The 901,841-nt window shown below is 69.9% G+C and carries 867 protein-coding genes, 19 tRNA genes, 3 rRNA genes, 1 other RNA gene and 1 riboswitch (2 of these 891 only partly in view); of the genes, 370 read left to right on the top strand and 520 right to left on the bottom strand.

The annotated features are described in order from the left end of the window. Together AB1285_RS08145 and AB1285_RS08140 are read right to left on the bottom strand one after the other, a co-directional pair. Positions 1-413, bottom strand: the 5' portion of a protein-coding gene (locus AB1285_RS08145; RefSeq protein ID WP_259953925.1) for a MarR family winged helix-turn-helix transcriptional regulator. It extends 25 nt beyond the left edge of the window; 413 of the gene's 438 nt are visible here — the first part of the coding sequence; it begins with the start codon at positions 411-413; the stop codon falls past the left edge of the window. 35 nt (positions 414-448) lie between these two features. Beyond that, a complete protein-coding gene (locus AB1285_RS08140) occupies positions 449-1,237 on the bottom strand; it encodes an IclR family transcriptional regulator (RefSeq protein WP_259953924.1) in 789 nt (262 codons plus the stop codon). A 103-nt stretch (positions 1,238-1,340) separates the two neighbouring features. Here AB1285_RS08140 and AB1285_RS08135 point away from each other — a divergent pair, with 103 nt between their 5' ends. Genes AB1285_RS08135 through AB1285_RS08125 form a run of 3 tightly spaced genes read left to right on the top strand, consistent with a single transcriptional unit; the run spans position 1,341 to position 3,959 of the window. After that, positions 1,341-2,114, top strand: coding sequence for a CoA transferase subunit A (locus AB1285_RS08135; protein WP_292797183.1), 774 nt, complete (start codon positions 1,341-1,343; stop codon positions 2,112-2,114). A 1-nt stretch (position 2,115) separates the two neighbouring features. Then, entirely contained in the window at positions 2,116-2,778 is a 663-nt protein-coding gene (locus AB1285_RS08130) for a CoA transferase subunit B (RefSeq protein ID WP_259953922.1), read from the top strand. Beyond that, positions 2,775-3,959, top strand: coding sequence for an acetyl-CoA C-acetyltransferase (locus AB1285_RS08125; RefSeq protein WP_187663916.1), 1,185 nt, complete (start codon positions 2,775-2,777; stop codon positions 3,957-3,959). Before AB1285_RS08130 ends, AB1285_RS08125 begins: the two co-directional genes overlap by 4 nt. Positions 3,960-3,980: 21 nt before the next feature. Here AB1285_RS08125 and AB1285_RS08120 read toward each other — a convergent pair whose 3' ends face one another. Continuing rightward, entirely contained in the window at positions 3,981-4,280 is a 300-nt protein-coding gene (locus tag AB1285_RS08120) for a hypothetical protein (protein WP_025103262.1), read from the bottom strand. 206 nt (positions 4,281-4,486) lie between these two features. On the opposite strand from AB1285_RS08120, the gene AB1285_RS08115 reads away from it, so the two are divergent. The 8 genes from AB1285_RS08115 to AB1285_RS08080 all read left to right on the top strand — a co-directional run bounded on the left by AB1285_RS08115 (position 4,487) and on the right by AB1285_RS08080 (position 14,621). After that, positions 4,487-5,743, top strand: coding sequence for an MFS transporter (locus tag AB1285_RS08115; RefSeq protein ID WP_370428914.1), 1,257 nt, complete (start codon positions 4,487-4,489; stop codon positions 5,741-5,743). 65 nt (positions 5,744-5,808) lie between these two features. Beyond that, complete coding sequence (locus AB1285_RS08110; RefSeq protein ID WP_187663918.1) at positions 5,809-7,215, top strand: alpha,alpha-trehalose-phosphate synthase (UDP-forming); 1,407 nt, start codon at positions 5,809-5,811, stop codon at positions 7,213-7,215. A gap of 40 nt (positions 7,216-7,255) precedes the next feature. Beyond that, positions 7,256-8,053: a trehalose-phosphatase gene (gene otsB / locus AB1285_RS08105; RefSeq protein ID WP_187663919.1), complete on the top strand. Its 798-nt coding sequence runs from the start codon at positions 7,256-7,258 to the stop codon at positions 8,051-8,053. Positions 8,054-8,062: 9 nt separating this feature from the next. Beyond that, complete coding sequence (gene ilvD / locus AB1285_RS08100) at positions 8,063-9,781, top strand: dihydroxy-acid dehydratase (RefSeq protein WP_259953917.1); 1,719 nt, start codon at positions 8,063-8,065, stop codon at positions 9,779-9,781. A gap of 70 nt (positions 9,782-9,851) precedes the next feature. Continuing rightward, positions 9,852-11,651: an acetolactate synthase large subunit gene (locus AB1285_RS08095; protein WP_259953916.1), complete on the top strand. Its 1,800-nt coding sequence runs from the start codon at positions 9,852-9,854 to the stop codon at positions 11,649-11,651. A gap of 3 nt (positions 11,652-11,654) precedes the next feature. Continuing rightward, the gene (gene ilvN, locus AB1285_RS08090; protein ID WP_025103268.1) at positions 11,655-12,164 is read left to right on the top strand and encodes an acetolactate synthase small subunit; all 510 of its coding nucleotides are present in this window, start codon (positions 11,655-11,657) and stop codon (positions 12,162-12,164) included. Positions 12,165-12,223: 59 nt separating this feature from the next. Next, on the top strand, positions 12,224-13,252 hold the full coding sequence (ilvC, locus tag AB1285_RS08085; RefSeq protein WP_292797197.1) for a ketol-acid reductoisomerase: 1,029 nt from the start codon (positions 12,224-12,226) through the stop codon (positions 13,250-13,252). 103 nt (positions 13,253-13,355) lie between these two features. Then, entirely contained in the window at positions 13,356-14,621 is a 1,266-nt protein-coding gene (locus tag AB1285_RS08080; RefSeq protein WP_187663922.1) for an alpha-L-fucosidase, read from the top strand. Between the two features lie 19 nt (positions 14,622-14,640). On the opposite strand, the gene AB1285_RS08075 is transcribed toward AB1285_RS08080, so the two are convergent. Continuing rightward, positions 14,641-15,792, bottom strand: coding sequence for an ROK family transcriptional regulator (locus tag AB1285_RS08075; protein WP_187663923.1), 1,152 nt, complete (start codon positions 15,790-15,792; stop codon positions 14,641-14,643). A 199-nt stretch (positions 15,793-15,991) separates the two neighbouring features. On the opposite strand from AB1285_RS08075, the gene AB1285_RS08070 reads away from it, so the two are divergent. From AB1285_RS08070 to AB1285_RS08045, 6 genes are all read left to right on the top strand, one after another. Then, positions 15,992-17,251, top strand: coding sequence for an ABC transporter substrate-binding protein (locus AB1285_RS08070; RefSeq protein ID WP_060920976.1), 1,260 nt, complete (start codon positions 15,992-15,994; stop codon positions 17,249-17,251). 43 nt (positions 17,252-17,294) lie between these two features. After that, positions 17,295-18,200: a carbohydrate ABC transporter permease gene (locus AB1285_RS08065; protein ID WP_370428913.1), complete on the top strand. Its 906-nt coding sequence runs from the start codon at positions 17,295-17,297 to the stop codon at positions 18,198-18,200. Further along, positions 18,190-19,104: a carbohydrate ABC transporter permease gene (locus AB1285_RS08060; protein WP_060920974.1), complete on the top strand. Its 915-nt coding sequence runs from the start codon at positions 18,190-18,192 to the stop codon at positions 19,102-19,104. The genes AB1285_RS08065 and AB1285_RS08060 overlap by 11 nt, the downstream gene beginning before the upstream one ends. Then, positions 19,101-20,075, top strand: a complete 975-nt coding sequence (locus AB1285_RS08055; protein ID WP_370428912.1) for an ROK family protein — start codon at positions 19,101-19,103, stop codon at positions 20,073-20,075. The genes AB1285_RS08060 and AB1285_RS08055 overlap by 4 nt, the downstream gene beginning before the upstream one ends. 65 nt (positions 20,076-20,140) lie before the next feature. Next, positions 20,141-21,688, top strand: a complete 1,548-nt coding sequence (locus tag AB1285_RS08050; protein ID WP_370428939.1) for a M81 family metallopeptidase — start codon at positions 20,141-20,143, stop codon at positions 21,686-21,688. Next, the gene (locus AB1285_RS08045; RefSeq protein ID WP_370428911.1) at positions 21,685-23,034 is read left to right on the top strand and encodes an alpha-L-fucosidase; all 1,350 of its coding nucleotides are present in this window, start codon (positions 21,685-21,687) and stop codon (positions 23,032-23,034) included. The genes AB1285_RS08050 and AB1285_RS08045 overlap by 4 nt, the downstream gene beginning before the upstream one ends. 58 nt (positions 23,035-23,092) lie before the next feature. Here the strand turns inward: AB1285_RS08045 and AB1285_RS08040 are convergent, their stop codons facing one another. Beyond that, positions 23,093-25,927, bottom strand: coding sequence for an FAD-binding and (Fe-S)-binding domain-containing protein (locus AB1285_RS08040; RefSeq protein ID WP_370428910.1), 2,835 nt, complete (start codon positions 25,925-25,927; stop codon positions 23,093-23,095). 74 nt (positions 25,928-26,001) lie between these two features. Between AB1285_RS08040 and AB1285_RS08035 the strand changes: the two genes are divergently transcribed. Further along, on the top strand, positions 26,002-26,664 hold the full coding sequence (locus AB1285_RS08035; RefSeq protein ID WP_292794377.1) for a GntR family transcriptional regulator: 663 nt from the start codon (positions 26,002-26,004) through the stop codon (positions 26,662-26,664). 2 nt (positions 26,665-26,666) lie between these two features. Here the strand turns inward: AB1285_RS08035 and AB1285_RS08030 are convergent, their stop codons facing one another. After that, a complete protein-coding gene (locus tag AB1285_RS08030; RefSeq protein ID WP_292794380.1) occupies positions 26,667-27,617 on the bottom strand; it encodes a hypothetical protein in 951 nt (316 codons plus the stop codon). Between the two features lie 83 nt (positions 27,618-27,700). On the opposite strand from AB1285_RS08030, the gene AB1285_RS08025 reads away from it, so the two are divergent. The 3 genes from AB1285_RS08025 to serA all read left to right on the top strand — a co-directional run bounded on the left by AB1285_RS08025 (position 27,701) and on the right by serA (position 30,239). Further along, entirely contained in the window at positions 27,701-28,171 is a 471-nt protein-coding gene (locus tag AB1285_RS08025; protein WP_292794382.1) for a hypothetical protein, read from the top strand. After that, positions 28,168-28,503 carry a hypothetical protein gene (locus AB1285_RS08020; RefSeq protein ID WP_292794385.1) on the top strand — a complete coding sequence of 112 codons (336 nt, stop codon included), beginning with the start codon at positions 28,168-28,170 and terminating at the stop codon, positions 28,501-28,503. Before AB1285_RS08025 ends, AB1285_RS08020 begins: the two co-directional genes overlap by 4 nt. Before the next feature lie 131 nt (positions 28,504-28,634). Beyond that, positions 28,635-30,239 carry a phosphoglycerate dehydrogenase gene (gene serA / locus AB1285_RS08015; RefSeq protein ID WP_105949735.1) on the top strand — a complete coding sequence of 535 codons (1,605 nt, stop codon included), beginning with the start codon at positions 28,635-28,637 and terminating at the stop codon, positions 30,237-30,239. A 73-nt stretch (positions 30,240-30,312) separates the two neighbouring features. On the opposite strand, the gene AB1285_RS08010 is transcribed toward serA, so the two are convergent. Further along, positions 30,313-30,855 (bottom strand): TetR/AcrR family transcriptional regulator, encoded by a 543-nt coding sequence (locus tag AB1285_RS08010; protein WP_268776402.1) that lies wholly within the window; start codon positions 30,853-30,855, stop codon positions 30,313-30,315. A 96-nt stretch (positions 30,856-30,951) separates the two neighbouring features. Here AB1285_RS08010 and AB1285_RS08005 point away from each other — a divergent pair, with 96 nt between their 5' ends. From AB1285_RS08005 to AB1285_RS07965, 9 genes are all read left to right on the top strand, one after another. After that, positions 30,952-32,487: an MFS transporter gene (locus AB1285_RS08005; protein ID WP_292794393.1), complete on the top strand. Its 1,536-nt coding sequence runs from the start codon at positions 30,952-30,954 to the stop codon at positions 32,485-32,487. An 82-nt stretch (positions 32,488-32,569) separates the two neighbouring features. Next, positions 32,570-33,613: a 3-isopropylmalate dehydrogenase gene (locus AB1285_RS08000; protein WP_259951707.1), complete on the top strand. Its 1,044-nt coding sequence runs from the start codon at positions 32,570-32,572 to the stop codon at positions 33,611-33,613. A gap of 62 nt (positions 33,614-33,675) precedes the next feature. Beyond that, complete coding sequence (locus tag AB1285_RS07995; RefSeq protein WP_187663936.1) at positions 33,676-34,776, top strand: branched-chain amino acid aminotransferase; 1,101 nt, start codon at positions 33,676-33,678, stop codon at positions 34,774-34,776. Positions 34,777-34,967: 191 nt separating this feature from the next. After that, positions 34,968-35,948 (top strand): type IV toxin-antitoxin system AbiEi family antitoxin domain-containing protein, encoded by a 981-nt coding sequence (locus AB1285_RS07990; protein ID WP_292794401.1) that lies wholly within the window; start codon positions 34,968-34,970, stop codon positions 35,946-35,948. A 115-nt stretch (positions 35,949-36,063) separates the two neighbouring features. Beyond that, on the top strand, positions 36,064-36,843 hold the full coding sequence (locus AB1285_RS07985) for a fumarylacetoacetate hydrolase family protein (protein ID WP_187663938.1): 780 nt from the start codon (positions 36,064-36,066) through the stop codon (positions 36,841-36,843). Beyond that, positions 36,840-38,099 carry an MFS transporter gene (locus tag AB1285_RS07980; RefSeq protein WP_292794405.1) on the top strand — a complete coding sequence of 420 codons (1,260 nt, stop codon included), beginning with the start codon at positions 36,840-36,842 and terminating at the stop codon, positions 38,097-38,099. Before AB1285_RS07985 ends, AB1285_RS07980 begins: the two co-directional genes overlap by 4 nt. Further along, on the top strand, positions 38,096-38,860 hold the full coding sequence (locus AB1285_RS07975; protein WP_187663940.1) for a class I SAM-dependent methyltransferase: 765 nt from the start codon (positions 38,096-38,098) through the stop codon (positions 38,858-38,860). The genes AB1285_RS07980 and AB1285_RS07975 overlap by 4 nt, the downstream gene beginning before the upstream one ends. 29 nt (positions 38,861-38,889) lie before the next feature. Then, positions 38,890-40,395, top strand: a complete 1,506-nt coding sequence (gene gltX, locus AB1285_RS07970; RefSeq protein WP_292794410.1) for a glutamate--tRNA ligase — start codon at positions 38,890-38,892, stop codon at positions 40,393-40,395. A 100-nt stretch (positions 40,396-40,495) separates the two neighbouring features. Beyond that, positions 40,496-40,567, top strand: a tRNA-Gln gene (locus AB1285_RS07965). Between the two features lie 61 nt (positions 40,568-40,628). Here AB1285_RS07965 and AB1285_RS07960 read toward each other — a convergent pair. Continuing rightward, positions 40,629-41,480: a class II glutamine amidotransferase gene (locus AB1285_RS07960; RefSeq protein WP_370429116.1), complete on the bottom strand. Its 852-nt coding sequence runs from the start codon at positions 41,478-41,480 to the stop codon at positions 40,629-40,631. Positions 41,481-41,568: 88 nt separating this feature from the next. Then, positions 41,569-42,384, bottom strand: a complete 816-nt coding sequence (locus tag AB1285_RS07955; RefSeq protein ID WP_366236608.1) for a hypothetical protein — start codon at positions 42,382-42,384, stop codon at positions 41,569-41,571. An 84-nt stretch (positions 42,385-42,468) separates the two neighbouring features. Here AB1285_RS07955 and AB1285_RS07950 point away from each other — a divergent pair, with 84 nt between their 5' ends. The 4 genes from AB1285_RS07950 (at position 42,469) to pepN (AB1285_RS07935) (ending at position 47,876) form a co-directional block, all read left to right on the top strand. Beyond that, entirely contained in the window at positions 42,469-43,743 is a 1,275-nt protein-coding gene (locus tag AB1285_RS07950; protein WP_370429115.1) for an MFS transporter, read from the top strand. Positions 43,744-43,752: 9 nt separating this feature from the next. Beyond that, a complete protein-coding gene (locus AB1285_RS07945) occupies positions 43,753-44,259 on the top strand; it encodes a hypothetical protein (protein WP_071328486.1) in 507 nt (168 codons plus the stop codon). 73 nt (positions 44,260-44,332) lie between these two features. Further along, positions 44,333-45,343, top strand: coding sequence for a DNA topoisomerase IB (locus AB1285_RS07940; protein ID WP_259951698.1), 1,011 nt, complete (start codon positions 44,333-44,335; stop codon positions 45,341-45,343). A 49-nt stretch (positions 45,344-45,392) separates the two neighbouring features. Beyond that, on the top strand, positions 45,393-47,876 hold the full coding sequence (gene pepN / locus AB1285_RS07935; protein WP_370429114.1) for an aminopeptidase N: 2,484 nt from the start codon (positions 45,393-45,395) through the stop codon (positions 47,874-47,876). Here the strand turns inward: pepN (AB1285_RS07935) and AB1285_RS07930 are convergent. Beyond that, on the bottom strand, positions 47,873-48,403 hold the full coding sequence (locus tag AB1285_RS07930; RefSeq protein WP_292795479.1) for a GNAT family N-acetyltransferase: 531 nt from the start codon (positions 48,401-48,403) through the stop codon (positions 47,873-47,875). The two genes, pepN (AB1285_RS07935) and AB1285_RS07930, sit on opposite strands and share 4 nt — an antisense overlap. Continuing rightward, positions 48,400-49,038 carry an MBL fold metallo-hydrolase gene (locus AB1285_RS07925; protein ID WP_187663947.1) on the bottom strand — a complete coding sequence of 213 codons (639 nt, stop codon included), beginning with the start codon at positions 49,036-49,038 and terminating at the stop codon, positions 48,400-48,402. Before AB1285_RS07925 ends, AB1285_RS07930 begins: the two co-directional genes overlap by 4 nt. 151 nt (positions 49,039-49,189) lie before the next feature. Between AB1285_RS07925 and AB1285_RS07920 the strand changes: the two genes are divergently transcribed. Beyond that, positions 49,190-49,262: transfer RNA gene (locus AB1285_RS07920), tRNA-Glu, on the top strand. A 61-nt stretch (positions 49,263-49,323) separates the two neighbouring features. Here AB1285_RS07920 and AB1285_RS07915 read toward each other — a convergent pair. The 4 genes from AB1285_RS07915 to AB1285_RS07900 form a co-directional block, all read right to left on the bottom strand. After that, positions 49,324-50,565 carry an MFS transporter gene (locus AB1285_RS07915; protein ID WP_292795484.1) on the bottom strand — a complete coding sequence of 414 codons (1,242 nt, stop codon included), beginning with the start codon at positions 50,563-50,565 and terminating at the stop codon, positions 49,324-49,326. After that, a complete protein-coding gene (locus tag AB1285_RS07910; protein WP_268776389.1) occupies positions 50,565-51,113 on the bottom strand; it encodes a helix-turn-helix domain-containing protein in 549 nt (182 codons plus the stop codon). The genes AB1285_RS07915 and AB1285_RS07910 overlap by 1 nt, the downstream gene beginning before the upstream one ends. 64 nt (positions 51,114-51,177) lie before the next feature. Continuing rightward, on the bottom strand, positions 51,178-52,266 hold the full coding sequence (locus AB1285_RS07905; protein ID WP_292795489.1) for a DUF4349 domain-containing protein: 1,089 nt from the start codon (positions 52,264-52,266) through the stop codon (positions 51,178-51,180). Further along, on the bottom strand, positions 52,263-52,820 hold the full coding sequence (locus AB1285_RS07900; RefSeq protein ID WP_292795491.1) for an RNA polymerase sigma factor: 558 nt from the start codon (positions 52,818-52,820) through the stop codon (positions 52,263-52,265). The genes AB1285_RS07905 and AB1285_RS07900 overlap by 4 nt, the downstream gene beginning before the upstream one ends. A gap of 266 nt (positions 52,821-53,086) precedes the next feature. Here AB1285_RS07900 and AB1285_RS07895 point away from each other — a divergent pair, with 266 nt between their 5' ends. Further along, positions 53,087-54,094 carry a TerC/Alx family metal homeostasis membrane protein gene (locus tag AB1285_RS07895; protein WP_187663952.1) on the top strand — a complete coding sequence of 336 codons (1,008 nt, stop codon included), beginning with the start codon at positions 53,087-53,089 and terminating at the stop codon, positions 54,092-54,094. Positions 54,095-54,110: 16 nt separating this feature from the next. Here AB1285_RS07895 and AB1285_RS07890 read toward each other — a convergent pair whose 3' ends face one another. Continuing rightward, positions 54,111-55,424: an LLM class flavin-dependent oxidoreductase gene (locus AB1285_RS07890; protein WP_370429113.1), complete on the bottom strand. Its 1,314-nt coding sequence runs from the start codon at positions 55,422-55,424 to the stop codon at positions 54,111-54,113. Further along, on the bottom strand, positions 55,421-56,716 hold the full coding sequence (locus tag AB1285_RS07885) for an O-acetylhomoserine aminocarboxypropyltransferase/cysteine synthase family protein (protein ID WP_292795513.1): 1,296 nt from the start codon (positions 56,714-56,716) through the stop codon (positions 55,421-55,423). The genes AB1285_RS07890 and AB1285_RS07885 overlap by 4 nt, the downstream gene beginning before the upstream one ends. 187 nt (positions 56,717-56,903) lie before the next feature. Here AB1285_RS07885 and leuC point away from each other — a divergent pair, with 187 nt between their 5' ends. The 6 genes from leuC (at position 56,904) to AB1285_RS07855 (ending at position 63,264) form a co-directional block, all read left to right on the top strand. Continuing rightward, complete coding sequence (gene leuC, locus AB1285_RS07880) at positions 56,904-58,340, top strand: 3-isopropylmalate dehydratase large subunit (protein ID WP_292795516.1); 1,437 nt, start codon at positions 56,904-56,906, stop codon at positions 58,338-58,340. A gap of 2 nt (positions 58,341-58,342) precedes the next feature. Next, complete coding sequence (leuD, locus tag AB1285_RS07875) at positions 58,343-58,963, top strand: 3-isopropylmalate dehydratase small subunit (RefSeq protein ID WP_025103309.1); 621 nt, start codon at positions 58,343-58,345, stop codon at positions 58,961-58,963. Between the two features lie 61 nt (positions 58,964-59,024). Further along, positions 59,025-60,392 (top strand): UDP-N-acetylglucosamine 1-carboxyvinyltransferase, encoded by a 1,368-nt coding sequence (gene murA / locus AB1285_RS07870; RefSeq protein WP_280569504.1) that lies wholly within the window; start codon positions 59,025-59,027, stop codon positions 60,390-60,392. Between the two features lie 5 nt (positions 60,393-60,397). Further along, positions 60,398-61,153 (top strand): lysophospholipid acyltransferase family protein, encoded by a 756-nt coding sequence (locus AB1285_RS07865; RefSeq protein ID WP_187663958.1) that lies wholly within the window; start codon positions 60,398-60,400, stop codon positions 61,151-61,153. Then, on the top strand, positions 61,143-62,282 hold the full coding sequence (locus AB1285_RS07860; protein WP_292795521.1) for an NAD(P)H-dependent glycerol-3-phosphate dehydrogenase: 1,140 nt from the start codon (positions 61,143-61,145) through the stop codon (positions 62,280-62,282). The genes AB1285_RS07865 and AB1285_RS07860 overlap by 11 nt, the downstream gene beginning before the upstream one ends. Beyond that, a complete protein-coding gene (locus tag AB1285_RS07855) occupies positions 62,182-63,264 on the top strand; it encodes a D-alanine--D-alanine ligase family protein (RefSeq protein WP_292795524.1) in 1,083 nt (360 codons plus the stop codon). The genes AB1285_RS07860 and AB1285_RS07855 overlap by 101 nt, the downstream gene beginning before the upstream one ends. 22 nt (positions 63,265-63,286) lie before the next feature. Here AB1285_RS07855 and AB1285_RS07850 read toward each other — a convergent pair whose 3' ends face one another. Then, positions 63,287-63,769 (bottom strand): DUF3515 family protein, encoded by a 483-nt coding sequence (locus AB1285_RS07850; protein ID WP_292795527.1) that lies wholly within the window; start codon positions 63,767-63,769, stop codon positions 63,287-63,289. A gap of 23 nt (positions 63,770-63,792) precedes the next feature. On the opposite strand from AB1285_RS07850, the gene thiL reads away from it, so the two are divergent. Beyond that, positions 63,793-64,788: a thiamine-phosphate kinase gene (gene thiL, locus AB1285_RS07845; RefSeq protein WP_187663962.1), complete on the top strand. Its 996-nt coding sequence runs from the start codon at positions 63,793-63,795 to the stop codon at positions 64,786-64,788. Here the strand turns inward: thiL and rsmD are convergent. Beyond that, entirely contained in the window at positions 64,758-65,372 is a 615-nt protein-coding gene (gene rsmD / locus AB1285_RS07840) for a 16S rRNA (guanine(966)-N(2))-methyltransferase RsmD (protein WP_259951674.1), read from the bottom strand. The genes thiL and rsmD overlap by 31 nt on opposite strands. Before the next feature lie 60 nt (positions 65,373-65,432). Here rsmD and AB1285_RS07835 point away from each other — a divergent pair, with 60 nt between their 5' ends. The 6 genes from AB1285_RS07835 to mutM all read left to right on the top strand — a co-directional run bounded on the left by AB1285_RS07835 (position 65,433) and on the right by mutM (position 70,531). Continuing rightward, on the top strand, positions 65,433-67,607 hold the full coding sequence (locus AB1285_RS07835; protein ID WP_187663964.1) for an ATP-dependent DNA helicase RecG: 2,175 nt from the start codon (positions 65,433-65,435) through the stop codon (positions 67,605-67,607). A 31-nt stretch (positions 67,608-67,638) separates the two neighbouring features. Next, a complete protein-coding gene (gene coaD / locus AB1285_RS07830) occupies positions 67,639-68,136 on the top strand; it encodes a pantetheine-phosphate adenylyltransferase (RefSeq protein ID WP_187663965.1) in 498 nt (165 codons plus the stop codon). Between the two features lie 129 nt (positions 68,137-68,265). Continuing rightward, entirely contained in the window at positions 68,266-68,760 is a 495-nt protein-coding gene (locus AB1285_RS07825; protein ID WP_025103319.1) for a YceD family protein, read from the top strand. Positions 68,761-68,762: 2 nt separating this feature from the next. Next, positions 68,763-68,972, top strand: a complete 210-nt coding sequence (rpmF, locus tag AB1285_RS07820; protein WP_013586329.1) for a 50S ribosomal protein L32 — start codon at positions 68,763-68,765, stop codon at positions 68,970-68,972. Between the two features lie 10 nt (positions 68,973-68,982). After that, positions 68,983-69,675 (top strand): ribonuclease III, encoded by a 693-nt coding sequence (gene rnc, locus AB1285_RS07815; RefSeq protein ID WP_060923098.1) that lies wholly within the window; start codon positions 68,983-68,985, stop codon positions 69,673-69,675. Then, positions 69,668-70,531: a bifunctional DNA-formamidopyrimidine glycosylase/DNA-(apurinic or apyrimidinic site) lyase gene (gene mutM, locus AB1285_RS07810; RefSeq protein ID WP_187663966.1), complete on the top strand. Its 864-nt coding sequence runs from the start codon at positions 69,668-69,670 to the stop codon at positions 70,529-70,531. The genes rnc and mutM overlap by 8 nt, the downstream gene beginning before the upstream one ends. 31 nt (positions 70,532-70,562) lie before the next feature. Here mutM and AB1285_RS07805 read toward each other — a convergent pair whose 3' ends face one another. The 4 genes from AB1285_RS07805 to AB1285_RS07790 form a co-directional block, all read right to left on the bottom strand. Beyond that, complete coding sequence (locus tag AB1285_RS07805) at positions 70,563-71,882, bottom strand: FtsX-like permease family protein (RefSeq protein WP_292797610.1); 1,320 nt, start codon at positions 71,880-71,882, stop codon at positions 70,563-70,565. Then, entirely contained in the window at positions 71,879-72,574 is a 696-nt protein-coding gene (locus tag AB1285_RS07800) for an ABC transporter ATP-binding protein (protein ID WP_187663968.1), read from the bottom strand. The genes AB1285_RS07805 and AB1285_RS07800 overlap by 4 nt, the downstream gene beginning before the upstream one ends. A 99-nt stretch (positions 72,575-72,673) precedes the next feature. Next, positions 72,674-73,753, bottom strand: a complete 1,080-nt coding sequence (locus tag AB1285_RS07795) for a GNAT family N-acetyltransferase (RefSeq protein ID WP_292797612.1) — start codon at positions 73,751-73,753, stop codon at positions 72,674-72,676. Positions 73,754-73,858: 105 nt separating this feature from the next. Continuing rightward, positions 73,859-74,137, bottom strand: a complete 279-nt coding sequence (locus tag AB1285_RS07790; protein WP_370429112.1) for a hypothetical protein — start codon at positions 74,135-74,137, stop codon at positions 73,859-73,861. A 524-nt stretch (positions 74,138-74,661) separates the two neighbouring features. On the opposite strand from AB1285_RS07790, the gene smc reads away from it, so the two are divergent. Then, the gene (gene smc, locus AB1285_RS07785) at positions 74,662-78,207 is read left to right on the top strand and encodes a chromosome segregation protein SMC (protein ID WP_292797616.1); all 3,546 of its coding nucleotides are present in this window, start codon (positions 74,662-74,664) and stop codon (positions 78,205-78,207) included. A gap of 124 nt (positions 78,208-78,331) precedes the next feature. Here the strand turns inward: smc and AB1285_RS07780 are convergent, their stop codons facing one another. Next, a complete protein-coding gene (locus tag AB1285_RS07780) occupies positions 78,332-79,009 on the bottom strand; it encodes an alpha/beta hydrolase (RefSeq protein ID WP_292797619.1) in 678 nt (225 codons plus the stop codon). A gap of 28 nt (positions 79,010-79,037) precedes the next feature. Between AB1285_RS07780 and ftsY the strand changes: the two genes are divergently transcribed. Continuing rightward, positions 79,038-79,910, top strand: coding sequence for a signal recognition particle-docking protein FtsY (gene ftsY / locus AB1285_RS07775; RefSeq protein ID WP_025103328.1), 873 nt, complete (start codon positions 79,038-79,040; stop codon positions 79,908-79,910). 43 nt (positions 79,911-79,953) lie between these two features. After that, positions 79,954-80,454: a DUF2004 domain-containing protein gene (locus tag AB1285_RS07770; RefSeq protein ID WP_060922216.1), complete on the top strand. Its 501-nt coding sequence runs from the start codon at positions 79,954-79,956 to the stop codon at positions 80,452-80,454. Between the two features lie 10 nt (positions 80,455-80,464). Here the strand turns inward: AB1285_RS07770 and lipA are convergent, their stop codons facing one another. Both lipA and lipB read right to left on the bottom strand, forming a co-directional pair. Further along, the gene (lipA, locus tag AB1285_RS07765) at positions 80,465-81,454 is read right to left on the bottom strand and encodes a lipoyl synthase (RefSeq protein ID WP_259951656.1); all 990 of its coding nucleotides are present in this window, start codon (positions 81,452-81,454) and stop codon (positions 80,465-80,467) included. Then, positions 81,451-82,101, bottom strand: coding sequence for a lipoyl(octanoyl) transferase LipB (gene lipB / locus AB1285_RS07760; protein WP_292797624.1), 651 nt, complete (start codon positions 82,099-82,101; stop codon positions 81,451-81,453). Before lipB ends, lipA begins: the two co-directional genes overlap by 4 nt. A gap of 87 nt (positions 82,102-82,188) precedes the next feature. Between lipB and AB1285_RS07755 the strand changes: the two genes are divergently transcribed. The 4 genes from AB1285_RS07755 (at position 82,189) to ffh (ending at position 85,525) form a co-directional block, all read left to right on the top strand. Further along, positions 82,189-82,776 carry a TetR/AcrR family transcriptional regulator gene (locus AB1285_RS07755; protein ID WP_292797627.1) on the top strand — a complete coding sequence of 196 codons (588 nt, stop codon included), beginning with the start codon at positions 82,189-82,191 and terminating at the stop codon, positions 82,774-82,776. Between the two features lie 64 nt (positions 82,777-82,840). Continuing rightward, a complete protein-coding gene (locus tag AB1285_RS07750) occupies positions 82,841-83,443 on the top strand; it encodes a hypothetical protein (RefSeq protein WP_292797630.1) in 603 nt (200 codons plus the stop codon). Further along, positions 83,440-83,949: an RNA polymerase sigma factor gene (locus AB1285_RS07745; RefSeq protein WP_292797633.1), complete on the top strand. Its 510-nt coding sequence runs from the start codon at positions 83,440-83,442 to the stop codon at positions 83,947-83,949. The genes AB1285_RS07750 and AB1285_RS07745 overlap by 4 nt, the downstream gene beginning before the upstream one ends. A 13-nt stretch (positions 83,950-83,962) precedes the next feature. Then, entirely contained in the window at positions 83,963-85,525 is a 1,563-nt protein-coding gene (ffh, locus tag AB1285_RS07740) for a signal recognition particle protein (protein WP_187663977.1), read from the top strand. 12 nt (positions 85,526-85,537) lie between these two features. On the opposite strand, the gene AB1285_RS07735 is transcribed toward ffh, so the two are convergent. Beyond that, positions 85,538-86,449 carry an EamA family transporter gene (locus AB1285_RS07735; RefSeq protein WP_370429111.1) on the bottom strand — a complete coding sequence of 304 codons (912 nt, stop codon included), beginning with the start codon at positions 86,447-86,449 and terminating at the stop codon, positions 85,538-85,540. A gap of 78 nt (positions 86,450-86,527) precedes the next feature. Here AB1285_RS07735 and AB1285_RS07730 point away from each other — a divergent pair, with 78 nt between their 5' ends. After that, positions 86,528-87,403, top strand: coding sequence for a LysR family transcriptional regulator (locus AB1285_RS07730; protein WP_292797639.1), 876 nt, complete (start codon positions 86,528-86,530; stop codon positions 87,401-87,403). A 160-nt stretch (positions 87,404-87,563) separates the two neighbouring features. On the opposite strand, the gene glpK is transcribed toward AB1285_RS07730, so the two are convergent. The 3 genes from glpK to AB1285_RS07715 all read right to left on the bottom strand — a co-directional run bounded on the left by glpK (position 87,564) and on the right by AB1285_RS07715 (position 91,690). Then, positions 87,564-89,078 (bottom strand): glycerol kinase GlpK, encoded by a 1,515-nt coding sequence (glpK, locus tag AB1285_RS07725; protein ID WP_187663980.1) that lies wholly within the window; start codon positions 89,076-89,078, stop codon positions 87,564-87,566. A 36-nt stretch (positions 89,079-89,114) separates the two neighbouring features. Further along, on the bottom strand, positions 89,115-89,888 hold the full coding sequence (locus AB1285_RS07720) for an MIP/aquaporin family protein (RefSeq protein ID WP_187663981.1): 774 nt from the start codon (positions 89,886-89,888) through the stop codon (positions 89,115-89,117). Between the two features lie 92 nt (positions 89,889-89,980). After that, entirely contained in the window at positions 89,981-91,690 is a 1,710-nt protein-coding gene (locus tag AB1285_RS07715; protein WP_268776564.1) for a glycerol-3-phosphate dehydrogenase/oxidase, read from the bottom strand. Between the two features lie 102 nt (positions 91,691-91,792). On the opposite strand from AB1285_RS07715, the gene AB1285_RS07710 reads away from it, so the two are divergent. Continuing rightward, positions 91,793-92,764 carry a sugar-binding transcriptional regulator gene (locus tag AB1285_RS07710; protein WP_187663983.1) on the top strand — a complete coding sequence of 324 codons (972 nt, stop codon included), beginning with the start codon at positions 91,793-91,795 and terminating at the stop codon, positions 92,762-92,764. 12 nt (positions 92,765-92,776) lie between these two features. Here AB1285_RS07710 and AB1285_RS07705 read toward each other — a convergent pair whose 3' ends face one another. Then, the gene (locus tag AB1285_RS07705; protein ID WP_187663984.1) at positions 92,777-93,928 is read right to left on the bottom strand and encodes a glutamate--cysteine ligase; all 1,152 of its coding nucleotides are present in this window, start codon (positions 93,926-93,928) and stop codon (positions 92,777-92,779) included. A gap of 208 nt (positions 93,929-94,136) precedes the next feature. Here AB1285_RS07705 and rpsP point away from each other — a divergent pair, with 208 nt between their 5' ends. Genes rpsP through AB1285_RS07675 form a run of 6 tightly spaced genes read left to right on the top strand, consistent with a single transcriptional unit; the run spans position 94,137 to position 97,396 of the window. Beyond that, positions 94,137-94,574, top strand: a complete 438-nt coding sequence (rpsP, locus tag AB1285_RS07700) for a 30S ribosomal protein S16 (protein WP_280567961.1) — start codon at positions 94,137-94,139, stop codon at positions 94,572-94,574. Between the two features lie 6 nt (positions 94,575-94,580). Further along, positions 94,581-94,811: an RNA-binding protein gene (locus AB1285_RS07695; protein WP_025103341.1), complete on the top strand. Its 231-nt coding sequence runs from the start codon at positions 94,581-94,583 to the stop codon at positions 94,809-94,811. Beyond that, on the top strand, positions 94,795-95,412 hold the full coding sequence (rimM, locus tag AB1285_RS07690) for a ribosome maturation factor RimM (protein WP_187663986.1): 618 nt from the start codon (positions 94,795-94,797) through the stop codon (positions 95,410-95,412). Before AB1285_RS07695 ends, rimM begins: the two co-directional genes overlap by 17 nt. Before the next feature lie 19 nt (positions 95,413-95,431). Next, a complete protein-coding gene (trmD, locus tag AB1285_RS07685; protein WP_187663987.1) occupies positions 95,432-96,136 on the top strand; it encodes a tRNA (guanosine(37)-N1)-methyltransferase TrmD in 705 nt (234 codons plus the stop codon). A 46-nt stretch (positions 96,137-96,182) separates the two neighbouring features. After that, the gene (locus tag AB1285_RS07680) at positions 96,183-96,917 is read left to right on the top strand and encodes a class I SAM-dependent methyltransferase (protein WP_370429110.1); all 735 of its coding nucleotides are present in this window, start codon (positions 96,183-96,185) and stop codon (positions 96,915-96,917) included. After that, the gene (locus AB1285_RS07675) at positions 96,914-97,396 is read left to right on the top strand and encodes a pyrimidine dimer DNA glycosylase/endonuclease V (protein ID WP_187663989.1); all 483 of its coding nucleotides are present in this window, start codon (positions 96,914-96,916) and stop codon (positions 97,394-97,396) included. The genes AB1285_RS07680 and AB1285_RS07675 overlap by 4 nt, the downstream gene beginning before the upstream one ends. Here the strand turns inward: AB1285_RS07675 and map are convergent. Further along, positions 97,359-98,141: a type I methionyl aminopeptidase gene (gene map / locus AB1285_RS07670; protein WP_280567943.1), complete on the bottom strand. Its 783-nt coding sequence runs from the start codon at positions 98,139-98,141 to the stop codon at positions 97,359-97,361. The two genes, AB1285_RS07675 and map, sit on opposite strands and share 38 nt — an antisense overlap. A gap of 108 nt (positions 98,142-98,249) precedes the next feature. On the opposite strand from map, the gene AB1285_RS07665 reads away from it, so the two are divergent. The 9 genes from AB1285_RS07665 (at position 98,250) to AB1285_RS07625 (ending at position 105,288) form a co-directional block, all read left to right on the top strand. Further along, positions 98,250-98,738: an MFS transporter permease gene (locus AB1285_RS07665; RefSeq protein ID WP_187663991.1), complete on the top strand. Its 489-nt coding sequence runs from the start codon at positions 98,250-98,252 to the stop codon at positions 98,736-98,738. A 169-nt stretch (positions 98,739-98,907) separates the two neighbouring features. Further along, complete coding sequence (gene rplS / locus AB1285_RS07660; RefSeq protein WP_025103348.1) at positions 98,908-99,258, top strand: 50S ribosomal protein L19; 351 nt, start codon at positions 98,908-98,910, stop codon at positions 99,256-99,258. Positions 99,259-99,377: 119 nt separating this feature from the next. After that, positions 99,378-100,103: a signal peptidase I gene (lepB, locus tag AB1285_RS07655; RefSeq protein WP_187663992.1), complete on the top strand. Its 726-nt coding sequence runs from the start codon at positions 99,378-99,380 to the stop codon at positions 100,101-100,103. After that, on the top strand, positions 100,100-100,759 hold the full coding sequence (locus AB1285_RS07650; protein ID WP_187663993.1) for a ribonuclease HII: 660 nt from the start codon (positions 100,100-100,102) through the stop codon (positions 100,757-100,759). Before lepB ends, AB1285_RS07650 begins: the two co-directional genes overlap by 4 nt. 56 nt (positions 100,760-100,815) lie before the next feature. After that, positions 100,816-101,142, top strand: coding sequence for a DUF2469 family protein (locus AB1285_RS07645; RefSeq protein ID WP_017204525.1), 327 nt, complete (start codon positions 100,816-100,818; stop codon positions 101,140-101,142). A 111-nt stretch (positions 101,143-101,253) separates the two neighbouring features. Continuing rightward, entirely contained in the window at positions 101,254-101,616 is a 363-nt protein-coding gene (locus tag AB1285_RS07640; protein WP_315636919.1) for a YraN family protein, read from the top strand. Then, positions 101,613-103,142 carry a YifB family Mg chelatase-like AAA ATPase gene (locus tag AB1285_RS07635; RefSeq protein ID WP_280567138.1) on the top strand — a complete coding sequence of 510 codons (1,530 nt, stop codon included), beginning with the start codon at positions 101,613-101,615 and terminating at the stop codon, positions 103,140-103,142. Before AB1285_RS07640 ends, AB1285_RS07635 begins: the two co-directional genes overlap by 4 nt. Beyond that, positions 103,139-104,329 (top strand): DNA-processing protein DprA, encoded by a 1,191-nt coding sequence (dprA, locus tag AB1285_RS07630; RefSeq protein ID WP_429977435.1) that lies wholly within the window; start codon positions 103,139-103,141, stop codon positions 104,327-104,329. Before AB1285_RS07635 ends, dprA begins: the two co-directional genes overlap by 4 nt. A 56-nt stretch (positions 104,330-104,385) precedes the next feature. Next, positions 104,386-105,288 carry a tyrosine-type recombinase/integrase gene (locus AB1285_RS07625; protein WP_429977433.1) on the top strand — a complete coding sequence of 301 codons (903 nt, stop codon included), beginning with the start codon at positions 104,386-104,388 and terminating at the stop codon, positions 105,286-105,288. 22 nt (positions 105,289-105,310) lie between these two features. On the opposite strand, the gene AB1285_RS07620 is transcribed toward AB1285_RS07625, so the two are convergent. Then, on the bottom strand, positions 105,311-105,688 hold the full coding sequence (locus AB1285_RS07620; protein WP_268776367.1) for a murein hydrolase activator EnvC family protein: 378 nt from the start codon (positions 105,686-105,688) through the stop codon (positions 105,311-105,313). Positions 105,689-106,223: 535 nt separating this feature from the next. Between AB1285_RS07620 and rpsB the strand changes: the two genes are divergently transcribed. The 9 genes from rpsB (at position 106,224) to AB1285_RS07575 (ending at position 112,979) form a co-directional block, all read left to right on the top strand. Continuing rightward, positions 106,224-107,165, top strand: coding sequence for a 30S ribosomal protein S2 (rpsB, locus tag AB1285_RS07615; protein WP_187663999.1), 942 nt, complete (start codon positions 106,224-106,226; stop codon positions 107,163-107,165). Between the two features lie 41 nt (positions 107,166-107,206). Continuing rightward, positions 107,207-108,034 carry a translation elongation factor Ts gene (gene tsf / locus AB1285_RS07610; RefSeq protein WP_187664000.1) on the top strand — a complete coding sequence of 276 codons (828 nt, stop codon included), beginning with the start codon at positions 107,207-107,209 and terminating at the stop codon, positions 108,032-108,034. A gap of 90 nt (positions 108,035-108,124) precedes the next feature. Next, positions 108,125-108,841 (top strand): UMP kinase, encoded by a 717-nt coding sequence (pyrH, locus tag AB1285_RS07605; protein WP_025103358.1) that lies wholly within the window; start codon positions 108,125-108,127, stop codon positions 108,839-108,841. A gap of 67 nt (positions 108,842-108,908) precedes the next feature. Beyond that, entirely contained in the window at positions 108,909-109,463 is a 555-nt protein-coding gene (gene frr, locus AB1285_RS07600) for a ribosome recycling factor (RefSeq protein WP_187664001.1), read from the top strand. A gap of 5 nt (positions 109,464-109,468) precedes the next feature. Beyond that, the gene (locus tag AB1285_RS07595; protein WP_187664002.1) at positions 109,469-110,602 is read left to right on the top strand and encodes a phosphatidate cytidylyltransferase; all 1,134 of its coding nucleotides are present in this window, start codon (positions 109,469-109,471) and stop codon (positions 110,600-110,602) included. Positions 110,603-110,622: 20 nt separating this feature from the next. Then, a complete protein-coding gene (locus tag AB1285_RS07590) occupies positions 110,623-111,204 on the top strand; it encodes a DivIVA domain-containing protein (protein WP_370428568.1) in 582 nt (193 codons plus the stop codon). 66 nt (positions 111,205-111,270) lie between these two features. Beyond that, positions 111,271-111,963, top strand: a complete 693-nt coding sequence (locus tag AB1285_RS07585; RefSeq protein WP_187664003.1) for a transglycosylase SLT domain-containing protein — start codon at positions 111,271-111,273, stop codon at positions 111,961-111,963. A gap of 9 nt (positions 111,964-111,972) precedes the next feature. Next, positions 111,973-112,260: a hypothetical protein gene (locus tag AB1285_RS07580; RefSeq protein ID WP_232089226.1), complete on the top strand. Its 288-nt coding sequence runs from the start codon at positions 111,973-111,975 to the stop codon at positions 112,258-112,260. 2 nt (positions 112,261-112,262) lie between these two features. Then, positions 112,263-112,979: an alpha/beta hydrolase gene (locus AB1285_RS07575; RefSeq protein ID WP_268776563.1), complete on the top strand. Its 717-nt coding sequence runs from the start codon at positions 112,263-112,265 to the stop codon at positions 112,977-112,979. Between the two features lie 18 nt (positions 112,980-112,997). Here the strand turns inward: AB1285_RS07575 and AB1285_RS07570 are convergent, their stop codons facing one another. Continuing rightward, positions 112,998-114,059, bottom strand: coding sequence for an AI-2E family transporter (locus AB1285_RS07570; RefSeq protein WP_060922797.1), 1,062 nt, complete (start codon positions 114,057-114,059; stop codon positions 112,998-113,000). A 178-nt stretch (positions 114,060-114,237) separates the two neighbouring features. On the opposite strand from AB1285_RS07570, the gene AB1285_RS07565 reads away from it, so the two are divergent. Then, positions 114,238-116,181: a glycosyl transferase gene (locus tag AB1285_RS07565; RefSeq protein ID WP_370428519.1), complete on the top strand. Its 1,944-nt coding sequence runs from the start codon at positions 114,238-114,240 to the stop codon at positions 116,179-116,181. 5 nt (positions 116,182-116,186) lie between these two features. Beyond that, entirely contained in the window at positions 116,187-117,113 is a 927-nt protein-coding gene (locus AB1285_RS07560; protein WP_370428569.1) for a tetratricopeptide repeat protein, read from the top strand. A 54-nt stretch (positions 117,114-117,167) separates the two neighbouring features. On the opposite strand, the gene glgB is transcribed toward AB1285_RS07560, so the two are convergent. The 3 genes from glgB to glgX all read right to left on the bottom strand — a co-directional run bounded on the left by glgB (position 117,168) and on the right by glgX (position 123,572). Beyond that, entirely contained in the window at positions 117,168-119,369 is a 2,202-nt protein-coding gene (gene glgB / locus AB1285_RS07555; protein ID WP_370428520.1) for a 1,4-alpha-glucan branching protein GlgB, read from the bottom strand. After that, positions 119,366-121,435: an alpha-1,4-glucan--maltose-1-phosphate maltosyltransferase gene (locus AB1285_RS07550; protein WP_370428521.1), complete on the bottom strand. Its 2,070-nt coding sequence runs from the start codon at positions 121,433-121,435 to the stop codon at positions 119,366-119,368. The genes glgB and AB1285_RS07550 overlap by 4 nt, the downstream gene beginning before the upstream one ends. A 64-nt stretch (positions 121,436-121,499) precedes the next feature. Further along, positions 121,500-123,572 (bottom strand): glycogen debranching protein GlgX, encoded by a 2,073-nt coding sequence (gene glgX / locus AB1285_RS07545; RefSeq protein WP_370428522.1) that lies wholly within the window; start codon positions 123,570-123,572, stop codon positions 121,500-121,502. Between the two features lie 101 nt (positions 123,573-123,673). Here glgX and AB1285_RS07540 point away from each other — a divergent pair, with 101 nt between their 5' ends. The 3 genes from AB1285_RS07540 to ligA are packed head-to-tail and all read left to right on the top strand — an operon-like array spanning position 123,674 to position 128,310. Then, complete coding sequence (locus tag AB1285_RS07540) at positions 123,674-124,849, top strand: cysteine desulfurase family protein (protein ID WP_363444091.1); 1,176 nt, start codon at positions 123,674-123,676, stop codon at positions 124,847-124,849. Positions 124,850-124,858: 9 nt separating this feature from the next. Then, a complete protein-coding gene (gene mnmA, locus AB1285_RS07535; RefSeq protein WP_370428523.1) occupies positions 124,859-125,956 on the top strand; it encodes a tRNA 2-thiouridine(34) synthase MnmA in 1,098 nt (365 codons plus the stop codon). Between the two features lie 38 nt (positions 125,957-125,994). Further along, complete coding sequence (gene ligA / locus AB1285_RS07530) at positions 125,995-128,310, top strand: NAD-dependent DNA ligase LigA (RefSeq protein WP_370428524.1); 2,316 nt, start codon at positions 125,995-125,997, stop codon at positions 128,308-128,310. Between the two features lie 3 nt (positions 128,311-128,313). On the opposite strand, the gene AB1285_RS07525 is transcribed toward ligA, so the two are convergent. The 3 genes from AB1285_RS07525 to AB1285_RS07515 are packed head-to-tail and all read right to left on the bottom strand — an operon-like array spanning position 128,314 to position 132,390. Continuing rightward, positions 128,314-128,793 carry a GNAT family N-acetyltransferase gene (locus AB1285_RS07525; RefSeq protein ID WP_370428525.1) on the bottom strand — a complete coding sequence of 160 codons (480 nt, stop codon included), beginning with the start codon at positions 128,791-128,793 and terminating at the stop codon, positions 128,314-128,316. A gap of 11 nt (positions 128,794-128,804) precedes the next feature. After that, positions 128,805-130,643: a DEAD/DEAH box helicase gene (locus tag AB1285_RS07520; RefSeq protein WP_370428526.1), complete on the bottom strand. Its 1,839-nt coding sequence runs from the start codon at positions 130,641-130,643 to the stop codon at positions 128,805-128,807. A 46-nt stretch (positions 130,644-130,689) separates the two neighbouring features. Further along, a complete protein-coding gene (locus tag AB1285_RS07515; protein ID WP_187664013.1) occupies positions 130,690-132,390 on the bottom strand; it encodes a long-chain-fatty-acid--CoA ligase in 1,701 nt (566 codons plus the stop codon). A gap of 65 nt (positions 132,391-132,455) precedes the next feature. On the opposite strand from AB1285_RS07515, the gene gatC reads away from it, so the two are divergent. Genes gatC through AB1285_RS07485 form a run of 6 tightly spaced genes read left to right on the top strand, consistent with a single transcriptional unit; the run spans position 132,456 to position 138,008 of the window. Continuing rightward, entirely contained in the window at positions 132,456-132,755 is a 300-nt protein-coding gene (gatC, locus tag AB1285_RS07510; protein ID WP_025103377.1) for an Asp-tRNA(Asn)/Glu-tRNA(Gln) amidotransferase subunit GatC, read from the top strand. After that, complete coding sequence (gene gatA, locus AB1285_RS07505) at positions 132,752-134,269, top strand: Asp-tRNA(Asn)/Glu-tRNA(Gln) amidotransferase subunit GatA (protein WP_259951625.1); 1,518 nt, start codon at positions 132,752-132,754, stop codon at positions 134,267-134,269. The genes gatC and gatA overlap by 4 nt, the downstream gene beginning before the upstream one ends. Continuing rightward, complete coding sequence (gene gatB, locus AB1285_RS07500; protein ID WP_259951623.1) at positions 134,269-135,783, top strand: Asp-tRNA(Asn)/Glu-tRNA(Gln) amidotransferase subunit GatB; 1,515 nt, start codon at positions 134,269-134,271, stop codon at positions 135,781-135,783. Before gatA ends, gatB begins: the two co-directional genes overlap by 1 nt. Before the next feature lie 48 nt (positions 135,784-135,831). Next, positions 135,832-137,088: a DNA polymerase IV gene (dinB, locus tag AB1285_RS07495; RefSeq protein WP_187664016.1), complete on the top strand. Its 1,257-nt coding sequence runs from the start codon at positions 135,832-135,834 to the stop codon at positions 137,086-137,088. Positions 137,089-137,125: 37 nt separating this feature from the next. Further along, positions 137,126-137,443: a hypothetical protein gene (locus tag AB1285_RS07490; protein ID WP_071328758.1), complete on the top strand. Its 318-nt coding sequence runs from the start codon at positions 137,126-137,128 to the stop codon at positions 137,441-137,443. Then, positions 137,427-138,008, top strand: coding sequence for a hypothetical protein (locus AB1285_RS07485; protein WP_315636906.1), 582 nt, complete (start codon positions 137,427-137,429; stop codon positions 138,006-138,008). Before AB1285_RS07490 ends, AB1285_RS07485 begins: the two co-directional genes overlap by 17 nt. A 6-nt stretch (positions 138,009-138,014) precedes the next feature. On the opposite strand, the gene AB1285_RS07480 is transcribed toward AB1285_RS07485, so the two are convergent. From AB1285_RS07480 to orn, 6 genes are all read right to left on the bottom strand, one after another. Next, positions 138,015-138,512 (bottom strand): DUF2017 family protein, encoded by a 498-nt coding sequence (locus AB1285_RS07480; protein ID WP_363444080.1) that lies wholly within the window; start codon positions 138,510-138,512, stop codon positions 138,015-138,017. After that, complete coding sequence (clpS, locus tag AB1285_RS07475) at positions 138,509-138,802, bottom strand: ATP-dependent Clp protease adapter ClpS (RefSeq protein ID WP_268776351.1); 294 nt, start codon at positions 138,800-138,802, stop codon at positions 138,509-138,511. Before clpS ends, AB1285_RS07480 begins: the two co-directional genes overlap by 4 nt. After that, positions 138,799-139,146, bottom strand: a complete 348-nt coding sequence (locus tag AB1285_RS07470; protein WP_187664020.1) for a metallopeptidase family protein — start codon at positions 139,144-139,146, stop codon at positions 138,799-138,801. The genes clpS and AB1285_RS07470 overlap by 4 nt, the downstream gene beginning before the upstream one ends. Positions 139,147-139,176: 30 nt before the next feature. Beyond that, entirely contained in the window at positions 139,177-139,806 is a 630-nt protein-coding gene (locus tag AB1285_RS07465) for a LysE family transporter (RefSeq protein ID WP_370428527.1), read from the bottom strand. An 87-nt stretch (positions 139,807-139,893) separates the two neighbouring features. Then, a tRNA-His gene (locus tag AB1285_RS07460) sits at positions 139,894-139,969 on the bottom strand. 36 nt (positions 139,970-140,005) lie between these two features. Next, positions 140,006-140,632: an oligoribonuclease gene (orn, locus tag AB1285_RS07455; RefSeq protein WP_187664022.1), complete on the bottom strand. Its 627-nt coding sequence runs from the start codon at positions 140,630-140,632 to the stop codon at positions 140,006-140,008. Between the two features lie 61 nt (positions 140,633-140,693). Here orn and AB1285_RS07450 point away from each other — a divergent pair. Beyond that, a tRNA-Arg gene (locus AB1285_RS07450) sits at positions 140,694-140,769 on the top strand. A gap of 27 nt (positions 140,770-140,796) precedes the next feature. Here the strand turns inward: AB1285_RS07450 and AB1285_RS07445 are convergent. Beyond that, the gene (locus AB1285_RS07445) at positions 140,797-141,072 is read right to left on the bottom strand and encodes a hypothetical protein (protein WP_292795213.1); all 276 of its coding nucleotides are present in this window, start codon (positions 141,070-141,072) and stop codon (positions 140,797-140,799) included. A gap of 206 nt (positions 141,073-141,278) precedes the next feature. Between AB1285_RS07445 and AB1285_RS07440 the strand changes: the two genes are divergently transcribed. The 4 genes from AB1285_RS07440 to AB1285_RS07425 all read left to right on the top strand — a co-directional run bounded on the left by AB1285_RS07440 (position 141,279) and on the right by AB1285_RS07425 (position 144,485). After that, positions 141,279-141,734, top strand: a complete 456-nt coding sequence (locus tag AB1285_RS07440) for a single-stranded DNA-binding protein (RefSeq protein ID WP_315636903.1) — start codon at positions 141,279-141,281, stop codon at positions 141,732-141,734. A 9-nt stretch (positions 141,735-141,743) separates the two neighbouring features. Beyond that, positions 141,744-142,229 carry a DUF6993 domain-containing protein gene (locus AB1285_RS07435; RefSeq protein ID WP_370428528.1) on the top strand — a complete coding sequence of 162 codons (486 nt, stop codon included), beginning with the start codon at positions 141,744-141,746 and terminating at the stop codon, positions 142,227-142,229. Between the two features lie 80 nt (positions 142,230-142,309). Next, positions 142,310-143,989 carry an energy-dependent translational throttle protein EttA gene (gene ettA, locus AB1285_RS07430; protein WP_025103391.1) on the top strand — a complete coding sequence of 560 codons (1,680 nt, stop codon included), beginning with the start codon at positions 142,310-142,312 and terminating at the stop codon, positions 143,987-143,989. A gap of 7 nt (positions 143,990-143,996) precedes the next feature. Beyond that, the gene (locus AB1285_RS07425; RefSeq protein ID WP_187664025.1) at positions 143,997-144,485 is read left to right on the top strand and encodes an acyl-CoA thioesterase; all 489 of its coding nucleotides are present in this window, start codon (positions 143,997-143,999) and stop codon (positions 144,483-144,485) included. Positions 144,486-144,492: 7 nt separating this feature from the next. Here AB1285_RS07425 and AB1285_RS07420 read toward each other — a convergent pair whose 3' ends face one another. Then, positions 144,493-145,380 carry an acyl-CoA thioesterase gene (locus tag AB1285_RS07420; RefSeq protein WP_315636901.1) on the bottom strand — a complete coding sequence of 296 codons (888 nt, stop codon included), beginning with the start codon at positions 145,378-145,380 and terminating at the stop codon, positions 144,493-144,495. 50 nt (positions 145,381-145,430) lie between these two features. Between AB1285_RS07420 and AB1285_RS07415 the strand changes: the two genes are divergently transcribed. After that, positions 145,431-146,096 (top strand): hypothetical protein, encoded by a 666-nt coding sequence (locus AB1285_RS07415; RefSeq protein ID WP_370428529.1) that lies wholly within the window; start codon positions 145,431-145,433, stop codon positions 146,094-146,096. A gap of 36 nt (positions 146,097-146,132) precedes the next feature. Here the strand turns inward: AB1285_RS07415 and AB1285_RS07410 are convergent, their stop codons facing one another. The 4 genes from AB1285_RS07410 to pepN (AB1285_RS07395) form a co-directional block, all read right to left on the bottom strand. Beyond that, positions 146,133-147,797 carry an FAD-binding dehydrogenase gene (locus AB1285_RS07410; RefSeq protein ID WP_370428530.1) on the bottom strand — a complete coding sequence of 555 codons (1,665 nt, stop codon included), beginning with the start codon at positions 147,795-147,797 and terminating at the stop codon, positions 146,133-146,135. Then, the gene (locus tag AB1285_RS07405) at positions 147,794-148,243 is read right to left on the bottom strand and encodes a globin (RefSeq protein WP_370428531.1); all 450 of its coding nucleotides are present in this window, start codon (positions 148,241-148,243) and stop codon (positions 147,794-147,796) included. The genes AB1285_RS07410 and AB1285_RS07405 overlap by 4 nt, the downstream gene beginning before the upstream one ends. Continuing rightward, positions 148,240-149,316: a mechanosensitive ion channel family protein gene (locus AB1285_RS07400; RefSeq protein ID WP_370428532.1), complete on the bottom strand. Its 1,077-nt coding sequence runs from the start codon at positions 149,314-149,316 to the stop codon at positions 148,240-148,242. The genes AB1285_RS07405 and AB1285_RS07400 overlap by 4 nt, the downstream gene beginning before the upstream one ends. Positions 149,317-149,396: 80 nt before the next feature. Continuing rightward, the gene (gene pepN / locus AB1285_RS07395; RefSeq protein ID WP_370428533.1) at positions 149,397-151,949 is read right to left on the bottom strand and encodes an aminopeptidase N; all 2,553 of its coding nucleotides are present in this window, start codon (positions 151,947-151,949) and stop codon (positions 149,397-149,399) included. A 170-nt stretch (positions 151,950-152,119) separates the two neighbouring features. On the opposite strand from pepN (AB1285_RS07395), the gene AB1285_RS07390 reads away from it, so the two are divergent. From AB1285_RS07390 to AB1285_RS07370, 5 genes are read left to right on the top strand one after another with little or no spacing between them, the layout of a single operon-like run. Then, complete coding sequence (locus AB1285_RS07390) at positions 152,120-153,304, top strand: ferrochelatase (protein WP_268776343.1); 1,185 nt, start codon at positions 152,120-152,122, stop codon at positions 153,302-153,304. Between the two features lie 30 nt (positions 153,305-153,334). After that, positions 153,335-153,820 (top strand): ribose-5-phosphate isomerase, encoded by a 486-nt coding sequence (locus AB1285_RS07385; protein ID WP_060922011.1) that lies wholly within the window; start codon positions 153,335-153,337, stop codon positions 153,818-153,820. A gap of 1 nt (position 153,821) precedes the next feature. Further along, positions 153,822-154,820 carry an Fpg/Nei family DNA glycosylase gene (locus AB1285_RS07380; protein WP_370428534.1) on the top strand — a complete coding sequence of 333 codons (999 nt, stop codon included), beginning with the start codon at positions 153,822-153,824 and terminating at the stop codon, positions 154,818-154,820. A 42-nt stretch (positions 154,821-154,862) separates the two neighbouring features. Further along, positions 154,863-155,504: an FMN-binding negative transcriptional regulator gene (locus AB1285_RS07375; RefSeq protein WP_370428535.1), complete on the top strand. Its 642-nt coding sequence runs from the start codon at positions 154,863-154,865 to the stop codon at positions 155,502-155,504. Then, positions 155,501-156,997 carry an amidohydrolase gene (locus tag AB1285_RS07370; RefSeq protein WP_370428536.1) on the top strand — a complete coding sequence of 499 codons (1,497 nt, stop codon included), beginning with the start codon at positions 155,501-155,503 and terminating at the stop codon, positions 156,995-156,997. The genes AB1285_RS07375 and AB1285_RS07370 overlap by 4 nt, the downstream gene beginning before the upstream one ends. Positions 156,998-157,060: 63 nt before the next feature. On the opposite strand, the gene AB1285_RS07365 is transcribed toward AB1285_RS07370, so the two are convergent. Then, positions 157,061-157,546 carry a Dps family protein gene (locus AB1285_RS07365; protein WP_025103404.1) on the bottom strand — a complete coding sequence of 162 codons (486 nt, stop codon included), beginning with the start codon at positions 157,544-157,546 and terminating at the stop codon, positions 157,061-157,063. A 129-nt stretch (positions 157,547-157,675) separates the two neighbouring features. On the opposite strand from AB1285_RS07365, the gene AB1285_RS07360 reads away from it, so the two are divergent. The 8 genes from AB1285_RS07360 (at position 157,676) to AB1285_RS07325 (ending at position 163,313) form a co-directional block, all read left to right on the top strand. Continuing rightward, positions 157,676-158,212 carry a gamma carbonic anhydrase family protein gene (locus AB1285_RS07360; RefSeq protein ID WP_370428537.1) on the top strand — a complete coding sequence of 179 codons (537 nt, stop codon included), beginning with the start codon at positions 157,676-157,678 and terminating at the stop codon, positions 158,210-158,212. A gap of 28 nt (positions 158,213-158,240) precedes the next feature. Beyond that, a tRNA-Ile gene (locus AB1285_RS07355) sits at positions 158,241-158,314 on the top strand. 94 nt (positions 158,315-158,408) lie between these two features. Continuing rightward, positions 158,409-158,921 (top strand): DoxX family protein, encoded by a 513-nt coding sequence (locus AB1285_RS07350; RefSeq protein ID WP_259951551.1) that lies wholly within the window; start codon positions 158,409-158,411, stop codon positions 158,919-158,921. A gap of 306 nt (positions 158,922-159,227) precedes the next feature. Next, on the top strand, positions 159,228-160,991 hold the full coding sequence (locus AB1285_RS07345; RefSeq protein ID WP_370428538.1) for a DUF5979 domain-containing protein: 1,764 nt from the start codon (positions 159,228-159,230) through the stop codon (positions 160,989-160,991). 147 nt (positions 160,992-161,138) lie between these two features. Then, the gene (locus AB1285_RS07340) at positions 161,139-161,645 is read left to right on the top strand and encodes a hypothetical protein (protein ID WP_366236650.1); all 507 of its coding nucleotides are present in this window, start codon (positions 161,139-161,141) and stop codon (positions 161,643-161,645) included. Between the two features lie 92 nt (positions 161,646-161,737). Further along, positions 161,738-162,403 (top strand): globin domain-containing protein, encoded by a 666-nt coding sequence (locus tag AB1285_RS07335; protein WP_370428539.1) that lies wholly within the window; start codon positions 161,738-161,740, stop codon positions 162,401-162,403. Next, the gene (locus AB1285_RS07330) at positions 162,400-162,948 is read left to right on the top strand and encodes a hypothetical protein (protein ID WP_370428540.1); all 549 of its coding nucleotides are present in this window, start codon (positions 162,400-162,402) and stop codon (positions 162,946-162,948) included. Before AB1285_RS07335 ends, AB1285_RS07330 begins: the two co-directional genes overlap by 4 nt. 104 nt (positions 162,949-163,052) lie before the next feature. Next, positions 163,053-163,313 carry a DUF6458 family protein gene (locus AB1285_RS07325; protein ID WP_187664041.1) on the top strand — a complete coding sequence of 87 codons (261 nt, stop codon included), beginning with the start codon at positions 163,053-163,055 and terminating at the stop codon, positions 163,311-163,313. Between the two features lie 53 nt (positions 163,314-163,366). Here AB1285_RS07325 and AB1285_RS07320 read toward each other — a convergent pair whose 3' ends face one another. Together AB1285_RS07320 and AB1285_RS07315 are read right to left on the bottom strand one after the other, a co-directional pair. After that, positions 163,367-163,684 (bottom strand): hypothetical protein, encoded by a 318-nt coding sequence (locus AB1285_RS07320; RefSeq protein ID WP_060921991.1) that lies wholly within the window; start codon positions 163,682-163,684, stop codon positions 163,367-163,369. A gap of 184 nt (positions 163,685-163,868) precedes the next feature. Then, positions 163,869-164,783 carry a helix-turn-helix transcriptional regulator gene (locus AB1285_RS07315; RefSeq protein ID WP_268776336.1) on the bottom strand — a complete coding sequence of 305 codons (915 nt, stop codon included), beginning with the start codon at positions 164,781-164,783 and terminating at the stop codon, positions 163,869-163,871. Positions 164,784-164,917: 134 nt separating this feature from the next. Here AB1285_RS07315 and AB1285_RS07310 point away from each other — a divergent pair, with 134 nt between their 5' ends. Continuing rightward, the gene (locus tag AB1285_RS07310; protein WP_280566270.1) at positions 164,918-165,817 is read left to right on the top strand and encodes an alpha/beta fold hydrolase; all 900 of its coding nucleotides are present in this window, start codon (positions 164,918-164,920) and stop codon (positions 165,815-165,817) included. On the opposite strand, the gene AB1285_RS07305 is transcribed toward AB1285_RS07310, so the two are convergent. Further along, on the bottom strand, positions 165,789-166,262 hold the full coding sequence (locus AB1285_RS07305) for an Lrp/AsnC family transcriptional regulator (protein WP_025103414.1): 474 nt from the start codon (positions 166,260-166,262) through the stop codon (positions 165,789-165,791). The genes AB1285_RS07310 and AB1285_RS07305 overlap by 29 nt on opposite strands. Before the next feature lie 171 nt (positions 166,263-166,433). Between AB1285_RS07305 and pdhA the strand changes: the two genes are divergently transcribed. The 3 genes from pdhA to AB1285_RS07290 are packed head-to-tail and all read left to right on the top strand — an operon-like array spanning position 166,434 to position 169,938. After that, positions 166,434-167,549: a pyruvate dehydrogenase (acetyl-transferring) E1 component subunit alpha gene (gene pdhA, locus AB1285_RS07300; protein WP_370428570.1), complete on the top strand. Its 1,116-nt coding sequence runs from the start codon at positions 166,434-166,436 to the stop codon at positions 167,547-167,549. A 2-nt stretch (positions 167,550-167,551) separates the two neighbouring features. Then, entirely contained in the window at positions 167,552-168,562 is a 1,011-nt protein-coding gene (locus tag AB1285_RS07295; protein WP_259951546.1) for an alpha-ketoacid dehydrogenase subunit beta, read from the top strand. Then, positions 168,559-169,938, top strand: a complete 1,380-nt coding sequence (locus AB1285_RS07290; RefSeq protein WP_370428541.1) for a dihydrolipoamide acetyltransferase family protein — start codon at positions 168,559-168,561, stop codon at positions 169,936-169,938. The genes AB1285_RS07295 and AB1285_RS07290 overlap by 4 nt, the downstream gene beginning before the upstream one ends. Here the strand turns inward: AB1285_RS07290 and AB1285_RS07285 are convergent. Continuing rightward, the gene (locus AB1285_RS07285) at positions 169,931-170,533 is read right to left on the bottom strand and encodes a TetR/AcrR family transcriptional regulator (protein WP_370428542.1); all 603 of its coding nucleotides are present in this window, start codon (positions 170,531-170,533) and stop codon (positions 169,931-169,933) included. The two genes, AB1285_RS07290 and AB1285_RS07285, sit on opposite strands and share 8 nt — an antisense overlap. A 112-nt stretch (positions 170,534-170,645) precedes the next feature. Here AB1285_RS07285 and AB1285_RS07280 point away from each other — a divergent pair, with 112 nt between their 5' ends. From AB1285_RS07280 to AB1285_RS07260, 5 genes are read left to right on the top strand one after another with little or no spacing between them, the layout of a single operon-like run. Then, positions 170,646-172,199 carry a carboxyl transferase domain-containing protein gene (locus AB1285_RS07280; protein ID WP_370428543.1) on the top strand — a complete coding sequence of 518 codons (1,554 nt, stop codon included), beginning with the start codon at positions 170,646-170,648 and terminating at the stop codon, positions 172,197-172,199. Positions 172,200-172,204: 5 nt separating this feature from the next. Next, complete coding sequence (locus tag AB1285_RS07275; RefSeq protein WP_370428544.1) at positions 172,205-174,139, top strand: acetyl/propionyl/methylcrotonyl-CoA carboxylase subunit alpha; 1,935 nt, start codon at positions 172,205-172,207, stop codon at positions 174,137-174,139. Then, a complete protein-coding gene (locus tag AB1285_RS07270; protein WP_187664149.1) occupies positions 174,139-175,287 on the top strand; it encodes an acyl-CoA dehydrogenase family protein in 1,149 nt (382 codons plus the stop codon). The genes AB1285_RS07275 and AB1285_RS07270 overlap by 1 nt, the downstream gene beginning before the upstream one ends. A 9-nt stretch (positions 175,288-175,296) precedes the next feature. Then, on the top strand, positions 175,297-175,785 hold the full coding sequence (locus AB1285_RS07265) for a MaoC family dehydratase (RefSeq protein WP_370428545.1): 489 nt from the start codon (positions 175,297-175,299) through the stop codon (positions 175,783-175,785). Beyond that, positions 175,782-176,588: an HpcH/HpaI aldolase/citrate lyase family protein gene (locus AB1285_RS07260; RefSeq protein ID WP_370428546.1), complete on the top strand. Its 807-nt coding sequence runs from the start codon at positions 175,782-175,784 to the stop codon at positions 176,586-176,588. The genes AB1285_RS07265 and AB1285_RS07260 overlap by 4 nt, the downstream gene beginning before the upstream one ends. A gap of 8 nt (positions 176,589-176,596) precedes the next feature. Here AB1285_RS07260 and AB1285_RS07255 read toward each other — a convergent pair whose 3' ends face one another. Beyond that, entirely contained in the window at positions 176,597-177,184 is a 588-nt protein-coding gene (locus AB1285_RS07255) for a histidine phosphatase family protein (protein ID WP_060922608.1), read from the bottom strand. Continuing rightward, entirely contained in the window at positions 177,181-178,020 is an 840-nt protein-coding gene (locus AB1285_RS07250; RefSeq protein ID WP_268776330.1) for a Sir2 family NAD-dependent protein deacetylase, read from the bottom strand. Before AB1285_RS07250 ends, AB1285_RS07255 begins: the two co-directional genes overlap by 4 nt. Positions 178,021-178,085: 65 nt before the next feature. Between AB1285_RS07250 and AB1285_RS07245 the strand changes: the two genes are divergently transcribed. Then, entirely contained in the window at positions 178,086-178,892 is an 807-nt protein-coding gene (locus AB1285_RS07245) for a TrmH family RNA methyltransferase (RefSeq protein WP_370428547.1), read from the top strand. Between the two features lie 9 nt (positions 178,893-178,901). Here the strand turns inward: AB1285_RS07245 and AB1285_RS07240 are convergent, their stop codons facing one another. Continuing rightward, on the bottom strand, positions 178,902-179,729 hold the full coding sequence (locus AB1285_RS07240; protein WP_370428548.1) for an SGNH/GDSL hydrolase family protein: 828 nt from the start codon (positions 179,727-179,729) through the stop codon (positions 178,902-178,904). A 146-nt stretch (positions 179,730-179,875) separates the two neighbouring features. On the opposite strand from AB1285_RS07240, the gene AB1285_RS07235 reads away from it, so the two are divergent. Together AB1285_RS07235 and AB1285_RS07230 are read left to right on the top strand one after the other, a co-directional pair. Further along, on the top strand, positions 179,876-181,618 hold the full coding sequence (locus tag AB1285_RS07235; protein ID WP_187664054.1) for a DEAD/DEAH box helicase: 1,743 nt from the start codon (positions 179,876-179,878) through the stop codon (positions 181,616-181,618). A 130-nt stretch (positions 181,619-181,748) separates the two neighbouring features. Next, a complete protein-coding gene (locus AB1285_RS07230; RefSeq protein WP_370428549.1) occupies positions 181,749-182,846 on the top strand; it encodes a VIT1/CCC1 transporter family protein in 1,098 nt (365 codons plus the stop codon). A 102-nt stretch (positions 182,847-182,948) separates the two neighbouring features. Here the strand turns inward: AB1285_RS07230 and AB1285_RS07225 are convergent. Next, a tRNA-Leu gene (locus tag AB1285_RS07225) sits at positions 182,949-183,031 on the bottom strand. Positions 183,032-183,144: 113 nt separating this feature from the next. On the opposite strand from AB1285_RS07225, the gene AB1285_RS07220 reads away from it, so the two are divergent. Both AB1285_RS07220 and AB1285_RS07215 read left to right on the top strand, forming a co-directional pair. Continuing rightward, on the top strand, positions 183,145-184,440 hold the full coding sequence (locus tag AB1285_RS07220) for a M20/M25/M40 family metallo-hydrolase (protein WP_370428550.1): 1,296 nt from the start codon (positions 183,145-183,147) through the stop codon (positions 184,438-184,440). A 47-nt stretch (positions 184,441-184,487) separates the two neighbouring features. Next, positions 184,488-185,318: an undecaprenyl-diphosphate phosphatase gene (locus tag AB1285_RS07215; RefSeq protein ID WP_136052801.1), complete on the top strand. Its 831-nt coding sequence runs from the start codon at positions 184,488-184,490 to the stop codon at positions 185,316-185,318. A 12-nt stretch (positions 185,319-185,330) separates the two neighbouring features. Here the strand turns inward: AB1285_RS07215 and AB1285_RS07210 are convergent, their stop codons facing one another. Further along, the gene (locus tag AB1285_RS07210) at positions 185,331-186,179 is read right to left on the bottom strand and encodes a PAC2 family protein (RefSeq protein ID WP_292795165.1); all 849 of its coding nucleotides are present in this window, start codon (positions 186,177-186,179) and stop codon (positions 185,331-185,333) included. 88 nt (positions 186,180-186,267) lie between these two features. Between AB1285_RS07210 and AB1285_RS07205 the strand changes: the two genes are divergently transcribed. From AB1285_RS07205 to lnt, 9 genes are read left to right on the top strand one after another with little or no spacing between them, the layout of a single operon-like run. Then, positions 186,268-186,951 carry an HAD family hydrolase gene (locus tag AB1285_RS07205; protein ID WP_292795163.1) on the top strand — a complete coding sequence of 228 codons (684 nt, stop codon included), beginning with the start codon at positions 186,268-186,270 and terminating at the stop codon, positions 186,949-186,951. Beyond that, on the top strand, positions 186,948-187,967 hold the full coding sequence (locus AB1285_RS07200) for a tRNA (adenine-N1)-methyltransferase (protein WP_259951532.1): 1,020 nt from the start codon (positions 186,948-186,950) through the stop codon (positions 187,965-187,967). Before AB1285_RS07205 ends, AB1285_RS07200 begins: the two co-directional genes overlap by 4 nt. A gap of 10 nt (positions 187,968-187,977) precedes the next feature. After that, positions 187,978-188,910 (top strand): hypothetical protein, encoded by a 933-nt coding sequence (locus tag AB1285_RS07195; protein ID WP_259951531.1) that lies wholly within the window; start codon positions 187,978-187,980, stop codon positions 188,908-188,910. After that, a complete protein-coding gene (locus AB1285_RS07190) occupies positions 188,910-189,902 on the top strand; it encodes a helix-turn-helix transcriptional regulator (protein WP_292795161.1) in 993 nt (330 codons plus the stop codon). The genes AB1285_RS07195 and AB1285_RS07190 overlap by 1 nt, the downstream gene beginning before the upstream one ends. Beyond that, positions 189,899-190,882: a helix-turn-helix transcriptional regulator gene (locus tag AB1285_RS07185; protein WP_292795159.1), complete on the top strand. Its 984-nt coding sequence runs from the start codon at positions 189,899-189,901 to the stop codon at positions 190,880-190,882. Before AB1285_RS07190 ends, AB1285_RS07185 begins: the two co-directional genes overlap by 4 nt. Positions 190,883-190,927: 45 nt before the next feature. After that, on the top strand, positions 190,928-191,164 hold the full coding sequence (gene tatA, locus AB1285_RS07180) for a Sec-independent protein translocase subunit TatA (RefSeq protein WP_101845779.1): 237 nt from the start codon (positions 190,928-190,930) through the stop codon (positions 191,162-191,164). Between the two features lie 56 nt (positions 191,165-191,220). Beyond that, on the top strand, positions 191,221-191,979 hold the full coding sequence (gene tatC, locus AB1285_RS07175) for a twin-arginine translocase subunit TatC (RefSeq protein ID WP_259951710.1): 759 nt from the start codon (positions 191,221-191,223) through the stop codon (positions 191,977-191,979). After that, on the top strand, positions 191,976-194,450 hold the full coding sequence (locus AB1285_RS07170; protein WP_292795157.1) for a DEAD/DEAH box helicase: 2,475 nt from the start codon (positions 191,976-191,978) through the stop codon (positions 194,448-194,450). The genes tatC and AB1285_RS07170 overlap by 4 nt, the downstream gene beginning before the upstream one ends. A gap of 11 nt (positions 194,451-194,461) precedes the next feature. Further along, positions 194,462-195,985 carry an apolipoprotein N-acyltransferase gene (gene lnt, locus AB1285_RS07165; RefSeq protein ID WP_292795155.1) on the top strand — a complete coding sequence of 508 codons (1,524 nt, stop codon included), beginning with the start codon at positions 194,462-194,464 and terminating at the stop codon, positions 195,983-195,985. On the opposite strand, the gene AB1285_RS07160 is transcribed toward lnt, so the two are convergent. The 4 genes from AB1285_RS07160 to AB1285_RS07145 form a co-directional block, all read right to left on the bottom strand. Then, the gene (locus AB1285_RS07160) at positions 195,982-196,365 is read right to left on the bottom strand and encodes an RNA polymerase-binding protein RbpA (protein ID WP_025103442.1); all 384 of its coding nucleotides are present in this window, start codon (positions 196,363-196,365) and stop codon (positions 195,982-195,984) included. The two genes, lnt and AB1285_RS07160, sit on opposite strands and share 4 nt — an antisense overlap. Before the next feature lie 116 nt (positions 196,366-196,481). After that, complete coding sequence (locus tag AB1285_RS07155) at positions 196,482-197,258, bottom strand: glycerophosphodiester phosphodiesterase family protein (RefSeq protein WP_292795153.1); 777 nt, start codon at positions 197,256-197,258, stop codon at positions 196,482-196,484. Continuing rightward, positions 197,255-198,184 carry an SPFH domain-containing protein gene (locus AB1285_RS07150; RefSeq protein WP_025103444.1) on the bottom strand — a complete coding sequence of 310 codons (930 nt, stop codon included), beginning with the start codon at positions 198,182-198,184 and terminating at the stop codon, positions 197,255-197,257. Before AB1285_RS07150 ends, AB1285_RS07155 begins: the two co-directional genes overlap by 4 nt. A gap of 8 nt (positions 198,185-198,192) precedes the next feature. After that, complete coding sequence (locus AB1285_RS07145; RefSeq protein WP_025103445.1) at positions 198,193-198,666, bottom strand: NfeD family protein; 474 nt, start codon at positions 198,664-198,666, stop codon at positions 198,193-198,195. 122 nt (positions 198,667-198,788) lie between these two features. Here AB1285_RS07145 and AB1285_RS07140 point away from each other — a divergent pair, with 122 nt between their 5' ends. Then, positions 198,789-199,553, top strand: a complete 765-nt coding sequence (locus AB1285_RS07140; protein ID WP_292795151.1) for an SDR family oxidoreductase — start codon at positions 198,789-198,791, stop codon at positions 199,551-199,553. Positions 199,554-199,616: 63 nt separating this feature from the next. Here the strand turns inward: AB1285_RS07140 and AB1285_RS07135 are convergent, their stop codons facing one another. After that, entirely contained in the window at positions 199,617-200,204 is a 588-nt protein-coding gene (locus AB1285_RS07135) for an HdeD family acid-resistance protein (protein WP_101845765.1), read from the bottom strand. A 179-nt stretch (positions 200,205-200,383) separates the two neighbouring features. On the opposite strand from AB1285_RS07135, the gene AB1285_RS07130 reads away from it, so the two are divergent. The 8 genes from AB1285_RS07130 to AB1285_RS07095 all read left to right on the top strand — a co-directional run bounded on the left by AB1285_RS07130 (position 200,384) and on the right by AB1285_RS07095 (position 209,308). Further along, positions 200,384-200,782: a helix-turn-helix transcriptional regulator gene (locus AB1285_RS07130; RefSeq protein WP_259954888.1), complete on the top strand. Its 399-nt coding sequence runs from the start codon at positions 200,384-200,386 to the stop codon at positions 200,780-200,782. A gap of 5 nt (positions 200,783-200,787) precedes the next feature. Next, positions 200,788-201,198 (top strand): VOC family protein, encoded by a 411-nt coding sequence (locus tag AB1285_RS07125; protein WP_292795149.1) that lies wholly within the window; start codon positions 200,788-200,790, stop codon positions 201,196-201,198. A gap of 27 nt (positions 201,199-201,225) precedes the next feature. Then, positions 201,226-203,583, top strand: coding sequence for an excinuclease ABC subunit UvrA (locus AB1285_RS07120; protein WP_292795147.1), 2,358 nt, complete (start codon positions 201,226-201,228; stop codon positions 203,581-203,583). 77 nt (positions 203,584-203,660) lie between these two features. After that, positions 203,661-204,212, top strand: a complete 552-nt coding sequence (locus AB1285_RS07115; protein WP_268776317.1) for a hypothetical protein — start codon at positions 203,661-203,663, stop codon at positions 204,210-204,212. Positions 204,213-204,853: 641 nt separating this feature from the next. Beyond that, the gene (locus AB1285_RS07110) at positions 204,854-205,906 is read left to right on the top strand and encodes a tyrosine-type recombinase/integrase (protein WP_370428551.1); all 1,053 of its coding nucleotides are present in this window, start codon (positions 204,854-204,856) and stop codon (positions 205,904-205,906) included. Position 205,907: 1 nt separating this feature from the next. Beyond that, complete coding sequence (locus AB1285_RS07105) at positions 205,908-206,249, top strand: helix-turn-helix domain-containing protein (protein WP_259954879.1); 342 nt, start codon at positions 205,908-205,910, stop codon at positions 206,247-206,249. Between the two features lie 454 nt (positions 206,250-206,703). Then, the gene (locus AB1285_RS07100) at positions 206,704-207,735 is read left to right on the top strand and encodes a hypothetical protein (RefSeq protein WP_370428552.1); all 1,032 of its coding nucleotides are present in this window, start codon (positions 206,704-206,706) and stop codon (positions 207,733-207,735) included. 1,117 nt (positions 207,736-208,852) lie between these two features. Next, positions 208,853-209,308, top strand: coding sequence for a hypothetical protein (locus AB1285_RS07095; RefSeq protein WP_429977427.1), 456 nt, complete (start codon positions 208,853-208,855; stop codon positions 209,306-209,308). Positions 209,309-209,323: 15 nt separating this feature from the next. Here AB1285_RS07095 and AB1285_RS07090 read toward each other — a convergent pair whose 3' ends face one another. After that, the gene (locus AB1285_RS07090) at positions 209,324-210,112 is read right to left on the bottom strand and encodes a peptidoglycan recognition protein family protein (RefSeq protein ID WP_292795139.1); all 789 of its coding nucleotides are present in this window, start codon (positions 210,110-210,112) and stop codon (positions 209,324-209,326) included. Further along, positions 210,109-210,615, bottom strand: a complete 507-nt coding sequence (locus AB1285_RS07085; RefSeq protein ID WP_370428553.1) for a hypothetical protein — start codon at positions 210,613-210,615, stop codon at positions 210,109-210,111. Before AB1285_RS07085 ends, AB1285_RS07090 begins: the two co-directional genes overlap by 4 nt. Before the next feature lie 142 nt (positions 210,616-210,757). On the opposite strand from AB1285_RS07085, the gene AB1285_RS07080 reads away from it, so the two are divergent. Further along, a complete protein-coding gene (locus tag AB1285_RS07080) occupies positions 210,758-211,864 on the top strand; it encodes a hypothetical protein (protein WP_370428554.1) in 1,107 nt (368 codons plus the stop codon). A gap of 29 nt (positions 211,865-211,893) precedes the next feature. Here the strand turns inward: AB1285_RS07080 and AB1285_RS07075 are convergent, their stop codons facing one another. Together AB1285_RS07075 and AB1285_RS07070 are read right to left on the bottom strand one after the other, a co-directional pair. Next, positions 211,894-212,424 carry a GNAT family N-acetyltransferase gene (locus tag AB1285_RS07075; RefSeq protein ID WP_292795134.1) on the bottom strand — a complete coding sequence of 177 codons (531 nt, stop codon included), beginning with the start codon at positions 212,422-212,424 and terminating at the stop codon, positions 211,894-211,896. A 47-nt stretch (positions 212,425-212,471) separates the two neighbouring features. Continuing rightward, the gene (locus tag AB1285_RS07070; RefSeq protein ID WP_292795132.1) at positions 212,472-212,840 is read right to left on the bottom strand and encodes a VOC family protein; all 369 of its coding nucleotides are present in this window, start codon (positions 212,838-212,840) and stop codon (positions 212,472-212,474) included. 54 nt (positions 212,841-212,894) lie between these two features. On the opposite strand from AB1285_RS07070, the gene AB1285_RS07065 reads away from it, so the two are divergent. Both AB1285_RS07065 and AB1285_RS07060 read left to right on the top strand, forming a co-directional pair. Next, positions 212,895-214,220, top strand: a complete 1,326-nt coding sequence (locus tag AB1285_RS07065) for an MFS transporter (protein WP_292795130.1) — start codon at positions 212,895-212,897, stop codon at positions 214,218-214,220. Between the two features lie 18 nt (positions 214,221-214,238). After that, a complete protein-coding gene (locus tag AB1285_RS07060; protein WP_292795128.1) occupies positions 214,239-215,420 on the top strand; it encodes a DUF4232 domain-containing protein in 1,182 nt (393 codons plus the stop codon). Between the two features lie 15 nt (positions 215,421-215,435). Here the strand turns inward: AB1285_RS07060 and AB1285_RS07055 are convergent, their stop codons facing one another. Genes AB1285_RS07055 through polA form a run of 7 tightly spaced genes read right to left on the bottom strand, consistent with a single transcriptional unit; the run spans position 215,436 to position 224,694 of the window. Beyond that, positions 215,436-216,248 (bottom strand): arginase family protein, encoded by an 813-nt coding sequence (locus tag AB1285_RS07055; RefSeq protein ID WP_292795126.1) that lies wholly within the window; start codon positions 216,246-216,248, stop codon positions 215,436-215,438. 52 nt (positions 216,249-216,300) lie between these two features. Next, positions 216,301-217,047: a formylglycine-generating enzyme family protein gene (locus tag AB1285_RS07050; RefSeq protein ID WP_370428555.1), complete on the bottom strand. Its 747-nt coding sequence runs from the start codon at positions 217,045-217,047 to the stop codon at positions 216,301-216,303. Between the two features lie 19 nt (positions 217,048-217,066). Further along, positions 217,067-217,822, bottom strand: coding sequence for an SGNH/GDSL hydrolase family protein (locus AB1285_RS07045; RefSeq protein ID WP_292795124.1), 756 nt, complete (start codon positions 217,820-217,822; stop codon positions 217,067-217,069). A gap of 28 nt (positions 217,823-217,850) precedes the next feature. Continuing rightward, entirely contained in the window at positions 217,851-219,203 is a 1,353-nt protein-coding gene (locus AB1285_RS07040; protein WP_292795123.1) for an MFS transporter, read from the bottom strand. A 51-nt stretch (positions 219,204-219,254) separates the two neighbouring features. Next, positions 219,255-220,289 (bottom strand): LLM class flavin-dependent oxidoreductase, encoded by a 1,035-nt coding sequence (locus AB1285_RS07035; protein ID WP_062634549.1) that lies wholly within the window; start codon positions 220,287-220,289, stop codon positions 219,255-219,257. A gap of 55 nt (positions 220,290-220,344) precedes the next feature. After that, complete coding sequence (locus AB1285_RS07030) at positions 220,345-222,021, bottom strand: DUF885 domain-containing protein (RefSeq protein WP_292795121.1); 1,677 nt, start codon at positions 222,019-222,021, stop codon at positions 220,345-220,347. A gap of 39 nt (positions 222,022-222,060) precedes the next feature. Continuing rightward, positions 222,061-224,694, bottom strand: coding sequence for a DNA polymerase I (gene polA / locus AB1285_RS07025; protein ID WP_292795119.1), 2,634 nt, complete (start codon positions 224,692-224,694; stop codon positions 222,061-222,063). A 45-nt stretch (positions 224,695-224,739) separates the two neighbouring features. On the opposite strand from polA, the gene AB1285_RS07020 reads away from it, so the two are divergent. Further along, a complete protein-coding gene (locus AB1285_RS07020; protein WP_060921657.1) occupies positions 224,740-225,168 on the top strand; it encodes a hotdog fold thioesterase in 429 nt (142 codons plus the stop codon). Here the strand turns inward: AB1285_RS07020 and AB1285_RS07015 are convergent. Together AB1285_RS07015 and AB1285_RS07010 are read right to left on the bottom strand one after the other, a co-directional pair. Next, positions 225,143-225,706, bottom strand: coding sequence for a GNAT family N-acetyltransferase (locus AB1285_RS07015; RefSeq protein WP_187661486.1), 564 nt, complete (start codon positions 225,704-225,706; stop codon positions 225,143-225,145). The two genes, AB1285_RS07020 and AB1285_RS07015, sit on opposite strands and share 26 nt — an antisense overlap. Positions 225,707-225,715: 9 nt before the next feature. Then, positions 225,716-226,333, bottom strand: coding sequence for an ANTAR domain-containing response regulator (locus tag AB1285_RS07010; RefSeq protein WP_025103469.1), 618 nt, complete (start codon positions 226,331-226,333; stop codon positions 225,716-225,718). 100 nt (positions 226,334-226,433) lie between these two features. Here AB1285_RS07010 and AB1285_RS07005 point away from each other — a divergent pair. Beyond that, positions 226,434-226,519 (top strand) — tRNA-Leu (locus AB1285_RS07005). A 22-nt stretch (positions 226,520-226,541) separates the two neighbouring features. Here the strand turns inward: AB1285_RS07005 and AB1285_RS07000 are convergent. The 33 genes from AB1285_RS07000 to efp all read right to left on the bottom strand — a co-directional run bounded on the left by AB1285_RS07000 (position 226,542) and on the right by efp (position 264,719). Beyond that, complete coding sequence (locus AB1285_RS07000; protein ID WP_232089021.1) at positions 226,542-227,252, bottom strand: esterase/lipase family protein; 711 nt, start codon at positions 227,250-227,252, stop codon at positions 226,542-226,544. After that, positions 227,192-227,998: an alpha/beta fold hydrolase gene (locus tag AB1285_RS06995; protein ID WP_292795115.1), complete on the bottom strand. Its 807-nt coding sequence runs from the start codon at positions 227,996-227,998 to the stop codon at positions 227,192-227,194. The genes AB1285_RS07000 and AB1285_RS06995 overlap by 61 nt, the downstream gene beginning before the upstream one ends. Positions 227,999-228,107: 109 nt before the next feature. Beyond that, positions 228,108-229,556 (bottom strand): pyruvate kinase, encoded by a 1,449-nt coding sequence (gene pyk, locus AB1285_RS06990; RefSeq protein ID WP_370428571.1) that lies wholly within the window; start codon positions 229,554-229,556, stop codon positions 228,108-228,110. A gap of 56 nt (positions 229,557-229,612) precedes the next feature. Next, positions 229,613-231,079, bottom strand: coding sequence for a glutamate synthase subunit beta (locus tag AB1285_RS06985; protein ID WP_259954848.1), 1,467 nt, complete (start codon positions 231,077-231,079; stop codon positions 229,613-229,615). Next, positions 231,072-235,595, bottom strand: coding sequence for a glutamate synthase large subunit (gltB, locus tag AB1285_RS06980; protein ID WP_187664155.1), 4,524 nt, complete (start codon positions 235,593-235,595; stop codon positions 231,072-231,074). Before gltB ends, AB1285_RS06985 begins: the two co-directional genes overlap by 8 nt. Before the next feature lie 142 nt (positions 235,596-235,737). Beyond that, positions 235,738-236,763, bottom strand: a complete 1,026-nt coding sequence (gene lgt / locus AB1285_RS06975; protein ID WP_259954846.1) for a prolipoprotein diacylglyceryl transferase — start codon at positions 236,761-236,763, stop codon at positions 235,738-235,740. Positions 236,764-236,773: 10 nt separating this feature from the next. Next, a complete protein-coding gene (trpA, locus tag AB1285_RS06970) occupies positions 236,774-237,577 on the bottom strand; it encodes a tryptophan synthase subunit alpha (protein WP_083370860.1) in 804 nt (267 codons plus the stop codon). After that, positions 237,574-238,842, bottom strand: a complete 1,269-nt coding sequence (trpB, locus tag AB1285_RS06965; protein WP_259954843.1) for a tryptophan synthase subunit beta — start codon at positions 238,840-238,842, stop codon at positions 237,574-237,576. Before trpB ends, trpA begins: the two co-directional genes overlap by 4 nt. Next, entirely contained in the window at positions 238,839-239,615 is a 777-nt protein-coding gene (gene trpC / locus AB1285_RS06960) for an indole-3-glycerol phosphate synthase TrpC (RefSeq protein WP_187661490.1), read from the bottom strand. Before trpC ends, trpB begins: the two co-directional genes overlap by 4 nt. Next, a complete protein-coding gene (locus tag AB1285_RS06955) occupies positions 239,615-239,845 on the bottom strand; it encodes an HGxxPAAW family protein (protein WP_071328620.1) in 231 nt (76 codons plus the stop codon). Before AB1285_RS06955 ends, trpC begins: the two co-directional genes overlap by 1 nt. A 47-nt stretch (positions 239,846-239,892) precedes the next feature. Continuing rightward, complete coding sequence (locus AB1285_RS06950) at positions 239,893-240,483, bottom strand: Trp biosynthesis-associated membrane protein (RefSeq protein WP_187661491.1); 591 nt, start codon at positions 240,481-240,483, stop codon at positions 239,893-239,895. Next, positions 240,480-240,863 carry a phosphoribosyl-AMP cyclohydrolase gene (gene hisI / locus AB1285_RS06945; RefSeq protein WP_280565486.1) on the bottom strand — a complete coding sequence of 128 codons (384 nt, stop codon included), beginning with the start codon at positions 240,861-240,863 and terminating at the stop codon, positions 240,480-240,482. The genes AB1285_RS06950 and hisI overlap by 4 nt, the downstream gene beginning before the upstream one ends. Continuing rightward, on the bottom strand, positions 240,860-241,621 hold the full coding sequence (hisF, locus tag AB1285_RS06940; RefSeq protein ID WP_259954835.1) for an imidazole glycerol phosphate synthase subunit HisF: 762 nt from the start codon (positions 241,619-241,621) through the stop codon (positions 240,860-240,862). Before hisF ends, hisI begins: the two co-directional genes overlap by 4 nt. After that, positions 241,621-242,460, bottom strand: a complete 840-nt coding sequence (hisG, locus tag AB1285_RS06935) for an ATP phosphoribosyltransferase (protein ID WP_187661494.1) — start codon at positions 242,458-242,460, stop codon at positions 241,621-241,623. Before hisG ends, hisF begins: the two co-directional genes overlap by 1 nt. 38 nt (positions 242,461-242,498) lie before the next feature. Further along, positions 242,499-242,762 (bottom strand): phosphoribosyl-ATP diphosphatase, encoded by a 264-nt coding sequence (locus tag AB1285_RS06930; RefSeq protein WP_025103484.1) that lies wholly within the window; start codon positions 242,760-242,762, stop codon positions 242,499-242,501. Then, positions 242,759-243,439, bottom strand: coding sequence for a ribulose-phosphate 3-epimerase (gene rpe / locus AB1285_RS06925; RefSeq protein WP_259954830.1), 681 nt, complete (start codon positions 243,437-243,439; stop codon positions 242,759-242,761). Before rpe ends, AB1285_RS06930 begins: the two co-directional genes overlap by 4 nt. Before the next feature lie 4 nt (positions 243,440-243,443). Next, entirely contained in the window at positions 243,444-244,811 is a 1,368-nt protein-coding gene (locus AB1285_RS06920; RefSeq protein ID WP_268776559.1) for an RsmB/NOP family class I SAM-dependent RNA methyltransferase, read from the bottom strand. A gap of 92 nt (positions 244,812-244,903) precedes the next feature. After that, positions 244,904-245,824, bottom strand: coding sequence for a methionyl-tRNA formyltransferase (locus tag AB1285_RS06915; protein ID WP_370428556.1), 921 nt, complete (start codon positions 245,822-245,824; stop codon positions 244,904-244,906). Between the two features lie 18 nt (positions 245,825-245,842). Continuing rightward, positions 245,843-247,801 carry a primosomal protein N' gene (locus AB1285_RS06910; RefSeq protein WP_370428572.1) on the bottom strand — a complete coding sequence of 653 codons (1,959 nt, stop codon included), beginning with the start codon at positions 247,799-247,801 and terminating at the stop codon, positions 245,843-245,845. Positions 247,802-247,817: 16 nt separating this feature from the next. Beyond that, positions 247,818-249,011, bottom strand: coding sequence for a methionine adenosyltransferase (gene metK / locus AB1285_RS06905; RefSeq protein WP_187661497.1), 1,194 nt, complete (start codon positions 249,009-249,011; stop codon positions 247,818-247,820). Between the two features lie 88 nt (positions 249,012-249,099). After that, positions 249,100-249,354 (bottom strand): DNA-directed RNA polymerase subunit omega, encoded by a 255-nt coding sequence (rpoZ, locus tag AB1285_RS06900; protein WP_025103490.1) that lies wholly within the window; start codon positions 249,352-249,354, stop codon positions 249,100-249,102. A 109-nt stretch (positions 249,355-249,463) separates the two neighbouring features. Beyond that, a complete protein-coding gene (gmk, locus tag AB1285_RS06895; protein WP_259954489.1) occupies positions 249,464-250,375 on the bottom strand; it encodes a guanylate kinase in 912 nt (303 codons plus the stop codon). After that, on the bottom strand, positions 250,368-251,213 hold the full coding sequence (gene pyrF, locus AB1285_RS06890; protein ID WP_268776304.1) for an orotidine-5'-phosphate decarboxylase: 846 nt from the start codon (positions 251,211-251,213) through the stop codon (positions 250,368-250,370). Before pyrF ends, gmk begins: the two co-directional genes overlap by 8 nt. Next, positions 251,210-254,497 carry a carbamoyl-phosphate synthase large subunit gene (gene carB / locus AB1285_RS06885; protein ID WP_292795097.1) on the bottom strand — a complete coding sequence of 1,096 codons (3,288 nt, stop codon included), beginning with the start codon at positions 254,495-254,497 and terminating at the stop codon, positions 251,210-251,212. The genes pyrF and carB overlap by 4 nt, the downstream gene beginning before the upstream one ends. Continuing rightward, positions 254,497-255,699 carry a glutamine-hydrolyzing carbamoyl-phosphate synthase small subunit gene (gene carA, locus AB1285_RS06880; protein ID WP_363443913.1) on the bottom strand — a complete coding sequence of 401 codons (1,203 nt, stop codon included), beginning with the start codon at positions 255,697-255,699 and terminating at the stop codon, positions 254,497-254,499. The genes carB and carA overlap by 1 nt, the downstream gene beginning before the upstream one ends. Continuing rightward, positions 255,696-256,208 (bottom strand): hypothetical protein, encoded by a 513-nt coding sequence (locus AB1285_RS06875; protein WP_187661502.1) that lies wholly within the window; start codon positions 256,206-256,208, stop codon positions 255,696-255,698. The genes carA and AB1285_RS06875 overlap by 4 nt, the downstream gene beginning before the upstream one ends. After that, complete coding sequence (locus AB1285_RS06870) at positions 256,205-257,509, bottom strand: dihydroorotase (RefSeq protein ID WP_259954494.1); 1,305 nt, start codon at positions 257,507-257,509, stop codon at positions 256,205-256,207. The genes AB1285_RS06875 and AB1285_RS06870 overlap by 4 nt, the downstream gene beginning before the upstream one ends. Next, positions 257,506-258,471: an aspartate carbamoyltransferase catalytic subunit gene (locus AB1285_RS06865; RefSeq protein ID WP_370428557.1), complete on the bottom strand. Its 966-nt coding sequence runs from the start codon at positions 258,469-258,471 to the stop codon at positions 257,506-257,508. Before AB1285_RS06865 ends, AB1285_RS06870 begins: the two co-directional genes overlap by 4 nt. Beyond that, entirely contained in the window at positions 258,468-258,998 is a 531-nt protein-coding gene (gene pyrR, locus AB1285_RS06860) for a bifunctional pyr operon transcriptional regulator/uracil phosphoribosyltransferase PyrR (RefSeq protein WP_259954496.1), read from the bottom strand. Before pyrR ends, AB1285_RS06865 begins: the two co-directional genes overlap by 4 nt. A gap of 84 nt (positions 258,999-259,082) precedes the next feature. Continuing rightward, positions 259,083-260,660, bottom strand: a complete 1,578-nt coding sequence (locus AB1285_RS06855) for a Rieske 2Fe-2S domain-containing protein (protein WP_366236681.1) — start codon at positions 260,658-260,660, stop codon at positions 259,083-259,085. 80 nt (positions 260,661-260,740) lie between these two features. Further along, a complete protein-coding gene (locus AB1285_RS06850) occupies positions 260,741-263,701 on the bottom strand; it encodes a DEAD/DEAH box helicase (protein WP_370428558.1) in 2,961 nt (986 codons plus the stop codon). Positions 263,702-263,744: 43 nt separating this feature from the next. Continuing rightward, positions 263,745-264,155: a transcription antitermination factor NusB gene (nusB, locus tag AB1285_RS06845; protein WP_101845674.1), complete on the bottom strand. Its 411-nt coding sequence runs from the start codon at positions 264,153-264,155 to the stop codon at positions 263,745-263,747. Positions 264,156-264,158: 3 nt separating this feature from the next. Continuing rightward, positions 264,159-264,719: an elongation factor P gene (gene efp / locus AB1285_RS06840; protein WP_025103502.1), complete on the bottom strand. Its 561-nt coding sequence runs from the start codon at positions 264,717-264,719 to the stop codon at positions 264,159-264,161. A 177-nt stretch (positions 264,720-264,896) separates the two neighbouring features. Here efp and AB1285_RS06835 point away from each other — a divergent pair, with 177 nt between their 5' ends. Beyond that, positions 264,897-265,235, top strand: a complete 339-nt coding sequence (locus tag AB1285_RS06835; protein WP_187661505.1) for a hypothetical protein — start codon at positions 264,897-264,899, stop codon at positions 265,233-265,235. Between the two features lie 10 nt (positions 265,236-265,245). Here the strand turns inward: AB1285_RS06835 and aroQ are convergent, their stop codons facing one another. The 12 genes from aroQ to AB1285_RS06775 all read right to left on the bottom strand — a co-directional run bounded on the left by aroQ (position 265,246) and on the right by AB1285_RS06775 (position 277,131). After that, complete coding sequence (gene aroQ, locus AB1285_RS06830) at positions 265,246-265,686, bottom strand: type II 3-dehydroquinate dehydratase (protein WP_187661506.1); 441 nt, start codon at positions 265,684-265,686, stop codon at positions 265,246-265,248. Further along, a complete protein-coding gene (locus AB1285_RS06825) occupies positions 265,683-266,207 on the bottom strand; it encodes a GNAT family N-acetyltransferase (protein ID WP_187661507.1) in 525 nt (174 codons plus the stop codon). The genes aroQ and AB1285_RS06825 overlap by 4 nt, the downstream gene beginning before the upstream one ends. Further along, positions 266,204-267,292 carry a 3-dehydroquinate synthase gene (gene aroB / locus AB1285_RS06820; RefSeq protein WP_370428559.1) on the bottom strand — a complete coding sequence of 363 codons (1,089 nt, stop codon included), beginning with the start codon at positions 267,290-267,292 and terminating at the stop codon, positions 266,204-266,206. Before aroB ends, AB1285_RS06825 begins: the two co-directional genes overlap by 4 nt. Next, complete coding sequence (locus AB1285_RS06815) at positions 267,289-267,807, bottom strand: shikimate kinase (RefSeq protein ID WP_366236685.1); 519 nt, start codon at positions 267,805-267,807, stop codon at positions 267,289-267,291. The genes aroB and AB1285_RS06815 overlap by 4 nt, the downstream gene beginning before the upstream one ends. Further along, the gene (gene aroC, locus AB1285_RS06810) at positions 267,791-269,020 is read right to left on the bottom strand and encodes a chorismate synthase (RefSeq protein ID WP_370428560.1); all 1,230 of its coding nucleotides are present in this window, start codon (positions 269,018-269,020) and stop codon (positions 267,791-267,793) included. Before aroC ends, AB1285_RS06815 begins: the two co-directional genes overlap by 17 nt. A gap of 58 nt (positions 269,021-269,078) precedes the next feature. After that, on the bottom strand, positions 269,079-269,903 hold the full coding sequence (locus AB1285_RS06805) for a shikimate dehydrogenase (protein WP_370428561.1): 825 nt from the start codon (positions 269,901-269,903) through the stop codon (positions 269,079-269,081). Between the two features lie 5 nt (positions 269,904-269,908). Then, positions 269,909-271,474: an endolytic transglycosylase MltG gene (mltG, locus tag AB1285_RS06800; RefSeq protein WP_370428562.1), complete on the bottom strand. Its 1,566-nt coding sequence runs from the start codon at positions 271,472-271,474 to the stop codon at positions 269,909-269,911. 2 nt (positions 271,475-271,476) lie between these two features. Beyond that, on the bottom strand, positions 271,477-271,950 hold the full coding sequence (ruvX, locus tag AB1285_RS06795) for a Holliday junction resolvase RuvX (protein WP_187661512.1): 474 nt from the start codon (positions 271,948-271,950) through the stop codon (positions 271,477-271,479). After that, a complete protein-coding gene (gene alaS / locus AB1285_RS06790; RefSeq protein ID WP_370428563.1) occupies positions 271,947-274,607 on the bottom strand; it encodes an alanine--tRNA ligase in 2,661 nt (886 codons plus the stop codon). The genes ruvX and alaS overlap by 4 nt, the downstream gene beginning before the upstream one ends. A 55-nt stretch (positions 274,608-274,662) precedes the next feature. Next, entirely contained in the window at positions 274,663-274,851 is a 189-nt protein-coding gene (locus AB1285_RS06785; protein ID WP_025103513.1) for a hypothetical protein, read from the bottom strand. A gap of 110 nt (positions 274,852-274,961) precedes the next feature. Next, complete coding sequence (rpsD, locus tag AB1285_RS06780; RefSeq protein ID WP_187661514.1) at positions 274,962-275,591, bottom strand: 30S ribosomal protein S4; 630 nt, start codon at positions 275,589-275,591, stop codon at positions 274,962-274,964. A gap of 181 nt (positions 275,592-275,772) precedes the next feature. After that, complete coding sequence (locus tag AB1285_RS06775; RefSeq protein ID WP_259954509.1) at positions 275,773-277,131, bottom strand: replication-associated recombination protein A; 1,359 nt, start codon at positions 277,129-277,131, stop codon at positions 275,773-275,775. Positions 277,132-277,231: 100 nt separating this feature from the next. On the opposite strand from AB1285_RS06775, the gene AB1285_RS06770 reads away from it, so the two are divergent. Next, on the top strand, positions 277,232-277,534 hold the full coding sequence (locus AB1285_RS06770) for a hypothetical protein (protein ID WP_187661516.1): 303 nt from the start codon (positions 277,232-277,234) through the stop codon (positions 277,532-277,534). Between the two features lie 15 nt (positions 277,535-277,549). On the opposite strand, the gene AB1285_RS06765 is transcribed toward AB1285_RS06770, so the two are convergent. After that, complete coding sequence (locus AB1285_RS06765; protein ID WP_259954510.1) at positions 277,550-278,299, bottom strand: winged helix-turn-helix domain-containing protein; 750 nt, start codon at positions 278,297-278,299, stop codon at positions 277,550-277,552. Next, positions 278,296-280,107, bottom strand: a complete 1,812-nt coding sequence (locus AB1285_RS06760) for an NAD(P)/FAD-dependent oxidoreductase (RefSeq protein WP_268776290.1) — start codon at positions 280,105-280,107, stop codon at positions 278,296-278,298. The genes AB1285_RS06765 and AB1285_RS06760 overlap by 4 nt, the downstream gene beginning before the upstream one ends. Before the next feature lie 279 nt (positions 280,108-280,386). On the opposite strand from AB1285_RS06760, the gene AB1285_RS06755 reads away from it, so the two are divergent. Together AB1285_RS06755 and AB1285_RS06750 are read left to right on the top strand one after the other, a co-directional pair. After that, the gene (locus AB1285_RS06755) at positions 280,387-281,739 is read left to right on the top strand and encodes a DUF349 domain-containing protein (RefSeq protein ID WP_259954513.1); all 1,353 of its coding nucleotides are present in this window, start codon (positions 280,387-280,389) and stop codon (positions 281,737-281,739) included. 59 nt (positions 281,740-281,798) lie between these two features. Next, positions 281,799-282,347: a type IV toxin-antitoxin system AbiEi family antitoxin gene (locus AB1285_RS06750; protein WP_292796221.1), complete on the top strand. Its 549-nt coding sequence runs from the start codon at positions 281,799-281,801 to the stop codon at positions 282,345-282,347. Here the strand turns inward: AB1285_RS06750 and AB1285_RS06745 are convergent. The 10 genes from AB1285_RS06745 to pdxS form a co-directional block, all read right to left on the bottom strand. After that, positions 282,334-284,586: a RelA/SpoT family protein gene (locus AB1285_RS06745; RefSeq protein ID WP_187661521.1), complete on the bottom strand. Its 2,253-nt coding sequence runs from the start codon at positions 284,584-284,586 to the stop codon at positions 282,334-282,336. The genes AB1285_RS06750 and AB1285_RS06745 overlap by 14 nt on opposite strands. Before the next feature lie 64 nt (positions 284,587-284,650). Further along, positions 284,651-285,640 (bottom strand): protein translocase subunit SecF, encoded by a 990-nt coding sequence (secF, locus tag AB1285_RS06740; RefSeq protein ID WP_187661522.1) that lies wholly within the window; start codon positions 285,638-285,640, stop codon positions 284,651-284,653. Further along, the gene (gene secD, locus AB1285_RS06735) at positions 285,640-287,370 is read right to left on the bottom strand and encodes a protein translocase subunit SecD (protein ID WP_187661523.1); all 1,731 of its coding nucleotides are present in this window, start codon (positions 287,368-287,370) and stop codon (positions 285,640-285,642) included. The genes secF and secD overlap by 1 nt, the downstream gene beginning before the upstream one ends. 55 nt (positions 287,371-287,425) lie before the next feature. Further along, positions 287,426-287,827 carry a preprotein translocase subunit YajC gene (locus AB1285_RS06730; protein ID WP_327036709.1) on the bottom strand — a complete coding sequence of 134 codons (402 nt, stop codon included), beginning with the start codon at positions 287,825-287,827 and terminating at the stop codon, positions 287,426-287,428. Positions 287,828-287,899: 72 nt separating this feature from the next. Next, complete coding sequence (gene ruvB / locus AB1285_RS06725; protein ID WP_259954516.1) at positions 287,900-288,925, bottom strand: Holliday junction branch migration DNA helicase RuvB; 1,026 nt, start codon at positions 288,923-288,925, stop codon at positions 287,900-287,902. Further along, positions 288,918-289,538, bottom strand: coding sequence for a Holliday junction branch migration protein RuvA (gene ruvA, locus AB1285_RS06720; protein ID WP_259954517.1), 621 nt, complete (start codon positions 289,536-289,538; stop codon positions 288,918-288,920). The genes ruvB and ruvA overlap by 8 nt, the downstream gene beginning before the upstream one ends. Positions 289,539-289,547: 9 nt before the next feature. Continuing rightward, a complete protein-coding gene (ruvC, locus tag AB1285_RS06715; protein WP_187661526.1) occupies positions 289,548-290,132 on the bottom strand; it encodes a crossover junction endodeoxyribonuclease RuvC in 585 nt (194 codons plus the stop codon). 45 nt (positions 290,133-290,177) lie between these two features. Next, the gene (locus AB1285_RS06710) at positions 290,178-290,939 is read right to left on the bottom strand and encodes a YebC/PmpR family DNA-binding transcriptional regulator (RefSeq protein ID WP_187661527.1); all 762 of its coding nucleotides are present in this window, start codon (positions 290,937-290,939) and stop codon (positions 290,178-290,180) included. A 173-nt stretch (positions 290,940-291,112) separates the two neighbouring features. After that, the gene (gene pdxT, locus AB1285_RS06705; protein ID WP_292796235.1) at positions 291,113-291,703 is read right to left on the bottom strand and encodes a pyridoxal 5'-phosphate synthase glutaminase subunit PdxT; all 591 of its coding nucleotides are present in this window, start codon (positions 291,701-291,703) and stop codon (positions 291,113-291,115) included. Beyond that, positions 291,693-292,586, bottom strand: a complete 894-nt coding sequence (gene pdxS / locus AB1285_RS06700) for a pyridoxal 5'-phosphate synthase lyase subunit PdxS (RefSeq protein ID WP_292796238.1) — start codon at positions 292,584-292,586, stop codon at positions 291,693-291,695. The genes pdxT and pdxS overlap by 11 nt, the downstream gene beginning before the upstream one ends. A gap of 89 nt (positions 292,587-292,675) precedes the next feature. On the opposite strand from pdxS, the gene AB1285_RS06695 reads away from it, so the two are divergent. Together AB1285_RS06695 and pdxY are read left to right on the top strand one after the other, a co-directional pair. Further along, a complete protein-coding gene (locus tag AB1285_RS06695) occupies positions 292,676-293,983 on the top strand; it encodes an aminotransferase class I/II-fold pyridoxal phosphate-dependent enzyme (protein ID WP_370428564.1) in 1,308 nt (435 codons plus the stop codon). 46 nt (positions 293,984-294,029) lie between these two features. Beyond that, positions 294,030-294,881: a pyridoxal kinase PdxY gene (pdxY, locus tag AB1285_RS06690; protein ID WP_187661531.1), complete on the top strand. Its 852-nt coding sequence runs from the start codon at positions 294,030-294,032 to the stop codon at positions 294,879-294,881. Positions 294,882-294,912: 31 nt separating this feature from the next. Here pdxY and AB1285_RS06685 read toward each other — a convergent pair whose 3' ends face one another. The 3 genes from AB1285_RS06685 to AB1285_RS06675 form a co-directional block, all read right to left on the bottom strand. Further along, positions 294,913-295,467: an HIT family protein gene (locus AB1285_RS06685; protein WP_187661532.1), complete on the bottom strand. Its 555-nt coding sequence runs from the start codon at positions 295,465-295,467 to the stop codon at positions 294,913-294,915. Continuing rightward, positions 295,464-297,404: a threonine--tRNA ligase gene (gene thrS / locus AB1285_RS06680; protein WP_292796278.1), complete on the bottom strand. Its 1,941-nt coding sequence runs from the start codon at positions 297,402-297,404 to the stop codon at positions 295,464-295,466. Before thrS ends, AB1285_RS06685 begins: the two co-directional genes overlap by 4 nt. A gap of 121 nt (positions 297,405-297,525) precedes the next feature. Then, positions 297,526-297,885 carry a YnfA family protein gene (locus AB1285_RS06675; RefSeq protein WP_259954522.1) on the bottom strand — a complete coding sequence of 120 codons (360 nt, stop codon included), beginning with the start codon at positions 297,883-297,885 and terminating at the stop codon, positions 297,526-297,528. Positions 297,886-297,935: 50 nt separating this feature from the next. Between AB1285_RS06675 and AB1285_RS06670 the strand changes: the two genes are divergently transcribed. The 6 genes from AB1285_RS06670 (at position 297,936) to AB1285_RS06645 (ending at position 302,813) form a co-directional block, all read left to right on the top strand. Next, entirely contained in the window at positions 297,936-298,313 is a 378-nt protein-coding gene (locus AB1285_RS06670; protein ID WP_259954523.1) for a DoxX family protein, read from the top strand. Then, on the top strand, positions 298,310-299,659 hold the full coding sequence (locus AB1285_RS06665; protein WP_259954524.1) for a cryptochrome/photolyase family protein: 1,350 nt from the start codon (positions 298,310-298,312) through the stop codon (positions 299,657-299,659). Before AB1285_RS06670 ends, AB1285_RS06665 begins: the two co-directional genes overlap by 4 nt. Positions 299,660-299,708: 49 nt before the next feature. After that, complete coding sequence (locus AB1285_RS06660) at positions 299,709-300,314, top strand: hypothetical protein (RefSeq protein ID WP_292796246.1); 606 nt, start codon at positions 299,709-299,711, stop codon at positions 300,312-300,314. Positions 300,315-300,424: 110 nt separating this feature from the next. After that, a complete protein-coding gene (locus tag AB1285_RS06655; RefSeq protein WP_232089023.1) occupies positions 300,425-301,045 on the top strand; it encodes a copper resistance CopC family protein in 621 nt (206 codons plus the stop codon). 11 nt (positions 301,046-301,056) lie between these two features. After that, positions 301,057-301,587, top strand: a complete 531-nt coding sequence (locus AB1285_RS06650; protein ID WP_187661538.1) for a copper chaperone PCu(A)C — start codon at positions 301,057-301,059, stop codon at positions 301,585-301,587. Further along, the gene (locus AB1285_RS06645; RefSeq protein ID WP_292796252.1) at positions 301,587-302,813 is read left to right on the top strand and encodes a Dyp-type peroxidase; all 1,227 of its coding nucleotides are present in this window, start codon (positions 301,587-301,589) and stop codon (positions 302,811-302,813) included. The genes AB1285_RS06650 and AB1285_RS06645 overlap by 1 nt, the downstream gene beginning before the upstream one ends. Positions 302,814-302,823: 10 nt before the next feature. Here AB1285_RS06645 and AB1285_RS06640 read toward each other — a convergent pair whose 3' ends face one another. Continuing rightward, the gene (locus tag AB1285_RS06640; protein WP_268776276.1) at positions 302,824-303,576 is read right to left on the bottom strand and encodes an MBL fold metallo-hydrolase; all 753 of its coding nucleotides are present in this window, start codon (positions 303,574-303,576) and stop codon (positions 302,824-302,826) included. Then, positions 303,573-304,073, bottom strand: a complete 501-nt coding sequence (locus AB1285_RS06635; protein ID WP_370428565.1) for a DUF6098 family protein — start codon at positions 304,071-304,073, stop codon at positions 303,573-303,575. The genes AB1285_RS06640 and AB1285_RS06635 overlap by 4 nt, the downstream gene beginning before the upstream one ends. Before the next feature lie 190 nt (positions 304,074-304,263). Here AB1285_RS06635 and AB1285_RS06630 point away from each other — a divergent pair, with 190 nt between their 5' ends. Next, positions 304,264-304,737 (top strand): DUF4383 domain-containing protein, encoded by a 474-nt coding sequence (locus AB1285_RS06630; RefSeq protein WP_259963067.1) that lies wholly within the window; start codon positions 304,264-304,266, stop codon positions 304,735-304,737. A gap of 107 nt (positions 304,738-304,844) precedes the next feature. Here AB1285_RS06630 and AB1285_RS06625 read toward each other — a convergent pair whose 3' ends face one another. The 4 genes from AB1285_RS06625 to AB1285_RS06610 all read right to left on the bottom strand — a co-directional run bounded on the left by AB1285_RS06625 (position 304,845) and on the right by AB1285_RS06610 (position 305,667). Continuing rightward, entirely contained in the window at positions 304,845-305,126 is a 282-nt protein-coding gene (locus AB1285_RS06625) for a hypothetical protein (protein WP_187664161.1), read from the bottom strand. A gap of 243 nt (positions 305,127-305,369) precedes the next feature. Beyond that, a tRNA-Val gene (locus AB1285_RS06620) sits at positions 305,370-305,444 on the bottom strand. Positions 305,445-305,471: 27 nt separating this feature from the next. After that, a tRNA-Cys gene (locus AB1285_RS06615) sits at positions 305,472-305,542 on the bottom strand. Between the two features lie 52 nt (positions 305,543-305,594). After that, positions 305,595-305,667, bottom strand: a tRNA-Gly gene (locus AB1285_RS06610). Positions 305,668-305,818: 151 nt separating this feature from the next. Here AB1285_RS06610 and AB1285_RS06605 point away from each other — a divergent pair. Further along, positions 305,819-305,891: transfer RNA gene (locus AB1285_RS06605), tRNA-Val, on the top strand. A gap of 53 nt (positions 305,892-305,944) precedes the next feature. Here AB1285_RS06605 and AB1285_RS06600 read toward each other — a convergent pair. Both AB1285_RS06600 and AB1285_RS06595 read right to left on the bottom strand, forming a co-directional pair. Further along, a complete protein-coding gene (locus AB1285_RS06600; RefSeq protein ID WP_370428566.1) occupies positions 305,945-307,609 on the bottom strand; it encodes an alpha-amylase family protein in 1,665 nt (554 codons plus the stop codon). Next, positions 307,606-308,571 carry a TIGR03885 family FMN-dependent LLM class oxidoreductase gene (locus tag AB1285_RS06595; RefSeq protein ID WP_292796263.1) on the bottom strand — a complete coding sequence of 322 codons (966 nt, stop codon included), beginning with the start codon at positions 308,569-308,571 and terminating at the stop codon, positions 307,606-307,608. The genes AB1285_RS06600 and AB1285_RS06595 overlap by 4 nt, the downstream gene beginning before the upstream one ends. A 104-nt stretch (positions 308,572-308,675) precedes the next feature. Here AB1285_RS06595 and AB1285_RS06590 point away from each other — a divergent pair, with 104 nt between their 5' ends. Further along, on the top strand, positions 308,676-309,101 hold the full coding sequence (locus AB1285_RS06590; protein WP_280565340.1) for a GIY-YIG nuclease family protein: 426 nt from the start codon (positions 308,676-308,678) through the stop codon (positions 309,099-309,101). A gap of 112 nt (positions 309,102-309,213) precedes the next feature. Continuing rightward, on the top strand, positions 309,214-309,387 hold the full coding sequence (locus AB1285_RS06585) for a hypothetical protein (RefSeq protein ID WP_268776275.1): 174 nt from the start codon (positions 309,214-309,216) through the stop codon (positions 309,385-309,387). A gap of 60 nt (positions 309,388-309,447) precedes the next feature. On the opposite strand, the gene AB1285_RS06580 is transcribed toward AB1285_RS06585, so the two are convergent. The 4 genes from AB1285_RS06580 to zapE all read right to left on the bottom strand — a co-directional run bounded on the left by AB1285_RS06580 (position 309,448) and on the right by zapE (position 312,946). Continuing rightward, positions 309,448-309,834, bottom strand: coding sequence for an SPW repeat domain-containing protein (locus tag AB1285_RS06580; RefSeq protein WP_187661546.1), 387 nt, complete (start codon positions 309,832-309,834; stop codon positions 309,448-309,450). Between the two features lie 82 nt (positions 309,835-309,916). Beyond that, the gene (locus AB1285_RS06575) at positions 309,917-310,516 is read right to left on the bottom strand and encodes a type II toxin-antitoxin system PemK/MazF family toxin (RefSeq protein ID WP_187661547.1); all 600 of its coding nucleotides are present in this window, start codon (positions 310,514-310,516) and stop codon (positions 309,917-309,919) included. 19 nt (positions 310,517-310,535) lie between these two features. Continuing rightward, positions 310,536-311,774: an ammonium transporter gene (locus AB1285_RS06570; RefSeq protein ID WP_370428883.1), complete on the bottom strand. Its 1,239-nt coding sequence runs from the start codon at positions 311,772-311,774 to the stop codon at positions 310,536-310,538. A 134-nt stretch (positions 311,775-311,908) separates the two neighbouring features. Beyond that, the gene (gene zapE, locus AB1285_RS06565; protein ID WP_280565329.1) at positions 311,909-312,946 is read right to left on the bottom strand and encodes a cell division protein ZapE; all 1,038 of its coding nucleotides are present in this window, start codon (positions 312,944-312,946) and stop codon (positions 311,909-311,911) included. 144 nt (positions 312,947-313,090) lie between these two features. On the opposite strand from zapE, the gene AB1285_RS06560 reads away from it, so the two are divergent. Together AB1285_RS06560 and AB1285_RS06555 are read left to right on the top strand one after the other, a co-directional pair. Next, the gene (locus tag AB1285_RS06560) at positions 313,091-313,984 is read left to right on the top strand and encodes a sulfurtransferase (RefSeq protein WP_025103554.1); all 894 of its coding nucleotides are present in this window, start codon (positions 313,091-313,093) and stop codon (positions 313,982-313,984) included. Between the two features lie 18 nt (positions 313,985-314,002). Then, positions 314,003-314,434 carry a SufE family protein gene (locus AB1285_RS06555; protein WP_268776273.1) on the top strand — a complete coding sequence of 144 codons (432 nt, stop codon included), beginning with the start codon at positions 314,003-314,005 and terminating at the stop codon, positions 314,432-314,434. Here the strand turns inward: AB1285_RS06555 and AB1285_RS06550 are convergent. Next, a complete protein-coding gene (locus AB1285_RS06550; RefSeq protein WP_292796271.1) occupies positions 314,418-315,575 on the bottom strand; it encodes an alpha/beta hydrolase family protein in 1,158 nt (385 codons plus the stop codon). The genes AB1285_RS06555 and AB1285_RS06550 overlap by 17 nt on opposite strands. 25 nt (positions 315,576-315,600) lie before the next feature. On the opposite strand from AB1285_RS06550, the gene AB1285_RS06545 reads away from it, so the two are divergent. The 4 genes from AB1285_RS06545 (at position 315,601) to AB1285_RS06530 (ending at position 320,785) form a co-directional block, all read left to right on the top strand. Further along, on the top strand, positions 315,601-316,182 hold the full coding sequence (locus tag AB1285_RS06545) for a DUF3000 domain-containing protein (protein WP_187661552.1): 582 nt from the start codon (positions 315,601-315,603) through the stop codon (positions 316,180-316,182). Next, the gene (locus tag AB1285_RS06540) at positions 316,175-317,368 is read left to right on the top strand and encodes a ribonuclease D (protein WP_268776272.1); all 1,194 of its coding nucleotides are present in this window, start codon (positions 316,175-316,177) and stop codon (positions 317,366-317,368) included. The genes AB1285_RS06545 and AB1285_RS06540 overlap by 8 nt, the downstream gene beginning before the upstream one ends. A gap of 73 nt (positions 317,369-317,441) precedes the next feature. Then, positions 317,442-318,647, top strand: coding sequence for a thiolase family protein (locus tag AB1285_RS06535; protein ID WP_187661554.1), 1,206 nt, complete (start codon positions 317,442-317,444; stop codon positions 318,645-318,647). Beyond that, entirely contained in the window at positions 318,644-320,785 is a 2,142-nt protein-coding gene (locus AB1285_RS06530) for a 3-hydroxyacyl-CoA dehydrogenase NAD-binding domain-containing protein (RefSeq protein ID WP_292794079.1), read from the top strand. The genes AB1285_RS06535 and AB1285_RS06530 overlap by 4 nt, the downstream gene beginning before the upstream one ends. Here AB1285_RS06530 and AB1285_RS06525 read toward each other — a convergent pair whose 3' ends face one another. From AB1285_RS06525 to AB1285_RS06515, 3 genes are read right to left on the bottom strand one after another with little or no spacing between them, the layout of a single operon-like run. Further along, positions 320,786-322,450: a GMC oxidoreductase gene (locus AB1285_RS06525; protein WP_370428884.1), complete on the bottom strand. Its 1,665-nt coding sequence runs from the start codon at positions 322,448-322,450 to the stop codon at positions 320,786-320,788. After that, positions 322,440-323,354: a YegS/Rv2252/BmrU family lipid kinase gene (locus AB1285_RS06520; RefSeq protein WP_370428885.1), complete on the bottom strand. Its 915-nt coding sequence runs from the start codon at positions 323,352-323,354 to the stop codon at positions 322,440-322,442. The genes AB1285_RS06525 and AB1285_RS06520 overlap by 11 nt, the downstream gene beginning before the upstream one ends. A 1-nt stretch (position 323,355) precedes the next feature. Continuing rightward, positions 323,356-324,987 carry an FAD-binding oxidoreductase gene (locus tag AB1285_RS06515; protein WP_292794088.1) on the bottom strand — a complete coding sequence of 544 codons (1,632 nt, stop codon included), beginning with the start codon at positions 324,985-324,987 and terminating at the stop codon, positions 323,356-323,358. A gap of 20 nt (positions 324,988-325,007) precedes the next feature. Here AB1285_RS06515 and AB1285_RS06510 point away from each other — a divergent pair, with 20 nt between their 5' ends. Together AB1285_RS06510 and AB1285_RS06505 are read left to right on the top strand one after the other, a co-directional pair. Next, positions 325,008-325,616 (top strand): TetR/AcrR family transcriptional regulator, encoded by a 609-nt coding sequence (locus tag AB1285_RS06510; RefSeq protein ID WP_187661558.1) that lies wholly within the window; start codon positions 325,008-325,010, stop codon positions 325,614-325,616. Then, on the top strand, positions 325,613-327,070 hold the full coding sequence (locus AB1285_RS06505; protein ID WP_292794091.1) for a glycerol-3-phosphate dehydrogenase/oxidase: 1,458 nt from the start codon (positions 325,613-325,615) through the stop codon (positions 327,068-327,070). Before AB1285_RS06510 ends, AB1285_RS06505 begins: the two co-directional genes overlap by 4 nt. 30 nt (positions 327,071-327,100) lie before the next feature. Here the strand turns inward: AB1285_RS06505 and dxs are convergent, their stop codons facing one another. The 5 genes from dxs to dut all read right to left on the bottom strand — a co-directional run bounded on the left by dxs (position 327,101) and on the right by dut (position 333,970). After that, the gene (gene dxs / locus AB1285_RS06500; RefSeq protein ID WP_292794094.1) at positions 327,101-329,041 is read right to left on the bottom strand and encodes a 1-deoxy-D-xylulose-5-phosphate synthase; all 1,941 of its coding nucleotides are present in this window, start codon (positions 329,039-329,041) and stop codon (positions 327,101-327,103) included. A 155-nt stretch (positions 329,042-329,196) separates the two neighbouring features. After that, the gene (locus tag AB1285_RS06495; protein ID WP_292794097.1) at positions 329,197-332,076 is read right to left on the bottom strand and encodes an aconitate hydratase; all 2,880 of its coding nucleotides are present in this window, start codon (positions 332,074-332,076) and stop codon (positions 329,197-329,199) included. Positions 332,077-332,184: 108 nt separating this feature from the next. Then, positions 332,185-332,871: a DUF3159 domain-containing protein gene (locus tag AB1285_RS06490; protein WP_370428909.1), complete on the bottom strand. Its 687-nt coding sequence runs from the start codon at positions 332,869-332,871 to the stop codon at positions 332,185-332,187. Positions 332,872-332,915: 44 nt separating this feature from the next. Beyond that, positions 332,916-333,503 carry a DUF3710 domain-containing protein gene (locus AB1285_RS06485; RefSeq protein ID WP_060921813.1) on the bottom strand — a complete coding sequence of 196 codons (588 nt, stop codon included), beginning with the start codon at positions 333,501-333,503 and terminating at the stop codon, positions 332,916-332,918. Next, positions 333,500-333,970: a dUTP diphosphatase gene (gene dut, locus AB1285_RS06480; RefSeq protein ID WP_187661564.1), complete on the bottom strand. Its 471-nt coding sequence runs from the start codon at positions 333,968-333,970 to the stop codon at positions 333,500-333,502. Before dut ends, AB1285_RS06485 begins: the two co-directional genes overlap by 4 nt. 12 nt (positions 333,971-333,982) lie before the next feature. On the opposite strand from dut, the gene AB1285_RS06475 reads away from it, so the two are divergent. Beyond that, positions 333,983-334,447 carry a DUF3093 family protein gene (locus AB1285_RS06475; protein WP_187661565.1) on the top strand — a complete coding sequence of 155 codons (465 nt, stop codon included), beginning with the start codon at positions 333,983-333,985 and terminating at the stop codon, positions 334,445-334,447. A 72-nt stretch (positions 334,448-334,519) separates the two neighbouring features. Here AB1285_RS06475 and AB1285_RS06470 read toward each other — a convergent pair whose 3' ends face one another. Beyond that, entirely contained in the window at positions 334,520-334,813 is a 294-nt protein-coding gene (locus AB1285_RS06470) for a DUF4193 domain-containing protein (protein WP_060921810.1), read from the bottom strand. Positions 334,814-335,012: 199 nt separating this feature from the next. Between AB1285_RS06470 and sepH the strand changes: the two genes are divergently transcribed. Then, positions 335,013-336,059 (top strand): septation protein SepH, encoded by a 1,047-nt coding sequence (gene sepH, locus AB1285_RS06465; RefSeq protein ID WP_268776262.1) that lies wholly within the window; start codon positions 335,013-335,015, stop codon positions 336,057-336,059. Between the two features lie 16 nt (positions 336,060-336,075). On the opposite strand, the gene AB1285_RS06460 is transcribed toward sepH, so the two are convergent. Then, positions 336,076-337,197, bottom strand: coding sequence for an alkaline phosphatase family protein (locus tag AB1285_RS06460; RefSeq protein ID WP_292794109.1), 1,122 nt, complete (start codon positions 337,195-337,197; stop codon positions 336,076-336,078). A 44-nt stretch (positions 337,198-337,241) separates the two neighbouring features. On the opposite strand from AB1285_RS06460, the gene AB1285_RS06455 reads away from it, so the two are divergent. Further along, positions 337,242-339,683, top strand: coding sequence for a DNA gyrase/topoisomerase IV subunit A (locus AB1285_RS06455; RefSeq protein WP_292794111.1), 2,442 nt, complete (start codon positions 337,242-337,244; stop codon positions 339,681-339,683). 60 nt (positions 339,684-339,743) lie between these two features. Here the strand turns inward: AB1285_RS06455 and AB1285_RS06450 are convergent, their stop codons facing one another. Further along, positions 339,744-341,855, bottom strand: a complete 2,112-nt coding sequence (locus AB1285_RS06450) for a DNA gyrase/topoisomerase IV subunit B (RefSeq protein ID WP_370428886.1) — start codon at positions 341,853-341,855, stop codon at positions 339,744-339,746. Between the two features lie 181 nt (positions 341,856-342,036). Between AB1285_RS06450 and AB1285_RS06445 the strand changes: the two genes are divergently transcribed. Further along, a complete protein-coding gene (locus AB1285_RS06445) occupies positions 342,037-342,255 on the top strand; it encodes a DUF7455 domain-containing protein (protein WP_187661569.1) in 219 nt (72 codons plus the stop codon). Positions 342,256-342,281: 26 nt separating this feature from the next. On the opposite strand, the gene AB1285_RS06440 is transcribed toward AB1285_RS06445, so the two are convergent. Both AB1285_RS06440 and AB1285_RS06435 read right to left on the bottom strand, forming a co-directional pair. Then, complete coding sequence (locus AB1285_RS06440; protein ID WP_292794115.1) at positions 342,282-343,319, bottom strand: alanine racemase; 1,038 nt, start codon at positions 343,317-343,319, stop codon at positions 342,282-342,284. Positions 343,320-343,330: 11 nt separating this feature from the next. Continuing rightward, complete coding sequence (locus AB1285_RS06435) at positions 343,331-344,035, bottom strand: alanine racemase (RefSeq protein WP_232089028.1); 705 nt, start codon at positions 344,033-344,035, stop codon at positions 343,331-343,333. A gap of 84 nt (positions 344,036-344,119) precedes the next feature. Here AB1285_RS06435 and AB1285_RS06430 point away from each other — a divergent pair, with 84 nt between their 5' ends. Further along, on the top strand, positions 344,120-345,136 hold the full coding sequence (locus AB1285_RS06430) for a sugar-transfer associated ATP-grasp domain-containing protein (RefSeq protein WP_292794120.1): 1,017 nt from the start codon (positions 344,120-344,122) through the stop codon (positions 345,134-345,136). Between the two features lie 151 nt (positions 345,137-345,287). Here the strand turns inward: AB1285_RS06430 and AB1285_RS06425 are convergent, their stop codons facing one another. From AB1285_RS06425 to AB1285_RS06415, 3 genes are all read right to left on the bottom strand, one after another. Then, positions 345,288-345,980: a coenzyme F420-0:L-glutamate ligase gene (locus AB1285_RS06425; RefSeq protein ID WP_071328695.1), complete on the bottom strand. Its 693-nt coding sequence runs from the start codon at positions 345,978-345,980 to the stop codon at positions 345,288-345,290. Next, on the bottom strand, positions 345,980-347,221 hold the full coding sequence (locus tag AB1285_RS06420; RefSeq protein WP_292794124.1) for an RNA polymerase sigma factor: 1,242 nt from the start codon (positions 347,219-347,221) through the stop codon (positions 345,980-345,982). Before AB1285_RS06420 ends, AB1285_RS06425 begins: the two co-directional genes overlap by 1 nt. A gap of 167 nt (positions 347,222-347,388) precedes the next feature. Next, positions 347,389-348,330, bottom strand: coding sequence for a proteasome assembly chaperone family protein (locus AB1285_RS06415; RefSeq protein ID WP_187661573.1), 942 nt, complete (start codon positions 348,328-348,330; stop codon positions 347,389-347,391). Between the two features lie 114 nt (positions 348,331-348,444). Between AB1285_RS06415 and AB1285_RS06410 the strand changes: the two genes are divergently transcribed. The 3 genes from AB1285_RS06410 to sucB all read left to right on the top strand — a co-directional run bounded on the left by AB1285_RS06410 (position 348,445) and on the right by sucB (position 353,144). After that, positions 348,445-349,923, top strand: a complete 1,479-nt coding sequence (locus AB1285_RS06410; RefSeq protein WP_292794129.1) for a leucyl aminopeptidase — start codon at positions 348,445-348,447, stop codon at positions 349,921-349,923. 5 nt (positions 349,924-349,928) lie between these two features. Further along, on the top strand, positions 349,929-351,302 hold the full coding sequence (gene lpdA, locus AB1285_RS06405) for a dihydrolipoyl dehydrogenase (protein ID WP_292794132.1): 1,374 nt from the start codon (positions 349,929-349,931) through the stop codon (positions 351,300-351,302). Positions 351,303-351,368: 66 nt separating this feature from the next. Next, positions 351,369-353,144 (top strand): 2-oxoglutarate dehydrogenase, E2 component, dihydrolipoamide succinyltransferase, encoded by a 1,776-nt coding sequence (gene sucB / locus AB1285_RS06400; protein WP_370428887.1) that lies wholly within the window; start codon positions 351,369-351,371, stop codon positions 353,142-353,144. Positions 353,145-353,157: 13 nt separating this feature from the next. Here sucB and AB1285_RS06395 read toward each other — a convergent pair whose 3' ends face one another. Then, the gene (locus tag AB1285_RS06395; RefSeq protein WP_292795742.1) at positions 353,158-354,447 is read right to left on the bottom strand and encodes a hypothetical protein; all 1,290 of its coding nucleotides are present in this window, start codon (positions 354,445-354,447) and stop codon (positions 353,158-353,160) included. A 294-nt stretch (positions 354,448-354,741) separates the two neighbouring features. On the opposite strand from AB1285_RS06395, the gene AB1285_RS06390 reads away from it, so the two are divergent. Further along, positions 354,742-355,452 (top strand): DUF4191 family protein, encoded by a 711-nt coding sequence (locus tag AB1285_RS06390; protein ID WP_187661578.1) that lies wholly within the window; start codon positions 354,742-354,744, stop codon positions 355,450-355,452. Between the two features lie 57 nt (positions 355,453-355,509). Here AB1285_RS06390 and AB1285_RS06385 read toward each other — a convergent pair whose 3' ends face one another. Beyond that, on the bottom strand, positions 355,510-356,697 hold the full coding sequence (locus AB1285_RS06385; protein WP_060923121.1) for a RimK family alpha-L-glutamate ligase: 1,188 nt from the start codon (positions 356,695-356,697) through the stop codon (positions 355,510-355,512). 18 nt (positions 356,698-356,715) lie between these two features. Between AB1285_RS06385 and AB1285_RS06380 the strand changes: the two genes are divergently transcribed. Continuing rightward, positions 356,716-357,204: an ATP-dependent zinc protease family protein gene (locus AB1285_RS06380; RefSeq protein WP_187661579.1), complete on the top strand. Its 489-nt coding sequence runs from the start codon at positions 356,716-356,718 to the stop codon at positions 357,202-357,204. A 3-nt stretch (positions 357,205-357,207) separates the two neighbouring features. Here the strand turns inward: AB1285_RS06380 and AB1285_RS06375 are convergent, their stop codons facing one another. Continuing rightward, complete coding sequence (locus tag AB1285_RS06375; RefSeq protein ID WP_232089029.1) at positions 357,208-357,603, bottom strand: RDD family protein; 396 nt, start codon at positions 357,601-357,603, stop codon at positions 357,208-357,210. Between the two features lie 147 nt (positions 357,604-357,750). Here AB1285_RS06375 and glnA (AB1285_RS06370) point away from each other — a divergent pair, with 147 nt between their 5' ends. The 7 genes from glnA (AB1285_RS06370) to AB1285_RS06340 all read left to right on the top strand — a co-directional run bounded on the left by glnA (AB1285_RS06370) (position 357,751) and on the right by AB1285_RS06340 (position 362,299). Further along, positions 357,751-359,175, top strand: coding sequence for a type I glutamate--ammonia ligase (gene glnA / locus AB1285_RS06370; protein ID WP_187661580.1), 1,425 nt, complete (start codon positions 357,751-357,753; stop codon positions 359,173-359,175). 206 nt (positions 359,176-359,381) lie between these two features. Then, a complete protein-coding gene (locus AB1285_RS06365; protein WP_292795737.1) occupies positions 359,382-359,672 on the top strand; it encodes a hypothetical protein in 291 nt (96 codons plus the stop codon). After that, a complete protein-coding gene (locus AB1285_RS06360) occupies positions 359,669-360,235 on the top strand; it encodes a putative T7SS-secreted protein (RefSeq protein ID WP_292795734.1) in 567 nt (188 codons plus the stop codon). The genes AB1285_RS06365 and AB1285_RS06360 overlap by 4 nt, the downstream gene beginning before the upstream one ends. Further along, positions 360,216-360,962 carry a hypothetical protein gene (locus tag AB1285_RS06355; protein ID WP_292795731.1) on the top strand — a complete coding sequence of 249 codons (747 nt, stop codon included), beginning with the start codon at positions 360,216-360,218 and terminating at the stop codon, positions 360,960-360,962. Before AB1285_RS06360 ends, AB1285_RS06355 begins: the two co-directional genes overlap by 20 nt. Further along, positions 360,959-361,456 carry a hypothetical protein gene (locus AB1285_RS06350; RefSeq protein ID WP_259952456.1) on the top strand — a complete coding sequence of 166 codons (498 nt, stop codon included), beginning with the start codon at positions 360,959-360,961 and terminating at the stop codon, positions 361,454-361,456. The genes AB1285_RS06355 and AB1285_RS06350 overlap by 4 nt, the downstream gene beginning before the upstream one ends. Positions 361,457-361,580: 124 nt before the next feature. Beyond that, on the top strand, positions 361,581-362,018 hold the full coding sequence (locus tag AB1285_RS06345) for a hypothetical protein (RefSeq protein ID WP_429977426.1): 438 nt from the start codon (positions 361,581-361,583) through the stop codon (positions 362,016-362,018). Further along, positions 362,015-362,299 carry a WXG100 family type VII secretion target gene (locus tag AB1285_RS06340; protein ID WP_292795726.1) on the top strand — a complete coding sequence of 95 codons (285 nt, stop codon included), beginning with the start codon at positions 362,015-362,017 and terminating at the stop codon, positions 362,297-362,299. Before AB1285_RS06345 ends, AB1285_RS06340 begins: the two co-directional genes overlap by 4 nt. Positions 362,300-362,322: 23 nt before the next feature. Here the strand turns inward: AB1285_RS06340 and AB1285_RS06335 are convergent, their stop codons facing one another. Next, entirely contained in the window at positions 362,323-362,715 is a 393-nt protein-coding gene (locus AB1285_RS06335; protein WP_292795723.1) for a VOC family protein, read from the bottom strand. 136 nt (positions 362,716-362,851) lie between these two features. Between AB1285_RS06335 and AB1285_RS06330 the strand changes: the two genes are divergently transcribed. Together AB1285_RS06330 and AB1285_RS06325 are read left to right on the top strand one after the other, a co-directional pair. Beyond that, the gene (locus AB1285_RS06330) at positions 362,852-364,207 is read left to right on the top strand and encodes a serine/threonine-protein kinase (RefSeq protein ID WP_366236722.1); all 1,356 of its coding nucleotides are present in this window, start codon (positions 362,852-362,854) and stop codon (positions 364,205-364,207) included. Positions 364,208-364,310: 103 nt separating this feature from the next. Next, a complete protein-coding gene (locus AB1285_RS06325; protein ID WP_370428889.1) occupies positions 364,311-365,459 on the top strand; it encodes an AI-2E family transporter in 1,149 nt (382 codons plus the stop codon). Here AB1285_RS06325 and AB1285_RS06320 read toward each other — a convergent pair whose 3' ends face one another. From AB1285_RS06320 to AB1285_RS06305, 4 genes are read right to left on the bottom strand one after another with little or no spacing between them, the layout of a single operon-like run. Beyond that, positions 365,460-366,380 (bottom strand): diacylglycerol/lipid kinase family protein, encoded by a 921-nt coding sequence (locus tag AB1285_RS06320; RefSeq protein WP_292793625.1) that lies wholly within the window; start codon positions 366,378-366,380, stop codon positions 365,460-365,462. A 48-nt stretch (positions 366,381-366,428) separates the two neighbouring features. Beyond that, a complete protein-coding gene (locus tag AB1285_RS06315) occupies positions 366,429-369,404 on the bottom strand; it encodes a bifunctional [glutamine synthetase] adenylyltransferase/[glutamine synthetase]-adenylyl-L-tyrosine phosphorylase (RefSeq protein WP_370428890.1) in 2,976 nt (991 codons plus the stop codon). A gap of 7 nt (positions 369,405-369,411) precedes the next feature. Further along, the gene (glnA, locus tag AB1285_RS06310) at positions 369,412-370,749 is read right to left on the bottom strand and encodes a type I glutamate--ammonia ligase (RefSeq protein ID WP_071329447.1); all 1,338 of its coding nucleotides are present in this window, start codon (positions 370,747-370,749) and stop codon (positions 369,412-369,414) included. A gap of 2 nt (positions 370,750-370,751) precedes the next feature. Beyond that, entirely contained in the window at positions 370,752-370,991 is a 240-nt protein-coding gene (locus AB1285_RS06305) for an SPOR domain-containing protein (RefSeq protein ID WP_187661592.1), read from the bottom strand. A gap of 81 nt (positions 370,992-371,072) precedes the next feature. Here AB1285_RS06305 and ppgK point away from each other — a divergent pair, with 81 nt between their 5' ends. Further along, complete coding sequence (gene ppgK, locus AB1285_RS06300) at positions 371,073-371,819, top strand: polyphosphate--glucose phosphotransferase (protein WP_025103605.1); 747 nt, start codon at positions 371,073-371,075, stop codon at positions 371,817-371,819. A gap of 75 nt (positions 371,820-371,894) precedes the next feature. Here ppgK and rnpB read toward each other — a convergent pair. From rnpB to AB1285_RS06280, 4 genes are all read right to left on the bottom strand, one after another. Then, positions 371,895-372,251, bottom strand: an RNA gene (gene rnpB / locus AB1285_RS06295) — RNase P RNA component class A. Positions 372,252-372,275: 24 nt separating this feature from the next. Further along, complete coding sequence (locus AB1285_RS06290) at positions 372,276-373,976, bottom strand: bifunctional 3'-5' exonuclease/DNA polymerase (RefSeq protein WP_187661593.1); 1,701 nt, start codon at positions 373,974-373,976, stop codon at positions 372,276-372,278. Between the two features lie 22 nt (positions 373,977-373,998). Beyond that, complete coding sequence (locus tag AB1285_RS06285; RefSeq protein ID WP_292793635.1) at positions 373,999-374,736, bottom strand: zinc ribbon domain-containing protein; 738 nt, start codon at positions 374,734-374,736, stop codon at positions 373,999-374,001. 37 nt (positions 374,737-374,773) lie between these two features. Continuing rightward, complete coding sequence (locus AB1285_RS06280; protein WP_187661595.1) at positions 374,774-375,157, bottom strand: YchJ family protein; 384 nt, start codon at positions 375,155-375,157, stop codon at positions 374,774-374,776. A 99-nt stretch (positions 375,158-375,256) separates the two neighbouring features. Here AB1285_RS06280 and AB1285_RS06275 point away from each other — a divergent pair, with 99 nt between their 5' ends. After that, positions 375,257-376,096, top strand: a complete 840-nt coding sequence (locus AB1285_RS06275) for an aldo/keto reductase (protein ID WP_187661596.1) — start codon at positions 375,257-375,259, stop codon at positions 376,094-376,096. 11 nt (positions 376,097-376,107) lie between these two features. Here the strand turns inward: AB1285_RS06275 and AB1285_RS06270 are convergent, their stop codons facing one another. Further along, positions 376,108-376,941 (bottom strand): helix-turn-helix transcriptional regulator, encoded by an 834-nt coding sequence (locus AB1285_RS06270; protein WP_370428891.1) that lies wholly within the window; start codon positions 376,939-376,941, stop codon positions 376,108-376,110. A gap of 100 nt (positions 376,942-377,041) precedes the next feature. Between AB1285_RS06270 and AB1285_RS06265 the strand changes: the two genes are divergently transcribed. Then, positions 377,042-377,806, top strand: coding sequence for an SDR family oxidoreductase (locus tag AB1285_RS06265; RefSeq protein ID WP_292793641.1), 765 nt, complete (start codon positions 377,042-377,044; stop codon positions 377,804-377,806). 31 nt (positions 377,807-377,837) lie between these two features. Here AB1285_RS06265 and AB1285_RS06260 read toward each other — a convergent pair whose 3' ends face one another. The 3 genes from AB1285_RS06260 to AB1285_RS06250 form a co-directional block, all read right to left on the bottom strand. After that, a complete protein-coding gene (locus tag AB1285_RS06260; RefSeq protein ID WP_370428892.1) occupies positions 377,838-378,791 on the bottom strand; it encodes an L-lactate dehydrogenase in 954 nt (317 codons plus the stop codon). A gap of 64 nt (positions 378,792-378,855) precedes the next feature. Next, positions 378,856-379,743, bottom strand: a complete 888-nt coding sequence (locus AB1285_RS06255; RefSeq protein ID WP_259952427.1) for a TIGR01777 family oxidoreductase — start codon at positions 379,741-379,743, stop codon at positions 378,856-378,858. 28 nt (positions 379,744-379,771) lie between these two features. Then, positions 379,772-379,844: transfer RNA gene (locus AB1285_RS06250), tRNA-Val, on the bottom strand. Between the two features lie 153 nt (positions 379,845-379,997). Between AB1285_RS06250 and aceE the strand changes: the two genes are divergently transcribed. From aceE to AB1285_RS06220, 6 genes are all read left to right on the top strand, one after another. Next, entirely contained in the window at positions 379,998-382,724 is a 2,727-nt protein-coding gene (gene aceE, locus AB1285_RS06245; protein ID WP_187661601.1) for a pyruvate dehydrogenase (acetyl-transferring), homodimeric type, read from the top strand. Positions 382,725-382,755: 31 nt separating this feature from the next. Next, positions 382,756-383,952: a PucR family transcriptional regulator gene (locus AB1285_RS06240; protein WP_187664166.1), complete on the top strand. Its 1,197-nt coding sequence runs from the start codon at positions 382,756-382,758 to the stop codon at positions 383,950-383,952. A gap of 96 nt (positions 383,953-384,048) precedes the next feature. After that, the gene (locus tag AB1285_RS06235) at positions 384,049-384,969 is read left to right on the top strand and encodes an ACP S-malonyltransferase (protein WP_292793650.1); all 921 of its coding nucleotides are present in this window, start codon (positions 384,049-384,051) and stop codon (positions 384,967-384,969) included. Next, entirely contained in the window at positions 384,966-385,967 is a 1,002-nt protein-coding gene (locus AB1285_RS06230; RefSeq protein ID WP_259952297.1) for a beta-ketoacyl-ACP synthase III, read from the top strand. Before AB1285_RS06235 ends, AB1285_RS06230 begins: the two co-directional genes overlap by 4 nt. 69 nt (positions 385,968-386,036) lie before the next feature. After that, positions 386,037-386,285 carry an acyl carrier protein gene (locus AB1285_RS06225; protein ID WP_017202249.1) on the top strand — a complete coding sequence of 83 codons (249 nt, stop codon included), beginning with the start codon at positions 386,037-386,039 and terminating at the stop codon, positions 386,283-386,285. 97 nt (positions 386,286-386,382) lie between these two features. Continuing rightward, entirely contained in the window at positions 386,383-387,621 is a 1,239-nt protein-coding gene (locus AB1285_RS06220; protein WP_187661604.1) for a beta-ketoacyl-[acyl-carrier-protein] synthase family protein, read from the top strand. A gap of 85 nt (positions 387,622-387,706) precedes the next feature. Here AB1285_RS06220 and AB1285_RS06215 read toward each other — a convergent pair whose 3' ends face one another. Beyond that, positions 387,707-388,384 (bottom strand): YczE/YyaS/YitT family protein, encoded by a 678-nt coding sequence (locus AB1285_RS06215; protein ID WP_259952293.1) that lies wholly within the window; start codon positions 388,382-388,384, stop codon positions 387,707-387,709. 94 nt (positions 388,385-388,478) lie between these two features. On the opposite strand from AB1285_RS06215, the gene AB1285_RS06210 reads away from it, so the two are divergent. Then, the gene (locus tag AB1285_RS06210) at positions 388,479-389,882 is read left to right on the top strand and encodes a PLP-dependent aminotransferase family protein (protein ID WP_370428893.1); all 1,404 of its coding nucleotides are present in this window, start codon (positions 388,479-388,481) and stop codon (positions 389,880-389,882) included. Positions 389,883-390,021: 139 nt separating this feature from the next. Here AB1285_RS06210 and AB1285_RS06205 read toward each other — a convergent pair whose 3' ends face one another. After that, positions 390,022-390,525, bottom strand: a complete 504-nt coding sequence (locus AB1285_RS06205; RefSeq protein WP_187661607.1) for a DUF3145 domain-containing protein — start codon at positions 390,523-390,525, stop codon at positions 390,022-390,024. 330 nt (positions 390,526-390,855) lie between these two features. Beyond that, positions 390,856-391,629 carry a hypothetical protein gene (locus tag AB1285_RS06200; protein WP_025103622.1) on the bottom strand — a complete coding sequence of 258 codons (774 nt, stop codon included), beginning with the start codon at positions 391,627-391,629 and terminating at the stop codon, positions 390,856-390,858. 176 nt (positions 391,630-391,805) lie between these two features. Here AB1285_RS06200 and AB1285_RS06195 point away from each other — a divergent pair, with 176 nt between their 5' ends. From AB1285_RS06195 to AB1285_RS06185, 3 genes are read left to right on the top strand one after another with little or no spacing between them, the layout of a single operon-like run. Continuing rightward, positions 391,806-393,809, top strand: a complete 2,004-nt coding sequence (locus AB1285_RS06195; protein ID WP_370428894.1) for a DUF262 domain-containing protein — start codon at positions 391,806-391,808, stop codon at positions 393,807-393,809. After that, the gene (locus tag AB1285_RS06190) at positions 393,806-395,062 is read left to right on the top strand and encodes an alpha/beta hydrolase (protein WP_259952285.1); all 1,257 of its coding nucleotides are present in this window, start codon (positions 393,806-393,808) and stop codon (positions 395,060-395,062) included. Before AB1285_RS06195 ends, AB1285_RS06190 begins: the two co-directional genes overlap by 4 nt. A gap of 53 nt (positions 395,063-395,115) precedes the next feature. Further along, positions 395,116-395,400, top strand: coding sequence for a hypothetical protein (locus tag AB1285_RS06185; RefSeq protein ID WP_187661610.1), 285 nt, complete (start codon positions 395,116-395,118; stop codon positions 395,398-395,400). A 65-nt stretch (positions 395,401-395,465) separates the two neighbouring features. Here AB1285_RS06185 and AB1285_RS06180 read toward each other — a convergent pair whose 3' ends face one another. From AB1285_RS06180 to glgA, 3 genes are all read right to left on the bottom strand, one after another. After that, entirely contained in the window at positions 395,466-395,720 is a 255-nt protein-coding gene (locus AB1285_RS06180) for a type B 50S ribosomal protein L31 (protein WP_187661611.1), read from the bottom strand. 142 nt (positions 395,721-395,862) lie between these two features. Continuing rightward, positions 395,863-396,648 (bottom strand): ABC transporter ATP-binding protein, encoded by a 786-nt coding sequence (locus AB1285_RS06175; protein WP_187661612.1) that lies wholly within the window; start codon positions 396,646-396,648, stop codon positions 395,863-395,865. 17 nt (positions 396,649-396,665) lie between these two features. Beyond that, positions 396,666-397,850 (bottom strand): glycogen synthase, encoded by a 1,185-nt coding sequence (glgA, locus tag AB1285_RS06170; RefSeq protein ID WP_370428895.1) that lies wholly within the window; start codon positions 397,848-397,850, stop codon positions 396,666-396,668. Positions 397,851-397,919: 69 nt separating this feature from the next. On the opposite strand from glgA, the gene AB1285_RS06165 reads away from it, so the two are divergent. From AB1285_RS06165 to AB1285_RS06155, 3 genes are read left to right on the top strand one after another with little or no spacing between them, the layout of a single operon-like run. Beyond that, on the top strand, positions 397,920-399,161 hold the full coding sequence (locus AB1285_RS06165) for a glucose-1-phosphate adenylyltransferase (RefSeq protein WP_268776225.1): 1,242 nt from the start codon (positions 397,920-397,922) through the stop codon (positions 399,159-399,161). 49 nt (positions 399,162-399,210) lie between these two features. Continuing rightward, positions 399,211-399,846: a phosphoserine phosphatase SerB gene (gene serB, locus AB1285_RS06160; RefSeq protein ID WP_187661615.1), complete on the top strand. Its 636-nt coding sequence runs from the start codon at positions 399,211-399,213 to the stop codon at positions 399,844-399,846. Between the two features lie 38 nt (positions 399,847-399,884). Further along, complete coding sequence (locus AB1285_RS06155; protein ID WP_370428896.1) at positions 399,885-400,580, top strand: alpha/beta fold hydrolase; 696 nt, start codon at positions 399,885-399,887, stop codon at positions 400,578-400,580. A gap of 15 nt (positions 400,581-400,595) precedes the next feature. On the opposite strand, the gene AB1285_RS06150 is transcribed toward AB1285_RS06155, so the two are convergent. Beyond that, positions 400,596-401,306, bottom strand: a complete 711-nt coding sequence (locus tag AB1285_RS06150; protein WP_370428897.1) for a beta-ketoacyl-ACP reductase — start codon at positions 401,304-401,306, stop codon at positions 400,596-400,598. Between the two features lie 140 nt (positions 401,307-401,446). Between AB1285_RS06150 and AB1285_RS06145 the strand changes: the two genes are divergently transcribed. Genes AB1285_RS06145 through AB1285_RS06130 form a run of 4 tightly spaced genes read left to right on the top strand, consistent with a single transcriptional unit; the run spans position 401,447 to position 403,362 of the window. Continuing rightward, positions 401,447-401,965 carry a DUF4190 domain-containing protein gene (locus tag AB1285_RS06145; protein WP_232089030.1) on the top strand — a complete coding sequence of 173 codons (519 nt, stop codon included), beginning with the start codon at positions 401,447-401,449 and terminating at the stop codon, positions 401,963-401,965. A gap of 52 nt (positions 401,966-402,017) precedes the next feature. After that, on the top strand, positions 402,018-402,365 hold the full coding sequence (locus AB1285_RS06140; protein WP_187661618.1) for a DUF3099 domain-containing protein: 348 nt from the start codon (positions 402,018-402,020) through the stop codon (positions 402,363-402,365). After that, positions 402,362-402,556 carry a hypothetical protein gene (locus AB1285_RS06135; RefSeq protein WP_370428898.1) on the top strand — a complete coding sequence of 65 codons (195 nt, stop codon included), beginning with the start codon at positions 402,362-402,364 and terminating at the stop codon, positions 402,554-402,556. Before AB1285_RS06140 ends, AB1285_RS06135 begins: the two co-directional genes overlap by 4 nt. Continuing rightward, a complete protein-coding gene (locus AB1285_RS06130; protein ID WP_366236735.1) occupies positions 402,553-403,362 on the top strand; it encodes an SURF1 family cytochrome oxidase biogenesis protein in 810 nt (269 codons plus the stop codon). The genes AB1285_RS06135 and AB1285_RS06130 overlap by 4 nt, the downstream gene beginning before the upstream one ends. A 14-nt stretch (positions 403,363-403,376) precedes the next feature. Here the strand turns inward: AB1285_RS06130 and AB1285_RS06125 are convergent, their stop codons facing one another. The 3 genes from AB1285_RS06125 to AB1285_RS06115 form a co-directional block, all read right to left on the bottom strand. Next, complete coding sequence (locus tag AB1285_RS06125; protein WP_370428899.1) at positions 403,377-406,523, bottom strand: InlB B-repeat-containing protein; 3,147 nt, start codon at positions 406,521-406,523, stop codon at positions 403,377-403,379. 290 nt (positions 406,524-406,813) lie between these two features. Then, positions 406,814-407,416: a pyridoxine/pyridoxamine 5'-phosphate oxidase gene (locus tag AB1285_RS06120; protein WP_292793678.1), complete on the bottom strand. Its 603-nt coding sequence runs from the start codon at positions 407,414-407,416 to the stop codon at positions 406,814-406,816. Between the two features lie 22 nt (positions 407,417-407,438). After that, a complete protein-coding gene (locus AB1285_RS06115) occupies positions 407,439-409,037 on the bottom strand; it encodes an ABC-F family ATP-binding cassette domain-containing protein (RefSeq protein WP_210677646.1) in 1,599 nt (532 codons plus the stop codon). 128 nt (positions 409,038-409,165) lie between these two features. Here AB1285_RS06115 and AB1285_RS06110 point away from each other — a divergent pair, with 128 nt between their 5' ends. The 4 genes from AB1285_RS06110 to AB1285_RS06095 all read left to right on the top strand — a co-directional run bounded on the left by AB1285_RS06110 (position 409,166) and on the right by AB1285_RS06095 (position 413,168). Continuing rightward, positions 409,166-409,819, top strand: a complete 654-nt coding sequence (locus tag AB1285_RS06110) for a DedA family protein (RefSeq protein ID WP_232089031.1) — start codon at positions 409,166-409,168, stop codon at positions 409,817-409,819. Between the two features lie 5 nt (positions 409,820-409,824). Beyond that, a complete protein-coding gene (locus tag AB1285_RS06105) occupies positions 409,825-411,093 on the top strand; it encodes a sensor histidine kinase (protein WP_370428900.1) in 1,269 nt (422 codons plus the stop codon). Further along, positions 411,090-411,761 (top strand): response regulator, encoded by a 672-nt coding sequence (locus tag AB1285_RS06100; protein ID WP_062634324.1) that lies wholly within the window; start codon positions 411,090-411,092, stop codon positions 411,759-411,761. The genes AB1285_RS06105 and AB1285_RS06100 overlap by 4 nt, the downstream gene beginning before the upstream one ends. Before the next feature lie 96 nt (positions 411,762-411,857). Continuing rightward, positions 411,858-413,168 carry an acyltransferase family protein gene (locus AB1285_RS06095; protein WP_429977425.1) on the top strand — a complete coding sequence of 437 codons (1,311 nt, stop codon included), beginning with the start codon at positions 411,858-411,860 and terminating at the stop codon, positions 413,166-413,168. Positions 413,169-413,171: 3 nt separating this feature from the next. On the opposite strand, the gene AB1285_RS06090 is transcribed toward AB1285_RS06095, so the two are convergent. Both AB1285_RS06090 and AB1285_RS06085 read right to left on the bottom strand, forming a co-directional pair. Beyond that, a complete protein-coding gene (locus AB1285_RS06090; protein ID WP_370428902.1) occupies positions 413,172-413,765 on the bottom strand; it encodes a CbiQ family ECF transporter T component in 594 nt (197 codons plus the stop codon). Beyond that, complete coding sequence (locus AB1285_RS06085) at positions 413,762-414,478, bottom strand: energy-coupling factor ABC transporter ATP-binding protein (protein ID WP_370428903.1); 717 nt, start codon at positions 414,476-414,478, stop codon at positions 413,762-413,764. Before AB1285_RS06085 ends, AB1285_RS06090 begins: the two co-directional genes overlap by 4 nt. Before the next feature lie 50 nt (positions 414,479-414,528). Here AB1285_RS06085 and AB1285_RS06080 point away from each other — a divergent pair, with 50 nt between their 5' ends. After that, positions 414,529-415,113 carry a TetR family transcriptional regulator gene (locus AB1285_RS06080; RefSeq protein ID WP_370428904.1) on the top strand — a complete coding sequence of 195 codons (585 nt, stop codon included), beginning with the start codon at positions 414,529-414,531 and terminating at the stop codon, positions 415,111-415,113. On the opposite strand, the gene AB1285_RS06075 is transcribed toward AB1285_RS06080, so the two are convergent. From AB1285_RS06075 to sufB, 7 genes are all read right to left on the bottom strand, one after another. Then, positions 415,076-416,446, bottom strand: a complete 1,371-nt coding sequence (locus AB1285_RS06075; protein ID WP_370428905.1) for an MFS transporter — start codon at positions 416,444-416,446, stop codon at positions 415,076-415,078. The genes AB1285_RS06080 and AB1285_RS06075 overlap by 38 nt on opposite strands. Then, entirely contained in the window at positions 416,443-417,597 is a 1,155-nt protein-coding gene (locus AB1285_RS06070; RefSeq protein WP_370428906.1) for a MalY/PatB family protein, read from the bottom strand. The genes AB1285_RS06075 and AB1285_RS06070 overlap by 4 nt, the downstream gene beginning before the upstream one ends. Before the next feature lie 94 nt (positions 417,598-417,691). Next, positions 417,692-418,021, bottom strand: coding sequence for a metal-sulfur cluster assembly factor (locus AB1285_RS06065; protein ID WP_017202280.1), 330 nt, complete (start codon positions 418,019-418,021; stop codon positions 417,692-417,694). A gap of 9 nt (positions 418,022-418,030) precedes the next feature. Beyond that, positions 418,031-418,801 carry a Fe-S cluster assembly ATPase SufC gene (sufC, locus tag AB1285_RS06060; protein WP_025103648.1) on the bottom strand — a complete coding sequence of 257 codons (771 nt, stop codon included), beginning with the start codon at positions 418,799-418,801 and terminating at the stop codon, positions 418,031-418,033. A gap of 3 nt (positions 418,802-418,804) precedes the next feature. Continuing rightward, on the bottom strand, positions 418,805-419,131 hold the full coding sequence (locus AB1285_RS06055; protein ID WP_025103649.1) for a non-heme iron oxygenase ferredoxin subunit: 327 nt from the start codon (positions 419,129-419,131) through the stop codon (positions 418,805-418,807). Beyond that, positions 419,128-420,333, bottom strand: coding sequence for a Fe-S cluster assembly protein SufD (gene sufD, locus AB1285_RS06050; protein ID WP_370428907.1), 1,206 nt, complete (start codon positions 420,331-420,333; stop codon positions 419,128-419,130). Before sufD ends, AB1285_RS06055 begins: the two co-directional genes overlap by 4 nt. Then, positions 420,334-421,752: a Fe-S cluster assembly protein SufB gene (gene sufB, locus AB1285_RS06045; protein ID WP_136052486.1), complete on the bottom strand. Its 1,419-nt coding sequence runs from the start codon at positions 421,750-421,752 to the stop codon at positions 420,334-420,336. Between the two features lie 231 nt (positions 421,753-421,983). Between sufB and AB1285_RS06040 the strand changes: the two genes are divergently transcribed. Continuing rightward, complete coding sequence (locus AB1285_RS06040) at positions 421,984-423,105, top strand: COX15/CtaA family protein (RefSeq protein WP_292793707.1); 1,122 nt, start codon at positions 421,984-421,986, stop codon at positions 423,103-423,105. A 68-nt stretch (positions 423,106-423,173) separates the two neighbouring features. After that, the gene (locus AB1285_RS06035; RefSeq protein ID WP_292793709.1) at positions 423,174-423,659 is read left to right on the top strand and encodes a hypothetical protein; all 486 of its coding nucleotides are present in this window, start codon (positions 423,174-423,176) and stop codon (positions 423,657-423,659) included. Here the strand turns inward: AB1285_RS06035 and AB1285_RS06030 are convergent. After that, complete coding sequence (locus tag AB1285_RS06030) at positions 423,605-424,510, bottom strand: heme o synthase (RefSeq protein ID WP_187661634.1); 906 nt, start codon at positions 424,508-424,510, stop codon at positions 423,605-423,607. The two genes, AB1285_RS06035 and AB1285_RS06030, sit on opposite strands and share 55 nt — an antisense overlap. A gap of 248 nt (positions 424,511-424,758) precedes the next feature. Between AB1285_RS06030 and tkt the strand changes: the two genes are divergently transcribed. From tkt to pgl, 6 genes are read left to right on the top strand one after another with little or no spacing between them, the layout of a single operon-like run. Continuing rightward, positions 424,759-426,855 (top strand): transketolase, encoded by a 2,097-nt coding sequence (gene tkt, locus AB1285_RS06025; RefSeq protein WP_292793712.1) that lies wholly within the window; start codon positions 424,759-424,761, stop codon positions 426,853-426,855. Next, on the top strand, positions 426,852-427,964 hold the full coding sequence (tal, locus tag AB1285_RS06020; RefSeq protein WP_187661636.1) for a transaldolase: 1,113 nt from the start codon (positions 426,852-426,854) through the stop codon (positions 427,962-427,964). Before tkt ends, tal begins: the two co-directional genes overlap by 4 nt. Continuing rightward, entirely contained in the window at positions 427,961-429,568 is a 1,608-nt protein-coding gene (locus AB1285_RS06015) for a glucose-6-phosphate isomerase (RefSeq protein ID WP_280564335.1), read from the top strand. The genes tal and AB1285_RS06015 overlap by 4 nt, the downstream gene beginning before the upstream one ends. A gap of 20 nt (positions 429,569-429,588) precedes the next feature. Continuing rightward, positions 429,589-431,139 carry a glucose-6-phosphate dehydrogenase gene (gene zwf / locus AB1285_RS06010; protein WP_187661638.1) on the top strand — a complete coding sequence of 517 codons (1,551 nt, stop codon included), beginning with the start codon at positions 429,589-429,591 and terminating at the stop codon, positions 431,137-431,139. Continuing rightward, on the top strand, positions 431,136-432,071 hold the full coding sequence (locus AB1285_RS06005; protein ID WP_187661639.1) for a glucose-6-phosphate dehydrogenase assembly protein OpcA: 936 nt from the start codon (positions 431,136-431,138) through the stop codon (positions 432,069-432,071). The genes zwf and AB1285_RS06005 overlap by 4 nt, the downstream gene beginning before the upstream one ends. Before the next feature lie 5 nt (positions 432,072-432,076). After that, on the top strand, positions 432,077-432,856 hold the full coding sequence (gene pgl / locus AB1285_RS06000) for a 6-phosphogluconolactonase (RefSeq protein ID WP_187661640.1): 780 nt from the start codon (positions 432,077-432,079) through the stop codon (positions 432,854-432,856). Here the strand turns inward: pgl and AB1285_RS05995 are convergent. Further along, positions 432,850-433,890 carry a DMT family transporter gene (locus AB1285_RS05995; protein WP_280564430.1) on the bottom strand — a complete coding sequence of 347 codons (1,041 nt, stop codon included), beginning with the start codon at positions 433,888-433,890 and terminating at the stop codon, positions 432,850-432,852. The two genes, pgl and AB1285_RS05995, sit on opposite strands and share 7 nt — an antisense overlap. 61 nt (positions 433,891-433,951) lie before the next feature. On the opposite strand from AB1285_RS05995, the gene def (AB1285_RS05990) reads away from it, so the two are divergent. Together def (AB1285_RS05990) and AB1285_RS05985 are read left to right on the top strand one after the other, a co-directional pair. Continuing rightward, positions 433,952-434,518, top strand: a complete 567-nt coding sequence (def, locus tag AB1285_RS05990; RefSeq protein WP_187661641.1) for a peptide deformylase — start codon at positions 433,952-433,954, stop codon at positions 434,516-434,518. A gap of 116 nt (positions 434,519-434,634) precedes the next feature. Then, positions 434,635-435,150 (top strand): hypothetical protein, encoded by a 516-nt coding sequence (locus AB1285_RS05985; RefSeq protein WP_071329492.1) that lies wholly within the window; start codon positions 434,635-434,637, stop codon positions 435,148-435,150. 64 nt (positions 435,151-435,214) lie between these two features. On the opposite strand, the gene AB1285_RS05980 is transcribed toward AB1285_RS05985, so the two are convergent. Then, on the bottom strand, positions 435,215-436,627 hold the full coding sequence (locus tag AB1285_RS05980) for a PucR family transcriptional regulator (protein WP_280564330.1): 1,413 nt from the start codon (positions 436,625-436,627) through the stop codon (positions 435,215-435,217). A 114-nt stretch (positions 436,628-436,741) separates the two neighbouring features. Between AB1285_RS05980 and AB1285_RS05975 the strand changes: the two genes are divergently transcribed. Together AB1285_RS05975 and AB1285_RS05970 are read left to right on the top strand one after the other, a co-directional pair. Next, positions 436,742-437,839 carry an alcohol dehydrogenase catalytic domain-containing protein gene (locus AB1285_RS05975; protein ID WP_187661643.1) on the top strand — a complete coding sequence of 366 codons (1,098 nt, stop codon included), beginning with the start codon at positions 436,742-436,744 and terminating at the stop codon, positions 437,837-437,839. Positions 437,840-437,883: 44 nt separating this feature from the next. Further along, positions 437,884-439,320 carry an APC family permease gene (locus tag AB1285_RS05970; RefSeq protein WP_259952238.1) on the top strand — a complete coding sequence of 479 codons (1,437 nt, stop codon included), beginning with the start codon at positions 437,884-437,886 and terminating at the stop codon, positions 439,318-439,320. A gap of 117 nt (positions 439,321-439,437) precedes the next feature. On the opposite strand, the gene AB1285_RS05965 is transcribed toward AB1285_RS05970, so the two are convergent. The 5 genes from AB1285_RS05965 to dusB all read right to left on the bottom strand — a co-directional run bounded on the left by AB1285_RS05965 (position 439,438) and on the right by dusB (position 444,818). Next, positions 439,438-439,513: transfer RNA gene (locus AB1285_RS05965), tRNA-Asn, on the bottom strand. Between the two features lie 97 nt (positions 439,514-439,610). Then, positions 439,611-440,384 (bottom strand): ATP-binding cassette domain-containing protein, encoded by a 774-nt coding sequence (locus tag AB1285_RS05960; protein WP_187661645.1) that lies wholly within the window; start codon positions 440,382-440,384, stop codon positions 439,611-439,613. A gap of 36 nt (positions 440,385-440,420) precedes the next feature. Beyond that, the gene (gene dnaG, locus AB1285_RS05955; RefSeq protein ID WP_187661646.1) at positions 440,421-442,289 is read right to left on the bottom strand and encodes a DNA primase; all 1,869 of its coding nucleotides are present in this window, start codon (positions 442,287-442,289) and stop codon (positions 440,421-440,423) included. Then, the gene (locus tag AB1285_RS05950; RefSeq protein WP_187661647.1) at positions 442,289-443,674 is read right to left on the bottom strand and encodes a deoxyguanosinetriphosphate triphosphohydrolase; all 1,386 of its coding nucleotides are present in this window, start codon (positions 443,672-443,674) and stop codon (positions 442,289-442,291) included. The genes dnaG and AB1285_RS05950 overlap by 1 nt, the downstream gene beginning before the upstream one ends. After that, entirely contained in the window at positions 443,664-444,818 is a 1,155-nt protein-coding gene (dusB, locus tag AB1285_RS05945; RefSeq protein ID WP_187661648.1) for a tRNA dihydrouridine synthase DusB, read from the bottom strand. The genes AB1285_RS05950 and dusB overlap by 11 nt, the downstream gene beginning before the upstream one ends. 59 nt (positions 444,819-444,877) lie before the next feature. Here dusB and AB1285_RS05940 point away from each other — a divergent pair, with 59 nt between their 5' ends. Both AB1285_RS05940 and AB1285_RS05935 read left to right on the top strand, forming a co-directional pair. Continuing rightward, positions 444,878-445,372 carry a glutathione peroxidase gene (locus AB1285_RS05940; protein ID WP_187661649.1) on the top strand — a complete coding sequence of 165 codons (495 nt, stop codon included), beginning with the start codon at positions 444,878-444,880 and terminating at the stop codon, positions 445,370-445,372. Positions 445,373-445,519: 147 nt separating this feature from the next. Further along, positions 445,520-446,716 carry a metallophosphoesterase family protein gene (locus AB1285_RS05935; RefSeq protein WP_370428777.1) on the top strand — a complete coding sequence of 399 codons (1,197 nt, stop codon included), beginning with the start codon at positions 445,520-445,522 and terminating at the stop codon, positions 446,714-446,716. A 64-nt stretch (positions 446,717-446,780) separates the two neighbouring features. Here AB1285_RS05935 and AB1285_RS05930 read toward each other — a convergent pair whose 3' ends face one another. Beyond that, on the bottom strand, positions 446,781-447,455 hold the full coding sequence (locus tag AB1285_RS05930; RefSeq protein ID WP_259952229.1) for a DsbA family oxidoreductase: 675 nt from the start codon (positions 447,453-447,455) through the stop codon (positions 446,781-446,783). A 52-nt stretch (positions 447,456-447,507) separates the two neighbouring features. Here AB1285_RS05930 and AB1285_RS05925 point away from each other — a divergent pair, with 52 nt between their 5' ends. Further along, positions 447,508-448,116, top strand: coding sequence for an AAA family ATPase (locus AB1285_RS05925; protein ID WP_280564315.1), 609 nt, complete (start codon positions 447,508-447,510; stop codon positions 448,114-448,116). Here the strand turns inward: AB1285_RS05925 and AB1285_RS05920 are convergent. Both AB1285_RS05920 and recO read right to left on the bottom strand, forming a co-directional pair. Continuing rightward, positions 448,059-448,859 carry an isoprenyl transferase gene (locus AB1285_RS05920; RefSeq protein WP_259952224.1) on the bottom strand — a complete coding sequence of 267 codons (801 nt, stop codon included), beginning with the start codon at positions 448,857-448,859 and terminating at the stop codon, positions 448,059-448,061. The genes AB1285_RS05925 and AB1285_RS05920 overlap by 58 nt on opposite strands. Then, entirely contained in the window at positions 448,856-449,599 is a 744-nt protein-coding gene (gene recO / locus AB1285_RS05915) for a DNA repair protein RecO (protein WP_280564313.1), read from the bottom strand. The genes AB1285_RS05920 and recO overlap by 4 nt, the downstream gene beginning before the upstream one ends. Before the next feature lie 34 nt (positions 449,600-449,633). Between recO and AB1285_RS05910 the strand changes: the two genes are divergently transcribed. Continuing rightward, positions 449,634-450,326, top strand: a complete 693-nt coding sequence (locus AB1285_RS05910; RefSeq protein WP_101845374.1) for a trimeric intracellular cation channel family protein — start codon at positions 449,634-449,636, stop codon at positions 450,324-450,326. 66 nt (positions 450,327-450,392) lie between these two features. Here AB1285_RS05910 and AB1285_RS05905 read toward each other — a convergent pair whose 3' ends face one another. Next, positions 450,393-451,106: a TetR/AcrR family transcriptional regulator gene (locus tag AB1285_RS05905; protein WP_370428778.1), complete on the bottom strand. Its 714-nt coding sequence runs from the start codon at positions 451,104-451,106 to the stop codon at positions 450,393-450,395. A 66-nt stretch (positions 451,107-451,172) separates the two neighbouring features. Here AB1285_RS05905 and AB1285_RS05900 point away from each other — a divergent pair, with 66 nt between their 5' ends. Continuing rightward, on the top strand, positions 451,173-451,553 hold the full coding sequence (locus tag AB1285_RS05900; RefSeq protein ID WP_370428779.1) for a VOC family protein: 381 nt from the start codon (positions 451,173-451,175) through the stop codon (positions 451,551-451,553). A 73-nt stretch (positions 451,554-451,626) separates the two neighbouring features. On the opposite strand, the gene leuA is transcribed toward AB1285_RS05900, so the two are convergent. Next, positions 451,627-453,381: a 2-isopropylmalate synthase gene (leuA, locus tag AB1285_RS05895; protein WP_370428780.1), complete on the bottom strand. Its 1,755-nt coding sequence runs from the start codon at positions 453,379-453,381 to the stop codon at positions 451,627-451,629. Positions 453,382-453,572: 191 nt separating this feature from the next. Here leuA and AB1285_RS05890 point away from each other — a divergent pair, with 191 nt between their 5' ends. After that, entirely contained in the window at positions 453,573-454,223 is a 651-nt protein-coding gene (locus tag AB1285_RS05890) for a hypothetical protein (protein WP_370428781.1), read from the top strand. Here AB1285_RS05890 and AB1285_RS05885 read toward each other — a convergent pair. From AB1285_RS05885 to AB1285_RS05815, 15 genes are all read right to left on the bottom strand, one after another. Further along, a complete protein-coding gene (locus AB1285_RS05885) occupies positions 454,220-455,161 on the bottom strand; it encodes a quinone oxidoreductase family protein (protein ID WP_370428782.1) in 942 nt (313 codons plus the stop codon). The genes AB1285_RS05890 and AB1285_RS05885 overlap by 4 nt on opposite strands. 26 nt (positions 455,162-455,187) lie before the next feature. Then, entirely contained in the window at positions 455,188-455,625 is a 438-nt protein-coding gene (locus tag AB1285_RS05880) for a hypothetical protein (RefSeq protein ID WP_370428783.1), read from the bottom strand. 216 nt (positions 455,626-455,841) lie between these two features. Next, positions 455,842-456,318 (bottom strand): hypothetical protein, encoded by a 477-nt coding sequence (locus AB1285_RS05875; RefSeq protein ID WP_187661660.1) that lies wholly within the window; start codon positions 456,316-456,318, stop codon positions 455,842-455,844. Next, a complete protein-coding gene (locus AB1285_RS05870) occupies positions 456,315-457,295 on the bottom strand; it encodes a hypothetical protein (RefSeq protein ID WP_187661661.1) in 981 nt (326 codons plus the stop codon). Before AB1285_RS05870 ends, AB1285_RS05875 begins: the two co-directional genes overlap by 4 nt. Beyond that, positions 457,295-457,816 carry an RNA polymerase sigma factor gene (locus AB1285_RS05865; protein ID WP_366236755.1) on the bottom strand — a complete coding sequence of 174 codons (522 nt, stop codon included), beginning with the start codon at positions 457,814-457,816 and terminating at the stop codon, positions 457,295-457,297. The genes AB1285_RS05870 and AB1285_RS05865 overlap by 1 nt, the downstream gene beginning before the upstream one ends. Before the next feature lie 54 nt (positions 457,817-457,870). Beyond that, complete coding sequence (gene era / locus AB1285_RS05860) at positions 457,871-458,767, bottom strand: GTPase Era (protein ID WP_187661663.1); 897 nt, start codon at positions 458,765-458,767, stop codon at positions 457,871-457,873. Next, a complete protein-coding gene (locus AB1285_RS05855) occupies positions 458,760-460,052 on the bottom strand; it encodes a hemolysin family protein (protein WP_259952213.1) in 1,293 nt (430 codons plus the stop codon). The genes era and AB1285_RS05855 overlap by 8 nt, the downstream gene beginning before the upstream one ends. Further along, complete coding sequence (gene ybeY / locus AB1285_RS05850; protein WP_025103688.1) at positions 460,049-460,510, bottom strand: rRNA maturation RNase YbeY; 462 nt, start codon at positions 460,508-460,510, stop codon at positions 460,049-460,051. Before ybeY ends, AB1285_RS05855 begins: the two co-directional genes overlap by 4 nt. Continuing rightward, on the bottom strand, positions 460,507-461,532 hold the full coding sequence (locus tag AB1285_RS05845) for a PhoH family protein (protein WP_232089241.1): 1,026 nt from the start codon (positions 461,530-461,532) through the stop codon (positions 460,507-460,509). Before AB1285_RS05845 ends, ybeY begins: the two co-directional genes overlap by 4 nt. Positions 461,533-461,578: 46 nt before the next feature. Continuing rightward, complete coding sequence (locus AB1285_RS05840) at positions 461,579-461,926, bottom strand: HIT domain-containing protein (protein ID WP_101845350.1); 348 nt, start codon at positions 461,924-461,926, stop codon at positions 461,579-461,581. 38 nt (positions 461,927-461,964) lie between these two features. After that, the gene (locus AB1285_RS05835; RefSeq protein WP_366236756.1) at positions 461,965-462,693 is read right to left on the bottom strand and encodes a 16S rRNA (uracil(1498)-N(3))-methyltransferase; all 729 of its coding nucleotides are present in this window, start codon (positions 462,691-462,693) and stop codon (positions 461,965-461,967) included. A 2-nt stretch (positions 462,694-462,695) separates the two neighbouring features. Then, entirely contained in the window at positions 462,696-463,811 is a 1,116-nt protein-coding gene (gene dnaJ, locus AB1285_RS05830) for a molecular chaperone DnaJ (protein ID WP_280564284.1), read from the bottom strand. A 36-nt stretch (positions 463,812-463,847) separates the two neighbouring features. Next, on the bottom strand, positions 463,848-464,879 hold the full coding sequence (hrcA, locus tag AB1285_RS05825; RefSeq protein ID WP_280564282.1) for a heat-inducible transcriptional repressor HrcA: 1,032 nt from the start codon (positions 464,877-464,879) through the stop codon (positions 463,848-463,850). A 109-nt stretch (positions 464,880-464,988) separates the two neighbouring features. Further along, complete coding sequence (gene hemW, locus AB1285_RS05820) at positions 464,989-466,206, bottom strand: radical SAM family heme chaperone HemW (protein WP_187661668.1); 1,218 nt, start codon at positions 466,204-466,206, stop codon at positions 464,989-464,991. After that, complete coding sequence (locus AB1285_RS05815) at positions 466,206-466,859, bottom strand: DUF1990 family protein (protein ID WP_187661669.1); 654 nt, start codon at positions 466,857-466,859, stop codon at positions 466,206-466,208. The genes hemW and AB1285_RS05815 overlap by 1 nt, the downstream gene beginning before the upstream one ends. A gap of 232 nt (positions 466,860-467,091) precedes the next feature. On the opposite strand from AB1285_RS05815, the gene AB1285_RS05810 reads away from it, so the two are divergent. Then, positions 467,092-467,418, top strand: coding sequence for a GIY-YIG nuclease family protein (locus tag AB1285_RS05810; RefSeq protein ID WP_370428784.1), 327 nt, complete (start codon positions 467,092-467,094; stop codon positions 467,416-467,418). A gap of 107 nt (positions 467,419-467,525) precedes the next feature. Here AB1285_RS05810 and lepA read toward each other — a convergent pair whose 3' ends face one another. Further along, entirely contained in the window at positions 467,526-469,394 is a 1,869-nt protein-coding gene (gene lepA, locus AB1285_RS05805) for a translation elongation factor 4 (RefSeq protein WP_370428785.1), read from the bottom strand. A gap of 242 nt (positions 469,395-469,636) precedes the next feature. On the opposite strand from lepA, the gene AB1285_RS05800 reads away from it, so the two are divergent. From AB1285_RS05800 to AB1285_RS05780, 5 genes are all read left to right on the top strand, one after another. Then, positions 469,637-470,620: an ABC transporter permease gene (locus AB1285_RS05800; RefSeq protein ID WP_101845332.1), complete on the top strand. Its 984-nt coding sequence runs from the start codon at positions 469,637-469,639 to the stop codon at positions 470,618-470,620. 1 nt (position 470,621) lies between these two features. Then, on the top strand, positions 470,622-471,560 hold the full coding sequence (locus tag AB1285_RS05795; protein WP_062766635.1) for an ABC transporter permease: 939 nt from the start codon (positions 470,622-470,624) through the stop codon (positions 471,558-471,560). Further along, positions 471,557-473,485 carry an ABC transporter ATP-binding protein gene (locus AB1285_RS05790; RefSeq protein ID WP_187661672.1) on the top strand — a complete coding sequence of 643 codons (1,929 nt, stop codon included), beginning with the start codon at positions 471,557-471,559 and terminating at the stop codon, positions 473,483-473,485. Before AB1285_RS05795 ends, AB1285_RS05790 begins: the two co-directional genes overlap by 4 nt. 131 nt (positions 473,486-473,616) lie before the next feature. Further along, positions 473,617-475,329: an ABC transporter family substrate-binding protein gene (locus AB1285_RS05785; RefSeq protein WP_187661673.1), complete on the top strand. Its 1,713-nt coding sequence runs from the start codon at positions 473,617-473,619 to the stop codon at positions 475,327-475,329. A 74-nt stretch (positions 475,330-475,403) separates the two neighbouring features. Further along, complete coding sequence (locus tag AB1285_RS05780; RefSeq protein ID WP_259952206.1) at positions 475,404-476,135, top strand: alpha/beta fold hydrolase; 732 nt, start codon at positions 475,404-475,406, stop codon at positions 476,133-476,135. Here AB1285_RS05780 and AB1285_RS05775 read toward each other — a convergent pair. Then, entirely contained in the window at positions 476,127-477,365 is a 1,239-nt protein-coding gene (locus AB1285_RS05775; RefSeq protein WP_370428786.1) for an MFS transporter, read from the bottom strand. The two genes, AB1285_RS05780 and AB1285_RS05775, sit on opposite strands and share 9 nt — an antisense overlap. After that, positions 477,362-478,735 carry a glycoside hydrolase family 1 protein gene (locus AB1285_RS05770; RefSeq protein WP_259952201.1) on the bottom strand — a complete coding sequence of 458 codons (1,374 nt, stop codon included), beginning with the start codon at positions 478,733-478,735 and terminating at the stop codon, positions 477,362-477,364. The genes AB1285_RS05775 and AB1285_RS05770 overlap by 4 nt, the downstream gene beginning before the upstream one ends. A gap of 220 nt (positions 478,736-478,955) precedes the next feature. Here AB1285_RS05770 and rpsT point away from each other — a divergent pair, with 220 nt between their 5' ends. Then, positions 478,956-479,216 (top strand): 30S ribosomal protein S20, encoded by a 261-nt coding sequence (gene rpsT / locus AB1285_RS05765; RefSeq protein WP_187661676.1) that lies wholly within the window; start codon positions 478,956-478,958, stop codon positions 479,214-479,216. 62 nt (positions 479,217-479,278) lie between these two features. On the opposite strand, the gene holA is transcribed toward rpsT, so the two are convergent. Both holA and AB1285_RS05755 read right to left on the bottom strand, forming a co-directional pair. After that, positions 479,279-480,316, bottom strand: a complete 1,038-nt coding sequence (gene holA, locus AB1285_RS05760; protein WP_370428787.1) for a DNA polymerase III subunit delta — start codon at positions 480,314-480,316, stop codon at positions 479,279-479,281. Between the two features lie 34 nt (positions 480,317-480,350). Beyond that, on the bottom strand, positions 480,351-482,714 hold the full coding sequence (locus AB1285_RS05755; protein ID WP_370428788.1) for a ComEC/Rec2 family competence protein: 2,364 nt from the start codon (positions 482,712-482,714) through the stop codon (positions 480,351-480,353). A gap of 256 nt (positions 482,715-482,970) precedes the next feature. Between AB1285_RS05755 and AB1285_RS05750 the strand changes: the two genes are divergently transcribed. Both AB1285_RS05750 and AB1285_RS05745 read left to right on the top strand, forming a co-directional pair. After that, entirely contained in the window at positions 482,971-483,240 is a 270-nt protein-coding gene (locus tag AB1285_RS05750) for a hypothetical protein (protein ID WP_370428789.1), read from the top strand. Further along, the gene (locus tag AB1285_RS05745) at positions 483,241-483,513 is read left to right on the top strand and encodes a hypothetical protein (protein WP_370428790.1); all 273 of its coding nucleotides are present in this window, start codon (positions 483,241-483,243) and stop codon (positions 483,511-483,513) included. 68 nt (positions 483,514-483,581) lie between these two features. On the opposite strand, the gene AB1285_RS05740 is transcribed toward AB1285_RS05745, so the two are convergent. From AB1285_RS05740 to AB1285_RS05730, 3 genes are all read right to left on the bottom strand, one after another. Then, positions 483,582-484,181, bottom strand: a complete 600-nt coding sequence (locus tag AB1285_RS05740; RefSeq protein WP_370428791.1) for a helix-hairpin-helix domain-containing protein — start codon at positions 484,179-484,181, stop codon at positions 483,582-483,584. 169 nt (positions 484,182-484,350) lie between these two features. Further along, positions 484,351-486,915: a leucine--tRNA ligase gene (gene leuS / locus AB1285_RS05735; protein ID WP_259955053.1), complete on the bottom strand. Its 2,565-nt coding sequence runs from the start codon at positions 486,913-486,915 to the stop codon at positions 484,351-484,353. 46 nt (positions 486,916-486,961) lie between these two features. After that, on the bottom strand, positions 486,962-488,284 hold the full coding sequence (locus tag AB1285_RS05730; protein WP_259955054.1) for an anthranilate synthase component I family protein: 1,323 nt from the start codon (positions 488,282-488,284) through the stop codon (positions 486,962-486,964). 41 nt (positions 488,285-488,325) lie between these two features. Between AB1285_RS05730 and AB1285_RS05725 the strand changes: the two genes are divergently transcribed. From AB1285_RS05725 to AB1285_RS05715, 3 genes are read left to right on the top strand one after another with little or no spacing between them, the layout of a single operon-like run. Continuing rightward, positions 488,326-488,997, top strand: a complete 672-nt coding sequence (locus AB1285_RS05725; protein WP_259955055.1) for a DedA family protein — start codon at positions 488,326-488,328, stop codon at positions 488,995-488,997. A 4-nt stretch (positions 488,998-489,001) separates the two neighbouring features. Further along, positions 489,002-490,027 (top strand): App1 family protein, encoded by a 1,026-nt coding sequence (locus tag AB1285_RS05720; RefSeq protein ID WP_187661683.1) that lies wholly within the window; start codon positions 489,002-489,004, stop codon positions 490,025-490,027. A 1-nt stretch (position 490,028) separates the two neighbouring features. After that, complete coding sequence (locus tag AB1285_RS05715) at positions 490,029-490,892, top strand: 3-methyladenine DNA glycosylase (RefSeq protein ID WP_259955058.1); 864 nt, start codon at positions 490,029-490,031, stop codon at positions 490,890-490,892. Between the two features lie 3 nt (positions 490,893-490,895). Here AB1285_RS05715 and AB1285_RS05710 read toward each other — a convergent pair whose 3' ends face one another. From AB1285_RS05710 to AB1285_RS05685, 6 genes are read right to left on the bottom strand one after another with little or no spacing between them, the layout of a single operon-like run. After that, complete coding sequence (locus AB1285_RS05710; RefSeq protein WP_370428792.1) at positions 490,896-491,717, bottom strand: glycoside hydrolase family 3 N-terminal domain-containing protein; 822 nt, start codon at positions 491,715-491,717, stop codon at positions 490,896-490,898. A 5-nt stretch (positions 491,718-491,722) separates the two neighbouring features. After that, entirely contained in the window at positions 491,723-492,118 is a 396-nt protein-coding gene (locus tag AB1285_RS05705; RefSeq protein WP_370428793.1) for a hypothetical protein, read from the bottom strand. 5 nt (positions 492,119-492,123) lie between these two features. After that, on the bottom strand, positions 492,124-492,780 hold the full coding sequence (locus tag AB1285_RS05700) for an SDR family oxidoreductase (protein WP_370428794.1): 657 nt from the start codon (positions 492,778-492,780) through the stop codon (positions 492,124-492,126). Positions 492,781-492,808: 28 nt separating this feature from the next. Next, positions 492,809-493,336, bottom strand: a complete 528-nt coding sequence (locus tag AB1285_RS05695; RefSeq protein WP_259955061.1) for a DUF3592 domain-containing protein — start codon at positions 493,334-493,336, stop codon at positions 492,809-492,811. Beyond that, complete coding sequence (locus tag AB1285_RS05690) at positions 493,333-494,124, bottom strand: hypothetical protein (RefSeq protein WP_259955062.1); 792 nt, start codon at positions 494,122-494,124, stop codon at positions 493,333-493,335. Before AB1285_RS05690 ends, AB1285_RS05695 begins: the two co-directional genes overlap by 4 nt. A 42-nt stretch (positions 494,125-494,166) precedes the next feature. Continuing rightward, positions 494,167-495,234 carry a flavin-containing monooxygenase gene (locus AB1285_RS05685; RefSeq protein ID WP_370428795.1) on the bottom strand — a complete coding sequence of 356 codons (1,068 nt, stop codon included), beginning with the start codon at positions 495,232-495,234 and terminating at the stop codon, positions 494,167-494,169. A gap of 135 nt (positions 495,235-495,369) precedes the next feature. On the opposite strand from AB1285_RS05685, the gene AB1285_RS05680 reads away from it, so the two are divergent. The 3 genes from AB1285_RS05680 (at position 495,370) to AB1285_RS05670 (ending at position 498,930) form a co-directional block, all read left to right on the top strand. Then, a tRNA-Ala gene (locus AB1285_RS05680) sits at positions 495,370-495,442 on the top strand. A 172-nt stretch (positions 495,443-495,614) separates the two neighbouring features. Beyond that, the gene (locus AB1285_RS05675) at positions 495,615-497,669 is read left to right on the top strand and encodes an acyltransferase family protein (RefSeq protein ID WP_370428796.1); all 2,055 of its coding nucleotides are present in this window, start codon (positions 495,615-495,617) and stop codon (positions 497,667-497,669) included. Between the two features lie 124 nt (positions 497,670-497,793). Continuing rightward, positions 497,794-498,930 (top strand): hypothetical protein, encoded by a 1,137-nt coding sequence (locus tag AB1285_RS05670; RefSeq protein ID WP_370428797.1) that lies wholly within the window; start codon positions 497,794-497,796, stop codon positions 498,928-498,930. 85 nt (positions 498,931-499,015) lie between these two features. Here the strand turns inward: AB1285_RS05670 and AB1285_RS05665 are convergent, their stop codons facing one another. Beyond that, positions 499,016-499,438 carry a hypothetical protein gene (locus tag AB1285_RS05665; RefSeq protein ID WP_370428798.1) on the bottom strand — a complete coding sequence of 141 codons (423 nt, stop codon included), beginning with the start codon at positions 499,436-499,438 and terminating at the stop codon, positions 499,016-499,018. Positions 499,439-499,610: 172 nt separating this feature from the next. Here AB1285_RS05665 and AB1285_RS05660 point away from each other — a divergent pair, with 172 nt between their 5' ends. Both AB1285_RS05660 and AB1285_RS05655 read left to right on the top strand, forming a co-directional pair. Next, entirely contained in the window at positions 499,611-500,816 is a 1,206-nt protein-coding gene (locus tag AB1285_RS05660; RefSeq protein WP_370428799.1) for a DUF3500 domain-containing protein, read from the top strand. 99 nt (positions 500,817-500,915) lie between these two features. Next, a complete protein-coding gene (locus tag AB1285_RS05655) occupies positions 500,916-501,095 on the top strand; it encodes a hypothetical protein (RefSeq protein WP_187661693.1) in 180 nt (59 codons plus the stop codon). A gap of 57 nt (positions 501,096-501,152) precedes the next feature. On the opposite strand, the gene AB1285_RS05650 is transcribed toward AB1285_RS05655, so the two are convergent. From AB1285_RS05650 to rplU, 11 genes are all read right to left on the bottom strand, one after another. Then, positions 501,153-501,410 carry a hypothetical protein gene (locus AB1285_RS05650; protein WP_231919629.1) on the bottom strand — a complete coding sequence of 86 codons (258 nt, stop codon included), beginning with the start codon at positions 501,408-501,410 and terminating at the stop codon, positions 501,153-501,155. Positions 501,411-501,546: 136 nt separating this feature from the next. Then, positions 501,547-502,236, bottom strand: coding sequence for an SDR family oxidoreductase (locus AB1285_RS05645; RefSeq protein WP_370428800.1), 690 nt, complete (start codon positions 502,234-502,236; stop codon positions 501,547-501,549). A gap of 1 nt (position 502,237) precedes the next feature. Then, positions 502,238-502,618, bottom strand: a complete 381-nt coding sequence (rsfS, locus tag AB1285_RS05640; protein WP_101845246.1) for a ribosome silencing factor — start codon at positions 502,616-502,618, stop codon at positions 502,238-502,240. Then, positions 502,618-503,694 carry a hypothetical protein gene (locus AB1285_RS05635; protein WP_370428801.1) on the bottom strand — a complete coding sequence of 359 codons (1,077 nt, stop codon included), beginning with the start codon at positions 503,692-503,694 and terminating at the stop codon, positions 502,618-502,620. Before AB1285_RS05635 ends, rsfS begins: the two co-directional genes overlap by 1 nt. Next, on the bottom strand, positions 503,691-504,293 hold the full coding sequence (gene nadD, locus AB1285_RS05630) for a nicotinate-nucleotide adenylyltransferase (RefSeq protein ID WP_082749995.1): 603 nt from the start codon (positions 504,291-504,293) through the stop codon (positions 503,691-503,693). The genes AB1285_RS05635 and nadD overlap by 4 nt, the downstream gene beginning before the upstream one ends. 6 nt (positions 504,294-504,299) lie before the next feature. Then, the gene (locus tag AB1285_RS05625) at positions 504,300-504,521 is read right to left on the bottom strand and encodes a hypothetical protein (protein WP_187661697.1); all 222 of its coding nucleotides are present in this window, start codon (positions 504,519-504,521) and stop codon (positions 504,300-504,302) included. A gap of 67 nt (positions 504,522-504,588) precedes the next feature. Continuing rightward, positions 504,589-505,842, bottom strand: a complete 1,254-nt coding sequence (locus tag AB1285_RS05620) for a glutamate-5-semialdehyde dehydrogenase (RefSeq protein WP_370428802.1) — start codon at positions 505,840-505,842, stop codon at positions 504,589-504,591. A gap of 9 nt (positions 505,843-505,851) precedes the next feature. Then, positions 505,852-506,637 carry a glutamate 5-kinase gene (proB, locus tag AB1285_RS05615; protein ID WP_187661699.1) on the bottom strand — a complete coding sequence of 262 codons (786 nt, stop codon included), beginning with the start codon at positions 506,635-506,637 and terminating at the stop codon, positions 505,852-505,854. After that, on the bottom strand, positions 506,634-508,133 hold the full coding sequence (obgE, locus tag AB1285_RS05610) for a GTPase ObgE (protein WP_280565574.1): 1,500 nt from the start codon (positions 508,131-508,133) through the stop codon (positions 506,634-506,636). Before obgE ends, proB begins: the two co-directional genes overlap by 4 nt. A 99-nt stretch (positions 508,134-508,232) precedes the next feature. Then, complete coding sequence (gene rpmA / locus AB1285_RS05605; RefSeq protein WP_025104972.1) at positions 508,233-508,490, bottom strand: 50S ribosomal protein L27; 258 nt, start codon at positions 508,488-508,490, stop codon at positions 508,233-508,235. Positions 508,491-508,508: 18 nt separating this feature from the next. Then, positions 508,509-508,817 carry a 50S ribosomal protein L21 gene (gene rplU / locus AB1285_RS05600; RefSeq protein WP_187661701.1) on the bottom strand — a complete coding sequence of 103 codons (309 nt, stop codon included), beginning with the start codon at positions 508,815-508,817 and terminating at the stop codon, positions 508,509-508,511. Between the two features lie 213 nt (positions 508,818-509,030). Between rplU and AB1285_RS05595 the strand changes: the two genes are divergently transcribed. After that, complete coding sequence (locus tag AB1285_RS05595) at positions 509,031-509,300, top strand: DUF4031 domain-containing protein (RefSeq protein WP_187661702.1); 270 nt, start codon at positions 509,031-509,033, stop codon at positions 509,298-509,300. Here the strand turns inward: AB1285_RS05595 and AB1285_RS05590 are convergent. Then, positions 509,262-511,829 carry an Rne/Rng family ribonuclease gene (locus tag AB1285_RS05590; protein WP_292798160.1) on the bottom strand — a complete coding sequence of 856 codons (2,568 nt, stop codon included), beginning with the start codon at positions 511,827-511,829 and terminating at the stop codon, positions 509,262-509,264. The two genes, AB1285_RS05595 and AB1285_RS05590, sit on opposite strands and share 39 nt — an antisense overlap. Before the next feature lie 281 nt (positions 511,830-512,110). Here AB1285_RS05590 and AB1285_RS05585 point away from each other — a divergent pair, with 281 nt between their 5' ends. After that, positions 512,111-512,722, top strand: a complete 612-nt coding sequence (locus tag AB1285_RS05585; protein ID WP_187661704.1) for a vitamin K epoxide reductase family protein — start codon at positions 512,111-512,113, stop codon at positions 512,720-512,722. Positions 512,723-512,789: 67 nt separating this feature from the next. Here the strand turns inward: AB1285_RS05585 and ndk are convergent, their stop codons facing one another. From ndk to AB1285_RS05560, 5 genes are all read right to left on the bottom strand, one after another. Further along, positions 512,790-513,206: a nucleoside-diphosphate kinase gene (ndk, locus tag AB1285_RS05580; protein ID WP_071329548.1), complete on the bottom strand. Its 417-nt coding sequence runs from the start codon at positions 513,204-513,206 to the stop codon at positions 512,790-512,792. 1 nt (position 513,207) lies between these two features. Beyond that, positions 513,208-513,624 carry a DUF4233 domain-containing protein gene (locus AB1285_RS05575; RefSeq protein ID WP_366236817.1) on the bottom strand — a complete coding sequence of 139 codons (417 nt, stop codon included), beginning with the start codon at positions 513,622-513,624 and terminating at the stop codon, positions 513,208-513,210. Beyond that, on the bottom strand, positions 513,621-514,973 hold the full coding sequence (locus tag AB1285_RS05570; protein WP_363588829.1) for a bifunctional folylpolyglutamate synthase/dihydrofolate synthase: 1,353 nt from the start codon (positions 514,971-514,973) through the stop codon (positions 513,621-513,623). The genes AB1285_RS05575 and AB1285_RS05570 overlap by 4 nt, the downstream gene beginning before the upstream one ends. Further along, complete coding sequence (gene ileS, locus AB1285_RS05565) at positions 514,970-518,464, bottom strand: isoleucine--tRNA ligase (RefSeq protein WP_370428803.1); 3,495 nt, start codon at positions 518,462-518,464, stop codon at positions 514,970-514,972. Before ileS ends, AB1285_RS05570 begins: the two co-directional genes overlap by 4 nt. Before the next feature lie 312 nt (positions 518,465-518,776). Further along, positions 518,777-519,628, bottom strand: a complete 852-nt coding sequence (locus AB1285_RS05560) for an endonuclease domain-containing protein (RefSeq protein ID WP_259954585.1) — start codon at positions 519,626-519,628, stop codon at positions 518,777-518,779. A 390-nt stretch (positions 519,629-520,018) separates the two neighbouring features. On the opposite strand from AB1285_RS05560, the gene AB1285_RS05555 reads away from it, so the two are divergent. Next, entirely contained in the window at positions 520,019-520,660 is a 642-nt protein-coding gene (locus AB1285_RS05555; RefSeq protein ID WP_370428804.1) for a pentapeptide repeat-containing protein, read from the top strand. On the opposite strand, the gene AB1285_RS05550 is transcribed toward AB1285_RS05555, so the two are convergent. The 11 genes from AB1285_RS05550 to AB1285_RS05500 form a co-directional block, all read right to left on the bottom strand. Then, the gene (locus AB1285_RS05550; protein WP_370428805.1) at positions 520,650-522,158 is read right to left on the bottom strand and encodes an ATP-binding cassette domain-containing protein; all 1,509 of its coding nucleotides are present in this window, start codon (positions 522,156-522,158) and stop codon (positions 520,650-520,652) included. The genes AB1285_RS05555 and AB1285_RS05550 overlap by 11 nt on opposite strands. Then, complete coding sequence (locus AB1285_RS05545; RefSeq protein ID WP_366236821.1) at positions 522,155-522,967, bottom strand: ABC transporter permease; 813 nt, start codon at positions 522,965-522,967, stop codon at positions 522,155-522,157. The genes AB1285_RS05550 and AB1285_RS05545 overlap by 4 nt, the downstream gene beginning before the upstream one ends. Then, positions 522,964-523,908: an ABC transporter permease gene (locus AB1285_RS05540; RefSeq protein WP_370428806.1), complete on the bottom strand. Its 945-nt coding sequence runs from the start codon at positions 523,906-523,908 to the stop codon at positions 522,964-522,966. The genes AB1285_RS05545 and AB1285_RS05540 overlap by 4 nt, the downstream gene beginning before the upstream one ends. Before the next feature lie 46 nt (positions 523,909-523,954). Beyond that, complete coding sequence (locus AB1285_RS05535; protein WP_370428807.1) at positions 523,955-525,568, bottom strand: ABC transporter substrate-binding protein; 1,614 nt, start codon at positions 525,566-525,568, stop codon at positions 523,955-523,957. An 84-nt stretch (positions 525,569-525,652) separates the two neighbouring features. Continuing rightward, positions 525,653-527,179, bottom strand: coding sequence for a serine hydrolase domain-containing protein (locus tag AB1285_RS05530; protein ID WP_370428808.1), 1,527 nt, complete (start codon positions 527,177-527,179; stop codon positions 525,653-525,655). Beyond that, complete coding sequence (locus AB1285_RS05525; protein ID WP_370428809.1) at positions 527,176-527,889, bottom strand: type 1 glutamine amidotransferase; 714 nt, start codon at positions 527,887-527,889, stop codon at positions 527,176-527,178. Before AB1285_RS05525 ends, AB1285_RS05530 begins: the two co-directional genes overlap by 4 nt. Then, on the bottom strand, positions 527,886-529,016 hold the full coding sequence (locus AB1285_RS05520) for a dipeptidase (protein WP_370428810.1): 1,131 nt from the start codon (positions 529,014-529,016) through the stop codon (positions 527,886-527,888). Before AB1285_RS05520 ends, AB1285_RS05525 begins: the two co-directional genes overlap by 4 nt. After that, positions 529,000-529,887 carry an aminotransferase class IV gene (locus AB1285_RS05515; protein ID WP_366236827.1) on the bottom strand — a complete coding sequence of 296 codons (888 nt, stop codon included), beginning with the start codon at positions 529,885-529,887 and terminating at the stop codon, positions 529,000-529,002. The genes AB1285_RS05520 and AB1285_RS05515 overlap by 17 nt, the downstream gene beginning before the upstream one ends. A gap of 31 nt (positions 529,888-529,918) precedes the next feature. Next, positions 529,919-531,067, bottom strand: coding sequence for an o-succinylbenzoate synthase (gene menC, locus AB1285_RS05510; RefSeq protein ID WP_259954572.1), 1,149 nt, complete (start codon positions 531,065-531,067; stop codon positions 529,919-529,921). Next, on the bottom strand, positions 531,064-531,753 hold the full coding sequence (locus AB1285_RS05505) for a MurR/RpiR family transcriptional regulator (protein WP_259954571.1): 690 nt from the start codon (positions 531,751-531,753) through the stop codon (positions 531,064-531,066). The genes menC and AB1285_RS05505 overlap by 4 nt, the downstream gene beginning before the upstream one ends. Next, on the bottom strand, positions 531,750-532,526 hold the full coding sequence (locus tag AB1285_RS05500; RefSeq protein ID WP_370428811.1) for a hypothetical protein: 777 nt from the start codon (positions 532,524-532,526) through the stop codon (positions 531,750-531,752). Before AB1285_RS05500 ends, AB1285_RS05505 begins: the two co-directional genes overlap by 4 nt. A gap of 93 nt (positions 532,527-532,619) precedes the next feature. Between AB1285_RS05500 and AB1285_RS05495 the strand changes: the two genes are divergently transcribed. From AB1285_RS05495 to AB1285_RS05460, 8 genes are all read left to right on the top strand, one after another. Continuing rightward, the gene (locus tag AB1285_RS05495) at positions 532,620-533,768 is read left to right on the top strand and encodes a M20/M25/M40 family metallo-hydrolase (RefSeq protein WP_370428812.1); all 1,149 of its coding nucleotides are present in this window, start codon (positions 532,620-532,622) and stop codon (positions 533,766-533,768) included. A gap of 314 nt (positions 533,769-534,082) precedes the next feature. Further along, the gene (locus tag AB1285_RS05490) at positions 534,083-535,888 is read left to right on the top strand and encodes an ABC transporter substrate-binding protein (RefSeq protein ID WP_259954566.1); all 1,806 of its coding nucleotides are present in this window, start codon (positions 534,083-534,085) and stop codon (positions 535,886-535,888) included. A 72-nt stretch (positions 535,889-535,960) separates the two neighbouring features. Then, positions 535,961-537,004, top strand: coding sequence for an ABC transporter permease (locus tag AB1285_RS05485; RefSeq protein WP_101845193.1), 1,044 nt, complete (start codon positions 535,961-535,963; stop codon positions 537,002-537,004). Beyond that, the gene (locus AB1285_RS05480; protein ID WP_082758500.1) at positions 537,001-537,915 is read left to right on the top strand and encodes an ABC transporter permease; all 915 of its coding nucleotides are present in this window, start codon (positions 537,001-537,003) and stop codon (positions 537,913-537,915) included. The genes AB1285_RS05485 and AB1285_RS05480 overlap by 4 nt, the downstream gene beginning before the upstream one ends. Position 537,916: 1 nt before the next feature. Next, entirely contained in the window at positions 537,917-539,566 is a 1,650-nt protein-coding gene (locus tag AB1285_RS05475; RefSeq protein ID WP_370428813.1) for an ATP-binding cassette domain-containing protein, read from the top strand. Further along, the gene (locus AB1285_RS05470) at positions 539,563-540,525 is read left to right on the top strand and encodes a S66 peptidase family protein (RefSeq protein WP_370428814.1); all 963 of its coding nucleotides are present in this window, start codon (positions 539,563-539,565) and stop codon (positions 540,523-540,525) included. Before AB1285_RS05475 ends, AB1285_RS05470 begins: the two co-directional genes overlap by 4 nt. Continuing rightward, the gene (locus AB1285_RS05465; protein ID WP_370428815.1) at positions 540,522-541,355 is read left to right on the top strand and encodes a serine hydrolase; all 834 of its coding nucleotides are present in this window, start codon (positions 540,522-540,524) and stop codon (positions 541,353-541,355) included. The genes AB1285_RS05470 and AB1285_RS05465 overlap by 4 nt, the downstream gene beginning before the upstream one ends. Next, positions 541,352-542,164: a serine hydrolase gene (locus AB1285_RS05460; protein WP_280564040.1), complete on the top strand. Its 813-nt coding sequence runs from the start codon at positions 541,352-541,354 to the stop codon at positions 542,162-542,164. Before AB1285_RS05465 ends, AB1285_RS05460 begins: the two co-directional genes overlap by 4 nt. A 96-nt stretch (positions 542,165-542,260) precedes the next feature. Here AB1285_RS05460 and AB1285_RS05455 read toward each other — a convergent pair whose 3' ends face one another. Then, the gene (locus AB1285_RS05455) at positions 542,261-543,310 is read right to left on the bottom strand and encodes a P1 family peptidase (RefSeq protein WP_280564042.1); all 1,050 of its coding nucleotides are present in this window, start codon (positions 543,308-543,310) and stop codon (positions 542,261-542,263) included. A gap of 157 nt (positions 543,311-543,467) precedes the next feature. Between AB1285_RS05455 and valS the strand changes: the two genes are divergently transcribed. Both valS and AB1285_RS05445 read left to right on the top strand, forming a co-directional pair. Further along, a complete protein-coding gene (gene valS / locus AB1285_RS05450; protein WP_280564044.1) occupies positions 543,468-546,062 on the top strand; it encodes a valine--tRNA ligase in 2,595 nt (864 codons plus the stop codon). Then, the gene (locus AB1285_RS05445) at positions 546,062-546,271 is read left to right on the top strand and encodes a hypothetical protein (protein WP_280564047.1); all 210 of its coding nucleotides are present in this window, start codon (positions 546,062-546,064) and stop codon (positions 546,269-546,271) included. The genes valS and AB1285_RS05445 overlap by 1 nt, the downstream gene beginning before the upstream one ends. 85 nt (positions 546,272-546,356) lie before the next feature. Here AB1285_RS05445 and AB1285_RS05440 read toward each other — a convergent pair whose 3' ends face one another. From AB1285_RS05440 to tdh, 4 genes are read right to left on the bottom strand one after another with little or no spacing between them, the layout of a single operon-like run. Then, positions 546,357-546,575: a hypothetical protein gene (locus AB1285_RS05440; RefSeq protein WP_187661727.1), complete on the bottom strand. Its 219-nt coding sequence runs from the start codon at positions 546,573-546,575 to the stop codon at positions 546,357-546,359. Beyond that, positions 546,572-547,186 (bottom strand): ArsR/SmtB family transcription factor, encoded by a 615-nt coding sequence (locus tag AB1285_RS05435; protein ID WP_370428816.1) that lies wholly within the window; start codon positions 547,184-547,186, stop codon positions 546,572-546,574. The genes AB1285_RS05440 and AB1285_RS05435 overlap by 4 nt, the downstream gene beginning before the upstream one ends. A gap of 55 nt (positions 547,187-547,241) precedes the next feature. After that, a complete protein-coding gene (locus AB1285_RS05430) occupies positions 547,242-548,420 on the bottom strand; it encodes a glycine C-acetyltransferase (protein ID WP_370428817.1) in 1,179 nt (392 codons plus the stop codon). Further along, the gene (tdh, locus tag AB1285_RS05425; protein ID WP_187661729.1) at positions 548,420-549,463 is read right to left on the bottom strand and encodes an L-threonine 3-dehydrogenase; all 1,044 of its coding nucleotides are present in this window, start codon (positions 549,461-549,463) and stop codon (positions 548,420-548,422) included. The genes AB1285_RS05430 and tdh overlap by 1 nt, the downstream gene beginning before the upstream one ends. Positions 549,464-549,544: 81 nt before the next feature. Between tdh and AB1285_RS05420 the strand changes: the two genes are divergently transcribed. From AB1285_RS05420 to AB1285_RS05410, 3 genes are read left to right on the top strand one after another with little or no spacing between them, the layout of a single operon-like run. Beyond that, positions 549,545-550,477, top strand: coding sequence for a LysR family transcriptional regulator (locus tag AB1285_RS05420; protein ID WP_187661730.1), 933 nt, complete (start codon positions 549,545-549,547; stop codon positions 550,475-550,477). A gap of 9 nt (positions 550,478-550,486) precedes the next feature. Then, on the top strand, positions 550,487-552,538 hold the full coding sequence (locus tag AB1285_RS05415) for a M3 family metallopeptidase (protein WP_370428818.1): 2,052 nt from the start codon (positions 550,487-550,489) through the stop codon (positions 552,536-552,538). Between the two features lie 19 nt (positions 552,539-552,557). After that, on the top strand, positions 552,558-553,055 hold the full coding sequence (locus AB1285_RS05410) for a GyrI-like domain-containing protein (RefSeq protein ID WP_370428819.1): 498 nt from the start codon (positions 552,558-552,560) through the stop codon (positions 553,053-553,055). 65 nt (positions 553,056-553,120) lie between these two features. On the opposite strand, the gene clpX is transcribed toward AB1285_RS05410, so the two are convergent. The 11 genes from clpX to AB1285_RS05355 all read right to left on the bottom strand — a co-directional run bounded on the left by clpX (position 553,121) and on the right by AB1285_RS05355 (position 563,073). Then, positions 553,121-554,389, bottom strand: coding sequence for an ATP-dependent Clp protease ATP-binding subunit ClpX (clpX, locus tag AB1285_RS05405; protein ID WP_370428820.1), 1,269 nt, complete (start codon positions 554,387-554,389; stop codon positions 553,121-553,123). 117 nt (positions 554,390-554,506) lie between these two features. Beyond that, positions 554,507-555,031, bottom strand: a complete 525-nt coding sequence (locus AB1285_RS05400; RefSeq protein WP_370428821.1) for a hypothetical protein — start codon at positions 555,029-555,031, stop codon at positions 554,507-554,509. Between the two features lie 103 nt (positions 555,032-555,134). Continuing rightward, positions 555,135-555,986, bottom strand: coding sequence for an aldehyde dehydrogenase family protein (locus AB1285_RS05395; protein ID WP_259954546.1), 852 nt, complete (start codon positions 555,984-555,986; stop codon positions 555,135-555,137). Continuing rightward, positions 555,983-557,425 carry an aldehyde dehydrogenase family protein gene (locus tag AB1285_RS05390; protein WP_292796394.1) on the bottom strand — a complete coding sequence of 481 codons (1,443 nt, stop codon included), beginning with the start codon at positions 557,423-557,425 and terminating at the stop codon, positions 555,983-555,985. The genes AB1285_RS05395 and AB1285_RS05390 overlap by 4 nt, the downstream gene beginning before the upstream one ends. Before the next feature lie 53 nt (positions 557,426-557,478). Next, positions 557,479-558,480, bottom strand: a complete 1,002-nt coding sequence (gene deoC / locus AB1285_RS05385) for a deoxyribose-phosphate aldolase (RefSeq protein ID WP_280564069.1) — start codon at positions 558,478-558,480, stop codon at positions 557,479-557,481. Beyond that, complete coding sequence (locus tag AB1285_RS05380; protein ID WP_187661738.1) at positions 558,477-559,412, bottom strand: sugar-binding transcriptional regulator; 936 nt, start codon at positions 559,410-559,412, stop codon at positions 558,477-558,479. The genes deoC and AB1285_RS05380 overlap by 4 nt, the downstream gene beginning before the upstream one ends. A gap of 153 nt (positions 559,413-559,565) precedes the next feature. Further along, positions 559,566-560,207, bottom strand: a complete 642-nt coding sequence (locus AB1285_RS05375) for an ATP-dependent Clp protease proteolytic subunit (protein ID WP_025105017.1) — start codon at positions 560,205-560,207, stop codon at positions 559,566-559,568. Positions 560,208-560,224: 17 nt separating this feature from the next. Beyond that, entirely contained in the window at positions 560,225-560,812 is a 588-nt protein-coding gene (locus AB1285_RS05370; protein WP_025105018.1) for an ATP-dependent Clp protease proteolytic subunit, read from the bottom strand. Between the two features lie 81 nt (positions 560,813-560,893). Beyond that, positions 560,894-561,388: a tetratricopeptide repeat protein gene (locus tag AB1285_RS05365; RefSeq protein ID WP_259954540.1), complete on the bottom strand. Its 495-nt coding sequence runs from the start codon at positions 561,386-561,388 to the stop codon at positions 560,894-560,896. A gap of 72 nt (positions 561,389-561,460) precedes the next feature. Continuing rightward, positions 561,461-562,939 carry a trigger factor gene (tig, locus tag AB1285_RS05360; protein ID WP_292796401.1) on the bottom strand — a complete coding sequence of 493 codons (1,479 nt, stop codon included), beginning with the start codon at positions 562,937-562,939 and terminating at the stop codon, positions 561,461-561,463. A 60-nt stretch (positions 562,940-562,999) separates the two neighbouring features. Continuing rightward, positions 563,000-563,073: transfer RNA gene (locus tag AB1285_RS05355), tRNA-Pro, on the bottom strand. A 94-nt stretch (positions 563,074-563,167) separates the two neighbouring features. Between AB1285_RS05355 and AB1285_RS05350 the strand changes: the two genes are divergently transcribed. Then, positions 563,168-563,241: transfer RNA gene (locus AB1285_RS05350), tRNA-Gly, on the top strand. Positions 563,242-563,312: 71 nt separating this feature from the next. After that, positions 563,313-564,542 carry a hypothetical protein gene (locus AB1285_RS05345; protein WP_370428822.1) on the top strand — a complete coding sequence of 410 codons (1,230 nt, stop codon included), beginning with the start codon at positions 563,313-563,315 and terminating at the stop codon, positions 564,540-564,542. 56 nt (positions 564,543-564,598) lie between these two features. On the opposite strand, the gene AB1285_RS05340 is transcribed toward AB1285_RS05345, so the two are convergent. The 16 genes from AB1285_RS05340 to AB1285_RS05265 form a co-directional block, all read right to left on the bottom strand. After that, positions 564,599-564,952 carry an RNA polymerase-binding protein RbpA gene (locus AB1285_RS05340; protein WP_025105022.1) on the bottom strand — a complete coding sequence of 118 codons (354 nt, stop codon included), beginning with the start codon at positions 564,950-564,952 and terminating at the stop codon, positions 564,599-564,601. Then, entirely contained in the window at positions 564,952-565,200 is a 249-nt protein-coding gene (gene secG, locus AB1285_RS05335; RefSeq protein WP_025105023.1) for a preprotein translocase subunit SecG, read from the bottom strand. The genes AB1285_RS05340 and secG overlap by 1 nt, the downstream gene beginning before the upstream one ends. 80 nt (positions 565,201-565,280) lie before the next feature. After that, positions 565,281-566,072 carry a triose-phosphate isomerase gene (tpiA, locus tag AB1285_RS05330; RefSeq protein WP_025105024.1) on the bottom strand — a complete coding sequence of 264 codons (792 nt, stop codon included), beginning with the start codon at positions 566,070-566,072 and terminating at the stop codon, positions 565,281-565,283. Further along, positions 566,063-567,277: a phosphoglycerate kinase gene (locus tag AB1285_RS05325; RefSeq protein WP_370428823.1), complete on the bottom strand. Its 1,215-nt coding sequence runs from the start codon at positions 567,275-567,277 to the stop codon at positions 566,063-566,065. The genes tpiA and AB1285_RS05325 overlap by 10 nt, the downstream gene beginning before the upstream one ends. Positions 567,278-567,287: 10 nt before the next feature. Next, positions 567,288-568,298 (bottom strand): type I glyceraldehyde-3-phosphate dehydrogenase, encoded by a 1,011-nt coding sequence (gene gap, locus AB1285_RS05320; RefSeq protein ID WP_025105026.1) that lies wholly within the window; start codon positions 568,296-568,298, stop codon positions 567,288-567,290. Positions 568,299-568,413: 115 nt separating this feature from the next. After that, the gene (locus AB1285_RS05315; RefSeq protein WP_025105027.1) at positions 568,414-569,040 is read right to left on the bottom strand and encodes a superoxide dismutase; all 627 of its coding nucleotides are present in this window, start codon (positions 569,038-569,040) and stop codon (positions 568,414-568,416) included. A 163-nt stretch (positions 569,041-569,203) separates the two neighbouring features. Further along, a complete protein-coding gene (whiA, locus tag AB1285_RS05310; protein WP_187661744.1) occupies positions 569,204-570,181 on the bottom strand; it encodes a DNA-binding protein WhiA in 978 nt (325 codons plus the stop codon). Between the two features lie 63 nt (positions 570,182-570,244). Continuing rightward, positions 570,245-571,117 carry an RNase adapter RapZ gene (gene rapZ / locus AB1285_RS05305; RefSeq protein WP_187661745.1) on the bottom strand — a complete coding sequence of 291 codons (873 nt, stop codon included), beginning with the start codon at positions 571,115-571,117 and terminating at the stop codon, positions 570,245-570,247. A 35-nt stretch (positions 571,118-571,152) separates the two neighbouring features. Beyond that, entirely contained in the window at positions 571,153-573,057 is a 1,905-nt protein-coding gene (uvrC, locus tag AB1285_RS05300) for an excinuclease ABC subunit UvrC (protein WP_370428824.1), read from the bottom strand. Then, positions 573,057-575,945: an excinuclease ABC subunit UvrA gene (uvrA, locus tag AB1285_RS05295; protein WP_187661747.1), complete on the bottom strand. Its 2,889-nt coding sequence runs from the start codon at positions 575,943-575,945 to the stop codon at positions 573,057-573,059. The genes uvrC and uvrA overlap by 1 nt, the downstream gene beginning before the upstream one ends. 9 nt (positions 575,946-575,954) lie before the next feature. After that, complete coding sequence (locus tag AB1285_RS05290) at positions 575,955-576,530, bottom strand: hypothetical protein (protein ID WP_370428825.1); 576 nt, start codon at positions 576,528-576,530, stop codon at positions 575,955-575,957. Next, complete coding sequence (locus tag AB1285_RS05285) at positions 576,527-577,834, bottom strand: DUF58 domain-containing protein (RefSeq protein ID WP_370428826.1); 1,308 nt, start codon at positions 577,832-577,834, stop codon at positions 576,527-576,529. The genes AB1285_RS05290 and AB1285_RS05285 overlap by 4 nt, the downstream gene beginning before the upstream one ends. After that, positions 577,831-578,802 carry an AAA family ATPase gene (locus AB1285_RS05280; protein WP_370428827.1) on the bottom strand — a complete coding sequence of 324 codons (972 nt, stop codon included), beginning with the start codon at positions 578,800-578,802 and terminating at the stop codon, positions 577,831-577,833. Before AB1285_RS05280 ends, AB1285_RS05285 begins: the two co-directional genes overlap by 4 nt. Continuing rightward, positions 578,799-579,272 (bottom strand): hypothetical protein, encoded by a 474-nt coding sequence (locus tag AB1285_RS05275; RefSeq protein WP_370428828.1) that lies wholly within the window; start codon positions 579,270-579,272, stop codon positions 578,799-578,801. Before AB1285_RS05275 ends, AB1285_RS05280 begins: the two co-directional genes overlap by 4 nt. Continuing rightward, on the bottom strand, positions 579,269-580,021 hold the full coding sequence (locus AB1285_RS05270) for a DUF4129 domain-containing protein (protein ID WP_429977424.1): 753 nt from the start codon (positions 580,019-580,021) through the stop codon (positions 579,269-579,271). Before AB1285_RS05270 ends, AB1285_RS05275 begins: the two co-directional genes overlap by 4 nt. Before the next feature lie 63 nt (positions 580,022-580,084). Further along, positions 580,085-580,528: a MarR family winged helix-turn-helix transcriptional regulator gene (locus AB1285_RS05265; RefSeq protein ID WP_429977423.1), complete on the bottom strand. Its 444-nt coding sequence runs from the start codon at positions 580,526-580,528 to the stop codon at positions 580,085-580,087. Positions 580,529-580,573: 45 nt separating this feature from the next. Between AB1285_RS05265 and AB1285_RS05260 the strand changes: the two genes are divergently transcribed. Beyond that, on the top strand, positions 580,574-580,816 hold the full coding sequence (locus AB1285_RS05260) for a hypothetical protein (RefSeq protein WP_187661753.1): 243 nt from the start codon (positions 580,574-580,576) through the stop codon (positions 580,814-580,816). A gap of 10 nt (positions 580,817-580,826) precedes the next feature. On the opposite strand, the gene AB1285_RS05255 is transcribed toward AB1285_RS05260, so the two are convergent. The 3 genes from AB1285_RS05255 to coaE all read right to left on the bottom strand — a co-directional run bounded on the left by AB1285_RS05255 (position 580,827) and on the right by coaE (position 583,926). After that, on the bottom strand, positions 580,827-581,171 hold the full coding sequence (locus tag AB1285_RS05255; protein ID WP_363588755.1) for a TfoX/Sxy family protein: 345 nt from the start codon (positions 581,169-581,171) through the stop codon (positions 580,827-580,829). An 11-nt stretch (positions 581,172-581,182) separates the two neighbouring features. After that, positions 581,183-583,255 (bottom strand): excinuclease ABC subunit UvrB, encoded by a 2,073-nt coding sequence (gene uvrB, locus AB1285_RS05250; RefSeq protein ID WP_370428837.1) that lies wholly within the window; start codon positions 583,253-583,255, stop codon positions 581,183-581,185. A gap of 71 nt (positions 583,256-583,326) precedes the next feature. After that, positions 583,327-583,926 (bottom strand): dephospho-CoA kinase, encoded by a 600-nt coding sequence (gene coaE, locus AB1285_RS05245; protein ID WP_370428838.1) that lies wholly within the window; start codon positions 583,924-583,926, stop codon positions 583,327-583,329. Between the two features lie 126 nt (positions 583,927-584,052). On the opposite strand from coaE, the gene AB1285_RS05240 reads away from it, so the two are divergent. Genes AB1285_RS05240 through AB1285_RS05230 form a run of 3 tightly spaced genes read left to right on the top strand, consistent with a single transcriptional unit; the run spans position 584,053 to position 585,691 of the window. Continuing rightward, positions 584,053-584,610, top strand: a complete 558-nt coding sequence (locus AB1285_RS05240) for a hypothetical protein (protein ID WP_363588751.1) — start codon at positions 584,053-584,055, stop codon at positions 584,608-584,610. A 35-nt stretch (positions 584,611-584,645) separates the two neighbouring features. Continuing rightward, positions 584,646-585,161: a signal peptidase I gene (locus AB1285_RS05235; protein WP_187661758.1), complete on the top strand. Its 516-nt coding sequence runs from the start codon at positions 584,646-584,648 to the stop codon at positions 585,159-585,161. Then, entirely contained in the window at positions 585,158-585,691 is a 534-nt protein-coding gene (locus AB1285_RS05230; RefSeq protein WP_187661759.1) for a hypothetical protein, read from the top strand. Before AB1285_RS05235 ends, AB1285_RS05230 begins: the two co-directional genes overlap by 4 nt. 25 nt (positions 585,692-585,716) lie before the next feature. On the opposite strand, the gene AB1285_RS05225 is transcribed toward AB1285_RS05230, so the two are convergent. The 7 genes from AB1285_RS05225 to rpsA form a co-directional block, all read right to left on the bottom strand. Then, positions 585,717-586,289 (bottom strand): CoA-binding protein, encoded by a 573-nt coding sequence (locus AB1285_RS05225; protein ID WP_187661760.1) that lies wholly within the window; start codon positions 586,287-586,289, stop codon positions 585,717-585,719. Continuing rightward, the gene (locus AB1285_RS05220; protein WP_187661761.1) at positions 586,286-587,590 is read right to left on the bottom strand and encodes an O-acetylhomoserine aminocarboxypropyltransferase/cysteine synthase family protein; all 1,305 of its coding nucleotides are present in this window, start codon (positions 587,588-587,590) and stop codon (positions 586,286-586,288) included. The genes AB1285_RS05225 and AB1285_RS05220 overlap by 4 nt, the downstream gene beginning before the upstream one ends. Next, complete coding sequence (gene acs, locus AB1285_RS05215) at positions 587,587-589,581, bottom strand: acetate--CoA ligase (RefSeq protein ID WP_370428839.1); 1,995 nt, start codon at positions 589,579-589,581, stop codon at positions 587,587-587,589. The genes AB1285_RS05220 and acs overlap by 4 nt, the downstream gene beginning before the upstream one ends. Before the next feature lie 2 nt (positions 589,582-589,583). Continuing rightward, entirely contained in the window at positions 589,584-590,441 is an 858-nt protein-coding gene (locus AB1285_RS05210) for an ABC transporter permease (RefSeq protein WP_363447323.1), read from the bottom strand. Continuing rightward, entirely contained in the window at positions 590,438-591,478 is a 1,041-nt protein-coding gene (locus AB1285_RS05205; protein ID WP_268777366.1) for an aliphatic sulfonate ABC transporter substrate-binding protein, read from the bottom strand. Before AB1285_RS05205 ends, AB1285_RS05210 begins: the two co-directional genes overlap by 4 nt. Next, positions 591,475-592,323 carry an ABC transporter ATP-binding protein gene (locus AB1285_RS05200; protein WP_268777365.1) on the bottom strand — a complete coding sequence of 283 codons (849 nt, stop codon included), beginning with the start codon at positions 592,321-592,323 and terminating at the stop codon, positions 591,475-591,477. The genes AB1285_RS05205 and AB1285_RS05200 overlap by 4 nt, the downstream gene beginning before the upstream one ends. 144 nt (positions 592,324-592,467) lie before the next feature. Further along, positions 592,468-593,922 carry a 30S ribosomal protein S1 gene (rpsA, locus tag AB1285_RS05195; RefSeq protein ID WP_187661766.1) on the bottom strand — a complete coding sequence of 485 codons (1,455 nt, stop codon included), beginning with the start codon at positions 593,920-593,922 and terminating at the stop codon, positions 592,468-592,470. Positions 593,923-594,157: 235 nt separating this feature from the next. On the opposite strand from rpsA, the gene AB1285_RS05190 reads away from it, so the two are divergent. The 3 genes from AB1285_RS05190 to AB1285_RS05180 all read left to right on the top strand — a co-directional run bounded on the left by AB1285_RS05190 (position 594,158) and on the right by AB1285_RS05180 (position 596,408). Further along, on the top strand, positions 594,158-594,697 hold the full coding sequence (locus AB1285_RS05190) for a hypothetical protein (RefSeq protein ID WP_259954712.1): 540 nt from the start codon (positions 594,158-594,160) through the stop codon (positions 594,695-594,697). 227 nt (positions 594,698-594,924) lie between these two features. Next, a complete protein-coding gene (locus AB1285_RS05185; protein WP_370428840.1) occupies positions 594,925-595,425 on the top strand; it encodes a hypothetical protein in 501 nt (166 codons plus the stop codon). Between the two features lie 32 nt (positions 595,426-595,457). Then, on the top strand, positions 595,458-596,408 hold the full coding sequence (locus tag AB1285_RS05180) for a 5'-3' exonuclease (RefSeq protein WP_370428841.1): 951 nt from the start codon (positions 595,458-595,460) through the stop codon (positions 596,406-596,408). 12 nt (positions 596,409-596,420) lie between these two features. On the opposite strand, the gene AB1285_RS05175 is transcribed toward AB1285_RS05180, so the two are convergent. Further along, entirely contained in the window at positions 596,421-597,407 is a 987-nt protein-coding gene (locus AB1285_RS05175; RefSeq protein WP_187661769.1) for a PHP domain-containing protein, read from the bottom strand. A gap of 2 nt (positions 597,408-597,409) precedes the next feature. Further along, complete coding sequence (gene trpD / locus AB1285_RS05170; RefSeq protein WP_187661770.1) at positions 597,410-598,480, bottom strand: anthranilate phosphoribosyltransferase; 1,071 nt, start codon at positions 598,478-598,480, stop codon at positions 597,410-597,412. A gap of 192 nt (positions 598,481-598,672) precedes the next feature. Here trpD and ctaE point away from each other — a divergent pair, with 192 nt between their 5' ends. From ctaE to AB1285_RS05135, 7 genes are all read left to right on the top strand, one after another. Next, positions 598,673-599,326, top strand: a complete 654-nt coding sequence (gene ctaE, locus AB1285_RS05165; protein WP_101845082.1) for an aa3-type cytochrome oxidase subunit III — start codon at positions 598,673-598,675, stop codon at positions 599,324-599,326. 20 nt (positions 599,327-599,346) lie between these two features. Beyond that, positions 599,347-600,147: a cytochrome bc1 complex diheme cytochrome c subunit gene (gene qcrC / locus AB1285_RS05160; protein WP_187661771.1), complete on the top strand. Its 801-nt coding sequence runs from the start codon at positions 599,347-599,349 to the stop codon at positions 600,145-600,147. 36 nt (positions 600,148-600,183) lie between these two features. Then, positions 600,184-601,260 carry a cytochrome bc1 complex Rieske iron-sulfur subunit gene (qcrA, locus tag AB1285_RS05155; RefSeq protein WP_187661772.1) on the top strand — a complete coding sequence of 359 codons (1,077 nt, stop codon included), beginning with the start codon at positions 600,184-600,186 and terminating at the stop codon, positions 601,258-601,260. Next, positions 601,257-603,071: a cytochrome bc1 complex cytochrome b subunit gene (gene qcrB / locus AB1285_RS05150; RefSeq protein ID WP_187661773.1), complete on the top strand. Its 1,815-nt coding sequence runs from the start codon at positions 601,257-601,259 to the stop codon at positions 603,069-603,071. The genes qcrA and qcrB overlap by 4 nt, the downstream gene beginning before the upstream one ends. A 77-nt stretch (positions 603,072-603,148) precedes the next feature. Continuing rightward, positions 603,149-603,436, top strand: a complete 288-nt coding sequence (locus AB1285_RS05145; RefSeq protein ID WP_370428842.1) for a Rid family hydrolase — start codon at positions 603,149-603,151, stop codon at positions 603,434-603,436. Beyond that, a complete protein-coding gene (locus AB1285_RS05140; protein ID WP_370428843.1) occupies positions 603,433-603,960 on the top strand; it encodes a GNAT family N-acetyltransferase in 528 nt (175 codons plus the stop codon). Before AB1285_RS05145 ends, AB1285_RS05140 begins: the two co-directional genes overlap by 4 nt. A 77-nt stretch (positions 603,961-604,037) precedes the next feature. After that, entirely contained in the window at positions 604,038-604,457 is a 420-nt protein-coding gene (locus tag AB1285_RS05135) for a rhodanese-like domain-containing protein (protein ID WP_187661776.1), read from the top strand. Between the two features lie 64 nt (positions 604,458-604,521). Here AB1285_RS05135 and AB1285_RS05130 read toward each other — a convergent pair whose 3' ends face one another. The 5 genes from AB1285_RS05130 to AB1285_RS05110 form a co-directional block, all read right to left on the bottom strand. Further along, positions 604,522-604,956, bottom strand: a complete 435-nt coding sequence (locus AB1285_RS05130; RefSeq protein WP_025105064.1) for a cytochrome c oxidase subunit 4 — start codon at positions 604,954-604,956, stop codon at positions 604,522-604,524. 3 nt (positions 604,957-604,959) lie between these two features. Continuing rightward, the gene (gene ctaD / locus AB1285_RS05125; protein ID WP_187661777.1) at positions 604,960-606,693 is read right to left on the bottom strand and encodes an aa3-type cytochrome oxidase subunit I; all 1,734 of its coding nucleotides are present in this window, start codon (positions 606,691-606,693) and stop codon (positions 604,960-604,962) included. A gap of 3 nt (positions 606,694-606,696) precedes the next feature. Beyond that, entirely contained in the window at positions 606,697-607,593 is an 897-nt protein-coding gene (gene ctaC / locus AB1285_RS05120) for an aa3-type cytochrome oxidase subunit II (protein WP_187661778.1), read from the bottom strand. A 139-nt stretch (positions 607,594-607,732) separates the two neighbouring features. Continuing rightward, entirely contained in the window at positions 607,733-608,095 is a 363-nt protein-coding gene (gene erpA / locus AB1285_RS05115) for an iron-sulfur cluster insertion protein ErpA (protein WP_187661779.1), read from the bottom strand. A 66-nt stretch (positions 608,096-608,161) separates the two neighbouring features. Further along, a complete protein-coding gene (locus AB1285_RS05110) occupies positions 608,162-609,565 on the bottom strand; it encodes a dipeptidase (RefSeq protein ID WP_187661780.1) in 1,404 nt (467 codons plus the stop codon). Positions 609,566-609,610: 45 nt separating this feature from the next. On the opposite strand from AB1285_RS05110, the gene AB1285_RS05105 reads away from it, so the two are divergent. After that, entirely contained in the window at positions 609,611-610,183 is a 573-nt protein-coding gene (locus AB1285_RS05105; protein WP_060921218.1) for a DUF3043 domain-containing protein, read from the top strand. On the opposite strand, the gene AB1285_RS05100 is transcribed toward AB1285_RS05105, so the two are convergent. The 25 genes from AB1285_RS05100 to AB1285_RS04980 all read right to left on the bottom strand — a co-directional run bounded on the left by AB1285_RS05100 (position 610,158) and on the right by AB1285_RS04980 (position 636,752). Further along, positions 610,158-611,195: a quinone-dependent dihydroorotate dehydrogenase gene (locus AB1285_RS05100; protein ID WP_370428844.1), complete on the bottom strand. Its 1,038-nt coding sequence runs from the start codon at positions 611,193-611,195 to the stop codon at positions 610,158-610,160. The genes AB1285_RS05105 and AB1285_RS05100 overlap by 26 nt on opposite strands. A gap of 10 nt (positions 611,196-611,205) precedes the next feature. Then, entirely contained in the window at positions 611,206-611,676 is a 471-nt protein-coding gene (nrdR, locus tag AB1285_RS05095) for a transcriptional regulator NrdR (RefSeq protein ID WP_187661782.1), read from the bottom strand. 10 nt (positions 611,677-611,686) lie between these two features. Further along, complete coding sequence (gene hisD, locus AB1285_RS05090; protein WP_187661783.1) at positions 611,687-612,991, bottom strand: histidinol dehydrogenase; 1,305 nt, start codon at positions 612,989-612,991, stop codon at positions 611,687-611,689. A gap of 1 nt (position 612,992) precedes the next feature. After that, positions 612,993-614,168 (bottom strand): hypothetical protein, encoded by a 1,176-nt coding sequence (locus tag AB1285_RS05085; RefSeq protein WP_370428845.1) that lies wholly within the window; start codon positions 614,166-614,168, stop codon positions 612,993-612,995. A gap of 67 nt (positions 614,169-614,235) precedes the next feature. Then, positions 614,236-617,754 (bottom strand): DNA polymerase III subunit alpha, encoded by a 3,519-nt coding sequence (gene dnaE / locus AB1285_RS05080; RefSeq protein WP_259954726.1) that lies wholly within the window; start codon positions 617,752-617,754, stop codon positions 614,236-614,238. A gap of 74 nt (positions 617,755-617,828) precedes the next feature. Next, positions 617,829-618,410, bottom strand: coding sequence for a GNAT family N-acetyltransferase (locus tag AB1285_RS05075; protein WP_268777359.1), 582 nt, complete (start codon positions 618,408-618,410; stop codon positions 617,829-617,831). 53 nt (positions 618,411-618,463) lie between these two features. Beyond that, positions 618,464-619,384 carry an RluA family pseudouridine synthase gene (locus AB1285_RS05070; RefSeq protein ID WP_370428846.1) on the bottom strand — a complete coding sequence of 307 codons (921 nt, stop codon included), beginning with the start codon at positions 619,382-619,384 and terminating at the stop codon, positions 618,464-618,466. Positions 619,385-619,386: 2 nt separating this feature from the next. Then, complete coding sequence (lspA, locus tag AB1285_RS05065) at positions 619,387-619,959, bottom strand: signal peptidase II (protein ID WP_283398736.1); 573 nt, start codon at positions 619,957-619,959, stop codon at positions 619,387-619,389. Positions 619,960-619,968: 9 nt separating this feature from the next. Continuing rightward, a complete protein-coding gene (locus AB1285_RS05060) occupies positions 619,969-620,568 on the bottom strand; it encodes a DivIVA domain-containing protein (RefSeq protein ID WP_187661788.1) in 600 nt (199 codons plus the stop codon). 181 nt (positions 620,569-620,749) lie between these two features. Beyond that, a complete protein-coding gene (locus AB1285_RS05055; RefSeq protein WP_187661789.1) occupies positions 620,750-621,049 on the bottom strand; it encodes a YggT family protein in 300 nt (99 codons plus the stop codon). Positions 621,050-621,052: 3 nt separating this feature from the next. Next, complete coding sequence (locus AB1285_RS05050) at positions 621,053-621,526, bottom strand: cell division protein SepF (RefSeq protein ID WP_187661790.1); 474 nt, start codon at positions 621,524-621,526, stop codon at positions 621,053-621,055. Between the two features lie 43 nt (positions 621,527-621,569). Next, positions 621,570-622,271 carry a YggS family pyridoxal phosphate-dependent enzyme gene (locus AB1285_RS05045; RefSeq protein ID WP_370428881.1) on the bottom strand — a complete coding sequence of 234 codons (702 nt, stop codon included), beginning with the start codon at positions 622,269-622,271 and terminating at the stop codon, positions 621,570-621,572. A gap of 2 nt (positions 622,272-622,273) precedes the next feature. Beyond that, a complete protein-coding gene (gene ftsZ, locus AB1285_RS05040; RefSeq protein ID WP_187661791.1) occupies positions 622,274-623,428 on the bottom strand; it encodes a cell division protein FtsZ in 1,155 nt (384 codons plus the stop codon). Between the two features lie 163 nt (positions 623,429-623,591). Further along, positions 623,592-624,515 carry an FtsQ-type POTRA domain-containing protein gene (locus tag AB1285_RS05035; RefSeq protein ID WP_187661792.1) on the bottom strand — a complete coding sequence of 308 codons (924 nt, stop codon included), beginning with the start codon at positions 624,513-624,515 and terminating at the stop codon, positions 623,592-623,594. A 3-nt stretch (positions 624,516-624,518) separates the two neighbouring features. Further along, positions 624,519-625,919, bottom strand: a complete 1,401-nt coding sequence (gene murC / locus AB1285_RS05030) for a UDP-N-acetylmuramate--L-alanine ligase (RefSeq protein ID WP_370428847.1) — start codon at positions 625,917-625,919, stop codon at positions 624,519-624,521. A gap of 42 nt (positions 625,920-625,961) precedes the next feature. Next, complete coding sequence (locus tag AB1285_RS05025; RefSeq protein ID WP_187661794.1) at positions 625,962-627,038, bottom strand: UDP-N-acetylglucosamine--N-acetylmuramyl-(pentapeptide) pyrophosphoryl-undecaprenol N-acetylglucosamine transferase; 1,077 nt, start codon at positions 627,036-627,038, stop codon at positions 625,962-625,964. Further along, on the bottom strand, positions 627,035-628,240 hold the full coding sequence (gene ftsW, locus AB1285_RS05020) for a putative lipid II flippase FtsW (protein WP_187661795.1): 1,206 nt from the start codon (positions 628,238-628,240) through the stop codon (positions 627,035-627,037). Before ftsW ends, AB1285_RS05025 begins: the two co-directional genes overlap by 4 nt. Continuing rightward, positions 628,209-629,744 (bottom strand): UDP-N-acetylmuramoyl-L-alanine--D-glutamate ligase, encoded by a 1,536-nt coding sequence (gene murD / locus AB1285_RS05015; protein ID WP_370428848.1) that lies wholly within the window; start codon positions 629,742-629,744, stop codon positions 628,209-628,211. Before murD ends, ftsW begins: the two co-directional genes overlap by 32 nt. Next, a complete protein-coding gene (gene mraY / locus AB1285_RS05010; RefSeq protein WP_025105090.1) occupies positions 629,734-630,840 on the bottom strand; it encodes a phospho-N-acetylmuramoyl-pentapeptide-transferase in 1,107 nt (368 codons plus the stop codon). The genes murD and mraY overlap by 11 nt, the downstream gene beginning before the upstream one ends. Then, positions 630,837-632,249, bottom strand: coding sequence for a UDP-N-acetylmuramoyl-tripeptide--D-alanyl-D-alanine ligase (locus tag AB1285_RS05005; RefSeq protein WP_187661797.1), 1,413 nt, complete (start codon positions 632,247-632,249; stop codon positions 630,837-630,839). Before AB1285_RS05005 ends, mraY begins: the two co-directional genes overlap by 4 nt. Before the next feature lie 27 nt (positions 632,250-632,276). Continuing rightward, positions 632,277-634,046 carry a peptidoglycan D,D-transpeptidase FtsI family protein gene (locus AB1285_RS05000; RefSeq protein ID WP_259955145.1) on the bottom strand — a complete coding sequence of 590 codons (1,770 nt, stop codon included), beginning with the start codon at positions 634,044-634,046 and terminating at the stop codon, positions 632,277-632,279. Between the two features lie 26 nt (positions 634,047-634,072). Beyond that, entirely contained in the window at positions 634,073-634,645 is a 573-nt protein-coding gene (locus AB1285_RS04995; RefSeq protein WP_187661799.1) for a hypothetical protein, read from the bottom strand. Continuing rightward, on the bottom strand, positions 634,642-635,580 hold the full coding sequence (rsmH, locus tag AB1285_RS04990) for a 16S rRNA (cytosine(1402)-N(4))-methyltransferase RsmH (protein ID WP_071329847.1): 939 nt from the start codon (positions 635,578-635,580) through the stop codon (positions 634,642-634,644). The genes AB1285_RS04995 and rsmH overlap by 4 nt, the downstream gene beginning before the upstream one ends. A gap of 103 nt (positions 635,581-635,683) precedes the next feature. Further along, on the bottom strand, positions 635,684-636,115 hold the full coding sequence (gene mraZ, locus AB1285_RS04985) for a division/cell wall cluster transcriptional repressor MraZ (RefSeq protein ID WP_025105095.1): 432 nt from the start codon (positions 636,113-636,115) through the stop codon (positions 635,684-635,686). A gap of 262 nt (positions 636,116-636,377) precedes the next feature. Continuing rightward, positions 636,378-636,752 carry a DUF3040 domain-containing protein gene (locus AB1285_RS04980; RefSeq protein ID WP_187661800.1) on the bottom strand — a complete coding sequence of 125 codons (375 nt, stop codon included), beginning with the start codon at positions 636,750-636,752 and terminating at the stop codon, positions 636,378-636,380. A gap of 162 nt (positions 636,753-636,914) precedes the next feature. Here AB1285_RS04980 and AB1285_RS04975 point away from each other — a divergent pair, with 162 nt between their 5' ends. Continuing rightward, positions 636,915-637,940 carry a polyprenyl synthetase family protein gene (locus tag AB1285_RS04975; protein ID WP_259955158.1) on the top strand — a complete coding sequence of 342 codons (1,026 nt, stop codon included), beginning with the start codon at positions 636,915-636,917 and terminating at the stop codon, positions 637,938-637,940. Positions 637,941-637,949: 9 nt separating this feature from the next. On the opposite strand, the gene AB1285_RS04970 is transcribed toward AB1285_RS04975, so the two are convergent. After that, positions 637,950-638,306, bottom strand: a complete 357-nt coding sequence (locus AB1285_RS04970; RefSeq protein WP_327036728.1) for an Rv2175c family DNA-binding protein — start codon at positions 638,304-638,306, stop codon at positions 637,950-637,952. Between the two features lie 129 nt (positions 638,307-638,435). Between AB1285_RS04970 and AB1285_RS04965 the strand changes: the two genes are divergently transcribed. After that, positions 638,436-639,578 carry a LysM peptidoglycan-binding domain-containing protein gene (locus tag AB1285_RS04965; protein WP_370428849.1) on the top strand — a complete coding sequence of 381 codons (1,143 nt, stop codon included), beginning with the start codon at positions 638,436-638,438 and terminating at the stop codon, positions 639,576-639,578. Positions 639,579-639,654: 76 nt separating this feature from the next. After that, positions 639,655-641,610, top strand: a complete 1,956-nt coding sequence (gene pknB, locus AB1285_RS04960) for a Stk1 family PASTA domain-containing Ser/Thr kinase (RefSeq protein WP_187661803.1) — start codon at positions 639,655-639,657, stop codon at positions 641,608-641,610. A gap of 60 nt (positions 641,611-641,670) precedes the next feature. Here the strand turns inward: pknB and AB1285_RS04955 are convergent, their stop codons facing one another. Beyond that, entirely contained in the window at positions 641,671-643,011 is a 1,341-nt protein-coding gene (locus AB1285_RS04955) for a class II 3-deoxy-7-phosphoheptulonate synthase (RefSeq protein WP_187661804.1), read from the bottom strand. 46 nt (positions 643,012-643,057) lie between these two features. Then, positions 643,058-643,747 (bottom strand): lysophospholipid acyltransferase family protein, encoded by a 690-nt coding sequence (locus AB1285_RS04950; RefSeq protein WP_187664181.1) that lies wholly within the window; start codon positions 643,745-643,747, stop codon positions 643,058-643,060. Positions 643,748-643,898: 151 nt separating this feature from the next. On the opposite strand from AB1285_RS04950, the gene AB1285_RS04945 reads away from it, so the two are divergent. After that, entirely contained in the window at positions 643,899-645,731 is a 1,833-nt protein-coding gene (locus AB1285_RS04945; protein WP_187661805.1) for an AMP-dependent synthetase/ligase, read from the top strand. Positions 645,732-645,822: 91 nt separating this feature from the next. Here AB1285_RS04945 and def (AB1285_RS04940) read toward each other — a convergent pair whose 3' ends face one another. The 3 genes from def (AB1285_RS04940) to AB1285_RS04930 all read right to left on the bottom strand — a co-directional run bounded on the left by def (AB1285_RS04940) (position 645,823) and on the right by AB1285_RS04930 (position 651,304). Next, a complete protein-coding gene (gene def / locus AB1285_RS04940) occupies positions 645,823-646,314 on the bottom strand; it encodes a peptide deformylase (RefSeq protein WP_187661806.1) in 492 nt (163 codons plus the stop codon). Then, positions 646,314-647,831, bottom strand: a complete 1,518-nt coding sequence (locus AB1285_RS04935) for an AAA family ATPase (RefSeq protein WP_370428850.1) — start codon at positions 647,829-647,831, stop codon at positions 646,314-646,316. The genes def (AB1285_RS04940) and AB1285_RS04935 overlap by 1 nt, the downstream gene beginning before the upstream one ends. 65 nt (positions 647,832-647,896) lie before the next feature. Next, positions 647,897-651,304: a pyruvate carboxylase gene (locus AB1285_RS04930; protein WP_370428851.1), complete on the bottom strand. Its 3,408-nt coding sequence runs from the start codon at positions 651,302-651,304 to the stop codon at positions 647,897-647,899. A gap of 92 nt (positions 651,305-651,396) precedes the next feature. Between AB1285_RS04930 and AB1285_RS04925 the strand changes: the two genes are divergently transcribed. After that, the gene (locus AB1285_RS04925; protein WP_025105105.1) at positions 651,397-652,209 is read left to right on the top strand and encodes a ParA family protein; all 813 of its coding nucleotides are present in this window, start codon (positions 651,397-651,399) and stop codon (positions 652,207-652,209) included. Positions 652,210-652,277: 68 nt separating this feature from the next. On the opposite strand, the gene AB1285_RS04920 is transcribed toward AB1285_RS04925, so the two are convergent. The 3 genes from AB1285_RS04920 to AB1285_RS04910 all read right to left on the bottom strand — a co-directional run bounded on the left by AB1285_RS04920 (position 652,278) and on the right by AB1285_RS04910 (position 654,091). Then, complete coding sequence (locus AB1285_RS04920; RefSeq protein WP_060921155.1) at positions 652,278-652,823, bottom strand: MerR family transcriptional regulator; 546 nt, start codon at positions 652,821-652,823, stop codon at positions 652,278-652,280. 99 nt (positions 652,824-652,922) lie between these two features. Then, on the bottom strand, positions 652,923-653,609 hold the full coding sequence (locus AB1285_RS04915) for a MerR family transcriptional regulator (protein ID WP_280564186.1): 687 nt from the start codon (positions 653,607-653,609) through the stop codon (positions 652,923-652,925). Beyond that, complete coding sequence (locus AB1285_RS04910) at positions 653,609-654,091, bottom strand: FHA domain-containing protein (RefSeq protein WP_187661811.1); 483 nt, start codon at positions 654,089-654,091, stop codon at positions 653,609-653,611. Before AB1285_RS04910 ends, AB1285_RS04915 begins: the two co-directional genes overlap by 1 nt. Positions 654,092-654,191: 100 nt before the next feature. Here AB1285_RS04910 and AB1285_RS04905 point away from each other — a divergent pair, with 100 nt between their 5' ends. Together AB1285_RS04905 and lpdA (AB1285_RS04900) are read left to right on the top strand one after the other, a co-directional pair. Beyond that, positions 654,192-654,842, top strand: coding sequence for a copper resistance CopC family protein (locus tag AB1285_RS04905; protein ID WP_370428852.1), 651 nt, complete (start codon positions 654,192-654,194; stop codon positions 654,840-654,842). Between the two features lie 9 nt (positions 654,843-654,851). Continuing rightward, positions 654,852-656,249 (top strand): dihydrolipoyl dehydrogenase, encoded by a 1,398-nt coding sequence (gene lpdA / locus AB1285_RS04900; RefSeq protein WP_370428853.1) that lies wholly within the window; start codon positions 654,852-654,854, stop codon positions 656,247-656,249. A gap of 52 nt (positions 656,250-656,301) precedes the next feature. On the opposite strand, the gene AB1285_RS04895 is transcribed toward lpdA (AB1285_RS04900), so the two are convergent. From AB1285_RS04895 to AB1285_RS04870, 6 genes are all read right to left on the bottom strand, one after another. Beyond that, positions 656,302-657,423 carry an FAD-dependent oxidoreductase gene (locus AB1285_RS04895; protein WP_370428854.1) on the bottom strand — a complete coding sequence of 374 codons (1,122 nt, stop codon included), beginning with the start codon at positions 657,421-657,423 and terminating at the stop codon, positions 656,302-656,304. Further along, positions 657,410-658,135 (bottom strand): methyltransferase domain-containing protein, encoded by a 726-nt coding sequence (locus AB1285_RS04890; RefSeq protein ID WP_370428855.1) that lies wholly within the window; start codon positions 658,133-658,135, stop codon positions 657,410-657,412. Before AB1285_RS04890 ends, AB1285_RS04895 begins: the two co-directional genes overlap by 14 nt. Continuing rightward, on the bottom strand, positions 658,132-659,289 hold the full coding sequence (locus tag AB1285_RS04885) for a type III polyketide synthase (RefSeq protein WP_370428856.1): 1,158 nt from the start codon (positions 659,287-659,289) through the stop codon (positions 658,132-658,134). Before AB1285_RS04885 ends, AB1285_RS04890 begins: the two co-directional genes overlap by 4 nt. 62 nt (positions 659,290-659,351) lie before the next feature. Next, positions 659,352-659,963 (bottom strand): CYTH domain-containing protein, encoded by a 612-nt coding sequence (locus AB1285_RS04880; protein WP_370428857.1) that lies wholly within the window; start codon positions 659,961-659,963, stop codon positions 659,352-659,354. Then, positions 659,956-660,171: a response regulator gene (locus tag AB1285_RS04875; protein WP_187661817.1), complete on the bottom strand. Its 216-nt coding sequence runs from the start codon at positions 660,169-660,171 to the stop codon at positions 659,956-659,958. Before AB1285_RS04875 ends, AB1285_RS04880 begins: the two co-directional genes overlap by 8 nt. 47 nt (positions 660,172-660,218) lie before the next feature. Beyond that, positions 660,219-660,689, bottom strand: coding sequence for a prepilin peptidase (locus tag AB1285_RS04870; protein WP_370428858.1), 471 nt, complete (start codon positions 660,687-660,689; stop codon positions 660,219-660,221). Positions 660,690-660,818: 129 nt separating this feature from the next. On the opposite strand from AB1285_RS04870, the gene AB1285_RS04865 reads away from it, so the two are divergent. From AB1285_RS04865 to AB1285_RS04855, 3 genes are read left to right on the top strand one after another with little or no spacing between them, the layout of a single operon-like run. Next, on the top strand, positions 660,819-661,604 hold the full coding sequence (locus AB1285_RS04865) for a hypothetical protein (RefSeq protein WP_370428859.1): 786 nt from the start codon (positions 660,819-660,821) through the stop codon (positions 661,602-661,604). Further along, positions 661,601-663,136: a Y-family DNA polymerase gene (locus AB1285_RS04860; RefSeq protein WP_187661820.1), complete on the top strand. Its 1,536-nt coding sequence runs from the start codon at positions 661,601-661,603 to the stop codon at positions 663,134-663,136. Before AB1285_RS04865 ends, AB1285_RS04860 begins: the two co-directional genes overlap by 4 nt. Further along, positions 663,136-666,591, top strand: coding sequence for an error-prone DNA polymerase (locus AB1285_RS04855; RefSeq protein ID WP_370428860.1), 3,456 nt, complete (start codon positions 663,136-663,138; stop codon positions 666,589-666,591). The genes AB1285_RS04860 and AB1285_RS04855 overlap by 1 nt, the downstream gene beginning before the upstream one ends. 33 nt (positions 666,592-666,624) lie before the next feature. Here AB1285_RS04855 and AB1285_RS04850 read toward each other — a convergent pair whose 3' ends face one another. After that, a complete protein-coding gene (locus AB1285_RS04850; RefSeq protein ID WP_268777345.1) occupies positions 666,625-667,005 on the bottom strand; it encodes a hypothetical protein in 381 nt (126 codons plus the stop codon). 387 nt (positions 667,006-667,392) lie between these two features. Beyond that, complete coding sequence (locus tag AB1285_RS04845) at positions 667,393-667,608, bottom strand: hypothetical protein (RefSeq protein ID WP_187661823.1); 216 nt, start codon at positions 667,606-667,608, stop codon at positions 667,393-667,395. 84 nt (positions 667,609-667,692) lie between these two features. Between AB1285_RS04845 and AB1285_RS04840 the strand changes: the two genes are divergently transcribed. After that, positions 667,693-668,556: a DUF72 domain-containing protein gene (locus tag AB1285_RS04840; protein WP_187661824.1), complete on the top strand. Its 864-nt coding sequence runs from the start codon at positions 667,693-667,695 to the stop codon at positions 668,554-668,556. 15 nt (positions 668,557-668,571) lie between these two features. On the opposite strand, the gene AB1285_RS04835 is transcribed toward AB1285_RS04840, so the two are convergent. Further along, a complete protein-coding gene (locus AB1285_RS04835; RefSeq protein ID WP_187664183.1) occupies positions 668,572-669,156 on the bottom strand; it encodes an NADPH-dependent FMN reductase in 585 nt (194 codons plus the stop codon). 125 nt (positions 669,157-669,281) lie between these two features. Between AB1285_RS04835 and helR the strand changes: the two genes are divergently transcribed. Then, the gene (gene helR, locus AB1285_RS04830; RefSeq protein WP_370428861.1) at positions 669,282-671,411 is read left to right on the top strand and encodes an RNA polymerase recycling motor ATPase HelR; all 2,130 of its coding nucleotides are present in this window, start codon (positions 669,282-669,284) and stop codon (positions 671,409-671,411) included. Positions 671,412-671,425: 14 nt separating this feature from the next. Here helR and AB1285_RS04825 read toward each other — a convergent pair whose 3' ends face one another. The 12 genes from AB1285_RS04825 to AB1285_RS04770 form a co-directional block, all read right to left on the bottom strand. Further along, positions 671,426-671,638: a DUF2188 domain-containing protein gene (locus AB1285_RS04825; protein WP_187661826.1), complete on the bottom strand. Its 213-nt coding sequence runs from the start codon at positions 671,636-671,638 to the stop codon at positions 671,426-671,428. Next, positions 671,638-671,955 carry a sugar ABC transporter ATPase gene (locus AB1285_RS04820; protein WP_370428862.1) on the bottom strand — a complete coding sequence of 106 codons (318 nt, stop codon included), beginning with the start codon at positions 671,953-671,955 and terminating at the stop codon, positions 671,638-671,640. Before AB1285_RS04820 ends, AB1285_RS04825 begins: the two co-directional genes overlap by 1 nt. A gap of 115 nt (positions 671,956-672,070) precedes the next feature. Next, on the bottom strand, positions 672,071-672,856 hold the full coding sequence (locus tag AB1285_RS04815; protein WP_370428863.1) for an SDR family NAD(P)-dependent oxidoreductase: 786 nt from the start codon (positions 672,854-672,856) through the stop codon (positions 672,071-672,073). Between the two features lie 108 nt (positions 672,857-672,964). Continuing rightward, positions 672,965-673,870, bottom strand: a complete 906-nt coding sequence (locus AB1285_RS04810; protein WP_370428864.1) for a LysR family transcriptional regulator — start codon at positions 673,868-673,870, stop codon at positions 672,965-672,967. Positions 673,871-673,929: 59 nt separating this feature from the next. Continuing rightward, positions 673,930-674,382 carry a DUF6389 family protein gene (locus tag AB1285_RS04805; protein ID WP_187661830.1) on the bottom strand — a complete coding sequence of 151 codons (453 nt, stop codon included), beginning with the start codon at positions 674,380-674,382 and terminating at the stop codon, positions 673,930-673,932. Continuing rightward, the gene (locus AB1285_RS04800; RefSeq protein ID WP_366236873.1) at positions 674,379-677,441 is read right to left on the bottom strand and encodes a hypothetical protein; all 3,063 of its coding nucleotides are present in this window, start codon (positions 677,439-677,441) and stop codon (positions 674,379-674,381) included. Before AB1285_RS04800 ends, AB1285_RS04805 begins: the two co-directional genes overlap by 4 nt. A 37-nt stretch (positions 677,442-677,478) precedes the next feature. Beyond that, positions 677,479-677,832 (bottom strand): hypothetical protein, encoded by a 354-nt coding sequence (locus AB1285_RS04795; protein WP_187661832.1) that lies wholly within the window; start codon positions 677,830-677,832, stop codon positions 677,479-677,481. Between the two features lie 163 nt (positions 677,833-677,995). Next, positions 677,996-679,459, bottom strand: a complete 1,464-nt coding sequence (locus tag AB1285_RS04790; RefSeq protein ID WP_370428865.1) for a purine-cytosine permease family protein — start codon at positions 679,457-679,459, stop codon at positions 677,996-677,998. Positions 679,460-679,528: 69 nt separating this feature from the next. Beyond that, on the bottom strand, positions 679,529-681,172 hold the full coding sequence (locus AB1285_RS04785; protein ID WP_370428866.1) for an amidohydrolase: 1,644 nt from the start codon (positions 681,170-681,172) through the stop codon (positions 679,529-679,531). Between the two features lie 19 nt (positions 681,173-681,191). After that, positions 681,192-682,295 carry a C45 family autoproteolytic acyltransferase/hydolase gene (locus AB1285_RS04780; protein WP_370428867.1) on the bottom strand — a complete coding sequence of 368 codons (1,104 nt, stop codon included), beginning with the start codon at positions 682,293-682,295 and terminating at the stop codon, positions 681,192-681,194. Continuing rightward, a complete protein-coding gene (locus AB1285_RS04775; protein ID WP_370428868.1) occupies positions 682,292-684,013 on the bottom strand; it encodes an amidase in 1,722 nt (573 codons plus the stop codon). The genes AB1285_RS04780 and AB1285_RS04775 overlap by 4 nt, the downstream gene beginning before the upstream one ends. After that, positions 684,010-685,053: an agmatine deiminase family protein gene (locus AB1285_RS04770; protein ID WP_370428869.1), complete on the bottom strand. Its 1,044-nt coding sequence runs from the start codon at positions 685,051-685,053 to the stop codon at positions 684,010-684,012. The genes AB1285_RS04775 and AB1285_RS04770 overlap by 4 nt, the downstream gene beginning before the upstream one ends. Positions 685,054-685,125: 72 nt before the next feature. On the opposite strand from AB1285_RS04770, the gene AB1285_RS04765 reads away from it, so the two are divergent. Then, positions 685,126-685,764 (top strand): TetR/AcrR family transcriptional regulator, encoded by a 639-nt coding sequence (locus AB1285_RS04765; RefSeq protein WP_370428870.1) that lies wholly within the window; start codon positions 685,126-685,128, stop codon positions 685,762-685,764. Positions 685,765-685,863: 99 nt separating this feature from the next. Here AB1285_RS04765 and AB1285_RS04760 read toward each other — a convergent pair. After that, positions 685,864-685,940 (bottom strand) — tRNA-Pro (locus AB1285_RS04760). Between the two features lie 107 nt (positions 685,941-686,047). Between AB1285_RS04760 and AB1285_RS04755 the strand changes: the two genes are divergently transcribed. The 5 genes from AB1285_RS04755 to AB1285_RS04735 all read left to right on the top strand — a co-directional run bounded on the left by AB1285_RS04755 (position 686,048) and on the right by AB1285_RS04735 (position 689,692). Beyond that, positions 686,048-686,656, top strand: coding sequence for a GNAT family N-acetyltransferase (locus AB1285_RS04755; RefSeq protein WP_370428871.1), 609 nt, complete (start codon positions 686,048-686,050; stop codon positions 686,654-686,656). Further along, entirely contained in the window at positions 686,653-687,108 is a 456-nt protein-coding gene (locus AB1285_RS04750) for a hypothetical protein (RefSeq protein ID WP_370428872.1), read from the top strand. The genes AB1285_RS04755 and AB1285_RS04750 overlap by 4 nt, the downstream gene beginning before the upstream one ends. Positions 687,109-687,170: 62 nt before the next feature. Beyond that, entirely contained in the window at positions 687,171-687,839 is a 669-nt protein-coding gene (locus tag AB1285_RS04745; RefSeq protein WP_280569356.1) for a lysoplasmalogenase family protein, read from the top strand. Beyond that, positions 687,839-688,213: an RNA-binding S4 domain-containing protein gene (locus AB1285_RS04740; protein ID WP_280569353.1), complete on the top strand. Its 375-nt coding sequence runs from the start codon at positions 687,839-687,841 to the stop codon at positions 688,211-688,213. Before AB1285_RS04745 ends, AB1285_RS04740 begins: the two co-directional genes overlap by 1 nt. 39 nt (positions 688,214-688,252) lie before the next feature. After that, positions 688,253-689,692 (top strand): HNH endonuclease signature motif containing protein, encoded by a 1,440-nt coding sequence (locus AB1285_RS04735; protein WP_370428873.1) that lies wholly within the window; start codon positions 688,253-688,255, stop codon positions 689,690-689,692. 178 nt (positions 689,693-689,870) lie between these two features. Here the strand turns inward: AB1285_RS04735 and AB1285_RS04730 are convergent, their stop codons facing one another. The 21 genes from AB1285_RS04730 to AB1285_RS04630 form a co-directional block, all read right to left on the bottom strand. Beyond that, positions 689,871-690,818 carry an NUDIX domain-containing protein gene (locus AB1285_RS04730; protein ID WP_370428874.1) on the bottom strand — a complete coding sequence of 316 codons (948 nt, stop codon included), beginning with the start codon at positions 690,816-690,818 and terminating at the stop codon, positions 689,871-689,873. Between the two features lie 62 nt (positions 690,819-690,880). Further along, entirely contained in the window at positions 690,881-692,353 is a 1,473-nt protein-coding gene (der, locus tag AB1285_RS04725) for a ribosome biogenesis GTPase Der (RefSeq protein WP_370428882.1), read from the bottom strand. 40 nt (positions 692,354-692,393) lie between these two features. Beyond that, entirely contained in the window at positions 692,394-693,092 is a 699-nt protein-coding gene (gene cmk, locus AB1285_RS04720; protein WP_187661845.1) for a (d)CMP kinase, read from the bottom strand. Beyond that, positions 693,085-694,221, bottom strand: coding sequence for a prephenate dehydrogenase (locus AB1285_RS04715; protein ID WP_370428875.1), 1,137 nt, complete (start codon positions 694,219-694,221; stop codon positions 693,085-693,087). Before AB1285_RS04715 ends, cmk begins: the two co-directional genes overlap by 8 nt. Beyond that, the gene (locus AB1285_RS04710) at positions 694,218-695,015 is read right to left on the bottom strand and encodes a pseudouridine synthase (RefSeq protein WP_259954748.1); all 798 of its coding nucleotides are present in this window, start codon (positions 695,013-695,015) and stop codon (positions 694,218-694,220) included. Before AB1285_RS04710 ends, AB1285_RS04715 begins: the two co-directional genes overlap by 4 nt. Then, complete coding sequence (gene scpB, locus AB1285_RS04705) at positions 695,012-695,635, bottom strand: SMC-Scp complex subunit ScpB (RefSeq protein ID WP_187661848.1); 624 nt, start codon at positions 695,633-695,635, stop codon at positions 695,012-695,014. Before scpB ends, AB1285_RS04710 begins: the two co-directional genes overlap by 4 nt. Further along, positions 695,625-696,494, bottom strand: a complete 870-nt coding sequence (locus AB1285_RS04700; protein WP_280569339.1) for a segregation and condensation protein A — start codon at positions 696,492-696,494, stop codon at positions 695,625-695,627. The genes scpB and AB1285_RS04700 overlap by 11 nt, the downstream gene beginning before the upstream one ends. Further along, positions 696,478-697,311, bottom strand: a complete 834-nt coding sequence (locus AB1285_RS04695) for a ParA family protein (RefSeq protein WP_164498181.1) — start codon at positions 697,309-697,311, stop codon at positions 696,478-696,480. Before AB1285_RS04695 ends, AB1285_RS04700 begins: the two co-directional genes overlap by 17 nt. 164 nt (positions 697,312-697,475) lie before the next feature. Then, the gene (xerD, locus tag AB1285_RS04690) at positions 697,476-698,378 is read right to left on the bottom strand and encodes a site-specific tyrosine recombinase XerD (RefSeq protein WP_187661850.1); all 903 of its coding nucleotides are present in this window, start codon (positions 698,376-698,378) and stop codon (positions 697,476-697,478) included. Positions 698,379-698,380: 2 nt separating this feature from the next. Then, positions 698,381-698,977 (bottom strand): NUDIX hydrolase, encoded by a 597-nt coding sequence (locus AB1285_RS04685; RefSeq protein WP_366236899.1) that lies wholly within the window; start codon positions 698,975-698,977, stop codon positions 698,381-698,383. Then, a complete protein-coding gene (locus AB1285_RS04680) occupies positions 698,970-700,664 on the bottom strand; it encodes a CTP synthase (RefSeq protein WP_187661851.1) in 1,695 nt (564 codons plus the stop codon). The genes AB1285_RS04685 and AB1285_RS04680 overlap by 8 nt, the downstream gene beginning before the upstream one ends. 26 nt (positions 700,665-700,690) lie before the next feature. After that, positions 700,691-702,373: a DNA repair protein RecN gene (gene recN, locus AB1285_RS04675; RefSeq protein WP_370428876.1), complete on the bottom strand. Its 1,683-nt coding sequence runs from the start codon at positions 702,371-702,373 to the stop codon at positions 700,691-700,693. After that, positions 702,370-703,290: an NAD kinase gene (locus AB1285_RS04670; RefSeq protein ID WP_187661853.1), complete on the bottom strand. Its 921-nt coding sequence runs from the start codon at positions 703,288-703,290 to the stop codon at positions 702,370-702,372. Before AB1285_RS04670 ends, recN begins: the two co-directional genes overlap by 4 nt. Beyond that, positions 703,287-704,084, bottom strand: coding sequence for a TlyA family RNA methyltransferase (locus AB1285_RS04665; protein WP_370428877.1), 798 nt, complete (start codon positions 704,082-704,084; stop codon positions 703,287-703,289). Before AB1285_RS04665 ends, AB1285_RS04670 begins: the two co-directional genes overlap by 4 nt. Then, positions 704,081-704,260, bottom strand: a complete 180-nt coding sequence (locus tag AB1285_RS04660; protein ID WP_187661855.1) for a hypothetical protein — start codon at positions 704,258-704,260, stop codon at positions 704,081-704,083. Before AB1285_RS04660 ends, AB1285_RS04665 begins: the two co-directional genes overlap by 4 nt. Positions 704,261-704,309: 49 nt before the next feature. Continuing rightward, a complete protein-coding gene (locus AB1285_RS04655; protein ID WP_370428878.1) occupies positions 704,310-705,359 on the bottom strand; it encodes an HAD-IIA family hydrolase in 1,050 nt (349 codons plus the stop codon). Next, entirely contained in the window at positions 705,359-706,204 is an 846-nt protein-coding gene (locus AB1285_RS04650; RefSeq protein WP_370428879.1) for a hypothetical protein, read from the bottom strand. Before AB1285_RS04650 ends, AB1285_RS04655 begins: the two co-directional genes overlap by 1 nt. Before the next feature lie 47 nt (positions 706,205-706,251). Further along, positions 706,252-707,217, bottom strand: coding sequence for a hypothetical protein (locus tag AB1285_RS04645; RefSeq protein WP_429977422.1), 966 nt, complete (start codon positions 707,215-707,217; stop codon positions 706,252-706,254). 232 nt (positions 707,218-707,449) lie between these two features. Next, positions 707,450-707,566 (bottom strand): 5S ribosomal RNA (rrf, locus tag AB1285_RS04640). Between the two features lie 111 nt (positions 707,567-707,677). Beyond that, positions 707,678-710,780, bottom strand: a 23S ribosomal RNA gene (locus AB1285_RS04635). A 415-nt stretch (positions 710,781-711,195) separates the two neighbouring features. Beyond that, positions 711,196-712,720, bottom strand: a 16S ribosomal RNA gene (locus tag AB1285_RS04630). Together the 16S, 23S and 5S rRNA genes form the textbook arrangement of a ribosomal RNA operon. A gap of 762 nt (positions 712,721-713,482) precedes the next feature. Between AB1285_RS04630 and AB1285_RS04625 the strand changes: the two genes are divergently transcribed. Next, complete coding sequence (locus tag AB1285_RS04625) at positions 713,483-714,649, top strand: CoA transferase (protein ID WP_370428509.1); 1,167 nt, start codon at positions 713,483-713,485, stop codon at positions 714,647-714,649. Between the two features lie 9 nt (positions 714,650-714,658). Here AB1285_RS04625 and AB1285_RS04620 read toward each other — a convergent pair whose 3' ends face one another. The 4 genes from AB1285_RS04620 to AB1285_RS04605 are packed head-to-tail and all read right to left on the bottom strand — an operon-like array spanning position 714,659 to position 718,264. Next, positions 714,659-715,471 carry a DUF4184 family protein gene (locus AB1285_RS04620; RefSeq protein ID WP_268776879.1) on the bottom strand — a complete coding sequence of 271 codons (813 nt, stop codon included), beginning with the start codon at positions 715,469-715,471 and terminating at the stop codon, positions 714,659-714,661. Positions 715,472-715,483: 12 nt separating this feature from the next. Next, a complete protein-coding gene (tyrS, locus tag AB1285_RS04615) occupies positions 715,484-716,785 on the bottom strand; it encodes a tyrosine--tRNA ligase (protein WP_370428508.1) in 1,302 nt (433 codons plus the stop codon). A gap of 52 nt (positions 716,786-716,837) precedes the next feature. After that, positions 716,838-717,623, bottom strand: coding sequence for a hypothetical protein (locus AB1285_RS04610; protein WP_259955164.1), 786 nt, complete (start codon positions 717,621-717,623; stop codon positions 716,838-716,840). Beyond that, positions 717,620-718,264 carry a SatD family protein gene (locus AB1285_RS04605; protein WP_187661862.1) on the bottom strand — a complete coding sequence of 215 codons (645 nt, stop codon included), beginning with the start codon at positions 718,262-718,264 and terminating at the stop codon, positions 717,620-717,622. The genes AB1285_RS04610 and AB1285_RS04605 overlap by 4 nt, the downstream gene beginning before the upstream one ends. A 59-nt stretch (positions 718,265-718,323) precedes the next feature. Between AB1285_RS04605 and AB1285_RS04600 the strand changes: the two genes are divergently transcribed. After that, positions 718,324-718,908: a DUF1349 domain-containing protein gene (locus AB1285_RS04600; RefSeq protein ID WP_370428507.1), complete on the top strand. Its 585-nt coding sequence runs from the start codon at positions 718,324-718,326 to the stop codon at positions 718,906-718,908. Between the two features lie 22 nt (positions 718,909-718,930). Here the strand turns inward: AB1285_RS04600 and argH are convergent, their stop codons facing one another. From argH to infC, 23 genes are all read right to left on the bottom strand, one after another. Continuing rightward, on the bottom strand, positions 718,931-720,358 hold the full coding sequence (gene argH, locus AB1285_RS04595; protein WP_370428506.1) for an argininosuccinate lyase: 1,428 nt from the start codon (positions 720,356-720,358) through the stop codon (positions 718,931-718,933). After that, complete coding sequence (gene argF, locus AB1285_RS04590) at positions 720,358-721,287, bottom strand: ornithine carbamoyltransferase (protein WP_187661865.1); 930 nt, start codon at positions 721,285-721,287, stop codon at positions 720,358-720,360. The genes argH and argF overlap by 1 nt, the downstream gene beginning before the upstream one ends. Next, positions 721,284-722,489 (bottom strand): acetylornithine transaminase, encoded by a 1,206-nt coding sequence (locus AB1285_RS04585; protein ID WP_187661866.1) that lies wholly within the window; start codon positions 722,487-722,489, stop codon positions 721,284-721,286. Before AB1285_RS04585 ends, argF begins: the two co-directional genes overlap by 4 nt. Continuing rightward, positions 722,486-723,403 carry an acetylglutamate kinase gene (argB, locus tag AB1285_RS04580; protein ID WP_268776873.1) on the bottom strand — a complete coding sequence of 306 codons (918 nt, stop codon included), beginning with the start codon at positions 723,401-723,403 and terminating at the stop codon, positions 722,486-722,488. The genes AB1285_RS04585 and argB overlap by 4 nt, the downstream gene beginning before the upstream one ends. Then, entirely contained in the window at positions 723,400-724,557 is a 1,158-nt protein-coding gene (argJ, locus tag AB1285_RS04575; protein ID WP_280567797.1) for a bifunctional glutamate N-acetyltransferase/amino-acid acetyltransferase ArgJ, read from the bottom strand. Before argJ ends, argB begins: the two co-directional genes overlap by 4 nt. After that, the gene (gene argC, locus AB1285_RS04570) at positions 724,554-725,651 is read right to left on the bottom strand and encodes an N-acetyl-gamma-glutamyl-phosphate reductase (protein ID WP_370428505.1); all 1,098 of its coding nucleotides are present in this window, start codon (positions 725,649-725,651) and stop codon (positions 724,554-724,556) included. Before argC ends, argJ begins: the two co-directional genes overlap by 4 nt. A gap of 239 nt (positions 725,652-725,890) precedes the next feature. Continuing rightward, positions 725,891-728,038, bottom strand: coding sequence for a bifunctional hydroxymethylpyrimidine kinase/phosphomethylpyrimidine kinase (locus AB1285_RS04565; RefSeq protein WP_370428504.1), 2,148 nt, complete (start codon positions 728,036-728,038; stop codon positions 725,891-725,893). Beyond that, entirely contained in the window at positions 728,035-728,883 is an 849-nt protein-coding gene (gene thiM / locus AB1285_RS04560; protein ID WP_370428503.1) for a hydroxyethylthiazole kinase, read from the bottom strand. The genes AB1285_RS04565 and thiM overlap by 4 nt, the downstream gene beginning before the upstream one ends. Then, positions 728,875-728,968, bottom strand: a riboswitch (TPP riboswitch). Its footprint overlaps the gene before it by 9 nt. A 7-nt stretch (positions 728,969-728,975) precedes the next feature. Continuing rightward, positions 728,976-729,947 (bottom strand): NAD-dependent epimerase/dehydratase family protein, encoded by a 972-nt coding sequence (locus AB1285_RS04555; RefSeq protein ID WP_370428502.1) that lies wholly within the window; start codon positions 729,945-729,947, stop codon positions 728,976-728,978. A 225-nt stretch (positions 729,948-730,172) separates the two neighbouring features. After that, complete coding sequence (locus tag AB1285_RS04550; protein WP_370428501.1) at positions 730,173-730,892, bottom strand: DUF402 domain-containing protein; 720 nt, start codon at positions 730,890-730,892, stop codon at positions 730,173-730,175. A gap of 58 nt (positions 730,893-730,950) precedes the next feature. Then, entirely contained in the window at positions 730,951-733,497 is a 2,547-nt protein-coding gene (gene pheT / locus AB1285_RS04545) for a phenylalanine--tRNA ligase subunit beta (RefSeq protein ID WP_370428500.1), read from the bottom strand. Then, positions 733,497-734,537 carry a phenylalanine--tRNA ligase subunit alpha gene (gene pheS / locus AB1285_RS04540; protein ID WP_259955181.1) on the bottom strand — a complete coding sequence of 347 codons (1,041 nt, stop codon included), beginning with the start codon at positions 734,535-734,537 and terminating at the stop codon, positions 733,497-733,499. Before pheS ends, pheT begins: the two co-directional genes overlap by 1 nt. A 49-nt stretch (positions 734,538-734,586) precedes the next feature. Beyond that, positions 734,587-735,513 carry an amino acid ABC transporter permease gene (locus tag AB1285_RS04535; protein WP_268776865.1) on the bottom strand — a complete coding sequence of 309 codons (927 nt, stop codon included), beginning with the start codon at positions 735,511-735,513 and terminating at the stop codon, positions 734,587-734,589. Next, entirely contained in the window at positions 735,510-736,157 is a 648-nt protein-coding gene (locus tag AB1285_RS04530; RefSeq protein ID WP_062636670.1) for an amino acid ABC transporter permease, read from the bottom strand. Before AB1285_RS04530 ends, AB1285_RS04535 begins: the two co-directional genes overlap by 4 nt. A gap of 84 nt (positions 736,158-736,241) precedes the next feature. Continuing rightward, positions 736,242-737,156, bottom strand: a complete 915-nt coding sequence (locus AB1285_RS04525) for a glutamate ABC transporter substrate-binding protein (RefSeq protein WP_259954177.1) — start codon at positions 737,154-737,156, stop codon at positions 736,242-736,244. A 46-nt stretch (positions 737,157-737,202) separates the two neighbouring features. After that, positions 737,203-737,949 carry an amino acid ABC transporter ATP-binding protein gene (locus AB1285_RS04520; RefSeq protein WP_060922536.1) on the bottom strand — a complete coding sequence of 249 codons (747 nt, stop codon included), beginning with the start codon at positions 737,947-737,949 and terminating at the stop codon, positions 737,203-737,205. A 262-nt stretch (positions 737,950-738,211) separates the two neighbouring features. Beyond that, positions 738,212-739,174, bottom strand: a complete 963-nt coding sequence (locus AB1285_RS04515; RefSeq protein ID WP_280567818.1) for a TAXI family TRAP transporter solute-binding subunit — start codon at positions 739,172-739,174, stop codon at positions 738,212-738,214. Further along, complete coding sequence (locus AB1285_RS04510; protein WP_268776863.1) at positions 739,171-740,544, bottom strand: sensor histidine kinase; 1,374 nt, start codon at positions 740,542-740,544, stop codon at positions 739,171-739,173. The genes AB1285_RS04515 and AB1285_RS04510 overlap by 4 nt, the downstream gene beginning before the upstream one ends. Positions 740,545-740,547: 3 nt before the next feature. Then, positions 740,548-741,219: a response regulator transcription factor gene (locus tag AB1285_RS04505; protein ID WP_268776862.1), complete on the bottom strand. Its 672-nt coding sequence runs from the start codon at positions 741,217-741,219 to the stop codon at positions 740,548-740,550. A 22-nt stretch (positions 741,220-741,241) separates the two neighbouring features. Continuing rightward, complete coding sequence (locus AB1285_RS04500; protein ID WP_259954182.1) at positions 741,242-742,054, bottom strand: TrmH family RNA methyltransferase; 813 nt, start codon at positions 742,052-742,054, stop codon at positions 741,242-741,244. Between the two features lie 88 nt (positions 742,055-742,142). Next, positions 742,143-742,529 (bottom strand): 50S ribosomal protein L20, encoded by a 387-nt coding sequence (gene rplT, locus AB1285_RS04495; RefSeq protein ID WP_187661881.1) that lies wholly within the window; start codon positions 742,527-742,529, stop codon positions 742,143-742,145. Positions 742,530-742,560: 31 nt separating this feature from the next. Continuing rightward, positions 742,561-742,755: a 50S ribosomal protein L35 gene (gene rpmI / locus AB1285_RS04490; protein WP_025105280.1), complete on the bottom strand. Its 195-nt coding sequence runs from the start codon at positions 742,753-742,755 to the stop codon at positions 742,561-742,563. Between the two features lie 72 nt (positions 742,756-742,827). Beyond that, positions 742,828-743,466, bottom strand: coding sequence for a translation initiation factor IF-3 (gene infC / locus AB1285_RS04485; RefSeq protein WP_370428515.1), 639 nt, complete (start codon positions 743,464-743,466; stop codon positions 742,828-742,830). 233 nt (positions 743,467-743,699) lie between these two features. Between infC and AB1285_RS04480 the strand changes: the two genes are divergently transcribed. After that, positions 743,700-744,098 carry a DUF1844 domain-containing protein gene (locus AB1285_RS04480; protein WP_060922526.1) on the top strand — a complete coding sequence of 133 codons (399 nt, stop codon included), beginning with the start codon at positions 743,700-743,702 and terminating at the stop codon, positions 744,096-744,098. A 16-nt stretch (positions 744,099-744,114) separates the two neighbouring features. Here AB1285_RS04480 and AB1285_RS04475 read toward each other — a convergent pair whose 3' ends face one another. The 6 genes from AB1285_RS04475 to AB1285_RS04450 form a co-directional block, all read right to left on the bottom strand. Further along, positions 744,115-744,912 carry an SseB family protein gene (locus tag AB1285_RS04475; protein ID WP_292795600.1) on the bottom strand — a complete coding sequence of 266 codons (798 nt, stop codon included), beginning with the start codon at positions 744,910-744,912 and terminating at the stop codon, positions 744,115-744,117. After that, the gene (gene priA / locus AB1285_RS04470) at positions 744,896-745,642 is read right to left on the bottom strand and encodes a bifunctional 1-(5-phosphoribosyl)-5-((5-phosphoribosylamino)methylideneamino)imidazole-4-carboxamide isomerase/phosphoribosylanthranilate isomerase PriA (RefSeq protein ID WP_025105284.1); all 747 of its coding nucleotides are present in this window, start codon (positions 745,640-745,642) and stop codon (positions 744,896-744,898) included. Before priA ends, AB1285_RS04475 begins: the two co-directional genes overlap by 17 nt. Positions 745,643-745,754: 112 nt before the next feature. Then, complete coding sequence (gene hisH / locus AB1285_RS04465) at positions 745,755-746,390, bottom strand: imidazole glycerol phosphate synthase subunit HisH (RefSeq protein WP_259954184.1); 636 nt, start codon at positions 746,388-746,390, stop codon at positions 745,755-745,757. After that, a complete protein-coding gene (gene hisB, locus AB1285_RS04460) occupies positions 746,387-747,004 on the bottom strand; it encodes an imidazoleglycerol-phosphate dehydratase HisB (RefSeq protein WP_370428499.1) in 618 nt (205 codons plus the stop codon). Before hisB ends, hisH begins: the two co-directional genes overlap by 4 nt. Further along, on the bottom strand, positions 747,001-748,095 hold the full coding sequence (locus tag AB1285_RS04455) for a histidinol-phosphate transaminase (RefSeq protein WP_370428498.1): 1,095 nt from the start codon (positions 748,093-748,095) through the stop codon (positions 747,001-747,003). Before AB1285_RS04455 ends, hisB begins: the two co-directional genes overlap by 4 nt. A 64-nt stretch (positions 748,096-748,159) precedes the next feature. Beyond that, the gene (locus tag AB1285_RS04450) at positions 748,160-748,528 is read right to left on the bottom strand and encodes a LysM peptidoglycan-binding domain-containing protein (protein WP_187661886.1); all 369 of its coding nucleotides are present in this window, start codon (positions 748,526-748,528) and stop codon (positions 748,160-748,162) included. A 283-nt stretch (positions 748,529-748,811) separates the two neighbouring features. Between AB1285_RS04450 and lexA the strand changes: the two genes are divergently transcribed. Continuing rightward, positions 748,812-749,498: a transcriptional repressor LexA gene (lexA, locus tag AB1285_RS04445; protein WP_259954186.1), complete on the top strand. Its 687-nt coding sequence runs from the start codon at positions 748,812-748,814 to the stop codon at positions 749,496-749,498. Between the two features lie 64 nt (positions 749,499-749,562). On the opposite strand, the gene metE is transcribed toward lexA, so the two are convergent. Beyond that, entirely contained in the window at positions 749,563-751,872 is a 2,310-nt protein-coding gene (metE, locus tag AB1285_RS04440) for a 5-methyltetrahydropteroyltriglutamate--homocysteine S-methyltransferase (protein WP_370428497.1), read from the bottom strand. A 21-nt stretch (positions 751,873-751,893) separates the two neighbouring features. Continuing rightward, positions 751,894-752,841: a methylenetetrahydrofolate reductase gene (locus AB1285_RS04435; protein WP_292795611.1), complete on the bottom strand. Its 948-nt coding sequence runs from the start codon at positions 752,839-752,841 to the stop codon at positions 751,894-751,896. Positions 752,842-753,025: 184 nt separating this feature from the next. Between AB1285_RS04435 and AB1285_RS04430 the strand changes: the two genes are divergently transcribed. Beyond that, positions 753,026-754,888 (top strand): prolyl oligopeptidase family serine peptidase, encoded by a 1,863-nt coding sequence (locus tag AB1285_RS04430; RefSeq protein WP_292795614.1) that lies wholly within the window; start codon positions 753,026-753,028, stop codon positions 754,886-754,888. A gap of 11 nt (positions 754,889-754,899) precedes the next feature. Here the strand turns inward: AB1285_RS04430 and smpB are convergent, their stop codons facing one another. From smpB to ftsE, 3 genes are all read right to left on the bottom strand, one after another. Next, positions 754,900-755,376, bottom strand: a complete 477-nt coding sequence (gene smpB / locus AB1285_RS04425) for an SsrA-binding protein SmpB (RefSeq protein WP_050722832.1) — start codon at positions 755,374-755,376, stop codon at positions 754,900-754,902. A 68-nt stretch (positions 755,377-755,444) separates the two neighbouring features. Further along, entirely contained in the window at positions 755,445-756,359 is a 915-nt protein-coding gene (gene ftsX, locus AB1285_RS04420; RefSeq protein WP_187661891.1) for a permease-like cell division protein FtsX, read from the bottom strand. After that, positions 756,356-757,462, bottom strand: a complete 1,107-nt coding sequence (gene ftsE / locus AB1285_RS04415) for a cell division ATP-binding protein FtsE (protein ID WP_292795623.1) — start codon at positions 757,460-757,462, stop codon at positions 756,356-756,358. The genes ftsX and ftsE overlap by 4 nt, the downstream gene beginning before the upstream one ends. Before the next feature lie 174 nt (positions 757,463-757,636). Here ftsE and AB1285_RS04410 point away from each other — a divergent pair, with 174 nt between their 5' ends. Beyond that, entirely contained in the window at positions 757,637-758,980 is a 1,344-nt protein-coding gene (locus tag AB1285_RS04410) for a DUF2510 domain-containing protein (RefSeq protein ID WP_292795626.1), read from the top strand. A 57-nt stretch (positions 758,981-759,037) separates the two neighbouring features. On the opposite strand, the gene prfB is transcribed toward AB1285_RS04410, so the two are convergent. Continuing rightward, positions 759,038-760,147, bottom strand: a complete 1,110-nt coding sequence (prfB, locus tag AB1285_RS04405; RefSeq protein WP_187661893.1) for a peptide chain release factor 2 — start codon at positions 760,145-760,147, stop codon at positions 759,038-759,040. 122 nt (positions 760,148-760,269) lie between these two features. Here prfB and AB1285_RS04400 point away from each other — a divergent pair, with 122 nt between their 5' ends. Next, the gene (locus AB1285_RS04400; RefSeq protein WP_370428514.1) at positions 760,270-761,511 is read left to right on the top strand and encodes an MFS transporter; all 1,242 of its coding nucleotides are present in this window, start codon (positions 760,270-760,272) and stop codon (positions 761,509-761,511) included. A gap of 11 nt (positions 761,512-761,522) precedes the next feature. Here AB1285_RS04400 and AB1285_RS04395 read toward each other — a convergent pair whose 3' ends face one another. Genes AB1285_RS04395 through AB1285_RS04380 form a run of 4 tightly spaced genes read right to left on the bottom strand, consistent with a single transcriptional unit; the run spans position 761,523 to position 762,966 of the window. After that, positions 761,523-761,963: a pilus assembly protein TadG-related protein gene (locus AB1285_RS04395; protein ID WP_292795631.1), complete on the bottom strand. Its 441-nt coding sequence runs from the start codon at positions 761,961-761,963 to the stop codon at positions 761,523-761,525. Beyond that, positions 761,960-762,394, bottom strand: coding sequence for a TadE family protein (locus AB1285_RS04390; RefSeq protein WP_292795634.1), 435 nt, complete (start codon positions 762,392-762,394; stop codon positions 761,960-761,962). Before AB1285_RS04390 ends, AB1285_RS04395 begins: the two co-directional genes overlap by 4 nt. Next, a complete protein-coding gene (locus AB1285_RS04385; protein WP_370428496.1) occupies positions 762,384-762,767 on the bottom strand; it encodes a TadE/TadG family type IV pilus assembly protein in 384 nt (127 codons plus the stop codon). The genes AB1285_RS04390 and AB1285_RS04385 overlap by 11 nt, the downstream gene beginning before the upstream one ends. A 19-nt stretch (positions 762,768-762,786) precedes the next feature. Then, positions 762,787-762,966 carry a hypothetical protein gene (locus AB1285_RS04380; RefSeq protein ID WP_075245484.1) on the bottom strand — a complete coding sequence of 60 codons (180 nt, stop codon included), beginning with the start codon at positions 762,964-762,966 and terminating at the stop codon, positions 762,787-762,789. A gap of 417 nt (positions 762,967-763,383) precedes the next feature. On the opposite strand from AB1285_RS04380, the gene AB1285_RS04375 reads away from it, so the two are divergent. From AB1285_RS04375 to AB1285_RS04360, 4 genes are all read left to right on the top strand, one after another. Further along, positions 763,384-764,028, top strand: a complete 645-nt coding sequence (locus tag AB1285_RS04375; RefSeq protein ID WP_292795644.1) for a hypothetical protein — start codon at positions 763,384-763,386, stop codon at positions 764,026-764,028. Between the two features lie 27 nt (positions 764,029-764,055). Beyond that, positions 764,056-764,388 carry a hypothetical protein gene (locus AB1285_RS04370; protein ID WP_280568796.1) on the top strand — a complete coding sequence of 111 codons (333 nt, stop codon included), beginning with the start codon at positions 764,056-764,058 and terminating at the stop codon, positions 764,386-764,388. Between the two features lie 82 nt (positions 764,389-764,470). After that, entirely contained in the window at positions 764,471-764,650 is a 180-nt protein-coding gene (locus AB1285_RS04365; RefSeq protein WP_280568798.1) for a hypothetical protein, read from the top strand. Positions 764,651-764,660: 10 nt separating this feature from the next. Beyond that, positions 764,661-764,933 (top strand): hypothetical protein, encoded by a 273-nt coding sequence (locus AB1285_RS04360; RefSeq protein ID WP_187661901.1) that lies wholly within the window; start codon positions 764,661-764,663, stop codon positions 764,931-764,933. A gap of 24 nt (positions 764,934-764,957) precedes the next feature. Here AB1285_RS04360 and AB1285_RS04355 read toward each other — a convergent pair whose 3' ends face one another. Next, positions 764,958-765,254 carry a hypothetical protein gene (locus AB1285_RS04355; RefSeq protein ID WP_187661902.1) on the bottom strand — a complete coding sequence of 99 codons (297 nt, stop codon included), beginning with the start codon at positions 765,252-765,254 and terminating at the stop codon, positions 764,958-764,960. 152 nt (positions 765,255-765,406) lie between these two features. Here AB1285_RS04355 and AB1285_RS04350 point away from each other — a divergent pair, with 152 nt between their 5' ends. The 10 genes from AB1285_RS04350 to AB1285_RS04305 all read left to right on the top strand — a co-directional run bounded on the left by AB1285_RS04350 (position 765,407) and on the right by AB1285_RS04305 (position 772,207). After that, a complete protein-coding gene (locus tag AB1285_RS04350) occupies positions 765,407-766,846 on the top strand; it encodes a recombinase family protein (RefSeq protein ID WP_370428495.1) in 1,440 nt (479 codons plus the stop codon). Between the two features lie 133 nt (positions 766,847-766,979). After that, entirely contained in the window at positions 766,980-767,267 is a 288-nt protein-coding gene (locus AB1285_RS04345) for a hypothetical protein (protein WP_370428494.1), read from the top strand. A 336-nt stretch (positions 767,268-767,603) separates the two neighbouring features. Continuing rightward, entirely contained in the window at positions 767,604-767,954 is a 351-nt protein-coding gene (locus AB1285_RS04340) for a hypothetical protein (RefSeq protein WP_370428493.1), read from the top strand. Beyond that, positions 767,951-768,679 carry a bifunctional DNA primase/polymerase gene (locus AB1285_RS04335; protein ID WP_370428492.1) on the top strand — a complete coding sequence of 243 codons (729 nt, stop codon included), beginning with the start codon at positions 767,951-767,953 and terminating at the stop codon, positions 768,677-768,679. Before AB1285_RS04340 ends, AB1285_RS04335 begins: the two co-directional genes overlap by 4 nt. After that, entirely contained in the window at positions 768,676-769,857 is a 1,182-nt protein-coding gene (locus tag AB1285_RS04330) for an AAA family ATPase (protein ID WP_370428491.1), read from the top strand. The genes AB1285_RS04335 and AB1285_RS04330 overlap by 4 nt, the downstream gene beginning before the upstream one ends. Beyond that, on the top strand, positions 769,850-770,128 hold the full coding sequence (locus AB1285_RS04325; protein WP_370428490.1) for a hypothetical protein: 279 nt from the start codon (positions 769,850-769,852) through the stop codon (positions 770,126-770,128). The genes AB1285_RS04330 and AB1285_RS04325 overlap by 8 nt, the downstream gene beginning before the upstream one ends. A 51-nt stretch (positions 770,129-770,179) precedes the next feature. Further along, positions 770,180-770,488, top strand: a complete 309-nt coding sequence (locus AB1285_RS04320; protein WP_370428489.1) for a WhiB family transcriptional regulator — start codon at positions 770,180-770,182, stop codon at positions 770,486-770,488. Further along, complete coding sequence (locus AB1285_RS04315; RefSeq protein ID WP_370428488.1) at positions 770,485-771,057, top strand: hypothetical protein; 573 nt, start codon at positions 770,485-770,487, stop codon at positions 771,055-771,057. The genes AB1285_RS04320 and AB1285_RS04315 overlap by 4 nt, the downstream gene beginning before the upstream one ends. A gap of 242 nt (positions 771,058-771,299) precedes the next feature. Further along, complete coding sequence (locus AB1285_RS04310; RefSeq protein WP_370428487.1) at positions 771,300-771,560, top strand: hypothetical protein; 261 nt, start codon at positions 771,300-771,302, stop codon at positions 771,558-771,560. 2 nt (positions 771,561-771,562) lie between these two features. Continuing rightward, entirely contained in the window at positions 771,563-772,207 is a 645-nt protein-coding gene (locus tag AB1285_RS04305) for a recombinase family protein (RefSeq protein ID WP_370428486.1), read from the top strand. Positions 772,208-772,214: 7 nt separating this feature from the next. Here the strand turns inward: AB1285_RS04305 and AB1285_RS04300 are convergent, their stop codons facing one another. Further along, a complete protein-coding gene (locus AB1285_RS04300) occupies positions 772,215-772,766 on the bottom strand; it encodes a hypothetical protein (RefSeq protein ID WP_370428485.1) in 552 nt (183 codons plus the stop codon). A 652-nt stretch (positions 772,767-773,418) separates the two neighbouring features. Here AB1285_RS04300 and AB1285_RS04295 point away from each other — a divergent pair. After that, positions 773,419-773,592, top strand: a complete 174-nt coding sequence (locus AB1285_RS04295; RefSeq protein WP_370428516.1) for a hypothetical protein — start codon at positions 773,419-773,421, stop codon at positions 773,590-773,592. 47 nt (positions 773,593-773,639) lie between these two features. Here AB1285_RS04295 and AB1285_RS04290 read toward each other — a convergent pair whose 3' ends face one another. From AB1285_RS04290 to AB1285_RS04265, 6 genes are all read right to left on the bottom strand, one after another. Beyond that, positions 773,640-774,671: a diacylglycerol/lipid kinase family protein gene (locus AB1285_RS04290; protein ID WP_370428484.1), complete on the bottom strand. Its 1,032-nt coding sequence runs from the start codon at positions 774,669-774,671 to the stop codon at positions 773,640-773,642. Continuing rightward, positions 774,668-775,768, bottom strand: coding sequence for a fatty acid desaturase family protein (locus AB1285_RS04285; RefSeq protein WP_370428483.1), 1,101 nt, complete (start codon positions 775,766-775,768; stop codon positions 774,668-774,670). The genes AB1285_RS04290 and AB1285_RS04285 overlap by 4 nt, the downstream gene beginning before the upstream one ends. 33 nt (positions 775,769-775,801) lie before the next feature. Continuing rightward, positions 775,802-776,341, bottom strand: a complete 540-nt coding sequence (locus tag AB1285_RS04280) for a hypothetical protein (protein WP_429977421.1) — start codon at positions 776,339-776,341, stop codon at positions 775,802-775,804. 110 nt (positions 776,342-776,451) lie between these two features. Continuing rightward, the gene (locus AB1285_RS04275; protein WP_370428481.1) at positions 776,452-777,324 is read right to left on the bottom strand and encodes a type II secretion system F family protein; all 873 of its coding nucleotides are present in this window, start codon (positions 777,322-777,324) and stop codon (positions 776,452-776,454) included. Continuing rightward, positions 777,321-778,178, bottom strand: a complete 858-nt coding sequence (locus AB1285_RS04270; protein ID WP_370428480.1) for a type II secretion system F family protein — start codon at positions 778,176-778,178, stop codon at positions 777,321-777,323. Before AB1285_RS04270 ends, AB1285_RS04275 begins: the two co-directional genes overlap by 4 nt. Further along, positions 778,175-779,356 carry a CpaF family protein gene (locus AB1285_RS04265; protein WP_370428479.1) on the bottom strand — a complete coding sequence of 394 codons (1,182 nt, stop codon included), beginning with the start codon at positions 779,354-779,356 and terminating at the stop codon, positions 778,175-778,177. Before AB1285_RS04265 ends, AB1285_RS04270 begins: the two co-directional genes overlap by 4 nt. 102 nt (positions 779,357-779,458) lie before the next feature. Between AB1285_RS04265 and AB1285_RS04260 the strand changes: the two genes are divergently transcribed. The 6 genes from AB1285_RS04260 to AB1285_RS04235 all read left to right on the top strand — a co-directional run bounded on the left by AB1285_RS04260 (position 779,459) and on the right by AB1285_RS04235 (position 783,155). Beyond that, a complete protein-coding gene (locus AB1285_RS04260; protein WP_268776847.1) occupies positions 779,459-779,851 on the top strand; it encodes a hypothetical protein in 393 nt (130 codons plus the stop codon). Positions 779,852-779,945: 94 nt separating this feature from the next. After that, positions 779,946-780,743, top strand: a complete 798-nt coding sequence (locus AB1285_RS04255) for a glycosyltransferase family A protein (protein WP_366237665.1) — start codon at positions 779,946-779,948, stop codon at positions 780,741-780,743. After that, on the top strand, positions 780,740-781,585 hold the full coding sequence (locus AB1285_RS04250; protein ID WP_370428478.1) for an endonuclease/exonuclease/phosphatase family protein: 846 nt from the start codon (positions 780,740-780,742) through the stop codon (positions 781,583-781,585). Before AB1285_RS04255 ends, AB1285_RS04250 begins: the two co-directional genes overlap by 4 nt. Beyond that, positions 781,582-782,163, top strand: coding sequence for a hypothetical protein (locus AB1285_RS04245; RefSeq protein ID WP_280568815.1), 582 nt, complete (start codon positions 781,582-781,584; stop codon positions 782,161-782,163). Before AB1285_RS04250 ends, AB1285_RS04245 begins: the two co-directional genes overlap by 4 nt. 67 nt (positions 782,164-782,230) lie before the next feature. Next, a tRNA-Leu gene (locus AB1285_RS04240) sits at positions 782,231-782,312 on the top strand. Between the two features lie 78 nt (positions 782,313-782,390). Beyond that, complete coding sequence (locus AB1285_RS04235; RefSeq protein ID WP_259954214.1) at positions 782,391-783,155, top strand: DedA family protein; 765 nt, start codon at positions 782,391-782,393, stop codon at positions 783,153-783,155. Positions 783,156-783,167: 12 nt separating this feature from the next. Here AB1285_RS04235 and AB1285_RS04230 read toward each other — a convergent pair whose 3' ends face one another. Continuing rightward, positions 783,168-783,980, bottom strand: coding sequence for a Ku protein (locus AB1285_RS04230; protein ID WP_187661912.1), 813 nt, complete (start codon positions 783,978-783,980; stop codon positions 783,168-783,170). A gap of 57 nt (positions 783,981-784,037) precedes the next feature. Between AB1285_RS04230 and ligD the strand changes: the two genes are divergently transcribed. Further along, positions 784,038-786,023 carry a non-homologous end-joining DNA ligase gene (ligD, locus tag AB1285_RS04225; RefSeq protein WP_370428477.1) on the top strand — a complete coding sequence of 662 codons (1,986 nt, stop codon included), beginning with the start codon at positions 784,038-784,040 and terminating at the stop codon, positions 786,021-786,023. A gap of 13 nt (positions 786,024-786,036) precedes the next feature. Here the strand turns inward: ligD and AB1285_RS04220 are convergent, their stop codons facing one another. From AB1285_RS04220 to murI, 4 genes are all read right to left on the bottom strand, one after another. Then, positions 786,037-786,957, bottom strand: a complete 921-nt coding sequence (locus AB1285_RS04220; protein ID WP_025105315.1) for a cation diffusion facilitator family transporter — start codon at positions 786,955-786,957, stop codon at positions 786,037-786,039. 100 nt (positions 786,958-787,057) lie between these two features. Further along, complete coding sequence (gene rdgB, locus AB1285_RS04215; protein ID WP_292795675.1) at positions 787,058-787,651, bottom strand: RdgB/HAM1 family non-canonical purine NTP pyrophosphatase; 594 nt, start codon at positions 787,649-787,651, stop codon at positions 787,058-787,060. 2 nt (positions 787,652-787,653) lie between these two features. After that, complete coding sequence (gene rph / locus AB1285_RS04210) at positions 787,654-788,391, bottom strand: ribonuclease PH (protein WP_259954222.1); 738 nt, start codon at positions 788,389-788,391, stop codon at positions 787,654-787,656. A 33-nt stretch (positions 788,392-788,424) separates the two neighbouring features. Continuing rightward, positions 788,425-789,261: a glutamate racemase gene (gene murI, locus AB1285_RS04205; protein ID WP_187661916.1), complete on the bottom strand. Its 837-nt coding sequence runs from the start codon at positions 789,259-789,261 to the stop codon at positions 788,425-788,427. 62 nt (positions 789,262-789,323) lie between these two features. Here murI and AB1285_RS04200 point away from each other — a divergent pair, with 62 nt between their 5' ends. Continuing rightward, positions 789,324-790,649 (top strand): nicotinate phosphoribosyltransferase, encoded by a 1,326-nt coding sequence (locus tag AB1285_RS04200; protein ID WP_370428476.1) that lies wholly within the window; start codon positions 789,324-789,326, stop codon positions 790,647-790,649. Positions 790,650-790,670: 21 nt separating this feature from the next. Here the strand turns inward: AB1285_RS04200 and AB1285_RS04195 are convergent, their stop codons facing one another. The 3 genes from AB1285_RS04195 to AB1285_RS04185 are packed head-to-tail and all read right to left on the bottom strand — an operon-like array spanning position 790,671 to position 794,522. After that, positions 790,671-790,937 carry a DUF3039 domain-containing protein gene (locus tag AB1285_RS04195; RefSeq protein WP_060923586.1) on the bottom strand — a complete coding sequence of 89 codons (267 nt, stop codon included), beginning with the start codon at positions 790,935-790,937 and terminating at the stop codon, positions 790,671-790,673. Between the two features lie 40 nt (positions 790,938-790,977). Then, positions 790,978-792,543 (bottom strand): hypothetical protein, encoded by a 1,566-nt coding sequence (locus tag AB1285_RS04190; RefSeq protein WP_370428475.1) that lies wholly within the window; start codon positions 792,541-792,543, stop codon positions 790,978-790,980. Beyond that, on the bottom strand, positions 792,519-794,522 hold the full coding sequence (locus tag AB1285_RS04185; RefSeq protein ID WP_370428474.1) for an ABC transporter ATP-binding protein: 2,004 nt from the start codon (positions 794,520-794,522) through the stop codon (positions 792,519-792,521). The genes AB1285_RS04190 and AB1285_RS04185 overlap by 25 nt, the downstream gene beginning before the upstream one ends. A 248-nt stretch (positions 794,523-794,770) precedes the next feature. Between AB1285_RS04185 and AB1285_RS04180 the strand changes: the two genes are divergently transcribed. From AB1285_RS04180 to AB1285_RS04165, 4 genes are all read left to right on the top strand, one after another. Further along, positions 794,771-795,463 carry an NTP transferase domain-containing protein gene (locus AB1285_RS04180; RefSeq protein ID WP_060923420.1) on the top strand — a complete coding sequence of 231 codons (693 nt, stop codon included), beginning with the start codon at positions 794,771-794,773 and terminating at the stop codon, positions 795,461-795,463. A gap of 79 nt (positions 795,464-795,542) precedes the next feature. Continuing rightward, positions 795,543-796,532: a hypothetical protein gene (locus AB1285_RS04175; RefSeq protein WP_259954229.1), complete on the top strand. Its 990-nt coding sequence runs from the start codon at positions 795,543-795,545 to the stop codon at positions 796,530-796,532. Positions 796,533-796,619: 87 nt separating this feature from the next. Further along, positions 796,620-798,209 carry an acyl-CoA carboxylase subunit beta gene (locus AB1285_RS04170; RefSeq protein WP_370428473.1) on the top strand — a complete coding sequence of 530 codons (1,590 nt, stop codon included), beginning with the start codon at positions 796,620-796,622 and terminating at the stop codon, positions 798,207-798,209. Further along, entirely contained in the window at positions 798,206-798,448 is a 243-nt protein-coding gene (locus AB1285_RS04165; RefSeq protein WP_187661921.1) for an acyl-CoA carboxylase subunit epsilon, read from the top strand. Before AB1285_RS04170 ends, AB1285_RS04165 begins: the two co-directional genes overlap by 4 nt. 197 nt (positions 798,449-798,645) lie before the next feature. Here the strand turns inward: AB1285_RS04165 and AB1285_RS04160 are convergent, their stop codons facing one another. Genes AB1285_RS04160 through AB1285_RS04145 form a run of 4 tightly spaced genes read right to left on the bottom strand, consistent with a single transcriptional unit; the run spans position 798,646 to position 802,837 of the window. Further along, complete coding sequence (locus AB1285_RS04160) at positions 798,646-799,668, bottom strand: hypothetical protein (RefSeq protein WP_370428472.1); 1,023 nt, start codon at positions 799,666-799,668, stop codon at positions 798,646-798,648. Further along, the gene (locus AB1285_RS04155) at positions 799,665-800,900 is read right to left on the bottom strand and encodes an ATP-binding protein (RefSeq protein ID WP_187661923.1); all 1,236 of its coding nucleotides are present in this window, start codon (positions 800,898-800,900) and stop codon (positions 799,665-799,667) included. The genes AB1285_RS04160 and AB1285_RS04155 overlap by 4 nt, the downstream gene beginning before the upstream one ends. Further along, positions 800,890-801,549 (bottom strand): response regulator transcription factor, encoded by a 660-nt coding sequence (locus AB1285_RS04150; RefSeq protein WP_071329676.1) that lies wholly within the window; start codon positions 801,547-801,549, stop codon positions 800,890-800,892. Before AB1285_RS04150 ends, AB1285_RS04155 begins: the two co-directional genes overlap by 11 nt. Positions 801,550-801,592: 43 nt before the next feature. Continuing rightward, complete coding sequence (locus AB1285_RS04145; RefSeq protein ID WP_292795694.1) at positions 801,593-802,837, bottom strand: class I SAM-dependent RNA methyltransferase; 1,245 nt, start codon at positions 802,835-802,837, stop codon at positions 801,593-801,595. Between the two features lie 23 nt (positions 802,838-802,860). On the opposite strand from AB1285_RS04145, the gene AB1285_RS04140 reads away from it, so the two are divergent. Both AB1285_RS04140 and AB1285_RS04135 read left to right on the top strand, forming a co-directional pair. Beyond that, positions 802,861-803,496 carry a Maf family protein gene (locus AB1285_RS04140; protein WP_268776835.1) on the top strand — a complete coding sequence of 212 codons (636 nt, stop codon included), beginning with the start codon at positions 802,861-802,863 and terminating at the stop codon, positions 803,494-803,496. Positions 803,497-803,574: 78 nt separating this feature from the next. Next, entirely contained in the window at positions 803,575-805,341 is a 1,767-nt protein-coding gene (locus AB1285_RS04135) for an acetyl/propionyl/methylcrotonyl-CoA carboxylase subunit alpha (RefSeq protein ID WP_259954231.1), read from the top strand. Between the two features lie 97 nt (positions 805,342-805,438). On the opposite strand, the gene AB1285_RS04130 is transcribed toward AB1285_RS04135, so the two are convergent. Continuing rightward, positions 805,439-806,887, bottom strand: coding sequence for an NAD(P)H-quinone dehydrogenase (locus tag AB1285_RS04130; RefSeq protein ID WP_025105680.1), 1,449 nt, complete (start codon positions 806,885-806,887; stop codon positions 805,439-805,441). 48 nt (positions 806,888-806,935) lie between these two features. On the opposite strand from AB1285_RS04130, the gene AB1285_RS04125 reads away from it, so the two are divergent. The 3 genes from AB1285_RS04125 to AB1285_RS04115 are packed head-to-tail and all read left to right on the top strand — an operon-like array spanning position 806,936 to position 809,702. Further along, positions 806,936-807,769, top strand: coding sequence for a purine-nucleoside phosphorylase (locus tag AB1285_RS04125; RefSeq protein ID WP_370428471.1), 834 nt, complete (start codon positions 806,936-806,938; stop codon positions 807,767-807,769). Continuing rightward, positions 807,766-809,436: a phospho-sugar mutase gene (locus AB1285_RS04120; protein ID WP_370428470.1), complete on the top strand. Its 1,671-nt coding sequence runs from the start codon at positions 807,766-807,768 to the stop codon at positions 809,434-809,436. The genes AB1285_RS04125 and AB1285_RS04120 overlap by 4 nt, the downstream gene beginning before the upstream one ends. Positions 809,437-809,438: 2 nt before the next feature. Then, on the top strand, positions 809,439-809,702 hold the full coding sequence (locus AB1285_RS04115; protein ID WP_187661928.1) for an HPr family phosphocarrier protein: 264 nt from the start codon (positions 809,439-809,441) through the stop codon (positions 809,700-809,702). Between the two features lie 3 nt (positions 809,703-809,705). On the opposite strand, the gene AB1285_RS04110 is transcribed toward AB1285_RS04115, so the two are convergent. Beyond that, positions 809,706-811,628 (bottom strand): BglG family transcription antiterminator, encoded by a 1,923-nt coding sequence (locus AB1285_RS04110; protein ID WP_370428469.1) that lies wholly within the window; start codon positions 811,626-811,628, stop codon positions 809,706-809,708. Positions 811,629-811,792: 164 nt separating this feature from the next. On the opposite strand from AB1285_RS04110, the gene AB1285_RS04105 reads away from it, so the two are divergent. From AB1285_RS04105 to AB1285_RS04075, 7 genes are read left to right on the top strand one after another with little or no spacing between them, the layout of a single operon-like run. Beyond that, positions 811,793-812,110, top strand: a complete 318-nt coding sequence (locus tag AB1285_RS04105) for a PTS sugar transporter subunit IIB (protein WP_370428468.1) — start codon at positions 811,793-811,795, stop codon at positions 812,108-812,110. Then, a complete protein-coding gene (locus tag AB1285_RS04100; RefSeq protein WP_187661931.1) occupies positions 812,107-812,388 on the top strand; it encodes an HPr family phosphocarrier protein in 282 nt (93 codons plus the stop codon). Before AB1285_RS04105 ends, AB1285_RS04100 begins: the two co-directional genes overlap by 4 nt. Further along, on the top strand, positions 812,385-814,070 hold the full coding sequence (gene ptsP / locus AB1285_RS04095; protein WP_370428467.1) for a phosphoenolpyruvate--protein phosphotransferase: 1,686 nt from the start codon (positions 812,385-812,387) through the stop codon (positions 814,068-814,070). The genes AB1285_RS04100 and ptsP overlap by 4 nt, the downstream gene beginning before the upstream one ends. Further along, positions 814,067-815,701 carry a PTS mannitol transporter subunit IICB gene (locus AB1285_RS04090; protein WP_370428466.1) on the top strand — a complete coding sequence of 545 codons (1,635 nt, stop codon included), beginning with the start codon at positions 814,067-814,069 and terminating at the stop codon, positions 815,699-815,701. The genes ptsP and AB1285_RS04090 overlap by 4 nt, the downstream gene beginning before the upstream one ends. Beyond that, entirely contained in the window at positions 815,698-816,132 is a 435-nt protein-coding gene (locus tag AB1285_RS04085; RefSeq protein ID WP_187661934.1) for a PTS sugar transporter subunit IIA, read from the top strand. Before AB1285_RS04090 ends, AB1285_RS04085 begins: the two co-directional genes overlap by 4 nt. Then, complete coding sequence (locus AB1285_RS04080) at positions 816,129-817,283, top strand: mannitol-1-phosphate 5-dehydrogenase (RefSeq protein WP_259954620.1); 1,155 nt, start codon at positions 816,129-816,131, stop codon at positions 817,281-817,283. Before AB1285_RS04085 ends, AB1285_RS04080 begins: the two co-directional genes overlap by 4 nt. A 36-nt stretch (positions 817,284-817,319) precedes the next feature. Then, positions 817,320-818,066: an alpha/beta hydrolase gene (locus AB1285_RS04075; protein ID WP_370428465.1), complete on the top strand. Its 747-nt coding sequence runs from the start codon at positions 817,320-817,322 to the stop codon at positions 818,064-818,066. Here the strand turns inward: AB1285_RS04075 and AB1285_RS04070 are convergent. From AB1285_RS04070 to AB1285_RS04030, 9 genes are all read right to left on the bottom strand, one after another. Beyond that, on the bottom strand, positions 818,063-818,932 hold the full coding sequence (locus tag AB1285_RS04070; protein WP_370428464.1) for a carbohydrate kinase family protein: 870 nt from the start codon (positions 818,930-818,932) through the stop codon (positions 818,063-818,065). The two genes, AB1285_RS04075 and AB1285_RS04070, sit on opposite strands and share 4 nt — an antisense overlap. Positions 818,933-819,014: 82 nt before the next feature. Beyond that, entirely contained in the window at positions 819,015-820,130 is a 1,116-nt protein-coding gene (locus AB1285_RS04065; protein ID WP_187661938.1) for an adenosine deaminase, read from the bottom strand. Positions 820,131-820,178: 48 nt separating this feature from the next. Continuing rightward, on the bottom strand, positions 820,179-821,492 hold the full coding sequence (locus AB1285_RS04060; RefSeq protein WP_370428463.1) for a thymidine phosphorylase: 1,314 nt from the start codon (positions 821,490-821,492) through the stop codon (positions 820,179-820,181). Further along, on the bottom strand, positions 821,489-821,887 hold the full coding sequence (locus AB1285_RS04055) for a cytidine deaminase (RefSeq protein ID WP_187661940.1): 399 nt from the start codon (positions 821,885-821,887) through the stop codon (positions 821,489-821,491). Before AB1285_RS04055 ends, AB1285_RS04060 begins: the two co-directional genes overlap by 4 nt. Before the next feature lie 28 nt (positions 821,888-821,915). After that, positions 821,916-823,199, bottom strand: coding sequence for an ABC transporter permease (locus tag AB1285_RS04050; RefSeq protein WP_370428513.1), 1,284 nt, complete (start codon positions 823,197-823,199; stop codon positions 821,916-821,918). Further along, on the bottom strand, positions 823,199-824,506 hold the full coding sequence (locus tag AB1285_RS04045; protein WP_187661942.1) for an ABC transporter permease: 1,308 nt from the start codon (positions 824,504-824,506) through the stop codon (positions 823,199-823,201). The genes AB1285_RS04050 and AB1285_RS04045 overlap by 1 nt, the downstream gene beginning before the upstream one ends. Then, on the bottom strand, positions 824,503-826,017 hold the full coding sequence (locus AB1285_RS04040; protein ID WP_268776827.1) for an ABC transporter ATP-binding protein: 1,515 nt from the start codon (positions 826,015-826,017) through the stop codon (positions 824,503-824,505). Before AB1285_RS04040 ends, AB1285_RS04045 begins: the two co-directional genes overlap by 4 nt. A gap of 105 nt (positions 826,018-826,122) precedes the next feature. Beyond that, positions 826,123-827,241, bottom strand: a complete 1,119-nt coding sequence (locus AB1285_RS04035; protein WP_187661944.1) for a BMP family lipoprotein — start codon at positions 827,239-827,241, stop codon at positions 826,123-826,125. A gap of 147 nt (positions 827,242-827,388) precedes the next feature. Beyond that, complete coding sequence (locus AB1285_RS04030) at positions 827,389-828,504, bottom strand: mannose-1-phosphate guanylyltransferase (protein WP_071329657.1); 1,116 nt, start codon at positions 828,502-828,504, stop codon at positions 827,389-827,391. A 165-nt stretch (positions 828,505-828,669) separates the two neighbouring features. Here AB1285_RS04030 and sdhC point away from each other — a divergent pair, with 165 nt between their 5' ends. From sdhC to AB1285_RS04000, 6 genes are all read left to right on the top strand, one after another. Further along, positions 828,670-829,104, top strand: coding sequence for a succinate dehydrogenase, cytochrome b556 subunit (gene sdhC, locus AB1285_RS04025; protein ID WP_082758508.1), 435 nt, complete (start codon positions 828,670-828,672; stop codon positions 829,102-829,104). After that, positions 829,104-829,544 (top strand): succinate dehydrogenase hydrophobic membrane anchor subunit, encoded by a 441-nt coding sequence (locus AB1285_RS04020; protein WP_149085820.1) that lies wholly within the window; start codon positions 829,104-829,106, stop codon positions 829,542-829,544. The genes sdhC and AB1285_RS04020 overlap by 1 nt, the downstream gene beginning before the upstream one ends. A 19-nt stretch (positions 829,545-829,563) precedes the next feature. Next, on the top strand, positions 829,564-831,390 hold the full coding sequence (sdhA, locus tag AB1285_RS04015; protein ID WP_259954611.1) for a succinate dehydrogenase flavoprotein subunit: 1,827 nt from the start codon (positions 829,564-829,566) through the stop codon (positions 831,388-831,390). A 2-nt stretch (positions 831,391-831,392) separates the two neighbouring features. Continuing rightward, positions 831,393-832,160 carry a succinate dehydrogenase iron-sulfur subunit gene (locus AB1285_RS04010; protein WP_187661947.1) on the top strand — a complete coding sequence of 256 codons (768 nt, stop codon included), beginning with the start codon at positions 831,393-831,395 and terminating at the stop codon, positions 832,158-832,160. 114 nt (positions 832,161-832,274) lie between these two features. After that, on the top strand, positions 832,275-833,480 hold the full coding sequence (locus AB1285_RS04005) for a YihY/virulence factor BrkB family protein (protein WP_187661948.1): 1,206 nt from the start codon (positions 832,275-832,277) through the stop codon (positions 833,478-833,480). A gap of 9 nt (positions 833,481-833,489) precedes the next feature. Further along, a complete protein-coding gene (locus AB1285_RS04000) occupies positions 833,490-834,329 on the top strand; it encodes an exodeoxyribonuclease III (RefSeq protein ID WP_259954609.1) in 840 nt (279 codons plus the stop codon). On the opposite strand, the gene AB1285_RS03995 is transcribed toward AB1285_RS04000, so the two are convergent. Then, on the bottom strand, positions 834,323-834,988 hold the full coding sequence (locus AB1285_RS03995) for a DUF4166 domain-containing protein (protein WP_363590079.1): 666 nt from the start codon (positions 834,986-834,988) through the stop codon (positions 834,323-834,325). The genes AB1285_RS04000 and AB1285_RS03995 overlap by 7 nt on opposite strands. Before the next feature lie 62 nt (positions 834,989-835,050). On the opposite strand from AB1285_RS03995, the gene trpS reads away from it, so the two are divergent. Both trpS and AB1285_RS03985 read left to right on the top strand, forming a co-directional pair. Next, positions 835,051-836,055: a tryptophan--tRNA ligase gene (gene trpS, locus AB1285_RS03990; protein WP_370428462.1), complete on the top strand. Its 1,005-nt coding sequence runs from the start codon at positions 835,051-835,053 to the stop codon at positions 836,053-836,055. 26 nt (positions 836,056-836,081) lie between these two features. Further along, entirely contained in the window at positions 836,082-836,723 is a 642-nt protein-coding gene (locus AB1285_RS03985; protein ID WP_370428461.1) for a hypothetical protein, read from the top strand. A gap of 16 nt (positions 836,724-836,739) precedes the next feature. Here AB1285_RS03985 and pth read toward each other — a convergent pair whose 3' ends face one another. Beyond that, positions 836,740-837,321: an aminoacyl-tRNA hydrolase gene (gene pth, locus AB1285_RS03980; protein ID WP_187661952.1), complete on the bottom strand. Its 582-nt coding sequence runs from the start codon at positions 837,319-837,321 to the stop codon at positions 836,740-836,742. A gap of 96 nt (positions 837,322-837,417) precedes the next feature. Beyond that, positions 837,418-838,035 carry a 50S ribosomal protein L25/general stress protein Ctc gene (locus tag AB1285_RS03975; RefSeq protein WP_187661953.1) on the bottom strand — a complete coding sequence of 206 codons (618 nt, stop codon included), beginning with the start codon at positions 838,033-838,035 and terminating at the stop codon, positions 837,418-837,420. 225 nt (positions 838,036-838,260) lie between these two features. Between AB1285_RS03975 and AB1285_RS03970 the strand changes: the two genes are divergently transcribed. Further along, positions 838,261-838,386 (top strand): hypothetical protein, encoded by a 126-nt coding sequence (locus AB1285_RS03970; RefSeq protein WP_259954603.1) that lies wholly within the window; start codon positions 838,261-838,263, stop codon positions 838,384-838,386. Here AB1285_RS03970 and AB1285_RS03965 read toward each other — a convergent pair. Together AB1285_RS03965 and AB1285_RS03960 are read right to left on the bottom strand one after the other, a co-directional pair. Continuing rightward, a complete protein-coding gene (locus AB1285_RS03965; protein ID WP_187661954.1) occupies positions 838,371-838,895 on the bottom strand; it encodes a gluconokinase in 525 nt (174 codons plus the stop codon). The genes AB1285_RS03970 and AB1285_RS03965 overlap by 16 nt on opposite strands. Positions 838,896-838,912: 17 nt before the next feature. After that, positions 838,913-839,971 (bottom strand): D-2-hydroxyacid dehydrogenase, encoded by a 1,059-nt coding sequence (locus tag AB1285_RS03960; protein WP_187661955.1) that lies wholly within the window; start codon positions 839,969-839,971, stop codon positions 838,913-838,915. Positions 839,972-840,135: 164 nt separating this feature from the next. Here AB1285_RS03960 and gndA point away from each other — a divergent pair, with 164 nt between their 5' ends. Beyond that, positions 840,136-841,590 (top strand): NADP-dependent phosphogluconate dehydrogenase, encoded by a 1,455-nt coding sequence (gene gndA, locus AB1285_RS03955; RefSeq protein ID WP_370428460.1) that lies wholly within the window; start codon positions 840,136-840,138, stop codon positions 841,588-841,590. A 51-nt stretch (positions 841,591-841,641) separates the two neighbouring features. Here gndA and AB1285_RS03950 read toward each other — a convergent pair whose 3' ends face one another. The 3 genes from AB1285_RS03950 to AB1285_RS03940 all read right to left on the bottom strand — a co-directional run bounded on the left by AB1285_RS03950 (position 841,642) and on the right by AB1285_RS03940 (position 845,193). Then, entirely contained in the window at positions 841,642-842,892 is a 1,251-nt protein-coding gene (locus tag AB1285_RS03950) for an FAD-binding oxidoreductase (RefSeq protein WP_370428459.1), read from the bottom strand. 76 nt (positions 842,893-842,968) lie between these two features. Next, positions 842,969-843,688: an ABC transporter ATP-binding protein gene (locus AB1285_RS03945; protein ID WP_370428512.1), complete on the bottom strand. Its 720-nt coding sequence runs from the start codon at positions 843,686-843,688 to the stop codon at positions 842,969-842,971. 47 nt (positions 843,689-843,735) lie between these two features. Then, the gene (locus AB1285_RS03940) at positions 843,736-845,193 is read right to left on the bottom strand and encodes an ABC transporter permease (RefSeq protein WP_370428458.1); all 1,458 of its coding nucleotides are present in this window, start codon (positions 845,191-845,193) and stop codon (positions 843,736-843,738) included. Positions 845,194-845,357: 164 nt separating this feature from the next. Between AB1285_RS03940 and AB1285_RS03935 the strand changes: the two genes are divergently transcribed. Together AB1285_RS03935 and AB1285_RS03930 are read left to right on the top strand one after the other, a co-directional pair. Continuing rightward, positions 845,358-846,086, top strand: a complete 729-nt coding sequence (locus tag AB1285_RS03935; protein ID WP_136051691.1) for a response regulator transcription factor — start codon at positions 845,358-845,360, stop codon at positions 846,084-846,086. 26 nt (positions 846,087-846,112) lie between these two features. Then, complete coding sequence (locus AB1285_RS03930; protein ID WP_370428457.1) at positions 846,113-847,603, top strand: sensor histidine kinase; 1,491 nt, start codon at positions 846,113-846,115, stop codon at positions 847,601-847,603. 372 nt (positions 847,604-847,975) lie between these two features. On the opposite strand, the gene AB1285_RS03925 is transcribed toward AB1285_RS03930, so the two are convergent. From AB1285_RS03925 to AB1285_RS03900, 6 genes are all read right to left on the bottom strand, one after another. Beyond that, entirely contained in the window at positions 847,976-849,550 is a 1,575-nt protein-coding gene (locus AB1285_RS03925; protein ID WP_370428456.1) for an FAD-dependent oxidoreductase, read from the bottom strand. Continuing rightward, positions 849,547-850,440: an FAD:protein FMN transferase gene (locus AB1285_RS03920; protein WP_370428455.1), complete on the bottom strand. Its 894-nt coding sequence runs from the start codon at positions 850,438-850,440 to the stop codon at positions 849,547-849,549. Before AB1285_RS03920 ends, AB1285_RS03925 begins: the two co-directional genes overlap by 4 nt. Positions 850,441-850,455: 15 nt before the next feature. After that, a complete protein-coding gene (locus tag AB1285_RS03915) occupies positions 850,456-850,926 on the bottom strand; it encodes an FMN-binding protein (RefSeq protein ID WP_370428454.1) in 471 nt (156 codons plus the stop codon). Positions 850,927-851,018: 92 nt separating this feature from the next. Then, a complete protein-coding gene (locus tag AB1285_RS03910) occupies positions 851,019-852,053 on the bottom strand; it encodes a ribose-phosphate diphosphokinase (protein WP_187661963.1) in 1,035 nt (344 codons plus the stop codon). Between the two features lie 7 nt (positions 852,054-852,060). Continuing rightward, positions 852,061-853,491: a bifunctional UDP-N-acetylglucosamine diphosphorylase/glucosamine-1-phosphate N-acetyltransferase GlmU gene (glmU, locus tag AB1285_RS03905; RefSeq protein ID WP_370428453.1), complete on the bottom strand. Its 1,431-nt coding sequence runs from the start codon at positions 853,489-853,491 to the stop codon at positions 852,061-852,063. Position 853,492: 1 nt separating this feature from the next. Then, positions 853,493-853,564 (bottom strand) — tRNA-Gln (locus tag AB1285_RS03900). 123 nt (positions 853,565-853,687) lie between these two features. Here AB1285_RS03900 and AB1285_RS03895 point away from each other — a divergent pair. Then, entirely contained in the window at positions 853,688-854,197 is a 510-nt protein-coding gene (locus AB1285_RS03895; RefSeq protein ID WP_315637953.1) for a GNAT family N-acetyltransferase, read from the top strand. After that, positions 854,194-854,688: a MarR family winged helix-turn-helix transcriptional regulator gene (locus AB1285_RS03890; protein WP_025105633.1), complete on the top strand. Its 495-nt coding sequence runs from the start codon at positions 854,194-854,196 to the stop codon at positions 854,686-854,688. Before AB1285_RS03895 ends, AB1285_RS03890 begins: the two co-directional genes overlap by 4 nt. A gap of 227 nt (positions 854,689-854,915) precedes the next feature. On the opposite strand, the gene AB1285_RS03885 is transcribed toward AB1285_RS03890, so the two are convergent. Next, a complete protein-coding gene (locus AB1285_RS03885; protein WP_187661966.1) occupies positions 854,916-855,386 on the bottom strand; it encodes an RrF2 family transcriptional regulator in 471 nt (156 codons plus the stop codon). 63 nt (positions 855,387-855,449) lie between these two features. On the opposite strand from AB1285_RS03885, the gene AB1285_RS03880 reads away from it, so the two are divergent. Together AB1285_RS03880 and AB1285_RS03875 are read left to right on the top strand one after the other, a co-directional pair. Further along, a complete protein-coding gene (locus AB1285_RS03880; RefSeq protein WP_363447046.1) occupies positions 855,450-856,199 on the top strand; it encodes an SDR family oxidoreductase in 750 nt (249 codons plus the stop codon). Between the two features lie 344 nt (positions 856,200-856,543). Continuing rightward, complete coding sequence (locus tag AB1285_RS03875; RefSeq protein WP_363447048.1) at positions 856,544-857,467, top strand: pseudouridine synthase; 924 nt, start codon at positions 856,544-856,546, stop codon at positions 857,465-857,467. Between the two features lie 6 nt (positions 857,468-857,473). On the opposite strand, the gene AB1285_RS03870 is transcribed toward AB1285_RS03875, so the two are convergent. The 6 genes from AB1285_RS03870 to AB1285_RS03845 all read right to left on the bottom strand — a co-directional run bounded on the left by AB1285_RS03870 (position 857,474) and on the right by AB1285_RS03845 (position 864,784). Continuing rightward, positions 857,474-858,133 (bottom strand): methionine ABC transporter permease, encoded by a 660-nt coding sequence (locus AB1285_RS03870; protein ID WP_187661969.1) that lies wholly within the window; start codon positions 858,131-858,133, stop codon positions 857,474-857,476. Continuing rightward, the gene (locus tag AB1285_RS03865; protein WP_187661970.1) at positions 858,133-859,176 is read right to left on the bottom strand and encodes a methionine ABC transporter ATP-binding protein; all 1,044 of its coding nucleotides are present in this window, start codon (positions 859,174-859,176) and stop codon (positions 858,133-858,135) included. Before AB1285_RS03865 ends, AB1285_RS03870 begins: the two co-directional genes overlap by 1 nt. Positions 859,177-859,274: 98 nt before the next feature. Then, positions 859,275-860,180: a MetQ/NlpA family ABC transporter substrate-binding protein gene (locus tag AB1285_RS03860; protein ID WP_370428452.1), complete on the bottom strand. Its 906-nt coding sequence runs from the start codon at positions 860,178-860,180 to the stop codon at positions 859,275-859,277. Positions 860,181-860,281: 101 nt separating this feature from the next. Further along, the gene (locus AB1285_RS03855) at positions 860,282-862,060 is read right to left on the bottom strand and encodes a Na+/H+ antiporter (RefSeq protein WP_259951516.1); all 1,779 of its coding nucleotides are present in this window, start codon (positions 862,058-862,060) and stop codon (positions 860,282-860,284) included. A 39-nt stretch (positions 862,061-862,099) separates the two neighbouring features. Beyond that, the gene (locus AB1285_RS03850) at positions 862,100-863,977 is read right to left on the bottom strand and encodes an ABC-F family ATP-binding cassette domain-containing protein (RefSeq protein ID WP_370428451.1); all 1,878 of its coding nucleotides are present in this window, start codon (positions 863,975-863,977) and stop codon (positions 862,100-862,102) included. A 42-nt stretch (positions 863,978-864,019) separates the two neighbouring features. Next, a complete protein-coding gene (locus AB1285_RS03845; protein WP_429977420.1) occupies positions 864,020-864,784 on the bottom strand; it encodes an alpha/beta fold hydrolase in 765 nt (254 codons plus the stop codon). A gap of 102 nt (positions 864,785-864,886) precedes the next feature. Here AB1285_RS03845 and AB1285_RS03840 point away from each other — a divergent pair, with 102 nt between their 5' ends. Together AB1285_RS03840 and AB1285_RS03835 are read left to right on the top strand one after the other, a co-directional pair. Next, complete coding sequence (locus AB1285_RS03840) at positions 864,887-866,227, top strand: HNH endonuclease signature motif containing protein (protein ID WP_370428449.1); 1,341 nt, start codon at positions 864,887-864,889, stop codon at positions 866,225-866,227. Between the two features lie 184 nt (positions 866,228-866,411). Further along, positions 866,412-867,620 carry a Cmx/CmrA family chloramphenicol efflux MFS transporter gene (locus tag AB1285_RS03835; RefSeq protein ID WP_370428448.1) on the top strand — a complete coding sequence of 403 codons (1,209 nt, stop codon included), beginning with the start codon at positions 866,412-866,414 and terminating at the stop codon, positions 867,618-867,620. Between the two features lie 108 nt (positions 867,621-867,728). Here AB1285_RS03835 and AB1285_RS03830 read toward each other — a convergent pair whose 3' ends face one another. The 7 genes from AB1285_RS03830 to rsmA form a co-directional block, all read right to left on the bottom strand. Beyond that, complete coding sequence (locus tag AB1285_RS03830) at positions 867,729-868,850, bottom strand: substrate-binding domain-containing protein (RefSeq protein WP_187661978.1); 1,122 nt, start codon at positions 868,848-868,850, stop codon at positions 867,729-867,731. Positions 868,851-868,912: 62 nt separating this feature from the next. After that, a complete protein-coding gene (mmsB, locus tag AB1285_RS03825; RefSeq protein WP_187661979.1) occupies positions 868,913-870,280 on the bottom strand; it encodes a multiple monosaccharide ABC transporter permease in 1,368 nt (455 codons plus the stop codon). Next, positions 870,277-871,818 (bottom strand): multiple monosaccharide ABC transporter ATP-binding protein, encoded by a 1,542-nt coding sequence (gene mmsA / locus AB1285_RS03820; protein ID WP_268776886.1) that lies wholly within the window; start codon positions 871,816-871,818, stop codon positions 870,277-870,279. The genes mmsB and mmsA overlap by 4 nt, the downstream gene beginning before the upstream one ends. A gap of 132 nt (positions 871,819-871,950) precedes the next feature. Beyond that, positions 871,951-872,964, bottom strand: coding sequence for a LacI family DNA-binding transcriptional regulator (locus tag AB1285_RS03815; protein WP_187661980.1), 1,014 nt, complete (start codon positions 872,962-872,964; stop codon positions 871,951-871,953). 118 nt (positions 872,965-873,082) lie between these two features. Next, a complete protein-coding gene (locus AB1285_RS03810) occupies positions 873,083-874,015 on the bottom strand; it encodes a 4-(cytidine 5'-diphospho)-2-C-methyl-D-erythritol kinase (RefSeq protein WP_370428447.1) in 933 nt (310 codons plus the stop codon). A gap of 7 nt (positions 874,016-874,022) precedes the next feature. After that, positions 874,023-875,090, bottom strand: a complete 1,068-nt coding sequence (gene mgrA / locus AB1285_RS03805; protein WP_187661993.1) for an L-glyceraldehyde 3-phosphate reductase — start codon at positions 875,088-875,090, stop codon at positions 874,023-874,025. Between the two features lie 9 nt (positions 875,091-875,099). Beyond that, entirely contained in the window at positions 875,100-875,969 is an 870-nt protein-coding gene (gene rsmA / locus AB1285_RS03800; RefSeq protein WP_259951500.1) for a 16S rRNA (adenine(1518)-N(6)/adenine(1519)-N(6))-dimethyltransferase RsmA, read from the bottom strand. A gap of 97 nt (positions 875,970-876,066) precedes the next feature. Here rsmA and AB1285_RS03795 point away from each other — a divergent pair, with 97 nt between their 5' ends. Next, a complete protein-coding gene (locus AB1285_RS03795; protein ID WP_370428446.1) occupies positions 876,067-877,353 on the top strand; it encodes an MFS transporter in 1,287 nt (428 codons plus the stop codon). Here AB1285_RS03795 and AB1285_RS03790 read toward each other — a convergent pair. From AB1285_RS03790 to rsmI, 10 genes are all read right to left on the bottom strand, one after another. Beyond that, complete coding sequence (locus AB1285_RS03790; protein WP_370428445.1) at positions 877,332-878,228, bottom strand: TatD family hydrolase; 897 nt, start codon at positions 878,226-878,228, stop codon at positions 877,332-877,334. The two genes, AB1285_RS03795 and AB1285_RS03790, sit on opposite strands and share 22 nt — an antisense overlap. Before the next feature lie 17 nt (positions 878,229-878,245). Continuing rightward, positions 878,246-879,823, bottom strand: coding sequence for a methionine--tRNA ligase (gene metG / locus AB1285_RS03785; protein WP_187661996.1), 1,578 nt, complete (start codon positions 879,821-879,823; stop codon positions 878,246-878,248). Positions 879,824-879,872: 49 nt separating this feature from the next. Then, on the bottom strand, positions 879,873-881,042 hold the full coding sequence (locus AB1285_RS03780) for a glycoside hydrolase family 1 protein (protein ID WP_136051661.1): 1,170 nt from the start codon (positions 881,040-881,042) through the stop codon (positions 879,873-879,875). A 41-nt stretch (positions 881,043-881,083) separates the two neighbouring features. Beyond that, on the bottom strand, positions 881,084-882,784 hold the full coding sequence (locus tag AB1285_RS03775; RefSeq protein ID WP_370428511.1) for an ABC transporter ATP-binding protein: 1,701 nt from the start codon (positions 882,782-882,784) through the stop codon (positions 881,084-881,086). 5 nt (positions 882,785-882,789) lie between these two features. Beyond that, on the bottom strand, positions 882,790-883,722 hold the full coding sequence (locus tag AB1285_RS03770) for an ABC transporter permease (protein ID WP_280565617.1): 933 nt from the start codon (positions 883,720-883,722) through the stop codon (positions 882,790-882,792). Beyond that, complete coding sequence (locus AB1285_RS03765; protein WP_187661998.1) at positions 883,719-884,699, bottom strand: ABC transporter permease; 981 nt, start codon at positions 884,697-884,699, stop codon at positions 883,719-883,721. Before AB1285_RS03765 ends, AB1285_RS03770 begins: the two co-directional genes overlap by 4 nt. Next, the gene (locus tag AB1285_RS03760) at positions 884,696-886,360 is read right to left on the bottom strand and encodes an ABC transporter substrate-binding protein (RefSeq protein ID WP_370428444.1); all 1,665 of its coding nucleotides are present in this window, start codon (positions 886,358-886,360) and stop codon (positions 884,696-884,698) included. Before AB1285_RS03760 ends, AB1285_RS03765 begins: the two co-directional genes overlap by 4 nt. Positions 886,361-886,518: 158 nt before the next feature. After that, positions 886,519-887,613: a LacI family DNA-binding transcriptional regulator gene (locus AB1285_RS03755; RefSeq protein ID WP_280565615.1), complete on the bottom strand. Its 1,095-nt coding sequence runs from the start codon at positions 887,611-887,613 to the stop codon at positions 886,519-886,521. A gap of 191 nt (positions 887,614-887,804) precedes the next feature. Continuing rightward, positions 887,805-888,359: a class I SAM-dependent methyltransferase gene (locus tag AB1285_RS03750; protein WP_280565613.1), complete on the bottom strand. Its 555-nt coding sequence runs from the start codon at positions 888,357-888,359 to the stop codon at positions 887,805-887,807. 242 nt (positions 888,360-888,601) lie between these two features. Continuing rightward, a complete protein-coding gene (gene rsmI / locus AB1285_RS03745) occupies positions 888,602-889,423 on the bottom strand; it encodes a 16S rRNA (cytidine(1402)-2'-O)-methyltransferase (RefSeq protein WP_259951490.1) in 822 nt (273 codons plus the stop codon). Positions 889,424-889,519: 96 nt separating this feature from the next. Here rsmI and AB1285_RS03740 point away from each other — a divergent pair, with 96 nt between their 5' ends. Beyond that, a complete protein-coding gene (locus AB1285_RS03740) occupies positions 889,520-891,073 on the top strand; it encodes a dolichyl-phosphate-mannose--protein mannosyltransferase (protein WP_370428443.1) in 1,554 nt (517 codons plus the stop codon). Between the two features lie 22 nt (positions 891,074-891,095). Here AB1285_RS03740 and AB1285_RS03735 read toward each other — a convergent pair whose 3' ends face one another. From AB1285_RS03735 to AB1285_RS03705, 7 genes are all read right to left on the bottom strand, one after another. Next, positions 891,096-891,575, bottom strand: a complete 480-nt coding sequence (locus tag AB1285_RS03735; RefSeq protein WP_144882465.1) for an Lrp/AsnC family transcriptional regulator — start codon at positions 891,573-891,575, stop codon at positions 891,096-891,098. Between the two features lies 1 nt (position 891,576). Beyond that, entirely contained in the window at positions 891,577-892,968 is a 1,392-nt protein-coding gene (locus AB1285_RS03730) for an amino acid permease (RefSeq protein ID WP_370428442.1), read from the bottom strand. Continuing rightward, positions 892,965-894,053, bottom strand: a complete 1,089-nt coding sequence (gene hisC / locus AB1285_RS03725) for a histidinol-phosphate transaminase (RefSeq protein WP_363447081.1) — start codon at positions 894,051-894,053, stop codon at positions 892,965-892,967. The genes AB1285_RS03730 and hisC overlap by 4 nt, the downstream gene beginning before the upstream one ends. Positions 894,054-894,218: 165 nt before the next feature. After that, positions 894,219-896,021 (bottom strand): thioredoxin domain-containing protein, encoded by a 1,803-nt coding sequence (locus tag AB1285_RS03720; protein ID WP_370428441.1) that lies wholly within the window; start codon positions 896,019-896,021, stop codon positions 894,219-894,221. Positions 896,022-896,094: 73 nt separating this feature from the next. Then, positions 896,095-896,664: an FMN reductase gene (gene msuE, locus AB1285_RS03715; protein WP_187662006.1), complete on the bottom strand. Its 570-nt coding sequence runs from the start codon at positions 896,662-896,664 to the stop codon at positions 896,095-896,097. Positions 896,665-896,829: 165 nt separating this feature from the next. Further along, the gene (locus tag AB1285_RS03710; RefSeq protein ID WP_259951484.1) at positions 896,830-897,666 is read right to left on the bottom strand and encodes an aldo/keto reductase; all 837 of its coding nucleotides are present in this window, start codon (positions 897,664-897,666) and stop codon (positions 896,830-896,832) included. Positions 897,667-897,721: 55 nt separating this feature from the next. Then, positions 897,722-898,966 (bottom strand): heparan-alpha-glucosaminide N-acetyltransferase domain-containing protein, encoded by a 1,245-nt coding sequence (locus tag AB1285_RS03705; protein WP_370428440.1) that lies wholly within the window; start codon positions 898,964-898,966, stop codon positions 897,722-897,724. A 66-nt stretch (positions 898,967-899,032) separates the two neighbouring features. Between AB1285_RS03705 and hrpA the strand changes: the two genes are divergently transcribed. Beyond that, positions 899,033-901,841 carry the 5' portion of an ATP-dependent RNA helicase HrpA gene (hrpA, locus tag AB1285_RS03700; protein WP_370428439.1) on the top strand. 1,238 nt of this gene lie beyond the right edge of the window, so the window shows 2,809 of its 4,047 coding nt (coding positions 1-2,809); it begins with the start codon at positions 899,033-899,035; its stop codon lies beyond the right edge, outside the window.

Genomic DNA, 901,841 nt, shown 5'->3' with positions numbered 1-901,841 from the left:
GCGGAGGTGCGGGCGGCGAGGATCTCTGCCGCACGGGTGAGGGCGTGCCAGTCATCGTCGTCGAGGTCGGCGAACCGCGGCGCGATCGTCTCCCGGAACTCGGAGCGCCAGGCAGTCAGGGCCGCCGTCCCGTCCCGGGTCACGGCGACGACGGTGGCACGGGAGTCGTCGGCATCGGGGGAGCGATGCACGAGACCCTCGCGTTCGAGCGTGCCGAGCAGCCGGGTCATCCCGGGCTGCGTGGTGCGAGCTGCTGCGGCGAGCTCGCCGACACGGCGGGGACCGGACTGATCGAGCAGGCTGAGCACCCGCCACTGCGCCGCGGGGGCGTCGTTCCCTGCGTCCTGGGCGGCGATGCGGCCCAGCGCGTACCCCGACAGGACGAGTGACGGGATGACCTCCGAGCGATTCATACCAGAAAGTATATACCTACTGATATGTATCGAGGTCACCGCCGGGCGTGGGCGATCCTCGCCGAGAGCTGATGGGCGTGGGCGAGGAGGATCCGGCCCAGCTCGGCCTGACGCTCCGGGCCGAAGCGGAAGGCGACACCGGTGAGGCTGAGCGCCCACTCCGGGCGCCCTGCACGGTCGAACACCGCCGCGCCGAGGCCCCAGCTCCCCTCGACGATCAGGCCGGGGTTGACGGCGAATCCGCGTTCCTTCGTCTCGGCGAGGCGCTTCCGCAGCGGGCGCTCGCCATGAGCGCGCCCCCAGCTCTCGACGAGCTCAGGATGGCGCTCCAGATAGGCATCCACATCATGGTCGGGGAGGAACGCGAGGATCGCGAGGCCGGCGCTCGCCACTCCGAGCGGGAAGCGCACCCCCTCGCTCAGCACGAAGGAGCGGATGGGGAACGAGCCCTCCTCGCGCAGCAGGCAGACCGTCTCGTCCGCGCGCCGGACGGAGAAGAAGGCGCTCTCCTCGGTCTTCACGGCGAGCGACCGCACGATGTCCCGGGCCAGGGCCGTCACGTCGTATCGAGCGGCGGCCACGGATCCCATGAGGAAAAGCTCGGGTCCCGGCATCCAGCGGCTGCTGTCGCCGTCCCGGTCCACGAGCCCCTCCACGCGCAGGGCGCTGAGCAGGCGATGCGTCGTGGGGCGGGAGAGACCGGCGCTGCCGGCGAGTTCCTGCAGGGTGGCGCCGTCGGTGCCGGCGGCCGTCACCAGTCGCAGGAGCCGCGCCGCCCGCGCGACAGCCTGAGTGCCGGGGACGGGGTTCGTCGCAGTGTCCACATCGTGGACGCTAGTGGCGCGGGCGTCCACATCGCAAGAGGGAGCTGGCCGTGACTCCGCCGGGGCGGGAGGCTGGTGGGGACACGGAACCGAAGGAGCAGACGTGATCGACAAGCAGTGGGAATCCGCGGAGGCCGCCGTCGCCGACATTCCGGACGGCGCTTCGCTCGCCGTCGGAGGCTTCGGACTCTCCGGGAACCCGATCGCGCTCATCGAAGCGCTCCTCGCACAGGGCACGACCGACCTGAGCGTGGTGAGCAACAACTGCGGGGTGGACGACTGGGGGCTCGGCGTGCTGCTCGCCGCGCAGCGCATCCGCAAGATGACCTCGTCGTACGTGGGGGAGAACAAGGAGTTCGAGCGGCAGTTCCTGTCCGGGGAGCTCGAGCTGGAGCTGACGCCGCAGGGCACGCTCGCCGAGAAGCTGCGAGCGGGAGGATCCGGGATCGCCGCGTTCTACACCCAGACGGGCGTCGGCACCCAGGTGGCCGACGGGGGCCTGCCCCGCCGGTATCACCCCGACGGATCGATCGCGGTGGGATCACCGCCCAAGGACGTGCGCACGTTCGCGGTGCACGGCGAGCCCCGCGAGTTCGTGCTGGAGGAGGCCATCACCACCGACTTCGCCCTGGTGCATGCGGCGCGCGGCGACCGGCACGGCAACCTCGTGTTCCGCAAGGCAGCCCGGAACTTCAACCCGCTCGCCGCGATGGCCGGACGCGTGTGCATCGCGCAGGTGGAGCGGCTCGTGGAACCGGGGGAGCTGGATCCGGACACGATCCACTTGCCCGGGGTCTTCGTGCACCGGATCGTCGAGGTCGGCGAGGACATCCCCAAGCGCATCGAGCGGCGGACCGTCGCCGCGGAAGGAGCCTGACATGGCGCTCACCAGAGATCAGATGGCCGCGCGCGCTGCGGTCGAGCTCCCGGACGGCGCGTACGTGAACCTCGGCATCGGCCTGCCCACGCTCGTCCCGAACCACGTCCCGTCCGACGTGACCGTGGTGCTGCAGTCGGAGAACGGCATCCTCGGGGTCGGGCCCTACCCGCGGGAGGACGAGGTCGACCCGGATCTCATCAACGCGGGGAAGGAGACGGTGACCACGCTCCCCGGAGCGGCGTTCTTCGACTCCGCCCTCAGCTTCGGCATGATCCGCGGCGGGAAGATCGATGCCGCCATCCTCGGGGCGATGCAGGTCTCTGCCTCCGGCGACCTCGCGAACTGGATGATCCCGGGCAAGATGGTCAAGGGCCCCGGGGGCGCCATGGACCTCGTGCACGGCGCCGGACGGGTGATCGTGCTGATGGAGCACGTCGCCAAGGACGGCTCGGCGAAGATCGTCGACGCCTGCACGCTGCCGCTGACCGGCCGCGGCGTCGTGGACCGGATCATCACGGACCTCGCGGTGATCGACGTGACGCGGGAGGGCCTCGTGCTGGTCGAGGTCGCGCCCGATGTCACGGTGCAGCAGGTACGGGAGGCCACGGAGCCGTCCCTCCGCCTCGCCCCGGAACTGGAGAACGGAAGGACCGAGCAATGAGTGAGAACGATGTCGTCATCGTCGCCGCGGCGCGCACCCCGCAGGGCCGGCTGAAAGGACAGCTCGCCGCCTTCACCGCGCCGCAGCTCGGATCGTTCGCGATCCGCGGCGCCCTGGAGCAGGGGGGAGTGGATCCGGCAGACGTCGACGCGGTGATCGTGGGACAGGTGCTCGCCGCCGGATCCGGGCAGAACGCCGCCCGTCAGGCGGCGATCGGCGCAGGGATCGGCTGGGACGTGCCCGCGCACTCCGTGAACAAGGTGTGCCTGTCCGGGCTCACCGCGGTGATCGACGCGGCGCGCATGATCCGGACCGGGGACGCCGAGGTGGTCGTCGCCGCCGGCATGGAGTCCATGACCCGCGCGCCGCACCTGCTCATGGGATCGCGCGACGGCTGGACCTACGGCACCGTCGAGGTCCTCGACCACATGGCCTACGACGGGCTGACGGACGCCTACGACCGGGAGAGCATGGGCGCGTCGACGGAACGGCACAACGCGCGATACGAGCTCACCAGAGAGATGCAGGACCAGGTGGCGGCGCTCTCGCATCAGCGGGCCGCCGCCGCCCAGGAGAGCGGGGTGCTGGACGCGGAGATCGTCGCCGTCGAGGTGCCGCAGCGCCGGGGCGAGCCCGTGCGGGTGACCCGAGACGAGGGGGTGCGCCCCGAGACCACGGTGGAGACCCTCGCGGGACTGCGTGCCGCCTTCGCCGAGGGCGGGTCGATCACCGCAGGCAACTCGTCCCAGATCTCGGACGGCGCCTCCGCCGTGGTCGTCACGACGCGTGGGACGGCCGAGGCCAAAGGCTGGCCGGTGCTCGTGACCGTCGGGGCGAGCGGCCAGACCGCCGGCCCGGACAACTCGCTCCAGGCGCAGCCGGCGCGGGCGATCGAGCAGGCGTGCCGAAAACAGGGCATCACGCCGCAGGATCTGGATCTCGTGGAGATCAACGAGGCGTTCGGGGCCGTGGTCGCCCGCTCGCAGACCGAGCTCGGGCTGCACGGCGACATCGTCAACGTGCACGGCGGCGGCATCGCGATCGGTCATCCGATCGGCGCCTCCGGCAACCGTCTCGTGGTGCACGTCGCGCACGAGCTGGCCCGCCGGGGTGGCGGAACCGCGGCGGTCGGCCTGTGCGGCGGCGGCGGTCAGGGCGAGGCGCTGATCCTCACCCGTTGACGCGGGAGGCGCGGGGGTGCGTCAGGACCGCTTGTCCTGGGCGTGCCCCTGCGCATCGGCGAGGGCCTTCTGCGAACGGAACTGCAGACGCTGCGCCTTCTTGGACTTCTTCACCGACTGTGGGGAGTCGGCGTCCACCGGCACGCCGTGGCGTTCGCGGCGCATGTCGACGACCGCGCCGACCGCGAGCGCCATCGTGATGCCCCAGCTCACCCACGACAGGAGCGAGCGCCAGGTGATGGGTTCATTGCGGGTGCCGCGCAGCAGCGAGATCCCAGCCGAGATCGCGGCGACGAGTCCGGTGCTGAAGAGGTAGCGCATGCCCCTACGGTACCCGCAGCCGGGGCGCGGGGGACGGAGCCTTGACAAGCCGGGGGAGAGGCTGGCAGGGCGTCCGTCCAGGGCCACCGGATATCATGGGAGGGTCGCGGTTCACCCGCGGCCGCAGAAACCGTGTATCTACCGGCCGTCGGCGTCTCCGGCGGACAGCGGCGGCACCCGACACGCGTCATCGACGCGCGAGAGCCATGACACACACCAGCACCACGCCTGACACCGCCGAGCCGAGCCTCTTCCGCCTCGCCGGCCTGCCGTACTTCCTCATCGCGTTCATCGCGCGACTGCCGTTCGCCATGATGGTGGTCGGCGTCCTCACCGTCGTCGTGTCGGCGCGGGGGTCGCTCTCCCTCGGCGGACTCACTTCGGCTGCGGTCGGTCTCGGTACCGCCTGCTTCGGACCGCTCCTGGGCGCCGCCGCCGACCGCTTCGGTCAGCGCACGGTCCTCCTCGCGCTCGCCGTGGGCAACGCGGCGATGCTCCTGCTCTTCACGGCGGTCGTCTACGGCCCGGCCGCTGACGGGTTCGTGCTCCTCGCCGCGATCGGCATCGGCGCGACCGCGCCCCAGGTGGCGCCGCTCTCGCGCTCCCGGTTGGTGACGATCATCGGCGAGTGGATGCCCGCGGAGCGCCGCGCGCGCACCGTCTCCGGCACGATGGCGTACGAGTCGGCCGCGGACGAGACCGTCTTCGTCTTCGGGCCCTTCCTCGTGGGTGTGCTCGCCTCGGCGCTCGCGCCGTGGGCCCCGCTGGTCGGGGCCGCCGCGCTGACCCTGGTGTTCGTCGGAGCCTTCGCCCTGCACCCGAGCGGGCGGCACGTCTCCCAGGACCGCACCGACGACGGTCGGGCACCGTCCGCCGTGTCCGACCTGTTCCGTCCGCAGCTCCTCATCGTCGTCCTCGGCATCCTCGGCGTCGGGATCTTCTTCGGCACCATGCTCACCACGCTCACCTCGTTCATGGCCGACCTCGGAGCCCCGGAGCAGGCGGGGCTGCTGTACGGCGTGATGGGCGTCGGCTCCGCGCTGCTGGCCCTCGGCGTCGCCTGGCTCCCCGTCCGGTTCTCCCTGCGCGCGCGCTGGCTCGTGTTCTCGGGGATCCTGCTCGCCGGATCGCTGCTCCTCGGCATCGTCGACTCCCCGGCGGGCATGATGCTGGCCCTGGCCATCATGGGCATCGGCATCGGTCCGACCCTCGTCACCCAGTACAGCTTCGGAGCCGCTCGAAGCCCCCGTGGCCGGTCGGCGACGGTGATGACGATGCTCGGCTCCGGCGTGATCGTCGGTCAGTCGATCGGCGCCGCGGTGGCGGGGGAGATCGCTGAGAGCCTCGGCACCTCCGCTGCGCTCGTCCTCCCGATGATCGCGGCCGGCATCGCGTTCGCGGCGGGCCTCGGGAACTGGGCTCTCAGCGGTGTGCACCGCGCGGCGTCCGCTGTCAAGGCCTGAGGGAGGACCGGCGGTCGGCGCGCATCCTCGATAGGTTGGAAGCTACTGGACCGAGGAGTGCCCCTGTGACCGCTGCTGATTTCGTCGTCGTCGCCAACCGCCTCCCGGTGGACCGGGTCGTGGGCCCCGACGGCGAGGAGACCTGGCGGACGTCGCCCGGCGGCCTCGTCGCCGCGCTCGAGCCCATGATGCGCCGCGTACACGGCGCCTGGGTCGGCTGGCCGGGCCAGCCCGACGTGGAGCTCGAGGCCTTCGACGCCGACGGCATCCACCTGATCCCGGTGGCGTTGAGCTCCGACGAGGTCGCCGACTACTACGAGGGCTTCGCCAACGACACGATCTGGCCGCTGTACCACGACGTCATCGCGCCGCCGCAGTATCACCGCGAGTGGTGGGACGCGTACGTGCGGGTGAACCGACGCTTCGCGGAGGCGGCCGCGGCCGCGGCCGCGCAGGACGGCACCGTCTGGGTGCACGACTATCAACTCCAGCTGGTGCCGCAGATGGTCCGCGAGCTGCGCCCCGACGTCACCATCGGCTACTTCCACCACATCCCCTTCCCGGCCCACGGCCTCTATGCCCAGCTTCCCTGGCGGGACCAGGTGCTGCGCGGACTGCTCGGCGCCGACGTCATCGGCTTCCAGCGGGCGCAGGACGCGACCTACTTCCTCACCGCGGTCCGGCGCCGGCTGCGCTACGAGGTGAAGGGGTCGAGCATCGCGGTCCCGGATGAGGGGGGCTCGCGGACGGCCATCGCCAAGGCCTTCCCGATCTCCATCGACACCGCCCCGTACCTCGAACTCGCCGCCCGCGAAGACGTCAGGGCGCGGGCCGCGGAGATCCGCGCCAGCCTCGGCAACCCCAAACGCATCCTCCTCGGCGTCGACCGCCTGGACTACACCAAGGGCATCGGGCACCGGATCAAGGCATACGGCGAGCTCCTCGAAGACGGCCGCCTGGACGTGGAGGACGTCACCCTCATCCAGGTGGCGAGCCCGAGCCGGGAGCGGGTCGACGCCTATGCGCACCTCCGGGACGAGATCGAGCTCGCGGTGGCCCGCATCAACGGCGACCACGACACGGTCGGTCACTCCGCCATCCGCTACCTCCACCAGGGGTACCCGCGCGAGGAGATGGTCGCTCTGTACCTCGCGGCCGACGTCATGCTCGTGACAGCGCTGCGTGACGGCATGAACCTGGTGGCGAAGGAGTACGTGGCCACCCGGACAGACAACCGCGGCGTCCTCGTGCTCAGCGAGTTCACCGGCGCGGCGGACGAGCTCCGCCAGGCCGTGCGCGTCAACCCGCACGACATCGCGGGCCTCAAGGACGCGATCATGGAGGCGGTGGAGATGTCCCCCGCCGAGCAGGCGCGGCGCATGCGCTCCCTCCGCCGCCGGGTGCTGGACAACGATGTGAACGCCTGGTCGTCATCCTTCCTCGACGCTCTGGCCGACGTCCGCCGCCGCTGACCGCACTCCCTGCACACCCTTCTTCTCGATCGGAGACACCGTGACGCGCCCCTGGATCCCCGGAACCGCCGACGCCGACCTCACCGCCCTCGCGACGACGCCGCGCTTGGTCGTGGCCCTCGACTTCGACGGCACCGCGTCCCCGCTCGTCGCGGACCCGATGGCCGCGCGGGCGCTGCCGGAGGTCGCCGTGCAGATGGCCCGTCTCGCGGCGATGCCCGACACGATCGTCGCCTACGTCTCCGGTCGCAGCATGCACGACCTCAGAGAGATCACCGAGCACACCGACGACTCCGTGGTCGTCCTCGCCGGCTCCCACGGCGCGCAGTACTGGTTCCCCGGTGAGGGTGCCGCCGACGCCCCGGGGGACACGACCGAGCTCGGGGCGCGCGAGGAGCTGTGGGCCGCCGCGCAGCCGATCATCGACCGCTACGAGGGCGCGGAGCTGGAGCCGAAGACCTTCGGCATGGGCGTGCACACCCGTCGCGCGGACCGGGAGACGGAGGAGAGGGTCTTCGCCGAGATCGACGCCCTCGTCGCCGAGCGCTTCCCGCAGTGGCGCCGGCGCGCCGGCCATCGGGTGCTGGAGTTCTCGTCGCGGAACGAGGGCAAGGACGCCGCGATGATCGCCCTTCGGGAGCGCTTCGACGCGACGGGCATCCTCTTCGCCGGTGACGACGTGACAGACGAGGATGCGATGCGTGTGCTGCAGGAGGGCGACCTCGGTGTGCGCGTCGGACCGGGGGAGAGCGCCGCGACCCTCCGTGTGGACTCTCCACAACAGATCGCCGCGCTTCTGGAGACGCTCGCGAACGAGAGGGCCGTCGCGCAGGAATAGACTCTCGTCATGTCCTCGCATGATCCCTCCACCAGCGCGCCCATCGACATCAAGCCCCGCAGTCGCGTCGTCACCGACGGCATCGAGGCCACGACCTCCCGCGGCATGCTCCGCGCGGTCGGGATGGGGGACGCCGACTGGGACAAGCCGCAGATCGGTATCGCGTCCAGCTGGAACGAGATCACGCCCTGCAACCTGAGCCTCGACCGGTTGGCGCAGGGGGCGAAGGAGGGCGTGCACTCCGGCGGTGGCTACCCGCTGCAGTTCGGCACCATCTCCGTCTCGGACGGCATCTCGATGGGCCATGAGGGGATGCACTTCTCGCTCGTGTCGCGCGAGGTCATCGCCGACTCGGTCGAGACCGTGATGATGGCCGAGCGCCTCGACGGCTCCGTCCTGCTCGCGGGCTGCGACAAGTCGATCCCCGGCATGCTCATGGCCAGCGCGCGCCTCGACCTGTCGAGCGTCTTCCTCTACGCCGGGTCGATCGCGCCGGGCTGGGTCAAGCTCTCCGACGGCACCGAGAAGGACGTCACGATCATCGACTCGTTCGAGGCGGTCGGCGCCTGCCGTGCCGGCCTCATGAGCGAGGAGGACCTCAAGCGCATCGAGTGCGCCATCGCTCCCGGTGAGGGCGCGTGCGGCGGCATGTACACCGCCAACACCATGGCCTCCGTCGCCGAGGCGCTCGGGCTCAGCCTGCCGGGCTCCGCCGCGCCGCCCGCTGCCGACCGCCGCCGCGACTATTTCGCGCACCGGTCGGGCGAGGCCGTCGTCAACCTGCTCCGTCAGGGCATCACGACGCGCGACATCCTCACCAAGGAGGCGTTCGAGAACGCGATCGCTCTCGCGATGGCCCTCGGCGGCTCGACCAACGTCGTGCTCCACCTCCTCGCGATCGCCCGGGAGGCCGAGGTCGAGCTGAGCCTGCACGACTTCAACCGCATCGGCGACAAGGTCCCGCACGTGGCCGACATGAAGCCGTTCGGCAAGTACGTCATGAACGACGTCGACCGGCACGGCGGCATCCCCGTCATCATGAAGGCGATGCTCGACGAAGGGCTGCTGCACGGCGACGCGCTCACCGTCACCGGCAAGACGCTCGCCGAGAACCTCGCCGAGCTCGACCCGCAGCCGATCGACGGCGAGGTCATCCACACCTTCGACAACCCCATCCACGCCACCGGCGGCCTGACGATCCTGCACGGGTCGCTGGCTCCGGAGGGTGCCGTGGTCAAGACCGCCGGCTTCGACGCGGCCGTCTTCGAGGGTCCCGCGCGGGTCTTCGAGCGCGAGCGCGCCGCCATGGACGCGGTCGCCGCGGGGACCATCGAGCCGGGGACGGTCATCGTCATCCGGTACGAGGGCCCCAAGGGCGGACCGGGTATGCGCGAGATGCTCGCCATCACCGCGGCCATCAAGGGCGCGGGGCTCGGAAAAGATGTACTACTCTTGACGGACGGACGATTCTCAGGCGGCACAACCGGCCTGTGCATCGGACATATAGCACCCGAAGCGGTGGACGCAGGTCCTATCGCCTTCGTGCGCGATGGTGATCTGATACGGGTCGATATCGCAGCTCGCTCTCTCGACCTACTCGTCGACGAGGCGGAGCTCGCCTCCCGCCGCTCTGGCTGGGAGCCGCTTCCCCCGCGCTACACCCGAGGCGTTCTTGCCAAGTACTCGCGCCTCGTGCGGTCCGCCGCCGAGGGAGCGACGACCGGCTGATCCATCGACCGGCTCAGGAACCGCTCGATCGGAGCGCCGGTGTCCCGCACAGTTCATCAGAAGGAAAGTCATGACTGCTGACTCCGTCTCGGCCGTGCCGAGGCCGCCCGCCCGTCCATCCGCTCCGGAGATCACCGGTGCGGAGGCCGTCGTCCGCTCGCTCGAGCTTCTCGGTGTCACGGATGTCTTCGGCCTTCCCGGCGGCGCGATCCTCCCGGTCTACGACCCGCTGATGGATGCGTCGCAGCTGCGTCACATCCTCGTGCGGCACGAGCAGGGCGCGGGCCACGCGGCCGAGGGATACGCCTCCGCATCCGGCAAGGTCGGCGTGTGCATCGCCACCTCGGGCCCCGGGGCGACCAACCTCGTCACGGCGATCGCCGACGCCTACATGGACTCGGTGCCGCTGCTCGCGATCACCGGTCAGGTGTTCTCGACGCTGATGGGCACGGATGCCTTCCAGGAGGCCGACATCGTGGGGATCACGATGCCGATCACGAAGCACTCGTTCCTCGTGAAGGACGCCGCGGACATCCCCGGCGCCATCGCGGCTGCCTATGAGATCGCCGGCACCGGTCGCCCCGGTCCGGTGCTGGTGGACATCACCAAGGATGCGCAGCAGGCGACCGCGCCCTTCGTGTGGCCGCCGAAGATCGAGCTCCCCGGGTACCGCCCGGTGACGAAGGCGCACGGCAAGCAGATCCAGGCGGCGGCCGCGCTCCTCGCGGAGGCGAAGAAGCCGGTGCTGTACGTGGGCGGCGGTGTCGTCCGCGGCCGGGCCGCGGCCGAGCTGCTCGAACTGGCCGAGTCGACCGGTGCGCCCGTCGTCACGACGCTGATGGCGCGAGGTGCTTTCCCCGACTCGCATCCGCAGCACCTGGGAATGCCGGGCATGCACGGCACGGTCCCCGCCGTGCTGGCGCTGCAGGAGGCCGACCTCCTCGTCTCGCTGGGCGCACGGTTCGACGACCGCGTCACGGGCAAGGCGGCACTGTTCGCGCCGCACGCGAAGGTGGTGCACGTCGACATCGACCCGGCGGAGATCTCCAAGATCCGCACGGCCGACGTGCCGATCGTCGGAGACGTGCGCGACGTGCTCACCGATCTCGACGCGGCCTTCCGCGGAGCGACGGCAGACACGAAGCCCGACATCGAGGAGTGGTGGTCGTACCTCGACGGCCTCCGGAACGAGTTCCCCCTCGGGTACGCGCCGACGACCGACGGCCTGCTCGCGCCCCAGTACGTGATCCAGCGCATCGGCGAGCTCACCGGACCGGAGGGCATCTTCGCCTCCGGTGTGGGGCAGCACCAGATGTGGGCCGCGCAGTTCATCAAGTACGAGCGTCCGAACGCCTGGCTGAACTCCGGCGGTGCGGGCACGATGGGCTACTCGGTGCCGGCGGCCATGGGAGCGAAGGTCGCCGAGCCGGAGCGCCAGGTCTGGGCGATCGACGGCGACGGCTGCTTCCAGATGACCAATCAGGAGCTCGCCACCTGCGCGATCAACAACATCCCGATCAAGGTCGCGATCATCAACAACTCGTCGCTGGGCATGGTCCGGCAGTGGCAGACGCTGTTCTACGACGGCCGCCACTCCAACACCGACCTGAACACCGGGCACGGCACGATCCGCATCCCCGACTTCGTGAAGCTCGCGGAGGCATACGGCTGCCTCGCGATCCGCGTGGAGAAGGAGGAGGAGGTCGACGCCGCCATCCAGCTCGCGCTGGAGACGAACGACCGCCCCGTGGTGATCGACTTCGTGGTGAGCGCCGACTCCATGGTGTGGCCGATGGTGCCGCAGGGGGTCAGCAACAGCTATGTCCAGTACGCGCGCGACCACGCGCCCGCGTTCGACGAGGAGGACTGAGCCATGTCGACCCATGTCCTGAGCCTGCTGGTGGAGAACACCCCCGGCCTTCTGACCCGCGTCGCCGGCCTGTTCGCGCGCCGCGGCTTCAACATCGACTCCCTCGCCGTCGGCGTGACCGAGGTGCCGGGGATCTCCCGCATCACGGTCGTCGTCGACGTGGAGGAACTGCCGCTCGAGCAGGTGACCAAGCAGCTCAACAAGCTGATCAACGTCATTAAGATCGTCGAGCTCGACCCGGCGTCGTCCGTGCAGCGCGAGCACATGCTCGTGAAGGTGCGCACGGACAACGCCAGCCGCTCGAACGTGATCGAGGTCGTCAACCTCTTCCGCGCGTCGGTCGTCGACTACGCCGCCGACGCCCTCGTCATCGAGGTCACCGGCGACAAGGGCAAGGTCGAGGCGCTGCTTCGCGCTCTGGAGCCCTTCGGCATCAAGGAGATCGCCCAGTCCGGCCTCCTCGCGATCGGCCGCGGCGGCAAGAGCATCACCGAGCGCGTCTTGCGCGGCTGACCCTTCGACAGACTCTGGGACCGCGCGTCCCGCACAACCACAACCAAGGAGAGAAACCAGTGAGCACCGAGATCTTCTACGACGACGACGCCGACCTGTCCCTGATCCAGGGCAAGAAGGTCGCGATCGTCGGCTACGGCTCGCAGGGCCACGCCCACGCCCAGAACTTGCGCGACTCGGGTGTCGAGGTCGCGATCGCCCTCAAGGAGGGCTCGAAGTCCGCCGCGAAGGCCGAGGAGGCCGGCTTCCCCGTGAAGACCGTCGCCGAGGCGACCGAGTGGGCCGACGTCATCATGATCCTCGCGCCGGACCAGCACCAGCGCACGATCTACAGCGAGTCCATCGCCCCGAACCTGACGGCGGGCAAGACCCTGGCCTTCGCGCACGGCTTCAACATCCGCTTCGGCTACATCGACGCACCCGAGGGTGTCGACGTGATCCTCGTCGCCCCGAAGGCTCCCGGCCACACGGTGCGTCGCGAGTTCGTCGCCGGCCGCGGCATCCCCGACATCATCGCCGTCGAGCGTGACGCCTCCGGCCAGGCCTGGGACCTCGCGCTGTCGTACGCGAAGGCCATCGGCGGCACCCGTGCCGGCGTCATCAAGACGACCTTCACCGAGGAGACCGAGACCGACCTGTTCGGCGAGCAGGCCGTGCTCTGCGGCGGCATGAGCCACCTCGTCCAGGCGGGCTTCGAGACCCTCGTCGAGGCGGGCTACCAGCCGCAGATCGCCTACTTCGAGGTGCTGCACGAGCTCAAGCTCATCGTCGACCTCATGTGGGAGGGCGGCATCGCCAAGCAGCGCTGGTCGATCTCCGACACCGCCGAGTTCGGTGACTACGTGTCCGGCCCGCGCGTGATCGACGAGCGCGTCAAGGAGAGCATGAAGGGCGTCCTGTCCGACATCCAGTCCGGCGCGTTCGCGAAGCGCTTCATCGACGACCAGGACAACGGGGCCGAGGAATTCCTCGCCCTCCGCGCCAAGGAAGAGCAGCACCCGATCGAGGCGACCGGCAAGGAGCTGCGTTCGCTCTTCGCCTGGAAGCAGCAGGACGAGGACTACGTCGACGGTAGCGCCGCGCGCTGATTCGACTCGCGAACGAACGGGCGTCCCTCCGGGGGGCGCCCGTTCGGCGTTCCGTACGGCATTCCGCGGCGCAGACATCCGATGTCTGTGCCAGGATGGACGCATGCGACAGGAATGGTTTGATGACGCCCGCTTCGGCATGTTCGTCCACTTCGGCCTCTACAGCGGGGCCGCGCGGCACGAGTGGGTGCAGAACTACGAACGCCTCACCGACGAGGAGTACCGCCCGTACTTCGACAACTTCGATCCCGACCTCTTCGATGCCGCGGCCCTGGCGAAGACCGCCAAGGAGACGGGGATGGGCTACGTCGTGCTGACGACGAAGCACCACGACGGCTTCTGCCTCTGGGACTCGAAGCTGACCGACTTCACCTCCGTCGCGGCGGTCGGGCGCGACCTGGTGCGCGAGTACGTCGACGCCCTCCGTGCCGAGGGGATCCGGGTCGGCCTCTACCACTCGGTCATCGACTGGCATCACCCCGACTTCACGGTGGACTGGAACCACCCGCGACGCGACGACGAGAACGCGCACGCCCTGAACGAGGGGCGCGACATGGCCCGCTACCGCGAGTACCTGCACGGTCAGGTCCGCGAGCTGCTCACCGGGTACGGCGACATCGACTACCTGTTCTTCGACTTCACCTATCCCGAGTCCAAGGACGGCTGGGAGGGGAAGGGGCCGCAGGACTGGGACGCCGAGGCGCTGCTTGCGCTGTGTCGGGAGCTGCAGCCGGAGATGCTCGTCAACGACCGGCTCGGCATCCCCGCGGACTTCGTGACGCCCGAGCAGTATCAGCCGACGGCTCCCATCGTCCGCGACGGCGTGCCCCTCGTGTGGGAGGCATGCCAGACGCTCAACGGCTCCTGGGGGTACCACCGGGACAACACCGACCAGAAGTCGCCGGTGCTGCTCGCGCAGATGCTCGTCGACTCGGTGTCGATGGGCGGCAACATGCTCCTGAACATCGGCCCGGACGGGCGTGGGGCGATCGCGCCCCGGGATGCGGAGACCCTCGCCGAGATCGGGGAGTGGATGCGCCTGCACGACCGCGCCGTGATCGGGGCCGGTCACGCGCCGTTCACGCCGCCCCGTGAGGGCGTGTACACGCTCCGCGGCGACCGGCTCTACCTGAGCCTGTTCAGCTGGCCGCTGGGCTTCGTGCATCTGCCCGGTCTTGCGGGCAAGGTCTCGTATGCGCGGCTGCTGAACGACGGCTCCTGGCTGCGTACGAGCGTCAGCGACCCGGACCAGCAGGCCGACCTGATGACGCCGGCGGGCGAGGCCGAGGGGACGCTCACGGTGCATCTTCCGGTACGGCGTCCCGACGTGCTGATGCCGGTCATCGAACTGCGCCTTACGGGGGAGTGAGGCTGACGGTGGCGGCGGCTCAGGCCGTCGCCACCGGGATGTCCATGCCCTCGAGCGCGAGGCGGGCGGCGCCGTGCAGGATCGCGTCCGCGCCGGTGGCCGCGGCCTCGATCCGCAGGCGCTGGGTCGCGAGCGGGTGGCAGGCCTCGTAGACCCGGCTGCGCACCGCGGCGATGAACGGCTCGGAGGCGCTCATGCTCCCGGTGAGGAACAGGGCGTGCGGGTTGAAGAAGTTCACGACGCCGGACAGTGCCTGACCCAGGTGGGTCCCCGCGGTGCGGACGAGGGTCGTGGCGAGGGGGTCCGCGTCCCGCGCCAGCGTGAGGACGTCGGCCGTGGTGCGGACCTCGGTGTTGCCGCGCTCGCGCATCTGGCGGACGAGGCTCGCGCCGCTGGCCACGGTCTCCAGGCAGCCGGTGTTGCCGCAGGAGCAGGGGATGTCGCCGCTGCCGTCGATCCGCGTATGCGTGATGTCGCCGGCTGCGGCGGTCGCTCCCCGATGGATGTGCCCGTCCACGATGATCCCGCTGCCGATCGCGGTGCCCGCCTTGACGGTGATGCTGTGCTGGGTGTGCCCGAGCTGGCGACGGTGCTCGCCGAGCGCGGCGAGGTTGGCGTCGTTGTCGACGACGACGGGGACGCCGTGGCGCTCCGCGAGGTGCTCGCCGACGCGGAATCCGGGCCACCCCGGCATCCGCGAGGGCTGATCCACGGAGCCGGTCGCGACGTCGACGGGGCCGGGCAGGCTCACGCCGATCGCGTGGACCCGTGTCTCGGCGAGCAGGCGCTCGAAGACCTCCGACACTCTCTCCAGCGTCGCTTCCGGGCCGTCCGCGACGTCGATCGCGATGGTCTCCGAGTGGAGCAGGCCGCCGCTGAGGTCGTGCCGTCCGATGCGGGCATGGCGTCCGCCGAGATCGGCGGACAGCACGATGCCGTCGCCAGCGATCCGCAGCACGCGCGGCCGTCGTCCGCCGCGGGAGGTGCCGGCCCCCGCCTCCTCCAGCACGCCGGCATCGAGGAGCGCCTGTACGCGCAGGCCGACGGTCGACGCGGCCACGCCGAGGGCGGAGGCGAGTTCGGAGCGGGAGCGCGCCTGTCCGCGGGCGACGAAGTCGAGGATGCGCCGCGTGTGCGGGTCGTCGACGGTGGTGTCGGCGGGGTTCGTCATGGAGGCCCTTCGTCTCGAGGCATCGTCAGCGTAGCGGGGGTGCCGCGTGTTTCAGGCGAGTCACGAATTATCACCACCCTATAAACATCGGATGTTCAGCTTGCGGCACCTTGCGAACTATGACAGCGTAACTTCATACGAAATCCTAATTGGTTAGTTCGAGTCTCGAAATAACCTATCCCTTCTCAGGAGGCATTCAATGAAGAAGTTGCGTGTGGGGGCTGTCGCCGCTGTCGCGGGCGTGGCCGTGGCGATGACCGGCTGTGCGAGCAGCGGGGGATCCGGGGGCTCGGCCGACGGCGACACCATCGTGGTGGACATGTGGGCCGGCAGCGAGTCGGACGTCGATGCGCTGGAGGCGCAGATCGAGTTCGCGCAGAAGCAGAACCCGGACATCAAGATCAAGCTGCAGACGTCGCCGTGGAGCGACTTCTTCACCAAGCTCACGACCAACATGGCCAGCGGCAACATGGCGTGCATCACCGGCATGAGCGGCGCGCAGCTCGGCGGCTACACGGCCGGCTTCCGCGAGCTCAGCGACGAGGATCTCAAGACCGCGGGCATCGACTGGTCGGAGTTCAACCCGAGCGCCGACGGCATCCTCAGCTTCGAGGGCAAGGTCTACGGCGTGCCGTTCGACGTCGCCACGATGCTCGTCTACTACAACCAGGACATGCTCAGCGCCGCCGGTGCCGCCACGCCGGAGATCGGCTGGACGTTCGACGACTTCGACACGATCGCCGCCGACGCCACGAAGGACGGCAAGTACGGCTTCGGCATGGGCATGGGCGGCTACCAGTGGATGTCGATGCCGATCGCGTACTCCGCCACGCAGCCCGCCTCCGAGGACGGCACGCTGCACATCGACGACGAGGACTTCGTCGACGCCGCGTCCTGGTACGCCGGCCTGGTCACGGAGAAGAAGGTCGCGGCTCCGGTCGCCTCCGCCTCCGACACCGGCTGGGGCGAGAACCAGTACACGGGTGGCAACGCGGCCATGGCCGTCGACGGCACCTGGAACGCCGTCAGCTACCTCAACAACGAGTCCGGCTTCGCCGCCGGCATGGTGCCGCTGCCCGCGGGCGTGGACGGCAACCCCGGTCCCATCCTCGGCTCCGGCTACGGCATCGCCGAGAACTGCAAGAACCCGGAGGCCGCGCTGAAGGTGCTCGGCTCCCTCGTCGGCGAGGACGCGCAGGACTACATCGCGTCGTCCGGCCGCTCCTACCCGGCCCGCATCTCGTCGCAGCCGCTGTACTTCGAGTCGATTGACGAACAGTACCGCGACCAGGTCCAGTCGGTGTTCGAGGCCGCGTTCGGTGACACGGTGCCGCTGTACATGACCAAGAACTGGCAGAAGCTCGACAGCTACATCCAGCCCAACCTCGTCAGCGTCTACAACGGCCAGATGACGATGGAGGAGCTGCTGTCGAACGCCCAGGCGCAGTTCGGCGAGTGAGCCGGATCCGGCCCGCACAGCAGTAACAGAGAAAGACAACGAGATGACGATCACGACGAGACGTCGAGGATCGCTCGCCAAGGTCGAGGGCCGCCAGGCGCTGGGTTTCGCAAGCCCAGCCCTGGTGGGCCTCGCCCTGTTCACGATCGTGCCCGTGGGGCTCTCGATCGTGATGAGCGTCTTCGACTGGCCGACCTTCGGCGAACGCACCTTCAACGGGGTGGACAACTACGTCAAGCTGTTCACCAGCAGCCCGGACTTCTGGCCCGCGCTGCGCAACTCGGCCATGTACACGCTGCTGTACGTGCCGTTGAGCGTCGCTCTCTCGCTCGTGCTCGCCCTCGGTCTCGGTCCCCGCATCCGCGGCCGCGGTGCCCTGCGCGTCCTCTTCTTCATCCCCGTCGTGACCCCGATGGTCGCGAACGTCCTGGTGTGGAAGATGATGCTGCAGCCGCAGGGGCTCTTCAACGGCCTCTCGGTCACTTGGTTCGGCATCGAGCTGCCGAACTTCCTCGCCGACCCCAACTGGGCGATGATCATGGTCGTCGTGATGAGCGTCTGGCAGGGACTCGGCTACAACATGCTGATCTTCTCCGCCGCCCTCGAACAGCTCCCGGAGAGCGTCCTGGAAGCAGCCAGTATCGATGGCGCACAGGGCATCCGGCGTGTGTGGAGCATCATCATCCCGATGATCTCGCCGTCGATCTTCTTCGCGACGATCATGACGATGATCACCTCGCTCCAGGTCTTCGTCCAGCCGCAGATGCTCACCGGAGGCGGACCCGGCAACGCCACCAAGCCCCTCGTGATGTACATCTGGGAGCAGGGCTTCACCTTCGGCGATCTCGGACTCGCCGCCGCCGCCGCGTGGATCCTGTTCGCGATCATCATCGCGATCACGGGCATCCAGTTCGCCGCACAGAAGAAGTGGGTGCACTATGAGCACTGAGACCCTCGTCCGGCCCACCGGCACCGCCCCGCGGCGTCAGCGCGAGCGGGAGAAGGCGCGTGGTGCGGCGACCACGCCGGGCGCGCGCGCCCGGCTGATCCTCGCGCACGTCACCATCTACGTCGCGGCGCTCATCTTCATCGCGCCGCTCGTCTACGCGTTCTTCTCGGCCCTCAAGCCGAACTCCGAGATGTTCTCGATGCCGCCGACGCTCGTGGGCTCCGAGCTCCGCTGGAGCAACTTCGTCGACGTCTTCGCCTACGGACCGTTCCTCACGTACATCATGAACTCGTTCATCGTGGCGATCGGCGGCACCCTGGTCGTGCTCGTGGTGTCCACGACCGCCGGATACGCGTTCGGGCGCCTGCGGTGGAAGGGCCGCGACGCGGTCTTCGTCCTCTTCCTGGCCACGCTGATGGTGCCCGCCGAGGTGCTCGTCATCCCCATGTTCCAGGTCATGCAGTGGTTCAACTGGGTCGACACCTATCAGGCGCTCATCCTGCCCTTCGCGTTCGGCGCCTTCGGCACGTTCCTGATGCGGCAGTTCTTCCGCGGCATCCCCTACGAGCTGGAGGAGGCGGCCCGTGTCGACGGCGCCGGCCCTGTCCGGTCCTTCCTGCAGATCATCCTGCCGCTGTCGAAGTCCGCGGTCGCGGTACTCGCGGTCTTCACGTTCCTGTCCTTCTGGAACAGCTACCTCTGGCCCCTCATCGTCACGGTCGACTACAACGCGCACGGCACGCTGCCGGTCGGTCTGGCGAGCTTCGCCGGTCTCACCGGCACCCGGTGGGACCTGCAGATGGCCGCCGCCATCATCTCGATGATTCCGACCACCCTGCTCGTGATCGTGCTGCAGAAGCACCTGGTCAAGGGCATCGCGATGGCCGGACTGGGCGGACGATGAACGCGGTCGGGCAGCAGACGGACGACCCTCGACGAACGACCACGGGCCCCGGGTCCGACTTCGCTCTGGCGGGGGTGGACATCGGGGGCACGAAGATCGCGGCCCTCGTCGTGGACGCCTTCGGAGACGTCCTCGCACGCGGAAGCGTCCCGGCGCCCGCGAGCGTCGGCGGCTCGGCGATGGCGGACGCCGCGGCCGGCCTCGTCGCGCGGCTGGCGGCCGAGGCCGGTGTCGCCGTCGCCGCGGTGGGGGTGGGTGCCGCAGGCGTCATCGACCATGAGAGCGGCACCATCCGTGCCGCATCCGCCCTGTTCGCAGACTGGGCGGGCTTTCCGCTCGGCCCGGAGCTGGCGCAGCGCGTCGGCGTCCCGGTGCGGGTCGAGAACGACGTGAACGCCTTCCTCCTCGGAGAAGCCGCCGCGGCGGGTCCGAGCGTTCCCGATGTGCTCGGTGTGATGCTCGGCACGGGCGTCGGCGGCGCGCTGGTCATCGGCGGGGAGCTGCACCACGGCCCCCACGGCGCGGCCGGCGAGATCGGGCACACGCCCGGTTACAGCGACCTCGTCTGCACCTGCGGGCAGACCGGTCACCTGGAGACCCTGGCGTCCGGGACGTCGATCGCCCGGCGGTTCGAGGAGCGCACCGGTCGTCCGGTGAACGATGCCAGGGAGGTCGCGGAGGCCGCACGGGCCGGCGACGCCGACGCCCGCGCGGTGTTCGACGCCGCCGGTCGGGCGCTCGCTCTCGCCTGCGCCAGTGCCGCGACGCTCCTCGACCTGCCGATCGCCATCGTCGGCGGCGGGGTCACGGCCTCCTGGGACCTCCTGGAGCCGTCGATCGAGCGGACGCTCGGTACCGATGCCCCAGTGTCGGGCATCGCGCTGCGCGTCGTCCCCGCCGTCCTCGGAGCCGACGCCGTCGCGCTCGGCGCCATCGAGAGCGCACGACGCGCCCTCGCCCCCGTTTCCTGACCACGACTGCGACCGCAGAGGAGAACACCACCGTGACCGCACGCCCGGAAGCCCACGAGATCTGGATGGGTCCGCTGCCGCCGCTCGCCGAGGGCGGGCTCGCGCGGCCCCGGATCGGCATCGGCGGCATCTCCATCGAGTCGAGCACTTTCTCCCCGCATATCTCCGGGGACGAGGCCTTCACGATCCGCACCGGCGATGCACTGCGGGCGTACTACCCGTTCCTCGACGCCGGACGCGAGCTCGCCGAGGCCGCGGAGTGGGTCCCGCTCACGCACGGCCGTTCGCTGCCCGGCGGTGCCGTGGACCCGGACACCTACCGCCGGATGAAGGACGCGATCGTCGAGAGGATCCGCACGCAGGGGCCGTTCGACGGATTCTTCTTCGACATCCACGGCGCGATGAGCGTCGTCGGGATGGACGATGCCGAGGGCGACCTCGCTCTCGCGGTGCGGGACGCCCTGGGCCCGGACACCCTCGTCTCCACATCGATGGACCTGCACGGCAACGTCTCGGAGACTCTGCGCGACGCGGTGGATCTGCTCACCTGCTACCGGATGGCGCCGCATGAGGACTGGCTGAACACGAAGGAGCGGGCGGTGTGGAACCTGCTCGACCGTCTCCGCGGCCCGCACGGCAGCGACGTGCAGGCACGGCGGCCCTTCACGGCCTGGGTGCCCGTGCCCGTGCTGCTGCCCGGGGAGAAGACGAGCACGCGACTGGAGCCCGCGCGGAGCATCTACGCCGAGCTGCCGGAGATCGAGGCGCTGCCGGGCGTCGTGGACGCGTCGGTGTGGATCGGCTATGCATGGGCCGACGAGCCGCGCTGCCAGGCGTACGTCGTGGTCATCGGGGACGACAGGGAGGTCATCGCCCGTGAGGCGGAGCGCGTGGCCCGGATGTTCTGGGAGGCACGGAAGGACTTCGTCTTCGTCGCGAAGACGGGAAGCCTCGACGACGCGCTGGAGGAGGCGCTGGCCCCCGGTGCCCCGCATCCGTACGTGATCTCCGACTCCGGCGACAACCCGACGGCCGGGGGAGCGGGCGATGTGACCTGGACCCTCGCCCACCTGCTGCAGCGACCCGAGCTCACCGACGGCACGCACACGACGCTGGTCGCCTCGATCTTCGATCCGCGGGCCGTCGCCGAAGCCGTGGAGGCGGGCGTCGGTGCGACGGTCACGCTGTCAGCCGGAGCCGCGGTCGATTCCGGGCCCCACGGACCGGTCGAGATCACCGGCACGGTGTTCTCCGTCACCGACGGCGACCCGGACGCCGGCACCCAGGTGGTGCTCGCGGTCGGCGGGCTGCACGCCATCCTGACCGAGCGCCGCAAGCCCTTCCACCACCTCTCCGACTTCCGGATGCTGGGGCTCGAGCCGACGACGGCCGACATCGTGGTCGTGAAGATCGGCTACCTGGAGCCGGAGCTGTACGAGCTGGCAGCGGGATGGACGCTGGCGCTCACCCCGGGCGGGGTGGACCAGGACCTGCTCCGCCTCGGACACCATCGCCTGCGCCCCGCGGTGTTCCCGTTCGACACGACAGGCGACCCCGATCTGACCGCGGTGGTCGTGCGCCGCGGGGCCGACGAGGAGGACACGGCATCATGATGAACTTCGAGAAGCGCACCGGCCCCGACTTCGGTGCGGCGTCCCCGGTCTACCCTGCGAACGGCGTGCCGGACTGGTACCGCGACGCCAAGCTCGGCTTCTTCGTGCACTGGGGGCTGTACTCCGTGCCGGCGTGGGCCGTGCAGCACGGGGAGGGCGTGAACATCCCCACCGAGGATGCCTATGCGTGGCACCAGTACGCGGAGTGGTACGGCAACACGGTGCGCATCCCGGGCAGCCCGACGTGGGAGCGCCACCAGCGCACCTACGGTCCTGGGACCTCGTACGAGGACCTCGCCGACCAGTGGGACGCCGACGCCTTCGATGCCGAGGCCTTCGTCGGTGAACTCGTCGCGGCCGGAGCGCGCTATGTCGTGCCCACGACCAAGCACCACGAGGGGTTCTGTCTGTGGGACACCGCCACGACCGGATTCAACGCCGTCGCGCGCGGCCCTCGCCGTGACCTCATCTCCGAGTTCCACGACGCCACGCGGCGGGCGGGAGCCAAGTTCGGCGTGTACTACTCCGGAGCGCTCGACTGGCACGTCAGCGACTTCCCGCCGATCGAGTCGGACACCGACCTGTTCCGGTTCCGTCGCAACGACGCCCACTTCTCCCGCTACGCCGCCGCGCAGCTCGAGGAGCTCGTGGAGCGGTTCGCGCCCGACGTGCTCTGGAACGACATCGAGTGGCCGGACGGCGGCAAGGGCACGGAGGAGTACGCCGTGGCCGCACTCCTGCAGCGGTACTTCGACGCCGTCCCGGACGGTGTGGTCAACGACCGCTGGGGTGTGCCGTACCACGGGTTCCTCACCCGCGAATACACGGACATCCCGGACATCATCCCCGAGCCGTGGGAGTCGACCCGCGGGCTCGGCTACTCGTTCGGGTTCAACCAGGCGGAGGACGAGCGCCACTCGCTCTCCGGCGCGGCCCTGATCCGGCTCCTCGTCGACGTCGTCGCGAAGAACGGCAACCTGCTCATCAACGTCGGCCCCGCGGCGGACGGATCCATTCCGGCGCTGCAGCGGAAGGCGATGCAGGAGCTCGGCAGCTGGCTGGCCGTGAGCGGTGCGGCGATCTACGGCACGCGGCCCTGGACGCGGATGGGGGAGCGCACGGGGGCTCCTCGCCGCTACACCACGTCCACCGACGCGGTGCACGTGCATGCGCTCGAGCCGGCGGACGGCGAGTTCGAGCTGCCGTCCGAGCTCACGGCCGCTGCGCTGTCGTGGGCCGACGGGACCCCGGCGGAGGTGTCCGCAGACGGCGGTTCGACCCGCATCGTGATCCCGGCCGGTCTCCGCGAGGCTCCGGTCGCCGTGCTCACCGCGCACGGCGCCTGACACACGCTCCGCAGAAGGGCCCCCGTCGGTGATCCGACGGGGGCCCTTCGTCGCTGAGCTAGGGGCGCGTGCGCTCCTCGAGAACCTCGATCACGTGGCGGTACGGGCGGCCGGTGGCGCGGGTCATGCCGATCTCGCACGTGCGGTTGGCCGACACGAAGGCGTCGAAGCCGCCGCGGGCCGTATCGGCCGCGGAGACTTCGGCCGATTCCTGGGCTGTCGCGCTCGCGGTGAGCTCGGGGTGCAGCATGCCGCGGTCACCGGCGAACGCGCAGCAGCCCCAGCCGTCGGGCACGAAGACCTCGTCAGCGACGGCGGCGGCGATCGCCGTCAGCGCCCCGGTCGCGCCGAGCGCGGTCGTCGAACAGGTCGGGTGCACGGCGATCGAGGGGAGCTTCGCATCGACGGAGAGGCGCGGCAGCACCTCCCGCGCGACGCACGTGGTGGCGTCCTCGATGCGCAGACCGGCGTACTCCGGATGGGCGGCGACGGCCTGGGTGAGCATGACGTCGAGGCCCTCGGTGCAGGAGGCCGCGTCGCAGACGACCGGGAGCTCCCCGTGGCGGCTGGCGTCCCAGAGCGAGGCCAGCACCCGCTCGGACATGAGGCGATAGCCGTCGAGGTGTCCCTTGGACTTCCACGGCGTCCCGCAGCAGAGCCCGCCGTTCTCCTCCGGGACCACGACGGGGATCCCGGCGCGGTCGAGCAGGGCGCGCAGGGCGTCGCGGGAGCCGGGACCCTCGTCCTCCGGACCGAACATCGTGCCGATGCAGGCGCCGAAGAAGACGGCCTGGGCGTCGGGAGGCGAGACCGGTCGAGGCGGCGCGGTGCCGCCGCGGGGGAGGCCGCCGTCGTAGAGGGGGACGGTGTCGGCGCCGAGCACCGCGCGCCCGACCCGCGTCGCGCCGCGCACGAGCGGGACAGGGAGAGCATCGGCGACCGTGAGGGCGACGCCGCCGGCGCGCGTGACGGTGCTCCAGTGCTTCGCCGCCGTTCCCCAGGCTGCACCCTCCACGGCGTTCTCCTGCTCGGCCCGGAGGCGGCGGACGAGGTCGCCGGTGTTGATGTCCACCGGACACGCCACGCCGCACATGCCGTCGACCGCGCAGGTCTGCACGCCGTCGTAGTCGTAGTCCGCGCGCAGGTCCCGCAGCAGCGCCGTGTCGCCCTGCTCCTCGGCCCAGGCCATGTCCCGCCGCAGCACGATGCGCTGCCGCGGGGTGAGCGTGATGCTCTTGCTCGGGCAGGTCGGCTCGCAGTAGCCGCACTCCACGCAGCGGTCCACCTCGCGCTCCACCGTGGGCACGCGCTTGAGATCCCGGAGGTACGAGTCCGGGTCGTCGGACAGCACGACGCCGGGGTTGAGGATCCCGTCCGGATCGAACAGTCGCTTGATCTCCCACATCATGTCGGTGAGCTCGTCGCCGTACTGACGCCGCACGAACGGCGCCATGATGCGTCCGGTACCGTGCTCGGCCTTGAGGGATCCCTCCTGTGCGAGGACGAGCTCGACGAGGTCGTCCGTGAAGCGGCGGTACCGCGCCACGCTCTCGGGGTCGTCGAAGCGCTCGTTCAGCAGGAAGTGGACGTTGCCGTCCTTCGCGTGCCCGAAGATCACGGAGCCCTCGTAGCCGTGCTCCGCGAACAGCTCGATCAGTCGCTCGCAGGTGGCCAGCAGCCGGGGGACGGGGACGACGATGTCTTCGAGGAGCGCGGTCGTCCCGGACGGCCGCGCCCCGGCGACAGCGGTGTAGAGGCCCTTGCGGACGTGCCACAGTGCGGCGCGCTCGGCGGCATCGGTCGTCAGGCGTGGGGCGACGGCGAGGGGGAGGGCATCGAAGTGCGCCTGCGCTGATGCGCTCGCGACGGCGAGGGCGTCGTCATCCACGGCGTGCACCTCGACCAGGAGGGCGGCGTGGCCCTGGACGTCGATCTCGGAGATCGCGGCGGGGACGTCGCTCAGGCCCTGGGCGACGCGCAGCGAGGCGGCGTCCAGGAGTTCGATCGTCGCGAGTCCGAGCTCCGTGAGAGCGGGGAGCGCGGTCATCGCCGCCGACAGCGTCTCGAAGACGAGCAGACCGGTGGCGATCGCGGGGCGCACCTCGATGGTGCGGAAACGGGCCTCCGCGACGAAGCCGAGGGTCCCTTCCGATCCGATGAGGAGGTGTTCAAGGATCCGCACCGGGTCGTCGAAGTCGAGCAGGGCGTTCAGGCCGTAGCCCATCGTGTTCTTCATCGAGAACTGCTGCCGCAGGAACGCGACGTTCCCGGGCGAGGCGAGCAGACGCTCCCGGAGCGACGACAGCCCGGCGAACAGGGCGGGTTCCGCGGCGCGGAGCACGTCCGCGGCGTCCGCGCGTCCGGTGTCCAGGACGGTGCCGCTGGGCAGCACGACGACCATCGACGTGATCGTCTGGTACGAGTTCTCCGTGATGCCGCAGGCCATGCCGCTGGAGTTGTTCGCGACGACGCCGCCGATCGTGCAGGCGATCTCGCTGGCCGGATCCGGCCCGAGCTTGCGGCGGTACCGGGCCAGCCGCGTGTTCACCTGTCGGACGGTGGCCCCGGGGCCGACCCTGACCGCGGCGCCGTCGTCGTCGATGTGGATGTCGCGGAAGTGGCTGCGCGTGTCGACGAGGATATCGCCGCTGACGCCCTGTCCGGAGAGGCTGGTGCCGCCGGAGCGGAACGTGAGCGTGCGTCCGGCCGCCCGGACCGCCGAGAACGCGCGGGCGACGCCCTCCGCGTCCGCGGGGGACAGCACCGCGTCCGGGACGAGCAGGTAGTGCGAGGCGTCGTGGGCGCGGGCGAAGCGGTCGATGGATCGGGCGTGGACCTGCGTCTCGGGCCCCAGCAGTGCGGGATCGAGGGGGTGGTCGAGGGTGGTGGGCACGGTGCTCCTCTGCTCCGCTCGAAGATTGTCTGACAAGTGTACTGAATGACGGACGCCTCACTAGACTGTTCCGCATGACCTCGATCGCGGAGCGCCCCCTCGGCGTGGTCGGCGTGGTCGACGCCGTGACCGGACAGCTGCGCAGCCGGATCCTCTCCGGCGAGATCCGCTCGGGGGAGCCGCTGACCGAGGCGGCGGTCTCCCAGGCCTACGGCGTCGCCCGTCCCAGCGCGAAAGCGGCCATCGAGCAGCTGGTGGCCAGCGGACTGCTCGTGCGGACGGCCCATCGCACGGCGCGCGTGGTCGGCATCGAGGCGGAGACCGTCCGCGACGTCTACCGCACGCGGATCCGGCTGGAGAGCGCGGCGCTGCGCGAGCTCGCGGAGAGCGCTGCTGTGCCGGCGGCCGCCGTGGCGGCGAACGCCGAGCTGCAGGCGATGGCGCCTGGCCCCGATCCCGCGACGGTCGATCCCGACCTCCGCTTCCACACGGCGCTCATCGACGCCCTGGGCAGCGAGCGGACCAGCCGCATGTACCGGAGCGTGCTGGACGAGGTGCGGCTGTGCATGGCGCAGGTGCAGGGTCGGCGTCTCCTGGATGCCGAACTCATCGCCGCGCAGCACGCGGAGATGCTCGAGGCTGTCGCCGCCGGGGACGCGGAGCGCGCCGCCGCGGTGCTGCGCGCCCACCTCGCCTCGGCGGAGGACCGTCTCGTCGAGGCCTTGAGCGCCTCCTGACGTCAGCCTTCGTCGGCGGGGGCGTCCTGGATCCGGATCGGGGCATCCGTCGGGTCGGCCCAGACGGGAGCGGGCAGAGGCGTGTCGACCTGACCGGCCTGGATCGCGCGGAGGGCCTCGGTGATCTCGTCGGCGTTCTCGGGTACCGCGAGGCCGCAGGTGCGCAGCTCGGAGGCGAACTGCAGTGTGAGCCGGATCTTCCCCGCCTCGATGGCCTCGGAGGTGGTGCCGGTGCGGATCTCGCTGCCGGTCTGGATCGCGGGCACCTCATCGCAGACGTGATAGACCTTGCCGCCGTCGACCCACACGACCTCATCGGCCCCGAGGAGCTGGATCACGGCCGACTGGTCTGCGGTGTACTGCTCCACGGACGGCGGGGCGAAGCTCGTCCCGACGATCGCGGCGAGGACGGCCAGGACGATGCCGACGATGCCGGCGGTCGCCTTCTGCCCCTTGTCCATGTCCTTGTTCAGGAAGATGAGGATGACCAGGGGGAGGAAGGCCACGACCGCGATGATCGCGCCGAGCTGGTTCTGGACGAAGAACCGCGTCTTGTCGGCGCGGCGCGCGGGGTCGAGAGTGTTGGCCTTCTTCCACAGGATCGAGCCGATGATCGACAGCGCCGCGATCACGACCAGCAGGACGAGCAGGGTGATGAACGCCCACTGGGGGAACTGCGCCGTCGCTCCCTGCTCTTCCAGGAGGCCGGTGTCCGGATCGCGGAGCAGCGCGCCGCCCTCGTCGACGAACTCGCGCTGGCGCAGGAGCCAGAAGATGCCGACGGCCTCACCCGCGATCGCGAGCGCCCAGAGGACCGCGGCGATGATGCGGAAGCGCGTCGCGGAGGCCTTGGCCTCCGGGCTCGGCGTCCAGCCCGCGGGCGGTTCGCCGGTCGTGGCGCCGGCCGTGGAACGACGCGGCGCAGCAGACGACGTGGGCTCGTTCTCGGCCATGGTTGTCCTTTCCCCCGAAAGTCCCCGGCGACCCCGCCGAGGCATCCCCGAGCCTAGTGGTCGGGGTGTCCTACTCTGGAGAGATGACATCCGATTCGGACGACGCCCTGAGCTGGGACGGCGACGACAGCGCGGAGCAGCGCCCCCGGGACGCCGCACGGCGTTCCACGCCTGCTCCGGAACCGATCCCGGCCGAGGCCGTCGCACCCTCGGCGTCTGCACCCGCGTCGGTGGACGAGGAGACCGCAGCGCCCTCCGGTCTCAGCAATGCGATGCTGGTACTCGTCGGTGTCGTCGGGGGCGTCTACCTGCTCTACACCGTGGGGTGGATCGCCGGCGGTCTCCGCCTGCAGCCGCTCGCCTCGTTCCTCGTCGCGGATTTCATGTTCCTGCCCTGGTTCGTGCTGGCGATCGCCGCCCCCGCGCTCTGGTTCCTCGCGACGTGGGTGCTGACGCGGGGCCGGGCCTCCTGGATCCGCGCCGCCGTGCTCCTGGCCGGCGTCGTGCTGCTCGTGCCGTGGCCGTTCGTGACCGTGGGGGTGATCGGCTCATGACCGCTCCGAAGTCACCGTCCGCCGTGGCGACCGGCTCGCCGCGCTGGCTCGTGTGGACCGTCATCGCCCTCGCCGGGCTCTTCTACGCGTATGCGGTGTGGAACGCCGTCGCGCACCTCATCACCATGGCCCAGACCGGCCTCACCGGCACCGGATGGGCGACGCTGCTGTTCGGTGTCGTGTTCCCCGTGATCGTGTTCGGGTTCGCCTTCGCGATCGGCCGACGCCGTCGTGTGGGGGAGCTCGCCCTGACCTTCCTCGCCGGACTCGGCATCGTCGCGGTGTTCTGGATGAGCCTGCTCGCGCTGAGTCTGACGCTGCCCAGCGCCTGAGCCGAATCCGTCGCGCCGTCACACGGCACGGAGCGCCCCCGGGGCTCCGGTAGAGTTGTCGCGATCGCGCCCCCGACGGTGTGCGGCGCATCGGCCCCTCCCGCCTGTCGCGCTGCCCCGAAGGATCCACTGTGCCGAAGCCTGTCGTGCTCATCGCCGAAGTACTCTCTCCCGCCACGATCGAGGCGCTCGGCCCCGACTTCGACGTCCGCCACGTCGACGGCACCGATCGCGAGGCGCTCTTCGCCGCCCTCGCGGAGTCGGACGCGGTGCTCATCCGCTCCGCGACCCGCATCGACGAGGAGGCGCTGTCGCACGCGCCGAAGCTCAAGGTCGTCGCGCGGGCCGGTGTCGGCCTCGACAACGTCGACATCAAGGCTGCGACCGCGGCCGGCGTCATGGTCGTCAACGCCCCGACGTCGAACATCGTCTCCGCCGCCGAGCTGACGGTCGGCCACATCCTCAGCCTCGCCCGCCGGATCCCGGCCGCGCACGCCTCGCTGTCCGCCGGCCAGTGGAAGCGCAGCTCCTTCACCGGTGCCGAGCTCTTCGAGAAGACCGTCGGCATCGTCGGCCTCGGCCGGATCGGCGCTCTCGTCGCCGCTCGTCTGGCCGCCTTCGACATGCGCGTCGTCGCGTACGACCCCTACGTCACCTCGGCGCGCGCTCAGCAGCTCGGCGTGCAGCTCCTCTCGCTCGACGAGCTCGTCGCCGAAGCCGACTTCCTCACGATCCACATGCCCAAGACCCCGGAGACGACGGGCATGATCGGCGCCGAGCAGTTCGCCGCCATGAAGCCGACCGCCTTCGTCGTGAACGTCGCCCGCGGCGGGCTCATCGACGAGGAGGCGCTGCACGAAGCTCTCGTCGCCGGTGAGATCGCCGGTGCGGGTCTGGACGTCTTCACCTCCGAGCCCCCGGCCGAGGGTGGCAGCGCCCGTGCCCTGCTCGACCTCCCGAACGTCGTCGTCACGCCGCACCTCGGTGCGAGCACGGAAGAGGCACAGGAGAAGGCCGGCGTCTCGGTCGCGCGCTCGGTGCGGCTCGCGCTCGGCGGTGACCTCGTCCCGGATGCGGTCAACGTCGCGGGCGGCGTCATCGACCCGTACGTGCGTCCCGGCATCTCGCTCGTGGAGAAGCTCGGTCAGATCTTCGCCGCACTGGCCACGTCGCCGCTCACGAGCCTCGACGTCGAGGTGCACGGCGAGCTCAACGACTACGACGTGAGCGTGCTCAAGCTCGCGGCCCTCAAGGGTGTCTTCACGAACATCGTGAGCGAGACCGTGTCGTACGTGAACGCGCCCCTCCTGGCGGAGCAGCGCGGCATCGCGGTGCGCCTGCTCAAGGACGACGTGAGCGAGGAGTACCGGAACGTCATCACCCTCACGGGGGCGCTGTCCGACGGATCGCAGCTCTCGGTGTCGGGCACGCTGACCGGACCGAAGCAGGCCGAGAAGCTCGTCGGCATCAACGACCATGCCTTGGAGCTGCCGATCGAGAAGCATCACGTCGTGATGCTCTACACCGACCGCCCCGGCATCGTCGCCGTCTACGGACAGAAGTTCGGCGAGGCCGGGATCAACATCGCCGGCATGCAGATCTCGCGGCTCGCGGCGGGCGATCAGGCGCTCAGCGTGCTGACGCTCGACTCGCCCGTGTCCGAGGAGCTGCTGGACGACGTGCGCGGTGCCATCGACGCCGACCTCTTCCGTCAGATCGAGATCACCGAGGTCTGACACCGCAGAGCGGGGGAGAAGGGCGGGAGCGCGAGGCTCCCGCCCTTCTCCGTACCCGCAGCCTTGTCCGGCGTCAGGCGGTGGCGCGCAGCACGAGGGCGATGAGATCGGCGAGCTCGTCGCTGCGTGGGACCAGGCGCTCCGGCCCATGCACGTCGAGCGAGTTGTTGAAGTAGAGGCCGTCGCTCACGAGCATCACGAGGTCGAGGCTGGCGGTGTCGCGGACGTGCGGACGGATCGTCTCCGCCCAGCGACGCCGGGTATCCCGGAGCATGTCGGACGCGGCGGTAGAGCCGCCCTGGGCCAGCCGGGTCGTGGCGATGAGCGCCCGATCGAGGGCGTCGTCCTCCATCACCGAGGTCCGCACGTAGTAGGCGACGGGGCCCTCCTCGGCGGTGCGCATGCGCTCCAGGTCGAGGGTGGTCAGGTGGTCCAGGCGCTCCAGGAGCCCGGTCTCCAGGTCGTCCTTGGAGCGGAAGTGGTAGAGCAGGCCGCCCTTCGACACGCCGGCGGCCTTCGCCGTGGCCTCGAGCGTCGCGGCGCGTTCGCCGTCGTCGATGAGGATCGCCTCGAAGGCGTCGAGGACCTTCTCACGGGCGAGGGGAGGGCGGGGCATCGGTCATCCTCTGAGCGGGATCGGGAGGGCTGCGTCTGTTACTATACCATCCGGACGGTTTAGTAACGAGCGGTCCACAGGAAGGAAAGGTGTTCCATGACCCGTACTGCGTCGATCCCGACGACAGAGACGGAAGCTCCCCGCGTCGGAGCTCGGGGGTGGGCGGCGCTCGTCGTCCTCATGCTCCCGGTGCTGCTGGTGTCGGTGGACAACACGGTGCTGAGCTTCGCGCTGCCCGAGATCTCGATCTCGCTCGCGCCGAGCGGGGCCGAGCAGCTGTGGATCATCGACGTCTATCCGCTCGTGCTCGCCGGACTCCTGGTGACCATGGGGACGCTGGGCGACCGCTTCGGGCGCCGCCGCCTGCTCCTCATCGGAGCCACGGGGTTCGCCGTGGTCTCCGCTCTGGCCGCCTTCGCGCCGACCGCGGGACTGCTCATCGCGGCGCGCGCCCTGCTCGGCTTCTTCGGCGCCATGCTCATGCCCTCGACTCTTTCGCTGCTGCGGTCGATCTTCCAGAACCGCGACCAGCGCCGCATGGCCATCGCGGTCTGGGCGTCTGCGTTCTCCGCCGGATCCGCGCTCGGCCCCATCGTCGGCGGCTTCCTCCTCGAGCACTTCGCGTGGGGCTCGGTGTTCCTCATCGCCGTCCCCGTCCTCATCCCGCTGCTCATCGCCGCGCCGCTGCTCGTGCCGGAGAGCCGTGACCCGAATCCCGGCCGCATCGACCCGCTCAGCATCGTGCTCTCGATGGCCGCGATGATCCCGGTCGTCTACGCCATCAAGTCCTTCGCGGTCGACGGCCCGTCGCTGTACGCCGGGGGATGGGCGCTGCTCGGCCTCGTGATGGGGACGTTGTTCGTGCGCCGTCAGCTCCGTGCCGACACCCCGATGCTCGACATGGCCCTGTTCCGCCGCGGGTCGTTCTCGGGGGCGATCCTGGTGAACCTGCTCAGCGTCGTGGCCCTCGTCGGGTTCCTGTACTTCGTCTCGCAGCACCTGCAGCTCGTGCTGGGGCTCTCGCCGATGGTCGCGGGCCTCGCGCTCGTGCCGGGGATGGCGGCGATGATCGTCGCCGGACTCACGGTGGTGCCGATCTCGCGACGGGTTCCGCCGCACGTCCTCATCCCGGCGGCACTGGTGTTCTCCGTCGTGGGGTACCTCATCGTCGCCTTCACGACGCACGAGCACGGCGTGGCGCCGCTCATCCTCGCCTTCGTCGTCCTCGGCATCGGCATCGGTGCGGCCGAGACCATCTCGAACGAGCTCATCCTGTCCAGCGCCCCCGCCGCGAAGGCCGGTGCCGCGAGCGCGGTGTCCGAGACGGCGTACGAGCTCGGTGCCGTGCTGGGGACCGCGATCCTGGGCGGCATCATCACCGCGTTCTACCGCGGCGCGCTGGTGCTGCCCGAGGGGCTTCCGGCCGAGGTGGCCCGCGCTGCGCAGGAGACGCTGGCCGGTGCGTACACCGCCGCCCACGAGCTCCCGACCGCGCTCGGCGACGCCCTGTGGCAGGCAGCGGCCGACGCGTTCGGCTCGGGCGTCACCGTGACCTCGCTCATCGGGGCGGGCCTCGTCGTCGTCGCGGCGGTCATCGCGGCCGTCACACTGCGCAAGGCACCCACGCACTGACCACTACGCTGGGGGGACCGGCCCGTTCGACCCGCGGTCGCGCCGCGGTCGGTCCACCCCCGTGCAGTGCGCAAGGAGTCTCATGTCGCGTGTCGTGAAGCTGGCCGTCATCCCGGGTGACGGCATCGGTCCCGAGGTCATCGCCGAGGCGGAGAAGGTGCTCGACGCCGTCACGGCCGACAGCGACGTGACGTTCGACAAGACCCGCTTCTCGCTCGGTGCCGGACGGTACCTCGAGACGGGCGACACGCTCACGGACGACGACCTCGCCGCGATCGCCGCCCACGACGCGATCCTCCTCGGCGCGGTCGGCGGGACGCCGGGCGACCCGCGGCTGAAGGACGCGAACATCGAGCGTGGGCTGCTGCTGAAGCTCCGGTTCACGCTCGACCACTACGTGAACCTGCGTCCCTCGAAGCTCTTCACCGGAGCTCCCGGTCCGCTGTCGGACCCGGGCGAGGTCGACTTCGTCGTCGTTCGCGAGGGGACGGAAGGTCCCTACGTCGGCAACGGCGGAGCGATCCGGAAGGGGACGCCGCAGGAGGTGGCGAACGAGACCTCCGTGAACACGGCGTTCGGTGTCGAGCGGGTCGTCCGCTATGCGTTCGCCCTCGCGGAGCGCCGCCGTCAGAAGCTCACCCTGGTGCACAAGACCAACGTGCTCGTGCACGCCGGCGCGATCTGGCAGCGCATCGTGAACGAGGTCGCCGCCGAGCACCCCGACGTCGCCGTCGACTATCTGCACGTCGACGCCGCCACCATCTTCCTCGTCACCGATCCCTCGCGCTTCGACGTGATCGTGACGGACAATCTCTTCGGTGACATCCTCACCGACCTCGCCGGCGCCGTCACGGGCGGCATCGGCCTCGCCGCCTCCGGGAACATCAATCCCGATGGCAACTTCCCGTCGATGTTCGAGCCTGTGCACGGCTCGGCTCCGGACATCGCGGGTCAGCAGAAGGCCGACCCGACCGCCGCGATCCTCTCCATCGCGCTGCTGCTCGACCACCTCGGCCTGACGGCCGAGTCGGCGCGTGTGAGCGCCGCGGTCGAGGCGGACATCGCCGCCCGCAGCGGTGCCCGCACCACCGCGGAGATCGGCTCCGCGATCACTGCCCGTCTCTGAACGGCGGGCGTAGGCTGACAGGGCGCGAGGATGCGCCCACCCCACGAGGATTGGATGACGACATGACGACGATCGACGCCGAGACGAGCGTGGCTCCCCTGGAGTTCGCCGTGACGAAGAACCTGAACGCGGCCTCGCCGGCACGCGTCGCCGAAGTGCTGGAGAACCCCGGTTTCGGGGTCGTCTTCACCGACCACATGGTCGACATCTGCTGGTCGGTCAAGGGCGGCTGGCACCGTCCGCGTGTGCAGCCCTACGGCCCGATCCCGCTCGACCCCGCGGCGTCCGTGCTGCACTACGCACAGGAGATCTTCGAGGGCATCAAGGCCTACCGGCACGCCGACGGCTCGATCCACACCTTCCGTCCCGACCGCAACGCCGCGCGCCTGCAGGCCAGTGCCCGCCGCCTCGCGCTGCCGGAGCTGCCGACGGAGTACTTCATCCAGTCGCTGCGGGAGCTCATCGCCGTCGACGGCCGGTGGGTGCCCTCCGGTGCCGACCAGAGCCTGTATCTGCGTCCGTTCATGTTCGCCAAGGAGGCCTTCCTCGGCGTGCGGGCCGCGCAGAAGGTCGCCTACTACGTGATCGCCAGCCCCGCGGGCGCCTACTTCACCGGAGGCGTGAAGCCGGTGCGCATCTGGCTCTCCGAGGACTACGCCCGCGCCGGCCGCGGTGGCACCGGCAAGGCGAAGACGGGGGGCAACTACGCCTCCAGCCTCCTGCCGCAGGCCGAGGCCAGCGCGAAGGGCTGCGACCAGGTCGTGTTCCTCAACGAGAACCGCGACGTCGAGGAGCTCGGCGGCATGAACGTCGTGTTCGTCTTCAAGGACGGTCGTGTCGTCACGCCGGAGTCCGACAGCATCCTCGAGGGCATCACGCGGGATTCGTTGCTGCAGCTCGCCGAGGACCGCGGCTACACGGTCGAGAAGCGACCGATCTCGATCGACGAGTGGCGCGAGGGCGTGGCCTCCGGCGACATCGTCGAGGTGTTCGCCTGTGGCACGGCCGCGGTCGTGACGCCGATCGGCGCGCTCGTGGGCGAGGGTTTCGACGAGCCGCAGCCGCTGGGCGAGCTGGCGCTGTCGCTCCGCGAGGAGCTCACCGACATCCAGTACGGCCGCCGCGAGGACAAGCACGGCTGGCTCCTCCGCCTCGACGCCTGATTCCATTCCCCGAGACCCCGTCTTCCCGCCGACACCCCGCCGTGTCGACGCGTGGTAGGCGGGGTCTCGTCGTGTACCCGGGGTCTCGCGCGCCGGGGTCGTTCCTGCACAGTGCGGGGGGAGTGGGGGATGAGGGGTGGGGGGGTGTGGAGAACGGGGGGAGGAGAGAGTGAGCGGGGGAGAGTGAGGGGATGTCGCGGCGCCTCTCGTTCTCCGATGCCTGGGATCTCGTGCGGTCGCGGGAGGAGGTCCTCGATGCGGGCGTCACGGAACGGGAGCTGGCGGCGGCGGTCGCGCACGGCAGGCTACGGCGCGTGCACCGCGGGGCGTACGTCGACGCGGATGTCTGGGACGAGCTGTGGCCAGAGGGGCGGCAGCTCGTGCGGGTGTGCGCCGTCCGCAGGGCCAGTCCGGGCGGGGGTCCCGTGTTCTCGCACCTCTCCGCCGCCGCGCTCTGGGGGCTGCCGCTCGTGGGGCCGATCCGGGACGACGTGCACACCGCGATCCGCAGCCGTCGGCACACCAGGACCGAGGCCGGGGTCGTCCGACACCAGATGATGCTCGACGAGGGCGATGTCGTCCGGCGGCACGGGCTCCGGTGCACGTCGCTGGCCCGCACCGTGTTCGATCTCGCCCGACTGCTGCGACCGGAGGCCGTCGTCGCCGCGAGGGATGCGGCACTGCGGCTGGTCTCGGTCGACGGGCACGAGGTGGACCAGGATGCCGTCGCCGCCTGGCGGGCCGAAGTCGAAAGCCTGTGCGTGCCGGGACTCCGGGGTGTGCGGCGCGCGCGATGGATCGGAGCCTTCGCGGATGGACGGGCGCAGCTCCCGGGCGAGAGCGTGAGTCGCCTCCAGTTGCATCGACTCGGGTTCCGAGACATCGATCTGCAGGTCCCCATCGTGGGCTCCGACAGCGCGCGGTACTTCGCCGACTTCGGGTTCCCGCGGTCCCGGGCCTTCGGAGAGTTCGACGGGGAGGACAAGTACCGGGACGCAGAGCTGCGGACGATGCCCACGGCAGCCGATGCGGTGATGGCGGAGAAGCACCGCGAGGACGAGATCCGCGGGGTGACCGGCTGGCGGGTGGTGCGCTGGGGCTCCCGGCACATCCGCACCCCTGAGGACCTCGGACGACGGCTCGGCGCGTTCGGCGTCCGTCCTCCCGGATGAGTTCCACCGGGGCCCTGGGCTTCCGTCGAGACCCCGCCTCTCCCGCGCAAGCGAACCGGGGTCTCGACGACAAACCGGGGTCTCGACGATAAAGGAGGGGATCTAGGCTGGAGGCATGAAGATCGCCCGGTTCAGCCACGACGACGCCATCATGTACGGGATCATCGACGACCGCGAGCTCGTGGTCCTCGCCGGGGACCCGATGTTCTCTGGGTACGAGACCACCGGCGCCCGCGTCCCGCTGACCGAGGTCACGCTGCTCGCGCCCGTCATCCCGCGCTCCAAGGTCGTGTGCGTCGGCAAGAACTACCACGATCACGCCGCCGAGATGGGGGGAGTGGCCCCCGAGGAGCCGCTGCTGTTCCTCAAGCCGAACACCGCCGTGATCGGCCCGGACGACGCGATCGTGCGTCCCACCGCGCTGTCCGAGCGCACGGAGTACGAGGGCGAGCTCGTGGTCGTGATCGGACGGATCGCGAAGAACGTGAAGGCGGAGAACGCCCTCGACCACGTGCTCGGCTACACGATCGGCAACGACGTCACCGCACGCGACCTGCAGCGCAAGGACGGGCAGTGGTCGCGGGCGAAGGGCTTCGACACATTCTGCCCGCTCGGACCCGTGATCGAGACGGACTTCGACCCCGCGCAGGCCACGATCGAGACGCGGGTCAACGGCGAGGTTCGCCAGCACGCGCCGCTCACCGACATGATCCACTCGGTCGCCGCGATCATCGAGTACGCCTCCGCGGTGTTCACGCTCCTTCCGGGCGACGTCATCATGACGGGGACACCCGCGGGCGTCGGCACGTTCGAGGCGGGCGACACCGTCGAGGTGGAGATCTCCGGACTCGGCATCCTGCGCAACCCCGTGCGCGACGCCGCTCCCGCGTCATGACCGACGTCGCCCTCACGGCGACGCAGCAGCAGGCGGTCCAGCGCCGCACCGTGCTCGTGCTGTCGCTGGGGCAGGTGCTGGGCGGCATCGCCTTCGGCGCCACCGTGTCGCTCGGTGCGCTGCTCGCCGCGGACATCTCCGGCAGCGACGCGCTCTCCGGGCTCGCGACGGCATCGGTGACCCTGGGCGCCGCGCTCTGCGCGATCCCGCTCGCCCGGATGGCCGCACGGCTCGGACGCCGCCGCGCCCTCACCCTCGGCAATCTCTTCGCCCTCGTCGGCATCGCCGTGGTGATCCTCGCGGCGTCGGTGCGCGTCTTCCCGCTCCTGCTCGTCGGCATCCTGCTGATCGGTGCGGGGAACGCGGGCAACCTGCAATCCCGGTTCGCGGCCACGGACCTCGCGGCGCCGCAGCACCGCGGGCGTGACCTCTCGATCGTCGTCTGGTCCACGACGATCGGCGGCGTGGCGGGACCGCTGCTGCTCGGCCCGGGGGAGATGGTCGGACAGGCGATCGGGATGCCTCCGCAGACGGGTTCCTACGTCTTCTCGTTCGTCGCGCAGTGCGCGGCGCTCGCGCTCTACCTCGTCGCCCTGCGCCCCGATCCGCTGCTGTCCGCGCAGCGACTCGCTCAGGCGGCGGCCGCGACGACGAGCGCCATCGTGGCGGACCGCCCGCGCGTGGCCCGCTACGCGATCTTCGCCATCGCGGGGTCGCACGTGGTGATGGCGTCGGTCATGGCGATGACCCCGGTGCATCTCTCGCACATGGCCCACGGCGCTCACGGTGCGGCGGCGACACCGGCGGACGTCTCAGCGCTCGTCGGCATCACCATCGCGCTGCACGTCGGCGGCATGTACGCGCTCTCGCCGGTGTTCGGCGTGCTGGCCGACCGCTGGGGGCGGCTGCGCGTGGTGCTGCTCGGGCAGGCTCTGCTCGGCGGCGCCCTGGCCTTCGCCGTCTTCGCGGGCACCGAGGCGTGGGGCGTCATGGTCGCCCTCATCCTCCTCGGCCTCGGCTGGAGTGCCGCGACGGTCGCCGGTGCCGCGCTGCTCACCGAAGCCTCCGCGCCCGAGGTGCGCACTCGTCGTCAGGGACGCAGCGACTCGCTGATGAGCCTGTCCGCCGCCGCCGGGTCCGTCCTCGCCGGCATCGTGCTGTCGAACTTCCAGTACGCCGGGCTCGGCATCGCGGCCTCGGTGCTCGTCCTCGCGATCGTCGCGCTGTCACCGCTCGCCCGGAGCAGCGCGCGGTGAAGGCCTGGGACGGCGTCGGAGAGGCCTATGCCGCTTCGTACGCCGCCCTGTGCGCCGGGACCTTCGAGCCTCTTACCGCCGCACTCGGCCCGGCGGAGGGTCGTGGCCTGCTGGACGTCGGCGCGGGGGAAGGCCGTCTCACGTCCCGCTTCGCACGCCGGGGATGGGACGTCACAGCCTGCGAGCCCGAGCCGACGATGCGTGCCGTCGCCCACCGGGAGCACCCGACGCTGCGCATCGTCGAGGGCGGGCTGCCGACGCTGCCCTTCGGCGACGGGTCCTTCGATGCCGCCGTGGCGAACTTCGTGCTGAACCACGTCTCCTCCCCGCGGACCGCCGCCCGCGAGCTGGGTCGGGTCGCGCGTGGTCCGGTCGCCGCGACGATCTGGACCCGTTCGCCGTCGTGGTTCTGGGCGGAGGTCGTCGAACGCGCGGGGTTGCCGCCGTACGCGGGGGAGAGGCTCCCCGCCGAAGAGGACTTCGCACGCACCCCGGACGGCTTCGCGGACGTGCTCACCGACGCCGGGCTCCCGGAGGTCGTGGTCACCGAGCACACCTGGACGTGGGAGGCCGACCCCGGCGCGCTGTGGACCTCCGTCGAAGGGGGTGTGGCCGGCGCCGGCGCCCAGTACGCCCTGCTCTCCACGGCCGAGCGCCGCCGGTTCCGCGCGGGGTTCGAGGAGACGGTCGCGGCGCATCGGGTGGGAACAGTGCTGCCCCTGGAGCACCGCGCGGCGGTGGCGGTCTCGCGCCGGGGCTGACCCGCCCGCACCCGTAGAATCGAAGGGCTATGGCTACTCCGCATCCCCTCACCACGACCGCCAGCGGCGCCGACGTCCGCGTCCGCTTCTGCCCCTCTCCGACGGGGCTGCCGCACGTCGGCATGGTCCGCACGGCTCTGTACAACTGGGCCTATGCCCGTCACAACGGCGGGAAGATGGTGTTCCGCATCGAGGACACCGACGCCGCGCGCGACAGCGAGGAGAGCTTCCGCCAGCTCGTCGACGCGCTCGCGTGGCTGAAGATCGACTGGGACGAGGGTGTCGAGGTCGGCGGCCCGCACGCCCCGTACCGGCAGTCCGAGCGGCACGACATCTACCGCGAGGTGATCGACAAGCTCCTCGCGACGGGCGCGCTCTACGAGAGCTACTCGACGGCCGAGGAGATCGACGCCCGCAACGAGGCCAACGGCCGCGCGAAGCAGCTCGGCTACGACAACTTCGACCGTAACCTCACCGACGAGCAGAAGGCCGCCTTCCGCGCCGAGGGCCGGCAGCCCGCCCTCCGCCTGCGGGTGCCGGACGAGGACCTCACGTACGTCGACCTCATCCGCGGCGAGGTCACCTTCCCCGCGGGCTCCTTCCCGGACTTCGTCGTCGTGCGCCCGAACGGGGTGCCGCTGTACACCTTCGTGAACCCCGTCGACGACGCGCTGATGGGCATCACGCACGTGCTCCGCGGCGAAGACCTCATGCCCTCCACCGCGCGCCAGCTCTCGCTCTACGCCGCTCTCATCGACGCGGGTGTGACGACGTTCGTGCCGCGGTTCGCCCACATGCCGCTCGTGCTGGGGGAGACCGGCAACAAGAAGCTCTCCAAGCGTGACCCCCAGGCCGATCTGTTCCTGCACCGGGAGCGCGGCTTCATCCATGAGGGCCTCCTGAACTACCTCGCGCTCCTGGGCTGGTCGATCGGCCCGGACCGCGACGTGTTCTCGCTCGACGAGTTCATCGCCGCGTTCGACATCGAGAACGTGAACCCCAACCCGGCCCGCTTCGACCAGAAGAAGGCCGAGTCGATCAACGGCGACCACATCCGCATGCTCGACGTGAAGGACTTCGCCGAGCGCACGGTGCCGTACCTCGCCGCGGCCGGTCTGTTCGACGAGCCGACCCACGAGCAGCTCGTCCTCGCCTTCCGCGCGGCGCCGCTGGTGCAGGAGCGCGTGCAGCTGCTGGGCGAGGTGCCGGGCATGCTCGGCTTCCTGTTCCGCGACGAGGTGTCGTACGACGCGGATGCGCTCAAGGGGCTGCCGGCCAACGCCGCCGCGGTGCTGGACGCCTGCGTCACCGCGCTGGAGCCGGTCGCCGACTTCACCCCGGAGAAGATCCAGGAGGCGCTCTCGACGGCGCTCGTGGAGAACCTCGAGCTCAAGCCGCGCGTGGCCTACGGGCCGCCGCGCGTGGCCATCACCGGCCGCCGCGTCTCGCCGCCCCTGTTCGAGTCGATGGAGCTGCTGGGCAAGGACGAGTCGCTGCGCCGCCTGCGCGCGCTCTCGGCGTTCCTCGCGAACTGATCCGCGACGCGCCCGAGCGGCGACACGGCACCGGTGGTTTTGGTGATCGGTCGCCGCTCGGGTAAGCTTGACTCTCGGTGCGAGGCTCCGGTTTCGCCCTTGGGGTATGGTGTAATTGGCAACACGGCTGATTCTGGTTCAGTTGTTCTTGGTTCGAGTCCAGGTACCCCAGCACTTCGAAAACCCCCGCTCCGGTGGGGGTTTTCTCGTTCCCCCGGCAGGAACGTCAGTGCTCACGCAGCTTCGAGGAAGGGCTCGTACCGGTAGCCCGCCTCGTCGAGGATCGAGACCGTGGATTCGGGGACCTCTTCGAACGCACCGGGCAGATCGTTCAGCGGCTCGGAGACGATCACGTGCGCCCGGCGACCGAAGACGCGAAGACGTTCCGCATCGGGGTACATCCGACGAAGAGTCTCGATGTCGGTGGAGTGGAAGAGGGAGCGGGAGCGTCCGGCGGTCGAATAGCGGATCGCCCACACGGTGGCGCCGTCGGAGACCGCGAAGGTGCCCTGCACCGGGAAGCGGATGCCATGCTCGTGGCCCACTCGTTCGGCCTCCCGGATGGCCGCCCGCATCCCCGCGATCGGATCGTCCTGCAGGCCGAGTGTCAGGGCGAGGTGGAACAGCACCTCGGAGTCGGTGGTGCCCTGGATCTCCGGGTAGAGGGAGGGATCGACGGCGAGAGTGAGGTCGCGTTTCACCGTCAGGAAGTCCGTCAGGCCGCCGTTGTGCATGAAGAGCCAGTTCGCGTGCCGGAACGGGTGGCAGTTGGTCTGCTGAACCGGCGGCCCGGCGGCGGCTCTCACATGGCTGAAGAACAGCGGGCTGCGGATCATGCGGGAGATCTCGCGCAGGTTCAGATCGTTCCAGGCGGGCTCCATGCTCCGGAACAGCGCGGGCCCCGGCGGCTGCCCCGAGTCCTCACGGTTCGACACCGGATACCAGCCGAGGCCGAACCCGTCCCGGTTCACGGTCTCCGCGCCGAGTGGCGAGTCCAGGGACTGCGCCACGAGCGAATGTCGCGCGTCGAGGATCACCTCCGACGGGTGCAGCGGTTCTCCCACATACGCCAGCCACCGGCACATGTCGACACCTCGTCCCCGACCCGATCAGGTCTGTGCCCGACGATACGCTCGGTCGGCCTCCCCGGCGAGACCCGCGGATGGTGAAGCGCTACTCGCACTCTCCCAGGAACCCCAGATAGCACACGGCCTCATGCGTGACGGCCGGCTCGGCATCGTCGTTCGAGACCTGGCGCGTCGCCGTCTCGGGCGTCCGGGTGAGGTGTCCGAAATCGCCGAGGGAGGCCACGTACATCCCGTCCGCGTCCTCCGCGATCATCCGGTCGATCTCGGCGCGGTGCTGGGCGCACAGGTCCGCGGCGGCGGGGACGAGGTCGACCCCGGCGCATGCGCCCGCGTACTCGGCCTCCATGAGGCCGATGCAGTCCGTCCAGTCCTGGTCCACCGCGCACGGGCTCACGCCGTCGTCGGCGACGAGGTACTTGCCGGTCTCGTACTCCTCGCTGTGGAAGGTCTCGGGCTTCTCCGGCACGTCGACCTTGGTCCAGTGGCGTGCGGTCGTGAACGCGAACACCGTGACGATCGCGGCGATCAGCAGCAGCGCGCCCACGATGCCCAGCGTCACCCAGAGGCCGACCCGGCTCTTCCTCCCGGTGCTCTCCGAAGCGGGGAACGCGATCTCCGGCCCACCGGAGGAGACGGGTCCCTGCGCGGCCGGTGCCGGCGGCGGCGCCGCAGCGAACCCGGGCGCTGCGGCGCTGGGGAGTTCGTGTCCGCCGAGCCCTGCCGCCGCGGGGGCGGGCGTCGCCGGCGCCGTGGTGGCGAGCCAGTAGTCGTACCAGGCCCGGCTCGCCTGCTCGTCCGCGGCGACCTGCTGCGCCTCGGCATCGGTGAGCACGAGGCCCCAGGCCTCACGGGTCGGTGCGTGGAGCAGGGCGGAGCGGAAGTCTTCGAACGACACGGGCATGTTCGCAGAATATCGGCTTTGCTCCCGGGAGCCCGGCGGTCATCCGATGTCCGCGGCTCCTGGAACAATGACGAGGTGATCGGTATGAGGTCTTTCTGGAACGCGTTGCCCACCGAGGGGCGCTGGCTGCTGTCGACCGTGGCGATCCAGACGCTCGGGCGGGGGATGACGCTGCCGTTCACGATCATCTACCTCCACGAGGTCCGCGGCTTCGATCTCGGGTTCTCCGGGGCGCTCATGAGCCTCATCGCGATCATGGGGCTCGTCGTCACGGGCCCCGGCGGTACGCTCATCGACCGCTTCGGCGCCCGCCGTGTGCTGATCGTGGGACTGCTCTCGATGATCGCGGGGTGCACGCTCCTCGCCTACGCCACGCATCCCGCCGTCGCGACCGTCGCGGTCGTGCTCATCGGGGTCAACTTCGGGGTCTCCTGGCCCGGCTTCAACGCGCTCATCGCCTCGGTGGTCGACGGCGAGGTCCGTCAGCAGTACTTCGGCGTGAACTTCGCCCTCGTCAACCTCGGCATCGGCGTGGGCGGCATCATCGGCGGCTTCTTCGTCGACGTGACGGAGCCGTCGACCTTCACCACGATCTTCCTCATCGACGCGGCCACGAGCCTCATCCCGCTGGCACTGCTCCTGGGTCCGCTCCGGCACGTGCGCACGCAGGCGGAGCCCGACCCGGCGGTGACCACCGAGGGCGGCTACCGGGAGATCCTCCGTCGACCGGCGGTGCTGTGGATGACGCTGTTGACCTTCTTCTCCGTCTTCATCGGGTACGGACAGATCGAGGCGGGCTTCCCCGCCTACGCCCGTCAGATCGCCCAGGTGTCGACCGCCGTGGTCGGCGTCTCGTTCGCGGTGAACACGGCTGTCATCGTGCTGCTGCAGTTCGCCGTCCTCCGCCTCATCAACGGTCGCCGCCGCACCAGGGTCATGCAGGTCATGGCGCTCATCTGGGCCGTCTCTTGGGTCATGCTCGGTGCCGCGGGTCTGCTCCCCGACTCGGTCACGGCCGCGATCGCGGTGATCGCGTTCATGGGCGTCTTCGCGTTCGGGGAGACCATGATGCAGCCGACGATCCCCGCCATCTACAACGATCTCGCGACCGACCGCACTCGCGGCCGCTACAACGCCCTCAACTCCGCCGCTTTCCAGGGCGGAGCGATCCTCGGCCCGCTCGTCGCGGGGGTGCTCCTCGGCGTCGGCGTCAGCGGGTGGTTCATCGCGGTCATGGTGGCGGGCAGTCTCGCCGTCGGCGTGCTGGCGATGGTGCTGGAGCGGGTGCTCCCGGAAGCGGCCAACGGCGGCGTCGAGGTCCATCGAACGGACGAGGTCGAGCGGACGCCGCCGGTCTAGGCTCCGAGCATGGCCCTCGAACCGCTCTTCCTCCGTCTCGACCGGATCGCGGGTGGGCGGCAGGCCGGCGTGCTGATCAGCGACGCCGGCCGCACTCACCCCAGGACGGTCCGTGCCTTCACCTGGATCCTCTGGCTCCTCGTCGCCGAGCTGGTGCTCGGGGTGGGCGCTGTCGTGGTCGCGCTCGTGCTCGCCGCGGACGGGGACAGCGTGCCCTTCGCCGTGTGGATGCGCACGCTCGTGGTGCTGGCGATGACGGCGACGCTGTTCTACTTCGCGTGGCGTGCGCGCCGCGGATGGCGTTGGGCCTACCTCCGACTGCGGCTGTTCGCGCAGATCTTCCCGGTCATCACGCTCGTCATGGCGGCGATCCCCGGTCTCTATCCGGTCTGGATGGTCACCGAGCAGATCGTCTTCAGCCTGATCATGATCGGCATCGCTGACTTCCTCACCAGCGACCACATGCGGGCGGTCTTCGCGAAGGACGCCGACGCGGATAGCACGCCGGCGGGGTGAGACGCCACTCCCTTCCCGCCGAGACCGGGGTCACTCCACACTCGGAGGAGCTGCACGGCGGGAGGAGAGACGCATGGCGCGACTGGTGCGAGTGGTACCCGGTCAGGACCCGGGCTTCACGCGGAAGCGGACGAGCTCGGGATTCCGGTACGTCGATCCGATGGGGGAGCCTGCGCCCGAGGCGGATCGCGAACGCATCAGCGACCTGGTGATCCCGCCGGCGTGGCAGGACGTGTGGATCGCGGCCGACCCGCTCGCGCACATCCAGGCCGTGGGGATCGACACCGCCGGTCGCAAGCAGTACCTCTACCACCCGCTCTGGCGGGTCTCCCGCGACCGTCGCAAGTTCGTCCGCGCACTGGACCTCGCCGCGGCCCTGCCCAGCGCCCGCGCGCAGGTCACCAAGGCTCTCAAGGAGGACGGCCAGACGAAGGAGCGAGCCCTCGCGATCGCCTTCCGCCTGCTCGACGACGCCGCGCTGCGGATCGGTTCGGAACGCTACCTGGCGCGCCACGGCAGCCGCGGCCTGACCACGCTCCGCCGCCGCGACGTCCGCATCGACGGCGGCGATGTCGCCCTGTCCTTCCCGGCGAAGAGCGGACAGACCGCCGCGATCGAGATCACCGACGAATCCCTCGCCGATGCCCTCACCGACTTCGCGAGCGGCGCCTCCACCGCCTTCCTCCTGGCCTACCGGAAAGGCCGGCGGCGGGTGAAGATCACGCCCGCCGAGGTCAACACGTACCTCAAGGACGTGCTGGGGGCCAGCTTCTCCGCCAAGGACTTCCGCACCCTCCACGGCACGATCATCGCCGCAGACGCCCTGGCCCGCATCGGCGTCCTCGACCGCCGCGGACAGCGGAACCAGGCCGAGCGCCTCGCGGTGCAGGCGGCGGCGACCGCCCTGGGCAACACGACTGCCGTCGCCCGCAACAGCTACATCGACCCTCGGGTGTTCCGTCAGTACGGCCGGGGGAGGACGCTCGACCTCGATGTGACCCCGGAGACGGCGATCCGGCGGCTGCTGGGCGGGCCCGAGACGTCGCGGAAGGTCAACCGGCGCGGTGCCGGGCGGCGCGGATGAGGCCGCGGGAGCTCCCCAGCTGACCTCGGGAAGATGCCAGGATGGAGGGATGCACACCGCGAACCTGACCCGTGAGGAGACCGCGGCGCGATCCTCCGCGATCACCCTGCACCGCATCCGCGTCGAGCTGGACCTGACCGGAGCCCCGGAGCGGGCGCGCACGGGCTTCCCGACGACGACGGTCCTGGAGTTCGATGCGGCGGTCCAGAGCACGTGGCTGGACTTCATCGGCGAGGAGGTCCGGCGCGTCGAGGTGAACGGGGAGGAGCGGGACGTCGTCTACGACGGGGCGCGCCTCACGATCGACGACCTCGCGGCGTCGAACGTCGTGCGCATCGAAGCGGTCGGCGCCTACAGCCGGTCGGGGGAGGGCCTGCACCGGTTCCACGACCCGGCTGACGACCGCACCTACCTCTACACGCAGTACGAGCCCGCGGACTCCCGTCGCGTGATGGCCTGCTTCGAGCAGCCGGACATGAAGGCGGAGTACACCTTCGTCATCGACGCGCCGTCCGGGTGGGAGGTGCTCTCGAACCAGTCGCCGGCCCACGTCGACCTCGGCGTCGGCGTCCAGCGCGTGCAGTTCGCCCCCACGCTGCCGATCTCGAGCTACATCACGGCGGTCGCGGCCGGCCCGTACGCCCGTGTCGACGGGAAGTGGACCAGAGAGGAGCAGCGAGTGGCCCTCGGCGTGCTCGTCCGCCGCTCGCTCGTCGAGCACCTCGAGGCCGACGAGATCCTCGAGGTCACCCGGCAGGGGCTCGACTTCTTCACCGACGCCTTCGCCTATCCCTACCCGTGGGGCAAGTACGACCAGATCTTCGTCCCCGAGTACAACCTCGGCGCGATGGAGAACCCCGGCCTGGTCACCTTCACGGAAGGCTACCTCTCGCGTGGTGCTGCCACCGAGGCGCAGCGGGCAGGCAGGGCCAACACGATCCTGCACGAGATGGCGCACATGTGGTTCGGCGACCTCGTCACGATGACGTGGTGGGACGACCTCTGGCTCAAGGAGTCCTTCGCCGACTACATGGGATCGCACGCCTCGGCGGTGGCCACCCGGTTCCACGACGCGTGGGTGACGTTCGCCATGCGGCGCAAGGCCTGGGCCTATCAGCAGGACCAGCTGCCGACGACGCACCCCATCGTCGCCGACATCCCCGACCTGGAGGCCGCGAAGCTGAACTTCGACGGCATCACCTACGCCAAGGGCGCCTCGGTGCTGAAGCAGCTCGTCGCGTTCGTGGGCGACGAGGCGTTCTTCGAAGGCGCCCGGCGGTACTTCGCGGCCAACGCGTTCGGCAACACCACCCTCGACGACTTCCTCGTCGAGCTCAGCGCGGTGTCCGGCAGGGACATGACCGATTGGGCGGGCGCCTGGCTGCAGACGACGGGCGTCTCGACCATCTGGGTGGAGACCGACGCCGACGGCGCACAGCACCTCGTCCAGGACGACGTCCGTCCGCACCGCCTGCGGATCGGACTGTACGACCGCGTGGACGACCGGATCGTGCGTCGGGAGCAGCGGGAGCTGGACCTGATCGGGGAGCGGGTCGAGATCGAGCTCCCCGAGGCCGATCTCGTGCTGCTCAACGACGACGACCTCACCTACGCGAAGGCGCGCCTGGACGAGTGGTCGCTCCGCACCGTCGAGGAATCCCTCTCGGACATCGAGGACCCGCTCGCCCGGGCGCTCGTGTGGTCGTCGTTGTGGAACGCCACCCGGGACGGCGAGCTCGATGCCGCCCGTTTCGTCGCGATCGTGCGCGCGCACGCACCGCGGGAGTCGAACGGCGGTCTGCTGGCTGCGGCCCTCCTCGACGCCGCGTTCGCGCTGCGGCACTTCGTCCCCGATGACCGACGCGCCGCGGAGCAGCGCGCCTGGACCGAGACGACGTGGGCGGCACTGCAGCAGGCGGACGCCGGCAGCGACGCCCAGCTCTCCTGGGCGCGTGCGCTGGCAGCCGCCTCGGCGTTCGATGACGTCCACCACGCGGAGGTCCGGGCCCTGCTCGACGGCGACGTGCCGGAGGGCCTCGTCGTGGATCCCGATCTGCGCTGGCAGCTCCTCACAGCCCTCGTCACGACCGGTCACGCCGACGCCTCGGACATCGCGGCCGAGGAGGAGAGGGACGACACCGGCGACGGACGCACCGCCGCCCGCCGCGCCCGCGCCTCCGTCCCCGACGCGGCGGTACGCGGGGCCGCCTGGACCGCCGCGTGGGAAGACCAGTCGCTGACGAACGACCATCTCGATGCCGAGATCGGCGGCTTCCGCGCCGGCGGCCGCCGTGACCTCATCGAGTCCTACGACGAGGAGTACTTCGCGCGGATCGGGACCGCGTGGACGGACCGGAGCATCGAGATCGCTCGTCGGCTGGTGATCGGGCTGTTCCCCGCCCGTTCGTCGCTGGATCTCGTCGATTCCTGGCTGTCGGCCAGCCCCGAGGCCCCGGCGGCGCTGCGACGACTCCTCATCGAGCAGCGCGACCACCTCGCGCGTGACCTGCGGGTGCGTGGCGCTCAGGGCTAGGTCGCGGCCTCCACGGTCATGCCCATCACCGTGCGCACGATCCACGGATGGGCGCGATCGTCATCGATGTGGGTCATGCCGAGCTTCTCCGCCACACCGCGGGACGCCTCGTTCGCGGGGTGGATGATGGCGGTGAGGAGCGCGGGAGCGAAGGTCCGCGCGACGAGGTCGACACAGGCGCGTGCGGCCTCGGTGGCATAGCCTCGGCGCTGGCGATCGGCGCGGACGTGGTAGCCGACTTCGAGCACGGGAGCGCCGTTCACCGACTGCCAGGTGAGGCCGCAGTCGCCGAGGAAATCGCCGTCGTGCGTCTCGACGATCCAGAGACCGTGGCCGTCCTCGCGGTAGCGCTGCTGCATCCGCGCGATCCACTCGGCGGCTTCCGCTCGCGACTTGGGCGCGGGGTAGTACGCCATGACCTCCGGATCACCCAGGAGCGCCGCCATGTCGTCGAGATCGTCCGCGATCATCTCCCGGAAGGCGAGTCGCGGGGTCGGGGCGGGCAGGAGGCGGCGTGGTCCGCTCACAGATCGATGGTGTCGCCGGGCTCGAGCACGAGGAACTCGCCGCCGCCCTGCTCGGTCGCCCACTGCAGCCGCTGCCGGTGCATGTTCTTGCCGATCACGGACAGGGTCATGTCGTGCGTGCCGAACGCCCGTCGGGGCTTCACGGCCAGGACGTAGTCGATGGCGTCCCCGATCTTGAGCCACGGGGCTCCGAGCGGCGCGGCGAGGGTGCCGACCTCGACGCCTTCCGGTACCGCATACGAGTCGCCGGGGTAGTAGAACGTGTCGTTGACGAGCACGCCCACGTTGTCGATCGTCGGGATCGAGGAGTGGATCACTGCGTGCGTGCCACCGAAGAAGCGCAGAGTGAAGGCGCCGACCTCCACGGTGTCGCCGGGGGAGACGACCGTGACCTCGTAGCCCTCCGCCGCCTTCGCCACGCCCTCCGGCCCGAAGATCGGGGTCCCGGGGGCCGCGCGGAGGATCCGGTCGAGGTGCTCCGGCGTCCAGTGGTCGGGGTGCTCGTGCGTGAGCACGATGGCGACCAGTCCGCTGAGGTCGTGCAGCGGGGCTGTGAAGGATCCCGGATCGATCAGGAGGGTGTCGTCGTTCTGGTCCAGGCGGAGGGTGGCATGTTCGAACTTGGTGACGCGCATGAGACGAGTCAACTCCTTCCCGGGGTCTGCGGCAAACGGAAATCGGCGCGCCACGCCCGGGATCTCGGGTGGACTGGCCTCGATTTGGCGCAGTGAGAATCGCCGTGGCATACTTGAACGGTTGTCGCGGAACGGAAAAGTTCCGCAAGACGGCCCCATCGTATAGCGGCCTAGTACGCCGCCCTCTCACGGCGGTAACGCGGGTTCGAATCCCGCTGGGGTCACACAACACGACGAAAGCCCTCCGGTTCCCCGGGGGGCTTTCGCCGTTCCCGGGCGTGCGCGTCAGTCATCCGCGCGCAGCGACAGGGTCCGGAACGCGCGAGCCCGGAGCGGCACGAGCATGAGCGCCGTCATCGCACCACCGGCCACGACGAACGGCACCCAGACGGCGGTGACGGTCGCGAGCGCGCCGAAGCCCGCCATCGCGAGCGGCATCAGGCAGTCGTCGCCGAGCCGGGTGAGGGACCCCATCCGACCGAGGAAGGCGGTGTCCACCGTCGCGGCGAAGGTCGCGCTCAGCAGCACGGAGGCGTAGCCCGCGGTGGCGCCGACGACGGTGGCGGCGACGGCCACGGTCCAGACGGGGCCGAACCCGAGCGCGACGATTCCCGCTCCCTGGACGAGGAGCGCGCCGAACCCTCTCCGCGCCTCGTGGCGCGGCCGCCATCTCGCGACCGCGGCAGCCCCCACAGCGGCGCCGAGGCCGAGGAGGCCCTCGAAGAGGCCGACCGCGGGAGCCCCCCAACCCTCGTCGTGCGCCCGCAGAGCCAGGCCGATGCCGATGGCGGGGCCCACGGCGAGATTGAGTCCGGAGAGGGCGATGACGAGAGTGCGCGTCGTGGGGTTCGCTCCGAGGTGGGCGAACGCCGCGCCGATCGCGCGCAGGGACGAGGTGCGCGGGGCCCGGGCGAGCCGGAACCGCGGGCGCAGGACGATCGCCAGGAACCCGACGACCAGGGCGAAGGTCACCGCGTTCGCGGATGCGCTCCCCGCGAGACCGGCTTGGGCGACGAGCAGGCCGCCCAGTGCGGCGCCCCCCATCGTGCCGAGGCGCGACGCCGTCTGGATGACGGCCGCGTAGGAGGGGAGATCGTCGGTGCGTACCAGCTGTCGCCCGATGGTGCCGGCGGAGGGTTCGTAGAAAGCGTCGCACACCCCGAACGCCACGGCGGCGGCGAGCAGGACGGGCACGGTGGGCGCATGCGAGACCGTATGCACGGCGGCAGCGACGAGCACCCCCACACGCACCGCATTGCAGACGATCATCACCCGGCGGGCGTCGGCGCGATCCGCGATGACCCCGCCGAAGAGCAGCACCATCGCGCGCGGAACCGTGCCGGCGGCGACGATGAGTCCGGCGACGGCGGGGGAGGCGATCTGCACGGCCGTCCACGCCAACGCGATCGTCCACACGGCGTCGCCGGCGTCGGACAGAGCCTTCACGCCGATCCACGCGTGCACCATCCGGTCACGCCGGAACGAAGGAGGACTGGTGAGCTCGAGGGGCGGGGTGAGCGCGGTCATCACGGCTCCGTGGGGAACGCGTGGGCGAAGAAGAAGACGGGCGTGCGCGCCTGGCCGTCGCCTTCGTCGATCGAGGCCTGCCAGTCCCGCACCACGTCCAGCACGCGCGCGGAGAGGTCGCGCAGTTCCTCCGGGGTCGCCCACGCGGTGGTCTCCGTGTTGGAGGCGTCGTAGGCCGCGACGGCGGGCTCCCCTCGGCGTCGGTGCCAGCGCTGGAGGCGGTCGATCTGCATGCGGATGCCCTGCCGCTGTGCTTCCCGGGCGAGAAGGGCATCGGCGGGGGAGTCGACGAAGTCCTCCACCGACCAGGTGAGGCCGCGCCGGGCGACGGTCCACCAGCTCGTGCGCCGGTCGCCGGTCGGATCGGCAGCACGCTCGACGATCCCGGCCCGCTCGAGCATCCTGAGGTGATGGCTGATGCTGCCGACCTGGCTGTCGAGCGCACGGGCGAGGGCGGTCACCTGCGAGGTGCCGTACAGCAGCAGATAGTCGTAGATGCGGCGCCGCAGCGGATGGTGCACGGCGGTGATCACGGAGATGTCTTCCACGCCCCGAAGGCTATGCAGCGGTGCGGAGACGCACAAGACTTCTTGTATACCCCGGAACTGCGCGCTATTCCTCCGTGCGAGGCGAAGCGGACGCCGCTTTCCGGCGCCGGCGGCTGCGGCGGACGAGCCAGACGACCAGCACGACGACAGCGACCACCGCGAGCCAGGGGAGGAGGAAGCCGACCGCGATCACCAGGGCGTTGAGTGAGACCACGAGCCCGTTCCACCCGGCCAGCAGACCGTCGCCGAAGCCGGCGGGGTCTGCCGACGCCGTGGTGCCGCTGCGGGACAGCTCCACGGTGAGCGACGACAGGGCCACCTGGTCCTCCAGCGCGGCGAGCTGCTGTTCGTACGACTCGAGCTGCGCCTGGCGATCGGTGAGCGCGACTTCGGCCTCGATGAGATCGGCGACAGTGCCCGACTGCCCCATGAGTTCCGTGAGCCGCTGCACCGACGCACGGGTCGACTCCACGCGGGCGCGGAGGTCGATCGCCGTGGCGGTGACGTCCTGCTTCGTGACGGAGGACGACAACACCTCACCGGTGTCGCCGAGGGCGGCGATCACCGTGGTCAGATCGTCGGCGGGGATGCGGATCGTGATCCAGCCGTACCCGGAATCCGCGGGAGCCGCTTCGGCGGGGGCATCCGACGAGACCGCTCGGCCGACCTCGGTGCTCTCGACGTAGCCGCCGTGCTCGACGGCGAGATCGCCGATGGCGGATGCGGCGTCGGCGACGTCCCGCACCTGCACCGACGCCTGGGCGGTGGCGACGATGTCACGGGCGTCCTCGGCAGACGCCGCGGCGTCCGATCCGACGGTGCCGGGAAGGGTCGCCCCTTCGACGGCGCGGTCCGGCACGGCCGAGCCCGCCTCGTCGGTCGACCAGCCCGCGGTGCCGTCCGCTGTGGATACGGACGAGCCGCCGCCTCCGACGGCGCCGAGGATCGGCGGGGTCACCAGGACCCCGACGACGAAGGCCGCCGCGATCCCTCCGGCGGTGAGCCATCGGCGTCGACGGTTCCGGGCGCGTTCGGTTCGCGGAGACAGCGGGCGCCGCTCGCTGCGGATCTCGGTGAAGACGGCCTCCTCGATCCGGGCGACGGTCGCGTCCGACAGCGGCGGGAGGCTCTCCTGCGGGGTCTGGTGGTTCATGCGTCCCTCACTTCCTTGACGGCGCCGCGCAGCTGGGTGCGCACGCGTGAGAGACGGTTCCGGACGACGGCGTGCGTCACGCCGAGCTCGTCTGCGGCGGCCTGGTACGCGTAGCCCTCGGACGCGCACAGCCGGAAGATCTCCCGGTCGAGCTCGCTCAGGGTGCCCACCTCCGCGGCGATCCTCGCGGCGAGCGCCGCCGTGATCACGTGCTCCTCGACGCTGACGACGTCCGGGAGCTGATCGTCCGCCGCGTCCGTCGTGTGCGCCTGGTCGCGACGGCGCTGGCGCAGCCGGTTCGCGGACTGGAAGCGGCAGATCGTCGCGAGCCAGGGGAGGATCGACTCTCCCTGCAGCTCCAGATCCGGAAGCTTCCGCCAGGCGACCACGAAGGTCTCCTGCGCCACGTCCTCCGCGTCGGCGGGGGAGCCCAGGATCCCGTGGGCGATCCAGTACACGGGGCGCACGTGGGCGCGGTACAGCGCGCGGAAGGCGCTCTGATCGCCGGCCGCCGCCTGGGCGGCCCATCGCTGGTCACTCGTCTGCGCGGGCATCCTTGTTCCGTTCGGTGTCTCTCCCTCGAGAGTGTCGGCGGATGACCCATCGTCTCAGCACGGCATCGGATCCGCAGCGGGTGGGGACTTCCTCGTCCGCGCGGCTCCCACCTCCGGTAGCATGGCCCGGGCGAGAGGGAGTATCCCGAATCCGCGCGTAACGTCATCACGAGCATCGACACCGCTGCTCCGGGCGCGCGCCGCACATCTGCGGGGGAGAGACTTTCGACTCATTCCCGACCCCTCGCGAAAGGTGCACAGCGCCCGTGGACATCCCCGTCTGGTTCGAGATCACGTCGATGGTCGTCCTCACGATCATCCTGATCGGCGACCTGCTCCTCATCCGGCTGCGCCCGCACATCCCCTCCACCAAGGAGTCGACGCTGTGGGTCGTGTTCTACGTGGGCCTCGCGCTGCTCTTCGCGGTGCTGCTGGGCAATGTGGGCGGATGGCAGAACGCCGGGGACTTCATCACCGGGTGGGCGCTGGAGTACAGCCTCTCCGTCGACAACCTGTTCGTCTTCGTGCTGATCATGGCGCAGTTCGCGGTGCCGCGACGTCTGCAGCAGCAGGTGCTGATGGTCGGGATCATCATCGCGCTAGTCCTGCGCGGGCTCTTCATCCTCGTGGGCGTGACGATCATCGAGAACTTCTCGCCGATCTTCTACCTGTTCGGCGCCTTCCTCGTCTACACCGCCATCCGGCAGGCGATGCCGGAGGGCGAGCACGAGGACGACGTCAAGCGCGAGAACTTCATCGTCCGGCTGCTCCGCCGTCGGATCGACATCAGCGAGACCTACGACGGCTCGAAGATCCGCACGACCGTCGACGGGACGCGCATGTGGACGCCGATGATCATCGTGTTCATCACGATCGGCGTCACGGACCTCATCTTCGCGATCGACTCGATCCCCGCGATCTTCGAGATCACGACGAACGGCTTCCTCGTCTTCGCCGCGAACATCTTCGCCCTCATGGGGCTGCGCCAGCTCTACTTCCTCCTCGGCGACCTCCTGGACCGCCTCCGCTACCTGCACTACGGCATCGCCGTCATCCTCGGGTTCATCGGCATCAAGCTGATCCTGCACGCGCTGCACGTCAACGAGCTCCCGTTCATCAACGGCGGCGAGCACGTGGAGTGGGTGCCCGACATCGACAACATGGTGTCGCTCGGCGTGATCCTCGTGTCGATGACGGTCGCGACGATCGCGAGCCTGATCGCGTCGTCCAGGGAGAAGCGAGCGGAGAAGCGCGTCGCTCACGTCGGAGACTGAGTCCGCGCGGAGCGGGTCAGAACGACTGCAGGTTGGCCTGCAGGCCGCCGTCCGCGTACTCGCGCCGGAGCAGCCCGCGGCGGCGGAGGATCGGCACCAGCTCGTCGAGCGTGCGGTGCAGGGTCACGGGGTGGAAGTCGCCCCAGAGCAGCACGCCGTCGTTGCCCCACTCACCGAGCTCCTCGACGAGATCGGCGAACTCCTCTGCGGTGCCCACGAAACCGCTGCGGTCGTGCAGCCGGCCGGTGCGGGCGAGTGCGGTGAGATGCGCGCGGAGCGGGGCATCCTCTCCGCGGTCGCCGATCAGCCGCTGGATGCTCCCGCGGGAGACATGGGCTCCGAAGACCGAAGGGTCGAGGGGACGGTCCAGATCGAGGGCCGTGAGATCGGTTTCCAGATCACTCGACTGCTTCCGGGCGATCTGCGCGAGTGCGGCGTCGTCCGGGCGTGCGGAGGCGGCCACGATCCGGTCGGCCTCCTCGGCGGACGCCGTGATCACGGGCTGGATCGCGAAGAGGATCTTGACGTCCTCGGCACGGCGTCCCCGGGCGATCGCGGCGTCGTGCACGCGCTGCCGATACTCCCGTACCGCCTTCTCGTGCAGCGGTGCGAGCGCGAGCTGGACGTCCGAGTTGGCACCCGCGAACGCCAGGCCGCGCCCCGAGCCGCCGGGGGAGACGATGGTCGGCTCCCCGTCCGTGAAGGGCAGGGCGTTCAAGGGGCCGTCGAAGTCGTAGTGCGCCCCGCGGTGCTGCACCGGGCGCATGCGGGTGCCGTCCGCATAGACGCCGGACGCGGGGTCGGCGACCAGGGCGCCCTCGTCCCAGCTCCGCCAGAGCGCGCGGATGCCGGCGAGCCATTCCTCGGCACGGTCGTACGCCTCGTCGTGGCCGAGCTGCGGGGCCGCGGAGAAGTGACGGGCGCTGCCGGTGTCGGTGACCACGTTGAGGCCGAGCCGGTGCCCGCTCAGATGCTGCAGCGTCGCGAACTGGCGCGCCGACGTGTACGGCAGCGAGGCCGCCGGATTCACGGTCGGCACGACCCCGAGGTGACGGGTCGCCTGGAAGAGGTACGGCGCGAGCAGCAGGGGATCGTGCTTCGGGCCGCCGAACGCGTGACGCACGCGCAGATCGATCGTGTCCGCTGAGCCGAGGGAGGGGCTGTCCTCGACGATCACGAGGTCGAATCCGGCCTGCTCGAGGGTGCGCGCGGCCTCCTGGTAGATCTCCGGTCGTGTCCAGTCGTAGTCCCAGTCCAGGGATGGATAGCCCCACCCCTGAGGGCCGAAGCCCCGGGCGAGGAACCACCCGAAGTGCTGCAGGCGGCTCATGCCACCGTCTCCCGGACGCTCTCGAGCACCCGCACCAGATCGCCGATCAGGTCGTCCACGTCCTCGATGCCGATCGACAGTCGGAGGGTGCCGGGGCCCACACCGAGGATCCGGCGATCCTCGTCGGTGCGCTGCGCATGGCTGGTGGTGCCCGGGTGCAGCACGAGCGACCGCACGTCGCCGATGTGGGTCATGTGCGTGAAGACGGACACCTCCTCCACGAAGCGACGGGCCGCGGGGAGACCCCCGCGCAACGTGAAGGTGAAGATCGAACCGAAGCCGCCGTCGAGGTAACGCACCGCGGTCTCGTGGTGCGGGTGCGTGGGCAGGCCGACGTAGTCCACGCTCTCCACGGCGTCATGCGCGGCGAGCCAGCGTGCGACGGCGAGGGCGTTCTGCGACTGCCGCTCCACGCGCAGGCCGAGCGTCTCGGTGCCCTGGCCGATCAGAAACGCGTTGAGGGGCGAGGGCGAGGCACCGAACCGCGGAGCCACCGACTCTCTGGCGTACCCGATGCGCGCGCGGCCGCCGTGCCGGGCGAAGACGCTCGGGGCGCCGCCCCGTCCCGGCAGCACGAGGTGCGGGGCGTTGTGCCCGGCGCGGTCGGCATCGAATCGGCCGTCATCGATCACCACGCCGCCGAGAACCGCGCCCTGACCCGCGAGGAACTTCGACGCCGAGTGCACCACGATGGCCGCGCCGTGCTCCAGCGGCCGGAGGAGAGCCGGGGTGGCCAGGGTGTTGTCGACGATCAGCGGAACGGCGATCTCGTCGGCCACCGCGCTCACCGCCGCGACGTCGAGGATGTCGTTCCGCGCGTTCGCGAGCGATTCCGCGAACAGCGCCCTGGTCGTCGGGCGCACGGCGTCGCGCCAGGCATCCGGGTCCGCGATGTCGTCCACGAACGTCGTCTCGATGCCGAGTCTGGCGAGGTTGTCCAGGAACAGCCCGCGGGTGCCCTCGTAGATGTGGGTCGAGGACACGATGTGATCGCCCGCCCCCACGACCGAGAGCAGGGCGGTCGTCACCGCGGCCTGTCCGCTGGCCACGAGCACGGCGTCGGCACCGGACTCCAGGCTCGCGAGCTGCCGCTCCACCGCGTGCACCGTGGGGTTGCCGGTGCGCGTGTACCCGAATCCGGTGCCGGTACCGAAGTGGTCGGCGGCGTGATCGAAGTCGTCGAACTCGAAACCGGCCGTCAGGTAGATCGGCGTCACGCGGGAGGCGGCAGCGGCCCGGCCTCTCGCGGCGTGGACGGCGCGGGTGGCGAAGCGGGCGGTGTCGACGGTCATGCGGGGCCTCTCGGTCGGTCGGGTGAGCAACAGAGTGTCACGGCGTGTCTCGGCGTGTCCGAGCGGTGGTAACCTGACGTCATGCGGACCGTGCTCCTTCTTAGCGGCCGCGGCGAGACCTCGATCTGAGCCCCTCCTCGTCGCGGAGTCCATCGTGGGCCGAACCGCCATCCACAGGAGACACGCCATGACCACCACCGCCGGTGCGGATTCCGCACGCCCCAGGACGCTCGCCGAGAAGGTCTGGGACGACCACCTCGTCGTCAAGGGCGAGGACGGCCAGCCCGACCTCATCTACATCGACCTGCACCTCGTGCACGAGGTCACCAGCCCGCAGGCCTTCGACGGCCTCCGCAGCGAGGGGCGGCCGCTCCGCCGGCTCGACCTGACCATCGCCACGGAGGACCACAACACGCCGACGTGGGAGATCGACAAGCCCATCGCCGACCTGACCAGCCGCACGCAGATCGAGACGCTGCGCCGCAACGCCGCCGAGTTCGGCGTGCGTCTGCACTCCCTGGGGGACGCGGAGCAGGGGATCGTCCACGTCGTCGGCCCGCAGCTCGGCCTCACCATGCCCGGGATCACCGTGGTCTGCGGCGACTCGCACACGTCCACGCACGGCGCGTTCGGCGCGATGGCGTTCGGCATCGGCACCAGCGAGGTCGAGCACGTCATGGCGACCCAGACGCTGCCGCTGAAGCCGTTCAAGACGATGGCCATCAACGTCGAGGGCACGCTGCGTCCCGGCGTCACGGCGAAGGACATCATCCTCGCCGTGATCGCCAAGATCGGCACCGGCGGCGGTCAGGGCTACGTGCTCGAGTACCGCGGCAGCGCGATCCGCGCGCTCTCCATGGAGGGCCGCATGACGATCTGCAACATGTCGATCGAGGCGGGGGCCCGCGCCGGCATGGTGGCTCCGGACGAGACGACGTTCGCCTACCTCGAGGGGCGTCCACACGCGCCGAAGGGCCAGGACTGGGACGACGCGGTCGCCTACTGGCGCGCGCTGCCGACCGACGAGGGCGCGACCTTCGATGCCGAGGTCTTCATCGACGCCGACGAGCTGGAGCCGTTCGTGACGTGGGGGACGAACCCCGGCCAGGGCAGCTCGCTCTCCGCCTCGGTGCCGAACCCGGCGGAGATCGCCGACCCGAACGAGCGGGCCGCCGCCGAGCGGGCGCTGGAGTACATGGACCTGACGCCGGGCACGCCCCTGAAGGAGGTGCCGGTCGACGCGGTGTTCATGGGCTCGTGCACGAACAGCCGCATCGAGGACCTCCGGGCCTTCGCCTCCATCATCCAGGGCAAGAAGAAGGCCGACGGCGTCCGGGTGATGGTCGTCCCCGGTTCAGCCCGCGTGCGACTGGAGGCCGAGGCCGAGGGCCTGGATCAGGTCATCAAGGACTTCGGGGCGGAGTGGCGCTTCGCAGGATGCTCGATGTGTCTGGGCATGAACCCCGATCAGCTCGCCCCGGGGGAGCGCTGCGCCTCCACCTCGAACCGCAACTTCGAAGGGCGCCAGGGCAAGGGCGGCCGCACGCACCTCGTGTCGCCGCTCGTCGCGGCGGCGACCGCCATCCGCGGCACCCTGTCCAGCCCGAGCGATCTGGAGGCCTGACCATGGAGAAGTTCACCACCCACACGGGGATCGCCGCGCCGCTGAAGCGGTCGAACGTCGACACCGACCAGATCATCCCCGCGGTGTTCCTCAAGCGCGTCACCAAGACGGGCTTCGAGGACGCGCTGTTCCACGGCTGGCGGCAGGACCCGGAGTTCGTGCTCAACCAGGCGCCGTATCAGGGGGCCTCCGTCCTCGTCGCCGGGCCGGACTTCGGTACCGGTTCCAGCCGTGAGCACGCCGTCTGGGCCCTTCGCGACTTCGGCTTCAAGGTCGTGCTGAGCCCGAGGTTCGCCGACATCTTCCGCGGCAACGCGGGCAAGCAGGGCCTCCTCGCGGCGACCATCTCCGAGGCGGATCTGGAGCGGTTCTGGGCGATCATGGACGCCGATCCCGGCGCGCGCATGACGGTCGACCTCGAGGCGCGCACCGCCGCCATCGGCGACCCCACCGGAGGCGCGGAGGCCCGCTTCCAGGCCGACATCGGGATCGACGATTACACTAGATGGCGGCTCCTCGAAGGGCTCGATGACATCGGGCTCACGCTGCGCAACGAAGACAAGATCGCGCAGTTCGAGGCCCGTCGCGAGTCGTGGCGGCCGCGGACCCTCCCCGTCCAGTGAGACGGAGGGGGCGGGGGAGCCAGGGGTAACCCCGCCCCCGATGAATGAAGTGAGGCCCCGAATGACGACACCCGTGCGCGACGCTCTCTCCGACGACGTCCCCGCGCTGACCGGAGACGTCCTCGCCATCCGCGGAGGCCGTCCGCTGCGCGGACGCGTCGACGTCAAGGGCGCGAAGAACCTCGCCACCAAGGCGATGGTCGCGTCTCTGCTCGGGGAGACCACGAGCGTCCTGCGCGACGTGCCGGCCATCAGCGACGTCGCCGTGGTGCGCTCGCTGCTCGAGGTGCACGGCGTCCGCGTGTCGGAGGGTGACGAGCCCGGCTCCCTGGTGTTCGACCCCAGCGACGTCGAGTCGGCCCACTTCGAGGAGATCGACGCGCATGCGGGCGCCTCCCGGATCCCGATCCTGTTCTGCGGTCCGCTCCTGCACCGCCTCGGCCAGGCGTTCATCCCCGACCTCGGCGGCTGCCGCATCGGCGACCGGCCGATCGACTTCCACCTGGACGCGCTGCGGAAGTTCGGCGCGATCGTCGAGAAGCTCCCCAGCGGCATCCGCCTCTCGACCGGCGGGGCCCGTCTGCACGGTGCCAACATCCACCTCCCGTACCCGAGCGTCGGCGCCACGGAGCAGGTGCTCCTCACCGCTGTACGGGCGGAGGGCATCACCGAGCTGCGCAACGCGGCGATCGAGCCCGAGATCATGGACCTCATCGCCGTCCTGCAGAAGATGGGCGCGATCATCTCCTACGAGCCCAACCGCGTCATCCTCATCGAGGGCGTCGAGAAGCTCCGCGGCTACGACCACCGGTCGATCTTCGATCGCAACGAGGCGGCCTCGTGGGCCTCGGCCGCTCTGGCCACCGACGGCGAGATCTTCGTCGGCGGCGCGAAGCAGCAGGAGATGCTCACCTTCCTCAACGTCTTCCGGAAGGCGGGCGGCTGGTTCGACATCCAGGAGGACGGCATCCTCTTCCGTCGCGACGGCGACATCAAGCCGGTCGTGATCGAGACCGACGTGCACCCCGGCTTCATGACCGACTGGCAGCAGCCGCTCGTGGTCGCGCTCACCCAGGCGCACGGCCGCTCCGTCGTGCACGAGACCGTGTACGAGAACCGCATGGGCTTCACCGAGGCGCTCGTCAAGATGGGCGCCGACATCGTCGTGCATCCGCGCGGGCTGCAGGACGGCCCGCGGCGCGTGCCGCGTCGTGACCTGGAGCAGGCCGCCGTCATCACGGGCCCGACGCCGCTCCACGGCGCCGACATCGTCGTCCCCGATCTGCGCGGCGGCTACAGCCACGTGATCGCGGCGCTGACGGCCACGGGCGAGTCGAAGGTGTCGGGGGTCGACATCCTGAGCCGCGGATACGAGAAGTTCCTCGCCAAGCTCGACGCGCTCGGCGCCGACTTCGACGTCATCCGGTGAGCCCGATGGCGTCCCGGTCTCCGGAGAAGACGCGTCCGAGCGTCTTCTGGCCGCTCGCGGCGATCGTCGTCCCGGTGGTGTCGCTGATCGCGAAGATCCGGATCGTCGGTGCGGAGAAGCTGCCGCGCGAGGGCTCATTCGTCCTCGCGCCGAACCACTACTCGGAGTTCGATCCGCTGATCGTCGCCATGGCGGTCTGGCGGATCGGGCGCGCCCCGCGGTTCATGGCGAAGGAGAGCCTCTTCCGGGTGCCCGTCCTCGGATGGTTCCTGCGCAAGACGGGGATGATCCCGGTCGCGCGCACGTCCTCGGCGTCCTCCGCGAAGCAGACGATGGCCCAGTCGGCGGCTCTCGTGGAGCACGGTCGCGGTGTCATCGTGTACCCGGAGGGCACGCTCACCCGAGACCCCGACATGTGGCCGATGCGCGGCAAGTCGGGAGCGGTGCGGCTCGCCCTCGCCGACGGCATCCCGCTCATCCCCATGGCCCAGTGGGGGACTCAGGCGATCATGGGCCGCTACCAGAAGGGGCTGAGCCTCTGGCCGCTCCGGAAACCCGTCACCGTGATCATCGGCGACCCCGTCGACGTGTCCGACCTCCGCGGTCGCGCCGGCGAGCCGGCGGCGCTGACGGAGGCCACCAACCGCCTCATGAACGCGATCACCGCGCTGCTGGAGCAGGTGCGCGGCGAGAAGGCCCCCGCGGAGCGCTGGAATCCGGCGAGCCACGGCCAGAAGGAGACCGGACGCCTTGACCCCTAAGAGAACCGCGCCGGCCGGACCCCGCGTCGCCGTGATCGGCGCCGGCAGCTGGGGCACCACGTTCGGCAAGATCCTCGCCGACGGCGGCGCCCACGTGACGATGTGGGCGCGCCGTGCGGAGCTGGCGCACGAGATCCATGAGGCGAAGCGCAACTCGCGCTACCTGCCCGGCATCAACCTGCCCCGCACGATGGCGGCCACGCATGAGCTGGCGACCGCCCTCGAGGGCGTCGACCAGGTGTACCTGTCCGTGCCGAGTCAGTCGCTGCGGGAGAACCTCAAGGCGCTGCGCCCGCTGATCGCTTCGGGCGACGCGAAGATCGTCAGCCTCATGAAGGGCGTCGAGCGTGGCACCGGACTGCGCATGAGCCAGGTGATCCAGCAGGAGCTGCAGTGCGATCCCGACCGGGTCGCCGTCGCCTCCGGTCCCAATCTCGCGCTGGAGATCGCGCGGGAGCAGCCGACCGCGGCCGTGATCTCGTCGCGCAGCCAGGAGACGGCGGACGTCGTGGCCCGCGCCGCACGCAACTCCTACTTCCGCACGTTCGTGAACACCGACGTCATCGGCACGGAGTTCGGCGGGGTGCTCAAGAACCTCATCGCCGTCGCCATCGGGATCGTCGACGGCGTGGGCTACGGCGAGAACACGAAGGCCTCGATCATCACCCGCGGCCTCGTCGAGATGACCGACTTCGCGGTGGCGAACGGTGCCCAGCCGGAGACCCTGCAGGGACTGGCGGGGCTCGGCGACCTCATCGCGACGTGTCAGTCGCCGCTGAGCCGCAACAACACGGCCGGGCGGCTGCTCGGACAGGGATACAGCTTCCAGGATGTGGTGAAGCAGATGCAGCAGACGGCGGAGGGTCTGGCCTCGGTCGCCCCCGTGCTGCAGCTCGCCCGCGAAGCCGATGTGCACATGCCGATCGTGGAGCAGGTGAAGATGGTGCTCGACGGCAAGATGGATCCCCGGGACATCGCCCCGCATCTGACGACGGACGACGACACCCCGCAGGGGGAGAGGACCAACCATGGACAAGCAGACGGTGGTGGTGCTCTTCGGAGGGCGCTCCAGCGAGCATTCGATCAGTTCCGCCACGGCGGGGGGAGTGCTGGGCGCGATCGATCGTGACCGGTATGCCGTGATCCCGGTGGGGATCACCCGCGAGGGCGCCTTCGTCCTGGAGGACGACGATCCGGCGAAGTTCCCGCTGGACGCCGCGCACCTGCCCGAGGTCGTGGACAACGGCACCCGGGTGCTCTGGCCGGAGCCCGGCGGCGACCGCACCCTGCGCGTCGTGCACCCGGGCGGCGCGACCGAGGGGCTGGGCGAGATCGACGTGGTCCTGCCGATCCTGCACGGACCCCACGGCGAGGACGGCACCATCCAGGGCTACTTCGACACGCTCGAGGTCCCCTATGCCGGCGGCGGCGTGCTCGACTCGGCGCTGTGCATGGACAAGCACTTCATGAAGATCGCGCTGCGGGCCGCCGGCATCTCGGTGGCACCGGGCGTGACCGTGCGCCGCCGCGAGTGGGACGTCGACCCTGCGGTCGTGCGCCGCCGTGCCGTCGAGCTCGGCCTGCCCGTCTTCGTCAAGCCGGCGCGCGCCGGATCGAGCGTCGGCGTCTCGAAGGTCACGGCTCCGGAGGAGCTCGATGCCGCCCTCGCCATCGCCTTCGCCGAGGACGACAAGGTCCTCATCGAGGCCGGGATCACCGGGAGGGAGATCGAGGTCGCGGTCCTGGAGACCGCCGACGGCGTCCGCGCCTCCCTTCCGGGGGAGATCGTGCTGACCGACCGCGGCTTCTACGACTTCGAGGGCAAGTACCTCGGTGGCGACGGCGTCGATGTGGTGTGCCCCGCGGAGCTGAGCGAGGCGGAGGTGGCGGCTGTCCAGGAGGCCGGCGTGCGTGCCTTCCAGGCGGTGGACGGTCGTGGCCTCGCCCGCGTCGACATGTTCCTCACCCCGGACGGCGAGCTCGTCGTCAACGAGCTCAACACCATGCCCGGATTCACGCCCATCTCGATGTTCCCGAAGTGCTGGGTCGCCTCAGGGCTGAGCTACGGCGATCTCATCACCGAACTGGTCGAGGCGGGTCTGCGCCGCTGACATCGGCGTTCCCTGCGGGCGCTCAGCTCGCGGGGAACTCCACCCGGTCCGTGCACTGCGCGGTGGCCGGTGCGAGTCCGGACTGGATGTTCGACGAGAGGCTGTCGACGATCGACTGGAAGTCGACCTGCTCGCCGCGGCGGATGATGACCTCGATGGCCGGCTCCCGACCGTAGGTGACGAGGCGCTGGCGCTCGTCTTCCTGCTCCAGGACCAACCAGTCGACGCCACCGAGGGTGGTGCAGACGAGGTCGGACGGGGCGGGGGGCTCCACGCCGCAGCGCAGGACGACCGTGGGATCGCCCCACGCGCCTGTCGCCTGCGCGTCGGTCCACACCCGCTCGTAGCCGCCGACGGTGTCCGGCAGGAGCACGGAGACGTTCGCGCAGGCCGGGTCGTCCGCGTCCTCCGCAGGCTCGAGGTGCACGGTGGTGGAGCATCCGGCGAGTCCGGCGGCGAGGGCGATCGACCCCGCGACGGCAGCGAGGCGGCGGGAACGAAGCATGCATCCAGGCTACCTTTGACGACATGCCCTCCCGACCCGACTCCGACGATCCGCGCCTGGGAGATCTCTCGGAGGGCCGCATCCTCCGCGCCATCCTCCAGCGCACCGCGCCCGCCGCGCACACGCTCCTCGGGCCGGGTGACGACGCCGCCGTCATCGCGGCTCCCTCCGCCTCCGTCGTCGCGACGACCGACACCCTCGTGCACGGGCCGGACTTCCGCCTCGCCTGGACGAGCGGCTACGACCTCGGGTGGAAGGCGGCGGCGGTCAACCTCGCCGACATCGCCGCCATGGGCGCGCGTCCCACCGCCCTGCTCGTGGCTCTCGCCGTGCCGCGTGAGCTCCGGTTGTCCTTCGTGGAGCGCCTGGCTGACGGCTTCCGCGAGGCCTGCGCGGCGCTCGCCCCCGGGTGCGCGGTCGTCGGCGGCGACCTCACGGTGTCCGAGGTGCTCACGGTCGCCGTGACGGCACTGGGCGACCTCGAAGGCCGCCCTCCGGTGACCAGGGCGGGGGCGCGACCGGGCGACGTCGTCGCCGTGGCGGGGGAGCTGGGCCATGCCGCGCACGGACTGGCGGTGCTGTTCGGACGCTTCCGGGACGGCGAGACGCCGGTGCCGGTCGATCCTCCGGCCCTCGCGGCGGGGGAGAGCGCCGCGGTCGCCGCGCAGCTGCGACCATCCCCGCCCATCGGCCTCGGCGTCGCCGCGGCGGCCGCCGGCGCGACCGCGATGATGGACGTCTCGGACGGCCTCGCCCTCGATGCGCGTCGCCTTGCGGAGGCCTCCGGCGTCACCCTCGCGCTGGACGGCGCGGCGCTCGGTGCGAACCCGGAGCGGGCGCTCGCGGGCGGTGAGGACCATGCGCTGCTCGCGACGTTCCCGGACGGCGTGCTGCCGCCGGGGTTCCGCGCGATCGGTGTCGTGCGGTCGCGCGGCGACGAGGACCTGCTCTGCGACGACCGTCCTGTGGATGTGAGCGGCTGGGATCCCTACCGGGACTGGGATTCCGTCTCCGGCTGAACGGCCGCGGACGCCGGCTCGTCGCGGTCCGGCTCGGCCCACCAGAGGGTGGTGTCGCCGTAGGTCTTCTCCCGGAACACGCGGAGCCCGGCCGCCGTGAAGTCGGGGGTCGGGGAACGGCGGGCACGCTCGACGACCACGACGGCGTCGTCGCTGAGCAGCGGAGCGAGGGCGGCCAGGTCACCGTCCATCGCCTCGTCGTCGATGTCGTACGGCGGATCCGTGAACACGAGGTCGTACGACCCGGACGCTCGGCCGAGGAACGCCCGGACGGTCGCCTCCTGGACCTTCGCGGACGCGGCGCCGGATGCCTTCGTCACTGCCGCGACGTTGCGGCGTACGACGGCTGCCGCCTGCCGGTTGCGCTCCACGAGGTCGGCGCTTCGGGCGCCGCGGCTCAGGGCCTCGAGCCCGAGCGCGCCGGAGCCCGCGTAGAGGTCGAGCACCCTGGCACCCGCGATCGCGTCGAGCGACTCCAGGGCGCCGAACAGCGACTCGCGCACGCGATCGCTCGTCGGCCGTGTCCCGGCACCGGGGACGTCGAGCCGGGTGCCGCGTGCCGTTCCGGCGATGATCCTCGTCACCCGTTCACGATACGACAGGGCGCGGGCGGTCGTGTCCGTGCGGTTCCCTAGACTCGGAGCATGTCGCTCACGCTCGAATCCTCGCTGGAGGAGGCCCTCGGTGCGGCGTCGGCCAAGACGCTCGACCGCGCCTTCGGCATGAAGACCGTCGGCGATCTGCTCGCGCACTATCCGCGTCGGTACGCCGACCCCGGCGAGCTCACCCCCATCCGCGACCTCCCCATCGGAGAGACCGTCACCATCGTCGCGGAGGTCCTCTCGTCGAGCTTCCGTCGGATGCGCAACCGGCCGGGAGCCATGGTCGACGTCGTTATCGGCGACGGCGTCGGTCGCATGTCGTTGACCTTCTTCGCGAAGAACGTCGGCGCAGCGGAATGGCGCTCCAAGGATCTGGCGGTCGGACGCCGTGGCGTGTTCTCCGGCAAGGTCGGCGAATTCAACGGGATGACCCAGTTCGCCCACCCGGAGTACGAACTGTTCGACGACGAGGACGCGGCGCGGCGGCGTGCCGATGCCAGGGCAGCCGTGCCGATCCCGATCTACCCGGCCACCTCCGCGATCCAGACGTGGCAGATCGCCCGGCTCGTCGGTCGTGTCCTGGACGACCTCCCGACCGTGCCGGACCCGCTGACCCCGGAGATCCGCACCCGCGAGGAGCTGCTGACGGCGCGGGAGGCGCTGGAGGCGATCCACCGCCCGCGCTCCCGCAACGACATCGATCCCGCGGTGCGCACATTGCGCATGCACGAGGCGCTGACCCTGCAGACGGCCCTGCTCCAGCAGCGTGACGCGGTGCGGGCTCTGGCCGCCACCTCGCGGCCGGCGACCCCAGGCGGCCTCCTGGAACGCTTCGACGCCGCCCTGCCCTATACGCTCACGCCCGACCAGGAGACGGTCGGTGCGCAGATCGCAGACGACCTCGTCGGCTCCTGGCCGATGAACCGACTGGTGCAGGGCGAGGTCGGTTCGGGAAAGACGCTGGTGGCCCTGCGGGCGATGCTGCAGGTCGCCGAGAGCGGGGGACAGGCGGCTCTGATCGCGCCGACGGAGGTCCTCGCGGGGCAGCATCTGCGTTCGATCACGAAGATGCTCGGTCCGCAGCTCGCCCCCCTGCTGATGCCGACCCTGCTCACCGGGCAGATGCCGGCTGCCGACCGTCGCAAGGCCGCGCTGCGCGTCGCCTCCGGCCAGGCGCTGATCGTGGTCGGCACCCATGCGCTCCTCGGGGAGAAGACCACGTTCGCCGACCTCGGGCTGGTCGTGGTCGACGAGCAGCATCGGTTCGGGGTCGAGCAGCGGGAGGCGCTGCGTGCGAAGGGATCCAGCCCGCACGCGCTCGTCCTCACCGCGACGCCCATCCCGCGGACGGTCGCGATGACGGTCTTCGGCGACCTCGACACCTCGGTCATCCGCACGATGCCGGCCGGCCGCGCCGGCATCGAGTCGTACGTCGCGCCGTTGGCCGAGCATCCCGGCTGGTTCAACCGGGTGTGGGAACGGGCAGCGGAGGAGATCGCGCAGGGCCGGCAGGTGTTCGCCGTCTGCGCGGCCATCGACACCGCAGCGAAGACGGCCGAGGCGGGGGAGCAGGCGCTGCTCGCCCCCGAGGGCGGCAAGGGCCCCCGCTGGGGCGTGGTCCAGCTCGACGAGGCCTTGGCCACCCATCCGACCCTCGGCGGGCTCCGGCGGGCGGTGCTCCACGGGAAGATGCCCTCCGAGGAGAAGGACGCCGTCATGCAGGCCTTCGCTCGCGGGGAGATCGACCTCCTCCTCGCGACGACCGTGATCGAGGTGGGCGTGGACGTCCCCAACGCCTCGACGATGATCGTGCTGGACGCGGACCGCTTCGGGGTCTCCCAGCTGCACCAGCTCCGCGGTCGGGTGGGGCGAGGCGGCGTCCCGGGACTCTGTCTTCTCGTCACCGAGGCCGAGGCGGGATCCGTGGCCCGCGAGCGGGTCGATGCGGTCGCCGCCACGCTCGACGGCTTCGCGCTGGCCGAGGTCGACCTCGAACTCCGCGGCGAGGGCGACGTGCTCGGCGCGGCACAGGCCGGGGTGCGGTCGTCCCTCAAACTGCTGCGCGTCGTCAAGGATGCCGCCCTCATCACCCGGGCTCGCGAGCTCGCGGAGGACATCCTCGCCATCGACCCCGAGCTGGCGGCGCATCCCGGGCTCCGGGAGGCCATCGGACGGCGCGTCACCGACGAGGATCGCGCGGCGCTCGCGAAGAACTGATCGCCGTTCCGGGTGCCCTAGGCTGGATGCCATGAGCAGCCGGATCGCCGTCGTCCCGGGTTCCTTCGATCCGCCGACCCTGGGTCACCTCGACGTGATCCGGCGTGCGGCCGCCCTCTACGACGAGCTGCACGTGCTCGTCGTGCACAACCCGGGCAAAGAGGCGATGCTGCCGATCGCGCAGCGGCTGGCACTCCTGGAGCGCTCGATCGCCGAGGACGGCATGGCGGGCGACATCGTCATCGGGTCCTGGAGCATGGGTCTGCTCGTCGACTACGCGCGCGATGTGAACGCCGGCGTGCTCGTGAAGGGGATCCGCTCGCAGGTCGACGTGGCGTACGAGTCGCCGATGGCGATCGTCAACCGGCACCTCGCCGACATCGAGACCGTCTTCCTGCTCCCCGACCCCGCGCATGCGATGGTCTCGAGCTCCCTGGTGCGGCAGGTCGCGAGCCTCGGTGGAGACGTGTCGCCGTTCGTGCCGCCGGCGGTCGCCTCGTTCCTCGACACCGGCGCGCGCGGGATCTGATCCGCGTCCCGCTCCCGGCGGTCTCCCGGCCCTCCTCTCCGGTGACCCGGGTAGCATGGCGGGGTGCGTTCCCGACTCAACAGCCCTTTCGTCCTCCCCGTCCGTGACATCGTCCGGCGCCCGGGGGAGATGCGCGAGCACTCCTTCTCGGTGCCCCTGACGGAGCAGTGGGGGGAGGGGATCGTCTCCTTCGAAGCGGGCTCGGAGCTCGATCTCGACGTGCGCCTGGAGTCCGTCCACGAGGGCATCCTCGTCACCGGAGAGGCGGAGGGCGAGTACGTCGGCGTGTGCGGTCGATGCCTCACCGACATCGCCCGGCCCGTCGAAGTCGAGTTCCAGGAGCTTTTCGCGTATCCTGGTGAGGAAGAAACTGACTTCGAGGTTCAAGACGACCACGTGGATCTTGAAACTCTCGTCAGGGATGCGGCCGTTTTGGCCCTTCCTTTTCAGCCGGTGTGTCAGCCGGATTGCCTCGGGCTCGACCCGGTCACAGGCGAGAGGCTGACCGAGAGCACCGGAACGGAGCAGGCCGCTCCCATCGATCCTCGGTGGAGCGCGCTCCAGCAGATCACAGACCAGGACGGCACGGCAGAACGCGGTGCCGCCGAGAAAGAAGAGAGCTAGTCATGGCTGGTAACCCCCCGAAGCGCAAGGTCTCCCGTTCGAACACCCGCTCGCGCCGCGCGCAGTGGAAGGCGGAGGCCCCCGCGCTCGTCAAGACCATCGAGAACGGCAAGGTCGTCTACAGCCGTCCGCACCAGGCGAAGGTCGTCACCGACTCGCAGGGCACCGAGCTCTTCCTCGAGTACAAGGGCCGCAAGGTCGCCGACGTCTGAGTCGCGAACCGTGACGGAGGTCCCCGGGGGGACGAGGCCTCTCCCAGACAAGCTCCGCGTCGATATCGACGCGGAGCTTCTGGAGTTGGCCCTCACCCACCGCTCCTACGCGTACGAGCACGGCGGCATCCCGCACAACGAGCGTCTCGAGTTCCTCGGCGACTCGGTGCTGGGGCAGGCCGTCACGGTCATGCTGTTCACACGGCACCCCGAGCTCGACGAGGGGGAGCTGGCGAAGCGTCGGGCGAGCGTCGTGTCGACGGTCGCCCTGGCGGAGGTCGCTCGCGGCATCGATCTGGGCAGTCACCTGCTGCTCGGACGCGGTGAGGAGCAGACCGGTGGTCGCGACAAGGACTCGATCCTCGCGGACACCATGGAGGCCGTCATCGGCGCCACCTACCTGTCCGCCGGGCCCGAGGCCGCGACGGCGCTCGTCCTGCGTCTGACCGAGCCGTTGCTCGCCGATCCCGAGCGGTACGGCGCGGCGATGGACCCGAAGACCAGCCTGCAGGAGCTCGCGGCACGCCTCGGCGCCACGCCGCCGCAGTACTCGGTCGAGGCCAGCGGCCCCGACCACGACCGGCGCTTCACCGCGACCGTGGCCGTCGGCGACGTTCGCATGACGGGTGCCGGCAGCAGCAAGAAGACGGCGGAGATGGCGGCGGCACTCAGCGCCTGGCGCACCCTCAGCGAACGTGCCTGAGCTCCCCGAGGTCGAGGTCGTCCGCTCGGGCCTCGCCCCGGCCGCGGTGGACGCCGTCATCACCGGCGTCAGCGTCTTCGACGAACGCGCGCTCACCCGGCACACTGCCGGAGCCGCGGACTTCGTCCAGCGTCTGGAGGGTCGCCGCTTCACCGCGGCCGCGCGGCGGGGCAAGTTCCTCTGGTTGCCGCTCGATTCCGACGACTCCGCTCTGATCGCGCATCTTGGCATGAGCGGCCAGATGCTGCTCCGCGCGCCGGACGCTCCATCCGAGCGGCACGAGCGGATCCGTCTGAGTATCGAGCACCCGCGACACGGCGAGCTCGCGATCGTGTTCGCCGATCAGCGCACCTTCGGATCGCTGGCCGTCGACGCCCTCGTCCCCGACGGCCCCTCCCGCATCCCGACACAGGTCGCGCACATCGCACGCGACCCGCTCGACCCGTTCTTCGACGACGCGGTCTTCCGGGCCGCCCTCGCCCGGCGGCACAGCGCGATCAAGCGGGTGCTGCTGGACCAGGGTGTCGTGAGCGGCATCGGCAACATCTACGCCGACGAGTCGCTGTGGGCGGCCCGCATCCATCCGGAGACACCGGCCGACGCCCTGCCGACCCGGGCGGTGAATCGCCTGCTCGCCGAGGTGCGGTCGGTCCTGCAGAAGGCTCTCGCCGAGGGCGGCACGAGCTTCGATGCCCAGTACGTCAACGTCAACGGGCAGGCCGGCTACTTCGCGCACTCGCTGAACGCCTACGGTCGCGGGGGGAAGCCCTGCCCGCGCTGCGGCACGCCGATCACCCGTGCCGCCTTCATGAACCGCTCCTCGCACTTCTGCCCGCGCTGCCAGCGGAGGCGCTGACCCGGGCCGGTATCCCCGGCCCGCCACCGCCTCACGCCGGAGCGAAAGCACGATCCAGCAGCGGGCGGGTCGCCCAGGTGCTCGCCCACACGACTCCGATGCCGACGGCGACGACGGTCGCGATCGTCATCAGCGAGAGGGGCGCGACGATCAGCGCGATCCCCACCAGCGGGAACACGAGCACCGCAGCGCACAGCGCGGATCCCACCGCCGTGACGAGCAGCGGCGACATGATCGCGCGACGGCGCGCGCGGTCCACGGTCTCGACGGGCATACCCAGGTGGTGCAGGCTCCGGTGCAGGTCGCTCTTGTCGAGCACGTCCGAGGCCTGATTCACACCGACGGAGGCGGCAACCATGAGGAACGAGCCGACGAGGGTGATGATGAGCCCGGTGCGGATGTCCTCCGCGAGCGCGATGCTGGAGGGATCGTCACCGGCCCCGATCGTGTCGAGGAGGGCGACGCCGGTGCCGGCGAAGACGGCCATGAAGCTCGCCATCGCGATGCCGCCGACCTGACGCCAGGCCGCCTTCGGAGCGTCGAGCACGAGGCGTGCGGCCAGCAGCCGTTCGGGACGCTCCGCCCGCCGAAGCTGACGTCCCGCCGACACCTTCAGCACCCATGGGCCGAGCACGTTCAGGACCGTGAGGGCGAGCGCGAACGTCGCCGCGAGCACCGCGATCGTCGCCACGATCCCGCCGATCATCGGGAAGACCTTGACGAGCACGAACGCGAAGGCGATGCCCACCACCGCGATGACGGCCCGGACCCAGTGCACGTTCGTCGGCGCCGTGCGCGTTCGGACTCCGAGTGGCGAGATGACGACGCGGCGCAGCCCCACGACGGCACTTCCGGCGGCGAGCACGAGCACGCCGGCCACGACAGCGGCGATCATCACCGGAGGGAGCACGACCGCAGGCAGGCCGAGCGGCTCGCCACGGAACGGGATCAGACCGATGAGCGGGCTCAGGGCCAGATGGCCGCCGACACCGATGATCGCGCCGGTGGCGGCGACGAGGACGGACTCGACGACGGTCGCCGTCGTCACCCCGCCCGGAGTCACCCCGAGCAGACGCAGAGTGGAGAGACGTTCGTCGCGGCGTCGGGCGGACAAGCGGGCGGCGGCGCCGCCGAGCGAGGCCAGCGGCACGACCAGGAGGACCAGGGCGATGGCGGCGAGCGCCTGGTACAGGACGGCCTCGTCGTCGGTCCAGGTCCAGAAGGCCTGGGCCCCGCCGACGACGGTGAGGACGAGGGTCGTGACGACCGCGAAGGCGACGATCGGGAGCGCGAGGACGCTCCGCTGTCCGGGAGTGGGACGCAGGAGCAGGCCGAGGACGGAGAGGTTCACGCGTTCACCGCCGAACCGAGGATGCGGCCGTCCCGGACAGCGACCGTGCGGGTGCAGCGGGCGGCGACGTCGGCGTCGTGCGTGACGACGATGAGGGTGCGGCCCTGTCCGGTCGTGGACCACAGGAGCGCGTCCATGACCTCGGCGGAGGTGTGCGAGTCCAGGGCGCCGGTCGGCTCGTCGGCGAAGACGAGGTCCGCACCCGTGGCCTGGGCTCTGGCGATGGCCACGCGCTGGGCCTGTCCTCCCGACAGCTCGCCGATGCGCCGTTCCTCCATGCCGCCGAGCCCCAGTGCCGCGAGCCACGACGCCGCGTGGGGGAGTGCGTCCTTCTTCGCGACGCCGTTGATCATCGAGGCGAGGGCGACGTTCTCCACTGCCGTCAGCTCGGGGATCAGCAGTCCCTGCTGGAAGACGAACCCGAATCGCTCGCGACGCAGCCGGGAGCGCGCCGCCTCGCCGAGCGCGGTCACCTCGATGGGCGTTCCGGTGGACGGGTGGAAGACCACGCGCCCACTGTCCGGGGCGGTGATGCCCGCCAGCACGTGCAGGAGCGTGGTCTTGCCCGACCCCGACGCTCCCATGATGGCGACGGACTCGCCGCGGTGCACGGTGAGGTCGACTCCGGCGAGGGCGTGTGTGACGCCGTAGGTCTTCACGAGGGCGTGGGCTTCGATCACGGGAGTGTTCATGTTCCCAGCCTCGCCGGAGACCTGTGCCGGTGTCGTCGGTCAGGCGGATGAAGCTGAGCGGTAGCCGTCATCCGGGAGGATGACGGCTGCCGCTCGTCCTCAGATCTTCTTCTGCCACGCGCCCGCGTACGACACGGGAACGAAGCCGATCGCCTCGTTGATGTCGAGCATCGGCCGGTTCTCCTCGGCGTTGAACGTGGAGACCGCGTCCGAATCCGGGACGAGCTCCCGCCACCGCAGGAGGTTGGCGCACTTCACGATCGTTCCGAGGCGATGGCCGCGGTGGTCCTTGGCGACCAGCGTCCCGAACTGGTGGGTGGTCCCGGTCTTCTCCGCACCGATCAGCAGCTCGTTGTACGCGACGAGGGTGCCGGACGGGACATGCTCCACGGCGACCACGGACACCGTCTGGCCGGCGCCCGTGAGACGAGCATCGCGGCGGACGACCCGATCGGCGTCGTAGACCTCGGCGACGAAGTCCATGTCGCCACTGGGGGCGTCGGTCGACAGTCGGGCAAGCACCGCGGCGTATCCGTCGCGGAACTCCGGCGGGGTGGGCAGCTCCCATTCGACCACGCGGTAGTCCGATCCCGCGACCGCGAGCGCCGCGTCCAACGCGCGGCGCAGGGGCTCCGGGTCGGCACGCAGGTCGAGCTCGCTGTTGCGCTCCACCTGCTCCAGCGTGAAGCCGCGGGCTTCGACGACGTCGCTCAGCGGTGTCGCCGGGATGCGCCCCCATCCCGTGCGCGGCTGGAGCATGCGGTCGGCCTCCTCGGGGCGGTGGAGGGTCCAGATCTGCAGGACGCTCCGGCCGCGCTCCCTGGCCTCGGTCTCGGCGCGGTCGAGCAGCGCGTCCTCGACACCACGCCCGGTGTGGGCGGCCGGGACGAGGAGGTCGAGCTCGGCGGCGTGTGCGTCCTCCTCCTGTGCGAAGGACACCGTCACCATGCCGATGATGTCGTCCCCCTCGCGCGCCACGAATCCGAGGTCCAGCGCATCGGAGTCGTCCTGCCAGTTGGGCAGCATCTGCGCGGCGTCCGGGGCGAGGTCGGGGAGGCCGACCTGCTCGTCGCAGATCTGTCGATTGAGGGCGCCGTAGGCGCGGAAGTCCGCGGCGTTCGCATCGGCGAGGGTGGCCGGGACGATCAGCGGCGTGATCGTCAGTGCGGCGGTCGTCATGTCGGGTCCTTCGTGTCGGAGGGAGGAGGTGCCGGGTGACCCGGCGTCCGTCCGCAGCTGTACGGACGGACGCCGGGTCGGCGTCGATGCGGTCGTCATCGTCTGTCAGCGCATTCCGCGCTGCATGTCGAACATGAGGAGGGCGTGCGCCTCCGCAGCCGAGCGGTGACGCTGCTCTCCGACGAGGAACAGGTCGCCGGGATCGACGGTCCACGACCGGCGCGGACGCCGGGGCCGCTGCGCCCGCTGGAACAGCCAGAGGCCGATCCGGAGCGAGAGGCGGTCCGCGATGCCGAGCTGACGCAGCTCGTCGTCGCGGGGGATCTGGAGGACCTCGCGGTCCTCGGTATCGGGCGGATGGGTGGTGCTGCGTGACAGCGCCATGTTCACGATGGTTCCTTCGAAAGGGATGGATGGGGTGCGGAAGCACCACGTCAGGACCGAGTCGTCGGCCGCGACGGGTGCGGACGAGAGCGCGCCTGTGGAGCCGCGGAATGCGGAGGCCGGAGGCGGGGATCCATGATCCGAGGGGATCAGAGGGTGGGACGCGACAGAACAGGCGGGAGAAGACCCGGATCGGGTCTGCGTTCCCAGGCTGCGGTTCTAGCCGAGCGAGCCGTGACGGACGCCGGCGGTCACCGATGCCGCGTGGCGCGGCGCAGAGTGCGCAGGCGCGGCGAGGCCAAAGACCTCTGCGGTGTGCTGAGTGATCATCATCGGTAACCTCCTTTCGTGTGGCGATCCGGAGGCCACCGTAGCGAAACTCACAGGAGATCGTCAAGCATTTCGTGCTAGCACCGGCGTGTCGCGATCGAGCCGGGGTCCGTGACGACCGCGCGGGATACCGGCCGTTCCGCGGGATTCCGGTAGCGTAGCGGCGTGAATCTCCCCGGACGAGCGGTCGCCCCATGCACCTGAAGAGCCTGACGCTCAAGGGGTTCAAGTCGTTCGCACAGCCGACGACCTTCGTGTTCGAGCCCGGCGTCACGTGCATCGTCGGACCGAACGGCTCCGGCAAGTCCAACGTCGTCGACGCCCTCGCCTGGGTGATGGGGGAGCAGGGAGCGAAGACGCTCCGCGGCGGGAAGATGGAGGACGTCATCTTCGCCGGCACGTCGACCCGCGGCCCCCTCGGGCGTGCCGAGGTGCAGCTCACCATCGACAATGCGGACGGCGCGCTGCCCATCGAATACGCCGAGGTGACCATCAGCCGCACGCTGTTCCGCAACGGCTCCAGCGAATACGCGATCAATGGGGAGGGCTGCCGTCTCCTCGATGTGCAAGAGCTGCTCAGCGACTCCGGCCTCGGCCGCGAGATGCACGTCATCGTGGGTCAAGGACGGCTCGACACGGTGCTCCAGGCCTCGCCGGAGGATCGACGCGGCTTCATCGAGGAGGCGGCGGGCATCCTCAAGCACCGTCGGCGCAAGGAGAAGACGCTGCGCAAGCTCGACGCGATGGAGGCCAACCTCACGCGTCTGAGCGATCTCGCGGGGGAGATCCGCCGCCAGCTCAAGCCGCTCGGCCGCCAGGCCGAGATCGCGCGCGAGGCGCAGACCATCGCCGCCGTCGTCCGCGATGCCAAGGCCCGACTGTTCGCCGACGACGTCGTTGCGCTGCGCACAGCCCTCGCCGACCACACCCGGACCGAGCAGGAGCGGCACACCGAGCGCCTGGTGCTGTCCGACCAGGCCGAGACCGTGCGCGCCGGGATCGCTCGGCTGGAGAAGAACCAGAACTCGATCGCCGTCGACGAGGCGCGCAGCGTCGCCTTCGGGCTCGAGCAGGTGCAGGAGCGGGTGCGCGGGCTCTACACGCTCGCCAACCAGCGCCTCGCGCTTCTCGGGTCCGAGGAGGACGACGCGGCCGTGACCGCGGTGACCGTCACACAGGCGACGATCGACGAGGCAAAGGAGGACATCGAGACGATCTCGTCCGGCCTCGGCGATGCGCAGGACGCCGCGGCTGCGGCGAGTCGCGAGGTCGTGAACGCCCGCGCCGAGCTCGACACGCTCGACGTGGACATCGCGGAGCAGAGCGCGCTCGTCTCCGAGTACGACATGCGACTGTCCTCGCTCCGCGGGAACGCCGATGCGGCGGCATCGGCCCTGGCCGCCGTCCGCGGCGCCGTGCTCCGCCAGGAGAACGCCCTCGAAGCCGCGCACGCCCGGCGACGAGAGGCCGAAGAAGCCCTGGAGGCGATCGACGACGCCGAGGCCCCCGAGGGCACGGCCGTCGAGTACGCCGCGGCCTACGAGAGCGCTCAGCGTGCGGCGACGGCGGCGGAGGCGGAACGGGAGAGCCTGCGCGAACGGCTGCATGCCGCCGAGCGCGAGGTCGACGCCCTCACCGCGAAGGCCGCCGCCCTGAGCAGTGCCCTGTCGCTGTCGGGAGGCGCCGCCGAGATCGTCGCCGAGGGGGGTCCAGGGGTCCGCGGTCTCGTCGGTGATGCCGTGCAGGTGCGGGCGGGATACGAAGCCGCGATCGCGGCCGTCCTCGGTCCGCTGGCCGAGGGTGTGCTGGTCGGTTCCGCGGAGGATGCGTTCATCCTCGCGGCGGAGGCCGCAGAGCGCCGCCGGGGCGTGGTCGACTTCGTGGTCGCCGATGCCCCGAGGGAGCAGCCGACACCCCCGGCCGTCGACGGCGTGATCGCCGCGACGGAGACGGTGACCGCGCCGGACGGGATCCTCGGCATCCTGGCGCACGTTCTCATCGCCGACGACCTCGATGCGGCGCGTGCCGCGCGGCGCGTTCTCGACGCGAGAGGCGACACCTCGACCACGATCGTGACCACCGGCGGCGACGTCATCACCGCGCAGACCCTGCGCACGGGTTCCGGAGGGGAGCGTTCGCGCCTCGAACTCGCGGCGGAGCGGGACGCCGCGACCGAGCGGCTCACCGAGATCCAGGTCGTCGTCGACTCCCTCCGCGAGGCGCGTATCGACGCCGACGAGGCCGTGGAGGAGACGCGGCGTCAGGCGAAGGACGCGCTGCGCGCGTTGCGCGAGCACGACGCCGCCCTCGCGACGCACGCGGAGCAGCTCAACAAGGTGACCGTGCGTCACGAGGCCGCTGTCGCCGAATGCGATCGCCTGGAGACCGGACTCGCCCAGGCGCAGGCCGCCGTGGCCGACGCGGAGGCGAAGGCGGAGGCGGCGAAGGCGGAGCTCGATGCCGCGGTCGCCGCGCCGCGTCCGGTGCTCGACGCCTCGGCGCGCGACGGTCTGTTGGAGGCACTGGAGAGCGCCCGCGAGGGCGAGGTCCGGGCTCGTCTGGAGGTCGAGACCCTGCGGGAGCGGGTCCGGGCGGCGCAGTCCCGGGTGACCGCGTTGGAGCGGCAGCGCGAGCAGGAGCGGGACGCCGCGGCAGAGGCCGCCCGACGCGCCGTCATCCGCCGGGCGCAGCGCGAGGCGGCATCCGGAGTCGTGGACGAGCTGCCGCGCATCCTCGACTCCCTCGACCGCTCCGTCACCGAAGCCCGCGTGGCACTCGCGGAGGCGGAAGCCGCCCGGTCGGCGCAGAACGAGGAGCTCGTCGCGCTGCGCGCCCAGGAGTCGTCGCTGCGGGAGCGTCTGGCCGGGCTCACGGAGAGCGTTCACGGCCTGGAACTGCAGATCCACGAGAAGAAGCTCCACCTGAACAGCCTGTTGGAGCGCGTGTCCTCGGAACTCGCGCTCGACGAGGACGTGCTCGTCGCCGAGTATGGGCCGGACCAGCTCGTGCCGCGGGATCCCGGGGCGGAGCCGGCCGATGGCGAGCTGCTCGACGACACCGCGATCCCGTTCGACCGCCGCATCCAGCAGCGGCGTCTCGCGGACGCGGAGCGGAAGCTCGCGCAGCTCGGGCGGGTCAACCCGCTGGCGCTGGAGGAGTTCGCCGCCCTGGAGCAGCGTCACGCGTTCCTCACCACGCAGCTCACGGACCTGACGCAGACCCGGCAGGATCTGCTGACCATCATCGCCGACCTCGACGAGCGCATGCAGACGATCCTCGCCAGCGCGTTCGAGGACACCAAGGAGGCCTTCGGCCAGGTCTTCCCGCTGCTGTTCCCCGGCGGCACCGGCAGCATCTCGCTGACCGATCCGGACAACATGCTGACGACGGGGATCGAGGTCTCGGTCCGCCCCGTCGGGAAGAAGATCGAGCGGCTGTCGCTGCTGTCCGGCGGGGAGCGGTCGCTGGCCGCGGTGGCGCTCCTGGTGGCGATCTTCAAGGCGCGTCCCAGCCCGTTCTACATCCTCGACGAGGTCGAGGCCGCCCTCGATGACGCGAACCTGGGCCGGCTCCTCACCGTCTTCGAGCAGCTGCGGGAGAGCTCCCAGCTCCTCGTCATCACGCACCAGAAGCGGACGATGGAGATCGCCGACGCGCTCTACGGCGTGTCGATGCGTCAGGATGGCGTCTCGGCCGTGGTGGGTCAGCGCGTCGGCGACCGCGCCGCCGCCGCCGTCTGAGTCCTGCCGCCCTCCCTCGGCGGGCACAGCTTCGGAGATCGTGGCCCTCATCCGGCGTGTCGATGGTCGGATCCGGCGTGTCGCCCGCGGTCTCCGAAGCTGTGACCGGACGGACGGGGCCGGGTCAGATCGCGAGGGAGCGTTCGAAGCCCGTGATCACAGTCGGGAAGTCGGGATGGTCCTGCGGGCGGTGAGCGTAGCCGGGGAGCATCATGTGGTCGGCTCCGACGTCGACGAGCCTGCTGGCGATGATCTCGTACTCCTCGTTCCATCCGCCGGTGACCACGAGGGTCGGCACGCCGGCGAGACAACGCTCCCGGATGCCGTGACCCCAGGGGAGGTCCGTGGTCGCCCACCGCTGCGCGACCGCGCGCTCGTCCTCCCAGCGCTCCCGGGTGGACGGGCCTCCGAACATGAGCGGGCGCAGGATGGACCAGAAGCCGAAGAGGTCGCCCTGCGTCACCCTCGCCCGTGCCTCCGTCACCACCGCGATATGCCGCTCGATCGGAGCTTCACCGCGGGCGATGTCGTACAGGGCGGGCTCGACGAGGACGAGGCCGGACACCCGCAGGCCGTCGGCGATGGCGCGGACGGCGGTCACCGCGCCGATCGAGTGCGCGAACACGAGCGGCGTCCGGTCACGCTCTCCCTCGACGAGGGCGTCGGCCTGACCCTCGATGGTCGAGTCCTGAGGGAAGCTGAGGAATGTCCCGGACTCCGGCGTGTACGAGGGCCACGCGGTGGTGCCGCGTCTGCCGGCACCGTGCAGGAACACCCGGTGCGGGAGCGGCGCGCGGTGCATCCCTGGATGCTACCCGTAGGCTGGACGCATGGCAGAGAAGTCCTGGTCTCTCGGTCGCGCGCTGCGCGGCATGTTCGTGAAGCCCACCATCGACGAGACGACGTGGGAAGACCTGGAGACGGCGCTCATCACGGCGGACTTCGGCCCCGACATCAGCGAGCGCATCGTCGAAGAACTGCGCGACAAGGTCGCGAAGTACCGCACCACCGACCCCAAGGACCTCCAGCGCATGCTGCGGGAGACCCTGGAGGAGCACTTCGCGAAGTTCGACACCACTCTGAAGCTCACCGAGCGGCCCGCCGTGGTCCTCGTCGTGGGTGTGAACGGCGTGGGCAAGACGACGACGATCGGGAAGTTCACGAAGTTCCTTCGCGGCTACCAGCGGAGCGTGGTGGTGGGGGCTGCCGACACCTTCCGTGCGGCCGCCGTCGACCAGCTCGCCACCTGGGCCCAGCGCGGGGGAGCGGCGATCGTCCGCCCGCAGCAGGAGGGGCAGGACCCGGCCTCCGTCGCCTTCCAGACCGTCGAATACGCCAAGCGCGAGGGCATGGAGATCGCGATCATCGACACGGCGGGGCGACTGCACACCAAGGGCGGTCTCATGGACGAGCTGGGCAAGATCCGCCGCGTCGTCGAGAAGCAGGCCCCGATCAGCGAGGTGCTCCTCGTCCTCGACGCCACGACGGGACAGAACGGGGTGATGCAGGCGGAGACCTTCCTGCAGCACGCGGGCGTGACGGGGCTCGTGCTCACCAAGCTCGACGGCTCGGCCAAGGGCGGCTTCGTGCTCGCCGTGCAGGAGCGGACGGGCATCCCGGTCAAACTCCTCGGACAGGGCGAGGGCATCGACGATCTGACCGGTTTCACGCCGCACGTGTTCGTGCAGGCGCTGGTCGGCTGACACAGGGCTTCCGCCCCGAGCACCAGGCTGGTTTCATAGCGTTATGGCGATCGAACACGACTACTTCGGACTGCTGTCGTCGGGCCCCGACGGCTCGATCTTCTGGTCGGAGACGGTCGAGCTCGGCGACCAGAGCGTGACCGTGGACCTGACGGCTCCGGACCAGGACGACGTCTCCGCCGACGCCCTCGACATCGCCGCCGGACTCATCGCCGGTCTGGAGAACGTGGACGCGACCGCGCGCCGCGGAATGCTCGCCGAGGTGGACGACCGCACGAGTGAGGTGACCGAGTACATCCTTCAGCAGCAGGAGGTGTTCGGCGACGACCTCCCCGACGTCCTCATCGACGTGTCCGGGGACGCGGCCGTGGACATCATCCGGTCGCTGCGCCTGATGAGCATGACGATCCTCGCCGACGAGCACGGTGGCTCCGAGCCGTTCGCCGTCCTGGAGTACGCGCTCGATGACAGCGCCACCGACGACGTGCTGCTCGTGAACCTCGGTTCCGACGGCAGCGTGCAGTCGGTGATGAGCGCCGACTGACCGCCGCCCGTCAGACGGCCTGCGCGAACCCGAGGTCGGCGCTGTCCGCGATGTGCGCGAGATGAGCGGGGATCTCCCGTCCCTTCGAGCTCATCGACTGCGCCCAGAGCCGCCCGGCGCGGTACGAGGAGCGCACGAGAGGACCGGCGAGCACCCCGAGGAAGCCGATCCGCTCCGCCTCCTCCTTGAACTCGACGAACTCGGCGGGCTTCACCCACCGGGAGACCGGAAGGTGCCGCGGCGTCGGGCGGAGGTACTGGGTGATGGTGATGATGTCGCAGCCGGCGTCGTGGAGGTCCTGCAGCGCCTGGACGACCTCCTCCGGCTCCTCGCCCATGCCGAGGATGAGGTTCGACTTCGTGATGAGTCCGGCATCGCGAGCCTGCGTGAGCACGTTCAGCGAGCGCTCGTAGCGGAACGCGGGGCGGATGCGCTTGAAGATGCGGGGCACGGTCTCCACGTTGTGCGCGAACACCTCGGGGCGTGCATCGAAGATCTGGCCGAGGAAGGCGGGGTCGGCGTTGTGCTCGTTCGCCAGCAGCTCCACTCCGGTGTTCGGGTTGAGCTCGTGAATCTTCCGCACCGTCTCGGCATTGAGCCAGGCTCCGGTGTCGGGGAGATCGTCGCGGGCCACGCTCGTCACGGTCGCGTAGCGGAGGTTCATCCGCTGCACGCTCTCGGCGACGCGTCGTGGCTCGTCGGTGTCGTAGTCCGCGGGCTTGCCGGTGTCGATCTGGCAGAAGTCGCAGCGGCGCGTGCACTGCGACCCGCCGATGAGGAAGGTCGCCTCGCGGTCTTCCCAGCACTCGTAGATGTTCGGGCAGCCGGCCTCCTGGCACACCGTGTGCAGGTCCTCGCTCTTCACGAGGGAATGCAGCGCCGAGTACTCCGGTCCCATCTTGGCCTTGGTCTTGATCCACTCGGGCTTGCGCTCGATCGGGGTCTCGGCGTTGCGGATCTCGAGGCGGAGGAGCTTGCGCCCCTCGGGTGCGGCGGTCATGCCGGGACTCCTGTCAGGTCGGGTGCGTGGGCGGTGCGGAAGGCGTCCTGCACGGCGTCGACGAGGTCGAGCGGGCCGACCACGCGGCCGGACACCTCGCTCACCGTGGTCACGCCGGCGTCGGTGATGCCGCAGGGGATGATGTCGCGGAAGGGCGCGAGGCTGTTGTCGCAGTTGATGGCGAAGCCGTGCATGGTGACGCCCTGCTGCACGCGCACGCCGATCGCGGCCACCTTGTCCTCCGACAACGGTCGACGCACCCACACCCCGCTCCGCCCCTCGACCTGGCGACCGTCGACCCCGAACGGGCGCAGCACCTCGATGAGGATCCGCTCCAGACGCCGCACGTGCGCGACCACGTCCATCGGCTCCGGCAGCCGGAAGATCGGGTAGCCGACGAGTTGCCCCGGCCCGTGCCAGGTGATCTTCCCGCCCCGGTCGACGTCGATGACCGGGGTCCCGTCCTGGGGGCGCTCGTGATCCTCCGTGCGCTTCCCCGCGGTGTACACGGCCGCGTGCTCGAGCAGGATGAGGGTGTCCGGGCGGGCGCCGGAGACCACGTCCGCGTGCACGCGGCGCTGCAGGGCCCAGCCCTCTTCATAGGGGACGGGGGTCGGCATGAAGCCGGGAGTGAGGATGTCGAGCATGCGTCGTCCCTTCCCTCGAATACATGGATTGCGTCCAACAATACATCCTCGTCCGGGCCGCGGCGTCCCGCGCGGTACCGTGAAGTCATGAACCGGACTGGTCGCGCCGGCCGCCCGAAGGCTTCCTCGCGCGAGACCCTCGCCGAGGCCGCCTGCGAGCTCTTCCTGGAGCGCGGGTACGAGGCCACCTCCATCGCCGACATCACCCAGCGGGCGGGGGTCAGCCGGTCGAGCTTCTTCAACTACTTCACGTCGAAGAGCGACGTGCTGTGGTCCGGCATCGACGAGCGCATCGGCGTCGCGATCGCCGCGCTGGACGACCTCGGCCGCGAGGCCACGGGGGCGCGGGTGCGCGGGATCCTGCAGGGGATCGTGGACGATTTCGCCCCGGATCCGTTGGCGTTGGCGCTGCGGAACGCGGAGGCCATGGCGCTCGAGGTGGAGCTGGTGCGGGAGACGGGTGTCCGTCTGGCCCGCCTCGCCGCCGCGGTCTCCCGTGCGGCGTGCGCGGCGGGTATCGATGTGATGCGTGCGGACGTGCTGGGAGCGGCGCAGGCGGCCGCCGTCCTGTCCGCCCTGCGCGTCTGGGCCGAGGAGGGGGCAGGCCGCGGCACACCGGAGTCCGTGCTCCGCGAGGCGCTCGCCCGCGTGCACGATCTGCCCTGGGGGGAGTGACGCGGACGGATCGGTGTCGGCCGGACACGTCAGTGATGAAGGCATCCCTGACGAGGAGGACACCATGACCACGGATCCGCTGGACGACCTGCTGGACGGCTCGGCGCCGCCCACCCCCGCCGTCGCTGGACACGAGCTGCGGGCGATGATCGACGCGTCCCGTGGGCGCGCTCGGCCCCGCCTCCGGTCGCGCGGTGTGATCGCCGCGGTCACGGCGGTGGTCCTGGTGGGCGGCGCCGGGGTGGCCACCGCCTCCTCCGACTGGCTCTGGGGCGACGGCCTCGAGGATCCCGCGCGGAGCTACCGGTTCACCGCGCCGACCTGGGGAGAGTGCGAGATCCGCTTCAGCCGCCTGGACACGCACAACCCGCTGATCCAGGCCGATGTCGATCGTGTGATCGATCAATGGTTCGCCTCGGCGGATGTGGAGGCGGAGGCCGCGCCCTACGTGGACGGCCAACTGCGGATGCTCGAGCACGGCGACGAGGCCGCGGGTGTTCCGACGACGGATCAGAATGCGGCGGACACCCGCGCCTGGATGGCTCATGAGGGCGCGTTGAACGAGGCGCTCCACGCCGAACTCGAGGAGCACGGGTTCGGTCCGATCCCCGGAGCCGACTCCCACTCCCAGGTGCATTGCGACGACGAAGCCTGGAGCGGCGAGTGAGCAGCCGTGCCGACGACGCGGCGCTGATCGGCGCGTTCGAGGCGTGCGCCCCGGATCTCCTGGCCTACCTCGCTCGTCGGGTCGGGGCGGATGACGCCGGCGACCTGCTCGGCGAGACGATGGTCGTCGCCTGGCGGCGCGTCCGGCATCTGCCCGACGACCCCGAACGGGCGCGGATGTGGCTGTTCGGAGTCGCTCGCAAGAGCCTGCTCAACCACGCCCGCGGTGAGAGGCGTCGGCGCGCCCTGCACGAACGGGTGCGGGGAGAGGGAGAGGGATCCCGGCTGCAGGCACCGCCGGCGGACGGGGGCGCGGAGGTGCGCGACGCCATCGCCCGCCTGGATCCCGACCTCGCGGAGGTCATCCGCCTGGTGCACTGGGACGGATTCAGCCTGACCGATGCGGCCGCACTGCTCGGGGTCCCCGCGTCCACGGTCCGGGGGCGTCACCAGCGGGCCAAGACACTGCTCCGTGCCGCGCTGAGCGTGGAGGCTCCGCTCGCGTAGAATCGTAGGCACCATGGCTACCTTTGGCACGCTCTCCGATCGGCTTACCGACACCTTCCGCAACCTGCGCACGAAGGGAAAGCTCACCGCCGCCGACGTCGACGGCACGGTGCGCGAGATCCGTCGTGCTCTGCTCGACGCCGACGTCGCGCTCGCGGTCGTCAAGGACTTCACCGCGAAGGTGCGCGAGCGCGCTCTCGGCGACGAGGTCAACAAGGCGCTGAACCCCGCGCAGCAGGTGGTGCAGATCGTCAACGAGGAGCTGGTCCAGATCCTCGGCGGAGAGCAGCGGCGCCTGCAGTTCGCCAAGACCGCGCCGACCGTGATCATGCTCGCGGGCCTTCAGGGCTCGGGAAAGACGACGTTCGCCGGCAAGCTGGCCAAGCAGCTCGAGGGCGAAGGGCACACGCCCCTCCTCGTCGCCGCCGACCTCCAGCGCCCGAACGCGGTGAACCAGCTCCAGGTGGTCGCCGAGCAGGCCGGAGCCACGGTGTACGCGCCCGAGCCGGGCAACGGCGTCGGCGATCCCGTCAAGGTGTCGCGCGACGGCGTCGAGCACGCCCGCCGCCAGCAGCACGACGTGGTCATCATCGACACCGCCGGCCGCCTCGGTGTCGACGCCGAGCTCATGAAGCAGGCCGCCGACATCCGCAAGGCCGTCGACCCGGACGAGGTGCTCTTCGTCATCGACGCGATGATCGGTCAGGACGCGGTCAACACCGCTAAGGCCTTCCAGGAGGGAGTGGACTTCACCGGCGTCGTCCTCTCGAAGCTCGACGGCGACGCCCGAGGCGGAGCGGCGCTCTCGGTCGCCTCGGTCACGGGGCGTCCGATCATCTTCGCCTCGACGGGCGAGCGGCTGGAGGACCTCGAGCCGTTCCACCCCGATCGTATGGCCAGCCGCATCCTCGACCTCGGTGACATCCTCACCCTCATCGAGCAGGCGCAGCAGGCGTTCGACGAGGACGAGGCGCGCAAGGTCGCCGAGAAGCTCGCGAACGAGGCCTTCACCCTGGAGGACTTCCTCGAGCAGCTTCAGCAGATGAAGAAGATGGGCTCGATGAAGAAGATGCTCGGGATGCTCCCGGGCATGGGGCAGATGAAGCAGCAGCTCGAGGACTTCGACGAGCGCGAGATCGACCGCACCGAGGCCATCATCCGCTCCATGACGCCGGTCGAGCGTCGCAACCCCAAGATCCTCAACGGTTCCCGTCGTCTGCGCATCGCGCGCGGCTCCGGCATGACCGTCACCGACGTCAACCAGCTCGTGCAGCGCTTCGAGCAGGCCGCGAAGATGATGAAGACCGTCGCTCGTGGCGGCACGCCGAACATCCCGGGCATGGGTCCGGTGCCCGGAATGGGCAAGCCCGGGGCCTCGTCGAAGCGCGGCAAGAAGGGCAAGGGCGGCGGCGGAAACCGCTCCCGCTCCGGCAACCCGGCGAAGCGCGCTGCGGAGAACGCCGGCCTCGCGGCTTCCACGGCACCCACCGGCTCGGGCTTCGGCCTCGGCGGGGGAGCGGAGGCACCGTCGGAGGCCGACCTCGCCGAGATCCAGAAGCTGTTCGGCAAGGGCTGAGCGGCCGGGACCTCAGCGCACGGCGACGGGCGCGGCCGATTGCTCGACCGCGGTCGCCGGCGTTCCTCGCGGCCGCGCCGCGAACTGCCCGCCGACGAGGGCGGCGAGCGTGATCAGGATGCCCGCCACCTGGACCATGGTGAAGCTCTCGCCGGCGATGAGCACGCCGAGCAGCGTCGCGACGATCGGCGAGAGCAGTGCGAGGAGGCCCGGCACGATCACGGGCAGGCGCTGGATACCGCGGAACCAGAGCGTGTAGGCGATGATCCCTCCCGCTGTCGCGAGCCAGAGGTAGCCGAGGAGCGCACCCGCGTCGAGGGCAGGAGGCGGGCCCTCGACCACGAAGGTGAGGGGGAGGAGCAACAGCCCTCCCGCCGTGAGCTGCCACCCCGCGTAGGCCACGGGACCGACGCCGGAGGGGCAGCCCCAGCGCTTGGTGAGGATCATCCCCAGGCCGGTGGCGGTCACGCCGCCGAGAGCCGCGACGAGGCCCCAGAAGTCCAGCGCGGCGGCAGGGCCGAGGACGACGAGGGCGACCCCCGCTGCCCCGGCGACGGCGGCGGCGGCGGCGGATACCGGTCGGACACGTTCCCCGAGCACGTTCGCTCCGAGCCCTAGCACGATCAGCGGCTGCGCTCCGGCGACGGCGGCGGCAACCCCACCGGGGAGGCGTTCGGCCGCAAGGAACAGCAGCGGGAAGAACGCGCCGATGTTCAGGGCCCCGAGCACGAGCACCTTGCCCCACCAGGACCCGTGCGGCAGACGGCGGGCCAGCAGCACCGCGAGGAGACCCGCAGGAAGCGAGCGGAGGAGGCCGGCGAGGAGCGGATGTCCGACGGGGAGCAGCTCCGTCGTCACCAGGTACGTCGTACCCCACGTCGCAGGGGCGAGAGCCGTGACGAGGGTGAGGGTGAGGCGGTTCATGTCTCCAGGGTGCGCGCATCCGGGGTATGAGTCCAACGCATTCTTGTCACACGATCTATGAAGCGGGATCATGAGTGGATGGAGCTCCAGCATCTGCGGTATGTCGTCGCTGTGGCGGACACCGGTTCGTTCACCCGCGCGGCGGAGCGCTGTCATGTCACGCAGTCGGCGCTCAGCCACCAGGTCGCCGCTCTCGAACGCGAGTTGGGCGTGCGACTGTTCGCGCGCACCAGTCGCAGCGTCCGCGCGACCGAGTCCGGAGAGGCGTTCCTCCGCCCCGCGCGTCTGGCGGTCCGCGCCGCAGACCAGGCCCGGGAGGATGCGGCGGCGGCGAGCGGGAAGGTGGTGGGCACGCTGCGGCTGGGCGTCATCCCCACGGTGACCGCTGTCGACGTCCCCGCGGTTCTCGTGGCCTATCGCGCCGCGCATCCAGCCGCCCGCGTGGAGCTCCGTGAGGGGAACAGCGATGCGCTCGTGGCGGCGATTCGTCAGGGCGATCTCGACGCCGCATTCCTCGGGCTCCGGGAGGGCGTGCAGCCCGAGGGGGTCGCCTCCCGCGCGCTGTCCCGGGAACCGCTGGTGGCCGTGGTGCCCCGCGGGCATGAGCTGGGCCGGGCGAGGGAGGTGCAGCTGAGCGACCTCGCGGACTCCGCGTTCGCCGACTTCCCCGCCGGCACGTCGGGGCGAGCGCAGACCGACGCGGCATTCCTGGCCGCGCGGGTGCGGCGTGATGTGGCTTTCGAATCCGACACGGCCGCGAGTCTGATCGGTCTGGTCGCTGCGGGCCTCGCCGTCACCCTGCTCGCGCCCGGGGTGGTGCAGGGGTATCGGGAGGTCGTCGACACGGTGGCGGTCCAGGATGGCCCGGTCCGTGTCGAGCACCTGGCCTGGGACGCCGCGGCACCGCGCAGCGCCGCGCGCGCGTTCCTCGACATCGTCGCGGCAGCCTCCTGAGACCCTGTTCCGGCTGCACGACCCCGGAACAGATGCACGACGGAACCGCCGGAACGGGTGGGCAACCGTATTCGGATCGTGCAGGTGAACGGGCGGATGGCGGCCCGGAGACGACGAAGCGGGCCCGGGAAGAACCCGGACCCGCCTCGTCATGCGGTGATCAGCGCACGTCGTCGTCGACCCAGTCCATCGACTTGGTGACGGCCTTGCGCCACAGGCGCAGCTGACGGTCGCGCTCATCCGCGTCGAGCGAGGGCTCCCAGCGGCGGTCCTCCTGCCAGTTCGCGGACAGGTCGTCGAGACCGCTCCAGAAGCCGACCGCGAGACCGGCCGCGTAGGCCGCACCAAGCGCCGTGGTCTCCGCCACGACCGGACGCACGACCGGGACACCGAGGATGTCGGCCTGGAACTGCATGAGCGCGTCGTTGGCGACCATGCCGCCGTCGACCTTGAGCTCGCTGAGATCCACTCCGGCGTCCGCGTTGACCGCGTCGAGCACGTCACGGGTCTGGAAGGCCACGGCCTCCAGGGCGGCGCGCGCGATGTGGTTCTTGTTCGCGTAGCGGGTGAGGCCGACGATCGCGCCGCGGGCGTCAGGACGCCAGTACGGCGCGAAGAGACCCGAGAACGCGGGGACGATGTACACGCCGCCGTTGTCCTCGACCTTCTCGGCCAGCTCCTCGACCTCAGGGGCGGAGGAGATGATGCCGAGCTGGTCGCGCAGCCACTGGATGAGCGAGCCGGTGACCGCGATCGACCCCTCCAGCGCGTAGTGCGTGGGCTGGTCGCCGAGCTTGTAGCCGACGGTGGTGAGCAGTCCGTTCTTCGAGCGGACGATCTCCTCGCCCGTGTTGAAGATGAGGAAGCAGCCCGTGCCGTAGGTGTTCTTGCTCTCGCCCTTCTGGAACGCGGCCTGGCCGAACGTCGCCGCCTGCTGGTCGCCGAGGATGCCGGCGATCGGTGTCTCGCGCAGCAGCGACGAGCTCTCGGCGGCGCCGTAGACCTCGGAGGAGGAGCGGATCTCCGGCATCATCGAGCGCGGCACGCCGAACGCCTCGAGGATGTCGTCGCGCCATTCCAGCGTCTCGAGGTCCATGAACATCGTGCGCGAGGCGTTGGTGACGTCGGTCGCGTGCACGCCGCCGTCGATGCCGCCCGTGAGGTTCCACAGGACCCAGGAGTCGGTCGTGCCGAAGAGCAGGTCTCCGGCCTCGGCCTTCTCGCGGGCACCTTCGACGTTCTCCAGGATCCAGGTGATCTTGGTGCCGGAGAAGTACGTCGCCAGGGGGAGCCCGACGATCGACTTGAACCGGTCGACGCCCTCGTCGCCCGCGAGGCGGTTGACGATCTCCTGCGTGCGGGTGTCCTGCCAGACGATGGCGTTGTAGACCGGCTTGCCCGTGGTCTTGTCCCACACGACCGCGGTCTCGCGCTGATTCGTGATGCCCACGGCGGCGATGTCGTGGCGGGTGAGATCGGCGCGACCGAGGGCCAGACCGATCACCTCCTGGACGTTGCGCCAGATCTCGGCGGCGTCGTGCTCGACCCAGCCGGCCTTGGGAAGGATCTGCTCGTGCTCCTTCTGACCGGTGGCGACGATGCTGCCCTTCTTGTCGAAGATGATCGCGCGGCTCGACGTGGTGCCCTGGTCGATCGCGATGATGTAGTCAGCCATGTGTTCTCCTTTGAATTCCCGAGCGGTTGAGGGGGATCAGCCGGCGAGGCTGAGAAGGCCGGGGGCGGCGAGGGCGGCGATGACACCACCGATGAGCGGACCGACGACGGGCACCCACGAGTAGGACCAGTCGCTGGAACCCTTGCCCTGGATCGGGAGGATCGCGTGGGCGATGCGAGGACCGAGGTCACGCGCCGGGTTGATGGCGTATCCGGTCGGACCACCGAGCGATGCACCGATCGCGACCACCAGCAGGGCGACCGGAAGAGCGGTGAGCGGGCCGAGGCCACCGGGCGTGCCGACCTCGATGTCGCCGTAGTCCGCGAACGCGAAGATGACGAAGACGAGGACGAAGGTGCCGATGATCTCCGTGACGAGGTTCCAGCCGTACGAGCGGATGGCGGGGCCGGTGGAGAAGACGCCGAGCTTGTTGGCGGCCTCCGGCTCCTGGTCGAAGTGCTGCTTGTAGGCGAGCCAGACGACGATGGCACCGATGATCGCGCCGAGGAGCTCCGCCCCGGTCGCGGTGAGGAACATCGTGAAGTCGATGCCCTTGGCGGGATCCAGCAGGTTCTGCACCCAGAGGCCGATACCGACGGCCGGGTTCAGGATGGCACCGGAGTACGCCGAGACGAGCACACCCGCGAACACCGCGAGACCCCATCCCCAGTTGACCATCAGGAAGCCGCCGCCGAAGCCCTTGTTCTTCGCCAGGGCGACGTTCGCCACCACACCGCAGCCGAGCAGGACCAGCATCGCTGTGCCGACGAGCTCCGAGAGGAAGTAGAGACCGAGATTGACGTCAGTCATGTCTTCGTTGACCTTTCTTGCGGGTCGGGGCCCCTCTGCCCCGACCCCTTATGGGGTAGCACCGCGAGGAGGGCGCGGTGGTCGGGGCCCCGTCAGCCGCGGGTGCGGGACGGGATGTCGAGTCCGTGTCGCTCGTTCAGCAGCAGGCGCGTCTGCTCCACCTCGGCGTCGTGACGCTCTCGGTCCCATCCGAGGAGCGGTGCCAGGGCGTCGGCGATCTCGTCGAGGACTTCTGCCTGCGCTCCACCGGTGAAGGCGATGCTGGTGCGGCGGAGGATGACGTCCTCGAGACGGGCGACCATCTCCTCGTTGACCATCCACTCCAGCTCACGGGTCGACAGGTCGCCGCCGGCGAGGGGGGCGTCGTCCCCCTGCTCGACGAACGCCCAGACGGCCGCCGCTCCGGTGCCGTAACGGGCGAGGAGCTGATCGGCCCGAGCGCCGGCGCCGGCGAGGTTCTCCTGGATCCAGATCCGCTTCGCCTTCTCGGTGCGCGGGAACTCGCGTCCGCCGCCGATCGCGCGTCCGGCCGTGGAGACGGTGCGCGTGCGGCCGAGGAGGCCGAGCACGGTGTCGGAGAGCGACTCTCCCAGGGCGCGGAACGTGGTCCACTTGCCGCCCACGAGGCTCACCAGCGGGACGGCGCCCTTGCGGTCGACCTCGACGCGGTAGTCGCGCGAGACGAATCCGGGAGCGGTGTCCTCGTGGCGGGGGAGCGGCCGGATGCCGGAGAAGTTGTAGACGATCTGCTCGCGGGTCACCGAGATCGACGGGAACACGTGGTGGATGAGGTCGAAGAAGTAGTCGATCTCCTCCTCCGTGCACACCGGCACCTCGCGCGGGTCGGCGTCGATGTCGGTGGTGCCCACGAGGACGCGCCCCTTGAGCGGGTAGATCAGCACGATACGGCCGTCGGAGTGCTCGAAGAAGATCTCGCGACCTCGCGTCGCCTCGAGCAGCTCCCCGTGGTCGAGAACGATGTGCGAGCCCTTGGTGCCGCCCATGAAATGGGTGTCGGTGCCGAGCGCGTCGTTCGTGAGGTCGGTCCACGGGCCGGAGGCGTTCACGACGACATCCGCGGTCACGGTGAACTCGGTGCCGCTCTCGCGGTCACGGAGGGTGATCTGCTCGCCGTCGCGGCCGATCGCCTCGACGTAGTTGAGAGCCACCGCACCCGGGTGGCTCGCGCGGCCGTCCTGCAGCACGTCGAGCGCCAGGCGCTCCGGATCGTGCATCGAGGCGTCGTAGTACGTGGCCGTGTACTTGATCTTCGGGTCCATCGACGGCAGCTCGGCAAGGGACTTCTTGCGTCCGAGGAAGCGGTGGCGGGGCACGGTGCCGCCGTCGCGGGAGAACGTGTCGTAGATGGTGAGGCCGACCTTGATGAGGAAGGCGCCGCGCTCCTTCGGCTTCCCGCTCTTGTGCGTGAGGAACCGGAGGGGAGCGGAGAGGATCCCCGAGAACGTGGAGTAGATCGGGATCGTTGTCTGCAGCGGCTTGACGTAGTGCGGGGCGATCTTGAGCAGGCCGTTGCGCTCTTCCACCGACTCCCGGACGAGGCGGAACTCGCCGTTCTCGAGGTAGCGGATGCCGCCGTGGATCATGTGGCTCGAGGCCGCGGAGGCACCGGAGGCGAAGTCGCCGCGTTCGACCAGGACGACGTCCACACCCTGCAGGGCCAGATCACGGAACGTCGAGATGCCGTTGATGCCGCCGCCGATGACGAGGACGCTGGTGCGCCCGGATTCCCGGAGCGCGCGGACCGCGTCCCGCTCCGGGGACGTGTGGGTGGAATCGATCATCATCGACCCTCTCTTCCTTGCTTGCCACCAGCATCGACCTCCATGACGCCGCGCGCAAGCTGGCTGCACATATGTGCAAGGATCGAGGGAGAGGAGGTCATCATGGCGGGATCCGGAGCACCGTCGCGCGACGGGAAGCTGATCGCCGCGCTCACGGCCGCGCAGCTGTACTACATGCAGGACAAGACCATGGAGGTCATCGCGCAGGAGCTCGGCACCTCCCGGTCGTCCGTGTCACGGTTGCTCAGCTTCGCGCGGGAGAGCGGCCTCGTCGACATCCGGATCAACTCCCCCCTGGAGCGTCTGGGAATGCTCGAGCAGCGCATCAGGGATCGGCACCGCGTGGTGGCGCACGTCGTGCCGATGGCGGAGATCGTGAGCGAGGTCGAGCGACTGGAGCGCGTGGCGCTGACCGCAGGACGCCTCCTGTCCCAGTTCGTCGACTCCAACATGATCGTCGGCGTGGCGTGGGGATCGACGATCAGCGCGGTCAGTCGCGGTCTCACCCAGAAGGAGACGCACAACACGACGTTCGTGCAGCTCAACGGCGCCGGGAACACCCAGACCAGCGGTGTGGAGTACTCCAGCGACATCCTGCAGCGCTTCGGGAGCGCGTTCGGTGCGCAGGTGCAGCAGTTCCCCGTGCCCGCCTTCTTCGACGACCCCGCCACCCGGGAGGCTATGTGGCGCGAGCGCAGCACCCGCCGCGTGCTCGATCTGCAGGCGAAGATGGACATCGCCGTGTTCAGCCTCGGGTCTCCGGCGGCGGAGGTGCCCAGCCGCGTCTACGTCGGCGGTTACCTCGGGCGGGAGGACTACCGCAGTCTGCGGGAGGACCATGCGATCGGCGACGTGGCGACGGTCTTCTTCCGGGCCGACGGCTCCTGGCGCGACATCCGGCTCAACGCGCGGGCGACGGGGCCGGGACTCGACCGGCTGCGGCGGGTGCCGCGTCGCGTGTGCGTCGTCTCGGGTGTGCCCAAGCTCGCGAGTCTGCGGGCGGCGATAGCCGCCGAGCTGATCACGGACGTGGTGCTCGACGAGGGTCTCGCACGTCGACTCGTCGAGGACTGAGTCGCGTCCGCGTCACTCGCCTTCGATCGACGACTGCGGTCCGGTCCGGAACTCCCGGATGAGGTGCTGGACCACGGCGCGGAGATCGCCGTCCGTGGCGTCGGCGACCGCGAGCTGACGCGCATAGCTCGCCCCGCCGTCGAGGATCGACGCGATGCTGCCGAACTCCCGGACGCACCCGAGCTCGACGGCGACCGGGGCCAGTTCCTCGATCTTCTCGGTCAGGTGCTCGCGAACGGGGCGCTGCGTGCCGATCGTGTCGACGATGACGCGCGCGTCCAGGCCGTATCGGGCCGCGCGCCACTTGTTCTCGCGGTGGAACCAGGCCGGAAGATCGGGGAGTGCCGCGCCTTCGTCGAGAAGTCGGGAGAAGTGCTCGACGAGGACCTGTACGAGCGCGGCCACCGCGGCCATCTCGGAGAGCGTCGAGAGGCCGTCGCACGCGCGGACCTCGATCGTGCCCCAGCGCGGAGCGGGGCGGATGTCCCAGCGCACCTCGGTGGCATCGGCCATCACGCCGGTGCGGACCATGTCGTCCAGATACCGCTCGAACTCCGACCAGTCCCGGAGCGGCCAGGGCAAGCCCGCCGTCGGCAGCTGCTGGAAGACGAGCGCGCGGTTGGAGGCGTACCCCGTGCGCTCCCCGGCCCAGAACGGACTGGACGCCGACAGCGCCTGGAGATGGGGAAGATACGCCGACAGCGCGTTGATGATGGGGAAGACCTTGCGCTGCTCGTCGACGCCCACGTGCACGTGGATACCCCAGATCATCATGTTGCGCCCCCACCACTGGGTGCGCTCGATGAGGCTGTGATAGCGGGTCTTGTCTGTCACCGACTGGTCGTACCACTGGGCGAAGGGGTGGCTTCCGGCGGAGAGCAGCTCGATGCCGGCCGGATCGGTGGCCGACCGCACCGCCGCGATCGCGTTCGCGATGTCATCGACGGCGTGCGCGACGGAATCGCCGATCCCGCTGGTCACCTCGATGGTGTTCGTGAGCAGCTCGCCGGTGACGGTGTGGCGCTCGTCCTCGCTCTCCGCCTCCAGTGCGGCGAGGAGCTCCGGTGCGCGACCGACGAGATCACCGGTCTCGGGATCGGCGAGCATGATCTCCCACTCGAGACCGACGGTGGAGCGGGCCGAAGCGGCGAAGTCGAGCTGCACGGGGACAGTCTGACACGGGCCGGGGCCGACTCCGCAACGCCGTGTCGCCGGGTTTCGCGCCCGGCGCGCGCATCTGGCAGAATAGAGGGTCGGACGACGTGCTCGACCCTCTATCCAGCACTCGTCCTCCTCATTTGAGCTTCCGCCGGGTGTGCACCCCACGCTCCAGGCGACCGGTTCGTTTCCTTCCACACCATTCAGGAGAATCGTGGCTGTCAAGATTCGTCTCAAGCGCATGGGCAAGATCCGCGCGCCGTACTACCGCATCGTCGTCGCCGACTCGCGCACCAAGCGCGACGGTCGTGTGATCGAGGAGATCGGCAAGTACCACCCCACCGAGGAGCCCTCCTTCATCGAGGTCGACTCCGAGCGTGCGCAGTACTGGCTCTCCGTCGGCGCGCAGCCGACCGAGCAGGTCACCGCCATCCTCAAGATCACGGGCGACTGGGGCACCTTCAAGGGCGACAAGGACGCCAAGTCCACCCTCAAGGTCGCCGAGCCGAAGGCCGCCTTCGAGGTCGACGCCTCCAAGAAGTCCGTCGTGAAGCCCAAGGCGGAGAAGAAGGAGGAGGCCCCCGCTGCGGAGGCCCCCGCCGCTGACGCCGACGCGGAGGCCGCTGAGGCTTCCGCCGCCGACGCCGAGTAATCCATCGTGCTCGCCGCCGCGCTCGAACACATCGTCAAGGGGATCGTCGATCACCCCGAAGATGTGCGCATCCACGAATCCTCGTCGCCCCGTGGCGACCTGCTCGAGGTGCGTGTGCACCCCGACGACCGTGGACGCGTGATCGGGCGCGGCGGCCGCACGGCCAAGGCCCTGCGCACCCTCGTGAGTGCACTCGCCGACGGGCGTCGTGTCCGCGTCGATGTCGCGGACGACTGACGTGGTGTCGCAGGACCGCACCCAAGGCCGTAACCAACTGCGCGTCGGGCGCCTGGTCAAGGCTCACGGGCTCAAGGGTGCGCTGAAGCTCGAGCTCTACACCGACAATCCGGAGCGGCGCTTCGTCCCCGGGGCCGCGTTCACGTTGCAGGTGCCAGAGGCATCTCCGTGGCACGGCAAGGAGATCGTCGTCCGCGAATACCGCGTGATGAACGGCAACCCCGTCGTCTTCTTCGAGGACGTGGACGATCGCACCGCCGCCGAGAGCCTCGTCCGCGCCATCCTCTGGATGGACCAGGACGAGGACGAGACCGAGGACAACGCCTGGTTCGACCACCAGCTCGTCGGCCTGGACGTCGTGCGGGACGAGGTCGTCGTCGGCCGCGTGGTCCGCGTCGAGCACCTGCCGGCGCATGACCTCCTGATCGTGAAGCCGTCGTCGGGCGGGAGCACGGACGAGGTGATGGTCCCGTTCGTCGAGGCCATCGTCCCCACCGTCGACGTCGCGGCCGGACGGGTCATCGTCACCCCTCCCGCCGGGCTCTTCGAGGAGCTTCCCGAGTCGGAGGACGAGACCACCGCCTCCGACGCTGCCGAGTGACCGCTGATACGGTTCCCCCGTGCGCATCGACGTCGTCTCCATCTTCCCCTCGTACTTCGACGGACTGACGCTCTCCCTGCTCGGCAAGGCCCGCGGCTCGGGTCTGCTCGACCTCCAGGTGCATGATCTTCGCGACTGGACGCACGACCGCCATCGCACCGTCGACGACACTCCGTACGGCGGAGGAGCGGGCATGGTCATGAAGCCCGAGCCGTGGGGGCTCGCCCTCGACGAGCTCACCGCGGATACCGCCGCGCCGCCGACCATCATCTTCCCGTCGCCGGCGGGCGAGGTCTTCACCCAGGCGACCGCGCGGGAGCTCGCGGGGCGCGACCACCTCGTGTTCGGCTGCGGGCGCTACGAGGGCATCGACGAGCGCGTCTTCGAGTACGCCGCCGAGCGTGGCGAGGTCCGGCTGCTGAGCCTCGGAGACTACGTGCTCAACGGCGGCGAGGTCGCGACGATGGCGATGATCGAGGCCATCGGCCGTCTCATCCCCGGGGTCGTCGGCAATCCGGAGAGCCTGGTCGAGGAGTCGCACGAGGACGGCCTCCTCGAGTACCCGTCGTACACGAAGCCCTCTGTCTGGCGTGAGCGTGCGGTACCGGATGTGCTCCTCAGCGGCAACCACGGGGCGATCGCGGCATGGCGGCGCGAGCAGCAGCTCGTCCGCACGCGGCTGCGCCGCCCCGATCTGCTTCCGGACGCGCCGACCGACGACTGACCGCACCGCGACCGTCTGCGGCAACGACTGCTGTTAGCGTCGAGACATGGTGGATGTGACACGCGCGCGATCGTTCGAAGGCATCGGCGAGGAGTACGACCGCTACCGACCGGGCTTCCCGGAGCGTGCGGCCGACATCATCGTTCCGGCGCCGGTGGCCACGGCGCTCGACCTCGGCGCCGGCACCGGGAAGTTCACCAGCCTGCTCGTCGAGCGTGCGGCGCGGGTGATCGCCGTCGAGCCTTCCGCGCCGATGCTCGCCGTCCTCGCCCGGACGCTGCCGACGGTCGAGGCGCGGCCAGGGACCGCGGAGAGCATCCCCGTGCCGGACGGTTCCGTCGATGTCGTCAGCGTCGCGCAGGCGTTCCACTGGTTCGACCGGGATACGGCGGCGGCCGAGATCGCCCGCGCACTCGTCGCCGACGGGACGCTCGGGCTGCTCTGGAATCGCGCCGACCCCGCCTGTGCGTGGGATCTCGCCTGCCATCGGGTGGCGCATCCCGCGGTCGGCGCGGACGACGACACCTCCGCATCGGCGACCGACATCCCCGGCTTCGTCCTGGAAACCCACGAGGAGGTGCGCTGGACGGAGCGGATCAGCCGCGAGGTCTACCTCCGACGCTGGGGCACGGTGAGCAGTCTCCTCGTGGCGGACGACGCGGAGCGTGCAGGGATGGTGGCGGCCCTGGAGGCGGTGCTGGACGGCGCGGACGAGACGCGCGGGGAGGCGGAGTTCGACCTCCCCCATCTCACCGATGTGTTCCGCTACCGCCGCGTATGAGGATCTGGTCGCTGCACCCTGAGTACCTCGACCGTCAGGGTCTCGTCGCCTGCTGGCGGGAGACGCTGCTCGCGCAGGCGGTGCTCGCCGACGCCACGAAGGGGTATCAGCGACACCCGCAGCTCGAGCGCTTCCGGGAGGCAGCGGATCCGCTGGCCGCGGTGGGCGCGTACCTCGTCGCTGTCGCCGACGAGGCGGACGCGCGCGGCTACCGTTTCGACCGCACGCGCATCCGGCGCCGGGAGCCTGCCGTTCCGACCATGCCGGTCACCGCGGGGCAGCTCGCGCGGGAATGGGAGCACCTGCGTGCGAAGCTCGCCGAGCGCAGTCCTGAGGTGCTTCAGCGGCACGGGGATGTGGCGCTCCCGAAGGCGCACCCGCTGTTCACCGTCGTGCCGGGGCCGGTCGCATCCTGGGAACGCGCCGACCCGGCGGCCGAGGTCAGTCCACCCCGAGGAACGAGCGATCCGTCAGGATGATCGGCCCGTCGTCGGTGATCGCGATGGTGTGCTCGGAGTGCGCCCCTCGGGACCCGTCCGCGCTGCGCAGCGTCCACCCGTCGGGGTCGGTGACCAGCTCGTCCGTGGTCGCGAGGAACCAGGGCTCCAGCGCGAGCACAAGGCCGGCGCGGAGCGGGAACCCGCGGCCCGCGCGGCCGTCGTTCGCGACGTGGGGGTCGCCGTGCATCGTGCGGCCCACGCCATGCCCGCCGAAGTCGGTGTTGATGGAGTACCCCTCGCCGTGCGCGATCTCTGCGATGGCAGCGGAGATGTCACCGATGCGGTGCCCGACCACCGAGGTCTCGATCGCGGCGGTCAGCGCGCGCTCGGTGGTGTCGATGAGACGCAGGTCCTCATCCCGCGGCGTGCCCACGACGAAGGAGACCGCGGAATCCGCGACCCAGCCGTCGACCGAGACGGCGAAGTCGAGGGTGACGAGGTCGCCGTCCTTGAGTGCGTAGTCATGGGGGAGACCGTGCAGCACCGCGTCGTTCACCGAGGTGCAGATGACCTTGCCGAACGGGCTCGCGCCGAACGACGGGTGGTAGTCGATGTAGCAGGACTCGGCGCCCGCCTTGCGGATCATGTCGTGGGCCCGGCGGTCGATCGCCAGGAGGTTGGTGCCGACCTTCGTCTCGTCGCGCAGGGTCGCCAGCGTCTCGGCGACGAACCGGCCTGCCGCGCGCATCTCATCGATCTCGGCAGGGGTGCGCAGTTCGATCATCAGTGTCCTCTCGTCCCGTCCATTCTCCCTGATCGTGCGGACACCCGGCGCCTCCCGCTCTCAGCGAACACCTGTGACGCGGACGTGACGTCCCCGTAGCATCGGAGCATGTGGATCCGACAGGCCTTCTTCCGCTGGCTGCTGCCCTCGGCCTTCCTCCTGCCGCTGTGGCTGCTCATCGGCTGGGCCGTCTTCCAGGGCGGGTGGTCGATCCTCTGGGTGCTGCTCATCGCGATGCCCTCGGTCTTCGTGGGACAGCTCCTGCTCACGCTGCTGACGCGTTCCCGGCCGTCTGTCCGCGCCGAGCGCGCCCTGTCGTGGTGGGACGTCGCCGGGTTCGGTCTCTGGCACGCGCTGACGATCGCGGTCGGCTTCTTCATCGATGGCGCTTTCGGTTGGCTCCTCGCCGCCGCCATCGTGGTGGGCATCGGACTGGTGTGGCTGCAGCTGTGGCAGCTCTGGAACGAAGCACGGGGGAGTGGAGCGCGGATTCGCGAGACCATCTCCTGGTCGACGATGACCCCGCCCCGCGCGGAGACGACGCAGACCAGCGTGCACGAGGTGATCGTGGTGCGGGAGACCGACGACCGGCCCTGAGCGCTCGTTTTGGTGGGGCCTGCCATCCGTGGCAGAATGGTTCTTTGTGCCGTGACCGGCTCTGCCCCAGGGGAGCCCGCGGACGCGTCAGCGCCGTTCGGCACACTCCCATTCTTGTTCCTTCCTAATCCGTGCATCCGACCTGAGGCGAGTGCAGAGAGAGACGATCATGCAGATCCTCGACGCCGTCGACGCGGCTTCGCTCCGTTCCGACATCCCCGAGTTCTTCCCCGGTGACACCGTCAAGGTGCACGTCAACATCACCGAGGGCAACCGTTCTCGTATCCAGGTCTTCCAGGGCGTCGTCATCGGCCGCCAGGGTGACAGCGTCCGCGAGACCTTCACCGTCCGGAAGATCAGCTTCCAGGTGGGTGTCGAGCGTACTTTCCCCGTGCACTCCCCGGTGATCGACCACATCGAGGTCGTCACCCGCGGTGACGTGCGTCGCGCCAAGCTCTACTACCTGCGCGAGCTCCGCGGCAAGAAGGCGAAGATCAAGGAGAAGCGCGTCAACAACTGACGCGAAGCTTCTTCACAGCACCCCGGGACACGATGTCCCGGGGTGCTTTCGTTCTGTCCCCGGTGTGCGAACCTTGTTACTGCCGTGCGCTCACGGTGCACTCTTCGAGAAGGAACCGAATGACTGACTCTCCGTCCGCACGCCCGACACGACGGCGGCGCGGGTTCCTGGTCTTCCTCCGTGACGTGCTGGTCATCGTCGTCATCGCCGCGCTGGTGTCCTTCGTCATCAAGACGTTCGTGGTCCGATCGTTCTACATCCCGTCGGCCTCCATGGAGCGCACGCTGCTGATCGACGACCGCATCCTCGTCGACGAGCTCACCCCGCGCTGGACCGGCTATGAGCGCGGTGACATCGTCGTCTTCAAGGATCCGGGCGGCTGGCTCGACCCGATGCCGCAGACACCTGCACAGCCGCCGCTGGTCCAGGCCATCGACTGGGTGCTCACATTTGTCGGCATCTCGGCAACCGACACCCAGGACCATCTGGTCAAGCGGGTGATCGGCGTCGAAGGTGACCATGTGGTGTGCTGCAACGCGCTGGGGCAGATCACGATCAACGGTGCCCCGATCGATGAGCTGAGCTACCTGAACCTCCCCGAGGGCGACACCGCGGCCTCCAACGAACCTTTCGACGTCGTCGTGCCCGAGGACTCCGTGTGGCTCCTCGGCGACAACCGGGACCGCTCCCGCGACGCCCGTGCACACCAGGAGCTGCCCAGCGGCGGTTTCGTCCCGGTGTCCAACATCGTGGGCAAGGCGTTCCTGACGACCTGGCCGCTCGACCGCTTCGGACCGATCGACGGCCACCACGAGATCTTCAACGGAGTGCCGGACCCCGAATGACTGTCATCACGCCTCGACTGACCCTGGAGCGGAAGCTCCTGGGGGAGTGCGACCTGATCATCGCCCTCGACGAGGTCGGTCGCGGGGCGCTGGCCGGGCCGGTGGCCGTCGGGGCGGCGGTGATGGACGCCAAGGGGGCTCGTCGCCGCGTGCCGGAGGGGCTGCGCGACTCGAAGCTCGTCCCCGAGCGCCGGCGCCCCGACGTCGCCGCCCGCGCGGCTGCGTGGGTGCAGGCCTCGGGCGTCGGCTGGGCGACCGCCGCGGAGGTCGACGAGGTCGGGATCATGCGGGCGCTGGGCCTTGCCGCCTCCCGCGCCGTGCTGGCGGTGGTGGCGCAGGGTGCCACGGTCGAGAACGCTCTGGTCCTCCTCGACGGCAACCACGACTACGTCTCGCGCGTGCATCCTGGGCCCTTGAACGTCCGGCCGGTCGTCAAAGCGGACCGCGACTGCGCCTCGGTGTCGGCGGCGTCGGTGATCGCGAAGGTCGCCAGGGACGGCTACATGGCCGAGCTCCACGAGGATCACCGCGATTACCAGTGGGACCGCAACAAGGGATACGCGAGTCCGGAGCACAGGGAGGCCATCCGGTCGTTCGGCCTCTCACCGTTCCACCGTTCGTCGTGGGCGATCGCCGACGCACCGACGCTCTTCTGAGCGGTCGCGGCCGGGATGCCGCGACCGGCGCCCGCCGACCATAGGATGGACTCATCATGGATGAGGAAGCCTTCGACGACTACGACCGTGAGCTCGAGCTCGCGCTGTTCCGCGAGTACCGCGACGTCGTCTCTCAGTTCCAGTACGTCGTGGAGACCGAGCGTCGCTTCTACCTGGCCAACGAGGTCAACGTCGTGCGCCGGGACACCGAGCACGACTTCTACTTCGAGATCTCCATGAGCGATGTGTGGGTGTGGGACATCTACCGTGCGGACCGGTTCGTGAAGGCCGTTCGGGTGCTCACGTTCAAGGACGTGAACGTCGAGGAGCTGCAACGCCGCGAGTTCGAACTGCCGCAAGAGCTCTCGCTCGACGGGGAGTGACTCCAGCCGCCGTTCCTGCACAACGGTCACGTTCTCCACTGTTTCCACAGCGGCCGGGCTGTCTGCTCCGGACCGCGGAGGTCACGGGGTGGTCCCGGGAATCCTGTGGGGATGGCAGCGAAAGACGACCTCGGGCGAGCCGGGGAACAGCAGGCAGCGGACTACCTGACGAAGCGCGGGTATCGCATCGTCGATCGAAACTGGCGGTGTCCACAGGGGGAGCTGGACATCGTCGCCGTCATCGGTCGGCACCTGTCCGTGGTCGAGGTGAAGACGCGGCGGTCGGCGGCCTTCGGGCACCCGTTCGACGCCATCGACGACCGGAAGCGCCGGCGGCTGTGGCAGCTCGCCTATGCGTGGCGGGCTGCGCATCCGGATCTGGCACGGGGACGGGTGCTGCGGGTGGAGGCGGTCGGCATCGTGGGGGCGGTTCCGGAGACCGCGTCCATCGAGCACCTCGAGGACATCGCGTGAGCACCGCTCGGACGTGGTCGGTGGCCCTCACCGGGGCGGAGGGGCATGTCGTCGAGGTCGAGGCCGACCTCTCGCCGCAGACGCCGGAGTTCCGCATCATCGGCCTCCCCGACAAGTCTCTGGGCGAGGCGGTGCAGCGCGTGCACAACGCCTGCGTGAACTCCGGGCTCTCGCTGCCCCGGCGGCGTCTGACGGTGAACCTCTCGCCGGCGAGTCTGCCCAAGCACGGGTCCGCCTTCGACCTCGCGATCGCGGTCGCCTCCCTCGCCGCGAGCGACATGCTCGCTCGTCGTGCCGTGCGGCAGACGGTGCACCTGGGGGAGGTCGGGCTGGATGGCCGTCTGCGGCCCGTCCCCGGTGTGCTTCCCGCGGTCTTCGCCGCTGCACGCGCCGGCTTCGAGCGCGTGATCGTGCCGCACGGCAACGCGACGGAAGCCGGTCTCGTCGCCGGCGTCGAGGTGCGCGCCGCCGCGTCGCTCGCCGAGGTGGCAGTCTGGCACGGGGCCGAGGTGGAGGTGCCGGATGTCGAGCCGGTTCCCGGCCCGCAGCCGCCGGAGGGAGAACCGGACGACCGGGACCTCAGCGATGTCCTCGGACAGGAGGAAGCCGTCGAGGCCCTCATCGTCGCGGCCGCGGGCGGCCACAACATGCTCCTGAGCGGTCCGCCGGGAGCAGGCAAGACGATGCTCGCCGGGCGACTGCCCGGGATCATGCCGCCGCTGACCGAGCAGGAGGCCATCGAGGTCGCGTCCGTGCGCTCCCTCTGCGGCGAGGCCGTGACCGGGCTCGACCACCAGCCTCCGCTGGTCGCTCCGCACCACAGCGCCTCGGTGGCGGCGATGGTCGGAGGCGGGTCGCGGACGGCGCGCCCCGGCGCGGTCGCACGGGCTCATCGGGGCGTGCTCTTCCTCGACGAAGCGGCCGAGTTCCCCCGGGTGGCCTTGGACGCGCTCCGTCAGCCACTCGAGACCGGCTTCGTCGACGTGCATCGATCCGGCTTCGTCGTGCGGTTCCCGGCGCGGTTCCAGCTGCTCCTGGCGATGAACCCGTGTCCGTGCGGGAACCGGGGGGTGCGTGACGGCGACTGCATCTGCCCACCGCAGGCGCTGCGACGCTACGCGACTCGCCTCTCCGGGCCATTACGCGATCGTCTCGACATCGATCTGCCGGTCTCGCGCGTCGCCGCCTCACGCTCGCTCGCGGGGGAGCGCTCCGGGGTGACCACCGTCGAGGCCCGGCGCCGCGTCGGCGAAGCGCGCGCTCGAGCGGAGCGGCGATGGCGTGGCACGCCCTGGCGACGCAATGCGGAGGTCCCCGGGACCCTGCTCCGGCACGGCGGATTCCGCCTCCCGCCAGACGCGCGGGCCGGTCTCGATCGGGCACTGGAACGAGGGGCGTTGACGCTCCGCGGATACGACCGCGTCCTCCGGGTGGCCTGGACCATGGCCGACCTCGCCGGACACGACCTCCCCGGAACGGACGAGATCGGCCGCGCGCTCCTTCTGCGGACGGGGGTGGCGCGGTGATCGACGAACTCGTCTCCCAGCAGGATGCGCTCGACGCCGCTCGGAGACTGCGCGGCACCGACGACGTGGCGGAGGCGCTCGCACGTGTCGCCTGGTCCGTCATCGCCGATCCCGGGGACGCCGTCGCCGCGACCCTCGTGCGCGAGTTCGGACCGGCCGACGGCATGCGTTTCGCTCTCGACGCGCGGGGACGGTCATGGCCGATGGTCCGCGCCGCGGGCGCACGACGGGCGCTCGACGAGGCGCGGGTGCGGTGGCGACAGCGTGCCGATCCGGCGGCTGTGATCGATGCCCTCCGGCGGGCGCAGACGGCGGGCGCCCATCTGCTCCTTCCGGGAGATCCCGACTGGCCGCTCGCCGTCGACGATCTCGATACGGAGGCTCCGGTGGTGCTGTGGGCGCGCGGGCGCCCGGAGCTCCTGACCAGCGCGGCACGCGTCGCCATCGTGGGCGCCAGGGCGGCCACCGCCTACGGGGAGCGCGTCGCCGCCGACCTCTCCGGCGACCTGGCCGCCGCGGGGACGGCTGTCGTGTCGGGCGGCGCGTACGGCATCGACGGGGCAGCCCACCGCGCCGCGTTGACTGTCGGTGGGGGGACGATCGCGGTTCTCGCCGGCGGCGTGGACCGTCCGTACCCCGCCGGGCACCGCAACCTTCTCACGCGGATCGCGGTCGACGGGGTCGTGGTCAGCGAGGTGCCCTGCGGGACGGCGCCGACCCGGTGGCGCTTCCTCGCCCGCAACCGACTGATCGCGGCACTGGGGCAGGCGACGGTGGTCGTCGAGGCCGGGTGGCGCAGTGGCTCCCTCAACACGGCGGGGCACGCGGCAACGCTCGGCAGGCCACTCGGCGCGGTGCCCGGTCCCGTCACCTCCGCCTCGTCGGCCGGCTGTCATCGGTTGCTCCGCGAGTACGACGCGGTGTGCGTCACCTCCGCGGCGGAGGTGGCCGAGAGGCTCCCGATCGACGCGCGGTCGCCGCACGCACACGATGCCACGGAGGAGGGGCGGGTCCTGCTGCTCCGTGCCCTGAGCACCCGGACCGCTCGGACGGAGGCGGAGCTCGCGCAGCGCGCGGATCTCACCGTCGAGCGGACCAGGGCACTGCTCGGCCTCCTCGATCTCGACGGCCTTGCGCGGCGGGACGGGGACGGCTGGCGCGGGATCGGCGCGGCACGGACGTCATAGGACGGCTCGCGGCGGGGCGCCCGGCTCGGGGGGCGGGGGAGGGCCAGGGTGGAGGTATGGACTTCGCGGTCGCTGTCGAGGCGTTCGCCGACCACCTGGAGAAGGTGCGCCGGCTGTCGCCCGCGACCGTGAAGGCGTATCGCTCCGACCTGCGGGACCTCGGGGCGAGCGTGGCGGGCGGTCCGGTGGACCGGATCGACCTGGAGATGCTGCGCGAATGGCTGTGGCAGGCGACCCAGCGCGGCGATGCGCGAGCGACGCTGGCCCGACGTGCGGCCACCGCGCGAGCGTTCTTCGGCTGGGCGCGCGAGCAGGACATCATCCCCATCGACCCGAGTCTTCGGCTCGTGGCGCCGAAACGGGCCCAGACGCTGCCGACCGTGGCTTCGAAGGACGCGATGTCCGAGCTGTTGGAACGCCATCGGCAGGCCGCATCCTCGGGCGAGCCCGTCGCCCTCCGTGACCACGCCGTTCTGGAGCTTCTCTACGGCGCCGCGGTCCGCGTCTCTGAGCTCTGCGGTCTCGACATCGACGACCTCGATCTCGACCGCGGGACGGCTCTTGTGCGGGGCAAGGGCGACAAGGAGCGCGTCGTGCCATTCGGTGCCCCGGCCAGGGATGCGCTCGGTGCGTACCTGCGCCGCGCTCGCCCGGCTCTCCTCAGCAGGGCTGCGGGTGCATCGCCTGCCGTCTTCCTCGGGAGCCGCGGCGCCCGGCTGGGACCGCGGACGGTCTACGAGGTGGTCGCCCGTGCGCTCGCACCCGTCGTCGGCGCGGAGACCGTCGGGCCGCACGCCCTCCGCCACACGGCGGCGACGCATCTGCTCGACGGCGGCGCCGACCTGCGCGCCGTGCAGGAGATCCTGGGGCACGCGAGCCTCGGCACGACGCAGATCTATACGCATGTCTCGGCGGAGCGGCTGACGACGACGTACCGGCTGGCGCATCCTCGCGCCTGAGCGGCTGCCGCTCGGTTGGAGATCAGGTCCCGCAGCAGGGCAGGAGACGGGCCCGCAGGACGGCGCCGAACAGCAGCATCGGGTTGATGTACTCCCCATCGCGCCGCACACCGACATGCAGCGCGCCAGGAGCCGTGTGCCCACCTGTGGAAACCCGACCGATCTCCTGACCCCGGCTGACCGTGTCGCCCGCCCGGAGCGACGACTCCAGCGGCTCGAACGAGCTCACCAGGCCGTCTGCGTGTCGGATGGTCAGCACGGGACGATCGACGACCACGCCCTGGAACGCGACCACTCCGTCCGCCGGAGCGCCGACAGCGGTACCGACGGCGGCGGTGACGTCCATGCCCCGGTGTCCGGGACCGTAGGCGTGCGCCGGCGCGCGATACGCGGCGCTCACATGGCGGCCACCGTCGACGGGCCATCGCCATGCACCCTCCGAGGCGGAACTGTCGGCCGGGGACGGGCCGGAGCGGGGTGCCGTCGTCGTGTGTACGGACGCAGGGGCGGCGAGTGGGGCGCCGCCGCCGCCCAGAAGCACGAGACAGGCGAGCGCCGCCGTGATCGCGACGCGAGCGGCACGAGACGAGTGTGAACGGACAAGGTGAGGGGAACCGGAGGGAGAAGCCATGCGGTGAGTGTGCGCCGGGGGCGATCGCGCGGACCGGACGCCCGCGGGAAGAACCCTGTAGCGGGGGAGAAGGGCGAGGATCGCGATCCTGTGCAGGACGAGCCGGCGGCGCATGATCCTGTATGCTGGACGAGCACCTCGATCTCGGGGTGACTACGCGTGCCCAGAGCGACTCCGTCGTGGCATCCACTCCCGCAGGTCCCGTTCTCCGAACGGGTGGGCGTGAGCCGGGCACCAGGATGTCCGACCGTCCGGTCGGCATGACAACCTCAACGGCGCTCCGCGCCAGAATCAGGAGACGACCATGGCTGTGGTCACCATCCGCCAGCTGCTCGACAGCGGCGTGCACTTCGGACACCAGACCCGTCGGTGGAACCCGAAGGTGAAGCGCTTCATCCTCACCGAGCGCAGCGGCATCCACATCATCGACCTCCAGCAGTCGCTCGGCTACATCGACAAGGCGTACGACTTCGTCAAGGAGACCGTGGCGCACGGCGGCACGATCCTCTTCGTCGGCACCAAGAAGCAGGCGCAGGAGATCCTCGCGGAGCAGGCCACGCGCGTCGGCCAGCCCTACGTGAACCAGCGCTGGCTCGGCGGCCTCCTCACCAACTTCTCCACCATCGCGAAGCGTCTCGCCCGCATGAAGGAGCTCGAGGAGCTCGACTACGAGAACCCCTCCGCCTCCGGCTTCACGAAGAAGGAGCTGCTGCTCAAGAAGCGCGAGCTGGACAAGCTCCACAAGTCGCTCGGCGGTATCCGTAACCTCACCAAGACGCCGTCCGCCCTCTGGGTGGTCGACGCCAAGCGTGAGCACCTCGCCATCGACGAGGCCAAGAAGCTCGGCATCCCGGTGATCGGCATCCTCGACACCAACGCCGACCCGGACGACTTCCAGTACCCGATCCCCGGCAACGACGACGCCATCCGTTCGGTGTCGCTGCTGACGCGCATCATCGCCGACGCCGCCGCCGAGGGCCTGCAGCAGAAGCACAACCCGGAGTCGGGCGACGCCGAGCCGCTGGCCGAGTGGGAGAAGGAGCTCCTCGAGGCTCCCGTCCAGGAGTCCGCTGACGCCGCCGAGGTCGTTACCGCCGACGACGAGGCCGCTGTCGTCGAGACCCCTGCCGCCGACGCCACCGCCGCCGACGAGGCCGGTGCCGAGGCGCACGACGAGGCGATCGCCGCCGCTTCCGGTGAGGAGACCGCCGAGGTCGCCGCCACCGAGGCCGCAGACGCCAAGTAATCCCTCGTACACCCACACAACGAAGCAAGGAGCCACCACACATGGCCAACTTCACCATCGCCGACCTCAAGGCGCTGCGTGAGCAGCTCGGCACGGGAATGGTCGACACCAAGAAGGCACTCGAGGAGGCCGACGGCGACGTCGAGAAGGCCACCGAGATCCTGCGCCTGAAGGGTGCGAAGGGCAACGCCAAGCGCGCCGACCGTTCGACCAGCGAGGGCCTCGTCGTCGCTCGCGAGCAGGACGGCGCCGTGACGCTCGTCGAGCTCGCCTGCGAGACCGACTTCGTCGCGAAGAACGAGCGCTTCATCGCGCTGGCCGACAAGGTCGCCGACGCCGTCGCCGCCGTGAAGGCCGACTCGGTCGAGGCCGCTCTGGCCGCTCCGGCGGGCGACAAGACCGTCGAGCAGCTCATCTCGGAAGAGGCCGCCATCATCGGCGAGAAGGTCGAGCTCCGTCGCGTGCGCACCGTCACCGGTGACAGCGTCGAGGTCTACCTGCACCGCACGAGCAAGGACCTGCCGCCGCAGATCGGTGTCGTCGTCGCCTACACGGGTGACGACGCCGAGACTGCGCGCAGCATCGCCCAGCACATCTCGTTCGCCAACCCGTCGTACCTGTCCCGCGAGGACGTGCCGGCGGATGCGGTCGAGAAGGAGCGCGAGATCGTCACCGAGATCTCCCGCAACGAGGGCAAGCCCGAGGCCGCTCTGCCGAAGATCGTCGAGGGCCGTGTCTCCGCGTTCATCAAGCAGGTCGCCCTGCTCGAGCAGGACTACGCGAAGGACAACAAGCTCTCCGTCGCCCAGGTGGCGAAGGACGCCGGTATCACCGTGACGGACTTCGCGCGCTTCAAGGTCGGCGCGTAGCACTGTCGAAGGGGTTCGGATCGCTCGATCCGAACCCCTTCTTCATGCCCACCAGGCACTATCTTGAATCGGGACGAGAGGACATCCCCCATGACTGAACGCACCGGACGCCGTCGCGTCCTCCTCAAGCTCTCCGGAGAGGCGTTCGGCGCCGGGCAGCTCGGCGTCAACCCCGACGTGGTCAGCCAGATGGCGCGCGAGATCGCCGCTGCGGTCGACCGGGTCGAGGTGGCGGTCGTCGTCGGCGGCGGCAACTTCTTCCGCGGGGCCGAACTCAGCCAGCGGGGCATGGACCGGGGGCGGGCCGACTACATGGGCATGCTCGGCACCGTGATGAACGCGCTCGCGCTGCAGGACTTCCTGGAGCAGGCGGGCGCGGCGACGCGCGTGCAGTCGGCGATCTCGATGACCCAGGTCGCCGAGCCCTACATCCCGCGTCGCGCGGAGCGGCACATGGAGAAGGGCCGCGTGGTCATCTTCGGTGCCGGTGCGGGCCTGCCGTACTTCTCCACCGACACGGTCGCCGCGCAGCGCGCACTGGAGATCGGTGCGCAGGAGGTCCTCGTCGCCAAGAACGGCGTCGACGCGATCTACACCGCCGACCCGAACAAGCACGCCGACGCCGAGCGCATCGAGCGCGTGACCTACCGCGATGCGCTCCAGCAGGGCCTCAAGGTCGTCGACTCGACGGCGTTCAGCCTGTGCATGGACAACAACATGGACATGCGCGTCTTCGGCATGGAGCCGGCGGGCAACGTCACCCGCGCTCTCCTGGGCGAGCCCATCGGCACGCTCGTCACCGCCTGAGCGCCTGCACGGGACGGGGGCCCGCTCCCGATAGAATTTCCAGAACACCCCGACGATAGGAGCCACCGTGATCGCGGACGTCCTCGCTGAAACCACCACCCGCATGTCCCGGGCCGTCGAGGCTGCCAAGGAGGACTTCTCCACGGTGCGCACGGGTCGTGCGAACCCGCAGCTCTTCCAGAAGGTGCTGGTCGACTACTACGGCACGCCGACGCCGCTCGCTCAGCTCGCGTCGCTCGCGAACCAGGAGGCGCGCACGCTCATCATCACGCCGTACGACAAGTCGGCGCTGAAGGCGATCGAGCAGGCCATCCGCGACATGCCGAACCTCGGCGCGAACCCGACGAACGACGGCAACCTCGTGCGCGTCACGATGCCCGAGCTCACGGCGGAGCGCCGTAAGGAGTACGTCAAGCTCGTGAAGTCGAAGGCGGAGGACGCCAAGGTCCACGTCCGCGGCATCCGCCGGAAGGCGAAGGACGAGCTCGACGGCCTGAAGAGCGAGCTCGGCGAGGACGAGATCTCCCGTGGTGAGAAGGAACTCGACGCGCTGACCCGTCAGCACGTCGACCTCATCGACGACGCGCTGAAGCGCAAAGAGGCAGAACTCCTCGAGGTGTAGTCCGCATGTCCGACGAATCGCGAGGCACCGACGAGGGCGCTCCGGTGGCGCGGCCGGAGGTCGGCCCCGACGGCGGCGTGCCGCTCGGCGACGCGGCCTTCCCGGCCTTCGACGCCGACCGCGTGCCCCCGCGACCGCCGCTTCCGGCGACGCCGGGTGCAGCGCCGGTGACCGCCGACCGGCTGGACACCGCGGATCACAATGCGATCCGCGAGCAGTGGCGCCAGGCGCGGGACGAGTTCGGCACGCACGTGTCGCATGCGCGGGATCAGCTCGACCAGGCGAACGAACGCATCAAGCAGCGCACCGGACGTGACCTCGTCCTCGCGATCCTGATCGGCCTCGCCTTCGGTGCGGCGCTCCTCGGCTCGCTGCTCTTCATCAAGGCGCTGTTCGTCCCGTTCGCGTTGGCCGCGGCGCTCCTCGGCGTCTACGAGCTCTCGCGCGCGCTGCGCGCCGCCGGGCGTCGCGTCGACGTGATCCCGCAGTTGATAGCGGCGACCTTCCTCGTGCTCTCCGCGTACTTCGCGGAGCCCTGGCTGAGCTGGGTCATGCTGTTCGTCTCCGTGGCGTTCGTCATCGTCTGGCGCCTGCTCGCCCAGATGGTCGCGAAGGATGGGCGCACGTACGGCGATGTGCTCACCGACGCCGTGATCGGCGGGTTCGTGCAGGTGTACGTGCCATTCCTCGCGGGTGTGGCCCTCATCCTGCTCGAGCAGGAGGGTGGCCAGTGGTGGGTGCTCAGCTTCATCGCGATCGCCGTGGCGGCCGACACCGGCGCTTACGCCGCGGGGCTCGCGTTCGGGCGACACCCGATGGCGCCGCGGATCAGCCCCAAGAAGACCTGGGAGGGCTTCGGCGGTGCGGTGGTGGCGTCGCTCGCGGCGGGCGTCCTCCTGGCGATGTTCCTGCTCGACCTGCCCTGGTGGGGCGGTGTGATCTTCGGGGCCGCGATCCTGCTGTCCGCCACGCTCGGAGACCTCGGCGAGTCGATGCTGAAGCGGGATCTCGGGATCAAGGACATGAGCTCCTGGCTCCCCGGGCACGGTGGGCTCCTCGATCGGCTGGACAGCATCCTGCCGTCGACCGTCCCGGCCCTCTGCCTGTACTTCCTCCTCTCTCCCTGGTTGGTGCTGTGATGAACGACAGTGGTGCTGTGATGAACGACGACCGTCGCGAGGTCGCCACGCAACGCGCGGCCACGCCGGCCTTCGCGCTCACGACCGGACGCACGAAGGGGTACCACCGTGCCGCGGTGGACGGATTCCTCGACTCGGCACGGCGGGCGTTCGAGAGCGGCGCGGACGATCTCACGGCCGATGACGTCCGCACCGTCTCCTTCCCCCTCGTCAAGGAGGGGTACGTGGTGGCTGACGTCGACGCGGCCCTCGGACGGGTCGAGGACGCTTTCGCCGCCCGAGAGCGGGAACGCGCCGTGCGGTCTCTCGGAGCGGGCGCCTGGGTGGAGCAGGCCAGAGCCGACGCGCAGGTCATCCTGGACCATCTGGCGCGTCCGCGTCGCCACCGGTTCGCCCGTACCGGCTTCCTCACGTTCGGGTACCGCGTCGACGAGGTCGACCACGTCACCTCCCGGATCGTCCGCTACCTGCGGGACGGCGACGCGCTGTCCGCTGAGCAGCTGCGGTCCGCAGCGTTCCGCATGCAGCGTGGCGGCTACCGCGAGGAGCAGGTCGACGCGCTCCTGGACGCCACCATCGACGTGATCCTGGCGGTCCGCTGAGCCGTCTGATGGCCTCTTCAGGCAGGTATGCGTAAACTGTCCTCCATCGTGAACTCCCGAAACGACATGATTCCCGAACGAAGCGACGCCGTGCTGGTACCCGCAGCCACGGCTGCATCAGCCTCCCGCGGCACGCGCCGCTGGTCGCGCCGCCGCGGTGTCGTGGGCGTCTTCAGCTCGCTCGCGGTCGTCGCATTCGCGGCCGCGATGGTCGCGCCCACCGGCGTCGCGCTCGCTCAGCCCGTCGCCACGGAGGCCCCGGACTCCGTGTATGCGGTGGCCCTGGCGGACACCCAGAACCTCACGGTCACGGTGGAGGGCGCGGCGATCACTCCCGTCGAGCGCGGCTCCTTCGACGTCTACGTCAAACCCAAGCCGAAGCCCAAGCCGAAGCCGGCCCCGGTGACCACCTCCTCGTCGTCGTCCGAGGGCTCGCAGGGCGGGTCGTCCGGGGGCGGCGGACTCCCGCCGTACAGCGGCGGAGGCGCACCCGCGGAGTGGATGGCAGCCGCCGGGATCGCGCAGGGCGACTGGCAGTACGTCGACTACATCGTCTCGCGGGAGAGCGGCTGGAACCCCAACGCGACGAACTCCTCCTCCGGTGCCTGCGGCCTCGTCCAGGCCCTGCCCTGCAGCAAGGTGCCAGGGAACGGCTACAACCCGGTCGACAACCTCCGCTGGGCGACCGGATACGCCACGGGTCGCTACGGCAGCTGGGCCGGCGCGTACAACTTCTGGGTCACCAACCACTGGTGGTGAGCCGGCACCATGCCCCGCTCACGCCGACGTCCTTCCGCGCGCCCTGAGGGCGAGGACTCGTTCGACCGTCTCCTCGCCGGCTGGAAGCGAACCGAGGTCCGCCGAGGCGTGGAGTGGACGGTGCAGCCCGTCTCCGCGCTCCAGGCGCAGAAGGCGTACATCTGCCCGGGCTGCGGACGATCCGTCGAACCGGGTACCGCCCATCTCGTGGCCTGGCGCGCCGACGGCGTGCTCGGCGATGCCGCAGCCCTGGCTGACCGCAGACACTGGCACAACCACTGTTGGAGGATCGCATGACCATGGAGATCCGGGGACCGCTGGAGCTCCCGGCGCGCCGCGAGGACATCGAGCTGCACACCGCGGACGGCCTGACGCTCGTCGGCGAGCTCGCGACGCCGGAAGCCGCAGCCCCGGTGGCGACGCTGGTCACGCTGCACCCGTTGCCGACCGCCGGTGGCTTCATGGATTCGCACATCATCCGCAAGGCGTCCGCGCGTCTTCCCGCCCTGGCCGATCTCGCGGTGCTGCGGTTCAACACCCGTGGTACCACCTCGCCGCGCGGCACCAGTGAGGGGACGTTCGACGGCGGCGCTGCAGAGCAGTTCGACGTCGCGGCCGCCATGGACGTCGTCCGCGACCGCGCGCTGCCGCGCCCCTGGCTCGTCGGGTGGTCGTTCGGGACGGAACTCGCCCTCAAGTACGGTGCCGACCACGACATCGAGGGCATCATCCTCCTCTCGCCGCCGCTGCACCGCGCGACGGCGGAGGAGGTCGCCGCCTGGGGGGAGACCGGCCACCGCGTGGTCATCCTCGTGCCCGAGTTCGACGACTACCTGCGCCCGGCGGAAGCGCGGGAGCGCTTCGCGACGATCCCGCAGGCGCAGCTGATCGCCGTCGAAGGGGGCAAGCACCTGTGGGTGGGGGAGACGCAGACGCGCCGGGTGCTCACCGAGATCGTCGCCGCCGTCAATCCGTCGGCGCTGCCGCTGCCGACCCACTGGCCGGCAGCGGACTGACGGCGAGGCCCGCCCCGGTCACCGCTCGTTCATGCGCGGGATGAGCACCTGCCGGTAGAGGATCAGGATGCTGGCCGCCACGGGGATCGCGATGAGCGCCCCGAGCAGGCCCAGCAGGCTTCCTCCCGCGAGGGCTGCCACCACGACGACGGCGCCGGGCACGGAGACGGCGCGGCTCATGATGCGCGGCGAGATCACGTACGCCTCGATCTGCATGTAGATCAGGTAGTAGATCGCCGCCGCGAGAGCCGTGCCGGGGGAGCCGAGGCCCGGGATGAGGCAGACGAGGACGATGATCGTCGAGCCGGTCAGGGTGCCCACCAGCGGGATGAGCGAGAAGAAGAACGCGACGACCGCGAGAACGGCGGGGAACGGCGCGTCGATGATCGTCAGGTAGATCGCGCTGAGGACGCCGTTGATGACGCCCTGGCTGACCTGGCCCATGACGTAGTAGCCGACCGAGTCGGTGATCTGCTCGGAGAGATCGATGAAGCGATCCCGCTTGGACGCCGGGACCAGCTGGTACACCGCGCGCTTGAGCGAGGGTGTCGAGGCCGTGAGATAGATGGTCAGGATGAGGACGATGAAGGCGCCGAACACGCCGCTGAGCACGGCGCCGCTGGCGATCAGCACGCCCTGACCGATAGACCCGCCGATCTCCGCGAGATTGGTCGTCAGCCAGTCCTCCACATACGCGAAGACGTCGTCGACGAGGAGGTTCGGGAATGTCTCCTGGATCCAGCTCCTCAGATCCTCGATGGCGGTTCCGCGCTGCACGATCGCCGTGATCTGGGCGATGAGCTGCGAGATCTGGTCGACCAGCACGGGCAGCACGATGAGGATGATCCCGACGAAGACGGCCAGCACGGCGACGATCGTCACGAGGACCGCGAGCCAGCGGGGCAGGCGTCGACGCTCGAGGAACGTGACGAGAGGGTCGAGGCCGAGGCTGAGGAAGAGGGCGGTGCCGATGTAGAGCAGCACGGTCGACAGCGTCTGGACGCTGCTGATCAGGACGATCCCGAGCCCCACGCCGAGTGTCGCCACGAGGGCGGTGCGGAACGGGTTGTGGATCTTCATGCAGACTCCTCGGTACGGCTGCAGCAAGGCTACCCATGCCGCGGCTCGACGCGCCGCCGACGTGCCGGGCGACGGACGAGGGAGGGCCCTCGTGGTCAACACACAGGTGGGTTCGCTAGTCTGAAATGTCGAGTGTGGCGTCGTGGGCGGGAAGCCGCGATGCGTGAGGAGACTATTCGTGCGTTTCGTATGGGCCGTGGTGGCCTTCGTGCTGGCTGCCGTGCTGATCGGTGCGGGGATCGCCCAACGCACCATCTTCGTCGGCCCTTCGTCCGAGGAGGCCCGCGTCGACATCGAGGAGCCCGCGCCCTTCGTTCTCCTGGACGGCGACGTCCTGCGGATCAACGCCGGCGCGCAGAAGCTGCTCATCCGCGGCGAAGGGGAGATCTTCACCAGCTACGGGCGCACGGCCGACATGGAGGCCTGGCTCTCCGACTCCGAGTACAACCACGTGACCGTCGGGGACGAGGACGAGCTCGTCGTCGAGCATGTCGCCGCAGCGGACGACGAGGGGTCCACCGAGACGCCGGCGCCCGAGACGACCGCGACCCCGGCGCCGGGGGAGGACGCCGACGCGCCCGCGGGCCGGAACCCTGCCGGCTCCGATCTGTGGCTCGACTCCTTCAGCGAGGAGAACTTCCTCGCCACTGACAAGATGCAGCTCCCGGAAGGGACCAGCGTGCTGATCGCCTACGACGGCACCAAGGACGCGCCGGACGACATCGTGGTCTCCTGGCCGCTGGACACGCGGACGCCGCTGGCGGGCCCGCTCATGGCGGCAGGCGGGTTGGTGCTCCTCGTGGGCCTGGTCCTGTACGTGCTCGCGATCCGTCACCAGCGCCGTGGCCGCGGCCCGCGCCGGAAGGGGCCTGGGCCGCTTCCCACGACGCAGCCGATCGACGTGGCGGCCCTTCCGCCGTCCGAGCGCGAGGCCCTGGAGGCCACGGACGGCGAGCAGGCGCCGACACCGGCGAGGAAGGACGACGTGGAGGACGCGGAGATCGTCGACGAGAAGGAGCAGGACGGGAAGAGCACGATGCGCGCTGAGCGCCCGAGGCGTCGTCGGCGCCTGCTCGCCCTCCCCGCCCTCGGCCTGACCGCCCTGCTGGCCTCCGGCTGCACGGCGGAGTCCTGGCCGGAGTTCGGGGCCCCCTCCGCATCGCCGTCTCCGACCCCGACCGTGATCGCCCCCGAGAACCAGAAGCCGCCGGCGGTCACCGAGACGCAGGCCGAGCGGATCCTCCGGGAGGTCTCCGAGACTCTGGTGCAGGCCGATGAGGCGAAGGATCTGGACCTCGCGGCCACCCGTCTCGATGGCGCACCTCTCACGACGAGGACCACCGACTACGCCCTGCGCGCGAAGCTCCCGGATCGGGCCGCGCCCGCCGCGATCCCGACGGACGACGTCGAGGTGGTCCTCCCCGAGGCGACGGACCGCTGGCCACGCACCGTCCTCATGCTCTCGAAGAGCACCGGCGACGACACCGTGCCGCCGGTGGTGCTGACCATGACGCAGGCGGACCCCTGGTCCAACTACAAGGTCACGAACATGGCGGAGATGTCGGCGGACGCGGCGTTCCCCGAAGTGGCGGCCAGCTGGCTGGGGACCTCGCTGGTCCCTGCGGATTCGGCCTTCCTGTCGGTGCCGCCGAACGAGGTCGCCGCGGCTTTCGCCGACGTCGTCGACAACGGTGAGAAGAGCGCCTCCTACGGGCAGTTCGACGATCTGGCGCTGAACCTGGCGACATCGATCAGGGACAGCCGACAGAGCCTGGTGAAGGGACTCGCCGACGCCGGGGCTGCGAAGACGTCCAAGGCCGCGTTCGACATGAAGCCGACGACGGCGGAGCCCGTCTCGATGACGACGCTGGACAGCGGCGCCATCGTCGCCGTCTCCGTCCTCGATGTCGAGACCATCACGCCCACGTCCTCCGATGTCGTCATCCGCTTCGGTGACAACAAGGAGGCCAAGGCGCTCACCGGGGCCAACGAGTCCGCGAAGGGCGCCCAGACGACCTATGAGTTCCAGCTGTTCTTCGCCGTCCCGTCCCAGGGGTCGAGCGAACCGATCCGTCTCCTGGCGTCCCGTCAGGATCTCGTGTCCGTGAAGGTGATCAAGTGAGTGAGATGTCTCCCGCGGCCCTGCGTGGCGCCGTCGATCTGTCCAGCCTGCGCAACCGTCCGTCCCCGCCGGCGGGTGGTGCAGCGGCGCCCGCGACCGCACCGGTGGCTGACGTCGTCGTCGACGCGACCGACGAGAACTTCGGTCAGGTCCTGGAGCTGTCGCGCACCGTCCCGGTGGTCGTCGACCTGTGGGCCGAGTGGTGCGGGCCGTGCAAGCAGCTGAGCCCGATCATCGAGAAGGTCACTCGGGAGCTCGGCGGCCGCGTGCTCCTGGCGAAGGTCGACGTGGATGCGAACCCGCAGCTCGCGCAGAGCTTCCGCGCGCAGTCCATCCCGATGGTCGTCGCCCTCATCGCCGGCCAGCCGGTGCCGATGTTCACGGGCGCCGTACCGGAGCAGCAGGTGCGTGAGGTCTTCGCGCAGCTGCTCCAGGTGGCGGCGCAGAACGGCGTCTCGGGAACGCTCCCCGTCGGCGACGCCGAGACCGGGGAAGCCGAAGCCGCTGCCGAGCCCGAGCTGCCGCCGCTGCACGCGGAGGCGTTCGCCGCCATCGAGCGCGGCGACTACCGTGCGGCCATCACCGCCTATGAGAAGGCACTCGCGGAGAACCCGCGCGACGAGGACGCCATCGCCGGCCTGGGCCAGGTCCGCCTGCTCGACCGTGTGCAGGGACTCGACCTCCAGACCGCCCGAGCCGCGGCCGCAGCGGCTCCGCTGGACGTGCAGGCCCAGTTCGACGTCGCGGACCTCGACCTCGCCGGTGGACATGTCGACGACGCCTTCGGCCGGCTCCTCGACCTGTTCGCTCAGCTGCCGTCCGACCAGCGCACTCCCGTCCGGGAGCGTCTCATCGAGCTCTTCGGCCTCATCGGCGCCAGCGACCCGCGCGTGATCGCGGCTCGGAACCGACTCTCCTCGCTGCTCTTCTGATCGGCCTGCGCGGGGATTGTTCCTCCGCGCAGACCGATCGTCGCCGGCCGTCCGTCAGCCGTTGTTCACCGTCGGCACGTGCGGCTCGGGCTGGTGGCGGAGCCAGAGCGTCGACAGCGCGGGCAGCGTGATCGACGCCGTGGGGGCGCCGGCGTCCGCGGGCTCGGCGATCACCATCCCGAGGTTGCCCGACCCCCGTCCGCCGTAGGCGACGGCATCGGAGTTCAGGATCTCCTGCCACACGCCCTCTCTGGGCAGCCCGAGACGGTAGCCGGTGCGTTCCACTCCGGCGAAGTTGCTGACGACGACGAGGCGCCCGCCGTGCGCGTCCCGTCGTTCGAAGGCGATGACCGACGGGTCCCAACTCGGGGCGCCGAGGCGGGTGAACCCGGAGCCGTCGTTGTCGCGCTCCCAGAGGGGGGCCTGCGACCGGTACACCCCGTTCATCGCGGCGACGAAGTCCTGCAGCTGGGCGTGGGAGGGCTGGTCACGGAGCCACCAGTCCAGCTCCCGACCCTCCGACCACTCCGCGAGCTGACCGAACTCCTGTCCCATGAACAGCAGCTTCTTCCCGGGATGCCCCCACATGTAGGCGAGGTAGGCACGGACGTTCGCAAGCTTGTGCCAGTGGTCGCCCGGCATCTTGGACAACAGGCTGCCCTTGCCGTGCACCACCTCGTCGTGGCTGATGGGCAGGACGTAGTTCTCGCCGAACGCGTACACGAACGAGAACGTCATCTCGCCCTCGTGGTGCGCGCGGTACATCGGATCGCGTCCGATGTACTGGAGCGAGTCGTTCATCCAGCCCATGTTCCACTTGAAACCGAACCCGAGGCCGGCGTGATCCGTCGGTGCCGTGACGCCGGGGAAGCTCGTGGACTCCTCGGCGATCATCAGGATGCCGGGGTGGAGCCGGTAGGCGGTGGCGTTGACCTCCTGGAGGAAGCGGATCGCCTCGAGGTTCTCGCGTCCGCCGTGGATGTTCGGCTCCCACTCGCCCTCCCGGCGCGAGTAGTCGAGGTAGAGCATCGACGCCACGGCGTCGACCCGCAGGCCGTCGACGTGGAACTCGTCCAGCCAGTAGAGGGCGTTGGCGACGAGAAAGCCGCGTACCTCGGGCCGGCCGTAGTCGAAGATGAGTGTGCCCCAGTCCTGATGCTCGCCGCGGCGGGGGTCGGGGTGCTCATACAGGGACTGGCCGTCGAAGCGGGCCAGCGCGAAGGCGTCCTTGGGGAAGTGCCCGGGGACCCAGTCCATGATGACGCCGATGCCGGCCTGGTGCAGGCGGTCGATGAGGTAGCGCAGGTCGTCGGGGGAGCCGTACCGGCTCGTCGGTGCGTAGTATCCACTGACCTGGTAGCCCCACGAGCCGCCGAACGGATGCTCAGCCAGCGGCATGAACTCGACGTGGGTGAACCCCGTCTCCTGCACGTGCGCGATCAGCGGATCGGCCATCTCGCGGTAGCCCAGCCCCTCGCGCCAGGAGCCGACGTGCACCTCGTACACCGACAGCGGCTGCGCGACGGCATGGGTGGCGGCGCGACGGGTCATCCACGCGCCGTCCTGCCAGGCGTAGGACGAGGCGGTGACGACCGACGCGGTCTCCGGCGGCACCTGCGCCGCCAGCGCCATCGGGTCGGCCTTGAGGATCCAGGCGCCGCCCCGGGTGCGGATCTGGTACTTGTAGCGGGTGCCGACGGGCAGGTCGGGGATGAAGATCTCCCAGACGCCGCTGGCGCCGAGCGAGCGCATGGCGTGGCTCTCGCCGTTCCAGCCGTTGTGATCGCCCACGACCCGGACGGCCGAGGCATCGGGAGCCCAGACCGCGAAGGACACGCCCTGTTCGTCGCCCTGCGTACGGGGATGCGCCCCCAGCGCCTCCCACAGACGCTCGTGCCGCCCCTCGGCGATGAGGTGCAGGTCGAGTTCGCCCAGTGTCGGCGCATGCCGGTACGGGTCGCCGGAGACGATCTCCTCCTCGCCGCGGTAGCGCGTCGCGATGCGGTAGGGGAGCGGCGGCCCGGGGTGCGTGCCCTCCCAGAGGCCGTGCGCGATGTGGGACAGGGCGAGTCGGCTTCCATCGCTGAACACGGCCTCGACGCTCTCGGCGAGCGGTCGGCGGACGCGGATGGCGGTGACGGTACGGTCGGCGGCATCCTTGGCGGGGTGCGCGCCGAGCAGGGAATGCGGGTCGTGATGCTGACCGGCCGCGACGGCCTCCCACTCGGCGTTCGGGGTGTCCTCGATGCGGCTCATGCGCGCTCCCTCACCTTCAGGATGTGGACGGGCTCGGCGAAGGCGTCGAGCCGGACGTAGTTGTGATCGCTCCAGGTCCAGACAGCGCCGGTCAGGAGATCCTCCACCTCGAAGGTCTCGCCCAGGGGGACCCCCCAGCGCGTGGTGTCGAGGTGGACGGTGGTCTCGCGCACCGAGTGCGGGTCTACGTTCGCGACGACGATGAGGGTGTCCGGTCTCCCGGTACCGGTGAAGGCGGCGTCGAGATGCTTGCTGAACACGAGGATGGCGTCGTCGTCGCTCCAGTGCAGCTCGAGGTTGCGGAGCTGGCGCAGCGCGGGATGCGCCGCACGGATCTCGTTGAGCCGCCGGAGCAGCGGGGCCAGCGACTCCCCGCGTTCCTCGGCTCCCGCCCAGTCGCGGAACTTGTACTCGTACTTCTCGTTGTCGATGTTCTCCTCGGAACCCGGGCGAGCCACGTTCTCGACGAGCTCGTACCCCGCGTAGACCCCGTACACGGGCCCTGCCGTCGCGGCGATGCAGGCGCGGATGCGATACGCCGCGCGTCCGCCGAACTGGAGGTACTCGGTGAGGATGTCGTGGGTGTTCACGAAGAGGTTCGGACGCATGTAGTCGGCCGTCTCGTGGGACATGGAGGTGAGGAACTCCTCCAGCTCGGATTTGGTGTTGCGCCAGGTGAAGTAGCTGTAGCTCTGCTGGAAGCCCACGGCGGCGAGCGCGCGCATCACGGCGGGCCGGGTGAAGGCCTCGGCGAGGAAGATGACGTCGGGATCCGTCGCGTTGACCGTCGCGATCAGCCACTCCCAGAACTGGAGCGGCTTGGTGTGCGGGTTGTCCACGCGGAAGATCCGCACACCCTCGGCCACCCAGTGCCGGACGATCCGGAGCATCTCCGCCGCGATGCCCTCCGGGTCGTTGTCGAAGTTCAGCGGATAGATGTCCTGATACTTCTTGGGCGGGTTCTCCGCGTACGCGATGCTGCCGTCCGGGAGGGTGGTGAACCACTCGGGGTGTTCGCGGACCCACGGGTGGTCGGGGGATGCCTGCAGCGCGAGATCCAGGGCGACCTCCAGCCCCTCCTTCCGCGCGGCGCGCACGAACGCGCGGAAGTCCTGCGGGGTGCCGAGGTCGGGATGGATGGCGTCGTGCCCTCCTTCAGTGGCGCCGATCGCGTACGGCGAGCCCGGGTCTCCCGCCTCGGCGACGAGCGTGTTGTTGCGCCCCTTGCGATTGGTGCTGCCGATGGGGTGGATCGGGACGAGGTAGATCACATCGAAGCCCATCCCGGCGACCTCGGGCAGGCGCTTCGCCGCCGTGCGGAACGTGCCGCTGCGCACCGTGCCGTCCTTGAGCCGTCTGGCACCTTCGGAGCGTGGGAAGAACTCGTACCAGGCGCCCACGCCCGCACGGGTGCGCTCGACGCGGAGGACCTGCTCCGCGGAGAGGGAGCGGAGGGTCGCGATCGGGCGGTCGCGGAAGATCGTTGCGAGTTCGGGGTCGACGGCCATCGCCGCAGTGGTGGTGGCGTCGCCGGCCTGGAGCTCATCGGCTCGGACGCGCAGGCGCGTGCGCTGTGCCGCGGGGCGATCCTTCTCCGCCGCGGCCCGCCGCAGCAACTCCGCGCCGAGCGCGGCCATCACGTCCACATCGACGCCTGCGGCGACCTTGACGTGCGCGGCGTGCGCCCAGGTGGCGAAGTCGTCGGAGAACGCCTCGAAGTGGAAGTGCCAGACGCCCTCCGCGTCGAGGGCGATCTCCGCCTCCCAGCGGTCGGTGCCGTCCGCGAGGGCGGTGAGCCGGTGCAGGCTCTCCTCGCCGGTCGGGGACGTCAGCCGCACGTGCACGCCGATGAGGTCGTGACCTTCCCGGAAGGCGACCACGCGGAACGGCACGACCTCGCCGGCGAAGGCCTTGGCCGGGAAGCCACCGGGGACCGCGGGGCTCCCGTCGAGCAGCGGGATCCGCGTCGTGCGCAGCGCTCCGGGGCGGTCCGCGTCGGCGGCGCGCGTCGGGATCTGAACGGGGCTCCGCAGAGCCGTGGGCCGGGTTCCAGCACGAGCAGTCACATGCCGAATCTACCGGTCGGGCGTGCGGGAACCTACCGCTCGACCAGGGCGGCGAACCGTGCTATCACTCGACGCGGAACAGGCGCATCGAGGTGCCGGGGATCGGCAGCACCTCGCCCGGTACGAAGGTCTCCTCGGCGTCCGACGGCCGCTCATCCGCGCTCGACCAGAGCGAGACGAACCGGGTGGCGCCGTCGATGTCCTCCGGGAGCCGGACGTCGATCGGAGCCTCCGTGCCGTGCACGATCAGCAGGATCCGGTTCGCGGCTTCCTTGTCCGGCGTGGACGCGGCGACGTACTGCAGGGTGCGGTTGCCGGGGTCCGTCCACTGGGCCGGCTCCATCGTCGCGCCGTCCTGGTCGTACCAGTCCATGACCGACGCGTTCGGGATGTGCTCGCCGAGGCGCGCGTACCGGCTCGGGCGCAGCGCGGGGTTCTCCTCACGGAGCCGGAGGAGGCGCGCGACGTGGGCGCGGAGGTCCTCCTGCCACGGCTCGAACTCCCAGGAGAGCCAGGACAACGGAGAGTCCTGCGCGTAGGCGTTGTTGTTGCCCCGCTGCGTCCGTCCCACTTCATCCCCGGCGGTGAGCATCGGGATGCCGGCCGAGAGCAGCAGGGTGCCGAGCAGGTTGCGCATCGCCTTCCGCCTGGCGGCGAGGATCATCGGATCGTCGGTGGGTCCCTCCACGCCGTGGTTGAAGGACCGGTTCAGATCCGCGCCGTCGCGGTTCTGCTCGCCGTTGGCCTCGTTGTGCTTCACGTCGTACGACACGAGGTCGTGGAGAGTGAAGCCGTCGTGCGCGGTGACGAAATTGATGCTCGCGAGCGGTCCCCGATCCTCGCTGAAGGTGTTGGATGAGCCGGCCAGACGTGTCGCGAAACCGCCGATCCCCACCGGTGCCGAGGCCCGCCGGGCGTAGTCGATGTCGCTGAGCCAGAAGTTGCGCACCCGGTCGCGGTAACGGTCGTTCCACTCATGCCAGCCCGAGGGGAAGTTCCCGGTCTGCCAGCCGCCCAGACCGACGTCCCAGGGTTCCGCGATGAGCTTGGTCTCCGCGAGCACGGGGTCGGCGGCGATCGCCTGCAGAAGGGGATGGTCGGGGGTGTAGGTGTGCGCGCCGTCGCGGGCGATCGCCGTGGCCAGATCGAAACGGAATCCGTCGATCTGCATCTCCTCGGCCCAGTACCGGAGGGAGTCCACGACGAGGCGCGCCCCGGCCTCGGTGGCGGTGTTGAGCGTGTTGCCGCATCCGGTGGTGTCGATGTAGACGCCCGCGTCGTCCTGCCGGTAGTACCGGGCGTTGTCGAGGCCGCGGAGGCTGGACCGCGGGCCGCCGATGCCCTCCTCGGATGTGTGGTTGTACACGACGTCGAGGATCACCTCGAGACCCGCTGCGTGCAGCAGCCGCACCATGCCCTTGAACTCGGCGATGATCGCCTCGGGCCCGGCCTTGCGCGCGCCCTCGGTGGCGTACGCGGCGTGCGGCGTGAAGAAGTTCAGGGTGTTGTAGCCCCAGTAGTTCGTCAGACCACGCTCGAGGAGTCGGGGTTCCGGGACGAATGCGTGGACGGGGAGCAGCTCCACCGAGGTCACCCCGAGCGTGCGGAGGTGCGCGATCATGGCGGGATGCGCGAGGCCCGCATACGTCCCGTGCAGCGCCGGCGGGATGTCGGGGTGACGCTTGGTCAGCCCTTTCAGATGGCCCTCGTAGATCACGGTCCGGTCGGCCGGGACCCGCGGCTTGGTGGAGTCGCCCCAGTCGAAGCCGTCCTCGATGACCACGCCGCGCCACTCCTGGTAGCCGTGGCCCTGGGCGAGACCACGCGCGTACGGGTCGAGGAGCAGCGTCTCCGGGTTGAACGTGTTGCCGGGGCCGTGCGGTCCCTCGACCCGGAGGGCATACCGCACGCCCGGCTGGAGCAACGGCGTCGTGACCTCCCAGACCCCTCCGGGCCGCCTTTCCAGCGCTGCCTGGTCGACCACCCAGTCGAGGTCCGTGACGTCGAACACGACGAGCTCGACGGCCGAGGCGTTCTGCGACCAGACCCGGATCGTGCCGACGCCGTCGTGCAGGCGAACGCCGAGATCGTCGAGGGTCGCCCCACCGGGCACGACGGAGGCGGGGGACGAAGGCATGGATACACCCTAAACGTGTTGCATTTCAGTCTCATGACAGGACGCACCCGGTCTCACGCCCAGACGGAGCGTTCGCCGCGCGGATCGGGGAGAATCGACGTATGCGGCACTATCTCGACCACGCGGCGACGACCCCGCTGCGCCCGGAGGCCAGGGACGCGTGGCTGGAGGCGTCCGTCATCGTCGGCAACGCCTCGTCGACGCACGGGGCAGGGCAGGATGCGCGCCGGGTGCTGGAGGAGTCCAGGGAACGCGTGGCCGCGGTTCTCGGGGCCGACCCGATCGAGGTGGTGCTGACATCCGGCGGGACCGAGTCCATCAACCTCGCTCTCCAGGGCCTGTGGCGCTCGCGTCGTCCGGGCTCTTCGGCGGTCGTCGTGCCGGACGGTGAGCATCACGCGACGATGGACACGGTCGCCGCCCTCGTCTCCGACGGAGCCGAGGTGCGCGCTGTTCCTCTCTCTGCCCAGGCGCGCATCGACGGAAGCCGCTTCGCGTCGGCCCTGCCCGGTGCGGCGTTCGCGACCGCGCTCGTCGCGAACAACGAGACCGGGACGGTCAACGACGCGGCGGCTCTGACCGCGGCCGCCGCCGATGCCGGAGTGCCGCTGCACCTCGACGCGGTCGCCGCGCTCGGGCACCTCCCGCTGTCGTTCCGGGAGCTGAGGGGCGGTGCGGACGAGGGGACGGGCCTGGTGGCGCTCAGCGTCGCCGGTCACAAGGTCGGCGCGCCCGTGGGCGTCGGTGCGCTGGTGGTCGCTCGGTCCGCCCGACTGACCCCGCTTCTGCGGGGCGGGGGCCAGCAGCGGGGTCTGCGTGCGGGTACGCAGGATGTGCCGGGAGCCGCGGCACTGGCGACCGCGCTCGAGCTCGCCGAACGGGAGCGGGCCGCCGAGACCGTCCGGGTGGGCCGCTTGCGCGACCGTCTCGTCGAGGGGGTCCGTGCGCGGGTGCCGGCGGCCGAGCTCCTGGGCGACCCCGATCACCGTCTTCCCGGGACCGCGCATCTGCTCTTTCCCGGTGCCGTGGGGGAGAGCCTGCTGTTCCTGCTGGACGTGGCCGGGGTCTCCGCCTCCACGGGATCCGCCTGTCAGGCGGGGGTCGCCGAGCCCTCGCACGTCGTGATGGCGATGGGGCGCAGCGAGTCGGACGCCAGGAGCGTGCTGCGATTCTCTCTCGGCCGGACCTCGACGGACGCCGACGTTGACGCGGTGCTCGGGGCGATCGGCGATGCCTATGCCCGGGCATCCGGGGCCCGTGCAGCCGAGCGCTCGTAGACTGGACCCATGCGAATCCTTGCGGCCATGAGCGGCGGTGTGGACTCCGCCGTCGCGGCCGCCAGGGCCGTCGAGGCGGGGCACGATGTGGTGGGCGTGCACCTGGCGCTCTCCCGCGCCGGGGGGACCCTGCGCACCGGCAGTCGAGGCTGCTGCACGATCGAGGACGCGCTGGACGCCCGCCGGGCCGCCGACCTCCTGGGCATCCCCTTCTACGTGTGGGACTTCTCCGAGCGCTTCCGGGATGACGTGATCGACGACTTCGTCGCGGAGTACCGCGCCGGTCGTACTCCGAACCCGTGCATGCGGTGCAACGAGAAGATCAAGTTCGCGGCCCTGCTGGAGCGCGCCCTGGAGCTCGGCTTCGACGCCGTCTGCACCGGACACTACGCGACCCTGGTGGACGGTCCTGAGGGTCTCGAGCTGCACCGGGCCTCGGACAACGCGAAGGACCAGTCCTACGTGCTCGGTGTCCTGACGGCCGACCAGCTCGCGCACACCTATTTCCCGCTCGGGACCACGCCGTCGAAGGCCCTCGTGCGGGCGGAGGCGGCGCAGCGCGGTCTCAGCGTGGCCCAGAAGCCGGACAGTCACGACATCTGCTTCATCCCCGACGGCGACACCCGGGGGTGGCTGGCCGAGAAGGTCGGCACGGCCACCGGTGAGATCGTCGATCGCACGGGCGCGGTCGTCGGCGCGCACGAGGGCGCGCACGCGTTCACCGTCGGCCAGCGGCGCGGGCTCAAGCTCGGTGTCCCGGCGCCGGACGGCAAGCCCCGCTTCGTCCTCGAGGTGCGTCCCGTGTCGAACACGGTGGTCGTCGGCCCCAAGGAGGCCCTGGCGATCGCCGAGATCGCGGGGGAGCGTTTCAGCTGGGCCGGCGCCGCACCTGCCGCGTCGACGTTCGCGTGCGATGTGCAGATCCGCGCGCACGCCGAGCCGGTGCCCGCCACGGCCACCGTGACCGCGGAGGGCGTCCGCGTGGTGCCGCAGACTCCGCTCGACGGCGTCGCCCCGGGACAGACCGCCGTGCTCTACGTCGGCACACGTGTGCTCGGGCAGTTCACGATCGATACGACCGTCTCCGCCGTTCCGGTCGGCGTCTGATCCGGGTGGATGTCGGTCCCCGCTCCTAGACTGGCGGGGTGCCGGAGAACATCTCACTGGAAGACGCCCGCAGCGAGGCGGAGGAGCTGACCACCCGCATCCTCGCGGCGAAGGACGCGTACTACGGGCGCGACACGTCGCTCGTCGACGACGCGACGTACGACGGCTGGATGCGGCGCCTGGAAGAGCTCGAGCGCCTGCACCCCGAGCTCCAGGGTCAGGACTCGCCGACGCAGATGGTCGGCGCGGCCGAGGCGACAGGGCTCGCGACCATCGAGCACGCCGAGCGCATGCTCAGCCTCGACAACGTCTTCTCGATCGAGGAGCTGCGGGAGTGGGCGCAGAAGACGCGGGCGGCCGCCGGGCGCGACGTCGATTGGCTGACCGAACTCAAGATCGACGGGCTCGCGATCAATCTGCGATACGAGCACGGCGTCCTGACGTCGGCCGCGACCCGCGGTGACGGGCGGGTCGGCGAGATCGTCACCGAGAACGCGCTCCGGCTCCCCGAGATCCCGGAGCGGCTCGCCGGGGAGGGACACCCGCCGATCGTCGAGGTCCGCGGAGAGGTCTTCATCCCCGTCGCCGCGTTCGAGCGCCTGAACGCGGCGCAGGCGGCTTTCCGCGACCGCGCGTATGCCGACGCCCTCGCGCGGTGGGAGGCCAGGGGCGGCGCGAAGAGGCCGTTCGATGAGGAGAAGGCGCGCACCGCGGCGGCGCGGCGCTTCCCGGCCTTCGCCAATCCCCGCAACGCCGCCAGCGGCGGCCTGCGTCAGCAGATCGACAAGAAGGACGGCCTGGAGCTCGAAGCGGGCCTGCTGCGCATCGAGTCGCTCGCGCTCTACGTGCACGGCATCGGCGCCTGGACGAACCCGCCGGTCGCGGCGCAGAGCCAGGTCTACGAGCTGCTGGCCGCCTGGGGGCTGCCGACGAGCCCGCACACCAAGGTGTGCCGCAGCATCGACGACGTCGTCGCCTTCGTCGAGCACTACGGGGAGCACCGGCACGACATCGAGCACGAACTGGACGGCATCGTGGTCAAGGTCGACGAGCTCGACCTGCACGACGAGCTCGGGGCCACGAGCCGGGCCCCCCGCTGGGCGATCGCCTACAAGTACCCGCCGGAGGAGGTGCAGACGAAGCTCCTCGACATCGTCGTCTCCGTCGGGCGCACCGGTCGCGCCACTCCCTTCGCGGTCATGGCACCGGCTCACGTCGCCGGATCCGTGGTCCGTCAGGCCACGCTCCACAACAAGGACGTGGTCAAGGCCAAGGGCGTGCTCATCGGCGACACCGTGGTGCTCCGGAAGGCGGGCGACGTGATCCCCGAGGTGCTCGGCCCCGTGGTCGAGAAGCGGGACGGGACGGAGCGGGAGTTCGTCATGCCGGCCGACTGCCCCGAGTGCGGCACGCCGTTGCGCGCCATGAAGGAGGGCGACATCGACCTCCGCTGCCCGAACGCGCGGTCGTGCCCTGCGCAGGTGCGCGGACGCGTCGAGCACATCGGTTCCCGCGGCGCCCTCGATGTCGAGGCCCTGGGCGAGGTCACCGCGGCGGCCCTGACCCAGCCCACGACTCCGGCCGAGCCCCCTCTGAGCACGGAGGCGGGGCTGTTCGCCCTCACGCTGGAGCAGCTCGTGCCGATCGAGGTCGTCGTACGTGATGCGGAGACGGGTCTGCCGCGCGAGGACGAGGACGGCCTCGTGAAGACGCGCGCGCCGTTCCGACGGAACCCGACCGCCGCCGAGAAGAAGTCGGGTCTGGAAGGTCCGCAGCCGTCCTCGCAGGCGCTGACACTGCTCGCGGAGCTGGAGAAGGCGAAGACCAAAGACCTCTGGCGGCTGCTCGTCGCCCTCAACATCCGCCACGTCGGACCGGTCGCGGCGCGGGCGCTCGCGCAGTGGTTCGGGTCGCTCGACGCGATCCGGGAGGCATCGCGGGAAGAGCTCGCCGCGGTCGAGGGCGTGGGCGGCATCATCGCCGACTCCTTGCTCGCGTGGTTCGACGTCGACTGGCACCAGGACATCGTCCGGCAGTGGACGGATGCGGGCGTGCAGTGGGCGACGCCGGGCCACCCCGGGCCGGGAGCAGCTGTCGCCGCCGGGGGAGTGCTGGAAGGCCTCACGGTGGTCGCGACGGGATCTCTCGACGGCTACACCCGCGAGGGCGCGCAGGAGGCGATCATCAAGGCCGGCGGCAAGGCGGCCTCGAGCGTCTCCAAGAAGACCGACTTCGTGGCCGCGGGTCCCGGCGCCGGCTCCAAGCTCGCGAAGGCGGAGGAGCTCGGCGTCCGCATCCTCGACGCCGCGCAGTTCCACGTGCTGGTCACGGAGGGCCCTGCGGCGCTGGAGTGAGGCTCAGGCGCTCTCCGGGGCCGCCGTGGTGGGCGCGAGGAACTGTCGCAGCCGCGGTGAGTCCGCGAATCCCAGCTTCTGGTAGAGACCCACGGCGGCCTCGCTCGAATGCACGGTGATCCGCTCGGCACCGACGGACACGGCGTGCGCGCAGGCGGCGGCGACGAGGCCGCGGCCCGCTCCGCGCCCTCGATGCTCCGGGAGGACGAAGACGCTCTGGATGTCCGCGGAGATGCGATCGACCGCCCCGGGCCGCGGCACACGCGGCACGAGGGCGACCCAGGCGGCACCGACGATACGGTCATCCTCCTCGGCGCGCGCGACGAAGGCGACGTGGGTGTGGGCGTGCGCCTGCCACCAGTCGCCGAGTTCCGCGGTGTACGTGTCGAGCGATCGACCGGCCGTCAGGTCCCTCGGCACGTCCTGCCACTTGAGCTGGGCGAGCGCGGGGAGATCCTCCCTGCCGGCGCGGTCGATGCGCATCGTCGGTCCGCTCAGGCCTTGTGACGGGGCTTCCGGAAGGGCTTCTCCTCGCGGTCGCCGTGCGCCGGGCGCTCGTCGCGGTCGCGCCGGTCGTAGCGGGTCGGGCGACCACGGCCGTCGCCGTCGCGCGAGGACGACCCGCGCCGCGCCCCGGGGCCACGGTCGGGAGCGATCTCGATCAGTCGTCCCGAGATACGGGTGTCGCGGAGCTTGTCGAGGACGGCGGGGTCGAGGTTCGCCGGAAGCTCGACGATCGAGAAGTCGGGACGGATGTTGATCGCCCCGAAGTCGTCGCGGCCCAGACCGCCCTCGTTCGCGAGCGCGCCCACGATCTGCCGCGGCTCGACGCGGTGCCGGCGACCCACCTCGATGCGGTACGGCGTGTAGTCGCCGCGGCCGCGACGCTCCCGGGGTTCGCGCGGCTCCCGCGTCTGCCGCTCGCGCGGCGGGCGGTTGTCGGCGGCCACGGCCTGCGACAGGGCGTCCTGGGCGGGGTCGAGGAGCAGCGGCGTGGCGCCCTGGGCGACCACGGCGAGAGCGGCCGCGACGTCGCCTTCCGGCACATCGTGATGCCGCACGTAGTGGGCGATGATGTCGCGGAACGCGTCGATGCGCGTCGTCTCCGAGAGCGCGGTCGTGATGGCGTCGTCGAAGCGGGCGAGCCGCGTCGTGTTCACGTCCTCGGTGCTCGGGAGCTGCATCTGCGTGGGCTGCTGACGCGTGGCCTTCTCGATGTGCTTGAGCAGGTAGCGCTCGCGCGGGGTGATGAAGCTGATCGCGTCACCCGTCCGGCCGGCCCGCCCGGTCCGTCCGATGCGGTGGACGTACGACTCGGTGTCGGTGGGGATGTCGAAGTTGACCACGTGGCTGATGCGCTCGACGTCGAGGCCGCGGGCGGCGACGTCCGTGGCGACGAGGATGTCGAGCTTGCCGTCCTTGAGCTGGTTGACGCTGCGCTCGCGCTGCACCTGCGGCACGTCGCCGTTGATCGCGGCGGCGGAGTATCCGCGGGCGCGGAGCTTCTCGGCCAGGGTCTCGGTCTCGTTCTTCGTGCGGACGAAGACGATCATCCCGTCGAAGTTCTCCACCTCGAGGATGCGGGTCAGCGCGTCCACCTTCTGCGCGTAGGAGACGACGAGGTAGCGCTGGGTGATGTTCGTGTTGGTCGCGGTCTTGGACTTGACCGTGATCTCCTCCGGGTCGCGGAGGTACTGCTGCGCGAGGCGGCGGATCTGCGCGGGCATCGTCGCCGAGAACAGGGCGACCTGCTTCTCCTCCGGCGTCTGCGCGAGGATCTGCTCGACGTCTTCGGCGAAGCCCATCTTCAGCATCTCGTCGGCTTCGTCCAGCACGAGGTACTGCAGCTCGGAGAGGTCGAGCGTGCCCTTGGCGAGGTGGTCCATGATGCGGCCGGGGGTTCCCACGACGACGTGCACGCCACGGCGGAGCGCGGACAACTGCACCCCGTAGCCCTGACCGCCGTAGACGGGGAGCACGTGCACGCCCTTCATGCGCGACGCGTAGGACTCGAAGGCCTCGCAGACCTGCAGCGCGAGCTCGCGGGTCGGGGCGAGGACGAGGGCCTGCGGCGTCTTCTGCGTGACGTCGAGCCGCTCCAGCACGGGGAGGGCGAAGGCGGCGGTCTTGCCGGTGCCGGTCTGCGCCATGCCGACCACATCGCGGCCGGCGAGCAGCGTCGGGATCGTCGCGGCCTGGATGGGCGAGGGGGTCTCGTAACCGAGATCCTTGATGGCCTTGAGGACCGGCCCGGTGATGCCGAGGTCCTCGAATCCGGGGGTTGCGGGGGACTCGTCAGGGGCGTCGGTGGGGGTCACTTCTTCAGGGGTCACTTCCCAAGGGTAGCGCGCCTGGCGACCCGCTTCCTGTGCGACCGGGTCAGACGCCCGAGGTGAGGGCGAGCAGCTTCTCCTTCACCTGCCGGCGGAGCACCTTGCCGATCAGCGACGTCGGCAGCTCGTCGACGACGAAGACGCGGCGCGGCACCTTGTACGGCGTGAGGATGCTGCGGGCGTACTCGCGGATCGCCTCGACATCGACATCGGCCCCGGGGTCGACGACGATCGCCGCCACGACCTCCTCGCCCGAGTGGTCGCTGGGCAGTCCGACGACCGCAGCGTCGACGACCGACGGATGCTGGCGCAGCGCGTTCTCGACCTCGGTGGGGGCGACGTTGAAGCCGCCCGTGATGATGAGCTCCTTGATCCGGTCGACGATCCGCACGAATCCGGCGTCGTCGATCGTGACGATGTCGCCCGTCCGGTACCAGCCGTCGACGAACACGGCCTCCGTCTCCTCGGGCTTTCCGTAATACCCGGAGAAGACCTGAGGGCCGCGCACGACGAGCTCGCCGGCGGAACCGGCCGGGACGTCCTCGGTGGGGTTCTCCGGATCGACGACGCGGCACTCCGTCCCGGGGAGCGGGAGGCCCACCGTGCCGGGGACACGGTTGTCGGCCACCGGGTTCGCCATGAGGACGGGGGAGCACTCGCTCAGACCGTAGCCCTCGACGAGATAGCCGTGCGTCGCGGCTTCGAACGGGACGACGAGTTCGTGCGGCAGCGCCATGGCGCCGGAGATCGCCACTTCGATGCCGTCGAGGGAGACGCCCTTGGCGTTGGCGGCCGCGAGCAGCCGGTCGGCGATGGGCGGCACGAGCGGCAGGAACGTCGCCGGGTGCTTCTTGACCACGTCCAGCACGAGATCGGGATCGAACTTCGGGAACAGCACGAGGCGCGCCCCCATCGACATCGCGAAGGTGAGGCAGAGGGTCAGGCCGTAGGCGTGGAACATGGGCAGCACGGCGTACACGACGCAGCCCTTGCCGCGCTGGATGGACGGGACCCAGGCCTGGGACTGTGCCGCATTGGCGAGGAGGTTGCGGTGGGTGAGGGCGGCGCCCTTCGGCGTGCCCGTGGTCCCCGACGTGTACTGGATGATCGCCAGGTCGTCCGTGCCGGGCTGCGGATGCGAGGCGGGGATCGGGGCACCGGCGACCACCGACTCCCAGAGGACGGTGCCGCGGACGCGCTCGGTCAGCGCCGCCCGCGATTCCCTCGCCTTCGCCACCGGCAGCCGGAGCGCGAAGCGGGTGAGTGCGGGCATGGCGCGAGTGACGTCAACGGACACGAGCGTCGAGACGGCCAGGTCGCTCGGGAACTCCTGAACCGTCGCCACGACCTTGTTCCAGACGATCGCGTGCTTGGCGCCGTGGTCCTCGAACTGCTTGCGCAGCTCGCGGGGGGTGTAGAGCGGGTTGTGCTCGACCACGACCGCTCCGAGTCGCAGCACGGCGTAGAACGCCACGATGTGCTGGGGGCAGTTCGGCAGGACGATGGCGACCGGGTCGCCGGCGCGCACGCCGAGATCCCGGAGCCCCGCGGCGGCGCGATCGATCGCCTCCTGCAGCTGTGCGTAGGTGGTCTCCCTGCCGAAGAACTGCAGGGCCGGGGCATCGGGATAGTCCCGCGCCGACGCGGCGACGATGTCCACGAGGGAGCCGCTGACGGGGGCGAGGTCCTCCGGAACGCCGTCGGCGTAGCTGGCGATCCACGGGCGAGGGGGCTGGAACGTGCTCACGCGCCCAGCTTAGGCGGGCCGCGCCGCACCGAGCGGCGGGCGGCTCGCCAACTAGACTGGGGAGCGTGTCTGAAATCACCCCTGATCTTGTGCGCCATCTCGGCGTGCTCGCGCGCATCCAGCTGAACGACGACGAGGTGACGCGGCTCACCGGCCAGCTCGACGCCATCGTCGACAACATCGCCAAGGTGTCCGAGGTCGCGACCGCCGATGTCGCCGCGACCAGCCACCCGATCCCGCTGAGCAACGTGTTCCGTCCCGACGTGGTCGGCGAGACGCTGACGCACGAGCAGGTGCTGCAGAACGCCCCGGACCAGGCCGACGGCCGGTTCCGCGTCACCGCGATCCTGGGAGAAGAGCAGTGAGCGACATCATCCGACTGACGGCGGCGGAGCTCGCCGACAAGCTCACGACGCGCGAGGTCTCCAGCGTCGAGGCCACGCAGGCGCACCTCGACCGCATCGCCCAGGTCGACGGCGCCGTGCACGCGTTCCTGCACGTCAACGAGCACGCGCTCGAGGCCGCGGCCGACATCGACGCCCGCCGTGCCGCGGGGGAGGACCTCGGGCCGATCGCCGGTGTCCCGCTCGCGATCAAGGACGTCCTCGTCACGACCGATCAGCCGACCACGAGCGGCTCGCGGATCCTCGAGGGCTACCGCTCGCCGTATGACGCGACGGTCGTGGCCCGCTCCCGTGCCGCCGGACTCATCCCGCTCGGCAAGACGAACATGGACGAGTTCGCGATGGGCTCGTCGACGGAGCACTCCGCCTACGGCCCGACACGCAACCCCTGGGATCTCGACCGGATCCCCGGGGGCTCGGGTGGGGGCTCTGCCGCCGCCGTCGCCGCCTTCGAGGCCCCGCTCGCCCTCGGCTCCGACACCGGCGGATCGATCCGTCAGCCTGCGCACGTGACCGGCACGGTCGGCGTGAAGCCGACGTACGGCGGTGTCAGCCGATACGGCGCCATCGCGTTGGCGTCGAGCCTCGACCAGGTCGGCCCGGTCACCCGCACGGTGCTCGATGCCGGTCTGCTGCACGACGCGATCGGCGGCCATGACCCGAAGGACTCCACGTCGCTCGACGAGCAGTGGCCGTCCTTCGCGGCGGCCGCACGCGAGGGTGCGCGCGGCGACGGCCTCAAGGGTCTGCGCGTCGGCGTCATCCGCGAGCTCCCCGACAGCGGTTTCCAGCCGGGCGTCGCGGCGTCGTTCCGCAGCGCGCTGGCGCTGCTCGAGGCGCAGGGCGCGGAGATCGTGGAGATCGGTGCGCCGCACTTCGAGTACGGCGTGGCCGCCTACTACCTGATCCTGCCGGCGGAGGCCTCGAGCAACCTGGCCAAGTTCGACTCGGTGCGCTTCGGTCTCCGCGTCACCCCGGCCGGGAACCCCACCGTCGAGGACGTGATGTCCGCCACGCGCGACGCCGGCTTCGGCGACGAGGTCAAGCGCCGCATCATCCTCGGCACCTACGCGCTGTCGGCGGGCTACTACGACGCGTACTACGGCAGCGCGCAGAAGGTCCGCACGCTGATCCAGCAGGACTTCGCCGCGGCCTTCGCCGATGTCGACGTCATCGCGACCCCGTCGGCCCCGACCACCGCGTTCAAGCTCGGTGAGAAGATCGACGACCCGCTGCAGATGTACCTCAACGACATCACGACGATCCCGGCGAACCTCGCCGGTGTCCCCGGCATCTCGATCCCGAGTGGTCTTGCGGACGACGACGGCCTGCCCGTCGGCATCCAGTTCCTCGCCCCGGCGCGGGAGGACGCTCGTCTGTACCGCGTGGGCGCCGCCCTCGAGACGCTGCTCGTGGACTCCTGGGGCGCGCCGCTGCTGTCCCGTGCCCCCCAGCTGGAAGGAGGCGCGCGCTGATGGCCGCTGCCAAGCTCATGGACTTCGACAAGGCGCTCGAGATGTTCGAGCCGGTCCTCGGATTCGAGGTGCACGTCGAGCTCAACACGAACACGAAGATGTTCTCCGACGCGCCCAACCCCGCGAACGAGGCGTACCACGCGGCGGAGCCGAACACCCTGATCGCGCCGGTCGATTTGGGTCTGCCCGGTTCGCTGCCGGTCGTCAACGAGACGGCCATCCGATCCTCGATCAGCCTCGGCCTCGCGCTCGGCTGCTCGATCGCCGAGTCCAGCCGTTTCGCCCGGAAGAACTACTTCTATCCGGACCTCGGCAAGAACTATCAGATCTCCCAGTACGACGAGCCGATCGCCTTCGAGGGCTCGGTGGAGGTGGAGCTCGAGGACGGCACGATGGTGACGATCCCGATCGAGCGCGCGCACATGGAGGAGGACGCCGGCAAGCTCACGCACATGGGCGGCTCGACCGGGCGTATCCAGGGTGCCGAGTACTCGCTCGTCGACTACAACCGTGCCGGTGTCCCGCTCGTCGAGATCGTGACGAAGACCATCTTCGGCACCGATCACCGGGCCCCCGAGGTCGCCAAGGCCTACGTCGCCGCGATCCGCGACATCGTCCGCGGGCTCGGGATCTCCGAGGCTCGCCTCGAGCGCGGCAACCTCCGTTGCGACGCCAATGTGTCTCTCCGTCCTCGTGGCGAGGAGAAGCTCGGCACGCGCACCGAGACGAAGAACGTCAACTCGATGCGCTCGGTGGAGCGTGCGGTGCGGTACGAGATCCAGCGCCAGGCGCAGATCCTCGCCGACGGCGGCACCATCACCCAGGAGACGCGGCACTGGCACGAGGACACCGGGACCACCTCTCCCGGCCGTCCGAAGTCGGACGCCGACGACTACCGGTACTTCCCCGAGCCCGACCTGCTTCCGGTGCAGCCTCCCCGCGAGCTGATCGAGGAGCTGCGTGCGGCGCTGCCCGAGCAGCCCGTCGCCCGCCGTCGCCGGCTCATGGACGAGTGGGGCTTCACCCCGCTGGAGTTCCAGGACGTGCGCAACGGCGGTCTGCTCGACGTCGTCGAGGCCACGATCGCCGCCGGGGCCACGCCCGCCGCGGCACGGAAGTGGTGGACGGGGGAGATCACCCGCCTCGCCAACGCGCAGGAGAAGGACGCGGTCGACCTGGTCAGCCCGGAGAGCGTCGCCGCACTGCAGCAGCTCGTCGATGCCGGCACGCTGACCGACAAGCTCGCGCGCCAGGTGCTGGAGGGCGTGATCGCCGGGGAAGGCACGCCGCAAGAGGTCGTCGACGCCCGTGGTCTCGCCGTGGTCTCGGACGACGGCGCCCTCATCGCGGCGATCGACGAGGCTCTCGCCGCGCAGCCCGACGTGATGGCCAAGATCCAGGATGGCAAGGTCCAGGCGGCCGGTGCCATCATCGGCGCGGTCATGAAGGCCATGAAGGGCCAGGCCGACGCCGCACGCGTCCGCGAACTCATCCTCGAGCGCGCCGCGCAGTGATTCTCGCCCCCGGGCCTCCGTGTCGGAGGCCCGGGGGACAATGGACTCATGGGACACGGTGATGGCAGAGGCCGCATGGTGTCCTCGGCCGACGCCGACGATTCCGGGACGCGGATCCTCCACGTCGACATGGATGCGTTCTACGCCGCCGTCGAGGTGCTGGATGATCCGGGTCTTCGCGGGCTGCCGCTGATCATCGGATCCCCGGACGGACGATCGGTGGTCTCCAGCGCTTCCTACGAAGCACGGCGCTACGGCGTGCGCTCCGCCATGCCCGTATCGCAGGCTCTGCGGTTGTGTCCCACCGCACGTATCGTCCCGCCGCACTTCTCTCGGTATCAAGAGGTCTCGCGGCAGGTGATGGCGATCTTCGAGTCGTTCACGCCGCTCGTGGAACCCTTGTCGGTGGACGAGGCCTTCCTCGACGTGCAGGGTGTGCGCCGGCTCTGGGGGAGTCCGGCCCGGATCGCCGCCCAGATCCGCGAGCGCGTCCTCGCGGAGGTCGGCATCACCTGCAGCGTCGGCGTGGCCGCGACCAAGCACGTCGCGAAGATGGCATCGACCATGGCAAAGCCCGACGGAATGCTCGTGGTCGCCGAGCACGACACTCTCGCGTTCCTCGCGCCGCGCCCGGTACGGGCGCTGTGGGGAGTGGGGCCGAAGGCGGCGGAAGCTCTGGAAGCCCGCGGCCTCCGCACGATCGACGACCTGCGCACGGCGCCGCCGGAGATGCTGGACCGGGCTGTCGGGCCGGCGCTCAGCACGCGGCTCGCGCAGCTCGCCCGGGGAGAGGACCCCCGCGCCGTCGACACCGAGCGCGTGGAGAAGAGCATCGGCCACGAGGAGACGTTCGACCAGGACATCACGGATCGAGCGTTCCTCCGCGCCGAACTGCTCCGGCTCGCCGATCGCGTGGGCGCCCGCCTGCGTCGGGCCGGGTGGGAGACCTCCACGGTCGCGATCAAGATCCGCTTCGACGACTTCCGGACCGTCAACCGATCGCAGACGCTGAGCGAACCCACCGCGGTCGGACAGCGCATCGGCGAGGCGGCGCAGGGTCTGTTCGCGCTCATCGAGCGTCGCGACCCGATCCGCCTCGTGGGAGTCCGCGCCGAGAACCTCCGGCCTGCGGGAGGTAGCGCGCTGGCGCTCTGGGATGACGACGAGGGCTGGCGCAAGGTCGAGGGGGCGGTCGACGAGGCCATGGCACGGTTCGGTTCGGCGACGATCAGCAGAGCGCGCCACATCGGACGAGGTGAAGGACGAGGTGCCGCTCGCCATCCGAAGGATCACGGCGTCGATTGACCGCGCGCCGGAGGCCGCCGTCGGCTACCGTGGGAACATGCCGAACATTGCACTGGAACTCGGGAATCAGGTCGCGTCCTTCGGCGTGAAGAGCGCATACGGGGAGCCGCAGGAGATCGACGGTGTCACCGTCACTCCGGTGGCGTTCACCTACGCGGGCTTCGGCGGCGCCAGCGGCGACGGAGGAGAAGGCGGCGGGGGCGGCGGCGTGTCGGTCCCGGTCGGTGTCTATGTCCGTCGCGAAGAGGGACTGCGCTTCGAGCCGAACATCGTGACGCTCCTGGTCGTGGCCGTGCCCTTCGTCTGGGTCACAGGTCGGGCACTCACGCGCATCATCCGTGCCCTCAAGAAGTGACGACGCGGTCGCAGCTGCTCTCTCGCGCGCCGCGACACTGATCGTCGAGGACGTCCGCGCACTCGCGGCGTCCAATCCTGTCGTGATCATCGACGGGGGAAGCGGCGCCGGCAAGACCTCTCTGGCTGCGCGTGTGGCACATGCCTGGCCGGTTGCCGGCCGCGTGCAGGTCATCGCGCTGGATTCGCTGTACCCGGGCTGGGACGGACTCGACGGGGGCGCGGAGAAGGCGCTGGAGGGCATCCTCCGCCCGCACGGACGCGGCCTGCTCGGCGCCTGGCGTCGCTGGGATTGGGAACGCGGCGAGGAGGCGGAGACCCACGCTGTGGATCCCGCACTCGGGGTCATCGTCGAGGGCAGCGGGATCCTGCGTCCGTCCACGGCACGGCTGGCGGATGTCCGCGTCTGGGTGGAATCCGGGGAACAGTCACGCAAGTCACGGGCGCTTGCCCGGGACGGAGACACCTACCGCCCGCACTGGGACCGCTGGGCGGCGCAGGAGCGCCGTCACGTCGAGCGGGACCACCCCCGCGAACTCGCCACCCGAGTCGTCGAGGTTCCCTGAGCTCACTCAGCGGAGTGCGTCGGCGTCGCTCTCATCCACGGCTTCGATGAGGAGCTCGAGGCGGTATCCCAGCCAGTCGTACACCGCTTGACCATCGCCCCCGACGTCGGGCTCGTCGTCGGTGATGCCGAGGCGCGTCGCGATCACGAGGCGGATGGCGGTGAGGGTGCGCAGCCAGGAGTCCACGTGGTCACGGCGCACCACGACATCGCGGGGGATCCGGGCGTCGGCATCGGTCACCTCGGCGTCGGGGTCGAACATCTGCAGCGATGCGCGAACCGTGCGGGCGTCGTGCAACCGCCGGTCGAGGAGGTCCGCGCGCGTGGCGGAGGCGAATGCGGCCGACGCATCGTCGTCGTCCGGGTAGGCGTTCGGGGTCAGCCGGGCCACCCCCGGGTCGTCCTGTTCGGAGTCCCGCAGCACCTCCATGAAGTCATCGACGAGTCGGGCCAGGTGCATCCCCTCGATCGTGGCGACGGAGACGGTGATCGGCGTGGTGTTCATGCGGCCTTCCTGACGGTCGCCCAGAGTCCGTAGTCGTGCATCGCCTGAGCGTGCACCTCCATGGTCTCTCGCGGGCCGGTGGCGACGATCGCGTGGCCGTCGTGATGAACGGCGAGCATGAGGCGGGTGGCGTGTTCGGTCGTGTAGCCGAAGTAGGTGCGGAAGACGCGCACGACGTAGCTCATCAGATTCACGGGGTCGTTCCATACGACGACCTCCCAGGGCTCCAGCGGAGCAGCGAACAGGTCAGTGGTCTCCTCGACCTCGGGAAGAGCGGTCGACATGGTCATGCCCACCCGAGCTCATGCAACTGCGCGTCGTCGATGCCGTGGAAGTGCGCGATCTCATGGACGAGCGTGGTGTGAATCTCGTCACGGAGTTGGTCGATGTCGTCGCACTGTGCGAGGTGCGGCTCCCGGTAGACGATGATGCGGTCGGGGAGCTCGCCCATCCCGTATTGCGTGCGCTCCGTCAGCGCCAGGCCGTCGTACAGGCCGAGCAGGTCGAGGCCGCCGTCCTCCGGACGGTCCTCCACGACGAAGACGACGTTCTCGAGCTGCTCGACCATCTCATCGGGCAGCTGGTCGAGCTCGTCGATCACGAGGGCCTCGAAGGCCGCGGCGTCCATGTCCATCCCCTCCAGCCTACGGCGACGGCCGGGTGCTCAGTGCAGAAGGACGAGGAGGGCTGCCACGCCGATGAAGAGGGTTCCGAACACCGTGTTGAGGATCCGCTGTCCCTGCGGGGAGCGCGTGAGACGCCGGAAGGGACGCGCCGCTGTGGCGAAGAACCCCCACATCACCAGGACATCGACGACCACGACCGTCGCGACGAGTGCCAGGTACTGGGGGAGCGGTGGCTGGTCCAGTCGGATGAACTGCGGGATGAACGCGAGGAAGAACACGATCGCCTTCGGGTTCAGCAGGTTCACCCAGAACCCGCGGCGCATCATCGACCAGTGGCTCTCCCGGACGTCCACAGGATCCGGCGCGTCGTCGAGTGCCGGCGCGGGCCGGGTCAGGATCAACCGGATCCCGAGGTAGACGAGGTAGGCGGCGCCGGCGTACCGGATGACGTTGAACAGGAGATCCGAGCGTGAGACGAGGAGCCCGACTCCAGCGGCGACGATCACCACATGGACGATGAGCGCGATCTGTTGGCCGATGATGCCCCAGATCGAGCGCTTCCAGCCCTGGGTGAGGGAGTTGGACATCGTGTTGATCGCGCCGGCTCCCGGCGTGAAGCTGATCACCACGGATGCGGTGAGAAGGGAGAACCAGACCGCCAGTGACACCAGGACAGTCTAGGGCCGCGCGACCACGGGGCCGGACCGGCCGAAAGGCGAAGAGGCTCGGACCGAACGGTCCGAGCCTCTTCGAGCTGGGGTGAGTAACGGGGCTTGAACCCGCGACCTCCTGGACCACAACCAGGCGCTCTACCAGCTGAGCTATACCCACCATGCGCCCGCCGAAACAGGCAACCCCACGAGTCTATTACATGTTCGAGGTGAACTCCGACACCGTGCGGGCGGCGATCTCCTTCGCATCATCGCTGGAAGGTCCCGGTTCGTCGACGAAGACGGCTTCGCGGTAGTAACGCAGCTCGCGGATCGACTCGAGGATGTCCGCCAGCGCGCGGTGCCCGCCGTCCTTGGCAGGTGCCTGGAAGAACACCCGCGGGTACCAGCGGCGGGAAAGCTCCTTGATGCTGGAGACGTCGACGTTCCGGTAGTGCAGCCACTGGTCGACCTGTGGCATGTACTTCGCGAGGAACATCCGGTCGGTGCCGATCGTGTTGCCGGCGAGAGGCGCGCGGCGCTCCAGCGGGACGAAGCGGCGGATGTAGGCCAGCGTCTGTTCCTCCGCCTCCTCGAGGCTGATCCCCTGCGGGATCTCCTCGATGAGCCCGGAGGTCTCGTGCATCGCGGTGACGAAGTCGTTCATGTGCGCGAGGGCGTCCGCGCTCGGACGGATGACGACCTGGAAGCCGGGGTCGAGCGGACGCAGCTCGAAGTCGGTGACCACCACCGCGATCTCGACCAGTTCATCGATGGCGAGATCGAGTCCCGTCATCTCACAGTCGATCCAGACGAGGCGGTCGTTCTCGGAAGCAGTCACCATGTCGCCATCCTATCGACGGCCCCGACATCCGCCGGGGGAGCGCGGTACGGTAGAGATGTCCGCCTCCGTAGCTCAGGGGATAGAGCAGGAGCCTTCTAATCTCTTGGTCGCAGGTTCGAATCCTGCCGGGGGCGCCAGTGATCGCCGGTCACGTCGACCGGAGGTCAGCAGTGTCGCAGCGCGTCGACGGCGTCGTCCGCGCGCCAGAACTCGCCGATCAGCCGGAAGTCACCCGTCGCCAGATGGAGCCGCTCCGCCCGGTACCGGAGGCCGAGGGGATCGGCCACCACGCGCAGGTGGCCGAGGACGTGCTCGCGGCTGTCCTGTACGCGCCACAGGTGATCGGCGGCACGGACGAGGTGCTCTCGCCGGGACGCGAGCGGCGGGGCCACGAGGGGGATTCCGGGAGCAGGGATCGAAGCGGTGGTGGTGGCGGTCATGGTCTCTCCTTCCATGGTTCGAACATACGACCGACCACCGACATTGGCCCGCGCATCGATATCCGGCGGTGACCTGGCTTCTTCTGCACGGATGACGGTTGCCTTAGCCCGTCCACAGATCGCGCGATCGTGCCCCTGCAACCTGCTCCGCGAGGTGCACGCTGGAGGGCATCCGGCCGCTGAGCCGGCAGCGAGAGGACGAACGCATGATCGACACCGTGACCATCGTGGGGAGAGTCGCGACGGAGCCCACCCCGGGGCGGACGAGTGCGGGGGTGCCCGTCACGAACTTCCGGCTGGCGAGCACGCACCGTCGCTTCGACGCAGCGAGCGGCTCGTGGGTGGATGCGGGGACCAACTGGTTCTCGATCGCCGCCTTCCGCCAGCTCGCGGAGCATGCGCGCGCATCGCTCAGGGTCGGCGACAGCGTCATCGTCTCGGGACGACTGCGCGTACGACCGTGGGAGAGCAATGGCAAGCAGGGGACGAGCGTCGACATCGACGCCGACACGATCGGACACGATCTGCGGTGGGGGACCACCGCGTACCGACCGAGCACCCGTCCGTCTCCCACGGATGCGGAGGAGAGCGGGGACGTCCCGACGACCGATGAGGAAGGGCGCGACGCGTGGGAACAGCCGGCGGAGAGCGAGGCGGCCTAGACTCTGCTCGTGCTCCGATCGGTCCTGAACTCCCGCGCTGCGGCGCTCGTGCTCGTCGCCGGTCTCTCGGCAGCCGTCCTCGCCGGATGCGCCCCGGAGCCGGAGGTGACGCGGACCCCGACCGGGACGGCCAGTGCCACGCCGACACCGCCGGCCGCGCCTGCTCTGGTGCCGGGCGGGAGCGCCGCAGACAACCTTCCCGTGTTCACCGCAGTGGCCGAACAGGTGTGGGGCACGGAGCAGCGTGCGGAGGGGCGGGCATACGTCGACGGTCTCGTCGCGGCGGGATTCGATCGGGACGCCATGCAGCTCACGCCGGACCAGTCCACGGTCGGGAACCCGGCGGAGAGCATCCAGTTCTCGGTCCGCTGGGGCGAGGAGGAGTGCCTGATCGGGCAGGTCGGGCCCTCCACCGGCGCCGTCGTGACCACCGTCATGCCACAGCTCGCCGGCGGGCGCTGTCTGGTGGGCGTGACGCGGCCGATCGACTGGTGACCCGCGTACACAGATAAGCCCGCTCACGGCCGGTAGGCTGGAGTGTCGATCTTCGACGCCAACAGAAGGAGCGGTTTTCGGTGGCTGAGTACATCTACTCCATGGTTCGTGCCCGCAAGGCGGTGGGTGAGAAGCTCATCCTGGACGACGTCACGATGGCGTTCCTGCCGGGCGCGAAGATCGGCATGGTCGGCCCCAACGGCGCCGGAAAGTCGACGATCCTCAAGATCATGGCGGGGCTCGACACGCCCTCCAACGGTGAAGCCAAGCTCTCGCCGGGCTACTCCGTGGGCATCCTCATGCAGGAGCCCGAGCTCGACGAGTCGAAGACGGTCCTGGAGAACATCCAGGACGGCATCGCCATCAAGGCCAAGGTCGACCGGTTCAACGAGATCTCCGCGCTGATGGCCGACCCGGACGCCGACTTCGATGCGCTGCTCGCGGAGATGGGTACGCTGCAGGAGGAGATCGACGCGGCGGACGGCTGGGACCTCGATTCCCAGCTCGAGCAGGCGATGGACGCCCTGCGCACCCCGCCCGGCGACGCGGCCATCGCTCCGCTCTCCGGTGGCGAGAAGCGCCGTGTGGCGCTGGCCAAGCTGCTGCTGCAGAAGCCCGACCTGCTGCTCCTCGACGAGCCCACCAACCACCTCGACGCGGAGAGCGTGCTCTGGCTCGAGCAGCACCTCCAGTCGTACAAGGGCGCCGTGATCGCGATCACCCACGACCGGTACTTCCTCGACCACGTGGCCGAGTGGATCGCCGAGGTCGACCGCGGTCGCCTCATCGGCTACGAGGGCAACTACTCGACGTACCTGGAGAAGAAGGCCGAGCGCCTCGACATCCAGGGCAAGAAGGACGCCAAGCTCGCGAAGCGCCTCAAGGACGAGCTCGACTGGGTCCGCTCCAGCGCGAAGGGCCGCCAGACCAAGTCGAAGGCCCGTCTCGCCCGGTACGAGGAGATGGCGGCCGAGGCGGAGCGGACGAGGAAGCTGGACTTCGAGGAAATCCAGATCCCTGCCGGTCCTCGACTCGGCAACGTGGTGATCGAGGCGAAGAACCTCAAGAAGGGCTTCGACGGGCGCTCGCTCATCGACGGCCTGAGCTTCAGCCTCCCGCCGAACGGCATCGTCGGCGTCATCGGTCCGAACGGCGTCGGAAAGACGACCCTGTTCAAGACCATCGTCGGTCTCGAGCCCCTGGACGGCGGAGACCTGAAGATCGGCGAGACCGTCAAGATCAGCTACGTCGACCAGTCGCGTTCGTCGATCGACCCGAACAAGACCCTGTGGGAGGTCGTGTCCGACGGACTCGACTTCATCACGGTCGGCAAGACCGAGATCCCGTCCCGTGCCTACGTGTCCAAGTTCGGGTTCAAGGGTCCGGACCAGCAGAAGAAGGCCGGCGTGCTCTCCGGTGGTGAGCGCAACCGTCTGAACCTCGCGCTCACCCTCAAGGAGGGCGGCAACCTGCTCCTCCTCGACGAGCCGACCAACGACCTCGACGTCGAGACCCTGAGCTCCCTGGAGAACGCGCTGCTCGAGTTCCCCGGCTGCGCCGTGGTCATCACCCACGACCGGTGGTTCCTCGACCGGATCGCGACGCACATCCTCGCGTACGAGGGCACGGACGAGAAGCCCGACCAGTGGTACTGGTTCGAGGGCAACTTCGAGGCCTACGAGCAGAACAAGATCGAGCGCCTCGGGCCGGACGCGGCCAAGCCCCACCGCTCGACCCACCGCAAGCTCACGCGCGACTGAGCCGGTCATGAGCACCGACTCGCCGGGTTCCCGCCTGCACATCCCGATCCAGCTCCGCTGGGGCGATCTGGATGCGTTCAACCATGTCAACAACACCTCGATGCTGAAGCTGCTCGAGGAGGCGCGCGTCCGCGCGTTCTGGCGGGCGGGACCCGGCGAGCAGGCGCCGTCCACGGCCGTCCTCGACTCCGGGATCGAGGAAGGCATCCTGACGCTCATCGCGCGGCAGGAGATCGAGTACCTCGCTCCGGTGCCGTATCAGCGCCGCCCGTTGGAGGTGCAGATGTGGTTCGGGAAGCTCGGTGGCTCGAGCGTCGAGGTCTGCTACGAGGTGCACAATGACCCGGCCGCCGAGCCGCGTGAACTCTACGCGCGGTCCACGGCCGTCATCGTGCTCGTCGACGCGGGGACCGGGCGGCCGACGCGGCTGACCGCGGAGATGCGCGAGGCATGGGAGCCGTACGTCGGCCCCTCCATCGAGTACGCCCACCGCTGAGCGCAGGTCAGTGATCCTCCGGGACGCGAATCATGATCTCCTGCGCGACGCTCGCGACCAGCGCGCCCTCACGGGTGTACACCCGCCCCGTGGCCAGACCGCGACCGCCCCGGGCGCTCGGCGACTCCTGCACGTAGAGGAGCCATTCGTCCACGCGGGCCGGACGATGCCACCACATCGCGTGGTCCAGGCTCGCGACCTTCAACCCGGGCAGCGACCATGACACTCCGTGAGCGCGCAGGATCGACTCCTGGATCGTCATGTCGCTGAGGTAGGCGAGCGCGGCCCGATGCAGCCGCTGGTCGTTAGGGAGCGGGGCACGCAGCCGCATCCACACCGCCTGCCGCGGAACCCTCTCATCATCGTTCGGCAGATAGAGCGGGGAGTCGACGTGGCGGATGTCCGCGGCGCGCTCGCTCAGCATGCGCCGTGCACCGCCGGCGAGGCCCGGCACCCGGTCCTCATCGGGGACGAGGTCCTCGGGGACAGGGATACCGGCGGGCATGGGCTCGGCGTGCTCCACTCCGGGGTCGGCGTCCTGGAACGAGGCGATCATCGAGAAGATCGGGACGCCGTTCTGGTATGCCTGAGTCCGACGGGTGGAGAACGAGCGGCCGTCGTGGATGCGGTCGACGGCGATGGTGATGCCCTGGCTCGCGTCGCCGGGGCGGAGGAAGTACCCGTGCATCGAGTGGACGGCCCGGTCCTCCGGCAGCGTGCGCTCCGCGGCCACGAGGGTCTGCGCGAGCACCTGACCGCCGTAGATGCGGCCGCTCGGCATCGGGTGCGACGAACCGGTGAAGATGTCCTCGGTGGTCCGCGCCTGGGTGGCGTCGAGGTCGAGGACGTCGAGAAGACGCTCCACGGTCTGGATGGCGTGTTCGTCGGCGCTCATGTGTTCCCCTCCGCGGCCCCGGGTCGCCGCTCGTTGGTAGTTTAGAACGCGTGACCCCTCAGCTCCTGCTCGCCGATCCGGACACGGCGAAGGATGTCCTCACGTTCACGGGCCGCGCGGCCCGGGTGTCCGACGAAGGGGTTCGCCTGCAGGCCCATCACGGCGTCCTGGCGCTCACGACGGCGGTCCTCGCACCCCAGGGGCTCTTCGACCAGACGCCGACGATCCTCGCCATGCGCATCGTCCGTGCCGATCCGGAGCTCGAGTGCGACCTCGTGATCGACGCCCTGAGCCCGACGGACGACCCGCAGCGCCTCGGGCTGCCCGAGACCGCCCTCTCGCCCGCATGGGCCGGCGTCGCGCCCCCGCGGCAGGGCTGGCTCGCGGAGTCCGTCCTGCCCGCCTCCACCATCGCGCAGCGTGCACAGTGGGGCATCTCCGCGGTCGCCCACGGTGCGGGACCGGGGTCGGGTGAGGAGGCCGTGCGCGCGCTTCGTGCGGCCATCTGGGGCGAGCCGGACGACGACCTCGGCGGATTGCCGCGGGGCGTGGCGTTCGCCGCGGACGCGCTGGGCTTCATCTCCGGTGAAGAGGACGTGACCGTCACGCGGTCCGGCCGCTGGACGCGGCTCGCGTTCCGCCGCGGCCACGTCCTCGCACGGGGCCCCGTCGCCACCGGACTGACGGGGGTGCGGGCCACCGGCTCCACCGCCTGACGTGACCGCAGGCAGGACCAGGGGAACAGTGCCGGTTCAGCCGAGGGCAGCCGCCGCGCGTCCCGCCTGACGGCCGGAGAACAGGCACCCGCCGAGGAATGTCCCCTCCAGGGCGCGGTAGCCGTGCGCGCCCCCGCCGCCGAAGCCGCTGGCCTCACCGGCGGCGAAGAGGCCAGGAATCGGTGCGCCGCCTCCGTCCAGGGCACGACCGTCGAGATCCGTGTTGATCCCGCCGAGGGACTTCCTGGTCAGCACGTGCAGCTTGACCGCGATCAGCGGTCCTGCGGAGGGATCCTGCAGCCGGTGCGGCGCCGCGGTGCGGATGAGCTTGTCCCCGCGATAGGCCCGCATCGAGCGCAGCATGCCGATCTGCGCATCCTTGCTGAAGTCGTTCGCCATCTCGCGATCGCGAGCGACCACTTCCCGGCGCACGGCATCGATGTCCAGGAGCTCGCCGCCGGGATGAGCCGCCATCTGCTCCAGCAGCGACTCCAGGTCGTTCTCGACGATGAAGTCCTCGCCCTCGTCGAGGAATGACTGCACTGGTCCCGTCGGCCCCTTCGCGAGGCGGGACTTGAGCAGCAGCGCCACATCCTTGCCGGTGAGGTCGGGGTTCTGCTCGCTGCCGGACAGCGCGAACTCCTTCTCCACGATCTGCCGCGAGGTCACGAACCAGGAGTGGTCGTGGCCCGTCCGCCGCAGGTGCTCGAGCGTGCCGAGGGTGTCGAAGCCGGGGAAGAGCGGAACGGGGAGCCGGTGTCCGGTCGCGTCGAGCCACAGCGACGACGGCCCTGGCAGGATGCGGATGCCGTGCTGCGGCCACACCGGGTTCCAGTTCGTGATGCCCTCCACGTAGTGCCACATCCGGTCGCCGTTGATGAGGCGGGCGCCGGCGGTGGCGCTCACGGCCTGCATCGAGCCGTCGACATAGGCGGGCACGCCGGAGAGCATGTGCGCCGGGGGAGTGCCGAGGCGCGGGGGCCAGGCCGCGCGGACGAGGTCATGGTTTCCGCCGATGCCCCCCGAGGCCACGATCGTCGCCGTCGCGTCGATCTCGAAGGCGCCGATGACCTCGCGCGAGGAGGGGATGCCGCGTGCGGCACCATCCGACGCCAGCACGCTCCCGCGCGCGCCGGTCACGCGTCCGTCGGTGAGGATGAGCTCCTCGACGCGGTGTCTGGCGAGGACGGTGAGTCGTCCCTCGCGCTCACCCTGCTCGACGGCGGCCGCGAACGGGGCGACGATCCCCGGCCCGGTGCCCCACGTGATGTGGAAGCGAGGGACCGAGTTGCCGGGGCCGAGGGCGCCGTAGCCGCCCCGCTCGGCCCACCCGACCACCGGGAAGAAGCCGACGCCGCGGGAGCGGAGCCACGAGCGCTTCTCACCGGCCGCGAACTGCAGATAGGCCTCGGCCCAGCGCCGTGGCCATTCGTCCTCCGGCCGGTCGAATCCCGCGGTACCGAACCAGTCCTGGGTCGCGAGCTCGAGCGAGTCGCTGATGCCGAGGCGGCGCTGCTCCGGGGAGTCCACGAGGAACAGGCCGCCGAACGACCACCACGCCTGCCCGCCGAGGTTCGTGCGGGGCTCCTGGTCGACGATGAAGACCCGACGTCCGGCCTCGAGGGCTTCCGCGGCGGCCACGAGACCCGCCAACCCCCAACCGATCACCAGGACGTCTGCGGTCGGGGGTGTCGTCGTCATGGGTTCTCCGTTGATTCCTGACGGGAGCGGGTCTCCAGGGTCGTGCGGCCCTGAGGTGCCGTACCGATACCGGACGGCTCGAATGTGTTCACCATGGCATAGGCGGCGCGTTCCAGGTAGTCCCAGAGAGTGGTTTCGTGCAACGGGGACAACTGCGCCTCGTCGAGAGCCGTGCGCATGTGACGAAGCCAACGATCGCGTGCGTCGGGATCCACATGGAACGGCATGTGCCTCATCCGCAGCCGGGGGTGCCCTCGGGTCTCGCCGTAGGTGGTCGGGCCGCCCCAGTACTGCTTGAGGAACAGCAGCAGCCGCTCCTCCGCGGGACCGAGGTCTTCCTCCGGGTACATCGGCTTGAGCACGGGATCGAGGGCGACCTCGCGATAGAACACCGAGACGATCTTCGCGAACGTCTCGCGGCCGCCGACCTCGTCGTAGAACGTCACTTGTCTGCACTCCCGTCGCCGCTGGTGTTCTTCTTGCGTCGCCAGATGCCGCGGTCGGGGATGACGGGCACCCCGGTGACGGCGTTGGGGCGCGTCTTCGGCGGGTTGGCGCCCCGGACGCGGCGCGCACCCTCCAGTCCGGTGGGCACGACGTCCGCGAGACGCGGCACGTCGATCTCCTTCTCCAGCAGAGCGGCCCGGAGGCGGCGTCGGAGCTCCTGTGCCACGTCGTCCCGCGCGTTCGCCCTGGTCTTGATGACGGCCCGGACGACGAGCGCATCCCCGTCGATGGACTCGAGGCCCCACAGCTCCGGCTTCTCCACGATGCGCGTGCGCCACTTCGGGTCCTTCGCCAGTCCCTGCGCGGTCTCCAGAAGGATGTGCTCGACCTGCTCGAGGTCGGAATCCGGGGCGACACCGATGTCGACGATCGCCCGCGCCCAGCCCTGCGACATGTTCCCGATGCGGGTGACCTCGCCGTTGCGGACGTACCAGAGGGTCCCGTTCACGTCACGCACCTGCGTCACGCGCACGCTGACGTATTCGACGACGCCGCTCGCCAGCCCGAGGTCGACGACGTCTCCGATGCCGATCTGGTCCTCGGCGACGAGGAAGATCCCGTTCAGGACGTCCTTGACGATGTTCTGGGCGCCGAAACCCAGGCCGGCACCGACCGCTGCGGTGAGGAGGGTGAGCGATCCGAGGAGAGCGTTGTCGATCGCGTTGACGATGAGGATGATCGCGATGATGACGAGCATCACGTTCACGATGTTCTGCAGGATGGTGCCGAGCGTGCGCGTGCGCTGGACCAGGCGCATGTCCGCGAGCGGGGAGCGTTCGAGCGCCTGGGTGTCGTCGACGGCAGCCTTGTTCTTGGCGGTGTCCACGATGCGGTGCACGACCCGGGTGATCACCCGGCGCAGCACGAGCGCGATGAGGACGCAGGCGCCGATGATCATCGCGATCTGCAGGAGCTTGCCGCCGACCGTGGTCAGCACCGCGAGCATCTCGGTCACCCACGGAGGGAGTTCGGCGGGCATCGGCGCGGGGGTCGTCTCGGCGGAAATCAGCATCGTCTCGATGGTACCGAGCGGGCCTCTGCGCCGGCTGGAAGAGCGGCGGCAGAGGCCCGTGTCGTGTCGGTGGCGGAGGGTCAGTCCTCGGCGTCGCGGGACTGCGCTGCGAGAGCGCGCTCCACGTCCGCGAGGTTCTCCAGAACGAGACGGCGCAGCGCGGGCGGCGCGTCCTGGTGCTCGGAGAGCCATCCGCGCGTCGCGTCGCGCAGGGCGACGTCCGCGAGCGCGGTGGGGAACAGCCCGACGACCAGGTACTGGGCGATCTGGTAGGTCCGCGACTCCCACACCGGCAGGAGCATGTCGAAGTACTGCGACACGAAGGCACCGAGCACCTCGGTACCCGCCGGGTGGACGAAACCGAGGGCTGCGGAGCGGACGATCGTGTTCGGGGCGTCGTCGCGCGCGATCAGCGCGTCCCAGGCCTGCTGCTTCGCTGCGGCGTCCGGAAGAGCCGCGCGCGCCTGCGCGGCGAACTCCGCGCCCTTGGCCGTGTTGTCGGCGGCCAGCGCGGCGTCGATGGCACCGGCGTCGGTCGCACCGATCGTCGCGAGGCCGACGAGGAGCTGCCAGCTCAGGTCGGCGTCCACGTCGAGTCCGGGGAGCGTCTCCTCGCCCGAGCGCAGACGGCCGACGATGCCGGCGTGCTCCGGCGTCACCAGGTTGTTCGCGAAGGCGGTGACGAACTGGAGCTGGCTGTCGCTGCCGGCCTCCGCCGACTCGGCGAGCGCCCAGAGACCGTCGGCCACCTTGAGCCGTGCGGTTTCGCGCTCCGCCGGAGCGACGTAGAGCGTCGCGGCCGTCCGCAGCTGCGCGAGCGTGGTCCGGACCGTGGTGGACTCGGTCTCCCGACCGATGTTGCCGAGGACGAGGTCGATGTAGTCGGATGCGGGCGTCTCCGCGTCGCGGGTCTGGTCCCAGGCCGCACCCCACACGAGCGAGCGGGCGAGGGGGTCGTGGATGTCGGCGAGGTGGGCGATCGCGGTCGCGAGCGACTTCTCGTCGAGACGGATCTTCGCGTACGCGAGGTCGTCGTCGTTGAGGAGGATGAGATCGGGGCGAGCCAGGCCCTGGAGCTCGGGCACTTCGGTGCGGTCACCGTCCACGTCCACCTCGATGTGGTGGGTGCGCGTGAGCGCGCCGTCCTGCAGCGAGTAGAAGCCGATGCCGAGACGGTGCGGACGGATGGTCGGGTAGTCGGCCGGAGCCGTCTGAGTGATGGCGAAGCGCGAGATCTTCCCGTTGTCGTCCTCGGCCACGACCGGCTCGAGAGTGTTGACGCCGGCCGTCTCCAGCCACTTCTTGGACCACGTGCCGAGGTCGCGACCGCTCGTGGCCTCCAGCTCGGACAGCAGGTCGCTGAGCTCGGTGTTACCCCAGGAGTGCTTCTGGAAGTACTGCGAGACACCGGCGAAGAACGCCTCGATGCCGACCCACGCGGCGAGCTGCTTCAGGACGGAGCCGCCCTTGGCGTAGGTGATCCCATCGAAGTTCACCTGCACGTCCTCGAGGTCGTTGATCTCGGCGACGATCGGGTGGGTCGAGGGGAGCTGGTCCTGGCGGTAGGCCCAGGTCTTCTCCATGGCGTTGAAGGTCGTCCAGGCCTCAGTCCACTCCGTCGCCTCGGCGGTCGCGATGGTGGACGCCCACTCGGCGAACGACTCGTTCAGCCAGAGGTCGTTCCACCACTTCATGGTGACGAGGTCGCCGAACCACATGTGCGCGAGCTCGTGCAGGATCGTGACGACGCGACGCTCCTTGACGGCGTCCGTGACCTTGCTGCGGAAGACGTACGTCTCGGTGAACGTCACGGCGCCCGCGTTCTCCATGGCGCCGGCGTTGAACTCCGGCACGAAGAGCTGGTCGTACTTGGCGAACGGGTACGGCACGCCGAACTTCGACTCGAAGTAGGCGAAGCCCTCTCGGGTCTTGTCGAAGATGTAGTCGGCGTCGAGGTGCTGCCAGAGGCTCTTGCGGCCGTAGACGCCGAGCGGGATCACCCGGCCGGACGCGCTGGTGAGCTCCGAGAAGGTGGCCTCGTACGGTCCTGCGACGAGAGCCGTGATGTAGGAGGAGATCCGGGGCGTGGGCTCGAAGCCCCAGGTGGCCGAGACGCCGTCGTCGTGGACGATCGGCTCGGGCGTGGGGGAGTTGGAGACGACCTTCCACTCCGCGGGAGCGGTCACCGTGAACTGGAAGGTGGCCTTGAGGTCGGGCTGCTCGAAGACGGCGAACACGCGACGGGAGTCGGGCACCTCGAACTGCGAGTAGAGGTACACCTCGCCGTCCACCGGGTCGACGAAGCGGTGCAGGCCCTCGCCGGTGTTGGTGTAGAGGCAGTCGGCGTCGACGACGAGGACGTTCTCCTCCTGCAGACCGGCGAGCGCGATCCGGGAGTCTGCGAAGACCTCGCGCGGGTCGAGCTGCTCTCCGTTGAGCGAGATCTCGCGCACGTCGCGGGCGATGAGGTCGATGAAGGTGAAGCTGTCGGGGGACGCGGAGAAGCGCACGACGCTCCGGGAGCCGAAGACCTCGGCGCCCTTGGTCAGATCGAGGGCGACCTCATAGGAGTGCGTGTCGACGACGTCGCGGCGCTCCTGCGCTTCGATTCGGGTGAGGTTCTCTCCAGGCAAAGCTGTACTCCCAGGGGTGAGGGGATGTAACCGGGGGTCGGCGCAGTTGGCGCCGACGGCAACCATGACAGCCTACGCCAGAGCGACGCGCGCACCGTCGATCCTCACGGACCGGGGATAGTCACGGTCGTGCGGACGCTCGTCGTCCGCGGAGGTGGGAAGATGGAGGGGTGACCGCGATCGAGCCGAATGTCGTTCCCTTTGCCTCGCCCGCCGCTGCCGGCGGCGACCCCTATGTGACCACGCCCGTCGCCTACGACGCCATCCTCTTGGCGAGCTTCGGCGGCCCGGAGGGCCAGGAGGACGTGATCCCCTTCCTCCGGAACGTGACGCGCGGTCGGGGCATCCCGGATGAGCGTCTGGAGGAGGTCGCGCACCACTACCGTCACTTCGGCGGGGTGAGCCCGATCAACGGCCAGAACCGTGTGCTCAAGGACGCGCTGGAGAAGGCGCTCGTGGCCCGGGGGATCGACCTCCCCGTGTACTGGGGCAACCGCAACTGGGGTCCGTACCTGGAGGACGTGCTGCCCGAGGCGTCCGCGAACGGTCACACCACCCTCCTCGCCTTCGCCACGAGCGCGTACAGCTCGTTCTCCAGCTGCCGACAGTACCGCGAGGACTTCGCTCGCGTGCTGACGGACACCGGCCTCGGCGAGACGGTCACCATCGACAAGATCCGTCCCTTCTACGACCACCCCGGCTTCGTCGAGGCCTTCGAGGCGGGCGTGCGGGAGTCGGTGCAGGGCTATCTCGACCAGGGCTTCGCGCCGACCGAGATCCAGGTCCTCTTCTCCACGCACAGCATCCCGACGGCCGACGCCGAGCGCTCCGGCGCCCGCGATATCGACTGGGGCGAGGGTGGGGCTTATGCCGCGCAGCACCTCGCCGTGTCGGAGTGGACGATGGAGCAGGTGCGGGCGGCCATCCCGGGAGCCGCCGATGTGCCCTGGGAGCTCGTCTACCAGTCCCGTTCGGGCCCCGCGTCGCAGCCCTGGCTGGAGCCCGATGTCTGCGACGTGATCGCGGAGCTCCCGGTGCGCGGTCGTAAGGCGGTCATCGTGGTCCCCGTCGGCTTCATGAGCGACCACATGGAGGTCCTCTGGGATCTCGACACCGAAGCGGCCGAGGCCGCGGAGGAGGCGGGCCTCGCCTTCGTCCGCACGCCGACGCCCGGCGTCCGCGAGGCGTTCGTGGAGGGCATCGTCGACCTCATCGAGGAGCGCCTGCAGGGTCGCCCGAACGCGGAGCGTCCGCACGTCACCGATCTGCCCGGCGCGTTCGACGTCTGCCGTCCCGGGTGCTGCGAGAACGTGCGCGCGGGGTTCAAGCCCGCAGCGGCCGGCATCGCCCCCTGAGTCGGGACACCGGATCCTAGGATGGAGACCATGCGCATCCACATCGCCACCGATCACGCCGGACTCGAGTTCTCGACCCGGCTGCAGGAGCACCTCCGCGCCGCGGGCCACGAGGTGATCGACCACGGTCCGGTGGAGTACGACGCGCTCGACGACTACCCCGCCTTCTGCATCCGGGCGGCGCAGGCCGTCGTCGTCGATCAGGCGACAGGGGTGCCGGCGCTCGGCGTCGTCTTCGGCGGCTCCGGCAACGGCGAGCAGATCGCGGCGAACAAGGTCGCCGGCGTCCGCGCGGCCCTCGTCTGGAACCTGTCCACGGCCGAGCTCGCGCGCGAGCACAACGACGCGAACGTCATCTCCATCGGAGCTCGCCAGCACACCTACGACGAGGTCACGGCCTTCATCGACCGGTTCATCGCGACGCCGTTCTCGGGCGACGAGCGTCACGTCCGCCGGATCGGCCAGATCGCCGACTTCGAGCGGGACGGCTCGCTCCTCCCGGACCCTCGGGCCTGATATGCCCGAAGGACATTCCGTCCACCGCATCGCGCGGCAGTTCGATCGCAACTTCGTCGGCAAGACGATGAGCGCGTCCAGCCCGCAGGGACGTTTCGCCGAGGGCGCCGCCGTGCTCGACGGGCGCCAGGCCGTGAGCGTGCAGGCCGTCGGCAAGCAGATGTTCCTCGAGGCGGAGGGCAACCTCTGGCTGCGTGTGCACCTCGGCCTCTACGGCGCGTGGGACTTCGCGGGGGAGATCCTCGTCGATCCCACCATCGCGTCGGCCAACGGACGGATGGGGCAGACCAATCAGCGCGGCACCACACTCGACGAGGCGATCCTCGACGACGCGGGGGAGAACTCGCTCGCCTCGATCGGGGCCCCGCGGCGCGCCAGGGTCCACGTGCGGATGTCCGAGCAGACCAAGGGCCTGACCGACGAGATCGACGAATGGCCGCCGCCCGTGGTGGGTCAGGTGCGGCTGCGCCTCATGACCGACATCACCGTGGCCGACCTGCGCGGTCCCACCGCGTGCGTGCTGCAGACGCCGGAGGAGATGCTGGCGACCGTGGCCAAGCTCGGCCCCGATCCGCTCGTCGGCGATCCGGCGGAGAACGAGGAGCGGTTCGTCCGCGCCGTGCGGAAGAAGCCCACGCCGATCGCGCTGCTGCTGATGGACCAGGCGGTCGTCAGCGGCATCGGCAACGTGTACCGCGCCGAGATGCTCTACCGGCAGCGGCTGAACCCGCACACGCCGGGCCGCGACGTCCCGGAGGACGTCGTCAGGGCGCTCTGGCACGACTGGGTGCGGCTGCTGGCCATCGGTGTGGAGACCGGTCAGATGATGACCATGGACGGACTGTCTCCTGAGCAGTACCGCGCCGCGATGGCCAGCCGCGACGACCGCCACTGGGTCTACCACCGCGCCGGCCTACCGTGCCGGGTGTGCGGGACCGAGATCGCCCTGGAGGAGATCGGCGCCCGCAAGCTGTACTGGTGCCCGCACTGTCAGGCCTGAGGGCGGGATCCCCGGGGCTTCCGCCGCTCTAGGCTGGGATCCATGCGACAGAATCCGAGCTTCACGCTCGCCGATGTGGCCGAGATCCGCCGCGTCATCGACGCCAACCCGTGGGCGACGGTGGTGAGTGCGCCTGAGGATGGTCTGGTCGCCTCGCACTATGCCGTCCTCCTCGACGACGACCGCGATGATCTGACGGTCGTGGGGCACGTGGGCCGCCCGGACGACGCCATCCACGGTCTGGGGGACCGGGAGATCCTGCTTGCCTTCCAAGGGCCGCACGGGTACGTCTCGCCGGGCTGGTACGGCGACGTCCCCGCGGTCCCCACCTGGAACTACACCGCGGTGCACCTGTCGGGCGTTCCCGAGATCCTCAGCACCGCGGAGAACCTCCGTGTGCTCGATGCCCTCGTCGCGCGGTTCGAGTCGCGCCTGCCCGACCCGCGCCTGATGTGGGAGCGTCCGAACGACGCGGGCTTCATCGAGAGACTCGAATCCGGAACGGTCGGCTTCCGCCTCACCCCGACGAAGGTCGTCGCCAAGCGGAAGCTGAGCCAGAACAAGTCGGCGGAGACCATCGAGGCGGTGATCGCGGCGCTGCACGCCGAAGGGCCGTATGAGAACGCGGCCCTCGCCGCGGAGATGCGTCGTGCACAGGACGCACGGGCGGGTGGCGGGGCGTGAGCGTACTCGGAGTCGAGGTCGGAACGGTCCGTGCCGTCCGCCCCGTGGGTCCGGGGCGGGAGTTCCTGCTGGACGATGAGCCGGTCGACCTCCACCTCGCCCACGGACGCATCGTCGACATCGCGCCGACCGGTGCCCTGCCGGCGCGCGGCGAGGTCATCCAGGCCGACGGTGCCTGGGCGGTCCCCGGGCTGTGGGACAACCACGTGCACACCGTGCAGTGGGCTCTGGCGGCGGAGCGCGTGCCCTTGGACGAGGCGGACTCGGCCGCAGCGGCCGCGAGACTGATGCGCGGCGCTCCGGTCCTCCCCGATGGAAGACGGATCGGCACGGGGTTCCGGGACGCGCTGTGGCCTGATCGGCCATCCGTGGCCGCGCTCGATGCCGAAACCGGCGTCGTGCCGACCTACCTGATCAACGCGGACGTGCACAGCGTCTGGCTGAACTCGGCGGCCTTGGCGCGCGAGGGCTTCCGCGGGGACGACGGTCTGCTCCGCGAGGAGGACGCGTTCGAGATCTCCCGCCGCCTGAATGCCGTCGACCCTGCCCACAGCGATGAGGCGGTCACCCGTGCGGGGGCGGCGGCCGCAGCGCGTGGCGTGACCGGTCTGGTCGACTTCGACATGGCGTGGAACGCCGATGCCTGGCCGCGACGGATCCTCGCGGGCTTCGCCGCGCACCGTGTCGAGTTCGCGTTCTATCGGGCGGATCTCGATCGGGCGATCACCGCGGGCCTCCGGACAGGGGAGCGCCTCGCGGTGTCGGATCCGACCGGGCTGGTCGGATCCCTCGTGCGGGTCGGGTCGTTGAAGGTCATCAGCGACGGCTCGCTCGGCACCCGTACCGCGGCGTGCTCACACTCCTACCCCGGCGACTCCGCGAACTACGGGGTGCTGACTGTACCTCCGGACGAACTCACGGCGCTGCTGACCACGGCGGCGGGAGCCGGGATCGAGGTCGCCGTGCACGCGATCGGCGATCGCGCCGTGACGGCGGCCCTCGACGCCTTCGGCGCTTCCGGTGCCACGGGGTCGATGGAGCACGCGCAACTGGTGCGGCACGCGGATCTGGCTCGATTCGCCCGGCTCGGGGTGCGCGCGAGCGTCCAACCCCAGCATGCGGTGGACGACCGCGACCTGGTCGAGTACCACTGGGCCGGTCAGACGGCCATCGGCTATCCGCTCGCCTCGCTACGGGCGGCAGGCGCGGAGGTGCGCTTCGGGTCCGACGCGCCGGTCGCCCCGCTCGACCCCTGGCACGCGATCTCCGCGGCCGTCTGGCGGACCGACGACGACCGTGCTGCCTGGCATCCGGAGGAGCGGGTGACGCTGGATCAGGCCCTCGAAGCGAGTGTCCGCACGTCGCTCCGTCCCGGTCAGAGCGCGGACATCGTGCTCCTCGGGAGCGACCCTCGCACCGCTGACGCGGCGGGGCTCCGGACGATGCCCGTCACCATGACGCTGCTCGGCGGTCGCCTCACGCACGTCGCCTGAGGCAGCGCGCACACGACGAAGGGCGGCCCCGGATCGGAGCCGCCCTTCGTCGCGTGCGTGGTGTCAGGCCGCGATGTGCGACACGAGGAACCAGCGGTCCTTCTCGAGGCCGCGCTGGATCTCGATCGCCACATCCTGGCTCGTGAGGTCGACCTCGTCGAGGCCTTCCACAGCTGCCTTCACATCGACGAGGATCGCGTCGATGTCGGCGATCACGGCGCGGATCAGCTCGTCCGACTGCGCGAAGCCGGCCGGAACGCCGGTGGCGCCGGCCTTCTCGGCGACGGCGTTCACACGCGCGTCGATCGGGAGGCCCAGAGCGACGATGCGCTCGGCGGCGGTGTCGGCGAAGTCACCGGCGTGGGCGACGATCGTGTCGAGCAGCTCGTGCACGCCGACGAAGTTGGCGCCGCGGACGTGCCAGTGCGCCTGCTTGCCGTTGACGGTCAGCGCCTGGAGACCGAGGACGACGGGGGAGAGGAACTGCGCCGCACCGGCGGCGACAGTCGGGTCGATGGCGGTGGTGGAAACGGTCTGGGCCTTGCTCATCTTGTGCTCCTCCGAATGAAGTTCTCTGACTGACGAGTACAACGCTACTCAGCCTCAGACATTCCGCAAGGAAGCTGAGGCTCCACTCACTTCCGCGTGATTCCGGGGGAGTGAGGGTAGTCTCGCCTCATGAGCATCGCTGCCGGAGCTTCCATCCTCGCCCTCCCGGATCGCATCCCCGAGCTCGACGACACGGCCTTCGTCGCGGACGGCGCCCGCATCGTGGGCGCGGTCTCCCTCGGACCCGGTGCGAGCGTCTGGTACAACGCCGTGCTCCGCGGTGACTCGGCGCCCATCATCATCGGTCCGGGCAGCAACGTCCAGGACAACGTGTCGATCCACGTCGACGCCGGGCATCCCGTCGTCGTCGGCTCACGGGTGTCCATAGGCCATAACGCGGTGGTGCACGGCTGCACGATCGGTGACGGCTCTCTCATCGGCATGGGGGCCGTCGTCCTCAGCGGTGCCGTGATCGGAGAGGGCTGCCTGATCGCCGGCGGAGCCGTGGTGCTCGGCGGGACCGAGGTGCCGCCGGGTTCCCTGGTCGCCGGTGTTCCCGCGAAGGTGCGCAGGGCGCTGTCGGACGACGAGCGTGCCTCTCTGGTGGCGAACGCGGCGATCTACCTGGAGCACGCGGCGACGCACGTCCGCGCAACGGAAGCGTAAGGCCCTGCCCCGCTAGGCTGGGCGGTACGGGGCGGTGGCCAAGCTGGTTAAGGCAGTGGGCTCATAACCCAACGATCGTCGGTTCAAGTCCGACCCGCCCTACTACCCGTCTCGTCCGTCGTAATCGTCGCCGCGTTCTCCCGTCTCTCCTCTGGAGGTCTCGACGCCCGTCAGCCTCCGGATCGGAGCAGGAGCCATGACGACCACGAGTGTGCCGAACGCGGAGACCCGTCGTCGGATCGAGGACGTGGGGCAGATCGCGTTGCGTCTCGCGATCGCGGCGAGTTTCGCCCTCGCCGTCGCCGACCGCTTCGGGCTCCTCGGCGGCCCGGGGGCTGATGGCGTGTCGTGGGGATCGTGGACGATCTTCCGTGCGTACACGGCGCAGCTCGTCCCTGTCCCCGTCGACCTGGTGGTGGACACGGCGGCCGTGCTGGCGACGGCTCTGGAGACCATCCTCGCTCTGCTGCTGGCCGTCGGGCTGTGGACCCGGCTCGCGGCGGGAGTCGCCGCGCTGCTCACGGTGACGTTCGGCGTGACGATGCTCGTCTTCCTCGGGCCGCTTGCGCCGTTCCGATACCCGGTCTTCGTCTTCACGGCCGCCGCGATCCTGCTCGCGGGGCTGAAGCGCTACCGGTGGAGCATCGATGCGCTGCGAAAGGAGGTGCCGGGAGCGGGGAGAGACAACGATGCCCCCGGCACCAGGTAGACGGCGAATGCCTCTACAGACGGACGGACGCGTCGGAAGGGGAAGCGATCCGTCACAGGAGAGATGACGAGGTGACCGTTTCATGACGCCGTTTTCCGCAGGATCACGGCATATTGCGTGTGCCGCGAGAAACCCGTTCGGCCGAACCGCGTAACAGAACGTGCCGTTCTGCATCCCTTCCTGGGGACATCACTCGCGCGGAAGAAGCCAAATGCGCGAGTTCATCGATCATCTGGGGAGTCGAAAGTGCCAGTCATTCAGCATGCAATCAGATCGGGCGCGCGGGGAACGCGCCTGACGACGTTCGTGGGTGCTCTGCTCGCGATCTGTCTGGCGGCCCTGGCGGCCGTCATCGCGACGCCGGCCACGGCCCGCGCTGCGGAGGTCGCGGGGATCACCTCGTTGACCATCACCGAACCCACCGACCAGATCAAGGTCTGGGACCGGATCGCGTTCGAAGCGACCTGGGCAGTGCCGGACACGGCGACCGCGGGAGACACGTTCCGCCTCGCCTTTCCGACGAGCCCGAGCCTGACCGGGGTGCGGGATTCCTTCGCCCTGACGGCGCCGGATGGCCAGACCGTCGGAACGTGCGAGGTGTCGACCGGTGAGCTCGTGTGCACGCTCACGGACTACGTGGACAGCCACACCGACGTCAGCGGCACCCTGCACTTCCGCGCCAGGGCGGACGAGGAGACCACACTGACGGAGATCCCGTTCACGACGGGAGGCGGAACCGTCGTCCCGGTCGACGTTCCCGGCGGGATCGGGCCGGTCCCGGAGTTCCCTGCGCCGACGACCCCGACCAAGTGGGGCGACGTGACGCTCGACGGTCGGAACATCGCGTGGGGCGTGAACATCCCGTCCTCCGTGCTGGCCGGGGAGGCTCCGACGCTCAGCGACACGTTCACGGCCGGCCTCGTGCTCGATCCCGCCTCCGTCACCGTGGCGTACGTGCTCGCGAAGGACTGGGCGGGAGGCAAGTACACCGTGTCGACCGGGCTGCAGTCGGGCAGCGACTTCACCGTCACGGAGGTCAGCTCCGAGTCGTTCACGGTGACGGTGGACGCGCCGATCGTCGCCGACGCGATCTACGTGCTCCGGTACAAGACCGCACTGCCCGCCGACGTCCGTCCCGGTGATGCATTCCACAACACCGTGACCGGCTCCCGGTGGGTCGCCGAGAGCACGCCGGTCATCTACTCGCAGGGTGGGGGAGACGGCGAGGGGGTGATTCCGGTCGGCGCGTTCACGGTGACAAAGAAGCTCAGCGGTCCGGGGGCGGCTCTGGTGCCCGACGATCGCGAGTTCCGGGTGGCCTACTCGTATCAGCGCGCAGGACAGACGGTGGAGGGCGAGCTCGCCTTGCGATCCGGACAGACCGATGGTCTGAAGGATCTGCCGGTGGGCACGGTCGTCACCCTGTCTGAGGTCACGCCTGCGGACGTCGACGGCGTGACCTGGCAGGCGCCGGTCTTCTCCGGCACCGATGTGGCGATCACCGATGGCGGCGCGACCGTCACCATCGCACGGGGCACGACAGTCGCGGTGACGCTCACCAACCCGACGACGGTCACGCCGCCGCCGGTCGGGGGCTTCACGGTGACCAAGAAGGTCACGGGGGCGGGGGCCTCCCTCGTTCCTGCGCACCAGACCTTCACCGTGGAGTACTCGTACGAGCTCGCGGGGCGTTCCGTCACCGGTGAACTCGCGCTCCGTGCCGGCGAGAGCGAGGGACTCGCGGATCTGCCGGCGGGAACGGTCGTCACGCTCCGCGAGAAGGCGCCGATCGCCGTGGAGGGCGTCACGTGGAAGAGCCCGCACTTCACCGGCGCAGGAGTCGACGTCGGCGACGACGGCGCGACGCTCACGATCTCCGAAGACGCGACGCTCGGGGTGGTCCTCACCAATGGGACCGCCGTCACTCCGCCGCCCCCTCCGGGTGGTGAGCTCGCCTTGACCGGATCCGAGGGACCCGCCGGCCCGTTCGCCCTGGGAGCGCTGCTGCTGCTTGCGGGACTGACAGCGCTCGGCGTCCGCCATCGGGTGGCGGGTCGCGTCGGTGATTGAGGACTAGGAGAGGCCGGGCAGATCGATCGCGCGACGACTTCTTCGTCGTCGCGTGATCGATCGTGCCATTCGGCGTCTCGTGGTCGTCGAGGAGTTTCCCTCGACGACCACGCCGACGCCGCAGCGCGTCGGAGAAAGGCATCTCTCATGACCAAGACGCTCATTGCCCGTGCCTCTGCCGCCCTCGGCGTCGCGGCCGCTCTTTCGCTCGGTGGAGCGACGCTCGCTCCCGCCGCTCACGCGGAGGCGACACCTGCGGACCCGGCCGTGTCGAAGCCGCTGAGCACGGGCGTTCTCGCGCAGCGCGTCGGGCCTGCCTGTCTCTTCTTCCAGTACACGTTCAACATGAGCCCGACCGATCCCCAGGTGGGGGACACCGTGACGTACACCATGCAGTTCCTCAACAACGGCGAGGTGGACTCCACGAAGAGCGCGCTCACGTTCCGCCTGGACGGCCTCCTCGACGACTCGACCTGGGCAGCGTCGACGCTGGAAGCGACCTCCGGCCGCCCTTCCGCGGCGGAGAACGCCGTCACGTGGAACGGGCCGCTCGACGCCGGAGACGATGTCGTGCTGCGCTTCAGCGGCGTGTGGACGGGCGAAGGCGATGGCCTCGCGTTCCCGCGGGTCGAGTCCTACGGCTACGTGAGGTGAAAGCGGGGCGGAGTCCTGTTTTCCACGGTATCCGCGGCGACGTGGCGCGCTCGTCGTCGAGAGGCTGAACGGACACCGACCGAAAGGCAGCCATGCAGCTCTCCACGGATTCCGAAGCCATCGTCCGCGCCACCGCCGGCGTCGTCGCCTCTCACGCCGACGAGATCACCACCCTGTTCTATCGGCGCATGTTCGAGGCGCATCCGGAGCTGTTGAACGTCTTCAACCGCGCGCATCAGGCGCAGGGCGATCAGCCCAAGGCACTGGCGGCGTCCGTCGTGGCGTTCGCCGTCCACCTCATCGATCCCGACGCGCCGGACTTCTCCCCGGTGATGCGACGTATCGCCCACCGCCACGTCTCGCTGGGGGTGTCGGCCCGTCAGTACACGATCGTGGGCCGCTATCTCCTGGCCGCCGTCGATGAGGTCCTCGGCGAGGCGGTCACACCGGCGGTGCACGCCGCGTGGGATGAGGTGTACTGGCTCTTCGGCTGCTCGCTCATCGCGGAGGAGGCGCGGCTTTACGCGGAGGCGGGCACAGACCCGGACCACCCGTGGCGGCCGCACCGCGTCATCGAGCGGGTGGAGGAGGCCCGCGACGTCATCTCCCTCGTCATGGAGCCGGTGGACGGTCAGCGGGCGCCCCATCGGACCGGGCAGTACGTGGCCGTCGCCGTCGACCTCCCGGACGGCACGCGCCAGCCCCGCAGTACACGATCTCCTCGTCTGCACCCGGGGCAGCGCTGCGCGTCACCGTGAAGCGTGTGCGTGGTGTGGACGGCGCACCGGACGGTCAGGTGTCGACCTGGCTGCACGAGAACGCGCAGGTCGGTACGGTACTCGATGTCTCCCAGCCCGCCGGCGACCTGCTCCTCGACGACTCCGATGACGCGCTGGTCCTGATCTCGGCGGGAATCGGCATCACTCCCGTCGCGGCGATGGTGGACGACCTCGCACAGCGGCGTCCCGACCGGCCGGTGCACCTGTTCCATGTGGACCGGGAGCCGGACACGCACGCCCTCGTCTCTGCCGTGCGCGGTCGTGCGCAGCATCTGAGCGACGTCCGCGCCCTGACCTGGTACACCGCGGGCGTGGAGGAGGGGCCGTCGGTGCGGTCCGGCCGGATGGATCTCGCCGGCATCGACCTTCCGCCGACGGCACGCGTCTTCCTCTGCGGGCCGCTGTCGTTCATGCAAGCCGTTCGGGGCGCACTGACGGCCCGCGGGATCGTGCCGGACCGTATCGACTACGAGGTCTTCGGCCCTGACCTCTGGGCTCGGCGCCCGGAGTCCGGCGCGGCCTGAGAGTCCCGGAGACCTGAGCGTGGCCGTGTCAAGCCCCTCCTGGACGCCATGAGGTGCTGCCATGCTCCCCGAGAGCGGCACCGCGCCGCGGAACGGGAGAGACAATGAGCATCGGCAGCGGAATCGCGCTCTTCGTCATCGGAGCGATCCTCGTGTTCGCGATCAACGTCGACGTGCCGTGGGTCAACCTGGACATGGTCGGCTACATCCTCATGGGTGCCGGCGTGATCATCTTCCTCATCGGCATCGTGCTGCTCGCCCGCCGACGTCGCACGGAGACCGTGTCGCGCACGTACGTCGACCCGGCGACGGGGGAGCCCACGACCCGGCGTTCGGTCAGCTCCAGTTCGGACGAGGGCCTCTGAGCTGACTCATTCGGAAACGAGAAGGGCCGCGGGGAAACCCGCGGCCCTTCTCGTCAGACGACGTCTGCGCCTTCGAGATGTTCCTCGACGAGGGTGATGCCTCCGCTCGAGTTCGCGGAGTGCGCGAGTTCCTCGATCCAGCGACGGCTCAGCTCGGGCGTCTCGGCCTCGTCGAAGACGAACCGGAGCGGGATGGACGGGTGCAGCCACAGCGTGGAGCGGCCGGGGGCGTCGCCCTCGGGGTGGCGCCAGGAGAGGGTGAAGCTCTCGTTGCGCCGCAGCTTGGTGGCGATGACGACCTTGAGGTGCGCGAGTGCGCGGTCTTCGATCTGGATCGGCGTCTGGGTGTCGCCGTAGTACAGGCTGCCCATCGTCAGCCGACCTTCGCGCGGGAGGCGGGGGTGTTCATGGCGCTCCTTCGGAACGTGCAGGGGGAAGACGGCAGACCGCTCCCGGGGATACTTGGACTCTACCCAATTTGCGCACGACATCGTGCGCATCGCCCGGACTCGCCGTCAGGCACGAACAGAGTATGCGCGCGGTGTCAGTCCGGCGTCACAGGGCCGCCAGGACGGGCGGATTCCCGTACGCCTCGCGATAGGCGGTGGCGAACCGGGAGACATTGCTGAAACCCCATCGGCGGGCGACGGCCGACACGGAGGCTCCCTTGCCGTGACGCAGATCCCGATGCGCGCCATCGAGCCGAGCACGCCTCAGGGCCTCGTTCGGTGTGATGTCGAGTGCGCGGCGGAACGCATACTGCAGGCCACGCGTGGACATGTACGCGGCCGCGGCGACGTCGTCGACCGTGATCGGCAGATGTGCGTTGTCCTCGATGTACGCGAGGGCACGACGCACCGAGGCCGGTGCCGCAGAGCGCTGCGCGGGACGGTGCAGCGACTCGCTGAACGTGGTGGGGAACGCCGACATCGTCAGCAGGAGGGCGTGGCGTTCGAGTTCTGCGGCGATGAGAGGGGCGGCGCCGTCCGGTCCGAACGAGCCGTCGATATAGGAGAACATCTGCTCCCACCGCGCTCCGTCCTCCCGCGTATGCGGAGCGAGCCCGGTGGCCCGGAGCTCGAGGCGGTCGTCGCCGGTGATCTGCCTGATCGAGTCGCGCGCTGCGGTCCGATCGAACACGAGGGCCCGGACCCGGGCCACCTGATTCCATTTCGCTTCCACGCGGACGCCGTCCGTCAGCCACGGCTGGGCGGCGTCCAGTCCCTGGCGCCCCGACCAGATCCGGGCATCGGCGGCATCCACGCGGCACACCAACAGCTGATCCTCGGGCTCGGCGCGGGAGTGCACCTGGGCGGCGAGCTGGTAACGGACCAGCGACATCGAGGGTGCCTCCACCGAGCGCCAATCGAAGCGGAACCGGCGCGGGTCCACGTCCTGCAGGGTCGCCGAGGGCACGAATTGCTGCCAGGTGGTCTCCACCTGCTCGATGTCCGTGGATGTGAACTGCACCGACACTCCTTGCTGCGCCCTCTTCCGGGCGGCCGGGGCTTCTTGGACAGTAGCCCATGCCACTGACAGCACGGTGGGGATGCTCCGCGGGCCCGCGGGCGGGCCGCGCGGTCGGGGCCTCGTAGACTCGGATCATGAGTGTGCCTTCCCCGTATGCGGAGCGATTGAGCCGGATTCCGGTGCAGCGCCATGAGGTGGAGGTCCGCGGCGGATCGACGGCGTACTGGGCGTACGGTCCGGACGACGCCGAGACGACCGTCATCGCGGTCCACGGCTTCCGGGGCGAGCACCACGGTCTCGAGTCTGTCCTGGCGTTCCTGCCCGAACTCCGGGTGCTGGCTCCCGACCTCCCGGGATTCGGGGAGTCCGCGCCGTTGCCCGGTCGCCGCCACGATCTGGCGGAGTACGCGGGATGGCTCACCGAGTTCACGGCGGCCACGGCACCCGGTGCCGTGATCCTCGGCCATTCGTTCGGTTCCATCGTGACCGCCGCCGCCGTCGCCGGAGGGCTGAAGACCCCGCGGCTGATCCTCGTGAACCCCATCGGCGCGCCCGCGCTGGAGGGACCGAAGGGCATCATGACCCGACTGGCGGTGCTGTACTACGCTCTCGGTGCCAAGCTTCCGCCGCGGATCGGCACCGCGCTCCTGCGCAACCGGGTGATCGTCCGTGTCATGAGCGTGACCATGGCGAAGACGCGGGATCCGGAGCTGCGTCGCTTCATCCACGACCAGCACGACACCTACTTCTCGCGGTTCTCCGACCGGGAGGTCCTGCACGACGCGTTCGTCGCGAGCGTCTCCCACGACGTCAGGGAGTTCGCGCCGTCGATCGACGTTCCCACGCTCCTGATCGCCGCCCAGAAGGACGACATCACCCCGATCGAGGCGGAGCGCGCGCTGGTCACTCTCTTCCCGGACGCGTCCCTCGTCGAGATCGCGCACGTGGGTCACCTGATCCACTACGAGACCCCGGCCGAGGCAGCCGGAGCGGTCCGTCGGTTCCTCAGGATTCCCGTCGCGCGAGGCCGATGAGTCCGGCCACCCGGAACGGGATCACCTCGCCCATCGCGAGCGAGGTCTCCGTGCGCTCCACGCCCTCGATCGAGAGGATCCGGGCGTCCGTGTCGAACAGGTGACGCGCGTCGCGGCATGCCACGCGCGCCAACAGGTCGATGGAGCCGCTCAGGCCGTGCGCCTGGACGACCTCCGGGATGCGCGCGAGCTCGTTGATGATCCGGGGAAGCTCGGTCTGGCGGACGCCGATGCTGACGAACGCCTGCAGCGGGAACCCCAGGACATCGGGGGAGAAGGCGCGCTCGTAGGAGAGGAACACGCCGCTCTGCTCCAACCGCGCCATCCGCGCCTGGATGGTGTTCCGCGACAGGCTCATGCGCTCGGCGAGAGCGACGATGGTCACGCGCGGGTCGTCGGCGAGCGCGGCGAGAAGCTCCAGGTCGATCCGGTCCAGTCCAGGCATAGTGCCAAACCCTAGCAGCACGCGACCGGAGAAAAATGAGCAACATGCTCAATCCAGACTGAGTTGCTTGAGCGAGGTGTTCACCGGACGTACCCTCAGACCATGCCGGTGATGACGCCGGCACCATTGCGCGTCGCCCCACGAGGGCCGCCAGGGACGAGGAGGACGATGATGTCGCCGCAGACCACCCCCATTGCGGACACCGCCCAGGATCTGGAGCTGTCGGAGCGCATCCTCGCTCCGGACGGAACCCGTGTCGCCAATGACCGCCTCGACCCGTTCGTCACCGATGTCGACGCCGCGCAGCTGCGGGCACTGCACCGCGACATGGTCATCCTCCGCCGCATCGATGCCGAGGGCGTGGCCCTGCAGCGTCAGGGGCAGCTGGGACTCTGGGCGCCGTGCCAGGGCCAGGAAGCCACGCAGATCGGTACGGCCAGGGCGCTCGATCCGCAGGACTACGTCTTCCCGAGCTACCGGGAGACCGGCGTGATCTACGCGCGCGGCGCGCAGCCGGGGGACTTCGTGCGGATGTGGCGCGGTGAAGAGGGGGCGGCCTACGATCCCGCCGCCCTCCGCGTCGCTCCGTTGCAGATCATCATCGGCGCCCAGACCCTGCACGCGGTCGGGTACGCGCTCGGCATCCAGCATGAGAAGGCATCGGAGGTCGCCGTGACCTACTTCGGTGATGGGGCGACCAGCCAGGGGGATGTGAACGAGGCGATGATCTTCGCCGCGTCGTATCAGGCGCCGGTCGTCTTCGTCTGTCAGAACAACCACTGGGCCATCTCCGAGCCGGTCGCCGTGCAGTCGCAGTATCCGATCGCCGGGCGCGCGCCCGGGTTCGGGATCCCGAGCCTCCGTGTGGACGGGAACGACGTCCTCGCCTGCCTGGCGGCGATGCGCTGGGCGTTGGACCACGCGCGCTCCGGGAAGGGCCCGGCCTACATCGAGGCCGTGACATATCGGATGGGCCCGCATACCACCGCGGACGACCCCACCCGGTACCGGGACGAGGCCGAGCTGGAGTCCTGGCGCCGCCGCGACCCCATCACGCGACTGGAGGCGTACCTCCGTGCGACCGGGGACCTCACCGAGGAGCATCTCGCCGAGACGCAGGCGGCTGCGGACGCGGTCGCCAAGGAGATGCGCGCGACCTGCCTCGGCATGGTCACCCGTCCGCCGCTGGCGGTGTTCGACGGCGTCTATGCCGAGCCGCACACGGGCCTGGAACGGCAGCGCGACGAGTACGCGGCATACCTCGCGTCGTTCGAGGGCGAGGCGTGACCATGACCGAACTCACTCTCGGCAAGGCGCTGGGCGCCGGCCTCCGTCAGGCGATGCGCGACGACGAGAAGGTGGTGCTCCTGGGCGAGGACATCGGCAAGCTCGGCGGCGTCTTCCGGATCACCGACGGCCTCCTCGACGAGTTCGGGGCGGCCAGGGTCATCGACACACCGCTCGCGGAGTCCGGGATCGTCGGCACGGCCGTCGGTCTCGCGTTCCGCGGCTACCGCCCGGTCGTCGAGATCCAGTTCGACGGGTTCGTCTACCCCGCCTTCGACCAGATCGTCTCGCAGGTCGCCAAGCTGCACTACCGCACCCAGGGGCGGGTGAAGATGCCGATCACGATCCGGATCCCGTGGGCCGGCGGAATCGGTGCCGCCGAGCATCATTCCGAGTCGCCGGAGGCCTACTTTGCCCACACGGCGGGCCTCCGTGTCGTCGCCGTCTCGAACCCGGAGGACGCCTATCGGAGCCTCCGGCAGGCGATTGCGTCGGACGACCCCGTCGTGTTCTTCGAGCCCAAGCGGCTCTATCACCACAAGGGCGAGGTCGACCTCGAGGCCCCGCTCGCGGATGCGCCGCCGATGGGACTCGCCCGGGTCGTGCGCTCCGGGACGGACGTCACGGTCCTCACCTACGGAGCCATGGTGAGCACCGCGCTGCAGGCGGCGGAGGCCGCGGAAGACGAGGGCGTCGCCCTGGAGGTCATCGACCTGCGATCGCTCTCTCCGGTGGACTACGACTCCATCGCCGCCTCGGTGCGGAAGACCGGACGAGTGGTCGTCGCGCACGAGGCCTCCCGGGAAGCCGGCCTCGCCGCGGAGGTCATCGCGAGCGTGACCGAGCTCTGCTTCGAGTACCTCGAATCCCCTCCGCTGCGAGTCACCGGGCATGACGTGCCGTACCCGCCTGCCAAGCTCGAGAAGTACCACCTGCCGGATCTCGACCGGATCCTCGATGCGGTCGATCGCGTGATGGATCGCCCGCACAGCCTGACGGGAGCGGACGCATGATCGCCGAATTCCGTCTCCCCGACCTCGGCGAAGGACTCACCGAGGCGGAGGTCGTGCAGTGGCTCGTCGCGCCCGGCGACAGCGTCGCGCTGAATCAGACCCTCGCGGAGGTCGAGACGGCCAAGGCCGTCGTCGAGCTGCCGTCGCCCTATGAAGGCACGGTGTCGACCCTGCACGCGGACGCGGGAGAGACCGTCGCCGTGGGAGCACCGCTGATCGCCTTCGACATCGAGGGGGACGATCCTCCGGCGGCGCCGTCCGGTGGCGAGGAAGAGGCCTCCGCGGAGAAGGCGCAGCCGAACCTCGTGGGCTACGGAGCCGCCCCGACATCGAGTGGACGCCCCGCGCGCCGGGCGCGGCGCCGGAGTGCCGCCCAGGTGGCCTCGGCGGCCGACACCGCCGTTCTCGAGGCAGCGCCGCACGACGCGACGCCATCGGTCGCGGTCGAGCCCGTTCTGGAGCGACCACGGTCAACCCCTCCGGTGCGCGCCTACGCCAAGCGACGGGGCGTCGACCTCGTCCTCGTCGCCGCGGAAGTCGGTGACCGCGTGATCACGAGGGCAGACGTGGATGCGTACGCGGAGCGTATCGGAGCGGAGCCGTCACGGCCCGCCGGGACGCCTGAGCGCGAGACCACCGCGGCATCCGGAACCCTTCCGCGCGCGGAGGGGAGGCCGCGGGAGACGCGCGTCCCGATCCGCGGGGTCCGCAAGCACACGGCAGCGGCGATGGTGCAGAGCGCGTTCACCGCCCCGCACGTCACGGTCTTCCACACGGTCGATGTGACCGCGACCATGGAGATGCTGGCACGTCTCCGCGAGGACCGAGCGCTTGCGGAACACCGGATCGGCCCACTCGCCGTCGTCGCGAAGGCCGTCTGTCTCGCTCTGCGCCGGGCGCCGGGCCTGAATGCGCGCTGGGACGAGGAGTCCGGCGAGATCGTCCACTACGGTTATGTCGACCTGGGGATCGCCGCGGCGACCGATCGGGGTCTCATCGTGCCGATGATCCGGGATGCGGAGCGGATGAACCTGGTGGAGCTGTCGACCGCGGTCAGGCGGCTCGCGGATACCGCTCGCGCGGGGAAGACCTCCCCGGCCGAGCTCGCCGGGGGCACGTTCTCCCTGTCGAACATCGGGGTGTTCGGGGTGGAGGCCGGAACACCGATCCTTCCGCCAGGGCAGTCCGGGATCCTTGCGGTCGGCGCGGTGCGGCGGCAGCCGTGGGAGTACCGCGGTGAGATCGCACTCCGTCAGCTCATGACGCTGAGCCTGTCCTTCGATCATCGCCTCGTCGACGGGGCCGAGGGCGCGACGTTCCTCAAGGACGTGGCCGACATCCTCGAGGATCCGGGACGGGCGATGCTGCTCAGCTAGCGGCGCGCAGCGCAGCCTCGGCCATCGCGACCAGCACGGTCGCGGTGGCCGTGTGCCGTCTCGTCGCGGCTCGCGTGCTGTGCGGGGTCGAGTTGATGAGACCGAAGCATGCCTGCACGCGCAACCGTAGCTCGTCGCGGTCGAGCGGCTTCGGACGCTCGAGCGCGGCGAGTGCGTCCATCCAGAGCTCGATATAGGCGCGTTGCAACCGGCGGACCTCGGCGCGGTCGTCCTCGTCGAGGAAGGCGAGATCGCGATCCTGCACCTGGATGACCTCGGCGTTGCCGAGCGCGAACTCCACATGGAAGCGGATGAGCCCGCGCATGCGCTCGTCGGGTGCGCTCGTCTCCTCGGACTCGCGTCGTCCGCCCGCGACGAGGTCCTGGCTGACCTTCACCAGGACCGCTCCCAGAAGGGCCTGCTTCCCGGCGAAGTGGCGGTACACCGCGGGCCCGGACACACCGACGGCGGCGCCGATGTCCTCCAGGCTCACCCCGCTGTACCCGCGCGCGGCGAAGAGCCGGGCCGCGGCATGCAGAAGGGCGTCGGAGCGTTCTGCCTTGGCGCGGTCACGGGCGGTGGCGGGGCTTATCATCTCAGTTAATCCTCGCTAACCTGAATCAACGGGTTAGTGAACACTAACCGAGAATGCATGCAGCGCGCCAGGTTCCCCGCCCGGCGCGACGTGGGTCGAGGAGGACGTCACGATGCCGGCAAGCCAGGAAGCGCTCGCCCAGCGGCTCCGTGACCGTCTCGCGACCGCAGCGCAGGGTGGCCCTGCGGCCTCCCGCGAGCGACATGTCGCCCGCGGGAAGCTCCTCCCGCGCGACCGCGTCACCCGTCTCCTCGACGAGGACAGCCCGTTCCTCGAGATCGCCCCGCTCGCGGCCGACGGTCTGTACGGCGGGGAGGCGCCGGGGGCCGGTGTCATCGCCGGCATCGGCCTGGTCCACGGCCGGCACGTCATGGTCGTCTGCAACGACGCCACCGTGAAAGGCGGAACGTACTATCCGCTCACCGTGAAGAAGCACCTGCGGGCGCAGGAGATCGCCCTCGAGAACCGTCTGCCGTGCCTCTACCTCGTGGACTCGGGCGGCGCCTTCCTTCCTCGACAGGACGAGGTCTTCCCGGACCGCGAGCACTTCGGACGCATATTCTTCAACCAGGCCCGGCTGTCCGCGCAGGGAATACCGCAGCTCGCGGCGGTCCTCGGATCGTGTACGGCGGGTGGCGCCTACGTTCCCGCGATGAGCGACGAGACCGTCATCGTCCGCGGACAGGGCACGATCTTCCTCGGTGGGCCTCCTCTGGTGAAGGCTGCCATCGGCGAGATCGTCACGGCGGAGGAGCTCGGCGGAGGGGAGCTGCACGCCCGGCGCAGCGGCGTCGTGGATCACCTCGCCGACGACGACGAGCACGCGCTGGAGATCCTCCGCGACATCGTGGCCACGCTGCCGCCGCCGCTCGCCCCGGCCTGGAACGTCGGGGAGAGTCGCGCCCCGGCGGAGATCGGCTCCCTGTACGACGTGGTTCCCGTGGACGTCAACGCCGCGTACGACGTGCGCGAGGTGATCGCACGCCTCGTCGACGGCGACACCTTCCATGAGTTCAAGGCCGAGTACGGCACCACACTGGTGACGGGTTTCGCGCGGCTGCACGGCCACCCCGTGGGCATCGTCGCGAACAACGGCGTGCTGTTCAGCGAGTCGGCGCTCAAGGGCGCGCACTTCATCGAGCTCTGCGATCAGCGCGGCGTCCCACTGCTCTTCCTGCAGAACATCACCGGGTTCATGGTCGGCTCCGATGCGGAGGCGGGAGGGATCGCGAAGGACGGGGCCAAGATGGTCACGGCTGTGGCGACCACCCGGGTCCCCAAGCTCACCGTCATCATCGGCGGCTCCTTCGGTGCGGGCAACTACTCGATGTGCGGGCGCGCCTACTCGCCGCGATTCCTCTGGACCTGGCCGGCGAGCCGGATCTCGGTGATGGGCGGGCCTCAGGCCGCCTCGGTGCTCGCCACGGTGAAGGACGACCAGCTCGCGGCGCGCGGGGAGTCGTGGACCGCGGAGGAGCGTGCGGCGTTCGAAGAGCCGATCCGGGCGCAGTACGAGGAGCAGGGCGAACCGTACTACGCGACCGCACGGCTGTGGGACGACGGCATCGTCGACCCGGAGCAGACCCGTGACCTCCTCGGTCTCGCCCTGGACGTCGTCGCCCGCAGCCCCCTGCCCGAGCCGCGCTTCGGCGTCTTCCGGATGTGAGCCCCATGTCGCACTCGCCTTCCCTCTCGTTCTCCTCGGTCCTCGTCGCGAACCGCGGCGAGATCGCGCGCCGCATCATCCGGACCCTCCGCGGCCTCGGCATCCGCAGCATCGCGGTCTACAGCGATGCAGACGTCGACGCGCCACACGTCCGCGAGGCGGACGCCGCCGTGCGGATCGGGCCGGCGCCGGCCGCGGAGTCCTACCTCGACATCGACGCCGTCATCGCCGCGGCCCGCGCTTCCGGAGCGGAGGCCGTGCATCCCGGCTACGGATTCCTCTCCGAGAGCGTCGGGCTCGCGGAGGCCTGTGCGGAGAGCGGCATCGTGTTCATCGGCCCGACGGTCGAAGCACTCCAGATCATGGGAGACAAGGCGCGAGCCCGTGAGCATGTGAGCCGCAGCGGCGTGCCGGTGGTGCCAGGGTTCGACGCCAGGGGCCTCTCGGATGCGGAGATCCGCGAGGAGGCGGAGGCGGTCGGGTTCCCGCTCCTCGTCAAGCCGAGTGCCGGCGGGGGTGGGAAGGGTATGGAGGTCGTCGTCGACAGCGCGGGTCTTCCCGGCGCGCTCAGCTCAGCCCGACGCGTCGCGGCATCCGCCTTCGGCGACGATGCGCTCATCCTGGAGCGTCTCATCCGCCGACCGCGTCACATCGAGGTGCAGGTGTTCGGCGATGCGTACGGCACCGTCGTGGCGCTCGGCGAGCGCGAGTGCACGCTCCAGCGTCGTCACCAGAAGGTGATCGAGGAGGCGCCGTCCGCCGGGATCCCGCCCGCGACCCGCGACCGGCTGCTCGCGGCAGCCGTGCGCGCCGCGGAGAGCGTCGCCTACGTCGGAGCGGGGACCGTGGAGTTCCTCGTCGACGCCGATGCTCCCGACGACGTCTTCTTCATCGAGATGAACACCCGGCTGCAGGTGGAGCACCCGGTGACCGAGGAGGTCACCGGACTCGACCTCGTCGCACTCCAGCTCCGCATGGCCGACGGACAGCCGCTCGACGTCGCACCCCGGACGACCGGGCATGCCGTCGAGGCCCGTGTGTACGCCGAGTCGCCGGAGCGCGGGTTCCTGCCGTCGACCGGCACCGTGCTGCTCTTCGACCCGCCTTCCGGTGTCCGCGTGGACGCGGCCGTGGAATCCGGGAGCGTGGTGAGCGGGTTCTACGACCCGATGATCGCGAAGATCATCGCGTGGGCGGAGGACAGGGCGACAGCGCTGCAGCGACTCGACGATGCCCTCGCCCGCACCGTGGTGCTGGGAGTGGAGACGAACATCGCGTTCCTGCGCCGGCTCCTCCGGGACCGTCGCGTGCTCGAGGGCGACCTCGACACCGGTCTCATCGACACCCTGCTCCCGCTCGAGCCGATGAGCCCGTCGGCGGCGCAGGTCGCGGCAGCTGCCGGACTGGTGGACGCTCGTCGCGAGACCGCCGCATCACCGGGCGGCGCCGGACCGCTGTGGCGGTCCCTCCCCGGGTGGCGTCTGGGGGCAGCACCGCACGCGCCCGAACCGTTCACCCTGCTCACCGACGACGACGAGATCGTACGCACGACACCGACGCTGCCCCCGTCCGACCGCGTGTGCGCGGCCCGCGATGCCGAGGGCGCGATATGGGTCTGCGAAGACGGGCGGACGCTGCGGCTCCGCCCCCGGGATCGCCGCGGCCGGATGCGGAGGCGACTCGCCGCCGCGGAGCGGGAGGCCCGCGCCACCGAGCCCGAGGCGCGCGCCCCCATGCCGGGAGGTGTCGTGGCGGTCCACGTCGACGACGGTGCGGCGGTCCGCGCGGGTGAGCCCCTCGTGTCTATCGAGGCGATGAAGATGGAGCACCCCGTGCTCGCGCCGCACGACGGCGTGGTGCGGATGCTTGTCGCGGTGGGCGATCAGGTGCGGCGCGATCAACCGGTCGCCCGCGTGTCGATGACGGAGGAGGACCGATGATGCACGATCTCACCGAAGAGGAGCGCGAACTCGCCGCGATGGCACGCGAATTCGCCGACACGGTGGTCGCCCCGCAGTCCTACGAGGCGGATCGCACCCACACGCTCTCGATGGATGTCGTGCGGCAGATGGGCGAGCTCGGCCTCTTCGGGCTGCCCTTCCCCGAGGAGTACGGCGGGCAGGGCGGCGACTACATGGCGCTCGGCCTCGCCATCGAGGCTCTGGGACGAGTCGACCAGTCGATCGCGATCACCCTCGAGGCCGGCGTGAGCCTCGGGGCGATGCCCGTCTTCCGCTTCGGCACCGAGGAGCAGAAGCGCGAGCTGCTGCCGGATCTCCTCGCCGGTCGTGCCCTCGCCGGGTTCGGACTCACGGAACCCGAGGCGGGGAGCGATGCCGGGGCGACGCGGACGACAGCGCGGCTCGACGGCGACGAATGGGTGATCGACGGCTCCAAGCAGTTCATCACGAACTCGGGCACCCCGATCACACGGTTCGTGACGGTCACCGCCGTCACCGGTCAGAACGAGGGGCGCAAGGAGATCTCCACGATCATCGTCCCGAACGGAACGCCGGGGTTCACGGTCGAGCCGCCCTACGACAAGGTGGGCTGGAACGCCTCGGACACGCATCCGCTGACGTTCGACGGGGCGCGGGTGCCGGCGGGCAACCTCCTCGGCGAGCGGGGGAGCGGCTTCCGGAACTTCCTCAGCATCCTGGACGAGGGGCGCATCGCGATCGCCGCCCTCTCGACCGGTGCGGCGGAGGGCTGCCTGGAGGCGGCGGTCGACTACGCCAAGAGCCGCACCATCTTCGGCAGCGCCCTCAGCACGCGGCAGAACGCCCAGTTCACCCTGGCGCGCATGCGAGCCCGCGTCCACACGGCACGACTCGCCTGGCACCACGCCGCCCGTCTCCGCGACGCGGGAGAGGCGTTCGCCGAGCAGGCGGCGATCGCGAAGCTCGTCGCCGGGGAGGCCGCGATGGACAACGCTCGCGACGCCACGCAGATCTTCGGAGGCAACGGCTTCATGAACGAGTTCCCGGTGGCGCGCCACTATCGCGACTCCAAGATCCTGGAGATCGGCGAGGGGACCACCGAGGTCCAGCTTCTCGTGATCGCCAGGGCGCTCGGACTCGCCCGGTAGCGTGGAGGCATGACCATGCGCGAGATCGTGCAGCGCGGCCTGTACTACGAGGAGTTCGAGACCGACGTCCGGTACGTGCACCGCCCCGGTCGCACGGCTACGGAGGCGGACAACGTCCTCTTCACGACCCTGACGATGAACACCCAGGCGCTGCACCTGGACGCCGCGTTCGCCGATGCCCAGGAGCCCTTCCACGCGCGCCTCATGAACTCCATGTGGACGCTGTCGACGATGGTGGGCTCCTCCGTCGCCCAGCTCACGCAGGGGACGCTGGTGGCGCAGCTCGGCCTCGGCGACATCGCCTTCCCGCATCCGCTGTTCGCCGGTGACACGCTCACGACCGAGAGCGTCGTCGTCGATAAGCGGCTCTCGTCGTCCCGCCCCGGTCAGGGCGTCGTGCAGATCGCGCACACCGGACGCAATCAGGACGGCACGGTGGTCGCGACGGCCGTCCGCATGGTGCTCGTGCGCTGCCGGCCGGAAGGGGAGGCGGTATGACCTTCGAGCTCGGTCCTGCCCTGCTTTTCTGCCCGGCGGACCGCCCCGAGCGCTTCGCGAAGGCGCAGGAGCGCGCCGATGCCGTGATCCTCGACCTGGAGGACGCCGTCCTGCCGGCTGCGAAGGCCGAGGCCCGGAAGAACGTCGTCGCCGCTGACCTCGATCCCGCGCGCGTCATCGTGCGGGTGAACGCCCCGGACTCCGCGGCCTTCGCTGACGACCTCGAGGCCCTGGCACGGTCGCCCTTCCGGACCGTGATGGTGGCGAAGACGGAGAGCGCGGAGAGTCTGGACGCCTTCGGCGCGGACTACTCGCTCCTCGCGCTGTGCGAGACGGCGCGCGGGATCCATGCGGCGCCCGACATCGCCGCGCATCCGACGGTCGCCGGACTGATGTGGGGAGCGGAGGATCTGGTGGCCTCGCTCGGCGGCACGTCATCCCGGAACGACGAGGGCAGGTACCGGGACATCGCCCGCTACGCCCGTTCCCGGGTGCTGCTGGAGGCCGGCGCCTACGGCAAGGCGGCGATCGACGCCGTGCATGTCGACATCGCCGACACGGCAGGGCTGGAGCAGGAGGCGAGGGACGCGGCGGCCTCGGGGTTCCGTGCGACGGCCTGCATCCATCCGAGTCAGGTCGAGGTGATCCGAGCCGCGTACGCACCGGATCCCGAGATCGTGGCCTGGGCACATGCGGTCCTCGCGGCAGCGGCGGAGGAACGGGGTGTGTTCCGCTTCCAGGGGCGTATGGTGGACGAGCCCGTCCTGCGCCACGCGCGCGCCGTGGTCTCCCGCGCCGGCTGACCGTCCCGTCAGAGGACGGGCGTCTCCTCCAGCAGGCGGAGGTAGCCGGGTGCGGCGACGAACCGGTGCGCGGAGCCGTTGCGCAGCACCTCACCGTCGCGGGGGAGCGTGCCGCCGGAGACGTGGTCGATGACGGCGCGGATCACGCCCCCGTGGGTCACGACGAGCACGGACTCGGCCTGCGGCGCCGACCTCCGTCGCGCGTCCCGTGCGATCCGGTGCAGCGCGGCGATGGCACGGACGCCGACCTCGTGCAGCGATTCCGCCCCGGGCACCTCCGCGTGCCAGTCGCCGTAGGTCGAGATGTAGTCGGGAACGAGCATGCCCTCGCCGTCGCCGAACTCCCGTTCCCGGATGTCGGGGACCACGCCCGCGATCTCCAGCCCCAGGCGCTCCGCGATGATGCCGGCGGTCTCGCTCGCTCGCACGAGCGGGCTCGTGTAGACGGCATGGTGCGTCGTGCCGGCGAGCTTCTCCGCCGCCCACCGTGCGTCCTCGCGCCCCGTCTCGTTCAGCGGGATGTCGGTCGACCCCTGGATGCGGCGGGCGAGGTTCCAGTCGGTCTGACCGTGGCGGATGAGAGTGAGATAGGTCACGAGAGCATCTCCTGGAGGGCGGGGAGCACGTCGCTGGTGCCGGCGGCGATGGTGACATCGGCCCAGGCGTCCGCGCGGGTCGGCTCGCGATTGACGATGATCAGAGGGATGCCACGCCGACGCGCACGGTTCACGAGGCGCACGCCGGAATTCACGACGAGCGAGGAGCCGGCGACGATGAGCGCATCGCTAGAGCGGAGCAGCGACTCCGCGGCGCGGAAGCGGTCCTGCGGCACGTACTCGCCGAAGAACACCACGTCGGGCTTGAGCATGCCGTCACAGACCGTGCAGGTCGGGACGAGGAAGCCCGCGGTGCTCTCCGGCAGCACGTCGCCGTCCGGGGCCAGGGCCACGTTCTCGGGGACGGTGATCCAGGGATTGCGCTCCTCGATCTGCACGGCGATGTCGCGACGATCGAACACCTGGCCGCAGTGCAGGCAGAGCACCCGGCGCATGGTGCCGTGCACTTCGATGACGTGTGAGCTTCCCGCGCGGAGGTGCAGGCCGTCGACGTTCTGCGTGATGACGCCCGAGACGACGCCTCTGGACTCCATCTCCGCGAGGGCGCGATGGCCGGGATTGGGCGCCGCCTGCGCGAACGCCCGCCAGCCGAGATGACCGCCGACCCAGTAGCGACGACGCGCGGCCTCGTCGCCGAGGTACGTCTGGATCGTCATGGGATTGCTGCGCGTGCGCGCGCCCTCGCCGCGGTAGGCGGGGATGCCCGAGTCGGTGGAGATGCCGGCTCCGGTGAGGAGGGCGATCCGCTTGCCGCGCAGCAGGTCGGCGGCGTGGGAGAGCTCTGCCGACGGCTCGGCGGTGTTCGTCACGCTCACAGGACCTCCTCGGTCGAGTCTACGGGGCGTGGGGTGGACGAGAACCGGGATGGCAGAGTGGAGCGGTGGACCTCCAGCATGTGACCGACATCGACGACCCGCGGCTGGACGACTATCGCGGCCTCACCGATACCGCCCTCCGCGCCGTGCGAGAGCCCGCGGAGGGACTCTACATCGCCGAGACCGCCAAGGTGATCGAGCGCGCGCTGACCGCCGGGCACGAAGCCCGATCGGTGCTCGTCTCGGCCCGGCGCGTCGACGAGGTCGGCCGGATCATCGGGAAGCGCGGCGTGCCGGTGCTCGTGGTCCCGGACGAGGTCGCGGAACAGGTCACCGGTTATCAGGTGCACCGAGGGGCCCTCGCCGCGATGCACCGCCCGGCTCTGGCGCCGGTCGCGGAGGTGGTACGCGACGCACGTCTGGTGCTGGTGCTGGAGGACCTCGGCGATCACACCAACGTCGGTGCGGCCTTCCGTGCCGCCGCCGGGTTGGGGGCGGATGCGGTGCTGGTCTCTCCGCGGTGCGCCGATCCGCTGTACCGCCGGAGCGTGCGGGTGAGCATGGGCACGGTCTTCCAGGTGCCCTGGACCCGGATCGACGACTGGGAGGCGGCCGTGGGCGCCCTCCGTGACGAGGGTTTCGACATCGCCGCCCTCGCTCTCAGCGACGCGGCGGTGGATCTCCGGGTCTACGCAGCGCAGCGGCCGGAGAAGGTGGCGCTGCTCCTCGGCGCCGAAGGAGACGGACTCACGCCGACTGCTCTCGACAGCGCGGACACCGTGGTCACGATCCCGATGGCCGGCGGCGTGGATTCGCTCAACGTGGCCTCGGCGGCCGCCGTGGCACTGTGGGCCCTCGCTCCCGCGGAGTGAGGGCGCGTGTCACTCCTTGCCCGGGAAGATGACCGGGGAGGGCTCTGGGCGCTTCGCCGCGATGTGATCCCCCGACGACTGGTGCCGCAGACGGCGGAGCACCCAGGGCACGAGGTGCTCCCGCGCCCAGCCGAGGTCTTCGCCGCGGGCGGCACGCCAGGTACGCAGCGGCAGCGGTTCCGGCTGCATGGCCTCGAGGTCGTTCGGCACGTTGAGGGCGCGGAGCACCATCCGCGCGACCTCGTGGTGGCCGAGGGCGTTGTAGTGCAGGCGGTCATCGTCGAAGAAGCGTGCGTCCTGCACGACCTTCAGCGCCCACTGGTCCGCGACGATGCAGTCGTGCCGCTCCGCGATCGCGCGGATGTTCTCGTTGTAGATCGCGACCTTGCCGCGGAACGGACGGAACACCGGCGTGAATCCGGTGTCGATGCCCGTGAAGAGGATCACGGCTGCACCGGTGGAGGACACCCGTGCCACCGCGTCTTCGAGCTGCGCGGCGATGGCGTCCGGGTCGGTGCCGGGGCGGATGACGTCGTTGCCGCCGGCGCAGATCGAGATGAGGTCGGGGCGGAGCGCGACGGCGGGTTCGATCTGATCGGCGACGATCTGCGCGATGAGCTTCCCTCGGACGGCGAGGTTGGCGTAGGCGAAGTCGTCCACCTGCTGGGCGAGCACCTCCGCGACGCGGTCGGCCCAGCCGCGGTGTCCACCCGGGGCCGCCGGGTCCGGGTCGCCGATGCCCTCCGTGAACGAGTCGCCGATCGCGACGAACCGTCGCCACGGGTGCGGGGTCTCGTTCGCGACGTACGGGGTCCTGGTCGATTCCTGATCGCTCATCCGACTCTCCTTCGCCAACGCGTGCGCGCACGGTGGTGACCGCCGCGCAGTGACCGAGCCTACCCGTGCCGCCGCTCCCGAGGGAGGACGCGCGCGGCGCCCCGGCGGATGCCCCGGTGTCGGTGGGAGCGATTATCGTGGAGTCGATGCTCTCTCCGTCCTTCCCTCAGCGCGCCCCGTGGGGAACGGCGAACAAGCTGCGGGCATGGCAGCAGGAGGCTCTGGATGCGTACTTCCAGGCCGACCAGCGCGACTTCCTCGTGGCCGCCACACCGGGCGCCGGCAAGACCACCTTCGCGCTCACCCTCGCGGTCGAGCTGATGCGCATGGGGGAGGTGAACCGGGTCATCGTCGTGGCTCCGACGGAGCACCTCAAGACCCAGTGGGCCGACGCCGCCGCCCGCGTGCACATCCGGCTCGACCCGCGCTTCCGCAACAGCGACTGGGCACCGGCGCGGCACTATCACGGCGTCGTGGTCACGTACGCGCAGGTCGCGGCGAAGTCCTCGGTGCACCGCCACCTCACGGAGGACGCGAAGACCCTGGTCATCCTCGATGAGGTGCACCACGGCGGCGACGCGCTGAGCTGGGGTGACGCGATCCGCGACGCCTACGGGCCGGCGAAGCGTCGACTGTTGCTGTCCGGGACCCCGTTCCGGAGCGACACGGCGCCGATCCCCTTCGTGGAGTACCTCCCTGATGAGTCGGGGGCGCGGGTCTCCAGCACCGACTACGCCTATGGCTACGGGCGTGCCCTTGCGGACGGCGTCGTCCGCCCCGTGCTCTTCCACATGTACGCGGGGAAGATGCGGTGGCGGACGAGTGCCGGCGACGAGCTCGAGACCCATCTGGGACAGGACAACACGAAGGACGTCACGTCGCAGGCCTGGCGCACGGCGCTGGATCCCGAGGGCGACTGGATGCCGGCGGTGCTCTCGGCGGCTGACCGCCGTCTGACCGAGATCAGACACCACATCCCGGATGCCGGCGGACTCGTGCTGGCGACGGATCAGACCGTCGCCAGGGCCTACGCCAAGATCCTGCACAGCATCACGCGCGAGCAGCCGACGATCGTGCTGTCCGACGACGCCACCGCCTCCGAGCGGATCGAGAAGTTCTCCGAAGGCACCGCCCGGTGGATGGTCGCGGTGCGCATGGTGTCGGAGGGCGTCGACGTGCCGCGGCTCGCGGTGGGCGTCTACGCGACCTCCTCGTCCACTCCGCTGTTCTTCGCCCAGGCCATCGGCCGCTTCGTCCGCGCCCGTCGTCGAGGTGAGGCGGCGAGCGTCTTCCTCCCGCACGTCCCCGTGCTGATGAAGCTCGCGAACGAGATGGAGAAGCAGCGCGACCACGCGCTGGATCGGCAGTCCAAGGATGACGACGGTCTGGAGGATTCACTCCTGGAGAGCGCGAACCGTGAGGACGAGGCCTCCGACGCGCTGACCCAGGAGTTCAGCTACCAGGCGATCTCCTCCGTCGCCCACTTCGATCGCATGGTGTTCGACGGCAAGGAGTTCGGCCAGCTCGCGGAGCCGAACACGCCGGAGGAGGAGGAGTTCATCGGCTTCCCGGGTCTCCTCGAACCCGAGCACGTCCACGAGCTCCTCATGCAGCGGCAGGCGCGGCAGTCCCGGCACCGCGAGGTGCGGGAGGCCCAGGCAGAGCCGACGCAGACGACGACGCTCCCTGCGCCGCTGCATCGCACCCTGCGCGAACAGCGCCAGCTCCTGAACAGCCTGGTGGGCCTTTACGCGCGGCAGTCGGGCCAGCCGCACGGTGCTGTGCATGCCGAACTCCGTCGCATCTGCGGCGGACCGGCGGTGGCGCAGGCGACCGTGACGCAGCTGCAGTCCCGCATCGAGGTGCTGCGCAAACGCGTCCGCTCCTGAGCGAGGTCCGGTCGCTGCTTCGGATCCCCGAAATGCTGGCAATCCGTGCCAGGACGCGGCCTGTGCGACACCGCGCGGATAGCGTGGAACGGTTGCCCGGACGCCGGGCACGGTGACACCTGGAGGTTCCATGACAGCCCCTGCCGCAGCCGATTCCACGGCCGCCGATCGACGGCGCTGGGCTCGCTATCTCGTCGAGGAACGGGCGGAGGGCGCCGTGTACCAGCGCCTCGCGTCCCGCCGGTCGGGGGAGGAACGGGCGATCCTGCTCGGGCTCGCCGAGGCCGAGCGCCGGCATGAGAAGCACTGGCTCGATCTGCTGGGCGGAGAACCGGCCCGCCTGCCGCGGGCGGGGGTCCGCTCGCGCCTCCTGGGGTGGATGGCCGGACGCTTCGGCTCGATCTTCGTCCTCGCCCTCGCCCAGAGTGCCGAGGCCCGCTCTCCGTACGACGCCGAGCGCTGGGCCACCCCTGCCATGCGGGCAGACGAGAAGGTCCACCACGAGGTCGTCCGCGGTCTCGCCGCACGCGGGCGTCGGCGCCTCTCCGGTTCCTTCCGCGCTGCCGTCTTCGGCGCGAACGACGGCCTGGTCAGCAACCTCGCGCTCGTGCTCGGCATCGGCGCCACCGGCGTGAGCTCGGGCTTCGTCCTGTTCAGCGGCATCGCCGGGCTCCTCGCCGGTGCGCTGTCCATGGGTGCGGGGGAGTTCGTGTCGGTGCGGTCGCAGCGGGAACTCCTCACCGCGACCGAGGCGAACGAGGATGCGGCGGCGGCCGCCGCCGACCTCGACATCGACGAGAACGAGCTCGCGCTCGTGTACCGCGCCCGCGGCATGGACCAGGGCGAGTCGCTGGCCAGGGCCCGCCGCATCGTCCAGGCGGCGCAGGAGGGTGTCCGACGGGCGGCCACGGGGCCCGTGAGCATCCAGGGTGCGGACGCCCACGAGGTCGTCGGCAGCGACTGGACGGCCGCGATCTCCAGCTTCCTCCTCTTCGCCTCCGGCGCGATCATCCCCGTCCTGCCGTGGATCTTCGGCATGGAGGGCACCGCGGCGATCGTCCTCGCGCTCGTGCTGGTCGGCATCGCTCTGCTCAGCACGGGAGCGATGGTCGGCGTGCTCTCCGGTGGCCCGCCCCTCCGTCGCGCCCTTCGGCAGCTCGCCATCGGGTTCGGCGCGGCGGCGGTGACCTACGCGCTGGGCCTGCTCTTCGGCGTCGGCGCGGTGTGACGGCGCTGTGGTCCCGCCGCGTGCGGGACCGCAGCGCCCCACCGCGACGCACGGGAAACGACGAAGGCCCCGGATCCGTGGATCCGGGGCCTTCGCTCTCTGTGCGCGGAGGGGGACTTGAACCCCCACGCCCTATCGGGCACTAGCACCTCAAGCTAGCGCGTCTACCATTCCGCCACCCGCGCAGGTGTTGGATTTGATCGTTGCCGACCGAAGAATGAGATTAGCACGTTCTCGGAGGCGTCTCGAACCGAGCGTGACGCCCGGGCGTGGCATGCGGTTTCGATAGCCTGAGTCCATGACCGAATCCTCCCTGCCGGAGGTCGCCCGCGTCGCGAGCGACCTCATCCGCTTCGACACCTCCAACTACGGCGGCGGCAACGCGAAGGGGGAGCGGGAAGCCGCCGAGTACGTCGGCGCGTACCTGGAGGAGCTGGGACTCGAGGTCGAGTACCACGAGCCCATCCCGCGGCGCACGAACGTCATGGCACGTGTCCCGGGGCGCGATCGCACCAAGCCGGCTCTCGTCGTGCACGGCCACCTGGACGTCGTGCCTGCGGTCGCCGAGGACTGGACGGTGGATCCGTTCGCCGGCACGGTGCAGGACGGCATGCTGTGGGGCCGCGGCGCGGTCGACATGAAGAACATGGACGCGATGATCCTCACCGCCGTGGCGGACATCCTGCGCGCGGGGGAGCAGCCGGAGCGTGACCTCATCCTGGCCTTCTTCGCCGATGAGGAGAACGGCGGCGTGGAGGGCTCCGCGCTCGTCGTGAAGGATCGTCCGGAGTGGTTCGTCGGCGCGACGGCGGCCATCAGCGAGGTCGGCGGCTACTCGATCTCGGTGGACGACCGCCGGGCGTACCTGCTGCAGGTGGGGGAGAAGGCCCTGATCTGGATCCGCCTCGTCGCCACCGGCCGAGCGGGACACGGCAGTCGCCTGCACGACGACAACGCCGTCACGAAACTCGCCGAGGCGGTGGCCGCCATCGGCCGCACGCGGTGGCCGGTCCGGCTCACGCCGACGACGGAGGCGCTGCTCGAGGGTCTGAGTGCGTTGAGCGGCCGGAGCGCCGACGACCCCGACGCCCTCGCCGCCGCGGCCGGTCCGGCAGAAGCCTTCCTGCGGTCGACGTTCCGCACGACGACCAACCCGACGGCCCTCACCGCCGGCTACAAGCACAACGTCATCCCGGAGCGCGCCGAGGCGCTGATCGACGTCCGGGTGATCCCCGGGACCGAGGACGACGTGCTCGCCGAGCTCCAGCGCATCGTCGGCGACGACATCCGGATCGAGACCGTGGTGCGCGACATCGGCATGGAGACGCCGTTCGCGGGGGAGCTCGTCGACGCGATGGTGGCAGCCCTGGGTCGGCACGACCCCGGCGTACCGGTCATCCCGTATCTCCTGGGAGCCGGGACCGACAACAAGGCGCTGGCCACTCTCGGCATCACCGGTTACGGCTTCGCCCCGCTGCGTCTGCCGGCCGATCTCGACTTCACCGGGATGTTCCACGGAGTCGACGAGCGGGTGCCCGTAGACTCACTTGTCTTCGGTCAGCGGGTGCTGGCCGATCTGCTGCGCACGTACTGAGCGGCGTCCACGCGCTCCGTGCCGTCCCGAAAGACGAAGGCCTCTCCATGCACCTGCTCGAAGCACTGATCCTGGGAATCGTCCAGGGTCTCACCGAGTTCCTGCCGATCTCCTCCAGCGCCCATCTGCGTGTCGTCGGGACGTTCCTGCCGTCCGGAGAAGATCCGGGCGCGGCGTTCACCGCCATCACGCAGATCGGCACGGAGGCCGCCGTCGTGGTGTTCTTCTGGCGGGACATCGTCCGCATCATCTCCCAGTGGTTCCGGTCGCTCGCCGGGAAGGTGCCCCGGAACGACCCGGACGCGCGCATGGGATGGCTCATCATCATCGGCAGCATCCCGATCGTGCTGCTCGGGCTGCTCTTCCAGGATCAGATCGAGACCGTCTTCCGGTCACTCTGGATCGTGGCGATCATGCTCATCGTGTTCGGCATCCTCCTGGGCATCGCCGATCACGTCGGGGCCAAGCGCCGGAAGCTCGACGACCTGACCTACCCGCACGGCATCGCCTTCGGGCTCGCCCAGGCACTCGCCCTCATCCCCGGCGTCTCGCGGTCCGGCGGCACGATCACCATGGGTCTCTTCCTCGGCTACGAGCGCGCCGCCGCCGCCCGGTACGCCTTCCTGCTCGCCATCCCTGCCGTGTTCGGCAGCGGCTTCTACCAGCTGTTCAAGAGCTGGGGCGAGCCGTCCTTCTTCTCGCTCGGCGACACGGTGGCCGCGACGGGCGTCGCCTTCGTCGTCGCACTGGGCGTGATCGCGTTCTTCATGAACTGGATCTCGAAGCGCAGCTTCCTGCCGTTCGTGATCTACCGGATCCTGCTCGGCGGCGTGCTGCTCGTGCTGCTCGCGATGGGCGTCATCCCCGCCTCGGCCTGAGCCGAGCCCCGTTCAGCGCTTGCGGTCGCCGCGGCCGTCGTCGCGGCGTCGCAGATAGCGCTCGAAGGCCTGGGCGATCGCGTCTCCCGAGGCGTCGGGGGAGTCCCACGTGTCGCGCGTCCGCTCCAGCTGCCGGATGTACTCCGCCATCTCCTCGTCCTCGGACGCGGCGGCATCGATCGACGCCTCCCAGGCCGCGGCTTCCGTGCGGAGGTGCCGGCGGTCCACATCCACACCGGTCAGCTCCTCGAGACGGTCGAGAAGCGCGAGGGTGACCTTCGGCGACGGGGCGGCCGAGGCGACGTAGTGCGGGACGCTCGCCCAGAGGCTCACGGAGGGGATCCCCGCGTTCTCGGCGAAGTGCTCGAGCACGGTGAGGATGCCGACGGGGCCCTCGTACACCGACCGCTCCAGGGCGTGTGCCTCGCGGACCTGCTCGTTCTGGCTCGACGCGAAGATCGAGATCGGGCGGGTATGCGGGACGTCGGAGAGCATGGCGCCGAGGGTCACGAAGCCGGTGATGTCGTCGCGCAGGGCGACGTCGATGAACTCGGACGCGAACGCCTGCCAGGTGCGCGCGGGCTCGGCACCGGTGAGCAGCCAGAACTCGGGGCCGGGGCCCGGATAACGCGGGCGCCACAGCCCGGCCTCGGGCCACGTCATCTGACGGCGTCCCTCGGCATCGAGTCGGGTCGCCGGCCGGGTGTACTGGTAGTCGAAGTAGAGCTCCGGATCGACCGAGTGCACGAGGTCGTAGCCGCCCGCCGCCTGCAGCGCGCCGACGGCTCCGGTCGCGGCCTCACCGGCGTCGTTCCAGCCGTCGAAGGCGGCGATGATGATGCGTGAACCGAGAACGTCCATGCCGTGCTCCCTTCGAGGTCGAGGATTCGATCCCCCCAGGCTAGCCCGCGTCGAGGGGATGTGGGCGGGCCCGGCTAGCATGGGTTCAGTGAGCAACAAGCCCCGCGCGGTCCTCTGGGACATGGATGGAACACTGGTCGACACCGAGCCGTATTGGATGGCGGCCGAGACCGCGCTGGTGGAGTCGTTCGGCGGCAGGTGGTCCCATGAGGACGCCCTGCAGCTCGTGGGCAGCGGCCTCATCGACAGCGCGATCATCCTCCAGGGCGCGGGGGTCGACATGGCTCCGGAGGCGATCGTCTCCCACCTGACGAGTGCCGTGCAGGAGTCGCTGCGGGCCCAGGGCGTGCCCTTCCGGCCTGGCGCCCAGGAGCTTCTCCGTGACCTCCGTACCGCCGGCATCCCGACCGGGCTGGTGACGATGTCGCTGCGTCGGATGGCTCTCGACGTGGTCGGGCTGATCGAGTTCGAGGCCTTCGACATCGTCGTCGCCGGAGACGACGTCGACAACCCCAAGCCGCACCCGGAGCCGTACCTCCAGGCCGCCGCGCTCCTCGACGTGGACATCGCCGAGGTCGTGGTCATCGAGGATTCCCCGACCGGTCTCCGCGCGGGCCTCGCCTCCGGCGCTCTGACGCTCGGCGTGCCCCACATCGTCCCGCTCGACGGCCTCGGTGCCCATGAGCTGTGGCCGACCCTCGACGGCCGTGGTGCCGCCGACCTCGTGGAGCTCTTCGGCTCCCGCGCCGCGTTCACGGAGGCCACCCGATGACGACCACGTCCGCCCCGCGCCCCAGCGGCCCCTTCCGTGAGGGCGACCGCGTGCAGCTCACCGGCCCGAAGGGTCGCCTGCACACCGTGACGCTCCGCGAAGACGGCGAGCTGCACACGCACCACGGGGTCCTCCGGCACCGAGACCTCATCGGGCTCCCCGATGGCTCGGTCGTTGCGAACAGCTCCGGGCACGAGTACCTGGCGCTGCGGCCGCTGCTGCGGGACTTCGCGATGTCGATGCCCCGCGGTGCCGCGATCGTCTACCCGAAGGACGCGGCGCAGATCGTCATGCAGGCCGACATCTTCCCCGGCGCCACCGTGGTCGAGGCCGGAGTCGGTTCGGGCGCCCTGTCGCTGTCGCTGCTGCGAGCCGTCGGCTCTGCCGGACGCCTGCTCTCCTTCGAACGCCGCGAGGATTTCGCCGAGGTCGCCCAGGCGAACGTCGAGACCTTCTTCGGGGAGCGCCCCGACTCCTGGCGGGTCGTCGTCGGAGACCTCGTCGCCGCGCTGCCCGAGGAAGTCGAGCCCGGCACCGTCGACCGGGTCGTCCTCGACATGCTCGCGCCGTGGGAGTGCATCGAGGCGGTCGCGGACGCGCTGACCCCCGGCGGTGTCGTGCTCTGCTACATCGCCACTGCCACACAGCTCTCCCGCGTTGCCGAGTTCATCCGGGGCACCGGCCTCTTCACCGACCCGGAGGCATCCGAGACGATGGTGCGCGGCTGGCACGTGGAGGGGCTCGCCGTCCGGCCGGACCACCGCATGGTCGCGCACACCGGCTTCCTGCTCACGGCTCGCCGGCTCGCTCCCGGCGCCGTGGCTCCGTCGGTGAAGCGTCGCGCCTCGAAGAGCAGCTACGGCGACGAGGACGTCGAACTGTGGACGCCGGGCGCGGTGGGTGATCGCGAGATCACGGACAAGAACCTCCGCAAACGTGCCAGGGAGGCCGGGAAGGCGGCCGAAGGCGCGCGGTTGGCCGCGGCATCGCGCGAATCCGAGCACACGACGGAATAGACTGGAGCGCGTGCGTAAAACGTCCGCCGTTCTGGCCTCTCTCAGCCTCGCCGCCCTCGCCCTGACGGGGTGCAGCGTGACCGCATCGTCCGCTGACGCCTCGTGCGATCGCGACGGGCACGCCAACGGCATCGACAGTGCCGTCACCGTCACCGGCGATGTCGGGTCCGAGCCGGAGGTCGAGATCTTCGCGCCCGTCCGCCTGACGGAGACGTCCTACGCCGACGTCGTGACGGGGGACGGTCGTGCGCTCGTCGACGACGCCCAGCCGCTCATCGCCCAGATCTCCATCTACAACGGTGCGACCGGCGAGCAGATCTTCCAGACGACGTACGACGAGGAGAGCACCCGCGCGTCGACGATCGGCTCCTGGGCCACGCAGTCTCCCGGGCTCGCCGACGCCATGGAGTGCGCGACCGGCGGCACCCGCATCGTGGCGGGTCTGACCCCGGAAGACTTCGGCGAGGCGAACCTCAGCGGCTTCGGCATGGGCCAGGACGACATCGCGGTGTTCGTCATCGACGTCGTCGACGCCTTCCTCCCGAAGGCAGAGGGCACCCTGCAGTTCAACGACGCGAAGGGGATGCCGACCGTCGTGCGCGCCGACGACGGCACCCCAGGCATCATCATCCCCGACAGCGCAGCCCCGGACGAGCAGGTCGTCCAGACGCTGATCCGTGGAGACGGCGAGAAGCTGACCGCGGACCAGACGCCGCTCGTCCACTTCACCGCGGTGAGCTGGGACGACAAGTCCGTCCTGCAGAGCACCTGGGGACAGTCCGCCACCGACGGCATCCGACAGATCGCGGCGCCGGTGGCTGACGCGCTCGTCGGGCAGCCCGTCGGCTCCCAGGTCCTCGTCGTGCTCCCCAAGACCGAGACCTCCTCCGCGATGGCCGTCGTGGTCGACATCCTCGGCGTGTCCCCGGTCTCCGCACCCTGATGGCTGCCCGGATCCCTGCCGAAGAGCGCCTGACGAACCTCGTCGTGGCGCTGATGGCGACGGAGATCGGGCTCACCAAGCAGCAGATCCTCGACAACGTCTCCGGCTATCGCCAGCGCGCCGATGCCGGGACGCGCTCGGATGCCCTGGAGAAGATGTTCGAACGGGACAAGGACGAGCTCCGCGCGCTCGGCGTCCCGATCGAGACGATCGGCGACGCCGCGGACCCGAACGACCTCCGCGAGGCCAGGTACCGCATCCCGCAGGCGGAATACGACCTGCCAGGAGACATCGAGTTCTCCCCGGCGGAGCTGGCTGTCCTGCGCCTCGCGGGAAGTGTCTGGAGCGCGGAGTCCGTCTCGGGAGACGCGCAGTCCGGAGTGCGGAAGATCCGCGCCCTCGGCATCGACGGCGACGAGCCGATCATCGGCTTCGCGCCGCGCATCACCGCACGCGATGCCGCCTTCGGCCCGCTCCAGGACGCGATCGAACGCCGCAGAGTGGTCACCTTCGACTATCTGAAGCCGGGAGAGGACGCCCCTCGTCGGCGTCGTATCCGCCCGCTCGCACTGGTGGACTACGAGGCGCGCTGGCACGTGTACGGCGTCGACGTCGACATCGAAGAGGACCGGACGTTCCTGCTGAGCCGCATCGTCGGCGAGGTCGTGGTCAGTGCCACGACGTTCGACCCCGCGCTACGCGAGGGCGCGGGGGAGCGGGCGCTGAGCGGTCTCGAGCGCGTCGCCGCGGAGAACTCGGCGTTGCTGGAGGTCACACCCGGAACCGAAGCCGCACTGCGCCTGGGCCGACGGGCGACGCCTGCCGCCCAGGGCATCCACGTGCCCTTCGTCGATCTGCACATCCTGGCCGATGAGCTCGCCTCTTATGGACCCGAGGTCCGCGTGGTGGAGCCCGCACCGCTCCGGGACGCGGTGATCAGTCGTCTGCGCGCCGTGGTCGAGGCCCACACAGACGCGGAGGTGCCCGCATGAGCGCCGCGCCCAAGCCCCTCCTCGCGGCGGAGCGTGTACGCCTCTATCTCACGCTCGTCCCGTACCTGCTGGAGCACGGGCAGGTCTCCCTCGCCGAGGCCGCCGAGGAGTTCGGCGTGACCCCGCGGGAGATGCGGGCGATGGTCGAGAAGCTCACCGTGATCGGCCTTCCCGGCGAGGCGGGCTACTGGCAGCAGCCGCAGGAGATGTTCGACATCAACTGGGATCTCCTCGATCTCGAGGACGTCATCGAGATCACGAACGACGTGGCCCTGCGTCGCGTCCCGCGCTTCACGGCGCGTGAGGCCGCGGCCCTGCTCGCCGGCCTGCAGATGGTCGCCGCCGTGCCGGCCGTATCCGACTCCGGTCTCGTCGCCGGCCTCATCTCGAAGCTCTCGCGGGGAGCCGCCGATGCGCCGGCTGATGTCGTCGTCGCCCCGACCGCGGTGGACGAGGTGCGTGAGGTCGTCGCCCGCGGCCTGCAGAAGGGCGTGGCCGTCTCGTTCACCTACCAGGCCCCCGATGCGGCTCCGACGACGAGGACCGTGGACCCGGTGCAGATCCTCATCACGAACGGGCAGTGGTATCTGCAGGGCTGGTGCCACATGCGCGAGGCGATGCGGACGTTCCACCTCGACCGCGTCAGCGCCCCCACTCTCACCGACATCCCGAGCGCCCACGGCGGCGAGCGGGTGCCCGAGGCGTTCGCCGGGCTGGAGGAGGAGCGGGAGGTCACCGTCCGTGTCCCGGAGCGCCTTGCTCCGCTGCTCAGCGGTTTCGTGCCCGCCGAGACGCTCCGCACGGGTGATGGGATGGTGACGACGCACCTCCACCTCGCGGACCCTCGCAGCATCAAGCGGCTCGCGGCCCGTTTCGGCGGCGCGATGGAGGTCACGGATCCGGGCATCGCACGGGCTGCCACACGGGAGTGGGCCGCCGCCGGACTCGCGCTCTACCACCGGCCTGATGCCGAGGATTGATCTGTAGACTGGGGCGGAAAGCCCCCCTACGACGGGATTGTCGATATGTTCGCTGGAATGCAAGGCTGGCACCTGCTCATCGTGCTGGCCGTTATCCTCCTTCTCTTCGGCGCTGCCAAGCTGCCGGCTCTCGCGAAGAGCATGGGCCAGTCGGCCCGCGTCTTCAAGGGTGAGATGAAGGCCATGAAGGAAGAGGACGCGAGTCGTGCCGAGTCGGCACCCGCGGAGCCCACGACGGTGAAGGACTCGGGCACCGACCCTGAGACCCCGCCTCGCGCCTGACGGCCGTGGCAGCCATCGAACCGGCCGTGACGCCGACGGCGGAGCGAGATCGGCGGATGTCGCTGGGAGCCCATCTCGTCGAACTGCGGAAGCGCCTCATGTACGCGGCGATCGCTCTCGTCGTCGGCATGGTGGTGGCGTTCCTCATCGCGGATCCGGTGATCCACTTCATCACCGGTCCGATCCGCATCATCTCGGAACAGCGCGGTGATGACTTCAGCGCCTTGAACTTCGGGACAGTGACGTCCGCGTTCGACATGCGCATGCGCATCGCCCTCACGATCGGCCTGTTCCTCTCCGCACCCGTCTGGCTGTGGCAGATCTGGGCTTTCATCATGCCCGGTCTCACCCGCAAGGAGATCCGCTACACGGTCGGCTTCGTCGTCGCCGCGGTGCCCCTGTTCTTCGCGGGGTGCTATCTCGGGGTGCAGATCATGCCGCACGTCATCGAGCTCATGTGGAGCTTCACCCCGGAGGGCGGCACCAACTTCTACTCCGCACAGGAGTACTACGACTTCGTGTTCAAGCTGATGATCGTCATCGGCATCTCGTTCGTCCTCCCCGTCTTCCTCGTCGCGCTCAACCTCGCAGGGGTGATGTCGGGCCGAGCGATCCTGAAGGGGTGGCGGGTGGCCATCCTCATCGCGACGATCTTCGCCGCACTGGCCACGCCCGCGGCGGACGTCGTGAGCATGCTGATGCTGGCCGGCATCCTCATCGTCCTCTTCTTCGCAGCGGCAGGGCTCTCCCTCCTCTTCGACCGGCGCAAGCGCAAGCAGGACACCGCCGCCGGACTCATCCCGGACGCCCCATGAGTTCGCCGTCCGAGCGATACGCGCAGGCGCAGGAGAGCGCGGCGCACCCGGAGACCGCAGTATTCGCCTCGCGCCAGCGCTTCCAGCTCGACCCGTTCCAGCTCGCCGGATGCCACGCGCTGGAGAACGGACGCAGCGTTCTCGTGGCAGCCCCCACGGGTGCCGGGAAGACGATCGTGGGGGAGTTCGCCATCCACCTGGCGATGCAGACCGCGACGGACAAAGCCTTCTACACCACGCCGATGAAGGCGCTCTCGAATCAGAAGTTCCGTGAGCTCGTCGACGTCTACGGCGCGGACGACGTCGGTCTGCTGACGGGCGACACGAACATCAACGGCAACGCCCGCATCGTGGTCATGACGACCGAGGTGCTGCGGAACATGATCTATGCCGACTCCGCGGCGCTGCGCGACCTGCGCTACGTCGTGATGGACGAGGTCCACTATCTGGCCGACCGCTTCCGTGGTGCCGTGTGGGAAGAGGTCATCATCCACCTCCCGCCCCGCGTGCGGCTGGTCTCGCTGAGCGCGACCGTGTCGAACGCCGAGGAGTTCGGCGACTGGCTCGACACCGTGCGCGGAGACACCGAGGTCATCGTCTCCGAGATCCGTCCGGTGCCGCTGGAGCAGCACGTGCTCGTACGCGACGACCTGCTGCCGCTCTTCGACGACCGGGCGGGCATCGCCACGGCCCAGGTGAACCAGGAGCTCATGCGCATCCGTTCGTTCACGGGTTCCACCTACGAGAGCAACCGCCAGGCGCAGTCGTATCGCAGCAATCGCCACGCCGGGCGCCAGGCCGCCCGACCGCCACGGGGCGGCCGCCGCCCCGTGCGCGCCGCGAACGCGCACCGGATCGAGCGCATGGACCGCCCTGACGTGGTCGAGCTGCTGGAACGGTCGAATCTCCTTCCCGCCATCTTCTTCATCTTCAGCCGCGTGGGCTGCGATGCCGCGGTGCAGCAGGTGCGGCGCTCCGGCCTGCGCCTGACCTCGTCGGAGGAGCGCGCGGAGATCCGGGCCCTCGTCGAGGAACGCACCCGCACGTTGCAGGACGAGGATCTCGGGGTGCTCGGCTACTGGGAGTGGCTGGACAACCTCGAACGGGGCGTGGCCGCCCACCATGCCGGCCTCCTCCCTGCCTTCAAGGAGGTCGTCGAAGAGCTGTTCCGGCGCAAACTGCTCAAAGTCGTCTTCGCGACCGAGACGCTGGCCCTCGGCATCAACATGCCGGCGCGCACGGTCGTGCTGGAGAAGATGGAGAAGTTCAACGGAGAGGCGCGCGTCGCGATCACATCCGGCGAATACACGCAGCTCACGGGCCGCGCCGGGCGCCGCGGCATCGATGTCGAGGGGCACGCGGTCGTGCAGTGGACCGAGGGCATGGACCCGCAGGCCGTCGCCGCCCTCGCATCGCGGCGGACCTACCCGCTCAACTCCAGCTTCCGGCCGACGTACAACATGGCCGTCAACCTGATCGATCTGTTCGGGCAGGCCAGGGCGCGGCAGATCCTGGAGTCGTCGTTCGCCCAGTTCCAGGCCGACCGCGCCGTGGTCGGCCTGGCCCGACAGGTGCGGGAGGCCGAGGAGTCGCTGGCCGGCTACCAGTCGGCGATGGCGTGCGAGCACGGCGACTTCCCGGAGTACGCCGCCATCCGCCGCGAGCTGAGCGATCTCGAGAAGAAGAATCGACAGGACACCCAGGCTCCCCGTGCCGCCCGGGACAAGCGGATGAAGCGCATCCAGACGCTCCGCACGCGGATGCAGCGCCACCCGTGCCATCGGTGCCCCGACCGCGAGAAGCACGCTCGCTGGGCCGAGCGCTACTGGAAGCTCAAGCGACAGACAGACCGTACGCGGCGTCAGATCGAGACCAGGACGGGAACGGTGGCTCGCGTCTTCGACCGTGTCGTCGAGGTGCTGGAGACGCTGGACTATGTGCGTCGCGACGAGGACGGGATGCACCTGACCGACGCCGGCCGCACGATGCGGCGGATCTACGGTGAGCGCGATCTACTCGTGGCCGAGTCGCTGCGTCAGGGGCTCTGGAAGGGACTGGACGCCCCGTCACTCGCGGCGATGGCGTGCTCCCTCGTGTACGAGCCGCGTCGGGACGAAGCCAACGCGGGGGAGCGGGGCCTCCCGCGGGGTGCCTTCCGAGCGGCATACGAGAAGACGACCGCGTTGTGGGCCGAGCTCGACGACCTGGAGCAGGACCACCAGCTGCCGGGAAGCGAGCCGCTGGCCGCGGGACTCGCGGGAGCGATGCACGCGTGGGCGCGGGGCGGCATGCTCGATCGCGTGCTCATCGACGCGGACATGGCGGCCGGTGATTTCGTGCGATGGGCGAAGCAGACCATCGACCTCCTCGATCAGCTGTCCATCGTCGCGGAGGACGCCGCACTCGCACGCACCGCCCGGGCAGCCCTCGACGGTGTGCGCCGTGGCATCGTCGCCTACTCCTCGATGTGAGATCCGCCCGCATGATCGAAGCTCCCGTTCGCCGACGCGCCCTCCTGCCCCTGTGGGCCGCCGTACCCGTCGCCGCCCTGGCTGCGCTGCTCATGGACCTCGCGTTTCCCGAAGCGGCGATCTGGATCCTGGCTTTCCCCGCCACGGGGCTGCTGCTGCTCGCGCTGATCGGTCGACGGGCCGGTGGCGCACTGCTCGTGGGACTGGTCTACGGCATCGTGTTCTTCGCCCTGCTCGTGTCCTGGACGTCTCGATATCTGGGGCCGCTGCCCTGGGCTGCCCTGAGCGTGGTCGAGGGCGCGCTCACGGCCGTGGCGCTGATCCCGCTGACCCTTGCCTACCGGTGGCTGCCCCGGGCCTGGCCGGGCACCGCGGGTCGCCTGCTGACCCTCCCGGCGGTCGTTGCGGCGCTGTGGGTAGGGAGGGAGCTGTTCCTCGGCTGGTGGCCATACGGCGGCTTCCCCTGGGCTCGTCTCGGGATGAGCCAGGCGGAGAGCCCGCTCGCGGCGCTCTCTTCCTGGGTGGGCGTCAGCGGACTGAGCTTCCTCATGGTCTTCCTCGTCGCCATGGTGATCGAGATCGTCCGCACGGGGCTGTGGCGGCGGCCGGTCACCCTCCTCGCGCCGGTCGCACTGGTCCTGATCCTCTTCTTCACCCCGCTCTTCCCGACCACGCCGTCCGGATCGATGCGCATCGCCGCGGTGCAGGGGAACGGGCCGACCGGCTACTTCGACCAGCGCGAACCCTTCGCCGTCGTCCAGGCGCAGACGGAGGCGACCGAGCCCCTCTACGGCGAGGACGTCGATCTTCTCGTCTGGCCGGAGGGCGGGCTGGACACGGATCCGTTCGCGAACTCCGCGATCGCGCGGCGGATGACCCTCGTGGCGAACCGCATCGATGCGCCGCTGCTCGCCAATGCCGCCACCGGTCGGGGCAACCTCTACTACAACACGTCGATGCTGTGGCTGCCGGACGCCACGGCGCCTCAGAAGCACGACAAGCGCCACCCCGTGCCCTTCGGCGAGTATGTGCCGGATCGGGCCTTCTTCAACGCCCTCGTCCCCGACCTCATCGGGCTGATCCAGCGCGAGTACACCCCGGGGACCAACCCGCCGATCGTCGAGGTCGACGACGTCCGCGTCGGTCTCGCGATCTGCTTCGACGTGATCTACGACGACGTCATCACCGAGGGCCTGTACGGCGGCGCCGAAGTACTGGTCTTCCAGACGAACAACGCCGACTTCCGCGGCACGGACGAGAACCTGCAGCAGCTCGCCTTCGCTCGGATGCGCGCCATCGAGACGGGCCGGAGCGTCGTCAACATCTCCACGGTCGGCACGAGCCAGGTCATCCTCCCGGACGGTCGCACGGTCACCAGCCTGGACGCGGATGAGGCCGGAGCGATGCTCGAAGATGTCGAACTCCGCTCCGGCCTCACGGCGGGAATCGTCCTGGGCCCCTGGCTGCAGCAGGTGCTGCTCTGGGGCGGTCTGGGTGCGCTCGGTCTCGGGTGGTGGCGCGCCCGTCGGCGCTAGGCGCCGATCTTCTCTCGGGTGGGGTCCTCGCCGGCACCGCGCCGGGCTCGGATGTAGGCGAGGCGCTCTTCGAGAAGCTCCTCCAGCTCCGCACGGGTACGACGCTCCATGAGCATGTCCCAGTGGGTGCGGGCGGCCTTCTCGTCGGTGACCTCGAGGGTGACGGCCTCGCCGTCGACCTTCAGGCGGGCTTCCGCTCCGCAGGAACGGCACTCCCAGGTCTGAGGCGGTTCGGCATCGGCTGCGAACATGAGCGTGGTGTCGTGTCCGCAGGTGTCACAGGTGTAGGTGGTCTCACGGCGCTCCATGAAAACGACGCCCTCTTCGCTCTGTAGGCTCTGGGCGCCGAGTCGGATGCCGCGCAGGCTGCGATCTGCCATTGTGTGGTCCTCTCGTCGCTGTCAGGTATAACGTTCGAGCCTGTGCGCTTCATCCACGTGGGGGCGTTCTGCCCGGTATTCACAGCGGAATCCCAGCGCCGGAGGATAAAGGGCGCTCAGACCGTCCGCAGCGTGGCGACGGCGAGGTCGGCGCGGTCGGTCACGACGCCGTCCACACCGGCGTCGACGAGGCGGCGCATGTCCTCCGCCTCGTTCACCGTCCACACGTGGACCTCGGTGCCGACGCGGTGGGCGGCGCGGAGGAGGGCCGGCGTCAGCACTGTGAGCGCCCCGTGGCGCTCCGGGATCTGCACGGCATCGATCTCCCGCAGCAGCCGGCCGGGGGAGAGGCGCATCGCGGACAGCGTCCGGAGCGCGGCGATCGTCCAGCTCCCGCCCGAGGTGGCGGGCCGGAGCCCGGTGCCGGTCTGTCGCACGGCCTCCACCGTCGCGCGCCGGTTGGCGTCCGAGAAGCTGGTGACCAGGACACGGTGCGTGTGCGCGGCCAGGACGGGCCCCAGGGGAGCCGCAGCGGCCGGCGTCTTCACGTCGATGTTGAAGCGTGTCTCCGGAAACGCGGAGAGCGCCTCGGCCACGGTGAGCAGACCGCCGTGCTCCGCGAAGAGCGCGCTCAGCTCCCTTGTCCGGACCTCGTGGACAGCGCGCGGATCGTCCACCAGACGCCGGAGGTCGTGATCGTGGAAGAGCACGACGTCGCCGTCTGCGGTGACCTGGCAGTCCGTCTCGATGTACTCGGCCCCGGCGGCATGAGCAGCGGCGAAGGCGGCCGCCGTGTTCTCCCAGACCCCGGACTCCCGCCCCTCGACGGTCACGAGACCGCGATGGGCCAGGATCCGGGGCTGCTCGGCCTTGACGAAGTACGGGTGGGTCACGCGCCAGCGGGGGGAGTGGTCGAGCCCGGCCCGGTCTTCGGGGTGAAGGCGGTGCCGATGCCCTTGAGCGCCTCGGTCAGCTCGCTCGGGATGATCCACAGCTTGCTGGACGGGCTCTCGCTGATCTTCGGGAGCATCTGCAGGTACTGGTAGGCGAGGAGCTTGTCGTCCGGAGCGCCCTGGTGGATCGCGGTGAAGACGCTCTGGATCGCCTCCGCCTCGCCCTGGGCACGAAGGACCGCTGCCTGCTTGTCGCCCTCGGCCCGGAGGATCTCCGCCTGACGAAGGCCCTCCGCCTCGAGGATCGCGGACTGCTTCGTCCCCTCGGCGGTCAGGATCGCGGCACGGCGGTCCCGCTCCGCGCGCATCTGCTTCTCCATCGAGTCCTGGATCGAGACGGGCGGGTCGATCGCCTTGAGCTCGACACGGCCCACGCGGATGCCCCACTTGCCGGTCGCCTCGTCGAGGACCACGCGGAGCTGGCCGTTGATGTTGTCGCGGCTCGTGAGCGCCTCTTCGAGGTTCAGACCGCCGACGACGTTGCGGAGCGTCGTGGTGGTGAGCTGCTCCACGGCGCCGAGGTAGTTCGCGATCTCGTAGGTGGCGGCACGGGCGTCGGTCACCTGGAAGTAGACGACCGTGTCGATGGAGACGACGAGGTTGTCCTCGGTGATCACGGGCTGCGGCGGGAAGGAGACCACCTGCTCGCGCATGTCGATCAGCGGCCGCAGACGGTCGATGAAGGGCACGAGGATGTTGAGGCCGGGGGAGAGGGTCTTGTGATACCGGCCGAGCCGTTCCACCACGCCGGCGGTCGCCTGCGGGATGATGCGGATCGCCCGCGCGATCGTGACGATCACGAAGATGATGACCGCGATCACCAGGATCCAGATGATCACGGTCGGGATGATCGATGCGTCGTCCACGCGTGCTCCTAGTCGTTGAGGGGTCGGACGATGGCGGTCGCGCCGTTGATCGCGCTGACGGCGACAGGCGCCCCCGCGGGGATCGCCATCGGGGTGGTGGTTCGGGCGGTCCAGGTGTCGCCGTTCGCGAGCTTCGCCTGGCCGGAGATCTGCGTGATCTCGCTGAGCGCGATGCCGCGGAGGTCGACGAGGGCCTCGACGTTCGAGCGGGTGGGGTCGGCACCGCGGTGCAGTCGGCGCAAGAGGGGCGGCCGCAGGAAGAGGATGAAGAGGGCGGATGCCAAGGCGGCGATGAGGATCTGGATCCAGACCGGGAGCCCGACGAAGTCGGTGACGAGACCGATCACGCTGCCGAAGCTCAGCATCAGGAAGGTGAAGTCGAGGGAGAGCATCTCGATGACGAGGAAGACGGCGATGAGGACGAGCCACCCGATCCATGCCCAGTGGTCGATGAACGTGACGAACGTCGAGAAGTTGTCCATGCGGCCTCCTTTGCCGTCAACGTACCACGCGTGGCGACGCCCGACCGGCCGCCACCGCGCCCCCTTGGTAATCTGTGAGGGCCGTGCGCTCACGGCGTTCCACGCACCATGAGGAGTCACCCGTGACCGACGTTCTTCCCGCAGGATCCCTCGACGGCAAGGTGGCCCTCGTCACCGGCTCATCGCGGGGGATCGGCGCCGACACCGTGCGGTACCTCGCCGAGGCCGGCGCCGACGTCGTCATCAACTACCGGAACAAGGCGCCGCGCGCGGAGAAGCTCGCAGCGCAGCTGCGCGAGCTGGGCCGCCGGGCGCTCGTCGTCGGCGCGGACCTCACCGACCCGGCGTCGATCGCCGAGATGTTCGACGCCGTCCGCGCCGAGTACGGGCGTCTCGACGTCCTCGTCCTCAACGCCTCGGGTGGCATGGAGTCGGGGATGGCCGAGGACTACGCCCTGACGCTCAACCGGGACGCGCAGCTCAACGTCCTCAACGCCGCGACCCCGTTGCTGTCGGACGGCGCACGCGTCGTGTTCGTCACCAGCCACCAGGCGCACTTCATCCGCACGACGCCGACGATGCCGGAGTACGAGCCCGTCGCGCTGTCCAAGCGGGCCGGCGAGGACGCGCTGCGGGAACTGATCCCCGGCCTCGCCGAGAAGGGGATCGGCTTCACCGTCGTCTCCGGCGACATGATCGAGGGCACGATCACCGCGACGCTGCTCGAGCGCGCGAACCCCGGGGCGATCGCCGAGCGCCGCGAATCCGCCGGCCGTCTCTACAACGTGTCCGAGTTCGCCGCCGAGGTCGCCAAGGCGGTCATCGACCCCGTCCCCGCGGACAACACCCGCCTCATCGGCGACGTGAGCGCCTTCGCCGCGGAATAGTCGTCCGACGCCACGACGCCCCGGACCTGCTCGACAGGTCCGGGGCGTCGTGCGTATCCGAGGTCAAACGGCGGCAGCGCCCGTGGTGAACGCCTTCTCATCCTTGCCCAGCGTGATCGCGCGGATGATCTGCACGATACCGAGCACGACGAGCGAGATGCCCAGGAGCAGCCACAGCGCGAATCCGGCGATGACCGGCGAGAAGAGGACGATGATTCCGGCGATGATGCTGAGGATGGCGTAGATCACGGTCCACACTCGCGACCCATCGCTGCCGAGCAGCGAGAGCGCCACGACGCCGTCGACGATCCAGCTCACGCCGATGAAGATCACGACGACCAGCGCGAGGGTGGCGGCGGCGACGTTCAGGTTGAAGAACGCGATGACGCCGGCGACGATGTAGAGCAGGCCGAGGACGATGTGGCCGACGCGAGACCAGCCGCCCTTGGCGCGGGAGAAGATGCCGAGGCCGATGTAGACGACTCCCGCGACGATCAAGTACGACGCGAAGATCGCCGTCACGATGACGGCGGACTTCACCGGCCAGACGAGCAACGCGATACCCGCGAGCAGCGCGAGCACGCCGGAGACCGCGAGAGCGACGCGGATGGACTTGAAGAAAGACTTCGTTTCTGCGACTGCTTCAGACATGACGGGGAACCCCTTCTGAGAGAATCCTGTGAGGATGCCCCCAGGGTAGCGCCGGAAGTCCGACAGCGGGGGAGGAGCGGCTCCGCGCGTCGCGGATGGTCATTCCCCGTCTTCCGGCGTCATGGCAGGATCATCACGTGACACCGGTGGATGACGCTCGACTGCGGGAGCTGGTCGTGATGCGGAAGGTTCGCGACCGCATCGATCGGGAGTACGCGAAGCCCCTGGACGTCGAGGCCCTGGCGCGGGGCGTGCACATGTCCGCCGGCCACCTCAGTCGGCGGTTCCGCGAGACCTACGGCGAATCCCCGTACTCCTATCTCATGACCCGCCGCATCGAACGCGCCATGGCGCTGCTGCGTCGCGGCGACCTCAGCGTCACCGAGGTGTGCTTCGCCGTGGGCTGCTCCTCGCTGGGAACGTTCAGCACCCGGTTCTCGGAGCTGGTCGGTGTCCCACCCAGCGTGTACCGTGAACGCGCCGCGAACGTCGAGGGCATCCCCTCGTTCCAGGCGAAGCAGGTCACCCGACCGATCAGGAATCGAGAAGCGCCGCGCCCCGAGGCGCACCTAACGTGAGCATCATGAACATCAGCATCCACTACGCCTTCCTCCCGCACACCGACGCCGAAGCGGCGCTCGGCTTCTACCGCGACGCCCTCGGCTTCGAGGTGCGCAACGACGTCGGCTATAACGGTCTCCGCTGGCTCACGGTCGGCCCCGCAGGCCAGCCGGAGACCTCGATCGTGCTCCACCCGCCGGCCACCGACCCCGGCATCACCGACGCCGAACGGCAGACGATCCTGGAGCTCATCGCGAAGGGCAGCTATGGCGCTCTGACACTCGCGAGCGACGACCTGGACGCCCTGTTCGACCGTCTGGTCGCGGAGGGGGCGGACGTGGTCCAGGAACCCATGGATCAGCCCTACGGTGTGCGCGACTGCGCGTTCCGCGACCCCGCGGGCAACCTGCTCCGCATCAACCAGGCCGCCTGACGGCCCCACCACCACGAAGGACGCCGCATGACCGCTGCCGAGCACCCCGCGGACACCCACGATCTCATCCGTGTGCAGGGCGCGCGCGAGAACAACCTCAAGGACGTGAGCGTCGACATCCCGAAGCGACGCCTCACGGTGTTCACCGGGGTCTCGGGTTCCGGGAAGAGCTCTCTCGTCTTCGACACGATCGCCGCCGAATCGCGCCGGATGATCGACGAGACGTACAGCGCCTTCGTGCAGGGCTTCATGCCGTCCGTCCCTCGACCCGACGTCGACGTGCTGGAAGGCCTCACCACGGCGATCATCGTGGACCAGGAGCGCCTCGGCGCGAATCCGCGGTCCACCGTCGGCACGGTGACGGATGCCAATGCGATGCTCCGCATCCTGTTCAGCAAGCTCGGACAGCCCTACATCGGCGGGCCGACGGCGTTCTCGTTCAACATCCCGACGCAGAAGGCCAGCGGCGTGATGACCGGGCCGGGCGGGGAGAAGAAGATCGTGAAGGACGCGATCTACCTCGGCGGCATGTGCCCGCGATGTGAGGGCAGGGGAGTGGTGTCCGATCTCGACCTCTCGCAGATCGTCGATGAGTCGAAGTCCCTCGACGAGGGCGCGATCATGGTGCCCGGATACACCGCCGACGGCTGGATGGTGAAGGGGTTCTCGCAGTCCGGGTTCTACCCGCCGGACAAGCCCATCGCCTCGTTCACCGACAAGCAGCGCCACCTGTTCCTCTACGGCGAGGTGACGAAGGTCAAGATCTCCGGTATCAACATGACCTACGAGGGCCTGATCCCGAAGATCACGAAGTCCATGCTCTCCAAAGACCTCGACGCGCTGCAGCCGCACATCCGCGCCTTCGTCGAGCGGGTGGCCACCTTCGCGGTGTGCCCGGAGTGCGACGGCACGCGCCTCACCGAAGGCGCACGATCGTCCAAGATCGACGGTGTGAGCATCGCCGATGCCTGCCGCATGCAGGTGACGGACCTCGCCGCGTGGGTCAAAGGTCTCGACCTCCCCGGTGCGGGGCCCCTGCTCCAGGCGCTGAGCGCCAACCTCGACGCCTTCGTGACCCTCGGCCTGGGGTATCTGAGCCTGGACCGGCCATCGGGAACGCTGTCCGGGGGAGAGGCGCAGCGGATCAAGATGCTGCGGCACCTCGGCTCCTCGCTGACCGACGTCACGTACGTGTTCGACGAGCCGACGATCGGGTTGCACCCGCACGACATCCAGCGGATGAATGGCCTGCTGCTCCGACTCCGCGACAAGGGGAACACGGTGCTCGTCGTCGAGCACAAGCCGGAGACCATCGCGATCGGCGATCATGTCGTGGATCTGGGGCCGGGTGCCGGAAGCGCCGGGGGAGAGATCTGCTATCAGGGGAGCGTCGAAGGCCTCACGGCCAGTGGAACGCTGACGGGGCAGCACCTCGACGACCGCGCGCAGCTCAAGGGCGCCGTGCGCGATCGCACCGGCGCGATCGAAGTCCGTGGCGCCTCCACGAACAACCTCCAGAACGTGGACGTCGACATCCCGACCGGTGTCCTGACCGTGGTCACCGGCGTCGCGGGCTCCGGAAAGAGCTCGCTCATCCACGGTTCGGTGACCGGACGCGAGGGCGTGGTGGCGATCGACCAGTCCGCCATCAAGGGCTCGCGTCGCAGCAACCCCGCGACCTACACGGGGCTGCTCGAACCCATCCGCAAAGCCTTCGCGAAGGCGAACGGAGTGAAGCCCGCCCTGTTCAGCGCGAATTCCGAGGGCGCCTGTCCCACCTGCAAGGGTGCCGGTGTCATCATCACCGAGCTCGGGTTCATGGACACCATCGAAACTCCGTGCGAGGACTGCGGTGGTAAGCGCTTCCAGGCGGCGGTGCTGGAGTACAAGCTCGGCGGCAAGGACATCACCGAGGTGCTCGACCTTCCGGTCTCCGAGGCCCGTGTGTTCTTCAGCGAGGGCGAGACCAAACTCCCGGCCGCGGCTGCCATCCTCGGACGCCTGGAAGACGTGGGGCTCGGCTACCTGTCGCTCGGACAGCCGTTGTCGACCCTGTCGGGCGGTGAGCGCCAGCGCATCAAGCTCGCGATCCAGATGGGCGAGAAGGGCGACGTCTACGTGTTGGACGAGCCGACGACCGGCCTGCATCTCGCCGACGTCGACACGATCCTCGGTCTGCTGGATCGACTTGTCGATGCTGGCAAGACGGTGGTCGTGATCGAGCATCATCAGGCCGTCATGGCACACGCCGACTGGATCATCGACGTCGGACCGGGAGCCGGCCACGACGGCGGTCGCATCGTGTTCGAGGGAACGCCCGCCGAGCTCGTCGCAGACGGGTCGACGCTGACGGGTGAGCATCTCGCGGCGTACGTCAACGCATGATCGAGGGCCGCGGTGGCGGAATCTCCATCCTCTCTCGAAAGAACTCAGGCGCCGACCCAAGCACTGCTGGAGAACACATGACGACCTACGACCAGCTTCTGGAGTCAGCGCGCGAACACTACAACGTGCCCGCCATGCCTCTGGTGGACGACGTAGCCTCCTTCCTCACCTCACTAGGCGCTACGCCACTGGATCTTGATCGGTACGGCGAGGATCTGATCGATGAGTTCGTGGATCCCGAACTCGCGATCGTCGCCTTCACGCTGCGCGCACCGCAGCTGCTGCGTCAGCGTGCGAGCTCCGAAGAACTCGAGAACTTCGCCTCGGACTCATCCTCAGAGTTCGACCCGCTCGAGTACGGAGAAGCCAACGAAGAGTGGACCGTGTACTCCCACGAGATCGAGGAGTTGTCACGCATCCACGTCGTGCTGGAGCGCGCTGACCACACGGCTGAACGCGTCGGTAACTTTCGAGTCTATGGAGGCGCGCAGTGGCTGCGCGAAATGCTCTGGGCCGCTACAGGCGTGGTGCCCCGAGATCCCGGCTCTCCCACGAGTGGCTCCACGCTCTTCGGACGCGCGTTCCAGTTCGCGGATCGAGCGCCGTTCACTGCGGCGCCTCTCGTATGACATACGGTGGCGTCGGCCGCGCAGCTCGTGCTGCGTGGGTTATCGCTCGCGCGTTCCGAGAAGCGTCTGGTCGTGACCTCTCGACCACAGAAGCGGATTCGAGCTGAGCGGCTGAGCCCAAGCTCGGCGGCAAGGACATCACCGAGGTGCTCGACCTTCCGGTGTCCGAGGCCCGCGTGTCCTGGGAACGCCGTCCGAGCCCGTCGCTGACGGGTCGACGTTGACGGGTGAGCATCTCGCGGCGTACGTCAACGCATGATCGAGGGCCGCGGTGGCGGCTTTCCCACCCTGTCTCGTCCTGCCAGATCCCGGATATGGATTATCCGATAATGCACATTATGTCAGCTTAAGCAGTCATTATTGCAGTGGATGAAATTCCACTCCAGCCCCACCGGCGCCACGACTGAGGCTACCGCGAAACTTCGCTGAGGGGCCGTGCTCCCCTAGATTTCCGCCACTTCATGCAACTTTGACAGCGCAACGCCGACCTCCGCCCGCTGGATGCGTTGCGGTGCTCGAATGCCTCGACTCCCGTGTCGTTGCAACGATCTTTCGTTTGGTGAATGATAGTTGCATCTAATGAAAGGGAGTCTCCATGGTCATCGAGCTGACGAGCCACGCCAAATGGGGCAGGCGTTGCCGTGCTTCACCCCGAGGAGCAGACCTTCAACGAGATGCTGTCCGGCTTTCGTCGGCAGCAGCTCGCGCGTGGCCTCTCCATCGGAACGATTGAGGGCCGTGAAGCGCTCGTGCGCAGGTTCATGGAGACCACGAACCAGTACCCGTGGCTCTGGACCGTCGAGCACGTAGACGAGTTCTTCGGGGACCAGGTTGCGATCCACAGGAACAAGCGGCCAACGATCCGCAAGTACCAGGACGCGCTCAGCATGTTCACCGACTTCATTTGCTCCCCCGCGTATGACTGGGTCAACAGGTGCAACGACATGTTCGGCACCCACCCCGTCCCGGTGCTTCATCAGTGGAATATGGTGCGACACATCCAGGAGGCCGAGCATGGTGGCCGCCGACGTCCGTTCCGCCACAGAGAGCTGCAGGCATTCTTTGACCGCGCTGACGATGAAGCCGACAGCATCTCCCGTCTGAACAGGAAGGGGTGGGCCGCGGCGTTCCGCGATAGCACGCTGTTCAAACTCACCTACTGCTTTGGCCTTCGACGAAACGAGATTCGACACCTCGAGACCTTCGACCTCAGCCGAAACGCCCACGCACCTGAGTTCGGAAAGTACGGTCACCTCAACGTCCGGTTTGGTAAGGCGATGAAGGGATCCGACTACAAGCAGCGAAACGTCTTGGCGGTGTTCCCGTGGGGCTCGGAGATCCTCGAAGAGTGGCTCGAGCGCAGTCTCCCCCGCTTCGGCGGCGGCACATCACTGTTTCCCACGGAGCGAGGAACGCTCGTCTCCGAGTCAGCGCTGAACACTCGCTTCCGCCTTTATCGCGACGAGCTCGGCTTCGGCAAGGACCTCACCTTTCACTCGTTGCGTCACTCCTACATCACTCACCTGATCGAGGGCGGGTTCGATTCGCTCTTCGTCCAACAACAGGTTGGACACGAGTACGCCTCGACCACCGCGCTCTACACCGGGGTCTCCAGCGACTTTCGTGTCAAGACACTCAGACAAACGCTCGACAGTACGATGGCCGATGCGCTCAAGTACGGATTGAAGGACTGACATGCGACGCACCGCCGACTACGCCTGGAACCTCGCCGAACTCATGGCGCGCAACGGGATGCACAACTCGACCGACCTGGCTCCGCATCTCAACAACCACGGCCTCACAATGTCATCTGCGCAGATCTGGCGGTTGGTCACACAACGGCCAGAGCGCCTCTCGCTGCCCCTCCTCGCGGCGCTCTGCGACATCTTCCATTGCACGCCCGCGGATCTCATCACCGTGTCTGCGCAGGACGCCACCAGCACAAAGAAGGTCGTCAACCAGGTCGTGGACTTCAAGGGGCCCGCCAGCCAGGCGCGGCCCCGCCGAGCTCGAATTCTGCGCGATGAGTCCGAATAGCGAACGACCCCGCCCTAAGGGCCGGCCGCGAGGCGAAGGTGAGGTCCGATGCGCGCGCTGCGGAGACCTCGCTCCAGCATCTACAACTAAGTATCGGTTCCCTGAAGGCCTCATCTGCGGGCGATGCTACGACCGGGCCGTCCATACCCATGGAACCTGTGGCGGCTGCCATGTCGAACGGTTGCTGCCGGGAATCGACGCGAAGGATGAGCCGATCTGCGCAGATTGCGCCGGCATCAACCGCGACTTTCGCTGCAAACGATGCTCCCAGGAGCGGGCGATCTTTCGCGCCGGACTCTGCGAGCGTTGCGCTCTATCCGATGACCTCAACGAGGCGCTCGGGCACCCCACCGAGAGTCATCGCAGTGATCTCCTGCAGCTCAGGGACCACTTGCTCCGAGCGGACCGCCCCACTAGCGTCCTCACCTGGATTCGCTCCGCCAAGGTCAGGTCGGTGCTCGGGGCTCTCGCGGAAGCTCAGAGTCCGCCGGACCACGCCATTCTTGACGCCCTCCCGCAAGGTGGCGCCGTCGCCCACATCAGAGCGTTGCTCGTTGAGGTGGGCGTCCTTGCCCCTCGCGACGAGGCGTTCACACGTTTCGAAGCATGGATCCGCAATAAAGTTGAGTCGTTCGAAGGCGAGCACAAGCGCGCGCTCGAACGATACGCGGTCTGGTATCACCTACACCGCATCAGACGGATTCAGAGCAACGACGGCGACGTTCATTCCGCTGCACACAACGCGAAGCAACAAATCACGGCAGCAGCGAACTTCCTGAACTGGCTCCAGGAGCAGGAGATCTCACTCGAGGCCTGCACCCAATCCCTCGTCGACATCTGGCTCACGACGGGAAACTCGAGTCGATACACAGTCCGTGGGTTCTTGCAGTTCGCGAAGGAAAGCAAACTCGCTCCCCCACTCCACGCCCCCACGCGCCACGCTCGTGCGCAGACTAGGCGCATTACCGACGGCGAGCGACTCGAGTGGATTCGCTACTACCTGACGGAGGAGTCGCTCTCACCCGCGGCGCGTTCTGCCGCCATGCTATTGCTGGTCTTCGGCCAACCGCTGACGCGCATCGCCACGATGCGGCTGGACGCGGTCGACGATGACGCCGTCGAGGGCATGAGGATCAGGTTCGCGGAAGACCCGGTCCACGTCCCAGAGCCGTTTGACGGCATCCTCCGCCAGCATCTGGCCTCCAGAGATCGAACACGGACTGGCTCGGTCGACACCAACCCCTACCTCTTTCCAGGAGCGCGCGCAGGGCGGCACATCACGCGCGAGCGGCTCAAGGCGGAGCTCAACTCACTAGGCGTTGACGTCCTCGCGACGAAGAACACCACGCTCGACGAGCTAGTAGCCGCGATGCCAGCGCCCATGGTGGCGGACGCCCTCGGATACAGCTACACGGCTCTCGGGCAACACGAGCAGCACCGGGGAGTCCGGTACCGGAGCTACGTGAGCGGCCGCTACGACGGCTAGGGCAAGCCGGACCTGCGAAGCTAAAGGGACCAGCCACAACCAGGCAGTCCCGCAAGCACTTTCTCAGCGCATCGGTGGATCAAGGCTTATGGTCAAGAGCTCCATCTGCTCGGGCTATCGTGAGGCGGCCATTCCGACGGAAGTGCGTCATCGGCTGGAACGGAGATGGTCCCCTGGAATGGGCTCAACACGACCCATCCGTCGTCGCTCTTGCTCAGGAAGACTGCGACTCTGCCTTCGTCTCCTGCCTGGAGAAGTGGATCACTCGATGAGTAGGGTGTCGGCAATGGACCACACGTGTCTGGAGGCGACGCCACTTCTATTTGCGTCGGACCAGACCCCTTGATCCAACTTTCGATGTCCATCTGCCAAACGTTGATCTCTACGCCGTTCCAATCCTCCGTTCCAGACTGGTTCACTAAAGTTCCAATGACCACCGCGTCCGCGTCCTTTGCTGCTTCCTGTGGCGTGTCGTAGATTTTCCATGTTTTGCATAGGGGATTAGCTGGAACAGAGCAGCCTGCAAGGCTCATACACGCTGCGACGAGGCCCGCGACAAGCGCGCTGAATGCCCGTGGGCGAGTGTCCGATTGAGATGCGCGTGGTTCCATGGTGTCGGTTTCTTCCGCTTCGTCGTTGTCGCAGCACATTCGCCAACGCTGATTTGTTCAGGCTATCTGACTCGCCCCGGTGTGTCCGGAGACTCAGCGCGTCGAACGATCAGCCGTTCAGTGACGGCAGCCCTGGCGTTGCGCACGACACCGACGAGGAGATCGCGCAGTCCGGCATGCACCAGGCCGTCGCCGACATTCTGTTCAGCCCATCTTGGTGTCACTGCCTCAGCCCGCCGCGCCCTGCCACGGCTGAAGCCACGCCCCTCACCGTGGCGGGGTGGCTATCTCCGACTGGCTTCCACTATCGAAAGCTCGAGCACGACGCTATGGACGAGGAATACTACTCATCCGGGTAATGCTCATCCCCAGTAGAGGAAAGTGACACTCTCCTGGGTCTCCAGCCGCGGTGACACGGGTGGATGCTGCATGATGGGCCTGTGCCCACCCGTCCATCCCCTCGGAATCGCGGCCGCGTCGGTGCGCTCGCGTTCTTGACCGCATTCATGCTCTCGTTGGCGGCGTGCGGGACGTCGGACTACAGCCTGACGGAGGCCGATGCGTACGGGACATGGCGGGCGGGAAGCGACCTGCCGACGACGCTCGAGCTCGCTGAGGACGGTACCTTCCAGGCGACTGCGTGGCCACGGGATGTGGGGTGCGGTGGGAGTCCGCCGCGCACCGCGGTGGAGCTGCGCGGGGCAGATGCCGTTGACTTCTCCGGGACCTGGGAAGAGGGTTCAGGCGGCGCTCTGAATGAGATCACGCTGGCCACGGATCCGGATTCACCGTGCGGGACGACCTGGATCTACGCCGGTTTCCGAAGCGAAGACAGCGTCCTCTATACCTGCATGCTCCTGGATGTGCACGTCGACGAGGCGACGGCGGCAAACTGGTTCATCCTCTACAAGGGTGAGCCGGAGTCGACGCCGGACTCGAGTCGGTGCTTCAACTACAACTAGCCCGCTCCCGTGCCGTCACCGTGACTCCCTCCGGATCTCCTCCGCCCGCGCCACGATGTCATCCACTCGCGATTGGAGGAACGGACCGGGACACTCCGTTCCCGACCATGTCTCCTGGTGGGTGATGACGTGCTCTCGGTCGATCCGGAAGCGCACCGGAACGCCGTCCAGGGTCCGGCCGTCGAAGCCTGCGAGCCACGCGATCATCTGCGCGATCTCCTCCACCTGCGCGGTGGTCACCGTGTACTCCGGGGCTCCGGTGAAATCCAGCGTCTCCACCGCCACGGACCGCCAGTTCCAGTCCGCGCCGGTGGACGACGGCTTCGCTCCCGGGCGGATGGTCTCGATGACCGATCCGTCGTGTCGCAGATAGAAGGTGGGAGCCGATGATCTCCGGTTGCAGCGGGAGAAGAACTCCAACTGGTCGGAAGTCGTGCCGGTGTGGTGGATGATGAAGCGGTCGATGACAGGGCTCACGGTCCGGCGATCACTCCCCGCGATGCTGCGGTCGGCGCGGACCGTGGGATCGGCACAGTCCTCGAAACCGAGCGGTACCTCGAGACCCGTGACCGCGCGGTCGTAGACCGGCTCATACTCGGGCAACCCTCGGGGATTGTCCGGGCGGCGTCCGGTGTCGTCTGCCTCTTCCCCGGAGTTCGCGGAGAGCCAGATGCCGACGCCGGTCACCGCGACGCCGGTTCCGGCAGCGATGAGGAATCCCCGCCGCGTGTGCGTCGGGACGTGCTCATCGGCGTCCCGTGCTCCCGGGTCCTCCGGATGCTGACCCTCCCCGCGTGTGCTCACGCGGCCTGGTCGTCGTTTCGGGGTGCTCGGGACTCTCGCGGCCGGCGTGGCCCTGGCCAGACGAAATGCGCGACCGAGAAGGCGAGGACCGTCCACGAGATGACGAACGCCCACCATGGGGACGCCGCTCCCCCGCTTCCGCCCGCCAGCACGACCGACACGATGCAGGCGCCGAGTCCGACGACGACCCCGAGGACGGTGATCTCGCCATGGGCGAGCCACCGCGCGCGCAGCGCCGAGACGAGGCGAAGGGGCAGGCCGACCACCAGGGCGGTGATCATCGACACGACGGACAGCACGACGGCCATGATGCTCGCCCCGATGAAGGACGTCACCCCGTCGTACTCTTCCGCAGCACCGAGTGCGAGGAAGAAAGCCACGATGAACAGGAAAAAGCCACCGACGAAGAACTGGCCGAGGATGAGCGAGGCGGTCGATTCATCGGCTCCTCGAAAGCCCCCGCGTTTCCGCAGGTCTGCAGGGACACGGCGAGGGGAGGTCATATCGCGATCCTACGAGGTGCACGCCTTCGCTGGGAGCGCACTCGCGCTACTCTCATCCTCAGGGACAGGCACATTTGGGCCGCGGCTGGATCGATGGGGCCTGATCCTCCGCCTGCAGTCTGGGGAGAGGTGGGGCGAGCGGATGGGCGCTGGCGATGAGAAGGGCGAAGGGCTGCTGACGCCCATCGTGGTGGGCGTGGCGCTGGCGATGTTCAGCGCAGCGGTGGCGGTGGCTTCGACATTCCTGATCGCGGATCCTCGAATCGGCGTTCTGGCGGCAATGACGCTGTCTTTCGGATGCGTCGGAGCGGCGGCCGGCCTCCTGCTCACCAGGCGAAGGACCTGGGGCGACCCCTCGTGGCCTCCAGGCACGGAGCCGAAGCCCTGGACGGCCCGCCGCTCCCGTCGGGTCGTCTTGCTCTACGGAGTCTTCCTTCTCCTCATCTCCGTGGGTGGGGTTGTCACACTGGCGGGGACGGATCAGAACGAGACCGACGATCCGCTGCGCGGATGGGTGCTGTCCACCGTGTTCGGTGTGGTGGGCATGACGCTGATCATCAAAGGAGTGCGGCGGCAGCCTCAACCGGTGCACTCGTCCGATCGCCCGGAGAGCGAGCCGAACGTCGACGTGCAGGAGTGGATGCCGTTGGGGCCCTCTCGTTCGCGGGCTCTCTTCCCCTGGTGGGCTCTTCACGTCTTCTCCGGACAGCCGCTTCTCCTTGCGATGATGATCGGCGCGTTCCTCATCCCCGTGGCGGCGGGACCGCTCGGCGCATGGACGTGGCCGCTCGGGGCTGTGCTGCTGGCGGTCGTGGCGATCATCGTCAGCGCCGTCGTGCGGCGACGTTCGCGACCGCCGCGCATCTCACGCGACGCCACCCGTCTGCTCGTCGGCACGAAGGAGATCCCGACCGCGACCATCACGACGGCCATGGTTATCGCGCACCCCTGGGAGCCGGACGCCACAGCCCGGAGTGTCGCGGTCGTCCTCACGGCATCGGATGACTCGCGAGCAGCGGTGGGCTTGCGAGAACGAGGGCTCCTCGTGTTGACCGATGAGCAGACGGAAGTCCTCATCGCGGCGATCGAGCGAACCCACATCGATCTCCCCCGCGACAAAGACGATCCGCGGGGAAGGTTCTCACGGATGCTGTACCCCAACCATCTGACGAAATCTGAGGCCCTTCACCTCGTGCGGGAGCCCCCGAGTGACGGCGAGGCGCTGCCGGTGGGGTCCTCAGTCACGTGAGGCAGAGCGCCGGCTCGGAGCCCGCCCTCTCACTCGGCGAAGAGAGTCCTGACGGTCAGGATATTTCGACCGTGGGCGGAGGACGGGCGTTCCCATCCGGACTCGACGAAGCCGAGCTTCTCGAGCACCCGCCGGGACGGGAGGTTCCATTCCCAGACGCCGGCCCAGACGCGGTCGAAGCCCGCCCCGTCTGCCCATGTCAGGACGGCTTGAGCAGCTTCGGTGGCATGCCCCCGGTTGTGCTCGGCGCGCAGCAGCTCGAACGCGAGCTCTGGTTCGGTGCCCACCCCCTCGCCGCCGTAGACGAGACCGCAGTACCCGATCGGATCCCCGGTGTCGATGCGTTCCACGGTGAGCAGCGACGACTCCTCGGCATCGCGGATATGCGCTCGGATGTCGTCCACGTCGGGGCGACCGTCCGGGTCGAGCCGCCGGTGCGGGGGGACTCGTTCGTCGCGTTCGGTCCACAGGTGGCGGAACACGGGCGCGTCCTCGATCGCCTGCCTGCGCAGGCGGAGGCGCGAGGTGTCCATCTCCGGGATGCGGGGCACGTGACTCATCCTCGCAGTCTGGCACTCCTCCGCCCCCGCGCTATGATCTGCAGCGCCTAGTGGGAGGACCAGACGCCGAGCTCGTTGCCGCTCGGGTCGGCGAAGTGGAGGCGCCGGCCGCCGGGGAACGCATACGGCTCCTGTAGGATCCGGCCGCCTGCGTCCTGGATCGCCTCCCTCGTCGCATCGAGGTCGTCGGAGTAGAGCAGCACGAGCGGACCGCCGACGGGTCGCGGCGCGTCCGCGAGCAGGAGTCCGCCGACCTCGCTCCCGTCTCCGCGGGGCGAGAGGATGCCCGCATAGCCGGGGCCGTAGTCCTGGAAGCTCCACCCGAAGGCGGTGGTGAAGAAGCGTTTCGCCACATCGAGATCCGTGACGACGAGCTCGACGAAGTCGAGGGCATGGTGCTGCGAGGAGGCTGTCATGCGGGCACTCTAGCCACGGCGTCGGACGTCGCCACGCAGGAGTAGCGTGGAAGGGTGCCTCAGGTCTCCCACTCCCCCGTCTCCACGCCGGGGTGGCGGGCCTGGGCGATCTGGTCCGTCGGCGTCGCGGCCTACGTGCTCGCCATCACGAACCGCACATCGCTGGGTGCCGTCGGTGTCGAGGCCGCCGACCGCTTCCAGGCGGACGCCTCGACGCTCGCACTGTTCGCCGTCGTGCAGCTCGCGGTGTACGGCGGGATGCAGATTCCGGTCGGCGTCCTCCTCGATCGCTACGGATCCCGTCCGATCATCACGGCGGGGATGCTGCTCATGGCGGCCGGACAGCTCACCATGGCCCTCTCCCCCAGCATCGGCATCGCGATCGTCGCGCGTGTCCTCCTCGGAGCCGGCGACGCCGCCGTGTTCCCCGCCGTGCTGCGACTGGTGGCCACATGGTTCCCCGCGCAGCGCGGCCCCGTCATGGTCCAGTTCACCGGGATCATCGGGCAGGCGGGGCAGCTGATCGCGCTGGTGCCGGTCGCCGCCCTGCTGCACGCCACCACCTGGTCGATCACGTTCGGCAGCATCGCCGGTCTCGGCCTGCTCTTCACGATCCTCGTGTGGCTCATCGTGCGCAACAACCCCGCCGAGAGCGGTCCGGACGTCTCGGTGAACACGGACACCGGAGTCGTGCGTGTCGTGACGTCGGCGATCGACACGGGCGTCGGCATCCGGGCGGCCTGGGCACATCCCGGCACACGGCTCGCGTTCTGGTCGCACTTCACCACACCGTTCGCCGGCACGGTGTTCGTGCTGCTGTGGGGCATGCCGTTCCTCACGGCCGGCGAGGGCCTGACCACCGCCCACGCGGCGGGGATCATCTCGATCTACGTGGTCGCGGGCATGATCCTTGGCCCGATCATCGGCGATCTCTCCCGCCGCCTGCCGAACCACCGCTCGCTCGCCCTCGTCCTCCCCGCGGTCGGCGTGCAGATGGCGGCCTGGATCGCGGTCATCGCCCTCCCCGGCCCCGCCCCGGACTGGCTGCTCTGGGTCCTGGCGGTCGCTCTGGCGACCGGCGGCCCCGCGTCGATGATCGCCTTCGACCACGCCCGCACGCACAACCCCGTGCATCGCCTCAGCACGGCCACCGGCGTGACGAACGCGGGAGGCTTCATCGCTGCCCTGATCGCCGTGTTCGTGATCGGTCTCCTCCTCGACGCCCAGGGCGCCGGCACCCCGGACACCTACACGCTCGACGCGTTCCGTGTCGCGTTCCTCACCCTGATCCCGCTCTGGGTCCTCGGAGTCGTGTTCATCCTGATCGAACGCAAGCGGACGCGGATCCGCATGGGGCTGGATCCCGACCGGCGTCGCTGAGCGCCCCTAGGATGAGGCATGGCCTCCGCTCCCCCGTCGACCGCCGCCCTCCCGAGCGCCCGAGACGGTCGCACGAGGCCGCCGTCGACGGCGGGGCTGCTCGCCGGGCTGCTCCTCGGCGCACTGTGGATCGTCTCCGGCGCCATCGCCCGACTGACCGGTTCCGACATCGTGCTGACGCGAGTGCTGAGCTTCGTCGGTATCGGCCCGCTGCAGAGTCACGCCTGGCTGCTCCCCGGCGCGTGGGACGTCCCGGTGCTGGCCATGACGGCGGCCGTCCTGTGCAGCGTCGTCTGGGTCGTGGCACGCGGCGCGCAGGGCGTCGGCCGGGCTCCCGCGTTCCTCGTGCTCTGGTTCGGCGCCGTCCTCGCCGGTACGGCCGTCGGGCTGTGCGACGACGTCACCCGGGTGCTGTCCTTCCTCCCTCTCTCCGGCGTGCACGGTCTGACCGCGGCGGTCGTGGAGTCCGCTCCAGACACCGCCTACTGGGGACTCGCCTGGGGCTGGATCCCCGCCTGGGCGCTTTCGCGGAGAGCCTGCGGAGAACCCGCGCGGCCGTGGTCCCCGCGCCTCCTCGGTCTCGCTCTCGCGAGCGTGGTCTCTCTCGTCGTCGTCGGGAGCCTGGCCGATGCCGCGTGGCAGCGCCAGATCATCGAGGAGAACGCCGCGCTGCAGGGCACCACCGACGATTCCGGAGCCTTCGTCGATCCGACGGCCATGGGCGATCCGGTGCCGGAGCGGGCCCCGGGGGCCTCGACACCGCAGCTCCCCGCGGACGCTTGCACCCCCGACCGGGCCACGCTGCTGCTCGGCACCGCCGACGGGGCCACGGGGCACCGTGCCCAGAGCATCCGTCTGATGAACGTCAGCGAGGAGCCGTGCGTGGTCGAGGGGTATCCCGACATCGCCTTCGCCGACCAGAACGGTCATGCTCTCGACGTCGAGGTGCGGTCCGGTTCGTCCTTCCTGGCGACCGACCCCGGCTCCGCGCCCGTCACCGTGCCGCCCCAGGGCGAGGCGACCGCGGTGATCGGATGGGACGCCAATGCCACGGACGGCGCTCTCGTGGCACGTGCGCTACACGCCGCCCTGCTCCCCGGGTATGACCGCGGCTCGTGGCCGGTCGAGCTCGACATCGTGTCGGGCTCCGAGGTCGAGATCACCGCGTGGCACCTCGGCGCCGCACCCGCCGCGCCGTGACCGTACGCAGCGCCGTCAGCGCAGCAGGTGCTGGACGGTCTCCACGATCAACTCGACGCTGACGCGCTCGGGCACCTCCGCGTCGCCCGCCTCGAACTCGGCGAGTTCCACGCCGCGGACGTCCGCCGACGGGATCGCGGCGAACAGCGCGGCCACGTGGTGCGGGAGCAGACCATCGCCCACGCGATAGGCCGCAGGGATGTAGCCCGGCTCCAGGACGTCCCAGTCGACATGGATCCACACCGGTCGCCCGGCGATGAGCGCGCTGAGCCGCTCCGGGGTGCTCTCCGCGGGGCTGAGGACGGTCACTCCCGCGCCGCCGAGCAGCTCCCCCTCGGCGGGATCGATGTCGCGACCGCCCACGACGATGACCTGCTTGGGGTCGATGCCCGCCCCGTGGCCGCTGTCCCACAGCCCGCAGGCGGCGGCGAGGACCATGCCGCCGAGGTAGCCGGAGTCGGTGGTGTCGGGCGTGTGGAAGTCGCCGTGCGCGTCGATCCACAGCACCACTGCGTCGGGGTGGTGCTCGGCGACACTCGGCAGCGTTCCGAGGCTCGCCGCACAGGTGTTCGTCACGAGGAGCGGCGTCGCATCCGCGGCGATCGCCTCCTGCACCGCGTCACGCAGGCCCGTGAGCGTCTCCGCAGCTTCGGGCAGCGCGACCGACCAGTCGTCCATCCGGCCCGGCTCCGGGGTACCGACCACGACGGGCTCCCGCTGCAGGAGCGCGGACAGCGCGTCGGCGACGCGGCGTGCCCCGACGAGGGCTCCGTCCGTGCGGTCGGCGACGCGACCCTGGTTGAGGATGAGCGCGAACGGCGTGGTCATCCCTTCAGTCTCCCACCGCGCAGAGTGGGCGACCAAAACCGCCCGGCGCGGGCTACCGTCGGCGTGGGGTCCAGCCCGAGGGCAGACCGCCGTCGACGAAGGCCCGCTCCCGGTCCGCGGCCGCCGACCAGCCCTGCGCCTCCTCCTCGGTGTCGAAGGCGCCCCGAGCAACGCGGAAACCGACGTCCTCATGGTGTATGCGCGGCGCTCCCCCGCGGCGAACGGACGCGCGCACGCTCCAGGCGTCGTCGGCGAATCCTCCGCCGCGAAAGACCCGATAGTCGTCGTACCGCGCGGGGTCGAGGAGATCCCAGCACCATTCCCACACGTTGCCGAGCGTGTCGAAGAGCCCGTGCAGGTTCGGGAGCTTTCCGCCCACGTCCTGCGGCGTGCCCACTCCGTCGGCCGCGGTCCAGGCGGCCTCCGCCAGCGGCGCATAGTGTGGCCCGGTGGAGCCTGCTCGGCAGGCGTACTCCCACTCGGCCTCGGTCGGAAGGCGGTAGCCGTCCGCTGTGGTGTCCCAGGCCACGTCCTCACCCTCGAAGTGGTACACGGGATCGAGTCCCTCCCACTCCGAGGCGGCGTTGCAGAAGTGGATGGCCCGCAGCCAGCTCACGTCGGCGACCGGGCGACGAGGATGCCGTGATGGTGTGCCCAGGACTTCGGTGACCTGTTCCTCCGTCACCGGGAAGGCGGCGAGGGAGAACGGCTCGAGTTCGACGGTCCGGCGGGTGCGGCGCCGGGCGTCGTGCAGCGTGACAGTCCCGGCGGGGAGACGGACGAGTTCGATGTCGCTCATCCGCGGGGCGTGGCGGCGCTCATGCCGGGGTCCGCTCGACCCAGGTCGGATACTTCGCTGCGCGGCCGTCCCCGGATGAGGTCCTCGTCACGCGCCGTCGCACCCACGGGCCGACGAACTCCCGGTAGTACGCCAGGCCCCCGGGCCCTGCAGTCCAGCGGTCGAGCGGCGCCCACCAGGCTGCTGGCGGCTCGAAGCCGAGCCCGTGCAGCACGCGGGCCGCGACGCGGTGGTGGCCCGCCGCGTTCATGTGCAGCCGGTCCTCCGACCAGTACGCGGGTTTCGACAGCTCCGTGTCCGGCCAGTTGAGGGCACGGATGACGTCGGGCCGGTCCTCGATGCGCCGCAGGACCGCCTCGGAGAGCAGATCGCCGCGGCGTTGCACGAGCGATCCCATCGGAAGCTGCCCGCTGGGGTTGGCACCGGAGAGCAGGATCATCGTCACACCCTCCTCGTCGCACCGCCGCAGCACGCGGCTGAACGCGTCGGCGATGTGCTCGACGTCTGTCCGCCGCCGCAGCATGTCGTTGCCCCCGCCGTTGAACGACAGGTGCGTGGGACGCAGAGCCAACGCGGGCTCGAGCTGCTCCTCGACGATCGGCCACGCCAGCTTCCCCCGGATCGCGAGGTTCGCGTACTGGATGGGGTGCCCCGCAGCATCCGCCCATCCCTGCGCGGCGATGTCGGCCCAGCCGCGCTCGCGCCCATCGGGGAGCACATCGCCCACGCCTTCGGTGAAGGAGTCGCCTATCGCGACGAAACGTACATCAGCCACGCGCCCAGCCTATTCCCGGTCCCGGACGTCACCGGTCGTCCAACGCCGCTCCGCTCCGATCGACGAGACCCCAGGCCGCCGCGGCGGCGACGAGGAAGCAGGCCGCGAACACGACGAACAGCAGGGGCGCGCCGCCGGCACCGAGGAGGACGGGAACGGCGAGGGGCGCCACGATGGAGGCGATGCGGCCCACCCCGGCGGCCCAGCCGGCCCCCGTGCCGCGCAGCGAGGTCGGGTAGATCTCCGGCGTCACCGCGTACAGCGCGCCCCACGCACCGAGGGTGAAGAACGACAGGGCCATGCCTGCGCCGATGATCATCGGCACGGTCGTGGCGGTGCCGAAGACCACGGCCGAGGCGGTCGCCCCCAGCAGGAAGACCGAGAGCGTGACCCGGCGGCCCCACACTTCGATGAGCCAGGCGGCCACGCCATAGCCCGGGAGTTGCGCGAGCGTGATGATGAGGGTGAAGCCGAACGAGCGGACGAGGTCGAATCCCGCGTCGACGAGGATGCTCGGGATCCAGATGAACGCCCCGTAGTAGGCGAAGTTGACGGCAAGCCACACCAGCCAGAGGCAGGCGGTCCGCATCCGGAACTCGACGCTCCAGAGCGCAGCGAGCCGGGCCCGCGCCGTCATCGCGATCGCCCGCGACGCCGGCTCCTTCCGGATCTGCGGGGTGTGCTCGACACCGGCATCGGCCTCGAACGCGGCGACGATGCGGTCGGCTTCCGTGATTCGTCCGCGGGACGCCAGCCAGCGCGGCGACTCGGGCAGACCCCACCGCACGACGAGGGCGTAGACCGCGGGGATCGCGCCGAGCGCGAAGGCCCACCGCCACCCCGACTCGGAGGCGGGGATGACGAAGAACCCGATCAGGGCCGATGCCGTCCAGCCGACGGCCCAGAAGGCTTCGAGGATGACGATCAGCCGTCCCCGGATGCGCGCGGGTGCGAACTCGCTCACGTAGGTCGAGGCGACCGGCAGCTCCGCTCCCAGGCCGAGGCCGACGAAGAACCGCAGCACGAGCAGCGCCGCCACTGATCCGACCAGCGCACTCGCTCCGGTGGCCACGCCGTAGATGAGCAGCGTGAGGGTGAACACCTGCCGGCGGCCGAAGCGGTCAGCGAGAAGACCGCCGAGGGTCGCGCCGACCGCCATGCCGACGAAGCCGAGCGAGGCGATCCAGCCGGCCTCCCCCTTCGTGAGATCCCACTGCTGTGAGAGCGCCGCGATGATGAAGGAGATGAGTCCGACGTCCATCGCGTCGAGCGCCCAGCCGACGCCGGAGCCCGTGAGCAGGCGCAGGTGCCGGCGGGTGAACGGGAGGACGTCGAGGCGCTCGGCGAGCGAGGTGCGGCTCGGCAGGGCGGTATCGGCCATGATTCTCATCGTAGGGCCGCCCGTCCCGCCGAGCCGCGACATGACGCCGGCTCAGTCGCGGTCGGCGAGGAGCTTCCGCACCCGAGGGATCACCTCGGTGCCGTACAGCTCGATGCTGCGCATCATCGACTCGTGCGACAGGGTGCCGGTCGCGTACTTGAGGTCGAAGCGGCCGAGCCCGAGGGTCGTGATCGTGTCGGCGATCTTCGCCGCGACGCGCTCCGGCGAACCGGCATAGAGCGAGCCCTCCGGACCGATGTCGTTCTGAAAGCGCGCGCGGCTGTAAGGCGGCCAGCCGCGCTCGCGACCGATGGTGTTGTTCATCGCCTCGAAGCCCGGGTAGGCCTCGTCCCACGCCTCCGCGTCGGTGGGCGCGATGTGACCGGGTGAGTGCACGGCCACCGGGTGGGCGGTCGTCCCGAAGGAGGCGACCGAGCGGTGGTAGAGGTCGACGAACGGCTTGAACCGCCCGGCCGGGCCGCCGATGATCGCCAGCATCAGGCCGAGACCGTGACGCGCGACACGCACGACGGACTCAGGGCTGCCACCCACGCCGACCCACGTGCGCAGGCCCTTCTCGGTCTTCGGGAAGACGTCCGCGTTGTCGAGAGACGGCCGCAGCGAGCCGGACCACGTGACGGGCTCTTCCTTGAGGAGCTCGACGAACAGCTCGAGCTTCTCCTCGAAGAGCCGGTCGTAGTCGCGCAGGTCGTAGCCGAACAGCGGGAAGGACTCGATGAACGAACCGCGCCCGAGGACGACCTCCGCCCGGCCGCCGGACAGGGCGTCGAGGGTCGAGAAGCGTTCGAACACACGCACCGGGTCGTCCGAGGACAGCACGGTCACGGCGGTGCCCAGCCGGATGCGCTCAGTGCGCGCCGCGATCGCCGCGAGCACCATCTCCGGGGACGAGACCGCGAACTCGCGCCGGTGGTGCTCCCCCACCCCGAAGAAGTCGACGCCGACGGTGTCGGCCAGCTCCGCCTGCGCGACGACGTTCCGGATGGTCTGCGCGCCGCTGAGCAGCTCGCCGTCCTGATCCCGGGTGATGTCGCCGAACGTGTCCAGCCCGAATTCGATGTCCATGTCACACCTTCCTATTCAGGTGAATGGAACACGCGGACTCGGACCGGCATTCCCGTCACCGAGGGAGCAGCGCGCTGCGCAGCGTGTCGAGTCCGACGCCGCCGAGATCGAGGGCGCGCTTGTGGAAGCCCTTGAAGCTGAACGCGTCGCCCTCCGCCTGCTGCACGGCGTCGCGGACCTGCTCCCAGATGCGCTGACCGACCTTGTACGACGGCGCCTGACCCGGCCAGCCGAGGTACCGGTTGACCTCGAACTGCACGAACTGGTCCGACATGTTCACGTTGCGGCGGAGGAAGTCGAGCGCGTACTCGGCATCCCAGACGCCCTCGCCCTCGAGTCGGGGCTTGCCGAGGTGCACGCCGATGTCGAGGACCACGCGCGCCGCCCGCATCCGCTGCCCATCCAGCATGCCGAGGCGATCAGCCGGGTCATCGAGGTAACCGAGCTGCTCCATCAGCCGCTCCGCGTACAGCGCCCAGCCCTCCGCGTGCCCCGACGTGCCGGCGAGCAGCCGCCGCCAGGAGTTGAGCTCGGCGCGGTTGTAGACGGCCTGGGCGATCTGCAGGTGATGCCCCGGCACACCCTCGTGGTACACGGTGGTGAGCTCGCGCCACGTGTCGAACTCGGTGACGCCCTCGGGGACCGACCACCACATGCGACCGGGGCGCGAGAAGTCGTCGGTGGGACCGGTGTAGTAGATCCCGCCCTCCTGCGTCGGCGCGATCATGCACTCCAGCGTGCGGATCGCCTCCGGGATGTCGAAGTGCGAGGCACCCAGCTCGGCGACCGCTCGATCGCTGGTCTCCTGCATCCACCGCTGGAGCGCCTCGGTGCCGACGAGCTTACGGGCGGGGTCCGACTCCAGATGCGCGACGGCCTCCTCGACGGAGGCTCCGGGAAGGATCTCGTTCGCGATCGCCGTCTGCTCGGCCACCATGCGGGCGAGCTCTTCTCGGCCCCACTCGTAGGTCTCGTCGAGGTCGATGGTCGCGCCGAGGAAACGCCGGGAGTTGAGGGCGTAGAGCTCGCGCCCCACGGCGTCCGTCTCACCGGCTTCGGGGGCCAGCTCCTCGGCCAGGAAGCGCCGCAGCTCGCCGTAGGCGACCCGGGCAGCCGCGGAGTTGTCCGCCAGCGTGCGGGCGAGCGAGGCGGGAAGCTGACCCTCCTCGGGATCGGCGTGCGCGACGAACGCCGCGAAGAAGCCGTCGTCGGCGATGTAGCGGTCGATCTGCGTCGCGACCTCCGCGACCTGGCGACGGGCGGGAGTGACGCCCTCGGCGATGCCCAGACGGAGCGTCTCGATGTACCCGCGCAGCGCCCCCGGCATGGCAGAGAGTCGGGTGGAGACGACCTCCCAGTCCTCGACCGTCGCGGTGGGCATCAGGTCGAAGGCGGAGCGGACGTCCTGCGCGGCGGATGCGATGACGTTCAGATCACGCAGGTGCCACTTCGCGTCGTGCAACTCGAGGTCGAGGCGCAGCTCGGCGCTGAGATCGGTCTTGGTGACCTCGTCGATCGCGTCGACCGGCTCCAGCGCGGCCAGCTTGTCCAGTGTGGCCCGCGTCGCCGCGGCGATCTCCTCGTGACCTTCCGGACTCAGGTCGCCGAATCGGTCGTTGACCTCGGAGCGGCCGATGTACGTGCCGAGAGTCGGCGCCAGCACGGCGATCGTGTCGACCCATTCATCGGCGACCCTGTCGATGGCGGAGGGGGTGCGGGGTGCGGAAGTCATGCCTTCCAGCCTAATCCCCGCCCCTTCCGGCCACCGGGATCAGTGCGCGGCTTCGTTCCAGTCCCGACCGCGGCCGACCTGCACGTCGAGCGGCACGGAGAGCTGCGCGGCGTCACCCATCCGCGTGCGGACGATCTGCTCCACCGCGTCCCACTCCCCCGCAGCGACCTCGACGACGAGTTCGTCGTGGATCTGCAGCAGCACCCGCGACTCCAGCTTCGCGGCGTGGAGGTCGTCGTGGATGTGGAACAGCGCGATCTTCATGATGTCGGCCGCGCTGCCCTGGATCGGGGCGTTGAGCGCGGCCCGCTCGGCGTTCTCGCGCAGCACGCGGTTGGGGCTCGCGAGATCGGGGAACGGCCGCCGACGTCCGAAGATCGTCTCGGTGTAGCCGACCTCCTTGGCCTTCATCACCGAGGCCCGCAGGTAGTCGCGGACCGCACCGAACCGTGCGAAGTACTCCACCATGAGCTGCTTGGCCTCCGACTGCTCGATGCGCAGCTGCTTGGACAGCCCGAACGCGGAGAGCCCGTAGACGAGGCCGTACGACATCGCCTTCACCTTGGTGCGCATCGCCGGCGTGACCTCGGACGGATCGACGCCGAACACGCGGGCGCCGACGAAACGGTGCAGGTCTTCGCCGCTGTTGAAGGCCTCGATCAACCCCTCATCACCCGAGAGGTGCGCCATGATCCGCATCTCGATCTGCGAGTAGTCGGCGGTGAGCAGGGTCTCGTACCCCTCGCCGACCTCGAAGGCGCTGCGGATGCGCCGTGACTCCTCGGTGCGGACCGGGATGTTCTGGAGGTTCGGGTCGGTGCTGGACAGGCGCCCGGTCTGACTGCCGGTCTGCACATAGGTCGTGTGCACCCGGTGGTCCTCGCGGATCGCAGTGTCGAGGGACTCGATGATCTGACGCAGCTTCGTCGCCTCTCGGTGCTGCAGCAGCAGGCTCAGGAAGGGGTGCGGGTGCGACTCCTGGAGGTCGGCGAGCACGGCCGCATCGGTCGAGTACCCGGTCTTCGTCTTGCGCGTCTTCGGAAGCTGCAGGTCTTCGAACAGCACCTCCTGGAGCTGCTTCGGCGACCCGAGGTTGAACTCGCGGCCGACGACCGAGAACGCCTCCTGGGCCAGCGCATCCGCGCGTGTCGCGAGCTCGGCCGAGAACGTCGACAGAACCTCGTGCGAGACGGCGACGCCGGCGAGCTCCATGTCGGCGAGAGTGCCGAGCGTCGGCAGCTCGATGTCGCGGAGCACGGCGTCGACCGGCTCGGGCAGATCGTTCCGCAGGGCCTCGGCCACGCGGAGGATGAACCACGCCTCCTGCGACGGGGTGGCACCCTCGGTCTCCGGCACGAGCTGCGACGGATCGGCCTCGGGGAGCTTCTCCCCCAGGTAGCGCTGGACGAGGTCGGACAGCGTCTTGTCCGGGAAGCTCGGACGCAGCAGCCAGCCGGCGAGGCTCGTGTCGTAGGCGAGCCCGCAGAGACGGATCCCGTGACGGAGCAGCGCCTTCACCTGCGGCTTGGCGTCGTGCAGCACCTTCGGCGCGTCGGACTCCAGCCACGTGCGCAGCGCCGCGGCCGCCTCCTCCGACCAGTCGAGCTCGCGCAGCTCGCTCCCGGTGGCGACGCCGACGCGCACGGGGGCGCCGGACTGCACCACGACCCGTAGAGCGATATCTCCGCTCTGAGCCGCGGCCCAGGTGGCCAGATCGGAGGCGGACACCTGTGCCGGCGCCGGCATCTCGACGACGGAGGCCGGGTCGTCGGCCACCTCGCCCGCACCGACGGCCTCGAAGACTCGCGGTAGCAGCGTGCGGAACTCGAGTCGGGCGAAGATGTCGCGGACGGCCTCGGCATCGATCGGGGCGACCGCGAGATCGGCCGGTGCCACCGGCAGCTCCACGTCGGTGAGCAGGCGGTTGAGCTTGCGGTTGCGGCGGACGTCTTCGATGTGATCGCGGAGGTTGCCGCCGACCACGCCCTTGATCTCGCCGGCACGCTCGAGCAGCTCGTCGAGGGAGCCGAACTGCGTGAGCCACTTGACGGCCGTCTTCTCCCCCACCTTCGGCACACCGGGGAGGTTGTCGCTGGTCTCACCGACGAGGGCGGCGATGTCGGGGTACTGCTCGGGACGGACGCCGTAGCGCTCCTGCACCGTCGTCGGGTCGTAGCGCTTGAGCTGCGAGACACCCTGCACGGACGGATACAGCAGCGTGACGTCGTCGGTGACGAGCTGGATGGTGTCGCGGTCTCCGGAGACCACGAGCACGTCGTAGCCCTGGGCGGCGCCCTGGGTGGAGAGGGTGGCGAGGATGTCGTCGGCCTCGATGCCCTCCTGCGTCAGCACCGGGATCGACATCGCGGCGAGGCAGTCCTGCAGCAGCGGGATCTGGCCCTTGAACTCCTGCGGCGTCTCGGATCGGGTGGCCTTGTACTCCGGGTACTCGTCGGTGCGGAACGAGTGGCGGGAGGTGTCGAACGCGATCGCGAGGTGGGTGGGCTGCTCGGCCTTGATGAGGTTGACCAGCATGGACAGGAACCCGTAGATGGCGTTCGTGTGCTGGTTGTCCTTGGTGGTGAAGTTGTCCACCGGGAGGGCGAAGAAGGCCCGGTAGGCGAGCGAGTGGCCGTCGACGACCATGAGGGTAGGCTTTGCGGAGTCCGTCACCCTGTCAGCCTAACGAGGAGCACGGACACCCGCAGAGGAGGATGCATGAGCGAGGTCGCCACCAGCGAAGGACTCGAGTGGGCGGCCGCCCGCGGCATGGGAGCCCTGGCCGAGAAGATGGGCATGGAGTTCGTCGAGTTCGGCGTCGACCGGTGCGTGGCGACGATGCCGGTGGAGGGCAACACCCAGCCGGTCGGTCTCATGCACGGCGGCGCCTACGTCGTGCTAGGCGAATCGCTCGGCTCGATGGCGGCCAATCTGCATGCGGGAGCGGGCCGCCTGGCGGTCGGGGTCGACATCAACGCCACGCACACCCGGTCGGCCACCTCGGGCGTGGTCACCGGGGTCTGCACGCCCGTGCACCTGGGCCGGAGCATCACGGTGCACGAGATCGTCGTGACCGACGATCAGGGCCGGCGCTGCTCCACGATCCGCATCACCAACATGATCAAGGACGCTCCCGCCGGGCGCTGAGCGGCTCCTCCAGCAGCAGCTGGAAGAGGATGTGGTCCTGCCACTCCCCCGCGATCCGCAGGTACTTCGGGGCGATGCCGATGCGCTCGAAGCCGTTGGCGGCGAGCACCCGCTGGGAGGCCACGTTGTGCAGCAGCGTCGAGGCCTGGAGCCGGTGCAGCCGCAGCTCGTCCCGCGCGTGCTCCGCGATGAGGGCCACCGCGCGACCTGCGAGGCCGCGGCGCAGCCGGGTGGAATCGATCCAGTAGCCGAGATCAGCGCTCCAGAACGCGCCGCGCACGATGGTGTTCAGGTTCATCCGGCCGCGGATCTCGCCGTCGTCCGAGAGGATCACGAACCGGGAGCTCCGGCCGAGCGCGGCTTCGGCGACGCACTGCTGGGCGTTCTGCTCCTGCCACTCCTCGGTGAAGAACGCCTCGGAGCGCACCGGCTCCCAGGGGGCGAGATGCTCCCTGTTCGCCCGGTACGCACGCGCGAGTGCGGCTCCGTCCCCGGCACGGACCGGCCGCAGAACATGCTCTGCGTCCAGCCGGAGCACCGGAGTGCCTTACTTCTTGGGAGCGAGCTGCTCGATGATCGCCTTGGCGACGTCCTGCATCGTCAGCCGGCGATCCATCGACGCCTTCTGGATCCAGCGGAACGCCTCGGGCTCGCTCAGGCCCATCTTCTCGTTGAGGAGCCCCTTGGCCCGGTCGACGAGCTTGCGGGTCTCGAAGCGCTCGACCATGTCGGCGACCTCGGCCTCGAGAGTGATGATCTGCTCGTGGCGGGCCAGAGCGATCTCGATCGCGGGAAGGAGGTCGTTCGGGGTGAAGGGCTTCACGACGTAGGCCAGGGCTCCGGCCTCGCTCGCCCGCTCCACGAGCTCCTTCTGGCTGAACGCGGTCAGCAGCACGACGGGGGCGATGTTGCCCTTGTGCAGCTTCTCGGCGGCGCTGATGCCGTCGAGCTGGGGCATCTTCACGTCCATGATGACGAGGTCGGGACGCAGCTCGGTGGCGAGGGCCACCGCCGTCTCGCCGTCGCCGGCCTCGCCGACGACATCGAAGCCGTTGTCGCGGAGGATCTCGACGATGTCGAGACGGATCAGCGATTCGTCTTCGGCGACGACGACGCGTCGGGGTGCGGATGCCGTGGGCTGCTCAGCCTGTTCTTGCTCGGTCACCCCTCCATCCTAACGGAGAGGTCCTCACCACCGGCTGAAGACAGCGGGCACGCGAGGAAGCGTCCGCCGTCTGCGCTACAGTCGAAGTCGCGAGACACGGGCCGGCGTGGCGGAATGGCAGACGCGGAGCACTCAAAATGCTTTGTCCGAAAGGGCGTGTGGGTTCGAGTCCCACCGCCGGCACCAGCATCGCGAACCGCTCGTCCCGTCACTCGGCGAGGGCGGCGAGTTCGGCCATCACGCGGGGGTGGGCGAGGATCCGGAAGTGCCCTCCCGTCTCCAGCACCACGTTCTTGGCCCCGGCGAGCTCGCTCCCCTCGGGGATATGCGGATCGAACGCGGCGTAGATCGAGACGATGCGGGCGTTGACGTCGAGCTCCCGCCCCAGGGCGACGATAGAGGGGTCGTCCGGCGAGAACGCGCGCAGCACCCGACCGGGCAGCAACCGCGCATATCGTGAGCCCCCGAAGGGCGTCGCGATGGCGAGCATCCCGCGGATCCGTCCGCCCTCGGGGCCGGTCATCACCAGCTTCCCGGCGAGACCGCCCTTGCTGTGGGCGACGAGGAAGACGCCGGAGAGGTCGTGCGCTCGCAGGTAGTCGGCCACCTGGTCGGCCTCATCCTGCACCGGGAACTGGTTGCGGCGCAGCGCGTCCACGACGTGCACCGGATGGCCCCGCTCGTGCAGCGCGACGATGAGCGGCTCCAGGAAGCGCCAGGTCTCGTAGACGCCGGCGAGGACGACGATCGGGGCGCGGTCTCCGGTGGCGAAGTCGTCCGCCTGGTCGCGGCCGAAGAACGAGCGGACCTGCCAGAACCCGGCGTACGCGTAGTCCGCAGCCCACCAGCCCAGCATCCTCAGGACGTCGATGGGGCCCTCCCCCGCCGGCTGGCTGCGGCCGGCACCGCCGTCGGCCATGCTCCCGTCGTGTGGGCCAGGATCGCGGAAGCCACCGCCCGGGGCGCGGACTGCTGCGCGACATGGTGGTGACCGGGGATCTCCACCAGTCGCGAGACGGCCGCCGCGTCGCGCAGGCGCCGGCACCACGCGCGTCCTGCGATGGGATCCTCACTCCCCCGCACGACGAGCACCGGCATGGAGAGCGCGGCGATCTTCTCCTCCAGGGGATACGCGAGCATGTGCCGGACCTGACGGAGGTACCAGCGCACGCCGCAGCGCAGGTAGTCGGTGAAGACGACGGTGTTGATCGCGGGGGTCTCGCCGAACGTGTCGATGGCCAGTGCGCGCGCCTGTGCATCGAGCGTCCGGTGGGCGTCGTCCGCGACGGGGCCGATCGTGACGACCGTACGGACGTACTCGGGATGCCGGAGCGCCGTCTCCACCGCCCACTGCACGCCCATCGAGTGTCCGACGAGCACGACCCGGTCGTCATCGAGGCTCGCCACCACCTGGGCGAGACCTGCGGCCATCTGCGGGATGGAGACGTCGAACCGCGGTTTGGGCAGCCCGCCGAAGCCCGGCAGGTCGACGGAGACCACCCGGGTCGTGTCGGCGAGCACGGCGTGCAGCCGCGACAGATACCGGTGCGACATCCCGATCCCGTGCACGAGGACCACGGTCGGGGCCGTGCTGCCGGCCGGCCGCGGACTCTCCAGGATGCGGAACGTCAGCCCGGAGGTGACGAGGAGGCGACGGAGGACCATGGCAGCACGCTAGCCGAGGCCGCGGTCACGGCCGAGAGGCTTGACGCCCCGGCCCGGAGATGACAGAGAGGGGCGAGGCCGAAGCCCCGCCCCTCTCGGAACGTCTGCGTCAGACGCCGGCCTTGTAGATCGGTGCCGCGCCACGGAGCGCGTCGCCGACCTTGTGCACGCGCAGGTCGTTCGTGGAACCGATGATCCCGGGAGGGGAACCGGAGATGACGACGACCTTGTCCCCCTCGACGGCGAGGCCGTTCTCGAGGAGGTACTCGTCCACCTGGTGGTACATGAGGTCGGTGTGCTGCACCATGTCGACGAGCGTGGAGCGCAGGCCCCAGGTCAGCGCCATACGACGACGGATGCCGGGCTCCGGCGTGAAGGCCAGCATGGGGATGCGGGAGCGCAGGCGGGACAGGCGGCGCGCCGAGTCGCCCGACTGCGTGAAGACGCAGAGGAACTTGGCGTCCACGAACTCCGCGACCTCGAGGGCGGCGAGGGTGATGGCACCGCCCTGCGTGCGGGGCTTCGTGGTGAGCGGCAGGATGCGCTCCAGACCGTGCTCCTCCGTCGACTCGATGATCCGGGCCATCGTCTCGACGACGACGACCGGGTAGTCGCCCACGCTGGTCTCGCCGGAGAGCATGACCGCGTCGGCACCGTCGAGGACGGCGTTGGCGACATCGGAGGTCTCGGCACGGGTCGGCACCGGGCTGTTGATCATCGACTCGAGCATCTGCGTCGCCACGATCACGGGCTTCGCGTTGCGACGGGCCAGCTCGACGGCGCGCTTCTGCACGATCGGGACGGCCTCGAGGGGCAGCTCCACGCCGAGGTCGCCGCGGGCGACCATGATGCCGTCGAACGCGTCGACGATCTCCTCGAGCGCATCCACGGCCTGCGGCTTCTCGATTTTGGCGATCACGGGGACGCGGACGCCCTCCTCGGCCATGATCTCGTGCACGCGGGTCACGTCGGAGGCGTTGCGGACGAACGAGAGCGCGATGAGGTCGGCACCCGCCCGGAGGCCCCAGCGGAGGTCGTCCTCGTCCTTCTCGCTCAGCGCGGGGACGTTCACGGCGACACCGGGCAGGTTGATGCCCTTGTTGTTCGAGACGGCGCCCGCGACGACGACGCGCGTGGTGACGGTGACGCCGTCGGTCTCGACGACCTCGACCCGGACCTTGCCGTCGTCGATCAACAGGAAGTCGCCGGGCTTGACGTCCTGGGGAAGGCCCTTGAACGTCGTGCCGCAGATCTCCTTGTTGCCGATGATGTCCTCGGTGGTGATCTTGAAGATGTCGCCCTTGGCGAGCTCGTACGGTCCGTCCTCGAAGCGGCCCAGACGGATCTTCGGGCCCTGGAGGTCGACGAGGATGGCGACGGCGCGACCGGAGTCCTCCGCCGCGCGACGCACGTTCGCGTAGTTGTTCTCGTGCACGGAGTAGTCACCGTGGCTGAGGTTCAGTCGGGCGACGTCCACACCCGCATCGATCAGTGCGCGCACCGTCTCATACGTGGAAGTGGCGGGGCCCAGGGTGGCGACGATTTTCGCGCGTCTCAACATGTCTCCAGGGTAGAAGTGGGGGATTACGTACAGGCGACACTGCCGGCCTCAGCCTACGCGGGCTGGAGGCCGATCGCGACATCGCTGGGGCGCACCGGCTCCGGCAGCACGGTGGTGCCCATGAGGAAGCGGTCGACGTTCGCCGCCGCCGCTCGGCCCTCCGCGATCGCCCAGACGATGAGCGACTGACCGCGACCCGCGTCACCCGCCACGAACACACCGGGGATCGACGACTCGTAGCTCGCGGCACGACGGAAGGCGCCGCGCTCGGTGACCTCCGGCCGGGTGTCCTCGGTGTAGCCGTCCTGCTCCGGCCCGGTGAAGCCCATCGCGATGAGCACCAGGTCCGCGGGGATCTCGCGCTCCGTGCCGCTCTTGGGCACGCGGCGGCCGTCGATGTACTCGGTCTCGGCCACGCGCAGCGCGCGGACCTCGCCGACGTCGTTCGACAGGAACTCCACGGTCGACGCGAGGAACATCCGCTCCCCACCCTCCTCGTGAGCCGAGGCCACCTCGAAGATCGTCGGCATCATCGGCCAGGGCTGGTGATCCGGCCGCGTCTCGCTCGGCTGCTTGCCGATGGCGAGGTTGGTCACGCTCAGGGCGCCCTGGCGGTGCGCGGTGCCGATGCAGTCGGCCCCGGTGTCGCCGCCGCCGATGACGATGACGTGCTTGCCCTCGGCGGTGATCTGGCCGGGGACGGAGTCGCCGGCCACCGCGTGGTTCGACTCGACGAGGTACTCCATCGCGAAGTGCACACCGTCGAGGTCGCGACCGGGGATCGGCAGGTCGCGCGGGACGGTGGCGCCGGTGGCGATCACGACCGCGTCGTACCGGGCGCGCAGGTCGGCCCACGAGATGTCCTTGCCGATCTCGACGCCGGCGCGGAAGCGCGTGCCCTCCTCCTGCATCTGGCGGAGGCGGGCCTCGAGCTGGCTCTTCTCCATCTTGAAGTCCGGGATGCCGTACCGCAGCAGGCCGCCGATGCGGTCGTCGCGCTCGAAGACGGCGACGGTGTGACCCGCCCGGGTCAGCTGCTGGGCGGCCGCGAGACCGGCGGGACCCGAGCCCACGACGGCCACGGTCTTGCCCGTCAGGCGCTCCGGCGGCTCCGGCTCGACCCAGCCCTTGGCGAAGGCCTCGTCGATGATGGAGACCTCGATCTGCTTGATCGTCACGGCCGGCTGGTTGATGCCGAGGACGCACGAGCTCTCGCACGGGGCCGGGCACAGGCGTCCGGTGAACTCCGGGAAGTTGTTCGTCGCGTGCAGACGCTCGATCGCCGCACGCCCCTCCCCGCGCCAGGTGAGGTCGTTCCATTCCGGGATGAGGTTGCCCAGCGGGCAGCCGGAGTGGCAGAACGGCACGCCGCAGTCCATGCACCGGCCGGCCTGGCGACGGAGCACGGCTTTGTCGCCGGGCTCGTACACCTCTTTCCAGTCCATGATGCGCACGGGCACCGGACGGCGAGCGGGAAGTTCCCGCTCGGTCACCTTCAGAAAGCCTTTGGGGTCAGCCACCGGTCACCTCCAGGATGCGGTTCCAGACGATGTCGCCGTCGGGGTCGATCCCCTCGGCCAGTGCCTCCTCGCGCATGCTGCGCACGGCGGCGTAGTCCCGCGGGAGCACCTTCACGAACTCCGCCGCGCTCGCGTCGAAGTCCTCCAGCAGAGCGGCGGCACGCGGAGACGCCGTGCGCTCCACGTGCTCCACGAGCAGGCCGCGGAGCACTTCGAGGTCGGCGCGGTCCAGCGGCTCGAGCCGGAGCTCGCCGCTGCCGAGCGACTGCGCGTTGACCTTGCCGGTGTCCAGGGCGTGCACGTAGGCCACTCCCCCGGACATCCCGGCGCCGAAGTTCCGGCCGGTCGACCCGAGGATGACCGCGAGGCCACCGGTCATGTACTCGAGAGCGTGGTCGCCGACGCCCTCGACCACAGCGGTCGCGCCGGAGTTGCGGACGAGGAAGCGCTCGCCCACCACGCCCGAGATGAACATGGTCCCCGATGTGGCGCCGTAGCCGATCACGTTGCCCGCGATGACGTTCTCGTGCGGGGCGATCGCGGAGCCGCGCGGCGGCCGGATCGTGATGTCCCCACCGGAGAGGCCCTTGCCCACGTAATCGTTCGCGTCGCCCTCCAGCCGGAGGATGATCCCCGGCGGCAGGAACGCGCCGAGCGACTGCCCCGCGGTGCCGGTGAGGGTGACGTCGATCGTCTCCTTCGGCAGGCCGGTGGCGCCGTGACGCGAGGTCACCTGATGCCCGAGCATCGTGCCGACCGCGCGCTCCGTGTTGGCGATCGGAAGCTCCACCACGACGGGGTCGCCGTTCAGCAGCGCCGCCTTCGCGATGTCGATGAGCTGCACGTCGAAGTGCTTGTCGAGCTCGTGGTCCTGGGCGCGCCCGCTGCGACGCGGTTCGCCGGCCGGGAACGCCGGGCCCTCCAGCACGGGACTGAGGTCGAGCCCTTCGGCCTTCCAGTGCGCGATCGCCGCGTTGGTCTCCAGCAGCTCGGTGCGGCCCACGATCTCGTCGATCGAGCGGTAGCCGAGCTCCGCGAGCAGCTCGCGCACCTCCTCCGCGATGAACTCCATGAAGTTGACGACGAACTCGGGCTTGCCCGTGAAGCGGTCGCGCAGGACGGGGTTCTGCGTCGCGACGCCCACCGGGCAGGTGTCGAGGTGGCAGACGCGCATCATGATGCAGCCGCTGACGACGAGGGGCGCAGTGGCGAAGCCGAACTCCTCGGCACCGAGCAGGGCGCCGATGATGACATCTCGACCGGTCTTGAGCTGACCGTCGACCTGCACGACCACGCGGTCGCGCATGCCGTTGAGCATGAGCGTCTGCTGCGTCTCGGCGAGGCCGAGCTCCCACGGTGTTCCGGCGTGCTTCAGCGAGTTCAGCGGGCTCGCGCCCGTGCCGCCGTCGTGACCGGACACGAGGATGACGTCGCTGAGCGCCTTGGCGACACCGGCCGAGACCGCGCCGATGCCGGACTGGCTGACGAGCTTCGTGTGGATGCGCGCCTCGGGGTTCGCCCGCTTCAGGTCGAAGATGAGCTGCTTGAGGTCTTCGATCGAGTAGATGTCGTGATGCGGAGGCGGCGAGATGAGCCCGACGCCCGCCGTGGCGTGTCGGGTGCGCGCGACCCACGGGTACACCTTGGTCGGCGGGAGCTGACCGCCCTCACCGGGCTTGGCGCCCTGGGCGAGCTTGATCTGGATGTCGTCGGCCTCGGTGAGGTAGAGGCTCGTGACACCGAACCGACCGGATGCCACCTGCTTGATGGCGCTGCGCCGTTCGGGATCGACGAGCCGGTCAGGGTCCTCCCCGCCCTCGCCCGTGTTCGACTTGCCGCCGATGCGGTTCATCGCGACGGCGAGGGTCTCGTGCGCCTCCTTGGAGATGGAGCCGTAGCTCATCGCGCCGGTGGAGAAGCGCTTGACGATGGCGGAGACGGGCTCGACCTCGTCCAGCGGCACGGGCTTGCGCGTCCCGGTCCGCAGCGAGAAGAGGCCGCGCAGGGTCTTCAGCTCGGCCGCCTGGTCGTCGACGAGCTTGGTGTACTCGCGGAAGATGTCGTAGCGGCGGGTCCGCGTGGAGTGCTGCAGCTTGAACACCGTCTCCGGGTTGAAGAGGTGCGGAGAGCCGTCGCGACGCCACTGGTACTCGCCTCCGGTCCACAGTCGCTCGTGGGCGCGGGCCGCGGCGTCCTCCGGGTAGGCGTAGTCGTGGCGGGCCTGGTTCTCGGCGAAGATCTCCTCGATCCCGATACCGCCCAGCTTCGACTCGGTGCGCGTGAAGTAGGCGTCGATGAACTCCGGGCTGAGGCCCACGGCCTCGAACACCTGCGCGCCCGCGTAGGACGATACAGTGGAGATGCCCATCTTCGACATGATCTTCAGCACGCCCTTGCCGAGCGCGTAGATGAGGTTCTTGACCGCCTTCTCCGGGGAGATGCCCGTGATGTAGCCGGTGCGCACGAGGTGCTCGACCGTCTCCATGGCGAGGTACGGGTTGATCGCGGAGGCACCGTAGCCGATGAGGGTCGCGACGTGGTGCACCTCGCGCACATCGCCGGCCTCGACGATCAGACCGACCTTCATCCGGTTCTCGCGCCGGATGAGGTGGTGATGGATCGCCGACACCATGAGCAGCGAGGGGATCGGGACGAGGTCCTTGTTCGAGTCCCGGTCGGACAGGATGATGAACTCCGCGCCGTCCTCGATGGCCTGATCCACCTCGGCGCACATCTCGGTGAGACGCTCCGCGAGGGTGTGGGGTCCGGCGTCGAAGTGGTAGAGGCCGCGGATGGTGGCACTCGAGCGCCCGGGCAGGGCCTTGTCGATGTGACGGATCTTCGCGAGCTCGTCGTTGTCGATGACCGGGAAGTCGAGCGACACCGTGCGGGTGTGCTCGGGCCCCCAGGTCAGGAGGTTGACCTCGGGACCGAGGCCGAGCTTGAGGCTCGTGACGACCTCTTCGCGGATCGAGTCCAGCGGCGGGTTGGTCACCTGCGCGAACTGCTGCGTGAAGTAGTCGAAGAGCAAGCGCGGGCGCTTGCTGAGGACGGCGATCGGCGTGTCCGACCCCATGGCACCCAGCGGCTCGACCCCCGTCTGGCCCATCGGGGTGAGGAGGATGCGGACCTCCTCCTCCGTGTATCCGAAGGTGCGCTGCCGGCGCGTGATGGAGGCCGGCGGGTGCACGATGTGCTCGCGTTCCGGAAGGTCGGCCAGACGGACGGAACCCGCGTCGAGCCACTCCTGCCAGGGGTGCATCGTCGCGAGGTCGTGCTTGATCTCCTCGTCTTCGACGATCCGACGCTGGGCGGTGTCGACGAGGAACATCTTGCCGGGCTGGAGCCGGCCGCGGCGCTTGATGCGCTCCGGCTCGAAGTGCAGGACGCCGGTCTCGGAGCCGATGACCACGAGGCCGTCGGTGGTCTCCGTCCAGCGGCCGGGGCGCAGGCCGTTGCGGTCCAGCGTCGCGCCGACCAGGGTGCCGTCGGTGAAGATGAGGGCGGCCGGGCCGTCCCACGGCTCCATCTGGTTGGAGTGGTACTCGTAGAACGCGCGCAGCTCCGGCGAGATGTCGGCCTGCTTCTCGTAGGCCTCCGGCACCATCATCATGATCGCGTGCGGAAGGCTGCGGCCGGTGAGGGTCAGCAGCTCCAGCACCTCGTCGAACGACGCCGAGTCGCTGGCGCCGTCGGTGCAGATAGGCAGCAGGGGCGAGATGTCGCCGAGGAGCTCGGACTCGAGCTGCGACTGGCGGGCGCGCATCCAGTTGCGGTTGCCGCCGACCGTGTTGATCTCGCCGTTGTGGGCGAGCATCCGCAGCGGCTGCGCGAGCGGCCAGGACGGGAAGGTGTTGGTGGAATACCGTGAGTGCACGACGGCGAGCTCGGAGGCGAAGCGCTCGTCCTGCAGATCCGGGTAGAACGGCTCGAGCTGCAGCGTGGTGACCATGCCCTTGTAGCCGAGCGTGCGGCTGGACAGGGAGACGAAGTAGGCGCCGAGCTCGTGGCCCGCGCGCTTGCGCAGGCGATAGGCGACGCGGTCGAGCGCGATGCCGGTCAGCGGCGCATCGGCCAGGGTGGCGCCGCCGGCGCTCACGAAGAGCTGCTCGAAGGCGGGGCGGGCCTCGTCGGCGAGCTTGCCGAGGTTCTCGTTGGCGGTGGGGACCTCGCGCCAGCCGAGGACGCGGAGGCCCTCCGCGCGGGCGATCTTCTCGATCCCGGCCTTCTGCTGGCGGCGCTCGCTCGAATCGCGAGGCAGGAAGGCCAGCCCGGCCGCGTACTCCCCCACGGGCGGCAGCTCGAAGCCGGTGACCGCGCGGAGGAAGTCGTCCGGCATCTGGGTGAGGATGCCGGCTCCGTCCCCGGTGCCCGCGTCGGACCCGATGGCCCCGCGGTGCTCCAGGTTGCGCAGGGCCTCGAGGGCCAGCGCGATGATGTCGTGCCCGGCTTCGCCGCGCAGCGTTGCGACCATGGCCAGGCCGCAGGCGTCCTTCTCGAACGCCGGGTTGTACATGCCCTGCTTCGGGGGGTATGCGCCGGAGGCGCCGTAAGGGGGCTGGAAGTACACCAGTTACCGTCCTCAGATCTTCAGTGAAACCCGGGGACGTCGTCGGCCCGCTCGTTCAGTGCAATGGTTCTCCCGCCGCGAGTCGGCGTTATCGGGAGCCGTCCCCGCTCGAGGGAGCAGCGCTTGTGGCAGTGGCTCCGGCGGCGACTTCTTCGGCCGGAGGCTCGCTCACGTCCACGAAATCAGAGGGATTGTCCTGCGATTGTACATCAGCGTCCACGTCCTTCCGTCCGCGGCCCGGCTGGTACGGCGAGGGCTCGAGACCGGGGTGACGGCGGGTCTGCACGACCAGGATGACGAGTCCGACGACGACGCCGATGATGGCGGCCCAGACGTTGCTGCGCAGGCCGAGGATGATCTCGCTCGGGTCGATCCGGATCGACTCCCACAGGATGCGTCCGGCGCTGTACCAGATCAGGTAGATCGCGAAGAGGCGACCCCACTGGAAGAACAGCTTGCGACCGAGCCACAGGAGCACGAGGACGCCGAGCCCGTTCCAGATGACCTCGTAGAGGAACGTCGGGTGGAACAGGGTGCCCTCGGGAAGCCCGGGAGGGAAGGCCGAGTTCGTCGACTCGATCTCCAGGCCCCACGGCAGCGAGGTGGGCAGGCCGAAGAGCTCGTGGTTGAACCAGTTGCCGAACCGGCCCATCGCCTGGGCGAGCAGCAGGCCGGGAGCCAGCGCGTCCGCGAACGTCCAGAAGCGGATGCCGGTCCACCGGCAGCCGAGGTACGCCCCGACGGCGCCGCCGATGAGCGCACCGAAGATGGCGATGCCGCCCTCCCAGATCGCCCAGACGGAACCGGGCTCGAAGGGGTTCCAGGTGTTCTTGCCTTCGCCGAAGTAGAAATTCGGGTGGGTGAGCACGTGGAAGATGCGCGCGCCGATGATCGCGAGCGGCACCGCCAGGATCGCGATGTCGATGACCACCCACGGCTCCGCCCCGCGCTTGGTGAGGCGGTGGTTCGTCATCAGCACGGCGACGATGATGCCGGCGATGATGCAGAGCGCGTAGAAGTGGATCCGGAGCGGGCCGAGATCGAAGTACGACACGGGCGGGCTCGGGATGCTGGCGAGCACGCCGGCGGCGGTGCTGTGGAGCGCGGAGGACATGAGTGCGATCCTACTTCTCTGAGACGAAGCGCGCCGACGCGGTGCCGGCGGCCAGGGTTCGGGTGACTTCGGCGAGGGCGGGGACACCGCCGTCGCGGAGGGCGCGGACAAGGGCGGTGCCGACGATGGCGCCGTCGGCGTACTCGGAGACGCCGGCGATCTGCTCCGGGGTCGAGATGCCGATGCCCACGCAGGCGCGGCGGGCGCCGTGGTCGCGCAGTCGCGACACGAGGGTACGGGCTGCGCGGTCGAGCTCGGCCCGCTCCCCCGTGATGCCCATGGTGGAGACGGTGTAGACGAAGCCCGTCGAGGACCGCACGACGAGATCGAGCCGCTCGTCCGACGAGGTCGGAGCGGCGAGGAAGACCCGGTCGAGACCGAGGCGCTCGCTGGCCGCGATCCACTCGCCGGCCGCTTCCGGGGTGATGTCCGGAGTGATGAGGCCGGCGCCGCCCGCGGCGAGCAGGTCCTCGGCATAGCGGTCCACCCCGTACTGCAGCACCGGGTTCCAGTAGGTCATCACGAGGACCGGGACGTCGGTCGCGGCGGTGATCGCGCGGATGGCGGTGAAGAGGTCCTTCATCCGGAAGCCCGCGGCGAGGGCCTTGGTCGTCGCCTCCTGGATGATCGCGCCGTCCATGACGGGATCGCTGTAGGGAGGCCCGAGCTCGATGATGTCCACACCGTTCTCGGCGAGGGCGATCGCCGCCTGGATGCTCGTCTCCAGGTCGGGGAAACCGACGGGCAGGTAGCCGACGAAGGCGCTGCGGCCGGCGTCGTGCGCGCGCTGGATGGCCTGTTCGACGCGGCTCACAGCTGCGGCTCTCCCTTCGAGGCCGCGTCCTCGGCGGCGCTCTCCTCGGACACGTCGTGCGCGAGGGCTTCCTCGTCGTAGAGCTCGAAGTACCGGGCAGCGGTGTCCATGTCCTTGTCGCCACGGCCCGAGAGGCAGATCGCGATCAGGCCGTCGGGGCCGAGCTCGCGGCCGATCCGCAGCGCACCGGCGAGGGCATGAGCCGACTCGATCGCGGGGATGATCCCCTCGGTCCGGCTCAGCAGCCGCAGAGCCTGCATCGCCTCGTCGTCCGTCGCCGGGATGTACTCGGCCCGACCGATGTCGGCGAGCCAGGAGTGCTCTGGACCCACGCCCGGGTAGTCGAGACCGGCGGAGATGGAGTGCGATTCGACGGTCTGGCCGTCCTCGTCCTGCAGCACGTACGTCTTCGCGCCGTGCAGCACGCCGGGGCGGCCGCGCTCGATCGACGCCGCGTGCTTGTCGGTGTCGACACCGTCGCCGGCAGCCTCCACGCCGTACAGCCGCACGCCCTCGTCGTCCAGGAACGCGTCGAACATGCCGATCGCGTTGGACCCGCCGCCGACGCAGGCGACGACGGCATCAGGGAGCCGGCCGACCTCGTCGAGGATCTGGGCACGGGCCTCTTCGCCGATGATCTTCTGGAAGTCGCGCACCATCGCCGGGAACGGGTGCGGTCCCGCGGCCGTCCCGAAGATGTAGTTGGTCGTCTCGACCGAGGCGACCCAGTCGCGGTAGGCGTCGTTGATCGCGTCCTTCAACGTGCGCGACCCCGAGGTCACCGCGACGACCTCGGCGCCCAGCAGGCGCATCCGGGCGACGTTGAGCGCCTGACGCTCGGTGTCGACCTCGCCCATGTAGATGGTGCAGTCGAGCCCGAACAGGGCGGCGGCCGTCGCCGTCGCGACGCCGTGCTGCCCGGCCCCGGTCTCGGCGATGACCCGTGTCTTGCCGAGGCGCTTGGTGAGCAGGGCCTGGCCCAGCACGTTGTTGATCTTGTGCGAACCCGTGTGGTTGAGGTCCTCGCGCTTGAGGAAGACCCGCGCGCCGCCCGCGTGCTCGGCGAACCGCGGCACCTCGGTGAGCGCGGAGGGGCGCCCGGCGTAGGAGGACAGCAGATGGGCCAGCTCGGCTCGGAACTCCGGGTCGGCGATGGCCTCCTCGTAGGCGACCGTCAGCTCGTCGATCGCGGCGACCAGGGATTCCGGCATGTACCGCCCGCCGAAATCGCCGAAGAACGGACCGTGCTGGTCGCGCAGACTCACTTCGCCTCCAGGAAGCTCTCGAGAGTGGCCACCGGGTCTCCGGTCACCAGGGCCTCGCCGATCAGCACGACGTCGGCGCCGGCCGAACGGTAGTGCGCGACATCGGCGGGCGTGAGCACCGCGGACTCCGCGATCTTGATCGCCGAGTCGGGGATGCGGTCCACGAGACGACCGAACAGATCGCGGTCGAGTTCGAGGGTCTTGAGGTTGCGGGCGTTCACGCCGATCAGATCGGCGCCGAGGTCGATCGCGGCCTCCAGCTCCTCCGCCGAGTGGGTCTCGACGAGCGGAGTCATGCCGAGCTCGAGGATGAACCCGTACAGGTCGCGCAGGATGTCCGGCTCCAGGCCGGCGACGATGAGCAGGACGAGGTCGGCGCCGGCGGCGCGGGCCTCCAGCACCTGGTAACGGGTGGCGATGAAGTCCTTGCGCAGCACGGGAAGCGAGACCCGGGCGGTGACCGCCTCCAGATCGGCGAGGCTGCCTCCGAAACGACGTTCCTCGGTGAGGACGCTGATCGCGGAGGCACCGCCGGTCTCGTAGAGCGCGGCCTGGTGCGCGGGATCCGGGATCTCGGCGAGGGGGCCGCGGGACGGGCTCGCCCGCTTCACCTCGGCGATGATCTTCACCCGGTCGGCGGGAGCGAGGAACGACAGTGCGTCCTTCGCCGCGGGGCGCGAAAGAGCGTCACGCTCGACGACCGCGAGCGGGCGGGACTCAGAACGACGCTCGGCGTCTGCGACAGCGCCGGCCGTCAGGTCGGCGAGGACCACTAGTGCGCCTTCGGAGCGTACTTGGGACCCTTCACGCCGTAGCCCGCCTTCGCGAGCACCCAGCCGACGATCGCCCCGATCGGGATCAGCGCGGCGGAGATCCACACCAGGGTCGGCTGCTCGAAGCAGAACGCGACGGTCGCGGCGGCGAAGCCGACGAGCATGATCACGACGGCGGTCCAGGCCGCAGGCGAGTGTCCGTGGCCGGGGTCAGCGATCGGGTTGGTCATGTTCTCCTCCGGGGACGACGTGGGGATCTGGGTTCAGTCTATCGGGGTCAGCGCGTCGGGTCGGACCCCCGGGACAGCTCGTCCCAGGAATCGACCGCGTCGACGGGGCCGTCGTGCGGCGCATCGGTCGGCGCGTCGGTGCGGTAGCGACGGCCGCCGACCTTCCAGCGCCGCCAGGTGGTCAGCACGAGGACGGCGGCGGCGAGCAGGATCACCCAGCCGCCGAGGGCGAGGTACGGCCAGACGGACGGGATGATGCTCGCCGCGACCTCGTGGACCGCTCCGCTTCCGGCGAGTCCCGTCGTCTCGGTGACGGTCGCGGCCACCGCGCCGTACGCGTCGCCGAGGAGGACCTGCAGCGTGGACCAGCCCAGGAACACGGCGGCCGCGGCGGCCAGCACCCCGAAGACGAGACGCACGGCCCGGCCGGCGATCGCGAGAGCCGCACCCAGCGCGAGCACGGCGAGGCTCAGCGGCGCGAGCAGCACGAGAGCGGAGGCGCCGGGGACGAGGATGTCCTCCCCCGCGTCCGCCCGCTGCACGGTGAACCAGGTCTGCGTGGAGGAGATGATCCCGATGGCGCCGGCCAGCAGGAAGCCCGTCACGGAGAGGGAGCGGCCGCGCTGCGCGATGCTCACGAGGCCGCCGCCCCGTCGACGGCGTCCAGGTCGGTGGTGTCGAAGCACGTCCGCGTTCCGGTGTGGCACGCGGGGCCGGTCTGGTCGACGAGGAGCAGGAGCGCGTCACCGTCGCAGTCGAGGCGGGCCTCCCGCACGACCTGGATATGCCCGGAGGTGTCACCCTTGCGCCAGTACTCCTGGCGGGAGCGGGACCAGTAGGTCGCGCGGCCCGAGGTGAGCGTGCGGCGCAGGGCCTCGGCGTCCACCCAGGCGAGCATGAGCACCTCGAGCGAATCCCACTGCTGCACGATGATCGGGGCGAGCCCGTCCGCGTTGAACGCGACCTGGGCGATGCGGTCGTCGATGGAGACCTCGTCCTGCTTTAGCGTGTCGGTCATCGGACGAGCACTCCTTCCGCGCGCAGCGCATCCTTCACGTCACCGACGGTCAGGGCTCCGGTGTGGAACACGCTGGCCGCGAGCACCGCGTCCGCCCCCGCCTTGATGGCCGGCGCGAAGTCGGTCGCCCGCCCCGCACCGCCGGAGGCGATCACCGGGATCGGCGCCACCTCGCGCATGAGGCGGACGAGCTCGAGATCGAAGCCGTCGCGGGTCCCGTCTGCGTCGATCGAGTTCACGAGCAGCTCCCCCGCGCCGCGCTCGGACGCCTCGCGCGCCCAGTCGAGCGCATCCAGCGTGGTCTGCGTACGGCCGCCGTGCGTGGTGACGACGAAGCCGGATCGCGTCGTGTCGGCGCGCTTGACGTCGAGCGAGAGCACGAGCACCTGGGCGCCGAAGCGATCCGCGATCTCGCCGATGAGCTCGGGACGGGCGATCGCCGCGGAGTTCACGCCGACCTTGTCCGCACCGACCGAGAGGAGCCGCGCGACGTCGTCGACGCTGCGCACGCCGCCGCCCACCGTCAGCGGAACGAAGACCTGCTCTGCGGTGCGCTGCACGACGTCGTAGGTCGTCGCCCGCGCATCCACCGTCGCGGTGACGTCGAGGAACGTGATCTCGTCGGCGCCCTGGGCCGCGTAGTGACGGGCGAGCTCCACCGGATCACCCATGTCGCGGAGGTTCTCGAAGTTGACGCCCTTGACGACGCGGCCGTCGGCGACGTCCAGGCACGGGATGACGCGACTCGCGAGGGTCATCAGAGCCTCGCCGCGTGGATCGCCGTGACGAGGATGGCCCGGGCACCGAGGGCGTAGAGATCGTCCATCACCTGATTGACGCGGCGCCGCGGGATCATCACGCGGACGGCCACCCAGGACGGGTCGCGGAGCGGCGAGATGGTCGCGGACTCCCGACCGGGTGCGATGGCCACGGCCTGATCGACGAGTTCGGTGGGGAGGTCGTAGTCGAGGAGCACGTAGCGGCGCGCGACCATGACACCGCGGAGCCGGCGCAGCAGCGTGTCCACGCCGTCGGCCTCGCCGGGACGGCTGATCAGCACGGCCTCGGACTCCAGGATCACGGGGCCGAAGATCTCCAGCCCCGCCTGCCGCAGGGTGGTGCCGGTGGACACGACGTCGGCGACCGCATCGGCGACGCCGAGGCGCACCGCGGACTCGACCGCGCCGTCGAGCTGCACGAGCTCGGCGTTCACACCCTGGTCGCGGAGGAAGGAGCCCACCAGACCCGGGTAGGCGGAGGCGACGCGGACGCCGTCGAGGTCCTGGACGGAGGTGAAGCGTCCGGGAGGGCCGGCGAAGCGGAACGTGGACGCCCCGAATCCGAGCTGCTCGATCTCGCGCGCCGGCTGCTGCACATCCAGGAGGAGGTCGCGACCGGTGATGCCGACATCGAGGGCACCGGAGGCCACGTACGTGGCGATGTCACGGGGGCGGAGGAAGAAGAACTCGACGTCGTTCTCGGCGTCGATGACATGCAGGGTCTTGGGGTCGCGGCGGCCGGCGTAGCCCGCCTCCGCGAGCATCTCGGCGGCGGTCTCGGAGAGCGAGCCCTTGTTGGGAACGGCGATGCGCAGCATGAACGGCTTTCAGTTCGAAGGAGTGGGACCGGAGCGCATCACAGATGTCGATAGACGTCCTGCAGCGTGAGGCCCTTCGCGAGCATCATCACCTGCAGGTGGTAGAGGAGCTGCGAGATCTCCTCGGCTGCGGCGGCGTCCGACTCGTACTCCGCCGCCATCCAGACCTCGGCGGCCTCTTCGACGATCTTCTTGCCGATCGCATGCACGCCGCCGTCGAGCTCCGCGACGGTGCCCGATCCCTCGGGGCGGGTCTCGGCCTTGACGCTGAGCTCGGCGAACAGCTCGTCGAAAGTCTTCACCCCTCCAGGCTACCGGCTCGCGCGAGGTCCCTGAGCCGGGTGACAGCCGCCTCCACGTCGTCCGCACCGTAGACCGCGGAGCCGGCGACGAAGGTGTCCGCCCCCGCTTCGGCAGCCTGGGCGATCGTCGCGTCGGAGATCCCGCCGTCGACCTGGAGCCAGACGGACGAACCGCGCCGCCGGGCCTCCGCGGACAGCGCCTGCAGCTTCGGAATGGTCTCCGGCATGAATCCCTGGCCTCCGAAGCCGGGCTCCACGGTCATCACGAGGATCTGGTCGAACTCGTCCAGCAGCTCGAAGAGTCCCTCGACGGGCGTCGCGGGCTTGACCGCCACCCCCGCACGGGCGCCGATGTCGCGCAGTCGACGCGCGAGCGCCACCGGCTCCCCCGCCGCCTCCAGGTGGAAGGTCACGCTCGCGGCACCGAGTTCGGCGTAGCCGGGGGCCCAACGATCCGGATCCGTGATCATGAGATGCACGTCCAGCGGGACCGGGCTGGTCTCCTGGATGCGCTGGACCATCTGCGGACCGAACGTGAGGTTCGGGACGAAGTGGTTGTCCATGACATCGACGTGCGCGAAGTCGGCCGTCGCGATGCGCGCGAGTTCCGCCTGCATGTTGACGAAGTCCGCGGCGAGGATGCTGGGGTTGATGCGCGGGGCGCGGGGCAGATCCATGGTCTCAACCTTCCTTCGGGGCTTCTGTCGCATCGCCGGGGCGCTGCAGGAGTGCGAGGAACATCGCGTCGGTGCCGTGGCGATGCGGCCAGAGCTGTGCGCTGCCGGTCTGCGAGCGGCCGTCGTCGGCGAGGTCGATCGGCGACTGGGCCACGCCGCGCAGCACGGCGCGGGCGTCGAGTTCGACGAGCTCAGGACGCAGGCGCCGCACCTCCTCGACCACCGCCGTCGTCTCCGCGAGGTGGGGCGAGCAGGTGACGTACGCGACGATGCCTCCGGGAGCCAGAGCCTCCACGGCCGCCGTCAGCAGACCGACCTGCAGCGGCACGAGCTCGGCGACGTCCGCCGGGGACTTGCGCCACCGGGCCTCCGGGCGCCGACGGAGGGCGCCGAGGCCGGTGCAGGGGGCGTCGACCAGGATCCGGTCGAACGCGCCGGGCCGCTCGGCGGCCAGCTCCCGGCCGTCGCGCTCGTGGACGGTGACGTCGCCCGGGACGGCTCGCAGGGCGTTGCGCACGAGTCGGGCCCTGGTGGGCACGACCTCGTTGGCCTCCAGTACCGCGTCGTTCTCCCGGGCGACGGCGGCGAGCAGAGCGGTCTTTCCGCCGGGGCCCGCGCACAGGTCGAGCCACCGCTCCCCCTGACGGACCGGGGTCGCCGCGGTCAGCGCGAGCGCGACGAGCTGCGACCCTTCGTCCTGCACGCGGACCGCGCCCTCGGAGGCGGTCAGCGCGAGACGCGGATCGCCCCCCGGAGACGCGAATGCCGTGGCGGCGTAGGGCCGACGAGGCTCCTGCGGCTCCGCGAGCCCGGGGAGGGCGACGAGCGTGACCTCGGGCGAGACGTTGTCGGCCTCCAGCAGGGCGTCCAGTTCCTCGACACGCCCCTCGGCGGCGAGGGCGCGACGCAGCGCCCGGATGATCCACACCGGGTGCGCAGCACGGAGCGCCAGCCGTTCGTCGTCCGACCGTGCCGCCGCCTCGATGCGCGCGAGCCACTCCTGGGGCGACTCCCGGGCGATCCGCCGGAGCACCGCGTTCGCGAAGCTGGACGCCCCGCGACCGGCGTCGAGCGCGACGAGGTTCACCGACTCGTTCACGGCCGCGTGCGGGGCCACCCGCGTCGCGAGGAGCTGGTGCACGGCGAGCCGGAGCGCGTCGAGCACCGCGGGGTCGATCGCGTCGGCCGGGCGATCCGCGGCCGCGGCGATGATCGCGTCGTACGTGCCGCTGCGACGGAGTGTGCCGTAGGTCAGTTCCGTCGCCAAGGCCGCGTCCTGCGGGTCCAGCCTGGCCTCGGCGATCGCGGTCGGCAGCAGCAGGTTCGCGTAGGCGTCGGAGTCCGACACCGCCCTGATCACGTCGTAGGCCACGCGGCGCGCAGGCTGTACCGTCCGGTCGGGGCCGCGGCCGTTCCGCGTCCGGTCCTCGCGCTGCGGGCCGTTGCCGGGGCGTCGCCGGTCGTTCACGAGCCGGCCACCGGGGTCGTGCCCTGCAGGCCGCGCCACCAGTCGGCAGCGTTCATGGGGCCCTTACCCGCCGGCTGCAGACGCGTGACGGCCAGCGGAGACGTGGCCGTCCCGATCAGGACCTCCGCTCGCGTGCCCGCCATGGCACCCGGAGGCAGGTCCTCCGCCCCGGAATCGGCGGGTCGTGCCTCGAGGATCTTGAGCCGCTGGCCGTCGATCGTCGTCTGCGCCCCCGGCTCCGGAGTGACCCCGCGGAACCGGGCGTACACGACGTCGAACGGCTCGCGGAAGTCGAGGAGACCGTCCTCGAGCGTCAGCTTGGCGGCGAACGTCGGCTCGCCCTCCTGCGGCACCGCGTGGGCAGTCCCGTCCGCGATCGCCGCGACCACGTCCGCGGTGAGAGCCGCGCCGTCGAGGGCCAGGGCCTCCAGTGCCTCCCCCGCCGTCGATGTGCCCGGCAGTTCGACGGCGCGCGTCGCGAACACGTCGCCGGCATCGAGCTCCGGGACGAGCTGGAAGACGCTCGCGCCGAGGACCGGATCTCCGGCGATCAGGGCGCGCTGCACCGGCGCGGCGCCGCGCCAGGCCGGCAGGAGCGAGAAGTGCAGGTTGATCCACCCGGCCTCCGGCGTGGACAGCAGAGGCTCGCGGACGAGCCCGCCGTACGCGACGATCACGCCGAGCTCGGGGCGCAGGGCAGCGATCGACTCCGTCACCGCCTCGTCGAGGCGCGCGGCGTGGATGACGGGCAGGCCGAGTTCGGCCGCGGCCTGGGCGACGGGCGAGGGAGTGAGCACACGCTTGCGCCCGAGGGGAGCGTCGGGGCGCGTCACGACGGCGGCGATGTCGTGCTCGGCGGCGAGGCGACGCAGAGTGGGGACCGCGGCGGCGGGAGTGCCGGCGAAGACGAGGCGCATGAAGGTTCTCCGGAAGGGTCAGAGTTCTGGATCGAGGATATCGAGGCGGACCGAGAGCGTGCTGCGGGCGGCCTTGGTCCGACCGCGGCGACCGCTCACCGCCTCGGCCACGACAGCCGCACGGAGGGTGGTCGCGACGCGGCTTCCCGCGCCGTAGTCGAAGCGTACGAGAGCCCGGACCCGCGGGGGGACGTCGTCCGATTCGACGGGGACGGGACCGAGGACCGCGTCCCCGGGTAGCGAGAGCTCGGAGAGCGCCTCCAGAGCACGGGCGACCGCGGCGGCGGATCCCTCCACGAGCGCGACGCGGGCGGTCGGCGGCATGTGCAGCGGCGCTCGCTGCTCCAGCTCGGTGCGCGCGTAGGCAGCGTGGTTCCAGGTCGCCAGGGCCTTGGCGACGGCGCCGTCCACACCGACGAGGTGGACGGGAGCGCCGGGAGCGGCCAGAGCGGCCGCGTTCGACCACCACCGCAGGCAGGCTTCGCCGATGCGCAGATCCGGCGCCTGCAGCATGCGCGGCCCGTCGAGCAGGACGACGGCACGGTAGCCGCCCTCCGCGAGCGGCTCGGCGCCGCGGGTGGCCACCACCAGCGCCGGACGCGCGTCGACGCGCTCGACGGGGTGGCTGCCGTCCGCGACGATGACGCGGACGCCGGGGAACGCGCGGCCCAGCTCATCGGCGGTCCGTTCGCTTCCCGACGAGGCGAGCCGGAGACGGGTCGAGGAACACGCCGGGCACGTCCATGCCCTGGCACCGCGCCCGCACCACCCGCATACCGGGACCGCGCCGCGATGGCGGGCGCCGAGGGGGCCGCCGCAGTGCGGGCATCGGGCGGGGGCTCGGCAGTCGGCGCAGACGAGGGACGGCGCGAAGCCGGGCCGCGAGACCTGGATGAGCACGGGTCCCTCCGCGGCCGCGTTCCGGGCGGCGAGGAAGGCCGACGACGGCATGCGCTGCGGCGTCGGCTGCTCCATCTCCTGGGGCGTGCTGAGCACCACACGCGGCAGCACGCGCCGGGCCGCGCGGATGTCCTGCAGCCAGCCGCGCGCCACGAGCCGCTCCACCTCGGTCGTCCGCGTATGACCGGCGAAGAGCAGTGCCGATCCCTCCGCCTCCTGCCGCAGCAGCGCCGCATCCCGGGCGTGGACGTAGGGAGCGAGCGGCTCGCCCAGCAGGCTGTCGCCGTCGTCCCACACCGCCACGAGACCGGCGACGACGGGGGCGTACACCGCGGACCTGTTCCCGACGACGATGCAGGGCGCGTCCTCGAGCGTGCGCAGGAAGGAGCGGTAGCGGTCCGGGTTGGTCTGTCGGGAGTCGTGCCGCGCGATCGCCTCCGGGGGGACGAACCCGTCGAGGGCCGCCAGGAGCCGATCGAGGTCGCGGTGGTCCGGGACGACGAGGATGCTCGACTTCCCCGCCGCGAGCGTCGTCGCGGCGGCTGCAGCCAGCATGCGCGCCCAACCGGGTGCGTCATCGGTGAGCTGCGGGATGGCCTCGACCGCCGCACGACCGCTCTCGTCGAGCACCGCCTGCAGCCCGTCGTACAGCCCGACGACGGACGCAGCCGCGTCTCGGGCGTCGGGCTCCGGCTGCGGGATCGGAGAATCGGCGGTCCAGGCCTTCTCGACGCGCACCTGCCGCTTCGGGATGACCAGCCGCAGCACGTCGGACGCCGACCCCGCCGCGCGATCGGCGACCCGCCGAGCCAGTCGGTACAGACGATCCGGCAGCACGGGGACGCTCGACACGATGCTCTCGACCTCGGAGAGCGGCCGATCGGCGTCGTCCTCCACGTCCAGTTCCACCACGAACCCGTCGACCACGCGGCCGGCGGTCCGCAGGGGGACACGCACCCGGACCCCGGGCTCGACGTCACCGAGCTCGGGAGGAAGGGCGTAGTCGAACAGGCGGTCGAGCTGCGGCAGCGGGGATTCCAGGAGCACCCGGGCGATGCGCCGGCTCTCCGGAGAGATCAGCACCGCGGCCTCGTCAGAGCCCGGCAGCGCGCCGCAGCTCCTCGGCCCGGTCCGTCCGCTCCCACGTGAAGTCCGGCAGCTCCCGACCGAAGTGCCCGTAGGCCGCCGTCTGGGCGTAGATCGGCCGCAGCAGGTCGAGCTGCTCGATGATGGCCTGCGGCCGCAGATCGAACACCTCGTCGATGGCCCGCGTGATGACCTCGTCGGACACGCGCCCCGTGCCGAAGGTCTCCACGTACAGGCCGACGGGGCGCGCGACACCGATCGCGTAGGCGACCTGCACCTCGAGGCGGTCGGCGAGGCCCGCAGCGACCGCGTTCTTGGCGACCCAGCGGGTCGCGTACGCACCCGAGCGGTCGACCTTCGACGGGTCCTTGCCGCTGAAGGCACCGCCCCCGTGCCGTGCGGCTCCCCCGTAGGTGTCGATGATGATCTTGCGTCCGGTGAGCCCGGCATCCCCCTTCGGGCCGCCCGTGACGAAGGGCCCCGCGGGGTTGATGTAGTAGGTGACGTCGTGGAGGTCGAGGCCGGTCGTGGCGAGGACCGGATCGATGACGTGCTCGCGGATCTGCGCCTTCAGGTCGTCCTGGGCGATGTCCGGGTTGTGCTGCGTGGACAGCACGACGGCGTCGACGGTCTTCGGGGTGAAGCCGTCATAGCCGAGGGTGACCTGCGTCTTGCCGTCGGGGCGCAGGAAGGGCAGCAGCCCGCTGCGGCGCACCTCCGTCAGCCGTTCGGCGATGCGGTGCGCGGTCCATGCGGCCATCGGCATGAGCTGCGGGGTCTCGTTGGTGGCGAACCCGAACATGATGCCCTGGTCTCCGGCGCCGAGACCGTCGAGCGGATCCACGGACGAGCCGTCGCGGTGCTCCTGCGCGTTGTCGACACCGTGGGCGATGTCGGTGGACTGCTCCCCCACCGAGACGCTGACGCCGCACGAGTCGCCGTCGAAGCCGGTGTCGGAGGACGTGTAGCCGATGCCGTTCACGACCTGCCGGACGATCGTCGGGATGTCGACGTAGGCGTCCGTGCGGATCTCCCCGGCGACGTGCACGAGCCCGGTCGTGACGAGCGTCTCGACCGCGACCCGGGAGCCCGGGTCCTTCGCGAGCAGTCCATCGAGGATGCTGTCCGAGATCTGGTCGCAGATCTTGTCCGGATGCCCTTCGGTGACGGACTCGGACGTGAACAGACGCAGCGCGCTCATCGATGCTCCAGAACGGGGACGGACGGTGGGAGGGTGTGGCACCCATTCTGGACCGCGCCACCGACGTCGCGGCGGCGCGGTCGTCGAGTCACTCCGCGTGACGCAGGCGGAGCTTGTCCTCGTTGATCTCGTGCAGGGCGATGGTGAGCGGCTTGTCCTCGACCGAGGAGTCGACGAGCGGGCCCACGTTGTCGAAGAGGTTGCCCTCGTGCAGGTCGGAGTAGTAGTCGTTGATCTGACGGGCGCGCTTGGCGGCGTAGATGACGAGCTCGTACTTGGAGTCGACGCGCTCCAGCAGGTTGTCGATGGGGGGATCGATGATGCCGTTGTTGCGTCCGGCCATGGGTGGACCTCCTGATCAGGCGACGGGATTCGCCGCGAAGACGATGCTGCGGGCGCGCGACCCTTCGACGAGCTCAGGGACCGGCGTGGTGCTCGACCCTGGAATCAGGTCAGCGCGCAGAGCTTGTAGACAAGTCTACGACCTCGCGGGCGGCGGTGGCGACGTCCTCGTTCACGATGAGGTGGTCGAACTCGTTCTGCGCCGCCAGCTCGACCTTCGCGGTGCGCAGCCGCCGGGCCCGTTCCTCGGCGTCCTCGGTGCCGCGGCCGACCAGCCTGTGCACCAGCTCGTCCCAGCTCGGCGGCAGGAGGAAGATCAGCGTCGCGGACGGCTCCGCATCGCGCACCTGGCGCGCGCCCTGCAGGTCGATCTCCAGCAGGACGGTCTTCCCCTCCGCCAGTGCGGCGTCGATCGGGGCGCGCGGGGTGCCGTAGCGCGAGCGGTTGTGGACCACCGCATACTCCAGCAGCTCGCCGTCGGCGACCAGGCGGTCGAACTCGGCGTCGTCCACGAAGTAGTAGTGCACACCGTCGATCTCGCCCGGGCGCGGCGGCCGGGTGGTCGCCGAGACGGACAGGTGGATCTCCGGGTTGTTCTCGCGGATGTGCGCGGCGACGGTCCCCTTGCCCACCGCCGTGGGGCCGGCGAGGACGAGGAGCCGGCTGCGTGCCCCACGGGGGGTCGGAACGGGGAAGCGCTCGTCGAGCCACTCCTCCAGCACTCGGCGTTGACGGGCGCCGAGTCCGCCGAGGCGCTTGACCGGCGAGATGTGGAGCTGCTCCAGCACCCGGTCGCGCTTGCCCGCGCCGATCGCGGGGAGGGCGAGGAGGAAGTCGGTGATGCGCATGGAGCCCTCGACCGAGTCGGGGTCCTCCGTCGCGCGATGCAGCACGGCCTGCGGGGTGACGACGCGCATGGTGAGGTCGCGCTTGAGCGAGGCCCTGGCGCGTCGTCGCTCGACCGCTCGACGTGCGGCGGCGGCCCTGTCGACCTCGGGGACGGTGCGGCGTTCCTCAGCCACGGCTGACCTCTCGATACTGGGCGGCACGGTCGGCGATCGTCTCGGCGAGGGCCGCCGGGCCCGCGGAGAGGAGGCTGCGGCTCTCGCTCGCGATCACCGAGCCGGCCTGGGAGCCGAAGCGGCGGACGAGATCCACGGGAGTGGCGCCCTGTGCGCCGAAGCCGGGGGCGAGGATCGGGGCGACGGGCGCGAACGGAGTCAGCCCCGCTTCCACCGCGTCCACTGTGGCACCGATGACGAAGCCGAAGCTCCCCCACTCCCCCTCGGGCGTCCCGGTGGCGTTCCGGCGCGACACCTCGGCGATCACGGCCGCGGACACGGTCTCGCCGTCCGCGGTCGTCGCGCGCTGCAGCACCGTCGCCTCAGGGTTGCTGGTCGCGGCGAGGACGAAGAGCCCCTTGCCGTGCTCCTCCGCGAGGGCGAACGCACCCTCCAGCGCACCGACGCCGAGGTACGGGTTCACCGTCAAGGCATCCGCCTCCAGCGGCGCGCCCGCGGGGAGCCAGGCCTGAGCGTAATCCGCCATCGTCGACCCGATGTCGCCGCGCTTGGCGTCGGCGATCACCAGCAGTCCGGCCGCGCGCGCGGCCGCCAGCACCTCCTCGAGGGCCGCGAACCCGGCCGCGCCGTACCGCTCGAAGAACGACACCTGCGGCTTCACGAGACCGGCGCGACCGGCGGCCGCCTCGACGGTACGGAGCCCGAACTCCCGGACTCCGGCAGCATCGGCGGTCAGCCCCCACGCCGCCAGCAGAGCGGCGTGGGGGTCGATGCCGACACAGAGCGGGCCGTGCGCCTCCAGGGCGACGCGGGCCCGCTCGCCGAAGCGTTCCGTCATACCGCGGCCATCCGGTCCTGCGCGTACTCCTGCAGGCTCTTGACCTGGAAGCCCTCGTGCGCGGCGTCCATCCCGCTCACCGCCGCACCGAGCACGGCGATGGTCGTGAAGAGCGCCTTGTCCGCGGCCACCGCGGCGGCGCGGATCTCGTAGCCGTCCGCGCGAGCGGCACCACCCGACGGGGTGTTCACGACGATGTCGATCTCCCCGTCGTTGATGAGGTCGACGATGTTCCGGGCTCCGGACTCCTGCGTCTCGCTGTACTTCTCGACCACCGTGACGGCGATGCCGTTGCGCGACAGGATCTCCGCCGTGCCCTCGGTCGCCACGATCGTGAAGCCGAGCTGCTGGAGGCGGTGCGCCGGGAGGATCACCGCACGCTTGTCGGAGTCGGCGACCGAGATGAACACGGTTCCCGACGTCGGCATGCCGCCGTAGGCCGCGGCCTGGGACTTCGCGAACGCGGTCGGGAAGTCCCGGTCGATGCCCATGACCTCGCCGGTCGAGCGCATCTCCGGGCCGAGGACCGAGTCGACGGTCTTGCCGTCGGCGGTGCGGAACCGCTTGAAGGGCAGCACGGCCTCCTTGACCGAGACCGGGGCGTCCAGCGGGACGCGCGAGCCGTCCTGTTCGGGCAGCATCCCCTCGGCGCGGAGCTCGGCGATCGTCGAGCCGGCCATGATGCGGCTGGCGGCCTTCGCCATCGGGATGCCCAGCGCCTTCGAGACGAACGGTACCGTGCGGCTCGCCCGGGGATTCGCCTCGATGACGTAGAGCACGCCGGCGCTGATCGCGAACTGCACGTTCAGCAGACCGCGCACGCCGACGCCCTGTGCGATGGCGAGGGTGGCCTCGCGGACGCGGTCCACGTCGCTGCGACCGAGCGAGACCGGCGGCAGCGTGCAGCTCGAGTCGCCGGAGTGGATGCCGGCTTCCTCCAGGTGCTCCATGACGCCGCCGATGAAGAGGTCGGTGCCGTCGTACAGGGCGTCCACATCGAGCTCGATCGCGTCGTCGAGGAACCGGTCGACCAGGAGCGGCTTGCCCTCCTCGATCACGACCTCGCCGGCCGTCCGCACGAAGTAGTCGCGCAGCGCATCGGTGCCGTAGACGATCTCCATGCCGCGACCGCCGAGCACGAAGCTCGGGCGCACGAGCACGGGGTAGCCGATCTCCTCGGCGATGCGCACCGCGCCCTCCACGTCGATCGCCGTGCCGTTGCGCGGCGCCAGCAGCCCGGCCTCGTCGAGCAGTCGCGAGAACAGCTCGCGCTCCTCGGCCAGGTCGATGGCCTCCGGGCTCGTCCCCAGGACCGTGTAGCCGGCCGCCTCGATGCCCTTCGCGAGCCCGAGCGGGGTCTGGCCACCGAGCTGGCAGACGACGCCGAGGATGGTGCCGCTCGCCGCCTCCGCGTCCAGGACCTCCAGGACGTCCTCGAGCGTCAGCGGCTCGAAGTACAGCCGGTCGGACGTGTCGTAGTCGGTCGACACGGTCTCCGGGTTGCAGTTGATCATCACGGTCTCGAAGCCCGCGTCCGACAGCGCGAACGAGGCGTGCACGCAGGAGTAGTCGAACTCGACGCCCTGACCGATGCGGTTCGGGCCGGAGCCGATGATGACGACCTTGGTGCGGTCCGACGGCGCGACCTCGGTCTCGGCGTCGTAGCTCGAGTAGTGGTACGGCGTCAGCGCGGGGAACTCCCCCGCGCAGGTGTCGACCGTCTTGTAGACGGGGCGGATTCCCAGGCCGTGGCGCACGCCGCGGATCTCGGCCTCGCTCTCGCCGCGGAGCTGGGCGATCTGCGCGTCGGAGAAACCGTGCTCCTTGGCGTAGCGCAGCGTCGCGTCGTCCAGCTCGCCGGCGGTGCGCACGACCTCGGCGACCTCGTTGATCAGGACGATCTGGTCGAGGAACCAGGGGTCGATGGCCGTGGCCTCGAACGCCTGCTCGATGGTCGCGCCCTTGCGCAGCGCCTGCTGCAGGGTGACGATCCGGCCGTCGGTCGGCGTCTTCGCGATCTCGAGCAGTTCCTCGACGCTGCGCGACTCCTCGCCCCAGTGGAAGCTGGAGCCCCGCTTCTCGAGCGACCGCAGCGCCTTTTGCAGTGCGGTGGCGTAGTTGCGGCCGATCGCCATCGCCTCGCCGACCGACTTCATGGTCGTGGTGAGCGTGGCGTCGGCGGCCGGGAACTTCTCGAACGCGAAGCGCGGGACCTTGACGACGACGTAGTCGAGCGTCGGCTCGAAGCTCGCCGGGGTCACGCCGGTGATGTCGTTCGGGATCTCGTCGAGGCGGTACCCGAGGGCGAGCTTGGCCGCGAGCTTGGCGATCGGGAAGCCGGTGGCCTTCGACGCCAGGGCGCTCGACCGGGACACACGCGGGTTCATCTCGATGACGATGATGCGCCCGTTCTCCGGGTTGACCGCGAACTGGATGTTGCAGCCACCCGTGTCCACGCCCACCGCACGGATGATGTCGATGCCGATGTCGCGGAGCTTCTGGTACTCGCGGTCGGTGAGGGTCAGCGCCGGGGCCACGGTGATCGAGTCGCCCGTGTGCACGCCGACCGGGTCGACGTTCTCGATGGAGCAGACGACGACCGTGTTGTCGGCGGTGTCGCGCATGAGCTCGAGCTCGTACTCCTTCCAGCCGAGGATCGACTCCTCCAGGAGCACCTCGGTCGTCGGCGAGTCGCGCAGGCCGGCACCGCCGATACGGCGCAGGTCCTCCTCGTCGTAGGCGAAGCCGGAGCCCAGCCCGCCCATCGTGAAGGAGGGGCGCACCACGAGCGGGTAGCCGAGCTGCTCGGCACCGGCGAGGAGGTCGTCCATGGTGTGCGCGATGACGCTCTTGGCGACGTCCGCGCCCGCTTCGAGGACGAGCTCCTTGAAGACCTGACGGTCCTCGCCCTTCTTGATGGCGTCCACCTTCGCGCCGATGAGCTCGACGTCGTACTTCTCGAGGATGCCCTGCTCGTGCAGCGCCATCGCGGCGTTCAGCGCCGTCTGACCGCCGAGCGTCGGCAGGATCGCGTCGGGCTTCTCCTTCGCGATGATCGTCTCGATCACCGCGGGGGTGATCGGCTCGATGTACGTCGCGTCGGCGAAGTCGGGGTCGGTCATGATCGTCGCCGGGTTCGAGTTGACGAGGATGACCCGGACGCCCTCCTCGCGGAGGACGCGGCACGCCTGGGTGCCGGAGTAGTCGAACTCGCAGGCCTGGCCGATGACGATCGGGCCGGAGCCGATGACGAGGACGGAGCGGATGTCGTCGCGCTTGGGCATTACTTTGCATCTCCCTGGGTGGGTCCCTGAGCGGGTCGAAGGGTCGCGATGACCATGTCGCGGAAGCGGTCGAAGAGGTAGTTGGCGTCGTGCGGTCCGGCCGCGGCCTCGGGGTGGTACTGCACCGAGAAGGCGGGGATGTCGAGGGCGCGCAGGCCCTCCACGACGTTGTCGTTGAGGCCGACGTGGCTGACCTCGACCTTGCCGTAGCCGTGCGGGCTGTCGAACGAGCCCTCCAGGGGCGCCTCGACGGCGAAGCCGTGGTTGTGCGCGGTGATCTCCACCTTTCCCGTCTGCTTGTCCAGCACCGGCTGGTTGATGCCGCGGTGGCCGAACGGCAGCTTGTACGTGCCGAGACCCAGGGCGCGGCCGAGGAGCTGGTTGCCGAAGCAGATACCGAAGAAGGGCAGACCGTCGTCGAGGACCGCGCGCAGCAGTTCGACGTGGTCACCCGACGCCGCGGGGTCCCCGGGGCCGTTCGAGTAGAAGACGGCGACAGGCTCGATCGCCCGGATCTCGTCGATGCTCACGTCCTGCGGGAGGACGTGCACGTCGAAGCCGCGGGCGGCGAGGTTGTCGATCGTGGCCTGCTTCACACCCAGGTCGAGCACGGCGAGGTTGCCGATGCGCTCCCCCACCGCCGGGGTCACGGTCGCGTTCTCGACGGACACCTGGGCAGAGAGGTTGAGGCCGGTCATCTCCGGAGCCTCGCGGACGATGCGCAGCTGCTCCTCCGGGTCGAGCTCCGCGTCCGCACCCGAGAAGATGCCGCCGCGCATGGAGCCGGCGGAGCGGATGTGACGGGTGACCGCACGCGTGTCGATGCCACTGATGCCGACGATGCCGTCCTCGACGAGGACCTCGTCGAGGGACGCGTTCGCACGCCAGTTCGAGACGACGCGCGAGGGGTCGCGCACGATGTAGCCGGCGACCCAGATGCGGCGGGACTCGGTGTCCTCGTCGTTCATGCCGGTGTTGCCGATGTGCGGGGCCGTCTGCAGGACGATCTGTCCGGCGTAGGACGGGTCGGTGATGGTCTCCTGGTATCCCGACATGCCGGTGGCGAACACGACCTCGCCGAGGGTGCGTCCGCGCGCGCCGTAGGCGCGTCCGCGGTGTCGGGTGCCGTCCTCGAGCACGAGGACGGCGGGATCGGGGAGGCGGGCCGCGGAGGCCTGCGGGGAGGAAGTCGAGAGGGTCATGACGTGGCTCCTGTGTCAGGGGCGGCGGGGATGAGCCGCTGCAGGTCGGAGATGAGGGTCGGGAGGTCGCCGCCGGTGAGGCGCACATAGCTGTCGACGACGGTCGCGTCGTCGACGTGCCACGCGATGCGCACGAGCCCGCCGGGCTCCACGACGCGATCGATGGTGACGGTCGCGCGGTCGACGGAGACCAGGCGGTCGGCGGCGAGGAAGACGGTGGGGGCACCGTCCAGGGCCAGCGCGATGCCGCGGTCGGTCACGGCCAGCTCGCCGCGTGCACGGAACGCCAGCGGGGTGATCGCGAGCCGTTCGAGGGGCTGCTCGTGCCGAGTGGTGGACACGTAGAGCACCTCGTCGCGGCGCGTCACCTCCGCGTGCTCCGGCACCCCGAGCGGGGCCGTGTACGCGGCATCGCGCCGCACTCGTCGTCGCCAGGCGAACAGCATCGACAGCAGGATGAGCAGCGCGACGGCGATGATGATCGCGACCGCGAGGTCCCGTGCGCTCATGCGCCGAGCTCCTCGACGACGGTGCCGCCGTCGACCGTGAGGACGCCGCCGTGCACCGTGTACTCCACGCGCCCGGGCAGTGCGCGGCCCAGGTAGGGCGAGTTCACGCTGCGCCCGTGCAGGTCCGCGGCGGTGAACACACCGTCGACCGCGGGGTCGTACAGCGTGATGTGCGCGGGCTGCCCGGCTGCGAGCGGCGTGCCGTGGCCGGAGAGCCGGCCGATGCGGGCGGGCGTCGAGCTCATGACGCGGGCGACGTCGGCCCAGCCGAGCAGACCGGTCTGCACCATCGACTGGTGCACGACGCGCAGGGCGCTCTCCAGACCGACCATGCCGTTCGCGGCGGCCTGCCACTCGCACGCCTTGTGCTCGCTGGGGTGCGGTGCGTGGTCGGTCGCGACGATGTCGATCGTGCCGTCGGCGAGACCCTCCCGAACCGCGAGGACGTCCTCCTCGCGGCGCAGCGGCGGGTTGACCTTGAACCGCGCGTCGTAGCCGCGGACGAGTTCGTCGGTGAGCAGCAGGTGGTGCGGCGTGACCTCCGCCGTGACGTCGACGCCTCGCTTCTTGGCCCAGCGGATGATGTCGACCGAGCCGGCCGTCGAGAGATGACACACGTGCAGCCGCGAGCCGACGTGCTCGGCGAGGAGCACGTCACGGGCGATGATCGATTCCTCGGCGACCGCCGGCCACCCGGCCAGCCCGAGCTCGGCCGAGACGGTGCCCTCGTTCATCTGGGCGCCCTCGGTGAGCCGCGGGTCCTGCGCATGCTGGGCGATGACGCCGTCGAAGGACTTCACGTACTCCAGAGCCCGGCGCATGATCAGCGGGTCCCAGACGCAGAAGCCGTCGTCGCTGAAGACCCGCACCTGGGCACGCGAGGTGGCCATGGCGCCGAGTTCCGCGAGGCGCTCGCCCTTCTGGCCCACGGTGACGGCGCCGATCGGCTGCACGGTCGCGTAGCCGGCCGCCTCGCCGAGGGCGAGCTCCTGCTCGACCACGCCCGCCGTGTCGGCGACCGGGGAGGTGTTCGGCATCGCGAACACGGCGGTGAACCCGCCGGCGGCGGCCGCTCTGGTGCCGGTGAGGATCGTCTCGGAGGCCTCGAACCCGGGTTCGCGCAGATGGGTGTGCAGATCGACGAGACCCGGCAGCGCGACCAGGCCCGCGGCGTCGATCACGCGCGCGCCGGTGCGGGTGAGCCCCGTCCCGACCTCGGCGATCACGCCGTCCTCGATGATGATGTCGGCGCTCGTCGCGCCGAGCAGCTGTGCCCCGGTGATGACGAGGGTCTCGCTCACAGGTCTCCCCCTCGTTCGTCGTCTCGTTCCCCTGCCAGCAGCAGGTACAGCACCGCCATGCGCACGGAGACCCCGTTCGACACCTGTTCCAGCACCGTCGAACGGGGGGAATCGGCAGCTTCGGAGGAGATCTCCAGTCCCCGGTTCATGGGTCCGGGGTGCAGGACAATGCTACCGCCCGGCAGAGCCGCCACGCGCCGTGCGTCCAGGCCCCACCGGCGCGAATACTCCCGCTCAGTCGGGAAATACGCCGCGTTCATCCGCTCGAGCTGGATGCGCAGCATCATCACGGCGTCGGGCCCCTCCGCGAGGGCTTCGTCCAGGTCGTAGACCACGCGGACCGGCCACAAGGACACGTTCTGCGGAACCAGGGTCGGCGGCGAGACGAGCGTGACCTCGGCGCCGAGCGTCGTGAGCAGCCAGACGTTGGAGCGCGCCACCCGCGAGTGCAGCACGTCGCCGACGATCGTCACTCGGAGACCGGACAGATCGCGTCCGCGGCTGTCCGCTCCGAACCGGCGCTTGCGGATGGTGAAGGCGTCGAGGAGGGCCTGGGTGGGATGCTCGTGCGTACCGTCGCCGGCGTTCACGACCCCGGCGGAGATCCAGCCACTCGTGGCCAGGGTCTGCGGGGCGCCGGAGCCGGGGTGACGCACGACGACCGCGTCGGCGCCAATGGCCTCGAGCGTCTGCGCGGTGTCCTTCAGGCTCTCGCCCTTCGAGACGCTGGAGCCCTTCGCGGCGAAGTTGATGACGTCGGCGGACAAACGCTTCGCCGCGGCCTCGAAGGAGATACGGGTGCGCGTGGAGTCCTCGAAGAAGAGGTTCACGACCGTCTTGCCACGGAGCGTGGGGAGCTTCTTGACCTCGCGGGACTGCGTGTCAGCCATGTCCTCGGAGACGTCGAGGATGCGCAGGGCGGTGGCTCTGTCGAGCGTGCGGGTGTCGAGGAGGTGCCTCATTCGCCGATCGTCACCTCCTCGGCGCCGTCGTTCTCGAACAGGCGCACGTTGACGCGCTCGGTGCGCGCGGAGGGGATGTTCTTGCCCACGAAGTCCGGGCGGATGGGAAGCTCCCGGTGTCCGCGGTCGATGAGGATCGCGAGCCGCACGACGGCGGGACGGCCGATCGACTGCAGGGCGTCGAGCGCGGCGCGGATGCTCCGGCCGGAGAACAGGACGTCGTCGACGAGGACGACCGTCTTCCCGTCGATGCCGCCCGGGGGGATCTCCGTCGGCTGCGGCGACCGCGTCGGGTGCTTGGCGAGGTCGTCGCGGAAGAGCGTCACGTCGAGGGAGCCGACCGGGACGGAGACCTGGGCGATCTCGCTGATCAGGGCGGCGAGCCGGTGACCCAGCGTGACACCGCGGGTCGGGATGCCCAGCAGGACGAGGCCGTCGGCCCCGCGATTGGACTCGAGGATCTCGTGCGCGATCCGGGTCAGCGCTCGTGAGATGTCGGCTTGGTGCAGCACAGTGCGCACACTCATCAGCCGCTCCCTTCTCCGCCTCACAGGACGGTGTTAAAGGTTGCTAGTGCCCCCAGTCTATCGGACCCGCGATGGTCCCCCCGGTCAGCTCGCCTCGCGGAGCACGGGATCCGTCACGTCGTCGATTTTCGAGGAACGGATCGGGTGGCCGCTCGTGGAGAGGCAGCGCCCGGTCTTCAGGTCCCACTTCCAGTCGTGCATGCTGCACGTCAGGATGCCGTCCTCGTCGACCTTCCCCGTCTTGGTGAGGTCGGCACGAAGGTGCGGGCAGCGGCGCTGGACGACCCAGTCGCCTATCTCCGCATCCTCGGTCTGGTCGGTCTGCTCCTGGTACCAGTTCTCGACGTACTCGATCCGGTCGACCGAGAGGCACTTGAGGAAGGTGGTGAGGAACTCGTTGAACTTGCCGCTGCGCCCGACCGAGAACTGCATCGACAGGAAGATCGAGTTCGACCAGTCGATCTCGTGGTCGCGGATGTTCGTCGAGACGAGGTCGGCCGGGATCGTGTACCAGTACACGCACTCCTCGCCCGCGTACTCGCGGACCTTGGCGCGCGGGAAGTCGACCACCATGTCCAGCTCCCCGATCCGGAAGCGGACGTGCCCGCCGACACCGAGGCGGATGGTGCGCGACTTCTTCAGCAGCGGCTCCCACCACTCCTTGATCGCCGCCAGCATCTCGTCGGGCGGGATGATCTCGGCGCGAGACGCCTCCTCGTCGCGGATCTCCTGCTGGCGGCTCGCGCGCTGCTCCTCCAGGTACTCCCACTTCTCGTCGAAGATGTGGGCGAGCTCGGCCTCGGTGTAGAGCGTCTGCTCGGTGGTCACCGCACCGCCGTCGATCGTGACGAGCGTGCCGGGGACGAAGAGCTGCCCGTCGTACTTCGGCGCCAGCTCCTTCATGTGCGCGATGAACTGCTTCTGGTCCGTGAAGATGGATTCGCCGTTGCGGCCCATCCCGTTGAAGTCGAAGAGGTCGTCGCGGAGGAACATGGGCGGCCCCGCCATCGGGAAGACATGCGGCGCGTCGACCTTCTCGATGTAGTACATCGCCCGCTTGTTCTGCGCCTCGCGCTTGAGACGGGCGAAGTTCTGCTTGGCGTCCAGCGGCAGGTCGTAGACCATGGGCCACCAGATCGCTCCGGAGACCTGGGTGAAGTAGGCGTCGGGCTTCCCGAAGTGCAGCAGCTTGTCGAGATCGAGCGGGTGCGAGTCGTTCTGGTTCAGCATCGACCCCGTGCCGTCGTCCACGCTGAGCGACGAATCACCGATCGGGCCGTCGCTCGGAGCGCGCAGCGGGGTGATCATCATCTTGAGCGCCCCGCGCTCGATGATCTCGCCGGCGGGGGCGTAGGTGATGTTCGTGTAGCCGAGCGCCCGGATGTCCTGCTCCAGGTCGTCGATCGGGTACTCCGGCAGGAGCACCTCGATGTCCTTGCGGATGTACCGCTCCAGCAGCGCCGGGTCGAAGTGGTCGCGGTGCCGGTGCGAGATGTAGAGGAAGTCAGCTTCACGACCGTAGCGCTCCCAGTCGAGGGCACGGTTGTCCGGGAACGGGAACCAGGACCCGAAGAAGGACGGGCCGAGCACCGGGTCGCAGATGATGTTGCCGCCCACCGTCTCGATGAACATGCCGGCGTGGCCGAGTCCCGTGATCCGCATTGCATTCCTCTCGAAGATGAACCGTTCGATTGTACCGACGGCTCCCTGAGCACCCGGCGGGACGGGCCGGGGAAAACGATCTAGTCGTCGAAGAGACCGCGGATGTCGTCGGCGGTGAGCGCCTGGGCGAAGAGCGCGTCGTCGTCGAGCACGGCGGTGAACAGGCGGGCCTTGCGGCGTTGCAGCGCGAGGACCTTCTCCTCGATCGTTCCGCTGGCGATCATGCGGTAGACGAACACCTGGCTGCGCTGGCCGATGCGGTGCGTGCGGTCGACGGCCTGGGCCTCGGCGGCGGGGTTCCACCACGGGTCGAGGAGGAACACGTAGTCGGCCTCGGTCAGCGTGAGCCCGAACCCGCCGGCCTTCAGGCTGATGAGGAAGACGGGCTGCTCCCCCTCCGCGAAGTCCGCGACCACCTGCTCGCGATGACGCGTCGAGCCGTCGAGGTGCGCGTACGGGATGCCGGCGGCGTCCAGACGCGCGGCCGCCATGTCGAGGAAGGACGTGAACTGGCTGAACACGAGCGCGCGGTGCCCCTCCGCCTGCAGCTCGACGATCCGCTCCAGGAGCTCGTCAAGCTTGCGGGAGCCGAGGCGCGCGTCGGCCGGGTCGATCAGCGCCGGAGCGAGACTCAGCATCCGCAGCAGCGTCAGGGAGCGGAACACGATGAAGCGGTTGCGGTCGAGATCCTCCAGCAGGCCGAGCACCTTCTGCCGCTCCCGCTGCAGCACCGTCTCGTAGAGCTCGCGATGCCCCGCGCTCAGCTCGACCTCCAGCACCTGCTCCTGCTTCGGCGGAAGATCGGGGGCGACGAGCTCCTTGGTGCGGCGGAGCACGAGGGGACGGATGCGCCGTCGGAGCTGCGCGAGGCGGCGCTGCCGGTACGGTCCGCCCTCCGCGTTCTCCGGGACCTTCCCCTGCTCAATCGGCTGGATGTAGTGCTCGCGGAACTTCCGCGCCGAGGCGAACAGGCCGGGCGCCGTGAGCTTCAGCAGCGCCCAGAGCTCCTCCAGGCTGTTCTCCAGCGGCGTGCCCGTGACTGCGATGGTGACCTCGGCTGGGAAGCGGGCGACGGCACGGTGCAGCTTCGTCGCCGGATTCTTCACGAACTGGGCCTCGTCGAGGATCAGTCCGGCCCAGGTGACGCCTGCGAACCCCTCTTCATCGAGCCGGGCGACGGCGTAGGTCGTCAGCACGACGTCGGCCTCGCGAGCCGCGACACTCGCCGACGGTCCGGCCGTGGAGTCCCGGGTGACCACGCGGAGGCCGGGAGCGAATCGCGCGGCTTCGGTGCGCCACGTGGCCAGCACGGACGTCGGGACCACGACGAGGAAGGGGCGCTCCTCCCCCGCCGCCCTGGCATGCAGGATGAGCGCGAGCAGCTGGACGGTCTTCCCGAGCCCCATGTCATCGGCGAGGATGCCGCCGAGGCGGTGCGTCCAGAGGAACGCGAGCCAGTCGAGGCCCTCCTTCTGATACGGCCGAAGGTGTGCGGTGAGCCCCGGCGGGATCGGCACCGCCGGCACCGCAGTGGCGCTGCGCAGTCCCTCGGCCGTGGCGCGCCAGCTCACCGCGGGAAGGGCTTCGTCCGCCAGGTCCTCGAACTCCTCCCACAGATCCGTCTGATGACGACTGATCCGTGGGCCCGTCTCCCACTCGTCGAGGTCTCCGGCCTCGTCGAGCAGGTCACGCAGACGGTCGAGCGCCGGGTGGTTCAGGGAGAAGTAGCTGCCGTCGACGAGCAGGAGCTTCCGTCTCCCCGCGCTCAGGGCGGTGAAGAGCGGCTCGAACGGGATGTTCCGACCGTCGATGCGGACGATGACGCCGAGGTCGAACCAGTCCGGGTCGGTGCTCTCCACGGTCGAGACCGTGATCTCCGGCTCCCCGGTGAGCTCGCGATACGTCTTGCGGCGGCCCGACACCTCCACCTCGACGCCCTCCGCCTCCACGGCGGGGACGACGCGGGTCATGAACTCCGCGGCTTCCACGTCGTGGAACGCCCCCGCGGGGGCGAACGCGACGCCGTGCTCCTGCCAGACGTTCCGGATCCGCTCCGTCACCCCGGCCTCGGCCTCCGGATCGCGCACGGCCTCCGGACCCGGCGTGAACGGCACCCGCCCGAAGCCGCGATAGTCCCACTCGACGGTGTACTCCACGGTGTCTCCGCGACGGAACGTCACCCGGAGCACGGCACGAGGCGGTGGGAGGTCCGGCAGTGAGACACGGCCGACCGCGCGGACGGGGAGGCGGCGTGCCAGGAGCGGATAGGCATCCTGGAGGAAGGCCGACTCCTCCTCCGCGGGGACGACGAGCGTCCGGGCGCGGATCAGCGACGGCGCGGGCCCCGCGAGCGGAAGCTCCGCGAGCGTCACCTGGAGGCGCGACCCGCTCTGCGCGACCTCGTACACGCCGGAGCGCCCGAGGGCGCGGATGCTGCCCGGCAGCGTCTCGCGCCCGTCCAGGGTCACGACCGGCCGGACCACGAGGCCGCCGTCGTCGCCGCGGGACACCGCCGCCGTCAGCTCAGCGGTATCCGCGAGGACGAGCGTCGTCCACCGCTGGGCCGCCACGAGCGGGATGCCAAGGTCGGTCGCCGACCGCAGATGCCCCCAGAGGAGCCGCGACTCGATCAGGTCGGCGACGAGCCAGTCCCCCGCCGTGCCGGAGAGCAGCGCGTCGCGCGCGATGCTCAGCAGATCGGCGAACCACCGCGACTGCTCCCGACCGTACTGGTCCGGCGCGCGGCGGACCGCGTCCCAGGTGGCGGAGCCGAGCACCCAGGACCCCGTCGCCGCGCTCCGCTCCAGCGGACGGATGCCGAGGAGGATCTCCCCCACACCCTTGGCGACGTCACGGGGAGTCGCGGTGCGCTGCGGGCGTGAGGCCCACGGGTTGGCTCCTCGGGCGTCGCGGACGCGCACCTCGAACCCGAGCGCGAGGGGGGTCGCCGCCGCCGGAGCAGCGCCGGCCTCGAACAGCGCGCGCCAGTCCCGCGCCCCGTCTCCCGGGGCACCCGAGGCGGAGACGGGCGGGCGGATCATGGGATGATCCTGCCCGCCATCGCCGACACCGCCGCTGCGGTGCTCAGGCCGAGCGGGCGACGCGGGCGAGCACGCCGTGCACGAACGCGCCCGACTCATCGGTGGAGAACTCCTTCGCGAGCTCCACCGCCTCGTCGATCGCGACCGCGGTCGGCACCTCGTCGTTGTAGAGGATCTCCCACGCGCCGATGCGCAGCAGGGCGCGGTCGACGGCGGGCATCCGCTCGAGCTTCCAGTCACGGCTGTGCGTCGTGATCTGCTCATCGATCTCGTCGCGCTGGTCGATGATGCCGTCGACGATCTCGCGGGCGTACAGCCACGACGCCTCGCGCGCGGGCTCGTTCGCCGCACGCTTCGCCTCGGCGGCGAGGGCCACCGCGACGTCGTCGCCGCGGACGTCGGCGGAGAACAGGATGTCGAGCGCGCGCTTGCGCGCCTTCGTGCGGGCGCTCACGCCTTACTTCTCGCGGCCGAGGTACTCGCCCGTGCGGGTGTCGACCTTGACCTTGGTGCCGGTCTCCAGGAACAGCGGGACCTGGATCTCGTAGCCGGTCTCGAGCGTCGCGGGCTTGGTGCCAGCGGACGAGCGGTCGCCCTGCAGGCCGGGCTCGGTGTAGGTCACCTCGAGGATGACCGACGCCGGGAGGTCGATGTAGAGGGGGTTGCCGTTGTTGAGGGCGATGGTGACCTGCTGGTTCTCGAGCAGGAAGTTCTTCGCGTCGCCGACCGTGGCGGCCGGCAGCGTGATCTGGTCGAAGTCGGTCTGGTCCATGAACACGAACCCGTCACCGTCGGTGTAGAGGTAGGTGTAGTCGCGACGGTCGACGTTCTCGATGTCGATCTTCGCACCGGCGTTGTACGTGCGGTCCACGGTCTTGCCCGAGACGACGTTCTTCAGCTTCGTGCGGACGAACGCGCCGCCCTTGCCGGGCTTGACGTGCTGGAACTCGATGACGCTCCAGAGCTGCCCGTCGATGCTGAGGACGACGCCGTTCTTGATGTCTGCGGTGGATGCCATGTGCGAGGAGTTCCATTCCTGAGTCCGTGGGGGCCGGGGTCGGCCGACAGTCGATTCTACGGGATGCCCGGCGCCAGCCGCCGCGTGGGCACGATAGACGCTCCTGGGTGCGAGGGGAAGCCCCGTGACGACGACGACCGCCCCCGGGCAGCCTGGAGCGGGACAGGAGGAATCGACATGAGTGAGAACGACCGCGACCGCGACCCGACCAGGATGGCGAATCAGCCGGCACTGCGGACGTCGTCCGGGGCGGTATGGCTCATCGTCGCCGCGATCTTCACCGCGGTCAGCCTCGTGCCCCTGATCGGGATCGTCCGCAGCGGCGGGGCGGCGGGAACGGTCGGCCTCATCACGGCGATCGTCCTGGTGCTGGGCCTGGTGGCGATGGTCGTCATCCGCCTCACCGTGGCGCCTGTGCGTCCTCGGCTCCGTGCGCTGGCCGGCTGCTTCCTCGCCATGGCTCTGCTGACGCTGGTGGGCATCACCGTCTGCGTCCTGCTCGTCGGCCTGCCCTGATCCGGCCTGGTCAGAGGTGCGCGACGAGCTCCCGCACGGCCTCCGGGTAGCCGTCGACGCCGTGTCCGACGACACGGACCGCGGCGACGTCGTGCAGGTACGAGTGGTGACGGAACTCCTCGCGGGCGTACACGTCGGAGATGTGCACCTCGGCGAAGGGCAACGCGACGCCGGTGAGCGCGTCGCGCAGGGCCACCGACGTATGGGTGAGGCCGCCCGGGTTGATGACGATGCCCGCGCAGTCCGCCCGCGCGTCGTGGATCGCGTCGATGAGCACGCCCTCGTGGTTGCTCTGCAGCGCCCGTACCTCGAACCCGAACGCCGCGGCGGCCTGGGCGGTGATCCGCTCGACGTCGGCGAGGGTCGCCGTGCCGTACACCTCGGGTTCGCGAGTGCCGAGGAGGTTCAGGTTGGGGCCGTTGACGAGCAGCAGCCGACGCGGAGCGGTCATGCGGGCACGCTCCCCGTGTCGGCCAGTTCGCGGCGCATGACCCACTCCCGACCGAAACCCGAGGTCTCGATCTCGCCGGTAGGGACGAAGCCGGCTCGACGGTAGACGGCCTGCGCCCGGGAGTTGTCCACGTGCACCTCGAGCACGAGCGCACGCAGCCCACGATCACGTGCCCAGGCGGCCGCGGCGTCGAGGAGCGCATCGATGACGCCCGCACCGCGGTGCGCATCCGCCACGTAGACCCCCACGACCAGGCCGGCGTCATGCTGCTCGCGATGCGGGAGCAGCGTGATCGTCCCGGTCCAGGTGCCGTCGTCGGCGATCGCGACGAACTGCGCCGCGGCCGCGTCACCCGAGGCGTTCGCCGCGCGCTCCTGCCAGAAGCGGTCGGGCTGTGCGGCGGCGTGCTCGACGGTGTCGAGGAAGGCCATCGGCGCGGCGGGGTCGGCGAGAGCCTGCAGCCGCAGCGCCTTCACCTCCCGCCAGTCCTCCGGCGTGATGCGCCGGACGGCGATGCTCATGCGCCGATCTCCTGGTACGCGGCGAAGAGCAGCGACTCGTCCGGCGCTTGGAGCACGGTGGGCTTGGCGATGTCGTCCAGCAGGATGAAGCGGAGCATGCCGCCGCGGCTCTTCTTGTCGCGCTGCATCGTGGCGAGCAGCTGCGGCCAGGCTCCGGCACGGTACGAGGTGGGCAGGCCCAGCGACTCGAGGATCGTGCGGTGGCGCTCCGCCGCGGCGTCCGAGAGGCGCCCCGCCAGCCGGGACAGCTCCGCGGCATACAGCATGCCGATCGAGATGGCCGCCCCGTGCCGCCAGCGATACCGCTCGGCATGCTCGATCGCGTGGCCGAGGGTGTGGCCGTAGTTCAGGATCTCGCGCTGTCCGGCCTCGCGGAAGTCATCCGAGACGACCTGCGCCTTCATGTCGATCGCGAGTTCGACGGACCGCCGGAACTCGTCCGTCGTGGTGTCGACCGCGCGCGCGGGATCGGCCTCGATGATGTCGAGGATCTCCGGTGCCCAGATGAAGCCGGCCTTGACGACCTCCGCGAACCCCGCGGTGGCCTCGTTCGGACTCAGGCTGCCCAGCTCGTCGAGGTCACCGATCACCGCGCGCGGCGCCCAGAAGGCGCCCACGAGGTTCTTGCCCTCCGCGGTGTTGACGCCGGTCTTTCCGCCCACGGCGGCGTCCACGAGGCCGAGCACCGTGGTGGGCACCTGGACGATCTGGATGCCGCGCAGCCAGGTCGCCGCGACGAAGCCGGCGAGGTCGGTCACCGCTCCCCCGCCGTAGCCGACGACGGCGTCCGTGCGCGTGAAGTCCGCCTGACCCATGACCTGCCAGCAGAACGCGGCCACCTCGATGCGCTTGCCCTGCTCGGCATCCGGGATCTCGGCGAGCAGCACCTCCCGCGGGCCATCGGCGGTGTCGGCGAGGAGTCGGTCGCGGAGTTCGGCGGCGCGGGCCGCGAGAGTCGGCGGGTGCACGACGAGGATCTTGCGGACGCCCGGCGCGAGAGCCGCCGACACCTGGTCGAGGATCCCCCGTCCGATCGTGATGTCGTAGGCGTCGTTCCCGGTGACGCTGATGGTCGTCGTGCTCATCGCTGTTCTCTCCTCCATGCCACGATCTCGTCCGCGATGCGCTGCATCGGACGCCGTGAGGTGTCGAACGTGGTCGACGCCACCTCGTCATACCATCCTCGCCGTTCCGCGAAGATGCGCTTCCACTTCTCGACCGGGTCCTCGCCCGCCAGCAGCGGGCGCGTCCCGCCGCGCAGTCGGTCGGCCACCGCTGCCTCGCTCACGGAGAGGAAGACCACGGGGTGCGCACGCAGCAGCGCGCGCGTCTCCGGGTCCGTGACCGCGCCGCCGCCGAGGGAGATCACGCCGCCCTCGGCGAGAGCCTCACGGACCGCCGCGCGCTCGAGCTCCCGGAAGTGCGCCTCGCCGTGCGTGGCGAAGATCTCCGGGATCGGGCCGTGCGCGGCGACGATGCGCTTGTCGGTGTCGATGAAGGCGACCCCCAGACGCCGCGCGACCCGTCGCCCGACACTGGTCTTGCCTGCCGCCATCGGTCCCACGAGGACCAGCGTCAGCGGCTCAGCCTCGTTCGTCATGCGCGATGAGCGCCGCCTCGGACGCGGGGGCCGTGCGCAGCTCCGCGGGGATGCCGTCGAGGTATCCCTCCAGGTTGCGGCGCGTCTCACGGATGCTGTCGCCGCCGAACTTCTCCAACACGGCGCGGGCCAGCTCGATGGCGACCATGGCCTCCGCGACGACGCCCGCCGCGGGCACGGCGCAGACGTCGGAACGCTGGTGGTGCGCGGTCGCCTGGTCGCCGGTCGCGATGTCGATCGTGCGCAGCGCGTGCGGCACGGTCGCGATCGGCTTCATGCCGGCCCGCACCCGCAGCACCGTCCCGGTGGACATGCCGCCCTCGGTGCCGCCGGCGCGGTCCGTGCCGCGGGCGATACCGTCGGCGGTGGCGAAGAGCTCGTCGTGGGCGGCGGAGCCGCGGCGGCGCGTGGTCTCGAAGCCGTCGCCGACCTCCACGCCCTTGATCGCCTGGATGCTCATGAGTGCCTGGGCCAGCCGGGCGTCCAGACGACGATCCCAGTGCACGTGGGAGCCGAGCCCCGGCGGCAGGCCGTACGCGAGGACCTCGACGATGCCGCCGAGCGTGTCGCCGTCCTTCTTGGCGTCGTCCACCTCCGCGACCATGAGTGCCGACGTCGCGGGGTCGAAGCACCGCAGCGGGTCGGCGTCCAGCGTGTCGACGTCGTCCGGGGTCGGCAGCGCCGCGCCATCCGGCACACGCACCGGGCCGATGGAGATCGTGTGGCTGACGAGCCGGATGCCGAGCTCGCCGAGGAAGGAGCGGGCGACGGCGCCGAGCGCCACGCGGGCGGCGGTCTCCCGGGCGCTCGCACGCTCGAGGATCGGACGGGCCTCGTCGAAGTCGTACTTCTGCATGCCCACGAGATCAGCGTGGCCCGGACGCGGCCGGGTCAGCGGCGCGCCACGACCGCGCGAGCGGTCGGTGAGCTCCACGGGCTCCGGGTTCATGACCTCGATCCACTTCGGCCACTCGGTGTTGCCGATGCGCAGGGCGATGGGGCTGCCCAGCGTCTTCCCGTGCCGGACACCGCCGGAGATGGTGAGCTCGTCCTGTTCGAACTTCATCCGGGAGCCGCGTCCATAGCCGAGCTTGCGGCGGGCGAGGTCGGCCTGGATGGCCTCGGACGACACCGGGACGCCGGAGGGCAGACCCTCCATGACGGCGATGAGTTCTGGGCCGTGCGATTCGCCGGCCGTGAGCACGCGGAGCATGTGCTCTAGTCTCCCATGCGTTTCCCTCCGCGCCGTGCCGCGTTTCGTCGGGCGGCGCTCAGAGGGTGGCGCGCATCGCGGCGAGGACCGCGTCCTCGTCCGGCAGCGGCGAAACCGGGTCGCCGTGCAGGAAGATCCGGATCTGCCGGACCGCCTGATGCAGTAGCATTCCGAGCCCGGAGACCGCCGGCGCTGCGCCCCATGCCGCCGCCAGGGTGGACGGCCAGGGCGCGTAGGCGGCGTCGAACAGCGTGCCGCCGGTCTCGGCCAGGCGGGCGGCACTCTCCGGCGGCAACGTTGTACCGGAGGGCAGCGTCGCCACCGTGAGGTCGACGGCGCCGTCCGCCTCGTCGAGCGATCGTGGGGTGACCACGACGCCGCGTCGCTCCCCGATCCGGACGAGCCCCGCGGCGCGTTCCGGCCGACGGGCGGCGACCTCGACCCGCGTCGCCCCGAGGTCGGCGAGGGCGACGAGGGCCGAGGCTGCCGTCGCTCCGGCGCCCAGGATCCGTGCCGTTCCGATCTCGCGGATCCCGGCATCACCGAGGGCATCGACGATCCCGCCGACGTCGGTGTTGAATCCCGCCGGGGCCTCCGAGAGCAGGAGCGTGTTGACCGCGCCGGTCAGCTCCGCGTGGGCGTCTCGGGTGGCGGCGTATCGGTACGCCTCCTCCTTGAGCGGCATCGTCAGGGACAGGCCGCGCCAGGAGTCGTCGAGGGCCCCGACCGCGTCCGTGAAGCCCTCCGCGCCGACCTGGCGGCGGCCGTACTCCCAGTCCAGCCCGAGCACCGCGTAGGCCGCCGCGTGCAGCTCCGGCGACCGAGAGTGCCCGATCGGGTCGCCCCAGACCGCCAGTCGTCTCCGGTTCACCGCGTCAGCCACACGCGTCACTCCGCGTAGCACCCGGAATCCGGGTTCTCCTTGCACCATGCGTGCAGCTTCTTCTCGGCTTCCTGCTGCTCGGCGTACGTCGCCGAGAACACCGTCTCCCCCGTATCGAGGTTGACCGTGACGAAGTAGAACCAAGGACCGTCGGCAGGGTGCATCGCCGCGTCGATCGCCGCATCGGTCGCGGTCGCGATCGGCCCCTTCGGCAGCCCCGGGTGGATGTACGTGTTCCACGGATTCGGGTCCGTGAGCGCCTTCTCAGACGAACCCGCGGCACCGGCGTGCAGCTCTCCGACACCGTACTGCGCCGTCGAGTCCATCTGCAGAAGCCCGTTCGTCTCGCTGTTTCCAGGAGCGAGACGGTTCTCGATCACGCGAGAGACCTTGGGGAAGTCGTCGGTGCGACCTTCGCGCTGGATGATCGAGGCAATGGTGAGGATGCGCTGCTCATCGCCGGACGGAACACCGGCCTTTGCCAGCGACTCGCGTGTCCGGTCGACCATCCGCTGGATGACCTGCGTTGCCGTGGTCTCCGGATCGAACGTGTAGACAGCCGGGAAGAGCCATCCCTCCAGGCTGTCCGCTTCGACTCCGTAGACCGACGGGTCCTTCACAGCCGCTTGGAGCTCCTCGAGTGGCATGCCCATCGTCTCGGCCACCTGCGGGAGGAAGTACTCGATGGTGGCGCCCTCGGGGACGGATGCCGAGTTCTCCAACTTGTTCTCCTCGTTGCGGAGAGCGGCGAGGGCGTCCTCGGCGGTCATCTTCTCCTGGAGACGGTAGACGCCGGGATAGAAGGTCACCGCGATGTTCTCGTCGATGAGGTAGTCGTAGAAGACGTCCTCGGTCTTGGTGACGCCCGCCTCGTAGAGCGCGGTCGACACGGGGCCGCCGGTATCGCCCTCCTTGATCGTGACGAGTACCTCACCGGTCGCCTGGCCGGGCTCCCAGTCCTTCGGCTCGCCCCACCCCATGGCGTCGGCGATGCGGTCGCCGAAGGTGTTCGCGACCCAGACGCCGCCGGCGGCGATGCCGCCGAGGATCACCAGGACGATGATCAGGGCGATGAGGCAGCCCTTGCGGCGCTTCTTCTTGGTCGGAGCGCCGTGATCGCGGCCGTCGTCCTGAGCGGCGAAGATCTCGTCGAGTCCTCCGCCCAGCGCCGGTGCGGGGTCTTCGGTGCCGGTCGACCGGCGCGGGCCCGGGGCGGGGGCCTCGTCCGCGCTCGTCGCGGCGACGGGCATCGCGCGGGTCACGACCGGTTCGGCGTCTGCGGCATTCGCCTGCGGCCGGTGGTCGGTCACGGCCGCATTCGCGATGCTCGCCGCCGACGCCGAGACCGGGCGGGCCGGCACGTCGGCATCGGGCGCAGCCGTCGCGTCCCGGGCGGCCGGAGCCTCCTGCTCGCGGGCCGCGGCCTCCCTCGCCGCGCGGCGGGATCCGGGTGCCGGCGTGTCATCCGCGGCGGTCGGGACCTGCGGGGACGGAGCGGGGAGGTTCTCGAACAGATCCCCCAACCGGGTGCTCTGCTCGTGCTCGGGCGCACGGCTCTCGCGTTCGGACATGTTCAGGCGGGCTCCTCGTCAACGGGGACCGGGGCACCGGCCGGGTTTCCGGTGCTCTTCTCCGTGTCGATCGCCTGCTGCAGCAGCACCACGGCGGCGACCTGATCCACAATGCTACGAGAGTTCTTCTGTGATCGCCCAGAACTCCGCAACGCGGCATGCGCGGAGACGGTGCTCAGACGCTCGTCCACGAGGCGGACCGGCACGCCACTGCGCCCCTGGAGTGCGGCCGCGAACTCCCGCGCATCGACCGTCGACGGCGTGTCCGCGCCCTGCATGTTCACCGGAAGTCCGACCACGATCTCCAGCGGCTCGTACTCCGCAGCCAGCTCCGCGATGCGCGTCAGCGAGTGCTCGTCGCGCGGCACGGTCTCGACGGGGACGGCCAGCATGCCGTCCGGATCGGACCGGGCCACGCCCACGCGGGCCCGGCCGACGTCGATGCCGAGCCGGACCCCGCGGCGATAACCGCTCACGCGCCCCGCAGCTCCTGGGAGACGGCCTCGAGCGCGGCGGGCAGCGCCGCTGCGTCGGTACCGCCGCCCTGGGCGACGTCGTCCCGGCCACCGCCGCCTCCGCCGAGCACACCGGCGGCGCGCTTCGCGAGCGCACCCGCCTTCGCCCCGGCATTGCGCGCGGCCTCGTTCGTGGCGACGACGATGACAGGGCGACCGTTGACGACCGCCCCGAGCGCGACGACCACGGGGTCGGAGCCCAGCCGGTCGCGCACGCCGTTGACGAGCTCGCGGACATCGTCCGCGGAGGCCACATCGCCCAGCGTCTGCGCCGCCACGCGGAAGTCCCCGACGCGCGTCGCGGCCTCGGCGATGGCGGGGATGCGCCCCGCCCGCTCCTTCGCCTCGAACTGCGCGATGCGCTTCTCCGCGGCCTTGAGGCTCGCGGCGAGATCGGCGATCCGCTCGGGGAGCTGCTCGCGCGGGGTCTTCAGGGAGGCGGTGAGCTGCGAGACGAGAGCGCGCTCCGCCGCGAGCTCACGGAACGCATCCGCGCCGACGAGAGCCTCGATCCGGCGGTTGGAGGCGCCGACCGACGACTCCCCCACCACGCTGACCAGGCCGATCTCCGCACTGGTCGACACGTGCGTGCCGGCGCAGAGCTCGCGCGACCACGGGCCGCCGATGTCGACCATCCGCACGACGTCGCCGTACTTCTCGCCGAAGAGCGCCATTGCGCCCGCTTCCTTGGCCTCGTCGAGCGTCACGATGCGGGTGGTCACCTCGAGGGCGTCCTGCACGGCGCGGTTCGTGATCTCCTCGATCTCCGTGCGGGTGTCCGTCGACAGCGCCTGCGACCAGGCGAAGTCGAATCGCATGTAGCCGGCGCGGTTGAGCGAGCCCGACTGCGTGGCCGTCGGACCGAGCGTGTCGCGGAGGGCGGCGTGCACGAGGTGGGTGGCGGAATGCGCCTGGCGGGCGGCGCGGCGGTTGGCGGCGTCGACGATCGTCGTCGCGATGTCGTCGACCGCGACCGTGCCGCGGGAGACTTCGACCGTGTGGCTGATCAGCCCGGGGACCGGACGCTGGACGTCGAGCACCTCGAGCTCGTAGCCCGGGCCCACGATGGTGCCCTTGTCGGCGACCTGACCGCCGGACTCGGCGTACAGCGTCGTCTCGGCGAGCACGACCTCGGCGATCTGGCCCTCGGCGGCGCTGCGCACCGGCGCGCCGTCGACGAGCAGGCCGAGCACGCGGGACTCCACCTCGAGGGCCGTGTAGCCGTCGAAGCCCGTCTCGCCCAGCGCGCGCAGGTCGCGGTACACCGAGACATCCGCGAGCTGGCGCTTGCGGTTGCGGGCGTCGTCCTTCGCGCGCTGACGCTGCTCCTGCATGAGGGAGTCGAACGCGGCGCGGTCCACGTCCAGCCCGGCCTCTTCGGCGACCTCCAGGGTGAGGTCGATCGGGAAGCCGTAGGTGTCGTGCAGCAGGAACGCCTCGGAACCGCTGAGGGTATTCCCGCCGCCCTTCTTCGTCTCGTCGAGCGCGAGGTCGAGGATGGTCGATCCCTGCGCCAGGGTGCGCCGGAAGGTCTCCTCTTCGGCGAAGGCCGCCGAGGAGAGCACGGACCAGTCCCGCTCCAGCTCCGGGTACGCCGACTTCATCGCGTCGCGGGAGGCGGCGAACAGCTCGGGGAACGCGGGCTCGTCGACACCGAGGAGCCGCATGGCGCGCACGGTCCGGCGCATGAGGCGCCGCAGGATGTAGCCGCGGCCCTCGTTCGACGGACGCACGCCATCGGAGAGGAGCATGAGCGAGGAGCGCACGTGATCCGCGATCACCCGGAAGCGGACGTCATCCTCGTGGACCGCACCATAGCGGCGGCCGGAGAGCTCGACGGCGCGGTCGAGCACCGGACGCACCTGGTCGGTCTCGTACATGTTCTCGACGCCCTGCTTGAGGAACGCGACGCGCTCCAGTCCCATGCCGGTGTCGATGTTCTTCATCGGCAGTTCGCCGACGATGTCGAACTCGGTCTTGCCGCGGATGTTCTCGATGAAGTCCTGCATGAACACGAGGTTCCAGATCTCCAGGAACCGCGAGTCGTCGACAGCGGGGCCGCCGTCCTTGCCGTAGGCCGGGCCGCGGTCGAAGAAGATCTCGGAGTCAGGGCCGCCGGGACCGGGCTGGCCGGTATTCCAGTAGTTGTCCGCGCGGCCGAGGCGCTGGATGCGCTCCGGCTTGAGCCCGATGATGTCGCGCCAGATCGCCTCGGCCTCGTCGTCGGTCTCGTAGACGGTGACCCAGAGATCCTTCTCGTCGAAGCCGAGGCCGCCGTCCGCCTCCGAGCTCGTGAGCAGCTCCCAGGCGTAGCGGATCGCGCCTTCCTTGAAGTAGTCGCCGAACGACCAGTTGCCGAGCATCTGGAAGAACGTGCCGTGACGCGCGGTGCGCCCGACCTCCTCGATGTCGTTGGTGCGGATGCACTTCTGCAGGTCGGCGATGCGCGGGTGCGGCGCCGGGACCACGCCCGTGAGGTACGGGATCATCGGGACCATGCCGGCGACCGTGAACAGCAGCGAGGGGTCGTCGCTGACCAGGGATGCCGAGGGGACGATGAGGTGGTCGTTCTTCTCGAAGTAGGAGAGGTAGCGCTGCGCGATTTCCGCAGTTTTCATAGGAGTGCCGGATGTCCTTGCGTGAGGGGGCGCGCCGAGGCGCAGATGCGGGGGGTCAGTTCTCGCCCGGCTCGGTCAACCGAGCCTCCTGCGCGCGATACGCGTCGCTGAGGATCGCGGCGAGGCCGTTGAGGCGGGCGTCGACGTCGGCCAGGATGTCGTGGCCCCGCGGGTCCTTGTTCATGAAGTGAGCCGCGACGAAGCCGCCGATCACGCCGATCAGGAACCACAGCACATTCTTCATGTCGTCATCCTTGCCCTAGAGCCGCGAAGGCGCGGTCTCTCCATCGTAGGCGGAAACGACAGGAGGCGTCGGGAACCCCGACGCCTCCTGCCTGATGCTCTTCCGCTGGATCAGCGAGCCGCGTAGTACTCGACGACGAGCTGCACTTCACAGGTCACGGGGACCTCGGCGCGCTTCGGACGACGGACCAGGCGGGCCTGGAGCTTGTCGAGCTCGACCTCGAGGTAACCCGGAACGGCGGGCAGGACCTCGGCGTGACCGCCGGCGGCTGCCACCTGGAAGGGCTCGAGGCCCTCGCTCTTGGGCTTGACGTGGATGAGCTGACCCGGCTTCACGCGGAACGACGGGCGGTCGACGAGCTGGCCGTCGACGAGGATGTGACGGTGCACGACGAGCTGGCGAGCCTGCGCCGTGGTGCGGGCGAAGCCCGAACGGACCACGAGCGCGTCGAGACGCATCTCGAGGAGCTCGACGAGGTTCTCACCGGTCAGACCGTCCTGGCGACGGGCCTCGTTGAACGCGATACGCAGCTGCTTCTCGCGGATGCCGTACTGCTCGCGCAGACGCTGCTTCTCACGCAGACGGACGGCGTAGTCGCTGTCGGCCTTGCGCTTGGTGCGGCCGTGCTCGCCCGGAGCGTAGGGACGCTTCTCGAGGTAGCGGGCGGCCTTGGGGGTGAGTGCCACGCCGAGGGCGCGGCTGAGACGCACCTTGCGGCGGTCCTGGGACTTCGTGACCACGAAGTTATCCTTCCGATGACGTGGACGTGGATTTCACGTCCGACGGACGTATCACCGCGTTCTTCCTCGGGGCGCACGCCGGGGTGCCGTCGAGGTGGGGTGTGAACGAGGAGATGCCCGAAAACACGGTTTCGAGCCGCTCAAGTCTAACAGACGACGGCAGACACCCGAGGCCCGCGGATCACCGGTCGCCGAGGATCCGGCGGATGCGCTCCAGCCGTGCACTGATGTCGCGCTCCGCGCCCAGGTTCTTCGGCTCGTAGTAGTGGCGTCCGTCGAGCTCGTCCGGCAGGTACTGCTGCGGCACGATCCCGAACTCGCTGTCGTGCGCGTAGCGATAGCCGCGGCCGTGGCCCAGGCGCTTGGCGCCCGGGTAGTGGGCGTCGCGGAGGTGCAGCGGCACGCGCCCGAACCCTCCGGCCCGGATGTCGGCGATGGCCGCGTCGATGCCGACATACGCCGCGTTCGACTTCGCGGTCGTGGCCAGGTACACGGTGGCCTCCGCGAGCGGGATGCGTCCCTCCGGCATCCCGATGAAGGCCACGGCGTCGGCGGCGGCCACGGCGATGCCGAGCGCCTGGGGGTCGGCGAGCCCGACGTCCTCGGACGCGGAGATGACGAGCCGCCGGGCGATGAACCGCGGGTCCTCCCCCGCCTCGATCATGCGGGCGAGGTAGTGCAGCGCGGCGTCCGGGTCGGAGCCTCGGATCGACTTGATGAAGGCGCTGATGACGTCATAGTGCTCGTCGCCCTGCCGGTCGTAGCGGAGCAGAGCCTTGTCGACGGCCTGCGCCACATCGTCGGCGGTGACCTCGGGGACGGTCGACTCCTGGTCCTCGCTGTCGTCGTCGGCCGTCGCCGCGTGCGAGAGCGCCACCGCGGCGGCGGCCTCCAGCCCCGTGAGGGCGCGACGGGCGTCCCCCGACGCGAGGCGGATGAGGGCCGACCGCGCCTCGTCGGTGAGCGCGACCGCGCCTCCGAGTCCGCGGGCGTCCGACACCGCCCGATCCACGAGCACGCCGATGTCGTCATCGGTGAGCGGCTGCAGGGTGAGCAGCAGCGACCGGGACAGCAGAGGCGAGATCACCGAGAACGAGGGGTTCTCCGTGGTGGCGGCGATGAGGATGACCCAGCCGTTCTCCACGCCGGGCAGCAGGGCGTCCTGCTGGGCCTTGGTGAAGCGGTGGATCTCGTCGAGGAAGAGGATCGTCGTCTGCCCGTAGAGGTCGCGCTGCGTGATCGCCTCCTGCATGACCTCCCGCACGTCCTTCACGCCGGCGGTGATGGCCGAGAGCTCGACGAACCGGCGGCCGGAGGACCGGGCGATGGCCTGGGCGAGCGTGGTCTTCCCGGTGCCGGGCGGGCCCCAGAGGATGATAGACACCGCACCGGGCGAGCTGGCCTCCGGATCGGCGAGGGCGACGATGGGCGACCCGGCCCGCAGCAGGTGGCGCTGTCCCGCGACCTCGTCCAGCGACACCGGACGCATGCGCACGGCGAGCGGTGTCTGCCCGGAGAGCAGGGCGGAGGGAGAGGACATTCCTCCAGGCTAACGGCGGCCGGGGACACGAGGCGAGGCCGGCGCCCCGGTAGGCTCTCAGGCGACGTCGTGGACCGGCGTCGGACGGGAGAAGCAGGGCATGGCTGCACGCGGTTCCAAGAAGGCGCAGACACGCACCGAGGCGGAGCGCGCTCGGCTGCACACCGCTCGCACCCGCTGGCACCAGGACCAGATCCGCCGACGGACCCGGGACAACGCCATCGCGATCACCGTCGGCGCCCTCATCGTCGTGGGCGCGATCGTCAGCCAGGTCGTGCATGCGCAGGTGACCGCTCCGGAACCGACGCCGTCGCCCTCGCCCACCTCCTCGATCGAACCGTCCCCGGCGCCGACCGATACCCCGACGGAGGCTCCGACCGCGCCCGCCACTCCCTCGGAGTGAACCGATCCGGCACGATCAGTCGTCGAGCACCGCGAGTCGATAGCCGCGCTTGACCACGGTCTGCACGAGGTCGACGTCGCCGAGGGCCTCGCGGAGCCGCGCCACAGCGACCTCGACGGCTCGAGGACTCCGCCGCCCGCCCGGGAGCACCTGCCCGATCTCCGTCCGGCTGAGCACCCGCCCGTCGGCCACGAACAGCGCTTCCATGACGCTCACGGCTCCGCGGGAGAGCGGGACGAACACGCCGTCGATGAGAATGCCCCCGCTGCGTACCGCCACGTCGCCGACGTCCGTCCGCCGTTCGCGCCCCGCGCGGGCGAAGTGATCGATGACCGTGCGGGCGAGGTCTTCCGCCGTCGGCCCGCACGCTGTGGACGCGGCCAGTCCGAGCTCCGCCAGCTGAGCCGTCGCTGTGGGGTCGGCGGTCGCCAGGAGCAACCGCGAAGCCCGCGCGCGAGCACGCACCACATCGAGCATGCCGAGGCGCTCGAAGATCGCCAGGAGGCCTGGCACGCCTTCGGCGGCGGGGAACAGCACAGCGTCGACCTGGCCGGTCGCGATGCGGTGCGCCGTTCGCTTCGTGCCGGCGGGGATCGCCTGATCGTCCCGCAGTGACACGATCCGCACGACCTCCGACCCGCTGCCGGTGAGGGCGTGCAGGAGCGCGTCGGCGTCGACGGGCTCGGGCCGCACCGGCCGTGCCACCTCGGCGACCGCGATGCGGGAACCCACGAGTGCCGGGGCCACGCGGGTCGGCGCGCTCATCTCGCCCCCTCTGCGGACCGCACTCCCGCCGCCGTCCCTGTGCCGCTGCGGTCCAGGTCTCGACGCCGGCGGGTTCCCCCGTCCGCGGGTCCGACCAGCGGCGTCATCGGGTGGCGCCCGCCGGCTTCCGGCTCCGAGGTCCGGATCACCGCGCCTGCGGCCCGGAGGCCCGCCAGCACTCGCGGGAGGTCGCCGCCCCGGATCCCCCCGACGGTGATCGTCCCCTCGCCGAGACCGATCGTGGCGTCGTGACGCTGGGCCAGGCGGCCGATCACGAGGAGGAGCGCAGCGTCGATCTCCCTCCCGACCTCGACCTCGACGTCGACGACGGAAGCGGCGGCCGAACCACGGAGGCGGACGCCCGGTCGGCGGTCGGGGGTGTCGGCAGGGGCGGGGTCACGCTGCAGCAGCGCAACCGCCAGACGGCGGAGGCAGGGTCCGCAGTCACGGCTCTCCCCCGCTGCGGCCAGGGCATCGGCGAACGTCCGGATCCCCCGGCGATCCAGCTCGACACTCAGCGCGTCCAGCGGGAGCGTCAGGAGACCGTGGCCGCATTCGTCCGCGCGGTCGTCGGACGCTGCCGAAGCCAGAAGCACGCGAACCTCCGCGCGCCGATCGGTGTCATCGCGCGAGAACCGCGCCAGCCATGCCTCACCCTGTTCGCCGATCGTCGTCGCGCCGTACACCTGACGCGCATCTGCGGAGAGCAGGATCTCTCCGAAACGGCGTCCGTCGAGGGCGGACAGCGGGACGGCGAAGGCCGACCCACGGACGTCGTCGATCCGCAGGACGGCGAGGTCGATGCCACCGGGCCGTCCGTACCAGCGCCGCGGTCCTCGGTCCGTGAGCGGAGCACCGCACAGGGCGGCGACCGCACGGTCCGCGGAGGAGCATGCGGCTTCGACGCCCCGCTCGAGCTGACCGACTCCCACCGCGACGTCCCCGATGGCGAGGATCCGCTCATCCTCTGTCTGTCCGGCGGCATCCACGATCACGCCTCCGCCCTGGCGCACCGGGAGACCGGCGTTGCGCGCGAGTTCGTCTCTGGCCCGTGCACCGGTCGTCACGACGAGGTCCGCCCGGGCGAAGGTCCCGTCCTGGAACTCGACCGCGGTGACGGCACCGGCCTCGTCGGGATCGACGCGCGTCAGCCGCGTCCGGGTCCGCACGGTGATCCCGCGTGCCTCCATGACCCGCCGCAGCGCCGCCGCAGCCGGCGCCGACAGCACGGAGGGAAGCAGCCGATCCGCGGTGGCGACGAGGGTCGTCTGCACTCCGGCCTCGTCTAGAGCGAGCGCAACGTCGACCCCGGACTCGTCTCCGCCGACCACCACCGCTCGGAGGGCACGTGGCAGCTCCGTCCTGCGGATGGCCAGGAACGCGCGCAGGGTCTGTGCGTCTTCCATCGCGCGGAAGGTGAAGGCCCCACGAGCGCGGATGCCTGGCACCTCGAGCGGGCGGGCGTGGGTCCCGGTCGCCAGGACGAGCGCGTCGTAGTCGTACCAGCGGCGCGAACGGGTCCGCACGCGGCGTCCCGCCCTGTCGATACGCAGCACCCGGTCGTCGTCGATCAACCGCACCCGATCGTCGCGGAACGGCGCCCGGTCGAGATCGATGCCCGATGCCGCGTCGCCCGCGACCACCCGCGCCAGCCCGGAGCGGTCATAAGGCAGCCGCCCCTCGTCTCCGAACACCGTGATCCGCACGTCCCGCTCCGGATCCTCCAGCATCCGCGCGACGAAGCGGTGCGCCGCAACTCCCGCCCCCACGACGACGATCTCCGCTGTGCGCGCTGCGTTGTCGTCCATGGAACTCCTGTCGACCTGGGGACTGTCGTGGTCGCGACGATAGGAGCGCCGTGTTACCCGGAGATGACGCGGAGTGTTTCCTGCGTCGAACGTTCTGCTCACGAAACGGTAACGTCCCACTTTGTCGAGACCCCGGGTCGCCGTCGAGACCCCGCCTCGTTCGCGCACGAAGCACGGGGTCTCGGCGGGAAGACGGGGTCTCGCGGATCGAAGAGGGCGTACTAGGCTGAGCCTCGTCCTTTCCGCCTCCCGCGGCGTGACCGCGCAAGGAGAATCACCGTGTCTGCCAACGAGCCCGCGAAGCCGACCCCGCCCGTTCCCACCCCGCCCGCCGTGCCGCTGCCGCGAAAGGCACCGACACCGGCCGCCGTCGCGCCGGCCGCGGCGAAGCCGACCCCGGTCTCCTCCGCCGGCGAATGGGGCCGGGTCTCCGAAGACGGCACTGTCGAGGTGCGCGAGGGCGAGTCCTGGCGCGTCGTCGGTCAGTACCCGGACGGCACTCCCGACGAGGCCCTGGCCTACTTCGTCCGCAAGTACGACGACATCGCCTTCAAGGTCGTCGCCCTCGAGCAGCGTCACCAGGCCGGCGGCGCCTCGGCGAGCGACCTGTCCAAGCAGGCCGCCCACCTCATCGACGAGGCTACGGATGCCGCGGCCGTCGGCGACCTCGCCGGACTCCGCGACCGCCTCACCGCACTGACCGCGTCGCTGTCCGAGGCCACCGCTCAGGAGGCGCAGCAGGCGAAGGAGCTCGTCGAGCAGGCCGTCGCCGAGCGCACCGCTCTCGTTGAGCGTGCCGAAGCCATCGCCGCCCGCGACCTGAGCAAGGTCCAGTGGAAGCAGGTGACCGCCGAGCTCAACGAGCTGTTCGAGTCCTGGCAGGCGCAGCAGCAGAACGGTCCGCGCCTGTCGAAGGGCGTCTCGCAGCAGCTCTGGAAGCGGTTCCGCGACGCGAGGGCCGTCGTCGACAAGCACCGCCGGGCGTTCTACTCCGAGCTCGACGATGCGCACAAGGCGGCGCGCGACGCGAAGTCCCGACTGGTCGAGCGCGCCGAGGCCCTGGCCCCGCGCGGGGTCGACGGCATCCCCGCCTACCGCTCCCTCCTGGACGAGTGGAAGACGGCCGGTCGCGCCGGACGCAAGGCCGACGACGCCCTGTGGGCACGGTTCAAGGCCGCCGGAGACGCGCTCTACGCCGCCCGTGCCGAGCAGGCCGCTGCGGAGGAGGCCGACTCGGCTCCGAAGATCGAGGCCCGGCAGGCGCTGCTCGAGCAGGCGAAGGCGGTCGCCGACGAGCCGAACATCAAGCGCGCCCGCGCCCTGCTCACGCGTATCCAGCGCGAGTGGGACGAGGTCGGACGCATCTTCCCGCGCGACAAGGAGCGCGCACTCGACGACAAGCTCCGCGTCATCGAGCAGGCACTCAAGGCGCGCGAGGACGTCGACTGGAAGAAGAACAACCCCGAGACCAAGGCGCGGGCGAACGACATGAGCTCGCAGCTCCACGAGGCCATCGAGAAGCTCGAGGCCGAACTGGCCGCCGCCGAGAAGGCCGGGGACAGCAAGGCCGCCAAGGAGGCAGCGGACGCCCTCGAGGCCCGTCGCGCCTGGCTCAACGCTCTCGGCGGCTGAGCTCTCCACAGGTTCACTGATCTCCGCATGAGCGGGGTGCATCACGCCACACTGGCGGCATGCACCCCGCTCTGCTGTATCTGCCCGGCGCGCGCCTGAGCGTGGGCGAGCTCAGCGCCGCCCGGCTCGACGGCCATGTCGTCGAGGTCGGTGACGCCTACATCCCGGCTGATCTGCCGGAGTCCCCCGATGTACGGGCCCACAGCATCGCCGCGCTCGTCCAGGAGGGCGCAGCGGCCTGCGGGCCCAGTGCCGCCTGGATCCACGGCGCCCGCGATGCCCCGCCGTCGATCCACCACGTGCGACGCTGCGTGGAGCGCCGGGTGCGCCCGCGGGTGCAGACCAGAGTGTCGTTCCACGACACCTTGGTCCCCGCGGGGGACCTGGCCCGCCTCGGCGGGATCTTCGTGACGTCGCCGGTGCGCACGATGGGCGACCTCGCCACGGCGCTGCACCGCGATCCCCGTGTGCTCCCGTGGATGCAGGCCCTCGCCCAGGTCGACCCGACCGCGCTCGACGGCGCCATCGCCGACCTCCGGGCCCGGCACCGAGTTCCCGGCAGCGTCAGTGGTGTCGCGGCGTTGGAGCGGCTCGTCAGGAGGACGTGACGCGGTACACGTCGTAGACGGCGTCGATCCGGCGCACCGCGTTCAGGACGCGGTCCAGGTGCACGGCGTCACCCATCTCGAACACGAACCGACTGAGTGCCAGGCGCTCATCCGTCGTCGACACGGTCGCCGACAGGATGTTCACGTGATGCTCGCTGAGCACCCGCGTGACGTCCGAGAGGAGGCCGGAGCGGTCCAGGGCCTCCACCTGGATCTGCACACGGAACACGCTCTTCTTCGTCGGCGCCCAGGAGACCTCGACGAAGCGGTCCTGCTCGCCGCTGAGAGCCTTCACGTTCACGCAGTCCGCCCGGTGCACGGAGACACCGCTCCCTCGGGTGACGAAGCCGACGATGGGATCACCGGGCACCGGAGTGCAGCACTTCGCGAGCTTGACGAGGATGTCGTTCGCACCGCGCACCAGCACGCCGGAGTCGCCGCCCCGCGACTCTCGCGTCTGGACGCTTCCCGGAAGGTCGATCGCCCCGGTGGTCGGCTCGTCGGTGGCGACGAGCGCGGTGACCTTCTCCAGCACCGACTGGGTCGAGACGTGGCCCTCGCCGACAGCGGCGTAGAGACCCGAGACGTCCTCGTAGTGCATCTGGTGAGCGACCTCGGTGAACGAGTCCTGGCTCATCAGACGCTGCAGCGGGAGGTTCTGCCGGCGCATCGCGCGGGCGATCGCCTCCTTGCCCTGCTCGATGGCCTCTTCGCGGCGCTCCTTGGTGAACCAGCCGCGGATCTTGTTCCTGGCACGGGTGCTCTTGACGAACCCGAGCCAGTCCTGGCTCGGCCCCGCGTCGGGGTTCTTGGAGGTGAAGACCTCGACGACGTCGCCGCTCTTCAGCTCCGACTCCAGCGGCACCAGGCGTCCGTTGACCTTGGCGCCCATGGTGCGGTGCCCGATCTCGGTGTGCACGGCATAGGCGAAGTCGACCGGGGTGGCGCCGGCCGGGAGACCGATCACGCGCCCCTTCGGCGTGAAGACGTAGACCTCCTTGGCGCCGATCTCGAACCGCAGGGAGTCGAGGAACTCCCCGGGGTCTGCCGTCTCGGCCTGCCAGTCGGAGATGTGCGCGAGCCACGCCATGTCGGTGTCGGAGGCGCGGACCTCGGCCTTGCCTCCGCCGTTCATCCGCTCCTTGTACATCCAGTGCGCGGCGACGCCGTACTCCGCCTGGTGGTGCATCTCGTGCGTGCGGATCTGGATCTCGACCGTGCGACCGGCCGGGCCGATCACGGTCGTGTGCAGCGATTGGTAGAGGTTGAACTTCGGGGTGGCGATGTAGTCCTTGAACCGGCCGGGCAGCGGCGTCCAGCGAGCATGGATCGCCCCGAGCACCGCGTAGCAGTCGCGCACGGACGAGACGAGGACGCGGATCCCGATCAGGTCGTAGATGTCGTCGAACTCGCGACCGCGGATGACCATCTTCTGATACACCGAGTACAGCTGCTTGGGCCGGCCGACGACCTTGCCGCGGATGCGCAGGTCGCGGAGGTCTTCGTCGATCTCCTCGATGACCTGGCTCAGGTACTTCTCGCGCTGCGGGGTGCGCTGGGCGATGAGGCTGTGGATCTCGTTGTAGATCTTCGGGTGGAGGACCGCGAAGGACAGGTCTTCGAGCTCCGACTTGATCGCCTGGATGCCGAGGCGATTGGCCAGCGGCGCGTAGATCTCCAGCGTCTCCTTGGCCTTCTTCGCCGCCTTCTCCGGCGGGACGAAGCCCCAGGTGCGGGCGTTGTGAAGCCGGTCGGCGAGCTTGATGAGCAGGACCCGGATGTCCTTCGACATCGCGACGATCATCTTGCGGACGGTCTCGGCCTGCGCGCTCTCGCCGTACTTGACCTTGTCGAGCTTGGTGACGCCGTCGACGAGCATCGCGACCTCGTCGCCGAACTCGGCGGTCAGATCGGTGAGCGCGTAACCGGTGTCCTCGACGGTGTCGTGCAGCAGGGCGGCGGCGATCGCGCGCGGTCCGAGACCGAGCTCCGCGAGGATCTGCGCGACGGCGAGCGGGTGCGTGATGTACGGCTCGCCGCTCTGCCGCTTCTGTCCCTCGTGCTTCTCCTTCGCCACGGCATAGGCGCGGGAGATGACGGCGAAGTCGCCCTTCGGGTGGTTGGCCCTGACGGTGCGGATCAGATTGTCGAGATCGTTGATCCGGGACGCGCGCGAGAAGATGCGGGGCACCAGCCGTCGCAGACTCGAACCCTGCGATGCCGTCTGCGGCTCCGCCATCCACTCACCTCCGAATCAGACAATCCTACGCGCGCTGAGCGGGGGTCGGCCCCGCGGCGGGGCGTCAGGCGTCGACAGCCGCTTTGGTCCGTGCGGCACGGATACGGGCGTCGCGCTCCTTGATCTGCGGCTCGTTCTCACGGAAGAGCGAGTACAGCGGCGCCGCCACGAACAGGGTCGAGTAGGTCGCCACGAGGATGCCCACGAAGATCGACAGCGAGATGTCGGTCAGCGTCTCGGCACCGAGCCAGAAGGCGCCGATGAAGAGGATCGCGCCGACCGGCAGCGCAGCCACCACGGAGGTGTTGATCGACCGGATGAGGGTCTGGTTCACCGCGAGGTTGACCGACTCCCCGAACAGCCGCGACGTCTTCTCCCCGTCCTCCGTGGTGTTCTCCCTGATCTTGTCGAACACGACGGTGGTGTCGTACAGGGAGTACGCGAGGATCGTCAGGAAGCCGATGACGGCCGCCGGCGAGATCTCGAATCCAGCGAGGGCGTACACGCCGACCGTGATCACGAGCACGTCGAGCAGACCGATGATCGCCGCCGCCGACATCTTCCAGGTGCGGAAGTAGATGGCGAGGATGAGGAAGGTCAGCGCGAGGAAGATCGCCAGGCCCCACAGCGACTGCCGGGTGACGCTCTCGCCCCAGGCCGGGCCGATGAACGAGGAGGCGACCGCATCGGGCTCGACGCCGTAGGCGTCGGCGAGGGCGCCCGCCACCTGCTGTGTCTCCGCCTCCGTCATCTGATCGGTCTGCACCCGGACGTCCTGGTCGTTGACGATGACGACCTTGGTGGCGGCGCCGGGAACCACCGACTGCACCGCTTCGGTCGCGGTGTCCTGATCCGTGGTGTCGGGCGCGGCGACGGTGAACTGCGAGCCGCCGGTGAACTCGATCGAGAACTGGATCGGGCGGAACAGCGGCACGAGGGCCGAGCCGACGACCAGAGCGATCGCGATGATGAACCAGAGGCGGCGGCGGCCGACGAACGGGAAGGAGGTCTTGCCCGTGTAGAGGTTGTTGCCGAACTCATTCATGGAAGGCATCAGTTGTCTCCCTCTCTTCCGGCCGTGGTCTGTCTCTCGGCGGCGAGGGCCTCCGCCCGCTTGCGCTCGGCGATGGTCTGCCGGCGGTCCGCCTCTCCGCGCGAGCGCGCGTTCTTCGCCCCGCGCCCCGCGGACGCCGTGGCGACCTCGCGGTACTGCGAGCGGCTCCGGTACACGGCACCCAGGGCCTCGGGGTCGAGGCCGGAGAGCTTGTGCCCGCCGCCGAAGAACCGCGTACGAGCGAGCAGCTGCATGACCGGGTGGGTGAAGATGACGAAGATCAGCACGTCGATGACCGTCGTGAGGCCGAGGGTGAACGCGAAGCCCTTGACCGTCGAGTCGGCGAGGATGTACAGCACCACGGCGGCCAGGACGTTGATGGACTTGGAGATGTAGATCGTCCGCTTCGCCCGACCCCAGCCGTCCTCGACGGCACCGGTGATGGACTTGCCGTCGCGCAGTTCGTCTCGGATGCGCTCGAAGTAGACGATGAAGGAGTCCGCGGTGAAGCCGATCGACACGATCAGGCCGGCGACGCCGGCGAGCGACAGCCGGAAGCCGATCCGCCACGCCAGGATGCAGATGACGATGTACGTGAGCACCGCCATCACCGCGATCGACGCGATGATCACCGTCCCGAGCGCCCGGTACGACAGCAGTGAGTACACCGCCACGAGCGCGAGACCGATGAGGCCCGCGATCAGACCGATCTGGAGCTGCTGGGTGCCGAGGGTCGCGGAGATCGTGTCCGAGCTCTGCACCTCGAAGCTGAGCGGAAGGGCTCCGAACTTGAGCTGGTCGGCCAGGGTCGTCGCGCTCTCCTGCGTGAAGCTGCCCGAGATGCTGGGACGGCCGTCGAGGATGACGCCGTTCATGCGCGGTGCGCTGATGACCTCGCCGTCGAGCACGAATGCGAACTGGTCGCGCGGCGACAGTCCGTCGATGCGGTTCTGGTTGAGGCGGGTGCTGACCTGGCCGAAGGCGTCCGCGCCCTCGCCGTTCATGGTGAGCTGCACGATCCAGGCACCGGAGCGCGGGTCGCGTCCCGCGGTGGCGTCGGTGATCGCGCGGCCGTCCAGCTCAGCCGGGCCCAGGATGAACTTGGCCGTGTCATCGGGCGAGCAGGCGATCACCGGCTCGTCCTTCGGGGCCTTCGACGGGTCGTTGGCGGGGTTGGCGCAGTCGTACGCCTGGAACTCCGCCGCGAGCTTGTCGGTGACCCACGAGAGGTCGCTGGCGTCCGTGGGCTCCGCCGTGGGCTCCGCATTCAGCGACGGGTCCGGGCTCGGGTACGGCGTGGAGTTGCCGTCCTCGCCGACGAACTCGGTGCTCGCCGCCGTGGTGTAGAGCACCGGACGGAACTCGAGCTGAGCGCTGGACTGGATGCGCTGCCGCGTCTGCTCGTCAGCCTCGCCGGGGATCTGGACGACGATGTTGCGCCCGCCCTCGGTGGTGATGTCGGCCTCGGCGACGCCGGAGGCGTCGACACGCTGACGGATGATCGCCGCGGCCTGATCGAGCTGCTCCTGCGTCGGCGCGGCTCCGTCCTCGGTCTCGGCGCTCAGGACGATCTGGGTGCCGCCCTGCAGATCGAGCGCGAGCTCGGGTGTCCACGAGCTCTGCTTGAAGACGTACACACCCAGCGCGTTGATGCCGAAGAGCACGCCCGTCACGAGGAGCAGGCCGAGGAGGACCCGCCAGGCGTGGCGGACGGGAGAGGATGAAGCCACGTGTGTTCAGCTTTCTGGAAGGACGGTGATCCGGGAGGCCGTGACGGCCCGCGTGCTACTTGTCGTCGGCGTCCCGCTCGAGGCGGGCGCGGGTCTCCTCCGGCGTCTCCAGCGCGGGAGCCGCGGTCTCGTCGACGATGTGGTCGTCCGCGCCGGCGAGAGGCGCGTCGACGATGGCGTCCTTGGGCTCCACGACACGGAGGATGGCCTGGCTGTGCACCTCGATGACGGTGCCGGGCGCGATCTCCACGAGGGCCGGGGAATCGAGGTCTTCGGCGTCGTACGCGACGATGGTGCCGTAGATGCCGCCCTGCAGCAGGACCTTGGCGCCGGGCACCGTCTTGGTCGCCTTCTCCTCCTGCTCGGCCTTCATCTGCCGGGTGCGCTTGCGCGTGTTGAAGATCATGAAGATCAGCAGGACGGCGAGGAGTCCGAAGAGGACAAATTCCATGGGCATGGGGATGGCGCCTTTCTCAGGTGCACGCACCAGCCTTTGGGCGCACAGCGGTATCGGGGAAGTCTTCAGCGATTATAGGTCATCCAACTTCAGCATCCCGTCCGGGTGCGCCACACCGAGGTGGTCGTAGGCCTCCGGCGTCGCGACCCGCCCTCGGGGCGTCCTGCCCAGGAAGCCGATCCGGACGAGATAGGGCTCGACCACGCTCTCGACGGTCTCCGGCTCCTCTCCCACCGCCACCGCGAGCGTGCTCAGGCCGACCGGTCCGCCGCGGAACCGACGCACCAGGGCCTCCAGCACCGCGCGGTCCAGACGGTCCAGTCCGATCGCGTCCACGTCGTAGAGGTCGAGGGCCGCCCGCACGCCGCTGAGCGTCGCCTCGCCGCCACCGTGCACGAGCGCATAGTCGCGCACGCGGCGCAGCAGCCGGTTCGCGATGCGCGGGGTCCCGCGGGAGCGTCGCGCGATCTCGGAGAGCGAGTCCGTCGGGAGGTCGACGCCGAGCACCGCAGCGGAACGGCCGATCACCCGCTCCAGCTCCCCCTCATCGTAGAACTCGAGGTGCCCGGTGAAACCGAACCGGTCCCGCAGCGGATTGGGCAGCAGCCCGGAACGCGTGGTGGCACCGACCAGGGTGAACGGAGACAGCTCCAGCGGGATGCTGGTCGCCCCCGCGCCCTTCCCGACCATGATGTCGATCCGGTAGTCCTCCATGGCGAGGTACAGCATCTCCTCCGCCGACCGGGCCATGCGATGGATCTCGTCGATGAAGAGGACCTCGCCGGGCACGAGGCTCGACAGCAGCGCCGCCAGATCCCCGGCGTGCTGGATCGCAGGCCCGCTGGACATGCGCAGCGGACGCTCGCTCTCGTGCGCCACGATCATCGCCAGCGTCGTCTTGCCGAGTCCGGGAGGGCCGGCGAGCAGGATGTGGTCCGCAGGGCGCGATTGGATGCGGGCCGCCTCCAGGAGGAGCTGCAGCTGTCCCCGCACCTTCTGCTGCCCCACGAACTCGTCGAGGCTCGAGGGGCGGAGGGCGCCCTCGATGGCGAGTTCGGACTCGTCCGTCGGCTCGGTCGGATCGAGGGCGTCAGCCACGGCCCTGGCCTGCCTGCGCGGGTCCGAGCAGCGCGAGCGTACGCCGCAGGAGGAGGGCGACCGACGCGCGCTCGGTGTCCGTCGCATCCGTCGCCGTCTGGGTCGCCGCCTCGGCTGCGACCTTCTCCGACCAGCCGAGCCCGACGAGCGCCACCGTCACCTGGGTGACGATGTCCCCGCCTCCGGCCGCCGCAGGAGCCGACGGCGCAGCCACGGGCTGCACCTTGCCGGCGAGCTGCACGACGATGAGCTTGGCCGTCTTCGGGCCGATGCCGGAGACCCGACGGAACGGAGCGTCGTCCTCCGCGGTCACCGCCTCGGCGATCTGGTCGGCGGTGAGGTGCGACAGCACGCCGAGCGCCGACTTCGGACCGACCCCGGTGACGCTGAGCAGCAGGCTGAAGATCTCCAGCTCTCCGCGGTCGGCGAACCCGAACAGGGACAGCGAGTCCTCCCGCACGATGAGGCTCGTGTGCAGCAGGAGCTTCTCCCCCACCGTCGCGGTGTGGGCGACATCGGCCGGGACCGCGACCGCGAAGCCCACGCCGCCGACGTCGATGATGACCTGGTCCGGCGTCGTGTGCAGCACGGTGCCGTGCAGAGAGGAGATCATCCTCTCAGTCTAGGAGCCGGCTCGTAGATATGTTCGAGCGACACGCTCCGCGTCGGCCCATGCGCGCTGCGCGGGGGTCAGGCCGCCGCCCGCGCGGCTCGACACCGGGGCGCCGCGGCGCCAGGCGTGACAGAGGGCGATCGCCAGGGCATCGGCGGCGTCGGCCGGCTGCGGAGGGGCATCCAACCGCAGGATCCGCGCGATCATCGCCTGGACCTGACGCTTGTCGGCGGAGCCGTACCCGGTGACGGCGGCCTTGACCTCGCTCGGCGTGTGGGTCGCCGCCGGCAGGCCCGCCTCTGCGGCGATCAGGAGCGCGACACCGCTCGCCTGCGCGGTGCCCATGACCGTATGCGTGTTCTGCTGCGCGAACACCCTCTCGACCGCGACCGCATCGGGTCGGTGCTCGGCGATCGCGGCGCGGATGCCCGCCGCGACGACGGCGAGGCGGTCGCCGATCTCCGCATCCGGGGCGGAGCGGATCACCCCCACGTGGACCAGCGTGCCGCGGCGGGCACGGTCGACATCGACGATCCCGACACCGCACCGGGTCAGTCCGGGGTCGATGCCGAGCACGCGCAGCGAAGTGGTCACCCGATCAGGCTAGGCCGCGTGCGCCGTCGCCGGCTCGCGCCGCGCCTACGCGTCGTCGTTCTCGAGCTCCGCCTGGACCTCGGCCGACAGATCGAAGTTGCTGAAGACGTTCTGCACGTCCTCGCTGTCCTCGAGCGCATCGATGAGGCGGAACACCTTGCGGGCGGTCTCGGCGTCGATCTCGACCTTGAGGTTCGGCACGAACTCGACGTCCGCCGACTCGTAGTCGATCCCGGCGTCCTGCAGGGCCGAGCGGACGGCCACCAGGTCGCTCGCCTCGGTGATGACCTCGAAGCCCTCGGCGTGCGGCTCGATCTCCTCGGCGCCGGCCTCCAGCGCCGCCATCATGACGTCATCCTCGGTGGTGCCCTCGGAACCGACGACGATGACGCCCTTGCGGCTGAAGTTGTACGCGACACTGCCCGGGTCGGCGAGGGTGCCGCCGTTGCGGCTGAGTGCCGTGCGCACCTCGGCCGCGGCGCGGTTCTTGTTGTCGGTCAGACACTCGATCATGAGCGCGACGCCGTTGGGCCCGTAGCCCTCGTACATGATCGAGGTGTACTCGACGGCCTCGCCGCCGATGCCGGCACCGCGCTTGATGGCGCGGTCGATGTTGTCCTTGGGGACGGAGGTCTTCTTCGCCTTGAGCACCGCGTCGAAGAGCGTCGGGTTGCCCTGCAGATCGGCGCCGCCCAGCTTGGCCGCGACCTCGATGTTCTTGATGAGCTTGGCCCAGGACTTCGCACGGCGCGCGTCGATGACGGCCTTCTTGTGCTTGGTCGTGGCCCACTTGGAATGCCCGGACATATGTCTCCGCTCGTCGTCTGCGCCCCGGAACGCCGCCCAGGGCGTCGTCCAGTCTATCGAAACGTGCCGCGGCACCGCTCCGGTTCCGCTGGCACAGGCGTTCGCGCGAGTTCAGGCATCTGCGCGCGGAGGCGCCTGTTCTCCCGCGCACGCCTGAACTCGCAGTCGCGAAGTCAACGGCGGGAGACCCGATCCAGGAAGCGCCGGTGGAACCGCGTCTCGTTCGAGATCTCCGGGTGGAAGCTCAGGCCGAGCAGCCCGTCCTGCTCCACGGCGACCACACGGCCGTCCGGCAGCGTCGCGAGCACCGAGGCCCGCGGCCCCACCGCCTCCACGACAGGTCCGCGGATGAAGGCTGCGGTCACCGGCTCGTGGAACGCGGGCACCGTCAGCTCGGCCTCGAACGACTCGGCCTGCCGCCCGAACGCGTTGCGCCGCACGACCGCATCGAGTCCGCCGAAGCTCTGCTGCCCATCGATCGCGTCGATGACCTCATCGGCCAGCAGGATCAGCCCCGCGCAGGTGCCGAGCACCGGCATCCCGCCGGCGATCGCGTCACGGATCGGCTGCTGCAACCCGAACAGCCTCGCCAGCTTGTCGATCACGGTCGATTCGCCGCCGGGGATCACGAGGCCGTCGACCCGAGCGAGTTCCTCGGGTCGACGGACCAGAGCGACGTCGGCGCCGAGCGCCTCGAGGAGCGCGGCATGCTCCCGCACGTCCCCCTGGAGCGCGAGGACGCCGACGCGCGGACTACCAGCCACGCTCGGCGAGGCGGTGCGGCGCGGGCAGGTCGCTCACATTGATGCCGACCATCGCCTCGCCCAGCCCGCGGGACACCTCGGCGATCACCTTCGGGTCGTCGAAGAACGTGGTGGCCTTCACGATGGCCTTCGCCCGCTCGGCGGGATTGCCGGACTTGAAGATACCGGAGCCGACGAACACGCCGTCGGCGCCGAGCTGCATCATCATCGCCGCGTCGGCCGGGGTCGCGACCCCACCGGCGACGAACAGCACCACGGGGAGCTTCCCGGTCTCGGCGATCTCCGCGACGAGCTCATAGGGCGCCTGCAACTCCTTCGCCGCCACGAACAGTTCGTCCTTCGGCAGCGCGGTCAGCGCGGCGATCTCTCCCCGGATCTTCCGGATGTGCTTCATCGCCTCGGAGACGTCACCCGTGCCGGCCTCGCCCTTGGAGCGGATCATCGCCGCGCCCTCGTAGATGCGGCGCAGCGCCTCCCCCAGGTTCGTGGCCCCACAGACGAACGGCACGGTGAAGCCGAACTTGTCGATGTGGTTCACGTAGTCGGCGGGCGAGAGCACCTCGGACTCGTCGATGTAGTCGACGCCGAGCTCCTGCAGCACCTGCGCCTCGACGAAGTGCCCGATCCGCGCCTTCGCCATGACGGGGATGGACACCGCGTCGATGATGCTGTCGATCATGTCCGGGTCGCTCATCCGCGAGACGCCGCCCTGCGCGCGGATGTCCGCGGGGACCCGCTCCAGTGCCATCACGGCGACGGCGCCGGCGTCCTCGGCGATCTTCGCCTGCTCGGCGGTGACGACGTCCATGATGACGCCGCCCTTGAGCATCTCGGCGAGACCGCGCTTCACGCGTGCGGATCCGGTGGTGGGCTGCTCGGTCATGGGGGTCTCCTGTCGGATGATCCGAAATGGTTTTTGATCTAGATCAAAGGTAGCACTGTCCGCTCCACCTAGAATCTCGGAGGAGGATCATGAGCGAGCAGATCAGTGGAACCACCGCGGCCGAGATCGCGGACAGCGTGCGCGCCCTCCGGGACCGCGGCACGCTCCGCCCCGGCGAGGTCCTTCCTCCGGTGCGCGAGCTCGCGGCGACACTCGGTGTCAACCGGAACACCGCGGTCGCCGCCTACCGCCAGCTCGCGCAGGCGGGACTCGTGCATTCGCGAGGGCGCGCGGGCACCGTGCTCGCCGGCGTCGACGTCGTGCCGCAGGAGGGCTACGCGCCGGACACCGTGCTCCGCGACATCGGCACGGGCAACCCCGACCCTTCTCGGATCCCCGACCCGTCGCAGGCGCTCGGCACGATCGGCCGCCGCCCCGTGCTCTACGGCGAGCCGGTGATCGACCGCGGTCTCGAAGCGTGGGCACGGGAGTGGATGGGCGCCGACCTTCCAGGGCAGGACTTCCGCGTCACCGTCACCAGCGGGGCCGTGGATGCCGTCGAACGGCTGCTCGCCCAGGCCCTGATGCGGGACGACGCGGTGGCCCTCGAGGACCCCTGCTTCCTGGCGAGCATCCATACCGTGCGGCTCGGCGGGTACCGGGCCGTCACGGTGCCGGTGGACGAGGAGGGCATGACGGTCGACGGCCTCCGTGCCGCTCTGGACGCGGGCGTCCGCGCCGTCATCTGCACCCCGCGGGCACAGAACCCGACGGGCGTCAGCCTCTCCCCCGCCCGGGCGAAGGCGCTGCGGGCCGTGCTCGCCGACCACCCGTACGTGCTCGTGATCGAGGACGACCACTTCTCTCTGCTCTCGCAGCGCCCCTACGAGTCGCTGATCGGCCCGGAGCACCGACGGTTCGCCCTGGTGCGCTCGGTGTCGAAGTTCCTGGGCCCTGACATGTGCCTGGCCCTCGCGGCGACCGATCCCGAGACCGCTGAGCGCCTGGCGATGCGGCTCAGCCCCGGCACCACCTGGGTGAGCCACCTGCTGCAGCGTCTCACGCTCGCCCAGCTCACCGACCCCGCCGTGCGCGAGGAGATCGCGGAGGCAGGTCGGCACTATGCCGCGCGGAACGCCGCCTTCGCGGAACGCCTGCGCGCGGAGGGGATCGACGCCCCGGACCCGGACGGCCTGAGCCTGTGGGTCGGCTTCGCCAAGCCGGCGCGCGCCATCGCCGACCACCTCATGCGCCGGGGCTGGCTCGCGCGCACCGGCGACGACTTCGCGCTGGACGAGCGCGCCGAGCCTTCGCACCACCTCCGCCTGACCGTGCACGACCTCTCCGAGGACGACACGGAGACCCTCATCGCCGACCTCGTCGCCGCCGGACGATGACCACCCGACGCGGGCTCCGGCCCGCCCAGAATGAAAGGGACCGGGTATGAAGATCCTGTCCATCCAGTCCGCCGTCGCATACGGTCACGTCGGCAACTCCGCGGCTGTCTTCCCGCTCCAGCGCATCGGCGTCGAGGTGCTGCCGGTCTACACCGTGACCTTCTCGAACCACACCGGGTATGGCGCCTGGCGCGGCCCGCTGATCGACCCCGCCGATGTCGGCGAGGTCATCACCGGCATCGAGGAGCGCGGCGTGTTCGGCTCCATTGACGCCGTGCTCAGCGGCTACCAGGGCAGCGAGGGCATCGGCGACGTCATCATCGACGCGGTCGCCAGGGTGAAGGCCGCGAACCCCACGGCGCTGTACGCGTGCGACCCGGTCATGGGCAACGCGAAGTCCGGCTGCTTCGTGGCTCCGGCCATCCCGATCCTGCTCCGCGAACGCGTGGTGCCGGTGGCCGACATCATCACGCCGAACCAGTTCGAGCTGGGCTTCCTCACCGAGACCGAGCCCGACACGCTCGAGTCCACCCTCGCGTCGGTCGACCTCGCGCGGGCGATGGGACCGCGCACGGTGCTCGTCACGAGCGTCGAGCGGCCGGACCGCGAAGAGGGCACGATCGAGATGCTCGCCGTGGACGACGCGGGCGCGTGGCTCGTGCAGACCCCGCACCTGCCGATGAAGGCGAACGGCTCCGGCGACGTGACGGCGGCGCTGTTCACCGCGCACTACGTCGCGACCGGCAGCGCGCAGACCGCTCTGGAGCGCACCGCATCCAGCGTCTACGACCTGCTGCAGGCCACGCTCGACTCGGGCGAGCGCGAGCTGCAGCTCGTCGAGGCGCAGGAGTTCTACGCGAACCCGCGGATGCAGTTCACCGCACGCCAGGTGCGCTGAGTCCCCGGAACGGGGACCCCGACGCGACGGCTCAGCGGTCGGCGGGGGGCCACGCCTCGGCGACGGCCTCCCGCACCTCGCCGAGGAGCTGCGGGAGCGCCTTCGTCTTGGCGATGATCGGAAAGAAGTTCGCGTCCGAGCGCCACCGCGGCACCACGTGCTGGTGCAGATGCGCGTCCACGCCCGCTCCGGCCACCGCTCCCTGGTTCATGCCGAGGTTGAAGCCGTCGCAGCCGGAGACCTCGCGGAGCACGCGCATCGCGGTCTGGGTGAGGGCGCCGATCTCGGCGACCTCCTCGGCCGTCGCCTGGTCGTAGGTGGCGATGTGCCGGTACGGGCAGACGAGCAGGTGCCCCGAGTTGTACGGGAAGAGGTTCAGCAGCACGTACGCGGTCTCCCCGCGCGCCACGATGAGCCGCTCGGCATCCGGGTACTTCGGTGCCTCGCAGAACGGGCATTCCTCGCGCAGCGGCTCCGGCCCGGCCTGGATGTACGCCATCCGGTGCGGGGTCCACAGCCGCTGGAACTCGTCGGGCACCCCGACGAGACGGGAGGCGTCCTCGAGGTCCGCCTCACCGTCCGTCATGCGAGGTCTCCCGCCTTCAACACCAGCGCGTGCGAGGCGATGGCGGCGCTGATCCGGCGCACCGCGTCGGCGACCGGCACGCCGTTCTCCTGCGTGCCGTCGCGGAAGCGGAACGACACCGTCCCCGCGGCACGATCCTGCTCCCCCACGATGAGGATCAGCGGCACCTTCGCGGTGGTGTGATTCCGGATCTTCTTCTGCATCCGGTCGTCGGAGTGGTCGACGTCGGCCCGCACGCCCGCCGCCCGGAGCTGCGCGATGACGTCGTCCAGGTAGTCGCCGTACTGCTCGGCCACCGGCACACCCACCACCTGGCTGGGCGCGAGCCAGAGCGGGAAGTCGCCGGCGTAGTGCTCGAGGAGGATCGCGAAGAAGCGCTCGACGGAGCCGAGGAGCGCCCGGTGGATCATCACAGGCCGGTGCTTCTGCCCGTCGGGACCGGTGTACTCCAGCTCGAACCGGTCGGGCTGGTTGAAGTCGAGCTGGATGGTCGACATCTGCCAGGTGCGGCCGATGGCGTCGCGGGCCTGCACCGAGATCTTCGGGCCGTAGAAGGCGGCGCCGCCCGGGTCGGCCACGAGCTCGAGACCCGACTCGATCGCGACCTCGCGCAGCGTGTCGATCGCCGTCGCCCACTGCTCGGGCTCGCCGAGGAACTTCGGGTTGCCCTCCTCGTTCGTCGAGAGCTCGAGGTAGAAGTCGTTGAGGCCGTAGTCGCGGAGCAGGTCGAGCACGAGGTTCAGGTTGGTGGTGAGCTCCTCCTTCACCTGGTCCTGGGCGACGTAGATGTGCGCGTCGTCCTGGGTCAGACCGCGCACGCGGGTGAGCCCCGACAGCGTGCCGCTCTTCTCGTAGCGGTAGACCGTGCCGAACTCGGCCAGACGCAGCGGCAGCTCCCGGTAGGAGCGCCCGCGCGAACGGAAGATGAGGTTGTGGAACGGGCAGTTCATCGGCTTCAGGTAGTAGTCCTGGCCCTGGCGGGTGACGTTGCCCTCGTCGTCGACGACCTCGTCGAGGTGCATCGGGGGGAACATGCCGTCCGCATAGGTCTGCAGGTGCCCCGACGTCATGAAGAGATCCTTCTTCGTGATGTGCGGGCTGTTGACGAGGTCGTAGCCGTTGCGCAGCAGATGCTTGCGCAGGTTCTCCTCGATCTCGTAGCGGATGATGCCGCCCTTGGGATGGAACACGGCCAGTCCCGAGCCGATCTCGTCCGGGAACGAGAACAGGTCCATCTCGGCGCCGAGCTTGCGGTGGTCGCGGCGCTCGGCCTCGGCGATGCGCTCCTGGTAGGCGCGCAGCTCGTCCTTCGTCGGCCATGCGGTGCCGTAGATGCGCTGGAGCTGCGGGTTCTTCTCGCTCCCCCGCCAGTACGCGGCGGCGATGCGGGTGAGGTCCCAGCCATTGCCGATCATGCGCGTGTTGGGCAGGTGCGGACCGCGGCAGAGGTCCTTCCAGACGACCTCGCCATTGCGGGTGGTGTTGTCGTAGATCGTGAGCTCACCCTCGCCCACCTCGACGGATGCCCCCTCGGCGATCTCGCCCTCGGAGGCCGTCGACGGGCCCTTGAGCCCGATGAGCTCGAGCTTGAACGGCTCGTCCGCGAGCTCCGCACGAGCCTCCTCGTCGGTCACGACGCGACGGACGAAGCGCTGGCCCTCGCGGACGATGCGCTGCATCTCCTTGGAGATCGCCTTGATGTCCTCGGGCGTGAACGGGGTGTCGACGCCGAAGTCGTAATAGAAGCCGTCGGTGATGGGCGGACCGATGCCGAGGTTCGCCTGCGGGTTGATCCGCTGCACCGCCTGCGCGAGCACATGCGCGGTCGAGTGACGCAGGATGTTCAGGCCGTCGGGGCTGTCGATCGTGACGGGCTCGACGTCGTCGGTGTCGGTGACCGTCGCAGCGAGGTCCTTCAGGACGCCGCCGACGCGCATGGCGACGACGTTTCGGTCAGAGAACAGGGCGAAGCCGTCGGTCGGCTGGGCGTTTTCAGGCACTGATCACTCCATCTGGGTCTGGATCTAGGCTACTCGTCCGCTCGCCGGTCGCCGACCGTCACGCGGCGGTCTCCGACAGCGGATCCGCGGCCGCCGGTGCGAAGATGATGATCGCCGCCCCGGCCAGCGCCACCACGGATCCGATCACGTCCCACGAGGTGGGGCGGAATCCGTCGACGATGACGCCCCAGGCGAGGGAGCCTGCGATGAAGATCCCGCCGTAGGCGGCCAGGACGCGGCCGAAGTTCGCGTCCGGCTGCAGCGCCGCGATGAACCCGTAGGCACCGAGGGCCATCACCCCGAGGACGGCGAACAGCCACCCCCTGTCCTCCTTCACCGCCTGCCAGATGAGCCAGGCACCGCCGATCTCGGCGATGGCGGCGAGGAAAAAGAGGACGGTGATGCGCAGCACGGTCATCGCCTCAGTGTGACAGGCACGGCGTCCGACGGGGACGGTAGCGTGGGCGCATGACACGGACGATCGCCCGCTGGCTCCTTGCTCTCGCCCTCGGGACGATGGGCGTGCTGCACTTCACCCAGACACGCGGGTTCCGGGTCGTCGTGCCCGACTGGGCGACCCGCTTGACCCGGATGGACAAGGACACGATCGTCCTGGCGTCGGGTGCGGCCGAGGTCGCGCTCGCGGCGGGCCTGGTGGCTCTGCCGCGGGAACGCCGCAAGATGGGGTGGGCGACGGCGGGATTCTTCGCCGCGGTCTTCCCTGGCAACTGGCATCAGTGGCGCACCGGGAGATCGACGCCCGGGCTCGACACGGAGCGGCGGCGGTTCGGCCGCCTGTTCCTGCAGCCTCTGCTGATCGCCTGGGCCCTGTGGGCGACCCGATGACCTCGCCCTCGATCGTCTGGTTCCGCGACGATCTCCGCCTGGCCGACAACCCCGCGCTGCGTGCCGCGGTCGACCGCGACGAACCGATCATCGCGCTCTTCGTCCTCGATGAGGAGTCCCCCGGCATCCGTCGGCTGGGCGGTGCCGCGCGTTGGTGGCTGCACCATTCGCTGGCCTCCCTCGCCGCGCGGCTGCAGGAGAAGGGGACGACGCTGGTGCTGCGGCGCGGGCCCGCCGACCGGATCGTGCGGGAGCTGGTCGCCGAGTCGGGTGCCGGAGCGGTCTTCTGGAACCGCCGCTACGAGGCGGCCGGGCGCGAGATCGACGCGGGGCTGAAGGCGACGCTGCGCGACGACGGTCTCCAGGTGGCGTCTTTCGCGGGGTCGCTCCTGCACGAGCCGTGGACGGTCACCACCGGGAGCGGCACGCACTATTCGGTCTTCACGCCGTTCTGGCGGGCCTGTCTGGCCCTTCCGGCCCCGCGCGCTCCGCTCCCCGAACCCCGCGAGCTCCCCGGCGCCGGGAAGCGGCTCTCCTCCGATGCGCTGGACGACTGGGGGCTGCTACCGACCGCCCCGGACTGGGCGGGCGGGCTCCGCGAGACATGGGAGCCCGGGGAGCCCGCCGCGCGCCGCCGGTTGCAGCACTTCCTCGCCGACGACATCCGCACGTACGACCACGCTCGCGACGCCCCGGCTGCCGGTGCCACTTCCCGGCTGTCTCCGCGACTGCGCTGGGGCGAGCTCAGTCCGTTCACCGTGTGGCATGAGGCGATCGAGGTCGACGGGGCGGGCGGATTCCTCTCGGAGCTGGGCTGGCGCGAGTTCGCCTGGCACACGCTGTTCCACTTCCCCGACCTCGCGACGAAGAACCTGCGGCGGGAGTTCGACGCGTTCCCGTGGCCTCCGCTGGATCCCGCACGTCTGGAGCTCTGGCAGCACGGCGAAACCGGAGTTCCCCTCGTCGACGCGGGCATGCGCGAGCTCTGGCACACCGGGTACATGCACAACCGGGTGCGGATGGTCACGGCATCGTTCCTCGTCAAGAACCTCCTCATCGACTGGCGCCTCGGCGAGGAGTGGTTCTGGGACACGTTGGTGGACGCCGATGACGCGAGCAATCCGTTCAACTGGCAGTGGGTCGCGGGTTCCGGCGCCGACGCCGCCCCGTACTTCCGCGTGTTCAACCCGGAGCTGCAGGCCAGGAAGTTCGACGGCGAGGGGCACTACATCGGGCGCTGGGCTGCGGACGCCCCCACCGAGCCGATCGTCGACCTCGGCGAGACGCGCAAGGCTGCGCTCGCCGCCTACGACGTCGTGAAGCGCACCGGAGCACCACGGGGCTGACGCGCGCCCCGGCCCGTCACGGACTCCGGCACATGGCAGACTGGTGGCCGTGAGCCCGTCCCGCAAGCCCGCCGTCGTGCGGGGCTTCGCGACCTCGTCGCTCGCGATCTTCGTGGCTCTCGCAGGTCATGTGAGCGGCGGCGGAGAGATGCCGGGCCCCTTGGGCATCCTCGTGCCCTGGCTGTTCGCCTTCATGGTGAGCGTGCTGCTCGCCGGACGGACGCTCTCCCTCACCCGGCTCACCCTCTCGGTGGCTGTCAGCCAGTTCCTCTTCCACGTGCTCTTCGTGCTCGGCACGGTCACTCCGTCCGGCGTGGCGATCCGGCACGTGCACGGCGCACCGCTCGTGCTTCCCGCAGCCGAGGGCGCTGCGGTCGTCGCGACCGCGGACGCCGCGATGTGGCTCGGGCACGCCCTCGCCGCCCTCCTCACGGTGACGGCGCTCCACCGCGGCGAGCGGCTGCTCCTCACCGTGCGTGATCTCGCCGTCCGATTGATCCGCTGGGTGCGTCGGCGTGCGGACGTGACGCTCGCCCCGCGCTCCGCCACCTCTCCGTGTCGCCTGGCCGGGGTCTTCCTCGTCCGGACGGCCCATGATCTTCGGCTCCTCACCCCGCTTCTCGGGCGCGCACCGCCCTCTCTTCCCGCGCTCTGATCCGCGCCCACGGCTTCGCGCCGTGCGGTGCGTCCTCGCGCTGTCCCGGTGACGCGCGTCCGAACGCAGGTACCCACGTCGCTCGGCGACGTCTGAAGAGAGGCTCTTCCATGTCCCCTGTCCGCAGATTCGCGGCCGGGGCGGTGCTGGCGGCTGTCGCGATCCTCGCGACGGCAGCGCCGGCGACCGCCCATGACCAACTCCTCGAGAGCGACCCCGGCGACGGTGAGCATCTCGATGCTGCGCCCTCGAGCGTCACCATGACGTTCTCGGGCGAGCTCCTCGTCCTCGACGAGTCGACCGCCGGGGCCGTCGTCCTCGTCGTCGACGCGGAGGGCGAGGACTGGGCGACCGGCGAGGTGGAGGTGCGCGGCCGGAATGTCACGGCCGCTCTCAGGACGGACATGCCGGACGGCGGGTACCAGGTGCGTTGGCAGGTCGTCTCCGAGGACGGGCACCCGATCGCGGGGGTCATCCCCTTCGCCGTCGGAGACGCCGTCCCGCTGGAGTCGACACAGAACCCGGAGCCGACCTCCTCCGCCCCGGAAAACTCGTCGACCGCATCGGATCAGAACGCAGACGAGACGGGCGACCCGATCCGGGTCCTGCTCGTCGGCGGGGCGGGCGCGGCACTCGCCGTCGCTGCTTTCACTCTCCTCCTCATCCTCCGCCGCCGCCGCGCGGCCGCCGTGCCGCCGGAATCCGGCGACGACACGGCAGAGAACTCCTGAAAGGCATCATCATGAACACTCGCACTTCTCTTCCCCGCCTCGGCGCGGCGATCGTCCTCTCGCTCGTCGCGCTCACCGGGTGCACCGCACCCACAGCCGAGACGCCGACCAGCGCCGCCGCCGGTGAGGTCCTCCGGATCGACGACGCCTGGGTCAAGTCGGCCGATGACGGCATGTCCGCGGGCTTCGGCGTACTCGTCAACGAGGGCGCGGCGGACGTGACGGTGACGTCGGTCACCTCCGCCGCCTCGCCGATGATCGAACTGCACGAGACCGTGGAGAACGAGGCCGGGGAGATGGTCATGCGGGAGATCGCCGGGGGCTTCGTCGTCCCCGCCGGCGGCACCCTCGCCCTCGAGCCCGGGGGGAATCACATCATGATGATGGACCTCTCCGAGCCTCTGAAAGCCGGTGACGAGGTCGCGTTCACCGTCACCCTGTCGGACGACTCCACGTTCGAGTTCGCCGCGCCGGTGAAAGACTACTCCGGCGCGAACGAGAACTACGACGGCGCCGACGACCACGAGGGCATGGACCACTGATGTCCCCGCGCGTCTCGGGCGCGCGCGCCGGCCGCACCGGCTCGACCCGGCGGCAGTTCCTCCTCGGAGGGGCTGTCGCCGGTGTCGGGGCCGCCGTCGCGGTCGGGGCGGATCTCGCCCTCACGCGAGCGGACACGGAGGCTCCCGCGGCCCCCGCACCGCTCAACGGCTCCCTCACCGTCCCGTTCCACGGCGTCCATCAAGCCGGGATCGACACCGCGGCGCAGGCGCACGGCTCGTTCGTGGCGCTCGATCTGCGCCCAGAGGTCGACCGCGACGCGCTCCGCCGGCTCCTACGGATCCTCACGGACGATGCGGCGAGGCTCACCCAGGGACGGTCGGCGCTCGCGGACTCGGAGCCGGAGCTCGCCGTCGCCCCGGCCCGGTTGACGATCACATTCGGCTTCGGTCCGGCGCTCGTGGCACGGGCCGGCGGCAGCACGCCCTCGTGGCTCGCGCCGCTTCCCGCCTTCCGGGTGGACCGCCTGCAGCCGGAGTTCTCGGACGGAGACCTGCTCCTCCAGATCGCCGCTGACGACCCCCTGACCGTCGCACACGCGCAGCGCATGCTCCTGAAGGACGCGCGCGGCTTCGCGACCGTCCGGTGGATCCAGCAGGGCTTCCGCCGCGCACACGGCACCGAGCGACCGGGGACGACCATGCGCAATCTCTTCGGACAGGTCGACGGCACGAGCAACCCGCAGCCGGGGACCGACGACTTCGAGCGCGTGGTCTGGAGTGATGACGGCTGGCTGGCCGGCGGCACGGGCATGGTCCTGCGCCGCATCCGCATGGACCTCGACGCCTGGGACCGCCTGGATCGCGGGGGCCGCGAGGCCTCCGTCGGGAGGACCCTGCGCGAGGGCGCGCCGCTCACGGGGACGTCGGAGTTCGACGAGCCGGACTTCGACGCGACGACGGCCATCGGGTTCCCCGTCATCCCGGCGTTCGCGCACATCCGGCGCGCTCGCGGAGACGGGACGGAGCGCATCTTCCGACGGGCGTTTAACTACGACGAGCGCCCGGCCGGAGACGGCGTGTCCGAATCCGGGCTGCTCTTCGCCGCGTTCCAGGCAGACGTCGCGCGGCAGTTCGTCCCGATGCAGCAGCGGCTCGACGAGCTCGACCTGCTCAACGAGTGGACGGTCCCGATCGGATCCGCCGTGTTCGCCGTCCCTCCGGGATGTGCGGAGGGCGGCTACATCGGGGAGACGCTCCTCGACTGAGGCCGAGGAGTCAGTGGGGTCCGCGTCGCCGCGCGGCGGCGACGGCGGGCCCCACGCCATCCAGGACGGGTTCTCCGTGGCCCGTCAGGACGACCCGCGCGCTCGTCCGTGCCAGGGTATCCAGCGACTCCATCGCCTCCGCGGTATCGGCGGTGGCCGCCCTGGCGACGATCTGCGGACCGGTCTCGCCGGTGTACGGGTCGAGCGTCACGAGGGCGTCGCCGGCGATGAGCACCCCGGACTCCTCGAACAGGTACGCGCAGTGCCCTTCCGTGTGCCCCGGAGTCCACAGGGCGATCGGGGTCCCGGGGGCGTCGATCGGATGCTCGTGCGTCACGCGAGGCTGCGCGTCGACGCCGCGGACGTTGAGCGCTCCGGCAAGAGCCATCCGGGTGATGGTGGGGATCCCCCGCGGATGGGTGAGCACGTAGGGGACGCGAGGTGAGGCCGGACGGTAGCTGTAGGGGTGACGGGCCAGTTGTGCGTCGCGAGGGTGGACGAACACCGAGACCCCCTCCTCGTGGAGCCCGCGCGCGACACCGACGTGGTCGAAGTGCCCGTGCGTCAGGACGACCGCATCGATGTCGGTCTCCTTCGCCCCGAGGTGGCCGAGCAGGTCGCGCAGCACGCCCCTGCTGCGCGGCAGTCCCGCGTCAAACAGCGTGAGCCCGTCCGCGGTCTGCACGAGGTAGCAGTTCACGTCCGCCACACTGATGCCGAAGAAGCCGGGAACCACCTCCGTCCACTGCCGCCCTCTGCTCATTCCCGGTCCTCCTCGTCGTCGGCGGGTCCGCGCCCCGCATCGAAATTGCGCTCGTATCGTTCCCTGGCCTCGAGCAGGACGTGTTCGCCGATGACGGCGATGGGCTCCACCTCTCGCAGCAGCGGCTCGCAGTCGGGCCCCCGACCGCAGTGCTCGCCACGGAGGATCCAGGCGATGCGCTGCGGGTCCTTCTCGGCGAGGTGCCGGTACTGACAGAGCTGGCGCGCGAACCAGTCCTCCAGCGGACGCGTCCACCAGCGTTCGGCGTCCAGCGGGTTCACGGAGAGACCGGGCAGCTCGAGGCCGCTCTCCGTGTCGACGCTGGAACGACGGGCATCCGCATCCGGGCCCTCGGAGTAACGGACGTGCAGACCGGGGCATGCACGGACGACGGCGGCCAGTTGCGCCAGATGGTCGATGCGTCGCAATCCGGTCGCGGCGTCGCGATCGGATGTCGAGGCGAGGCCGCAGGTGCGGTCCAGAGCGGCATCGGTCATGGCCTGAGCGTACGAAGCAGTCCCCTCCTGCCGAGGGGGATTGACAATCCGCGGTTCTCGCCCACGTCGCAGCGGCATCCGGGAACGGGCGCATGAAGTTACCGCGTGACTCCTGATGCGTCAATGCCCTCTCAGCGCGCGCACAGGAAGTCCTACGGTCGGGCAACCGCACCACACCCTGGAGGGGATCATGAGCGACACCACCCGCACCACCCGCTACGCCGGCACACCGATCCAGAAGACGGCGCTGATCATCGGCATCGTCTTCCTCATCGTGGGCATCGCCGGTTTCATCCCGGGCGTCACCCACTCGGCCGAGCACCTGCACGGCGCCGGAGCAGCGTCCGAGGCCCTGCTCCTCGGCGTGTTCCAGGTGTCCGTGCTGCACAACGTCGTGCACCTGCTGTTCGCGGTCGCGGGCATCGCGCTCGCCGCGTCGCCGCGCGCGTCCCGTCTCTACCTCATCATCGGCGGGCTCGCGTACCTCGTCGTCTGGCTGTACGGCCTCATCGCGGTCGGCAACGAGCAGCTGAACTTCCTGCCGGTGAACAACGCCGACAACTGGCTCCACCTCGGTCTCGCGATCGGCATGGTGCTGCTGGGCATCTTCGTCAGTCGAGAGCCGCGCGTCCCGCAGAACGGCGCGGGCACGGCGCGCGTCTGACGCTCACCCCACCCGGTCGGGACGTCCCCTCCTCGCATGACGGAGGGGGCGTCCTGTCTGTCGCGTCCGGCGTGGAGCCGGAGTGCGAGCGGTGTCCGCCGGCCCGGTCACCCGTCCACGGGTTGCACGGCGTTCCCCCAGACCCAGCAGCGGTACGTGCGGTCACCGGCACGGAACTCGATACCCGCGGCGAGCGGGGTGGAGCGGACGACCTTCGCCTCGACGCGGATCGCCTCCGGGCCGAACCGCACCCACGCCCGCACCCGCCGCTGGAGCGCGTGCGGATAGACGGTGACGGCGGACTCCCGCAAGGCGAGCTCGCGATCGGACAGGGACTGCAGGGGGCCCCGGCGCGCGGCGGCCTCGATGGCCTGATGCTGCGACCGCATGTCGTTGTACGCAGAGAGCGCACGACCCGAGTTCCCCACACCGGCTCCTTCCTCCGGCCCCGTCCAGGATATCGATATTCGAACACATCTTCGAACTCGATCTCGACGGCATCGACACGCAGATTCGCACCGAGGTCGCGGAGCTCCGCGATCGGGCTGCGACCTCGCGCGGATATGCGACCTCGCGCGCAGGGAGGAGAGCTGGGGGCAACAAAAAACCCCCGGCGAACCGGGGGTTTCAGGTGGTGCGCGATACTGGGATCGAACCAGTGACCTCTTCCGTGTCAGGGAAGCGCGCTACCGCTGCGCCAATCGCGCCCGTTGGGGCTATTCAGTTTTCCCGTGAGGTGGCGACGGGATTCGAACCCGTGTAAACGGCTTTGCAGGCCGGTGCCTAGCCGCTCGGCCACGCCACCGTGTGGATTGACCCCACGTGCCGCCGATCTTCGAGAAGATCTACTGCACTCGAGCGGATGACGAGACTCGAACTCGCGACCCCAACCTTGGCAAGGTTGTGCGCTACCAACTGCGCTACATCCGCATTTCGTTCCCGGTTGTCCCGGGCACTTATGAAACATTAGCCGATGATCCGCGCTCCGCCAAACCCGCAGCGAATCTCGCGCGTGTCTCCCGGACTGGTCATCGGAGCGCCTGACGGTCGGGTAGTATCGGTTGACGTACCCCACGGGTATGGGCGATTGGCGCAGTTGGTAGCGCGCTTCCTTCACACGGAAGAGGTCATCGGTTCGAGTCCGGTATCGCCCACCGAATCCCCTCCGAAGGCCCCGGTCATCCGGGGCCTTCGGCGTTTCCGCCCGTCACAGGATCCTGCCGTCTCCCGGGCGGGAGACCCGCAGCCACCGGTAGCCGTAGGCCGGAAGCTCCAACTCCACCTCTCCGTCGTCGTCGAGGGGCACGCGCCGCGCGTCGAGGAGGTCGACCAGGGTCGTGCCCGCGGGCTCCTCCCCCAGTCGGAACCGCGTCGTCGCCGGACGTTCCGCGAAGTTGTGCACGGCGATCGTGCGCCCCACATCGGCCTCCAGGGAGTGCACCAGCAGGGCGTCCTGCGGCTGCTCGATGACGGTGAACGACCCCCACCCGAGCTCGGGCGACACCCGGTAGAGCGCGGTCAGTTCGCGGAGGAAGTGCAGCAGCGAGCCGTGGTCCTCGAGCTGGGCGGCGGCATTCACGTGCGTGGGCGCATATCCGTCGGTCGGCGGCGGCGCGACCAGCCGGGAGGGGCGCGCGTCGGAGAAGCCCCCGTTGCGATCCGCCGACCACTGCATCGGCGTACGCACGGCCTGCCGCCCCTCGACGGCGATGTTCTCGCCCATCCCGATCTCCTCCCCGTAGAAGAGAACGGGGGTGCCGGGGAGCGTGAAGAGCAGGCTGTACGCCATCCGGATCCTCCGCGGGTCGCCTTCCAGCATCGGCGGCAGGCGCCGCGTGATCCCGCGGCCGAACACGCGCTGCCGCTCGTCCGGCGCGAACGCCTCGAAGACCTCCTGACGCTCGGCGTCGGTCAGCTTGTCGAGGGTGAGCTCATCGTGGTTCCGGAGGAAGTTCGCCCATTGCACCTCCGGTCCGAGGACCGGGCGCGCGGAGAGTGCGGCGACGAGCGGCGCGGGATCACGACGGGCGAGGGACAGATACAGCGACTGCATCGCCACGAAGTCGAACTGCATGGTCAGCTCGTCGCCGTCGGTGCCCCCGAAATACGCGCGCTGCTCCTCGTACGGCAGATTGACCTCGCCGAGCAGGATCGCCTCGCTGGAACGACGCTGCAGGAAACGCCGCATGTCGCGCAGCAGCTCGTGCGGGTCGGGGATGTCCGCCGTCTTCGGAACCTCGAGGAGGAACGGCACGGCATCCACCCGGAAGCCCGAGACGCCGAGCTGCAGCCAGAACCCGATGACCTTCGCGATCTCGTCCCGGACCACGGAGTTGGCGATGTTGAGGTCGGGTTGGTGCTCGTAGAAGCTGTGCTGGTACCACTGCCCGGACTTCTCGTCCTTGGTCCAGATCCCGTCGGCCTGCCCGGGGAAGACCGGGTTCTTCTGTCCCTTCGGAGGCGCGTCGTCGCGCCACACGTAGTAATCGCGATAGGGCGAGTCGACGCTGCGGAGCGCCGCGCGGAACCACGGATGACGGTCCGAGGTGTGATTGACGACGAGGTCGACGATCACACGGATGCCGCGGTCACGGGCCGTGCGGATCACCTCCACGAGGTCGCCGTGGGTGCCGAGACGCGGGTCCACGCCGTAGAAGTCGCTGACGTCGTACCCGTCGTCGAGGTCCGGCGAAGGGTAGAAGGGCATGAGCCACAGGCACGTCACGCCCAGCTGTGAGAGGTAGTCGATCCGCTGCGCGAGGCCGCGGAGGTCGCCGACGCCGTCGCCGTCCGAGTCCAGGAAGGTCTCCACATCGAGGCAGTACACGACGGCCGTCTTCCACCAGAGGTCGCTCGTATCGGTGATCTTCATGTGCGCTCCCTCAGGGCGGGCAGGATCTCGGCGGCGGCCGCCTTCAGGAACCGGGTCTGCTCCCGTCCGACGTGATGCAGGTAGATCCGGTCGAAGCCGATGTCGACGAGCTCCGCCACCCGTCCCGCGAGCGACCGGGCGTCGTGGTCGACGAGGACGGCCGCGCGCAGCCGCGCTTCATCGACCTCGCCCACCGCGGCGTCGAAATCCTCCGGCTGCTCGATGTTCCACGCGAGCGGCGGAGTGACCACGCCCTGCCGCCACTGCTCCTTCGCGATCGCGTATGCCTCGGCGTCTTCCTCGCCCCAGCTCACGTGCGTCTGCAGGATGCACGGCCCTTCTCCCCCGGCCGAGCGGTAGGCCTCCACCACCCTCCGCAGCGCGGACGGCTCCTGGGCGACGGTCGCGAGGCCGTCCGCCCAGCCGGCCGCCCACTCCGCCGTCTCCGGACTGACGGCGGTGGCGAAGAGCGGCGGCGGCTGCGCCGGCCGGGTCCAGACGCGGGCGCGGTGCACGCGCACGAGACCGTCGTGATCGACCTCCTCGCCGGCGAGCAGCCGTCGGATCACATCCACGCTCTCGTGCAACCGCGCGTTGCGGACGTCCTTGGCCGGCCAGACGTCGCCGGTCACGTGCTCGTTCATCGCCTCGCCGCTGCCGAGCGCGGCCCAGAACCGTCCGGGGAACATCTCCTCCAGCGTTCCAAAGGCCTGCGCGACGATCGCGGGGTGGTACCGCTGTCCTGGCGCGTTGACCATGCCGATGGGGAACCTGGTACGGGCCAGCGCCGCAGCGATCCAGCTGAACGCGAATCCCGACTCCCCCTGATCGGGGAGCCACGGGGCCAGGTGGTCGGAGCACATCGCCCCGTCGAAGCCGGCCCACTCCGCGCTGACGACCGCGTCCAGCAGCGCGCTGGGTGGGATCTGCTCATGGGAGGCGTGGAATCCGATGAAGACCATAGGCCGAGTCTGGCAAGGGACGACGCCCGGCGGCAGTGGTTGACAGGAGCGCCGGGTGCTGGCAGGTGGCGGCCGATGTCCGAGGGCGGACGTAGCCTGCCCGGGTGCCGAAACCCCGACTTCTCCCCGGCCCCTGTCCCCTCTGCGGTGGTCTCGCTGGGCTGCGAGCGGACGACGCGTGGCACTGCGCGCTCTGCGGCTGGCGCTACGGGGACTCCCCCGACCCCGATCTGCCGTTCCCGCGGATCGACGTCGTGTACTACCTCCGCTACGACAACCGCGTGAAGATCGGCACGAGCAGACAGCCGCGGCGCCGTCTCGCGAGCATCCGTCACGACGAGCTCCTCGCCTTCGAGCACGGCGATCGGGTGCGCGAACAGCAGCGGCATCGGCAGTTCGCCTCCGCTCGCGAAGGCGGTGAGTGGTTCACCCTGACACCGGAGATCCGCGCCCACATCGCGGCGCTGCAGCGGCACGGCGACCCCTGGCATCAATACGCGCGCTGGCTCAGCGCCGCGCTCCGAGGGTGAACGCGCCTATCACTGCGCACAGGATCGCACCAGGGGATCCCCCGCTGCGCCGGCAGGAGGCAGACTCACCTGTGAACGGGCGCACCCGGCGCCCCGCGTGAGAGGACCGGACATGAACGGACGAGAGAACATCCCCGCCGACGACGTCAGCGCGCAGGATCCGCTCGCCGGAGACGGGAGCGGCGACCCGAACAGCGACCGCCAGTTCCTGCAGGACCTGCCTCCCGCACAGGTCGACACCGAGCAGCAGCAGGAGCATCAGGCCGAGTCCGACGACGAGGCCTAGTCCGCGCGGACGACGAGGGGCGACCGGATCGATATCCGGTCGCCCCTCGTCGTGTGCGGATCAGGCGGTCGCAGCCCGTCCGCGGGTGCTCTGCGGCTGCGGCTGCGAGAACAGCACGACGACGATGACGGCAGCACCCACCACGACGTGCGGCAGCCAGACGTTCAGCGCCTCGCCTGCGAACCCGAACAGCCACGGCGACAGCGCGAGGAAGAGGCTGGCGACGATGTCGAAGACGAGGTGCACGGGCATGGGGATCAGACCGAACGGACCCCACTCGTACTTCGTGAAGAGGCTGTAGACGATGAGGCCCACGCCGAGCACGATCGGGATGACGACCGGGGCTCCGCCCATACCGGCGAAGCCGAACAGCCAGGGCGCGGCGATCAGAGCGATCCCGACGACGTAGTCGAGAATTCCGTGGACCTTGGTCGGGATGAAACGCATGATTCCTCCTTGGGTGCCGCCGGCGGCGACTCATCAGAAGGTTCGGAGCCCTGCGCCCATCGGATGGGAGGCGGCTGCCGGGTCAGCTCTGCGCCCATCCGTACCGCCGCTGGAGCGCTGCCGCGACCCGTGCGTACCGGCCACGATCCAGGGCCGCCGCCTCACGGCGCAGACCACGCTCATGGACGCTGTAGAGCTGTTCGATGTCCACCCACGATTCGCGGCCCTGCCCGTCCCACTCGCCGCTCCCGATCGAGAGGTAGTCGCGCTCGCCGTCGTGGGGCCTGCTGGTCATCCGTACCGCGTAGACCCGCTCGGAGGACTGCCGCCCGATCACCAGCACCGGCCGGTCCTTGCCTCGGCCGTCGTTCTCCTCGTACGGCACCCAGGTCCAGACGACCTCGCCGGCGTCGGGAGCGCCGTCCCGGTGCGGCGCGTAGGCCACGCGGACGGCCGGCATACGCCCGGGGTCGAGCCGCACGGTCTCGGTACCGCGGACCTGCCCCGGCTCGACTCCGGCGTCCGGCGTCTTCGCGGATCGCCGCTCGCGCTCCTCGGCCGTCCGCAGACGCGCGTCCGGGCGCCGCGGACCGGGAGAGGTCCGCGGCGCCCGGGGGGAGCCCACTGCTCGGCGCAGCAGGTCCGCGAGTGCCTTCAGGATGCCGTTGCTGGTCGTGCCCACACGGTCACCCTAACCGTCGTCACGCGTTCGCGAGAGCGTAGCCCTCCTCGCCGTGCACGACCTGGTCGACACCGGCGATCTCGTCCTCGTTCGTGATGCGGAACCCGATCGTCCTCTGGATCACGAAGCCGATGACCCACGCGACCACGAAGGAGTAGATCAGCACGCCCGCGGCGGCGATCACCTGCACGGCGAGCTGACGGGCGTCGCCACCGACGAAGAGGCCGGTGCCGGTGGCGAAGAAGCCGAGGTACACGGTGCCGATGAGGCCGCCGACGAGGTGGATGCCGACCACGTCGAGCGAGTCGTCGAAGCCGAGGCGGAACTTCAGCTCCACCGCGAGGGCGCAGACGATGCCGGCCACCGCGCCGAGCAGGAGGGACCATCCGGGGGTGAGGTTGGCGCATGCCGGGGTGATCGCCACGAGACCCGCCACCGCGCCGGAGGCGGCGCCGACGGAGGTGGGCTTGCCGTCCTTGATGCGCTCGATGAGGATCCAGCCGAGGATCGCGGCCGCGGTCGCACCGAGCGTGTTCAGGCCGATGAGGCCGACGCCGCCCATGTCCTCGGCGAGCCACTCCGCACCGGCGTTGAAGCCGAACCAGCCGAACCACAGCAGTGCGGCGCCGAGCAGCGTCAGCGGCACGTTGTGCGGCTTGAGGATGCCCTTCTGGAAGCCGATGCGCTTGCCGAGCACGAGGGCGAGAGCCAGCGCCGCGGCACCCGCGTTGATGTGCACCGCCGTGCCGCCCGCATAGTCGATCACGCCGATGCCGCTGTCCTCGCCGAACAGGGTCGTGCCGAGGTTCATGATCCAACCGCCGCCCCAGACCCAGGCCGCGACCGGGAAGTAGCCGACCGTGGCGAAGACGCCGGCGAAGATCAGCCAGCTGCCGAACTTCGCCCGATCGGCGATCGCCCCGGAGATCAGGGCGACGGTGATGATCGCGAAGGTGGCGCCGTACGCGACGCTGAGCAGGGCGACGTTCGAGCCCTCACCCGAGGCGAGGCTGGACAGCCCGATGTCCGCGAACGGGTTGCCCGCGAAGGCCGTGGGGCTGTCGACGGCGCTCATGGAGAAGCCGAAGAGAATCCACAGCACGGCGACGAGTCCGATCGAGCCGAAGCTCATCATCATCATGCTGACGACGCTCTTCGCCTTGACGAGACCGCCGTAGAAGAAGGCGACGCCGGGCGTCATGAGCAGCACCAGTGCCGTCGCGGTGATCGCCCACGAGATGTTGCCGGGAGCATCCATAGGAAAACCTCACATCCGAAGTAATTGAGAGCTTCAGTGTGACCATGGGCGATTTCGCCCATGCGTGAGGTTTGTTTCTCCGCTGTTACAGCACGGCTCCGGGTGTGAACATCGCGTTACGCAGGCCTGCAGGCTTACGCAGAATGCGTGAGCGCGTTCAGCCGGGAGATGGCGCGCAGGTACTTCTTGCGGTAGCCACCGGCGAGCATCTCGTCGGAGAACACGGCGTCGAGCCCGACACCCGTCGCGAGGATCGGGATCTGCGCGTCGTAGACCCGGTCGACGAAGGCCACGAACCGCAACGCCTCCGACTGGTCGGTGAGCTGACGCACGCCGCGCAGCCCCACGCGGTGCAGCCCGTCGATGAGCCTGATGTAGCGCGAGGGGTGCACCTGGGCGAGATGCCGGATGAGGTCGTCGAACGCATCGTCCGACACAGCGCCGTCCGCCGCGGCCGCCTCGACCGCCGCGTTGTACGCCGCGTCCTCCAGCGCCACGGCGTGACCGTCGATCGCCCGCTGCCGGAAGTCGACGCCGTCGATGCGCAGCGTCTGGAAGCTGTCCGACATCGCGTGGATCTCGCGGAGGAAGTCCTGCGCGGCGAAGCGCCCCTCGCCGAGCGCGTTCGGCGGCGTGTTCGAGGTGGCCGCGAGCCGGGTGCCGGTGGGCACGAGTTCACCCAGAAGGCGCGTCATGACCATCGTGTCGCCCGGATCGTCGAGCTCGAACTCGTCGATGCAGAGCAGATCGGCGCCCTTGAGGAGGTCCACGGTGTTCTTGTAGCCGAGTGCCCCCACCAGAGCGGTGTACTCGATGAACGAGCCGAAGTACTTCCGCCGGGCGGGCATCGCGTGGTAGATCGACGCGAGCAGGTGGGTCTTGCCCACGCCGAAGCCGCCGTCGAGGTAGACCCCGGGCTTCAGTTCCGGCTCCTTTTTCGCCCGACTGAACAGACCGCCCCGCTTGACGGGAGCACCGCGTCCGGCGAAACGCAGCAGCGTCTGCTTCGCCTCCTCCTGCGACGGGTAGGCGGGATCCGCCCGGTAGCTGTCGAACGTGGCGTCGTCGAACTGCGGCGGCGGCACCAGGCTCGCGAGCATCTCGGGTCCGCTGACCGTCGGCGTGCGCTCGGTGAGGTGGACGGTTCCGGTGCGGGTGGTCGGGTCGGTCATCACGGTCCTGAATCAGGCAAGGGCCTGTGTCGAAGTCTTACGGATCGGGTCCCGGGGGCGCGCGGAGGATCTATCGTCGAAGGGACGGATCCACACTACGCCGTCCGCACCGCCCGCTCGCCCGCTCACCGCTACGGAGACCCCATGGCCATCGAGTTCGACTCCTCCTCCCCCAAGTTCGCCGAGTACGCCGAGCCCGGCCGCCTGGTGACGACCGAGTGGCTCGCCGCCCACCTGGGAGAGCCCGGCCTCGTGGTCGTCGAGTCGGACGAGGACGTGCTCCTCTACGAGACGGGCCACATTCCCGGAGCGGTGAAGGTGGACTGGCACACGGAGCTCAACGACCCGGTCGTGCGGGACTACGTCGACGGCGAGGGCTTCGCCGAGCTGCTGAGCCGCAAGGGCATCGCCCGCGACGACACGGTCGTGATCTACGGCGACAAGAACAACTGGTGGGCGGCGTACGCGCTGTGGGTCTTCTCGCTCTTCGGTCACGAGGACGTCCGCCTCCTCGACGGCGGCCGTGATCGCTGGATCGCGGAGGGCCGCGAGCTGACCCGCGAGGCGACGAACCGTCCCGCCACGGAGTACCCGGTGGTGGAGCGGGACGACACGGCCATCCGCGCGTACAAGGAAGACGTGCTCGCGCACCTCGGCAACCCGCTCATCGACGTCCGTTCCCCGGAGGAGTACAGCGGAGAGCGGACCACCGCTCCCGCCTACCCGGAGGAGGGGACTCTGCGAGCCGGCCACATCCCCACCGCGCAGAGCGTGCCGTGGGCGAAGGCGGTCGCCGAGGACGGCGGCTTCAAGAGCCGCGCCGAGCTCGACGCCATCTACCGGGACGGCGCCGGGCTGCAGGACGGTGACGACGTCGTGGCCTACTGCCGCATCGGGGAGCGCTCGAGCCACACGTGGTTCGTGCTCAAGCACCTCCTCGGCTTCGAGAACGTCCGCAACTACGACGGCTCGTGGACGGAGTGGGGCAGCGCGGTGCGCGTCCCGATCGTCACGGGCACGGAGCCCGGCACCGTCTGAGGTGGGAGAATGGCGGGGATGAACGCCTCCGCCCTGCCCGAGACCCTCGCCGAGATCCGCGACGGATTCCTGGAGACCCCGGAATCTGATCGACTGCTGCTGCTCCTGGAGTACGCCGACGAGCTGCCCGCCGTTTCCGATGAGGTCGCGGCGCATCCGGAGATGGGCGAGCGCGTCGCGGAATGCCAGTCGCCGGTCTACATCTACGTGGAAGTCCACGACGACGTCGTGACCATGCATGCGACCGCCCCTGAGGAGGCCCCGACGACCCGGGGCTTCGCGAGCATCCTCGTGCAGGGCATCACCGGACTGACGGCGGACGAGGTGCTGGCGATCCCCGAGGACTACCCGCAGTCGATCGGGCTCACCAAGGCCGTGTCACCGCTGCGGATCGGCGGCATGACCGGCATGCTGATGCGGGCCAAGAACCAGGTCAGGCAGAAGCGCTGAGCCCCTGTGCCGCGAGCCATTTCGAGATGGCCGTGGTCCAGCCCTTCTCGTCGTAGTTCCAGAGCTTGGTGTGCCGGGCGACGGTGAAGCGCGGCATGGTGACCAGGTCCGGCCGCGCCTCCTGCAGTGCGTGCGAGGCGTCCGCCGGGACGAAGCCGTCGTCGTCGCTGTGCAGGATGAGAATCGGCGCCCGTAGCTCATCAGCCCGAGCGACCATGTCCAGACGGTCGAACAGGATGGGCTCGTCCGCACCGCTGAGCTTCGCCGTGAGTGGCAGCTGCAGCGCTCCCATCGCCAGCGCGGGCAGCGGTGCGCGCACCCGGGCGACCTGAGCCTGGAAACGGAGGACCGTGCGCCAGTCGACGACCGGCGACTCCAGGATGATGCCAGCGATGCGATCCCGATGGCCGGAGTTGACCGCAGCCTGCAAGGATACCGCCCCGCCCATGGACCAGCCCATCAGCACGATCCGCTCGGCGCCGTGACGCAGCGCATAGGCGATCCCGGCGTCGACATCGCGCCACTCGGATGCGCCGAGCGCATAGGCGCCCGCCTTGGTCCGCGGCGCCTCGCCGTCGTTGCGGTACGACACGACGAGCGTGGGCAGCCCCGCCGCGTGCATCACCGGCACGGCACGGAGGCACTCGGCGCGGGTCGTGCCGCGACCGTGCACCTGTATGACCCAGGTCGAGGAGTCCCCCGGGAAGAACCACGCAGGGCACGGCCCGGCCGGCGAGCCGATGAGCACGTTCTCCCATCGCAGGTGCAGCTCACTCGGCGACATGTAGTAGCTGCCGCTGAAGGACGCGCCGCGGTCCACCCTGGCACCGGGTTCGATCTTCGTGAGGAGCTTGCGGCGCACGGTCGTGCTGTCCGCGCTGAGAACCGCCCCGAGTTTGACGTAGCCGTACGTGCCCGTGGTGAAGAGGCCGTATCGCCCCGGCAGCTCGGTGTCGAGGGTGCGGCGGAGTTCGATGGTCTGCGCCCCGGTGTCGATCGCGAGGATCTCCGTGTCCTGGACGCGGCTTCGCAACGGGGTCACGACCCGGCGTGCCACCGCGATCACGAGGATCCCGACGGTCGCGCCCAGGGCGAGGAGCGCGGGGACAACGATCGCAACGGCGTGCCTGAGACTCTTCATCGCCTTCCGACTCTAGCCTGTTGCCGTGACCGCACACCCCGAGGCCGGGACGCCCTTCGACGCCGCCGTCGCCGAACTGCGCGCGACCGCGTTCCGCGACGACATCGCGGTCCGCGAGATCCCCACGCCGCAGAACCTCGCGCCCTTCGCGATCGCGCTCTCCGCCGACGTCCGCCCGGGCGAGGACGGCGACTCGATATACGGGACCGGACGGTTCATCCTGCTGCACGATCCGGACGAGCCGGACGCCTGGGGAGGCGCCTGGCGCATCGTGATCTTCGCCCAGGCTCCGCTCGAGACCGAGATCGGCACGGATCCGCTGCTCGCCGACGTCACGTGGTCGTGGCTCGTGGACGCCCTGGACTCCCGGGAGGCGATCTACCACTCGCCGTCCGGCACGTCGACGAAGACGCTGTCGAAGGGATTCGGCGGCCTCGCCGACGAGGGAGACGGCGCACAGATAGAATTGCGGGCGTCCTGGACTCCGGAGGGCCCGTTCCGACCGCACGTCGAAGCATGGGCCGAGCTGGTCGGAATGCTGGCGGGGCTTCCGCCGGGTTCCGAGGGCATCGCCGTGATCGGCGCGCGAAAGGCTGTACGTGACTGAATACTCCGTGATCTCCGAAACCGAGGAGTTCCGTGCAGCCTGTGCTGCGCTCGCCGCCGGCACCGGCCCGGTCGCCGTCGATGTCGAGCGGGCGTCCGGCTTCCGCTACTCGCAGCGGGCCTATCTGGTGCAGGTCTTCCGGCGCGAGGCCGGGGTGTTCCTGTTCGACCCGCCCGCGATCGGCGACTTCGCCCCGCTGCAGGAGGCCATCGGCGACGTCGAGTGGGTGCTCCATGCCGCCAGCCAGGATCTGCCCTCTCTGCGCGAGCTGCACCTGGAGCCGAAGGAGATCTTCGACACCGAGCTCGCCTCCCGCCTGCTCGGTCATGACCGGGTGGGTCTGGCCGCCGTCGTCGAGGACACGCTCGGCATCACCCTGAAGAAGGAGCACTCGGCCGCCGACTGGTCGACCCGTCCGCTGCCCGACTCCTGGCTGGACTATGCCGCGCTCGACGTGCTGCATCTCGTCGACGTCCGCGACGCTCTCGTCGCCGAGCTCGAGGAACAGGGCAAGACCGCCTTCGCCGCTCAGGAGTTCGCCGCCACCCTGGCGCGCGCCCCGAAGGCCCCGCGCGAAGACCCCTGGCGGCGACTGAGCGGACTCCACCAGGTCCGTGGTGCCCGCAACCTCGCCGTCGCCCGCGCCCTGTGGGAGGCCCGCGAGATGTATGCGCAGCAGCAGGACATCTCCCCCGGGCGCCTCGTGCCCGACCGTTCCCTCGTCGCCGCGGTCCTCGCCAACCCCGCCTCCAAGCAGGCCCTCGCGGGAGTCAAGGAGTTCCAGGGCCGCGCGAGCCGCACCCAGCTCGACCGCTGGTGGCAGGCGATCGTCGACGGCCGTGCCGCGGAGACGCTGCCGCGCGAACGCGTGCCGAGCGACGCGCTTCCCCCGCCCCGCGCCTGGGGCGACCGCAACCCGGAGGCCGACGCCCGGCTGAAGGCCGCCCGTCCCGCCGTCGAGGCGGTCGCGGAGGAGCTGGGCATGCCCACCGAGAACCTCCTCACGCCCGAGTACCTGCGCCGGGTCGCGTGGGACGGCCCGGGCGCCACCGCGGAAGAGATCGGCGCCGCCCTCTCCGCACTCGGGGCACGCCCCTGGCAGGTTGAACAGACTGCACAGAAGATCGCCGACGCCTTTGTAGAGGCGACGCAATCGCCCGACACCACGTCCGCGACCGCTTCGTAGGTTCGATCCAACCGATTCCTCCCGGTTTCCGGCCGTTCATAGACTGAGGCCACCGCACTAACTTGGAGGCAGAGTGGCCGAGATCTCGGACGTCTTCTTCGTCGATGGAGTGCGCACCCCCTTCGGGCGCGCCGGCGAAAAGGGCATGTACTGGAACACCCGCGCGGATGACCTCGCCGTCAAGGCGACCATCGGCCTGATGGAGCGCAACGCGGCCGTGCCGGCGGACCGCATCGACGATGTCGCGATCGCCGCGACGAGCCAGACCGGCGACCAGGGGCTCACCCTCGGACGGTCGGTGGCGATCCTCGCCGGACTGCCTCAGACCGTCCCCGGACTGGCGGTCGAGCGCATGTGCGCCGGCGCGATGACGAGCGTGACCACCATGGGCGCTTCGATCGGCGTGGGCATGTACGACCTCGCCCTCGCGGGCGGCGTCGAGCACATGGGCCACCACCCGATCGGCGCGAACGCCGACCCCAACCCGCGCTTCGTGGCGGAGAAGATGGTCGACCCGGGCGCTCTCAACATGGGCGTCACCGCGGAGCGCATCTTCGACCGCTTCCCGCACCTCACCAAGGAGCGCTCCGACCGCTATGGCATGCGCAGCCAGCAGAAGGTGCAGGCCGCCTACGACGCCGGCAAGATCCAGCCGGACCTCGTGTCGGTCGCGATCAAGGGCGCCGACGGCGCCTGGGGTCTGGCCACCGAGGACGAGGGCCGCCGTCCGCAGACCACGATGGAGGACCTCGCCGGCCTCAAGACGCCGTTCCGTCCGCACGGTCGCGTGACCGCAGGGACGTCCTCGCCGCTCACCGACGGCGCGACGATGTCGCTGCTCGCCGGCGGCGGCGCCGTCAAGGAGCTCGGACTCGCGCCCAAGATGCGCATGGTCTCGTTCGCCTTCGCCGGTGTGCAGCCCGAGATCATGGGCATCGGCCCGATCCCGTCGACCGAGAAGGCGCTCAAGAAGGCCGGTCTCGACATCTCCGACATCGGACTCTTCGAGCTCAACGAGGCCTTCGCCATCCAGGTCATCTCCCTGCTCGACCACTTCGGCATCGACGACGACGACCCCCGCGTGAACCCGTGGGGCGGCGCGATCGCCGTGGGCCACCCGCTGGCCGCATCCGGCGTCCGCCTCATGATCCAGCTCGCGGCGCAGTTCGCCGAGCGCCCCGACGTGCGCTACGGCCTGACGGCGATGTGCGTCGGTCTCGGTCAGGGCGGATCGGTCATCTGGGAGAACCCGCACTACGACGGAAAGAAGAAGAAGTGAGCTACGACGACGTCGACTTCTCGCCCATCCAGGCGCTCACCGAGGGAGAGGTCATCACGCACTCCCCCGTGCGTGACATCCGCCTCGCGTCGGGCAAGGTCCTCGCCCTGATCACGCTGGACAACGGTCGGGACCACACCCGCCCGAACACCCTCGGTCCGGCCACCCTCACCGAACTCGGCGCGACACTCGACGGCCTGAAGAGCCGCGCGGCGGCCGGCGAGATCCAGGCGGTCGGCATCACCGGCAAGCAGTACATCATGGCCGCCGGTGCCGACCTCTCGGACATCAGCAAGGTCGGCTCCCGGGACAACGCACGTCTGATCGCCCAGCTCGGCCACAAGGTGCTCGGGAAGCTGAGCGAGCTCGGCGTGCCGTCGTTCGCGTTCGTGAACGGACTCGCACTGGGCGGTGGCCTGGAGATCGCGCTGAACTCCACGTACCGCACGGTCGACGCATCGGCGGCGGCCGTGGCGCTCCCCGAGGTCTTCCTCGGCATCATCCCCGGCTGGGGCGGGGCGTACCTGCTGCCGAACCTCATCGGCATCGAGAACGCCCTCGAGGTGGTCATCTCCAACCCCCTCAAGCAGAACCGCATGCTGAAGCCGCAGCAGGCCTTCGACCTCGGCATCTTCGACGCCATCTTCCCCGCTGCGAACTACCTCGAGAACTCGCTCGCCTGGGCGGACGCGGTCCTCGGCGGCAAGAAGGTCGTGCGCAAGAACGAGCCGGGCAAGATCGAGCGGCTCACCAAGTGGCCGGTCGCCATCAAGATGGCGCGCGGCATGCTGGAGTCCAAGATCGGCACCGTGCCGAAGTCGCCCTACGCGGCTCTCGAGCTGCTCGACAAGGCGAAGAGCGGCACCAAGGCGGAGGGTTTCGCCCGCGAGGACGAGGCGCTGGCGGAACTGGTGACCGGGGACCAGTTCGCCGCGTCGATGTACGCCTTCGACCTCGTGCAGAAGCGTGCGAAGCGTCCGGTCGGCGCACCGGACAAGCAGCTCGCGAAGAAGGTCACCAAGGTCGGCATCATCGGCGCGGGTCTCATGGCCAGCCAGTTCGCGCTGCTGTTCGTGCGCAAGCTCCAGGTGCCGGTGCTGATCACCGACCTGGATCAGGCACGCGTGGACAAGGGCGTCGCCTACATCCACGAGGAGATCGGCAAGCTGGAGGCCAAGGGCCGCGTGGACGCGGACACCGCGAACAAGCTGCGTGGGCTCGTCACGGGCACCACCGACAAGGCTCTCTACGCGGACTGCGACTTCGTGATCGAGGCGGTCTTCGAGGAGGTCGGCGTCAAGCAGCAGGTCTTCGGTGAGATCGAGAAGATCATCGCGGAGGACGCGGTGCTCGCCACGAACACCTCGTCGCTGTCGGTCGAGGAGATCGGCGCGAAGCTCGCCCACCCCGAACGGCTCGTCGGCTTCCACTTCTTCAACCCGGTCGCGGTCATGCCGCTGATCGAGATCGTGAAGACGCCGACGACCGCGGACACCGCACTGTCCACCGCATTCGTCGTCGCCAAGAACCTGGGCAAGAACGCGGTGCTCACCGCCGACGCCCCGGGCTTCGTGGTGAACCGCCTGCTCGCGAAGGTCATGGGCGAGGCGGCGCGCGCCGTCTACGAGGGCACTCCGATCGCCGACGTCGAGAAGGCGTTCGCGCCGCTCGGCCTGCCGATGGGGCCCTTCCAGCTCATCGACCTCGTCGGCTGGAAGGTGGCCGCGCACGTGCAGGACACGATGGTGCGCGCATTCCCCGACCGGTTCTACGCCAACGAGAACTTCCACGCCCTCGCCGAGCTCGACCAGGTCGTCGAGAAGGACAAGGGTGGCCGTGTGGTCGGCTGGACGAAGCAGGCCGAGAAGGTCCTGGCGCCCGCCGTCGGCAAGAGCCCGGCATCGGCGGCCACGATCCTGCAGCGCGTGCAGGACGGACTCGCGACCGAGATCAAGCTGATGCTCGACGAGGGCGTGGTCCCGGAGGTCGAGGACATCGACCTGTGCCTCATCCTCGGGGCAGGCTGGCCGTTCATCGACGGTGGGGCCTCGCCGTATCTCGATCGCGAGGGGGCGTCCGAGCGCGCGTTCGGCGGTTCCTTCCACACCCCGCAGATCCGCGGCATCGAGAGCCGCTGATCACGTCTCCGCAGGGGGTCGCGCCGTAGGCGTGGCCCCCTGTGTCGTCCCCGGTGCCGGACGGGCATCCGGCTCGCCGCGGCGCGGCCAGTGCGACAGGGCATGCTCCGCGAGCGCGGTGATGGTCAGGGACGGGTTCACCCCCGGATTGGCGGGCACAGCGGCCCCGTCGACGACGTGCAACCCCGGGTGTCCCCAGACGCGCTGGTACTCGTCCACGACACCCTCCTCCGGTGATCCGGAGATCACGGCTCCGCCGAGGAAGTGTGCCGTGAGCGGGATCCCGAAGACCTCCGGCCACGAACCGCGGGCCTCGGCGGGAACCCCACCCTCGCGCTCCAGACGCGCGGCGATGGCACGGGCCGCGCGATGCGCCTCGGGGAGGTGGCTGGGGTTCGGCGCGCCGTGACCCTGCGCGCTCGTCAGTCTCGTCCGTCCGAAGCGGCGCCGCAGCGACAGCGTGAGCGAGTTGTCGGCGGTCTGCATGACGAGTGCGATGATCCCGCGCTCGCTCCACCGCCGGAGGGACGCGAGGCGCAGGGCCCGGGCGGGGCGGCGCAGCACCTGGCCCACGAGCGCGACCAGGCGGCCCGGAAGCGCGCGGTCGCCCGGGACCAGCACGGTGGCGAGTGCTCCCATGAGGTTCGACCCCGGACCGTAGCGGACGTTCTCGACATGGGTACGGTCATCCACGTGGAACGATGTGGTGATCGCCACGCCCCGCGCCAGCTCCACCCGCTCGGGCACCTGGACGGCGACGGCGCCGTCCAGGGCCTCTGAGTTGGTGCGGGTGAGCCGGCCCACGGCGTCGGAGACGTGCGGCAGCGCGCCGGCGGCCTTCATCCGATGGAGGAGCTGCTGGGTGCCCCAGGTGCCCGCCGCCAGGACGACCTCCCGTGCCGTGACGGTCTGAGGACGCCGTCGGAACCAGGAGCCGCTGCGGCGCGTCGTGACGGAGAATCCGCCGTTCGGGAGCTCCCGCACCTCGGTCACGGTACGCAGCGGCTCGATGACCGCTCCGCGGCGCTCGGCGAGGGCGAGGTAGTTCTTCATCAGGGTGTTCTTGGCACCGACGCGGCAGCCGACCATGCAGTTGCCGCAGAGCGTACAGCCCGTGCGCTCGGGGCCCTCACCGCCGAAGAACGGGTCAGCGACTCGCTCACCGGGTACGCCGAACCACACGCCGACGGGTGCCCGGCGGAAGGTGGCGCCCACCCCGAGGTCCTCGGCGGCACCGGCCATGATCCGCTCGACGGGTCCGTCGTGAGGATAGTGCTCCACCACGCCGAGCATGCGCTTGGCCGTGGCGTAGTGCGGGGCCAGAGCCGCGCTCCAGTCCCGGATCGACGACCACTGCGGGTCGGCGAAGAACGCCGCGCCCGGCTCGTACAGCGTGTTCGCGTAGTTGAGCGACCCGCCGCCGACGCCCGCGCCGGCGAGGATCATCACGTGCGGAAGCCGATGGATGCGCTGCACTCCGAAGCACCGGACCGCCGGGGCCCAGAGATAGCGACGCACGTCCCAGCTCGTCTTCGCGAAGTCCTCATCGGCGAATCGTCGCCCGGCCTCGAACACGCGGACGCGGTAGCCCTTCTCGGTGAGCCGGAGGGCGGCGACGGAGCCGCCGAACCCCGACCCGACGATCACGACGTCCTCATCGAACATGTGCGTCCCCCCTCGCCGCGTCGGTCATGACGGTCAGCGCCGCCGCGCGGACCGAGATCGTGCAGGTCTCCTCCCCCACGCGCTCGCCGTCCGCGTAGGCCACGAGACCGGGCGCGGCGACGGTGACCGTGCGCGCCCGGAGGTGGTGCACCTCCGGGCGCGCGAGATGCGTCCCGCGCAGGAGCACGGGGAACAGGCGCACCAGGCGGAGGCGGCCTAGGGGCCCCACGGCGACCACGTCGAGGGTACCGTCATCCGGAACGGCGCCCACGCAGACCGGCATCCCCCCGCCGTAGCTGGCCGTGTTCCCGACCGCCACCAGAGTGCCGCGGGCGGAGATCACCGGGCCGTCATCGGCGCGGATCGTGAAGTCGAGCGGACGCAGCCGAACGAGCTCGATGAGCAGCGCGAGGTAGTACCGCAGTGCGCCGGACGGCCAGCGGAGGCGATTGGTGCGATCGCTCACGCGGGCGTCGAACCCCAGCGCCGCCACGGTGAGGAACAGCGACGTGCCCGTCGACGTCCGCACCTCGCCGATGTCGATGGGGCGGGGCAGACCGGTCAGGGCGAGCTCGACAGCCGCAGCCACGTCCGTGCGCGGCAGCCCGAGCGCTCGCGCCAGGTCGTTCCCGGTGCCGGCGGGGACCACCGTGACCGGGACGCCTGCGGCGCACACCACGTCGAGGATGCCCGAGAGGGTGCCGTCACCGCCCACCAGGACGAGCCCGTCCGGTGCCGCGTCCAGCGCGAGCATCGCGAGCCGCCTCGTCTCCGCGGGCGACCCTCCGGCGTAGACGCGGACATCCGCGTCCCGCTGTCGCAGGTGATCGAGCGCCTCCTCGGTGACCCGCTGCCCGCGGCCCTTGCCGGAGAGCGGATTCGACAGCACCGCGATGTGCCCCATCTCAGACGGTCGCCCTCGTCGGGACATCGACGAGCACGGCACCCGGATTCATGATGCCGCGAGGGTCCAGCTCCCGCTTGACGGCGGTGAGGATCCGCACGCCGGTCTCACCGATCTCCTGCGCGAGCCAGGGGGCGTGATCGCGACCCACGGCGTGATGATGGCTGATCGTCCCGCCGTTCGCGAGGATCGCGTCGTTCACCCTGCCCTTCACCTCGGCCCACGCGCCCAACGGTTCGCGTCGCAGTCCGGCGAGCACCGTGAAGTAGAGGGAGGCGCCCGTCGGATACACGTGCGAGACGTGGCACATGACGTACGAACGCGCGTCGACCGCGTCGAAACCGTCCCGCAGCGCCGCCTCGACGGCCTCCTTCAGAGTGCGCAGGTTCGACCAGGTGGTCGCCGTCTCCAGCGTCTCGCAGAACACCCCGGCGTCGAGCAGCGCATCGCGCAGGTAGGGTCCGTCGAATCGTCCCGCCGCCCACTCCTCCGCATCGCCGGTGCCCGCAGAGCGACCGCCCGCCGCGGCGAGGATCGCCGCGGTCCGGTCCCGGCGCGCCGCGGCCTCGTCGCCCTCGAACACCGTCACGACGCTCGCCCCCTTCGCGAGGGCCTTCCCGATCCGGCCGACCTGGGCGAGGCTCACGGCGGTCTCGGCCTCGTCGGAGAGACGGATGACCGTGGGACCCGCCCCCTGCTGCACGACGCGGCGGAGCGCATCGGCACCGCCGGCGAAGTCGGGGAAGGTCCACGACTCGAAGATTCGCACCGTCGGCACCGGGTGCACGCGGACCCGGACCTCGGTGATGACGCCGAAGATCCCCTCGGAGCCGAGGAAGAGGCGGAGGAGATCGGGGCCGGCCGCCGACCCCGGCGCGCGTCCGAGGTCGAGGTCTCCCGTCGGTGTCGCGACCCGGATCCCCGTCACCATCGCCTCGAACCGCCCGTTGCCCGCGGAGTTCTGTCCGGACGACCGTGCAGCCGCGAACCCTCCGATCGTGGCGTACCGGAAGCTCTGCGGGAAGTGGCCCAACTCCAAGCCGTGTGCGGAGAGCTGCGCTTCGGCATCGGGTCCGGTCGTCCCCGCCGCAAGGGTCGCCTCGCCGCTGAGCGTGTCGAGGTGGAGCAGGCCGGAGAGCCGGCGCAGATCCAGGCTGAGCACGGCGCGATGCGGGCCGGGCTCCGGGTCCAGCGCCCCCACGACGCTCGTTCCCCCGCCGAAGGGGATCACGGCGAGCCCCCGCTCCCCCGCCAGAGCGAGACACGCACGGACGGCGTCATGGTCCGCAGGAGACACGACGGCATCGGGCGCATCCTGCTCGAGAGCCCGTCGACGCAGGAGATCGGGCGTGGAACGTCCTCCCGCATGCCGGAGCCGTCCCGCGGTCGAGACGTCGACCGCATCGGCGCCCACGGAATCTTCGAGTGCAGCGACATCGTCCGCCGTCAGCCGGGAGGGCCGGACGCGCACGTCCTCCAGCGCGGGCGGCTGCGGAGGGCGCCGCACGCGGCCCAACAGCAACGGCAGCAGCCCGCGGACGGCGAGCGGGAGATCCTTCGCCCGACTCGGGTCGCCCCACCCGTTCCAGCGCATCTCGGGTCTGTCGGCTCCGCTGCCGTTCCGCTGCTCCATGCGTTACAGTGTGACACATCATGGAAGAACGTCAATCTCCCACTCTTCCCTCGGACTCCCTCGCCCCGGCGTGGGACGCCACGCAGCGGCGCGTGCTCGACGCGGCCGATGACCTGCTCGTCCGCGGCGGCGTGCACGGGGTGACGATCGCCGCCCTCGCACGGCGTTCCGGCCTCAGCCGGCCCACCATCTACCGGACGTGGCGGGATGCCGACGACGTCGTCCGTTCCGCGCTCCTGCGGCGGGTCGCCGACCTCCTCGACGGGTTCCCCGAGCGAGCCAACTCGCGAGACGCTCTCGTCGAGGACGTGCTGCGGTTCACCTCGCTGTTCCGCGGCGACCCGGTGTACGCCCATCTCCTCGACGAGGAGCCCGAAGCGTTCACCCGCTACACCCTGCACCGCGTGGGGTCCAGCCAGCGACTCATCCTGCGGTGGCTGTCCGACGCTATCGCAGCCGGCCAGGCCGACGGATCGGTGCGCGGGGGCGCCCCCGGCGAGATCGCCGTCATGCTGCTCCTGATCGCCCAGTCCGCTGTGCTGTCGCACGCGACCGTGGCCGACCTCATCGACGAGCGGGCCTGGGAGCGCGAGCTCCGCGCCGCGCTGGACGGCCACCTGCGGCCATGACCCCTGCCTCGACCGCCCTCCATGCGGGCCGCCGTCGACGCGAACTCGACGCCGCGGCCGACGACACCTGCGACCTCCTCGTCGTCGGCGGAGGGATCACCGGAACGGGCGTGGCCCTGGACGCCGCATCGCGCGGGCTCCGCGTGACCCTGATCGAGGCGGAGGACCTCGCGTTCGGGACGAGCCGGTTCAGCTCGAAACTCGTCCACGGCGGGCTGCGGTATCTCGCGACGGGGGACGTGGCGACGGCACGCGAGAGCGCACGCGAACGGCATCTGCTGATGACGGTGACCGCGCCCCATCTGATCCGTCCGCTCGGACAGCTGCTCCCGTTCGCCCCCGGCGTCAGCGGCCGCCAGCGCGGGGCCGGAGCGGCGGGGATGGCCATGGGTGACCTCCTCCGCCTGCAAGCGCGCACGAGCGGGAAGGTGCTGCCGGGACCGCACGCCGTCGGGACGGCGAGGGCGCTGCGCCTGTTCCCCGCGCTCAACCCCTGGGGACTCCGCGGCGGCATGGTCACGTATGACGGCCAGCTGTCCGATGACGCCGCCCTCGTCGTGGCCGTCGCCCGGACGGCGGCCGGTCTCGGCGCGCGGATCCTGACCAGGGTGCGCGCCGAGCGGCTGCATGCCGACGGGGCCACGGCGACGGACATGCTCACCGGGGAACGCATCGAGATCCGTGCACGGGCGGTCGTCAACGCCACCGGAGTCTGGGCGGCGACTCTGGACGACGGCCTCACGGTGCGCCCGAGCCGCGGCACCCACATCGTCCTCGACGCCGCCGACCTCGGGCATCCGACCGCTGCGCTCACCATCCCGCTCGAAGGCTCCATCAGCCGCTACGTGTTCGCCCTGCCGCAGCGCGGTGGGCGTGTCATCGTCGGACTCACCGACGTGGATGCGCCCGGACCCATCCCCTCCGTCGCCGAGCCCACCGACACCGAGATCGACTTCCTCCTGGAGACACTGAACCGCCTGCTCGCGGTGCCGTTGGCGCGGGACCGCGTCCGCGGGGCGTTCGCGGGGCTGCGTCCACTGGTCGACACCGGAGCGGCCGAGACGGCGGACGTCTCCCGCCGGCATCTCGTCCGCACCTCCGAGTCCGGGGTGGTCTCCGTGCTCGGCGGCAAGCTCACGACCTACCGACGCATGGCGGAGGACGCGGTGGATCTGGCGGTGCGACAGCGCGGCCTCCGGGTCGGACCCAGCGGCACCGCGACCCTGCGACTTATCGACGATCCCGCCCCGGACAACGGCTCGCAGGACGCCGTTGCGGACGGCATCGCCCTCTCCCGACCGGTCGTCGAGCACGCTGTCCGGTCGCAGGGCGCTCTCACCGCGGCCGATGTGCTCGATCGTCGCACTCGGATCGGGCTGGTCCCCGACGAACGCGCCAGAGCTCTCCCGACCGTGGAACGGACCGTCGCCGAGACCCTCGCCGACCTCCCCTGACCGACGGAAGCCCGCTCCAGGGAACGTCCGTCAGTGGCGCTCGTGGAGCGGGAGCTCGATCGCTCCGGTCTCCCCGGCGTGGCGCGCCTTCGGGATGCGCGTACCGAGCACCTGCGCCACGACGTCCTGAGCGATCTTCGAGGCCGTGAGACCGGCATCGGCGAGGATCTGGTCGCGCGACGCGTGGTCGATGAACTCGTCGGGAAGACCCAGCTCGTCGACAGCCGTGTCGATGCCCGCCTCGCGGAGCACCTGCCGCACGCGCGTGCCGATGCCGCCCACGCGGATGCCGTCCTCCAGCGTGATCACCAGTCGATGCTGCGCAGCGAGCTCGACGACCGACGGTTGCACGGGGATCGCCCAGCGAGGGTCGATCACGGTGGCGCCGATGCCCTGGGCGCGCAGCCGGTCAGCCACGTCGACGGCCAGGGCGGCGAAGGGTCCGATCGCGACGATGAGGACGTCCTCGCCCTCGCCCCGTGCGAGCACGTCCACGCCGTCCTCGAGGCGCTCGAGCGCCGGGAGGTCGGCGGAGACATCCCCCTTCGGGAAGCGGATGACGGTCGGGGCGTCCTCCACGGCGACCGCTTCGTCCAGTGCCTCGGTCAGCCGCGCGCCGTCGCGGGGGGCGGCGATGCGGATGTGCGGGACGATCTGCAGCATCGCCAGATCCCACATGCCGTGGTGACTCGGTCCGTCCGGGCCGGTGACGCCGGCGCGATCGAGCACGAACGTGACGCCCGCCCGGTGCAACGCGACGTCCATGAGCACCTGATCGAACGCGCGTCCCATGAACGTGGCGTAGACGGCGACGACCGGGTGCAGACCGCCGTAGGCGAGTCCGGCGGCCGAGGCCACCGCGTGCTGCTCGGCGATGCCGACGTCGTAGACCCGGTCGGGGAAGCGCTCCGCGAAGGGGGCGAGACCGGTGGGCCGGAGCATGGCGGCGGTGATGGCGATCACGTCCGAGCGTCGCTCCCCGACCTTCACGAGAGCGTCGGAGAAGACATCGGTCCACCCTCGGCCGCCTGAGGACAGGGTCTCCCCCGTCGTCGGGTCGATCTTGCCGACCGCGTGGAACTGGTCGGCCTCGTCGTCGCGGGCCGGCTGGTAGCCGCGACCCTTCTCGGTGATCGCGTGCACGATGACCGGTGCACCGTAGGACTTCGCGAGTTCCAGCGTCTCCAGCAGCGCCGGCAGATCGTGACCGTCGACCGGGCCGAGGTACTTGATGTCGAGGTTGGAGTACAGCGCCTCGTTGTTCGTGAACCGCGAGAGGAAGCCGTGCGTGCCGCCGCGCACACCGCGGAACACTGCGCGTCCCACCGGCCCGAACGCGCGGAAGAGGCGATCGGACTTGTGGTGGAGGTCCTTGTAGGCCGCGGCGGTGCGGACCCGGTTGAGGAAGCGCGACATGCCGCCGATGGTCGGCGCGTACGAGCGGCCGTTGTCGTTCACGACGATGACGAGGTTGCGGTCGTTGTCGTCGGAGATGTTGTTCAGCGCCTCCCATGTCATACCGCCGGTCAGCGCGCCGTCGCCGACAACCGCGACGACGTGTCGGTCCGCGCGGCCGGTGGCGGTGAGTGCCCGCGACACGCCGTCGGCCCAGCTCAGGGAGCTGGAGGCGTGGGACGACTCGACGACGTCGTGCGGGCTCTCCGCGCGTTGCGGGTAGCCGGCAAGCCCCTCCCGGACGCGCAGCTTCGAGAAGTCCTGGCGACCGGTGAGGATCTTGTGGACGTACGACTGGTGGCCGGTGTCGAAGATGAAGGGGTCGTCCGGAGAGGAGAACACGCGGTGCAGGGCGATCGTCAGCTCCACCACGCCGAGGTTCGGCCCGAGGTGACCGCCCGTCTGCGAGACGTTCTCGACGAGGAACGCGCGGATCTCCGAGGCGAGTTCTTCCAGTTGCTCCGGAGAGAGCCGATCAAGATCGCGCGGTCCAGAGATGCTCGGAAGAATGGGCATCTGCGCCTCCTCACAGGCCTCGACGGAGCGTCCGAACGGGTGCGGACGTCTTCCCGATCCTACCGCTCGGAGCCGGGAATCCCCCGAGGGCGGGGGACCCTTGACACGCCGAAGGGGCCCGTGTCGGTGGACACGGGCCCCTTCATCGATGCGTCTCAGACGAGCGAGCGCAGCACGTACTGCAGGATGCCGCCGTTGCGGTAGTAGTCCGCCTCACCGGGGGTGTCGATGCGGACGACCGCGTCGAACTCGACCGGCTGCTTGCCCTCGGGCGAGTGCTCGCTCGGGGTGGCGGTGACCTTGACCGTCTTCGGGGTGACGCCGTTGTTGAGCTCCTCGAGCCCCGTGATCGAGACGATCTCGGTGCCGTCGAGGCCCAGCGACTCCCAGCTCTCGCCGGCGGGGAACTGCAGCGGGACGACGCCCATGCCGATGAGGTTGGAGCGGTGGATGCGCTCGAAGCTCTCCGTGATCACGGCCTTGACGCCCAAGAGGCTGGTGCCCTTGGCCGCCCAGTCGCGCGACGAGCCGGAGCCGTACTCCTTGCCTCCGAACACGACGAGCGGGGTCCCCTGCTCGGCGTAGTTCATGCACGCGTCGTAGATGTACGACTGCGGGCCGTCCGGCTGGGTGAAGTCGCGGGTGTAACCGCCCTCGACGACCTGTCCGTCGTTCACGGCCGAGACCATGAGGTTCTTCAGGCGGATGTTCGCGAAGGTGCCGCGGATCATGACCTCGTGGTTGCCGCGACGCGAGCCGAAGGAGTTGAAGTCCTTGCGGTCGACGCCGTGCTCCGTGAGGTACTGGGCCGCGGGCGTGCCCGGCTTGATGTTTCCGGCGGGCGAGATGTGGTCGGTGGTGACCGAGTCGCCGAGCGTCGCCATGACCCGGGCACCTTCGATGTCCTTCACCGGGGTGAGCTCCATCGTCATGCCGTCGAAGTACGGGGCCTTGCGCACGTAGGTCGAGTCCTCGTCCCACTGGAACGTGTCGTCGTCCGGCGTGGGCAGGTTGCGCCAGCGCTCGTCACCGTCGAACACGGTGGCGTACTGCTTGATGAACTGGTCGCGCGAGATCGACGAGTCGACGATCTCCTGCACCTCGTCCGGCGAGGGCCAGATGTCCTTGAGGAACACGTCGTTGCCGTCCGCGTCCGTGCCGAGCGCGTCGGTCTCGAAGTCGAAGTGCATCGAGCCGGCGAGGGCGTACGCGATGACCAGCGGCGGGCTCGCCAGGTAGTTCATCTTCACGTCCGGGCTGATGCGGCCCTCGAAGTTGCGGTTGCCCGAGAGGACGGCCGTCACGGCGAGGTCGTGCGAGTTGATCGCCTCGGAGACCTCTTCGATCAGCGGACCGGAGTTTCCGATGCAGATGGTGCAGCCGTAGCCGACCGTGTAGAAGCCGAGGCCCTCGAGGTCCTTGTCCAGGCCGGACTTCTCGTAGTAGTCCGTGACGACCTTCGACCCCGGGCCGAGCGTGGTCTTCACCCACGGCTTCTGCTTGAGGCCCTTCTGCCGCGCCTTGCGGGCGAGGAGACCGGCGGCGATCATGACCGACGGGTTGGACGTGTTGGTGCACGACGTGATGGCGGCCAGCGTGACGGCGCCGTTGTCGAGGGTGTACTGCTCGCCCTCGGGAGTGGTGACCGGCACAGGGTTCGACACGTTGGCCGGCGCACCGCTGCTGATGTGCACCGGACGCGTGGTCGGCTCCTCCTCCCCCGGGACCTGTCCGGGGTCGGACGCCGGGAAGGAGTGCTTGGACTCGAGGTCGACGATGTCGTCGCTGGTCGAGGCCGTGGCGTAGTTCAGGATGTCCTGCTCGAACTGCGTCTTCGCCTCGGAGAGGAGGATGCGGTCCTGCGGGCGCTTCGGACCGGCGATGGACGGGACGACCGTGCTGAGGTCGAGCTCCATGTACTCGCTGAAGACGGGCTCGTGAGAGGCGTCGTGCCAGAGCTTCTGCTCCTTGGCGTAGGCCTCGACGAGCGCGACGGCCTCGTCGCTGCGGCCGGTCAGACGCAGATAGTCGAGGGTGACGTCGTCGATCGGGAAGATCGCGGCGGTCGAGCCGAATTCGGGCGACATGTTGCCGATCGTCGCGCGGTTCGCGAGCGGCACGGAGGCGACGCCCTCGCCGTAGAACTCGACGAACTTGCCGACGACGCCGTGCTTGCGCAGCATGTCGGTGATGGTGAGCACGACGTCGGTCGCCGTCACACCGGCGGGGATCTCACCGGAGAGCTTGAAGCCGACGACACGCGGGATGAGCATCGACACGGGCTGGCCGAGCATCGCGGCCTCGGCCTCGATGCCGCCGACGCCCCAGCCGAGCACGCCCAGGCCGTTGACCATCGTGGTGTGCGAGTCGGTGCCGACACAGGTGTCGGGGTAGGCCTGGAGGACGCCGCCGTTGGTGCGGTCGTAGATGACCTTCGCGAGGTGCTCGATGTTCACCTGGTGGACGATGCCGGTGCCGGGGGGCACGACCTTGAAGTCCTGGAACGCGGTCTGGCCCCAGCGGAGGAACTGGTACCGCTCGCCGTTGCGCTCGTACTCGATCTCGACGTTGCGCTCGAGCGCGTTCTCGGTGCCGAACAGGTCGGCGATGACGGAGTGGTCGATGACCATCTCGGCCGGCGAGAGCGGGTTGATCTTGTTCGGGTCTCCCCCGAGCGCCGTCACGGCCTCGCGCATGGTGGCGAGGTCGACGATGCAGGGCACACCGGTGAAGTCCTGCATGACCACGCGCGCCGGCGTGAACTGGATCTCGGTGTTGGGCTCCGCGTTGGCGTCCCACGACCCGAGCGCCTCGATCTGCGCCTTCGTGACGTTCGCGCCGTCCTCGGTGCGAAGCAGGTTCTCCAGGAGGACCTTGAGGCTGAAGGGGAGCTTGTCGAAACCGGGCACCGTGTCGATGCGGAAGATCTCGTAGTCGGTGCTGCCGACCGTCAGGGTGCTCTTGGCACCGAAGCTGTTCACCGTGGACACGAATCCGTCTCCTTCTATTCGGATGGGAGCGACAGGCGCCTCCATCTTGCTCGCCGGTGCGGCCGCGCGGCTAGCAAGGGGGACCTAACCAGTCTGCTCCGCGCAGGTCACCGGCGAAAGCCCGTGATTTATCTTGATGTCGAGATAAATCTATCACGCCGCCGCGGGGTCGTCGTGCGACGACGCGCGGGGATAGAGCGCACGGACGACCAGCCAGGTCACGGCGATCAGCGGCGCGAACAACGGCAGCCCCATCACGAGCTTGAGGGTTCCGAGCGCCGTGACGTCGCCGGCCAGGTAGAGCGGGAACTGCACGATCAAACGCGCGAAGAACAGCGCGGCCCAGGCGATACCCAGCCAGAAGAACGCCCGCCGCTTGCGACGATCCGCACGCCAGGCGGTGCCCTCCCCCATCAGGAATCCGACGGCGAGTCCGATGACGGACCAACCGATGAGAGCGGAGACGAGGATCGCCGAGCCGTATACCGCGTTCGTGATGAGGCCGGGGACGAAGTTGTCCTCGCCACGGCCTGTCCACAGGGCCAGCCCGGCGGCGGCCACGGCGGCGATCAGTCCGCCGAGGGCGGCCGACGGCGGCGACTTCTGCACCAGCCGGACGACGGTGAACACGGCGGCCAGACCGACGGACACTCCGAGGGGCAGCAGCAGGGGGTCCGGCCGGAGGGTGAACAGGATGACGAACGCGAGGCTCGGCAACACCGATTCCAGGATCCCGCGCCAGCCGCCCATGGCCGACCAGACGACCTTGTGCGTCTGCGCGTTCTCGGACGGATCGAGCCCAGCCTTGCGCGCCGCACCGCCGAGGGCTGCTCCGAGCATCTCCGACGCGCTCTGCGTGCGCGGCTCCTCGGGGTCCGGCGTGGTCACGCGGAGCCCGGCGTCGCCGGCATCTTCAGCGGGATGAGGTCGCGCGGCGGCATGGGCGCTCCCCCGCGCACGACGACGATCGAGCGGAACAGGTCCTCGACCTTCGCCGCGGCCTCGGGGTCGGACGCCGCCGCGCCGCCGATCACGCCGCGCAGGAACCAACGGGGACCGTCGATGCCGATGAAGCGCGCGAGACGCAGGCCGGAGCCCTCGCTGGCCGTCGCGGGGACCTCGGCGAGGAGCTCCTTGCCGAGCGGTCCTTCCCGCTCCTCGACGCGGCCGCCCTGCGCCTTGACCTGGTCGCGCAGTTGGACCCGCGTCTCATCCCAGAGACCGCCGCTGCGCGGAGCCGCGAACGGCTGCACCTGGAGAGAGGACTCGGCGTAGTCGAGCCCGACCGCCACGATGCGCTTGCTCTGCTCCTCCACCTCGAGCCGCAGGTTCAGGCCCTCGCGCGGCAGGATCTTGATCCCGCCGAGGTCGATGTAGGGGCGGACGGGGTTCGCCTCGGAGTCGTCGAACGGGCCCTCGGTGGCGCGGTTCTCCGGCGCCGACTTGGAGGGGGTGTCGTTGCTGTCGGTCATTTCGCCTGTCCTGCTTCGTTCTCGGGGGTCTGTGCCTGATAGCCGGTCGATCCGAACCCGCCGGCGCCGCGAACGCTGTCCGGCAGCTCGTCCACCGGAAGGAACCGGGCCCGAGTGACGGGCATCACGATGAGCTGCGCGATGCGATCGCCGACGGCGACATCGTACGCGCTGTGGATGTCCGTGTTGATCAGGCTCACCTTGATCTCTCCCCGGTAGCCGGCGTCGACGGTGCCGGGCGAGTTCACGATCGAGATGCCGTGCTTCGCCGCGAGACCGCTGCGGGGCACCACGAAGGCCGCATAGCCGTCGGGCAGCGCGATGCGCACGCCCGTGGGCACGAGAGCCCGATCCCCCGGCTCCAACCGCACGGCCTCGGCGGCGACGAGATCGGCTCCGGCGTCGCCCGGATGCGCATAGCCGGGGACCACTGCGGCGATAATGGGGACATCAACGGAATCGGTCACCCCATGAGGCTAATGCAGAACCCCGCAACGGACGCACGTCCCCGCTACCACGAACGACTGGCCCCCAGCCTGTGGCTGCTGGTCACGATCGCCCTGGCGGGACCGATGGTGTCCCTGATCTTCGTGCCGGTCGGCTCGACCTTCGCGCTGCTCCTCGGAGCGGCGGTCTCGGCGCTCCTCGTGGTGGCGGCCCTCGCCCTCGCTCCGGTGGTGTCGGTGCAGGACGGCGTCCTCCGAGCCGGACGCGCCCACATCGACGTGCGCTATCTCGGCGAGCCGACGGCACTGACCGGCGAGGAGGCGCGCAGCGCCAGAGGACCCGAGCTCCCGGCTCGCGGGTGGCACCTCATCCGCGGCGGCATCGACGGAGTCGTCGTGGTGCCGAACACCGATGAGGCCGACCCCGTCGTGGCCTGGACGATCTCGACCCGCACCCCCGACCGCCTCGCCGCGGCCATCCGCGCCGCACGGGACTGACCGCCCCGCAGACGACAGCGCGCCCCTGACCGGGATGGTCGGGGGCGCGTGGGGCGTCGCTCGGAGGGCTGCTCAGGCAGCGCACTCCTTGCAGATGGGGCCGTCGGGTCCCTCGTGGTCGAGCTGCGAGCGGTGCTTCACGAGGAAGCAGCTCATGCAGGTGAACTCGTCCTGCTGCGCGGGCAGCACGACGACATCCAGCTCGAGGTCGGAGAGGTCCGCGCCAGGGAGGTCGAAGCTCGACGGGTTGTCGGAGTCCTCGTCTCCGGTCGTGCCGGACAGCTTGTCCGGCACACGCTCCTTGAGGGCTTCGATCGACTCGGAGTCGTCTTCACTCTTTCGGGGAGCGTCGTAATCGGTTGCCATGCGGTGAATCTCCACTTTCATGGTGCGAGTGGGCGGGTGCGCCGTCGGGTAATCGGCGGCCATAGTTTGCATGACCGGCGGGCGTTTCGCAAATGCCCTCCCATGCGACAGGGCAAACTCACGGCACGCCCGCCGTATTCCCTGTCCCGGCCCGTCCGGCGTGACACCATGAACGCACACCCATCAGAGGGGCATTCGCATGGAAAACGTCACCATCGTCGGCACAGAAGCAGGAGTGCTCGTCCTCGCGACCGAGGCGGGCGAGCGGTTCGCGCTGCCCATCGACGCGGTGCTGCAGCGGGAGATCCGCCGCGCGACCCGCCAGGCCGAGCCGGCCGCACAGAAACTCGCCGCGAGCCCGCGGGATATCCAGGCGCAGATCCGCGCCGGTCTCACCGCCGCGGAGGTCGCCGAGCTCCTCGGGATCAGCGTCGACGACGTCGCCCGGTTCGAGGGCCCGGTCCTCGCCGAGCGCGAGCACATCATCGGCCAGGCCCTCGCCGTGCCCGTCCTCATCGGCAGCGAGGTCGAGCCGGACGCGCAGCCCACCTTCGGAGCTGCGGTCCGCGCCAAGCTCGCCGAGGTGTCCGCATCGTCCGAGCGCTGGGCCAGCTGGAAGGAGGAGTCCGGCTGGATCATCAAGCTCGAGTTCTCCGCCAACGACGTCGAGCACGACGCGCGCTGGAGCTTCGACCCGCGACGCAGCGCCCTCTCGCCCCTGAACGCCGATGCCACGCAGCTCTCCCGCCAGGGTTCGCTCCCGGAGGGACTCATCCCCCGCCTGCGCGCGGTGGAGGCCGACCGTGCCGCCTCGCCCTACAAGGACGACAGCCGTTTCGATTCGGGTGCCTTCGGTCCCCGCCTCGTCCCGACGCCCGCCGCGGAGGCAGACGAGCCGGCGCAGCCCGAGCGTTCGGCACCGGCGGTCCAGGACGCGGCGATCAACCGCGCTCCCGACTCCGCCTCGACGAGCCCGGAGACCGCGGACCTCCTCGAGGCCCTGCGTCGTCGCCGCGGACAGCGGGAGCCGTCGCCGATCGAGCACGAGGTCGAGGAGATCCAGGAGGATTCCGACCCGATCGCCCTGTTCGCCGCGCTCGAGGAGCCGGACGACGAGCCCGAGGCTCCGGAACCCGCACCGCGTCAGCCCGGGTCGGGCGACAGCGAGGGCAGCGGACGCCGACGGCGCCGCAACGCGATGCCGTCGTGGGACGAGATCGTCTTCGGAGCGCGCACCGACGAGTGATCGTTCCGGGGCCCCGTCAGGAGGCGAAGGCCCCGAACCGCAGGAACGGTACCCGGGTCTCGTCAGGCGTGAGCGCTCCGTGCTGTCCCACCATCCCTCGGTTGCGCTGGTCCTCGGCGGTGCCGTCGTAGAGCGCGCCCACTCCGGTGGCGATGACCAGCACGTCGCCGATGCGATCGAGGACCTCATCGCGCACGACCGGACCGAAGAGGCCCGCCCGGACCGCCTCCTCTCGGGTGACGACATCGGCCGCGCCCTCGAGATCGCTGCGCAGACGCGTCGTCACCAGCGCCGCATCGGCGTCCGGCTCGCGGTAGAGGTGCAGCATGCGGGGTTCCCCACCGACATGACGGATGCCCCCGAGATGCTGCTCCTCGAGCACCACCTGCCGGTGGAACGGGACGTCGACCATGCCGTGGTCAGAGGTCACGACCACGCCGACCCGCGGGGGGACGCGAAGCGACAGCGCGCCGTCGATCCGCTCCAGCGCAGCCACCCACTCGGCAGAGGCGACACCGTGCTTGTGCCCCGCCTTGTCGACCTCGGGAAGGTAGCAGTAGACGAGCGATCCCGGATGCTCCTCGGCCAGCGTGTACGCGACCTCGACGCGTTCCTCCGGCGTCGCAGCGGGCACGAACGTCGCCCCCCTCAGCGTGGCGCGGGTGAAGCCGCTGTGCGCGTAGGTCGCGAGTCCGACCGCGAAGGTCTCCCGCCCGGCGACTGCCGCGCGCTCGAAGACCGTGGGCGCCGCCTGCCACGTGAGCGGGTCGAGGCCGTCCGTCTCCCACCCGCTCAGCTGATTCACGAGGACATCCCGTTTCGGGTCCCTGACCCGGTACCCGACGAGGCCGTGTTCTCCCGGCCACACGCCGGTGGTGAGGCTCGTCAGCGCGGCGGCCGTCGTCGTCGGGAAGACCGTCTGCGCGATATCCTTCTTCGTCATCGACGCGGTCAGCGACCGCGCGTGACCGGCATGCCCGCGGAGGCTGATCGCACCGAGGCCGTCGATCACGACCAGCACCACCGCGTCGGCGCGGGGCAGCGTGGCGGATTCGCCGCGGAGAGCGGCGCACAGGTCGTCCGCCACCCCGACGACGCTCCGGGCGCCCGGCGGCGCGGACGGTAGCATGAAGGACATCCGAGCCAGTCTGACACAGGCTCCCGTACGCCCTCAGGAAGTCCATGCCGAAAACCCCGCCGCCCGAGCCTGTCGAGGAACGCATCCAGGACATCGATCTCTCCCACGAGATGCAGGGCTCCTTCCTCGAGTACGCATATTCCGTCATCTACTCGCGTGCGCTCCCCGATGCCAGGGACGGCCTGAAGCCGGTGCAGCGCCGCATCCTCTTCCAGATGGCGGAGATGGGATTGCGGCCGGACCGCGGCCACGTCAAGAGCGCCCGCGTCGTGGGCGAGGTCATGGGGAAGCTGCATCCGCACGGCGACTCCGCGATCTACGATGCCCTCGTCCGCCTCGCCCAGGAGTGGGCGTTGCGGGTGCCGCTCGTCGACGGTCATGGCAACTTCGGATCCCTGGACGACGGCCCGGCTGCCGCGCGATACACGGAGGCGCGCCTCGCCGCCCCCGCGCTGTCGCTCACCGAGAACCTCGACGAGGACGTCGTCGACTTCATCCCGAACTACGACGGCCAGTTCCAGCAGCCCGCGGTGCTGCCTGCGGCCTTCCCGAACCTGCTCGTCAACGGCGCCAGCGGTATCGCAGTGGGCATGGCGACCAACATGGCGCCGCACAACCTCATCGAGGTCGTCGCCGCGGCGACCCATCTGCTCGAGCACCCGGACGCCACCACCGAGGACCTCATGGAGTACGTCCCCGGCCCGGACTTCCCATCGGGCGGGATCCTCATGGGGCTCGACGGCGTGAAGGACGCCTACACGACCGGTCGCGGCGCCCTCAAGGTCCGCGGACGCACGTCGATCGAGCCGCTGGGTCCCCGACGTACGGGCATCATCGTCTCCGAGCTCCCGTACATGGTCGGCCCGGAGCGTCTGATCGAGAAGATCCGCGACGCAGTGCAGGCGAAGAAGCTCCAGGGCATCAGCGACGTCACCGACCTCACCGACCGCAACCACGGCCTCCGCGTCGCCATCGGCATCAAGACCGGATTCGACCCGAACGCCGTCCTGGAGCAGCTGTACCGGCTCACGCCGCTGGAGGATTCCTTCAGCATCAACAACGTCGCGCTCGTCGACGGCCAGCCCCGAACGCTCGGCCTCAAGGAGATGCTCAGCGTCTACGTCGGCCACCGCATCGAGGTCATCACGCGCCGCAGCCGGTACCGTCTCGCCCGTCGGGAGGAGCGCCTGCACCTGGTGGAGGGGCTTCTCATCGCGATCCTCGACATCGACGAGGTCATCCAGGTCATCCGGTCGTCCGACGACACCGAGCAGGCACGCACACGGCTCCGGTCCGTGTTCGACCTCAGCGAGCCACAGGCCGAGTACATCCTCGAGCTGCGGCTGCGCCGCCTGACGAAGTTCTCGCGCATCGAGCTCGAGGCGGAGCGGGACGCCCTCCTCGCGGAGATCGCGTCGCTGCGGGAGCTGCTCGCCAGCCCGGCGCTGCTGCGTGCCGCCGTCGCCCAGGAGCTGGACGCCGTGGCCGAGGCCTACGGGACGCCGCGCCGCACCCTGCTGATGAACGCGGCCCCGCCGAAGCCCCGCGCGACGAAGGGCGCGGTGGATCTGCAGATCGCCGACGCTCCGACCACCGTGGTCCTCTCGACGACGGGGCGCGCCGTGCGCGTGGACCTCGGCGAAGGACAGGAGCTCACCGCCCCTGCCCGGCGGAGCAAGCACGACGCCATCCTCGCGACCGTCGAGACGACGGTTCGCGGTGAGGTCGGTGCGCTCACGAGCACGGGACGCGTCGTCCGCTTCTCCCCCGTCGATCTGCCCTCGGTGCCCGGCACCTCCGTACAGCTCGCCGCGGGGACTCCGCTGCGCGACTACCTGGGGGTCACGACCAAGGGCGAGCGCATCGTCGGGTTCATCCGATTCGACAGCGACACCCCGGTCGCCCTCGGCACCGCGCAGGGCATCGTCAAGCGGATCGTGCCGTCGACCCTGCCGGTGCGTCCGGACCTGGAGGTCATCGGCCTCAAGAGCGGAGACTCGGTCGTCGGTGCGGCCGACGCGGCGGACGACGCCGACCTCGTGTTCCTGACGACCGACGCCCAGCTTCTGCGGTTCTCGGCCTCGGCGGTCCGCCCGCAAGGAGCACCCGCCGGCGGGATGGCGGGCATCAAGCTCGGCTCCGGCGCCGCGGTCCTCTTCTTCGGTGCCGTCAGCCCGGACACCGACGCCGTCGTCGCCACGGTCTCCGGCGCGGAGAGCATCCTGCCCGGCACCGATCCGGGCCGCGCGAAGGTCTCGGCGTTCACCGAGTACCCGTCCAAGGGCCGCGCGACCGGTGGCGTCCGCGCCCACGCCTTCCTGAAGGGCGAGGACCGCCTCACGGTCGCCTGGGTCGGCCCCCGCCCGGCTCTGGCCGTAGACCCCACCGGCGCGGTGCGCAAGCTCCCCGAGCCCGGAGCGCGCCGCGATGCCTCCGGCCAGCCGATCGACGGCGTCATCGGCAGCATCGGCCGGACCCTCGTCTGACCCGTCCGCCAAGAAAGGGGACCCGGCCTCGCCGGGTCCCCTTCTTCGTCCCCGCCGCCCTCAGGCGTCGATGGCTTCGCGCGAGAGCTGGTCCGCGGAGTCGATGATGAACTCCCGCCGCGGGGCGACCTCGTTGCCCATGAGCAGCTCGAAGACGCGGCCCGCGGCCTCGGCATCCTCCATCCGTACCCGGCGGAGCAGGCGACCGGAACGGTCCATCGTCGTGTTCGCGAGCTGCTCCGCGTCCATCTCCCCGAGACCCTTGTACCGCTGGATCGGCTCGTGCCAGCGCTTGCCGGCCTTGCGGAGCTTGGCGAGCAGGGCGTGCAGCTCCTGCTCGCTGTAGGTGTAGATGGTCTCGTTCGGCTTCGAGCCCGGGTTGATGACGATGATCCGGTGCAGCGGCGGCACGGCGGCGAACACGCGTCCATGCTCGATGAGCGGCCGCATGTAGCGGAAGAACAGCGTGAGTAGGAGCGTGCGGATGTGCGCTCCGTCGACATCGGCGTCGCTCATGAGGATGATCTTCCCGTAGCGCGCCGCGTCGATGTCGAAGGTCCGCCCGGAGCCCGCGCCGATCACCTGGATGATGGACGCGCACTCGGCGTTGGACAGCATGTCGCCGACCGACGCCTTCTGCACGTTGAGGATCTTCCCGCGGATGGGCAGCAGCGCCTGGAACTCGCTGTTGCGGGCGTTCTTGGCCGTGCCGAGGGCCGAGTCGCCCTCGACGATGAAGAGCTCGCTGCGCTCCACGTCGTTCGTCCGGCAGTCGACGAGCTTGGTCGGCAGGGTGGACGATTCGAGCGCGTTCTTGCGGCGCTGCGTCTCCTTGTGGGCGCGTGCGGACACACGCGCCTTCATCTCGGAGACGATCTTGTCGAGCAGCTGCGTGGCCTGGCTCTTGTCGTCGCGCTTGGTGGAGGTGAAACGCTGCTGGAGGTCCTTGCGCATCACCTGCGCGACGATCTGGCGGACCGCGGGCGTGCCGAGCACCTCCTTCGTCTGACCCTCGAACTGCGGCTCCGGCACGTTGACCGTGAGGACGGCGGTGAGGCCGGCGAGGACGTCGTCCTTCTCGAGCTTGTCGTTGCCGACTTTGAGCCGACGCGCGTTCTGCTCGACCTGGCTGCGGAGCACCTTCAGCAGCTCCTGCTCGAAGCCCTGCTGATGCGTGCCGCCCTTCGGCGTGGAGATGATGTTCACGAAGGAGCGGATGCGGGTGTCATAGCCGGTGCCCCAGCGCAGGGCGATGTCGACGGCGCATACGCGCTCGACCTCGGTCGCCACCATGTGGCCGTCGGGCTGCAGGACCGGGACGGTCTCGGTGAACGTGCCCTCTCCCTGGATGCGCCAGGTGTCGGTCACCGGCGGGTCGACCGCCAGGTACTCCACGAACTCGGAGATGCCGCCCTCGTAGAGGTACGAGGTCTCCACGGGGCCGGCCGGGGTGCCGTCCTCCCCCACCACTGCGCTCGCGGCGCGCTCGTCGCGGACCACGATCTCGAGGCCGGGGACCAGGAAGGCGGTCTGCCGCGCGCGGGTCTCGAGCTCGGCGAGCTGGAAGGCGGCGTCCTTGGTGAAGATCTGACGGTCGGCCCAGTAGCGCACACGCGTACCGGTGACCCCGCGCGGCGCCTTGCCGACGACGCGCAGCTCACTGTTCTCCTCGAACGGGGTGAAGGGCGCATCGGGCCGCTTCTCCCCCGAGTCCTGGAAGATGCCGGGCTCGCCGCGGTGGAAGGACATCGCGTAGGTCTTACCGCCACGGTCGACCTCGACGTCGAGGCGCTCGGAGAGCGCGTTCACCACCGAGGCGCCGACGCCGTGGAGACCGCCCGACGCCGCGTAGGAGCCGCCGCCGAACTTCCCTCCGGCGTGCAGCTTGGTGTAGACGACCTCGACGCCGGTCAGACCGGTCCGGGGCTCCACGTCGACGGGGATGCCGCGACCGCGGTCGTGCACCTCGACGCTGCCGTCATCGTGGAGGATGACGTCGATGCGGGATCCGTTGCCGGCGACCGCCTCGTCGACGGAGTTGTCGATGATCTCCCAGAGGCAGTGCATGAGCCCGGGCGAACCGTTCGAGCCGATGTACATGCCGGGGCGCTTGCGGACCGCTTCGAGTCCTTCGAGCACCTGGAGATGATGGGCGGAGTACTCGGCATTCACAATCTCCGAGTCTATTCGCGGGACGGTCCCGCCCCTCGCAGACACTCCCCGCGGCACCGCCTTCGCGCGTGTGCGCGTACGCGCTGAGCGAAACACGCCGTCGACCGGGCATGCCCCCAGGTGCAGCGTGGTTGTATTGAGCACGACCAACAAGGACGCCGACACCCGAGGAGGCCCCGAGATGAATGCAACGACCGAACGTGAGACCTCCGCTGTCGAGTACCGCCTGACTGCGATGGACCGCTGTGACTCGTGTGGCGCACAGGCCTACATCGCCGCCGAGGTCAACGGCTCCGAGCTGCTCTTCTGCGCCCACCACGGCCGCAAGTACGAAGAGAAGCTGCGCAGCGTGGCCACGAGCTGGCACGACGAGACCGCTCGTCTCGTCGAGACGGTCTGATCAGCGCCTGAACCGGCCGAGCCGGTTCACTCCACGACCCTCCGCCGAATCCGCGGACCGAGGCGGGTGAGGATCTCCTCGCCGACCGTCTCGATCCGCTCGGCGAGGGTCGTCGCTGTCTCCTCCCCCTGCGCGCCCGGCCCGAAGATCGTCACCTCGTCGCCGACAGCCATCCCGGGCCAGCCCTCGACGGTCGTCGTCGCCAGGTCGATCTCGGGCGCCACGCGGGGGCCGGCCGGGGTACCGACCGTCATGCCGGCCAGCGTCGAGGGCAGGCCGTCGAGACTGCCGACGGCCACGACCGCGGCGTCGCCATCGACCCGGACGACCGGGGCCACGAGACGTGCCGCCGGCTGCACACCGTCGAGATCCGGGCCGTCCGCCGAACGGATGCCGTAGCAGAACGCCCCGATCCGTGACACCGTGCCGCGCAGTTCCGGACGCCACCAGGATGCCGCCGACGCTGTGAGGTGCAGGGCCGCCGGCACAGCTCCGGACAGACCGGTGTGCTGCACGGCATCGAGGAACACGGACTGGGCCTCGTCGTCCTCGGCGTCGCTCGCCTCCGCGATGTGACTCCACACGCCCACGAGCGCGAGGGTGCCCGCGCTCTCGGCCGCCCTCGCCTCGGCAACGGCCGCCGCCCAGTCCTCCGGACGCACGCCATTGCGATGGAGGCCGGTGTCGATCTTGAGGTGCACCCGGGCACGCACACCGAGCACATCGGCCCGCGTGACGATGCGGCGCAGGTACTCGATGGTGCCGACGCCGAGCTCGATGTCCTGCAGGAGCGCCTCGTCGATCTCCTCGTCGGTCGAGGTCGCCCAGGCGAACACGGACGCGGTCCCGCCTGCGAGGCGCCGGACGTCGAGGCCCCCGCGCACGTCGTAGCTGCCGAACGTCGTCACCCCCGCCTCGCGCGCGGTCTCCACCGCCCAGCGGAGTCCGTGGCCGTACGCGTCGTCCTTGAGCACCAGCATCAACGTGGAGTCGCCCAGTCGGTCGCGCACGGCCGCGATGTTCGCGCGGAAGACGGCGCTGTCCAGGCGGAGTTCTGGTCGCATCGGCCCACCCATCATGCCTCCCATCCGCGCACGGCGTGAGCACCGGGGACGGCCACGAGCTCCGCGGGCGTCATCCCGGTGACCTCGGCCCAGCGGGCGATCGCGTCGGATGCGGGGCCGGTCCCGCCGAAGAACGTCACCGTGTCTCCCACCTCGGCCGCGGCGCCCTGAAGGTCGATCACACAGACGTCCATGGCGACTCGTCCGACGATGGGACGCAACGCGCCGGCGATCTCCACGTCGGCGTGATTGCCGAGAGAGCGGACGACACCCTGCGCGTAGCCGCCCGTCACGAGCGCGACCTCCGTGTCCGCTGCGGCCCGGAAGGTGTAGCCGTAGGAGACAGCCTCCCCCGCGCGCAGGCGCTTGGTGGACATGACCCGGCCGACCAGGCGCATGACCGGAGGTGTCGCCGGGATTCCCTCCGCGGACGGCAGCCCGTAGAGGAGGACGGGGTCGACGTCGGGCGTACCGACGGTCGTGGCGCTGATGCCTTCAAGGCGCAGGGCCTCGACTTCGCCTGGCGAGTCCACGAGGACCTCCTCGACGCCCGCGGCTGTCACCGCGTGGGCCACGGCGAGCAGTCCATGCCCCCATGCGTCGCGGCGGAGATCGGCACGGCGGCCCCCGGCACGGATCGCCGCGGACGCGCCGGCAGCAAGGGCCGAACGCGAGATCATCGCCTGCGGAAGCGCACTCGAACTCGTGTCACACACGTCCTCCAGCCTAGCTTCCGCGCTCTCAGGAGCCTGGGGGCTCCCCGCGTAGACTGGGACGTCGATCCCTAGACCCGGAGCTCCATGTCTCGTCTTTCTCTCGCGCCCCGCATCCGCTATCTCCTCGGCCGTGCCCGCCGCATCGACGTCGGTTCGGTGTTCGAACGGGCGAAGGAGGCCTCGGCACAGCACCACCGTCCCGTTCCCACGATCGTCGCCGACATGCTCTGGTCGGCGGCCCGCCACAACGTGGGCTTCCAGGACTACATCGACTACGACTTCGCGATGCTCAACCGTGCCGAGCGCGAGACGTACATGACGCACCCGGTGTCCAACCAGCTCTCCCAGAAGTACGACCACCCCGACTTCCGCTGGATCTTCCAGGACAAGATCGAGTTCAACCGGAAGTTCTCCGCACATCTGCATCGCGAGTGGATGGTGGTCGAGGAAGGCAACGCCGACGAGGTCCGTGCCCTCACGGAGCGCCTCGGAACGATCGTCACGAAGGAGCCGGTCGGCCAGGCCGGGACCGGTGTGCACCGATATCACGCCGCCGACATCACGGACTGGACCGAGTTCCACCGCGGTCTCCTCGACCGGGGCGAGCTGCTGATCGAAGAGGTCATCCGCCAGCATGACGACCTGGCGGCCGTGTGCCCCGGGACCGTGAACACCACCCGCATCACCGCCTTCTTCGACGGGGAGAAGGCGCACATCCTCGCAATGGCGCAGAAGTTCGGCCGCGGCGCGGTGAGCGATCAGATGACCTTCGGCGGCTTCTACACGATGCTCGACGAGAACGGGCAAGCCGTGGGGGCCGGCTATGACTCGCACGGGCACGTGCACGAGACCCACCCGGACTCGGGCTTCCGCATCGCCGACTTCCAGCTGCCCTACATGGACGAGGTGCGCGCTTTCATCGATCAGGTCGCCCGGGTCGTGCCGCAGGTGCAGTACGTCGGATGGGACGTCGTCGTGACCCCGGACGGCCCCGTGCTCGTCGAGGGGAACTGGGGGGCGGGCGTCTACGAGAACAAGCCCAGCGTCACCGGCATCCGTACCGGGCACAAGCCGCGCTACCGCGAGGTCATCGGCTTCTGACCTTTCGACAGCTCACCCTTCGACAGGCTCAGGGACCCCGCATGGGTCGCTGAGCGCGTCGAAGCGCCGGGCCACCCCTGTACATGCGAACCGGCCCCTTGCGTTCACACGCAAGGGGCCGGTTCGGTCGTGAAGGGGTGGGTCGAGCTGTTCAGACCGCGCGGACGATGCCGAGCGGGGTGGACTCGAGGCCCTGGCCGAGCGGATTGTCCCCGAGGATCTTCACCAGCCGCAGCTCCCCCGCCTTGTCCAGGGTGGAGCCGAGGATGTTGCCGCCGAGATCGTTGATGTCGACCACGGCCACCTCGGCCTGGCCGCCGATCAGCGTCTTCAGGTGCGCCGCAACCCGGTCCGGGTCCTTCGGCCCGAGCACCACAGCCTCGTTGTACGGCGGGATGGTGTGCTTCGTCGGTCCGTCGATCGCGCGGGCCTTGTCCCCCGCGATGCGGTAGAAGTCGCCCTTGCGCCCGAACGCCTTGGTGACCGCCGAGACGGCCGCCGCGAAGAGGATGCGCGGCGTGCCGCACTCGCGCAATGCCATCTCCATCGTCTCCGGCATGCCGAGACCGATGCCGTACGGCGTGCGGGTGACGTACTTCGACAGGAACAGCGCGAGCTTGCGCGGCTTGATCTCGTCGAGGCGGTAGGACCGGCCCTGCGTGATCGCGACGATCTTCTCGGTCACGAAGAGCAGGTCGCCCGGCTGGACGGCGGCCTTCGCGTACTCCGTGATGATGGCGTCGAGATCGTCGTCCGGCATCACGACACGGGTGCGCAGCGGGATCCGCGCGTAGCTCTTTCCGTCGACGCTCGTCTCGAGCGCCTTGCCCTCGTTCGCCTGCATCACTCGAGGTAGTCCCGCAGCGACTGCGAGCGGCTCGGGTGGCGCAGCTTGGCCATCGTCTTCGATTCGATCTGGCGGATGCGCTCACGCGTCACGCCGAACGTGTCACCGATCTGGTCGAGCGTCTTCGGCTGACCGTCGCCCAGGCCGAAGCGCATCCGGATCACGCCGGCCTCGCGCTCGGAGAGCGAGTCGAGGAGCTGCTCGAGCTGACGCTGCAGCATCGTGAAGCCCACGGCGTCGGCCGGGACCACGGCCTCGGTGTCCTCGATGAGGTCACCGAACTCGCTGTCGCCGTCCTCGCCGAGCGGGGTGTGCAGCGAGATCGGCTCGCGGCCGTACTTCTGCACCTCCACGACCTTCTCCGGCGTCATGTCGAGCTCGCGGCTCAGCTCTTCCGGAGTGGGTTCGCGACCGAGGTCCTGCAGCATCTGCCGCTGCACGCGGGCGAGCTTGTTGATGACCTCGACCATGTGCACCGGGATGCGGATCGTGCGGGCCTGGTCGGCCATGGCGCGGGTGATGGCCTGACGGATCCACCAGGTGGCGTAGGTCGAGAACTTGAAGCCCTTGGTGTAGTCGAACTTCTCGACCGCGCGGATGAGGCCGAGGTTGCCCTCCTGGATCAGATCCAGGAACTGCATGCCGCGACCCGTGTAGCGCTTGGCGAGGGATACGACGAGGCGGAGGTTCGCGCCGAGGAGGTGGCTCTTCGCGCGCTGACCGTCGCGGGCGACCCACTGCAGGTCGAGTCCGAGCTGGCTCGTCTTCTCGGCGGGAGACATCGCGGAGAGCTTCTCCTCCGCGAACAGACCCGCTTCGATGCGCATCGCGAGCTCGACCTCTTCGGCCGCGTTCAGCAGCGCGACCTTTCCGATCTGCTTCAGGTAGTCCTTGACCGGGTCGGCGGTCGCGCCGGTGATCTGGGTCGAGTAGACCGGGACCTCTTCGTCGTCCTTGGAGGAGATGACGATCGCACCGGTCGGCAGCGGCTCGGTGAAGGTCGGCTTCGCGTCGTCCTCCTCCTCGTCGCCCGCGGCGTCTTCGGAGCCCTCGGCTGCGGCGGCGTCGTCTTCCTCGACGACGTCATCCGACTTCTTCTTCTTCGCGGGGGCGCGCTTGGCCGCGGCGCGCTTGGGCGCAGGAGCCGCTTCGGTCGTTTCGACGTCCTCGACCTCGGGATCCGCGGTGATCTGATCGGCCTTCTTCGTCCGCGTGTTCTTCGTCGTGGCAGGAGTCACGTTTCGCCTTTCACGGGGCCGCTGGGAGACCCCGGGACATTTCGGACACTAGTAAGACCCTTGTCAAGTCCAGTGCGCGAAAACACTGATTGACAACGGGTCGGACTCCTAGTATCGCACACGTATGGCGATGAGGACGCATTCCCGCCCGATCCGCTGCGAGAGATTCAGCCGCGTCCCGGCTTGTCCTCGTCACCCGACGGCCGAGATGCGAGGTAGCGCTCGAGCTCGGCCGCGAGTTCGTCGGCGCTGGGCAGGTCGCGTTCGCTGAATCCGCCCTCGTCGTACGAATCGTCCTCGGGGTCACGACCGGCCATGTAGGCGTCGTACCGGCGCTCGAGGTTGTGCACCATCTGCTGCAGTTCGTCGTTCGCTGCGACCTGCTCGTCGACTCGGGCGAGGTAGTCCTCACGGCGCTCCTGGACTGCGTCGAGCATGAGCACGAGGCCGGTCGAGGCCATGAGCTTCTCCGCCGCTGCACTGACCGCCTCCGGATTCTCCGTCTCCGCGAGGTAGTGCGGCACGAGGAGCACGAAGCCGACGACGCGCTCCCCGCGCTCCGCGAACCGGTACTCGAGCAGGTGACCCGCGGTCGCCGGGACCTGCGTGCGCGGACGCCACACGGAGTGCGACACGACGAGGTCGCGCCGGTTCCCGCTCACCGTCGTCCCGATGGGGCGCGTGTGCGGCACGGGCATCGCGATCGAGTGGACCCAGTGCAGTCCCGAGGCCTCGAACTCCGCAGCGAGATCCAGGACGGTCTCCGCGAAGGCGTTCCACGCGAAGTCGGGCTCGTAGCCCGTGAGCAGCAGGAACGGGCGTCCCAGCGCGTCCGTGGCGAGGGAGAGCTCCAGACGGGGCGGGCGGAACTCGGCAAGGTGGTCCTGGTCGAAGGAGATGACCGGGCGGCGTGCGCGGTAGTCCAGGAGCACATCGTTGTCGAAGACCGCGAGCGGCTGCGGCGACGTCGTCTCCCGCAGATGATCGATGAGCCCCGACACCGCACTGCCCGCGTCGGTGAAACCGGTGAGCAGCATCACGAGAGGCAGGCCGTGGGGCACCGTGGGGGCGTTCGCGACGCGTTCGTGGATCTCTCCGGAGAAGGGCATGTCTCCATGCTACGAGCCGCACCCGGAGCCGGGCTCTGACGTGTCTCGCTGAGAGCGAACACACCCCGGCCGGCGGACCGACGACCCCGGGGCGGAGATCCTAGGATGGAGAGCATGACGCTTCCCGTGCTCTCGCACACCACCGATCAGTTCCCCGGAAGCGCTGCCGATGCCGCAGTGCTCGTCGTCCCCGATCTCTCCGAGTCGGCCGAGTCGCTGGCGGCTCACCCCGGTCTCGCCGACGCTCTGGCGGGCATCGGCTTCACCGGCGCCGCCGGTGCGTTCGCTCGGGTCTACGCCCCCGAGGTGACGCCCCTCGCGTTCGCCGTCGTCGGCGTCGGCTCCACCGTCGACGACGCCTCCGTACGGAGCGCAGCCGGCGCGGCTCTCCGCTCCCTGACCGGCTTCGACACCGTCGCGCTCGGCCTCGCCGCCGGTCTCGAGGAGCACGCCGCCGCGGCCGCGGAGGGTGCCGTCCTCGGCGGCTACCGCTTCGACGACTACCGCGCCGAGAACGGCAGGAAGAAGCGGGCGACGGCGGTCGTCGTCCACGCCCCGCTCGACGACGAGACGATCGCCCGCGCTCACGCCACGGGCGAGGCCGTCGCTCTCATCAAGGACCTCGTGAACGTGCCCGCCGAGTGGCAGAGCCCCGCGCAGCTGGCGCAGAGCGCCGCCGACAGCGTCGCGGACCTCGACGTCACCGTGGAGATCCTCGACGAGGGTGCTCTCGCGGAACAGGGTTTCGGTGGCATCCTCGGCGTCGGCCAGGGATCCGACCGGCCGCCGCGCCTCGTCCGCCTCGACTACGCGCCAGCGGACGCGCAGCGGCACATCGCCCTCGTCGGCAAGGGCATCACCTTCGACACCGGCGGACTCTCCCTGAAGCCGGCGGCTTCGATGGTCGGCATGAAGTTCGACATGGCCGGTGCCGCGACCTCCCTCGCCGCCCTCCGCGCCATCGCGGCCCTCCGCCTCCCCGTGCGCGTGACCGCCTGGCTCTGCATCACCGACAACATGCCGTCCGGTCGTGCTCTCCGCCCCGGGGACGTCATCCGCATCCTCGACGGCACCACCGTCGAGGTGCTGAACACCGACGCGGAGGGGCGCCTCGTCCTCGCCGACGGTCTGGTCGCCGCGAGCCGGGAGAACCCCGACGTCATCATCGACGTCGCGACTCTGACCGGCGCGATCGTCGCAGCCCTCGGCCACCGTCACACCGGCGTCTTCGGCGACGACGAGACGGTCGCGGAGTTCCTCGCCGCGGCCGCCCGCACGGGAGAGCCCGCGTGGCACATGCCGCTGCCCGCCTACATGGAGGAGACGCTCGACTCCCCCATCGCCGACATGATCAACGCCAACATGGGAGATCGGATGGGCGGCGCGTCCTTCGCCGGTCTCTTCCTCCGGCGCTTCGTCGGCCGCACCTCGGACGCGGACGACGCGCCGCGCATCCCCTGGGTGCACCTCGACATCGCGGGATCCGGTGAACACGCCGGCGCCCCCTACGGCTTCACAGAGAAGGGCCCCACGGGGGCGATGGTCCGATCGATCATCGCCTTCGCCGAAGCAGCATCCCACCCGGAGGCATGACACCCATGACAACCCACACCTTCGACATCGTCGTCCTGGGCGGCGGCAGCGGCGGGTACGCCGCGGCACTGCGAGCCAGCGAGCTCGGCAAGTCCGTCGCACTGATCGAGAAGGACAAGGTGGGAGGCACGTGCCTCCACCGCGGGTGCATCCCGACGAAGGCGCTGCTGCACGCTGCCGAGGTGGCGGACCACGTGCGTGACGCCGCCTCGGTCGGCGTCACGGCCTCGTTCGGCGGGATCGACCCGGCGGGCGTGCGCACGTATCGCGAGGGCATCGTCGCGAAGAAGTACAAGGGCCTCGAGGGGCTCGTCAAGGCGCGCGGGATCACGACGGTCGCCGGGCTCGGCCGCCTGAACGCGGACCGGAGCGTCACCGTCGGCGACGATGTCTATGTCGGCACCGACGTCATCCTCGCCACCGGCTCGTACAGCCGCTCCCTGCCTGGTCTGGAGATCGGCGGACGGATCCTGACCAGCGAGCAGGCACTCGCCCTGGACGTGATCCCGGAGCGGGTGCTCATCCTGGGCGGCGGCGTGATCGGCGTCGAGTTCGCGAGCGTGTGGCGCTCCTTCGGAGCCGAGGTGACGATCGTGGAGGCGCTGCCCCACCTCGTCCCGAACGAGGACATCGCGATGAGCAAGGGCCTCGAGCGTGCGTTCCGCCGCCGCGGCATCCACTACTCCCTGGGCGTGCGCTTCCAGACCGCCACCCAGGACGACTCGTCCGTCACGGTCACGCTGGAGGACGGCAAGGAGTTCACCGCCGACTACCTCCTCGTCGCCGTCGGCCGCGGCCCCGCCACCGCCGACCTGGGATTCGAGGAAGCCGGCGTGCGCCTGGACCGCGGGTTCGTGACGGTGGACGGCGACCTCCGCACCGGCGTCCCCGGCGTGTGGGCGGTCGGCGACATCGTCCCCGGCCTCCAGCTCGCCCACCGCGGGTTCCAGCAGGGCATCGCGGTCGCCGAGCGCATCGCGGGCCTCTCCCCCGTGAACGTCCCTGACGTGCAGATCCCGAAGGTCACCTACTCGAGCCCGGAGGTCGCCTCGGTCGGTCTGACGGAGGAGGCGGCGGTCACCGCGCACGGCGCCGACGCGATCCACTCCTACGAGTACAACCTCGCGGGGAACGGCAAGAGCGAGATCATCGGCACGGGCGGCCTGGTCAAGGTCGTCCGCCTCAAGGACGGGCCCGTCCTCGGTGTCCATCTCCTCGGCGATCGCGTCGGCGAGCTCATCACCGAGGGACAGCTCGCGGTCGCGTGGGAGGCCCATCCCGAGGACATCGCGCCGCTCATCCATGCCCACCCGACCCAGAGCGAGGCGCTCGGCGAAGCCTTCCTCGCGCTGGCCGGAAAGCCCCTGCACGCCCTCTGAGCACCAACCGGTGCCCGAGTCACTAAGCTAGACAAGCGTCATACAACTTCTGAAGGAGACTCAGTCATGAGCACATCCGTGGTCCTCCCCGCTCTCGGCGAGAGCGTCACAGAGGGTACGGTCACCCGCTGGCTCAAGCAGGTGGGAGACACCGTCCAGGCGGACGAGGGCCTGCTCGAGATCTCGACCGACAAGGTCGACACCGAGATCCCCTCCCCCGTCACCGGCGTGATCGAGGAGATCCTCGTGGCCGAGGACGAGACCGTCGAGGTCGGTGCTCTGCTGGCCCGCATCGGCGACGGCAGCGGTGCGGCACCGGCCGACGATGCCCCTGCTGCGGCTGAAGCCGCCCCGGCTGAGGCCGCCGCCCCCGCCGCTCCGGAGCCCGCCGCGGCTCCCGCGGCCGAGCAGCAGGCACCCGCCGACTCCGCTCCCGCCGAGTCCGCGCCTGCGGCTCCCTCCGGCGACGCCACCGACATCGTGCTCCCCGAGCTCGGTGAGAGCGTCACCGAAGGCACGGTCACCCGCTGGCTCAAGCAGGTCGGCGACTCGGTCGAGGTCGACGAGGCGCTCCTCGAGATCTCCACCGACAAGGTCGACACCGAGATCCCGTCGCCGGTCGCCGGGGTGCTGCAGGAGATCGTCGCCGGCGAGGACGAGACCGTCGAGGTCGGCGCCGTGCTGGCACGCGTGGGTTCCGGTGCTGCTCCCGCAGCCCAGCCCGAGGCTCCCGCTGCTCCGCAGGCCGAAGCCCCTGCCGCTCCGCAGGCCGAGGCGCCCGCCGCTCCGGCTCCGCAGGCCGAGGCTCCGGCTGCACAGCCCGAGGCTCCCGCTGCTCCCGCTCCGCAGGCCGAGGCCCCCGCAGCGCCCGCGCAGGCCGCTGCTCCGGCACAGCCCGCGCAGGCGGAGGCCCCCAAGCTGTCGCTGCCGACCGAGAGCGACAACCTCTACGTGACCCCGCTCGTGCGCCGTCTGGCTGCGCAGCAGGGTGTGGACCTGGCCACGGTCAAGGGCACCGGCGTCGGAGGCCGAATCCGCAAGGAGGACGTCCTCAAGGCCGCAGAGACCGCCACCGCCGCACCGGCAGCCGCTGCAACGCCGGCTCCGGCCCCCCTGGAGGTGTCGCCGCTGCGCGGGACCACCCAGCCGATGTCGCGCCTGCGCAAGGTCCTCGCCAAGCGTGCGGTCGAGTCGATGCAGCAGACGGCCCAGCTCACCACGGTGGTCGAGGTGGACGTCACCGCTCTCGCCGAGTACCGCGACAGCGTCAAGACGTCGTTCCTCGAGAAGACCGGCGACAAGCTGTCCTTCCTGCCGTTCTTCGCCCTCGCCGCGGCGGAGGCCCTGCAGGCCTTCCCGATCATCAACGCGACGGTCGACGGCGAGCAGATCGTCTACCCGGCGTCCGAGAACGTCTCGATCGCGGTCGACACCGAGCGCGGTCTGCTCACGCCGGTGCTCCGCGACGCTGCGTCGAAGAACATCGCCGAGATCGCCCACGAGATCGCCGATCTCGCTGCGCGCACCCGCGACAACAAGCTGAAGCCCGACGAGCTCGCCGGCGGCACGTTCACGCTGACCAACACCGGTTCGCGCGGCGCGCTGTTCGACACGCCCGTGGTGTTCCTGCCGCAGTCGGCGATCCTCGGCACGGGCACGGTCGTCAAGCGCCCGGGTCTGGTCAAGGTCGGCGGCACGGACGCGATCGCGGTCCGCTCCTACGTGTACCTGGCTCTGTCGTACGACCACCGCATCATCGACGGTGCCGACGCGGCACGCTTCCTCGGTGCGGTGAAGGCTCGCCTCGAGGCTGCGCAGTTCAGCGGCCAGCTCGGCGCCTGACCGACGGCTCGCCTCACTTCGGCTGGTCCGCGACGCGATATGCGTCGCGGACCAGCCATTTTTCATCTGCCCACACCAGCACGAGGATGGCTGCCTCCTCGGTCTTCGCTTCGCCGGTCTCGGGCGATGACGGCAGCTCCATCACGGCCGTGTCTCCATAGCGATCCACGAGAACCGCATCCTTCCGACCGGCCATCTCGGCAGCGACGGGCGTGATCCCCGCGGAACCGGCCGCGACGGCAGCGGCGCACACCGCGTCGTCGCGTGCCTCGCACTCGACGATCTGCGCGAGGAGTGCCGGGAGAGCGCCTGTCGGATCGTCGGCCTTCGGCGGCGCCGCGGACGCGGACGGTGAAGGAGCAGGTGTCGGCGCAGTCCTCCTGGCAGGGCCCGCTCCCCCAGGACGGTCAGCGGACGGAGGAGTGCTCCCCGCTGCCCCGACCGCGGGATCGTCTCCGTCGCTCGGCCACAGCAGCCCCGCGAGGAGCACCGCCGCCGCGCACGCGCCGGCCACGATGAGAACCCGCCTGTGCCGGGAACCCGTCTCCCCTCCGCCCGCCGGCGGCCGTACCCTGATGGTCCGCCGATCGAGGAGAGGTCGCGCCCCGCTGACGACTCGATCGCGGAGGGCGAGCAGGCCGGCGAACGCCCGTACCGAGCCCCCTTTGACCGGACTCTCTTCCCGCATCCGACGCTCCCGCAGCCGTGCGCGGGTGACGGGTTCGGTGCGGACTCGTCGCACCGCACCGGAGACACCGGCTTCCGTGGGCGCCGCCCGGTCCTCTGCAGCCTCTTCCAGTGGTCGTGGTGCTGCGATCTCCAAGAGGTCGCTCTCTGCGTCCTCTAGCAATCGCCGGGGCACCCGGCGCTGTGCTGCGGCCGAGCGAACGCGATCGCGGGTGCGGTCGAGGACCCGGGCCATCGTCTTGTCGGTGCATTCCGCGCGTAGCCGGTCCACGATCACCAGGACGGCGGTCGGCGCGTCCTGACCGGGCCCCAGCACGAAGACCGGCCGGCCCCCGTCGGTGAGCCACCATGTCCCGTGCATGTCCACCGCCGACGCGGGCCCCAGCTCCGCCAGTCCACGCAGAAGACTCACGACCACCGTGCTGACCTCCCCCGATGGCAACCCGCCCCGCCGGAGCCGCCGATCCACGTAGGCCTCCAGGCGCTCGGTGCACCAGGGCAGAAGGACGTCGTGTCCGTCCGCGCGGCGGATCATGTCCACCGGCGCGGCGATGTGCTGGGTGCCCGCATATCGGCAGCCCGCCCAACCAGCGAGGCTCTCGGCCTCGACGCGCACGACCGGACCGTCCGGCGAGGTGACGAGCGCACCGCGAAAGGGCCCCTCAGCAGAGTCGAGGAGTCGGATCGTACGGTGTGCTTGGGGAAGCACGGGCTGCTCGCGGGGGGCACTCTCACGCGCTGGTGTCATGCGATCCATCCCACCCGACTCGCGGGACGCTCCGTCCGAACTCGTTGCTCGGGGACGAGATCCCGTGGCGGGTCGGATTGTGCAGGAGAGATCGCGCACACGCTCTCCGCTGCACGCGAACGGCGGCATCGCACGGCCTTCGGACTCGGTAGGCTGGTCTCCATGGCAAAGCGTGCTCCTGAACCCGAGAAGCGTCCTGGGTTCTTCTCCCAGATCAAGTCCCTCTTCCGGTTCACGCGCGAGGCCTATGCCTGGCTCCCCTGGGCGCAGGCCGCGATCCTCATCGGCGGCGTGCTGCTCGGCCTCCTGGCCGGCTACCTGATTCCGCCGTTCCAGGTGTGGACGCTCGTCCTCTGGGCCATCACGGGCTTGATGCTCGGCGTCCTCGGCGCGCTGTTCCTCATGACCCGGCTGTCGACCTCGGCCATGTACACGAAGATCGACGGCATGCCCGGTGCGACCGGCCACGTGCTCAGCACGAGCCTCGGTCGCCGGTGGCAGGCCTCCGAGACCCCGGTGGGCATCAACCCGAAGACGCAGGAGGCGGTGTACCGGACGGTCGGCCGCGGCGGCATCGTCGTCGTCGGCGAGGGCGCCCGCGGACGACTCACGCGACTCGTGAACGAGGAGCGCAGCCGTGCGCAGCGCGTCGCTCACGGCGTGCCGATCACGGTGCTCTACGTCGGGCACGGCGAGGACGAGGTGCCCATCGCCGACCTCGCGAAGACCATCAAGAAGCTCCCGAAGGCCATCGACAAGGCCACGATGGCGGCCGTCATCCGCCGCATCGACTCGGTCTCGCAGTCGCTGTCGTCGCTTCCCATCCCGAAGGGGATCGACCCGACGAAGGTGCGCGCGCAGCGTCCGCGCTGACCCGCTCCCCCGGACCGCGAAGCGCGGCCGCCCTCACCGAGGGCGGCCGCGCTTCTCTCATTCCGAGAGCGGCTGCTTGGGCAGGCGGCGCACCTTCGCGCGGCGACGACGACGTTCGGGGATCATCGAGCGCATCTCATCGAGCTTGCCGAAGCAGAACAGGCGGTCGTCGGGCTCGAGCACCACATGCTTGCGCGGGTTCGGGATGACACTGACCCCTCGGTGCAGGGTGAGCACCGTGATGTCGCGCTCCCACAGGCCCGCCTCCCCCAGCGTCTTGCCGACCAGGTCGGCGGCGCCGTGGACCATGAGTTCGGCGACGCCGTAGCCGGTGGAGACGGTGAGGCGCTGCCGGACGTCGATCTCCGGGAAGGCGACCTGACCGGCGATGTAGTCGATGATCGCGCCCGCGACGTCGAGCTTGGTCGCGGTCTCGATACCCTGCAGGCCCGGGGAGGAGTTGACCTCCATCACCAGGGGTCCCTCGTCCCCCTCCAGCATGTCCACGCCGGCGACGCGGAGTCCCATGATCTGGGCCGACCGCACGGCAGCCCGTTCGTAGACCGGGTCGAGCTCGATCGCCTCGACCGAGCCGCCACGGTGCACGTTGGAACGGAACTCGTCCCCCGCTGCCGATCGGCGCATCGCGGCGACGACGCGGTCCCCGACGACGAGCGCGCGGATGTCGCGGCCCCGGCTCTCGGCGATGAACTTCTGGATGAGCACGTTCTGCTTGGTCGAGTGGAGCGTCTCGATGATGGCCTCAGCGACCTTCACCTGCGGCGCGAGGATGACGCCGATTCCCTGGGTGCCCTCGAGCAGCTTGATCACCACGGGAGCGCCGCCGACGCGCTCGATCGCCGGCCGCACGTCCGCGCGGTTGCGGACGAAGGCCGTCGGCGGCATCGCGATGTTGTGCCGGGAGAGGATCTGGTTCGCCCGGAGCTTGTCGCGCGCGCTCGAGATGCCGTTCGCCGTGTTCGGGGTGTAGACATCCATCTGCTCGAACTGTCGCACCACCGCGGTACCGAAGTACGTGATCGAGTTGCCGATGCGTGGCAGGATCGCGTCGTAGTCGCTGAGCTGCCGACCACGGTAGTGCAGGTCGGGTTCGTCGGAGGTCAGGTCGATCGCGAAGCGCAGGGTATTCAGCACCTTCACGTTGTGCCCTCGCTGCAGTGCGGCCGCGCGGAGGCGTTGGGTGGAGTACGCCTGCGGCGCACGGGACAGCACTGCGATCTTCACGGGGGATTTCCTGCCAGGATGTATCAGGTGAGTAGGTCTACCCATTCAAACACCCTTACGGGGTGGCGCGAGTGGGTGAGCCTGCCCGATCTCGGGGTCGACTGGATCAAAGCCAAGATCGACACCGGCGCCCGCACTTCGTCCCTGCACGCGTTCGACATCCAGGAGTTCGAGCGCGATGACGAGCCCTGGGTGCGGTTCCGTGTGAAGCCCTGGCAGGACAGCCAGGAGGATGCCGTCGTCGTCGAGTCCCCCATCCACGACCGGCGGGCCGTCCGGAGCTCCTCCGGCCACGCGCAGGAACGTCTCGTCGTGCAGCTGATGATCCGTCTCGTCGACCGAGAGGTGCTCGCCGAGGTCACGCTGAGCAACCGGGACGAGATGGGTTTCCGGATGCTGATCGGCCGCGAAGCGTTGCGTCGCGGGTACGTCGTCGACCCCGCGCGCTCGTTCCTCGGCGGCAGAGCACCCCGCGAAGCACGCCGTCGCAACCGCGGCCGCGACTGAGCCTCAGGCGCGGATGAGGACCGTGCCCACAGCCTTGTCGTGGAGACCGCGCTGATCCGGGTCCCACACGACGGCCGGGATCACGACGAGGAGAAGCAGCGTACGCACGATCGGGCGCCACAGACCGACCCATCCGCCGTCGAGACGGACGACGCGCATGCCGAGGATGCGGTGCCCTGGGCTGCCGCCGGCGGTCGGGATGAAGAGGATCTGCACGACGCCGAAGATGAGCAGCGTGGCGAACGGGTCGTACTGGAAGAACGCGACGGAGAGGATGACGGCTGCCGTCCAGTCGATCGCGAGGGCCCCGATGCGACGTCCAGGGCGACCGATGCTCCCCGGTCCGGACTCCGGGAGTCCGAGTCGCTCACCGGGGTACGTGTTCACAGCATCCGTCACCCCTCCAGCCTACCGAGGCTGTGGATGCCCTCCGATCCTGCTCACGCTGTAACACGGACGAAACAAAGCGGATACCGTGGAGAAATCCCCCGTCCGTACTGTGCAAAGTGGCCCCGAAGCCATCGATCCGCATCACAGGAGTCGTACATGTTCAAAGATTCGTCCGAGGTACTGGCCTACATCAAGGAGAACGACGTCAAATTCCTTGACATCCGTTTCACCGACCTCCCTGGTGTGCAGCAGCACTTCAACATCCCTGCGGCGACGGTCGACGAGGCCTTCTTCACGGACGGACAGCTGTTCGACGGCTCCTCCATCCGTGGCTTCGCCAGCATCCACGAGTCGGACATGCAGCTGATCCCGGATGTGACGACGGCGTACATCGACCCCTTCCGCGAGGCGAGCACCCTCGTGATGATCTTCGACATCTACAACCCGCGCACCGGCGAGATCTACTCGAAGGACCCGCGTCAGGTCGCGAAGAAGGCGGAGAAGTACCTCACCTCCACCGGCATCGCCGACACCGCGTTCTTCGCCCCCGAGGCCGAGTTCTACATCTTCGACGACGTGCGCTACTCCGTCACTGCCGGCGAGAGCTTCTACAAGGTCGACTCCGAGGAGGCCGCGTGGAACACCGGCCGCGAGGAGGAGGGCGGGAACCTCGCCAACAAGACCCCGTACAAGGGCGGCTACTTCCCCGTCAGCCCGGTCGACAAGACCGCCGACCTGCGCGACGACATCACCCTCAAGCTCATCGATGCGGGCTTCATCCTCGAGCGCTCCCACCATGAGGTGGGCACGGCGGGCCAGCAGGAGATCAACTACCGCTTCGACACCATGGTGCACGCGGCCGACGACATCCTGAAGTTCAAGTACATCGTCAAGAACACCGCCGAGGAGTGGGGCAAGGTCGCCACCTTCATGCCGAAGCCGCTGTACGGCGACAACGGCTCGGGTATGCACACCCACCAGTCGCTGTGGAGCGACGGCAAGCCGCTCTTCTACGACGAGGCCGGCTACGGCCAGCTCAGCGACATCGCGCGGTGGTACATCGGCGGCATCCTGGCCCACGCGCCGGCGCTGCTCGCCTTCACCAACCCGACGCTGAACAGCTACCACCGTCTGGTCAAGGGCTTCGAGGCTCCGGTCAACCTGGTCTACTCGGCCGGCAACCGCTCCGCCGCGATCCGCATCCCGATCACGGGCTCGAACCCGAAGGCCAAGCGCATCGAGTTCCGCGCGCCCGACGCCTCGGGCAACCCGTACCTTGCCTTCGCTGCGCAGCTCATGGCGGGCCTCGACGGCATCAAGAACCGCATCGAGCCGCACGAGCCCGTCGACAAGGACCTCTACGAGCTTCCGCCTGAGGAGGCCAAGAACATCCCGCAGGTGCCGAACTCCCTGCTGGACTCGCTCGAGGCGCTCCGCGCCGACCACCAGTTCCTCCTCGAGGGCGGCGTGTTCACCGAGGAGCTCATCGAGACCTGGATCTCCTACAAGTACGAGAACGAGATCCTGCCGATCGCTCAGCGCCCGCACCCGTTCGAGTACGAGCTGTACTTCGGAGTCTGAGCCGAACGCAGATCGCGAAAGAGTCCGTCACCATCCGGGGGCGGGCTCTTTCGCTGCATGGGGGACCGTGCGGCTACGGCAGCCCTACCCCCCACGTACTCATTTGGGGTTACTTCCTACGCATATTCAGACATTTCGCCATCCTCTGACCCTGTCTTGACCTATGCTCGATCCCGCAGCCGGGGGGCTCGCTGGAAGAGGGCGGCATGTCGCAGGATTATGAGGTCGACACGGATGTGTTGCGGGCGATGGCGGCGAAGACGCGGAGCATCATCGCAGACGTCGGGGCGACCGACCTCACCCCGCCGACGAGCGCCGGCCACGAGTGGGTGGTCGCAGCCTCTGAGCGGTTCGCCGAAACCTGGTCTGCGGGCCTCGCAGCGCGGGTGACGGTCTCCGACGATTTCACCGAACGTCTGGCGACGACGGCCCGGGTCTTCGATGAGGGGACGGATGCCGCGAAGGCCGAGGTCGACGCGATGATCTGGGAAGAGTGATCGAGCTCGGGCAGACCCGCTCCGCCACCGCCCTCATCCCTGGCTCCCCCGGCGCGGTCAGGCAGACAGCCGAGGGGTGGAAGGCACACGGCACGACTGCAGCACGGGTGCACGACCAGCTCGCGACGCTCGACGATGAGGGCACCTGGACGGGCGAGGCCTACGACGCCTACCTGACGCGCTTCGACCGTCAGTTGCTGCACTGGTCGAACGCCGGCGACGGGCTCCGCGAGGGCGCTCACGCCCTGTTCACCTGGGCGGATGCGCTGGAGTGGGCGCAGGAGGAAGCCGCGCGCGCCATCACCCTGTGGGACGAGGCCGAGCAGCAGGCCGCCACGGCACTGGCCGCGCACCGCGCTTACGTCCGCGAGCTTCGGGTCGGGCAGGGCCTTCGGCACCCGGAGGTGGAGGTGCCATTCGTCGACCCGTCCGGTCCCGCGCATGAACAGGCCAGAGCGGTGCTGTTCAACGCCCGGGCGACGCTGGATGTCTTCGCCCGAGACTGCGGCAGTCCGGTTGGACCAGGCCGCAGAGGCCGCGCGCATGCCGCTCACCGAGGCTGAGGCCGCGACCGCAGCCCAGCATGCCGTCACCGAGGCGGTGTTCACGCTCGCTGTCGTGCAGCCGTTCCAGGCCACGATGGACATGCTTGCCGCCTCCGCGCGGACGCTGTGGGAGCACCCGGACATCATCCTCGAACTCCTCGGCGGAGCCGCCCTGGTCATCGGCGGCGGGGCCATGATGGGCGGCGGCGGAGCGGTCGCCGTAACCGGCGTCGGCACCGTCCCTGGGGGTGGTCTGGCCTGGGCTGGCGCCCGCGTAGCCGCGGCCGGCCTGACCGCAGCCGGACACGCTGCCGGCAGGTGGGCGAACGAGTCCGCTCAGAATGCTCCTGAGCGCCCCGCCCCACACCCCACGCACGGCGGACGGAACGTGCTCGGCCAGTACAACGGCGACGGCCAACGCCCCTGGGTCGACACAGAAAAGATCGGACTCGATCGTGTCGCCGAGGACACCGGCAAGGACGTTATCCGCAACAAGATCCGCGCGACCATCCAGGGGTATCACCACAATCCCCAAGCGACCTCAGACCAAGCTCGCTATTACGATGGCTTCATCGAGAACGCCGACGGGACGTACACCGGCATCGAGATCAGGGGCGGCACGGGCAGCCGCGATGCAGCCCAACGTGGCTTCGATGCCACCGTGAGCCCCGAACGACCAGCGACCGCCACCCTGAATGGGGAGAGAATCACAATCACTCGAGTAATTCTGGAGACCGTGAAATGAGTCAACCGACACATATCCGTCAGATCAATGACGATACTCGCGGCGCACTGGTCGATTACTTCCGGCCGTACCAGGAACAGATCCAGTTCTCGCTGCGTCAGCTCAACGGGTCCTCAACATGGGCATGGAGCCTGTGGCGCGCCCCGGAGGGCGCGGACCTTCTGGACAGCATCCCCTTCAGCGAGGAGTACATCCAGTGTGCCGGGACAGCGGAAGCCCTTGTGATCGAGGTCCGCTATGTCGACCCGGACGGCACCGCGCATCAGTATGTCGTCGGGCGTCCGGGCGCGGACATGTCCGGCGAGCCCACCGAGGTCATCCACTGGGATGACGGACGCCATTCCACCACCGTGTATCCCAACGAGGTGTTCACGGCCGACGAAGCAGCGGTGATCTTCTACACCTACTTCCTCACCGATAAAGTCGCCCAGCCCTACACGCTCCGCGAGATTGACATGAGCGTCCCCGACCCCACGGAGGACGACGCGACATGAGAGCCGCGGTCCGTCACGACGCGATCGCCGACACCGTCGCGCAGCTCGCTGCGTTCTCAAGGAGAGGGGAGATACCGCGGTGACCTCAAGCAGGACGCACGGCCAGCAGTTCACAACGGGTCAGATGGGGTGGATCACAGAGAACAGGCGCCCCGTCGCAGATCACCTGCGCCTGATGCTCGGCCGCTTGGACGGCATGACCGAGTTCACCTACAGCATCTGGCGTGGCGCCGATCCGTCAAGCATCGTCGGATTCCAGAAGCCTCTGACCGACTCCTTCATCCAGGCGGCCGGTTCAGCCGATCAGATGACGGTGGGAGTGCGCCTCCCCGCGCCTGACGGCGAGACCCACCTGTACACGGTAGGGCGTCCCGAGCCTGCCGACGGGACGACGCTGATCCCAATCAGTCAGACCCGCGCGGTGCGCGTGTTCTCGAACGAGGTGTTCACCGCTGACGAAGCCGCGGTCATCTTCTACACGTACTACCTCACCGACGCCGTCGCTCAGCCGTACGTCCTCCGCGAGCTCGACCTCAGCCAGGAGCTGTCGGAGCAACGATGAGAGTCGCGGTCCGTCACGACGCCGTCAGCGACACGGTCGCGCGTCTCGCTCTCACCCTTCGGCAATTCGAAGACGCGCTCGACGCCCTCGACGCGGAGGCCGCTCGACTTCGATCCTCATGGTCCGGTGAGGCGCAGGCGGCATACGACCGGGCCCACCACGACTGGGACACCGCCATCCGCCGTATGAAGGCCGCCCTCGCCGAAGCCAACCGCCGACTCATCACCGCCAACGCCATCTCCTTGGAGACCGCCAGCACCGCCGCCCGCCTCTGGCGGTAACGGCGCTCCGGGCATGACCCCCGTCAGCGCTCGTCGGCGACGATCTCGGCCTTGAACCCCGCGGAGTTCTCCAGCCATCCGGCGTAGTGATCGGGCCCACCGGCGTGCGGGTAGCGCTCCGCGTACAAAGGCCGCCAGCCGTGCTCGGGTGCCGCCGCGATGATCGCGTCCACTCGGCTCGGCGGGCCCGCAGCGAAGGCGAGATGGTTCACGCCAGGGGCGCGACGATCGTGTGCGCTGCCGCTGAGGTTCGGGGATATCGTGAGGGTGACATACGCGCCACCCGCCTCCCAGGACTCGCCCTCGGGCCATGCGCCGGCCCGGACGAAACCCACCGCACCGAACAGCCACCCCCACTCCGCTCGCGACGACGCGAGGTCGGCGACCCAGATCTCCACGTGGTGAATCCCTGCCATCCGTCCAGTCTCCCAGCTCCCCATGGATCCCCCGTTGCAGGTGTAGGCCTCCACGTCAACCCCAACGCAGCGTTTTCTCTGCGCGGATACGGTGAAGACATCGTCGGGATACCCGGTCCCGCCAGTGGAGGACGCCGTGATCACCCAGGAAGCCCCGCCGACCGCCGCGCTTCTGGACGGCCGCTACCGTCTGGCAGAGGCCGTCGGTATGGGCGGGATGGCGACCGTGTACCGCGCGGAGGACATCGCCCTCGAACGCACCGTCGCGGTGAAGATGTTCCGCGAGTCCGACGACGCCGTCGTGCCGGTGGAGCGGGTGCACTCAGAGAAGGCGCTCCTCGCGGGTCTCAACCACCCTGGCCTGGTCACCCTCCTCGACGCGCACCTCGAGCCCGGACGACCGAAGTACCTCGTGATGGAGTACGTGCCCGGACCGACTCTGAGCAAGCGCATGGCACGCGCGACGGTCCCAGCGCGCGAGATCGCCACGATCGGGGCGGACATCGCCTCCGCCCTCCACGCCGTGCACAGCGCCGGCATCGTGCACCGCGACATCAAGCCCTCGAACGTCCTGCTCACCCCGCCTCTCGACACGAACGGCCGGTGGAGCGCGAAACTCGCCGACTTCGGGATCGCCTGCGCCATCGACATGTCCCGTGTCACTACTCCCGGCATCGTCCTCGGGACGCTGACCTACATGGCACCGGAGCAGTTGCGCAACGGCGACATCCGTCCCGCGGTCGACGTCTACGCGCTCGGGCTCGTCCTGTTGGAAGCGCTCACCGGTAAGCCCGGCTTCGCGCCCACCCTCAGCGTCGAATCCGCCCTCGCCCGCCTCCACATCGCCCCCGAGATCCCCGCGGAGCTGGGGTCGGAGTGGGTCGGGCTGCTCACCGCGATGACCGCGATCGAGCCCGAAGCACGGCCGCACGCTCTGGAGGTCGAGGGCGAGCTGCGCCGGCTCGTCGATCTGCCTTCGACCGGAGAGGTCGCCACGGACGTCACCGTACCGCTTCCGGCGCCGACGGCAGGCGCCCTCCCCCGCACCCGCGCCGAGGCCCGCGCCCGTCGTCGCGTCGCGTCGGCGCACCCCGCGGCGTCCCCGGCCCGGCGCACGCGCCGTCGTCGCGAGTCTCTCCTCATCGCCGCGGTGGTCGTGCTCGGCGCGGTGACCACCGCCTCCGCAGCACTGGTCGGACACGGCGAGCAGGCCCTCGCCAGCTCGGGTGCCGTCTCCGACGGCGCGTCGAGGATCGTCGAGGACGTCGTGCCTTTCGAACCGGCTCCCACCGACACCGCCCCCGACCTGGCGCCGGCAGAGACCGTCGCGGTGGAGCCGGTGGCCGCGACCCCGGTGGCACCGGCGTCATCGGTCACCGAGTCGGCGCCGCATACGAGCCTGCCCGAGAACGCCGCACCGCAGGCGCAGGAGAACCGAGGCAAGAGCCCTGGCCGCGACGGCAACAACGGCAAGGGCAACAGCAGCCACTGACCCGACGCCCCCGACGCCCGCCGAGCCGGCGGGTGTCGCTGAGCAGCGCACGGGACCTGGTGGAGGAAGATCGAGTGTCGACTATCGACAGAGGGAGGGGACCATGCGTCGCAGGAAGTTGATCGCACCGCCGGATCCGGCACCGAGTGTGGCCGCGCAGCGACGGTCGCCGTCGAGCGTGGTCGCCGGCGCCAGGGCGAACCCCTTCATGTTCGGTCTCCTCGGTGCCCTCGGGGTGCTCGTCGCGCTCATGATCGGCGGCATCGTCGGCCAGCTCGCCACCGTGCTGGTCTACATCGGCGTCGCGCTCTTCCTGGCGCTCGGGCTTGACCCGATCGTGCGCTTCATCGAGCGCAAGCTCCCCCGTCCGGCCGCGGTCGCCGTGGTCGTGATCGGCGTGCTCCTCGCCTTCGCCGGGATCATCCTCGCCATCGTCCCCACTCTCGTGGAGCAGATCGGGAACCTCATCAAAGACGGTCCGGAGATGATCAAGGAGTTCACGAAGAGCGCCTGGTTCCAGGACGTCAGCGGACAGTTCGGCAGCACGATCCAGGATGCGGTCGACGGCGTGCTCGGCTTCGTGCAGAACCCGGACAACTTCCTCGACATCGGTGGCGGCGTCTTCGCCGTCGGCGCAGGGATCGCCGGCGGCCTGACGGGCGTCACGATCGTGCTCATCCTCACCCTCTACTTCATGGCATCGCTGCGCAGCATGAAGCGGGTGGCCGCGCGGTTCGTCCCCGCCTACCAGCGCGACACCTTCAGCGAGCTCCTGGAGGACGTCTCCAGTGCTGTCGGGCGCTACGTCATCGGTCAGGCGAGCCTCGCGCTCACCAACGGCGTCCTGAGCCTCATCTTCCTCACCATCATCGGAGCGCCGGTGCCGGCGCTGCTCGCACTGATCGCGTTCATCGGCTCGATGATCCCGCTCGTCGGAACGCTCTCGGCATCGATCATCATCTCGCTCATCTGCCTGTTCGTCTCGCCGACGACCGCGCTGATCGCGATCATCTACTACCTGATCTACATGCAGATCGAGGCGTACGTGCTCTCCCCGCGGATCATGAACAAGGCCGTCGACGTCCCCGGCGCACTGGTGGTCATCGCCGCGGTGGCCGGTGGAGCGCTCGGCGGAATCCTCGGCGCTCTCGTCGCCATCCCGGTGGCCGCGAGCATCATCATCATCGTGCAGAAGGTCGTCTTCCCCAATCAGGACAGGAAGAGAACGCCGCCGGCGGTGACCGTCGCCTGATCAGCGGACCAGGACGGCGCCCGGCTGCACCCGCACGGTGAACGCGTCGATCTCGCCGATCTCCTCGCCGTCGATCTCGAACATCTGCGGCGCGGAGAGCTGCACGCGGATCCGCTCCGCTGAGACGTGGGTGGTGGAGTCCGTGCTGACCGCCTGATCGACGTTCCCGATCATGCGACGGATGCCGTTGTCCCAGACGACCGAGCGGACGGTGTCGAGCCACTGCAGCGCGCCGTCGGAGCTGATGAGCAACATGTCGAGGAGCCCGTCGTCGAGGACGGCATCGGGCAGCAGACGGATGCCACCCTGGAGCATGCCGCAGTTGCCGACGAGCAGCGTGTGACCGCGCACCTCCTCCGGCTCGTGGTCGTCGAGCTGCAGCGTGATGTCCGTCATCTCGGTACCGGCCAGTGCGCGCCCCATCGCCTCGACGTAGGCGAGCCAGCCGGCGCGATCCTTGAGGTCGTCGTTGGTCTCCACGAGCATCTGCGCGTCGACCCCGAAGCCGACCATGACGGAGAAGGCATGCTCCTCGCCGTCGAACTCCACCCAGCCGAGGTCGATGCGGTGCGGCTCGGAATCGCGGATGTGCTCGAGCGCCGGCAGCACGCCCTCGAGCGGCACGCCGAGGTTGCGCGCGAGCAGATTGCCTGTGCCCTGCGGGACGATCCCGAGAGCGACATCGGTGCCGACCAGAGCCTCCGCGACCGCGCGGATCGTGCCGTCACCGCCGACCGCGATGACGAGGGCACAGCCCTCCTCCACCGCTTTCGACGCGACGCCACGGCCGGGGTCATCCGGAGTCGTCTCGCCCCAGCGCACGTCGGCTTCCTCACCGAAGGCGATGGTGACAGCCTCGCCGAGGACATCCCGGTCGGACTTCGTCGGGTTCCAGATCACGCCGATGCGAGGAGAGGTCATACGCTCACTCTGAGCGACGGACGACGATCGTGCAACTCGACCGGCCGTCTAGCCGTAGAAGAGCTGCTCGAAGGTTCTCCGGGCACGCCGGGTGACGGCGAGATAGTCCTCTTCGAGCGGTGTCGCCGACCGGGGTGGATAGCCGAGCAGACGGGCCAGGGCATCCAGCTGACGGCGGTCAGCGGGCAGGACGTCGCTCGTCTGACCCGTGAGCAACGTGATGCCTGAACGGAGTCGGCTCGACAGCAGCCACGCCGCCCGGAGGCGCTCCGCGTCGTCCTCCTCGACGAGCCCGGCGCCGACCGCGGCGTCGAGTGCCTGCAGGGTCGACGTGGTGCGCAGGCCGGGGACATCGGTCGCGTGCTGCAGCTGGAGAAGCTGCACGAGCCACTCCACGTCGCTGAGAGTCCCCGGTCCGAGCTTGAGATGACGACGCGGGTCGGTCCCCTGCGGCAGCCGCTCCCCCTCGACCCTGGCCTTGATCCGCTTGATCTCCCGGAGCCCCTGGAGATCGACCGCCTCCGGGTACCGGATGCTGTCCGCGAGTTCCATGAACCGCCCGATGAGCTTCGCGCTGCCGGCGACACCGCGAGCCCGCAGCAGCGCCTGAGCCTCCCACGACAGCGACCAGCGACGGTAGTAGGCCGCGTAGGCGTCGATGGACCGCACGATCGGACCGTTGCGCCCCTCCGGCCGCAGCCCGGCGTCGAGGTCGAGGGGCAGGCGATGATCCGTCAGATGCTCGCGGAGCCCCGCCACGATCCGCGTCGCGAGCTTCTCCGCTCTGCCCGGGTCGACGCCGTTCGCGTCGTACACGTACAGCACGTCCGCATCGGACCCGAAGCCGAGCTCCGCACCGCCGAACCGCCCCATGCCGATGACCGCGAAGTCGAGCGCCGCGTCCTCGGGCGGCACGACCTCGCGGAGGACGGCGCGGAGGCCGGCCTGGATCGTCGCATCCGTGATGTCGGTGAGCGCGGTGGCCACCTCCTCGATGGTGACGACATCGAGGACGGCCGCCATCGCGGTACGCAGGAGCTCGCGACGCCGCAGGGCCCGGACGGCCCGCAGCGCGTCGGCGACCGTCTCATGGCGCGTCTGGATCGCTCGGGCCTCGTCGTCGAGCGCCTGCGCGCTCCGCGGACGCAGTCGCTCGGCGCTGTCCAGCCACGCCACCGACTCCGGGATCCACTCCAGCAGCTCGCCGATGTACCGCGACGACGACAGCAGTCGGGTGAGACTCTCCGCCGCGCCGGAGGAGTCCCGCAGCATGCGCAGGAACCACGAGGTGTCCCCCAGCCGCTCGCTGATGCGGCGGAACGCGAGGAGGCCGTAGTCGGGGTCGCTGCCGTCCGCGAACCAGCGCACCATGACGGGCATGAGGTGCCGCTGGATCGTCGCCTTGCGGCTGAGTCCGCGTGTCAGCGCGCCGATGTGGCGCAGCGCTCCCGCCGGGTCGCGGAACCCGATCGCGGCGAGCCGGTCGTGAGCCTGCTCCGCGGAGAGGGTGCGCTCCTCCTCGGGCAGTCCGGCCACGGCGCTCAGCAGCGGCCGGTAGAAGAGGCGGGTGTGGATGTCGCGCACCTCGCGGCGGACGCTCTCCCACCGCGCCCAGACGCCCTCCCCCGTCTCCGCCAGCTTCGTGCTGCGCGCCAGGATGCGCAGTCCGGCTGGCGTCTTGGGCATGAGGTGGGTGCGGCTGAGGTCGCGCAACTGCAGACGGTGCTCCATGAGCCGCAGCACGCGGTAGTCGTCCGCGAAGGTGCCCGCATCAGCGCGACCGATGTAGCCGCCGGCGACCAGCGCGTCCAGGCTCTCGAGTGTGCCGCGGGTGCGGAGGGAGGCATCGGTGAGACCGTGCACGAGCTGCAGGAGCTGCACCGTGAACTCGATGTCGCGCAGCCCGCCCGCCCCGAGCTTGAGCTGATACGGGGCGTCCTCCGGGTCGATGTGCTCCATGACCCGCTCGCGCATCCGCTGGACGCTCTCGACGAACTCCTCCCTGGCGGCGCTCGACCACACGCGCGGCTGCACGGCATCGATGTAGGCGGCGCCCAGTGCAGGATCGCCGGCGAGGGGACGAGCCTTCAGCAGCGCCTGGAACTCCCAGCTCTTCGCCCATCGGTCGTAGTACGCGACGTGGGAGGCGAGGGAGCGCACGAGCGCTCCCTGCTTGCCCTCGGGGCGCAGTGCCGCGTCGACCTCCCAGAGTGGCGGTTCGACCTCGATGGCGCTGAGGAAGCGCATGGTGTCCCTGGCCAGACGCGTCGCGATGTCGATCGCCTGCGGCTCGGACAGCGTCTCCTCGTCGGACGTGCCCCCGACGAAGATGACATCGACATCGCTGACGTAGTTGAGCTCCCTGGCACCCGCCTTGCCCATGCCGATCACAGCCAGCTGTGTCGTGGCGACGGCATCGCGACCCGCCGACGGCGCCTGGCGCGTGCGGGCGATCGCGAGCGACGCCTCGAGGGCGGCGCCGGCGAGGTCCGCAAGGGAGGCGGCGACCTCGGCGACGACGTCTTCGGGTCGCGGGTGGCCGAGGTCGAACGCCGCGATCTCCGCGAGGTTCCGCCGATACGCGACGCGGAGGGCCACGATCGTCTCGTCCTCCGCGGATCCGGCGAATCCGTCCTCGGCCCCGACGGCGGCGAGCAGCCGATCGCGCCAGACGTCCGCGGCGGGCAGCGCGTCGACGGGCGCCGCAAGCACGTCGAGCTCCTCGGGATGGCGCAGGAAGAACTCGGCCAGCCCCACGGAGGCACCGAAGACGCGCCAGACACGTTGGCGCGTCTCCTCGTCGGTGACAAGGGCCCGCAGCGGGGACGGGTCGCGTCGTGCCACCCGCAACATCCCACGGACAGCCGCGTCGGGATCTGCAGCGACAGACGCCTCGAGCAGCATCGTCCGCGGTACGTCGAGCAGGCTCTCGAGCTCTGCCAGTGACGCCGCGGCCTCGCTCAGCTCGGCGAATCCGAGTCGTGCGAGGGCCGAAAGGGAGACGGAGGCGTCGGGGCGAGCCATGCCGTGCTCAGAGGAGCTCGAGGTTGTTCTTCAGCTCCAGCGGCGTGACCTGACCGCGATACGCCTCCCACTCCTTGCGCTTGTTGAGGAGCACGTAGTTGAAGACCTGTTCCCCGAGCGTCTCCGCGACCAGCTCGGAGGCCTCCATGTACTCCAGGGCGTGGTCGAGGCTGGCCGGAAGCGCCGAGTATCCCAGCGCCCGACGCTCGGCGTCGCTCAGCGCCCAGACATTGTCCTCCGCCTCCGGCGGAAGCTCGTAGCCCTCCTCGATGCCCTTGAGGCCGGCGGCGAGCATGAGCGCGTAAGCGAGGTAAGGATTCGCCGCGGAGTCGAGGGCGCGGTACTCGACGCGCGAGGACTGGCCCTTGTTGGGCTTGTACATCGGGACGCGGACGAGCGCGGAGCGGTTGTTGTGGCCCCAGGTGATGAAGCTCGGGGCCTCGTCGCCGCCCCAGAGCCGCTTGTAGGAGTTGACGAACTGGTTCGTCACCGCGGAGATCTCATTGGCGTGCTTGAGCAGACCCGCGATGAAGTGCCGACCGGTCTTGGAGAGCTGGTACTTCGCACCCTCCTCGTAGAAGGCGTTCTGGTCGCCCTCGAACAGCGACATATGCGTGTGCATGCCGCTGCCGGGCTGACCGCTGAGCGGCTTCGGCATGAACGTGGCGTACACGCCCTGCTCGATCGCGACCTCCTTGATGACCGTCCGGAAGGTCATCACGTTGTCCGCGGTGGTGAGGGCGTCGGCGTAGCGCAGGTCGATCTCGTTCTGGCCGGGGCCGCCTTCGTGGTGGCTGAACTCCACGGAGATGCCGAGGTCCTCCAGCATGCGGACGGAGCGCCGACGGAAGTCGTGCGCGGTGCCACCGGGGACGTTGTCGAAGTAGCCCGCGGAGTCGACGGGCACGGGCCCCTCGGGGCCGAAAGACGACGACTTGAGCAGGTAGAACTCGATCTCCGGGTGCGTGTAGAACGTGAAGCCCGCATCGGCGGCCTTCGCGAGCGTGCGCTTCAGCACGTGACGGGGGTCGGCCACCGCGGGCTGCCCGTCGGGCGTGGTGAGGTCGCAGAACATGCGGGCGGTCGGGTCGATCTCCCCCCGCCACGGCAGCGTCTGGAAGGTCGTCGGGTCGGGCTGGGCGAGCAGATCGGACTCGTAGGTGCGGGTCAGCCCCTCGATGGCGGAGCCGTCGAAACCGATGCCCTCGGCGAAGGCGCCCTCGACCTCGGCCGGCGCGATGGCGACGGACTTGAGCGTGCCGATCACGTCGGTGAACCACAGGCGCACGAACTTGACGCCGCGCTCCTCGATCGTCCGGAGGACGAAGTCCCTCTGCTTGTCCATGGCTACTCTGCGCCCTGGCCCTTCTCCGCACCGAAGCCGCTGGTGGGCTTCGCGTCCCAGCCCTGCTCCGCGGCCTCTTCCTCGGCCCAGGCACGCGACCGCTCCTTGAGCACCTCGGGGGCGCGGTGCGCCTCGGCCTCCGTGTCGAACGGACCGATGCGGTCGATGGACGGCGAGAGCATGCCGAACTCGACCTCGCCCGTGGCGGAGTTGTACCAGTACTTGTGATCGCCGTCGGTCATGGCTGCTCCTTCTTCCCGCGAGCGGTTGGGGTGATGTCATCGATCCTACTGGCGTGCACCGTGGTCGCTAAGCTATCGGCCATGGCAAAAGCGATCGGCGTCGACATCGGCGGCACGGGCATCAAAGCGGGAATCGTCGACCTCGAACACGGCACCATGGCCTCGGATCGGGTACGTGTGCCCACTCCGGCCGGCGCGGCACCGGAAGACGTCCTCGTCGCGGTGCAGACGGTCCTGAAGACGCTCGACGTGCATGAGTCGACCCTGCCGCTCGGCGTGGCGTTCCCCGCGATCGTCAAGCGCGGGAAGACGCTGTCCGCCGCCAACGTCTCGAAGGAGTGGATCGACTTCGATGCCGAGCGCTTCTTCCGCGACGGCCTCGGCCGGAACATCGTCTTCGTGAACGACGCCGACGCCGCCGGCGTCGCGGAGGCCCGCCACGGCGCGGCGCGCGACGTGCTCGGCTTCACGCTGCTGACCACGCTCGGCACCGGGATCGGCTCCGCGTTCCTGTACGACGGCGTCCTGCTGCCGAACACGGAGCTCGGACACCTGAACTTCCGCGAGTACGAGTCCGTCGAGACGTATGCGGCCACCTCGGCGCGCGAGCGCGAGGGCCTGAGCTGGGAGGAGTGGGCCGAGCGCCTGCAGGCGTTCTACTCCCACATCGAGTTCCTGTTCAGCCCCGACCTGTTCGTGGTCGGCGGCGGCGTGTCGAAGAACGCGGGCGACTTCCTGCCGCTGCTCGACCTGAAGACGCCGATCGTCCCCGCGATCCACCGCAACAACTCCGGCATCATCGGCGCGGCCTCGCTCGCCGGCGACTGACCCTTCGACGGGCTCAGGGACCCAACGAGAGAAGGCCCCGATGACGGTAGTCATCGGGGCCTTCTGCGTTCGGGGCGAATGGGCCGACCTGTACGCCGGGTTCTGTTCCGGGGTTCTTCGCCCCTTCGACGGCCATCTCTCTCGGCGACACGTTGCCGTGCCGCTCCAGCGGTCTACCCGAGGACTCGGCGAGCCGCGTCATCATCCTCTGTCTGACCTTGCTCCGGGCGAGGTTTACCTGGCGGGCCGTGTCACCACGGCCCCCGGTGGTCTCTTACACCACCCTTTCACCCTTACCCCTCGCGGGGCGGTCTGCTCTCTGTGGCACTATCTCGCGGATCACTCCGGGTGGGTGTTACCCACCGCCCTGCCCTGTGGAGCCCGGACGTTCCTCGGTGCGGTTGCCCGCCACGCGACCGTCCAGTCGACCCATTCGCCCGTCCAGTCTACGGGGCCTCACTTCTCCGCGGAATCCGCGATGCGCAGGTCGAGGGGCACGTCGATCGGGAAGGTGCCGAACAGGCGGGTCGTCGCGACGGCGGCGGCCTCGCGGACGGCGTCGGCCGCGGCCTCCGCGTGCTCCTGCGGCGTGTGCAGGATGACCTCGTCGTGCAGGAAGAACGCCAGGTGCGGTTCCCGGGCGAACGGTCCTGACGCCTCCGCGGCGCCGAAGACCTCGGGGAGCTGCGCCAGGCGGTGGCGGATCTCCGCGAGCCAGATGAGCGACCACTCGGCCGCGGTGCCCTGGACGATGAAGTTCCGGGTGAAGCGCCCCCACTCCCGCGCGCGGCGGCGGGCGAGGGAGACCACGGCGGGGTCGGCATCGGCGCCGGTGGCGTCGGCCTGCAGCCGCATCCACTCCGTGGACGGACGCGGCGAGGAGCGACCGAGCCAGGTCGAGACGATGCCGCCGTCCTCCCCCACGCGCGCCGCGTCGTCGACGAGCGCCATCGCGCGCGGGTACACCTTCCGCAGCCGGGGAACGAGTCGCCCGCTGTCGCCGCTGGTAGCGCCGTACATCGCTCCCAGCACCGCGTACTTCGCCTCCTCGCGCGTCGCGACGGCACCGGACGCGACGACGCCGGCGTAGAGGTCGCCGCCACGCGCCGCGTCCGCCATCGCCTCGTCGGACGCCATGGCCGCGAGCATCCGCGGCTCGAGCTGGGCGACGTCCGCGACGACGAGTGCCCAGCCCGGATCCGCGCGTACGGCGGGGCGGAGGTTGCGCGGCAGCTGCAGCGCACCGCCGCCGGCCGATGCCCACCGTCCGGTGACGACGCCCCCGGGGATGTACACCGGACGGAAGCGGCCGTCCTGGACCCATTCCGACAACCAGGTCCAGCCGTTCGCGCTGAGCAGGCGAGACAGCTTCTTGTAGGCGAGGAGCGGTTCGATCACCGGGTGCTCGTGGGCGGACAGCTCCCACTTGCTCGTGGACTCCACCGACACGCCGACACGGTGCAGGGCCCGCAGCAGCTTCGGCTGACTGTCCAGATGCAGCGTGGGGTCGTCGAGCAGGGCCCGCACCTCGTCGCCGCGTTCCACCATCCGTCGGGGCAGCCCGCCCGCTGCCGGACGCGCACCCAGCGTCTCGGTGAGGATCGCGTCATGCACCCCCGCGTCCCAGGGCAGCCCCGCGACGCGCATCTCCTCGGCGATCAGCCCGCCGGCCGACTCCGCAGCGCAGAGCAACGTCAGGCGGCCGTCCGTTGCCTCCGCCATCACGTTCCGCTGCGCGCGGTACTGCTCGAGCGCCGCCGTGATCGCGTCTTCGCCCGACTCCTCATCGAGGACGTCGAACAGGGAGGGGGTGGTGTCGACCGGGTCGCGACGCTCCCAGCCCGCGGCCGGGGGCAGCGGGGTGTTCACCATGGCGGTGTCGCGCAGGATCGCATGGCAGAGGACGAGGTCGTGGCTGCGCGTGATCCGGACCCCGGCGTTCAGCAGCAGCGCGTAGATCTCCGCCGCACTGCGGATGATCCATCGCGGCGTGTCGGCGGCTTCGACCTCAGCCACCCAGCCGGCGAGTTCGGACGCGGGGAGGAGGGTGCGCTGCTGCTCCTCGTCATGCTCGTCCAGCTCGATCGCGGCGTACTCCCCCGCACCGAGGCCGATCAGCGCGAGACGTCGCTCCGGGCCCGACGCCGGCACCGTCACGGGCGGTGCGCGCCGGATGCGCTCACGACGAGAGTCCCGACTCCTCAGTGCGCACGAGGATGCAGCCGCACTCGGGGCACGAGACCACCTCGTCCTCGGGCGCGCGACGGATGTCGTTGAGATCAGTGCCGGGGAGCATCATCCGGCACCCCTCGCACGTACCGCGGGTGAGGAGCGCGGCTCCGGCGCTGTTCACGGCGCGGCGATCGTACTCCGCGAGCAGGGGCGCGGGAACCGTGGCGGCGACGGCCTCCCGGTCGCGCGCGAGCTGGGCGCCGAGCTCGGTCGCCGCAGCGACGTCGGCCTTGCCCTGGGCGGTGAGAGCGCTGCCCTCCGCGGTCGTCGCGTCCAACAGGGCCTGCTGCGCGGCCACGGCGGCGTCGGCCTCCTCGAACCGGCCCATGATGTCGAGCTCGGCATCCTCGAGGTCGCTCAGGCGCTTGGCGAGGCTGGCGAGCTCGTGCTCCAGGGCCTGCGCCTCCTTCGGATTGGTGGCTGCCGCGAGGCGCTGGGCATCGCGGTCGCGGCGCTGCTCGGCGAGCGCGACATCGGACTCCAGCCGCGAAAGCTCCGTGCGGGCGTCATCCCTGGCACCGGTCAGAACCGTGAGCTCACGGAGCTGCTCCTGCCGGATGGCGACGAGTTCGGCGATCCGGCCCGCCTGGCTCGGCCGGGTGCGGGCTCGTTCCGCCTGCGCGATGCGCCGGTCGAGGTCCGCGATGTCGAGCAGGGTGCGCTGGTTCTCCGGGGTGGCGTTCACGCTCTCAAATCTAGTCGCTGCCGGGCCGAGCGCCGCATCACCGGATGTCGCCGTCCACGTAGAACCACGTCCGGTCCTCCCGGACGAAGCGGCTGCGCTCGTGCAGCGATCCGCGCGTGCCGCCCTGACGCCAGAAGGCCTCGAACTCGACCACGCCCACAGTGTCGAAAGGGCCGCCCGCCACGCGATCCACGATCACCAGCCGCCGCCATTTCAGGGCCGCCTCGAAGGTGATCGCCTCCGGACGCGTATCCGGGTGCCAGGTGCGGAGCAGGTACGGCCCGTCCTCCCGTACGAACGCCGTGTACCGCGAGCGCATCAGCCGCTCGGCGGTCGGCGCCGGGGCACCGTCGAGGAGGGGTCCGCAACAGGCGGCGAAGGTGTCGCCGGAGGCACAGGGGCAGCGGGCGGACTCCGTCATGAGAGCGCGACGATCAGGGTCATGCCTGCCAGCATCGCGCGGAGGGCCGCGACCCGCCAACTCGCTCTACGCTGGAGGCACGCCAACGGAGGAGCAACGATGACCACTGTCCCCACCTTCCGCGCCCACAACGGCTTCACCCTGCCGGCTCTCGGCCTCGGGACGTACCGCCTGAACGGCGACGCCGGAGCGGATGCCGTCGCCCAGGCCCTCCGTGCCGGATACCGGCTCGTTGACTCGGCCTTCAACTACGAGAACGAGGGCTCTGTCGGGCGCGGCGTCGCATCCGCAGGCATCCCCCGCTCCGAGGTCATCGTGACGACGAAGCTCCCCGGACGGCACCACGCCCGCGCGACGGCGACAGCCAGCATCGAGGAGAGCCGCTCACGCCTCGGCCTCGATGCGACCGACCTGCACCTCATCCACTGGCCGAACCCGAGCCAGGACGAGTACGTCGAGGCATGGACGGCTCTCGTGGACGCTCAGGCGCGCGGCGTCGTCCGCCAGATCGGCGTCTCGAACTTCCTCCCTGAGCATCTCGAGCGCATCGAGCGGGAGACAGGGGTCCGACCGGTCGTGAACCAGATCGAGGTGCACCCGTACTTCCCGCAGGAGGAGCAGCTGGCGTATCACAGCGAACGCGGCATCCTCACCGAGGCCTGGAGCCCGCTGGGTCGCGCGCAGGCTCTCCTCGACGAGGATGTCGTCCGCGAGGTGGCCGCCGCTCACGACATCACCCCGGCGCAGGCCGTCCTCGCCTGGCACGTGGCCAGAGAGACCGTCGCGATTCCAAAGGCATCCTCCGCGGCGCATCAGGCCGCGAACCTCGCCGCGGCCGCCGTGGTGCTCGATGACGCGGAGGTCGCTGCGATCACGGCGCTCGGACGCGCAGACGGGCGCCTGTTCGACGGTGACCCCGCCGTGCACGAGGAATCCTGAGTCACGACCGCTCAGACGCTCTGCGTGCCGAGGACGCGCAGGAACTCCAGCTTTCCGGCGGCCTCGCTGCCCGGCTGCGCTGTCAGGACGATGAGCGCCTGTGACTCGTCCTCCGTGAACAGCGCCTGACAGTCCACCTCGATCTCCCCCAGCTCCGGGTGGACGATCACCTTGTGCTGCTCGAAGCGACGGGCGACCTCGTGGGCCGCCCAGAGCTGCACGAACTCGGGGCTGCGCTCCGACAGGTCGGCCACGATCTCCCCGGCCCGCGACCGCGCGCCCATCGTTCCGTACGCCGCGCGCAGCGCCGCCACCAGTGCCCGGGACTGCCGGGGGTGATCGACCTCCCGGTACCGGCGTCGCTCCTCGTCCGGTCGCGCGAACCAGCGATGGATGCCGCTCCGGTCAAGGCCGGTCAGGGCGCTCGCGTCACCGATCAACGCCCGCGAGGCGTCGTTCTGCACCAGCACCTCGTCGAGAGGCGAGACCACGAACGCCGGGGTGTCGTGCAGACGATCGAGCACGCGGAGGATGCCGGGGCGGACGTAATCGGTGACCACCGTCCGATCGGGTGCGCTGAGCCCGCTCAGTCGATACAGGTAGTCGCGCTCGTCGGATGACAGACGCAGGGCACGAGCGAGGGCGAGGATCTGCGCGCTCGGCTGCGGGCCCCGACGCTGCTCGAGACGTGTGTAGTAGTCCGTCGACATGGTCGCCAGCTGCGCGACCTCCTCCCGCCGCAGTCCCGCCGTCCGCCGACGCGGCCCCTCAGGCAGCCCCACATCGGCGGGACGGAGCGCCTCCCGACGGCGCAGGAGGAAGTCGGCCAGGGCATCGCGATCCATCCGTGCAGTATCCCCCGGACACCGGACGGGATCCAGGGACCGCCGATCCCCCGATCAGCCGTCTCTGGAACGGCGCCGGTGCAGCGCCGAGGCTGAGGTCATGGACATCACCGGAAACACCATCTTCATCCCCGGCGCGACGAGCGGGATCGGTCTGGCGCTGGCACTCCGACTGCAGGAGCGCGGCAACACCGTGATCGTGGGAGGGCGACGAGAGGACCGGCTGGCCGCGATCGCCGCCGAGCATCCCGCACTCCGCACCGTCCGCATCGACACCACGGACCCGGGAAGCATCGACGAGGCCGCGGCCGCAGTCCTCGTCGCGCACCCGACGCTGAACGTGCTCATCACGATGGCGGGCATCATGCGCGCGGAGGACTGGACCACGCCGGCCGGCTTCCTGTCCACCGCCGAGGAGACCGTCACGACGAACATCCTCGGCCCGATCCGTCTCATCGCCGCCTTCATCGAGCACCTGCGAGCCCAGCCCGCGGCGACCATCATGACCGTCTCCTCCGGTCTCGCCTTCGCGCCCCTGAAGGTCACGCCCACGTACAACGCGAGCAAGGCGGCGATCCACATGCTCAGCGAGTCGCTCCGGCTCCAGCTCGCGGGGACGACCGTCGCGGTGCAGGAGCTCGAACCGCCGGCGGTGTGCACGGATCTCATGCCCGGGCACGCGGAGAACGATGCTGCTCTGCCCCTCGACGCGTTCATCGACGAGGTCATGTCCCTCATCGAGACCCAGCCCGACGCGACCGAGATCCAGGTCGAGCGGGTGAAGTTCCTCCGCTACGGCGAGGCTCGTGGCGACTACGACGAAGTCGTCGCGGTGCTCAACCGCACCGATCCGCACGGTCGATGAACGCGGTGGATGGCCGGCCGCCCCACCGCCGTCACGCCTGCAGGGACGCGGCGACCGCGGTGAGCGCGTCGGCGGACTCCCGCAGCAGTCCGAGCTCCCGATCCGAGAACGCGGTCGTGCGGATCGGCACCGCGCCCGCGGCGCTGACGATGGACGGAACGGACAGGGCGACCCCGTCGATCCCGTGGAAGTCGTGGAGCACCGTGCTCACCGGCATCACCGCATGCTCGTCCCGGAGGATCGCCTCCACGATGCGCGCACTGGAGAGTCCGATCGCATAGTTCGTGGCGCCCTTCCCCTGGATCACCTTGTAGGCGGCATCGCGGACGTCGACGGCGATCTCGTCCAGCTCCTCCAGGGTGAAGCGCGGGTGGTCCGGGGTCTCCCAGTCGAGGATCGGGACCGTGCCGATCGTCGCCCGCGACCAGAGCGGGAACTCGGTGTCGCCGTGCTCTCCGATGATGTGGGCGTGCACGCTCGCCGTGGACACTCCCGCCCGCTCCCCCAGCTTCCAGCGCAGCCGAGACGTGTCGAGCACGGTGCCCGACGCGAAGATGCGCTCCGGCGGCAGTCCGGTCTCCTGCTGCGCGATGACCGTGAGCACGTCGCACGGGTTCGTGACGATGACGTAGACGGCGTTCGGCGCGACGGCGAGCAGCTCCGGCATCAGGCGCCGGATGATGCCGGCGTTCACCCCGGCGAGCTCGGTGCGCGTCTGTCCAGGGTTCTGTTTCGCTCCCGCGGTGATGACCACGACATGGGAACCTGCGGCCACGGAGATGTCACTTCCGCCGATGATGTCGCTGCTGCCCGTGAACTGCGTGCCGTGCGCGAGGTCCAGCACCTCGGCCTCGACCTTCTCGGTCGCGATGTCGTACAGGGCGACGTGGCGTGCCGAGCCACGGATGAGCGCGGCGTAGGCGACGCTGGACCCCACGCTTCCCGCGCCGACGACGGTGAGCTTCGAGTTCTCGATGATCTCCATGCGCCCATCCTGACAGCGCGGGCGCTGTGACGGCAGGGGTCTCGCCGGGAGAATCGCAGCGTCATCACACCGCCGCGGCGACCGCCTCTGCTGCGGTCCGATGGGTGAACCGGAAGCCGGACTGCTCCAGCACTTCCGGCCGCACATCGGCGTCGGGGAGCAGCAACGACTCGGCGGCATCGCCGAGGGCGAGGCGCAACGCCCACCGGGGAGCGGGCAGCCAGAACGGCCGGTGCATCCGCTGCGCGAGCGCGCGGCCGATCTCATTGGCTGATGCCCTCGTGGGTCCGGCGAGATTGACGGGCCCCGCGAGCTTCTCATCGAGGACATGGCGGATGCCGCGCACCTCGTCCTCCAAGGAGATCCACGGCCAGATCTGTGTGCCCGTCCCCAGAGGGCCGGCGACGCCGAGCTTCGTGAGCGTGATCATCGGACGGAGCACACCCCGGCGATGGATCACCGGTGCCGTCCGCAGCAGGGCGACCCGCGTGTGGTCCTCGGCGCGCCGCGCCGCGGTCTCCCACCGCACGGTGAGGTCGGCGAGGAAGGTGCTGCCGGGTCCGGAGTGCTCGGTGAGCACCTCGCCCGGCGCCGAGCCGTAGTAGCCCACGGCCGAGGCGGAGAGGAATGCCGGCGCGTCGGTGCGCAGGGCGCGCAGCGCGGTGGTGAGGGTGTTCGTCGCGTCGAGCCGCGATTCGACGAGTTGACGTCGATACCCGCGCGTCCACGGCAGGCGTCCGACGCTCGCACCGCCGAGGGCCACGACGGCCTCGGCGCCGGCGAGAACATCCGGGTCGAGGGCTGCGTCGCCCGGCGCCCACTCGACCTCGCCCTCCGCCTGCGGGGCCCGTCGCACCAAGGTGCTCACGTCGATCCCGTCGGCGCGGAGCGCGGCGGTGAGCGCGGATCCGATGAGGCCCGATGCCCCACTGATGACGATGCGTCGCTCCATTGCCGCTCCCCGCTGCAAACGATACGGGTGGGCCCTGCCGGGATCGAACCGACGACATCCACGGTGTAAACGTGGCGCTCTACCAGCTGAGCTAAAGGCCCTGGTGCGCTCAGTCTATCCGGGCGCGGATGCGCACCCGTGTCGTGGAAGAGGGCTAGGCTGAGGTCGGCGCGCGTTGTGCACGGCCGACAAGGCTGCCCGTGTCGCTTCCCGTTTCCTTGGCATGACCTGCCAGCTTGACGAAAGGTTCCCCCGTGACCGTCCACGACCAGGATCCGTACTCTCAGGGCCCCCTCGACAGCGATCCGGAAGAGACCGGTGAGTGGCAGCAGTCGCTCGACGAGCTGGTGGACGCCAAGGGCCACGGCCGCGGGCGCGAGATCATGCTCAGCCTGCTCAAGCGCTCCAAGGAACTGCACCTGAACGTGCCGATGGTTCCGACCACCGACTACATCAACACCATCGCCCCGGAGAACGAGCCCGAGTTCCCCGGCGACGAGGAGATCGAGCGCCGCTACCGCGCCTGGATCCGCTGGAACGCCGCCATCACGGTGCACCGCGCCCAGCGCCCCGGCATCGGCGTCGGCGGTCACATCTCGACCTACGCGTCCTCCGCGGCGCTGTACGAAGTGGGCTTCAACCACTTCTTCAAGGGCGCGGACCACCCCGGTGGTGCCGACCAGATCTTCATCCAGGGCCACGCCTCCCCCGGCACCTATGCCCGCTCGTTCCTCGAGGGTCGCCTGACCGAGGACCAGCTCGACGGCTTCCGCCAGGAGAAGTCGCACGCGCCGAACGGCATCCCTTCGTACCCGCACCCGCGCCTCATGCCGGAGTACTGGCAGTTCCCGACGGTGTCGATGGGTCTCGGCCCGATCAACGCCATCTACCAGGCGATGTCGAACAAGTACCTCGAGAACCGGGGCATCAAGGACACCTCGCAGTCGCACGTCTGGGCCTTCCTCGGCGACGGCGAGATGGACGAGGTCGAGAGCCGGGGTCAGCTCCAGGTCGCCGCGAACGAGGGTCTCGACAACCTCACCTTCGTCGTCAACTGCAACCTGCAGCGCCTCGACGGCCCGGTGCGCGGCAACGGCAAGATCGTCCAGGAGCTCGAGTCGTTCTTCCGCGGCGCGGGCTGGAACGTCATCAAGGTCGTCTGGGGCCGGGAGTGGGACGACCTGCTCGCCCGCGACACCGAGGGCGCGCTGCTCAACCTCATGAACGTCACCCCCGACGGGGACTACCAGACGTACAAGGCCGAGTCCGGCGCCTACATCCGTGAGCACTTCTTCGGCCGCGACGAGCGCACCGCCGCCCTGGTCAAGGACTACTCCGACGACGACATCTGGAACCTGAAGCGCGGTGGCCACGACTACCGCAAGGTCTACGCCGCCTTCAAGGCCGCGACCGAGCACAAGGGCAAGCCGACCGTCATCCTCGCGAAGACCGTCAAGGGCTACGGGCTCGGCCCGCAGTTCGAGGGCCGCAACGCGACCCACCAGATGAAGAAGATGACGCTGGACAACCTCAAGACGTTCCGCGACGCGATGCACATCCCGATCACGGACGCGCAGCTCGAGGAGAACCCCTACCTGCCCCCGTACTACAACCCGGGACCGCAGGACGAGACGATCCAGTACATGCTCGAGCGCCGTAAGGCCCTCGGCGGCTTCCTCCCGGAGCGCCGTTCGACCCACGTGGGCCTCTCCCTGCCCGAGGACAACGCCTACGCGCTGCCGAAGAAGGGCTCCGGCACGCAGGAGATCGCCACGACCATGGCGTTCGTCCGCCTGCTGAAGGACCTGCTGCGCTCGAAGGAGTTCGGCCACCGGATCGTGCCGATCATCCCCGACGAGGCGCGCACGTTCGGCATGGACGCGTACTTCCCGACCGCGAAGATCTACAACCCCAACGGCCAGCACTACACCTCGGTCGACCGGGAGCTGCTGCTCGCCTACAAGGAGAGCCCGCAGGGCCAGATCGTCCACGTCGGCATCAACGAGGCCGGCGCCGTCGCGGCGTTCACCGCAGCGGGCACCTCGTACGCCACGCACGGCGAGCCGCTGATCCCGATCTACATCTTCTACTCGATGTTCGGTTTCCAGCGCACCGGCGACGCCCAGTGGGCGGCCGGCGACCAGATGGCCCGCGGCTTCATCATCGGCGCCACCGCCGGACGCACGACCCTGACGGGTGAGGGCCTCCAGCACGCCGACGGCCACTCGCACCTGCTCTCCTCCACCAACCCGGCGACGGTGTCCTACGACCCCGCGTACGGCTACGAGATCGCGCACATCATGCGCTCCGGTCTCGAGCGGATGTACGGCGGGCAGCACGAGGACCCGAACGTCATGTACTACCTCACCGTGTACAACGAGCCGATGGTGCAGCCCGCCGAGCCGGCCGACGTGGACGTGGACGGCATCGTCCGCGGTATCCACCGCGTCTCCATCGGCGAGGGCGACGGCCCCCGTGCGCAGCTCTTCGCCTCCGGCGTCGGTCTGCCGTGGGCGCTCGAGGCGCAGGAGCTGCTGAAGAAGGACTGGGGCGTCGTCGCCGACGTGTGGTCGGTCACCTCGTGGACCGAGCTGCGCCGTGACGGCCTCGCCGCCGACGAGCACAACTTCCTCCACCCGGAGCAGGAGCCGCGCACCGCGTACCTCACGCAGAAGCTCCAGGGCGCCGAGGGTCCCGTCGTCGCGGTCAGCGACTTCATGCACGCCGTGCAGGACCAGATCCGCCCGTGGGTTCCGAACCGCTTCGCCACGCTCGGCGCCGACGGCTTCGGGTTCTCGGACACCCGTGCCGCGGCACGCCGCTTCTTCAAGATCGACGGACCGTCGATCGTCGTGCGCACGCTGCAGGCACTGGCCGAGGAGGGCAAGGTCGACCGCGGCCTCTCCGCTCAGGCCATCGAGAAGTACCGCCTGCACGACGTGAACGCCGGCACGAGCGGCAACGCAGGCGGCGAAAGCTGAGTCCTCGGTGACAGCTGCCTCCGCCGCCGGCATGGACAAGGCCGCCACGCTCACCTGGCTCCGCCGGATCTCCGGTGACATCGCCACGGTGACGATCAAGCGGCTGGAGGACACCCTCCCCTGGTACGCCGACATGCCACCGGCCCGCCGCTCCGCGGTCGGGCTGGTGGCGCAGGCGGGCATCACGTCATTCATCCAGTGGTACGACGACCCCACGTCCACCCCATGGATCGCCGCGGACATCTTCGCCGCCGCTCCCCGTGAACTGCTGCGGAGTGTGAGTCTGCAGCAGACGCTCCAGCTCATCCGCGTCACCGTCGAGGTGACCGAGGAGCGGGTCGCGGGCAAGGGCGCGGATCTCCGAGAGGCCATCCTGCTCTACTCGCGGGACGTGGCGTTCGCGGCGGCCGACGTCTACGCCCGCGCCGCCGAGGCCCGCGGCCTCTGGGACGCACGGCTCGAAGCGCTCGTCGTCGACTCGATCCTCACCGGCGAGGCCGACGAGGAGCTGCCCAGCCGGATCGCCGCGCTCGGGTGGCACGGTCACGGGGAGGTCGCTGTCCTCGTCGGGACCACGCCCCCGCAGTTCGACGTCGATCTGGTGCGCCGCACCGCGCGCAAGCTCGCGGTCGACGTGCTCATCGGGGTACAGGGCTCGCGACTCGTCCTCGTACTCGGACGCGCGCGCGTCGAGGGTCAGGAGGGCGAGGACGAGGAGCTCGGGTTCCAGGAGATCGCCACGCGTCTGGAGCCCTCGTTCGGCCCGGGCTTCGTCGTGCTGGGCCCGGCGGTCGCCGCCCTCGTCGACGCCAGCCAGAGTGCTCGTGCGGCCCTGGCCGGATTCGCCGTCGCCCGGGCCTGGCGCGGCGCACCGCGGCCCGTCGAGGCCGACGACCTCCTCCCCGAGCGCGCCCTCGCCGGCGATCCGCTCGCGAAGCAGACCCTCATCGAGCGCATCTACCGCCCGTTGCAGGCGCACTCGACCGACCTCGTCACGACGCTCTGGAGCTACCTGGACAACGGCCGGTCCCTCGAGGCGACGGCCCGCGAGCTCTTCGTGCATCCCAATACCGTGCGCTACCGCCTCAAGCGGGTGAGCGAGGTCATCGGGTGGGACGCGACCGGGCCCCGCGAGGCGCTCATCCTGCAGACCGCACTCATCCTCGGCTCCATCGGAGCCGCGGAGCAGGTCCGGCGCCGTTCGCCTCTGCGTCGCCCTCCGCGCTGACCGAGACGGCGAACCTGTGCGCCACACACAAGGGTTCCGCGCAATCTTGTGATGGATCATCCACCGTTCTGCAGCGATCGTTGGCAGACTGGGTGGGTGATTGTCGTCGTCTGCCCTGGACAGGGCTCGCAGACCCCCGGATTCCTCGCCCCCTGGCTCGAGCTCGACGGAGTGGAGGAGCGTCTCGCCGCCTACTCCGAGGCCGCGCAGGTCGATCTCCGCGCGCACGGCACCGAATCGGACGCGGACGCCATCCGCGACACGCGCGTCGCCCAGCCGCTGATCGTGGCCGCCTCCCTCGTCGCCGGTGACGCTCTCGTGGCCGCCGCCGGTCGCCGCGCCGACGGCATCGCCGGGCACTCCGTCGGGGAGATCGCCGCTCTCGTCGGTAGCGGTGTCCTGGACGCCACGACCGGCATGCGCCTCGTCGGCATCCGTGGGCGGGCGATGGCGGATGCCGCGGCCCAGACCCCGACCGGGATGAGCGCGGTCCTCGGCGGTGACGAGGAGACGCTCCTCGCCCGACTCGCCGAGCTCGGCCTCGCGCCGGCGAACTTCAACGGCGGCGGGCAGATCGTCGTCGCCGGCCCTCTTCCGGCCCTGGCGGCCCTCGCCGAGGATCCGGTCAAGGGCACGCGCGTGGTGCCGCTCCAGGTCGCCGGCGCGTTCCACACCGACTACATGTCCTCCGCCGTCTCGATTCTCCGCGACGCTGTGGCCGACGTCCAGCCGGCCGACCCCGAGATCACGCTCTGGACCAACCGCGACGGCTCCGTCGTGACCGACGGAGCGACGGCGCTCGACTATCTCGTCGATCAGGTCTCCTCCCCCGTGCGGTGGGACCTCTGCATGACCTCCTTCGCCGACGCCGGCGTGACCGGCGTCATCGAGCTCGCCCCCGCCGGCGCCCTGGTCGGTCTCGCCAAGCGCGGCCTGCGCGGCGTGCCGACGGTCGCCGTGAAGACCCCCGAAGACCTCGAAGCCGCCGTCGCGCTGCTGAACGGAGAAGCCGCATGACCGCCTCCCTCGCCCAGATCGCCGGGCCCGCCTACACCCGCATCTACGCCTTCGGCGCGGCTCGCGGCGAGAACGCGGTGCCCAACGAAGACCTCATCGGGCCCATCGACTCGAGTGACGAGTGGATCCGGCAGCGCACCGGCATCATCACGCGCGTCCGGGCCGACAAGGGGACGGACGCCATCGACCTCGCGACCGAGGCGGCGGCCGAGGCCATCGAGAAGTCGGGTGTGCCGGCCGACCAGGTAGACCTCGTCATCGTCGCGACCATCAGCAACCCGAAGCAGACGCCGTCGGTCTCCGCGATCGTGGCGGACCGCGTCGGCGCCAACCCCGCTGCGGCGTACGACATCAACGCGGCCTGCGCCGGCTACGCGTACGCGGTGGCGCAGGCCGACGCGCTCATCAAGGCCGGTGCCGCCCGCCACGCCCTCGTGATCGGCACGGAGAAGCTGTCCGACGTCGTCGACCCCACGGACCGCAGCATCTCGTTCCTCCTCGGCGACGGCGCTGGCGCGGCTCTCATCGGCCCGAGCGACACGCCGGGCATCGCCCCTGCCGTCTGGGGCAGCGACGGCTCCAAGGCCGACGCCGTCGGCATGAACGGCACCCTCACCGACTTCCGCGACGGCGTGGTGCCGTGGCCGACGCTCCGCCAGGAAGGTCCGACGGTCTTCCGCTGGGCGGTCTGGGAGATGGCGAAGGTCGCCCGCGAGGCGCTGGAGAAGGCCGGGATCGAGGCCTCCGACCTCGCCGCCTTCATCCCGCACCAGGCGAACATGCGCATCATCGACGAGTTCGCCAAGCAGCTCGGCCTTCCGGAGACCACCGTCATCGCCCGTGACATCGAGACCACCGGCAACACGTCGGCCGCCTCGATCCCCCTCGCCAGCCACCGCCTCATGGCCGAGCACCCGGAGCTCTCCGGCGGCCTCGCCCTGCAGATCGGCTTCGGCGCCGGCCTCGTCTTCGCGGCCCAGGTCGTCGTCCTCCCCTGAAGACGCGCCGACCTTCCCTAGACTGTTCCACGGTTCCGAATACAACCCGTAAGAAAGAGGAAGACCACCATGGCTTTCACCAACGATGAGGTCCTCGCCGGCCTCGCAGAGCTGATCACCGACGAGACCGGCATCAACGCCAGCGAGGTCGCCCTGGAGAAGTCGTTCACGGACGACCTCGACATCGACTCGATCTCGATGATGACGATCGTCGTCAACGCCGAGGAGAAGTTCGGCGTCACCATCCCCGACGACGAGGTCAAGAACCTGAAGACCGTCGGCGACGCCGTCAACTTCATCGTCGCGGGCCAGGAGTAATCCCGCCAGGATGCCACCCTCGCCCCGCGCGAGGCGTGGCATCCTCCGGCCCTGCCCATCCCCCGCACGAACTCGTTTCGACAAGGAACCACACCTCATGACCAAGCGCATCGTCGTCACCGGCATCGGCGCCACCTCCGCCATCGGCGGGACGGCCCCGGAGAACTGGGACAACCTCCTCGCCGGTGCCTCCGGCGCCCGCACGATCGAGCACGACTGGGTGCAGGAGTACGACCTCCCCGTCACGTTCGCCGCCTCTGCGAGCGTCCGTCCGGAAGAGGTGCTGCCCCGCCACGAGGCGAAGCGTCTCGACCCGTCTTCGCAGTTCGCCCTCATCGCGGCGCGCGAGGCCTGGGCGGACGCGGGCTCGCCAGAGGTCGCTCCCGAGCGCCTCGGCGTCGACTTCGCGACGGGCATCGGCGGCCTGTGGACGCTGCTGGACGCCTGGGACACGTTGCGTGAGAAGGGCCCGCGCCGGGTCATGCCGCTGACCGTGCCGATGCTGATGCCGAACGCGGCCGCCGGCAACCTGTCGCTGCAGTTCGAAGCCCGGGCCTACGCGCAGACCGTGGTCAGTGCCTGCGCCTCCAGCACCGAGTCGATCATCCACGCGTTCCACCACCTTCAGGAGGGCCTGGCCGACGTCGTCATCGCCGGTGGCACCGAGTCGGCGATCCACCCGATCACGATGGCCGCCTTCGCCTCCGCGCAGGCGCTGTCGCGTCGTAACGACGACCCGGCCCACGCCTCGCGACCCGGCGCGATCGACCGCGACGGCTTCGTGATGGGCGAGGGTGCCGCCGCCCTCATCCTCGAGACCGAGGAGCATGCCAAGGCCCGCGGCGCGAAGATCTACGGCTACATCCTCGGAGGCGGTGTGACCGCCGACGCCTACCACATCACCGGCAACGACCCCGAGGGCAAGGGTGCGGCGCGTGCCGTCGTCCAGGCACTCGAGGAGGCCGGCATCACCCCCGACCAGGTGACGCACATCAACGCCCACGCGACCTCGACCCCGGTCGGGGACCCCAACGAGTACGTCGCGCTGAAGAACGTCTTCGGCGACCGGATCGACGAGATCCCGGTGTCGGCCACCAAGGCGTCGACCGGACACCTGCTGGGCGGCACAGGAGCGCTGGAGGCGATCTTCTCCCTCCTCGCGCTGCGGGACCGCGTGGCCCCGCCGACGATCAACATGACCGAGCCGGACCCGGAGGTCCCCTTCCGTCTGTCCGGAGAGGCGGCTCCGCTCGGCGACGGCCCGCAGATCGCCATCAGCAACTCGTTCGGCTTCGGCGGACACAACGCCGTGCTCGTGCTCGGCGGCGTCGACTGACCGCTTCCGCATGCACGACGAAGGCCCCCGGGAAGTGAACCGGGGGCCTTCGTCGTGCGCGGTCCGCTCTGGCCCGTCGACAGGCTCAGGGACCCAGGGGCGCGCTCGCCCGGACGGCAAGGCGCTGCGAACGCTCCCGACGTCGGCGCTCGATGCGTGGGAGGAACCAGCCGATCAGCGGACCGACGCCGAATGCGAACAGCACGGTGCCGACGCCGACGGGGCCGCCGAGCAGGAAGCCGACCAGCAGCACGGAGCCCTCGATGACCGTCCGGGCCAGCCAGACCGGCCACCTGGTCACTCGCACGAGGCCGGTCATGAGTCCGTCGCGCGGTCCGGGACCGAAGTCGGCCGCGATGTAGAGACCGGTGGCGAACGCCAGCAGTACGAGTCCGAACACGAACATGGGGGCCCCGACCCACACGGACGGCGGAGCAGGCAGCACGAGGAGCGTGAGATCCGCGAACGGGCCGATGAGCAACGCGTTGAGCAGGGTGCCGAGGCCCACCCGCTGACGGAGCGGGATCCACAGCAGCAGGACGACGATCGAGATGAGCACCGTGACGACCCCGTACCCGAGTCCCGTCCAGCCCGCGACGCCCAGCGACAGGACGTCCCAGGGCGCGACGCCGATGCCGCCCCGCACCATGAAGCCGAGGGCGACACCGTAGAGGAAGAGCCCGCCCACGAGCTGCGCGAGCCGCTCGACCAGGTCCCGACGGCTGGTCGCGGTGAAAGGCAGGAAGACGGCACGGAAGAGCATCTCTCCATCGTGGCCCGTGCGAAGACCTCCGAGGACGACCACTGAGCGAAAAGTGGCCTGCACATGGAAGGCCACTTTGCGGCAGTCTGGAGGCATGGCATCCCGTCTCGTCACGCAGCTCGGCATCCAGGACCTCGACGACACCTCGGCGTCCGGTCTCGCCGACCGCATCAGAGCGCTCATCCTCGACGGTCGCCTCACCGTCGGCGAGCGACTGCCGAGCGAGCGCGCCCTCGCCCTCGAGCTGCGACGGTCCCGGTCGACCATCACCCGCGCGTACGGCGTGCTGGAGGCCGCCGGCTACGTGTCCCGGCATCACGGCGGCAGCACCCGCGTCGCGCTCCCGCACGGCCCGTCGATAGCCACCCCCGGCCGGGACGACGAGGCGATCGACCTCTCGATCGCCTCCATGGACTCGACCCCCGGTCTGTACGACGCCACCGTGCGCTCACTCCCCCGACTCGCGGCTCTGCGCGGTACGAGCGGCTACTCGCTGCAGGGTCTTCCCGAGCTGCGTGAGGCCGTGGCCCGCCGGTTCACCGAACGCGGCGCGGTCACCACGCCGGACGAGATCATGATCACCTCCGGCGCCCTGAACGCCGTCAACCTCATCCTCACGGCGATCGGCCGCCGGGGCGAACGCGCCCTCGTGGAGCAGCCGACCTTTCCGCACGCGCTCGAGGCGCTGCACCGCCACGGCTACCGTCTGGTCCCCACACCGGTCGACACCGACGGCTGGGACACCCGGCACCTCACCGACACGCTGCTGACGGCTCGGCCGCACGTCGCCTACCTCATCCCGGACTTCCACAACCCCACCGGCGCGACGCTGCCGCAGGAGGAGCGGTCCCGGATCGCCACGACGGCCCGGAATACGGGCACCCATCTGATCGTGGACGAGACGACGGCGGAACTCGACATCGACCGCGGATGGGCTCCGGTGCCCATGGCGGCCGAGGGCCCGAACGTCATCACGGTCGGGTCGATGTCGAAGATCGCCTGGGGAGGCATGCGCATCGGCTGGGTGCGCGCCGAGCGCTCGGTCATCGCTCGACTGCTGGCCGTCCGTCCCTCGTTCGAACTCGGCACAGCGCTCCTGGAGCAGTGCATCGCCGTGGAGCTTCTCGACGACGTCCCGGCGCTCACCCATCATGTCCGACGCCGCCTCACGGCGGGGCGGGACGCGGTGGCTGCGGGGATCGCGGATATCCCGGGGATGCGCATGCCGGCGACGCCCGGCGGCCTCTCCGCCTGGATCGACCTCGGTGCCCCCTTGTCGACCACGCTCTCCCTCGCCGCACGGGAACGGGATCTCATCCTCCCACCCGGGCCGCGCTTCACGACCGGCGGCGTGCTGGAGCGCCGCCTCCGGGTCCCGATCACGCTTCCCCCCGAGCGGACGGCGGAGGCGATGACGCGCCTGGCGCAGGCCTGGGCGGACGTGCGCGGCGGTGGAGTGGACGCCACCGCCGACCTTGCTCACGCCGCAGTGATCTGACCGGCACAGACGAAGACCCCGCCCGGTCACCCGGGGCGGGGTCCTCGTCGAGCGGAGCGGGGATTCGTCTTCTCAGCGTCCGGGATCACTCACCGGCATCCGATACTCACGCCTCCGCGCTCCTGGTCTCAGCGGCCGGTCAGCCGACCTTGTGGAGCCAGACGACGCGCGCGTCGTCGCTGGCGTGACGGAAGGGTTCCAGCTCCTCGTCCCAGGCGGAGCCCAGGGCGACGTCGAGCTCGCGCTGCAGCTCGACGGCGTTTCCCGCGGCGATCTCCATCGCGTAGCGGATGCGGTCCTCGCCGATGACGATGTTGCCGGCGGCGTCGGTCTGGGCGTAGTGGATCCCGAGGTCTGGGGTGTGCAGCCACCGACCGCCGTCACTGCGCGGAGTGGGATCCTCGGTCACTTCGAACCGGAGGTGCTCCCAGCCGCGGATCGCGGTCGCGAGGGCAGCGCCGGTTCCGACGGGGCCGTCCCAGTAGAACTCGGCGCGGCGGGCGCCGGTCAGCACGGGCTGCTCGGTCCAATCGAAGTTCACCGCACGCCCGATAGCGCGACCCACCGCCCATTCCAGGTGCGGGCAGAGCGCGCGAGGCGCCGAGTGGATGAACACCACTCCGCGTGCGTAAGCCGTCGCCATGATCTCTCCGTTTCATCAGGTGCGTCTTCCCCTACGACCTGAACCACGAAGTGGCGAGAGTATGCGGTTGTGCGCCCATTCTCGCCGAGTTCCCGCGAAATCACAAGCGTGTGATTCGACGACGAAGGCCCCGGTCCGCGGACCGGGGCCTTCGGGCGCTTCGACGAGCTCAGCGACCCACCGTGGGGACACTCAGCGACCCACCGTGGGGACGCTCAGCGACCCACCGTGGGGACGCTCAGCGACCCACCGTGGGGACGCTCAGCGACCCACCGTGGGGACGCTCAGCGACCCACTGTGGGGACGCTCAGCGACCCAGTGTGCGGAGGCTCACGCCTCGCTCATGGCCTGCTTGACCTGCTGGCCCTTGGCGGCGTAATAGGCCGCGCGGGCGGCGTCCTTGCGGGCCTGCTCGGCATAGCCGAACTCGAGCACGTCCTGCGGGACCTCGACGTTCGGGACGTCGTCGGTGCCGTGGTACTTCTCGATGTACGCGTCGAGCTCGGGACCGGACGTCCACGAGGTGATGAGGCAGTAGCGCGGGTCGGTGCCGTTGTGCGTGGCCGCGTGCCACAGGCGCTGGGTGTCGACGATGAGCTGCGCACCGGCCGGCAGGGCGATGCGGTACTCGATGCTGGGGTCCGTGCGGTTCTCGCGCAGGACGAAGTAGCTGTCCTTGTCGTCGGTGAGGTTGAAGAACCCGCGCACGACCCAGCCGGTGCCGTCCGGGTTCAGACGGTTGTTGTCGTCCTGGTGCAGGTTGTAGAGGCAGTCGCCGTACGGGGTCGGCTGCAGCTCGATGACGCGGCAGCGACCGACGTTCGCGCCCGGCTCCTGCGCGCGACGCGTGAGGTTCGGGGCCTTGGCGGTCTGCTCGTCGATCCAGACGCCGTCCTTGTCGGTGCGCGGCGGCTTGTGGTTCCAGAAGCCGTTGCACTCGATGTCACCGAAGGCGCTGGCGAGGGGCGCGAACCGGGTGTCGCCCGAGGACTTCCAGTCGACGTACTCGATGTCGAGCCACTCCTTGGGGTCGGCCTCCTGGTCGTAGCTGTCGAGGACGACGAAGCCCTTCTCCTCCAGCGCTGCGGACTTGATGTATCCCATGATCGAGTCATGTTCCTTTCATCGGGGGCCAGCACGTTTTAACAGGCCCTGATAAGGCAAGGCTAACAGCGGGACCTGGCGCTCCCCCGGAGGGTCACCGTGGATAAGCGAATAGACTGGGCGGGGCACCCGGCGCGTCCGTGGCGCCTGTCGCTACGGGAGGACGAGACACCAGCATGAGCACCGCGACCAACGTCGAGGCGACGGCAGTCAACACGATCGAATGGCTCGCGGCGGGACGCACGACCATCGTCGTCCCCGTCTATCAGCGGCAGTACCGCTGGGACATCGGCGGCTGCGAGCGGCTCCTCTCCGACGTCAGGGCGGTGGCCGCGGAGGACGACGCGCATCGCCACTTCATCGGCTCGATCCTCTCCGCCGAGGACGGCTCCGGCGCGGACGCCGACCTCATCCTCATCGACGGGCAGCAGCGCCTCACCACGCTCATGCTCCTCGTCGCCGCGCTGCATCACTCGGTGCGCGACCGGGACCCGGAGCTCGCCGCCGACCTCGCCCGCGTGCTGGTGCGCACCGACGACCCGGAGCGCACGAAGCTTCGGCCGCACGACGCCTGGGCCGATCTCTACGAGTCGGTCGTGCTCGACCGCCGTGACGACCTCGATCGCGAGTCGCGCTTCGACGACAACTACGCCTTCTTCCGCAGCCAGATCCATGCCGACGAGGTGCCGCTCATCTGGCAGGGGCTGCAGCGACTGGAGCACGTCTCGATCACGCTCGGTGCGCAGGCCAACGCGCAGCAGATCTTCGAGAGCCTGAACTCCACCGGCGAACCGCTGCGGGACCATGAGCTGATCCACAACTACATCCTCATGGGCCTGAACCACGCCGAGCAGATGGACGTGGAGGCGCGGTTCTGGCTACCGATCGAGCAGCACACGGGCGAGGCGATCGGAGCGTTCTGGCGCCACTACCTCGTGCTCGTGACGGGGCGAGAGGTGGCGGCGAACGGGGAGCACGGGGTGTACAGCGCGTTCCGCCAGTCGTTCCCGCGCGTCGACGTCGCGCACCTCCAGGCCGACGCCGAGACCTGGCGGCACTACGCGGAGATCTACGGCATCCTCCTGGACCCGAGGAAGGAACCGGACCCCGAGATCGCGCGTCAGCTGCGGCACGTCAACACGTTCGGACGCTCCTCGTACCCGCTCGTCATGAGCGCGTACAGCGATCACGCGCGCGGGCTCATCGACCGGGCCCAGCTCCTCGAGACGCTCGAGTGGCTGCAGGCGATGTTCCTTCGTCGCGCGCTCGTGAACCTTCCCGCCGAGCGGCTCATCGCCCGTCTCTGCCGTGCGCGTCGCGACGGACACGACGCCCTGGCCCGCGCCATCGCGCGCATCACCCCGTCGGACGAACGGGTCAGTGCGGTGCTCAAGTACAGCGAGCTGCCGTATCCGGCCTACGTGCTCGGCCGGCTCGAAGGCGTCGATGACGTGGACGGCTACGACGTCGAGCACATCGTGCCCGCCGTGCCCGGCGACGCCTGGTCCGGCGACGGCGTGCGCCCGTGGAGCGAGTATTCGGAAGACGAGCAGAACAGCCACCGCGCCCTCGCGCCGACCCTCGGCAACCTCACACTGCTGGAGCAGGGGCTCACGGAGCGGGTGTTCGGCGCCTCGTTCCCGGTCAAGCGCGATGAGGCCTATGCACGCAGCGCGGTGCCGGCCACTCGCGCTCTGGCCGCGCAGGAGTCCTGGGGCACGGCGGCCATCACCGCACGCACGGTGGGCCTGACAGCCGACCTCGTCCGCGTGTGGGCACGACCCGCGCTGCCCGAGATCGACGACGACGGACTCACCCCGATCCTCGACGCGGTCCGACGCCGCGGCTGGCCGGCGGGGTGGGAGCGCGAGTTCGACTACGTCGAGTACCGCGGCGAGCGATGGGAGGTCTACGACGTCAAGCATCTGTTCAACCGCGTGTTCCGCCGCGCCTGGACGGACACCACCGAGGCCGCTCTCGCCTACTGCGCGACCCACGGCGGCCCGATCTACCGCGACAAGGCGTGGAAGGGGCACTGGGATGACCTCGACGACACGCACTACCTCTACATGGGCTGGGACTCGAACTACATGATGACGGCCGTCCAGGGGGTCCTCGATGAGTCCGGCATCGCCGCCGAGGTCTTCGTGAAGTACTCCTACATCGGGAATGTGATGTGACCATGACCACTGTCATCCGCCGCCGCCTGCTCGACCTCGCCGTCGAGGAGCACACGCTCACGGTTCCCCTCGTCTGGGGCGACCCGGCAGACACCCGTACGATCGACGTGTTCGCCCGCGTAGTAACACGCGACGGGGGCGAGACGCTCCCCTATCTGGTGTTCCTGCAGGGCGGGCCCGGCTACGAAGCCCCGCGTCCCTTCCACTCCTCCACAGCGCCCGCGTGGCTGGACCAGGCCCTCGCGCACTACCGACTCGTCCTCCTGGACCAGCGCGGCACCGGCCTCTCCTCCCCGGTCGGCGACGGCGACCTCGTGCGGGGCGCCGAAGCCGTCGCCGAGCATCTGACCCACCTGCGCGCCGATGCCATCGTGCGCGACTGCGAGGCGCTGCGGGAGCACCTGGGGGTGCCGACGTGGAGCGTCCTCGGGCAGTCCTTCGGCGGGTTCACGACGCTGGCCTACCTGTCGACCCACGCGGATTCGCTCGACGACGTCTTCATCACCGGAGGCCTCAGCACGGTCGAGCGCGACCCGGACGAGGTCTACGCCCTCTGCTACGACAAGATGCGCACGGCGTCCGAGCGGTACTACCGGCGCTTCCCGGAGCACCGCGACGTCATGCGACGCCTGATCGATCTCGCGGACGCCGGTGAACTCGTCCTCCCCGACGGCGAGGTCGTATCGCGTTCCCGCCTCCGCTCGGTGGGCTCCGCTCTCGGCACCGACGACGGTTGGCAGACGCTCTGGTCCCTCCTCGAGCGCGATCCCTCTTCCAACGCCTTCCGCTACGACCTCCAGCACGCCATGCCCTTCGGCGCACGCAATCCGCTGTACTACGCGTTCCACGAGTCGAGCTACGCGAGCGGACACACGACGCGGTGGTCGGCGGAGCGCGTCGAGCCTGACGACTTCCGCGACGACCCCACGCTGTTCACGGGCGAGCACATCCGTCGCGAGTGGGCGGACACCGTCCCCGGGCTGCAGCCGTGGCGCGAGGTCACGTCGATCCTGGCGGAGCACCCCTGGCCGCGGATCTACGACACCGTCGCTCTCGCCGACTCCGGAGCCACGGGAGCGGCCGCGGTGTACGTGAACGACCTGTACGTGCCGCTGGAGTTCTCGCTGGAGACCGCCCGCCTGCTCCCCGGTGTGACGCCGTGGGTGACGAGTGAGCACGAGCACAACGGCCTGCGGAGCGGTCCTGTGCTGGCGCGCCTGATCGACCTGGCCCACGGACGCCGCGTCCGCTGACATCCGCCGCGCGACGGATACCGTCGACATGGTCGGCGATCTATCCTGGGCGCATGGAGCATCTGCTCGGATGGACCACGATCGCCCTCGTACTCGGTGCGGGGCCGGTGCTCTTCTTCGTCGGCATCCGGCACTCCCTCTCCCGTCGCCCGGTGGAGGAGAAGTACGAGCAGGCCGGATCCGGAGGGCTCGTCGGCGTCTTCGATGCCGTGTGGTCCCCCACGGCGCACGAGGCGGGACAGGAGCGCGACCGGCAGACCCGGCGCACCGCCCCGGCGCCGAGCCCCGGCGACCCGCCGGGCCGCATCCAGCACGGACGCATCGTCATCGACGTGTGAGCACCCCACCGGGCATGACGAAGGCCCCGTGCTCCGAGGAGCGCGGGGCCTTCGTGAAGCGGTCCTTACTTGGAGCCGCCGAAGCCCTTGAAGCGCTGGTTGAACTTCTCGACGCGACCGGCCGAGTCCATGATGCGCTGCTTGCCCGTGTAGAAAGGGTGCGAGGCCGAGGAGATCTCGACGTCGATCACCGGGTACTCCACGCCGTCCAGCTCGATCGTCTTGTCGCTCGTGACGGTGGAGCGGGTGAGGAAGGTCTCGCCCGAACCCAGGTCGCGGAACACGACAGCCTTGTACTCGGGGTGAATGTCAGTCTTCATGGGATTCCTTTGTTGCTGCCCTGGATTGTGCCAGGGACGAGGGAAGTCTGTGGTACGAACGCACCAAGGATCGATTCTACCAGTACTTCGACGAGCTCAGTAACCCATAGGGGCCGAGCTCAGTAACCCATCGGAACCGAGCTCAGGAGGCGGCGCGGGCGGAGTAGCGTCCGTCCTCGCTGCTGAGCGCGATCGGCATGCCGAAGGTCTCGCCGAGGGCATCAGCGGTGAGCGTCTCGGCGATCGGGCCCGCCGCCACCACGGCCCCGTCGCGGATCAGCAGCACGTGCGTGAACCCGACCGGGATCTCCTCGACGTGATGGGTCACCATGAGCATCGCGGGCGTCGTCGGAGCGGAGGCGTAGCCGCCCAGCAGCGCCAGCAACTCCTCACGCGACCCGAGATCGAGCGAGGCCGTCGGCTCGTCGAGCAGCAGCAGCTCGGGGTCGGTCATGACCGCGCGGGCGATCTGCACGCGCTTCTGCTCGCCGTCGCTCAGCGTGCCGAACGTGCGGTCGGCGAGGTGCGCGAGACGCCAGTCCCCCAGCACCCGCAGTGCGCGCCGCTCATCGATGTCCTCGTAGCTCTCGTTCCAGCGGCCGAGCACGGAGTACGCCGCCGTGAGGACCGTGTTGAGAACCGTCTCGTCGCGCGGGATGCGCTTGGCCATGGCCGTCGAGGCGAACCCGATCCGGGGTCGGATCTCGAAGACGTCCGCGCGTCCGAGCGTCTCGCCGAGGACGGTGACGGTGCCAGAGGTGGGATGCATCAAGGTGTCGGCGAGCTGCAGCAGGGTCGTCTTGCCCGCCCCGTTCGGCCCGAGGATCACCCATCGCTGATCGTCCGAGACCTGCCAGGTCACGTGATCGATGATGTTGCGCCCCTCTCGGCGCACGACGACGTCGGTGAACTCCAGAGCGATCGGCATACCGAAAGCCTATCGGCTCAGGCGGACAGCTCTGCGTAGAGCGCGCGGGTCTCGTCGGCGATCGCACCCCAGCTGAACTGCGCGCGGGCACGCTCCCGACCGGCCTCCCCGTACTCCCGAGCCCGCGCCGGATCCGAGGTGACCTCGGTGAGGACTGCCGCGAGATCGGCGACGAAGCGGTCAGGATCGGTGGGTGTGCCCGTGCCGTCCTGTACCTGCTCGATCGGGACCAGCCGGCCCGTCACTCCGTCGTCGACGACCTCCGGGATTCCGCCGGTCGCGGTCCCCACGACGGCCGCTCCGCAGGCCATCGCCTCGAGGTTCACGATCCCGAGGGGCTCGTAGACGGACGGGCAGACGAACGTGGTCGCCGCGGCCAGGATCGCCGACAACTCATCGCGCGGCAGCATCCGCTCGATCCACACCACACCCTCGCGGGTCTGCTGCAGCAGCCGCACCCCCTCCTGCACCTCCGCCATGATCTCCGGGGTGTCCGGCGCTCCGGCGCACAGGATCAGCTGGACCTCGGGCGGCAGCATCCGGGCCGCCTGCAGGAGGTATGGCAGCCCCTTCTGCCGCGTGATGCGTCCGACGAAGACCACCGAAGGGCGGTCAGGGTCCATGCCGATCGAGGAGAGGAAGGCGGGGTCGTGCACAGGACGCCACCGCTCCACGTCGATGCCGTTGTGGATCACGCGGACCCGTGCGGGGTCGACCTGCGGGTAGCTGCGCAGGATGTCGGCGCGCATGCCGGCGCTCACCGCGATCACCGCGGCGGCGTTCTCGTAGGCGAGCTTCTCGATCCCGCTCGAGACGGCGTAGCCGCCCCCGAGCTGTTCGGCCTTCCACGGCCGGAGCGGTTCGAGGCTGTGCGCCGTGAGCACGTGCGGGATGCCGTGGAGCTGGGAGGCGAGATGGCCGGCGAAGTTCGCGTACCAGGTGTGGCTGTGCACGACGTCGGCGCCCGCGATGGCCGACACGATCTCCAGGTCCGTGCCGAGGGTCTGCAGAGCCGGGTTGGCGGCGGCGAGGCTCTCCGGGGCGCGGTAGGCGAAGGTGCCGTCCTCATCGCGCGGCGCGCCGAAGGCGCGCACCGTCACGTCGATGTCACGACGCAGCGCGGAGACGAGCTCGGCGACGTGTACACCCGCGCCTCCGTAGATCTCCGGCGGATACTCCTTGGTGATCATCTCGACTCGCATGCCTAGACGCTATCGAGCGGGTTGTCCAGATGCTAGTTCCCCGCGCCGAACCGGATCTATGGTGGAGCCATGTCCGCTCCAAAGAAGGTCTTCGGGATCATCCTCGCCGGCGGCGAGGGCAAGCGACTCATGCCGCTGACGGCCGACCGCGCGAAACCTGCCGTCCCGTTCGGCGGGCAGTACCGCCTGATCGACTTCGCCATCTCGAACCTCATCAACTCCGGGCTGAGACAGATCGTCGTGCTGACCCAATACAAGTCGCACAGTCTCGACCGGCACATCTCCCAGACGTGGCGGATGTCAGCCCTCCTCGACTCCTACGTCGCGTCCGTCCCCGCCCAGCAGCGCCTCGGCAAGCGGTGGTTCTCCGGCTCCGCCGACGCGATCCTGCAGAGCATGAACCTCATCAACGACGAGAAGCCGGACATCGTCGTCGTCATCGGCGCCGACCACGTCTATCGGATGGACTTCCGTCAGATGCTCGACGCGCACATCGAGTCCGGCGCGAAGGCGACGGTGGCGGGCATCCGCCAGCCCCTCGCCCTGGCGTCGCAGTTCGGGGTCATCGACGCGGACCCCGAGTCCGGGCGCATCCGGCAGTTCCTGGAGAAGCCGACCGACGCCACGGGTCTTGCGGACTCCCCTCACGAAGTCCTGGCCTCCATGGGCAACTACATCTTCGACACGGACGCCCTCATCGCGGCGGTCGAGGCGGATGGAGAGCTGCCGACGTCGAGCCACGACATGGGTGGCGACATCGTCCCCTACTTCGTCGACCGCGGCGAGGCCGGCTACTACGACATGAAGCAGAACGAGGTCCCTGGCTCGTCGCCACGCGACCGCTCGTACTGGCGCGACGTGGGAACGATCGACTCGTTCTTCGACGCGCACCGGGACCTGATCTCGACCCTCCCGATCTTCAACCTCTACAACATGGAGTGGCCGATCCACTCGCAGGCGGTCAACTCCCCGCCGGCGAAGTTCGTCCGCGACTCCGTGGGACGGATCGGGAACGCGATCGACTCGATCGTGTCGCTGGGGTCGGTGCTCTCCGGCACGCACCTCGAGCGCAGCGTCGTGGGCCCGTGGACGCTCGCCGGCGGCGGATCGACCATCACCGACTCCGTGGTGTTCGATCACGTCCACGTCGGCCAGGGCGCACGCGTGCATCGGGCGATCCTCGACAAGAACGTCGTCCTCGCCGACGGGGCGACGGTCGGGGTCGACCGCGAACGGGACCTCGCCCGCGGGTTCACGGTCACGGAATCGGGGATCACGGTCGTCGGCAAGGGCGTGTTCATCGAGCGCTGAGGCGTCGAGCGGTGCCGAGCCCCGGACTCCGGTCGCTAGGCTCGATGGCGTGACCACCGCGCGATTCCTCGTCGTCCTCGATGCCGATTCCACGCTCATCCGGAACGAGGTGATCGAGCTCCTCGCGGAGGAAGCGGGTCGCCGCGCCGAGGTGCAGGCGGCCACCGAAGCCGCGATGCGCGGTGAGATCGACTTCGCGACCAGTCTCCGCTCCCGAGTGGCGGCTCTCGCGGGCGTACCCGTCGAGGCGTTCGCCCGGGTCCGCGCCCGCGTCGAGCCCACCCCCGGTGTCCGCGAGCTCACCGCCGCCGTCCACGCCCGAGGCGGGGTGGTCGGCGTGGTCTCGGGCGGGTTCCACGAGATCCTCGACGACGTCGCGCCGGGGCTCGGTGTCGACCGCTGGCGTGCCAACCGTCTGTCGGTGGCCGACGGTGCGCTGACGGGCGAGGTGGACGGCGACATCGTCGACGGGGCGGCCAAGGCCTTCTGGCTGCGCACCTGGGCGGAGGAGCTCGGCGTGGCACGGCACGCGACCATCGCGATCGGCGACGGCGCCAACGACCTCCCGATGATGGCGGTCGCCGGACTGGGGCTCGCGTTCAACGCCAAGCCCGCCGTCCGGGAATCGGCGAGCCTGGTCATCGGCCCTGTCGACCTCGGAACGGTCATCCCTCTGCTCCCCTGACCCTCGACGATGTCCGTGGCCGGGTCTACCGTCGGGTCATGGACATCATCCTCATCCCCGGTCTCTGGCTCGACGCATCGAGCTGGGACGACGTCGTGCCCGCTCTCGAGAAGGCGGGACACCGCGCTCACCCGCTGACCATGCCCGGACTCGACGCCACTGCGCAGGCGGCAGCAGGCATCGGGATCGATGACTGGGTGGCGTCCGCGGTCGCCGCCGTGGACGCCGCGGAGGGCGACGTCGTGGTCGTCGGGCACAGTGGCGGAGGCAATGTCGCCTGGGGCGTCGCCGACGCACGCCCGGACCGCGTGGCACGGGTCGTCTTCGTCGACACCGTCCCGCCACCCCCGGGCTCCGGCATCAGCGAGTTTCCGGTGCAGGACGGCGTCGTCGCCTTCCCCGGGTGGGGCTTCTTCCCCGACGAGGACGTGCACGACCTGGACGACGAGACCAGGGCGCGGACGAGCGCCCTCACACACAGCATCCCCGCTCGGGTCCCGACCGGCGAACTTGCGCTGCGCAACGCCGCGCGGCATGGGATCCCGGTCTCCCTGCTGATGGGAGGACTGGACCAGACGTCGTTCGACGAGGTGATCAGCCAGTGGGGCCCGTACGCGACGGAGTACCGGGCGATCGACGATGCCGAGGTCGTCCGGATCGGGTCCGGACACTGGCCGCAGTTCTCCGCGCCGGAACGTCTCGGCGAGCTCCTCGTGCGTGCGATCGACCGCTGACCGCGAGGGCCGGGGTCAGTGCCCCATGCCGAGACCGCCGTCGACCGGGATGACAGCGCCGGAGATGTAGCCGGCGTCGTCGCTCGCCAGCCAGGTCACCACGCCCGCGACCTCGTCCGGCGTCGCGAACCGGCCGGCAGGGATGTTCGCCTTGTACTGCTTCTGCGTCTCCTCGGGGAGCTCTGCGGTCATGTCGGTCTCGATGAACCCGGGCGCCACGACGTTGGCCGTGATTCCGCGTCCGCCGAGCTCGCGCGTGAGGGAGCGGGCGAAGCCGACGAGCGCGCTCTTCGAAGCGGCATAGTTCGTCTGCCCCGCGGAGCCGTAGAGGCCCACGACGCTGGAGATGAGGATCACCCGTCCGAACCGCGCGCGCAGCATGCCCTTCGAGGCACGCTTGACGACCCGGAACGTGCCGCCGAGGTTGGTCGCGATGACGCTGTCGAAGTCGTCCTCGCTCATGCGCATGAGCAGGGTGTCCTTGGTGATGCCGGCGTTGGCGACGACGATCTCCACCGGGCCGAGCTGCTGCTCCACCTCGGTGAAAGCCGCGTCGAGTGCGGCGGCGTCCGTGACATCCGCGCGCACCGTGAGGGTGCCCTCCGGCCCCTCTCCGCTCCGGGTGGTGACCGCCACCCGGTATCCCTCCCTCACGAAGCGCTCGGCGATGGCGCGGCCGATGCCGCGGTTGCCTCCGGTGACGAGGACGACGCGCTCCGCGCTCATGGGACACTCCTGGGTCTGAGGTCGAGGCTCGGGATTCCGAGCCGTCATCGATCCTAGCGACGTTGCCGTGCCGGGTTCACGAGGGCCGTTTGACAGACGCAGACCGTCCTGGAAGCCTGAGGGCGACGAAAGGCAGCAGCGTGAGCGATCCCCGTATCCCCGGTCCGTCGGGTGAGCCGCCGGCCATCCCGCCGGCTCCCGGCTCCTCCCCTGCGTATCCGGGATTCCCGCCGGCACCGCCGACCAACGTCGCACCGCAGCAGTACTCGCCGCCTCAGCAGTACTCGCCACCTCAGCAGTACTCGGCCCCGCAGCAGTACTCGGCCCCGCAGCAGTTCACCACCCCGCAGCCGTACGGGGCGCCGCCCGCACGGCCGTCCAGCGGGCTCGCGATCACCTCGCTCGTCTGCGGCATCGCCGGTGTCGTGCTGTTCTGGGCGATCGTGCCGATGCTCGCCTCGATCGCGGCCGTGATCACCGGCCACATGGCACTGGGGCAGATCCGGCGCACTCCCGGTCTCGGCGGACGCGGCATGGCGATCGCCGGACTCATCCTCGGCTACCTGATGATCGGCGTGCTCGTCTTCACGATCGTCTCGACGCTCATCAGCCTCGTGGTGTTCGGCGCCTTCACGCTGCCCTTCGTCTTCGCGAACTGAGGCTCCTCGCGGGCATGCCGATGTCGCTGCGGCGGCGTAGGCTGGAACCATCGTGAAGAACGCACGTCGAGTACCGGCCGTCACCTCACTGCCGCAGTCCCCGCGGGATGAGGGTGACCACCGTGTGCGTCGATACGCCCTGACGATGACGATCCGCATCGTGTGCTTCGGGTTGATGTTCTTCGTGCAGCCGTTCGGCTGGTGGACATGGGTGTTCGCGCTCGCCGCCGCGGTCCTGCCTTACATCGCCGTGGTCTTCGCCAACGCCGGCAGCGACAGCACGGAGACGGCAGCCGAGTCGCCGATGCGCGAGATCGACGCACCGGCGCCCGCTCCGGCGCCCGCTCCGGAGATCGCCCCTGACGTCATCACCATCCGCGAAGGCCGCACGGACCGATGAGCGAACTCATCTGCTCGCGCGCCGGATGCCGGAGCGCGGCCACGAGGCAGGTCGTCTGGCGCAATCCGCGCATCCACACCGCCGACCGCGAGAAGATCTGGCTGGCGTGCGATGAGCACGCCGACTTCCTCCATGACTACCTGGCCGCGCGGGACTTCCCGGTGACGGTGCGAGACGGGGTGCCCTCATGAGCAACCGCCTGACCCGCTGGGGTGTGTACGTCCTCATCGCCATCGGCTTCGCGATCGCGTGCGTCTTCCTGTCGAACTGGCAGTTCGAGCGGAACGAGTCCCGGGCCGAGCAGATCGCGCTCGTGGAGCAGAACTACGATGCGCCCGCCGTCCCGCTCGCGGACGTCGTCGCCGAGGACGACCTCGACCCCGCAGACGAATGGCGGCCGGTCACCCTGCAGGGCGAGTATCTCGCCGACGAGCAGCTCCTGGTTCGCAACCGTCCGCACGGAGGCACGAGTGCGTTCGAGGTTCTTGTCCCCTTCCGGGACGCGGACGGCCGTGTGCTCATCGTCGACCGCGGCTGGGTGCCCCCGGGCGAGGGCGAGCTCCCGGACACGGTTCCCTCTCCGCCTTCTGGTGAGGTCACGGTGACCGTCCGGCTCCGCCCGGGCGAGCCGCTTCCCGCATCCGGGCGAGGGGCTCCGGAGGGCCAGGTGCCCACCATCCACCTCCCCTCCATCGGGGACCTCGTCGGAGACGACGTCATCACCGGCGCCTACGGGCGCCTGGTCGAGGAGCAGCCCGCCGCGGATGCGGCGCTGGGCGGTTTCGAGTCCCCGACCGACGACCCGGGGCCGCACCTGTCCTATGCGATCCAGTGGATCCTGTTCGCCATCATGGGCTTCATCTTCATCGGGTACATCATCCGGACCGAGATCGTGAAGCACCGCGAAGACGTCGAGGGGAAACCGGCACCGGTGAAGGCTCCGAAGCGGCGGGACCGCGACGCGGACGTCGAGGACGAACTGCTCGACGCCCGCTGACCTCGCCTGCGTTGTCAGCCCCGATGCCCCCGGCGCCGGGCCGTCATCGCCACGATCCCCGTGGCGAACAGGAGGGCCCCGAGGAGCAACGTGCCCCACGGGTCCCCTCCGGTGCGGGGAAGATGACCGCCACCGGGCTCCGTTCCGGAGCCGTTCGAGGGCGGCGTCGGCGACGGCGGCGCGGGGGTATCCTCCCAGACGGCGTAGAGGACGAGGTCGCCGGTGAGCGCAGAGATGCTGAGCCGGTCGAACGCCGGATCGCCGACCGTCGCGTCCGCGGACGTCGACCATCCGAGGAACGTGGTCCCGGGCCCTCTGAAGAGCAGGTCGAATGCTCCGGGATAGGTGATCGACGCCTCCGGAGGCCCTTCCCAGGCGACGGTGCCGTCGGCCCCGCCGTTCTCACGGAAGGTCACGGCGAACGAGGGAGACGGATCGGCGTACACGGCGGTGAGCGTGATGTCCCGTCCGGCGAAGCGCACCGTGCGTCCGGCCTGGAAGAGTCCGTCGGCCGCTACGGGGCTCGTGATGATGCGCGCCACCGCGATCGTCGCGATGCGCCAGCCGACGAAGACATCGTCGTCCCGGGTCAGCCCCGCTCCGTCCACGACGATCGCACTCGATCCGGCGTCGTAGCCGAGAGGATCCGTCGGTACGGTGCCGCCGGTGTTGCCGTCCCCGTCGTAGCGGAGGGTGAAGGGAGCGGCCTCCGGCTGCTGCCACCGGGCGTAGAGATCGAGGTCGGCGCCGACCGGCGTGTCGAAGTCATACGGTACGAAGAAGCCTGCTGTCGTCCGCTGGTACCAGCCGAGGAACGTCTGGCCGTCCGGTAGCGGGGGCAACGGATCCGGAGTGGTCGCCATCCCCTGGTCCTCCACCGTCTGCGTCAGATCGTCGATGGGCTCCGGGCTGGACGGGTGGTCGTAGAACCGGACGGTGTGCGGATCCGTCAGCCACCGCGCGTAGAGCACGAGGTTGCTGGCGGGCATCGTCGCTCCGTCGAACGTGAACGGCGCGTTGAACTGGGAGTCGGTGTACCAGCCGAGGAAGACATCGCGACCACGGGTCGGGTCGGCGGGTGCCGAGGGCTCGAGCGCGGTCTCGAAGGGGATGCCTGTGACGGCGGGGATGGCTGTGCCCCCTCCGGTCACGAAGCTGAGCGTGTAGGTGTTGCGGCTGTAGAACTGGTAGCGGTACCGGTCGTTGACGTTCCCGCTGTTGTTGAGCTGATACAGATGACCCGACGCCTGGTCGAGCTGGAAGTAGTTGCCCTGCGTGTTCGTCCCCGCGCCATAGCCCACGTACGACGTGAAGCCGTCGATGACGCTGGCGACCTGCCGATCGCCGTTCGAGGCCCAGTACCACGCGCTGCGGTACTGACCGAAGACCTGATGGCCGGAGGGCACGGAGGCACGGACAGCGGTCTTGTTGTTGGCGTACAGCGTCTCCACCCGCAACGGATCGTTCGGTACGCCGTCCGGCCCGAGCACGGCGTCCGGAGCGGGCTGCCCCTGGTCCAGCTCTTCCGCGTACTCGAATCGTTGCGTGAGGTTCTGGGTGCGCGCGGCAGCCATCTTCCCGGTCATCGTCGTCGTGCGGTTCGCGAGATCGACGGAACCGGTGTCCGCCCCGGCACCGGTGTAGACCGCGGTGAAGATCAGAGGGGTGAACTGCTGCGGCCCCCAGCCGCGGAGGACGCAGCTCTGGTTCTCGGTCCCCGCGTCGTAGGCGGTGATCAGGCCGGAGCCGTCCGTCTGCGACAACGGGACCGGCGCGACCCCCGCCGCCTGCATGTCGAAGCCGATCTTCTCCCGGACAGAGAACGTGCCGAGGAGCTGCGCGCCACCGGACACCGTCGAGGCGAAGTACGTGGCGCCGCCGACGTCCATGGTGATGTCGTAGGTGCCTGCCGCGGCGCACGCCGCGGGCACGTTCGCCGAGCTTCCCGGGGCGATGAGTCGGAAGTCCGTCCGCCACAGCGACCGCGTCAGGTAGACGTTCACCACCGTCGATCCGTCTCCCTGCACAGTGACATCCTGTTGGCTCACCGCCAGGTCGGCGAATGTCAGCGGATCCGACTGCACGACGGCGGGGTCGAGCTGCGCGCGCACGAGCTCCTTGATGGGCGTCGGGAGGTCGTCCTTCACGGTCGGGCCCCCGACGGTGGAACCCGCGGTCGCTGTCGACGCGATGTCGTCGAGGAAGAGGAAGTTCGCCGGGTCCGCCAACTGCGCGTCGCTGAGCCTCCCGTCCGCGTCGGTCCACGCGGGCGGCGTCGCTCCCGCGGCCGTGAACACCGGCGCCGGGTAGGACTCCGGGACCACGTTCGGCTTCTCGAGCCAGTAGCTGACGTGGTACTCGACGTCCTCCCCCTGCCAGCCGGCGTAGAGCGTCGCGGTATCCGTCAGCGGGAGGTCGACGGGTTGCGTGCGCGCGGCATCCGCCCACCACTGGGTGAACGTGTATCCGGTCCTCGTCGGCGCCGGGATGGCCGCGAGATCCGCCGCGGTGAAGGTCGTATCGGGCTCGACGACGAACTCGGGGGCCACGGAAGTGCCGTCCGTCACGAACGACACCGCGAATCCGGAGACGAGGATCGGCACCAGCCGGAAGTTCTCCGTGACAGGAGCAGCGAAATCGTAGGGCGTCCGGGTCGGGTCGTCCTCCCGGTACCACTCCCCCGTGAACACCTGTCCGTCCGGGACCTGGGCGACATCCGGTGCGATCTCCCCCAACGGCTCGCCGTCTCGCACCTCGTCGGCATCGATGATGCGCTCGGCGTCCTCTCCCGCGGGACCGGAGAGGAACTGCACGATCCGCGTGTCGGCGAACGTCGCCCGGACAACGAGGTCCGTCGTGATGACGGTGCTCTCGAACCGGAACGGCTCCTCGGCGCCGGCAGGTCCCGTGACCCAGCCGTCGAACGGCCCCTCCTGGGAGGTGGGCGCCGGCTGCCGAGGCGCCAGCCCTCCGGAGACGACGGCGACCTCGGCCACGGTGCTGCCGAGGGACTCGAATGTGACGGTGTGATACCCCCAGATGCCCGGGGTCGTCGGCCCGCCGACCGGGGCGGCCGCGAGAGCCGGAGCCGCCGTGACGACGGCGCCCCCGACTCCGAGGAGGACTGCCAGCGTGGCCGCGAGAGCCCGTCGTCGTGCCATGCGCATGTGTCGTCCCCCTCCGACGAGCAGATCGCTACAGTGTGCCACTCCGTTCCCCCCGGTTCCAGCCCCTCTCACCCCCGCCCTCACCCCGCCCCCTCTCCCCCGGCGAAGCTCGAAAACGCTCCTCCCCGCACGCTTCCAGGCACCTTTCCGATCCCGCACGGGTGTCCCCCGCGGCTACGGGATCGAAAACGGGCGTTCGTAAGCAACCGGAGGCGCGTTTTCGATCCCGCGCGAGACGACGGTGCGGGGTCGAAAACGTGCCGTCCGAGTGATGGGGCGGAGCGTTATCGATCGCTGGAGCTGGGATCGGCGCCGGTGGCGGTGTGCTGCCATCGGCCCTCGACGCGGCGGTAGACGATCCGGGTGTGGTTTCGATCCGGGGAGCCCTGCCAGAACTCGACTCGCGTCGGCACGACACGCCACAGCACCCAGTCCCCCGGATGGAGACCGGCGCGTGCGTCGTCGGAGCGGGCAGCGAGGTCGGCGTCGCTCTCCGCCGGGGACGCCTCCTCCACGGTTCCCCGCACCCGCACCGCGCGTCGTTGCGGCTGCCACCACAGATTCAGGGCCGCGGCCGGACGCGCCTCGAGCTGCGTGGCCTTCCGTGAGGACCGTGCTCCGGCGAACGCCCAGCCACGCGCGTCCACATCCTTGAGGATCAGCGTGCGCGCGTCCGGCAGGCCGTCCGCGTCGACGGTCGCGAGGGTCGCGGCGTGCGGTTCCGGAACGCCGTCTGCGGCCGCCGTACGGAGCCAGTCGCGGAAGAGCGGCACCGGATCGTCGGGGAGGTCAGCGAGGCGCAGCGGTGGAGCCGTGCCGGTGAGGGCCGGCTGCGCGCGCAACCATACCGCGAGCTCCGAGGGAGGAAGGATCGACTGCTCGGCCATCCTCCGACTATGCCACGACCGGCTACGCGAGCTCGATGAGGTCCTGGTACTCCTGGCTCCAGATGTCCTCGACGCCGTCGGGCAGGATGAGGACCCGCTCCGGGTTCAGCGACTGCACCGCGCCGGGATCGTGCGACACGAGCACCACGGCACCCTCGTAGTGGGCCAGAGCCCCGAGGATCTCCTCGCGCGAGGCCGGGTCGAGGTTGTTCGTGGGCTCGTCGAGCAGCAACAGGTTCGCGGACGACACGACGAGGGTCGCCAACGACAGTCGCGTCTTCTCTCCACCGGAGAGCACGCCGGCCGGCTTGAGGACGTCGTCGCCGGTGAACAGGAACGAGCCGAGGACCTTGCGCGCCTCAGTCTCGGTGATGTGCGGGGCCGCCGACACCATGTTCTCCAGCACCGAGCGGCTGACGTCGAGGTTCTCGTGCTCCTGCGCGTAGTACCCGACCTTGAGGCCGTGGCCGGGCTCGAGCTGGCCGGTGTCCGGCTGGTCGACGCCCGCGAGCATGCGCAGCAACGTCGTCTTTCCCGCACCGTTGAGTCCGAGCACGACGACCTTGGAGCCACGGTCGATCGCGAGGTCGACGTCGGTGAAGATCTCCAGCGAGCCGTACGACTTCGACAGTCCGGACGCCATGAGCGGGGTCTTGCCACAGGGCGCCGGCTTCGGGAACCGCAGCTTCGCGACGCGGTCCTCCTGACGCACGTCTTCCAGGCCCGACAGGAGCTTCTCCGCGCGGGCGAGCATCTGGTGCGCGGCCGCCGCCTTGGACGCCTTGGCTCCGAAGCGCGCCGCCTGCTGCTGGAGAGTGGTCGCCTTCTTCTCCGCGTTGGCCCGCTCCTTCTTGCGGCGCTCCTCATCCGCGGCGCGCTGACGCAGGTAGTTCTTCCAGTTCATGTTGTAGATGTCGATGACCTGGCGGTTGGCGTCGAGGTAGAAGACGCGGTTGACGGTCTCGCCGACGAGCTCGACGTCGTGGCTGATGACGATCAACCCGCCCTTGTAGTTCTTGAGGAACTCACGCAGCCACACGACGCTGTCCGCGTCGAGGTGGTTGGTCGGCTCGTCGAGGATCATCGTCTGGGCGTCGGAGAAGAGGATGCGCGCGAGCTCGATACGACGGCGCTGTCCACCGGAGAGGGTCGACAGCGGCTGGTCGAGGATGCGGTCCGGCAGCGAGAGGTTGTGCGCGATCGACGCCGCCTCGGCCTCGGCCGCGTAACCGCCCTGCGCCTCGAACTTCTCGGTGAGCGCCCCGTAGCGCTTCATCGCCTTCGCCGCGACCGCGGGGTCGTCCGAGCCCATCGCGAGCGAGGCCTCGGTCATGCCGAGGTTGAGCTGGCCGAGGCCGCGGGCGTCGAGGATGCGGGTACGGGCGAGATCCTCCGGGTTGCCCGAACGCGGGTCCTGCGGCAGGTAGCCGAGTTCGCCGGAGCGGGTGACGGTACCACCGGAGGGCAGCACGTCGCCGGCGAGCACCTTGGTGAGTGTCGTCTTGCCCGCACCGTTGCGTCCGACGAGGCCGATCTTGTCGCCGTCGGACACACGGAACGAGACGTTCTCCATCAGCAGGCGCGCGCCAACGCGGATCTCGAGGTCGTGCACGGCAAGCACAGCGGACGTCCGTTCGTTCGGGAGGAGGGTGATGGCCGAGCGGCCAGCCTCCCAGTATATGCCGCTGCGACGGCGCTGATCGCCGACAAGATCCCTCTGCAGGGTGACCGAGGCGATACCGGGGAGTGATGACCCGCCCCGCACCCGCTGCCTACGGTGCTGGAGTGGACATCCTCAACGACCTCATCCTGCAGGCGATCGCCTCCCCGTGGCTGTACGCGGTGCTCTTCGCGGTGACCGTGATCGACGGGTTCTTCCCTCCGGTCCCGAGCGAGACGGTCCTCGTCGCCGCGGCGGCCGTCGCCGCGTCCACCGGCGACGGCAACATCCTGCTGCTCGGGGCGGTCGCCGCCCTGGGCGCCGCGATCGGCGACAACATCGCGTTCCTCATCGGTCGCCGGCTCGGCACCACGAGGTTCGCGTGGATGCGCCGCCCTCGCGTCGCCGCCGCGTTCGCCTACGCGCAGCATGCTCTCGACCGCCGCAGCGCGACGCTGATCCTCGGCGCGCGATACATCCCGATCGGTCGCGTGGCCGTGAACATGTCCGCCGGAGCGCTCGGGTTCCCCTGGCGGCGGTTCCTCCCGCTGAGCCTCATCGCCGGTGTCAGCTGGAGCGTGTTCAGCCTCGCGATCGGGTTGCTCGCCGGTGCCTGGCTGCACGACCAGCCCGTGCTCAGCGCCGCCATCGGCGTCGTCATCGCCCTGATCGTCGGCATCGTCATCGACCGGATCGCCGCGCTCCGCCGCCGCCGTACGGCGGTCCCGCACCTGGCAGGATGAGACGCATGGCACGCCGCCGAGAGCGCACCCCGCGCCCGTCACGGATCAGCCGTCGCACCGGCGCCCTCGTGGCGCTGACCACGGCGGTCGTCGTGCTGTACGCGCTCCTCGTCCCGCTCCAGACGGTGCTCTCGGGCACGCCGCTGCCGCTGTCTTTCCTGCTCGGTGCCGCCGTGTGCGGGCCTCCCCTGCTCGTCCCCTCCCGTCCGCGGACCGCGATCGTCGTGTTCGCCGCCGGCGCCTTCCTGCTCCCTCTCCTCGTCGAGCCGGCGCGGGCGATCCAGTCCCCGTGGCCGTGGTCGGTACCGGCACTGCTCGCGTTCGTCCTCTTCGTGGGCGTGATGTCCTTCGTGCAGGGAGCCCGACTCGGCGCCCTCACCCTCGTGATCGGCGCACTCACCTCCCTGACGGCGCCCCTGCTGCGGCCGGACATGGTCGCGACACCGGCGAGCTCCGGGAGCGTCACCGCCAACCTGATCGTGACGACCTCGGTCGCCGCCGCGATGTTCCTCATCGCCGTCCTCGTCGCCGGCCGCGTGCGGGTGGCGGCCGAGCTGACCAGGGAGAAGGAGCACAGCGCCCTGGAGGAGTCGCGGCGCGCCCTCGTGGAGGAGCGCACCCGTATCGCCAGGGAGCTGCACGACGTCGTGGCGCACAGCATGTCGGTGATCCAGGTGCAGGCGTCGACCGCACGCTACCGGATCGCGGACCTCGATGCCGACGCGGCGGCCGAGTTCGACGACATCGCCGCCACCGCTCGCTCCTCGCTCACCGAGATGCGGCGCATGCTGGGGGTGCTCCGCACGGAGGACCAGCATGCCGAGCTCGCACCGCAGCAGGGACTGGACGACGTGCCGGCCCTCGTCGACACCATCCGACGCGCCGGCGTGGAGGTCGGTCTCGTGCTGGAGGGGATCGAGGCGGCCTCGGCCGCCGGACCCGGTGTGCAGATCGCCGCCTTCCGCATCGTGCAGGAGGCACTGAGCAACGCCGTCCGCCATGCCCCCGGAGCACGGGTCACCGTCCGCCTTCACGCCGATGCCGGCAGACTGCACGTCCGGGTGCGCAACGCGGCACCCCCGCAGCCGGTCGAGAACCCCACCGGGGGCTACGGCCTCCGGGGAATGCGCGAGCGCGCAGAGCTGCTGGGCGGGAGCCTCGCGGCCGGCCCGTCCGACGACGGGGGCTGGACGGTCGACGCCACCCTGCCCCTGTCCCCCGCGGCATCAGCGGCCGCCCCGACCGCCCCGGCGGAAGACAAGGAGAACTCGTGACGATCAGCGTGCTCATCGCCGACGATCAGGCGATGGTCCGCGCCGGCTTCGCCGCCCTGCTGGACGCCCATGAGGGCATCCGCGTGGTGGGTCAGGCCGCGGACGGCGCAGAAGCCGTCACGCTCGCCGCGCGGCTCGACCCCGACGTCATCCTCATGGACGTCCGCATGCCGGAGCTCGACGGCATCGAGGCCACCCGGCGCATCCTGGGCCCGTCGTACCCGGCCGCGCACGTGCCGCGGATCCTCATGCTCACCACGTTCGACATCGACGACTACGTCTACGACGCCCTCGCCGCCGGCGCCAGCGGCTTCCTCCTCAAGGACGCCCTCCCGGAGGAGCTCGTGCATGCCGTCCGCGTGGTGGCGGGGGGCGATGCGCTCCTCGCCCCGAGCGTGACGCGGCGGATGATCGAACAGTTCGCCGGACGGCGGCCGGCATCACGCAGGTCAGCGACCGCCCTCGCCGATCTCACCGACCGGGAGCGCGAGGTGCTCGTCCTCATCGGCAAGGGCCGCTCCAACACGGAGATCGCGGGCGACCTGTTCATCGCCGAGCAGACCGTGAAGACCCACGTCGGCAAAGTGCTCGCGAAACTCGGTCTCCGCGACCGCGTGCACGCCGTCATCCTCGCCTACGACACCGGTCTGGTCGAACCCTCCGCCTGAGTCACCCCTGCGTAGGGGTCAGGACGGCACCACGGGGTGATGTCGTGCCGACCACCGCGTCCATAGCCTCCGAGGACACCGTTCCCAGGAGGACTCATGGTCATCGCCGCGGCTCCACGCCTCAGCACCCCCGCCCCCGCCGTATCCGCCCCCACCGGCCACCGCGACACCGGCATCGACGTCGTCCGGGCACTGTGCGTGCTCGGCGTCGTCCTGCTGCACGCCGTCATGGTGGGGGTCACGGTGTCCGAGTCCGGGCCGGTGTTCGAGAACGCGAGCGACGGCACGGGCTGGATCGCGCCGCTGAGCTGGCTGCTGCAGGTGATGCCGCTCTTCTTCGTGATCGGAGGGTTCTCCGGACTCCTCGCCTACCGCCGCCTCCGCGACCGCGGCGGGAGCGCCACCGCCTTCGTGGCCGGTCGGGTGCACCGGCTCCTGCGCCCGGCCCTGTTCACCATCGCCGCGGTCGGCATCGCTCTCGCCGTGCTCACCGTCGTCGGGGTCTCCCCGGATCTCATCGCGGTCGCGGGTTTCCGGTACGGGCAGCCCCTGTGGTTCCTCGGGGTCTTCCTGCTGTGCCAGGCCCTCCTCCCCGCCTTCGTCGCGCTGCACGACCGCGCGCCGCTGCGGACCATCGGTCTCCTCGCCGCTGCGGCCGTCGCGGTCGACGTGCTGCGCGCCACGACCGGGAACGACGCCCTGGGTTTCCTCAACCTCGCCTTCGTCTGGCTGACGATGCAGCAGCTCGGGTTCTTCCTCGCCGACGGACGCGTGGATGCACTGCGGCCCGGAGTCCGCGTGGCGATCGGCACCGGCTCCCTCGGGCTCCTCGTCGCACTCTTCCTCGGGGGCGTGTACTCCCCCGACCTCATCGCCAACATCAACCCGCCGACAGCCGCCCTCCTGCTGGTCGGGCTCATCCACACGACCCTGTTCTCCCTGTACCGCGACCGGATCGGACGCTTCAGCCGGCACACCCCGGTGGCCGCGTTCACCGCGTTCGTGACCCGGCGCACGATGACCATCTACCTCTGGCACATGCCGGTGCTGTTGGTGATGGCCGGAGCGACAGCGCTGGCAGCGATCGTCGGGGGGCTCAGCCTGCCCGCACTCGACAGCGTGGAGTGGTGGGCAGCCCGCCCGCTGTGGCTGGTGACGGCACTCGTCCTCACCGCCCTGGTCGCCGTGCGCGTCGATCGCTTCGAGAACCACCCCTCGCCGACGGCGACGGACTCGCGCCGCCGCCTGGTGCTGGGGACCGCCGTGGGACTCACGGGGGTGGTGCTGCTCCTCGTCCTCGGTACGACGGTCTCCACTGCGGCGCTCGCCGTGCTGCTGCTCGTGGCTGCGCTGCGGCTCGCCGGCCGCTCCGGGAGCGCCGTCCCCGCCCCCGCCGTCGTGGCGTGACCGTCAGCCGACCCCGCGGGCGGCGAGGGCATCACCGACCTGGTCCGCGTGGCGGAGCGTCATGACGAGCAGGGGCACCACGCCACGCACACCCAGTCGCACACCGCGGGCGCGCTCCGCATCGCGCACCCGCTGTGCGAAGCCCGCGACGACGGGCACCATCGTCAGGGTGAGCGACACCGCCATCGACACCGCCTCGGGGTCCACCCCGACACGGCGCAGCGGCCGCAGGAGGCGCTGCAGCACCTCCAGGAGGTCGGACATGCGCGTGGTCAGGGTGAGGAGCGCGGCGAGCAGCAGCAATGCGGCGACCCGCCCGGTGCTCATCCAGGCGGCCACGGGAGACACGAAGACGGCGAGGGCGATCGCGAGCACGAGCAGGACCGCACGCAGCCGCCACAGCTCGATCAGGGCGGCGGAGAGCGGCACACCTCCGATCGGGTAGAGCGCGAACACGGCCGCGAGGCAGACGGCGATGCTGACCGGCCCGTGCGGGAACAGGGTCATCGCGAGCGCCGCGAGGGCGAGGCCCGCCAGCTTCGGTCCGACCGGCACCCTCGACAGGAGCCCCGGTACGAGCGGCCGGGACGGGATCACGCGCACAACCGGCGATAGCGCGCGATGACCGCCTCGGGATCTCCCTGCTCGACGACGCGCCCGCCGTCGAAGAGGACGGCCGTGTCGCAACGCGCGGCGAGCTCGAGATCGTGGGTGACGATGAGCACCTGCGCGTCCTGCGCCAGGAGGAGGTCTCCGATCCGCCGCGCGTTGCGCAGGTCGAGGAGCGTGGTCGGTTCGTCCGCCACGATCAGTGCCGGCTCGGAGAGGAGCACCGCAGCGAGGGCCAGCATCTGCTTCTGGCCTCCCGAGAGCGACGACGCCGGGATGTCGGCGTGGGCGCCGAGACCGTGCCGATCCAGCGTCTCCTGCACGCGGGCGGCGATGTCCCCACGGGGCCGCCCTCGGAGGGACAGCGCGAGATCCTCGGCTGGGGTCGGCATCAGGATCTGGGCATCCGGATCGGTGAAGACGAAGCCCACCCGGCGGCGGACGGCGGTCCGCTCTCGGAGCGCGTCGAGGCCGTGGACGGTGACCGTTCCCGTGGTCGGCGTCATGAGGCCGTTCAGCAATCGGGCGAACGTCGACTTCCCGGAGCCGTTCGCACCGATCACGGCGATGCGCGGCGCGGTGAGTTCCAGCGTCACGTCGTCGAGCAGAACGCGGCCGTCGACCGTCACGCCCACGCCGTCGAGACGCACCGTTCCCGGCTCCGCGAGCGTCGCGGTCGTCCCCGGCTTCCGCCTGCGCATTCATCCTCCTGAACACCGTTCACCTGAACGCCGTTCACTATAGTGGGGGCATGAGTCCCGAGACGAATCCCGCCCGTCACGACCGGGACAGCGTCTCGCGGACGGCCCTCTCCCTCCTCGACGAGGTGGGGCTGGCCGACCTCTCCATGCGCCGCATCGCGGCTCGGCTCGACGTGCAGCCCAGCGCTCTCTACTGGCACGTGGCGAACAAGCAGGAGCTCCTCGCCGACCTCGCCGACCGGATCACCGCCGGGGTTCCCGCCGGAGACGGCGGGGTCCTCGCGACTGCCCGCGCGCTCCGCGACGCCCTCTTCGCCTACCGGGACGGCGCGGAGCTCGTGCTCAGCACGTACGCGCTCCAGCTGGGCTCGGCCCACGCCCGCGAGGCTCTGGTCGCGGCCCTCCGCGCGGAGGGAGCTCAGGACGCCGAGGACCGCGGCGCCGCGATCCTGCATTTCGTGCTCGGTCATGCGACCCTCGTCCAGCAGCGGATGCACGCCGACAGTCACGGCGCCCTCCCGTCCTCCAGCGAGGTCGACGTGACGGCGGGTCTGGACCGGGTGTTCGACCTCGGTGTGATCGCCCTCGCCGGTGAGCTCAGCGCACCGAAGACTCCGCGGCGTGCCCGAGCCTGAGCCCGGGGATCACCGCGAGCAGCACCAGCCCGACGCCGAGGACGAACACGACCGCGAACGCATCCGCCCGGCCCCCCAGAGTGGCGACGGCGAGCCCCGCCAGCGCGATCGCGACCGCCGAACCCGTCGCGTCCGAGATCGAGAGCGCCGAGGAGTTGAATCCCTGGTTCGTCTCATCCGAGTAGGCGAGGGTCAGCACGGTGAGCCGCGGGTACAGCAGCCCCATGCCGCCCCCGGCGAACGCCCACCCGACGATCACGAAGATCGGGGAGGCGTCGAACGCCGCGGCGGCCAGCACGCAGAGCATCGCCACGAGCAACGCTCCCAGGCTGAGAGCCGTGATGCGGTGGTTGCCCAGTCGCTCACCGTAGCGACCCTGCGCGGCGGACGCACCGGCCCACGCGAAGGCGGCCAGCATGAGGGCGACCCCGGCCCAGGTGGCGGAGAAGTCGAACTTCCGCATGAGCAGGTACGGGATGTAGGCCTCCGCGGCGAAGAACGCGCCGGCCGCCACGCCGCGCATGAGCACGACACTGGGAAGGCCGGCGCCGGCGCGCAGCGTGCGTCGCGGCAGAAGGGGCAGCACGGCGACACCGATCGCGAGCACGGCTCCCAGCGCGACCGGCCAGCCGATCACCGGATCGAGCTCGGCGGACAGTCCGATCACCACCGCGAGCACCGCGACGACGACGGCGAGCGAGAGGCGCGTGAGCAGCGCCCGCCGGTCCTGCGGCTCCCCGCGGCCGAGGTCGACACCGCGCAAGCGGATCGCGACCATGGAGAACGCGATCGCGGTCAGCACCGCCACGCCCAGGAACGCCCATCGCCAATCGAGGTACTCCGCCACCGCTCCCGCGAGGAAGGGCCCGATCATCGACGGCACCACCCAGGCGGCCGCGAATGCCGCGAACACCCGCCCGTGCAGGTACGGCGGATACAGCCGCGCGACGACGACGTACAGAGCGACGGTCTGGCCACCGGCACCGAGCCCCTGAACCAGTCGTCCGATCAGGAACTGGGGCATCGTCGCCGCGAACCCGGAGATCAGCAGGCCGAGGATGAAGAGGGTGACGGCGGCGTACAGCGCGCCGCGCGGACCGCGCGCGTCCGACCAGGAACCGGCCGCGACCATCCCGAACACGCTGGTCGCGAGCGTGCCCGCGAAGGCGACGGCGTACAGCGACTGGCCGTCCAGGGCATCGCTGACGATCGGCATGACCGTCGTCACCGCGAGGGCCTCGATCGCGGCGAGGAAGATCAGGGCGACAGCGCCCAGAGTCACCCAGACCCGGCTGCGGTCCCAGATCGTGGCGGTCGGCTCCGCAGCCGTCATCGCTCGACGAGCGCGGCGATGCGCTCGATCGCCTCGGTGAGGATCTCGGGGCTGGTGCCGAAGTTGAGCCGCACGTGTCCGGCCCCTTCCTCCCCGAAGGCCGGGCCGAAGTGCAGCGCGACCTTCGCCTCGCGGAGGATCTGCCGGGCGGGATTGTCGCCCCAGCCGAGTACCGAGAGGTCGATCCACGCGAGGTACCCCGCGTCCGGAATGCGGTAGCGGGCGGCGGGCAGGTGACGGGCGAGGAGATCTTCCAGCAGCACGCGGTTCTCGTCGAGGGTGCGCAGGAGGCCGTCGAGCCAGGCGTCGCTCTCCTCCGAGAATGCGGCGACGGCCGCGAGCAGACCGAACTGTCCCGTCCGCCACTCCACCTCGACCGGCAGGTCGCGAACGACCGCGGACGTCTCTTCCGCGGCGGTCACCATGAGCGCGCACTTCAGTCCCGCGAGATTGAACGCCTTGCTCGCGCTGACGACGGCATAGCCGACCCGGGCTGCCGCGTCGCTCGTGGCGAGGAAGGGCGTGAAGCCCGCGTCGGGCTGCGCGAGCGGTGCATGGATCTCGTCCGAGACGACCGTCGCGCCGAACTCCTCGGCCAGGTCAGCCAGCGCGGCCAGCGTCTCCCGATCGTGCACGGTGCCCGTGGGGTTGTGCGGGTTGCAGAGGAGGATGGCCGTCGCGCCGTCCTCGAACGCGGCGCGGATCCCGTCGAGGTCGAGCTCCCACCGCGTCCCCGTGTCGCGCAGCGGCACCCGCTGCACCTCGGCTCCCGCCTCGGCGACGAGGTCGTAGAAGGGCGGGTAGACCGGAGGCGTCACGACGACGCGCTCCCCCGGCTGCGTGACGCGGCGGAGGATCTCGACGATGCCCATGCTCACGTCCGCCGTGCTGCGCATCCGTGCGGGGTCGGGACGCCAGCCGAAGCGGCGCTCCGCGAAACCCGCGTAGGCCTCCGCGAGCGGTGTCCGCGAGGCGATGTACCCGGTGTCCCCGAGGTCCAGCGCCCGCTGCAGAGCGGCGGTGATGGGCGGAGCGAGCGGGAAGTCCATCTCCGCGACGAAGAGGGGCAGCACGTCCTCGGGATACTCCCGCCACTTCTCGCTGGTGCGCTCGCGCAGCTCCGACAGCGGCAGGGCCTTGACCGACAGCATTCGTCCTCCGATTTCTCTCCGCGCCGATGCGGAGACGTCGAAGCGGGCGTGCCCGGCACGCCCGCTTCGTCTGGTGGTCAGGTGACCGGAACGCTCAGATCGCGAAGCCGAGCGCACGCATCATGTCGCGTCCGTCGTCCGTGATCCGCTCGGGTCCCCACGGCGGCATCCACACCCAGTTGATGCGGAAGCGGTCCACGACGTTGTCCAGGGCCTGCGCCGTCTGGTCTTCGAGGACGTCCGTGAGCGGGCAGCCCGCACTGGTCAGCGTCATGTGGATGACGAGAGCGTCGTTCTCGTCATCCCAGGCGAGGTCGTAGATGAGCCCGAGGTCGACGACGTTGATCCCGAGCTCAGGATCCATCACGTCCTTGAGGGCCTCGGTGACCGCGTCGTACTTCTCGTCCGTCAGGGTCGCTGTCATGCGATCAGCCTACGCCTCGATGGGAGCGGAGGGGTCGAGGAACCGGTCGTAGCCCTCGTTCTCCAGACGGTCGGCGAGCTCGGGTCCGCCCTCCTCGACGATCTTGCCCGCGACGACCACGTGGACGTAGTCCGGGCGGATGTAGCGGAGGATCCGGGTGTAGTGCGTGATGAGCAGCACACCGAGACCGGTGGACTCCTTCGCGCGGTTGACACCCTCGGAGACGATCTTCAGCGCGTCCACGTCGAGGCCGGAGTCGGTCTCGTCGAGCACGGCGAACTTCGGCTTGAGCACCTCGAGCTGGAGGATCTCGTGGCGCTTCTTCTCGCCACCCGAGAAGCCCTCGTTGACGTTGCGCTGCGCGAACTTCGGGTCCATGCGGAGGTTGGCCATGGACTCCTTGACGTCCTTGGTCCACTGCCGGATCGAGGGCGCCTCGCCGTCGAGCGCGGTCTTCGCGGTGCGCAGGAAGTTCGTCACGGTCACGCCGGGGATCTCGACCGGGTACTGCATGGCGAGGAACAGGCCGGCGCGGGCGCGCTCGTCGACGCTCATCGCCAGGACGTCCTCACCGTCGAAGGTGATGGAGCCAGAGGTGACCGTGTACTTCGGGTGGCCGGCGATCGTGTAGGCCAGGGTGGACTTGCCGGAGCCGTTGGGGCCCATGATGGCGTGGGTCTCACCGGTGTTCATGGTGAGGGTGATTCCGTTGAGGATCGGGGTGGTCCCCGCCTCGGTCTCGACCGTCACATGCAGGTCGCGGATCTCGAGAACAGACATTCTTCAGACTTCCTTCGTCACAGCGGGATCGATGAGCACGTCGTCGCCGTCGATCTCGACGACGTAGACCGGAACGGGCTCATATGCGGGGAGATTCTGGGGCTTGCCGGTGATCAGGGAGAACGCCGAGCCATGAGCCCAGCACTCCACCGTGTCGCCTTCCACGAAGCCCTCGGACAGCGAGATGTCGCCGTGGGTGCAGGTGTCGCCGATGGCGTGGATGACGCCCTCGCCGTCCTTGATGACCGTGATCGGCACACCGTCCGGCTCGACGCGCAGCGGCGTGTCCTGCTCCAGCTCGGAGACGCCGCAGACGCGCTGCGCGGTCACCCGTTCACCTCGGCGAGCTCGGCCTCGATGGCGGCCAGCAGCTCCGACTCCAGGTCGGGGATGCCGAGGCGCAGCACGATGTCGGTGAGGAAGCCGAGAACCACCAGGCGGCGGGCCTCGTCCTCCGGGATGCCGCGAGCCTGGAGATAGAAGAGCTGCTCGTCGTCGAAGCGGCCGGTGGCACTCGCATGCCCGGCGCCGACGATGTCGCCCGTCTCGATCTCGAGGTTCGGGATGGAGTCGGCGCGCGCGCCCTCCGTGAGCACCAGGTTGCGGTTGGCCTCGTACGAGTCGGTGCCGGTGGCATCCGCACCGATCAGCACGTCGCCGATCCACACGCTGTGGGCGCTCTCGCCCTGCAGCGCGCCCTTGTAGAGCACGTCGCCGGTCGTGTGCGGGCCCTTGTGATGCAGGTACACCTGGCTCTCCAGGTGCTGGCCGGAGTCGGCGTAGGACAGCCCGTACAGGTAGCCCTCGGAGCCGGCACCGGCGAGCTCGACGCTCGGGTTCACGCGCACCACGCCGCCGCCGAAGCTCACGACGAAGTGCTTGAGGGTGGCGTCGGCCGCGACTCGCGCCTGGTGGGCGGCCGCGTGCACGGCGTCATCGTCCCACTGCTGCACGGAGACGACCGTGAGCTTCGCCCCGTCACGGACGATGATCTCGACGTTCTGGGCGTACTGCGCCGAGCCCTTGTGCTGCAGCACCACCGTGGCGGAGCTGTGCTCGAGGGCCTCGATCACGATGTGGGCATCCGCCCGGCGGTCGGCTCCGGTGCCCGTGAGCGACACGAAGATCGGCGCCGCGACCTCCTCCTCGCGCGGGATTCGGATGTGCAGCGCCTCGGAGGCGCCCTGCCACGCGACGGCGGCGGTGATGTCCTCGGCGAGGAAGACCTCGCCGCGCGGAGCGGTTCCCGCCGTGAGCGGTGCGGCGACGTACTGCTCGCCGGACGTGAAGGAGTACTGCACGCCCTCCTCGCCCTCCGCGGTGCGGAACAGCGGCGTGAGCGCGGCCACCGGCGTGTGCTTCCAGTTCACCTCGCGACCGGTCGGCGTGCCGAAGTCGTCCGGGTCGAACGAGTGCGGGCGCTCGGAGCGGGTCTGCACCGGGACGAATCCCGCGTCCGCCACCTGGGCGGCCGGGTCGATGTGCGCGTTCGTGTGCTGCGCCTCGCTGGGCGCTGTCGTCGAGGCCGCCATTTAGCCGACCGATCCTTCCATGCCCATCTCGATGAGCTTGTTCAGTTCCATCGCGTACTCCATGGGCAGCTCGCGCGCGATCGGCTCGATGAAGCCGCGCACGATCATCGCCATCGCCTCGTCCTCGGGCATGCCGCGGGACTGCAGGTAGAAGAGCTGCTCCTCGCTGACCTTCGAGACCGTGGCCTCGTGCCCGAGCTGCACGTCGTCGACACGGATGTCGATCGCCGGGTAGGTGTCGGAGCGCGACTTCGTGTCCACGAGCAGCGCGTCGCAGCGGACGGTGTTCGCGGAGTGGTGGGCGGCGGCGTCGACACGGACCTCGCCGCGGTAGCCGGCACGGCCACCGCCACGCGCGATCGACTTCGAGACGATCGACGACTGCGTGTACGGCGCCATGTGGATCATCTTCGCGCCGGCGTCCTGGTGCTGGCCGGGACCGGCGAACGCGACGGAGAGGGTCTCGCCCTTGGCGTGCTCGCCCATCAGGTAGATCGACGGGTACTTCATCGTCACCTTGGAGCCGATGTTTCCGTCGACCCACTCCATGGTCGCGCCCTCGTGCGCCACGGCGCGCTTGGTGACCAGGTTGTAGACGTTGTTCGACCAGTTCTGGATCGTCGTGTAGCGCACGCGGGCGTTCTTCTTCACGATGATCTCGACGACGGCCGAGTGCAGGGAGTCCGACTTGTAGATCGGGGCCGTGCAGCCCTCGATGTAGTGGACGTAGCTGTCCTCGTCGGCGATGATGAGGGTCCGCTCGAACTGGCCCATGTTCTCGGTGTTGATGCGGAAGTAGGCCTGCAGCGGGATCTCGACGTGCACGCCCTTGGGGACGTAGACGAACGATCCGCCCGACCAGACGGCGGTGTTCAGCGCGGCGAACTTGTTGTCGCCCGCCGGGATGACGGTGCCGAAGTACTCCTCGAAGAACTCGGGGTGCTCGCGGAGCGCCGTGTCGGTGTCCATGAAGATGACGCCCTGCTGCTCCAGGTCCTCGCGGATCTGGTGGTACACGACCTCGGACTCGTACTGCGCGGCGACGCCGGCGACGAGACGCTGACGCTCGGCCTCGGGGATGCCCAGGCGCTCGTACGTCTCGCGGATCTCCTCGGGGAGGTCTTCCCAGCTCTGCGCCTGCTTCTCGGTGGAGCGGACGAAGTACTTGATGTTGTCGAAGTCGATGTCGCTGAGGTCGGCGCCCCACGTCGGCATCGGCTTGCGGCCGAAGAGCTGATAGCCCTTGAGGCGGGTCTTCAGCATCCACTCCGGCTCGTTCTTGAGGGCCGAGATCCCGCGGACGACCTCTTCGGAGATCCCGCGTTTGGCGACGGCACCCGCGGCATCCTCATCGTGCCAGCCGAATTCGTACACCCCCAGACCATCGAGCTCCGGGCGGTCGATCAGCACATCCGACATGCAACACTCTCCTCACAGGTCCCAAACGGTGTCATCCGCCCCGACACACCTGATCCCCGTCGAGTCTGCGGGAGCGGGTGCCGTTGGTGGGCCCTCATCACGGGCGCTTCCATCGCGCCTAAACTGTTGACGATGCTTCAGCGCTGTCAGCGCTCATCGCAACAATCCGATTCTACAGGTTCCGCCTGACGGACGGGCCGTGCGCCACGTCTTCGACGGGCCGGAGGACTTATGCCCGAGACGACCATCCCCACCGCTTCGACGACGCGGGCGACCCCCTCCCCCCGCTCCGCCGTATGGGGTCGCGCGCTCACCGTCTTCGCCTGGCTGTCGTTCCTCAGCGAGACGATCATCATCGGCACCGGCGGTGCGGTGCGTCTGACGGGCTCCGGCCTCGGCTGCACCGAGTGGCCGCTGTGCACACCCGAGTCGCTCGTCCCGATCGTCGAGGTGCAGGGCATCCACGGGATGATCGAGTTCGGCAACCGGCTGATGACCGGCGTCGTCGGGATCATCGCGATCGCCGTCGTCCTGCTCGTCCTGCACACCATCAGCGGCCGCCGGGCGCTCATCAACGCCCTGTGGTTCGCTGTCGGCGGTCTCGCCGGGGCGGCGGTCGCCTTCGCCCTGGTCTCGCTCACCGACTTCCCGGCGTTCCCCGTCGCCTCCGCCGTGCTCCTGATCGCGGTGATCGCGGCCGCGGTCCACTCGGTCCGCACGACGCCCGCCCGGCGGGACCTCGTCCTCCTCGCCTGGCTCGTGCTGATCGGCGTCGTCGCGCAGGCCTTGGTCGGCGGCATCACCGTGCTCACGGGCCTGAACCCCTTCATCGTCGGGTTCCACTACACGTCGTCGCTCCTGCTCGTCTGCATCACCGCCGCGTTCCTCGTGCGGCTGGCGACTCCGGAAGGACCGCGCGAACGGGCCGTCCCCACCTGGTTCGCGATCGTGACGCACATCACCGGCCTCGCCCTGGCCGTGACCATCCTGTTCGGCGTGCTGACGACCGGATCGGGCCCGCACTCCGGCGACGCCGACGTGCTGCGCCGCGGCTTCGACGCCACGGTCCTCGCCCATGTCCACTCCTGGCCGGGTTACATCCTCGCCGCGCTCGTGCTCTTCCTGACGGTGGCGGCCTGGGTCCTTCGTCTCGAGCCCCGCCGGTGGCTGCTCGTGCTCGTCATCGCGATCCTCGTGCAGGTCGCCGTCGGCGTCTGGCAGGCGCGAGAAGGGCTTCCGCCCGTGCTCGTGGGCATCCACATGGTCCTGGCATCGCTCTCCGCCGCGACTTACACCGTCGTCGTGCTGCACCTCAAGCGCACCGCGTCCGTCGTACCCGCCCCTGCCGACTGACCTGCCGCACAGACGATCCATAGCGCGCGCACCGGGCGCTCATCACCGCATCGACCATCGTGGTCGACATGAACAAGACACTCACCCGCAGCGCCGGGTTCTGGCTCCTCATCGTCGTCTCCCTCGCCGCGGTCGGGGTCGGCGGCTGGATGATCGCCGGACAGGTCGGCACGATGACCACGACCCTGATGGACGGCACCGCCACCGGTGTCGAGGTGTACGTCGGTCAGTCGCTCGTCGTCGTCGGCGCCGTCGTCCTCGGCGCGGGCCTGGTGGGCCTGCTCCTGTCGCTCGGCCTCGTCGCCGCGCGCACGCTGGTCGCCACCCCCGTCGCCGCCGCGCCGATCGTCGAGCAGGAGGCGCCGATCATCCAGGACGAGACGGCCGAGACGGTCTCAGACCCGCGCGAGGAGCCCGCTCTCCCGACCGCCGCCGCAGAGTTCGCAGAGCCGCAGGTCGATGCGGAGCCGGCGTCCGCGGAGCCCCAGGCCGACGAGGATCAGAAGGGCAGCAGCGGGTCGATCGCCACGGCGACGAACAGCAGCGTCAGGTAAGTGATCGAGGCGTGGAAGACCCGCATCGGCCGCGCCTCGGTCCCCCGCACCGCCTGGTTGTACAGGCGGTGCGATTCGTAGATGAACCAGCCGCCGAAGACCAGGGCGGAGACGGTGTAGACGAGGCCCATGCCGGCGATCGGCACGAGCAGCAGCGAGCAGGCGACCGTGGCCCACGCGTACAGGATGACCTGCAGGCCGACCTGCGACGCGTTACGGGTGACGCCGAGCATGGGCACGTCGACGTCGTCGTAGTCGTCCTTGTACTTCATCGACAGCGGCCAGTAGTGCGGCGGCGTCCAGAGGAAGACGAGCAGGAACAGGATGAAGGCGGGCCAGTCGAGCGATCCGGTGACGGCGGACCAGCCGATGAGGACCGGGAAGCAGCCCGCGATGCCGCCCCAGATGATGTTCTGCTCGGTACGGCGCTTGAGGATCATCGTGTAGATCACGACGTAGAAGAAGATCGCGGAGGCCGACAGGACCGCCGTGAGCCAGTTCGTGGTGAACCAGAGCCACACGGTCGACACGATCGCGAGCGTCCACGAGAAGATCAGGGCACCGCGCGGGCTGACCTCGCCGGTCACGAGCGGGCGGTTCTCCGTACGGTGCATGTGCGCGTCGATGTCGCGATCGAGGTACATGTTGAACGCGCCGGCGGAACCGGCGCTCATGGACCCGCCGATGACGGTCGCGAGGACCAGCCAGAGATCGGGCAGCCCACCCTGCGCGAGGAACATGACCGGAACGGTCGAGACGAGGAGGAGTTCGAGGACTCGGGGCTTCGTCAGAGTGACGTAGGCGCTCACCGTGCGACCGATGGACGACTTCCGTACGGTCTGATCAGACATCGTCGAGATCTCGATCGCCTCCTCCGCGCGCGTTACCGGACAACCTCTCCAGTGTATGACACGCCGTGACGCCTTCCGCGCCTTCCGGCCCCCGGCCGCCGGGACCGTCACCGCTATGCTGAGAGCACTCGCGCGCCCGGTGCTGCGCACAAACCCGCCCGTCTTCGGACGATGCGGGATGCGCCAGGGAAGTTGCGGATGCGCCAGGGAATACCGGCGCCCTCGAAACTGTCGGAAAGGGCATGAACGTGTCGGAATTGCAGTGGGACGAGATCGATCGACGCGCGGTGGACACCGCCCGGATCCTGGCGGCCGATGCGGTCGAAAAGGTCGGCAACGGTCATCCCGGCACGGCGATGAGTCTGGCCCCCGCCGCCTATCTGCTGTACCAGCGTGTGCTGCGGCATGACCCGACCGACACCGACTGGCTCGGCCGTGACCGCTTCATCCTGTCGGTCGGCCACTCGTCGCTGACGCAGTACGTGCAGCTCTACCTCGGCGGGTTCGGGCTCGAGCTCGACGACCTCAAGGCGCTCCGCACCTGGGGCTCGAAGACCCCCGGACACCCCGAGTACGGCCACACCAAGGGCGTCGAGATCACGACGGGCCCGCTGGGCCAGGGCCTCGCGTCGGCGGTCGGCTTCGCGTACGCCGCCCGCTACGAGCGCGGCCTCTTCGACCCCGAGGCCGCAGCGGGCACGAGCCCGTTCGACCACTTCGTCTACGTGATCGCGGGCGACGGCGACCTGCAGGAGGGCGTCACCAGCGAGGCCTCCTCGCTCGCCGGCCACCAGCAGCTCGGCAACCTCATCGCGATCTACGACTCCAACCAGATCTCCATCGAGGACGACACGAACGTCGCCTTCACCGAGGACGTCGCCGCTCGCTACGAGGCCTACGGCTGGCACGTGCAGACCGTGGACTGGAAGAGGACCGGCGAGTACGTGGAGGACGTCGCCGAGCTCCACGCCGCGATCGAGGCGGCCAAGGGCGAGACCGACAAGCCGTCGCTCATCATCCTCAAGACCATCATCGGCTGGCCGGCCCCCGGTAAGCAGAACACCGGGAAGATCCACGGATCGGCACTCGGAGCCGACGAGCTCGCCGCCACCAAGAAGGTCCTCGGGTTCGACCCGGAGCAGACCTTCGTGGTCGCCGATGACGTGCTGGAGCGCACCCGCGGCCTCGCGGAGCGCGCCGCCGAGGCCCGCGCCGCCTGGCAGGAGTCGTTCGACGCCTGGGCCGCCGCCAACCCCGAGCGCAAGGCCCTGCTGGACCGCGTCGAGGCGCACGAGCTCCCCGCCGACATCGCGGAGGCCCTCCCGGTCTTCGAGGCCGGCAAGGACGTCTCCACCCGCGCCGCGTCCGGCCAGGTCATCAACGCGCTGGCCGCGCAGCTCCCCGAGCTCTGGGGCGGCTCCGCCGACCTCGCCGAGTCGAACCTCACCACGATCAAGGACGCGCCGTCGTTCATCCCCGCCGAGTGGTCGACGCACGAGTGGTCGGGCGCCCCGTACGGCCGGGTGCTCCACTTCGGCATCCGCGAGCACGCGATGGGCGCGATCGTCAACGGCATCGTGCTGCACGGGCCCACGCGCGCCTTCGGGGGCACGTTCCTCATCTTCAGCGACTACATGCGTCCGGCCGTGCGCCTTGCCGCGCTGATGAACGTGCCGAGCGTCTTCGTCTGGACGCACGACTCGGTCGCCCTCGGCGAGGACGGCCCGACGCACCAGCCGATCGAGCAGCTCGCGACGCTGCGCGCGATCCCGAACCTGGCCGTCGTCCGTCCGGCGGACGCCAACGAGACGGCCGCCGTGTGGCTCGAGATCCTCCGGCGCCACGAGGGCCCGGCCGGCATCGCGCTGACCCGCCAGAACATCCCGGTGTTCCCGCGCGGCGAGGGCGAGGCTTCGGGCGATACCTTCGCCTCCGCCGCCCAGGCCGTCAAGGGCGCCTATGTGCTCGCCGAGGCGCCCGGCGGCACGCCGGACGTCATCATCGTCGCGACCGGCTCCGAGGTGCAGCTCGCGGTGAACGCCCGCGAGGTGCTGGCCGGCGAAGGCGTGAACGTCCGCGTCGTCTCCGCCCCCTCGCTGGAGTGGTTCGCGGAGCAGGACGAGGCCTACCGCGAAAGCGTGCTGCCGGCGTCCGTCACCGCCCGCGTCTCGGTCGAGGCCGGTTCCGTGCTCACGTGGCGCGGCATCGTCGGCGACCGCGGCCGGTCGGTCGGCATCGATCACTTCGGCGCCTCCGCCGATTACAAGACCCTCTTCGAGAAGTTCGGCATCACCACCGAGGCCGTCGTCGCGGCCGCCCGCGAGACCATCAAGGAGAACGCATGAGCACCCCCACCGCCCAGCTCGCCGCCGCCGGCGTCAGCATCTGGCTCGACGACCTCTCGCGCACCCGCATCTCCTCCGGCAACCTCGCCGAGCTGATCGCGTCGCGCAACGTCGTGGGCGTCACCACGAACCCGACCATCTTCGCGAACGCGATCACGGACAAGAACGACACGTCCTACGACGCGCAGGTCACCGAGCTCGCCGCGTCCGGAGCCTCCGCCGAGGACGCCGTGTTCGCCGCGACGACCCAGGACGTCCGTGCCGCGCTCGACGTCTTCCGCCCGGTGTGGGAGGAGTCCGGCCACGTCGACGGTCGCGTCTCGATCGAGGTCTCCCCCGACCTCGCCCACGACACCGACGGCACCGTGGCGCAGGCCAAGGAGCTGTGGAAGACCGTCGACCGCCCCAACCTCCTGGTCAAGATTCCGGCCACGAAGGCGGGGCTCCCCGCGATCACCGAGGCGATCGCGAACGGCATCAGCGTCAATGTCACGCTCATCTTCAGCCTGGAACGCTACGCCGAGGTCATCGACGCCTACCTGACGGGACTGGAGCGCGCGCACAGCGGCGACTTCGACCTGTCCAGCATCCATTCGGTCGCCTCGTTCTTCGTGTCCCGCGTCGACACCGAGACGGACAAGCGTCTGTCGGCGATCGGCTCCCCCGAGGCGGAGGCGCTCAAGAGCAAGGCCGGTCTCGCGAACGCGCGCCTCGCCTACGAGCTGTTCGAGCAGAAGTTCGCCGAGAAGCGCGCACAGGACCTCCTCGCGCTCGGCGCGAACCTCCAGCGTCCGCTGTGGGCCTCGACCGGCGTCAAGGACCCGAACCTCCCCGACACGCTGTACGTGACCGAACTGGTCGCAGACGGCGTCGTCAACACGATGCCGGAGAAGACCCTCGAGGCGACGTTCGACCACGCCGTCGTCACGGGAGACACCATCACCGGCGGCTACGAGGAGGCCCGCGAGGTCTTCGCCGGGCTCGCCGAGGTGGGCGTCGACTTCGACGCCGTGACCGAGGTGCTCGAGGAGGAGGGGGTCGCGAAGTTCATCGACTCCTGGCACGATCTGCTCGCACAGGTCACCGAGGCTCTGGAGGCACAGCGATGACCTTCGCCATCCACGCATCGGGCGCGGCGCGCGTCGCCATCGAGGAGACCGTGCCGGCCCTGGTCCACGACCTCGTCGCCTCCCGCATCACCGGTGGCGACGCCACGCTCTGGGGTCCGGCCGCCGAGGCCGAGGCGTCGGTCCGCCTCGGCTGGGTCGAGGCCGTCTCGGTCTCCCGCCCGCTGGTCGCGGAGATCGTCGCGCTGCGCGAGGAGCTCGCGGCGAAGGGCGTCACCCGCGTGGTGCTGGCCGGAATGGGCGGCTCGTCGCTCGCTCCCGAGGTCATCGCGCAGACGTCCGGCGTCCCGCTCACGATCCTCGACTCCACCGCCCCGGGTCAGGTGCTCGCCGCCCTCGACGAGGGTCTCGCGGAGACGGTCCTCGTCGTGTCGTCGAAGTCGGGCTCCACGGTCGAGACCGACTCGCAGCGCCGGACCTTCGAGGCCGCCTTCCGCGACCTCGGTATCGATCCCACCGAGCGGATCGTCGTGGTCACGGACCCCGGCTCCCCGCTCGACACCTCGGCACGCGAGGCCGGCTACCGGGTCTTCAACGCCGACCCGAACGTGGGCGGCCGCTACTCGGCGCTGACCGCCTTCGGTCTCGTCCCCTCGGGACTCGCCGGCGTCGACATCGACGAGCTCCTGGACGAGGCCGAGGCCTCGCTGCTCGAGGTGGCCGTGGACTCCGCCGACAACCCCGCACTCCGTCTCGGAGCCGCGATCGCCGCCACGAGCCCCCGCCGCGACAAGCTGGGTCTGATCACCGACGGCACGCACATCAAGGGGCTGCCGGACTGGATCGAGCAGCTGATCGCCGAGTCCACGGGCAAGGAGGGCACGGGCATCCTCCCGGTCGTCCTGCTCCCGGTCTCGCCGGAGCTGGACCCGGTCCCCGCCGACCTCCAGATCGTGCGTCTCGTCGACGACGCCAACGAGTTCCACCTGCACGAACGGCACGAGGGCGAGATCCTCGTCAGCGGCACGCTCGGCGCGCAGTTCATCGTCTGGGAGTACGCCACGGCGATCGCCGGGCACCTCCTCGGGATCAATCCGTTCGACCAGCCCGACGTCGAGTCGGCCAAGGTCGCCGCCCGGGGCCTGCTCGACGCGCGCCCGGAGCCCATGGCGCCCGCATTCGTCGAGAACGGCGTCGAGGTCCGGGTCTCCGACCCCGCCCTCGCCGCGTCGGGAACGGTCGAAGGCGTGCTGGACGCTCTCTGGGCCCAGCTCCCCGCCGACGGCTACGTGTCCATCCAGGCGTACGTCAACCGCCTCGAGGTGCCGCAACTCCAGGGCCTGCGCGAGCTCGTCGCCGCCGATTCCGGGCGCCCGACCACGTTCGGCTGGGGACCGCGCTTCCTGCACTCCACGGGCCAGTACCACAAGGGCGGCCCCGCCCAGGGCGTGTTCCTGCAGATTCTGGAGCGCACGGACGTGGACCTCGAGATCCCCGACCGCCCGTTCACGTTCGGGCAGCTCATCCAGGCGCAGGCGGCCGGCGACGCGGGCGTGCTCGCGGAGCACGGACGGCCCGTCGTCTCGCTGACGATCACCGAGTCCTCGGACGACGTGCTCGCCCTCTTCGAAGCCGCACAGAAGTAATCGCAGGAGAGCCCCCACCGATGTCTGTACCCATCTCGCGCGGGCACAACCCGCTGCGCGACCCCGACGATCGTCGTCTCAACAGGATCGCGGGGCCCAGCGCCCTCGTGATCTTCGGCGTGACGGGTGATCTGTCCCGCAAGAAGCTCATGCCGGCGGTCTACGATCTCGCGAACCGAGGGCTGCTGCCGCCCGGCTTCGCGCTCGTGGGCTTCGCCCGCCGCGACTGGGAGGACCAGGACTTCGCCCAGGTCGTCTACGACGCGGTGAAGCAGCATGCCCGCACGCCGTTCCGCGAGGAGACCTGGACGCAGCTGCTCCAGGGCATCCGGTTCGTCTCCGGCGAGTTCGACAACCCTGACTCCTTCCGCAAGCTGCGGGAGACCGTCGAGAAGCTCGACGTGGAGCGCGGGACCATGGGCAACCACGCCTACTATCTCTCGATCCCGCCGAAGGACTTCCCGCTCGTCGCGAAGCAGCTCAAGGACTCGGGCCTCGTGGGCGAGGACGCGGACGACGACGAGCGTTGGCGGCGCGTCGTCATCGAGAAGCCGTTCGGGCACGACCTCGAGTCGGCCCGCGCTCTCAACGCCGCCCTCGAGGTCGCGTTCCCTGCGGACTCGATCTTCCGCATCGACCACTACCTCGGCAAGGAGACGGTGCAGAACATCCTCGCGCTGCGCTTCGCGAACGAGCTGTACGAGCCGATCTGGAACCGCAACTACGTCGACCACGTGCAGATCACGATGGCCGAGGACATCGGCGTCGGCGGTCGCGCGGGGTACTACGACGGGATCGGCGCCGCCCGCGACGTCATCCAGAACCACCTGCTCCAGCTCCTCGCGCTCACGGCGATGGAGGAGCCCATCAGCCTCTCCGCCGAGCATCTGCGAGCAGAGAAGGAGAAGGTCCTCGCCGCGGTGCACGTGCCGGAGGATCTCTCCCTCGCCACCGCGCGCGGACAGTACGCCGGAGGCTGGCAGGGCGGCGAGAAGGTCACCGGCTTCCTCGACGAGGACGGGATGGACCCCGAGTCGACGACCGAGACCTACGCGGCGATCAAGCTGGAGATCGACACCCGGCGCTGGGCCGGCGTGCCGTTCTACCTGCGGACGGGCAAGCGCCTGGGCCGACGCGTGACCGAGATCGCGGTGGTGTTCAACCGCGCGCCGCAGCACCTGTTCGGCCGCGGCAACGCCTCGGAGCTCGGTCAGAACGCGCTCGTGATCCGCGTGCAGCCCGACGAAGGCGTCACGATCCGCTTCGGCTCGAAGGTGCCGGGCAACGGGACGAACGTCCGCGACGTGACGATGGACTTCGGCTACGGCCACGCCTTCACGGAGGCGAGCCCGGAGGCGTACGAGCGTCTGATCCTCGACGTCCTCCTGGGCGACCCGCCGCTGTTCCCGCGGCACGAGGAGGTCGAGCTCTCCTGGAAGATCCTCGACCCGGTGGAGAAGTACTGGGCCGCCCAGGGCGGCCCGGTGGAGCAGTACGCGCCCGGCTCGTGGGGACCGGCCTCGGCCGACGACCTGCTGGCCCGCGACGGACGAGTCTGGAGACGCCCGTGATCATCGACCTTCCCGACACGACCGTCAGCCAGGTCGCGAAGCAGCTCGTCAAGGTGCGCGAGGAGGGCGGCGCCGTCGCCCTCGGCCGCGTCCTCACCCTCGTCATCTCGGCCCGCAAGGGGGTCGCTGAGGCCGCCATCGACGCCGCGAACGATGCGTCGCGCGAGCATCCGATGCGCGTGATCGTGCTGACCACCGGCGACGGCGAGTCCCGACTGGACGCGCAGATCCGCGTGGGCGGCGACGCCGGTGCGAGCGAGGTCGTCGTGCTGCACGCGCACGGCGACGCCGCGAGCAACGAGGAGAGCCTCCTCACCGGTCTGCTCCTCCCCGACGCGCCGGTGGTGGCGTGGTGGCCGGATGAGGCTCCCACCGCTCCGGCGACGTCGCCTCTCGGCCGGATCGCCCAGCGCCGGATCACCGACGCCGCGACGTCCCCCGACGTCCGCGACCGGCTCGCGCTCCTCGGGCGCACGCACGCCCCGGGCGACACCGACCTGGCCTGGACGCGCCTGACCCACTGGCGCGAGCAGCTGGCCGCGGTGCTGGACCAGCCGCCGTACGAGACCATCACCGCCGTCGAGGTCCGCGGGGCGAGCGCCTCGCCGTCCACGGCGCTGCTCGCCGCCTGGCTGCAGATGGCACTCGACGTCCCGGTCCGGTGGTCGTACGAGGACCCGGAGCACTGGCAGGAGGGCATCAAGTCGGTGCGCCTCACGCGCGAGTCCGGCGACATCCTGCTCGAGCGGCCGTCGCCGGGCGTGGCCGTGCTCACCCAGCCCGACCAGCCCGATCACGACCTCCACCTGCCGCGGCGCACGCTGCGCGAGTGCCTTGCCGAGGAGCTGCGCCGGCTCGACCCCGACGTCCTGTACGGTCGAGTGATCACGGAGGGCTGGGAGAAACTCGGTCCGCCCGAGACAGGAGAGTGACCTCGATGCCGGGATCGTCCGCAGAGAAGCGGGTCGTGGTCGAATCCACCCCGACCACCCTCGCCCTCCGGGTCGCCGATCGCTTCCTCACCCGCGTCCGCGCGCGCACGCGCAACGGCCGGCTGGCTCACATCGCCCTGACGGGCGGGTCGATGGGCGGCGCCGTGCTGCGCGCTGTCCGGGAGAATCCGCGAGCCGCCGAGATCGACTGGTCCCTCGTCCACTTCTGGTGGGGCGACGAGCGGTACGTCCCTCGGGACGACGCGGACCGGAACGCTCTCCAGTCCCGGGAGGCGCTGCTCGATCACATCGACGTCCCGGCGGAGAACGTGCACGAGGTCGCCGGTTCCGACAGCGGACTCGACCTCGATCAAGCCGCCGCCGCGTATGCCGCCGAGCTCGCCCGTTTCGGCACCGAGGAGCACCCGTGGCCGTCGTTCGCGGTGTGCTTCCTCGGCGTCGGTCCCGACGGTCACATCGCCTCGCTCTTCCCGGACCGCGAGGAGGTCACCGTGACCGACGCCGCGGCCCTCCCGGTGCGGGACTCCCCCAAGCCTCCGCCCGAGCGGGTGACCCTCACCCGCCCTGTGCTGAACGCCTCCAAGCGCGTGTGGCTGGTCCTGACCGGAGCCGACAAGGCCTCCGCGTTGGGCCTCGCTCTCGCCGGCGCCAGTTACACGAGCGTTCCGGCAGCCGGGGCGAAGGGGCGCAAGCGGACGGTGTTCTTCGTCGACGAGGCGGCGGCATCCGAGGTCTCCCCCGACCTCATCGACCAGGCCTACTGAGCGTCGGGGTCGCGCGTCTCGCGCGGGTCCGACTGCTCCGGCGCGCCCGATGACGGCGCCGCAGGCGGGGCCACGGGATCACTCCCCCGGGTGATGCCGAGGTCCTGGCTCTCGCTGAGGACCTGCGGATGGAACCGGGCGAGCCCGACGACACCCCAGACGGCGATGCCGCCGGCGACTCCGAAGATGATGAAGACCCACCACGGCGCCGCCGCGGCCTCGCCGAGCACGAGCATGCCGATGAGCACGGCCACCATGGGGTCGACGACCGTCAGGCCCGCGATGACGAGGTCCGGGGGACCGGAGCTGTAGGCGGTCTGCACGAAGTACGCACCCACCGCGCCCGCCGAGAGCAGCGCGAGCAGGCAGACCGCGGTGATCCACTCGAACTGGCCCGCCTCGATCCGCTTGATGATGACCTTCGCGAGGGTGGCGACGAAACCATAGAGGATGCCGGCGCCGATGATGTAGAACAGCGCCCGCATCCGGTGCCGGAGGATCAGCCAGCATGCCCCGAGCACGATGATCACGACGAGCAGGATCGCGAGGATGACGAACAGCTCGCGGTCCGTGACCTCCTTCTCCGTGGCGTAGATCGCGGCGAAGAACACGAAGAGGAAGATGCCGCCGACACAGGCGATGATCGCCGTGAGGGATTGCCGCGTGGGAGCGTGACCGGTGATGCGGGCGTTCAGCAGCGTCGTGATGACCAGCGCGATGGCGCCGAGCGGCTGCACCACGATGAGGGGCGCCTTGACGAGGGCGGCGAGCTGGCAGACGATCGCGAGGCCCAGCATGAGCGTCCCGACCACCCAGGACGGGCGGGTGAACAGGCGCTTGAGCTGATCGAAGCTGAGGCCGGCGGCACCGTCGGAGCCGCTGAGCCGCTCGACCTTCTCCACGCCCCGGTGCTGGTACTGCGCGCCGAGCGACATGAACACCGCGCCGGCGAGGGCCAGCGGGATGCCCAGGAGCAGGCCGGGGTTCTGGAACGCTCCGACCAGCTGGTCGCCGACGTCCTCGACCGTCCCCATCCACACCCCTGCGCTCACAGTACGACCCTACCCGGAGAGTGCCGCCGACTAGGGTTGTGACGTGGCTGTCCTTCCGATTCGCATCATGGGCGATCCCGTCCTGCACTCCCCCGCCTCCCCCGTCGAGGCCATCACCGACGAGATCCGCACCCTCGTCGCGGACATGTTCGAGACCATGGACGCCGCGCCCGGCGTCGGCCTCGCCGCTCCGCAGGTCGGGGTGCCTCTGCGGATCTACACGTACTCGTACGTCGACGACGACGACCAGCCCTGGCGCGGTGTCCTCATCAACCCGGAGCTGTGGATGACGCCGACGGAACCGGGCGCTCCCGACCCCGAGCTCGAGTCCGAGGGCTGCCTGTCGTTCCCCGGCGAGCGGTTCCCGTTGCGCCGGTCCGACCGCGTGCGCGTGACGGCGACGGACCTGGACGGTGGCCCCGTCACGCTCGAGGTGGACGGCTGGCGCGCCCGCATCATGCAGCACGAGTTCGACCACCTCGACGGCGTGCTCTACATCGATCGCCTCTCGGACTCCGACTGGAAGACCACGCAGAAGATCGCCCGCAAGCGCGGCTGGGGGCGACCGGGTGCCAGCTGGCTGCCCGGCGTCGACGACCTCGAGGGCTGATCGCATTCAGCCCACGCACAGCATCCTTCAAGTTGCGTCATAGACTCCGGGCACTATAGCGTGTTCGCGGCGGGGATATTCAGCATGCCCCGCGTCACGCTCTGAAGGGGAAATCCATGATGAAGTCGCGCACCCGTCGCGCACTCGTGCTCACCGGTTCGGCCGTCGCCGTCTCGCTCGCCCTCACCGGTTGCAGCGCGATCAACAGCATCCTCGGCGGCGGTCGCGCCGACGCCGACCGCGACGAGGAGACCGGCCAGGTCACCGAGAGCGCGAACATCGACGTCTTCTCGGTGAAGCTCGGCGACTGCATGCTCGAGACCGGCTCCGGAATGCTCACCGACGCGAACGTCGTGCCGTGCTCCGAGCCCCACGACGAAGAGGTCTTCTACGAGATCAAGATGGACGACGGCGACTACTCGGAGGACGCCATCAGCGCCGCCTCCGAGGGCTGCATCGGCGACGCGTACACCTCCTTCGTCGGCGTCTCCTACCAGGAGTCCGCCCTGGACGTGACCACGCTCACCCCCAGCAAGGACTCGTGGGAGCAGGCCAACGACCGCGTGATCCAGTGCATCATCATCGACCCGGCCGGCCAGGTCGAGGGATCGCTCAAGGGCGCCGCACGCTGATCCGACGGCATCTCCACGAAGGGCTCCGCCATCAGGCGGGGCCCTTCGTCGTCCGGGTCGTGGGTCAGTCGTCGGAGGCGCGCAGCGCGAGCCACGCCGCGACGCGGTCATCCGGATCGCTCAGGGAGAGTCCGATCAGATCCTCGATCCGTCTGATGCGGGTCGTCAGCGTCTGCCGGTGGATGCGGAGTCGCGCCGCACTCTCGCTCCAGGCTCCGTTCGTCGCGAGGAACACTCGGAGGGTGTCCAGCAGCTCCGCCGACCTCTCGGCGGCGCGCAGCGGATCGAGCAGTCGGGCGAGGCGGCCGGTCTGATCGCTGTCCAGCGCCCCGAGCACGAACGACACCGTCGTTATCGCCTCGTAGCGGACCACGCGTTCGCCCCCGGTGCGCGCGGCTTCGCAGGCGTGCCGCGCCTCGTCGATGCTGCGCGCGAGAGCATCGGTGCCCGCCGGTCGGCCGAGGCCGAGATAGAGGGTCGAGGCGAACGCCCTGGCGCGATGCGCGATCTGGTCGGCATGGTCCTCGCGCACGACGCCCTGGACGATTCCCCGCTGCGACGTGAAGACGTGCTCCGCGCCCAGCTCGTCGAGCCAGAGGCCGAGCAGATGCTCGACGTCGACACCGCTGGTACGGGAGGCGAGGGCGAACCCCACCAGCACGCGCTCGTGCACGCCCCAGCGGCGGAGCAGACGAGTGGCCTCCTCCCCTCCCTCGCGCACGGTCTCGAACATCATCGAGCGGCCGAGGCGCTCCAGCTGACTGCTGTCCCTCGTGCGCATGAGCAGATCGAGCAGCGCCGCGGCCTGCGAGCTCAGTTCCCGACCGCGGCCGGAGCTGTCGTTACGCGGAGCGGTCACGAGCTGCGCGCTGATGTCCTGACCGGGACCGACCGGGTGCACCTGGAGGGCGCGATGCCGCACCCGCACCGGCCTGCCGACGGCGACCGCGATCGCGTCGTCGATGTGCAGGCTTCCGGCACCCGCCGTCGTGATGACCTCACCATGCCGGTCCAGCAGCACCGCCCACCCGTCGATGCGGTGCGCGAGCTCGGCGATGACGCCGGTGATGCCGCTGCGTCGCGCCGCCAGTGTGAGCACCCGCATCGCCGAGGTGATGGCGCGAGCCTCCGCCGCCTGATCGACCGCGAGGAGCGAGGTCAGCGTCGGGACCAGCAGCGACGGCGGCATCGGCACCCCGACGATGGCCGTGATCCCCGCGTCCCGCACCGCTTCGCGAAGACGGGGGCTGTCGTCGCTCGTGACCGCCACGGCCTCCCCCAGCGCGGCGCGCCGGTCGCCGGCGACGCCGAAGAGCGCGGTCTCTTCGGCCACGACGAGCGTCGCATGGAGCGGATCCACCGGTGGACCGAAGTCGTCGAGGGGTACGACCGCGTTGACGGGCCGCGCACCGGGAACGGCGCCGGGCAGCAGCTCCGCGCGGAGATATCGGGCCACCGAGGCGACGTCACGAGCCACCCTCCGATCATACAGATTGTCGAAGAGCAGCCGTTCTCTTCACGCTTCTGTCGGATGCCGAGGCCTTCCGCTCTCTCCTAGCATCGTGCGCATCCCCACTTCCCGAAGGATGTCATGAAAGCTGTTGTCTTCCGCGACCCCCAGTCGCCCATCGAGTTCGTCGACGTCGACCTCGCCCCGCCCCGCGCCGGTGAGGTGCGCGTGCGCATCGCCGCTGCCGGCGTCTGCCACTCCGACCTGCACGTCAAGCGCGGCGAGTGGGATGCGGCCGCTCCCCTGGTCATGGGCCATGAGGGCTCCGGGGTCGTCACCGAGCTCGGCGAAGGCGTCACCACCCTCGCTGTCGGCGACCACGTGGTGCTGAGCTGGGTGCCGCCGTGCGGCGAGTGCCGGTACTGCCGCGCCGGCCACGAGGCGCGGTGCCAGAAGGTCGCGACCGTGGTCGCGCCGCTGGGCGTCCTCTTCGACGGCACCTCCCGGCTGAGCCTCGACGGCGAGCAGCTGCACCACTACCTCGGTGTCTCGTCGTTCGCGGAAGAGGTCGTCGTCCCCGCGTCCGGAGCCGTGAAGGTCCGCGACGACGCGCCCCTCGACGTCATCGCCGTCGTCGGCTGCGCCGTCGCGACCGGTGTCGGCGCCGTTCTCAACACCGCCGCCGTCGAGCCGGGGTCGACCGTCGCCGTCATCGGCTGCGGCGGCGTCGGCCTCAACGTCGTCCAGGGAGCCCGTCTCGCCGGCGCCGAGCGTATCGTCGCGATCGACGTGCGCCCGGAGAAGACGCAGATGGCGCTGCAGTTCGGCGCCACGGACCGCATCGACGCCTCTCAGGGCGACGCCGTGGCACAGCTGCGCGAGCTCATCCCGGACGGCGTCGACTACGCCTTCGACGCGATCGGACGCACATCCACGACCGAGCAGTCCATCCAGATGCTCGGACTCGGCGGCGCCGCCGTGATCGTCGGCCTGCCGCCCACAGGGGCGCGTGCCTCGTTCGAGCCGCTCGTCCTCGCCGAGGCCGACCAGCGCATCCTCGGCTCGAACTACGGCTCGGTGCGACCGTCGATCGACGTCCCCGCACTCGTGGACCGCTACATGGACGGGCAGCTGAAGATCGACCCCCTGATCTCGGGCCGCCGACCGCTGTCCGAGGCCGCCGCCGCGCTGGACGACCTCGACGGCGGCTCGGCCCTCCGCACCCTCCTCATCCCCTGACCGCCGCGCGCGGCCCATCCCTGAAACCCGAATCCAGGAGAACCATGTCTGACACCGTCGTCGCCCCGCCCGGCGCCCCGCAGGATGCCGGCCTCCGCACCGGCGTCATGAGCGGACCCGAGCTCGCCGCCCAGGCCATCGCCAACATCGCCCCCAGCGCCGTCATCGCCTTCACGGCCGCCGCCATCTTCCTCGGCGCCGGGAACGGCACCATCTACGCCTTCGCCCTGGCCACGATCGTGATCCTGTGCGTCGGGTACTGCGTGGTGGTGTTCGCCCGCAAGCACGCCTCCGCCGGCTCGCTCTACACCTACGTCTCCAAGGGTCTCGGGCCGTTCGGCGCCTTCCTCGCCGGCGTGACGCTGCTGATCGGCTGCTTCGGCATCGCGGCCGCCTCCCTCAGCGGCTCGGTCAGCTACATGGGCCAGTTCCTGAGCATGCTGGGCCTGCCCGCGCAGGGCCTGGGGTGGGATGTCGGCCTGGCGATCCTGCTCGGTGGCCTGGCGACCCTCTTCACGATCCGCGGCATCCGGCTCTCCGCCCGGGTCTCGCTCGTCCTCGAGCTGCTCTCCGTCGGCATCATCCTCGTGCTGCTCATCGCAGCGCTCGCGTGGGCGGGGCCCTCCGCCTGGGACCCCGCGCAGGTGCTCGCGACCGGCTCCTCGTTCCAGGGCATCGCGTCCGGCATGGTGCTCGGCATCCTGGGCTTCGTGGGCTTCTCCTCCGCGGACGCCCTGGGGCGCGAGGCCAAGGAGCCGTACAAGGCGATCCCCCGCGCGATCATGTGGAGCGCCCTCGGTGTCGGCGTGCTCTACGTCTTCGCCGCCTACACGCAGATCGCGGTGCTCGGCGACGACCTCGCCACCGCCGCGAGCCCGCTGGAGAGCATGTCCGCCCTCATCGGCATGCCGGGCTGGTTCGCGGCCGTGCTCACCTTCGGCGTGTCCGCGTCGTTCTTCGCCGTGGTCGTCGCCCCGCTCAACGTGATCGGCCGCATCGTCTACGTGATGGGCAAGGAAGGCGTCGTCGCCGAGCGCTTCGGCCGCACGCACGAGCAGCACCTCACGCCGCACCGGGTACTCATCCTCGCCGGTGCTGCGGCGATCACGGTCGACATCGTGCTGCTGGTCGCGGGAGCCGCGACGGGCGACATCCTCGTCTGGGTCAACACCTGGGGCACCTACGGCTACATGGTCGCCTACGCCCTCGTCGCCATCGCGTGCGTGGTCTACACCCAGCGGGCGAAGATGCGGAACGGTCTCGTGAAGGTCTGCGCGACGGTCGCCGTCGTGACGATGGCGTACGTGTTCTTCGCGAACGTGTGGCCCGTCCCGGCCTTCCCGTACAACGTGATCCCGTACGTATTCCTCGTGACGGTCGCCCTTGCGCTGACCCGGTACGCCTACCTCGCCCGTCGCCGGCCTGATGTGATCGCCCGGATCGGCAACACCGAGACGAGCGCCATGGAGGGCGTCGGCTGAACGACGCTCCCCGCAGAGAAGAGCCCCTCCGCGTGGAGGGGCTCTTCCTCTGCGTCCGGCGCGATCGTGCGGTCCGGATACGAGAGAAGCCCCCTCCGTGGAGGGGGCTTCTCTCGTTGGCTCCCCGGCTTGGACTCGAACCAAGAACCTGCCGGTTAACAGCCGGCTGCTCTGCCAATTGAGCTACCGAGGAATGTGCGCCGCTGTGCGGGCAACTCGTCAAGCTTAGCAAACTCCGGACGCGGTTCGTGACACCGGGGCACCTTCCGCGGCCGTCGGGCGTGTCGCGCTCAGCGGCGTGAATCCGACTCCGCATTGGGCACCCACAGCAGGTCCTTCCCGACGCCGCGCGCGACGACATGGCCCCCACGCAGCATGAGCGTCTCGGCGTTGAGTTCCCGGATGAAGTCCGCGTCGTTGGTGACCAGGAGCGCGGCCATCCCCTCCTCCTTGCGACGCCGGGTGATGGCGTCGAAGACCACCGGCCGCACCTCCAGATCGAGGTTCGCGAGGATCTCGTCGGCGATGAGCACGCGCGGCTCCAGCACGAACGAGCGGGCGATCGCGACGCGCTGCCGCATCCCCGCGCTCAGCTCGTACGGGAACTTCGCCGCGGTCCCGAGCGGCAGGTGGAGCTCATCGAGGAGCGTCGCCACGCGGATCGAGAGCGCGCGGGTGTTGACGCGCTTCTCCCGGATGAGGATCGGCTCGGCGATGACCTCGTTGACCGTCAGCTGCGGCGGCAGGTCCGCCCCGGCGCCCTGGGGCACGAAGCCCGTGCGGTAGGTGAGGATGCGGTGCTTGCGGCCTGGGCGGCGGATGTCGATGCCGCAGACCTGTGCCCGGCCGCCGACGACGCGCACCGAGGGATCGGTCGAGCCCGCGAGCGCGGCGACGAGGGTCGACTTGCCCGAGCCGGTCGGTCCCGCGACGCAGATCAGCCCCCCGGGAGCGAGCGAGAACGTCACGCCGTCGACCGCGCGATTGGGCGCGCCGTGACCGATCCGGTCGATGACCAGATCGGAGCACTCGATCGCGTTCGAGGATTCGGGCGTGCGGGGCATATGTCCATCCTGCCGTCTCGTCCGGGACCGTTCCGGTTACGACTCGGCGAAGAAGCGTTGGCGCTCCACGTCGATGTCCCGCAGCCGCACCCGCAGCGCGCGCCCGCCGTCGGAGTCCGCAGGGACGCGCTGGACCGCGCCCAGCAGCTCCTGCTTCTCGTGCTCGAGCTGCCGCAGCACCAGGCGTCGCGCGAGATCGGTCGCGGAGGCCACCGCTCCGGCCTCATCCCGTGCCGGGAACGGTGTCATCAACAGCTCGCCGGCGAGGGAGCGGTAGGGCTCGCGCACACTGTTCACCGCGTCCGTCACCCATCCGGGGCGGCTGCGGTCGGGCGCGGCCGCGACCGCCTCGCGCACCGCGTCGAGGCCGGGTGTGCGGAACGGCTCGGCGAGAGCCCGGGTCAGCAGCGCCGCATCGACCTGGTGTCCGTACTGCAGAGCCCCCATGAGCGCGTCGCGCTCCACGGCGACGTCGGGTGAGCGGGGCAGGCTGGCCAGTGTGACCGCAGCGACCACGGGAGCGCCCGTGGACGGGTCGACCCGCGGCGTGCTCTCTCGGCGCGTCTGGGGCGCGGCGGACTGCGCCCCACGGGCGGCACGCTCCACCTCCCCGTGCACCTCGGTCGGGTCCATGCCGAGCCGGCGCGCCAGCACCCGCTCGTACCCGGGGCGCAGCAGCCGGTCGCGGATCTCCGCGACGATGGGGGCCGCGGCACGGAGAGCACCGACCCTGCCCTCGACGGTGGCGAGATCGAAGCCGGCGAGCTTGCGGTCGATCGCGAACTCGAACATGGGCTGCTTCGCGTCCATGAGGCCGCGCACCGCCGCGTCGCCGCGCTGCAGCCGGAGGTCGCACGGATCGAGGCCGTCGGGCGCGACCGCGACGAAGGTCTGGGCGTTGAACTTGTCGTCTTCCGTGAACGCCCGCAGTGCGGCCTTCTGTCCCGCCTCGTCGCCGTCGAACGTGAACACGACCTCACCGGACGCGTTGTCATCGCCCATCACCCGCCGGAGCACCTTGATGTGCTCGGCGCCGAACGCCGTCCCACAGGTCGCGACCGCGGTCGTCAGGCCCGCGAGGTGACAGGCCATCACGTCGGTGTACCCCTCGACGACGACGACGCGACGGGGGTCGCCGCGCGCGATGTCGCGCTTGGCGAGGTCGAGCCCGTAGAGGACCTGGGCCTTCTTGTAGATCGGTGTCTCGGGGGTGTTGAGGTACTTGGGGCCCTGATCGTCGTCGAAGAGCTTGCGGGCACCGAAGCCGATCGTCTGCCCCGACACATCCCGGATCGGCCACACCAGGCGCCCCCGGAACCGGTCGTAGACGCCGCGCTGTCCCGTCGAGACGAGGCCCGCGGTGCTCAGCTCCTCCCGCGTGAATCCCTGGGAGGTCAGCGCCTTGAGCATGCCGTCCCAGCCCCGCGGGGCGAAGCCGACGCCGAAGTGCGCCGCCGCGCCCGCGTCGAAACCGCGCTCCCCGAGGAATCGGCGGGCGGCCTCGGCATCGGGCGACAGCAGCTGGGAGCGGAAGAACTCCGCGGCGGCCGTGTTCGCCGCGTAGAGCCGGCTGCGGCCGCTCGTCTCCGGCGCCGCACCCCCGTCCTCATAGTGCAGTGTGTAGCCGATGCGGCCCGCGAGCCGCTCGACCGCCTCCGTGAAGCTGACGTGATCCATCGCTCGAAGGAAGGAGTAGACGTCGCCCGACTCCCCGCACCCGAAGCAGTGGTAGTAGCCGACCTGCTGCCGGACGTGGAAGCTGGGGCTCTTCTCGTCGTGGAACGGGCACAGGCCCTTGAGGGAGCCGACGCCCGCGGACTTGAGCGCGACCCGCTCCCCCACGATGTCGGCGATGTTGGTGCGGGCCTTGACCTCGTCGACGTCGGCCTGGCGGATGCGGGGCATCAGCGCGCGCCTTCTGCGACGGGCCGCCTCTCGACGGGCGTGCGCGCGCCGGGGCGTGCATGACGCGGCGTCCAGATGCCGACCTCCGCCGGGTCGATCTCCCCGACCAGCCGGTTGTGCCAGTCGATCGCGCTCTGATCGGTCAGGCTCGCGATCTGATCGACGACCACCCGCGCCCGCTCCGCATCGCTCTCCGCCGCGACGAAGTCGGCAGCGAACGCCGGCTCCAGCACGTCGGCGCCGGCAGACCACAGGGTGTCGGTGGACCACAGGGCGTCGGCCAGCCGCTTGAGGACCCGCCGCTGCTCCTTGTAGACACCCTTCCTGGCGTCGATCGTGACGATCGCCTGACCCATGATCCCCTTGAGCACCGCGATCTCGACCTCGACCACGCGCGGCACGATGACATGCGCGTTGTAGCGGACCAGCCGCGTGCCTCCGAACGCCTCGCGCGTGGCGGAGACCGCCGCCCGTGCGAACCGGCCGATGAGGTCGCTGGTGAGGTTCTTGAGCCGCGCGAGATCCTGTCGGGAGCGGTCGAAGGACGCCAGCCACATCGGCTGCGAGGCGAGCCGGTAGAGCGCATCGGCGAGCTCATCACGCGTGAAGTCGTAACCGACCCACTGCTGGATCCGGCTGAGCAGGGCCTCGTGGGCAGCGGGATCGGCGAGCTGCGCGACGTCGACGTAGCCGTTGACGATCGCGTCCTCGAAGTCGTGCACCGAATAGGCGATGTCGTCGGAGAGGTCCATGATCTCGGCCTCGATGCAGCGCAGCCGCCCCGGCGCTCCGTCGCGCATCCAGCGGAACACGGCCTCGTCCTCCGGGTACACGCCGAACTTGAGCCGGCCCCCCGGGTCGGGGACGGGACTGTCGACCGTCCACGGGTACTTGCAGGTCGCGTCGAGCGTCGCCCGCGTGAGGTTCAGACCGACGGAGGAGCCGCCCCCGTCGAGCACCTTCGCCTCCAGACGCGTGAGGATGCGCAGCGATTGGGCGTTGCCCTCGAAGCCGCCGATGGCCTCAGCCCATTCGTTCAGCGCCCGCTCGCCGTTGTGACCGAACGGCGGGTGACCGAGGTCGTGGCTCAGGCACGCGGTGTCGACCACATCCGCCGAGACCCCGAGGGCGGCGGCGAGCTCCCGGCCGACCTGGGCGACCTCGAGCGAGTGCGTCAGGCGGTTGCGGGCGAAGTCGGCCGTGCTGGCGGGGCTGAGCACCTGGGTCTTCGCGGCGAGCCGTCGCAGCGCGGCCGAGTGCAGCACCCTGGCACGGTCGCGGGCGAAATCGTCCCGCTCCGAGCGATGGGTCTCCGCGAAGAAGCGCTCCGCGTCGCGCGCGTCATAGCCGTCGGCGCGTGCGCCGACCCGGGGGTCATCCGCCACTGTTCTCGATCTCCGCTCCACGCATCATCTCCGAGGCCGACGAGGCGAGCTCGCGCGACTCCAGCCACTTCTCCGGAAGAGCGGTCCTCTTCGGGTGCCCCGCGCGTCCGCGCTGCCCTTCGGCGTCCGCACCAGGGTACGGTGCCGCACGGTCGAGCCGTCCGAGGAGGTCGTCGATCTCCTGCAGGCTCGACGCAGTCGCCAGCCCCGTCCGGATGTCGCCGCCGACCGGGTAGCCCTTGAAGTACCAGGAGACGTGCTTGCGGATGTCGCGGCAGCCGCGGTCCTCGTCCTCGAAGAACTCGACGAGCAGCTCCGCGTGCCGGCGGAAGGCGTCGGCGACGAAGCCGAGGGTCGCATCGACCGTCTTGCCCTCTCCGCCGAAGGCGAGGGCGAGCTGCCCGAACAGCCACGGCCGTCCGAGGCATCCGCGGCCGACGACCACGCCGTCGCAGTCGGTCTCCGCCATCATCCGCACGGCGTCCTCGGCCGACCAGATGTCGCCGTTGCCGAGCACGGGGATGCTGGTCACCGCCTGCTTGAGCTCGCCGATCGCACTCCAGTCGGCGTGTCCGGAGTAGAACTCGCTCGCGGTGCGCGCGTGCAGGGCGACGGCTGCGGCTCCCGCATCCTCTGCGGCGCGGCCGGCGTCGAGGAAGGTGAGGTGGTCGCGGTCGATGCCCTTGCGCATCTTCACCGTGAGCGGGATGTCGCCGGCGGCCTTCACCGCCTGATCGACGATGTCCGCGAAGAGCTTCGACTTCCACGGCAGGGCCGCCCCGCCGCCCTTCCTGGTCACCTTGGGGACCGGGCAGCCGAAGTTGAGGTCGATGTGGTCGGCGTGGTCTTCCGCGACGATGATGCGGACGGCCTCGGCGATGGTCTTCGGGTCGACGCCGTAGAGCTGGATCGAGCGCGGCGTCTCCGACTCGTGGTGCCGGATCAGCCGCATGGTGGTCTCGTTGCGCTCGACGAGGGCGCGCGACGTGATCATCTCGCTGACGTACAGGCCGGCCCCGTACTCCCGGCACAGGCGCCGGAACGCCGTGTTCGTGATCCCGGCCATCGGCGCGAGGACGACCGGCACGTCGAGGTCGATCGGGCCGATGCGGAGCGGGCGGGCGGGGGCGGTGGCGACAGTCATGGCGTGTCCATTCTCCCAGACCCGGAGCCGGTGGGGATGCGGCGACCTAAGCTGTGCATATGACCGATTCCGCGCTCCGTTCCATCCCCTTCACCGACGCCCAGGGGCAGGAGAAGACTCTGGACGATCTGGGTGCCGATGTGGTGCTCGTGGTGAACGTGGCCTCCAAGTGCGGCCTCACCCCGCAGTACGAGCAGCTGGAGGAGCTGCAGCGCCGATTCGGCGACCGCGGCTTCACGGTGGTGGGGTTCCCCTGCAACCAGTTCTTCGGTCAGGAGCCCGGTTCGGTCGACGAGATCCTCGAGTTCTGCTCCACGACCTACGGCGTCTCCTTCCCGGTGAACGACAAGGTCAAGGTCAACGGCAAGAACGCCGCGGAGCTCTACAAGGCACTCAAGGAGACGCCGGACGCGGGTGGCAAGGCCGGCCGCGTCGAGTGGAACTTCGAGAAGTTCCTCGTGCTGCCGGACGGCGACGTGCTGCGCTTCCGTCCCAAGCAGAAGCCCGATGCGCCGGAGATCGTCGAGGCGATCGAGGCCGCTCTCCCCCGCTGAGTCCGGTCGTTCACCTCCACGTCACGTGGGCACCGCTCCCGCGGCGCCACGGAGACGGGCCGCGTTCACCTTCCGGCCTCCCCGTCGACATCTGATGTCCCTAGTCTCGCCGCGGCGATATCCGCCCGAAGACGAAGGAGACCACGCATGCCCGACCGACTGCCGATCAGCCGGCGAACCGTCCTCACCGCGGGAGCACTCGGTGCACTCGGCACCACCCTCCCCCTCGGCACCGCGCCCGCCGCAGCGGCGACGGTTCCCGCCTCGCCCGGCACCGGACAGCGGCGGAACCTGCGGTTCCGCGCCGACGGCACCTTCAAGGTCGTGCAGTTCAACGACACGCAGGACGACGAGCTCACCGACCGCCGCACCGTCGAGCTGATGGAGAAGGTGCTCGACCAGGAGAAGCCGGACTTCGTGGTCATCAACGGCGACGTGATCACCGGCGGGTGCGAGACGCGGCTGGCCGTGAAGCAGGCGATCAACAACGTCGTCATGCCGATGGAGTCCCGCCGCATCCCATGGGCGGTGACCTATGGCAACCACGACGAGGACTCGCTGCCGCAGTCCGGTGTCGATGAAGCCGGGATGCTGAAGGTCTACCGCTCGTACGAGTACAACGTGAACGCCGAGAACACCCGCGGCGTGACGGGCACGAGCAACACGATCGTCACGATCGGCACCGCTGCGAAGAAGAACCGGGAGGCGTTCGCGCTCTGGCTGATGGACTCGGGCCGGTACGCGCCGGATGCCATCGACGGCCAGGACTTCGCCGGCTACCCCGCGTGGGATTGGCTGCGCATGGACCAGGTGGCGTGGTACCGCGAGCAGTCACAGCGTCTGGAGCAGCGCCGCGGCCGCAAGGTCCCCGGGCTCATGTTCCTGCACATCGCGCTGTGGGAGCACCGCTTCATGTGGTGGGGTGGCGTCGACACCCGCACGGCGGCCGACGCCGCGCGCGGCAAGGCCCGTCACGGCATCGTCGGGGAGCGCAACGAGGACGAATGCCCCGGTCCGTTCAACTCGGGGATGTTCAACGCGATCCTCGAGCGCGGCGACGTGAAGGGCGTGTTCGTCGGACACGATCACATCAACGACTACGTCGGCGACTACTACGGCGTGATGCTCGGATACGCCCCGGGAACCGGCTTCGGCGCGTACGGCCTCTCCGGCGCCGAGCGCAACCGCATGCGTGGGGGCCGGGTCTTCGAGCTGAAGGAGACCGGCGAGGACGTCGCGATCACCACAAGGGTCGTCTACGCCAGGGACCTGGGCATCGACCTGACCGCGAACGATCAGCCGATGAAGCCGCTGCCCCTCGGCCCCCGCCAGCAGCGCATCTGAGGCCAGGCAGCGAAACGGCGGGGACCCCCGACCCGGGGTCCCCGCCGTCGCCTGCCGGAGCGGGTCAGGCCTCGACGGCAGCGCTCCGCTGCGCCCAGAGGTCGCGGATGACGTTCTCGAACGCCGCAGGCGGCTGCGCGCCGCTGATGCCGTACTGACCGTCGACCACGAAGAACGGCACGCCCTGGATCCCGTACGCGCGAGCCTGCGCCTGGTCCTGGCGGACATCGGCGAGGTACTGCTCGCTCTCGAGCGCGGCGCGGGCGCGATCGGCATCGAGGCCGACCTCGGCCGCGAGGGCCACGAGGTCGTCGATGCGCCCCACATGCTTGCCCTCGGTGAAGTACGCGGACATGAGCCGCTCCTCCATCTCGTGCTGGCGCCCCTCGGCCTTCGCGAAGTGCAGCAGCTCGTGCGCCTTCACGGTGTTCGTGTGCTGCAGCAGGTCGAACCGGTACTGCAGGCCCGCGTTCGCGGCGACGTTCGTGACGTTGGCCAACATCTGCTCGACCTGCGTGCGCGGCATGCCCTTGTGACCGGAGAGGAAGTCGATCTCGTCGCCGTCGAAGTCGACGGGGGTGTCGGGCGAGAGCTCGAACGAGTGGAAGGTGACGGTGACCTGCGGAGCATCGTCATCGGCCGCGACGGCTTCGAGACCCTTCTCGAGGTTGCGCTTGCCGATGTAGCACCAGGGGCAGGCGATGTCGGACCAGATGTCGATGGAGATGGGTTCAGTCACACGATCATCAACCGCCCGCGCGTCCGACGTATTCCGTCAGTAGAATCCTCGGATGCTCTCCGCCGATGATCCGCTTCCCTTCCGGCCCGAGCGCGTGCTCGTCGCCGGTGTCACCGGCTCGGGGAAGACGACACTCTCCCGGCGACTCGCCGCGCTCTGGGAGCTGCGGCACGTGGAGATCGACGGCCTGTTCCACGGTCCGGAGTGGACCCCGCGGGCGGAGTTCCTCGACGACGTGCGCGCCTTCGCGGCGGACGAGCGCTGGGTGACCGAGTGGCAGTACACGAGCAAGGGCACCGACGAGATCCTGACTCCGAGGGCGCAGCTCGCGGTCTGGCTCGACTACCCGTACCGCGTGGTGCGGTCGCGTCTGCTCCGACGCACCCTCAGCCGCAGCATCCTCCGCACCCGGATGTGGAACGGGAACGTCGAAAAGCCGATCTGGCGGATGGTGGGGAGCACGCCGGAGGAGAGCATCCTGGCGTGGCAGACCGCGACGCTCCACAAATGGACCGAGCGCTTCCCCCAGGTGGAGGAGCGCTTCCCGCATCTCACGATCGTGCGGCTGACGCATCCGCGCGAGACGGAGCGCTGGCTGCGGGCTCAGGCCGACGTCGGGGTGTCCACCGCGCCGCCGAAGCGACGGTCGCGGGAGAGGTAGACCCCGATCGCACGCCAGAGCTCCTCGCGGGAGAAGTCCGGCCACAGCGTGTCGAGGAACACCATCTCGGCGTAGGCCGACTGCCACAGCAGGAAGTTCGAGGTGCGCTGCTCCCCCGAGCTGCGCAGGAACAGGTCCACGTCCGGCATGTCCGGCACGTACAGGTGCCGGCGGATCATCTTCTCGCTGATCGCGTTCGGCTTCACCCGCCCGGCCGCGACATCGGCCGCGATCGCCCGCATCGCGTCGACGAGCTCGATCCGTCCGCCGTAGTTGACGCACATGGTGAGGGTGAGCACGTCGTTGTCGCGGGTGAGCTGCTCGGCATACTGCAGCTCCTTGATGACGCTGCCCCACAGGCGCGGCTTGCGCCCGGCCCACCGGACCCGCACGCCCCACTCGTTGAGCTGATCGCGACGGCGGTGCAGCACATCGCGGTTGTAGCCCATGAGGAAGCGGACCTCCTCCGGCGAACGAGCCCAGTTCTCGGTGGAGAACGCATAGACGGAGAGGTGCTTCACGCCGGCCTGGATCGCGCCGGCGACGACGTCCAGCAGCACCTCCTCCCCTGCCTTGTGCCCCTCGATGCGGTTGAGCCCCCGGCGGTTCGCCCAGCGGCCGTTGCCGTCCATGACGATGGCGACGTGCTCCGGGACGGCGGGGAACGCGGGCGGATACACGCCCGTCCAGTCGATCGGCCGGTAGGGCACCGCGTCCTTGTGCGTGTAGGGCTTCGGGCTCACCGTGCTCCTTCTCCGGGGGTGGACGAGACGTGCGCGAGCGAGCGGATGCCGCGCTCCAGGTGCCACTGGGCATACGCCGCGACGAGGCCGGATGCAGCCGCCGTGTCGGCGTGCGGGGCGGCGTCGATGAGGTCCCAGTCCCCGCGGATCAGCGCGCGCAGCAGCGTCAGGGTCTTCTCGGCGATCCGGGGGCTCCCGACGGGCGCGTCGGCACGGCAGACCAGGCCGCCGAGCTGCGCGACGAAGACGGAGTGCGGCCCCGGGGCTCCACAGCGCGCGCAGTCCTCGAGGGACGGCGCCCACCCGGAGAGGGACATGACCCGCAGCAGGTACGAGTCGAGGATGCTGCGCGGGGCGTGCTCGCCGCGGGACAGCGCCCGCAGCCCGCCGACGAGCAGGAGGTACTGCTCCGGGGTGGCCTCGGCGTCGCTGAGCCGATCCGCCGTCTCGACCATGGCGTTCGCGGCGGTGAACCGATCGTAATGGGCGGCGATGTCCGTGCCATAAGCCCCGAGCGACTCGGCCTGCTGCACGATGTCGAGCGAGCGGCCTTCGTAGAGCTGCACGTCCGCGACCATGAACGGCTCGAGGCGGGAGCCGAACTTCGACGAGGTGCGACGCACACCCTTCGCGACCGCGCGCACCTTTCCGTGCCGCCGGGACAGCATCGTGACGATGCGATCCGCCTCCCCCAGTTTGTGGGTGCGCAGGATCACCGCTTCGTCTCGGTAGGTGGGCACCCTTCGATTATCCTCCGTGCGCGACAATGGACGCGTGACCGAACCGCTCTTCACCATTCCGCTGTGGGCGGACCTCCTCGGCGTCGGCCTCGGCGGAGTGCAGGGCGCGATGTTCGCCGCCGGGTTCCAAGGGCAGCGTCGGCTCGACTGGCTGGGCGTCGCGATCATCGGGATCATGATCGGCATGGGTGGCGGTCTCATCCGCGACATCCTGCTCGGACAGACTCCCGCGACACTGCAGAACCAGTGGTACCTGGTCACGGCCGCGGGTGCCGCGCTGCTCGGCATGCTGCTGGCCGGACTCTTCACGCGACTCAACACCGCGATCGTCGTGCTCGACGCCGTGGTGATCGGCATGTTCGGCGCCTTCGGAACGAGCAAGGCCCTCGCCTTCGGCATCCCCGAAGTACCCGCGGTCTTCATCGGCGTGTGCGCCGCGGTCGGCGGGAGCGTCCTCCGCGACATGCTCATGGGGCTGCCGACCGCCATCATGCACGTCGGCTCCCTGTACGCGGTGGCCGCCGCGGCCGGCTGCACGTTCATCGTCGTCGCGAACGCGGTCGGCATGCCGATCCCGCTCGCGGCGGTCATCGGCATCGTCGTGACGGCTGTGATCCGCATCCTCGCCGTGACGTTCGACGTCTCGCTTCCGGAGCAGCGCCGTCTGTACCGCCGCAAGGTCGCCGCGGAGACCGGCGCCATCGCGATCGTGAAGCCCCAGGACTGACTTCGAGTCGCGCGATTGGCTCCATCCCGCAGCCGGATACGACCAATCGCGCGATTCGAAGGAGGGTCAGGTGCCGGCGAGCCCGTCGATCACGCGCGCGAGACCGAAGTCCCAGGCTGCTCGAGCGTCGTAGGGGGCGCCCATCGACTCCCCGGCAGCCTGACCCACTGACCGGGCGAGCGGCATCCCGTCACCGAGATAGGCCGCCAGACGCGGTGCGGCCTCTGCCCACGAGGCCGCGAACGAATCCGCGCTCTCCTCCTCCCGCATGCGTGCTGCCGCGGAGAGAGTGAAGTCGAGCACGAAGCTCAGCGCCGCATCACGATCCACGGCGGTGAGGCCGAGGCCGTCGAAGGCGTGGAGTTCCCGGTCGTACTTGGCGATGGTTCCAGGGCCGAGCGCGACCCGCGGGTCGTGGATGTCGATGAGCCAGGGGTGAGCCCGGAGGAGGCGCAGGTTGTCCTCGGCGACCGCCCGGACCTCCGCGCGCCACCCGGACGCCTGCGCAGGCTCGGTGGGCATCCTGGCGTGCATCGCATCCGCCATCAGGACGAGCAGGTCGGCGCGGCTGTTGACGTGCGTGTAGATCGACATCGGAGTCAGCTCGAGACACTGCGCGAGAGACCGGATCGTCACCGCGCCGAGGCCCTCTGCGTCAGCCAGCGCCACGGCACGATCCACGACGTCATCCGTCGAGTGGCGCGCCTTCGGACCGCGCTGCCGAGTCACGGGAGCCGCGGGGCTGTGCCGCCAGAGCAGATCGACGAGATTCCTGGTCATCGGGAATAGCCTAGACCGCTCCAGACTTAACCCTGTACGCTGTACAGACTTTTGGAATGGAGCATCGTGAACATCACTCAGACCGCCCTCTCGCTCAACGTCCCCGACGCGGCGGCCTCCGCCGCCTTCGCCATGACGCATTTCGGCTTCGAGGAGGCAATGTCCGCGGAGGGCTTCGTCTCGTTGCAGCACCCGGGACCCGTCCCGAACGTCATCTTCCTCGAGACCGGGCTCACGACGTTCCGTCCGGAGGAGATCGCCGGATCCGCCGGTCAAGGCACCCTGATCGTCTTCGTCGTCGACGAGATCGACCGGGAGTTCGCCCGCATCGCCGCCGCGGGTGCGCGGGTGGTCACCGCTCCCGAGACCGAGCCATGGGGCGAGCGCTACTGCCAGTTCGCCGATCCCAACGGCCTCATCTGGCAGCTGGTGCAGTGGGTGGACTGACCCCCTACTTCGAATCGCGCGATTGGTCCCATCCGGCGGCCGGATACGACCAATCGCGCGATTCGAAGGAAGATCAGACGGCGGCCAGCTCCTGCTGACGGCTGCGGATCGAGCGGTTCACGCCGGACACGATCGCCTTGAGCGACGCGGTCGAGATGTCGCCGTCGATGCCGACTCCCCACAGGCGCTGGTCGCCGACCTGCAGCTCGACGTAGGCCGCGGCCTGCGCGTCGCCGCCGGCGCTGAGAGCGTGCTCGACGTAGTCGTAGACCGTGATGTCGAACCCCTGGCCCCGGAGCACCTCGACGAACGCCGCGACCGGACCGTTGCCGTTGCCGGAGACGGAGACCTCCTGGTCGTCGTCCCGCAGCACGACATCGAGCACCACGTCACCGGACATGTCGCTCCTGGTCTGCGTGGCGAGCAGCTCGAACCGCCCCCACTTGGCCTCGGTGTCGGCGGCGGGCAGGTATTCGTCCGTGAAGATCGACCAGATCTGCTCGCTGGTGACCTCTCCGCCCTCGGCATCCGTCTTGGCCTGCACGACCCCGGAGAACTCGATCTGGAGCTTGCGCGGCAGGTCGATCGCGTGATCGGACTTGAGCAGGTACGCGACCCCGCCCTTGCCCGACTGGGAGTTCACGCGGATGACGGCCTCGTACGAGCGGCCGAGGTCCTTCGGGTCGACGGGCAGGTACGGCACGGCCCACTCGATCTCGTCGACCGTCACGCCCTGCGCCTCGGCCTTGGCGGCCATGGCCTCGAAGCCCTTCTTGATGGCGTCCTGGTGCGAACCGCTGAACGCGGTGAAGACGAGGTCGCCGGCCCACGGGCTGCGCTCCGGCACCGGCAGCTGGTTGCAGTACTCGACCGTCCGCTTGACCTGATCGATGTCGCTGAAGTCGATCTGCGGGTCGATGCCCTGAGTGAACATGTTGATGCCCAGCGCGACGAGGTCGACGTTGCCGGTGCGCTCGCCGTTGCCGAACAGGCAGCCCTCGATACGGTCGGCGCCGGCCATGTAGCCCAGCTCCGCCGCGGCGATCGCGGTGCCGCGGTCGTTGTGCGGGTGCAGCGACAGGATGACGTTCTCGCGGTGGGCGAGGTGACGGCTCATCCACTCGATCGAGTCGGCGTAGATGTTCGGCGTCGCCATCTCCACCGTCGCGGGGAGGTTGATGACCACCTTGCGGTCCGGCGTGGGCTCGAAGATCTCGATGACCTGGTTGCAGACGTCGACCGCGAACTCCAGCTCGGTGCCGGTGTAGCTCTCCGGGGAGTACTCGTAGTACACCTGCGTGTCGGGGATGGTCTTCTCGAACCGGCGGCACAGCCGAGCGCCCTCGAGCGCGATGTCGATGATGCCCTGCTTGTCTGTGCGGAAGACCACCTCGCGCTGCAACACGCTCGTGGAGTTGTAGAGGTGCACGATGGCCTGCTTGGCTCCCGCGATCGCCTCGTAGGTGCGAGCGATCAGGTGCTCGCGCGCCTGCGTCAGGACCTGGATCGTGACGTCGTCCGGGATGACGTTCTCCTCGATGAGCTGGCGCACGAAGTCGAAGTCGGTCTGGCTCGCCGACGGGAAGCCGACCTCGATCTCCTTGTAGCCCATGCTCACGAGCAGCTCGAACATGACGCGCTTGCGCTCGGGCGACATCGGATCGATGAGGGCCTGGTTGCCGTCGCGGAGGTCGACCGCGCACCAGCGGGGGGCCTCGGTGATGCGGGCGTCGGGCCACGTGCGATCAGGCAAGTGGACGGTGATCTGCTCGTGGAACGGCCGGTACTTGTGGATCGGCATCGCGGACGGGCGCTGAGTGTTCTGCATGATGGGGCTTCTTCTCTTCGTCAAGATGAACGGGCCAACACAAGCGCCGCGACGAGGAAGGCCCTAGCTTTAGGACTCGTCGCGGCAGCTAAGAAGAAGCAGACCGCCGAAAGGCATGTGGTCATGCTAGCAGGGAAGCCGCGGGCGTTTCGACGTCTGAGACGATGCGTGCCCGCGCGACACTGGTCGGTATGAGCATCCTCCGCGACCGCCCTGTCACCGCCGTCGGCGTCGCGACGGCAGTGCTGTTGCTGCTGACCGGCTGTGCCACCGCGCCGGGAGCGTCCGCTCCGCCGACCAGCACGACCGTCCCCTCGGACATGCTCCTGGAGGAGGCGGATCCCGCACCACCGAAGGGGCACGTCATCGCCACGGGAACGGTCCTCGACGAATCCGGGGAGGTCCGGCTGTGTCTCGGTGCGATCCGCGAGTCGTATCCGCCGCAGTGCGACGGAGTCGCGCTCGACGAGTGGAGCTGGGACGGTGTGGACGGCAGCGAGGCGTCCGGGGAGACGCGCTGGGGGGCGTACGCGGTCACCGGCACCTGGGACGGCGAGCGGTTCACGGTGACCGCACCGCCCGCCCTCCTCGCGCTCCACGATCCGATGGCTCCGGAGGATCCGACCGACGGCGCGGACGGCGCGAGCACGGCGGATGAGCTCGACCGCGTGCAGAACGACATCGCCGGACGCCTCGGCGCGGACGCGCTCGCCGTGTCGACGGACCGCGGCTACGTGTGGCTCCAGGTCGTCTGGGATGACGGGACGCTGCAGGACGCGGTCGACGCCGAGTACGGCGAGGACGTGGTCATCGTCACGTCCGCGCTCCGCGAGATCGACTAGGCGTCGGTGACCAGCGCGAGCTTGCCGCCCGGGTGCCCTGTGGCGAGGAGCCGGTGCGCGGCCGGCGCCTCGGTGAGCGGGAACGTGCGCGCGAGCGGAACCACCAGGTCGCCGTTCTGCGCCAGGGCGACGACTTCGCTGCGCACCTCGTCGCGGAATCGTGCACTGTCCGGCATCGACCCCGCGATCGCGAGGAACCCGTCGGCCGATGCCCGCGCGAAGTTCGCGATCGTGACGATGCGGCGGCGATCGGACACCAGGGCGAGGGACACGTCGATCGCCTCGTCGGTGCCCACCGCATCCAGAGCCGCGGCGATCGGTCCGTCGGCCAGCGCTCGTACCCGATCAGCGAGGCCCCGTCCGTAGGCCACCGGGACCCCGCCGAAACGCCGCACCTCGTCGAAGCGTTCGGGGCTGGCGGTGCCGATGACCCGGACGTTCCGGAGCCGCGCCTGCTGCAGCACGCTGACACCGACCGCGCCCGACGCCCCGTGCAGCAAAACCGTCTCCCCCGGCGACGCCCCGGTGACGGCGAGCATCTCCGCGGCCGTCGTGCCGACGAGCAGAAGGTTGGCCGCTTCCGGGTGGGTGAGCGTGGACGGCTTCGCGAACACCTTCGCCGCGGGCACCGTGACCTCGGTCGCGTAACCGCCCCGCACGCGGAACGCCACGACCTCATCGCCGACCTCGGCCTCACCGGAACCGATGCGGGTCGCAGGGCCGATCGCCGCGAGCTCACCCGAGACCTCGTATCCGACGGGCACGGGGAACTCGAGCCCCGGTCGGGGGGCCGCGACATGCTTCGCGTCGGCCGGATTCACACCGGCGGCCCGGACGCGGATCGTGACCTCGCCCTTTCCCGGCGCTGCGGGCTCGTACTCCTCGAACTCCCACGACTCGGGAGACCCCGCCGCCGTCGCCACCCAGTGCGTCGCCATGATTCCACCCTTCATCCTCGCTTCCATCATGCGCCCGCGGGAGCATGACGGCGCGTTGCGTTCGGCACAGAACCTGCTCCGCCGCAGGGCTCAGTGGTCACCTCCCCGGAGTGGTCGACGTAAGAACCTTCAACGAGGGCCTCGACAGCAACGTCCTTGAACGACATCTCCGCGCGGTGGTCGGCCCCGGAGAGTATGACGTACACGGTGACGGGCCCTTCCAGACTCGACACGGGATACGCGTGGCTGCTGGTCACGGAGAAGTCGGGAAAGGTGTCGGGGAGAATCGGTTCAGCGGGCAGGACTTCCACCGCTCCTCCCTCATCGGCAGTCGCCGAGAAGAGCACGATCTCCTGTTCAACTCCCCATTCTTCACGGAGCGCTGTGGAGATGTAGTCGATCTCCCAGGGCTCGTCGAGGCAATGCACCCACGCGAACTGGTCATCGACGACCGTCAGTGCCACCGGCTCCAGGAAGACGGGGCGTGTGGGCACGCACCCCGCCGACGCCGCCACACCCAGCACTGTCAGTCCGGTGGCCGCAGCGCGGAGAAAGCCCCGCTTCACTCGAACGGTCCTCCGTCGGCATCGGCTACATGCAGCACGCGACAGCAACGCGGCCACGACTCATCGACCTATCCCTCGATCCGACCTTCTCGCCCGCATCGCCGCTACGCACGCTCAGAGGAAGCAGCGGATGTTGGTCGCGGAACCGGAGACGTTGCTCCACGCGTTGGCGGAGACCGTCGCCAGGACCGAGCTGCCGTTCCGGACCTGCATGTAACCGGAGGTGCGGGCGTTCGCCGCCGACTTCGTCGCGAAGGACGACGGGATCGCGATGGTCGTGCAGCTCCCCCAGCTCAGCATGGCGCCGACGCGATTGAGCTCCCGGTATGCGCAGATGCGGCCGGTCGCACAGTTCCCGACTGCACGCGCCATAGTGCGGACGGTCCCGGTGTTCGAGGTGTACTCCATGTCGAGCTTCGGCCAGACGGCGCTGCCGGCGTCGATCACCACACCACCGGGCACCTCGTCGAGGATACGCACCATCAACGGGTCGAGCGTCGGCTCCTCAGCGGTGGCCGCGGCGACGGGACCGCCTGCTCCGGTCAGCACCAGCGCCAGTCCGACCACGACGGCGATGCGCAGCCGTGTCATCGCAGCATCTCCTCGTCGATGTCCCACATCCGGTAGTCGACGATCGCCCCCGCGGGGAACACCCCGTCGTCCTTGAGCACCGTCCGTTCGAGACCCACGATGCGGCCGGTGTCGAGCGATACGAGCACGTCGTCACGGACGACGCCGTCCGCGGAGATGACACGGATCCCGGCGACCGGGCGGCCGAGACGATCGGTCGTCGTCCCCAGAGCCTCCGCGCCCCCGGACTCCTCGATCAGAGTCAGCAACTCGGCGTGCTGCGCGTTCGTCAGCGTCCACTGCCCGAAGACGGAGGTGATCGCCGTGACCGCCTCGAACGCGGTCGGCTGCTCGGGCATGTCGAAGGCGACCAGCAGCGCCCGCACGTCCGCGGCGGAATCGCCCGGGACGTCGACGACAGGAGTGACGAACTCGCCCGGAGCGAGGACGACGCGGGATGCCACCTCGCCCGTGCTCTTCACCTCGGCCTGTCCGTTCGCCACCGCATCCGTCGGCGCATACGGCTCACCGTTGATGGCGACGGCCTCTCCCGAGAGGTCTTCCTCCCAGGTGAAGGTCGCGAACTGCGGAACGACCTCGGCCCGTTCGGTGTCGACCTCGACGTTGTACGACCAGAACGCCGTGCGCGTCGAGCGCTCGGGTTCCGCCGGTGGACTGAAGATCTCGAGGTCCGCCTCCGCCGCGGCCACCGTATCGCTCAGCGAGCCGGCCGCCTCGAACACGAGCGGAGACGGCGCTCCCGCGACGGCGGCTCCTTGCGGGAGGAGGACGCCGAAAGCCACCGCGGCGGACGCCGCGACGGCCGTGAGGCCCGCTGCCCAGCCGATCGTCCTCGCACGCCGTCGTCGCGGCGCACGAGCAGATCGGATGATGCGATCACGCGCGGCGATGGCGCGCGCGTCCGGAGGGGCGTCCCGCGGGGTGCGCGCGGGATCGGCCTCGACGAGCACGCGCTCGAGCAGAGCATTGTCACTCATCACGCATTCCCCGTCCCCTCCAGTCCCAGCGTCTCTCGCAGCCGATCCTCGGCACGAGCCAACGTCTTCCGTACCCGGGACTCAGAAGTGCGCAGCAGCTCCGCGATCTCCCCCACCGCGAGTCCATCCCAGTACGTGAGCATGATGATACGCCGTTGCAGCGGAGTGAGGACACCCAAAGCCCTGAGCACTTCGCGGCGTCCGAATCCGCCGAGGGTCTCGGGGTCGCCGGAGAGCCCTGAGTGCACGGCGTCGATCGCCCCGTGGGCGGTGGATGAGCGCCGGGACCGCGCGCGCAACCGACGGTCGGTCTCCCGGAGCAGCCAGACCCTCCCCGGGGGCCGCGTCGGTCGGAGTCGCGACCACGCCGCGAGGAAGACCTCCGACACGATCTCGCTCACCTCGTCGTCGTCGGGGACGACGCCCTCGATATGGTGGCGCACCGTCGCCCAGTGCTCGTCGAACACTCGTGTGAAGATCTGGTCCCGCAGCGAGCTCGGGTCTTCGCCGCGGCCGATCATGTCGGTGGGGTCGGCGGTCTGCCCGCCGCCTCCGACGTCCTGCGGGCCTGCATGTCAGAACCCGAGCCGGCCGAGCTGCTTGGGATCGCGCTGCCACTCCTTCGCGACCTTGACGTGGAGCCCGAGGAACACGCGGGTCCCGAGCAGCTCCTCGATCCCCGCGCGGGAGCGGGCACCCACGTCGCGGAGGCGCTTGCCCTTGTGGCCGATGATGATGGCCTTCTGGCTGTCCCGCTCGACCACGATGGAGGCGTGCACGTCGGTGAGGTCGCTGTCCTCGCGCGGGGCGATGTCGTCGACCACGACGGCGATCGAATGCGGGAGCTCATCGCGCACGCCGTCGAGGGCGGCCTCGCGGATGATCTCGGCGATGCGATCCTCCGTCGACTCGTCCGTGGTGACCCCCTCGGGGTAGAGCGCGGGCCCCTCGGGCATGAGCTGCAGGATCTCGTCCGCCAGCACCTCGAGCTGATCGCGCGTCAGCGCCGACAGCGGGATCACGGCGGCCCAGTCCTCGCGGAGGGAGTCCACCTCCATCAGCCGCTCGGTGATCTCATCGCGCCCGGCCGCGTCGGTCTTCGTGACGATGGCGATCTTCTGCGCGCGCGGGTAGCCGTCCAGCGAAGCGGCGATGCGGCGATCGCCGGGGCCGACCTTCTCGGTCGCGGGCACGCAGAAGCCGATCACATCGACGTCGCCCAGCACCTGCTCGACGAGGTCGTTCAGCCGCTCGCCCAGGAGCGTGCGCGGCTTGTGGATGCCGGGGGTGTCGACGATGACGAGCTGTCCGTCCGGGCGGTTGAGGATGCCGCGGATCGCTCGACGCGTGGTCTGCGGCTTCTCGCTCGTGATGGCGATCTTCTCGCCGACGAGGGCGTTGGTGAGCGTCGACTTGCCCACGTTCGGCCGTCCGACGAAGGTCACGAACCCGCTCCGGGTGTCTTCAGTCATCGCGCCGTTCTCCTTCATCCTGCACATCTTCGGGCTCTGCTGCCCGCTCCACGAACACCGTCGCGATCCCTCGGCCCCGCCCGCGGGAAGCCCCGCCGGTGAGCACGAGGCCGTGGACGGTGGCCGTCGCACCGGGCTGCGGCACCTGGCCGAGCGTCTTGCCGAGCAGACCGCCGATGGAGTCGACGTCCTCGTCCTCGAGCTCCAGGCCGAACAGATCGCCCACGTCCTCCAGCGAGAGCCGGGAGCTCACGCGATAGCGGCCGTCGCCCAGGTCGACGAACTCGGCGGATACCTGATCGTACTCGTCCGAGATCTCCCCCACGAGCTCCTCGATGAGGTCCTCCAGCGTCACCAGGCCGGAGATGCCGCCGTGCTCGTCGATTACGAGACACACGTGCACCGCGTCGCGCTTCATCTGCTGCAGCAGCGTCTCCGCACGCATCGACTCGGGAACGAACGTGGCAGGCCGAGCGATCGGACGGATCGAGGCGGCGCGCCAGGCGCTGTCGTCGCGGTAGGCGAACTGCACGAGGTCCTTGAGGTAGAGCACCCCGACGACATCGTCGGCCTCATCGTCGACGACCGGCATCCGGGACACGCCGCGGTGCAGGAAGAGCGACATGGCCTCGTCGGTCGTCGCCTCCGCGCCCACGGTGACCATCTCGGTCCGCGGCACCATCACCGCGCGGACGAACTGGTCGGTGAAGTCGAACACCGAGTGGATGAGGTCGCGGTCGTCCTCCTCGATGAGGTCGTTCGAGGCGGCCTCGTCGACCATGCTCAGCAGCTGGTCCTCGCTCGAGAACGAGCTGCGTCCGGTCCCCGGGGTGACGCGGTTGCCCAAGACGACGAGGCCCTGGGCGATCGGCCCGAGAATGATGCGCAATCCCCGGACGACGTTCGCACTCCCCCGGATCATGCTCTCGGCGTGCTGATGCCCGAAGGTCCGCGGACTCGCCCCGACGAGGACGAAGGTGATGCCGGTCATCAGGATGGCGGCGGCGAGCATCGCCCACCAGATGTTCTCGAAGACGATCGTGAACGCCACGGTGACGAGCACGGCAGCCGTCACCTCCGCGAGGACGCGGATGAAGGCGACCGCGTTGACGTGCGCGTCGAGGTCGCCGGCGATCCGCTCCAGCGCCTTCGCACGGCGGCCCTCGGTCGCCATGTCGGCCAGGCCGGCACGGGAGGTCACGCCGTATGCCGCGTCGATCGCGGCCATGAGGCCGCCGAACGCCACCAGCAGCACGGCGGCGACGAGCAGCAGCAGCTCCGTCATCGCCGGCGACGCTCGGACGCGGCGAAGCCCTGGATGAGCTGCTTCTGCAGACCGAACATCTCCCGCTCCTCATCCGGCTCCGCGTGATCGAAGCCGAGAAGGTGCAGCAGTCCGTGCGTGGTGAGCAGGATGAGCTCGTCCATCAGCGTGTGGCCGGCGGCCTGCGCCTGCGTCTCCGCGACCTGCGGGCAGAGGACGATGTCGCCGAGCAGCCCGGGGGGCGTCGGCCGGTCCTCGGTACCGGGACGGAGCTCGTCCATCGGGAAGCTGAGGACGTCGGTCGGGCCCGGTTCGTCCATCCACTGCACGTGCAGCGCTTCCATCGCCCCCTCGTCGACGAGCACGATGGCGACCTCGGCGTCCGCGCTGACGTGGAGCTGCGCGAGGTTGAAGTCGGTCAGCCGCTGCAGCACGGTCTCGTCGACATCGATCGCCGACTCGTTGTTGATCTCGATCATGAGAGCCCTCGTTTCGGCATGCGATCGCGTGGTCCTGGTCGCTGGGCACCGCGTCGCTCGGCACGGTTGGCGAACTCGTGCGCCTGTTCGCGCTCGGTGCGCTGCGCCACGCGGCGCTCGTCGTACTCGCTGTACGCGTCGACGATGCGACCGACCAGCGAGTGCCGCACCACGTCGTCGCTGGTCAGGCGGGAGAAGTGGATGTCGTCGATACCGTCGAGCACGCGGGTGACCAGGCGGAGACCGGAGGCTCCCTGCGGGAGGTCGACCTGGGTGATGTCGCCGGTGACGACCATCTTCGTCCCGAACCCGAGACGGGTGAGGAACATCTTCATCTGCTCGGGCGTGGTGTTCTGCGCCTCGTCCAGCACGACGAAGGAGTCGTTGAGCGTGCGCCCCCGCATGTACGCCAGCGGCGCGACCTCGATGGTCCCGGTCGCCATCAGGCGCGGCACGATCTCCGGGTCCATCATCTCGTTGAGCGCGTCGTAGAGCGGCCGCAGGTACGGATCGATCTTGTCGGTGAGCGTGCCGGGGAGGAACCCGAGGCGCTCCCCCGCCTCGACCGCCGGACGCGTGAGGATGATGCGCGTGACCTCCTTGCGCTGCAGCGCCTGGACGGCCTTCGCCATCGCCAGGTAGGTCTTGCCCGTTCCCGCCGGACCGATGCCGAACACGATCGTGTTCTCCTCGATCGCGTCGACGTACTCCTTCTGGCCGAGCGTCTTCGGCCGGATGACCTTGCCGCGCGTGGACAGGATCGCCTCGCCCAGCACCTCGCTGGGACGCGGGCCACCCTCCTGGCGGAGCATGCGCGCAGAGCTGGACACGTCGCTCGGGGCGAGGTCGTGGCCGGCCTTGGTCATCGCGAGCAGCTCGTCGACGAGGTTCTTGGCCTTGGCGACGGCCTCGCGCTCACCCGTGAGCGTGATCTCGTTGCCGCGGACGAGCACCTGCACGTCGCGGTGCTCCCGCTCCAGCATCCGCAGCAGCCGGTCCTGGGGACCGAGCAGCTGCACCATCGCGACACCGTCGGCGTAGAGCCTTTCGGTGACGGTTTCCTGATCGTCAGAAGCCAACGAGCTTGTTCTCCTCGAGGTTGCCGAGCACATGGGCGTGCACGTGGAAGACGGACTGCGCGACACTCGCGCCGTTGTTGAAGATGAGGCGGTACTCGCCGTTGGCGTGCTCCTCGGCGATGCGCTTGGCGGCGGCGACCATCTCCGCCAGCAGCTCGGGGTCCCCGGCTGCGAGTGCGGTCACGTCGCGGTACTCCTCGGTCTTCGGGATGACGAGTACATGGAGCGGCGCCTGCGGATCGATGTCGCGGATCGCGAAGACGCGACCGGTGTCGAGCAGGATCTCCCCCGGGATGTCCCCGGTGAGGATGCGCGTGAAGATCGAGGGTTCGCTCATGCTCTCAGCTTACTGGGGGGGACGCGGGCCGCGGCCGGTCACCAGCGGCCGAGGGCCACCGAGAGCACGGCGATGGCGGCAGGTCCCGCAGTGGAGGTGCGCAACACGGTGTCGCCGAGCAGGACGCGCTCAGCGCCGGCCGCCGCGAGCTTCTCGAGCTCCTCCGGAGCGATCCCGCCCTCCGGACCCACCACGAGCACGAGGTCACGGTCGTCGGGAACGAGCGTGGAGAGCCGGGCCGGAGCGGTCGGGTCGAGCAGCAGCACCCGCTGCGTCGCCGCGCGCGCCGCAAGCTGTGCGGTCGACTCGGGGGCGGCCACCTCGGGCACCCAGGTCCGGTGCGCCTGCTTGGCCGCCTCGCGGACGATCGTCGCCCAGCGCTCGCGTCCCTTCACCGCCTTCGGCCCCTCCCAGCGCGACACACTCCGGCTCGCCTGCCACGGCACGATCTCGTCGACGCCCAGTTCACATGCCGCCTGCACCGCGAGCTCGTCGCGGTCGCCCTTCGCGAGCGCCTGCACGAGCACGAGACGCGGAGTCGCCGGCTCGTGCTCGACGCGCTCGGCGATCCGGACATCGACGCGCGACGGTGACACCTCCTCGGCGACGCCGGTCAGCCAGACGCCTCGACCGTCGCCGACGGTGACCGTCTCGCCGACGCGCAGCCGCCGGACGACGGCCGCATGCTTGGCCTCGGCGCCCGTCAGCGACACGAGACCGCCCACCGCGGCGTCGCCCGCGGACTCGACGAGGAAGTGCAGCGCCACGATCAGTGAGTACGGAACCGGTCGCGCAGCTTGGAGAACAGGCCCTGCTGGAACTGCGCGAGCTGCGGGCCCGGCGCCTTGTTCTTCTTCGCGAAGTCCTCGATGAGCTTGCGCTGCGCGGAGTCGAGCTTGGTGGGGGTGACCACCTGCACACCGACGCGGAGATCGCCACGCTGGGTGCCGCGCAGCGGCGTGATGCCCCGTCCCTTGATGGTCAGCACGTCGCCGGACTGCACGCCCGCGCGGATCTCCAGGTCGACCTCCCCGTCGAGCCCCTCGATCGAGGTCTCGGTGCCCAGGATGGCGTCGGTCATGGACACCTCGAGCGTGGCGAGCAGGTCGTCGCCGTCGCGGCTGAACGCGGGGTGCGGGTTGACCGTCACCTCGACGTACAGGTCGCCGTTCGGGCCACCGGCGCGTCCGACCTCGCCGGAACCCGGGAGCTGCAGCCGCAGGCCGGTCTCGACGCCCGCCGGGATGTCGAGGGACACCGTGCGGCGCGACCGGACGCGTCCCTGACCGCCGCAGGTGCCGCAGGGGTACGGGATGGTCGTGCCGTAGCCCTCGCAGGTGCCGCAGGGCTGAGAGGTGACGACGTTGCCGAGCAGACTGCGCACCTGACGCTGCACGTGGCCGGTGCCACCGCAGATGTCGCAGGTGACGGGCGACGTGCCCTCCTGGCAGCACGAGCCCTGACAGGTCTCGCAGAGCACAGCCGTGTCCACCTCGATGTCGCGGTGCGCACCGAAGACCACGTCCCCCAGGTCGAGTGTGACCCGGACGAGGGCATCCTGCCCGCGCTCCCGTCGTGACCGCGGACGAGCGCCGCGGCCGCCGCCCTGGGACGCGCCGAAGAACGTCTCGAAGATGTCGCCGAAGCCGCCGAAGCCGCCGCCGAAGTTGTTCGCGCCGTCACCGCCGCCCATGTCGTAGCGGCGGCGCGACTCCTCGTCGCTGAGCACGTCGTAGGCGTGCGTGACCAGCTTGAACTTCTCTGCGGCCTCCTCGCCCGGGTTCACGTCCGGGTGGAGCTGCCGTGCCAGGCGCCGATACGCCTTCTTGATCTCGTCGGTGGAAGCGTCCCGGGACACCCCGAGAACCTCGTAGTGGTCCGCCACAATCGCCTTTCTGCGCGTGTTTTCCGTGGGGCCGCCTCAGCGGCCGGCCTCGTCGTCGTCGAGCATCCGCGACAGGTAGCGGGCGACCGCCCGTGCCGCTGCGAGGTTGCTCGGATAGTCCATCCGGGTCGGTCCCATGACACCGACCCGCGCGGTCCCCGAGGGTGCCGCGTAGTTGCTGGCCACGATCGACGCCTCGCCGAGCCCGAAGGAGGCGTTCTCGGTGCCGATGCTCGCCGCGAGGCCGTGCTCGTCCGGCACCATCTCGCTCATCAGCCGCAGCAGCGTGACCTGCTCCTCGATGGCCTCGAGGAGGGGATGGATGCTGCCGCGGAAGTCCTGTTCCCGTCGCGCCAGGGTCGCCGCGCCCGCCATCACGAGCCGCTCCTGCCGGAAGCCGCCGAGCTCGTCGATCACGACTCCGGCGACGGCGCGGAGAACGCGGTCCTGGGGGGTCTCCTCCGTGGCGAGGAGTGCCTGCAGGCGGTCGGAAGCCGCCGCGATCGCCTGCCCGGTGATGAGGGCGGACAGTCGAGCGCGCAGCACCGCGAGGTCCGCTTCGTCGATCGTGTCCGGCAGCGCGGTGATCCGCTGTGATACCCCGCCGGCGTCCGTGACCAGGACCGTGAGGAGCCGGTTGGGAGCGAGCGTCACGAGTTCGACGTGCGTCACGTGGGCCCGCGCGAACGACGGGTACTGGGCCAGCGCGACCTGTCCGGTGAGTTGCGTGAGCACGCGGACAGTACGGACCATCAGATCGTCGAGGTCGGCCGGATCGGCGAGGAACGACTCGATGGCCGAGCGCTGCGCGGTGGAGAGCGGTCGGAGCTGGGCGAGGTGATTCACGAACACCCGGTAGCCCTTGTCCGTGGGGACGCGCCCGGACGACGTGTGCGGAGCCGTGATCAGCTCTTCGTCCTCCAGCTGCGCCATGTCGTTGCGGATCGTCGCGGCCGAGACGCCGAAGGAATGGCGGTCGACGATGGAACGGCTGCCCACGGGCTCGTGCGTCTCGACGTAGTCCTGCACGATCGCGCGGAGAACCTGCAGCCCTCGCTCTGTGACCATGGGTTCCCCTTCCCGCCGACCGGGTGCTGGCACTCTGCCGCCCTGAGTGCCAATCCTACCTCCTGCGATCGGGAGTTCTCCGAAGGCGGGACGGCCCGGGCGGCGTCGCTCAGTCCGTCAGCTCACGCACCACCGCGTCGGCGAGGAGGCGACCGCGCAGCGTGAGCTGCACGCGACCGCGGATCGCCGCCGGCGCATCGATCAGGCCGTCGGCGATGAGCCCGGCGACGCGGTCCCTGTTCCGCTCCGGGACGTCCGTCACCGCGATCCCTTCGCGGATGCGGCTGAGGAGGAGGATGCGCTCGAGCGTCTGCGCCTCCTGGTCGGGACGTTCGCGACCTGCCGCCGGCGAGGATGAGGCGGCCAGCCGCTGTGCGTAGGCCGCCGGGTGCTTGACGTTCCACCACCGGAGCCCGGCCACGTGGCTGTGCGCCCCGGGGCCGAAGCCCCACCAGTCGCTCCCCCGCCAGTATGCGAGGTTGTGCCGCGACCGCTGCCCTTCGCTGCGGGCCCAGTTGCTGACCTCGTACCACTCGAACCCGGCGGCGGCGAGGCGCTCGTCCGCCATCTCGTACATGTCCGCCTGCAGGTCGTCGTCCGGTGTCGGCACCTCGCCACGACGGATCTGCCGCGCGAGCTTCGTGCCGTCTTCGATGATGAGCGCGTACGCGGAGATGTGGTCGGACTCCAGGGCGAGCGCGGCGTCCAGGGATGCTTCCCAATCCGCGAGCGATTCCCCCGGCGCGCCGTAGATGAGGTCGACGCTGACGGCGAGGCCTGCGTCCTTCGCGGCGGCGACCGCGGTGCGCACGTTCTCGGGCCGATGCGTCCGATCGAGCGCGGCGAGCACGTGCGGGACGGCCGACTGCATGCCGACGGAGAGTCTCGTGACCCCCGCCTCTGCGAGGATGCGCGCGACCTCCGGCGTCACCGTGTCGGGATTGGCCTCGACCGTCACCTCGGCACCCGGAGCGAGCCCGAACGCCGCGGTGGCCGCTCCCAGCATCCGCGCCAGATCGCCTGCCGGCAGCAGCGTGGGTGTGCCGCCACCGAAGAACACCGTGTCCATCGGCCGCAGCGCTCCGGCGTCCTCCAGCACGGTGCGGGCGAGGGCGATCTCGCCGATGAGGGTGGACGCGTAGTCCTCCTGCTTCGCCCCGCGGAGCTCGCTGGACGTGTACGTGTTGAAGTCGCAGTAGCCGCAGCGCACCCGGCAGAACGGGATGTGGAGGTAGGCGGAGAACGGCGTCTCCGCGGAGATCGGGAGGTCGGCAGGGAGTCGCCCGTCCGGCGGCGCGGGATCCCCGAGCGGAAGCGGTCCCGCCATCACACCGGGGTCGCGTAGAGCGGGGAGATCGCGCGGAGGTAGCGCGCGAAGAGCTCGCGACGGCGGCGCTTCATGAGGGCGGGGACGAGGCGATAGAGCAGCGTGTTCGGGGCGTCGAAGGCGCGGACGGTGAACCACACCTCGTCGTTGTCCTCACGCCAGTCCACATCGAACGACTCCTCGCCGCGGACCACGGATCCGCCCACCGTGCCCAGCACGAAGCCGATCCGGCGGGTCTCCTCGGTGACGGAGATCACCCGCAGTTCCGAATCGGCGCGCATGCCACCGACACGGCCGCGCAGGTGCAGCGTCATGCCCGCGCCCACGAAGGGCATCCCCTCCGCGTCGTACCGCGGCTCCACGTCGCGCTTGCTCGGTGCGATCGGGTTGCCTTCGGCGTCGAAGCTCACGCCCGCGTACGCCGGACCCGGAGCAGGACGGACGTCTTCCACGGAGAGCCCGGCGGCGCGCTGCGCCGTCCACGAGAGCAGGGCTTCGCCGGCCGTCTGGAAACGCTCCTCACCGCTGCCGATGCGCCAGGATTCCTCCGCCGGGATGCTGCGCTCCGGCGGGTACTGCATCAGATCCGGGGCGTGGGTCGCACCCACGGCCGCATAGTCCACCGTGTCGTCTCGGAAAGTCCCGCGCCGCATGAGTTCCAGCCTACTTCGGGTTCCCTGAGCGAACACCCCCCGCGCCGCACGCCGTCACATCCCCCGGATGATGCTGGGTCCCTGAGCGTGTCGAAGGGCTGGGTCCCTGAGCGTGTCGAAGGGCGCACAACACTCAGTCCAAGGCTCCTCCACACCGCTGGGTTCCTGAGCTTGTCGAAGGGATCTCCGCACTCTCCGGCCAAGCCGCACGCACCTCCGCCATGATGGCCCGATGCCATGGACCTACATCCTCGAATGCGCAGACGGCAGTTTCTACACGGGCAGCACGAACGGTGACCTCGAAGCCCGCGTCTGGGAGCACAACCACGACGACGCCTTCTCCGCCAGTCATACGCGGCGCCGGAGACCGGTCTCACTGGTGTACGCGGAGCACTTCGACACCGTCGACGCTGCCTTCTTCCGGGAGAAGCAGATCCAGGGGTGGAGCCGTCGGAAGAAGATGGCGCTGATCGAGGGCCGGTGGGAGGACCTTCCGTCGTTGTCGACCTCGTACAGTGCGCTTCGACAAGCTCAGCGACCCAGCGCGGGCAGCCCCTGAGGACGGCGCGCTTCGACAAGCTCAGCGACCCAGCGTGGACCGACGCTGAGAACCGCGCGCTTCGACGAGCTCAGCGACACAGCGCGGGCAGCCCGGAAGAACCGAGGCTACTTCTTGTCCTTGGTCTCGACGTCTCCGGAGAGAGCGGCGATGAACGCCTCCTGGGGGACCTCGACGCGGCCCACCATCTTCATGCGCTTCTTCCCCTCCTTCTGCTTCTCGAGGAGTTTGCGCTTACGGGTGATGTCACCGCCGTAGCACTTCGCGAGCACGTCCTTGCGGATCGCGCGGATCGTCTCGCGAGCGATGATGCGGGCACCGATCGCGGCCTGGATCGGCACCTCGAACTGCTGGCGAGGGATGAGCTTGCGCAGCCGCTCCGCCATCATCGTGCCGTAGGCGTACGCCTTGTCACGGTGCACGATCGAGCTGAACGCGTCGACCTTCTCTCCCTGGAGCAGGATGTCGACCTTGACGAGGTCGGCCTCCTGCTGCCCCGAGGGCTCGTAATCCAGGGAGGCGTAGCCCTGCGTCTTGGACTTGAGCTGGTCGAAGAAGTCGAACACGATCTCGCCGAGCGGCATGTTGTAGCGCAGCTCGACGCGCTCCTCGGAGAAGTACTCCATGCCGAGCAACGTGCCACGACGCGACTGGCACAGCTCCATGACGGTGCCGACGTAGTCCTTGGGCAACAGGATGGCTGCCTTGACCATGGGCTCCGACACCGAGCCGATGCGCCCATCGGGGTACTCGCTCGGGTTCGTGACGGTGACGGTCTCGCCGGTGTCGCTCGTGAGCACCTCGTAGATCACGCTCGGCGCGGTGGTGATGAGGTCGAGGCCGAACTCCCGCGCGAGGCGCTCGGTCACGATCTCCAGGTGCAGCAGGCCGAGGAAGCCGCAGCGGAATCCGAACCCGAGAGCCACAGAGGTCTCCGGCTCGTACTGCAGCGAGGCATCGGAGAGCTTCAGCTTGTCGAGCGCCTCGCGCAGTTCCGCGTAGTCGCTGCCGTCGATCGGGTAGATACCCGAGAAGACCATCGGCTTGGGGTCCGTGTAGCCGGGAAGAGCTTCCGCCGCGGGCTTGCGGGCGTTCGTGATCGTGTCGCCGACCTTCGACTGACGCACGTCCTTCACGCCGGTGATGAGGTAGCCCACCTCGCCGACGCCGAGACCCTTGGTGGGAGTGGGCTCCGGGCTCGACACGCCGACCTCGAGGGCCTCGTGGTTCGCGCCCGTGGACATCATCTGGATGCGCTCGCGGGGCGAGAGGCTGCCGTCGACCATCCGCACGTAGGTGACGACACCGCGGTAGGCGTCGTACACGGAATCGAAGATCATGGCGCGCGCCGGTGCGTCCGCGTCCCCGACCGGAGCCGGGATCTCCTCGACGATCCGGTCGAGCAGATCCTCGACCCCAATGCCGGTCTTCCCCGAGACCCGCAGCACGTCCTCGGGCTTGCCGCCGATGAGCGAGGCGAGCTCCTTCGCGTACTTCTCGGGATCGGCGGCCGGGAGGTCGATCTTGTTGAGGACGGGGATGATGTGGAGGTCGTTCTCCAGCGCGAGGTAGAGGTTGGCGAGCGTCTGGGCCTCGATGCCCTGCGCGGCGTCGACGAGGAGGATGGCACCCTCGCACGCGGCCAGCGACCGGGACACCTCATACGTGAAGTCCACGTGACCCGGTGTGTCGATCATGTTGAGCGCGAAGACCTCGTCGGCCCCCTGCGCCTGGGCGAGCGCCCAGGGCATCCGCACCGCCTGGCTCTTGATCGTGATGCCGCGCTCACGCTCGATGTCCATGCGGTCGAGGTACTGGGCGCGCATGTCCCGCTCCGCGACCACGCCGGTGATCTGGAGCATGCGGTCGGCCAGGGTCGACTTGCCGTGGTCGATGTGGGCGATGATGCAGAAATTGCGGATCTGCGCAGCCGGCGTCGCGGCAGGCTGAAGAGGGGTGAGAGCGCGTGGGGACATGTCCCGTCGATTGTACGGTGAGGGCTCTCATAATCCCCATTCGGGCGTATCGGTGATAGTCTCCCGAAGTTGCCCGGGATCAATCCGTGACACCGGATCCCGTAAGCGATACGACTCCGTCACAGACTCCGTGAGGGCTGTCGCGTCGCGCGGAACGGCGGATGACACCCGATCATCCGCCCGGCTCAGCGTTGCGTCGGCAGACCCCGAGCGCGTCTGGAGAAGAGAAAGACAAATCCCCCTTGATCAAGTACCTCGCGCGCCGTGCCCTCGGCTGGCTGCTCATGATCGTGGTCGCGACGAACCTCACCTACTTCCTCGCGTGGGGCTTCCTCGATCCGCGCAGCAACTATGTGGGTCGTCGCCCTCCGCTCACCGAAGAGCAGATCGTGAACACCCTCGCTCCCCGCAACCTGAGCGACACCGTCCCGCTCATCGAGCGGTGGTGGACCTGGTTCACCGGCATCCTCCTCCGCTGGGACTGGGGCGTGAGCCCGACCGGGGGTTCCGTCAACGAGCAGGTCGCCTACCGCATGTGGGTCAGCGCAGAGCTCGTCCTCGGGGCGACGATCCTCACGACGGTCCTCGGCATCGCGCTCGGCGTCTACACCGCGTCTCGGCAGTACAAGCTCGCCGACCGCATCGGCCAGGCCACGAGCATCATCACGCTCAACATCCCGATCGTCGTCGCGGCCTTCGCGATCGTCCTCCTCGCGATCGGCCTGAACAACGCCACCGGCACCCGCATCTTCTACGTGACCGGCAACGCGAGCCAAGGCGTCGAGGGTTTCTTCCCCACGCTCATAGACGTGTTGCAACACCTGACGCTGCCGACGATCGCGCTGGTGCTCACCGGCTACGCCAGCATCCATTTCCTGCAGCGATCGCTCCTCCTGGACAACATCAACGCCGACTACGTCCGGACGGCCCGCGCGAAGGGCCTGACCAAGCAGCAGGCCATCCGGAAGCACGCACTTCGGACGTCGCTCATCCCCGTCGCCACGCAGGTCGCCTTCACGATCCCCGCGATCTTCACCGGAGCGGTGCTGACCGAGACGATCTTCGCGTGGAACGGCATGGGCCGGTACTTCATCGAGACCATCACCAAGAACGACATCCACGGAACCGTCGCGATCGCCGCCTTCGGTGCGGTCCTCACGGCGATCGGCGCCATCCTCGCCGACATCGCCGTCGTCGTCCTCGACCCGCGCGTGAGAGTGAGCTGACATGAGCACCGACATGCTCGACCCGACCATCCACCCGGAGCCGGAGACCGCCGGCCCGGAGACCACCCGCGTCGCCACCAAGCGGCTGTCGAAGTGGACGCTGTACTGGCGACGCTTCTCCCGGAACCGCGGAGCCCTCATCGGCCTCGTGATCTTCGTCGTCCTCGTGCTGTTCGCCATCCTCGGGCCCTTCATCGCCCGGTACGACCACATCGAACTCGACTTCCTGAACCTCAGCACTCCCCCGTCCGCGGAACACTGGTTCGGCACGAACAACGCCGGAAACGACCTCTTCGCCCAGGTCGCCGTCGGCCTGCAGCGGTCGCTCATGATCGCCATCACCGTCTCCGTCGGCGTCACGATCGTGTCCGCGCTCGTCGGCACGGCCGCGGCCTACTTCGGCGGCTGGACGGAGCGCATCTCGCTCCTGGTCATCCACTTCATGATGGTGATCCCGAGCTTCCTCATCCTCGCGATGATCTCGAACAAGGCCGGCGGCGACTGGCGCGTCATCGCCCTCATCATGATCTTCGTGATCGGGTGGTACTTCCCCGCCCGCGTCATCTGGACGATGGCCCTGTCGCTCCGCGAGCGCGAGTACGTCAGTGCCTCCCGGTACATGGGCGTCGGCGGCATGCGCATCGTGCTCCGCCACCTCCTGCCCAACATCGGCTCTCTCCTCGTCATCAACTTCACCCTCGGCGTCGTCAACGCCGTGGTGACGGAGACGGGCCTGTCCTTCCTGGGCTTCGGCGTCAAGATCCCCGACGTGTCGCTCGGTGCCCTCATCGGCGCCGGCTCGAGCTCGTTGACCACGGCGCCCTGGCTGTTCTACTTCCCGGCGGCGGCGCTGACCCTGCTCACCGTGTCGATGGCGCTCATCGCCGACGGCCTGCGCGACGCCCTCGATCCCACCTCGGCTGCTGGAGGCCGCGCATGACCAACGTCCTCTCCGTCCGCGACCTCAAGGTCAGCTTCGCCTCCGAGGCCGGCCGCGTCGACGCCGTCCGCGGCGTCTCCTTCGACCTCGAAGCCGGCAAGACCCTCGGCATCGTCGGCGAATCCGGCTCCGGCAAGTCCGTGACCTCGCTCGCGATCATGGGTCTCCTCGACGAGAACGCCAAGGTCACCGGCTCGATCATGTATGACGGGAAGGAACTCGTCGGCATGAGCGACAAGCAGCTGTCGGTCATCCGCGGCAACGGCATGTCGATGGTCTTCCAGGACCCGCTGACCTCGCTCACGCCGGTCTACACGGTCGGCGATCAGCTCATCGAGGCCCTCACGGTCCACCGCGGCCTGTCCAAGAAGGACGCCTGGGACCGCTCCGTCGAGCTGCTCAAGCTCGTCGGCATCACCGAGCCCGAGCGGCGGATGAAGTCCTTCCCGCACGAGTTCTCCGGAGGCATGCGGCAGCGTGTCGTCATCGCCATCGCGATGGCCAACGATCCGAAGCTCATCATCTGCGACGAGCCCACCACGGCCCTCGACGTCACCATCCAGGCGCAGATCCTCGACCTCATCGAGAAGGCGCAGGACGAGACCGGCGCGGCGGTGATCATGATCACGCACGACATGGGCGTGGTCGCCCGCACCGCCGACGACGTGCTCGTGATGTACGCCGGCAAGCCCGTGGAGCACGCGCCCGTGCGCGAGCTGTTCCACAAGACCCGCATGCCGTACTCGATCGGTCTGCTCGGCGCCATCCCGCGCGTGGACAAGGCCGAGAAGGAGCCGCTGACCCCCATCAAGGGGAACCCGCCGCTGCTCATCAACCTCCCGGACGCCTGCCCGTTCGCCGACCGCTGCCCGATCGTCATGGACGCCTGCCGCGCCAAGGAGCCCGAGCTGCTCCCCGTGCCGACGGGCTCTGGCGACCTGCATCAGGCGGCCTGCATCCGCGCGCACGAGATCGAGGACGGCGGCCTCCTCGGTGGCCTGCCCGTCTACCCCGTCCGCCCCGTCCCGGAGAGCGACCTCACACGGACGCCGCGTGAGGAGCGGCCGATCACGCTCGAGGTGAAGAACCTCCGCAAGACGTTCCCGTTGGTCAAGGGCGCGTTCTTGAAGCGCAAGGTCGGCGAGGTCCAGGCGATCAAGGGCATCAGCTTCGACGTGCGCGAGGGCGAGACGATGGCCATCGTCGGCGAGTCGGGCTCGGGCAAGACGACGACGCTGCTGCAGATCATGGACATGGTCAAGCAGACCGAGGGCGACATCGTCATCGCCGGCACCAGTGTCAACGACATCCACAGCCGCAAGGTCGAGCGCGCCCTGCGCCGCGACATCCAGATCGTCTTCCAGGACCCGATGGGAGCCCTCGACCCGCGCATGACGGTGGCCGACATCATCTCGGAGCCGCTCTTCGCGATCGGCACTCCCAAGGAGGAGGCGCACCGGCGGGTGGACGAGCTCATGGACCTCGTCGGGCTCAACCCCGCGCACAGCGACCGCTTCCCGCAGGCGTTCTCGGGCGGTCAGCGGCAGCGCATCGGCATCGCCCGGGCCCTGTCGACGAACCCCAAGATCGTCGTGCTCGACGAGCCGGTGTCCGCGCTCGACGTCTCGATCCAAGCCGGCGTCATCAACCTGCTCGACGAACTCAAGACCAAGCTCGGGCTCTCGTACCTCTTCGTCGCGCACGACCTCTCGGTGGTGCGTCACATCGCCGACCGCGTGGCCGTGATGTACCTCGGCGAGTTCGTGGAGCACGGCGACGTCGACCAGGTCTTCGACGACCCGCAGCACCCGTACACGAAGGCGCTGCTGTCGGCGATCCCCGTGCCGGATCCCGACATCGAGCGCACCCGTGAGCGGGTGGTCTTCGACGCCGAGACGATGTCGACGAAGCCCGCGACGGTCTGACCCGAAACCATGCGCCCGTTCCTGGTCACCGTCCGATAACGGTTAGGCGGCATTCACCGCAGTGCGGTGTACCGGGATAAAGCTCGAACTAGTCTTCCCTTTATGAAACGCCGAAAGGCGAAAGGAGCACCATGAAGAACAAGAAGTTGCTGGGGGCGGTCGCGATCGGCGGCGCCCTCGCACTCGCCCTCGCGGGCTGCGCGAGCGGTTCCGGGAACACCGGTGGCGGGGACAACGGCGAGAAGGTCGAGACCAAGACCGCCGACTACAACCCGCAGGACCGCAGCAACCTCCAGGAAGGTGGCGAGGTCAACTTCCCCATCAACGAGATCCCGGAGCAGCTGAACGGCTTCAACAGCGATGCCAGTGCTGACACCGCTCGCCTGTGGTCGTGGTACATGCCGCAGATCCTCCTGGTCTCGCCGGAGGGCGAGGTCACGAAGAACGACGCCTACCTCGATGCGTACGAGATCGGCGAGGAGGATGGCAACACGACCATCACCTTCACGTTCAAGGACGAGGCGCACTTCAACGACGGCACCGACATGGACTGGACGTCCATCGACGCCACGTGGAAGGCCAACCGCTCCTACGACGAGGGCTTCAACCCGAACGCGACCGACGGCTACAAGCAGATCAAGACCGTCGAGCAGGGTGACACCGCGAAGACCGCCGTCGTGACGTTCGACGGCATCTACGCCTGGCCGTCCATGGCTTTCCTCACGGGTGGCGTCCTGCACCCGGACATCGCCGACCCGGCCGTGTTCAACGAGGCCTTCATCGGCAACATGCACCCCGAGTGGGGCGCCGGCCCGTACACCGTCGACACGTTCGACGCGAACGGCGGCTTCGTCTCGTTCAAGCCGAACCCCGAGTGGTGGGGCAACGCGCCGCTGCTCGACACGGTCACCTTCACGGCCATGGAGCCCGACGCCTCGATCAACGCCTTCAAGAACGGCGAGATCGACATGGTGGGCGCCAACACCAACGACCGCCTGAAGCAGGTCCAGGAAGTGGACGACACCGTCGTCCGCCGTGCGCAGCAGACCGCCAAGACGGTCCTGCTCGTCGACGCCGACAAGCCGCAGTTCGAGGACATCGACGTGCGCAAGGCGTTCTTCCTCGGCGTGAACGTCGACCAGCAGAAGCAGATCGCGTGGAACGGCCTCGGCTACGAGGAGCCGGTCGCCGGTTCGCTCAACCTGTACTCGTTCCAGGACGGCTACAAGGACTCGTTCGCCGAAGCCGGTCTGAAGCACGACGTCGAGGGCGCCAAGAAGCTCCTCGACGACGCCGGCTGGACCGAGGGCGAGGACGGCATCCGCGAGAAGGATGGCGAGAAGCTCTCCGTCACGTTCCCGATCTTCGGTGAGGACCCGACCATCGAGGCCCTCGCGAAGTCGCTGCAGGCGCAGCAGAAGGAGATCGGCATCGACCTCAAGATCGATGTCCGCGCCTCCGCCGACTTCTCCAGCGACTTCACCACGAAGAACTGGGACGTCGTCTCGCTCCGCTTCACCGACTCCGACCCGTTCGGCCCGGCCTGGTTCTGCCAGCTCTACTGCTCGGACAGCGGTCTGAACCTGTCGGCGACCGGCACGGAGGAGATCGACAAGCAGATCGCCGACGAGGTCGAGAGCCAGAAGGACGCGGAGTCCTGGACCACCGCGGCGATGGACCTCGAGCCGAAGATCATCGAGCAGACGTGGGGCCTCATCCCGCTGTACAGCGGCCCCTCGATCTACGTGGTCAAGAACGGCCTGGCGAACCTCACGCCGGAGCCCTACGTCGGTCTCGACCTGTTCGGTGTCACGCCGGTCGAGAACGTCGGCTGGGAGAAGTAACACTCTCTGACACATCTCGTGTCGAAGCGGGGTCGGTGGTCCATCCACCGGCCCCGCTTCCTTATGCTGAAGGCGTGACCGTCCAGACCGTCCTCGTGCACGGCATCCGCACGTCCGCCACGATGTGGCGGTCGCAGGTCGAGTACCTGGAGGCGCACGGGCTCCCCGTCACCGCCGTCGACCTCCCCGGCCACGGCAGCCGGATGGACGAGGACTTCACCCTTCACGAGGCGCTGCACACGATCGACGCGGCCGTCCGCGCCGCCGCGGAGAAGGGCCCCGTCCTGCTGGTCGGCCACTCGATGGGCGGGCTGCTCTCCCTCGCGTACACGGGCGGGGCCGAGCCTCCCCCTGTCGACGGACTCGTCGCCGCCGCGTGCACGTCGCTCCCCCGCGGCCCCGGGCTGCGTGCCTATCGGCTGTTCGCCCGGGCCGTCGACTCCCTGCCGGACCGCGGCATGTGGCTGACGCAGCGGATGCTCGCCGCGACGATCCCCGAGGACAACCGCGGCGACTTCTCCGCCGGAGGATATGCGCTGGACATCCAGGACCAGACGCTCCGCAGCCTCGCCGCCCTGGACGTCGCCGCCGCGGTCCCCCGGATCCGGGTACCCCTGTGGTTCGTGAACGGCCAGTACGATCAGCTCCGGCTGAACGAGCCCCTGTTCCGGCGCCTGGCCCCGCAGGCGGAGCTCATCGTCGTGCCGCGGACCACGCACCTGCTCACCGCCATGCGTCCGCGGGTGTTCAACGCCGTCCTCGCCCTCGCGATCGCGACGATCGAGGAGCGCGCGGCGTCACGCTGAGGACACCCGCGGCCGCGCGGCAGCGGTGAGCGCTCCCCCGACGAGCGACAGGATGGCCGCCGCCAGGAAGACGAGCCAGAACCCGCCGGCCAGGGCGACGAGTCCTGCGCCGAGCACGGGCCCGATGAGCTGTCCGAGGGCGGCGGTCACGTTCACGATTCCGAGATCGCGCGCGTGATCCTGCTCATCCGGGAGCAGATCGGCGGCGAACGCGAGGCCCACCGTCGAGAAGGCGCCGTAGCCGACGCCCATGAACGCGGCGGCCACCATCGTCATCTCGAAGGTCGGTGCGGCCACGATCACCACACCCGACGCCGCCTGCACGACCGTGGCCCCCACGGCGAGCCGGCGCCGCTCCCCGGTGCGGTCGGAGACGATTCCGGTGATCACGGAGGCGAGCACCACGAAGACCGTGTATACGACGATCAGCAGGAGGAGGTTGTCCTGTGCGGTCGTGCTCTCCTGTCCGAGGCCGTGGAGGAGGAAGAAGAGGAACAGCGCCGTGCCGAGGGCGTTGCCGATGTTGGTGACGAGTCGTCCGGAGAGCATCCAGGCGAAGTCGCGGTCGCGGAGCGACGCCAGGCGGGGCCGCCCGATGCGCTGAGGACGCAGCGCCTCCGTGCTCGGCGGGTCCGGCAGCAGCAGCGCCGCCGCGACCCCGACCACCGCGATGATGCCGGCGAGGAGCAGATACCCGGCGACGATGTCGAGGCCCAGCAGCACGACGAGCCCTACCCCCAGCACGATCCCGACCGCCTGGCTCGACCCGACCGCGGCGGACGCGGCACCGCGCTGCGTCGTCGGGAGCTGGTCGGCGATGAGCGCGGTGAACGCGGCGGAGGAGACGGCGACGCCGATCGAGACGCCGACCCAGCCGGCGCCGACTGCCCATGGGCCCTCGGCGAACCCGGTGAGGACGAGACAGACGGCCGTGAGCGCGACCCCTCCCAGAGCCCATGGCCGCCGCCGGTGCGCGCCGGCGCGGGCTCGATCCGAGAGCGCCCCGGCGAGCGGCCCGGCGACGACGCCGGCGAGACCACCCACTCCGAGCACGATCCCGGAGGAGACGACGCCGCGGATCCAGTCGTCCTCCGGAGTGTCGAGCTGCAGCGGGAGAAGGAGCTGGACCGGGGTGAGCTGGACGGTCCAGATGGCGAGCCAGGCGAGCGTGAACAGCGACATCCAGCGAAGACCGGCGCGGCGGGCGACGAGGCCTGGGGTACCGGTCATGCCCGTGCCGCCGCGGCGTCCCTGGCCTCACGAGCGCCGGCGACGAGGTCGCGGTACCACCCGTAGGAAGCCTTCGGAGTGCGCTCCCCCGACGAGAAGTCCACGTGCACGAGACCGAACCGCTGAGTGTAGCCGTCCGTCCATTCCCAGTTGTCGAGCAGGGACCAGACCGTGTACTCCTCGACCGGGACGCCGGCATCGAGGGCCTCGCCCACCGCGTCGATGTGCGTGGAGAGGTAGGCGATCCGGTCGGCATCCTCGACGGCACCGGCGACGTCGGGTTCGGGGAAGGACGCTCCGTTCTCCCCGATGATGATCGGTGGCATGTCCGGGTGTCGTCGGTGCAGATCGATGAGGAGGTCGCGCAGGGCGGACGGCATGATCGGCCACTCCGGTCCGAACCCGGTGACGGGGACTCCGGGCGTGGGCACGATCTCGAACGGGATGTCGGCATCCGGAGCACCGGCGGTGACGGTCGTCGGGTTGTAGAAGTTCACCCCGTAGAAGTCGATCGATCCCGCGATGCGGGCGAGGTCGTCGCCGAGGATGGGCAGCGGCGGGAGTCCGAGTGCCTCCAGGTGCGGTGACGTCCCGGACAGCAGAGGCTCGCTGAACAACCGGTTGTGCAGGAGGTCGTACACCGCGGCAGCGGTGCGATCCTCCTCGGTGTCCCGCAGCGGCAGGACCCAGGTGTGGTTGTTGACGAGACCGACGCTCGCCGCACCTCGGGCATGCAGCGCCTCTGCGGCTCGGGAATGGGCGAGCAGCTGGTGGTGCACGGTCGGAAGCGCACCGAAGAGGAGCTGTCTCCCCGGCGCGAGTGCCCCGACCGCGTAGCCCTGCAGTGTCGTCATGGCGGGCTCGTTCAGCGTGTACCAGGAGGACACCCGGTCACCGAGACGGGCGGCGACGAGGGCGGCGTACTCGCCAAAGCGCTCGGCGGTGTCGCGGGCGAGCCAGCCACCGTCGGCCTCGACCGCGCTCGGCAGCTCCCAGTGATAGAGGGTCGGGAACGGGGTGACACCGGCCGCGAGCAGACCATCGACGACGCGGGCGTAGTGGTCCAGCGCTGCGATGTTCCCGGGTCCGTGACCGTCCGGCTGCACGCGCGCCCACGGGATCGAGAACCGGTAGCGATCGAGCCCGAGTCCGGCTGCCAGGGCGACGTCATCCTCCACACGGCGATAGCTGTCGCACGCTGGTTCCGCGGTCGAGCCGTCCCGGATTCGTCCCGGCTTCGCGATCTCGTCGTCCCAGATCGACCGTCCCGCACCGTCAGCACGACGGGAACCCTCGATCTGGACGGATGAGGTGGCGGCGGACCAGCGTAGCCGCGCACGCGCGGTCGGGTCGGTGCTGAGGGGGGTCATCGGGCTCCTGACGTCGTCGTCGTTGTGGATGATTCTGCACCCGGTCCCGCCTTCCGCGCGACGGCGTCTCGCCTGGGCGATGTCGTTTCGCACGATCCCACCCGGTACTGGTAGACTCGACTCTTGGCTTGCGTGTGGGTTCTTCCCTCACGACCGCCGTGCAGCAGCCCTCTTCTGCTGCCGGCACTCCGAATAACTCCTGTACAGAAAGCGTCCACACGTGGCAAACATCAAGTCGCAGATCAAGCGCAACAAGACCAACGAGAAGGCTCACGAGCGCAACAAGGCCGTGAAGAGCGAGCTGAAGACTCTCGTCCGCCAGACCCGCGCGGCCGTCGCCGCCGGCGACAAGGCCGCCGCCGAGAAGAACCTGAAGAAGGCCTCGGTCAAGCTCGACAAGGCCGTCAGCAAGGGTGTCCTGCACAAGAACCAGGCGTCGAACCGCAAGTCGGCGATCGCCAAGCAGGTCTCCGCTCTCTGAGCTTCTGACTTCCGGAAAGCCCGTCTCCTCGTGAGGCGGGCTTTCTGCTTTCGCGCAGGGGCTTATCCCCCGAACGGCTCACGGGTGGCGATGACCGTCACCATCCGCTCGAGCGCGAAGATGGGGTCACGCGCCGCACCCTTGACCTCGGCGTCGGCGCGCGCGGTGGCCTGGATCGCCATTCCGAGGGAGCGCTCGTTCCAGCCCGCCAGGTCGCGACGCGCGCGGTCGACCTGCCAGTCCTTCATCCCGAGGCGCTGGGCGAGCTGCCTGCTGGGTTCACGATTGCCGGCGACGCGCGCCATCGTGCGCAGCTTCATCGCGAACGCGGCGACCATCGGCACCGGGTCCGCACCGGAGGACAGGGCATGCCGAAGCGCCACGAGAGCCTCACCGTATCGGCCGGCGATGGCCGTGTCGGCGACGACGAACGCCGACACCTCGACCCGCCCGCCGTAGTACTTGGTGACGACCTCTTCGGTGATGTCACCGTCAACATCGCCGATGAGCTGCTGACATGCAGCGGCGAGCTCGGTGAGGTCGTCGGCGAATGCCGAGACGAGCGCGCGGAGTGCCGGCGGAGCGATGCGCTTCTTGGCCGCCTTGAACTCCCCCGCCGCGAAGTCGACCCGGTCGCCGTCGCGCTTGATGGCGGGGCAGGCGATCTCGATCCCACCGCCGGTCCCCGCGCGGAGGGCGTCGAGGAGCTTCTTCCCGCGGACACTGGCGCCCGTGTGCCGGAGCACGACGGTCGCGCCCTCCTGCGGGTTCTCCAAATACCCGATGGCCTCATGGAGGAACGCGTCGGAGCACTTCTCCACGCCGGACACGCGGACCAGTCGCGGCTCACCGAACAGGGACGGTGAGGTGAGGGAGAGCAGTGTGCCGGGAGCATAGTCGTCGGCACGGACGTCGCTGACCTCGAGTGCCGGGTCCTCGGCACGGAGGTAGTCGCGCACCCCGGCGATCGCGCGCTCGGCGCAGACCTCCTCCGGGCCCGAGACGAGCACCAGCGGCGCGGGATGCGGCTCCCGCCAGGACACCTGCGGGATCTTCGTGGCCTTCGCGCCGCCACGGGAGGGAGGACGGGAGGCTGCCATGGGACCAGCCTACCGGCGGTGTCGGACACCCGACTCAGGGCGGCGCGACGTCGGTCCAGACGCGGAGGGCGTCGTCCTCGATGCCGAGCAGGGTGCGGCCGTCGCGATCGGTGCGGTAGACCTGCGTCCCGAGAGCCGACAGGAGATCCAGGGTCTCCCGACGCGGGTGCCCGTAGTCATTGTCGGCGCCGACCGTGATGAGCGCCACCCTCGGCTGCACAGCGTCATAGAGGGCGGGTTCCTGGTCGGCGCTGCCGTGGTGGGCGACCTTCACCACGTCGTATCCCGTCAGCGGCGTGCTCCGGAGCAGCGCGCGCTGCGGGGCAGCGGAGAGGTCACCCAGGAAGAGCGCTCGGGGCACTCCTCCCCCGACGAATTCGGTGACGACGCTCGCGTCGTTCCCTGGCGGGAAGGCGGCACTGTGCGGCAACGGCCAGAGCACCCGCCATGCCGCTCCGCCCAGCGCGCCCCGGTCCCCGGCGTCGACCGGCCGGAGGGCTCCGCCCGCTCGGGCCAGGCCGTCGAGCGCACGCGCATCGGCGGCATCGGCAGGTGGTCCATGCAGCACCGTGCCCACTTTGCCTTCGAGTGCCGTCGCGCCTCCGATATGGTCCGCGTCGAAATGTGTGAGCACGAGGAGGTCGATGTGGTTGATGCTCAGCGAGCGCAGACAGGCGTCGAGCGCCGTCGGGTCCGGTCCCGTGTCGATGAGGGCCACGGCGTCCTGCGAACGCACCAGGACCGCATCGCCCTGGCCCACGTCGCACGCAGCGATCGCCCACCCGTGGGGCGTCACGAGCGAGGCGAGCGGACCGTCGATCAACGCACGGGAGGCGCCGACGGACGCGACGACGATGAGAACGCCGGCCGCCACGCGTCGAGCGGCGGGGAGCACAGCGCCGGGCGTCCAGGCCCGTCCCGCGCGAACCGACGCCGTCACGACGTCGGTTCGCGCGACTCCCCGGACGCGCGGCCCTCCGCGGCAGCACACGACGGCGATCGCGACGCTCACCAGCGTGACCACCGCAGCGCTGCCGAGGCCGGCAGGGAGGAGCACCTGAGCACCCGGGAGCCCGGCGGTGACCCGCGCGACCGTCGCGATCCACGCCGATGGCAACCAGGCGGACGCGGCGAGCAGATCCGCGACGACGGGGACAGGGGCAGCGAGACAGGCGAGGAGCCCGATCACCGTCGCGAGCGGCGCGGCCGGCTCGGCGAGGAGGTTCGCGACGACCGAGACGAGCGACTGCTGCTCCGCGAACAGCGCGATCACGGGCGCGCACGCGAGCTGCGCCGCCAGAGGCACCGCGATCGCGAGGGCGAGCGGACGGGGCAGCCAGCGCGCGATCCCGTCCGCCAGCGCCGGGGCGAGGAGGATGAGTGCCCCGGAGGCCACGGCGGACAGCGCGAATCCCGGCGTCGATGCGAGCCAGGGGTCGGCCACGAGGAGAGCGGCCACGCACAGGGCCAGGATGCCGGCCCCAGCGCTCGGACGCCCGACGAGGATCGACAGCATGCCCGCCGCGGCCATCGTGGCGGCCCGGATGACGCTCGGCTCCGGCGTCACGAGCACCACGAAGGCGGCCAGCGCCACGACGGCGAGAACGACCCGCAACGCCCGCGCCCCTCCGCACAACGCGACGATCCCGAAGACCGCAGCGACGACGATCGCGCAGTTCGCCCCGGATACAGCGGTGAGGTGGCTGAGGCCGCTCGTGCGCATGTCGGCGTCGACCCCGTCGGGCACCGCGGTGGTGTCGCCCACGGCCAGCCCGGGAAGGAGCCCCGCACCGGGTTCCGGGAGTCGGGTGGCGCGCTCGACGAACGACCGTCGCAGGTCGGCAGCGATTCCGAAGACACCCGGCGCCGCCCGCTCCATGGTTCCCACGGTGACGAAGACGACGAGCCCCGCCCGCTCCCCCGGATCCGTTCCCATACTCTCGCCGGTCACCCGCACGACCGCACCGAGGACGAACCCCTCAGCCTCCGCGATCCCGATACGCACCGGTCCGCCCGCCAGCCCCGCGGCACCCGGCGCACCGATGCCGCTCAGCTGCACGTCCATCCACAGGCGCCCGTCCCGCCCCACGGACGCCGATGACGACACCTGCCCCACCGCTTCGACGACCCTGCCGTCCCACTCCCGCACGGCGTCACGGTCCGCAGACTGTACGAGCACGGTGAATGCCACGGCGGCCCCGGCCGCGAGAACCACGATCATCAGGCCGCTCCACGTCGCGGCTGCCGAACGCCGGAGCGCGAGCACGGCGCCGATGATCACCGCGGATGCCAGGCATCCACCCGCAAGCCACCCCGCCGTTCCCGGCACGAAAACGCAGACCAGGGCCATACCCCACGCACCGACCGCTACCGGCAGCAGGCGCAGATCACGGGTCACCCGGTTCCCCACTCGGGCCCCGGGGACGAACGCTGCGACTCATGCATCCGATCACCCTAGAGTCGCGCCGGTGCCCACTCCCCCCACCGCGACCGCCGCTGCACGAGCGGAGGACAACACCTCTCGAGGTCAGGACGTGGAGGAGCACTCTCCGAGGGCGGAGAGACAGTCGGCGTCGGGCGCGACCGTTCCATCAGCCTGACTGCGGCAGACAGGCGTAGCGTGGGGTTCACGACGACACCGCTATGCTTCGCGCATGACTGAATCTCTGGGGGATTCTCCGGACGAACTCCCTGTGGCCGAGCGCAAGCTCAGCCGTCGGGGATGGCTGATCACGCTCCTCGCAGTGGGGTGGCTCGCAATGACAATCGGCGCAGCATTTCTTGTCGCCGACCTCACCGGACGATGGATCCCTACCGTCTTCCTCGGACTCACGTTCGGCCTCGGTGTGTTCATCCCCGTGATTCGAGATCAAAAGCGGCGGAGACGGGAACTCTCCGATGCGGGCAGCGGTCCGGGGAAATAGATGGCTGCGCCTGACCCCGCACCGTCCCTGATCCAGCAGCGCCTCGCTCTCGGACGCTTGCGTCTGACCGCTCTCTTCATGATGATCGGCTGGGGCGCAGTCGCGGCACTCCGGGGCGTAGGCATCCATGACGTCGCCGACGTTGTCAACTGGATCGCCTTCCTCCTACCGTTGGCACTGGCGTCGTACGGAGTGAAGCTCTGGTTCGACTACCGCCGCAAGGTGCGTGCCTTCGAGGCTGCGCACGGACCGGACGCTGGCAAGCAGGCGTAGCACGACGCTCCTCTCTCGCCCCTGCGCACTCCGGGACCGTGGCAGCGGCGCCCGAGGCGTGACGCTCGTCACACGCGTACCCCGTCGCGCAGCCCCTCCAAGACCTTCTCGCCGATCCCCGGTACCGCCAGGAGGTCGTCCACCGTGCGGAACCGACCATTCTCCTCGCGCCACGCGACGATGCGCTCGGCAAGCGCCGGCCCGATTCCCGGAAGCTCTTCCAGAGCTGCCTCATCCGCGGTGTTCAGGTCGACGGCGCCATCACCCGGAGCCCCGGCCGAGGCGTCGGCGACGGCACCCACGACCGGCACGAGGATCTGCTCCCCGTCCTCGACCCGTCGGGCGAGGTTGACCCCCGCGAGGTCGGCGGCATCCGTCGACCCGCCGGCGGCCGCGAGAGCATCGACGACCCGGGAGTCGGTTCGCAACACGTACAGACCCGGGCGCTCGACCGCCCCGAGCACATGCACGTAGATCTCCGCGGGCGCGGACTCGACCGACGCCGAGCTCTCCGCGAGCGGAACGGCCTCGACGGACGACGGTCGGCCCTGCAACAGCCCGAGGCCGACGGCCGTGGAAAGCGCGATGATCGCCAGCACGACCGCCGCGCCGAGCCCGAGGCGGAGCCTCCGACGGGGCGGAGGAGGTGGAGGCGGCGACGAGGTCATCCAGTCACCCTATGCGTCGCGTCCATCGCCTCCCGGCTCCGGACACAGCGACCGTGGAGAGACGCTCAGATGGGACTCGTCGTGGAGGACGGCCGTTCCCGGTCGCGACGTGATCCGGGAATCATCCCTTCGCGCCGGGGTAGGCGGAACCGCGGAGCACGCCGAGGACTCAGCCCTTGACGACGATGCTGACGATCTTCGGGGCCCGCACAACGACCTTGACGATCTCGCGATCACCGATCGACCGGATGACGCGCTCATCGGCTCGTGCCAGCGCCTCGAGCTCGGCCTCGCCGATGCGTGCCGGCACCTCGAGCTGCGCGCGCACCTTGCCGCCGATCTGCACGACCGCGGTGACGGTGTCCTCGACGAGGAGCGCCGGATCGGCGGAGCGCCACGACACGAGTCCGACGGACGGCTCGTGCCCGAGGATCTCCCACATCTCCTCCGCGGTGTGCGGGGCGATGAGGTCGAGCATGACGGCGATGGTCTCCGCCGCCTCACGGACGGCGGGGTCGGCAGCACCGGCAGCGCCGTCGATCGTCTTCCGGGTCACGTTGACCAGCTCCATCAGACGGGCGACGAGCACGTTGAACTTCGTCTGCTCGACCAGCGCGGGCGCTTCGGCGAGCAGCTTGTGCGTCGCGCGGCGCAGCGCCGCGTCGCCCCCGTCGAAGACGACGTCGACCGGGCTGGCGACCTCGTGGGCGACACGCAGGGCGCGCGACAGGAACTTCTGCGCACCGGTCATCGAGACGTCGGCCCAGTCCTTGTCGTCCTCCACCGGACCGGCGAAGGCCAGCCCGACGCGCAGGGCGTCGGCGCCGTGGGCGTCGAGCTCCTCCTGGAACAGCACCAGGTTGCCCTTGCTCTTCGACATCTTCTGCCCGTCGAGCAGGACCATGCCCTGGTTGATCAGGTTGGAGAAGGGCTCCGTGAAGTCGATCAGCCCCATGTCGAAGAGGACCTTCGTGATGAAGCGGGCGTAGAGCAGATGCAGGATCGCGTGCTCGACGCCGCCGATGTACGAGTCCACCGGTGCCCAACGTGCCGCCTGGGCCGGGTCGAACGCCTGCGTGTCGCTGTTCGGGGACAGGAACCGCAGGAAGTACCAGGAGCTGTCGACGAAGGTGTCCATCGTGTCGGGGTCGCGCAGCACCGGGTCACCGGTCTCGGGATCGGTCGTGCGCACCCAGCTCTCCGCGCCGCCCAGCGGCGAGGTGCCCTTCGGCTTGAGGTCCAGGCCCTCCACGCTCGGCAGCTTCACGGGCAGCCGGTCCTCCGGCACGGGGATGATCCGGCCGTCCTCGGCGTGCAGCATGGGGATCGGGGTTCCCCAGAAACGCTGACGCGAGATCAGCCAGTCGCGCAGGCGGTAGTTCTTCGCCGCGCGACCGGTGCCGGATGCCTCCAGCTGCTCGATGGCGCGGGCGATCGCGTTGCGCTTGGACAGTCCGTTCAGCGGACCGGAGTTGATCATGCGCCCCTCGCCGGTGAGCGCGACACCGGTCTTCGCCGGGTTCTGCTCGTCGAGCGCGGCATCCGCATCGATCGGGACGCCGTCCTCGTCCACCTCGATGACCGGCATGGCACCGGTCACCGGAGCGGTGGTGTCGACGACGACCTTCACCGGCAGGTCGAACGCGCGTGCGAAGTCGAGGTCACGCTGGTCGTGCGCCGGGACCGCCATGACGGCGCCGTGCCCGTAGTCGGCCAGCACGTAGTCGGCGGCCCAGATCGGGAGCTTCTCGCCGTTGACCGGGTTGATGGCGTAGCGGCCCAGGAACACGCCCGTCTTGGGGCGGTCGGTGGACTGACGGTCGATGTCGGTGGTCTTCTGCACCTCGGCCAGGTACGCCTGGAAGCGCTCGCGCACCTCCGGCTCGGCGTCGGCGGCGAGCTCCGCGGCCAGGTCGCCATCCGGGGCCACGACGAAGAACGTCGCACCGTGCAAGGTGTCGGGGCGCGTCGAGAACACCGTCACCGGCTCCTCGCGCCCCTCGATGCGGAAGTCGACGTCGGCGCCGACCGAGCGGCCGATCCAGTTGCGCTGCATCTGCAGCACCTTGTGCGGCCAGAATCCCTCGAGCTGGTTCAGGTCGTCCAGCAGACGGTCCGCGTAGTCGGTGATGCGGAAGTACCACTGCGTGAGCTTCTTCTTGACGACCTCGTAGCCGCAGCGCTCGCAGCGCCCATCGACGACCTGCTCGTTCGCCAGCACGGTCTGGTCGTTGGGGCACCAGTTCACCGGGCTCTTCTTGCGGTAGGCCAGGCCGCGCTCATACATCTTCAGGAACAGCCACTGGTTCCAGCGGTAGTACTCCGGGTCGGAGGTGTGCAGCACCCGGCTCCAGTCGAACGAGACACCGTACTGCTGGAAGCCGACCTTCTGCTGCGCGATGTTCTGGTACGTCCATTCGCGCGGATCGGCACCCTGACGGATCGCGGCGTTCTCCGCCGGCAGACCGAAGGAGTCCCATCCGATCGGGTTCAGGACGTTGTGACCGCGGTGACGCCAGAAGCGGGCGACGATGTCGGAGTAGAGGTAGTTCTCCGCGTGCCCCATGTGCAGGTCACCGGAGGGGTACGGGAACATGGCCAGCACGTAGCGCCGCGGCCGGGTGTCCTCGTCGCCGCCCGTGAGGAACGTCTCGTGCTCCGCCCAGTACTTCTGCCACTTGGCCTGGATGGCGTGCGGCGAGGAGAACTCCTCGTCGACGGGAGCGGTGGACATGTTCTCGGACAACGAACGCACGACCAATCTGAAGGAAAAAACGGGATCAGTTCAGGATATCGGAACGCCAGGTCGCGGGCATTTCCGCGCCCAGCGCCGCGAGGGGGGCCCTGGCCTTGGTGGCGACCTCACGCACCTCGGCCGCCGGCACCGAACCCCAGGTGATCCCCCCGCCCGCGCCGACGAACGCCGCATCCGCGTCAACCACGATGCTGCGGATGACCATCGCGAGATCGAGAGCCCCGTCCACGCCGATGTAGCCGAAGCAGCCGGCGTAGATGTCGCGAGGAGCGCCCTCGAGATCGTGCAGCTGCGTCATGGCCGACAGCTTCGGGGCCCCGGTCATGCTCCCGGCGGGGAACGCCGCCTCCAGCAGCACTCCGACGGTGATCCCCTCCGCGGCCGTGCCGCTGACCGTGCTCACGAGTTGATGCACGGCCGGATAGCTCTCGACTTCCCAGAGGCCTTCGACGCGGATCGACCCCGGAACGCAGACCCGGGAGAGGTCGTTGCGCATGAGATCGACGATCATGACGTTCTCGGCCCGCTCCTTCGGGTCCGCGGCGAGCTCTGCGGCGAGCGCGGCATCGGTCACGGCGTCGGTGCCCCGAGGACGAGTCCCCTTGATGGGACGGGTGCGGATGACCCCACCGCTGGCGTGAAGGAACTGTTCGGGGCTGGCGCTCAGGAGCGCACGTCCTCCGATGCGCAGGAAACCGCCATGGTGCGCCGGTGTGGCGGCCCGGAGCTGCTCGTACACGGCGACGGGGTCGTGGGTGCCTGGCACGGTGAACCGCGTCGTGAGGCAGAGCTGGTAGGCGATGCCCGCATGGATGAGGTCACGGCAGCGGCCGATGAGCTTCTCGTACGCGTCGGGGGTGTGTCGGGCCTCCGCGACCGGACGGGCCTCCGCCGCACGGACGCGACTCTCCGCACGGGGCGCGGTCAGAAGGGACTGCAGCCAGCGCTCCCCCTCGTCGTCGGTCTCGCCCTCGGGGGACAGCAGCCACAGTCGGCGCGCGCCGTGATCGAACGCGAGAGCCCTGGTCACGCGCAGCCAGGTCCGAGCGTCCGGTTCCATCTCCCCGGCGACCGGCGCCCCCGCGAGAGCCGCACCGCTCTCGTAGTCGCGCCAGCCCACCCATCCCCCGCGTAACGGCGGCATCCCCGCTTCCACGGGATCGGTGTCGAGACGTACGTCCCCGGGCAGCGGTTCCGCGACGCCAGTGCCGAGGAAGCTCCATCCCTCGACGGCGTCAGCGCCCGCATCGAGCCAGAACACGTCCGCCTCCCGCTGCGCGAGCGCCGGGAACAGACGCTCCGACGCCACCCAGGACGGCAGCGGTCGGGGGCTCAGGCGGTCGGGCACCTTTCCAGCCTAGGACCGGGCCGCTCCCGTATCCTCATGGGGTGGACGACCTCCTGCTCTGGCTCCTCGACACCGTGCAGTCGATCGATCCGGTCACGCGCACACTGGTCGCCGGTCTCGCCGTCATGCTGGAGACGAGCATCCTCATCGGCCTCATCGTCCCGGGCGACACCATCGTCATCATCGCCTCGATGGGCGTCGCCACTCCCCTGGAGGGCATCGCGATGGGGGTGGCCGTCGTCGTCGGCGCCCTGATCGGGGAGAGCATCGGGTTCTGGCTCGGCCGCTGGCTGGGCCCCTACATCCGCGCCTCCTGGCTGGGTCGACGGATCGGCGAGCACAACTGGGTCCGCGCGGAGAACTACCTCGCCCGGCGCGGCGGCATCGCCATCTTCCTCTCCCGCTTCCTCCCGGTCCTGCACTCCCTCGTCCCTCTCACGGTGGGGATGAGCGAGTACCCCTACCGGCGCTTCCTGGCCTGGACGACCCCGGCCTGCATCATCTGGGCCTCGGCGTACGTGAGCGTCACCTCCCTGGCGGCCGGGAGCTTCCGCGAGCTCGTCGACCGCGTGCACTTCGCGGGGTACCTGTTCGTCGGAGTCATCGCCCTGTTCCTCGTCCTCGCCTATCTGGGCAAGAGGCTGCTGCACCGTCTCGAAGCCCGTCATCTGGAGGCCCCGGCGACGGAGTCCGACGCCGACGTGAAAGACTGAGGCAATGGCCCCCGCACCCCCGGCGCCCAGGATCCACTGGTTCGCCCGACTCGAGCACCGTCTGCACGTGTGGCGCGAGGGACGAGCGCGCCGCCGCGGTCGCAACGCCACTGTCCTGCCCTTCCCCGGCTACGGAGGCCCCGGATGGGTGCGCGTGCTCGGCCGGGTGCTGATCGTCCCGCCGCAGCGAAACAACCGTGACGGCGAGCCGGCGAGCATCCGCGGCTGGCGCAGCTTCGTCGGCATCCCCGTGGGTTTCGCCTCGGTCAGCGTGCACCTCGGAGACGGCACTCATCAGGTCGTCGCCGACCGCGGCGGCGTGATCGACTCGGTCATCCGCGCCGAGCTGGAACCCGGCTGGCAGACCTTCACCATCACCGTCGAAGGGCAGGAGCCCATCGAGGCCCGCGCCTTCATCGTCGCGGAGAGCACGCGGTTCGGCGTCGTCTCCGACGTCGACGACACCGTCATGGTCACGGCGCTCCCTCGACCATTCATCGCCTTCTGGAACTCGTTCGTCGTCGACGAGCACGCGCGCATCCCGGTACCGGGCATGGCCGTGCTGCTCGACCAGCTCCTCCGGCAGCACCCCGGAGCGCCCATGATCTACCTCTCCACGGGTGCCTGGAACGTCGCACCCACACTCTCCCGGTTCCTCGGCCGGCATCTCTTCCCCGCCGGCTCGCTGCTGCTGACCGACTGGGGTCCCACGCACGATCGCTGGTTCCGGAGCGGGCGCGAGCACAAGCTCACCAACCTGCGCCGACTGGCCACCGAGTTCCCCGACGTGAAGTGGCTGCTCATCGGCGACGACGGACAGCATGACGAGGCCATCTACACGCAGTTCCAGGAGGAGCACCCGGATTCCGTCGCGGGTGTCGCGATCCGTCGACTGCTGCCCGCGGAGGCGGTGCTCGCCGGCGGTCGTGCCGAGATGGAGTCCCATGATGCGGACGAGGCGCCGTGGGTGAGCGCAGAGGACGGCGCGGGCCTTCGCGACCAGCTCGGCGACGCCGGCATCCTGCAGTGACATGATCCTCACGCGTGATGACTGGCTGCGGCGGGAGGACGCGCATCGGCAACGGGCCGACGCGCTGACGGCGGCGCACCGGGAGCGCGTCGCGCGCGGCGAGAAGCACCCCGTGTGGGACTTCCTCTTCACCTACTACGGCTACAAGCCCGCGCAGCTCCGCCGCTGGCACCCCGGAGCGGGCGTGGAGCTGCAGGATGCGTCCGAACGGGCGGCGTGGCGCTGGTACGTCCCCGGGAACACACCCGACGGCGTCGTGCCCGATGCGGAGCGCTTCGCGGCCGAGAAGCCCGAGCTCGCTCGACTGGTGGCCCTCATGCTGCGCCGCACCGGCTCCCGTCCCGGGCAGTTCGGCTGCTTCGGGCTGCACGAGTGGGCGATGGTCTACAACGCCGCGGAGCATCGGCACGCCGTCCCCCTTCGGCTTGGTCAGGCGGGCACGGATGCGGTGGTCGAGGCGCACGACCTCCGCTGCACGCACTTCGACGCCTTCCGGTTCTTCACCCCGGATGCGGCGCCCCGCAACCGCACGGCTTTGACGAGAGACGACCAGCCCCTGTTCGAACAGCCCGGCTGCTTGCACGCCGGCATGGATCTGTACAAGTGGGCGATGAAGCTCGGGCCGCTGATTCCCGGCGAACTGCTCCTGGACACGTTCGAGCTCGCGCGCGACATCCGGCTGCTCGACATGCAGGCGGCCCCCTACGATCTCTCGGCCTGGGACGTCGAACCGGTACGCATCGAGACCCCGGAGGGCAAGGCGGAGTACGTCCGACGCCAGCGCGGCTTCGCGGAACGCGGTGCCGCTCTCCGCTCTTCCCTCCTCGCCGCCTGGCTCGCACCCGAGGGTCGCGCCGCGGCCTGAGGGTCAACCCGCAGGGGCGCAGTCGCCGCAGACACTCCACGACGACGTCGTATCGGAAAGCTGCAGGCGCAACGCGAGCACGCGCGTCGCAGCATCCGCGAGGCGATCGGCGGGCAGAGTGCCGGCATCGACCGCCGCGGCGATTCCCGCAGCCATCTCTCCCGCCGTCCGGGCATCGGAGCCCGCGATCATCAGCACCAGATCATTGCCGGCCGCCACCGCCGCGACGCCGTTCGCGACCGGATCGGCATACGCCGGGTCCCCGGAGGAGAGCAGCATGCCGAGGTCATCCGTGACGGACACCCCGTCGAAGCCGAGCTCGCCCCGAGCGATGCGATGCCACTCGGCGGACAGCGAGGCCGGCCGCGCGTCCACCGCCGTGTAGGCGAGATGGCCGTACATCAGCAACGAAGCACCGGCTTCGATGCCGGCGGCGAACGGGAGCCCGTCCGCTTCTCGCCACGCGGCCTTCGTCATCCCCGTGCTCGGGATCGCGTGATGCGAGTCGCCCGGCGCCGCTCCGTGCCCGGGGAAGTGCTTGAGCGTCGAAGCCACGACATGCTCCTGCCCCTTCGTCGCGGCGGCGGTGCGGTCGGCGGCACTCTGCGGATCGGTGCCGAGAGCCCGCCCGAAGATGAAGGAGCCGGGGTCGGCGGGGACGTCGGCCACCGTGCCGAAGTCGACCGTGATCCCCGCCCGAGCCACGAGCGCGCCACGGGCTGCGAAGGCCGCCGCGGTCTCGGCGACCGGGCGACTCTTCAGAGTCGGCGACGCCGGGTAGGTGTCCCAGGGCAGCCGCGAGACGATGCCCCCTTCCTGGTCCACCGCGATCAGCGGGGCAGAGCGGGATCGATCGTCAGCGCTGCCGTCAGCGCGCGGAGTTCCGACTCGGACTCCGGGATGTTGCCACCCATGAGGATGAAGCCGCCGAGCCCCGACTGCATGTAGGCGCGAAGCGCCGCGGGGTCGCTCCCGCCGATGTGACCCATCACGATGGACGAGGCCTGCTCCGCGGTGCTCATCTCCGCGACGAGGGCGGCGGCATGATCCCGCAGGCCGTCGCCGTCGGCCGCCTGCACGGTCACCACGTCTGCCGGCGGGCTGGACGGTGCCGCCGACGACGAGGCGGCGGCCCCGGCGCCCACGGCGGTGATCAGCGCGGTCAGGGCCGTCGCGGCACCGAGGCCCCGCCGCATGCGGCGCCCGAACGAACGAGCCGGGTTCATGGCTCTCAGCGCGCGAGCGCCTCGACGATCGGTACCGAGGTCTCCTCGTCGCCGTTGCCGAAGCGGATCGTGCGCCCGGTCGTTCCGGGGTCCTCCAGGGCCGCGACGATGACAGCCGCGACGTCGGCACGGGAGACCTCGCCGCGCCCCTCGGGGTCGATGCGGATCCGCCCGGTCGGGTCGTCGAAGGTCAGCGCGCCGGGGCCGAGGATCGTCCCGTCGAGGCCCGAGGCGCGGAGGTGCTCGTCGGCAGCCCACTTCGCGTCCGCGTACGGGAAGAAGGAGTCGTCCTCCGGGACGCCGTGGTCGGCCGTGGAGCCGATCCACGACACCATGACGTACCGCCGCACGCCGGCGCGCTCCGCCGCGTCCATCGTCCGCACCGCCGCGTCCCGGTCGACCGCGTAGGTGCGCTCGGGACTGCCGCCGCCGGCGCCCGCGGACCACACCACGGCGTCGTGCCCGCGGATGATCTCGGCGAGGGCGTCGACGTCCATGGTCTCGATGTCGGCGACGAGCGCGATGGCGCCGCCGTCTTCCACCTCGGACACATGATCGGGATTCCGGATCACGCCCGTGACCTCATGTCCTCGGGCGACGAGGAGCGGGGCGAGCAGCAGAGCGATGCGGCCGTGGCCGCCGAAGACGAGGATGCGCGACATGTCATCACCCTACGCGCCCCCGCCGACGTCAGCCCGGCGTCTGCGAGCTGTCGATGACGAAAGCCTGCGGATGCGACGGCAGATACCGCACGACGACAGGCGCGCCGGTCGGGATCCACGCGTCGCGATCGGGGTACACGGCAGGAGTGAAGAAATCGCTCTCCAGGGTGTACTCGGTGCCGTCCGCCGCCGTGAACGTCACCCAGTCCCCGTCGACGGTTCCCGTCGTCGGGCGGCCGTTCTCGAAGACGTATGCGCGGGTCACCGGGACACCGGTCAGGCTCAGGATCCCGACGATGAGAGAGCCGAGCATCACGAAGGCCAGTACGCGGAAGACCAGGCGGACCACGGTGCCGCCGACGTTCCCGCGGGATCGGCTCTCCGCGGGGAGCAGCCCCTCGCGTTCGCGGACGGCGCGCAGGGACCCGCCGCGCGTCGTTCCCCGCGCGGAGATCGCGAACAGCCCGAGGATCGAGAACGCCGCGATGAAGACCATCGCATAGCCGTGCGCGGCCGGGAAGTTCACCAGCCACATCAGCGTGTCCAGGGGGTTCATCGTGCCGCCTCCTTCTCGATGGTGACGGCGACCGTGTGCGGATCCTCCCGGCGGTAGAACGCCCAGACGGGAGCCCCCACCTGCAGCCGCGAGACGGCCTGCGGGTAGACGAACACGGTGGTGTCAGCCTCCCATGGCTCCGCGCCCTCCGGGGCCACCAGCACCTTCAGCGCGAGCTCGCTCTGCCCCTCGCGACGCCGCCCGGTCGGACGGACCTCGACGACGGAGGCGGGAACCTGGGTTCCCGTCGTGCGCGCGCGGACCTGGGACGGGTCGATGAGGCCGCGGTCGATGCGCCACTGCAGCATCGCCTCACGGACGGTCGGGTCGCTGAGATCGGCGAGCTCGACCGTGTCGGGGTCCTCGAGGCTGTAGCGGACCGGGACGGGCTGTCCGACCTGCAGCGCTCCGACGTCACCGGCATCGAGCAGCATGCGCAGCTGTCCGATGAAGTCATCGCCGACGCTCGGGCTGACCCGGATGAAGAGGTCGTACTGAGGCACATCGTTCACGGTCACCCCAGTGCGGGACATCTCGACGATGGTGCCGACGCCGATCTGCACCGGCCCGCGGACCTTCTTGCGCCGCGCCAGACCCGACATCGACCCGCCGAAGGTGAGCAGCAGGCCCCAGGCGACGCCGATCACGATCGGTCCGCCCAGGCCGTCCTCACCCGCGAAGGGGAGGATCGACTCGCGCTGGTTCACCCCGAACAGGCCTTCACCCACCCACACCACGAGCCACGCGGACAGCAGCAGCCAGACGACGGTCAGGACGATGCGCAGCATGCCTCCCAGCGTATCCATAGGAGCCGCCCCTGGACGAACCGGTCAGGACGAGACCGGGGTCCCCACTCCCTCGAGGGCGCGGACGACGCCGGCCGCAGCGGCTCGCCCCGCCCGGTTCGCGCCGATGGTGCTCGCGGAGGGACCGTAGCCGACGAGCTGCACCCGGGGATCCGCCACCGCCGTCGTGCCTCGACCCCCGCGGTCGAGCTGGATCCCGCCGGCGGCACTGCGCAGGTGGAGCGGGGCGAGGTGACCGATCGCGGGTCGGAACCCCGTCGCCCACAGGATCACGTCCACGCGTTCGAACGATCCGTCGGCCCACCGCACGCCGTCGGGCTCGATGCGCTGGAAGAGCGGGCGACGGTGGGCATACGCTCCGAGACGCTCCGCCTCCCGTTCCTGGGGGCGCAGCATGAGACCCGTCACACTGACCACGCTCTCCGGGGGCAGGCCGGCCGCCACACGCCTCTCGACGAGCGCGACGGCAGCAGCGCCGGCCTCCGGCGTGAAGTCGTCGTCGCGCCAGACGGGAGGGCGACGGGTGACCCACAGCGTCTCCGTGAGGGGGGCGAGGGCGCCGAGGAACTGCACCGCGGACGCACCGCCGCCGACGACCAGGACCCGCTTGCCCGCGAAGTGCACCGGCCCCGGGTAGTCCACGGTGTGGAACTGCTCCCCGAGGAACGTCTCCATCCCCGGGTAGTGAGGGACGAAGGGTTGCGTCCAGGTCCCGGTCGCGTTGACGAGGGTGCGGGTGCGCCACTCCCCCTCGTCGGCCTCCACGACGAGGACCCCGTCGTCATCGTGGACTCGACGGACGTGCACCGGCCGCAGCACCGGCAGATCATGGGCCTTCTCGTAGGCGGCGAAGTACTCCGGCACCGCGATGTTCGCCGGGCGCTCGTCCCGCGGCGGCGCGGTGTCTCCCGGGAGCTCGGCGACCCCGTGCACATCGCGCATCGTGAGGGCGTCCCACCGGTGCTGCCAGGCTCCCCCGGCCCGAGCATCGGCATCCAGCACGACGTGCTCGATCCCGCGGCGACGCAGATGGAAGGACGCGGACAGCCCGGCCTGGCCGGCGCCGATCACGAGGCTGTCGAGGATGCTCACGATGGATCGAACGCCGTTGCACCGCTGGATGTTCCGCGTGTCCCGACGCGCCCGGGCGGCCCGCGCCGATTGGTGCGGATGCGGATTCGTGTAGTAGTGTTTTCACGTTGCCCGGAGCACTCCGGAGCAGCGTCTGGGCCTGTGGCGCAGCTGGTAGCGCACCTGCATGGCATGCAGGGGGTCAGGGGTTCGAGTCCCCTCAGGTCCACGAAAAACCCTCGGTTCGCCGGGGGTTTTCGTGTGTCTGGAGCCCGTGACATCCCGCGAGGTCAGGCCCTCGCGCCGCATCAGGCAGTTGCGCCACCTCCGGCCTGATCTCGCGCGATCGCCTGCCCGGCAGCATACGAAAACGACACGCTCTCGTTTGTAGCGTGTTACACATGAGCACTCGACCCGCCCCTCCTCAGGGACATCTCCCGCATATCCAGGGGCTTCGGGCTCTCGCGGTTCTCGCCGTCGTCCTCTACCACTTCTGGCCTGCGCGCTTCAGCGGCGGGTATGTCGGAGTGGATGTCTTCTTCGTCATCTCCGGCTTCCTCATCACGGGGCATCTGGTTCGCGAGCTCACGTCGACGGGGACGGTGCACATCGGTCGATTCTGGGCCCGTCGGGCCCGACGCCTCCTTCCCGCGTCCCTGCTCGTCCTTCTGTTCTGCGTGACGGTCGTCGCCCTCCGCCAGTTGACTCCGATCTCCGCTCTCCCGGAGGAGCTCCGCCAGATCGTCGCGTCGGCCTTCTCCGTGCAGAACTGGTATCTAGCGAGTGCGGCCACGGACTATCTCGGCCAGACGGGAGATCCGACCACTGTTCAGCACTACTGGTCACTGTCGCTGGAGGAGCAGTTCTACGTCCTCTGGTCTGTGCTCCTCGTCCTCACCGGATGGCTCGCGGTGAAGCGCATCCACGGCGAACACCGAAAGGTCATCGCCGTCGTCGTCGGAGTCCTGTCGACAGCCTCGTTCGTCTCCTGTGTGGCGCTGACCGCAGCGTATCCCGCGCCCGCCTACTTCGTGACTCCCGTCCGATTGTGGGAGTTCGGGGTCGGCGCCCTGCTCTCCCTGCTCCCCGCGCTGCGCGCGCGGCGCCCCCTCACGAGCGCTCTGCTCGGAGGGGCCGGGCTGGTCGCCATCCTGTTCAGCATCTCCTTCTTCGACGGACAGACCGCGTTCCCCGGATACGCGGCCGCCGTGCCGACGATCGGCGCAGCAGCCGTGATCGCGGCGACGAATGCAGCACGCTGGTGGCTCCCCGCACGCCTGCTGGCCATCCGCCCCCTGCGATTCACCGGGGACATCTCTTTCAGCCTCTACCTCTGGCATTGGCCGCTCATCGTGATCGCTCCTTCTGTGCCCTTCTGGGGCCTCTCCCTCGCTCACCGCCTGGCCCTCCTCGCGCTCTCCTTCGTCGTGGCCTGGCTGACGAAACGATTCATCGAGGATCCCGCCCGAACCTGGCGCGCGCCCTCGCTCAGGCGCCCGCGCGTCGTGCTCGCCCTCGCCCTCGCGGGGATGACGGTGGTCGGCGCCGGCGCGGGAGCCGCGTGGGCGGTGAATGCTCCGACCTACGAACGCGACGCGACTGCTCTCGCGGCTGTCCGCGCACACCCCCCTGCGTGTTTCGGAGCCCAGGCGGTGCTCGACATCCGCTGCGCGGACAGCCGGAGCGCGTCCGTCATACCGACCCCAGGATTCGCCGGCGCGGATCGCCCCACCGAGCAGAAGTGCTTCGTCCAACTGAACGATTCTCGTGCCGTGGCCTGCCGTTTCGGGTCGCGGACGACGGACGCCCCGTCGATCGCGCTCGTCGGAGACAGCCACGCTTTCCAATACGTGAGCACCCTCAGGGCGATGGCGGAGAAGGAAGGCTGGTCGCTGACGACGTACGTCAAGGGGGCGTGCCCGTGGAACACGACCCCACTGGCGACGGGCGGCGCATTCGGAGCAGCCTGCTCGGAGTGGCGGGACGAGGTCACGGCCGCACTGGAAGGCGGCGACTTCGACGTCGTCTTCACGACGGCCCTGGCCGCGACCCCCTTCGCGCAGGCGGGACACGAGTCCACCCTGCCCGCCGCCGCCTCCGGATACCGGGCGGCCTGGTCGCGTGTCATCTCCGAGGGCACACGGGTGATCGCCCTGGTGGACAACCCGGCCTGGGAGACGGACCCGAACAAGTGCCTGCAGACGCGAAGCCCGCAGGCCTGCTCCGCATCGCGCGACGATGCCCTCGCCGCGGCGGACCCGATCAGGGCTGCCGGCGAGGACTTCCCGGGGGTCACACTGCTGGACTTCACCCCGGTGTTCTGCTCGTCGAGCGAGTGCCTCGCCGTGATCGGCGGGGCCAACGCCTACCGCGATCACGACCACTTGACCACCACGTTCACCGACACCTTGGCGCCACAGCTGAGGGCGGCACTGCGGGACGCGATCACGAGGTGACAGCCTCGCGGGTTCAGGCGCTCACTGCGCGTCAGGCGCTTGCAGCATGTCTGGCCTGACGTGGCGCGCTCGCCTGCGCAGGAGCATATGAAAACGACACAGCCTCCGACGTAGCGTGTTACATATGCACGCTTCCGTCACCCGGTCTCGCGGTCGCCGCACCGTCACCGTGATCCTCAGCATCCTCGCCGTCATCGCTCTCGGTATCGGCGGGGTGATCGCATGGCGCCTGCTCGCCCCGGCGCCATCGAACTGGGAAAGCCTTGATGCCACCGACAAGGAGATGCTCACGCAGCTGTCGGAGCAATACGACATCACGGCGACACACGCTGCGGAGATCTGGACGGATGCGTACCGGTACGAGGACCAGCCGCTGGTGCTGCTGCGCACGGACGGGGAGAAGAGCTCCTTCTGGTCGCACGCGATCCTCGTCAACATGAGCGGCGTCACGGACACGTCGGGCATGGCGAAGATCGACGTCCCCGGGGCCTCCCACCTCGATGACGTCCGCATCAGCCGGACGTTCGCCGTCGGGGAATGGCTGCTGTATGCCCCGTCGAACTTCGCTGTCATCGATGTGAGCGACCGGGACGTCCTCGCGTTCAAGTACAACCAGGCGATGCTCGACACCGAGACGACGACCTCTCAGGGCTTCCAGCGCTTCTCCCTGCACGAGAACTTCCACGTCACGAAGCAGGGGCTCGACCCGGAGGCTCCCGGCGCCTGGCCATGGGGAGCCGGTGGGCTCATCCCCGACTACCCGCACACCGAGGCGCAGTACGAGCTGCTGCGTGTCGAGGCGCGGATCTTCGACCGGGTGGAGACGGAGACGGACCCGCAGGCCCTGGCCGTCCTCGCGTCCGACCTCGCCACCGTTCGGATGGCGCGCTACACGACGTGGCCGACCCTGAAGGCGGAGATCGACCTGGAGGCGATCGAGGGGACCGCCACCTACGTCGAGCGGGCCTTCGACAGGGCGCGAGGACTCACCCCGGTGCAGCGGACCTTCACCGATGGCCTCGAAGATCTGATCTCCGATCCCGAGCAGCAGATCGTCCTGGAACGCGACTACTCGTATTTCACCGGTGCCCAGCTCGGACTGCTTCTCGACCGGATCGCCCCGGATTGGAAGACGCAGATCGAGCCCGCTCCCACCGGTTCGGCGTCGACTCCTTTCGCGACGCTGCAGCGCGTGACCGGGGTGACCACCGCGCCCGACGACGCAGAGCTCCGCGCGGTCGTGGACCGCTACCTCCCTTAGCTCATGCCATCGCGCGACAACAGGCCCCCCTGGGAGGGGACGCCTGTTGTCGCGCGAATGCCTGAGGCGATGCGGACCGACCGACTCAGTCGAGGACGGCGCGGCAGGTGACGGAGCCCGCCGTCGCGATCTCCTCGTCCGTGCGAAGGACCTCGAGGTTCGCGTCACCTGCGTCCTGCACGATCGCGCACGCCACGGTGGCTCCGGGGTTCTCGATGACGACAGCCGCCTCATCCCCCTCGGTGACGATGGCCTCGATGGTCATAGCGCCGGCGCGGGCATCGACGACCGTCTCCTCCGTCTCCTTGGTCCCGAACACGAAGCCCTCGGCGAAGGCCGTGTCCTGGTAGCGGATCGTCTCGTCGCCACTCAGACCGTGGAGCTCGTACGTGATGCGGTAGTCGGTCGGCTGGTTGAACAGGTAGTAACCGGCGGCGCCCAGTCCTCCGATGACCGCCAGACCGGCGGCGATGGAGACTCCCAGGACGATTGCTCTCTTCGTGCTCATACCTCCACGCTGTCACCGGCGCTCTCGTCGCGAATCGGTCGGTCGATGTATGCGCCCCCTCCATGCGGATGAGGTCCTGGTCATCCGGAAAAACACGGTATCCCCGCACCTCATAGGATGCGCATCGACGGCGCAAAGGAACCCCATCGATCACCTTCCTAGCGTGGTGGGCATGAACACGACTCCCTCTCCCGTCACGAAACGCCTCGCCTGGCTCTCCGGCCTCGTCCTCGCGGGCGGCCTCGTCTTGAGCGGCTGCGCGGCAGCCACGACCGCCGAACCGACGATCTCCGCGTCATCCTCCGCCGCGACCTCAACGGCGGCGTCGACGGACGCCGGGTCGACCGCGGAGACGATCGCCGACACGTCCGCCGCCGCTGCGGCCTTCCTCGCCACGCTGAGCGACGAGCAGAAGAAGGCCGTGTCGTACGACTTCGACGACGAGACGAAGACGACGTCGTGGTCGAACTTCCCGGTGACCTTCGTGCAGAGAGCGGGTCTGAACCTCGCCGACCTGACGGAGGAGCAGCGGACCGCGGCCCTCGCCGTGATGGAGTCTCTCCTCAGCGACGAGGCCTACGCGACCGTCACCGGGATCATGGGCGGCGACGAGTACCTCGCCGAGAACAGCAGCAGTACCGAGGATTCCCTCGGCCAGTACTACATCGCCTTCTTCGGTGATCCCACGGCGACCGACAGCGCCTTCGAGGTGCAGTTCGGCGGACACCACCTCGGCATCAACGCCACGCTGGACGGCGACGCCGACGCGATCACCTTCGCTCCCACGCACCTCGGGGTCCAACCCGCTGTCTACACCGACGAGGACGGCGAGGAGGTGCAGCCGTTCGAGGGGATCTACACGGACGCGTTCGCGTTCTTCGACAGCCTCACCGCCGACCAGCAGGCCACGTTGACCTCCGGCGATGTGAGCATGTGCGCACCGGGCGACACCTGCGCCTTCGCCACCGGAGCCGGGCTGTCGGGGGCCGACCTCTCCGACGAGCAGCGGGATCTCCTTCTCCAGCTCATCGCCAACTGGGCCGGGATGAGCGACGAGGAGACCACCGCCGCAGCGCTGGCGGAGATCGACAAGACCCTGGACGACACCGTCATCGCCTGGTCCGGGGCGACGGTGTACGACATGACCACCGGGAACGGCATCGACTTCTCCATCTCCGGGCCGAACGTCTACATCGCCTTCCAGGCACAGCAGGGCTCGGCCGGCGCCGACGTCGACGGTGTGACGACATCGGGCTGGGGACATGTGCACACCATCTACCGCGATCCGACGAACGACTATGCCAACAGCGTCACCCAGCAAGCCTCTGCCGGGATGAGCGGCGGTCCCGGGGGCGGGAGCACTCCCCCCGCATCCTGACGCCCGACGCCCGTACCCGTCCAAGCCGCCACCCGTCAACGGCCTCCACCACCATCGCGTACACGCGTAGACAGAGGGCATCCGACGAAAGGAGACGACATGTCCAACACGACTCCCCCGATCCCGCCCCTCCCGCCGATCGCGGACGGGGATGGGGACGCCGAAGAGCTCCCCACGCGTGAAGTCGACGGCGAAGAGGTGCTCGACGAGGATGCGGACGACGCCCAGATCGACAGCGCAGAGGCCGACCGCGCCGCTGTCATCGGCGACGACGACTGACCGGGACAGGAGAAAGGGCACCCCTCCTCGCGGAGGGGTGCCCTTTCTCGTGCGGGTTCAGGTGGCCAGCAGGGGCGGGCGAGACGGGATCGCGATGGGGCGCGTGGCTCGGCTCGCGCCCTGCATCCGCTCGACCTCCTCCAGTACCTCGAACGCGGTGCCATACCGGATGGCGAGCGGAAGATCACGCAGCCACGTCACCTCGACCTCGGTGTCCGCGAGCTCGTACACGCAGGCGACGACATGGCGCGGATCGTTCTGGGGATAGCGCAGGTCGTTGATCACCCACTCCGACGGCGTGATGCGGTGAAGCACGAAACGGGGATCAGGAACTTCTGACATCAGTCGGCCCTCCAGGACTCTCTGATGACGAGCCTCCGATACCCCGCCGGGGAAGGGAAGGGCCTTGACACCCTCGTGGTGAGGTGCAGGAGAATGGTCAGATCGGCGTTCAGCCCTGAGGCCGCACCGTGAGATCCGTGAGGTGCGCATCCCGCGGGAGATCGAGAGCGGCGAGGATCGTCGTCGCCACCGCGTCCGGCGTGATGAACCGCGCGGCGTCGTACTCCTGCCCTTCCTGCCGGTGCACGCGCTCCTGCATCGGCGTCGCGGTGCGTCCCGGATAGACCGAGGTCACGCGGACGCCGTGCTCGGCCTCCTCCTGCCGAAGCGCATCCGCGAGGGCCCGCAGACCGTGCTTCGAGGCCGCGTAGGCCGACCACCCCGGGCTCGCCCGCAGCCCGGCTCCGGAGTTCACGAACACGACGTGCCCGCGCGAGACGCGCAGGACGGGGAGCAGGAGCCGGGTGAGCTCCGCCGGGGCGACGAGGTTGACCGCGAGCTGCTGTTCCCAGAGCGCCGGGGTGAGGTCCCCCACCGATCCGAGGTCCACGACCCCTGCCGCGTGCACCAGGGAATCGATGCGATCGGGCAGGCTCTGCTTCGACAGGGCCCACGAGAGGCGTCCGGGCTGCGCGAGGTCACCGACCAGCGTCGAGGCCCCGGGGAGGTCGTCGGCGATCTGTCTGGCCCGTCCCGCATCGCGCGCGAGCACCACGACGTCGTCGCCGCGCTCCATGAGTCGCCGCGCGAGGACGGCACCGATGCCGGAGCCCGCACCGGTCAGCAGGTGCGTGGCCATGTCAGCGGTTGTCGGCCGAGGTCTCGGCGACCTCGAGGGGGATCACCGGGCAGTCCTTCCACAGGCGCTCCAGGCCGTAGTAGACCCGTTCCTCCTGGTGGAAGACGTGGACGATGAGGTCGCCGAAGTCCAGCAGCACCCACCGCGCCTCGGCGCGCCCCTCCCGGCGCACGCGCTTGTGTCCGGACTCGACGAGACGGTCCTCGATCTCATCGGCGATGGCGGCGACGTTCCGCTCACTGTTACCGGTCACGAGCAGGAAGATGTCCACGAGCGGCAGCGGCTCGGAGACGTTCAGCGCGACGAGGTCCTCACCACCCTTGGCCACGGCGGCTTCGGCGGCGATGCGCAGCATCTCTTCGGCGGTTTCGGGTGATTGCATCAGAAGACGTTTCCTGTGAAGGCGATGACCAGGGCAGTGCCCAGGCCCAGCGCGAGGGCGCCCGCGACGATGGCGGCGATCAGCATGAGCCGGTTGCCCTTCTCAGGGGCCGGCGGACGGATCACCTCGCCGGCGGGCTTGATGGTGCTGACCGCGGAGCTCGCGGCGATGGGGGTGGGCGAGGACGCCGGAGGGAGCTCACCGTCGATGAGCACCGCGTCGACCTCCTTGCCGTCCGTGGTGCCGTGGGCGTGGCCCTGCGAGCCGAGGCCCTTCGGCAGCTCGTACGACCCCGTGACGAGGATCTCTCCGGTGGAGGCGACCGGCCCGGAGAGGGAGCCCTCGCCGGGAGACGGCGTGAAGATCAGCGCATTGGGCGCCGAATGCTGGGTGCCGCCGGAGTCGTTCGACGTGAGCAGCTCATCGAAGGAGGGGCGGAAAGGCGCCGGCTCGGCAGGAGTCTCCTCCTGCAGCACGCCCTGCCCGAACGTCGGGCTCACGGTCGGGCGCTCAGCCTCGTCGACATCGCGCTCGTCGACGTCGCCGTCGTCGTCGCTGTCGAGGAGGTCGTCGCCACCGGGGCCGTCCTGCTCGGAGACGCCGAGCACGGCGGAGATGTCCTCGGGCTCGGACTCCGGCGCCTCCACGGGCTCTTCGACGAGCGGCACGTCTCCGACCGTGTCGGCGACGTCGACCGCGCGGACGGGCTCCGCAGCGACCTCGTCGTCGACGACGTCGTCGTCGTCGGACCCATCGGGCTGTGCCACCACAGCCTCATCGGTCGTGTCGTCCGCCTCCGCGCCGACGGCCGGGACCGCGGCGGTCTTGATCTTCTCCTGCTCGCGTGCCTGACGCCGCGTCAGCGGCGCGGCGTCAGGATCGACGGACGTGTCAGCGACAGGCGCCGAGGGAAGGACGACGGGCTCGGCGGCACGAGGCAGCGGCGGTGCGGGCGTCGCGGCCTCCGCCGCGGCGGCGCTCGCCTGCTCCTCGCTGATGATCGGGGTGGATCCCGTCAACCGGATCTCCCGCAGCTGCTTCCGCGTCAGCGGACCTCGCTGATCCGATGTGCTCATGCCTTGCTCCGATACAGATGATGCTTCGCGATGTACTGGACGACCCCGTCGGGGACGAGGTACCAGACCGGTTGATCGTCACGGACGCGGTCACGACAGTCCGTCGACGAGATCGACAGCGCCGGCACCTCGAGCTGGCTGACGTCGTCGCTCGGGAGGCCGTCGATGCTCAGAACGTGTCCTGGGCGGGAGACCGCGACGAAGTGGGCCAGTTCCCACAGTTCATCATGGTCTCTCCAACTGAGAATTTGCGCCACGGCGTCCGCGCCGCTGATGAAGAACAGCTCGGCGTCCGGCCGCTGCTCCTTGAGGTCGCGGAGGGTGTCGATCGTGTACGTCGGTCCCGCGCGGTCGATGTCCACCCGACTCACCGTGAACTGCGGATTGGACGCCGTCGCGATCACGGTCATCAGATAGCGGTGCTCGCTGGGCGTGACGTCGGCCTTCTGCCACGGACGACCCGTCGGGACGAACACCACCTCGTCGAGATCGAACGAGTGCGCGACCTCGCTGGCGGCGACCAGGTGGCCGTGGTGGATCGGATCGAAGGTTCCGCCCATCACGCCGATGCGCGGTGCGCGCGTGGTCGCGGTGCTCATGAGGGCCTAGTGGCCGTGTCCCGCCTCGTGGTCCTTGCCGTGCTTCGCCGCCCAGGCTTCTGCCTTGGCGGAGTGGCGGTTCGCGACGTTCTTGTACGACAGCGTCACGAAGCCGAGAGCGGCGAACACGATCGCGGCGATGACTCCGAAGATCAGGGTCTCGAGAGCCACGTTGCCGTGGTGCTCGGTCTCTGCGGCGGCCATCGCGATCTGTGCGACGAGGTTCATCCTGACTCCGTTCGTGGCGTGCTGTCTCGGGGGTCCTGTAGGGATACAGCGTCCCCCAGTCTAGCCCTCAGCCGCGCGTCTGACCCGCCCCACGCGCGAGCCACTTCGTACTGGTCAGCTCGGAGAGCCCCATCGGACCGCGCGTGTGCAGCTTCTGCGTCGAGATCCCGACCTCGGCACCGAAGCCGAACTCGGCCCCGTCGGTGAACCGAGTGGACGCGTTCGCCATCACCACCGCCGAATCCACCTCGGCCAGGAACCGCTCCGCGCTGCGGGAATCGGTGGTGACGATGGATTCCGTGTGCCCCGTGCTGTAGCGACGGATGTGGTCGAGCGCGTCGTCGAGGCTGTCGACGACCTTCATCGCGACGTCCAGGCTCAGGTACTCCGTCGCCCAGTCCTCCTCCGTGGCCGGGATGATGTTCGCCACGAGCCCGGCGACCACGTCGTCGCCGTGGATCGCCACCCCCTCGCTCATGAGGGCGCTCGCGACGAGCGGGATCAGGCGCGGCGCCGCCTGCCGGTGGACGAGAATCGTCTCGACCGCATTGCACACGCTGGGGCGCTGCACCTTGGCGTTCACGACGATGTCGCAGGCCCAGTCGTCGGGGGCGCTCTCGTCGAGCAGGATGTGCACGTTCCCGGCGCCCGTCTCGATGACGGGCACGGTCGACTCGGTCACCACCGTCTCGATGAGCCCGGCGCTGCCGCGCGGGACGAGCACGTCGATGAAGCCGCGGCCCTGCATGAGCGCCTTCGCCCCGTCGCGCCCGAAGTCGTCCACGGTCTGGATCGCCTCGGGCGTCACCCCGGCGTCGCCGAGGGCGGAACGCATGACGTCGACGAGCACGGTGTTGGAATGGAGCGCCGCGCTGCCTCCCCGCAGGACGACCGCATTCCCCGAACGCAGCGCGAGGGCGGCGATGTCGACCGTGACGTTGGGACGCGCCTCGTAGATCGCCCCGACCACCCCGAAGGGGACGCGCACCTGCTCCAGAGCCACGCCGTTCGGCATGCGGTGTCCGCCGACCACACGACCCACCGGATCGGGCAGGGCCGCCACGTCGCGGACGGCCGCGGCGAGGGCGGAGACCCGCTTCTCGTCGAGGCGGAGGCGGTCGATGAGCGACTCGCCGATGCCGTCGTCCCGACCGCGCGCGACGTCACGCTGATTGGCCTCGATGATGCGGGCGGCGTTCTCCTCGAGGGCGACGGCGATGGCGTCGAGCGCCCGTGCCTTGTCGTCGCTCGTGAGGGCGGCGGTCGTCCGCGAGGCCTCCTTGGCCCGCTCCAGGCGCGTCTGAGGGGTGAGGTCGGTCATCCGCCCAGTCTAGGAGGTGGCGGGCTCGAACCAGGTCCCGATGTCGGCGCCTGCAAGGGCCTGCGCCACGAGGTCGGCGCTGGTGACCAGCACCCCGATGCCCGAGGCCGCCGCGAGTCGGGCAGCGGAGACCTTCGTGGCCGCTCCCCCGGTGCCGACGCTGTTGACCACGGTCGCACCGAACTCCAGCCCGGAGAGGTCCGCATCGGGGGCGACGACGTCGATGGGTTCGGCGCCGGGGTCGCTCGGAGGCCGCGTGTAGAGGGACTCGATGTCGCTGAGCAGGACGAGGGCGTCCGCCTCGATGAGCTGGGCCACGAGGGCGCCGAGCCGGTCGTTGTCGCCGAAGCGGATCTCCTGTGTCGCGACCGTGTCGTTCTCGTTCACGATCGGCAGCGTGCGCAGCCCCAGGAGGCGCTCCATGGCCCGCCGCGCGTTCGAGCGCGACGTCGGGTTCTCGAGGTCTCCGGTCGTGAGCAGCACCTGGCCGGCGACGATGTCGAAGGGGCGCAGAGCCTCCTGGTACCGGTAGACGAGGATGTTCTGGCCGACCGCGGCCGCGGCCTGCTGCGTGGCGAGATCGGTGGGCCGCGCATCCAGACGGAGGAACGGGATGCCGGAGGCGATCGCTCCCGACGACACCAGCACGACCTCGGCCCCGCGGGCGTGCGCCGCCGCCAGCGCCTCGACGATCACCGGGATGCGCCAGGACGACTCGCCGCTGATGGACGACGAGCCCACCTTCACGACGATCCGCGTCGCCGTCGCGAGATCGGCGCGCGTGCGTGCGGTCACGCCTCGTCCTCGCGGTACGTGGCGAGGCGCTCCGCCTCCAACTCCGCGCGCGCCTGCGCCTTGGCGTCCATGCGCTCGTAGTACTTCTCGCGACGCTCGGACGTGGTCCGGCGGGCGTTCGGAGCCAGACGCGGGTCGGTGCCGCGGGGCGCCGACATGAGCTCGGCGGCGGAGCTCATCGTGGGCTCCCAGTCGAAGACGATGCTGTCGCCCTCGCCGATGACGACGGTCGAACCCTGGACGGCGCCGAGGCGGAAGAGCTCGTCCTCGACGCCCAGCTTCTCCAGACGGTCGGCGAGGTAGCCCACGGCCTCCTCGTTCTGGAAGTCGGTCTGCTGCACCCAGCGCACCGGCTTCTCACCGAGGATGCGGTAGACGTTGCCGTACGTGCCGCCCTCGACGCGGATCGTGAACGGCTTCACGGAGCCCTTCGGGCGGATGACGACGCGCTCGCGCGGGGCCTCGACCGCGGTCTCCTTGCGGTGCTTCTCGACGAGCTCGCCGAGGGCGAGGGTGAGCGGGCGCAGCCCCTCGTGCGAGACCGTGGAGATCTCGAAGACCCGGAATCCGCGGGCCTCCAGATCAGGACGCACGAGATCGGCGAGGTCACGGGCCTCCGGCACGTCGACCTTGTTCAGCGCCACGAACTGCGGGCGCTCCAGCAGGGGCGTCTGCCCCTCCGGCACCTCGTACGCGGCGAGCTCGGCGAGGATGACCTCGAGGTCGGAGATCGGGTCGCGGTTCGGCTCCAGCGTCGCGCAGTCGAGCACGTGCAGCAGCGCGGAGCAGCGCTCCACGTGCCGCAGGAACTCGAGTCCGAGGCCGCGGCCCTCGCTCGCGCCCTCGATGAGGCCCGGCACGTCGGCGACGGTGTAGCGGAAGTCCTCCACCTGGACGACGCCGAGGTTCGGGTGCAGCGTCGTGAACGGGTAGTCGGCGATCTTCGGCCGCGCGGCCGAGATCGCGCCGATGAGGCTCGACTTCCCGGCGGACGGGTAGCCGACGAGCGCCACGTCCGCGACCGTCTTGAGCTCGAGGACGACATCGCCCTCGAAGCCGGGGGTGCCGAGCAGGGCGAAGCCGGGAGCCTTGCGCTTCGGAGTCGCCAGGGCCGCATTGCCCAGGCCGCCCTGGCCGCCCGCCGCCACGACGAAGCGCTCACCGGGCTCGATCATGTCGATCAGGACGTCGCCGCTCGGGCTCTTGACCACGGTGCCGACCGGGACGGGCAGCTCCAGTGTCTCGCCGTCGAAACCGGAGCGGTGGTCCCCCATGCCCGGTCCGCCGTTGCCAGAGGACCGGTGCGGCGAGTGGTGGTAGGACAGCAGCGTGCCGGTCTGCGTGTCGGCGACGAGCACGATGTCGCCGCCGTCGCCGCCGTTGCCGCCGTCGGGGCCACCGAGGGGCTTGAACTTCTCGCGGTGCACCGAGACGCAGCCGTTGCCGCCCTTGCCTGCACGCAGGTGCAGTGTGACGGTGTCGACGAACGTGACCATGTGCGAGTCCTTCGGTGTGCTCGGGGTGCCTGACGGCAGATACGCGGACGGGGCGAGCCGAAGCCCGCCCCGAACCGGATGTTTAGCGTGGTGCTGTGATCACTCAGCAGCGGCGACGATGTTGACGACCTTGCGGCCGCCCTTCGCGCCGAACTCGACCGCACCGGCGGCCAGAGCGAACAGCGTGTCGTCGCCCCCACGGCCGACGTTGGCGCCGGGGTGGAAGTGCGTGCCGCGCTGGCGGACGATGATCTCGCCGGCGAGGACCTGCTGACCGCCGAAGCGCTTCACGCCGAGGCGCTGTGCGTTGGAGTCACGACCGTTACGGGTGGAGCTTGCGCCCTTTTTGTGTGCCATGTCCTGGTCTCCTCGGTCTTACTTGATGCCGGTGATCTTGACGCGCGTGAGCTCCTGGCGGTGGCCCTGACGCTTCTTGTAGCCGGTCTTGTTCTTGTACTTCTGGATGACGATCTTCGGGCCGCGGAGGTTGCCGACGACCTCAGCCGTGACGGTGACCTTCGCCAGCGCGTCGGCGTCGGTGGTCACCGTGGAGCCATCGACGAGCAGCACGGCGGGCAGCTGGATCTCGTCGCCCTGGGCAGCCTGAACACGGTCGAGCTGAACGATGGTGCCGACCTCGACCTTCTCCTGCCGGCCACCGGCGCGCACTACTGCGTAAACCACTTCATACCTGTTTCGTTGGGGAGCACGCGGCTCCGAGAATCTCACGGGAAGACTGTTGCTTGCATGCGTCGCTGGTACGACGGGCGCGAATGCAAGACTCTCCGCTTCGGCCGTCGAGGACGACGCGGCATGCGCACCAAGGGACTACTTTACCGGATGCCGGCTGACCTCGCAAAGTGAGCCGGGTGACGGGGCCGGTCGTAGGCTGACGGAGTGACCGTACTCGTCGACGACCCCCGCTGGCCCGCCCATGGACGCCTGTGGGCGCACCTGGTCAGCGACGACAACCTCGACGAGCTGCACGCCTTCGCGCGCGCACACGGGATCCCCGCCCGGGCCTTCGACCTCGACCACTACGACGTCCCCGAGGACGCCGTCCCCCGGCTCATCGCCGGCGGTGCGCAGCACGTCCCCGGCAAGGAGCTGGTCCGGCGCCTGATCTCCTCAGGCCTCCGGGTCCGCGGACGCGACCGGCGGCACTGACGCCTCCGAGTTCACCGACACCGGCGTACCGGAGAGGGCGGCGGTGGTGACCCGGCGCCGTCCACGACCCTGGCCGGGCGCCTTGGGCTCCGGAAGCGCATCCAGCACCGAGTCGAGCAGCTCCTCGGTGGGCGTCTTCGGCCCCTTCCGGTCACCGCGCTTCTTCCGGGCCTTCTTCGGGCGCTCGGAAGCGGGGACGGGCGCGGACTCGGCCGCCGGTGCCTCGGCGGCCGGTTCGCCGGACGGCACGATCGTGGAGGCGGCGATCTGCGCGAGGGCCGACTTCGCCCCCTCGGTGATGCTGTGGGTCACCGGCGGCGCGGCAGGTGCGGAGTTGTTGTTGCCACCGCCGTTGCCGTTGTTGCTGCCGCCGTTCCCGCGCTGACGGCGTCCGCCGTTGCCGTTACCGCCGTTGTTGCCGTTGTTGCTGCCGTTCGCACGGTGCTTCACGACCGGGTCGTGGTGCACGATCACGCCGCGACCGGCACAGACCTCGCACGCCTCACTGAAGGTCTCCAGCAGCCCGAGACCGAGCTTCTTGCGTGTCATCTGCACGAGACCGAGCGAGGTGACCTCGGCCACCTGGTGCTTCGTGCGGTCGCGGCTCAGGCACTCGATGAGTCGGCGCAGCACGAGGTCGCGGTTGGACTCCAGCACCATGTCGATGAAGTCGACCACGATGATGCCGCCGATGTCGCGCAGACGCAGCTGGCGGACGATCTCCTCGGCGGCCTCGAGGTTGTTCTTCGTGACCGTCTCCTCGAGGTTGCCGCCGGAGCCGACGAACTTGCCGGTGTTGACGTCGACGACCGTCATGGCCTCGGTGCGGTCGATCACGAGCGAACCGCCGGAGGGCAGCCAGACCTTGCGGTCCAGTGCCTTCTCGATCTGCTCCGTGATGCGGAACGCGTCGAACGGATCGACGTCGTCCTCGTACGCCTCGACACGCTCGAGCAGGTCGGGGGCGACGCTCTCCAGGTACGCCCGGATGGTGCGCTGCGACTCCTCGCCCTGGATGAGCATCTTCGTGAAGTCCTCGTTGAAGACGTCACGGACGATCTTCACGAGCAGATCGGGCTCGGCGTGCAGGAGCGCCGGAGCCTGCTGGCTCTCGACCTGCTTCTGGATGTGCTCCCACTGGGAGGTGAGGCGCTGCACGTCGCGGGTCAGCTGATCCTCGGTCGCCCCCTCCGCGGCCGTTCGCACGATCACGCCGGACGACTCGGGCAGCACCTCCTTGAGGATGCGCTTGAGGCGGGCGCGCTCGTTGTCGGGCAGCTTGCGGCTGATGCCGTTCATGGAACCGCCGGGCACGTACACCAGGTAGCGGCCGGGCAGCGAGATCTGGCTCGTGAGGCGGGCACCCTTGTGACCCACCGGGTCCTTCGTGACCTGGACGAGCACGCGATCGCCCGGCTTCAGAGCGAGCTCGATGCGGCGGGGCTGGTTGCCGGTCTCGACGCCGTCCCAGTCCACCTCGCCCGAGTAGAGCACGGCGTTCCGGCCGCGACCGATGTCGACGAACGCGGCCTCCATGCTGGGAAGCACGTTCTGCACGCGACCGAGGTAGACGTTGCCGATCAGCGAGGCGTCCTGGTTGCGGGCGACGTAGTGCTCCACGAGCACGCCGTCCTCCAGGACTCCGATCTGCGTGCGGCCATTCTTGGAGCGCACGACCATCTTGCGGTCGACCGACTCGCGACGCGCGAGGAACTCGGCCTCGGTCACGACCGGACGACGACGACCGGCGTCACGGCCGTCACGACGCCGCTGCTTCTTGGCTTCGAGCCTGGTCGAACCCTTGATGGCCTTCGGCTCGGTGATGTACTCGACGACCCGCTGACGCTGCCGCGGCTCTTCCCGCTGCTCGTCGCCCTCGGATCCGCCGCGGCGGCGACGACCGCGGCGACCGGCACCGGGCTCGTCCTGGTCGCGCTCCGGCGCACGGTCGTCACGACCGGGGCGCGCGGGCAGCGGAACGACCTCCGGCGCGTAGAAGTGCAGCTGCGTCGACACCTGCGACACGAACACCTCGGGCAGCAGACCGAGCGACACGGCGGTGACGGCCGCGGGCTTCTCGGGCTCGGCGGGGGTCTTGTCCGCAGGCGCCGCCTCAGCGGAAGCCACGTCCGCGGGGCCTTCGTCCGCGGGAGTTTCCTCGGCGGGAGCCTCCTCCGCGGCAGCCTCCTCGGCAGGGGCCGGCTCAACGGGTCCCTGCTCCGCAGGGGCCTCCTCGACCTGAGCCGCCGCGTCGATCGCGTCTGCGGCGGCCTCGTCTGCGGCAGCGGCGTCCTCGACAGCGGCCGCAGCCGCATCGTCCGCCGCCGCAGCGGCGTCATCGGCCGCCGCGTTCTCGGCAGCGCGGTCGTCCGCCGCGGCCTCCGCCGCCGCGTCGTCCGCGTCCTCCTGATCCCGCGAGGTATCCTCCGACTCCTCCGCGGCGAGAGCGGTGGGCGCCGTCAGCGGCTCCGCGGCGTCAGCCGGGGCGTCGAGGGCGGGGGCGTTGTTGTCATTGTTCTCATCGGCCATCTCTGGCGTGCTCCCTGGCACGGTCCACTGCGTGTCCCGTGAAATCTCATGCGGCACCCGCGGGTGCCGCGAACTCAATCGGCCTGCGACCGGCTCATGGCTCTGGTCGCGTGGGGCATGGGCCCCGAAGTCTGCTCGACGCGTGTCGCGGCAACGCCGTTCATCGCATCACAGGTCATTATCGCACCACATCGGTCCGATCGCGGCATCTCTCGGTCCCCGACCGTTTTCTCCGGGCGGTTCTCGCCCTTTCCATAGCCGTCGCTGGGATAATCCTGAGCATGAGCGAGCAGCGCACCCGCCCCGTCGTCTATGCCGTGTGGTTGATCATCGCGAGCGTCATCGGCTGGTACGCCGCCTTCCAGCTCACCGTGGAGAAGTTCGCACTGCTGGAGCACCCGAAGGAAGCGCTCGGCTGCGATCTCAGTCCCTTCATCCAGTGCAGCACCAACCTGCAGTCGTGGCAGGGATCGGTGTTCGGATTCCCGAACCCGATCATCGGCCTCACCGGCTGGATGGCGCCGCTCGTCGTCGGCGTCGCGATCCTCGCCGGGGCGCGATTCCCCCGGTGGTTCTGGGCGGCGTTCGGAGTGGGCATCACCTTCGCGTTCGGCCTCGTGTGCTGGCTGATCGCCCAGAGCCTCTACGACCTCTTCGTGCTGTGCCCCTGGTGCATGGTGACCTGGGCGGTGACGATCCCCACCTTCTTCGCGACCATGGTCCACCTCGCCCGCAACGGCACCTTCACGGGCAACGCGAAGGTCCGCGCCACGGCGGACAAGCTCATGCCGTGGGTGCCGCTGGCGACCGTGATCGCGTACGCGCTGATCATCTTCCTGGCGCAGCTGCAGGGCCTCGACTTCCTCGGCGAGATGGCGAAGATCCTCTTCTGAGCGCCTCTCCTCGAACGACGAAGCCCGTCCGCCATTCCGGCGGACGGGCTTCGTCGTGAAGATGGGGTCAGTCGAACCAGATGCCCAGCTCTCGGGCCGCCGACTCGGGGCTGTCCGAGCCGTGCACGAGGTTCTGCTGCACCTTGAGGCCCCAGTCGCGACCGAAGTCGCCGCGGATGGTGCCGGGGGCGGCGGTCGTGGGGTCGGTCGTGCCGGCGAGGGAGCGGAACCCTTCGATGACACGGTTGCCCGCGAGGCGGATCGCCACGGAGGGACCGGACATCATGAACTCGAGAAGGGGCTCGTAGAACGGCTTGCCCTCGTGCTCCGCATAGTGAGCGGCGAGGAGGTCGCGGTCGGGCTCGACGAGGCGGATGTCGACGAGCGCGTAGCCCTTCGCCTCGATGCGGGCGAGGATCGTGCCGGTGAGGCCGCGGGCGACACCGTCCGGCTTGACGAGGACGAGGGTTTCTTCGGTGGCCATGTCATTCACTCTCTGTGTCTGCGTTCTGCGCGGTCGGAGCCCCGCTCGGGCGTCGTGCGTCCAGGCGGGCCCCCATGATGGTCGCATACGCCCACATCCCGCCGAAAATCAGGACGACGAGGAGCACGGCGGGGACCGCGATGGCCGAGAGGGCCACGACGATCTGGACGATCCAGCCGGCGGCGATCGCCCACGGCTTCGTGATCATGCCGGCGATGACGACGCAGGCCACCGCGACGACGGCACCGCCCACGATCCCCCACCACTGCTCGATGCCCGACGGAAGCGCCTTCAAGCCGAAGATGGTGAGGCCGACGAGGAAGACGACGATCGCCTCGAAGCCGAGCACCACCGGGGCGAGCTTCTGTACGAGGGTGCGCGGCGCGCGCGGTCGACGCGGTGCGGCGGAGGCACTCACGCGCGCCACCCCGACTTCCAGTCCTCCTCCTCGGAGAGCGCGATCGCCTCGCCCGCGAGCACGACGGAGCCGGCGATGACCACGGCCCGACGATCCGACGAGGCCGCCCACTCCCGCGCCGCGTCCGCGGCATCCGCGAGCGACGGGTGCACGGTGGCGCGCTGTCCGGCCTGTTCGACGAGGTCGGCGATGAGGTCGGCATCGCTGGCGCGGTCGGACTCCGGCGCGGTCGCGAACACGTGCGCGGCGGCGGGCGCGAGACGCGCGACGATGCCCGCGGCGTCCTTGTCCGCGAGGACGCCGAGCACGAGTCCCCACTCGTCGAAGTCGAAGCTGTCGTCCAGCGCCTGGGCGAGCGCTGCGGCGCCGTGCGGATTGTGCGCGGCGTCGACGATGACGGTGGGGGCGATGCCGAGGAGCTGCAGACGGCCGGGAGACGTGCTGCCCTGCAGGCCGTCCGAGATCACTCCGCCTGCGATGGCCTGGCCGGCCCCGCCGATCAGCGACTCGACGGCGGCGACGGCGAGGGCCGCGTTGTGACCCTGGTGCGCGCCGTACAGCGGCAGGTACTCCTCCTCGTACTGCCCGGCGAGGCCGCGGATGGTGAGGAGCTGACCGCCGACGGCGAGCTTCTGCTCGGAGAGCCCGAAGTCCTCGCCCTCGAAGGCGATGGTGGCATGACGCTCCGCGGCCACGCGACGCAGGACCTCGGCGGCTTCAGCGGGCTGCTGTGCGGAGACGACGGCAGCGCCTTCCTTGATGATACCGGCCTTGACCTGGGCGATCTCCGCGATGGTGCTTCCCAGGCGGTCCGCGTGGTCGATGTCGATCGGAGCGAACACCGCCACGTCACCGTCCGCGGTGTTCGTGGAGTCCCACTCCCCTCCCATGCCGACCTCGAGCACGAGCACGTCGACGGGGGCATCGGCGACGGCGACGAAGGCGAGGACCGTGAGCAGCTCGAAGAACGTCAGCGGGGCCTCCCCCGCCGCCTCGAGCTCGGCGTCGACGATCGCCACGAACGGCTCGATCTCGTCCCAGGCGTCGGCCACGGCCTCGTCGGCGATCGGCTCACCGTCGATCATGATGCGCTCGGTGAAGCGCTCCAGGTGCGGACTCGTGAACAGCCCGGTGCGCAGGTCATGGGCGCGCAGCAGGCTCTCGATCATGCGCGCGGTCGACGTCTTGCCGTTGGTGCCGGTGATGTGGATGACGCGGTAGGTGCGCTGCGGGTCGTCGAGGTACTCGAGGATGCGGGCCGTGCGCTCCTTGCGCGGCTGCACCCAGCGTTCCCCGGCACGGCTCAGCAGCGTCTCATAGACGGCGTCGGCCCGGTCTCTCGCACTCATGCGCCCACCTTCTCCAGGTTCGTGTCGATCGTGACGAGGAGCGGTGCCTTCCCGGCCCCGAGGGCCTTCGCCCCGCTCCGATGCACGCCGTCTCCGGGGCTTGTGACCTCGTCGACGAGCCGGTCGAGGTCATCGGTCGGTTGCACGGCGAAGGCCACGGCGAGCGTCTCGGCGGCGATGAGGTCGGCGTGGGTCTCCAGCGCCGCCGCCTCCGCGGGGGCGGCGTTGAGCGCCAGCACGATCCGGTCGCTGACGTCGAGGCCCGCGTTCTTGCGCGCCTCCTGCACGACGCGGATGGCGTCGCGGGCGATGCCCTCGGCCTCCAGCTCCGGCGTCGTGTCGGTGTCGAGCAGGACGAACCCGCCGGACGGGACGATGGCCAGGGCCTCCCCCTCGGGGCGACCCGTGGTCTCCAGCACGAGATCGTACTCCGCGGGCTCCAGCGCGATGCCGCCGGCGGTGACGACGCCGTCGGTCTCGGACCAGTCACCCAAGCGCGCGGCCTGGATGGCCTTCTGCACGTCCTTGCCGAGGCGCGGACCCGCCGCGCGGGCGTTCACGCTCAGCCGGTGGCTGATGCCGTACTCCCCTGCCGCCTCGTCGGTCAGCGGGACGAGCTCGACGGTCTTCACGTTGAGCTCCTCGCGGAGGATGTCCTCGAACTGGCCGAGGTCGGCCGCGAGCGGAGAGACCACCGTGAGCCGTGCGAGCGGCAGGCGCACGCGCAGCTTCTCCTTCTTGCGCAGCGCGTTGCCGACGCTCGACAGCTCACGGACGGCATCCATGGCGTCGCGGATCTCGTCGGCCGCCGGGAACTGCTCCGGATCCGGCCAGTCCTGCAGATGCACGCTGCGCCCGCCGGTGAGGCCCTGCCACACGCGCTCGCTGATGAGCGGGACGAGCGGCGCGGCCACGCGGCACAGCGTCTCCAGCACGGTGTAGAGCGTGTCGAAGGCCTCGCGGCTCTTCGGGTCGTCCGTCACACCCACCCAGAACCGGTCGCGCGAACGACGGATGTACCAGTTCGTCAGCACCTCGGCGAAGTCCCGGAGTCGCGCGGACGCGGTGGTCGAGTCCAGACCCTCCAGGTCGGCGCGGACCTCGCGGACGAGATCGCCCAGGCGCGCGAGGATGTACCGGTCGAGGACATCGGTCGAGTCGGTGCGCCACGACGCCTCGTACCCGCCTCCCTGGGTTGCTGAGCCTGCTCCTCCCTGGGGTGCTGAGCCTGCTCCTCCCTGGGTTGCTGAGCCTGCTCCTCCCTGGGTTGCTGAGCCTGTCGAAGCATTCGCATACGTCGCGAAGAAGTACCACGAGTTCCACAGCGGCAGCAGGAACTCCCGCACGCCGGAACGGATGCCCTCCTCGGTGACGATGAGGTTGCCGCCGCGGAGCACCGCGCTGGACATGAGGAACCAGCGCATGGCGTCGGACCCGTCGCGGTCCAGCACCTCGGACACATCCGGGTAGTTCCGCAGCGACTTCGACATCTTGTAGCCGTCGCTGCCGAGCACGATGCCGTGGCAGCTGACGCCCGTGAACGCCGGGCGGTTGAACAGCGCCGTCGAGAGCACGTGCATGACGTAGAACCAGCCGCGGGTCTGACCGATGTACTCGACGATGAAGTCCGCCGGCGAGTGCGAGTCGAACCACTCCTGGTTCTCGAACGGATAGTGCACCTGGGCGTACGGCATCGATCCGGAGTCGAACCACACGTCGAAGACGTCGCCGATGCGCCGCATCGTGCTCTTGCCCGTGGGGTCGTCGGGGTTCGGCCTCGTCAGGTCGTCGATGTACGGGCGGTGCAGGTCCACCTCGCCCTCGGGGTTGCGGGGCAGCGTGCCGAAGTCGCGCTCCAGCTCCTCCAGCGAGCCGTAGGCGTCGACGCGCGGGTACTCCGGATCATCGCTCTTCCAGATCGGGATGGGCGAGCCCCAGTACCGGTTGCGGCTGATCGACCAGTCGCGGGCACCCTCGAGCCACTTGCCGAACTGCCCCTCCTTCACGTTCTCCGGCACCCAGGTGATCTGCTCGTTGTTCGCGAGGAGGTCGTCCTTGATGTCGGTGACCCGGATGAACCAGCTCGACACCGCCTTGTAGATCAGGGGGTTCCGGCAGCGCCAGCAGTGCGGGTAGGAGTGCTCGTAGCTCTGCAGCCGGACCAGGCGGCCGTTGTCGCGGATGATGCGCACGAGCGGCGTGTTCGCGTCCATCCACAGCTCGCCCGCGACATCGGTGACGTTCGGGAGGAAGCGCCCGCCGTCGTCGAGGGACAGGATCGTCGGGATGCCGGCCGCGCCGGCGACGCGCTGGTCGTCCTCACCATAGGCGGGTGCCTGGTGGACGATGCCGGTGCCGTCGGTCGTGGTGACGTAGTCGTCGACGAGGATGCGCCAGGCGTTCCCGGTGCCGTAGGTCTCCTCGTCCGCGTAGTAGTCGAACAGACGGTCGTAGGTGACGTCGGCAAGATCTGCGCCGCGGAGCGTGGCGTCGACCGCGGCGAGCGCGTCCTCCGGGCTCTCGTAGCCGAGATCCTTGGCATAGCCGCCGAGCAGGTCCTTCGCGAGCAGGTAGCGGTGCGCGGAGGCCTCAACCGCGAGCTGGTCTGCCGAGGGAGCGGCGCGGCCCTGGTGCACGTCGGAGGCGCCGGCGGGACCGGCGGGCAGCACCACGTACTCGATGTCCGGGCCCACGGCGAGCGCGAGGTTGGTCGGCAGGGTCCACGGGGTCGTCGTCCAGGCGAGGGCGCGCACGCCGGTGAGGCCCAGCGCCTCGGCCTTCGCGCCGGTGAGCGGGAAGGTGACGGTGACCGACGGGTCCTGTCGCATCTGGTAGACGTCGTCGTCCATGCGGAGCTCGTGGGCGGACAGCGGCGTCTCATCGCGCCAGCAGTACGGAAGGACCCGGTAGCCCTCGTAGGCGAGTCCCTTGTCGTACAGGGTCTTGAAGGCCCACAGCACGCTCTCCATGTAGCCGAGGTCGAGCGTCTTGTAGCCGCGCTCGAAGTCCACCCACCGGGCCTGGCGGGTGACGTAGTCCTCCCACTCCCGCGTGTACTTCAGGACCGAGGAGCGTGCCTTCTCGTTGAAGACGTCGATCCCCATCTCCTCGATCTCGCTCTTCTCGGTGATCCCGAGCTGCTTCATCGCCTCGAGCTCGGCCGGGAGCCCGTGGGTGTCCCACCCGAAGACGCGGTCGACCTTGTGCCCGATCATCGTCTGGAAGCGCGGGAACACGTCTTTCGCGTAGCCCGTGAGCAGGTGGCCGTAGTGCGGCAGGCCGTTCGCGAAGGGAGGGCCGTCGTAGAACACCCACTCGGGGGCACCCTCGCGCTGCTCGATGGAGGCGCGGAAGGTGTCGTCGGTCTTCCAGAAGTCGAGCACCTCCTCCTCGATCTGCGGGAAGCGGGGGCTCGGCGCCACAGACCCCTGGGTACCTGAGCTGGTCGAAGGGTCGGCAGCGGGGCCGAAGGAGGAGCGCGGGTAGGTCATGGTCTCTCGCAGTGGTCGTCGTGGCGGATGCTGCTGCGAGGACGATCCTCGCGGACCGCGGTACCACCTCGCGTGCCCCTGCGTCCCCTCGACAAGCTCAGAGACCCACGGACCACTCTCACTGCGGCTGTGACGGGCCTGCCCCGCTCGGTTCTACTGAGTCCGTCGCCGGACCGTTCTTCCGAGAGCTCCCCGGTGATGGCCGGATCGATGCTCGTGTGCCCATTGTACGCGTGCTCCTCCCCACGCGGATTCTCTTCGACGTCGCAGGGACCGGAGCCAACCCTGCGACCAGGGGCGGAATCCGCGACATCACGCCGTGCGGGCACGATGCAGTCCCTGGGCGACGGCGCGCATGATGAGGTCCTGCACCGCGGGCCACTCGTCCATCACCTGGTGATAGCCGAGACGGATGACGTGGAAGCCGCGCAGCTTCAGCTCCGCATCGTGAGCGTTGTCCTGGTCGCGCTGGGCTCCGACATGGGTGCCACCGTCGATCTGCAGCACGAGCCGCTCCCCGATCAGGGCGTCCACCCGATGCCCGGCGATCCACGTCTGGAAGCGCAGCGGCAGACGGAGCCAGCGCAGTCGCACGCGCAGGTAGGTCTCGAGTCCCGCATCCGCGAACGGCAACGCCTCGGCCAGGAGCCGCCGCCCGCGCGGTCCCCAGCGGAGGCGGAGCAGCCTCTCTCGATCGACGAGTCCCTTGTTCAATGCCGACTCCCAGGTCGCGAGCGCCTGTTCGTACGGCTCGCACGTGGACACCAGGCTCAGCACGTTCTCGATCGGGTCCTCCAGGGCATCAGGATGTCGTGGGACCAGGGGCCGAGCCCAGTGCACGCGCGCCTCCGGTGGCTTCCCGCCCCTGCTGCCCGGGCTGGCGGCCAGGTGAAGGCGCGGTCTCTCGTCGTGCACCCAGATCCCGAGGCGCCGCGCCTGCGTCACGCACGTCATCAGAACACCGTGCTGCGCCGCGGTCACCCGAAGCGGATCCGCATCGGGCAGCGCCACCCACCCGACCCGCACCCGGTGGATGATCCGCTCCGCCACCGCCGTCTCGAGGTCGTACCGGCTGACCCCGCGTTCCCGGAGCCGCTCGACCCTCGCGACTCCGTCGACCTCGCGCATCGCCTGCAGCAGCCGCGCCCGCCTCATCCCGTTCATGCCCCTGATACTGCTTCCGGCCCCCTCCCTCGTTCCCTGCCTCGGCCAGCTCCTCCCATGCCCTGTGCACAACTCCCCCACTCCCCCTCCTGTGCAGCCCGAGTCCCTCTCCTCCCCGGCCCCGTCCGACGTCGCAGATTCGCGCCCATGTCGGACGTTCCCGCGGAGAACCTGCGACACAGTGCAGATCAGCGAGCTCCTACAGGGCGAGTCCCAGGGCCCCGGAGCCGAGGCAGGGGCGAGGCAAGGCCGGGGTGAGGTCGCAGATCGGGACTCCCGTCGCAGGGGCTGCGAGGGAGAGGGCGAGGCAGCGAGGATCTGCGACCTCGCACCGGAGCGGGGGCACGGAGCAGGAGCGGGGGTGTCGGAGGGAGGACATAGCCTCGGAGGATGCCGAAGTCCCCGAGTGCACCCCGAGTCTCCGCGCCCGACCTGCCGCCCGCGCTGGAACCGCGCGTGGCCGCCCGCCGCGCCGACCTCCTCGCCGCCGCGCTGGAGCTGACCGGCACCGTCGATCTCTCCTACGCCACGCTCGAGCAGTGCGCGGTGCAGGCGGACGCCGACAGCGTCGACCTCACCGGGGCGACGCTCCTCGACGTCGACCTCCCCGACCCGCGCATCGCGTCGCTCCGGATGCGGAACGCGAGCATCCGTCGGCTCCGGATCACGGGCGGCCGCATCGGGACCCTCGATCTCAGCGACGCCCGCGTGGCGGAGCTCGAACTGCGGGACGTGCGCATCGACTATCTCAACCTGGGTGCCGCCCGCGCCGAGGACGTCGACGTCGTGGGATGCGCCGTCCGCACGATCGACATCCCGCAGTCGGAACTCACGCGCGTCCGGTTCCAGGCCACGCGCAGCGACGAGGTCGACCCCCGGGGCCTGCGCGCGAAAGACCTCGATCTCCGCGGCCTCGACGCGCTCTCCTACCTCGACGTCCAGAGCCTCCGCGGCGCGACCCTCTCGTCCCTGCAGGTGCAGCAGCTCGCGCCGGTGATGGCAGCGGGAATCGGGATCGTCGTCACGGACTGACGGGGCCGCTCGCGGCGAGCAGCTCCTTGGTGAACGGATGCTGCGGGGCGGCGAACACCTCAGCCGTGCGCCCCTGCTCCACGATCCGGCCGTCCTGCATGACCAGGACGTCGTCCGCGACCGCGCCGACGACATCGAGGTCGTGCGAGACGAAGACCATCGTCAGCCGCCGTTCCTCCTGCACCCGTGCGAGGAGCCGGAGCACCCGCTCCCGCACCGACGGGTCGAGGGCGGAGACGGGCTCGTCCAGCACCAGCACGTCCGGGTCGGCGGCCAGCGCTCGGGCCAGAGCCGCCCGCTGCCGCTGCCCGCCCGACAGCGCCGCCGGTCGTCGTACCGCCAGACTCTCCTCGAGCCCGACCTCGGCGAGCAGCGCACGCACCCGTGATCGACGCGCGCCGCGCGGCACGCCTCCCGCCTCCAGCGCCTCCTCCAGCGACCGCCCGACCGTCCAGCGCGGGTCGAACGCCCCGAGCGGGTTCTGATGCACCAGCTGCACCCGCGGCGCCCCGGCCCAGCGCAGCTCTCCGGAGGTCGGGGTCTCGACGCCCACCATTATCCGTGCGAGGGTCGTCTTGCCCGACCCGGACTCGCCGACAATGCCCAGCGTGCGGCCGGTAGGAACCGCGAACGACGCGTCGACGACGGCCGGCACCCCGCCGAACGCCTTGGACACGCCCTCCGCGACGAGTACGGCCTCGGAGGGCGCCGCACGCTCCTCCCGTGGCTCGTGCATCGTCGCCGCGATGAGCTGCTGCGTGTAGGGGTGCTGCGGGGCAGCGAGCACCTCCGTGACCGGCCCGGATTCCACGATCCGGCCGTCCTTCATCACGAGCACCCGGTCCGCCACCCGCCGCACGGCGGCGAAATCGTGACTGATGAAGACCACGGCGGTGCCGTCGTCGACGATCTCCCGCAGGAGCACGAGGATTCGGGCCTGCACCGTCGCATCCAGGGCCGTGGTGGGTTCATCCGCGACGAGCACGGCGGGGTTCCCGGCCAGCGCCGAAGCGATGAGTGCGCGCTGCCGCAATCCTCCGGAGAGCTCCTGCGGACGCTGCCGTGCACGGCGGTCGGGGTCGGGCATCCAGACCCGCGCGAGGAGGTCCCGGACGCGCGCGGCGACGACCGCCCGGCCGCGCGCGAGGCGGTGCAGCCGCAGCGGCTCCGCGATCTCGTCCGCGATCCGCCGCAGCGGGTCCAGCGACACCAGCGCGTCCTGGGAGACGAGGCCGATCCCGGTCCCTCGTATCCGCCGCCAGCCGCGCTCGGTGAGGGCGGCGGCGTCCACCCCGTCGATGCGGAGTCGGTCGACGGCGACGTCGGCTGCCGGCGGAGTGAGGCCGAGCAAAGCGCGGGCCGAGAGCGACTTCCCGGCCCCCGACTCTCCCACGATCGCGACGCACTCGCCGGCCTCCACAGCGAACGACACGCCCTCCACGACGGGAGTCCCCGCGAAGGCGATCCGCAGCTCCTCGACCTCCAGCGCCGCACTCATGCGTCCCTCCCGTCCGCCCGAGCCCGGAGGATCCGTCCGATCACGGTCCCACACACCACCGTCAGCGTGATCGCGAGACCGGGGAAGACCGACACCCACCACGCCTGTCCGAGCACATTGCGACCGCCGGCGAGCATGAGACCCCACTCCGGGGTCGGCTCGGACGGCCCGAGACCCAGGAAGCTCAGTCCGGCGGCGGCGAGGATGCTCGATCCGATGCCGATCGTCGCCAACACGCTCAGCGATCCCAGCACCCCGGGCACGACATGGCGTCGGAAAGCCCGCAGCGGCGGCACGCCCAGGATGCGGGCGGCCTCGACGTGCTCGGCCACGCGCAGCGTCCTGGTCTGCACGCGGGCGAGCCGCACGTACACGGGCGCGGCCGCCAGGGTGACCGCGATCGCGATGTTCACCGGCCCCGGTCCCAGCACGGCCACCACGACGAGCGCCACCAGGAACTCGGGGAACGCCATGAGGACGTCGTTGATGCGCATGAGCGTGACGTCGACACCGCGCGGAGACATGCCGGCGAGCGCCCCCACGAGCAGGCCGGCGGCGAGGGCGATGGCGGTGGCGAGAAGTCCGATCCCGACCGAGCGCCCCGCGCCGAACACTACGCGGGAGTACACGTCGCGGCCGCTCTGGTCGGTACCGAAGAGATGCTCGGCACTCGGCGGCAGGAGCGCGGCCCGCACCTCGGTCTGCAACGGATCGTGCGTGGCGAGCAGTCCCGGCCACAGGGCGGCGACGGCGATCACGGCCAGCACGGCTGCGGCGGACCCGAGCAGGAGCCGCTGGCCCCGACTCATACGGCGCCTCCCGACCGGGGCGCGGCGACGCGCGGGTCGATCAGCGGGTGCACGAGCTCCACCACCACGTTGATGACGACGAAGACGAGAGCGCTCAGCAGGATGATGCCGGTGAGGACCGGGAGATCCCGGTCGTTGATGGCGGCGAGGGTGACCCGCCCCAGGCCGGGCCGGGCGAACACGGTCTCGACGAGGACCGCGCCCCCGAGCACCGAGCCGGTGAGATAGGCCGCGAGGGTGACCGCCGACGCGGCGCCGTGCCGCACCCCGTGCCGCAGCGTGAACCAAGTCGGCCCCGCGCCACGCGCGCGGACCGTCTCCGCGAACGGCATCCGCTCCGCCTGCATCAACCCGTCGCGCAGCACCTGGCTCAGCAGCGCCGCCACCGGGAGGGCGAGCGTGATCGCCGGCAGCACGATGGTCGCCGGGTTGCGGGTGCCCGAGACGGGGAACCACCCCAGTCCGAACGCGAAGACGCTGAGCAGCAGCAGCCCGATCCAGAACACCGGCGAGGAGAGCACCACGAGCTCGACGCCGGCGGCGATGGTGCGCCCGACACGACCCCGCACGAAGAGGGCGACCGCGAGAGCGAGCACGACGGCGATCACCAGGGCGAGGGCGGACAGCTGCACGGTCGCCCCGAGCTGCCGTCCGATGACCTCCGACACCGGAAGCCGCAGCTGGTACGACTCGCCGAGGTCGCCGCGGGCGAGCTGCCCGATGAAGCCGACATACTGCTCCAACGGCGGACGGTCGAGGCCGAGGTCGGCGCGGATGCCGTCCTTGACGGCCTCACTCACCTGCGCCTGCGGGCCCAGCATCACCGAGACCGGGTCGCCGGGGATCACCCGGAAGGCCAGGAATGCGACGGTCGCGGCCCCCCACAGCACGATGACCACCGAGGCCACGAGCCCGAGGGCGCGGACGAGCACCGCCTTCACGGTTCGATCACTCCGCCCGCTCCCTCGAAACGACGGCCGCCGGATGTCAGCCGAGGCTCACATCGTAGAAGAGCGGCCGCCCGTAGAGGTCGTAGTCCAGACCCTGCACGCGCTCGCCGACCGCCGTGATCGCCGAGGGGCTGTAGAGCGGGACGATGGCCGTGTACTCCGCGTTCCACTGCTGCAGCTGCGTGTAGAGCTCGTTGCGGGCGTCCTGATCACTCGACGCGACGGCCTCTTCCAGGAGCGCGTCGATCTCCGAATCGCTCACCTGCGAGGCGTTCTGGAAGCCGTCGGTGTGCAGGTGCGCACGGAGGAAGTCGGCGTCCACGCCGGAGAAGCCCCAGTCGGTGAGGTCGAACGTCTTCGGCTCGTACTGGGCGTTGTAGGCGCCGGGCTCCAGCTCCTCGCGCTCCACCTCGAAGCCGATGGCCTTGAGGTCCGACTGGATCGCGTTGGCCAGCGCCGCGCGGTCATCCGGGACCGGGGTCCAGGCGATCCACCGCACGGACAGGCGCTCGCCGTCCTTCATGCGGATGCCGTCCGCGTCGCGCTCCGTCCAGCCGGCCTCGTCGAGCAGGGCGTTCGCGGCGTCCTGATCGAACGGCCAGGAGTCCTCCAGCGACGCGTCGTAGCCCGGGGTCGTGCTGCCGAGGACGCTCCACGCCCGCGGGAACTGCCCGAAGTAGATCTCCTCGACCGCCGCGTCGACGTCGATGCCGCGGGCGAACGCCTGCCGCACCTTCTCGTCGGCGAAGACGCCGTACTTCTCGTTCAGGTAGAGCGAGTAGGGCAGTCCCGGGTACTCCACCGAGTCGACCGTGACGCCGGCGTCGTCGAGACCGGCGACCTGGTTCGGCGGGATGTTGCTGGCGAGGTCGGCTTCGCCGCTCTCGATCACTCCGGTACGCACCGACGCCTCCGGCTGGATCTGCACGCGCAGCGTCTCGAACGCCGGCGCCTTCGTCTCGTGCGGGCCCCAGGCGTAGTCGTCGTTGCGCGTGTAGACGATCTCCTGGTCGGCGGTGTACTCGGTGAGCACGAACGGCCCGGTGCCGACCGTGACGTCGGGGCCGCCCGCCTTGAGCTTATCGGCCGACTCGGCGAGCACGGCCGGCGAGTAGAAGCCGAGCTGCGGGGTGCTGGCCGCCTGGAGGAACGGCGCATACGGCTGCGTGAACGAGACCTTCACCGTGTGGTCGTCGACGACCTCGGTGCCGGCGTAGAAGTCTGCACCGAGCATGCTCGATGCCTGCGCCGACGCGGTCTCCGGGTCGACGATCCGGTCGAAGTTCACCTTGACGGCCTCCGCATCGAACGGCTCGCCGTCCGTGAAGGTCACGTCGTCGCGCAGCGTGAAGGTGTACTCCGTGCTGTCCGGCGAGACGTCCCAGCTCGTCGCGAGCCACGGGCTGAACGTGCCGTCGTCCTCCTGGAACACCAAGGAGTCGAGCACCGCGCGCTGCACCATGCCGGAGACGTCGAGCTGGCTCACCTGCGGGTCCATGTGCCCCGCGGACAGGTTCGCGCCCTCGATCGACCAGACGAGCTCACCGCCGTCGCTCTCCGTGGACGGGCCGGCGCACGCGGTCAGCACCAGGGCGGTGGCGGCGGCGAGCGCGGCGAGGGGAAAGAGGCGACGCACAGGGGTGGCGGGCATGAGGATTCCTCAGAACGGACGGGTCGGGATGCCTCCATCCTAGGGCGGTTTTTTGGACCCGGTCGATCTGTGCAGGTCGCGGTATCAGAGCGACGGCAGGACGACCAGGTGCCGCTCGGTCGCTCCGGCTCGCTCCCCCTCGACCCGTGTCTGCTCTGGCGCGACGACCGCCGCGCTGAGCCCCTGCACGCGAGGCTCCGGCAGCCCGACCAGCCGCACGTCGACGAGGAGGTCGCCGCGGTTCCCCGCGATCCGCCAGCGCAGCTCGGCCTCCGTCGCCGCGGCCACCACGCGATCGGGGAACGGGTCCTGCTCCGCGCGGAATCCGCCGATCTCCTGAACCTGTGCCGCCAGCCGGGCATCGCGGACGTCGGCCGGGATGTCATCGAGCACATGGTCGGCGAGGAACGGGTACGTGGCGGCGGGCCGTCCCGAGCGGATCGCGACGTCGAGAGCCTGCGCGGCGGCGACCGTCTCCTCCCACGGGTGCAGGACGGCGGAGGGGGCGTCCGTCCGTTCGAGCAGCAGCTGGAGCGCGGCGCCTGCGATCCGCCGGGCGCCGAACTCGTCGGAGTTCCCGAAGGCGACGACGCCGATGCCGCTGGCCACGTGCCAGCGCATGTGCGCCGAGAATCCGGGAAGCCCGCCGGAGTGCTGCACGATCCGCCCGAACCGCCGGTCGTCCTCGACGAAGAGGCCGTAGCCGTAGCCGGCCCCCGCAAGGTCGCGCCCGTCGAACATCGCCGACGGCACCGGGATCGGGGTGCGGGCCTGCTGCAGCTCCCGTCGCGACGCCGGAGCCAGCACGTCGGGCGCCAGCGGGTCGTCGGTGAAGGCCGAGCCGAGGAACCACATCCATCTCGCGATGTCGTCGACGGTGCTGAACATGCTGCCGATGCAGCCGAGCGCGCCGGACCCCACGAACGGCTCGGGGCGGAACGTGGTGCCGTCGTCGAACGTCCGGAACCCGCCGGCCAGCGTCTCCGGCGCGAAGCCGTCCGACACGTGTGCCGTCCGGCGCAGCCCGAGCGGCTCCAGCATGCTCTCCCGGATCACGTCCTCCACCGTCCGCCCGGTCACCGCTTCCACGACGCGGCCGAGCAGCGACTGTCCGAGGTTGGAGTACTGGTAGACGGTTCCCGGCACGGCCGCGAGAGGCACCCCACCCGCGAACAGGGCGGCGATCTCGGCCCGCGAGGCGCCGAGGTGCCGATCCACCCAGGCGTTGTCCTCCCCTAGACCCGAGCGGTTGGAGAGCAGCAGGTCGCCCGTGACATCGACGTCGGCACCGCGGTGCCGCAGTCGGACATCGGGCAGGTAGGTGCGGATCGTCTCATGGAGGTCGAGCAGACCGCGGTCGCGCAACGAGAGCACGGTGGCGGCGAGGAAGCTCTTGGACATCGACGCGATGCGGAAGACGGTGTCCCGCGTCGTCGGGGCCTCATCGGCGCGGGGATGGCCGTGGGTGAGCACTGCGCGGACGCGCCCCCGTTCGGCCACCGCGGCGATGGCGGCCGGGGCGGCACGACGTGCGCGCTCGTCCAGGCCGTGCTGGAGAGCTTCCGCGGCGGTATCCGTCGTGGCGAGGAGACCCGCATCCGCAGGCGTCACGCCGGGACCTCGGCGCGCACCTCGTCGGCGAAGGCCTCGATGAGCGCGCGGCTGGCCGCGGTGTTGTGGTCGTGCACGCGCTCGGCGGCGGCGATGAGCGCGGGAAGCGAGCGTCCCTCTCCCCGCAGCGCCGCGTCGTCCCACCGCGCGAGGTCGGCGGCGGAGGCCTCGGGGTGGAACTGCACGCCGCGCACCCGCGCTCCTAGACGGAAGGCCTGGTTCTCGACGGCCGCGCTCGACGCCAGCAGCACCGCCGCGGGTGGCAGCCGCGTGATCATGTCCTGATGGTTCTCGATCATCGGAGCCTCGTCACCCAGCGCCGCGAACACGGCGTCCGTGCGTCCGGCCGGGGTCGGACGGATGGGGGTCGCGCCGCGTTCGATGGGTCCGGTCTTCTCGGCGACCTCGCCGCCGGCCACGTGGGCGAGCAGCTGACCGCCCAGACAGATGCCGAGCGTGGGGAGGTCGCGGGCGATGGCCTCCGCGGCGAGCGCCCGCTCTGCCGCGAGCCACGGCGCGCGGTCATCGTCGTCCGGCATGAGCCCGCCGCCCAGCATCACGAGTCCTGCGTAGCCGTCCAGGGAGGTGGGCAGCGGCTGCTCGGCTCCCACGATCTCGTCGACGTCGATCGCCTTCTCCCGCAGCCAGGTGCCGAGGCGACGCGGGCCGGAGCTCGCCGAGTTCACGATCACGAGGACGCGCGGGGTCACAGCGCCCCCTCCCGCATCGTCGTGTCGACCGCCGGCGCGAGTGCGGCCGCGGCGGGCTCTCCTGCGCGGCCGTCCAGGAAGGCCTCGTGGTCGGGGTCGGAGGCCTCCAGCACGCGGAGGACGTTCTCGTGGGCCGCCGCCCGGAGGTCGTCCTCCGACCAGCCGCGACGCCGCAGCTCGGCGAACAGGGCCGGATACGCCGAGACGTCGCCGAGACCGTCCGGCATCGCATCGGAGCCGTCGTAGTCGGCACCGATCCCGACCGCATGCGCGCCGGCCACGCGACGCACATGATCGAGGTGATCGGCGACGTCGGCGACACCGACGCGCGGGGCCTCTCCCTCTCCCCCGGCCTCCCACCAGTCGCGGCGGGCCTGCGAGACGAACGTGGGCACGAACGGCACCATCACGACGCCGCCCTGCCCGCCGATCGCGGCGAGCACGTCGTCCGGCACGTTGCGGGGGTGGTCGCACAGGGCGAAGGCGCCGGAGTGGCTGACCATCACCGGGCGCGTCGTGACCTCGAGCGCGTGCCGCATCGTCGTCGGAGCGACGTGCGAGAGGTCGACGAGCACACCGATGCGGTTCATCTCGCGCACCACCTCGCGTCCGAAGTCCGTCAGACCGCCGTGGCGCGCCTCGTCGGTCGCGGAGTCCGCCCAGGCGATCGTCCGCGACCAGGTGAGGGTGAGATACCGAGCGCCGAGACGCGCGAACTGTCGCAGCACGGCCAGCGATCCGCCGAGCTGGTCGCCGCCCTCGATGCCGATGAGCGAGGCGATCCGCCCCTCGGCCATCGCCGCACGCACGTCGGCCGCCGTCCGAGCGATCGCGAAGCGCTGCGGGTGGGCGTCGACGAGCCGGTGCACGAAGTCGATCTGCTCGAGCGTGGCCACGACCTGCTCCGCCCCCTCCAGCACGGGATCGACCCAGACCGACCAGAACTGGCCGGCGACCCCGCCGGCGACCAGTCGCGGCAGGTCGGTCTGCGTGGCCGCCACCGACCCGGCGAGCTCCGCGGCCCGGTAGCCGAGCAGCGTCCTGCTCGCCCAGGCGAGATCGTTGTGGCCGTCGATCACCCGATCGATCGGCAGGTCCTCGTCGACCATCTCAGTCCTCTCGTCCATCCAGCACCGCGTTCATCCGCGCGGTGAGAGCGGGGTCCGCGCGGCGCGCGACGCCGTCCAGCTCCCGCACGGGCACGGCGCCGCGCGTGCTGGAGCAGAGCCACAGCGTCTCCGCCCGCTCCAGATCGTCCCGCACCATCGGACCGATGCGGGAGGGCATGTCGGCGAGTCCTGCGAAGACGTCGGCCTGGGTCGTCCCGGGGAGCACCCCGTGCTCGGGCGGTGGCGTGACCAGCGTCCCGTCGAGCAGCGCAATCAGCGTCGACCGCGGCCCTTCGAGCACGAAACCGTCGGCGCTGACGAAGATGACATCGTCCGCGCCCCGGCTCCGCGCCTCCCGCAGGGCCGCCTGGTTCACGGCGTACGCGAGGGATTTCGCCCCCTGCAGCAGCCAGGGCGCCGTCTCCATGACGTCGTGCCTGTATCCGCGGTCGAGGACCACCGCGGAGACGCCCCGCGCGCGGACGGCCTCCGGGTCCTCGCCCGCGAAGCCCAGCACCCACCCCGTCGGCCCGGCCGGGTCGATCTCGTCCCCGCGGGTCATCGCGATCTTGATCGAGGCGATCTCCCCCTCGCGGAGCACTCCGGGACGGGACACCTCGACGGCTGCGTGGCGCACCGCCCGTGCCCACCGCTCGCGGCGTGGCACGGGCAGCCCCAGGAGCTGCGCCGAACGCTCCAGTCGTGCGAGGTGCGCGTCCAGGGCCTGCGGCCTGGCCTGACGCACGACAGCGGTCTCGAACACGCCGTCGCCGCGGGTCACGCCGAGGTCGGTCGCCCGGATGATCGGCTCCCGCGGGTCGACCGGGTGGATCCCGCCCTCCGCGCCCTCGTCGGCGAGATCGAGCCGGTACAGCAGCAGTGCACGCATGGGATTCCGCTCTCGCAGGTTCGGGGGCCGGTCAGCCCGCGGTCAGGACGGCCTCGGGGGCCTCGGCCGCAGATGAGTCGAAGACCCGGGACGCGTCACGGGCGATGCGCTCGGCGAGCACCTCGTGTCCGATCCCCGGTCCGGTGGGGACCGTGACCCGGCCCGCGACGGCCGTCACCGGAGGGGTGATGATGTCGGACTCGTAGTACTTGTCCGAACCCGACACGTCCGACGGGAGCAGGAAGCCCGGAAGCGAGGACAGCGCGACGTTCGCGGCCCGCCCGACGCCGAACTCGTGCATTCCCCCGCACCACACCGGGATGCCCGCATCGCGTGCCATGTCGTGCGCGGCGCGGGCGACGGTCAGCCCGCCCATCCGCGACACCTTGATGTTGAGGACCCGCCCTGCACCCAGCCGGATCATGGTCCGCAGGTCGCCGAGGTCGACGACCGACTCATCCAGGCACACGTCCGTGTCGAGCCGCGCCTGCAGATCGGCGTGGGCCACGAGATCCCGCGGCGCGAAGGGCTGCTCGATCATGGTGAGCGCCTCACGGTCCAGGCGCCTGAACACCTCGGCCGCCCGGTCGTCATCCGCGTAGGCGCCGTTCGCATCCACGTGGAGGTCGAGGTCGGGGAAGGCACCGCGCACCGCGCGCACGGGCTCCACGTCCCACCCCGGAGCGATCTTGAGCTTGACGCGCGGGTAGCCGGCCGCGCGCTGCAGCTCGACCTGGGCGAGCAGCTCGTCGAGCGACGGCTCGATCCCCAGCGACACCCCGGCGACGACCTCGTCGCGCGTCCCGCCCAGGGCCGCGGCGAGCGCGATCCCGCGCATCCGGGAGGACAGGTCCCACACCGCTCCGGAGAACCCGGCCTTCGCGAACTCATGCCCGCGGACGCGTGCCCACGACGCCTCCAGAGCCGCCGGCTCGTCCCCGTCCGCACGGAGCAGCGCCGGCACGAGGTAGCGCGTCGCGATCTCCCACGCGGTGACCGTGGTCTCCGCGCCGTAGAACGGATCGCTCGGCGACGCGATCTCCCCCCAGCCGGTCTGCCCGTCGGCATCGGTGACCTCGACGAGCACGTGCTCGATGCCGGACTTGCGGTGCGAACTCGTCTCGAAGCTGTGACGCAGCGGCTGTCGAAGGGCGAACAGCCGGACGCGGACGACCCTCACGCGTCCTCCTCGGTGCGGGGGCGCGGAGTCTCGGGGCCGTAGAGACCCAGCCGTGCCACCAGCCGGTCCCGTTCGGCCAGCCGCCTCCGCGCGCCCTTCGCGCTCGCCGTGGTGAGCGCACTCAGCAGGTGGCACACCGCCGCGACCGGGGTCGGGGAGTCGGCATACGAGGCGGATCCGGTGCGCACCCGGATGAGCGAGGTCGCGATCGATGCGAGCGGGGCGTCCTCACTGTCCGTGATGACGACGAGCTGACCCCCGGCTTCATGGAAGAGCCGCCCGAGCCGCACGGTCTCCTCGCGGTAGCGCCGCAGGGAGAACGCGATGAGCACGTCGCTGGCCCGCACGTCCGTGAGCACGGTGAGCGGCTGCAGCGCGTGCCCGTCGACGAGGAACACGTTCGACAGCGTCGCCGAGAGATCCGCATTGAGCAGTTGCGCGTACGCCGCCGCCTTGCCCTCGCCTGCCACATACCGTCGTCGGGCACCGAGCAGCAGCGCGGCGGCCTGCGGGACCTGGGCCGATCGGCTGAGCTCCTCGAAGGTCTGGGCGAGCGTGCGCTGCTCGGTCTCGATGATCCGCGCCTGGATGCTCTCGGCGGAGAGGTTGGTACGGATGCGCTCGCCGTAGCGGTCCCGCGGAGAGACGAGGTCGCGATCCTCCTGGTCGTGGTCGTGGTCGTTCATGCCGTGCCCTCCCCGGGTGTCGCGCGGTAGACCGCCGTGTCGTCGTCGAGGCGCACGGCCCCGACGAGGACGTCCCCGCGGCGGAACGCCGCAGTCATCGTCCGCTCCAGATCCCGCCGCAGCACCGCACGATCCTCGGCGTCGAGCTCGCCGGGGCGGGTCGGGATCGCGATCCAGGTGCCGCCGTCCGCCGCCACGGCCCGCCCCCAGTCGTCCGGCCCGAGCTCAGGCGGGACCGGGAGGGTGCGGCGGATCGGGTGATCGGCGGCGTCCAGATCCCAGGAGACCACCAGGCGGTCGGTGTCGGGACGGGCGTAGTAGTCCCGTTCGTACGCGATGCCGACGGCGCCGAGCGAGCTCAGGTTGAAATGGGCGTTGCGCGAGAGCAGCGGATCGAACGTCCACCGCATCGTCCGCTGCCCCCAGCGCAGAGCCACCGCGCGCTGCGCGAACTTGAGTGCCTGGCCGACGCCCCGCCCCTGGTGCGCGGCGTCGACGGCCGCCGCCTGTGAATAGTGGAACGACGCACCGGCGGTGTCGCAGCCGGCGAAGCCGTAGGCGAATCCGATCAGCGTTCCGTCGTCGGCGAAGGCGCCGACCGCGGAACCACCGTTGCGGGCGAGGGCGGTGAGCAGGTTGGCGTTGAGCGCGTACTCGTTCTCCGTGTAGGCGAAGACGCGGGCGTACAGCGCGGCGGCCTCACGGAACTCGGCGTACTGGGTGAGTTCGCGGCAGCCGTGGGCGACACCGGCGGCCACCGAAGAAAGAGGCACGATACGTTTCCTAAGATCGAGAAGTCCTGCTGCTCTGAGCGATGCTATCGGCGGGTTGCGGGGTGATCAAGGGGCAAGATACGGTTCGTAACCGTGACGACTCCTTCGGCAGTGCGCGACGCGGACCATCCTTCCGACGACATCATCGCACTCGTGCGCGAACTCGTGCTGCTCGAGACGCCGAGCCGCGACGTCGAGGCGAGCGGCCGTATCGCCGACCTGCTGTCCGCGTGGTTCGCCGGCGTCGGCGGCACCGTCCAGCGGGTTCCGCACGAGCTCGGGACAGACCTCGTCATCGACGTCCCCGGCACCGGAGACCCGGTGCTCCTCATCGGCCACACCGACACCGTGTGGCCGGTCGGCACGCTGGCGGACGACCTGCCATGGAGCGAGGAGGGCGATGTCGTGCGCGGCCCCGGCTCCTACGACATGAAAGCCGGCATCGTCGTGATGCTGGAGACGCTGCGCCGCCTGCAGCCCCTGCCGCTCGCACAGCGGCGCGCGGTGCGGATCGTGCTGGTCGCGGACGAGGAGATCGGCTCGCCGGTCTCGGGCCCCCTGCTCGCGGAGCGGGCTCGAGGTGCGGCCTGCGCCATCGGGTTCGAGTCCCCGCATCCCGACGGCGCCCTCAAGGTCGGCCGCCGCGGCAGTGCCCGGGTGCGCATCGCCGTCACCGGACGCGCGGCCCACGCCGCGCTCGACCCGGAGCACGGCGTCTCGGCGATCGACGAACTCGTCGACCAGCTCCTGCGGGTCCGCGCGATCGTCGCCGACCCGGATCTGCCGAGCCCGGTGCTCTGCAACGTCGGGGTCATCGACGGCGGGGCGCGCACCAACGTGGTGCCGGCGCAGGCCGCGGCCGAGATAGGACTCCGCTTCCTCGACCCGGACTCCGAGGAGCGCGTCCTCGCCGCTCTCCGCGGTCTGACCCCCGTGCGCCCTGGCGCCCACGTCGAGGTCGCCGTGCTCAGCGCCCGATCCGCCTGGCGTGCCTCCGCGGCGGACGCCACCTTCCTCGCGCGGATCGCCGAGAAAGGGGCCGCGCTCGGCCAGCACGTCGACGGCCGCCCCGCGGCCGGCGCGGGCGACACCAACCTCCTCGGCGGCCGCGGGCTCCCGACGGTCGACGGCTTCGGCCCGCGGGGTGGCGGCGCGCACGCGGTGGACGAGCACTTCCTGCGTTCCTCCCTGCACGAACGCATCGCGCTCCTGCGCGCCGTGCTCACCATCCCGACGGAGTGACGATACGATTCCGGTTCCCGCGCCCGAGCGAAACCGACCCGGGATACGTTCCGGATGTCTGGGACGTGTGACCACCGTCCGCCTCGGCGATCTCTCCCGGCGCATCCTGGCATCCGCGTGTTTCCGCCGTGTTACACCCCCTCGACGGCCGGCGATCTTTCCGGGTGTCGGCACTTTTCTTCCGCGATACGCATCGAATGTCTTGACCGCGCGGCCGTCTTCCGCTTGCATGGTCAGCACCGACCCGGCTTCACTGTGGATCCGGGCGGCGCCCGAAGGGACCTTCCATGCGTCTTGCCCCCCGCTCCAGAACCGTGCGAAGTCTGACCGCCGCCGCGATCGCCTCCGCGCTCCTCATCGCCGCTCCGGCCGGCGCCGCCCAGGCGCAGTCCGTCAGCGCCGCCACCGAGTCCCCGGCGTCCGAGACGACGCTCCGGATCGCTACCTCCGGATTCGTGGACACGTTCAACCCGTTCATCTCGATCTACCTGACGCCGACGAACATCATCCGGTACGTCTACGAGTCGCTCGTGCAGAACGACGCCGAGGACGGCTCCCCCACGAAGGGCCTCGCGGACTCCTGGGAGGCGACGGACGGCGGCCAGACCTGGACCTTCACCCTCCAGGACGACCTCGTCTGGTCGGACGGTGAGCCCATCACCTCCGCCGACGTGAAGTACACGTACGACCAGATGATGACGGTCCCCGCCCTCGGCACCGCCAACGGCAACCTCGTCTCGAACTTCGACACCGTCGAGACCCCCGACGACAAGACCGTCGTGATCACCCTGAAGACGCCGCAGGCCCCGAACCCCGGCTCGGAGATCCCGATCGTCCCGAAGCACATCTGGGAGGCGGTCGACGACCCCACCACCTTCACCAACGACGCCGACGTCGTCGGCTCCGGTCCGTTCGTCCTCGACAGCTACTCGGCCAACCAGTCCATCGTGCTGAAGGCGAATGAGAACTTCTGGCGCGGCGCCCCCAAGATCGACGCGATCCAGTACGTGTACTACACGAACTCCGACGCCCAGGTGCAGGCGCTCAAGGCGGGCGACGTCGACCTCGTCACCGGCCTCACCCCGACCCAGTTCTCGGCACTCGACGGCGTCGACGGCGTCACCACGCACTCCGGCGAGGGCCGCCGCTACCACTCGATCAGCATCAACGTCGGTCAGCAGACGCGCGACAACGTGCCCTACGGCACCGGCAACGCCGCGCTGAAGGAGCTCGAGGTCCGCCAGGCCATCCGCCTCGGCACCGACACGGCCACCCTGCTCGACAAGGTGCTGGACGGCGAGGGCACGCTCGCCACGAGCTTCATCCCGGCGTCCTTCCCGAAGTGGCACCTCTCCGACGACGACGACGTGATCGTCGGCTTCGACCCCGAGGCCGCACAGGCGAAGCTCGACGAGGCCGGCTGGGTTCCCGGCGCGGACGGCATCCGCGAGAAGGACGGCCAGCGCCTGAGCCTGCGCCTGCTGACGGATGCGGACGATGCCAACGAGCAGTCCATCTCCGACTTCTTCGTCCCGTGGATGAAGGACATCGGGATCGAGATCACGGTCGAGTCCACCGACTCCGACACGATCAGCGCGAAGGCCACGTCCGGCGACTACGACCTGTACTTCAGCGGCTGGTCGGTCAATCCCGACCCCGACTACCAGCTGGGCATCAACACCTGCATGAACCTGCCGACCGCGACCGACGGCACCGGCGGCACCACGCAGGACGGGTACTGCAACCCGGAGTTCGACGAGATGTACGCCGCGCAGCGGTCCGAGATCGACCCGGAGAAGCGCCAGGAGATCGTGCACGACATGCTCGCGCTGAACTACACCGACACCGCGCAGGTCGCGACCTGGTACGCCAACTCGCTGGAGGCCTACCGCTCCGACCGCTTCACAGGCTTCACCCTGCAGCCGAAGGACGGCGGCATCATCGCCAACCAGGCCGGCTACTGGGGCTACCTGACCGTCGAGCCCGTCGAGGGGGCGACCGCCGGCGGCACCGGCACGAACACCGGACTCATCATCGGAGGCGTCGTGGTGGGGGTGGTCCTGATCGGAGGACTCATCTTCTTCCTGATCCGTCGCCGCAACATCGCCGACGTCGAATGAGTCCGGCGAGACGCCGCGGGTGGCGGGCTTCCGCCCCCGCGGCGTCTCCCGGTCCGCTGTAAGGAGACCCCCATGTCCAACGCGGTTCCCCCGTCCACCTCCGCCATCGCGACGAGCGCCGCGGCCGAGGAGCAGCCGAAGGGCGTCGGCGCCCTCCGCTACTTCCTGGTCAAGCTCGGCGGCGCGGCCATCAGCCTGGCGATGGTGATCCTCCTCGGATTCTTCGCCTTCAAGATCCTGCCAGGCGATCCGGTCGCCTCGATCGCCCGTGAGCGCGGCATGAGCGCCGAGCAGGCCGACCAGCTACGCGAGCAGCTCGGCCTGAACAAGCCCCTGTGGCAGCAGTTCGTCGACTACCTCGGCAACGTGTTCACCCTGAACTTCGGCACGAGCTACGTCTACCGCACCTCCGTGTCCGAGCTCATCGGCCAGTACTTCTGGAACACGATCCTCCTCACCGGCACGGCGGCGATCATCGCGATCGCGCTCGGTCTCTGGCTCGGGCAGAAGGCGGCCTGGAAGCACGGCTCCACCTTCGACCGCATCGTCTCCGGCACCTCGCTCGTGTTCTGGTCGGTACCGACCTTCTGGCTGGCGCTGCTGCTCCTGATGATCTTCGGCGGCACGCTGCACTGGTTCCCGACCGGAGGCATGGTCTCCCCCAACCCGCCCACCGATCCGGTCGGCGCGGTCCTGGACGTGATCTCGCACATGGTGCTCCCGGTCATCACGATGGTCGCGGTCGTCTACGCGCAGTACCTGATGGTGATGCGCAGCTCGCTCCTCGAGGAGATGGGCGCCGACTACCTCACGACCGCGCGGGCCAAGGGCCTCAGGGAAGACCTCGTCCGCCGTCGGCACGCCGTCCCCAACGCCCTGTTGCCGACCGTGACGCTCGTCTTCATGCACATCGGCGGCCTCATCGCCGGGGCGGTCACGGTGGAGACGGTGTTCTCCTGGCCCGGGCTCGGGAAGCTGACCTTCGAGGCCATCTCCGGACCCGACCTCCCGCTCCTGCAGGGTACCTTCGTGGTGTTCTCCACGATCATCATCGCGATGAACCTCATCGCGGACCTCATCTACCGTCAGCTCGACCCGAGGGTGAGGCGCGCATGACCACGGCATCCCCGACCATCCGTTCACCCCGTGCTCTGGCGTGGCACCGCCGCGGCACCGCGTTCGTCGACTTCTGCCGGCAGTTCGCCCAGCACCGGGCGGGCATGGTGGGCCTCGTCTTCCTCGTGATCGTCGCGCTCATCGCGATCTTCGCCCCCGTGATCGCCCCCGCCAGCATGCTCGACGTCACGAAACTCGTCGACGTGCAGCGCTTCGCGCCGCCGTCCTGGGAGCATCCCCTCGGCACCGACCATCAGGGTCGCGAGATCTGGGTCCGCATGGTGTGGGGCGCCAGGGTGTCCCTGCTCGTCGGCCTCGCCGCCACGGCAATGTCGATGATCATCGGCACCCTCGTCGGCCTCTCGGCGGGCCACTTCACCGGCTTCTTCGGCGGGCTGATGATGCGCATCATCGACTTCTTCCTCGTGCTGCCGTCGCTGATCCTCGCGATCGTGCTGTCGTCGGTGCTGAGCCGCGGCGTCTGGACCATCATCATCGCGATCGGCCTGACCTCGTGGGCCGGTACCGCCCGCGTCGTCCGCGCGCAGACCCTGTCCGTGGAGTCGCGCGACTACATCGAACGCTCGCGGGCCCTCGGCGCCGGGCACTGGCACATCATCATGAAGCACCTCCTCCCCGGGGTGCTGCCGCTCGTGCTCGCCAACACGACGCTCACGGTCGGCTCGGCGATCATCTCCGAATCCACCCTGGCGTTCCTCGGCCTCGGCGACACCACGCTGCAGTCCTGGGGCTCGATCCTGAAGAACGCGATGGACGTCTCCGCGGCGACCAGCGGCTACTGGTGGTACGTGCTCGTGCCCGGCATCGCCATCGTCCTCGTCGTGCTGTCGTTCACCCTGATGGGCCGTGCCGTCGAGAACATCACCAACCCGACGCTGAGGAGCCGCTGAGATGCCCGACCTGATCTTCGACGACGTCTCCATCACGTACCGCACCTCCGGGCGGTCCGGTCGGGACGAGGTGGCGGCCGTGCGCAACGTCTCGCTCACCCTCCCGGCAGGGCAGACCCTCGGCATCGCCGGCGAGTCCGGTTCCGGGAAGTCCACGCTCGCCATGAGCGTGCTCCGGCTCCTGCCGCGCAACGCCCGTCTCAGCGGCCGTGTGCTGCTGGGCGACGAGGATGTCGCCTCGTTGTCCTTCGGGCAGCTGCGCGCCGTGCGCTGGGCGCAGACGTCCATCGTGTTCCAGGGCGCGATGCACTCGCTCAACCCGGTGCGCACCGTCGGCTGGCAGCTCCTGGAGGCGCTCGAGCTGCACGCCTCGGAGCGTTGGAAGGGCGAGAAGGCACGCAGAGAACGCGTGCGCGAACTGCTCGACATCGTCGACCTGCCGCAGCAGAAGAGCGAGTCGTACCCGCATGAGCTCTCCGGCGGCCAGAAGCAGCGCGTGATGATCGCTATGGCCCTCGCCTGCGATCCCGAGGTCATCATCGCGGACGAGCCGACCACCGCGCTCGACGTGATCGTGCAGAAGCAGATCCTCGACATGATCTCCCGGCTCGTGGCCGAGCGCGGCATCTCGATGCTCATGATCAGCCACGACCTGTCGGTGCTCGCCACGGCGTGCGACCGGATCGCCATCATGCGCGACGGGGAGCTGGTCGAGGTCGGCGAGAGCTACGCCGTCTGCACCACCCCGCAGGAGGCGTACACGCGTCAGCTCGCCGACGCCTTCCCCACGATCGGCGACCCGGCCTCGCGGATGGCCCCGGTGACCCGGCACGGTCGTGGCGCGGACGAGGTGCCGGAGATCACGCACGGCGACGAGGTGCTGCTCGAGGCCCGCGGCGTCAACGTCACCTACCGCTCCGGCGGGCGCCCCGTGCATGCGGTCCGCGACGTCGACCTCTCCGTGCGCACAGGCGAGATCGTGGCGCTCGTCGGCCAGTCCGGCTCGGGCAAGTCGACCCTCGCCCGCGCGCTGATGGGCTTGCAGCCTGCCGACCCCGGGTCGCAGATCCGCTTCGACGGCGCACCCCTTCCGTCGAAAGGACGCGACCTCGCGCGGTTCCGCTCGCAGGTGCAGCTCGTGCTGCAGGACCCGTGGGCCGCGCTGAACCCGAAGCACAGCGTGTACGAGTCCGTCGCCGAGGGGCTGCGTGTGCAGCGCTTCGCCGGCGACGAGCGCGAGCGGGTGGCGCAGAGCCTCGCCGACGCGGAACTCACCCCGCCGGAGCGCTACTTCGGCGCCATCCCGCAGGAGCTCAGCGGCGGGCAGAGGCAGCGCGTCGTCATCGCGGGGGCCCTCGCCGTGCAGCCGCAGATGCTCATCGCGGACGAGCCCGTCGCCTCGCTCGACGCGTCCGTGCGCGGGGAGATCCTCGGACTCCTGCTGGAGCTGCGCCGCCGCCTCGGGCTCTCCGCCCTCGTCATCACGCACGACCTCGGTCTCGCCTGGAACATCGCCCACACCGTCGCGGTGATGTACCACGGGCAGATCGTCGAGCACGGCCCCACCGAAGAGGTGCTGCTGAACCCGCAGCACGAGTACACCAGGCACCTGCTGTCCGCGGCGCCGCGCATCGAGGAGAAGACGGCATGAGCGTCACGACGGAGGCGGCGGTGTCGCCCTATCTCGACACAGCGCCCCTGCAGCCCGGCGACACCGTGGCGATCGTCTCGCCCTCCGGTCCCGGTAACGAGGAGAACACCCAGCGCGCCGTCGGCTACTACGAGTCCTGGGGCCTGAAGGTCCGGGTGGGAGAGCATGTCCTCACGCCGCACCCGCGCGCGTCGTACCTTGCGGGGCCGGACGAGCTCCGCCGCGCCGACCTCGTCGACGCCTGGCTCGATCCCGAGGTGGACGCCGTCGTCACGGCCCGAGGCGGCTACGGGGCCCTGCGCCTCCTCGACGGCATCGACTGGGCCGACATGCGCCGAGGCGCGCTGCGCAAGGACGGACGACCGAAGCTCCTCACGGGCTCGTCCGATGTGACCGCCCTGCACGAGACGTGGCGCGCGCATCTCGACGTCGCGACGCTCTTCTGCCCGATGGCGGGCAACAACGTCTTCCGCGATTCCGAGCAGGTGCGCGACGACGTGCAGCGCTGGCTCTTCGAACCATGGCGCGGACGCGAGCTCATCGGCCCGAAGACCGAGATCATGACGCCGGGGCGCGCCGAGGGACGCTTCACGGGCGGCAACCTCAGTCTGCTCGCCGCCGGACTCGGCGCCCCGGAGGCGGACGTCCCCGCCCCCGGCATCCTTTTCCTGGAGGACATCACCGAGGAGCCGTACCGCCTCGACAGCTTCGTCACGCAGCTCCGGCGCGCGGGCCGTCTCGCCCAGGCGACGGGCGTCGTGCTCGGCTCCTGGCATGAGTGCGGCGACCTCGACCTCGTCCACGCGCTCATGCGGGACGAGTTCCAGGACGCCGGCGTCCCCGTGCTGTGGGAGCAGGGCTTCGGCCACGACCCGCACGCCCTCACCATCCCGCTCGGTGTGGACGGGGTGCTGGACGCGACCGGCGACGAGCCCCGCCTCACGGTGGGACGGCCATGATCGCGCTTCCTCCCATCGACCCCCGTGTCACCTGGTCGATCCGGCTCGTCGACGCCGGCACCGCGGAGACCCTGGCCGAGCACGAGCCGCACACGCAGTGCGAGACCGCGAGCATCGGCAAGATCTTCCTGCTCCTCGAGGTCGCTCGACGGCTGGAGGCGGGCACGCTCGCCGAGGACGACCGGATCGAGATCCCGGACGAGCACCGCGTCGAGGACTCCGGACTGCTGTACCGCATGCACGATCAGCGCATCACGGTGCACGACGCGGCGCTCCTCGTCGGTGCGGTGAGCGACAACCTCGCCACGAACGCGCTGATCCATCTCTGCGGCCTGGAGGAGGTGCGGGCCGTCGCCCCGGCCCTCGGGTACCGCGACACCGCGCTGCACGATTACATCCGCAACGAGCGCACCCCCGACCTGCCCTGGACGCCGTCGTTCGGCACCGCGGCCGAGCTGTCCGACGTGATGCGCCGTCTCGGTGCCGGCGAGGCGTTCTCGCCCGCGGTAAGCGCCCGGGTGCTGGACTGGCTCGCCGCCGACACCGACACGTCGATGACCGCCGACGCCTTCCTCCTCGACCCCCTCGCCCACGTCGAGGCCGAGTATCAGGGCATGGTGCTGCGCCACAAGACCGGCAGCGTGGGCTTCGCCCGCGTCGACGTCGGGCTGCTGCGGGGCCCGAGGGCCGCCGTCGCGTATGCAGTGGCGGCGAACTGGAAGGACTCCGCGGCCGATCTCCGCGCGCCCGTGCTCGACGGCATGCGCGCCGTCGGCGAGCTCATCCGTGCGCACGTGACCGGGCGTGCACGGGACGAGGAGGACGCATGAGCACGATCGACGTGGAGCTCCCCGACGAGAACGGCACGGTGTGGTCGGTGCTCGTCCAGGACGTCGACTCGGGCGAGGTGCTGCTGCGCCATGACCCGGAGACGGTGCAGGACACCGCGAGCGTCGGCAAGATCTTCCTCCTGCACCGGCTCCTCACCGAGGTCGACGCGGGCACGCGCACCCTCGAGGACCGGGTCACCCGGCGGCCGGTCGAGGCCATCGAGGACTCCGGTCTCTGGTACCTGCTCCAGGCATCCGAGCTGTCGCTGTACGACGTGGCCGCTCTCATCGGAGCGGTGAGCGACAACGCCGCGACCAACACGCTGGGTCGCGTCATCGGCATCCCGACCGTGCAGGAGCACACCCGCGCGCTCGGCTACACCGCCTCCGCCCTCGACGACATCGTGCGGTGGCCGATCCCGCCCGGCGCACCCCGCACGCTGTCGCACGCGAACGCCGCGGAACTCGTGCGCTTCATGTCGCGGCTCGCCGACGGCACCGACCTCTCCCCCGCCTCGGCCGACACGCTGCGCCGCTGGCTGGGCGCGGGCATGGACCTGTCGATGGTCGCCTCGGCGTTCGACCTCGACCCGCTCGCGCACTGGGGCTTCGACCGCGGCGTCTGGCTGCTGAACAAGACCGGCACGATCTCCCGCGTCCGCGCCGACACCGGGATCGCGATGTCCCCCAGCCGCCGGATCGCCTACGCCGTGCTGGCCAACTGGGACAGAGGAGCCGACGGACGCGGTCCGGTGCTGGCCGCGATGCGTCGCATCGGCGAGGGCATCCAGGCCGCGCTCGCCGACTGACCACGGTTCACAACTCAGGACATCCGGTGTCAGTCGGTACGACGCGCCGCACCCGCGGCACCGCCGACCCGGTTTCTCCTGAGTTGTGAATGCGGGTCAGACGGCTCCGGCACGAGCCAGACGCTCCCGCACCCGGTCGATCGGCACCGCGTGCGCCGTCCGCCCCTCGGGGCCCACGGTGGTCTCCGCGGCGAGCACCGAGTTGATCAGCGCCTCCTCGACAGCGTCCATCGTCGCGGCGAAGAGCGGCGAGAGGTCGTCATCCGCCGCAGGACCGCCCGACGCCGGGTCGTGCACGGAAAAGGCGATCGCGTAGTCGCCGCTGCCCTGTGCGTAGTCGGCGCCCACGCCCCGCATCGCGAACACGGCGCGGTGGGCCACCCGGCCGAGCTGACGGCCGTCGACGGGCGCATCCGTCGCGACGACGATCATGCACGAGTTGCCGACGGGCTGTGCCGGCTCCTCGGCGAGCAGCTCCTCCGCGGGCAGCGGCACCCCCGCGATCCGCAACGTGCCGCTGAAATTCGTCTGCACGAGAGCCCCGACCGTGGACGCGCTCCCCGCGACATCGACCAGACGGGACGCCGTGCCGATGCCGCCCTTGTACCCGAGGGCGACGGTTCCGGCACCGGCACCGACGCACCCCTCCGCGACCGGACCCGCTGCCGCCGCAGCCAGTGCCGCCGTCACCTGCTCCTCGCCCACGGCCCGCCGGCGGATGTCGGAGAGGAACCCGTCATTCGTCTCGCCCACCACCGGGTTCAACGTGGTCGTCCGCGCATGCGCCGGCGTCGCCAGCAGGTGCCCGAGCAGCGCATCCGCGACGCGGAACACGGACAGGGTCGAGGTCAGTAGGACCGGCGTCTCCAGAGCCCCGAGCTCGCGGAGCTGCGTGGCACCCACGAGCTTGCCGTAGCCGTTGCCGACCGAGAGGTTCGCGGGAAGGCTGCGGCGCTCGGCGGTGAGGGCGTCGGGGACGATGGCCGTCACTCCCGTGTGCAGACCGTCGCCGTGCAGCGTGGCGTGCCCCACCCGCACGCCGCGGACATCGGTGATGGCGTTCGCCGGGCCGCGCGCGAAGGCGCCGGACGGGACCCCGAGGTCGGCGAGACGGGGACGGGAGGACGAGGACGACGGCGGTGTCATGCTCCGATCCTCCCAGCGTCGGAGGGGCCGGCCGCAGTGCCGCGCCGGACGCTCCCCCGGGTCGAGCGCCCGTCCCTTGCGCTCGGTAGACTGGGCGGCACCACCCACACTCAGGCACGCTCACACAGTGCCGCATACATCGCTCGAGGAGACCTCCATGTCCGCCATTCCCGACAAGCCCGCACTCGAAGGTCTCGAAGCGAAGTGGGACGCCGCCTGGGCGGAGCAGGGTACGTACCTGTTCGACCGTCTGTGCGCCGCCGAGCTCGGCCGTGAGGGCGTCTACTCGATCGACACCCCGCCGCCCACCGCCTCCGGCAGCCTCCACATCGGTCACGTGTTCTCCTACACGCACACCGACGTCAAGGCGCGGTACGAGCGCATGCGCGGCAAGACCGTGTTCTACCCGATGGGCTGGGACGACAACGGCCTGCCCACCGAGCGCCGTGTGCAGAACTACTACGGTGTGCGCTGCGACCCGTCGCTCCCCTACGACGCCGACTTCACCCCGCCGTTCGAGGGCGGCGACAACAAGTCGAGCCGCGCCGCCGACCAGCAGCCGATCAGCCGTCGCAACTTCATCGAGCTGTGCGAGCGCCTCACGATCGAGGACGAGAAGCAGTTCGAGGCGCTGTTCCGTCAGCTCGGGCTGAGCGTGGACTGGACGCAGACCTACCGCACCATCTCCGACGACACGATCCGGCAGAGTCAGCTCGCCTTCCTCCGCAACATCGAGCGCGGCGAGGCCTATCAGGCCCTGGCGCCGACGCTGTGGGACATCGACTTCCGCTCCGCGATCGCGCAGGCCGAACTCGAGGATCGCGACCAGCAGGCCGCGTACCACACGATCGAGTTCCCCTTCGCGGACGGTTCCGGTTCCATCGCGATCGACACCACGCGCCCGGAGCTCCTCCCCGCGTGCATCGCGATCGTGACCCACCCCGAGGGACCGCACAAGCACCTCATCGGCACGAAGGTCCGCACGCCCTACTTCGGCGCCGAGATCGAGATCCACGGCCACCACCTCGCCCAGCCCGACAAGGGCACCGGCGCCGCCATGGTCTGCACCTTCGGCGACGTGACCGACATCATCTGGTGGCGCGAGCTGCGCACCGCTGCCGGCGAGTCCCTGCCTAACATGACCACGATCGGTCTCGACGGCCGTTTCCTCCCCGAGGCCCCGTCGATCGTGGCCGACGCCGACGCCCGCGCCTGGTACGCGGAGAACGTGGCAGGCAAGACCGTCTTCAGCGCCCGCAAGGCGATCGTCGAGAAGCTGCAGGAGACCGGCGACATGACCGCCGTCGGCAAGCCCTTCCAGCACGCCGTGAAGTTCTTCGAGAAGGGCGACCGCCCGCTCGAGATCGTCTCGACCCGGCAGTGGTACATCCGCAACGGCGCCCGCGACGGCGAGCTGCGCGAGCAGCTCCTCGCGCACGGCACCGAGCTGGCGTGGCACCCCGACTTCATGCGGGTCCGCTACGAGAACTGGGTCGGCGGCCTCACCGGCGACTGGCTCGTGTCCCGGCAGCGGTTCTTCGGTGTGCCGATCCCGCTCTGGTACGCGCTGGACGAGAACGGCGAGCGCGACTACGACCGCGTGCTCACCCCGGACGCGGCCGCGCTGCCCATCGACCCGACCACGGATGTGCCGGCCGGCTACACCGAGGCCCAGCGCGGCGTGCCGGGCGGGTTCGACGCCGAAGCCGACATCCTCGACACGTGGGCGACCTCGTCGCTGACCCCGCAGCTCGCGGGCGGCTGGCAGCGCGACGAGGAGCTGTGGCAGCTCACTGCTCCGTTCGATCTGCGCCCGCAGGGACAGGACATCATCCGCACCTGGCTCTTCTCGACCATGCTGCGCTCCACGCTCGAAGACGGCCGCGCCCCGTGGAAGAACGCCGCCATCTCCGGCTTCATCGTCGACCCCGACCGCAAGAAGATGTCGAAGTCGAAGGGCAACGTGGTCACCCCGGCCGACGTGCTCGACGCCCACGGTTCGGACGCGGTGCGGTACTGGGCGGCTTCCAGCCGACTCGGCATGGACGCGGCGTTCGACCCGCAGAACCCGACTCAGGTGAAGATCGGTCGGCGTCTGGCGATCAAGGTGCTCAACGCCGCCAAGTTCGTGCTGTCGTTCCCGGTGCCCGAGGGCGCGCAGGTGACGCATGCGCTCGACGCCTCGATGCTCACGGCACTCGATGGCGTGGTGGCGGAGGCGACCGCGGCCTTCGACCGGTATGACGCGGCCAGAGCGCTCGAGCTGACCGAGGCGTTCTTCTGGACGTTCTGCGACGACTACCTGGAGCTCGTGAAGGAGCGCGCCTACAACCAGAACGACGTGGGCCAGGCCTCGGCCGCCCTCGCGCTGCGTCTGGCGCTGTCCACGCTGCTCCGCCTGCTCGCACCGGTGCTCTCCTTCGCCACGGAGGAGGCATGGTCGTGGTTCGAGGAGGGCTCCGTGCACACCGCAGCGTGGCCCGAGAAGCTCGGCATCGAGGGCGACCCGGCCGTGCTGGCCGCCGCCAGCGAGGCGCTCATCGGCATCCGGCGCGCGAAGACCGAGGCGAAGGCGTCGCAGAAGACCCCGGTCTCCCGTGCCGCCATCGCCGCACCCGCCGCGAAGGTCGAGGCCTTGCGCGCCGCGGCGGACGACCTCCGCGCTGTCGGCCGCATCGCCGCGCTCGAGATCTCCGAGGCGGAGGAGTTCGCGGTCACCGCGATCGAGCTCGCCCCGGTCGAGGCTTCCTGATGCAGCTCGGCACGCGCTGGGCCACGGGGGCGCAGCCGCCCGCGTCCGTCCCCGAGGCGTTGCGCCCCGCGATCGCCGAGGTCGAGTCCCAGGGCCTCACCGGTCACTGGACCCTCACCTGGCTCGAGGGCCGCGCGATCGCGGAGCTCGACGCCGGCTGGGAGGTCCTCCAGTCCTCCTCCGGCGAGGTCATCGCCCGCCCCTTCTGATCGCCGAGACCCCGCTTCATCGTCGAGACCCCCTCCTCCCCGCGCGGATAGGAGGGGGTCTCGACGCGTATCCGGGGTCTCGGCGTCAGCGGCGCGGGGCTCCGAGCTGCGCGAGGAGATGGTCCACGGCGTGCGGGTCATGCCGGCGGGCCTGCTGTTCGCGGAGGAGGTCGAGGGCGAGGACCCGCCGCTGTGCGCGACGCTCGATCCGGTGCTCGATCATGGCGGTGACCCGGTCGGCGAGGTGCAGCAGGCCGCGCTCCGTCCGCGTGGGACTGACGAGGTGCAGGGTGGCGGCGGTCATGATGCGTCCGTCGTCTCGGCCGCGGCGGCGCCTCCAGGCGTGGGGAGGTCGAAGATCTCGGCACGGAGGGAGACACGGCGCACGTCCGGGCCCTCCTGACCGCGGTACTGCGCGATCGCCTTCTCCACGACGGCCTCCAGTTCCGCCCGCAGCGACATCGCCTGCTCCGCGGTCATGTCGAGGTGCGTGGTGATGGTCAGACCCACGTCACGCCACCCCTCGGGGATGTCGGCATCCGAGCGGTTGAGGTACTGCATCAGCGTCTCGTGCCGGAGCCGGAAGAACTCCGATGTCACGATCTGGGCCGCGGCACGGTTGGCCGGCGACATCTGCTCGTCCGGTCCCGGCACGTCGATGCGGCCCTTCGGGCGCTCCCACCACCGCTCCCGCGCCGTGCCACGACCTTCCACTTCGCGGATGAGATCGTGGGCGGCGAGGGCGCGGAGGTGGTAGCTGGTGGATCCCGAGGTCTCCCCGACGAGGGCCGCGAGAGAGCTGGCCGTCTGAGGACCACGAGAGGCGAGCAGATCGAAGATCTTGACCCGCAGCGGATGCGCCAGCGCCTTGAGCGCTCCCGCATCCAGCGTCCGTACCTGCGTCTCGTTCGTCATGCATGCAAAGGTACGCTTGCAAACAACTCTTTGCAAGCTTTTCTTTGCAACGCGGTCAGCTCACCGCATCCCGCGCCGCGACGAAGGCCGTTACACAGCGCTCGACCTGCTCGGCGGAGTGCGCGGCGGAGAGCTGCACCCGGATGCGCGCCTTCCCCCGCGGCACCACCGGGAAGCTGAACGCCGTCACGTAGACGCCCTGGTCCTGCATCGCCGCGGCGATCCGGGCTGTGAGCGCGGCATCACCGAACATGACCGGCACGATCGGGTGCTCTCCGGGAAGCAGATCGAAGCCTTCCTCCGCCATCCGGGTGCGGAACAGGGCTGCGTTGTCCCGCAGCCGCGCCCGCAGGTCCGCCGATCCCTCGACGAGGTCAAGTGCGGTCAGGGTACCGGCCACGATGGCCGGAGCGAGGGTGTTCGAGAACAGGTACGGACGGGAACGCTGACGCAGCAGCGCGACGATCTCCGCGTGGGAGGCGACGTACCCCCCGGAGGCGCCGCCCAACGCCTTGCCGAAGGTGCCGGTGTAGATGTCGACACGATCTGCGACGCCGCACAGCTCCGGCGTCCCTCGCCCGTTCTCCCCGACAAAGCCGACCGCGTGCGAGTCGTCCACGAAGACGAGGGCGTCGTACCGCTCGGCGAGGTCGCAGATCTCAGCGAGCGGGGCGATGTAGCCGTCCATCGAGAAGACGCCGTCGGTCACGATCACGCGGAACCGGGCATCGGCGGCCGCCCGCAACTGCTCCTCCAGATCCGCCATGTCGCGGTTGCGGTACCGGAGTCGGCGCGCCTTCGAGAGGCGGATGCCGTCGATGATGGACGCGTGGTTCAACTCGTCCGAGATGATCGCGTCCTCCGCGGAGAACAGCGTCTCGAAGACACCGCCGTTGGCGTCGAAGCAGGACGAGTAGAGGATCGCGTCGTCGGTGCCGAGGAAGTCCGCCAGCCGACGCTCGAGTTCGAGGTGCTGCTCCTGCGTGCCGCAGATGAAGCGCACGCTCGCGAGCCCGTACCCCCACTCGTCCAGGGCCGTCCGGGCCGCAGCGAGGATGCGGGGGTCGTCGGCGAGCCCGAGGTAGTTGTTCGCGCAGAAGTTGAGCACCTCGGCGCCGTCGGCCGTGATCTCCGCCCGCTGCGGTCCGCGGATGCCGCGCTCGTGCTTGGTGAGCCCGGCCTCCTCGATCCCCGCCAGCTCCTGCGCCACATGGTCCTTGAAGGTCGCGTACATCACAGCTCCGTCCAGTCGAGGATGATCTTGCCCGTGCCGGCGGACTCCGCCGCCGCGAATCCGCGCTCCCAGTCGCGCGCCGGCACGACCTCGGCGATCACGCGGCCGATGGCCGCCCGCAGTGTCGCGCTCGTCTGCAGCATCGCCCCCATGGCGTTCCAGGTCTCGAACATCTCGCGACCATAGATGCCGGTGATGGTGAGCATATGCGTGACGAGCTTGCCCCAGTCGATGTCGAACCCCGTCGACGGCAGCCCGAGCATCGCGATCCGTCCGCCGTGGTTCATGTTGTCGATCATCGCCGGGAGCGCCGATGCCGCACCGCTCATCTCGAAGCCGATGTCGAAACCCTCGCGCATGCCGAGCGCCCGCTGCGCGTCGCGGATCTCCTGGCGGGAGACGTCGACGACGTCGTCTGCTCCCATCCCTCGCGCCATCTCCAGGCGCGGGCCGCTCACGTCGGTCCCCACGATGAAGCGGGCACCGGCATGCCGGGCGACGGCGATCGCCATCAGGCCGATCGGGCCGCAGCCGGTGACGAGGACGTCTTCGCCGACCAGAGGGAAGCGGAGGGCGGTGTGCACGGCGTTGCCGAGCGGGTCGAAGATCGCGCCGAGCTCCGGAGCGACCTCGGCGTGGTGGACCCACACGTTGGTCGCCGGCAGCGAGAGGTACTCGGCGAAGGCACCGTCGCGCTGCAGACCGAGCCCGATGGTGCGGATGCACATCTGCCGCCGTCCGGCACGACAGTTCCGGCAGGTGCCGCAGACGATGTGTCCTTCGCCGGAGACCCGGTCGCCGACGGCGATGTCATGGACGAGCGATCCGACCTCGACGACCTCGCCGTAGAACTCATGTCCCGGGATGAGGGGCGCGGAGATCGCGGAGGCCGCCCAGTCGTCCCATCGCCGGATGTGCAGATCGGTCCCGCAGATGCCGGTGCGGAGGACGCGGATGACGACCTCGCCGGGGCCGGCCGTGGGATCGGGTCGCTCCACGAGCGCGAGGCCGGCGCCGGGTTCCTCCTTGAACAGAGCCTTCATGCTCCGATCTCATCGCATACGTCGCTGTAGAACAATCGGCAGCTTCTGCATCGTCTCTATAGCCAGGTCTAAACTATCGACGTGGAACTCCATCAGCTCCAGATCCTCCGCGAACTCGGAGCCCTGGGCAGCGTGACGGCTGTCGCCGACACGCTCCGGGTCACCCCGTCCGCCGTCTCGCAGCAGCTCGCCGCGCTGCAGCGCTCCTTCCCCGCCCCGCTCACCCGTCGCCAGGGCCGCACGCTCGTGCTGACCTCTGCCGGCGAGGTCCTCGCGGCGGCCGGCGCCGAGGCCATCGATGCCATGGCCGCAGCGCGGCACGCGCTGGACGACTTCGAGGGCGCGGCGACCGGAGAGGTGAGCATCAGCGGGTTCCACAGCGTCGGTCAGGCGCTCTTCGGCCCGCTCGTGCGGGAGCTCTCCGGGAAGGAGCACGCGCCGACGGTACGCCTGACGGACGAAGATGTCGCGCAGAGCGAGTTCCCTGGGCTCACCGCGCGGTACGACCTCGTCCTCGCGCATCGGATGGAGCACTCCGCGCCGTGGCCGACCGCAGGCATCCGCGCTGTCGGTCTCGTCCGCGAGCCCCTGGACGTCGCGGTCGCCGCCGCACATCCTCTCGCCGGTCGCCGCACCCTCTCGCCGGACGAGGTCGCCGACGAGCACTGGGTGACGAGCCGCGTGGGGTACTCCCCCGACGACGTGCTCCGTGCCGTCGCCGCCGTCGCCCGCCGCCCGGTCGAGGTCCGCCACCGCATCAACGACTACGGCGCGGTGTCGGCGGTTGTCGCGGCCGGCGGCGTCCTGGGAATGCTCCCCCGGTTCACCTCGCGCAGCGTCGACGATCGCGACATCGTACGCATCCCCCTGCGCGGCGTGAGCACGCACCGCATGATCGACGTCCTCGCGCGCCCGGAGAACCTGCGCCGCCGCTCGGTCCGTGTCGTCGTCGACGCCCTGCGAGAGGTGATGACCCGTCTGAGCACGGAACGTTCCGGGGATGGCGGTGGCTAGGCTCGGAGGATGAGCGACGCCACGAAGCCGCTGCTGCAGCCGTCGACCCTTCCCTTCGGGCTCCCGGACTATCAGGCCATCCGCCCGGAGCACTATCTCCCCGCCTTCCGAGCCGGTTTCGCGGAGCAGCTCGCGGAGGTCGCGAACATCACCCGCGTGCGGTCGATGCCGACGTTCGAGAACACGCTCGAGGCGCTGGAGCGGTCGGGCGAGCTCCTCGACCGGGTGGCGCACGCCTTCTACACCGTGAGCTCCGCCGACGCCACGCCGGAGATCCAGGCGATCGATGAGGAGCTCGCTCCGCTCATGGCCGCCCATGAGGACGCGATCACGCTGGATGCGGCGCTCTACGCCCGCGTGGCCCACGTGTACGACCAGCGTGAGGCGCTCGGCCTCGATTCCGAGCAGCGGTATCTCGTGGAGCGCTACCACCGCGAGATGACGCATGCCGGCGCCGGGCTCGACGACGACGCTAAGGCGCAGCTCACGGGTCTGAACCAGAAGCTGTCCGTGCTCACGAACACGTTCGAGCGGAACCTGCTGAGCGATACGAACGACCTCGCCGTGGTCTTCGACTCCGCCGCCGAGCTGGAGGGCCTGAGTGCGGGCGAGCTCTCGTCCGCGGCGCGCGCCGCGGCCGACCGTGGGCTCGACGGCCGCTACCTCCTCACCCTGCCGCTGTTCACCGGCCATCCGGCCCTCGCCCGGCTCGCGGTGCGGGAATCCCGTCGCCGGATCATGGCGGCGTCGCGCGCGCGGGGCTCGCGCGACAACGGCAACGACAACCGCCCGGTGCTGCGCGAGATCGTGCGCCTCCGCGCCGAGCGCGCGCGCCTCCTCGGATATCCGTCGCACGCCGCGTACATCACCGCCGACGAGACGGCGGGCTCCCCCGAGGCCGTCGAGCGGATGCTGCGCCGGCTGGCTGCGCCGTCCGCCCGGAACGCCCGCGCCGAACGGGACGCGCTCCAGGCGATCGTCGACGAGACCGAGCCGGAGCCCTTCCCCGTGGAGGCCCACGACTGGGCGTTCTACACCGAGCGCGTGCGCACTGCCCGCTACGACATCGACACCGCCGCCCTGCGTCCCTGGTTCGAGGCGGAGCGCGTGCTGCAGGACGGCGTGTTCTTCGCGGCGACCCGCCTGTACGGGGTGACGTTCCACGAGCGGCACGACCTCGCGGCCTATCACCCGCAGGCCCGCGTGTTCGAGGTGCGCAACGCCGACGATTCTCCCCTGGGCCTCTACGTGCTCGATCTCTACACCCGCGACTCCAAGCGCGGCGGGGCATGGATGAACGCGATCGTCAGCCAGTCCCGGCTGCGCGGCAGCGCCCCGGTCGTGGTGAACAACCTCAACGTCCCGCAGCCCGGGGACCGCGAGCCCACGCTGCTGACGCTCGACGAGGTGACGACGCTGTTCCACGAGTTCGGGCACGCCCTGCACGGCCTGTTCGCCACGGTCACCTACCCGCACTTCGCCGGGACCAACGTGTTCCGCGACTTCGTCGAGTTCCCCAGTCAGGTGAACGAGATGTGGATCCTCTGGCCGGAGGTCCTGGACCACTACGCCCGGCACCACGAGACCGGCGAACCGCTGGATCCCGCCATCGTGCAGCGGCTGCGGGCGACCGCGACGTTCGATCAGGGGCACGCGACCAGCGAGTACCTCGCCGCAGCGTGGCTGGATCAGGCGTGGCACCGGCTCTCCACCGAGGACGCGGTGGAGGATGTCGCCGCGTTCGAGGCCGCAGCGCTGGCCGACATCGGGCTGGATGACCCCGCCGTGCCGACCCGGTATTCCTCCACGTACTTCGCGCACGTCTTCTCCGGCGGTTACAGCGCGGGGTATTACTCGTACATCTGGAGCGAGGTGCTCGACGCCGACACCGTCGAGTGGTTCCGGGAGAACGGCGGGCTCACCCGGGCCAATGGGGACCGTTTCCGCGACCGGTTGCTCGGGGTCGGCGGTTCGAAGGACCCGCTGGCCGCGTATCGAGACTTCCGCGGACGGGATGCGGAGATCGAACCGCTCCTGAAGCGCCGTGGACTGGACTCCTGAGTCGTGAGACCCTGAGCGCATGGACGCATTCCCCGACGCTCCCTTCGGCCCGGCGGACAGCCTGGAGCTGGACGCCGTTCCCCTCGCCGTCATCCGGCACGAGGGCATCCGCCTCGCCGTCCTCCGCGACGCTTTCGACACCGGCTACGGGGCGATCGCCGCGGCCTTCGCCGCCGGCAGGCTGATCCCCACCGGACCGGCGCTCGCGATCTATCACGGCGATCCGATGGGCGTGTTCGATCTGGAGCTCGGCTTCCCGGTGCAGGCCGCACCGTCCGACCCGATCGCCACCGGCGACGGAACCGCCATCGTGGCGTCGGCCCTGCCGACCGGGCAGGCCGTCGCGACCACCGTCTTCGGCTCCTACGACGGTCTCGGCGCCGGATGGGCCGCGCTGGTCGCACGCGCGGCGGAGGCCGGGCTGCACCCACGCGGCCTCTGGATCGAGGTCTACGTCTCGAACCCGGAGGTCGCTCCCGACGAACTCCGCACGGATCTGCTCATGCCGGTGGCGTGAGCAGGCACGCCTGCGATCTGCTCACCGCGTCCGCGGCGGGTGTCTGACCCGCCGGGGCCCGGCGCTCAGGCGCTCTTGCGCTTGCGCTCCATCACGATGGTGGGCGGGGCCCCCTCGTCGACGGCGGCACGGGTGATGATCACCTTCGCGACGTCCTCCGCAGACGGGATCTCGAACATCACCGGACCGAGCACGTCCTCCAGGATGGCACGGAGACCACGGGCACCCGTCTTGCGCTCGACCGCCAGATCCGCAATCGACCGCAGCGCCTCCTCCTCGAACTCCAGCTGGACGCCGTCGAGCTCGAACATGCGCTGATACTGCTTCACGAGCGCGTTGCGCGGCCCCGTGAGGATGTCGATGAGCGCGGCCTGGTCGAGCGGCGACACGTTGGTGACGACAGGCAGGCGACCGATGAACTCCGGGATGAGCCCGAACTTGTGGAGGTCTTCCGGGAGCACCTCGCTGAAAAGGTCGAGGTCCTTGCCCTTGTCGTGCAGCGGAGCGCCGAAGCCGACGCCGTGCTTGCCCACGCGCGCCGAGACGATGTCCTCCAGCCCGGCGAAGGCACCGGCCACGATGAAGAGCACGTTCGAGGTGTCGATCTGCAGGAACTCCTGGTGCGGGTGCTTGCGACCGCCCTGCGGCGGCACCGAGGCGACCGTGCCCTCGATGATCTTCAGCAGGGCCTGCTGCACACCCTCGCCCGACACATCGCGGGTGATCGACGGGTTCTCGGCCTTGCGGGCGATCTTGTCGACCTCGTCGATGTAGATGATGCCCTGCTCGGCGCGCTTCACGTCATAGTCCGCGGCCTGGATGAGCTTGAGGAGGATGTTCTCGACGTCTTCGCCGACGTAGCCGGCCTCCGTCAGCGCGGTCGCGTCGGCGACGGCGAACGGCACGTTGAGGCGCTTGGCGAGCGTCTGCGCCAGATAGGTCTTACCGCAGCCCGTCGGGCCGATGAGCAGGATGTTGCTCTTCGCGATCTCGATCTCTTCGGCCTTCTGCTCGGCCGGCTGCAGCGTGCCGTGGGCGCGGACGCGCTTGTAGTGGTTGTAGACGGCGACGGAGAGGGCGCGCTTCGCGGGCTCCTGTCCGACGACGTACTCCTCGAGGAACGTGAAGATCTCGCGGGGCTTCGGAAGCTCGAACTCGGCGACGCCCTCAGCGGACGACTCCGCCATGCGCTCTTCGATGATCTCGTTGCAGAGCTCGACGCACTCGTCGCAGATGTACACGCCGGGTCCGGCGATGAGCTGCTGCACCTGCTTCTGGCTCTTTCCGCAGAACGAGCACTTGAACAGGTCAGCGCTTTCACCGATGCGGGCCATGCGCGTCCTCCTCGGGGGGATCAGGATCGTTCTTCGAGCCTAACCGCTGCATACGACACCGGGCCGCATTGGCGACGAGTCGTTCGGCGGGTCCGGCGGATGACGGTGTCTCCGCCGTCATTCCGCGGGGAGGCAGCCGCCGTCCATGATGTATCCCCCGACATCGATCCGGACGTCGTCCGGACGCACCTCCCCGAAGACGCAGCCGCCCTCGGGACCGTCGGCACCGAACGCCACCGCGCGCGCATCTCCCCGTGCGACGTGATGGACGAGGCCGACCTCGCGCAAGGCGTCCTCGACGGAGGTCACAGAGATCGTGCTCTCCGTGCGCAGTGCTTCGAGACGCACGCGGAGGTCCGCCACCGGCTGCTCGGCTGCCGCCCGCGCCTCGGCCGACGTGTCCATCCGCTCACGATGCCGGTCGTTCTGTTCCATCGCGTGTTCCGGGTCGTACGGCGCACACTCCGGCGGAAGCTCGGCGCCGTCCACCTGCGGGCAGGCGAAGGTCGGGGTCACGGTCGGCGTCGGCTCTCCGGCGGTGACGTCGGCCGGCGCCGCTGCGCAGCCGCCGAGAAGCAGGATCGCCGCCAGCACGAGCGTCACTCGCCCGGGGCGGGCGCGGACGCCGGAGGTCGCCATCATGCCGCCATGAAACCACAGCACCGGCGTCACGCGCACGCTGCTCGAACGACGAGGGCCCCGCCGCGCGGTACGCGACAGGGCCCTCAGCCATCCTGACGTGTCGTCAGACCATGCTCTTCGTGTGCCAGACCGTCTTGACCTCGGTGAAGGCGGCGATCCGCTCCGGCGACGCGACCACGTCACCGGGGGCGAGCACGCGCTTCAGCGTGTCCGCTGCGGCGATCTGCATGTCGACCCACTCCAGCGCACCGGCGCCGGCGAGGTCGAGGGCGTTCACATCCTGGTGCGAGGCGAGCCAGGGGGCGATCTCGGCCGGCGAACCGGTGAGCACGTTCACCACGCCGCCGGGGACGTCGCTGGTCGCGAGCACCTCGGCGAGACTGATCGCGGAGAGCGGGTACTGCTCGCTCGCGACCACGACGACGGTGTTCCCGGCGACGAGGGCCGGGGCGACGACAGAGACCAGGCCGAGCAGCGCTGAGTCCTGCGGCGCCACGATCGCGACCACACCGGTGGGCTCTGGCACCGAGATGTTGAAGTACGGACCGGAGACGGGGTTCGCGTTGCCCGCCACCTGGGCGTACTTGTCGCACCACCCGGCGTACCAGACCCAGAGATCGATCGCCTCGTCGACCTGCGCCGTGGCCGCCGAGGACGAGATGCCCTCCTGCGCCACGATCTCGTCGACGAACTGTGCGCGACGTCCCTCGAGCACCTCGGCGACGCGGTAGAGCACCTGGCCGCGGTTGTAGGCCGTCGCCCCCGACCAGCCCTTGACGGCGGCGCGCGCGGCGACGACCGCATCACGGGCGTCCTTGCGGGAGGCCTTGGCGGCGTTGGCGAGGAAGGCGCCCTTGCGGGAGACGACCTCGTACGTGCGTCCGGACTCGCTGCGGGGGAAGGCCCCGCCGATGGCGAGCTTGTAGGTCTTCGGAACGGTCAGTCGCTTGCTCATGCTGCGGCTCCCTTGAGGTAGGCGGTGAGCCCCTGGCGACCGCCCTCGCGGCCGAATCCGGACTCCTTGTAGCCGCCGAACGGGCTCGACGGGTCGAAACGGTTGAACGTGTTGGCCCACACGACGCCCGCACGCAGCCGATCCGCGACTGCGAGGATGCGCGAGCCCTTGTCCGACCAGATGCCCGCCGAGAGGCCGTACGGCGTGTTGTTGGCCTTCGCGATCGCCTCGGCGGGCGTCCGGAAGGTGAGGACCGACAGCACCGGGCCGAAGACCTCGTCGCGGGCGATGCGGTGCGAGGCCTCGACCCCGGTGAAGATCGTCGGGGCGAACCAGAAGCCCTGCTCCGGGATCGCGCAGTCGGCGGTCCAGCGCTCCGCGCCCTCGGCCTCGCCGATGTCGCTCAGCTCGCGGATGCGGGCGAGCTGCGCCGCGGAGTTGATCGCGCCGATGTCCGTGTTCTTGTCGAGCGGGTCACCGAGACGCAGCGTCGACAGCCGGTTCTTCAGCCGGTCGACGACCTCGTCGTGGATCGACTCCTGCACCAGCAGGCGGCTGCCCGCACAGCACACGTGGCCCTGGTTGAAGAAGATGCCGTTGACGATGCCCTCGACAGCCTGATCGATCGGCGCGTCGTCGAACACGATGTTCGCGGCCTTGCCGCCCAGCTCCAGCGTCAGCTTCTTGTTCGTCCCCGCGACAGCCCGGGCGATGTCGCGACCGACACCCGTCGAGCCGGTGAACGCGACCTTGTCGACGTCCGGGTGACGGACCAGGGCGGCCCCGGTCGAGCCGGCCCCCGTGACGATGTTCACGACACCGGCGGGGAGATCGGCCTGCTGCAGGATCTCGGCGAAGATCAGTGCCGTCAGCGGCGTGGTCTCTGCCGGCTTGAGCACGACCGTGTTCCCTGCCGCCAGCGCGGGCGCCAGCTTCCACGCGAGCATCAGCAGCGGGAAGTTCCAGGGGATGACCTGCCCGGCGACGCCCAGGGCGCGCGGGTTCGCGCCGAGACCGGCGTAGTCGAGCTTGTCGGCCCACCCCGCGTAGTAGAAGAACCAGGACGCCACGAGGGGCACGTCCACGTCGCGGCTCTCCTTGATGGGCTTGCCGTTATCGAGGCTCTCGGCGACGGCCAGCTCACGGGCACGCTCCTGCACGAGGCGAGCGATGCGGAACAGGTACTTGCCCCTGTCGCGGCCACTCATCCGCGACCAGACCTTGTCGTAGGCGCGACGTGCCGCGGCGACGGCGCGGTCGATGTCCGCGTCGTCGGCGGAGGCGACCTCGGCGATCTCCTTCTCCGTCGCCGGGGAGATGGTGCGGAAGGGGGTGCCGGAGCCGTCGACGAACTCGCCGTCGATGAACAGCCCGTAGCTGTCCTTGAGGTTCAGCACCGCCGTGGACTCCGGAGCCGGAGCGTATTCCAGGAAGTTCATTTCAATCCCTTGGGTTGCTGCCCTTCGACCGGCTCAGGGACCGGCCGAAGAAGTCAGTCGATCGTGACGTAGTCGGGGCCGGAGTAGTGGCCGGTGGCGAGCTTCTGACGCTGCAGGAGCACGTCGTTGAGCAGGCTCGAGGCGCCGAAGCGGAACAGGTGCGGCTGGAGCCACTCCTCCCCCACGGTCTCGGCGACCGTCACCAGGTACTTGACCGCGTCCTTGGACGAGCGGATGCCGCCGGCGGGCTTCACGCCGATGCGCTCCCCCGTGCCGCGGTACCAGTCGCGCACCGTCTCCAGCATCAGCAGCGTGGTCGGCAGCGTCGCCGCCGGCTGCACCTTGCCCGTCGAGGTCTTGATGAAGTCACCGCCGGCGAGGATGCCGAGCCAGGAGGCGCGCTTGATGTTGTCGTACGTGTTCAGCTCGCCGGTCTCGAGGATCACCTTGAGCGAGGCGTACGAGCCGTCCTCGCGGCGGCACGCCTCCTTGACCTGGGCGATCTGGTCGAACACCAGCCCGTAGCGGCCGGACAGGAACGCGCCCCGGTCGATGACCATGTCGATCTCGTCCGCACCGGCCGCAACCGCCTCCGCGGTGTCGGCGAGCTTGATCGCGAGGGAGGACCGGCCGCTCGGGAAGGCGGTGGCCACGGCGGCGACCGAGATGAGGCCGTCGTCGGGGTCGCCGTGCAGGCTGCCGAGGGCCTCGACCGCGCCGGCGACCATGTCACCGTAGACGCAGACGGCGGCGACGCGGGGCGTCGAGGGGTCGGCGGCGTCGGGGGTCTTCGCCTTGGCGACGAGGGACCGTACCTTGCCGGGAGTGTCCGCGCCCTCCAGGGTGGTCAGGTCGATCAGCTTGATGATCGTGTCCAGCGCCCACGCCTTCGACGTCGTCTTGATGGAGCGGGTGCCGAGGCCGGCAGCGCGCTGCTCCAGCCCGACGGCGTCCACACCGGGGAGGCCGTGCAGGAAGCGACGGAGGGTCGCGTCGTCGGGCTCACCGCCGAGGACGTCCACCGCCGTCCTGCGGCTGAGTTCTGTCGTCGTCACTGTTCCTCCAACAATGCTCGTGCTGTGGTCTCATCGGTCACCAGGACCCCGCACAGGCCGCTGGTCACGACCGTGCGCGCGATGTCGTGCTTGGCGGGGCCCGCCGTCACGAAGATGGCCCGCGCGGCGCCGCGCAGGCGGTCGAGCGAGACGCCGACCGTGCGGGCGTCCAACTGCGGGTCGACGATGTTGCCCTCGGCGTCGACGTAGCGCCCGAGGACGTCGCCGACGGCGCCGCGGCGCGCGAGCTCCTCCACATCGTCGGCGGTGAGATAGCCGTTCTCGACGTGGGCGGAGGTCGCATCGCAGGGGCCGGCGGTGAACAGGAACGCCTGGGCGTCCGCGGCCTCCTCCAGCACGGCCGCGACGGTGCGGTCCCCTTCGATCGCCTGCTTCGTCTCGACGTGCTCCAGGATCGCGGGGCTCGGCAGCAGGGAGACCTGGCCGGAGGCGCGCTGGGCGATGGTCACCGCGAGTCCCGCGGCCCCGCCCGAGCGCCGGTTCAGGCTGACGCCGCCGTTGAGCTGCACGACCGTGACACCGTTCGCCCAGCCATCCGGCAGGGCCTCGGCCACGGCGCGGAGCGTCTTGCCCCAGCTCACCCCGAGGGTGCGCGGAACAGGGCGGAGGGCGGTGAGGAAGTCCGCTGCCGCCTGGGCGACGCGTTCCAGAGTGCCCTCGTCGCCTTCGGGTGAGGGGACGACCACGGCGTCGGTGAGACCGAAGCGCTCCACGAGCTCGCGCTCGAGGCCGAGCCGACGGGCGCGCGGGTGGACGATCTCGATGCGGACGATGCCGCGCTGCCGCGCCTGCGTGAGGAGGCGCCCGACCTTCCACCGGGAGATCTTCAGGAGACCACCGATCTCGTCCTGCGTCTTGTCCTCGTCGTAGTACAGCTCGGCGACCCGGACCATGAGCAGATCTTCTTCCACGGTGTCCTCCTTCCTCCTCCAGGGTAGGCCGGATTCAGCGTTCGCGCACCCATCTGCTCATATGCGCATCTGCGCCATCCTCGCGCGCGCATCCGCCGGAGACGCGAAGAGGACGCCCGTCGATCGACGGGCGTCCTCTTCTGCGGGTGCGGACTACGCGCGCTTGCGCGAGGTGAGCACCTGGTCGACGATGCCGTACTCCAGTGCCTCGTTGGCCGAGAGGATCTTGTCGCGATCGATGTCGCGGTTGACCTGCTCGACCGGCTTGCCGGTGTGACGGGCCATGGTCTCCTCCAGCCAGGTGCGCATGCGGAGGATCTCCGCCGCCTGGATCTCGATGTCCGAGGCCTGACCGTGCCCGGCCTCTCCCATCGCCGGCTGGTGCATCAGCACGCGGGCGTTCGGCAGCGCGAGACGCTTGCCGGGGGCACCCGCCGCGAGCAGCACGGAGGCGGCCGAGGCCGCCTGGCCGAGCACGACGGTCTGGATCTGCGGCGCGACGTACTGCATCGTGTCGTAGATCGCCGTCATCGCGGTGAAGGAGCCACCGGGCGAGTTGATGTACATGGTGATGTCGCGCTCGGAGTCCTGGCTCTCCAGGACGAGGAGCTGCGCCATGACATCGTCGGCCGACGCGTCGTCGACCTGCACGCCGAGGAAGATCACGCGGTCTTCGAACAGCTTGTTGTACGGGTCCTGGCGCTTGAAGCCGTAGGCGGTGCGCTCTTCGAACTGCGGCAGCACATAACGGCTGGAGGGCAGGTTTCCGGCGGACTGGAACGTGGGTGTGTACATGGTGTCCTCTCGAATCCTTACTCGACGCCCGTGCCGCCGCCGCCGGTGACGTCGCTGGCGTGCTCGCGGATGTGGTCGACGAAGCCGTACTCGAGGGCCTCCTCCGCCGTGAACCAGCGGTCGCGGTCGCCGTCGGCGTTGATCTGCTCGACGGGCTTGCCGGTCTGCGACGCGGTGATCTCGGCGAGGCGCTTCTTCATCGACAGGATGAGCTGCGCCTGGGTCTGGATGTCGCTCGCGGTGCCGCCGAAGCCGCCGTGCGGCTGGTGCAGCAGCACGCGGGCGTTCGGGGTGATGTAGCGCTTGCCCTTGGTGCCGCTGGTCAGCAGCAGCTGACCCATGGACGCGGCCATGCCGATGCCGACGGTGACGATGTCATTCGGCACGAACTGCATCGTGTCGTAGATCGCCATGCCCGCGGTGATCGAGCCGCCGGGCGAGTTGATGTAGAGGTAGATGTCCTTCTCGGAGTCTTCGGCGGCGAGAAGGAGGATCTTCGCGCAGATCTCGTTGGCGTTGTCGTCTCGCACCTCCGAGCCGAGCCAGATGATGCGGTCCTTCAGCAACCTGTCGAAGACGCTTGTCGCGACGAGGGGTTCAGCCATGTCAGCTCCTGCTTCCGTGTTTCAGTGATTCGAATCTACCGGCGCGCGCACAGCCCCTAGGTCGTGTTCGCCGTCGGCATATCAGGTGTCGCTGCCGGCGATCTCCTGCGCATACGCCGTCATGGATCGGTGGTAGCGCGGCAGGTGCGGGACGAGCGCGAGGATGGCCACCGACAGGCCCTGCGCGGGCCGGCCGGCACTGGCGAGGATGAGGGCGTGCACCACCGCGACCGCGTCGCGATACGGTCCGTCCGCCGCGATCTCCTCCTCGGCGCGGATGACGCGCAGCGCCTCGTCGTAGTCGCCGAGGTTGCGCAGCGAGCTCGCGAGCTGGATCACGCACTGCGGGCGATGCTCCTCATCGAGGCCGAGCGCCAGGGCGCGACGGTAGAGCTCCACCGCCTCCGCCGGGCGTCCGGCGGAATCGCGGGCACCGGCGCGCTCGAACTCGGCCCGGGCGTCGTCCGCACCCCGTTCCGCGGCGAGGGCGTCGATGCGCGCGATCGTCTCGTCGCCGACCTCTTCTCCCGAAGCGTCCGCCCACACCTGATCGATGCGGTCGTCCCAGCTCGCCATCCCGTCGTCCTTCCCTCGATGAGAAAGAGGGCGGATGCCGCAGCACCCGCCCTCTTCACTCGACCGCGCCGATCACTCGGCGGTGTCGGCGTCCTTCTTGGCCGGAGCCTTCTTCGCAGCCGGCTTCTTGGCGGCGGGCTTCTTCGCCGCGGCGGGCTTCTCGTCCGCGTCGGCGTCCTTCTTGGCGGCCGCCTTCTTGGCCGGAGCCTTCTTCTTCGCGGCGGGCTTCTCCTCGGCCTCGGCGGCCTTCTCGCCCTCGGCCTCGGCCTCGTCGTCGGTCACGACGAAGTCGGAGAGGTCGACGGCCTTGCCGTTGGTGTCCACGACCTTGACCTTGCCCAGGGCGATCGCGAGTGCCTTGTTACGGGCGACCTCGCCGACCAGGGCCGGGAGCTGGTTCGAGGACTGCAGCGCCTCGACGAACTCCTGCGGCGCCATGCCGTACTGCGCGGCGGACTGGATGAGGTACTGCGAGAGCTCCTCCTGCGAGACCTGCACGTCGGCCTGCTCGGCGATCGTGTCGAGCAGCACCTGCGTGCGGAACTGCTTCTCGCTGGCCTCGGTCACCTCGGCGCGGTGCACGTCGTCCTCGAGACGACCCTCGCCCTCGAGGTGGTTGTGCACCTCGTCCTCGATGAGCTGCGGCGGGACCGGGATCTCGATCTGCGCGAGCAGCGTCTCGACGAGCTTGTCGCGGGCGGCGGAGCCCTGCGTGAAGACGCCCTGCTGCTCGACGCGCTCGCGCAGGCTGTCGCGCAGCTCCGCGATGGTGTCGAACTCGCTCGCGATCTGCGCGAACTCGTCGTCGGCCTCGGGAAGCTCGCGCTCCTTGACGGCCTTGACGGTGACGGAGACCTCCGCCTCCTTGCCGGCGTGGTCGCCACCGACGAGGGCGGAGCGGAAGGTGGTGTCCTCACCGGCGGTGAGCGACTCGATCGCGTCGTCGATGCCCTCGAGGAGCTCGCCGGAGCCGATCTCGTAGGAGACGCCCTCGGCGCGATCGATCTCGGCGCCGTCGATGGTGGCGACGAGGTCCAGCTCGACGAAGTCGCCCTTGGCTGCGGGGCGGTCGACGGGGATGAGCGTGCCGAAGCGGGCGCGCATGTTCTCCAGCTCGGCGTCGAGGGCGGCCTCGTCGGCCTCCACGGCGTCGACCTCGAGGGTGATGCCCGCGTAGTCGGGGAGCTCGATCTCCGGGCGCACGTCGACCTCGACGTCGACGAGCAGGTCGCCCGAGAAGTCCTTCTCGTTGGGCCACTGCGTGATCTCGGCCGACGGACGACCGACGATGCGGAGCTTGTGCTCGGCGGTCGCCTCGCGGAAGAACTTGTCCAGGCCCTCGTTGACGGCGTGCTCGATGACGGCGCCGCGGCCGATGCGCTGGTCGATGATCGGAGCCGGCACCTTGCCCTTGCGGAAGCCGGGGATCTGGACGTCCTGCGCGATGTGCTCGTAGGCGTGCGCGATGCTCGGCTTGAGGTCGTCCGGGGTGACCGTGATGGTGAGCTTGACCCGGGTCGGGGTCAGCTTCTCGACGGTGCTGTTCGCCATGCTGGTGTGTTCTCCTTGTGGTTTCCGCGCAGAACGCGGCTGGAAGGTCGTGGGGTCGAGTCGGGGCGACAGGAGTTGAACCTGCGACCTCCCGCTCCCAAAGCGGGCGCTCTACCAAGCTGAGCTACGCCCCGGGGAATCCGCACGCAGATTCAGCCCCATCGAGTCTAACGGACAGGAGCACGCCCGACCGTCCGCTATGATCGATGGAGTCCGGACTCCGGTTCCGGGGGTGTAGCTCAATGGTAGAGTCTCAGTCTTCCAAACTGATTGCGCGGGTTCGATTCCCGTCACCCCCTCCACGTCGTCACCTCGGTCGAATACGCTGACAGGATCAGCTCCCGACCGGAAGGCCTGCCGAGATGAGCGCCTCGTGACCGCCCCTCCACCGTCGGTTGCCGCGACCGCCACGGGGCCGGCTCCGGGTGGGCATCGTCTCCCGCCCGTCCTCTCCTCCGCGTCCGGCGTCCCCCGGCCGCCGCGCGACCGGCGAAGGCTGAAGGGCATCCTCGCCGGCGCCATCGGCACGGTCGTGGTGTTGACCGGTCTCGGCATCACGCAGCTCGTGGCGAACCAGGGATACGACGAGGCCGCCAGCGGGGTCGAGGACGCCACCCGATCGGTGACCGCCCAGCAGACGGAACTCCGACAGCGGACCGCCGATCTGATCGCGGCGACGGACGCCGGGCATGTCATCATCGACACCGGCGCGCCCGCCCTCGCCGTTCCCGAGGACCTCTGGGCGGCCCTGGACTCCGCCGTGGCGGAGGGCGAGACCACGGGCGGCGAGGCCGAGGACGTCCTCGCGACGCCGCTCCCGGCCGACGAGACGAAACCCGGCTGGTTCTGGGACCTCTTCGCCGCGACGAGCCGTCTCGCCGAGGACCAGAGCATCCTGCGCGACGTCGCCGAGTCGATGGACAGCGCCTCCACGTCCGCCGCCGCGAGCGTGGACGCGGTCCGGACGAACGGCGTGGCCGTGCTCACCACCGCGGCCGAGGCCGCCGGCGCCTTCGAGAGCGCGCATCCGTCGACCCGCAACGCCGCCGTGATCGCTCTGCGCGGAGCCGCCGCGGATGCTCTCGCCGTCACTGAGGTCGACGACGCGGCTGCGGCCGCCTACGTCGCCCTGCAGAAGGCAGCCACCGATGTCGTCGCGGCCGAGGACGCGGAGCTCGCGGAGAAGGCGGGCCCACTGCGGAACGCCCGGCTCGAGATCGAGGCCTTCGCCCGCTCGCTCGCGCCCGGCGTCCTGTTGGAGTTCGACTGGGCACCCGTCGTCAACGGCGCCGGGTACAACGGCAGCATGGGCGGCTACACCACCTGGTGGTGGGACGAGCCGGGACGCGCGGTCATCGAGCTGTCGAACTCGGTCGCGGAGCAGTGGCCCGCAGAGCGCAGCAGAGCGCTCGTCGCCCACGAGGTCGGTCATGCCATCAGCGTGAAGTGTCAGGACATGTACGACTCGTCCACGCAGGACAGCATCGAGAAGTGGGCGACGGCCTGGGCCATCAGCATGGGCTTCACGGACGACGCCAACGGCGTGTGGGCCTACGGGTATCCCCCGCAGAACTACATCGACGCCGCGGCCGACTGCCGCTGAGGCGGAAGAAGCCGCCGTGATCACCACGGCGGCTTCTCCTCTCGCTCAGTCGGCGGTCACTGACCCCGACGCTCGCGCAGCTGAGTGAGGGCATCCTCCAGGAGCTGGACGGCCTCTTCGTCCGTCCGGCGCTCCTTCACGTAAGCGAGGTGCGTCTTGTACGGCTCGGCCTTCGCGACGGCGGGAGGGTTCTCCTTGTCGCGCCCGGCCGGGAGACCCGACTGCGGGTGGTCGATGATCTCCGGGATCTCCTCCTCGGGGAGGCCGGCGGCGAAGTAGCGCACCGTCTCGTTGCCGAGGCCGTCCCAGTACGACACCGCGATGCGGTCGGCGTGATAGCCGTGGTCCTGCTCCCCCATGGGACCGGAACCGACACGGGTACCGCGGATCGCGTTTCCACCGGTAGCCATCAGATCACCTCGAACTTCGTGATGAGGCCGAGCGCCACGATGGCGATGAACCACGTGAGCGCCAGGACGACGGTGAAGCGGTTCAGGTTCCGCTCCGCGAGACCGGAGGAGCCGACCGCAGTGGTCATGCCGCCGCCGAACATGTCGGACAGGCCGCCACCGCGACCCTTGTGCAAGAGGATGAGGAGAGTCAGCAGGACGCTGGTGATGCCCAGCACGACCTGCAGGACGAACTCGAGAATTGCCACGGAAAGAGCCTTTCGCTGGGGCCGGAGCGCCCCCGTAACGGTCAAGTATACGGTGCAGCGGGGCCGGAGCCCCGCCGCACTCACACGCCGACGTGCTTCTCGAAACGGATGATCGCCGCGAACTCGTCGACGACGAGGCTCGCGCCGCCGACCAGAGCGCCGTCCACGTCGGGCTCGCGCATGAAGCTGGCGATGTTCGCCGCCTTGACGGAGCCGCCGTACAGGATGCGGGTGCGCGCAGCCGCCTCGTCGCCGAGGACCTTCGCGATCACGCCGCGGAGTGCCGCGCACACATCCTGCGCCTGCTGCGGCGTGGCCGCCTGACCCGACCCGATGGCCCAGACCGGCTCATACGCGACGACGATGTCCGCGGAGGGCGAGACGCCCTGCAGCGCGGCCTCGAGCTGTCCGGCCGGAACCGCGCTGGCGCCGAACTTCTCCAGGTCCTCCGCCGTCTCACCGACGCAGATCACCGGGGAGAGGCCGTGCTTGAGAGCAGCCTTCACCTTGCCGGCCACGATCTCGTCGGACTCGGCGTGGTACTCGCGACGCTCGGAGTGCCCGATGATGACGTACTTCGCGTCGAGCTTCGCCAGGAACGCGCCGGAGATCTCGCCGGTGTACGCCCCGGAGTCGTGCGCCGAGACGTCCTGCGCACCGAACGCGAACGGGATCTTGTCCGCGTCGATCAGCGTCTGCACACTGCGGATGTCGGTGAAGGGCGGGAAGACCGCCACCTCCACGGATCCGTCCTCGTGCTTGGCGTCCTTCAGCGTCCAGTGCAGCTTCTGCACGAACGCCACCGCCTGCAGGTGATCCAGGTTCATCTTCCAGTTGCCCGCGATCAGCGGAGTACGGGAGCTCACGCCCATCCGAGGACCTCCAGCCCAGGTAGTTTCTTGCCCTCGAGGAATTCGAGGCTCGCGCCGCCGCCGGTCGAGATGTGCCCGAACTGGTCGTCGGTGAATCCGAGCTGACGGACGGCTGCGGCGGAGTCGCCGCCACCGACCACGCTGAGGCCGTCGACCTCGGTCAGCGCCTGCGCGACCGCCTTCGTCCCTGCGGCGAAGGCCGGGAACTCGAACACGCCCATCGGGCCGTTCCAGAACACGGTCTTCGATCCGCGGATGACCTCGGCGAAGCGTGCCGCGGTGTCCGGCCCGATGTCGAGGCCGATGCCCGACGAACCGAACGCCGTCTCCTCGATCGCGTCCGCGGGGGCCACCTCGTGGTCCGCGTCGGCACCGAAGGACGCGGCGACGACCACGTCGGTGGGGAGCACGAGCTCCACGCCGCGCTCGGCCGCCTCGGCGATGTATCCGCGCACGGTCTCGAGCTGGTCCTCCTCGAGGAGGCTCGACGCGACGGCATGCCCCTGCGCCTTAAGGAAGGTGAAGAGCATGCCGCCGCCGACCAGGATGCGGTCGACCCGCGGGAGCAGGTGCGAGATGACTCCGAGCTTGTCGCTCACCTTGGACCCGCCGAGCACCACCGCGTACGGCCGCTCCGGATTCTCCGTCAAGCGGTCGAGCACGTCGAGCTCGGTCGCGATCAGGACGCCGGCCGCCGAGGGCAGCAGCTTCGCGAGGTCGTAGACGCTCGCCTGCTTGCGGTGCACGACGCCGAAGCCGTCGGACACGAGCACGTCGCCCAGCTCCGCGAGCTGGGCCGCGAAGGCACCACGCTCTGCCTCGTCCTTCGAGGTCTCCCCCGGGTTGAAACGGAGGTTCTCGATCACGACGACCTGGCCGTTCTCGAGGGACGCCACGGCGTCCTTCGCGGCTTCGCCGACCGTGTCGCCCGCGAAGGCGACCGGTGCGCCGAGCAGCTCGGACAGTCGCTGCGCGACCGGCTCCAGGCTGAACTGCGGATCGGGTGCGCCGTCGGGGCGTCCCAGGTGCGAGCAGACGACGACGCGGGCGCCCGCGTCGATGAGGGTCTTCAGGGTCGGCAGCGAGGCGCGGACACGGCCATCGTCCGTGATGATCCCGTCCCGCAGGGGGACGTTCAGATCACAACGGACGATGACGCGCTTGCCCTCGAGCGAACCCAGTGAGTCCAGGGTGCGCAGAGTCATGTGTCGGAGCTCAGATGCGCTCGGCGACGTACTCGGTCAGGTCGACGAGACGGTTGGAGTAGCCCCACTCGTTGTCGTACCAGCTCGACACCTTGATCAGGTTGCCGCTGACGTTGGTGAGCGTGGAGTCGAAGATCGACGAGTGCGGGTTGTGCACGATGTCGCTCGACACGATCGGGTCCTCGTTGTACTGCAGGTACCCGGCCAGACGACCCTCGGCCGCGGCCTTCTTGTAGGCCTCGTTGACCTCGTCCACCGTCAGGTTCTCGCGGTCCGTGATGAGCGTCAGGTCGACGATCGAGCCCGTGGGGACCGGCACGCGGTAGGACGAGCCGCTGAGCTTGCCGTTCAGCTCGGGCAGCACGAGGCCGATGGCCTTCGCAGCCCCCGTCGAGGCCGGCGTGATGTTGATCGCGGCGGCGCGGGCGCGGCGGAGGTCCTTGTGCGGGCCGTCCTGCAGGTTCTGGTCCGCGGTGTACGCGTGCGCCGTCATCATGAAGCCGCGGTCGATGCCGAAGGCGTCGTTGAACACCTTGGCCAGCGGCGCGAGGCAGTTCGTGGTGCAGGAGGCGTTGGAGATGATGTGGTCCGTCTCCGGGTTGTACGTCTCCTCGTTCACGCCCATGACGATGGTGCGGTCGTCACCGGTGGCCGGAGCCGAGATGAGGACCTTCTTCGCACCGGCGTCGATGTGCTTGCGCGCGGCGTCGGCGTTGGTGAAGAAGCCGGTCGACTCGATGACGATGTCCACGCCCAGCTCGCCCCACGGGAGGTTGGCGGGGTCGCGCTCTGCGAAAGCCTTGATCTCCTTGCCGTCGACGGTGATGCTGTCGTCGTCGTACGTGATCTCGGCGTCGAGGACGCCACTGACCGAGTCGTACTTCAGCAGGTGCGCCAGGGTCTTGTTGTCGGTGAGGTCGTTGACCGCGACGATCTCAAGGTCTGCTCCCTGCGCGAGAGCTGCGCGGAAGTAGTTGCGTCCGATGCGGCCGAAGCCGTTGATACCGATCTTGACAGACACTCAGGTCTCCCTGTTTCTCATGCGCCGAGCGCCGCCGTCGAGCGTGCGCCATGCGCGGGTTTTTTGGCTGAGATGGCGCCCCGACGAGCCGTGGGCCCGCCGGGACGCGACCCGATTACGACAGTACCAGCAGGCCGTTCGTCTGCTGACGGGCGACCTCGAGACGCTGCGCGACGTTCTCCCAGTTGGCGATGTTCCACGCGGCCTTGACGTAGTCGGCCTTCACGTTGAGGTAGTCGAGGTAGAAGGCGTGCTCCCACATGTCCAGCTGGAACAGCGGGATGGTGCCCTGCGCGGTGTTCGACTGCTGGTCGAACAGCTGCTGGATGATCAGGCGCGAGCCGATCGAGTCCCAGCTCAGCACTGCCCAGCCGGAACCCTGGATGCCGGTGGCGGCGGCGGTGAAGTGCGCCTGGAACTTCTCGAAGGAGCCGAAGTACTCGTCGATGGCTGCCTTGAGCTCGCCCTCGGGCTGGCCGCCGCCGTTCGGCGAGAGGTTGGTCCAGAAGATCGAGTGGTTGACGTGCCCGCCGAGGTTGAAGGCGAGGTCCTTCTCGAGCTTGTTCACGTTCGCGAGGTTGCCGCTCTCACGGGCCTCGGCGAGCTGCTCCAGGGCCGTGTTGGCGCCCGCGACGTAGGTCGCGTGGTGCTTGTCGTGATGCAGCTCCATGATCTTGCCGCTGATGTGCGGCTCGAGAGCGGCGAAGTCGTAGGGAAGGTCGGGGAGCGTGTAGGTTGCCATATCGCATTCATCCAATCCGCGCCGCGCCGCGGCGCTTGCCGATGCTCCGCGTCGCCGATGTGCGACGGAGAGCGGACGACTTTCATCCTACTGACGACAACGCACCGGGTGTCCGGATCCTTCCGGGGGTTGACACGCCGTCCGGGAGACGGTGGCAGCCGGGTCAGACGTCGAGCCCCGCGGGGACGGCGGCCTCGGTCCCCGGGATGCCCTCCTGCTGCGCGCGCTTGTCGGCCATCGCCAGCAGGCGGCGGATGCGGCCGGCCACGGCGTCCTTCGTGAGCGGAGGGTCGGCGTGGTGGCCGAGCTCGTCGAGGCTGGCGTCGCGGTGCGCGAGGCGGAGCTCGCCGGCCACGCGGAGGTGATCGGGCACCTCATCCGCCAGGATCTCGAGGGCGCGCTCGACCCGGGCGCATGCCGCCACGGCGGCCTGCGCGGAACGGCGGAGGTTCGCGTCATCGAAGTTGACGAGACGGTTCACACCGGCGCGCACCTCACGGCGCTGCCGCAGCTCCTCCCACGCGAGAGCGGTGCGCTGGGCACCCATCTCGCTGAGGATGGTGCGGATGGCCTCCCCCTCGCGCACGACGACGCGAGGAAGCCCGCGGACCTCACGCGCCTTCGCGGCGACACCGAGGCGGTGGGCCGCGCCCACGAGTGCCATGGCCGCCTCGGACGACGGGCAGGCGACCTCGAGCATGGCGGAGCGGCCCGGCTCGCTGAGCGAGCCGGCGGCGAGGAAGGCACCGCGCCAGAGTCCGGCGACCTCGGCGCGGGAACCCGTGGTGAGGCGGTTCGGGAGCCCGCGGACCGGGCGGCGTCGCTGGTCGAGAAGCCCCGTCTGGCGGGCCAGCGTCTCCCCCTGCGCGATGACGCGGACGGCCCACCGGGCGCCGTCGTTGGCGGTGCTCGACTGCACCTGGGCGATCTCCGGACGGACGCCGTAGATCTCGGCGAGGTCTCGGGCCACACGACGGGCGAGGGTCTCGGCATCCACCTCCGCCTCCACCGCCACCCGGCCGGCGATGGAGTGCAGGCCACCGGCGAACCGGAGGATGGCCGTCACCTCAGCGACGCGCACCGTGGGGGGTGCATTGCGGATGCTGACGAGCTCAGCCTTGACGTCGGTGGTTAGTGCCACGAGACTCCTTCACGTTCACGCGCCGGGTCGCGACGCAAACCTCCAGCTTACTCGGTCGGGGGCCTATTCCCTGCCGAGGTCACGGTGGCGGACGTTGACCGCGACGCCCGGGATTCCCGCCAGTCGACGGGCGAGCTCCTCGGACATGGCGACCGAACGGTGCTTGCCGCCCGTGCACCCGATGGCGATCGTGGAGTGGCTCTTGTTCTCGCGCTGATACCCCTCGAGGACCGGCACGAGAGCCTTCGCGTAGGCGTCGAGGAACTCCTCCGCGCCGTCGCGGGAGAGCACGTACTCCCGCACCGTCTCATCCTGTCCGGTGAGACCGCGCAGGTCTTCATTCCAGTACGGATTCGGCAGGAAGCGCATGTCCGCCACGACGTCCACATCGGTGGGAAGCCCGTATTTGAACCCGAAGCTGAGAAGCGTGACGCGGTGCCGGGCCTCGCCCTCCTCGGAGAAGATGTCGGACACCTTCGTCGCCAGCTGATGGATGTTCAACGCCGTCGTGTCGATCACGAGGTCTGCGGCCTCGCGGATGGGCGCCAGCCGGGTGCGCTCGATGCGGATGCCGTCGAGAAGCGTCCCGTCGCCCTGCAGAGGGTGCGGACGACGCACCGCCTCGAAGCGTCGGACGAGCACGTCGTCGGAGGCGTCGAGGAAGAGCACGCGGATCGATCCACGGGTGCGCAGCACTCGCGCCACGCCGGGGAAGTCGTCGAAGAGGTTGCGACCGCGCACATCGACGACCGCGGCGACCTTCGGCAGCGAATCCCCGCCCATGCCGGTGAGGTCGAGCAGCGGTCGGAGGATCTGCGGCGGCAGGTTGTCCACGACGTACCAGCCGAGATCCTCCAGCGCGTTCGCCACCGTGGTGCGACCGGCGCCGGACATCCCGGTGACGATGAGGAACTCGCCCTTCTCCCCGTCAGACATCACTCACTGCTCCTTCTCCCCCTCGGCCTCCCAGCCTAGCGAGTGGACAGGTGCGTATGGATGTTCTGAGCCAGCACCGGGCCGATCCCCTGGACCTCCTGGATCTGGTGGGGTTCGGCGGCGCGCAGCGCGGTGACCGAGCCGAAGTGCTTGAGGAGGACCTTGATCCGTGAGGCCCCGAGACCGGGGACCTCGGCGAGCACCGTCGTGATGTCCTTCTTGCGCTTCTTCCGCTGATGGACGATGGCGAAGCGGTGGGCCTCGTCACGAAGCCGCTGAAGCAGGTAGAGCGATTCGCTGGTCCGCGGAAGGATGACGGGGAAGTCGTCGCCGGGGAGCCAGATCTCCTCGAGGCGCTTGGCGATGCCGCACACGGCGATCTCGGTGTGCCCGGCGTCGCGGAGGGCCCGAGCGGCGGCCTCGACCTGGGGCTGCCCGCCGTCCACGAGCAGCAGCTGCGGCGGATAGGCGAAGCGAGGCTTGCGGCGCACCCCCGCCTCGCCGACGTCTTCCGCGACCACCTCGTCGGTGGTGGGATCGACGGTCTCCTGCTCTTCCGGGCGGTCGAGGTAGGCGAGCCGACGACGCAGCACCTGGTACATGGAGTCGGTGTCGTCGGTCGTCTCCGCGATGTTGAAGGTGCGGTACTGGTCCTTCCGCGGAAGACCATCTTCGAACACGACCATGGACGCCACGACATTCGTGCCGCCGAGGTGCGAGATGTCGAAGCACTCGATCCGGAGCGGCGCCTCCTCCATACCCAGCGCCTCCTGCAGATCGGTGAGCGCCTGGGTACGGGCGACGTAGTCGCTGGTACGCCGGGTCTTGTGCCGGATCAGCGCCTGCTGCGCGTTCAGCGTGGCCGTGCGCATGAGATCAGCACGCTGACCACGATGCGCCACCGCGATCTCGACCTTCCGGCCTCGGCGTTCCCGCAGCCACACCTCGAGCTCGGACGCATCGTCGGGGAGCACGGGCACCAGGATGCGACGCGGCACGTCCTGAGCTTCCCCGTACGCCTGCTGGAGAACCTGCTCCACGAGCTCTCCGCCCGCGATGTCGATCTCCTTCTCGATCGTCAGAGCACGCACGCCGCGGACACGACCTCCGCGGATGACGAAATGCTGCACGGCGGCCGCGAGTTCGTCCTGGGCGATACCGAACAGGTCCGCGTCCTCGTCCGCGGGCAGCACGAGAGCGCTCTTGCCGAGCACGGCCTCGATCGCCGAGAGCTTGTCGCGGTACTTCGCCGCCGCCTCGTAGTCCATGGCGGCCGACGCGGCGAGCATGCGCTGGGTGAGTTCCCGGGTGAACCGCTCGTCGCCACCCGCCATGAAGGCGACGAAGTCGTCGACCATGGCCCGGTGCTCCTCGATCGACACCGTCATCGAACACGGCCCGCCGCACTTGCCGATCTGCCCCGGGAAGCACGGGCGTCCCGTCTGCATCGCCCGCTTGTAGCTCGCGTCGCTGCACGTGCGGATCGGGAACGCCTTGATCATCAGGTCGATGGTCTCGTGCACCGCCCAGACCTTCGGGTACGGGCCGAAGTAGCGGGCGCCGGGGATCTTCCTGTTCCGGGTCACGAGCACGCGCGGCGCCTCGTCCCCCATCGTCACGGCCATGAACGGGTACGACTTGTCGTCCCGGTACTTGACGTTGAACGGCGGATCGAACTCCTTGATCCACATGTACTCGAGCTGCAGCGAGTCGACGTCCGTGGGCACGACCGTCCACTCCACCGACGCCGCGGTCGTCACCATCCGGCGCGTGCGCTCGTGCAGCGTCCGCAGCGGAGCGAAGTAGTTCGACAGCCGCTGACGGAGGTTCTTCGCCTTGCCGACGTACAGCACGCGGCCGTTGGCGTCACGGAACCGGTACACCCCCGGGTCGGTCGGTATCTCGCCGGCCCGGGGTTTGTACGGCAGGACGTCGGCCATCAGCTGGCCTTCCGCGCAGAGCGCCCCTCACCCAGGATCTCGGCGAGGAACTGGCCGGTGTGGCTCTCCTCGACCCGCGCGATCTGCTCCGGCGTGCCGGTGGCGAGGATCGTGCCGCCGCCGGAGCCGCCCTCGGGACCGAGGTCGATCACCCAGTCGGCCGACTTGATCACGTCGAGGTTGTGCTCGATCACGATGACCGTGTTGCCCTTGTCGACCAGACCGTTCAGCACCTCGAGGAGCTTGCGCACGTCTTCGAAGTGCAGACCCGTCGTGGGCTCGTCGAGCACGTAGATGCTCCGACCGTTGCTGCGGCGCTGGAGCTCGGTCGCGAGCTTCACGCGCTGCGCCTCACCGCCGGAGAGCGTGGTCGCCGACTGCCCGAGGCGGACATATCCCAGCCCCACATCGACCAGGGTCTTCATGTAGCGGTGGATGGCCTGGATCGGCTCGAAGAACTCGGCCGCCTCCTCGATCGGCATCTCCAGCACCTCGGCGATGTTCTTGCCCTTGTAGTGCACAGCAAGGGTGTCGCGGTTGTACCTCTTGCCGTGACACACCTCGCAGTCCACGTACACGTCCGGGAGGAAGTTCATCTCGATCTTGATCGTGCCGTCACCGGAGCAGGCCTCACAGCGTCCGCCCTTGACGTTGAAGCTGAAGCGCCCGGGCTGGTAGCCGCGGACCTTCGCCTCGGGCGTCTCGCTGAAGAGCGTGCGGATGCGATCGAAGACGCCGGTGTAGGTCGCCGGGTTAGATCGCGGGGTGCGGCCGATCGGCGCCTGGTCGACGTGCACGACCTTGTCGAGGTTGTCGAGCCCGGTCACGCGCGTGTGCTTGCCCGGCACCGTCCGCGCCCCGTTGAGTCGCGAGGCGAGCACCTGGTACAGGATGTCGTTCACGAGGGACGACTTCCCGGATCCGCTGACGCCCGTGACCGCCGTGAGCACGCCGAGCGGGAAGTCGGCCGTGACGTTGCGGAGGTTGTTGGCGCGTGCGCCCACGACGCTCAGCATGCGCTTCTTGTCGATCTTCCGGCGCTTCGCCGGCATCGGGATCTCCCGACGGCCGGAGAGGTAGTCGCCGGTCATGGAGTCGGTGTCGGCGAGCAGCGCGGAGTAGGGCCCGGAGTGGACCACGGCGCCGCCGTTCACGCCGGCGCCCGGACCGATGTCGACCACCCAGTCCGCCGCCTCGATCGTCTCCTCGTCGTGCTCGACGACGATCAGGGTGTTCCCCAGGTCGCGCAGAGTGAGCAGTGTCTCGATAAGTCGACGGTTGTCGCGCTGATGAAGGCCGATGGAGGGCTCGTCCAGCACGTAGAGCACCCCGGTCAGGCCGGAGCCGATCTGCGTCGCGAGCCGGATGCGCTGCGCCTCACCACCCGACAGGGAGCCTGCGGAGCGGCTCAGGTTGAGGTACGACAGCCCCACCTGGAGGAGGAAGTCGAGACGCAGGCGGATCTCACGGAGCACCTGGGCGGCGATCTTGGCCTCGCGCTCGGTGAGCTGCAGCTTCTCCATGAACGCCCGGGCGTCGGCGAGACTGAGGTGCGAGACCTCGGCGATGGAGTGACCGTGCACCTGCACGGCCAGCACCTCGGGCTTCAGCCGGTCGCCGTTACACACGGGGCACGGGACCTCGCGGAGGTACTCGCCCCACCGGCTGCGCTGCGTGTCGGATTCGGCCTGCAGGTACTGGCGCTCGATGTAGGGCACCACGCCCTCGAAACCGGACGCGTACCGCATCTCACGGCCGTAGCGGTTCTTCCACTTGACGGTGACCTTGTAGTTCTCTCCGCGCAGCACCGCTTCCTTGACGTCGGAGTGCAGGTCCCGCCACGGGGTGTCGAGGGAGAAGTCGAGGTCTCGCGAGAGTCCTTCGAGCAGCCGCTCGTAGTACTGGAAGAGCCCCTTGCCCTGGGTGGTCCAGGGTATGATGACGCCTTCGCGGATCGAGAGGTCCTCGTCACCGAGCATCAGGTCCACGTCGACGGACATGCGCGTGCCGAGGCCCGAGCATGCGGGGCAGGCGCCGAACGGCGCGTTGAAGGAGAACGTGCGCGGCTCGATCTCGGTGAGGGTGAGCGCGTGTCCGTTGGGGCACGCCAGCTTCTCCGAGAAGGTCTGCCACGCGTCGTCGCCCTCGCCGTCCACGTAGTTGATCTGCACGACGCCGCCGGCGAGCCCGAGGGCGGTCTCCACGGAGTCGGTGACGCGCCCGAGGATGTCCGGCGAGGCGACGAGACGGTCGACGACCACGGCGATGTCGTGCTTGTAGCTCTTCTTGAGCGTCGGCGGCTCGGCCAGCTGGATGAGCTCGCCGTCGACGATCGCGCGCGAGTAGCCCTTCGCCCCCAGCTCGCGGAAGAGGTCGACGAACTCGCCCTTCTTCTGCGAGACGATCGGCGCCACGACCTGGTACCGGGTGCGCTCCGGAAGCTCCATGAGCTGGTCGGCGATCTGCTGCACCGTCTGGCGCTGGATCTTCTCGCCGCAGACCGGGCAGTGCGGCACGCCGATACGCGCCCAGAGCAGGCGCATGTAGTCGTAGATCTCGGTGATGGTGCCGACCGTCGACCGCGGGTTGCGGTTCGTCGACTTCTGATCGATCGACACCGCCGGGCTCAGCCCCTCGATGAAGTCGACGTCCGGTCGGTCGACCTGGCCGAGGAACTGCCGGGCGTAGGCGCTCAACGACTCGACGTACCGGCGCTGCCCCTCGGCGAAGATCGTGTCGAAGGCGAGGCTGGACTTCCCCGATCCGGAGAGGCCGGTGAAGACCACCAGCGAGTCGCGGGGGATGTCGATGTCGACGTTCTTGAGATTGTGTACGCGGGCGCCGCGGACACTGAGTTTTCCTGGGGAAGCAACGGGGACGATGGGCACCGAACAAGTCTACGAGGGGCCACGGACATCGGCTCCGAGAACGCCGTACGCGCCTGCTGCGGACGCCGCCGCGCCCGCCCGTCTCGCCGCACGGAGGGCGACCAGGATCCCGCCGAGCAGCGCCGCCGCGGCGAACGGAGCCAGGATCACGACCTCGGGGGTGTCCGGCCGCTCGGCGAGCAGCCAGACGCCGAACGCCAGCGGCTGCGCGATCAGCTGAACGGCGAGGAAGCGGCCGGCACTCGGAAGCAGGACGGACAGGGCCACGCGCGAGGAGAGCGGCACCACGAGGCTCAGCGACGCGCAGACATGCAGGGCGTGCACGAACAGCAGAGCCAGCGCGGTCCGGGAGGGATCCGGTTCCGAGAGGATCACGCCGAACGGGAGGCAGGCCAGCGCCACCCAGGCGGCGAGACTGCGGGGGATCGCGACGGCGACGGCAGCGGCGAGCACCGCGATGCCCTGCCACAGCGGGAAGGGGATCAGGAGCAGTGCTCCCCCGGCGGCCAGGGCGACCCCTGCCAGCCGGAGGACGGCCCCAGGGACCGCGACACCGGCGCGGAAAGAGCGGACGGCGCGAGTCATCGGCGCCCCGTCCCGCGACGCGCAAGACGGCGGGCGGCACGGCGCATCGCGGCATCGACACCACCGGACCACGGCACCACCTCGATGCCGGCATGTCTCAGCTCGGCCAGGACGTCGGTGCGCTCGGCGAGCAGAGTGCGCAGGGCGATCCGCTGCTCGCGACTGAGGCGGCTCTCCTCGGGAGTCGGAAGCACATCGACGGCGATGACGGCGTGGCCGGCGGCGCGCCAGCTGGTCGCCAGCCGTGCCGCCACCCCGTCGACGAACGTCGAGAGCACGAAGACGATCGACCCTGGCGGCACGGCCGGGGACCGCCGATAGGACGGATCGGTGCCGATGCCGGTCGCGGCGATCGCGCGGCGCACACGGGCGAGGTGCCGGGCGCCACCGCCGGAGGGCAGCGAGAGGCCGTCCGGAGAGAGCGCGTGATAGGCCACGCGGTCGCCCACGCCGATCGCCGCGGTGGCGATGGCGAGGGCCGCTTCCCGCGCGAGATCGAGTGAGGTCACTCCGGAGCGATCGGGGTCGCCACTCCCCCACGCGGCCACGGCGGCGCCGAGATCTTCGGCGGTGTCGATCGCGAGCACGACCGACGAGTCGCTCAGCGCGTCGTCCCTGCGCACCAGGAGATCTCCTGGTCGACGTGCGGCGCGGGCGGTCGCGCGCCAGTCGACCCGACGGAGCTCGTCTCCGGGGACGAAGGGCTGGATATCCCGGAAGTCGCCACCCTGCCCCGGGCGGGAACCCGGATGCGACCCGTGCAGTCCGGTGAGCCGCGGCGCCACCGGGAGGCTGCCGATCCGCACCGCGCGCGGCGGCGCGTTCCAGGCGAGCGCCGTCCGAGGGACGATATCGGAGACCCACGCGCCGTCGAGACTCGACCCCCGCAGGGTCACGGCGAGCGGCTCACTCGGACCCGAATGCTGCAGCACGCCGCGCGCCGTGAGACAGGCCGTTCCCGGTCGGACATCCACGAGACCGCTTCGCCGCCCGTCCTGATCCACGGCGATCTGCACCGCATCCGCCGCCAGCACCACATCCGCGGCGGTCTGCACTTCCGGGCGATCGACGCTGCCGACGGCGTGCGCGCGCAGAGCGATTCTCGCTTCTCCGGGGCTCGGGCGGCGGAGGAGCGCCCACGCGGCGGCCAGCGCCAGCGGCAGGCCGATGGCGACGATATCCGGACGGGAGAAGGCGAGCCCCACCGCGGCGATGATCGCCGCGCCGCCGATGCCGAGAGCGATGACCGGCGTCCGCCGCCAGGCGACCGCGGTCGCCGTCTGCACCGCCGCCTCGTCCGTCACGGGGCCGCCGCGACGGTCGGAGGCACGGCCGTCCGCGCCAGGGCCGCGTCGACGACCGTCCGCGGGTCCACTCCCTGTGCCCAGGCCTGCGGCGTCAGGGTCAATCGATGCGCGAGGACCGGCACCGCGACGCGCTTGAGGTCGTCCGGCCGTACATATGCCCGCCCGTCCAGCGCGGCGAGCGCGCGTCCGAGGAGGACGAGCGCCTGCGAACCACGCGGGGAGGCGCCGACGGCCACCGTCGCCGCCTCGCGTGTCGCCCGCGTGAGCTCGACACCGTATCGCACGACATCGCGGTCGACGTGGATGCCCTCGACCGCTGCTTGGATCCGCCGCAGGCCGTCGGCGTCCACTACGGGCTCGACCTCGACATCCGGGCTCTGCCGCTCCACACGGTCGAGGATGATCCGCGCTTCCTCCTCCGGCTGCGGGTACCCCACCGCGAGCCGCACCATGAAGCGATCGAGCTGCGCCTCCGGCAACGCGTACGTCCCCTCGTACTCGATCGGGTTCGATGTGGCGATCACGTGGAACGGACGCGGGAGCGGAAACCTGTTGCCCTCCACCGTCACCTGGTGCTCGGCCATCGCCTCGAGCATCGCCGACTGTGTCTTCGGCGTCGTCCGGTTGATCTCGTCCGCAAGCAGCAGTCCCGTGAAGATCGGACCGGGGCGGAAGGCGAAGTCCCCGGTGGAAGGCGCGTAGACGTAGGAACCGGTGACATCGCCCGGCAACATGTCGGGTGTGCACTGCAGCCGCCGGAAGTCCAACCCGAGCGCACCCGCGAGGCTGCGCGCGGCGAGCGTCTTGCCGAGGCCGGGAACGTCCTCGAAGAGCACGTGGCCGCCCGCCAGGATCGCGGCCAGCGCGATCGTCAAGGACTCGTCCATCCCGACGACGGCCGTCTTGACGCCCGCGAGCACGCGGCGTCCGACATCGGCGATCTGCGTGGTTTCGTCGGTGGTCATGTTGTCTCCTCCGTGTCGATGGGGATGCGGTCGAGGGCGTCGAGGACGCGCTCGATGTCCACGCGTTGCACTTCTCGCGCATGCAGGGAGGCGCGGACACCGTCTCCCAGCACCGCGTCGATACGCGGGTGGTCCTGAGGGTCATCGAGGTCGAGGCCGAGATGCGCGAGGCGCCGACGGACCACGCCCTGCACGCGTCGGACGACGACATGGCCCGCGACGCCGGTGCGGGTGTTGATCGCCCACGCCAACCGCGACACGTCCGAGCCACGGCCCTCCGCTCGGGGCGCCTCCGGCGGCCACACGACCACCTCGTCGACGAAGGCCTGGCGGGTGGCCGCGACGATAGCGAGCAGGATGAGGGTCCATGCGACGGCGAAGGGGGCGGGCACTCCGAAGGTGAGCATCACGACGAGAAGACCAGCGGCGACGAGGGCGCTGCAGAGAGCCAGGACGATCCTCCCTCTCATCGCCACCCCGCCTTGATGCCGCGAAGCGCGTCGGCGGCGCTCCGCCGGTCGCCTTCGTCTGCGATCAGCCCGCCGAAGCGCACCCGCTCATAGAGGCGTTGCAGGACCGCGACGTCCGCGGCGATGCCGTGGCGCCCGCCGATCACCCGGGCGGTGAATTCTGCCGGCGTCTCCGTCGGAGCGCGCCCCTGACCGGCGTCGGCGGCGGATTCCTCCAAGCCGATCCACGCCGCGACGATCGCGTCACCGGGTACTGGTCGTTCGCTGACCGTGCGAAGCGCATCGGAGACCCCGCGGCGGATGGTCACCTCGTCAGGGAGGATATCCGGCGACGTGGGGCTGGCACCCGGCCCGGCAGCCGCGGCATCGCGGCGTGCGAGCGGACGGTCCCGCCACAGCCGCACGAGGAATCGGAGGAGCTGGCGAACGACCACGACGACGAGCGCGAGGGCGGCCAGCCCCAGCACGAGACCGAAGACCATGCCGAGCACCTGCGCGAGAACCGGATCCCCCCACGATTCCGGAGGCAGCGGTGTCTCCGTCGCCGTCGGGGCGGGGAGCACGACGTTCTCCTGGGGCGGCGATGTGCTCTCGGCCTCCGTCGACGCGAACTGCGGGGTGCCCTGCACGGCCGCGGCGAACATGAGGAGACCGAACAGTCCGGCGACGGCGGCGAGGCCGAGGAGCATCGGCGGCCCCGGTCGACGCACGCGCTCCGGCGCGGGGACCGGAGGCTCGGGGCGCGACATGCCTCCCACCCTAGGGGTGCGCGTGCGAGCATCCGAGCTTCATATCGGGATGCCGCGGAACGGTCAGGGGTGGGCGGGGCGGGGCCCCGCGAAGGCGCCCAGTCCGTCCCGCAGTGCTGCCACCTCGTCGATGTCCATCCCCACGGCGGCCATCACCTGCCGCGGCACGTCCACCGCCCTGGCACGCAGGGCGGCACCGGCATCCGTGAGCGTGATCTCGAGTCGGCGTTCGTCCTCGCTGCTGCGCTGGCGGGCCACCAGGCCGTCGGCTTCGAGCCGCTTGACGAGGGGCGACGCCGTCGCGGGCTCCAGCGCGAGGTCGGCGGCGAGGTCGTTGAGGGATCGCGGAGCCCGCTCCCAGAGGGCGAGCATCACCAGGTACTGCGGATGGGTCAGCCCGAGCGGCTCGAGGATCGGCCGGTAGATCGCCACCACGTTCCGCGCCGCCGTGACCACGGCGAAGCAGAGCTGGTTCTCGAGGCGGAGCAGATCATCGGTGTCGGTCACGATCCCGACTATACATCTGCACGAATCATTAGTACACTAATCAACATGTCACGCGACTCCAGCCGGCCCCCTCTTCGCACCCGCATCCGCGAAGCGGGGGGCCTCTATGCCTGGGTGAACACCAACCTCGTGCGTCTGGCGGGCCCGGCCTCCGTCGGGCCCTACGAGAAGACGCCGCCGCCGAGCGCCGCGGAACGCGCCGAACGCGCCTGCCCGCTCTGCGGAGCACCGATGACGGAACACGAGATCGACCGCTCCGGGCCGAAGACCCTGGTGCACTGCCCGTGAACCGCTCGGGTCAGTCGCCGTCCGCGGTGGCGGCCCCCACTGACTCTCGGGCCATGTCGATCCACATCATCAGCGCCGCATCATCGGTGATCGCGGACGCGGCGACGTCGATCCAGCCCGACCCCATGGTGCGCGATCCCATCACGGCCCGCGCAGCACCCGGCTGGGTCACGGCGATGGCTCCGTTCTCCTCATCCACGCGGACGAGGAGCGTGCCGTCCTTCCGTGCTCCGACGAGGATGCGGCCCTCGTCGAGGAATGCCCTGGTTCCGAACATCCGCCTCTCCTCGATCGAGGGGTCAGCGCCGAGCAGCGCCCGGACTCGGTCCGCGAGTTCCTCTCCTGCCGCGTCCATCTGGTCTCCGTCTACGCGTGCCCGGCCCGCTCCATCGAGCGGAGCTCCTTCTTCATATCCTGCACCTCGTCACGCAGGCGCCCGGCGAGCTCGAACTTCAGCTCCGCGGCAGCGGCGAGCATCTGATCGGTGAGGTCCTGGATCGTGGCTTCGAGCTGCTGCGCTCCCTCGGCAGCGATGCCGGTGCGCCGCAGGTTCGGCGTGGGCGACTTGCCCTTGCCCGACGCACGGCCTCGCCCGGACATCAGCTCCGCCGTGTCCTGCCCCTCGCGCGCGAGCACCTCGGTGATGTCGGCGATGCGCTTGCGCAGCGGCTGCGGATCGATCCCGTGCTCTTTGTTGTACGCGATCTGCTTCTCGCGCCGACGGTCGGTCTCCTCGATGGCTTTGGCCATGGAGTCGGTCATGTTGTCCGCGTACATGTGCACTTCGCCCGAGACGTTACGCGCTGCCCGGCCGATGGTCTGGATGAGTGACGTCCCGGAGCGGAGGAACCCTTCCTTGTCGGCGTCGAGGATCGCGACGAGCGACACCTCCGGGAGGTCGAGTCCCTCTCGCAGCAGGTTGATGCCCACCAGGACGTCGTACACACCGGCGCGCAGCTCGCTGAGCAGTTCGACGCGGCGCAGGGTGTCGACGTCGGAATGCAGGTAGCGCACCCGCACGCCGTGTTCCCCGAGGAAGTCGGTCAACTCCTCGGCCATCTTCTTCGTGAGGGTCGTGACGAGGACGCGCTCGTCCCGCTCCACGCGAAGCCTGATCTCCTCGAGCAGATCGTCGATCTGTCCCTTCGACGGCTTGACGATGATCTCCGGGTCGACCAGTCCCGTCGGGCGGATGATCTGCTCCACCACACCGTCGGCGATGCCCATCTCGTACTTGCCCGGGGTCGCCGACAGGTAGACGGTCTGCCCCACGCGGTTCTTGAACTCGTCCCAGCGCAGCGGTCGGTTGTCCATCGCGCTCGGCAGGCGGAAGCCGTGGTCGACGAGCGTGCGCTTGCGGGAGGCGTCACCCTCGTACATGGCACCGATCTGCGGCACCGTCACGTGCGACTCGTCGATGACGAGCAGGAAGTCGTCGGGGAAGAAGTCCAGGAGCGTGTGCGGGGGCTCCCCCGGCATGCGCCCGTCCATGTGGCGCGAGTAGTTCTCGATACCGGAGCAGAAGCCGAGCTGCTGCAGCATCTCCAGGTCGAACGTCGTCCGCATCCGGAGGCGCTGCGCCTCGAGGAGCTTGCCCTGCCGCTCGAACTCCTTCAGCCGCTCCTCCAGCTCGTGCTCGATCGTGCCGATCGAGCGCTGGATGACGTCGGTGCCCGCGACATAGTGCGAGGCGGGGAAGATCGGCACGGCGTCGAGCTTCTCGATGACCTCGCCCGTCAGCGGATGCAACGAGTACAGCGCCTCGATCTCGTCGCCGAAGAGCTCGATGCGGATGGCGTGCTCCTCGTACACGGGGATGATCTCGATGGTGTCGCCGCGGACCCGGAAGTTGCCCCGCGAGAAGTCGACGTCGTTGCGGTTGTACTGCATCGCGATGAACTGACGGATCAGGGCGTCGCGGTCGTACCGCTCCCCCACCTGGAGCGCGACCATGGCGCGCAGATACTCCTCCGGCGCGCCCAGGCCGTAGATGCAGGACACGGTCGACACCACGACCACATCGCGGCGGCTCAGCAGGGAGTTCGTCGTCGAGTGGCGAAGGCGCTCGACCTCCGTGTTGATCGAGGAGTCCTTCTCGATGAAGGTGTCCGTCTGCGGGACATAGGCCTCGGGCTGGTAGTAGTCGTAGTACGAGACGAAGTATTCGACGGCGTTGTTCGGCATGAGCTCACGGAACTCGTTGGCGAGCTGAGCGGCGAGGGTCTTGTTGTGCGCCAGCACGAGTGTGGGGCGCTGCACCTGCTCGACGAGCCAGGCCGTGGTCGCGGACTTGCCTGTTCCGGTGGCGCCGAGCAGCACGATGTCGGTCTCGCCCGCATTGATGCGGGAAGCCAAATCGGCGATCGCCTGCGGCTGATCACCGGCAGGGGCGTACTCGCTGATGACCTCGAAAGGGCGGACACTGCGGGTGGGCTGCATACATCAAGCGTATGCCGCCCCTCCGACATCGGGGCCGGCGGGGTCGGAAGCCTCCGGCGGGCGGCTATCCTTCAGCGCGCACGGAGCCGGTCCCAGAGCGCGTCCGTCTGAACCAGGGTGTGCTCGATCGACCCCGAGGTGTCGATCACGACGTCGGCGATCGCGAGCCGCCGTTCGTCGGAGACCTGGGCGGCGATCCGGTCGCGCGCGGCCTCGGGGGTCATTCCGCGCAGGCCGACGAGCCTCTCGAGACGGACGTCCTCCGGCGCATGCGCGACGACGATCTCATCCCAGGGGTCATCGACACGAGCCTCCACCAGGAGCGGAACGTCGTACACGACGACGGCGTCCGGGTCGGCGGCGAACGCCGCGTCGAAACGGCGCTGGGACTCGGCCCGTACCGCAGGGTGCACGATGGCGTTCAACCGTGCGAGCCGGTCCGGGTCGGCGAACACCGTCGCTCCGAGGGCAGCCCGGTCGAGGGATCCGTCCTCGGCGATGACGGCGTCTCCGAACGTCCGTGCGATCATCCGGAACACCTCGGATCCGGGCGCTTGGACCTCGCGCACGATCTGATCCGCGTCGACGACGACCGCGCCGAGTTCGGTGAGCCGGTTCGCGATGGTGGACTTCCCCGACGCGATGCCTCCGGTGAGAGCGATGAGCGGCATCCGACCATCCTGCCACGCTCCGGGCCCGGGGCCGCACGACGCGGAAACGGAACAATCGGGAAAGCTTCGGCCCCTCTTGAGGAAGACTTGACAGTCCCCTGAGGTGTGCTGCGTAACGTCGAAACCATGACGAACACGGATGCCTCCACACGCCCTGACCGCACCGAGCGACGCTCCCGGCGACGCCCGATCATGGCGTTCGCGCTGGCCGTGCTCGCGACCGGCGGCATCGGCGCGGCGCTCACCAGCGCCGCGTGGACGGACAACACCTTCTTCAGCGCCCCCGCCGCGGGAGCCACCTTCAACCTCCAGGGTTCCGTCGACGGAACCACCTGGAAGGAGTCGGCGGCCAAGAACAGCATCGAGCTCGTCGTCCCCGCCGAGAAGCTGGCGAACCTGCTTCCCGGCGAGACCCGCACCATCAAGCTCTGGGTGAAGAACGTCAGTTCCGTCAACGCCGCGCTCACCTCCACCGTCGAGTACGCCCCCGGCACCACGGCGACCGACTTCACGGTCAAGCCGACCGCCACGATCACCGGACTCGCGGCGTCGCTGACCTCCTCGGGGTCCACCGCCACCGATGAGTTCGAGCTCGTCGTCACCACTCCGGCGGACTGGGCGACCAGCAACCAGGGCAAGACCGGCACGATCCTCGTCACGGTCTCCGCGACCGCGACCAACTGACCACCCACCGCCGCAGCCGAGACGAAGGACGAATCGTGGTGCAGCTCCTCCGCCGGCTCGCCCTGCCCGTTCTCTGGACGCTGGCCGTCATGGGGGTGGGCTGCGGCGTCGTCTGGGGCGCCACGGCCATCGGAGTCCTCCAGCCGCTCGTCGTGATCTCGGGCTCGATGGAGCCCGAGATCATGACGGGCGATCTCCTCATCGCCACGAAGGTCCCCGCCGACTCTCTGGAGGTGGGTGACGTCGTCAGCCTGCCCAGCGCGCTGACCGACTCCCTGGTCACCCATCGCATCACCGCCATCGAAGCCGCCGATGGCGCGCGCACCATCACCATGAAGGGCGACGCCAACGAGTTCTCCGACGCTCTCGACTATCCGGTGAGCGGCGACGTGTGGAAGCCGGCGGTGCAGCTTCCCGGGTGGGGAACCGCGATCATGCGGATGACGACGCCCGCTGTCGCCCTCCCGTTGCTCCTCGGGCTCCTGGGGCTGCTCGGTCTCAGCATGATGAGCCCCGTGGAGCACCCGGCGCGGAAGCCCCTGACGACGTGACCCCGGCGCGACGACTGGTGGTCCCGCTGGCCGGCTTCGCCTTCGCGGTGGTGGTCGTCTTCGTGTCGCTCGCACAGGCGAGCGTTCCCACCACCAGCGCGGCGTGGACGGACCGCGCGGTCGTCAAGGGAACGGTGACGGCGGCATCCGCCTGGTTGTCCCCGTTCACGGGGAACACGTGCAAGGCGTACAGCAGCCCCACGGCCGCCCCCACCACCTGCGCGATCACGGCGATCCGCTACGAGGAGATCAGCGACACCTCCGGCCACTTCTACATCAGCACGAACGCCCCGGGCGGGTCGCACCACGTCGACGTCGACGTGGATCTGAAGAAGGCGACGGGCCTTCCCCGGACGTGGACCTCGTGGAACGCTGCGGGGGTGCTCCCGGGCAGTCACGTCACGCCGGACCCCGCGTGGACGTGCTCCTCGTTGCCCCGGCTCACCGGACGCAGCCTCGACTGGCACCTCACCGACCTTCAGGTTCCCGTGACGCTGCACCGCACCACGGCGGACACGATCTGCACCTGAGCCTCCTGGGCGCGGCGCAGCTCCCTCAGCGCGCGAGCAGCTGCCGTCGGGAGCTGATCACGCCGGTGTCGAAGCCGGCGAGGTGCAGTCCGCCGTGGAAGCGGGCGTGCTCGATCTTGATGCAGCGGTCCATGACGACCGAGAGGCCGGCCGCCTCGGCGAGCGCAGCGGCCTCCTCGTTCCAGGAGCCGAGCTGGAGCCACAGGGTCTTCGCCCCGCTGTCGATGGCCTCCTGCGCGACCCCCGGGAGGTCGTCGTGACGACGGAACACGTCCACGATGTCAGGCCGCACGGGCAGGGCGCTCAACGACGGGTAGACCGGCTGGCCGAGGATCTCGGTCTCCCTCGGGTTCACGAGATAGACGTCGTAGTCCGTGCTGGACAGCAGGTAGGTCGCCACGAAGTATGAGGCCCGTGACGGATTCCCGGAGGCACCGACGATCGCGATGGATCGTGCCCGGCGCAGCAGCCCGAACCGCTGCGGCTGCGAGGGTCCGGTCCACGTGCGGCCCGGTTCGACGGTGACGGGAAGCGCGCAGCTGGCCGCGTCCGTGGTCGCAGGAAGGGTGCAGGCGTCGCCGGCGGAGGTCGTGCTCATCGGTGGGCTCCCGTCGCGAGGGTGAGGGCCTGATCGAGGTCCCAGATGATGTCCTCCGCGTCCTCCAGGCCGACGGAGATGCGGATCAGGTCGGGGCGCACGCCGGCGGCGACGAGCTGTTCCTCGGTGAGCTGGCGATGCGTCGTGGAGGCCGGGTGGATGACCAGGGTGCGGGCATCGCCGATGTTGGCGAGATGGGACGCGAGCTGCAGGTTCTCGATGAACGCCTCCCCCGCAGCGCGGCCGTCCTCGGCAGCGACCCCGAACGCGAACACGGATCCCGGTCCCAGCGGCAGGTACCGGGCGGCACGCTCATGATGCGGATGGCCTTCGAGCCCTGCCCAGGTGACGTAGGACACGCGGGGGTCTGCCGCCAGCCACTCGGCGACGACCCGGGCGTTGGCGAGGTGAGCGTCGATGCGCTGGGGCAGCGTCTCCACGCCCTGCAGGAGCGTGAACGCCGACTGCGGGCTCAGCGCCGGGCCGATGTCGCGCAGCTGCTCGGAGCGCAGCTTGGTGAGGAACCCGTACTCCCCGAAGTTGCCCCACCAGGAGATGCCGCCGTAGGAGGCCACCGGTTCGGTCATCTGGGGGAACTTGCCGTTGCCCCAGTCGAAGGTGCCCTTCTCGATGACCACTCCGCCGAGGGTCGTCCCGTGACCGCCGAGGAACTTCGTGACCGAGTGGATGACGATGTCCGCCCCGTGCTCCAGCGGACGCGCGAGGTACGGGGTGGCCAGGGTGGCGTCCACGACGAGCGGCACGCCTGCCTCGTGGGCGACAGCGGCGAGACCCTCGATGTCGGCGATCTCGCCCGAGGGGTTTCCGATCATCTCGACGTAGACGACCTTGGTCTCGGGACGGACGGCCGCGGCGAAGTCCGCCGGGTCGGAGGAGCGGACGAAGGTCGTCTCCACGCCGAAGCGACGCAGTGTCACGTCGAGCTGCGTGACCGTGCCCCCGTAAAGCTGCGCGGCGGCGACGACGTGATCGCCCGCGCCCACGAGGGCGGCGAACGTGATGAACTCCGCGCTCATGCCGGAGGCGGTCGCGACCGCACCGATTCCGCCCTCCAGCGAAGCCAGGCGCTCCTCCAGGGCGGCGACCGTGGGGTTGCCGATACGCGAGTAGATGTTGCCGTACTTCTGCAGCGCGAAGAGGTTTCCGGCGTCGGCCGCATCGTCGAAGACGAACGACGTCGTCTGATAGATCGGCACCGCCCTCGCCCCGGTGGCGGCGTCCGGGGTGCCCCCGGCGTGAAGGGCGCGGGTGCGGAACCCGAAGCGATGGTCGTCGGTCATGATGTCCTCGATTCTGCGGCGAGAGCGCCGGCGATGTCGTCGACGGCCCAGGGGTTCTGCAGTGACGTCGTGTCGCCGAGCGCCTGCGGGGTCCGTCCCGCCCGCCGATCCTGTTCCGCGTCCCAGAGCTGCGCGAGGAGGCGGCGCATGATCTTCCCCGAGCGCGTCTTGGGCAGATCGGGCACGACGACGACGTGCTTCGGCTTCGCGACCGGACCGATCGAGCGGGCGACCTCAGCGCGCAGCGCGTGCGCGTCGATCTCCGCCCGGCCGGACGGGGTGACGAACGCCACGACCGCCTGCCCGGTGACCGGGTCCGCCACACCGGCGGACCCGGCTTCGCCGACCGTCTCGTGCGCCACGAGCGCCGACTCGATCTCGATCGTCGAGAGGCGATGACCGGAGACGTTCACGACGTCGTCGAGCCGCCCCAGGATCCAGATGAAGCCATCGGCGTCGCGGGTCGCTCCGTCTCCCGCAACGTAGTAGCCGCCGTGCGCCCCTACTCCGGCGTACGCGGACCAGTACGCGTCGCGGTAGCGCTCCGGGTTTCCCCAGACGGTCCGCGCCATCCCCGGCCACGGGCGCCGGACGACCAGGGTCCCGGATCGGCCCGGCGCCACCTCGTCACCGTTCTCGTCGACCACGGCGACGTCGATGCCCGGAAGCGGGACCGACGCGGAGCCGGGCTTCAGGGGCGTGATGCCGGGCAAGGGGGCGATCATCGCGGCACCGGTCTCCGACTGCCACCATGTGTCGATGACGGGGAGCTCATTCCGCCCGAAGTTCCGGCGGAACCACACCCAGGCCTCCGGGTTGATCGCCTCGCCCACCGTGCCGAGCAGCCGCAAGCTCGACAGGTCGTGTCCGCCCGGCAGTTCGTCGCCGAACCAGGTCATGAACGTCCGGATGAGCGTCGGCGCCGTGTAGTAGACCGTCACGCCGTAGCGCTCGATGATCTCCAGGTGCCGCTCGCGACGCGGAGTGTCCGGCGTGCCCTCGTAGATGACCTGGGTGAGCCCGTTCGACAGCGGTCCGTAGATCTCGTACGTGTGCGCGGTGACCCAGGCGAGGTCGGCCGTGCACCAGTGAACGTCATCCGGTTTGGCGTCGAAGTGCGCCCAGTGCGCCCAACTCGCGTGCGTCAGGTAGCCGCCGGAGGTGTGCACAAGCCCCTTCGGCTTCCCTGTCGTGCCGGAGGTGTAGATGATGAACAGCGGGTGCTCGGCGTCGAAAGCCTCAGCCTGATGCGCGGTGGGTGCTGTGTCGACGACGTCGTGCCACCACACGTCCCGACCGTCGGTCCATGGGACGGCCTGTCCGGTACGACGGAGCACGAGGACGTGTTCGAGGTCCGGCAGTCCCGCAGCGGCGGCATCGGCGGCGGACTTGACCTCGGTCGCCGTCCCCCGCCGGAACTGGCCGTCGCTGGTCACGAGCAGCTTTGCCCCGGTGTCCTCGAGCCGGAACCGCACGGCCTCCGCCGAGAACCCTACGAAGACGAGCGAGTGGACGGCTCCGATCCGCGCGCACGCGAGCGTGATGACGACGGTCTCCACGAGCACGGGGAGGTAGATCACGACGCGATCGCCCGGTCGGATGCCGAGGTCTTCGAGCGCGTGCGCCGCCTGGGCCACACGACGCTGCAGGTCGGCGTAGGTCACCGAGACGCGGTCGCCCGGCTCCCCCTCGAAGTGGAGGGCGACCTTGTCTCCGCGTCCGGCGTCCACGTGCCGGTCGACGCAGTTCACCGCGACGTTCAGCTGCCCGCCGAGGAACCATCGCGCCGCGGGGACCGCACCGTCGACCGGCGGTTCCCACTCGTGCACGCGGCCCCACGGCTCGACCCAGTCCAGCCGGCGGGCCGCATCTTCCCAGAAGGCCACAGGATCAGCGGCCGCGCGAGCATAGGCTTCTGCGGTCACGTTGGCATCGGGGAACGCGGGCGACGGAGGATAGACCCGTTCCTCCAGCAGCCGAGCCTCGGTCATCGTCACGTCCATCGCCGCAACAGGTACTTCTCCAGCAGTGCGAGCACGCCGTTGGTGATCGTGCCGAGCAGCGCCAGCAGCACGATGGAGAGCAGGATACGGTCGACACGCCCGGTGCTCTGCGAGTCCGTCAACAGGAACCCGAGCCCCATGGACGAAGCGATGAGCTCGGCGGCCACGAGGAACAGCCATGCCTGCGCGAGCGCGAGACGCAGCCCCGCGACGACGGAGGGCACGACGGCCGGGAGCTGGACCGTGCGGAACAGCGACCAGCCGTGCAGGCTGAACGAGCGTCCCGCCTCGACGAGCTGCGGGTCCACGTGACGCAGTGCCGAGGCGACCGTCGTGTAGACCGGGAAGAACGCGCCGATCGCGATGAGGGTCACCTTGGACTCCTCGCCGATCTGCATCCACAGGATCAGCAGCGGCACCCAGGCGAGCGACGGGACGGCGCGAACGGCGGCGAGGGTGGGACTGAGCAGAACGTCACCCCACCGGGAGAGTCCGACGATGCCGGCCGCGGCGAGCCCGATGACCGAGCCGATCGCGAATCCGAGCAGCACCCGCTGGACGGAGATGGCGATGTGGGTCCAGAGCTGTCCGGTCTCGGCGAGTTCCACTCCGGCCTGGAAGACCGATCCGGGCGTCGGGAGTCGGTACGGCTCGATGAGCCCGGCCGTCGTGACCACCTGCCAGGCGATGAGGATCACGGCGGGGAGCAGGAAGCCCCCGAGGATCCGCACGACAGGCGGCAGGCCACGCCGTGCTCCCCCGGGCCTCCCGCGGGGAGCACCCTTCGCGAACTCGAGCGCGTCCCGCGATTCCGCCGGGACGACCACCCGCTCCTCGAAACCGGTCACTCGCTTGCGCCCGCCTTCGTCGCGAAGGTGTCGTTGATGATGCTGGAGAGCGCCTTGTCGACCGATGCCTGACCGCCCTGCACATCGCCGGACTCGACGAGCACCGGCGCGATCTTCTCGAGAACGGCGAGCTGGTCGTCACCGGGGACGCCGCTCACGTCGAGGTTCGACCGCTCCTGGATCACCGTTGTCGCGACCTCGAGGTCGATGCCCGCGACGTCGGCGAGCAGGGCGGCCGTCTCCTCCGGGTGCTCGAGCGCCCAGACGCGCGCCTCCTCGTAGGCGTCGACGACGGCCTGTGCGAGATCCGGGTGGTTGTCGATGAAGTCCTCGGTCGCGTTGAGGAAACCGTAGGTGTTGAAGTCGACGTTGCGGTAGATGAGCTTGTCGCCCGACTCCTGCTCCGCAGCGGCCATGATGGGGTCGAGACCCGCCCACGCGTCGACGGACCCGCCGTCGAGCGCGGCCCGCCCGTCCGCGTGCTGGAGGTTCTGCACCTCGACGTCCGCGAGCGACAGCCCGCCCTCCTCCAGCGCCTGCAGGAGGAAGAAGTACGGGTCGGTGCCCTTGGTGGCCGCGACGGACGCGCCCTTGAGGTCCTCCACCGACGTGATGTCGCTGTCGGGACCGACGACGATGGCCGACCACTCGGGCTGGGAGTAGATGTCGATGACCTGGATGGGGGAACCGTTGGCGCGAGCGAGCAGCGCGGCCGAGCCCGCCGTCGAACCCACGTCGACCGAGCCGGAACGCAGCAGCTCGTTGGCCTTGTTGGACCCGGCGGACTGCACCCATTCGACGGTCACGTCGTCGCCGAGGATGTCCTCGAGGATGCCCTGGTCGCGGATCACGAGACTGAGCGGGTTGTAGGTAGCGAAGTCGATGGACAGCGTGTCGGCGGACCACTCGCCGCTCCCGGCGGGCGTGGACTCGGCGTCGGCCGTCGCGTTCTCGCCGGCGACGCAGCCGGTGGCGACGAGCATCATCGTCCCGGCGACGGCGATCGCAGGGATGATGCGGCGGGTGATGGTGCTCATCGGTTCTCCTCGGGGGTGTGGTGGTGCGTGTCGACGCCGAGCCCTTCGAGGAGCTCGGCGCGCAGGTCGGCGAGGCCGCGGTCGGCGCGGTCTCGGGGGCGGATGCCGGGGACGTCGACCGTCCGCGCGACGGACGACTCGTCGTCTCCCGCGCCGACGGTGCGCAGCAGCAGCACGCGGTCGGCGAGGTAGAGGGCCTCCTCCACGTCGTGGGTCACGAGCAGCACCGTGGTGGGCTCGGCGGCGTGGATCTTGAGCAGCAGGTCGTGCATGCGCAGACGGGTGAGGGCGTCGAGCGCGCCGAACGGCTCGTCCAGCAGCAGAACCCCGGGGTTGCGGGCGAGAGCGCGGGCGAGCGAGGCGCGCTGGGCCATGCCGCCGGAGACCTCACGAGGGCGCTGGTCGGCGGCATGCTCCAGTCCGACGAGTTGCAGCAGCTCACGCACACGTGTCCGTCCGGCGACCCGGCCGGTGCCGCGCGGCAGTCCCAGTTCGACATTCTGGGCGAGCGTGCGCCATGGAAGCAGCCGCGGCTCCTGGAACGCGACAGCGGTGCGCTCGTCCACGTCGGCGACGCCCGAACCGTCGAGCCGGATCGTGCCCGTGGTGGGAGCGTCGAGGCCGCCGATGAGGCGCAGCAACGTGGACTTCCCACACCCCGACGGGCCGACGACGGCGACGATCTCCCCGGCGGCGATGTCGAGGTCGATGCCGCGGAGCACCTCTCGCCGGCCCTGCGCGAGCGGGAACGAGCGCGCGATGCCGTCGAGGCGGACGGGCTGCGCGGAACCCGACACCTTCGGGGCCTCGGCAGTGCGCGACGCAGCGGGCAGGAGGACGGTCATGTCCCCATCGTGTCGGAGGCGCTGGATTGTTACGAATGCGGCCGTAACGTTGCGTCACGCAGCGATTTCCGGGGGTTCCGGGCATGCGAAAAGGGCCGTCACACCCGCCGTGAAGCGGGGTGACGACCCTTTTCGGAGTGTTACTTAGGAGTTGCCGCCCGAGAGCTTCTCGCGCAGAGCCGCGAGAGCCTCGTCGTCGGCGAGCGTGCCGGCGCCGGCCGTCTCGCTCGAGAAGGACTGGCCGCCGAAGTCGTCGCCGGCCGCAGCCTCGGCCTCGGCCGCCTTCGCGACCTGAGCCTTGTGCGCCTCCCAGCGAGCCTGGGCCGCAGCGTACTCCTGCTCCCATGCCTCGCGCTGGGCGTCGAAGCCTTCCTTCCACGCACCGGTCTCGGCGTCGAAGCCCTCCGGGTACTTGTACTCGCCGTTCTCGTCGTACTCGGCGAGCATGCCGTACAGGGCCGGGTCGAACTCGGTGCCGTTGGGGTCGACCGACTCGTTGGCCTGCTTCAGCGACAGCGAGATGCGACGACGCTCGAGGTCGATGTCGATGACCTTGACGAAGACCTCTTCGCCGACGGAAACGACCTGCTCGGCCAGCTCGACGTGCTTGCTGGAGAGCTCGGAGATGTGGACGAGGCCCTCGATGCCGTCTGCGACGCGGACGAACGCACCGAACGGAACAAGCTTGGTGACCTTACCCGGCGTGACCTGACCGATCGCGTGGGTGCGGGCGAAGACCTGCCACGGGTCCTCCTGCGTCGCCTTCAGCGACAGGGAGACGCGCTCGCGGTCGAGGTCGACCTCGAGGATCTCGACGGTGACCTCCTGGCCCACCTCGACGACCTCGGAGGCGTGCTCGATGTGCTTCCAGGACAGCTCGGAGACGTGCACGAGGCCGTCCACGCCGCCCAGGTCGACGAACGCACCGAAGTTGACGATCGACGACACGACACCCTTGCGGACCTGACCCTTGTGCAGGTTGTTCAGGAACGTGGTGCGCGACTCCGACTGCGTCTGCTCGAGGAGCGCACGGCGGCTGAGGACGACGTTGTTGCGGTTCTTGTCGAGCTCGAGGATCTTCGCCTCGATCTCCTGGCCGAGGTACGGCGTGAGGTCGCGGACGCGGCGCAGCTCGATGAGCGAGGCCGGGAGGAAGCCACGGAGGCCGATGTCGACGATGAGTCCACCCTTGACGACCTCGATGACCGTACCGGTGACGACGCCGTCGTTCTCCTTGATCTTCTCGACGTCTCCCCAGGCGCGCTCGTACTGCGCACGCTTCTTGGAGAGGATCAGGCGGCCTTCCTTGTCCTCCTTCTGGAGGACGAGGGCCTCGACCTCGTCGCCGACCTTGACGACCTCGTTGGGGTCGACGTCGTGCTTGATCGAGAGCTCGCGCGAGGGGATGACACCCTCGGTCTTGTAGCCGACATCGAGCAGGACCTCATCGCGGTCGATCTTGACGATCGTGCCTTCGATGATGTCGCCGTCGTTGAAGAACTTCAGGGTCTTCTCGACCGCGGCCAGGAAGTCCTCAGCAGATCCGATGTCGTTGATGGCGACCTGCTTGGTGGCCGGGGCGGTCGTTGCGGTAGTCATGTAGTGGGTTGTCCTTGTGAATGGATACTCGGGCTGCGGACCAAGACCGCGCACGGTCGGGATGTGCTTCGCAGCAGGTGGATTGTGGTGTGTTCGTCACCTGGGCATGCGTGTACACGCCACGAGTGACAGTTCAGGCTACCAGAAGTTGCCGCCCTATGAAGGAGCCGATTCCTCGCAGCCGCTCTGTGGATAACGTCGGCAGCGAGCTCGGCATTCCGCATACGGTGGCCCGGTGATCTCGCCCACCGCTTTCCGCCTGCTCGCCACGCTGGCAGTCGGCGTCTCGATGCTCTCCGGGTGTACCCCCACTGCGGAGCCCACGCCGACTCCCTCCCCCGCGTTCTCGTCCGAAGAAGAGGCCTTCGCCGCCGCCGAGGCCACCTTCTCCGACTACATCGACGCCCTCAATCGCGTCGACACCCGAGACCCATCGACGTTCGAGCCGTTGTTTGAGCTGTCCAGTGGCGGGGTGGAGGCATCGGATCGAAAGAACTTCTCGCGGATGCACGCGGAAGGGCAAGTACTGGCGGGGAATACAAGCATCATCTTCTTTGAGGGGCAAGAAAGCGAGCCCCCGTTCGAACGCATCCGCGCATCTGCATGCCTAGATGTGTCGAAGGTCCGAATCACAAACCAAGACGGCACCTCTGGCGTTTCTCCTGACCGTCCCAGTGCCTACGCTCTGGAGCTCTTGTTGCTGGCGCATCCGCACGGAGTTCTGACTGTCGACACTGCAAACCGCATTGAGGATGCTTCGTGCCCAGGTTCGTAGTCGTGATCATGCTCTTAGTGCAGTTCGCTTCTGGGGCCGATTCGCCGGGATTCTCAGATTTCCTAGCTGGGACGGACGGTTCGACCGTGAGCGTCTCCGCCGCGACTCACCCTTCCGATCTATGGACGCATTCGAACCGTAGGCCCCCTGCGGTCCCCGAGACGGAAAGCAAGGCGTGCCGGACCGACACAGTGCTGAGCCGGTCGTGCGGGATGTACGCGGTGCGGGTGACAGAGGAGTCCGGGACGCCGCTCACGATCGAGGATGTCGCGCAGTTCGCACCCGCCCCCGTGACCACGACGGCCGAGCCGGGCAACGTGGGCGTCGTGGGGATGCCGACCAACTTCGTGGCGACCGTCGCCGCACACACGGCGACCGGCACACTCCTCGACCGGCCCGTGCCGGTGCGTTTCACGCCCGTTCGCGTCGTCTTCGACCACGGCGACGGCACGACGGCGGTGACGCCCGACGGCGGTCGCACCTGGTCGATGCTCGGGCAGGCGCCGTTCACGCCGACCGAGACGAGCCATACCTATGCGCGACGGGGCACCTATTCGACGAGGACCACGGTCGCGTACACGGCGCAGGTCGACGTCGGCGGCGGCTGGTTCGCGGTTCCCGGTGAGCTGTCGATAGAGGTAGCGTCCCGGGACATCCGCATCTACGAGGCGACCACCGCGCTCGTGGCGCGGACGTGCGAGGAACGACCCGCGGCGGTCGGCTGCTGAGCGCCCGATGGGACACGCTCTACCCTGAATCCATGACCCGCGCCGAACGCCTCATGCTGCTCGACACCGCCAGCCTCTACTTCCGCGCGTTCTACGGGGTGCCCGACAAGGTCACAGCCCCGGACGGGTCCCCGATCAACGCCGCACGCGGCCTGCTGGACATGATCGCCAAGCTGGTGACGACCTACCAGCCGACCCACGTCGTGGCGTGCTGGGATGACGACTGGCGTCCGCAGTGGAGGGTCGACCTCATCCCCAGCTACAAGACGCACCGCGTGGTCGAGGTCGTGGCCGGCGCGCCGGACGTCGAGGAGGTCCCCGACCCGCTGGAGGCGCAGATCCCCTTGATCCGGCAGACGCTCGCCGCCATCGGCATCCCCATCGTCGGCGTCGCCGAGCATGAGGCGGACGATGTGATCGGCACCCTCGCGACGAACGCGACGATGCCGGTCGACATCGTGACCGGCGATCGCGACCTCTTCCAGCTCGTCGACGATGCCCGGGACGTCCGGGTGATCTACACGGCCCGCGGCATGAGCAATCTCGAACTCGTCACGGACGCGACGGTCGTCACGAAGTACGGTGTCCTGCCGACGCAGTACGCGGACTTCGCGACGATGCGCGGGGACGCGTCGGATGGGCTCCCCGGTGTCGCCGGCATCGGCGAGAAGACGGCCGCCACGCTCCTGCAGAAGCACGGCGATCTGCTCGGTATCCGCGAGGCCGCGGACGCAGGTGAGGGCATGAGCGCGGGCATCCGCGCGAAGATCCTCGACGCGCAGGCCTACCTGGACGTCGCTCCGACCGTCGTCGCCGTCGCCACGTCGCTCCCGATCACCGCCCCGGGTGTCGCCCTGCATGCCCTCACGCCGGACGAGGCCGAGGCGGCCACGGCCCTCGCCGAGCGCTGGAATCTCGGCAGCTCCATGACCCGCGCCGTCACCGCGGTCACCGAGGCGGCGAAGGCGATCGCGGACGCCTGACGAGGGCGTCCCTCACTCCGCCCAGGCGAGCAGACGCGACAGGCCCCACGTGGTGACGATGCGTGACGCCGGCACCCCGGCACGCTCCGCCCGCTCGGCTCCGTGGTCCAGGAGCGACAACTGGCCGGGGGCGTGTGCGTCGGAATCGATGGAGAACAGGCAACCGGCGTCGAGCGCGATCGCGATGAGCTCGTCCGGCGGATCCTGTCGCTCGGGACGGGAGTTGATCTCCACGGCGACCCCGTTCTCCGCACAGGCCGCGAAGACGGCGGCGGCGTCGAAGGCCGAAGGCGGGCGCGTGCCACGGTCCCCCTGCACGAGACGACCCGTGCAATGCCCGAGGACGTTCACCCGCGGATGGGACACCGCGGCGATCATCCGCTTCGTCATCGCCCGGCCGTCCATGCGCAGCTTCGAGTGCACGGAGGCGACGACCACATCCAGCTCAGCGAGCACGGCGTCGTCCTGATCGAGGGCGCCGTCTTCGAGGATGTCCACCTCGATGCCGGCGAGCAACGTGAATCCGTCCCCCGACTGCGCCCGCACCTGCGGGATCTGCTCACGCAGCCGTTCCACCGAGAGACCTCGGGCCACGCGGAGGCGCGGCGAATGATCCGTGATGGCCTGGTACTCGTGCCCCTGCGCGCGGGCTGCGGCGGCCATCACCTCGATGGAGGTCGTCCCGTCTGACCACTCGGTGTGAGCGTGCAGGTCTCCGCGCAGCTTTCCACGGAGCGCAGACACCCGCTCAGGCTCGACGTCCCCGCGCAGTTCGATCAGATACTCCGGCACGTCCCCGGCCTGAGCCTGCCGGATGACGGCGAAGGTCGACTCGCCGATGCCCTTGGCCGCCCGAAGACGCGTCGGGTCGTCCTGCACATCGGCAGGGAGGTCCTGGAATGTCGCGGCCGCCTGACGGAAGGCCTTGGCCCGGTAGCGCGACGCCCGCTCCCGCTCCAGCAGCGAGGCGATCTCGAGCAGCGCGTCGACCGGATCCATGGTCACTCCTGAGGGGCCGCCAGCTCGCGGCTCACGCCGATCCACTGGTCGAGCTTGGCCAGTGCGCTCCCGTCGTCCACGGCAGCGGATGCACGGGCGAGCCCGTCGCGGAGGCGCTCGAGGATCGGCCGCTGCACCTGGGTCGCGTCCTGGGAGAGCTCGAAGGCGACGATCCCGGCGGCGGCGTTCAGGAGCACGATGTCCCGGACGGGCCCCTGCTCCCCCGCGAGCGTCCGCCGGAGCACGTCCGCGTTGTGGGCGGGAGACCCGCCGATGAGGTCGGACAGGTCGGCGAGGGGGATGCCCAGGTCGCGCGGGTCGAGATCGTGTTCATGGATGTCCCCGCGGGTGACCTCCCAGATCCTGCTGTGCCCTGTGGTCGTCAGCTCGTCCAGGCCGTCGTCGCCGCGGAACACCAGCGCCGTGGCCCCCCGCGTGCGGAAGACGCCGGTGATCAGCGGCACTCGCTCCATCTGTGCCACGCCGACCGCGTTCGCCTCCGCGCGCGCCGGGTTGCACAGCGGACCGAGCATGTTGAACACGGTCGGCACGCCGAGCTGCGACCGGACGGCACCCGCGTGCTTGAACCCGGGATGGAAGGCCCCGGCCCAGGCGAAGGTGATGCCTGTCCGGTCGAGGATCGAGGCGACGGCCGCCGGGTCGAGCGAGAGCTCGAGGCCGAGCGCACCGAGGACGTCGGAGGAGCCGGACGCGGAGCTCGCCGCCCGATTCCCGTGCTTGACCACCGGGATGCCTGTCGCGCCGATGATCACGGCCGCCGTCGTCGAGACGTTCACCGTACCCACGCGGTCCCCACCCGTGCCGACGATGTCCAGCACATTCGGGGAGACCGGAAGCGGCACGGCCGCTTCGAGGATGGCGTCACGGAAGCCGACGATCTCGTCGATCGTCTCGCCCTTCGCGCGCAGCGCCACCAGGAACCCCGCGAGCTGCGCCTCGGAGACCCCACCCTGCATGATCTGCCGCATGGCCCAGGTGGACTCCCAGACGCTGAGGTCGCGACGCTCCAGGAGAGAGGTGAGCACGTCGGACCAGGTCAGGGAATCAGCCATGTGTGCGATCCTATCGGCGCGGAGAAAACGTGCAGTGCGATCCGAGCGGGCGCGCAGACACCGAAAGTGCGACGTTTCCCGCGTATTCACCGGGTATTCGCAGTGTTTTCTTAGGGTCTCCTAAGTCATCGACGGGCGAATCGAGGGGCGGGGGTGCAAGAATCACGCTCGCGGATCGGCCATAATGGAGGGGTGACGACCTCAGCGACGTATGCCCCGGCGGCGAGAACCATCAAGCGGCCCAACCCGGTAGCTGTCGGCACCATTGTGTGGCTCGGCAGCGAGGTGATGTTCTTCGCGGGACTCTTCGCGATCTACTTCACCCTCCGCAGCACCTCACCCGAGCTGTGGGCCGACCGTACCGAGCTCCTGAACGTCCCCTTCGCGGCAGTGAACACGGCGATCCTCGTGCTCTCCTCGTTCACCTGCCAGATGGGTGTGTTCGCGGCGGAGGACCTGCAGCCGTACAAGATCGGCAAGGGACAGAAGAACGGCGCCGGCCGCCGTCGCCTGTTCGGCTGGGGCATGGTCGAGTGGTTCTTCCTCACCTTCGCCCTGGGCGCGATCTTCGTCTCCGGCCAGGTCTGGGAGTACGCACAGCTGGTCGCGGAGGGCATGCCCATCCAGGCTGACGCCTACGCCTCGGCCTTTTACCTGACCACCGGCTTCCACGCCCTCCACGTCACCGGCGGACTCGTCGCGTTCCTCCTGGTGATCGGCCGCGCGTACGCCGTCAAGAACTTCCGGCACAAGGAGGCGACCTCCTCGATCGTGGTGTCCTACTACTGGCACTTCGTCGACGTCGTCTGGATCGTGCTGTTCTTCGTTATCTACTTCCTGAAATAAGAGCGGAGCTGATCCCCGAGATGGCACGAGAGAAGAAGCGCCGTTCGAGCGGTCGTCGCAGCCCACTGGCGGCGGCCGCGCTCATCGGAGCAGGCCTCATGATCACCGGCGCTGTGTACGCGGGTGCGACCGCGGCATTCGCCGCCAACGACGCGCCCACGGCATCGACGCAGCTGACGGTCGAGGACGGCGAGAAGCTGTTCACGGCCAACTGCGCCACCTGCCACGGCCTCGACCTGGAGGGCACCCCCAACGGCCCGAGCCTCTATGGCGTCGGCGAGCTCGCGGTCGAGTTCCAGGTGTCGACCGGCCGCATGCCGCTGCAGATGCAGGGACCGCAGGCCCCCCAGAAGGAGCCGCAGTTCACCGAGGAGCAGATCCTCGCGATGGCCGCCTACGTGCAGTCCGAGGCCCCCGGACCGGAGTTCCCCTCCGAGAAGATCCTCGACGGCGAGGGTGACGTGGCGCACGGCGCCGAGCTCTTCCGCGTCAACTGCGCGATGTGCCACAACGTGGCCGCCGCCGGTGGCGCACTGACCGAGGGCAAGTACGCTCCGGCGATCACCGAGACCAGCGCGCTGCACATCTACGCCGCCATGGTCACCGGCCCGCAGAACATGCCGGTCTTCGGCGACATGAACCTGTCCGACGAGGACAAGCGCGACATCATCTCGGCTCTGCTCTTCCAGCAGCAGTCCGTCCAGATCGGCGGCTTCTCCCTCGGCTCGCTCGGACCGGTCTCCGAGGGCCTGTTCGTGTGGATCTTCGGTATCGGCGCTCTGGTCGCCATCACCGTGTGGATCACGGCGAAGTCCAACTGACGCTTATTCATCGAAGAGGAACGTACGAGGAGCACCATGGCACACGACGACGACTCGCAGGCTCTTGACAGGGCCTACCAGCCCTCTCCGGGGCTGGGTGTCGCAGTCAGCGATCCCGTGCAGAACCCGGGTCTTCCGCCGCACCGTGAGCGGATGACCGACAAGGACCCGCGCGCCGAGAAGACCGCGGTCCGCACCGTCTACACGCTGTTCTACCTGTCCCTCGCCGGGAGCATCTGGGCGGTCGCCGCCTACATGCTGTTCCCGATCGAGAGCGGCGCGCTCATCGACATCCGTCAGAACAACCTCTTCATCGGCCTCGGCATCGCCCTCGCGCTGCTGGCCCTCGGAATCGGTGCCATCCACTGGTCCAAGGCTCTGATGTCCGACAAGGAGTTCATCGAGCACCGCCACCCCACCCGGGGCAAGGACTCCACGCGTGAGGCCGCCATCAAGGCGTTCTCCGACGCGAACGAGGAGTCCGGGTTCGGACGCCGCACGATGATCCGCAACTCGCTGTTCGCCGCGATCGTGGCGTCGATCATCCCCGGCGTGACGCTGTTCCGCGGCCTCGCTCCGCACTCGACGCCGGACGACCCCACCGCGGGCGACCCGGTCGCGCTGCTGAAGCACACGATGTGGGACGAGGGCATGCGCCTGGTGCGCGACCCGGACGGCACCCCCATCCGCGCAGCGGACGTGACGCTCGGCTCCGCCTTCCACGTCATCCCCGAGGACCTCGCGGAGCTCGGACACGACGAGGGCTACCTCGAGGAGAAGGCCAAGGCCATCGTGCTGATGATGCGCCTCCGCCCCGAGCAGCTCACTGAGGCCGAGGACCGCAAGGACTGGTCCTACGACGGCATCGTCGCCTACTCCAAGGTCTGCACGCACGTCGGCTGCCCCGTCGCGCTGTACGAGCAGCAGACCCACCACCTGCTGTGCCCGTGCCACCAGTCGCAGTTCGACGTCACGGACCACGCGAAGGTCATCTTCGGCCCGGCCGCCCGGCCGCTGCCCCAGCTGCCCATCACCGTGGACGACGAGGGCTACCTCATCGCACGCAGCGACTTCACCGAACCCGTCGGCCCGAGCTTCTGGGAGCGCCATTGAGCACCGCAACGCTGTCCAAGGACGAGAAGGACACCAAGGCGCCTCTCGGCGGCCGTTTCGTCGGCGCCGCGTCGAACTACATCGATGAGCGCACCAGCCTCTCGGGCTTCGTCAAGGAGCTCGGTCGCAAGATCTTCCCCGACCACTGGTCGTTCATGCTCGGTGAGATCGCGCTCTGGAGCTTCGTCGTCGTGTTCCTGTCCGGAACCTTCCTGACGTTCTTCTTCCAGGCCTCCATGGTGGAGACCCACTACACCGGCGCGTACGCCCCCATGCGCGGCATCGCGATGTCGTCGGCCCTCGAGTCGACGCTGCACATCTCGTTCGACCTCCGCGGCGGTCTGCTGGTCCGCCAGATCCACCACTGGGCCGCGCTGGTGTTCATCGCCGGCATCGGTGTGCACATGCTCCGCGTGTTCTTCACGGGTGCGTTCCGCAAGCCGCGCGAGCTCAACTGGGTGATCGGCTTCGTGCTGTTCATCCTCGCGATGGCGGAGGGCTTCACCGGCTACTCGCTCCCCGACGACCTGCTCTCGGGTAACGGCCTCCGGATCATCGACGGCATGATCAAGGGTCTCCCGCTGATCGGCACCTGGACCTCGTTCCTCCTCTTCGGCGGCGAGTTCCCCGGTACCGACATCGTCGGACGCCTGTACACGCTGCACATCCTGCTGCTGCCGATGCTGGTCATCGCCTTCATCGCCGTGCACCTGATGCTCATGATCATCAACAAGCACACGCAGTTCGCCGGCCCCGGCCGGACGAACGACAACGTCGTGGGCTACCCGATGATGCCGGTCTACATGTCCAAGATGGGCGGCTACCTGTTCATCGTCTTCGGCACCATCGTGCTGATCGCGACGTTCTTCCAGATCAACCCGATCTGGAACTACGGACCGTACGACCCCTCCCCCGTCTCGGCGGGTACGCAGCCCGACTGGTACATCGGCTTCGCAGACGGCGCGCTCCGTCTGGCGCCGTCGAACTGGGACATCGTGTTCCTCGACCACACCTGGTCGTTCGGGATCCTGGCCCCGGTCGCCGTGCTCGGCCTGTTCATCGTCATCGTCGCGATCTACCCCTTCATCGAGGCGTGGGTCACCGGTGACAAGCGTGAGCACCACATCGCCCAGCGCCCGCGCAACGCGGCCACCCGCACCGCGATCGGCGTCGCCGGCGTCATCTTCTACGCGGTCCTGTGGGCGGCGGCCTCTTCCGACCTCATCGCGACGCACTTCATGCTCACCATGGAGGGCGTGATCCACACGCTGCAGGCGCTGCTGTTCCTCGGCCCGATCATCGGCTATTTCGTCACGAAGCGCATCTGCATCGCGCTCCAGAAGAAGGACCGCGAGATCGTCCTGCACGGCTTCGAGTCGGGCCGCATCGTGCGTCTCCCCGGCGGCGAGTTCATCGAGGTGCACCAGCCGGTCGACAAGTACGACCGCTGGAAGCTCATCGACATCGACGGTTACGAGCCGCTCGTCGTCCGTCCGAACGCGAAGGGCCGCATCCCGTGGACGGAGAACCTCCGCTCGGCGATGTCGCGTTGGTTCTTCGAGGATCGCCTCGCCCCGCTCACGCAGGCCGAGATCGACGCCGCGGACGCTCACCAGCACCACGTCACCGAGGGCAATGAGGCGGCCGAGGTCGCCGAGATCCAGGGCGCTCACGAGCGTGCCGGCTTCCCGGACGCCCCGCTCACGGTCGACGAGACGCACGTCGATGAGACTCCGAACACGCCCAGCACGGTGATCTCCACCGAGCCGGTCAAGAAGCCTCGGAAGAAGAAGTCGGAGGACGACGAGTAATCGTCACTCCCCCTCGCGAAGGCCCCGTCCGCTCGGACGGGGCCTTCGTCGTTCTCCCCCGATGAGAGGATCGAACCATGTCATCCGTCGTCCGTCTGCTCCGCGCACCTCAGTTCGCCGATGCCCCCGACGCCTATGCAGCGACCGCACCCGCGGACGCCCGTCTCGTCTTCCTCGCCGGAGCCTGCCCCCTCGAGGACAACGGCACGACCACGGCTCCGGGCGACGACGCGGCGCAAGCCGCACGATGCGTGGAGACCCTGGAGCAGGCTCTCCAGGCCGCCGGTGCCACCCTGACGGATGTCATCAGCACGCGGGTCCTGGCGGCCTCCTCCGCGCAGCGCGAACTCGTCACCGCCCGATGAGGCCACTCATCCGGTTCGCGACCGCCGCCGACCACGTCGTTCTCGAACAGCTCGAGCGCGCCGCCGACCTCATCCTGATCGAGCGTTTCGGGGCGCGGTCGTGGCCACCCCCCACCTCGAACGAGGAACGCCAGGATGCCCCGGGGTTCGTCCTGGTGGCGGCTCTCCCCTCCCCCGCCGACGAGCATGCCGACGATCCCTCGACGCCCGTCGGCTTCGCGCACGTCCTCGAGGTGGACGGGGAGGCGCACCTGGAGCAGCTCTCCGTGCGCCCGGAGCACGCCCGCCGCGGCGTCGGACGCGCGCTGGTGGTGGCCGCGCAGGAGGAGGCGCGACGTCGAGGCCATAGGCGCATCACCTTGCGCACCTACGCGGACGTGCCGTGGAACGCCCCCTTCTACGCCCGGTGCGGCTTCGAGGAGTCCGCGCCGGACACCGACTTCCTGCGCGCGCTCGTCGGCGTCGAAGAACGGCTGAACCTCTCCGTCCACGGCCGACGGATCCAGATGACCGCACCGCTCTGAGGAGGATCGGCAGGATTCGTGCGATGCGCGACGGGAACACTCATCCGTGCGGCGCCCGCGTTCCGTAATCTGAACTCATGATCGACCGTGCCGACTACTTCGCTGCCCGCCTCGCCTATGAGACCGACCCGAGCGACGTCCATGCTGATCGCGCCGCTGGCCGCCCCCTCGTCGTGGTCGACGTGCGCTCGACCGAAGCATGGGCTCAAGGGCGCGTCGCCGGAGCCGTCCACATGCACCACAGCGAGATCGCGGACAGGGCGCCGCGAGAGATCCCCCGCGACGCCGACGTGGTCGTGTACTGCTGGAGCCCGGGGTGCAACGGTGGTGTGCGCGGTGCGCTCGAGTTCGCGCGCCTCGGCTATCGCGTGCGCGAGATGATCGGCGGCTTCGAGTACTGGGTCCGCGAGGGGTACCCCGTCGAAGACGCCGACGGCGTGCACCATCGCCCGATCGACCCGCTCACCGGCATCCCCCGGATCCGTACCCGGGCTTGACCACGGCACCCAAACGAGGAAGGCCCCCGGAGTGATCCGGGGGCCTTCCTTCGTGTGCGGGGACTCAGCGGGCGAAGTTGCCGCGGTAGTACTCGTAGACCCAGCCGACGATGGCGACCACGAAGATGGCCAGACCGATCGGGAGGAGGAAGTGCCCGACCGCGAGGCCCACGACGAACACGCCGGCCGATGCCGCGAGGACCAGCGGCCACCAGGACCACGGGCTGAACTCGCCGAGCTCGGGGTCGCCGTCGTCAATGTCCGACGTGAGGATGTCCTCAGGCAGCTCGCCGTTCTGCGCCTTGTGCGTCCGGTCCAGGTAGAACGCGACCATGGCGCCCATGAAGGCCGAGAAGAACAGGGCGACCGTGCCGACCCACTCGATCTGGTTCACGAGCGGAAGGCCGGGGTGAGCCAGGATGTTCCAGCCGGTGTAGACGACGCCGACGAGGGCGAAGAACGCGGTCAGGACCCACCAGATGATGACGTTGTCGCGCATGACTCAGTGGCCCTCTCGCTCGCCGGGTGCGGTGGTCGCGAACTCCGCGGCCTCCGGGTGGTTCAGGTCGAAGGCCGGACGCTCGCTACGGATGCGCGGGATCGACGTGAAGTTGTGCCGCGGCGGCGGGCACGAGGTGGCCCACTCGAGCGAGGCGCCGTAACCCCACGGGTCGTTCACCGTGACCTTGGGCGCCTTGCGTGCCGTGATCCAGACGTTCAGGAAGAACGGCAGCATCGAGGCACCCAGGATGATCGCGCCGATCGTGGAGACCTGGTTCTGCCAGGTCCAACCGTCCGCCGCGGAGTAATCCGCGTAGCGCCGGACCATGCCGTCGACACCGAGCCAATGCTGGATGAGGAAGGTCATGTGGAAGCCCACGAACAGCATCCAGAAGTGCACGTAGCCGAGGCGCTCGTTGAGCATGCGGCCCGTCCACTTCGGCCACCAGAAGTAGAAGCCGGCGAACATGGCGAACACCACCGTGCCGAACACCACGTAGTGGAAGTGCGCCACGACGAAGTACGAGTCGCTGAGGTGGAAGTCGAGCGGCGGGGCCGCGAGGATCACACCGGTGAGACCACCGAAGACGAACGAGACGAGGAAGCCCAGTGCGAACACCATCGGCGTCTCGAAAGTCACCGAACCTCGCCAGAGCGTGCCGATCCAGTTGAAGATCTTCACACCCGTCGGCACCGCGATGAGCATCGTCATCAGGGCGAAGAACGGCAGGAGCACCGAGCCGGTGACGTACATGTGGTGCGCCCACACGGCCACGGACAGCGCGGCGATGGCGATCGTCGCGTAGACGAGGGTCTTGTATCCGAAGATCGGCTTGCGGCTGAACACCGGGAAGATCTCGGAGACGATGCCGAAGAACGGCAGCGCGATGATGTAGACCTCGGGGTGGCCGAAGAACCAGAACAGGTGCTGCCAGAGCAGGACTCCGCCGTTCTGCGGATCGTAGATGTGGGCACCGAGCACACGGTCGGCGGCGGCGGCGAAGATCGCCGCGGCCAGGACCGGGAAGGCCATCAGGATCAGCAGGCTGGTGATGAGCGTATTCCAGCTGAAGATCGGCATGCGCCACATCGTCATGCCGGGCGCGCGCATCGTGATGATCGTCGTGATGAAGTTCACTGCACCGAGGATCGTGCCGAAGCCCGAGATGCCGAGACCGAGCATCCACAGGTTTCCGCCCGCTCCTGGCGAGAACGACGCGTTGGCCAACGGCTGATAGGCGAACCACCCGAACGAGGCCGCACCCTGCGGGGTGAGGAAGCCGGCGACCGCGATGGTCGAGCCGAACAGGAACAGCCAGAACGCGAAGGCGTTCAGACGCGGGAAGGCGACGTCCGGAGCACCAATCTGCAGCGGCAGGATCGCGTTGGCGAAGCCGGCGAACAGCGGCGTCGCGAACATCAGCAGCATGATCGTGCCGTGCATCGTGAACAGCTGGTTGTACTGCTCCTTCGTCGGGACGATCTGCATCCCCGGCGCGAAGAGCTCAGCACGGATGACAAGCGCCATCACGCCACCGAGGAGGAAGAACATCACCGAGGCGATGAGGTACATGTACCCGATCGTCTTGTGGTCAGTGGAGGTGATCCACTTGACGACGATGTTGCCCTTCTGCTCCACACGCGAGGAGCTCATCAGAGCGGCCTGACGCGCGGGCAGGGTGGTGGGACGGGAGCGGGGTGCCTCGTCGGTGCGAGGAGCTTCAGTGGTCGACATGGCTTACTCCTCTCCTTCCTCGGTTTCGGTCTTCCCGGAGGTGCCGGGGAGGTTCGAGAGACGGTCGTACGCGTCGGTGATGTCCCCGGTGTTGCCCTCTTCCTCGAGGGACTCGAGGTAGGCGTCGTACTCGTCCTGCGAGACGACCTTCACGTTGAAGAGCATCATCGAGTGGTACTCGCCGCAGAGCTCGGCGCACTTGCCGGCGTACTCGCCCTCGCGGGTGGGGATGAAGGACCAGGAGTTGTCCTTCCCGATGAACATGTCCTTCTTGTAGAGGAAGTCGATGATCCAGAAGGAGTGGATGACATCGCGCGACTGGAGGTTGATCGTGACCTTCTGGTCGACCGGGAGCACCAGCGTCGGCAGCTCGGACTGGTCGATGTTGCCTGCGGCGTCCGGCTGGGCCTGGATGCCCATCGTCCAGACGGTGTCCTCTTCGGTCTCACCGTTGTACTGGAAGTCCCATGCCCACTGCTTGGCGATCGCGGTGATCTCGACGTCGGGGTCATCCCACTTCGTCTCGATCTCGGTCTGATCGCGAGCCGTGAAGAAGAACATGCCGAGCACGAGGATGAGCGGCACGATCGTGTAGAAGATCTCGATCGGCATGTTGTAGCGCATCTGCACCGGGAGGCCGGTCTGGCCCTTGCGCCGGCGGTACGCGATCGCAGCCCAGGCCATGAGGCTCCAGGTGACGACGCCGACCGCGAGGAGAACGATCCAGGAGTTCACCCAGAGGGACGAGACGCGCTCCGTCTGGTTGGTTGCTGCCGGACCACCGTCCACGAAGCCCGGAAGAAAGCCGTTCAGCTCGGTGGGAGTACATCCCGCCAGAGCCACAGCTGCCACAACTCCCACAGGGAGTGCGGCCCAACGAAGGCGGCGTTTCGAGGGCACGATGCACCTTTCAGATCGCGGACAAGGCATGTTCAAGTCTAGAGCAACCTCACACCTGATTCATGCCAACCATGCAGGTTGAGAAGCGGAACGGCCGCCGTCACGCGAGGTGACGACGGCCGTTCGCGGGAAGAACGTGTCAGTGGAAGCTGTCGCCGCAGGCGCAGCTGCCCGCCGCGTTCGGGTTGTCGATCGTGAAGCCCTGCTCCGAGATGGTGTCTTTGAAGTCGATCGAGGCGCCGTCGAGGTAGGGAACGCTCATGTTGTCGACGATGACCTCGACGCCGTCGAAGTCGACCGTCTCGTCACCCTCGAGGAAACGCTCGTCGAAGTAGAGCTGGTAGATCAGGCCCGAGCAGCCGCCGGGCTGCACGGCGACGCGCAGACGCAGGTCGTCGCGGCCCTCCTGCTCCAGGAGGTTCTTCACCTTCGTGGCGGCGGCGTCCGTCAGCTTGACGCCGTGTGCGCTGGTGGTCTCTGCGGACAGGATGGTGTCGCTCATGTCGCTCCTCATGACGGGCCGGGTACGGGCTCTTCGACGATTCTACCGCCGGTGGGGACGGAAGGCTCAGATCTCACGCGCGTTCATACGGGCGAGCAGCAGCGCCTCGGTCGCCACGGCGTGCCGGAAGGTGTCCAGATGCAGCGACTCGTTGGGGCTGTGCGCGCGGGAGTGCGGATCCTCCACGCCGGTGACGAGGATCTGCGCCTCGGGGAACTCCCGCACGAGATCCGCGATGAACGGGATCGACCCGCCGACACCGAGATCCACCGGGGGCACACCGTACCCGTCCCGCATGGCATCCCTGGTGAGCGCGACGGCCCACCCGCTGGTGTCCACGAGGAAAGGGTTGCCGAGGTCCACGTCGGAGAAGGTCAGCTCGGCACCGAAGGGCGCGTGTGCGCGGAGGTGACGCTCGAGAGCCTCGTACGCGTCCTGGCCGGACTGTCCGGGGGCCACACGCGCGCTGATGACCACGGTCACCTCAGGGAGCAGGGTGTTCGAAGCCGCGGCGACGCTCGTCGCATCGATGCCGATGACCGTGACGGAAGGCTTGTTCCAGATGCGGCTGAGGATCGTGCCGTCACCGATGGGCGTGGTCCCCGGCAGGAGCCCGGCCTCGTCGCGCAGCGTCTCCTCGGTGTACTCGGGGGTCTCGGCGTCCCGCGCCGTCATCCCCTCGACGGCGACGGAGCCGTCCTCGTGCCACAGTGTGGCGAGGAGCCGCACGGTCGCCATCATGGCGTCGGGCACCGCTCCGCCGAACATCCCGGAGTGCGAGGCGTGGTCGAGCGTGCGCACCTTCATGGTGAAGCGCGCGTTGCCACGGAGCGAGACGGTCAGGCCGGGCGTGACCGAGTCCCAGTTGCCGGAGTCCGCGACCACGATCGCGTCGGCGCGGAGGGCGTCCTTGTTGTCGGAGAGGAACTGGGCGAAGGACCGCGAACCGTACTCCTCCTCCCCCTCGACGAACATCGCGATGCCGAGGTCGAGGTCGTCGCCGAGCACCTCCGCGACCGCGCGGATCGCCCCGATGTGCGCCATGATCCCCGCCTTGTCGTCTGCGGCGCCGCGGCCGTACAGGCGGCCGTCCCGCACGGTGGGCTCGAACGGCGGCGTCTCCCACAGGGCGTCGTCCCCCGGGGGCTGCACGTCGTGGTGGGCGTAGAGGAGGATCGTCGGCTTGCCGTTCCGTGCCGCGCGCGTCGCGAGCACCGCGGGCTGACCCTGCTCGTCGGTGCCGGGGATGTCCGCGCGGAGCACGGTCACCTCGTCGAAGACGCCGGTGCCACGCGCGAGGGTGGCGACGGCGTCGGCGCTGCGCTCCAGCTGCGTCTGATCGAAGGCAGGCCAGGCCATGCCGGGGATGCGCACGAGGTTCCCGAGGTCCGACAGCGCGGAGGGGATACCGGTGGCGACGGCTTCGAGGACGGCGGCGTCGGACTCGCTGGGAAGAGCAGGTGAGGTCATGCGAGTAATCTTAAGGCGACCCACCCCAGCGAACCGAGGAACCTCGTGGCCACTACCCCCGCCTCCCCTTCGACGAACGACGACGCCCCCCAGACGCCTGCCGTCGGCAAGGGACGCGCGACGCCGACCCGCGCCGAGCAGGAGGCCGCCCGTCGCCGCCCCCTCGTGGCGAACACCAAGGAGGCCAAGGCCGCGGCCCGCGCCGAGCTCAACGAGCGCCGCGCGAAGGCGCAGGCGGGCATGGCCGCAGGCGAGGAGAAGTACCTCCCCGCGCGCGACAAGGGCCCGCAGCGTCGGTGGGTGCGCGACTACGTGGACGCCGGCTGGCACCCCGCCGAGTTCGTCATGGGGGTCATGGTGCTCGTCATCCTGGCCTCGCTGCTGCCGACGAACATGATGATCTCGTTCTACGCGTACCTGTTCATGATGGCGTACCTCGTCATCGCGATCGGCGGCATGATCCTCCTCGGCATGCGGGTCAAGCGCAAGGCGGCCGCGAAGTTCGGCAAGGACCGCGTCGAGAAGGGCCTCGGCTGGTACGCGGGTATGCGCGCCCTGCAGATGCGCTTCATGCGTCTGCCGAAGCCGCAGGTCAAGCGCGGGCAGTACCCGGACTGACCAGTCCCCGGTTGATCTCGCGGCCCCAGAACGGTCCGCGGTAGAGGAACGCCGTGTAGCCCTGGACCAGGGTGGCCCCGGCATCCAGACGCTCCTGCACATCCGCCGCCGTCTCGACACCGCCCACCGCGATCACGCAGAAGTCCTCGGGGACCGCGGTGCGGACGACCCGGAGGACCTCGAGCGACCGCTTCTTGAGCGGAGCACCGGAGAGACCGCCCGCGCCGGCCGCCTCGACAGCGGCCGCATCGGTGCGGAGCCCGTCCCGGCTGATCGTCGTGTTGTGCGCGATGATGCCCGCGAGCCCCTCCTCGACGGCGAGGCGCGCGATCGCGGCGATCTCGTCATCCGGCAGATCGGGGGCGATCTTCACAAGCAGCGGGGTTGCCCCGGCTGCCTCGCGGACGGCCCGCAGCAACGGCGCCAGCGTCTCGACGGCCTGCAGACCGCGAAGTCCAGGGGTGTTCGGCGACGAGACGTTGACGGCGAGGTAGTCGGCGAGCGGGGCCAGTCGGGTGGCCGACGCGACATAGTCCGCCACGGCGTCCTCGACGTCCACCACACGGCTCTTGCCGATGTTGACGCCGATCACCGTGTCGGGCGCGCCACGACGAAGCCGGGCGAGACGACGGGCTGCGGCATCCGCACCACGGTTGTTGAAGCCCATGCGGTTGATCACCGCGCGGTCCTCGACCAGTCGGAACAGCCGGGGCTTCGGATTGCCCTCCTGCGGGACGGCCGTGACCGTTCCGACCTCGACGTGCCCGAAGCCGAGCGCTGCCAGGCCACGGACGCCGACGGCGTTCTTGTCGAACCCGGCCGCGACGCCGAACGGCGAAGGGAACGTCAGCCCCAGCGCCTCGACCCGCAGGGAGGGGTCGGGCCGGGTCATCGCGCGCGTGGCCCACGAGAACGGCGGCACACCGAGCACGCGGATCACCGCCATACCGGCGTGGTGGGCGAACTCGGGATCGAAGCGCGAGAGGGCGGCGCGGAAGAGCAGCGGATACATCCCTGCCAGATTACCGGTCCGCCGCCTCCGCCTTGGCGTGGTCGGCCCGGAGGTCGCCGATGGCGGACTCGAAGTCCTCGAGCGAGTCGAACGCCTGATAGACGCTCGCGAAGCGGAGGAACGCGACCTCGTCGAGCTCCCGGAGCGGTCCGAGGATCGCGAGGCCGATCTCGTTCGTGTCGAGCTGGGAGACACCGGTCTGCCGGACCGCCTCCTCCACGCGCTGCGCGAGGATCGCGAGGTCTGCCTCGGTCACGGGACGCCCCTGACAGGCCTTCCGCACTCCGGAGATGACCTTCTCCCTGCTGAACGGCTCCATGACGCCCGAGCGCTTGATGACGTTCAGGCTCGCGGTCTCCGTCGTCGAGAAACGTCCCCCGCATTCCGGACACTGGCGACGACGACGGATGGAGAGCCCGTCGTCGCTGGTGCGCGAGTCGATGACCCGGGAATCGGGGTGACGGCAGAAGGGGCAGTGCATCTGACAGATCCTACGCGGTGAAACGGGCCTCGATCGCCTCGCCGTGGGCGGGGAGCACCTCGGTGTCGGCCAGCGCGACGACGCCGTCCCGGACGGCGGCGAGGGCGTCGCGGTCGTACGACACGACCTGCTGCGGGCGGAGGAACGTGTACGCACCGAGGCCCGGGGCGTAGCGCGCCTGCCCGCCCGTCGGCAGGACGTGGTTGCTGCCGGCCATGTAGTCGCCGAGACTGACCGGCGTCTGATCGCCGACGAACACGGCACCCGCGCTCGTGAAGACGGTGGCCGCCTCCTCCGCGTCGGCGAGGTGCAGTTCCAGGTGCTCCGGGGCGTAGGCATTGCTGAACGCGATCGCCGCCGCCCTGTCGTCCACGAGCACGATCGCCGACTGCGGCCCGGACAACGCCGCCGCGACGCGCTCGCTGTGCCGGGTGCGCGCAGCCTGCCGTTCGACCTCGGCCCTGACCTGCTCGGCGATCTCCACCGCGTCGGTCACGAGGACGGCCGAGGCCTGCTCGTCGTGCTCGGCCTGGCTGACGAGGTCGGCGGCGATGAGACGGGGGTCGGACGCGGCGTCCGCGACGACGAGGATCTCGGTCGCGCCGGCCTCGGAGTCCGTGCCGACGACCCCGGCCACGGCACGCTTCGCCGACGCGACGTAGTTGTTGCCCGGTCCGGATACCACGTCGACCGGATCGAGTCCCAGGCTCGCGGCGCCGTGGGCGAGTGCTCCGATGGCTCCGGCCCCGCCCATCGCATAGACCTCGGAGACGCCGAGCAGCGCCGCCGCGGCGAGGATCGTCGGGTGGACACGGCCGTCCTGATCCGCCTGCGGCGGCGAGGCGAGGGCGATCTGCTGCACCCCGGCGACCTGCGCGGGGACGACGTTCATGACCACGCTGGACGGGTAGACGGCTTTGCCCCCGGGGATGTACACCCCGACGCGAGACACCGGCTGCCACCGCTGCGTGATGGTCGCTCCCTCGCCGATCCGCGTCACCTGCGGGGCGGGGACCTGCGCGGCCGAGGCGAGACGCACACGGCGGATGGCCTCCTCGAGCGCTGCGCGGACCGTGGGAGTGAGATCCGACAGGGCTTCCGCGAGGTGGGACTCCGGAACACGAACCGCGTGACCGACGACGCGGTCGAAGCGCTCCGCCTGCTCGCGCAGCGCGTCCTCGCCGCGTTCCCGCACGTCGTCCACGAGGCGCGCCGCGGTGTCGAGCGCCTCGGCCCGAGCCTGGGTCGCGCGCGGGACGGCGGCGAGCATGTCAGCGGGCGAGAGCTCGCGCCCCCGCAGATCGATCGTGCGCATGTCAGCCCTTCGTGATGCCGGCGATGTCGTGGAGGTAGCCGATACGGCCGTCGTCGTGACGCACGACGAAGGCGCCGCCCCGGTCCTCGATCACGAGTGCCCAGGCGGTCGGGCCGATGCGGAAGATCGGCTCTCCGCGTTCGTCGTGCACGTCGCGCTCCGTCGGGGCGAGGATCCAGAAGGGCTGCGCCTCAACAGCACTCTGTCGCTGAGCGGCAGCCTGCGGATCGGCGTGGTCGCTGATCACCGGGTGCACAGCGGTCGCGTCGTCCGGTGTCGGCTCCTGGGCGGCGGCGAGCTCCTCCTCGGAGAGTGCCTTGGCGCCGAGCAGCGACTCGATGCTGCCGGTGTCGGACACGATCTCGGGCTGCTCCCCGCGGGAACGCCGCGAGTAGACCGGGGTGTACTCGGGTTCCGAGGTGACAGGGACGGTTCCGGTCCCCCCACCCGAGGCGTGTGCGGTGAGCGGAACGCGATCCGCGTCGTCCACGGAGGCGCCGCGGTCGGCGGTGGCCGTCTCATCCGCGGCAGGAGAGCTCTGGGGGACGGCGTCCGCAGACGCCTCGACAGCCGCCTCGGCCGCCGATCCACTCGGCGTCGCCTCGGGACGCGGGCGTGCGATCACCGGGCGCACGGGGTTCGCGTTGCGGTGGGCGAGCGTGACGAGCCGCCCCTGGAAATCCTCCTTGAGTCCCGGGATGAGAGGCGCGAAGACGGTGAGGACGACGAGGGCGGTGGAGGTGATGACCTGCACGACCGCGTTCCAGGGCAGCCCCCAGTTCCCCGTGGAGATGACCGCCGAGAGGGCGAGCCACAGGTTGCCGGCCCACACGCAGGCCGCGACCGAGAACGCCACGGAGGCGAACTGGTCGATGCCGAGCGAACCGACGCGACGGATGCCGTCCGGCGAGAAGCGCCGGAGGACGAGGAGGAAGACGGCCACCGTGGGCACGCCGATCGGCAGGATCCACTGGATGCCGATGCCCCACAGGGAGATGCCGCCGCTGAGCGGGAAGAAGGAGACGAGGAAGGAGACCAGCCAGACGCCCACGATCAGCAGCTCGCGCAGCGTGAAGCCGAGGATGCCGTACTCCGGCGTGACCTCGTCGTCGTAGAGGACGCCGTCCTCATCGCTGAACACCGCTTCGGCGTCCGGCTCGGGAAGATCCGTGCTCATAGTCGTCCTTTCCTCATCGGCGCACCACGACTTTCCGGTGCTCTCGACGGCTCCCGATCCTACCCGCTCACCCCAGACAGGTCGGTCCGAGCAGAGACTTGAGGTCACCGAAGAGGTCGGCCGAGACCTTCACCGGCATGGGCACCTCGAACACCTTCGCCGTGCCCGCGCGGTGCACGCGGAGCAGCACCTCGGTGTCCCCGCTGTGCCGCCGGAGGACCTCGGCCAGCTCCGTCATGACCCGCTCGGTGGCGCGCTGCTCGGCGAGGACGAGCGACAGCGGGCCTGCAGCGTCGAAGGAGCCGATGTCGGGTGCGAACGCGGACTGCGCATGCAGGTTCAGCCCGTCGTCACGGCGCGAGACCCGTCCACGCACCGCGAGGATGGCGTCCTGCTGCAGGGTGTGCTGGAACTCGAGGTAGGTCTTGCCCATGAACATCACGGTGACCTCACCGTTGAAGTCCTCCACGGTGATCATGCCGTACGGGTTCCCACTCGCCTTCGCCACACGATGCTGCACGCTGGTGACGAGGCCCGCCACGGTGACCTGATCGCCGTCCTGCAGATCCTCGGAGTTGTTGAGGTCGTGAATGGAGATCGAGGCGTGCTTCGCGAGCGGCACCTCGAGACCGGCGAGCGGATGATCCGAGACGTAGAGGCCGAGCATCTCGCGCTCGAACGCGAGCTTGTCCTTCTTGATCCATTCCGGACGTGGGGGCACCTTCGCGGGCGCCGCCTCCTCCATCCCGTCGTAGAGACTGTCGAAATCGAAGCCGATGGCGCCCTGCGCCTCGTTCCGCTTCCTGTCGACCGCCGCCTCCACGGCGTCTTCATGGATCTCGAGGAGCGCCCGGCGGGTGTCCCCCATCGAGTCGAAGGCACCGGCCTTGATGAGCGATTCGACCGTGCGCTTGTTGGCGACGTGCAGGGGAACCTTGTCGAGGAAGTGATGGAAGGACGTGAACCGCTCGTCCTTGCGGGACTGCACGATGCCGTCGACGACGTTCGTGCCGACGTTGCGGACCGCGCCGAGACCGAAGCGGATGTCGTCGCCGACGGCCGCGAAGAAGTTGATCGACTCGGAGACGTCCGGCGGCAGCACCTTGATGCCCATCCGGCGGCACTCGTTCAGGTAGAGCGCCATCTTGTCCTTCGAGTCGCCGACGCTCGTCAGGAGCGCGGCCATGTACTCGGCCGGGTAGTGCGCCTTGAGGTACGCGGTCCAGTACGACACGAGACCGTACGCAGCGGAGTGCGCTTTGTTGAAGGCGTAGTCGGAGAACGGGAGGAGGATGTCCCAGAGCGCCTTGACCGCCCCCTCGCCGAAGCCGCGTTCGGTCATTCCGGCCGCGAACCCCGCGTACTGCTTGTCCAGCTCGGACTTCTTCTTCTTGCCCATCGCGCGGCGCAGGATGTCGGCTTGACCGAGGCTGAATCCGGCGACCTTCTGCGCGATCGCCATGACCTGCTCCTGGTAGATGATGAGTCCGTAGGACTCCTCCAGGATCTCCGCGAGCGGTTCCGCCAGCTCGGGATGGATCGGGGAGATCTCCTGCTGACCGTTCTTGCGCAGCGCGTAGTTGGTGTGGGAGTTCGCTCCCATCGGTCCAGGACGGTACAGCGCGATGAGGGCCGAGATGTCGCCGAAGTTGTCCGGCTTCATGAGTCGCATGAGCGAGCGCAGCGGCGGGCTGTCGAGCTGGAACACGCCGAGGGTGTCGCCACGGGCCAGCAGTTCGTAGACGGCGGGGTCATCGAGCCCGAGGTGCTCCAGATCGAGCTCCTCGCCGCGGTTCATCCGGATGTTGTCCAGCGCGTCCGAGATGATCGTCAGGTTCCGGAGGCCCAGGAAGTCCATCTTGATGAGGCCGAGGGACTCGCACGACGGGTAGTCGAACTGCGTGACGATCTGGCCGTCCTGCTCCCGGCGCATGATCGGGATGATGTCGAGCAGGGGCTCGGACGACATGATGACGCCGGCGGCATGCACGCCCCACTGCCGCTTCAGCCCCTCGAGCCCGAGAGCCCGGTCGAAGACGGTCTTCGCCTCCGGATCGGTCTCGATGAGGGCGCGGAACTCGCTGGCCTCCTTGTAGCGGGGGTGCGCGGAATCGAACATGCCGTCCAGCGGCATGTCCTTGCCCATCACCGCCGGGGGCATCGCCTTGGTGAGCCGCTCCCCCATGCTGAACGGGAACCCGAGCACGCGACCGGCGTCCTTGAGGGCCTGCTTCGACTTGATCGTGCCGTAGGTGACGATCTGCGCGACGCGCTCGGAGCCGTACTTCCGGGTCACGTACTCGATGACCTCGCCGCGGCGACGATCGTCGAAGTCGACGTCGAAGTCGGGCATCGAGACGCGGTCGGGGTTGAGGAAGCGCTCGAAGATCAGACCGTGCTCGAGGGGATCGAGATCCGTGATCTTCATCGCGTAGGCGACCATCGAGCCGGCACCGGAGCCACGACCCGGGCCGACGCGGATGCCGTTGTCCTTCGCCCAGTTGATGAAGTCGGCGACGACGAGGAAGTAGCCGGGGAAGCCCATCTGCAGGATGATCCCGGTCTCGTACTCGGCCTGCTTGCGCACCTTGTCCGGGATGCCGCTGGGGTACCGGTAGTGGAGGCCCTTCTCGACCTCCTTGATCAGCCAGCTGTCCTCGGTCTCGCCGTCCGGGACCGGGAACCGCGGCATGTAGTTCGCCGAGGTGTTGAACTCGACCTCGCAGCGCTCGGCGATCAGGAGCGTGTTGTCGCAGGCCTCCGGGTGGTCCCGGAAGAGCTGCCGCATCTCGGCGGCGGTCTTGATGTAGTAGCCGTCGCCGTCGAACTTGAAGCGGTTCGGGTCGTCGAGCGTGGAGCCGGACTGCACGCACAGCAGGGCGGCGTGGGCGTCGGCCTCGTGCTGGTGGGTGTAGTGCGAGTCGTTGGTGGCCACGAGCGGGATGCCGAGGTCTTTCGCGAGCCGCAGCAGGTCGGTCATGACACGGCGCTCGATGGAGAGACCGTGGTCCATGATCTCGGCGAAGTAGTTCTCCTTGCCGAAGATGTCCTGGAACTCCGCCGCCGCGGCCCTGGCGGCGTCGTACTGGCCGAGCCGGAGCCGGGTCTGCACCTCCCCCGACGGGCACCCCGTCGTGGCGATGAGACCCTTGCCGTACGTCTGGAGCAGCTCGCGGTCCATGCGGGGCTTGAAGTAGTAGCCCTCCATGCTCGACAGCGAGCTCAGCCGGAAGAGGTTGTGCATGCCCTCGGTGCTCTGGCTCCACATGGTCATGTGGGTGTAGGCGCCCGAACCCGAGACGTCGTCGCTGCGCTGGTCCGCCGAGCCCCACTGCACCCGGGTCTTGTCGCTGCGGTGCGTGCCCGGGGTGACGTAGGCCTCGAGACCGACGATGGGTTTGATGCCGGCGTTGCGCGCGGCGTTGTAGAACTCGAACGCCGCGAAGGTGTTCCCGTGGTCCGTCACCGCGATCGCCGGCATGCCGTAATCGGCGGCCGCCTGGGTCATCGCGTTGATCTTCGCGGCCCCGTCGAGCATCGAGTACTCGCTGTGCACGTGCAGGTGGACGAAGGAGTCGGATGCCATGCTTCGAGTCTACGTTCGGCCCCGGACACCGGCATGCGTCGCGCTCCCCCAGCGAGCGCGCCGCGGAACCCGGTTCACGCGTCCTCGCGGAGGTCCAGCCGCACGAGCACGCGGGGGAACCCGTCGAGCACCGAGCCCGTGTCCGCGACCTTGCGGAATCCCGCGCTCTCGAAGAGACGCCGCGTGCCCACGTACGCCATCGTCAGGTTCACCTTCGCCCCGGCGTTGTCGACCGGGTACCCCTCGACGGCGGGGGCGCCGCGCTCTCTGGCGTAGGCGACGGCTCCCTCGATGAGCGCATGCGACACGCCCTGCTTGCGGTGCCCCGGCCGGACTCGGAAGCACCACAGCGACCACACGTCGAGGTCGTCGAGGTGCGGGATGAGGCGGTTGCGCGCGAAACTCGTGTCGCGTCGAGGGTGCAGCGCCGCCCAGCCGACCGGCTCGTCGTCGAGGTAGGCGAGCACACCGGGAGGGGGATCCTGGTGGCAGAGCTCGCGCACCCGGTCGGCACGCGCGGGACCGCGCAGGGAGACGTTCTCCTTGTTGCCGATCCGGTAGCTCAGACAGAAGCAGACGTTCGACGTCGGCTTCTTCGGTCCCACCACCGCCGCGACGTCGTCGAAGACCGTCGCCGGACGCACCACGATGCTCATGCGGTCAGTGTGGCGGAGACCACCGACACCGCGGAAGCGACGCTCCGCGGGACCTATTCTCCGCGGAGCACGTCCAGTGCGTGCTGGAAGTCGTCCGGATAGGGCGAGGTGAACTGCACCCAGTCCCCCGTCGTCGGATGCGCGAAGGCGAGCTGATGCGCGTGCAGCCACTGCCGGGTGAGACCGAGCCGGGCGGACAGCGTCGGGTCGGCACCGTACAGCGGATCGCCGACACACGGGTGGCGGTGCGCGGCCATGTGCACGCGGATCTGGTGGGTGCGGCCCGTCTCCAGGTGGATCTCGAGCAGGGAGGCACCGGGGAACGCCTCGAGGGTCTCGTAGTGCGTCACGGAGGGCTTGCCGTCCGGGACGACCGCGAACTTCCAGGAGTGGTTCGGGTGCCGACCGATCGGGGCGTCGATCGTACCCACGAGCGGGTCCGGATGCCCCTGCACCACCGCGTGATAGATCTTCTCGACCGTGCGCTCCTTGAACGCCCTCTTCAGAGCGGTGTAGGCGGCCTCGCTCTTGGCGACGACCATGAGCCCGCTCGTCCCCACGTCCAGCCGGTGCACGACGCCTTGACGCTCCGGCGCGCCGCTCGTGGCGACGCGGAACCCGGCGGCGGCGAGAGCACCGACGACCGTGGGACCCTCCCACCCGAGCGAGGGATGGGCGGCGACGCCGGTCGGCTTGTCGACGACGACGATGTCGTCGTCGTCGTACACGATGCCGAGCTCGGGCACCGCGATCGGGACGATCTTCGGACCTTCCTTCGGCTCCCACTCGACGTCGAGCCAGGCACCGCCACGCAGGCGGTCCGACTTGTCGAGGGTGACGCCGTCCAGGCGCACGCCGCCGGAAGCCGCCACCTCGGCCGCGAAGGTCCGCGAGAACCCGAGGAGCTTGGCGAGGGCGGCGTCGACGCGCGTGCCATCGAGCCCGTCCGGGACGGGCAGCGACCGGGACTCCACGCTCAGCGCCCCTCGGACGCGGCGGCCGCCTCGGCGTCCTCGTCGGTCTCGACCGGGGCGTGGTCCTTCTCCCGCGTGCCGTCGAAGCGCAGTCCGAACACGACAAGCAAGGCGACCGAGATCATCCCGGTGACGATGAAGATGTCGGCGACGTTGAAGATGGCCGGCATCATCCACGGCATGGAGATCATGTCGACCACGTGGCCGACGGGAAAACCGGGCTCGCGGAACAGTCGGTCCGACAGATTGCCCAGCACGCCGCCGAGCAGGCAGCCGAGGACGACCGCCCAGAGGCGCGAACGCAGCCCGAACGCCTTCCAGACGATGACACCCGCCACCACGGCGAGAGCGATCGTGAAGATCCAGGTCACGCCGGAGCCGAGGGAGAACGCCGCGCCGGGATTGCGCACGTAGTAGAGCTGCAGGAACTCTCCGAGAACCGGGACCGCCTCGTGCAGCGGCAGGTTCTCGATCGTGAGGTACTTCACAAACTGATCGGCGGCCAGCACGACCGCTGCGAGAATCGCAACGATCGCACCGGCCGCCGACCGACGAAGGGGACGACGTCCTGACAAGAGGGCGCCTTACAGGCCGATCGCGGAGACCGGGGTGGAGTCCGTGGACGCCGACTTCTCGTCGAGCTCGCGGAGCTGGCCCTCGATGTAGCCGCGGAGCTGCGAGCGGTAGTCGCGCTCGAAGTTGCGCAGCTCGGTGATGCGGGCCTCCAGCGTGTTGCGCTCGCGCTCGAGACGTGCGGTCTCCTCGCGCTGCTTCGCCTCGGCCTCCGTGCGGATGCGGGCGACCTCGGCCTCGGCCTCGGAGATGAGCTGGTTGCGCTTCGCCTCACCCTCGGCGACGTGCTCGTCGTGCAGACGCTGCGCGAGCTCGATGATGCCGGCGGTGGCGGTCGCGGAGCCGGTCGGTGCGGCGTCGGCAGCGGGTGCCTCGACCGCGGGGGCCGGAGCGGGAGTGGCGGCAGCCGGCTCGGCAGCGGCGGGAGCAGGGGTGGAACCCGACTCGTACGCGGCGAGCTTCGCCTTCAGCTCGGCGTTCTCCTCGAGGGCCTTGCGCCACTCGATGACGATCTCGTCGAGGAAGTCGTCGACCTCGTCCGGGTCGAAGCCGTCCTTGAAGCGGACGTGCTGGAACTGCTTGGTGACGACGTCATCCGGGGTAAGTGCCATGGGTGGCTCCTCTTTCGATGAGTTCGATTGCCAGTACCGATGTATGGCGTGTTCGTGATGTGGCGCGAACCCGGGGCGCGCACCTGGGTGCCAGCATAGCCCCCGAGCCTTGGCGTCGCGATGCCACGACACCCAGGCTCGGACAACTCGCGGCGGTTCCCCGGTGCGACACGCGGGGTGGTCAGCGGATGAACAACCGGACGATGTTCATCAGGATCAGCACGACCAGCAGGGTCAGCGCGAAGCCGAAATCCAGCGACAGCTGGCCGATGCGCAGCGGAGGGATGATCCGCCGGAAGAACCGGATGGGCGGATCCGTGACGGTGTAGACCGCTTCAGCGGCCACGAGGCCGAAACCCTTCGGACGCCACTCCCGATTGAACATCGGGATGTAGTCGAGGATAAGCCGCGCGAAGAGCACGAGGATGTACACCAGCAGCATCAGATGGACGATGCTGGCGAGGACCGAGACCAGCTGCACGGTCTAGGAGTGGTCGAAGCCCGCAGACTCGGCGTCTGCGTGCGCGATGCCCCCGTGACCCGACACCGCGATGTTCTCCGGCGACAGCAGGAAGACCTTCGAGGTCACCCGCTCGATGCGACCGTAGAGGCCGAGGGAGAGACCGCTCGCGAAGTCGATGAGGCGGCGCGCATCGGCGTCGCTCATCTGGGAGAGGTTGATAATGACCGGGACGCCCTCGCGGAAGCTCTCCGCGATCAGCTGGGCGTCGCGGTACTGCTTCGGGTGGACGGTGAGGATCTCGTTCACGGCTCCTGCTGCGGGCTGGCGGACGGCGACGGGACGACGGAGCGGCGTGACGGGAGCCGGAGCCGGCTCTTCGCGGTCACGCTCACGCTCGCGCTGGGCACGGGCGGGCGCCGGCGTCTCCTCCTCGTAGACCTCTTCCTCATCGGCGAGGCCGAGATACACCATGGTCTTCTTCAGCGGGTTACCCATCGTGTCCTCCGGTTCGAACGTTTCGGGCTGGTCTTGTCACAGGTTAGCCCCGGGCGGGGCGCGGGCCCGTGATTGCGGAACCGATCCGCAGGTGTGTCGCGCCGGCGGCGATCGCCTCGGCGAAATCGCCGGTCATCCCGGCGGAGATCCAGGTCGCCTCGTGGGCGACCGATCGCACGTCGTCGGCGATCCGCCGCAGGCGGTCGAAGGCGGCCGTGGGCTCCTCATCGAGAGGAGCCACCGCCATGACGCCGCGGAGGCGCAGTGAAGGCAGGGTGAGCACGTGCTCGGCCAACGCCACCGCGGAGGCCGGGGCGACGCCTCCGCGCCCTTCGTCCTCCGTCAGATTCACCTGCACGAGCACGTCGAGCACGTCGTCGTCCACGGCGGCTCGGTGCAGGGCGTCGGCGAAGCGGTCACGGTCGACGGAGTGGACCACGTCGGCACTCCGCCTGATCGCGGAGGCCTTGTTCGTCTGGCCCTGCCCGATGAAGTGCCACTCGAGGTCGAGACCGGCGAGCTCGGTCTCCTTGGCGGTGAGCTCCTGCTGTCGGTTCTCCCCCACCGCGTGCACTCCGAGGGCGTGCAGATCGCGCACCAGGGAGGCGGGGTGGAACTTCGTGACGACGATCCGGGTGATCTCCGCCGGCGAACGGCCGGCGGCACGCGCGGCGTCGGCGATCCTCTCGTCGATCGCCGACAGCCGCGCGGCCAGGTCCGATGGCACCGAAGCGCCGACCGGCATCGTCACTTCAGGAATTCGGGGATGTCGATGTCGTCGTCGGCGAAGGCCGGCTCGATGCTCGTCGCCGGCGTGCGAGGCGCCGACGGCGCCGCGGTGGGCTCCGGCGCGCTCTTCTCCGTCGCGGGCTCGGTGGTCTCCGACAGCGCAACCTCGGGAAGCGACGCGGTCGAAGGACGCGAGACGACCATCGGGTCCAGCCGCAGCGAGGGCTCGCCGCCATCGAAGCCGGCGGCGATGACCGTCACTCGGACCTCGTCGCCCAGCGTGTCGTCGATGACGGTACCGAAGATGATGTTGGCCTCCGGGTGCGCAGCCTCCTTGACGAGGTCAGCCGCATCGTGGATCTCGAAGATGCCGAGGTTCGAGCCACCCTGGATCGACAGCAGCACACCGTGCGCACCCTCGATCGAGGCCTCGAGCAGCGGCGACTCGACGGCGAGCTCGGCGGCCTTGATCGCGCGGTCGGCTCCGCGCGCCGACCCGATGCCCATCAGCGCGGACCCTGCTCCCTGCATGACCGACTTCACGTCGGCGAAGTCGAGGTTGATGAGACCAGGGGTCGTGATGAGGTCCGTGATGCCCTGCACACCGGCGAGGAGCACCTGGTCGGCGGTCGCGAACGCCTCGATCATCGAGATGCCGCGGTCGCTGATCTCGAGCAGACGGTCGTTCGGGACGACGATGAGGGTGTCGACCTCTTCCTTCAGCTTCGCGACGCCTGCCTCGGCCTGGCTCTGGCGGCGGCGACCTTCGAAGGAGAACGGCTTCGTGACGACACCGATGGTCAGGGCACCGATCGACTTCGCGATACGGGCGACCACCGGGGCACCGCCGGTTCCCGTGCCGCCGCCCTCACCCGCGGTGACGAAGACCATGTCGGCGCCGGTCAGCGCCTGCTCGATCTCCTCCGCGTGGTCCTCGGCCGCGCGGCGGCCCACCTCCGGGTCCGCTCCGGCGCCGAGCCCGCGGGTGAGCTCACGGCCCACGTCGAGCTTGACGTCGGCGTCGCTCATGAGCAGCGCCTGGGCGTCGGTGTTGACGGCGATGAACTCGACTCCGCGGAGACCGAGCTCGATCATGCGGTTGACGGCGTTGACGCCGCCACCGCCGACGCCGACGACCTTGATCACGGCGAGGTAGTTCTGGTTCTGGCTCATGGCCGGCCTCCGATTAGTAGAGCCTGGAAGGGGCGAACCTTAAACCTCAACTAGAGGTGTAAAGTATTTCCCGGTATTGCGTTCTCTCAGATCGAAGGTAAGCGCCGCCTGCCCCTGCGCGCGCAGCGACATGGGCGTGTCGCGCCATTCCCGTCGAAACAGATCAGCCGACCACCGCGACGTCGGGTGAGGTGACGTCGATCGACGAGGCATCGGGGTTCTTCACGAGCGCGGCGGAGAGCGCGAGCGCCTTCAACCCGGAGTCCTCCTGGCTCCCCCACACGACCGTGAGGCCCGAGTCGAGGGTCAAGGTCACGTCGTCCGCCGTCGAGGCGCGGACGCCGGTGAGCGCACTGCGGATGTCGGCAGGGAGAGCGCGGACCACGAGTCCCGCGCTGCGGAACGCCGGCGAGTCCATTCCCCCCTCGACCTCCACCAGCGGCTGCCCTGCCGGGCGTTCCGCCGTCGTCGAGAGGGCGACACCTGCGGCATCCACGAGAGTGAAGCCGGCACCCGACTCGACGACCCCGATCGGCGTGCGCTCCACGATGCGCACGGTCAGATCGTGCGGCGGTCGAGCCTCCAGGGCATAGGTCTCGATGAGCGGGAACGTCAGCAGCGCCGCCTTGACCTCGCTCGTGTCGACCAGGGCGAGGGGCGTCCCGAGCTGGTCCGCCAGGGCCCCCTCGATCACCGCGGGATCGATCGTCGTGGTGCCGGTGACCGTGATGCGCTGCACGGCGAAGAGCGGGCTGTAAGCGGCAGCGACACTCCCCCCGATCAGCAGCACGACGGCCCCCACAGCGCTCAGCCAGACGATGCGGCGCCGCCGCGATCGGTGGGTGAACCGACGGATCTCCGCCCTGAGCGCCTTGCGGCGGGCGCGTGCCGCGCGCCAGACGTCCATCGAGGAACGGGGGCCCGCTTCCTCCTCCGTCTCCGCGTCGTCGGGCTCGACGGGCGCGGCGACGGCACCCTCGTCCGGAGCCGCCTGAGGCGCGGGACGCCGGCGGAGGATCCGCTCGGAGGCGACGTCCGTCTCCCCCGGAGTGTCCGGAGCGCTCGGGAGCGGGGGCGGCCGGCGCATGGGCTACGCCCCGTCGGTCCGGCGCAGCGACTCCAGCACCTGCGGGATGATCTGGTAGACGTTGCCGCAGCCGAGAGTCACGACGAAGTCGCCGTCCTTCGCGACAGACGCCGTGTAGTCGGCCGCTTCCTGCCAGTCGGCGACGAAGTGCACTCGGGACGGGTCGTCGAACGCCCCGCTCACCAGCTCGCCGGTCACGCCGGGCACCGGGTCCTCCCTGGCACCGTAGACGTCCAGCATCACGGTGTGGTCGGCGAGCTCCTCCAGGACGTCTGCGAACTCCTGGTACATGTGCTGCGTCCGCGAATACGTGTGCGGCTGCTGGATGGCGATCAGCCGGCCGGACCCGGCGATGCTGCGCATGGCCTCGAGCGCCGCACGCACCTCGGTCGGGTGGTGCGAGTAGTCGTCGTAGACGGTGACCCCGCGCTCCTCGCCGTGGCGCTCGAGACGACGGATCGTCCCCGCGAAGCCCTCGACGGCACGTACGGCGTCGCGGAGCGAATAGCCGAGCGCGAGGAGGACGGCGACGGCGCCGGTCGCGTTGATCGCGTTGTGCACGCCGGGGACCGCGAGCTGCATGCGCTCGGTCTCGCCGCCGTGCGAGACGGCGGCGGCGACGGGGCCCGAGGTGACGATCTCGCTGACGCGGACGTCGGCGTCCTCGGCCTGCCCGAACGTGAGGATGCGCGGGTGCGACAACCCGGCCAGCACGCGGAGCGCGCCGGGGTCGTCGCTGGAGATGACGACAGCCTCGGATGCCGCGTCCGCGAAACGCACGAAGGCGTCGTGGAAGGCCTCATCGGAGCCGTAGTGATCGAGATGATCGGGGTCGACGTTCGTGATGAGCGCGACCGCGGTGTCGTAGAGGAGGAAGGTCCCGTCCGACTCGTCGGCCTCGATGACGAAGAGGTCGCCGTTCCCGGTCGCGCTGGAGGTGCCGAGCTGCTCGATCACGCCGCCGTTGACGAAGTGCGGATCGGCGCCGAGCGCGCGCAGAGCCGTGACGATCATGCCCGTCGAGGTGGTCTTGCCGTGGGCGCCGGCCACCGAGACGAGGCGTCGGTTGCCGATCAGCCAGTGCAGGGCCTGAGAGCGGTGGATGACGTGGAGGCCGCGCTCCTTGGCGGTGACGAACTCGGGGTTCTCCGGCCAGATGGCACCGGTGTGCACGACCGTGTCGGCGTCGCCGAGGTGGGCGGCGTCATGACCGACGTGGACGGTCGCCCCCGCGGCGGCCAGCGCCCGTAGGTTGTCGCTGTCGGCGCGGTCGCTGCCGGAGACGCGGATGCCCGCGTCGAGGAACATCTTCGCGAGTCCGCTCATCCCGGATCCACCGATGCCGATGAAGTGCGCGGAGGTGATCGTGTCGGGGATGGGGAGGGAGAGGTCGGGTCTGATCATGTCCGCTTCAGTCTACTTTTCGTTCTCGTCCGGACGGCGGCGTCACGCCGCACCGAGGGCACGGTCGATCATCGCGACGACGTTCTCGGTGCCGGTGCGGGTGCCCGCGGTCTCCGCCGCCTCCGCCATCCGCCGGATGCGGTCACGGTCGCCGAGCAGCGGCACCACGATACGTCGGACCGCATCGCCGTCGAAGGTCGCGTCGTCGAGGAGCTGAGCGGCACCGGCGGCCACGGCGGATCCTGCGTTCAACCGCTGCTCTCCGTTGCCCACCGAGTACGGCACGTACAGCGCGGGAATCCCGAGCGCGCTGATCTCGCTCACGGTGGCCGACCCCGAACGCGACACGATGAGATCGGCCAGCGCGAACGCGAGGTCCATGCGGTCGATGTACCGGCGGAGGGCGTACCCGGGCACTCCAGGATCCGGCAGGTCGCTGCGCTCCCCGGTGACATGCAGCAGCTGCCAACCGGCGGCGAGGATGTCGCGCCAGGAGTCCGCCAGGGCGTCGTTCAACCGCTGCGCTCCGAGCGAGCCGCCGAAGACGAGAAGGACAGGACGATCGGCGTCGAGCCCGAAGTACTCGGCGGCCTCGGCGCGTCGAGCCGCCCGGTCGAGCGTGATGACCTCGCGCCGCAGCGGCATGCCGACCACCTCGCTCCCGCGGAGCGGCGTCCCGGCGAACGCGACTCCCACACCCGCGGCCGCACGGGCACCGAGCACGTTCGCCAGCCCGGGCTTCGCATTGGCCTCGTGGACGACGAAGGGCACGCGCTCGCGACGCGCGGCGACGTAGGCGGGTGCGGAGGCGTAGCCGCCGAAGCCCACCACGATGTCGATCCCGTGCTGCCGGATGTGCGCACGCACCTGGGCGATCGCCCGGCGGAACCGCGCGGGGAACGCGGCGGCCTGCGCGTTCGGGCGCCGCGGGAACGGCACCTTGTCGACGATGAGCAGCTCGTAACCACGCTCGGGGACGAGACGGGACTCCAGGCCCTCCGCCGTGCCGAGCACGAGGATCGTCGCCGACGGGTCACGCTCACGCAGCGCATCGGCGACCGCGAGCAACGGATTGACATGGCCGGCGGTGCCACCACCGGCGAGGAGGTACGAAGTCACCTCGCGACCCTACCCCGCTCGGCTGACTGCTTCTCGGCGACCGGAATGGTCCGCGCGAAGGCCAGCAGGACGCCGCAGGCGACGAGCACGGCGAAGAGTGCCGTTCCCCCCTGGGACATGAACGGCAGGGGCACACCCATCACCGGGAACACGCCGATGACGACGCCGACGTTCAGGACGGCCTGACCGACGATCCAGACCGTGATCCCCCCCGCGGCGACGCGGATGAAGGGATCCGACGTCTTACGGATCACATGGAACGCACCGACCGTGAAGAACGTGAACAGGGCGAGGACGACGATGCAGCCGATCAGCCCGAGCTCCTCGCCGACGATCGCGAAGATGAAGTCGTTGCCCGCGGCGGGGAGCCAGCCGTACTTCTCCTGGGAGTTGCCGAGGCCGAGTCCGAAGATCCCGCCGGAGGCCATGCCCCAGATGCCATGGATCGACTGGTAGCAGTCGGTGTAGTACAGCGCCATGTCATCGCACGTCGCGGTGATGCGACGCATGCGGTCCTCGCTGGAGAGCGCGTAGGCGAGCACCGCGACCACGCCCAGGATCATCGGGATGATGAAGAGGCGCAGCTTCACGCCCGAGAAGAAGAGACAGCCGAGCAGGATGAGGACCATCACCATCGCGGTCCCGAGGTCCTTGCCGGCGAGGACGGTGCCGATGGCCAGCGCCCCGACCGGGATCACGGGGATGAAGACGTGATGCCAGGTCCCGAGCATGGTCTGCTTGCGCAGCAGGACCGCGGCGATCCACAGGGCGAGGGCCAGCTTGAGGAACTCGGACGGCTGCATCTGGAAACCCGCCACCTGGATCCAGTTCCGGTTTCCGCCGTCGGCGATGCCGAGCGGTGTGAACACGAGGAGCTGGAGGGCGATGGCTCCGAAGAGCGCCGGCCAGGCCATGCGCTTGAGGAACGCCACAGGGAAGCGGCTGATGAGGAACATCATCGGGATACCGAGCAGGGCGAACACACCTTGCCGGAGAGCGCCGTCCAACGGGTTCTGCGCCTTGGCCACCGCCGTCGCGCTCGTCGCGGACAGCACCATCACGAGACCGAAGATCGTCAGGAGCAGGGCGGTCGACGCGATCAGCAGGAACTCGGTCGACACCGGGGTGAACCGGCGTCCGAGCGAGACCCGCGCGGCGAGGCCACCCGACTCAGACCGCGGAGGGCGAGCCACCTGCGTCATCGGCGCTCCCCCGATCGATCCACTCCCGCACCGCTTCGGCGAAGCGGTGGCCGCGATCCGCATAGCTGGAGAACTGGTCGAAGGACGCGGCGGCGGGAGCGAGGAGCACAGTGCCCTCCCCGTCGACGATCCCCGCCGCGATCTCCACGACGCGGTTCATGACCTGTCCAGTGTCGCCAGCTTCGACCTCGAAGACCGGCACCGTCGGCGCGTGTCGCTCGAATGCCGCGACGACGGCTGTGCGGTCCGCTCCGATGACGACCGCCGCGCGCGCGGTGGAGCCCGCGTCCGCGACGAGATCGGCGATGTCGACGCCCTTGAGATCACCGCCGACGACCCACACCGCACCGGGGTACGCGCGCAGTGACGACGCGGCCGCGTGCGGGTTCGTCGCCTTGGAGTCGTCGACCCAGGTGATGCCGGCGTGGCGCGCGACCACCTCGATGCGGTGCGCGTCCAGGCGGAAGGTCTGCAGCGCCCCGTGGATGGCCTCGGGCTCGACCCCGAGAGAACGGGCGAGGGCACTGGCGGCCAGGATGTTCTGAACGATGTGCGGTGCCGACAGCCCTGCGGCCTCCAGGTCGGCGACCGTGGTCAGTTCCAGGGCGCTGCGGGCTCGATCGTCGAGGAAAGCCCGGTCGACGAGCAGCCCCTCCACGATGCCGAGATCGCTCGGGCCGGGGATGCCGAGATCGAAGCCGATGGCGCGGGCGCCCTCGACGACGTCGGCCTCCTCGACCATCCGGCGCGTCGCCTCGTCGGCCTTGTTGTAGACGCAGGCGACCCGCGTGTTGCGGTACACCAGCGCCTTCGCGTCCCGGTAAGCCTGAGCGCTGCCATGCCAGACGAGATGATCGTCGGCGAGGTTCAGGCAGACTGCGGCGTGCGGGAACAGCTCCCCCTCCGAACGCGACAGTCCGAGGTACCAGAGCTGGTGGCTGGAGAGCTCGACGACGAGCACGTCGAAGCCGGCGGGGTCGCGGACCGCGTCGAGCACGGGGACGCCGATGTTGCCGCACGGTGCGGCGCGCAGGCCACCGGCGACGAGCAGCGTCGCCGTGAGCTGGGTCGTCGTCGTCTTGCCGTTGGTCCCGGTGATGAGCACCCAGTCCGCCGGCGTGCCGTCCGCGCGGAGGACCTTGTCGCGCACCCGCCAGGCGAGCTCGACGTCACCCCAGAGCGCGATGCCCTCGTCCTGAACCCAACGGATGACCGGGTGCGCCGGGGCGAAGCCAGGGGACGCGATGACGACCTCGGGCCCGAACGCCCTCAGCGCCTCGGGCACGGCGTCCAGCGGACCGAGCTCCAACCGGGCACCGATGACGGGGAGCAGGCGGGCGTACTCCTCCTCCGCGGACTCGCTGAGCACGAGGACGTCGGCACCGAGCTCGGCGAGGGTGTCGGCCACGGAGAAGCCGGTCATGGAGAGACCGAGGACGGCGACGCGCAGGCCGCTCCAGTCTGCGTGCCAGCTCGTCAGCCCGGCCAGACGCTCAGCCGACACGGGTCAGCCATTCGACGTAGAAGAGCCCGACGGCCGACACCGCGAGAAGACCCGCGATGATCCACATGCGCACCACGATGGTGACCTCCGACCAGCCCCGCATCTCGAGGTGGTGGTGGAACGGGCTCATCAGGAACAGCCGCTTGCCGCGGGTGATCTTGAAGTAGGCGCGCTGCAGGATCACGGATCCGGAGGCGAGCACGAAGACGCCGGCGATGATGAGGAGCAGCAGTTCGGTGCGGGTCATGACCGCCATCGCGGTGATGACGCCACCGATGGCCATCGAGCCCACGTCTCCCATGAACACCTTCGCCTTGGGCGCGTTCCACCACAGGAACCCGATGAGGCTGGCGGCGAAAGAGGCCGAGATGATGGCGAGGTTGAACGGGTCGCGCACCTCGTAACAGCCGCCGAGCGATCCCGGATCACCGCCGATGCAGGGCTGCTTGAACTGCCAGAACGCGATGAGGCTGTAGGCGCCGACGACGATCACGCCCGCGCCGGCGGCGAGGCCGTCGAGGCCGTCGGTGAGGTTGACGCTGTTGGAGGTCGCGACCCCGATGATCGAGATCCAGGCGAGGTAGAGGATCCAGCCCAGGATGACGCCGAACGCGAAGAGGTTCAGCCAGGTGATGTCCCGGAAGAGGGAGATCGACGCACTGGCCGGCGTCTGCCCCCACTTGTTCGGGAAGTTCAGTGCCACGATGCCGAAGGGGATCACGACGATGAGCTGACCGATCACCTTCCGCCACCCTGACAGCCCGAGGCTGCGCTGGCTGCGCACCTTCATGTAGTCGTCGATGAATCCGACCACACCGAAGCCGACCATGAGCCAGATCACCAGGATGGCGGACAGCGCCGGCGTCTCGCCGCTGACGAGGACCCCGGTGAAGTAGCCCACGATCGAGCCGAGGATGAAGATGACACCACCCATGGTCGGGGTGCCGCGCTTCGCCTCGTGGCTCGGGTTGCCCGCAGCCTCCGGGGTACGGATGACCTGCCCCCAGCCCCACTTGCGGAAGAGCCGGAGGAAGACGGGAGTCAGGAAGAGAGTGAAGGCGAGCGAGATGGCCGCCGCCATGATGAGGGACCTCACGAGAACAATTCTCCCAGACGATCGCCGAGATGCCGGAGGCCCACGGAGTTGGACGACTTCACCAGGACCCGGTCTCCGTCACGCAGCTCGGTACGGAGGTACTCGAACGCAGCGTCCTGGTCCGGCAGATGCACGGCTTCGCTGTCCCATGACCCCTCGCCGACGGCGGCGAGGTAGAGCCGCCGTGCCTCCGGGCCGACGACGACGATGCGTCGGATGTTGAGACGCACGGCGAGGAGGCCGATGCGATCGTGCTCTTCCCCTGCGCTCTCGCCGAGCTCGCTCATCGCGCCGAGGACGGCGACCGTGCGCTCGTCGGGGCCGGTGATCTGGGCGAGGGTCCGCAGGGCGGCCGCCATCGAGTCGGGACTGGCGTTGTACGCGTCGTTGATGATGCGGACGCGGTCGTTGCCCAGCGGCTGCATGCGCCACCGCTCGGCGATCTCGACGGTCTCCAACCGGGAGACGGCATCGGCCGGGGCCACGCCGAGCTCGACGGCGGCGGTGATCGCGGCGAGGGCGTTGCTGACGTGGTGGGCGCCGAGGACGCGCAGGCGCAGTGGCAGCCGCTCCCCTGCGACCTCGATCACGCACTGCGTGCCGGAGGCCGAGACCTCGATCTCCCGCGCGTGCACGACAGCCGCAGCCGACTGGCCGAAGCCGACGACCCGGAGGCCGCGGCTCTCCGCGAGCTCGCGCATCGCCCACACCCGGGCGTCGTCCGCGTTGAGCACGGCGATGCCGGGCACGCGGGCCGCGGCGACGAGCTCGGACTTGGCCTTCGCCGTGGCCTCGATGCCGCCGAAGCCGCCCGCGTGCGCCATGCCGACCATCAGCACGACCACCAGGTCCGGCTCGACGAGACCGGCGAGCCGCGCGATGCTGCCCGGCGCGGCGGCCCCGAACTCGCTCACCAGGAAGCGGGTGTCGTGCGTGACGCGGAGCATCGTCACCGGGGCGCCGACCTCGTTGTTGAAGGACTTCACCGGGGCGACGGTCTCGCCCTCGTCCTCGAGGATGCGGGCGAGGAAGTTCTTGGTGGTCGTCTTGCCGTTCGAGCCGGTGATGCCGACGATGCGCAGGTTCCCCCCGGCGCGCACGCGCGCCACGACCTCGCGCGCCAGCTCGCCGAGGGCGACCACGGCATCGGACACGACGATCTGCGAGACATCGACGTCGACGGGGTGCTCGACGATCGCCAGGACCGCACCGGCTTCGGCGGCGGCACCGACGAAGCGGTGCCCGTCGGTCTCGGCGCCGGGCTTGGCGACGAAGATCGACCCGGCCTCCATGGTGCGCGAATCGGTGTCGACGATCCCGTCGACCACCGTCTCCGGCGTGTGCTCTCCGGCCACGCGCAGTTCACCACCGATGGCGGCGGCGATCTCAGCGAGCGTCAGGGCGATCATGTCATCTCCATGCGCGGCTCTCGCCGGCTATCCGAACTTGGGGAGGAGCGCGTCCATCGGGACAGAGGACGGCATCACGCGATAGGTCTTCATCACCTGCGTCATCGCCTTCTGGAAGGCGGAAGCGGTGGCCGCGGACGATACAACCTTAGTCGGCTCGTCGAGGGTGACCACGACGACGTACTGCGGGTCGTCGACGGGCGCGAAGCCCACCATGCTCGTGTAGTACACGCCTGCCTTGTAGCCGCCCTTGCCGTCCGAGACCTGCGCGGTACCGGTCTTGCTGGTCACCCGGTATCCGGGAACCTGGATGCGATCGGCGTTCCCGCCCTGCACGGCGACGTTCTCGAGCATGCGGGTCAGATCGGCGGCGGTCTGCTCCTTCACGATCTGCTCGTGCTTCGGCTTCGGCGTCTCCGTGACCGTCCCGTCGGGCGCCGTGCAGGACTCCACCATCGACAGGTCGATCTTCTCCCCGCCGTTGGCGATGGCCTGGTACGCGCCGGCGAGCTGCGGGGCCGTCACCGTGAAGTACTGGCCGAACGTCGTCGTGTAGAGGGACTGGCTGTCCCAGTCGCTCACCGGGTGCAGGATGCCTCCCACTTCGGAGGGGAAGTCCAGGGTCTTCTGCCCGACCCCGAAGCGCTGCAGGTAGTCGTAGCGGACCTCGGGGGCGACCATCGTGCCGAACTTCGACAGCGCGGTGTTGGAGGAGTCGATCAGTCCGCCCGCGAGCGTGTAGTTGTAGGCCGGGTGGCTGAACGCGTCGTTGACCACGGCGCCGTTCGGGAAGGTCTCGCGCGAGGAGGCCGTCACGGTGCTGAGCGGGGTGAGGCCCGCACCCTCCATCGCCGCCGCCGCGGTGATCGCCTTGAACGTCGAACCGGGCTCGAAGTCGCGGTGGAAGATCTGGCTGTATCGCGTCTCCGGAGTCGAGGAGTCCAGGTCGTTCGGGTCCATGGCCGGCCATTCGGCCGCGGCGCGGATCTTGCCGGTGCCCACCTCGACGACCGTGACGGTTCCGCCCTTGGCGCCCTGCTTCTGGGCCTCCTCGCCGATCATCTGCTGGAGGTACCACTGCAGGTCGCTGTTGATCGTGAGCTGCACGGTGCCGCCGTCGACGGCGTCGGTGACCGACTCGCTCCCCGGGATCACGACGCCGTCCTTGCCCTTGCGATACGTCTTCTCCCCATCGATCGGCGCGAGGCACGATTCCTCGAGCTGCTCGACGCCGGCCTTGGCCTCCCCGGTGTTGTCGAGGAAGCCCAGCACGTTCCCGGCGACCGCGCCGTTGGGATAGACCCGGGTCTCGCGCGGCGTCAGGGCGAGGTACGACCCCAGGCCGAGGTCGCGGAGCGCGATGAACTGCTCGGTGTTGAGCCCCGTCTTCAGGGGTGCGTACTGGCTGTTCGGGTTCTCGGCGAGGGCATCGGAGACGCGTTTGCGGATCTCGTCTCCCGGTACCCCCGTGATCGCGGCGATCTTCTCTGAGGCCTCGGCCCAGGGCAGCGCAGGATCCTTCTCCTCCGTGAGCCTGATGACCTGAGGACTGAGCTGCGCGTCGTAGACCATCACGCTCGACGCGAGGACTGTGCCCTCGGCGTCGACGATGGATCCCCGCTGTCCGGGGATCGTCGAGCCGTCGCCGATGTGCTCGAGGGATTGGTTGACGTGCTCGTCGGCGCTCACCACCTGGATGTCGATCAGGCGGACGACGAACGCCACCAGGATCGAAAGGATGACCGCCAGTGCGACGACGGTGCGTCGCCGCGGTCCGCGCGTGGCTCGTGTCGTCATGGGATCTCTCCGTCGATCGGGGATGGTCAGTGCGTCGTGGGGCTGGGCAGGCCGTCGGTGATGGCGGGCGGCAGGTCCTGCGCGGGCGGTGTACCGCCGGTCGCGTCGTCCCCGGCGTTCTCCGCCGGCGGGGTCTCCTCCGTGACGAGGACGTTGCCGACGGCCGCCTTCCCGTTGGGATCGATCGTGGAGACCCCTTCCGCCCCGGCGCCCGTCCCGAAGACGGCGCCGTCGCTGAGACGGAGGTAGGACGGGGCGCCCGCCACGACCATGCCGAGGTCGGCGGCGCTGCTCGCGAGCACCTGCGGGGAACTCAGCCCCGTCAGCTCCTCCTGCAGCGCGTCGGTCCGGAGGTCGAGTTCGCGCTGCTGGGACGTGAGCCCGGCGAGGGTGAACGAGTCCTGTGTGATGGCCAGCGAGAGCCCGACCTGCCCCGCACCGATGGCCAGGGCGCCGCCCAGCGCGACGAGCGCGTAGGCGAGCTTCGGCTTGCGGCGCCGTGCGGGCGCCGTCACCGGTCGCAGGCGCCGCTCGGGCGTCGTCTCCGGAGCGACCGGCTGCAGCGGCAGGGTCGGCTTGCGGACTGCGTTCATGCTCATGCGCTCTCCCGCACCTTCTCGGCGGCGCGCAGGCGCACCGGTATCGCACGCGGGTTGCGTGCGCGCTCTTCGTCATCGGCGAGTTCCGCGCCCTTGGTGAGGATGCGGAATCGGGGGGCGTGCTCCGGCAGCTCGACCGGCAGCCCGGCGGGCGCCGTCGAGGAGGAGGCGGCCGCGAAGGCCTGCTTGACCAGCCGGTCCTCGAGGGACTGGTACGACATCACGACGATGCGGCCTCCGACCGCGAGTGCGTCCATCGCGGCGGGGATCGCGTCCGCGAGGACGTTCAGCTCGGCGTTGACCTCGATCCGGAGGGCCTGGAACACGCGCTTCGCCGGGTGCCCGGATCGCTGCGCGGCCGCGGGGGTGGCGGCCACGAGGATGTCGACGAGTTCGCCCGATCGCGTGATCGGCTGCTTCTGACGGGCGTCGATGATGAAGCGCGCATACCGTCCGGCGAGCTTCTCCTCTCCGTACCGCTCGAAGATGCGCCGCAGGTTGCCCTCGCTGTAGGTGGCGATGACCTCGGCGGCGGTGATGCCCTTCGTCTGGTCCATCCGCATGTCGAGCGGAGCGTCCTTGGAGTATGCGAAGCCACGTTCGGCCTCATCGAGCTGCAGCGACGAGACGCCCAGGTCGAAGAGGATCCCGGCGGCGCCCTGGGCGTGCAGGCCGATCTCGTCGTAGACGGTGTGGACGAGGGTCACGCGATCGCGGAACCGAGCGAGCCGCTCCCCCGCGATCTTCAACGCGTCGGTGTCCCGGTCCAGCCCGATGAGGCGGATTCCGGGGAATCGCTCAAGTAGCGCTTCGGAATGGCCGCCCATGCCGAGGGTGGCATCGACGAGCACGGCGCCGTCCTCCTGGAGGGCAGGTGCGAGGAGCTCGACGCAGCGGTCGAGCAGGACGGGGGTGTGGATGTCGCGGAGGTTCATGATCTCTCTCGGGTCCGACCTTCGGCTCTGATCCCCCTCCGCATCTCGACCCGGCACCGGGGAAGTGTGTCGGGGCGGGAGCGGCGGGGCATCACAGCCGTGGTCAGAACAGTCCCGGAATCACCTCCTGCTCCAGCTCGGCGTAGGACTCCTCGCCGGCGGCGAGGTACGCGTTCCAGCTCTCCGCGTCCCAGATCTCGGCGTGGGCGCCGACTCCGGTCACGATGAGCTCCTTCTGAAGACCCGCGTACTGACGCAGGTGGGCGGGGATGGTGATGCGGTTCTGGCTGTCGGGCATCTCCGCACTGGCACCGGAGAGGAACATGCGCATGAAGTCACGCGCCTGCTTGTTGGCGAGCGGGGCCTGACGGATCCGCTCGTGCATCGCCTCGAACTCGGCCGTGCTGAAGACGTAGAGGCAGCGCTCCTGGCCCCGGGTGACGACGATGCCGCCGCCCAGGTCCTCGCGGAACTTCGCGGGAAGGATGACCCGTCCCTTGTCGTCCAGCTTCGGTGAGTGCGTGCCCAGCAGCATCGGCCATCACCCCCTCTCCGTCCGGCCAACTCGAGGTGCGCCCCACTTTACTCCACTTTCCTCCACATTCCTACGACGAATCCAGGGTATCGTCCCTGTGCTTCCGCGGACCTCGCCCTACTTCCGCGACATTCCGCGGGGGAGCGAGGTGGAGCGCCAGTGGAGGGCCGGTGGAGGGCCGGTGGGGACCGGATGCCCAACAGGCACGAAAAAGCCCGGATGCTCAGCATCCGGGCTTCGTGGTGGAGAGGAAGGGAGGAGGTCAGTGGCCGTCCTGGCGCCGATCCCATCGATCGTTCATGCGGTCCATGAAGGAGGAGGAGTCCTGCCGCTTCGGAGCGGTGCGGGTCCGGGGCTCTGCCGGTCCGGACCGTCGGACAGGGGTGACGGCCAGCATGACGCCGCCGAGCATGGCCGCGAAACCGATGACCCCGACGACGATGCCCCAGATGTCTCCGAGGATGACACCGACGACCAGTCCGCCGACGCCGGCCAGCAGGAGCAGAGCACCGTAGACGAGATTGCGATAGCTGAGCGTGCGATCGCCCGACGGCGCGCTCACGACGTCGGCGTCATTGTGCAGGAGATGGCGTTCCATCTCGTCGAGCAGACGTTGCTCCTGTTCGGAGAGTGGCATCTCGTCCCCCTCGGGTATGGTGCCCTCCAGTCTACGCGCGAGCGGCGCCCGGGGCTAGCGGTTCGGGCGTCTCATCCTTTACGTATGCTGGGAGTCGTGCCGTCCCCCTCCCCCTCCGTCGCCGACGCCGTGGCCGCGCGACTGGACCTGTTCCTCGACCGCATGCGAGCGGAGTCGGCGGGGTACGGCGACGACGCCGCCGCCTTCCTCGATGCGGCGTCCGACACCCTCTCCGGAGGGAAGAGGCTGCGCGCCCGCTTCTGCCACGCAGGGTGGCGCGCCGTCTCCCGGTTCCGTGACCGTCTCGCCGTCGAGGACGACGCCCTGTGGGACCTCTGCGCGGCGCTGGAGATCTTCCAGTCCGCCGCTCTCGTGCACGACGACCTGATCGACAACTCCGACACCCGCCGGGGCCGTCCCGCGGCGCACCGGGCGCTCGAGGCCTCCCACCGCTCCGCCGGATGGTGGGGCGACGCCGCTGCCTTCGGGCGCGCCGGTTCCGTGCTGCTCGGCGATCTCCTCGTGGCGTGGAGCGACGACCTCCTGGAGTCGGCGCTCGACGGTCACGGCGCGGCGCGGACCGTGCGCGCCGAGTACGCGCGCATGCGTCGCGATGTCACGACCGGACAGTTCCTCGACATCGCCGAGGAGTCGGCGTGGAGCGTCAGCGATGACCGCGAGCATGCGGAGCGCGCGCTGCGCGTGGCCTCGCTGAAGTCGGCGCGCTACAGCATCGAGCAGCCGCTCATCCTGGGAGCGAGCCTCGCCGGCGCCGACGTCGGGCAGACCGAGGCGCTGCGCCGCTTCGGTCACCCTCTCGGCCTCGCCTTCCAGTTGCGTGACGACGTGCTCGGTGTGTTCGGCGATGCCGCCGTCACCGGCAAGCCCGCGGGCGACGACCTCCGAGAGGGCAAGCGGACCGTCCTCATCGCGCTCACCAGGGAGAAGCTGGACACACCCGCCCGGCGGGTGCTCGACGAGATGCTCGGCGACCCCGACCTGACGGCGTCGCAGGTCTCGTTCCTGCAGGAGACGATCGCCGGGACCGGAGCCCTCGAACGGGTCGAGACGATGATCGCCGACTACGCCGGAGAGGCCGATCGCGCGCTCTCCGGAGCCCGGCTCGAGGACGCCGCGGTCGGCGAGCTCCGCGATCTCGGCCGAGCGGCGACCGTGCGCTCCTCCTGAACGGGTCGCTCAGGCGAGGGTGCGCGCGAGCCGACGGACCTCGCTCTTGTGCCCGGCGAGCAGAGAGGCGATCGGGGAACGCCCGAGGGTCTCGTCCTCGGCGAGCAGCCAGTCGATCAGTTCGTCATCGGAGAAGCCGGCATCCTGCAGGACGATGATCGTCCCGCGCAGGGAGCTCAGCGGCTCGCCGTCCACGATGAACACCGCAGGAACGGCGAAGACGCCGCTGCGCCGCGAGCCGACGAGGTAATGCTCGTCGATCAGACGACGCACGCGGCCGAGGGGCTCGCCGAGCACCTCGACGAGGTCGGGCATGGTCAGCCACTCGAGGGCGGCGTCAGGGGTTGCAGCGACGTTCTCAGACACGTTGCCACTATCTCACCTCGGCCCCCGACGCGCATATCCATCACTTCCGTCACATTCGTCACACCTGTCACTTCTGTTGACATCTCTATACATCCGTGTCAGCGTGAAGTGCTCGAAAAGGGGGCTGACGTGATCTTCCAGACAGCCGTGGCCGGCGCCCTCGCCGCCACTCTGACGGCGACACCCGCCGCCGCGCCCGCACCGCCGGTCGCGCCGCACGAACGGCATCGGATCGCTCCGGTGCGCGTCGCACCGACGCAGAACATCCCGCCCTCGCACGTCGTGCAGCCGGGGGACACGGTCGCCGGCATCGCCGGTCGTCACGGACTGCGCACCGCTGACGTCCTCGGCTGGAACGGCCTCTCCTGGCGCTCGGTCATCTATCCGGGGCAGACCCTGCATCTGCGCGCCCCGGCCTCGGCACCCGCGCCGGCGCCCACGTCGGTGCCTGCGGCGACGAAGACCCACACGGTCGTGGCGGGCGACACCGTCTTCGGCATCGCCCGGAAGTACGCCACCTCGGTCGGCGCGATCCTCGCCGCCAACGGCCTTCCCGACGGCGCCATCATCTACCCGGGACAGAAGATCGTCGTATCCGGAGGCGCGGCTTCCGCTTCCCCTCCGGCACCCGCGGCCACACCCGCGGCGGCACCCGCGACGCCCCCGCAGAGCGGCGGCACCGCCCACACCGTCGCCGCGGGCGAGACGCTGTTCTCGATCGCTCAGCGGTACGGGACCACCACGCAGTCCCTCTTCGCCTGGAACGGCCTCGGCCCGTCGTCGATCATCTACCCGGGTCAGCGCCTCGCCGTGCAGGCGCCTGCCCCGAAGCCCGCCGCTGCGCCGACCGGACAGCGCAGTGCGACCCTGACGGCCGAGCAGGCTGCCAACGCCGCGCTCATCATCCGCGTGGGCCGCGAACTCGGAGTCTCCGACCGCGGGATCGCCATCGCCCTCGCCACCGGCATGGTGGAGTCGGATCTCCGCAACCTGGACTGGGGGGATCGCGACTCGCTCGGTATCTTCCAGCAGCGCCCGAGCACCGGCTGGGGCACCCCGGCGCAGATCATGGACGCGGAGCGGAGCACGCGGGTCTTCTACGGCGGCACGGGCGACCCGAACGGGCACACCACCCGCGGACTGCTCGACATCGCGGGCTGGGAGTCGCTGCCCTTCACCGACGCGGCGCAGGCCGTGCAGATCTCCGCCTACCCCGATCGCTACGGGCAGTGGGAGGCCCAGGCGTACGCATGGCTCGCCCAGCACGGGTGAGGCCGCCGGAAATCCGGATGACCCGAGGGGTGAGGCGTTCCCGGGGCTTTCAGCCATTCGTCCATAGACTTCTGTCGTGACGACCAATCATCAGGCCGACCCCCTCATCGGGCGGCTTGTCGACGGTCGGTACCGCGTGCGTGCGCGGATCGCCCGCGGCGGCATGGCCACGGTCTACGTCGCCACCGACCTCCGCCTGGAGCGCCGCATCGCCTTGAAGGTCATGCACGCGCACCTCAGTGACGACTCCGCGTTCCAGAGCCGGTTCATCCAGGAGGCCCGCGCCGCGGCCCGCCTCGCCGACCCGCACGTCGTCAACGTCTTCGATCAGGGCCAGGACGGCGAACTCGCCTACCTCGTCATGGAGTATCTGCCAGGGATCACTCTGCGTGAGCTCCTCCGAGAGCAGAAGCGCCTCACGGTCGCTCAGACGATCACGATCATGGATGCCGTTCTCGCCGGGCTGTCCGCCGCGCATCGGGCGGGCATCGTCCACCGCGACGTCAAGCCGGAGAACGTCCTGCTCGCGGAGGACGGCCGTATCAAGATCGGCGACTTCGGACTCGCGAGAGCCACCACCGCGAACACCGCCACCGGGCAGCAGCTCCTCGGGACGATCGCGTACCTCGCGCCGGAGCTCGTCACCCGCGGTACCGCCGACGCCCGCAGCGACATCTACGCGCTCGGCATCATGCTCTACGAGATGCTCGTCGGAGAGCAGCCCTACAAGGGCGAGCAGCCGATGCAGATCGCGTTCCAGCACGCCACCGAGTCGGTCCCCCGACCCAGCGTCCGCAATCCCTCGGTGCCGGAGCAGCTCGATGAGCTCGTGCTGTGGGCCACGGAGAAGTCCCCGGACGAGCGTCCGGACGACGCCCAGCAGATGCTGGAGCGCCTGCGGGAGATCGAGCGCGAGATCGGTGTCGCCCCCGCCGTGACCCGGACCACCGGCGCCTCCCGGGATCAGGCCGACTCCGGCGACCTCACCAAGGTCATGCCGGGCACCATGCTCCTGCCGGAACCGGCGACGGCCACCTCCCCCGGGATCGACAACGCCACCATCCTCCGGCGGCGGGCCGCCAAGCGCCGCGCCCGTGGCACGTTCCTCCTCTCCCTCGTCCTCCTGCTCGCCGTCCTCGCCGGCGGCGTGGGCTGGTGGTTCGGCTCCGGTCCCGGCTCGCTGATCGCGGTGCCCGCCGTGGCGGGCCAGACGTACGACGAGGCGGCGGCAGACCTCACGGAAGCCGGCTTCGAACCCGCCCAACGCGACGAGTTCTCCGTCGACGTCGAGAAGGGCATCGTCATCGAGACGGACCCCGGCGAGGGCACCAGGATCGACAAGGGCACCACCGTCGCCGTCGTCGTGTCCGCCGGCCCCGCCTCCCACGACCTCGCCCCTGTGGCCGGACAGCCTGCCGAGGACGTCCGGGCCGCGTTGCAGGCGGCGAACCTCGAGATCACCGACGACGAGGAGTACTTCACCGACGCCGCGGCCGGATCGGTCATCAACGTCCGCATCACTCCCCGTGACGGCGGCGATGCCTTCGGCTGCGATGAGGGCTGCACCGTCCACGAGAAGGACACCGCCACGATCCAGGTGTCGCGCGGGCCGGTGCCCGACGTCACGGACATGACCGTCAAGCAGGCGACCGAGACGCTCACCGGCAAAGGCCTCAAGGTGGCGGAGGAGAACATCTACCGCCCGAGCGATTCCATCGGCAAGGACCGGGTCATCGGGTACGCGGACCGCACCGAGGAAGGATCCTGGCGTCCTGGCGAGACGATCCAGCTGATCGTCTCGCAGGGCCCGCCGCTGTTCGATGTGCCGGATGTCTCCGGGATGACGCGCGACGAGGCCACCGGCGCGTTGCGAGACGCCGGATTCACCTGGAGCTACACGAGCAGCACGGGTCTGCCGGACTCCGTGTGGGACCTCCTCGCGAACGAGAACACGCGCGTGGAGTCGTACAGCCCATCCGAACCGCAGCGGAAGGGCGCGAGCATCACGCTCACCATGAGCTTCGCCGGCTGACGCCGACACGACGAAGGGGCCGGAGCATCGTTCCGGCCCCTTCGTGCGTCCGCCCGTGGCTCAGCGCTTCTCGAGCTCCTCGGCCACCAGGAACGCCAGCTCCAGGGACTGCATGTGGTTCAGGCGCGGGTCGCACAGGCTCTCGTAGCGGGTCCCCAGGGCCGCCTCGTCGATCTGCTCCGATCCGCCCAGGCACTCGGTGACGTCGTCGCCGGTCAGCTCGACGTGGATGCCGCCGGGGAACGTGCCGACCGCCCGGTGCGCCTCGAAGAAGCCGCGGACCTCGTCGACGACGTCGTCGAAGCGACGCGTCTTGTACCCGGTCGGCGTCGTGATGCCGTTGCCGTGCATGGGGTCGGTGACCCAGAGCGGCTGGGCACCCGACTCGCGGACCGCCTCCAGCAGCGGGGGCAGCGCATCGCGGATGCGGCCGGCGCCCATACGCGTGATGAAGGTCAGCCGGCCGGGCTCGCGCTCCGGGTCGAGCTTGTCGATGAGTGCCAGTGCCGTCTCCGGCGTGGTGGTGGGGCCCAGCTTCACGCCGATCGGGTTCCGGATCTTCGAGAAGTAGTCGACGTGCGCGCCGTCGAGCTCGCGCGTGCGCTCCCCGATCCACAGGAAGTGGGCGGAGGTGTTGTACGGGGTGTCCGTCCGCGAGTCGATCCGCGTCATCGGGCGCTCGTAGTCCATGAGCAGACCCTCGTGACCGGTGAAGAACTCGACGCGCTTGAGCTCGTCGAAGTCGGCGCCGGCGGCCTCCATGAACTTGATCGCACGATCGATCTCGGCGGCCATGCGCTCGTACCGCTGGTTCGCCGGGTTCTGCGCGAAGCCCTTGTTCCAGGAGTGCACCTCGCGGAGGTCCGCGAAGCCACCCTGCGTGAACGCCCGGATGAGGTTCAGCGTGGAAGCGGCGGTGTGGTAGCCCTGCAGCAGTCGACCGGGGTCGGCCTGACGGGAGCCCTCGGTGAAGTCGTAGCCGTTCACGATGTCGCCGCGGTACGCCGGCAGGGTGACCTCGCCGCGCGTCTCGGTGTCGCTGGAGCGCGGCTTGGCGAACTGCCCGGCCATGCGCCCCATCTTGACGACCGGCATGGACGCGCCGTAGGTGAGCACGACGGCCATCTGCAGCACCGTCTTGATGCGGTTGCGGATCTGCTCGGCCGTGGCCCCGGCGAAGGTCTCGGCGCAGTCGCCGCCCTGCAGCAGGAAGGCCTCCCCGGAGGCCGCCCTGGCGAGACGGTCGCGGAGGTTGTCGACCTCACCGGCGAAGACCAGCGGCGGAAGGCTCGAGATCTGCCGGGAGACGTCGGCGACGCGGTCGGCGTCTGGCCACTGCGGCTGCTGCTTGATGGGAAGCGAGCGCCAGGCATCAAGGGCGTCGATGTGGTGCGGAAGCATGCGTCCAGCCTAGTGGGCGGCACCACCGCCGAGACGCGCCGGGGGCCTATGTGACGCGCGTCGGAAGACGGTCCTTGACCGTGGACGCGTAGACGTCCTCGTACTCCTGCTGACCGAGGCGCTGGAGGGCCACCATGATCTCGTCCGTGACGGACCGGAGGATGTAGCGGTCGTTCTCCATGCCCGCATAGCGGGAGAAGTCCAGCGGCTCGCCGATGACGATCCCGACCCGCATGACCCGCGGGATACGGCGGCCGATGGGCATGGCGGTGTCGGTGTCGACCATGATGACCGGGATGACCGGGACCTTGGCTTCGAGCGCCATCCGGGCGATGCCGGTGCGGCCGCGGTAGAGCTTGCCGTCGGGGCTGCGCGTGCCCTCGGGGTAGATGCCCAGCAGGTCGCCGCCCCCGAGCACCTGGAGGCCGGTGTTGAGGGAGGCCTCGGACGCCTTGCCCCCGGAGCGGTCGATGGGGATCTGACCCGTCGCCTTCATGAAGAAGCGGGTGGACCAGCCCTTGAGGCCTCGTCCGGTGAAGTAGTCGCTCTTCGCGAGGAACGACATCGACCGATCGATCACGAGCGGAAGGAAGATCGAGTCCGCGAAGGAGAGGTGGTTGCTGGCGAGGATCGCCGCCCCGGTCGCGGGCACGTTCTTCCGCCCCACGATCCAGGGACGGAACACGGCCTTGACCACAGGGCCGATCACGACGTACTTCATCAGCCAGTAGAACATCGAGGTGAAGTCTAGCGCCGCGACGCGGATCGCCCTCATGTTCCTCGTCGGGCGACCCGCAAAGCGACTGAGTTCCACCCTGACCGCGACCGGGTGCCATGCCCTAGACTCGGACCAACGCCCGTGCCCGACCGGTACCGAAGGAGCTGCCGTGGTCCAGTTTGAAGTCCCCGCGATCGTCCCCGCCGATCCCGACGCGAACGTCGCCGACCTGCTTGCGAAGCGTGTGGAGGCGACTCCCGACCGGGCGCTGTTCTCCGTCCCGCAGGGCGACGGATGGCGCGACATCACCGCCGCCGACTTCGAGACCGCGGTCATCGCGCTGGCAAAGGGGTTCGCCGCCGCTGGCATCCAGCCCGGCGAGAAGGTGGGCTTCCTCGCCCGCACCACGTACGAGTGGAGCCTCGTCGACTTCGCGCTCTTCTATGCCGGTGCCGTGATGGTGCCGATCTACGAGACGAGCTCGCCGTCGCAGATCCAGTGGATCCTCGAGGACTCGGGCGCGATCGCCCTCCTCGTCGAGTCACCGGAGCACTTCGCCCGCGTCGACGAGGTGCGCGGCGACCTTCCGCTCCTCCGAGAGGTCTGGCAGCTGCACCTGGGCGCGATCGACACGCTCACCGCGCAGGGGGCATCCGTCTCGGATGAGGAGATCCAGCGTCGCCGCGGCCTCGCCGTCGGCTCCGACATCGCGACCCTCATCTACACCTCGGGCTCCACCGGACGACCGAAGGGCTGCGTGCTCACCCACAGCAACTTCGTCGAGCTGTCCCGCAACTCCGCCAAGGCGCTCGACGAGGTCGTGCAGACGCCCGGCTCGTCCACGCTGCTGTTCATCACGACCGCGCACGTGTTCGCGCGCTTCATCTCCATCCTCAACGTGCACGCCGGGGTGCGCACCGGCCACCAGCCCGACACGCGTCAGCTACTCCCTGCCCTCGGCTCGTTCAAGCCCACCTTCCTCCTCGCGGTCCCCCGCGTGTTCGAGAAGGTCTACAACTCCGCCGAGCAGAAGGCCGAGGCGGGCGGCAAGGGCAAGATCTTCCGCGCCGCCGCCGACGTGGCGATCGAGCACTCCCGGCTGCTCGAGGAGGGCAAGAAGATCCCGTTCGGGACGAAGCTCAAGTTCGCGCTCTTCAACAAGCTCGTCTACTCCAAGCTCCGCGAGGCCATGGGCGGCAACGTCGTCTACGCGGTGTCGGGCTCCGCTCCCCTCGGCGCGCGCCTCGGTCACTTCTTCCACAGCCTCGGCGTGGTGATCCTCGAGGGGTACGGCCTGACCGAGACCACGGCGCCCGCGACGGTGAACCTCGCCTCGAAGTCGAAGATCGGCACGGTCGGTCCCGCCCTTCCCGGCGTCGGGGTGCGTCTGGCCGACGACGGCGAGATCGAGGTGCGCGGCATCAACGTCTTCAAGGAGTACTGGAACAACCCGGAGGCCACCGCCGAGGCGTTCAGCGACGGCGGCTGGTTCCACACCGGCGACATCGGCAGCTTCGACGCCGACGGCTTCCTCACGATCACGGGGCGCAAGAAGGAGATCATCGTCACGGCGGGTGGCAAGAACGTCGCTCCGGCCGCACTCGAGGACCCGATCCGCGCGAACCCCATCGTCGGTCAGGTCGTCGTCGTCGGCGACCAGCGCCCGTTCATCTCGGCCCTCGTCACCCTCGACCCCGAGATGCTGCCGACCTGGCTCGCGAACAACGGCCTCGACGAGAAGATGACCCTCGCGGAGGCTTCGACGAACGCGCAGGTCCGTGCCGAGGTGCAGCGTGCGGTGGACGCGGCGAACGAGCGGGTGTCGCGCGCCGAGTCCATCCGCAAGTTCACGATCCTGGACTCGGAGTGGACGGAGGCCTCCGGCCACCTCACCCCGAAGCTGTCGATCAAGCGGAACATCATCATGAACGACTTCGCCGACGAGATCTCCGCGATCTACGACGAGCCGGTCGCCACGACCAACGTCGCCATCGGCGGCTGACCCGCGCGTCGACCCACCCCCTTCTGACCGAACCGGCCCCTTGCGCTCGTGCGCAAGGGGCCGGTTCGTACGTGAAGGGGTGGGTCGGCGGCTAGAACCAGGAGCTCTCGCGAACCTCGCGCATCGCGACCTTCCGGGTCTCTGGGTCGAGCCGGGAGAGGAAGAGCTTGCCGTCGAGGTGGTCGGTCTCGTGCTGGAGCGCCTGCGCGAGCAGCCCGTCCCCCTCGAGCACCACCGGCTGTCCATCGAGGTCGATCCCCTCGACGCGGGCCCAGGGATGGCGCTGGGCGTCGTGCCAGAGTCCCGGCACCGACAGGCAACCCTCCCCCGTCGGCTCGGGCTCGCCGCGGACCTCGGTCAGCACGGGGTTCAGCACGTAGCCGATCTCGCCGTCGACGTTGTAGCTGAAGGCGCGGAGCGCGACGCCGATCTGCGGCGCGGCCACGCCGGCGCGGCCCGGGAGCTCGACGGTCTCCAGGAGATCCGTGACGAGCGCACGCACGCCGTCGTCGATCTCCTCGATGGGTGCGCACACCGTCCGCAGGACCGGGTCGCCGAAGATGCGGATCTCGCGAACCGTCATCAGGCGGCCTTCGCCCGGAGGCCCTCGACGAGGAGCGCCGCGAGTTCCCTCGCCGCCTTCCGCGTCTCGGGGAGGAGGTTCGCGAAGACGATCGTCCCGCCCGCGGCGATCTGCGGGTCGTACGGCACGCGCACGACGCTGCGGGCCCGCGACGCGAAGTGCGCCTGGAGCTCACCCAGCCGCACGAGCGGCGTCCCGGGCGTGGACTGGTTGAGCACCACGATGGCGTCGCGCGCCTGCTGCGCGTACCCGTTGGACTCCAGCCACGTGAGGGTCTCGGACGCCAGCCGCGCCTCGTCGACGCTGAGTCCGGAGACGATGACGATCTGGTCGGCGAGGTCGAGGGTCGCCGACATCACCGAGTGGACGATCCCGGTGCCGGTGTCGGTGAGGACGAGGGAGTAGTAGTGCGCGGCCACATCGGCCACGTCGCGATAGTCGTCGTCGCTGAAGGCCTCGGCGACACGCGGGTCGGCGTCCGAGGCGAGCACGTCGAGGCGCGTCGCATCCCGTGCCACGATCGCGGAGATGTCGTGGAACCCGCGCACGTCGTCCCGGATGCGGACGAGGTCGCGCACGGACTTGCCATGCTGCGCGCGCTGCACCCGGTCGGCGAGCGTTCCGCGGTCGGGGTTCGCGTCCACGGCGATGACGCGGTCCTCCCTCGCGTCAGCGAGGGCCATGCCGAGGAGCGCGGTGACCGTGGTCTTGCCCACGCCGCCCTTCCGCGAGAGCACCGGCACGAACCGGGCACCGCCGGCGAGCGGAGCGGCGATCCGCGCCGTGAGCTCCTTGCGCTCGCGCGCGCGACGGCCGTCGCCGATGTTCAGCCGGCGCCCGGACAGTGTGTAGAGCAGGTGGCTCCACCCGCCCTCGGGTTCCGGCTTGGCCACGCGGTGCGGGTCGAGGAGCCGATCGGAGGTGAGGAGATCTGCGGACTCGCGGGCGGACTCGCCCAGCTCCCCCAGACGCTTCGCGGTGAGGGCCACGTCGGTCCGGGGCGCCGGACGTGCGGGCGCGGATGCGACGGGCTTGTCGTCGGCTTCGGGCATCGTGGTCTCCTTCTGCACGGGCGCCTGCGGGGCACGCGCCGGTTTCGCGGCCGGGACCTCCGCACGGTCGGCGCCGGCCTTCGCGAGGAAGCGGGCGGCCGCCTCCTCCTCCTCCGCGACCAGGTCAGCCGCGGGCTCGGCAGCCGGCACGGGCTCCTCCGGCACGGAATCCGCCACCACGGGCTCCTCCACCACGACGGCGTCGATCACCTCGTCGAGTCGCGGAGCATCGAGGACGGGCTTCGGCGCCGCGGGGAGGGTCACGTCGTCGACGATGAGGTCGATGCCGACCTCCCCGTCCACGACACCGTCGTCGGCGAGGTCGTCATCCTCCTCCGCCGGCAGGGTCACCCGCACCTGCGCGGTTCCGCCGAGGATGCCGATGCCGGCGGTGTCGACGGATGCGGCGTCGTCAAGCACCCCCAGCGGACTGTCCTCGGGGTCGGCGTTGTTCTTCGCGGTCACGTGTCACTCCCAACCTGTGCGGGCCTCGGGATGCGCCCAGGGTGCGCGGCCTCGCCCGCACAAGATTAGTGCGCCGGTCGGATCACGACCAAAAGATCGCCCGCGTCCACCTGCTGCGTCTCGGAGATGGCGTGCCGCTCCACGACCCCGTCCACGGGGGCGGTGATGGCGGCCTCCATCTTCATCGCCTCGATCGACGCGACCGGCTCGCCCGCGCGCACCGTCGCTCCCACCTCGGCCTTGAGGGTGACCACGCCGGAGAACGGCGCCGCCACCTGGCCGGGGACGGACGTGTCGGCTTTCTCGACCTCGTGCGCATCGACCGAGATGGAGCGGTCCCGCACGAACACCGGGCGGAGCTGACCGTTCAGCGTGGTCATCACCGTCCGCATGCCCTTGTCGTCGGCCTCGCCGATCGCCTCGAGCCCGACGTAGAGCTGGACGCCGCGATCGATCTCGATGAGGTGCTCCTGGCCGGGGACCAGCCCGTACAGGTAGTCGCCGGTGTCCAGCACGGACAGGTCGCCGTACTGCTCCCGTCGTTCGGCGAACTCGGCCGCCGGAGCCGGGAAGAGCAGAGTGTTCAGGCGGGAGCGTCGTTGCGCGCTCGTTCCCGCCAGCTCGGCCTCGTCCTGGTCGGTGAGAGCCGTGAGCCCGGTCCGCACGGAACGACCGGCGAGCACCTTGGACCGGAACGGCTCGGGCCAGCCTCCGGGGAGGTCGCCGAGCTCACCCGCCATGAAGCCGACTACGGAGTCGGGCACGTCGTACTTCTCCGGGTTCGCCTCGAAGTCTGCAGGGTCGGCCTTCACGGCGGCGAGATGCAGGGCGAGATCGCCCACCACCTTCGACGACGGGGTGACCTTCGGCACGCGTCCGAGGATGCGGTCGGCCGCGGCGTACATGTCCTCGATGAGCTCGAAGTCGTCGGCGAGCCCGAGGGCCTTGGCCTGCTGTCGGAGGTTCGACAGCTGCCCGCCCGGGATCTCGTGGTGGTACACGCGGCCGGTGGGTCCCGGGAGCCCCGACTCGAACGGCGCGTACTGGCGACGCACCGCCTCCCAGTAGGGCTCCAGATCCGAGACGGCCGCGAGCGAGATCCCGCTGTCCCGCTCCGTGTGGGCGAGGGCGGCGACGAGTGACGACAGCGACGGCTGACTGGTCGTGCCCGACAGCGGCGCCGAGGCGGCGTCCACCGCATCCACGCCGGCGGCGCTGGCGGCGAGCAGGGTCGCGAGCTGCCCGCCGGGGGTGTCGTGGGTGTGCAGGTGCACGGGCAGGTCGAAGCGCTCACGGAGCGCCGAGACGAGCGTCGCGGCCGCAGCGGGGCGGAGCAGGCCCGCCATGTCCTTGATCGCCAGGATGTGCGCGCCGGCCGCGACGATCTGATCCGCCAGCTTCAGGTAGTAGTCGAGGGTGTAGAGCTCCTCTGCCGGGTCCAGCAGGTCCCCGGTGTAGCAGAGCGCCACCTCGGCGACGGCGGTCCCCGTGGCGCGGACCGCCTCGATCGCCGGCCGCATCTGCTCCACGTCGTTCAGCGCGTCGAAGATCCGGAAGATGTCGACGCCGCTTGCCGCCGCCTCCGCCACGAAGGCCTCGGTCACCGCGGTCGGGTACGGCGTGTAGCCGACCGTGTTCCGGCCGCGCAGGAGCATCTGGATGGCGACGTTCGGGAGGGCGGCACGCAGCTTGTCGAGCCGCTCCCACGGGTCCTCGCCGAGGAAGCGCAGCGCGACATCGTACGTGGCGCCGCCCCAGGCCTCGACCGACAGCAGCTCCGGGGTGAGACGGGCGAGGTACGGGGCGGCGGCGACGAGGTCCTTCGTGCGGACCCTGGTCGCGAGCAGCGACTGGTGCGCGTCGCGGAAGGTCGTGTCGGTGATCGCGAGGGCGGTCTGCGCGCGCAGGCCGCGGGCGAAATCCTCAGGGCCCACCTCGAGCAGCCGCTGCCGGGAGCCGGGCGCCGGCTCCGTGCTGAGGTCGATCGGCGGGAGCTTGGTCGCGGGGTCGATGACGCCGGGGTGCGCGCCGTGCGGCTTGTTCACCGTCACGTCCACGAGCCAGTTGAGGATCTTCGTGCCGCGGTCCTTCGAGGCGCGACCGCGGAGCAGCTCCGGGCGCTCGTCGATGAAGGACGTGCTGACGTCGCCGCGGATGAAGGCCTCGTCATCGAGCAGCGCCTGGAGGAAGGGGATGTTCGTGGAGACGCCGCGGATGCGGAACTCGGCGAGGGCACGGCGCGCGCGGGCCACGGCGGCCGGGAAGTCGCGGCCGCGGCAGGTCAGCTTCGCGAGCATCGAGTCGAAGTGCGGGCTGATCTGGGCACCCTGGTGCACGGTGCCGCCGTCGAGCCGGATCCCGGCACCGCCAGGCGAGCGGTAGGTGGTGATCTTCCCGGTGTCGGGACGGAAGCCCTGCGTCGGGTCCTCCGTGGTGATGCGGCACTGCAGCGCGGCACCCCGCAGGTGCAGGTTCTCCTGCTGCAACCCGAGATCGGCGAGGGTCTGCCCCGCGGCGATGCGCATCTGGCTCTGCACGAGATCGACGTCGGTGACCTCCTCGGTCACCGTGTGCTCGACCTGGATGCGGGGGTTCATCTCGATGAAGACGACCTCTCCCGCGCGCTCCCCCGCCGTCTCCAGCAGGAACTCGACGGTGCCGGCGTTCTCGTAGCCGATGGAGCGGGCGAAGGCGACGGCATAGCCGTGCAGGGCCCGGCGCACGTCGTCATCGAGGTTGGGGGCGGGAGCGATCTCGACGACCTTCTGATGCCGCCGCTGCACGGAGCAATCCCGCTCGAACAGGTGCACCGTCTCACCGGTCTTGTCCGCGAGGATCTGCACCTCGATGTGCCGTGGGCGCACGACGGCCTGCTCCAGGAACATCCGGGGGTCGCCGAAGGCGCTGCCGGCCTCCCGCATCGCCTCGGCGAGGGCCGGTCCGAGGTCGCCGAGCGTCTCGACGCGTCGCATGCCGCGGCCGCCACCACCGGCGACGGCCTTGGCGAAGAGGGGGAAGCCGATCTCCTCCGCCTGGGCGACGAGCGCGTCGACGTCGTCGGAGGCCTCGGTCGAGCGGAGCACGGGGACGCCCGCCTCGACCGCGTGCCGCTTGGCCTCGACCTTGTTGCCGGCCATCTCCAGCACCTTCGCGGGAGGACCGATGAAGACGATGCCGTGGGCGGCGGCCTTCTCCGCGAGCTCCGGGTTCTCCGAGAGGAAGCCGTAGCCGGGGTAGATCGCGTCCGCACCCGACTCGGTGGCCACGCGGATGATCTCGTCGACGTCCAGGTAGGCGCGGACGGGATGGCCCCGCTCGCCGATCTCGTATGCCTCGTCGGCCTTGAGCCGGTGGACCGAGCCGCGGTCCTCGTGCGGGAAGACGGCGACGGTGCGCGCCCCCACCTCCACGGCCGCTCGGAATGCCCGGATCGCGATCTCGCCACGATTCGCCACAAGGATCTTCTGGAACATGCACACCTCTGAGAGCTCGATGCACGGCCGAGGCACGCACATGGGGCGGGGCTGAGTGTTCCCCCAGCCTAGGGGAAGGTAACGTGGAGTCCGTGCACGTACTCAGCGTCAGCTCTCTCAAGGGGGGCGTCGGCAAGACGACCGTGACACTCGGGCTGGCCTCCGCGGCTTTCGCCCGGGGTGTCCGGACGCTCGTCGTCGACCTCGACCCGCAGTCCGACGTCTCCACCGGGATGGACATCCAGGTCGCCGGACGACTCAACATCGCCGATGTGCTGGCGAACCCGAAGGAGAAGACCGTCCGCCAGGCGATCACCTCCAGCGGCTGGGCGAAGGTCCACCCCGGCACGATCGACGTGCTGATCGGAAGCCCGTCCGCCATCAACTTCGACGGCCCGCACCCGAGCGTCCGCGATGTGTGGAAGCTCGAGGAGGCGCTCGCAGCGGTCGAGGCGGACTACGACCTCGTGCTCATCGACTGCGCGCCGTCGCTGAACGCCCTCACCCGCACCGCGTGGGCCGCGAGCGACCGCGTCATGGTCGTCACCGAGCCCGGCCTCTTCTCCGTGGCCGCCGCGGACCGTGCCCTGCGCGCGATCGAGGAGATCCGCCGCGGTCTCTCACCGCGCCTCCAGCCGCTGGGCATCGTGGTCAACCGCGTGCGCCCGCAGTCGATCGAGCACCAGTTCCGCATCAAGGAGCTGCGAGACATGTTCGGCCCCCTCGTGCTCTCGCCGCAGCTTCCGGAGCGCACCTCGCTGCAGCAGGCGCAGGGCGCCGCGAAACCGCTGCACATCTGGCCCGGCGACTCCGCTCAGGAGCTCGCCGCGGACTTCGACCAGCTCCTCGACCGCATCATCCGCACGGGTCGCGTCCCCGTTCCGGAGAACGGACCGCAGAGCTGACACCGCGGAACGACGAAACGGCCATCCTCTTCGAGGGTGGCCGTTCTTCGTGAAGCGGGGGTGGAGCGTCAGGCGGAGCGCTTGGCGCGACGGGCGGAGAGCTCGTCGACGGGGTCCGGCGCGGAGGCATCGAAGGCGACGAGCGTCGATTCCACCTCGCGCAGCACCTTGCCGACCGCGATCCCGAAGACGCCCTGACCGCGGCTGACCAGGTCGATCACCTCGTCGTTCGAGGTGCAGAGGTAGACGGACGCGCCATCGCTCATGAGGGTCGTCCCCGCGAGATCGCGGATGCCGGCGCGACGGAGCTCGTCCACCGCGGTGCGGATCTGCTGCAGGGAGATGCCCGTGTCGAGCAGGCTCTTGACGAGCTTCAGGACGAGGATGTCGCGGAAGCCGTAGAGACGCTGCGAGCCGGAGCCGTTCGCGCCGCGCACCGTGGGCTCGACGAGCTCGGTGCGGGCCCAGTAGTCCAGCTGGCGGTAGGTGATGCCGGCCGCACGGGCTGCCACGGCGCCGCGATAGCCGACCTCGTCGTCCATCGCGGGCAGACCGTCGGTGAAGAGGAGTTCGGTCACGAACCGCGGGTCGCCTGCGAGCTCATCCGCATTCATCTGAAATCCTCCCTGGAACGGTTATCTCCACGGTAGAGCAGGGTCCCGGCACCGGCAACGACATCCGTGCGACGCCGAAGGTGTGTCGCAATCAGTTCGTTACGAAAGGATCCGCGTGAGCGCATCCTTCACGAACAACGTCCGGACGTCGTCGATGCGCGTGGCCAGCTCCGGTGCGAGTTCGTTGGCGCGCGCCCGCGAGGTGGCGTCGGTGCGACGCAGCAGCGTGGACAGCGCCGACTCGATGAGCGAGACCTCCCGCTCCGCGCCCTGCCGCAGGGAACGGAGATGACGCGGCTCGATACCGTGCCGGTCGAGGGCCACGAGCCCGCGGAGCAGCGCGACCGTGGACTCCGAATAGGTCTCCTGTGCGGTGATGACCCCGGTGCTGATCGCGTCGTTGAGGAGCTGCGGTCCGGCGCCGGCAGCGGCCAGGAGCTCGTCGCGACGATAGCGCCGCGGCGCCGGGGCGATCGAGGGCGGCGGGGCGAGCGCGGCCGTCTCGCCCGAGGCCTCCGCCTCGTCGAGCTGCTCGCGGATCACGCTGAGCGGAAGGTAGTGATCCCGCTGCAGGGTCAGCCCCAGGCGGAGGCGCTCGATGTCCGAGGAGGAGAACTTCCGGTAGCCGGACTCGGTGCGGGAGGGACGGACGATGCCCTGCACCTCGAGGAACCGCAGCTTGCTGGAGGTCAGGTCGGGGAACTCCGGGGTGAGACGTGCGAGCACCTGACCGATACTCAGCAGGCCCGCGGACGCCGAGCGTTCGCGGGCGGGAGTTGCCGCCATCAGGCGTTCGCCGCGCGGTCGAGCGGGGACGCGAAGAAGTTCAGACGGAACTTGCCGACGCGCAGCTCGGAGCCGTCCGCCAGGGGGCTGCGGTCCACGCGCTCGCCGTTCACGTAGGTGCCGTTGAGGGAGCGCTGATCGATGATCTCGAACGTCGTCCCGTTGCGGGTGATCTCCGCGTGACGGCGGGACACCGTGACGTCGTCGAAGAAGATGTCGGCCTCCGGGTGACGACCGACCGTGGTCACGTCGGTGTCGAGGAGGTACCGCGCACCGGCGAGCGCACCGGAACGGACGAGCAGCAGAGCCGAGCCCGAGGGCAGCGCCGCGATGGCCGACTGCTCGACATCGGTCAACTCCACGCCGAACGGCACGAACGACAGATCGGAATCGTGTCCGAACGTCTGCGTCACGTCGTGTCTCGGCTCGCCGGAGCGATGGATGGCGGCTTCACCGGCCGGTCGGCTGTCGCTGTCTGTCACTGTGCCCTCCTGGCTGTCCAGACTATCCGATCCGGAGGGGTGCGCGGGAGGCCGCTTTCACACTCAGCGGTCCCATACCGGGGATTCATAGGCTGGACTCGTGAAGACCACAGCTCTGCGCCGCCCGGCGGCCCCGATCGCCCTCGCAGCCACCCTCCTCGCCGCATTCCTCGTCCTCCTCTCCCCGCTCTCCGCGTCCGCCCATGACGCGCTCGTGTCGTCGTCGCCTGCGGCGGACAGCTCCGTGGAGACGCTGCCCTCCGAGCTCACCCTCACCTTCAGCGCGAAGCTCATCGACGGCGAAGGAGCGACGGAGCTGACCGTCACGGATCCGGCCGGTCAGTCCGTCATCGACGGCACCCCCACGGTCGAGGGCGCCATCGTGACGCAGCCCCTGCTCGGCTCCGGGCCCGCCGGTGAGTACCACGTCGTCTGGAAGGTCGTCTCGAGCGACGGCCACCCGACCTCCGGCGAGTTCTCCTTCACCGTCACGGTCGGCGACGAGGCCACGCCGTCGGACGAGCCCACCACCGCTCCCCCGACGGCGGCGCCGACGACGGAGCAGACCGCCGCCCCCGAGGCGACCGCGACGACGGCGCCGGGCGCGGGAGACGACGCCGGAGCCCCTTCGGTGTGGATCTGGGTGCTCGCGATCCTCGTGCTCGCCGCGCTGGCCCTTGTCGTCTGGCTCGTCCTGCGCCGCCGCCGGGGACCGGCTCCGACCGATTCCGATACCCCCTCGGAGCGATAGGCTTAAGGCATGCCACACTACGACGTCGTCATCCTTGGTGCAGGTCCTGGCGGATACGTCGCTGCGGTTCGCAGCGCGCAGCTCGGTCTGTCCACCGCCATCATCGAGGAGAAGTACTGGGGTGGTGTCTGCCTCAACGTCGGCTGCATCCCTTCCAAGGCGCTCCTGAAGAACGCGGAGATCGCGCACACGCTGAACCACAAGGCCGACTTCTTCGGGATCTCCGGAGAGTTCACGATCGACTACGGCAAGGCGTTCGACCGCAGCCGCGTCGTCGCCGATGGCCGGGTCAAGGGCATCCACTTCCTCATGAAGAAGAACAAGGTGACCGAGTACGACGGCCGCGGCACCTTCACGGGCCCGAAGGCCATCTCGGTGGCGAAGTCGGACGGCTCCACCGAGGAGATCACCTTCGACAACGCGATCATCGCCACGGGCTCGAAGGTCCGTCTGCTGCCCGGCGTGCAGCTCAGCGACAACGTCGTGACCTACGAGGAGCAGATCCTCTCCCGTGAGCTGCCGAAGTCCATCGTCATCGTCGGCGCCGGCGCGATCGGCATGGAGTTCGCCTATGTGATGACGAACTACGGCGTCAAGGTCACCATCATCGAGTTCCTCGACCGCGCCCTCCCCAACGAGGACGCCGACGTGTCGAAGGAGATCACGAAGCAGTACAAGAACTACGGCGTCGACATCCTCACCTCCACCAAGGTCGAGTCGGTCGTCGACAACGGCTCCTCCGTGACCGTCTCCTACACGGGCAAGGACGGCCAGCAGGCGTCGATCGAGGCCGACAAGGTGCTCATGTCGGTCGGGTTCGCGCCGAACGTCGAGGGCTTCGGGCTCGACAAGACCGGCGTGAAGCTCACCGAGCGCGGCGCGATCGACATCGACGACCATATGCGTACCAACGTCGAGGGCATCTACGCCATCGGCGACGTGACCGCCAAGCTGCAGCTCGCGCACGTCGCGGAGGCACAGGGTGTCGTCGCGGCCGAGACCATCGGCGGCGCCGAGACCATGACGCTGGGCGACTACCGCATGATGCCGCGGGCGACCTTCTGCTCGCCGCAGGTGGCGTCCTTCGGGCTCACCGAGCAGCAGGCGAAGGACGAAGGACGCGAGATCAAGGTCGCGACCTTCCCCTTCATGGCCAACGGCAAGGCGCACGGCCTCGGCGAGCCGGTCGGCTTCGTCAAGCTCATCGCCGACGCCGAGCACCTGGAGCTCATCGGCGCGCACATGATCGGACCCGACGTGTCGGAGCTGCTGCCCGAGCTCACCCTCGCGCAGAAGTGGGACCTCACGGCCCTCGAGCTGGCTCGCAACGTGCACACCCACCCGACCCTGTCTGAGGCGCTGCAGGAGGGCTTCCACGGCCTGGCCGGCCACATGATCAACTTCTGATCCCCCGCCTCGAGAAGGCCCGGTCCGCGCACGCGGACCGGGCCTTCTCGCGTCAGAGGCCGCGCATCGTGATGAGACCGGTCGTCCACGGGCGCAGCGCGGAGGAACCGAGCGTACGCACCAGCCCCTCCCGCACGGCGACGACCGGGGCGACCGCCGGAGCCCCCATCGCCATGAAGAACGCGGAGCGATGATGCGCCTTCCGCGCCGCCCGCTGGACCTCCCGGGCGAAGCCGTCGAGGACGGGGACGGCGCCGCGGTCGGTCCGGCGCAGCGCCGCGACCAGCCGGAGCGCATCCGCCCAGCCGAGGTTCATGCCCTGGCCGCCGATCGGGCTCACCTCGTGCGCGGCGTCGCCGAGCAGCACGATCCGTCCGCGGTGCAGCCGTCGAGCCGCGTGCTGGGCCGCGCGGAACGAGGAGACAGGCGCGGTGGGGTCGACCTCGAGCCTCTCCCCGGTCCGGTGACCGACGATGTCCGCCAGCTCGGCGGCTGTGGACACCGTCCGACCACGGTCTTCGCGCACCACCCAGCGGCGCCGGCCGCCCGGCAACGGGAAGGACTCGACGAGGCCGTCCGGCTCGAAGTACAGCACGGCGCGATCGTCGGCCGGCGGATCATCGACGTCGAGCATCGCGTAGCCTGCGGTTCCGGTGCGCGCCAGCCACCCCGCACCGAACGCCTCCCGCAGGGGACTCCGGACGCCCTCGGCGACGACGACGATCGACGCCGTCTCCTCCCGACGTCCGTACTCGCCGTCGATCCCGACCCGCACGAACGGCCCCTCGTCGCGGACCGAGCGGACGACGGAGCCGGACTGCAGCGCATCCGGTTGCAGCGTCCGGAGACGGTCTCGCAGCAGCTCCTCGGTGCGGGGCTGCGCGAGCGTCAGGATCGGACGCTCGGTGGTGAAGGTCAGGGCGGCGAGTCGCCGGCCGCGGCTGCGGACCTCGCCGCCGGACAGGCGGAGCGCCTCGGAGCGCACGCCAGTACCCACTCCCGCGGCGTCGAGGGCATCGAGCCCCGGTCGATGGATCCCGATCGCCCGCGTCTGCGTGCCCGGCTCGGGGCGACGCTCGCACACCCGCACCCGGCGACCGTCCTGCCCCACGAGGCAGGCGAGGAGCAGCCCGACCGGACCGCCACCCACCACGAGGACATCATGGTCGACCATCGCCACCCTCCCAGCGCAGTTCGAGCCGAGCGGGCAGGTGCGACCGGACCTCCCAGCCCGGCGGCGCGACGGCCGCGAGCTCCCGCGGGGTATAGGAGCGGCGGATGCTCAGGAGGCCGTCGACTCGGATGAAGGAGCCCGCGAGAAGGTTTCCCGCGAACGGCCGGGTGCCCACGGCGAACGCCCCGTAGGCGAGGCGGCTGCGGGCGATGTCGTGGTGGGAGACGAGTCCGCGATCACGGACCAGGACGCGGGAGTCGTCGAGCACCGCGTGCAGCGCTGCGGCGTCGAGGTGATGGAGGACGTGGTTGGAGAGCACGACGTCATAGGTGTCGCCCGCCGCCACGAGGTCCCCGGAGAACGCGTGACGATAGCGGATCCCTGCACCGTCGTCGTGTGCCGAGGCCCAGCGGATCGCACGCTCGTCGGCGTCCAGGGCGGTGACATCGGCGCGGAGGCCGTCGCGACGCAGTCTCCGGACCAGATCGCGGCACAGGTCGCCGCCACCGGCGCCGATGTCGAGGATGCGCAGCACACGCCCGGCCGCCGCCCGGGGACGGATGTCCCGCCGATACAGCCGTCCGGGGCGCGAGACGACCGCGTTGACGGCGCTGAAGCGCCGGTACGTGCGACCGAGCGCCTCCTCATCCGCGTCGGGGTCGTCCATGAGCTCGACGAGGTCGACGGCACGCGCCGACAGGTCCAGGCTCACGGTGCGGGCGCGACCACGGTCAGCAGCGCGCTCTCGGCGGTGAGCCCCGGGCCGAAGGCCATTGCCGCCACGCGGTCACCGGGATCCGCGCCCTCCTGCTCGAGGATGCGCTTCAGCACGAACAGCACGGTCGCACTCGACATGTTCCCGTACTCCCGGAGCGTCTCGCGCGCGGGTCGCAACTGCACGTCGCTCAGGGCCATCCGCTCCTGCACCCGATCGAGGATGCTGCGCCCGCCGGGGTGGATCGCCCAGTGGCGCACCCGCTCGCCCACCCGGCCGGCGGCGAAGGCCGCCGCCAGGCCGTCCTCACGACCGTAGAGCGGCGTGAGCGCCCCGATGATCGACTCCCCGATGATCTGTGGGACGGCGGTCGAGAGGATCATCTCGAAGCCCGAGTCGCCGATCGTCCAGGCCATGTCGTCCACGCCCTCCGGCACGATCGCCGTGTGGAAGCCGTCCAGCCGGAGCGCGGGGACGGCGGTGGGCAGGTCCCGAGCCGTCACGATCCCGGCGGCAGCCCCGTCCGCGAACAGGGAGGAGGCCACGATGGTGTCCGGATCCTCGGAAGAGCGCAGATGCAGCGTGCACAGCTCGACGCTGACGACGAGGACGACCGCGTTCTCATCGGCCGCGCAGAACTGTGCGGCCGCGCGGAGGGCCGGCATCGAGGCGTAGCACCCCATGAAGCCGAGGTGATAGCGCTGGACGGCATCGGACAGGCCGAGCCCACGCACGATCTCATACTCGGGGCCCGGGGCATGGAAGCCGGTGCAGGAGACCGTGATGACGTGCGTCACGTCCGCCGGGTCCAGGTCGGGGTCCGCCTCGAGGGCGCGGCGCGCGACCTCGACGAAGAGACGGGAGGCCTCACGCGTGTAGACCTCGTTGCGCGCCTTCGTTCCCGGCGCCAGCAGCCGTCCGGAGGCGCGATCGTAGAACAACGGCTCATCCTGGTCGGCGTCATCGGCCAGCTCCGCGATGACGGTGTGCCGCGAGTCGATGCCGGAGACGTTGAACGACGTCGCCACGATGCGCTGCGCCAGCCGTCCCAGATCGGGCTGGGCGGCGAAGACGTCGCGCACCTGCTCCTGCACGAGGACGGTCTCGGGGACGATCGTCTGCAGCGATCGGAGCACGGGCGGTCGACTCATGTCGTCACTCAACCACCCCGGAGCCGGACGCGGAAAGGGGTTGCATCCGGAGAGTCCGCGGCCTAGAAGCCGAGGGCGCGGGCGAGCTTCGAGTCGGAGCTCGCCTCTCGGCCGCCGACCGCGCGCACGGCGCTTTCGATCGCCGCGAAGAACGCCGAGCGGCCGGCGTCGTCGGAGGGGCCTGCGGGCCCGAGTTCGACCTCCCACTCCCGCCACGCACGTCGCGCCCCGGTGCGCAGGTCGGTCGCCTGGACGTGGTCGTCGACGAACTCCGCCACGACGCCGTCCTGTCCGGTGAGGAGGTACGCCGTCCGATCGTTCTCGATGCGGGCGAGAGGCTCCAACGGCGCGGTCGTCCAGGCGGCGATCGCCTCGCGCACCGCCGTCGGGATCTCCTCATCGCCGAGGGGCCAGCCGTGCTCGACCCGGCCGTCGCCCTGCCGCGGACCCTTGATGTGCCACCCCTCGTCCGGTCCGCCGGAGCGACGACGCAGGGCGACACCGGCACGGGCCAGCGCGCCGTCCGCGGTGTCCAGATAGCGGGCGTCGAGGGCACGGTGCTCGGCAGGCGAGACGGCATCGACGCCGGGGATCGCCGCCCAGTCCGGCAGCGGAGTCCCCTCGTCGACGTCGTACTTGCGCTCGACCTCGACGGTGCGAGAGGGCTCAGTCATCCTCAAGCGTGAGGTCCTCGAGGGCTTCCTCGAACCAGTAGTCGACCTCGGTGGGGCCATCGCCCTCGCCCGTGTTCTGCGGCTCGCCGCGGCGGTTGTAGACCACCTGCGTCTCGCTGTAGGGAACGATCAGCTTGTCGTCCGCGTCGTCGTCGAGGGGGATGATCTGCCCGTCCAGCGGGCCGCCGTGAAGTCGTGCGAGTGCCATGTGCCCAGGGTAGCGCCGCCCTCCCCCATTCGGTGCGACCTGCACGGTCAGCCGCCGAAGACACCGAGGACGGCCCCCGCGATCATCCACGGCCCGAAGGCGATGCGCGTCCTCCGGTCGGCCCGTCCCGCGGCGAGGAGCACGAGCGCGAAGACCGCCCCGAGCACGAAGGCGGACGACGCGCCCAGGAGGAACGCGCCCCAGCCGTGCCACGCCAGGAGGAGTCCGATCACGAGGGCGAGCTTCACGTCTCCTCCTCCCATGCCCGCGTGGCTGATCATCCGCAGCACGGCGTAGAAGCCACCGAGCACGAGGGAGCCGAGCAGGCCCCGGCCGAGCGGCGCCGCGTCTGCGGTGACGACGGCGTCGACGGAGACCGCCACGACCAGCAGGGCCAGGGTGGGCAGCACGATGCGGTTCGGCAGTCGGTGCGTGCGGACGTCGATCACGGTGAGCAGGATGCCGATCCCGAGGAGGGCGCCGTGCACGAGACCGAGGAGGGCGAGACGGATGTCCATCCCGGCAGGGTAGGGAGATCCGGGACGGCGCGGAGCGCCCTGTGGACAACCAGGCGGCGATGTCGGATGTACGAACTAGCGTCAGTCTCATCACTTGCTTTATTCGTACATATCTTCGAGGATGGATACATGGGGATCGGGCTCGATGCGATGACCGCGCTCTCTCCGACCAGCGACACCCGCGCCGGAGAGGTGCTGCGACTGCGCCGCGAGATCAGCCGGATGCAGCGACGGCGCAGCGAGCACACGCTCCTCCCCCTCGATCCCGCCTTCGCGGCGCTGCTGCCGGAGGAAGGGCTGCAGACGGGCACCTCGTACACCGTCTCCCCCTCGCCCGCCCTCGTGCTCGCGCTGCTCAGCGCCTCCTCCGGTCGGGGCCACTGGTGCGCGGTGATCGGCATGCCCACCCTCGGGGTCGAGGCCGCCGCCGCCTACGGCATCGATCTGAGTCGGCTGATCCTCGTCCCCGACCCGGGAGACCGCTGGCTCGCGGCGGCGTCCGCATTGGCCGAGGTGGTGCCCCTGATCGTCGTGCAGCCGACGACGAGGGCACGGGACGCCGATGTCTCCCGGTTGAGTGCCCGCCTGCGCGACCGCGGGGCCACACTGCTCGTGGCGGAGGAACCGGGCGCCGGGCGCTGGGCGCAGAGCGAGGGGACCATCCGACTGCACGACCCTGATTGGCAGGGGCTCGGCGAGGGGTGGGGGCTGCTCTCGGACTGCACGGTGACGGTCACCGCGCGGACCAGGCACAGCCCCCGCGCCTCGAGCGTGCGCGTGCGACTTCCCGGCGGACACGGAGCCGTGGAGACCGCGGCCGCGGAGCTGACCGCCCTGCCGCCGCTCGCCCCCTCCCCGACGGACAGCGGTGCGTCCGCGTCCTCCGACCTCCTCTTCTGGGCGGAGGCGGGATGAACGCTCCTCTCCGCGTCCTCGTGCTCTGGTTCCCCGACTGGCCGCTGCGGGCGGTACTGGGCGGAGGGCCGCATCCGCCGACGGCCCTGGTGCAGGCGAACACGGTCGTCGCCTGCACCGCCTCAGCGCGGGCGCACGGCGTCCGCATCGGGCAGCGCCGCCGCGTCGCCCAGGGCCTGCTCTCCTCGCTGCAGGTCCTCCCCCACGACGCCGAGAAGGACGAGCGCGCCTTCGTCCCGGTGCTGCAGCTCATCGAGAAGCACGCCCCCGGCGTCACGCTCCTGCGCCCCGGCCTCGCGATCCTGCGCGCCCGCGGCATCGCCCGTTATCACGGCGGAGAGGCCGAAGCGGCGGCGGCGCTGTCCGCGGTCCTCGCTGCGGCCGGCTTCCCCGAGGTGCGTGTCGGCGTCGCCGACGGCCCCTTCACCGCCGAGATCGCGGCCCGCGGCGCCGCCGCCTGCACCGTCGTCCCGCCCGGCGGATCCCGCGAGTTCCTGGCCCCCTATCCCGTGCAGGTACTCCGCGACGAGCAGATCAGCGATCTCCTCCTCCGCCTCGGCGTGCGGACCCTCGGCGAGTTCACCGCGCTCGCCCCTCTCGACGTCCGCGACCGCTTCGGCGAGCACGGCGCCCGCCTGCAGGCCCTCGCCGCCGGCGCCGATTCCCGCCCGCTGGCCCCTCGGCCGCCGGATCCCGAACTGGCCAGGACCATCGAGTTCGAGTCCCCTCTCGGCGGCACCGACCAGGTGGCCTTCGCCGTGCGGCAGACCGCCGATGCCGTGATGCTCGCCCTGGCGGATGCGTCCCTCGTGTGCACCGAGGTGCGGATCGACCTGACCGACGACGACGGCGTCGTCCACTCCCGCACCTGGCTGCATCCGACGAGCTTCGATGCCGCCGACCTCGTGGACCGCGTGCGCTGGCAGCTGGAGGCGCTGGCCGCCCTGACCGCCCGCGAACCCGTCGACGAGGCGAGGGCGTTCGGGGGCATCGTGGCCGCCCGTCTCCTCCCCGTCGCCGTGGACGACGCCGCCCACCACCAACCGGGGCTCTTCGGCTCGGGTACCGATGAGCGGCTGCATCACGCGGTCTCGCGGGTGCAGACCATGCTGGGGCATCAGGGCGTGGTCACCGCCGCCCTCTCCGGAGGGCGCTGGCTCGCCGACCGCCAGGTGCTCACGCCATGGGGCGAGCGTCCGGTGCCTCCGCGTGATCCGCGGTCCCCCTGGCCGGGGAGCCTCCCGGATCCCCTCCCCTCCGAGGTGTTCCGGCCCCCGCGTCCCATCGGCGTCGTCGCGGCGGACGGGAGCACGATCGACGTCGATGACCGCGGCGCCCTCACGCACGATCCCGCCCGCATCGACGGGGCGACCGTGCAGGCCTGGGCCGGCCCGTGGCCCGTGCACGAACGGCGCTGGAGCACGGGCGGCGGCAAACGAGGACACCGGCTCCAGATCGTCGACGACCGCGACCGCGCCTGGCTGGTCTTCCTGGCCGGCGAGCGCTGGTGGGCCGAGGGGAGGTACCGCTGATGGGCTGGCACAATCCGCCGTTGACCTGGGATCAGCTCGAACGCACTCTCAGCGGGGAACCCATCCCCGAAGCGGCCTCCGCACCCCCGGGACTCCGACCGGATCCCGGGCCGGTGAGTCGCCCGCGGAAGCTCGTCCCCCCGGCCCTCCCGGAGCGGCCAGAGGAGGCGGTGCCCTATGCCGAGCTGCACGCGCACTCGTCCTACTCGTTCCTCGACGGGGCGTCCTCCCCCGACGACCTGCTCGCGGAGGCCGAACGTCTCGGCCTGAGCGCGCTCGCCCTCACCGACCACGACGGGTTCTACGGTGCCGCCCGCTTCGCCGAGCTGGCGGAGCTCATGGAGCTGCGCCTGCAGACCGTCTACGGCGCCGAACTCTCCCTCGACCTCCCTTCCGCTCCGCAGGGGGCCGCCGATCCGCCGGGCACGCATCTGCTCGTGCTCGCCCGGGGCCTCGAGGGATACCACCGTCTGTCGGGGGCGATCACCGCGGCCCAGCTGCGCGGCGGGGAGAAGGGGCGCCCGGTCTACGACCTCGACGAGCTGGCAGCGACCGCCGACGGGCACTGGACGATCCTCACCGGCTGCCGCAAGGGGGCGGTACGGCAGGGGCTGGAGGCCGGAGACGCCGCTGCGCCGCTGCGTCACCTCGTCGACCTCTTCGGGCGCGACAACATCGCCGTCGAGCTCTTCGACCACGGCGATCCGCTGGACACCCGGCGCAACGACACCCTCGCCGACCTCGCCCGTCGGATGCGGCTGCCCGTCGTGGCGACCAACAACGTGCACTACGCCCGCCCGGACCAGGCCCCTCTCGCCGAAGCGGTGGCCGCGGTCCGCGCGGTCCGGAGCATGGACGAGCTCGACGGCTGGCTGCCGGCCCACGGGGGTGCGCATCTGCGCAGCGGGGCGGAGATGACCGCCCGCTTCCGACGGTACCCCGGCGCGATCTCCCACGGTCTGGAGCTGGCCGCGGCCTCGGCCTTCCCGCTCCGGATGGCGCGTCCCGCCCTCCCCCGCCAGGACGTGCCGTCGGGGCACACCCCGATGAGCTGGCTGCGGCACCTGGTCTGGGAGGCGGTCCCGTCGAAGTATCCGCGGCTGGACGAAGACGGCCGTCGGCGCATCGCCCGTGAACTCGACGTGATCGAGGAGAAGGACTTCCCCGGGTACTTCCTCATCGTGCACGGCATCGTGGCGGAAGCACGGCGACGCGGCATCCTCTGCCAGGGCCGGGGTTCCGCTGCGGCGAGCGCGGTCTGCTATCTGCTGGGCATCACCGCGGTCGACCCGATCCTCTACCGCCTCCCCTTCGAGCGCTTCCTCGCCACCACCCGCACGGAGGAGCCGGACATCGACGTGGACTTCGACTCGCGGCGGCGGGAGGAGATCATCCAGTGGGTCTATCGGGAGTACGGCAGGGAGCGGGCGGCTCAGGTGGCGAACGTCATCCAGTACCGCCCGAAGAACGCGGTCCGCGACATGGCCAGAGCCCTGGGGCACTCGCCGGGGCAGCAGGACTCCTGGTCGCGGCAGGTGGACGGCTGGGGGTCGGGACTCGAACCCGTCGAGGGGCACGACATCCCCGACACCGTGCTCGACTACGCGGCCGAGCTGCTGAAGGCTCCGCGGCACCTGGGGATCCACTCGGGCGGCATGGTGCTCACCGCCCGGCCGGTCGGTGAGGTGGTGCCGGTCGAGCACGCCCGCATGGAGGACCGCACCGTCATCCAGTGGGACAAGGACGACGCCGCCTTCATGGGGCTGGTGAAGTTCGATCTCCTCGGCCTGGGCATGCTCGCGGCACTGCAGCACTGCTTCGACCTGGTCCGGGAGGCGACGGGCGAGGAGTGGACGCTGGAGACCCTGCCGAAGGAGGAGGCCGGCGTCTACGACATGCTCTGCCGGGCCGATTCGATCGGCGTCTTCCAGGTGGAGTCCCGCGCGCAGATCGGGCTGCTCCCCCGGCTGCAGCCGCGACGCTTCTACGACCTCGCCATCCAGATCGCCCTCATCCGCCCCGGGCCCATCCAGGGCGGCGCCGTGCACCCGTTCGTCCGGCGCAAGATGGCGAAGGACAGGGTGGACGAGGCAAACCGGGAGCGGGAGGCCAGGGGCGAGCCCCCGGAGGACTTCCCCATCCCGTACCCGCACAGCGACCTCGAGGACATCCTCGCGCGGACTCTGGGCATCCCCATCTTCCAGGAGCAGCTCATCCAGATGGCCACGGCCGTCGGCGACTGCACCGCCGATGAGGCCGACCTGCTGCGCCGCGCGATGGGGTCGAAGCGAGGTCTGGAGAAGATCGAGAAGGTCAGGGACAAGCTGTATGCGGGGATGGCCCGCCGCGGGCTCGTCGACGAGGCCGCCGACCGGATCTATGCGCAGATCCAGGCGTTCTCGAACTTCGGGTTCGCCGAGTCCCATTCGCTGTCCTTCGCGCTGCTCGTCTACGCGAGCTCGTGGTTGAAGCTGCACTATCCGGCAGCCTTCCTCGCGGGTCTGCTGCGGTCGCAGCCGATGGGCTTCTACTCCCCTGCGACCCTCACGGCGGATGCCCGTCGGCACGGCGTGGAGGTCCGCCGCCCGGATCTGCATCTCTCCGGCGCCATCGAGACCCTCGAACCCCTCACCCCGGACGCGGCGGGCACGACCGGGAGGGCCGACTGCCTGGCCGACCCGCAGCCGCCCGTGCACCGGTTCGACAGGAACGCGCCGGACGAGTCCGCGACGCACCGCAGGGACGGACGGTTCGCGGTGCGTCTGGGCCTCAGCGGCATCCGCGGGATCGGGGTGCCGATGGCGGAGCGCATCGTCGCCGAACGGGAGGCTCACGGTCCCTATCGCGATCTGCACGACCTCGTGCGTCGCACCGATGCCACGGCCGCGCAGGTGGAGGCCCTCGCCACCGCCGGAGCCTTCGCATGCCTCGGGCTGGAGCGCCGGGAGGCCATCTGGCTCGCCGGGGCCGCCGCGGAAGACCGCGCCCGGTTCCTCCCGGCGACCACGGTGGCGGTGCAGCCGCCGCTGTTCGCCGACCAGACCAGCTACGAGCGCCTCTCGGCCGATCTCTGGGCCACGGGCATCTCGACCGACGACCACCCGATGACGCACTTCCGTGACGACCTCCGGGCTCGCGGCGTCCTGACCGCCGCGGACCTGCAGCGCCACGAGACCAGACGACGCGTCGAGGTGGCCGGTCTCGTCACCCATCGACAGCGACCCGCCACCGCCGCCGGCGTCACGTTCGTCAACCTCGAGGACGAGAGCGGGTTGGTGAACGTGATCTGCTCGACGGGGGTCTGGGGACGGTTCGGTCGCATCGCCCGAGAGTCCCCCGCGCTCATCATCCGCGGCATCCTCGAGCGCTCACCGGAGGGGGTCGTCAATGTGCTCGCCGACGCCTTCGAAGACCTCCGCACGGGGGTCATGCACCGCTCGCGGGACTTCCGATGACCCCGGTGCGCGAGGGGCCCCGGCTTCCGGCGGTCACCAGAAGCGTTCGGGCTCCTCCGGCGGGGGCCGATCCGATCCACCCCAGCGATCAGCCTCGGCCTTGGCCGCGTTGACCGCCGCGTCCGCGCCCCGCAGAGCGATGCCCGCGCCGCTGGCTGAGGGCCCGATGGGGTCGAGGAGCAGCGACGTCCGCGGAGCGACGCCCACCGCCACCGTGCAGTCGAGGACGCGACCGATCCAGTGCGTCACCTCGGCCCGCGGCTCCTCGGCGCGACGGTAGCGGATACCGGTATCGAGGTCGAGCAGCGAGAGGACGACCGGCTCCTCCGTCTGCGGGTCGACGAGTTCGGAGACCTCGACCCGGTGCCCGACCGGGAGCGCGACCTGACCGGCGAAGACGAGCATCCTGTCCATGCCCCCACCCTACGGAACGGCTGGCATCGGCGACAGGGATCGGAGCCGCGCAGAATTTTCGAAGAAATCTTTGTCCCCCAAATGGCGGACAAGGAGATTAAGGGATATCCTGCTCTCGTAGCGGGGGCTACCGGCTGAATCTCTGGGGGATCAGCCGTAGAGACAGCGAGACTTCGCCGCCTCCCCAACCGTCCGGGTAGGACGGTGAGCCCTCTCGGCAGCACCGAGTTGGGGCGGTCCCGTCGAGAGGGCATACCCCGCGGCTAGCCGCCGTCCCGCCGAGCGTCAACCCCGGCGAACGCGCGCGCCCGCCGGACTACGGTCGTGCACCATGACGCCTCTCCGCAGTCTCCGACGCCACTCCGGCGCGCACACCGCCGGAGGCGGTCAGTCGTCGGCGGGCTCGTCGAGGCCGTCCTCGTCCAGGGGCACCTCGATCCGCTGCTCCGCGGCATCCGCGGGATCCGCCTCGATGGGGTGCGGCTCCGGTGCCGAGGGGGTCGGCGCTTCCGGGTCCTCGGGAGTCTCCGCGGCGAGGCGCTCCTGCTCCTGCAGGTCGGCTTCGGGCTTCACATCGTCGATCGGATGGTCATTCAGGGACATGGCTTCTCCTCCTTCGGTGTGGATGTCTCCAGCTTGCCGACGCCGGATGACAGCGGCAAGGGGCTTGACCCGAGGGAGGCGGCGATGACGCGGACGGGCGGTGGAGGCCGGGTCCGCATCGGCGTCTCCGGATGGCGGTACGCCCGGTGGCGCGGCGACTTCTACCCGCGCGGCCTGCCGCAGCGACGAGAGCTCGAACACATCGGATCGCTGTTCCCCACGGTCGAGCTCAACGGCTCGTTCTACTCCCTGCAGCGGCCGGACAGCTACCGGCGGTGGGCGGCGAGCGTTCCCGAGGACTTCGTGTTCGCGGTCAAGGGCTCGCGCTACGTCAGTCACATGCTCCGGCTGCGGAACGTCGAGCAGGCGCTGGCGAACTTCTTCGCGTCGGGGGTCCTCGCCCTCGGTCCCCGCCTCGGACCGATCCTCTGGCAGCTCCCCGAGCGTCAACGCTTCGACGCCGAGCTCCTGGAGTCGTTCCTCGACACCCTTCCCCGGACGACGGCGGAGGCCCTCGCGCTCGCTCGACGTCATGACGAGCGGCTGCAGGACCGGGCGTGGCTGGAGATCGATGCCGACCGCCCACTCCGGTACGCCCTCGAACCGCGTTCCGACTCGTTCGCCGATCCGTCGAGCCTGCGTCTTCTGCAGGAGCACGGCACCTCCCTCGTCGTCGCCGACACCGCCGGGAAGTGGCCTCGCTTCGACGTCCTCACCGCGGACCTCGTCTACGTCCGACTCCACGGTGCGCAGATGCTCTATCACAGCGGGTACACGGACGCGGAGCTGCGGGAGTGGGCGGCCCTCATCCGCGGATGGGCGGACGGCTCAGGAGCCGACGACGGGAAGCCGCGCGACGTCTACGTGTACTTCGACAACGACGCCCGCGGGCACGCGCCCCATGACGCCATGGCCTTGAGCACCCTCGTCGCGGACATGCCCTCCTGACGCGGCGAGCACGGCCTACCGATCGCCGACGTGACCCGGCGCGGTGAGCGAGAGGACCCGCTCGACGAACGCCGCGTACTCCTCCATGTAGTGCGCGAGGAACTTCTCGGTGTCGGCGTCGTGCACCGTGCCGTCGGCACCGAACACCTCGGGCCGGAACGCGATGTACGCCTCCGGGGCGTTCAGCTGCGGCGCGTTGAGGAAGCTCAGCACGCTCCGCATCGACGACTGCATGACAGCGGTGCCGATCGCCCCGGTCGAGGCGCCGATGATGCCGGTGGGCTTCCGCGCGAAGGAGTTGTGCCCCCACGGCCGCGAACCCCAGTCGATGGCGTTCTTCAGCGCACCGGGGATGGAGCGGTTGTACTCCGGCGACACGAGCAGCAGACCGTCCGCCCCCTCGACGGCACTCTTGAACGCGGTGACAGCGGCGACGGGTTCGAGCTCGTCGTCGCGGTTGTAGAGCGGGAGGTCCCGGATGGGGATCTCCACGAGCTCCAGGTCGGGCGGGGCGAGCCGCACGAGCGCCGTGGCGAGGACGCGGTTGATCGAGTCCGATGCGAGGCTGCCGATGAGGTAGCCGATCCGATGGGTCATGATGAGGTCCCCTCGTCTCCCTGCACTTCCAGGATATCGCCGGGGTGGGGGCTTGCCACAAGGCCCCCCTCGCGAGGCAGAATCGACGGCTCGCGTGCCCCCGCCCGCTCTCGCGAAGGAGACCTCCGGTGCTCGACCCCTTCACCCTGCCCGACGACCACGCGGCGAAATCCGCGGATGCCCTCATCGCCGTCGATCGTGCCCACCTCCGGCGTCTCGGCGCCGCGCTGTCCCGGGAGCGGGACGCCCTGACCGCTCGTCTCGCCCTCGTCCGTCGGCAGGCCGCGGACGCCGGTGTGACGGTGGTCGACCGCGACCTCGAGATCCGACGGCTCAGTGCGACCCTGCGCCTGCGGGAGCGCTTCGACATCGACATGTGCCTCGGGCGGATGACCCCTGCGGAGGGCCCGCCCGTGTACATCGGGCGCGCCGGGGTGTCCGACGCGGACGGCACCCGTCTGCTGGTCGACTGGCGGGCTCCGGCAGCCGAACCGTACTTCGCGGCGACCTGGGAGGACCCCCGGGGACTCATCTCCCGGCGACGGTACCGATGGAACGCAGGCCGGATCACGGACTACTGGGACGAGGCCCTGTCGCCGGAGGGTCTCGACGGTGCGGCATCCCTCGACGATCAGTCCGCGTTCCTCGCGAGCCTGGAGGCGCACCGCACCGGGCGGATGCGGGACGTGCTGGCGACGATCCAGGCGGATCAGGACGCCATCGTTCGCGCCCCCTCCCCCGGCGCTCTCGTGGTGGACGGCGGGCCCGGCACCGGGAAGACGGTGGTCGCGCTGCACCGGGCGGCGCACCTCCTGTACGCCGAGCCGCGGCTGACGAACGGCGCCGGCGGCATGCTCCTCGTGGGTCCGAACCCGCAGTACCTCGGCTATGTGGAGGACGTGCTGCCGAGTCTCGGCGAGGACACGGTGCGGTTGTGCACCCTGCGCGACCTCACACCCGAGGGCGCGGGCGCGGTCGCAGAGCAGGACCCCCGCGTGGCCGAGCTGAAGCAGGGCCTCGACCCGGACCAGGTGATCGAGGCGGCGGTCGCCGTCCTGACCCGGCCGCCGAGGCACGCGCTCCGCATCGAGACGCCGTGGGCCGATCTGTGGATCAGCCGAGACGACTGGGGCGAGCTGTTCGCCGCGGCCGATCCCGCCTCCCCGCTCAACGAGGCCCGCGACGAGGTGTGGGAGGAGCTGCTGGAACTGCTCGTCGACCAGGTGCACGGCGAGGACGTTCCGGAGTCCTCGATCCGCCGGTGGCTGCGGCAGGACGACGAGCTCACCGGGACCTTCGTACGGGCGTGGCCGCTGCTGGCGCCGGAAGCGGTGGTCGCCGCGCTCTGGGCGTCCCCGACGCTGCTCGCGCAGTGCGCCCCCGACCTCGCGCCCGAGGAGCTCGCCCTGCTGCACCGTGCCGAGGGGGCGCCCTGGACCGATCCCGATCTTCCCCTCCTCGACGCCGCGCACCGCCGGATCGGCGATCCCGAGGTCGTCCGCGAGCAGCACCGTCGGCAGGGCGCGGCGGCCGCGGCGCAGGAGCAGATGTCGGCGGTGGTCGAGCACCTCGTCGCGAGCGACGACAGCGAGATGAAGGTGATGTCGATCCTGCGAGGTCAGGATGCGCGCAACGTTCTCGCCGGAGCGGACGTGCCTCCCCCGCTCCCGCCGGACGAACTCGCCGGCCCCTTCGGTCACATCGTCGTCGACGAGGCCCAGGAGCTGACCGATGCGCAGTGGCGCATGCTGATCGCACGGTGCCCCTCCCGCAGCTTCACCGTCGTGGGCGACAGGGCCCAGGCGCGGAGGGAGTTCACCGAGTCGTGGTCCGCCCGCCTCGAACGTCTCGGCCTGCGGAACGTGCGGGTCTCCTCGCTCCGGGTGAACTACCGCACTCCGGCCGAGGTCATGGCGCTGGCCGCACCGACGATCCGCGAGGCTCTGCCCGACGCGAACGTCCCGACCTCCGTGCGGGAGAGCGGCATCCCGGTCCGCTACGGCGCGGTGGCCGAGCTCGACGCGGTGCTGGACACGTGGGCAGCGGCGAACCCCGAGGGCGTCGCCGCCGTCATCGGCGACGAGAGTGCCGTGCCGCGCCCCCGGGTGCGCGCGCTGACGCCGGAGGAAGCGAAAGGGCTGGAGTTCGACCTCGTGGTCCTCGTGCGCCCGGAGGCCTTCGGCTCCGGGCGCACGGGGGCGGTCGACCGCTATGTGGCGATGACCCGCACGACGCGCGAACTCGTCATCCTCCGCTGAGAGACCGTCCGGTCTCAGACGTCGTCCGGGTCGCCGCCGTCGGTGATCGTGCCGGTCGGCTCGCTCTCCTCGACCTCATGGCGGGCGCCGTGCTCGGAGGCGAGCGCTTCACCCTCCTCGATCGCCTCATCGCGGCTGGTGTAGCTGCGGGAGAGCTCCGGCGCGCCCTCCACCTCGTTGACCCACTGGCCGTTCTTCGAGCGGGTGACGATCGACGTGATGGCCATCAGACGTCCCCCGGTCCCAGGTCGCCCTGGCCTTCTTCGCCGAGATCGGCGAGGACCGGATCCTCCCCTTGGCTCTCCGGCTGCGGCGCGGAACCCGGCAGGTCCGCCGCCGGCACCTGGTCGTCGGGGTCCGGGATCTCGTCCGGATCACGGCCCGTCGCGGTGGTCGCGTCCAACTCCTCCGGCGTCGCACCCTCGTCGAGGGCTTCCGTGCGCTCCCATTCCGCCTGAGCGGGATCGTTGCTCGGGTCGGCCTCGGTGGTCGCGTCGCCGTCGCGCAGCGGCTGACCGACGACGTCGTCGGGTGTCGATTCCATATCTCCTCCTTCGATCGGGCTGGCCCCAGTCTTCCCGCCGGAGCCGCTGTCATCGAGGGGCTTGAGGAGACCTCGCCGAGCAGCTAGGTTCCCGGAGCGTCGGGAGAGGGCGGGTTCAGTTGCGCCCGGCCATCACGCCGCCGTCCGCGTCCCAGACCGCTCCGGTCACCCAGCCGGCCCGGTCGGACAGCAGGAACGCGGCGACCTCGGCGATGTCCTCCGGGGTCCCCACGCGGCCCAGCGGGTGGAAGGCGTCGAAGCTCGACACCACCTCGTCGACCTCGTCCTTCGGGATGAAGCCTTCGTAGATGGGGGTGCGCACGACCGCCGGGGCGATCGCGTTCACGCGGATGCCGTGCGACGCCAGCTCCATCCCCAGGTGCTGCGTGAGCGAGTGCAGGCCGGCTTTGGCCATCGAGTACGCCGACGACGGCGTCGCGGCGATGGCCTGGTGCGCCCACATGGAACCGAGGGTGACGACGGCTCCGCCGCGGCCCTGCGCGACCATGCCGGAGACCACCGTCTGGGTGACGAAGAAGGTCGCCCGGTTGAGGTCCAGATATGCGTCGTAGTCGGCTTCGGTGTGCTCGAGGAACGGCTTCGGCGCGAAGACGCCCGCCGCGTTGACGAGGAGATCGGTGTCGGCGTGCTCCGCGGCGACGCGGGCGCGGAGCGCCGCCACACTCGCGGGGTCCGTCAGGTCCGCCTGCACAGTGATGGCGTCGATGCCGTGGCTGACGAGAGACGCCCGCGCCGCCTCCAGCTTCTCCCCGCGCCGGCCGACGAGGACGACGGTCGCGCCCTCCCGTCCGATCCGCTCGGCGATGGCGAGACCCATCCCGCTCGTGCCCCCGATCACGATCGCGGTGCGTCCGGTGAATTCCCTGTCGAGCTCGGCCATTGTGCGGCTCCTCTCCGTCATGGACGGCGGGTGCCGTCTCGTCTCCACGCTACGAAGCGAGAGCCCGCCGCAGTAGACGAGCGCGCATGATGGAGTGATAACGACTGCTTATGACCGGACGGCGGCGGGATCCAGCGAGAGCGCGGCGGTGAGCTCGGCCAGGTCGTCCGCGAGCGGGGAGGAAGGATCCCAGACGGCCTCGTAGAAGATCTCCACGTCCATGCCGCGTTCACGCAGCGTGCGGTGCGGCGCGTCCGGGGACGCGAGCTTCGATCGCGGGATCACCGCCGTGCCGAGGCCGAGCTTGGCCCACTCCTCGAGCACACGGTAGGTCGCGGCCTCGCCGTCGTAGGCGCTCAGCGGAACGTCGTTCGCAGCGAAGAGATCGGTGGTGAAGGTCGTCAGCCCGCACGTGTCCGGCATCAGGATCAGGGGTGCGTCCGTCAGGTCGCTGAGCTCCACGGGGCCGTCCGGCGACGGCTCCTGGTCGACGACGACCACGGGCTCCGCATCGACGATACGGTGCCGGAACCGCGGCATGGGGGCGACGGACGGCACGAGGATGAGGTCGAGCTCGCCGGCGGAGAGCTCGCGCCGCAGGTCGGCGACGTTCGCCTCGCGGAGGACGAGCTGCCGCGGCGCCGGAGAAGCGGGAAGTGCACACACGGCCGTGTAGGCACGAGCGACGATGGCCGGGTTCATGAGCGGGGAGACGCCGACCCGCACCCGTGCCTCGGCCGACCGGTTCCAGCGCGCGGCCTCGGCGGCCACCTGGTCCACGGCGAGGAGCGCGCGGTCGATGACCGGGAGCAGATGCGCACCGAAGGCCGTCGGGACGACTCCGCGGGGCGAGCGCTCGAACAGGCGCTCTCCCAGACGATCCTCGAGCTTGGAGATACCGGTCGAGAGAGCGGGCTGCGTCACGCCGTAGGCACGCGCGGCGGCACCGAAGGAGTGGGTCTCCGAGACGGCCTGGGCATAGCGGAGGGCTTCGACGCTCACGCGGTCACTCATAGCCCGACGTTATCACCGCGCGACGGGCGGTCGGGCCGTTCGCGGCAACCCGCGCGCGGTCAGGCGTAGCCGAGGTCCGGCGCTCCGACCCAGAAGAGGCCCTCCTTCGCGTCCGCGGGGAGGAGGCCTTCGATCCACTCGGCGACGATGACGAGGACGGCTTCCTCCAGGCGATCCCGCGTCCACCGGCGCGGGCGCGATGGTACCGCGGGCTCCCAGCCGTCCGCGGTCCACTCGACCCCGAACAGATGGCGCTGCTCGTCGAGACGTCGGTCCAGCGCGAAGGCGTCAGCCCCCTCGAACCGCGCCCAGACGTCGAACGGGCCCTCGCCGTCCTGGTCGACGAAGACGTCGATGAGGATCGCCTCCACACCGTTCTCCGCCTCGACGGCGGCGCGGTGCAGGTCCCCCAGGGCGGCGGCGACGCGCTCGCTCTCCGTGTCGAGCACGGTGCGCAGGGCACGGGCGTACGATTCCGCATCATCCCCGCGCGCTCCGGGCTCAGCGCTCATCGCTCCGGCTCCGTCTCGGTGTCGAGGTTCCTGCCCACGGCGATCTCGCGGATCGCCGACGCGAGCGCGTCCCTCGACCGTCCGTGCGGGAAGGGGCCGGCTGCGAAGTCCAGCAAGCTGCGGCCGTCGGGGAGAGCCGGCGTCGCGGGGTCGACATCGCCGTGCACGAGGAGGGTCCGCACCAGCGGCGCCAGCGCGGTCTCCTCCATGTCGCGATCCAGCAGCTGCACGAACGGATGACCCTCCGGGAGCGTCGCGACGGGTGTCGGGCCCGGGATCGCGCCCTTCTCGAGGAGGCGTCGCAGTACCGGCTCGTCCTCCGCGTCCAGCGTGGGGTTGGCGAAGAGGACGTTGACCGGGCTCAGGAACGACAGGGAGGAGGACGCGTCGAGGCGCTGGTCCAAGAGCCAGAGCGCGAGTTCGCGGCGGCGGTCGGCATGCGGGTTGCTGAGCGCGGCGTCGAGGAGGAACCGGTATCCCGGAGCATCGACGACGACGTCGAGGAGATCGTTGAGCGTGCCCGTGAGTGCGAGATCGGGGAACACCCCGAGGCCCGCGTAGACCTGCTCGATCTCCTCCCGCTCGGGCACCCGATCGAAGACGAAGCTCGCGTACGGCGCATCCAGCAGGGTCGGCGGCCCCATGCGGTCCCCCATCCGCAGCGCCCACTGGAGCTGCGGCACCCCCAGGGCTTCGGCGTAAATGGTCTCCAGGGGGTTCGTCGTGTCCACGTCGTCCGGGTCGAGGGCAGAGCGCACCCGTCGCAGCATCCCTTCCGAGGCGCGCCAGTCGACGTCATCCCGCCAGAACACGGCGTGCACGGCGGGCAGGGTCGTCGCGCCGGGGAGGAGGCCGCCGGTCTCAGCGGGGCCAGGGGCCGAAGCCTCGCGATGCACGACTGGGAAGAACCCTCCCTGGTCTCGGTCCACCACGAGCGACAGCAGGTCGTCGGGCACCCCGCCGAACAGGGCAAGCTGTTCCTCGAAGGTGGGCTCGGGTCGCGCGGCGGCGTCGGGACCCGTCGGATGCGACAGGAGGAGGCCGCGCCCGTCGTGGGTGAAGTGCCACGTCCAGAAGTGGTCGCCGGTGCGGAAGCCGCCGCGCATCGCATCGGGGACGAGGGATGCGCCCGCGAGCGGCGGGCCGTTCCACGGCACGGGTTCGGACGCGGGGGCGCCACCCACGAGGGCGGAGACGTCGGAGATGATCCGGGAGCGGATCCGGAGCTCCCAGGGACTGCTCCCCCGCGCGAGGTCGAGCACGGCGTCCGGTCGCGCGATGACGATGATGACTTCGGGGTCGTCGCCGTACGAGGGGTCGGGTGTCCCGGCGACGACAGCCACCGCGTGGCCGTTCACCCACCAGAGCGGCGCGGTGAGCAGTCCGGTGGCGCGCATGACACGGGTGAGCGGGCTGCGGCGATCGATTCCGGTCTTCTCGTTGCGGGCGTGGATCTCCCCCGCCGCTCCCCACCGTTCGCCCATGATGCGGATGAGGTCGTCTGCCCAGGCCTGGAGTGCATCGACCGTCCAGCGCTCCCCCGAGGCGAGCACGACGCGGAGCGCCCGACCGTGGTCGTCGCGGAGCCCGCGTCCGCCGATCTCGAACGTCCGATCCGCCCAGTCGGCGTCCTCCGGCGAGCGCTCCCACCACGCTCTGGTGACGCGCTCGATGTCCGCCACGAGGTCGTGATGGTCGCCGCTCGTCGGTACCGCGTAGCCGAGGCGGTCCGTGTCGGACGGGCGGTCCTGCTCCGGGTACGGGCACGCGGCGAAGACCTGCTCGAACCAGGCGCGCCGCTCGTCGCCCTCCCGGGACATCTCGTCGAGGGTGAGCGCGCCTCCGAGGCGATACGGCTGCCGCACCGCGGCGCCGAAACCGAAGTCGTCCATGCCGAAGTCGTTGCGGCGGCCGATCTCCATGAGCGAGGGCGAGACGCACCAGTGCGCTCCGTCGAACCACACCGCGCCGGTGATGACCGGCACAGGTTCGTCGCCGAGCATGCGGAACTCCAGGTCGTGCTCCGCGACCGCGCCGCGGGCGTCCTCGCCACGGGCGGCGATGAGGGCACGGAGGTCGTCCGGCACCCTGTCGAGCATGCGCGCGGCCAGAATCAGCCACGCCTCCGCCAGATCCGCTTCCCGTTCGGAGGAGTCCACGACGTCCGCCGCCTCGCCACCGTGCTGCTGCGCCACCTCGGCGAGGAACTGCGCCGGCGCTTCGTCCGCGAACGTCGACGTCGGGTCCTGGATGAGGACGAGGATGCGGCCGTCGTCCGTGAACGTCCAGACCGTCGTCACCCCGCTGCGAGACTGCAGGCTGAAGCGGGACGCCGGGGTGTCGACGTCGCGCAGCCGCACCTCCCCGGCGCCGAACAGTGTGCTCAGCAGCCAGGCGCGGCGCCGCAGCTCGAGCGGATGCTCGCCGTTCATGAGGAGGTCGTTGTGCATGTCCTCCTCGGGCAGGAGCGCGCTGAGGCTGCCGACGGCGTACTCCCGCGGCAGCACGACCATCGCCTGGCGCAGCATGCTCTGCCGCGGTTCGGCGTCCCAGTTCGTGACCAGCACGCAGTACAGATCGCCGCGGTCCCACATCTCCGCCTCCGGGATGCCGACCGAGACGAGGACGACGTCGAGGATGCCCTCCGGATCCTGGTTCTCCCCCACGAGCGACGGCTTGCGCACCATCGGCGCGCCCCACGCTTCGTGCAGCGTCCGGCGCACGCCCTCCGTCCACTCCTCCGCGTAGGCGGCGAATCCGCCCTCAGGGACCACGAGGTCCGCGGGCGGGTTCGGCTGCAGCGACTCGTCGGCGTCGGGGTCGTAGCCGCCGAGCGGGAGCAGCCAGACCCCCTGCGACTCCTCGACCTCCACCCCCTCGAACGTGAAGGCCTCCCGCGTCTCTCCCGCGAGCAGGTGGGCGACAAGCCGGTCGAGGAACCCGGGGACCTCTTCCCTGCCGAACGGCGGTGTGTAGTACGGGAGGTCCTCCTCCGTCTCGTCGCTCGTGTCCGCGTCGTCCCTGCCGGTGTCGTCGACCATGCCCCACCCCGTCGTCATCGAAACAGCCTTGGGACGAGCATACGGACGCGTGGCGTCAGGCGTCCTCGGAGTCGATGAGCTCGAGGAGCTTCCGCAGCTCGTCCCTGATCTCCGTGTGGTCGTACTGCCCGGCGCGGCTCTCACCCGAGATCACGCCGGAGCGACGGACCTTCTGGAAGTCGCCGAAGGGAAAGCTGTACGCCTTCTTCGTCTCGGGGTTCTCGCTCTTGTCGATGCCGAGGTGCCAGTGGGAGAACTCCGTCCACCCGTGCTCGTCAATGAAACGGTTCTCGTCCTCTGCGCTGGGCGCTGCCTCGGACCAGTCGTCGCGTTCATCCCGCACGACTTTGCCATCGCGGACGAGGGAACGCGCGAGCTTCAGTGCCGGTCGGTTCAGTTCGATAGCCATGGGGGAACGCTAGGACGCGAGACGGCGGCGCCGTACCCCCTTGACGGGGGATGCAGAAGGCCCGGAGACTCGTTCGGGTTTCCGGGCCTTGCTCGGTCGGGCTGATGGCACAACGTGATCTGGCGCGGGTGGCCGAAGAGAGCACCCGCGGAGGCCCCCGGTCTCAGCCGCCGGTCTGCGTGCGCACCGTCCGTCCTGCGAGCACGGCGTACAGGCCGATCGAGACCAGGAGTCCGATCGGCACCGAGAGGTCGAGCCCGCCCAGCGCCGCGCCGAGCGGGCCGGTCCACACCGTCGTCGACAGGAACATCGCGGTGGCGAAGCCACCGGCGACCACGGAGACGAGACCCGGGATGCCGAAGCCGCGGGTATACCAGAACCTGCCGCCGGAACGTTCGTCGAACAGGTCGGTCCCGGAGTAGCGGTTGCGGCGCAGGACGATGTCGGCGACGTAGACGCCCATCGTGGGCACGGAGATGATCAGCAGGAACTGCAGCATCAGGTTGACGGCGCTGATCAGGTCGGATGCGACGACGAGCACGATCGTGAACGCGCAGCCGAGCGCACCGATGAGGATCGCGGAGGGGATGCGGCGGATCGGCACGCCGATCGACTGCAGGGCCATGCTGGCCGTGTAGGTCGTCATGCCGTTGAGCGAGATGCAGTTCACCAGGACGCCGAGCACGAACAGCGGGGCGAGCCAGACCGGCAGCTTCTCGAGCAGGGAGTACTCGATGCCGTTCGCGAGACTGTCCGGCCCGATGGAACCGCCCAGCACGACGCCGAAGGCGGTGATGAGCACCGCGGGGAAGAGCTGTCCCAGCGCGGTCGCGCCGATGATGCCGGACGCTGTGGTGTCGCGTGGCAGATAGCGGGCCATGTCGGCGCTGTTGCTGAACGACAGCGGCGACGATGCCATCAGCGCGAACGCGATCGTGACGCTCACCCACAGCGGCAGCCCGCTGAGCGGCTCGGGCTGCGCGAACCCCCAATCCAGCGCGGGGGCGATGAAGCCGATGACGAGTGCGAAGATCACGAACAGCCCGATCGAGATCGCCAGGTAGGCCTTCAGGATGAGGGCGTGACCGTACACGGCGACGATCACGGTGATCGTCGAGACCACGACCGCCACCAGGATCGATGCCGCGATCGGATCGGGGAAGCCCCACCGCACGAGCAGTTCGCCGCCGATGAACGACGCCGCCACCCAGTTCAGCGCGAGGAAGACCCCCGAGATGAACCAGCCGTAGAACGCGATGACGATCTTGTTGCCGTGGATGCCGTAGATCGCTCGCTGGACCACTGAGCCGGACGTGCCGGCTGCCGGTCCGGAGATGGCGACGATGCCCGGCAGCAGAGCGAGCACGCTCGACGCCAGAATCACGAGCAGCGCCTGCCAGATCTCCAGGCCGAGCACGAGCGTCATCGACGCGCCGACCGTGATGTTCAGCACGCTGACGCCCGGTGCGCTCCAGACGAAGAACAGATCGCGCGCTCTCCCGTGCCGTTGGGCGTCGTCGATGAGTTCGATGCCTCGGGTCTCGGGGGTGTTCGCGGAGTCGATGAACTCGGACTCGGATCCGGGCGCGACGGCACCAGGAGCGGGGATGGCGGATGTGTCGGACATGACGGTCCTTCCAGGACGGGCACCCACCTGCGTCAGTGCAGGGGGCGTTCGGGATTCAGGAGCGGAAGCTCATGGGCGCCGGTAGGCGACCTCGCCGTGCACGAGGGTGAGCAGCACGGCGCCGGTGAGCAGGTCGTCGGTCGGCGCGGACAGCGGGTCGATGTCCAGCACGGCGACGTTCGCGAAGAAACCGGGCGCGATCCGGCCGTAGGCGTCGTCGATCGCGCCGACGTAGGCCGCGCCGGACGTCGCCGCCGCGAGTGCCTGCGCGGCGGTGAACGCGCGCTCAGGGTGGTACGGCGGCAGCGTGCGGTCGATCGAGGATCGCCCGGACATCGCGATGAACAGGTTGTGCAGCGCCTCGTGGGGTGCGGTGGGGGCGTCGGTGCCCAGCGCGACGGGAACGTCGACGTCGCGGAACCAGTTCCACGGGAAGCCGTCGTGAGCGCGCTGATCACCGAGCATCGCCATCCAGTTGTCCAGGATGGCGGGGTCGCAGTGCACCGGCTGCATGGAGGCGGCGATGCCGTGCGCGCGCATCCGTGCGACCGTCTCGGGCGCGACCGACTCCAGATGCTCGATGCGCGGCCGGCGGCCGGTGCCGGTGCCGTTCTCGCGCTCACAGGCCTCGACGAGGTCGACGGCGAGTGCGCTCGCCGCGTCTCCGATCGCGTGCATCGCGAGCTGCAAGCCGGCGCGGTCGGCGGCGATCGCGACCGGCGTCGCAGCCTCGCGGCTCCAGATCGGGTCGGCGTTCGAGCCGTCGGCATACGGACGCGCCATCGCGGCGGTGCACGCGTCGATCACGCCGTCGAGGATGAACTTCACCCCGACGACTTTCAGCCACGGCGTGCCCGTGGCTGCGAGTTCGTCGCGCAGCTGCACCGCACGCTCGACCTGAGCGAGATCGGAGGCCGGGTCGCCGGTGGAGCTCAGCCACCAGTGCGCGGTGACCGGGAACGGCAGCCGACCGTCGCGGTCGAGCCGACGCCGCAGCGCCGCGATCGACTGCTCTGTCATCCCCATGTCGGCGGCGCCGGTCACGCCGACCGCCAGGTACGCGCTGAAGGCGAGGTCGAGGTGGCGGTCGACCTCCTCCTCGGTCCGGATGCCGTCGAGATACTCCGCCAGCAGATCCATGGCCGCGGTCTCGAGCAGGAACCCGGTCGCCTCTCCGTCCTCGTCCCGCACGACCTGGCCGCCGATCGGGTCGACGGTATTGCGGTCGATGCCTGCTGCGCGCAGCGCGGCTGTGTTCACCCAGGTGCTGTGCAGGTCGTTCGCATCGAGGAAGACCGGGATGTCGTCGATCACTTCGTCGATCATCGCCGCGGTCGGCTGGGTGACGCCGTCAGGCAGCGCGTCGAACAGCCAGCTGACACCCTCGATGATCGTCACGTCCGGGTTCATCGCCCGTGCCTCGAGCAGCCGCTGCTGGATCTGTGCCACCGAGGTGCAGTCGCGGAGTTGCACCTTGCCCTGCGCGTGGCCGAACATCGCCAGGTGCGCGTGCGCCTCGATGACACCGGGCATCACGAACGCCCCGTCGAGGTCCACGACCGCGGCATCCGCACCTGCCGCCGAGTGGACCTCCGCCTCCGTGCCGACAGCGAGGATGCGATCGCCGCGCACGGCGAACGCGGACTGCACCGGAGCATCGGCGAGCCCGTCGAAGACGATGGCGTTGCGATAGACGGTGGCGGTGTCGGTCATGGTGGTCCCTTCGATCGGGTCAGAGCGCGAGCGTCAGATGCGGGCGGGTGGCGGTTTCAGCCGGAGTGCCGTCGAGCACGTCGGCCCGACGACCGGCGGGGTCGAGCACGACGGTGGCCAGGCTGGCCCACCGCTGTCCCATCGGAAGCGCGAGGTCGGGTACGCAGGTCACCGGAGGCTCGCCGTCGCCGGTCACGAGCATCGCGCGCAGCTGCTCGGCATCCGTCGGTGCGCCGGCCGACAGCAGTCGGCCCCGCAGGAAGTCCCAACGCTGACCGGAGTCGGGCTGGTACAGCCAGGTCTTCTCGTGCGCCGCTGGTTCTTCGGTGAGGAAGTGATTCGTGCGCAGCCAGGTGCCCTCGGCGATGGCAGGCGCGGAGAACACGCCTTCGGGGCTGATGTCGAGCAGCACGGGGTCGCCTGCGGCGTCGAAGAGCGCGAACGAGCCGGAGCTCGTGACCGGCGCCTCGCGCACCAGTTCGACGGCGTGCGCGACACTGGAGGCTTCCTCGAGCACGAGAGCGGCGAGCACGTGCATCGGGATGCCCTCGGGCCGGTCGGACCGATGTCCCAGGATGTTGAAGTGCAGCGCGACGCCGGCGCTGTTCACGCCGATCTTGCCGAGGATGCCGCATTCGGTGAGTCCGGCGTAGTCGTGGATGCCGCCGCGCGAAATGAGGGTGTGCCAGTACGGCGCGATCTCCATGTGCCAGTCCCACGTCTGCACGCCGAGGGTGCGCGCGCGGCCGTCCGCATCGCGGATCGAGCGCACGATGGTCGAGCACTCCCCCGGCGGTACGGCGACGCTGCGGGACAGGATCTCCGTGCGGCCGTTCAATGCTGCGACGCGCCAGATCTCGACGTCCGCACCGGCGGCCATGCCCTCGATCTGCGCGCGCAGCGCCGGACGGTGGGCGTCGACCGCGTCGAGCAGCCGCTCGGCGTCGTCGCGCACGGTCTTCTCGTCGACGGCGCCGAGGCGGAAGAGCCGATCATACGCGGCGATCGTGCCGGGCAGAGTCGCGCGCAGCTGCATGCCTCGCTCGGCGCCGCGCCGGAGCGGATCCGCGGCATCGGCCGTGATCTGCAGGCGCCGCTCCGGGCGCGGGAAGGGCGACGTCACGAGAGTTCCTCTCCGGGAAGAGCGGGAGTGCGCGGCGGCGCGGTGCGGCGATCGCCGGTCGCCTCGAACGCGGCGGCGAGGCGCAGCAGGGCAGTGTCGTCCCAGCCGCGGCCCGCGATGGTCAGACCCACCGGCATCCCGATGTCTGCCATCGTGCCCATCGGCACCGTGACGGTCGGGATGCCGAGATGACGGATCGCGAGATTGCCGTTCGCGACCCACACGCCGTTGCGCCACCCCGCGTCGGCGGATGCCGGGTTCACGTCCATGTCGGCGGGGCCGACATCGGCGACGGCAGGGAAGATCACGGCGTCGAGGCCGAGCGCGTCCATCCACTCCTCGAGGTCGACGCGGCGGGTCTCCTCGAGCCCGCGCACACCCTCCTCGAGATGCGGGATGTCGGTGAATGAGGCGTACGGGCGCTCGCGGACGAGGGCCGGATACCCGGCGATCTCGTCATCGAAGCCGGTGTAGCGATCCGGGAGGGCACCTCCCGGATGCGGGAAGATGCGCGCGCCGTCGACGAGTTCGAGCCGATCGAGCGCGGGGTCGCCGTTCGCGCGCAGGAAGTCGTCCCACGCCCAGGCGGAGAGATCCTCGATCTCGGAGCGCAGGAACCGCTCGGACACCAGTCCCCTGGTGCTCAGGGTCGGCGCCCCGGCGCGGTCGCCCTCGTAGTTGGTGACGACCGGGAAGTCGACGTCGACCACGTGGGCGCCGGCGTCTTCGAGGTCTCGGCGCGCCTGCTCCCAGAGGTCGATGACGGACGCCCGGGTCACGATGCCCTGCCCGGTCGCGCCTCCGATGGTGGTGCCGGTGCCGGCATCCGGATCGGCATTGACGTACATGCGCGGCACACCGAAGCGGCGGCCGGCGAGAACGGAACGAGGGTCGGCCGCGGCGAGGTCTCGGTACGACGACGGACGCACCTCGGATGCGGCAGGAATACGCACCCACGGCTGCGCGCGCCAGAAGTCGCCGCGGACGTCGGTGTCATCGGCGACGATCACGTCGAGCACCTCGAAGAGATCGGCCATGGTACGGGTATGCGGCACCACGACGTCCATCGTGGGCACCAGGGGCCAGTTGCCGCGCACCGAGATGACGCCACGGCTGGGCGTGTATGCGCAGAGGGCGTTGTTCGACGCCGGTGCCCGACCGCTCGACCAGGTCTCCTCGCCGAGCCCGAAGGCAGCGAAGCTCGCGGCGGTCGCGGTGCCGGATCCGTTGGAGGAGCCGGATCCGAACGCGCTGGTCAGCCAGTCGGCGCTGTACGGGCTCTCCGCCCGTCCGTGCACACCGCGCTGCATCCCGCCGTTCGCCATCGGCGGCATGTTGGTCAGGCCGAGGCAGATCGCCCCGCCGGCTCTGAGCCGGTCGATCGTGAACGCGTCCCGCTGGGCGACCAGATCCGCGAACGCCGGGGATCCGCATGCCGCGGTGAGCCCGGCGACGAGGTAGCTGTCCTTGGCCGTGTACGGGATGCCGTCCAGCGGGCCGAGCGAGTGCCGGGCCGCCCTGCGGGCATCGGACGCCGCGGCTTCGGCGAGGGCGTCGGGGTTGCGGACGACGACCGCGTTGAGCGCGGTCTCGGTGCCGGGTGCGTCGTACGCGTCGATACGGGTGAGATAAGCCTGCACCAGCGCGACGCTGGTAGCCGTACCGGTCTCGAGTGCTCGTCGCAGGTCCGCGATGGATGCTTCGACCACGTCGATCATGCGGGCGCCTCGCCCGTTGCCGGCTGCTGCTGGGTGATGCAGTGGATGCCGCCGCCGCGCGCGAAGATCGGGCGTGCGTCGACGGTCACGGTCCGTCGCCCGGGGTACGCGGCTCCGAGGATGTCCCGCGCACGGGCATCGGCGGCGTCCTCGCCGAACCCGCAGGCGATCACGGCGTCGTTCACCACGAGGTGGTTGATGTAGCTCCAGTCCACGTAGCCCTCGTCATCGCGGAGGGTCTCGGGGGCCGGGACGTCGATGATCTCGAGCGGGCGGCCCGCGGCATCCGTCTGGTCCTGCAGGAACGCCTTCAGCTCCCGCGTGACGACGTGGTCGGGGTGTCCCGCGTCGTCCTGGCGGTGCAGCAGCACCCGGCCCGGAGCGGCGAACGCGGCGACGATGTCGACGTGCCCGTTGGTGCCGAACTCGTCGTAGTCACGCGTGAGGCCTCGCGGCAGCCAGATGGCTGTGGTCGCGCCGATCGTGCGTGCGAGTTCGGCTTCGACGCGGCCTCTGTCGGCGTAGGGGTTGCGGTTCGGGTCGAGCTGCACGGTCTCGGTGAGCAGCACCGTGCCCTCGCCGTCGACGTGGATACCGCCGCCCTCGTTCACTAGCACCGAACTGATGTGCTCGGCTCCGACGTGTGCGGCGACGATGCGTGCGATGTTGGCCGACACCTGCCACTCGGCCCATGCGGGCGCACCCCAGCCATTGAAGATCCAATCGACCGCGCCGAGGACGCCGGGCCGATCCTCGTCGAGGACGAAGGTGGGGCCGAAATCGCGCATCCAGAACTCGTCCAACGGCGACTCGACGATCTCGACGGCCGAGCCGAGCATGTCCCGCGCCCGCCCCATCTCGGTCGGGTCCACGACCATCGTGACCGGTTCGAACTCGGCGATCGCCAGGGCGACGTCGGTCCATGCGCGGTACGCGGTGTCGCGCCAGGCGGCACCGTCACCCAGGGTGACGCCCACGCGCGGAAACGCCATCCAGGTGCGTTCGTGCCGTTCGCCCTCGTGCGGCATCCGCCAGCCCATGTCATCTCCTTTGCCGACAACGGCTTGTTGGTCACGTGACCAATACAGGAATGTTCCTACACTGGAGGCACCATGTCAACACCCGATACGCGTCCACGAACCAGGAAGACGCCGGAGCAGCGCGCCGGCGAGATCAACGACGCCGCGATCGCGATCGCCAGGGAGAAGGGACTGTCCGCGCTGACGCTGCGGGCGGTCGCCAGCAGGGCAGGGGTGGCGCCGGGGCTCGTCTCGCACTACGCATCGAGCATGGACGAGTTGGTCGCGCGCACCTTCCGCGAGCTGACGGCATCCGAACTGGACGACGTCCGCACCCAGGCCGAGACCGAGAGCGAGCCGGCGGCACGAATGGCACGGATGATCTCCACGGTCCTCAGCAGCGGCCACGACGACATCACGCTCGTGTGGGTGGACGCCTGGTCCCTCGGCCGCGGCAGCGCAGCGCTGTCGGTGACCATCGACGAGCAGATGAGCGCCTGGCAGTCGTTCATCGCGCAGCTCATCGAGGAGGGCCGGCGCTCCGGCGTGTTCCGCACGGATGACACGGATGCCGTGGCCTGGCAGATCCTCGCGATGATCGACGGCATCGCAGCGCATGCGCTGACGCGCCGTACCGACGCCGCGCTGTTCGCCGCCCGGTTGGCACAGGCCTGCGAGACTCTGGTCGGCGCGCCCCAGGGGACGATCGCGGAGCTCCTTCCCACGCGCTGACGGCCGCGGAGGGCCGCATAAGGCGTGCCCTCTTCGTGCCCTCGGCGATCCCGGGAAGGCAGAAGGGCCGGAACCTCTTGCGAGATTCCGGCCCTCAAATGGTCGGGCTGACAGGATTTGAACCTGCGACCCCTTGACCCCCAGTCAAGTGCGCTACCAAGCTGCGCCACAGCCCGTTGTTCTGCACTCTCGCGCAGGCAACTCCCCTATCTTAGCCGCACCGGAGGCCTCTCGCGAACCGAGGCGTTGCGGGGTGTCGGAAGCTGCTTGTACCGTCGCCTGCATGTCGACGATCACGACCGCGCTGGCGACGACCGCCCGCTGGGATGACGTGCAGCACGCGCTCACCGGCGGCGGTGACGGGGCGAGCTGCCAGTGCATCTGGCCGGTGCTGCCGAACAAGGACTGGAATCAGACCACCACGCCTCAGCACACCGAGATGTTCCGCGCCGAGATCGACGAGGGTCCCCCTCCGGGACTGGTCGCGTACGTCGACGGCGAGGCCGCGGGCTGGATCCGGATCGGACCGCGCACCCGTCAGGCCCGGATCCCCCGCACCCGCATGATCGCCGCGTCGAGCACCGAGCCGTTCGACGACGAATCCGTGTGGGCGGTCACCTGCTTCGTCGTCCGCAGGGAGCATCGGGGCACCGGGCTCAACGCGGAGCTGCTCGACGCCGCGATCGCCTTCGCCCGGGAGTCGGGCGCCCGCCTCATCGAGGGGTATCCCGTCGACACCCATGGCGAGAAGCAGCGGGCGAACGATCTGTACCACGGCACGCTCGGGACGTTCCTGCGCGCGGGCTTCACGGAGAAGGCGGTGATGAAGCCGGGGCGCGTGCTCGTCGCCCTGGACATCGCACCGAACGGGACCGATAGCGTGAAGGCATGAGCGCCGCGAACTCCTCTCTCGATGATCCCGACCTCGGACCGCTCCACCGGGCGACCTCTGAGCTCGAGGACGGCTCCGTCCTCACCCACGGTTGGTTCGTCGGCAGCGTCGAGGTCGACGGCCGCACCTACGAGCTGATGGTCGAGGGCGCGTCGCCGGACGAGGTCGCGCCCCTGCTCCCCCGGCTGCGCACGGTCGTCGCCGCCCTCCCGGGCCTCCGCCGCGTCGCCTCGGACGCTGTGGTCACGACGTTCAGCACCGGCGATCCGGACCCCGCCGAGCTCGACGAGGCGGCGGACGACCTGGACCTCGAGACCATCGAGGCCGGAGCCGATGGCACCGTCGTCCTCCACTTCACGGACTCCTGCGGCGAACACTTCCCGGAGGGCTACTGGCCCGCCGTGCACCTCGATGCCGAGGGTGCTGTGGCCACGGTCACCGTCGAGTCCTGAGTCGGGCCGGTCCGATCGACCGCCTTCGAGACGACATGCGCCTCCGGTCATACGATGGAGGGATGCAGCGCCGCGCCCTTCCTCCCGCGATCGTGTGGGCGTTCGTCCCCTACGCCGTGGTCTCCGCCTTGCACGTCGTGCTTCTGGCGCTCGGCCACGACCTCGCGGCTCCGACGAAGCTGCTGCTCATGCCTCTGCTCGCGGTGCCGGTCCTGGTGGCGGCGCGACGGATCCACCCGCCGGTGACGGTGGCCCTCCTCCTCGTTGCCCTGCTCTTCTCCTGGCTGGGTGACGGCGCGGGTGCGCTGTTCCCCGCGGCACCCGAGCTTCCGCTCATGCTGGGCTTCTTCGGTCTCGCGCACATCGCCTACATCGTCCTCTTCGCCCGCCACCTGGCGCGCCGCCGCCTGCCGTGGTGGACAGCGATCTATGCCCTCTGGTGGCTCGCGATGATCCTCCTTCTCGGCCCGCACACGGGCCCGCTCCTCATCGGGGTCGCGCTGTACGGCCTGCTCCTCGCGGGCACCGCCGCGTTCGCCGCACGATGTCACCCGCTCGTCGCGACGGGCGGCGCGTTCTTCCTGGCGAGTGACACGATCCTCGCTTTCCGGCTCTTCCTGCCCGACGCGCTCCCGGCCTGGAGCAGCCCCGCCGTGATGCTGACATACACGCTCGGCCAGGGCCTGATCGTCGCGGGCGCGCTCGTCTCCCTGCAGCGGAGGGCAGCCTGATGGTCGACAGCGCGCGGGTGGACAGCTGGCTCTGGGCGGTGCGTGTCTACAAGACCCGGTCCGCGGCGACCACCGCATGCCGCGCCGGGCATGTGCGCGTCAACGGCGACAAGGCGAAGGCCGCGCAGGCGGTTCGCGTAGGCGACGAGCTCCGCATCCGCATCGCGGGATTCGACCGGATCCTGATCGTGCGGCAGGTCCTCGTCAAGCGTGTCGGCGCGCCGCTCGCCGCCCTCGCCTACGAGGACCGGACACCGGAACGGGAGCCGCAGGCGGCCCTCGGCGTTCGAGACCGCGGTGCCGGGCGACCTACGAAGCGGGAGCGTCGAGACATCGATCGCCTTCGCGGACGAAGCGATATACAACAGGACTGAACCCTTCCTTCGTTCGAACATACGTTCTAAAATCGAGGTATGACGAACCTCACGACCGCACCCCTCGACCTGGAGGAGCGGCGACGCGTGCGAGACGCCTGGGCGGAGACCCGCCGGCGCATCGCGGGGCTGGAGGCAGAGGCCGCGGAGCTGTTGGTCGCGCAGATCGCTTTCCGCGACGAAGACGTCGCGTCAGCCCCGCACCACCGTGACGCCATCCACCGCTCGATGGTCGCCGAGTTCGCCGCGGCGGGGCGCGTTTCCACCGGCACCATGGAGTTCGCGTTCGCCGACGCTCTTGCGCTGAGCACGGCGCTCCCCCGCGTGCGGCAGGCCTTCCACGAGGGAACTTTGAGCTCCGCACACGTCCGGGAGGTCGCACGGGCGAGCGCCATCGTGGACGAGGCCATCCGCAACCGCGTCGTCGCGCCGGAGACGATGGCGCTGTTCGAGACGGCGGTGCTCGTCGTCGCCGAAGCCGAGACCGCGGCGCGCACGCGGGTGCATGCCCGCCGCGTCGCCTCCGCTCTCGTCGGCGAGACCATCACGGAGCGACACCGCCGAGCGGCGGACGAGCGCTGCGTCACAGTGCGATCGGTCGACGACGGCCTCGCGGTCCTGACGGCGATCCTCCCGGAGTGGGCGGCGGTGGCGATCGCCGACCGGCTGAGTCAGCTCACCCGCACGGTGCTCCGGGCGCGCGCTGCGGTTCCCGCGCCTGATGCGGGGTCGGACGAAGCGACGCATCCCCTGGCTCCTGCGAACCACGAACTACTGACTGCTCACAGCGTCGAAACGGATCGCCCGTGCGATGACACCCGGGCGGGGACTACGATCCCGAGCGCCGACGGCGACACGTACGCCCTCGACCCCGAGGCGGAATCGGCCCCCTCAGACACCCGCACCTGGAGCCAGGTGCAGGCCGACCTTCTGACCGATCTCCTCCTGACGGCCGATCCGAGTGCCGTCGAGGGCGACGGTATCACCGGGGTGCGGGGTCGCCTGCAGGTGACCGTGGCGGCGACGACCCTCGCCGGACTCGACGACCGTCCCGGCGAACTGGACGGGCACGGTGCTCTCCACCCGGATGTCGCCCGCGCTCTGGCCGGACGAGACGGCGGATGGACGCGCTTGTTCCTCGACCCTCACGGGCAGGTCGTCGAAACGGACGCCTACAGCCCGACCGAGAGCATGCGCCGGTTGCTCCGCGCCCGCGATCAGCACTGTCGGTTCCCGGGGTGCCGCCAGCCGGTACACCGCTGCGACATCGACCACACCCGGGATCATGCGAAGGGCGGCCCGACCCGCGTCGACAACCTCGCGCACCTCTGCCGCGGACACCATGTGCTGAAACACCCCGATATCCCGGAGCCTCAGCGCTGGACGGTACGTCAGCATCCCGGCGGGGTTCTCGAATGGCGAAGTCCCCTCGGCGCCGTCCACACCGATCACGCCCCGCGTCGGGTCGCGTTCGTCTGACCTTCGCGGGTCATCACGACAGCGGGTCATTCGCGAGCGGTGACGCAGGCCACGTCAAACCAAGCCAGGCCGCGCCAAGCCCGGCCACGCCAAGCCACGCCACGTCGGACCAAGCCGTGCCAGGCCCCAGCACTGCACGAGCACCTGGGGCCGCGGAGCGAAACGCCCGCGTCTCGCGCTACGCGTCGAGAAGACGGAGGAGCCAGCCGCTCGAGCGCACCTGGGCCCCGGCAGCCTCGACGCGGGACTGCAGCTCGCGGTCACTGGTCACGGCGAGAACCGGCGAACCGCTCGCGACCCGGCGTTCGACCTCGGCCACGATCGCGTCGTCACCGGCGCCCTCCGCGCGCACGACGTCCAGGGCCAGGCTCGCGACGCCGGCTTCCGCGGCCGCGGCATCCGCAGGTGATCCCTCGGCGGAGGCCTCCGCGATGTCGCGCGCGCGACCTTCCACGACGAGCGACACCTCCGGAAACCAGTCATCCCCCGCGAGTCCGAGGTCGTCCGCGGGCACGGAAAGTCCCGTCAGGCGGTCGCGCAGTCGTGCCGCGGCTCCGGCACGATCCTTCCACCAACCGTCCGGGACCGACCCCACGACGTTGGCAGCGTCGACCACGACCACCGGATGCGCCGACAGTTGAGCCCGCAGCATCGGCCACGCCGCACCGAAGCCGGGATGCAGGGGCAGCGCGTCCACGTCCTCGACGGGTACCCACGACAGCGCGACGCTCTCCGGGTCGCTGATCACGGGATCGAACGGCGTCCGCACATCGGCGACGACGGTGGTGTACGACCAGATGCCGAGGTCGAGCACGCTCGTGAAGCGCGGCCGCACCGCGCCATCCGGCACTCCCGCCTCCTCCTGCGCCTCGCGCACGGCACCGACGATGGCCGCCTCGCCCTCGTGCAGCGCTCCCCCGGGCAGACCCCAGGTGCCGCCGAAGTGGCTCCACGCGACGCGATGCTGCAGCAGGATGCCGCGCTCCGCGTCGACGGCGAGGAGACCTGCGGCACCGAAGCGCCCCCAGTACCGCTCGCCCGTGTCGGCGACCACCCACGCATCGCCGGGATCGCGAGGCCCCTCGGGGCGACGCGGTTCACCGGCGGCGGGAGGTACGACAGTCACCCCCTCAGCTTTTCACAGCATCGAGGCTCCGGCGCCACCGCCGCGACATGCGCGGCAACGAGTCAGCGCTGACGCTTCTCGCGCACCCGCATGTTGATCACGATCGGCGTGCCCTCGAACGGGTAGAGCTCGCGCAGGCGGCGCTGGATGAACCGGCGGTAGCCCGGGTCGAGGAAACCGGTCGTGAACAGCACGAACGTCGGCGGACGGGTCGAGGCCTGGGTCCCGAAGAGGATGCGCGGCTGCTTTCCACCGCGCACCGGGTGCGGGTGCTCGGCGACGAGCTCGGCGAGGAACGCGTTGAACTTGCCGGTGGGAATCCGGCGATCCCAGTTCTCCAGCGCCGTCTCCAGCGCCGGGACGAGCTTGTCGAGGTGACGACCGGTCTTCGCCGAGATGTTCACGCGGGGGGCCCACGCGACATGCGCGAGGTCCTGCTCGATCTCGCGCTCCAGGTAGCGGCGACGGTCGGCGTTCTCCAGGTCGTCGTCGTTCAGGCGATCCCACTTGTTGAACGCCAGGACGAGCGCGCGGCCGGACTCGAGAACGAGGTCGATGATCCGCACGTCCTGCTCGCTGATCGTCTCGGAGACGTCGAGCACCACAACGGCCACTTCGGCCTTCTCCAGCGCGGCGGAGGTGCGCAGCGACGCGTAGAAGTCCGCACCCTGCGCCATGTGCACGCGGCGACGGATACCGGCCGTGTCGACCAGGCGCCACATCTTGCCGCCGAGCTCCACGACCTCGTCCACCGGATCACGGGTCGTGCCGGCGAGGTCGTTGACGACCACGCGCTCCTCCCCCGCGGCCTTGTTCAGCAGCGAGGACTTGCCGACGTTCGGGCGCCCCAGGATCGCGACACGGCGCGGGCCGCCGATCTCCTGCTTTGCGACGGCGGAGACCTCGGGGAGCTTCTTCAGCACGGCATCGAGCAGGTCCGCGACACCGCGACCGTGGATCGCGGAGACCGGGTGCGGCTCCCCGAGACCCAGGTTCCACAGGGCGGCCGCTTCCGGCTCCTGACGCCCGTCGTCGATCTTGTTGGCGACGAGGAAGACCGGCTTGCCGCTCTTGCGCAACAGCTTCACAACGTGCTCGTCGGTCGACGTGGCGCCCACCATGGCGTCCACGACGAACAGCACGACATCGGACAGGTCGATCGCGACCTCGGCCTGTGCCGCGACCGAACGGTCGATGCCCCGGGCGTCGGGCTCCCAGCCGCCGGTGTCGACGACCGTGAAGCGGCGATCGTTCCACTCGGCCTTGTACGTGACGCGGTCGCGGGTGACACCGGGGGTGTCCTCCACGACGGCCTCGCGACGGCCGAGGATGCGGTTCACGAGCGCGGACTTGCCGACGTTCGGCCGCCCGACGATCGCCACCACGGGCAGCGCGGGGCTGTACTGGATGCCGTCCTCGCCGAGGGTGATGCCCGCGAGGAGCTCCGCGTCCTCGTCGTCCAGCTCGTAGTCGGCGAGGCCGGCGCGCAGGGTCTCCGCGCGCTGCTCGGCCAGCTGCTCGTCGAGCTGGTCCATCTTCTCGGCGAGCTGGTCGGGACCGCCTTCGTATTCGTCGTCAGCCACGGTGTGCTCCTCGGAGTCGTTCGATCACCGAGAGAACGGCGTCGATGGTCTGGGGGAAATCGAGTGCGGTCGAGTCGACGACCTCCACGCCTTCCGCGGCGTTGAGGAAGTCGACGACCGCGCTGTCGGAGGCGTCGCGCTTGTGCAGGGCGTCCGCGACGGCGGCGGCGTTCTCGCCTGCGAGCTCGCCCGCGCGGCGGGCGGCACGCACCTCCGGTGCGGCGGTCAGCAGGATGCGGACAGGCGCATCGGGTGCCACGACGGTCGTGATGTCGCGACCTTCGACCACCACGGCCGGGTACGGCGCCTCAGCGACCAGTGCCCGGAAGAGCTCGTTGACCTGGGTGCGCACCTCGGGCACCCGGGCCACGCCGCTCACGGCGCCGGACACGCGGGGCTCGCGGATCGCCTCCGTCACGTCCACGTCGCCGACACGTACCGTGCGATCATCCGGGTCGAGCCCGAGGCGGACCGGGAAGTCGGCGGCCGCGGCGCGTACGGCCTCCGCGTCGTCGGTGTCCGCGCCGCGATCGAGCACGTGCCAGGCGAGAGCCCGGTAGGCCGACCCGGTGTCGAGGTAGCCGAAGCCCTCGCGACGCGCGATCGCCTTGGACACGCTCGACTTGCCGGACCCGGCGGGACCGTCGATGGCGATGAACTTCGTGGCGGAGACGGTGGAAGTGTCAGTCATTGGTGTTCCCTGCGATGCGCCAGCCGCGTTCCTGGAGCCCGGTGATCGCGCCGTGCAGCGCCGCGGGGTCGACACTGATCTCGGCGAGGCCGAACTGCGCGCCGGGAGAATGCTCCAGCCGCAGGTCCTCGACGTTGACGCCCAGCTCGCCGAGCTCGCCGAACAGACGACCCAGCTGACCGGCGGTGTCGTCGACCATGACGACCAGTGTCTCGAAGCGTCGGTTCTGTCCGTGCTTGCCGGGGAGGCGCTCGACACCGTCGTTGCCCTGGCGGATGGTCTCCGCGAGCACGCGACGGGCACCCGGTGCGCCCGGAGCGCGCAGCGCATCGGCGACCTCGCTCAGGTCCGTCGCGAGGGCGTCGAGGATCTCGACCACGGGACCGGCGTTGGCGCCGAGGATCTGCACCCACAGCTCTGGAGCGGATGCGGCGATGCGCGTCGTGTCCCGCACGCCCTGCCCTGCCAGGCGGAGCGCGCCCTCCTCGGCCCCGGCGAGACGCCCGGCGAGGAGACTCGCGACGACCTGCGGCACGTGCGAGGTGAGAGCGACGGAGCGGTCGTGCTCCTCGGGGGTCATCTCCAGCGGCATCGCGCCGACATCGAGAGCCAGCGCCTCGACCACGGCGAGGTCCCGCGCGGTGGTGTCCTCGTCGCGGCACACGACCCACGGCCGTCCGATGAACAGATCGGCTCGCGCCGAGATCGCCCCGCCGCGCTCCCGGCCGGCGAGCGGGTGGGAGCCGATGTAGCGGGCGAGGTTCACACCGCGGTCACGGAGCGTGCGGAACGGCTCCAGCTTCACGCTCGCGACATCCGTCACGACGGCGTCGGGGTAGCGCTCGAGCTCGGCCTGGATCACGTCGGCGGTCACATCCGGCGGCACGGCCACGACGACGAGCACCGGGGCGTCGTCATCCTGCGGAAGGCGTCCGGCGCCGTAGTCGACGGCGAGGCGCAGCTGCGCAGGGGACGCATCCGTGAGGACCACGTCGATGCCCTTCGCGCGGAGTGCGTGGCCGACGCTGGCACCGAGCAGCCCGGCGCCGACGATGCGCACGGTGCCGGACAGGCGCGGCGCGACGGCACCGGCCTTCCGCGCCGCGGGCGCACTCGTCGTCTGGGTCATTCGCTCTCCTGCTCGCCTGGCGCCTCGGCGACACCGGATTCCCGGCGCGCGAGGGTCAACAGCGCGCCGAGTTCGATTTTACTCAGTTCCCGCGTCCGGCCCGCCGGGAGGGTTCCCAGGTGCAGCGGACCGAACTGCCGCCGCACGAGTTCCGTGACCGGATGGCCGACCGCGGCCATCATCCGGCGCACGATCCGGTTGCGTCCCGAGTGCAGCGTGAGCTCGACGAGGCTCGAGCCCGCCGACGTGTCCAGCAGGCGGGCCTTGTCGGCGGCGATGGGGCCGTCCTCCAGCTCGATGCCCTTCGTGAGCTTCGAGATGGTCTGCGCCGTCACCGTCCCCTCCACCTTCGCGATGTAGACCTTGGTGACGCCGAAGGACGGGTGCGCGAGGACGTGCGCGAGCTCGCCGTCGTTGGTGAGCAGCAGCAGGCCGCTGGTCTCGGCGTCCAGGCGCCCGACGTTGTAGAGCCGCTCCTCGTAGTCCTTCGTGAAGCGCCGGAGATCCGGGCGGCCGCTCTCGTCGCGCATGCTGCTGACCACGCCCGTCGGCTTGTTCAGCATCACGTAGCGCTTGGACACGTCGAGCTGCACCGCGGTGCCGTCGACGTCGACGAGGTCGCGCTCCGGGTCGATGCGCCGGCCGAGCTCGGTGACCACCTGGCCGTTCACGCGGATACGCCCCTCGACGATGTACTGTTCGACGACCCGACGGGACGCGACGCCGGCGGCTGCCAGCACCTTCTGCAGTCGGACGCCCTCGGGGGCTGCGGAATCGTGGGCGTCGGTGGTCATCGGACCGTCCCTTCATCGAAGCCGTCGGCGCCGTCATCGAGGAGCGGCGAGATCGGCGGAAGCTCATCCAGAGAGTTGATGCCGAGATGCTGGAGGAGCGCATCGGTCGTGCCGTAGTTGATCGCCCCGGTCTCGGAGTCGGCGAAGAGCTCGGTGATCAGGCCTCGTGCGAGGAGCGTGCGGACCACGGAGTCGACGTTGACCGCGCGGATCGAGGCGACCTGGCTGCGGGTGACGGGCTGCTTGTAGGCGATCACCGCGAGCGTCTCCAACGCGGCCTGCGAGAGCCGGGCCGGAGCCTGGCCGCCGACGAACTCCGCCACGACCGGATCCAGGTCTTCGCGGACGTAGAGCCGCCATCCGCCGCCGACCTCCCGCAGCTCGAAGCCGCGCCGCGGACCCGCGCCCCGGCCGTCGTAGTCCTCGACCAGCGACTCGACGGTCTGCCGGACGGCGGGCACCGGCGCGCCGACCGCCGCGGCGAGAGCCACCAGGCCGATCGGCTCGTCGACGATGAAGAGGATCGCCTCCACGCGCTCGCTGAGGGGCAACTCGGCACCCGTCACGGCGTCGGGCTCCTCGCGGAGCCCGGTTTCCGTCTCGGTCATGTCATCGGTCATAGTCGGCCCCCAGGGTCGCGAGTGTCTCGTCCGACCAGGAGTCGGCGGCCCAACGGAGCGTCAGCTCCCCGAGCGGTTCCAGTTGTTCGAAGGACAGCGCCGCGTGCCGGTACAGCTCCAGCACCGAGATGAAGCGGGCCACGACGATGCCCGGCTCGGTGACGCCGGCGACGAGCTCGCGGAAGCTCAGCGACTCGGTGCCGCGCAGCAGCGTGACGACGATCGCGGCCTGCTCGCGGATGCTGACCAGGGGCGCGTGCAGGTGGTCGAGCCCGACGTGCGGGATCTCCTTCGGTGCGAAGGCCAGCAGTGCCAGAGCCGCGAAGTCGTCGGTCGTGAGCGACCAGACGAGCTCGGGTGTCTGCTTCCGGTGCTTCTCCTCCAGCGGCACCGCGCGCACGTGGCGGCGGTCCTCCCGCTGCAGGCACCGTGCGAACCACGCGGAGACCTCCTTGAACGCGCGGTACTGCAGCAGACGGGCGAAGAGCAGGTCGCGCGCTTCGAGCAGGGCCACGGCCTCGGCATCGACGAGCTCGCCCTGCGGCAGCAGACCCGCCACCTTCATGTCGAGCAGGGTCGCGGCGACGACGAGGAACTCCGACGCCTGGTCCAGCTCCTCCTCGTCCTCGAGATCGGCGAGGTACGCGATGAACTCGTTGGTGACGGCGCTCAACGACACCTCGGTGATGTCCATCTCGTGCTTGGAGATGAGGGTCAGCAGGAGGTCGAAGGGGCCGTCGAAGTTCGACAGCGAGACCCGGAAACCGGCGTCGTCGGCGGAGGAAGCTTCCGCACCGTCGACGGCGTCGGCGAGTGCCGGGACCTCAGCGGTTCCGAGCTCGTCAGGCGACGGCGCCACGGGCGACCAGCTCCCTGGCCAGCCGCAGGTATGCCTGTGCGGCCGCGTGCTCCGGAGCGAACTCGGTGATCGGGACCCCCGAGACCGACGCATCCGGGAACTTCACGGTGCGGCCAATCACGGTCTCCAGCACGTCGTCGCCGAACGCCTCCACGACGCGTTCGAGCACCTCGCGCGAGTGCAGCGTGCGCGGGTCGTACATGGTCGCCAGCAGCCCGTCCATCTCGATGGAGGGGTTCAGGCGATCGCGCACCTTGTCGATGGTCTCGATGAGGAGGGCGACACCGCGCAGCGCGAAGAACTCGCACTCGAGCGGGATGATGACGCCGTGCGCCGCCGTCAGCGCGTTCACGGTCAGCAGGCCGAGCGACGGCTGGCAGTCGATGAGGATGACGTCGTACTCCCCCGCCACCTGCCGGAGCACGCGGGCGAGGATCGTCTCGCGGGCGACCTCGTTGACGAGGTGCACCTCCGCGGCCGAGAGGTCGATGTTCGCGGGGAGGACGTCGAGACCGGGCACGTTCGAGTGCACGATCGCGTCGTGGGCGTCGCGCTTCGTGTCGAGCAGGAGGTCGTAGACCGTCGGCACGTCATGCGTCTGGATGCCGAGACCGGCGGACAGGGCGCCCTGCGGGTCGAAGTCCACCGCGAGCACCTTGCGACCGTACTCCGCGAGGGCGGCGGCGAGGTTGATGGACGTCGTCGTCTTGCCGACGCCGCCCTTCTGGTTGCAGAGGGCGATGATGCGCGCGGGGCCGTGCGACTTCAGCGGCGCCGGGATCGGGAAGCCCTGATACGGACGGCCGGTGGGTCCCATGGGAGTGTCGTCGGCCTTCTGTGCCTTCGCCCTGGACTTCGCCGCTTTCTCAGCCACCGGTTCTCCTGCTCCTTCGTGCTTGCTCGATTGTAGCGGCCATGCGTTCCCCGGCCGTCCCGGCGCGCGGCGGGCCGCCTCGGGAGGAGGCGCGGATCCGCGCGGGATCAGCGTGCCCGGGGGTGCGAGGTCGCGTAGATGTCGCGGAGGGCGTCCACCGAGACGTGTGTGTAGATCTGCGTCGTCGCGACCGAGGAGTGCCCCAGCAGCTCCTGCACCACGCGCACGTCGGCGCCGCCCTGCAGGAGGTGGGTCGCGAAGGAATGCCGCAGCGTGTGCGGGGAGACCTCGGCGGTGAGCTGCGCGCGCTCCGCGGCGGAACGGATCACCAGCCAGGCGCTCTGCCGCGAGAGCGGAGCGCCCCGCGCGCCGAGGAAGAGCCGGGCCGACGCACGTCCCTTCGCCGCGAGGCCCGGGCGGACCCGGGTGAGATACGCGTCGACCGCGGCGCGGGCATACGACCCCACGGGGACGATGCGCTCCTTCGAGCCCTTTCCCCGCAGGCGCAGCACCTCGCCGTGCGCCATGTCGTCGACGTCGAGCCCGACCGCCTCCGACACCCGGGCACCCGTCGCGTAGAGAAGCTCCAGCAGCGCCCTGTCCCGGATGCCGAGCGGCTCCTCGGCCGACGGCGCGGCGAGCAGCCGCTCCACTTGGTCGATCGTGAGGGCCTTGGGCAGCCGGCGCGGGGTCTTCGGCGGGCGGAGGCGCCCAGTCGGATCGTCCGCCTCGATGCCCTCCCGGGCGAGGAACCGGTGCCAGCCGCGCACCGAGGACTGCAGGCGCGCCAGGCTCGTCGCCGCGGGCGGCGGCTCCGCCGAGGCACGGTCGGCGACGAAACGGTCGACCACCACGGACGTGATATCCGCGGTGTCGTCGATCCCCTCCGCCGTGAGCCAGTCCCGGTAGCCCTCGAGGTCCCGCCGGTAGGCGCCGACCGTGTGCGCGCTCAGGCCGCGCTCGATCGTCACGTGACGCAGATACGCGTCGAGGGCGCGATCGAGCAGCATCCTCAGCTCCGGTCGCGCAGCCTCTGCGCCGCGGCCAGCACGCCGATGGAGAGGATGCCGTTGCGCAGGCGTCCGGCCATCACTCCCGCGACGGCGTCTTCCAGCGGCACCCAGGCGAGCTGGATGTCCGCCTCCTCGTCCTCGCGGTCGTGCGCGGTCTCGGCGGCCGAGAGCCCGGTCGCGAGGAACACCCGGATGAGCTCGTCGTTGCCGCCGGGCGTCGTCCACGAAGACACCAGCGGCTCCCAGTGGGCGGCGACGAGGTCGGCCTCCTCCGCGAGCTCGCGACGGGCGGCCGCCATCGGCTCCTCGCCCTCGATGTCGAGGAGGCCCGCCGGCAGCTCCCAGTCGCGGTGGCGGATCGGGTGACGGTACTGCTGGATGAGCAGCACCCGCCCCTCGTCGTCCAGCGCGAGGATCGCGACGGCGCCGGGATGGGCGACGTACTGCCGCACTATCTCGCCCTCGCCGTAGCGGACACGATCGGAGCGGACGTCCCAGACGCGCCCTTCGTAGACGAGGTCGCTGCTCAGGACCTCCGGCTCGAAGGGCTCGTCGCGCAGCGACTCGTCCACAGGACCCGTCCCCGACTCACTCATCGACGGGCACGTCGAACAGCTCGCTCGCGCGGTGCCGGGCGATGGCCGCGCCGACGAGACCGCGGAACAGCGGGTGCGGGTCGGTCGGACGCGAACGCAGCTCCGGGTGCGCCTGGGTGGCGATGTAGTACGGGTGCACGTCGCGCGGCAGCTCGACGTACTCGACGAGGTCCAGCTCCGGATTCAGGCCCGAGAACACCAGCCCGGCCTCCGACAGGCGATCGCGGTAGGCGTTGTTCACCTCGTAGCGGTGACGGTGACGCTCGGACACCTCGGCGGCGCCGTAGACCTCGCGCGCCAGCGAGCCCTCCGCGAGAGCCGCCTGGTAGAGACCGAGGCGCATCGTGCCGCCCAGGTCGCCGCCGTCGAGGATCTCGATCTGCTCGGCCATGGTCGCGATGACGGGCTCCGCGGTGTCCGGATCGAACTCGCTGGACGAGGCTCCGGCGATACCGGCCACGTCGCGGGCGTACTCGATGACCATGCACTGCAGGCCGAGACACAGGCCGAGGGTCGGGATCCCCTGCTCCCGGGCGAACTTCAGCGCGCCCAGCTTGCCCTCGATGCCGCGGATGCCGAAGCCGCCGGGCACGCAGATGCCGTCGAGCTCGGCCAGCTGCTCCTGCGCGCCCTCGGGCGTCTCGCAGAGGTCGGATGGGATCCAGCGGATGTTGACCTTGGTCTCCTGCGCGAAGCCGCCGGCCTTGAGGGCTTCGGTCACGGACAGGTAGGCGTCCGGCAGGTCGATGTACTTGCCGACCAGACCGATCGTGACCTCGTGCTTGGGGTTGTGCACCGCGTGCAGCACCTTGTTCCAGCGCGTCCAGTCGACGTCGTCGGCCTTCTGGTCGAGACCGAGGCGGCGCACGATGTAGGAGTCCAGGCCCTGCTCGTTGAGGGTGGAGGGGATGTCGTAGATGCTCGGCAGGTCGACGGTGTTGATGACACCCTCGACGTCGACGTCGCACATGAGGGCGATCTTGTTGCGGTTGCTCGCGCTCACCGGGCGGTCGCTGCGGAGCACGAGCGCATCCGGCTGGATGCCGACCTGACGGAGCGCGGCGACCGAGTGCTGGGTCGGCTTGGTCTTCTGCTCGCCGGACGCCCCCATGAACGGCACGAGCGAGACGTGCACGAAGAACACGCTGTCGCGACCGAGCTCGTGACGCAGCTGGCGGGCCGCCTCGAGGAAGGGCTGCGACTCGATGTCGCCGACCGTGCCGCCGACCTCGGTGATGATCACGTCGGGACGCGGGTCCTCTGTGGCCTGCAGCCGCATGCGGCGCTTGATCTCGTCGGTGATGTGCGGGATGACCTGCACGGTGTCGCCCAGGTACTCGCCGCGGCGCTCCCGCGCGATCACCTGCGAGTAGATCTGACCGGTCGTGACGTTGGCCGCCTCGGACAGGTTGATGTCGAGGAAGCGCTCGTAGTGGCCGATGTCGAGGTCGGTCTCCGCACCGTCGTCGGTCACGAAGACCTCGCCGTGCTGGAACGGGTTCATGGTGCCCGGATCGACGTTCAGATACGGGTCGAGCTTCTGCATGACCACGCGGAGTCCGCGGGCGGTCAGGAGGTTGCCCAGGCTGGCCGCGGTGAGCCCCTTGCCCAAAGACGAAACGACACCACCAGTCACGAAGATGTGCTTGGTCGTGTCGTTCTTGGGCCCCGCAGAAGAAGAGTTCATCACGGGCTTCTATCCTAACAGTTCGTTCAGACGCCGAGGCTGAGAAGCTCACGGGCGTGGGTGAGTGCGGCATCGGAATCCGCGAGTCCGGAGAGCAGACGGACCATCTCGGCCTCGCGCTCCTCCCCGTCGAGCCGCCGCACGCTGGAGGCGGTGACGGCGCCGTCGTTCGATTTCACGACGGTCAGGTGGTTGTTCGCGAAGGCGGCGACCTGCGCGAGATGGGTGACGGCGATCACCTGCGACTTCTCGGCGAGTCGGGCGAGTCGCCGACCGACCTCGATGGCCGCGGCACCGCCGATGCCGGCGTCGACCTCGTCGAACACGAAGGTGGGAACCGGGTCGGTCGCCGCGATGACGACCTCGATCGCGAGCATCACGCGCGACAGCTCGCCGCCGGACGCACCCTTGGCGACGGAGCGGGGTTCGGCGCCGGGGTGCGACGCGAGCAGGATGGCGACGTCATCGCGCCCGTGGGTGCTCTCGGCGCCAGGCGCCACGGACACCTCGAGCCGTGCGTCCGGCATCGCCAGCGCGTGGAGCTCGGCGGTCACGGCCTCGCCGAGCCGGACGGCGGCCTCGCTCCGGGCGGCGGTGAGGGCGTCGGCGCGGGCGTCGAGCTCCGCCCTGGCCGCGTCGCGCTCGGCGGTGAGGCGTTCCAGACGCTCCCCGTCGTCGTCGAGCTCGGCCAGCCGTGCGGAACCGGTCTGCCACAGTGCCAGCGCCTCCGCCAGCGAACCGTGCTGACGGATGAGGACACCGAGCGCGGCCCGGCGTTCCTCGACGGCTGCCAGCTCGTGCGGGCCGGACTCGTCGAGGTCGGCGAGGAAGCCGGAGAGCACGCCGGCGGCGTCGGCGATCCGGTAACCGATGTCGGCCAGGGTCTCGGCGACCTCGGCGAGCTTCGGGTCCGACACACGCTCGATCGCCCGGCGTGCCTCCGCGACCAGCGCCGACGCATCGGGCTCGCCCTCCTCGTTCGAGAGGGAGCCGTGGGCCAGGGCGGCCGCGAGCCGCAGCTCCTCCGCGTTCGCGAGGCGTTCGGCGCGGGCCGTCAGCTCCTCATCCTCACCCTCTTCGGGAGCGGTGGCCTCGATCAGGGCCAGGTCCTCCCGCAGCCGGGCGGCCTCCTCGGCGCGCCGGTCGCGGTTCGCGGTGATGTCGACGATCTCGGCGTCGAGCGTGCGCCAGTGCTCGAACGCGGCCTGGTACTCCTCCAGCGCCCGGGCGATGGCCTCGCCGCCGAAGCGATCGAGGGCGTCGCGCTGCGCGGCCGCCGATCGCAGCCGCAGCTGCTCGGACTGTCCGTGCACCACGATGAGCTCGTCGGCGAGCGAGGACAGCACACCCGCCGGTGCGGCGCGGCCGCCGACGCTCGCACGACTGCGGCCTTCGGCGCTGAGGGTGCGCGAGACGTACAGCTCCGCAGTCCCGGCGCCTGCCGGCTCCAGCTCTCCCCCGGCCTCGGCGACGATGTCGGCGACCTCACCGGTCTCCGGCACGATCCACACACCGGCCACCGACGCCTGCGCCGCGCCCTTGCGCACGGCGCCGGAGTCGGCGCGCTGTCCGAGAAGCAGGCCGAGACCGGTGACCACCATGGTCTTGCCCGCTCCGGTCTCGCCGGTGATGGCCGTGAAGCCGGGCCCGAGCGGCAGGACGGCATCGGCGATCACGCCGAGCCCCTGCATGCGCATCTCCTCGATCATGCCTCGCTCCTCCGTTCCTGTCCGCGCCATCCCTCGACGGGCAGCTGGAACTTGCGGACGAGACGATTCGTGAACGCGGTGGGGTGCAGTCGCGCGAGGCGGACCGGGCGCGACGAACGACGGACGACGACGCGGGCACCCGGCGGAAGGTCGTGGGAACGACGGCCGTCGCACCAGAGGATGCCGGAGCCGTCCGTCCGCTCCAGCATCTCGATCGCCACGGCCGCGTCGGGGCTCACCACGAGCGGCTTGGCGAAGAGGGCATGGGCCGACAGCGGGACGACGGCGATGGCCTCGACCGTCGGCCAGATGACCGGGCCGCCGGCGGAGAAGTTGTAGGCGGTCGAGCCGGTCGGGGTGGAGACGACCATGCCGTCGCAGCCGAAACTCGACAGCGGCCGCCCGTCGATCTCGAGCACCACCTCGATCATGCGCTCCCGGCTCGCCTTCTCGACGGTCGCCTCGTTCAGAGCCCAGGTCTCGAAGACGACGTCGCCCGAGGCGTCCTTCACCCGCACCGACAGCGCCAGGCGCTCCTCGACCTCGTAGTCGCGGGCGATGACGCGGCGCATCGCGTCGTCCATGTCGTCCCGGTCGATCTCCGCGAGGAAGCCGACGTGGCCCATGTTGATGCCGAGCACCGGGGCGCCGCTGTCGCGGACGAGTTCCGCCGCACGGAGGATCGTGCCGTCGCCGCCGAGCACGATCGCGAGCTCGAGGGACGCCGGACCGGCGGAGGCATCCAGCACCTCGACGTCCGCGAAGAACGCATCGACCGCGGAGAGCTCCGCGTGGTCGTCGGCCGCCAGGACGGGGCGCACTCCCGCGCCGCGGAGGGCGTCGATCACCCGGCGGGCGGCCGCGACGGTGTCGACGCGACCCGCGTGGGCGACGACCAGGATCCTGCGCTCGTTCATCGTCCCCCTGCCAGCCGGTTGATGGTGTCCATCCATTCTGTCGGATTGCTGCCGCCGCCCGGCACGAGGTGGACGAGATACTCCGCATTGCCGTGGGTTCCGAGGATCGGGGAGGAGACGATCCCCGCCATCCCCATCCCCGCGTCCCACGCGCTCCACGCCACGCGGGCGACGGCATCGGCACGGGTGGCGGGGTCGGTGACGAGACCGCCGCGCACCGCCGTCCGGCCGACCTCGAATTGCGGTTTGACGAGCAGCAGGACATCGGAACCCGGCGCCGCGACGGCGACCACCGCGGGGAGCACGAGCTCGAGCGAGATGAAGGAGAGGTCGCCCACCACCAGGTCGGGCGAGGCGGACTCCCCCGTCGCCGCGGCGAGACTGTCACGGGTCATGTGCCGCACGTTGAAGCCCTCGACCGCGGTGACATCGGGGTCTGCCGCGATCGACGGGGCGAGCTGGCCGTGACCGACGTCCACAGCCAGCACGCGCCGCGCACCGCGCTCCCGCAGCACCTGCGTGAAGCCGCCGGTCGAGGCTCCCATGTCGAGCACGAGGCGCCCCTGCACGGGAATGGTGAAGCTGTCGAGCCCGGCGATGAGCTTGTGCGCGCCGCGGCTGACATAGTGGTCGGCGCCGGCCACCGTGATCGTGTTCTCCTCGCCGACCGCAGTCGAGGCTTTGACGACCGGGCGACCGTCGACGCTCACGAGACCGTCGGCGATGAGGGTGGCGGCGTGCGTGCGCGAACGGGCGAGTCCTCGGGAGGCGAGGGCGGCGTCGAGTCGCGTCATCGTGGTCCCGGAGTCTCCCGCTGTTCCAGCCGGGATCCGCTCTCGAGCCGTCGAGAGAGTTCGTCGTGCAGGGCCGAGTACAAGTCCGCGCGTGCGGAGAGCGGCTGACCTTCGATCAGGCGCAGACGACTCCACAGGCCGTCCGTCGGCGCGCTGGTCGTCGTCTCGTCACTCACGCTTCCACTGTACGCGGCGCCGCCGACGGCCGACGGCGCCACGCGTGGCTCAGGGGCGGTGGAACGGGTCGGCGTACAGCCGTTCGGGAACCCGCAGCACGAACACCGGCGTACCGGACGCCCAGATGGCCGCGGCGCCGGCGCGGAGGAGGTCGAGCTGCTCGCCGGACTCGGCGACGATCTCGACGTCCGCTCCGTGGACGCGGACGGCGGCACCGTTCACGTCGAACACGCCGTCGGTCACGGTGGGCTCTGGATACGGCTCGTGCAGACCGCGCAGATCACCGAGGATGTAGGTCGGGCGTGAACCTTCCGGCGCGGCGAGGACGTGCTTGGGACGGTCGATGCCGGTCAGCACGAGCGCGGACTCGATGCCGGCGCGGCTGGCGCCCATGATGTCGGTGTCCAGGCGGTCGCCGATGAACAGAGCCTTCGCGGCACCGAAGCGGGCGAGCGCCTCCTCGAAGATCGGGGTCTCCGGCTTGCCCGCCACCGTCGCCAGGCGACCGATCGCGGTGTGCACGGCGGAGACGAGGGTGCCGTTGCCGGGGGCGACGCCGCGCTCGCGCGGGATCGTCCAGTCCGTGTTCGTGGCGATCCAGGGGATGCCGCCTTCGTCCTCAGGGACCTTCAGCGCGAACGCCGCCTCGGCGAGGTCTGTCCAGGCCACCTCGGGCGCGAACCCCTGGACCACGGCCTGCGGAGCGTCCTCGGCGCTGCGCGTCACCGTGTACCCGGCCTTCTGCACCTCGTCGACGAGGCCGTCGCCGCCGACCACGAGGATGGTGGCCGGCGCGGGAACGATCCCGGACAGCAGACGCATCGCGGCCTGCGGGCTCGTGACGACGTCCTGCGGAGCGACGTCGAGCCCGAGACTCGTGAGATGAGCCGCCACGGAGGCGTCCGTGCGCGAGGCGTTGTTCGTGATGTAGCCGAGACGCACCGCGTGCGCCGCAGCGTTCAGGCTCTCGACCGCGTGCGGCAGAGCCCCCGGACCGGCGTAGACGACGCCGTCGAGATCGGCGAGGACGGTGTCCACGCCCTCGAGAGGCGTCCGTCCCGCTCGAGACCTCCGTGCCTTGGGTGTGAAGAGCCCCACTACGCCTCCGGCTTCTCGGATGCGGAGGGCGAGTCGTCCTCCGTCTCGTCGTCCTCCGTCTCGTCGTCCTCGCCGAGCAGCTCGCGCACCTCGTCCTCGATGGACGGCTCGGCGGGCTCGGGGGTCTCGTTCGTGTCGGCGGAGGACGAGTCGTCTCCGGTCTCCGCGTCGGAAGCCTCTTCTTCCTCGGAGTCGGTGTCGGTGTCGGTGTCGTCGGCGGAGTACTCCTCCTTGTCGGACACAACATCCTCGACGGAGACAGCGTGCTCCTCGGAGAACTCGTCCTCGACGAGACCGTCCTCGACGTAGAGCTCCTCGTCGCCGGCCTCATCCACACCGAGAGCCTCCGCGGCGACCTCGGCGCGGTGCACCCAGAACTCCGCCTCGTCCGTGCGGCCGAGATCTTCCAGGACTGCGGCGCGCGCGGCGAAGAGCGCGGGGCTCCACTCGAACGCGCGATCCGGGTCGAGCTCCGGGATCTCGAGCTCCCCGAGGGCCAGCTCCAGGTCACCCTGGTCCAGCCGGGCACCCGACATCGCGATCGCGAGAGCCACGCGCACGGGGGTGGTCAGAGCCGATCGGTCCACGGCGCGGCCGATCTCGAGGGCGCGGTCGGGACGCCCGATGCCGCGTTCGCTGTCGACCATGAGTGCGATCTGGTCGTCCTTGCCGGAGATCCGGCGATAGGTGCGCAGCTCCCGCAGGGCCAGGGCGAAGTCACCCGTCGCGTAGGCGGTGATGCCCAGGGTCTCCCGGACGATCGCGATGCGCCCTGCACGACGCGACGCTGCGAGTGCGTGCTCGTGCGCCAGGGTCGGGTCCTCGTCGATCAGCCGAGAAGCCATCGCCAGATGCCGAGCGACGAACTCCGCGTTCTCTTTGCTGAGCGTCTTCAGCTCGTTGCGCGCGGAGGGGTGCAGGTCGCGCGCCGTGACATCCTCCGGGACGCGCGGCTCGTCGAACCGCGGACGCTCGCTCGCCGCGTTGGCAGGACGGTCCCGCCCCGCACCGCCGCGCTGCGGGAAGGACCGAGACCGGTCACTCCCCCGCTCCCGGTCGAATCCGCCCTCGCGGCGCGGTGCGCTGTCACGATTGTTGTACCCGCCTTCGCGACGGGGGCCACCACCATCGCGGTTGTACCCACCCTCACGACGGGGCGCACCACCGTCACGGTTGTACCCGCCTTCGCGACGTGGGGCACCACCATCGCGGTTGTACCCACCTTCACGACGCGGGGCACCACCATCACGGTTGTACCCACCATCACGACGCGGGGCACCACCATCACGGTTGTAACCACCTTCACGACGCGGAGCGCTGTCGCGGTTGTAGTCGCCCTCGCGACGGGGCGCACCATCACGGTTGTTGTAACCGCCTTCGCGACGAGGGGCACCACCATCACGGTTGTAACCGCCCTCGCGACGGGGCGCACCATCGCGGTTGTTGTAACCGCCTTCGCGACGAGGGGCACCACCATCACGGTTGTAACCACCTTCACGACGCGGGGCACCACCATCGCGGTTGTAACCACCTTCACGACGCGGGGCACCACCATCGCGGTTGTAACCACCTTCACGACGCGGGGCACCACCATCGCGGTTGTAACCACCTTCACGACGCGGAGCGCTGTCGCGGTTGTAACCACCTTCACGACGCGGAGCGCTGTCGCGGTTGTAACCACCTTCACGACGCGGCGCACCATCGCGGTTGTTGTAACCACCCTCACGACGAGGGGCACCACCATCGCGGTTGTAACCACCTTCACGACGCGGAGCGCTGTCGCGGTTGTAACCGCCCTCACGACGAGGGGCACCGTCACGGTTGTTGTAACCACCCTCACGACGAGGGGCGCCGCCATCGCGGTTGTAGCCACCGTCCCGCCGAGGGCTTCGGTCGCCGGAACCGGCACGAGAACCGCCGTCGCGGTATACGGGGCGACCTCCGGAAGGACGTTCGTTGCGCTGGTTCCCGTCGTTGCGACGTGGACGGCGCTCTTCCTCTTCCGGCATGGTGCTCCCTGTTCTCTGTTCTCTTCGCTCGTAAACGCAAAATGGCCACCCAACGATGGGTGGCCATTTCGACTAAAAGGAGTCCGGCGGTGTCCTACTCTCCCACAGGGTCCCCCCTGCAGTACCATCGGCGCTGTGAGGCTTAGCTTCCGGGTTCGGAATGTGACCGGGCGTTTCCCTCACGCTATGGCCGCCGAAACACTATTGATGTTTCAATCAAACCTAAAGCAATGATGAATCATTGTTGAAGGTAGTTCTCGACCGTACATCGAGAACCACTCAGTGGACGCAAGCACCAACAAACGGTGTGTTATCAAGTCATCGGCTTATTAGTACCAGTCAGCTGCACACGTTACCGTGCTTCCACATCTGGCCTATCAACCCAGTAGTCTGGCTGGGAGCCTCTCACCCGAAGGTATGGAAGTCTCATCTTGAGGCCGGCTTCCCGCTTAGATGCTTTCAGCGGTTATCCATCCCGAACGTAGCTAATCAGCGGTGCTCCTGGCGGAACAACTGACACACCAGAGGTTCGTCCAACCCGGTCCTCTCGTACTAGGGTCAGATCCTCTCAAACTTCCTACGCGCGCAGCGGATAGGGACCGAACTGTCTCACGACGTTCTAAACCCAGCTCGCGTACCGCTTTAATGGGCGAACAGCCCAACCCTTGGGACCTACTCCAGCCCCAGGATGCGACGAGCCGACATCGAGGTGCCAAACCATGCCGTCGATATGGACTCTTGGGCAAGATCAGCCTGTTATCCCCGAGGTACCTTTTATCCGTTGAGCGACAGCGCTTCCACAAGCCACTGCCGGATCACTAGTCCCGACTTTCGTCCCTGCTCGACCTGTCAGTCTCACAGTCAAGCTCCCTTGTGCACTTACACTCGCCACCTGATTGCCAACCAGGTTGAGGGAACCTTTGGGCGCCTCCGTTACTTTTTGGGAGGCAACCGCCCCAGTTAAACTACCCACCAGGCACTGTCCCTGAACCGGATTACGGTTCGAAGTTAGATATCCAGAGTGACCAGAGTGGTATTTCAACAATGACTCCACGGTAACTGGCGTCACCGCTTCAAAGTCTCCCACCTATCCTACACAAGCCACACCGAACACCAATACCAAGCTGTAGTAAAGGTCACGGGGTCTTTCCGTCCTGCTGCGCGTAACGAGCATCTTTACTCGTAATGCAATTTCGCCGAGTTCGCGGTTGAGACAGTTGGGAAGTCGTTACGCCATTCGTGCAGGTCGGAACTTACCCGACAAGGAATTTCGCTACCTTAGGATGGTTATAGTTACCACCGCCGTTTACTGGGGCTTAAATTCTCAGCTTCGCCTTGCGGCTAACCGGTCCTCTTAACCTTCCAGCACCGGGCAGGCGTCAGTCCGTATACATCGTCTTGCGACTTGGCACGGACCTGTGTTTTTAGTAAACAGTCGCTACCCACTAGTCTCTGCGGCCTCCAAACGCTTTCGGAGCACGTCCTAATACGTCGAAGGCCCCCCTTCTCCCGAAGTTACGGGGGCATTTTGCCGAGTTCCTTAACCACGATTCTCTCGATCTCCTTGGTATTCTCTACCTGACCACCTGAGTCGGTTTGGGGTACGGGCGGCTAGAACCTCGCGTCGATGCTTTTCTCGGCAGCATAGGATCATCCACTTTTTATCCGCATCGTGTCTCAGCCTGTATGAGTCGCGGATTTGCCTACGACTCGGCCTACGCACTTGCACCAGGACAACCATCGCCTGGCTTGGACTACCTTCCTGCGTCACACCTGTTAATACGCTAACCGCACCAGCATGGGGTCACGTGCTCCCCTCCACGGTGTCACCCGAAGGTGACGATGTGAAGGCTCGGACGTTTAGCACCACTGGATTAGCTTGGGCGGTTCTTCGCCGGTACGGGAATATCAACCCGTTGTCCATCGACTACGCCTGTCGGCCTCGCCTTAGGTCCCGACTTACCCAGGGAAGATTAGCTTGACCCTGGAACCCTTGGTCTTTCGGAGGACGTGTTTCTCACACGTCATTCGCTACTCATGCCTGCATTCTCACTCGTGTAGCCTCCACGGCTGGTTTCCACCGCCGCTTCGCTGGCCACACGACGCTCTCCTACCCATCAACACGGCTGGACCACGAAGGCCTACCAATAATGTCAATGCCACAACTTCGGTGGCGTGCTTGAGCCCCGTTACATTGTCGGCGCGGAATCACTTGACCAGTGAGCTATTACGCACTCTTTCAAGGGTGGCTGCTTCTAAGCCAACCTCCTGGTTGTCAGAGCAACTCCACATCCTTTCCCACTTAGCACGCGCTTTGGGACCTTAGTTGGTGGTCTGGGTTGTTTCCCTCTCGACTATGAAGCTTATCCCCCACAGTCTCACTGCTGCGCTCTCACTTACCGGCATTCGGAGTTTGGCTGACGTCAGTAACCTTGTAGGGCCCATCGGCCATCCAGTAGCTCTACCTCCGGCAAGAAACACGCAACGCTGCACCTAAATGCATTTCGGAGAGAACCAGCTATCACGAAGTTTGATTGGCCTTTCACCCCTATCCACAGCTCATCCCCTCAGTTTTCAACCTAAGTGGGTTCGGTCCTCCACGACGTCTTACCGTCGCTTCAACCTGGCCATGGATAGATCACTTCGCTTCGGGTCTAGGACATGCGACTGAATCGCCCTATTCAGACTCGCTTTCGCTACGGCTACCCCACACGGGTTAACCTCGCCACATATCGCTAACTCGCAGGCTCATTCTTCAAAAGGCACGCTGTCACACCTACCAGGGGTGCTCCAACGGTTTGTAAGCAAACGGTTTCAGGTACTATTTCACTCCCCTCCCGGGGTACTTTTCACCTTTCCCTCACGGTACTTGTCCGCTATCGGTCATCTGGGAGTATTTAGGCTTATCAGGTGGTCCTGACAGATTCACACGGGATTTCACGGGCCCCGTGCTACTTGGGATACTCTCCACGCCAGAACACGCATTTCGACTACGGGGTTGGCACCCTCTATGACCGGCCTTTCAAGACCGTTCGTCTATACGCTTCTGTAACGTCGCCAGCTCGGCAGAACTGACTGGTGAGTCCCACAACCCCGAATATGCAACTCCTGCCGGATATCACACACACTCGGTTTAGCCTGATCCGGTTTCGCTCGCCACTACTAACGGAATCGCGGTTGCTTTCTCTTCCTGTGGGTACTGAGATGTTTCACTTCCCCACGTTCCCTCTACCCGCCCTATATATTCAGGCGGGAGTCACTAGGTCGGCACGCCGCCCAGCGGGGTTTCCCCATTCGGACACCCTCGGATCAAAACTTGCTTATCAGTTCCCCGAGGCTTATCGCAGATTGCTACGTCCTTCTTCGGCTCCAGATGCCAAGGCATCCACCGTTTGCTCTTAAAGACTTGAAATCACATGAGTTTGAATCAAAAACTCGACCCCATCCGAAGATGGAATCAGAAATTGACTAATGATCTTTAAGATCATCTTGTGCAACCAGCTCGAAAGCCGGCTGCAAGATGCTCGCGTCCACTGTGTAGTTCTCAAAGTACGGGCGGAACCCCCATCCACCTGCCCCCACAGGGACAAACAGAAAGAGGTCCAGAGGTTCAGACCAGACCCCGAAGGATCCGCATCCGGTCCCTCAGGACCCAACAGCGTGCAGGCACCGGTCCCCTCACCCAGAACCTTCCAACCACCGAAGCGGCGTACTAGTCCCGAGATCAGATCTCGATGCCATGTCAAATGTTCCACCCATGAGCTCCCAGCGAAGAACGTATGCCTTCGATCTGGGTTCTGGACGCCGAAGCGTCAGATGCTCCTTAGAAAGGAGGTGATCCAGCCGCACCTTCCGGTACGGCTACCTTGTTACGACTTAGTCCTAATTACCGATCCCACCTTCGACGGCTCCCTCCACAAGGGTTAGGCCACCGGCTTCAGGTGTTACCGACTTTCATGACTTGACGGGCGGTGTGTACAAGACCCGGGAACGTATTCACCGCAGCGTTGCTGATCTGCGATTACTAGCGACTCCGACTTCATGAGGTCGAGTTGCAGACCTCAATCCGAACTGGGACCGGCTTTTTGGGATTCGCTCCACCTCACGGTATTGCAGCCCTTTGTACCGGCCATTGTAGCATGCGTGAAGCCCAAGACATAAGGGGCATGATGATTTGACGTCATCCCCACCTTCCTCCGAGTTGACCCCGGCAGTATCCCATGAGTTCCCACCATTACGTGCTGGCAACATAGAACGAGGGTTGCGCTCGTTGCGGGACTTAACCCAACATCTCACGACACGAGCTGACGACAACCATGCACCACCTGTTTACGAGTGTCCAAAGAGTTGACCATTTCTGGCCCGTTCTCGTATATGTCAAGCCTTGGTAAGGTTCTTCGCGTTGCATCGAATTAATCCGCATGCTCCGCCGCTTGTGCGGGTCCCCGTCAATTCCTTTGAGTTTTAGCCTTGCGGCCGTACTCCCCAGGCGGGGAACTTAATGCGTTAGCTGCGTCACGGAATCCGTGGAATGGACCCCACAACTAGTTCCCAACGTTTACGGGGTGGACTACCAGGGTATCTAAGCCTGTTTGCTCCCCACCCTTTCGCTCCTCAGCGTCAGTTACGGCCCAGAGATCTGCCTTCGCCATCGGTGTTCCTCCTGATATCTGCGCATTCCACCGCTACACCAGGAATTCCAATCTCCCCTACCGCACTCTAGTCTGCCCGTACCCACTGCAGGCCCGAGGTTGAGCCTCGGGATTTCACAGCAGACGCGACAAACCGCCTACGAGCTCTTTACGCCCAATAATTCCGGATAACGCTTGCGCCCTACGTATTACCGCGGCTGCTGGCACGTAGTTAGCCGGCGCTTTTTCTGCAGGTACCGTCACTTTCGCTTCTTCCCTGCTAAAAGAGGTTTACAACCCGAAGGCCGTCATCCCTCACGCGGCGTTGCTGCATCAGGCTTTCGCCCATTGTGCAATATTCCCCACTGCTGCCTCCCGTAGGAGTCTGGGCCGTGTCTCAGTCCCAGTGTGGCCGGTCACCCTCTCAGGCCGGCTACCCGTCGACGCCTTGGTGAGCCATTACCTCACCAACAAGCTGATAGGCCGCGAGCCCATCCCCAACCGAAAAATCTTTCCAAACGCAGACCATGCGGTCACGTCACATATCCAGTATTAGACGCCGTTTCCAGCGCTTATCCCAGAGTCAGGGGCAGGTTGCTCACGTGTTACTCACCCGTTCGCCACTGATCCCACAGAGCAAGCTCCGTGTTCACCGTTCGACTTGCATGTGTTAAGCACGCCGCCAGCGTTCATCCTGAGCCAGGATCAAACTCTCCGTAAAAAGAAATTGCATACGAACCGGGGAAAAACCGGAACGCAGCGAGTTTGATGCTGACCAAAGAGATAAATCATTGCTGACTATCCATTGCCAACCCCACAAGGAGGTTGGTCTTTGATCCAAAGGAATTCTCACCCAGCCAAAGCTAGACGAGGATAATTTGGCATTTGACAAGTGCACGCTGTTGAGTTCTCAAGGATCGGATGCTCCCACGACCCAGCCATCACGACCAGGCCCGCAGGGCAACTTCTCTATCTTAGCCATCCCGACCCGCTTGTCAAATCGGCGCGCCGTGCGGATCTCGGATCCGCTGCGCAGCCGGTGACAGCCGCAGAAGGGGTGGATCTCCCATCCTAGACGCAAGCGTCTGATCTCTCAAGTGAGAGAGGATCGGGAGTGGTTCTCCGCTTGAGGGGGGTGAAGCTCTGGGCTTCTCCGCTTCCCTGTGGGGCGAACAAGTAATAAGTTACGTGGATTCCGGGGGTCTGGCAAATCGGGCGCACTCCCCCGGGCGTGTCGCAGGCCCTCATGCGCCTGATTCCCCCGGATCAGCCAGGGTTTCCGGCCACTTCGCGGCCGGGAGTAGCATCTCGCCATGGTCTCCGGTCGTCCCACCTCCGCCGCTGAGCTGCTCGCCCGCGTCGTGATCGAGGCGGGCGGGGACGCGTCGCAGGCCCCGACGGACTCGGGCCTCCGTGCCCTCGGGGCGTCCCGCTCTCGTCGCGCACGGCGACCGGCGATCTCGCTCTCGTCAGCGTCGCAGCAGTGGCCCTCGCCGCGGGTATCGATCTCACGCGCGTCGACCCCGTCCGCGTCGCCGTCGCCTACCGGAGCGACAGGTATCTGGAGGTGGGCGGCACTCCCCCTCCCGTGTGGGCGCCCCTCTCCGGGTTCTGGGCGAGCGCGGATGGATGGGTCCGGACACACGGCAACTACCCGCACCACGCGCGCGCGCTTCGCACCGCGCTGGACCTGGACGACAGGGCAGGAGCGGAGGCCGTGGCCCGCACGCTGGAGACGCTGCACACCGCGGAGGCCGTCCGCCGGATCTCCGAAGCCGGAGGTCTCGCCGTGGCCGTCCGCCCTGAGGACCGCGCGGCCGATGAGGCTCTGCGGCGGACGCCCGTCGTGGACGTCGCGATCACGGAGGCGATCGGCCGACGACGGGGGAAGGACCGACGTCTCCCGTCGCCCGGTGCGGCGGGGCAGGCTCCCCTCGCCGGCGTCCGCGTCCTCGACCTCACGCGGGTGATCGCCGGTCCGGTGTGCACCCGGACCCTCGCGCTCCTCGGCGCGGACGTGCTCCGCATCGACCCGCCGCACCTCCCCGAGCTTCCGTGGCAGCATCTCGACACCGGTCACGGCAAGCGCACCGCGCTGCTCGATGCCCGAGGCGCTGCGCTGCACGACCTCCTGGAGACCGCGGATGCCGTCGTGCTCGGCTATCGTCCTGCGGCCCTGGAGCGCCTGGGCCTCTCCCCCGACGCGCTCGCCGCACGGTATCCGGGCCTGCTCGTCGCCCAGCTCAGCGCCTGGGGCACGTCTCACCCCGAGCGCGCCGGCTTCGACAGCCTGGTCCAGGCGGAGAGCGGCATCGCACTGATCGAGGGCGACGGCGGTCGGCCGGGCGCTCTTCCGGCTCAGGCATTGGACCACAGCGCCGGCTACCTCCTCGCCGCCGCCCTCACGCAACTGCTCCGCCACCGCGACGGGCACTCGCGAGTCGTGCGGACCTCCTTGCGTCGGATCGCCGCCGATTTGCTCGGGATGCCGCGGACGCCCCGCGCGTCGGCGCTCCCCGAGGTGGACGCATCCGGTCACCTGGCCCGCTTCGACGTCGACGGGGAAACGATCGTGACGGCCGCCCCGGCACTCCCCGGCCTGGCGTTCGATGCCCCGCACGGGTGGGGCACGGACGCGCCGCACTGGTGAGGCGCGGGATCAGACCGCAGCGCGCGGCCGCCGCACCGCCAGGACGACGCAGAGGACCAGGGTCAGCACGCCCCACACCGCGCAGGCGGGCGGCAGCACCCGATATGCGAGATGCTGCACCGTGAACTCGGCGGACAGCGGTCCGAACGCGAGCAGACCGCCGACCCACGCGATCACGAGGATCACCGGCAGCGAGAGCCACCACGCGACCCGCATGAACGTCGGAAGGACTCGGCGCGCGTCCGCTCGAGGCGTCGCGCGGCGCAGCCGCAGTGCAGCCCAGATCGCCAGGCCCAGCAGGCCGAGGGCACTCGAGCCGTACTGGAGCCACTTGTAGCCGTCGAAGGGACCCCAGGAGTCCGCGAGCGCGGGCAGCAGATCCACGCCCCACCGCGAGTCGTGCGTGAACGCATCCCAGAGGATATGCGAGAGCACGCCCAGCATCGTCGAGAACACGAGCAGGAACGGATACAGCGGTCGCCAGCCCGCGTACCGCGGGCGGTCATCGCGACTCAGCGCCTCGATCGCCGCCCGGTATCCGGTCACCCCCCAGCCGGCGGGTAGTCGCACGGACACCCATCCCGGCAGCAGTTCCAGGGTCGCCGGGCGCAGCAGGACGCGCCAGAGGAGGAACAGCCCGAGAGCGAGCAGCGTCGTCCACACGAGGTTGACCGGATCGTGCAGGAAGCCGTAGTTGAGGCCGACGTTGCGCAGGAACAGCGAGATGTCCGGCGTCATCGCTCCGATCGCGATCGCCGCGGGGACGAGCGGCGTGCGCACGAACGGCAGCGCGACGATCGCGTGGCTCGGAGTGAACGGCATATGAGGCCGGGGTCAGCCCAGGAAGACGCCGGCGAGGGTCTTCTTCCCGCGACGCAGCACCGAGACACCGCCGGGCAGGGTGCCCTGCACGGTCGCGGAGTCGTCCTCCACCCGCTCCCCATCGAGGGAGACGCCGCCCTGCGCGATGGCGCGGCGCGCCTCCGACAGGCTCGACACGAGACCGGTGGCGACGAGGGCGTCGACGACCGGAGTTCCGGCTGCGACCGTCGCATGCGGAAGCTCGTCGAGCGCCGTGCGCAAGGTCGCCGGGTCGAGAGTCGTCAGGTCGCCCTGCCCGAACAGCGCCTCGGACGCCGCGATCACGGCCGCCGTCGCCTCGACGCCGTGCACCGTCGCGACGACCTCGAGCGCGAGGCGCTTCTGGGCGGCACGGCGGAACGGCTCGGTCGCCACGAGCTCCGCGTACTCCTCGATCTCGGCCCTGGTCAGGAACGTGAACACCTTGAGGCGCTCGATCACGTCGGCATCGGCCGTGCTGAGCCAGAACTGGTAGAACGCGTACGGGCTCGTGAGCTCCGCGTCGATCCAGATCGCGTTGCCCTCGCTCTTGCCGAACTTCGTGCCGTCGCTGTTGGTGATCAGCGGGGTGCCGATCGCGTGGACGGACACCCCTTCGACCCGGTGGATGAGGTCGGTGCCGCTGGTGAGGTTGCCCCACTGATCGGAGCCGCCCGTCTGCAGCACGCAGTCGTACTGCCGGTAGAGCTCGAGGAAGTCGAGCCCCTGGAGGATCTGGTAGCTGAACTCGGTGTAGCTGATCCCGGCGTCGGAGTTCAGGCGCGCGGCCACCGCGTCCTTCTTCAGCATGGTGCCGACGCGGTAGTGCTTGCCGATCTCGCGGAGGAAATCGATCGCGGAGAGCGGCGCCGTCCAGTCGAGGTTGTTCACCATGCGGGCGGCGTTGTCCCCTTCGAAGCTGAGGTAGCGCTCGACCTGTCCGCGCAGACGGTCGACCCATTCCGCCACCGTCTCGCGGGTGTTGAGCGTGCGCTCCGCGGTGGGCCGCGGGTCGCCGATCAGACCGGTGGACCCACCGACGAGACCGAGCGGCTTGTGCCCGGCGAGCTGGAGGCGGCGGAGCAGGAGCAGCTGGACGAGGTGCCCGAGGTGCAGGCTGGGCGCCGTCGGGTCGAAGCCGCAGTAATACGTGACGGGATCTCCCGCGAGCAGGGCGCGCAGCGCCTCCTGGTCGGTGGACACGTGGACGAGGCCACGCCACACGATCTCGTCCCACACGTTCTCGAACGTGGGGTCGATCGCCTGCGGCGCGGTCGTCAGAGCGGGAGTTGACACGCGCTCCAGGCTAGCAGCGGACGACCGCCCCGCTGCGTCGCGCGGAGGGGTGTCAGCTGTGCGCGGCCCACCACACGAGGAACGCGGCGCCGAGGCCGATGACCCAGCTCACGAGGCTGCCGACGAGGAAGTACTCCGCGCGGGCCCCGGTCTCCCCGTCGCGGGAGATCTCCGGGAAGCGGACGATGCCCTTGGCGGCGAGCATGGCCGCGAGCACGGGGTACGCCGCGGCCAGGGTGAGGATCATCACGAGGACGCGTTCGAGCGGGCCGATGAGCCGCCCGCCCTTGAAGCCGTGGCGGGGATCGGCGGGGATCACCCCCACCGCAGGGGCATCGGCCGCAGGCTGGTCGGTCGGTGCGGATGCGACGACCGGAGGCACCGGCTCCGCCACCTCCGCGGGGCGCCAGGTGTGCTCGCCGTCCAGAGCCGCGCGGACGACGAGGTTGGCGGATTCGAGCAGGAAGACACCGGCGCCGAGCGCGAGCACGGCCAGATCGAACGGCACCTCGCCGAACGGCGAGCGGAGCGTCCAGAGCTCGCCGATGAGACCGGCGGCATTCCTCGATCCGCCCCAGACCACGGCGCCGATGCTGAGGGCGGCCAGCGAGACGGCCGGCCAGAACCCGGCACGGGACGGCCCCTCGTCCGGCATGCTCCAGGCCCACAGCGCTCCGGCACCGAGTCCGAGGAGGGCCGGCAGCAGCGCGTCCCCGCCGATGCCGAGGAGGAGGACCACAGCCGCGGCCACGACGTAGCCGATCCACCGCCGAGGCACGAACTGGCGGACGAGGTCGGTCGCGCCGACGGCCAGGAGGACGAAGCCCGCGAGGATCATGCGGTCTCCCCCCGGAGCGCGGCCACACCCTCGATGACAGCGGCGGCTCCCGCGCTCCGCAGCGATTTGGACACGCTCGGCTGGGAGATGCCCTCCTGGGCGGCGAGCTCCTGCTGGGACCGGCCGACCAGGCGCCCGTACGTGAGGTGGCGCTCGCGCGTGCTCATCGCCCCGACGAGCTCGTCGCGCGCAAGGACATACGCGTTGGACGCGGCGATCACGGTCTCCATGACCTCATCCTGGCCCGGGGCTCCGACAATCCAGGTGCGCGTGCGCGGCACGGCGCGCTGTTCGCGGGCGTGCACGGTCTCGATCGCGGCGCGCGCCGCATACCACCCAGGGCCGTCGGCCAGCTCACCGTGCACCGACGCCACCGGTCGGACCTCGCCGATGCCGACGCCGAAGCGGAACGCGAGGCCCTCAGGGAGCCGGAGCTGGACCATGAGGAGGGAGAGGAGCGCGTCGGGAAGCTCGCGGTAGACGCCCTGCTGCTCGTCCCCTACCGTGGGCGTGAGCGGCTGGACCGCCAGCGGACGGTCGCGTTCGACCTGCGCGATGGTCTCGTCGAGTGCACGCTGTGCGGCGCTCCGGTCCCCGAGCTCTCGGGAACCCACGATGTCGGCGATCACGGCGATGACCATGGGATAACCGTAACATGAATATCCGAGGTTTATGCCTCATATGGCTATAGATAGGAAATATGCCTGATTCACGCATCATCGACTGGACCGACGGCACCTGGACCCACGCCCCCGCGCTGACGCGCATCGACGGGCATCTCGACGCCACCGCGATCGAGGGCAGCGATGCCTGGCGTCACACCGCGTACGGCTTCGTGCACGACTCCGAGCATGCACTGCTCGCCCCGCTGGAGGTCGGTGAAGCGATCGAGGTCGCCTTCCGCGCGCCGTGGGAGGGGCAGTTCGACCAGGCGGGCCTCTTCGTCCGCGCCGATGACCAGCACTGGATCAAGGCGGGAGTCGAGTTCGCCGACGGCCACCTCGGCCTGGGCGCCGTCGTGACCGCCGGCCGCTCGGACTGGTCGGTCGGCTACGTCGACGACTGGCGCGAGAGCGAGATCACCGTCCGGGTCAGCCGCTGGGCGGACGCGATGATCGTGCGGGCCCGCGCGGACGACGGACCGTGGCGACTCGTCAGGGTGGCTCCCTTCGCCGGTGACACGGCCGTCTCCGCAGGACCGTTCCTCGCAGCACCCACCCGGGAGGGCCTGACCGTCCGGTTCACCCGGTGGGAGCGCTCGGCCGCCGACGGCGACCTGCACTGAGGCGCGGTCGCCGCCGGAACGACTACAGGCCGAGCGCGTGCGCGGCGGCCTGCGCGCGGGCGACGAGCTCCGCGCGCTGCTCGGCCACCCGCTCGGGCGCGGTGCCGCCGACGCCCGTGCGCGACGCGACGGATCCCTCGATCGTGAGCACCTCGCGCACCGCGGGGACGAGGTGGGGCGACACCGACAGCAGCAGCTCGTCGGAGGCGTCCTCCAGCCCGATCCCCTGTTCCTCGCAGGCGCGCACGAGTGCTCCGGAGATCTCGTGGGCATCGCGGAACGGCACCCGCCGCTTCACCAGCCACTCGGCGACGTCGGTCGCCAGCGAGAACCCCTGGGGGGCGAGCTCGGCCATGCGCTCCGTGTGGAAGCGCAGCGTCGCGACCATCCCCGCGAACGCCGGCAGCACGACCTCGAGCGTCTGCACGGAGTCGAAGACCGGCTCCTTGTCCTCCTGCAGATCGCGGTTGTAGGCGAGCGGCAGGCCCTTGAGCGTCGCCAGCAGGCCGGACAGGTTGCCGATGAGACGCCCGGACTTGCCGCGCGCGAGCTCGGCGATGTCCGGGTTCTTCTTCTGCGGCATGATGCTGGATCCGGTGGAGTAGCCGTCGTCGAGGGTGACGAAGCCGAACTCGCGGGTGTTCCAGAGGATGATCTCCTCGGAGAGTCGGGAGAGGTCGACGCCCGTCATCGCCGCGATGAACACGAACTCCGCGACGACGTCCCGCGCGGCGGTCCCGTCGAGGGAGTTCTCCGCCGGCCGGTCGAGACCGAGCTCCGTCGCCACGAGGGCGGGGTCGAGGCCCAGCGTCGATCCCGCCAGCGCTCCCCCGCCGTACGGCGAGACACCGGCACGCCGGCGCCAGTCGACGAGACGTTCGAGCTCGCGCACCAGCGGCCACGCGTGAGCCTGGAGGTGATGGGCGAGCAGCACCGGCTGCGCGTGCTGAAGGTGCGTGCGTCCGGGCAGGATCGCGTCGGGGTGTGCCTCGGCCTGCGCCACGAGCGCATCGATCACGCGCAGCAGGTCACGGGCGATCACCCGGGCGTGATCGATCAGGTACATCCGCACGAGAGTGGCGATCTGGTCGTTCCGGCTGCGTCCGGCGCGGAGGCGTCCGCCCAGCTCCGGACCGAGCTCGGCGATCAGCGCCTGCTCGAGCGCACCGTGCACGTCCTCGTCGGTGGGCAGCGGCTGCAGGGTGCCGTCGGCGACCTTGCGCGCCACGGCGTCGAGGCCCTCGTGCATGCGGGCGGCCTCATCCGGTTCGAGGTACCCCGCCGCGGCCAGCGCCGTGGCATGCGCGTGGGAACCCGCGATGTCGTACGGCGCGAGGATCCAGTCGAAGTGCGTCGAACGGCTCAGCTCGACGAGCTCCGGCGACGGACCGGTGGCGAACCGCGCGCCCCAGAGCGCGCCCTCGTTGGTGCCTTCGTGCGAGCCGGCCATCACGCGTCCTTCTTCCCGAGGAGCCAGACCAGCAGGGCCTTCTGGGCGTGCAGGCGGTTCTCCGCCTCGTCCCAGACCACGCTCTGCGGACCGTCGATGACGGCGGAGTCGACCTCGTAGCCGCGGTCGGCGGGGAGGCAGTGGATGAAGATCGCGTCGTCGTGCGCGAGCTCCATCGTCTCCGGCGTGACCTTGTAGCCGCCGAGGTCGCGGATCCGCGCGAGCTTCTCCTCCTCCTTGCCCATCGACACCCAGGTGTCGGTGACGACGACGTCAGCGCCCGCGGCCGCCTCGACCGGATCGGTGAAGAGCGTGATCGATCCGCCGGTCTCCCCGGCGCGGCGGTCGGCCGCCTCGATCACGTCGGCCCGCGGTGCGTAGTCCTCCGGAGAGGCGATGCGCACGTGCATGCCCGCCGTGACGCCGGCGAGCGCGTAGGAGTGCGCCATGTTGCTCTGGCCGTCGCCGAAGAACGTCAGCGTGAGCCCCTTCAGATCGCCCTTGTGCTCGCGGATCGTCAGCAGGTCGGCGAGGAGCTGGCACGGGTGGAAGTCGTCGGACAGTGCGTTGACCACGGGGACCCTCGTGCCGGCGGCCATCTCCTCCAGGCCCGATTGCGCGTACGTGCGCCACACGATCGCCGCGACCTGGCGCTCGAGGACGCGCGCCGTGTCGGACGGCGTCTCCTTCCCGCCGAGCTGGCTGCTCGCGGTGGAGATGATGAGCGGGGTGCCACCGAGGTCGGCGATCCCCACGGCGAACGAGACGCGCGTCCGGGTGGACGACTTGTCGAAGATCACGGCGACGGTCTGCGGGCCGGCGAGGCTCTTGTCCGCCCAGCGGTCCTTCTTGAGCTCGAGGGCGAGATCGAGGATCTCCGCCTGCTCGGCGGGCGTCAGATCGTCGTCGCGCAGCAGGTGGCGGGTCATGCGGGGACCTTTCCGGTGGCGGAGGAGTGGACGTCGGAGAGAGCGGCGGTGAACAGCTCGCGGAACTCCGCCAGCTCCGCGTCGCCGATGGTGAGTGCCGGCGCGACGCGCACGGTCTCGGGGTTGGCGGCGTTGACGATGAGACCGCGGTCCTGGGCGGCGGCGACCACCGCACCCGCCACGGGCTGGGTGAGCGCGACGCCGACGAGGAGTCCGCGGCCGCGGACGCCCTCGATCAGCGGGGAGTCGATGCCCAGGATGATCTCCCGCAGCTCGGCTCCGCGGCGCGCGGCGTTGTCGACGAGGTCGGCGCGCTCGATCTCGGCCAGCACCGCGTCCGCCACGGCCGTCGCGAGCGGGTTCCCGCCGAAGGTGGAGCCGTGCGAGCCGGGCGTGAACAGGGCGCTCGCGGCGCCGTAGGTGACGAGGGCGCCGATCGGGAACCCGCCGCCGATGCCCTTCGCGAGCGTGATGGCGTCGGGCGTGATGCCCTCGTGGCTGAACCCGAACCAGGCGCCGGTCCGTCCTGCCCCTGTCTGGATCTCATCGACGATGAGCAGGGCTCCGTGTGCGAGGGTCAGCGAGCGCGCGGCGGCGAGGTAGCCCTCGGGGAGCTCGACGACGCCGGCCTCACCCTGGATCGGCTCCACGATGACGGCGGCGACCCGGTCATCCATCGCGGCCTCCAGCGCATCGATCGTGGCCGGGATGTGCTCGACCCCTCCGGGCATCGGAGCGAACGGCGCGCGCATGGACTCCTTGGCCGTGAGCGCGAGCGAGCCCATCGTGCGGCCGTGGAAGCCGTTCTCCAGCGCCAGGATGCGGGGACGCTCCGCGCCGCCGTGCAGACGGGCGAGCTTGAACGCGGCCTCGTTGGCCTCGGCACCCGAGTTCGAGAAGAAGACCCGACCGTCGATCCCCGCGCCGGCGAGGCGCTTGAGCCGGGCCGCGAGCGCGAGCTGCGGTGGGGTCGCGAAGTAGTTGGAGACGTGCGCGAGGGTGGCGGCCTGCCGCGACACCGCATCGACGAACACCGGGTGCGCGTGCCCGAGCGAGGTCACCGCGATGCCGGCGAGGAAGTCGAGGTAGCGTCGGTCTTCGGCGTCCCACAGGTACGAGCCCTCACCGCGGGTCAACAGCGCGAGGCGCTCCCCCGCGTTGAGCACGAGATCACGTGCCGCGTCGTCCTGCCAGACGGTCATGCCGTCGCCCCTTTCTCTCCCAGGACCACTTCGGTCCCGATTCCCTTGCTGGTGAACAGTTCGACGAGCACCGAGTGCGGGACCCGTCCGTCGATGATCGCGGCCGCGTCGACGCCACCCTCGACCGCATCGAGGCATGCGCGCATTTTCGGGATCATGCCCGATTCCAGGCGCGGCAGCATCTCCACGAGAGCGCCCGACGTCAGATGCGACACGAGCGAGTCCCGGTTGGGCCAGTCGGCGTACAGCCCCGGCACGTCGGTGAGGATGACGAGCTTGCGCGCACCGAGGGCCACGGCGAGCGCAGCAGCCGCGGCATCCGCGTTGACGTTGAGCGACTGCCCCGGGTGGTCGAGGTCGGGCGCGATGCTCGACACGACCGGGATCCGCCCTGCGGCGAGATGATCGAGCACCGGCGTCGGGTCGACCTGGACCACGTCGCCCACGCGGCCGAGGTCCACCTCCTCGCCGTCGATCATGACACCGCGGCGGCGGCCGCCGAAGAGCCCGGCGTCCTCACCGCTGAGGCCGGTGGCGATGGGGCCGTGCGAGTTGATCTTCGACACGAGCTGCGGGTTCACCTGGCCCGTGAGCACCATCCGCACGACGCCGATGGCCTCGGTGTTGGTGACGCGATATCCGCCCTTGAACTCGCTGGGGATCTCCAGGCGCTGGAGCATGTCGGAGATCTGCGGCCCACCGCCGTGCACGACCACCGGCTGCACGCCGACGTAGCGGAGGTACGCGATGTCCTGAGCGAAGGCTTCTTGCAGCTCGTCCGAGACCATCGCGTTGCCGCCGTACTTGACGACGACGATCTGGTCGCGGAACTTCCTCAGCCACGGCAGCGACTCGATGAGGGTGGTCGCCTTCTGGGCCGCGATGTCCGGCGTGGTGTCCTGGATGTCGGTCATGAGGCGTAGGCGCTGTTCTCGTGCACGTAGTCGTGGGTGAGGTCGTTCGTGAGGACCGTGGCGGTGGCCTCCCCGACCTTGAGGTCGATCATCAGGTGCGTCGCTCGCGGCGTCAGGTCGACCTCCTCGCGCGGGCGGTCCGGGCCACCGGCGGTGCACACGCGGACGCCGTTCATCCACACGTCGACGTCGTACGGGTCGAACTGCGCGGCCGTGGTGCCGATCGCCGCGAGCACGCGTCCCCAGTTCGGGTCGTTGCCGAAGATGGCGGCCTTGAACAGGTTGTTGCGGGCCACCGAGCGGCCGACCTCGACGGCATCCTGCTCGGAGACGGCGTGCTGCACCTCGATCGTGATGTCGTGGCTCGCGCCCTCCGCGTCGCCCTGCAGCTTGACCGCGAGCTCCTGGCAGAGCGTGGTGAGCGCCTCGGCGAAGTCGTCGAGATCGGGGGCGACCTCGGAGGCGCCGTTGGCGAGCAGCGTCACCTGGTCGTTGGTCGACATGCAGCCGTCCGAGTCGAGGCGGTCGAACGTGCGTCCCGTCGCCCGACGCAGCGCCTCGTCGGCCTGGAGCGGTTCGAGCACGGCGTCGGTGGTGAGCACCACGAGCATCGTCGCCAGACCCGGGGCGAGCATGCCCGCGCCCTTCGCCATGCCGCCGATTGTCCAGCCGTCGCGGGTCACCACAGCGGTCTTCGCAACCGTGTCCGTGGTCATGATGGCGTGCGCGGCGCTCTCCCCGCCGTCCGAGCTCAGCTCGGTGATCGCCTGCGCGGTGCCTGCGAGGACCTTCTCGCGGAAGACCTCGTCGCCCGTCCCGATGAGCCCCGTGGAGCAGACGAGCACGTCGCCCGCGCTGATGCCGAGCATCTCGGCCGCCTTCTCCGCGGTCTGGTGGGTCGTCTGGAACCCGAAGCTGCCGGTGAAGCAGTTCGCCCCGCCGGAGTTGAGGACGACGGCCTCGACCACGCGGTCCGCGACGGCCTGCTGGGACCAGATGATGGGGTTGGCCTTGGCGCGGTTGCTCGTGAAGACGGCGGCCCCGACCTTCCGGGGGCCGCGGTTGACGACGACGGCGACATCGGGCTTGCCGGTGGACTTGAGTCCGGCGGCGACTCCGGCCGCCTCGAATCCTGCGGGGGCGGTGACGCTCACGGGGCGACTCCGTTCACTGAGAGGGCGCGGGTCTCGGGAAGCCCCAGCGCGATGTTCATGGACTGGACGGCAGCTCCGGCGGTGCCCTTGACGAGGTTGTCGACGGCGGTGACCACCGTCACGCGGTTCGCGGCGCGGTCGATCGCGAGACCGAGGAGGGCCGTGTTCGCCCCGAGCACGTCGGCGGTGCGCGGGAAGCTGCCCTCCGGGAGCAGCTGCACGAAGGTCTCGTCGCCGTAGGCGCTCTCCCACGCCTGGCGGATCTCGGCGTCTCTCACGCCGTCGACGATCGGCGCCGTGGAGGTGGCGAGGATGCCGCGCGACATCGGCACGAGGACCGGGGTGAAGGAGATCCGGATGTCCTGGGTCCCTGAGCCTGTCGAAGGGCCTGAGCCTGTCGAGGGGCCTGAGCCTGTCGAAGGGCGGGCGGCGGCGAGCGCCTGTCGGATCTCCGGGATGTGGCGGTGCGTGCCGCCCACCGCATACGGGTTCGCGGAGCCGAGGATCTCGGAGGCGAGGAGGTTCGTCTTCAGGCTCTTGCCCGCCCCGGACGGGCCGACGGCCAGGACGGAGACGATGTCGCCCGGGTCGATCACGCCGGCCGCGACACCGGGGGCGAGGCTGAGGCTCACCGTGGAGGCGTTGCAGCCGGGTGCGGCGATCCGGGTCGCGCCGCGGAGCGCCTCGCGCTGCTTGCCCCCTCCGACGACGAGCTCGGGCACGCCGTACGTCCAGGGCTCGTGGAACGCCCCGCCGTAGAAGGCGTCCCACTCCGTCGAGGAGGTGAGCCGGTGGTCGGCCCCCGCGTCGATCACGAGCGGGGTGTCGCCGAGGGCGTCCGTGTACTGTCCGGACTGGCCGTGCGGGAGGGCGAGGAACACGATGTCGTGTCCGGCGAGGATCTCCGGCGTGGTGTCCTGCAGCGTGAGGTGGGCGAGCGAGCGGAGGTGCGGCTGATGGGCGACGAGGGGCTGTCCGGCGTTCGAGTGCGCCGTGACGGTGCGGATCTCGACGTCGGGATGTGCGGCCAGGAGGCGCAGGATCTCGCCGCCTGCGTAGCCGGAGGCGCCGGAGACGGCGACGGAATACGTCATGCTTCTACCTTAACGGTCGGGTCCTCGACGATCTCGGGACCGGGGGCGGGGCCGGAGGCGGCGACACCGGCACTCGACCGCCGCGCGGACGCAGGCAGAAGGGCGGGGTCGCCTAGAATCGGCGGCCGCGACGTCGGCGCACGGCGATGACGCTCGGGACGAGCGTCGAAGGAGCGGTGGCGACCGAAGGCATGCGGCGACGATAGCGCGGGCGCGTCCGGCACCGCAAATCCCGGGCGTCATACGACAGCGCGCGCGACCGGTGCGGCGAAGAAGGCGCGTTCGTGTGCGCTCGAGGTGAGGAAGGCGCGCCGCATCCGTTCCCGGCCGATGTCGTCGGTCCTCGCGGCCGCAGCGGCGACATGCGCGACGGCCTGCCGCGTGGCCTCCGCGAAGGCCGGATCCGCGTAGGTCGCGAGCCACGACGCGTAGGGATGCCGGGGGTCGCGGGGCGCCGCGCCGAACGCTCCGGCATGGAGTCGCTCCCCCAGGTCGGTGTAGAGCCAGAAGCACGGCAGCACGGCGGCGATCAGTGCGGCGTAGTCGCCGCCGAACGCGACCGCGCGCAGATGGTCGAGGTAGGCGATCGTCGCCGGGGCCGGCTCGGTGGCGAAGGTGGCGCCGCTCACCCCGGTCTCCGGTGTCAGCCACGACGCGTGCAGCTCCAGCTCACCGCGGATCGCACCGTGCGCGGCCTCGGCCCAGAACGCCTGCTCGTCGGGGGTCGGGGCGAGGCGCGACGCCTCCGCGAGCACCCTGGCGTACTCGCGGAGGTACAGGGCGTCCTGCGCGAGGTAGAAGACGAAGGCGTCGCGGTCGAGCGTCCCGTCGGCGAGCGCACGTACAAAGGGCAGCGCATCGATGTCGCGGCGGATCGCGGCAGTCTCATCCCACCAGGCCACGGCCACCTCTTCCGGTGTCGGCCGGGTCTCGACCCCGCCGCGCGCCCAGAGCCCTGCGAAGGGGTGGATCGGGCCGTGCCCTCGCCCGACGTCCAGGTCGTCGGCCGCGCGGAGGGACTCCCGCAACCAGGCGCGCGCGGCGCGGACCGCGGTCGCGGGATCGTCGCCCCGCGCCAGTCGTGTGGCCAGAGCCGCGGACAGCGAGCAGCCGGTGCCGTGGGTGTTCTCCGTCCGGATGCGCGCCCCGGGGAACTCCGTGTGCGTACCGGCTGCCGTGTCGATCAGGGCGTCCGGTGCCTCGTCCCCGGGCAGATGCCCGCCCTTCACCAGCACCGCGGTCCCCGTATCGGCCGACAGCTCCTGCGCCGCGGCGAGCGCGTCCGCCCAGCCCGCCACCTCGCGCCCCGCGAGGACGGCGAGTTCGGCGAGGTTCGGGGTGACCACGGTCGCCAGGGAGAGCAGGCCCCGCAGCTCGCGCTCTGCGTCCGGATCGAGCAGTCGGTCTCCCGAGGTGGCGATCATGACGGGGTCCAGCACGACGATCGGGGGCTGCGTCGTCCGGAGCCAGGCGGCGACCGTGCGGATCACCTCCCCGTCCGCGAGCATGCCGATCTTCACGGCGTCGATGCGGATGTCGTCGGCGACAGCGTCGAGCTGCGCCCGCAGGAACTCCGCGGGAGGGACATGCACGGCGCGGACGCCCTGCGTGTTCTGCGCGGTCAGGGCTGTGAGGGCTGCCATGCCGTAGCCCCCGTTCGCGGCGATCGCCTTGAGATCGGCCTGGATGCCCGCACCTCCGGACGGATCGCTGCCGGCGATGCTGAGCACGTGCGGCACCGCCCGTGCGAACCAGTGTCGCCGGAAGGCCGCGGCGGCGGCCCGGGGGTCCTCTGCCGCGCACAGCGCCGAGACCACCGCGATCCCGGACGCGCCGGCCTCACGCAAGGCCGCCGCGTCCTCCAGGTCCACCCCACCGATCGCGACGCACGGCAGCGGACTGCGCGCGACGAATGCGGCGAAGCCGTCGATGCCGAGCGGCGCCGGATGGTCGGGCTTCGTGCGCGTGGGGCGGATGACGCCGACCCCGAGGTAGTCCACCGTGCCCGGCGGCAGGGCGGCGACCTCGTCGAGGTGCGCGGAGGTGTTCGCCGTGAGCCCGATCAACGCCTCCGGGCCGAGAAGCTTGCGCGCGCGGAGCACCGAGGCATCCGCCTGGCCGAGGTGCACCCCGTCCACCCTGGCACCGCGACGACGGGCCTCGACGGCCGCATCGAGGCGATCGTTCACGACGAGCAGCGCGCGACCGTCGATGGCCGCGGACAGGGCGAGGAGCTGCTCGACGGTCTCCTCGTCCGTCGCCTTCTTGTCGCGCAGCTGCACGATGCGGACACCGCCGGCCACCGCTTCGCGGACGGTCGCGACCACCCCGCGAGCGCCGCACAGCGACCGATCGGTGACGAGGTACAGGGACAGGTCGACGGTCATCGGGCCTCCTCCTCGACGCGGGCGCGGGCGCGGAGATCCGCCGGGGTCACGGCGGACAGGGCGTCGAGCAGTGCGACGGCGAAGCTGCCCGGTCCGCGGGAGATCTCCGCCGCCTGCTCGGCTGCGACCGTGTAGACGAGGGTCGCCGCGGCCACCGCCGTCAGCGCATCTGTCGCGGAGCCACGGGCCGCCCCGAGGAACGCCGCCATCACGGCGCCCAGGGCACACCCGCCGCCGGTCACCCGTGTGAGGAGCTCATGCCCGTTGGCGATGCGGATCACCCGCTCCCCGTCGGTGAGGAGGTCGACAGGGCCCGAGACGGCGACCACGGAACCGTACCGGTGGGCAAGGTCGTGGGCCGCCGCGGCAGCCGCCTCGGTCCCGTCCGTCGCGTCGACACCGCGGCCGCCACTGCTGTGTCCGGCCAGCGCGAGGATCTCCGACGCGTTGCCGCGGATGGCGGTGGGGCGCAGCGCGGCGAGCTCGTGCGCGAGCGCCGTCCGCACCGGGAGGGTGCCGATCGCAACGGGATCGAGTACCCACGGCGTGCCGGCGGCGAGCGCTCCCGCCACGGCCTCCCTGCTCGCCGCCCGCTGCTCCGGGGTCGGCGTCCCGAGGTTGATGAGAAGCCCCGAGGCGGCAGCGGCGAACGGCTCGGCCTCGCCGACGATGTCGACCATGGCCGGCGCCGCCCCGAGCGCCAGCAGCACGTTGGCGGTGAACCCCGTCACGACGGCGTTCGTGATGCAGTGCGTCAACGGCGGCGTGGCCCGGACCTCCTCCCGCAGCCTTCCCGCCGTGACGGCGAGGTCGAGGACGGATTGCGGACGCACAGGATCGCTCATCGGCGACATCCCTTCGCTAGTACGAACTAGATCAGGTTCGACGGGTGTGATCTCAGCCGCGGATGCGGCACCCCGTGTCACTGCCTCGCAGTCTAGCGAGCGAGGGCGTCGAGCAGCGCCCGCTCCTCCGTCCGCGTGAGTCCGGCGCGGCGCTCGCGGTCCACGCCCCGTTCGCGCTCGTCCGCTACGACATGCTCCACCGTCTCGTCGAGGGGGCGGAGCGGGCCCCCGCTGCGCCGGTACCGCGCATTCGAGCGGGTCATGAATCCGCGCATGTCGGGCGGCAGCCACAGCGGCAGCGAGCGCGGCCCCGCCCAGTACGCGACACCTTCGGCGACGAGGCGCTCCTCCGTGCCGACGACGACCGACCCGGCGTGCCCCGTGGCCGCGCGCACCGTCCGCAGCACGTCCTCGAGGTCGCGCACGTCGCCGATCGCGTTCACGGCACCGGTGACGGTGGCGGACACGACGAACGCGGCGACGTCCTCGACGTCGATGACCTGCGTCGTGCGCCCTTCGAGCGGTGGAAGCAGCACCGGCTCATCCAGGGCCCGGAGGAACGCCGCCGCCCAGTAGCCGAAGCGATCGCTCGGGTCGCCGTCGCCGACGATGAGGCCGGGCCGGACGAGGAGTGCGCGATCGCCGACGCCCGCCTGCACGGCATCCTCCGCCGCGACCTTCTGTCGCGCGTAGTCGTCGTCCTCACCGGCCTGCGCCGCCGGGTGCCGCGATGCCGACTCGTCGGTCCCGACCGTCTCGTCGTCGCGGTACACCGACATCGACGAGATGTACGTCCACCGAGCGGCACGGTCGCCGAGCGCACGGACCGCCCCGGAGACATGATCGGCGCGGGAGGAGACGTCGACGACGTGGTCCCAGTCCGTGCGCGACACGACGTCGTAGGCGGCCTCCTCATCGCGGTCCGCGAGAACGAGGGTCGCTCCCGGCGGCGCCGGGCGTCCGCCGCGGGCCAGGCAGGTCACGGTCGCCCCCGCCCCGAGCGCATGCGCGGCGATGCGCCCCGACAGCCATCCGGTTCCCCCGAGGATCAGAACATCCGTCATGTGCCCATGTCATCAGGATCGACGACTCGGGGGAAGGGCCTCCGCTCAGAGCGGAGCGGCAGGACAGGCCGTCACGCGAGTACAGGCGTCACGCGAGCGCAGCCCACCACGCGAGCACAGGCCATCACGCGAACACAGGCCACCGGCACTGCTGTCGCCTGATGCCGCGCGAGCGCCTGATCCCGCGCGGCCTCGGCGCCGTCGCGGAGGGCGGCCCCGAAGCGGTTAGGGGACGACGATGTCGTCGAGGCCGTCCAACACCGGGATGCTCCAGGACGGGTCCGGTCGCCAGTCGATCCACTCCCGATCGAACGGCCAGTCGCCGGCATGGAAAGACGCGATGGCCGCGACCGCGTGCCGCTCGATCTGCGCCGCCTGCGCGGCGGTCAGCCGCCCCTGGTCGACGGCGGCGACCAGCTCGTCCTCGTCCTTCATCGCCACGCGCCCGTCCTGTGCGATCTCGACGTCGAGGACGTGATCGGAGGTGTAGGTGGCACTGTCGGTGCGCAGGTGCGCGTTCTCGAGGTTGACGTACCAGCCGGCGAAGTCCCACGTCGTCCCGGTGGCCGCGCTCCAGAACAGCCAGACCGACCACGGCACTCCCGCGGGCGCGATGCGCAGGATGCCGTTGCCCCACCACTCCTCGACGATCCGGCGCCGGGGCTCCCGCCACCGCCGATCGAGCGGGACGGTCCGGATGCGCTCCCCGTCCCGCGTGCCCTGGCCTTCCTGCTGCGTCCCGGCGGCAAGCCACGCGACGAGACCGCGCTCATCGTCACGGACGACGCGCATGGGGGTGACGGTCGCTGCCTCCCCCGTGGTCCACCCCGGCTTGCGGTAGTGCCAGTCGAGCTGCGCACCCGGAGAGAGGAACGGCCCCTCCCCGAGCGATCGCGCTCCGGCGGGGACCGAGGGTGGCGTGGGCTGCAGGAGGAGGCTCGTCATCCGGCCACGCTATCGCGAGAGCGCACGGCTCCCCGGAAGGGGCCGTGCGCTCTCCCGGTCAGTCGCGGAGGGCGGCGCCGAAGCGCTCCGCGGCCACGGCAACTCCCGCCATCTTCGCTTCGGAGGCCTCCGCGGCGGTCAGCGTGCGGTCGTCGGCGCGGAAACGCAGGGCGAACGTCAGCGACTTCGATCCCTCGGGCACACCCTCGCCGCGGTAGTCGTCCACGAGCCGGACGGACTCCAGCAGGGCACCCGCGCCCTCCGCGAGAGCCGCGCGGACCTCGCCCGCCGGCACCTCGGCCGGGAGTGTGAGCGAGACGTCCTGCGTCGCGGCCGGGAACGTGGAGAGCGATGCCGCCACGATGCGTCCTCCGGCGAGCGTGAGCAGCCGGTCGAGGTCCAGCTCCAGCACGGTGGCGCGACCCGGCAGGTCAGCCTCCTCGGCGACGGCGGGATGCAGCTCGCCGACGTAGCCGACCTCCTCGCCGGCGGCGACGAGCGCACCGGTGCGTCCGGGGTGGAGCGCGGCGCGCTGCGTCTGCACGACGTCGATCTCGATGCCCGCCGCGGCCCCGATCACGCGGACCGCGTCGAGCGCCTCGACGAGCCCGGCGGCCTCGGCGGCACGACCCGGCTGGCGCGGCGACACGTTGCCGGTCAGCAGCACCGCGACGTGGCGCTCCTGCGGCGGGATGGAGGCGTCGAGCGCGGCGAGCACCTCATCCGACGGCCGGACGCCGAGCGGCGGGACCTCGGCGGTGCCGTACTCCACGCCCGGCTCCGGGACGAACACGGCGCCCGTCTCGAACAGCGCGAGGTCGGTGAGCCCGCGCGAGATGTTGCGGTGCGCGGTCTGCAGCAGACCGGGGATGAGCGAGCGCCGCAGGAACGGCACCTGCCCGTCGAGCGGGTTCGCGAGGCGGATGCTGGGCAGGTGCTCACCGGACGCGGAGCCGTGCAGATCGTTCTGCGCCTCGGTCGTGAACGGGAACGCCGGGGTCTCGACGAATCCTGCGGCGGCGAGAGCGTTCACCACGCGGCGACGCCCCTGCTGATGTGCCGTGAGACCGCGGCCGGACGGCGGCGTCGGCAGCACGGAGGGGATGCGGTCGAGCCCGTGGATGCGGGCGACCTCCTCGGCGAGTGTCCACTTGTCGGTGAGGTCGGGGCGCCAGGTCGGCGGGATGACCGTCCACCCGGAGTCACCCTGGGTCCCTGAGCCTTCGGCCTGGGTCCCTGAGCCTGTCGAAGGGCTGACCTCGGCCCCGATCGTCGTCAGCGCGCCGGTGATCTCGTCGTCGGTGTAGTCGACGCCGATCAGCCCCTGCACGAAGCCGCGCGGGAGCTCGATCTCGGCGACGAAGACCTCGGCGAAGAGCGCTCCGCCCTCCTCCGTGAGCGTGCCGCCGGCGAGCTCGACCATGAGGTCGGCTGCACGCCGGGCCGCGACGAAGGGGATCAGCGGGTCGACGCCGCGCTCGAAGCGCTTGGACGCCTCGCTCGGGAGCTTGTGCCGACGGGCCGTGCGGGCGATGGTCGTCGCGTCGAAGGTCGCCGCCTCGATGAGGACGTTCCGCGTGGTGTCGCTCATCTCGGTGGTGCCGCCGCCCATGACGCCGGCGAGGCCGATGGGACCGGAGTCGTCGGTGATGAGGAGGTCTTCGACGTGCAGCTTCCGCTCCACGCCGTCGAGCGTGGTCATCTTCTCCCCCGGCGTCGCGCGCCGGACGGTGATGCCGCCCGTGAGCTTGTCCAGGTCGTAGCCGTGCAGCGGCTGCCCGAGCTCGAGCATGACGTAGTTCGTGATGTCGATGAGCACACCCAGCGACCGCATGCCGGCGAGGCTGAGGCGCGCGATCATCCACGGCGGAGTCGGCCGCGACGGATCGACGTCGCGCACGACCCGGGTGACGAACTCGCTCGCGCCGACCTTGCCCCGCACCGGCGCCTGGTCGTCCACCACGGCGGTGTGTCCGGAGCCGGGCTGCAGCTCGGCGAAGTCACGCTCGGCCGGGTCGCGGAACGCCGCCCCCGTGGCGTGGGAGTACTCACGGGCGACACCGCGCACCGAGAACGCGTAGCCGCGGTCCGGCGTGACATTGATCTCCACCGCGACGTCGTCGAGGCCCAGCAGCGCGATCGCGTCCGTGCCCACGGGCGCATCGATGCCGAGGTCGCTCAGCACGACGATGCCGTTGTGCTCGTCGCCGAGCCCCAGCTCGCGCGCCGAGGCGATCATGCCGTCGGACACGTGGCCGTAGGTCTTGCGGGCGGCGATGGGGAACGGGCCGGGGAGGACAGCGCCGGGCAGGGTCACGACGACCTTGTCTCCGACGACGAAGTTGTGCGCGCCGCAGACGATCCCACGGACGCCGCCGTGCTCGGGGCCGACGTCCACCTGGCACCAGTTGATCGTCTTGCCGTTCGACTGGGGTTCCGGCTCGAGGGAGACGACCTGGCCGACCACCACGGGACCCGTGATGTCGAACCGGTGCACGTCCTCCTCTTCGAAGCCGACGGTCACCAGTGCCGCGAGGACGTCCTCGGGCGTGGCATCCGCTGCCAGATCGACGTACTCACGCAGCCACGAAAGCGGGACGCGCATCACACCACCATCCCGAACTGCTCGCTGAAACGGACATCACCCTCGGCCATGTCGCGCATGTCCTGCACATCGCTGCGGAACATCAGGCCCCGCTCGATGCCCATGCCGAACGCGAAGCCGCTGTACACCTCCGGGTCGATCCCGGCCGCGCGCAGCACGTTCGGGTTGACCATGCCGCAGCCGCCCCACTCGATCCAGCGCGCGCCACCCTTGAAGGTCGGGTGCCACAGGTCGAGCTCGGCGGAGGGCTCGGTGAAGGGGAAGTAGTTCGTGCGGAAGCGGGTCTTGGCCTCCGGGCCGAAGAGCTGCTTCGCGAAGTGGTCGAGCGTGCCCTTGAGGTGCGCCATCGTGATGCCCTTGTCGACGACCAGGCCCTCGAACTGCGTGAAGACCGGGAGGTGCGTGGCGTCGAACTCGTCGGTGCGGTACACGCGGCCCGGGCACAGCACGTAGATGGGGACCTCGCGGTCGAGCATGGATCGCACCTGCACGGGGCTCGTGTGCGTACGCATGACGAGGTGGCGCGACGTCGGGTCGACGTAGAAGGTGTCCTGCTCCTGGCGGGCGGGGTGATCGACGTCGAAGTTCAGGGCGTCGAAGTTGAACCACTCGTGCTCGAGCTCCGGCCCCTCCGCGATCTCCCACCCCATGCCGACGAAGATGTCCTCGACGTGGTCCTGCAGGAGGGCCAGCGGGTGGCGGGCGCCCACGCGCGTCCGCGACGGGACGGCGGTGATGTCGACGCGCTCGGCCTCCAGACGCGCGGCGACCTCGGCGGCGGCCAGCTCGGCCTCCTTCGCCGCGAGCGCCTGGTTCACACGACCGCGGCCCTGACCGACGAGCTTGCCGAACGCGGCCTTGTTCTCGGGGGCGACCTGGCGCATCGAGGCGTTCAGGACCGCGAGCGGCGATCCCTCCGCGACGTGCGCCGCACGGGCGGCTTTCAGCGCGGCGGTGTCGGCGGCCGCCTCGATCGCCGCGAGGGCGTCGGCGACAGCGGCTTCGACCGCTTCGGGTGTGATTTCCGGAGACTCTGACACGGGAGTCGAGTCTACCGGCGCGGGACGGGCGTCCCGCGCCGGTCGTGGCTCACACCGCCAGTCCGCCGGAGTTGTTGCTGTCGTGCTTACCGAGACCCCGCTGCATCACGATGAGCGACGTGTTCGTCTCGCCGTCGTGCTGGCGGGGGTCCGGCTCCACGGGACCGGCCTTGGCCGAGCGCTTGGCGCGGCGCTGCAGGCGGTAGGCGACGTAGGAGAGCACCAGACAGACCGCGACGTACATCGAGCCGCCGACGATCGCGGCGGGGATCAGCGGCGACCCGTAGGGCGCCTGGTTGCCGATCTGGTTGATGACGTAGAGCAGCTCCTGGTACGTGATGATGAAGCCGAGCGCGGTGTCCTTCAGGGCCACCACGAGCTGCGCGATGATCACGGGCATCATCGCCCGGACGGCCTGCGGGATCAGGATGAAGTACATGACCCCGGTCTTGCGCAGGCCGATCGCGTAGCCGGCTTCCTTCTGCCCGCGCGGCAGCGACTCGATCCCGGCGCGGAGCACCTCCGCCAGCACGGAGCCGTTGTAGACGATGAGCGCGATGACGACCGCGTAGTACGGGGGCATCCGGATACCGATCACCGGGAGGCCGTAGTACAGCAGCATCATGAGGATCAGGACGGGGATCGCCCGCATGATCTCGATGATCCACCGCACCGGTTCCCGCACCCAGGCGTGCTCGGAGAGGCGGCCGATGCCGAGGACGAAGCCCAGCACGATCGAACCGACACCGGCGACCGCGAAGGCGGAGAGCGTGCTGAGCAGCCCCTCCCCGAAGCGCACCCAGACCGCCGAGTACGTGAAGATGTTCCACTTCTCCGCGGAGAACTGGCCGGTGGCATACAGGCGCCAGACCACCCAGCCGAGCACGGCGAGGACGACGAGGATCGTGACGGCGCCGATAATCCGGTTGCGGGCGACGGCGCGAGGCCCGGGGACGTCGAACAGGACGGAACTCATCGCGCGATCCTCCACTTGTTCTCGAGTACGCGCTGCACCCAGCTCAGGAGCAGCACGAGCACGACGAAGATGACCATGACCCAGAGCAGCACGACGAGGGCGTTCTCGCCCCGCTCGCTGAGTGCCGCTCGGATCGTGCCGAGGTTGACCACCGAGAAGCCGGCGGCCACCGTGGTGTTCTTCATGAGGGCGATGAGCACGCTCATGAGCGGCGGGACCACGGACCGCGTGGCCTGGGGCAGCACGACGAAGCGCATGACCTGGCCGAAGTTGAGGCCGATGGCCCGTGCCGCCTCCGCCTGTCCGACCGGCACCGTGTTGATGCCGGCGCGGATCGCCTCCGCGACGTAGGTGGCGGTGTAGATGCCGAGCGCGATCGTGGCGAGCAGCAGGGAGTTGACCCGCTCCCCGAGCAGGATCGGAAGGCAGAACGCGAAGAAGAACATCACCAGCGTGAGCGGGGTGTTCCGGATCCAGTTCACGTACACGGCGCCGACGCCGCGCGCGATCGGGACCGGGGACACGCGGGCCGCTCCGACGATGAGTCCGAGCACCACGGCGATGAGGCCACCGCCGAGGAACAGCGCGATGGTTCCCCACAGCGCTTCACCCCAGAGGTCGAGGTGGTCCGAGATCACTCCCACTGCTGTGCCTTTCGGTTCGTTTCCGCGTCAGGTCGACGCCGAGGAGGACGGGGGCGGCCGGTCGGACCGACCGCCCCCGCGAGATCAACCGACCGGGTCGACCTCGGGCTGCTCGGCCTTCACACCGGAGGCGCCGAGGTTGTTGTCGAAGATCTGCTGCCAGATGTCACCACCGTCGGTGAGCTGGGTGTTGAAGTACTCGACGAGCGCGTCGTCGCCCTTCGCCACACCGATGCCGTAGCGCTCCTCGCTGAACGGCTCGCCGACGACCTTGAGGTTGTCGGGGTCCTGGGCCGCGTAGCCGATGAGGATCGCCTCGTCGGTCGTGACGGCGTCGACCTGGCCGTTCTTGAGGTCCTCGACGCACTTGGAGTACGTGTCGTACTCCTTCGTCTTCACCTCGGGGTAGTTCTCCTTGATGTTCTGGATCGGCGTCGAACCCGTCGCCGAGCAGACCGTCGTGGAGGAGTCGAGGTCGTCGACGCTCGCGATGTCACTGTCGGCCGCGACGAGGAGGCCCTGGCCGGTGACGAAGTAGGGACCAGCGAAGGCGATCTGCTCCTTGCGCTTGTCCGTGATCGAGTAGGTGCCGACGTAGTAGTCGATGTCGCCGTTGACGATGGCCTGCTCGCGGTTCGCGGAGGCGATCGCCTGGAACTCGATCTTCTCCGGGTCGACACCGAGGGATGCCGCCATCCAGCGGGCGATGTCGACGTCGAAGCCGGTGCGCTCGTTCGTCACCGGGTCGAGGTAGCCGAGACCGGGCTGGTCCTCCTTGACGCCCACCTTGACGGTGCCCGACGAGGAGATGCGGTCGAACGTGGGGCTCCCCTCGATCGTGACATCCTCCTCGATGGTCCAGGGCGTGCTGCTCGAGGCGTCGCCCTCGTCGCTGCCCGACGTGCCGGTGCTCGACGGCGTGCCGCTGTTGCAGGCCGTGAGCGCGAGCAGCGCCACCGTGGCGATCCCGAATCCGGCCAGTGTCCGTGTGCGTCGCATGTGCGTCTCCTTCGTGTGCTGTGCTGTGGGTGCTGGGTCTGGGAAGTCAGTGCGTGAGGAGCTTCGAGAGGAAGTCCTTGGCGCGGTCGCTCTTCGGGTTCGTGAAGAACTCCTCGGGCGTGGCCTCCTCGACGATCCGGCCGTCCGCCATGAAGACGACGCGGTCGGCCGCCTTGCGGGCGAAGCCCATCTCGTGGGTGACGACGATCATGGTCATGCCCTCCTGGGCGAGCTCGACCATGACGTCGAGGACCTCGTTGATCATCTCGGGGTCGAGCGCGCTCGTGGGCTCGTCGAAGAGCATGACCTTCGGCTGCATGGCCAGGGCCCGTGCGATCGCGACGCGCTGCTGCTGGCCGCCGGAGAGCTGCGCAGGGAGCTTGTTCGCCTGCTGCGCGACGCCGACCCGCTTGAGGAGCATCATCGCCTCGGCCTCGGCGTCGGACTTCTTCAGGCCACGGACCTTGATCGGGCCGAGCGTCACGTTCTCGAGGATCGTGAGGTGCGCGAAGAGGTTGAAGGACTGGAAGACCATGCCGACGTCGGCCCGCAGGTGCGCGAGAGCCTTGCCCTCCGCGGGCAGCTCCTTGCCGTCGATGCGGATGGAGCCGCTGGTGATGGTCTCCAGGCGGTTGATCGTGCGGCAGAGCGTCGACTTGCCCGAGCCGGAGGGGCCGATCACGACGACGACCTCCCCCGCGTTGACGGTCAGGTCGATGTCGCTGAGCGCCTGGAACTCGCCGTAGTGCTTCTGGACGTTCTCGACGACGACGAGCGGGGTTTCAGAGGTCATCATTTCTCCAAACTAGCCACGCGATGCGCGCGGTTCCAGGCACCACGGTGAGGTTTACACGTTCGTAATCACCTGATCGCAGCGCCAATGCATCCTCGCAGGGGCGCCCCACGGCCCGCCCCCTCGGGCCGCGGGATCGCCCTGCTGCCACGCTCCCAGCGACAGCAGGCAGCAGGTGTCCGATCGTGTGCGATCGACCTCACCTTGGCAGAGCGCGCCGACGCCTGTCAGGGATCTTGAGGATTTCTTGAGGGGGCGCCCGTCACCGGCGCAGGCCGCGGTAGTACTCCTCCGCACCGGGGTGCAGGGGCACCGGCCCGGTGAAGATCGCGGACCGCCGGTCCAGCAACGCTGCCGCCGGGACGTCGGCGGCCAACGTGGTGCGCGCCGCGAACAGGCCCGCGACGAGATCATGGACGACGCCGGGCGGGGTGCTTCCGGCGGTGACGAGGTAGTTCGGCACCGCCAACGTCATCACGGAGGCGTCGAGGCCGTAGGTGCCCGCGGGCACGTCGGCGGGCCGATACGCATGGGAGTACCGCTCGTTGACCGCATTGACCCAGTCCTGCTCGACCGGGAGCAGACGGACGTCGACGGTCTCCGCGATGTCCGCGATGCCGGGCGTCGGCAGCCCGCCCACCCAGAAGAAGCCGTCGATCTCCCCGCGCTCCATGGCGGCGATGGACCCGCCGAGGTCGAGCTGCGGATCGTCGATCGTATCCGCGGCCACGCCGGCGGCGTGCAGCACCCGGGTCGCGATCACGTTCACCCCCGAGTTCTCGGCCCCGAGGGAGATCGTCCCCCCGGCGAGATCCGCGAGATCGTCCAGAGCCGAGTCGTCGCGCACGACGATCTGCAGGTACTCGTCGTACAGGCGGGCGACCGCCTGTACGTCCAGCGGCTCGGCGAAGGCTCCCGTTCCGGCCACGGCATCGGCTGCGGCATCGCCCTGCGCGAAGCCGAGGAGCGCCTCCCCCGCACTCACCCGCAGCAGGTTGTCGACCGATCCGGCGGTCTCCTCCGCCGTGAGATCGACGTCCAGCTCGCGCGACAGCTCGACCGCCAGGCGACTGCCGTAGTCGTGGTAGACCCCGGTGGGACTTCCCGCGGCGATCACGGCGACGGTGTCCGTCCATCCCTCGGAACGCGGACTGCACGCGCTCAACGCGACGGCCGTCACGAGCGCGAGCATCCCGGCCACGACACGCCGTCCCCGCCCGCTCATGCCGCCGCCTCCGCGGGGAGGACGAGGGCCACGAGGAGCCCGCCGCCATCGGCGCCGCGCACCCGCAGCTCGCCCCCGACCGTCGCGAGGAGGTCGGTCGCGATCGCGAGCCCGAGCCCGGTCCCCGGCATGTCGCCGCTGTCCGCGCTCCGCCAGAAGCGGTCCGCCGCCGACGAGGCGTCCTCCGGAGACAGTCCGGGGCCGTGGTCGCGCACGGTGAGGTGGCATTCGCCGTCCACGCGCCGCGCGCCGACCTCGATGGGCGAGCCCTCCGGCGAGTACTTCACCGCGTTGTCGATCGCGGCGTCGAGCGCGCTCTCCACGATGGTGCGGTCGGTGATCGTCATGACCGACGGCTCCCCCGTCCGACGCAGCACGATCGCCCGCTGCGCCGCCACCTCCTGCCAGGCCTCCACCCGGCGGGCTGCGACAGCGGCCAGATCGACCGCGGACATCGTGGAGTCGGTGCGACCGCCGCGGGCGAGTCCGAGGAGGGTCTCCAGGATGCGGGTCATCCGCCGGCCCTCCTCCCTCGTCTCCTCGACGTCGTGGTCCCACTCGCGTCCCAGACCCGTCGCGAGGTGCTCGACGCGCAGCAGCAACGCGTTGAGCGGATTCCGCAGCTCGTGCGAGGCGTTCAGCGCGAACTCCTGCTGTCGCGTCATGACGCGCTCGATCTCATCGGCCATGCCGTTGAACACCCGCGTCATGCGCCGCAGCTCGGGCGGCCCGGTGCCCTCGGCCACCCGGGCGTCCATCTCCCCGCGCTCGATCGCCGCCATCGTCTCGTCGAGGCGGCGCACCGGGGAGAGCACCCAGCGCGCCAGACCGGCGACCAGGAGGATGCCGAGCGCGCACAGCAGCACGACGATCACGCCGAGCACGAGCGTCTGGCGCAGTATGACGGTCTGCGGCGTCTCCGTTCCTCCGCTCACGAGCACGGCGCCGATCACGTCGCCGTCGTCGAACACCGGCTCCACGAGCGCCGCGTCGGACACGACCCATGCGGAGGAGGTCGGCTGTTCGGCGCGGCGTCCGGAGAGCGCCAGCCGTACCCGCTGCGCGTCCTCCTCCGACAGGACCGTGTCGCCGTGATCCCCCGCCGCCCACGGGCTGCCGGTGAGATCGAACACGGTCACCTCGATCCCGTACACCTCCTGGAAGCGGCGGACCTCGGCGTCCATCACCGCCGGGCTCCCGGAGCGGAGCGCCTGCCTGGCGCTCGTCGCGAAGTAGCCGAGGTCGCCGAGCTGCTCCGCGTAGAACGACTGCTGGACGCTGCGCGCCGCGCTCCACCCGGTCACGCCGCCCAGCGCGACGAGCACGACGATCAGCGGCACGAGGAAGACCACGGTCAGGCGGCGGCGCACGCGTCAGGACCCCGCGAGCCGATAGCCGACGCCGCGCACCGTCTCGATGAACGCGCGGTCCCCGCTCTTCTTCCGGATGGCCGCCACGTGCACCTCGAGCGAGTGGCCGAAGCCGCGCCAATCGGTGTTCCAGACCTCGCGGATGAGGCGCTCCTTCGGCACCGCCACACCCGGATATCGGGCGAGCACACCCACGATGTCGAACTCCTTGCGGGTGAGCGCGAGCGGCACCCCGCCGACCTGCACCTCCCGCGCCACGAGGTCGATCTGCACCGCCCCATCGTGCAGCAGCACCCGGGTGTCCGGTTCCGTGCGCAGCGGCCGTGATCGCCGGGTGACCGCCTCGATCCGCGCCAGGAGTTCGTGCACGTCGTACGGCTTCACCACGAAGTCATCGGCCCCGGCGCGCAGCCCCTTGATGCGCTCGGCGACCTGGTTGCGCGCGGTGACGATCACGATCGGGACGTCGGACCGCCCCCGGATACGACGGCAGAGGTCGATCCCGTCGACGTCCGGCAGCCCGAGGTCCAGCAGCACCACCTCGGTGTCGGCGTCGAGGTGCTCCAGCGCGGTCGCCCCGTCGGCGGCGTGCACGGTGGCATAGCCCGAGCGCGCGAGGAAGGCCTGCAAGGCCCCCGCCACCCGCTCGTCGTCCTCGACGATGAGAATCCGCATCCTGCGTTCCGTCCGTCGCCGGTCAGCCGGTGGCGGCGGCGCGTTGGGCGAACGCGCTCTCGTACAGGCACACGCTCGCCGCGGTGGCCAGGTTGAGCGACTCCGCGCGTCCGAAGATCGGCAGCCGCAGGACCCGGTCGGCCCGTGTCAGCGCCTCGTCCTCGAGTCCGCGCGCCTCATTGCCGAACAGCCAGGCGGTCGGCTCGCCGAGCACACCGTCGGCGCGGGCTGCGAGGAGGTCATCCCCCTTCACGTCGGCCGCGAGGATCTGCAGGCCCGCATCGTGCGCACGTCGCACGACCTCGTCGAGGTCCCCACCCACGGAGACCGGAAGGTGGAAGAGCGAGCCCGTCGTCGCCCGCACGACCTTGGGGTTGTAAGGATCGACCGTACGGCCCGTGAGCACGACGGCGTCGGCGCCGGCGGCGTCGGCGGCCCGGATGATGGTGCCGAGGTTGCCGGGGTCGCGCACCTCCTCGCAGATGGCGACCAGACGCGGTGCGGCATCGAAGATGTCGCGCACGGAGGTCGGCGTCTGCCGGACGACGGCGACCAGCCCCTGCGGCGTCACCGTGTCGGCCATCGCGTTGAGCACGTCCTCGCTCACGTACTCGACCTCGACGTCCGCCTCCGCCGCCGCGGCACGGATGTCCGCGTGCCTCTCCCACCCGTGGGGGGTCGCGAACAGCTCGATGATCGCCTCCGGACGGTACGTCAGCGCCTCACGGACGGACTGCGGACCTTCCAACAGGAACAGCCCGGTCTCGGTACGCGCGCTGCGCTTGGTCAGCTTGGCGACGGCACGGACTCGGGGGGAACGGGGGTTCTCCAGCACGGACTCAGTCTACGGTCAGCCCGCCACCGCCCGGATACGCGGAACGGGCGCCTTCTCGGAGGAAGACGCCCGTTCGGAAGCGAGATGCTTACGCGACCGACTTCGGCGCGTTGACGTCGGAGGGCAGAGCCTTCTTCGCCGTCTCGACCAGCGTCGTGAACGTCGCGGCATCGTTCACCGCGAGGTCGGCGAGCATACGACGGTCGACCGTGACACCCGCGAGGTTGAGGCCCTGGATGAAGCGGTTGTACGTCATGCCGTTCTGGCGGGCAGCGGCGTTGATGCGCTGGATCCAGAGACGACGGAAGTCGCCCTTGCGCTTGCGACGGTCCCGGTACGAGTAGACCAGGGAGTGGATGACCTGCTCCTTGGCCTTCCGGTAGAGGCGCGAACGCTGACCGCGGTAGCCGGAGGCGCGCTCGAGGATGACCCGACGCTTCTTGTGGGCGTTGACCGCCCGCTTGACTCTTGCCATTTTCCTGTGTTCCTATCGTGCGTTCGGCGCGTCAGCGACCGAGAAGCTTCTTCGCGACCTTGAAGTCCGCCTTCGCGAGCACCTGGTCCTGGTTCAGACGGCGGGTGCGACGGCTCGACTTGTGCTCGAGGTTGTGGCGCATCCCGGCCTGCTGCTTCTTCAGCTTGCCGCTGCCGGTGATCTTGAAGCGCTTCTTAGCACCCGAGTGGGTCTTCTGCTTCGGCATCTTCTCTTCCTTCGTATGGCGCCTTCTCAGGCGACGGTGTCAACCCGCGGTGCGGGAGTTCTGGGGGCGGATCTACTCCGCCGGGGCGTCCGCGGAAGCGTCCGCGTCGTTCTTCGCATCGCGCGCGGCCTGCTTGTTCGCGGCGCGCACGGCGTTCTGCTCCTGCTTCGCCTCGGACTTGCTCTTGTGCGGCGCGACGACCATGACCATGTTGCGGCCGTCGATGGTCGGGTTCGACTCGACGGTGCCGAACTCGGCGACGTCCTCGGCGAACTTGCGCAGCAGACGCACACCCTGCTCGGGACGCGACTGCTCGCGACCGCGGAAGAGGATCATGGCCTTGACCTTGTCACCGGCCTTGAGGAAGCCCTCGGCGCGCTTGAGCTTCGTCGTGTAGTCGTGCGCCTCGATCTTCAGACGGAAGCGGACTTCCTTGAGGATCGTGTTCGCCTGGTTGCGACGCGCTTCCTTTTCCTTCTGCGCGGCCTCGTACTTGAACTTGCCGTAGTCCATGATCTTGACGACGGGCGGCTTCGAGTTCGGGGCGACCTCGACGAGGTCGAGATCGGCTTCCTGTGCGAGACGCAGCGCTGCCTCGATGCGGACAACGCCGATCTGCTCACCCGCGGGGCCGACGAGGCGGACCTCGGGGACGCGGATGCGCTCATTGGTACGGGGATCGCTGATGCGGAGCTCCTTAGACGATGTGATTCGGCCACCGTGATGCTGTCTGCATCTCGGGCGAAATCGGAGTCGTCCCCCACCCGCCGGCTCTCAGACGCCGGCTCCGCACCCTGTCTACCGGCCCCCTCGTGACGAGCGGAGCCGGCGGAGCGCAAGACCCGGTAGCCTGGAACGGCAAGCGCGGGTGGGAAGTGAATCCTCTTTCGTTCCGGAGCATGACGCTCCGGAGCCCGCCAAAGTCTAACAGAAAGCAAGGCGAAGTGACGAACCAGGCATCGGACGAGGCGGCCCGCGAGCGCGAGGAGCGATGGGCTCGGCAGGAAGAAGCGGCCTCCTCGGCCGTCCGCGACATCGCCGACGTCCCGGCCGTCGAGGTGATCACCACCGCCGCCGTGCACCTCATGAGTGCTGCCGCCGTCAAGCTCGGCCTGGCGGACGACCCGGAGGCCGCGGCTCAGCTCGACCTGGACGAGGCGCGCAAGCTCATCAACGCGCTGGCGGGACTCATCACCGCCGGCGCCCCCGAGATCAGCGACATGCACGCCCGCTCGTTGCGTGACGGCCTCCGTTCGCTGCAGCTCGCCTTCCGCGAGGCCTCGACCATCCCGGACCCGATCGGCAAGGGCCCCGGCGAGAAGTGGACCGGCCCCGTCACCTGATCCGGTCGGCGCCCCCTCAGACGCTGCGGCGGAGCTTGACCGTCAGCGAGTCGGCGAGGACGGCGATGCGGTCATCCGCCGCCCACCGCTGGGCGAGGCGCGCGAGCACCGCATCCAGGACCTCGCGCTCCAGGCCGTCGACGAGCTCCAGCACCACGATGAGCTCCGGCCCGCGCAGCCGCGCATCCGGGTCACCGGGCGCGACCGCGACGTCGATCACGGCGAGTTCATGGGCGATGCTCTCCCGGAGCGCGGTGACCACCTCCGGCGAGAGGAAGCTCGGTTCCCACGCGTGCCCCTGCGCCACGGCCCAGACGGCGGGTCGCCGGATCACGAACTCCGTGTCCGAGGTCGGGTCGAGCACGATGAGGTCGGTGTCCTCCGACGATGCGGCCAGCGCGGCGCGGACGGCCTCGACAGGGATGGGTCGCGCCGACGGGTCCCAGCGCTGCATCGTCTCGACCGACGAGAACACCGGCTGGACGCGGCGCCCGTCCGGTGCGGCGACGGTGACGATCGACAGCTCCTGCGTCTTGTCCACCGCGAGGCCGCTGGGGGCCACACCCTCCTCACCCTTCTCGGCGATCAGCGGGATGAGCACCCGCGCGGAGCGGAACGCGTCGACGACCTCCGTCTGACTCCCCTCCCCCGCGCGGAAGCGGAGCAGGGCGGCGAGAAGAGCAGGGTCCGCCGAGCCGTCGTCCGCGGCGTGCGGATTCGACTCGAAGCTGCGCCCCTCCCAGGGGACCCCGGCCGAGTCGGCCCGGTTGTGCGACTCCGGCCCGCAGGCGTGGGGGTCAGTCTCCGGCGACATCCAGGGCCTCCGCCAGCGTGAAGGCGCCCGCGTACAGGGCCTTGCCGACGATGGCGCCCTCGACGCCCAGCGGCACGAGGTCGCGCAGGGCGGCGATGTCGTCGAGGTTCGAGATGCCGCCCGACGCGACGACCGGCTTCGGGGTGCGCGAGGTGACCTCGCGCAGGAGCTCCAGGTTCGGACCGCGCAGCGTACCGTCCTTGGTCACGTCGGTGACGACGTAGCGGCTGCAGCCGGCGTCCTCGAGGCGCTCGAGCACCTCCCAGAGGTCGCCGCCCTCCTTCGTCCAGCCCCGCGCCGCGAGCGTCGTGCCGCGCACGTCGAGGCCGACGGCGATCGCCTCGCCGAAGCGGCTGATCACGTCGGCGGCCCACTCCGGGTTCTCCAGGGCGGCGGTGCCGAGGTTGATGCGGGCGGCGCCGCTCTCCAGAGCCGCCTCCAGGCTCGCGTCGTCCCGGATGCCGCCGGAGAGCTCGACGTTGACGTTCTTGAACTGCTTGATGACCTTGCGCAGGATCGGGGCGTTGCTGCCGCGTCCGAACGCCGCGTCGAGGTCGACGAGGTGGATCCAGGAGGCCCCCTGCGAGACCCACTCCCCCGCGGCGTCGAGCGGGTCGCCGTAGCTCGTCTCCGTGCCCGCCTCCCCCTGGGTCAGACGGACCGCCTTGCCGCCGGCGACGTCGACCGCGGGGAGGAGCGTGAGCGAGGGGGACTGCGCGAAGTCGTTCATGGGGTCCTTGGTTCGGGTGGGTCTGCGGCCCGAGAGGGCACGAGAGACGAGGGTAGTCCGCCGCGGGGCGCGGGACAAACCGCATGACGCCCGGCGCCGACGCGGCCCCGGATCAGAGGCTCTGCACCCAGTTCCGGAGCAGCTGGATGCCGGCGTCTCCGGACTTCTCGGGGTGGAACTGCGTCGCCGAGAGCGGGCCGTTCTCCACGGCCGCGAGGAAGGGACCGCCGTAGGTCGCCCAGGTGAGCACGGGCTGGGGGAACGGCGGGATCACATCGAGCTCCCAGGACTGCGCCGCATAGGAGTGCACGAAGTAGAAGCGCTCCTGCTCGATCCCGCGGAACAGGACGGTGTCCTCCCCCGGTTCCACGGTGTTCCAGCCCATGTGCGGCAGGACAGGGGCGTTGAGCTCCGTCACGGCGCCCGGCCACTCGCCGAGGCCCGCGGCGTCGTGCCCGCGCTCGACGCCGTGCTCGAAGAGCACCTGCATGCCGACGCAGATACCCAGCACCGGTCGACCGCCCGCGAGACGACGGCCGATGATCTCGTCACCGCCGTGAGCCTGCAGGGCGTCCCGCACGGCCTGGAAGGCTCCGACGCCGGGCACGACGAACCCGTCGGCCTCGAGCGCCTCGGTGCGGTCGCGCGTGAGGACGGCGTCGGCTCCCGCGGCGACGAGCGCCTTGACCGCGGAGTGGACGTTGCCGGATTCGTAGTCGAAGACGGCGACCCGGGGCGCGGCGCTCACAAGGCTCCCTTGGTGGACGGGATGCCGTCGACGAGGGGATCCAGCGCCTTCGCCTGACGGAACGCCCGCGCGAACGCCTTGAACTCGGCCTCGGCGATGTGGTGCGGGTCGCGCCCGCCCAGGACCCGGACGTGCACGGTGAGGGCGGCGTTGAAGGTGATGGCTTCGAAGACGTGCCGGACGAGCGATCCGGTGAAGTGCCCGCCGATCAGGTGGTGCTCGAAGCCCGCGGGTTCACCCTCGTGCACGAGGTACGGGCGACCGGAGATGTCGACGACCGCCTGCGCGAGCGCCTCGTCCAGGGGGACGAGGGCGTCGCCGTAGCGGGAGATGCCGGACTTGTCCCCGAGCGCGGCGAGGATCGCCTGACCGAGCACGATCGAGATGTCTTCCACGGTGTGGTGCGCGTCGATGTGGGTGTCGCCGGACGCCCGCACGGTGAGATCCGTCAGCGAGTGCTTCGCGAACGCCGTGAGCATGTGGTCGAAGAACGGCACCGAGGTGTCGATGCGGCTCGCGCCGGTACCGTCCAGGTTGAGCTCGACCTCGACGGTGGACTCCGACGTGCTGCGCACGCGGCTCGCGGTGCGTGCGGTGGGCGCGGGGATGGTCATGATGCCGATCCTATCGAGGCCAGGGCGTCCAGGAACGCCGTGGTCTCCGCCTCCGTACCGGCACTCACCCGCAGGTGACCGGGGATGCCGACGTCACGGACGAGCACGCCGCGATCGTAGAGCTGCTGCCAGGTGGCCTGCGGGTCCGCGACGCCGCCGAACAGCACGAAGTTGGACCACGAGAGGTGGGGCGTGTAGCCGAGGGCCTCCAGCGTGGCCGTGATCCGGTCGCGCTGCTCCACGATCTCCTGCACCATCCCGAGCATGACGTCGGCATTGCGGAGCGCGGCGACGGCCGCCGCCTGCGTCAGGGCGCTCAGGTGGTAGGGCAGGCGCACCAGACGCAGCGCGTCGATGAACGCGGGGTCGGCGGCGAGGTAGCCGACGCGGGCACCGGCGAAGGCGAAGGCCTTGCTCATGGTGCGGGAGACCGCCAGCCGCGGCCGGCCCTCCAGCAGAGTCAGTGCAGACGGGGCATCGCGCGGCGCGAACTCCTGATAGGCCTCGTCGACGATCACCACGCCACGGGCGGCGTCGTAGACGGCCTCCACCACGTCGAGCCCCAGCGGCGTGCCCGTCGGATTGTTCGGCGAGCAGAGGATCACGATGTCCGGGTCGGCCGCACGGACCTGCTCCGCCGCCTCCTCCGCGGTGACGGTGTAGTCCGGCTGCCGGGTGCCGGCGATCCACGACGCCCCTGTGCCCTTCGCGATGAGCGGGTACATCGAGTACGTCGGGCCGAAGCCGAATGCCGTGCGGTCCGGACCGCCGAAAGCCTGGAAGATGTGCTGCAGCACCTCGTTGGAGCCGTTTCCCGCCCAGATCTGCTCCGGCGTGAGGCCGTGACCCAGGTAGTCGGCGAAGGCCTCCCGCAGCGTCGTGAACTCACGATCCGGGTACCGGTTCACGTCCCGGATCGCCACGGCGATGTCATCGAGGATGTCGCTCGCGACCTCGTCGGGAACGGGATGCGTGTTCTCGTTCACGTTCAGAGCCACCGGCAGCGGGGCCTGGGGCGCGCCGTACGGGGTGAGTCCGCGCAGATCGTCGCGGAGCGGGAGATCGTTGAGGGAGAAGGTCACCCTTCCCATCTTAAGAGGAGCACGGAGAGCCGAGGTCATCGTGACGACCGGATCGGAAGACTCGGGCTCCGCGTCAGTCGGTGTAGCGGGCCGGGAGCGCGAGCTCCTGACCGACCTGCAGCTCGCCGCCGCGCAGGAGATTCATGCGGCTGATCTCACCGATGACCTCGCGTGGGTCGGCCTCGGGGGCGATGCTGCTCGCGATCGACCAGAGGGTGTCGCCGGGCATGACCGTGACGGTCTCGACGGAGACGGCCGGTGCGTCCGCGCCGGAGGCGATCGCACTACCCCCGCTGATGGCGGCGAAGGCGATGCCCGCCGCGAGCGGGACCGAGGCGAGCGCGAGCAGAGCGCGGCGACCGCGTGCCGTGATCCGCAGCCGGGTGGCCGGACGGGCCGATGCCGGGAAGGCGGTCGCGGTGCTGAGGCTGATGCTGCTCATGTCTGCTCCTTACTGTCCCGGCGCCGGAGCCCGGGGAGGTTGGCGTAGCTTTCGCATCCGCGCCTCGGCCGGGAGCCGTGGATGCGAAGCTACGTTCCGAAGATATCTTCGAGTTCGAACATCTGTCAAGCTGTCTTCGAAACCGCGGCCCGCGAATCGCCCGACACGCTCGAACAGATCTTCCAGATCCGCGCTTTTCTCGGATACGGTTTCGATAAGGACACCCCACCACGGGCCACCGACATTCGAAGCGGCACGTCGGATCACGCAGTGAAGGAGCACCATGAGCGACACCTCAGCCCTCGAGTCCGAGGCGCCGCGCACCCGCCGTCGCAAGAGCCTCAGTCCGAAGCAGATGGCGATCCTCGAGGTCATCCAGGGCTCCATCGCACAGAACGGCTACCCGCCGAGCATGCGCGAGATCGGCGATGCCGTCGGACTCAAGTCGCTGTCCAGCGTCACGCACCAGCTCGGTCAGCTCGAGCTCAGCGGCTACCTGCGGCGCGACCCGGGCAAGACGCGCGCCATGGAGGTCCTCATCGACCTTCCCGGCACCGGTGCGGAGAACCCCGCGGATGTGGCGACCCCGGTCGGCGACGCCGCCCTGGTCCCGCTGGTCGGCCGCATCGCCGCCGGCGTGCCCATCACCGCCGATCAGCAGGTGGAGGAGATCTTCCCGCTCCCCCGGCAGCTCGTCGGCAAAGGCGACCTCTTCATGCTCAAGGTCTCCGGCGAGTCGATGATCGACGCCGCGATCTGCGACGGGGACTGGGTCGTGGTCCGGTCGCAGAACACCGCGGAGAACGGTGAGATCGTCGCCGCCATGCTCGACGGCGAGGCCACCGTCAAGGTGCTTCGTCGTCGCGACGGCCACACCTGGCTGCTCCCCCGCAACTCCGCGTTCGAGCCGATCCTGGGCGACGAAGCCGTCGTGCTCGGCAAGGTCGTCGCGGTCATGCGCGCCGTCTGAGACACACGACGAAGGCCCTCCCGGTGCACCGGGAGGGCCTTCGTCGTTTCGCTGAGCAGGAGTGTCAGGCGGTGACCACCACGTCCTCGCGCACCCGGCGGGTGGCCTCGACGATGTTCCGCAGCGATGCCGTGGTCTCGGCGTAGCCGCGGGTCTTCAGGCCGCAGTCCGGGTTCACCCAGAGCTGACGGAGCGGGATCTCCTCGACCGCGCGACGCAGCAGGGACTCGACCTCCTCGACCGTCGGCACACGCGGCGAGTGGATGTCGTAGACACCGGGGCCGATGCCGTGGTCGAAGCCGACCTCGGCGATGTCCGCGACGACCTCCATGCGGCTGCGGGCCGCCTCGATCGACGTCACGTCGGCGTCGAGCGCACGGATCGCGTCGATCACGACGCCGAACTCCGAGTAACAGAGGTGGGTGTGCACCTGCGTGGCCGCCGCGGCACCGCCCGTCGCCAGACGGAACGAGGCGACGGACCAGTCCAGGTACGTGGGCTGGTCGGTCTGCTTCAGCGGCAGCAGCTCGCGCAGCGCCGGCTCGTCGACCTGGATCACCTGGATGCCCGCGGCCTCCAGATCGGCGATCTCGTCGCGGAGGGCGAGCGCGACCTGGTTCGCGGTCTCCCCCAGAGGCTGGTCGTCGCGGACGAAGGACCACGCGAGGATGGTGACCGGCCCCGTGAGCATCCCCTTCATGTGCTTCGCGGTGAGCGACTGGGCGTATGCCGACCAGGCGACCGTGATGGGCGCCGGGCGGGAGACATCGCCCCAGAGGATCGACGGACGCGTGGCTCGCGAGCCGTACGACTGCACCCAGCCGTGCTGCGTGACCGCGAAGCCGTCGAGGTGCTCGGCGAAGTACTGCACCATGTCGTTCCGCTCGGGTTCGCCGTGCACGAGGACGTCGAGGCCGAGGTCCTCCTGCAGGGAGACGACCGCGGCGACCTCACGGCGGAGGAACTCCTCGTAGTCGTCCTCGGGGATCTCGCCGCGGAGGAACTGCGCGCGTGCGCGGCGGATGTCTCCGGTCTGCGGGAAGGAGCCGATCGTCGTCAGGGGCAGCACCGGCAGGCCGAGGACATTCTGCGCCTCTTCCCGCTCCGCGTACGGAGCACGGGCGAAGTCGGCGTCGGTCAGCGCACGGGAACGCACCGCACCGTCGCGCACGCCGGGAGCGCTCAGGCGATCCTGCAGCGCAGCGGTCGCGGCGTCCAGCTCGGTCGCGATCGCCGTGCGCCCTTCGGACAGACCGCGGGCGAGGGTCACGACCTGCTGCACCTTCTGGTCCGCGAACGCGAGCCAGGACACCAGGCGCTCGTCGAGCGCGGTCTCGTCCTGCACGTCGTGCGGCACGTGCAGCAGCGAGGTCGAGGTGGCCGCGGACACCGGAGCACCGAGCGCGCGGAGCGCCTCCAGGGAGTCGAACGCCGCGGAGAGGTCGCCACGCCAGATGTTGTGACCGTCGATCACACCGCCGACGAGGGTCTTGCCCTCGAGGCCAGGCACCGCCTCCGGGACGGCACCGCGCACGAGATCGACGGCGATCGCCTCGATGGGGGCCGCGGCCACGGTCCCGAACGTCTCGCCGAGGCTCGCATACGGGGCCGCGACGAGGATCGAGGGGCGTTCCTCGGCGCTGCCCAGCACCGCGAGCGCGCGCTCCGCCGCCGAGGCGAGCTGGGCGGTCGTGGCCGGCAGCGACTCGCTGACGAGCGCGGGCTCGTCGAGCTGCACCCACTCGGCACCCGCGGCGCGCAGGCGGGCGAGCAGATCGACGTAGACCGGCAGCACGTCCTCCAGACGCGAGAGCGGCTCGAAGCCCTCCGGCGCGTCGTCCGACGCCTTCGCGAGCGCCAGCAGCGTGACCGGTCCGACGACCACGGGACGCGTGACGAATCCGGCGGCCGCGGCCTCGGCGACCTCGCGCACCAGCCGGTCGCTGGCGAGGGAGAACACCGTCTCCGGGCCGATCTCCGGCACGAGGTAGTGGTAGTTCGAATCGAACCACTTCGTCATCTCCAGCGGCGCGCGCTCCCCCTCGCCGCGGGCGACGGTGAACAGTGCGGAGAGTCCGATCGTCCCGTCCGCCTCCCGCAGGTCGTCGAAGCGCGCGGGGATGGCGCCGACCGTGGCGGCGGCGTCGAGGACCTGGTCGTAGAACGAGAAGGACTCCGGGATCGACGAGTCCGTGCGACCGAGGCCGAGGGCGGCCAGGCGTTCACGGGTCGCCGCGCGCAGGTCCGCTGCCGTCCGCTCCAGCTCCTGCTCGTCGATGCGGCCCGCCCAGAACGCCTCGACGGCCTTCTTGAGCTCGCGGCGGCGGCCGATGCGGGGATAGCCGAGGATGGTGCCCTCGGGGAATGCGGTCATGATGTTTCCTTTCGGCGGGGACTAGTGCCGGAGCGCCGGGACGATGCCGGCTTCGGCGAGGACGGTCAGGACGGTCTCGTGCTGGTTGAAGGCGTACAGGTGGACGCCGGGGGCGCCGCCGGCGACGACGTCGGCGGCGAGGCGCGCGGCCCACGAGATCCCGATCTCCCGGCGCCCCTCGGCGGTGGGCTCGACGTCGAGGGCGACCGAGAGCTCGCTCGGCAGGTCTTCCCCCGTGAGCTCCAGCACCCGGGCCAGCCGGGCAGGTGAGGTGATCGGCATGATGCCGGGAAGGATCGGGATGGTGACGCCGCCCGCTCGAGCTCGCTCCACGAAGGCGAGGTAGTCGTCCGGGTGGAAGAAGAGCTGGGTGATGGCGAAGGTCGCCCCCGCCGCCTGCTTGGCGAGCAGAGCCTCCACGTCCTGGGTGCGGTGCGTGGCCCGCGGGTGCCCCTTCGGGAAGGCCGCGACCGCGATGTCGACCTTCTGCCGGGGGCCCACCAGCGCGGCTCCGGGAAGGCCGGGGACCGGGGACTCCTGGTACGGAGCGCGTTCGGCCTGGACGCGATCGATGAGCTGCACGAGCTGAGCCGCGCTCTCCAGGTCGCCGAGGAAGGGCTCCGTCCGGCCCGCGGGCGGATCGCCGCGGAGGGCGAGGAAGCGGAGGATCCCGGCGTCGAGGAACTCCCGGATGAGCGCCGTGGCCCCGGCATAGGTGTTGCCGACGCACGTGAGATGGGCGAGGGGCTCGACGTCGGTGTGCTCGCGGATGAACCGCAGCACGTCGAGCGAGCGTCCCCCGGTCGAGCCGCCGGCGCCATAGGTCACCGAGAGGAACGCGGGTCCGGCCGCGGCGAGGTGACGGACGGTCTCGTGCAGGGCCTCCTCGCTCGACTCCGAGCGGGGCGGATACAGCTCGAAGGAGAACGGCACGCGGGAGGCGCGGGAGGCGTCGAACGGGGAAGACATCTTCTCTCCTGGGGACAGGGGCCGGGGTCCGCGCACGACGAAGAGCACGTCGTTCGCGGGCGGGTGCCGGGCTCGGCTGTCGCTCCACGTCCGGGATCAACCGGGCGTTTCCAGAAACCTAGAACACGCCCTCGGCCCGCCGCACGAGTGTGACGTCGTGTGTCACCGCCCGTAGGCTCGACGCATGTCCTCACCGTTCGGCTCCTGGGCTTCCCCCTTCACCGCCGCCGCCGTCGCCGGAGCGGCTCCCCGCATCGACGGAGCACGCTTCGTCGGCGATGAGGTGTGGTGGGCCGAGTCCGTGCCCGCCGAGGGCGGACGCGTCACGGTGCGCAGCTCGACGGGGGCGGAGATCCTCCCGGCACCCTGGAGCGCCCGCTCCCGCGTGCACGAGTACGGGGGCGGTGCCTGGACCGTCGACGGCGACACCCTGTACTTCGTCTCCGGCGCCGACCAGCGTGTGCACCGCATGGACCGCGGCGCGGAGCCGCGCCCCCTCACCGCCGCCGGCCCGTCGTACGGCGGGCTGCGCGTGCAGAGCGGCCGCCTGCTTGCGGTCCGCGAAGACCTCTCGGCCGCCCCGCACCGCCGCGCGATCGTGGAGATCCCCGTGGACGGCTCGGCCGCCGACGAAGCGGCTGCGGTGCGCGTGATCGCGGAGGGCACCGGATTCTTCGCCCACCCCGCTCTCTCGCCGGACGGCAGCCGGGTGGCCTGGGTCGAGTGGCAGGCGGACAGCATGCCGTGGGAGAGTGCCGCCCTCGCCATCGGGGCGGTGGACGGCGGGACCGTCACCCGCGTCCCCACCTCCGCGGCCCTGCAGCCGGAGTGGCGCGGCGACGACGCGCTCGTGTTCGCCGACGACGCTTCAGGGCGCTGGCAGCTCCAGCACCTCGCACTGGACGGCCTCCGGCTCGGCGCCTCGCGCGCGCTGAGCTCGTCGGACGCGGATACCGGATACGGCCTCTGGGTGCTCGGCAACCGCTGGTTCCAGGTCCTGGCCGACGGGCGCCTCGTGGCGGTGCGCACGAATGGACGCGACGAGGTGCAGCTCGTGTCCGCGGACGGCGAGACCCGGGCGATCACGGTGCCGGGCGACGGGCACCTCAGCGTGGACGACGTCGCCGGCTCCCGCGTGCTGCTCAGCGGAGACGGCTCGCGCGTGACCTCAGGCATCTGGTGCGTCGATGTCGACAGTGGGACCGTCGAGACCATCACCGGTGGCGCTCCGGTCGACGAGGACTGGATGCCGGGGGCGCAGCAGATCGTCGTGGAAGGGGCACACGGCCCCGTGCACGCGTTCGCGTATCCGCCCGCCGCGCCCGGAGACCCCCGCGGCGCCGACGGGGAGCTGCCGCCCTACATCGTGCTCGTGCACGGCGGTCCGACCGCCCATGTCACCGGTGCGGCCTCCGCCTCCATCGCGTTCTTCACGAGCCGGGGCATCGGGGTCCTCGACGTCAACTACGGCGGATCGACGGGATATGGACGCGCCTACCGCGACCGTCTGCAGGGACAGTGGGGCATCGTCGACGTGGACGACGTGATCGCGGCGGCCCGCGGCCTCGCGGACGCCGGGTTGGCAGACTCCACCCGCATCGCCATCCGCGGGGGCTCGGCCGGCGGCTGGACGGTGCTCTCCGCACTCGTCCGGGGCGGCACGTTCGCGGCCGGCATCAGCCGCTACGGTGTCGCGGATCTCCGGCTGCTCGCCGCCGAGACCCACGACTTCGAGGCGTCGTACCTCGACGGCCTCGTGGGTCCGCTCCCCGCGGCCGAGGACGTCTACATCGAGCGCTCGCCCCTGACGCACGCCGACCGCATCGACGTTCCGGTGCTGCTGCTGCAGGGCGAGGAGGACCGCGTCGTGCCGCCGTCCCAGTCCGAGGCCATCCGCGACGCTCTGGCGGCGAACGGCATCGACCACGACTACGTGCTGTACCCGGGCGAGGGCCACGGGTTCCGCAGCGCGGAGACCATCGTCGACGCGCTGGAGCGGGAGCTCGCGTTCCTCGGCCGGGTGTTCGGCTTCACGCCGAGCCTCTGAGCCGGCTCGGGCTACTCGCCGACCCTGTTGCGCAGGCGCATCGCGCGCTCGGCCTCGCGGGTGTCCTGACGCTCACGGAGGGTCTGGCGCTTGTCGTACTCGCGCTTGCCCTTCGCGAGGGCGATCTCGACCTTGGCGCGACCGTCCGAGAAGTACAGCTTGAGCGGGATGAGCGTGTACCCGCCCGCGGAGACGGCGTGAGCGAGCTTCGCGATCTCCTCCCGGTGCAGGAGCAGCTTGCGGATGCGCTTGGCCGAGTGGTTCGTCCAGTGCCCCTGCGAGTACTCCGGGATGTGCACGGCATCGAGGAAGACCTCGTTGCCCTTCACGAACGCGTACCCGTCGCTGAGGTTCGCGCGCCCCTGACGGAGCGACTTCACCTCGGTGCCGGTGAGCACCATCCCCGCCTCGTACGACTTCTCGATGTTGTAGTCGTGACGCGCGCGACGATTGGTCGCGATGACCTTCTCCCCGCGTTCCCTGGGCATGATGATCTCCTGTGCTGTGGTGCTGTGGACGGCTCGACAGCGGATCGGTCGAGCAGCCTTTCAGGGTATCAGGTGCGCAGCCAACGCCGGATCGCGAAGCCGGCCGAGAGCGCCGCGAGCACGACGCCGATCCCGACGAGGACCGGCACCACGAGGATCGCGTCCTGCATGGTCACCCACGTCGTGATGAACGGCACCCGTCCGCGGAGATAGCCGTTCACGCCGAAGTGCATGCCGGCGACGACCGCCGCGCTCGCGAGAGCCGAGCCCAGCAACGCGGCGAAGACGCCCTCCAGCACGAACGGCGTCTGGATGAAGCGGTTCGAGGCGCCGACCAGGCGCATGATCCCGATCTCCTTCCGCCGCGCATAGGCGGACAAGCGGATGGTGGTGGCGATCAGAAGCGTCGCGGCGATGAGCATGAGGACGGCGATGCCGACGGCGATGTAGGTCGCCACGGTGAGCGCGGAGAACAGCGGTTCGAGGTATTGGAGCTGGTCCTGGACCTGTTCCACTCCGGCTTGGCCGTTGAACGCCTCGGCGAGGACCTGCGACTGGCCCGGGTCCTTCATCGTGACGAAGAAGACCTCGAACGCCTGATCGGGCGAGAGCACGCTGGCCTGCTCCTCCCCGACCTGCTCGACGAGCTTGGCGTAGGTCTCCTCCTTCGTGTCGAAGGTCATGGAGCTGATGAGCGGCGACAACGCGTCGCCCTCGAGCTGGGCGCGCACGGCGGCGACCTGCTCCTCGCTCGCCGCGCCGTCGACGCAGGTGTCCGACTCCGACACCGCGGAGCACATGTAGACGGCCACCTGGGCGCGCTCGGCCCAGTAGCCGCGCATGACGCCGATCTGGGACTGCATGAGGATCGCGGCGCCGACGAACGTCAGCGACACGAAGGTGACGAGCACGACGGAGATGACCATCGAGATGTTGCGCCGCAGGCCGACGAGGGCCTCGGTCAGGATCAGGCCGATTCTCATGAGGTCGGGCCCACTTCCTCGTCGTCCTGGTCGGACAGCCCGAGGCGGTCGGCGACGCCGAGCTCGGCGACGTCCACCTCCGGGATCACGATCGGATGCGTGCGCGGACCGGCGGGCGCGAGACGCTCGGCAGCGGGCTGCGGCGCGGCCGGCGGCTGCACGACGTCCGGTGGTTCGACCACGCCGGGCTCCCGTGAGGGCTCCGGCGGCTCGACCACCTGCGGAGCGGGTTCGGCGGCGGGCTTGGTGACCGCGGGAGACGCGGCGGCGGCACGGCGCTGGGCGTCCAGCTCCTCCGCCAGGGCTGCGCGGACCACGGAGAGGTCGGCGGTCTGGCGCTGCACCTCCTGCACGGCCGTGAGGGCTGCGGCGGCCGCGGCACCGCGGACCTCCTCCGGCACCAGGCGCGGGATGTTCGAGGTGTCGCCGTATCCGCCGTGCACCTCGTCGCGGACCATCTCGCCGTCACGGAGCTCGATCACGCGGCGGCGCATCTGGTCGACGAACCCGGCCTCGTGGGTCGCCATGAGCACTGTCGTGCCACCCGCGTTGATCCGGGCGAGCAGCTGCATGATGTCGACGGAGGTCGCCGGGTCGAGGTTTCCGGTGGGCTCGTCGGCGAGCAGCACCTGAGGACGGTTGACGAGCGCCCTGGCGATCGCGACGCGCTGCTGCTCGCCGCCGGAGAGCTCGTGCGGCATGCGCTTCTCCTTGCCGTCGAGCCCGACGAGGGCGAGCGCCTCGGGAACCGCCTGCTGGATGAAGCCCCGGGACGAGCCGGTGACCTGCAGCGTGAAGGCGACGTTCTGATGGACGGTCTTGGACGGGAGCAGGCGGAAGTCCTGGAACACCGAGCCGATGTGCCGACGGAAGTAGGGCACCTTACGGTTCGCCAGAGCCCTCAGGTCGCGGCCGAGGACGGCGACACGGCCCGTCGTCGGCACGTCCTCGCGGAGGATGAGGCGCAGACAGGAGGACTTGCCGGACCCGGAGGCGCCGACCAGGAAGACGAACTCCCCGCGCTGCACCTCGAAGTCGACACCGGACAGGGCGGGCTTCGACGTCCCGCGGTAGCGTTTCGTGACGTTCTCGAACCGAATCATGGCGATTCGAGCCTAAGCGCGGCACGGGCGTCGCCCCGGCACGACACCCCGCCGCGCGGCACGCCGTGCCGCTCTTCCTCCTCCCCCGTCGGCCCACCGAGGTCCGCGCCCGCTGCTATACATGGAGTGTCGATTCGCGTCCACCACGCGAGCGCACACACGGAGGGGACCCCCATGACGACACCTGCCGGCTGGTACGACGACGGTTCCGGGCGCCTGCGCTGGTGGGACGGCCAGCAGTGGACCGAACACTTCGCGCCGGAGACCACCGCGACGCCCGAGGACACCACCGCTGCGGCGGCTGAGGACGCGGGCGCGGACAGCACTTCCGCGGAGAGCGCCTCCGCGGCGACTTCCGACGGCGCTCCCCCGGCGGAGGAACCGACCGCCGCAGCGGAGCCCTCCACACCCGAACCCGTCGCCGCCGAACGGGAGATCGCTCCGGACGAGCCCGCGACCGACTTCATCGTCGCTCCCGAGCCCGCGCAGGACTGGACGGCGCCCGCCAGCGGCGCGCACGACCTCCCCGGCGCGGCACCGATCGTCCCTCCGGCCGGTACCGACGGCGGCACGGCGGCCTATCCCCCCGCGGCACCGTTCTCCCCCGACCAGAAGCCGTATCAGGGCCAGGGCGGATACCCGGCGCAGGGTGCGTACCCGGGCTCGCAGAGTGGCGGCGGCTACCCGGGACAGGTACCGGGCGGACAGGGCGCGTACCCCGGACAGGGCGCGTACCCCGGACAGGCCGCCTATCCGGGCCAGGCACCGGCCACCGACGGCCCGAAGAAGATGTCGGTGCTCGGCCTCGTCGGTCTCGGGATCGCCGCGCTCGGCCTCATCCTCGCGTTCATCCCCCTGACGCTCCCGTTCGCCTGGTTCCTCCTGGCGGCCGGGTTCATCGTCTCGCTCATCTCCCTGTTCCTGAAGGGCACCAAGTGGCCGGGGATCACCGGCCTCGGGGTGTCGGTGCTCGGCGGCATCGTCGCGATCGTCGTGAGCATCTTCTTCGTGCTGGCCGTCGCGAACACCGTGCGCCCGGTCACGCTTCCCGACTACGACGACGGCACGAGCCAGAGCCCGGCGCCGGAGACCGACGACACCGGCGACGCGGGTACGGGTGAGGTCGCCGAGGGCACGCTGGGCGAGCCGGTCGCCGTGCCGCAGCTCGAGGGCACGGCCGAGGTCACCATCCGTTCCGCCACGTTCGGACCGACCAACGGCACGGACTTCGAGGCCGCCAACGGCGGCTATCTGTTGATCGACGTGGCCTGGGAGACGCTCGACGGGACGACCTACGTCAACCCGCTCTACTTCTCCGTCGAGACGGCCGACGGCGTCGAGGGCGACTACGACATCTTCGGCGACGCGACGCTCGAGTCCACGGAGCAGAACGCCGGGACGACGGCGGAGGGCACCGTCTCGTTCGACGTCGCCGAAAGCCCGTCCTACGTGATCGTCATCACGGACGAGATGCTGCAGGAGGTCGCCCGCGTGACCGTCGAGGCGTCGGCACGCTGATCCTTCCGCACCACACGACGAAGGCCCCGGGAGCTCCCGGGGCCTTCGTCGTGTGGGTCAGTCCTCGTCTTTGCGCTTGCGCCAGCGGATGCCCGCCGAGATGAAGTCGTCGAGGTCGCCGTCGAACACGGCGGCGGGGTTGCCGGACTCCTGGCCCGTGCGGAGGTCCTTGACGAGCTGCTGGCCGTAGAGGAAGTAGGAGCGCATCTGGTCGCCCCAGCTCGCGGTGATGTTGCCGGCGAGCTCCTTCTTCTTGGCGGCCTCCTGCTCCTTCTGCAGCAGCAGGAGACGGTTCTGCAGCACCCGCATGGCCGCGGCGCGGTTCTGGATCTGCGACTTCTCGTTCTGCATCGACACGACGATGCCGGTCGGGAGGTGGGTGATGCGCACGGCGGAGTCGGTCGTGTTGACGGACTGTCCACCGGGGCCGGAGGAGCGGAAGACGTCGACCCGGATGTCGTTCTCGGGGATGTCGACCTCGGTCGCCTCCTCCATGAGCGGGATGACCTCGACGGCGGCGAAAGACGTCTGGCGCTTGTCCGCGGATCCGAACGGGCTGATGCGCGCGAGGCGGTGCGTGCCGGCCTCGACCGAGATCGTGCCGAAGGCGTAGGGCGCGTCGATCTCGAAGGTCGCCGACTTGATACCGGCGCCCTCCGCGTACGAGGTGTCCATCACCTTGACGGGGTACTTGTGACGCTCCGCCCAGCGCAGGTACATGCGCATGAGCATCTCGGCGAAGTCGGTGGCGTCGTCGCCGCCGGCGCCAGAGCGGATGGTGACGATCGCGCTGCGCTCGTCGTACTCGCCGTCGAGCAGCGTCTGCACCTCGAGCTGGTTGATGAGGTCGGTGAGCGTCTGCAGCTCCTTGCGCGCCTCGATCGCCGACTCCTCGTCGCCCATCTCGTTCGCCAGGTCGACGAGCACCTCGAGGTCGTCGAGGCGCTGGGCGATGCCGGTGATGCGGGCGAGCTCCGACTGGCGGTGGCTCAGGGCGCTGGTGACCTTCTGGGCGTTCTCGGTGTCGTCCCAGAGGTCGGGCGCGCCGGCCTCCTCGCTGAGACGCGCGATGTCCTCGCGGAGACGGTTGACATCGACGACCTCGCTGATGTCGCCGAAGGTGTGCCTGAGCGCCTGGATTTCGGCGGAGAGATCTAGTTCGAGCATGACACCTCAGCCTAACGTGCCGCCCGCGCGCGCGGGGACGGGCGTGTCCGGCCCTTCGCGCCGACCGGAGTAGCGTGAGGGACGTGAGCAGCGCATCCACGGTCCTCCGCCAGTTCGGGCCGATGGTGTACCTGCCGACCGTCCTCTTCTCCCTCGGCGAAGGTGCGGTCATCCCGCTCATCCCGGTCATCGCTGCGTCGATGGGTGCCGACGTCGCCTTCGCGGCCCTCGTCGCCTCGGCGCTCGTGGTCGGCCAGCTCTGCGGCAACCTCCCGGCCGGGTGGGCCGTGGGGCGCATCGGCGAGCGGTTCACGATGGTCATCGCGGGCGTCATCGCCATCCTCGCCGCCGTCGGCATGGTCTTCGCGCCGTCACTCGGGGTCCTCGCGGCGTCGGTGTTCCTCCTCGGCCTGTGCGCAGCCGCCTTCGGGCTGGCCCGGCACGCGTTCATGACCACGCGGGTGCCGCTGGCGTTCCGCGCCCGCTCGCTCTCCCTGCTGGGCGGCAGCTTCCGCCTGGGCATCTTCATCGGCCCGTTCGTCTCCGCCGGCCTCCTGCAGCACTTCGGCACGGAGGCTGCCGCGATCTGGTTCTTCCTCGCCTGCCTCGTGGTGATGGTCGTGCTCGTGCTCTTCGGACCGGATCCGGAGAAGACCGTCGCCCCGCTGCGGACCACCGTCCGGTTCGCGGAGGACAGCGGCGAGGCCGTGAGCGGGTCGATCCCGACCATCGAGCGGGTCGGGATCTTCCAGACGATGTGGCGGCAGCGCGGAGTGCTCGGTCGGCTCGGACTCGCCGCGGCCTCGCTCTCGGCGGTGCGGTCGGCACGGCAGGTCGTCCTCCCGCTGTGGGGACTCTCGCTGGGCCTCGACGCTTCGACCATCGCCCTCGTCGTCGGCGTCTCCGGAGCCATCGACTTCGCCCTCTTCTACGCCAGCGGCCAGGTGATGGACCGCTTCGGCCGGCTCTGGGCGGCGATGCCCGCGATGGTGTTGATGGGTGCCGGGTTCCTCGCCCTGTCGGTCACGCACGACGTCGACTCCGCGGTGCTCTGGTTCGGTATGTTCGCCGCGGTCCTCGGCGTCGGCAACGGGCTGTCCAGCGGCATCCTCCTCACCCTCGGAGCGGATGTCGCCCCGAAGCACGACCCCGCCGCGTTCCTCGGGTCGTGGCGCACGCTGACCGATGCCGGTGGCGCGGTCGCCCCGCTCCTCGTCTCGGGCATCACCGCGGTCGCCTCCCTGTCGTTCGCGGCCGGGGCCATGGGTCTGATCGGACTCGTCGGCGCCGCCGGGTTCCTCCGCTGGATCCCCCGGTTCGTCCCCCGGACGCCGCCGAGCACGCCGGACCCGTCCGAGGACTGAGCGCCCGGTCGCTAGCGCAGCGCCGTGCGGCTCGTCGCCGTCGCCTGCAGCGGCACCCCCTCGGGCACGAACGGCGAGAGCAGCGGCGGATGCCAGATCGCCGCGACGGTGACGCGCGCGCTCACGCCGTCCGGGGTGCCCGCGTCGACGACGGTCGCCTCGAGCCCCGCGTCACGGACGAGCGGCATCGCCTGCTCGGCCACCCCCGCGTCGGTGAGCGTCGCACGCGGCACCTCCCCCTCCACCTGCAGCGTGAAGCCGTCCGCCCCGGCGAGCGCGGCCGCATCCGCGAGCCCGTCCAGGCGCTTCTGGGTGAGGTAGAGGTCGGTGGCGCAGACACACACGAACAGCACGGCGAGCGCGAGGATCAGGTAGCCGAGGACGAGGAGCAGCACGCTCCCCTCGTCGTCGCCCCTTCCGTCCTTGTCCCCGTCGCGCCTGCGCCGGCTCATCCGCCGCTCCAGCGTCGCGAGACCTTCTGCACCGACACGGCTTCCACAGGGACGGACGTCGCCTGGTCGAGTCCGAGCACTCCCGGCACGAGCGGCAGCGGCACGCGCGTCGAGACCGTGACGACCACCGTCGCTCCCGCCGCCGGACAGGCCGATGCCCGGGGGCGACACGACACCGCGACGTCGACCGCTCCGCGATCGATGCCGTACTCCGCGACGATCCCGTCCAGCACCTGCTCCCCGCGGACTGCGGCCCCTGCGACGTCAGGTGTCGAGGCGATGGCACGTGCGGCCTGCCGCGCCGCGGCCTCGACGCCGAGCGACTGCTCCTGCACCGAACCCACAGCGATCACGAGGTACAGCAGCGGCACGAGCAGGATCACCCCGACCGTGATGAACTCCAGCGAGCTCGATCCTGCGTCATCGCGCATCGAACGACTCCGCCGGTGCGGAGGCTTCGACCTGCAGGGCTGCAGGGACACCGATGAGGCCGACCACCGGGAGGGTCGTCCGGACCCGGACCTCCACGGTCTCCTGTCCCTCCCGCCGCGTCGAGGCGACCGTGATGTCGTCGGCGTAGGAGGGGCCGATCGCGCGACGGATGACCTCGCGCGCCCGTTCCTCCCCCTCCTTGGCGGTCGTGTCGGCGAGCGCCGCGTAGTACGCGCCTTCGACGGCCGCATCGTGGACGACGTTGCGCACGTAGATCGCGAACGCCAGCTGCAGCACAGCGAGGGTCAGCGCGGTGAGCAGGGTGCCGACGAGCACGAACTCCACCGGGTTCGATCCGCGGTCATCCGTCATCCCCGCAGACGCACGCATGTCAGAGCCCCGAGACCCGCTGGATGGCCTGCTCGAAGAGGGAGGTGAGCGCAGGCCCGGCGACCGCCCAGATGAGCACGACGAGGCCCGCGGTCATCAGGGTGACGAGGACCCAGCCGGGGACATCTCCCCGTTCGTCGTCGTGGAAGGCACGGAGCATCGAGCGCGCACGAGAGATCATGCGGCCAGTGTGCATCGAAGACCTGCCGCGGCGCGGACATTATCCACAGGGCCGTGCGGGTGACCCGCGCCCTCACGCGGCGACACCAGTTCGAGGCGGTCTTTGTCCGAGCCGGAGCCGGCTTGCCAGATCGTGCCAGAAGTCACCGAGCGCACCCGTGTTGTTCGCGTGCATCTCGCGCCATGCCGAAGCTCGCCTAGCCACGGAGGCGCCACACGTCCACGCCCGGACGCGATGACGTGCTCGCCGACAGATCCTCATGGACTGCCACATAGTGGCTCATCTTGTGTCTTTTGTCTTGTGTCCCCCAAAAAGGGACAGACACCTCATCGCTCCGAGGTTACTGTGACGCTGGCCCGCAGGTGCGAGCCATATAGCGATGATGGGGGTTCGGAGATGTGGGGATGGCGTGCAGGGATGGCGTTGGTTGCTATCGTCGCGATGCTGGGAACAGGCGTCGCGCCGGCAGCGGCTAAAGCACCCGACGAGTCCGAGCGGACGACGATCACTACATTCGGCTTCGTGCCGACAGACAGCGCTGGCACGGCCGCGCAAACCGACGTAGAAGCCCAGATCGCCGAGGTGGAATCCCTCGAGGCCTCGGACACTCCATTGGCTGCCCCTTACGACTCGAGCAAGATGCCGAGTGGGTCAGCAAAAGACCGCGCAGCGATGGCCGCGGGTGACACGGCCTATCGGATCGTCTCGACGTGGACCGATAACATTGCAAAGCCGGTCGTTGCTCGCGCGGGCAACGGAACCACGTGGGGTCTCACCAAGGTTCAGAACAAGCATCATGTCAACCTCAACATGATCAAGAAGACCACAAAGTTCCCGAGGCCGACCGGCGGCCGCGTCACTCAAGGCACCTCCATCATTTACTTGACGGACGCGATCGAATGGGAGTGCTGGATCGGTTCCTGCAAGCCGAAGCGCTCGATGACAGTGAAAGTGGTGATCGAGAACGCCCGCATGAGCGACGGCAAGCAAAAGGGACTTATCACGGCATACTGTATGGGCGTCACGGTGTGCCCCCAGTGGGTCATTAACGTTGCGGGATGAAGGGCAGCATTACGCATGGGTAGCGACGTGAATGCAGAGACCTTTCTCTCAGCGGTCCGCGAAGAATGGGATAAGGCGCACGGGACGATCGTGGTGCCGGCGGAACTCGAGTTGACGCATCTGGAAGCCGACGGCGAGTCGTTGACGCTGCACGTTACAGACTCCGCCGGGTCGCGCTTCGGTTGGCGTACGCCACTTCCGGCCCATATGCGCAGTAAGAACAAGACACCAGGAGAAACGGGTACACCGCAGCATTGGGCGCTCTGGGAAGTCCTCATTCCCCTGGTAGAAGAGCTCGAGACGAACGCTGCAACTCGGTTACCGCCCGACATCGACGGTGTGAGGTGGATCTCGAGGTAAGGCCGCTCATGCCGAGACGGTACATCCGGGCGGAGTGCGTCACTGCCTATCGGAACCGCCGGAACGCAATAGGCTCCCGCCTATGGAGCCCAACCCCCTGCTGCCGTCGATTCCGGTGCTGATCGCGATCGTCGTCGGCGTGGTGATCCTCGTCGCCGTCATCGTCATCGTCATCGGCGCGCGGAGGGCGAAGCGGCGAGGCCCTGTACTCCCGTCACGCGAATCGCACAACCCCGGGTCCGGTCGTCCGGACGAGGGATAGCCTGTCACGCATGCGCCCTGGACCTGACGATGAGATGCGGGCCAGAGTCGAGATCGACGGGCTCACCTATCCCCTGCCCCGCGGCACCGATGTCGCCGCCCTCCGAGAGAGGATCGAGGCCGCCGCGCGCGCTGAACCCACCTTCGTCTCGTTCGCCACGTCGGACGGCCTGGCGAGCGTGCTCGTCCACCCGACCTCGCGGGTTTTCCTCTTCCAGGTCAAGGCCTCCGACGAGGGGAGCCTCGCCTCAGACCTCGGCGGACTGCCGGATTGGGACGTCTGAGCGCCGCGGAGAGCCGCCGTGGGATCAGGAGGTGAACTCGTCGATGACGAGCTCACCGCGGGCGTTCAGCCGCTCCATCATGTGACTGACCCGGGCCGGATCGATCGCCGGCGGCGGCTCGGCGTCGAACTCGAGCACCAGCGGGATCGCCGGGTGCATCCACGCGGACAGTCGGCCAGGGCTCTTCTTCCCCGACGGCCACGTCATCATGAAGCTCTCCTGGCGCCGGAGCTTCGTGGAGATCACGATCTTCAGATGCGCCAGCACGGTGTCGTCGACCTCGATCGGCGGACGAGAGCTGTTGTACTCGAGACTTCCCATAGACAAAAGGTAAGCCCCCACGGCCTCCCCCGACGACCACTCATCCGATGCCGAGCCGCAGGATGAACAGGCCAGGGTAGATCGCGAACACGACGGACAACGGGAGGATGAGGAACACCAACGGGCACAGTATTAGGTAGTAACCTTTTCCCATGACACTTATCCCCGCGGCAAGCTACGCGCGCATCAGCGAGAAGGTCAGCACCCGTGACAAGGTGGCCGACCAGCACGCACAGAACGAGCAGCACGCCGCCACTCGTGGCTACCGCATCGTCGCGCGCTACACCGACGACGGCATCAGCGCGCTGGGGCACAAGGAGCGCCCTGACTTCGAGCGGATGCTTGCCGATGCTGAGACCGGTGCCCCTTGGCGTGTCATCGTGGCCACTGAGGAAGAGCGCCTAGCACGCAACGTCGAAGAGAAGCTAGAGCTGCACGCCGCGTGCGAGGTTGCCGGGGTGGTGTGGGACACCGCGCGTGATGGCTATGTCGACCCGGCTACCGACTCGGGCGAGTTCATGTCCACGGTACGCGCAGCAATGGGCCGCATCGAGTCCAAGCGCAAGGCACGCCGTCAGTTAGCGGCGTCCGATGCCCGCGCTGCTGATGGGCTGCCGACCGCACGCCCTGGCTATGGCTACCGACGAGAGGACAGGCACGATGTGATCGTGGAGGCTGAGGCCGTGGTCATCCGTGAGGCTGCGCGCCGGGTGCTGGCTGGGGACTCGCTGCGGGGCATCGCTACCGACTTCAATGCGCGTGGCATCCCCTCCCCTGCTGGTGCGCCTTGGCAGGGCATCACACTGCGGCAGCTCATCCGCCGCCCGTCACTCGCGGGCCTCCGCACCCACCGGGGCAAGGTGGTCGGCACGTTCAACCCCGAGTTGCACCCAGCGATACTCGACGAGGACACGCACGCACGGCTTGAAGCGCTGCTCACCGACCCGAACCGCGCGCAGGGCACGGGCGGGCGCACTCCCGTTCACCTGCTGTCAGGGCTGGCCGTGTGTGGCCGCTGCGGTGACACGCTGGGCGGGCGCATGAAGCGGATACCGGGGTGGACGCCGAAGCCAGGGCAGAAGTCCAAGCCGGTCAAGGCCGCGTACGCCTGCGGCACCTGTCACAAGGTGCGCCGCATCCAGGAGCCGGTGGACGAGTTCGTGACTGAAGTCATCCTGCGCCGCCTTGAGCAGCCGGATGCAGCGCAGCTATTCAGCCAGGGCGACACGGGTGCTGCGCAGAAGGCGCGGGACGCCATAGAGGCCATTGACGCCCGCCTAGCCACGGCTGCCGATCAGTTCGCGGACGGCGTGCTCACCGGCGACCAGCTTCGCCGCATCACCGAACGCCTGCGGGCCGACCGCACCGCGCATGAGCGCACCGTGGCCGAGTCGATGCCTGCTCGGGTGCCGGTGGACGTGGCGGGGCCGCTGGCTCGACAGACGTGGGCGGGGCTGCACATTGACAATCGGCGCGCGATCATCGACGCGCTGGCCGTGGTGGTGATCGAGCCGCAGGGCAGCGGCAGGGCATTCGACCCCGACCTAGTGCGGATCGTGTGGCGCAACTGGGGCCGACGCGAGCGGCTCTGAGCGCTCTCTGAGCGGTCTAGCGGTAGCTCGCAGCCCCACACCCCTACTCCAGGCACCCCGCGCGCCTCAGAGCCAAACACGCCGCAGGGGGCGAATTGCATCGCTCGCTGCTCGGCGGGGCATAATAGCAAACATGCAATCCACTATCAAGGTGGTCTGCCGGGGCACCAAGCGCCACGGGAGCCACCCCTCGCGCATCGTCGCTCAGTACCGCTGGTCTGAGTCGGACGACGTGTGGGAGCGGGTTGACCGGTATGGGGAGGACCATCACTGGTTCATCCAGGCCGAAACGGATGGCACGCTCGTCGGCTACCCCACGCCGCATTTCAAGTGCGCGTGTGGCCGTGATGAGCAGCCCCGTCACGAGGACCTGCAGAACCGTCTCACGCGGGCGCAGGCTGCGGGCGAACTAGCCCTGTAGGCTCAACACATACAACTGAATAGCCGCTGGTGATCGGCGGGATACAAAAGCAAGGTCACATTCCAACTCCTCACCGGGAGTCAGTTAGTCAGCCAAGCGCTGACCTGACTCCGTGGGGAGTTTTCCGTTGTCTAGCTCCAATTCTCCAAATCGCGCCAAGGCGCAGTCCGACATCATGGTCGGGCGTCGCCTCAAGGATCCTGAGCGAGAGGCCAAGGGTCGCAGTGGCCTTGCCGAAGCCAAGATCGCTGATGCAATCGAGCGCGCGCTAGCCGTAGCGCCGCCACTGACCCCTGCCCAGGTCAAGCGCCTGACAGGTCTGCTGCGGGGTGCGAAATGAGCACCGCAGTCCCGGTCGACTACCCCGGCAAGAAGCTCCTGACCGAAGCTGAGCAGAACTCGGTGCTGCGCAACGGCCCGTCGCTCGAATGGTTCAAGCCGTGGCTGCGCGAGACCGCCCTGCGCTTCCCTGACATGGCCAAGGGCGGGTACGGGTACGCCCACCTGTCCGGTGGCAGCGAGGGGCCAGCCTTCCAAATCGACGTGCGCACCTTCCACACTCGTGAAGACCTGCAATGGGCCCTGGACACCCTGCACGGCCTACGTGCGCGGTGCGATGACAAGTGCGACGCCCTGTTCTACTGGACGCCTGACACGGTCGCCTCTGGCCCGGTGGTGGCGTCATGAACCGCATGCTGCGCGCCGCGCTCGAACTCGCCGAGGCCGGATGGGCGGTGCTGCCGCTCGACGGCAAGAAGCCTGTCACGCCTCACGGCCACCTTGACGCCACCATCGACCGGCGCACCATCCGCCGCATGTGGGCTGACCATGACTACAACATCGGCGCTCCGGTTCCCCGCAGCCTGATTGTGCTCGACGTTGATCCCCGCAACGGGGGCAACCTGCAAGACCTCGAGTTGCGCGCCGGGGTGGAGCTTCCGCCCACGCTGGAAGTGGTCAGCGGCAGGCGCGACGGCGGGCGTCACCTGTACTACATGCGTCCGTTCGTGCAGCCGTACAGGGGCAGCGTGCCGCGTGGCATCGACGTCAAGATCAACGGCTACATGGTGATGCCGCCCAGCATCCACCCGGACTCGGGCAGCCCCTACCGATGGGTGACGCGCGATGTGGCCACGCTCCCCCGCGAGGTCATCAAATTGATGCTGCCGCGCAGGGGTTCAAAGCCCAAGACTCCCACGACCGCGAGTCCGGTGGCGCTCGCGTCATTCGTTCGCGGCCTGCAGTCGGGCGAGCGCCACGACGGCCTGTTCTGGGCTGCCAGCCGTGCGCATGAGGCCGGGGTTGGCGACCGCGGGCTGGAACTACTCATCGACGCCGCAGAGGACAACGGCTTCAGCCGCAGTGAGGCCGAGCGCGTTGTGCTGTCGGCCCGGAAGGAGCAGCACGCATGACCCCCCGCAAGAAGACCAGCACCCCACGGGTGCCGGAAGCAGACCTGCTGTCGGAAGAAGAGGCCGAGCAGCTTGCAGCTCCGCCCAAGCCCCGTTCGGTAGCCGACCTACTCAAGCAGGACTTCCCCATCCTGGACTGGATCGTGCCCGACGTAATCCCCGACGGGTGTCACCTGTTGGTGGCCGCACCCAAGATCGGCAAGAGCCTGCTGTCGCTCATGCTGGCCATTGCCTGCGCGCGTGGCGGGAAGGCGTTCGGTTCGATCAGGGTCGCGGCGCGCCCGGTGCTGCTGCTCGACCTGGAATCGGGTGATCGCCGGCTGGCCAAGCGGTTGACCGACTTCGGCCTGACGTCGGTGCCCTCCACGTTCGAGTTCCACACTGACCCCGACACAGCCCTTGCCGTGATGCGGGAGTTCATGGAGCGGCACAAGGGACAGTCACCCCTGGCCATCCTCGACACCCTGTCCGAAGTGATGGGGCCGAAGCCGCGTGACCTGGCTCCGATGCTGCACGAGAAGCGCACCTTGCAGCCCATCCAGAAGCTGTGCGCCGACGACCCGGGCGCGTCCGTGTTGATCGTGCATCACAACCGCAAGGACAAGACCGGGGACAGCGTCGACTCATCGTCGGGCACGCACGGGCTCACGGGCGCCGTGGACGGCATCTTCGTGATGGACAGGCCCGACCGGCAGAAGCCCGAGGCAACGCTCATCCGTAACAGCCGTGACGTCGAGGATGCCCGGTTCGGCATGACGCTCAAAGGCGTCGTGTGGACGTTCGACGGTCGCAGCGCAGGGAAGGCGCGGCTAGCTGCACAGGAACGTCAGGTGCGGGAGCGGGTCGAGCGGCAGGGCAAGGTCGGCCACAAGATGCTCGAACTCCTGAAGGAGCACGGGCCGTTGACGCCCGCTGAAGCCTACGAGCTCTACGACGGTGACGCCAAGCTGCAAACCGTCCGTAACGCGCTGGTGCGCCTGTCGGCGCGTGACCTCGCATCCAAAGACGACAGCGGGCGGTACATGGCCATATATACCCCTGAGTTGGGTGAGTTTAGTGAGTTGGATAGCAACTCAGGCAACTCAGCCAACCCAGGGGGTTATGTACACCCCCGCAGGGCCACGGGCACGCGTCGCACGTCATCGACCACCCGGAAGGCAGGTAAGCGCCATGAGTGAAGCCACCATCACCATCCGCGTTGACGATGAAGTGCTCTTCCGCCTTCGCGAAGGATGCCGCCCACTCGTGTACCCCGACATGATTTCGCGCGTCTCCTATGACACCGGCATGAACGTGCTTCACGCGGGCACTGTCTGGGCCATTGGCGAACTCGAGGGCGTCATGGCCCTCGAACTGGATGACAGCACCATCGTCGCTGCCGATGATATCGACCCGGATTCGGTCGTCGTCAACCCGACAGCGGGCATGCGGGAGGCGGTCGAGGAATGAAAAACCTTCACGGCTGTGCGGCGGTTCAGAACAGGACGCAGGAGGAGGGCCATGAGCACTGATGACGCATGGGCCGACCTGAACGCCGCGTTGGAGGACTACGCGCCACCTTGCAGCGGCCTGCACCTGTTCGTCGCAGATTCTCGAACCGACGACCAGCGGGACGAGTGCTCCGTCATCTGCGGGCGCTGTCCCATCCGTGACCTCTGCCACCACTACGCCGTCGCGTCGAGGGTTGACGCCGGTTACTGGGCTGGCATCGACCGGGCCTCACGCGGCAGGGGTCGCCCGCGCACATCAACCACCGACGCCGGGGCGGTATCCACGGCACCCATCACACAGAAGGAAGAAACACCATGAGCAAGTCAACCGCCAAGTCCGTCGAGCAGATCCTTCCCACCGCCCTGAACGGTTTCAAGGATCAGGCCGCGCAGGTGAAGGACGCGCACCGCACCGCCCGCAAGGCGATCCAAGATGATCCCATGACCAGCGACCTCGCAAAGAAGGAGCACCTGGCCGCGCTGGACAAGGACACCCGCGCCAAGCTCGACGGCATCAAGGCCGAGCAGGACACGTTCGTCAAGAACCTGCGCGACCAGGTCGAGAAGGAGTTCCGTGGGCACCGGCCGACCGACGCCAACTCGATCATGCTGCGCCGTGATGCCAGTGACCGCGCCCGCAAGATCATCGAGCAGCAGGAGGCGGTGGACATGCTGAACGACGCCATTGCTAACGATGACGCCGAGATGGCCCACGCCATCGGCATCCGTGCCAGCAACACGGGCATGAGCGGTGTGGTCGAGACCTGGCGGGCGGCGTTCCCGGAGACGGCTGGAGCGGCTGCGGCGTTGGCCTACGTCGAGGCGAACACCAGCGGCGGCGCATACAACCTGTCCAACCAGATGACGTACGCGGCGCCGAACGTCTGACGCATGACCGGGTGAGGGATTTCAACTCCTTTGCCCTCACCCGCTGGGCGGTGCATCGCCCAGCACCCAGAGGCCCCCTTGGCACATGCTGGGGGGCCTCTGGCGTACCCACAGCACCGGCACTCTGTCATCACATTGCCCATCAATAGGAACCAATCTTGAGCAAATTGTGCATGAAGGGGACCCTTCAGTGTTACGGTTCATGTATCGAACAAATGTGCGAATCAGCTAAGGAGTCCACCATGTTCACTCGCACCATCCGCGCCACTGGCGAAAAGCTGACCGTCGCTCACCCCGAAGAGATCGGCCTCGACCCCGAGGGCGGCAAGTGGGTCACCTTCTGCGAAGAGCACAAGACGCACGTCTACGCGGCGACCCAGTCGGCTGCCTACTACACGCACGGCATCGACTTCTGTGACGGCTGCCGGGAGGGTTCGCCCGCACCCATCACCAAGGCCACACCTGTCAAGAAGGCCACCACGGCGCGCAAGGGCAACCGCTGACCATGACCACCATGATCGGCTACCTGCGGGTGTCAACTGAGGAGCAGGCCAGCAGCGGCCTCGGGCTTGACGCGCAGCGCGACACCATCCAGCGGTACGCCGACGCGCACGGGTGGGACATGGTCTGGTACGTGGATGAGGGCCTCAGTGCCAAGTCGCTTGATCGCCCGCAGCTACAGGCCGCGCTCACCCGGCTGCACGTCCCGCCCAAGCGCCGTGACGTTGACGGCATCGTGGTAGCCAAGCTCGACCGCCTCAGCCGCAGCGTGCATGACTTCTCGGGCATCCTCAAGCGGGCCGCTGCGCGCAAGTGGGCCGTCGTGGCTATCGACCTCGGCGTGGACACCAGCACCCCCACGGGCAAGCTCGTCGCCAACGTGATGATGTCGGTAGCCGAGTGGGAACGCGAGGTCATCGGGGAGCGCACCAGCGCCGCAATGCAGGCGGCGAAGCGGGCCGGGAAGCACATGGGCCGGGTGTCCGTGCTGCCGGAGGCCACGGGGGCGCGCCTGCTGGCCCTGCGCGCTGCTCACACGCTGGCAGCCACCGCCGATACCCTCAACGCCGAGGGGCTCACCACCGCCACGGGCAAGCCCTGGACGGGTAACGCCGTGGCCAAGGTGCAGCAGCGCCTCAGTGCCGCTTAGCGATGCACTAGTCCAAAGGCTCCAGGCGCGGGTTCGAGGTCGGCGGCAATTCCCACCCGTGGCGCTCGTGAATCTGCTTGATGAGGTCTCTCGCGTGTGATTCCAGCTTGGCGAGGGCTGTCGCGTCGTACCCCGTGGCCCGGAACCGTCGCACGTTCTGACTGAGCGCCTGCGTCCAACTCATAAGCGGGTCAAGGTTCCGGAGCCGCTGCTCCACACTGTCGCCGGGCTGCGCTGCATCCATGACCTGACGAGCAATGGTCGCCCCCAGGGCACGCTCCGCCTCTAGCCAGGTGTCGAGGCCTGCCCAGTCGGTGTACTCGTCCGCCAGGTCGATCATCGCAATGCGTAGGTTCGCGAGGCGCTCCCCCACCGGCTCGGTGGTCGGATCGAACGCGACGAGCCGTTGTATCGCCTCCTGAAGGGCCGACCAAAGCGCGGTCGTGACCGCCTTACGGGATTCCCGAAGGGCCTCCTTGGAACGCTGGTTGGACAAACCGGTTCCGATCACAGAGACGAGAACAGCGACGATGGAGACAATAAGCGCGGCGACATCCATGAGTTGATGTTGTCAGGTTGCCAGCGTCTTTAGTCGAGGAGCCTGCATCATCGTCTCGGAGTAGGTAGCGATTCAGGACAGTCGAGCGTGGTGGCGAGCGTCCGGATGAACTCGCCGACTGCATCAGGGGCTGGCAGGTCGATCCGGAGTCGGATGCTTCCGGCCTTCGGTCCGGTACCGTTGACGATTGCCGCTCCGCCGAGCTCATCGAGAAGCGGGCTGATAGCGCCTGCTGCATCGGCCGGCAGATGTCCGACGCCGCGTCCGTTGGAGGTGACGGCGACCCCGGCGGGGGCTCGTCGTGTGCGGGGCTGGGTGCGAAGGACGTAGGTGCGAGGCGCTTGGCTGTCGCGTTCGCGGTCGTTCACGAGGTAGTGGGTTCGTTCCAGCACGACAGGCCGCGTCGGAAGGTGCCGGAGATCGGGGAGTTCGTCGTGGCGGCTGATGCGACCGGTTGTGATGTGTAGAACTTGTTCCCACCATGCGGGCATGAGCGCCCCCTTCTCCTCGGATCGGTATGCCATCACCGAGGCGGAGCACTCCTTTACTATGTCAGCCCGGTCTGTGAATCCTCCGGTCAGCCGCGGGCACGGATAGATCGCGCAGAGGCAATGTCGTTGATCACCGGTATTCTCGGGCGATTGAGCGTAGGGTGAGCGACATGTGGACAGTTCTTCTCATTTTGCTTGTGGCCTGGGTGGTGCTGTCGATCGTGGGATTCGTGTTCGAGGGCCTGCTCTGGTTGGCCATTATCGGAATCGTGCTCTTCATCGGCACCCTGATTTTCGGGATACTCCGGCAGCGCGCCAAGCGCGCCAAGGCGTAGTCCCCCCGCCCGGGGCCCACAGAGCGCGGTTCGTGCTTTTGGGTTTTCTACGGGCGTGACGGCCACTGTTGCGCCATGCTGCTCTTCTCCACCGACCTGGTTTGGCCCGACACTTGCAGGGCGCCTGGGCGGACGCTGACTCGAACACGGGTGATGTGACCGAAGCTGTCGCCGTCGAGTTCGATGAGGTGAGGGGCGTCGAACCGGGCTTCGAACCGGTGTCCTTGTACGTAGGCGAGTGCATGAAGGTCGGGCGCCTGCTGGAGGAATCTGCGGCTGAGCAGGGAACGTCGAGCGAGGCCTTGCAGGGTGAGGCGGGTTCCGATCCGCGCCCACCCGAAGCGTCCTGTCGGGCGCATCATCACGACGTCCAACAGCCCGTCGTCGATAACTGCAGCGGGGATCAGCAACATGTTCCCTGTCAGGGTTCCACAGTTGCCGACGATGACCGTGTGCGCCCGCGTCGACCTCACCCGCCCTCCGTCGATTCGGTAGTCGAGATGGAAGAGCTTGTTCGAGATGACCGAGCGGGCGATCGGTGTGACATACGCGAACCAGCCGAGATGCTTCTTCGCAACGGTGCTCGTGCTCTCCGCCATCTCCGCATCCAGTCCCATACCCGCCATGACCATGAACGTATGCGAACGCCGGGCGCCGCTCTCGTCCTCGAGCTCAGCCACCCCGACATCCACGGACCGGTCCTCACCCGAGAACGCAACGGAAACGCAGGCGGCGATGTCGTTGAGCGGCGCACCGACATCACGAGCAAGAAGATTGCCGGTACCCAGGGGAACCAGCGCGACCGGGATGCCCGTCCCTTGCATCACCTCCGCGACGGCTCGGACCGTGCCGTCGCCGCCCGCGACCATCACCACCGCCGGAGCAGCAACGAGAGCGTGCTCCGCGGCGGCCCGGCCCGCGTCGTCGCTGCGGGTCTCGTACCAGCGCGTCTGCTCCCAGCCGTGCTCGGCCTCACACTCCGCAACCACGGGCCGGAGCCCCTCCAGCGGAGTCTTCACAGGGTTGTAGACGACAGCGGCGTGCCGTCGCCCGGCTGCCGGGTGGTCGTGCGTGCTCACTGCGGGACTGCGGCGATGTAGCGGCGCTGCTCGACCAGGGGACAGGTGAACACGTCACGCTCCCCGAGCCCGACACGGTTGATGTACCGCACGATGATCGCATAGGACGCCAACAGCCCCGTCTGCACATACGGCACATCATGGCTCCGGCAGTACACGGCAATGATGGGCGCTGCCTTGCGCAGGTGAGGACGCGGCATGGACGGAAAGAGGTGATGCTCGATCTGATAGTTCAGCCCGCCCATCGCGGTGTCGAGCAGACGACCGCCGCGGATGTTCCGGCTCATCATCGCCTGGCGGCGCAGGAAGTCGAAGCTCGCGTCGCGGGGCACGATCGGCATCCCCTTGTGGTTCGGGGCGAACGAGACGCCCATGTAGAACCCGAAGAGCCCGAGCTGCACCGCGAGGAACACGAATGCGATGCCCGGCGAGAGCTCGAGGAAGACGAGAACCGGGAACCCGACCAGGCGGATCAGGAGGAACCCGATCTCGACCCATCGTCTGCTCAGTGGCCCGCGCGTGGCCACCCGACGCACCCCGGACGCATGTAGCGAGATGCCTTCCAGGAGCAGTATCGGGAAGAAGAAGATCCCCTGGTGCGACCGCAACCACGACAGGACCCGTCCTCTCGGTGCGGCACGCTCCGGGGCGACGACGATCACCGGTAGATCGATGTCGGGATCGGACCCCAGCTTGTTCGGATTCGCGTGGTGGCGGGTGTGCTTGTGCTGCCACCATCCGTAGCTCATCCCCACCAGCAGGTCGCCGAGGACGAGGCTCACCCAGTCATTCCATTTGCCCGAGACGAAGATCTGCCGGTGCGCCGAATCATGGCCGAGAAAGGCGATCTGCGTGAACACGACGGCCAGGAACGCCGCCGTGAACAGCTGCCACCACGTGTCACCGATCCACACGAACGCCAGCAGACTGCCGGCGAGCACAAGCGGTAGACCGATCAGCTTCGACCAGTAATACCCATACCGGCGACGCAGCAACCCCTGATCCCGGATCGTCTTCGCCAGGGCCGTGAACTCGCTACCGGCCCGGCCGCCGTGTCGATCTTCCGAGCGCGGTGTGGTCGAACGGAACCCATTCATGATGCGCCTCACATCCCCTGGCCATGGACGTCATCAACGCCCGTGGCCACCTTCGTCAGTCCAGTCGTCGATGCGAGCACGATCGTCGGTCGTCGCGGCACGCCGATCCGGCTCAGGCACTCGTGTCCCGGAGGTGCGGAACGTTACTGATTCCGCGAGAGCCGCGACAGAGGCCGCCCTGTCAAGCTCGCCCGCGGCCGCCTCGCGGAACCGGACCGCCGCCGCATCCTGCCTGGCGCGGACACCCTCGCTGATCTCCGCGAGCCGGTCGGCGAGCACCCCACCGAGACCGTCGCGCAACTCCTCGAGATTCGTGTTTGCGATCTCCAAGCGACGATCCGAGATCGTCACCTCAACAGTCGAGTACCCAGCCTTCGCGAGACGTTCCCGCGTCTCGCTCCCCAGGATCTCCGTGATCTCGTCCCGTTCGGGGCGGCGGGTGAACACCGCCTCCACCGTGTAACGATCCGGGGCCTCATCAGTCATCAGCGCCGCAGGCAACGAACCCACCAGCACCGATCCCAGGCCCAGCGTCGCGGTATCTGCGCCGCTCGTTCGTGTCTGTGTCTCCATAGCGCGACGTTACGCCTCCAACCTGTACGCCTCACAGGTTCAACCATTGGTCCGCGTGTCGGCGGCCACTACATGTACGCATACCGTCGACGCCTTGCGGTAAAGTATGCTTACACCATTTTGCATGGCAGGAGCATGAGTATCTCCTTCCGTCCGGCCTGCTCGATGCGCGTGCGCTTGGCCTCCTCCCTGGTGTCATCGGCCTGTGCGCGCAGCACCGCGGCGAGGGGTGCGCCGTGCTCGAGCGCGGCGACGATCTGGTCCGCGGCTCGGGTCAGCCCCGGAAGCTCCAGCCGACCCGCCATGGCGGCCAGCGCGTCGGCGAGGGACGACCCCGTCCCGACCTCCACGATCACGCGACGCAGCTCGACCGTGAGCTCCCCCGACCCCACGCCGGCCACGCGCTTCACGGCGTCGAGGAAGCCCTCGCCCGCAGAGAGGCAGAGGGCCAGGAACTCCAGGGTCGTCGGCAACTCCTCGGTGAGGCGCACCTTCCGTGCCCGCACCCGCGCCGAGAGTCGCATGTCGTAGCCGACGGCGCCCGCCGCTCCCGCCAGGAGCGGGATGGCACCGACGGGAACGGACCACCGACCGATCAGCACGAGGACGATGACGGCGAGCGCTCCGCAGACGAGCGCGACCACACCTGAGGCGAGCTGGCGTCCACGGAAGGCGACGGGATCGAGGGGCGAGCCCGCCTGCGCGAGTCGTCGTCGGAGTCCCTCGCTCCCGCCGAGGACGCGGTCGATCATCTCCCCACCGACGGTTCCCAGGCGGAATCCACCGGCAGGCAACGCGCCGGCCCGGGGAGGAGCCTCCCGCGGCAGCACGTCATCGTCGACGACGTCGCGGATGTACGGCGCGATCCGTGAAGCGAGCGACGCAGCCCGCCATCGCGGCAGGCCGGAGAGAAGCGCCAGGACCCCCGCCGCGAAGCCGCCGCCGAGCAGCACGGCCACGGCGAGTGCGGAGAGCCCGCTCACCCGAACCACCGACGCGGCTCGGGTAGCCGACCGATCCGGATCATGAGGCGGAACGCGACGACCGAGACGACCGCGCCCACGACGATCACGACGATGCCCTCCGGTGTGCTGTACGCCTTCGCCCCCTCCGGACGGAGGATCAGGAGGGTGAGGATGATCCACGGCGCCACGGCGCCGAGGACGGCGGCTCCCCGGATCCACGACTGCCGCGCCTCGACCTCGCCGCGGAGCGCCGCGTCCGCACGGACGGATGAGGACAACGCCCGCAGCACGCCGATGAGCTCGGTGCCGCCGACCTGCCGCGCCATCCGCAGCGTCTCGATGATCCGATCCCCGAGCGGATCGGCGAGGACGACCTTCAACCGGTCGAGACTCGCGTCGAACCGTCCGCTGCTCCGCAGGTCTCGGGCGAACACGCCGAATGCGGGGCGGAGCGCCGGGGGCGCCGACTCGGCGAGGGTGGCCACCGCATCCGGAAGCGACAGGCCGACGCGGATCGCGGCGATCAGCAGGTCACAGACATCGGGCCAGAGTTGCCGGCGCAGACGCCGCAGCCGCAGTCGTCGGCCGCGCAGGTAGGCGATCGGCGCAGTCCCGCCGGCGATCCCGGCGAGGACCGCGAGCGCGGCACTCCCCGTGACGAGCCAGACGAGGGACGCCGCACCGAGGGCGGCGCCGGCGATGCCGATCACGAGGGAGCGGGTCTGCAGGGACGGGAACCCCGCCTCACCCGCCAGACGCACCAGGCGTCCGCGGTGCGGCGTGGAGGTGGAGCGCTCTCCCGTCGGCCACAGCCATGGCGACAGGGTCAGGAGCACGCCGGCCGCAAGCGTCGCGCCGAGGAGGATCGTCATGCGAGGACCCCCGAACCGACCGAGGTCGACCGTAGCGGCCGGTGTGCGGCGGCGCCGAAGACCGGAGTGCTGAGCACCCGTCCCTGGACCACTTCACCCGTCGGGGCGACGATCTCCTCGACGTATCGTCGGCCTGCCGCATCCCGCGCGCAGTGGACGACGAGATCGACCGACGACGCGATCGCCGGAGCGACGAAGCCGCGGTCGATGTTCCGCCCGGCGAGGAGCGGCAGCAGGCACAGCTTGTCGAGCGCCTCCACAGCGGAGTTGGCGTGGACAGTGCAGGCGCCGGGGACGCCGGTGTTGAGTGCCAGCACGAGGTCGAGGGCCTCCGCATCGCGCACCTCTCCGACCACGAGCCGGTCCGGTCGCATCCGCAGAGCTTCCTTCACCAACCGCCGCAGCGTGATCTCACCCGTGCCTTCGAGGCTGGGCTGACGCCCTTGCAGCGCGACCACATCGGGGCCGTCCACCGCGAGCTCGAATGTCTCCTCGACCGTGATGATGCGCTGGTCCGCCGCGCAGGCGGCCAGCAACGCGCCGAGCATGGTCGTCTTTCCCGCGTGGGTCGCCCCGGACACGATCACGGACGCACCTGCCCGCATCGCCTCACCCAGGGCATGCGCGGCATCAGGAGTCAGCGCGCCCTGCGCCGTCAGCGCGTCGAGCGAGCGGTGCCCGGGAAGGAACTTGCGGATGTTGACCACCCACGACCCGCGGACGACATCGGCGATCGCCACGTGCAGCCGCGAACCGTCCGGCAGCGAGGCATCGACGAACGGCTGCCCTATGTCCACGCGCCGCCCCGTCGCCTGCAGCATGCGCTCCACCAGATCCCGCACCGTCGCCTCGTCCAGCCGCAGCGCTGTCCGCTCCGCCACACCACCCCGCGCGGTATGCACGAACCCGTCTCCGTTGATCCACACCTCCTCGATGCCGGGGTCGTCGAGCAGGGGCTGCAGAGCGCCGAACCCACTCACCGCCGCGAGAACGTCCCGCACGCACGCCGCCTCGTCCTCCACGAGCACGCCGCCCCGCGCGAGAGCCCGATCGTCGTGGCGCCGCACCTCCGCCCTTGTAACCTCCCGCGCCCGCTCTGGGTCGATCGCCGGATCCACACCCTCGGTCCGCAGCCGACGCCGAACGAGGTCGGCGATGATCGACGCGGGCTGCTCCATCCCTGCATCCTCGCAACGATCAGCTCCCGGCCCGCGGAGTTATCCACACCCCCCTGCGCGGCCTCCGAACGGAGGCGGTCCGGCACCCGATACGGTGCAGGCATGAAGCGGTTCACTGTCTCGTGCGGGCTCCTCGGCGTTCTCCTCCTGTCCGGCTGCACCGGTGGTCCCGATCTCCTGCAGTGCCAGAGCGTGGCCGCCGTCGACACCGAACTCGAGGCCTTCTTCGCGCAGGACACGGTCGGCGGTACGGCGACTCCGGAGCAGACCGAGCGCCTGAAGGACTTGGCGGACGAATACGCCGATCTCGACGTCGACGGCGAGGTACAGGAAGCGGCGACGGCCGTAAGCGACGACCTGCGCGCGCTCTACGACTACCGCGTCGGCGTCCAGAACGGCGACGCCGCGGACCCCGACCGCGAGCAGGCACTCCGCCGGACTGCGATCGACACGTTCGTCGAGGGGCAGGCCGTCTGCATCGAGGGCTCGTCCTGACGCCGCCGTATCGAGCCGCCCGCCCCGGTGTCAACCGGTACGTCCCCTGTGGTCGCGCTCCCTAGGCTGAGGAGCAGACCTGCGAGGAGACGACGTGCACCGCGCCACACCAGCCGCCCCTGAACCGACCCTGAGCGTGGTCATCCCGGTCAAGGACGATGCGGCGGAACTGCGGCGATGCCTCCGCGCCCTCGCCCGGCAGACACTCCCGCCCGACGAGATCATCGTCGTGGACAACGCCTCGACCGACGATTCGGCCGCGGTGGCCGCCCGGCACGGCGCGCGGGTCGTGCGGTGCGACACTCCGGGCATCCCCGCGGCGAGCGCGAGCGGCTACGACGCGGCGACGGGCGACGTGATCCTGCGGCTCGACGCCGACGGGGTACCGGGGCCGCGGTGGGTCGAGACGATGGCGACCGCGTGCACACGCGATCCGCGGGTCGGAGCCTGGACGGGCGGGGCGCACTTCGTCGACGGTCCCCGGTTCCTGCGGAGGCCCCTCGCGGCGGCCTACCTCCTTTCCTACGTCGTCGTGTGCGGCTCCGCCCTGGGCCACGGGCCGTTGTTCGGATCGAACCTCGCCCTCCGCCGCTCGGCCTGGCTCGCCGTCCGGGACCGGGTGCACCGCGACGATGCCGCGCTTCACGACGACCTCGACCTCGCCTTCCATGTCGGCGAGCTCCACCGCATCCGCTGGCTCCTGCACACCGATATGGGCATCTCCATGCGCCCGTTCGGCAGCGGACGCTCCTTCGCCCGCCGCTCCTGGATCGGCGCTCGCACCGTCCTCGTGCACTGGCCCGAGGACTTCCCTCCGGTGCGCTGGGTGCGGCTCGCGCTGCGCCGGGTGCTGCACCGCCTCGGAGTCCCCGCGCCGGGAGCCCGCCGATGACCGCGCCGCTCCTCGGATCGCCGTCCACCACCGAGCTGCACGTCATGACCCTCAACATCCGCCGCGACCTCGGCGCGCTCGCCTGGCCGCCCGCCGACCGCTGGTCGGTTCGACGTCCCCGGCTCACCGCGCTCCTCCGCGCGGAGCGGCCGGACATCCTCGGCGTACAGGAGGCCCTGCCCGCGCAGGCTGCCGAGGTCTCCGCCGCGCTCGGCCCGTCGTTCCACCGCGTCGGCCACGGCCGCCTCGCCGGACCCCGCGGCGAGGGTTGTCCGCTCTTCTACGACGCCGACCGACTGGAACTGGGCGGCTGGCGACAGGTCGCGCTCTCCCGCACCCCCGACCGCCCCGGTTCCCGCTCCTGGCTGAGCGTCTCCCCGCGGGTGGTGGTGGAGGCGTCCTTCCGCGACCGCCGCACCGGCGCCGCCCTCACCGTGCTCAACACCCACCTCGACGCGTTCTCGCCGTGGGCCCGGCTCCGTCAAGCGCAGGCGGTGCACGACGTCGCCGCCGCGGCGGAGAGCCCCGTCGTCCTCGTCGGGGATTTCAACGCCCCCGCCGGCACGGCACCGTGGTGCGCCGTCGAAGCCGACGACGTCCTCCGCGACTCGTGGACGGCGGCCGTCTCCCGCCGCACACCGGCCTGGAGCACGTTCGCCGGCTACCGGTCACCCCGCCGAGGACGCCGCATCGACGGCATCCTCACCTCCCCCGCGCTGCCCGTGCGCCGGGCGGGCATCAACGCCCGGCAGTATGGAGGAGGCTGGCCGTCGGATCATCTCGCCGTGCAGGCCCTGATCGACCTCGCCCACGGCGCCATCCCACCCGAGGAGACCGCATGAAGGAGGACTTCCTCCGCCCGCCGCACTCCATCGCCGAGTACGGCGCCGACGCCGTTCGTGTGATCGGCGTCCTCAGCGTCCTCGTCGCGGCGATCTGGTCGACCCCGACGGATGCGGGCATACTCGCACTCGCCCTCCCCGCCCTCATGCTCCCCCGCGTCCTCGGCATGCGCGGCGGCATCGACCTGGCCATCGGCCTGATCGTGCTCATCGCCGCCGCGAGCAACGTGTTCGACCTGTACCGCACGCTCACCGGGTGGGACCTCGTCGTGCACTTCGTCTGCACGGGAGCCCTCGCCGCCACCGGCTACCTCGTGCTCTCCCGCCTCGGCGTCGTCACGGCGCAGGAGTCCGCGGCGTTCCGCGCCCGCATCCCCCTCGTGCTCTGCACCGTGATCGGGCTCGCGGCGAGCGCCGTGTGGGAGATGATCGAGTGGGCGGGCCGCACCTTCGTCACCGACGAGATCTTCGTCACCTACGAAGACACCATCGGCGACATGGCCATGGGAGGACTCGGGGCTCTTGCGGCCGGAGTCCTCGTCGCCGTCGTCCGGTTGGAGCGTCGCCGCTCGGCGTGACGGCGCGGAACTGCGGGACGATCCCCAGGGTCGAACGGGGCGCGGGTCAGTAGACTGAAGCCACCGCGCGGGAGTGGTGGAATTGGCAGACACGCAGGATTTAGGTTCCTGTGCCCCAGGGCGTGTGGGTTCAAGTCCCACCTTCCGCACGACGGGTGCTTCGGTGCCCGCATCGCTCCACCGCCGACACCTCACGACCGACGGGAATCCCGCCAGTGCTCGAAAGCATGCTGCACGCCCCTACCGCGCTCATCCCGTGGCTCGATCCGCAGACGATCATCGGGGCGGCGGGTCCGTGGGCGCTCCTCGTGGTCTGCTTCATCATCTTCGCCGAGACGGGTCTGCTGGTCGGCTTCCTCCTGCCCGGTGACACTCTGCTCATCATCGCGGGCCTGCTGACCCACACGAGCAACGTCTTCGGCGTGAACATCTGGGTCGTCTCGCTCCTCATCGCGCTCTCCGCGTTCATCGGCGGCGAGGTCGGCTACGTCATCGGCCACAAGGGTGGTCCTGCCGTGTTCGAACGCAAGGAGTCCGGCCTCTTCAGCCGCAAGAACGTCGAGCGCACCAACGCGTTCTTCGAGCGCTTCGGCGGCCTCACCGTGATCCTCGCGCGCTTCGTGCCGATCGTGCGCACGTTCGCCCCGGTCGCGGCGGGCGTGGGCCACATGCCGTGGCGGCGCTACTCGCTCTACAACTTCATCGGGGCGATGATCTGGGGCTTCGGACTCACGATGGTCGGCTACCTCATCGCCTACATCCCGTGGATCCGCCACCTCGTCGTCGAGTACATCGACATCATCCTGCTCATCGCCGTCGGCGGCACCGCGCTCGTCACCCTGTGGCATTACTTCTCCGAGCGTCACAAGGCCAAGAAGGCCGCGGCCGCAGGAGAGGACGTCGTGACCGATCACGAGGAGGCCGAGGAGCTCGTCCTCGACGCCGACGTGTTCGATCGAGCCCCCGACCTGGACGGCGACGGGAAGCACTGACCAGGCCGCGGATCAGCCCGCGTTCTTGGAGCGCTTCTCCTTGGAGCGGGCGACGCTGGCACGCAGCGCCTCCATCAGGTCGATGACCTCGCCGCCGTCGGCCGCCTTCTCAGCATCGCCGCCGAAGGTCTCCGCCACGTCGAACGTCTCCCCGGCCTCGATCTTCGCGTCGATGAGGGTGCGGAGCTCCTTCTGGTACTCGTCGACGAACTCTTCGGGATCGAAGTCGGCCGAGTAGCTGTCCACGAGCGACGAGGACAACTCCAGCTCCTTCTTCGAGATCCGCACGTCCTCGTCGAGCGACGGGAACTCCGCCTCTCGGACCTCGTCCGACCAGAGCAGCGTCTGCAGCACGAGGACCTTGCCCCGCACGCGCAGCGCGGCGAGCCGTGTCTTCTGACGCAGCGTGAACCGCACGATCGCGGTGCGGTCGGTCTGCTCGAGGGTCTTGCGCAGCAGCACGTACGCCTTGGGAGACTTCGAGTCGGGCTCCAGGTAGTACGGCTTGTCGAGGGTGAGCGGATCGACCTGATCGGAGGGCACGAACTCCACGACATCGATCTCGCGGCTCTTCTCCGCCGGCAGCGCCGCGAGGTCGTCCTTGGTGAGCACGACGGTCTGCCCGTCGTCGACGTAGGCGCGATCGATGTCGGAGTAGGCCACCGTCTCGCCGCACACCTCGCACGTGCGCTGGTAGCGGATGCGACCGCCGTCCTTCTCATGCACCTGATGCAGCGGCACGTCGTGGTCCTCGGTCGCCGAGTACACCTTGACCGGCACGTTCACCAGCCCGAACGTCAGGGCGCCCTTCCAGATCGTCCTCATCACACCAGTAGACACCAGCCACACCCGTCACGACCACCCCTTGACTACGCTGGCTCCATGGTGGGAGAGGCGCAGGTCGTGCAGGTCGAGGGCCGACGGCTGCGGGTGACCAACCTCGACAAGGTCGTCTACCCGGAGACGGGCACGACCAAGGGCGAGGTCATCGCCTACTACACCACCATCGCCCCGCTCCTCCTCCCGCTCCTCGACGGCCGCCCGGTCACCCGCAAGCGCTGGGTCGAGGGGGTCGGCACCGCCGCCGCTCCCGAGGACTCCTTCTTCACGAAGCAGCTCGAGCCCGGCGCCCCGGACTGGATCCCCCGACAGGACATCCAGCACTCCGACGGCCCCAAGTCTTACCCGCTGGTGGAGGACGTGCCTACGCTCGTCTGGCTCGCGCAGGTCGCGGCGATCGAGTTGCACGTGCCGCAGTGGCGGTTCACCCCGGAGGGGCTTCCCGGCCGTCCCGACCGTCTCGTGCTCGATCTCGACCCCGGACCCGGCGCCGACCTCGCGCAGTGCGCCGAGGTCGCCCGGATCGCTCGGACGCTCCTCACCGGGATGGGGCTCGACCCTCTGCCCGTGACCAGCGGCAGCAAGGGCATCCACCTCTACGCGGCCCTGCCCGGCGAGCAGACCAGCGACGAGGTCTCCGCCGTGGTCAAAGAGCTGGCGCGCATCATCGAGAACGAGCACCCGGACCTCGCCACGAGCGTCATGTCCAAGGCCGTGCGTGGGGGCAAGGTGTTCCTCGACTGGAGCCAGAACAACGGCAAGAAGACGACGATCTCCCCGTACTCCCTGCGCGGGCGCGCCCGCCCCGGCGTCGCGGCGCCGCGCACCTGGGAGGAGCTCGACGACCCGGACCTCGCTCACCTCGAGCTGGACGAGGTGCTCGCGCGCGCAGACGCCGGATTCGATCCGCTCTCCTCCCTCCGCCCCGACACTCCTGCTCTGCCGGCGAACGCGCACGCCGCGACAGCGGCTCGAGCTCCCGCGATCCGGGCGGCGGCGCCCTCCCCCGCCCGTCGCGGCCGGCCGCTCGCCGAGCAGACGGCGTCCCCCACCGGGACCACTCTCCCGTCGCTCGCGCCGATGCTCGCCGAGAACGGCACCCCGGCGATCGCCCGCAGCCTCAGCTCGCCGTCATGGGTGGAGGTGAAGTGGGACGGCATCCGTGCGATCGGCACCTGGCGCGACGGGCACATGTCGCTGCACGCCCGACGCGGCACCGACATCACCGCGCGCTATCCCGAGCTGACGGCCGACGGTGCCCCGTTCCTCCCCGTCGACGAGGCGATCGTCGACGGGGAGATCGTCGCCTTCGACAGCGCCGCCCGGCCGAGCTTCTCCCTGCTGCAGAACCGCATGCACCTCACCCGGCCCCGGGAGATCGAGCGCGAGGTCGTGCGCACACCGATCGTGTACATGCTGTTCGATCTGCTCCGTCTCGACGGCCACGATCTCACCGGAATGCCGCTCCGCGAGCGCCGCACTCTGCTCCGCGACATCGTGGCGGGGGTCGACGCGCCCATCCAGGTCCCTCCCGTCTTCGACGACGTGGACGCAGCGCTCGCCGCCAGCGAGGAGTTCGGGCTGGAGGGCGTCGTCGTGAAGGATCCCGCCTCCCGGTACCGTGCCGGCCAGCGCTCACCCTCCTGGCTCAAGCTCAAGAACACCCGCATGCAGGAGGCGGTGATCGTCGGCATCCGCCCGGGGAAGGGCGAGCGCGAGGGCACTCTCGGCTCTCTCCTCCTCGCGATCCCGGAGGGTGGCGACCTCCGCTACATCGGCCGCGTGGGCACCGGCTTCACGGATCGCATCCTCCGCGACCTCCTGGCCCGCCTGGAGCCGCTGCGGGTGCCACGCGCACCGCTCGACGGCGTCCCCCGCCCGGACGCCTCGGACGCCCTGTGGGTGCGCCCCGAACTCGTGGGCGAGGTGGAGTTCGCGAACTGGACGCCGGACGGCATCCTCCGGCACGCCCGCTGGCGGGGTCTGCGCCCGGACAAGACCGTCGACGAGATCACCGTCGAGGCGTGAGCGGCTCCCGCCCTCAGGCGTGGTGCGGTTCGCAGTCGCTCTGCTCGGCGGGTTCGATCTGGAACGTGGAGTGCGCCACGTCGAAGTGATCCGCGAGGCACGCCTGCATCTCCGACAGCAACGCCGCCGAGCGGCCGTCCGCCAGCAGGTCCGGGCGCACGCTGACGTGCGCGGTGAAGACGGGGGCTCCGCGGGTGAGCTGCCACACGTGCACATCGTGGACTCCGACGACGCCGTCGTAGCCGAGCAGGTGAGTGCGGATCTCGCCGACGGCCATGCCCTTCGGCGCCGACTCGGCGAGGACGGAGAACACCTCCTTGAGTAGGACGAATGCCCGGGGGATGATCATCGCCGCGATGAACAGCGAGGCGAGGGCGTCGGCCGGCATCCAGCCCGTCACGAGGATCACACCGGCGGCGATGATGACCATCAGCGAGCCGAGCAGGTCGCCCATCACCTCGAGGTAGGCGCCGCGCACGTTGAGGTTCGTCCGCTGGGCCCGGCTGAGCAGCCACATCGACACCGCGTTCGCGACGAGGCCGACGACGGCGACGACGAGCATCAGCCCGCCCGCGACCTCGACCTCGGAGGGGTTCAGCAGCCGCTGCACGCCCTGCACGGCGACGACCGTGGCGAGGGCGATGAGGATGACCGCGTTGATGAGCGCGCCGAACACCTCAGCGCGCTGGTAGCCGAACGTCCGCCGGTCGTCCGCGGGCCGCGCCGCCACGGTCGCGGCGATCAGCGCGATCACGAGGGCCGAGGCGTCCGTGAACATGTGCGCGGCGTCCGCGAGCAGCGCCAGCGAGCCCGTGAGCAGAGCTCCGACGACCTGCACGATCATCACGGTGGCCGTGAGGGTCAGGGAGATCGCGAGCAGGCGGCGGCTGCTCGCCGAACGGAGACCGCCGGGCGCGGGCGCGTGATCGTGCATGCCCCCAGGCTAGCCCGGCGACGGGTGCAGGGAGGCCGTTCCTGGCTAGTCGGGAACAGTAACGATTCTCACCGTCAGCAGGGGTTCTTCTCTTCGACGATCAGAGCGCGGCGAGCAGCGGCACGAGCGCCGTGAAGGCACGGGCGCGATGCGACTGCGCCTGCTTCTCCTCCGCCGTGAACTCCCCGACCGTGCGCTGTGCGCCGTCCGGCTGACCGTCCGGGATGAAGATCGGGTCGTACCCGAAACCCCCGGCTCCCGACGCCTCGCGGGCGAGCCGTCCTGGCCAGATCCCCTCCACGACGTGCTCGCGACCGTCCGGGAGGACGAGGGCGATCGTCGAGGTGAAGTGCGCGGAGCGATGACGGTCGGCGATGTCGCGCAGCTGATCGAGCAGCAGCTCCAGGTTCGCCGCGGCGTCCTTCTTCTGACCGGCCCAGTACGCCGAGAACACTCCGGGCGACCCGCCGAGCACGTCCACGCAGATGCCGGAGTCGTCGGCGAGCGCCGCGAGGCCGGTGTGCGCGGCGGCCGCTCGCGCCTTGAGGAGCGCGTTCTCAGCGAACGTCACTCCGTCCTCGACCGGCTCGGGGCCGTCGTAGCCGACGACCTCCAGGTCGGGCCGTGTCTGCTGCACGATCTGCTGGAACTCCGCCACCTTATGCGGGTTATGGGTCGCCAGGACGACGCGCATGCTCAGGCTCCTGCCAGAGCGGCGAGCTGCCGGTCCTTCAGGTCCGCGCAGCCGGCGACGCCGAGGTCGAGGAGCGCGTCGAGCTCACGCTTGTCGAACGGCGCCCCTTCGGCCGTGCCCTGCACCTCGACGAAAAGGCCACGGCCGGTCACGACGACGTTCATGTCGGTCTCGGCGCGGACATCCTCGACGTAGGCGAGGTCGAGCATCGGCTCCCCGTCCACGATGCCGACGGACACCGCGGAGACGGAGTCGAGCAGCGGCGTCGAGTTCTTGCCGATGAACTTCTTCTCCCGGCCCCACTCGATCGCGTCGGCCAGGGCGACATAGGCGCCGGTGATCGCCGCGGTGCGGGTGCCACCGTCGGCCTGGAGCACGTCGCAGTCGATGACGATGGTGTTCTCGCCGAGCGCCTTGGTGTCGACGACGGCGCGCAGCGCGCGGCCGATGAGTCGGGAGATCTCGTGCGTCCGACCGCCGATGCGGCCCTTCACGCTCTCCCGGTCGTTGCGGCTGTTCGTCGCTCGCGGGAGCATCGCATACTCGGCCGTGACCCAGCCCTTGCCCTTGCCGGTGAGCCACCGGGGCACGCCGTTCGTGAACGAGGCGGTGCACAGCACCTTCGTGCCGCCGAAGCTGATGAGGGCCGACCCCTCGGCCTGCGCGCTCCAGCCGCGCTCGATGGTGATCTCGCGCAGCTGCGAGGTGGAACGGCCGTCGGCGCGGACGATGTCGGTCATGAGCTTCTCTCGGTCGGGGATGGAGCGACGGGCTCAGCGCGCGTCGAGGGCGGAATCGGGAAGCGTGATGACGCCGGTCTGGACGAGCTGCACGTCGCGCACCTCGCGACCCATGAGGCGGTTGGCGAGCGCCGTGAAGTCGTCGGCGGAGTCGCCCGTGGCCTCGTAGACGTAGGTGGCGGTGGCATCGGCCGGCGCCAGCAGATCGCCGCGGACGAGCTGGCGGTAGACGTCGCCCGCGGTCTCGTCGTCGCTGGAGACCAGCGTCACGCCCTCCCCCATGACGTAGCTGATGGCGCCGCGGAGGAACGGATAGTGCGTGCACCCGAGGACGAGCGTGTCCACGTCGGCCTCGCGCAGTGGCGCGAGGTACTCCTCGGCGACGGCCAGCACCTCGGGGGTGCCGGTGACGCCGGCCTCGACGAACTCGACGAACCGGGGGCACGCGGCGGTGAACACCTGCAGGCGCTCGTTCACCTCGAGCATGTCCTGGTAGGCCCGCGAACCGATCGTGCCGACCGTGCCGATCACACCGACACGGCCGTTCCTCGTGGTCGACACGGCGCGGCGCACGGCGGGGCCGATCACCTCGACCACCGGCACGTCGTAGCGCTCGCGTGCGTCGCGCAGCATCGCCGCCGACGCCGTGTTGCAGGCGATGACCAGCATCTTCACGCCCTGGTCGACCAGGGTGTCGAGCACCTCGAGCGCATAGCGCCGGACGTCGGCGATGGGCTTGGGGCCGTACGGCGAGTGGGCGGTGTCACCGATGTAGACGAACGATTCGCGGGGCAGCTGGGCGCGGATGGCCCTGGCCACCGTGAGCCCGCCGACACCGGAGTCGAAGATCCCGATGGGCGCGTCGTTCATGACTCCCCAGCCTACCCGCGTGCGCGCCGCCTCGTGCATCACGGCCTCACTAAGCTGAGCGCATGACCACGTCGACGGCGCTGCTCACCGACCGTTACGAGCTCACGATGCTCGCCGCCTCGCTCCGGGACGGCACCGCCTCCCGCCCGAGTGTCTTCGAGCTCTTCTCCCGACGCCTGTCCGGCGGACGCCGCTTCGGCGTCGTCGCCGGAACCGGACGACTGCTCGGCCTGCTGCGCGACTTCCGTTTCGGCGACGACGAGCTGCGCTTCCTCCGCGACGAGCGGGTCGTCGACGCCGAGACCCTCGCCTCCCTCGAGCGCTATCGGTTCACCGGCACGATCCGGGGCTACCGCGAGGGCGAGCTCTACTTCCCCGGGTCGCCCATCCTCACGGTCGAGGGATCGTTCGCGGACGCCGTCGTCCTGGAGACGCTCGCCCTGAGCGTCCTCAACCATGACTCCGCGGTCGCCACGGCCGCGGCCCGCATGAGCATCGCCGCCGGCGAGCGTCCTCTCGCCGAGATGGGCTCCCGGCGGGCAGCCGAGCGCTCCGCTGTCGCCGCAGCACGGGCGGCGTACATCGCCGGGTTCGGCGCCACGAGCAACCTCGAGGCCGGCCGCGCCTGGGGAATCCCGACCATGGGCACCGCTGCGCACTCGTGGACGCTGCTGCACGACAGCGAGGAGGACGCCTTCCGTGCTCAAGTCGAGAGCATGGGCGTGGACACGACGCTCCTCGTCGACACCTACGACATCCGCACGGGCGTCGAGACGGCGATCCGGGTGGCCGGGACCGGGCTCGGCGGCGTCCGCATCGACTCCGGGGACCTGCCGACCGTCGCCGTCGAGGTCCGAGCGCAACTGGACGAGCTCGGAGCCACCGAGACCCGCATCACGGTCACGAGCGACCTCGACGAGTACGCGATCGCCGCGCTGGCGGCCTCCCCCGTGGACGCGTACGGCGTCGGCACCTCCGTCGTGACCGGTTCCGGATACCCCACGGCGAGCATGGTCTACAAGCTCGTCGCCCGGCAGGACGCCGACGGCTCGTGGGTCGGGGTCGCCAAGGCGTCCGCGGACAAGGCGTCGTTCGGTGGCCGCAAGGCGGCGTTCCGTACGCTCAGCGACGGGGTCGCCGCGGCGGAGACGGTCGTCGTCTCGGACGGGTTCGAGGCGCTGGACACGCCTGCCGAGCACCCGGACGGCCGACCGCTCCAGGTCACCCTCGTCGAGGGCGGAGAGATCGAGACCGCCTTCGAGGGCGCCGCAGGGACGGCAGCCGCCCGCGCGCATCACCTGCGTGTCCGTGAAGAGCTGCCGGTGCGTGCGTTGGCCCTCAGCAAGTCCGACCCGGCGATCCCGACGGTCTACGTCGAGGCGGACTGAAGCGGGGCCGAGCGACGGCGGTCAGCCGACCATCGACTCGTAGATCTCCTTGCACGTCGGGCAGATCGGGAACTTCTCCGGATCACGGCCCGGCGTCCACTTCTTGCCGCAGAGCGCGCGGACGGGCTTGCCTGTGATCGCCGACTCGAGGATCTTGTCCTTCTTGACGTAGTGCGAGAAGCGCTCGTGGTCGCCCGGTTCGATGTTCTCCTCGCGGAGGAGCTCTTCCAGTTCGCGATCAAGCGTTGCCACGCCGCCCTGATCGGGGCTGTCCAGCGGAGTACTCATCCCGCGATTCTAGCCGCGTCTCCGCCTCGGCGGGGCGGTCTCACGCGGTCTCGACGAACTCCATCAGACGTTCGCCGCTGTGCTCGAAGATGCGTCCGCCGATCACGGCTCCTCCGATGAAGGCGACGATGCCGGTGGCGATGCCGACCCAGAAAGCCGCCGGCGCGAAGCCCGGATCGGCGACGATGCTCGCACCGAACAGCCAGATGGTGGGCACGCTCAGGACGATCGCACCGAGGAACGCCGCCGCCGGGCCGTAGATCCCTCGGGAGGTCGGGCGCTGCGGCTGCTGGAACGGGCTGTCCCCGGGACGGGAGACCGCGTACGGCGCCACCACCGACACCACGCTGGAGATGCCGAGGGCGGAGAACAGCAGGCTCGCACCGAGGCCGACGAGCGGGAGGAGAAGACTCCAGCGCCCGGCCAGCAGGAGCGAGAGCGGTACGGCGATCGCCAGCACCGGCACGGCGACCAGGAGCACCGGCACCAGGCGACCGAGGCGGTCCGGAATCCCGCGGACACCGCTCGCGACGTGCGTCCAGAGGGCCGTCGAGTCGTAGGCGACGTCGTTGTGGGGCAGCCATCCGAAGAAGAGGGCCATGACGGGCACGGGGACGAGGGCGGCGATCTCGACCGGCACGCCTGCGACGATCAGCGGGAACACCGTCAGTACACCCGCCACGGGCACGACGATGATGTTCATGATGTACCGGCGGTCGCGCAGCCAGTACACGAGGCTTCGCGACGCGATGGCGCCGAAGGCGTTGGAGGGCAGCAGGCCGAACCAGCCGAGTCCGCTGCGCTCGCGCGCCGCCACGGGACGCTCGGTCGTCGTCAGCAGGCGCCGTACGAACCAGGTCCAGGCGAACCACAGCAGCGCGAGGGTGACGGCAGCCACCAGTCCGCTTCCCCAGGCCGCGGCCGTCTCGCCTTCGGCCGCCGCGAACATCGCCGCCGGCGAGGCGGCGAGCGGGGTGAAGCCGATCACCGAGGTCAGGGTCGCCAGTGACGCCGGCACCTCACCGTCCCAGCGGAGCGAGCCGAGGAACACGGCGACCGGGAACGCGATGACGATCAGGGCCAGGGCGAACAGCGCGGTGAGCTCCCGGGAACGACGCTCCGGGAGCAGGAGCGCATTGAGCGCCATCCCGACCCGGGAGAGGAGGATGGTCGACAGCAGCCCGATCACCGCCAGGAGGACGGCCGGCACCCACGGCGCGCCGGCGCGGATCGCGACGACCGTCACGCTGATGTAGACCGCGAGGAGCGCGAGACTCGGCACGCTGACCAGCGACGCGAGCGCCAGCACCCCTGGCATCTTCCGCTCGTCGACGCCGAACACCGCGAAGCGCCGCGGGTCGAGCTGATCGACGGCTCCCACGAGCAGCGGCCCCACGAGGAAGCCGAGCAGAAGGGCAGCGCCACCGAGCACCGTCACGGCCTGGGAGACCGGCACCGGCGCGTCGCCGAGGCTGAAGACCGCCACGCAGACCACCACGGTGACCGCGACGACCGCGCCGAAGGAGAGCAGGGTGCGCGCCCGGTGTTCCCCGCGCAGGGCGCCCAGGAGAAGCGCGAACCTCAGTCGGAGAACGTGTGCAGCCACTCGAGCCCCTCCACCTCTCCGCTGGAACCTGCGAGCTCCACGAAGCGCGATTCGAGCGTCTGTCCCGCGCGCACCTCGTCGATCGTGCCCTCGGCCAGCACCTCACCGTTGACGATGATGGCCACCCGGGAGCACACGCGCTCGACGAGATCCATCCCATGGCTCGACAGGATCACCGTGCCGCCGTGCGAGACGTAGGCGCGGAGGATGTCGAGGATCACGGCGGAGGAGACCGGATCGACGGATTCGAACGGTTCGTCGAGAACGAGGACGCGCGGAGAGTGGATCATCGCGCCGGCGAGCATGATCTTCTTCGTCATGCCCGCGGAATAGTCCGACACGACCCGGTTCAGGGCGTCGCCGAGGTCGAAGGCCCTGGCGAGGTCGCCGGTGCGCTTCTCGATGACGTCGGCGGAGAGCCCACGCAGCAGCCCGTAGTAATACAGCAGCTGTCGGCCGGTGAGCCGGTCGAAGGTGCGCAGCCGGTCGGGCAGGACGCCCATGACGCGCTTCGCCGCCAGGGGCTCGGCCGCCTGGTCGATGCCGCAGATGAGGACGCTGCCCTCGTCCGCGCGCAGGAGACCCGCGACGATCGAGAGGGTCGTGGTCTTGCCGGCGCCGTTGGGGCCGACGATGCCGTAGAAGGAGGCCGCGGGCACGGTGAGGTCGATGCCGTCGACCGCGCGGTTCTCGCCGAACTGCTTCACGAGACCGCGGATGCGGATCGCCTCGGTGGCGGGCTCGGCTGCCGCCGAGTCATCGGCCTCGGTCGGGGGCTCCTCGGCGATCACCGCTTCGACGACCTCGACGGTCTCCGCCTCCGCGACGCGCCGGTCATCGGGCGCGGGCTCCTTGGTCACCGGCAGCGCGGTGTCCGAGATCTCCGCCTCGGACTCCGCCGCAGCAGGCTCCTCGACCGGCATCGCTTCCTCGGCGGTGTCTCGGGCCGGTGTCCCCGTCTCGACGGACGAGGTGCCGGCCTCGTCGGTCTCGACGGTCTCTGCCGCCACGGTCTGCGCCTGCACCGCGCCGGACTCCTCCGGCTGCGTCTCGGCCGCGCTCACCTCTGCGGCTGCGGACTCGACGGTCCCGACCTCAGCCGCCTGGGCCTCCGCGGCCTCGGCCTTCACGGCCTCGTCTTCGGCGGCCTTCGCTGCCTCGTCTTCGGCGGCCTTCGCCGCGGCCGCCTTCGCCGCGGCTGCCTTCGCCGCAGCGGTCTTGGCGGCGGTGGTCTTGGCCGTCGTCTTGGCCGCCGAGGCCTTCGCGGCAGCGGTCTTCGCCGCGGCGGCCTTGGCCGCAGCCGTCTTGGCCGCAGCCGTCTTCGCAGCCGATGTGCTCGCCGCCTTCGTCGACGTCGCGGCCGGACGCTTCGAGCCGGTCGAGCGTGCGGCGGTGTTCTTCGCGGCAGCCGCGCGGGCGGCGGACGCCGTGCGAGCGCCTGCTAGAGCGGTCGCGGGATCGACACTCGCCGCGGGGGTGGGCTCGACCACGACCTCAGCCGTGGGCGCGGCCTTCTCGGCTGCCGCCTTGGTCGGTGCGGGCCTCGCCGTCCGCGCGGCGGTCGGCTTCTTCGCCGCGGCAGTCCTCGTCGAAGTGGAGGACTTCGCCGCGGTGGACTTCGCGGCCGTGGTCTTCGCGGCGGAGGGTGTGGCGGCCGTCGTCTTCGCAGCTGCCGACGTCGGAGCCGCGGTCTTCGCGGCCGTGGTCTTCGCCGCAGCAGACTTCGCGGCGGGGGTCTTCGCAGCCGTGGTCTTCGCCGCAGCGGACTTCGCCGCGGTGCTCTTCGCGGCCGCGGGCTTCTTCGCAGCCGGCTTGTCCGCTGCGGCCGTCTGCGCCTTGGCCGAGGCCGAGGTCGACTTCTTCGCGGCGGTGGACGCGGCAGGTCTCTTGGCGGCCGGTTTCCGAGCGGGCGCGGAGGCCTCGGTCGGAGTCTCGGCTCCCTCTGCCTGGGGGGTGGGGTCATCAGGGGAGGAAGTCACCGTCCTACGGTATCAACGGGTGGCTGAGAGCCAAGGCCCCACGCGACATTCCGCAACCGGATCCCCTCCCCGGCGCTTTCCGCAAGGGGGTTGTCGTCCCTGTGCGTTGCGTGTGTACTCGATCACGAAATGGCAACGGGGCCCGCCTGGCCCCGGGGTTCTCAGGGGGAATCGCTAGCATGATTCCCGGCACGACGAAGTGTCTGGTCGGTGAACCGACCGTGAACACAACTTCCTTAGGAGTATTCGTGACTCTTCAGACCGTCATCCTCGCAGCCGGCATGGGCTCTCGCCTCGGCCGCGCGCTGCCCAAGCCGCTCACCGAGCTCAACGACGGCCGCACGATCATGGGCCAGCAGCACGACAACATCCGCGCCGCTTTCGGCTCCGACGCACGCATCACCACGGTGGTGGGCTACCGCGCCGAGACCATCATCGAGGCCTTCCCCTCCGTGAACTACGTCCACAACGACCGCTACGACGAGACGAACACGTCGAAGAGCCTGCTGCGCGCCCTGAGCGCCACCGGCAAGAGCGGCGTGCTGTGGATGAACGGCGATGTCGTCTTCGACCCGATGATCCTCGGCCGCGCCGCCGCATACATCGAGCGCGACCAGTCGTTCGTCACCGTCAACACCGCCAAGGTCAGCGATGAAGAGGTGAAGTACACCGTCACCGCGGAGGGCTTCATCAAGGAGTTGTCCAAGTCGGTCAAGGGCGGCCTGGGCGAGGCCGTCGGCATCAACTACATCTCGTCGGGCTTCAAGAAGGCGTTCATGCGCCAGCTGCAGCGCGTCGAGGACCAGGACTACTTCGAGCGCGGCCTCGAGCTGGCGATCGCCGAGGACGGCCTGCTGCTCGAGCCGATGGACGTCTCCGACCTGTACGCGGTCGAGGTCGACTTCGCAGAGGACCTGGAGCGCGCGAACCTCTTCGTGTGACGCTCCCCTCCGAGAGCCCCGTTCCGCCACGGACCGGGGCTCTCGGTGTTTTCGCGGACGGGCTCCATAGGATCGGCGCATGGCCCCCAAGGTGCACAAGATCCACTCCCTGCCGGACGACGCCCCGTGGGACAAGGGCGTACCCCCGGTCGGCTCCCCCGAGCACCCCATGATGGTGCGCGGGCTCGATCGGGTCCTGTCGATCCAGCGGCCGCTGGTGCTCGCCCACATCCGCAGCATCCGGCTCCGCAACCCCCACGCGACGCCCGACGAGATCATCCGGATCCTGGAGCGGCGCTACCTCGCGGCCGTCACGACGGGTGGGGCCGCGGTGGGGGCGACCGCCGTCGTGCCCGGCATCGGCACCGGGATCACGCTCGCGCTCTCCGGCGTCGAGACCGTGGGATTCGTGGAGTCCACGGCCCTCTTCGCGCAGTCGGTGGCCGAGGTGCACGGCATCGCGGTCGGCAACCCCGACCGCGCACGCGCTCTCGTCATGACGCTCATGCTCGGCAAGGAGGGCGTCGACCTCGTCGGCCAGCTCGCCCGGCAGGTCGCGGGGCGCGGGGGCAGCCGCTCGGCGTACTGGGGCGAGATGGTGACGAAGTCGCTGCCCCGCGCCGCGGTGGGACCCCTGGTGGACCAGCTCAAGGGGATGTTCGTGAAGCAGTTCGCGGCCAGGGGCGGCGCCTCGTTCATCGGCAAGGCGATGCCCTTCGGGATCGGCGCGGCCATCGGCGGGGCGGGCAACCACATCCTCGGCCGCCGGGTGCTCACCACGTCCCACCGCGCGTTCGGCTCCGCACCGCTCACCCTGCCCGCCGAGCTGGAGCCCGTGCCCGGCGCCGAGAAGGTGGAGCTGCGGATGCTCCGGGGGGCGCGCTACGCCGGCACCGCCGTCGCCGGAGCCGCCGGCACCGTGGCGCGCGGAGCGGGGTGGGTCGGTCATCGGGTGGGTGAGATCGCCGGACGCCGGCGTGAGCATGCGGCGGACGAGATCGAGGCGGGCGATAGCGACGGCGACCACGATCTGCCGCCGCGCCCGGGTTCCGACGCGACCGGGACGTGAGGGGTCGCGCACCTCGCCAAAGGATCCGTCGACCCGTTGTGCCGATCATCCAACGGACGGCGCGGACCCGACGCTAGGGTGGAATCCGTGACGGACAAGCCCGACCCCTTTACCACCGCCGGCAAGATCGCGGACCTGCGCGCTCGCTACACCGAGGCCGTCGTCGACGCCGAGGCGAAGGCGAAGGAGAAGCAGCACGCGAAGGGCAAGATGACCGCCCGCGAGCGCATCGAACTCCTCGTCGACCCAGGCAGCTTCGTCGAGTTCGACGAGTACGTGCGCCACCGCACCACCGCGTTCGGGATGGACCGCTCGCGCCCCTACGGCGACTCCGTCGTCACCGGCGTCGGCACCATCCACGGCCGCACCGTGGCGGTGTACTCGCAGGACTTCTCGACCTTCGGCGGGTCGCTCGGCGAGGTCGCCGGCGAGAAGATCGTCAAGGTCATGGAGTTCGCCCTGGCCGGCGGCATGCCCTGCATCGGCATCCTCGACTCCGGCGGCGCGCGCATCCAGGAGGGTGTGGTCGCGCTCGGCAAGTACGGCGAGATCTTCCGTCTGAACACCCGCGCCTCCGGCGTGATCCCGCAGATCTCGATCATCATGGGCCCGGCCGCCGGCGGCGCCGTCTACTCGCCCGCCCTCACCGACTTCGTCATCATGGTCGACAAGACCAGCCAGATGTTCGTCACCGGGCCCGACGTGATCAAGACGGTCACCGGCGAGGACGTCGGCATGGAGGAGCTCGGCGGCGCCTACACGCACAACACGCGCTCCGGTGTCGCCCACTACCTCGCGGAGGACGAGGACGACGCGATCGACTATGCCCGCACGCTCCTCGGATTCCTGCCGGACAACAACATGGCGGAGCTGCCGTCCTACGAGAGCGCGTTCGAGTTCGAGACGACCGACGCCGACCGCACGCTCAACACGCTCATCCCGGATTCCCCGAACCAGCCGTACGACATCCACACGGTGATCGAGCATGTCGTCGACGACGGCGACTTCCTCGAGGTGCAGCCGCTGTTCGCTCCCAACATCGTCATCGGCTTCGGCCGCATCGAGGGCCGCTCGGTCGGCATCATCGCCAACCAGCCGTCCCAGATGGCGGGCACGCTCAACATCGAGGCCGGCGAGAAGGCGAGCCGGTTCGTGCGGTTCTGCGACGCGTTCTCGCTGCCGATCGTGACCCTCGTCGACGTGCCGGGATACCTGCCAGGCACCGACCAGGAGTGGACAGGGGTCATCCGCCGCGGCGCCAAGCTCCTCTACGCGTACGCGGAGGCCACCGTGCCGCTCGTGACGGTGATCCTGCGCAAGGCGTACGGCGGCGCGTACATCGTCATGGGGTCGAAGCAGCTCGGCGCCGACGTGAACCTCGCCTGGCCCACCGCGGAGATCGCCGTGATGGGCGGCCAGGGCGCCGTCAACATCCTCTATCGCGGCGAGATCCGCAAGGCGGAGGAAGCCGGCGAGGACGTGGCGGCGGTCCGCACGCGTCTGGCCAACGAATACACCTACAACGTCGCCTCGCCATTCCTCGCGGCCGAGCGCGGCGAGCTCGACGGCATTATCGAACCGGCGAACACGCGCGTCGCGATCGCGAAGGCGCTGCGCGCGCTCCGCGGCAAGCGCGCAGAGCTGCCGCCGAAGAAGCACGGGAACATCCCGCTGTGAGCGCGCAGGAATCCGCCGTCGACGGGACGGCCCCCGCGCCGCTCCTTCTGGAGATCACGCGCGGCGCCGCCACGGAGGAGGAACTCGCGGCCCTCATCGCGGTGCTCGGCGACGCCTACGAGACCGAGCAGGCGGAGGCGACGGTCGAGGAGCCGCGGGTGTCGGCGTGGACGCGCACGCAGCGCCCGCTGCGCCGACCGCTGCGTCGCGACATCCCCTGGGGACGCTTCGCCGGCTGAATCGGGTCGTCGTGTTTTGTCCCCCAAAATACCTACAGACAACCATTGCACGACCCCGCAGACTGAAGGGGACGCTTCGCGTTCGGCTGGTCTCTCTGTCCCAGGGTAGACAGACGCTGATCGGCCACCAGCGGACGGTTTTCGGGTAACTGTCCGCACGGCGAGGGGCAGGCGGATTCGCCGCCCCTCGCCCACTCTCACTTCCGTGAGTCGGAGGCGGTCTCACGCCGCTGTCTGGCGATCTCGTGCCACAGGTCCACGGAGTCGTCGTCCGAGGCCCGCAGGCCCGCGCGGCCGACGACGGTCACCGCGACGAGCGGATCCCGTGCGGAGCGGATGATGATCCGGCCGGTACCCGCGCTGCGCAGGACCGCCGCGAGTTCGTCCCGGATCTCCATCCGCCGCCCCTCGTCCACGCCGTCGAGCCCACCCTCGTCGAACACGGTCACCGAGGCACCGTGGCGGCGCGCGGCGTCGATCGCATTGCGGACGTCGTCGTTCAACAGGTCCGCGCCGCGCAGCTCGTCACGCAGACGTCCCTCAGCAAGCCGAGCTTCCAGGCGCTCGTCGTCGTCGAGCAGCCCGCGTGAGGCCACCACCCTGCTGAGGATCGGGCCGGCGACCGCGAGGGCGAACTGCGTCCGCAGCCGACGCTCGCGCTGGCGGACGCGCTGCGTCGCATGCCAGGCCGACACGGCCTGCTGGATCTCGGACAGGCGCTCCGTGTCGCTGACGGCGCGATCCCAGAACATCACCAGCAGCTGGGCGACCGCCACCCACATGATCGAGCCCACCACGCCGAGGTTCATCGCCACGCCCATGCCCAGCGCGAGCGACGCGGAGACGACGAGCACGGCGAGCGTCGTCCAGCCCACCCAGGGCCGGCGCCGGACCACGCACACCACGCCGAGCAGCCCGAGAGCGCCGATGTACCAGGTGGCGAACGGCGCCGTGCGATCATCCGGTTCCAGCGAGAGGGTCACGAGCGCCGGGATCACCGCGCTCACGGCCAGCGCGAGGAGAGCCGACCACAGCGGCATCCGGACCGTGGCCGGGCTGCCGAGGATCGCGATGTTCACCACGACGAGGTACGCGGCGATCGCGAGGACCATGAGCAGCGGTGCCGTCGGCTGCTCGATCCACCAGATCCCGCGGGCGACGAAGTACAGCGCGAACCCGACGGCGAGCGAGGTCGCGACACTCCGCACGGTCCGGTTCATGAGCGCTCCCAGCCCAAGGTGACGACGGTGCCGCCCTCGTCGGAGGAGATCCGCGCGGTGCCGGCGACACCGGCCATACGGGCGAGGATGGAGGCGCGGATGCCGAGCCGATCCGGACCGATCGTGTCGACGTCGAACCCGTTCCCGGTGTCGGAGACCGTCACGGCGATGCCCTCGTCGCCGTGACCGACCACGAGGATGTGCAGGCCGCGACCGTGGGCGTGTGCGACCGCGTTGCCGATCGCCTGCCGCGCCGCGAGCACGAGAGCCCTCGCTGCGCGCCCCGGGATGAGGCCGCTCCCGCCACGCTCCTCCACGATCGCGTCCGCGCCGAGCTCGGAGAGGGCCCGTCGCAGCTCCACGACGATCTGCGCGGCGCCCACCGGCTCATCGCTACCCTCCTCCGCGACCGCCGCCTCCGTGTTCGCGAGCCGCGTGAGCGCCTCCCGCGCCATCGCCACGGCGAGCTCTCTCGCCCGCTCACCCTCCGCGCGTTCGGCGGCGATGAGTGCGGCCAGCACGCTGTCGTGCATGAGCGCCGACATCGCCACGCGCTCCTCCTCCGCCGCCGCGGCGGCCGCCGCCGTCGCATACGACGCCACCGCCGTGCCCCGCGCCTCGTCCACGCCCGCGGCGACCGAGCGGAACATCCAGCCGAGCGAGACGATCACGACGCCGAGGATGAGCGTGAAGGAGACGTCGAACGCGGTCGTCACCCAGAACTCGCGCGAGAAGTCGCCCTGCACCAGACGCACGTACCCGTAGACGAACGGCACCCCGACCGCCCACGCGAACTGCAGCCGCACGGGGAAGGCCAGCATCGCCGCCACGACTCCGACGTTCACGAGGAAGAAGATCCACGGCTGGTCCCCCGCCACCTTGTCGGTGGGATCGACGACGACCGGCCATGCCGCGAGCGCGAGGACGTACACGACGGCGAAGACCCCCGCGGCCAGGCGCACGCCGCGTCCGACCAGGCAGGCGACGAGCATCGCCGCCAACGGCACGAACACGGCGATGAGCATCGCGATGTGCGGCACGTCCGCGCGGGACATCGTGTGCACGGCCGCGATCAGCGCCTGCGCCCCGAGCACGGCGGAGCCCAGGGCGACGACGATCGCGAGGATGCGCTCCATCCGTTTCCCGGTGAACCGCTCGAAGCCGTTCTCCGCGCTGCCGGGAGACGGGATCTTGCTCCAGGCGTCGCGGACGCTCAGCGGCTCAGCGGGCACTCGGCGCCCCGTCGGCCGTCACGATGCCGTCCTCCATCGCGCGCCGCAGCAGATCGACCTTGGTGGGCGCCGGCCGACCGACCTCGACGTACTTCACCCGGATCCGGGTGATGTTCTCCTTCGCCGTGGAGTACGCGACGCCGAGGCGCTCGGCCACGGCCTTCAGGGGCAGGCCGGTCGCGTACAGGCGGAGCACCTCGCGCTCCCGGGTGGACAGCTGGGCGTCGGCGAACGCGCGGTCGCCGTCGACCGCGCTGGCCCATTCGACGTTGTTCAGCGCCTCACCCTGCGCCACGGTGCGGATCGCATCCAGCACGTCGTCGAGGGCGGAGGACTTGCTGACGACTCCGGCCGCGCCGGCCGCCAGCGCCTCGCGGACGGCTGCCGGACGGTCGGCGACGCTGTGGATCACCACGCTGGCGCCGTCGGCGACGAGGGACACGACGTTCTCCGTGACCGTCGTCCCGTCCCCCAGCGTGAGGTCGAGCACGACGACGTCTGCGGGCGGAGCGCCCGTGGACGAGCGCCAAACAAGGTAGGAGCCGACCGTGCTCCCGGTGAACACGACGGTCTGCCCGTCCCTGGCGCACGCGGCCTCAAGGCCGAGGCGGACGGACTCGTGGTCGTCGATGAGGGCGACGGTGCTCATGCCCACAGCCTAGTGAGTCGCGGACCCGGCGCCGGGAATGCGCTCACCGGGTGAGCAGGGCGACGACCTCGAAGTGATGCGAGTGCGGGAACAGATCGAAGCCGCGGAGGGCACCGACCTCCCACCCCAGGCCGCGGAAGGTGCCGAGGTCGCGGGCGAGGGCCACCGGGTCGCAGGCGACGTAGGCGATCGCGGACGGACTCAGCGCATGCACGCCCTCCACGACCGCCCGCCCGGCCCCCGACCGCGGCGGATCGAGCACGACGGCTCCCGTGACGCCTCCGCGTCGAGGCTGCTGCAGGAAGCGGTCGACGCGAGCCGTGACCGCCGTCACGTCGAGCGGGGCGAGGTTCGCGGCGGCGTGCTGCGTCGCTCGGCGGCTGGACTCCACCGTGACGACATCGGTGCCGCCGAGATCCGCGAGGGTCCGCGCGAAGAGGCCGACGCCGCCGTACAGGTCGTAGTGCGTCGCGTCCGGCTCCACATGCCCGTCGAGCAGCCCGTACACGGCACCGTCGAGGACGGAGGCGGCACGGGGGTGCACCTGCCAGAACCCTCCGGCGTCGACGTCGAACGTGCGGTCACCGACGCGTTCCTGCACGACCTCGGGTGTCGGCCGAGGACGACGATCCCGCGGTGAGCGCCGCTCGGCCTCGGGGTGGCGGAGGATGCGCACCCGGCCGTCCGCGGGCTCCACGAGCTCGATGCGTCCGGCCTTCTCGCCCTGCAGGGCCAGGGCGGCCTCGGCGATCGCGGGGCGGGCGAGCGGGTGCGTCGACACCGGGACGACGCGGTGGCTGCGGGCCGCGAAGGGGCCGATCCGTCCCTCGTCGTCCACGTGCAGGGTCACCCGTGTGCGCCACCCCGTCCCGTCCCCGGACTCCACGGCCTCGATCTCCGGGGCCTCGAGGCCGGGACCGGCGAAGCGGTCGAACGCCTCCGAGAGAACCTGTCGCTTGAGCACGCGCTGGTGCCCGAGGTCGATGTGCCCGAGGTCCGCGCCCCCGGGCCGCTGGGCGGGGTCGTGCGCGACGTCCGCCTCCGGCCAGATATGCGGCCGCCGATGCGGAGAGGCCTCGAGGACCTCGATCGTCTCGGCGCGCCAGAAGCTGCGGGTGTCGGGCTCCCCGGCGCCGGCGGACGGATCCAGCAGGCGGGCACGGACGCGCTCCCCCGGGATCGCATCGGAGACGAAGACCACGCGACCGTCGTGACGGGCGATGAAGGTGCCTCCGTGGGCGATGCCGGTGATGTCGAGATCGAGCACGTCGGCTGCGGAGGAAGTCATCCTTCGAGGATACGGTGGTCTCCATGCGCGTCTGCCTCGCCTCGACATCCCCCGCCCGGCTCATGCTGCTGCGTCAGGCCGGCATCGAACCCCTCACGCTGTCGCCGGAGGTGGACGAGGACGCCCTGGCCGCCGCCGCGGAGGAGCGCATGGGCCCCGTCGCACCCGCCGACCTCGTGCTGCTGCTCGCTCGCGCCAAGGCCGCCGCCGTCGCCGAGCGGCTGGCCGCCGAGGGCGTGTTCGACGGCATCGTGATCGGCGGGGACTCCATGTTCGCGCTCGGGGACCGGGTCTACGGCAAGCCCTACACGCCGGAGGAGGCCACGCGCCGGTGGCAGGAGATGCGCGGCGCCACCGGCGTGCTGCACTCCGGGCACTCCGTGTTCCGCGTCTCGCCCGGCGCCGAGCCCGTCGAGGCGACCGCTGTCGCGGAGGCCGCCGTGACGTTCGCCGAGGACATCAGCGATGAGGAGATCGCCGCGTACGTGGCATCGGGGGAACCGCTGCACGTCGCCGGAGCCTTCACCGTGGACAGCCTCGGCGGCGCCTTCATCACCCGGGTCGAGGGCGATCCCTCCACCGTCGTGGGGATGTCACTCTCCACCGTGCGCCGTCTCGCTGCCGATCTCGGAGTGCGGTGGACGGATCTGTGGTCGTAGACTCCCCTCCACGTTTTTCCCTCTTTCTTGTCGAGAGTCGTCAAAAGTATCGGGATGCTACTCGCTAGGCTGGCAACCATGCCTGAAATCGCGAAGGTGCTCGTCGCCAACCGCGGCGAGATCGCCGTCCGCATCGTCCGTGCCGCTCGTGACTCCGGGATCGCCTCGGTCGCCGTCTACGCCGACCAGGATCGGGACGCGCTGCACGTGCGCCTCGCTGACGAAGCGTATGCGCTCGGTGGCGCGACCAGCGCCGAGACCTACCTCCAGATCGAGAAGATCCTCTCCGTCGCCCGCCGCGCCGGCGCCGACGCCGTGCACCCGGGCTACGGGTTCCTCGCGGAGAACGCCGAGTTCGCGCGCGCCGTGATCGACGCCGGGATGATCTGGATCGGCCCCTCCCCGGAGGCCATCGAGGCGCTCGGCGACAAGGTCACCGCCCGCCACGTGGCCGAGAAGGTCGGCGCGCCCCTCGCGCCCGGCACCCCCGGCCCGGTCTCCGGTGCCGACGAGGTCGTCGCCTTCGCGCAGGAGTACGGTCTGCCGATCGCGATCAAGGCGGCCTACGGCGGCGGCGGTCGCGGCCTCAAAGTCGCCCGTGAGCTCGACGAGGTCGAGGAGCTGTTCGAGTCCGCCACGCGCGAGGCGGTCGCCGCGTTCGGCCGCGGCGAGTGCTTCGTGGAGAAGTACCTCGACAAGCCCCGGCACGTCGAGACCCAGTGCCTCGCCGATGCCGAGGGCAACGTCGTCATCATCTCGACCCGCGACTGCTCGCTGCAGCGTCGACACCAGAAGCTCGTCGAAGAGGCACCCGCCCCGTTCCTCACGCCCGAGCAGAACGAGAAGCTCTACTCGGCGTCCAAGGCCATCCTCAAGGAGGTCGGCTACGTCGGTGCGGGCACGTGCGAGTTCCTCATCGGCGCCGACGGCACGGTCTCCTTCCTCGAGGTGAACACCCGCCTCCAGGTCGAGCACCCCGTGTCCGAGGAGGTCACCGGCATCGACCTCGTCCGCGAGCAGTTCCGCATCGCCGCCGGCGGCACGATCGACTACGACGACCCCCAGCCGCAGGGCCACTCCATCGAGTTCCGCATCAACGGCGAGGACCCGGGTCGTGGATTCCTCCCCCAGCCCGGCCCCATCCACGTCTTCAAGACCTTCGGCGGCCCCGGCATCCGCCTCGACTCCGGTGTCACCGCCGGGGACGCCGTCTCCGGCGCGTTCGACTCGCTGCTCGCCAAGATCATCGTCACCGGCAAGGACCGCGCCGAGGCCCTGGAGCGCGCGCGTCGGGCCCTGGACGAGTTCGAGGTCGCAGGCCTTCCCACCGTCATCCCCTTCCACCGCAAGGTCGTCCGCGACCCTGCCTTCACGGCCGAGGACGGGACGTTCGGCGTCTATACGCGGTGGATCGAGACCGAGTTCGACAACGACATCCCCGCGTGGGACGGCGAGCTCGAGGCTCCGGCCCCCGCGAACGCCCGGCACACGGTGGTCGTCGAGGTCGGCGGCAAGCGGCTCGAGGTCAGCCTGCCCGATCGCGTCGCCGTCGCCCCCGGCACCACGGGACGCCCTGCGGCGGTGCCGCCGTCGCGTCGCAGCCACGCCACGGTCGCCAACGCCGGGGCCTCCGGCGACGCGGTGAAGTCGCCGATGCAGGCCACGGTCGTCAAGGTCGCCGTCGAGGAAGGGCAGCAGGTCGTCAAGGGCGACCTCGTCGTCGTCCTCGAGGCGATGAAGATGGAGCAGCCGCTGCAGGCGCACAAGGACGGCGTCGTCGGCAGCATCGACGCCGCCGCTGGCACCACGGTGTCCGCCGGCCACCAGCTCCTCACGATCTCCTGACCCGATCTCCTGACACGCGAGACCCCGCTTTCACGCCGAGACCCCGGGCTGCAGATGTCTGCAGCCCGGGGTCTCGGCGATTGCGCGGGGTCTCGGGTCAGGAGATGTTCACGAGGTGCATCGCGCGGCTCGCGTCGGTGATGCTGCTCGAGAGCGAGGGGTACGCGGCGAAGACCCGGGAGACCTGGTCGACGGTGAGGCGACGCTCGACCGCGATCGCGATGGGGTAGATGAGCTCGGAGGCCTTGGGGGCCACGATCACGCCGCCGATCACGGTGCCGGAGCCCTTGCGCGCGATGAGCTTGACGAAGCCGTCCTTGATGCCCATCATCTTCGCGCGCGGGTTGGCGGCGAGCGGGAGCTTGTAGACCATGCCGTCCGCGAGGCCGTCCTCCACGTCCTTGACGCCGTAGCCGACGGTCGCGATCTCCGGCGCGGTGAAGATGTTGGAGGTGATCTTGATGAGCTCGAGCGGGATGACGATGTCGCCCAGCGCGTGGAACACCGCCGTGCGACCCTGCATGGAGGCCACCGAGGCCAGGGGGAAGAAGTTCGTGCAGTCCCCGACCGCGTACACGTTCGGCACCGAGGTGCGCGCGACGCGGTTCACCCGGACGTGTCCGGAGTCGTCGAGCTCGACACCGGCCTCCTCCAGACCGATGCCGGCCGTGTTCGGGATCGAGCCGACCGCCATGAGGCAGTGGCTGCCCTCGACAGTGCGACCGTCGGACAGGGTCACCGTGACGCCGTCTCCGGTGACCTCGACCTTCTCGGCACGCGACTTGGACAGCACCTGCATGCCGCCGCGCTTGAACACCTTCTCCAGCACGCGCGCCGCATCCTGGTCCTCGCCGGGGAGGACCTGCTCGCGGCTGGAGACGAGCGTGACCTTCGCCCCGAGGTTCATGTAGGCGGAGGCGAACTCGGCACCGGTCACGCCGGAGCCGACGACGATGAGGTGCTCGGGCAGCGCCTTCATGTCGTAGAGCTGGGTCCACGTGAGGATGCGCTTGCCGTCGGGCTTGGCGGAGTCGAGTTCGCGGGGCGAGGCGCCGACCGCGACGACGATGGTGTCGGCCTCGACGCGGTCGAAGTCCGTGCCCCGCTCGCCCGTGGAGACGACGATGGCGTTCGGACCCTCCAGACGGCCGTGACCGGAGAGGATGCGCACGCCTGCGTCGAGGAGGGTGGTGCGCATGTCCTCGGACTGCTGACCGGCCAGCGCCACGAGGCGCTTGTTCACCGCCGCGAGGTTGATGGCGATCTCCGGCTTGAGGGGCTTGCCGTTCTCGCCCTTGGCGTAGAAGTTCACGCCCAGGTCGCTGGCCTCGGAGATGGCGACAGCGGCGTCCGCCGTGGCGATGAGGCTCTTCGAGGGCACCACGTCGGTGAGCACGGCGGATCCGCCGACGCCGACGCGCTCGACGAGGGTGACCTCCGCTCCGAGCTGGGCGGCCGCCAGGGCCGCCTCGTAACCGCCGGGTCCGCCGCCGAGGACGGCGACGCGCTGAGTGCGCTCGAAAGTGGTGGAAGACATGCTCTCCATTCTTCCGCAATCCTGGCACCGGAGCCTGCCACTTCCTAGAGTGGATCCATGCCTGAAACCCACAGCAACCCCCTCGACGACCCCGCTGCGAACCCGTTCGAGGTCGCAGCCGAAGCCGCCGCCGACATCGCGCGGCTGACCGGCGTCGAGAAGCACGACATCGCCCTCACGCTCGGCAGCGGCTGGGGCAAGGCCGCCGACCTCATCGGCGAGACCGTGGCGACGATCCCCGCCACCGAGGTCACCGGGTTCTCGAAGCCCGCTCTGGAGGGCCACGTCGGCACGCTGCGCAGCATCCGCACGCCCGGCGGGAAGAACGTCCTCGTCATCGGTGCCCGCACGCACTACTACGAGGACCACGGCGTCCGCCGGGTCGTGCACAGCGTCCGCACCGCCGCAGCCACCGGCGCGAAGATCATGGTGCTCACCAACGGCGCCGGCGGCATCAAGGAGACCTGGAAGCCCGGCCAGCCCGTGCTGATCAGCGACCACATCAACCTCACCGCCGACTCCCCGCTGGAGGGCGCGACGTTCATCGACCTCACCGACCTCTACGCGAAGCGCCTGCGCGACATCGCCCGTACGGTCGACCCCACCCTCGACGAGGGCGTCTACACGCAGTTCCGCGGCCCGCACTACGAGACCCCGGCCGAGGTGCAGATGGCCAAGCACATCGGCGGCCACATCGTCGGCATGTCGACCGCGCTCGAGGCGATCGCGGCGCGCGAGGCCGGCATGGAGATCCTCGGGTTCTCGCTCATCACGAACCTCGCGGCCGGGATCCAGCAGACCCCGCTCAGCCACGCCGAGGTCATCGAGGCCGGACGCGAGGCGGAGCCGGTGATCTCCGACCTGCTGGCCCGGGTGGTCGAGGCCCTGTGAGCGAGGAGCGGCTCGCCCAGGCCCGCGCCTGGCTGCGCCAGGACCCCGACCCGCAGACCCGCGACGAGCTGGCCGGCATCATCACCCGCGCCGCCTCCGGGGATGAGGCCGCCACGGCGGAGCTCGACGACCGCTTCGGCAGTCGTCTCGCGTTCGGCACGGCCGGGCTCCGCGGCGCGCTCGGGGCGGGGAGCAACCGGATGAACCGGGTGCTCGTCTCCCAGGCCGCGGCGGGCTTCGCGGCGTATCTGCGCGAGCGGGCCGCGGGCGCGACCCCGACCGTGGTGATCGGCTACGACGGCCGCCGCAACTCCCGGGTGTTCGCCCAGGACTCCGCGGAGCTGTTCGCCGGTGCCGGTCTGCGCGCGATCCTGCTCCCCCGCCTGCTCCCCACCCCCGTGCTGGCCTTCGCGGTGCGGCATCTCGGCGCCGACGCCGGCGTGATGGTGACCGCGAGCCACAACCCGCCGGACGACAACGGCTACAAGGTGTACCTCGGCGGCGCGGATCACGGCTCGCAGATCGTGGCTCCCGCCGATGCCGAGATCGCCGCCCACATCCAGCGCGTCGCGGACGGCGGAGACGTGCGGACCCTGCCGCGGTCCACCGCCTACGAGACCGCGGGCGAGGATCTCGTCCAGGCCTACGTCGCCGCCACCGCGGCCGTCGCCCCCGCACCCGCGGCAGGCCGCCGCCTGCGCTGGGTCTACACCGCGATGCACGGCGTCGGCTGGGAGACGTTCGCGCGCATCCTCGACGCTGCCGGCTACCCGCGGCCGATCGTGGTCGACGAGCAGCTCCACCCGGACGCGACGTTCCGCACGGTGTCCTTCCCCAACCCGGAGGAGCCGGGGGCCATGGACCTGGCGTTCGCCACGGCCCGGAGGGCGAAGGCGGACTTCATCCTCGCCAACGATCCGGACGCCGACCGGCTCGCCGTGGCCGTCCCCGACGACACCGCCGCGGACGGCTGGCGACGTCTGACCGGCAACGAGGTCGGACTGCTGCTCGGCGCCCGCGCCGCGCGTGCCGCGGCCGGAACTCCCGGGGCCTCGCTCGCGTGCTCGCTCGTCTCCTCCCCCGGGCTCGGCGCCATCGCCGCCCACCACGGGTTGGACTTCCACGAGACGCTCACCGGGTTCAAGTGGATCTCGCGGGCTCCCGGCATCGTCTTCGGCTTCGAGGAGGCCCTGGGCTACCTCGTCAACCCCGAGACCGTGCGCGACAAGGACGGCATCTCCGCCGCGGTCGCCGTGCTCGGGCTGGCCGCCGAGGCGCAGGAGCGCGGGCTGACCCTCGCCGACCTCGTCCGCGAGGTGGGCGACACGTACGGTCACTTCGCGAGCTCCCAGGTGTCGGTGCGGGTGGCTGACCTGTCGCTCATCGGCACGGTGATGCTGTCGCTGCGCTCGCTTCCGCCCACGCAGGTCGGCGGACGCTCGATCGCGTCGACCGAGGACCTGCTGCAGAGCGCACCGGGGCAGCCCTCCGGGGACGTGCTGCGGTACCGGCTCTCCGACGGATCCCGGGTCATCGTGCGCCCGAGCGGAACAGAGCCGAAGCTCAAGGTCTACATCGACGCCGCAGCCGACTCCGCGGAGGGTGCGGCGGCCGCCGTCGCCGAGCTGGAGGCCGGTGTCCGGGTCCTCCTGGACGAGCGCTCCTGACCATGCCCGTCCGCCACGTCGTCGTCAGCGCCCACAACGGGGTGCACGCACGACCGGTCGCGGAGCTCGTGCGCCTCGCGCAGGCGCACGAGCTCCCGGTCACGCTGCGCACCGCCGGCGGCACGGCCGTGGATCTGCGCAGCGTCCTCGCGGTGATGGACCTCGCCCTCGCCCCCGGGGACGCCGTGACCCTGGAGACGCCGCCGGGTCCGTCGTCCGAGCGCGTCCTCGCGCAGCTCGCCCTGGTGCTCGCCCCCGACGCCTGAGTCTCAGCCGTCGATCACGGCGACGAGCTCGTCGAGGAAGCCCTCGAAGGTCGCCCCGCGGCGGACGATCCGCTGCACGCTCTCCCGTTCGCTGAACACCTCGACGAGCTGCTCGAACACGGTCTGGAAGGCCGCTCTGTCGCTCTCGCTGAAGGCGGCGAGCGCGACGACCTGCACGCGTCCGTCCCCCCAGGCCGCCGACCCGTCCGCGACGCCGAGCGCGATCGCCGTCCGGGTCGCGGTCATCTGCAGCGCGTGCGGCACGGCGAGTGCGTCGGTGAAGGCTGTGGAGGACATGCGCTCGCGCACGATCGTGTTCTCCACGTAGTCGTCGCCGATCAGACCGGCCCGGATCAGCGGCGCGCCGAGCCGCCGGATGATGGCCTCCTCGCCCTCGTCAGGGAGCGGGTGGACGAAGGCATCGGGGTGGAAGTAGCGCGCGAGCTCCTCCCGGAGTCGGGCGAGCCGTCGACCGCGGCGCAGCCGCCCTGCGGCCTGCTGGATGCGGTCGACGTCGGCGTCCGTGAGGAACGGCTGGATGCGCACGAACCGGTCGCCGGAAGCCCCGGGTTCGATCGTGCTCAGCACGAGGTCGGTGTCGAACGACGCCCAGTCCGGGTCGACGTTGGTGACGACGCTGGTGACCTCGATCGCGGAACCCAGCGAGCGGTCCACGCTCGAACGCAGGAGTTCGTGGAGTTCGTAGTAGCCGGGGCAGACGATGGTCGCGGTGAGGATGGACTCCGCCTTGCGGCTCCGCTCCAGCCGTCCCCCGACGTGCATGGCGATGTAGGCGATCTCGTCGTCGTGGATGGGCGTGCCGAGCCGGTCGTGCAGACCGCTCGCGATCGACACCGCCACCTCGAAGATCATCGGATAGGTCGTCTTCAGCGAGCGGGTCAGCGGGTTCCGGGTGAGGGCGCTCTCCTCGGCGCGGCGCAGGAGGTTCTGCACGTGCAGTGCGAGGCGGAGCACGAACGTCTCGTCGACGAGGTCGACGCGGTAGTCCTCCGCCGCCCGCGCGATTTCCGCTCTGACCGCCGCATCCACGTCCGGGGCGACGCCGCTGCGGGCGAGCTCCTGCGCCGCCTCGCCACCAGGCGCGACGATCCGCGTCAGGACCAGGGAGGCGAGGTGACCGCTGTCGCCCTCGCCCAGGACCACGGCGAAGTGCTCGGCGGCGAGGCGGGCGATCACCGCTCCCACCCGCGGGATCTCCGGTCGAGCTCCCACGGGGGGTGCCTCGAGGGCACGGCCGGCGGCCACCCGCTCGGCGGCGATCGCGATGTGCAGGAGCACGTCGGCGATCGCGAGTTCGTTGACGTAGTAGCCGAGTTCGCCGAGCTCGCGCACGAGGGCCGACTTGAAGGGTCCGACCGCCTGCGCATCGACCGCGGTCCCGGAGAGGGCCCGCCGGAAGATCTCCGGGTGGAACGACGCGTCGTCCATCTCGTCGTGGGCGAGGCGGCTGAGCAGGCGGCGCTGGGCGGCCTCGTCTCCGTGGAGCCGCACCCGCTCACGGGCCCGGTCGAGCGTCAGGTCGGTCCCGTCGAGGAGACCGCGGACGCGGACCAGGTCCGCCTCCAGCGTCGCCTCGCTCACGTGCAGCGCATCCGCGGTGTCGAAGACGTCGATCCCCTCCGGCTCGTCCAGGAGCAGCCGGACGAGGGCGTGCAGCCGTTCGCGCGGGGCGGAGTCGCCGCCCTGCCGGACCCGCAGCGCGCCGCGGGCGCCGGGGCCCGCCCGATAGCCCGCGGGGCCGGACTCGACGACCGCGGCGCCCGGCGTGCGGGCGTTCAGTGCCGCGACGTAGGAGCGGATGCTCCGCGGGGTCACACCCAGGAGATCGGCCAGCGTGCCTGCGGTCGCCCAGCCCTCCTCGCGCAGCAGCGCGGCGAGGAGCTGGTCCTGACGCTGGCGCGACATGGTCCCTCCGAGTTCCCGTGCTGACGGCACTGTCCGACTGCTCTCCATGATGACAGCCTCCGGCGACACGGGCGCGGCGAGGAGCATTCCGCAGGGGCGGAAGAGAACGTGTTGGTGCCGCCGTGGTCACGTTTCCCAGACTGTTCTCAGGAAGGGTGACATCGATGAGGATTCTCGTGGTCTGCGGCGCCGGCGCGTCGAGCACGTTCGTCGCTCAGCGCCTGCGCACTGCCGCAGCGGCAGCAGGCCTGGACTGGGATGCGGATGCCGGCGTCGAGGGCACCGTCCCCCTCGGCGGACACGACCTCGTCCTCGTGGGCCCGCATCTGCGTGAGCGTCTCGACGCCATCCGCGACCTGACCCGCGCGCCCGTCGCCGTCCTGCCGGACGACGTGTTCGCGGACCGCGACGGCGTCCGCACCCTTCTTCTCGCCCAGTCGACCCTCGCCGCCGCCGGCGGGGCCCCGAAAGGAACACCATGACCGCCACCCGCACCGTCCGCATCGGCTCCTCGCACGGACTGCACGCCCGGCCCGCAAAGATCTTCGCGCAGGCCGCGAAGGACTCCGGGCTCGCGGTCACGATCGCCAAGGACTCCGGCACGCCGGTCAACGCCGCGAGCATCCTCGGGGTGATCGCGCTGGCCATCGAGCACGGCGACTACGTGACGCTCACGGCCGACGGCGACGGCGCCGAGGGCGTACTGGACACGCTCACCGAGCTGCTGACGACCGACCACGATCAGGACGCGGCCGGATGAGCGCGTTGCGAGGCGTGGGCATCGGTCTCGGCGTCGCGCAGGGGCCGGTCGTCCGCATGACCGAGGCGCTGCCCGCGCCCGAGAACGTCCCGAGCACCGCCGGGGCCGATGCCGAGCGCGCGCGGGTCCGCGAGGCCGTCGCCGTCGTCGCGCAGGAGCTGACGCAGCGTGGCGAGGCCGCCGGCGGCGCCGCGCAGGAGGTGCTGGAGGCGCAGGCGATGATCGCCAAGGACCCGACGCTGCAGGACGAGGTCGACGCGAGGATCGATGCCGGGGCCACCGCGGAATGGGCCGTTCACGACGCCTTCGCGGGCTTCCGGGCCACGCTCGAGGCCGTCGGCGGCTACCTCGGCGAGCGCGCCGCCGACCTCGACGACATCGCGCAGCGGGTGCTGGCCCGGCTGCGCGGGGTGGACGCCCCCGGCGTGCCCGATCCCGGGCACCCGTTCGTCCTCGTGGCACGCGACCTCGCGCCCGCCGACACGGCGCTGCTGAACCTTGACCAGGTGCTTGCCCTCGTCACCACCGACGGCGGCCCCACCTCCCACACGGCGATCCTCGCCAGGGAGAAGGGCATCGTGGCCGTGGTCGGCGTCGGCGACGGGCACGCGCTGACGACCGGGGAGACCGTGATCGTCGATGCCGCCGCAGGCGTCATCACCCGCGAACCGACCGCCGAGGAGCGCAGCCGCGCCGCCGAGCGCGCCGCGGCCAGACTGGTCGCGGACGACGCGCCGCTCACGCCCGGTGCGCTCGCCGACGGCACACCGGTCGCCCTCCTCGCGAACCTGGGGAAGCCCGCCGACGCCGCCGACGCGGTCGCACGCGGGGCCGAGGGCGTCGGGCTGTTCCGGACCGAGTTCCTGTTCCTCTCCGCGTCGCAGGCGCCGACCGTGGCCCAGCAGCGGGAGTCCTATCGCGAGCTCCTGGAGGCCTTCCCCGGCAAGAAGGTCGTCGTGCGGATGCTCGACGCAGGGGCCGACAAGCCCCTGGCCTTCCTCAACGACGCGCACGAGGAGAATCCGGCCCTGGGGTTGCGCGGTCTGCGGGCTCTCCGCGCGAGCGAGGACATCCTCCGCGAGCAGTTGACCGCGCTGGCCGAGGCCGACGCCGCGACCGACGCCGATCTGTGGGTCATGGCGCCCATGGTGGCCACCGTCGAGGAGACCGTGTATTTCACAGGCCTCGCCCGCGAGTACGGCCTGAAGACGGCCGGCGTCATGGTCGAGGTGCCGTCCAGCGCCCTGCTCGCCGACCGCGTCCTCGCCCACGCCGACTTCGCGTCCATCGGCACCAACGACCTCACGCAGTACACGATGGCCGCGGACCGGCTGCTCGGCTCGGTCGCCTCGTTCCAGGACCCCTGGCACCCCGCGGTGCTGCGGCTGGTGCGCGAGGTCGGCACGGCCGGTGCCCGCCTCGGCAAGCCGGTCGGCATCTGCGGCGAGGCCGCGGCCGACCCGCTGCTCGCGGTCGTCCTCGTGGGGCTCGGTGCGACGAGCCTCTCCATGGCGCCGTCCGCCCTCGCGGACGTCCGCCAGGCGCTCGCCGCCCGCACTCGCGACGACGCCCTCCGCCTCGCGGAAGCCGCGCTCGCCGCGGACGACGCCCCCTCCGCCCGCACCGCTGCGGCGACCCTCGCCGCGGCACTCCCCCCTCATCAGAAAGAGACCACATCATGACGACGACGTCACCCGCCGCCACCGCCCCCGGTGGCCTCCGCGTGGGCGTGCAGCGTTTCGGCACGTTCCTCTCCGGCATGATCATGCCGAACATCGCGGCCTTCATCGCCTGGGGCTTCATCACGATGCTCTTCATCCCGAAGGGCTTCTTCGGCGCCGAGAGCCCGTTCGGCTGGCACTGGGCCGGCATCGCCGAGATCATCGGCGGCGGCGGCGACTCCGCCGTCCTCGGCTGGCAAGGCGCGATGACCGCGGTCGCCGAAGGCGCAGACGGCAACATCCTGGCCTACGTGGGCCTGGTCGGCCCGATGGTCACCTACCTGCTGCCCCTCCTGATCGCGAACACGGCCGGCCGCATGGTCTACGGCGAGCGCGGCGGCGTGGTCGCCACGATCGCGACCGTCGGTGTGATCGTCGGCACGAACATCCCGATGTTCCTGGGCGCGATGATCATGGGCCCGATCGCCGCTTGGATCATGAAGCAGGTCGACAGGCTGTGGGACGGCAAGATCCGCCCTGGCTTCGAGATGCTCGTCAACAACTTCTCCGCCGGCATCCTGGGCATGCTCCTCGCCATCGTCGGGTTCTTCGCCTTCGGTCCGGTCATGCTGGGCATCAGCGCCGCGCTGGGCGCCGCCGTCGACTGGCTCGTGTCGCTCAACCTGCTGCCGCTCGTGTCGATCATCGTCGAGCCGGCCAAGGTGCTGTTCCTCAACAACGCCATCAACCACGGCGTGTTCACCCCGCTGGGGATCGAGCAGGCTGCGGAGACGGGCAAGTCGATCCTCTTCCTCATCGAGGCGAACCCCGGCCCCGGCCTCGGCCTGCTGCTCGCCTTCACCTTCTTCGGGGTCGGCGCCGCGAAGGCCTCGGCTCCCGGTGCCGCCATCATCCAGTTCTTCGGCGGCATCCACGAGATCTACTTCCCGTACGCTCTCAGCAAGCCGACCACGATCCTCGCGCTCATCGCGGGTGGAGCGGCCGGCGTCACCACGAACATGGTCCTCGGCGGCGGACTGGCCTTCCCGGCCGCCCCGGGCAGCATCATCGCCGTGACCGCCGCGGCCATCGGCCCCGGCGTCGCCAACCTCCTCGTGGTGTACCTGTCGGTCATCATCGCCGCGACGGTGACCTTCCTCATCACCGGCGTCATCCTGCGGGCCTCGCGCAAGCGCGACCTCGCCGCCGAGGGCGACACGTTCGGTGCGGCCATCGCGCAGACCGAGGCGAACAAGGGCAAGTCGTCCGCGGCGATGGACGCCCTGCGCACCTCGACCGCGACGGCGGCACCGGAGTCCACGCCCGCTCCCGCCACCACTGCGGTCGCGGCGGCCCCGATCGAGACCATCGTGTTCGCGTGCGACGCCGGTATGGGCTCGTCCGCCATGGGCGCCAGCGTGCTGCGGAACAAGCTGAAGAAGGCCGGCATCGAGGGCATCACCGTCACGAACGCCGCCATCGCCAACCTCGACGGCGCCGCCGACGTGGTCATCACGCAGCAGCAGCTCACCGACCGGGCCACGGCGAAGTCGCCGGACTCCCTGCACGTCTCGGTGGACAACTTCATGAACTCGCCGAAGTACGACGAGGTCGTCGAGATGGTCAAGGAACAGCGAAAGGACGAAGAATGAGCGTTCTCACAGCCGAGCAGGTCCGCATCCACCCGGGAGGCGCGTCGCGGGACGACGCGCTCCAGGAGGCGACGGACATCCTCGTCGCCGCCGGTGCGGTGACCCCGGCGTACGTCGATGCGATGCGTCAGCGCGAGGAGACCGTGTCGACGTACATGGGCAACGGCCTGGCCATCCCGCACGGCACGAACGAGGCGAAGGACACGATCCTGGCGTCCGCGCTCTCCGTCGTCCGCTACGACGGCGGCGTCGACTGGGACGGCGAGCAGGCGAGGTTCGTGATCGGCATCGCCGGCGTCGGCGATGAGCACCTGGACATCCTGTCCCGCATCGCGATCCTCTTCTCGGAGGAGGACGACGTCGCCCGGCTGGAAGCGGCGGCGACGCCGGACGAGCTGTTCGCTCTCCTCTCGGAGGTGAACGAGGGATGAAGGCGGTCCACTTCGGGGCGGGCAACATCGGGCGCGGTTTCGTCGGCCTGCTCCTGCACGAGGGCGGGTACGAGGTCGTGTTCAGCGACGTCGCCGACGCACTCGTGGAGGCGATCGACCGGGCGGACTCGTACACCGTGCACGAAGCCGGCCCCGGAGGGACCGACCACGTCGTCTCCGGGTTCCGTGCGGTGAACAGCCGCACGGACCCCGCCGTGGTCGCGGAGGAGGTGGCGACGGCCGACGTCGTCACGACCGCCGTCGGCCCCACCGTGCTGCGGTTCGTCGCCCCGTCGATCGTCGCCGGGCTCGCGCTGCGCTCCCCCGAGGCCGCGCCTCTGCAGGTGATGGCCTGCGAGAACGCCATCGGCGCCACCGATCAGCTGCGGCAGGAGATCGTCGCGGCGGCGGGGCCGGATGCCGACGTCCTCCTCGCGCGTGCGGTGTTCGCGAACACCGCCGTCGACCGCATCGTGCCGGCGCAGCCGGACGGTGGGGGCATCGACGTCACCGTCGAGCCGTACTTCGAGTGGGCGATCGAGGCCCGGCCGTTCGGCGACACCCCGCCGCGCATCCCCGGCGCCCATTTCGTCGACGACCTCGCGCCGTACATCGAGCGCAAGCTCTTCACGGTGAACACCGGTCATGCCGCCACCGCGTACTTCGGTGCACGGGCGGGCATCGAGCGGATCTCGGACGCCCTCGCGGACGACGCGATCGCCGCGCAGGTGTCGGCCGCCCTCGAGGAGACCTCGGCGGTGCTGGTCGTCGAGCACGGGCTCGACCCCGCAGACCTCGCGCAGTACCGTGCGACCATCCTGGAGCGGTTCCGGAACCCGGAGCTCGTGGACACCGTGCAGCGCGTCGGCCGTCAGCCCCTGCGGAAGATCTCCCGGCACGAGCGGTTCATCGGCCCCGCGGCGATGGCAGCCGAGCACGGACTGCCGACGGATGCCCTGGTGGCCGCCGTCGCCGCCGCGCTGGAGTTCGACGACGCCGCCGACGAGCAGTCGGTCGAACTGCAGACCCTTCTGCGCACGGAGAACGCGGCGGGCTTCACCGTCCGCACCACCGGCCTCGATCCGGAGCACCCGCTCTTCCCCGCCGTCCGCGACGCCGTGGCCCTCCGTCAAGCGGCGCTCGCCGGTTGAGGGACGCGGCGTCGGGGCCGGGGTAGCGTTGCTGCTGTGCAGAAGAAGCCCCGGCGCCGCGTCCTGAAGCGAGTCCTGTGGAGCGTGGCGATCGTCATCCTCCTCGCCATCGGCGGAGTCCTCGTCTGGAGCCAGGTCGGCGTCATGGCCGCGGAGCCCGCACCGCTGACCGCCGTCCGCGAGAACCCGGCGATCACGGTGACCGATGCCGATGAGGGGATCGTCCTGGAGCCCGCGGACGGCTCCTCCGACCGGGGACTCGTCTTCATCCCCGGCGCGAAGGTCGACCCCTGGGCCTACGCGTCGATCCTCCAGGGGCTCGCGGCGGAGGGCACCACGGTCGTAATCACGCGGCCCTGGCTCCATCTGGCGTTCTTCGATCCCCGCGGACTCGACTCGTTCACGAGCGCCGCGCCCGACGTGGACACCTGGGCCGTGGGCGGCCACTCCCTCGGCGGGGTACGCGCCTGTCAGCTCGCGACGGACGCCGATGCCCTCGTCCTCTTCGCCTCTTACTGCGCAACCGACCTCGCAGGCACCGACCTCCCGGTGCTGAGCGTCTCCGGCAGCGAGGATGGTCTCTCCACACCCGAGAAGATCACGGACGCCCGCTCCGAACTCCCCGCGGACGCCGAGTTCGTCGAGATCGACGGCGCCTCCCACGCCTCCTTCGGCGACTACGGACCCCAGTCCGGCGACGGCACCCCGACCATCGACGACGACGAGATGGATGCCGAGGTCACCGAGGTCGTCGGCGGGTTCCTGGAGCAGGTCGCGCCCTAGGCCGCCCGCGGATCCCCGAGGATCGGGTCGAGCAGCGGGTGCAGATGCCGGGTGGTCAGCACTCCGACGGCCGAGCGTGCGCCCGCCGAGAGCGCCGACGCCAGGTCCGCGCCTCCCAGCCGCGCGTCGAGGACGCCCGCGAAGAACGCGTCGCCGGCGCCGTTGGTGTCGACGACGGTGGTCGGCACGGCGGGCACCCGGAACTCGGCACCGTCCGCCCCCACCGCGACCGCTCCCTCGGCGCCGAGCGTGCACACCGCGAACGCCGCTCCCTCCGCGACGACGGCGCGGAGGAACTCCACCGGCGCGTCCAGCCGGTCCGCGTTGCAGAAGACCGCCGTGGCTGCCGCGAGGAACGGCCGGTGGTACTCCCCGACGCCGTCGTAGTCGTGCACGTCGACCCACAGCGGCGTGCCGCTGGCCACTGCGAGCGGGAGCAGCCGTCGCGGCTCGGCGGCCAGGTCGAGGACGACGGCGTCGGCTCCAGCCATCTCCGCCGCGTGCGCCGCGTCCGCCTCCCCCGTCGTCTCCGCCGGGGTCGAGAGGTACAGCGACACCCGCTCACCGCGCGGCGTCATCAGGTTGAGGTGCCGCTCGGTGATCCCGTCCGTCCAGTGCGCGACCACTCCGGCCGCCTGCAGCGCCTCGCGGACGCGCAGCCCGTCCTCGTCCTCTCCGGTGATGCCATGCAGCACGACCGGCCGCCCCAGCGTCGTCAGGCTCAGCGCCTTGCCGGCGCTCGTGCCGCCGACCGTCTCCCAGCTCGCCTGCGCGAACTGCATGTGGGGCACGGGCTCGGGGAGCCGGTCGAGCAGGACCATCCGGTTCCACGAGGCGGGACCGGCGAGGAAGACGGAGGCGGGCATGCCCCCATCCTCGCGTCCCGCCTCCCGTTCCGGCCGTGCCGACGGGTCGTGTCGGCCGCGACGGGTCGTGTCGGCCGCCGGGTCAGGCGCCGAAGCCCTCGGCGATCATCTCGACGAGCTCCTCGCGCTCCTCGACGGGGAGGAACGCCGCAGCGGCGGCGTTGAACTGGAAGGCCTCGAGGTCGTCGAGGTCGTACTCGAACGTCTGCACGAGCAGCGCCAGCTCCCGCGTGAGGGAGGTCGCGCTCATGGTGCGGTTGTCCACGTTCACCGTCACCGCGAACCCGAGCTGGTACAGCAGGTCGAACGGATGATCGGCGAGGGTCTGCCCCCACGCCGCGACGGCTCCGGTCTGCAGGTTCGACGACGGGGAGAGCTCCAGCGGGATCTCCCGATCGCGCACCCAGCGGGCGAGGTCACCGAAGCGCACCTGCACCTCGTCGCCCTCCTGCGTGACGACCTCGAGGTCCTCCGCGATGCGCACGCCGTGTCCGAGTCGGAGCGCACGCCCGTCCAGGAGGGCGGAGCGGATCGAGGCGAGCCCGGCCGCCTCCCCCGCATGCACGGTCACCGGGAAGAAGTTCTCGGCGAGGTAGTCGAAGGCCGCCCGGTGGTCCGACGGAGGGAAGCCGTCCTCGGGGCCGGCGATGTCGAAGCCCACGGCACCCCGTCCGCGGAAGTCCACCGCGAGCTCGGCGATCTCCCGTGCGCGGTCGGTGTGCCGCATCGCGGTGAGGAGCTGGCCGACGCGGATGCTGCGGCCGTCGCGGTCGACAGCGTCCTCACCCTCCTCGATGCCCTGCTGCACCGCCTCGACGGCGTCCTCCAGCGAGAGACCGCGCGCCTGGTGCTGCTCCGGCGCCCAGCGCATCTCACCGTAGATGACACCGTCCGCCGCGAGGTCCTGGACGAACTCTCGCGCGACGCGCGTCAGCCCCTCACGGGTCTGCATGACCGCGGTGGTGAGCTCGAACGTCTTCAGGTACTCCACCAGCGATCCCGCGTCGCTCTTCTTCGCGAACCACGAACCGAGCGCGGCAGGGTCGGATGCCGGGACCTCGAGACCGATCGCGTCGGCGAGCTCGATGATCGTGGCCGGGCGCACCGCGCCGTCCAGGTGGTCGTGCAGCGACACCTTCGGCAGACTCCGCAGGGAGACGCCCTGGATGGCGACGTCGCCGCTCGCATCGATAGACATGGGGATCCTCTCGGTCGCGGGGTGTTCGTCCAGGCTAGCGCCCGGGCCTCACGCCGTGATGCGCTCGCGGACGATCGGTCCCACGGTCGGAGCCTCGTCGCCGAGCTCCCAGGCGCCCTCGAGCGCCTCGATCGCCCGGGGGAAGCGCGCCTCGTCGGCTGCCGAGAGCGTGAACAGCGGCTGCCCCGCCGACACCCGGTCCCCCGGCTTCGCATGCAGATCGATCCCCGCCTCGAAGATCACCGGGTCCTCGGCCCGCGCGCGGCCGGCACCGAGACGCCAGGCGGCGATCCCGAAGGGAAGGGCGTCCATGCGGGTCACGATGCCGTCCGCGGGCGCCGTGACGACGTGCGTCTCCCGCGCGACCGGGAGGGCCGCGTCGGGGTCGCCGTCCTGCGCACGGATCATCGCCTTCCACGTGTCCATGGCGCGGCCGTCGTCGAGCGCTGCCTCCACGTCGGCGTCAGGCTGACCGGCGAGGGCGAGCATCTCCCTCGCGAGCGCGACGGTCAGCTCCCGGACGTCGGCGGGTCCCCCGCCGGCGAGGATCTCGACCGACTCGCGGACCTCGTTGGCGTTGCCGATCGCGCGGCCCAGGGGAACGTTCATATCGGTCAGAAGTGCCGTGGTCGCGACACCGGAGTCCGTGCCGAGCGCCACCATCGTGCGCGCGAGCTCCCGAGCCCTGTCGATGTCCTGCATGAAGGCGCCGGAACCGAACTTCACGTCCAGGACGAGAGCGTCGGTCCCCTCGGCGATCTTCTTCGACATGATGCTGGAGGCGATCAGCGGGATGGCCTCCACGGTGCCGGTGACGTCGCGGAGCGCGTAGAGCTTCTTGTCGGCGGGCGCGAGACCCGACCCCGCAGCGCAGATCACGGCCCCGACGTCGCCCTGCATCTGCGCGAACATCTCCTCGTTGCTGAGCGCAGCGCGCCAGCCGGGGATGGACTCCAGCTTGTCGAGCGTGCCGCCGGTGTGGCCGAGGCCGCGGCCGCTGAGCTGCGGCACCGCCACGCCGAACGAGGCGACGAGCGGCGCGAGCGGCAGGGTGATCTTGTCGCCCACGCCACCCGTGGAGTGCTTGTCCACGGTCTTCTTGCCGAGAGTCGCGAAGCTCATCCGCTCCCCCGAAGCGATCATCGCGTCGGTGAGCACGCGGATCTCGTCGCGCTCCATGCCGCGCTGGAAGATCGCCATCGCGAAGGAGGCCATCTGCGCGTCGGACACGTAGCCGCGCGTGTAGGCGTCCACCATCCAGCGCAGGGCCGGCTCCGGGACCACGCCTCCGTCGCGCTTGGCCCGGATCACGTCGATCGCGTCGAACTGCTCGATGGCTCCCTGAGCCTGTCCCGCGGTCATCGTGCGTCCTCCAGGTCGCGCGGCCCGAACGCGTCGGGCAGCACCTCGTCGATCGTACGGATGCCGGAGACGGTCTCCAGCAGCATGCCGGGTACGGCATGCTCGAACAGCAGCTGGCGGCACCGGCCGCACGGCATGATCGTCTCGCCGTCGTTGTTGACGCACACGAAGGCGACGAGCTGCCCGCCGCCGGACATGAACAGATCGCCCACGAGCGCGCACTCGGCGCACAGCGTGACGCCGTAGGAGGCGTTCTCGACGTTGCATCCGGCGACGATCCGCCCGTCGCTGACGAGAGCCGCCGCTCCCACGCGGTAGCGCGAGTACGGCGCGTACGCCTTGGTCATGGCATCCGCGGCGACCTGCCGCAGCTCATCCCAGTCGATGTCCGTCATGGTGGTGGTTCCTTCTTCCCTGCGGGTTCTACGACTTGATGTACGGCTTGCCGCTGGCGGCAGGGCCCCGGATCTGACCGGCGAATCCGGCGACCGCGAGCAGCGTGACGACGTACGGCAGCATGAGCATGAACTCGCCGGGGATCGGCGTCTTCAGGATCGAGAGCAGGTTCTGCAGGTTCGTCGCGAATCCGAAGAGCAGGGCGGCGAGCGTCGCGCGGATCGGGTCCCAGCGGCCGAAGATCACGGCGGCGAGAGCGATGAAGCCGAGACCTGCCGTCATCTCCTTGCCGAACTGCGGGACCGACACGAGCGTGAAGTACGCACCGCCGATGCCGGCGATCGCGCCCGCGAGCAGCACGTTCCAGAAGCGGGTCGGGTTGACCCGGATGCCGACCGTGTCGGCCGCCTGCGGGTGCTCGCCCACCGCGCGGAGGCGCAGGCCCCACTTGGTGCGGTACAGGCCCCACGCGACGACGGCCACGGTGATGAACATGAGGTACACGATGAAGGTCTGGTTGAACAGCACCGGACCGATGATCGGGATGTCGCTCAGCACCGGGATCTCGATGCGGGAGAAGCGGACCGGGGTGTTCAGCTCGGCCTCGTTCGGGGCGAGGAGCGCTCCGTAGAGGAATCCGGTGAGCCCGGTGACGAGGACGTTGAGCACGACACCGACGATGACCTGCTCGACGAGGTACTTGATGGCGAACGCCGCCAGCACGCTCGCGACGAGCACGCCGCCGATCATGGCGCCGATCAGGCCGACGAAAGCGTTGCCGGTGATGCTGGACAGCAGCGCCGCCGAGAAGGCGCCGAGGAGCAGCTGCCCCTCGATGGCCACGTTGACGACACCGGCCCGTTCGCCGATGACGCCGCCGAGCGCGCCGAACACGAGCGGCACCGACAGCGACACGGCACCGAACAGCAGGCTCGTGACGGGGACGAGGCCCCCGGCTGCGGCCCAGACCAGGAACGCGAAGACCGCGAGCACGCCGTAGGCGACGATGAGCCAGATCGACGGCGCACGGTACGTCCATGCCCGGAGGAAGGCCCCGACGGTGAGGACGACGAGCACGGCGAAGACGACCCAGAAGGTCGGCGCGGTGGGCAGCTCCACGTCGGGGAGCTCGAAGGCCGACGTGCGGTCGCCGAGGCGGAAGGTGCTGGTGCCGCTGCGCGGCACGGCGAGGAAGAGCACGGCCAGCAGCGCGGTGACGATCGCGAGGCTGATCGGTGCCTTGAGGTGACGCTCCCGGACGGTGGCGAGCTGCACCGTGCCGTCGGCGGCTTCGGTCTGCACGAGCGACATCATGCCGTCACCGCCTTCTTCGCGGCCTTGGCTCTCGCCTTGGCCGCCTTCTCTGCGTCGGACTTGGGGAGGAAGAACACCGTGCGCAGCAGCGGCGGCGCGGCGATGAACAGCACGACGAGCGACTGCACGACGAGCACGATGTCGACGGGGATGTCCTGCGCCTGCATGGAGAACGAGCCCGCCTTGAGGGCACCGAACAGGATCCCGGCCGCGAAGGTCCCCCACGCGCGGCTGCGTCCGAGGAGGGCGACCGTGATGGCGTCGAAGCCGATGCCGGCGTCGATGGTCTCGGTGACGCCGGTGGTGACGGCGCCCTGGAGCTGGTTCATGCCGGCGAGGCCGGCGAGGGCACCCGCGAAGAGCATCGCGTAGACGTAGACGCGCTTGACGCTGATGCCCGCGGCGCGAGCGGCGTGCGGGTTCTCCCCCACCGCGCGCATGCGCATGCCCAGCGAGGAGCGCTCGATGAGCCACCACACGAACACCGTCGCGATGACCACGATGACGAAGCCGAGGTCCAGAAGCGGGAACTGCGGGCCGAGCAGGGTCGGGAACTGCGCGCTCTCCGGCGTCGCCGAGCCGAGCGCCTGATTGGTCCCCGGCTTCTGCAGGAGCCCCGGCGTGCGGATCATCCACAGCAGCAGGTAGTACGCGATGTAGTTGAGCATGATCGTGAGGATCACCTCGTGCGCGCCCGTGCGTGCCTTGATGAGACCGGCGATGCCGCCCCAGAGCGCACCGCCGGCGATACCGGCCAGCAGGGTGACGGGCAGGTGGAACCAGATCGGCAGGTCGAGGTTGAACGTCAGCAGGGCCGCGACCGCGACGCCGACGAGCATCTGACCGCGGGCACCGATGTTGAACAGGCCGACGCGGAAGGCGAGCGCGACGCCCAGACCGGCGGCGATCAGCGGAGCCGCGAAGCCCAGCGTGTTCGTCAGCGGTCGGATCTGCGCGGCGAAGTCGGCGCCGCGGGCGTTGAAGATCGCTCCGCGGAACAGCGCCTCGTAGCCGTTGTAGACCGCGTTCCATGCCGCGACGAACGTGTCGCTCGGCTTGGCGAAGAAGTATCCGGAGGCCTTCTGCACGTCTTCGTTCGTGAAGGCGATGAGGATGCCGCCGACGATGAGCGCGAGGACGATCGCCAGGATCGTCGTGACCGCACTCCCGCGGAGGATCTCCTTGAGGACGGCGTTGCCGCGCGGGGGCGGGGGCACCTCGTCCGCCAGGCCCGTGCTGGGCGGGAGCTGCTCGGGGGGCAGCCCCTTCGTGACGTCTCCTGCACCGGGTGTCGCGCCGCTCACGCGGTCACCTCCGCATCGGCCGCTCCGGCCATCATGAGTCCGAGTGTCTCCCGGGGCGTGTCACCGGGGACGATGCCGACGATGGTGCCGCGGTACATGACCGCGATCCGGTCGGCGAGGGCGGCGACCTCGTCGAGCTCGGTCGAGACGACGATCACGGGGATGCCCGCGTCCCGCGTCTCGATGATGCGCTTGTGGATGAACTCGATCGAGCCCACGTCGACCCCGCGCGTCGGCTGGGCCGCGACGAAGAGCCGCAGTTCCCGGCTCATCTCGCGCGCGATCACGACCTTCTGCTGGTTGCCTCCGGAGAGGGTTCCCGCGGGGGTGTCCGGGCCCTGCGTGCGGATGTCGTATTCCGCGATGCGCTTCTTGGCGAAGTCCTCCAGGGCGCCGCGACGCAGCGTCCCGGCCCGGCTGAAGGCGGGATCGTCGGAGCGGTCGAGGATGAGGTTCTCGGCGACCGAGAATCCGGCGACGAGGCCGTCCTCGGTACGGTCCTCCGGCACGAACCCGACACCGGCGTCGAGGATGCCACGGACGCTCTTGCCCACGAGCTCGGTACCGTCGAGGATGATGTTCCCCTCGACGCGTGCGGCGAGGCCGACGATGGCCTCGACGAGCTCGGTCTGGCCGTTGCCCTGCACACCGGCGATGGCGAGGACCTCACCGGGGCGGACCGTGAAGTCGACGTCGTCCACGACGATGGCTCCGGTCGAGGTGAGCACCCGGAGGTTGCGGACCTCCAGGCCGCCTTCGCCGAGGCGGGGCGCCTCCTTCTGCACGGTCAGCTCGACCGCGCGGCCGACCATGAGCGAGGCCAGCTCGGCGTTGGTGGCGGTCGGCGAGGCCTCCCCCACCACTCGTCCGAGCCGGACGATCGTGATGCGGTCGGCGACCTCGCGCACCTCGCGCAGCTTGTGCGTGATGAACACGATCGCGGTGCCCTCGTCCCGGAGCTGGCGCATGATGGCCATGAGCTCGTCGGTCTCCTGCGGCGTCAGCACCGCGGTGGGCTCGTCGAAGACGAGGACCTTGGCGTCGCGGGACAGCGCCTTGATGATCTCGACGCGCTGCTGCACACCGACGGGCAGGTCGCCGACGACGGCGTCCGGATCGATGTCGAACCCGAACCGCGCCGCGACCGCGCGCACGTGCTCGCGCGCCTTCGCGATGTCGAGCGTGCCGAGGCCCTTGGTCTGCTCGTGACCGAGCATGACGTTCTCGGCCACCGTGAACACCGGCACGAGCATGAAGTGCTGGTGCACCATGCCGATGCCCGCGGCCATCGCGTCTCCGGGGCCGCGGAAGTGCTGCACGACGTCGTCGAGGAGGATCTCGCCCTCGTCGGCCTGATACAGGCCGTAGAGCACGTTCATCAGCGTCGACTTGCCTGCACCGTTCTCGCCGAGGAGAGCGTGGATCTGACCGGGTTCGACCACGAGATCGATGTGGTCGTTCGCCACGAGGCTGCCGAATCGCTTGGTGATGCCGCGAAGTTCGAGCTTCATATCTGCACCTTATCCAGAAGAGTCACCGAGGAGAATCGTCGCCGCCCACAGTGCGGGGCGAGTGGCAGCCTGCGCCACTCGCCCCGTGCTGGGTACGGCTCCGACTCAGCGGGTGGGAGAGTTCTCGGACTCCACCGTGATGTCGCCGGAGATGATCTGCTCCTGGAGAGCGGACAGCTCGTCCGTGAGGCCCTCGGGCAGGTCCGCCTCGAAGTCGCCGAAGCCGGAGAGCTTCACGCCCTCGTTCTCGAGCGTGCCGATGTAGGGCTCCGGATCGAACTCGCCGGCGGCGGCCGCGAGCGTCGCGTCGCGGACGGCCACGTCGATGGCCTTCATGATGGAGACGAGCGTGATGTCGGCGACGCTGGGGTCGGCGACGGCGAGGTCGCTGTCGACACCGAGCATCAGCGTGTCCTTGCCGCTGTCGTTGATCGCCGCTGCGGCGCTCTGGTAGACCGGGCCGCCGACGGGGAGGATGACGTCGACACCCTGGTCGAGCACGCCCTGGGCGGTCTGCTTGGCCGTGTCGTTGGCGTCGAAGCCGCCCGTGAAGGAGCCCTTCTGGGTGGCGGCGTCCCAACCGAAGACCTGGACGTCGGCCGACTTGTCCTCGTTGTACTTCTCGACACCGAGCTGGTAGCCGTCCATGAAGACGGCGACCGACGGGATCTGCATGCCGCCGAAGGTGCCGACCTTGTTCACGCCGGCCTCTGCGGACCAGGCGGCCGCGGCGTAGCCGCCGAGGTAGGCAGCCTGAGCGGTGTCGAAGACGAGGGGCTTGATGTTCGGCGCGTCGGTGGTGCCGTCGAAGTCGTTGTCAGCCCAGTCGTCGATGATCGCGTAGTCGATCTCGGGGTTCGCGAGCGCGGACTCGACCGTGGCTGCGGACAGCTTGAAGCCGACCGAGACGATGAGCGAGCAGCCTTCGGAGACGGCGGTCTCGAGGTTCGGCGCGTAGTCGTTGTCGTTGGCGGACTCGAACTCCAGCGGCTTGATGCCGAGCTCGTCGGCGGCGCTGTCCATGCCCTCCTTGGCCGACTGGTTGAACGACTTGTCGTTCCAGCCGCCGGCGTCGGAGATGAGGCACGGCTTGAAGTCGGAGTCGACGGGGGCGGATCCGCCCTCGGACTCGTCGGTCGGCGCCTGACCGCAGCCGGCAAGAGCGAAGACGACACCGGCGGCGACCGTCGCGCCGAGCAGCTTCTTGGTGGTGGAGATGGTCACGGATGCCTCCCTCAACGAACCCGCGGCCATCGCGGATCGATCAAAGTTACCTAGTGTTTCGACGTTCGTGCACGTCGGCCCCGGGCGGCCGGGCCAATGGTTACAAAGCTGAAATCAACCCTGCCGATGAGCATGGAGCGCTGCTCATCAGAGCACGTCGCCCTGGCCGTTGAGTTTGAGCGACTCCACCACGCCCTTCACCCGCTGCGCGTTCTCGACCGTTGTGACCAGGAGCGCGTCCGGGGTGTCGACCACGACGATGTCCTGCACCCCCACCAGGCTGATCACGCGGGTGGTCTGGCTGACGAGGATGCCGCTGGCCGCGTCGGTCAGCACCCGGGCGCGGGGCCCGAGGACGGCGAGGTCGTTCTTGCGGCCGTTCGTGATGAGCTTCGTCAGCGACGCGAAGTCCCCCACGTCGTCCCAGTCGAAGTGCCCGGGGACCACGGCGAGACGCCCGCGCCGCGCCGCCGGCTCCGCGACGGCGTAGTCGATCGCGATCTTCTTCAGCCGTGGCCAGATGCGGTCGACGGCGGGCCCGCGGAGCTCCCGGTCGTCCCAGGCCTCGGCGAGTTCGAGAAGACCGGCGTGCAGGGCGGGCTCGTTGGCCGCGAGCTCGTCCAGCAGGACGCTCGCCTTCGCGATGAACATGCCCGCGTTCCACAGGTAGGTGCGCTCGGCGAGGTAGGCCCTGGCCGTCTCCAGATCCGGCTTCTCGACGAAGCTCTCGACGAGGGCCGCCTCCCTGGCGCGCTCCACGACCAGCTCCGGCCCCTTCTTGATGTAGCCGAAGCCGACCGCCGGCTCGGTCGGCGCGATGCCGATCGTGCAGATGTAGCCCTCCCTGGCGACCTCGACGGCGTCGCGGACGGCGAACTCGAAGACCCGCGTGCCCCGGATGACGTGGTCCGCGCTGAACGAGCCGATGATCACGTCCGGGTTGCGCCGATGCAGCACGGCCGCGGCCAGCCCGATCGCCGCCGCGGACTCGCGGGGCTCGGATTCCAGGAAGACGTTGAGGTCGGCGATGCCGGGCAGCTCCGCCTCCACCGCAGCTCGGTGGGCGCGGCCGGTGACCACCGCGATCCGGTCCGGTCCGGCGAGCGGCTCCAGCCGGTCCCACGTATCGCGCAGCAGCGAATGGCCGGAGCCGGTGAGGTCGTGCAGGAACTTCGGGGCGTCCGCGCGGGACAGCGGCCACAGCCGACTGCCGATGCCACCGGCGGGGATGACCGCATAGAAGTCTTCGATCGGCTCGCTCATGCAGGCCAGCGTAGCGGCGGGTTCGACTTAGGCTCCCCTTCGTCGCCCGCGGCGTCCGCACGGGAATAGGATGGACTCCGATCGGGCGTGCCTGACCCTCCTCCAGGCCAGATGTGGACGAAGCAGCGCACGCGACCGAAACACATCGATCCAGGGAGGACGACCGTGTCCACAAGCGCTCGCTTGACACCGTCGATTTCGGAAACCACGTCCAAGACCCCCCGCGGCACCCTCTACCGGGGTCGCGAAGGCATGTGGTCGTGGGTGCTTCACCGCATCACCGGAGTCGCCATCTTCTTCTTCCTGTTGGTGCACGTGCTCGACACGGCGCTGATCAGGGTGTCGCCGGAGGCGTACGACGCGGTCATCGGCACGTACAAGAACCCGGTCATGGCGATCGGCGAGGTCGTGCTCGTGGCGGGCATCGTGTTCCACGCCATGAACGGCCTGCGCATCATCGCCGTCGACTTCTGGTCGAAGGGCGCCAAGTACCAGCGCCAGCTGTTCTGGGGCGTGCTGCTCGTGTGGGGCATCATCATGGCCGGCTTCGTGCCGCGTCACCTGATGCTCGCGTTCGCCGGCTTCGGAGGAGGACACTGATGAGCGCGCAGACCGTCGCCGCTCCCGCCCGCCGTCAGCGCGGCATCAACCTCGAGAAGTGGGGCTGGGTCTTCATGCGCGTCTCGGGCGTCGTGCTCGTCGTGCTGATCTTCGGCCACCTCTTCGTCAACCTCATGGTCGGCGAGGGCATCCACGCCCTCGACTTCGCCTTCATCGCCGGCAAGTTCGCCACGCCGTTCTGGCAGTGGTGGGACGTGCTGATGCTCTGGCTCGCCCTCATCCACGGCGCCAACGGCATGCGCACGATCGTGAACGACTACGTGACCAACCCCACCGCGCGCAAGGCGCTCGTCTGGGCCCTCGGCCTGGCCGCGGGCCTGCTCATCCTCCTCGGCACCCTGGTCGTCTTCACGTTCGACCCGTGCCTGGGTGTGACCGAGTCGAGCACGCTGTGGGAGACCTGCCAGGCGCAGGGCTAGAAGAAGAGGCAAACGAGAAGTGACTACCCAGACGCAGGATTCCGTCGTCCGTGACGGCGTGCACTACCACCAGTTCGACATCGTCATCGTGGGCGCCGGCGGCGCCGGCATGCGGGCGGCCATCGAGGCCGGCCCCGGCGCGAAGACGGCCGTGATCTCCAAGCTGTACCCGACGCGGTCGCACACCGGTGCCGCGCAGGGCGGCATGGCGGCGGCCCTCGCGAACGTCGAGGAGGACTCCTGGGAGTGGCACACCTTCGACACCGTCAAGGGCGGCGACTACCTCGTCGACCAGGACGCGGCGGAGATCCTCGCGAAGGAGGCCATCGACGCGGTCATCGACCTCGAGAACATGGGCCTCCCCTTCAACCGCACCCCTGAGGGCAAGATCGACCAGCGCCGCTTCGGCGGCCACACGGCCGAGCACGGCAAGACCCCGGTCCGCCGCGCGTGCTACGCCGCCGACCGCACCGGCCACATGATCCTGCAGACGCTGTTCCAGAACTGCGTCAAGCTCGGCATCAACTTCTTCAACGAGTTCTACGTGCTCGACCTCATCACCGTGAAGGACGCGGCGGGGGCGACGCAGGTCGCCGGCGTCGTCGCGTACGACCTCGCCACGGGCGAGCTGCACGTCTTCCAGTCCAAGGCCGTGATCTTCGCGACCGGCGGCTTCGGCAAGATCTTCAAGACGACCTCCAACGCGCACACGCTCACCGGCGACGGCGTGGGCATCGTCTGGCGCAAGGGCCTCCCCCTCGAGGACCTCGAGTTCTTCCAGTTCCACCCGACCGGTCTCGCCGGCCTCGGCATCCTCCTCACCGAGGGTGCGCGCGGTGAGGGCGCGATCCTCCGCAACGCCTCCGGTGAGCGGTTCATGGAGCGCTACGCCCCCACCATCAAGGACCTGGCGCCTCGTGACATCGTCGCGCGCTGCATGGTCCAGGAGGTCGCCGAGGGCCGCGGCGCCGGTCCCCACAAGGACTACGTGCTGCTGGACTGCACGCACCTGGGCGCCGAGGTGCTCGAGACCAAGCTCCCGGACATCACCGAGTTCGCCCGCACGTACCTGGGCGTCGATCCGGTCGTCGAGCCGGTGCCCGTCATGCCCACCGCGCACTACGCCATGGGTGGCATCCCCACGAACAACAACGGCGAGGTGCTCGCGGACAACGACACCGTCGTCCCCGGTCTCTACGCCGCCGGCGAGTGCGCCTGCGTCTCGGTGCACGGCGCCAACCGTCTCGGCACGAACTCGCTGCTCGACATCAACGTGTTCGGCAAGCGGTCGGGTCGCAACGCGGTGGAGTACGTCAAGACGGCGGACTTCGTCCCGCTTCCGGAGAACCCCGCGGCGTTCGTCTCCGACATGCTCGAGGGCCTGCGCAACAACCAGGGCACCGAGCGGATCGCCGTGCTGCGCAAGACGCTGCAGGACGAGATGGACAAGGGCGCGCAGGTGTTCCGCACGCACGAATCCCTCCAGCACGTCCTCGGCGTGATCGCCGAGCTCCGTGAGCGCTACAAGAACGTGCACGTCGACGACAAGGGCCACCGGTTCAACACCGACCTGCTCGAGGCGGTCGAGCTGGGCTTCCTGCTCGACATCGCCGAGGTCGTCGTCTACGCCGCACAGAACCGCGAGGAGAGCCGCGGCGGCCACATGCGCGACGACTTCCCGAAGCGCGACGACGAGAACTACATGAAGCACACCATGGCGTACCTCACGGGCGACCCGCACTCCTCCGACCCGAGCGACCACATCAAGCTCGACTGGAAGCCCGTCGTCTTCACCAAGAACGACAAGGGCGAGTTCAACTACCCGCCGATGGAGAGGAAGTACTGAGCATGTCCAACGCCCTCGCCGAGGCCCCGGCAGACACGACGGAAGAGACCGGGATCCAGTCCTTCATCGTCACCTTCAACATCCGTCGGTTCGACCCGGAGATCGACGCCGAGCCGCACTGGGTCGACTACGACGTGGAGCTCTACTCCACCGACCGCGTCCTCGACGCCCTGCACAAGATCAAGTGGGAGGTCGACGGCTCGCTCACCTTCCGGCGCTCCTGCGCCCACGGCATCTGCGGCTCCGACGCCATGCGCATCAACGGCCGCAACCGCCTGGCGTGCAAGACGCTGATCAAGGACCTCGACATCTCGAAGCCGATCTACGTCGAGGCCATCAAGGGCCTGCCGCTGGAGAAGGACCTCGTCGTCGACATGGAGCCGTTCTTCGCGTCGTACCGCGAGGTGCAGCCGTTCCTCGTCGCGAACTCCGTGCCGGAGAAGGGCAAGGAGCGCACGCAGTCCATCGCCGACCGCGAGATCTTCGACGACACCACCAAGTGCATCCTCTGCGCCGCGTGCACCTCGTCATGCCCGGTGTTCTGGACCGACGGACAGTACTTCGGCCCGGCGGCCATCGTCAACGCGCATCGCTTCATCTTCGACTCGCGTGACGACAACGCTGCGGTCCGCCTCGACATCCTCAACGACAAGGAAGGCGTCTGGCGCTGCCGCACGACCTTCAACTGCTCCGAGGCGTGCCCCCGCGGCATCGAGGTCACCAAGGCCATCGCCGAGGTCAAGCAGGCGGTCCTCCGCGGCCGTCCCTGACGCGCCGACACAGGCATTCACGCGAGAACAGGCGGTCCCGGACGGGGCCGCCTGTTCTCGCGTCTGTGCCTGTTCTCGCGGAAGGGCGTGATCGGTCTTGGGTAGGGTGGGGGCGTGTCCGAGCCCGGTTCGGCGACCGATGGTCGCCTCGATGCCGCGGTCGAGCGCGCGACCGCGCTGACGCGGCGGACCCTCGGTCTTTTCCCGGTGCGGGTGTGGCGTCACTTCCTGCAACACAACGGCTTCCTGCTCGCCGCCGGGGTGAGCTACCAGGCGCTGTTCGCCATCTTCGCCGCGGTCTACCTCGCGTTCGCCATCACAGGGCTCTGGCTCGGCGGCAGCGAGGAGGCCGTGAACGGGCTCATCGACATCATCAACAACTACATCCCGAACCTCATCCTCGACGAGGGCGGCGTCTTCACGCCCGCACAGGTGCAGGAGATCGCGTCGAACACCACCGGGTTCCTCGGAATCACCGGCCTCATCGCGCTCGGCACGGTCATCTGGACGGCGATCGGCTGGGTGACCTTCTCCCGGCGAGCCGTGCGGGACATCTTCGGCCTCGAGCCCGACCGCCGCAGCTACCTCCTCCTCAAAGCGCGCGACCTCCTCGCCGCCCTCATCTTCGGTGTCTCGCTGATCCTCGGCTCCGCCCTCAGCTCGGCCAGCGCCGCCGTGCTGAGCTGGGTGCTCTCGCTCCTCGGCTGGGACGCGGGATCGGACGGCCTCAACCTCGGCATCCGGATCGGCACGGTGCTCGTGTCGTTCGTCCTGCTGACGGGGGCGCTGGCGGCGATGGTGCGCTTCCTCACCGGCACCTCGCTGCACTGGAGCACCATCTGGCCGGGCGCCCTCCTCGGCGGCGCGGCCATGACGGTGCTGCAGTTCGGGGTCGGGTTCCTCCTGAGCTACACGCCGTCGAATCCCCTGCTGGCGACCTTCGCGATCTTCGTCGGGCTGCTGCTGTGGTTCCGGGTGAACGGGGTGGTCATGCTCGTCGCCGCCTCCTGGATCGCCGTCGCCGCCCAGGACCGCGACCTCCCGCTCCTGCTGCCGACGGAGGCCGAGCGGCGGGTGGCGGAGCACGCCACCCTGCTCGCGGCGGCGCGGATCCGATTGCGCGACGCCCGAGCCGCGCAAGACGAGGCCCCGTGGTATCGGAGCTGGGCGGCCGGGCACGCCGTCCGCGAGGCGGAGGACGAGGTCGCGCGACTGGAGACCTCTGCTCCCCCGCCCGCGCCCCCGACCTCCCCTCTCGCGCAGCGCCTGCTCTCCGAGCTCGATCACCGTCAGAACCGCGATGTCGGCGGTGCTCGTTAGGCTGGAGGAATGCCTCACCTGCGTATCGCCTCGGTCAATGTCAACGGGATCCGGGCGGCCGCCCGCAACGGGATGAGCACGTGGCTGGACGCCGCGGACATCGACATCCTCACCCTTCAGGAGGTGCGCGGGCAGGACGAGCACATCGAGGCCGCCCTCCCCGGCTGGACCTTCGTCCACGACGAGGCCACGGCCAAGGGGCGCGCAGGCGTCGCGATCGCCAGCCGCCTCCCCGCGCTCGCCTCCCGGGCGGACTTCGGCCCGGAGGACTTCGACTCCAAGGGGCGCTGGATCGAGGCCGACTTCCTGATCGGCGACCGTCCGCTCACCGTCGTCAGCGCCTACGTGCACTCCGGCGAGGCCGACACCCCGAAGCAGGACGAGAAGTGGAAGTTCCTCGACGCGTTCGAAGCGCGACTGGCGAGCCTGAACACCGACGGCGCCCTCGCCCTCGTCACCGGCGACCTCAACGTGGGGCACCGCGAGCTCGACATCAAGAACTGGCGCGGCAACCGCACCAAGGCCGGCTTCCTGCCGCGTGAGCGCGCCTACTTCGATCGCTTCCTCGGTGAGGCCGGGACCCCGGTCACCGGCGTCGACGGCTCGGTCGGCACCGGCCTGGGCTGGGTGGACGTCGGCCGCCGCTTCCACGGCGAGGTGGACGGGCCGTACACCTGGTGGTCCATGCGCGGGAAGGCCTTCGACAACGACTCGGGATGGCGCATCGACTACCACCTGGCCACGCCCGCTCTCGCCGAGCGCGTCCAGGCGTACCACGTGGCGCGTGCGGCCGCGTACGACCAGCGCTGGAGCGACCACGCGCCGGTCGTCGTCGACTACACCTACTGACCCGGGTCGGGCTGCTCCGAGGGCGACGGCTCCGACTCCCGATACCATCCGCGGTACTCCAAGACGGTGCCGAGCAGCGGGTTCACGGCACGCATATCGATCGTGCGCCGGCGGTGCTCCGCGTCCCAGCCGTCGATCAGGTCCACGCGCACGCCGAGCGGACCGGGCAGCGCGAACCGCCGACCGCACAGCCGCAGCGCGACTCGGACGGTGCGCATCCGCAGGAAGCCCTCCGCCGTCACGCTGCACTCCTCGATGAGCTCCACGCGGCCTCGGGCACCGAGGAGATTCCGGACCAGTCCCGGCCGCACGCTCACCGTGAGCCGGTCGACGATCCGCGCGGTCCGTCCGGGGAAACGGAACTCGCGGATGGAGTCGAGCGTCGCGCGGCCGGTCTCTGTGCGCCCCGAGGCCGTGCGGAGCACGAACGGGACATCTCGTCCCGATGTCGGCACCAGAAGACCCGGCCCGACGATCGGACGCGCGAGACCGGCTGCGCGACCGAAGCGGCTCCCCGCGACGGCGAACACCCCCTCCGCGTGCCCCGCCGCGACGGGAGCGCGATACTGCGCGAGGATCTCCGGGTGCAGACGCTCGGCGTCCGCGCCCAACGCGTCGAGGAACACCTGTCCTCGCGTCGGAGGCGCACCGCTCGTCATGACGTCAGCGTAAGGGATCGGCCGGCGCAGGGGTCCGCGGCGCGGACGCATAGGATTGACGGGTGAACAAGCCTCGTCTCTATTCCGGAATGCAGCCCTCCGCCGACTCCCTCCAGATCGGCAACTACATCGGCGCACTCCTGCAGTGGCGGGAGCTCCAGACCTCGTACGACGCGTTCTTCTCCGTCGTCGACCTGCACGCCCTCACCGTCGCCCAGAACCCGGCAGAGCTCCGCGAGAAGACCCGCCGTACCGCCGCGCAGTACATCGCGGCGGGCATCGAGCCCTCGCAGTCGACGCTGTACGTGCAGTCGCACGTGCGTGCGCACGCCGAGCTCGCCTGGATCCTCAGCACGATCACCGGCTTCGGCGAGGCCGGACGGATGACCCAGTTCAAGGACAAGTCGGCCCGCTACGGCGCCGATGCGACCAGCGTCGGCCTCTTCACCTACCCCGTGCTCATGGCCGCCGACATCCTGCTCTACCAGACGGACGTCGTGCCGGTCGGCGACGACCAGAAGCAGCACGTCGAGCTCACCCGCGACCTCGCGGAGCGCTTCAACTCGCGGTTCGGCGAGACCTTCACGGTGCCGGTCCCGGTCATCCAGAAGGAGACGGCGCGCATCTACGACCTGCAGAATCCGACGGCCAAGATGTCGAAGTCGGCCGAGAGCGATGCCGGCGTGCTGTGGATGCTGGACGACCCGGCGAAGTCGTCGAAGAAGATCATGCGCGCGGTGACCGACAACGAGGGCACCGTGCGGTTCGATCGCGAGGCCAAGCCGGGCGTCTCGAACCTCCTGACCATCTACGCCGCGCTGACCGGACGCCAGATCCCCGCGATCGAGGACGAGTACGCGGGTCGCGGATACGGCGACTTCAAGAAGGGCCTCGCCGAGGTCGTCGTGGAGGAGTTCGCTCCGGTGCGCGACCGTGCTCTCGAACTCCTCGACGACCCGGCCGAGCTCGACCGGATCCTCGCCGAGAACGCCGCCCGCGCCGATGCCGTCGCCGATCGGACGCTGTCCGACGTGTACGACCGCGTCGGACTGCTGCGCCGGGTCTGAGCCGCGCGCCACCCTAGGATGACATCGTGACCGATCCGCAGCTGCCCCCTCCGTCCGGCGCCGTTCCGCCCGCCCCTCCGGCGGCCTCGGTCCCGCAGGACTCGGTCTCCGGTGCGATCCCGCCGCCCGCGTACGCGTCCGTACCGCCGAGGGCTCCGGCACCGTACCCGCCCGCCGGCGGATACGGCCAGCCGGCACCCCCGGCTGCGCCTCCGGGGGCGTATCAGGTGCCCGTGGGCGGCTACGCAGCACCGTCCGGCACGTACACCGCGCCGGATGCCGCGCCGAAGCCCTCGGGGTTCCTCGGCCTGCTCGCCCTCGGCCTCTCGATCCTCGCGGCCGTCGTCATGCCGATCATCGGCGGCGTCAGCGCGTTCGAGGTGGGCCGCCGCATCCCGCAGGGCATCAGCGGCTCCTCGGGAGATCTCGGGTTCCTGTCCCCCGCGCGTGATCAGGTGCTGTGGACGGAGCTGTCGTTCTGGGCCGGCACGGTTCTCGGCATCGCCGCGATCGTGCTGGGCATCATCGCGATCCGCCGGAAGCAGGGACGTGGAGCGGGCATCGCCGCGCTGATCGTCGCCGTCCTCGGCGCAGTCATCTTCTTCGTCGCCGTGTTCACGGCCTTCGCCGTCGGCGGCGCCGCGAGATACGCCACCTTCACCACCTGACCCCGCGGGGCGCCGGTCAGCGCGGTGCGTGATGCTTCTGCTGCGCGGCGAGCAGGCCTTCCCCGACGAGGAGCTCGACGGCGTCCGCGGCGTCACCCACGAGCAGGGGAAGGTTCGCACGCTCGTCCTTGCCGAACGGGGAGAGCACCCAGTCGGCAGGATCCTGGCGCCCCGCCGGTCGGCCGATGCCGACCCGCACCCGCGGGAAGTCCGGGCTCGTGAGGGCCCGCGCGATGTCACGCACGCCGTTGTGCCCGCCGTGCCCTCCTCCGGTCTTGAGCTTGACCGTGTCGAACGGGATGTCGAGCTCGTCGTGCACGACGACCACGTGGTCGAGAGGGACGGAGTAGAACCGGGCGAGCGCTGCGACAGGGGTTCCCGAGACGTTCATGAACGTGTTCGGCTTGGCGAGCACGAGCTTGTCGGCACCGGGCCGGAGCCAGGTCTCGACGACGCGCGCGCCCCCCTTGTGCTCCCGGAAGCTCTCTCCGCGGCGTGCCGCGAGCTCATCGACGACCATCTGGCCGATGTTGTGGCGGGTCGCCTCATAGCGGGGTCCCGGATTGCCGAGACCGACCACGAGCCAGGTGGCTGCCATTCCTCGTCCTCTCTCGCCGGAGCCGTCACCCCGGTCAGGATACGACGGAGGGGACGCGATCCGATCGCGTCCCCTCCGTGATGAAGCAGGCGGAGATCACTCCGCGGCGGCCTCCTCGGACGCCTCGGCGGCACCCTCGGCGGACTCGCCCTCGGTCTCCTCGTCCTCGACCGGAGCGGCCGGGACGGAGATCGCGACCACGAGGACCTCGGCGTCGGTGAGGAGCGTCGAGCCCTTCGGGAGGGTGACGTCGGCGGCGGTGATGTGCGCGCCCTCCTCGAGACCCTCGACCGAGACCTCGATGTTCTCGGGGATGTGGGTGGCCTCCGCCTCGACCTGGATGGTCGTGGCATCGAGGTTGACGATGGTGCCGGGGGCCGACTCACCGGTGACGACGACGGGGACGTCGATGGCGACCTTCTCGCCCTTCTTCACGACCAGGAGGTCGATGTGCTCGATGATCTGGTGCACCGGGTCCTTCTGCACGTCCTTGACGAGCGCGAGCTGCGAGGTGCCCTCGATGTCGAGGTCGAGCAGCGCGTTGGCGCGACGGATGATCAGGGAGACCTGGTGGCCGGGCAGCGCGACGTGCACGGGCTCGGTGCCGTGGCCGTAGATGACCGCGGGGATCTTGCCGGCGGCGCGCAGACGACGGGCGAAGCCCTTGCCGAAGCTGCTGCGCAGCTCGGCGTGGACCGTGGTGTCTTCAGACATGAGGTTCTCCTTCGGGGCACGCAGCGAAGGCGCCGCGCGGTGGTCTTGGAATTGTGGACTCGAACGCGGACGCGTGAGGAAAGCCACCGGGCTTGCTTCGCCGCGTCGATCACGGACGCCCGCGCACGCGCAGAAGCGTCCCTCGCCGAGGTACGCCTCCATGGTACCGGATGACCCGATAGGCTGAGGACACCGGTCCCCACTGCAGAAATTCGGAGTACCCCCATGCTCGACGGCGCCTTCCTCTCCCACGTCCTCCTCTGGCTGATCGGCGCCATGTCGGTGTGCGCGGCCGTCGCCACGGGTGCGGCTCTCTTCTCGCTCGGCCGCTCGGGCTACCGCAAGGACTGAGGCTCCCCCGGCGTTCCCGTCTCCGCGGCGAGCGCCTTCCGGATCGCCGCCACCTCCTGCACCAGCGGGAGCGCGGCATCGACCCGGACGCCGGGCTCGTCACCCGTCAGCGGTTCCCACGCGTCGAGCTGGGAATCGAGCAGCGAGGCCGGCATGAAGTGGTCGGGCCGTCCACCCAGTCGCCGGGCGAGCGTCTCCCGTGCCACGCCGAGCTCGACGAAGAAGGCGTCCGGCGCCTCCGCCCTGATGGCATCCCGGTAGCGCCGCCGCAGCGCGGAACAGGCGACGACGATGTGCGTCTCGGCGGCGAGCGTCCGTCCGACCACCCGCAGCCAGGGCATCCGGTCCTCGTCATCGAGGGCGATCCCCGCTGCCATCTTCTCGACGTTGGTCAGCGGATGCAGATCGTCACCGTCCATGAAGCGCGCCTCGAGGCTCTCCGCCAGCGCCGCACCGACCGTCGATTTCCCGGATCCGCTCGGCCCCATCACGACGATGCGCACGCTCATGCCTGCTGCATCCCGATTCAGTAGAACTCGACCGTGTCGACCACTGCGCGCAGCTCCCGACCGTCGAGCAGGCGGGTGGCGTTCTCGGCGAACCGCCGCGCGATGCGCTCCTCCTCCTTCGAGCTGAGCGCCGCGGTGTGCGGGCTGACGAGCACGCGCGGGTGCGCCCACAGCGGGGACTCGGCGGGCAGCGGCTCCTGCTCGAAGACATCCAGCCCGGCGAAGCCGACGCGGCCGTCGTCGAGGGCGGAGAGCAGCGCCGTCTCATCGACCACGCTCCCGCGCCCGACGTTGGTGAGGATGACCCCGGGCTTCACTGCCCGCAGAACCTCCTCGCCGATGAGATGTCTGGTCTGCTCCGTGCCCGGAAGCGTGACGACGATCGCGTCGACCTCCCCCACCGCGTCCACGAGGTCGTCCAGCGCGATGAGGCGATCGACGCCCTCGACCGGACGACCGGAGCGAGTGGTCCCCCACACCCGAGCGCCGAGAGCGTGGAAACGGCGGGCGCACTCCGCGCCGATGCCGCCGAGTCCCACCACGAGCACGGTCATCTCGTCGACCTGGCGCATCTCCCACCGCTCGGGCCAGATGCGCTGATCCTGATCGATCCGCAGGCGCGGAAGGTCCTTCGCCCCGGCGAGCACCGCGAAGAGGGCGAACTCGGCGAGCGTGCCGCCGTGGACGCCGGCGCTGGTGGTGAAGACGATGCGGTCGAGGTCGGCGCGGTCGAGTTCCGCGGCCTTGACCGTGCTGCCGCCGCCCGCCGCCGTGGTCATGACCCACCGCAGCCGCGGGTTCGCAGAGACCGTCCGAGCAAGTGCGTCGGGGTCGACGTCGGGGATGCCGAAGAGCACGTCAGCGGAGTCGACGAGGGCCTCGAACGCGCGCTGCTGCTCCGGCGTGCGGGTGAAGTCGGGGTCGCCCGACCAGTCGGCCGGACCGCGCATGGGAGGCACGAGCGATGCATCCTGGATGACCTCGAGCCGCGGCTCGAGCTCCTCGATGAGCCCGCACAGCTCCTCCGTCAACGGCACCGCGACGACGGCGCGGACCTTCTTCTCGGACTCCGTCACGACCGACTCCCTCCAGCTCCTGTGCTCCCTTCAGCGTAGAGGTCCGGAGCCTCCGGACCGCCCGACGTCGCGGACGATGACGGTGATGCGTCATCGGGTGCGCCTCCATCCGGCGCACAGCGATACGCTGAAGACAACCCTTCTTCACGATCGAGGAGCCTTCCGTGCCCGAAGCATCAGCGAACATCGGAGTCGTCGGACTCGCCGTCATGGGGTCGAACCTCGCCCGCAACCTCGCGAGCCGCGAGGGCAACACCGTGGCGATCTTCAACCGCAGCTACGAGAAGACCCAGACCCTCCTCGACGAGCATCCCGAGGCGGGCTTCATCCCCGCGAAGACGTACCAGGAGTTCGCCGACTCGCTGCAGAAGCCGCGCACCGCGATCATCATGGTCAAGGCCGGAGCGCCGACCGACGCCGTGATCGACTCCCTCGTGGAGGTCTTCGAGCCGGGCGACATCATCGTCGACGGCGGCAACGCCTACTTCCCCGACACCATCCGCCGCGAGAAGGCGGTCCGCGAGACCGGCATCAACTTCGTCGGCGCGGGTATCTCCGGCGGCGAGGAGGGCGCCCTCACCGGCCCCTCGATCATGCCGGGCGGCTCGGACGAGTCCTGGATCACGCTCGGGCCGATCCTGAAGTCCATCGCCGCAGTCGCCGAGGGCGAGCCCTGCGTGACGCACGTCGGCCACGACGGCGCCGGCCACTTCGTCAAGATGGTGCACAACGGCATCGAGTACGCGGACATGCAGCTCATCGCCGAGGCCTACGACCTCATCCGTCGCGGCACCGGCAAGACCCCCGCAGAGATCGCCGAGATCTTCGCCGAGTGGAACCGCGGAGAGCTGGAGTCGTACCTCATCGAGATCACGGCCGAGGTGCTGCGCCAGGTCGACGCGGCGACCGGTAAGCCGCTGGTCGACGTCATCCTGGACCAGGCCGGCGCGAAGGGCACCGGCGCCTGGACGGTGCAGACCGCACTCTCGCTCGGCGTCCCGGTCTCGGGCATCGCCGAGGCGACGTTCGCCCGCTCGCTCTCCTCGCACCCCGAGCAGCGCGCGGTCGCCGCGGCGCTTCCCGGTCCGGACGAGGAGTTCACGGTCCCGGCCGATGAGGTCGACGCTTTCGTCGAGGACGTCCGCCTGGCGCTCTACGCCTCCAAGATCGTCGCGTACTCGCAGGGCTTCGACGAGATCCGTGCCGGCGCCGCCGAGTACGGCTGGAACATCGACCTCGGTGCGATCTCGAAGATCTGGCGCGGCGGCTGCATCATCCGTGCGCAGTTCCTGAACCGGATCGCCGACGCCTACGCGGAGACCCCCGACCTGCCCGTGCTGCTGACGGCTCCGTACTTCGCCGAGGCGCTCACCCGCGGCCAGGCGGCATGGCGTCGTGTGGTGGTCACGGCGGCGCAGTCCGGCATCCCGGCTCCGGCGTTCTCGTCGTCGCTGTCGTACTACGACGGCATCCGCGCCGACCGCCTCCCGGCTGCTCTCGTGCAGGGTCAGCGCGACTTCTTCGGCGCGCACACCTACAAGCGCATCGACAAGGAGGGCACCTTCCACACGCTGTGGTCGGGCGACCGCTCCGAGATCGAGGCCGAAGACACGCACTGACCTCGGGTCTGCGAAGGGCCGGGCACCGTACGGTGCTCGGCCCTTCGTGCGTCACACGAGGATGTTGTGGTTGCGGCGGAACAGGTTCTGCGGGTCCCACTGCGCCTTCACCGCCCGCAGACGCGCGTAGCCGTCGCCGTCGTACATCCCGGACACCGCGTCCGGTCGCTCCCGGTCGACGAAGTTGCTGTACTCGGCGAGGCGGCCCCCGACGATCCGCTGCGCGTCGGCGGCGGCCTTCGCCCGCCCCTCCTCGTCGAGCATCCCCGGGACATCGAAGGCGCCGGCCATGACGAACCAGGTCGCGGTGCGCGCCGGGAAGGCCGTCTCCTCCTGCGGAACGTCGCCGAACGCCCCGCCGAGGGACCGGAGGAAGACGACCGAGGCGGGGTACTCCCGCCGATAGGCCACCAGCCGATCGATCGTCTCGTCGTCGAGGTCGGCGACGAGACCGTTCCCGCCGAGGAACCCGGGAGGGGCGGGAGCCTCGCCGCCCTCGGGCTGCGGCATCTCCATCAGGATCTCCCGATAGGCGGGTTCGGTGATCTCCGTCGTGACACCGTCGAGGGCGGTGATCGGCGCGAGCTCCACGCGCAGCGCCTCCGGGTCGGGCCCGGCCCACACGGCGGTCAGCCGGGCACCGGCCGGAGCGCTCGGGTCCATGGGCGGCACGTCCATGTACGTGACGGTCAGCTCGCGCGGGGCGTCGCGGAGGAGTTCGCGCGCGGCCCGGAGCACGGCCGTCGCGTCGCCCTCGACGACGGACTCGGCCAGCGCGATCCCCGGCAGGCGATGCGCTTCGAAGTCGAAACGGGTGACGATGCCGAAGTTGCCGCCACCGCCGCGCAGCGCCCAGAACAGGTCGGGATGCTGCGTGGCCGAGACCTCCACCACGTCTCCGCTCGCGGTGACGACCTGGGCGCCGACGAGCTGATCGACGGCGAGACCCCAGGCGCGCACCATCCAGCCGATGCCGCCGCCGAGGGTGAGACCGCCGACGCCGACGCTGGCCGTGTCGCCGGAGCTCAGGGCGAGGCCGTGGCCGGCGAGAGTCTTCGCGACGTCGCCCCACACGGCACCGCCGCCGATGCGCACGGCGGTGCCGTCGACCTCGATCGAGGAGAGCGCCCCGAGTTCGAGGCGCAGACCGGGAGCGGGGGCGTGGGACCAGGGCCCGTGGCCGCCGGAGACGACGGTCAGGGGGACCGCCTCCTGCGCGGCGGCGCGGACGAGCGCGGCAACCTCGGAGACGGTGGAGGGACGGTGGACGGTGGGCTGTGCGGATTCGACGTGGTCGACCATGAGCACACGGTAGACCCGGGGTCGGACATCGCGGAAGAGGGGCGGCTCGCCGTCCGCCCCTCCCCCGCGCCGCCGACTACCGGGTGATGTCCCTCACCGTCCCCTGCGTCAGACGCAGCCGTTTCGTCGCCCGCCGCGCCACCGCGGAGTCGTGCGTGACCACGACCATGGTGATGCCCTCCGCGCACAGCCGTTCGAGGAGGTCGAGGATCTCGTCGCGCATGCTCTCGTCGAGGTTGCCCGTCGGCTCGTCCGCGAGCAGCACTCGGGGGCGTTTGACGATCGCCCGCGCGATCGCGACACGCTGCTGCTGCCCGCCGGACAACTCTGCGGGACGATGGTCTCCGCGGTCCGCCAGGCCGACGTGGGCGAGAGCGGCGGCGACCCGCGTGCGTCGTTCCGCCCGGTCGATGCCGAGCGGCTCCAGGGCCATGTCGACGTTCTCCACCGCCGTCAGCGTCGGGATCAGGTTGAACCCCTGGAAGACGAATCCGATCTCCTGCGCGCGGATCCGTCCCAGCTCCGACGGCGACGCCGACGACAGTTCACGGCCGTCCAGCTGCAACGTCCCAGCAGTCGGGGTGTCGAGCGCCCCCAGCAGCTGCAGCAGCGTCGACTTGCCTCCTCCGGTCGGCCCCTGGATCGTGACGAAGGCGCCGGGCATGATCTCCAGGTCGACGCCGGTGAGCGCGGTCACCGTCCGTCCCCGCCGCGTATAGGTGCGCGTGACACCCGTCGCCCGGTACAGCGGGGTCGCCGCCGACGGGGCAGGAACGCGGGCCTCGGAATCCGTCATCGTGGTCATCTCGGTCTCCTTCTCTCCTGTGTGGTTCGCGACGTCGCTCATGCGACGGACCGCAGGGCCTCTGCCGGGCTCAGCCGCGCGGCCCGCCAGCCTCCGAAGGCGCCGGCGACGAGCCCGCCCAGCACCGCGAGGCCCACGGCGGCGACGAGCACCCAGGGGGTCAGCGGTGCCTGCAGCACGATGTCGGCCGTCTCTGCGCCCGGAGCCATGCCGCCGAAGCCGCCTCCTCCCTCCGGGCCTCCCCCGACGGCCGCGGAGCCGGCGGCCACGGTCGGCTGCACGACGGTGATGATCAGGATCCCGGCGAGGCCGAGCACGAGACCTGCTGCTCCTCCGAGGAGGCCCTGCACCATCGACTCCCCGGCGACCTGGCGCACGACGCGGCCGTTCGACCACCCCATCGCCTTCAGGGTGCCGAACTCGCGGGTGCGACGGCCGACGCCGGAGAGGGTGAGGAGCACCGAGAGCAGCACGGCGACGGCGAGGACGATGATCGACAGCCAGGTGCCGAGGTTCGTGACGAGCGCCGTCGCGTTCGAGAGCGAGCCGGACACGGTCGCAGCGAGCTCGGACTGCGAGGAGACGGTGGCGTCGGGAAGCTCCTCCGCCAGGGCCGTCTGCACCTCGTCGAGGGACGCCGCCGAATCCGCCTGCACGTACACCGTGGAGATCACGTCCTCCACGCCGGCCAGCTCCTGCGCGGTGTCGAGCGGGAGGTAGACGTCCGCCGCGGTGTCTGCGGCATCCGACGCCGAGGTGAGGAGGCCGACGACCTCGACGTCGGAGCCCGCGACGTCCAGGGTGTCGCCGACGGCGATGTCTTCGCTCGCGGCGTACGTGCTGTCCACCAGCGCGACGAGGGCTCCGCTGTCGTCGGCGTCCAGCCCACGCCCCTCGCCGATCTCGGCGGAGGCCAGCGGGCCGACCTCCGTCGCGGACGGGTCGATGCCGAGGACGGTGAACGAGTCGATGCCGAACGCACCGCCACCGCCACCGCCACCGCCGCCCTGCGGAGGAGCCTGGCCCTCCGCAGGCGCCTCGCCGCCCTCAGCGCCGTCCTGCCCGCCGAAGCCGCCGCTCGGCAGCTCACCGGAGAAGGTCGAGTTCGTCAGGCTCAGCGCACCGGTCGCGGCGGCGACGCCGTCGGTACCGGCCACCGTGTCCAGCACCGCGGCATCGAGCGTCGTCCGGCCGAAGTCCGTGCGCAGGGTCGACTGCTCCAGGGTCGTGGTCTCGCCGTCGCTCTCCCCCGCGTCCTCGTCGAACTCGAACCGCGGTCCCGTCCCGTCGCCCGGTTCCGCGGCGGCGCCGGTGACGGTGAGATCCGTCCCCACTCCGTAGACCGCTGCCAGCGACTGGGTCTGGGCGTCGCGCACACCGGTCGTCAGGGCGTTCACCACGATCACCAGTCCGATCGCGATCGCGAGCCCGATGGCCACGATCGCCGTCTGCTTCTTGCGGCCCGCGAGTTCGCGCCGCAGATATCGTCCGTACATGTCTCTCCTCCCGCCGCGACGATCGCGGCGCGGAACCGACGCTAGGGACGACCGTTATGCGGATCCGAGGGACGGATGATGAGGGTTCTATGAGGCGGACATCTCCCAGAGAACCCATAGCCCGTTCCATAGAAATCACATAGGAAGTTCCGCAGAATAGAGGCATGACCAGCGACCTGCCCGAACTGCGCCGCCCCGACGGCTCCCCTCTGCGCATCCTCGCCGTGGACGACGAGCAGATGCTCACCGATCTGCTCGCCATGGCCCTGCGCATGGAGGGCTGGGAGGTGCGCACCGCGTCCTCCGGCCTCGAGGCGCTCCAGGTCGCGAAGGAGTTCGAGCCGGACGCCCTCGTGCTCGACATCATGATGCCCGACCTCGACGGGATGGCCGTGCTCAAGCGGCTCCGCGAAGCGGGCAACCTCGTCCCCGTCCTCTTCCTGACGGCGAAGGACGCCGTGGGCGACCGCGTCGCCGGGCTCACCGCCGGGGGCGACGACTATGTGACCAAGCCGTTCAGCCTGGAGGAGGTGATCGCCCGGCTCCGCGCGATCATCCGGCGCACCGGACACGCCAGCGCCGACGACGGGCAGTCGATCCTCCGGGTCGCCGATCTCACGCTCAACGAGGACAGCCACGAGGTCGTCCGGGACGGCGTGGAGATCGAGCTGACCGCGACCGAGTTCGAGCTGCTGCGGTACCTCATGCGCAACGAGCGCCGGGTGCTGTCCAAGGCGCAGATCCTGGACCGCGTCTGGAGCTACGACTTCGGTGGCAAGTCGTCGGTCGTGGAGCTCTACATCTCCTATCTCCGGAAGAAGATCGACGCCGGCCGCACGCCCCTCCTGCACACTGTGCGCGGCGTCGGCTACATGATCAAGGCCCCGCAGTGAGCGGAGCGACGGTGGCGCGACGGCCCATGAGCCTGCAGACGCGGCTGATGACCGCGGTGATCGGGTTCGTGTCGCTGATCCTCGTCATCGTCGCCGTCATCACCAGCGCCACCCTCGGCAGCACGCTGGAGGACCAGCTCGACAACAAGGTGAAGAGCTACGCCGCGACGATCAGGGATCGGATCGTGGAGGGGATCGCGCCGTCCGAGGCTACCGTCGACAACATCCTCCCTCTCCTCGGCTCCCGCGCCCCCGGGTTGCTGCTCTCGCTCGGGAGCCCCGTGGCCGGACCGAGCGGTGTCACGTTCCAGGAGACTCGTGGGGCGTTGAACAGCACGCCGCAGCCGCTCACTCCCGAGCAGTTGCAGAGGTTGTACGGCACGGTCGCGCTCGGCACCCCTGCCACAATCTCCTTCGACGGCCTCGGCTCGTATCGGGTCGTCGCGACCACCGCGAGCAACGGCGTCGTCGTCGTCACGGGCCTCCCCCGCGACGACGTCCAGAATCAGCTCACGCAGCTCCTCACCGTGATCCTGCTCGCCACGGCGGGCGGCCTGATCCTCCTCGCCCTCACCACGGCGGTCACGATCCGCGTGGGGCTGCGGCCGCTGCGCGCGGTCGCGGCGACCGCGACGAGGGTCGCCAATCAGCAGCTCGACCGTGGCGAGGTCAGCATCACCGAGCGCGTGCCGGCGAGCGAGGCCGATCCGCGGACGGAGACCGGGCTCGTCGGCGCCGCGCTCAACAAGCTGCTCGACCACGTGGACACGTCCCTCTCGGCGCGACAGAAGAACGAGGAGCAGATGCGCCGGTTCGTCGCCGACGCGAGCCATGAGCTGCGTACGCCTCTGGCCTCGATCCGCGGCTACTCGGAGCTCTCGCTGCGGGCACTGCGTCAGGCGCCGGAGGCGACGAAGGAAGACGCGGTCATCGAGGGCACGACCTCCTCCTTGGAGCGCATCCAGGCGCAGTCGCTGCGGATGACGCGACTCGTGGAGGACCTCCTGCTCCTCGCCCGCCTCGACGAGGGCCGTGAGCTCGTGTACGGCACGGTCGACCTCGCCCAGCTCGCCCTCGAGGGCCTCTCCGACGCGCGGCCGACCGCGGCCGACCATCACTGGAACATCGAGGTGCCGGATGAGCCTGTGACGGTCGTGGGCGACGCGGGACGGCTGCATCAGGTCGTCGCGAACCTGCTGGCCAATGCCAGGACGCACACGCCCGCGGGGACCACGGTGACGCTGAGCGTGGCCCGGGAGGGCGACGAGGCCGTGCTGCGCGTGCACGACGACGGCCCGGGGATCGATCCCGCCCTCCGCGACGAGCTCTTCGCCCGGTTCGCCCGCGGGGACAGCTCCCGCGCCCGGCAGACCGGCGGCACCGGACTCGGTCTCGCGATCGTCAAGGCCATCGTGGAGGGCCACCACGGCCGCATCTCGGTCGAGAGTGAACCCGGCGACACGACCTTCACCGTCCGGATCCCGCTGACTCCTCCCGGCGAGACCCCCGACGCCTGACCCGGGGGTTCCTTCTGCCCCGCTCATCTGCACGACCGGAACCCGCCCGCACGACTGATCCGTTCACACGGTCGTGAACCGGTCCCCCAGTCGTGCAGGTGTCCTGGCCGGTCTCCGAGGTCGAGATGAGCCCGTGCTCACCGGCACGACCCGAACCCGCCCACACGACCCATCCGTCCATCCCCACGTTCATCCGTCCCCCAGTCGTGCAGGTGTCCCCCGGCCGTGCACCCGTCCCCCGCTCATGCACCCGTGCCGTCTGCACGATCCGGGGACGGATGCACGACGAGACCGGGGATTCCGTCGTGCGGATGTCGCGGGGTCGTGCAGGCGTCGCACGCCCCGGATGAAGGGGATGGAAGACGATCCGGGTCAGTAGCCGGCGAAGGCGTCGGTGGTGAGGGAACGGGCCTTCTGCAGCGCGGGCGCGAGGTCGGCGATGAGCCGCGGCGGGCCGGAGACGAACGCGTGCCGCGCCGAGAGGTCGTCCACCGCGCTCTCCAGGGTCTCCGCGTCCAGGCGTGCCCCCTGCCCCCACGTCCAGTGCGGAGGAATGTCGGCCGGCTCGTCGCGGGTGAACACGAACGTGCGCACACCCGTCGCGGCCAGCTCGTCCCGGAAGGCGAGCTCCTCCGCCGAGGACGCCACATAGACGAGAACGATGTCACGCCGCTGCCCCGTCGCCTGGAGCTGCCGAAGCTGCGAGACGAACGGTGTCACACCGATGCCGGCCGCCACCATGAGTACCGGTTGCTCGCCACGCGGCAGGATGAAATCGCCCCAGGTGCCCGTCACCGCGAAGGTCGCGCCGGGCGCGGCCGCCGCGAGAGCGCGCTTGTAGCTCGACGGATGCTGCTGGTCGCCGTTCTTGTAGGCGATGCGGAGTGTCGGGAGGTCGGCGGGGGCGGACACGATGCTGAACTCGCGGCGCGTCCCCCGCGCGTCAGGGCGCCGATGCGGGACATCGAGCTCGAGGTACTGCCCGGGAAGGAACCGCACGCGGCCCTTCGCCCGGAACGTGAGCTCCTGGGCGGTGGGCGTCACGAGGGCGCGGCGCTCGAGGACGAGGCGCACGGACCCCCGGAGCGCGAACGCGAAGGCCACGAGGTTGCCGATGAGCAGGGCGCGCTCCTGCCCGAGCGTGAAGAGGCCCGCCACCGAGATCGGCCACCCCGCGAGGAGCCCGACCACGACGGCGACGACGAGCTGCTGACGACGCCGCGGTGGTAGCGTCAACGGCTCCGACAGCATGAACGCTCCGAGGAAGAGGAACGGCGACTGGAGCACCGCGAACGACAGTGCCGTCGTGAGATCGAAGGAGACGTCGAACTGCCCGGCCTGCACCGCCTGCCGCACGATCGAGGTGGCCACGGCGACGACGAGGAACAGGAGGACGACGCCGACCTTCTCCGTGCGCCACAGCACGGCCAGCCCGAGGAGGACGACAGGGATCACGAGACCCGGTGTGCCGACCCACCACGACGACGAGGTGCCGAGCCAGCTGAACGCGCCGAACGCTCCGAGGATCGACACCACCGCGGCGCCGAACGCTGCCGGATTGAAGATGTGCCGTCCCCGCCAGGCGATGAGGTACTTGGACGCGCTCGCCACCGCGCCGGCGATCGCGAGGCCGAGCAGGGCCGAGGGCTCGATGCCAGGACGCAGTACGAACAGGAGGATGAGGGCGGTGACGAGGGACGACTCGACGCGCCACGGAAGGCGAAGCAGGCGCTGGGCGACCGCGTCCACGGCGGCGATCGCCACCGCCAGCACCGCGAAGGAGGCCAGCAGCTCGACCGGGGTCGGGGAGACGATCACACCCAACAGGGAGAGCACCAGGGCGACGAGCGCGAGTGCCGTCAGCGCGAACAGCACGAGGCGGTACATCGACAGCGCGCCGAGGACGGCGAGGACGCGCTGGCGGGCGGCGGCGAAGGCAGTGGTCATGGTGTCGTGTCTCCCACGGTTCCGGCGGCTCGCCCAGGAGCTGCGGTGAAGAGCTCGGCCTGGCAGCCCGGCGAGCGCTGCACACGGCCGTCGGTGGTCATGCGCACCCATTCGACGCCCCAGCGGGTGGCCAGCTCCGGGCCGCCGTCGAAGAACAGCGCGGTGGCCACGGCATCTGCCCTCATCGCCTCCGGGGCCAGTGCCCACGTCGCCGCCCAGGTGCGGACGGGCTGTCCTGTCCGCGCATCGAGCACGTGGTGGAGGCCCTCGCCCCAGGCCCTTCGGTTGACGGCCGATGCGCACAACGCTCCGTCAGCGACCTCGACGACGCCGATCGCCTTCCGCGCATCGAACGGGTGCTCGAGCGCGATGCGCGCGCCGGCACCCCGCACGCGGATGTCCCCACCGGCATCCACGACAACATCACCGGGGATGTCGGCCAGCACCGCCATCACACGGTCGACGAGACGCCCCTTGCCGAGGGCGCCCACGTCGAGGAGGGCGGGCTCGTGCGCCTCGACTGTGTCCGCCGACCAGGTCAGCAGGGATGTCCAGGACGCGGGAGCGGGGCGGGGCTCCCCGGCCTGCAGCGAATACGCGGCGTCATAGCCCAGGGCCTCCAGGCTGTCGGCGACCAGAGGGTTCACGGCACCGGCCGTGGCGGCGTCGAGATCGCGATAGGCGTCGAGCATCGGCCCCGCGTCCGGCGAGGACAGCGAGCCGCCCGACCGTCCGAGCCGGGCCACATCGGAGTCGTCGCGGAACCGGGACCAGGCGCGATCGAACCGCTCGATCTCCACTGTCACGGCCGCGCGGACGTCATCCGTGAGCGGGGCGCCGGTCTCGATCTCCCACCCGGTGCCGATCGCCTCGAATCGCCACTCCCCCATGAGGACGCCTCGCGCCTAGGCGGCGGCCTGCTCCTTGATGGAGGCCACGGCGTCGTTGAAGCCGCCGCTCGTGAGCGACGACCCGGCGACGCGGCTGACGTTCAGCTCGTCGATCGGCTTCCCCACGACCTCATCGGCGATCCCGTCGATGAACTCGCCCTGGTACCGCTCGGTCTCCGGAGCCTTCGGGTCGCCCGTCACCTCGACCTCCGTCACGACGCCGTCGGCGAGCGTGAGCGTGACGGTGATCTCCTCCACCGTCTCCGGGGTCTGGTACGAGCCGTCGGCCGTGTAGGTGCCGTCGGTGTAGGTGCCGGAGGCGTCGCCGGACGACGAGGACGAGCTCGACCCCGCGGTCTCGTCAGTGGCGGTCGAGGTGTCTGCGGCGTCGCCGGTCGACGAGCATCCGGCGAGGACGAACAGCCCTGCGACCCCGAGGAGGGCAGTGCCGGTGCGGACAGAGGTGGGAACGGTCGTGCGGATCATGGGGTCCTCCGTGGTCGGCGTCGGTCGACTCTTCCGTCGATGACTCGACCGTAAGCAGCCCGGCTATGCACGGGCTGTGCCGTCCCGATGCGTTACGCGTCCCCGCCGAACATGCTTGTGACGGAGCCGTCCTCGAAGACCTCGTGGATCGCGCGGGCCAGTAGCGGCGCGATCGGCAGCACGGTCAGCGTCTCCCAGCGGCGCGATTCCGAGAGCGGGATGGTGTCCGTGACGACGACCTCGTCGATGGCCGCGTCCTGCAGCCGCTCGGACGCCGGGTCGCTGAAGATCGCGTGGGTCGCGGCGACGATCACGCGGTGCGCGCCGTTCGCCTTGAGCGCCTGCGCCGCCTTGACGATCGTGCCGCCGGTGTCGATCATGTCGTCGACGAGGAGGCAGGTGCGCCCCTCGACGGTGCCGACGATCTCGTGCACCGAGACCTGGTTGGCGACCTTCGGGTCGCGGCGCTTGTGGATGATCGCGAGCGGCGCCCCGAGGCTGTCCGACCAGGTGTCGGCCACGCGGACGCGTCCCATGTCCGGGGACACCACCGTGAGGATCTCGCGGTCCTCCGGGGTGAGTGTGCGCTCGAAGTGGTCGAGGAGCACCGGCTTGGCGAAGAGGTGGTCGACGGGGCCGTCGAAGAAGCCCTGGATCTGGGCGGCGTGCAGGTCGACGCTCATGACGCGGTCGGCGCCGGCCGTCTTGAGCAGATCGGCGACGAGGCGGGCGCTGATGGGCTCGCGGCCGCGGCCCTTCTTGTCCTGACGCGAATACGGATAGTAGGGGGCGACGACGGTGATCCGCTTGGCCGAGGCGCGCTTGGCGGCGTCGATCATGATGAGCGTCTCCATGAGCCACTCGTTGACCGGCTCGCCGAACGTCTGCACGAGGAAGAGGTCGCAGCCGCGGATCGAGACCTCGAAGCGGGCGTAGATCTCGCCGGAGGCGAAGGTGCGGTGCTCGACCGGAGCGATCTCGGTGCCGAGCGAGGCGGCGACGGCCGCGGTCAGCTCGGGATGCGATCGACCACCCGCGATGACCAGACGCTTCTTCGTCTTGGCGACGAGGCCGGGGGCCACGCCGTTGTCGCGATCCAGGTCGACCGTCTTCTTCTTCCGGGCCATGCTCCGCCTATTCCGCCGAATTCTCCCGGGCCGCGGCATCCGCCGCGCCCGTCCCTGCTCTGTTCTTCTCGACCCACCCCTCGATGTTGCGCTGGGGGGCCACGCTCATGGCCAGAGCACCGGCCGGGACGTCCTTGCGGACGACGGCGCCGGCGCCGGTCTTCGCACCAGGACCAAGCCTAACGGGCGCGACCAGCACCGTGTGCGAGCCCGTGTGCACCTCGTCGCCGATCTCCGTGCGGTGCTTGTTGACGTCGTCGTAGTTGGCGGTGATGGTGCTCGCCCCGAGGTTCACCCCGCGGCCGATGGTCGCATCACCGACGTACGACAGGTGCGGGACCTTGCTGCCCTCGCCGATCTCGGCGTTCTTCGTCTCGACGTAGGCGCCGATCTTGCCCTTCGGGCCGAGCACGGTACCGGCGCGGAGGTACGAGAACGGGCCGACGGTCGCCTCGGCACCGATCACGGCCAGGGTCGCGTCGGTGCGGCGGACGACCGCGTCCTCCCCCACCTCGCAGTCGACGAGCGTGGTGTCCGGGCCGATCGTCGCTCCCGCGGCGATCGTCGTCGCGCGCAGGATCTGCGTGTTCGGGAGCACGGTGACGTCCGGGGCGAGCGTGGCGTCGTCGTCGATCCAGGTCGTGGCCGGGTCGACGATCGTGACGCCCTCGAGCTGCCAGCGGCGCACGATGCGGGCGTTCAGGCGCCGGCCGACCTCGGCGAGCTGGGCGCGGTCGTTGACCCCGAACGTGACCTCGACGTCCGAGACGATCGAGGCGGCGACCCGGTCGCCGTCCCGGCGCACGAGGCCGGGCACATCCGTGAGGTACATCTCGCCCTGCGCGTTGTCGACACCGAGGCGGGGCAGGTAGCTGCGCAGCGTGGCGGCACGGAAGACGTACATTCCTGCGTTGATCTCGCTGACGGCGGCCTCCTCCTCCGTCGCGTCCTTCTGCTCGACGATGCGGTCGACCGTGCCGTCGGCGTCGCGGATGACCCGCCCGTAGCCGGTGGGGTCATCGACGAGGGCGGTCATGAGGGTCGCCGGCGCTCCGGAGGCGCGGTGCTCGGCGAGGAACGTCGACAGCGTCTCGGCATCGGCCAGCGGGCAGTCGCCGGAGAGCACGAGCACGTCGCCGTCGAAGTCGGCGGGAAGGGCATCCACCGCCACCTGGACCGCGCGCCCCGTGCCGGGAACCTCGTCCTGATCGACGAAGACCGCATCCGGGTGGTCCTCATGCAGCGCGGACACGACCTGATCACGCTCGTGCCGCACGACCACCTCGATGTGCGCCGGGTGCAGGCGGGTCGCGGTCGTCAGCACGTGTCCGACGAGCGGACGCCCGCCGATCCGGTGCAGCACCTTCGGCAGGCGCGACTTCATGCGCGTGCCTTGGCCTGCGGCGAGGACGACGACGGCGAGGTTGTTCTCAGTCATGCTCCGCCGCCAGGACTCGAACCTAGACCTCACAGCTCCAAAGGCTGTCGTGCTGCCATTACACCACGGCGGACCGCGGCACCCCCGGGGCACCGCCCGATAAGTCTGCCACGTCCCGGTGTCCGTTCCTGTGTGTGCGACCCGCGTCGCACCGGCCCGTCATCCGCCCGAAACACCGCTCTGCGATGCTGGGGCGATGACCATCGTGATCGAGCGCGTCACCGTCGCCACCCCCGAGATCGCGGCCTTCATCGCCGCTCACCATGCGGAGATGGACGGCACCGCTCCGCCGGAGAGCCAGCATGCGCTCCCGCTCGACCGGCTCCTCACTCCTCGCGTCCGGTTTTTCACGGGGATCGTCGACGGACGGATCGCCGCGACCGGTGCGCTGGCCGTGGTGGCCGACGGACACGAGGAGCTGAAGTCGATGCGCACCGACCCGGCGTTCCGCGGGCGCGGGTTCGGGCGCACGATGCTCGGCCACCTCCTCGACGACGCGGCCGCGCGAGGCATCGGTCGCCTCTCGCTGGAGACCGGCAAGGACCCCTTCTTCGCTCCCGCCCTGGCCATGTACACCGCCGCCGGGTTTCGGGAGGGCGCGCCGTTCGGCTCGTACCTCCCCGACCCGCACAGCGCGTTCCTCACGATGCTGCTCCCCGCGTCATCCGCGGCCACGACTCCGCCGCACGCGATAATGAACGGATGAGCGAGGCGGATGAGGTCGATCGGATCGTCGGTGCGTGGAACACGCAGCGCCCCGACCTCGACTTCTCCCCGCTCGAGGTGCTGTCCCGCATGGATCGCCTCTCGCGGCACCTCGACCGTGCACGCCGCGAGGTGTTCCGTCGGAGCGACCTGGAGCCGTGGGAGTGGGACGTGCTGTCCGCGCTGCGCCGGGCGGGTTCCCCGTTCCAGCTCTCGCCCAAGCAGCTCCTGCAACAGACCCTCGTGTCGAGCGGAACCATGACCAACCGCATCGACCGCCTCGTCGGCCGCCGCTTCGTGCGCCGCGAGGCCGACCCGGCGGATGGCCGCAGCGTGCTCGTGACCCTGACTGACGACGGCCGGGTCCGCGTGGACGCCGCGATCACCCGGCTCGTGGACGCCGAGGCCGACCTGCTGCGCGCCCTCTCCCGCGCCGACCGTGACCGGCTGGCCGCCCTGCTGCGGAAACTGAGCCTCAGCTTCGACACCTGACCCGATCCTGGAGTGGTTCGGTTCGGCCTGTTCCGTCCGTTCCGTCCGGTCTGTTCCGCCTGCACGATCCGTGCACGGCTGCCCGGGAGAAGTGGTCACCTGGTCGTGCATCCGGACCCGGGTCGTGCAGGCGTCGCAGGACCGATCCGACACGGGTCGTGCATCCGGACCCGGATCGTGCAGACGTCGCAGGACACGACCCGGCACGGATCGTGCGACCGGGTAGGTCAGGGACCGAGGAGGAGGCGCCGGTTCTTGGCCGGGACGGTGTCCGGGAGCGTGGCGACGACCTCGGCGATCGACACTGCCTTCAGCGAAGCCCGCCAGGCGTCGTGGGCGCGGCGCATCACGACGGCGAGTCCGCACGGCGCGGTGCAGTCCTCCGGGCGGGCGGCGCCCCTCCCCTGCTGACGGAGTTCGCGGCAGATGTAGGGGTCGGCGGCGCCGTCCACCGCGGAGACGAGATCGAGGATGCTGATGCTCTCGGGCTCCCTGGCCAGACGGAAACCACCGCGGGGTCCCGTGCTGCCTGTGAGGATTCCGGCGCGGACGAGCTTGGCGAGCTGCTTCGACAGATACGGCCCCGGCACCCCGAAATGCTCGGCGAGCTGCGCTCCGGACACCGTCGACCCCGCGGGGAGCTGGGCGATCACCGCGACGGTGTGCAGCACCCATTCGGAGGTCTCGGGAAGTTTCACTTGCCCATCGTATCCAGGCCGCCCTATTGTGGACACACAATATCCATGATTGAAGGAGTGGGCATGCGCATCGCGGTCGCAGGGGGAACGGGGCGGATCGGGCGACTGGTCGTCGAAGAGGCTCGGCGTCGGGGGCACGATCCGCTGTCGCTCAGCCGCAGCGAGGGCGTCGATCTGACCACGGGCGAAGGCCTCCCCGCCCTGCTGCGCGGGGTGGATGCGGTCGTCGATGCGACGAATCCCCCGGTATCCGACGTCGCCGAGGCCGAGCGGGTGTTCACCACGCTCAGCCGCACGCTGCTCACCGCCGAGGGCGAGGCGGGGGTCGGCCACCACGTGGCCCTCTCGATCGCGGCGCTCGATCGGGTGCGCGGCAATCCGCATTACGCGGGTAAGCGCGCCCAGGAGCGTGAGGTCACGCGCGGCGCGGTGCCTTTCACCATCGTGCGGGCGACGCAGTTCCACGACTTCCCCGCGATGATCGCCGAGTGGAGCATCGAGGACGGTGAAGGCATCGTACCCCCTCTGCTGCTGCAGCCCATCGCGCCCGCAGACGTGGCCGTCGCGCTCGTGGATGCGGCGGAGTCGCCGGCCCTCGGCGGCTCGTTCGACATCGCCGGACCCCGCACGGAGGACGCCGTCGACATGGCGCGCCGCACCCTCGCCGCGTGGGGGCGTGAGCTTCCGCTGCGCGCCGCGTGGAAGGGTGCCGCGCTCGGCGTCGAGTTCGCGGGTGAGGTGCTGCTTCCCGGCGACGACGCGCGGACGGCGCCGACGACCTTCGACGACTGGCTGTCCACCGAAACCCGCTGACACCCCGACCGGTTCCGGGGCTCCGTCTCCGGTCCCCTCGCTCCGGATGCACGACCAGGGTCCGATCGTGGGACGAAAACCCCGGAACGGTCGTGCAGGCGCGACCGGATCGTGCGGCCGAGGCGGACAGCGACCCTGTCTCCGGTCGGGTCCCCACCACTCCGGATGCACGACCGAGGTCCGGACGTGGGACGAAAACCCCGGAACGGTCGTGCAGGCGCAACGGGATCGTGCAACCGAGGCGGGATGAGTGGCGGCCGCGGCCCACGGACTCTGCCCGGCCGGTCGCCTAGGCTGGGAGCACCCGGTCGCGGCCCCGCGACCCCTGCTCCGAAGGCCGAGACATGGGCATGCCCTCCCCGCTTCCCGTGCGCGACGGGGTCGGCGCGACCCGGCTGCACGTGCCGATGACGGGTGCATGGCCCACCGTCGCCGCCTACATGGTCGAGCGGTTCTTCCACCTGGATCCGGAGCGGCTGCTCGTGCGCTTCGACCGCGGGGAGATCGTCGCGCGCGACGGCCGGCCGCTCTCCCGGGACACGCCTCTCGGCGCCGAGGAGTTCGTCTGGTACTACCGGGAGCCTCCGACCGAGAAGGAGATCCCGTTCGCCGAGGAGATCCTGCACCAGGACGAGCACCTGGTGGTGGTGGACAAGCCGCACTTCCTCCCCACCACGCCGGGCGGCAAGTACCTGCAGAACTCCGCCCTCGTCCGGCTGCGCAACCGTCTCGGCAACCCGGATCTCACGCCCATCCACCGCCTCGACCGGGCCACGGCGGGGCTGCTGATGTTCTCCGCCCGCCCTGCAACCCGCGGCGCCTACCAACTGCTCTTCGAGGACCGCCGCGTGGAGAAGGTCTACGAGGCCGTCTCCGCGCGCCCGGCAGACTGGGATCCGTCGCGATTCCCGCTCGTCTACCGCAACCGCATCGAGAAGCTCCGCGGTCAGGTGTGCGTGCAGGTGGATGAGGACGGCGAGCCGAACTCCGAGACGCTCATCGAGGTCATCGCCGCCGACGACCGCGTCGTGCACACGCTTCTCCGTCCGCACAGCGGGAAGATGCACCAGCTCCGCGTACACCTCGCCGCGCTCGGCCTCGGCATCCTCCATGACGGCTTCTACCCCGTGCTGCAGCCGGAGCGTCCGGACGACTTCAGCCGCCCGCTCCAGCTCCTCGCACGCGAGCTCCGGTTCACCGATCCGCTGAGCGGGCAGGAGCGCACGTTCACCACGCGCCGGAGCCTGCAGGAGGCCCCGGCACGCTGATCGGCCTCAGCGGCGCATGACCTTCCGCGCGAGCCGGGTGCCGAGCGTCTGAGCCACGTGCACGAACACGACGATGAGGAGCACAGCCGCCCACATCACGACAGGCTCGAACTGGCGTCGGCCGTACGTCAACGCAAAGTTTCCCAGCCCGCCTGCGCCGATGTAACCCGCCATCGCCGTCATATCGATAAGCGCCACGATCACGAATGTGTATCCCAGGATTAGCGGCCCAAGCGCCTCGGGGATCACCACCGTGAGGAGGGTTCGCCACGGTCCGGCTCCCATCGCGCGCGCGGCTTCGATGACTCCCGGCGAGACACCGACCAGATGCTGCTCGACGATCCGGCCGATGGCGAACATCGACGCCACCACCAGGGCGACGATGGCAGCGTTCGTGCCGATGCCGCTGCCCACGATGAATCGGGAGAACGGGATCAGGACCGTGATGAGGATCACGAAGGGGATCGGGCGGAAGAAGTTGATGAAGAGGTTCAGCACGGCGGAGATCGCTCTGTTCTGCAGCATGCCGCCCGGCCGTGTCAGGTACAGCCCCACTCCGATCAGGCCTCCCAACAGACCGCCCAGCACCAGCGTCAGCGACACCATGTAAAGCGTCTCGACGGCAGCCGTCCAGAACTCAGGACCCAACTCGATCAGACGATCCATCAGCGCACCTCCTCGCGGTCGATGTCCGTCACTTCGATGCGCTCCGAGATCCGTGCAAGCGTCGCGTCGATGCGAGCGTCGTCCCCGCGGATCGCGAGAGTCAAGTGGCCGAAGGCCCTACCGCGGATGTCGTTGATACCTCCGAAGACGAGCTCGAACTCCAGCCCGGCCTCCGCCAGCTCAAGGAAAACCTGCGCCTGGGACGGACCACCGTCACGGAAGGAGAACGTTACGAGTCGTCCCTGGTGCCGTTCACGCAGGACGGCGCGTTCGGACGGGGAGGGAACGCCCTTGACGACCGTACCGACGAATCGCTGCGACGCGGCATGCTGCGGGTTGGAGAAGACCTCGAACACGTCTCCCTGCTCGATCACTCGCCCGCGGTCCATGACGGCGACCCTGGTCGCGAGCGTCTGGATGACGTCCATCTCGTGGGTGATGACGACGATCGTGACGCCCTGCTCCTCATTGACGCGCTTGAGCAGGGAGAGGACCTCATGTGTCGTCTCCGGGTCCAGCGCACTGGTCGCTTCGTCGGCGAGGAGGATCGCCGGCCTGGTCGCGAGCGCCCGCGCGATCCCGACGCGCTGCTTCTGCCCTCCCGACAGGTGCTCGGGGTACGAGCGTGCCTTGTCGCTCAGCCCCACGAAAGACAGCATCTCGGTCACGCGCGCGTCGATGTCGGCCTTCGACCATCCCGCGAGCTTCAGCGGATACGCGATGTTGGCCCGCACGCTCTTCGATGAGAAGAGGTTGAACTGCTGGAAGATCATCCCGATTCCGCTTCGCACGCGCCGGAGCTCACGTTCGCTGAGTGCGGTGATCTCGACCTCGTCGACGGTGATGCGGCCCGCGGAGGCCGGCTCCAACGCGTTGATGAGCCGCACCAGGGTGGACTTCCCCGCACCCGAATAGCCGATGATTCCGAAGACATCTCCCTGCTCGATCTGCAGAGACACATCGTCGACGGCGGTGATCTGCGTGCCGGATGCGGACGGCGAGGGGTAGCTCTTCGACACGTGCTCGAGGGAGACGATCGGCATAGGTTCTCCGGTCTTGAGGGAGGAAAGGGCGGGGTCGGCCTGAAGACGACGAATCGGGCGACGCGTCCGCGTCGCCCGATTCTCTCAGGTAAACCTGATCAACCGTTCGCAGCGACGTCCTTCTGGACGTCCTTCAGCAGCGAGGCCAGCTCATCTGCCGGCGTCTGCAGAGTGACACCGGTTCCTCCGGACGACTTCGCCAGCCCCTCCTGCACAGCTTCGTCGGTCTGGAAGATCTCGACGAGCTTGAGGTACGTCTCATTGTCGACGTCCTCGGCGCGAGACGCGAAGATGTTCACATACTGGAGCGCGCTGGGGTCCTCGGGGTCGTCGGTGAAGAGCGCATCGTCGAACGAGAGGCCCGCATCCTCGACGAAGTCGTTGTTGATGACGGCCGCAGCCACGTCGGGCAGAGCCTCCGGAGTAAGTGCGGCTTCCAGCGCGGTGACCTTGACCGTCGACTTGCTCTCGTCCACGTCTGCGAGATCGGAGAATGCCGTGCCGCCGTCCTTAAGCTCGACGAGGCCAGCGGCTTGAAGCACGAGAAGCGCGCGGGCCTGGTTGGAGGCGTCGTCGGGAACCGCGACGGTCTCGCCCTCAGGAATGTCCTCGACCGAGTCGTACTTCGTCGAGTAGAGACCCAGCGGGTAGATCTGCGTCGAACCGATCGCCGCGAGGTCATCCCCCGAGGCCTCGTTGTACTGCGCCAAGTACACGATGTGCTGGAACTGGTTGAGGTCGATCTCCCCCTCGCTCAGTGCCGGGTTGGGCAGCTCGTACGAGCCGAAGTCGACGAGTTCGACGGTGATGCCGGCGTCGGCCGCCGCGTCCACGAAAGCGGGCCACTGCGGGTCGCTCTCGCCGACGACACCGATCTTGACGGTCTTGTCCTCGGAGCCGCCGTCGCCGGAGCCCGCGTCGGACGAGGTGGCGCACCCGGCGAGGGCGACGAACAGCGGGACCACGGCGAGCGCGGCGAGGGCGGAGGTTGTGCGGCGGGACATGATGAGGGTTCCTTCCTGGCGGGACTCGACAACGTTAGGCAGGAGGGCGCGCTGTCGCGGAATCGGGATGTCACACGGCGTCACAGCCGTGCGGGATCGGGTCAGTCGAGCTCTTCGATGCCCTGCAGGCGCACCTGCTCCAGGTCGAGACGGGCGGAGATCCGGCGGACCACCATGTCGTCCACGGTGCCGGCGCCGCGGAGCCCGAGCAGGACCTCGCGCTTGCGGTCGAGCAGCGCGAGCTTGAGCCGGGTGTGCTCCTCGTGTCGCACGAGCGGTGACCGCTGGGCGAGGTCGACGTCGGCGGAGGTCGCGATCATCTGCAGCGTCGTGCCGTCGGTCGCCTCGGGGTCGGGGGCGGTCCCGGCCGACACCGCGACGTCACCCGCGTCCTCGTCCTCGCGGCTGCGCGCATCTCCCCCGGTGCCGTAGGGATCGGGCTCGCCGAGCATCTCGTCCAGCGCCTCGGCCTCGGCGTCGATGAGCGCCTGCTCCCGCGCGAGCGTCCGGGCGTTCGCGAACTCCAGCGCCTGGTACCCCTCGGCACGCACCCGATCGCGCACCTCCTGGCCGATGCCGTGCTCGGCGGCGAGGTCGTCGAGCGCGGCCAGGGCCGCTCCGGAGATCGCGCGCTCGGCGAGCTCGTACTCCTCGTCCTCGGCATGGTCGACCGGGAATCGCGCCCAGCGCACGAGCGCGGGGAGGAGAGGCGCCTGCACGAGGAGGCTGAGCAGGATCACGCCGGCGGTGACGAAGACGATCTCGTCACGGCCGCCCACGACGCTCCCCTCGGAGACGCCGGTCGGCACCGACAGTGCGATCGCCAGCGACACCGCTCCGCGCATGCCGGCGACCGTGGACACGAGTCGGGCGCGGGAGCGGGCGCCGCGCGGCGGGCGTTCGGCCGGGCGACGCTGGAACAGCACGTTGAGGAGCTGGAACACGTACCGGACGGCGAAGAGCGTCGCCCACACGGCGAGCGTCACGAGCACCAGGCGGCCGATGGCGGCGGCGGAGATCTCGTGCGCGACGAACTGCACCTCGAGGCCGATGAGCACGAACAGCGCCCCGTTCAGGAGGAAGACGCCGAACGGCCAGGCCGCGTCGGCCTGCCGTCGCGAGGCCGCCGTCGTCACGCGCGGCGACACCCAGGCGACGATCAGTCCGGCGACGACCACGGCGAGCACGCCCGACGCGTGGACGAGCTCGGCGATGAGGAACGCGGAGAACGGCACGAGCAGCAGCGTGACGTTGATGACGATGGTGGAGGAGATGCGGCGCAGCAGCAGCGTGGCCAGGGCCGCGACCACGATCCCCGCGGCGATCCCGCCCACGTACGACACCAGAACGTCCCAGGTGACCGAGAGCGGCGTGACCTGGCCGCCCAGCGCGAGGGACACGGCGATGGCGTAGAGCACGAGCGCGGTGCCGTCGTTGGTCAGGCTCTCGGCCTTGAGCTTCATGAACATCCGACGCGGCAGCAGCCGACCGAGGGCCGCGACGGCCGTGGCATCGGGCGGTGCGACCGCAGCACCCAGGATGAGCGCGATCTCCCAGGGCATGCCGAACAGCACGCCGATGCCGGCCACCGCGAACGCGGAGGCGACGACGAGAAGGGTGCTCATCGGCACGATGTAGCGGAAGTCGCGGCGGATCGACCGCAGCGACGTGGTCAGGCTCTCCCAGAACAGCATCACCGGCAGGAACAGCAGCAGCACGGTCTCCGGCGGAAGCTGCACCTCGCGCAGCGGCGGGATGAATCCCAGCGCCAGACCGAGGATGACGAGGACGAGGGGCAGCGCGAGACGCACGCGCGGGGCGATCAGGGTTCCGACGAGGATCGTGAGTCCGAGCAGGACGGTTACTTCGAGGCCTTCCATCGCTACTCCCAACAGTCGTGGGAGAAGGATATTCCTCCGTCAGCCGATCTGCTCCGTGAGTTCGAACCAGCGCAGCTCCAGCTCCTCGATCTCGGCCTCCTGCGCCGAGATCGCCTTCATCCGCTCGCCGAGGCCCTCGTAGTCGGACTGGTCGTGGTCGGCGAGGGCGTGCTTGGCCGTGTCGACCTGCTGCGTGAGCTTCTGGATGCGGCGCTCCAGGGCGGCGGCTTCCTTCTGCGCCGCCCGGAGAGCAGCGCCGTCGAGACCGCTCGTTGCGGGGGCCGCTGCCGCCGTCGAGGTCGCCGGGGCGCTCTCGACGCGCTGCCGCAGGCGCAGGTACTCGTCGACGCCGCCCGGGAGATGCCGCAGGCGCCCCGCGCCGTCCGGACCGGGAAGGATCGCGTACTGCTGATCCGTCACCCGCTCCAGGAAGTACCGGTCGTGGCTCACGACGAGGAGCGTGCCCGACCAGGAGTCGAGGAGGTCCTCGATCGCGGCGAGCATGTCGGTGTCCATGTCGTTCGTGGGCTCGTCGAGGATGAGCACGTTCGGCTGGTCGAGCAGCACCAGCAGCAGCTGCAACCGACGCTGCTGGCCACCGGAGAGATCCTTCACCGGCGTCGAGAGCTGGGCGGAGGAGAACCCGAGTCGCTCCAGGAGCTGTCCGGGCGTGAGGTCCTGCGCCTTCGACCCGGCGCCGAGCGTGTACGAGGTGCGCAGACCCGAGATGACCACGCGCACGGGGTCGTTCCAGTGCGGCAGGAGTTCGTCGAGGCGTTGCGTGAGCGTACGGACCTGCACGGTCTTCCCGCGCTTGATCCGCCCCTCGGTGGGCTCGACCGTGCCGGAGATGAGCCCGAGGAGGGTGGACTTCCCGGCGCCGTTCACCCCGAGGATGCCCGTGCGCTCGCCCGGAGCGATCCGCCACTCGACGTCCTTCAGTACGGTCTTCCCGCCCCCTGAGCCTCCCTGGGTCCCTGAGCCTCCCTGGGTCCCTGAGCCTCCCTGGGTCCCTGAGCTTGTCGAAGGGTACGTCACCCCCACATCGAGGAGGTCGACGACGTCCTTGCCCAGCCGCGAGACGGCGAGCGACTGCAGCGAGACCTTGTCGCGGATCTCGGGCACGTCGGCGATGAGCTCGTTGGCGGCGTCGATGCGGAACTTCGGCTTGCTGGTGCGGGCCGGGGCACCGCGGCGCAGCCAGGCGAGCTCCTTGCGGGCGAGGTTCTGCCGCTTCGCCTCTGTCGCCGCCGCCATGCGGTCGCGCTCGACCCGCTGCAGGATGTAGGCCGCGTAGCCGCCCTCGAAGGGCTCGACGATGCGGTCGTGCACCTCCCACGTCTCGGTGCAGATCTCGTCGAGGAACCACCGGTCGTGGGTCACGACGAGGAGGGCTCCGGCGTTCGCGGGCCAGCGCTTCTTGAGGTGCCCGGCGAGCCACGTGATCGCCTCGACGTCGAGGTGGTTCGTCGGCTCATCGAGCGCGATGACGTCCCAGTCGCCCGTGAGCAGTTTCGCGAGGGACACACGGCGGCGCTGCCCGCCGGAGAGGGAGCCGATCTGCGCGTCCCACGGCAGATCCGTCAGCAGCCCCTCGATCACGTCGCGGACGCGGGCGTCTCCGGCCCATTCGTGCTCGGCCATGTCGCCGACGACGGCGGCGCCGATCGTGATGTCGTCGGGGAGGGTGTCGGCCTGGTCCAGCACGCCGATGCGGGTGCCGCCCCGGACGGTCACCCGGCCGGAGTCCGGTTCCTTCCGGCCGGCGAGCATGGCCAGGAGACTCGACTTGCCGTCGCCGTTGCGGCCGACGATGCCGATGCGGTCGCCCTCCTCGATGCCGAGGGTCACGGCGTCGAAGACGACGCGGGTCGGGTATTCGAGGTGCAGGGCTTCGGCCCCGAGAAGATGTGCCATGTCCTCTCCAGGGTAGTCGCGCCGCGTCGGGCGGTCGCCCGATCAGACCAGTGACGGGGCGAAGAGCTCGGGCAGCGCGGCGGTGAAGACCTCGAAGTGGCTGTACCAGACGGTGTGGGCGGCCCCGGGGATGCTGCGCACGGTCACGCCGCCGTGCTCGAACCGGCGCGCGTCCTCGTCGGTGACCCAGGCACTGGGTTCTGCGCGGACGACGATGGAGCCGGGTGCGGCGGTCCAATGACCGTCCTCCCCGCAGGAGACGGAGGCCGCGGTCGGCGGATCGAAGCGCTCGGCCGCTCGCGCCTCGACCGCGGCGTCGTCGACGGAGTAGAAGGGCCGGAGCTTGCGGAGTTCGGCGGGCGACATGCGCGCGCGGCGGTCATGTTCGTACTGCGACACGAGGGCGGCGCGATCCTGGCCGCCCTGGAGGGCGAGCGGCGCGTCGACGTAGACGGCGAGGCCCGGGTCGAGGCGCGGCGCGGCGGCGGCGAGCACGGTGGCGCCGAAGGAGTGCCCCACGGCGACGGCGAGGGTGGAGGCGGCCCCGTCCCCCGCTGCGGAACCTGCCCCCGGAAGGAGCGCCGTCTGCGCGAGCGTGGCGACGACGGCGTCGGCGGCCGTCTCGATCGTGAGCTCCGGATCACGCGGCGAGAGGCCGTGGCCGGGCAGATCGAGCGCCAGCACGCGGAAGCCGCGTTCCACGAGCAGCGGGACCACGCGGTGCCAGCTCTCGGCGGACCCCATCATGCCGTGCAGCAGCACGGCGACGCGGTCGCCCTCCCCGGCTTCGATGACGTTCAGGAGCACGGAGCCAGTCAACCACGGTCGTTATCCTTTCGTGATACGACTTTCGGCCAGATTCCTTCGAACCTTCGTTCGAATGTCAGTGGTCGGTGATGGACTGACGTCATGCCCGCACTGCTCGACGCGACCGACTCCCAGATGGCGATGCTCGCCGATCTGGTGGAGGGGCTGGAAGCGGCCGAGAAGACGCTGAGCAGCATGCAGGCCGCGCGGGATGGTCTCCTGGCGATGGCGGGGCGGCTTGCGGTCGACATCGCTCGGCAGGCGCGTCATCCGGACGGCGGCGACATGGCGATCCGCACGGTCGCCGCGGAGATCGGGGCCGCACAGCGCGTCAGCGACCGCACGATCGAACGGCGGATGTCCGAGGCGTCCTGGCTGGTCGAGCGGTTCCCCACCGTCTGGGAGGCCCAGGGCGCCGGACGGATCAGCGCCGCGCACGCGCGGCTGATCGTGGAGGCGGGCGCTCATCTCGATGACCCGGACGACCGTTCGTGTTTCGCGACGGAGGCGATCGAGGTGGCCGCTGCGGAGTCTCCGAACCGGATACGCCGGCTCGTGCGCCGACTGGCCGACCGGCTCCAGGAGCGGACGCTCGTCGAGCGACACCGCGACGCCAGGGAGCTGCGCCGCGTCTGGGTGACCGACCTCGAGGATGGCATGGCCGAACTCGGTGCGCGCGGCCCTGCGGCCCTCGTGCACGGCATGTTCGACCGGCTCTCCCAGATGGCGCATGCCGTGCGGGAGGAGAACGCGCGAGCACACCGTCGGGAGGCGGAGGAGAGCATCCCCGACGACAGGACCGTGGATCAGCTGCGCGCGGACCTGCTCGCCGACCTCGTCCTGACGGGCGCTCCGGCGGGACATGACTCGGAAGAAGGACTGCTCTCGGAACTTCGAGCGCGCGTCGAGGTCACCGTGCCGGTGCTGACCCTGATGCACGGCGAGCAGGAAGGGACCACGGGCGGCACTCCGATCCTCGCCGCCGAGCTCGACGGGGTGATCCCGATCGATCCGGCCACGGCCCGCCGACTGGCCGGCGCGGCGAGCGGATGGGACCGGGTGCTCACTCACCCGATCAGCGGGGCGCTGCTGGCCGTCGACCGGTACCGGCCGAGCGAAGACCTCCGCCGGCACCTGCGGGCCCGCGATCAACGCTGCCGCTTCCCCGGCTGCGGCCTCGCGCCGCGGAAGTGCGACCTCGATCACAATCACGATGCGGCGCTCGGCGGCGAGACCGTGCACGACAACCTCGCGACCTTCTGTCGACGACATCACATGCTCAAACACCACTCTCCGTGGCACGTCGAGCAGGGGCCGGGCGGCGTTCTGGAGTGGACGAGCCCCACCGGCCGGAGCTACATCGACCGACCGCCGCCTCCGCACACCGTGACCTTCGCCGAGGATCCCCCGTGGTCTTCGCCCGTGATCGCGCCGGCTCACTGAGCAGCCCTAGGGTGGAGGGCATGTCGAGCCCCGAATCAGACAGGTCGGGGGCTGCCGGTCACACCGTCAGCCCCGTGAACCGCTGATCCCTTCGTCCGCCCTGTCGGCGGGCGCGCGCCGGTGACCCGGGCGCTGACCGTGGTGACGAGAAGCCCTCCTCTTCCCTCTCACCTCGGAGCACTCGATGCCTTTCCCCCTCTATGCCCTCGCCCTGGCGGTCTTCGTCATGGGCACCTCGGAGTTCATGCTCGCTGGACTCCTCCCCGCGATCGCGGACGACCTCCACGTCCCGGTCGGCACGGCCGGTCTCCTCACCTCGGCCTTCGCCGTCGGCATGGTCGTGGGCGCGCCCGCCATGGCCGCGTTCGCGCGTGAGTGGCCGCCGCGTCGCACGCTCATCGTCTGCCTGGCGCTCTTCGCCGCGTGCCATGTCGTCGGCGCGGTGACGTCTGCCTTCGAGCTCCTCCTCGTCATGCGCGTGCTCGGCGCCCTCGCGAACGCGGGGTTCCTCGCCGTCGCGCTGCGTACGGTGACTCTCCTCGTCCCCCGCGAACGCACGGGACGCGCCCTCGCGGTTGTGCTCTCGGGGACGACCATCGCCACCATCGTCGGCGTCCCTGCGGGGGCGGTGCTCGGCAGCGCATTGAGCTGGCGGGCCACCTTCGCCGCCGTCGCGCTGCTCTGTCTCCCCGCGCTCCTCGGGATCCTCCGTGGAGTGCCGACGACGATCCGGGGCGCGACGCATGGGCAGCCCCGGTCGACATCCGGAGCAGCCCCGGCCCCGGCGCCGCCCGCCAGGAAGGCACCGTCCCTGCGCGCCGAAATCGCCCTCCTGGTGACACCGCCGCTCGCCCTCGCGATGATCCTGGCGGCGCTGGTGAACGCGGGGACCTTCGCGGTCTTCACGTTCCTGGCGCCGATCGTCACCGAGATCGCCGGTCTGCCCGACGCTGTGGTCTCCGTCGCGCTCGTCTTGTTCGGTCTCGGCTCGTTCCTCGGCGTGACGATCGCCGGTCGATACGCTGATCGGCACTCGGGCGCGTTGCTCGCCGTCGGTGGACCGCTGCTCCTGGGCGGCTGGATCGTCCTGGCGACGGTCGCGGATCAGCCGGTCGCGCTGCTGGTTCTCGTCTTCGTGCAGGGCATGGCCTCGTTCGGCGTGGGAAGCACCTTGATCACCCGCGTCCTGTACGCCGCCTCCGCCGCCCCGACGATGGGAGGGTCCTACGCGACCGCCGCCCTGAACCTCGGTGCCGTGATCGGTCCGGCCTGGGGCGGCTGGACGCTCGCCAGCGGAGCCGGTCCGCTCTCCCCCGTCGCGGTCGCCGTGACCCTGTCGGCCTGTGCCCTCCTTCTTGCCCTGATCACGCGAAGAAGGCACTCCGGCAGCTGACGCCACGAGGCTGAGCCCTGACAACGGCGACGAGCCGCCCGGACCCGAAGGTCCGGACGGCTCGTCGTGCCCGACGTTCGCGGGGAACGAGGACGGTCTCGCTTCTGCTTACTCGTACGACTTCACGATCTCGAGGAGGCTCGGAACGTTGGCGTACGCCTCGGCCGCGTTCTCCTTGGTCACGATGACCGGCGGGAGCAGGTAGGCCGGGACGACCTTCTTGCCGTTGTCGTACTGGTCGGTGTCGTTGACGTCGACCTCGTCGCCCTTCTGGAGCTGACCGACCATCTTGATGGCCTGCTCCACGAGCAGCGTGGTGTCCTTGTTGATCGTGGAGTACTGCACGCCCTCCATGATCGACTTCACCGACTCGACCTCGGAGTCCTGACCGGTTACCACCGGGACGGGCTTGCCTGCCTGCTGCGCCGAGGTGATGATGGCGCGGGCGAGGGTGTCGTTCGGGGACAGGACGCCGTCGAGCGTCTCCGAGCCGTAGCTCGACGTGAGGATCGAGTCCATGCGACGCTGTGCGTTCTCCGGCTTCCAGCCCTCGGTCGCCGTCTGGGAGATCTCGGTCTGCCCGGAGACGACGTTCAGCGTGCCGTCGTCGATCTTCGGCTGCAGCACCTCCATCGCCCCGTTGAAGAACACCGCCGAGTTGGCGTCGTCCGGCGAGCCCGAGAACAGCTCGATGTTGTACGGCGCCTCGTGTCCCGCGCGCTCGGCGAGGCCGTCGAGCAGCGCCTGGCCCTGGAGCTTGCCGACCTCGAAGTTGTCGAAGGCGACGTAGTAGTCCACGGCGTCGGTGTTCTCGATGAGACGGTCGTAGGCGATGACCGCGACACCCGCGTCGCGGGCGGCCTCCACCTGCGTGGTGAGCTGCTTGCCGTCCTTGGCACCGATGATGATGACCTTGGCGCCACCGGTGACCATCGCCTGGATCTGGTTCTGCTGCTCGGCGACCGTGTTGCTGGCGGGCGCGTACTGCACGTCCGCCTTGAAACCGGCCTTCTCCAGGCCGTCGGTGAACAGCTGACCGGCCAGGACCCAGTTCTCCGAGGTCTTGTCGGGCAGAGCGACACCGATCGTGGAGCCGGCGTCGAAGCCCGAGGCGGTCTCCTCGCCCGACCCCGAACCCGAGTCCCCACCGCCGCGCTCCGAGGAGCAGCCGGTGAGGGCGAATGCGCCCGCGACGACAAGCGCTGTCGCCGACAGAAGGATCTTCTTCATGTGATCTCTTTCTCTGGTGTGTGCAGGTCCCGCCGCGCCTGCGTTGCGCGACGTGGCCCTTACTATCCGCGCGTCTCCTCGACGGCGGGGGCTTCGTACTTCTGACTGGTGGGGTAGTTGGTCTTCGTGGGATCGAACGTGTCGGTGGCCGGGTCCTGCTTGCGGCCGAGACGGCGCGTGAGGAAGCCGGTGATCGACGGACGACCCTGCTGCTTGTTCCACACGTCGACGCCGACGGCGAACAGCAGCACGAGGCCCTTGATCATCGAGACCACGTCAGCACCGGCGCCGAGCAGCGCGAGGCCGTTGTTCAGGAACGCCATCACCAGACCACCGATGATCGACCCGATCACCGTGCCGATGCCGCCGGAGACGGCCGCGCCGCCGATGAAGACGGAGGCGATCGCGTCGAGCTCCCAGCCGTTGCCGTCCTGCGGGCCCGAGGCGGTCGCCCTCGCGACGTAGATCATGCCGGCGAGCGAGGCCAGGACCGACATGTTCATCATCACGAAGAAGTCCACCCAACGGTCCTTCACGCCCGAGAGGCGCGCGGCCTGGCGGTTGCCGCCGACCGCGTAGATGTGGCGGCCGAAAACGGTGTTGTTCGTGATGAACGAGTAGAGGATGACGAGGGCGAGGAGGATGACGCCCGAGATCGGGAAGCTCGTGCCCTCGCGCCCCGTGGCGAACAGCCAGCCGGCGATGAGGATGACGGCCGAGATGAGGACGACCTTCGTCACGCTCACCCAGATGGGCGCCATGTCGGAGCCCATCTTGCGCTGGATGCGCCGGGTGCGGATCTCCCAGAACACGATCCATGCGACACCGGCGAGCGCCAGCAGCATGGTCGGGATGTTGAACGGCAGGGGCAGGGCGATCTCCGGCAGGTAGCCGGCACCGATGATCTTGAAGCCCTCTGGCACGGGCACGGACTGAGAGTCACCCACCGCCTGGTTCGCACCGCGGAAGAACAGCATGCCGGCCAGCGTCACGATGAACGCCGGCACCCCGACGTAGGCGACCCAGAACCCCTGCCAGGCACCGACGAGCACGCCGACACCGAGACCGAGGAGGATGCCCAGCGGCCAGGGGAGGTTCCAGTCCTGCATGGCCTTCGCCACGACGATGCCCGTGAACGCGGCGACCGATCCGACCGAGAGGTCGATGTGCCCCATGATGATGACCATCACCATGCCGATCGCCAGGATCAGGATGTACGAGTACTGGTTGACGACGTTGATGAGGTTCCCGGAGGACAGCGTCAGTCCGGTGCCCTTGAAGATCCACGTCAGCACCTGGAAGACGACGAGGATGACGACGAGGCTGCCGAGGATGCCGAACTGACGGAGGGTCGACTGCCCTCCCCCGAACATCTTCGTGATGTCCTTGAAGTGGAAGCCGCGCTTCGCGGTGGTCGAGTCGGTGGTCATGCGGTTGCTTTCTGGGTCGCGGAGGTCATGCTGCGCATGAGGTCTTCGGGGGTCGCCTGGTCGGCCGGGATGCAGTCGGTGACCCGGCCTTCGAACACGGTGTAGATGCGGTCGGAGATGCCGAGCAGCTCGGGCAGCTCGCTGGAGATGACGATCACGCCCTTGCCCTGCGCGGCGAGCTCGTTGATGATCGCGTAGATCTCGTACTTGGCGCCGACGTCGATACCGCGGGTGGGCTCGTCGAGGATCAGCAGGTCGGGGTCGGTGAACATCCACTTCGCCAGGACGACCTTCTGCTGGTTGCCGCCGGACAGCTTGCCGACGCCCTCCTCCACCGACGGGGTCTTGATGCGCAGCGCCTTGCGGTACCGCTCCGCCACCGAGAACTCCTCGCGGGAGTCGACGACGCCGTGGTGCGCGATCTTGGAGAGCTTCGCCGCGACGATGGACCGCTTGATGGTGTCGAGGAGGTTGAGGCCCAGCACCTTGCGGTCCTCGCTCACGTAGGCGAGCCCGTGCTTGATGGCGGCGGCGACGTCGGGGAGCTCGATCTCCTGTCCGTCCTTCACGATCGTGCCGGAGAGGAACGTGCCGTAGGAGCGGCCGAAGATGCTCATCGCCAGCTCGGTGCGGCCGGCCCCCATGAGCCCGGCGATGCCGACGACCTCGCCACGACGGACGTTGATGCTCGACCCCTTCACGACCATGCGCTCCGGCACGGTCGGATGCTGGACCCACCAGTCCTTGACCTCGAAGAACACCTCGCCGATCTCCGGCGTGCGGTCCGGGTAGCGACTCTCCAGCGACCGGCCGACCATGCCGCGGATGATGCGGTCCTCGTTGATCTCGCCGCGGGAGATGTCGAGCGTCTCGACCGTACGGCCGTCGCGGATGATCGTGATCTCGTCGGCGATCTGCTCGATCTCGTTGAGCTTGTGACTGATCATGATCGACGCGATGCCCTTGGCCTTGAGCCCGAGGATCAGGTCGAGGAGGTGCTGCGAGTCGTTCTCGTTGAGCGCCGCGGTCGGCTCGTCGAGGATGAGCAGCTTGACGTCCTTGTTGAGCGCCTTGGCGATCTCGATGAGCTGCTGCTTGCCGACGCCGAGCGTCTTGATCGGGACGTCAGGGTCCTCATCCAGCCCCACGCGGGCGAGGAGCTCGATCGTGCGCTCCTTCTGCGCCTGCCAGTCGATGCGCCCGAAGCGGCGGATCTCGTTGCCGAGGAAGATGTTCTCGGTGACCGAGAGCTCCGGGATGAGCGCGAGCTCCTGGTGGATGATGACGATGCCGGCCTGCTCGCTGGCAGCGATGTCCTTGAAGCGCTGCTCCTGGCCGTACAGGAGGATCTCGCCGTCGTAGGTCCCGTAGGGGTACACCCCCGAGAGGACCTTCATCAGCGTCGACTTCCCGGCGCCGTTCTCGCCGCAGATCGCATGGATCTCACCGGCGCGGACGGTGATCGAGACGTCGGCGAGCGCCTTGACTCCCGGGAACTCCTTGGTGATGCGGCGCATCTCCAGGATCGGGCCTGACACGGTCGGCAACGTTGCTGTGGTGCTCACGGATCTTCCTCGCGACGTGCGGTCACCTTCGATGTGACCGTTCACATCGGTATATCGTCGTCTTCCGCGGGAGCGGTGTCAAGTCCGCGGCGTGTTTTCGTGTCGCTACCGTGATGCAGCGGATTCGCGTGCCCGCAGAAGGGTCTGCAGAGGGCCGAACGCGGGGGGCTTCTCGCCGCGGATCTCGGCGAGGAGGATGCGCACGGCGCGTCGGCCGAGCTCGGGGAAGTCCTGATGCACCGTGCTGAGCGTCGGCGCCACGTGCGCCGCGACCGGGATGTCGTCGAAGCCGATCACGCTCACGTCGTGCGGCACGCGCAGCCCGGCATCGCGGAAGCCGTGGAGCAGCCCGATCGCCATGAGGTCGTTCGCCGCGAACACCGCCGTGAAGTCGCGCCGCAGCGAGAGCTCCTTGCCGGCGAAGTAGCCGAAGTCGGCCGTCCAGTCGCCGCGGATCGGTGGGAACGTGGAAAGGTCGGCGTCGCGGAGCGCATCGAGGTACCCGCGCATCCGGGACTCGGCCTCGATCCAGTCCTGCGGGCCGGCGAGATGGAGGATGTCGCTGTGGCCCAGAGCGATCAGGTGCTCCGTGGCCGCCTTCGCCCCCGCCACCTGGTCAGCCGAGAGGCTCACACCGTCCGATCCCGAGGCCGTCTGCAGGGTCACGAACGGCATCGTGACGTTCATGCCGCGCAGGACATGGAAGACGCGCACCTGCGGCGCGAGCACCACGATGCCGTCGACCTGCTCGCGCTCGAGCTGGCGCACGGCGTTGCCGATCGCCTCCGGCGTGGTCGCGGGGAGATTGAGCGTGGAGACGGAGTACCCCTCCTCCCGCGCCGCGTCCTCGATGCCGGCGATGGACGACGTCGGTCCGAACTCGCCGATCGTCGCGGAGAGGATGCCGAGCATGTTCGACTTGCTCGTCACGAGCGCGCGGGCGGCGAGGTTGGGGCGGTAGTCGAGGACGGCGATCGCGTCGAGGACCTTCGCCTTGGTCTCCGGGCGGATGCTGGGGTGGTCGTTGAGCACCCGGGACACCGTCTGGTGGGAGACGCCGGCGAGGCGGGCGACGTCGCGGATGCTGGGCATGCGGGCACGCTCGGAGGAGGTGGACATCCAGCCTCCTCGCGTGTGCACGGTCACATGACTACTTCATTATGTCTGCCATGATCCCTGGATGCACCTCGACCGCGCGCACACCCCTCGTGTCCCGGACACGGCGGATCGGGAAGGCTCAACCGAGGATGCGGGCTCCGGGGACGGCGCCGTGCACGTGCAGTGGATCGAGGCCGCCTTCGCGGAGAGCCGTCTGCACCGCCTGCGCGGACTCGGGATCCGCGCAGAGCAGCGCCACGGTCGGCCCCGATCCCGAGACGAGGCCGTGCAGCGCACCGGCCGCGACCCCGCGTTCGATGGTCTGCGCGAGATCCGGTCGCAGGTCGAGCGCGGCCGCCTGGAGATCGTTGTGGAGCGCGTCCGCGAGCTGCCAGGCATCTCCGGTCCGCAGCGCCTGCAGCACCGGGATCGGCACGTCGAGCGAGAGCGGCGGGTCGTCGGCGAGCGCGCCCTCCTCCTCGCGCAGCTCATCGAGCCGGGTGTACACGGCGGGGGTGGACAGTCCCTCGTCGCTGGTCACCAGCAGCCAATCGAAGCGGCCGCGGGCGAGGGCCGGATTCAGCTGATCGCCGCGGCCGGTGCCGACGGCGGTGCCGCCGTGCAGCGCGAACGGCACGTCGGCGCCGAGCCGCGCGGCCAGATCGTGCAGCCGTGCAGCCGAGAGTCCCGTGCCCCAGAGGGCATCGCACGCGACCAGCGCGGCTGCCGCGTCCGCGGAACCGCCGCCCATGCCGCCCGCGACGGGGACGCTCTTGCGGATCCGCAGCGCCACCCCGCCCGGATGATCGGTCGCCATGGCCAGCAGCTTGGCCGCGCGCATCGCGAGGTTCCGGTCGTCGAGCGGAACCGAGCCGTCGTCCTCCACGCCTGACACCGTGAGGGAGAAGTCGTCGGCCTCCCTGGCGATCACGTCCTCGTAGAGCGACACCGCCTGGAAGACCGTTGCGAGGGCGTGATAGCCGTCGTCATGGCGTCCGCCGACCCCGAGGTAGACGTTGATCTTCCCCGGCGCGCGCACGTGCACGGACCGGGAGGACGCGGCGAGGCTCATGAGCGGATCACAGGTCCGACGAGGTCGCCCACAGGTTGACGTCGATGGCGCCGGCGAGCTCGTCGATGCGGCGGAGTTCCTCGTCGGTGAAGGCGGGGCCGTCCAGGGCCGCGAGGTTCTCGTCGAGCTGCTCCGTGCGGGACGCTCCGATGAGAGCCGAGGCGACGACCGGGGTACGCAGCGTCCACTGCAGGGCGAGCTGTGCGAGCGACTGTCCCCGGCCCTGGGCGACCTCGTTCAGCGCGCGGAGCGTCTGGACGGCGTCATCGGTCAGTTTGCCCTTCGGCAGCGAACCGCGCTGCTGCGCGCGCTCGGCGGTGCCGTCACCGAGGTACTTGTCGGTGAGCAGCCCCTGGGCGAGCGGGGTGAAGGCGATGGCGCCGAGGCCCGACTCCTCGAGGGTCTGCGTGAGGCCGTCCTCGATCCAGCGGTTGAGGATCGAGTACGCGGGCTGGTGGATGACGAGCGGCGTCCCCAGCTCCTTCGCCACGGCGACGGCCTCGGCCGTGCGCTCGGCGCTGTAGGAGGAGATGCCGACATACAGCGCCTTGCCCTGGCGGACCAGGGTGTCGAGAGCACCGACCGTCTCGGCGATCGGGGTGACCGGGTCGACGCGGTGCGAGTAGAAGATGTCGACGTAGTCCAGCCCCATGCGCGTGAGGGACTGCTCCGCGCTCGCGAGGATGTACTTCCGGCTCGCGTAGTCGCCGTACGGGCCGGGCCACATGTCCCAGCCGGCCTTCGACGAGATGATCAGCTCGTCGCGGTACGGACGCAGGTCCTCCGCGAAGATGCGACCGAAGTTCTTCTCGGCGGAGCCGTACGGCGGGCCGTAGTTGTTCGCCAGGTCGAAGTGCGTGATCCCGTGATCGAACGCGTGGCGCAGGAGCGCCCGCTGGTTGTCGAGTGGGATGTTGTCGCCGAAGTTCCACCAGAGCCCGAGCGAGATCGGGGGGAGGTACAGGCCGGAGGAGCCGACCTGACGGTAGGCGAACCGTCCGTAGCGGCCCTCGTCGGCGGCGTACGGACGGTGCAGCTCGGGGACATCGGGGCGGAAGCGGGGGGAGTCGGTCACCGTGCCAGATTAGCCGCTGACGCCGGAACCCTCGATCGCCGTTGCGTGCTGGGCGATCCGCTGGTAGTCGTCGACCGTGAGGTCCTCCCCGCGGGCCGTCGGGGCGACGCCGGCGGCGGTCAGCACCTCGATCGCCGCGGCGGAGCTGCCGAAGATCCCGGAGAGGGCCTGCCGCAGCATCTTGCGGCGCTGGTTGAAGGCCGCATCGACGATCGCGAAGGTGCGTCGGCGCTCCTCCACCGGTCCGCGCTCCCCCTCGGAGCGGTCGAAGCCGACGAGGAGGCTGTCCACGTTCGGCACCGGCCAGAAGACCTGCCGGGAGACGTTCCCGGTGAGCTTCCACTCGCCGTACCAGGCGGCCTTGACGCTCGGCGAGCCGTAGATCTTCGATCCGGGCATCGCGGCCAGGCGCTCGGCCACCTCGGCCTGCACCATCACGACGCCCCGCTGCAGGTACGGGAAGGTCTCCAGGAAGTGCAGCAGGACCGGCACCGACACGTTGTACGGCAGGTTCGCGACGAGGACGGTGGGCTCGCCCGGCAGCTCCGTCACGCGGAGGGCGTCCGCGTCGACCACCGTCAGCATCCCCTCCGGCACGCCGTGCTCGGCCGCGGTCTGCGGCAGGCGGGCGGCCAGGCGGTGGTCGATCTCCACGGCGGTGACCGCGGCCCCCGCCTCGAGGATCGCCAGGGTCAGGGACCCGAGCCCCGGTCCGACCTCCACCACCCGCTCCCCCTGCTGCACGCGGGCGGCCTGGACGATCTTGCGGACGGTGTTCGCGTCGACGACGAAGTTCTGCCCGAGCTTCTTGGTGGGGGTGACATCGAGCTCGGCGGCCAGACGGCGGATCTCGGTGGCCCCGAGCAACGTGACGGTCATGGATCCATTCTCCCGGATGACGAGCCGTGCCCGGATCCTGGGTGGGTTCCTGGGTGAGTTCCTCGGCAGTGTCCGTGATCATCGCTATCCTTCGGGGGTGCCCTCCCTCGGTGAACTGATCGCTCCGCGGCGCCTGGGCAGGGACTTCCGCTGGCTGCTCGCGTCGTCGTGGACGAGCAACATCGGAGACGGCGTGGCGCTGGCCGCCGCTCCCCTGCTCATCGCTTCGATGACGTCGTCGCCGATCCTCGTGGCCTCCGGTGCCATCCTGCAGTTCCTGCCGTGGCTGCTCTTCGGCCTGCACGCCGGGGCGATCGCCGACCGCTTCGATCGGCGCCGCCTGGTGATGACCGCCAACGCCGTGCGCGCCGTCGTGCTCGCCGCCCTCTGCGTGTTCCTCATGACGGGAACGGCGAACATCGGGATCGTGTTGGCCGTCGCGTTCCTCTACGGCACCGCGGAGGTCTTCGTCGACACCGCGGGGAGCACGTTGCTGCCGATGCTCGTGAAGCCGGCTGACCTCGGCATCGGCAACGCACGGCTGCAGGCGGGATATCTCGTGGCGAACCAGTTCGCCGGACCGCCGCTGGGCGCCTTCCTCTTCGCCGCCGGGAGCGCGTGGCCGTTCCTCGTCGAAGTCCTGTGCGTGACGCTCGCGATCGTCCTGATCTCCCGGATGGCGCGCACCCCCGTCCCGCCACGGGAGACCGAGACCCACCCGCCGGTGCACACCGACATCGCGGAGGGGCTGCGCTGGCTGTGGCGCAACCCGCCGGTGCGGATGCTCGTGCTCATCATCCTCGTCTTCAACGTGACCTGGGCCGCACCGTGGGGCGTGCTCGTGCTCTACGCCACCGAGCACCTGCAGATGGGGCCCGTGGGCTACGGCGCCCTCACCACGGCGTCCGCGGCGGGCGGCATCGTCGCGACGCTGAGCTTCGGCTGGCTGGAGCGGCACGTGTCCTTCGCGACTCTGATGCGCATCGTGCTCTCGCTCGAAGTGCTCATGCACCTCGCCTTCGCGCTGACCACCACGGGCACGGTCGCCCTCGTCATCATGTTCTTCTTCGGCGCGTACGCCTTCGTGTGGGGCACGATCTCCACGACCGTCCGGCAGCGGCTCGTCCCCGCGTCCCTGCAGGGGCGCGTCGCCTCGGTCAACATGGTCGGCGTCTTCGGCGGCATGATCGTCGGCCAGGCCCTCGGCGGCGTCATCGCGCAGACCTGGGGCCTGACGGCACCGTGGTGGTTCGCGTTCGGCGGGGCGGCGATCACCCTGCTGCTGGTGTGGAAGCCCATCTCGCACATCGTCAGCGCGAAGCCGGTCGCTGAGACGGGGCCGGAGGACGTCGAGCCGGAGGGTCAGTCGGCGAACGAGCCGTAGACCCGGAGGGTGTTCTCGGCGAGCTGCGCGGAGAGATCGTCCACGTCCAGGCCGAGCTCCGCGGCCAGGAATCGCACCGTGAGCGGCACGAGGTACGGCGCGTTCGGGCGGCCCCGCAGCGGGACCGGCGTGAGGAACGGGGCGTCCGTCTCGACGAGGAGGCGGTCGAGCGGCGTGACCGTGAGGGCGTCCCGCAGGTTCTGCGCGTTCTTGAACGTCACGTTCCCGGCGAACGAGAGGTAGTACCCGGCATCGGCGCAGACCCGCGCCATCGCCTCGTCCCCCGAGAAGCAGTGGAACACGGTGCGCTCGGGAGCGCCGACCCGCGTCAGCGTCTCGAGCACGGCCTCGTGCGCATCCCGGTCGTGGATCTGCATCGCGATGCCGTGCTTCTTCGCGAGCGCGATGTGCGCCTCGAAGGAGGCGAACTGCGGAGCGCGGCGCTCCGGCTCGGTGCGGAAGAAGTCGAGCCCGGTCTCGCCGATCGCGCGCGTGCGCGGGTGCGCGGCGAGCTCGTCGATCACGGCGAGCGCCTCGTCGAGACGGCCCTCCTCCGCGTACGTCGGGGCGTCGTTCGGGTGGATGGCGACCGCGGCGAGGACGCGCGGATCGGAGTGGGCGGCCTCGACCGCCCAGCGGGACGACTCGATGTCTCCGGACGCCTGCACGACCCCGATGACGCCGACGGCCTCGGCCCGGTCGAGCTGGGCTTTGAGGGAAAGCCCCTGGGTCCCTGAGCCTGTCGAAGGGCCATCGGCGATCTCGAGGTGCGCGTGATTGTCGTAGACGGGCACGGCGAGGGGTTCCGGGGCCGCCGGGTAGGTCCGATCCTTGCGCCCGTCGCCCGAGCGCTCGCGCACGTAGGTCTCCGCCATGGTGTCCTGCCCGGATGTCAGGCCGTGGACTCCACGCGCGGGAACAGCGGCGCGAGGCCGTTGACGCTCGTGCCCGGCTTCAGCACGCCCCAGGCGCCGGCCTCGCGGATCGGCTGGTCCTGCAGGCGGCCGAGGGTCTCCGCGGCGCCGAGGGCGATCCACAGCTTCTCGGTGGACTGCGGCATCACCGGCGACAGCAGCACGGCGAGCGCGCGCAGCCCCTCGGCGCACGTGTAGAGCACGGTGCCCAGACGCTCGCGCTGGTCCTCGTCGCGGGCGAGCGCCCACGGCTCGTTCTCGGTGATGTACCCGTTGAGCGCGTCGACGATGGTCCAGATCGCGGAGATGGCCTCGTCGATGCGGAACTGGCCGATCGCGGCGTCCGCCTTCGTCGCGGCGTCCGCCACGATCTTCTGGATCGCGAGATCCGCCTCGGTGTACGCGGCCGCCGGCGGCACGATGCCCTCGAAGTACTTCTCGATCATCGCGGTCGTGCGCGAGGCGAGGTTGCCGAAGCCGTTCGCGAGCTCGGCCTGGTACCGGGCGGAGAGGTCCTCCCAGGAGAAGGAGCCGTCCTGACCGAACGCGATCGCGGACAGGAAGTAGAAGCGGTACGCGTCGGAGCCGAAGACGTCGGTGATCTCGGTCGGCGCGATACCCGTGAGCTTCGACTTCGACATCTTCTCGCCGCCCACGAGCAGCCAGCCGTGCGCGAACACGCCCTTCGGGACGTCGAGCCCCGCCGCCATCAGCAGCGCGGGCCAGATCACGGCGTGGAAGCGCAGGATGTCCTTGCCGACCACGTGGTAGGCGGGCCAGCGGCGCTCGAAGGTCTCCTCGTCGGAGCCGTAGCCGACGGCCGTGGCGTAGTTGAGCAGCGCGTCGACCCACACGTAGATGACGTGCGACTCGTCCCACGGCAGCGGGATGCCCCAGTCGAAGGTCGAGCGGGAGATCGAGAGGTCCTTGAGGCCCTGGCTCACGAACGAGACGACCTCGTTGCGCGCCGAGTCGGGCCGCACGAAGTCGGGCTCGGTCTTGTAGAGCTCGAGCAGGCGGTCCTGGAACTCGCTGAGCTTGAAGAAGTAGTTCTTCTCCTGCAGCAGCTCGAGCGGCTTCGAGTGGATCGCGCAGACCTTCAGCCCCTCGAACGGACCCGTGCCGTCGACGATCTCCGATTCCGGCTTGAACTCCTCGCAGCCCACACAGTAGAGCGCCTCGTACTCTCCCGCGTAGATGTACCCGCGGTCGTACAGGCGCTGGAAGAACGTCTGCACGTTCGCCTCATGCCGCTCCTGAGTGGTGCGGATGAAGTCGTCGTTCGCGACGTCGAGGGTCTTCAGCAGCGGGAACCAGCTCTCGCTGACGAGCTTGTCGACCCATTCCTGCGGGGTGACGCCGTTCGCCGCCGCGGCCCGCAGCATCTTCTGACCGTGCTCGTCCGTGCCCGTGAGCATCCATGTGTCGTCCCCCGCCTGACGGTGCCACCGCGCGAGGGTGTCGACGGCCACCGTCGTGTACCCGTGGCCGATGTGCGGCACATCGGAGGGGTAGTAGATGGGCGTGGTGATGTAGAAGGAGTCGCCAGCGGGCATGGGGACAATTCTAGGTGCCCCCATGCCCGTGGTTACGCCGTGCGGCTCGTCAGAGCCCATTGCGGCGGGCGACCTCGCCGAGCCAGGCCAGCGAGGGCTTCGGGAACCGCTCGAAGGTCTCGTGGTCGAAGCCGATGAGACCGAACGTCGGCCGGAATCCGCTCGCCCATTCGTAGTTGTCCAGCGCGCTCCAGTGCTGGTAGGCGCGGACCTCGATGCCGTCGCTGATGGCGCGGTGCAGCCCCTCCAGCGCCCCCTGCGTGTAGGCGATGCGCCGGGTGTCGTCGGCCGTGGCGATGCCGTTCTCCGTGACGAGCACGGGCACGCCGCCGCTGCGCTCCCACGCGCTGCGCACGCCCAGCTCGAGGGCCTCGGGGAAGAACTCCCAGCCCGTGAGTGTCGTCTCCACATCCGGCGACACCGGCAGCGGACCCTCCGGACCGATGAACGTGCGCGTGTAGGCCTGCACGCCCACGAAGTCGTCGCCGGCGGACTGCTCCAGGTACCAGTGGTCACGCGGGTCGCCGTACGTCGCGAGCATCTCGTCCGCGCCGGGCTCGCCTGTAGAGTGGAACGCCTGGGTGGCGATCGTCCACCCCGCCTGCACCCCGGGCACCGTGTGCAGGATCTCGGACGCGCGCCGGTGGGCCGTCAGCAGGGTGTCCGCGACGCCGAGGTCGGGGTTCGGGAGGCCGTAGGCGACGAGGTTCGCCGCGTCCTCTCCCCCGGCGAGCATCGCCGCGATGTTCGGTTCGTTGATCGTGCACACGTAGCGCACCCCGTCGAGGATCGGCAGCACCGTCTCGACGTAGCGGGAGAACAGGTCCACCGCGTCGTCCGCACGCCAGAAGCCGTCCTTCTGGAACCACTGCGGCACCGTGAAGTGCATGAGGGTGACCGTCGGGTCCAGACCGTTCTCCCGCGCGGTGTCGATCATGCGGCGGTAGTGGTCGAGCATCGCCCGGGAGACGAACCCGCGCTCCGGCTCGATCCGCGCCCACTCGACCGAGAAGCGATAGGAGTTCAGCCCCGCCTCGGCGAGCAGCCGCATGTCCTCCGGATACCGGTGGAAGTGGTCGGCGGCGTCACCGGAGGGCTCGACCATGGTCGAGTCCGGCGCGTGTTCCATCGCCCACCAGTTGCTCGTGGTGTTGTTGCCCTCCACCTGGTGGGCGGCCGTTGCGGCGCCCCAGAGGAAGCCGTCGGGGAATGCGAGCACGGATGCGCTCCTCTCTCTTTCTTGCAGTCGTTCGGCGCGCGTCAGCGGGCGCGGGCGGGGTTCGGCACGGCGTCGAGCAGTTCGACCGTGTACGGGTCCTCCGGATGCTGCAGCACCTGGGAGGTCTCGCCCCGCTCGACGACGCGGCCGCTGTTGAGCACGAGGATGTTCTCGGTGACCAGACGCGCGCTCAGCAGATCGTGCGTGATGTAGAGCATGCTGATGCCCCACCGTTCGCGGAGGTCCTCCAGCAGCGCGAGCACGCCGGCGCGGAGCGACACGTCGAGCATCGACACCGGCTCGTCCGCGATCAGCACCTGCGGGTCGCTCGCGAGCGCCCTGGCGATCACGACGCGCTGCCGCTGCCCGCCGGAGAGCTGGTGCGGCAGCTTGGCGGCGAACTGCTCGACGGGCGTCAGACCCACCGTCTCCAGCAGCTCGAGCACACGGGCCCTGGCCTCCGCCCCGCGCAGCCTCGTATAGTTCACGACCGGACGGGTCAGCGCGTACTCGACGGTGTGCAGCGGGTTCAGGGCCGCGTACGGATCCTGGAACACCATCTGCACGTCCTTGCGGAGGTCGCGGAGGCCTCGGCGCTTCAGTGACGCGACGTCGGTATCGCCGAAGCGGATGCTGCCGGAGGTCGGCTTCTCGACCCCGGTGAGCATCTTCGCGATCGTCGACTTGCCCGAACCCGACGCGCCCACGAGAGCGAGAGCCTCCCCCGGTTCCAGCCGGAACGACACGTCGTCGACCGCGACGACGGGATCCTGTCCGCGTCGCGGAGCCGGATAGCGCTTCGAGACGCCCTCCACCACGATCGCAGCGTCGGCGCGGCGGGCGGCGCGCGGCGACACCGTCGGCAGGGTCTCGGTGACGTCCGTACGGCTGCGCCCCTCCCGGCGACGGGTGCCGAGATCGACGAACCCGGGGATCTCGATCTTCTCGGCGCGCGGGTCGGCGTAGTGGCTCAGCAGCATCCGGGTGTACTCGTCCTGCGGACGGTGCAGGATGTCCTGGCTGGAGGCATCCTCCACGATGCGGCCCTCGTGCATGACCATCACCCGGTCGGTCGCCTCGAGGACGATGCCGAGGTCATGACTGATGAGGATCGCCGTGAACCGCTCGGACCGCTGCAGCTCCCGGATCGTGTCCATGACCGCGTGCTGGACGAGCACGTCGAGCGCGGTGGTGGGCTCGTCGAACACCATCAGCTGGGGTTCGAGCGAGAGGGCGAGGGCGATCGAGGCGCGCTGCCGCATCCCGCCGGAGAGCTCCCCCGGGTACCGGTCGAGCACCTCCGGCTTCAGCCCCACCTTGCCGACCAGCTCCCGCGCCCTGGCCTCGCGCTGCTCCGCGGGCACATGGCCGTGCGCGGCGAAGATGTCGCGGAAGTGGTTGCCCACGGTCCGCACGGGGTTCAACGCATTCATGCCGGACTGCAGCACCATCGCGAAGCCGCCCTGCCGCTGACGCCGCAGCTCCTCGGCGTCGAGCTCGCGGATGTCGCGGCCGTCGAAGAGGATGCGTCCGCCGCTGATGCGCGCCGGCGGCTTCTGCAGCCGCGTGAGCGCGAAGCCGAGCGTGGACTTGCCCGACCCGGACTCGCCGACGAGCCCGACGAACTCGCCGCGCCGGAGCGCGAACGACACGTCGTGCACGGCCGGCACCGGCACCTGCCCCGGGGAGGCGTACTCCACGGACAGCGACTGGACGTCGAGGAGGATGTCGTCGTGCTCCATGGCGCTCATCGGCCCTTCCCTTCGCGGAGGCGCGGATTGGAGATGCCGTCCACGCCGAAGTTGATGAGTGTGAGGCTGAGGGCGAGCAGCGCGATGCATAGACCGGGCGCGAACAGCAGCAGCCACTGGCCGGTGAGCAGGGAGTTCGAGTTCTGCGCCCAGTAGAGCATCGTGCCCCAGCTGACGATGCTGGAGTCGCCCAGCCCGAGGAACTCCAGCCCCGCCTCTGCGAGGATCGCCGCCGTCGCCGCCCCGAAGAGCGTCCCGGCGATGATCGAGGTCATGTTCGGCAGGATCTCCCGGAAGACGATGCGAGCCCTGCTGTCGCCGGAGAACTGCGCCGAGGTGACGAAGTCGTTGCCGCGGAGGGACTGGGTCTGGCTGCGCAGCACGCGCGCACCCCACGCCCATCCGGTCACGACGATCACGGCGATGATCATCAGGATGCCGCCGTTCTGCAGGTAGGCGGCGATCACGATCATCAGCGGAAGGCCGGGGATCACGAGGAAGAGGTTCACGATGAACCCGACGACCTCGCCCGCGAAGCCGCGCATGTAGCCCCAGCTCAGTCCGATGAGCACGGCCACGATCGTGGAGAGGAGCCCCGCCGCGAAGCCCACGAGGAGGCTGACCTGCGCTCCGTAGATGAGCTGGCTGAGCACGTCCTCCCCTGCGGCGGTCGTGCCGAGCCAGTGCTCCCACGAGGCGTCGGCGTTCCGCGGGAACCCGTTCTCCTTCGGCCCGTAAGGGGCCAGGAGCGGGGCGAACACGGCGACGAGCACGAAGAACGCGAGGAGGCAGAGGCCGATGCGGGCCTTGCCGTTGGACCACAGGGTGCCGACCATGCGGCCGAAGGCGCGCCAGGGGCTGGGCGCCGCGATGCGGTCGGTCGGGACCTTGACGGTCACGGTGCTGGGGGTGGGGTTCGGGGTCGTCATCGTCGAGTCCTCGGGTCGAGAACCCCGTAGAGGATGTCCACGAGGAAGTTGGCGATGAGCACGCTCACGGTGATCATCAGGAAGAGCGCCTGCATGAGCGGGTAGTCCTGCCCGATCACGGCGTTGAACAGCAGGTAGCCGATGCCCGGGTATCCGAACACCTGCTCGACGAGGATCGAGCCGCCCACCACGCCGCCGAGCGTGAGCCCGAAGCCGGTGAGGTTCGGCAGGATCGCGTTGCGGGCCGCGTAGCGGAGGGCGATCGTGCGGCCGCGGAGGCCGTTCGCCTCGCCGAAGGTGATGTAATCCTCGCCGAGCGTGTTGATCATCGCGTTGCGCATGCCGATGATCCAGCCGCCGAGGGAGGTGAGCAGGATCGTCAGCGCGGGCAGGAACGCGTGCCGGACGAGGTCGACGATGAAGTCCCAGGTGAACCCCGGGGTGGTCGTCGCCGAGTAGGCGCCGGTGGTCGGGAACCAATGCAGCACGTAGCCGAGGAAGAACAGCAGCAGCAGCGCCGTCCAGAAGTACGGGAACGTGCTGAGGAACGACCCGGTCAGCGTCGGCAGCGAGTCCAGCCACGTGCCGCGCCGCCAGGCGGCCATCACGCCGATCAGCGTGCCGATCACGAACGCGAGGATCGTGACGATGCCGACGAGGCCGAGCGTGTAGGGCAGCGCGGTGGAGACCATGCTCGACACGGTCTGCGGGTAGAACGTGTACGAGACGCCGAAGTCGAGCCGGACGACCTGGCCGAGGTAGGCCACGTACTGGTCCCACATCGAACCGGTCGGCACCCCGAGCTGGGCCTCGATCGCGGCGCGCGTGGCGTCGGAGACCGGACCGTTCTGGGAGAGCTTCGCGATCGCGGCGTCGGCGGGAGAGCCGGGCATCAGGCGGGGCAGGAAGAAGTTCAGGGTGATCGCGGCCCACAGGGTGAGCACGAACAGGCCGATCTTCTGGAGGACGTACTTCACTGGTCTCCCCCGTCTGTGCGCTTCAGGTGGGTGAAGATCCCCAGGGGCGCCGAGTCGTAGTTCTGCGGGATCATGTACGGGTCGTCCGCGGAGGGCCAGCCGGTGAACTTCGCGTCGTTGAACAGGCCCCAGATCCCGCCGTAGTACATGCCGATCACGGGGACCTCCTCGTACACGATGCTCTGCAGCTCGTGCACGATCTCGGTCTGGCGGTCGGGATCGATCGTCGCGCGGAACTCCTCCAGGAGGGCGTCGGCCTCCGGCGAGCGGTAGCGCTCGAAGTTGTTGGTGGTCACCTCGCCGGTCGGCACGTAGAAGTCGCTGGAGAGCAGGCTGTTGTAGGCCTGGTACACGTCGCCGTTACCCATGCCGCCGATCGCCATCTCGAAGTCGCCGGTGCCGATCGCGCTCTGGTAGCCCGAGGGCTGCGGGAGCTTGAGCGACACCTTGACGCCGATGTCTGCCAGCTGCCGCTGCACGGTCTGAGCGGCGCGCGTCCAGTCGGAGAAACCGTTGGCGGTGGTCAACGAGAACGCGAGCTGCTCGCCGTCCGGGCCGACGAGCTGGTCGCCCTGGAGGGTGTACCCGGACTCGGCGAACGCCGCGAGCGCGGCGTCGCGGTCCTGCGCGAGCATGCCTTGATCGGGGATCTCCGGGTCGAGGTACTGCTCCTGGTTGGGCAGGATGAGCCCGGTCTGCCCTGCGGGCTGCATGTACCCCTCGGAGGCGGTCTCCGCGATCTCCTCCCGGTCGAGCGCGAGCGCGATGCCGCGGCGGACGTTCACGTCGTCGAAGGGCGCGACCTCGAGATTCGGCACGAGCGAGATGACGCCGCCCGGCGGGAACCACCAGGTGTTGTCGGGACTCGCCGCTCCCCAGGTGCCCTCGACGTCGGAGATGAAGGAGTAGGCCCAGTCGTAGCCGCGGGTCACGGTGTCGAGCTGCGTGTTCGTGGCGGGCAGGATGATGTGCTCGATCTCGATCTTGTCCGCCTGCCAGTAGTCCGGGTTGCGGTCCATCGAGTACTGCTGGTCGTTGTAGTTGCCGAGCACGAACGGCCCGGTCCCGACCGGCTCCTCGTTGCGCCAGGTGGCCGGGTCCTTCACATCCGCCCACAGGTGCTCGGGGACGATCATGGTCTGCCCGAGGATCGACAGCGACGGCGCGTCGTCGCTCTGCAGGTGGAACACGATGTCGTCGCCGTCGATCTCGATGCGGTCGATGTGCTGCCACGCGCCCTTGATGTCGAGCGAGGGCTCGTCCTTGATAAGCTGGAACGTGAACGCCACGTCCTCCGGGGTGAGCGCCTCGCCGTCGCTCCACTCGACGCCGTCGCGGATCGTGATCACGATCGTGCGGGCGTCGGGCTGGGTCCACTCGGACGCGAGCCACGGGGTGAGCTCGCCGTCGAGCGGGTTCACCAGGATGAGCGGCTCGTAGATCCACCGCGAGGCGGTCCTGGTGTTGGTGAGGTAGGGGTTGAAGTTCTGCGTGAAGAACGGGTTTCCCTTGTCGGCGTTGATGAGCATCGTGTCGTCGCCGATCGACGGGTCGGGCTGCGAGCTGATCTGGATGCTGCAGCCGCTGAGCGCGACCGCTGCGGCCGCGAGCCCCACGACGGCGGCGCGGCGCCAGCGTCGGAAGGTGTGCGTCTCTGCCACTGGATGACCTCATGTCGTCTCTGTCATGAAGGGCGCCCCGGGGGGGGTGGGGAGTCCTGCCGGCCGAAGCCGTACACCAGATTGTAAGCGCATACATTTTGAATCGGCAACCCCATGATGAGCCAGGGGGTCCTCCGGGGCGGCGCGGTCGCGGCGACTCAGGCCGGGCGCGTGGAGCTCTCGCGGAGGAGGATCTGGAGGGGCAGACGCGTGGTGAGCGGCGGGGCGTCCGGCTGCTCCAGCCGTCGCGCGAGCACCTGCACGGCCGCGCGTCCGAGCTCGATCATCGGCTGCCGGATCGTGGTCAGCGGCGGCGACACCAGGGTCGCCGCCTCGATGCCGTCGAACCCCGTCACGAGCACGTCGTCCGGCACCTGCACGCCCGCAGCACGGAACACGTCCATCGCCCCGAGGGCCATCTGGTCGTTGGCGGCGATGAGCGCGGCGGGCACGCCGTCGCGCGTGAGCTCCTGCCCGGCCCGGCGCCCGGAGGCCCGTGTGAAGTCGCCCCGCAGCACGCGCACCGCTGCCGGATCACGCCCCGCTGCGGCGAGCGCGGTCGACACGCCCTCCCACCGTTGCTCCGCGTCCGGCGAGTCGGCCGGCCCGGCGAGGAACGCGATCTCCCCCTCCCCGACCTGCGACAGCACATGGCGGGTCAGCTCCCCCATCGCCTCGGCGTTGCTCACCGTGACATGGTCGTAGGCATCGCCCCGCGGCGGCCCGGACAGCACGACCACCGGGATACGCCGCCCCAGCCGCGCCAGCACCTCGTCCGGCACGCTGCGGGCGAGCACCATGAGTCCGTCCACCCGGCCGGCCATGTCGCGGACGGTCGAGCGGTCGGGGTCGTCACGTCCGACGCCCACCATGAGCACGAACCCCTGCTTCCACGCCTCCAGCTCGGCCCCCCGCAGGACTTCGTCGAGGAACAGCATCGAGGAGTGCGGCGGGTCCTGATCGTCCGACACGACCGTGAACGGCGGGCGAGCAGCGGCGGACAGCACGTCGAGCGGCGGGGCGTCCTCGGCGGCGTCGAACTGGGGGAAGTACAGCCCCAGCACCCCCGTCCGACGCTCGGCCAGACCCCGCGCACTGCCGCTGGGGACGTAGCCCAGCGCGGCGACCGCGTCGAGCACCCGCTCCCGGGTCACCGGACGGACGGCCTCCGGCGAGCGCAGCACACGCGAGACGGTCGCGATCGACACTCCGGCGCGCTCAGCGACGTCGTACACCGTCGCGGCCTTGCTCACGCGTGCTCCTCTCCCCGCGGTGGTGGTTCCGGTTCCGGTTCTGGTTCTGGTTCTGTCAGCGTAGGACAGTCTCCCCCGGTGCCCCCGTCCCCTCCCGCGCGCGGGCGCAGATTCGCGTCGGTGTCGCACGGATGGTGCCAGAACCTGCGACACGGTGCAGATCTGCGACGGGGTTCCTGGACGGTGCAGGATCACGCGCGGCGGGCGCGGAGGGCTCCGTGGGGGCGGGAGCTGATCTCGCCGGGCTCTCGCTCGCGGGCCTCGGACCACTGCAGCTCGAGGCCGGCCGCGGCGAGCAGCGGGGACAGGGCCTCGGCGGTCCAGAAGAACGCGGGTGCGACCGCATGAGCGAAGGCCGCCCGGGGTTCGCCGACGAAGTATCCGAGGAGCAGGCTCCCGCCGGGGGCGAGAACCCGAGCGAACTCGGCGAACACCTCCGTGAGCTCGGCCGGAGGCGTGTGGATCACCGAGTACCACGCGAGGATGCCGCCGACCGTGCCCGATGCCTGCGGCAGCGTCCGGAACGACCCGTGATGGAACGTGAGGTGCGGATACCGAACCCTCGCCCCGTGGATGAAGGCCGTGGAGAGGTCGATCCCCTCGACGTCGCGCCCGGTTTCGAACTCTGCGCCGTCATCCCCGTGGAGAAAGGCCGTCCAGTGACCGGGACCGCATCCCGCGTCGAGCAGCATCCCCGGAGTCTCATCGCGCCAGCGGCGGATGAGCTCGCGGTCGCGCGGATCCATCAGCCCCAGGTCCCCCGCGACCTCGAGGTACTCCGCGGCCCTCTCGTCGTAGGCTCGCGCGACCGACTCCTGTCCCGCGGGAGGTCGCAGATCCGGACCCGCGTCACACCCGCCCTCGGCATCCTTGCGATTCCGGCGCGAATTCGCGACGGAATCCTGACCTGCGGGAGGTCGCAGATCCGGGTCCGCGTCGCACGCCTCCCCGGAATCCCTGCGACCGGGGTGCGGATCTGCGACCGGAGTCACCGTGACCGCGCCGCGAGGGCGGCCTGATACAGGTCCCTGGAGGACAAACCCGTCAGGGCCGCGACCTCGGAGGCCGCGTCTTTCAACCGGGTCCCGTCCGCGACCAGGGCCTGCACCTGGGCGAGGGCGTCCTCCGGCGAGGCCTCCCGCCGCGGCGCACCCTCGACGACCACGACGATCTCGCCCTTCACGCCGTCGGCGGCCCAGGCGGCGAGCTCGGACGCGGTGCCGCGACGGACCTCCTCGTACAGCTTCGTCAGCTCCCGGCACACGGCGATCCGGCGGTCTGCACCGAAGGCGGCCCCCATGTCGGTCAGGGTCGTCGCGAGGCGCGAGGGCGACTCGAAGAACACCATCGTGCGGGGCTCGGCGGCGAGGGCGGAGAGGGTCGCCCGGCGCTCCCCCGGCTTCCGCGGCAGGAACCCCTCGAAGGTGAAGCGGTCCGTGGGAAGCCCCGAGATCGCCAGGGCCATGAGCACCGCGCTGGGTCCCGGGATGGCGGTCACCGTGACCCCCTGCGCCACGGCCTCGGCGACGAGACCGTATCCCGGATCGCTCACGGTCGGCATCCCCGCGTCGCTCAGCACCACGAGGTCGGTCTCCGCGGCGAGCGCGGCCAGCTCCGCGGCCTTCTGCTTCTCGTTGTGGTCGTGCAGCGCGATCAGCCGGGGCCGGTTGTCGATCTTCAGGGCCTGCAGGAGTCGCTGTGTCGTGCGGGTGTCCTCCGCGACGACGATCTCGGCGTTCTCCAGCACCTCCACGAGTCGCCGCGACGCATCGCCCAGGTTTCCGATCGGAGTCGCGGCGAGGATGATCACCCGCCCAGCTTAGGCGCGGGTCTGAGTCGGGGGCGTCGGAGCGGACCGGGGCCGGCATACCGGGAGCACAGGGCGGAGTGTGTCTAGGCTGGACCGGTGACCGCGCCCGAGCCCCTGCTGCCCGCCCCCGAGGAGCGGCTCACGCGCTACGAGCGGCTCCGCGACCGCGTGCTGCACGCCCCGGACTGGGGCCGGGCGATGGGCTGGCTGGCCCCGCTGCTGATCACCGCCCTCGCCGCGGTGCTTCGCCTGGCGAACGTCGGCCATCCCCATCAGCTCGCCTTCGACGAGACCTACTACGTCAAGGACGCCTGGTCCCTGTGGAGCCTCGGCTACGAGGGGGTGTGGGGAGAGAACGCGAACGACGCGTTCATCACCCTGCAGGAGCTCCCCCTGACGAACAAGGGTGCGTTCATCGTGCACCCGCCGCTCGGGAAGTGGCTCATCGCGCTCGGCATGGCCATCGGCGGCCCGGACAACAGCGCCGGCTGGCGTCTGGCGACCGCCCTGCTCGGTGCGGGATCGGTGCTGCTGGTCTACCTCATCGCCCGACGTCTGACCGGTTCGGTCGTGGCCGCGACCGTGGCCGGCACGCTCCTCGCGATCGACGGCCTCAGCATCGTGATGAGCCGGATCGCGCTGCTCGACGGCATCCTCACCTTCTTCGTGCTGCTGGGCGTGCTGTTCGTGCTCATCGACCGCCAGCACTCGATCCCGCTGCTCGAACGCCGGAATCCCGACGACGAGGATCCGCTGTGGGGACCGGTCCTGTGGCGCCGTCCCTGGCTCGTCGCCGCGGGTCTCGCGCTCGGCGCCGCCTCGGCGGTGAAGTGGTCGGGACTGTACGTGCTCGCGGGCTTCGGCCTCTACGTCGTGATCACCGACGCCCTCGCCCGCCGCCGCGGCGGGGTCGTCGTATGGCCGGCATCCGCGGTCTTCCGGCAGGGGCCGGTGTCGTTCGTGCTCCTCGTCGTCCCCGCGCTCGCGGTGTACCTCGCGAGCTGGACCGGATGGCTGGTGACGGCGAACGGCTACGACCGCGGCAGCGATCCGAACCCGCTCGTCGCGCTGTGGAACTACCACGAGGCGATGCTCGGCTTCCACGTGGGCCTCACCCGAGGACACCCGTACGCGAGCCCGGCGTGGGAGTGGCCCTTCCTGCTCCGCCCGACGGCGGTGTGGGTGGACAGCGACCCCACCGGCTGCGGCGTCGACCACTGCATCGGCGTGATCTCGGCGGTCCCCAACCCGCTCATCTGGTACGGCGGCGTCGCGGCCGGCGTGTACCTGCTCTACCGCCTCATCCGCGGCTGGATCACCCGACAGCCGGTCGGCCCGGCCCTGAGTCTTCCGCTCGTGGGGCTCGCCGTCACCTACCTCCCCTGGCTGATGTTCCCTGAGCGGACGATCTTCCAGTTCTACACGGTCGTGATGATGCCGTTCCTCGTGCTCGCGCTCACCGTCACGCTGCGGATCATCGCGGGGCGCCGCGAGGATCCGCTCGTGCGCCGCCAGTCCGGAGAGCGGACCGTCCTGATCTTCCTCGGCGTCGTCGTCCTCGTCTCGGCGTTCTTCCTGCCGCTGTGGACGGGGATGAGCGTGCCGTACGACTTCTGGCGCCTGCACAACTGGCTGCCCGGCTGGGTCTGACCCGCCGCGCCGTGACCCCCGGTCAGGGGATCTCGTCGGCCACGTGCTCCACGAGCGGGAGCACGCGACCGGAGAGGTGGGTGCGCATGGCGATCGAGGACGCCGTCCGCGCGACGCCCGGCACCAGGGCGACCCGGTCCAGCACCTCCTGGAGCCGGGTCGCGTCGCGCGCGACGAGCCGGAGCTGCATGTCGCTCGCGCCGGTCACGGTGTGCATGTCGACGATCTCCGGCACCGCGTCTGCGAGGGCCGTCGCCACATCGTCGTGCCCGACCTTCTGATCGATCTCGACGAGGCAGAACGCCACGACGCCGTAGCCGAAGCCGGCGGGGTCGATGCGCGGCACGATCGCCTCGATCACCCCGCCCTCGTGCAGCCGCGCGAGGCGGCTGGTGGCCGTCCCTCGCGCGATGCCCAGCCGGCGCGCGCACTCGAGGAGAGGCAGCTGCGGCGACTCCGTCAGCAGCCGGATCAGCGCGGCGTCGAGGCGATCGATCCGCACGTCACTCCCTGACGATGCCGGGGCGGGAGACACCCCGCGTCAGGCGGGCGACGACGAGCAGCACCGCGGTGAGCCCGAGCGTGAGCAGCAGCTGGATGCGCGCGGCCGGGTCGATCATCGCGAGCGCGATCACGGCGGCCAGCAGCACCAGGCACAGCCACGACACCCAGGGGAAGCCCCAGAGCCGCATGGGCATCGCCTCAGCGGCACGGTCGGCCCGCCGTCGCAGCACGATCTGCGAGATCGCCGTCGCCGTCCAGATCACCAGCAGGGTCGACCCCACGACGTTCAGCAGCGCCGGGAGCACGACGTCCGGGAACGCCCAGTTCAGTCCGACGGTGACGAACCCGAAGGCCACCGAGGCGAGCACCGCGACGAACGGGACACCCTTGAGGCTCGTCCGGGTGACGGACAGCGGCGCCAGTCCCCGCTCCCCCAGCGAGTACGCCATCCGGGAGGCGCCGTAGATGTTGGCGTTCATGGCCGAGAGCAGCGCGATCACCACGATGAGGTCCATCACGAGACCGACGCCCGGGGTGTTCAGCGTGTCCAGCACGGCCGAGAACGGACCGGCCTGCACGGCGGGGTCGTCCCACGGGAGCACCGCGACGATGACGAAGATCGAGCCGACGTAGAAGATGAGGATGCGCACGAGCACCTCGCGCACGATCCGGCGGATGTTCCGCGCGGGGTCGTCGGACTCGGCTGCGGCGATCGCCACGACCTCGGTGCCGCCGAACGCGAAGACGACGATGAGGAGCGCCGCCGCGATGCCGGTGATCCCGTGCGGGGCGAAGCCGCCCTCGTCCACGAGGTTCGAGATCCCCGTCGCCGGCACACCGGGGATGAGTCCGACGATCGCGCACACACCGACGATGAGGAAGGCGATGATCGCGGCGACCTTGATCGCCGCGAACCAGAACTCGAAACGGCCGTAGTTGCGCACACCGAAGAGGTTCACCGCGGTGAGTGCGACGACGAAGACCAGCACCCAGACCCACGCGGGGATCCCGGGCACCCAGTTCGCCACGATCCCGGCCGCGCCGGTCGCCTCGGCGGCGATCACGACGACCAGCTGGATCCAGTACAGCCAGCCCACCGCGCTTCCGGCGCTGCGCCCCATGGCCTTCTGGGCGTAGGAGCTGAAGGCGCCGGAGCTCGGGCGGGCCGCGACCATCTCGGCGAGCATCGCCATCACGAGCACGACGATGCCGCCCGCGACGAGGTAGGAGATCAGCACGGCGGGTCCGGCGATGCTGATCGCCTGCCCTGAGCCGACGAACAGCCCCGCGCCGATCGCGCCGCCGAGCCCCATCATCGAGATCTGGCGGCGGGTGAGGCCCGGGTGCAGGCCCTTCGTGGTCGTCGTGGTGACGGGGACCTCCGTGGTCATGCGCCCACCTCCATCAGGTCGGAATCGTGGTCGGAGGTCGCGGCGGCGAGGGCGGCTTCGACCCGGTCGATGTCGGCGGCGGAGCCGGATGAGATGCGGATGCCCTCGCCGGGGAAGGCCCGGGCGACGACACCCCCTGCGTGCAGGAGGGCGTCGAGGTCGGCGGTGCGCTCCCCCGCGGGAACCCAGACGAAGTTGGCCTGCGAGCGGACGGCGGGCCAGCCGGCCGCCGTGAGCACGGTGTGCAGCCGATCGCGCTGCGCCACGACCTCGTCGATGCGGGCGGCGAGCTCGTCCTCCGCAGCGAGGGAGGCGAGAGCCGCGGCCTGGGCGAGGTCGGTGACCCCGAACGGCACGGCCACCTTGCGCTGCGCCTCGGCGATCGCGGTGGGGGCGATCGCGTAGCCGATGCGGAGGCCGGCCAGGCCGTACGCCTTGGAGAACGTGTGCAGCACCGCGACGTGCGGGTGCCGACGGAACAGCTCGATCCCGGCACCGCGGCTGTCCGTGCGGTCGAAGTGCACATAGGCCTCGTCGATGACGACGAGGACGTCGTGCGGCACCGCGGCGACGAAGCGCTCCAGCGCCTCGGCGTCGACGACGGTGCCGGTCGGGTTGTTGGGGTTGCACACGAACACGAGACGCGTGCGCGGGGTGATCGCGGCGCGCATCGCGTCGAGGTCGTGTCCGTGGTCGGCGTCCAGCGGCACGGCGACGGGCGTGGCGCCCGCGATCCGGACGAGCGAGGGGTACGCCTCGAAGGACCGCCATGCGAAGACGACCTCGTCGCCCTCGCCGGCGACCGCGTGGATGAGCTGGGCGGCGATCTCCACCGACCCGGCGCCGACGGTCACCTGGGCCGGGTCCACGGCGTACCGGGCGGCGAGCGCCTCCCGGACCGCGGAGGCGCTCATGTCCGGGTAGCGGTGGATGCCGGCGACCCGGTCCTGCACGGCCTGCACGACGGAGGGCAGCGGCGGGTGCGGCGACTCGTTCGAGGAGAGTTTGGAGGCACCGGCCGGGGCGGAGCGCCCCTGTCGGTAGGCGGGCACGGCGTCGAGGCCGGCGCGGGCGGAGAGGGTCATCGTCAGAGCATCCTTGCTGTGATCCGAGAGGGGTCGCGTCACCCTAGAACGGATGGCAGGCGCTGGGCAAACCGTGCACTCGAAGCTGCGCATCGCGCGCAATCGAACGCCACCTGGGTGCCGCACGCTAGGCAGATTGCACACCCCTGCTCCGGGGAAGGGCGCTCACCGTGCGTGCGACACCGCGGCCGGATCGCTCACCGGCAGGCGGCACACGAAGGCGCGGCAGTCGTAGGCGCGCTCGGCTGTCGCCTCCTTGCCGTCGAACAGTTCGAAACCCTCGGCGGCGAACGCCGTGGCCTGCGCCGGGCTGACGACGACGATGACATCGGCATCGGCTCCGCGTGCCGCGGCGGCGAGCGCTCCCCCGGGGTCCTCCGTGACCACGACGAGCTGCCGCGGGGCTGCGACGAGTCCGGCGGCGACCCGGAGCAGGCTGCCGTGCGCGAAGGGCTGGGCGAGCGCCCGGGAGGCGAGCGCCTCCACCCGCTCGGCCGCCGCCGCGCGGTACCGGTCGCCCGCTCCGAGCCGCCAGGCGGTGAGCGCGGCCTGCGCGACCGCCGCCGTGTCCGAGGGGAGGTCTCCGTCGGTGTGATCGGGCGAGGCGGCGATGCCCTGCGCGCGGAGCAGCGGGTCGTCTCCCCCGGCTCCGTCCAGCACCTCGTCGAGGAGGTCCCGCCCCGTGACCGCGGGAGCGACGTCGCCGGTCGCCGCCGCCAGGGCGAACAGGCCGTCGGCGAGGAGGGCGAGGTCGGCCGCAGTGGCCACCGCGGCGGAGGCCCGGCCGTCCAAGGACGCCCGCACGAGAGCGCCGTCGGCACCGCGATTGGTGCGGAGCACGGCGTCGGCGGCGTCCGCGGCGGCGGCGACCCACGCGTCCTCGCCGAGCGTCGCACCCGCCCTGGCGAGTGCCGCGACCGCGAGGCCGTTCCATCCCGTGATGACCTTGTCGTCCACCGCCGGCGGCTCCAGCGTGGCGCGCTCCGGGACCGGGCGGAGGTAGTAGCCGCCCTCGCTGCGGGCCCCGTCGATCCACGACTCGGAGTCCTGAGCGGCGCCGAAACCGCCGCCCTCCCGCCGCAGCGTGCCGAGCAGGAAGCGGGCGATTCCGCGGGCGGTCTCCTCGTCGCCGGTGTCGAGCGCGACCTCGAGAAGCTGGGCGTTGTCGGTCAGCATGCGCTCGTAGTGCGGCACCGTCCAGTCGCGCCGGGTCGCATAGCGGAAGAACCCGCCGTCGGCATCCCGCAGAGCAGAGCCCGCCATCGCCGTGAGCGCGCGCTCGGCTGCTGCCGCGGCCTCCGGCGCGGCCTCGCGGACGAGGGGCTGCTGCAGGAACCGCAGGGTCGTGGCCACCGGGAACTTGGGAGCTCCGCCGAAGCCGCCGAACTCGCTGTCCTCCCTGGCGGCGAGACCGCGTGCGGCCTCGGCGAGCGCGGCGGTGTCCGGGAGGGTCGAGGGCGTGGCCTGCGCAGCCTCCGCGAGGGCTGCGTTCACCGCGTCCGCGGACTCCTCGGCCTGCGCGCGGCGCGTCGTCCAGGCCTCGCGGACGGCGGCCAGCACATCGCGGAACGCCGGCATCGGCGGTCGCGCCTCGGGCGGCCAGTACGTCCCCGCATAGAACGCGCGACCGGCGGGGGTGGTGAACACCGTGAGCGGCCAGCCGAGGTTCTGCGTGAACGCGGACGCGGCGGCCATGTAGGCCCCGTCGACGTGCGGATGCTCCTCGCGATCGACCTTCACCGCGACGAATCCCTCGTTGATGCGGGCGGCGGTCTCGGGGTCGGCGAACGACTCGCGTGCCATCACATGACACCAGTGACAGGTGGAGTAGCCGATCGAGATCAGCATCGGCACGTCTCGGCGGCGGGCCTCGGCGAACGCCTCTTCCCCCCACGGGTACCAGTCGACGGGGTTGTCGGCGTGCGCCCGAAGGTACGGGCTGAGGGTGTCGGCGAGACGGTTCGTCATGTCCCCACGCTACGCCGGGGAGACAGGCTGCGGGTCGGCCGTCGATCGGCTCGCGGGGACCGGCAGCTCCGGGTCAGCCGACGAGCAGCTCCGCGGGGCGGGTCGCGGTGTAGCCGACGAGCGGGAGGGCTCGCTCGGCGGCCAAGGCGATGCGCGCGCGCAGCACGTCGGTGGCCACCTCGTAGCCGTCGAAGTCCGTGGTGCTCGCGTAGACGCCGAGGGGCAGCGTGAGCGCCTGGAAGAAGGCGAAGAGCGGCCGGAGCTGGTGCTCGATCATGAGGGCGTGCCGCTCGCCGCCGCCGGTCGCGGCGAGGAGCACCGGCGTGCCGACGAGCGCGTACTGGTCCACGAAGTCGAACAGGTGCTTGAACAGCCCGGTGAACGACGCGCGGTACACCGGGCTCCCCACGATGAGGAGGTCGGCGGTCTCGATCGCCTGCAGGTGCACCTCCACCTCCGGCGGGAGCTGGTCACGGGTGAGAGCACCCGCGAGCGACGGCCCGATCTGCGTGAGCTCGATCAGCTGCGCCTCGACGGGGGCACGCTCGGCGACCGCGGCGGTGATCGCTCGGAGGAGGGCGGTGGTCTTGCTCGGCTCGTGCAGGGAGCCCGAGACGGCGACGACGCGGAGCGGAGCTGTCATGCGCTCGACGGTACCCACGCGGACGCCCCGTGTCGCGCGAAGCGACACGGGGCGTCATGTGGAACGGAGACGAGCCGCCGGCCGCGGGCTCGGGAGCAGGGCTCCGGTCAGTGCGGGCTCGGTGACGGCGTCAGTGCCGAGCCCGCGGCCGGCATGAGGGCGGGATCAGTTGACCTCGTCCGGGTGCGAGCCGACGCGGCCGGAGCCGTCGAGCGGGTCGAGGGCGTCGATCGCGGCGATCTCGGCGTCGGTCAGCTCGAAGCCGAACACGTCGAGGTTCTCCCGCAGGCGCTCCGGGCGCACCGACTTCGGGAACACGATGATGCCCTTCTGCAGGTGCCAGCGGAGGACGGCCTGCGCGGGCGTCACGCCGTGGGCGGCGGCCGCATCGGCGACCGCCGGAGTGCCGAAGAGGTCGTACTTGCCCTGGCCGAGCGGACCCCACGCCTCGATGCGCACGCCGTTGGCCTCGGCCCAGGCGACCTCCTCGCGGCGCTGATACGCCGGGTGCAGCTCGATCTGGTTCACGGCCGGGACGACGCCGGTCTCTTTCACCGTGCGCTCCAGGTGCGGGACGAGGAAGTTCGAGACGCCGATGCTACGGGTCAGGCCCGCGTCGCGCAGTTCGATGAGCTTCGCGAACGCGTGGACGTAGTCGTCCTTCGCCGGAGTGGGCCAGTGCACGAGGTACAGGTCGACCTGCTCCAGGCCGAGCTTCTCGAGGCTCTCGCCGATGGCGGCGCGGGGCTCGTCGTCGTGATGACGGTCGTTCCACAGCTTCGTGGTGACGAAGAGCTCCTCGCGCGGGATGCCGGAGGACGCGATGGCAGCGCCCACGCCCTCCTCGTTGCCGTAGATCGCGGCGGTGTCGATGTGGCGGTACCCGATCTCGAGGGCCTCGCTCACCGCCTTCTCGGTCTCTGCCGGCGGCACCTTGAAGACGCCGTAGCCCAGCTGGGGGATGGAGTTGCCGTCGTTCAGTTCGAGTGCAGGAATGGTCATCCCCCCAGCCTAGGACCTGTGATGACAGGCCTGCCCGTGCGGATGACGAAAAGCGTCAGCGCCGAGGGGCCGCGGCCATCGCGGCGGCCCCCTTACCGACGAGGCGCTCCAGGGGACCGCGTCCGACGAACATCGCCCACAGCGTCGTCACCACCAGGAGTGCGACGGCCGTGAGCCCCCAGAACGAGTTGTCCGCGATGAAGCCGCCAGGGCCCGCGACGAGAACGACGGAGACGACGTGCAGGCTGTATGCCGTGAGAGGCATGGAGCCCAGAGCGCCGAGCGGCAGCAGCAGCCAGCGCAGCGGGCGGCTCAGGAGCAGGCACAGCGCGATCACCGCCAGGGCGAACCCGCCGGAGCCCAGGATCTCGGCGGTGCCGCCGCTGTGCGGGTCGACGGCGAAGACCGCGCGGACCATCGAGCCGAGCGGATCGGTCGCGGCGAGAGCCTCGGGGTAGCTCTCCCAGCCGGACGGCGGCATCACGTCGTCCGGGATGAACGACGACAGACTCTCGGCGGGAAGGCTGTCCAAGCTCTCGCTGGGAAGGCTGTCCAGGCTCCCGCTGCCGGAGTCCTCGCTCGTCGAGGAGACGATCGATTCCGTCCCGCCCAGCCCCGCGCCCGCGCCGAGGGCGCCCAGGCCGTAGCCGATCGCGGCGAGGACCACCCCGACGACGAGGGCGACGACGGCCGTGCGCACCTCCTGCACGCGGAGCCGGCCCAGGGCCATACCGCCCAGCACGAGAGCCAGCCACACGGTGATCGGATAGGTGCCGTAGAGCACGAACCCGATGCCCGCGCCGAACGGCTGCAGCGCCACCGCGCTGATCAGGGCGAGCAGCGCCGGACCGGCGAGCGCGAGGACGGCGGCGCCGAGGAGCAGCTGCCGGGGCCGCCACCGCAGCACGGGGATGACCGCGACGTAGAGCAGCCCGTAGAGCGTCAGGATCACGGCGATCGGGGTGTTGAGGAGTTCCAGGGTCAGGCCGATCACGAAGATCACGGCGCCGCGGCCGACGAGATTCAGGCGGATGCCGGGGAGACGCTCCCGCTCCGGCAGCACGTCGCGCCCCGTCATGAGCGCGATGGAGACGCCGGCGAGCAGCGCGAAGAGGATCGAGGAACGACCGTGCACGAGGTCCGTCCACGTGGTGGGGTCGCCCCAGTCGAAAGCGTCGGTCGTGCCGACGTGGGCGCCGGCCATTCCCAGGATCGCCAGCCCCCGCGCGACGTCGAGGCCGAGGATGCGCGGCGGCCGACCGAACTCGCGGAACCAGCGCACGGGGCGCAGAGCAGTCATCACCCGATGATCGTATGCGGCGATCGCGGCGGCGCCGGTGTGCATCCCGGCATACGATGGAGGGCTATGTCCTCCCCTGTGATCTCCTATCCCCCGGAGCTGCCCGTCAGCGCCGCCAGGGACGAGATCGCCGATGCCATCCGGGACCACCAGGTCGTCATCGTCGCCGGCGCGACCGGATCGGGGAAGACCACGCAGCTGCCGAAGATCGCGCTGGAACTGGGCCGCGAGCGCATCGCCCACACCCAGCCCCGGCGGCTGGCCGCCCGCACGATCGCGGAGCGCGTGGCCGAGGAGCTGCGGGTCGAGCTCGGCACGCTCGTCGGCTACAAGGTGCGCTTCACCGACAAGGTCTCCGACGAGACGCGCATCGCCCTGATGACCGACGGGATCCTCCTCAACGAGATCCACCGAGACCGCCTGCTGACGCGCTACGACACGATCATCATCGACGAGGCGCACGAGCGGTCCCTCAACGTCGACTTCCTGCTCGGCTACCTCGCCCGCATCCTCCCGGAGCGCCCGGACCTGAAGGTGATCATCACCTCCGCCACGATCGACCCGGCGAGCTTCGCGCGGCACTTCGCCGCGGCCGACGGCACCCCCGCTCCGGTCATCGAGGTGTCGGGGCGCACCTATCCCGTCGAGATCCGCTATCGCCCGCTCGTCGACGAGGACGCGGAGCAGGACGCCGCCGGCGAGCCGGAGGACGAGGTGAGCGCGATCGTCACGGCGCTCCGCGAGCTCGACCGGGATGCCCCGGGCGACGTGCTCGTGTTCCTGCCGGGCGAAGCGGAGATCCGGGACGCGGCTGACGCGGTGCGCGCCGCCTACGCCAAGGACCGTTCTCCCACCGAGGTCCTCCCCCTGTTCGGCCGGCTCTCCGCCGCGGAGCAGCACCGGGTGTTCGAGCGCAGCACCGTGGCCGGCGTCCGTCGCCGCGTGGTGCTCGCGACGAACGTGGCCGAGACGAGCCTCACGGTGCCCGGCATCAAGTACGTCATCGACACCGGCACGGCCCGCATCTCCCGGTACAGCAACCGCTCGAAGGTGCAGCGGCTCCCCATCGAGGCCATCTCGCAGGCCTCGGCGAACCAGCGCTCCGGTCGCGCCGGCCGCACGAGCGACGGCATCGCCATCCGCCTGTACTCCGAGGAGGACTACGCGCGGCGTCCCGAATTCACCGAACCCGAGATCCTGCGCACCTCGCTCGCGTCCGTCATCCTGCAGATGCTCGCGCTCGGCTTCGGCGACATCACCGCGTTCCCCTTCCTCACCCCGCCCGACTCCCGGGGCGTGAAGGCGGCGTTCGACCTGCTCACCGAGCTCGGCGCCCTTCGACAGGCTCAGGGACCGGACGACGGTCCCCGGCTCACCCGCATCGGGCGGGACATCGCCCGGATGCCGATGGACCCCCGGTTCGCGCGGATGCTCATCGAGGCCGGCCCTTCGACGGGCTCAGGGACCCAGCGGGGGTCAGGCCCTTCGACAAGCTCAGGGACCCAGCGGGGGTCAGGCCCTTCGACAAGCTCAGGGACCCAGCGGGGGTCAGGCCCTTCGACAGGCTCAGGGACCCAGGGGGCGGTGCTGCGGGACGTGCTCGCGATCGTCGCGGGGCTGTCCATCCAGGACGTGCGGGAGCGACCGGAGGAGCGGCGCGAGGAGGCCGACCGGCTGCACGCGCGCTTCGTGGACCCGACGAGCGACTTCCTCACCCTCCTGAACCTCTGGAACCACCTGCGCGAACAGCAGCGGGAGCTCGGCTCCAGCGCGTTCCGGCGCCTGTGCCGCAGCGAGCACCTCAACTACGTGCGGGTCCGCGAGTGGTTCGACGTGCATCGGCAGCTCCGGACGCTCGTCAAGAGCCCCGATCGCGGGGCGGAGCCGAGTGGCGCGGCCGATCCGGATGCCATCCACCGCGCGCTGCTGTCCGGCCTGCTGTCGCAGATCGGCGTCCTCGACGAGCGCACCGCCCCCGCGGGGAAGGCCCACTCTCCCGCGAAGGACGCCCGCCGCCGGATCACGGAGTACCGAGGCGCGCGGGGTATCCGGTTCTCGATCTTCCCGGGCTCGGGGCTGCGCAAGAAGAGCCCCCGGGCGGTCATGGCGGCCGAGATCGTGGAGACCTCCCGCACCTTCGCCCGCACCGTCGCCGCCATCGACCCCGCCTGGGCCGAGCCCCTCGCCGGCGACCTCGCGAAGCGTCAGGTCACCGAGCCGCACTGGTCCAAGGACGCCGGAGCCGCGGTGGCGTTCGAGAAGGTCACGCTGTTCGGGGTCGAGATCATCCCGCGCCGGCGCGTGCAGTTCGCCCGCATCGACCGGGCCGCCTCGCGCGAGCTCTTCGTCCGTCATGCGCTCGTCGAGGGCGAGTGGGACCCGTCCCGGATCGACAAACGGGTCAGCGCGTTCTGGCGCAGCAACGCCGAGCTCCGCCGCCGCCTGGAGAAGCTCGAGGAGCGTGAGCGGCGCCGCGACATCCTGGCCGGCGACGAGGCCGTCTTCCGGTTCTACGACGAGCGCATCCCCGCCGAGGTGTTCGACGTGCGGTCGTTCGAGAGGTGGTGGCGCGAGGCGCTGACGACGACGCCGAAGCTGCTCGTGATGCGCGAGAGCGACCTCATCGACGACGAGGACCGCGCCGACCAGCGCGAGTTCCCGACCCGGTGGACGCAGGGCGACCAGGTGCTCGGCCTCGCGTACCGGTTCGAGCCGGGTGCCCCCGATGACGGCGTGAGCGTCGTGCTGCCGCTACCGCTGCTCGCCCAGATCGAGGATCGCGGCTTCGACTGGCAGGTGCCGGGGCTCCGCGCCGAGCTCGTCACCGGACTCCTGCGCGCGCTGCCCAAGGCCATCCGCCGCCACGTCGTCCCCG

The organism is Microbacterium sp. NRRL B-14842, from assembly GCF_050470785.1.
This window is presented reverse-complemented; position numbering and strand designations above follow the sequence as displayed.

Bases quoted from the DNA above. Each gene is read 5' to 3' on its own strand.
- AB1285_RS08130 (WP_259953922.1), top strand. From the start codon at position 2,116: ATGGCGCTCACCAGAGATCAGATGGCCGCGCGCGCTGCGGTCGAGCTC.
- AB1285_RS08125 (WP_187663916.1), top strand. From the start codon at position 2,775: ATGAGTGAGAACGATGTCGTCATCGTCGCCGCGGCGCGCACCCCGCAG.
- AB1285_RS08120 (WP_025103262.1), bottom strand. From the start codon at position 4,280: ATGCGCTACCTCTTCAGCACCGGACTCGTCGCCGCGATCTCGGCTGGG.
- AB1285_RS08115 (WP_370428914.1), top strand. From the start codon at position 4,487: ATGACACACACCAGCACCACGCCTGACACCGCCGAGCCGAGCCTCTTC.
- ilvD (WP_259953917.1), top strand. From the start codon at position 8,063: ATGTCCTCGCATGATCCCTCCACCAGCGCGCCCATCGACATCAAGCCC.
- AB1285_RS08095 (WP_259953916.1), top strand. From the start codon at position 9,852: ATGACTGCTGACTCCGTCTCGGCCGTGCCGAGGCCGCCCGCCCGTCCA.
- ilvN (WP_025103268.1), top strand. From the start codon at position 11,655: ATGTCGACCCATGTCCTGAGCCTGCTGGTGGAGAACACCCCCGGCCTT.
- AB1285_RS08080 (WP_187663922.1), top strand. From the start codon at position 13,356: ATGCGACAGGAATGGTTTGATGACGCCCGCTTCGGCATGTTCGTCCAC.
- AB1285_RS08075 (WP_187663923.1), bottom strand. From the start codon at position 15,792: ATGACGAACCCCGCCGACACCACCGTCGACGACCCGCACACGCGGCGC.
- AB1285_RS08070 (WP_060920976.1), top strand. From the start codon at position 15,992: ATGAAGAAGTTGCGTGTGGGGGCTGTCGCCGCTGTCGCGGGCGTGGCC.
- AB1285_RS08065 (WP_370428913.1), top strand. From the start codon at position 17,295: ATGACGATCACGACGAGACGTCGAGGATCGCTCGCCAAGGTCGAGGGC.
- AB1285_RS08060 (WP_060920974.1), top strand. From the start codon at position 18,190: ATGAGCACTGAGACCCTCGTCCGGCCCACCGGCACCGCCCCGCGGCGT.
- AB1285_RS08055 (WP_370428912.1), top strand. From the start codon at position 19,101: ATGAACGCGGTCGGGCAGCAGACGGACGACCCTCGACGAACGACCACG.
- AB1285_RS08050 (WP_370428939.1), top strand. From the start codon at position 20,141: ATGGGTCCGCTGCCGCCGCTCGCCGAGGGCGGGCTCGCGCGGCCCCGG.
- AB1285_RS08045 (WP_370428911.1), top strand. From the start codon at position 21,685: ATGATGAACTTCGAGAAGCGCACCGGCCCCGACTTCGGTGCGGCGTCC.
- AB1285_RS08035 (WP_292794377.1), top strand. From the start codon at position 26,002: ATGACCTCGATCGCGGAGCGCCCCCTCGGCGTGGTCGGCGTGGTCGAC.
- AB1285_RS08030 (WP_292794380.1), bottom strand. From the start codon at position 27,617: ATGGCCGAGAACGAGCCCACGTCGTCTGCTGCGCCGCGTCGTTCCACG.
- AB1285_RS08025 (WP_292794382.1), top strand. From the start codon at position 27,701: ATGACATCCGATTCGGACGACGCCCTGAGCTGGGACGGCGACGACAGC.
- AB1285_RS08020 (WP_292794385.1), top strand. From the start codon at position 28,168: ATGACCGCTCCGAAGTCACCGTCCGCCGTGGCGACCGGCTCGCCGCGC.
- AB1285_RS08010 (WP_268776402.1), bottom strand. From the start codon at position 30,855: ATGCCCCGCCCTCCCCTCGCCCGTGAGAAGGTCCTCGACGCCTTCGAG.
- AB1285_RS08005 (WP_292794393.1), top strand. From the start codon at position 30,952: ATGACCCGTACTGCGTCGATCCCGACGACAGAGACGGAAGCTCCCCGC.
- AB1285_RS08000 (WP_259951707.1), top strand. From the start codon at position 32,570: ATGTCGCGTGTCGTGAAGCTGGCCGTCATCCCGGGTGACGGCATCGGT.
- AB1285_RS07995 (WP_187663936.1), top strand. From the start codon at position 33,676: ATGACGACGATCGACGCCGAGACGAGCGTGGCTCCCCTGGAGTTCGCC.
- AB1285_RS07990 (WP_292794401.1), top strand. From the start codon at position 34,968: ATGTCGCGGCGCCTCTCGTTCTCCGATGCCTGGGATCTCGTGCGGTCG.
- AB1285_RS07985 (WP_187663938.1), top strand. From the start codon at position 36,064: ATGAAGATCGCCCGGTTCAGCCACGACGACGCCATCATGTACGGGATC.
- AB1285_RS07980 (WP_292794405.1), top strand. From the start codon at position 36,840: ATGACCGACGTCGCCCTCACGGCGACGCAGCAGCAGGCGGTCCAGCGC.
- gltX (WP_292794410.1), top strand. From the start codon at position 38,890: ATGGCTACTCCGCATCCCCTCACCACGACCGCCAGCGGCGCCGACGTC.
- AB1285_RS07960 (WP_370429116.1), bottom strand. From the start codon at position 41,480: ATGTGCCGGTGGCTGGCGTATGTGGGAGAACCGCTGCACCCGTCGGAG.
- AB1285_RS07955 (WP_366236608.1), bottom strand. From the start codon at position 42,384: ATGCCCGTGTCGTTCGAAGACTTCCGCTCCGCCCTGCTCCACGCACCG.
- AB1285_RS07950 (WP_370429115.1), top strand. From the start codon at position 42,469: ATGAGGTCTTTCTGGAACGCGTTGCCCACCGAGGGGCGCTGGCTGCTG.
- AB1285_RS07945 (WP_071328486.1), top strand. From the start codon at position 43,753: ATGGCCCTCGAACCGCTCTTCCTCCGTCTCGACCGGATCGCGGGTGGG.
- AB1285_RS07940 (WP_259951698.1), top strand. From the start codon at position 44,333: ATGGCGCGACTGGTGCGAGTGGTACCCGGTCAGGACCCGGGCTTCACG.
- pepN (WP_370429114.1), top strand. From the start codon at position 45,393: ATGCACACCGCGAACCTGACCCGTGAGGAGACCGCGGCGCGATCCTCC.
- AB1285_RS07925 (WP_187663947.1), bottom strand. From the start codon at position 49,038: ATGCGCGTCACCAAGTTCGAACATGCCACCCTCCGCCTGGACCAGAAC.
- AB1285_RS07915 (WP_292795484.1), bottom strand. From the start codon at position 50,565: ATGACCGCGCTCACCCCGCCCCTCGAGCTCACCAGTCCTCCTTCGTTC.
- AB1285_RS07905 (WP_292795489.1), bottom strand. From the start codon at position 52,266: ATGAACCACCAGACCCCGCAGGAGAGCCTCCCGCCGCTGTCGGACGCG.
- AB1285_RS07900 (WP_292795491.1), bottom strand. From the start codon at position 52,820: ATGCCCGCGCAGACGAGTGACCAGCGATGGGCCGCCCAGGCGGCGGCC.
- AB1285_RS07890 (WP_370429113.1), bottom strand. From the start codon at position 55,424: ATGAGCCGCCTGCAGCACTTCGGGTGGTTCCTCGCCCGGGGCTTCGGC.
- AB1285_RS07885 (WP_292795513.1), bottom strand. From the start codon at position 56,716: ATGACCGTCGACACCGCCCGCTTCGCCACCCGCGCCGTCCACGCCGCG.
- leuC (WP_292795516.1), top strand. From the start codon at position 56,904: ATGACCACCACCGCCGGTGCGGATTCCGCACGCCCCAGGACGCTCGCC.
- leuD (WP_025103309.1), top strand. From the start codon at position 58,343: ATGGAGAAGTTCACCACCCACACGGGGATCGCCGCGCCGCTGAAGCGG.
- murA (WP_280569504.1), top strand. From the start codon at position 59,025: ATGACGACACCCGTGCGCGACGCTCTCTCCGACGACGTCCCCGCGCTG.
- AB1285_RS07865 (WP_187663958.1), top strand. From the start codon at position 60,398: ATGGCGTCCCGGTCTCCGGAGAAGACGCGTCCGAGCGTCTTCTGGCCG.
- AB1285_RS07855 (WP_292795524.1), top strand. From the start codon at position 62,182: ATGGACAAGCAGACGGTGGTGGTGCTCTTCGGAGGGCGCTCCAGCGAG.
- AB1285_RS07850 (WP_292795527.1), bottom strand. From the start codon at position 63,769: ATGCTTCGTTCCCGCCGCCTCGCTGCCGTCGCGGGGTCGATCGCCCTC.
- thiL (WP_187663962.1), top strand. From the start codon at position 63,793: ATGCCCTCCCGACCCGACTCCGACGATCCGCGCCTGGGAGATCTCTCG.
- AB1285_RS07835 (WP_187663964.1), top strand. From the start codon at position 65,433: ATGTCGCTCACGCTCGAATCCTCGCTGGAGGAGGCCCTCGGTGCGGCG.
- coaD (WP_187663965.1), top strand. From the start codon at position 67,639: ATGAGCAGCCGGATCGCCGTCGTCCCGGGTTCCTTCGATCCGCCGACC.
- AB1285_RS07825 (WP_025103319.1), top strand. From the start codon at position 68,266: ATGCGCGAGCACTCCTTCTCGGTGCCCCTGACGGAGCAGTGGGGGGAG.
- rpmF (WP_013586329.1), top strand. From the start codon at position 68,763: ATGGCTGGTAACCCCCCGAAGCGCAAGGTCTCCCGTTCGAACACCCGC.
- AB1285_RS07800 (WP_187663968.1), bottom strand. From the start codon at position 72,574: ATGAACACTCCCGTGATCGAAGCCCACGCCCTCGTGAAGACCTACGGC.
- AB1285_RS07795 (WP_292797612.1), bottom strand. From the start codon at position 73,753: ATGACGACCGCCGCACTGACGATCACGCCGCTGATCGTCCCGGCCACC.
- AB1285_RS07790 (WP_370429112.1), bottom strand. From the start codon at position 74,137: ATGGCGCTGTCACGCAGCACCACCCATCCGCCCGATACCGAGGACCGC.
- smc (WP_292797616.1), top strand. From the start codon at position 74,662: ATGCACCTGAAGAGCCTGACGCTCAAGGGGTTCAAGTCGTTCGCACAG.
- AB1285_RS07780 (WP_292797619.1), bottom strand. From the start codon at position 79,009: ATGCACCGCGCGCCGCTCCCGCACCGGGTGTTCCTGCACGGTGCCGGC.
- ftsY (WP_025103328.1), top strand. From the start codon at position 79,038: ATGGCAGAGAAGTCCTGGTCTCTCGGTCGCGCGCTGCGCGGCATGTTC.
- AB1285_RS07770 (WP_060922216.1), top strand. From the start codon at position 79,954: ATGGCGATCGAACACGACTACTTCGGACTGCTGTCGTCGGGCCCCGAC.
- lipA (WP_259951656.1), bottom strand. From the start codon at position 81,454: ATGACCGCCGCACCCGAGGGGCGCAAGCTCCTCCGCCTCGAGATCCGC.
- lipB (WP_292797624.1), bottom strand. From the start codon at position 82,101: ATGCTCGACATCCTCACTCCCGGCTTCATGCCGACCCCCGTCCCCTAT.
- AB1285_RS07755 (WP_292797627.1), top strand. From the start codon at position 82,189: ATGAACCGGACTGGTCGCGCCGGCCGCCCGAAGGCTTCCTCGCGCGAG.
- AB1285_RS07750 (WP_292797630.1), top strand. From the start codon at position 82,841: ATGACCACGGATCCGCTGGACGACCTGCTGGACGGCTCGGCGCCGCCC.
- ffh (WP_187663977.1), top strand. From the start codon at position 83,963: ATGGCTACCTTTGGCACGCTCTCCGATCGGCTTACCGACACCTTCCGC.
- AB1285_RS07735 (WP_370429111.1), bottom strand. From the start codon at position 86,449: ATGAACCGCCTCACCCTCACCCTCGTCACGGCTCTCGCCCCTGCGACG.
- AB1285_RS07730 (WP_292797639.1), top strand. From the start codon at position 86,528: ATGGAGCTCCAGCATCTGCGGTATGTCGTCGCTGTGGCGGACACCGGT.
- glpK (WP_187663980.1), bottom strand. From the start codon at position 89,078: ATGGCTGACTACATCATCGCGATCGACCAGGGCACCACGTCGAGCCGC.
- AB1285_RS07720 (WP_187663981.1), bottom strand. From the start codon at position 89,888: ATGACTGACGTCAATCTCGGTCTCTACTTCCTCTCGGAGCTCGTCGGC.
- AB1285_RS07715 (WP_268776564.1), bottom strand. From the start codon at position 91,690: ATGATCGATTCCACCCACACGTCCCCGGAGCGGGACGCGGTCCGCGCG.
- AB1285_RS07710 (WP_187663983.1), top strand. From the start codon at position 91,793: ATGGCGGGATCCGGAGCACCGTCGCGCGACGGGAAGCTGATCGCCGCG.
- rimM (WP_187663986.1), top strand. From the start codon at position 94,795: ATGTCGCGGACGACTGACGTGGTGTCGCAGGACCGCACCCAAGGCCGT.
- AB1285_RS07680 (WP_370429110.1), top strand. From the start codon at position 96,183: ATGGTGGATGTGACACGCGCGCGATCGTTCGAAGGCATCGGCGAGGAG.
- AB1285_RS07675 (WP_187663989.1), top strand. From the start codon at position 96,914: ATGAGGATCTGGTCGCTGCACCCTGAGTACCTCGACCGTCAGGGTCTC.
- map (WP_280567943.1), bottom strand. From the start codon at position 98,141: ATGATCGAACTGCGCACCCCTGCCGAGATCGATGAGATGCGCGCGGCA.
- AB1285_RS07665 (WP_187663991.1), top strand. From the start codon at position 98,250: ATGTGGATCCGACAGGCCTTCTTCCGCTGGCTGCTGCCCTCGGCCTTC.
- rplS (WP_025103348.1), top strand. From the start codon at position 98,908: ATGCAGATCCTCGACGCCGTCGACGCGGCTTCGCTCCGTTCCGACATC.
- lepB (WP_187663992.1), top strand. From the start codon at position 99,378: ATGACTGACTCTCCGTCCGCACGCCCGACACGACGGCGGCGCGGGTTC.
- AB1285_RS07650 (WP_187663993.1), top strand. From the start codon at position 100,100: ATGACTGTCATCACGCCTCGACTGACCCTGGAGCGGAAGCTCCTGGGG.
- AB1285_RS07645 (WP_017204525.1), top strand. From the start codon at position 100,816: ATGGATGAGGAAGCCTTCGACGACTACGACCGTGAGCTCGAGCTCGCG.
- AB1285_RS07640 (WP_315636919.1), top strand. From the start codon at position 101,254: ATGGCAGCGAAAGACGACCTCGGGCGAGCCGGGGAACAGCAGGCAGCG.
- AB1285_RS07625 (WP_429977433.1), top strand. From the start codon at position 104,386: ATGGACTTCGCGGTCGCTGTCGAGGCGTTCGCCGACCACCTGGAGAAG.
- rpsB (WP_187663999.1), top strand. From the start codon at position 106,224: ATGGCTGTGGTCACCATCCGCCAGCTGCTCGACAGCGGCGTGCACTTC.
- tsf (WP_187664000.1), top strand. From the start codon at position 107,207: ATGGCCAACTTCACCATCGCCGACCTCAAGGCGCTGCGTGAGCAGCTC.
- pyrH (WP_025103358.1), top strand. From the start codon at position 108,125: ATGACTGAACGCACCGGACGCCGTCGCGTCCTCCTCAAGCTCTCCGGA.
- AB1285_RS07595 (WP_187664002.1), top strand. From the start codon at position 109,469: ATGTCCGACGAATCGCGAGGCACCGACGAGGGCGCTCCGGTGGCGCGG.
- AB1285_RS07590 (WP_370428568.1), top strand. From the start codon at position 110,623: ATGAACGACGACCGTCGCGAGGTCGCCACGCAACGCGCGGCCACGCCG.
- AB1285_RS07585 (WP_187664003.1), top strand. From the start codon at position 111,271: ATGATTCCCGAACGAAGCGACGCCGTGCTGGTACCCGCAGCCACGGCT.
- AB1285_RS07580 (WP_232089226.1), top strand. From the start codon at position 111,973: ATGCCCCGCTCACGCCGACGTCCTTCCGCGCGCCCTGAGGGCGAGGAC.
- AB1285_RS07575 (WP_268776563.1), top strand. From the start codon at position 112,263: ATGGAGATCCGGGGACCGCTGGAGCTCCCGGCGCGCCGCGAGGACATC.
- AB1285_RS07570 (WP_060922797.1), bottom strand. From the start codon at position 114,059: ATGAAGATCCACAACCCGTTCCGCACCGCCCTCGTGGCGACACTCGGC.
- AB1285_RS07560 (WP_370428569.1), top strand. From the start codon at position 116,187: ATGTCTCCCGCGGCCCTGCGTGGCGCCGTCGATCTGTCCAGCCTGCGC.
- glgB (WP_370428520.1), bottom strand. From the start codon at position 119,369: ATGAGCCGCATCGAGGACACCCCGAACGCCGAGTGGGAGGCCGTCGCG.
- glgX (WP_370428522.1), bottom strand. From the start codon at position 123,572: ATGCCTTCGTCCCCCGCCTCCGTCGTGCCCGGTGGGGCGACCCTCGAC.
- AB1285_RS07540 (WP_363444091.1), top strand. From the start codon at position 123,674: ATGCGGCACTATCTCGACCACGCGGCGACGACCCCGCTGCGCCCGGAG.
- mnmA (WP_370428523.1), top strand. From the start codon at position 124,859: ATGCGAATCCTTGCGGCCATGAGCGGCGGTGTGGACTCCGCCGTCGCG.
- AB1285_RS07525 (WP_370428525.1), bottom strand. From the start codon at position 128,793: ATGCGCATCGACCGCGCCGGCAGGGAGGATCTCCCCGCGCTCGCCCAG.
- gatB (WP_259951623.1), top strand. From the start codon at position 134,269: ATGGCCGCTGCCAAGCTCATGGACTTCGACAAGGCGCTCGAGATGTTC.
- dinB (WP_187664016.1), top strand. From the start codon at position 135,832: ATGGGACACGGTGATGGCAGAGGCCGCATGGTGTCCTCGGCCGACGCC.
- AB1285_RS07490 (WP_071328758.1), top strand. From the start codon at position 137,126: ATGCCGAACATTGCACTGGAACTCGGGAATCAGGTCGCGTCCTTCGGC.
- AB1285_RS07480 (WP_363444080.1), bottom strand. From the start codon at position 138,512: ATGAACACCACGCCGATCACCGTCTCCGTCGCCACGATCGAGGGGATG.
- clpS (WP_268776351.1), bottom strand. From the start codon at position 138,802: ATGACCATGTCGACCGCTCTTCCCGAGGTCGAGGAGACCACTGACCTG.
- AB1285_RS07470 (WP_187664020.1), bottom strand. From the start codon at position 139,146: ATGGACATGGACGCCGCGGCCTTCGAGGCCCTCGTGATCGACGAGCTC.
- orn (WP_187664022.1), bottom strand. From the start codon at position 140,632: ATGGTGACTGCTTCCGAGAACGACCGCCTCGTCTGGATCGACTGTGAG.
- AB1285_RS07445 (WP_292795213.1), bottom strand. From the start codon at position 141,072: ATGACCGCCACCACCACCGCTTCGATCCCTGCTCCCGGAATCCCCCTC.
- AB1285_RS07440 (WP_315636903.1), top strand. From the start codon at position 141,279: ATGATCGACACCGTGACCATCGTGGGGAGAGTCGCGACGGAGCCCACC.
- AB1285_RS07425 (WP_187664025.1), top strand. From the start codon at position 143,997: ATGAGCACCGACTCGCCGGGTTCCCGCCTGCACATCCCGATCCAGCTC.
- AB1285_RS07420 (WP_315636901.1), bottom strand. From the start codon at position 145,380: ATGAGCGCCGACGAACACGCCATCCAGACCGTGGAGCGTCTTCTCGAC.
- AB1285_RS07410 (WP_370428530.1), bottom strand. From the start codon at position 147,797: ATGACGACGACACCCCCGACCGCAGACGTCCTGGTGATCGGTTGGGGG.
- AB1285_RS07400 (WP_370428532.1), bottom strand. From the start codon at position 149,316: ATGCTGATTTCCGCCGAGACGACCCCCGCGCCGATGCCCGCCGAACTC.
- AB1285_RS07385 (WP_060922011.1), top strand. From the start codon at position 153,335: ATGCGCATCCACATCGCCACCGATCACGCCGGACTCGAGTTCTCGACC.
- AB1285_RS07380 (WP_370428534.1), top strand. From the start codon at position 153,822: ATGCCCGAAGGACATTCCGTCCACCGCATCGCGCGGCAGTTCGATCGC.
- AB1285_RS07375 (WP_370428535.1), top strand. From the start codon at position 154,863: ATGCGACAGAATCCGAGCTTCACGCTCGCCGATGTGGCCGAGATCCGC.
- AB1285_RS07365 (WP_025103404.1), bottom strand. From the start codon at position 157,546: ATGAGCAAGGCCCAGACCGTTTCCACCACCGCCATCGACCCGACTGTC.
- AB1285_RS07360 (WP_370428537.1), top strand. From the start codon at position 157,676: ATGAGCATCGCTGCCGGAGCTTCCATCCTCGCCCTCCCGGATCGCATC.
- AB1285_RS07350 (WP_259951551.1), top strand. From the start codon at position 158,409: ATGACGACCACGAGTGTGCCGAACGCGGAGACCCGTCGTCGGATCGAG.
- AB1285_RS07340 (WP_366236650.1), top strand. From the start codon at position 161,139: ATGACCAAGACGCTCATTGCCCGTGCCTCTGCCGCCCTCGGCGTCGCG.
- AB1285_RS07335 (WP_370428539.1), top strand. From the start codon at position 161,738: ATGCAGCTCTCCACGGATTCCGAAGCCATCGTCCGCGCCACCGCCGGC.
- AB1285_RS07325 (WP_187664041.1), top strand. From the start codon at position 163,053: ATGAGCATCGGCAGCGGAATCGCGCTCTTCGTCATCGGAGCGATCCTC.
- AB1285_RS07320 (WP_060921991.1), bottom strand. From the start codon at position 163,684: ATGGGCAGCCTGTACTACGGCGACACCCAGACGCCGATCCAGATCGAA.
- AB1285_RS07310 (WP_280566270.1), top strand. From the start codon at position 164,918: ATGAGTGTGCCTTCCCCGTATGCGGAGCGATTGAGCCGGATTCCGGTG.
- AB1285_RS07305 (WP_025103414.1), bottom strand. From the start codon at position 166,262: ATGCCTGGACTGGACCGGATCGACCTGGAGCTTCTCGCCGCGCTCGCC.
- pdhA (WP_370428570.1), top strand. From the start codon at position 166,434: ATGTCGCCGCAGACCACCCCCATTGCGGACACCGCCCAGGATCTGGAG.
- AB1285_RS07295 (WP_259951546.1), top strand. From the start codon at position 167,552: ATGACCGAACTCACTCTCGGCAAGGCGCTGGGCGCCGGCCTCCGTCAG.
- AB1285_RS07290 (WP_370428541.1), top strand. From the start codon at position 168,559: ATGATCGCCGAATTCCGTCTCCCCGACCTCGGCGAAGGACTCACCGAG.
- AB1285_RS07285 (WP_370428542.1), bottom strand. From the start codon at position 170,533: ATGATAAGCCCCGCCACCGCCCGTGACCGCGCCAAGGCAGAACGCTCC.
- AB1285_RS07280 (WP_370428543.1), top strand. From the start codon at position 170,646: ATGCCGGCAAGCCAGGAAGCGCTCGCCCAGCGGCTCCGTGACCGTCTC.
- AB1285_RS07275 (WP_370428544.1), top strand. From the start codon at position 172,205: ATGTCGCACTCGCCTTCCCTCTCGTTCTCCTCGGTCCTCGTCGCGAAC.
- AB1285_RS07270 (WP_187664149.1), top strand. From the start codon at position 174,139: ATGCACGATCTCACCGAAGAGGAGCGCGAACTCGCCGCGATGGCACGC.
- AB1285_RS07265 (WP_370428545.1), top strand. From the start codon at position 175,297: ATGACCATGCGCGAGATCGTGCAGCGCGGCCTGTACTACGAGGAGTTC.
- AB1285_RS07260 (WP_370428546.1), top strand. From the start codon at position 175,782: ATGACCTTCGAGCTCGGTCCTGCCCTGCTTTTCTGCCCGGCGGACCGC.
- AB1285_RS07240 (WP_370428548.1), bottom strand. From the start codon at position 179,729: ATGAGCGATCAGGAATCGACCAGGACCCCGTACGTCGCGAACGAGACC.
- AB1285_RS07235 (WP_187664054.1), top strand. From the start codon at position 179,876: ATGCTCTCTCCGTCCTTCCCTCAGCGCGCCCCGTGGGGAACGGCGAAC.
- AB1285_RS07230 (WP_370428549.1), top strand. From the start codon at position 181,749: ATGACAGCCCCTGCCGCAGCCGATTCCACGGCCGCCGATCGACGGCGC.
- AB1285_RS07220 (WP_370428550.1), top strand. From the start codon at position 183,145: ATGACCGAATCCTCCCTGCCGGAGGTCGCCCGCGTCGCGAGCGACCTC.
- AB1285_RS07215 (WP_136052801.1), top strand. From the start codon at position 184,488: ATGCACCTGCTCGAAGCACTGATCCTGGGAATCGTCCAGGGTCTCACC.
- AB1285_RS07210 (WP_292795165.1), bottom strand. From the start codon at position 186,179: ATGGACGTTCTCGGTTCACGCATCATCATCGCCGCCTTCGACGGCTGG.
- AB1285_RS07200 (WP_259951532.1), top strand. From the start codon at position 186,948: ATGACGACCACGTCCGCCCCGCGCCCCAGCGGCCCCTTCCGTGAGGGC.
- AB1285_RS07190 (WP_292795161.1), top strand. From the start codon at position 188,910: ATGGCTGCCCGGATCCCTGCCGAAGAGCGCCTGACGAACCTCGTCGTG.
- AB1285_RS07185 (WP_292795159.1), top strand. From the start codon at position 189,899: ATGAGCGCCGCGCCCAAGCCCCTCCTCGCGGCGGAGCGTGTACGCCTC.
- tatA (WP_101845779.1), top strand. From the start codon at position 190,928: ATGTTCGCTGGAATGCAAGGCTGGCACCTGCTCATCGTGCTGGCCGTT.
- tatC (WP_259951710.1), top strand. From the start codon at position 191,221: ATGTCGCTGGGAGCCCATCTCGTCGAACTGCGGAAGCGCCTCATGTAC.
- AB1285_RS07170 (WP_292795157.1), top strand. From the start codon at position 191,976: ATGAGTTCGCCGTCCGAGCGATACGCGCAGGCGCAGGAGAGCGCGGCG.
- lnt (WP_292795155.1), top strand. From the start codon at position 194,462: ATGATCGAAGCTCCCGTTCGCCGACGCGCCCTCCTGCCCCTGTGGGCC.
- AB1285_RS07160 (WP_025103442.1), bottom strand. From the start codon at position 196,365: ATGGCAGATCGCAGCCTGCGCGGCATCCGACTCGGCGCCCAGAGCCTA.
- AB1285_RS07145 (WP_025103445.1), bottom strand. From the start codon at position 198,666: ATGGACAACTTCTCGACGTTCGTCACGTTCATCGACCACTGGGCATGG.
- AB1285_RS07135 (WP_101845765.1), bottom strand. From the start codon at position 200,204: ATGTCTGAAGCAGTCGCAGAAACGAAGTCTTTCTTCAAGTCCATCCGC.
- AB1285_RS07130 (WP_259954888.1), top strand. From the start codon at position 200,384: ATGCGGAAGGTTCGCGACCGCATCGATCGGGAGTACGCGAAGCCCCTG.
- AB1285_RS07125 (WP_292795149.1), top strand. From the start codon at position 200,788: ATGAACATCAGCATCCACTACGCCTTCCTCCCGCACACCGACGCCGAA.
- AB1285_RS07120 (WP_292795147.1), top strand. From the start codon at position 201,226: ATGACCGCTGCCGAGCACCCCGCGGACACCCACGATCTCATCCGTGTG.
- AB1285_RS07115 (WP_268776317.1), top strand. From the start codon at position 203,661: ATGACGACCTACGACCAGCTTCTGGAGTCAGCGCGCGAACACTACAAC.
- AB1285_RS07105 (WP_259954879.1), top strand. From the start codon at position 205,908: ATGCGACGCACCGCCGACTACGCCTGGAACCTCGCCGAACTCATGGCG.
- AB1285_RS07095 (WP_429977427.1), top strand. From the start codon at position 208,853: ATGCTCTCGTTGGCGGCGTGCGGGACGTCGGACTACAGCCTGACGGAG.
- AB1285_RS07085 (WP_370428553.1), bottom strand. From the start codon at position 210,615: ATGACCTCCCCTCGCCGTGTCCCTGCAGACCTGCGGAAACGCGGGGGC.
- AB1285_RS07080 (WP_370428554.1), top strand. From the start codon at position 210,758: ATGGGCGCTGGCGATGAGAAGGGCGAAGGGCTGCTGACGCCCATCGTG.
- AB1285_RS07075 (WP_292795134.1), bottom strand. From the start codon at position 212,424: ATGAGTCACGTGCCCCGCATCCCGGAGATGGACACCTCGCGCCTCCGC.
- AB1285_RS07070 (WP_292795132.1), bottom strand. From the start codon at position 212,840: ATGACAGCCTCCTCGCAGCACCATGCCCTCGACTTCGTCGAGCTCGTC.
- AB1285_RS07060 (WP_292795128.1), top strand. From the start codon at position 214,239: ATGGCCTCCGCTCCCCCGTCGACCGCCGCCCTCCCGAGCGCCCGAGAC.
- AB1285_RS07055 (WP_292795126.1), bottom strand. From the start codon at position 216,248: ATGACCACGCCGTTCGCGCTCATCCTCAACCAGGGTCGCGTCGCCGAC.
- AB1285_RS07050 (WP_370428555.1), bottom strand. From the start codon at position 217,047: ATGAGCGACATCGAACTCGTCCGTCTCCCCGCCGGGACTGTCACGCTG.
- AB1285_RS07040 (WP_292795123.1), bottom strand. From the start codon at position 219,203: ATGGCCGATACCGCCCTGCCGAGCCGCACCTCGCTCGCCGAGCGCCTC.
- AB1285_RS07035 (WP_062634549.1), bottom strand. From the start codon at position 220,289: ATGGACATCGAATTCGGGCTGGACACGTTCGGCGACATCACCCGGGAT.
- AB1285_RS07030 (WP_292795121.1), bottom strand. From the start codon at position 222,021: ATGACTTCCGCACCCCGCACCCCCTCCGCCATCGACAGGGTCGCCGAT.
- AB1285_RS07020 (WP_060921657.1), top strand. From the start codon at position 224,740: ATGAGCGAGGTCGCCACCAGCGAAGGACTCGAGTGGGCGGCCGCCCGC.
- AB1285_RS07000 (WP_232089021.1), bottom strand. From the start codon at position 227,252: ATGGCCGACGGCGGTGCCGGCCGCAGCCAGCCGGCGGGGGAGGGCCCC.
- AB1285_RS06995 (WP_292795115.1), bottom strand. From the start codon at position 227,998: ATGGTCCTCCGTCGCCTCCTCGTCACCTCCGGGCTGACGTTCCGCATC.
- gltB (WP_187664155.1), bottom strand. From the start codon at position 235,595: ATGTACAACCCGGCGTTCGAGAAGGACGCCTGCGGCCTGGCCATGGTC.
- lgt (WP_259954846.1), bottom strand. From the start codon at position 236,763: ATGTCCTCCGCGCTCCACAGCACCGCCGCCGGCGTGCTCGCCAGCATC.
- AB1285_RS06955 (WP_071328620.1), bottom strand. From the start codon at position 239,845: ATGACCAACCCGATCGCTGACCCCGGCCACGGACACTCGCCTGCGGCC.
- hisI (WP_280565486.1), bottom strand. From the start codon at position 240,863: ATGACCGACACGCTAAAGCAGGACGAGGTCTCCATCGACGACCGCATC.
- hisF (WP_259954835.1), bottom strand. From the start codon at position 241,621: ATGACCCTCGCGAGTCGCGTCATCCCGTGCCTGGACGTCGCCGACGGC.
- hisG (WP_187661494.1), bottom strand. From the start codon at position 242,460: ATGCTGCGCATCGCCGTTCCCAACAAGGGCTCGCTCTCCGAGACCGCC.
- rpe (WP_259954830.1), bottom strand. From the start codon at position 243,439: ATGGATCTGCCCCGCGCCCCGCGCATCAACCCCAGCATCCTCGCCGCG.
- AB1285_RS06915 (WP_370428556.1), bottom strand. From the start codon at position 245,824: ATGCGCCTCGTCTTCGCCGGCACTCCCGCCGCCGCGGTCCCCACTCTG.
- metK (WP_187661497.1), bottom strand. From the start codon at position 249,011: ATGAGCGCGCTGCGTCTGTTCACGTCCGAGTCCGTCACCGAAGGGCAT.
- rpoZ (WP_025103490.1), bottom strand. From the start codon at position 249,354: ATGGCCGGACGCAACAACGGCATCATCGATCCCCCCATCGACAACCTG.
- pyrF (WP_268776304.1), bottom strand. From the start codon at position 251,213: ATGACGGAACGCTTCGGCGAGCGGGCCCGCGTCGCCCTGGAGGCGCAC.
- carB (WP_292795097.1), bottom strand. From the start codon at position 254,497: ATGCCCAAGCGCGACGACATCCGCTCCGTCCTCGTCATCGGCTCCGGC.
- carA (WP_363443913.1), bottom strand. From the start codon at position 255,699: ATGACCCTCTCGACTTCCTCCCCGCAGGCCTCCGCGGCCCGCCTCCCC.
- AB1285_RS06875 (WP_187661502.1), bottom strand. From the start codon at position 256,208: ATGAGCGCACGGGACCTCGCGGTCGCGATCATCATCGCCGTCGCGCTG.
- AB1285_RS06865 (WP_370428557.1), bottom strand. From the start codon at position 258,471: ATGAGGCACCTCCTCGACACCCGCACGCTCGACAGAGCCACCGCCCTG.
- pyrR (WP_259954496.1), bottom strand. From the start codon at position 258,998: ATGAGTGTGCGCACTGTGCTGCACCAAGCCGACATCTCACGAGCGCTG.
- AB1285_RS06855 (WP_366236681.1), bottom strand. From the start codon at position 260,660: ATGCGGATCACGGGACTCGGCCACGCCGGCATGTTCATCGAGACGGTG.
- AB1285_RS06850 (WP_370428558.1), bottom strand. From the start codon at position 263,701: ATGATCCGCCCGCCCGTCTCCGCCTCGGGTGCCCCGGGAGACGGGGCG.
- efp (WP_025103502.1), bottom strand. From the start codon at position 264,719: ATGGCATCCACCGCAGACATCAAGAACGGCGTCGTCCTCAGCATCGAC.
- AB1285_RS06835 (WP_187661505.1), top strand. From the start codon at position 264,897: ATGAGTGAGAACGACCGCGACCGCGACCCGACCAGGATGGCGAATCAG.
- aroQ (WP_187661506.1), bottom strand. From the start codon at position 265,686: ATGACCGCTCCGCGTCGGCTGCTGCTCGTCAACGGCCCCAACCTGAAC.
- AB1285_RS06825 (WP_187661507.1), bottom strand. From the start codon at position 266,207: ATGAGCATCGCCGTCCGGCGCATCACGCCGGAGGACTGGCGGGAGGTG.
- aroB (WP_370428559.1), bottom strand. From the start codon at position 267,292: ATGAGCACGACGACCATCAGCGTCACCGGGAACGACGCCTACGACATC.
- AB1285_RS06815 (WP_366236685.1), bottom strand. From the start codon at position 267,807: ATGACGAACGAGGCTGAGCCGCTGACGCTGGTCCTCGTGGGACCGATG.
- aroC (WP_370428560.1), bottom strand. From the start codon at position 269,020: ATGCTCCGCGTGCTCACGGCCGGCGAATCGCACGGCCCAGAACTCATC.
- mltG (WP_370428562.1), bottom strand. From the start codon at position 271,474: ATGTCCGAACGCGAGAGCCGTGCGCCCGAGCACGAGCAGAGCACCCGG.
- alaS (WP_370428563.1), bottom strand. From the start codon at position 274,607: ATGAAAACTGCGGAAATCGCGCAGCGCTACCTCTCCTACTTCGAGAAG.
- AB1285_RS06785 (WP_025103513.1), bottom strand. From the start codon at position 274,851: ATGAAGAATGTGCTGTGGTTCCTGATCGGCGTGATCGGCGGCTTCGTC.
- AB1285_RS06775 (WP_259954509.1), bottom strand. From the start codon at position 277,131: ATGTCCTCTCCCTCCGCCCTGCTCTCCGGGCAGACACCGCTCGCCGTG.
- AB1285_RS06770 (WP_187661516.1), top strand. From the start codon at position 277,232: ATGGCTGCACGCGGTTCCAAGAAGGCGCAGACACGCACCGAGGCGGAG.
- AB1285_RS06765 (WP_259954510.1), bottom strand. From the start codon at position 278,299: ATGAGCGCGCCGACCCGCGTGGCCCCGGCACTCGTGGGTTCCCGCATC.
- AB1285_RS06760 (WP_268776290.1), bottom strand. From the start codon at position 280,107: ATGGACGACAACGCAGCGCGCACAGCGGAGATCGTCGTCGTGGGGGCG.
- AB1285_RS06750 (WP_292796221.1), top strand. From the start codon at position 281,799: ATGCACCCCGCTCTGCTGTATCTGCCCGGCGCGCGCCTGAGCGTGGGC.
- AB1285_RS06745 (WP_187661521.1), bottom strand. From the start codon at position 284,586: ATGGCGGAGCCGCAGACGGCATCGCAGGGTTCGAGTCTGCGACGGCTG.
- secF (WP_187661522.1), bottom strand. From the start codon at position 285,640: ATGCCTTCCATGAATGAGTTCGGCAACAACCTCTACACGGGCAAGACC.
- AB1285_RS06730 (WP_327036709.1), bottom strand. From the start codon at position 287,827: ATGCCCATGGAATTTGTCCTCTTCGGACTCCTCGCCGTCCTGCTGATC.
- ruvA (WP_259954517.1), bottom strand. From the start codon at position 289,538: ATGATCTCCTCTCTGCACGGCACCGTGCTGCACACGACGCCGGACCAG.
- AB1285_RS06710 (WP_187661527.1), bottom strand. From the start codon at position 290,939: ATGTCCGGGCATTCCAAGTGGGCCACGACCAAGCACAAGAAGGCCGTC.
- pdxS (WP_292796238.1), bottom strand. From the start codon at position 292,586: ATGACCGAGCAGCCCACCACCGGATCCGCACGCGTGAAGCGCGGTCTC.
- AB1285_RS06695 (WP_370428564.1), top strand. From the start codon at position 292,676: ATGAGCGAGCAGATCAGTGGAACCACCGCGGCCGAGATCGCGGACAGC.
- pdxY (WP_187661531.1), top strand. From the start codon at position 294,030: ATGAAGATCCTGTCCATCCAGTCCGCCGTCGCATACGGTCACGTCGGC.
- AB1285_RS06685 (WP_187661532.1), bottom strand. From the start codon at position 295,467: ATGACGGACGGTGAGGCGGACCTCGAGGACGCCTCCCGTCTCGTCGGG.
- thrS (WP_292796278.1), bottom strand. From the start codon at position 297,404: ATGCGCGTCGGCGGCGTCCTGAAGGACCTCGCTGCGACGGTCACCGAC.
- AB1285_RS06675 (WP_259954522.1), bottom strand. From the start codon at position 297,885: ATGACCGTGCTGCGCATCACCGTCCTCTTTTTCCTCGCCGCCATCGCC.
- AB1285_RS06670 (WP_259954523.1), top strand. From the start codon at position 297,936: ATGACACGGACGATCGCCCGCTGGCTCCTTGCTCTCGCCCTCGGGACG.
- AB1285_RS06665 (WP_259954524.1), top strand. From the start codon at position 298,310: ATGACCTCGCCCTCGATCGTCTGGTTCCGCGACGATCTCCGCCTGGCC.
- AB1285_RS06655 (WP_232089023.1), top strand. From the start codon at position 300,425: ATGTCCCCTGTCCGCAGATTCGCGGCCGGGGCGGTGCTGGCGGCTGTC.
- AB1285_RS06650 (WP_187661538.1), top strand. From the start codon at position 301,057: ATGAACACTCGCACTTCTCTTCCCCGCCTCGGCGCGGCGATCGTCCTC.
- AB1285_RS06645 (WP_292796252.1), top strand. From the start codon at position 301,587: ATGTCCCCGCGCGTCTCGGGCGCGCGCGCCGGCCGCACCGGCTCGACC.
- AB1285_RS06640 (WP_268776276.1), bottom strand. From the start codon at position 303,576: ATGAGCAGAGGGCGGCAGTGGACGGAGGTGGTTCCCGGCTTCTTCGGC.
- AB1285_RS06635 (WP_370428565.1), bottom strand. From the start codon at position 304,073: ATGACCGATGCCGCTCTGGACCGCACCTGCGGCCTCGCCTCGACATCC.
- AB1285_RS06630 (WP_259963067.1), top strand. From the start codon at position 304,264: ATGAGCGACACCACCCGCACCACCCGCTACGCCGGCACACCGATCCAG.
- AB1285_RS06625 (WP_187664161.1), bottom strand. From the start codon at position 305,126: ATGCGGTCGCAGCATCAGGCCATCGAGGCCGCCGCGCGCCGGGGCCCC.
- AB1285_RS06600 (WP_370428566.1), bottom strand. From the start codon at position 307,609: ATGAAGATCACCGATACGAGCGACCTCTGGTGGAAGACGGCCGTCGTG.
- AB1285_RS06595 (WP_292796263.1), bottom strand. From the start codon at position 308,571: ATGGTCTTCATCGGATTCCACGCCTCCCATGAGCAGATCCCACCCAGC.
- AB1285_RS06585 (WP_268776275.1), top strand. From the start codon at position 309,214: ATGAACGGACGAGAGAACATCCCCGCCGACGACGTCAGCGCGCAGGAT.
- AB1285_RS06580 (WP_187661546.1), bottom strand. From the start codon at position 309,834: ATGCGTTTCATCCCGACCAAGGTCCACGGAATTCTCGACTACGTCGTC.
- AB1285_RS06570 (WP_370428883.1), bottom strand. From the start codon at position 311,774: ATGGATGCTCCCGGCAACATCTCGTGGGCGATCACCGCGACGGCACTG.
- zapE (WP_280565329.1), bottom strand. From the start codon at position 312,946: ATGACCGACCCGACCACCCGCACCGGAACCGTCCACCTCACCGAGCGC.
- AB1285_RS06560 (WP_025103554.1), top strand. From the start codon at position 313,091: ATGGCCATCGAGTTCGACTCCTCCTCCCCCAAGTTCGCCGAGTACGCC.
- AB1285_RS06555 (WP_268776273.1), top strand. From the start codon at position 314,003: ATGAACGCCTCCGCCCTGCCCGAGACCCTCGCCGAGATCCGCGACGGA.
- AB1285_RS06550 (WP_292796271.1), bottom strand. From the start codon at position 315,575: ATGAAGAGTCTCAGGCACGCCGTTGCGATCGTTGTCCCCGCGCTCCTC.
- AB1285_RS06525 (WP_370428884.1), bottom strand. From the start codon at position 322,450: ATGTTCGATGAGGACGTCGTGATCGTCGGGTCGGGGTTCGGCGGCTCC.
- AB1285_RS06520 (WP_370428885.1), bottom strand. From the start codon at position 323,354: ATGGGGCACATCGCGGTGCTGTCGAATCCGCTCTCCGGCAAGGGCCGC.
- AB1285_RS06515 (WP_292794088.1), bottom strand. From the start codon at position 324,987: ATGGAGCAGCGGAACGGCAGCGGAGCCGACAGACCCGAGATGCGCTGG.
- AB1285_RS06510 (WP_187661558.1), top strand. From the start codon at position 325,008: ATGGAAGAACGTCAATCTCCCACTCTTCCCTCGGACTCCCTCGCCCCG.
- AB1285_RS06505 (WP_292794091.1), top strand. From the start codon at position 325,613: ATGACCCCTGCCTCGACCGCCCTCCATGCGGGCCGCCGTCGACGCGAA.
- dxs (WP_292794094.1), bottom strand. From the start codon at position 329,041: ATGCCCATTCTTCCGAGCATCTCTGGACCGCGCGATCTTGATCGGCTC.
- AB1285_RS06495 (WP_292794097.1), bottom strand. From the start codon at position 332,076: ATGGAGGCGCCTGTCGCTCCCATCCGAATAGAAGGAGACGGATTCGTG.
- AB1285_RS06490 (WP_370428909.1), bottom strand. From the start codon at position 332,871: ATGCTCGGAGCAGCCCTCGGCGGTGCGGCGCGCAAGGCTGGGCTCGAT.
- AB1285_RS06485 (WP_060921813.1), bottom strand. From the start codon at position 333,503: ATGACCGACAGCAACGACACCCCCTCCAAGTCGGCGCCGGAGAACCGC.
- AB1285_RS06475 (WP_187661565.1), top strand. From the start codon at position 333,983: ATGCAGAACCCCGCAACGGACGCACGTCCCCGCTACCACGAACGACTG.
- AB1285_RS06470 (WP_060921810.1), bottom strand. From the start codon at position 334,813: ATGGCAACCGATTACGACGCTCCCCGAAAGAGTGAAGACGACTCCGAG.
- sepH (WP_268776262.1), top strand. From the start codon at position 335,013: ATGGAAAACGTCACCATCGTCGGCACAGAAGCAGGAGTGCTCGTCCTC.
- AB1285_RS06460 (WP_292794109.1), bottom strand. From the start codon at position 337,197: ATGTCCTTCATGCTACCGTCCGCGCCGCCGGGCGCCCGGAGCGTCGTC.
- AB1285_RS06455 (WP_292794111.1), top strand. From the start codon at position 337,242: ATGCCGAAAACCCCGCCGCCCGAGCCTGTCGAGGAACGCATCCAGGAC.
- AB1285_RS06445 (WP_187661569.1), top strand. From the start codon at position 342,037: ATGAATGCAACGACCGAACGTGAGACCTCCGCTGTCGAGTACCGCCTG.
- AB1285_RS06440 (WP_292794115.1), bottom strand. From the start codon at position 343,319: ATGCGACCAGAACTCCGCCTGGACAGCGCCGTCTTCCGCGCGAACATC.
- AB1285_RS06430 (WP_292794120.1), top strand. From the start codon at position 344,120: ATGTCTCGTCTTTCTCTCGCGCCCCGCATCCGCTATCTCCTCGGCCGT.
- AB1285_RS06425 (WP_071328695.1), bottom strand. From the start codon at position 345,980: ATGCAGGCGAACGAGGGCAAGGCGCTCGAGACGAGCGTCGACGGAAAG.
- AB1285_RS06415 (WP_187661573.1), bottom strand. From the start codon at position 348,330: ATGCCCTTCTCCGGAGAGATCCACGAACGCGTCGCGAACGCCCCCACG.
- AB1285_RS06410 (WP_292794129.1), top strand. From the start codon at position 348,445: ATGACGCTTCCCGTGCTCTCGCACACCACCGATCAGTTCCCCGGAAGC.
- lpdA (WP_292794132.1), top strand. From the start codon at position 349,929: ATGACAACCCACACCTTCGACATCGTCGTCCTGGGCGGCGGCAGCGGC.
- sucB (WP_370428887.1), top strand. From the start codon at position 351,369: ATGAGCACATCCGTGGTCCTCCCCGCTCTCGGCGAGAGCGTCACAGAG.
- AB1285_RS06390 (WP_187661578.1), top strand. From the start codon at position 354,742: ATGGCAAAGCGTGCTCCTGAACCCGAGAAGCGTCCTGGGTTCTTCTCC.
- AB1285_RS06380 (WP_187661579.1), top strand. From the start codon at position 356,716: ATGTATCAGGTGAGTAGGTCTACCCATTCAAACACCCTTACGGGGTGG.
- glnA (WP_187661580.1), top strand. From the start codon at position 357,751: ATGTTCAAAGATTCGTCCGAGGTACTGGCCTACATCAAGGAGAACGAC.
- AB1285_RS06365 (WP_292795737.1), top strand. From the start codon at position 359,382: ATGTCGCAGGATTATGAGGTCGACACGGATGTGTTGCGGGCGATGGCG.
- AB1285_RS06355 (WP_292795731.1), top strand. From the start codon at position 360,216: ATGCCGCTCACCGAGGCTGAGGCCGCGACCGCAGCCCAGCATGCCGTC.
- AB1285_RS06350 (WP_259952456.1), top strand. From the start codon at position 360,959: ATGAGTCAACCGACACATATCCGTCAGATCAATGACGATACTCGCGGC.
- AB1285_RS06345 (WP_429977426.1), top strand. From the start codon at position 361,581: ATGGGGTGGATCACAGAGAACAGGCGCCCCGTCGCAGATCACCTGCGC.
- AB1285_RS06340 (WP_292795726.1), top strand. From the start codon at position 362,015: ATGAGAGTCGCGGTCCGTCACGACGCCGTCAGCGACACGGTCGCGCGT.
- AB1285_RS06335 (WP_292795723.1), bottom strand. From the start codon at position 362,715: ATGGCAGGGATTCACCACGTGGAGATCTGGGTCGCCGACCTCGCGTCG.
- AB1285_RS06325 (WP_370428889.1), top strand. From the start codon at position 364,311: ATGCGTCGCAGGAAGTTGATCGCACCGCCGGATCCGGCACCGAGTGTG.
- AB1285_RS06320 (WP_292793625.1), bottom strand. From the start codon at position 366,380: ATGACCTCTCCTCGCATCGGCGTGATCTGGAACCCGACGAAGTCCGAC.
- AB1285_RS06315 (WP_370428890.1), bottom strand. From the start codon at position 369,404: ATGGCTCGCCCCGACGCCTCCGTCTCCCTTTCGGCCCTCGCACGACTC.
- glnA (WP_071329447.1), bottom strand. From the start codon at position 370,749: ATGGACAAGCAGAGGGACTTCGTCCTCCGGACGATCGAGGAGCGCGGC.
- AB1285_RS06305 (WP_187661592.1), bottom strand. From the start codon at position 370,991: ATGACCGACGGCGATCACAAGTACTGGTACAACTCCGCCACGGGCGAG.
- ppgK (WP_025103605.1), top strand. From the start codon at position 371,073: ATGGCAAAAGCGATCGGCGTCGACATCGGCGGCACGGGCATCAAAGCG.
- AB1285_RS06280 (WP_187661595.1), bottom strand. From the start codon at position 375,157: ATGACGGAGTCCGCCCGCTGCCCCTGTGCCTCCGGCGACACCTTCGCC.
- AB1285_RS06275 (WP_187661596.1), top strand. From the start codon at position 375,257: ATGACCACTGTCCCCACCTTCCGCGCCCACAACGGCTTCACCCTGCCG.
- AB1285_RS06270 (WP_370428891.1), bottom strand. From the start codon at position 376,941: ATGGATCGCGATGCCCTGGCCGACTTCCTCCTGCGCCGTCGGGAGGCG.
- AB1285_RS06265 (WP_292793641.1), top strand. From the start codon at position 377,042: ATGGACATCACCGGAAACACCATCTTCATCCCCGGCGCGACGAGCGGG.
- AB1285_RS06260 (WP_370428892.1), bottom strand. From the start codon at position 378,791: ATGGAGATCATCGAGAACTCGAAGCTCACCGTCGTCGGCGCGGGAAGC.
- AB1285_RS06255 (WP_259952427.1), bottom strand. From the start codon at position 379,743: ATGGAGCGACGCATCGTCATCAGTGGGGCATCGGGCCTCATCGGATCC.
- AB1285_RS06240 (WP_187664166.1), top strand. From the start codon at position 382,756: ATGGACAAGGCCGCCACGCTCACCTGGCTCCGCCGGATCTCCGGTGAC.
- AB1285_RS06230 (WP_259952297.1), top strand. From the start codon at position 384,966: ATGACCGCCTCCCTCGCCCAGATCGCCGGGCCCGCCTACACCCGCATC.
- AB1285_RS06225 (WP_017202249.1), top strand. From the start codon at position 386,037: ATGGCTTTCACCAACGATGAGGTCCTCGCCGGCCTCGCAGAGCTGATC.
- AB1285_RS06220 (WP_187661604.1), top strand. From the start codon at position 386,383: ATGACCAAGCGCATCGTCGTCACCGGCATCGGCGCCACCTCCGCCATC.
- AB1285_RS06215 (WP_259952293.1), bottom strand. From the start codon at position 388,384: ATGCTCTTCCGTGCCGTCTTCCTGCCTTTCACCGCGACCAGCCGTCGG.
- AB1285_RS06210 (WP_370428893.1), top strand. From the start codon at position 388,479: ATGGCATCCCGTCTCGTCACGCAGCTCGGCATCCAGGACCTCGACGAC.
- AB1285_RS06205 (WP_187661607.1), bottom strand. From the start codon at position 390,525: ATGGCGACGGCTTACGCACGCGGAGTGGTGTTCATCCACTCGGCGCCT.
- AB1285_RS06200 (WP_025103622.1), bottom strand. From the start codon at position 391,629: ATGGGATACATCAAGTCCGCAGCGCTGGAGGAGAAGGGCTTCGTCGTC.
- AB1285_RS06195 (WP_370428894.1), top strand. From the start codon at position 391,806: ATGAGCACCGCGACCAACGTCGAGGCGACGGCAGTCAACACGATCGAA.
- AB1285_RS06185 (WP_187661610.1), top strand. From the start codon at position 395,116: ATGGAGCATCTGCTCGGATGGACCACGATCGCCCTCGTACTCGGTGCG.
- AB1285_RS06180 (WP_187661611.1), bottom strand. From the start codon at position 395,720: ATGAAGACTGACATTCACCCCGAGTACAAGGCTGTCGTGTTCCGCGAC.
- AB1285_RS06175 (WP_187661612.1), bottom strand. From the start codon at position 396,648: ATGCCGATCGCTCTGGAGTTCACCGACGTCGTCGTGCGCCGAGAGGGG.
- glgA (WP_370428895.1), bottom strand. From the start codon at position 397,850: ATGCGAGTCGAGATGATCACCAAGGAGTATCCGCCGGAGATCTACGGA.
- AB1285_RS06165 (WP_268776225.1), top strand. From the start codon at position 397,920: ATGTCCGCTCCAAAGAAGGTCTTCGGGATCATCCTCGCCGGCGGCGAG.
- AB1285_RS06155 (WP_370428896.1), top strand. From the start codon at position 399,885: ATGGACATCATCCTCATCCCCGGTCTCTGGCTCGACGCATCGAGCTGG.
- AB1285_RS06150 (WP_370428897.1), bottom strand. From the start codon at position 401,306: ATGAGCGCGGAGCGCGTCGTCCTCGTCACCGGAGGCAACCGCGGCATC.
- AB1285_RS06135 (WP_370428898.1), top strand. From the start codon at position 402,362: ATGAGCGAACTCATCTGCTCGCGCGCCGGATGCCGGAGCGCGGCCACG.
- AB1285_RS06130 (WP_366236735.1), top strand. From the start codon at position 402,553: ATGAGCAACCGCCTGACCCGCTGGGGTGTGTACGTCCTCATCGCCATC.
- AB1285_RS06125 (WP_370428899.1), bottom strand. From the start codon at position 406,523: ATGGCACGACGACGGGCTCTCGCGGCCACGCTGGCAGTCCTCCTCGGA.
- AB1285_RS06120 (WP_292793678.1), bottom strand. From the start codon at position 407,416: ATGGCCGAGCAGTCGATCCTTCCTCCCTCGGAGCTCGCGGTATGGTTG.
- AB1285_RS06110 (WP_232089031.1), top strand. From the start codon at position 409,166: ATGACCCGCCCCGCACCCGCTGCCTACGGTGCTGGAGTGGACATCCTC.
- AB1285_RS06105 (WP_370428900.1), top strand. From the start codon at position 409,825: ATGGCACGCCGCCGAGAGCGCACCCCGCGCCCGTCACGGATCAGCCGT.
- AB1285_RS06095 (WP_429977425.1), top strand. From the start codon at position 411,858: ATGGTCATCGCCGCGGCTCCACGCCTCAGCACCCCCGCCCCCGCCGTA.
- AB1285_RS06085 (WP_370428903.1), bottom strand. From the start codon at position 414,478: ATGCGCAGGCGGAAGCCGGGGACGACCGCGACGCTCGCGGAGCCGGGA.
- AB1285_RS06080 (WP_370428904.1), top strand. From the start codon at position 414,529: ATGAGTCCCGAGACGAATCCCGCCCGTCACGACCGGGACAGCGTCTCG.
- AB1285_RS06075 (WP_370428905.1), bottom strand. From the start codon at position 416,446: ATGACGGCTGCGGAGCCGACCGCCACGATCTGGGACCGCAGCCGGGTC.
- AB1285_RS06070 (WP_370428906.1), bottom strand. From the start codon at position 417,597: ATGCTGTCGGTCAAGGCCCTGCCGCTGTCGGAGCTGCGCGAGCGCACC.
- AB1285_RS06065 (WP_017202280.1), bottom strand. From the start codon at position 418,021: ATGACAGCGACCCTGACGGACGAGAAGTACGACGCGGTCACCGAGGCC.
- sufC (WP_025103648.1), bottom strand. From the start codon at position 418,801: ATGTCTGTTCTCGAGATCCGCGACCTGCATGTGACGGTCGAGACCGAG.
- sufD (WP_370428907.1), bottom strand. From the start codon at position 420,333: ATGGCGGCCTCGACGACAGCGCCCAGCGAGGCGCAGCACACGAACGCG.
- sufB (WP_136052486.1), bottom strand. From the start codon at position 421,752: ATGTCGGATGTGCTGATCGACCGCCCGGAGCTCGATGGTCTGGGGGTG.
- AB1285_RS06040 (WP_292793707.1), top strand. From the start codon at position 421,984: ATGCCCGAGACGACCATCCCCACCGCTTCGACGACGCGGGCGACCCCC.
- AB1285_RS06035 (WP_292793709.1), top strand. From the start codon at position 423,174: ATGAACAAGACACTCACCCGCAGCGCCGGGTTCTGGCTCCTCATCGTC.
- AB1285_RS06030 (WP_187661634.1), bottom strand. From the start codon at position 424,510: ATGTCTGATCAGACCGTACGGAAGTCGTCCATCGGTCGCACGGTGAGC.
- tal (WP_187661636.1), top strand. From the start codon at position 426,852: ATGAGCACCCCCACCGCCCAGCTCGCCGCCGCCGGCGTCAGCATCTGG.
- AB1285_RS06015 (WP_280564335.1), top strand. From the start codon at position 427,961: ATGACCTTCGCCATCCACGCATCGGGCGCGGCGCGCGTCGCCATCGAG.
- zwf (WP_187661638.1), top strand. From the start codon at position 429,589: ATGTCTGTACCCATCTCGCGCGGGCACAACCCGCTGCGCGACCCCGAC.
- pgl (WP_187661640.1), top strand. From the start codon at position 432,077: ATGCCGGGATCGTCCGCAGAGAAGCGGGTCGTGGTCGAATCCACCCCG.
- AB1285_RS05995 (WP_280564430.1), bottom strand. From the start codon at position 433,890: ATGGGGACGGTCGAGGACGTCGGCGACCAGCTGGTCGGAGCGTTCCAG.
- AB1285_RS05985 (WP_071329492.1), top strand. From the start codon at position 434,635: ATGATGAAGTCGCGCACCCGTCGCGCACTCGTGCTCACCGGTTCGGCC.
- AB1285_RS05975 (WP_187661643.1), top strand. From the start codon at position 436,742: ATGAAAGCTGTTGTCTTCCGCGACCCCCAGTCGCCCATCGAGTTCGTC.
- AB1285_RS05970 (WP_259952238.1), top strand. From the start codon at position 437,884: ATGTCTGACACCGTCGTCGCCCCGCCCGGCGCCCCGCAGGATGCCGGC.
- AB1285_RS05960 (WP_187661645.1), bottom strand. From the start codon at position 440,384: ATGCCCCGCACGCCCGAATCCTCGAACGCGATCGAGTGCTCCGATCTG.
- dnaG (WP_187661646.1), bottom strand. From the start codon at position 442,289: ATGCCCCGCATCCGCCAGGCCGACGTCGACGAGGTCAAGGCCCGCACC.
- dusB (WP_187661648.1), bottom strand. From the start codon at position 444,818: ATGACTGTCGCCACCGCCCCCGCCCGCCCGCTCCGCATCGGCCCGATC.
- AB1285_RS05940 (WP_187661649.1), top strand. From the start codon at position 444,878: ATGACCGATTCCGCGCTCCGTTCCATCCCCTTCACCGACGCCCAGGGG.
- AB1285_RS05935 (WP_370428777.1), top strand. From the start codon at position 445,520: ATGCCCGACCGACTGCCGATCAGCCGGCGAACCGTCCTCACCGCGGGA.
- AB1285_RS05925 (WP_280564315.1), top strand. From the start codon at position 447,508: ATGCTCTCCGCCGATGATCCGCTTCCCTTCCGGCCCGAGCGCGTGCTC.
- AB1285_RS05905 (WP_370428778.1), bottom strand. From the start codon at position 451,106: ATGACCAGGAATCTCGTCGATCTGCTCTGGCGGCACAGCCCCGCGGCT.
- leuA (WP_370428780.1), bottom strand. From the start codon at position 453,381: ATGCAGAACACTCAGCGCCCGTCCGCGATGCCGATCCACAAGTACCGG.
- AB1285_RS05890 (WP_370428781.1), top strand. From the start codon at position 453,573: ATGAGCATCCTCCGCGACCGCCCTGTCACCGCCGTCGGCGTCGCGACG.
- AB1285_RS05885 (WP_370428782.1), bottom strand. From the start codon at position 455,161: ATGGCGACGCACTGGGTGGCGACGGCGGCGGGGTCTCCCGAGTCGTGG.
- AB1285_RS05875 (WP_187661660.1), bottom strand. From the start codon at position 456,318: ATGACACGGCTGCGCATCGCCGTCGTGGTCGGACTGGCGCTGGTGCTG.
- AB1285_RS05870 (WP_187661661.1), bottom strand. From the start codon at position 457,295: ATGAGTGACAATGCTCTGCTCGAGCGCGTGCTCGTCGAGGCCGATCCC.
- AB1285_RS05865 (WP_366236755.1), bottom strand. From the start codon at position 457,816: ATGATCGGCCGCGGCGAAGACCCGAGCTCGCTGCGGGACCAGATCTTC.
- era (WP_187661663.1), bottom strand. From the start codon at position 458,767: ATGACTGAAGACACCCGGAGCGGGTTCGTGACCTTCGTCGGACGGCCG.
- AB1285_RS05855 (WP_259952213.1), bottom strand. From the start codon at position 460,052: ATGACGGAGCTGCTGCTGCTCGTCGCCGCCGTGCTGCTGGTGGCGTTC.
- ybeY (WP_025103688.1), bottom strand. From the start codon at position 460,510: ATGATCGAGATCAACAACGAGTCGGCGATCGATGTCGACGAGACCGTG.
- AB1285_RS05845 (WP_232089241.1), bottom strand. From the start codon at position 461,532: ATGGTGCAGCTGCTCGGTCCCCAGGACCGGCTGCTGCGGATGCTGGAG.
- AB1285_RS05840 (WP_101845350.1), bottom strand. From the start codon at position 461,926: ATGAGCGAACCCTCGATCTTCACGCGCATCCTCACCGGGGACATCCCG.
- hrcA (WP_280564282.1), bottom strand. From the start codon at position 464,879: ATGGTCACAGAGCGAGGGCTGCAGGTTCTCCGCGCGATCGTGCAGGAC.
- hemW (WP_187661668.1), bottom strand. From the start codon at position 466,206: ATGGCGGGACCGCTTCCGCTCGGGGATCCCGCGCCGCCGGACGGGCGA.
- AB1285_RS05815 (WP_187661669.1), bottom strand. From the start codon at position 466,859: ATGCGGCGCGGGACTTTCCGAGACGACACGGTGGACTATGCGGCCGTG.
- AB1285_RS05810 (WP_370428784.1), top strand. From the start codon at position 467,092: ATGCCATGGACCTACATCCTCGAATGCGCAGACGGCAGTTTCTACACG.
- lepA (WP_370428785.1), bottom strand. From the start codon at position 469,394: ATGTCCCCACGCGCTCTCACCCCTCTTCAGCCTGCCGCGACGCCGGCT.
- AB1285_RS05795 (WP_062766635.1), top strand. From the start codon at position 470,622: ATGAGCACCGACATGCTCGACCCGACCATCCACCCGGAGCCGGAGACC.
- AB1285_RS05790 (WP_187661672.1), top strand. From the start codon at position 471,557: ATGACCAACGTCCTCTCCGTCCGCGACCTCAAGGTCAGCTTCGCCTCC.
- AB1285_RS05785 (WP_187661673.1), top strand. From the start codon at position 473,617: ATGAAGAACAAGAAGTTGCTGGGGGCGGTCGCGATCGGCGGCGCCCTC.
- AB1285_RS05775 (WP_370428786.1), bottom strand. From the start codon at position 477,365: ATGACCGGTACCCCAGGCCTCGTCGCCCGCCGCGCCGGTCTTCGCTGG.
- AB1285_RS05770 (WP_259952201.1), bottom strand. From the start codon at position 478,735: ATGACCCCCCTCAGCACCGACCCGACCGCGCGTGCGCGGCTACGCTGG.
- holA (WP_370428787.1), bottom strand. From the start codon at position 480,316: ATGGCAGCCTCCCGTCCTCCCTCCCGTGGCGGCGCGAAGGCCACGAAG.
- AB1285_RS05750 (WP_370428789.1), top strand. From the start codon at position 482,971: ATGACTGAATCTCTGGGGGATTCTCCGGACGAACTCCCTGTGGCCGAG.
- AB1285_RS05745 (WP_370428790.1), top strand. From the start codon at position 483,241: ATGGCTGCGCCTGACCCCGCACCGTCCCTGATCCAGCAGCGCCTCGCT.
- AB1285_RS05740 (WP_370428791.1), bottom strand. From the start codon at position 484,181: ATGACCTCGTCGCCGCCTCCACCTCCTCCGCCCCGTCGGAGGCTCCGC.
- leuS (WP_259955053.1), bottom strand. From the start codon at position 486,915: ATGTCCACCGCTCCCGTCGACGAGGAGTTCTCCTCGCCGCACGCCATC.
- AB1285_RS05720 (WP_187661683.1), top strand. From the start codon at position 489,002: ATGGCCCCCGCACCCCCGGCGCCCAGGATCCACTGGTTCGCCCGACTC.
- AB1285_RS05715 (WP_259955058.1), top strand. From the start codon at position 490,029: ATGATCCTCACGCGTGATGACTGGCTGCGGCGGGAGGACGCGCATCGG.
- AB1285_RS05705 (WP_370428793.1), bottom strand. From the start codon at position 492,118: ATGAACCCGGCTCGTTCGTTCGGGCGCCGCATGCGGCGGGGCCTCGGT.
- AB1285_RS05700 (WP_370428794.1), bottom strand. From the start codon at position 492,780: ATGTCGCGCATCCTCGTCTTCGGCGGCCACGGCCGCATCGCTCTGCTG.
- AB1285_RS05695 (WP_259955061.1), bottom strand. From the start codon at position 493,336: ATGAACCCCCTGGACACGCTGATGTGGCTGGTGAACTTCCCGGCCGCG.
- AB1285_RS05690 (WP_259955062.1), bottom strand. From the start codon at position 494,124: ATGCTGCGCATCGTCCTGACCGTCGTCTGGCTGCTGCTGTCCGCGTGG.
- AB1285_RS05675 (WP_370428796.1), top strand. From the start codon at position 495,615: ATGAGCACTCGACCCGCCCCTCCTCAGGGACATCTCCCGCATATCCAG.
- AB1285_RS05670 (WP_370428797.1), top strand. From the start codon at position 497,794: ATGCACGCTTCCGTCACCCGGTCTCGCGGTCGCCGCACCGTCACCGTG.
- AB1285_RS05665 (WP_370428798.1), bottom strand. From the start codon at position 499,438: ATGAGCACGAAGAGAGCAATCGTCCTGGGAGTCTCCATCGCCGCCGGT.
- AB1285_RS05660 (WP_370428799.1), top strand. From the start codon at position 499,611: ATGAACACGACTCCCTCTCCCGTCACGAAACGCCTCGCCTGGCTCTCC.
- AB1285_RS05655 (WP_187661693.1), top strand. From the start codon at position 500,916: ATGTCCAACACGACTCCCCCGATCCCGCCCCTCCCGCCGATCGCGGAC.
- AB1285_RS05645 (WP_370428800.1), bottom strand. From the start codon at position 502,236: ATGGCCACGCACCTGCTGACCGGTGCGGGCTCCGGCATCGGTGCCGTC.
- rsfS (WP_101845246.1), bottom strand. From the start codon at position 502,618: ATGCAATCACCCGAAACCGCCGAAGAGATGCTGCGCATCGCCGCCGAA.
- AB1285_RS05635 (WP_370428801.1), bottom strand. From the start codon at position 503,694: ATGAGCACATCGGATCAGCGAGGTCCGCTGACGCGGAAGCAGCTGCGG.
- nadD (WP_082749995.1), bottom strand. From the start codon at position 504,293: ATGAGCACCGCGACCACGCGCGCACCGCGCATCGGCGTGATGGGCGGA.
- AB1285_RS05625 (WP_187661697.1), bottom strand. From the start codon at position 504,521: ATGAACCTCGTCGCACAGATCGCGATGGCCGCCGCAGAGACCGAGCAC.
- AB1285_RS05620 (WP_370428802.1), bottom strand. From the start codon at position 505,842: ATGACCGACCTCACCCCTCAGACGCGCCTGGAGCGGGCCAAGGAGGCC.
- obgE (WP_280565574.1), bottom strand. From the start codon at position 508,133: ATGGTCACGTTCGTCGACACCGTCACACTGCACCTGCGTGCAGGCAAG.
- rpmA (WP_025104972.1), bottom strand. From the start codon at position 508,490: ATGGCACACAAAAAGGGCGCAAGCTCCACCCGTAACGGTCGTGACTCC.
- AB1285_RS05590 (WP_292798160.1), bottom strand. From the start codon at position 511,829: ATGGCCGATGAGAACAATGACAACAACGCCCCCGCCCTCGACGCCCCG.
- AB1285_RS05585 (WP_187661704.1), top strand. From the start codon at position 512,111: ATGAGCGAGCAGCGCACCCGCCCCGTCGTCTATGCCGTGTGGTTGATC.
- ndk (WP_071329548.1), bottom strand. From the start codon at position 513,206: ATGGCCACCGAAGAAACCCTCGTCCTCGTCAAGCCGGACGGTGTCGCC.
- AB1285_RS05570 (WP_363588829.1), bottom strand. From the start codon at position 514,973: ATGAGTGCGAGAGACCGGGCCGACGCCGTCTATGAGACGCTGCTGAGC.
- ileS (WP_370428803.1), bottom strand. From the start codon at position 518,464: ATGACCTACCCGCGCTCCTCCTTCGGCCCCGCTGCCGACCCTTCGACC.
- AB1285_RS05560 (WP_259954585.1), bottom strand. From the start codon at position 519,628: ATGAACGGGATGAGGCGGGCGCGGCTGCTGCAGGCGATGCGCGAGGTC.
- AB1285_RS05555 (WP_370428804.1), top strand. From the start codon at position 520,019: ATGCCGAAGTCCCCGAGTGCACCCCGAGTCTCCGCGCCCGACCTGCCG.
- AB1285_RS05550 (WP_370428805.1), bottom strand. From the start codon at position 522,158: ATGAGTGCGGCGCTGGAGGTCGAGGAGCTGCGGATCGCCTTCGCGGGG.
- AB1285_RS05545 (WP_366236821.1), bottom strand. From the start codon at position 522,967: ATGAGTCGGGGCCAGCGGCTCCTGCTCGGGTCCGCCGCAGCCGTGCTG.
- AB1285_RS05535 (WP_370428807.1), bottom strand. From the start codon at position 525,568: ATGCCCGCCACCCCTGTGCGTCGCCTCTTTCCCCTCGCCGCGCTCGCC.
- AB1285_RS05520 (WP_370428810.1), bottom strand. From the start codon at position 529,016: ATGGACGAGAGGACTGAGATGGTCGACGAGGACCTGCCGATCGATCGG.
- AB1285_RS05515 (WP_366236827.1), bottom strand. From the start codon at position 529,887: ATGCGTGCACTGCTGCTGTACCGGCTCGATCTCGCCGACGAGGGCGCG.
- AB1285_RS05505 (WP_259954571.1), bottom strand. From the start codon at position 531,753: ATGAACGACCACGACCACGACCAGGAGGATCGCGACCTCGTCTCTCCG.
- AB1285_RS05485 (WP_101845193.1), top strand. From the start codon at position 535,961: ATGTCCAACGCGGTTCCCCCGTCCACCTCCGCCATCGCGACGAGCGCC.
- AB1285_RS05480 (WP_082758500.1), top strand. From the start codon at position 537,001: ATGACCACGGCATCCCCGACCATCCGTTCACCCCGTGCTCTGGCGTGG.
- AB1285_RS05475 (WP_370428813.1), top strand. From the start codon at position 537,917: ATGCCCGACCTGATCTTCGACGACGTCTCCATCACGTACCGCACCTCC.
- AB1285_RS05470 (WP_370428814.1), top strand. From the start codon at position 539,563: ATGAGCGTCACGACGGAGGCGGCGGTGTCGCCCTATCTCGACACAGCG.
- AB1285_RS05465 (WP_370428815.1), top strand. From the start codon at position 540,522: ATGATCGCGCTTCCTCCCATCGACCCCCGTGTCACCTGGTCGATCCGG.
- AB1285_RS05460 (WP_280564040.1), top strand. From the start codon at position 541,352: ATGAGCACGATCGACGTGGAGCTCCCCGACGAGAACGGCACGGTGTGG.
- AB1285_RS05455 (WP_280564042.1), bottom strand. From the start codon at position 543,310: ATGACACCGCCGTCGTCCTCGTCCTCCCGTCCCCGTCTCGCCGACCTC.
- valS (WP_280564044.1), top strand. From the start codon at position 543,468: ATGTCCGCCATTCCCGACAAGCCCGCACTCGAAGGTCTCGAAGCGAAG.
- AB1285_RS05445 (WP_280564047.1), top strand. From the start codon at position 546,062: ATGCAGCTCGGCACGCGCTGGGCCACGGGGGCGCAGCCGCCCGCGTCC.
- AB1285_RS05440 (WP_187661727.1), bottom strand. From the start codon at position 546,575: ATGACCGCCGCCACCCTGCACCTCGTCAGTCCCACGCGGACGGAGCGC.
- AB1285_RS05435 (WP_370428816.1), bottom strand. From the start codon at position 547,186: ATGACGAACGAGACGCAGGTACGGACGCTGGATGCGGGAGCGCTCAAG.
- AB1285_RS05430 (WP_370428817.1), bottom strand. From the start codon at position 548,420: ATGTACGCGACCTTCAAGGACCATGTGGCGCAGGAGCTGGCGGGGATC.
- tdh (WP_187661729.1), bottom strand. From the start codon at position 549,463: ATGAAGGCTCTGTTCAAGGAGGAACCCGGCGCCGGCCTCGCGCTCGTG.
- AB1285_RS05415 (WP_370428818.1), top strand. From the start codon at position 550,487: ATGAGCGACGCCACGAAGCCGCTGCTGCAGCCGTCGACCCTTCCCTTC.
- AB1285_RS05410 (WP_370428819.1), top strand. From the start codon at position 552,558: ATGGACGCATTCCCCGACGCTCCCTTCGGCCCGGCGGACAGCCTGGAG.
- clpX (WP_370428820.1), bottom strand. From the start codon at position 554,389: ATGGCCCGCATCGGTGAAAGCGCTGACCTGTTCAAGTGCTCGTTCTGC.
- AB1285_RS05400 (WP_370428821.1), bottom strand. From the start codon at position 555,031: ATGATGGCGACCTCCGGCGTCCGCGCCCGCCCCGGGCGAGTGACGCTC.
- AB1285_RS05395 (WP_259954546.1), bottom strand. From the start codon at position 555,986: ATGAGCAAGCGACTGACCGTTCCGAAGACCTACAAGCTCGCCATCGGC.
- AB1285_RS05390 (WP_292796394.1), bottom strand. From the start codon at position 557,425: ATGAACTTCCTGGAATACGCTCCGGCTCCGGAGTCCACGGCGGTGCTG.
- AB1285_RS05375 (WP_025105017.1), bottom strand. From the start codon at position 560,207: ATGTACACACCCACGTTCCAGTCCGCCGGAAACCTGCCCTCCAGCCGT.
- AB1285_RS05370 (WP_025105018.1), bottom strand. From the start codon at position 560,812: ATGGCTGAACCCCTCGTCGCGACAAGCGTCTTCGACAGGTTGCTGAAG.
- AB1285_RS05365 (WP_259954540.1), bottom strand. From the start codon at position 561,388: ATGGCGAGCTGGGACGACCGCATCGATCAGGTGTGGGCGGACGCTTCG.
- tig (WP_292796401.1), bottom strand. From the start codon at position 562,939: ATGGCGAACAGCACCGTCGAGAAGCTGACCCCGACCCGGGTCAAGCTC.
- AB1285_RS05340 (WP_025105022.1), bottom strand. From the start codon at position 564,952: ATGGCTACCGGTGGAAACGCGATCCGCGGTACCCGTGTCGGTTCCGGT.
- tpiA (WP_025105024.1), bottom strand. From the start codon at position 566,072: ATGGGCGTGAGCTCCCGTACTCCGCTGATCGCGGGCAACTGGAAGATG.
- AB1285_RS05325 (WP_370428823.1), bottom strand. From the start codon at position 567,277: ATGACTCTGCGCACCCTGGACTCACTGGGTTCGCTCGAGGGCAAGCGC.
- AB1285_RS05315 (WP_025105027.1), bottom strand. From the start codon at position 569,040: ATGGCAACCTACACGCTCCCCGACCTTCCCTACGACTTCGCCGCTCTC.
- rapZ (WP_187661745.1), bottom strand. From the start codon at position 571,117: ATGTCTGACGGGGAGAAGGGCGAGTTCCTCATCGTCACCGGGATGTCC.
- uvrC (WP_370428824.1), bottom strand. From the start codon at position 573,057: ATGGCCGACGTCCTGCCGTACAAACCCCGGGCCGGCGAGATACCGACC.
- AB1285_RS05290 (WP_370428825.1), bottom strand. From the start codon at position 576,530: ATGACTCGCGCCGTCCGCTCTTTCCGCGCCGGTGTCGCGGTCCCTGGG.
- AB1285_RS05280 (WP_370428827.1), bottom strand. From the start codon at position 578,802: ATGACCACCGACGAAACCACGCAGATCGCCGATGTCGGACGCCGCGTG.
- AB1285_RS05275 (WP_370428828.1), bottom strand. From the start codon at position 579,272: ATGAGAGGGAGGATCGTCCTGGCTCTCTGCAGCGCCCTCGTCGCCGCT.
- AB1285_RS05270 (WP_429977424.1), bottom strand. From the start codon at position 580,021: ATGTCGCGCCCCGAGCCTCCGGTCCCCGCGCCGGAGCGCGTGCGTCGA.
- AB1285_RS05260 (WP_187661753.1), top strand. From the start codon at position 580,574: ATGTCACGCGACTCCAGCCGGCCCCCTCTTCGCACCCGCATCCGCGAA.
- AB1285_RS05255 (WP_363588755.1), bottom strand. From the start codon at position 581,171: ATGGACGCGGCAGGAGAGGAACTCGCGGACCGAGTCCGGGCGCTGCTC.
- uvrB (WP_370428837.1), bottom strand. From the start codon at position 583,255: ATGCAGCCCACCCGCAGTGTCCGCCCTTTCGAGGTCATCAGCGAGTAC.
- coaE (WP_370428838.1), bottom strand. From the start codon at position 583,926: ATGCCGCTCATCGCTCTCACCGGAGGCATCGCGTCGGGGAAGTCCACC.
- AB1285_RS05240 (WP_363588751.1), top strand. From the start codon at position 584,053: ATGACGAACACGGATGCCTCCACACGCCCTGACCGCACCGAGCGACGC.
- AB1285_RS05225 (WP_187661760.1), bottom strand. From the start codon at position 586,289: ATGAGCACGACCTCCGCCGGCGACGCCTGCACCCTTCCTGCGACCACG.
- AB1285_RS05220 (WP_187661761.1), bottom strand. From the start codon at position 587,590: ATGACCGACGACCATCGCTTCGGGTTCCGCACCCGCGCCCTTCACGCC.
- acs (WP_370428839.1), bottom strand. From the start codon at position 589,581: ATGACCGAGGCTCGGCTGCTGGAGGAACGGGTCTATCCTCCGTCGCCC.
- AB1285_RS05205 (WP_268777366.1), bottom strand. From the start codon at position 591,478: ATGAGCACCATCACCCGCCGCATCATCCCTGCGATCGCCGTCGCCGGG.
- AB1285_RS05200 (WP_268777365.1), bottom strand. From the start codon at position 592,323: ATGACCGTCCTCCTGCCCGCTGCGTCGCGCACTGCCGAGGCCCCGAAG.
- rpsA (WP_187661766.1), bottom strand. From the start codon at position 593,922: ATGACTACCGCAACGACCGCCCCGGCCACCAAGCAGGTCGCCATCAAC.
- AB1285_RS05180 (WP_370428841.1), top strand. From the start codon at position 595,458: ATGACCCGCGCCGAACGCCTCATGCTGCTCGACACCGCCAGCCTCTAC.
- AB1285_RS05175 (WP_187661769.1), bottom strand. From the start codon at position 597,407: ATGGATCCGGTCGACGCGCTGCTCGAGATCGCCTCGCTGCTGGAGCGG.
- trpD (WP_187661770.1), bottom strand. From the start codon at position 598,480: ATGGCTGATTCCCTGACCTGGTCCGACGTGCTCACCTCTCTCCTGGAG.
- qcrC (WP_187661771.1), top strand. From the start codon at position 599,347: ATGGCACGAGAGAAGAAGCGCCGTTCGAGCGGTCGTCGCAGCCCACTG.
- qcrA (WP_187661772.1), top strand. From the start codon at position 600,184: ATGGCACACGACGACGACTCGCAGGCTCTTGACAGGGCCTACCAGCCC.
- AB1285_RS05145 (WP_370428842.1), top strand. From the start codon at position 603,149: ATGTCATCCGTCGTCCGTCTGCTCCGCGCACCTCAGTTCGCCGATGCC.
- AB1285_RS05140 (WP_370428843.1), top strand. From the start codon at position 603,433: ATGAGGCCACTCATCCGGTTCGCGACCGCCGCCGACCACGTCGTTCTC.
- AB1285_RS05135 (WP_187661776.1), top strand. From the start codon at position 604,038: ATGATCGACCGTGCCGACTACTTCGCTGCCCGCCTCGCCTATGAGACC.
- AB1285_RS05130 (WP_025105064.1), bottom strand. From the start codon at position 604,956: ATGCGCGACAACGTCATCATCTGGTGGGTCCTGACCGCGTTCTTCGCC.
- ctaD (WP_187661777.1), bottom strand. From the start codon at position 606,693: ATGTCGACCACTGAAGCTCCTCGCACCGACGAGGCACCCCGCTCCCGT.
- erpA (WP_187661779.1), bottom strand. From the start codon at position 608,095: ATGAGCGACACCATCCTGTCCGCAGAGACCACCAGCGCACACGGCGTC.
- AB1285_RS05110 (WP_187661780.1), bottom strand. From the start codon at position 609,565: ATGACCTCACCTGCTCTTCCCAGCGAGTCCGACGCCGCCGTCCTCGAA.
- AB1285_RS05100 (WP_370428844.1), bottom strand. From the start codon at position 611,195: ATGTATCCGCTGCTCTTCCGCGCCGCCCTCTCGCGCTTCGATCCCGAG.
- nrdR (WP_187661782.1), bottom strand. From the start codon at position 611,676: ATGCACTGCCCCTTCTGCCGTCACCCCGATTCCCGGGTCATCGACTCG.
- hisD (WP_187661783.1), bottom strand. From the start codon at position 612,991: ATGCGCACGATCGATCTGCGGGGGCGCGAGCTCTCGCCCGCTGACATG.
- AB1285_RS05085 (WP_370428845.1), bottom strand. From the start codon at position 614,168: ATGAGCACGGATCTTCCCGAGCCGGACGCCGAAGCGGTGTTCAGCGAT.
- dnaE (WP_259954726.1), bottom strand. From the start codon at position 617,754: ATGGCATCCGACTCCTTCGTCCACCTGCACGTGCACAGCGAGTACTCG.
- AB1285_RS05075 (WP_268777359.1), bottom strand. From the start codon at position 618,410: ATGAGCATCGTGGTGCGTCCGGCGACGGTCTTCGACGACGTCGCGGCG.
- AB1285_RS05060 (WP_187661788.1), bottom strand. From the start codon at position 620,568: ATGGCACTTACCCCGGATGACGTCGTCACCAAGCAGTTCCAGCACGTC.
- AB1285_RS05050 (WP_187661790.1), bottom strand. From the start codon at position 621,526: ATGGGTAACCCGCTGAAGAAGACCATGGTGTATCTCGGCCTCGCCGAT.
- AB1285_RS05045 (WP_370428881.1), bottom strand. From the start codon at position 622,271: ATGCCGGTCGGCGCTTCGGTGCCATCGGACCTGGCCGCGCGGCTGTCG.
- ftsZ (WP_187661791.1), bottom strand. From the start codon at position 623,428: ATGAGCCAGAACCAGAACTACCTCGCCGTGATCAAGGTCGTCGGCGTC.
- AB1285_RS05035 (WP_187661792.1), bottom strand. From the start codon at position 624,515: ATGCGCCGGCCGCCCCCGCTCCCGAGCGCTCCGGACACTCCGGGGGAG.
- murC (WP_370428847.1), bottom strand. From the start codon at position 625,919: ATGATCAGACCCGACCTCTCCCTCCCCATCCCCGACACGATCACCTCC.
- ftsW (WP_187661795.1), bottom strand. From the start codon at position 628,240: ATGACGCAGGTGGCTCGCCCTCCGCGGTCTGAGTCGGGTGGCCTCGCC.
- AB1285_RS05005 (WP_187661797.1), bottom strand. From the start codon at position 632,249: ATGATCGCCCTGACGCTCGCTGAGATCGCCGCCGCCATCGGTGGTGAA.
- AB1285_RS05000 (WP_259955145.1), bottom strand. From the start codon at position 634,046: ATGACGACACGAGCCACGCGCGGACCGCGGCGACGCACCGTCGTCGCA.
- AB1285_RS04995 (WP_187661799.1), bottom strand. From the start codon at position 634,645: ATGAGCATGAACGCAGTCCGCAAGCCGACCCTGCCGCTGCAGCCGGTC.
- rsmH (WP_071329847.1), bottom strand. From the start codon at position 635,580: ATGAACCTCCGCGACATCCACACCCCCGTCCTGCTCGACCGCTGCGTC.
- mraZ (WP_025105095.1), bottom strand. From the start codon at position 636,115: ATGCTGCTGGGCACGCACTCACCGAAGCTGGACGACAAGGGACGGGTC.
- AB1285_RS04980 (WP_187661800.1), bottom strand. From the start codon at position 636,752: ATGCCACTCTCCGAACAGGAGCAACGTCTGCTCGACGAGATGGAACGC.
- AB1285_RS04975 (WP_259955158.1), top strand. From the start codon at position 636,915: ATGCGAGCGGAGTCGGCGGGGTACGGCGACGACGCCGCCGCCTTCCTC.
- AB1285_RS04955 (WP_187661804.1), bottom strand. From the start codon at position 643,011: ATGCTTCCGCACCACATCGACGCCCTTGATGCCTGGCGCTCGCTTCCC.
- AB1285_RS04950 (WP_187664181.1), bottom strand. From the start codon at position 643,747: ATGTTCTACTGGCTGATGAAGTACGTCGTGATCGGCCCTGTGGTCAAG.
- def (WP_187661806.1), bottom strand. From the start codon at position 646,314: ATGACGGTTCGCGAGATCCGCATCTTCGGCGACCCGGTCCTGCGGACG.
- AB1285_RS04930 (WP_370428851.1), bottom strand. From the start codon at position 651,304: ATGTTCCAGAAGATCCTTGTGGCGAATCGTGGCGAGATCGCGATCCGG.
- AB1285_RS04920 (WP_060921155.1), bottom strand. From the start codon at position 652,823: ATGAATGCGGATGAGCTCGCAGGCGACCCGCGGTTCGTGACCGAACTC.
- AB1285_RS04915 (WP_280564186.1), bottom strand. From the start codon at position 653,609: ATGGCGGCAACTCCCGCCCGCGAACGCTCGGCGTCCGCGGGCCTGCTG.
- lpdA (WP_370428853.1), top strand. From the start codon at position 654,852: ATGCCACACTACGACGTCGTCATCCTTGGTGCAGGTCCTGGCGGATAC.
- AB1285_RS04895 (WP_370428854.1), bottom strand. From the start codon at position 657,423: ATGGTCGACCATGATGTCCTCGTGGTGGGTGGCGGTCCGGTCGGGCTG.
- AB1285_RS04885 (WP_370428856.1), bottom strand. From the start codon at position 659,289: ATGAGTCGACCGCCCGTGCTCCGATCGCTGCAGACGATCGTCCCCGAG.
- AB1285_RS04880 (WP_370428857.1), bottom strand. From the start codon at position 659,963: ATGACTGAGCCCTCTCGCACCGTCGAGGTCGAGCGCAAGTACGACGTC.
- AB1285_RS04875 (WP_187661817.1), bottom strand. From the start codon at position 660,171: ATGGCACTCGCACGACTTCACGGCGGCCCGCTGGACGGGCAGATCATC.
- AB1285_RS04870 (WP_370428858.1), bottom strand. From the start codon at position 660,689: ATGGACATCCGTCTCGCCCTCCTCGGTCTCGTGCACGGCGCCCTCCTC.
- AB1285_RS04865 (WP_370428859.1), top strand. From the start codon at position 660,819: ATGGGGATCGGGCTCGATGCGATGACCGCGCTCTCTCCGACCAGCGAC.
- AB1285_RS04860 (WP_187661820.1), top strand. From the start codon at position 661,601: ATGAACGCTCCTCTCCGCGTCCTCGTGCTCTGGTTCCCCGACTGGCCG.
- AB1285_RS04855 (WP_370428860.1), top strand. From the start codon at position 663,136: ATGGGCTGGCACAATCCGCCGTTGACCTGGGATCAGCTCGAACGCACT.
- AB1285_RS04850 (WP_268777345.1), bottom strand. From the start codon at position 667,005: ATGGACAGGATGCTCGTCTTCGCCGGTCAGGTCGCGCTCCCGGTCGGG.
- AB1285_RS04845 (WP_187661823.1), bottom strand. From the start codon at position 667,608: ATGTCCCTGAATGACCATCCGATCGACGATGTGAAGCCCGAAGCCGAC.
- AB1285_RS04840 (WP_187661824.1), top strand. From the start codon at position 667,693: ATGACGCGGACGGGCGGTGGAGGCCGGGTCCGCATCGGCGTCTCCGGA.
- AB1285_RS04825 (WP_187661826.1), bottom strand. From the start codon at position 671,638: ATGGCCATCACGTCGATCGTCACCCGCTCGAAGAACGGCCAGTGGGTC.
- AB1285_RS04820 (WP_370428862.1), bottom strand. From the start codon at position 671,955: ATGGAATCGACACCCGACGACGTCGTCGGTCAGCCGCTGCGCGACGGC.
- AB1285_RS04815 (WP_370428863.1), bottom strand. From the start codon at position 672,856: ATGGCCGAGCTCGACAGGGAATTCACCGGACGCACCGCGATCGTGATC.
- AB1285_RS04810 (WP_370428864.1), bottom strand. From the start codon at position 673,870: ATGAGTGACCGCGTGAGCGTCGAAGCCCTCCGCTATGCCCAGGCCGTC.
- AB1285_RS04805 (WP_187661830.1), bottom strand. From the start codon at position 674,382: ATGAGCGCTGAGCCCGGAGCGCGCGGGGATGATGCGGAATCGTACGCC.
- AB1285_RS04800 (WP_366236873.1), bottom strand. From the start codon at position 677,441: ATGACGACGGGGTGGGGCATGGTCGACGACACCGGCAGGGACGACGCG.
- AB1285_RS04795 (WP_187661832.1), bottom strand. From the start codon at position 677,832: ATGGCTATCGAACTGAACCGACCGGCACTGAAGCTCGCGCGTTCCCTC.
- AB1285_RS04790 (WP_370428865.1), bottom strand. From the start codon at position 679,459: ATGTCCGACACATCCGCCATCCCCGCTCCTGGTGCCGTCGCGCCCGGA.
- AB1285_RS04785 (WP_370428866.1), bottom strand. From the start codon at position 681,172: ATGACCGACACCGCCACCGTCTATCGCAACGCCATCGTCTTCGACGGG.
- AB1285_RS04775 (WP_370428868.1), bottom strand. From the start codon at position 684,013: ATGATCGACGTGGTCGAAGCATCCATCGCGGACCTGCGACGAGCACTC.
- AB1285_RS04770 (WP_370428869.1), bottom strand. From the start codon at position 685,053: ATGGGCTGGCGGATGCCGCACGAGGGCGAACGGCACGAACGCACCTGG.
- AB1285_RS04765 (WP_370428870.1), top strand. From the start codon at position 685,126: ATGTCAACACCCGATACGCGTCCACGAACCAGGAAGACGCCGGAGCAG.
- AB1285_RS04755 (WP_370428871.1), top strand. From the start codon at position 686,048: ATGTCGACGATCACGACCGCGCTGGCGACGACCGCCCGCTGGGATGAC.
- AB1285_RS04750 (WP_370428872.1), top strand. From the start codon at position 686,653: ATGAGCGCCGCGAACTCCTCTCTCGATGATCCCGACCTCGGACCGCTC.
- AB1285_RS04745 (WP_280569356.1), top strand. From the start codon at position 687,171: ATGCAGCGCCGCGCCCTTCCTCCCGCGATCGTGTGGGCGTTCGTCCCC.
- AB1285_RS04740 (WP_280569353.1), top strand. From the start codon at position 687,839: ATGGTCGACAGCGCGCGGGTGGACAGCTGGCTCTGGGCGGTGCGTGTC.
- AB1285_RS04735 (WP_370428873.1), top strand. From the start codon at position 688,253: ATGACGAACCTCACGACCGCACCCCTCGACCTGGAGGAGCGGCGACGC.
- der (WP_370428882.1), bottom strand. From the start codon at position 692,353: ATGGACCAGCTCGACGAGCAGCTGGCCGAGCAGCGCGCGGAGACCCTG.
- cmk (WP_187661845.1), bottom strand. From the start codon at position 693,092: ATGACTGACACTTCCACCGTCTCCGCCACGAAGTTCATCGCCATCGAC.
- AB1285_RS04715 (WP_370428875.1), bottom strand. From the start codon at position 694,221: ATGACCCAGACGACGAGTGCGCCCGCGGCGCGGAAGGCCGGTGCCGTC.
- AB1285_RS04710 (WP_259954748.1), bottom strand. From the start codon at position 695,015: ATGACCACCGACGCCCACGATTCCGCAGCCCCCGAGGGCGTCCGACTG.
- scpB (WP_187661848.1), bottom strand. From the start codon at position 695,635: ATGACCGATGACATGACCGAGACGGAAACCGGGCTCCGCGAGGAGCCC.
- AB1285_RS04695 (WP_164498181.1), bottom strand. From the start codon at position 697,311: ATGGGACCCACCGGCCGTCCGTATCAGGGCTTCCCGATCCCGGCGCCG.
- xerD (WP_187661850.1), bottom strand. From the start codon at position 698,378: ATGCTGCTCGATCGCGCCCTCGACGCGTATCTGCGTCACGTGACGATC.
- AB1285_RS04685 (WP_366236899.1), bottom strand. From the start codon at position 698,977: ATGAGTGAGTCGGGGACGGGTCCTGTGGACGAGTCGCTGCGCGACGAG.
- AB1285_RS04680 (WP_187661851.1), bottom strand. From the start codon at position 700,664: ATGAACTCTTCTTCTGCGGGGCCCAAGAACGACACGACCAAGCACATC.
- recN (WP_370428876.1), bottom strand. From the start codon at position 702,373: ATGATCGAGGAGATGCGCATGCAGGGGCTCGGCGTGATCGCCGATGCC.
- AB1285_RS04670 (WP_187661853.1), bottom strand. From the start codon at position 703,290: ATGAACGAGCGCAGGATCCTGGTCGTCGCCCACGCGGGTCGCGTCGAC.
- AB1285_RS04665 (WP_370428877.1), bottom strand. From the start codon at position 704,084: ATGACGCGACTCGACGCCGCCCTCGCCTCCCGAGGACTCGCCCGTTCG.
- AB1285_RS04650 (WP_370428879.1), bottom strand. From the start codon at position 706,204: ATGGCTTCTCGGCTGATCGACGAGGACCCGACCCTGGCGCACGAGCAC.
- AB1285_RS04645 (WP_429977422.1), bottom strand. From the start codon at position 707,217: ATGGCGGCGCCCCTCGTCGTGAGGGTGGTTACAACAACCGTGACGGTG.
- AB1285_RS04620 (WP_268776879.1), bottom strand. From the start codon at position 715,471: ATGCCGTTCACTCCGAGCCACGCGATCGTCGCGCTGCCGTTCGTGCGC.
- AB1285_RS04610 (WP_259955164.1), bottom strand. From the start codon at position 717,623: ATGATCCTCGCGGGCTTCGTCCTCCTGGCCGTCGGCGCGACCGACCTC.
- AB1285_RS04605 (WP_187661862.1), bottom strand. From the start codon at position 718,264: ATGGTCATCGCCGTGATCGCCGACATCGTGGGTTCCCGAGAGCTCGGG.
- AB1285_RS04600 (WP_370428507.1), top strand. From the start codon at position 718,324: ATGCCTGATTCACGCATCATCGACTGGACCGACGGCACCTGGACCCAC.
- argH (WP_370428506.1), bottom strand. From the start codon at position 720,358: ATGGCCGGCTCGCACGAAGGCACCAACGAGGGCGCGCTCTGGGGCGCG.
- argF (WP_187661865.1), bottom strand. From the start codon at position 721,287: ATGACCCGCCACCTGCTGCGCGACGACGATCTGACGCCCGCCGAGCAG.
- AB1285_RS04585 (WP_187661866.1), bottom strand. From the start codon at position 722,489: ATGACCGTCTGGCAGGACGACGCGGCACGTGATCTCGTGCTCAACGCG.
- argB (WP_268776873.1), bottom strand. From the start codon at position 723,403: ATGACCGACATCCAGGACACCACGCCGGACATCGCGGCCCAGAAGGCG.
- argC (WP_370428505.1), bottom strand. From the start codon at position 725,651: ATGACGTATTCCGTCGCCGTCTCCGGCGCCTCCGGCTACGCAGGCGGC.
- AB1285_RS04565 (WP_370428504.1), bottom strand. From the start codon at position 728,038: ATGACCGTCGACCTGTCCCTGTACCTCGTCACCGATCGGTCGCTGTGC.
- thiM (WP_370428503.1), bottom strand. From the start codon at position 728,883: ATGAGCGATCCTGTGCGTCCGCAATCCGTCCTCGACCTCGCCGTCACG.
- AB1285_RS04555 (WP_370428502.1), bottom strand. From the start codon at position 729,947: ATGACGGATGTTCTGATCCTCGGGGGAACCGGATGGCTGTCGGGGCGC.
- AB1285_RS04550 (WP_370428501.1), bottom strand. From the start codon at position 730,892: ATGACGAGCCTCCTCCTGCAGCCCACGCCACCCTCGGTCCCCGCCGGA.
- pheT (WP_370428500.1), bottom strand. From the start codon at position 733,497: ATGCGCGTCCCGCTTTCGTGGCTGCGTGAGTACGTCGATCTGGCAGCG.
- AB1285_RS04535 (WP_268776865.1), bottom strand. From the start codon at position 735,513: ATGAGTTCCGTCCTGTTCGACGTCCCCGGGCCTCGCGCCGTCGCCCGC.
- AB1285_RS04525 (WP_259954177.1), bottom strand. From the start codon at position 737,156: ATGCGACGCACACGGACACTGGCCGGATTCGGGATCGCCACGGTGGCG.
- AB1285_RS04520 (WP_060922536.1), bottom strand. From the start codon at position 737,949: ATGACCTCTGAAACCCCGCTCGTCGTCGTCGAGAACGTCCAGAAGCAC.
- AB1285_RS04515 (WP_280567818.1), bottom strand. From the start codon at position 739,174: ATGAGCGGGCGGGGACGGCGTGTCGTGGCCGGGATGCTCGCGCTCGTG.
- AB1285_RS04505 (WP_268776862.1), bottom strand. From the start codon at position 741,219: ATGCGGATTCTCATCGTCGAGGACGACGAGCGGGTGGCGGGGGCCTTG.
- rplT (WP_187661881.1), bottom strand. From the start codon at position 742,529: ATGGCAAGAGTCAAGCGGGCGGTCAACGCCCACAAGAAGCGTCGGGTC.
- rpmI (WP_025105280.1), bottom strand. From the start codon at position 742,755: ATGCCGAAGCAGAAGACCCACTCGGGTGCTAAGAAGCGCTTCAAGATC.
- AB1285_RS04475 (WP_292795600.1), bottom strand. From the start codon at position 744,912: ATGTCGCCGGAGACTGACCCCCACGCCTGCGGGCCGGAGTCGCACAAC.
- priA (WP_025105284.1), bottom strand. From the start codon at position 745,642: ATGAACGACTTCGCGCAGTCCCCCTCGCTCACGCTCCTCCCCGCGGTC.
- hisB (WP_370428499.1), bottom strand. From the start codon at position 747,004: ATGACCATCCCCGCGCCCACCGCACGCACCGCGAGCCGCGTGCGCAGC.
- AB1285_RS04455 (WP_370428498.1), bottom strand. From the start codon at position 748,095: ATGGGAAGGGTGACCTTCTCCCTCAACGATCTCCCGCTCCGCGACGAT.
- AB1285_RS04450 (WP_187661886.1), bottom strand. From the start codon at position 748,528: ATGAGCAGCATCAGCCTCAGCACCGCGACCGCCTTCCCGGCATCGGCC.
- lexA (WP_259954186.1), top strand. From the start codon at position 748,812: ATGAGCGACACCTCAGCCCTCGAGTCCGAGGCGCCGCGCACCCGCCGT.
- metE (WP_370428497.1), bottom strand. From the start codon at position 751,872: ATGACCGCATTCCCCGAGGGCACCATCCTCGGCTATCCCCGCATCGGC.
- AB1285_RS04435 (WP_292795611.1), bottom strand. From the start codon at position 752,841: ATGTCTTCCCCGTTCGACGCCTCCCGCGCCTCCCGCGTGCCGTTCTCC.
- AB1285_RS04430 (WP_292795614.1), top strand. From the start codon at position 753,026: ATGTCCTCACCGTTCGGCTCCTGGGCTTCCCCCTTCACCGCCGCCGCC.
- smpB (WP_050722832.1), bottom strand. From the start codon at position 755,376: ATGCCCAGGGAACGCGGGGAGAAGGTCATCGCGACCAATCGTCGCGCG.
- ftsX (WP_187661891.1), bottom strand. From the start codon at position 756,359: ATGAGAATCGGCCTGATCCTGACCGAGGCCCTCGTCGGCCTGCGGCGC.
- ftsE (WP_292795623.1), bottom strand. From the start codon at position 757,462: ATGATTCGGTTCGAGAACGTCACGAAACGCTACCGCGGGACGTCGAAG.
- AB1285_RS04410 (WP_292795626.1), top strand. From the start codon at position 757,637: ATGACGACACCTGCCGGCTGGTACGACGACGGTTCCGGGCGCCTGCGC.
- prfB (WP_187661893.1), bottom strand. From the start codon at position 760,147: ATGCTCGAACTAGATCTCTCCGCCGAAATCCAGGCGCTCAGGCACACC.
- AB1285_RS04400 (WP_370428514.1), top strand. From the start codon at position 760,270: ATGGTGTACCTGCCGACCGTCCTCTTCTCCCTCGGCGAAGGTGCGGTC.
- AB1285_RS04395 (WP_292795631.1), bottom strand. From the start codon at position 761,963: ATGAGCCGGCGCAGGCGCGACGGGGACAAGGACGGAAGGGGCGACGAC.
- AB1285_RS04390 (WP_292795634.1), bottom strand. From the start codon at position 762,394: ATGCGCGATGACGCAGGATCGAGCTCGCTGGAGTTCATCACGGTCGGG.
- AB1285_RS04385 (WP_370428496.1), bottom strand. From the start codon at position 762,767: ATGACGGATGACCGCGGATCGAACCCGGTGGAGTTCGTGCTCGTCGGC.
- AB1285_RS04380 (WP_075245484.1), bottom strand. From the start codon at position 762,966: ATGATCTCTCGTGCGCGCTCGATGCTCCGTGCCTTCCACGACGACGAA.
- AB1285_RS04375 (WP_292795644.1), top strand. From the start codon at position 763,384: ATGGCGTTGGTTGCTATCGTCGCGATGCTGGGAACAGGCGTCGCGCCG.
- AB1285_RS04365 (WP_280568798.1), top strand. From the start codon at position 764,471: ATGGAGCCCAACCCCCTGCTGCCGTCGATTCCGGTGCTGATCGCGATC.
- AB1285_RS04360 (WP_187661901.1), top strand. From the start codon at position 764,661: ATGCGCCCTGGACCTGACGATGAGATGCGGGCCAGAGTCGAGATCGAC.
- AB1285_RS04355 (WP_187661902.1), bottom strand. From the start codon at position 765,254: ATGGGAAGTCTCGAGTACAACAGCTCTCGTCCGCCGATCGAGGTCGAC.
- AB1285_RS04350 (WP_370428495.1), top strand. From the start codon at position 765,407: ATGACACTTATCCCCGCGGCAAGCTACGCGCGCATCAGCGAGAAGGTC.
- AB1285_RS04345 (WP_370428494.1), top strand. From the start codon at position 766,980: ATGCAATCCACTATCAAGGTGGTCTGCCGGGGCACCAAGCGCCACGGG.
- AB1285_RS04340 (WP_370428493.1), top strand. From the start codon at position 767,604: ATGAGCACCGCAGTCCCGGTCGACTACCCCGGCAAGAAGCTCCTGACC.
- AB1285_RS04335 (WP_370428492.1), top strand. From the start codon at position 767,951: ATGAACCGCATGCTGCGCGCCGCGCTCGAACTCGCCGAGGCCGGATGG.
- AB1285_RS04330 (WP_370428491.1), top strand. From the start codon at position 768,676: ATGACCCCCCGCAAGAAGACCAGCACCCCACGGGTGCCGGAAGCAGAC.
- AB1285_RS04325 (WP_370428490.1), top strand. From the start codon at position 769,850: ATGAGTGAAGCCACCATCACCATCCGCGTTGACGATGAAGTGCTCTTC.
- AB1285_RS04320 (WP_370428489.1), top strand. From the start codon at position 770,180: ATGAGCACTGATGACGCATGGGCCGACCTGAACGCCGCGTTGGAGGAC.
- AB1285_RS04315 (WP_370428488.1), top strand. From the start codon at position 770,485: ATGAGCAAGTCAACCGCCAAGTCCGTCGAGCAGATCCTTCCCACCGCC.
- AB1285_RS04310 (WP_370428487.1), top strand. From the start codon at position 771,300: ATGTTCACTCGCACCATCCGCGCCACTGGCGAAAAGCTGACCGTCGCT.
- AB1285_RS04305 (WP_370428486.1), top strand. From the start codon at position 771,563: ATGACCACCATGATCGGCTACCTGCGGGTGTCAACTGAGGAGCAGGCC.
- AB1285_RS04300 (WP_370428485.1), bottom strand. From the start codon at position 772,766: ATGGATGTCGCCGCGCTTATTGTCTCCATCGTCGCTGTTCTCGTCTCT.
- AB1285_RS04285 (WP_370428483.1), bottom strand. From the start codon at position 775,768: ATGAATGGGTTCCGTTCGACCACACCGCGCTCGGAAGATCGACACGGC.
- AB1285_RS04280 (WP_429977421.1), bottom strand. From the start codon at position 776,341: ATGGAGACACAGACACGAACGAGCGGCGCAGATACCGCGACGCTGGGC.
- AB1285_RS04270 (WP_370428480.1), bottom strand. From the start codon at position 778,178: ATGACGATCCTCCTCGGCGCGACGCTTGCGGCCGGCGTGCTCCTGACC.
- AB1285_RS04265 (WP_370428479.1), bottom strand. From the start codon at position 779,356: ATGGAGCAGCCCGCGTCGATCATCGCCGACCTCGTTCGGCGTCGGCTG.
- AB1285_RS04260 (WP_268776847.1), top strand. From the start codon at position 779,459: ATGAAGCGGTTCACTGTCTCGTGCGGGCTCCTCGGCGTTCTCCTCCTG.
- AB1285_RS04250 (WP_370428478.1), top strand. From the start codon at position 780,740: ATGACCGCGCCGCTCCTCGGATCGCCGTCCACCACCGAGCTGCACGTC.
- AB1285_RS04245 (WP_280568815.1), top strand. From the start codon at position 781,582: ATGAAGGAGGACTTCCTCCGCCCGCCGCACTCCATCGCCGAGTACGGC.
- AB1285_RS04235 (WP_259954214.1), top strand. From the start codon at position 782,391: ATGCTGCACGCCCCTACCGCGCTCATCCCGTGGCTCGATCCGCAGACG.
- AB1285_RS04230 (WP_187661912.1), bottom strand. From the start codon at position 783,980: ATGAGGACGATCTGGAAGGGCGCCCTGACGTTCGGGCTGGTGAACGTG.
- ligD (WP_370428477.1), top strand. From the start codon at position 784,038: ATGGTGGGAGAGGCGCAGGTCGTGCAGGTCGAGGGCCGACGGCTGCGG.
- AB1285_RS04220 (WP_025105315.1), bottom strand. From the start codon at position 786,957: ATGCACGATCACGCGCCCGCGCCCGGCGGTCTCCGTTCGGCGAGCAGC.
- rdgB (WP_292795675.1), bottom strand. From the start codon at position 787,651: ATGCGCGTCGTCCTGGCGACCCATAACCCGCATAAGGTGGCGGAGTTC.
- rph (WP_259954222.1), bottom strand. From the start codon at position 788,391: ATGACCGACATCGTCCGCGCCGACGGCCGTTCCACCTCGCAGCTGCGC.
- murI (WP_187661916.1), bottom strand. From the start codon at position 789,261: ATGAACGACGCGCCCATCGGGATCTTCGACTCCGGTGTCGGCGGGCTC.
- AB1285_RS04200 (WP_370428476.1), top strand. From the start codon at position 789,324: ATGACCACGTCGACGGCGCTGCTCACCGACCGTTACGAGCTCACGATG.
- AB1285_RS04195 (WP_060923586.1), bottom strand. From the start codon at position 790,937: ATGAGTACTCCGCTGGACAGCCCCGATCAGGGCGGCGTGGCAACGCTT.
- AB1285_RS04175 (WP_259954229.1), top strand. From the start codon at position 795,543: ATGGCCCCCAAGGTGCACAAGATCCACTCCCTGCCGGACGACGCCCCG.
- AB1285_RS04160 (WP_370428472.1), bottom strand. From the start codon at position 799,668: ATGAACCGGACCGTGCGGAGTGTCGCGACCTCGCTCGCCGTCGGGTTC.
- AB1285_RS04150 (WP_071329676.1), bottom strand. From the start codon at position 801,549: ATGAGCACCGTCGCCCTCATCGACGACCACGAGTCCGTCCGCCTCGGC.
- AB1285_RS04145 (WP_292795694.1), bottom strand. From the start codon at position 802,837: ATGACTTCCTCCGCAGCCGACGTGCTCGATCTCGACATCACCGGCATC.
- AB1285_RS04140 (WP_268776835.1), top strand. From the start codon at position 802,861: ATGCGCGTCTGCCTCGCCTCGACATCCCCCGCCCGGCTCATGCTGCTG.
- AB1285_RS04135 (WP_259954231.1), top strand. From the start codon at position 803,575: ATGCCTGAAATCGCGAAGGTGCTCGTCGCCAACCGCGGCGAGATCGCC.
- AB1285_RS04130 (WP_025105680.1), bottom strand. From the start codon at position 806,887: ATGGAGAGCATGTCTTCCACCACTTTCGAGCGCACTCAGCGCGTCGCC.
- AB1285_RS04125 (WP_370428471.1), top strand. From the start codon at position 806,936: ATGCCTGAAACCCACAGCAACCCCCTCGACGACCCCGCTGCGAACCCG.
- AB1285_RS04115 (WP_187661928.1), top strand. From the start codon at position 809,439: ATGCCCGTCCGCCACGTCGTCGTCAGCGCCCACAACGGGGTGCACGCA.
- AB1285_RS04110 (WP_370428469.1), bottom strand. From the start codon at position 811,628: ATGTCGCGCCAGCGTCAGGACCAGCTCCTCGCCGCGCTGCTGCGCGAG.
- AB1285_RS04105 (WP_370428468.1), top strand. From the start codon at position 811,793: ATGAGGATTCTCGTGGTCTGCGGCGCCGGCGCGTCGAGCACGTTCGTC.
- AB1285_RS04100 (WP_187661931.1), top strand. From the start codon at position 812,107: ATGACCGCCACCCGCACCGTCCGCATCGGCTCCTCGCACGGACTGCAC.
- ptsP (WP_370428467.1), top strand. From the start codon at position 812,385: ATGAGCGCGTTGCGAGGCGTGGGCATCGGTCTCGGCGTCGCGCAGGGG.
- AB1285_RS04090 (WP_370428466.1), top strand. From the start codon at position 814,067: ATGACGACGACGTCACCCGCCGCCACCGCCCCCGGTGGCCTCCGCGTG.
- AB1285_RS04085 (WP_187661934.1), top strand. From the start codon at position 815,698: ATGAGCGTTCTCACAGCCGAGCAGGTCCGCATCCACCCGGGAGGCGCG.
- AB1285_RS04080 (WP_259954620.1), top strand. From the start codon at position 816,129: ATGAAGGCGGTCCACTTCGGGGCGGGCAACATCGGGCGCGGTTTCGTC.
- AB1285_RS04070 (WP_370428464.1), bottom strand. From the start codon at position 818,932: ATGCCCGCCTCCGTCTTCCTCGCCGGTCCCGCCTCGTGGAACCGGATG.
- AB1285_RS04065 (WP_187661938.1), bottom strand. From the start codon at position 820,130: ATGTCTATCGATGCGAGCGGCGACGTCGCCATCCAGGGCGTCTCCCTG.
- AB1285_RS04060 (WP_370428463.1), bottom strand. From the start codon at position 821,492: ATGACCGCGGGACAGGCTCAGGGAGCCATCGAGCAGTTCGACGCGATC.
- AB1285_RS04055 (WP_187661940.1), bottom strand. From the start codon at position 821,887: ATGACGGACATCGACTGGGATGAGCTGCGGCAGGTCGCCGCGGATGCC.
- AB1285_RS04050 (WP_370428513.1), bottom strand. From the start codon at position 823,199: ATGTCGCTCGTGCAGACCGAAGCCGCCGACGGCACGGTGCAGCTCGCC.
- AB1285_RS04040 (WP_268776827.1), bottom strand. From the start codon at position 826,017: ATGAAGCTCGAACTTCGCGGCATCACCAAGCGATTCGGCAGCCTCGTG.
- AB1285_RS04030 (WP_071329657.1), bottom strand. From the start codon at position 828,504: ATGAGCGAGCCGATCGAAGACTTCTATGCGGTCATCCCCGCCGGTGGC.
- AB1285_RS04020 (WP_149085820.1), top strand. From the start codon at position 829,104: ATGAGCGCGCAGACCGTCGCCGCTCCCGCCCGCCGTCAGCGCGGCATC.
- AB1285_RS04010 (WP_187661947.1), top strand. From the start codon at position 831,393: ATGTCCAACGCCCTCGCCGAGGCCCCGGCAGACACGACGGAAGAGACC.
- AB1285_RS04000 (WP_259954609.1), top strand. From the start codon at position 833,490: ATGCCTCACCTGCGTATCGCCTCGGTCAATGTCAACGGGATCCGGGCG.
- AB1285_RS03995 (WP_363590079.1), bottom strand. From the start codon at position 834,988: ATGACGAGCGGTGCGCCTCCGACGCGAGGACAGGTGTTCCTCGACGCG.
- pth (WP_187661952.1), bottom strand. From the start codon at position 837,321: ATGGCAGCCACCTGGCTCGTGGTCGGTCTCGGCAATCCGGGACCCCGC.
- AB1285_RS03975 (WP_187661953.1), bottom strand. From the start codon at position 838,035: ATGTCTGAAGACACCACGGTCCACGCCGAGCTGCGCAGCAGCTTCGGC.
- AB1285_RS03970 (WP_259954603.1), top strand. From the start codon at position 838,261: ATGCTCGACGGCGCCTTCCTCTCCCACGTCCTCCTCTGGCTGATCGGC.
- AB1285_RS03965 (WP_187661954.1), bottom strand. From the start codon at position 838,895: ATGAGCGTGCGCATCGTCGTGATGGGGCCGAGCGGATCCGGGAAATCG.
- AB1285_RS03950 (WP_370428459.1), bottom strand. From the start codon at position 842,892: ATGGTCGACCACGTCGAATCCGCACAGCCCACCGTCCACCGTCCCTCC.
- AB1285_RS03945 (WP_370428512.1), bottom strand. From the start codon at position 843,688: ATGACGGATTCCGAGGCCCGCGTTCCTGCCCCGTCGGCGGCGACCCCG.
- AB1285_RS03940 (WP_370428458.1), bottom strand. From the start codon at position 845,193: ATGTACGGACGATATCTGCGGCGCGAACTCGCGGGCCGCAAGAAGCAG.
- AB1285_RS03935 (WP_136051691.1), top strand. From the start codon at position 845,358: ATGACCAGCGACCTGCCCGAACTGCGCCGCCCCGACGGCTCCCCTCTG.
- AB1285_RS03930 (WP_370428457.1), top strand. From the start codon at position 846,113: ATGAGCCTGCAGACGCGGCTGATGACCGCGGTGATCGGGTTCGTGTCG.
- AB1285_RS03925 (WP_370428456.1), bottom strand. From the start codon at position 849,550: ATGACCACTGCCTTCGCCGCCGCCCGCCAGCGCGTCCTCGCCGTCCTC.
- AB1285_RS03920 (WP_370428455.1), bottom strand. From the start codon at position 850,440: ATGGGGGAGTGGCGATTCGAGGCGATCGGCACCGGGTGGGAGATCGAG.
- AB1285_RS03915 (WP_370428454.1), bottom strand. From the start codon at position 850,926: ATGATCCGCACGACCGTTCCCACCTCTGTCCGCACCGGCACTGCCCTC.
- AB1285_RS03910 (WP_187661963.1), bottom strand. From the start codon at position 852,053: ATGGCCCGGAAGAAGAAGACGGTCGACCTGGATCGCGACAACGGCGTG.
- glmU (WP_370428453.1), bottom strand. From the start codon at position 853,491: ATGACTGAGAACAACCTCGCCGTCGTCGTCCTCGCCGCAGGCCAAGGC.
- AB1285_RS03895 (WP_315637953.1), top strand. From the start codon at position 853,688: ATGACCATCGTGATCGAGCGCGTCACCGTCGCCACCCCCGAGATCGCG.
- AB1285_RS03890 (WP_025105633.1), top strand. From the start codon at position 854,194: ATGAGCGAGGCGGATGAGGTCGATCGGATCGTCGGTGCGTGGAACACG.
- AB1285_RS03880 (WP_363447046.1), top strand. From the start codon at position 855,450: ATGCGCATCGCGGTCGCAGGGGGAACGGGGCGGATCGGGCGACTGGTC.
- AB1285_RS03875 (WP_363447048.1), top strand. From the start codon at position 856,544: ATGGGCATGCCCTCCCCGCTTCCCGTGCGCGACGGGGTCGGCGCGACC.
- AB1285_RS03870 (WP_187661969.1), bottom strand. From the start codon at position 858,133: ATGGATCGTCTGATCGAGTTGGGTCCTGAGTTCTGGACGGCTGCCGTC.
- AB1285_RS03865 (WP_187661970.1), bottom strand. From the start codon at position 859,176: ATGCCGATCGTCTCCCTCGAGCACGTGTCGAAGAGCTACCCCTCGCCG.
- AB1285_RS03860 (WP_370428452.1), bottom strand. From the start codon at position 860,180: ATGTCCCGCCGCACAACCTCCGCCCTCGCCGCGCTCGCCGTGGTCCCG.
- AB1285_RS03855 (WP_259951516.1), bottom strand. From the start codon at position 862,060: ATGGAAGGCCTCGAAGTAACCGTCCTGCTCGGACTCACGATCCTCGTC.
- AB1285_RS03850 (WP_370428451.1), bottom strand. From the start codon at position 863,977: ATGGCACATCTTCTCGGGGCCGAAGCCCTGCACCTCGAATACCCGACC.
- AB1285_RS03840 (WP_370428449.1), top strand. From the start codon at position 864,887: ATGCCCGCACTGCTCGACGCGACCGACTCCCAGATGGCGATGCTCGCC.
- AB1285_RS03835 (WP_370428448.1), top strand. From the start codon at position 866,412: ATGCCTTTCCCCCTCTATGCCCTCGCCCTGGCGGTCTTCGTCATGGGC.
- AB1285_RS03830 (WP_187661978.1), bottom strand. From the start codon at position 868,850: ATGAAGAAGATCCTTCTGTCGGCGACAGCGCTTGTCGTCGCGGGCGCA.
- mmsB (WP_187661979.1), bottom strand. From the start codon at position 870,280: ATGACCACCGACTCGACCACCGCGAAGCGCGGCTTCCACTTCAAGGAC.
- AB1285_RS03815 (WP_187661980.1), bottom strand. From the start codon at position 872,964: ATGTCCACCTCCTCCGAGCGTGCCCGCATGCCCAGCATCCGCGACGTC.
- AB1285_RS03810 (WP_370428447.1), bottom strand. From the start codon at position 874,015: ATGAGCCTCGCCGCGTCCTCCCGGTCCGTGCACGTGCGCGCGCCGGGG.
- rsmA (WP_259951500.1), bottom strand. From the start codon at position 875,969: ATGACCGTCACGTTGCTCGGGGCCACCGAGATCCGCCGTCTGGCCGCC.
- AB1285_RS03790 (WP_370428445.1), bottom strand. From the start codon at position 878,228: ATGGCGGAGACCTACGTGCGCGAGCGCTCGGGCGACGGGCGCAAGGAT.
- metG (WP_187661996.1), bottom strand. From the start codon at position 879,823: ATGCCCGCTGGCGACTCCTTCTACATCACCACGCCCATCTACTACCCC.
- AB1285_RS03775 (WP_370428511.1), bottom strand. From the start codon at position 882,784: ATGGAGCACGACGACATCCTCCTCGACGTCCAGTCGCTGTCCGTGGAG.
- AB1285_RS03770 (WP_280565617.1), bottom strand. From the start codon at position 883,722: ATGACGACCCCGAACCCCACCCCCAGCACCGTGACCGTCAAGGTCCCG.
- AB1285_RS03750 (WP_280565613.1), bottom strand. From the start codon at position 888,359: ATGGATCCGCGCGACCGCGAGCTCATCCGCCGCTGGCGCGATGAGACT.
- AB1285_RS03730 (WP_370428442.1), bottom strand. From the start codon at position 892,968: ATGACCACGGAGGTCCCCGTCACCACGACGACCACGAAGGGCCTGCAC.
- hisC (WP_363447081.1), bottom strand. From the start codon at position 894,053: ATGACCCTCTCCGCCCGCGCCGGCCTCGACGCCGTGCCCGCCTACCGA.
- AB1285_RS03720 (WP_370428441.1), bottom strand. From the start codon at position 896,021: ATGACGAACCGTCTCGCCGACACCCTCAGCCCGTACCTTCGGGCGCAC.
- msuE (WP_187662006.1), bottom strand. From the start codon at position 896,664: ATGACAGCTCCGCTCCGCGTCGTCGCCGTCTCGGGCTCCCTGCACGAG.
- AB1285_RS03710 (WP_259951484.1), bottom strand. From the start codon at position 897,666: ATGACCATTCCTGCACTCGAACTGAACGACGGCAACTCCATCCCCCAG.
- AB1285_RS03705 (WP_370428440.1), bottom strand. From the start codon at position 898,966: ATGACTGCTCTGCGCCCCGTGCGCTGGTTCCGCGAGTTCGGTCGGCCG.